The 919,240-nt window shown below is 71.2% G+C and carries 783 protein-coding genes, 6 tRNA genes, 13 pseudogenes and 3 riboswitches (2 of these 805 only partly in view); of the genes and pseudogenes, 317 read left to right on the top strand and 485 right to left on the bottom strand.

The annotated features are described in order from the left end of the window. From LNW73_RS09795 to metK, 6 genes are all read right to left on the bottom strand, one after another. Positions 1 to 283, bottom strand: partial view of a hypothetical protein gene (locus LNW73_RS09795; protein ID WP_250989661.1) — the 5' end (the start) only. 1,352 nt of this gene lie to the left of the window's left edge; only the first 283 of its 1,635 coding nucleotides appear in the window; its start codon is at positions 281 to 283; its stop codon lies beyond the left edge, outside the window. Positions 284 to 422: 139 nt separating this feature from the next. Beyond that, complete coding sequence (gene ahcY, locus LNW73_RS09800) at positions 423 to 1,868, bottom strand: adenosylhomocysteinase (RefSeq protein ID WP_250989662.1); 1,446 nt, start codon at positions 1,866 to 1,868, stop codon at positions 423 to 425. Continuing rightward, positions 1,846 to 2,757, bottom strand: coding sequence for a methylenetetrahydrofolate reductase [NAD(P)H] (metF, locus tag LNW73_RS09805; protein WP_250980329.1), 912 nt, complete (start codon positions 2,755 to 2,757; stop codon positions 1,846 to 1,848). The genes ahcY and metF overlap by 23 nt, the downstream gene beginning before the upstream one ends. 17 nt (positions 2,758 to 2,774) lie before the next feature. Next, complete coding sequence (metH, locus tag LNW73_RS09810; protein WP_250989663.1) at positions 2,775 to 6,284, bottom strand: methionine synthase; 3,510 nt, start codon at positions 6,282 to 6,284, stop codon at positions 2,775 to 2,777. A 2-nt stretch (positions 6,285 to 6,286) separates the two neighbouring features. Continuing rightward, the gene (locus tag LNW73_RS09815; RefSeq protein WP_250989664.1) at positions 6,287 to 7,279 is read right to left on the bottom strand and encodes a carbohydrate kinase family protein; all 993 of its coding nucleotides are present in this window, start codon (positions 7,277 to 7,279) and stop codon (positions 6,287 to 6,289) included. A 41-nt stretch (positions 7,280 to 7,320) separates the two neighbouring features. Beyond that, complete coding sequence (gene metK / locus LNW73_RS09820) at positions 7,321 to 8,520, bottom strand: methionine adenosyltransferase (RefSeq protein WP_138355984.1); 1,200 nt, start codon at positions 8,518 to 8,520, stop codon at positions 7,321 to 7,323. 211 nt (positions 8,521 to 8,731) lie between these two features. Between metK and LNW73_RS09825 the strand changes: the two genes are divergently transcribed. Continuing rightward, complete coding sequence (locus tag LNW73_RS09825; RefSeq protein WP_250989665.1) at positions 8,732 to 9,298, top strand: hypothetical protein; 567 nt, start codon at positions 8,732 to 8,734, stop codon at positions 9,296 to 9,298. A gap of 210 nt (positions 9,299 to 9,508) precedes the next feature. Here the strand turns inward: LNW73_RS09825 and LNW73_RS09830 are convergent, their stop codons facing one another. Next, the gene (locus LNW73_RS09830; RefSeq protein ID WP_250989666.1) at positions 9,509 to 9,760 is read right to left on the bottom strand and encodes an acyl-CoA carboxylase epsilon subunit; all 252 of its coding nucleotides are present in this window, start codon (positions 9,758 to 9,760) and stop codon (positions 9,509 to 9,511) included. Between the two features lie 5 nt (positions 9,761 to 9,765). After that, positions 9,766 to 11,394, bottom strand: coding sequence for an acyl-CoA carboxylase subunit beta (locus LNW73_RS09835; protein WP_250989667.1), 1,629 nt, complete (start codon positions 11,392 to 11,394; stop codon positions 9,766 to 9,768). A gap of 294 nt (positions 11,395 to 11,688) precedes the next feature. Here LNW73_RS09835 and LNW73_RS09840 point away from each other — a divergent pair, with 294 nt between their 5' ends. The 6 genes from LNW73_RS09840 to LNW73_RS09865 all read left to right on the top strand — a co-directional run bounded on the left by LNW73_RS09840 (position 11,689) and on the right by LNW73_RS09865 (position 30,160). Beyond that, positions 11,689 to 12,582 carry an ACP S-malonyltransferase gene (locus LNW73_RS09840; protein ID WP_250989668.1) on the top strand — a complete coding sequence of 298 codons (894 nt, stop codon included), beginning with the start codon at positions 11,689 to 11,691 and terminating at the stop codon, positions 12,580 to 12,582. 1 nt (position 12,583) lies between these two features. Further along, positions 12,584 to 14,278: an AMP-binding protein gene (locus LNW73_RS09845; protein WP_250989669.1), complete on the top strand. Its 1,695-nt coding sequence runs from the start codon at positions 12,584 to 12,586 to the stop codon at positions 14,276 to 14,278. Positions 14,279 to 14,300: 22 nt separating this feature from the next. Next, positions 14,301 to 15,833, top strand: coding sequence for an AMP-binding protein (locus LNW73_RS09850; RefSeq protein WP_374118264.1), 1,533 nt, complete (start codon positions 14,301 to 14,303; stop codon positions 15,831 to 15,833). Then, on the top strand, positions 15,830 to 17,113 hold the full coding sequence (locus tag LNW73_RS09855) for a type III PLP-dependent enzyme (RefSeq protein ID WP_250989671.1): 1,284 nt from the start codon (positions 15,830 to 15,832) through the stop codon (positions 17,111 to 17,113). Before LNW73_RS09850 ends, LNW73_RS09855 begins: the two co-directional genes overlap by 4 nt. Further along, complete coding sequence (locus tag LNW73_RS09860; RefSeq protein ID WP_374118065.1) at positions 17,110 to 27,957, top strand: SDR family NAD(P)-dependent oxidoreductase; 10,848 nt, start codon at positions 17,110 to 17,112, stop codon at positions 27,955 to 27,957. Before LNW73_RS09855 ends, LNW73_RS09860 begins: the two co-directional genes overlap by 4 nt. A 67-nt stretch (positions 27,958 to 28,024) precedes the next feature. Then, positions 28,025 to 30,160 carry a condensation domain-containing protein gene (locus tag LNW73_RS09865; RefSeq protein ID WP_250989673.1) on the top strand — a complete coding sequence of 712 codons (2,136 nt, stop codon included), beginning with the start codon at positions 28,025 to 28,027 and terminating at the stop codon, positions 30,158 to 30,160. A 66-nt stretch (positions 30,161 to 30,226) separates the two neighbouring features. Here the strand turns inward: LNW73_RS09865 and LNW73_RS09870 are convergent, their stop codons facing one another. The 16 genes and pseudogenes from LNW73_RS09870 to LNW73_RS09940 all read right to left on the bottom strand — a co-directional run bounded on the left by LNW73_RS09870 (position 30,227) and on the right by LNW73_RS09940 (position 77,387). After that, entirely contained in the window at positions 30,227 to 30,682 is a 456-nt protein-coding gene (locus LNW73_RS09870; protein ID WP_250989674.1) for a VOC family protein, read from the bottom strand. A gap of 51 nt (positions 30,683 to 30,733) precedes the next feature. Next, a complete protein-coding gene (locus LNW73_RS09875) occupies positions 30,734 to 31,636 on the bottom strand; it encodes a proline iminopeptidase-family hydrolase (protein WP_250989675.1) in 903 nt (300 codons plus the stop codon). Between the two features lie 150 nt (positions 31,637 to 31,786). Continuing rightward, positions 31,787 to 32,524, bottom strand: coding sequence for an ABC transporter permease (locus LNW73_RS09880; protein ID WP_250977728.1), 738 nt, complete (start codon positions 32,522 to 32,524; stop codon positions 31,787 to 31,789). Continuing rightward, positions 32,521 to 33,588 (bottom strand): ABC transporter ATP-binding protein, encoded by a 1,068-nt coding sequence (locus LNW73_RS09885; RefSeq protein WP_250989676.1) that lies wholly within the window; start codon positions 33,586 to 33,588, stop codon positions 32,521 to 32,523. Before LNW73_RS09885 ends, LNW73_RS09880 begins: the two co-directional genes overlap by 4 nt. A gap of 1 nt (position 33,589) precedes the next feature. Continuing rightward, on the bottom strand, positions 33,590 to 34,453 hold the full coding sequence (locus LNW73_RS09890) for a hypothetical protein (RefSeq protein ID WP_250989677.1): 864 nt from the start codon (positions 34,451 to 34,453) through the stop codon (positions 33,590 to 33,592). 109 nt (positions 34,454 to 34,562) lie between these two features. Then, positions 34,563 to 37,745 (bottom strand): type I polyketide synthase, encoded by a 3,183-nt coding sequence (locus tag LNW73_RS09895; RefSeq protein WP_250989678.1) that lies wholly within the window; start codon positions 37,743 to 37,745, stop codon positions 34,563 to 34,565. Positions 37,746 to 37,795: 50 nt separating this feature from the next. Further along, entirely contained in the window at positions 37,796 to 43,213 is a 5,418-nt protein-coding gene (locus LNW73_RS09900; RefSeq protein ID WP_441349489.1) for a type I polyketide synthase, read from the bottom strand. 27 nt (positions 43,214 to 43,240) lie between these two features. Then, positions 43,241 to 55,060, bottom strand: a complete 11,820-nt coding sequence (locus tag LNW73_RS09905) for a type I polyketide synthase (RefSeq protein WP_250989680.1) — start codon at positions 55,058 to 55,060, stop codon at positions 43,241 to 43,243. A gap of 129 nt (positions 55,061 to 55,189) precedes the next feature. Beyond that, positions 55,190 to 70,598 (bottom strand): annotated as a pseudogene (locus tag LNW73_RS09910) (SDR family NAD(P)-dependent oxidoreductase); the annotation flags it as partial. Positions 70,599 to 70,646: 48 nt separating this feature from the next. Then, positions 70,647 to 70,742, bottom strand: a pseudogene (locus LNW73_RS36825) (polyketide synthase docking domain-containing protein); the annotation flags it as partial. Between the two features lie 192 nt (positions 70,743 to 70,934). Further along, on the bottom strand, positions 70,935 to 71,183 hold the full coding sequence (locus tag LNW73_RS09915) for a phosphopantetheine-binding protein (protein ID WP_250977721.1): 249 nt from the start codon (positions 71,181 to 71,183) through the stop codon (positions 70,935 to 70,937). A gap of 23 nt (positions 71,184 to 71,206) precedes the next feature. Beyond that, on the bottom strand, positions 71,207 to 72,235 hold the full coding sequence (locus tag LNW73_RS09920; RefSeq protein ID WP_164293344.1) for a methyltransferase: 1,029 nt from the start codon (positions 72,233 to 72,235) through the stop codon (positions 71,207 to 71,209). 89 nt (positions 72,236 to 72,324) lie between these two features. Next, complete coding sequence (locus tag LNW73_RS09925; protein ID WP_250989681.1) at positions 72,325 to 74,145, bottom strand: non-ribosomal peptide synthetase; 1,821 nt, start codon at positions 74,143 to 74,145, stop codon at positions 72,325 to 72,327. Between the two features lie 3 nt (positions 74,146 to 74,148). Then, complete coding sequence (locus LNW73_RS09930; RefSeq protein WP_250989682.1) at positions 74,149 to 74,952, bottom strand: hypothetical protein; 804 nt, start codon at positions 74,950 to 74,952, stop codon at positions 74,149 to 74,151. A gap of 132 nt (positions 74,953 to 75,084) precedes the next feature. Next, positions 75,085 to 75,855 carry a thioesterase II family protein gene (locus tag LNW73_RS09935; RefSeq protein ID WP_250989683.1) on the bottom strand — a complete coding sequence of 257 codons (771 nt, stop codon included), beginning with the start codon at positions 75,853 to 75,855 and terminating at the stop codon, positions 75,085 to 75,087. An 8-nt stretch (positions 75,856 to 75,863) separates the two neighbouring features. After that, complete coding sequence (locus LNW73_RS09940; protein ID WP_250989684.1) at positions 75,864 to 77,387, bottom strand: amidase; 1,524 nt, start codon at positions 77,385 to 77,387, stop codon at positions 75,864 to 75,866. A gap of 231 nt (positions 77,388 to 77,618) precedes the next feature. Here LNW73_RS09940 and hypE point away from each other — a divergent pair, with 231 nt between their 5' ends. After that, positions 77,619 to 78,626, top strand: coding sequence for a hydrogenase expression/formation protein HypE (hypE, locus tag LNW73_RS09945; protein ID WP_250989685.1), 1,008 nt, complete (start codon positions 77,619 to 77,621; stop codon positions 78,624 to 78,626). 28 nt (positions 78,627 to 78,654) lie between these two features. On the opposite strand, the gene LNW73_RS09950 is transcribed toward hypE, so the two are convergent. Next, positions 78,655 to 80,022, bottom strand: a complete 1,368-nt coding sequence (locus tag LNW73_RS09950; RefSeq protein WP_250989686.1) for an MFS transporter — start codon at positions 80,020 to 80,022, stop codon at positions 78,655 to 78,657. A gap of 259 nt (positions 80,023 to 80,281) precedes the next feature. Here LNW73_RS09950 and LNW73_RS09955 point away from each other — a divergent pair, with 259 nt between their 5' ends. The 5 genes from LNW73_RS09955 (at position 80,282) to LNW73_RS09975 (ending at position 89,987) form a co-directional block, all read left to right on the top strand. Then, positions 80,282 to 81,691 (top strand): helix-turn-helix transcriptional regulator, encoded by a 1,410-nt coding sequence (locus LNW73_RS09955; protein WP_250989687.1) that lies wholly within the window; start codon positions 80,282 to 80,284, stop codon positions 81,689 to 81,691. Between the two features lie 315 nt (positions 81,692 to 82,006). Further along, the gene (locus LNW73_RS09960; protein WP_250989688.1) at positions 82,007 to 83,008 is read left to right on the top strand and encodes an AfsA-related hotdog domain-containing protein; all 1,002 of its coding nucleotides are present in this window, start codon (positions 82,007 to 82,009) and stop codon (positions 83,006 to 83,008) included. Positions 83,009 to 83,099: 91 nt separating this feature from the next. After that, on the top strand, positions 83,100 to 85,859 hold the full coding sequence (locus tag LNW73_RS09965) for an AfsR/SARP family transcriptional regulator (protein WP_250989689.1): 2,760 nt from the start codon (positions 83,100 to 83,102) through the stop codon (positions 85,857 to 85,859). 82 nt (positions 85,860 to 85,941) lie between these two features. Further along, entirely contained in the window at positions 85,942 to 88,206 is a 2,265-nt protein-coding gene (locus LNW73_RS09970; RefSeq protein WP_250989690.1) for a helix-turn-helix transcriptional regulator, read from the top strand. Continuing rightward, a complete protein-coding gene (locus LNW73_RS09975; RefSeq protein ID WP_250989691.1) occupies positions 88,197 to 89,987 on the top strand; it encodes an AMP-binding protein in 1,791 nt (596 codons plus the stop codon). The genes LNW73_RS09970 and LNW73_RS09975 overlap by 10 nt, the downstream gene beginning before the upstream one ends. A gap of 26 nt (positions 89,988 to 90,013) precedes the next feature. Here LNW73_RS09975 and LNW73_RS09980 read toward each other — a convergent pair whose 3' ends face one another. After that, a complete protein-coding gene (locus tag LNW73_RS09980; RefSeq protein ID WP_250989692.1) occupies positions 90,014 to 90,967 on the bottom strand; it encodes a polyprenyl synthetase family protein in 954 nt (317 codons plus the stop codon). A gap of 292 nt (positions 90,968 to 91,259) precedes the next feature. On the opposite strand from LNW73_RS09980, the gene LNW73_RS09985 reads away from it, so the two are divergent. The 3 genes from LNW73_RS09985 to LNW73_RS09995 all read left to right on the top strand — a co-directional run bounded on the left by LNW73_RS09985 (position 91,260) and on the right by LNW73_RS09995 (position 93,319). Then, complete coding sequence (locus LNW73_RS09985) at positions 91,260 to 91,505, top strand: hypothetical protein (protein WP_250989693.1); 246 nt, start codon at positions 91,260 to 91,262, stop codon at positions 91,503 to 91,505. Positions 91,506 to 91,639: 134 nt separating this feature from the next. Then, complete coding sequence (locus tag LNW73_RS09990; RefSeq protein WP_250989694.1) at positions 91,640 to 92,401, top strand: SAM-dependent methyltransferase; 762 nt, start codon at positions 91,640 to 91,642, stop codon at positions 92,399 to 92,401. Beyond that, the gene (locus LNW73_RS09995) at positions 92,402 to 93,319 is read left to right on the top strand and encodes a hypothetical protein (protein ID WP_250989695.1); all 918 of its coding nucleotides are present in this window, start codon (positions 92,402 to 92,404) and stop codon (positions 93,317 to 93,319) included. It begins immediately after the preceding gene. Here LNW73_RS09995 and LNW73_RS10000 read toward each other — a convergent pair. The 3 genes from LNW73_RS10000 to LNW73_RS10010 all read right to left on the bottom strand — a co-directional run bounded on the left by LNW73_RS10000 (position 93,287) and on the right by LNW73_RS10010 (position 97,526). Beyond that, complete coding sequence (locus tag LNW73_RS10000; RefSeq protein ID WP_250989696.1) at positions 93,287 to 93,505, bottom strand: MbtH family protein; 219 nt, start codon at positions 93,503 to 93,505, stop codon at positions 93,287 to 93,289. The two genes, LNW73_RS09995 and LNW73_RS10000, sit on opposite strands and share 33 nt — an antisense overlap. Positions 93,506 to 93,593: 88 nt before the next feature. Further along, complete coding sequence (locus LNW73_RS10005) at positions 93,594 to 96,440, bottom strand: helix-turn-helix transcriptional regulator (RefSeq protein ID WP_250989697.1); 2,847 nt, start codon at positions 96,438 to 96,440, stop codon at positions 93,594 to 93,596. Positions 96,441 to 96,680: 240 nt separating this feature from the next. Further along, on the bottom strand, positions 96,681 to 97,526 hold the full coding sequence (locus LNW73_RS10010) for a metallophosphoesterase family protein (RefSeq protein ID WP_250989698.1): 846 nt from the start codon (positions 97,524 to 97,526) through the stop codon (positions 96,681 to 96,683). Positions 97,527 to 97,863: 337 nt separating this feature from the next. On the opposite strand from LNW73_RS10010, the gene LNW73_RS10015 reads away from it, so the two are divergent. After that, positions 97,864 to 98,586, top strand: coding sequence for a 4'-phosphopantetheinyl transferase family protein (locus LNW73_RS10015; RefSeq protein ID WP_250977702.1), 723 nt, complete (start codon positions 97,864 to 97,866; stop codon positions 98,584 to 98,586). Positions 98,587 to 98,998: 412 nt separating this feature from the next. Continuing rightward, entirely contained in the window at positions 98,999 to 100,030 is a 1,032-nt protein-coding gene (locus tag LNW73_RS10020; protein ID WP_138350855.1) for a LuxR C-terminal-related transcriptional regulator, read from the top strand. A gap of 30 nt (positions 100,031 to 100,060) precedes the next feature. Here the strand turns inward: LNW73_RS10020 and LNW73_RS10025 are convergent, their stop codons facing one another. The 8 genes from LNW73_RS10025 to LNW73_RS10060 form a co-directional block, all read right to left on the bottom strand. After that, complete coding sequence (locus tag LNW73_RS10025; RefSeq protein WP_250977700.1) at positions 100,061 to 100,909, bottom strand: 4'-phosphopantetheinyl transferase family protein; 849 nt, start codon at positions 100,907 to 100,909, stop codon at positions 100,061 to 100,063. A gap of 63 nt (positions 100,910 to 100,972) precedes the next feature. Continuing rightward, positions 100,973 to 101,227, bottom strand: coding sequence for a phosphopantetheine-binding protein (locus tag LNW73_RS10030; protein WP_250977699.1), 255 nt, complete (start codon positions 101,225 to 101,227; stop codon positions 100,973 to 100,975). Continuing rightward, positions 101,224 to 103,200, bottom strand: a complete 1,977-nt coding sequence (locus LNW73_RS10035) for an HAD-IIIC family phosphatase (protein WP_250989699.1) — start codon at positions 103,198 to 103,200, stop codon at positions 101,224 to 101,226. Before LNW73_RS10035 ends, LNW73_RS10030 begins: the two co-directional genes overlap by 4 nt. A gap of 29 nt (positions 103,201 to 103,229) precedes the next feature. Further along, positions 103,230 to 104,249: a 3-oxoacyl-ACP synthase III family protein gene (locus tag LNW73_RS10040; RefSeq protein WP_250989700.1), complete on the bottom strand. Its 1,020-nt coding sequence runs from the start codon at positions 104,247 to 104,249 to the stop codon at positions 103,230 to 103,232. After that, a complete protein-coding gene (locus LNW73_RS10045; protein WP_250989701.1) occupies positions 104,246 to 107,281 on the bottom strand; it encodes a type I polyketide synthase in 3,036 nt (1,011 codons plus the stop codon). The genes LNW73_RS10040 and LNW73_RS10045 overlap by 4 nt, the downstream gene beginning before the upstream one ends. Beyond that, entirely contained in the window at positions 107,281 to 107,574 is a 294-nt protein-coding gene (locus LNW73_RS10050; RefSeq protein WP_250989702.1) for an acyl carrier protein, read from the bottom strand. Before LNW73_RS10050 ends, LNW73_RS10045 begins: the two co-directional genes overlap by 1 nt. A 38-nt stretch (positions 107,575 to 107,612) precedes the next feature. Continuing rightward, positions 107,613 to 109,391 carry an acyl-CoA dehydrogenase gene (locus LNW73_RS36310; protein ID WP_250989703.1) on the bottom strand — a complete coding sequence of 593 codons (1,779 nt, stop codon included), beginning with the start codon at positions 109,389 to 109,391 and terminating at the stop codon, positions 107,613 to 107,615. Then, on the bottom strand, positions 109,388 to 111,208 hold the full coding sequence (locus LNW73_RS10060) for a fatty acyl-AMP ligase (protein WP_250977692.1): 1,821 nt from the start codon (positions 111,206 to 111,208) through the stop codon (positions 109,388 to 109,390). The genes LNW73_RS36310 and LNW73_RS10060 overlap by 4 nt, the downstream gene beginning before the upstream one ends. A 385-nt stretch (positions 111,209 to 111,593) precedes the next feature. Here LNW73_RS10060 and LNW73_RS10065 point away from each other — a divergent pair, with 385 nt between their 5' ends. Together LNW73_RS10065 and LNW73_RS10070 are read left to right on the top strand one after the other, a co-directional pair. Beyond that, positions 111,594 to 112,601 (top strand): helix-turn-helix transcriptional regulator, encoded by a 1,008-nt coding sequence (locus LNW73_RS10065; RefSeq protein ID WP_250977691.1) that lies wholly within the window; start codon positions 111,594 to 111,596, stop codon positions 112,599 to 112,601. Between the two features lie 109 nt (positions 112,602 to 112,710). Beyond that, entirely contained in the window at positions 112,711 to 112,947 is a 237-nt protein-coding gene (locus tag LNW73_RS10070; RefSeq protein WP_250989704.1) for a hypothetical protein, read from the top strand. A gap of 326 nt (positions 112,948 to 113,273) precedes the next feature. Here the strand turns inward: LNW73_RS10070 and LNW73_RS10075 are convergent, their stop codons facing one another. From LNW73_RS10075 to LNW73_RS10085, 3 genes are all read right to left on the bottom strand, one after another. After that, positions 113,274 to 113,906, bottom strand: coding sequence for a hypothetical protein (locus tag LNW73_RS10075; protein WP_250977689.1), 633 nt, complete (start codon positions 113,904 to 113,906; stop codon positions 113,274 to 113,276). A 279-nt stretch (positions 113,907 to 114,185) separates the two neighbouring features. After that, on the bottom strand, positions 114,186 to 114,674 hold the full coding sequence (locus LNW73_RS10080; RefSeq protein WP_138350866.1) for a glutathione peroxidase: 489 nt from the start codon (positions 114,672 to 114,674) through the stop codon (positions 114,186 to 114,188). Between the two features lie 23 nt (positions 114,675 to 114,697). Further along, positions 114,698 to 115,351: a pentapeptide repeat-containing protein gene (locus tag LNW73_RS10085; protein ID WP_250989705.1), complete on the bottom strand. Its 654-nt coding sequence runs from the start codon at positions 115,349 to 115,351 to the stop codon at positions 114,698 to 114,700. 96 nt (positions 115,352 to 115,447) lie between these two features. On the opposite strand from LNW73_RS10085, the gene LNW73_RS10090 reads away from it, so the two are divergent. Together LNW73_RS10090 and LNW73_RS10095 are read left to right on the top strand one after the other, a co-directional pair. After that, on the top strand, positions 115,448 to 116,797 hold the full coding sequence (locus tag LNW73_RS10090; protein ID WP_250977686.1) for an FtsW/RodA/SpoVE family cell cycle protein: 1,350 nt from the start codon (positions 115,448 to 115,450) through the stop codon (positions 116,795 to 116,797). Next, the gene (locus LNW73_RS10095; RefSeq protein ID WP_250989706.1) at positions 116,794 to 118,245 is read left to right on the top strand and encodes a penicillin-binding transpeptidase domain-containing protein; all 1,452 of its coding nucleotides are present in this window, start codon (positions 116,794 to 116,796) and stop codon (positions 118,243 to 118,245) included. Before LNW73_RS10090 ends, LNW73_RS10095 begins: the two co-directional genes overlap by 4 nt. A 31-nt stretch (positions 118,246 to 118,276) precedes the next feature. Here the strand turns inward: LNW73_RS10095 and LNW73_RS10100 are convergent, their stop codons facing one another. The 3 genes from LNW73_RS10100 to LNW73_RS10110 all read right to left on the bottom strand — a co-directional run bounded on the left by LNW73_RS10100 (position 118,277) and on the right by LNW73_RS10110 (position 121,469). Continuing rightward, positions 118,277 to 119,047, bottom strand: coding sequence for a polysaccharide deacetylase family protein (locus LNW73_RS10100; protein WP_250989707.1), 771 nt, complete (start codon positions 119,045 to 119,047; stop codon positions 118,277 to 118,279). Positions 119,048 to 119,153: 106 nt separating this feature from the next. After that, entirely contained in the window at positions 119,154 to 120,293 is a 1,140-nt protein-coding gene (locus tag LNW73_RS10105) for a CapA family protein (RefSeq protein ID WP_250989708.1), read from the bottom strand. 60 nt (positions 120,294 to 120,353) lie between these two features. Next, complete coding sequence (locus LNW73_RS10110; RefSeq protein ID WP_250989709.1) at positions 120,354 to 121,469, bottom strand: ferritin-like domain-containing protein; 1,116 nt, start codon at positions 121,467 to 121,469, stop codon at positions 120,354 to 120,356. Positions 121,470 to 121,641: 172 nt separating this feature from the next. Here LNW73_RS10110 and LNW73_RS10115 point away from each other — a divergent pair, with 172 nt between their 5' ends. From LNW73_RS10115 to LNW73_RS10140, 6 genes and pseudogenes are all read left to right on the top strand, one after another. After that, positions 121,642 to 122,532 carry an AurF N-oxygenase family protein gene (locus tag LNW73_RS10115; RefSeq protein ID WP_250977681.1) on the top strand — a complete coding sequence of 297 codons (891 nt, stop codon included), beginning with the start codon at positions 121,642 to 121,644 and terminating at the stop codon, positions 122,530 to 122,532. 70 nt (positions 122,533 to 122,602) lie between these two features. Next, positions 122,603 to 123,357, top strand: a pseudogene (locus LNW73_RS10120) (TetR/AcrR family transcriptional regulator). Beyond that, positions 123,354 to 123,650 (top strand): hypothetical protein, encoded by a 297-nt coding sequence (locus LNW73_RS10125; protein WP_138350875.1) that lies wholly within the window; start codon positions 123,354 to 123,356, stop codon positions 123,648 to 123,650. The pseudogene LNW73_RS10120 and the gene LNW73_RS10125 overlap by 4 nt, the downstream one beginning before the upstream one ends. 162 nt (positions 123,651 to 123,812) lie before the next feature. Then, positions 123,813 to 125,450, top strand: a complete 1,638-nt coding sequence (locus tag LNW73_RS10130) for a chitinase (protein ID WP_374118069.1) — start codon at positions 123,813 to 123,815, stop codon at positions 125,448 to 125,450. Positions 125,451 to 125,797: 347 nt separating this feature from the next. Then, complete coding sequence (locus tag LNW73_RS10135) at positions 125,798 to 126,793, top strand: outer membrane protein assembly factor BamB family protein (protein WP_250989710.1); 996 nt, start codon at positions 125,798 to 125,800, stop codon at positions 126,791 to 126,793. A gap of 177 nt (positions 126,794 to 126,970) precedes the next feature. Next, a complete protein-coding gene (locus LNW73_RS10140; protein WP_250989711.1) occupies positions 126,971 to 128,089 on the top strand; it encodes a C40 family peptidase in 1,119 nt (372 codons plus the stop codon). Between the two features lie 67 nt (positions 128,090 to 128,156). On the opposite strand, the gene LNW73_RS10145 is transcribed toward LNW73_RS10140, so the two are convergent. Genes LNW73_RS10145 through LNW73_RS10165 form a run of 5 tightly spaced genes read right to left on the bottom strand, consistent with a single transcriptional unit; the run spans position 128,157 to position 133,333 of the window. After that, on the bottom strand, positions 128,157 to 129,419 hold the full coding sequence (locus LNW73_RS10145; protein ID WP_250989712.1) for a styrene monooxygenase/indole monooxygenase family protein: 1,263 nt from the start codon (positions 129,417 to 129,419) through the stop codon (positions 128,157 to 128,159). Between the two features lie 43 nt (positions 129,420 to 129,462). Further along, positions 129,463 to 130,071 (bottom strand): GTP-binding protein, encoded by a 609-nt coding sequence (locus LNW73_RS10150; protein WP_138350878.1) that lies wholly within the window; start codon positions 130,069 to 130,071, stop codon positions 129,463 to 129,465. Then, a complete protein-coding gene (locus LNW73_RS10155; protein ID WP_138350879.1) occupies positions 130,052 to 130,447 on the bottom strand; it encodes a DUF742 domain-containing protein in 396 nt (131 codons plus the stop codon). Before LNW73_RS10155 ends, LNW73_RS10150 begins: the two co-directional genes overlap by 20 nt. Then, complete coding sequence (locus LNW73_RS10160; RefSeq protein ID WP_250977676.1) at positions 130,447 to 130,959, bottom strand: roadblock/LC7 domain-containing protein; 513 nt, start codon at positions 130,957 to 130,959, stop codon at positions 130,447 to 130,449. Before LNW73_RS10160 ends, LNW73_RS10155 begins: the two co-directional genes overlap by 1 nt. Further along, the gene (locus tag LNW73_RS10165; RefSeq protein WP_250989713.1) at positions 130,919 to 133,333 is read right to left on the bottom strand and encodes a sensor histidine kinase; all 2,415 of its coding nucleotides are present in this window, start codon (positions 133,331 to 133,333) and stop codon (positions 130,919 to 130,921) included. Before LNW73_RS10165 ends, LNW73_RS10160 begins: the two co-directional genes overlap by 41 nt. A gap of 368 nt (positions 133,334 to 133,701) precedes the next feature. Here LNW73_RS10165 and LNW73_RS10170 point away from each other — a divergent pair, with 368 nt between their 5' ends. After that, positions 133,702 to 134,472: a hypothetical protein gene (locus LNW73_RS10170; RefSeq protein WP_250989714.1), complete on the top strand. Its 771-nt coding sequence runs from the start codon at positions 133,702 to 133,704 to the stop codon at positions 134,470 to 134,472. A gap of 37 nt (positions 134,473 to 134,509) precedes the next feature. On the opposite strand, the gene LNW73_RS10175 is transcribed toward LNW73_RS10170, so the two are convergent. Continuing rightward, on the bottom strand, positions 134,510 to 134,935 hold the full coding sequence (locus tag LNW73_RS10175; RefSeq protein ID WP_250980326.1) for a MarR family winged helix-turn-helix transcriptional regulator: 426 nt from the start codon (positions 134,933 to 134,935) through the stop codon (positions 134,510 to 134,512). Between the two features lie 211 nt (positions 134,936 to 135,146). Here LNW73_RS10175 and LNW73_RS10180 point away from each other — a divergent pair, with 211 nt between their 5' ends. Continuing rightward, the gene (locus LNW73_RS10180; protein ID WP_250989715.1) at positions 135,147 to 136,004 is read left to right on the top strand and encodes a lysozyme; all 858 of its coding nucleotides are present in this window, start codon (positions 135,147 to 135,149) and stop codon (positions 136,002 to 136,004) included. Between the two features lie 150 nt (positions 136,005 to 136,154). Here LNW73_RS10180 and lon read toward each other — a convergent pair whose 3' ends face one another. Continuing rightward, on the bottom strand, positions 136,155 to 138,623 hold the full coding sequence (gene lon / locus LNW73_RS10185) for an endopeptidase La (protein WP_250989716.1): 2,469 nt from the start codon (positions 138,621 to 138,623) through the stop codon (positions 136,155 to 136,157). A 202-nt stretch (positions 138,624 to 138,825) separates the two neighbouring features. Here lon and LNW73_RS10190 point away from each other — a divergent pair, with 202 nt between their 5' ends. From LNW73_RS10190 to LNW73_RS10200, 3 genes are all read left to right on the top strand, one after another. Beyond that, positions 138,826 to 139,542, top strand: a complete 717-nt coding sequence (locus LNW73_RS10190) for a response regulator transcription factor (RefSeq protein ID WP_250977671.1) — start codon at positions 138,826 to 138,828, stop codon at positions 139,540 to 139,542. After that, positions 139,539 to 140,615, top strand: a complete 1,077-nt coding sequence (locus LNW73_RS10195; protein ID WP_250977670.1) for a HAMP domain-containing sensor histidine kinase — start codon at positions 139,539 to 139,541, stop codon at positions 140,613 to 140,615. Before LNW73_RS10190 ends, LNW73_RS10195 begins: the two co-directional genes overlap by 4 nt. 230 nt (positions 140,616 to 140,845) lie before the next feature. Further along, positions 140,846 to 144,628, top strand: coding sequence for a multifunctional oxoglutarate decarboxylase/oxoglutarate dehydrogenase thiamine pyrophosphate-binding subunit/dihydrolipoyllysine-residue succinyltransferase subunit (locus tag LNW73_RS10200; RefSeq protein ID WP_250977669.1), 3,783 nt, complete (start codon positions 140,846 to 140,848; stop codon positions 144,626 to 144,628). A 98-nt stretch (positions 144,629 to 144,726) separates the two neighbouring features. Here LNW73_RS10200 and fxsT read toward each other — a convergent pair whose 3' ends face one another. The 7 genes from fxsT to LNW73_RS10235 form a co-directional block, all read right to left on the bottom strand. Further along, the gene (gene fxsT / locus LNW73_RS10205) at positions 144,727 to 147,723 is read right to left on the bottom strand and encodes an FxSxx-COOH system tetratricopeptide repeat protein (RefSeq protein WP_250989717.1); all 2,997 of its coding nucleotides are present in this window, start codon (positions 147,721 to 147,723) and stop codon (positions 144,727 to 144,729) included. 58 nt (positions 147,724 to 147,781) lie between these two features. Next, on the bottom strand, positions 147,782 to 149,224 hold the full coding sequence (locus LNW73_RS10210) for an aKG-HExxH-type peptide beta-hydroxylase (protein ID WP_250989718.1): 1,443 nt from the start codon (positions 149,222 to 149,224) through the stop codon (positions 147,782 to 147,784). Continuing rightward, positions 149,221 to 150,321: an FxsB family cyclophane-forming radical SAM/SPASM peptide maturase gene (locus LNW73_RS10215; RefSeq protein WP_250992867.1), complete on the bottom strand. Its 1,101-nt coding sequence runs from the start codon at positions 150,319 to 150,321 to the stop codon at positions 149,221 to 149,223. Before LNW73_RS10215 ends, LNW73_RS10210 begins: the two co-directional genes overlap by 4 nt. A gap of 255 nt (positions 150,322 to 150,576) precedes the next feature. After that, the gene (gene fxsA, locus LNW73_RS10220; RefSeq protein WP_250977666.1) at positions 150,577 to 150,768 is read right to left on the bottom strand and encodes an FxSxx-COOH cyclophane-containing RiPP peptide; all 192 of its coding nucleotides are present in this window, start codon (positions 150,766 to 150,768) and stop codon (positions 150,577 to 150,579) included. A 99-nt stretch (positions 150,769 to 150,867) separates the two neighbouring features. After that, positions 150,868 to 154,269, bottom strand: a complete 3,402-nt coding sequence (locus LNW73_RS10225; RefSeq protein ID WP_250989719.1) for an SAV_2336 N-terminal domain-related protein — start codon at positions 154,267 to 154,269, stop codon at positions 150,868 to 150,870. A gap of 4 nt (positions 154,270 to 154,273) precedes the next feature. After that, positions 154,274 to 155,323: an AAA family ATPase gene (locus LNW73_RS10230; RefSeq protein ID WP_250989720.1), complete on the bottom strand. Its 1,050-nt coding sequence runs from the start codon at positions 155,321 to 155,323 to the stop codon at positions 154,274 to 154,276. Between the two features lie 100 nt (positions 155,324 to 155,423). Beyond that, on the bottom strand, positions 155,424 to 157,766 hold the full coding sequence (locus tag LNW73_RS10235; RefSeq protein WP_308407654.1) for a VMAP-C domain-containing protein: 2,343 nt from the start codon (positions 157,764 to 157,766) through the stop codon (positions 155,424 to 155,426). Here LNW73_RS10235 and LNW73_RS10240 point away from each other — a divergent pair. From LNW73_RS10240 to LNW73_RS10250, 3 genes are all read left to right on the top strand, one after another. Further along, positions 157,705 to 157,890, top strand: a complete 186-nt coding sequence (locus LNW73_RS10240) for a DUF6104 family protein (RefSeq protein WP_250977662.1) — start codon at positions 157,705 to 157,707, stop codon at positions 157,888 to 157,890. The genes LNW73_RS10235 and LNW73_RS10240 overlap by 62 nt on opposite strands. Positions 157,891 to 158,059: 169 nt before the next feature. Next, entirely contained in the window at positions 158,060 to 158,941 is an 882-nt protein-coding gene (locus LNW73_RS10245) for a DUF4097 family beta strand repeat-containing protein (RefSeq protein ID WP_250977661.1), read from the top strand. A 1-nt stretch (position 158,942) separates the two neighbouring features. Then, a complete protein-coding gene (locus tag LNW73_RS10250; protein ID WP_250989721.1) occupies positions 158,943 to 159,935 on the top strand; it encodes a PadR family transcriptional regulator in 993 nt (330 codons plus the stop codon). A gap of 78 nt (positions 159,936 to 160,013) precedes the next feature. On the opposite strand, the gene LNW73_RS10255 is transcribed toward LNW73_RS10250, so the two are convergent. Continuing rightward, positions 160,014 to 160,979 carry a zinc-binding dehydrogenase gene (locus LNW73_RS10255; protein WP_250977659.1) on the bottom strand — a complete coding sequence of 322 codons (966 nt, stop codon included), beginning with the start codon at positions 160,977 to 160,979 and terminating at the stop codon, positions 160,014 to 160,016. A gap of 182 nt (positions 160,980 to 161,161) precedes the next feature. Between LNW73_RS10255 and LNW73_RS10260 the strand changes: the two genes are divergently transcribed. Together LNW73_RS10260 and LNW73_RS10265 are read left to right on the top strand one after the other, a co-directional pair. Next, a complete protein-coding gene (locus tag LNW73_RS10260) occupies positions 161,162 to 161,668 on the top strand; it encodes a SigE family RNA polymerase sigma factor (protein WP_250977658.1) in 507 nt (168 codons plus the stop codon). Then, a complete protein-coding gene (locus LNW73_RS10265; protein ID WP_250989722.1) occupies positions 161,665 to 162,408 on the top strand; it encodes a hypothetical protein in 744 nt (247 codons plus the stop codon). The genes LNW73_RS10260 and LNW73_RS10265 overlap by 4 nt, the downstream gene beginning before the upstream one ends. A 79-nt stretch (positions 162,409 to 162,487) precedes the next feature. On the opposite strand, the gene LNW73_RS10270 is transcribed toward LNW73_RS10265, so the two are convergent. Further along, positions 162,488 to 163,684, bottom strand: a complete 1,197-nt coding sequence (locus LNW73_RS10270; RefSeq protein WP_250989723.1) for an NAD(P)-dependent malic enzyme — start codon at positions 163,682 to 163,684, stop codon at positions 162,488 to 162,490. 505 nt (positions 163,685 to 164,189) lie between these two features. Between LNW73_RS10270 and LNW73_RS10275 the strand changes: the two genes are divergently transcribed. Genes LNW73_RS10275 through LNW73_RS10285 form a run of 3 tightly spaced genes read left to right on the top strand, consistent with a single transcriptional unit; the run spans position 164,190 to position 166,897 of the window. Continuing rightward, complete coding sequence (locus LNW73_RS10275) at positions 164,190 to 165,146, top strand: ABC transporter substrate-binding protein (RefSeq protein WP_250977655.1); 957 nt, start codon at positions 164,190 to 164,192, stop codon at positions 165,144 to 165,146. Positions 165,147 to 165,176: 30 nt separating this feature from the next. After that, the gene (locus tag LNW73_RS10280) at positions 165,177 to 166,133 is read left to right on the top strand and encodes an amino acid ABC transporter permease (protein WP_250977654.1); all 957 of its coding nucleotides are present in this window, start codon (positions 165,177 to 165,179) and stop codon (positions 166,131 to 166,133) included. Next, the gene (locus tag LNW73_RS10285) at positions 166,130 to 166,897 is read left to right on the top strand and encodes an amino acid ABC transporter ATP-binding protein (protein WP_285369757.1); all 768 of its coding nucleotides are present in this window, start codon (positions 166,130 to 166,132) and stop codon (positions 166,895 to 166,897) included. The genes LNW73_RS10280 and LNW73_RS10285 overlap by 4 nt, the downstream gene beginning before the upstream one ends. 194 nt (positions 166,898 to 167,091) lie before the next feature. Here the strand turns inward: LNW73_RS10285 and LNW73_RS10290 are convergent. Further along, positions 167,092 to 167,376, bottom strand: a pseudogene (locus LNW73_RS10290) (SAM-dependent methyltransferase); the annotation flags it as partial. Between the two features lie 79 nt (positions 167,377 to 167,455). Here LNW73_RS10290 and LNW73_RS10295 point away from each other — a divergent pair. Then, entirely contained in the window at positions 167,456 to 168,085 is a 630-nt protein-coding gene (locus LNW73_RS10295; protein ID WP_250977653.1) for a CGNR zinc finger domain-containing protein, read from the top strand. Here LNW73_RS10295 and sodX read toward each other — a convergent pair. Beyond that, positions 167,989 to 168,411, bottom strand: a complete 423-nt coding sequence (sodX, locus tag LNW73_RS10300) for a nickel-type superoxide dismutase maturation protease (protein WP_138350903.1) — start codon at positions 168,409 to 168,411, stop codon at positions 167,989 to 167,991. The two genes, LNW73_RS10295 and sodX, sit on opposite strands and share 97 nt — an antisense overlap. A gap of 140 nt (positions 168,412 to 168,551) precedes the next feature. Here sodX and sodN point away from each other — a divergent pair, with 140 nt between their 5' ends. Next, positions 168,552 to 168,947, top strand: a complete 396-nt coding sequence (gene sodN, locus LNW73_RS10305; RefSeq protein WP_138350904.1) for a superoxide dismutase, Ni — start codon at positions 168,552 to 168,554, stop codon at positions 168,945 to 168,947. 144 nt (positions 168,948 to 169,091) lie between these two features. On the opposite strand, the gene LNW73_RS10310 is transcribed toward sodN, so the two are convergent. Then, a complete protein-coding gene (locus tag LNW73_RS10310; RefSeq protein ID WP_250989724.1) occupies positions 169,092 to 169,472 on the bottom strand; it encodes a winged helix-turn-helix transcriptional regulator in 381 nt (126 codons plus the stop codon). 93 nt (positions 169,473 to 169,565) lie between these two features. Here LNW73_RS10310 and LNW73_RS10315 point away from each other — a divergent pair, with 93 nt between their 5' ends. Further along, positions 169,566 to 170,405, top strand: coding sequence for an SDR family oxidoreductase (locus tag LNW73_RS10315; protein ID WP_250989725.1), 840 nt, complete (start codon positions 169,566 to 169,568; stop codon positions 170,403 to 170,405). Between the two features lie 56 nt (positions 170,406 to 170,461). Here the strand turns inward: LNW73_RS10315 and LNW73_RS36315 are convergent, their stop codons facing one another. Beyond that, positions 170,462 to 171,391: a MurR/RpiR family transcriptional regulator gene (locus LNW73_RS36315; RefSeq protein WP_250989726.1), complete on the bottom strand. Its 930-nt coding sequence runs from the start codon at positions 171,389 to 171,391 to the stop codon at positions 170,462 to 170,464. 129 nt (positions 171,392 to 171,520) lie between these two features. Here LNW73_RS36315 and LNW73_RS10325 point away from each other — a divergent pair, with 129 nt between their 5' ends. The 5 genes from LNW73_RS10325 (at position 171,521) to LNW73_RS10345 (ending at position 175,421) form a co-directional block, all read left to right on the top strand. Then, positions 171,521 to 172,420, top strand: coding sequence for a 1-aminocyclopropane-1-carboxylate deaminase/D-cysteine desulfhydrase (locus LNW73_RS10325; protein WP_374118071.1), 900 nt, complete (start codon positions 171,521 to 171,523; stop codon positions 172,418 to 172,420). A 28-nt stretch (positions 172,421 to 172,448) separates the two neighbouring features. Next, positions 172,449 to 173,171 carry an AAA family ATPase gene (locus tag LNW73_RS10330; protein ID WP_250989727.1) on the top strand — a complete coding sequence of 241 codons (723 nt, stop codon included), beginning with the start codon at positions 172,449 to 172,451 and terminating at the stop codon, positions 173,169 to 173,171. Between the two features lie 9 nt (positions 173,172 to 173,180). Further along, the gene (locus tag LNW73_RS10335) at positions 173,181 to 173,750 is read left to right on the top strand and encodes a GNAT family N-acetyltransferase (RefSeq protein ID WP_250989728.1); all 570 of its coding nucleotides are present in this window, start codon (positions 173,181 to 173,183) and stop codon (positions 173,748 to 173,750) included. A gap of 182 nt (positions 173,751 to 173,932) precedes the next feature. Further along, positions 173,933 to 174,346: an anti-sigma regulatory factor gene (locus tag LNW73_RS10340; RefSeq protein ID WP_138350908.1), complete on the top strand. Its 414-nt coding sequence runs from the start codon at positions 173,933 to 173,935 to the stop codon at positions 174,344 to 174,346. Positions 174,347 to 174,455: 109 nt separating this feature from the next. Next, positions 174,456 to 175,421 carry an RNA polymerase sigma factor SigF gene (locus tag LNW73_RS10345; protein ID WP_250989729.1) on the top strand — a complete coding sequence of 322 codons (966 nt, stop codon included), beginning with the start codon at positions 174,456 to 174,458 and terminating at the stop codon, positions 175,419 to 175,421. 118 nt (positions 175,422 to 175,539) lie between these two features. Here LNW73_RS10345 and LNW73_RS10350 read toward each other — a convergent pair whose 3' ends face one another. Further along, positions 175,540 to 175,968: a hypothetical protein gene (locus LNW73_RS10350; protein WP_374118265.1), complete on the bottom strand. Its 429-nt coding sequence runs from the start codon at positions 175,966 to 175,968 to the stop codon at positions 175,540 to 175,542. Between the two features lie 39 nt (positions 175,969 to 176,007). Here LNW73_RS10350 and LNW73_RS10355 point away from each other — a divergent pair, with 39 nt between their 5' ends. Both LNW73_RS10355 and LNW73_RS10360 read left to right on the top strand, forming a co-directional pair. Beyond that, positions 176,008 to 176,976: a diacylglycerol/lipid kinase family protein gene (locus LNW73_RS10355; RefSeq protein ID WP_138350911.1), complete on the top strand. Its 969-nt coding sequence runs from the start codon at positions 176,008 to 176,010 to the stop codon at positions 176,974 to 176,976. A gap of 317 nt (positions 176,977 to 177,293) precedes the next feature. After that, positions 177,294 to 177,551, top strand: coding sequence for a WhiB family transcriptional regulator (locus LNW73_RS10360; RefSeq protein ID WP_138350912.1), 258 nt, complete (start codon positions 177,294 to 177,296; stop codon positions 177,549 to 177,551). A 148-nt stretch (positions 177,552 to 177,699) separates the two neighbouring features. Here LNW73_RS10360 and LNW73_RS10365 read toward each other — a convergent pair whose 3' ends face one another. From LNW73_RS10365 to LNW73_RS10390, 6 genes are all read right to left on the bottom strand, one after another. Continuing rightward, the gene (locus LNW73_RS10365; protein ID WP_250992870.1) at positions 177,700 to 179,148 is read right to left on the bottom strand and encodes a sensor histidine kinase; all 1,449 of its coding nucleotides are present in this window, start codon (positions 179,146 to 179,148) and stop codon (positions 177,700 to 177,702) included. A 427-nt stretch (positions 179,149 to 179,575) separates the two neighbouring features. Further along, the gene (locus LNW73_RS10370; protein WP_250989731.1) at positions 179,576 to 180,646 is read right to left on the bottom strand and encodes an SIS domain-containing protein; all 1,071 of its coding nucleotides are present in this window, start codon (positions 180,644 to 180,646) and stop codon (positions 179,576 to 179,578) included. Between the two features lie 41 nt (positions 180,647 to 180,687). Next, positions 180,688 to 182,232: a glycoside hydrolase family 3 protein gene (locus tag LNW73_RS10375; protein ID WP_250977643.1), complete on the bottom strand. Its 1,545-nt coding sequence runs from the start codon at positions 182,230 to 182,232 to the stop codon at positions 180,688 to 180,690. Then, positions 182,229 to 183,083 carry a carbohydrate ABC transporter permease gene (locus tag LNW73_RS10380; protein WP_250977642.1) on the bottom strand — a complete coding sequence of 285 codons (855 nt, stop codon included), beginning with the start codon at positions 183,081 to 183,083 and terminating at the stop codon, positions 182,229 to 182,231. The genes LNW73_RS10375 and LNW73_RS10380 overlap by 4 nt, the downstream gene beginning before the upstream one ends. Then, a complete protein-coding gene (locus LNW73_RS10385) occupies positions 183,080 to 184,087 on the bottom strand; it encodes a carbohydrate ABC transporter permease (protein ID WP_250977641.1) in 1,008 nt (335 codons plus the stop codon). Before LNW73_RS10385 ends, LNW73_RS10380 begins: the two co-directional genes overlap by 4 nt. 113 nt (positions 184,088 to 184,200) lie before the next feature. Continuing rightward, positions 184,201 to 185,496, bottom strand: coding sequence for an extracellular solute-binding protein (locus tag LNW73_RS10390; protein WP_250989732.1), 1,296 nt, complete (start codon positions 185,494 to 185,496; stop codon positions 184,201 to 184,203). Between the two features lie 320 nt (positions 185,497 to 185,816). On the opposite strand from LNW73_RS10390, the gene LNW73_RS10395 reads away from it, so the two are divergent. From LNW73_RS10395 to mctP, 3 genes are all read left to right on the top strand, one after another. Then, entirely contained in the window at positions 185,817 to 186,599 is a 783-nt protein-coding gene (locus LNW73_RS10395) for a GntR family transcriptional regulator (RefSeq protein WP_138351076.1), read from the top strand. 177 nt (positions 186,600 to 186,776) lie between these two features. Further along, positions 186,777 to 187,043 (top strand): DUF3311 domain-containing protein, encoded by a 267-nt coding sequence (locus LNW73_RS10400; protein WP_250989733.1) that lies wholly within the window; start codon positions 186,777 to 186,779, stop codon positions 187,041 to 187,043. Next, a complete protein-coding gene (mctP, locus tag LNW73_RS10405) occupies positions 187,040 to 188,683 on the top strand; it encodes a monocarboxylate uptake permease MctP (protein WP_250989734.1) in 1,644 nt (547 codons plus the stop codon). Before LNW73_RS10400 ends, mctP begins: the two co-directional genes overlap by 4 nt. A gap of 46 nt (positions 188,684 to 188,729) precedes the next feature. Here the strand turns inward: mctP and LNW73_RS10410 are convergent, their stop codons facing one another. After that, positions 188,730 to 189,704, bottom strand: coding sequence for a helix-turn-helix domain-containing protein (locus tag LNW73_RS10410; protein WP_250989735.1), 975 nt, complete (start codon positions 189,702 to 189,704; stop codon positions 188,730 to 188,732). 88 nt (positions 189,705 to 189,792) lie between these two features. Between LNW73_RS10410 and LNW73_RS10415 the strand changes: the two genes are divergently transcribed. The 5 genes from LNW73_RS10415 to LNW73_RS10435 all read left to right on the top strand — a co-directional run bounded on the left by LNW73_RS10415 (position 189,793) and on the right by LNW73_RS10435 (position 195,113). After that, positions 189,793 to 189,996 carry a hypothetical protein gene (locus tag LNW73_RS10415; RefSeq protein ID WP_250989736.1) on the top strand — a complete coding sequence of 68 codons (204 nt, stop codon included), beginning with the start codon at positions 189,793 to 189,795 and terminating at the stop codon, positions 189,994 to 189,996. A gap of 65 nt (positions 189,997 to 190,061) precedes the next feature. Beyond that, positions 190,062 to 190,556, top strand: a complete 495-nt coding sequence (locus LNW73_RS10420; RefSeq protein ID WP_250977635.1) for a GNAT family N-acetyltransferase — start codon at positions 190,062 to 190,064, stop codon at positions 190,554 to 190,556. Positions 190,557 to 190,652: 96 nt separating this feature from the next. Next, positions 190,653 to 190,730: riboswitch (cobalamin riboswitch) on the top strand. A 170-nt stretch (positions 190,731 to 190,900) separates the two neighbouring features. Beyond that, on the top strand, positions 190,901 to 193,258 hold the full coding sequence (locus LNW73_RS10425) for a ribonucleoside-diphosphate reductase subunit alpha (RefSeq protein ID WP_250977634.1): 2,358 nt from the start codon (positions 190,901 to 190,903) through the stop codon (positions 193,256 to 193,258). A gap of 134 nt (positions 193,259 to 193,392) precedes the next feature. Next, positions 193,393 to 194,349, top strand: coding sequence for a ribonucleotide-diphosphate reductase subunit beta (locus LNW73_RS10430; RefSeq protein WP_239070650.1), 957 nt, complete (start codon positions 193,393 to 193,395; stop codon positions 194,347 to 194,349). A 161-nt stretch (positions 194,350 to 194,510) separates the two neighbouring features. Next, positions 194,511 to 195,113, top strand: a complete 603-nt coding sequence (locus LNW73_RS10435) for a DUF4190 domain-containing protein (protein ID WP_250989737.1) — start codon at positions 194,511 to 194,513, stop codon at positions 195,111 to 195,113. A 96-nt stretch (positions 195,114 to 195,209) separates the two neighbouring features. On the opposite strand, the gene def is transcribed toward LNW73_RS10435, so the two are convergent. From def to LNW73_RS10475, 9 genes are all read right to left on the bottom strand, one after another. Continuing rightward, positions 195,210 to 195,866 carry a peptide deformylase gene (gene def, locus LNW73_RS10440; RefSeq protein ID WP_250989738.1) on the bottom strand — a complete coding sequence of 219 codons (657 nt, stop codon included), beginning with the start codon at positions 195,864 to 195,866 and terminating at the stop codon, positions 195,210 to 195,212. Between the two features lie 62 nt (positions 195,867 to 195,928). After that, positions 195,929 to 196,924 (bottom strand): tetratricopeptide repeat protein, encoded by a 996-nt coding sequence (locus LNW73_RS10445; RefSeq protein WP_138350925.1) that lies wholly within the window; start codon positions 196,922 to 196,924, stop codon positions 195,929 to 195,931. 17 nt (positions 196,925 to 196,941) lie between these two features. Next, positions 196,942 to 197,064 (bottom strand): biotin/lipoyl-binding protein, encoded by a 123-nt coding sequence (locus LNW73_RS35935; RefSeq protein WP_269284347.1) that lies wholly within the window; start codon positions 197,062 to 197,064, stop codon positions 196,942 to 196,944. 89 nt (positions 197,065 to 197,153) lie between these two features. Next, complete coding sequence (locus tag LNW73_RS10450) at positions 197,154 to 198,497, bottom strand: HD domain-containing protein (protein WP_250989739.1); 1,344 nt, start codon at positions 198,495 to 198,497, stop codon at positions 197,154 to 197,156. 122 nt (positions 198,498 to 198,619) lie between these two features. Further along, positions 198,620 to 200,020 carry an HD-GYP domain-containing protein gene (locus tag LNW73_RS10455; protein WP_250992871.1) on the bottom strand — a complete coding sequence of 467 codons (1,401 nt, stop codon included), beginning with the start codon at positions 200,018 to 200,020 and terminating at the stop codon, positions 198,620 to 198,622. Positions 200,021 to 200,228: 208 nt separating this feature from the next. Continuing rightward, a complete protein-coding gene (gene rsrA / locus LNW73_RS10460) occupies positions 200,229 to 200,552 on the bottom strand; it encodes a mycothiol system anti-sigma-R factor (protein WP_250977630.1) in 324 nt (107 codons plus the stop codon). Then, the gene (locus LNW73_RS10465; protein WP_374117423.1) at positions 200,549 to 201,214 is read right to left on the bottom strand and encodes a sigma-70 family RNA polymerase sigma factor; all 666 of its coding nucleotides are present in this window, start codon (positions 201,212 to 201,214) and stop codon (positions 200,549 to 200,551) included. The genes rsrA and LNW73_RS10465 overlap by 4 nt, the downstream gene beginning before the upstream one ends. A 240-nt stretch (positions 201,215 to 201,454) precedes the next feature. Continuing rightward, the gene (locus LNW73_RS10470; protein WP_374118072.1) at positions 201,455 to 202,120 is read right to left on the bottom strand and encodes an alpha/beta hydrolase family protein; all 666 of its coding nucleotides are present in this window, start codon (positions 202,118 to 202,120) and stop codon (positions 201,455 to 201,457) included. Between the two features lie 14 nt (positions 202,121 to 202,134). After that, positions 202,135 to 202,950 (bottom strand): SOS response-associated peptidase, encoded by an 816-nt coding sequence (locus LNW73_RS10475; protein ID WP_250989741.1) that lies wholly within the window; start codon positions 202,948 to 202,950, stop codon positions 202,135 to 202,137. 54 nt (positions 202,951 to 203,004) lie between these two features. Here LNW73_RS10475 and LNW73_RS10480 point away from each other — a divergent pair, with 54 nt between their 5' ends. The 4 genes from LNW73_RS10480 (at position 203,005) to LNW73_RS10495 (ending at position 206,666) form a co-directional block, all read left to right on the top strand. Then, positions 203,005 to 203,718, top strand: coding sequence for a M50 family metallopeptidase (locus LNW73_RS10480; RefSeq protein ID WP_250977626.1), 714 nt, complete (start codon positions 203,005 to 203,007; stop codon positions 203,716 to 203,718). A 112-nt stretch (positions 203,719 to 203,830) separates the two neighbouring features. Further along, a complete protein-coding gene (aroA, locus tag LNW73_RS10485) occupies positions 203,831 to 205,168 on the top strand; it encodes a 3-phosphoshikimate 1-carboxyvinyltransferase (protein ID WP_250989742.1) in 1,338 nt (445 codons plus the stop codon). Between the two features lie 7 nt (positions 205,169 to 205,175). Then, the gene (gene rsgA, locus LNW73_RS10490; protein ID WP_138350934.1) at positions 205,176 to 206,180 is read left to right on the top strand and encodes a ribosome small subunit-dependent GTPase A; all 1,005 of its coding nucleotides are present in this window, start codon (positions 205,176 to 205,178) and stop codon (positions 206,178 to 206,180) included. 162 nt (positions 206,181 to 206,342) lie between these two features. Then, positions 206,343 to 206,666 carry a DMT family transporter gene (locus tag LNW73_RS10495; RefSeq protein WP_138351078.1) on the top strand — a complete coding sequence of 108 codons (324 nt, stop codon included), beginning with the start codon at positions 206,343 to 206,345 and terminating at the stop codon, positions 206,664 to 206,666. 48 nt (positions 206,667 to 206,714) lie between these two features. Here the strand turns inward: LNW73_RS10495 and LNW73_RS10500 are convergent, their stop codons facing one another. Together LNW73_RS10500 and LNW73_RS10505 are read right to left on the bottom strand one after the other, a co-directional pair. Then, positions 206,715 to 208,301, bottom strand: a complete 1,587-nt coding sequence (locus LNW73_RS10500) for an MFS transporter (RefSeq protein ID WP_250989743.1) — start codon at positions 208,299 to 208,301, stop codon at positions 206,715 to 206,717. A 110-nt stretch (positions 208,302 to 208,411) separates the two neighbouring features. Beyond that, positions 208,412 to 209,071: a TetR family transcriptional regulator gene (locus tag LNW73_RS10505; RefSeq protein ID WP_250989744.1), complete on the bottom strand. Its 660-nt coding sequence runs from the start codon at positions 209,069 to 209,071 to the stop codon at positions 208,412 to 208,414. A gap of 133 nt (positions 209,072 to 209,204) precedes the next feature. Here LNW73_RS10505 and hisN point away from each other — a divergent pair, with 133 nt between their 5' ends. Continuing rightward, a complete protein-coding gene (gene hisN, locus LNW73_RS10510) occupies positions 209,205 to 210,005 on the top strand; it encodes a histidinol-phosphatase (RefSeq protein WP_250977622.1) in 801 nt (266 codons plus the stop codon). Between the two features lie 102 nt (positions 210,006 to 210,107). Beyond that, positions 210,108 to 210,518 (top strand): CBS domain-containing protein, encoded by a 411-nt coding sequence (locus LNW73_RS10515; protein ID WP_250989745.1) that lies wholly within the window; start codon positions 210,108 to 210,110, stop codon positions 210,516 to 210,518. 102 nt (positions 210,519 to 210,620) lie between these two features. Here LNW73_RS10515 and LNW73_RS10520 read toward each other — a convergent pair whose 3' ends face one another. Further along, the gene (locus LNW73_RS10520) at positions 210,621 to 212,081 is read right to left on the bottom strand and encodes a catalase (protein WP_250977620.1); all 1,461 of its coding nucleotides are present in this window, start codon (positions 212,079 to 212,081) and stop codon (positions 210,621 to 210,623) included. A gap of 140 nt (positions 212,082 to 212,221) precedes the next feature. Here LNW73_RS10520 and LNW73_RS10525 point away from each other — a divergent pair, with 140 nt between their 5' ends. After that, positions 212,222 to 212,632, top strand: a complete 411-nt coding sequence (locus LNW73_RS10525) for a Fur family transcriptional regulator (protein ID WP_138350940.1) — start codon at positions 212,222 to 212,224, stop codon at positions 212,630 to 212,632. On the opposite strand, the gene LNW73_RS10530 is transcribed toward LNW73_RS10525, so the two are convergent. The 5 genes from LNW73_RS10530 to LNW73_RS10550 all read right to left on the bottom strand — a co-directional run bounded on the left by LNW73_RS10530 (position 212,598) and on the right by LNW73_RS10550 (position 219,474). After that, positions 212,598 to 213,968: a hypothetical protein gene (locus tag LNW73_RS10530; RefSeq protein ID WP_250989746.1), complete on the bottom strand. Its 1,371-nt coding sequence runs from the start codon at positions 213,966 to 213,968 to the stop codon at positions 212,598 to 212,600. The two genes, LNW73_RS10525 and LNW73_RS10530, sit on opposite strands and share 35 nt — an antisense overlap. Before the next feature lie 273 nt (positions 213,969 to 214,241). After that, positions 214,242 to 214,315: transfer RNA gene (locus LNW73_RS10535), tRNA-Met, on the bottom strand. A 119-nt stretch (positions 214,316 to 214,434) separates the two neighbouring features. Then, positions 214,435 to 216,330, bottom strand: coding sequence for a tetratricopeptide repeat protein (locus tag LNW73_RS10540; RefSeq protein ID WP_250989747.1), 1,896 nt, complete (start codon positions 216,328 to 216,330; stop codon positions 214,435 to 214,437). A gap of 167 nt (positions 216,331 to 216,497) precedes the next feature. Then, positions 216,498 to 216,571 (bottom strand) — tRNA-Met (locus LNW73_RS10545). Positions 216,572 to 216,612: 41 nt separating this feature from the next. Continuing rightward, positions 216,613 to 219,474: a UPF0182 family membrane protein gene (locus tag LNW73_RS10550; protein WP_250989748.1), complete on the bottom strand. Its 2,862-nt coding sequence runs from the start codon at positions 219,472 to 219,474 to the stop codon at positions 216,613 to 216,615. A gap of 131 nt (positions 219,475 to 219,605) precedes the next feature. On the opposite strand from LNW73_RS10550, the gene LNW73_RS10555 reads away from it, so the two are divergent. Beyond that, a complete protein-coding gene (locus LNW73_RS10555; protein ID WP_203675294.1) occupies positions 219,606 to 220,160 on the top strand; it encodes a PPA1309 family protein in 555 nt (184 codons plus the stop codon). 62 nt (positions 220,161 to 220,222) lie between these two features. Here the strand turns inward: LNW73_RS10555 and LNW73_RS10560 are convergent, their stop codons facing one another. The 3 genes from LNW73_RS10560 to LNW73_RS10570 form a co-directional block, all read right to left on the bottom strand. Beyond that, positions 220,223 to 221,299, bottom strand: a complete 1,077-nt coding sequence (locus LNW73_RS10560) for a YlbL family protein (protein WP_250989749.1) — start codon at positions 221,297 to 221,299, stop codon at positions 220,223 to 220,225. Between the two features lie 554 nt (positions 221,300 to 221,853). Continuing rightward, the gene (locus LNW73_RS10565) at positions 221,854 to 222,312 is read right to left on the bottom strand and encodes a molybdenum cofactor biosynthesis protein MoaE (RefSeq protein WP_250989750.1); all 459 of its coding nucleotides are present in this window, start codon (positions 222,310 to 222,312) and stop codon (positions 221,854 to 221,856) included. A 142-nt stretch (positions 222,313 to 222,454) separates the two neighbouring features. After that, on the bottom strand, positions 222,455 to 223,558 hold the full coding sequence (locus tag LNW73_RS10570; protein ID WP_250977615.1) for an SDR family oxidoreductase: 1,104 nt from the start codon (positions 223,556 to 223,558) through the stop codon (positions 222,455 to 222,457). 129 nt (positions 223,559 to 223,687) lie between these two features. Here LNW73_RS10570 and LNW73_RS10575 point away from each other — a divergent pair, with 129 nt between their 5' ends. Together LNW73_RS10575 and LNW73_RS10580 are read left to right on the top strand one after the other, a co-directional pair. Beyond that, positions 223,688 to 225,139 carry a zinc-dependent metalloprotease gene (locus LNW73_RS10575; RefSeq protein WP_250989751.1) on the top strand — a complete coding sequence of 484 codons (1,452 nt, stop codon included), beginning with the start codon at positions 223,688 to 223,690 and terminating at the stop codon, positions 225,137 to 225,139. Continuing rightward, on the top strand, positions 225,136 to 225,663 hold the full coding sequence (locus tag LNW73_RS10580) for an NUDIX hydrolase (RefSeq protein ID WP_250977613.1): 528 nt from the start codon (positions 225,136 to 225,138) through the stop codon (positions 225,661 to 225,663). Before LNW73_RS10575 ends, LNW73_RS10580 begins: the two co-directional genes overlap by 4 nt. Before the next feature lie 36 nt (positions 225,664 to 225,699). On the opposite strand, the gene LNW73_RS10585 is transcribed toward LNW73_RS10580, so the two are convergent. From LNW73_RS10585 to LNW73_RS10600, 4 genes are all read right to left on the bottom strand, one after another. Further along, positions 225,700 to 226,470 carry an AIM24 family protein gene (locus tag LNW73_RS10585; protein WP_138350949.1) on the bottom strand — a complete coding sequence of 257 codons (771 nt, stop codon included), beginning with the start codon at positions 226,468 to 226,470 and terminating at the stop codon, positions 225,700 to 225,702. A 15-nt stretch (positions 226,471 to 226,485) separates the two neighbouring features. Further along, a complete protein-coding gene (locus LNW73_RS10590; protein WP_138350950.1) occupies positions 226,486 to 227,169 on the bottom strand; it encodes an AIM24 family protein in 684 nt (227 codons plus the stop codon). Between the two features lie 6 nt (positions 227,170 to 227,175). Further along, on the bottom strand, positions 227,176 to 228,819 hold the full coding sequence (locus LNW73_RS10595; protein WP_250989752.1) for a TerD family protein: 1,644 nt from the start codon (positions 228,817 to 228,819) through the stop codon (positions 227,176 to 227,178). 70 nt (positions 228,820 to 228,889) lie between these two features. Beyond that, the gene (locus LNW73_RS10600) at positions 228,890 to 229,465 is read right to left on the bottom strand and encodes a M48 metallopeptidase family protein (protein ID WP_250989753.1); all 576 of its coding nucleotides are present in this window, start codon (positions 229,463 to 229,465) and stop codon (positions 228,890 to 228,892) included. Positions 229,466 to 229,687: 222 nt separating this feature from the next. Between LNW73_RS10600 and LNW73_RS10605 the strand changes: the two genes are divergently transcribed. Both LNW73_RS10605 and LNW73_RS10610 read left to right on the top strand, forming a co-directional pair. Then, the gene (locus tag LNW73_RS10605; protein WP_250989754.1) at positions 229,688 to 230,872 is read left to right on the top strand and encodes a TOMM precursor leader peptide-binding protein; all 1,185 of its coding nucleotides are present in this window, start codon (positions 229,688 to 229,690) and stop codon (positions 230,870 to 230,872) included. 20 nt (positions 230,873 to 230,892) lie between these two features. Then, positions 230,893 to 232,242, top strand: coding sequence for an ABC1 kinase family protein (locus tag LNW73_RS10610; protein WP_250989755.1), 1,350 nt, complete (start codon positions 230,893 to 230,895; stop codon positions 232,240 to 232,242). A 15-nt stretch (positions 232,243 to 232,257) separates the two neighbouring features. Here the strand turns inward: LNW73_RS10610 and LNW73_RS36320 are convergent, their stop codons facing one another. The 5 genes from LNW73_RS36320 to LNW73_RS10635 form a co-directional block, all read right to left on the bottom strand. Beyond that, entirely contained in the window at positions 232,258 to 232,455 is a 198-nt protein-coding gene (locus LNW73_RS36320; protein WP_138350955.1) for a hypothetical protein, read from the bottom strand. A gap of 150 nt (positions 232,456 to 232,605) precedes the next feature. Next, positions 232,606 to 232,866 (bottom strand): hypothetical protein, encoded by a 261-nt coding sequence (locus LNW73_RS10620; protein WP_250980319.1) that lies wholly within the window; start codon positions 232,864 to 232,866, stop codon positions 232,606 to 232,608. A 62-nt stretch (positions 232,867 to 232,928) separates the two neighbouring features. After that, entirely contained in the window at positions 232,929 to 233,288 is a 360-nt protein-coding gene (locus LNW73_RS10625) for a WhiB family transcriptional regulator (RefSeq protein ID WP_164298475.1), read from the bottom strand. 126 nt (positions 233,289 to 233,414) lie between these two features. Then, positions 233,415 to 233,696, bottom strand: a complete 282-nt coding sequence (locus LNW73_RS10630) for a hypothetical protein (RefSeq protein WP_250992872.1) — start codon at positions 233,694 to 233,696, stop codon at positions 233,415 to 233,417. Positions 233,697 to 233,856: 160 nt separating this feature from the next. Beyond that, the gene (locus LNW73_RS10635; protein ID WP_250989756.1) at positions 233,857 to 236,061 is read right to left on the bottom strand and encodes an ATP-dependent DNA helicase UvrD2; all 2,205 of its coding nucleotides are present in this window, start codon (positions 236,059 to 236,061) and stop codon (positions 233,857 to 233,859) included. A gap of 175 nt (positions 236,062 to 236,236) precedes the next feature. On the opposite strand from LNW73_RS10635, the gene LNW73_RS10640 reads away from it, so the two are divergent. Next, a complete protein-coding gene (locus LNW73_RS10640; protein WP_138350959.1) occupies positions 236,237 to 236,479 on the top strand; it encodes a mycoredoxin in 243 nt (80 codons plus the stop codon). A gap of 99 nt (positions 236,480 to 236,578) precedes the next feature. Here the strand turns inward: LNW73_RS10640 and nudC are convergent, their stop codons facing one another. From nudC to LNW73_RS10680, 8 genes are all read right to left on the bottom strand, one after another. Then, the gene (nudC, locus tag LNW73_RS10645; RefSeq protein WP_374118073.1) at positions 236,579 to 237,517 is read right to left on the bottom strand and encodes an NAD(+) diphosphatase; all 939 of its coding nucleotides are present in this window, start codon (positions 237,515 to 237,517) and stop codon (positions 236,579 to 236,581) included. Between the two features lie 88 nt (positions 237,518 to 237,605). After that, positions 237,606 to 239,024 carry a M20/M25/M40 family metallo-hydrolase gene (locus LNW73_RS10650; protein WP_250977608.1) on the bottom strand — a complete coding sequence of 473 codons (1,419 nt, stop codon included), beginning with the start codon at positions 239,022 to 239,024 and terminating at the stop codon, positions 237,606 to 237,608. Between the two features lie 51 nt (positions 239,025 to 239,075). After that, positions 239,076 to 242,633, bottom strand: coding sequence for a UvrD-helicase domain-containing protein (locus tag LNW73_RS10655; RefSeq protein ID WP_250989757.1), 3,558 nt, complete (start codon positions 242,631 to 242,633; stop codon positions 239,076 to 239,078). A 142-nt stretch (positions 242,634 to 242,775) separates the two neighbouring features. Continuing rightward, a complete protein-coding gene (locus LNW73_RS10660) occupies positions 242,776 to 243,585 on the bottom strand; it encodes a hypothetical protein (RefSeq protein WP_250989758.1) in 810 nt (269 codons plus the stop codon). Between the two features lie 82 nt (positions 243,586 to 243,667). Continuing rightward, complete coding sequence (locus tag LNW73_RS10665) at positions 243,668 to 244,405, bottom strand: hypothetical protein (protein WP_250989759.1); 738 nt, start codon at positions 244,403 to 244,405, stop codon at positions 243,668 to 243,670. 171 nt (positions 244,406 to 244,576) lie between these two features. Beyond that, positions 244,577 to 248,017 (bottom strand): ATP-dependent helicase, encoded by a 3,441-nt coding sequence (locus tag LNW73_RS10670; RefSeq protein ID WP_250992874.1) that lies wholly within the window; start codon positions 248,015 to 248,017, stop codon positions 244,577 to 244,579. A 175-nt stretch (positions 248,018 to 248,192) separates the two neighbouring features. Continuing rightward, on the bottom strand, positions 248,193 to 248,339 hold the full coding sequence (locus tag LNW73_RS10675) for a hypothetical protein (RefSeq protein ID WP_250989760.1): 147 nt from the start codon (positions 248,337 to 248,339) through the stop codon (positions 248,193 to 248,195). A 107-nt stretch (positions 248,340 to 248,446) separates the two neighbouring features. Continuing rightward, positions 248,447 to 248,866: an MGMT family protein gene (locus LNW73_RS10680; RefSeq protein ID WP_250989761.1), complete on the bottom strand. Its 420-nt coding sequence runs from the start codon at positions 248,864 to 248,866 to the stop codon at positions 248,447 to 248,449. 80 nt (positions 248,867 to 248,946) lie between these two features. On the opposite strand from LNW73_RS10680, the gene LNW73_RS10685 reads away from it, so the two are divergent. The 8 genes from LNW73_RS10685 (at position 248,947) to LNW73_RS10720 (ending at position 259,981) form a co-directional block, all read left to right on the top strand. Next, on the top strand, positions 248,947 to 251,847 hold the full coding sequence (locus LNW73_RS10685) for a lysylphosphatidylglycerol synthase transmembrane domain-containing protein (protein WP_250989762.1): 2,901 nt from the start codon (positions 248,947 to 248,949) through the stop codon (positions 251,845 to 251,847). 142 nt (positions 251,848 to 251,989) lie between these two features. Further along, a complete protein-coding gene (locus LNW73_RS10690; protein WP_250989763.1) occupies positions 251,990 to 252,766 on the top strand; it encodes a VC0807 family protein in 777 nt (258 codons plus the stop codon). Positions 252,767 to 252,812: 46 nt separating this feature from the next. Then, complete coding sequence (locus tag LNW73_RS10695) at positions 252,813 to 253,823, top strand: hypothetical protein (protein ID WP_250989764.1); 1,011 nt, start codon at positions 252,813 to 252,815, stop codon at positions 253,821 to 253,823. An 86-nt stretch (positions 253,824 to 253,909) separates the two neighbouring features. Continuing rightward, positions 253,910 to 255,055, top strand: a complete 1,146-nt coding sequence (locus LNW73_RS10700; protein ID WP_250989765.1) for a hypothetical protein — start codon at positions 253,910 to 253,912, stop codon at positions 255,053 to 255,055. Positions 255,056 to 255,258: 203 nt separating this feature from the next. Next, a complete protein-coding gene (locus LNW73_RS10705; RefSeq protein ID WP_250992875.1) occupies positions 255,259 to 256,344 on the top strand; it encodes a phosphotransferase family protein in 1,086 nt (361 codons plus the stop codon). Positions 256,345 to 256,545: 201 nt separating this feature from the next. Beyond that, the gene (locus LNW73_RS10710) at positions 256,546 to 257,211 is read left to right on the top strand and encodes a hypothetical protein (protein WP_250989766.1); all 666 of its coding nucleotides are present in this window, start codon (positions 256,546 to 256,548) and stop codon (positions 257,209 to 257,211) included. Between the two features lie 8 nt (positions 257,212 to 257,219). After that, positions 257,220 to 258,272: a hypothetical protein gene (locus LNW73_RS10715; protein WP_250989767.1), complete on the top strand. Its 1,053-nt coding sequence runs from the start codon at positions 257,220 to 257,222 to the stop codon at positions 258,270 to 258,272. A gap of 104 nt (positions 258,273 to 258,376) precedes the next feature. After that, a complete protein-coding gene (locus LNW73_RS10720; protein WP_250989768.1) occupies positions 258,377 to 259,981 on the top strand; it encodes an alpha/beta hydrolase in 1,605 nt (534 codons plus the stop codon). 70 nt (positions 259,982 to 260,051) lie between these two features. Here LNW73_RS10720 and moeZ read toward each other — a convergent pair whose 3' ends face one another. The 12 genes from moeZ to LNW73_RS10775 all read right to left on the bottom strand — a co-directional run bounded on the left by moeZ (position 260,052) and on the right by LNW73_RS10775 (position 275,542). Continuing rightward, entirely contained in the window at positions 260,052 to 261,230 is a 1,179-nt protein-coding gene (gene moeZ, locus LNW73_RS10725; RefSeq protein ID WP_138350972.1) for an adenylyltransferase/sulfurtransferase MoeZ, read from the bottom strand. A 110-nt stretch (positions 261,231 to 261,340) separates the two neighbouring features. After that, positions 261,341 to 262,186, bottom strand: a complete 846-nt coding sequence (locus LNW73_RS10730; RefSeq protein WP_250989769.1) for a spherulation-specific family 4 protein — start codon at positions 262,184 to 262,186, stop codon at positions 261,341 to 261,343. Next, positions 262,174 to 263,085 carry an NAD-dependent epimerase/dehydratase family protein gene (locus LNW73_RS10735; protein ID WP_250989770.1) on the bottom strand — a complete coding sequence of 304 codons (912 nt, stop codon included), beginning with the start codon at positions 263,083 to 263,085 and terminating at the stop codon, positions 262,174 to 262,176. Before LNW73_RS10735 ends, LNW73_RS10730 begins: the two co-directional genes overlap by 13 nt. A gap of 79 nt (positions 263,086 to 263,164) precedes the next feature. After that, on the bottom strand, positions 263,165 to 265,234 hold the full coding sequence (locus LNW73_RS10740; protein WP_250989771.1) for a hypothetical protein: 2,070 nt from the start codon (positions 265,232 to 265,234) through the stop codon (positions 263,165 to 263,167). Beyond that, positions 265,231 to 266,994 (bottom strand): DUF3492 domain-containing protein, encoded by a 1,764-nt coding sequence (locus tag LNW73_RS10745; protein WP_250989772.1) that lies wholly within the window; start codon positions 266,992 to 266,994, stop codon positions 265,231 to 265,233. The genes LNW73_RS10740 and LNW73_RS10745 overlap by 4 nt, the downstream gene beginning before the upstream one ends. A 314-nt stretch (positions 266,995 to 267,308) precedes the next feature. Then, positions 267,309 to 269,036 (bottom strand): ABC transporter ATP-binding protein, encoded by a 1,728-nt coding sequence (locus LNW73_RS10750; protein ID WP_250989773.1) that lies wholly within the window; start codon positions 269,034 to 269,036, stop codon positions 267,309 to 267,311. Next, positions 269,033 to 270,022 (bottom strand): ABC transporter permease, encoded by a 990-nt coding sequence (locus LNW73_RS10755; RefSeq protein ID WP_250989774.1) that lies wholly within the window; start codon positions 270,020 to 270,022, stop codon positions 269,033 to 269,035. Before LNW73_RS10755 ends, LNW73_RS10750 begins: the two co-directional genes overlap by 4 nt. Then, positions 270,019 to 271,017 (bottom strand): ABC transporter permease, encoded by a 999-nt coding sequence (locus LNW73_RS10760; protein WP_374118074.1) that lies wholly within the window; start codon positions 271,015 to 271,017, stop codon positions 270,019 to 270,021. Before LNW73_RS10760 ends, LNW73_RS10755 begins: the two co-directional genes overlap by 4 nt. Next, positions 271,014 to 272,732: an ABC transporter substrate-binding protein gene (locus LNW73_RS10765; protein ID WP_250977592.1), complete on the bottom strand. Its 1,719-nt coding sequence runs from the start codon at positions 272,730 to 272,732 to the stop codon at positions 271,014 to 271,016. Before LNW73_RS10765 ends, LNW73_RS10760 begins: the two co-directional genes overlap by 4 nt. 176 nt (positions 272,733 to 272,908) lie before the next feature. After that, positions 272,909 to 273,001 (bottom strand): Ms4533A family Cys-rich leader peptide, encoded by a 93-nt coding sequence (locus LNW73_RS36660; protein WP_374117326.1) that lies wholly within the window; start codon positions 272,999 to 273,001, stop codon positions 272,909 to 272,911. Positions 273,002 to 273,083: 82 nt separating this feature from the next. After that, positions 273,084 to 274,508, bottom strand: coding sequence for a DUF3152 domain-containing protein (locus LNW73_RS36325; protein ID WP_250989775.1), 1,425 nt, complete (start codon positions 274,506 to 274,508; stop codon positions 273,084 to 273,086). An 8-nt stretch (positions 274,509 to 274,516) separates the two neighbouring features. Further along, positions 274,517 to 275,542 carry an alpha/beta fold hydrolase gene (locus LNW73_RS10775; RefSeq protein WP_250989776.1) on the bottom strand — a complete coding sequence of 342 codons (1,026 nt, stop codon included), beginning with the start codon at positions 275,540 to 275,542 and terminating at the stop codon, positions 274,517 to 274,519. A gap of 105 nt (positions 275,543 to 275,647) precedes the next feature. On the opposite strand from LNW73_RS10775, the gene LNW73_RS10780 reads away from it, so the two are divergent. The 4 genes from LNW73_RS10780 (at position 275,648) to LNW73_RS10795 (ending at position 277,421) form a co-directional block, all read left to right on the top strand. Beyond that, a complete protein-coding gene (locus LNW73_RS10780) occupies positions 275,648 to 275,884 on the top strand; it encodes a hypothetical protein (protein ID WP_250980495.1) in 237 nt (78 codons plus the stop codon). A 102-nt stretch (positions 275,885 to 275,986) separates the two neighbouring features. Continuing rightward, positions 275,987 to 276,628, top strand: coding sequence for a TetR/AcrR family transcriptional regulator (locus LNW73_RS10785; protein WP_138350982.1), 642 nt, complete (start codon positions 275,987 to 275,989; stop codon positions 276,626 to 276,628). Positions 276,629 to 276,799: 171 nt separating this feature from the next. Next, complete coding sequence (locus LNW73_RS10790) at positions 276,800 to 277,030, top strand: DUF3107 domain-containing protein (protein WP_250977589.1); 231 nt, start codon at positions 276,800 to 276,802, stop codon at positions 277,028 to 277,030. A 112-nt stretch (positions 277,031 to 277,142) separates the two neighbouring features. Continuing rightward, the gene (locus LNW73_RS10795) at positions 277,143 to 277,421 is read left to right on the top strand and encodes a hypothetical protein (RefSeq protein ID WP_250977588.1); all 279 of its coding nucleotides are present in this window, start codon (positions 277,143 to 277,145) and stop codon (positions 277,419 to 277,421) included. Between the two features lie 20 nt (positions 277,422 to 277,441). Here the strand turns inward: LNW73_RS10795 and LNW73_RS10800 are convergent, their stop codons facing one another. Continuing rightward, complete coding sequence (locus LNW73_RS10800; protein WP_374117421.1) at positions 277,442 to 278,179, bottom strand: ferritin-like fold-containing protein; 738 nt, start codon at positions 278,177 to 278,179, stop codon at positions 277,442 to 277,444. A 217-nt stretch (positions 278,180 to 278,396) separates the two neighbouring features. Here LNW73_RS10800 and LNW73_RS10805 point away from each other — a divergent pair. Both LNW73_RS10805 and LNW73_RS10810 read left to right on the top strand, forming a co-directional pair. Next, positions 278,397 to 280,206: pseudogene (locus LNW73_RS10805) on the top strand (DEAD/DEAH box helicase); the annotation flags it as partial. 155 nt (positions 280,207 to 280,361) lie between these two features. Continuing rightward, on the top strand, positions 280,362 to 281,219 hold the full coding sequence (locus tag LNW73_RS10810) for an alpha/beta fold hydrolase (RefSeq protein WP_250989777.1): 858 nt from the start codon (positions 280,362 to 280,364) through the stop codon (positions 281,217 to 281,219). A 4-nt stretch (positions 281,220 to 281,223) separates the two neighbouring features. Here the strand turns inward: LNW73_RS10810 and LNW73_RS10815 are convergent, their stop codons facing one another. Continuing rightward, entirely contained in the window at positions 281,224 to 282,120 is an 897-nt protein-coding gene (locus tag LNW73_RS10815; protein WP_250989778.1) for an NYN domain-containing protein, read from the bottom strand. A 124-nt stretch (positions 282,121 to 282,244) separates the two neighbouring features. Here LNW73_RS10815 and LNW73_RS10820 point away from each other — a divergent pair, with 124 nt between their 5' ends. Beyond that, on the top strand, positions 282,245 to 282,385 hold the full coding sequence (locus LNW73_RS10820) for a hypothetical protein (RefSeq protein WP_187145002.1): 141 nt from the start codon (positions 282,245 to 282,247) through the stop codon (positions 282,383 to 282,385). 84 nt (positions 282,386 to 282,469) lie between these two features. Here the strand turns inward: LNW73_RS10820 and LNW73_RS10825 are convergent, their stop codons facing one another. From LNW73_RS10825 to LNW73_RS10840, 4 genes are all read right to left on the bottom strand, one after another. Next, complete coding sequence (locus LNW73_RS10825; protein WP_250977586.1) at positions 282,470 to 283,078, bottom strand: MarC family protein; 609 nt, start codon at positions 283,076 to 283,078, stop codon at positions 282,470 to 282,472. 145 nt (positions 283,079 to 283,223) lie between these two features. Beyond that, on the bottom strand, positions 283,224 to 284,081 hold the full coding sequence (locus LNW73_RS10830) for a PHP domain-containing protein (protein ID WP_250989779.1): 858 nt from the start codon (positions 284,079 to 284,081) through the stop codon (positions 283,224 to 283,226). A gap of 82 nt (positions 284,082 to 284,163) precedes the next feature. Further along, positions 284,164 to 284,802, bottom strand: coding sequence for a DUF6758 family protein (locus LNW73_RS10835; protein WP_250977584.1), 639 nt, complete (start codon positions 284,800 to 284,802; stop codon positions 284,164 to 284,166). 165 nt (positions 284,803 to 284,967) lie between these two features. After that, positions 284,968 to 285,555, bottom strand: coding sequence for a suppressor of fused domain protein (locus LNW73_RS10840; protein WP_250977583.1), 588 nt, complete (start codon positions 285,553 to 285,555; stop codon positions 284,968 to 284,970). A gap of 424 nt (positions 285,556 to 285,979) precedes the next feature. Between LNW73_RS10840 and LNW73_RS10845 the strand changes: the two genes are divergently transcribed. Further along, a complete protein-coding gene (locus LNW73_RS10845) occupies positions 285,980 to 287,095 on the top strand; it encodes a magnesium and cobalt transport protein CorA (protein ID WP_138350992.1) in 1,116 nt (371 codons plus the stop codon). Between the two features lie 21 nt (positions 287,096 to 287,116). On the opposite strand, the gene LNW73_RS10850 is transcribed toward LNW73_RS10845, so the two are convergent. Then, positions 287,117 to 288,085, bottom strand: coding sequence for a DMT family transporter (locus LNW73_RS10850; RefSeq protein ID WP_374118075.1), 969 nt, complete (start codon positions 288,083 to 288,085; stop codon positions 287,117 to 287,119). A 153-nt stretch (positions 288,086 to 288,238) separates the two neighbouring features. On the opposite strand from LNW73_RS10850, the gene LNW73_RS10855 reads away from it, so the two are divergent. Beyond that, positions 288,239 to 288,766, top strand: coding sequence for a hypothetical protein (locus LNW73_RS10855; protein WP_250989780.1), 528 nt, complete (start codon positions 288,239 to 288,241; stop codon positions 288,764 to 288,766). 43 nt (positions 288,767 to 288,809) lie between these two features. On the opposite strand, the gene LNW73_RS10860 is transcribed toward LNW73_RS10855, so the two are convergent. Beyond that, positions 288,810 to 289,535, bottom strand: a complete 726-nt coding sequence (locus tag LNW73_RS10860) for a hypothetical protein (protein WP_250989781.1) — start codon at positions 289,533 to 289,535, stop codon at positions 288,810 to 288,812. A gap of 257 nt (positions 289,536 to 289,792) precedes the next feature. Between LNW73_RS10860 and LNW73_RS10865 the strand changes: the two genes are divergently transcribed. The 3 genes from LNW73_RS10865 to LNW73_RS10875 are packed head-to-tail and all read left to right on the top strand — an operon-like array spanning position 289,793 to position 292,827. Continuing rightward, positions 289,793 to 291,106 carry a magnesium transporter MgtE N-terminal domain-containing protein gene (locus tag LNW73_RS10865; protein WP_250989782.1) on the top strand — a complete coding sequence of 438 codons (1,314 nt, stop codon included), beginning with the start codon at positions 289,793 to 289,795 and terminating at the stop codon, positions 291,104 to 291,106. Next, the gene (locus LNW73_RS10870; RefSeq protein WP_138350997.1) at positions 291,096 to 291,650 is read left to right on the top strand and encodes a DUF1003 domain-containing protein; all 555 of its coding nucleotides are present in this window, start codon (positions 291,096 to 291,098) and stop codon (positions 291,648 to 291,650) included. The genes LNW73_RS10865 and LNW73_RS10870 overlap by 11 nt, the downstream gene beginning before the upstream one ends. A 19-nt stretch (positions 291,651 to 291,669) precedes the next feature. Then, complete coding sequence (locus tag LNW73_RS10875) at positions 291,670 to 292,827, top strand: Mrp/NBP35 family ATP-binding protein (RefSeq protein ID WP_138350998.1); 1,158 nt, start codon at positions 291,670 to 291,672, stop codon at positions 292,825 to 292,827. A 55-nt stretch (positions 292,828 to 292,882) separates the two neighbouring features. Here the strand turns inward: LNW73_RS10875 and LNW73_RS10880 are convergent, their stop codons facing one another. From LNW73_RS10880 to sigE, 5 genes and pseudogenes are all read right to left on the bottom strand, one after another. Further along, complete coding sequence (locus tag LNW73_RS10880; protein ID WP_250977577.1) at positions 292,883 to 293,497, bottom strand: hypothetical protein; 615 nt, start codon at positions 293,495 to 293,497, stop codon at positions 292,883 to 292,885. A gap of 144 nt (positions 293,498 to 293,641) precedes the next feature. Then, entirely contained in the window at positions 293,642 to 294,088 is a 447-nt protein-coding gene (locus LNW73_RS10885) for a sec-independent translocase (protein ID WP_250989783.1), read from the bottom strand. 122 nt (positions 294,089 to 294,210) lie between these two features. After that, a pseudogene (locus LNW73_RS10890) lies at positions 294,211 to 295,350 on the bottom strand (S1C family serine protease); the annotation flags it as partial. A gap of 226 nt (positions 295,351 to 295,576) precedes the next feature. Beyond that, positions 295,577 to 296,368, bottom strand: coding sequence for a zf-HC2 domain-containing protein (locus LNW73_RS10895; RefSeq protein WP_250977575.1), 792 nt, complete (start codon positions 296,366 to 296,368; stop codon positions 295,577 to 295,579). Further along, on the bottom strand, positions 296,365 to 297,126 hold the full coding sequence (sigE, locus tag LNW73_RS10900) for an RNA polymerase sigma factor SigE (RefSeq protein WP_187145001.1): 762 nt from the start codon (positions 297,124 to 297,126) through the stop codon (positions 296,365 to 296,367). The genes LNW73_RS10895 and sigE overlap by 4 nt, the downstream gene beginning before the upstream one ends. A 225-nt stretch (positions 297,127 to 297,351) precedes the next feature. On the opposite strand from sigE, the gene LNW73_RS10905 reads away from it, so the two are divergent. Continuing rightward, positions 297,352 to 297,990: an O-methyltransferase gene (locus LNW73_RS10905; RefSeq protein ID WP_250980313.1), complete on the top strand. Its 639-nt coding sequence runs from the start codon at positions 297,352 to 297,354 to the stop codon at positions 297,988 to 297,990. 88 nt (positions 297,991 to 298,078) lie between these two features. Here the strand turns inward: LNW73_RS10905 and LNW73_RS10910 are convergent, their stop codons facing one another. Next, on the bottom strand, positions 298,079 to 298,246 hold the full coding sequence (locus LNW73_RS10910) for a DUF3117 domain-containing protein (protein WP_069464762.1): 168 nt from the start codon (positions 298,244 to 298,246) through the stop codon (positions 298,079 to 298,081). A 279-nt stretch (positions 298,247 to 298,525) separates the two neighbouring features. Here LNW73_RS10910 and LNW73_RS10915 point away from each other — a divergent pair. Then, positions 298,526 to 299,325, top strand: a pseudogene (locus LNW73_RS10915) (enoyl-CoA hydratase/isomerase family protein). 13 nt (positions 299,326 to 299,338) lie between these two features. On the opposite strand, the gene LNW73_RS10920 reads toward LNW73_RS10915, so the two are convergent. Then, the gene (locus LNW73_RS10920; RefSeq protein ID WP_250989784.1) at positions 299,339 to 299,929 is read right to left on the bottom strand and encodes a DNA-3-methyladenine glycosylase I; all 591 of its coding nucleotides are present in this window, start codon (positions 299,927 to 299,929) and stop codon (positions 299,339 to 299,341) included. After that, positions 299,922 to 300,290 (bottom strand): cell division protein DivIVA, encoded by a 369-nt coding sequence (locus LNW73_RS10925; RefSeq protein WP_250989785.1) that lies wholly within the window; start codon positions 300,288 to 300,290, stop codon positions 299,922 to 299,924. Before LNW73_RS10925 ends, LNW73_RS10920 begins: the two co-directional genes overlap by 8 nt. 134 nt (positions 300,291 to 300,424) lie before the next feature. On the opposite strand from LNW73_RS10925, the gene folP reads away from it, so the two are divergent. Continuing rightward, on the top strand, positions 300,425 to 301,285 hold the full coding sequence (gene folP / locus LNW73_RS10930) for a dihydropteroate synthase (RefSeq protein ID WP_250989786.1): 861 nt from the start codon (positions 300,425 to 300,427) through the stop codon (positions 301,283 to 301,285). 47 nt (positions 301,286 to 301,332) lie between these two features. Here the strand turns inward: folP and LNW73_RS10935 are convergent, their stop codons facing one another. From LNW73_RS10935 to dapE, 3 genes are all read right to left on the bottom strand, one after another. Beyond that, positions 301,333 to 302,148, bottom strand: a complete 816-nt coding sequence (locus LNW73_RS10935) for a TIGR00730 family Rossman fold protein (protein ID WP_250989787.1) — start codon at positions 302,146 to 302,148, stop codon at positions 301,333 to 301,335. 19 nt (positions 302,149 to 302,167) lie between these two features. Then, entirely contained in the window at positions 302,168 to 303,247 is a 1,080-nt protein-coding gene (locus LNW73_RS10940) for an alpha/beta hydrolase (RefSeq protein WP_250977569.1), read from the bottom strand. Positions 303,248 to 303,362: 115 nt separating this feature from the next. Continuing rightward, positions 303,363 to 304,433: a succinyl-diaminopimelate desuccinylase gene (gene dapE / locus LNW73_RS10945; RefSeq protein ID WP_250989788.1), complete on the bottom strand. Its 1,071-nt coding sequence runs from the start codon at positions 304,431 to 304,433 to the stop codon at positions 303,363 to 303,365. A gap of 101 nt (positions 304,434 to 304,534) precedes the next feature. On the opposite strand from dapE, the gene LNW73_RS10950 reads away from it, so the two are divergent. Further along, the gene (locus LNW73_RS10950) at positions 304,535 to 305,476 is read left to right on the top strand and encodes a heavy metal transporter (RefSeq protein WP_250989789.1); all 942 of its coding nucleotides are present in this window, start codon (positions 304,535 to 304,537) and stop codon (positions 305,474 to 305,476) included. A 275-nt stretch (positions 305,477 to 305,751) separates the two neighbouring features. Continuing rightward, positions 305,752 to 306,249, top strand: coding sequence for an ATP-binding protein (locus LNW73_RS10955; protein WP_250977566.1), 498 nt, complete (start codon positions 305,752 to 305,754; stop codon positions 306,247 to 306,249). A gap of 94 nt (positions 306,250 to 306,343) precedes the next feature. On the opposite strand, the gene dapC is transcribed toward LNW73_RS10955, so the two are convergent. Both dapC and fdxA read right to left on the bottom strand, forming a co-directional pair. Then, positions 306,344 to 307,441 carry a succinyldiaminopimelate transaminase gene (dapC, locus tag LNW73_RS10960; protein WP_250977565.1) on the bottom strand — a complete coding sequence of 366 codons (1,098 nt, stop codon included), beginning with the start codon at positions 307,439 to 307,441 and terminating at the stop codon, positions 306,344 to 306,346. A gap of 88 nt (positions 307,442 to 307,529) precedes the next feature. Further along, positions 307,530 to 307,856 (bottom strand): ferredoxin, encoded by a 327-nt coding sequence (gene fdxA, locus LNW73_RS10965; protein ID WP_138351014.1) that lies wholly within the window; start codon positions 307,854 to 307,856, stop codon positions 307,530 to 307,532. A gap of 114 nt (positions 307,857 to 307,970) precedes the next feature. Between fdxA and LNW73_RS10970 the strand changes: the two genes are divergently transcribed. Both LNW73_RS10970 and LNW73_RS10975 read left to right on the top strand, forming a co-directional pair. After that, on the top strand, positions 307,971 to 308,930 hold the full coding sequence (locus tag LNW73_RS10970) for a GNAT family N-acetyltransferase (protein ID WP_250992878.1): 960 nt from the start codon (positions 307,971 to 307,973) through the stop codon (positions 308,928 to 308,930). Further along, positions 308,927 to 309,751: a transglutaminase family protein gene (locus LNW73_RS10975; protein ID WP_250977564.1), complete on the top strand. Its 825-nt coding sequence runs from the start codon at positions 308,927 to 308,929 to the stop codon at positions 309,749 to 309,751. Before LNW73_RS10970 ends, LNW73_RS10975 begins: the two co-directional genes overlap by 4 nt. 33 nt (positions 309,752 to 309,784) lie before the next feature. Here LNW73_RS10975 and LNW73_RS10980 read toward each other — a convergent pair whose 3' ends face one another. The 9 genes from LNW73_RS10980 to LNW73_RS11020 all read right to left on the bottom strand — a co-directional run bounded on the left by LNW73_RS10980 (position 309,785) and on the right by LNW73_RS11020 (position 319,680). Beyond that, entirely contained in the window at positions 309,785 to 310,423 is a 639-nt protein-coding gene (locus LNW73_RS10980) for a response regulator (RefSeq protein WP_250977563.1), read from the bottom strand. A gap of 26 nt (positions 310,424 to 310,449) precedes the next feature. Next, positions 310,450 to 312,678, bottom strand: a complete 2,229-nt coding sequence (locus LNW73_RS10985; RefSeq protein WP_250977562.1) for an MMPL family transporter — start codon at positions 312,676 to 312,678, stop codon at positions 310,450 to 310,452. Positions 312,679 to 312,827: 149 nt separating this feature from the next. Beyond that, positions 312,828 to 314,012 (bottom strand): sensor histidine kinase, encoded by a 1,185-nt coding sequence (locus LNW73_RS10990; protein ID WP_250992879.1) that lies wholly within the window; start codon positions 314,010 to 314,012, stop codon positions 312,828 to 312,830. A 106-nt stretch (positions 314,013 to 314,118) separates the two neighbouring features. Continuing rightward, positions 314,119 to 314,859 carry an ABC transporter permease gene (locus LNW73_RS10995; RefSeq protein WP_138351018.1) on the bottom strand — a complete coding sequence of 247 codons (741 nt, stop codon included), beginning with the start codon at positions 314,857 to 314,859 and terminating at the stop codon, positions 314,119 to 314,121. After that, positions 314,856 to 315,812 carry an ABC transporter ATP-binding protein gene (locus LNW73_RS11000; RefSeq protein WP_250977560.1) on the bottom strand — a complete coding sequence of 319 codons (957 nt, stop codon included), beginning with the start codon at positions 315,810 to 315,812 and terminating at the stop codon, positions 314,856 to 314,858. Before LNW73_RS11000 ends, LNW73_RS10995 begins: the two co-directional genes overlap by 4 nt. Positions 315,813 to 315,928: 116 nt before the next feature. Beyond that, complete coding sequence (locus tag LNW73_RS11005) at positions 315,929 to 318,004, bottom strand: hypothetical protein (protein WP_250977559.1); 2,076 nt, start codon at positions 318,002 to 318,004, stop codon at positions 315,929 to 315,931. Positions 318,005 to 318,144: 140 nt separating this feature from the next. Then, positions 318,145 to 318,579, bottom strand: a complete 435-nt coding sequence (locus tag LNW73_RS11010; protein ID WP_250989790.1) for a DUF6113 family protein — start codon at positions 318,577 to 318,579, stop codon at positions 318,145 to 318,147. After that, a complete protein-coding gene (gene mshB / locus LNW73_RS11015; protein WP_250977557.1) occupies positions 318,576 to 319,454 on the bottom strand; it encodes an N-acetyl-1-D-myo-inositol-2-amino-2-deoxy-alpha-D-glucopyranoside deacetylase in 879 nt (292 codons plus the stop codon). The genes LNW73_RS11010 and mshB overlap by 4 nt, the downstream gene beginning before the upstream one ends. A 31-nt stretch (positions 319,455 to 319,485) precedes the next feature. Next, positions 319,486 to 319,680, bottom strand: coding sequence for a hypothetical protein (locus LNW73_RS11020; RefSeq protein WP_138351021.1), 195 nt, complete (start codon positions 319,678 to 319,680; stop codon positions 319,486 to 319,488). A 189-nt stretch (positions 319,681 to 319,869) separates the two neighbouring features. Here LNW73_RS11020 and LNW73_RS11025 point away from each other — a divergent pair, with 189 nt between their 5' ends. Further along, entirely contained in the window at positions 319,870 to 321,990 is a 2,121-nt protein-coding gene (locus LNW73_RS11025; RefSeq protein WP_250989791.1) for a S9 family peptidase, read from the top strand. Positions 321,991 to 322,038: 48 nt separating this feature from the next. Here the strand turns inward: LNW73_RS11025 and LNW73_RS11030 are convergent, their stop codons facing one another. Next, positions 322,039 to 322,935 carry a hypothetical protein gene (locus LNW73_RS11030; RefSeq protein ID WP_250989792.1) on the bottom strand — a complete coding sequence of 299 codons (897 nt, stop codon included), beginning with the start codon at positions 322,933 to 322,935 and terminating at the stop codon, positions 322,039 to 322,041. A gap of 620 nt (positions 322,936 to 323,555) precedes the next feature. Here LNW73_RS11030 and LNW73_RS11035 point away from each other — a divergent pair. The 5 genes from LNW73_RS11035 (at position 323,556) to LNW73_RS11055 (ending at position 329,778) form a co-directional block, all read left to right on the top strand. Continuing rightward, positions 323,556 to 324,590: an ABC transporter permease gene (locus LNW73_RS11035; protein ID WP_250989793.1), complete on the top strand. Its 1,035-nt coding sequence runs from the start codon at positions 323,556 to 323,558 to the stop codon at positions 324,588 to 324,590. Between the two features lie 103 nt (positions 324,591 to 324,693). Next, on the top strand, positions 324,694 to 326,484 hold the full coding sequence (locus LNW73_RS11040; RefSeq protein ID WP_250977553.1) for an ABC transporter substrate-binding protein: 1,791 nt from the start codon (positions 324,694 to 324,696) through the stop codon (positions 326,482 to 326,484). A gap of 93 nt (positions 326,485 to 326,577) precedes the next feature. Further along, on the top strand, positions 326,578 to 327,555 hold the full coding sequence (locus LNW73_RS11045; RefSeq protein ID WP_250977552.1) for an ABC transporter permease: 978 nt from the start codon (positions 326,578 to 326,580) through the stop codon (positions 327,553 to 327,555). Between the two features lie 11 nt (positions 327,556 to 327,566). Beyond that, positions 327,567 to 328,628 carry an ABC transporter ATP-binding protein gene (locus LNW73_RS11050; protein ID WP_250977551.1) on the top strand — a complete coding sequence of 354 codons (1,062 nt, stop codon included), beginning with the start codon at positions 327,567 to 327,569 and terminating at the stop codon, positions 328,626 to 328,628. A gap of 22 nt (positions 328,629 to 328,650) precedes the next feature. Then, a complete protein-coding gene (locus LNW73_RS11055; RefSeq protein WP_250989794.1) occupies positions 328,651 to 329,778 on the top strand; it encodes an ABC transporter ATP-binding protein in 1,128 nt (375 codons plus the stop codon). Between the two features lie 117 nt (positions 329,779 to 329,895). Here the strand turns inward: LNW73_RS11055 and LNW73_RS11060 are convergent, their stop codons facing one another. From LNW73_RS11060 to LNW73_RS11080, 5 genes are all read right to left on the bottom strand, one after another. Further along, positions 329,896 to 330,975, bottom strand: coding sequence for an ABC transporter ATP-binding protein (locus LNW73_RS11060; RefSeq protein ID WP_308402033.1), 1,080 nt, complete (start codon positions 330,973 to 330,975; stop codon positions 329,896 to 329,898). Then, entirely contained in the window at positions 330,968 to 331,993 is a 1,026-nt protein-coding gene (locus LNW73_RS11065) for an ABC transporter ATP-binding protein (RefSeq protein ID WP_250977549.1), read from the bottom strand. Before LNW73_RS11065 ends, LNW73_RS11060 begins: the two co-directional genes overlap by 8 nt. Positions 331,994 to 332,005: 12 nt before the next feature. Continuing rightward, a complete protein-coding gene (locus tag LNW73_RS11070; protein ID WP_250977548.1) occupies positions 332,006 to 332,989 on the bottom strand; it encodes an ABC transporter permease in 984 nt (327 codons plus the stop codon). Beyond that, the gene (locus LNW73_RS11075; protein WP_138351031.1) at positions 332,982 to 333,905 is read right to left on the bottom strand and encodes an ABC transporter permease; all 924 of its coding nucleotides are present in this window, start codon (positions 333,903 to 333,905) and stop codon (positions 332,982 to 332,984) included. The genes LNW73_RS11070 and LNW73_RS11075 overlap by 8 nt, the downstream gene beginning before the upstream one ends. Positions 333,906 to 333,969: 64 nt before the next feature. Beyond that, positions 333,970 to 335,610 (bottom strand): peptide ABC transporter substrate-binding protein, encoded by a 1,641-nt coding sequence (locus LNW73_RS11080; protein ID WP_250977547.1) that lies wholly within the window; start codon positions 335,608 to 335,610, stop codon positions 333,970 to 333,972. A gap of 169 nt (positions 335,611 to 335,779) precedes the next feature. Here LNW73_RS11080 and LNW73_RS11085 point away from each other — a divergent pair, with 169 nt between their 5' ends. Further along, the gene (locus tag LNW73_RS11085; RefSeq protein WP_250989795.1) at positions 335,780 to 336,727 is read left to right on the top strand and encodes a class I SAM-dependent methyltransferase; all 948 of its coding nucleotides are present in this window, start codon (positions 335,780 to 335,782) and stop codon (positions 336,725 to 336,727) included. Positions 336,728 to 336,783: 56 nt separating this feature from the next. Here LNW73_RS11085 and LNW73_RS11090 read toward each other — a convergent pair whose 3' ends face one another. The 5 genes from LNW73_RS11090 to LNW73_RS11110 form a co-directional block, all read right to left on the bottom strand. Continuing rightward, positions 336,784 to 337,884 carry an ABC transporter ATP-binding protein gene (locus tag LNW73_RS11090; protein WP_250977545.1) on the bottom strand — a complete coding sequence of 367 codons (1,101 nt, stop codon included), beginning with the start codon at positions 337,882 to 337,884 and terminating at the stop codon, positions 336,784 to 336,786. Continuing rightward, positions 337,877 to 338,926 (bottom strand): ABC transporter ATP-binding protein, encoded by a 1,050-nt coding sequence (locus LNW73_RS11095; protein WP_250989796.1) that lies wholly within the window; start codon positions 338,924 to 338,926, stop codon positions 337,877 to 337,879. Before LNW73_RS11095 ends, LNW73_RS11090 begins: the two co-directional genes overlap by 8 nt. Before the next feature lie 64 nt (positions 338,927 to 338,990). Beyond that, positions 338,991 to 339,923, bottom strand: coding sequence for an ABC transporter permease (locus LNW73_RS11100; RefSeq protein ID WP_250977543.1), 933 nt, complete (start codon positions 339,921 to 339,923; stop codon positions 338,991 to 338,993). Positions 339,924 to 339,956: 33 nt separating this feature from the next. Beyond that, on the bottom strand, positions 339,957 to 340,880 hold the full coding sequence (locus tag LNW73_RS11105; RefSeq protein WP_250989797.1) for an ABC transporter permease: 924 nt from the start codon (positions 340,878 to 340,880) through the stop codon (positions 339,957 to 339,959). A gap of 175 nt (positions 340,881 to 341,055) precedes the next feature. Continuing rightward, the gene (locus tag LNW73_RS11110; protein ID WP_250989798.1) at positions 341,056 to 342,705 is read right to left on the bottom strand and encodes a peptide ABC transporter substrate-binding protein; all 1,650 of its coding nucleotides are present in this window, start codon (positions 342,703 to 342,705) and stop codon (positions 341,056 to 341,058) included. A 436-nt stretch (positions 342,706 to 343,141) separates the two neighbouring features. Between LNW73_RS11110 and LNW73_RS11115 the strand changes: the two genes are divergently transcribed. Then, on the top strand, positions 343,142 to 343,552 hold the full coding sequence (locus LNW73_RS11115; protein ID WP_250977540.1) for a VOC family protein: 411 nt from the start codon (positions 343,142 to 343,144) through the stop codon (positions 343,550 to 343,552). Between the two features lie 76 nt (positions 343,553 to 343,628). Then, positions 343,629 to 344,060, top strand: coding sequence for a nuclear transport factor 2 family protein (locus LNW73_RS11120; RefSeq protein ID WP_250989799.1), 432 nt, complete (start codon positions 343,629 to 343,631; stop codon positions 344,058 to 344,060). 238 nt (positions 344,061 to 344,298) lie between these two features. On the opposite strand, the gene typA is transcribed toward LNW73_RS11120, so the two are convergent. Then, on the bottom strand, positions 344,299 to 346,164 hold the full coding sequence (typA, locus tag LNW73_RS11125; RefSeq protein ID WP_138351040.1) for a translational GTPase TypA: 1,866 nt from the start codon (positions 346,162 to 346,164) through the stop codon (positions 344,299 to 344,301). 287 nt (positions 346,165 to 346,451) lie between these two features. Next, on the bottom strand, positions 346,452 to 348,311 hold the full coding sequence (locus LNW73_RS11130; protein WP_250989800.1) for an ABC transporter family substrate-binding protein: 1,860 nt from the start codon (positions 348,309 to 348,311) through the stop codon (positions 346,452 to 346,454). 342 nt (positions 348,312 to 348,653) lie between these two features. Between LNW73_RS11130 and LNW73_RS11135 the strand changes: the two genes are divergently transcribed. From LNW73_RS11135 to LNW73_RS11160, 6 genes are all read left to right on the top strand, one after another. Beyond that, positions 348,654 to 348,941, top strand: coding sequence for a hypothetical protein (locus tag LNW73_RS11135; RefSeq protein ID WP_138351042.1), 288 nt, complete (start codon positions 348,654 to 348,656; stop codon positions 348,939 to 348,941). A gap of 103 nt (positions 348,942 to 349,044) precedes the next feature. Continuing rightward, complete coding sequence (locus LNW73_RS11140; RefSeq protein ID WP_250977537.1) at positions 349,045 to 349,887, top strand: hypothetical protein; 843 nt, start codon at positions 349,045 to 349,047, stop codon at positions 349,885 to 349,887. Positions 349,888 to 349,908: 21 nt separating this feature from the next. Further along, on the top strand, positions 349,909 to 351,852 hold the full coding sequence (locus tag LNW73_RS11145; protein WP_250989801.1) for a fumarate reductase/succinate dehydrogenase flavoprotein subunit: 1,944 nt from the start codon (positions 349,909 to 349,911) through the stop codon (positions 351,850 to 351,852). Continuing rightward, the gene (locus LNW73_RS11150) at positions 351,849 to 352,613 is read left to right on the top strand and encodes a succinate dehydrogenase/fumarate reductase iron-sulfur subunit (protein ID WP_250977535.1); all 765 of its coding nucleotides are present in this window, start codon (positions 351,849 to 351,851) and stop codon (positions 352,611 to 352,613) included. The genes LNW73_RS11145 and LNW73_RS11150 overlap by 4 nt, the downstream gene beginning before the upstream one ends. A gap of 123 nt (positions 352,614 to 352,736) precedes the next feature. Then, positions 352,737 to 354,794 carry a TPM domain-containing protein gene (locus LNW73_RS11155; RefSeq protein ID WP_250989802.1) on the top strand — a complete coding sequence of 686 codons (2,058 nt, stop codon included), beginning with the start codon at positions 352,737 to 352,739 and terminating at the stop codon, positions 354,792 to 354,794. A gap of 43 nt (positions 354,795 to 354,837) precedes the next feature. Next, positions 354,838 to 355,551: a PspA/IM30 family protein gene (locus tag LNW73_RS11160; RefSeq protein ID WP_250977534.1), complete on the top strand. Its 714-nt coding sequence runs from the start codon at positions 354,838 to 354,840 to the stop codon at positions 355,549 to 355,551. A gap of 44 nt (positions 355,552 to 355,595) precedes the next feature. On the opposite strand, the gene LNW73_RS11165 is transcribed toward LNW73_RS11160, so the two are convergent. The 8 genes from LNW73_RS11165 to LNW73_RS36330 form a co-directional block, all read right to left on the bottom strand. Continuing rightward, complete coding sequence (locus tag LNW73_RS11165; RefSeq protein WP_250989803.1) at positions 355,596 to 358,148, bottom strand: SpoIIE family protein phosphatase; 2,553 nt, start codon at positions 358,146 to 358,148, stop codon at positions 355,596 to 355,598. Between the two features lie 192 nt (positions 358,149 to 358,340). Further along, positions 358,341 to 360,890, bottom strand: coding sequence for a SpoIIE family protein phosphatase (locus LNW73_RS11170; protein WP_250989804.1), 2,550 nt, complete (start codon positions 360,888 to 360,890; stop codon positions 358,341 to 358,343). 930 nt (positions 360,891 to 361,820) lie between these two features. After that, entirely contained in the window at positions 361,821 to 362,219 is a 399-nt protein-coding gene (locus LNW73_RS11175; protein ID WP_250977532.1) for a (deoxy)nucleoside triphosphate pyrophosphohydrolase, read from the bottom strand. A 10-nt stretch (positions 362,220 to 362,229) separates the two neighbouring features. Continuing rightward, on the bottom strand, positions 362,230 to 362,397 hold the full coding sequence (locus LNW73_RS11180; RefSeq protein ID WP_250977531.1) for an SPOR domain-containing protein: 168 nt from the start codon (positions 362,395 to 362,397) through the stop codon (positions 362,230 to 362,232). Next, positions 362,394 to 362,963 carry an RpiB/LacA/LacB family sugar-phosphate isomerase gene (locus tag LNW73_RS11185; protein WP_250989805.1) on the bottom strand — a complete coding sequence of 190 codons (570 nt, stop codon included), beginning with the start codon at positions 362,961 to 362,963 and terminating at the stop codon, positions 362,394 to 362,396. The genes LNW73_RS11180 and LNW73_RS11185 overlap by 4 nt, the downstream gene beginning before the upstream one ends. A gap of 83 nt (positions 362,964 to 363,046) precedes the next feature. Then, positions 363,047 to 364,795, bottom strand: coding sequence for a purine-cytosine permease family protein (locus LNW73_RS11190; protein WP_250989806.1), 1,749 nt, complete (start codon positions 364,793 to 364,795; stop codon positions 363,047 to 363,049). A 133-nt stretch (positions 364,796 to 364,928) separates the two neighbouring features. Beyond that, positions 364,929 to 365,681 (bottom strand): GntR family transcriptional regulator, encoded by a 753-nt coding sequence (locus LNW73_RS11195; protein ID WP_250977528.1) that lies wholly within the window; start codon positions 365,679 to 365,681, stop codon positions 364,929 to 364,931. Between the two features lie 77 nt (positions 365,682 to 365,758). Continuing rightward, complete coding sequence (locus LNW73_RS36330; protein WP_250989807.1) at positions 365,759 to 366,829, bottom strand: DUF4190 domain-containing protein; 1,071 nt, start codon at positions 366,827 to 366,829, stop codon at positions 365,759 to 365,761. A gap of 170 nt (positions 366,830 to 366,999) precedes the next feature. On the opposite strand from LNW73_RS36330, the gene LNW73_RS11205 reads away from it, so the two are divergent. The 3 genes from LNW73_RS11205 to LNW73_RS11215 all read left to right on the top strand — a co-directional run bounded on the left by LNW73_RS11205 (position 367,000) and on the right by LNW73_RS11215 (position 371,143). Then, positions 367,000 to 368,352 (top strand): glycoside hydrolase family 18 protein, encoded by a 1,353-nt coding sequence (locus LNW73_RS11205; RefSeq protein ID WP_250989808.1) that lies wholly within the window; start codon positions 367,000 to 367,002, stop codon positions 368,350 to 368,352. Between the two features lie 245 nt (positions 368,353 to 368,597). Further along, on the top strand, positions 368,598 to 370,616 hold the full coding sequence (locus LNW73_RS11210; RefSeq protein ID WP_250989809.1) for a SpoIIE family protein phosphatase: 2,019 nt from the start codon (positions 368,598 to 368,600) through the stop codon (positions 370,614 to 370,616). Then, a complete protein-coding gene (locus LNW73_RS11215) occupies positions 370,613 to 371,143 on the top strand; it encodes an ATP-binding protein (protein ID WP_250989810.1) in 531 nt (176 codons plus the stop codon). The genes LNW73_RS11210 and LNW73_RS11215 overlap by 4 nt, the downstream gene beginning before the upstream one ends. Positions 371,144 to 371,161: 18 nt before the next feature. Here the strand turns inward: LNW73_RS11215 and LNW73_RS11220 are convergent, their stop codons facing one another. From LNW73_RS11220 to LNW73_RS11240, 4 genes are all read right to left on the bottom strand, one after another. Continuing rightward, complete coding sequence (locus LNW73_RS11220) at positions 371,162 to 371,941, bottom strand: SDR family NAD(P)-dependent oxidoreductase (RefSeq protein ID WP_308407656.1); 780 nt, start codon at positions 371,939 to 371,941, stop codon at positions 371,162 to 371,164. 46 nt (positions 371,942 to 371,987) lie between these two features. Continuing rightward, the gene (locus tag LNW73_RS11225) at positions 371,988 to 372,635 is read right to left on the bottom strand and encodes an excalibur calcium-binding domain-containing protein (protein ID WP_250989812.1); all 648 of its coding nucleotides are present in this window, start codon (positions 372,633 to 372,635) and stop codon (positions 371,988 to 371,990) included. Positions 372,636 to 372,966: 331 nt separating this feature from the next. Next, positions 372,967 to 373,677, bottom strand: coding sequence for a DUF4232 domain-containing protein (locus LNW73_RS11235; RefSeq protein ID WP_250989813.1), 711 nt, complete (start codon positions 373,675 to 373,677; stop codon positions 372,967 to 372,969). A gap of 90 nt (positions 373,678 to 373,767) precedes the next feature. After that, positions 373,768 to 376,413, bottom strand: coding sequence for an AfsR/SARP family transcriptional regulator (locus tag LNW73_RS11240; protein WP_250989814.1), 2,646 nt, complete (start codon positions 376,411 to 376,413; stop codon positions 373,768 to 373,770). 213 nt (positions 376,414 to 376,626) lie between these two features. Between LNW73_RS11240 and LNW73_RS11245 the strand changes: the two genes are divergently transcribed. The 3 genes from LNW73_RS11245 to LNW73_RS11255 are packed head-to-tail and all read left to right on the top strand — an operon-like array spanning position 376,627 to position 380,780. After that, positions 376,627 to 378,978, top strand: a complete 2,352-nt coding sequence (locus LNW73_RS11245; RefSeq protein WP_250989815.1) for an ABC transporter ATP-binding protein/permease — start codon at positions 376,627 to 376,629, stop codon at positions 378,976 to 378,978. 60 nt (positions 378,979 to 379,038) lie between these two features. Next, positions 379,039 to 379,764, top strand: coding sequence for a hypothetical protein (locus LNW73_RS11250; RefSeq protein ID WP_374118078.1), 726 nt, complete (start codon positions 379,039 to 379,041; stop codon positions 379,762 to 379,764). After that, a complete protein-coding gene (locus tag LNW73_RS11255) occupies positions 379,761 to 380,780 on the top strand; it encodes a serine/threonine-protein kinase (protein WP_250989817.1) in 1,020 nt (339 codons plus the stop codon). The genes LNW73_RS11250 and LNW73_RS11255 overlap by 4 nt, the downstream gene beginning before the upstream one ends. A gap of 3 nt (positions 380,781 to 380,783) precedes the next feature. On the opposite strand, the gene LNW73_RS11260 is transcribed toward LNW73_RS11255, so the two are convergent. Continuing rightward, positions 380,784 to 382,088, bottom strand: coding sequence for a streptophobe family protein (locus LNW73_RS11260; protein ID WP_250989818.1), 1,305 nt, complete (start codon positions 382,086 to 382,088; stop codon positions 380,784 to 380,786). Between the two features lie 197 nt (positions 382,089 to 382,285). Here LNW73_RS11260 and LNW73_RS11265 point away from each other — a divergent pair, with 197 nt between their 5' ends. Beyond that, positions 382,286 to 383,470 carry a DUF6777 domain-containing protein gene (locus LNW73_RS11265; protein ID WP_250989819.1) on the top strand — a complete coding sequence of 395 codons (1,185 nt, stop codon included), beginning with the start codon at positions 382,286 to 382,288 and terminating at the stop codon, positions 383,468 to 383,470. Between the two features lie 21 nt (positions 383,471 to 383,491). Here LNW73_RS11265 and LNW73_RS11270 read toward each other — a convergent pair whose 3' ends face one another. Beyond that, positions 383,492 to 383,707 carry a hypothetical protein gene (locus tag LNW73_RS11270; protein ID WP_250989820.1) on the bottom strand — a complete coding sequence of 72 codons (216 nt, stop codon included), beginning with the start codon at positions 383,705 to 383,707 and terminating at the stop codon, positions 383,492 to 383,494. 851 nt (positions 383,708 to 384,558) lie between these two features. Between LNW73_RS11270 and LNW73_RS11275 the strand changes: the two genes are divergently transcribed. Both LNW73_RS11275 and LNW73_RS11280 read left to right on the top strand, forming a co-directional pair. Then, on the top strand, positions 384,559 to 385,974 hold the full coding sequence (locus tag LNW73_RS11275) for an AAA family ATPase (protein ID WP_250989821.1): 1,416 nt from the start codon (positions 384,559 to 384,561) through the stop codon (positions 385,972 to 385,974). After that, entirely contained in the window at positions 385,971 to 386,603 is a 633-nt protein-coding gene (locus tag LNW73_RS11280) for a DUF4276 family protein (RefSeq protein ID WP_250989822.1), read from the top strand. The genes LNW73_RS11275 and LNW73_RS11280 overlap by 4 nt, the downstream gene beginning before the upstream one ends. Positions 386,604 to 386,916: 313 nt before the next feature. Here the strand turns inward: LNW73_RS11280 and ychF are convergent, their stop codons facing one another. Further along, positions 386,917 to 388,005, bottom strand: a complete 1,089-nt coding sequence (gene ychF, locus LNW73_RS11285; RefSeq protein ID WP_250989823.1) for a redox-regulated ATPase YchF — start codon at positions 388,003 to 388,005, stop codon at positions 386,917 to 386,919. Between the two features lie 174 nt (positions 388,006 to 388,179). Here ychF and LNW73_RS11290 point away from each other — a divergent pair, with 174 nt between their 5' ends. Next, positions 388,180 to 388,827: a DUF6542 domain-containing protein gene (locus LNW73_RS11290; protein ID WP_250989824.1), complete on the top strand. Its 648-nt coding sequence runs from the start codon at positions 388,180 to 388,182 to the stop codon at positions 388,825 to 388,827. Here the strand turns inward: LNW73_RS11290 and ppgK are convergent. Beyond that, positions 388,748 to 389,485: a polyphosphate--glucose phosphotransferase gene (ppgK, locus tag LNW73_RS11295; protein ID WP_250977510.1), complete on the bottom strand. Its 738-nt coding sequence runs from the start codon at positions 389,483 to 389,485 to the stop codon at positions 388,748 to 388,750. The genes LNW73_RS11290 and ppgK overlap by 80 nt on opposite strands. Positions 389,486 to 389,543: 58 nt before the next feature. Next, positions 389,544 to 390,539 (bottom strand): 4-hydroxy-3-methylbut-2-enyl diphosphate reductase, encoded by a 996-nt coding sequence (locus LNW73_RS11300; protein ID WP_250977509.1) that lies wholly within the window; start codon positions 390,537 to 390,539, stop codon positions 389,544 to 389,546. A 112-nt stretch (positions 390,540 to 390,651) separates the two neighbouring features. Here LNW73_RS11300 and LNW73_RS11305 point away from each other — a divergent pair, with 112 nt between their 5' ends. The 4 genes from LNW73_RS11305 to LNW73_RS11320 all read left to right on the top strand — a co-directional run bounded on the left by LNW73_RS11305 (position 390,652) and on the right by LNW73_RS11320 (position 394,333). Further along, on the top strand, positions 390,652 to 392,034 hold the full coding sequence (locus LNW73_RS11305; protein WP_250989825.1) for an APC family permease: 1,383 nt from the start codon (positions 390,652 to 390,654) through the stop codon (positions 392,032 to 392,034). A gap of 80 nt (positions 392,035 to 392,114) precedes the next feature. Further along, entirely contained in the window at positions 392,115 to 393,341 is a 1,227-nt protein-coding gene (gene xseA / locus LNW73_RS11310) for an exodeoxyribonuclease VII large subunit (protein ID WP_250989826.1), read from the top strand. A 9-nt stretch (positions 393,342 to 393,350) separates the two neighbouring features. Further along, positions 393,351 to 393,572, top strand: a complete 222-nt coding sequence (locus LNW73_RS11315) for an exodeoxyribonuclease VII small subunit (RefSeq protein ID WP_250989827.1) — start codon at positions 393,351 to 393,353, stop codon at positions 393,570 to 393,572. 164 nt (positions 393,573 to 393,736) lie between these two features. Next, positions 393,737 to 394,333 carry a malonic semialdehyde reductase gene (locus LNW73_RS11320; RefSeq protein ID WP_250989828.1) on the top strand — a complete coding sequence of 199 codons (597 nt, stop codon included), beginning with the start codon at positions 393,737 to 393,739 and terminating at the stop codon, positions 394,331 to 394,333. Here the strand turns inward: LNW73_RS11320 and LNW73_RS11325 are convergent. Further along, on the bottom strand, positions 394,306 to 394,995 hold the full coding sequence (locus LNW73_RS11325; RefSeq protein ID WP_308407657.1) for a DUF4245 domain-containing protein: 690 nt from the start codon (positions 394,993 to 394,995) through the stop codon (positions 394,306 to 394,308). The two genes, LNW73_RS11320 and LNW73_RS11325, sit on opposite strands and share 28 nt — an antisense overlap. A 212-nt stretch (positions 394,996 to 395,207) precedes the next feature. On the opposite strand from LNW73_RS11325, the gene glpX reads away from it, so the two are divergent. Continuing rightward, the gene (glpX, locus tag LNW73_RS11330) at positions 395,208 to 396,239 is read left to right on the top strand and encodes a class II fructose-bisphosphatase (RefSeq protein WP_250977503.1); all 1,032 of its coding nucleotides are present in this window, start codon (positions 395,208 to 395,210) and stop codon (positions 396,237 to 396,239) included. Between the two features lie 157 nt (positions 396,240 to 396,396). Here glpX and LNW73_RS11335 read toward each other — a convergent pair whose 3' ends face one another. Both LNW73_RS11335 and LNW73_RS11340 read right to left on the bottom strand, forming a co-directional pair. Further along, positions 396,397 to 396,747: a WhiB family transcriptional regulator gene (locus LNW73_RS11335; RefSeq protein WP_138358599.1), complete on the bottom strand. Its 351-nt coding sequence runs from the start codon at positions 396,745 to 396,747 to the stop codon at positions 396,397 to 396,399. Positions 396,748 to 397,098: 351 nt separating this feature from the next. Then, positions 397,099 to 397,722, bottom strand: a complete 624-nt coding sequence (locus LNW73_RS11340) for a DUF1707 SHOCT-like domain-containing protein (protein ID WP_164295396.1) — start codon at positions 397,720 to 397,722, stop codon at positions 397,099 to 397,101. 188 nt (positions 397,723 to 397,910) lie between these two features. Between LNW73_RS11340 and LNW73_RS11345 the strand changes: the two genes are divergently transcribed. Then, a complete protein-coding gene (locus tag LNW73_RS11345) occupies positions 397,911 to 399,554 on the top strand; it encodes a fumarate hydratase (RefSeq protein ID WP_250977502.1) in 1,644 nt (547 codons plus the stop codon). A gap of 83 nt (positions 399,555 to 399,637) precedes the next feature. Here the strand turns inward: LNW73_RS11345 and LNW73_RS11350 are convergent, their stop codons facing one another. Next, a complete protein-coding gene (locus tag LNW73_RS11350; protein WP_374118079.1) occupies positions 399,638 to 401,161 on the bottom strand; it encodes a ricin-type beta-trefoil lectin domain protein in 1,524 nt (507 codons plus the stop codon). Positions 401,162 to 401,281: 120 nt separating this feature from the next. Between LNW73_RS11350 and LNW73_RS11355 the strand changes: the two genes are divergently transcribed. From LNW73_RS11355 to LNW73_RS11400, 10 genes are all read left to right on the top strand, one after another. Next, on the top strand, positions 401,282 to 402,688 hold the full coding sequence (locus LNW73_RS11355; RefSeq protein ID WP_250989830.1) for a class II fumarate hydratase: 1,407 nt from the start codon (positions 401,282 to 401,284) through the stop codon (positions 402,686 to 402,688). Positions 402,689 to 402,711: 23 nt separating this feature from the next. Then, positions 402,712 to 403,389 carry a cytidylyl-2-hydroxypropylphosphonate hydrolase gene (gene fomD / locus LNW73_RS11360; RefSeq protein ID WP_250977499.1) on the top strand — a complete coding sequence of 226 codons (678 nt, stop codon included), beginning with the start codon at positions 402,712 to 402,714 and terminating at the stop codon, positions 403,387 to 403,389. 133 nt (positions 403,390 to 403,522) lie between these two features. Then, the gene (locus LNW73_RS11365) at positions 403,523 to 404,191 is read left to right on the top strand and encodes a class I SAM-dependent DNA methyltransferase (protein ID WP_250989831.1); all 669 of its coding nucleotides are present in this window, start codon (positions 403,523 to 403,525) and stop codon (positions 404,189 to 404,191) included. A gap of 58 nt (positions 404,192 to 404,249) precedes the next feature. Further along, positions 404,250 to 406,463, top strand: a complete 2,214-nt coding sequence (locus tag LNW73_RS11370) for a SpoIIE family protein phosphatase (protein ID WP_374118080.1) — start codon at positions 404,250 to 404,252, stop codon at positions 406,461 to 406,463. A gap of 143 nt (positions 406,464 to 406,606) precedes the next feature. After that, positions 406,607 to 408,055, top strand: coding sequence for a catalase (locus LNW73_RS11375; protein ID WP_250989833.1), 1,449 nt, complete (start codon positions 406,607 to 406,609; stop codon positions 408,053 to 408,055). Positions 408,056 to 408,221: 166 nt separating this feature from the next. Further along, positions 408,222 to 409,169 (top strand): SPFH domain-containing protein, encoded by a 948-nt coding sequence (locus LNW73_RS11380; RefSeq protein WP_250989834.1) that lies wholly within the window; start codon positions 408,222 to 408,224, stop codon positions 409,167 to 409,169. Further along, positions 409,166 to 409,429: a hypothetical protein gene (locus tag LNW73_RS11385; protein ID WP_250989835.1), complete on the top strand. Its 264-nt coding sequence runs from the start codon at positions 409,166 to 409,168 to the stop codon at positions 409,427 to 409,429. The genes LNW73_RS11380 and LNW73_RS11385 overlap by 4 nt, the downstream gene beginning before the upstream one ends. 80 nt (positions 409,430 to 409,509) lie before the next feature. Continuing rightward, positions 409,510 to 410,034, top strand: coding sequence for a PadR family transcriptional regulator (locus LNW73_RS11390; protein ID WP_138352113.1), 525 nt, complete (start codon positions 409,510 to 409,512; stop codon positions 410,032 to 410,034). After that, positions 410,031 to 410,732 (top strand): ABC transporter ATP-binding protein, encoded by a 702-nt coding sequence (locus tag LNW73_RS11395; protein WP_250977495.1) that lies wholly within the window; start codon positions 410,031 to 410,033, stop codon positions 410,730 to 410,732. Before LNW73_RS11390 ends, LNW73_RS11395 begins: the two co-directional genes overlap by 4 nt. Continuing rightward, positions 410,729 to 413,146, top strand: a complete 2,418-nt coding sequence (locus LNW73_RS11400) for an FtsX-like permease family protein (protein ID WP_250989836.1) — start codon at positions 410,729 to 410,731, stop codon at positions 413,144 to 413,146. Before LNW73_RS11395 ends, LNW73_RS11400 begins: the two co-directional genes overlap by 4 nt. Positions 413,147 to 413,188: 42 nt before the next feature. Here LNW73_RS11400 and LNW73_RS11405 read toward each other — a convergent pair whose 3' ends face one another. Continuing rightward, complete coding sequence (locus LNW73_RS11405; RefSeq protein ID WP_250989837.1) at positions 413,189 to 414,163, bottom strand: hydrogen peroxide-inducible genes activator; 975 nt, start codon at positions 414,161 to 414,163, stop codon at positions 413,189 to 413,191. 145 nt (positions 414,164 to 414,308) lie between these two features. On the opposite strand from LNW73_RS11405, the gene LNW73_RS11410 reads away from it, so the two are divergent. Continuing rightward, entirely contained in the window at positions 414,309 to 414,863 is a 555-nt protein-coding gene (locus LNW73_RS11410) for a peroxiredoxin (protein ID WP_138352116.1), read from the top strand. A gap of 6 nt (positions 414,864 to 414,869) precedes the next feature. Next, positions 414,870 to 415,403 (top strand): alkyl hydroperoxide reductase, encoded by a 534-nt coding sequence (locus LNW73_RS11415; RefSeq protein WP_138352117.1) that lies wholly within the window; start codon positions 414,870 to 414,872, stop codon positions 415,401 to 415,403. Positions 415,404 to 415,499: 96 nt separating this feature from the next. Here the strand turns inward: LNW73_RS11415 and LNW73_RS11420 are convergent, their stop codons facing one another. The 4 genes from LNW73_RS11420 to LNW73_RS11435 form a co-directional block, all read right to left on the bottom strand. After that, positions 415,500 to 416,930 (bottom strand): AI-2E family transporter, encoded by a 1,431-nt coding sequence (locus LNW73_RS11420; protein ID WP_250989838.1) that lies wholly within the window; start codon positions 416,928 to 416,930, stop codon positions 415,500 to 415,502. A 195-nt stretch (positions 416,931 to 417,125) separates the two neighbouring features. After that, complete coding sequence (locus tag LNW73_RS36335; protein WP_250989839.1) at positions 417,126 to 417,815, bottom strand: transglycosylase SLT domain-containing protein; 690 nt, start codon at positions 417,813 to 417,815, stop codon at positions 417,126 to 417,128. Positions 417,816 to 418,218: 403 nt separating this feature from the next. Continuing rightward, complete coding sequence (locus LNW73_RS11430) at positions 418,219 to 419,538, bottom strand: PhoH family protein (protein WP_138352120.1); 1,320 nt, start codon at positions 419,536 to 419,538, stop codon at positions 418,219 to 418,221. A gap of 392 nt (positions 419,539 to 419,930) precedes the next feature. After that, positions 419,931 to 420,692, bottom strand: coding sequence for an isoprenyl transferase (locus LNW73_RS11435; RefSeq protein ID WP_138352121.1), 762 nt, complete (start codon positions 420,690 to 420,692; stop codon positions 419,931 to 419,933). 127 nt (positions 420,693 to 420,819) lie between these two features. Between LNW73_RS11435 and mgrA the strand changes: the two genes are divergently transcribed. The 4 genes from mgrA to LNW73_RS11455 all read left to right on the top strand — a co-directional run bounded on the left by mgrA (position 420,820) and on the right by LNW73_RS11455 (position 427,548). Further along, positions 420,820 to 421,863 (top strand): L-glyceraldehyde 3-phosphate reductase, encoded by a 1,044-nt coding sequence (gene mgrA / locus LNW73_RS11440; protein WP_250977490.1) that lies wholly within the window; start codon positions 420,820 to 420,822, stop codon positions 421,861 to 421,863. Between the two features lie 292 nt (positions 421,864 to 422,155). Beyond that, positions 422,156 to 422,881, top strand: coding sequence for a WXG100-like domain-containing protein (locus tag LNW73_RS11445; RefSeq protein ID WP_250977489.1), 726 nt, complete (start codon positions 422,156 to 422,158; stop codon positions 422,879 to 422,881). 7 nt (positions 422,882 to 422,888) lie between these two features. Beyond that, positions 422,889 to 426,875, top strand: a complete 3,987-nt coding sequence (locus LNW73_RS11450) for a DUF6531 domain-containing protein (RefSeq protein ID WP_250989840.1) — start codon at positions 422,889 to 422,891, stop codon at positions 426,873 to 426,875. Between the two features lie 133 nt (positions 426,876 to 427,008). Then, on the top strand, positions 427,009 to 427,548 hold the full coding sequence (locus LNW73_RS11455) for an SMI1/KNR4 family protein (RefSeq protein ID WP_250989841.1): 540 nt from the start codon (positions 427,009 to 427,011) through the stop codon (positions 427,546 to 427,548). Positions 427,549 to 427,559: 11 nt separating this feature from the next. Here the strand turns inward: LNW73_RS11455 and LNW73_RS11460 are convergent, their stop codons facing one another. After that, positions 427,560 to 428,315 (bottom strand): prepilin peptidase, encoded by a 756-nt coding sequence (locus LNW73_RS11460; RefSeq protein WP_250989842.1) that lies wholly within the window; start codon positions 428,313 to 428,315, stop codon positions 427,560 to 427,562. A gap of 95 nt (positions 428,316 to 428,410) precedes the next feature. On the opposite strand from LNW73_RS11460, the gene LNW73_RS11465 reads away from it, so the two are divergent. Next, complete coding sequence (locus LNW73_RS11465; RefSeq protein ID WP_374118082.1) at positions 428,411 to 428,842, top strand: DUF192 domain-containing protein; 432 nt, start codon at positions 428,411 to 428,413, stop codon at positions 428,840 to 428,842. 42 nt (positions 428,843 to 428,884) lie between these two features. Here LNW73_RS11465 and LNW73_RS11470 read toward each other — a convergent pair whose 3' ends face one another. After that, positions 428,885 to 429,367 (bottom strand): hypothetical protein, encoded by a 483-nt coding sequence (locus LNW73_RS11470; RefSeq protein WP_250989843.1) that lies wholly within the window; start codon positions 429,365 to 429,367, stop codon positions 428,885 to 428,887. A 99-nt stretch (positions 429,368 to 429,466) separates the two neighbouring features. Here LNW73_RS11470 and LNW73_RS11475 point away from each other — a divergent pair, with 99 nt between their 5' ends. Beyond that, a complete protein-coding gene (locus LNW73_RS11475) occupies positions 429,467 to 430,240 on the top strand; it encodes an SDR family NAD(P)-dependent oxidoreductase (protein ID WP_250989844.1) in 774 nt (257 codons plus the stop codon). 131 nt (positions 430,241 to 430,371) lie between these two features. Here LNW73_RS11475 and LNW73_RS11480 read toward each other — a convergent pair whose 3' ends face one another. The 11 genes from LNW73_RS11480 to LNW73_RS11530 all read right to left on the bottom strand — a co-directional run bounded on the left by LNW73_RS11480 (position 430,372) and on the right by LNW73_RS11530 (position 439,609). Next, the gene (locus tag LNW73_RS11480; protein WP_250977482.1) at positions 430,372 to 431,031 is read right to left on the bottom strand and encodes an OmpA family protein; all 660 of its coding nucleotides are present in this window, start codon (positions 431,029 to 431,031) and stop codon (positions 430,372 to 430,374) included. 6 nt (positions 431,032 to 431,037) lie between these two features. Continuing rightward, on the bottom strand, positions 431,038 to 431,634 hold the full coding sequence (locus LNW73_RS11485; protein ID WP_250989845.1) for a hypothetical protein: 597 nt from the start codon (positions 431,632 to 431,634) through the stop codon (positions 431,038 to 431,040). Between the two features lie 34 nt (positions 431,635 to 431,668). Continuing rightward, positions 431,669 to 432,253 (bottom strand): pilus assembly protein TadG-related protein, encoded by a 585-nt coding sequence (locus LNW73_RS11490; RefSeq protein WP_285390953.1) that lies wholly within the window; start codon positions 432,251 to 432,253, stop codon positions 431,669 to 431,671. A 5-nt stretch (positions 432,254 to 432,258) separates the two neighbouring features. Beyond that, entirely contained in the window at positions 432,259 to 432,468 is a 210-nt protein-coding gene (locus LNW73_RS11495) for a hypothetical protein (RefSeq protein WP_187144994.1), read from the bottom strand. A gap of 278 nt (positions 432,469 to 432,746) precedes the next feature. After that, complete coding sequence (locus LNW73_RS11500; RefSeq protein WP_250992881.1) at positions 432,747 to 433,640, bottom strand: DUF5936 domain-containing protein; 894 nt, start codon at positions 433,638 to 433,640, stop codon at positions 432,747 to 432,749. 60 nt (positions 433,641 to 433,700) lie between these two features. Then, positions 433,701 to 434,639 carry a type II secretion system F family protein gene (locus LNW73_RS11505; RefSeq protein WP_250989847.1) on the bottom strand — a complete coding sequence of 313 codons (939 nt, stop codon included), beginning with the start codon at positions 434,637 to 434,639 and terminating at the stop codon, positions 433,701 to 433,703. After that, positions 434,636 to 435,973: a CpaF family protein gene (locus LNW73_RS11510; RefSeq protein WP_250977477.1), complete on the bottom strand. Its 1,338-nt coding sequence runs from the start codon at positions 435,971 to 435,973 to the stop codon at positions 434,636 to 434,638. The genes LNW73_RS11505 and LNW73_RS11510 overlap by 4 nt, the downstream gene beginning before the upstream one ends. Continuing rightward, a complete protein-coding gene (locus LNW73_RS11515; protein WP_250989848.1) occupies positions 435,970 to 436,356 on the bottom strand; it encodes a TadE/TadG family type IV pilus assembly protein in 387 nt (128 codons plus the stop codon). The genes LNW73_RS11510 and LNW73_RS11515 overlap by 4 nt, the downstream gene beginning before the upstream one ends. Continuing rightward, the gene (locus LNW73_RS11520; protein WP_250989849.1) at positions 436,353 to 437,921 is read right to left on the bottom strand and encodes an AAA family ATPase; all 1,569 of its coding nucleotides are present in this window, start codon (positions 437,919 to 437,921) and stop codon (positions 436,353 to 436,355) included. The genes LNW73_RS11515 and LNW73_RS11520 overlap by 4 nt, the downstream gene beginning before the upstream one ends. Continuing rightward, the gene (gene cpaB, locus LNW73_RS11525; RefSeq protein WP_250977474.1) at positions 437,918 to 438,634 is read right to left on the bottom strand and encodes a Flp pilus assembly protein CpaB; all 717 of its coding nucleotides are present in this window, start codon (positions 438,632 to 438,634) and stop codon (positions 437,918 to 437,920) included. The genes LNW73_RS11520 and cpaB overlap by 4 nt, the downstream gene beginning before the upstream one ends. 12 nt (positions 438,635 to 438,646) lie before the next feature. Beyond that, positions 438,647 to 439,609, bottom strand: a complete 963-nt coding sequence (locus tag LNW73_RS11530) for a hypothetical protein (RefSeq protein ID WP_250989850.1) — start codon at positions 439,607 to 439,609, stop codon at positions 438,647 to 438,649. A 213-nt stretch (positions 439,610 to 439,822) separates the two neighbouring features. Between LNW73_RS11530 and LNW73_RS11535 the strand changes: the two genes are divergently transcribed. Then, on the top strand, positions 439,823 to 441,406 hold the full coding sequence (locus LNW73_RS11535) for a chitinase (protein WP_374118083.1): 1,584 nt from the start codon (positions 439,823 to 439,825) through the stop codon (positions 441,404 to 441,406). A gap of 71 nt (positions 441,407 to 441,477) precedes the next feature. Here the strand turns inward: LNW73_RS11535 and LNW73_RS11540 are convergent, their stop codons facing one another. Then, positions 441,478 to 444,144 carry a YfhO family protein gene (locus LNW73_RS11540; RefSeq protein WP_250989851.1) on the bottom strand — a complete coding sequence of 889 codons (2,667 nt, stop codon included), beginning with the start codon at positions 444,142 to 444,144 and terminating at the stop codon, positions 441,478 to 441,480. Between the two features lie 149 nt (positions 444,145 to 444,293). Further along, the gene (locus LNW73_RS11545) at positions 444,294 to 444,803 is read right to left on the bottom strand and encodes a hypothetical protein (RefSeq protein WP_250989852.1); all 510 of its coding nucleotides are present in this window, start codon (positions 444,801 to 444,803) and stop codon (positions 444,294 to 444,296) included. A gap of 94 nt (positions 444,804 to 444,897) precedes the next feature. On the opposite strand from LNW73_RS11545, the gene LNW73_RS11550 reads away from it, so the two are divergent. Genes LNW73_RS11550 through LNW73_RS11560 form a run of 3 tightly spaced genes read left to right on the top strand, consistent with a single transcriptional unit; the run spans position 444,898 to position 447,284 of the window. Continuing rightward, positions 444,898 to 445,200, top strand: a complete 303-nt coding sequence (locus tag LNW73_RS11550) for a hypothetical protein (protein ID WP_250989853.1) — start codon at positions 444,898 to 444,900, stop codon at positions 445,198 to 445,200. Positions 445,201 to 445,209: 9 nt separating this feature from the next. After that, positions 445,210 to 446,613: a hypothetical protein gene (locus LNW73_RS11555; protein ID WP_250989854.1), complete on the top strand. Its 1,404-nt coding sequence runs from the start codon at positions 445,210 to 445,212 to the stop codon at positions 446,611 to 446,613. Beyond that, entirely contained in the window at positions 446,610 to 447,284 is a 675-nt protein-coding gene (locus LNW73_RS11560) for a hypothetical protein (protein WP_250989855.1), read from the top strand. Before LNW73_RS11555 ends, LNW73_RS11560 begins: the two co-directional genes overlap by 4 nt. A gap of 63 nt (positions 447,285 to 447,347) precedes the next feature. Here LNW73_RS11560 and LNW73_RS11565 read toward each other — a convergent pair whose 3' ends face one another. The 4 genes from LNW73_RS11565 to LNW73_RS11580 all read right to left on the bottom strand — a co-directional run bounded on the left by LNW73_RS11565 (position 447,348) and on the right by LNW73_RS11580 (position 451,266). Beyond that, positions 447,348 to 448,829, bottom strand: coding sequence for a GntP family permease (locus LNW73_RS11565; protein ID WP_250989856.1), 1,482 nt, complete (start codon positions 448,827 to 448,829; stop codon positions 447,348 to 447,350). 159 nt (positions 448,830 to 448,988) lie between these two features. Next, positions 448,989 to 449,423: a RidA family protein gene (locus tag LNW73_RS11570; protein WP_250989857.1), complete on the bottom strand. Its 435-nt coding sequence runs from the start codon at positions 449,421 to 449,423 to the stop codon at positions 448,989 to 448,991. After that, positions 449,420 to 450,181, bottom strand: a complete 762-nt coding sequence (locus tag LNW73_RS11575; protein ID WP_250977466.1) for an IclR family transcriptional regulator — start codon at positions 450,179 to 450,181, stop codon at positions 449,420 to 449,422. Before LNW73_RS11575 ends, LNW73_RS11570 begins: the two co-directional genes overlap by 4 nt. After that, the gene (locus LNW73_RS11580; protein ID WP_308407659.1) at positions 450,178 to 451,266 is read right to left on the bottom strand and encodes a sugar kinase; all 1,089 of its coding nucleotides are present in this window, start codon (positions 451,264 to 451,266) and stop codon (positions 450,178 to 450,180) included. The genes LNW73_RS11575 and LNW73_RS11580 overlap by 4 nt, the downstream gene beginning before the upstream one ends. 257 nt (positions 451,267 to 451,523) lie before the next feature. On the opposite strand from LNW73_RS11580, the gene LNW73_RS11585 reads away from it, so the two are divergent. Both LNW73_RS11585 and LNW73_RS11590 read left to right on the top strand, forming a co-directional pair. Further along, complete coding sequence (locus LNW73_RS11585) at positions 451,524 to 452,801, top strand: amino acid deaminase (RefSeq protein WP_250989858.1); 1,278 nt, start codon at positions 451,524 to 451,526, stop codon at positions 452,799 to 452,801. A gap of 73 nt (positions 452,802 to 452,874) precedes the next feature. After that, entirely contained in the window at positions 452,875 to 454,494 is a 1,620-nt protein-coding gene (locus tag LNW73_RS11590) for an N-acyl-D-amino-acid deacylase family protein (protein WP_250989859.1), read from the top strand. A 9-nt stretch (positions 454,495 to 454,503) separates the two neighbouring features. On the opposite strand, the gene LNW73_RS11595 is transcribed toward LNW73_RS11590, so the two are convergent. Further along, positions 454,504 to 456,384, bottom strand: coding sequence for a KAP family P-loop NTPase fold protein (locus tag LNW73_RS11595; protein ID WP_250989860.1), 1,881 nt, complete (start codon positions 456,382 to 456,384; stop codon positions 454,504 to 454,506). 89 nt (positions 456,385 to 456,473) lie between these two features. Between LNW73_RS11595 and LNW73_RS11600 the strand changes: the two genes are divergently transcribed. After that, on the top strand, positions 456,474 to 457,688 hold the full coding sequence (locus tag LNW73_RS11600; protein ID WP_250989861.1) for a pyridoxal phosphate-dependent aminotransferase: 1,215 nt from the start codon (positions 456,474 to 456,476) through the stop codon (positions 457,686 to 457,688). Between the two features lie 213 nt (positions 457,689 to 457,901). On the opposite strand, the gene LNW73_RS11605 is transcribed toward LNW73_RS11600, so the two are convergent. Then, positions 457,902 to 459,713 (bottom strand): phosphoenolpyruvate carboxykinase (GTP), encoded by a 1,812-nt coding sequence (locus LNW73_RS11605; protein ID WP_138352148.1) that lies wholly within the window; start codon positions 459,711 to 459,713, stop codon positions 457,902 to 457,904. Between the two features lie 273 nt (positions 459,714 to 459,986). Between LNW73_RS11605 and trhA the strand changes: the two genes are divergently transcribed. From trhA to LNW73_RS11620, 3 genes are all read left to right on the top strand, one after another. Next, complete coding sequence (gene trhA, locus LNW73_RS11610; protein WP_250989862.1) at positions 459,987 to 460,685, top strand: PAQR family membrane homeostasis protein TrhA; 699 nt, start codon at positions 459,987 to 459,989, stop codon at positions 460,683 to 460,685. 256 nt (positions 460,686 to 460,941) lie between these two features. Continuing rightward, entirely contained in the window at positions 460,942 to 462,564 is a 1,623-nt protein-coding gene (locus LNW73_RS11615; RefSeq protein WP_250989863.1) for a DHA2 family efflux MFS transporter permease subunit, read from the top strand. Between the two features lie 5 nt (positions 462,565 to 462,569). Next, complete coding sequence (locus tag LNW73_RS11620; protein WP_441349477.1) at positions 462,570 to 463,232, top strand: TetR/AcrR family transcriptional regulator; 663 nt, start codon at positions 462,570 to 462,572, stop codon at positions 463,230 to 463,232. A 57-nt stretch (positions 463,233 to 463,289) separates the two neighbouring features. Here the strand turns inward: LNW73_RS11620 and LNW73_RS11625 are convergent, their stop codons facing one another. After that, complete coding sequence (locus LNW73_RS11625) at positions 463,290 to 465,329, bottom strand: thioredoxin domain-containing protein (protein WP_250989865.1); 2,040 nt, start codon at positions 465,327 to 465,329, stop codon at positions 463,290 to 463,292. A 158-nt stretch (positions 465,330 to 465,487) separates the two neighbouring features. On the opposite strand from LNW73_RS11625, the gene LNW73_RS11630 reads away from it, so the two are divergent. Beyond that, positions 465,488 to 468,667, top strand: coding sequence for a tetratricopeptide repeat protein (locus LNW73_RS11630; protein WP_441349490.1), 3,180 nt, complete (start codon positions 465,488 to 465,490; stop codon positions 468,665 to 468,667). Between the two features lie 147 nt (positions 468,668 to 468,814). Here LNW73_RS11630 and LNW73_RS11635 read toward each other — a convergent pair whose 3' ends face one another. After that, on the bottom strand, positions 468,815 to 469,102 hold the full coding sequence (locus LNW73_RS11635) for a hypothetical protein (RefSeq protein WP_250977453.1): 288 nt from the start codon (positions 469,100 to 469,102) through the stop codon (positions 468,815 to 468,817). Between the two features lie 14 nt (positions 469,103 to 469,116). Continuing rightward, positions 469,117 to 469,989, bottom strand: a complete 873-nt coding sequence (gene mca / locus LNW73_RS11640) for a mycothiol conjugate amidase Mca (RefSeq protein ID WP_138352156.1) — start codon at positions 469,987 to 469,989, stop codon at positions 469,117 to 469,119. A gap of 115 nt (positions 469,990 to 470,104) precedes the next feature. Here mca and LNW73_RS11645 point away from each other — a divergent pair, with 115 nt between their 5' ends. Together LNW73_RS11645 and greA are read left to right on the top strand one after the other, a co-directional pair. Further along, entirely contained in the window at positions 470,105 to 470,515 is a 411-nt protein-coding gene (locus tag LNW73_RS11645; RefSeq protein WP_250989867.1) for a DUF4307 domain-containing protein, read from the top strand. Positions 470,516 to 470,645: 130 nt separating this feature from the next. Further along, positions 470,646 to 471,143 (top strand): transcription elongation factor GreA, encoded by a 498-nt coding sequence (greA, locus tag LNW73_RS11650; protein ID WP_250977451.1) that lies wholly within the window; start codon positions 470,646 to 470,648, stop codon positions 471,141 to 471,143. A 106-nt stretch (positions 471,144 to 471,249) separates the two neighbouring features. Here greA and LNW73_RS11655 read toward each other — a convergent pair whose 3' ends face one another. The 3 genes from LNW73_RS11655 to ilvA form a co-directional block, all read right to left on the bottom strand. After that, positions 471,250 to 472,104 (bottom strand): ABC transporter permease, encoded by an 855-nt coding sequence (locus LNW73_RS11655; protein ID WP_250977450.1) that lies wholly within the window; start codon positions 472,102 to 472,104, stop codon positions 471,250 to 471,252. Then, positions 472,104 to 473,072: an ATP-binding cassette domain-containing protein gene (locus LNW73_RS11660; protein WP_250989868.1), complete on the bottom strand. Its 969-nt coding sequence runs from the start codon at positions 473,070 to 473,072 to the stop codon at positions 472,104 to 472,106. Before LNW73_RS11660 ends, LNW73_RS11655 begins: the two co-directional genes overlap by 1 nt. A gap of 200 nt (positions 473,073 to 473,272) precedes the next feature. Then, positions 473,273 to 474,499, bottom strand: coding sequence for a threonine ammonia-lyase (ilvA, locus tag LNW73_RS11665; protein WP_250989869.1), 1,227 nt, complete (start codon positions 474,497 to 474,499; stop codon positions 473,273 to 473,275). A gap of 132 nt (positions 474,500 to 474,631) precedes the next feature. Between ilvA and LNW73_RS11670 the strand changes: the two genes are divergently transcribed. The 3 genes and pseudogenes from LNW73_RS11670 (at position 474,632) to LNW73_RS11680 (ending at position 476,250) form a co-directional block, all read left to right on the top strand. After that, positions 474,632 to 475,153 (top strand): MarR family winged helix-turn-helix transcriptional regulator, encoded by a 522-nt coding sequence (locus tag LNW73_RS11670; protein WP_250989870.1) that lies wholly within the window; start codon positions 474,632 to 474,634, stop codon positions 475,151 to 475,153. A 165-nt stretch (positions 475,154 to 475,318) separates the two neighbouring features. Next, a pseudogene (locus LNW73_RS11675) lies at positions 475,319 to 475,783 on the top strand (sigma factor-like helix-turn-helix DNA-binding protein); the annotation flags it as partial. A 218-nt stretch (positions 475,784 to 476,001) separates the two neighbouring features. Continuing rightward, complete coding sequence (locus tag LNW73_RS11680; protein ID WP_138352164.1) at positions 476,002 to 476,250, top strand: hypothetical protein; 249 nt, start codon at positions 476,002 to 476,004, stop codon at positions 476,248 to 476,250. 63 nt (positions 476,251 to 476,313) lie between these two features. Here LNW73_RS11680 and LNW73_RS11685 read toward each other — a convergent pair whose 3' ends face one another. After that, positions 476,314 to 477,477: a cystathionine gamma-synthase gene (locus LNW73_RS11685; RefSeq protein WP_250977446.1), complete on the bottom strand. Its 1,164-nt coding sequence runs from the start codon at positions 477,475 to 477,477 to the stop codon at positions 476,314 to 476,316. 120 nt (positions 477,478 to 477,597) lie between these two features. On the opposite strand from LNW73_RS11685, the gene msrA reads away from it, so the two are divergent. Then, positions 477,598 to 478,293, top strand: a complete 696-nt coding sequence (msrA, locus tag LNW73_RS11690; RefSeq protein WP_250989871.1) for a peptide-methionine (S)-S-oxide reductase MsrA — start codon at positions 477,598 to 477,600, stop codon at positions 478,291 to 478,293. Between the two features lie 12 nt (positions 478,294 to 478,305). Here msrA and LNW73_RS11695 read toward each other — a convergent pair whose 3' ends face one another. The 4 genes from LNW73_RS11695 to xylA all read right to left on the bottom strand — a co-directional run bounded on the left by LNW73_RS11695 (position 478,306) and on the right by xylA (position 482,381). Further along, complete coding sequence (locus LNW73_RS11695) at positions 478,306 to 478,818, bottom strand: hypothetical protein (protein WP_250989872.1); 513 nt, start codon at positions 478,816 to 478,818, stop codon at positions 478,306 to 478,308. Positions 478,819 to 478,889: 71 nt separating this feature from the next. Then, complete coding sequence (locus LNW73_RS11700) at positions 478,890 to 479,576, bottom strand: ABC transporter ATP-binding protein (protein ID WP_250989873.1); 687 nt, start codon at positions 479,574 to 479,576, stop codon at positions 478,890 to 478,892. A 31-nt stretch (positions 479,577 to 479,607) separates the two neighbouring features. Continuing rightward, the gene (locus LNW73_RS11705; RefSeq protein WP_250989874.1) at positions 479,608 to 481,050 is read right to left on the bottom strand and encodes an ABC transporter permease; all 1,443 of its coding nucleotides are present in this window, start codon (positions 481,048 to 481,050) and stop codon (positions 479,608 to 479,610) included. A gap of 161 nt (positions 481,051 to 481,211) precedes the next feature. Further along, positions 481,212 to 482,381 (bottom strand): xylose isomerase, encoded by a 1,170-nt coding sequence (xylA, locus tag LNW73_RS11710; protein WP_250989875.1) that lies wholly within the window; start codon positions 482,379 to 482,381, stop codon positions 481,212 to 481,214. 77 nt (positions 482,382 to 482,458) lie between these two features. Between xylA and xylB the strand changes: the two genes are divergently transcribed. Together xylB and LNW73_RS11720 are read left to right on the top strand one after the other, a co-directional pair. Then, on the top strand, positions 482,459 to 483,850 hold the full coding sequence (xylB, locus tag LNW73_RS11715) for a xylulokinase (RefSeq protein ID WP_250989876.1): 1,392 nt from the start codon (positions 482,459 to 482,461) through the stop codon (positions 483,848 to 483,850). 195 nt (positions 483,851 to 484,045) lie between these two features. Further along, positions 484,046 to 485,239 (top strand): ROK family transcriptional regulator, encoded by a 1,194-nt coding sequence (locus tag LNW73_RS11720; protein ID WP_308407660.1) that lies wholly within the window; start codon positions 484,046 to 484,048, stop codon positions 485,237 to 485,239. Positions 485,240 to 485,323: 84 nt separating this feature from the next. Here the strand turns inward: LNW73_RS11720 and LNW73_RS11725 are convergent, their stop codons facing one another. Then, positions 485,324 to 486,607 carry a L,D-transpeptidase gene (locus tag LNW73_RS11725; RefSeq protein WP_250992885.1) on the bottom strand — a complete coding sequence of 428 codons (1,284 nt, stop codon included), beginning with the start codon at positions 486,605 to 486,607 and terminating at the stop codon, positions 485,324 to 485,326. 381 nt (positions 486,608 to 486,988) lie between these two features. Continuing rightward, positions 486,989 to 487,360: a hypothetical protein gene (locus tag LNW73_RS11730; RefSeq protein ID WP_250989877.1), complete on the bottom strand. Its 372-nt coding sequence runs from the start codon at positions 487,358 to 487,360 to the stop codon at positions 486,989 to 486,991. Positions 487,361 to 487,461: 101 nt separating this feature from the next. Here LNW73_RS11730 and LNW73_RS11735 point away from each other — a divergent pair, with 101 nt between their 5' ends. Beyond that, positions 487,462 to 487,758 carry a hypothetical protein gene (locus LNW73_RS11735; RefSeq protein WP_250989878.1) on the top strand — a complete coding sequence of 99 codons (297 nt, stop codon included), beginning with the start codon at positions 487,462 to 487,464 and terminating at the stop codon, positions 487,756 to 487,758. A 164-nt stretch (positions 487,759 to 487,922) separates the two neighbouring features. Here LNW73_RS11735 and hutH read toward each other — a convergent pair whose 3' ends face one another. The 5 genes from hutH to LNW73_RS11760 form a co-directional block, all read right to left on the bottom strand. After that, the gene (gene hutH / locus LNW73_RS11740; protein WP_250980302.1) at positions 487,923 to 489,476 is read right to left on the bottom strand and encodes a histidine ammonia-lyase; all 1,554 of its coding nucleotides are present in this window, start codon (positions 489,474 to 489,476) and stop codon (positions 487,923 to 487,925) included. A gap of 172 nt (positions 489,477 to 489,648) precedes the next feature. Next, a complete protein-coding gene (locus LNW73_RS11745) occupies positions 489,649 to 490,803 on the bottom strand; it encodes a GGDEF domain-containing protein (protein ID WP_250977435.1) in 1,155 nt (384 codons plus the stop codon). A gap of 74 nt (positions 490,804 to 490,877) precedes the next feature. Then, positions 490,878 to 491,681 carry an enoyl-CoA hydratase/isomerase family protein gene (locus LNW73_RS11750; RefSeq protein ID WP_250989879.1) on the bottom strand — a complete coding sequence of 268 codons (804 nt, stop codon included), beginning with the start codon at positions 491,679 to 491,681 and terminating at the stop codon, positions 490,878 to 490,880. A 48-nt stretch (positions 491,682 to 491,729) separates the two neighbouring features. Further along, a complete protein-coding gene (locus tag LNW73_RS11755) occupies positions 491,730 to 492,899 on the bottom strand; it encodes an adenylate/guanylate cyclase domain-containing protein (protein ID WP_250989880.1) in 1,170 nt (389 codons plus the stop codon). Between the two features lie 226 nt (positions 492,900 to 493,125). Further along, positions 493,126 to 493,965 carry a biotin--[acetyl-CoA-carboxylase] ligase gene (locus LNW73_RS11760; RefSeq protein ID WP_250989881.1) on the bottom strand — a complete coding sequence of 280 codons (840 nt, stop codon included), beginning with the start codon at positions 493,963 to 493,965 and terminating at the stop codon, positions 493,126 to 493,128. A gap of 147 nt (positions 493,966 to 494,112) precedes the next feature. On the opposite strand from LNW73_RS11760, the gene LNW73_RS11765 reads away from it, so the two are divergent. From LNW73_RS11765 to LNW73_RS11780, 4 genes are all read left to right on the top strand, one after another. After that, positions 494,113 to 495,702, top strand: a complete 1,590-nt coding sequence (locus LNW73_RS11765; RefSeq protein ID WP_250989882.1) for an acyl-CoA carboxylase subunit beta — start codon at positions 494,113 to 494,115, stop codon at positions 495,700 to 495,702. A 14-nt stretch (positions 495,703 to 495,716) separates the two neighbouring features. After that, positions 495,717 to 495,920, top strand: coding sequence for an acyl-CoA carboxylase subunit epsilon (locus tag LNW73_RS11770; RefSeq protein ID WP_250992886.1), 204 nt, complete (start codon positions 495,717 to 495,719; stop codon positions 495,918 to 495,920). A 104-nt stretch (positions 495,921 to 496,024) separates the two neighbouring features. After that, the gene (mmpB, locus tag LNW73_RS11775) at positions 496,025 to 496,162 is read left to right on the top strand and encodes a morphogenic membrane protein MmpB (RefSeq protein WP_187144992.1); all 138 of its coding nucleotides are present in this window, start codon (positions 496,025 to 496,027) and stop codon (positions 496,160 to 496,162) included. Between the two features lie 60 nt (positions 496,163 to 496,222). After that, a complete protein-coding gene (locus tag LNW73_RS11780; protein ID WP_250977430.1) occupies positions 496,223 to 496,825 on the top strand; it encodes a nucleoside triphosphate pyrophosphatase in 603 nt (200 codons plus the stop codon). 34 nt (positions 496,826 to 496,859) lie between these two features. On the opposite strand, the gene LNW73_RS11785 is transcribed toward LNW73_RS11780, so the two are convergent. After that, complete coding sequence (locus LNW73_RS11785) at positions 496,860 to 497,318, bottom strand: hypothetical protein (protein ID WP_250989883.1); 459 nt, start codon at positions 497,316 to 497,318, stop codon at positions 496,860 to 496,862. Positions 497,319 to 497,692: 374 nt separating this feature from the next. Here LNW73_RS11785 and LNW73_RS11790 point away from each other — a divergent pair, with 374 nt between their 5' ends. Then, entirely contained in the window at positions 497,693 to 499,459 is a 1,767-nt protein-coding gene (locus LNW73_RS11790; RefSeq protein WP_250977428.1) for an acetyl/propionyl/methylcrotonyl-CoA carboxylase subunit alpha, read from the top strand. A gap of 86 nt (positions 499,460 to 499,545) precedes the next feature. Here the strand turns inward: LNW73_RS11790 and LNW73_RS11795 are convergent, their stop codons facing one another. Next, positions 499,546 to 500,973, bottom strand: coding sequence for an MFS transporter (locus LNW73_RS11795; RefSeq protein WP_250989884.1), 1,428 nt, complete (start codon positions 500,971 to 500,973; stop codon positions 499,546 to 499,548). A 128-nt stretch (positions 500,974 to 501,101) separates the two neighbouring features. Here LNW73_RS11795 and LNW73_RS11800 point away from each other — a divergent pair, with 128 nt between their 5' ends. Beyond that, a complete protein-coding gene (locus LNW73_RS11800) occupies positions 501,102 to 501,662 on the top strand; it encodes a TetR/AcrR family transcriptional regulator (protein ID WP_250989885.1) in 561 nt (186 codons plus the stop codon). Positions 501,663 to 501,769: 107 nt separating this feature from the next. Here LNW73_RS11800 and LNW73_RS11805 read toward each other — a convergent pair whose 3' ends face one another. Both LNW73_RS11805 and LNW73_RS11810 read right to left on the bottom strand, forming a co-directional pair. Beyond that, positions 501,770 to 502,708, bottom strand: coding sequence for a DeoR/GlpR family DNA-binding transcription regulator (locus tag LNW73_RS11805; protein ID WP_250977425.1), 939 nt, complete (start codon positions 502,706 to 502,708; stop codon positions 501,770 to 501,772). A gap of 170 nt (positions 502,709 to 502,878) precedes the next feature. After that, positions 502,879 to 504,327, bottom strand: coding sequence for an NAD(P)H-quinone dehydrogenase (locus LNW73_RS11810; RefSeq protein ID WP_250977424.1), 1,449 nt, complete (start codon positions 504,325 to 504,327; stop codon positions 502,879 to 502,881). 63 nt (positions 504,328 to 504,390) lie between these two features. Here LNW73_RS11810 and LNW73_RS11815 point away from each other — a divergent pair, with 63 nt between their 5' ends. The 3 genes from LNW73_RS11815 to LNW73_RS11825 all read left to right on the top strand — a co-directional run bounded on the left by LNW73_RS11815 (position 504,391) and on the right by LNW73_RS11825 (position 507,773). Then, positions 504,391 to 504,828: a gamma-glutamylcyclotransferase gene (locus tag LNW73_RS11815; protein WP_138352192.1), complete on the top strand. Its 438-nt coding sequence runs from the start codon at positions 504,391 to 504,393 to the stop codon at positions 504,826 to 504,828. Positions 504,829 to 504,975: 147 nt separating this feature from the next. After that, positions 504,976 to 505,785: a purine-nucleoside phosphorylase gene (locus LNW73_RS11820; protein ID WP_250977423.1), complete on the top strand. Its 810-nt coding sequence runs from the start codon at positions 504,976 to 504,978 to the stop codon at positions 505,783 to 505,785. Positions 505,786 to 506,090: 305 nt separating this feature from the next. Then, entirely contained in the window at positions 506,091 to 507,773 is a 1,683-nt protein-coding gene (locus LNW73_RS11825) for a phospho-sugar mutase (protein WP_250989886.1), read from the top strand. A gap of 3 nt (positions 507,774 to 507,776) precedes the next feature. On the opposite strand, the gene LNW73_RS11830 is transcribed toward LNW73_RS11825, so the two are convergent. From LNW73_RS11830 to LNW73_RS11890, 13 genes and pseudogenes are all read right to left on the bottom strand, one after another. Further along, a complete protein-coding gene (locus LNW73_RS11830) occupies positions 507,777 to 508,601 on the bottom strand; it encodes a phosphate ABC transporter ATP-binding protein (RefSeq protein ID WP_250989887.1) in 825 nt (274 codons plus the stop codon). Between the two features lie 17 nt (positions 508,602 to 508,618). Then, positions 508,619 to 509,530, bottom strand: coding sequence for a sortase (locus tag LNW73_RS11835; protein WP_250989888.1), 912 nt, complete (start codon positions 509,528 to 509,530; stop codon positions 508,619 to 508,621). A 217-nt stretch (positions 509,531 to 509,747) separates the two neighbouring features. Then, the gene (locus LNW73_RS11840) at positions 509,748 to 510,896 is read right to left on the bottom strand and encodes an Ig-like domain repeat protein (RefSeq protein WP_250989889.1); all 1,149 of its coding nucleotides are present in this window, start codon (positions 510,894 to 510,896) and stop codon (positions 509,748 to 509,750) included. A 113-nt stretch (positions 510,897 to 511,009) separates the two neighbouring features. After that, complete coding sequence (locus LNW73_RS11845) at positions 511,010 to 511,987, bottom strand: substrate-binding domain-containing protein (protein WP_250989890.1); 978 nt, start codon at positions 511,985 to 511,987, stop codon at positions 511,010 to 511,012. Positions 511,988 to 512,253: 266 nt separating this feature from the next. Next, positions 512,254 to 514,710: a hypothetical protein gene (locus tag LNW73_RS11850; protein WP_250989891.1), complete on the bottom strand. Its 2,457-nt coding sequence runs from the start codon at positions 514,708 to 514,710 to the stop codon at positions 512,254 to 512,256. Further along, positions 514,707 to 516,422 carry a phosphate ABC transporter substrate-binding protein PstS gene (gene pstS, locus LNW73_RS11855; RefSeq protein ID WP_250989892.1) on the bottom strand — a complete coding sequence of 572 codons (1,716 nt, stop codon included), beginning with the start codon at positions 516,420 to 516,422 and terminating at the stop codon, positions 514,707 to 514,709. The genes LNW73_RS11850 and pstS overlap by 4 nt, the downstream gene beginning before the upstream one ends. 17 nt (positions 516,423 to 516,439) lie before the next feature. Further along, entirely contained in the window at positions 516,440 to 517,741 is a 1,302-nt protein-coding gene (gene pstA / locus LNW73_RS11860) for a phosphate ABC transporter permease PstA (RefSeq protein ID WP_250989893.1), read from the bottom strand. Between the two features lie 10 nt (positions 517,742 to 517,751). Then, a complete protein-coding gene (pstC, locus tag LNW73_RS11865; protein WP_250977414.1) occupies positions 517,752 to 518,774 on the bottom strand; it encodes a phosphate ABC transporter permease subunit PstC in 1,023 nt (340 codons plus the stop codon). A 92-nt stretch (positions 518,775 to 518,866) separates the two neighbouring features. Continuing rightward, positions 518,867 to 519,280: a DUF1508 domain-containing protein gene (locus tag LNW73_RS11870; protein ID WP_250989894.1), complete on the bottom strand. Its 414-nt coding sequence runs from the start codon at positions 519,278 to 519,280 to the stop codon at positions 518,867 to 518,869. A 357-nt stretch (positions 519,281 to 519,637) separates the two neighbouring features. Next, positions 519,638 to 519,855, bottom strand: a pseudogene (locus tag LNW73_RS11875) (transcriptional regulator); the annotation flags it as partial. Between the two features lie 22 nt (positions 519,856 to 519,877). Then, a complete protein-coding gene (locus LNW73_RS11880) occupies positions 519,878 to 520,429 on the bottom strand; it encodes an NUDIX hydrolase (RefSeq protein ID WP_374118084.1) in 552 nt (183 codons plus the stop codon). Beyond that, positions 520,426 to 521,547 (bottom strand): adenosylhomocysteinase, encoded by a 1,122-nt coding sequence (locus LNW73_RS11885; RefSeq protein ID WP_250992887.1) that lies wholly within the window; start codon positions 521,545 to 521,547, stop codon positions 520,426 to 520,428. The genes LNW73_RS11880 and LNW73_RS11885 overlap by 4 nt, the downstream gene beginning before the upstream one ends. 61 nt (positions 521,548 to 521,608) lie before the next feature. Further along, complete coding sequence (locus LNW73_RS11890; RefSeq protein ID WP_250989896.1) at positions 521,609 to 522,082, bottom strand: ATP-binding protein; 474 nt, start codon at positions 522,080 to 522,082, stop codon at positions 521,609 to 521,611. Positions 522,083 to 522,240: 158 nt separating this feature from the next. On the opposite strand from LNW73_RS11890, the gene LNW73_RS11895 reads away from it, so the two are divergent. After that, positions 522,241 to 522,783 (top strand): GntR family transcriptional regulator, encoded by a 543-nt coding sequence (locus LNW73_RS11895; RefSeq protein WP_250989897.1) that lies wholly within the window; start codon positions 522,241 to 522,243, stop codon positions 522,781 to 522,783. 3 nt (positions 522,784 to 522,786) lie between these two features. Then, positions 522,787 to 523,548, top strand: coding sequence for a GntR family transcriptional regulator (locus LNW73_RS11900; RefSeq protein WP_250989898.1), 762 nt, complete (start codon positions 522,787 to 522,789; stop codon positions 523,546 to 523,548). Positions 523,549 to 523,576: 28 nt separating this feature from the next. Here LNW73_RS11900 and LNW73_RS11905 read toward each other — a convergent pair whose 3' ends face one another. Next, positions 523,577 to 524,218 carry a PH domain-containing protein gene (locus tag LNW73_RS11905; protein WP_250989899.1) on the bottom strand — a complete coding sequence of 214 codons (642 nt, stop codon included), beginning with the start codon at positions 524,216 to 524,218 and terminating at the stop codon, positions 523,577 to 523,579. Between the two features lie 487 nt (positions 524,219 to 524,705). On the opposite strand from LNW73_RS11905, the gene deoC reads away from it, so the two are divergent. The 4 genes from deoC (at position 524,706) to LNW73_RS11925 (ending at position 529,735) form a co-directional block, all read left to right on the top strand. Then, positions 524,706 to 525,698: a deoxyribose-phosphate aldolase gene (deoC, locus tag LNW73_RS11910; protein WP_250992888.1), complete on the top strand. Its 993-nt coding sequence runs from the start codon at positions 524,706 to 524,708 to the stop codon at positions 525,696 to 525,698. 5 nt (positions 525,699 to 525,703) lie between these two features. Continuing rightward, positions 525,704 to 527,134 (top strand): aldehyde dehydrogenase family protein, encoded by a 1,431-nt coding sequence (locus tag LNW73_RS11915; RefSeq protein ID WP_250977407.1) that lies wholly within the window; start codon positions 525,704 to 525,706, stop codon positions 527,132 to 527,134. Continuing rightward, positions 527,127 to 528,032, top strand: coding sequence for an aldehyde dehydrogenase family protein (locus tag LNW73_RS11920; protein WP_250989900.1), 906 nt, complete (start codon positions 527,127 to 527,129; stop codon positions 528,030 to 528,032). The genes LNW73_RS11915 and LNW73_RS11920 overlap by 8 nt, the downstream gene beginning before the upstream one ends. 188 nt (positions 528,033 to 528,220) lie before the next feature. Then, on the top strand, positions 528,221 to 529,735 hold the full coding sequence (locus LNW73_RS11925) for a hypothetical protein (protein ID WP_250989901.1): 1,515 nt from the start codon (positions 528,221 to 528,223) through the stop codon (positions 529,733 to 529,735). Here LNW73_RS11925 and LNW73_RS11930 read toward each other — a convergent pair. Then, the gene (locus tag LNW73_RS11930) at positions 529,688 to 530,080 is read right to left on the bottom strand and encodes a hypothetical protein (protein ID WP_250977405.1); all 393 of its coding nucleotides are present in this window, start codon (positions 530,078 to 530,080) and stop codon (positions 529,688 to 529,690) included. The two genes, LNW73_RS11925 and LNW73_RS11930, sit on opposite strands and share 48 nt — an antisense overlap. Positions 530,081 to 530,283: 203 nt before the next feature. Here LNW73_RS11930 and LNW73_RS11935 point away from each other — a divergent pair, with 203 nt between their 5' ends. Then, positions 530,284 to 530,934 carry a uridine kinase family protein gene (locus LNW73_RS11935; protein ID WP_250989902.1) on the top strand — a complete coding sequence of 217 codons (651 nt, stop codon included), beginning with the start codon at positions 530,284 to 530,286 and terminating at the stop codon, positions 530,932 to 530,934. Positions 530,935 to 531,121: 187 nt separating this feature from the next. On the opposite strand, the gene LNW73_RS11940 is transcribed toward LNW73_RS11935, so the two are convergent. Continuing rightward, positions 531,122 to 531,895, bottom strand: coding sequence for a SigE family RNA polymerase sigma factor (locus LNW73_RS11940; protein ID WP_250989903.1), 774 nt, complete (start codon positions 531,893 to 531,895; stop codon positions 531,122 to 531,124). Between the two features lie 233 nt (positions 531,896 to 532,128). Between LNW73_RS11940 and LNW73_RS11945 the strand changes: the two genes are divergently transcribed. From LNW73_RS11945 to LNW73_RS11965, 5 genes are all read left to right on the top strand, one after another. Beyond that, on the top strand, positions 532,129 to 532,806 hold the full coding sequence (locus LNW73_RS11945; protein WP_187144990.1) for a response regulator transcription factor: 678 nt from the start codon (positions 532,129 to 532,131) through the stop codon (positions 532,804 to 532,806). Continuing rightward, entirely contained in the window at positions 532,803 to 534,299 is a 1,497-nt protein-coding gene (locus tag LNW73_RS11950; RefSeq protein WP_250977402.1) for a sensor histidine kinase, read from the top strand. The genes LNW73_RS11945 and LNW73_RS11950 overlap by 4 nt, the downstream gene beginning before the upstream one ends. 5 nt (positions 534,300 to 534,304) lie before the next feature. Continuing rightward, positions 534,305 to 534,961: a hypothetical protein gene (locus tag LNW73_RS11955; RefSeq protein WP_250989904.1), complete on the top strand. Its 657-nt coding sequence runs from the start codon at positions 534,305 to 534,307 to the stop codon at positions 534,959 to 534,961. A 53-nt stretch (positions 534,962 to 535,014) separates the two neighbouring features. Then, positions 535,015 to 535,512, top strand: coding sequence for a VanZ family protein (locus LNW73_RS11960; protein WP_250992889.1), 498 nt, complete (start codon positions 535,015 to 535,017; stop codon positions 535,510 to 535,512). A 91-nt stretch (positions 535,513 to 535,603) separates the two neighbouring features. Continuing rightward, positions 535,604 to 535,804 carry a PspC domain-containing protein gene (locus LNW73_RS11965; protein ID WP_250989905.1) on the top strand — a complete coding sequence of 67 codons (201 nt, stop codon included), beginning with the start codon at positions 535,604 to 535,606 and terminating at the stop codon, positions 535,802 to 535,804. Here the strand turns inward: LNW73_RS11965 and LNW73_RS11970 are convergent. From LNW73_RS11970 to LNW73_RS11980, 3 genes are all read right to left on the bottom strand, one after another. Then, positions 535,788 to 536,510, bottom strand: coding sequence for a hypothetical protein (locus LNW73_RS11970; protein WP_250989906.1), 723 nt, complete (start codon positions 536,508 to 536,510; stop codon positions 535,788 to 535,790). The two genes, LNW73_RS11965 and LNW73_RS11970, sit on opposite strands and share 17 nt — an antisense overlap. 131 nt (positions 536,511 to 536,641) lie before the next feature. After that, positions 536,642 to 536,989, bottom strand: a complete 348-nt coding sequence (locus LNW73_RS11975) for an ATP-binding protein (protein ID WP_250977398.1) — start codon at positions 536,987 to 536,989, stop codon at positions 536,642 to 536,644. Between the two features lie 104 nt (positions 536,990 to 537,093). Then, the gene (locus tag LNW73_RS11980; protein WP_250977397.1) at positions 537,094 to 538,260 is read right to left on the bottom strand and encodes an adenosine deaminase; all 1,167 of its coding nucleotides are present in this window, start codon (positions 538,258 to 538,260) and stop codon (positions 537,094 to 537,096) included. 100 nt (positions 538,261 to 538,360) lie between these two features. Between LNW73_RS11980 and LNW73_RS11985 the strand changes: the two genes are divergently transcribed. Continuing rightward, entirely contained in the window at positions 538,361 to 539,137 is a 777-nt protein-coding gene (locus tag LNW73_RS11985; protein ID WP_250989907.1) for an alpha/beta hydrolase, read from the top strand. A gap of 4 nt (positions 539,138 to 539,141) precedes the next feature. Here LNW73_RS11985 and LNW73_RS11990 read toward each other — a convergent pair whose 3' ends face one another. After that, entirely contained in the window at positions 539,142 to 539,522 is a 381-nt protein-coding gene (locus LNW73_RS11990) for a hypothetical protein (protein WP_250989908.1), read from the bottom strand. Positions 539,523 to 539,678: 156 nt separating this feature from the next. Further along, positions 539,679 to 540,665 (bottom strand): LysR family transcriptional regulator, encoded by a 987-nt coding sequence (locus LNW73_RS11995; RefSeq protein ID WP_250989909.1) that lies wholly within the window; start codon positions 540,663 to 540,665, stop codon positions 539,679 to 539,681. 92 nt (positions 540,666 to 540,757) lie between these two features. On the opposite strand from LNW73_RS11995, the gene LNW73_RS12000 reads away from it, so the two are divergent. After that, positions 540,758 to 542,122: an MFS transporter gene (locus tag LNW73_RS12000; RefSeq protein ID WP_250989910.1), complete on the top strand. Its 1,365-nt coding sequence runs from the start codon at positions 540,758 to 540,760 to the stop codon at positions 542,120 to 542,122. Positions 542,123 to 542,201: 79 nt separating this feature from the next. On the opposite strand, the gene LNW73_RS12005 is transcribed toward LNW73_RS12000, so the two are convergent. Together LNW73_RS12005 and LNW73_RS12010 are read right to left on the bottom strand one after the other, a co-directional pair. Next, positions 542,202 to 542,792 carry a Uma2 family endonuclease gene (locus tag LNW73_RS12005; protein ID WP_250989911.1) on the bottom strand — a complete coding sequence of 197 codons (591 nt, stop codon included), beginning with the start codon at positions 542,790 to 542,792 and terminating at the stop codon, positions 542,202 to 542,204. 106 nt (positions 542,793 to 542,898) lie between these two features. Beyond that, positions 542,899 to 543,294, bottom strand: a complete 396-nt coding sequence (locus LNW73_RS12010) for an ATP-binding protein (protein ID WP_250989912.1) — start codon at positions 543,292 to 543,294, stop codon at positions 542,899 to 542,901. Positions 543,295 to 543,602: 308 nt separating this feature from the next. On the opposite strand from LNW73_RS12010, the gene LNW73_RS12015 reads away from it, so the two are divergent. Beyond that, positions 543,603 to 544,484: a helix-turn-helix domain-containing protein gene (locus LNW73_RS12015; RefSeq protein WP_250989913.1), complete on the top strand. Its 882-nt coding sequence runs from the start codon at positions 543,603 to 543,605 to the stop codon at positions 544,482 to 544,484. 5 nt (positions 544,485 to 544,489) lie between these two features. Further along, the gene (locus tag LNW73_RS12020; RefSeq protein WP_250989914.1) at positions 544,490 to 544,708 is read left to right on the top strand and encodes a DUF397 domain-containing protein; all 219 of its coding nucleotides are present in this window, start codon (positions 544,490 to 544,492) and stop codon (positions 544,706 to 544,708) included. Positions 544,709 to 544,851: 143 nt separating this feature from the next. Here LNW73_RS12020 and LNW73_RS12025 read toward each other — a convergent pair whose 3' ends face one another. The 11 genes from LNW73_RS12025 to LNW73_RS12075 form a co-directional block, all read right to left on the bottom strand. After that, positions 544,852 to 546,129, bottom strand: a complete 1,278-nt coding sequence (locus LNW73_RS12025) for a thymidine phosphorylase (RefSeq protein WP_250989915.1) — start codon at positions 546,127 to 546,129, stop codon at positions 544,852 to 544,854. An 11-nt stretch (positions 546,130 to 546,140) separates the two neighbouring features. Next, complete coding sequence (locus LNW73_RS12030; RefSeq protein WP_308407662.1) at positions 546,141 to 546,593, bottom strand: cytidine deaminase; 453 nt, start codon at positions 546,591 to 546,593, stop codon at positions 546,141 to 546,143. Further along, positions 546,590 to 547,867: an ABC transporter permease gene (locus tag LNW73_RS12035; protein WP_374118085.1), complete on the bottom strand. Its 1,278-nt coding sequence runs from the start codon at positions 547,865 to 547,867 to the stop codon at positions 546,590 to 546,592. Before LNW73_RS12035 ends, LNW73_RS12030 begins: the two co-directional genes overlap by 4 nt. Further along, on the bottom strand, positions 547,864 to 548,976 hold the full coding sequence (locus tag LNW73_RS12040; protein WP_250977388.1) for an ABC transporter permease: 1,113 nt from the start codon (positions 548,974 to 548,976) through the stop codon (positions 547,864 to 547,866). The genes LNW73_RS12035 and LNW73_RS12040 overlap by 4 nt, the downstream gene beginning before the upstream one ends. Further along, entirely contained in the window at positions 548,973 to 550,538 is a 1,566-nt protein-coding gene (locus LNW73_RS12045; RefSeq protein ID WP_250992892.1) for an ABC transporter ATP-binding protein, read from the bottom strand. Before LNW73_RS12045 ends, LNW73_RS12040 begins: the two co-directional genes overlap by 4 nt. Before the next feature lie 345 nt (positions 550,539 to 550,883). Next, positions 550,884 to 551,918, bottom strand: a complete 1,035-nt coding sequence (locus LNW73_RS12050) for a BMP family lipoprotein (protein WP_250992893.1) — start codon at positions 551,916 to 551,918, stop codon at positions 550,884 to 550,886. Positions 551,919 to 552,071: 153 nt separating this feature from the next. Next, entirely contained in the window at positions 552,072 to 553,205 is a 1,134-nt protein-coding gene (locus LNW73_RS12055; protein ID WP_250989916.1) for an amidohydrolase, read from the bottom strand. A 333-nt stretch (positions 553,206 to 553,538) separates the two neighbouring features. After that, complete coding sequence (locus tag LNW73_RS12060) at positions 553,539 to 554,654, bottom strand: hypothetical protein (RefSeq protein ID WP_250989917.1); 1,116 nt, start codon at positions 554,652 to 554,654, stop codon at positions 553,539 to 553,541. A 67-nt stretch (positions 554,655 to 554,721) separates the two neighbouring features. After that, positions 554,722 to 555,672 carry an N-acetylneuraminate synthase family protein gene (locus LNW73_RS12065; RefSeq protein WP_374117318.1) on the bottom strand — a complete coding sequence of 317 codons (951 nt, stop codon included), beginning with the start codon at positions 555,670 to 555,672 and terminating at the stop codon, positions 554,722 to 554,724. Then, positions 555,669 to 556,982 (bottom strand): cytidylyltransferase domain-containing protein, encoded by a 1,314-nt coding sequence (locus tag LNW73_RS12070; RefSeq protein ID WP_250989918.1) that lies wholly within the window; start codon positions 556,980 to 556,982, stop codon positions 555,669 to 555,671. Before LNW73_RS12070 ends, LNW73_RS12065 begins: the two co-directional genes overlap by 4 nt. 23 nt (positions 556,983 to 557,005) lie before the next feature. Next, the gene (locus LNW73_RS12075; protein WP_250989919.1) at positions 557,006 to 558,322 is read right to left on the bottom strand and encodes a DUF6716 putative glycosyltransferase; all 1,317 of its coding nucleotides are present in this window, start codon (positions 558,320 to 558,322) and stop codon (positions 557,006 to 557,008) included. 187 nt (positions 558,323 to 558,509) lie between these two features. On the opposite strand from LNW73_RS12075, the gene LNW73_RS12080 reads away from it, so the two are divergent. The 5 genes from LNW73_RS12080 (at position 558,510) to LNW73_RS12100 (ending at position 563,869) form a co-directional block, all read left to right on the top strand. Next, positions 558,510 to 559,493 carry a glycosyltransferase family 2 protein gene (locus tag LNW73_RS12080; protein WP_250989920.1) on the top strand — a complete coding sequence of 328 codons (984 nt, stop codon included), beginning with the start codon at positions 558,510 to 558,512 and terminating at the stop codon, positions 559,491 to 559,493. Further along, positions 559,493 to 560,863: an alpha-2,8-polysialyltransferase family protein gene (locus tag LNW73_RS12085; protein ID WP_250989921.1), complete on the top strand. Its 1,371-nt coding sequence runs from the start codon at positions 559,493 to 559,495 to the stop codon at positions 560,861 to 560,863. The genes LNW73_RS12080 and LNW73_RS12085 overlap by 1 nt, the downstream gene beginning before the upstream one ends. Beyond that, positions 560,860 to 562,005 carry an acyltransferase family protein gene (locus tag LNW73_RS12090; protein ID WP_250989922.1) on the top strand — a complete coding sequence of 382 codons (1,146 nt, stop codon included), beginning with the start codon at positions 560,860 to 560,862 and terminating at the stop codon, positions 562,003 to 562,005. The genes LNW73_RS12085 and LNW73_RS12090 overlap by 4 nt, the downstream gene beginning before the upstream one ends. An 80-nt stretch (positions 562,006 to 562,085) precedes the next feature. Beyond that, positions 562,086 to 563,615, top strand: coding sequence for an FAD-dependent monooxygenase (locus tag LNW73_RS12095; RefSeq protein ID WP_250989923.1), 1,530 nt, complete (start codon positions 562,086 to 562,088; stop codon positions 563,613 to 563,615). Positions 563,616 to 563,737: 122 nt separating this feature from the next. Further along, positions 563,738 to 563,869, top strand: a complete 132-nt coding sequence (locus LNW73_RS12100) for an SCO1431 family membrane protein (RefSeq protein ID WP_138352233.1) — start codon at positions 563,738 to 563,740, stop codon at positions 563,867 to 563,869. Between the two features lie 38 nt (positions 563,870 to 563,907). On the opposite strand, the gene LNW73_RS12105 is transcribed toward LNW73_RS12100, so the two are convergent. After that, on the bottom strand, positions 563,908 to 565,506 hold the full coding sequence (locus tag LNW73_RS12105; RefSeq protein WP_250989924.1) for an acyl-CoA mutase large subunit family protein: 1,599 nt from the start codon (positions 565,504 to 565,506) through the stop codon (positions 563,908 to 563,910). 220 nt (positions 565,507 to 565,726) lie between these two features. Between LNW73_RS12105 and LNW73_RS12110 the strand changes: the two genes are divergently transcribed. Continuing rightward, positions 565,727 to 566,611, top strand: coding sequence for a L,D-transpeptidase family protein (locus LNW73_RS12110; RefSeq protein WP_374118086.1), 885 nt, complete (start codon positions 565,727 to 565,729; stop codon positions 566,609 to 566,611). A gap of 37 nt (positions 566,612 to 566,648) precedes the next feature. On the opposite strand, the gene LNW73_RS12115 is transcribed toward LNW73_RS12110, so the two are convergent. From LNW73_RS12115 to LNW73_RS12125, 3 genes are all read right to left on the bottom strand, one after another. Next, complete coding sequence (locus tag LNW73_RS12115) at positions 566,649 to 568,970, bottom strand: HEAT repeat domain-containing protein (RefSeq protein ID WP_250989926.1); 2,322 nt, start codon at positions 568,968 to 568,970, stop codon at positions 566,649 to 566,651. A gap of 366 nt (positions 568,971 to 569,336) precedes the next feature. After that, positions 569,337 to 570,311: a hypothetical protein gene (locus LNW73_RS12120; RefSeq protein WP_250989927.1), complete on the bottom strand. Its 975-nt coding sequence runs from the start codon at positions 570,309 to 570,311 to the stop codon at positions 569,337 to 569,339. Positions 570,312 to 570,320: 9 nt separating this feature from the next. Next, on the bottom strand, positions 570,321 to 570,899 hold the full coding sequence (locus LNW73_RS12125; RefSeq protein ID WP_308402022.1) for an RNA polymerase sigma factor: 579 nt from the start codon (positions 570,897 to 570,899) through the stop codon (positions 570,321 to 570,323). Between the two features lie 164 nt (positions 570,900 to 571,063). Between LNW73_RS12125 and LNW73_RS12130 the strand changes: the two genes are divergently transcribed. Continuing rightward, the gene (locus LNW73_RS12130) at positions 571,064 to 571,849 is read left to right on the top strand and encodes a DUF4253 domain-containing protein (RefSeq protein ID WP_250977373.1); all 786 of its coding nucleotides are present in this window, start codon (positions 571,064 to 571,066) and stop codon (positions 571,847 to 571,849) included. A gap of 15 nt (positions 571,850 to 571,864) precedes the next feature. On the opposite strand, the gene LNW73_RS12135 is transcribed toward LNW73_RS12130, so the two are convergent. Further along, on the bottom strand, positions 571,865 to 573,391 hold the full coding sequence (locus LNW73_RS12135; RefSeq protein ID WP_250977372.1) for a beta-N-acetylhexosaminidase: 1,527 nt from the start codon (positions 573,389 to 573,391) through the stop codon (positions 571,865 to 571,867). Between the two features lie 152 nt (positions 573,392 to 573,543). On the opposite strand from LNW73_RS12135, the gene LNW73_RS12140 reads away from it, so the two are divergent. The 5 genes from LNW73_RS12140 to LNW73_RS12160 all read left to right on the top strand — a co-directional run bounded on the left by LNW73_RS12140 (position 573,544) and on the right by LNW73_RS12160 (position 577,745). Further along, positions 573,544 to 574,074 carry a 2-oxo-4-hydroxy-4-carboxy-5-ureidoimidazoline decarboxylase gene (locus LNW73_RS12140; protein WP_250980294.1) on the top strand — a complete coding sequence of 177 codons (531 nt, stop codon included), beginning with the start codon at positions 573,544 to 573,546 and terminating at the stop codon, positions 574,072 to 574,074. A gap of 256 nt (positions 574,075 to 574,330) precedes the next feature. Beyond that, complete coding sequence (gene sdhC, locus LNW73_RS12145; RefSeq protein ID WP_138352242.1) at positions 574,331 to 574,711, top strand: succinate dehydrogenase, cytochrome b556 subunit; 381 nt, start codon at positions 574,331 to 574,333, stop codon at positions 574,709 to 574,711. A 2-nt stretch (positions 574,712 to 574,713) separates the two neighbouring features. Beyond that, positions 574,714 to 575,181, top strand: coding sequence for a succinate dehydrogenase hydrophobic membrane anchor subunit (locus LNW73_RS12150; RefSeq protein ID WP_250977371.1), 468 nt, complete (start codon positions 574,714 to 574,716; stop codon positions 575,179 to 575,181). A 27-nt stretch (positions 575,182 to 575,208) separates the two neighbouring features. Beyond that, a complete protein-coding gene (gene sdhA / locus LNW73_RS12155) occupies positions 575,209 to 576,963 on the top strand; it encodes a succinate dehydrogenase flavoprotein subunit (RefSeq protein ID WP_250989928.1) in 1,755 nt (584 codons plus the stop codon). Further along, complete coding sequence (locus tag LNW73_RS12160) at positions 576,963 to 577,745, top strand: succinate dehydrogenase iron-sulfur subunit (RefSeq protein WP_250977369.1); 783 nt, start codon at positions 576,963 to 576,965, stop codon at positions 577,743 to 577,745. Before sdhA ends, LNW73_RS12160 begins: the two co-directional genes overlap by 1 nt. A 66-nt stretch (positions 577,746 to 577,811) precedes the next feature. On the opposite strand, the gene LNW73_RS12165 is transcribed toward LNW73_RS12160, so the two are convergent. Next, positions 577,812 to 578,744 (bottom strand): hypothetical protein, encoded by a 933-nt coding sequence (locus LNW73_RS12165; protein ID WP_250977368.1) that lies wholly within the window; start codon positions 578,742 to 578,744, stop codon positions 577,812 to 577,814. Positions 578,745 to 578,979: 235 nt separating this feature from the next. On the opposite strand from LNW73_RS12165, the gene LNW73_RS12170 reads away from it, so the two are divergent. Further along, a complete protein-coding gene (locus tag LNW73_RS12170) occupies positions 578,980 to 581,115 on the top strand; it encodes a M4 family metallopeptidase (RefSeq protein ID WP_250989929.1) in 2,136 nt (711 codons plus the stop codon). A gap of 123 nt (positions 581,116 to 581,238) precedes the next feature. Here LNW73_RS12170 and LNW73_RS12175 read toward each other — a convergent pair whose 3' ends face one another. Together LNW73_RS12175 and LNW73_RS12180 are read right to left on the bottom strand one after the other, a co-directional pair. Continuing rightward, the gene (locus tag LNW73_RS12175) at positions 581,239 to 582,087 is read right to left on the bottom strand and encodes a carboxymuconolactone decarboxylase family protein (RefSeq protein ID WP_250989930.1); all 849 of its coding nucleotides are present in this window, start codon (positions 582,085 to 582,087) and stop codon (positions 581,239 to 581,241) included. A 29-nt stretch (positions 582,088 to 582,116) separates the two neighbouring features. Next, entirely contained in the window at positions 582,117 to 582,656 is a 540-nt protein-coding gene (locus LNW73_RS12180; protein ID WP_250989931.1) for a MarR family winged helix-turn-helix transcriptional regulator, read from the bottom strand. Between the two features lie 77 nt (positions 582,657 to 582,733). Between LNW73_RS12180 and LNW73_RS12185 the strand changes: the two genes are divergently transcribed. Beyond that, positions 582,734 to 583,996: an MFS transporter gene (locus LNW73_RS12185; protein ID WP_250977364.1), complete on the top strand. Its 1,263-nt coding sequence runs from the start codon at positions 582,734 to 582,736 to the stop codon at positions 583,994 to 583,996. Between the two features lie 7 nt (positions 583,997 to 584,003). On the opposite strand, the gene LNW73_RS12190 is transcribed toward LNW73_RS12185, so the two are convergent. Then, positions 584,004 to 585,449 carry a sensor histidine kinase gene (locus LNW73_RS12190; RefSeq protein WP_250977363.1) on the bottom strand — a complete coding sequence of 482 codons (1,446 nt, stop codon included), beginning with the start codon at positions 585,447 to 585,449 and terminating at the stop codon, positions 584,004 to 584,006. Positions 585,450 to 585,640: 191 nt separating this feature from the next. Beyond that, positions 585,641 to 586,342: a response regulator transcription factor gene (locus LNW73_RS12195; protein ID WP_250977362.1), complete on the bottom strand. Its 702-nt coding sequence runs from the start codon at positions 586,340 to 586,342 to the stop codon at positions 585,641 to 585,643. A 180-nt stretch (positions 586,343 to 586,522) separates the two neighbouring features. Here LNW73_RS12195 and LNW73_RS12200 point away from each other — a divergent pair, with 180 nt between their 5' ends. The 4 genes from LNW73_RS12200 (at position 586,523) to LNW73_RS12215 (ending at position 591,380) form a co-directional block, all read left to right on the top strand. Further along, positions 586,523 to 589,246 (top strand): MMPL family transporter, encoded by a 2,724-nt coding sequence (locus LNW73_RS12200; RefSeq protein WP_250980293.1) that lies wholly within the window; start codon positions 586,523 to 586,525, stop codon positions 589,244 to 589,246. A 181-nt stretch (positions 589,247 to 589,427) separates the two neighbouring features. After that, complete coding sequence (locus LNW73_RS12205) at positions 589,428 to 589,838, top strand: hypothetical protein (RefSeq protein WP_250977361.1); 411 nt, start codon at positions 589,428 to 589,430, stop codon at positions 589,836 to 589,838. A 5-nt stretch (positions 589,839 to 589,843) separates the two neighbouring features. Next, the gene (locus LNW73_RS12210; RefSeq protein ID WP_250989932.1) at positions 589,844 to 590,473 is read left to right on the top strand and encodes a thiol-disulfide oxidoreductase DCC family protein; all 630 of its coding nucleotides are present in this window, start codon (positions 589,844 to 589,846) and stop codon (positions 590,471 to 590,473) included. A gap of 10 nt (positions 590,474 to 590,483) precedes the next feature. Then, positions 590,484 to 591,380 carry a TetR/AcrR family transcriptional regulator gene (locus LNW73_RS12215; RefSeq protein ID WP_308407663.1) on the top strand — a complete coding sequence of 299 codons (897 nt, stop codon included), beginning with the start codon at positions 590,484 to 590,486 and terminating at the stop codon, positions 591,378 to 591,380. Here LNW73_RS12215 and LNW73_RS12220 read toward each other — a convergent pair. Both LNW73_RS12220 and LNW73_RS12225 read right to left on the bottom strand, forming a co-directional pair. Continuing rightward, on the bottom strand, positions 591,366 to 592,664 hold the full coding sequence (locus LNW73_RS12220; protein WP_250977359.1) for a metallophosphoesterase: 1,299 nt from the start codon (positions 592,662 to 592,664) through the stop codon (positions 591,366 to 591,368). The genes LNW73_RS12215 and LNW73_RS12220 overlap by 15 nt on opposite strands. Continuing rightward, positions 592,664 to 592,984 (bottom strand): SCO4848 family membrane protein, encoded by a 321-nt coding sequence (locus tag LNW73_RS12225; protein WP_250989933.1) that lies wholly within the window; start codon positions 592,982 to 592,984, stop codon positions 592,664 to 592,666. Before LNW73_RS12225 ends, LNW73_RS12220 begins: the two co-directional genes overlap by 1 nt. Positions 592,985 to 593,122: 138 nt before the next feature. Between LNW73_RS12225 and LNW73_RS12230 the strand changes: the two genes are divergently transcribed. Continuing rightward, the gene (locus LNW73_RS12230) at positions 593,123 to 594,382 is read left to right on the top strand and encodes a D-alanyl-D-alanine carboxypeptidase family protein (RefSeq protein WP_374118088.1); all 1,260 of its coding nucleotides are present in this window, start codon (positions 593,123 to 593,125) and stop codon (positions 594,380 to 594,382) included. Between the two features lie 61 nt (positions 594,383 to 594,443). On the opposite strand, the gene LNW73_RS12235 is transcribed toward LNW73_RS12230, so the two are convergent. From LNW73_RS12235 to LNW73_RS12250, 4 genes are all read right to left on the bottom strand, one after another. Next, a complete protein-coding gene (locus tag LNW73_RS12235; RefSeq protein WP_250989934.1) occupies positions 594,444 to 595,376 on the bottom strand; it encodes a YihY/virulence factor BrkB family protein in 933 nt (310 codons plus the stop codon). 34 nt (positions 595,377 to 595,410) lie between these two features. Continuing rightward, positions 595,411 to 595,851 carry a GtrA family protein gene (locus LNW73_RS12240; protein ID WP_250992896.1) on the bottom strand — a complete coding sequence of 147 codons (441 nt, stop codon included), beginning with the start codon at positions 595,849 to 595,851 and terminating at the stop codon, positions 595,411 to 595,413. A 68-nt stretch (positions 595,852 to 595,919) separates the two neighbouring features. After that, positions 595,920 to 596,891, bottom strand: a complete 972-nt coding sequence (locus LNW73_RS12245) for a decaprenyl-phosphate phosphoribosyltransferase (RefSeq protein ID WP_250989935.1) — start codon at positions 596,889 to 596,891, stop codon at positions 595,920 to 595,922. Beyond that, on the bottom strand, positions 596,884 to 597,426 hold the full coding sequence (locus LNW73_RS12250) for a phosphatase PAP2 family protein (RefSeq protein WP_250977356.1): 543 nt from the start codon (positions 597,424 to 597,426) through the stop codon (positions 596,884 to 596,886). Before LNW73_RS12250 ends, LNW73_RS12245 begins: the two co-directional genes overlap by 8 nt. Before the next feature lie 250 nt (positions 597,427 to 597,676). Between LNW73_RS12250 and LNW73_RS12255 the strand changes: the two genes are divergently transcribed. Next, positions 597,677 to 599,041, top strand: coding sequence for an FAD-binding protein (locus LNW73_RS12255; RefSeq protein WP_250977355.1), 1,365 nt, complete (start codon positions 597,677 to 597,679; stop codon positions 599,039 to 599,041). A gap of 80 nt (positions 599,042 to 599,121) precedes the next feature. Further along, on the top strand, positions 599,122 to 599,877 hold the full coding sequence (locus LNW73_RS12260) for a decaprenylphospho-beta-D-erythro-pentofuranosid-2-ulose 2-reductase (protein ID WP_250989936.1): 756 nt from the start codon (positions 599,122 to 599,124) through the stop codon (positions 599,875 to 599,877). A 46-nt stretch (positions 599,878 to 599,923) separates the two neighbouring features. Here LNW73_RS12260 and LNW73_RS12265 read toward each other — a convergent pair whose 3' ends face one another. Then, positions 599,924 to 600,508, bottom strand: coding sequence for a 2'-5' RNA ligase family protein (locus LNW73_RS12265; RefSeq protein WP_250989937.1), 585 nt, complete (start codon positions 600,506 to 600,508; stop codon positions 599,924 to 599,926). A gap of 184 nt (positions 600,509 to 600,692) precedes the next feature. Next, positions 600,693 to 601,706: a tryptophan--tRNA ligase gene (gene trpS / locus LNW73_RS12270; RefSeq protein WP_250989938.1), complete on the bottom strand. Its 1,014-nt coding sequence runs from the start codon at positions 601,704 to 601,706 to the stop codon at positions 600,693 to 600,695. Positions 601,707 to 601,886: 180 nt separating this feature from the next. On the opposite strand from trpS, the gene rocD reads away from it, so the two are divergent. Then, the gene (gene rocD / locus LNW73_RS12275; RefSeq protein ID WP_250977351.1) at positions 601,887 to 603,092 is read left to right on the top strand and encodes an ornithine--oxo-acid transaminase; all 1,206 of its coding nucleotides are present in this window, start codon (positions 601,887 to 601,889) and stop codon (positions 603,090 to 603,092) included. A gap of 277 nt (positions 603,093 to 603,369) precedes the next feature. Further along, entirely contained in the window at positions 603,370 to 604,221 is an 852-nt protein-coding gene (locus LNW73_RS12280) for a hypothetical protein (RefSeq protein ID WP_250989939.1), read from the top strand. On the opposite strand, the gene LNW73_RS12285 is transcribed toward LNW73_RS12280, so the two are convergent. After that, positions 604,218 to 604,691: a carboxymuconolactone decarboxylase family protein gene (locus LNW73_RS12285; protein ID WP_250989940.1), complete on the bottom strand. Its 474-nt coding sequence runs from the start codon at positions 604,689 to 604,691 to the stop codon at positions 604,218 to 604,220. The two genes, LNW73_RS12280 and LNW73_RS12285, sit on opposite strands and share 4 nt — an antisense overlap. A 49-nt stretch (positions 604,692 to 604,740) precedes the next feature. On the opposite strand from LNW73_RS12285, the gene pdxR reads away from it, so the two are divergent. Beyond that, positions 604,741 to 606,195 (top strand): MocR-like pyridoxine biosynthesis transcription factor PdxR, encoded by a 1,455-nt coding sequence (gene pdxR, locus LNW73_RS12290; protein WP_250989941.1) that lies wholly within the window; start codon positions 604,741 to 604,743, stop codon positions 606,193 to 606,195. Here the strand turns inward: pdxR and LNW73_RS12295 are convergent, their stop codons facing one another. The 6 genes from LNW73_RS12295 to LNW73_RS12320 all read right to left on the bottom strand — a co-directional run bounded on the left by LNW73_RS12295 (position 606,196) and on the right by LNW73_RS12320 (position 612,006). Further along, positions 606,196 to 607,158 carry a hypothetical protein gene (locus LNW73_RS12295; RefSeq protein ID WP_250989942.1) on the bottom strand — a complete coding sequence of 321 codons (963 nt, stop codon included), beginning with the start codon at positions 607,156 to 607,158 and terminating at the stop codon, positions 606,196 to 606,198. Between the two features lie 13 nt (positions 607,159 to 607,171). Next, entirely contained in the window at positions 607,172 to 607,744 is a 573-nt protein-coding gene (locus LNW73_RS12300) for a hypothetical protein (RefSeq protein WP_250989943.1), read from the bottom strand. After that, complete coding sequence (locus tag LNW73_RS12305; RefSeq protein ID WP_250989944.1) at positions 607,741 to 609,348, bottom strand: hypothetical protein; 1,608 nt, start codon at positions 609,346 to 609,348, stop codon at positions 607,741 to 607,743. The genes LNW73_RS12300 and LNW73_RS12305 overlap by 4 nt, the downstream gene beginning before the upstream one ends. Positions 609,349 to 609,538: 190 nt before the next feature. Continuing rightward, positions 609,539 to 610,528, bottom strand: a complete 990-nt coding sequence (locus LNW73_RS12310) for a malate dehydrogenase (RefSeq protein ID WP_250989945.1) — start codon at positions 610,526 to 610,528, stop codon at positions 609,539 to 609,541. Positions 610,529 to 610,709: 181 nt separating this feature from the next. Then, positions 610,710 to 611,150: a DUF3017 domain-containing protein gene (locus LNW73_RS12315; protein WP_250989946.1), complete on the bottom strand. Its 441-nt coding sequence runs from the start codon at positions 611,148 to 611,150 to the stop codon at positions 610,710 to 610,712. Then, the gene (locus tag LNW73_RS12320) at positions 611,140 to 612,006 is read right to left on the bottom strand and encodes a bifunctional methylenetetrahydrofolate dehydrogenase/methenyltetrahydrofolate cyclohydrolase (protein ID WP_250977342.1); all 867 of its coding nucleotides are present in this window, start codon (positions 612,004 to 612,006) and stop codon (positions 611,140 to 611,142) included. The genes LNW73_RS12315 and LNW73_RS12320 overlap by 11 nt, the downstream gene beginning before the upstream one ends. A 205-nt stretch (positions 612,007 to 612,211) precedes the next feature. Here LNW73_RS12320 and LNW73_RS12325 point away from each other — a divergent pair, with 205 nt between their 5' ends. Continuing rightward, positions 612,212 to 612,844 (top strand): RDD family protein, encoded by a 633-nt coding sequence (locus tag LNW73_RS12325; RefSeq protein ID WP_250977341.1) that lies wholly within the window; start codon positions 612,212 to 612,214, stop codon positions 612,842 to 612,844. A gap of 55 nt (positions 612,845 to 612,899) precedes the next feature. Here LNW73_RS12325 and purH read toward each other — a convergent pair whose 3' ends face one another. Next, a complete protein-coding gene (purH, locus tag LNW73_RS12330) occupies positions 612,900 to 614,462 on the bottom strand; it encodes a bifunctional phosphoribosylaminoimidazolecarboxamide formyltransferase/IMP cyclohydrolase (protein ID WP_250989947.1) in 1,563 nt (520 codons plus the stop codon). After that, positions 614,459 to 615,082 carry a phosphoribosylglycinamide formyltransferase gene (gene purN / locus LNW73_RS12335; RefSeq protein WP_138359403.1) on the bottom strand — a complete coding sequence of 208 codons (624 nt, stop codon included), beginning with the start codon at positions 615,080 to 615,082 and terminating at the stop codon, positions 614,459 to 614,461. The genes purH and purN overlap by 4 nt, the downstream gene beginning before the upstream one ends. 241 nt (positions 615,083 to 615,323) lie before the next feature. Here purN and LNW73_RS12340 point away from each other — a divergent pair, with 241 nt between their 5' ends. Beyond that, entirely contained in the window at positions 615,324 to 616,046 is a 723-nt protein-coding gene (locus LNW73_RS12340) for a hypothetical protein (RefSeq protein ID WP_250989948.1), read from the top strand. 546 nt (positions 616,047 to 616,592) lie between these two features. Here LNW73_RS12340 and LNW73_RS12345 read toward each other — a convergent pair. Next, a complete protein-coding gene (locus LNW73_RS12345; RefSeq protein WP_250992897.1) occupies positions 616,593 to 618,095 on the bottom strand; it encodes a cell division protein PerM in 1,503 nt (500 codons plus the stop codon). A gap of 803 nt (positions 618,096 to 618,898) precedes the next feature. Between LNW73_RS12345 and LNW73_RS12350 the strand changes: the two genes are divergently transcribed. Continuing rightward, positions 618,899 to 619,777: an RNA polymerase subunit sigma-70 gene (locus LNW73_RS12350; RefSeq protein WP_250989949.1), complete on the top strand. Its 879-nt coding sequence runs from the start codon at positions 618,899 to 618,901 to the stop codon at positions 619,775 to 619,777. 118 nt (positions 619,778 to 619,895) lie between these two features. Here the strand turns inward: LNW73_RS12350 and sucD are convergent, their stop codons facing one another. The 5 genes from sucD to LNW73_RS12375 form a co-directional block, all read right to left on the bottom strand. Continuing rightward, positions 619,896 to 620,780: a succinate--CoA ligase subunit alpha gene (gene sucD / locus LNW73_RS12355; RefSeq protein ID WP_250977337.1), complete on the bottom strand. Its 885-nt coding sequence runs from the start codon at positions 620,778 to 620,780 to the stop codon at positions 619,896 to 619,898. A 19-nt stretch (positions 620,781 to 620,799) separates the two neighbouring features. Then, positions 620,800 to 621,975, bottom strand: a complete 1,176-nt coding sequence (sucC, locus tag LNW73_RS12360; protein WP_250977336.1) for an ADP-forming succinate--CoA ligase subunit beta — start codon at positions 621,973 to 621,975, stop codon at positions 620,800 to 620,802. 210 nt (positions 621,976 to 622,185) lie between these two features. After that, the gene (locus LNW73_RS12365) at positions 622,186 to 623,379 is read right to left on the bottom strand and encodes a VWA domain-containing protein (RefSeq protein WP_250989950.1); all 1,194 of its coding nucleotides are present in this window, start codon (positions 623,377 to 623,379) and stop codon (positions 622,186 to 622,188) included. Beyond that, positions 623,376 to 625,733, bottom strand: a complete 2,358-nt coding sequence (locus LNW73_RS12370) for a DUF5682 family protein (RefSeq protein ID WP_250989951.1) — start codon at positions 625,731 to 625,733, stop codon at positions 623,376 to 623,378. The genes LNW73_RS12365 and LNW73_RS12370 overlap by 4 nt, the downstream gene beginning before the upstream one ends. Beyond that, entirely contained in the window at positions 625,730 to 626,845 is a 1,116-nt protein-coding gene (locus LNW73_RS12375; RefSeq protein WP_250989952.1) for an ATP-binding protein, read from the bottom strand. The genes LNW73_RS12370 and LNW73_RS12375 overlap by 4 nt, the downstream gene beginning before the upstream one ends. Positions 626,846 to 626,972: 127 nt before the next feature. On the opposite strand from LNW73_RS12375, the gene LNW73_RS12380 reads away from it, so the two are divergent. After that, positions 626,973 to 628,289 carry an SWIM zinc finger family protein gene (locus tag LNW73_RS12380; protein ID WP_250989953.1) on the top strand — a complete coding sequence of 439 codons (1,317 nt, stop codon included), beginning with the start codon at positions 626,973 to 626,975 and terminating at the stop codon, positions 628,287 to 628,289. A gap of 54 nt (positions 628,290 to 628,343) precedes the next feature. Beyond that, on the top strand, positions 628,344 to 629,960 hold the full coding sequence (locus tag LNW73_RS12385) for a DUF5691 domain-containing protein (protein WP_250989954.1): 1,617 nt from the start codon (positions 628,344 to 628,346) through the stop codon (positions 629,958 to 629,960). A gap of 53 nt (positions 629,961 to 630,013) precedes the next feature. Here LNW73_RS12385 and LNW73_RS12390 read toward each other — a convergent pair whose 3' ends face one another. Further along, on the bottom strand, positions 630,014 to 630,427 hold the full coding sequence (locus LNW73_RS12390; protein WP_138352976.1) for a cobalamin B12-binding domain-containing protein: 414 nt from the start codon (positions 630,425 to 630,427) through the stop codon (positions 630,014 to 630,016). Between the two features lie 302 nt (positions 630,428 to 630,729). Between LNW73_RS12390 and LNW73_RS12395 the strand changes: the two genes are divergently transcribed. Both LNW73_RS12395 and LNW73_RS36340 read left to right on the top strand, forming a co-directional pair. Continuing rightward, a complete protein-coding gene (locus LNW73_RS12395; RefSeq protein WP_250989955.1) occupies positions 630,730 to 631,635 on the top strand; it encodes an esterase/lipase family protein in 906 nt (301 codons plus the stop codon). Positions 631,636 to 631,763: 128 nt separating this feature from the next. Next, a complete protein-coding gene (locus LNW73_RS36340) occupies positions 631,764 to 633,290 on the top strand; it encodes a M23 family metallopeptidase (RefSeq protein WP_250989956.1) in 1,527 nt (508 codons plus the stop codon). 54 nt (positions 633,291 to 633,344) lie between these two features. On the opposite strand, the gene pcrA is transcribed toward LNW73_RS36340, so the two are convergent. Continuing rightward, positions 633,345 to 635,798, bottom strand: coding sequence for a DNA helicase PcrA (gene pcrA / locus LNW73_RS12405; protein WP_250977328.1), 2,454 nt, complete (start codon positions 635,796 to 635,798; stop codon positions 633,345 to 633,347). Between the two features lie 234 nt (positions 635,799 to 636,032). Beyond that, positions 636,033 to 636,207: riboswitch (cyclic di-AMP (ydaO/yuaA leader) on the top strand. 6 nt (positions 636,208 to 636,213) lie between these two features. Here pcrA and LNW73_RS12410 point away from each other — a divergent pair. The 8 genes from LNW73_RS12410 to LNW73_RS12445 all read left to right on the top strand — a co-directional run bounded on the left by LNW73_RS12410 (position 636,214) and on the right by LNW73_RS12445 (position 644,852). Further along, positions 636,214 to 637,362, top strand: a complete 1,149-nt coding sequence (locus LNW73_RS12410; RefSeq protein WP_250989957.1) for a C40 family peptidase — start codon at positions 636,214 to 636,216, stop codon at positions 637,360 to 637,362. A 204-nt stretch (positions 637,363 to 637,566) separates the two neighbouring features. Further along, positions 637,567 to 637,731, top strand: a riboswitch (cyclic di-AMP (ydaO/yuaA leader). Continuing rightward, positions 637,730 to 638,782 carry a C40 family peptidase gene (locus LNW73_RS12415; RefSeq protein WP_308407664.1) on the top strand — a complete coding sequence of 351 codons (1,053 nt, stop codon included), beginning with the start codon at positions 637,730 to 637,732 and terminating at the stop codon, positions 638,780 to 638,782. (Overlaps the previous riboswitch by 2 nt.) 4 nt (positions 638,783 to 638,786) lie before the next feature. After that, on the top strand, positions 638,787 to 639,773 hold the full coding sequence (locus LNW73_RS12420) for a DUF4129 domain-containing protein (RefSeq protein ID WP_250989959.1): 987 nt from the start codon (positions 638,787 to 638,789) through the stop codon (positions 639,771 to 639,773). Beyond that, positions 639,770 to 640,255, top strand: coding sequence for a hypothetical protein (locus tag LNW73_RS12425; RefSeq protein WP_250977324.1), 486 nt, complete (start codon positions 639,770 to 639,772; stop codon positions 640,253 to 640,255). Before LNW73_RS12420 ends, LNW73_RS12425 begins: the two co-directional genes overlap by 4 nt. 190 nt (positions 640,256 to 640,445) lie before the next feature. Beyond that, positions 640,446 to 641,471, top strand: a complete 1,026-nt coding sequence (locus tag LNW73_RS12430; RefSeq protein WP_250992898.1) for an AAA family ATPase — start codon at positions 640,446 to 640,448, stop codon at positions 641,469 to 641,471. After that, positions 641,468 to 642,883 carry a DUF58 domain-containing protein gene (locus LNW73_RS12435; RefSeq protein ID WP_308407665.1) on the top strand — a complete coding sequence of 472 codons (1,416 nt, stop codon included), beginning with the start codon at positions 641,468 to 641,470 and terminating at the stop codon, positions 642,881 to 642,883. The genes LNW73_RS12430 and LNW73_RS12435 overlap by 4 nt, the downstream gene beginning before the upstream one ends. After that, positions 642,880 to 643,485: a hypothetical protein gene (locus tag LNW73_RS12440; protein WP_250989960.1), complete on the top strand. Its 606-nt coding sequence runs from the start codon at positions 642,880 to 642,882 to the stop codon at positions 643,483 to 643,485. Before LNW73_RS12435 ends, LNW73_RS12440 begins: the two co-directional genes overlap by 4 nt. A 293-nt stretch (positions 643,486 to 643,778) precedes the next feature. Next, entirely contained in the window at positions 643,779 to 644,852 is a 1,074-nt protein-coding gene (locus LNW73_RS12445; protein ID WP_250989961.1) for a C40 family peptidase, read from the top strand. Between the two features lie 9 nt (positions 644,853 to 644,861). On the opposite strand, the gene LNW73_RS12450 is transcribed toward LNW73_RS12445, so the two are convergent. The 5 genes from LNW73_RS12450 to LNW73_RS12470 form a co-directional block, all read right to left on the bottom strand. Further along, positions 644,862 to 645,128: a hypothetical protein gene (locus tag LNW73_RS12450; protein WP_250989962.1), complete on the bottom strand. Its 267-nt coding sequence runs from the start codon at positions 645,126 to 645,128 to the stop codon at positions 644,862 to 644,864. Continuing rightward, the gene (locus LNW73_RS12455) at positions 645,121 to 645,426 is read right to left on the bottom strand and encodes a hypothetical protein (RefSeq protein WP_250989963.1); all 306 of its coding nucleotides are present in this window, start codon (positions 645,424 to 645,426) and stop codon (positions 645,121 to 645,123) included. Before LNW73_RS12455 ends, LNW73_RS12450 begins: the two co-directional genes overlap by 8 nt. A 155-nt stretch (positions 645,427 to 645,581) precedes the next feature. Then, positions 645,582 to 646,445: a hypothetical protein gene (locus LNW73_RS12460; RefSeq protein WP_250989964.1), complete on the bottom strand. Its 864-nt coding sequence runs from the start codon at positions 646,443 to 646,445 to the stop codon at positions 645,582 to 645,584. 302 nt (positions 646,446 to 646,747) lie between these two features. Further along, positions 646,748 to 646,999, bottom strand: coding sequence for a DUF397 domain-containing protein (locus LNW73_RS12465; RefSeq protein ID WP_250989965.1), 252 nt, complete (start codon positions 646,997 to 646,999; stop codon positions 646,748 to 646,750). Continuing rightward, on the bottom strand, positions 646,996 to 647,805 hold the full coding sequence (locus LNW73_RS12470; protein WP_250989966.1) for a helix-turn-helix domain-containing protein: 810 nt from the start codon (positions 647,803 to 647,805) through the stop codon (positions 646,996 to 646,998). Before LNW73_RS12470 ends, LNW73_RS12465 begins: the two co-directional genes overlap by 4 nt. 94 nt (positions 647,806 to 647,899) lie before the next feature. Here LNW73_RS12470 and LNW73_RS12475 point away from each other — a divergent pair, with 94 nt between their 5' ends. Then, on the top strand, positions 647,900 to 648,364 hold the full coding sequence (locus LNW73_RS12475) for an ATP-binding protein (protein ID WP_285391008.1): 465 nt from the start codon (positions 647,900 to 647,902) through the stop codon (positions 648,362 to 648,364). 822 nt (positions 648,365 to 649,186) lie between these two features. Here LNW73_RS12475 and LNW73_RS12480 read toward each other — a convergent pair. Further along, positions 649,187 to 649,858 (bottom strand): LuxR C-terminal-related transcriptional regulator, encoded by a 672-nt coding sequence (locus LNW73_RS12480; RefSeq protein ID WP_250977320.1) that lies wholly within the window; start codon positions 649,856 to 649,858, stop codon positions 649,187 to 649,189. Next, on the bottom strand, positions 649,855 to 651,135 hold the full coding sequence (locus LNW73_RS12485) for a PspC domain-containing protein (RefSeq protein ID WP_250989968.1): 1,281 nt from the start codon (positions 651,133 to 651,135) through the stop codon (positions 649,855 to 649,857). The genes LNW73_RS12480 and LNW73_RS12485 overlap by 4 nt, the downstream gene beginning before the upstream one ends. Positions 651,136 to 651,322: 187 nt before the next feature. Between LNW73_RS12485 and LNW73_RS35960 the strand changes: the two genes are divergently transcribed. Next, positions 651,323 to 652,627: a PspC domain-containing protein gene (locus LNW73_RS35960; protein WP_285391011.1), complete on the top strand. Its 1,305-nt coding sequence runs from the start codon at positions 651,323 to 651,325 to the stop codon at positions 652,625 to 652,627. Between the two features lie 119 nt (positions 652,628 to 652,746). Here the strand turns inward: LNW73_RS35960 and LNW73_RS12495 are convergent, their stop codons facing one another. From LNW73_RS12495 to guaA, 3 genes are all read right to left on the bottom strand, one after another. Next, positions 652,747 to 653,292: a DoxX family protein gene (locus tag LNW73_RS12495; protein ID WP_250989969.1), complete on the bottom strand. Its 546-nt coding sequence runs from the start codon at positions 653,290 to 653,292 to the stop codon at positions 652,747 to 652,749. A gap of 136 nt (positions 653,293 to 653,428) precedes the next feature. Then, on the bottom strand, positions 653,429 to 654,247 hold the full coding sequence (locus tag LNW73_RS12500; RefSeq protein ID WP_250977317.1) for a class II aldolase/adducin family protein: 819 nt from the start codon (positions 654,245 to 654,247) through the stop codon (positions 653,429 to 653,431). Between the two features lie 138 nt (positions 654,248 to 654,385). Then, on the bottom strand, positions 654,386 to 655,981 hold the full coding sequence (guaA, locus tag LNW73_RS12505; RefSeq protein ID WP_250977316.1) for a glutamine-hydrolyzing GMP synthase: 1,596 nt from the start codon (positions 655,979 to 655,981) through the stop codon (positions 654,386 to 654,388). Between the two features lie 307 nt (positions 655,982 to 656,288). Between guaA and LNW73_RS12510 the strand changes: the two genes are divergently transcribed. Together LNW73_RS12510 and LNW73_RS12515 are read left to right on the top strand one after the other, a co-directional pair. After that, entirely contained in the window at positions 656,289 to 656,600 is a 312-nt protein-coding gene (locus LNW73_RS12510; RefSeq protein WP_250977315.1) for a chorismate mutase, read from the top strand. Positions 656,601 to 657,224: 624 nt separating this feature from the next. Beyond that, complete coding sequence (locus LNW73_RS12515) at positions 657,225 to 658,223, top strand: LPXTG cell wall anchor domain-containing protein (protein WP_250989970.1); 999 nt, start codon at positions 657,225 to 657,227, stop codon at positions 658,221 to 658,223. A gap of 81 nt (positions 658,224 to 658,304) precedes the next feature. Here the strand turns inward: LNW73_RS12515 and LNW73_RS12520 are convergent, their stop codons facing one another. The 7 genes from LNW73_RS12520 to LNW73_RS12550 form a co-directional block, all read right to left on the bottom strand. Beyond that, the gene (locus LNW73_RS12520; protein WP_250989971.1) at positions 658,305 to 660,092 is read right to left on the bottom strand and encodes a GMC oxidoreductase; all 1,788 of its coding nucleotides are present in this window, start codon (positions 660,090 to 660,092) and stop codon (positions 658,305 to 658,307) included. A gap of 61 nt (positions 660,093 to 660,153) precedes the next feature. Beyond that, the gene (locus LNW73_RS12525) at positions 660,154 to 661,764 is read right to left on the bottom strand and encodes a succinic semialdehyde dehydrogenase (RefSeq protein WP_250989972.1); all 1,611 of its coding nucleotides are present in this window, start codon (positions 661,762 to 661,764) and stop codon (positions 660,154 to 660,156) included. 131 nt (positions 661,765 to 661,895) lie between these two features. Continuing rightward, a complete protein-coding gene (locus LNW73_RS12530) occupies positions 661,896 to 663,515 on the bottom strand; it encodes a serine/threonine-protein kinase (protein WP_250989973.1) in 1,620 nt (539 codons plus the stop codon). A gap of 52 nt (positions 663,516 to 663,567) precedes the next feature. Next, complete coding sequence (locus tag LNW73_RS12535; RefSeq protein ID WP_250989974.1) at positions 663,568 to 665,532, bottom strand: serine/threonine-protein kinase; 1,965 nt, start codon at positions 665,530 to 665,532, stop codon at positions 663,568 to 663,570. A 116-nt stretch (positions 665,533 to 665,648) separates the two neighbouring features. Then, entirely contained in the window at positions 665,649 to 667,544 is a 1,896-nt protein-coding gene (locus LNW73_RS12540; RefSeq protein ID WP_250989975.1) for a serine/threonine-protein kinase, read from the bottom strand. A gap of 71 nt (positions 667,545 to 667,615) precedes the next feature. Then, complete coding sequence (locus LNW73_RS12545; protein WP_250989976.1) at positions 667,616 to 669,262, bottom strand: protein kinase domain-containing protein; 1,647 nt, start codon at positions 669,260 to 669,262, stop codon at positions 667,616 to 667,618. A 26-nt stretch (positions 669,263 to 669,288) separates the two neighbouring features. Further along, positions 669,289 to 670,995 carry a glycerol-3-phosphate dehydrogenase/oxidase gene (locus LNW73_RS12550; protein ID WP_250977307.1) on the bottom strand — a complete coding sequence of 569 codons (1,707 nt, stop codon included), beginning with the start codon at positions 670,993 to 670,995 and terminating at the stop codon, positions 669,289 to 669,291. Between the two features lie 221 nt (positions 670,996 to 671,216). Here LNW73_RS12550 and LNW73_RS12555 point away from each other — a divergent pair, with 221 nt between their 5' ends. Together LNW73_RS12555 and LNW73_RS12560 are read left to right on the top strand one after the other, a co-directional pair. Then, complete coding sequence (locus LNW73_RS12555) at positions 671,217 to 672,473, top strand: nucleotide sugar dehydrogenase (RefSeq protein ID WP_250977306.1); 1,257 nt, start codon at positions 671,217 to 671,219, stop codon at positions 672,471 to 672,473. 135 nt (positions 672,474 to 672,608) lie between these two features. Further along, positions 672,609 to 673,181 carry a hypothetical protein gene (locus LNW73_RS12560; RefSeq protein ID WP_250989977.1) on the top strand — a complete coding sequence of 191 codons (573 nt, stop codon included), beginning with the start codon at positions 672,609 to 672,611 and terminating at the stop codon, positions 673,179 to 673,181. A gap of 122 nt (positions 673,182 to 673,303) precedes the next feature. Here the strand turns inward: LNW73_RS12560 and LNW73_RS12565 are convergent, their stop codons facing one another. From LNW73_RS12565 to LNW73_RS12580, 4 genes are all read right to left on the bottom strand, one after another. Next, positions 673,304 to 674,425 carry a GuaB3 family IMP dehydrogenase-related protein gene (locus LNW73_RS12565; protein WP_250977304.1) on the bottom strand — a complete coding sequence of 374 codons (1,122 nt, stop codon included), beginning with the start codon at positions 674,423 to 674,425 and terminating at the stop codon, positions 673,304 to 673,306. 114 nt (positions 674,426 to 674,539) lie between these two features. Beyond that, positions 674,540 to 676,042 (bottom strand): IMP dehydrogenase, encoded by a 1,503-nt coding sequence (gene guaB, locus LNW73_RS12570; RefSeq protein ID WP_250989978.1) that lies wholly within the window; start codon positions 676,040 to 676,042, stop codon positions 674,540 to 674,542. Between the two features lie 112 nt (positions 676,043 to 676,154). Beyond that, positions 676,155 to 676,784 (bottom strand): sigma-70 family RNA polymerase sigma factor, encoded by a 630-nt coding sequence (locus LNW73_RS12575; protein WP_232484674.1) that lies wholly within the window; start codon positions 676,782 to 676,784, stop codon positions 676,155 to 676,157. Between the two features lie 214 nt (positions 676,785 to 676,998). Then, positions 676,999 to 677,610 carry a response regulator transcription factor gene (locus LNW73_RS12580; RefSeq protein ID WP_003948568.1) on the bottom strand — a complete coding sequence of 204 codons (612 nt, stop codon included), beginning with the start codon at positions 677,608 to 677,610 and terminating at the stop codon, positions 676,999 to 677,001. A gap of 508 nt (positions 677,611 to 678,118) precedes the next feature. On the opposite strand from LNW73_RS12580, the gene LNW73_RS12585 reads away from it, so the two are divergent. Continuing rightward, a complete protein-coding gene (locus LNW73_RS12585; protein WP_138352947.1) occupies positions 678,119 to 678,427 on the top strand; it encodes a WhiB family transcriptional regulator in 309 nt (102 codons plus the stop codon). Positions 678,428 to 678,599: 172 nt separating this feature from the next. Here the strand turns inward: LNW73_RS12585 and LNW73_RS12590 are convergent, their stop codons facing one another. Further along, the gene (locus LNW73_RS12590; protein WP_138352946.1) at positions 678,600 to 679,505 is read right to left on the bottom strand and encodes a LysR family transcriptional regulator; all 906 of its coding nucleotides are present in this window, start codon (positions 679,503 to 679,505) and stop codon (positions 678,600 to 678,602) included. Between the two features lie 84 nt (positions 679,506 to 679,589). Between LNW73_RS12590 and LNW73_RS12595 the strand changes: the two genes are divergently transcribed. The 5 genes from LNW73_RS12595 (at position 679,590) to LNW73_RS12615 (ending at position 683,625) form a co-directional block, all read left to right on the top strand. Beyond that, entirely contained in the window at positions 679,590 to 680,669 is a 1,080-nt protein-coding gene (locus LNW73_RS12595; protein ID WP_250989979.1) for an aminotransferase class V-fold PLP-dependent enzyme, read from the top strand. A 67-nt stretch (positions 680,670 to 680,736) separates the two neighbouring features. Next, entirely contained in the window at positions 680,737 to 681,402 is a 666-nt protein-coding gene (locus LNW73_RS12600; protein WP_250989980.1) for an MOSC domain-containing protein, read from the top strand. A 10-nt stretch (positions 681,403 to 681,412) separates the two neighbouring features. Further along, positions 681,413 to 682,063 (top strand): MOSC domain-containing protein, encoded by a 651-nt coding sequence (locus tag LNW73_RS12605; RefSeq protein WP_250989981.1) that lies wholly within the window; start codon positions 681,413 to 681,415, stop codon positions 682,061 to 682,063. Between the two features lie 9 nt (positions 682,064 to 682,072). Next, positions 682,073 to 682,846 (top strand): SDR family NAD(P)-dependent oxidoreductase, encoded by a 774-nt coding sequence (locus LNW73_RS12610; protein WP_250977299.1) that lies wholly within the window; start codon positions 682,073 to 682,075, stop codon positions 682,844 to 682,846. Between the two features lie 77 nt (positions 682,847 to 682,923). After that, positions 682,924 to 683,625 carry an ester cyclase gene (locus LNW73_RS12615; RefSeq protein ID WP_250977298.1) on the top strand — a complete coding sequence of 234 codons (702 nt, stop codon included), beginning with the start codon at positions 682,924 to 682,926 and terminating at the stop codon, positions 683,623 to 683,625. 84 nt (positions 683,626 to 683,709) lie between these two features. On the opposite strand, the gene groL is transcribed toward LNW73_RS12615, so the two are convergent. Next, positions 683,710 to 685,335, bottom strand: a complete 1,626-nt coding sequence (groL, locus tag LNW73_RS12620) for a chaperonin GroEL (protein ID WP_250977297.1) — start codon at positions 685,333 to 685,335, stop codon at positions 683,710 to 683,712. 107 nt (positions 685,336 to 685,442) lie between these two features. Then, entirely contained in the window at positions 685,443 to 685,751 is a 309-nt protein-coding gene (groES, locus tag LNW73_RS12625; protein WP_138352939.1) for a co-chaperone GroES, read from the bottom strand. Positions 685,752 to 685,979: 228 nt separating this feature from the next. Here groES and LNW73_RS12630 point away from each other — a divergent pair, with 228 nt between their 5' ends. Beyond that, positions 685,980 to 687,155, top strand: coding sequence for a THUMP-like domain-containing protein (locus LNW73_RS12630; RefSeq protein WP_250989982.1), 1,176 nt, complete (start codon positions 685,980 to 685,982; stop codon positions 687,153 to 687,155). Between the two features lie 117 nt (positions 687,156 to 687,272). Then, on the top strand, positions 687,273 to 688,868 hold the full coding sequence (locus LNW73_RS12635; RefSeq protein ID WP_250989983.1) for a serine/threonine-protein kinase: 1,596 nt from the start codon (positions 687,273 to 687,275) through the stop codon (positions 688,866 to 688,868). Between the two features lie 4 nt (positions 688,869 to 688,872). Here the strand turns inward: LNW73_RS12635 and LNW73_RS12640 are convergent, their stop codons facing one another. The 5 genes from LNW73_RS12640 to tsaB are packed head-to-tail and all read right to left on the bottom strand — an operon-like array spanning position 688,873 to position 692,282. Next, positions 688,873 to 689,715 carry a polysaccharide deacetylase family protein gene (locus LNW73_RS12640; protein ID WP_250989984.1) on the bottom strand — a complete coding sequence of 281 codons (843 nt, stop codon included), beginning with the start codon at positions 689,713 to 689,715 and terminating at the stop codon, positions 688,873 to 688,875. Between the two features lie 9 nt (positions 689,716 to 689,724). After that, positions 689,725 to 689,976, bottom strand: coding sequence for a hypothetical protein (locus tag LNW73_RS12645; RefSeq protein WP_250977293.1), 252 nt, complete (start codon positions 689,974 to 689,976; stop codon positions 689,725 to 689,727). After that, a complete protein-coding gene (gene tsaD / locus LNW73_RS12650; RefSeq protein WP_250977292.1) occupies positions 689,976 to 691,094 on the bottom strand; it encodes a tRNA (adenosine(37)-N6)-threonylcarbamoyltransferase complex transferase subunit TsaD in 1,119 nt (372 codons plus the stop codon). Before tsaD ends, LNW73_RS12645 begins: the two co-directional genes overlap by 1 nt. Next, the gene (gene rimI, locus LNW73_RS12655; RefSeq protein ID WP_250992900.1) at positions 691,087 to 691,602 is read right to left on the bottom strand and encodes a ribosomal protein S18-alanine N-acetyltransferase; all 516 of its coding nucleotides are present in this window, start codon (positions 691,600 to 691,602) and stop codon (positions 691,087 to 691,089) included. The genes tsaD and rimI overlap by 8 nt, the downstream gene beginning before the upstream one ends. Positions 691,603 to 691,619: 17 nt before the next feature. Continuing rightward, positions 691,620 to 692,282: a tRNA (adenosine(37)-N6)-threonylcarbamoyltransferase complex dimerization subunit type 1 TsaB gene (gene tsaB / locus LNW73_RS12660; RefSeq protein WP_250989985.1), complete on the bottom strand. Its 663-nt coding sequence runs from the start codon at positions 692,280 to 692,282 to the stop codon at positions 691,620 to 691,622. A gap of 183 nt (positions 692,283 to 692,465) precedes the next feature. Between tsaB and LNW73_RS12665 the strand changes: the two genes are divergently transcribed. Continuing rightward, positions 692,466 to 693,023 (top strand): hypothetical protein, encoded by a 558-nt coding sequence (locus tag LNW73_RS12665; protein ID WP_250989986.1) that lies wholly within the window; start codon positions 692,466 to 692,468, stop codon positions 693,021 to 693,023. 64 nt (positions 693,024 to 693,087) lie between these two features. Here LNW73_RS12665 and LNW73_RS12670 read toward each other — a convergent pair whose 3' ends face one another. The 7 genes from LNW73_RS12670 to glmS all read right to left on the bottom strand — a co-directional run bounded on the left by LNW73_RS12670 (position 693,088) and on the right by glmS (position 700,267). After that, complete coding sequence (locus LNW73_RS12670) at positions 693,088 to 693,300, bottom strand: hypothetical protein (protein WP_250977289.1); 213 nt, start codon at positions 693,298 to 693,300, stop codon at positions 693,088 to 693,090. Positions 693,301 to 693,431: 131 nt separating this feature from the next. Continuing rightward, a complete protein-coding gene (gene tsaE, locus LNW73_RS12675; protein ID WP_250989987.1) occupies positions 693,432 to 694,013 on the bottom strand; it encodes a tRNA (adenosine(37)-N6)-threonylcarbamoyltransferase complex ATPase subunit type 1 TsaE in 582 nt (193 codons plus the stop codon). 30 nt (positions 694,014 to 694,043) lie between these two features. Continuing rightward, positions 694,044 to 695,270 (bottom strand): alpha/beta fold hydrolase, encoded by a 1,227-nt coding sequence (locus LNW73_RS12680; protein ID WP_250989988.1) that lies wholly within the window; start codon positions 695,268 to 695,270, stop codon positions 694,044 to 694,046. Between the two features lie 16 nt (positions 695,271 to 695,286). After that, a complete protein-coding gene (gene alr / locus LNW73_RS12685) occupies positions 695,287 to 696,444 on the bottom strand; it encodes an alanine racemase (protein WP_250989989.1) in 1,158 nt (385 codons plus the stop codon). Positions 696,445 to 696,547: 103 nt separating this feature from the next. Further along, positions 696,548 to 698,017 (bottom strand): NAD(P)H-hydrate dehydratase, encoded by a 1,470-nt coding sequence (locus tag LNW73_RS12690; protein WP_250989990.1) that lies wholly within the window; start codon positions 698,015 to 698,017, stop codon positions 696,548 to 696,550. A gap of 37 nt (positions 698,018 to 698,054) precedes the next feature. Continuing rightward, on the bottom strand, positions 698,055 to 698,423 hold the full coding sequence (locus tag LNW73_RS12695; RefSeq protein WP_138352926.1) for a holo-ACP synthase: 369 nt from the start codon (positions 698,421 to 698,423) through the stop codon (positions 698,055 to 698,057). After that, positions 698,420 to 700,267: a glutamine--fructose-6-phosphate transaminase (isomerizing) gene (gene glmS / locus LNW73_RS12700; RefSeq protein ID WP_250977284.1), complete on the bottom strand. Its 1,848-nt coding sequence runs from the start codon at positions 700,265 to 700,267 to the stop codon at positions 698,420 to 698,422. Before glmS ends, LNW73_RS12695 begins: the two co-directional genes overlap by 4 nt. Before the next feature lie 98 nt (positions 700,268 to 700,365). Here glmS and coaA point away from each other — a divergent pair, with 98 nt between their 5' ends. Then, positions 700,366 to 701,361, top strand: coding sequence for a type I pantothenate kinase (coaA, locus tag LNW73_RS12705; RefSeq protein WP_250989991.1), 996 nt, complete (start codon positions 700,366 to 700,368; stop codon positions 701,359 to 701,361). Between the two features lie 239 nt (positions 701,362 to 701,600). Here the strand turns inward: coaA and glmM are convergent, their stop codons facing one another. The 4 genes from glmM to LNW73_RS12725 all read right to left on the bottom strand — a co-directional run bounded on the left by glmM (position 701,601) and on the right by LNW73_RS12725 (position 706,010). Beyond that, entirely contained in the window at positions 701,601 to 702,959 is a 1,359-nt protein-coding gene (gene glmM, locus LNW73_RS12710; protein ID WP_250977283.1) for a phosphoglucosamine mutase, read from the bottom strand. Between the two features lie 117 nt (positions 702,960 to 703,076). Then, complete coding sequence (gene rpsI / locus LNW73_RS12715; protein WP_250977282.1) at positions 703,077 to 703,625, bottom strand: 30S ribosomal protein S9; 549 nt, start codon at positions 703,623 to 703,625, stop codon at positions 703,077 to 703,079. Positions 703,626 to 703,667: 42 nt separating this feature from the next. Beyond that, a complete protein-coding gene (gene rplM, locus LNW73_RS12720; protein ID WP_250977281.1) occupies positions 703,668 to 704,111 on the bottom strand; it encodes a 50S ribosomal protein L13 in 444 nt (147 codons plus the stop codon). 279 nt (positions 704,112 to 704,390) lie between these two features. Continuing rightward, positions 704,391 to 706,010 (bottom strand): ABC-F family ATP-binding cassette domain-containing protein, encoded by a 1,620-nt coding sequence (locus tag LNW73_RS12725; protein ID WP_250989992.1) that lies wholly within the window; start codon positions 706,008 to 706,010, stop codon positions 704,391 to 704,393. 124 nt (positions 706,011 to 706,134) lie between these two features. On the opposite strand from LNW73_RS12725, the gene LNW73_RS12730 reads away from it, so the two are divergent. Continuing rightward, positions 706,135 to 707,367: a hypothetical protein gene (locus LNW73_RS12730; RefSeq protein ID WP_250989993.1), complete on the top strand. Its 1,233-nt coding sequence runs from the start codon at positions 706,135 to 706,137 to the stop codon at positions 707,365 to 707,367. Between the two features lie 53 nt (positions 707,368 to 707,420). Here LNW73_RS12730 and truA read toward each other — a convergent pair whose 3' ends face one another. The 32 genes and pseudogenes from truA to rpsJ form a co-directional block, all read right to left on the bottom strand. Continuing rightward, positions 707,421 to 708,266, bottom strand: coding sequence for a tRNA pseudouridine(38-40) synthase TruA (truA, locus tag LNW73_RS12735; protein WP_250989994.1), 846 nt, complete (start codon positions 708,264 to 708,266; stop codon positions 707,421 to 707,423). A gap of 106 nt (positions 708,267 to 708,372) precedes the next feature. Continuing rightward, on the bottom strand, positions 708,373 to 708,891 hold the full coding sequence (rplQ, locus tag LNW73_RS12740; protein ID WP_138352919.1) for a 50S ribosomal protein L17: 519 nt from the start codon (positions 708,889 to 708,891) through the stop codon (positions 708,373 to 708,375). A 152-nt stretch (positions 708,892 to 709,043) separates the two neighbouring features. Next, positions 709,044 to 710,066 (bottom strand): DNA-directed RNA polymerase subunit alpha, encoded by a 1,023-nt coding sequence (locus LNW73_RS12745; RefSeq protein ID WP_033177813.1) that lies wholly within the window; start codon positions 710,064 to 710,066, stop codon positions 709,044 to 709,046. A 117-nt stretch (positions 710,067 to 710,183) separates the two neighbouring features. Continuing rightward, a pseudogene (gene rpsD, locus LNW73_RS12750) lies at positions 710,184 to 710,809 on the bottom strand (30S ribosomal protein S4). A gap of 26 nt (positions 710,810 to 710,835) precedes the next feature. Further along, the gene (gene rpsK, locus LNW73_RS12755; protein ID WP_138352917.1) at positions 710,836 to 711,240 is read right to left on the bottom strand and encodes a 30S ribosomal protein S11; all 405 of its coding nucleotides are present in this window, start codon (positions 711,238 to 711,240) and stop codon (positions 710,836 to 710,838) included. A 99-nt stretch (positions 711,241 to 711,339) separates the two neighbouring features. Further along, positions 711,340 to 711,720, bottom strand: a complete 381-nt coding sequence (rpsM, locus tag LNW73_RS12760; protein ID WP_138352916.1) for a 30S ribosomal protein S13 — start codon at positions 711,718 to 711,720, stop codon at positions 711,340 to 711,342. Positions 711,721 to 711,893: 173 nt separating this feature from the next. Continuing rightward, positions 711,894 to 712,007 carry a 50S ribosomal protein L36 gene (rpmJ, locus tag LNW73_RS12765; RefSeq protein ID WP_003956441.1) on the bottom strand — a complete coding sequence of 38 codons (114 nt, stop codon included), beginning with the start codon at positions 712,005 to 712,007 and terminating at the stop codon, positions 711,894 to 711,896. 59 nt (positions 712,008 to 712,066) lie between these two features. Then, on the bottom strand, positions 712,067 to 712,288 hold the full coding sequence (gene infA, locus LNW73_RS12770) for a translation initiation factor IF-1 (RefSeq protein ID WP_014047798.1): 222 nt from the start codon (positions 712,286 to 712,288) through the stop codon (positions 712,067 to 712,069). Between the two features lie 181 nt (positions 712,289 to 712,469). Then, positions 712,470 to 713,306, bottom strand: a complete 837-nt coding sequence (gene map, locus LNW73_RS12775) for a type I methionyl aminopeptidase (protein ID WP_250989995.1) — start codon at positions 713,304 to 713,306, stop codon at positions 712,470 to 712,472. 90 nt (positions 713,307 to 713,396) lie between these two features. After that, positions 713,397 to 714,056, bottom strand: coding sequence for an adenylate kinase (locus tag LNW73_RS12780; RefSeq protein WP_250989996.1), 660 nt, complete (start codon positions 714,054 to 714,056; stop codon positions 713,397 to 713,399). After that, positions 714,056 to 715,369 (bottom strand): preprotein translocase subunit SecY, encoded by a 1,314-nt coding sequence (gene secY / locus LNW73_RS12785; protein WP_138352913.1) that lies wholly within the window; start codon positions 715,367 to 715,369, stop codon positions 714,056 to 714,058. The genes LNW73_RS12780 and secY overlap by 1 nt, the downstream gene beginning before the upstream one ends. A 316-nt stretch (positions 715,370 to 715,685) precedes the next feature. After that, entirely contained in the window at positions 715,686 to 716,150 is a 465-nt protein-coding gene (gene rplO / locus LNW73_RS12790; RefSeq protein WP_250989997.1) for a 50S ribosomal protein L15, read from the bottom strand. Position 716,151: 1 nt separating this feature from the next. After that, entirely contained in the window at positions 716,152 to 716,334 is a 183-nt protein-coding gene (gene rpmD, locus LNW73_RS12795) for a 50S ribosomal protein L30 (protein WP_138352911.1), read from the bottom strand. Next, positions 716,334 to 716,933, bottom strand: coding sequence for a 30S ribosomal protein S5 (rpsE, locus tag LNW73_RS12800; RefSeq protein WP_250989998.1), 600 nt, complete (start codon positions 716,931 to 716,933; stop codon positions 716,334 to 716,336). Before rpsE ends, rpmD begins: the two co-directional genes overlap by 1 nt. A 43-nt stretch (positions 716,934 to 716,976) precedes the next feature. Beyond that, positions 716,977 to 717,360, bottom strand: a complete 384-nt coding sequence (gene rplR / locus LNW73_RS12805; RefSeq protein WP_138352909.1) for a 50S ribosomal protein L18 — start codon at positions 717,358 to 717,360, stop codon at positions 716,977 to 716,979. Between the two features lie 2 nt (positions 717,361 to 717,362). Next, positions 717,363 to 717,902, bottom strand: a complete 540-nt coding sequence (gene rplF, locus LNW73_RS12810; protein ID WP_138352908.1) for a 50S ribosomal protein L6 — start codon at positions 717,900 to 717,902, stop codon at positions 717,363 to 717,365. A 21-nt stretch (positions 717,903 to 717,923) separates the two neighbouring features. Then, positions 717,924 to 718,322, bottom strand: a complete 399-nt coding sequence (rpsH, locus tag LNW73_RS12815) for a 30S ribosomal protein S8 (RefSeq protein WP_138352907.1) — start codon at positions 718,320 to 718,322, stop codon at positions 717,924 to 717,926. A 219-nt stretch (positions 718,323 to 718,541) separates the two neighbouring features. After that, on the bottom strand, positions 718,542 to 718,727 hold the full coding sequence (locus tag LNW73_RS12820) for a type Z 30S ribosomal protein S14 (RefSeq protein WP_073492416.1): 186 nt from the start codon (positions 718,725 to 718,727) through the stop codon (positions 718,542 to 718,544). A 2-nt stretch (positions 718,728 to 718,729) separates the two neighbouring features. Continuing rightward, complete coding sequence (gene rplE, locus LNW73_RS12825; protein WP_138352906.1) at positions 718,730 to 719,287, bottom strand: 50S ribosomal protein L5; 558 nt, start codon at positions 719,285 to 719,287, stop codon at positions 718,730 to 718,732. After that, a complete protein-coding gene (gene rplX / locus LNW73_RS12830; RefSeq protein ID WP_138352905.1) occupies positions 719,287 to 719,610 on the bottom strand; it encodes a 50S ribosomal protein L24 in 324 nt (107 codons plus the stop codon). The genes rplE and rplX overlap by 1 nt, the downstream gene beginning before the upstream one ends. Positions 719,611 to 719,613: 3 nt before the next feature. Next, positions 719,614 to 719,982: a 50S ribosomal protein L14 gene (gene rplN, locus LNW73_RS12835; RefSeq protein WP_073492414.1), complete on the bottom strand. Its 369-nt coding sequence runs from the start codon at positions 719,980 to 719,982 to the stop codon at positions 719,614 to 719,616. Between the two features lie 111 nt (positions 719,983 to 720,093). Next, positions 720,094 to 720,378, bottom strand: coding sequence for a 30S ribosomal protein S17 (gene rpsQ, locus LNW73_RS12840; protein ID WP_138352904.1), 285 nt, complete (start codon positions 720,376 to 720,378; stop codon positions 720,094 to 720,096). Then, the gene (gene rpmC / locus LNW73_RS12845) at positions 720,378 to 720,605 is read right to left on the bottom strand and encodes a 50S ribosomal protein L29 (protein ID WP_138352903.1); all 228 of its coding nucleotides are present in this window, start codon (positions 720,603 to 720,605) and stop codon (positions 720,378 to 720,380) included. Before rpmC ends, rpsQ begins: the two co-directional genes overlap by 1 nt. After that, positions 720,605 to 721,024, bottom strand: coding sequence for a 50S ribosomal protein L16 (gene rplP, locus LNW73_RS12850; protein ID WP_138352902.1), 420 nt, complete (start codon positions 721,022 to 721,024; stop codon positions 720,605 to 720,607). The genes rpmC and rplP overlap by 1 nt, the downstream gene beginning before the upstream one ends. Positions 721,025 to 721,028: 4 nt before the next feature. Next, a complete protein-coding gene (gene rpsC / locus LNW73_RS12855) occupies positions 721,029 to 721,868 on the bottom strand; it encodes a 30S ribosomal protein S3 (RefSeq protein WP_138352901.1) in 840 nt (279 codons plus the stop codon). Next, positions 721,868 to 722,215, bottom strand: a complete 348-nt coding sequence (gene rplV / locus LNW73_RS12860; RefSeq protein WP_138352992.1) for a 50S ribosomal protein L22 — start codon at positions 722,213 to 722,215, stop codon at positions 721,868 to 721,870. The genes rpsC and rplV overlap by 1 nt, the downstream gene beginning before the upstream one ends. A gap of 43 nt (positions 722,216 to 722,258) precedes the next feature. Continuing rightward, the gene (gene rpsS, locus LNW73_RS12865) at positions 722,259 to 722,540 is read right to left on the bottom strand and encodes a 30S ribosomal protein S19 (RefSeq protein WP_138352900.1); all 282 of its coding nucleotides are present in this window, start codon (positions 722,538 to 722,540) and stop codon (positions 722,259 to 722,261) included. Between the two features lie 12 nt (positions 722,541 to 722,552). Then, complete coding sequence (rplB, locus tag LNW73_RS12870; RefSeq protein WP_138352899.1) at positions 722,553 to 723,389, bottom strand: 50S ribosomal protein L2; 837 nt, start codon at positions 723,387 to 723,389, stop codon at positions 722,553 to 722,555. Between the two features lie 39 nt (positions 723,390 to 723,428). Next, positions 723,429 to 723,764: a 50S ribosomal protein L23 gene (gene rplW, locus LNW73_RS12875; RefSeq protein ID WP_250977274.1), complete on the bottom strand. Its 336-nt coding sequence runs from the start codon at positions 723,762 to 723,764 to the stop codon at positions 723,429 to 723,431. Continuing rightward, positions 723,764 to 724,441: a 50S ribosomal protein L4 gene (rplD, locus tag LNW73_RS12880; RefSeq protein ID WP_138352897.1), complete on the bottom strand. Its 678-nt coding sequence runs from the start codon at positions 724,439 to 724,441 to the stop codon at positions 723,764 to 723,766. The genes rplW and rplD overlap by 1 nt, the downstream gene beginning before the upstream one ends. 4 nt (positions 724,442 to 724,445) lie before the next feature. Beyond that, complete coding sequence (gene rplC, locus LNW73_RS12885; RefSeq protein WP_164297319.1) at positions 724,446 to 725,090, bottom strand: 50S ribosomal protein L3; 645 nt, start codon at positions 725,088 to 725,090, stop codon at positions 724,446 to 724,448. A gap of 13 nt (positions 725,091 to 725,103) precedes the next feature. Further along, positions 725,104 to 725,412 carry a 30S ribosomal protein S10 gene (rpsJ, locus tag LNW73_RS12890; protein WP_138352895.1) on the bottom strand — a complete coding sequence of 103 codons (309 nt, stop codon included), beginning with the start codon at positions 725,410 to 725,412 and terminating at the stop codon, positions 725,104 to 725,106. Between the two features lie 480 nt (positions 725,413 to 725,892). Here rpsJ and LNW73_RS12895 point away from each other — a divergent pair, with 480 nt between their 5' ends. Next, complete coding sequence (locus LNW73_RS12895) at positions 725,893 to 727,473, top strand: N,N-dimethylformamidase beta subunit family domain-containing protein (protein WP_250977273.1); 1,581 nt, start codon at positions 725,893 to 725,895, stop codon at positions 727,471 to 727,473. 102 nt (positions 727,474 to 727,575) lie between these two features. Here LNW73_RS12895 and LNW73_RS12900 read toward each other — a convergent pair whose 3' ends face one another. Further along, positions 727,576 to 728,595, bottom strand: a complete 1,020-nt coding sequence (locus tag LNW73_RS12900) for a hypothetical protein (RefSeq protein WP_250989999.1) — start codon at positions 728,593 to 728,595, stop codon at positions 727,576 to 727,578. Beyond that, on the bottom strand, positions 728,592 to 729,890 hold the full coding sequence (locus LNW73_RS12905; RefSeq protein WP_250977271.1) for an MFS transporter: 1,299 nt from the start codon (positions 729,888 to 729,890) through the stop codon (positions 728,592 to 728,594). The genes LNW73_RS12900 and LNW73_RS12905 overlap by 4 nt, the downstream gene beginning before the upstream one ends. A gap of 129 nt (positions 729,891 to 730,019) precedes the next feature. On the opposite strand from LNW73_RS12905, the gene LNW73_RS12910 reads away from it, so the two are divergent. After that, positions 730,020 to 732,113 (top strand): PIG-L family deacetylase, encoded by a 2,094-nt coding sequence (locus LNW73_RS12910; protein WP_250990000.1) that lies wholly within the window; start codon positions 730,020 to 730,022, stop codon positions 732,111 to 732,113. Positions 732,114 to 732,223: 110 nt separating this feature from the next. On the opposite strand, the gene tuf is transcribed toward LNW73_RS12910, so the two are convergent. The 14 genes from tuf to LNW73_RS12980 form a co-directional block, all read right to left on the bottom strand. Continuing rightward, positions 732,224 to 733,417, bottom strand: coding sequence for an elongation factor Tu (gene tuf / locus LNW73_RS12915; RefSeq protein WP_250977269.1), 1,194 nt, complete (start codon positions 733,415 to 733,417; stop codon positions 732,224 to 732,226). 180 nt (positions 733,418 to 733,597) lie between these two features. Beyond that, complete coding sequence (fusA, locus tag LNW73_RS12920) at positions 733,598 to 735,733, bottom strand: elongation factor G (RefSeq protein WP_250977268.1); 2,136 nt, start codon at positions 735,731 to 735,733, stop codon at positions 733,598 to 733,600. Positions 735,734 to 735,771: 38 nt separating this feature from the next. After that, positions 735,772 to 736,242 carry a 30S ribosomal protein S7 gene (gene rpsG / locus LNW73_RS12925; protein WP_138352889.1) on the bottom strand — a complete coding sequence of 157 codons (471 nt, stop codon included), beginning with the start codon at positions 736,240 to 736,242 and terminating at the stop codon, positions 735,772 to 735,774. A gap of 2 nt (positions 736,243 to 736,244) precedes the next feature. Then, positions 736,245 to 736,616, bottom strand: a complete 372-nt coding sequence (rpsL, locus tag LNW73_RS12930) for a 30S ribosomal protein S12 (protein WP_138352888.1) — start codon at positions 736,614 to 736,616, stop codon at positions 736,245 to 736,247. A gap of 292 nt (positions 736,617 to 736,908) precedes the next feature. After that, a complete protein-coding gene (locus LNW73_RS12935; protein WP_308407666.1) occupies positions 736,909 to 737,439 on the bottom strand; it encodes a DUF1707 and DUF4190 domain-containing protein in 531 nt (176 codons plus the stop codon). Between the two features lie 140 nt (positions 737,440 to 737,579). Then, positions 737,580 to 741,479: a DNA-directed RNA polymerase subunit beta' gene (locus LNW73_RS12940; RefSeq protein ID WP_250977267.1), complete on the bottom strand. Its 3,900-nt coding sequence runs from the start codon at positions 741,477 to 741,479 to the stop codon at positions 737,580 to 737,582. Between the two features lie 95 nt (positions 741,480 to 741,574). Further along, complete coding sequence (gene rpoB, locus LNW73_RS12945; protein WP_250977266.1) at positions 741,575 to 745,060, bottom strand: DNA-directed RNA polymerase subunit beta; 3,486 nt, start codon at positions 745,058 to 745,060, stop codon at positions 741,575 to 741,577. A gap of 534 nt (positions 745,061 to 745,594) precedes the next feature. Then, entirely contained in the window at positions 745,595 to 745,975 is a 381-nt protein-coding gene (rplL, locus tag LNW73_RS12950; protein WP_250990001.1) for a 50S ribosomal protein L7/L12, read from the bottom strand. A gap of 83 nt (positions 745,976 to 746,058) precedes the next feature. Further along, positions 746,059 to 746,619 (bottom strand): 50S ribosomal protein L10, encoded by a 561-nt coding sequence (rplJ, locus tag LNW73_RS12955; protein ID WP_250977264.1) that lies wholly within the window; start codon positions 746,617 to 746,619, stop codon positions 746,059 to 746,061. Between the two features lie 418 nt (positions 746,620 to 747,037). Continuing rightward, positions 747,038 to 747,760: a 50S ribosomal protein L1 gene (rplA, locus tag LNW73_RS12960; RefSeq protein ID WP_250977263.1), complete on the bottom strand. Its 723-nt coding sequence runs from the start codon at positions 747,758 to 747,760 to the stop codon at positions 747,038 to 747,040. Positions 747,761 to 747,837: 77 nt separating this feature from the next. Then, a complete protein-coding gene (gene rplK, locus LNW73_RS12965) occupies positions 747,838 to 748,272 on the bottom strand; it encodes a 50S ribosomal protein L11 (protein WP_250977262.1) in 435 nt (144 codons plus the stop codon). A 145-nt stretch (positions 748,273 to 748,417) separates the two neighbouring features. Beyond that, positions 748,418 to 749,332 carry a transcription termination/antitermination protein NusG gene (gene nusG, locus LNW73_RS12970; RefSeq protein ID WP_250977261.1) on the bottom strand — a complete coding sequence of 305 codons (915 nt, stop codon included), beginning with the start codon at positions 749,330 to 749,332 and terminating at the stop codon, positions 748,418 to 748,420. A 71-nt stretch (positions 749,333 to 749,403) separates the two neighbouring features. Further along, complete coding sequence (gene secE, locus LNW73_RS12975; protein ID WP_138352880.1) at positions 749,404 to 749,682, bottom strand: preprotein translocase subunit SecE; 279 nt, start codon at positions 749,680 to 749,682, stop codon at positions 749,404 to 749,406. Positions 749,683 to 749,779: 97 nt separating this feature from the next. Beyond that, positions 749,780 to 749,852: transfer RNA gene (locus LNW73_RS12980), tRNA-Trp, on the bottom strand. A 182-nt stretch (positions 749,853 to 750,034) separates the two neighbouring features. Between LNW73_RS12980 and LNW73_RS12985 the strand changes: the two genes are divergently transcribed. Beyond that, complete coding sequence (locus tag LNW73_RS12985) at positions 750,035 to 751,273, top strand: pyridoxal phosphate-dependent aminotransferase (RefSeq protein WP_138352879.1); 1,239 nt, start codon at positions 750,035 to 750,037, stop codon at positions 751,271 to 751,273. 116 nt (positions 751,274 to 751,389) lie between these two features. Next, on the top strand, positions 751,390 to 752,409 hold the full coding sequence (locus LNW73_RS12990) for an adenosine deaminase (RefSeq protein WP_250977260.1): 1,020 nt from the start codon (positions 751,390 to 751,392) through the stop codon (positions 752,407 to 752,409). Positions 752,410 to 752,514: 105 nt separating this feature from the next. Here LNW73_RS12990 and LNW73_RS12995 read toward each other — a convergent pair whose 3' ends face one another. The 9 genes and pseudogenes from LNW73_RS12995 to LNW73_RS13035 form a co-directional block, all read right to left on the bottom strand. Then, on the bottom strand, positions 752,515 to 753,648 hold the full coding sequence (locus LNW73_RS12995) for a hypothetical protein (RefSeq protein WP_250990002.1): 1,134 nt from the start codon (positions 753,646 to 753,648) through the stop codon (positions 752,515 to 752,517). Positions 753,649 to 753,860: 212 nt separating this feature from the next. Continuing rightward, positions 753,861 to 754,916 (bottom strand): UDP-N-acetylmuramate dehydrogenase, encoded by a 1,056-nt coding sequence (locus LNW73_RS13000; protein ID WP_250990003.1) that lies wholly within the window; start codon positions 754,914 to 754,916, stop codon positions 753,861 to 753,863. 126 nt (positions 754,917 to 755,042) lie between these two features. Next, positions 755,043 to 756,509, bottom strand: coding sequence for an MFS transporter (locus LNW73_RS13005; protein ID WP_250990004.1), 1,467 nt, complete (start codon positions 756,507 to 756,509; stop codon positions 755,043 to 755,045). A 114-nt stretch (positions 756,510 to 756,623) separates the two neighbouring features. Next, positions 756,624 to 757,226: a TetR/AcrR family transcriptional regulator gene (locus tag LNW73_RS13010; protein WP_250990005.1), complete on the bottom strand. Its 603-nt coding sequence runs from the start codon at positions 757,224 to 757,226 to the stop codon at positions 756,624 to 756,626. An 88-nt stretch (positions 757,227 to 757,314) separates the two neighbouring features. Further along, positions 757,315 to 757,749, bottom strand: a complete 435-nt coding sequence (locus tag LNW73_RS13015; protein WP_250977256.1) for a MaoC family dehydratase — start codon at positions 757,747 to 757,749, stop codon at positions 757,315 to 757,317. 5 nt (positions 757,750 to 757,754) lie between these two features. Next, positions 757,755 to 758,206, bottom strand: a pseudogene (locus tag LNW73_RS13020) (FAS1-like dehydratase domain-containing protein). 163 nt (positions 758,207 to 758,369) lie between these two features. Continuing rightward, positions 758,370 to 758,534 carry a 50S ribosomal protein L33 gene (rpmG, locus tag LNW73_RS13025; RefSeq protein WP_004571794.1) on the bottom strand — a complete coding sequence of 55 codons (165 nt, stop codon included), beginning with the start codon at positions 758,532 to 758,534 and terminating at the stop codon, positions 758,370 to 758,372. Between the two features lie 93 nt (positions 758,535 to 758,627). Further along, positions 758,628 to 758,700: transfer RNA gene (locus tag LNW73_RS13030), tRNA-Met, on the bottom strand. Between the two features lie 45 nt (positions 758,701 to 758,745). Beyond that, positions 758,746 to 758,818, bottom strand: a tRNA-Thr gene (locus tag LNW73_RS13035). Between the two features lie 284 nt (positions 758,819 to 759,102). Here LNW73_RS13035 and LNW73_RS13040 point away from each other — a divergent pair. Both LNW73_RS13040 and LNW73_RS13045 read left to right on the top strand, forming a co-directional pair. Beyond that, a complete protein-coding gene (locus LNW73_RS13040; protein WP_250990006.1) occupies positions 759,103 to 760,374 on the top strand; it encodes an amidohydrolase family protein in 1,272 nt (423 codons plus the stop codon). Positions 760,375 to 760,510: 136 nt separating this feature from the next. Further along, positions 760,511 to 761,173 carry an SDR family oxidoreductase gene (locus tag LNW73_RS13045; protein ID WP_250990007.1) on the top strand — a complete coding sequence of 221 codons (663 nt, stop codon included), beginning with the start codon at positions 760,511 to 760,513 and terminating at the stop codon, positions 761,171 to 761,173. Positions 761,174 to 761,259: 86 nt separating this feature from the next. Here the strand turns inward: LNW73_RS13045 and LNW73_RS13050 are convergent. Further along, a tRNA-Tyr gene (locus LNW73_RS13050) sits at positions 761,260 to 761,341 on the bottom strand. A 185-nt stretch (positions 761,342 to 761,526) separates the two neighbouring features. Here LNW73_RS13050 and LNW73_RS13055 point away from each other — a divergent pair. Then, positions 761,527 to 762,015, top strand: a complete 489-nt coding sequence (locus LNW73_RS13055) for a YajQ family cyclic di-GMP-binding protein (RefSeq protein ID WP_138352869.1) — start codon at positions 761,527 to 761,529, stop codon at positions 762,013 to 762,015. A gap of 83 nt (positions 762,016 to 762,098) precedes the next feature. Here LNW73_RS13055 and LNW73_RS13060 read toward each other — a convergent pair whose 3' ends face one another. Continuing rightward, positions 762,099 to 762,893 carry an AraC family transcriptional regulator gene (locus LNW73_RS13060; RefSeq protein WP_250990008.1) on the bottom strand — a complete coding sequence of 265 codons (795 nt, stop codon included), beginning with the start codon at positions 762,891 to 762,893 and terminating at the stop codon, positions 762,099 to 762,101. Between the two features lie 70 nt (positions 762,894 to 762,963). On the opposite strand from LNW73_RS13060, the gene LNW73_RS13065 reads away from it, so the two are divergent. Further along, positions 762,964 to 763,821, top strand: a complete 858-nt coding sequence (locus LNW73_RS13065; RefSeq protein WP_250990009.1) for a phytanoyl-CoA dioxygenase family protein — start codon at positions 762,964 to 762,966, stop codon at positions 763,819 to 763,821. Then, on the top strand, positions 763,818 to 764,159 hold the full coding sequence (locus LNW73_RS13070; RefSeq protein ID WP_250990010.1) for a hypothetical protein: 342 nt from the start codon (positions 763,818 to 763,820) through the stop codon (positions 764,157 to 764,159). The genes LNW73_RS13065 and LNW73_RS13070 overlap by 4 nt, the downstream gene beginning before the upstream one ends. A 26-nt stretch (positions 764,160 to 764,185) precedes the next feature. Here the strand turns inward: LNW73_RS13070 and LNW73_RS13075 are convergent, their stop codons facing one another. From LNW73_RS13075 to LNW73_RS13130, 12 genes are all read right to left on the bottom strand, one after another. Continuing rightward, positions 764,186 to 764,578, bottom strand: coding sequence for a YccF domain-containing protein (locus LNW73_RS13075; RefSeq protein ID WP_250977249.1), 393 nt, complete (start codon positions 764,576 to 764,578; stop codon positions 764,186 to 764,188). Continuing rightward, entirely contained in the window at positions 764,575 to 765,435 is an 861-nt protein-coding gene (gene htpX, locus LNW73_RS13080; protein ID WP_250990011.1) for a zinc metalloprotease HtpX, read from the bottom strand. Before htpX ends, LNW73_RS13075 begins: the two co-directional genes overlap by 4 nt. A gap of 117 nt (positions 765,436 to 765,552) precedes the next feature. Next, positions 765,553 to 767,196, bottom strand: a complete 1,644-nt coding sequence (locus LNW73_RS13085) for an NADH-quinone oxidoreductase subunit N (RefSeq protein ID WP_250990012.1) — start codon at positions 767,194 to 767,196, stop codon at positions 765,553 to 765,555. After that, entirely contained in the window at positions 767,196 to 768,764 is a 1,569-nt protein-coding gene (locus tag LNW73_RS13090; protein ID WP_250990013.1) for a complex I subunit 4 family protein, read from the bottom strand. The genes LNW73_RS13085 and LNW73_RS13090 overlap by 1 nt, the downstream gene beginning before the upstream one ends. A 3-nt stretch (positions 768,765 to 768,767) precedes the next feature. Next, complete coding sequence (locus tag LNW73_RS13095) at positions 768,768 to 770,765, bottom strand: NADH-quinone oxidoreductase subunit 5 family protein (RefSeq protein WP_250990014.1); 1,998 nt, start codon at positions 770,763 to 770,765, stop codon at positions 768,768 to 768,770. Beyond that, the gene (nuoK, locus tag LNW73_RS13100; RefSeq protein ID WP_250977245.1) at positions 770,762 to 771,148 is read right to left on the bottom strand and encodes an NADH-quinone oxidoreductase subunit NuoK; all 387 of its coding nucleotides are present in this window, start codon (positions 771,146 to 771,148) and stop codon (positions 770,762 to 770,764) included. Before nuoK (LNW73_RS13100) ends, LNW73_RS13095 begins: the two co-directional genes overlap by 4 nt. Continuing rightward, positions 771,148 to 771,711 (bottom strand): NADH-quinone oxidoreductase subunit J family protein, encoded by a 564-nt coding sequence (locus LNW73_RS13105; protein WP_250977244.1) that lies wholly within the window; start codon positions 771,709 to 771,711, stop codon positions 771,148 to 771,150. Before LNW73_RS13105 ends, nuoK (LNW73_RS13100) begins: the two co-directional genes overlap by 1 nt. Beyond that, positions 771,708 to 772,331: a NuoI/complex I 23 kDa subunit family protein gene (locus tag LNW73_RS13110; RefSeq protein WP_250992902.1), complete on the bottom strand. Its 624-nt coding sequence runs from the start codon at positions 772,329 to 772,331 to the stop codon at positions 771,708 to 771,710. The genes LNW73_RS13105 and LNW73_RS13110 overlap by 4 nt, the downstream gene beginning before the upstream one ends. Then, positions 772,328 to 773,290: an NADH-quinone oxidoreductase subunit NuoH gene (gene nuoH, locus LNW73_RS13115; RefSeq protein ID WP_250990015.1), complete on the bottom strand. Its 963-nt coding sequence runs from the start codon at positions 773,288 to 773,290 to the stop codon at positions 772,328 to 772,330. Before nuoH (LNW73_RS13115) ends, LNW73_RS13110 begins: the two co-directional genes overlap by 4 nt. After that, complete coding sequence (locus tag LNW73_RS13120; protein WP_250990016.1) at positions 773,287 to 774,372, bottom strand: NADH-quinone oxidoreductase subunit C; 1,086 nt, start codon at positions 774,370 to 774,372, stop codon at positions 773,287 to 773,289. The genes nuoH (LNW73_RS13115) and LNW73_RS13120 overlap by 4 nt, the downstream gene beginning before the upstream one ends. Beyond that, complete coding sequence (locus tag LNW73_RS13125) at positions 774,369 to 775,037, bottom strand: NADH-quinone oxidoreductase subunit B (RefSeq protein WP_250990017.1); 669 nt, start codon at positions 775,035 to 775,037, stop codon at positions 774,369 to 774,371. The genes LNW73_RS13120 and LNW73_RS13125 overlap by 4 nt, the downstream gene beginning before the upstream one ends. Beyond that, positions 775,028 to 775,396, bottom strand: a complete 369-nt coding sequence (locus tag LNW73_RS13130; protein WP_138359465.1) for an NADH-quinone oxidoreductase subunit A — start codon at positions 775,394 to 775,396, stop codon at positions 775,028 to 775,030. Before LNW73_RS13130 ends, LNW73_RS13125 begins: the two co-directional genes overlap by 10 nt. Positions 775,397 to 775,586: 190 nt before the next feature. Between LNW73_RS13130 and LNW73_RS13135 the strand changes: the two genes are divergently transcribed. The 5 genes from LNW73_RS13135 to LNW73_RS13155 all read left to right on the top strand — a co-directional run bounded on the left by LNW73_RS13135 (position 775,587) and on the right by LNW73_RS13155 (position 782,452). Then, entirely contained in the window at positions 775,587 to 776,807 is a 1,221-nt protein-coding gene (locus LNW73_RS13135; protein ID WP_250990018.1) for a sensor histidine kinase, read from the top strand. Between the two features lie 105 nt (positions 776,808 to 776,912). After that, complete coding sequence (locus LNW73_RS13140) at positions 776,913 to 778,226, top strand: sensor histidine kinase (protein ID WP_250990019.1); 1,314 nt, start codon at positions 776,913 to 776,915, stop codon at positions 778,224 to 778,226. Between the two features lie 211 nt (positions 778,227 to 778,437). Continuing rightward, on the top strand, positions 778,438 to 779,097 hold the full coding sequence (locus tag LNW73_RS13145; protein WP_275946681.1) for a response regulator transcription factor: 660 nt from the start codon (positions 778,438 to 778,440) through the stop codon (positions 779,095 to 779,097). Positions 779,098 to 779,421: 324 nt separating this feature from the next. Then, entirely contained in the window at positions 779,422 to 781,359 is a 1,938-nt protein-coding gene (locus tag LNW73_RS13150) for a 2-oxoacid:acceptor oxidoreductase subunit alpha (RefSeq protein ID WP_250990020.1), read from the top strand. Then, a complete protein-coding gene (locus LNW73_RS13155; RefSeq protein ID WP_250990021.1) occupies positions 781,352 to 782,452 on the top strand; it encodes a 2-oxoacid:ferredoxin oxidoreductase subunit beta in 1,101 nt (366 codons plus the stop codon). The genes LNW73_RS13150 and LNW73_RS13155 overlap by 8 nt, the downstream gene beginning before the upstream one ends. A gap of 193 nt (positions 782,453 to 782,645) precedes the next feature. On the opposite strand, the gene LNW73_RS13160 is transcribed toward LNW73_RS13155, so the two are convergent. Next, positions 782,646 to 783,062, bottom strand: coding sequence for a winged helix-turn-helix transcriptional regulator (locus LNW73_RS13160; RefSeq protein WP_250990022.1), 417 nt, complete (start codon positions 783,060 to 783,062; stop codon positions 782,646 to 782,648). 128 nt (positions 783,063 to 783,190) lie between these two features. On the opposite strand from LNW73_RS13160, the gene LNW73_RS13165 reads away from it, so the two are divergent. The 8 genes and pseudogenes from LNW73_RS13165 to LNW73_RS13200 all read left to right on the top strand — a co-directional run bounded on the left by LNW73_RS13165 (position 783,191) and on the right by LNW73_RS13200 (position 790,123). Continuing rightward, positions 783,191 to 784,048, top strand: a complete 858-nt coding sequence (locus LNW73_RS13165) for an SDR family oxidoreductase (RefSeq protein ID WP_250990023.1) — start codon at positions 783,191 to 783,193, stop codon at positions 784,046 to 784,048. 150 nt (positions 784,049 to 784,198) lie between these two features. Beyond that, the gene (gene rarD, locus LNW73_RS13170; protein WP_250977234.1) at positions 784,199 to 785,146 is read left to right on the top strand and encodes an EamA family transporter RarD; all 948 of its coding nucleotides are present in this window, start codon (positions 784,199 to 784,201) and stop codon (positions 785,144 to 785,146) included. An 86-nt stretch (positions 785,147 to 785,232) separates the two neighbouring features. Continuing rightward, complete coding sequence (locus tag LNW73_RS13175) at positions 785,233 to 785,994, top strand: class I SAM-dependent methyltransferase (protein ID WP_250990024.1); 762 nt, start codon at positions 785,233 to 785,235, stop codon at positions 785,992 to 785,994. 161 nt (positions 785,995 to 786,155) lie between these two features. After that, complete coding sequence (locus LNW73_RS13180) at positions 786,156 to 786,344, top strand: hypothetical protein (protein WP_250990025.1); 189 nt, start codon at positions 786,156 to 786,158, stop codon at positions 786,342 to 786,344. Beyond that, the gene (locus LNW73_RS13185; protein ID WP_250990026.1) at positions 786,341 to 787,138 is read left to right on the top strand and encodes a hypothetical protein; all 798 of its coding nucleotides are present in this window, start codon (positions 786,341 to 786,343) and stop codon (positions 787,136 to 787,138) included. The genes LNW73_RS13180 and LNW73_RS13185 overlap by 4 nt, the downstream gene beginning before the upstream one ends. Next, the gene (locus tag LNW73_RS13190) at positions 787,135 to 788,112 is read left to right on the top strand and encodes a DUF6895 family protein (protein WP_250990027.1); all 978 of its coding nucleotides are present in this window, start codon (positions 787,135 to 787,137) and stop codon (positions 788,110 to 788,112) included. The genes LNW73_RS13185 and LNW73_RS13190 overlap by 4 nt, the downstream gene beginning before the upstream one ends. A gap of 10 nt (positions 788,113 to 788,122) precedes the next feature. Continuing rightward, on the top strand, positions 788,123 to 789,205 hold the full coding sequence (locus tag LNW73_RS13195; RefSeq protein ID WP_250990028.1) for a serine hydrolase domain-containing protein: 1,083 nt from the start codon (positions 788,123 to 788,125) through the stop codon (positions 789,203 to 789,205). A gap of 361 nt (positions 789,206 to 789,566) precedes the next feature. Beyond that, positions 789,567 to 790,123, top strand: a pseudogene (locus tag LNW73_RS13200) (flavodoxin family protein). A gap of 111 nt (positions 790,124 to 790,234) precedes the next feature. Here LNW73_RS13200 and LNW73_RS13205 read toward each other — a convergent pair. From LNW73_RS13205 to LNW73_RS13215, 3 genes are all read right to left on the bottom strand, one after another. Continuing rightward, positions 790,235 to 791,134 carry an ABC transporter permease gene (locus tag LNW73_RS13205; RefSeq protein ID WP_250977226.1) on the bottom strand — a complete coding sequence of 300 codons (900 nt, stop codon included), beginning with the start codon at positions 791,132 to 791,134 and terminating at the stop codon, positions 790,235 to 790,237. Beyond that, positions 791,121 to 792,176 (bottom strand): ABC transporter ATP-binding protein, encoded by a 1,056-nt coding sequence (locus LNW73_RS13210; RefSeq protein ID WP_250990029.1) that lies wholly within the window; start codon positions 792,174 to 792,176, stop codon positions 791,121 to 791,123. Before LNW73_RS13210 ends, LNW73_RS13205 begins: the two co-directional genes overlap by 14 nt. Before the next feature lie 66 nt (positions 792,177 to 792,242). Further along, positions 792,243 to 793,532: a LolA family protein gene (locus tag LNW73_RS13215; RefSeq protein ID WP_250990030.1), complete on the bottom strand. Its 1,290-nt coding sequence runs from the start codon at positions 793,530 to 793,532 to the stop codon at positions 792,243 to 792,245. Between the two features lie 386 nt (positions 793,533 to 793,918). On the opposite strand from LNW73_RS13215, the gene LNW73_RS13220 reads away from it, so the two are divergent. The 3 genes from LNW73_RS13220 (at position 793,919) to LNW73_RS13230 (ending at position 795,516) form a co-directional block, all read left to right on the top strand. Next, positions 793,919 to 794,143, top strand: coding sequence for a hypothetical protein (locus LNW73_RS13220; protein WP_374118091.1), 225 nt, complete (start codon positions 793,919 to 793,921; stop codon positions 794,141 to 794,143). A gap of 126 nt (positions 794,144 to 794,269) precedes the next feature. Then, positions 794,270 to 794,761 carry a sigma-70 family RNA polymerase sigma factor gene (locus LNW73_RS13225; RefSeq protein WP_250980281.1) on the top strand — a complete coding sequence of 164 codons (492 nt, stop codon included), beginning with the start codon at positions 794,270 to 794,272 and terminating at the stop codon, positions 794,759 to 794,761. Next, positions 794,758 to 795,516, top strand: coding sequence for an anti-sigma factor family protein (locus LNW73_RS13230; RefSeq protein ID WP_250990031.1), 759 nt, complete (start codon positions 794,758 to 794,760; stop codon positions 795,514 to 795,516). The genes LNW73_RS13225 and LNW73_RS13230 overlap by 4 nt, the downstream gene beginning before the upstream one ends. A gap of 25 nt (positions 795,517 to 795,541) precedes the next feature. On the opposite strand, the gene LNW73_RS13235 is transcribed toward LNW73_RS13230, so the two are convergent. After that, on the bottom strand, positions 795,542 to 796,186 hold the full coding sequence (locus tag LNW73_RS13235; protein WP_250990032.1) for a hypothetical protein: 645 nt from the start codon (positions 796,184 to 796,186) through the stop codon (positions 795,542 to 795,544). Further along, on the bottom strand, positions 796,186 to 796,662 hold the full coding sequence (locus LNW73_RS13240) for an ATP-binding protein (RefSeq protein ID WP_250990033.1): 477 nt from the start codon (positions 796,660 to 796,662) through the stop codon (positions 796,186 to 796,188). Before LNW73_RS13240 ends, LNW73_RS13235 begins: the two co-directional genes overlap by 1 nt. Before the next feature lie 273 nt (positions 796,663 to 796,935). On the opposite strand from LNW73_RS13240, the gene LNW73_RS13245 reads away from it, so the two are divergent. From LNW73_RS13245 to tgmC, 5 genes are all read left to right on the top strand, one after another. Further along, the gene (locus LNW73_RS13245) at positions 796,936 to 797,784 is read left to right on the top strand and encodes a helix-turn-helix domain-containing protein (protein ID WP_250990034.1); all 849 of its coding nucleotides are present in this window, start codon (positions 796,936 to 796,938) and stop codon (positions 797,782 to 797,784) included. Between the two features lie 11 nt (positions 797,785 to 797,795). Continuing rightward, entirely contained in the window at positions 797,796 to 797,990 is a 195-nt protein-coding gene (locus LNW73_RS13250; protein WP_250990035.1) for a DUF397 domain-containing protein, read from the top strand. A 163-nt stretch (positions 797,991 to 798,153) separates the two neighbouring features. Beyond that, complete coding sequence (gene tgmA, locus LNW73_RS13255) at positions 798,154 to 798,405, top strand: putative ATP-grasp-modified RiPP (RefSeq protein WP_250990036.1); 252 nt, start codon at positions 798,154 to 798,156, stop codon at positions 798,403 to 798,405. 34 nt (positions 798,406 to 798,439) lie between these two features. Next, positions 798,440 to 799,384 (top strand): ATP-grasp ribosomal peptide maturase, encoded by a 945-nt coding sequence (tgmB, locus tag LNW73_RS13260; RefSeq protein ID WP_250990037.1) that lies wholly within the window; start codon positions 798,440 to 798,442, stop codon positions 799,382 to 799,384. After that, the gene (gene tgmC, locus LNW73_RS13265) at positions 799,374 to 800,522 is read left to right on the top strand and encodes an ATP-grasp peptide maturase system methyltransferase (protein WP_250990038.1); all 1,149 of its coding nucleotides are present in this window, start codon (positions 799,374 to 799,376) and stop codon (positions 800,520 to 800,522) included. Before tgmB ends, tgmC begins: the two co-directional genes overlap by 11 nt. A gap of 77 nt (positions 800,523 to 800,599) precedes the next feature. On the opposite strand, the gene LNW73_RS13270 is transcribed toward tgmC, so the two are convergent. After that, complete coding sequence (locus LNW73_RS13270; protein WP_250977219.1) at positions 800,600 to 801,619, bottom strand: polyprenyl synthetase family protein; 1,020 nt, start codon at positions 801,617 to 801,619, stop codon at positions 800,600 to 800,602. Between the two features lie 150 nt (positions 801,620 to 801,769). Between LNW73_RS13270 and LNW73_RS13275 the strand changes: the two genes are divergently transcribed. Both LNW73_RS13275 and LNW73_RS13280 read left to right on the top strand, forming a co-directional pair. Next, complete coding sequence (locus LNW73_RS13275) at positions 801,770 to 803,323, top strand: peptide MFS transporter (protein ID WP_285391038.1); 1,554 nt, start codon at positions 801,770 to 801,772, stop codon at positions 803,321 to 803,323. A 99-nt stretch (positions 803,324 to 803,422) separates the two neighbouring features. Continuing rightward, on the top strand, positions 803,423 to 805,423 hold the full coding sequence (locus LNW73_RS13280; protein WP_250990040.1) for a CocE/NonD family hydrolase: 2,001 nt from the start codon (positions 803,423 to 803,425) through the stop codon (positions 805,421 to 805,423). Positions 805,424 to 805,485: 62 nt separating this feature from the next. Here the strand turns inward: LNW73_RS13280 and nuoN are convergent, their stop codons facing one another. The 14 genes from nuoN to LNW73_RS13350 are packed head-to-tail and all read right to left on the bottom strand — an operon-like array spanning position 805,486 to position 821,446. Continuing rightward, a complete protein-coding gene (gene nuoN / locus LNW73_RS13285) occupies positions 805,486 to 807,132 on the bottom strand; it encodes an NADH-quinone oxidoreductase subunit NuoN (protein WP_250990041.1) in 1,647 nt (548 codons plus the stop codon). Beyond that, positions 807,129 to 808,724, bottom strand: a complete 1,596-nt coding sequence (locus LNW73_RS13290) for an NADH-quinone oxidoreductase subunit M (RefSeq protein WP_250990042.1) — start codon at positions 808,722 to 808,724, stop codon at positions 807,129 to 807,131. The genes nuoN and LNW73_RS13290 overlap by 4 nt, the downstream gene beginning before the upstream one ends. 6 nt (positions 808,725 to 808,730) lie before the next feature. Then, positions 808,731 to 810,626, bottom strand: coding sequence for an NADH-quinone oxidoreductase subunit L (nuoL, locus tag LNW73_RS13295; protein WP_250990043.1), 1,896 nt, complete (start codon positions 810,624 to 810,626; stop codon positions 808,731 to 808,733). A 12-nt stretch (positions 810,627 to 810,638) separates the two neighbouring features. After that, positions 810,639 to 810,938 (bottom strand): NADH-quinone oxidoreductase subunit NuoK, encoded by a 300-nt coding sequence (gene nuoK, locus LNW73_RS13300; protein WP_138357554.1) that lies wholly within the window; start codon positions 810,936 to 810,938, stop codon positions 810,639 to 810,641. Further along, entirely contained in the window at positions 810,935 to 811,774 is an 840-nt protein-coding gene (locus tag LNW73_RS13305) for an NADH-quinone oxidoreductase subunit J (RefSeq protein WP_250980279.1), read from the bottom strand. Before LNW73_RS13305 ends, nuoK (LNW73_RS13300) begins: the two co-directional genes overlap by 4 nt. Continuing rightward, positions 811,774 to 812,397, bottom strand: a complete 624-nt coding sequence (nuoI, locus tag LNW73_RS13310) for an NADH-quinone oxidoreductase subunit NuoI (RefSeq protein ID WP_250977210.1) — start codon at positions 812,395 to 812,397, stop codon at positions 811,774 to 811,776. The genes LNW73_RS13305 and nuoI overlap by 1 nt, the downstream gene beginning before the upstream one ends. Continuing rightward, positions 812,390 to 813,727 (bottom strand): NADH-quinone oxidoreductase subunit NuoH, encoded by a 1,338-nt coding sequence (nuoH, locus tag LNW73_RS13315; protein ID WP_250992903.1) that lies wholly within the window; start codon positions 813,725 to 813,727, stop codon positions 812,390 to 812,392. Before nuoH (LNW73_RS13315) ends, nuoI begins: the two co-directional genes overlap by 8 nt. A gap of 26 nt (positions 813,728 to 813,753) precedes the next feature. Then, complete coding sequence (locus LNW73_RS13320; protein ID WP_250990044.1) at positions 813,754 to 816,243, bottom strand: NADH-quinone oxidoreductase subunit G; 2,490 nt, start codon at positions 816,241 to 816,243, stop codon at positions 813,754 to 813,756. Next, positions 816,240 to 817,580: an NADH-quinone oxidoreductase subunit NuoF gene (gene nuoF / locus LNW73_RS13325; protein WP_250977208.1), complete on the bottom strand. Its 1,341-nt coding sequence runs from the start codon at positions 817,578 to 817,580 to the stop codon at positions 816,240 to 816,242. Before nuoF ends, LNW73_RS13320 begins: the two co-directional genes overlap by 4 nt. After that, positions 817,577 to 818,452, bottom strand: coding sequence for an NADH-quinone oxidoreductase subunit NuoE (gene nuoE, locus LNW73_RS13330; protein ID WP_250990045.1), 876 nt, complete (start codon positions 818,450 to 818,452; stop codon positions 817,577 to 817,579). The genes nuoF and nuoE overlap by 4 nt, the downstream gene beginning before the upstream one ends. Next, complete coding sequence (locus tag LNW73_RS13335) at positions 818,449 to 819,783, bottom strand: NADH-quinone oxidoreductase subunit D (RefSeq protein ID WP_138357560.1); 1,335 nt, start codon at positions 819,781 to 819,783, stop codon at positions 818,449 to 818,451. Before LNW73_RS13335 ends, nuoE begins: the two co-directional genes overlap by 4 nt. Then, positions 819,783 to 820,517, bottom strand: a complete 735-nt coding sequence (locus tag LNW73_RS13340) for an NADH-quinone oxidoreductase subunit C (RefSeq protein ID WP_138357561.1) — start codon at positions 820,515 to 820,517, stop codon at positions 819,783 to 819,785. Before LNW73_RS13340 ends, LNW73_RS13335 begins: the two co-directional genes overlap by 1 nt. After that, complete coding sequence (locus LNW73_RS13345) at positions 820,514 to 821,068, bottom strand: NuoB/complex I 20 kDa subunit family protein (protein ID WP_138357562.1); 555 nt, start codon at positions 821,066 to 821,068, stop codon at positions 820,514 to 820,516. The genes LNW73_RS13340 and LNW73_RS13345 overlap by 4 nt, the downstream gene beginning before the upstream one ends. Positions 821,069 to 821,086: 18 nt before the next feature. Next, positions 821,087 to 821,446, bottom strand: coding sequence for an NADH-quinone oxidoreductase subunit A (locus LNW73_RS13350; RefSeq protein ID WP_164296559.1), 360 nt, complete (start codon positions 821,444 to 821,446; stop codon positions 821,087 to 821,089). Positions 821,447 to 822,041: 595 nt separating this feature from the next. On the opposite strand from LNW73_RS13350, the gene LNW73_RS13355 reads away from it, so the two are divergent. Then, on the top strand, positions 822,042 to 822,926 hold the full coding sequence (locus LNW73_RS13355) for a C40 family peptidase (RefSeq protein WP_250990046.1): 885 nt from the start codon (positions 822,042 to 822,044) through the stop codon (positions 822,924 to 822,926). A gap of 1,168 nt (positions 822,927 to 824,094) precedes the next feature. Here LNW73_RS13355 and LNW73_RS13360 read toward each other — a convergent pair. Both LNW73_RS13360 and LNW73_RS13365 read right to left on the bottom strand, forming a co-directional pair. After that, the gene (locus LNW73_RS13360) at positions 824,095 to 824,289 is read right to left on the bottom strand and encodes a DUF397 domain-containing protein (RefSeq protein ID WP_250990047.1); all 195 of its coding nucleotides are present in this window, start codon (positions 824,287 to 824,289) and stop codon (positions 824,095 to 824,097) included. A gap of 10 nt (positions 824,290 to 824,299) precedes the next feature. Next, positions 824,300 to 825,190 (bottom strand): helix-turn-helix domain-containing protein, encoded by an 891-nt coding sequence (locus LNW73_RS13365; RefSeq protein WP_250990048.1) that lies wholly within the window; start codon positions 825,188 to 825,190, stop codon positions 824,300 to 824,302. A gap of 223 nt (positions 825,191 to 825,413) precedes the next feature. Between LNW73_RS13365 and LNW73_RS13370 the strand changes: the two genes are divergently transcribed. Together LNW73_RS13370 and LNW73_RS13375 are read left to right on the top strand one after the other, a co-directional pair. Beyond that, positions 825,414 to 825,845: an ATP-binding protein gene (locus LNW73_RS13370; protein WP_250990049.1), complete on the top strand. Its 432-nt coding sequence runs from the start codon at positions 825,414 to 825,416 to the stop codon at positions 825,843 to 825,845. A gap of 81 nt (positions 825,846 to 825,926) precedes the next feature. Further along, positions 825,927 to 826,430: a peptidylprolyl isomerase gene (locus tag LNW73_RS13375; protein ID WP_250990050.1), complete on the top strand. Its 504-nt coding sequence runs from the start codon at positions 825,927 to 825,929 to the stop codon at positions 826,428 to 826,430. A gap of 79 nt (positions 826,431 to 826,509) precedes the next feature. Here the strand turns inward: LNW73_RS13375 and LNW73_RS13380 are convergent, their stop codons facing one another. The 7 genes from LNW73_RS13380 to LNW73_RS13410 all read right to left on the bottom strand — a co-directional run bounded on the left by LNW73_RS13380 (position 826,510) and on the right by LNW73_RS13410 (position 834,921). Next, on the bottom strand, positions 826,510 to 827,796 hold the full coding sequence (locus LNW73_RS13380) for a geranylgeranyl reductase family protein (RefSeq protein WP_250977199.1): 1,287 nt from the start codon (positions 827,794 to 827,796) through the stop codon (positions 826,510 to 826,512). Positions 827,797 to 827,909: 113 nt separating this feature from the next. Next, positions 827,910 to 829,910, bottom strand: coding sequence for an MSCRAMM family adhesin SdrC (locus LNW73_RS13385; RefSeq protein ID WP_250990051.1), 2,001 nt, complete (start codon positions 829,908 to 829,910; stop codon positions 827,910 to 827,912). A 253-nt stretch (positions 829,911 to 830,163) separates the two neighbouring features. Further along, positions 830,164 to 830,862, bottom strand: coding sequence for a demethylmenaquinone methyltransferase (locus LNW73_RS13390; RefSeq protein ID WP_250977197.1), 699 nt, complete (start codon positions 830,860 to 830,862; stop codon positions 830,164 to 830,166). Between the two features lie 83 nt (positions 830,863 to 830,945). Continuing rightward, on the bottom strand, positions 830,946 to 832,205 hold the full coding sequence (locus tag LNW73_RS13395; RefSeq protein ID WP_250990052.1) for an ABC transporter permease: 1,260 nt from the start codon (positions 832,203 to 832,205) through the stop codon (positions 830,946 to 830,948). A 14-nt stretch (positions 832,206 to 832,219) separates the two neighbouring features. After that, entirely contained in the window at positions 832,220 to 832,927 is a 708-nt protein-coding gene (locus LNW73_RS13400) for an ABC transporter ATP-binding protein (protein ID WP_308407667.1), read from the bottom strand. Beyond that, on the bottom strand, positions 832,917 to 834,518 hold the full coding sequence (locus LNW73_RS13405; protein ID WP_250990053.1) for a peptidoglycan-binding protein: 1,602 nt from the start codon (positions 834,516 to 834,518) through the stop codon (positions 832,917 to 832,919). Before LNW73_RS13405 ends, LNW73_RS13400 begins: the two co-directional genes overlap by 11 nt. After that, positions 834,511 to 834,921: a hypothetical protein gene (locus LNW73_RS13410; RefSeq protein WP_250990054.1), complete on the bottom strand. Its 411-nt coding sequence runs from the start codon at positions 834,919 to 834,921 to the stop codon at positions 834,511 to 834,513. Before LNW73_RS13410 ends, LNW73_RS13405 begins: the two co-directional genes overlap by 8 nt. Positions 834,922 to 835,055: 134 nt before the next feature. On the opposite strand from LNW73_RS13410, the gene LNW73_RS13415 reads away from it, so the two are divergent. The 3 genes from LNW73_RS13415 (at position 835,056) to LNW73_RS36345 (ending at position 837,128) form a co-directional block, all read left to right on the top strand. Further along, positions 835,056 to 835,460, top strand: coding sequence for a peptidase inhibitor family I36 protein (locus LNW73_RS13415; RefSeq protein WP_250977193.1), 405 nt, complete (start codon positions 835,056 to 835,058; stop codon positions 835,458 to 835,460). Between the two features lie 109 nt (positions 835,461 to 835,569). Continuing rightward, positions 835,570 to 836,559 (top strand): hypothetical protein, encoded by a 990-nt coding sequence (locus tag LNW73_RS13420; RefSeq protein WP_250990055.1) that lies wholly within the window; start codon positions 835,570 to 835,572, stop codon positions 836,557 to 836,559. Between the two features lie 53 nt (positions 836,560 to 836,612). Beyond that, the gene (locus tag LNW73_RS36345) at positions 836,613 to 837,128 is read left to right on the top strand and encodes a response regulator transcription factor (protein ID WP_138355185.1); all 516 of its coding nucleotides are present in this window, start codon (positions 836,613 to 836,615) and stop codon (positions 837,126 to 837,128) included. Positions 837,129 to 837,223: 95 nt separating this feature from the next. On the opposite strand, the pseudogene LNW73_RS36665 reads toward LNW73_RS36345, so the two are convergent. Continuing rightward, positions 837,224 to 837,328: pseudogene (locus LNW73_RS36665) on the bottom strand (imidazolonepropionase-like domain-containing protein); the annotation flags it as partial. Continuing rightward, a complete protein-coding gene (gene mqnC / locus LNW73_RS13435) occupies positions 837,329 to 838,516 on the bottom strand; it encodes a cyclic dehypoxanthinyl futalosine synthase (RefSeq protein WP_138355183.1) in 1,188 nt (395 codons plus the stop codon). A gap of 352 nt (positions 838,517 to 838,868) precedes the next feature. Here mqnC and LNW73_RS13440 point away from each other — a divergent pair, with 352 nt between their 5' ends. The 5 genes from LNW73_RS13440 to LNW73_RS13460 all read left to right on the top strand — a co-directional run bounded on the left by LNW73_RS13440 (position 838,869) and on the right by LNW73_RS13460 (position 847,146). Next, positions 838,869 to 841,010, top strand: a complete 2,142-nt coding sequence (locus LNW73_RS13440) for a fibronectin type III domain-containing protein (protein WP_250990057.1) — start codon at positions 838,869 to 838,871, stop codon at positions 841,008 to 841,010. 37 nt (positions 841,011 to 841,047) lie between these two features. Continuing rightward, positions 841,048 to 842,040 carry an AAA family ATPase gene (locus LNW73_RS13445; protein ID WP_250977189.1) on the top strand — a complete coding sequence of 331 codons (993 nt, stop codon included), beginning with the start codon at positions 841,048 to 841,050 and terminating at the stop codon, positions 842,038 to 842,040. Further along, complete coding sequence (locus LNW73_RS13450) at positions 842,040 to 843,242, top strand: DUF58 domain-containing protein (protein ID WP_250990058.1); 1,203 nt, start codon at positions 842,040 to 842,042, stop codon at positions 843,240 to 843,242. The genes LNW73_RS13445 and LNW73_RS13450 overlap by 1 nt, the downstream gene beginning before the upstream one ends. Then, positions 843,239 to 845,518, top strand: a complete 2,280-nt coding sequence (locus LNW73_RS13455; RefSeq protein WP_250990059.1) for a DUF3488 and transglutaminase-like domain-containing protein — start codon at positions 843,239 to 843,241, stop codon at positions 845,516 to 845,518. The genes LNW73_RS13450 and LNW73_RS13455 overlap by 4 nt, the downstream gene beginning before the upstream one ends. 101 nt (positions 845,519 to 845,619) lie before the next feature. Beyond that, positions 845,620 to 847,146 (top strand): serine/threonine-protein kinase, encoded by a 1,527-nt coding sequence (locus LNW73_RS13460; protein ID WP_250990060.1) that lies wholly within the window; start codon positions 845,620 to 845,622, stop codon positions 847,144 to 847,146. Positions 847,147 to 847,186: 40 nt separating this feature from the next. Here the strand turns inward: LNW73_RS13460 and LNW73_RS13465 are convergent, their stop codons facing one another. The 4 genes from LNW73_RS13465 to LNW73_RS13480 all read right to left on the bottom strand — a co-directional run bounded on the left by LNW73_RS13465 (position 847,187) and on the right by LNW73_RS13480 (position 850,229). Continuing rightward, positions 847,187 to 848,800 carry a serine/threonine-protein kinase gene (locus tag LNW73_RS13465; RefSeq protein WP_250990061.1) on the bottom strand — a complete coding sequence of 538 codons (1,614 nt, stop codon included), beginning with the start codon at positions 848,798 to 848,800 and terminating at the stop codon, positions 847,187 to 847,189. A 97-nt stretch (positions 848,801 to 848,897) separates the two neighbouring features. Beyond that, positions 848,898 to 849,194: a WXG100 family type VII secretion target gene (locus tag LNW73_RS13470; protein ID WP_250977184.1), complete on the bottom strand. Its 297-nt coding sequence runs from the start codon at positions 849,192 to 849,194 to the stop codon at positions 848,898 to 848,900. Between the two features lie 85 nt (positions 849,195 to 849,279). Next, on the bottom strand, positions 849,280 to 849,933 hold the full coding sequence (locus LNW73_RS13475; RefSeq protein WP_250992905.1) for a hypothetical protein: 654 nt from the start codon (positions 849,931 to 849,933) through the stop codon (positions 849,280 to 849,282). A gap of 20 nt (positions 849,934 to 849,953) precedes the next feature. Then, complete coding sequence (locus tag LNW73_RS13480) at positions 849,954 to 850,229, bottom strand: hypothetical protein (RefSeq protein WP_250977183.1); 276 nt, start codon at positions 850,227 to 850,229, stop codon at positions 849,954 to 849,956. Positions 850,230 to 850,476: 247 nt separating this feature from the next. Here LNW73_RS13480 and LNW73_RS13485 point away from each other — a divergent pair, with 247 nt between their 5' ends. Beyond that, a complete protein-coding gene (locus LNW73_RS13485; RefSeq protein WP_250990063.1) occupies positions 850,477 to 854,886 on the top strand; it encodes an FtsK/SpoIIIE domain-containing protein in 4,410 nt (1,469 codons plus the stop codon). 89 nt (positions 854,887 to 854,975) lie between these two features. Here LNW73_RS13485 and LNW73_RS13490 read toward each other — a convergent pair whose 3' ends face one another. Further along, the gene (locus LNW73_RS13490) at positions 854,976 to 855,827 is read right to left on the bottom strand and encodes a menaquinone biosynthetic enzyme MqnA/MqnD family protein (RefSeq protein WP_250977181.1); all 852 of its coding nucleotides are present in this window, start codon (positions 855,825 to 855,827) and stop codon (positions 854,976 to 854,978) included. Positions 855,828 to 856,083: 256 nt separating this feature from the next. On the opposite strand from LNW73_RS13490, the gene LNW73_RS13495 reads away from it, so the two are divergent. Beyond that, positions 856,084 to 856,287, top strand: coding sequence for a cold-shock protein (locus LNW73_RS13495; protein ID WP_250977180.1), 204 nt, complete (start codon positions 856,084 to 856,086; stop codon positions 856,285 to 856,287). A gap of 72 nt (positions 856,288 to 856,359) precedes the next feature. Here the strand turns inward: LNW73_RS13495 and LNW73_RS13500 are convergent, their stop codons facing one another. Then, positions 856,360 to 858,384, bottom strand: coding sequence for an AMP-dependent synthetase/ligase (locus LNW73_RS13500; protein WP_250990064.1), 2,025 nt, complete (start codon positions 858,382 to 858,384; stop codon positions 856,360 to 856,362). A 116-nt stretch (positions 858,385 to 858,500) separates the two neighbouring features. Between LNW73_RS13500 and LNW73_RS13505 the strand changes: the two genes are divergently transcribed. Both LNW73_RS13505 and LNW73_RS13510 read left to right on the top strand, forming a co-directional pair. Then, on the top strand, positions 858,501 to 859,526 hold the full coding sequence (locus tag LNW73_RS13505; protein ID WP_250977178.1) for an AraC family transcriptional regulator: 1,026 nt from the start codon (positions 858,501 to 858,503) through the stop codon (positions 859,524 to 859,526). Positions 859,527 to 859,692: 166 nt separating this feature from the next. After that, complete coding sequence (locus LNW73_RS13510) at positions 859,693 to 860,886, top strand: lipase family protein (protein ID WP_250990065.1); 1,194 nt, start codon at positions 859,693 to 859,695, stop codon at positions 860,884 to 860,886. Between the two features lie 111 nt (positions 860,887 to 860,997). On the opposite strand, the gene LNW73_RS13515 is transcribed toward LNW73_RS13510, so the two are convergent. Beyond that, positions 860,998 to 862,899 carry an AMP-dependent synthetase/ligase gene (locus tag LNW73_RS13515; protein WP_374117314.1) on the bottom strand — a complete coding sequence of 634 codons (1,902 nt, stop codon included), beginning with the start codon at positions 862,897 to 862,899 and terminating at the stop codon, positions 860,998 to 861,000. 193 nt (positions 862,900 to 863,092) lie between these two features. Then, complete coding sequence (locus LNW73_RS13520) at positions 863,093 to 864,403, bottom strand: acetyl-CoA C-acetyltransferase (protein ID WP_250990066.1); 1,311 nt, start codon at positions 864,401 to 864,403, stop codon at positions 863,093 to 863,095. An 83-nt stretch (positions 864,404 to 864,486) separates the two neighbouring features. Between LNW73_RS13520 and LNW73_RS13525 the strand changes: the two genes are divergently transcribed. Continuing rightward, on the top strand, positions 864,487 to 865,800 hold the full coding sequence (locus LNW73_RS13525) for a 3-oxoacyl-ACP reductase (RefSeq protein WP_250990067.1): 1,314 nt from the start codon (positions 864,487 to 864,489) through the stop codon (positions 865,798 to 865,800). A 59-nt stretch (positions 865,801 to 865,859) separates the two neighbouring features. Next, complete coding sequence (locus tag LNW73_RS13530) at positions 865,860 to 866,807, top strand: MaoC family dehydratase (protein ID WP_250990068.1); 948 nt, start codon at positions 865,860 to 865,862, stop codon at positions 866,805 to 866,807. Here LNW73_RS13530 and LNW73_RS13535 read toward each other — a convergent pair. Beyond that, positions 866,770 to 867,363 carry a TetR/AcrR family transcriptional regulator gene (locus LNW73_RS13535; RefSeq protein WP_250992906.1) on the bottom strand — a complete coding sequence of 198 codons (594 nt, stop codon included), beginning with the start codon at positions 867,361 to 867,363 and terminating at the stop codon, positions 866,770 to 866,772. The genes LNW73_RS13530 and LNW73_RS13535 overlap by 38 nt on opposite strands. Positions 867,364 to 867,590: 227 nt before the next feature. On the opposite strand from LNW73_RS13535, the gene LNW73_RS13540 reads away from it, so the two are divergent. Both LNW73_RS13540 and LNW73_RS13545 read left to right on the top strand, forming a co-directional pair. Beyond that, positions 867,591 to 868,136, top strand: a complete 546-nt coding sequence (locus LNW73_RS13540) for an FHA domain-containing protein (protein WP_250990069.1) — start codon at positions 867,591 to 867,593, stop codon at positions 868,134 to 868,136. 48 nt (positions 868,137 to 868,184) lie between these two features. Further along, positions 868,185 to 868,667: a hypothetical protein gene (locus LNW73_RS13545; RefSeq protein WP_250977172.1), complete on the top strand. Its 483-nt coding sequence runs from the start codon at positions 868,185 to 868,187 to the stop codon at positions 868,665 to 868,667. 720 nt (positions 868,668 to 869,387) lie between these two features. Here the strand turns inward: LNW73_RS13545 and LNW73_RS13550 are convergent. Further along, positions 869,388 to 870,425: a methyltransferase domain-containing protein gene (locus LNW73_RS13550; RefSeq protein ID WP_250990070.1), complete on the bottom strand. Its 1,038-nt coding sequence runs from the start codon at positions 870,423 to 870,425 to the stop codon at positions 869,388 to 869,390. 593 nt (positions 870,426 to 871,018) lie between these two features. Between LNW73_RS13550 and LNW73_RS13555 the strand changes: the two genes are divergently transcribed. Then, a complete protein-coding gene (locus LNW73_RS13555) occupies positions 871,019 to 872,221 on the top strand; it encodes a helix-turn-helix domain-containing protein (protein ID WP_250990071.1) in 1,203 nt (400 codons plus the stop codon). Between the two features lie 172 nt (positions 872,222 to 872,393). On the opposite strand, the gene LNW73_RS13560 is transcribed toward LNW73_RS13555, so the two are convergent. The 7 genes from LNW73_RS13560 to LNW73_RS13590 form a co-directional block, all read right to left on the bottom strand. Beyond that, positions 872,394 to 872,927, bottom strand: a complete 534-nt coding sequence (locus LNW73_RS13560; protein WP_164607657.1) for an NUDIX domain-containing protein — start codon at positions 872,925 to 872,927, stop codon at positions 872,394 to 872,396. 138 nt (positions 872,928 to 873,065) lie between these two features. Then, a complete protein-coding gene (locus tag LNW73_RS13565) occupies positions 873,066 to 874,391 on the bottom strand; it encodes a dicarboxylate/amino acid:cation symporter (RefSeq protein ID WP_250990072.1) in 1,326 nt (441 codons plus the stop codon). 201 nt (positions 874,392 to 874,592) lie between these two features. Further along, a complete protein-coding gene (locus tag LNW73_RS13570) occupies positions 874,593 to 874,880 on the bottom strand; it encodes a DUF4229 domain-containing protein (RefSeq protein WP_250990073.1) in 288 nt (95 codons plus the stop codon). A 29-nt stretch (positions 874,881 to 874,909) separates the two neighbouring features. After that, positions 874,910 to 875,428, bottom strand: a complete 519-nt coding sequence (locus tag LNW73_RS13575; protein WP_250990074.1) for a GNAT family N-acetyltransferase — start codon at positions 875,426 to 875,428, stop codon at positions 874,910 to 874,912. 118 nt (positions 875,429 to 875,546) lie between these two features. Continuing rightward, entirely contained in the window at positions 875,547 to 876,710 is a 1,164-nt protein-coding gene (mqnE, locus tag LNW73_RS13580) for an aminofutalosine synthase MqnE (protein WP_250990075.1), read from the bottom strand. A gap of 75 nt (positions 876,711 to 876,785) precedes the next feature. Beyond that, positions 876,786 to 877,241 carry an Lrp/AsnC family transcriptional regulator gene (locus tag LNW73_RS13585; RefSeq protein ID WP_250977167.1) on the bottom strand — a complete coding sequence of 152 codons (456 nt, stop codon included), beginning with the start codon at positions 877,239 to 877,241 and terminating at the stop codon, positions 876,786 to 876,788. A gap of 93 nt (positions 877,242 to 877,334) precedes the next feature. Next, positions 877,335 to 878,009 (bottom strand): UbiX family flavin prenyltransferase, encoded by a 675-nt coding sequence (locus LNW73_RS13590; protein WP_250990076.1) that lies wholly within the window; start codon positions 878,007 to 878,009, stop codon positions 877,335 to 877,337. Positions 878,010 to 878,232: 223 nt separating this feature from the next. Here LNW73_RS13590 and LNW73_RS13595 point away from each other — a divergent pair, with 223 nt between their 5' ends. Continuing rightward, positions 878,233 to 878,769 carry a rhomboid family intramembrane serine protease gene (locus LNW73_RS13595; protein ID WP_250992907.1) on the top strand — a complete coding sequence of 179 codons (537 nt, stop codon included), beginning with the start codon at positions 878,233 to 878,235 and terminating at the stop codon, positions 878,767 to 878,769. A gap of 166 nt (positions 878,770 to 878,935) precedes the next feature. Continuing rightward, complete coding sequence (locus LNW73_RS13600) at positions 878,936 to 880,066, top strand: hypothetical protein (RefSeq protein WP_250990077.1); 1,131 nt, start codon at positions 878,936 to 878,938, stop codon at positions 880,064 to 880,066. A gap of 94 nt (positions 880,067 to 880,160) precedes the next feature. On the opposite strand, the gene mqnP is transcribed toward LNW73_RS13600, so the two are convergent. Continuing rightward, positions 880,161 to 881,084 carry a menaquinone biosynthesis prenyltransferase MqnP gene (gene mqnP / locus LNW73_RS13605; RefSeq protein WP_250977164.1) on the bottom strand — a complete coding sequence of 308 codons (924 nt, stop codon included), beginning with the start codon at positions 881,082 to 881,084 and terminating at the stop codon, positions 880,161 to 880,163. Next, positions 881,081 to 882,541 carry a menaquinone biosynthesis decarboxylase gene (locus LNW73_RS13610; protein ID WP_138355154.1) on the bottom strand — a complete coding sequence of 487 codons (1,461 nt, stop codon included), beginning with the start codon at positions 882,539 to 882,541 and terminating at the stop codon, positions 881,081 to 881,083. Before LNW73_RS13610 ends, mqnP begins: the two co-directional genes overlap by 4 nt. A gap of 88 nt (positions 882,542 to 882,629) precedes the next feature. Between LNW73_RS13610 and LNW73_RS13615 the strand changes: the two genes are divergently transcribed. Further along, complete coding sequence (locus LNW73_RS13615) at positions 882,630 to 882,908, top strand: PLD nuclease N-terminal domain-containing protein (RefSeq protein ID WP_250990078.1); 279 nt, start codon at positions 882,630 to 882,632, stop codon at positions 882,906 to 882,908. Between the two features lie 55 nt (positions 882,909 to 882,963). Here the strand turns inward: LNW73_RS13615 and ccsB are convergent, their stop codons facing one another. From ccsB to hemL, 7 genes are all read right to left on the bottom strand, one after another. Continuing rightward, positions 882,964 to 884,037, bottom strand: a complete 1,074-nt coding sequence (gene ccsB / locus LNW73_RS13620; protein ID WP_250990079.1) for a c-type cytochrome biogenesis protein CcsB — start codon at positions 884,035 to 884,037, stop codon at positions 882,964 to 882,966. After that, entirely contained in the window at positions 884,034 to 885,845 is a 1,812-nt protein-coding gene (resB, locus tag LNW73_RS13625; RefSeq protein ID WP_250990080.1) for a cytochrome c biogenesis protein ResB, read from the bottom strand. The genes ccsB and resB overlap by 4 nt, the downstream gene beginning before the upstream one ends. A gap of 3 nt (positions 885,846 to 885,848) precedes the next feature. After that, on the bottom strand, positions 885,849 to 886,586 hold the full coding sequence (locus tag LNW73_RS13630) for a cytochrome c biogenesis CcdA family protein (RefSeq protein ID WP_441349478.1): 738 nt from the start codon (positions 886,584 to 886,586) through the stop codon (positions 885,849 to 885,851). A gap of 1 nt (position 886,587) precedes the next feature. Continuing rightward, the gene (locus LNW73_RS13635) at positions 886,588 to 887,199 is read right to left on the bottom strand and encodes a TlpA family protein disulfide reductase (RefSeq protein ID WP_250977160.1); all 612 of its coding nucleotides are present in this window, start codon (positions 887,197 to 887,199) and stop codon (positions 886,588 to 886,590) included. A 140-nt stretch (positions 887,200 to 887,339) separates the two neighbouring features. Then, positions 887,340 to 888,626 (bottom strand): hypothetical protein, encoded by a 1,287-nt coding sequence (locus LNW73_RS13640; protein ID WP_250992909.1) that lies wholly within the window; start codon positions 888,624 to 888,626, stop codon positions 887,340 to 887,342. Positions 888,627 to 888,882: 256 nt separating this feature from the next. Further along, positions 888,883 to 889,566, bottom strand: a complete 684-nt coding sequence (locus LNW73_RS13645; RefSeq protein ID WP_250977159.1) for a histidine phosphatase family protein — start codon at positions 889,564 to 889,566, stop codon at positions 888,883 to 888,885. A gap of 26 nt (positions 889,567 to 889,592) precedes the next feature. Beyond that, complete coding sequence (hemL, locus tag LNW73_RS13650) at positions 889,593 to 890,900, bottom strand: glutamate-1-semialdehyde 2,1-aminomutase (protein WP_250977158.1); 1,308 nt, start codon at positions 890,898 to 890,900, stop codon at positions 889,593 to 889,595. Between the two features lie 106 nt (positions 890,901 to 891,006). Between hemL and LNW73_RS13655 the strand changes: the two genes are divergently transcribed. After that, complete coding sequence (locus LNW73_RS13655; protein ID WP_250977157.1) at positions 891,007 to 891,576, top strand: hypothetical protein; 570 nt, start codon at positions 891,007 to 891,009, stop codon at positions 891,574 to 891,576. A 120-nt stretch (positions 891,577 to 891,696) separates the two neighbouring features. After that, entirely contained in the window at positions 891,697 to 892,020 is a 324-nt protein-coding gene (locus tag LNW73_RS13660; RefSeq protein ID WP_250990081.1) for a hypothetical protein, read from the top strand. Positions 892,021 to 892,115: 95 nt separating this feature from the next. Here the strand turns inward: LNW73_RS13660 and LNW73_RS13665 are convergent, their stop codons facing one another. The 3 genes from LNW73_RS13665 to LNW73_RS13675 form a co-directional block, all read right to left on the bottom strand. Beyond that, positions 892,116 to 893,402, bottom strand: a complete 1,287-nt coding sequence (locus LNW73_RS13665; RefSeq protein WP_250990082.1) for a glycoside hydrolase family 10 protein — start codon at positions 893,400 to 893,402, stop codon at positions 892,116 to 892,118. 47 nt (positions 893,403 to 893,449) lie between these two features. Further along, on the bottom strand, positions 893,450 to 894,268 hold the full coding sequence (locus tag LNW73_RS13670; RefSeq protein ID WP_250990083.1) for a polysaccharide deacetylase family protein: 819 nt from the start codon (positions 894,266 to 894,268) through the stop codon (positions 893,450 to 893,452). Positions 894,269 to 894,362: 94 nt separating this feature from the next. Next, positions 894,363 to 895,130, bottom strand: a complete 768-nt coding sequence (locus LNW73_RS13675) for a polysaccharide deacetylase family protein (protein WP_250990084.1) — start codon at positions 895,128 to 895,130, stop codon at positions 894,363 to 894,365. A 112-nt stretch (positions 895,131 to 895,242) separates the two neighbouring features. Here LNW73_RS13675 and LNW73_RS13680 point away from each other — a divergent pair, with 112 nt between their 5' ends. Then, a complete protein-coding gene (locus tag LNW73_RS13680; protein WP_250990085.1) occupies positions 895,243 to 896,115 on the top strand; it encodes a polysaccharide deacetylase family protein in 873 nt (290 codons plus the stop codon). A gap of 240 nt (positions 896,116 to 896,355) precedes the next feature. Further along, on the top strand, positions 896,356 to 896,520 hold the full coding sequence (locus LNW73_RS13685; protein ID WP_250977153.1) for a hypothetical protein: 165 nt from the start codon (positions 896,356 to 896,358) through the stop codon (positions 896,518 to 896,520). Positions 896,521 to 896,589: 69 nt separating this feature from the next. Here the strand turns inward: LNW73_RS13685 and LNW73_RS13690 are convergent, their stop codons facing one another. Then, entirely contained in the window at positions 896,590 to 897,576 is a 987-nt protein-coding gene (locus LNW73_RS13690; protein WP_250990086.1) for an alpha/beta hydrolase, read from the bottom strand. A 272-nt stretch (positions 897,577 to 897,848) separates the two neighbouring features. Here LNW73_RS13690 and LNW73_RS13695 point away from each other — a divergent pair, with 272 nt between their 5' ends. Next, the gene (locus tag LNW73_RS13695; RefSeq protein ID WP_250977151.1) at positions 897,849 to 898,964 is read left to right on the top strand and encodes an alpha/beta hydrolase; all 1,116 of its coding nucleotides are present in this window, start codon (positions 897,849 to 897,851) and stop codon (positions 898,962 to 898,964) included. A 4-nt stretch (positions 898,965 to 898,968) separates the two neighbouring features. Here the strand turns inward: LNW73_RS13695 and LNW73_RS13700 are convergent, their stop codons facing one another. Then, positions 898,969 to 900,273, bottom strand: a complete 1,305-nt coding sequence (locus LNW73_RS13700; RefSeq protein ID WP_250990087.1) for a glycosyltransferase 87 family protein — start codon at positions 900,271 to 900,273, stop codon at positions 898,969 to 898,971. A gap of 157 nt (positions 900,274 to 900,430) precedes the next feature. Here LNW73_RS13700 and LNW73_RS13705 point away from each other — a divergent pair, with 157 nt between their 5' ends. Beyond that, a complete protein-coding gene (locus LNW73_RS13705) occupies positions 900,431 to 901,186 on the top strand; it encodes an SDR family NAD(P)-dependent oxidoreductase (protein WP_250990088.1) in 756 nt (251 codons plus the stop codon). A gap of 60 nt (positions 901,187 to 901,246) precedes the next feature. Here LNW73_RS13705 and LNW73_RS13710 read toward each other — a convergent pair whose 3' ends face one another. Then, positions 901,247 to 902,440, bottom strand: coding sequence for an RtcB family protein (locus tag LNW73_RS13710; RefSeq protein ID WP_250990089.1), 1,194 nt, complete (start codon positions 902,438 to 902,440; stop codon positions 901,247 to 901,249). Between the two features lie 196 nt (positions 902,441 to 902,636). Between LNW73_RS13710 and LNW73_RS13715 the strand changes: the two genes are divergently transcribed. From LNW73_RS13715 to LNW73_RS13725, 3 genes are all read left to right on the top strand, one after another. Continuing rightward, positions 902,637 to 903,434, top strand: coding sequence for a hypothetical protein (locus LNW73_RS13715; RefSeq protein ID WP_250990090.1), 798 nt, complete (start codon positions 902,637 to 902,639; stop codon positions 903,432 to 903,434). A gap of 101 nt (positions 903,435 to 903,535) precedes the next feature. Beyond that, a complete protein-coding gene (locus LNW73_RS13720) occupies positions 903,536 to 904,225 on the top strand; it encodes a DUF3558 family protein (protein ID WP_250990091.1) in 690 nt (229 codons plus the stop codon). Between the two features lie 106 nt (positions 904,226 to 904,331). Then, positions 904,332 to 905,618 (top strand): DUF2637 domain-containing protein, encoded by a 1,287-nt coding sequence (locus LNW73_RS13725; RefSeq protein ID WP_250990092.1) that lies wholly within the window; start codon positions 904,332 to 904,334, stop codon positions 905,616 to 905,618. 55 nt (positions 905,619 to 905,673) lie between these two features. Here LNW73_RS13725 and lysS read toward each other — a convergent pair whose 3' ends face one another. Then, entirely contained in the window at positions 905,674 to 907,425 is a 1,752-nt protein-coding gene (lysS, locus tag LNW73_RS13730; protein WP_250990093.1) for a lysine--tRNA ligase, read from the bottom strand. Between the two features lie 93 nt (positions 907,426 to 907,518). On the opposite strand from lysS, the gene argS reads away from it, so the two are divergent. Then, positions 907,519 to 909,279 (top strand): arginine--tRNA ligase, encoded by a 1,761-nt coding sequence (argS, locus tag LNW73_RS13735; protein ID WP_250990094.1) that lies wholly within the window; start codon positions 907,519 to 907,521, stop codon positions 909,277 to 909,279. Positions 909,280 to 909,637: 358 nt separating this feature from the next. On the opposite strand, the gene LNW73_RS13745 is transcribed toward argS, so the two are convergent. After that, positions 909,638 to 910,009: a DUF6247 family protein gene (locus LNW73_RS13745; RefSeq protein WP_250990096.1), complete on the bottom strand. Its 372-nt coding sequence runs from the start codon at positions 910,007 to 910,009 to the stop codon at positions 909,638 to 909,640. A 197-nt stretch (positions 910,010 to 910,206) separates the two neighbouring features. On the opposite strand from LNW73_RS13745, the gene LNW73_RS13750 reads away from it, so the two are divergent. Together LNW73_RS13750 and LNW73_RS13755 are read left to right on the top strand one after the other, a co-directional pair. Continuing rightward, positions 910,207 to 911,028, top strand: a complete 822-nt coding sequence (locus LNW73_RS13750) for a helix-turn-helix domain-containing protein (RefSeq protein WP_250992910.1) — start codon at positions 910,207 to 910,209, stop codon at positions 911,026 to 911,028. Then, positions 911,028 to 911,267, top strand: a complete 240-nt coding sequence (locus LNW73_RS13755) for a DUF397 domain-containing protein (protein ID WP_250990097.1) — start codon at positions 911,028 to 911,030, stop codon at positions 911,265 to 911,267. The genes LNW73_RS13750 and LNW73_RS13755 overlap by 1 nt, the downstream gene beginning before the upstream one ends. 7 nt (positions 911,268 to 911,274) lie before the next feature. Here LNW73_RS13755 and hemB read toward each other — a convergent pair whose 3' ends face one another. From hemB to LNW73_RS13790, 7 genes are all read right to left on the bottom strand, one after another. Further along, positions 911,275 to 912,270 carry a porphobilinogen synthase gene (hemB, locus tag LNW73_RS13760; RefSeq protein WP_250990098.1) on the bottom strand — a complete coding sequence of 332 codons (996 nt, stop codon included), beginning with the start codon at positions 912,268 to 912,270 and terminating at the stop codon, positions 911,275 to 911,277. A 285-nt stretch (positions 912,271 to 912,555) separates the two neighbouring features. Further along, the gene (locus LNW73_RS13765; RefSeq protein WP_250990099.1) at positions 912,556 to 914,172 is read right to left on the bottom strand and encodes a uroporphyrinogen-III synthase; all 1,617 of its coding nucleotides are present in this window, start codon (positions 914,170 to 914,172) and stop codon (positions 912,556 to 912,558) included. Beyond that, the gene (hemC, locus tag LNW73_RS13770) at positions 914,169 to 915,158 is read right to left on the bottom strand and encodes a hydroxymethylbilane synthase (protein ID WP_250990100.1); all 990 of its coding nucleotides are present in this window, start codon (positions 915,156 to 915,158) and stop codon (positions 914,169 to 914,171) included. Before hemC ends, LNW73_RS13765 begins: the two co-directional genes overlap by 4 nt. Continuing rightward, entirely contained in the window at positions 915,155 to 916,480 is a 1,326-nt protein-coding gene (locus LNW73_RS13775) for a glutamyl-tRNA reductase (RefSeq protein ID WP_250990101.1), read from the bottom strand. The genes hemC and LNW73_RS13775 overlap by 4 nt, the downstream gene beginning before the upstream one ends. Next, positions 916,477 to 917,187: a redox-sensing transcriptional repressor Rex gene (locus LNW73_RS13780; RefSeq protein WP_138355129.1), complete on the bottom strand. Its 711-nt coding sequence runs from the start codon at positions 917,185 to 917,187 to the stop codon at positions 916,477 to 916,479. Before LNW73_RS13780 ends, LNW73_RS13775 begins: the two co-directional genes overlap by 4 nt. A gap of 132 nt (positions 917,188 to 917,319) precedes the next feature. Further along, entirely contained in the window at positions 917,320 to 918,054 is a 735-nt protein-coding gene (locus LNW73_RS13785; RefSeq protein WP_250990102.1) for a 3'-5' exonuclease, read from the bottom strand. Between the two features lie 88 nt (positions 918,055 to 918,142). After that, positions 918,143 to 918,424 (bottom strand): glutaredoxin family protein, encoded by a 282-nt coding sequence (locus tag LNW73_RS13790; RefSeq protein WP_250990103.1) that lies wholly within the window; start codon positions 918,422 to 918,424, stop codon positions 918,143 to 918,145. 128 nt (positions 918,425 to 918,552) lie between these two features. Here LNW73_RS13790 and LNW73_RS13795 point away from each other — a divergent pair, with 128 nt between their 5' ends. Beyond that, positions 918,553 to 919,240 carry the 5' portion of an HAD family hydrolase gene (locus tag LNW73_RS13795; RefSeq protein ID WP_250990104.1) on the top strand. 221 nt of this gene lie beyond the right edge of the window, so 688 of the gene's 909 nt are visible here — the first part of the coding sequence; the start codon lies at positions 918,553 to 918,555; its stop codon lies beyond the right edge, outside the window.

Below are 919,240 nucleotides of genomic sequence, written 5' to 3' on the forward strand. Positions count from 1 at the left end.
GGAACCACACGAGGTCCGAGACCCCGAACAGCGCCCCGTGGTCGAACAGCCGCAGCCGCCGCCCGGCCACCAGCAGCGCCAGCCACGCCGGGTTGGAGTACCCCTCCACCGGCGGGGCGCCGGCCTGCTGGGCCGGGCCGTACCCCTCGTCGATGCTGCGCGCGTAGGCGTACGTGATGGCCGCGTCGTCGACGATCCACTGCCCGAGCCGCAGCGCCCGCACCCCGACGAGGACGGCCCCCGCCAGCACCGCGGCCGGATCGGCGAGCGCTCGAAGAGACACAGGGAGGCGGAGGTTGAAGCGCGGCGGCCGGGCCTGCGAGGTTCCGTTCACATGGAGATGAACCCCGCAGCGCCCGTCACGTCACGCTTTCCACCCGCCGCTACCGGGTGAATCGACCGGGTGAATCAACCGGGCGCGATCAGTAGCGGTAGTGGTCCGCCTTGTACGGGCCCTCGACCGGGACGCCGATGTAGGAGGCCTGCTCCGGGCGCAGGGTGGTGAGTTTGACGCCGAGGGCGTCGAGGTGGAGGCGGGCGACCTTCTCGTCGAGGTGCTTGGGGAGCACGTAGACACCGATGGGGTAGTCGGCGGTCTTGGTGAAGAGTTCGATCTGGGCGATCGTCTGGTTGGCGAAGCTGTTCGACATCACGAAGGAGGGGTGGCCGGTCGCGTTGCCGAGGTTCATCAGGCGGCCTTCGGACAGGACGATGATGGTGTGTCCGTCGGGGAACTTCCAGGTGTGGACCTGGGGCTTGACCTCGTCCTTGACGATGCCGGGGACCTTGGCGAGGCCGGCCATGTCGATCTCGTTGTCGAAGTGGCCGATGTTGCTGACGATGGCCTGGTGCTTCATCCTGGCCATGTCGGCGGCCATGATGATGTCCTTGTTGCCGGTCGTCGTCACGAAGATGTCGCCCTCGGCGACGACCTCCTCCAGGGTCGTGACCTGGTAGCCGTCCATCGCCGCCTGCAGTGCGCAGATCGGGTCGATCTCGGTGATGACGACCCGGGCGCCCTGGCCGCGCAGCGATTCCGCGCAGCCCTTGCCGACGTCGCCGTAGCCGAGGACGACGGCGACCTTGCCGCCGATCAGGACGTCGGTGGCGCGGTTGAGGCCGTCGATGAGCGAGTGGCGGCAGCCGTACTTGTTGTCGAACTTCGACTTGGTGACGGAGTCGTTGACGTTGATCGCGGGGAAGAGCAGACCGCCGTCGCGCTGCATCTCGTAGAGCCGGTGGACGCCGGTCGTGGTCTCCTCGGTGACGCCCTTGATGAGGGCGGCCGCGGTGGTCCACTTGCCGGGGCTCTCCGTCTGGGTGCGGCGCAGCAGGTCGAGGATGTAGCCGTACTCCTCGGAGTCGCCGTCGGCGGAGTCCGGGACGGCTCCGGCCTTCTCGAACTCGACGCCCTTGTGGATCAGGAGGGTGACGTCGCCGCCGTCGTCCAGGATCATGTTCAGGCCGCCGTCGGGCCAGGTGACGGCCTGCTCGGCACACCACCAGTACTCCTCCATCGTCTCGCCCTTCCAGGCGAAGACGGGGGTGCCTTGCGGGTCCTCAGGGGTGCCGTTCGGGCCCACCGCGACCGCTGCCGCCGCGTGGTCCTGGGTGGAGAAGATGTTGCAGGACGCCCAGCGGACCTCGGCACCCAGCGCGACCAGGGTCTCGATGAGGACGGCGGTCTGGATCGTCATGTGCAGCGAGCCGGTGATCCGCGCGCCGGTCAGCGGCTTGGACTCCGCGTACTCGGCGCGGATCGACATCAGACCGGGCATCTCGTGCTCGGCCATGATGATCTCCTTGCGGCCGAACGCGGCAAGGGAGAGGTCCGCGACCTTGAAATCAGCGGCGGTGAGGGACGGCATCTGCGCTCCTTGTGTTCTGGTGGATCTCAAGCGTCGCGGTGGACCGGTTGAGGGTGATGTAGTGCAGGCCGGGGGCACCTTCGTCGAGCAGGCGCTGGGCCAGCCGCGTCGCGTGGTCGACCCCGATGCGGTGGGCGCTCTCCGGGTCGTGCTGCGCCGCCGCCAGCTGCTCGGCCAGCCCGGGCGGGAAGGTCGCGTCGCTCAGCTCCGCGAAGCGCCGGATCTGCCGGACGTCGGTGGCGGGCATGATCTCCGGGATGATCGGGGTGTCGCATCCCGCGGCGGCCACCCGGTCCCGCAGCCGCAGATAGTCGTCCGCGTCGAAGAACATCTGGGTGATGGCGTAGTCGGCGCCCGCCCGGCACTTGTCGACGAAGTGCCGGATGTCGTCGTCCCAGTTCAGGGAGCGGGGGTGGCGTTCCGGGAAGGCCGCCACGCCGATGCTGAAGTCACCGATGGAGCGGACGAGTTCGACGAGGTCCGCCGCGTGGTCCAGGCCCCCGGGATGCCGCTGCCACGGGCCGCGCGGGTCGCCCGGCGGGTCGCCGCGCAGGACGAGGACGTCGCGGATCCCGGCGTCCGCGTACCGGCCGACGATCTGCCGCAGCTCCGCCACCGTGTGGCCGACCGCGGTCAGATGGGCGACCGGGCGCAGCGTCGTCTCGGTGGCGATGCGCCGGGTGACGTCCACGGTCCGGTCGCGGGAGGAGCCGCCGGCGCCGTAGGTGACGGACACGAAGGTGGGCCCGACGGCCTCGATGCGGCGGATCGCGTCCCACAGGACGCGCTCGCCCGCGTCCGTCTTCGGGGGGAAGAACTCGAACGAGAACGTGCGCTGCCCGGCGGCGAGGACATCGCGCAGGTTGTTGCTGGTCAGCGTGGTCGACATGGTGGGCACGGTCCTCCTTACGCCTTGTAGTAGCTGGCTTCCGGGTGGTGGATGACGATCGCGTCGGTGGACTGCTCCGGGTGCAGCTGGAACTCCTCGGACAGGACGACGCCGATGCGTTCCGGCTTGAGCAGGTCCATGATCTTGGCGCGGTCCTCCAGGTCCGGGCAGGCCGGATAGCCGAGCGAGTAGCGGCAGCCCTGGTACTCGGTGCGGAACATCGCGTCCAGGTTGTCCGGATCGGCGCCCGCGATCCCCAGTTCGGTGCGGATCCGGGCGTGCCAGTACTCGGCCAGCGCCTCGGTCAACTGGACGGAGAGGCCGTGCAGTTCGAGATAGTCGCGGTAGGCGTTGGCGGCGAACAGCTCGTTCGCCACCTCGGAGACCTTGTTCCCCATGGTCACGACGGTGAGCGCGATGACGTCCGGCTCGCCGCTGCCTTCCGGGCGGAAGAAGTCCGACAGGCAGAGATGCCGGTCGCGGTGCTGGCGGGGGAACGTGAAGCGGTGGCTCTCGCCGCCGGTCTTCTCGTCCAGGATGATCAGGTCGTCGCCCTTGGACACGCAGGGGAAGTAGCCGTAGACGACGGCCGCTTCGAGCATGTTCTCGGTGTGCAGCCGGTCCAGCCACATCCGCAGCCGCGGCCGGCCCTCTGTCTCGACCAGCTCCTCGTACGAAGGCCCGCCCCCGCGGCCGGACTTCAGCCCCCACTGGCCCATGAACGTGGCCCGCTCGTCCAGCCAGGAGGAGTACTCCGCGAGCGGAATGCCCTTCACGATCCGGGTCCCCAGGAACGGCGCCTTCGGGACGGGGTTGTCGGCCGCCACGTCGGAGCGGGCGGGCAGCAGTTCCGGGGCCACCGGACCGCGTGCGGGACGGTCCACGGCGGCGACGCGGCGCTGCTTGAGCGGGGGGAGGGTGGCGCCGGGGACACCGCGCTTGACGGCGATCAGCGCGTCCATCAGCCGCAGGCCCTCGAAGGCGTCCCGGGCGTAGCGGACCTCGCCCTCGTAGATCTCGTGCAGGTCCTGCTCGACGTAAGCGCGGGTCAGGGCGGCGCCGCCCAGGATCACGGGGTAGTCGGCGGCCATCTTGCGCTGGTTGAGCTCCTGGAGGTTCTCCTTCATGATCACGGTGGATTTCACGAGGAGTCCCGACATCCCGATCACGTCGGCCTTGTGCTCGGTGGCCGCGTCCAGGATCGCCGCCACCGGCTGCTTGATCCCCAGGTTGACGACGTTGTAGCCGTTGTTGGACAGGATGATGTCGACGAGGTTCTTACCGATGTCATGGACGTCCCCGCGAACCGTGGCCAGCACGATCGTGCCCTTGCCCTCCGCGTCGGACTTCTCCATGTGCGGTTCCAGATACGCCACCGCGGTCTTCATGACCTCGGCCGACTGCAGCACGAACGGCAGCTGCATCTGCCCGGAGCCGAACAGCTCACCGACGACCTTCATGCCTTCCAGCAGCGTGTCGTTGACGATCGCCAGCGCGGGGCGGGTCGTGAGCGCCTCGTCCAGGTCCCGGTCCAGGCCGTTCTTCTCACCGTCGATGATCCGCCGCTGCAGGCGCTCGTCCAGCGGCAGCGCTGCCAGCTCCTCCGCGCGACCCGCCTTCACCGACTTCATGTCGACGCCCTCGAACGCCGCCAGGAAAGCCTGCAACGGGTCATAGCCCTCACGACGCCGGTCGTAGACCAGGTCGAGGGCGATCTCCCGCTGCTCCTCGGGGATCCGGGCGATCGGCACGATCTTGCTGGCGTGCACGATGGCGGAGTCGAGGCCGGCGTCCACACATTCGTTCAGGAAGACCGAGTTCAGCACGACACGGGCGGCCGGATTCAGACCGAAGGAGATGTTCGACAGACCCAGGGTCGTCTGCACCAGCGGGTGCCGGCGCTTCAGCTCCCTGATCGCCTCGATCGTCGAGATCCCGTCCTTACGGGACTCCTCCTGACCGGTCGCGATCGTGAACGTCAGACAGTCCATCAGGATGTCCGATTCGAGGATGCCCCAGTTGGTGGTCAGGTCCTCGATCAGCCGCTCGGCGATGGCGACCTTGTGCTCGGGGGTGCGGGCCTGGCCCTCCTCGTCGATCGTCAGCGCGATCAGCGCGGCGCCGTGCTCAGCCGCCAGCGCCGTGATCTGCGCGAACCGGGACTCGGGACCGTCGCCGTCCTCATAGTTGACGGAGTTGATGACCGCCCGGCCACCCAGCTTCTCCAACCCCGCCCGCAGCACCGGGACTTCGGTGGAGTCCAGCACGATGGGGAGGGTGGAAGCCGTCGCGAAACGGCCCGCGACCTCGGCCATGTCCGCGGCACCGTCACGGCCCACGTAGTCCACGCACAGGTCCAGCAGGTGCGCGCCCTCGCGGATCTGATCGCGGGCCATCTCCACGCAGTCGTCCCAGCGGCCCTCCAGCATCGCCTCACGGAACTTCTTCGACCCGTTGGCGTTCGTCCGCTCACCGATCGCGAGATACGACGCATCCTGCTTGAACGGCACCGTCTGGTAGAGCGACGCCGCACCCGGCTCCGGGCGCGGATTGCGCGGGACCAGATCCAGGCCCCGCACCCGCTCCACGACCTGCCGCAGATGCTCGGGGGTGGTGCCGCAGCAACCGCCCACCAGCGACAACCCGTACTCGCGCACGAACGTCTCGTGGGCGTCCGCGAGCTCCTCGGGCGACAGCGGGTAGTGCGCGCCGTCCTTGCCCAGCACCGGCAGGCCGGCGTTCGGCATGCAGGAGACCTGGGTCCGGGCGTGCCGGGCCAGGTAGCGGAGGTGCTCGCTCATCTCGGCGGGGCCGGTGGCGCAGTTCAGGCCGATCATGTCGATGCCGAGCGGCTCCAGCGCCGTCAGCGCCGCACCGATCTCGGAACCCAGCAGCATCGTGCCCGTCGTCTCCACCGTGACCTGGCAGATCAGCGGCAGCTGGATGCCGGCGGAGCTCATCGCCCGCCGGGCACCGACGATGGCGGCCTTGGTCTGGAGCAGGTCCTGGGTGGTCTCCACCAGGATGGCGTCCGCGCCGCCCTCGATGAGGCCCGCCACGTTCTCCTCGTAGCCGTCCCGCAGCAGCGCATAGGGGGCGTGGCCGAGGGTCGGGAGCTTCGTGCCGGGGCCGACGGAGCCGAGCACCCAGCGCGGCCGGTCCGGCGTGGCGAAACCGTCCGCCACCTCACGGGCCAACCGGGCGCCGGAGAGCGAGAGTTCATGAATGCGGCCGGGGATGTCGTACTCCCCCAGCGCCGCCAGGTTCGCACCGAAGGTGTTGGTCTCGACGCAGTCGACACCCGCCGCGAAGTACTCCTCGTGCACCGACCGGACGATGTCCGGCCGCGTCACGTTCAGAACCTCGTTGCAGCCCTCCAGGTTCTCGAAGTCGTCCAGCGACGGATCCTGCGCCTGCAGCATCGTGCCCATCGCGCCATCGCCCACCACCACCCGCGACGCGAACGCGTCCCGCAGCAGCCGCACCCTCTCCCGGCTCTCCTGGCTCTTCTGACTCTTCTGGCTCACGCTCACAGGGACCTCGCCAGATAGGACAACCGCGGTTCGAGCTCGGTGGCGGACTCGGTGCCGTAGCCGGTCCGCAGCCGGCTGAGGAGGTCGGTGCGGTCCAGGTGGTACTCCTGGGTGCCGACCGATTCGAGGACGACGGTGGCCAGCGCGCAGCCCAGTTCGGCCGAGCGCCGCAGGGTGAGATCCCAGGAGACGCCGGCGAGGAACCCGGCGCGGAAGGCGTCGCCGACCCCGGTGGGTTCGGTGGCGCCGGTGGTCGGGGCGGCCGGTACGAGGATCGGGGCTTCGCCCGCGCGCTCGATGCGGACGCCCTTGGCGCCGAGCGTGGTGATCCAGGTGCCGACGCGCTGGAGCACCTGGTCCGCGCTCCAGCCGGTGCGTTCCTGGAGGAGCGCGGCCTCGTACTCGTTGCTGAAGAGGAACCGCGGGCCGTCGAGGAGCAGCCGCACCGACTCGCCGTCCAGGCGGGCGAGTTGCTGCGACGGATCGGCCGCGAAGGGAATGCCCAGCTCACGGCATTCCGCGGTGTGCCGGAGCATCGCCTCGGGGTCGTTGGGCGCGATGACGACCAGGTCGAGGGCGCCGGCACGTTCCGTGACGGGGGCGAGGGCGATCCGGCGGGCCTCGGCCATGGCGCCCGCGTAGAACGTGGCGATCTGGTTCTGCACCGAGTCGGTGGTGCAGACGAAGCGGGCCGTCTGGTGCTCGTGGGAGATCTGGACGGAGTCGGTGTCGACGCCGTGCTGCTTGAGCCAGACCTGGTAGTCGGCGAAGTCCGGGCCGACCGCGCCGACCAGCACCGGGGCGAGGCCGAGCTGCCCCATGCCGAAGGCGATGTTCGCCGCCACCCCTCCCCGGCGGACCTCGAGGGTGTCGGCGAGGAAGGACAGGGAGACGTTCTGGAGCTGGTCGGCGACCAGGTGGTCGGTGAACCGACCGGGGAAGACCATCAGATGGTCGGTTGCGATGGATCCTGTGATGGCGGTGCGCATCTCAGTCACTCACTCCTCCGGTGCTCTTCCTCGGCCGGCTGTCAGAGACCGGCGGCCTGGCGGAGTTTGGCCGCCCGGTCGGTGGACTCCCAGGTGAAGTCGGCGTCCGTCCGGCCGAAGTGGCCGTAGGCGGCGGTCTGCGCGTAGATGGGCCGCAGCAGGTCGAGGTCGCGCACGATGGCGGCCGGGCGCAGGTCGAAGACCTGGCTGACGGCGTCCTGGATGCGGGCCACGGGGATGGTCTCGGTGCCGAACGTCTCGACGAACAGCCCGACGGGGGCGGCCTTGCCGATGGCGTAGGCGACCTGGACCTCGCAGCGCGTCGCCAGATCGGCGGCGACGACGTTCTTGGCGACCCAGCGCATCGCGTAGGCGGCCGAACGGTCCACCTTGGACGGGTCCTTGCCGGAGAACGCGCCACCACCGTGCCGGGCCATCCCGCCGTACGTGTCGACGATGATCTTCCGGCCGGTCAGCCCCGCGTCACCCATCGGACCGCCCACCTCGAACCGCCCGGTCGGGTTGACGAGCAACCGGTAGCCCTCCGTCGACAGGGTGAGGCCGAGGGCTTCGAGCTCGGGCTCCACGACGAACTCCCGGATGTCCGGGGCCAGCAGGGAGTCCAGGCTGATGTCGGGCGCGTGCTGGCTGGAGATCACGACGGTGTCGAGGCGGACGGCCTTGCTGCCGTCGTACTCGATGGTGACCTGGGTCTTGCCGTCCGGGCGCAGATACGCCAGCCGGCCGCTCTTGCGGACCGCGGAGAGCCGGCGGGAGAGGCGGTGGGCCAGCGCGATCGGCAGCGGCATCAGCTCGGGCGTGTCATCGCACGCGTAGCCGAACATCAGGCCCTGGTCGCCGGCGCCCTGACGGTCGAGGTCGTCCTCGCCGCCCTCCACCCGCGACTCGTACGCGGTGTCGACGCCCTGTGCGATGTCCGGGGACTGCGCACCGATGGAGACCGACACACCGCACGAAGCCCCGTCGAATCCCTTTGCGGACGAGTCGTACCCGATATCCAGCACCGTCTGCCGCACGATCGCCGGAATATCGGCGTACGCGGATGTGGTGACCTCACCGGCAATGTGCACCTGACCGGTCGTGATCAGGGTTTCGACGGCGACCCGGGCGGTGCGGTCCTGCCCGAGGAGTGCGTCGAGGACGGAGTCACTGATCTGGTCGGCGATTTTGTCGGGGTGTCCCTCGGTAACCGATTCCGACGTGAAAAGGCGGCGGGCCATGGATTCCTCCAGATGCGTATCCAACGCTCCGGTGGACCGTGGAGCGATATCCACGAGAGCGTGCGATCGGCTCCTTGCGGACGGCTAAAGCGAAACCTGTGCACGGCCCGCCCAACGGGGGTAGCCTTTTTTGATGCCCTTGCGGGCCGTGGATCGCTTTAGGGGCGCTTTAGTCCCACCTGTCGCAATGGATGCGAGAAAGGAGCTATCCATGACCCGCTACCTCATCAGCTTCCTCCCGTGGATCGCCTATGCCTTCGTCGCCACAAGCGATGACTGGCGCAAGGGTGCACTGGTCGGGCTCGGGATCGCCACAGTGGTGATCTGGCGCGATCGCAAGTCCGGCAAGAACTGGGACGAGATGGTGATCGAGACCAGCGCGTTCGTGTTCTTCGCGGGGATCGCCTGGCTGTCCTACGCGCAACCGGACTCGGATCTGGTCCGTTACGGGCCGGCTCTTGTCGACGCGTGGCTCGCCCTCACCGCCTGGGGCTCGCTGCTCATCCGTCGGCCGTTCACCCTCGGCATCGCACGCAAACTCGTACCGGAGAAGGTCGCCCGCACGGAGGCGTTCTACCAGACCAACGCCGTCATCACGCAGGTGTGGGGGCTCGCCTTCGCGGCCGCCGCCGTCGTGCTGGCCTTCATCATCCGCGCCGACGCGCACGCGACGACACCCATGATCGTCGTCAAGGTCGCCAGCTTCGTGATCCCCGTGCTCTTCACGATCCGCTACCCGAAGGCCGTCGCCGCGCGCCGCGCGCACCAGACGGCCTGATCCCAACCCGCGCCAACGCTCCCCCCACCGTCCCACCGCCTCAGTGAGTGAGGCGGTGGGTTCAGTGTTGCCCGGGTTCGGTACTGCGTCGCTGTGCGGCCCCCGCCCACGGTGGCCACGGTGGACATGACCGTGCGGCGGCCACGGCGACATGACCGTGCCCCGGATCCTCAGCGGATCCGGGGCACAGGGCGGGTGGTTCGTGTCGGGTCAGCCGTAGGCCCAGGCGCCCGGCGGGCTGTAGCTGTCGGGGGTCCAGCGCGGCGGCCGGCTGCTCTGGCCGACCCGTCCGCCCTGGTCGTCGTCGGCCACGGCCTTCTGCCGGAGGACGGCGAGGAGGGCCACCGTCGCGGCGGCCACCTGTTCGTCGTCCGGCTCGCCGCGGACGAACTGGATGAGCAGTTCGTCGGCGGCCACATCTGCTGACGGCTCTTCGGCGGCCGGTGCGCTCGGTGTCGTCATGGCCGTCACACCGGCGGGTTTCCGTGCTTGCGGGACGGGAGCGTGGCGTGCTTCGTGCGGAGCATCGCCAGCGAGCGGATCAGCACCGAACGGGTCTCCGCGGGGTCGATGACGTCGTCGACGAGGCCGCGCTCCGCCGCGTAGTAGGGGTGCATCAGTTCCTCCTGGTACTGCTTGATGCGCTCGGCGCGGACCGCGTCCGGGTCGTCGGCCGCGGCGATCTCGCGCCGGAAGACGACGTTGGCGGCGCCCTCCGCGCCCATGACCGCGATCTCGTTGGTCGGCCAGGCGAAGGACAGGTCGGTGCCGATGGACCGCGAGTCCATGACGATGTACGAACCGCCGTAGGCCTTACGGAGGATGACCTGGATCCGCGGCACGGTGGCGTTGCAGTACGCGTACAGCAGCTTCGCGCCGTGCCGGATGATGCCGCCGTGCTCCTGCGCGCTGCCGGGCAGGAAGCCCGGCACGTCGACGAGGGTGACCAGCGGAATGCTGAAGGAGTCGCACATCTGGACGAACCGCGCGGCCTTTTCCGAGGCGTTGATGTCCAGGACGCCCGCCAGGGACGCCGGCTGGTTCGCCACGATGCCGACCACCTGGCCGTCCAGCCGCGCCAGCGCGCAGACGATGTTGGTGGCCCAGGCAGCGTGCACCTCGAAGAAGTCGCCGTCGTCGACGATCTCCTCGATCACCGGGCGGATGTCGTAGGCGCGGTTGGCGTCGGCCGGCACCAGTTCCAGCAGCGACTCGTTGCGGCGGTCGGCCGGGTCGGCCGTGGTGACGGCCGGCGGCAGTTCCCGGTTGTTCGAGGGCAGCAGCGAGAGCAGGTAGCGGACTTCGGCGAGGCACTCGGCCTCGTCCTCGTAGACGAACTGGGCCGCGCCGGAGACGGACGCGTGCACATCGGCGCCGCCGAGCTGGTCGTGGGAGATCTTCTCGCCGGTGACGGCCTGCACCACGTCGGGCCCGGTGATGTACATCTGCGAGGTGCCGCGCACCATGAAGACGAAGTCGGTGAGGGCCGGGGAGTAGGTGGCGCCGCCCGCGCACGGGCCGAGCATCACGCTGATCTGCGGGATGACGCCCGACGAGCGGACGTTGCGGCGGAAGATGCCGCCGTATCCGGCGAGCGCGGTGACGCCCTCCTGGATGCGGGCCCCGGCGCCGTCGCTGAGGCTGACCAGGGGTGCGCCGGCCGATTCCGCCAGGTCCATCACCTTGTGGATCTTCTCGGCGTGGGCCTCGCCCAGCGAGCCGCCGAAAATCCGGAAGTCATGGGCGTAGACGAAGACCGTGCGGCCCATGACCTCGCCCCAGCCGGTCACCACACCGTCGGTGTAGGGGCGCTTGTTCTCCAGCCCGAAGCCGGTGGCACGATGCCGGCGCAGCGGTTCGATCTCGGTGAACGTGCCCTCGTCGAAGAGCAGTTCCAGCCGTTCGTGGACGGTCAGTTTGCCCTTGGCCCACTGCTGTTCCGTCGCGCGCGGCCCCGGTCCGTCCCTGACCGTCTGTTTGACCAGGTTGAGCAGCGCGACCCGGGACCTCGGGTCCTGCCGCGGTGGCGGGAGCTGTCCCGTCACCGGGGCCAGCGTCTGCGGCCCGGTCGAGGTGATGTCCTCGGCAATGGTCATGGTTCGGTTCACCCATCCACTCGGTCAGGTCCACTCGGTCAGGCGATTGCAGCGATTGATGAAACAGCCTGAACCTCATTGAAGCCGCGGCGTCGAAGCAGGTGCCACAGCGTCGACCCCCTACCCTCCGGCGGCCCACCCCTATTCCCTGTCCGGTATGGGTGTTGCTAAGGGGAGCGGGCGGGGAGACATAGGGGTTACTCCCCCTTGCGACAGCCCGTAGAAAAGACCGGACGAGGCCAGTTCGCGACAAGGCGGGTTTCAGCGATGACTACGGCAATGGTGTTTCCAGGAATGGGTCCCACCCGTTTCTCCGACCTGGGCAGGTTTCTGCTTCTGAATACCTTTGCCCGCGATCTGCTGCCGATCGCCGACGAGGCCCTGGGCTACTCGGTGTTCGACCGGTTCCGCGAGTCCGGCGAGGATTATTCGGAGGCGGCGCAGATTGCCTTCATGGTCGCCTCGACGGCGCTCGCCCAGTGGGCCCGCGCCGAGCTGGGCGCCGAGGCCGAGATCTGCGCGGGGCCCAGTTTCGGCGAGAAGCCGCTGATGGCGTTCTGCGGTGCGCTGGACTTCCCCGACGCGGTGGTGATGACGGCCCGGCTGGCCCGTTGCACCGCCGACTACTTCGCCACCGAGCACCGGGACGTGGTCACCCAGTCCTTCGTCCGGGCTCCCGTCGACGGGCTGCGCGAGCTGCTCGCCGGGATGGACGAGCGGGGCGAGTGGTACGACCTGTCCTGCCGCCTCGACAAGGGCTTCGAGATGATCTCGCTGCGCGAGGAGCATCTGGAGGCGTTCACCGGCCGGCTGCGGAAGATCGGTTCGCTGCCGCTGTACGCGATGCGCCCGCCGATGCACTCCTCGCTGTTCACCGGGCTGCGTGACCGGGCCGCCGTCGAGGTCATCGACGCCCTGCCGCTGCGCGACCCCGAACTGCCGGTGCTCGCCGACCAGGACGGCCGGCTCATCGACACCGCCGAGGGGCTCAGGACGATGCTCCGGGACCACTTCGTGCAGCCGGTGGACTGGCCGGCGGTCCTCGCCGAGCTGGGCCGGCGCGGGGTGACGCGGCTGGTGGTGGCCGGCCCCGACGCCCTGTTCAGCCGGGTGGAGTGCGCGGTGCGCAACTTCGAAGTCGTCCTGGCCGATCCGAAGCACGCGATGCGTCCCAAGGCAGGTGTCTGACATGAGCGTGATCACGGAGACGGGATCGACGACGGCGGCAGAAGCAGCGGCGGTAGCCACCGGACCGACGGCGGCCGCCCTGGACCACACCCTGCACGGCCGGTTCCTGCGCGGCCTCGCGATCGCCCCCGACCGCCCCGCCTTCCGGGTCGGCGGCCGGGACGTCAGCTACACCGAGGCCCACGACAGCGCGCTGGCCTGGGCGGGCGCCCTGCGCCACGCGGCTCCCGCCAGGACGCACGGCCCGCGCGTCGTCGCCATCCTGGCCACCAAGACCCCCGAGGCCTACATCGGACTGCTGGCCGCCCTCTACCTGGGCGCCGTGGCGGTCCCGGTGAACCCGGACTTCCCCGCCGCCCGCAACCGGTCGATCCTGACGGCGGCCGGCGTCGACGCGGTGATCACCGACCGGCGCGGACTGGCCGCCCTCGACGCCCTGACGGCGGACCGGGACGACCGGACCGCCGCGGACGGCCCGCTGCTCGTCCTCGTCCCGGGCGCGGAACCGCGCCCGGACCTCATCACGGCCACCCCGCAGGAGACCGCCCTCGCGGCGCCGCTGCCGGCCGGTGCCGAGGACACCGCGTACATCCTGTTCACGTCCGGTTCGACCGGCCGCCCGAAGGGCGTGCCCACAAGCCACCGCGCGGCCGACAGCTACTTCCGCACGCTGGACGCGCGGTACGGCTTCGGCCCCGACGACGTGTTCTCGCAGACCTTCGACCTGACCTTCGACTGCGCCATGTTCGACCTGTTCTGCGCCTGGGGCGCGGGCGGCTGTGTCGTCCCGATCCCGATGCAGGCGTACCGGGACCTGCCGGAGTTCCTGGCCGAGCAGCGGATGACGGTGTGGTTCTCGACCCCCGGCGGCATCGCGCTGGCCCGCCGCACCGGCGCCATGTCGCCGGGCGCGCTGCCCGGGCTGCGCTGGAGCCTGTTCGCGGGCGAGCCGCTGCACCGGCAGGACGCCGAGGACTGGCTGCGGGCCGCACCGCACTCCGTGGTGGAGAACCTGTACGGGCCGACGGAGTTGACGATCACCGTCACCGCGCACCGGCTGTCCCCCACGACCCCCGACGAGCGATACGTCAACGGCGTCGTCCCGATCGGCCCGGTGCACGACTCCCTCCGCCAGCTGCTGCTCGCCCCGGACGGATCGGTGGACACCGGAACCGACGCCGGCGGGAGCGAGGGCCGGACCGACGCCGGTGAGGGCGAACTGTGCATCACCGGGCCGCAGATGTTCTCGGGCTACCTCGACCCGGCCGAGGACGCGGGCCGCTTCCTGGAGCACGACGGTCGGCGCTGGTACCGGACCGGGGACCGCGTACGCCGGTACCCGGACGGCGAGATCGCCTACGTGGGACGGGCCGACGACCAGGTGCAGGTGCAGGGCTGGCGGGTGGAGCTCTCCGAGGTCAGCCACAGCGTGCGCCGGCTGCCGGGGGTCGAGGACGCCGTCACGGTGGCCGCGGCCGTCGGCGGCAGCCACGAACTCGTCACGTTCTACACCGGTGAGCCCGCCGCATCGGCCGACCTGGCCCGCCGGTTGACCGCGGACCTGCCCAAGGCGATGGTCCCCCGGCTCTTCCAGCATCTGGAGGAGTTCCCGATGAACCCCAACCGGAAGATCGACCGGTCCACTCTCAGGTCCCGCGCCGAGGCGCTGCTGGACCGCGGCCGGATCCGCAGCTGACAAGGAGATGACCGTGACCATCGTGGACACCGTGAGCGACCACACCGACCGCGTCGCCGACACCCGGCGGCTGCTGCACGAACTGCTGGACACGACGGCGGCCCTGCGGCCCCGGAACATCGCCGTACGCGACTCCAGGGACGCCTGGACCTGGGAGAACCTGGTCCAGCAGAGCCACACCGTCGCCGGCTGGCTGCGTGAGCAGGGGGTGGGCCCCGGCGACCGTATCGTCGTCCGGCTGCCGAACGTCCGCGAGATGGTGGCGCTGCTCTACGCCGCTTCCCGCGTCGGCGCGGCCCTCGTGCCGATCAGCGCGGAGATGAAGGAGTTCCACCTCAAGGCCGTCATCGCCAACTGCGAGCCCCGGGTGGTCGTGGTCGTGGACGGCCTGGCCGAGGGCGTCCAGGCGCTCACGGAGGTGCCCGTGCACGAGGTGGGCGCCGTCTGGGCCGCCGCCACCGATACGGAGGTGCGCGTCACGTCCGAGGCGACGTCGGTCGACTCCCCCGCCGTCCTCATCTACACCTCGGGCAGCACCGCCACCCCGAAGGGCATCGTCTGCCCGCACGCGCAGATGTCCTTCGCCGCCGACGCCATCAACCAGGTGCTCGGCTACCGCCCGGACGACGTCGTCTTCTGCCGCGTCCCGCTCTCCTTCGACTACGGCCTGTTCCAGGTGCTGCTGACCTGCCTGTCCGGCGCCGAACTCGTCCTCGCCGACGGGGAGGCCGACCCCAAGCTGCACATCCTGATCCGCGAGACCGGCGCGACGATCCTGCCGCTCGTGCCGTCGCTCGGCGGCCCGCTGATTCGGCTCGCCGAGCGCGACCCGCGCCCCACCAAGCTGCGGATGTTCACCAGCACCGGCGCCGCCCTTGAGCAGCGGATCATCGACGGGCTGTGGCGCTGCTTCCCCGACGCCCGCGTCGTGCGGATGTACGGCATCTCCGAGTGCAAGCGGATCACCGTCATGCCGCCCGAGGAGGACCGCACCCGGCCCGGCTCGTCCGGCCGCCCGCTCCCGGGCACCCGGGTGACCATCCTCGACGAGGAGGGCAACGAGGTCCCGGCCGGCGGCAGCGGCGAGATCACCGTCACCGGACCGAACGTCATGGCCGGCTACTGGCGGCTGCCCGAGATCACCGCCCGCACCTTCCGCACCGACCCGGAGACGGGCGTCACCCGGCTGCACACCGGTGACTACGGTTCGCTGGACGCGGACGGCTATCTGTACTTCGAGGGCCGCCGCGACGACATGTTCAAGCGCAAGGGCATGCGGGTCAGCACCATCGAGATCGAAGCCGCCGCCATGGACATCCCGGGGGTGCGGAACGCCGCCGCCCTCAAGCCGACCGCCGACCGCGACCTGCTGCTGTTCGTCGCCGCCGACCTGCCGCCGCAGACCGTGCTGCGTGAGCTGGCGCAGCGGCTCGAGGCCGTCAAGGTCCCGTCGCTGTGCAAGGTCATCGACGACTTCCCGCTGACCGCCAACGGAAAGAACGCCAAGCAGCAGCTCGAAGCGCTGCTCGTGGCGGAAGAGCTGGCCGCCGGATGACCATCACCGAGGCCACGGCCGTCGTGACCGACGAAGAGCTGGTCGCGCGCTACGGATCACCGCTCTACGTCTACGAGCTGGACCGCGTCATCGCCGCCCGCGACGCTCTGCGGGCCGCCCTGCCGGAGCAGTTCACCCTCTTCTACTCCCTCAAGGCCAACCCGCACCCCGGGCTGGTCCGCGCCCTCGGCGAGGGCGACGAGGCGTGCCGCGCCGAGGTGTGCTCGACCGGCGAGCTGGCGTCCGCGCTCGAAGCCGGTCACGGCGCCGACCGGATCCTCTACTCGGGTCCCGGCAAGACGGCGGAGGAGATCTCCGCCGCGCTGACCGCGGGCGTCCGCACCTTCTCCGTCGAGTCGCTCGGCGACCTGCAACGGCTGGGCGCGCGGGCGGTGCTCCACGGCACCACCGCCGACGCCCTGATCCGCGTCAACAGCGCGGCGGCCGCGGCCACCACCAGCATCCGGATGACCGGTACGCCCTCCCAGTTCGGCTTCGACGCGGAAGGTCTCTCCGACCTGCTGCCGGAGATCCGCGCGGTGGAGGGGATCCGCGTCGCGGGCGCGCACTTCTTCCCCCTCAGCAACTCCAAGGACGAGGCGAGTCTCATCGCCGAGTTCCAGGAGACCATCCGCGGCGCGGCCCGCCTGGAGGCCGAACTCGGCACACCGCTGCGCCTGTTGGACATCGGCGGGGGCTTCGCCGCCCCGTACTCGGTGCCCGGCGGCCGGCCCGTCTACGGGAATCTGCGCGCCGCACTGGAGCAGACCCTCGACGAGCACTTCCCGCGGTGGCGGCAGGGCGTCCCGGAGATCGCCTGCGAGTCGGGGCGCTATCTGGTCGGCGACAGCGGCCGGCTGCTGACCACGGTCACCAACGTCAAGCAGAGCCGCGGCCGGACCTTCGCGGTGCTGGACGCGGGCATCAACACCCTCGGCGGCATGGCCGGTCTGGGGCGGCTGCTGCCGCTCTCGGTCGAGCCGAAGGCCGGGAGGCGGGACGGTGAGGGTGAGCATGAAGCGGCGGAGGAGACCGTCGTGACCCTCGCCGGGCCGCTGTGCACCCCCGGTGACCTGCTCTCCCGCTCCGCCCGCATGCCCCTCCCGCGGCCCGGCGACGTGATCGCCGTACCCAACGTGGGCGCGTACGGGCCCACCGCGAGCCTGCTGCTGTTCCTCGGCCGTCCCGCGCCGGCCGAAATCCTGCTCAGAGCCGGTGAAGTGACGTCGGCATCGCGCCTGATCTCTTCCCGCGCAGAAATCGACACTGGAGTTCAGTGATGAGCGAGTCCGCATCCCACGAGTCCACCGCAGACGGCTCCGCCGTCGATCCGGCCGACCGGGCCGAGCTGGTCGATCTGGCCGAACTGGCCGGCCTGGCCGAGGCGGAGCAGTACCGACGCCTTCTCGCGGTGGTCCGAAGGGAGGCGGAAGCGGCGCTGCGCAAGGCCGGTCGGGAGGGGCAGATCCCGCTCGACCTGTCGCAGCCGTTCCTGCAGCTCGGCTTCGACTCGCTGGCCGTCGTCGATCTGCACCGGCGGCTCAGCGACGCGACGGGGCTCGACCTGCCGATCACCATCGCCTTCGACCACCCGACGCCGACCGCGCTGGCCAGGCAGCTGATGTGGGAGGCCTTCGGCGTCCGGTTCGACGGCCGTACGGGAGCCGATTCACCGGCCGCCGTTCCCTCTTCGGCCGCCGGCTCCGGATCCGGTTTCGACGAGCCGATCGCGATCGTCGGCATGGCGTGCCGCTACCCGGGCGGCATCAGCTCACCCGAGCAGCTGTGGGACCTGGTCGTGTCGGGCCGGGACGCCATCGGCACCCTGCCCACCGACCGCGGCTGGGACGTGGAGGGCCTCTACGACCCGGACCCGGACGCGCCCGGCAAGACGTACACGCGGGAGGGCGGCTTCCTTTACGGAGCGGCCGAGTTCGACGCCGACTTCTTCGGCATCAGCCCGCGCGAGGCCGCCTCCATGGACCCGCAGCAGCGCCTCACCCTGGAGACCTCCTGGGAGGCATTCGAGCGGGCCGGCATCGACCCGGCCGGGCTGCGCGGATCGGCGACCGGCGTCTTCGTCGGGGCGGAACCGCAGGAGTACGGGCCCCGGCTGCACCAGGCGCCCGAGGGCTACGAGGGCTATCTGCTCACCGGCAGCGCCACCAGCGTCATCTCGGGGCGCGTCGCCTACACCCTGGGCCTGGAGGGCCCGACGCTGACGGTCGACACCGCGTGCTCCGCGTCGCTCGTCGCCCTGCACCTCGCGGTCCAGTCGCTGCGCGCCGGCGAGTGCTCGCTCGCGCTCGCGAGCGGCGTCGCCGTGATGTCCAGCCCCGGCGCCTTCACCGCGTTCAGCCGGCAGCGCGGACTCGCGCCCGACGGACACTGCAAGCCGTTCGCCGAGGCCGCCGACGGAACGTGCTGGGGCGAGGGCGTCGGCGTCCTCGTCGTCGAACGGCTCTCCGACGCGCGACGCAACGGCCACCGGGTGCTGGCGGTCGTGCGCAGCAGCGCGATCAACCAGGACGGCGCCAGCAACGGCCTCACCGCCCCCAACGGCCCCTCCCAGCAGCGCCTCATCCAGCAGGCGCTGGCGAGCGGCGGGCTCACCGCCGCCGACGTGGACGCCGTCGAGGCCCACGGCACCGGAACGAAGCTCGGCGACCCGATCGAGGCACAGGCCCTGATCGCCACGTACGGGCAGGGGCACGACGCCGACCACCCGCTGTGGCTGGGCTCGGTGAAGTCCAACATCGGCCACACGGCCGCCGCCGCGGGCGTCGCGGGCATCATCAAGATGGTGCAGGCGATGCGTCACGAGACGCTGCCGCCCACCCTCAATGTCGATACACCGACACCGCACGTGGACTGGTCGGCGGGGTCTGTTGAGCTGTTGACGGAGGCGCGGCCGTGGCCGGTGCGGGAGCGTCCGCGTCGTGCGGGTGTGTCGTCGTTCGGGATCAGTGGGACGAACGCGCATGTGATCGTGGAAGAGGCGCCTGCTGAGGTCGTGACGGAGGTTGTCGCCGCTGTCGAGCTTCCGGTGGTGCCGTGGGTGCTGTCGGGCAAGACGCCGGGGGCGTTGCAGGCTCAGGCGGTCCGGTTGCGGGAGTTCGTGCTGGCCGATGCAGGTCTGGATCCGGTGGCGGTGGGTTCGGCGCTGGCGACGATGCGTGCGGGCTTCGCCCATCGTGCGGGTGTGGTGGCGGCGGACCGTGCGGGCCTGCTGACCGCTCTGGACACGGTCGTTGACGGTGCGGCCAAGACCGCGGTAGCCGGCGCCGGTGACCTGGCGTTCCTCTTCACCGGCCAGGGCAGCCAGCGGCCCGGAATGGGGCGCGAGCTCTACGCCGCCTTCCCCGTGTTCGCGGAGGCGCTGGACGCCGTCGCGGAAGCGTTCGACGAGCACCTCGACCGTCCGCTGCTGGACGTGCTGTTCGCGGACGACAACCGTCTCAACGAAACGGGCTACACGCAGCCCGCCCTCTTCGCACTGGAAGTCGCACTGTTCCGGCTGCTCACGTCATGGGGCATCCGGCCGCAGGTGCTGGCGGGTCACTCCATCGGTGAACTGGCCGCCGCGCACGTCGCTGGTGTCTGGTCGTTGGAGGATGCGGCGCTGCTGGTTGCGGCGCGTGGCCGGCTCATGCAGCAACTGCCGTCCGGCGGTGCGATGGCGGCGATCCAGGCCACCGAGGCCGAAGTCCTGCCGCAGCTGACCGACAGGGTGGGAATCGCGGCCGTCAACGGGCCCACCTCCATCGTCGTCTCCGGTGACGAAGACGCCGTGGCTCAGGTCATCGAGCACTTCGACGCCCTGGGACGGAAGACCAAGCGGCTGACCGTCAGCCACGCCTTCCACTCCGTTCACATGGAGGCGATGCTCGACGAGTTCCGGCGCTTCGCCTACATCCTGGAGTACTCGGCACCGTCCATTCCGATCGTGTCGACGCTGACCGGGCAGGCCGCGACCACCGATGAGCTGACCGACCCCGAGTACTGGGTCCGGCACGTGCGCGAGGCCGTGCGCTTCGCCGACGCCGTCACCACCCTCCAGAGCCAGGGCGTCAGCACGTTCCTGGAGCTCGGACCGGACGCGGTGCTCACCGCCATGGGTGCCGAGAGCGTCACCGACGCCGTCCTCATCGCCACGCAGCGCCGCAGCCAGGACGAGGCGCTGGCCCTCGTGTCGTCCGTCGTCGACCTGCACACGCAGGGCACCGAGGTCGACTGGCGGGCCTTCTTCGGCACCGGCGCCGCCACCCCGCTGCTGGATCTGCCCACCTACGCCTTCCAGCGGGAGCGCTACTGGCTGGACGACGTGTCCGGTTCCGCCGACCCCTCGGCCCTCGGGATCGAGGCCACCGCGCATCCACTGCTCGGCGCCGTCGTCCCGGTGGCCGGCTCCGACCGGCTGGTGCTCACCGGCCGGCTGTCGCTGCAGACGCACCCCTGGCTCGCGGACCACGCGGTGGGCGACACCGCGCTGCTCCCCGGCACCGGATTCGTCGAGCTGGCCGTCCAGGCCGGCGACCGCGTCGGCTGCCCCGTGCTGGAGGAGCTGACGCTCCAGGCGCCACTGCTGCTCGACGGTTCCGGCGCGGTCGAATTCCAGCTGGTCGTGGAGGAACCCGGCCAGGACGGCAAGCGGCCGCTGGGCATCTTCTCCCGCCCCTCCGGGACGGACGACTCCCTCTGGACGCAGCATGCCGAAGGCCTGCTGCGGTCCGAGGACGCGCCTGCCGCCGCCCCGCCGGCCGACCACGCCTGGCCGCCCGCGGGCGCCCGGACCATCGAGGTCGAGGGCGCCTACGACCGGATGCGCGACCAGGGATACGGCTACGGCCCGTCCTTCCAGGGCCTGCGCGCCGCCTGGCGGCTGGGCGAGGAGGTCTTCGCGGAGGTCGCCCTGCCCGAGGGTGTCGACGCCACCGGCTACGCCCTGCACCCCGCCCTTCTCGACGCCGCTCTGCACGCCATCGGCATCGACCGGCCCAGTGAGAACGCCGAACTCCCGTTCGCCTGGACCGACGTCGTCCTGCACGCCTCCGGCGCGACCGCCCTCCGGGTCCGCGTCACCCCGGCCGGCTCGGGCTACTCGCTGCGCCTGTCCGACGTTCAGGGCGGCCCGGTCGCCGACGTCGGCGCGCTGGTGCTGCGGCCGGTCGTGGCCGCCGAGTTGACGGCCCACCAGTCCGCGGGTGCGCGGGACCTCTACCACGTGGAATGGTCCGCGCCCCGGGCCTGCGGGACGGAATCCGCCGGTGAGACGGTGCTGGTACGCGTGCCTATGCAGGTCGAACCGATCGAGGCACTGACGGCCGTACTCACCGAACTGCAAACCCTGTTGGCCGTCGATGACGACCGGCGGTTGGTGGTGGTGACGCGGGGTGCGGTGGCTGTTCTGCCGGGTGAGGACGTGACGGAGCTGGGCCAGGCCGCGGTATGGGGTCTGATCCGTTCCGCGCAGTCGGAGCACCCGGGTCGCATCGTCCTGCTGGATGCCGACACCGATGAGATCCCGGAGGGTGTGCTGGCGTCGGGTGAGCCGGAGTTGGCGCTTCGCGGCGGGGAGATCCTCGTTCCGCGCTTGGCCCGTACGGTTGCGGCTGCTGCTGGTGATGCGGTGGTGTGGCGTACGGATGGCACGGTGCTGATCACCGGTGGTACCGGTGGTCTGGGTGCGTTGCTGGCCCGGCATCTGGTCACCGCGTACGGGATCCGTGATCTGCTGCTGACCAGCCGCCGCGGCCCCGACGCCCCCGGCGCCACCGAACTCACCGCAGAATTGCAGCGGTTGGGTGCGACGGTGACGGTTGCTGCGTGTGACGTCTCGGACCGGGACGCGCTGGCGGCGCTCCTGGACGGGGTGGTTCTGACCGCCGTGATCCACACGGCGGGTGTGTTGCGTGATGCGACGTTCGCCGCGCTCACCCCGCAGCACCTGGCGGAAGTTCTGGCGCCGAAGGCTGATGCCGCCCGGCACCTGCACGAACTGACCGCGGGGACGGACCTCGACGCGTTCGTGCTGTTCTCGTCCGCCGCTGCCACGTTCGACGGCACCGGACAGGGCAACTACGCCGCCGCCAACGCCTACCTCGACGCCCTCGCCACCCACCGCCGCACCCAAGGACTGCCCGCCACCTCCCTCGGCTGGGGCCTGTGGGCACCCGAAACCGGCGGAATGGGCGCAGGACTCTCGGCGAAGGACGTGGAGCGGGCCGCGCGTGCCGGGACCCCGGCGCACAGCGCCGCCGCAGGTCTGGCGATGTTCGACGCGGCCTGGGGCGGGGAGTACGCCCACGTGCTGGCGCTGCGGCTGGAGTCCGGCGCCCTCGGGCGCCGGGCGGCCGCCGACGGTGTGCCCGCGCTGCTGCGCGGCCTGGTCCGAACCCCGGCCCGGCTCGCCGCCGCCTCGGGATCGGCGGGCGGCGACTCGTTGCAGGAGCAGCTCGGCCGTCTGCCGGCGGCGGAGCAGGAGCGCTTCCTCCTCTCGCTGGTCCGTACACAGGTCGCGGCCGCGCTCGGTCACTCCGGGCCGGACGCGGTCGATCCCGCGCGCGGCTTCGGCACGCTGGGCTTCGACTCCCTCGCGGCCGTCGAACTCCGCAACCGGCTCGGCACGGCCACCGGGCTGCGGCTGCCCGCGACCCTCACCTTCGACTACCCGAACGCCACCACCCTCGCCCGCTACCTGCGGGAGAAGCTCGTCGGCGACGAGACCGGCGGGGCCACCTCCTCCGCTGCCGCCGCCGTTGTCGCGGCCCGGCAGTCGACGGACGACGACCCGATCGCGATCGTCGGCATGTCCTGCCGCTTCCCGGGCGGGGTGCGCAGTCCCGAAGGGCTGTGGGACCTGCTCGCCGCGGGCCGGGACGCCATCGCGGACTTCCCCGAGGACCGCGGCCCGAGCTGGTACGACGCCTACGACCCCGACCCGGCCGCCATCGGCAAGACGTACTCCAAGGAAGGCGCGTTCCTCGACGACGCGGGCCGGTTCGACGCCGACTTCTTCGGCATCAGCCCGCGCGAGGCCCTGGCGACCGACCCCCAGCAGCGGCTGCTGCTGGAGGCGTCGTGGGAGGCGTTCGAGCGCGCCGGGATCGACCCGGAGAGCCTGCAGGGCACTTCGACCGGGGTGTTCGCGGGCGTCATGTACCACGACTTCGCGCCCCGCCTCCGTGACGTCCCCGAGGAGCTCGCGGGCTACCTCGGCAACGGCGGCCTCGGCAGCGTCGTCTCCGGCCGGGTCTCGTACGCCCTGGGCCTTGAGGGCCCCGCGCTGACGGTCGACACCGCCTGCTCGTCCTCCCTCGTCGCCGTCCACCTGGCCGGCCAGGCGCTGCGCGCCGGCGAGTGCTCGCTGGCGCTGGCGGGTGGCGTCACCGTGATGACGACTCCGGACACCTTTGTCGACTTCAGCCGCCAGCGCGGCCTCGCCGCCGACGGCCGGTGCAAGCCGTTCGCGGAGGCGGCGGACGGTACGGGCTGGGGCGAGGGCGTCGGCGTCCTCGTCCTGGAGAAGCTCAGCGACGCGCGGCGCAACGGCCACCGCGTCCTGGCCGTCGTCCGCGGCAGCGCGATCAACCAGGACGGCGCCAGCAGCCAGCTGACCGCCCCCAACGGCCCCGCCCAGCAGCGCGTCATCCGGCAGGCCCTGGCCGCCGGTTCGCTCACCACGGGTGACGTCGACGTGGTCGAGGGCCACGGCACGGGCACCCGGCTGGGCGACCCGATCGAGGCGCAGGCGCTGCTGGCGACGTACGGGCAGGAGCGGGCGGACGGTCAGCCGCTGTGGCTGGGTTCGGTGAAGTCGAACCTCGGTCACACGCAGGCTGCCGCGGGTGTCGCGGGCATCATCAAGATGGTGCTGGCGATGCGCCACGAGGAACTGCCGCGCACGCTCGGCGTCGACTCCCCCAGTTCACACGTGGACTGGAGTGCCGGTGACGTCGAGCTGCTGACCGAGGCCCAGCCGTGGCCGGTGCGGGAGCGCCCGCGCCGTGCGGGTGTCTCGTCCTTCGGCATCAGCGGAACGAACGCCCACGTCATTGTGGAAGAGGCCCCCGCAGAGGTCTCGACGGAACAGGCCGCGGCCGCTGCACTGCCCGTAGTGCCGTGGGTGCTGTCCGGCAAGACGCCCGACGCCGTCCAGGCCCAGGCCGCCCGGCTCCGCGACTTCGTCCTCGCCGATCCGGAGCTGGACCCGGCGGCGATCGGATCCGCCCTGGCCACCACGCGCGCGGCCTTCACCCACCGCGCTGGCGTCGTCGCCCCTGACCGCGACGGCCTACTGGCCGGACTGACCACGCTCGCCGAAGGTGGCACCGCGGCCGGAGCGGTGCGCGGAACGGCCGGTTCCGGCCAGTTGGGATTCCTCTTCACCGGGCAGGGCAGCCAGCGGGCCGGGATGGGGCGTGAGCTCTACGCCGCCTTCCCCGTCTTCGCCTCAGCCCTGGACGATGTGGTGGCCGCCTTCGGTGACCAGCTGGAACTGCCGCTGCTGGATGTGCTGTTCGGTGACGACGGCCGGTTGAACGAGACGGGCTTTACGCAGCCTGCTCTGTTCGCGCTGGAAGTCGCGCTGTTCCGGTTGCTGGAGTCCTTCGGGGTCCGGCCGCAGGTGCTCGCCGGTCACTCCATCGGTGAGCTGGCCGCAGCGCATGTCGCGGGGGTCTGGTCGTTGGAGGATGCGGCGCTGCTGGTTGCGGCGCGTGGCCGGCTGATGCAGCAGCTCCCGTCCGGTGGTGCGATGGCAGCGATCCAGGCCACCGAGGCCGAAGTCCTGCCGCAGCTCACCGAGAAGGTCGGGATAGCGGCCGTCAACGGACCCACCTCCATCGTCGTCTCCGGCGACGAGGACGCCGTAGCGGCCGTGATCGCGCACTTCGACGGCATCGGACGGAAGACCAAGCGCCTCACCGTCAGCCACGCCTTCCACTCCCTCCACATGGAGCCGATGCTCGAAGAGTTCCGCGCCATCGCGGCCGGGCTCACCTACACCGCACCGTCCATCCCGATCGTCTCGACGCTCACCGGCAAGGCAGCCACCACCGAAGAACTCACCGACCCCACCTACTGGGTGCGCCACGTCCGTGAAGCCGTCCGCTTCGCCGACGCGGTCGCCACCCTTCAGGAGCAGGGTGTCAGCACCTTCCTGGAGCTCGGCCCGGACGCCGTCCTGACCGCGATGGCGGCCGACAGTGCCACCGAAACCACCACCCTGATCCCGGCCCTCCGCCGGGACCACAGCGAAGCCCAGCTGTTCACCGAGGCGCTGGTCCGGCTGCACACCCGAGGCGTCCCCGTCGCCTGGCCGGCCCTCTTCGGCACCGGCCACACCTCCGTCGACCTCCCCACCTACGCCTTCCAACACCAGCACTACTGGCTCGCCGACAGCGCCGTCTCCACCGGCGACCCCTCCGGGCTCGGCCAGGGCACCACCACCCACCCGCTCCTCACCGCGGCGATCACCCTCCCCGACACCGACGGGCTGCTGTTCACCGGCCGGCTCTCGCTGGCCACCCACCCGTGGCTCGCGGACCACGCCGTCAACGGCACCGTCATCGTCCCCGGCGCCGCGCTCGCCGACCTCGCCATCCACACCGGCGACCACACCCACACCAGCACGCTGCAGGAGCTCACCCTCTCCGCGCCTGTGGTCGTTCCGCAGACCGGTGCCATCCATCTGCGGGTCAGGATCGGCGGGGTGGAGGAGCGGACGCTGTCGGTGTTCTCGCGCGCCGAGGGTGCGGCGGAGGACGAGCCCTGGACGCGGCACGCGGACGGGCTGCTCACCTCGCACGCCGCCGAGCCCGGCTTCGACCTGGCGCAGTGGCCGCCGGCCGGGGCCGAGGCCGTGGCGGTCGACGGGCTGTACGGGACGATGGCCGCGAGCGGCCTGGAGTACGGGCCGGTGTTCCAGGGGCTGCGCGCCGCCTGGAAGGTCGGCGACGAGGTCTTCGCCGAGGTCGCACTGCCGGAGGGCACCGACACGAACGGGTTCGGGCTGCATCCGGCGCTGCTCGACGCGGCGCTGCACGGCATCGGGTTGTCCGGGGCCGACAGCGGAGTGGCCGAGCTGCCGTTCGCCTGGTCCGACGTCGCCCTCTACGCGACCGGCGCCACCGCGCTGCGCGTACGGATCGCCCCGGCGGGCTCGGGCTACGCCCTGGACCTGGCCGATGCGCAGGGCGCTCCGGTCGCGTCCGTCGGGTTGCTCGCCCTGCGTCCGGTGAACACGGGCGAGTTGGCGGCGGCCCAAGCCGCCCAGGCCCGGGATCTGTACGAGATCCAGTGGTCCGCGGTGGATGCGGATCCGGCAGCTACGGCAGCTACGGCAGCCGAGACCACGAACGCCGTCGACGAGGGCGCGCTGCTGCGCGTCGTGTCGCGGGCCGATGCCCGGTCCACGGTCGTCGACGTGCTCGCGCAGGTGCAGGGTTGGCTGGCGGACGACGCCCACGCCGGTTCCGACGGCCGGCTGGTCGTCGTCACCCGGGGCGCGGTCGCCGCGCTTCCCGGGGAGGACGTCACCGACCTCGCCCAGGCCGCCGTGCACGGGCTCGTCAGGGCCGCGCAGGCGGAGCACCCGGACCGTCTCGTCCTCGTCGACACCGACGCGGAGGCCGGCACCGGTCAGATACCCGGCGCCGTGCTCACCGCCGACGAGCCGGAACTGGCCGTCCGCAATTCCCAGTTGTACGCCCCGCGGCTGGCCCGTTCGGCGCCGTCCGCCGAGGCGACCCCTTGGCGTACGGACGGCACCGTCCTGATCACCGGCGGCACCGGAGGACTGGGCGCGCTCACCGCCCGGCACCTGGTCGCCGAGCACGGTGTCCGCGACCTCCTGCTCACCAGCAGGCGCGGACAGAACGCTCCGGGAGCAGCCGCACTCGCGGCGGAACTCACCGCAGCGGGCGCCACCGTCACCATCGCCGCCTGCGACGTCTCCGACCGGAACGCCCTCGCGGAACTCCTGCACGACGTCCCGTTGACCGCCGTGATCCACGCGGCCGGCATCGTGGACGACGGGACCCTGGAGTCCCTCACTCCCGGCCAGGTGGGCACGGTGTTCGGTCCCAAGGCCGAGGCCGCGCGCCATCTGCACGAGCTGACCGCGCACCTCACCCTCGACGCGTTCGTGCTCTTCTCGTCGACGGCCGCCACCTTCGACGGCACGGGCCAGGCCAACTACGCGGCCGCCAACTCCTATCTCGACGCCCTGGCCACCCACCGCCGTACGCACAACCTGGCCGCGACCTCGCTCGCCTGGGGCCTGTGGGCCCCCGAATCGGGCGGCATGGGGGCGGATCTGACGCAGGCGGACGTGGACAGGGTGGCGCGCGGCGGTGCGCTGGCGCTGGGGCGCGAGGCGGGTCTGGCGCTGCTCGACACGGCGCTGGCCGGCGGGAAGGCCCATCTGCTGCCGGTGCCCTTCTCCACGGCGGCGCTGGAGGCGCGGGCCGGGAGCCAGGGCCTGCCAGCCATCCTGCGGGGGCTCGTCAGGGCACCCGCGGCACGGCGCGGCACCGTACAGGCCGCTACGGGCGCCGCGGCCGCGGAGAGTCTGAAGGACCGGCTGCTCAAGCTCCCGCCGGCGGAACGTACGCCGGTGGTGCTGGACCTCGTGCGGTCCCAGGTGGCCGCCGTGCTCGGGCACTCCGGGGTGGACGCCGTCGATCCGGCGCGCGGCTTCGGCGGGCTGGGCTTCGACTCGCTCGCCGCCGTCGAGTTCCGCAACCGGCTCACGCCGGCGACCGGGCTGCGCCTTCCCGCGACGCTGATCTTCGACTACCCGACCTCCGAGGCCCTCGCCGAGTACATCCGCGAGCAGCTCGCACCGGCGCCGTCAGGCCCGGCGGCGCTGCGGGCCCTGGAGGCCGAACTGGCGGACCTGGAGGACCGGTTGGTCACCACGACCGACAACGGCGATGTGGACGAGCAGGACCACACCCGCGTCACCGACAGCCTGCGGGCCCTGGTGGCCCGCTGGACGGCGCTGCGCGCCGGAGCCGCGGAGGCGGCGGCGTCCGCCGCGGCGGACGAGGCGGAACTGGCCTCGGCCGACGCGGACCAGCTCTTCGACATTCTCGACAGCGAGTTCGAACCTCTCGACTGACCCGGCCGGCGCCGATGCCGGCGCACCCCCGTATGACCCGCATGACTCGTCTGAGGAGAGATCCGACATGGTTGTTCAGGACCCCGCGCCGATGGCGGCCACCCGTAAGGAGACGGACCTTTGGCTGCTGGAGCGGCTGGTACCGGGATCGGGCGTCAACAACCTGTCCCTGACCTTCGACGTGGACGGTGAGATCGACTCCGCGGCGCTGTCCCGGGCGCTGACCCTGGTGGTGCGCAAGTACGACATCCTGCGCACCGTCTTCCGCACCTCCGAGACCGACCTCACCAAGGAGGTGCTGGCGGCCGACACGATCACCTCGATCGATGTCACCTCGGTCGACGTCACCGAGGACGGACTCCAGACCGCCGTCGAGGCGTTCGTCGCGGAGCCGTTCGACCTGGACGGGAGCCCGCTCGTCAGGGCGGCGCGCTTCCGGCGGGCGGGCGGCGCCGGCGACGTGGTGAGCGTCGCGCTCCACCACCTCGTCTTCGACGCGATGTCGACCGTCACCCTGCTCGGTGAGCTGATCAGCGCCTACCAGGCGCCCGACACGTACGCCACCGAGCCGGTCGCCGCGGTCGTCGAGGCGGAGCCGTCCGAGGAGAGCGTCGACTTCTGGCGCGACCAGCTCCGCGGTTTCCGCGGCGCGGACGACGGCCTCTGGTACGGGAATCCGGCCTCGGCCACCCCGAACCTGGCGGGCGACACCCTGCAGTACCTGCTGTCGGACGACGCCCTCGCCGTGGTCGGCCGGCTGCAGCGCGAGCTGCGCGCGCCGGAGGCCGTGATCCTGCTGGCCGCCTACTACCTGCTGCTCGCGCAGCACGGCGCGGGCTCGGACATCGTCGTCGGTTCGCCCGTCAGCGTACGCCCGCCGGGTCACGAGGGCGCCATCGGCTACCACGTGAACGTGCTGCCGCTGCGGGTGCGGATGGATCCGGCCAAGCCGTTCAAACGGCTGGTGAACCGGGCCCGCGCGGTGTTCCTGGAGAGCCTCGGCGAGCCGGGGGTGACCGCCGAGTCCGTACTGGACGAGGTGCGGGACGGCGGCTCCTCGTCCTGGCGGAACTCGCTCTTCAACCACCTGTTCAACTACGTGCCGGGCGGCACCTCGGGAACGTTCGAGGTGGCCGGACACCCGGCGAGGATCCGCGGGGTGGAGAACGGCTTCAGCAAGTTCGACCTGGAGTTCTTCTTCATGCCGGAGCCGGAGGCGGCGAAGACCACGATCCGCGCCGTGTTCCGCACCCAGGTCTTCTCCCCGGCCGACGTGCAGCTGCTGCTCGCCCGCTACGACGCCCTGCTGTGCACCCTCGGCGACCAGCTGGACCGGCCGATCGGGGAGATCTCCGGCTGGAGCGCGGCCGACCACGCCGCGGTCCTGGCCGGCCACCGGGACGGCCTGCCCGAGGCCCTCATCGGCCCGTCCGTCGCGCCGTTCTCCGGCTACGCGAAGCTCGCCGCCAAGGCCGACAGCGCGGCCCTGACCCGGGCCTTCGTGGCCGCCCCCGACGGGACGGAACTGCCGGTGGGCGTCCGCGGCGAGCTCTGCCTCGCCGACGAGGACGTCACGCGCACCGGTGACGTGGCCCGCTGGCTTCCCGACGGCCGGATCGAGATCCTCGGCCGGCTGGACCGCCGGGTGACCGTGCAGGGGCTCGCCTTCGGCCTGGAGGACGTCGACGCCGCGCTGCTCGCGCACCCCGCCGTCGACGCCGCCGTGACCGTCGCCGCGGGCGGGGTCCTCGTCTCCTTCGTCGCCACCGACGGCGGCGCCGAGGCCGGGCCCGGCCTGCTGGAGCAGCTCTGGAAGCAGGTGCGCACCGACCTTCCCGGTCCGGCCGAGCCGGCCCGCATCGTGGTTACCGAGGGGCTTCCGACCGTGAACGGCGCAGCGGACTTGCAGGGTCTGCGGCTGCGTGCCTTGGAGTTGCTGCGCACCGAGGCAGCGCCCGAGCCGGTGGACACCACCGAGCTGACCCGTGCGCTGATCGCGCTGTGGAAGCAGTTCCTCAAGCGCGAGGACCTGGACGCGGACTCCGGCTTCTTCACCAGCGGCGGCCACTCGCTGCTCGCCGTCCAGCTGCTGCAGCGCGTCAAGCGCACCACCGGTATCCAGGTGAAGATCCGGCTGGCCGACCTGTTCGCGCACCCGACCCCGGAGAAACTCAGCGCGTACATCTCCAGCAAGAAGGCCTAACGGGTCGCACGACGACGAGGGGGCTCGTACCGGCTGATTCATCCGGTACGAGCCCCTCTGTCGCGCCTACGCGACGCAGAACTCGTTGCCCTCGGGGTCCTGGAGGGTGACCCCGTATTGGTCCAGGCCGTCCTGCGACAGGACGCGGACCTTCGTGGCGCCGGCGGCCACCAGCCGTTCTGCCTCGGCGTTCACCCGGGCGGTGCGGGTCTCCAGCGGGACGTCCCGGCCGCCGCCGACCTTCAGGTCCAGATGCAGCCGGTTCTTGATCGTCTTGGTTTCCGGCACGATCTGGAAGAAGATGCGGGGCCCGGCGCCCGTCGGGTCGACGAGCGAGTCGGCGCAGCTGTTGGACGGGTCGCCGAGCTCGTCCTCGGGCACCCCGATGCTGATCCAGTACGCCCGCCAGGTCGCGAACCCGGCGGGCGGTTCCTCTTCGCGGTACCCCAGGGCGGTCGCCCAGAAGGGGACCAGCACGGCGGGGTCGGCACAGTCGATGCTGATCTGCAGAGTGGTGGTCATACGTCCATCGTGCCCGCAGGCACTGACAGTCCGGCCGCGCCGTCCCGCCCGTCAGCCGACCTCGGCCAGCCAGGCCTTCATGACAGTGTCGAAGCGCTCGGGCTCCTCGACGTGCGGCATGTGGCTGGACTGCTCGAAGAGCTCCCAGCGGGCGCCGGGGATGTGGTCGAGGAACGGCTGGATGGTCGCGGGGGTGGCCTCGTCGTACGCGCCCGAGATGATCAGGGTCGGGACGGCGACGGCCGGCAGCCGGTCGATGACCGTCCAGTCCTTCAGGGTGCCGATGACGTGGAAGTCGTTGGGGCCGTTCATGGTGCCGTAGACCGTCGGGTCGCTCTGCAGCTCCAGGAGCGTGGCGGCGACCTCGCGCGGCAGCGGGTTCGCCCGGCAGACGTGGCGCTGGTAGAAGGCGTAGACGGAGCGCTGGTAGTCCGGGTGGTCGAAGTCCTCGGTGGCCTCGTGGCGGCGCAGGGTGTCGCGGTGCACCGGCGGCATCGCGTCCTTGAGCCCCTCGCACGCCGCGCGCCACAGCGGCATGGAGGCCGGGGAGTTGGCGATGACGAGGCCGCGCAGGCCGGCGGGGCGGCGGACGGCGTGCTCCGCTCCCAGCATGCCGCCCCAGGACTGGCCGAACAGCAGGTAGTCGTCGGCGATGCCGAGGTGGGCGAGGAGGTTGTCCAGCTCGTCGAGGAAGAGGTCGACGGTCCAGAAGCCGGCGCCCCGGTCGGGCAGCCGGGTGGAGCCGCCGTTGCCGATCTGGTCGTAGTGGATCACCGGACGGCCGGTGGACGCGGCGAGTTCGGTCATCCGCAGCAGGTAGTCGTGGGTGGAACCGGGGCCGCCGTGGGCGATGACCAGCGGGGTGCGCCCGGTGTGCAGATCGCCGGTGACCCGGTACCAGGTGCGGTGGCCGCGGAAGGGGGCGGTGCCCTTCTGGGTGGGGGCGGGGAACATCGTGGAGTACCTCACGTCTCGGCTCGGCGGTGACTCGGGAGGGGAGCGATGGCTCGGGAGGGGAAAAGCGGAACGGGCGGGAAACGACACCGGCGCCGTCGGCGGGAGGCTTCCCCGCTGACGGCGCCGGTGCCGGCGGCCGGGCGACGATCAGGCCCTGGCGGCCTCACGACGGGTGTTGAGGATGACGGCACCGGACAGGACGACCGTCCAGCCGGCGAGGACCAGCGCGGCGACCAGGGTGCGGGTGCCGTGCAGGAGCGCGCCGTGGCCGACGTCCGCGAGCCAGTAGCTCGGCAGAGCCTTGACGATCGCGGTCAGCCAGCCGGGGAAGCCGGTGGTCGGCAGCAGCAGGCCGCCGAGGAAGCCGAACAGCAGCACCAGGCCCTGGAGATACATCTGCTGGTGCTCGACGGCCACGTACAGACCGATGACCAGGCCGAGGACCGCGCACGGCAGGGCCGCGATCCAGATGCCGAGCGTGATCTGCAACCAGCCCGCGAAGGACAGGTGCACATCCTGGAGGGTGGCGCCGGCGAGCGCGACGAAGACCGGTCCGGGCAGCGCAACGATCATGCTGACGGCGATCTTCGACAGCAGGTACGTACGCGGCAGCAGCGGGGTGAGCCGCAGCTGGCGGTGCCAACCGATCGCCCGCTCATGGGAGACCCGGGCGCTGGTGTGCATGGAGGAGGTGAACGCGCTGTACGCGGCCAGGCTGCACATCAGCCAGGCGCTGTACGTGATGCCGTGGCCGTTCGGGATCTCCTTGCCCTTGTAGAGCATGCACTCCATCAGGTAGAGGCCCACGGGCAGGACGATCGCGAAGATGATGAAGCGGGGGCCGCGGAGCATCCGCTTGATCTCGATGGACAGGTAGCCGGTCATGCCGCGTCCTCCTGCGCTTCCGAGTCGTCGCCGTCGGTGGCGGTCAGGGAGAGGAACGCCTCCTCCAGGCCGCTGGCGGTGATCTCGATGTCGTACGCGTCGGGGTAGGTGGTGAGCAGGGCGCGCAGGCTCTTGTCGGAGTCCTCGCAGTGCAGTTCGACACGGCCCAGGCGCAGCGTGACCGCGGTCACCCCGGGCAGCTTCCGCAGGTCCGCCTCCTCCGCGTCGGGGACCGAGGCGCGCAGCACGCGGCCCGCGGTGAGGGCACGGATCTTGGCGACGGTGCCGTCGGCGGCGATCTCGCCGCCGCGCATGAGGACGACGCGGTCGGCGAACTCCTCGGCCTCGTCCAGGTAGTGGGTCGCGAAGACGACCGTGCGGCCGGTGTCGGTGAACTTCCGCATGGACTCCCAGAACTTGCGGCGGCTGCCGACGTCCATGGCGGAGGTGGGCTCGTCGAGCACCAGGAGCTGCGGGTTGCCGATGAGCGCGCAGGCGAAGCGGGCGCGCTGGCGCTGGCCGCCGGAGAGCTTGGTGCCGCGGCGGTCGACGATGTCCTCGATGTTGGCGCGTCGCAGCACCTCGTCGAGGGGCAGCGGCTTCTTGTAGAGGGAGGAGATCATCTCCAGCGTCTCGCGGACGGAGATGTCGTCGATCAGCGAGCCCTCCTGGAGGACGGCGCTGACCAGCCCTTCCCGTACCGCGAGGTAGGGGGCCCGGCCGAAGATGCTGATCTCGCCCGAGGTGGGGTGGGACAGGCCGAGGATCATGTCGATGGTGGTGGACTTGCCCGCGCCGTTGGGGCCGAGGAGCGCGACGACCTCGCCGGGGGCGATGGTCAGGTCGACGCCCTTGACCGCCTGGACCTCGCCGTAGACCTTGCGCAGCCCGGTGACGCGGATGGCCGGCTCGACCTCGGACGTGGGCCCGGACGTCGCCTTGGCTTCAGCGGGCGCAGCGGCCGCAGCGGCTTCAGCGGCTGCGAGGGCCGGCGCCGGCTCCGGCGGTGCCGCTACCGGAACGGTCCCCTCTGCCCTGGCGGTGGTCTTCTCTGTGGTCTTCATGTCACATCCGGATCTGTCGGGAGAGGTCCTGTGCGGTCAGCAGCTCGGCCAGCGCCGTGGCGGCGCCTTCGTCACGCAGCAGGTCGGTGTGATCGCAGTCGAAGCGGAGTTCACGGGCCACGGCTCCGGCCGCGCCGTCCGGGTCGGTGGAACGCAGCCGGTTGAGTCCGCTGAGCGGGCTTCCGGAGCTGAAGGCGACGGCGTCCGTCCACGCGGCCCCGGCCGAGGAGTTGAGCTGGCCGGCCGCGACGACGTAGGCGACGAAGGAGGTGAAGGACTCGGTGAACTCGGTCCGGCTCTCGGGTTCCAGCTCGATCTCGTCGAAGGCGGCTTCGCTGATCTCCCGGAAGAGCCCGACGAGCACCGGGCCGATGTACCCGAGGTTCTCGGGGTCGGCCTCCAGCGCCTGCCGTGCGGTCTCCTGGGCCTCGGCGACCGGTTCGGCACCGATGATTCCCGCGAACAGCTCGACGGATTTGTGGAACTGCCAGAGCAGACCGAAGGCGTTGGCCTGCTCGGGGTCGAACAGGATGAGCTGGGGGGCTCGTTCCTGCCACTGCGCTATGCGGCCGGCCAGGGCGGCGGCGTACACCGCTCCGGCGCAGAAGCCGAGTACGGCACCGACCGGCCGGCCGCCGGCGCGGACGTCCTCGAACCAGCGGTCGAGGTACTCCTCGCCCGACGGCCCGATGTCGGTGGCGATGGCCTGCGGCATCGTCTCCCAGACCGGATGGCTGGTGGCGGTCAGGCCGACGATGTCGGCGAATCGCGCATCGGGTCGCCCGGTGGCCGTGAAGTCGACAGCGAGGACCAGATCTCCTGGGCCCTTGCCGCCGATTTCCCACCACGCATCGGATTTCTCCACCAACAGCCCCTTCCGTTCCCTGCTGTCCCGTGCACCCGCATGGGGAGTGCTTCCGATGCTAGAAGCGGGCAATTGCACTGAGATCCCCTAGCGGACCCCCTAGCGCCCCCTACTCCTGCGGGGCAACCGCCGCGGCCGGTGCCGGGGCCGCTGCCACGATCTCCAGCAGGTGCTCGGCCAGCTCTTCCGGCGTCTCGTACTCGTAGATCACGGCGGCGGACAGCCGGGCGCCGACGGCCGCGCCGATCCGGTCGCGGAACTCGACGGCGAGCAGCGAGGAGAACCCGAGGTCGATGAACTCGCTGTCGGCCTCGATCTCCTCGGCGGACGCGTGGCCGAGGACGGACGCGGTGACCGAACGCACCAGGTCCAGCAGGAGCTCGGCGCGGGCCGGCCCGTCGGCCGCGTGCAGCCGCCGCTGGAACTCCAGCGGATCGTCGGCCTGCTCTCCCCCAGCTGCCGCTGGGAGGTGCCCCCAGACGGCGTCCGGCAGGTCCAGGACGCTGCCGGCGGCACCGGGAGCGGCGGGTCCCGCCGAGGCGCGGCCCGCGGCCGCCAGCCAGTAGTGCTGGTGCTGGAAGGCGTATGTCGGCAGCGGGGCCCGGCGTGCGCCGGTGCCGTCGAAGAGCGCGGCCCAGTCCACGGCGGCGCCGCGCATCCGCAGCCGGGCGGCGGCCTCGGTGACCGCGTGCGGCTCGGTGCGGTCCCTGCGCAGGACGGGGAGCACGGCGGCGGGTGCCGGTGCGGTCAGGCAGTCGCGGACCAGCGCGGACAGGACGGCGTCCGGGCCCAGTTCGAGATACGTGGCGGCGCCCTCGGCCTCCAGGCTGCCCACGGCGTCGGCGAAGCGCACCGTCTCGCGGACGTGCCGCACCCAGTAGTCGGGGCTGCGCAGTTCCTGCGGGGTGACGGGCTTGCCGGTGAGGGACGACACGATCGCGATCGTCGGCTCGAGGTACGTCAGGCCCTTGGCGACCTGCCCGAACCCGTCGAGCATCGGTTCCATCAGCGAGGAGTGGAAGGCGTGGCTGACGGTGAGGCGCTTGGTCTTGCGGCCCAGGTCACGGAAGTGCCCGGTGACCGTCTCGACCGCCGCCTCGTCGCCGGAGATGACGACGGCCTGCGGGCCGTTGACGGCCGCGATCCCGACTGCTTCGGTCAGGTGCGGCAGCACCTCCGCCTCGGTGGCCTGCAGGGCCGCCATCGCGCCGCCGGCCGGCAGCGCCTGCATCAGCCGGCCGCGGGCGGCGACGAGCGCCGCCGCGTCCTCCAGCGACCAGAGCCCGGCGACGTACGCGGCGGCCAGTTCGCCGATCGAGTGCCCGGCGAGCAGGTCGGGCCGTACGCCCCAGGACTCCAGCAGCCGGTACAGGGCCACTTCGAGGGCGAAGAGCGCGGGCTGCGCGTAGCCGGTCGTGTCCAGCAGCGCCGCCTCCGCGGTGCCCGGTTCGGCGAACAGCACCTGCTGGAGGGGGTGTTCGAGGTGCGGGTCGAGCGCGGCGCACACGGCGTCCAGCGCCCGCGCGAACGCCGGCTGCGAGGCGTGCAGTTCACGGCCCATGCCGGGCTTCTGGCTGCCCTGCCCGGTGAAGAGGAAGGCGATACGTCCGCTCCCCTGCGTCTCCTGGACCACGGCCGGGCCCTGGCCGCCCGCCGCGAGTCCCTCCAGCGCGGCCAGCAGGTCCGCCCGGCTGTCGGCGACGAGCGCCGCCCGGTGGCTGAGCTGGGTGCGGGAGGTGGCCAGGGACAGTCCGATGTCGGCGGCCGACAGGTCCGGGCGGTCCGTGACGTGGGCGTGCAGCCGGGCCGCCTGGGCGCGCAGTCCCGCGGCACCCTTCGCGGACAGCAGCCAGGGCACCGGACGGTGCTCCGGGGCCGCGGTAGCCTCGGCCGGCTCCTCCTGCGGTGCCTGCTCCAGGACGACGTGGGCGTTGGTGCCGCTGATGCCGAACGCGGACACCGCGGCGCGGCGCGGCCGGCCGCTGTCGGGCCAGGCGCGGGCCTCGGCGAGCAGTTCGACGGCGCCCGCCGACCAGTCGACGTGCGGGCTGGCCTCGTCGATGTGCAGCGACTTGGGGAGCACCGCGTGCCGCAGCGCCATCACCATCTTGATGACGCCGGCGGCGCCCGCGGCGGCCTGGGTGTGCCCGAGGTTGGACTTCACCGAGCCGAGCCACAGCGGCTGGTCGGCGGGCCGGTCCTGGCCGTAGGTCGCGATGAGCGCCTGGGCCTCGATCGGGTCACCGAGTACGGTGCCGGTGCCGTGCGCCTCGACGGCGTCGATGTCACCGGTGCTCAGCCCGGCGGCGGCCAGCGCCTCCAGGATCACCTGCTGCTGGGACGGGCCGCTGGGGGCGGTGAGGCCGTTGCTGGCGCCGTCCTGGTTGATGGAGCTGCCCCGCACCAGGGCGAGGACGGGGTGCCCGTTGCGGCGCGCGTCGGAGAGCCGCTCCAGGAGCAGCACGCCGACGCCCTCGCCCCAGCCGGTGCCGTCCGCGGCCTTCGCGAACGGCTTGCACCGGCCGTCGGGGGCCAGCCCGCGCTGCCTGCTGAAGTCGATGAACGTGTCGGGGGTGGCCATGACGGTGACGCCGCCGGCCAGCGCGAGACCGCATTCGCCGTTGCGCAGCGCCTGCATCGCCAGGTGCAGCGTCACCAGCGACGACGAGCAGGCGGTGTCGACGGTGACGGCCGGGCCCTGCAGCCCCAGCGCGTACGAGACGCGCCCGGACAGCACGCTGCCGGCCGTACCGGTGCCGAGGAAGCCCTCGACGCCGTCCGGGATCGACGCCCGGTCCGAGCCGTAGTCGTGGTACATGACGCCCGCGTAGACGCCGGTCCGGGTGCCGCGGACGGTCGCCGGGTCGATCCCGGCGTGCTCGAACGCCTCCCAGGACGCCTCGAGCAGCAGCCGCTGCTGCGGGTCCATGGCCAGCGCCTCACGCGGGCTGATGCCGAAGAACGCAGCGTCGAAGTCCCCGGCCCCGGCGAGGAATCCGCCCTCCTTGGCGTAGCTCTTGCCCAGGGCGTTCGGGTCGGGGTCGTAGAGGTTCTCGACGTCCCAGCCGCGGTCGGTGGGGAAGCCGCCGGCGCCGTCGCCACCGGCGGCCAGCAGCTCCCACAGCTCCTCGGGCGAGGTGATCCCGCCCGGGTAGCGGCAGCTCATGCCGACGATGGCGACGGGTTCGCGGGTCCTGTCCTCCAGGTCCTGGATGCGGCGGCGGGCCTGGAGGAGATCGGTGGTCGCCCGCTTCAGATAGTCGCGGAGCTTCTGTTCGGTGTCCGTGGTCATGCGTGCTTCAGCTCCTTGTATCGGGCGAGCGGGCGATCAGGTGGGACGGGTCAGTCGGAGCCGATCTCGCCGTCCAGCAGCGCGAACAGCTCGTCGTCCGAGGCCTCGTCGACGGTCGCCGCCTCGTCCTGGGCGGCCGGCGCGGGCGCTGCCGCGTCGTGCCAGCGGGACAGCAGCGCCTGGAGGCGCACGGTGACCTTGGAGCGGGTCAGCTTGTCCAACCCGTCGGTGTTCAGCAGCGGTTCGAGCTGTTCCAGGCTGGCGAGCAGCGCCTGCGCGGGGTCGTCGTCCGCGGGGGCCAGTGCCTGGAGGAGGTGGTCGGCCAGCTCCAGCGGGGTCGGGTAGTCGAAGACGAGCGTGGCCGGCAGCCGCACCCCGGTCTCGACGACGAGCCGGTTGCGGAACTCCACGGCCGTCAGTGAGTCGAAGCCGAAGTCCTTGAACGGCTTCTCCGCCTCGACGGGCTGGTCGGCGGCGAAGCCGAGCACGGCCGCGACCTGCTTGCGGACCAGCCCCAGCACCAGCTGCGGCCGTTCGCCGGCCGGCAGCGCCGCCAGCCGCGCGGTGAGGCCGCCGTCGGCCGCGCCCGGTCCGCCGGCCGCCGCCGCGCGCCGCACCGGGCCGCGCACCAGTGACCGGAACATACCGGGCACCTCGCCGCTCATGGCGCGCCCCAGGGCCCGGGTGTCCAGGCCGACCGGCACCAGGAGCGCCCGGTCCGCGGCGACCGCCGTGTCGAACAGCGCGAGGCCCTGCTCCTGGCCGAGGGCCAGGATGCCGCCGCGCGCCATCCGCTCGACGTCGGCCCCGGTCAGGGCCGATCCCATGCCGCCGGTCGCCGGGTCCCACAGGCCCCAGGCGAGCGCCGTGCCCGGCAGCCCCGCGGCCCGGCGCTGGGCGGCGAGGCCGTCCAGATAGGTGTTGGCGGCCGCGTAGTTGCCCTGTCCCGCGCCGCCGAAGACTCCGGCCGCGGAGGAGAACAGGACGAAGGCGTCCAGGTCCAGGTGCGCCGTCAGCTCGTGGAGGTGACGGGCGGCGTCGGCCTTGGGGCCGAGGACGGACGCGACGCGGGCGGGGGTCAGCTTGCCGATGACGCCGTCGTCCACGATGCCGGCCGTGTGCACAACGGCGCTGAGCCGGACGACACCCGCCAGCAGTCCGGCCAGGCTGTCGCGGTTCGCGACGTCGCAGGCCGCGACGGTCACCGCGGCGCCGGCCGCCTCCAGTTCGGCGACCAGGGCGTCCGCGCCGGGCGCCTCCGGACCGCGCCGGCTGACGAGCAGCAGGTCCCGTACGCCCCGGGCGGTGACCAGGTGCCGGGCGACGAGCGCGCCCAGCCCGCCGGTGCCGCCGGTGATCAGGACGGTGCCGTCGGAGCGCCAGGGGGCGCCGTCGGCTTCCGCCGTGACCGCACGGACGAGCCGCGGCGCCCACAACACGCCGTCACGCAGCGCCAGTTCCGACTCGTTCGCCGAGAGCACACCATCCGGAACGGTGCCAGCGTCGGTGTCGCTGTCCAGCAGGACGATGCGGCCCGGGTTCTCCGCCTGGGCGGCCCGGACGAGGCCGGTCACCGCCGCCTGGCCCAGCTCCGTCACCCCCTCGCCGGGGGTCACCGCCGCCGCGCCGCGGGTCAGGACGAGCAGCCGCCCGTCCTCGTTCTCCTCGGCGGACAGCCACTCCTGAAGGTCCGTCAGTACAGCGGCGACCGCGTCGGCCGCGGAGCGACCGGCCGGTGCCGTCAGAACGGTCGGCGCGGGTCCTGAGTCCGTGGCACCGGGGGTGATCTGCTTCCACTCGACGGTGAACAGGGCGTCGTCGGATGTGTCCGGGGTGCCCAACTGGGCTGCGGACACCGGTCGCAGGGTGAGGGTGCCGATCGAGGCGACCGCGCCGCCCTCGGCGTCGGCGACCCGCACCGAGACACCGCCGGGGGTGGCCGCCGGGGCGAGCCGTACCCGCAGCGCCTTGGCGCCCGAGGCGTGCAGGGTGACGTCCGACCAGGCGAAGGGCAGCCACATGGCGCCCGGGTCCGCGTCGGCCGGACCGCTCATCAGGCCGGGGCCGCCCAGCGCGACCGCGTGCAGCGCGGCGTCCAGCAGGGCGGGGTGCAGACCGAACAGCCCGGCCTGCGACTCCTCCTGCTCGGGCAGCGCGACCTCGGCGAAGACCTCGTCGCCGAGCAGCCAGGCGGCCCGCAGGCCCTGGAAGGCCGGGCCGTACTCCAGGCCGCGGCCGGCCAGTTCGTCGTAGAGGTCGTCCACCGCGACCGGCTCGGCGCCGGCCGGAGGCCACTGCGCCAGATCGAACCCGGCGGCGGGGGCGTGCTCGGTGAGCGTGCCGTCGGCGTGCCGCGTCCATGCCGTGCCCTCCGGCGCGCCCTCCGGCCGGGAGAAGATCGTCACGGCACGCTGCTCGCCGCCGTCCAGCCGCACCCGCACCTGGACGGCGCCCACGGCGGGGACGACCAGCGGGGCGTGGAGGGTCAGTTCCTCCAGCGTGCCGCAGCCCGCCAGGTCACCGGCGTGCACGGCGATCTCGACGAGTGCGGTGCCGGGGACGATCACGGTGCCGTTGACGGCGTGGTCGGCCAGCCACGGGTGGGTGGCGAGCGACAGCCGCCCGGTGAACAACAGCCCGTCCGAGTCCGGGATGCCCACGGCCGCGCCGAGCAGCGGATGTCCCGCCGTGTCCTGGCCGAAGTCGGCGGCGTCGCCGCTCGGCAGGGCGTTGGACTTGAACCAGTAGCCGCGGTGCTGGAAGGCGTACGTCGGCAGGTCCACGAGTCCGGCGGCGGCGCGGCCCGCGAAGAAGGTGCGCCAGTCGACGCCGATGCCGCGCAGGTACAGGCGGGTGACGGCCTCCACCAGGGTCTGTGCCTCGTCGCGGTCCCGGCGCAGCGCGGGGACCAGGACCGACGCGACCGGGTCGGTCACGCTCTCGGCGCCCATCGCGCTCAGCACGGCGTCGGGTCCCAGTTCCAGGAACGCGGTGACGCCCCGCTCCTCCAGCGTCGTGACGGCGTCGGCGAAGCGGACGGCCGCACGGACGTGCCGGACCCAGTAGGCGGGGTCGGTCAGCTCCTCCTGGGTGGCGGCCTTGCCGGTGAGCGTCGACACGATCGGGATCGAGGGCGCGTGGTAGGTGAGCCCGGCCGCGACGGCACGGAACTCCTCGAGCATCGGCTCCATGTGGACCGAGTGGAAGGCGTGGCTGACGGTGAGGCGCTTGGTCTTGCGGCCCTGCTCGTCGAAGTACGTGACGACCTGCCCGACCGCGTCCTCGTCGCCCGAGACGACGATGGAGGTGGGCCCGTTGACGGCCGCGATTCCCACCCTGTCGGTCAGCTGCGGCAGGACCTCGGCCTCGGTGGCCTGGATCGCCGCCATCGCACCACCGGACGGCAGTTGCTGCATCAGCCGGCCACGGGCGGAGACGAGCAGCGCCGCGTCCTCCAGCGACCACACCCCCGCCACATGCGCTGCCGCCAACTCCCCGATGGAGTGGCCCGCCAGCACCTGAGGCCGGATGCCCCACGCGGCGACCTGCCGGAACAGGGCCACCTCCAGGGCGAACAGCGCGGGCTGGGTGTAGCCGGTCGCGTCCAGCGAGCCGTCGTCCGCGAACAGCACGTCCTTGAGCGGACGGTCCAGGTGCGCGTCGAATGCCGCCGCGACGTCGTCGAGCGCCGCCGCGAACACCGGGAACGCGGCGTACAGCTCCCGCCCCATGCCGGCCCGCTGGCTGCCCTGGCCGGTGAACAGGAAGCCGAGCTGCCCTGATCCGGGGCCGTCGCGCAGGACGCCCGGCGCGCTCCCGCCGTCGGCGAGGGCCGCGAGGGCGGTGAGCAGTTCCTCCCGGCCCCCGGCCACCACGCCCGCCCGGTACGGGAAGGCGGAGCGCGTCGTGGCGAGGGCCGAGCCGACCGTGGACGGGTCGGCGGTGACGGAACCGTCCCGCAGGTACGCGTGCAGCCGCCCGGCCTGCGCGGTCAGCGCCTCCGGGGTGCGGGCGGACAGCAGCCACGGCACGACCGGCAGTTCGGCGACCGCGGCCTCCTCCGCCGATTCCTCGGCCGGGGTCTCCTCCACGATGACGTGGGCGTTCGTTCCGCTGATACCGAAGGAGGAGACGCCCGCGCGGCGGGTCCGCTCCCCCGCCGGCCACGGCCGGGCCTCGGTCAGCAGCTGGACGGTCCCGGCCGACCAGTCGACGTGCGAGCTGGGCGCGTCCACGTGCAGGGTGCGCGGCAGTTCCTCGTGGTGCAGGGCGAGCACCATCTTGATGATCCCGGCGACGCCCGCGGCGCCCTGGGTGTGCCCGAGGTTGGACTTGATCGAGCCCAGCCACAGCGGCTGGTCCTGCGGGCGCTCCTGCCCGTAGGCGGCGATGAGCGCCTGTGCCTCGATGGGGTCGCCGAGCTTGGTGCCGGTGCCGTGCGCCTCGACCACGTCGACCTGGTCGGCCGACAGCCGGGCGCTCGCCAGCGCCTGCCGGATGACGCGCTGCTGGGAGGGGCCGTTGGGGGCGGTGAGGCCGTTGCTGGCGCCGTCCTGGTTGACGGCGCTGCCGCGGACCACGGCCAGCACGCGGTGCCCGTTGCGCCGGGCGTCGCTGAGCTTCTCCAGCAGCAGGACGCCGACGCCCTCCGAGAGACCGGTGCCGTCGGCGGCCTCCGCGAACGGCTTGCAGCGGCCGTCACCGGCCAGCCCGTCCGCCCGGCTGAACTCCAGGAACGTTCCGGCGGAGCCCATCACCGTCACCCCGCCGGCCAGCGCCAGCGTGCACTCCCCCGCCCGCAGCGCCTGGCCCGCGAGGTGCAGGGCGACCAGGGCGGACGAGCAGGCGGTGTCGATGGTGACGGCCGGGCCCTCCAGGCCCAGCGCGTACGAGACCCGGCCGGACAGGACGCTGCCCGCGACACCGGTCATCATGTGCCCGGCGACCTCGGCGGGCATCTTCTGCAGCCCGCGCAGGTAGTCGGAGCTGCTGACGCCGGTGAAGACCGCCGTGCGGGTGCCGGACAGCGCCACCGGGTCGATCCCGGCGCGTTCCAGCGCCTCCCACGACGTCTCCAGCAGGACGCGCTGCTGCGGGTCCATCGCGAGGGCCTCGCGGGGGCTGATCCCGAAGAACTCGGCGTCGAACTCGGCGGCGTCGGCGAGGAAGCCGCCCTCGGGGGCGCCGTCGCCCGCGGCGCCGCCCTTCTCCCGTTCGCTGTCCTGGAACTGGGTGAGGTTCCAGCCGCGGTCGGTGGGGAACGGCGTGAGACCGTCCGCGCCGGCCGCGAGCAGCTCCCACAGCTCCTCGGGCGAGGTGACGCCGCCCGGGAAGCGGCAGGCCATCCCGATGATCGCGATCGGCTCGCGGTCCTTGTCCTCCGCCTCCCGCAGCCGCCGACGGGCATCGTGCAGGTCAGCGGCGACCCGCTTGAGTGTGTCGACCAGCTGCTTCTCGTCCGCCATCAGTTCTCCTCAAAGGTGTGCAGGGCGCCGTCAGGCGATGCCGAGTTCGTCCGTGATGAAGGCCAGGACCTCGTCGGTCGTGGCGTCCTGCAGTCGTTCGTTGACGTTCTCGCCGGTGTCGCCGCCCGCGCCGGCGCGCAGGTTCTTGAACCGGGAGAGCAGTTCCTCCAGGCGGGCGGTGACGGCGGCGTGGACGCTGTCGTCGAGGGACACCTCCGGCAGATAGCCGTCGAGGCGGTCGAGTTCGGCGAGCACGGCGTCGGCCGGGTCGGTCTGCTCGGGGGCGAACTCGCCGTAGAGCAGCCGGGCCAGCGCCAGCGGGGTCGGGTGGTCGAAGACGGCGGTGGCGGGCAGCCGGACACCGGTGGCGGCGCCGAGCCGGTTGCGGAACTCCACGGCGGTCAGCGAGTCGAAGCCCAGCTCCTTGAAGGAGCGGGTGGCGCCGACCGCCGAGGTGCCGGCGAAGCCGAGCACCGCCGCCGCGTAGGACTGCACCAGGTCGAGCAGCACGGTCTCCCACTCGTCGGTGGGCAGTGCGGCGAGCCGCTTGCGCAGCGCGTCGCCTTGGGCGCCGGCCTCCGCCGCCGACGCGCCCTGCGCGGTGCGCCGGGACGGGCCGCGGACCAGGGAGCGCAGCAGCGGCGCCACCGGGCCGTCGCCGGCCTGCGAGCGCAGCCCCGCGGTGCTGAGGCCGATCGGGACGAGAGCGGGCTCCGTCCCGCCGACTCCGGCGTCGAACAGGGCCAGGCCCTGCTCGGGGCTGAGCGGCCGGATGCCGGAGCGGGCCAGCCGCGCCAGGTCCGTGCTCTCCAGGTGCCCGGTCATACCGCTCGGCTCGGCCCACAGGCCCCAGGCGAGGGACACGGCGGGCAGCGCCGCGGCCCTGCGGTGGGCGGCGAGGGCGTCGAGGTAGGCGTTGGCCGCCGCGTAGTTGGCCTGGCCCGCGTTGCCGAAGACCCCGGCGGAGGAGGAGAACAGGACGAACGCGTCCAGTTCCGTGCCGGCCGCGACCGTCAGCTCGTGCAGGTGCCGGGCCGCCTCGGCCTTGGGGGCGAGGACCGCGAACAGCTTCTCGGGGGTGAGCTTGCCGAGTGTCGCGTCGTCGAGCACACCGGCCGCGTGGACCACACCGCGCAGCGGTCGCGCCGCAGGAACGGACGCGAGGAGCGCGGCGACCGCGTCCCGGTCGGCGACGTCGCAGGCGGCGACGGTGACGGTGGCGCCCGCCCCGGAGAGTTCGGCCACGAGTTCGGCCGCCCCCGGGGCGTCCAGGCCCCGCCTGCTGGTGAGCAGCAGGTGCCGCACACCGTGCTCGCCGACCAGGTGCCGGGCGACGAGCGCGCCCAGACCGCCGGTGCCGCCGGTGATCAGGACGGTGCCGTCGGACTGCCACGGCGCCAGGGCGTCGGCCCGCGCTTCGGCCCGGACCAGCCGGGGGGCGAGGATCTTCCCGTCCCGCAGCGCGAACTCCGGCTCTCCGGTTGCCAGGGCCGCCGCGAGCAGCGTCCGGGAGGGGATGCCGGTACCGATGTCCGCGAGGACGATCCGGCCAGGGCTCTCGGACTGGGCGGAGCGGACCAGGCCGTGGACGGCGGACTGCGCGAGGTCGGCGATGTCCTCGCCGGCCTCGGCGGCGACCGCGCCGCGGGTGACGACGACGAGCGTGGTGCCGTCGGTGCGCGGGTCGGCGAGCCACACCTGCAGATCGCCGAGGGCCTGCATGACGGTGTCCTCGGTGCCGCTCTGCCAGTGCACGGGCGTCAGGACGGTGCCGATGGAACCGTCCAGCTCATCGGTGCTGAAGATCTCCGGCAGGCCGGGGAAGAGCGGGTCGTCGCCGAACACCGCCCAGTCCGTGGGTGCTTGCGGCTGGTCGTCCGGGGCCGTGACCGCGGTCCACTCGACGCGGAACAGCGAGTCGCGGAACGGGTCGGAGCCGGCCGAGCCGAGCTGGGCGAGCGCCTCGAGGGGGAGGCGGCGCAGCAGCAGGGAGTCGACGGCGGCGACCGGCGCCCCGGTGGCGTCGGCGACGTTCAGGGTGACGGCGCCGGTGCCGGGCGCCGCGGCGATCCGCACCCGCAGGGCGGAGGCGCCGACGCTGTGCAGCGCGACACCGGACCAGGCGAACGGCAGCCAGGGGCCCTCTCCTTCGTCACTGTCCAGGCCGCTCATGATTCCGGGGGCGCCGAGCGCGATGGCGTGCAGGGCGGCGTCCAGCAGGGCCGGGTGCAGGGCGTAGTCGGCGGCCGCGGAGACCGCCTCGGTGGGCAGCTCGACCTCGGCGAAGAGCTCGCCGTCGCGCCGCCAGGCCGCCCGCAGTCCACGGAAGACCGGCCCGTAGTCCAGGCCGACGGCGCCGAGGTCCGCGTACAGGCTCTCGGTCGTCAGCGCCTCGGCGCCGGCCGGCGGCCACTGGGTGAGGTCGGGTCCCGGGGCCGGGGCGTCCGCGGTCAGCAGACCGCTCGCGTGCCGGGTCCACGGGGTGTCCTCGTCGCTGTCCTCGGGCCGGGAGAAGACCGCCACCGGGCGGTGTCCGTCGGCGGCGGGCTCGTCGACCAGGACGCGCAGCTGGGTCTCGCCGCGCTCCGGCAGGACGAGCGGGGCCTCCAGGGTCAGTTCGGCCAGCGTGCCGCAGTCGGCCTCGTCACCGGCCCGTACGGCGAGTTCGAGCAGCGCCGTCCCGGGGACGAAGACCACCCCGCCGACCGCGTGATCGCCCAGCCAGGGCTGGGACTTGAGGGAGAGCCGGCCGGTGAGCAGATGGCCGTCGCGATCGGGCAGCGCCACGGCCGCGCCGAGCAGCGGGTGTCCTGCCGGCGTCTGGCCGAGCCCGGCCGGGTCCACGGACCCGGAGACGGCCTCCAGCCAGTAGCGCTCGCCCTGGAACGCGTACGTCGGCAGGCCGGTGCGCTCCAGGGTGCGGCCGGCGAAGACCGCCGACCAGTCGGGGCGTCCGCCGTGCGCGACCAGCCGCCCGAGGGAGGTCAGGACGCGGCCGGCGCCGCCGTCGTCGCGGCGCAGGGTGCCGGTGACGACGACGTCGTCGGCTCCGGCGGCGGCCACGGTGTCCTGGACGCCGACGGTGAGCACCGGGTGCGGGCTGCACTCGACGAACACCGTGTGCCCGGTGAGGGCGAGCGCCCGCACGGCCGGCTCGAACTTGACGGTGTGGCGCAGGTTGCGGTGCCAGTACGTGGCGTCCATCTCGCTGCCGTCGATCAGCCGGTCCTCCAGCGTGGAGTACAGCGGGACGCGTCCCACCCGCGGCCGGACGGGGGCGAGCACGTCCTCCAGCTCCTCGCGCAGCGACTCCACGTGCGAGGAGTGCGAGGCGTAGTCGACGTCGATGCGGCGGGCCCTGATGGTGCGCCGCTCGCAGGTGGCGAGCAGTTCGTCGAGCGCGCCGGGGTCGCCGGAGACGACGGTGGAGGACGGGCCGTTGTTCGCGGCCACCGAGATCTGGCCGGGCCAGGCGGTCAGCAGCTCCTCGACCTCGGCGGCGGGCAGCGGCAGGGAGACCATGCCGCCGGTGCCGGCGAGGCCGACGAGCGCGAGGCTGCGCAGGGTGACGACGCGGGCGGCGTCCTGGAGGCTGAGCGCCCCCGCGACGCACGCGGCGGCGATCTCGCCCTGCGAGTGCCCGACGACGGCGGACGGCCGGATGCCGAGCGACTCCCAGACGGCGGCGAGCGAGACCATCACCGCCCACAGGGCGGGCTGGACCACGTCGACGCGCTCCAGGGACGCGGCGCCCTCGACGCCGCGCAGCACGTCCAGCAGCGACCAGTCGGTGAACTCGTCGGCCGCGGCGGCGCAGGCTTCGAGGCGGTCCCTGAACACCGGTGAGGTCTCCAGGAGTTCGGCGGCCATGCCGATCCACTGCGAGCCCTGGCCCGGGAAGACGAAGACCGTCTTGCCGGGGGCGCCCGCGAGGCCCTCCTCGACACCGGCGGCGGGAACGCCGTCGGCGATGTCCTTGAGGGTCTGGATCAGCGTCGGCCCGTCCGCACCCACGAGCACCGCGCGGTGCTCGAAGGGCGTGCGGGTGGTGGCCAGCGCGTGCCCGATGCTGCCGAGCGCGGTGGCGCCGAGCTCGGGCGCTCCTGCCAGGTGGGCGTGCAGCTTGCGGGCCTGGGCGCGCAGCGCGATCTCGCTGCGGCCGGTGAGCAGCCACGGCACGGGTGTGGTGTCGGTGGCGGTGAACGGCGCGGGGGCGGCCGGCTCCTCGACGGCGGCGGCCGGCTCGATCGCCGGCGCCTCCTCCAGGATGACGTGCGCGTTGGTCCCGCTGAAGCCGAAGGCGGAGACGCCCGCCCGGCGGGCGCCGGACCCGCCGCGCGGCCACGGCCGCGCCTCGGTGAGCAGCTCCACGTTCCCCGCGGACCAGTCGATGTGCGGGCTGGGCTCGCCGACGTGCAGCGTCGCCGGCAGCTCCTCGTGGCCGAGCGCGGTGACCATCTTGATGACGCCCGCGATACCCGCGGCGGCCTGGGTGTGGCCGAGGTTGGACTTGACGGAGCCGAGCCACAGCGGCTGGTCGGCGGGCCGCTCCTGGCCGTAGGTCGCGATGATCGCCTGGGCCTCGATCGGGTCGCCGAGCCGGGTGCCGGTGCCGTGCGCCTCGACCGCGTCGATGTCGGCGGCGGCCAGTCCCGCGGAGGCCAGCGCCTGCCGGATGACGCGCTGCTGGGAGGGGCCGTTGGGGGCGGTGAGCCCGTTGCTGGCGCCGTCCTGGTTCAGGGCGCTGGCGCGGACCACGGCGAGGATCTCGTGCCCGTTGCGCCGCGCGTCCGAGAGCCGCTCGACGAGGATCATGCCGACGCCCTCGGCCCAGCCGGTGCCGTCCGCCGTGGACGCGAACGCCTTGCAGCGGCCGTCGGCGGCCAGTCCCCGCTGGCGGCTGAAGTCGACGAACGTGTCGGGCGTGGCCATGACGGTGACACCGCCGGCCAGCGCCAGCGTGCACTCGCCGCGCTGCAGGGCCTGGATCGCCAGGTGCAGGGCGACCAGGGACGAGGAGCAGGCCGTGTCGACGGTGATCGCCGGTCCCTCCAGCCCCAGCACGTACGAGACGCGGCCCGACAGCACCCCGGCGGACGTCCCGGTCCCGAGGAAGCCGTCGACGCCCTCGGGCAGTTCGCCGAGCCGGGTGCCGTAGTCGTGGTAGATCACGCCGGCGAAGACCCCGGTCGAGCTGCCGCGCAGCGTGGCCGGGTCGATCCCGGCCCGCTCCAGCGCCTCCCACGAGGTCTCCAGCAGCAGTCGCTGCTGCGGGTCCATGGCGAGGGCCTCACGCGGGCTGATGCCGAAGAAGGGGGCGTCGAAGTCGGTGGCGTCGTACAGGAACGCGCCCTGGTCGGTGTACGTGGTGCCGGGGCGTTCGCCCGTCGGGTCGTAGAGCGACTCGACGTCCCAGCCGCGGTCGTCGGGCAGCCCGGCCATCGCGTCGGTGCGGGTGGCGAGCAGCTGCCACAGGTCCTCCGGGGAGCGCACCCCGCCGGGGAACCGGCAGCCCATGCCGACGATCGCGATGGGCTCGTCACCGGAGACCGTCGTGCTCGCCACCGGTCCGCCGCCGCCCGCCGCCAGTTCGCCGACGAGCTCGGTGCGCAGGAACGTGGCCAGCACGTCCGGCGCCGGGTAGTCGAAGACGAGCGTGGCGGGCAGCCGCAGACCGGCCGCGGAACCGAGCCGGTTGCGGAACTCCACACCGGTCAGCGAGTCGAACCCGAGGTCCTTGAACGCCCGGGACGGGTCGATGGCCTCGGCGCCGGAGTGGCCGAGAACGGCCGCGACGTTGCTGCGCACCAGGTCGAGCAGGAACTCCTCCTGCTCGGCGAGGGTCATCGCGGCCAGCCGCGGACCGAGCTCCAGCGCGGCCCCGGCGGTGGCCGCACGGGCGGTACGGCGGGCCGGAGCCCGCACCAACGCCCGCAGCAGCGGTGGCACTTCGTCGGGAGCGGCGGTCGCCGGCAGTTCCAGGTGCATGGGGACGAGGGCGTGGGCGGCGAGGCCGACGGCCGTGTCGTACAGGGCCAGGCCCTCGGCGCTGGTGAGCGCCGCCGCGCCGGAGCGCGCCAGCCGCTCGCGGTCGGCCGCCTCCAGGACGTCGGCCATGCCGCCGCCCTCGGAGGCCCAGGCGCCCCAGCCCAGCGACAGCGCGGGCAGGCCCGCACCGCGCCGGTGCGCGGCGAGCGCGTCCAGGTAGGCGTTGGCGGCCGCGTAGTTGGCCTGGCCGGGGTTGCCGAACGTGCCGGCCGCCGAGGAGAACAGCACGAACGCGGCGAGGTCCAGGCCGCGGGTCAGCTCGTGCAGGTGACGGGCCGCGTCGGCCTTCGGGCCGAAGACCCGCTCGACGCGCTCGGGGGTGAGCGACGCGAGGATGCCGTCGTCGAGCAGGCCCGCCGCGTGCAGCACCGCCGTCAGCGGGTGCGCCGCCGGTATCGCGGCGAGCGTGGCGGCCAGCGCCTCACGGTCCGCGGCGTCGCAGGCGGCGAACGTGACGCTCGCCCCCAACGCTGCCAGTTCGGCGGCGAGTTCGGCGGCCCCGGGTGCGTTCAGGCCGCGCCGGCTGGTCAACAGCAGGTGGCGTACGCCGTACTCGGTGACCAGGTGGCGGGCCAGCAGCCCGCCGAGCGCGCCGGTGGCGCCGGTGATCAGCACCGTGCCCTCGGGCGCGAGCGGCGCGGGCACCGTCAGCACGAGCTTGCCGGTGTGCCGGGCCTGCCCGATGTGGCGGAACGCCTCGGGCGCCTGCCGGACGTCCCAGGCGGTGACGGGCAGCGGCAACAGTGCGCCGCTGTTGAAGAGCTCCAGGAGGGCGGCGTACATCTCCTGGATCCGCTCGGGACCCGCGTCCATGACGTCGAACGCCTGGTACGCGACGCCCGGGTGATCGGCGGCGACCGTGTCCGCGTCCCGGATGTCCGTCTTGCCCATTTCGACGAACCGGCCGCCGCGCGGCAGCAGCCGCAGCGACGCGTCCACGAACTCGCGGGCGAGGGAGTCCAGGACGACGTCCATGCCGCGGCCGCCGGTCGCGCCGAGGAAGCTCAGCTCGAAGTCCAGGGTGCGCGAGGACGCGATCCGGTCGTCGGTCAGACCGAGACCGCGCAGCGTCCCCCACTTGCCGGTGCTCGCCGTGCCGTACACCTCGGCGCCCAGGTGGGCGGCGAGCTGCACGGCGGCGATGCCGACGCCGCCGGCGGCGGCGTGGATGAGGATCTTCTCGCCGGACTTCAGCCCGGCCAGGTCGTTCAGCGCGTAGTACGCCGTCAGGTAGACCACCGGGGCGGCGGCCGCCTCGGCGAACGTCCAGCCGATCGGCATGGGCGCGACGAGCCGGTGGTCGACGACCGCGAGCGGCCCGAACGCACCCGAGAACAGACCCATCACGCGGTCGCCGGGCGCGAACCCGCTGACACCGGGGCCCGTCTCCACGACCACACCGGCCGCCTCGAGACCGAGCCGGCCCGCGTCGCCCGGGTACATGCCGAGCACGTTCATCACATCGCGGAAGTTCAGCCCCGCCGCGCGGATCGCGACCCGGATCTGACCCTCGGCGAGCGGCTCGGCCGCCTCGGGGAAGTCGGCGACGTAGATGCTGTCGAGGGTCCCGCCGGCGGTGAAGTCCAGCCGCCAGGGGGCCGTGTCGGCATGCGCCGGGAGGGTCTGCAGGCTGTCGGCGGACGAGCTGCGGAGCAGCCGCGCGGTGAGCGCCTGCCCGCCGCGCAGCGCCAGCTGCGGCTCGTCCGCGGCGATCGCGGCGGCCACCGCCGGGACCAGGGCCGCGGCCGAGGCCGGGGTGCCGTCGAGGTCCACGAGCACGATCCGGTCCGGGTACTCGGACTGCGCGGACCGCGCCAGACCCCACACCGCCGCGGCACCGGGGTCGGCGACGGCGTCGCCGGGAGCGGCGGCCAGAGCGCCGCTGGTGACGAGCACCAGCCGCGCGCCGGGCTGCTGATCGGCGTCCAGCCAGTCCTGGAGCAGCGCCAGGGCGCTGTGCACGGTGCCGCTGACAGCATTGCCGTCGGTGGTGAACTGCGCGAGGGTCAGCTCGGCCGTCGCTTCCGTCAGGGTCTCCCCCGCCTCGGTGAGCGCGTCGGCCAGGCCGAACGTGTCGGCGCCGATCAGCGTCCAACTGCCTCCGGGGCGCGCCTCGTCGGCGACCTGGAGCGGAGTCCAGTCGAGCCGGAACAGCGACTCGTGGTGGGCGGCGCCACCGGCGGTCGCCGTCAGCTGGTCCACCGCGAGAGCACGCAGCACCAGCGAGCCCACGGACGCGACCGGCGCTCCGGCGGCGTCGGCCAGCTGGATCGCCACACCGCTGCCGGAGGCCGCGGGCGACACCCGGATCCGCAGCACACTCGCACCGGCCGCGTACAGGGCGACATCCGACCAGGCGAAGGGGAGCTGCGGCGCGCTGCCGTCCTCGACGAAGTCGCCGAGGCTGATCGCGTGCAGTGTCGCGTCGAGCAGTGCCGGGTGCAGTCCGAACGCCTCGGTGTCGGCGGACGCGTCCTCGGGCAGTGAGACCTCGGCGAAGACGGCGTCCCCGTGCCGCCAGGCTGCCCGCAGACCCTGGAACAGCGGGCCGTACTCCAGGCCCGACGCCGCCAGGTCGTCATAGAGGTGACCGGTGTCGATCGCGCTCGCACCGGCCGGCGGCCACTGCGAGAAGTCGAACGCCGGGTCGGGGGCCAGCACCGACGCGGTCAGCAGGCCGTCGGCGTGGCAGGTCCAGGGAGCGTCGTCGGGCGCGTCCTCGGGCCGCGAGAAGACCGTGACGGGCCGCAGCCCGCCCGCATCGGCCTCCCCCGCCTGCACGCGCAGCTGAACGGCGCCCTGCTCGCCCAGCACCAGCGGCGCCTGCAGCGTCAGCTCCTCGACGGTGCCGCACCCGACCTCGTCGCCCGCCCGCACGGCGATCTCGACGAGCGCGGCGCCGGGCACGATGACCGTTCCGGAGACGGCGTGGTCGGCCAGCCACGGGTGGGTGTTGAGCGAGAGCCGCCCGGTGAACAGCACGCTGTCCGTGTCCGGCAGCGTGATCGCACCGCTGAGGAACGGGTGACCGCCGGACCGCAGCCCCAGCCCGGTCGCATCACCGGTCGACGCCACCGTGCGCGGCCAGTACTGCCGGTGCTCGAAGGCGTAGGTGGGGAGGTCGACGGGGGTGTGGCCGGTACCGAAGAAGGCCGGCCAGGAGACGGTGCCGCCGTGGGCGTGGAGGCGGACGAGGGCTTCGGTGAGGAGCTGGGCCTCGTTGTGGTCACGACGGAGGGTGGGGATCAGGGTGGCGGTGTCGGCGGCGGAGTCGGCGGCCATCGCGGTGAGAACGGCGTCCGGGCCGAGCTCCAGGAACTTGGTGACGCCCTGGTCCTGGAGGGTGGTGACGGCGTCGGCGAAGCGGACGGCTTCGCGGACGTGGCGGACCCAGTAGGTGGGGTCGGTGAGTTCTTCGGTGGTGGCGGGCTGTCCGGTGAGCGTGGAGACGATCGGGATGGTGGGTGCGGTGTAGGTGAGCCCGGCCGCGATGGCGCGGAATTCTTCGAGCATCGGCTCCATGTGGAGGGAGTGGAAGGCGTGGCTGACGGTGAGGCGCTTGGTCTTCCGGCCGATGCCGTCGAAGTGCGCGATGACGGCGGCCACTGCGTCCTCGTCACCGGAGACGACGATGGAAGTCGGCCCGTTGACGGCCGCTATCCCGACCTTCTCGGTGAGCTGCGGCAGGACTTCGGCCTCGGTGGCCTGGATCGCGGCCATCGCACCACCGGACGGCAGTTGCTGCATCAGTCGACCGCGAGCCGCGACCAGCAGCGCCGCGTCTTCCAGCGACCAGACACCGGCGATGTGTGCCGCCGCGAGCTCACCGATGGAGTGACCGGCGAGCACCTGCGGCCGGATCCCGAAGGACTCCAGCAGCCGGAAGAGCGCGACCTCCAGAGCAAACAGACCGGGCTGCGTGAAGCCCGTCTCGTTCAACCGGCTGTTGGTCTCCGCGAACAGCACGTCCTTCAGCGGCAGTTCAAGGTGAACATCGAGCGCGGCACACACCTCGTCCAGCGCCGCCGCGAACACCGGGAAGGCGGCGTAGAGCTCACGCCCCATCCCGGCCCGCTGGCTGCCCTGCCCGGTGAACAGGAACGCCGTCCGGCCCCCGTGCGCGGAGCCCTGTACGAGGCCGGGGGCGTTGCCGCCCTCGGCCAGTGCCGTCAGGCCGGCGATCAGACCGGCGCGGTCGGCGGCGACGACACCCGCCCGGTGGGAGAACACCGCGCGGGTCGTGGCCAGGGAGTATCCGACGGCGGCCGGGTCGAGTTCGAGGGTGGTGTCGGCGAGCAGGTGGTCCCGCAGGCGGGCGGCCTGGGCCTGGACGGCCTCCGGCGTCTTGCCGGACAGCGTCCACGGCACCACCGGCAGCGCGGCGGCCTCAATGACGTCCGCCGCTGCCTCGACCGGCGCTTCCTCCACGATGACGTGGGCGTTCGTTCCGCTGATGCCGAAGGACGAGATGCCCGCGCGGCGGGTGCGCTCGCCCGCCGGCCACGGCTGGGCCTCGGTCAGCAGCTCGACGTCACCGGCGGTCCAGTCGACGTGCGAGCTGGGAGCGTCGACACCGAGTGTCCGCGGCAGCTCCTCGTGCCGCATTGCCAGCACCATCTTGATGATGCCCGCGACACCGGCGGCGGCCTGCGTGTGGCCGAGGTTGGACTTCACCGAGCCGAGCCACAGCGGCCGGCCCTCCGGGCGGTCCTGCCCGTACGTCGCGAGCAGCGCCTGCGCCTCGATCGGGTCGCCGAGCTTGGTGCCGGTGCCGTGCGCCTCGACCGCGTCGACCTGGTCGGCGGAGAGCCGGGCGCCGGCCAGCGCCTGGCGGATGACGCGCTGCTGGGAGGGGCCGTTGGGGGCGGTGAGCCCGTTGCTGGCGCCGTCCTGGTTGACGGCGCTGCCGCGCACGAGCGCGAGCACGCGGTGGCCGTTGCGCTTGGCGTCGCTGAGCTTCTCCAGCAGCAGCATGCCGACGCCCTCGCCCCAGCCGGTGCCGTCCGCGGCCTCGGCGAAGGGCTTGCAGCGGCCGTCGGGGGCCAGGCCGCGCTGGCGGCTGAAGTCGACAAAGGTGTCCGGGGTCGCCATGACGGTGACACCGCCGGCGAGCGCCAGCGAGCACTCGCCGGTGCGCAGCGCCTGGGCCGCCAGGTGCACGGTGACCAGGGACGACGAGCACGCCGTGTCGACGGTGACGGCCGGGCCCTCCAGCCCGAAGGCGTACGAGACGCGGCCTGAGGCGAGGCTGCCGCCGACGCCCAGGAAGCCTTCGACGTCATCGGCGGCGTGCTCGAGAACGTCGCTGTAGTCGCCGTACATGACACCCGCGAAGACACCGGTCGCGCTGCCGCGCACCGAGGCCGGGTCGATGCCCGCGCGCTCGAACGCCTCCCACGACGACTCCAGCAGCAACCGGTGCTGCGGGTCCATGGCCACCGCTTCGCGCGGGCTGATCCCGAAGAAGCCGGGGTCGAAGTCCGCGGCACGGTCCAGGAAACCGCCGTGCCGGGAGTACGTCTTGCCCACGGCGTCCGGGTCGGGGTCGTAGATCCCCTCGACGTCCCAGCCACGGTCCAGCGGGAACGACGACACCCCGTCGCCGCCCGCGGCCAGCAGCGCCCACAGCTCCTCGGGCGACGTGACACCGCCCGGGTACCGGCAGGCCATACCCACAATCGCGATCGGCTCGTGGCCCGCGCCGGAGAGCTGGCGGTTCTGCTCGCGCAGCCGCTCCGTCTCCTTCAGCGACGCGCGCAGAGCCTCAACGATTCTCTCGTTCGATGCAGACGTTGCAGACACCTGAACCTCACCCATTCGCGTCATCAGAAGTCGGACCCTTCGAGCGCCTTCGAGATGAGGCTCTCGGCATCCATATCGTCGATCGATTCGCTCGCGTCCTCGGCCGTCGGGCCGTCGTCCTCCGTCTGGAGGCCCGCGAGTTGCAGCAGTGTGTCCAGCAGTCCGGTCTCCCGGAGCCGGGCCAGTGGGATGGCGAGCAGCGAGGCGCGGACGGTCTCCTCGTACGCGGCGGTCCCCGGATCCGTGGTCGTGTCGGGGGCCGCTTCGCCGAGCAGGAAGTCGGCCAGCTCCTGCGGCGTCGGATAGTCGAAGACGAGCGTCGCCGGGAGCCGCACTCCGGCCGCCGCGCTCAGCTGGTTGCGGAACTCCACCGCGGTGAGCGAGTCGAAGCCGAACTCCTTGAACGGCTTGCCCAGTTCCACCTCCTGCGCAGCGGTGAGGCCGAGCACCGCGACGACCTGGCTGCGGACCAGCTCGACGACCACCGGGAGGCGTTCGTCGGACGGCAGCGCCGCCAGTCGCTGGGCCAGACCGGACGCCCCGGCGCCGCCGGAGTCCCCCGCGGCGGCCGTGCGCCGGACCTTGCCGCGGACCAGGCCGCGGAAGAGACCCGGCACCTCGCCGCCGGCGGAGCGCACCAGTGCGGGCACATCGAGCCCGGCAGGGACCAGCACCGCCCGGTCCGAGACCAGCGAGGCGTCCAGCAGGGCCAGGCCCTGCTCCTCGCCGAGGGCCAGGACGCCCCCACGGGCCATCCGTTCCACCTCGGCCCCGGTGAGCTGCGAACCCATCCCGCCGGCTTCCGGCGCCCACAGACCCCAGGCGAGGGAGACCGCGGGAAGACCGCCGGCCCGGCGATGGATGGCCAGCGCGTCCAGGTAGGCGTTGGCTGCGGCGTAGGCGCCCTGCCCCGCACCGCCCAGGACCCCGGCCGCCGACGAGAACAGGACGAACGCGTCCAGGTCCGTCCCGGCCGTCAGCTCGTGCAGGTGGCGCGCCGCCTCCGCCTTCGGGGCGAGTACGGCGGCCAGCCGCTCGGGGGTGAGCGACCCGAGGACACCGTCGTCCACGATGCCGGCCGCGTGGATCACGGCGGTCAACGGGACCTCGTGCAGCAGTTCCGCGAGGGCGTCCCGGTCGGAGACATCACAGGCGGCGATGGTGACGGTGGCGCCCGCTGCGGTGAGTTCCGCCGTGAGTTCGGCTGCTCCCGGAGCGTTCTGTCCGCGCCTGCTGGTGAGCAGGAGGTCGCGGACACCGTGCTCGGCGACCAGGTGCCGGGCGGTGAGCGCACCCAGACCGCTCGTGCCGCCGGTGATCAGGACGGTGCCGCCCGTACGCCAAGGGGTCGCCTCGGCGGACGGCGCCGTGCGCACCAGGCGGGGGGCCAGGAAGGCCCCGGCGCGCAGTGCCAGTTCCGATTCGCCGGAGGAGGTGAGGGCGGTGGCCGGCATCTCCTCGCCATCGGTGTCGGTGTCGAGGAGGACGATCCGGTCCGGGTTCTCGGCCTGTGCCGCCCTGACGAGCCCGTGCACGGCGGCCTGCGCGAGGTCGGTGACGTCCTCCCCGGGAAGCGCGGCGACCGCGCCCCGGGTGACGACGACCAGCTTGGCGTCGGAGTCGGCTTCGTCGGCCAGCCACTGCTGCAGTCCGGCCAGGACCGTGGAAAGCGTCTCGGCCGTTCCGAGCCCGGACGGGACGCGCAGCAGCCCCTCCTCGGGGATGACGTCGGTGGACGCTCCGGTACCGGCCGGGTCCGTGACCTGCACCCAGTCCAGTCCGAACAGCGCGTCGCCGTGCCGCGCGACCGGCACCTGCTCGGCGAGCGGCCGCAGCGTCAGCGAACCGACCGACGCGACCGGGGAACCGGCGGCGTCCGCCAGTTGCAGCGTCACACCGCCCGGCCGGTCCGCCGGGGCGATCCGGACGCGCAGCGCCGTCGCACCGGTGGCGAAGAGGGCCACGTCGTTCCAGGAGAAGGGCAGTTGGGCGCGCCCGTCGTCCTCGAAGAACCCGCCGAGACCGATGCCGTGCAGTGCCGCGTCGAGCAGCGCCGGGTGCAGCCCGAACCCGCCCGTCTCGGCGCCCTCGGCCAGCGAGATCTCCGTGAAGACCTCGTCCCCGCGCTTCCAGGCGGCCTCCAGCCCCTGGAAGACCGGCCCGTACTCCAGGCCCAACAGGGCCAGGTCGTCGTAGAGGCTCTCGACCGCCACGGCGTCGGCCCCGGCCGGCGGCCACTGCACCAGATCGAAGCCCGCATCCGTGACCGTCGAGGAGAGCACGCCTTCCGCGTGCTGCACCCACTGCTCCTCGTCCGAGCCTTCGACGCGCGAGAACACGCTCACCCGCCGCCGGCCGGAACCGTCGTCCGCACCTGTTCTGACCCGCAGTTGGGTCGCCGAGGTGGGAAGGACGACGAGGGGGGCGTAGAGGGTGAGCTCTTCCAGCGTGCTGGTGTGGGTGTGGTCCCCGGTGTGGATGGCGAGGTCGGCGAGCGCAGCGCCGGGGACGATGACCGTCCCGTTGACGGCGTGGTCCGCGAGCCACGGGTGGGTGTGGAGCGCGAGCCGCCCGGTGAACAGCATTCCTTCCGAGTCCGGCAGCGCTATCGCCGCGCTGAGGAGCGGGTGCGTGGTGTCGCTCTGACCGAAGCCCGAGGCCTTCCCACTGGGTGCGACGGTGTCGGCGAGCCAGTAGTGCTGGTGCTGGAAGGCGTACGTGGGGAGGTCAACGGGGTTCCGGCCGGTGCCGAAGAGGATCGGCCAGTCGACCGTGACGCCCCGGGTGTGCAGCCGGACCAGCGCCTCGGTGAACAGCTGGGCTTCGTTGTGGTCCCGGCGGAGGGCCGGGATCAGGGTGGTGGTTTCGGTGGCACTGTCGGCTGCCATCGCTGTCAGGACGGCGTCCGGGCCGAGCTCCAGGAAGGTGCTGACGCCCTGCTCCTGGAGGGTGGCGACCGCGTCGGCGAAGCGGACGGCTTCGCGGACGTGCCGGACCCAGTAGGTGGGGTCGGTGAGTTCTTCGGTGGTGGCTGCCTTGCCGGTGAGCGTCGAGACGATCGGGATGGTGGGTGTGTTGTAGGTGAGCCCGGCCGCGATGGTGCCGAATTCGGCGAGCATCGGTTCCATGTGGTGGGAGTGGAAGGCGTGGCTGACGGTGAGGCGCTTGGTCTTGCGACCTATCGCGTCGAAGTGCGCGATGACGGCGGCTACGGCGTCTTCGTCGCCGGAGACGACGATGGAGGTGGGTCCGTTGACGGCCGCGATGCCGACCTTCTCGGTGAGCTGCGGCAGGACTTCGGCCTCGGTGGCCTGGATCGCGGCCATCGCACCACCGGCAGGGAGCTGCTGCATCAGCCGGCCACGCGCCGAAACCAGCAGCGCCGCGTCCTCCAGCGGCCAGACACCCGCCACATGCGCGGCGGCCAGCTCACCGATGGAGTGACCGGCGAGCACCTGCGGCCGAACACCGAAGGACTCCAACAGCCGGAACAAAGCCACTTCCAGCGCGAACAGAGCAGGCTGCGTAAAGCCCGTCTCGTTCAACCGACTGTTCTGCTCCGCGAACAGCACGTCCTTCAGCGGCAGTTCAAGGTGAACATCGAGCGCGGCACACACCTCGTCCAGCGCCTCCGCGAACACCGGGAACGCCGCGTACAGCTCACGACCCATCCCCGCCCGCTGGCTGCCCTGCCCGTGAACAGGAACGCCGTCCGGTTCGGTCCGGCGAGGCCGCGCACCACACCTGGTGCGTTCCGGCCGTCGGCCAGGGCCGAGAGAGCGGAGAGCAGACCGTCGCGGTCGGCGGCCACGACGCCGCCGCGGTGTGCGAACACCGCACGGGTCGTCGTCAGTGCGGATCCGATCGCCGCCGGGTCCAGACCGGCATCGGCCAGGACGAGTTCGTGCAGGCGCGCGGCCTGGGCCTGGACGGCGTCCGGCGTCTTGCCGGACAGCACCCACGGCACCACCGGAAGCTCGGCCGAGGCGACAACCTCCGCCACGACGTCAGCCGGAGCTTCTTCCACAATGACATGGGCGTTCGTTCCGCTGATACCGAAGGACGAGACACCCGCACGGCGCGGACGCTCCCGCACCGGCCACGGCTGCGCCTCCGTCAACAGCTCGACGGAACCCGCCGACCAGTCCACGTGTGAACTCGGGGCGTCGACGCCGAGCGTGCGCGGGAGCTCCTCGTGCCGCATCGCCAGCACCATCTTGATGATGCCCGCGACACCCGCGGCAGCCTGCGTGTGACCGAGGTTCGACTTCACCGAACCCAGCCACAGCGGCCGGCCGGCTTCCCGCTCCTGCCCGTAGGTGGCGATGAGCGCCTGGGCCTCGATCGGGTCGCCGAGGGTCGTGCCCGTGCCGTGCGCCTCCACCGCGTCGACCTGGTCGGCCGAGAGGTTGGCGCCGGCCAGGGCCTGCCGGATGACGCGCTGCTGGGACGGGCCGTTGGGCGCCGTCAGTCCGTTGCTGGCGCCGTCCTGGTTGACGGCGCTGCCCCGGACCAGGGCCAGCACCCGGTGGCCGTTGCGCTGCGCGTCGGACAGCCGCTCCAGGAGCAGCATGCCGACGCCCTCGCCCCAGCCCGTACCGTCGGCGGCCTCCGCGAACGGCTTGCAGCGGCCGTCGGGGGCCAGGCCCCGCTGGCGGCTGAAGCCGACGAAGGTCTCCGGGGTCGCCATGACCGTCACACCACCGGCGAGCGCCAGCGAGCACTCGCCCGAGCGCAGGGCCTGACCGGCCAGGTGCACCGTGACGAGGGACGACGAGCAGGCGGTGTCGACCGTGACGGCCGGGCCCTCCAGCCCGAAGGCGTACGCGACGCGACCCGACGCGACGCTGCCGGAGCTGCCGGTCCCGAGGTAGCCCTCCAGGTCGGCGGGGTAGCTGTTGAGCCGGATGCCGTAGTCGTTGTACATGACGCCGGCGAACACACCGGTGGAGCTGCCGCGCACGGTCGCCGGGTCGATGCCCGCGCGCTCGAACGCCTCCCAGGCGGACTCCAGCAGGAGCCGGTGCTGCGGGTCGGTGGCCAGCGCCTCACGCGGGCTGATCCCGAAGAACGCCGGGTCGAAGTCCGCGGCCTGTTCCAGGAATCCGCCGTGCCGGGAGTACGTCTTGCCGACCACGTCCGGGTCCGGGTCGTACAGACCGGCCACGTCCCAGCCACGGTCGTCCGGGAACGGCGTCACGGCGTCGCCACCGGCGGCGAGCAGCGTCCACAGCTCCTCGGGCGAGGAGACCCCGCCGGGGAACCGGCACGCCATGCCGACGATCGCGATCGGCTCGTCGGCCATCGAGCCGGAACCGGTCACCGACGCGGTCGGACCGGCCGCCGCTTCCAGTGCCGCGTCCTCGCCCAGCAGCTCCACCAGCAGGAACTCGGCCACGGCGGTCGGCGTCGGGTAGTCGAAGACGAGCGTCGCGGGCAGCCGTACGCCGGCCTCCGCGCCCAGCTGGTTGCGGAACTCGACTCCGGTGAGGGAGTCGACCCCCAGCTCGCTGAACAGACTGTCGGCCGCGATGTCATCCGGCCCGCCGAAGCCCAGCACGGTCGCGATCTGCCCGCGCACCAGCGCGAGCAGCAGCTCGTGCCGCGCGGCCGGGGCCAGCGCCGTCAGGCGCTCCTCCAGCGACACCGGCCCGGTGCCCGCACCGGTACCCGCCTGCACGGCCCGGCGGGCAGGGGCCCTGACGAGTCCCCGCAGGATCGCCGGCACCTCGCCGGAAACGGCGGCCAGTGCCTTGAGGTCGAGCCGGATCGGCACCAGGTGCGCGTGCTCGCTGCGCTGTGCCGCGTCGAAGAGCGCCAGACCCGCCGTCGCGTCGAGTGCGAGCACGCCCGCCCGGGCCATCCGCTCCAGATCCTTCGCCGAGAGTCCTGCGCCCATTCCGCCGGTTTCGGGTGCCCACAGGCCCCAGCCGAGGGAGGTGGCGGGCAGTCCTTGGGTGCGGCGGTGGGTGGCGAGGGCGTCGAGGTAGGCGTTGGCTGCGGCGTAGTTGCCCTGTCCGGTGCCGTCGAACGTGGCGGCAGCGGACGAGAACAGCACGAACGCGTCCAGGTCCGTCCCAGCGGTCAGTTCGTGCAGGTGCCGGGCGGCATCAGCCTTCGGCGCCAGGACTTCCGCCAGGTGCTGCGGGGTGAGCGCGGCGAACGTCGCGTCACGCAACACACCCGCCGTGTGGATCACGGCGGTCAGAGCCACCCCGTCCAGGAGCGCCGCCAGCGCGTCCCGGTCCGAGACGTCACACGCAGCAACCGTCACCGTCGCACCCAATGCGGTCAGTTCTGTGGTGAGTTCGGTGGCGCCGGGGGCGTCGGGGCCGCGGCGGCTGGTCAGCAGCAGATCACGGATCCCGTACGCGGTGACCAGATGCCGGGCCAGCAACGCACCCAGACCACCGGTACCACCGGTGATCAGCACCGTGCCATCCGTACGCCACACCACCCCATTACCAGCAGCCGGCACCGTACGGGCCAGCCGCGGAACGAGGATCTCCCCGCCGCGAAGCGCCAACTCCGGCTCACCCGACGCCAGCACACCCTCCGGGATCTCATCGCTGTCGGCATCCAGCAGGACAATGCGACCCGGGTGCTCCGACTGCGCCGAACGGATCAGACCCCACACCGCCGCCTGACCCAGCTCCGCAACATCCTCACCCGGCAGAACAGCCACCGCACCCCGCGTCACCACCACCAACCGCCGGTCGTCATCGACGGCCAACCAGTCCTGGGTGAAGGCGAGTACGGCGTCGAGCGTCTCGTTCGCCGTCGCTCCGGCCGGGCACCGGTACACCGTCGCGTCGCCGCCCGTCGCGTCGCCCGTTCCGTCGGCCGAGGCCGCCGGCGCGGGGAGCGCGGTCCAGTCCAGGTGGAAGAGCGAGTCGTGGGCGAGGCGCTCAGGGGTGGCGAAGTCGTCGGCTGCGATGGGCCGCAGCGCGAGCGCGCCGACCGCCGCCACCGGTACGCCCTGGTCGTCGGCGAGCTGCAGTGCGTAGCCCGAGTCCGCGGGGGCGATCCGCACCCGCAGCGCGGTCGCACCGGTCGCGTACACGGCCACGTCGGACCAGGCGAACGGCAGCTCGGCCGCGCCGTTGTCCGTCTCCCGCAGGGCGATGCCGTGCAGAGCGGCGTCCAGCAGGGCGGGGTGGAGAGCGAAGGCGTCGGCCTCGGCTCCTTCGGTTCCTTCGGTTCCGTCCGGCAGGACGACTTCGGTGAAGACGTCCTCGCCGAGGCGCCAGGCGGCCCGCAGCCCCTGGAAGAGCGGCCCGTACTCCAGTCCCAGCCCGGCCAGATCGGCGTAGAGGCTCTCCACGGCGACCGGCTCGCTACCCGTGGGCGGCCACTGCGCCAGGTCGAACCCGGGCTCCGGAACGTCGGCGCTCAGCACGCCTTCGGCGTTCCGCACCCACTGCCCGTCGTTCGTCGTGTCCTCGGCGCGCGAGAACACGCTCACCGTCCGCCGGCCACGCGCGTCGGCCTCGCCGACCGTGACCCGCAGCTGTACGGCGCCCTGGCCCTCGAGCACCAACGGCGCCTGGAGCATCAGCTCCTCCAGCGCCCCGCAGCCCGTCTCGTCGCCCGCCCGCACGGCGATCTCGACGAGCGCCGCACCGGGCACGACCACCGTGCCGGACACCGCGTGCTCCGCCAGCCACGGGTGCGACGACAGCGACAGCCGCCCGGTGAAGAGCACCCCGTCGGAGTCGGGAAGGGCGATGGCCGCCCCCAGCAGGGGGTGTTCGGCATCCGCCAGACCGGCCGCGCGGACGTCTCCCGCCGTGACGGCGGCCCGCTCCGGCCAGTAGTGCTGGTGCTGGAAGGCGTAGGTGGGCAGATCCAGCAGCGGGGTGGTCGCGCCGGTGCCGAAGAAGGCCCGCCAGTCGACCTCGACGCCGCGCGTGTGCAGTGCGGCGATGGACGACACGAGGGTCTCGGCCTCGTCCTGCTCCCGCCGCAGCGACGCGATCAGCGCGGTACCGGCCGCATCCGTGACACTGTCCGCGCCCATCACCGTCAGAACGGCGTCGGGGCCCAGTTCCAGGAACGTGCTCACGCCCTGGCCCTCAAGGGTGGTGACGGCGTCGGCGAAGCGCACGGCTTCGCGCACGTGCCGGACCCAGTACTCCGGGTCGGTCAGCTCCTCGATGGTGGCGGGCCGCCCGGTCAGTGTCGAGACGATCGGTATCGACGGCGCCGCGTACGTGAGCCCGGCCGCGATGACGCCGAACTCCTCGAGCATCGGCTCCATGTGGACGGAGTGGAAGGCGTGGCTGACGGTGAGGCGCTTGGTCTTCCGTCCCACGGTCGTGAAGTGCGCCATGACCTCGGCGACGGCGTCCTCGTCACCGGAGACGACGATGGATGTCGGGCCGTTGACGGCCGCGATTCCCACCCTGTCGGTCAGCTGCGGCAGGACTTCGGCCTCGATGGCCTGGATCGCCGCCATCGCCCCACCGGACGGAAGCTGCTGCATCAGCCGGCCACGCGCCGCAACCAGCAGCGCCGCGTCCTCCAGCGACCACACCCCCGCGACATGCGCTGCGGCCAGCTCACCGATGGAGTGACCGGCCAGCACCTGCGGCCGGACCCCGAAGGACTCCAGCAACCGGAACAACGCCACTTCCAGCGCGAACAGAGCGGGCTGCGTGAAGCCCGTCTCGTTCAGACGATCATCGTCGGCGAACAGGACGTCCTTGAGCGGCAGTTCCAGCTTGCCGTCGAACGCCTCCGCGACGGCGTCCAGCGCCTCCGCGAACACGGGGAAGGCGGCGTAGAGCTCGCGCCCCATCCCGGGCCGCTGGCTGCCCTGGCCGGTGAAGAGGAACGCCAGATCACCGGCGCCGGCTACCGCGGTCTTGGCCGCACCGTCAACGACCGCACCCAGAGCGGCCAGCAGGCCCGCACGGTCCGCCGCCACCACACCCGCACGATGGGCGAAGCCCGCACGCGTCGTCGCCAGCGCCGAACCCACCGACACCGGATCCAGACCCGCATCGGCCAGCACGAACTCCCGCAACCGGACCGCCTGGGCCTGCAACGCCTCCGGCGTCTTACCCGACAGCACCCACGGCACCACCGGAAGCTCAGCCGAGGTGACAACCTCCGCCACCACCGCAGCCGGAGCCTCTTCCACGATCACATGCGCGTTCGTCCCACTGATCCCGAACGACGACACACCCGCACGCCGCGGACGCTCCCGCACCGGCCACGGCCGCGCCTCCGTCAACAGCTCAACAGACCCCGCCGACCAGTCCACGTGCGAACTCGGGGCGTCGACGCCGAGCGTGCGCGGCAGCTCCTCGTGCCGCATCGCCAGCACCATCTTGATGATGCCCGCGACACCCGCAGCAGCCTGCGTGTGCCCGAGGTTCGACTTCACCGAACCCAGCCACAGCGGCTGACCGTCCGCCCGCTCCTGCCCGTACGTCGCCAGCAGTGCCTGGGCCTCGATCGGGTCGCCCAGCCGGGTGCCCGTGCCGTGCGCCTCGACGGCGTCGACGTCACTCGTCGTGAGGGAACCGGCGGCCAGGGCCTGGCGGATCACGCGCTGCTGGGAGGGGCCGTTGGGGGCGGTGAGGCCGTTGCTGGCGCCGTCCTGGTTGATCGCGCTGCTGCGCACGACCGCCAGCACCCGGTGGCCGTTGCGCTGCGCGTCGGAGAGCCGCTCCAGGAGCAGCATGCCGACTCCCTCGCCCCAGCCGGTGCCGTCGGCGGCGTCGGCGAACGGCTTGCAGTAGCCGTCGGGGGCGAGGCCGCGCTGGCGGCTGAAGTCGACGAAGGTGTCGGGGGTCGCCATGACCGTCACGCCGCCCGCGAGGGCGAGCGAGCACTCGCCCGAGCGCAGGGCCTGGCCGGCCAGGTGGACGGCGACGAGGGAGGACGAGCAGGCGGTGTCCACGGTCACGGCCGGGCCTTCGAGGCCCAGGGTGTAGGAGACACGGCCGGAGGCGATGCTGCCGCCGACGCCCATGAAGCCTTCGGTGTTGCGGTGGGCGGACTGCTCCAGCACCGAGGTGTAGTCGTGGTACATCACACCCGCGAAGACGCCGGTGGAGCTGCCGCGCACGGTCGCGGGGTCGATGCCCGCGCGCTCGAACGCCTCCCACGACGACTCCAGCAGCAACCGGTGCTGCGGGTCCATCGCGAGCGCTTCACGTGGGCTGATCCCGAAGAAGCCGGGGTCGAAGTCGGCCGCCCGGTCCAGGAATCCGCCGTGGCGCGAGTACGTCTTGCCGACCGCGTCCGGGTCGGGGTCGTAGATCCCTTCGATGTCCCAGCCGCGGTCGACCGGGAACGAGGACACGCCGTCGCCGCCCGCGGCCAGCAGTGCCCACAGCTCCTCGGGCGAGGAGACCCCGCCGGGGAACCGGCAGGCCATCCCGACGATCGCGATCGGCTCGTCGAGCACGGATCCGGCCGCCGGAAGCACCGCGGCCGTCACGTCGGCCGCGGTCGCGGCCTCCTCGCCCAGCAGCTCCACCAGCAGGAACTCGGCCACGGCGATCGGCGTCGGGTAGTCGAAGACGAGCGTCGCGGGCAGCCGCACCTCGGCTTCGGCACCGAGGCGGTTGCGGAACTCCACCGCCGTGAGCGAGTCGAAGCCGAACTCCTTGAACGGCTTGTCACCGGCGACCTTCTGCACGCCGTCGTAACCGAGCACGGCCGCGACATGGCGCCGGACGAGGTCGAGGAGCAGCCGGCGCCGTTCCACTCCGGTCAGTGCGCCGAGGCGCTCCGTCAGCCCGGTGGCGTCCGCCGCGGCCGAGCCCGCCGCCTTGCGGGCGGTGGGGGCCGGACGCGTCAGACCGCTCAGGACGGCAGGGAGGGTGTTGAGCCGGGCCCGCTGCTCCAGGGCGCTCCGGCCGAAGGCGACGGGGAGCAGGTAGGCGTGGCTGTCGGCGAGCGCGGCGTCGAGGAGGGCCAGGCCCTGCTGCCGGCCGATGGCGAGTACGCCGGAGCGTTCCATCCGCTCGACGTCCGCCGTGGTCAGTTCGGCGCCCATGCCGCCGACCGCCGGGTCCCACAGGCCCCAGGCGAGCGAGAGCCCGGCCAGCCCCTGGCTCTGGCGGTGGACCGCCAGCGCGTCGAGGTAGGCGTTCGCGGCGGCGTAACCGCCCTGTCCTGAACCGTCGAACGTGCCGGCGGCGGACGAGAACAGGAGGAACGCGTCGAGGTCTGTGCCGGCCGTCAGCTCGTGGAGGTGCCGGGCCGCGTCCGCCTTGGGGGCCAGGACGGCTGCCACCCGCTCTGCGGTGAGCGAGGTGATCATGCCGTCGTCGACCACGCCCGCCGCGTGCACGATCGCGGTGATCGACTCCTCGGCGAGCAGCTGGGCTAGCGCGGCACGGTCGGAGACGTCGCAGGCCGCGACGCTCACCGAAGCCCCGGCCGTCTCCAGCTCGGCCACCAACTCGGTCGCGCCGGGGGCCTGGAGGCCACGGCGGCTGGTCAGCACCAGGTTGCGAACGCCGTGCTCGGCGACCAGGTGGCGCGCGGTGAGCGCGCCCAGGCCGCCGGTGCCGCCGGTGATCAGTACGGTGCCGTCGGCACGCCACGTCACTCCGCCGGTGGCGGGAGCGGTACGCGCGAGGCGCGGTACGAGCAACTCACCGTCCCGGAGGGCGAGTTCCGGCTCACCCGAGACGGTGACAGCGTCCGGGATGGCTTCCGTGTCCGTGTCGGTGTCGGTGTCGGTGTCGAGGAGGACGATGCGGCCCGGGTGCTCCGTCTGGGCGGCCCTGACCAGGCCGTGGACGGCCGCCTGGCCCAGGTCGGTGATGTCCTCGCCGGGAAGCGCGGCGACCGCGCCCCGGGTGCGGACGACGAGGCGCGCGTCGGACGCCTCCTCGTCGGCAAGCCACTCCTGCAGCCGCGCCAGGACTCCGGTGACCGCCTCGGCGGGCCCGACCCCGGCGGGAACGCTCAGGATCTCCGCTGTCGCACCCGCGTCCTCGTGCGACGCCTGCTGCGGCAGCGGGCTCCACCGGACCTCGTACAGCTCACGGTCGTGCGCGCTCTGCAGTTCACCGGTGGCGACCGGGCGCAGCGCCAGCGAACCCACCGTGGCCACGGGTGCGCCCTGGGGGTCGGCGAGGCGCAGGGTGTAGCCGGAGGCGGCGGGGGTGATCCGCACCCGCAGGGCGGTCGCGCCCGCCGCGTGCAGAGCGACGTCGGACCAGGCGAACGGCAGCTCGGCCGCCCCGCCGTCCGGCTGCGCGAGCGCGATCCCGTGCAGGGTGGCGTCCAGCAGCGCGGGGTGGATGCCGAAGCCCGCGGCCTCGACCCCTTCCGGCAGCGCGACCTCGGCGAAGATCTCCGCGCCGTGCCGCCAGGCGGCCCGCACACCCTGGAACGTCGTCCCGTACTCCAGGCCGCTCGCGGCCATCGCCGCGTACAGCCCGTCGACCGGTACGGTCTCGGCCCCGGCCGGCGGCCACTGCGCCAGGTCGAACCCGGCCGCGGCCGCAGTGTCATCGGGCGCGAGCAGACCATCGGCGTGCCGCGTCCAGGCGCTCTCGGAGGCGTCCTCGACACGCGAGAACACCACCACGGTCCGCCGTCCGTCCCGACCGGGCTCACCGATCTGGACCCGCAGCTGAACGGTCCTGGTGCCGGGCACCACCAGCGGTGCGTGCAGCGTGAGTTCGTCCAGCACGCCGCAGCCGGTCTCGTCGCCCGCCCGCACGGCGATCTCGACGAGCGCCGCACCCGGCACGACGACCGTGCCCGCGACCACGTGATCCGCGAGCCACGGGTGGGAGCCGAGCGACAGCCTGCCCGTGAACAGCAGCCCGTCCGACTCGGGCAGCACGACGGCCGCACCGAGCAACGGGTGCCCCGCGTCCACGAGTCCGACGGCGGCCATGTCACCGGCGGCCGAGGCCGTCGGGGTGTCCAGCCAGTAACGGCTCGACTGGAAGGCGTAGGTGGGGAGGTCGACGCGGTTTCGCCCGGTGCCGAAGAAGGCCGGCCAGGCGACGGGGACGCCTCGGGTGTGGAGGGTCGCGAGGGAGGTGACGAAGGTCTGCGCTTCGTCGTGGTCCCGGCGCAACGTCGGGACGAGGGTGGTGCTCTCCGTGGCGCTGTCGGCGCCCATGGCGGTCAGGACGGCGTCCGGGCCGAGCTCCAGGAAGGTGCTGACGCCCTGGTCCTGGAGGGTGGTGACGGCGTCGGCGAAGCGGACGGCTTCGCGGACGTGCCGGACCCAGTACCCCGGGTCGGCCAGCTCCTGGTGGGTCGCCGCCTTGCCGGTCAGCGTCGAGACGATCGGGATGGCGGGTGCGCTGTAGGTGAGTCCGGCCGCTATCGCCCGGAACTCTTCGAGCATCGGTTCCATGTGGAGGGAGTGGAAGGCGTGGCTGACGGTGAGGCGCTTGGTCTTCCGTCCGATGCCGTCGAAGTGCGCGATCACGGCGGCCACGGCGTCCTCGTCGCCGGAGACGACGATGGACGTCGGGCCGTTGACCGCCGCGATCCCCACCTTCTCGGTGAGCTCCGGCAGGACTTCGGCCTCGGTGGCCTGGATCGCCGCCATCGCACCACCGGCAGGGAGCTGCTGCATCAACCGACCACGCGCCGCAACCAGCAACGCCGCGTCGTCCAGCGACCAGACCCCGGCAACGTGCGCTGCGGCCAGCTCACCGATGGAGTGACCGGCGAGCACCTGCGGCCGGACCCCGAAGGACTCCAGCAACCGGAACAGCGCCACTTCCAGCGCGAACAGAGCGGGCTGCGTAAAGCCCGTCTCGTTCAGACGGCTGTTGGTCTCCGCGAACAGCACATCCTTCAACGGCAGTTCAAGGTGAACATCAAGCGCCGCGCACACCTCGTCCAGCGCCGCCGCGAACACCGGGAACGCCGCGTACAGCTCACGACCCATCCCCGCCCGCTGACTGCCCTGCCCCGTGAACAGGAACGCCGTCCGGCCGGAGCCGGCCAGGCCCTGCACCGCGCCGGGGGCGCTCTCGCCCTCGGCGAGTACCGCCAGTCCGGCCAGCAGGCCGTCCCGGTCGGCGGCCACGACGCCGCCCCGGTGCGCGAACACCGCACGGGTCGTCGCGAGTGCCGAGCCGATCGCCGCCGGGTCGAGACCCGCGTCGGCCAGCACGAACTCCCGCAGGCGTGCCGCCTGCGCCCGCAGGGCCTCGGGCGACTTGCCCGAGAGCACCCACGGCACCACCGGCAGTTCCGGGACCACGGGCGCCTCGACGTCTTCAACAGCAGCCTCGGCCTCGGCCGGAGCCTCCTCCACGATGACGTGCGCGTTCGTCCCGCTGATGCCGAAGGACGAGACGCCCGCGCGGCGCGGGCGCTCGCCGGCCGGCCACGGCCGGGCCTCGGTCAGCAGCTCGACGGAGCCCGCCGTCCAGTCCACGTGCGAGCTCGGGGCGTCCACGTGCAGGGTGCGGGGCAGTTCCTCGTGCCCGAGGGCGAGCACCATCTTGATGATGCCGGCGACGCCGGCGGCGGCCTGCGTGTGGCCGAGGTTGGACTTCACCGAACCGAGCCACAGCGGCCGGCCGTCCGCCCGCTCCTGGCCGTACGTCGCGAGCAGCGCCTGCGCCTCGATCGGGTCGCCGAGCCGGGTGCCGGTTCCGTGCGCCTCGACGGCGTCGATGTCCTCGGTCGAGAGCCTGGCACCGGCCAGGGCCTGCCGGATGACGCGCTGCTGGGAGGGCCCGTTGGGGGCGGTGAGCTGGCTGCTGGCGCCGTCCTGGTTGACCGCGCTCCCCTTCACGACGGCCAGTACGTGGTGGCCGTTGCGGCGCGCGTCGGAGAGTCGCTCCAGGACCAGTACGCCGACGCCTTCGCCCCAGCCCGTGCCGTCGGCGGCGTCGGCGAACGGCTTGCAGCGGCCGTCCGCGGCGAGGCCGCGCTGCTGGCTGAAGTCGACGAAGGTGTCGGGGGTCGCCATGACCGTCACGCCGCCCGCGAGAGCCAGCGAGCATTCGCCCTGGCGCAGCGCGGAGGCGGCCAGGTGGACGGTGACGAGGGAGGACGAGCAGGCGGTGTCCACGGTCACGGCCGGGCCTTCGAGGCCCAGGGTGTACGAGACACGGCCGGACAGGACGCTGCCGGCGGTGCCGGTGCCGAGGAAGCCTTCGACGCCTTCGGGGACGACCGTGCGGTCGGTGCCGTACTCGTGGTACATGATGCCCGCGAAGACGCCGGTGGAGCTGCCGCGCATGGTCGCGGGGTCGATGCCGGCGCGTTCGAACGCTTCCCAGGACGCTTCGAGGAGCAGGCGCTGCTGGGGGTCGGCCGCCAGGGCCTCGCGCGGGCTGATGCCGAAGAACTCGGCGTCGAACTCCGTGGCGTCGTGGACGAAGCCGCCTTCGCGGGAGTACGTCTTGCCGGCGGCCTCGGTGTCCGGGTCGGGGTCGTAGATGCCCTCGACGTCCCAGCCGCGGTCCGACGGGAAGTCCGATATCGCGTCGCCGCCCGCGGCGAGCAGCTCCCACAGTTCCTCGGGATTGCGTACACCGCCGGGGAACCGGCAGGACATTCCGATGATGGCAATGGGTTCGCGCTGCTTGTCCTCCTCCTCACGGAGGCGCCGACGAGTCTCCCTCAGCTCGGCCGTAGCCCGCTTGAGGTAGTCGAGGAGCTTTTCTTCATTCGACTCTTTCGACACGTGGTCCACCTCATGAGGAAGAACTGGAACAGCCATTCGTTCCGGCCACGCTATTTCGGCCCTTCGGGACCAACCACCCCTGCCCACCCCTATCCGGCGCCGGCGGTCAGGGGTGGGCAGGGGTGGACAGAGGGGCCGCCGCAAACGCCGCGGGGCACGGCATCCAGCCAAGGATGCCGTGCCCCCGATGCGTTGCTCAAAGCCCTCTTCGCCGGTCGAGCCGACCGGTCAGCCGACGGGGACCAGGAGGCCCGACAGCGTTCCCCACAGGGCGCCCGGCGTCTCGAACGTCTCCATGGCGAGCGCGTCGTCGGTGAACTTGACGTCGTACGCGTTCTCCAGCGCGATCAGCAGGTCGACGATACCGAGGGAGTCGAGGCCGAATTCCCGGAGGTCGAGCTCAGCGGTGAATGCGGCGTCCTCCGGCAGGAATGAGAGATGGGGCCTGACGATTTCTTCGAACTGGGCGTCCCACATGCGAATGCTTCCTTTCTGTCCCGTCAGTCCCGGGCCAGGATCATTTCGACCACGCTGTGCTCCGTGGACAGGTGCTTGATCGAGCGGATTTCGAAGCCGGCGCCTTCCGCCTGCTTGCGCATGTCCGGCTCGGAGCGGATACGGGTGCCCTCCTCGCAGACGACCATCTGGAAGAGCGAGCGGATCGCGGACGCGTTGTCGTGGCCGAGCAGCGGCTCGATCACGAAGAGCACCGGCTCGGCCGCGAGGCCCTCGGAGTCCTCGACGGTGCGGACCATGGCCTTGCGCACGGTCTCCAGGATCTTGACGCTGCTGTCCGGGCTCCAGTTGTGGAGCACGTTCTTGAGGAAGTACGCGTCGCCGCCCGCCGGGACCTCCGCGAAGAAGTCCGACTCGACGAACGTCAGCCGGCGGATGAGGTCCTCGTTGCCGGTGGCGGCGAGTTCCTTGGTGCCGCGCTCGGCGACGTCGGCGCGGTCGGCGACGACGCCCTCGACGTCGGGGTGCGCGCCCAGGATGCCCTTGAGCAGGTGGCCGGTGCCGCCGCCGATGTCGACGACCTTGCGGATCCAGGAGAAGTCGAAGTCACGGGCGAGCTCGGCGGCGGCCGGGCGGGTGATGTCCGCCATGGCCTTGTCGTAGATCTCGCCGGCGTCGGTGTCCTGGTCCATGTAGGCGTAGATGGAGCCGCCGTACTCGGACTGGGAGGCCGGCTTGCCGGTCTTGACGGTCGTCAGCAGGTCGCGCCAGACGTCGTAGTACATCTCGCCACCGAGTACGCACCAGTAGCGCATCGACTGCGGGTGGTCGTCGCGCAGGGGCTGCGACGTCTCGGTGTGCTCGAACGTGCCGTCCTCGTTCTCCTTGAAGACGCCGACGATGCCGAGCACCCGCAGCAGGTACAGCACCCCGTCCGGGTCGGAGTCGGTGAGCTGCGCGAGCTCCGCGGGCGACTTGGGACCGTCCGCGAGGTGGTCGGCGATACCGAGCCGGGCGGCGACGCTGAGCGAGCGGGAGATCCACCCCATGCCCGCGAGTTGCAAGAGCGACATCGTGTTCATCCTCTACTGGTTGAAGACCGAAGGGCAGGAGGGACGTACGGGACCTGTGTGGCGGTACGGGACCTGTGGTGGCACCGGACCTACGTGGTGGAGAGTGAGGGGACCGGGGCCGTGGCGTCGGAGTCCTCGGCGACGGCCGCGGCCAGCCGCAGCGCGGTCCGGTGGTCGACCACGTCCTGGAGGCTGAAGCGGACGCCGCTCCTGCGGGCCTTGTTGGCCACCTGAGCGGCTCCGAGGCTGGTGCCGCCGAGCGCGAAGAAGTCGTCGTCGACGCCGACCCTGGCCGCCCCGGAGTACTGGGCGAACAGCTCGCAGAGCAGGGTCTGGAGCTCGGTCCACGGGGCGCGGAACGCGGTCAGGGAGGCGAAGCGGGGTACCGGCAGGGAGCCGGCCTCCAGCTTGCCGTTGGCGTTCAGCGGGAGGGCGTCCAGGGTGAGGATCACGCTGGGGACCATGTATTCGGGCAGCGTCTCGGCGGCGTACGCGGACAGCCGGCCGACGTCGATGCCGCCCTTGGACGACGGCACCACGTAGGCGATCAGGTGGGCGCTTCCGGCACCCTCCTGATGCACCGTCACCGCAGCCTGGCCCACTTCCAGCCGGCGCAGCAGCGCGGACTCGATCTCGCCCAGTTCGATGCGGAAGCCGCGGATCTTGACCTGGCCGTCGAACCGGCCGAGGAAGTCCAGGGTGCCGTCGGCCGAGCGGCGCACCCGGTCGCCGGTCCGGTACATCCGCGATCCGGGGGCGCCGAACGGGTCGGCGACGAAGCGTTCCGCGGTCAGTCCCGGCCGGTTGAGGTAGCCGCGGGCGAGCTGGCCGCCCGCGATGTACAGCTCACCGGTCTCCCCCGCCGGGACGGGCCGCAGGGCGCCGTCCAGTACGTGGAGTTCGCTGGTGTGGGTGGGGCGTCCGATGGAGACCGCCCCCGGCGGCAGCTCGTCGTCCGGCGCCAGGATGTGCACGCAGCAGCCGACGGTGGCCTCGGTCGGGCCGTACTCGTTGATGACGGTGACGCCCGGGTTGTCCTTGCGGAACGTCTCGACGGTCTCGGAGAGCAGCAGCTCACCGCCCACCACCAGTTCCCCGGTGGGCGCGGACTCCGGCGGCAGCGTGGCGAGGAGCGCCATGTGCGACGGGGTGACCTTCAGGAACGTGGGCCGCTCGCGCACCTCCTCCAGCGGGCCGACCTGGACGCGGCCGCCGGAGACCAGGGGCGCGTACAGGGTCGTGACGGTCATGTCGAAGGCCACGGAGGAGTGCAGCAGGGCCCGGCCCGCCGCGCTCGGGTAGGTGGCGCGGGCGTAGTCGAGGTAGGCGGCCAGCGGGCGGTGGGTGACGACCACGCCCTTGGGCCGGCCGGTCGATCCCGAGGTGTAGATGACGTACGCCGGGTTGTCCGGGCGCAGCGGCGCGGTCCGGTCGGCGTCGCCGGGGTCGGTGTCCGGCGCCGCCGCGACCAGGGCGGCGGTCTCCGGGTCGTCGAGCGCGATCACCGGCTGGTCGCCGGTGGCGGAGCCGGCTTCGGCGGCGGTGGTCACGAGCAGCGCGGGCCGGGCGTCGGCCATCATGAACGTGAGCCGCTCGGCCGGGTTGTCCAGGTCCAGCGGCAGATACGCGGCCCCGGCCTTGAGCACGGCGAGGAACGCCACCACCAGGTCGAGAGAGCGGCGCATCCCGACGGCGACGAGCTGTTCGGGGCCCGCGCCGCCCGCTATGAGGTGGTGCGCGAGGCGGTTCGCCCGTGCGTTCAGTTCGGCGTACGTGAGTTCCGTACCGCCGTCGGAGACGGCGACGGCCTCGGGCGTGCGCCGTACCTGCGCCTCGATCCGGGCGGGCAGCAGCCCGCCCTCCGTGCCGGTCCTCTGGAGAACGGCGTCGATTCCCCCGTGGTCAGCCATGGGTCACCTGCCTGCGGTTGATTCGGTGCGGTCGCCGGAGAGCAGCTCCGACAGGGCGCGGGCGACGCCGTTGATGCGCAGCAGGTCGTCGTGGTCGACGTCGAAGCGGATCTCCCGGCCGACGGGGTACGACGGCGGGCCCGAGGTGATCGCGGTGCCGCGGGCCCACAGCGGCAGCGGGTCGATGGACGAGGCGGCGGCCAGGTAGCCGACCAGTGAGCCGAAGACCCCGGCGAGATCGTCGCGGATGTCGTCGTCGAGTTCGAGGCGTTCCGCGGCGGTGCCGACCGCGCGGGTGAAGATCAGGGCGAGTTCGGGGCCGACGGCCGCGAGGTCGTCGGCGTAGCGCCGCTCGATCTGCCGTCCCGCTTCGTGGAACTCGGCCAGCTCCTCGGGCATCAGCAGCGAGGCGAGCGAGTCGCCGGCGGCGTGGAAGTCCTTGTACAGGCCGACCGTGTTGGGCAGTTCGGGGTCGAACAGCACCAGGGCCGGGGTGTCCTGCCATTCGCCGATGCGTTCGGCGAGCGCGGCGGCGAAGACCGCTCCCGCGCAGTAGCCGAGGACGGCGGTGACGCGCCGGCCGCTCTCCCGTACGTCGGTGAGCCACCAGTCGACATAGCCGTCGAGGGCGACCGCGTCGTCCGCGGTCGGCGGGAGCGTCGTCCAGAAGGCGGCGGCGGGCGGGTCCAGCCGGGGTGCGAAATCGGCGAAACTCGCCTGGGTGCGCCCGCTGGTGCTGAAATCGACCGACAGAATCAATTCGTCCCGGTCGCCTTTTGTCAGCGATTTCCATGAAAGGAGACTCACGTGATTCCCTATCCAGCCGATTCCAGGAATTCTTCCGTTGGCATGACGCTAGACGAAAGGTGCCGGCGGGCGGACCCCCTAGGGACGCCCGCCGCACCCCTAACCGTCGCGAGCGCAGGGGCCGGACGGGCGTTAGCCCGCGACGGCCACGCCCATGCGCCGGGTGATGGCGTCGAGTACTTCCTTCGGCCGGTCGGCGAGGTAGAAGTGGCCGCCGCCGGGGAACACCTGGAGCTCGCACGCACCGGTGGTGTGGTCGCCCCAGGCAGCGGCCTCGGCGAGCGTGGTCGTCGGGTCGTCGTCGCCGACGAACACCGTGACGGGGCAGTCGATCCGCACCCCGGCGTCCGCCCGGTAGGTCTCGACCGCCTTGTAGTCGTTGCGGATCGAGGGGATGGCGAGCCGCATGATCTCCTCGTTGCCCAGCACCCGCGAATCGGTTCCGCTGAGCCGGCGCAACTCCGTGATCAGGCCTTCGTCGTCCTTCTGGTGCACCCGGTCGGTGCGGGTGCGGGACGGGGCGCGGCGGGCGGAGGCGATCAGCCGGGCGGGCGCGGGCAGGCCGGCATCCGCCATGCGCCGGGCGACCTCGAAGGCCACCGTGGCGCCCATGCTGTGGCCGAAGAACGTCAGCGGTTCGTCGGCGAACTCCCGCAGGTCCTCGAAGACCCGGTCGGCGAGCTCCGCGATGGTGTCGATGAGCGGTTCCTTGCGCCGGTCCTGCCGGCCCGGGTACTGCACGACCAGTACGTCGATGTCCGGGGCGAGCGCCTGCGACACCGGGAAGTAGAAGCTCGCCGATCCGCCGGCGTGCGGGAAGCAGACCAGGCGCGGGGTGCCCGCGAGGGCCGTGTGGTAGCGCCGGATGTACTGATTGCTGGTGGAAGGGGCGGTGCCGGTCATGATTCTCCTCACAGAGGGGGCAGGGTGGGCGTCAGCGGGCCCTGGTCCACCGGGAGTTCGGGAAGGAAGCCGAACAGCATCGAGGTGAGCCCCCACATCCCGGTGAATTCCGCGACCTCGGCGTCGTCGACGTCCACTCCGGTGTCGCGCAGCGCGGCGGCGAGCCACCGCTGCTTCTCCGGGTCGCCCGGGGACGCCTGTGGTTCCGAGACCGGGACGGTGGCGGGCAGCGATCCGGCGGCGAGGTCGGGGCGGCGCAGGTGCCAGTTGGTGTGCGACTGGTAGACGTCGGCCAGCGCCGCGAGCCCGAAGTCGCTCCACGGTACCCCCGCGAGCTGCAGGGACAGCGGCATGCCGTCGCCGCCGAAACCCATCGGGACGGCGACCGCCGGGAAGCCGACGGCGCTCCACAGGCCGGGCAGCCAGGAGACGGTGCCCAGTGCGGCGGGGTCGTCGTAACGGGGTGCGGTGGTCGGCCAGGTCGGGGTGGCCATCGCGTCGAGGCCGTCGAAGCGTTCGCGCAGGCTCGCGGCGGCCGAGGCGCGGACCCGCTGCGCGTGCAGATAGGTCGGCGCGCCGATCAGGCCGCCGAGGACGGCGGTCCGGCGGAAGGGCCGCCCGTACTCCGCCCAGCGGGTGCGCAGGCCGGCGCCGTGCAGCTCGAACGCCTCCGCGAGGAGGGTGATGAACTGCGACGCGAACAGCGGGTACACCTCGGGGAGTTCCACGGTGACGATCTCGGCGCCGGCCTCCCGCAGCTCTTCGAGGGCGCCGGCGAACGCCGCCGCGCAGTCCTCCGACAGCTGTGCCGACTCCTCCAGCGCCTTCGCCGGAACGCCGATGCGGGCGCCGCGCAGGTCGGTCCGCCAGCCGGTGGTGTCCGGCCGCCCGGCCAGCACCGCGAGGGTGCTCGCGCAGTCCCTGACGTTGCGGGCCAGCGGGCCGACGACGTCCAGCGAGCGGCTCAGCGGGCGGCAGCCGCCGTCGGGGACCAGGCCGTGGGTGGGCTTGAAGCCGGTGACGCCGCACAGCGCGGCCGGGATGCGGATGCTGCCGTTGCTGTCCGTGCCGAGGCCGACGTCGAACAGTTCGGCGGGCAGCCCGTTGGCGCTGCCACAACTGGAGCCGCCCGTCCAGCGGTTGATGTCCCACGGGTTGCGCGGCACGGGGTAGTCCAGGGCCGGGTCGGGCCGGCCCAGTGCGTGCTCCGCCATGGTGGTGCGGCCCAGCGGTACGGCGCCCGCGGCCCGCAGCCGGGCGACGGGTACGGCGTCGCGGCCGGCCCACCAGTCCGCGTCGTGCACCCGGCTCTGGCAGGTCGCGGGCGCGTCACGGGTCGCGAAGACGTCCTTCACGCCCAGCGTCAGCCCGTGCAGCGGCCCGGCCTCGGCGCCGTCCGCCACCGCCGCGTCCAGCTGCTCCGCCGCCGCGGCGGCCTGTTCGGTGAACCGGCCGAGATATGTACCGAGCACCGGGTCGAGCCGGTCCGCCCGGTCGAACGCCTCTGCCACCCGGGTCCTGACGTCAGCCATTCCCGTCCATCCTGTCCTCGGCCGAATCCCCGCTGCATGTGAGTTCTCCGAGTCTAGGTAAGGGGAATTGTGGTCCAGACCCCCTTTCCTGCCCCCTAACACCCCCTGTCGACCTGCTGTCAGAACTTCCCCCGACTACCGTGAAAGTGCCCGCGGGGAACATGGTGCGACCGTGCCCGTCCGGGCTCTGAGGGCCTATTCGGCCGGTTCACGGGGGAGCCTTCCTTGATAATGGATGTGAATTCCTGGCCGGTCGGGCAGGTCGCGCTCGCCGACGACTCCGGAACCGGCCCACGGCAGTTGGCGGCCCTGGTCCTGGACGTCCTCGGACCGGGGCTCGCGCCCGGCGGGCTCCCGCCGCTGTCCGGCGAGCCGCTCGTCGTCCGCACCGGCGGCTACGTCGTCGACCCGCCGTTCTTCGGCAACGGCGATCTCGGCCGGCTCGCGGTGGCCGGCACCGTCAACGCGCTCATCGCGACCGGAGCCGACCCGTACGCCCTCACGCTCGGGCTGATCGTCGAGGCCGGGACGCCGTTGCAACTGCTGCGCCGCATCACGGAGTCCGTCCGCGACACCGCCCATGAGGCGGGGATCGCCATCGCCGCCGTCGACACCCGGGTGGTGCGCGCGGGCGACGCCGACCAGCTGTTCCTCACCGCGACCGGCATCGGGGTGCACCGCCGTCCGCCGCTGCCGCTGAGCGGGGTGCGGCCCGGCGACCGCGTCCTGGTGACGGCGCCGCTCGGCAACCACGCCGTCCATCTGCTGTCGCTGCGCGCCGGACTCGGCTTCGAACACCATGTGCCCAGCGACTGCGCCCCGTTGACGTCCCTGCTGAACGGGCTGCCGCCGGGCGCGCTCCGGGCAGCGGCGCCGATCACCTCGGGCGGACTCGCCGCGACACTGCGCGACTGCGCGACGGCCCGCGGGCTCACGCTGCGGATCGACGAGGGGGCGCTTCCCGTCCAGTACGAGGCCCGGCCTGCCTTCGAACTCCTCGGCCTGTCACCGCTGCACGCCGCGAACGCCGGCTCGATGTGCCTGTTCGCGCCGCCGGCGGCGGCCGACGCGGTCCTCGCCGCGCTCCGCTCCCACCCGTACGGGCGGCAGGCCGCCATCGTCGGCACGGTCACGGATGACACCGCCGGGGCCGTCGAGCTCCGCTCCCCCGACGGGCCGGTCCACCGGCTGCCCGCCGGGGTGCCGCCGGGCAGCGCGGAACCACCGCGGCTGCGCTGACGGCCGCGCCCCGCGCGGCGGGAGGCCCTCAGGCCGCCGCGACCAGCCGGTCGTAGCCGCGCAGCAGCGTCAGGGCGGCGGCCGTCGCGAGGACCGGCAGCAGGGTGAAGCCGAGCAGCACGCCCAGTTCGGCCGTGGAGCTCTGCCGGGCGGACTCGCCGTCGGTGGACGAGGCGTAGCCGAAGACCTGCAGGACCAGCCCGTACAGGAAGGGCGCCAGGGCGAGGCCGAGCATCTCGCCGGTGGTGAAGACGCCGGAGAAGACACCGGCCTGGCGGCGGCCGGTGCGTTCGGTGTCGTGGGCGGTGCGGTCGGTGAGCATCGCGTACAGGAACAGCAGCTGGCCGGCGTGCCCGGTGCCGGTCACGGCGATGGCGACCGCGACCACGGCGAGCGGCAGGTCGGGCGAGGCGAGCAGCAGCAGGCAGCCGGCGATGAAGAGCCCGCAGGCGGCGGCGTATCCCCGGCGGTTGCCGATGCGGGAGCCGAGGCGCGACCAGAGGTTGACGGTGAGCAGGTTCGGCAGGACGAAGGCGCCGACGACCAGCCCGGTGGCGTCCGGGTCGTGCAGCACGTGATCGGTGAAGTACGGGGCCCCGACGAGCATGAAGCCGGTCGCGAGCGACTGGACGACACCGCAGCGCAGCAGCGCCATGAACGGGGCGTTGGCGCGGGCCACGGCGAACTGGTGGCGCAGGCTCGGCTCGCTCTCCAGGACCCGGTCGCCGCGGGTTCCCGCGGTGCCGAGGAAGGCGCCGACCGCACCGATGGTGATGACGAGCGCGCCGAACAGACCGACCCAGCGGTGTCCGGGAATGCCCCCGCCGCCCGCGTCCGCGATGGCGGGTCCCGCGGCGCCGGCGATCAGGGCGGCGATGCCGATGACGGCCACCCGGCCGCCGACCAGCCGCAGTTGGTCCTGGCGCCGGGTGGTGATCTCGGCCGGCATGGCCGCGTAGGGCACCTGGAAGAACGCGAAGGCCGTCGCGGAAAGCAGGAATCCGGCGCCGGTGAACCAGGCGCCCGCCGTGCCGGCCGCCACTCCGGAGAACATCATCGCGAACGTCAGGGCCGCGGCGAGCCCGCCGAGCAGAACGTACGGCCGGCGCGCGCCCCAGCGCGTCCGGGTACGGTCGCTCGCCCGGCCGACCAGCGGGTTCAGCACGGCGTCCCACACCTTGGGGAGCAGCACGACGGTGCCGGCCAGGGCGGCCCCGATGCCGAGGGTGTCGGTCAGGTAGGGCAGCAGCAGCAGGCCGGGCAGGGTGTTGAACGTTCCGGTGACCAGCGAGCCGGAGGCGTAGCCGAAACGCAGGCGCGCGCCCGGGACGGCGGGCGCGGCCTGCGGTCGGGGCAGCGGCGGCAGGACAGCTTGTTCGGGTTCGACGGCCGTCATGACGTGCTCCTCCGACATCGTGAGGGGACGTGGCGGGGTGCCGCCAGGCCCACTTGCCCCCGAGCCTGACCAACGGGCGGCGCGGGCGGAAGTCGGGGAATTCCCCCACATGGCACTTCCTGTCGTGCAGCTTCCGGACAGGGGAACGCTCTTGGCCGGGCCCGCGGGGGCGGGCACGCTGCGAGAGCCGCCGAGATCACCGGGACCGCATACCGGGACCCCTGGAATCACCGAGGACAGCGAGGACAACGTGCCGCCTGTGGAGACCGCCCTGTCGCAGGCCACCGGCTCCGCACCGGTCGGCCGTCACCAGGAACTGCTCGTTCTGGAGGAGTCGTTGCGGCTCGCCCGGACGTCGGCGCGGATCGTCTCGCTGGCCGGTGAGCCATGGGTCGGCAAGTCCCGGCTGCTGGCGGAGCTGATCGCCGCGGCGCACGACGACGGCTGGACGGTGGCCTCGGGCCGGGCAGGACGGCTCGGCGGGCCCGTGCCGTTCGAGGTGTTCGTCGACGCGCTCGACGACCAGCTGGCGCGGATCGGCCCCGACCTGGCGGGTCGGCTGGGCCCCCAGGAGGCGGACCGGCTCGCCGGGGTCTTTCCCGCGCTGGCCGCGGGGCGCCGGGAGCCGGCCGGGCCGGCCCCGGCCGACCCGGACGCGTACTGGCTGATCCGCGCGATGCGCACCCTGATCGGGCAGGCGGCGGAAGCGAACGGGCTGCTGCTCGTCCTCGACGACGTGCACCGCGCCGATCCGCTGTCGCTGCAGCTCCTGGACCACCTGGTCCGGCATCCGCCGCAGGCACCGGTGCTCATCGCGCTCGCCTACCGCGACTCCCCCACCGCGCGCCATCTCTCGTCGCTGCGCACCCTGCGGGCCCATGGCGCCATGCCGTCCTGGCGGCACCTGGACGTCGCCCCGCTCCCCGAGCGGGACGCCGCCGCACTGCTGCCACCCGGGCTCGACCCGATCCGGCGCCAGTTGCTGCTGCGGGACGCGGCCGGGGTGCCGGGGCTGCTGCACGCCCTGCGGGACGCGGGCCGGCTGCCGGTCGATCCGGACGCCGCGTCCGTGGACTTCCGGGCGCTGTCCCCGGTGGCCTGGCGGACCGCCTGCGCCGCCGCTGTGCTCGGCGACCCGTTCACTCCCGGCAGCGTCGCCGAGGTGGCGGAACTGCCGCTGGAACGGGTGCTCGGCGGGCTCGACGATCTGCGGAGCGAGGGCCTCATCCGGCCCGACGGCCATCTGCGCCGCTTCCGCTTCCGGCACCCGGCCGTCTCGGGCCTCGTCCTGCGCGCCACCGACGCGGGCTGGCGGTACGGCGCGCAGGGCCGCGCACTGCACGCGACGGCGCCGACCGTCGATCCGGCCGCCGGCCCGGCCGCCGCGCCGATGCCGCTGTCCGCGATGACGGACGCGCTGGCCGGGGACGAGCTGACGGCGGGCCTTCCGGACGGGCCCGGCGCCGTCGAGCTGGCGTCACTGAGCCGCCGTGAGGTCCAGGTCGCCGTGCTCGTCAGCGCGGGCTTCACCAATCAGCAGATCGCGGGCCGGATGCAGCTCAGCCCCAAGACCGTGGAGACGTATCTGAGCCGGATCTTCAAGAAGCTGGGTGTCGTGTCCCGTACGCAGGTCGCCCATCTGGTGGGGCGCGGCGGCCGGCACCTCTGAAGGCGAGGGGCCCGGGCCGACCGGGGATGGCGAAGGCCCCGCCCAGGGGTCCGGGGGAAGACCCGGGGGCGGGGCTCGCGGGTTGCCCGGGGCTCCCGTGCGGGGGAGTAAGGGAGCGGGGGCAGCGGTACGAGCGTGCGCCCGACCTCATGGGCTTCGCTAAAGCCTCACCGGAGGATCAACGGGGCGGAGTTCCGGCCGTGCAGCTTGCTGCCACCGCTCTCAGCTGGCAAGGACCCCCCTCGCTCCGGAACCTTGGACGAGGAGACTCCCGACGCCGCATCCGCGGGGAAGACGCCGGACCAAGGAGACGCCATGACCGTAGAAAGCGCGGCCACCGCTGAACTGGCACTCGGCAACGGCACCCGCCACCTCATCCACTGCCCGCCGTCGTGGGACCACTACCTGCTGGATGCCCCGAGCGTCGGGGAGGAACACTTCGTGCTGGCCGGTGAGCTGCCACGGGCGCATCCGCTGTTCAACGACGGGCCCGGCCACTTCCACGACGCGCAGATCGTCACGGAGACGATCCGGGAGATCGGCGAGTTCGTCGGACACCGCTACTTCGGGGTGCCGCAGGACCGCCCGGGGCTCTTCTACGGCTTCAACCTGCGCCTCACCGAACTGCGCGCCTGGCGCACCGACTGGGCCGACGCGACGGACTCGGGCACGGCGAGGATGACGACGGGCATCACGGCGAAGCCCGCGAACGCGATGAACGGCGTACCGCGCGGCCTCGACTTCCACATCGACGTGAAGATCAACGACATGCCGTGCTGCACCGGCACGGCGGGGCTGGTCTTCCTGATGCCGCAGCTGCACCGCAACCACCTGGCCCACAACCGCCAGGCGCTGCGCGCCGCACCGGAGCTGGACGACGCCCCGGACGGGGCGCTGCGGCCGGTGGACCCGGCCGAGGTCGGCCGCTCCGCGGTTTCGAACGTCGTGGTGAGCGAGCCGTCGGAGTCCTCGCGCGGCCGGCTCACGACGTGGGTGCTGACCGACAACCCGAATCCGGTCTTCGCTCCGGAGGGCGGCCACCTGTCCGGGACGCAGCTGCTGGAGTCCGTGCGCCAGACCTCGCTGCTGGCGGCCGGCCGGGCCTTCGGGCTCGCCCCCGCGCGCAGCACGCTGGCCTCCTCCGAGGTGCACTTCCGCAGCTACGCGGAGCCCGGACTGCCGCTGCGCTGCACGGCGGTGCCGGGGGCGCTCGGCCGGGACGAGTACGGCCGGCCGGCCGTGCCCGTGACGCTGACGGTGACGCAGCGGCGCCGTGCCGTGGCGGAGGCCAGAACCACCGTGGTCCAGGACTTCTGACCCGGCGCCACCAACCGGTCCTGGTACGTACGACAGCAGGCCTTGCACGAACCTTGCACGTGGGAACGCAGAGCGGGACGGGGGTAACGCGATGAGATTCTGGATTCTGGGCCCGATGGAGATCGGTGGGGACGACGGGCCGGCGGCCGGCCCCGACGGCGCCGCCACGCCCGCCGTCTCCTACACACCGCGCGCCGCCAAGCTGCGCGTCGTGCTGGCCGCCCTGCTGGTACGGGCGAACGAGGTGGTGTCGGTCGAGAGCCTGATCGACGAGCTGTGGCAGGACAACCCGCCGCGCACCGCCACCACGACCCTCCAGGTCTACGTCTCCCAGCTGCGCAAGCTGCTGCACTCCGCCGACCCCGAGCACGGCCGCGACACCCTGCTGACCCGCCCGCCCGGCTATCTGCTGCGACTGGAACCGGACCGGCTCGACATGACCACGTTCGAGGAACTGCACGCCCGCGGACGCAAGGCGCTGGAGGCGGAGGACTACGCGTCCGCCGCGGAACTGCAGCAGCGGGCCATCGCGCTGTGGCGCGGACCGCTGCTCTCGGACACCCCGCACGGCCCGCTGCTGGGCGGCGCGGCGGTGCGGCTGACCGAGGCCCGGATGACGGCGCTCGACCAGCGGATCCGCGCGGACCTCCAGCTCGGCCGGCACCGCGGGCTCATCGCCGAACTGCAGTCCCTGGCCTCGGAGCACCCGCTGCGCGAGGAGTTCCACGCCCATCTGATGGTGGCGCTGTACCGGACCGGCCGGCAGGCGGAGGCGCTGCGTACGTTCGGACGGGTCCGCCGCACCCTCGTCGACGAGCTGGCCATCGAGCCCGGCCCGCGGCTGCAGCGGCTGCACCGGCGCATCCTGGCCGGGGACGCGGCCCTGCTGAGCTCGGGCGGCAACGGCGGCGCCGTCGTCATCGGAACGGCGACCGGGACCGGGTCCGGCGGTGCGGACGCGGCGACGCCGGGTGTTGCCGAGCAGCCCGCGTTCCAGGCCGTCACCTCGCTGCCCGCCGCGGACGGCGCGTTCACCGGCCGCGACGCGGTGCTCGCGGAGGTGGAGCGGCTGCTGCGCGACGCCCCGGCCGGCACCAGCGTCGCCATCACCGGCAAGTCCGGCGTCGGCAAGACCGCGCTGGCCGTCGAGGCGGCGCACCGCAGCGCCGACGCCTTCCCCGACGGCCGGATCTTCCTCGATCTGGAGCCCGACCCCGGTCGGCCGCTCGGCGCGGCGGACGCGATGACGCGACTGCTGCGCCGCGCGGGAACGCAGGTCACCCTGCCCGCCGAGGCGCAGGACCTCCAGGACGCGCTGCGCCATCTGCTCACCGACCGCCGGATCCTGCTGGTCCTGGACAACGCCACCTCCGAGGCGCAGCTGCGCCCGCTGCTGCCCGCCACCGCGGGCTCCACCGCTCTCATCACCGGGCGCCGGCTGCCCGCCGGACTCGGCGGCGTCCGCCCGGTGGTGCTGAACGCCCTGGACCCGGAGGAGTCGCTGCGGCTCTTCGACGCGCTGGCGGGGCCCGGCCCCGCGGCAGCGGAGCCCGCGGCGGCGGCCGAGATCGTGGAGCTCTGCGGCCATCTGCCGCTCGCCGTGCACATCGCGGCCGCCCAGCTGCGCGCCCGGCCGCACTGGACCGCCGGTTCGCTCGCCGCCCGGCTGCGCGACGAACGCTCCCGGCTGACCGAACTCCAGCTCGGCGACCTCGACGTGCGCGGCACCCTGATGGTCGCCTACCTGGACTCCTCCCCCGCCGCGCAGCGTGCCTTCCGTCTCCTGGGGCTGCTGCCCGCAGGGCCGTTCGGGCTATGGGCGGCCGCCGCGGTCCTCGGTCTGGAGGAGGGCGGGGCCGGCCGGATCGTCGAGAACCTGGTGGACGGGCGGCTGTTGGAGGCGTCCGTGCACGACGGGCTCCGCCAGGGCCGCTACCACTTCCATGAGCTGCTGCGGATCCTCGCCGCAGAACTCCTCGCCGCCGAGGAGACCCCGGAGTCGGCACGCGCCGCCACCGAGCGGATGTGCGAGGCGTACACGCAGGCCGCCGAACGCGCCGATGCGGCGCTCACCCCGCGACCGGTGACCGGACCGGTGGCTGTCCCTGGTCCGGTCACCGACCACCCTCAGGAGTGGTTCGCCCAGGAGCAGCCGGCCCTGGTGCACGCGGTCCGCGCGGCGCACGCCGCCGGGCTGTGGTCCGCCGTGCTGCGTCTCGTCGACGCCATGACCGGTTATCTGGAGGCGCACGCCTCCTGGGCCGACTGGCGGACCACCCACACCTTCGGGCTCGACGCCGCCCGGCACAGCGGCGACCGGGCGGGCGAGGCCCGCATGCTGCGTTCGCTGGGGGACCTCGCCTGGCAGAACCGGCGGCTCGACGAAGCCGCCGACCTGTACACCCGGGCCCGTGACACCGCGGAACTCTGCGACGACCTGTATGAATACGGCCGCGCCCTGGTCGGTCTCGCCGACCTCCACCTGGACAACGGCGACACCGCGGCGGCCGCCGCTCTGCTCGAACCGGCCCTGGCCGCCCTCGCCGCCCCGGCCCGGGCCCGCGGCCGGTACGACGCGCTGCGCGCGCTGGCCCTGCTCGCTCTCGAGGCGGAGGGTCCGGAAGCCGCCCAGGCCCGGTTCACCCAGTGCCTGGACCTCGCCACGGCGCTCAAGGACCGCCGGCTGGAGGCGTACGCCCGCCGTGCGCTGCGGGCGCTGCGTGATCCGGCGCCGGCCGCCGGCAAGCCCACCGACCTCGAAGTGCGCCCCGGCATCTGGCGGCTGCGGGCCCCGGCGCCGCGCCGGTCGCCGCTGCCTGCGCCCGGCCGGCTGGCGGCCCTTACCGCCTGAACCGCACGTCCGGCGCCAGGTTTTAGTTCTGCTTTGGCCGAGGAGCCGACCATGACCGCGTCCTATGAGGGCAGGGGGAACGATGCCGGTATCGCAGCAGGAACGGGAACGGCGGCAGGACCGCCCGCAGGCCGGGCCTGAACGGTTCGGCCCGCGCCGCAGTCTGGTCGGGCGGGAGACGGAAACGGTCGTCCTGGCCGGGCGGTTGCGGGATCCGTCGGTGCGGCTGCTGACCCTGACGGGGCCCGCCGGGGTCGGGAAGAGCCGGCTCGCGGCGGAGGCCGCCGCCGGGGCGGCGGACTTCTTCGACGAGGTGCGGTGGGTGGACCTGGCGCGGAAGGCGCTTCCCGACCGGGTGCCCGAGGGGCACGTCCTGCTCGTCCTGGACGGCTGCGACCAGCCGGACGTTCCTCCGGTCGCCGGGATCGGCGAACTCATCGCGTCCAACGACCGGTTGGTGGTGCTGGCCACCGGCCAGGAGCCGCTGCACGTCTACGGGGAACGGCTGCTGCCCGTCGCACCGCTGCCGGTGCCCGATACGGCCGCGGCGGCGGAGCCCGATGTGCAGGAGGTCCAGGACGTTCCGTCGGTCGCGCTGTTCATCCGGCGGGCCCGGGACGCCGACCCCGGCTTCGCGCTGACGGCGGAGAACGTCGCGGCCGTCGCGGAGATCTGCGCGCTGCTGGAGGGGCTGCCGCTCGCCGTCGAACTGGCCGCCGGGCGGCTGCGGCTGTTCCCGCCGCACGTCCTGCTCGCCCGGCTGCGGCACCGGACCACGATCCTGGCCGGCGGCCCGGTGGACGCACCGGAACGGCACCGGTCGCTGACGGCGCTCGCGCGGTGGAGCTGCCGGCAGCTGGACGCGGAACAGCGCGGGCACCTGGAGCAGCTGGCCGTCTTCGAGCGGGGATTCGGACTGGCGATGCTGGTACGGGTGGGCGCCGAGGACGTGCTGGAGACGCTGATCGACAAGAACCTGCTGACCGTCGTCGACCAGGAGCTGGGCGAGCCCCGGTTCGCCGTCCCCGAGCCGGTGCGGTCGTTCCTGCTCAACGAGCTGGAGCAGGCGGGCGGCACGGACGCGGCCCTGGACCGGCACGCGAGCGAGTACCAGCGGCTGGTGACGGCCACCGAACCGCGGCTGGCCGGCACCGAACAGGAGAAGTGGCTCGGTGTGCTGGCCGCGGAGAGCGGCAACATCAGCGCGGCGCTACGCCGGCTGCGGGCCCGGGGCGAGCGGGAGGCCGTCGCGGCGCTGGTCTCCGCGTGCCGGCAGCCGTGGCTCGTCCAGGGGCGGCTGCGCGAGGGCCTCGACTGGTGCGACGGCCTCGCCGAGGACGGCCCGGGTGACGGCGGCGGGACGCTGCCGGAGCCGGTGCGGGCCCGGCTAGTCGACCTGTCGGGCACCTTCACTGCGGCGCTCGGCGACCCGGACCTGGCGGTTCGGCGGCACCGCCGCGCGCTCGCGCTGTGCAAGCGGCTCGGCGACCGCCGGCAGGGCGCACTGGTGACGGCGCGGATGGGCATGGCGCTGCTGCTGCTGGGCGATCCGTCCGGGGCGCAGGCGGCGCTCGGCCCCGCGCTGGCCACCCTGGAGTCGCTGGGCGCGGCGGGACCCGCCGCCGAGGCCGGCACCGCGCTGGCCGGGGCGCTGCGCGTGCAGGGCGAGACCCGCAAGGGGAAGGAGCTGCTGGACCGCGCGCTCGACGCGTACCGGCGGATCCGCGACCCGCGCGGACTGGCGACCGCGCTGCGCGAGTCCGCGGCCTTCGCCGAGGACGGTGAGGACCTGGACGCGGCGGGCCGGGCGCTGCGCGAGAGCCTGCGGCTGTACGACTCGATCGGCGAGCGCACCGAACTCCCCGCCACCCTGGAGTCGTTCGCGCTGCTGCTGCTCCGCGCCTCCCCCGGCCAGCAGCCGCGCGCCGTCCGGCTGATCGCGGCCGCCGACGCGCTGCGCCGGAGCTTCGGGGGCAGGGTGCCCGACGAGCGGTGGGGGGTGCTGGAGGAGGCGCTGGCGGGGCTGCGGGAGCGGCTGCACTGGACGGGCTTCGCCACCGCGTGGGCCGAGGGGCTGCGGCTGGCGCCCGGCGCGGCCGTGGCGGAGGCGCTGGCGGCGGCCGTGCCCGCCCCGCACGCCGAGCAGGAGAGCCCGGCGGCGCAGCCGCTCACCCCGCGCCAGGTCCAGGTCGCGATGCTCGTCTCGGAGGGTCTGACCAACCGGCAGATAGCCGGTCAGCTCGGCATTTCCGAATGGACGGTGGTCAACCACGTCCGCCAGGTGATGCGCCGGCTCAACTGCACCTCCCGGGTGCAGGTGGCCTGGTCGGTCGGCCGATGGCCGTAACCGTGAACGGAAGTACGGACAGGGACGCGGACCCGGCGGAGCAGGCGACCGGGCACCTGTCCGGGCTGCTGGCCGCCGTCACACCGCCCGAGGAGGTGGCGGCCCGGTTCCGGGCCGCGGGCTGGTGGCGGGACGAGACGTTCCTGCACGACCTGTACCGGACCGCGGCCATGGACCCCGGCCGGCCCGCCATCGTCTCCCAGCGGATCCACCGCCCTGCCGACCGCCGTACGGTCACCGTCAGCTACGCGCAACTGGCGCTCTACGTCGACCGGTTCGCCGCCGCGCTCGACCGTCTCGGGATCGGCGCGGGCGATCCGGTCGCCTTCCAGCTGCCGAGCTGGTGGGAGGCCGCCGCGCTCGCCCTGGCCTGCCTGCGGGTGGGCGCGCTCGCCGTCCCCGTCCTGCCGACCGTGCGTGCGCACGGCCTGGAACGGATCCTGGAGGGCAGCCGGGCGCGGATCTGTGTGGTGCCCGACGTCTGGGAGGGCTTCCCGCACGCGCAGGCCCTCGCCGATCTCGCCCCGGCGCTCCCCTGGCTGCGGCACCGCGTGGTGATCGGTGACGCCGCCGCGACGGGCGCCCTCGACTTCGCCGGGTACTTCCAGCGCACTCCGCACGAACGCGGGCCGCGCGCACGGCGGTTGAGCCTGCGCTCCGACCGGGCGGACCGGATCAGCCTCATGATCACCGTCATGAGCCTGGGCGACGCCTACGCCGCCGCCCTGCACACCCCCAACACCCTGTACGCGAACATCAGCACCCAGCGGGACCCGGCGGGGCCGGGCCGGCGGCCCGGCGAGGTCTTCTACTCGGCGCTGCCGCTCACCTCCCTCGCCTCGCTGCTGTACAGCGTCTGCTGGCCGCTCGCGGTCGGCGGCACCGGTGTCTACCAGGACGTCTGGGATCCGGGCAGCTGCCTCGACCTGATGGCCGCTGCCGGGGTCAACCAGGCGTACGCGGCGCCCGTCTACTGGTCCGAGGTGCTCGCCGCGCAGCAGCACCGCCCCCGCGAGCTCGGCGCCCTGCGCCTGCTGCTCTCCGGCGGGCGCACCAGCACGCCGGCCCAGCTGCTCGCCGATCTGCCGGGCGCGCTGGGCGCCCCGGTCCGCACCGTCTGGGGCGCCCCCGAGCTGGGCATGGGCACGGTGACCCGGGGCGACACCCCGGCCGAGCGCAACGCCGAGAGCGACGGGCGCCCGCTGCCCGGCCTTGAGGTCTCTGTGGTGCCCGCCGAAGGCGTCGGGGACGCGCAGACGTCACAGCTCCGGGTCCGCGGCCCCTCCGTCTGCCTGGCGACGTGGCAGCGCGGCGGCGGACCGGCCCCGCTGATCACCTGGGACCGGGACGAGGGCTGGCTCGACACCGGGGACCTCGCCAAGGCCGACGGCCTCGGCGGCGTCCAGGTCATGCGGCGGGCCGGCGAACGGCTGGGCGGCATCTTCCTGGTGCCGGTGGCCGAGCTGGAGGAGCGGCTGCTGACCCATCCCCGGGTACGCGAGGCCGCGGTGGTCGGCTACGTCGATCCGGAGTACGGCGAGATGCCCTGCGCCGTCGTCGTGCCCACCACCGAGGCGGAGCCGCCCGGTCTGGTCGAGCTCCGGGACCACCTGGCCGGGCGCGGCGTCGCCGCCGCGTTCCTGCCCACCCGGCTGGAGCTGGTCGGTTCGCTGCCCAGGGACGACCGGGGCGAGCTGCGCAAGGAGGGCCTGCGCAGCTGGCTCGCCCGCATCCGGCCGGGCGTCCCCCGCCCGGTCCCGGTCCCCGCGCCCGACGCGTAGGGCCGGTTCACGGTGCGGGGGCCGGGTTACTCCGACAGGCCGGAGATCCGGATCGCGAACGCGGCGAGTTCGTCGCGCCAGCCGGGGGCGAGCGGCGCGGCGTCCACGACGCGGTCGGCACGGGCGACGAGCTGGGAGATGATCCGCTCCGCCGTGTCCCGCTCCTCCGTGCCCAGCAGCACCTCGCGCAGCATCTGCGCGTCCCAGTCGTAACCGGGCCCGCCCTCCAGGAAGCCGCGCAGCCGCCAGGCGGCGTGCAGCGGGCGGGCGTAGTCGCGGTACGAGGCGGCGAGGTCCTGCCGGCCGGCCAGCGCGGCGCCGAGCAGCAGCGGGTGGTGCAGGGCGTACCAGCCCGCCCCGCAGCCCTTGGCGCAGCCCGCGATGCAGCGGCCCGGCCACGGGTCGTCGAGGTACTCCGTCGCACAGGCGGCGTCGGTGTGGGCGCCGATGACGCGTTCGGTGCGCAGCTCGTCCCACAGCTGCCACGCGGCGGCCGGCAGCCGCGACGCGAGCCGGTCCGCGTAGGCGAGCGCCAGGTCCCCCGCGAGCACCGCGGTGCCCTCGCCGAAGCGCCGGGACTCACCGCGCCAGCCGCTGCGCTCGTGCTCGGCGGCATGGCTGACGTGCAGGGTGGGGATGCCGTGCCGCAGCGGGGCGTTGTCGCGGATGTCGCTGCGGATGAGGAAGCAGGTGTCGAGCAGTTCCAGCGCGGCCGCCGCGTCGACGATCGCGGTGGACGTCGGGTCGCCGCCCGCGGCGAGGTAGCCGGTGACGCAGATGACGGGGCGGATCCGGTCGCCGCCCGCCCGCACCAGCTCGGTGATCGAGCCGACCAGGCTCGCCGCCCTCGGGTTCACCGCGTGCCAGCGGTCGAACTCCCCGGCCAGCAGGCCGCGCAGCCGCTCCTCCACCTGGTCGAGCAGTCCGGCACGCAGTTGCCCGGGGACGGATGTCTTCGGCGGCAGAGGATGCGTGGTCATGAGGAGCCTCCCTGGATCGGCTGCTCCGAGCCTTCCGGGGCGGTCGGTGCCGCTCAAGGGCGGTGGCCGGCCGGCCGGCCGAACGGGCGTGCCGCGACTGCCGGAGAGCCCGTTCCCTGCCATCCGCGGGAGCGCCCGGCGGGGGGGTTGCTATGCGCTTGTCATGGCGCCGTGGTCCGGCACAAACCCCGCGCATACCCGGCTTTAGCGCGGTGTCGGTTCATGGGGGTGCTGCTCGACGCGGGCAGACCGGGCACCACGCCCGACCCACAGCACTGCTGCAGGAGGACTCGTGTCCAACAACTCGTCGAACAACAACAGCGACTCGAACAACAGCAACAACAGCTCCAACAACAACGCGAACGCGAACAACAACGCGACCACGAACTTCGCGGACAACAACAACAGCAACATGAACAACAACGACTCGAACAACAACGGCAACAACAACGCCAACACCCCCCGTCTGCAGAGCGTCGTCCCGGCCGACCTCGCGCAGATCCTCGAGGACATCGACGCGGACAACGGCGACGCGTGACACCGCCGGGGCGGTGCGGTCCTGACGACCGCACCGCCCCGCGCACACGCACTTCCCCGCGCACCCGCACCCGCACCGCCCCGCCCCGCCCCGCCATAGCGCGGCACCGTCACCGTCACCGGGAAGGAACCGCGATGAATCGCATCAGGGTCGTCGGGCTCGGCGTCCAGGGGATCGAGCAGCTCACCCTCGCCGGACTGCGCCAGCTGCGGGAAGCCGAAGCGGTGCTCCACCTGGTCGACCCGGCCGTCGACGTCCGCGAACTGACGGACCGGCCCACCGAATCACTGCACGCGCTCCACCTGGCCGGCGTACGCGACCACGACGACTTCGGCCGGCTGCTCGGCCGCATCCTGGACCGGGCGCGGTCCGACGGCGACATCGCCGTCCTGCTGCCCGGCGACCCACGGCTCGGCGTCACGGTCGTCCAGCAGCTCCAGCGGCTGGCCGACGCGGGTGAACTGACCCTGCATGTCGAGCCGGGCGTCTCGCACTTCGCCACCACCGTCAACAACCTGGGGATCGATCCGCTGGAACGCGGCACCCTGGTCGTCGACGCCAATCGCCTGCTGCTCTTCCAGCAGCTGCCGAACCCCGCGTTCAACACCTTCGTCTACCACCTCGGTGGCGCGGACCAGGCGGAACTGCTCCAGCGGCTGCTGCTGCGCGCCTACGACGCCGAGCACCCCGCCTGTCTGGTCGAGGCGGGCCCCGCCGCCGACGGCACCTCCGCCGTCGCCTGGGGCCGGGTCGGCTCGCTGGGCGAACTGCTCGCCAACGTCTTCTTCGCGAGCCCGCTCTACCTCCCGGCCGCCGTCCCGCGCCGTGTCGACCGCGCCGTCCTGGCGCTGCTGACGCCGTTCCGCTCCGAGCCGGCCGAGCCGGCCGCCTGGTGAATGAGCCCCCGGAACACCGCGGTTGACGCACCCGAAGCACGCGTACCCGCCGATGCCGTCTTCCCCGGCGACGCCGCCGCCGTGGCCGCCTACCGGGACCAGCGCCGCCTGCTGCAGAAGGAGGCGGTCCTGGGGCGCGGCGAGCTGATCGAGAGCGTGCTGCGCGGCCGCCGCGCGGCCCTGGCCGGGCTCCGCGCGACCCCCTGGCTGCGCCGGCTGATCGACATCACCCACCGGCAGGTCCGGCAGGTGATGGCGCGCCCCGAGTACGCGGACGTCCTGCCGCTGCGCCGCTCGATGCTGACGTTCCTCGCCGAACTGCCGCTGCCCATCCCGGCCGACAGCGTCATCCTGCGCCACCCCACTCACGCGCCCGCGGCCGAGATCCTGGCCGGCCTGCCGGAGCTGCGGCACCGGCGCGCGGAGGTGACGCGGATCCTGGCCGAGTCCTCGCTCCAGGAGACCGGCACCCCGTTCCGCACGGTGGACGACGACAGCGGGCGCGCGATCGTGCTGGGCCAGGACGCCCCCACGATCGACGCCCTGGCCGGCATCGCCCACGAGCTGGGCCACTGCCTGTACGAACGGGCCCGGCCGGGGCGCTCGGTCCGGTCGCAGTTCGCGTCGGAACGGCTCGCGCACTGCCTGGAGGAGCGGCTGGTCGCCGCGTACCTGCGGGAGCGCGGCAGCCCCGAGGAGTGCCGCGACTGGTGGTCCTACCAGCGCCGGGTGGACGCCCACAATCTGTACTTCTTCCGGCTGGAGCGGGCGCTCATGTACGAACAGCCTGACTCCGTACCGGAGTTGATGCCCGAGTCGACCACGTCGTTCCGCGAGTCGCTGTTCATCCTGCCGGGCTACCAGGTGGTGTACGCCCGCGCGTCACTAGCCCGGCTGCCCGCCCATGGCGGCGCGTAGGCTCACCGGCCGCATGTCCGTCCAGTGCGCCTCGATGTGGTCAAGACAGGCCTGCCGGCCGCTCTCCTCCAGGACGATCCGCCAGCCGGCGGGCACGTCGTTGGCGGCGGGCCACACGGAGTACTGGCCCTCGTCGTTGACCAGTGCCAGATAGGTGGCGTCCGGGTCCTCGAACGGTGTGCTCAACTGCTCGTCCTCTCCCTGGGTACGGGGTGCTGTGACAGGTGGGGGTTGTGGACTTCCAACAAAGGTGCGCGTCAAGGGAGTTCGGCGGTCACGCCATCTCGGTGACGCTGAGCTGAAGGTCCACCGGAAGCTCCTGCCGGCTGCTGATGCTGAGCTTGCGGTAGACCCGCGTCAGGTGCTGCTCGACGGTGCTGACGGTGATGTAGAGCTTCATCGCGATCTCCCGGTTGGTGTGCCCGTGCACCGCGAGCATCGCCACCCGCTTCTCCGAGTCGCTGAGCTTGGCCTCCAGGTCCGCGTAGGCCGCCACCGGCGCCGGGTCCTCCGGCACCCCGCCCGCGGCGCTGTGCCCCGGGAGGGTCTTCTCGCGCAGCGCCTCGGCCCCGCACTCCTGCGCCAGGTGCCAGGCCCGCCGGTTGACCATGTTGGCGCGGGTCGGCTCGCCCAGTTCCTTGAGCACCTGGCCGAGTTCGGCCATGGAACGGGCCAGCTCGTAGCGGTCGCCCGACCGGCGCAGTTCGTCGACGGACTTCGCGAGCAGGATCTGCCGCTCCCTGGGCTCACGCGTCGCGGCGCGCAGCCGCAGCGAGATGCCGGACACCCACGGGTTGGCGGCGTCGCGGGTGGCGAGCTGGTCGGTCACGAAGCGCTCCGCCTGGTGCGCCTCGCCGAGCTGCAGCAACGCCTCGGCCGCGTCGGTGCGCCACGGCAGCAGCAGCGGCCGGTCCAGACCCCAGCGCTTGGTGCGCCGGCCGATGTCCAGGAAGTCGCCGAGCGCCGCGTGGTAGCGGCTGGTCGCCAGGTGGTACTGGCCGCGGGCGCGCAGATAGGGAAGCCCGTGGAAGCTGCCGGCCAGGCCCTCGGGGACCGGCTGGCTGAGCACCCGGGCGGCCGCGTCGTAGTGGCCCATTGCGGTGCGGGCGCGGACCAGCGTCGCCGCCACCCCGCACAGGAAGACGCTGCCGCCGCGTTCCGGCACCAGCTTGAGGGCGAGCGCGGCCCGCTCCTCGGCGCCCTGCAGATCCCCCTGGCGCAGCAGGGCCTCGGCCCACAGCGAGGTGAACAGCGCCTGCCAGCCCGGGGCTTCGCGGCGGGCGGCCTCCTCGCCGATGACCTGGCTCCAGTGCACGGCCCGCTGCGCACCCCCGAGGTGCAGCAGGACCCGCAGGGCCTGCACGATCGGCTCCACGGTGGCGGCCGCGAGCGTCGTGCCGCGCAGGAACAGTTCGGCGTCCTCGGCGGCCGTGCCGTCCTGCACGCCGTCCGGGATCGCCCACAGGGCGGCCGGTGCGACCGCCACCGTGGCGGCGTTGACGCTGGAGTGCGCGGCGGTGGACGGCGGCGAGCCCGCGGCGCGGGTCCGCCCGCCGGCCCAGCGCGGGAAGGCGGACAGCCCGTCCAGCGGATCGTCCCGGTGCCCCGGCAGCTGGCCGCCGGGTCTGCTGCCGAGCGCGGAGCCCAGCGACGAGACCGGTGCCGTGCCGTGCTGCGGGTCGGGCCGCCGGCCCGTGTCGCCGGTCGCGGTCGCGAGCCGGGCGAGCACGTCGCCGGCCTCGTCGATCCGCCCCTGGGCGGCCAGCAGCCGGGCCAGCGGGCCCATCCGGGCCGGGGCGAGCCGGTCGGCGCGCAGCGCGTCCAGCGGTTCGCTGAGATGCCGTTCGGCGGCGCCCGGGTTGGTCCGCCAGGTCACGGCGGCCAGCCGGGTGCGGAACTCGGCGCGCTGTTCGTCGTCGGTGCACCCCTGGTACGCCAGCTCCAGGCAGGCGGCGGCCGGTACGGCCTTGCCGTCGGCGAGCAGTTGCTCGGCCGCCGCCCGCAGGACCGGCACCGCCCAGTCCTCGTCCGCGTGCTGCGCGGCGAGCAGCTGGCCGGCGACGGCCGACGCGGGCATGCCGTACTGGTGCGCCAGCCGGGCGGCCCGCCGGTGCAGTCCGGTGCGGGCGGCCGGATCCATCCGGTCGAGGAGCGAGCGGCGCACCGCGGGGTGCCGGAAGCGGAAGCTCTCCAGGATCCCGGCGGCGTTCAGCGCGGCGACCCCCTGGACCGCCGCGGGAGTGGTGATGCCCAGCAGCTGCGCCGCCAGTTCCGCGGTGCCGGTCCTGCCCAGCACGGCCAGCGCCTCGGCCAGCTGGGTGGTCCGCGGCCCGCAGCGGTACAGGCAGGCCAGGACCGCCTGGGTGAACGCGCCGCCCGCCTCCGGCTCCGGGATCGCACCCGCCGGGGAGTTGCGCCGGGCGACCCGGTACTCCTCGACGAGGGCGCGCAGCAGCAGCGGGTTGCCGCCGCTGACGGTCCAGAAGTGGCCGGCGTGGTCGGCGAGCCGCTCGTCCCCCGCCGTGTCCGGCTGCCCGTCGAGACCCTGGGCGAGCACCTCGGCGACGGCGTACCGGCCGAGCCGCTCCAGCCGGACCCGGGTGAAGTTGGGCTGCCGCAGCAGCTCGGTGCCGAACACCGGGTCGTCGCTGCGCTCGTGCACCGGTTCGGTCAGCACCAGCAGGATCCTGGCGTTGCGGGCCCTGCGGGCCAGTTGCAGCAGATAGCGGCAGGACAGGTCGTCCACCAGATGCAGGTCGTCGACGCAGATCACCACCGGTGTCCGCGTACTGAGGTCATGGACGGCGTCGCTGAACGCCTGCATGGCCTCGATCCTCGACGGGCCCTGGTTCTGCGCCGGTTCCGGGAGTGTCCCGGGCGGCGCGCTGTTGACGAGCTGCCCCAGCACCGCCAGTGGCAGGGCCCGTTCCGCCGCGGATCCCATCGCGCGCAGCACGACGGCGCCGGCCTTCTCGGCCGACTCGGCGACGGTGTCGGCGAGTTCGCTCTTCCCGCAGCCGACCGCGCCTTCGACCAGCACGATCCGGGCATGTCCCGCCATACATCCGGCCAAGGCCGTATCCAGTAGCGCCAGTTCCGCCTCACGGTCGATCAGCACCATCTTCGCCCCACTGTCCCCGTAATCCAGTGCGGTCCGCGCTCCCGCCGGCCGGAATAACCGGCCTTTTTCCCCAGAGGAAGCGCATTGGCACTGGCGAATTGAAACGGAGGATTCTCCCCGTTGAATCAGGAATCCAGTGTAGGCAGGGAACTCGCGTCCCACGGTGGCCGGAAGTTGCCCTGCAGTAAGTACTCCAGCGGCGCGCGAGTGCCCGTCCGACGTGCTATCGGGCGGGGCAGGTCAGAGGGCCGTGGCGGGCTCCGGAAGGATCTGCCGCGGCACGTTCCTGGGGTGGCCGGGAGTGCGCCACTCCCGGGGGTAGCCGACCGACACCTCTTCGAACCGCACCCCGTCGTACCAGGTGGTGCGGGGAATGTGCAGATGCCCGTAGACGACGGCGGCGGCCCGGAATCGGGTGTGCCAGTCCGCCGTCAGCTCGGTTCCGCACCATTGGGCGAATTCGGGATAACGCAGGATATTCGTCGGGTCCCGCACCAGGGGGAAGTGGTTGACGAGGACGGTCCGCAGTTCTGGATCGCAGGCTTCCAGCCGCCGCGCGGTCTCCGCCACCCGGGCCCGGCACCACGCGTCCCGCGACGGGTACGGATCGGGGTGCAGCAGGAACTCGTCGGTGCAGACGATGCCGGCCTCGTAGGCCTGCGCGAGCGACTCCTCCTTCGTGGCCGCGGTGGGCGTGCGGAAGGTGTAGTCGTACAGCAGGAACAGCGGCGCGACGACGACCGGGCCGCCGGGACCGCTCCAGACCGGGTACGGGTCCTCCGGGCTGTGCACGCCCAACGACCGGCAGACCTCCACCAGATGCCGGTAGCGGGCCTCGCCGCGCAACTGCACGGCATCGCCGTGCGGGGTCCACAGGTCATGGTTGCCCGGCGCCCACACGACGTGGGCGAACCGCACGCTCAGCAGTTCCAGGGCCCACTCGACGTCCTCGAGCACCTCGCCCACGTCGCCCGCCACGATCAGCCAGTCCGACGGGTTGTCCGGGCGCAGCTCCTCGAGGATCTTCCGGTTCTCCGGATGCGCGACATGCAGGTCACTGATGCCCAGCAACTTCCCTTGAGACATCCGATGAGGGTAGAACGGCGAAGAGTGGGGAAGAACCCCTATGTCCGGGCAGGCACCCCCTGCCCCCGGCCCGACCGGCCGCCTTGTCATGGCGTGTAGCAACCGCATGGCAAGCCGTCGCGCGCCCATGCCTGCCGACCGGCAGGCCGTCTCCCGGCCCGCTCCCGGATAGCAGCTGGTGGGCATGGATCGGGGCTGTGACCTGCCGTATCACCGCCGCCGGCGCCGCATTCGTTGTCCCGTGACCCCCCGGAACGGCAGCGTGGAAATCGCTCGCCACCCACCGGAGCGAGCAAGCGGCAGACGCCGGCGAGGCGTCGGACGAAACGGGGCTCCCATGATCGCGCAGCTGCTTCCTACCGAGGTCGTCGCCGTGGACGCGACGCTGGACCCGCCCGAGGCGACCCTGTTCCCGGAGGAGGCGGAGCAGATCCGCAACGCGGTGGAGAAGCGGCGGCTGGAATTCACCACGGCGCGCTGGTGCGCCCGCCGCGCCCTGGCCGGGCTCGGCCTGCCGGCGATGCCGATACTCCCCGGCCTCCGCGGCGCGCCGCAGTGGGCCCCGGACGTGGTCGGCAGCATGACGCACTGCAACGGCTACCGTGCGGCGGCCGTGGCCCGTACCAGCGACATGGCGGCGATCGGGATCGACGCCGAGCCCAACGACACCCTCCCGGAGGGCATCCTGGAGTCCATCGCGCTCCCCCAGGAGCGCGGCTGGGTGCGGCAGTTGATGCGGACGACCCCCGAGGTGTGCTGGGACCGGCTGCTGTTCAGCATGAAGGAGTCCGTCTACAAGGCCTGGTTCCCGCTCACCGGCCGGGAGCTGGACTTCGAGGACGCGCTCATCACCGTCAACCCGCTGGCGCGCACCTTCCGCGCGCGGCTGCTGCTGCCGGCATCCGCCCTCAAAGAGGGGGACCCCACGGGTTTCAGCGGACGCTGGTCGGCGGGCGGTGGCGTACTGGTCAGTGCGATCGCGGTTCCGGCGACGGTTCCCGCGACGGTGGGGGCACAGCAGAACGCTCCCTACCAGATGCTGGTAGGGAGCGCTGCGTAAATCAGGCCGAACGACCGGGGATGGTCAGTCCCCCGGGATGGTCAGTCCCACTCGTCGTCATCAGCGTGTACGTGCCCCGTGTTGTAAGCCACAGGAGTGCTGATGGCATCCCCCGCCTGACGTTCCAAGGTCTGCGCCTGCGCCGGGGAGTACCCGACCGCCAGCGCCGCGACCGCACTTGCGACGAGCATCGCCCGTACGGTCACACTCTTCATATTCGCCGAAACCCTCATGTTTCCCCCAAAAGGATCGGTCTCACGGACTTCACTGTGGTGCTGCCGTCACTTGAGGCTCACTAGAGCCACTGTCCGACCCGCACACAATGCCCAGGTTCGAATCCCCGCTCCAAGGCCAACCCGATGGCCTAAGCTTGCATGGCAGCAACTTCACAGCTCACGGGGGAGCGCCACGGATGGCCGGAAGCGGCAATTCCAGTTCGGAGTTCGCCGAGTTGGACGACTTGAGCGCTGCCGCTTACGGGGCCGCCGTCGAGTTCGGACGGTTCGACCGGGCGGACATCGCGGAGCGACTTTCGCTCACCACGCCCGAGGTCGACCGGGTGGAACACGTCCTGCGACTTCTGCACCTTCTGCAGCCGATGCCGGGTGATCCCGACGTGCTGGTTCCGGTGGGACCGGATGTCGCGGCCGCGGATCTGGTGGGATCCGCCGAGCATCAGATCCGGGATCTGCAGCAGGCCGTCACCGATGTGCGGTCGAAGCTGCTGTCGCTGATGCCGCGGTACTTCGAGGGACGCCGGATGCGCAACCGGCTGGAGGCCTTCGACGTCATCAGCGACAAGGACACCATCCAGTCGATGATCAACCACCTGACGCAGCAGTGCCGCAAGGAGCTGCTCACGGTGCAGCCCGGCGGCGCCCGCTCGTCACCGTCGCTGGCGTCGGCCCGGCAGCGCGCGCTGAACACGCTGGACCGGGGGGTGCGGATCCGCACCATCTACCAGCACACGGCCCGCAGCGACCTCGCCACCAGGGCGTATGTCCGGGACATCTCCGCCGAGGGCGCCGAGGTCCGCACCGCGGACGAACTCATCGACCGCATGATCATTTACGATCGGGAGACCGTCTTCCTGCCGGAGCGCAAGTCGGCCTCGAAGACCCCCGGCGCGGCGATCGTCCGCGAACCGACGCTGGTCGCCTTCCTGTGCGCGGTCTTCGAGCACCTGTGGGACGGCGCCACCCCGTTCAACCCCGACAGCCAGTCGACGTCCTCGGGGACCGACGATCTCCGCGCGTCGATCATCCGGCTGATGGCCAAGGGGTACAAGGACGAGATGGTGGCGCGCCGGCTCGGCATGTCGGTCCGCACCTGCCGCCGCCACATATCGGAGATCACCGAACAGCTCGAGGCCACCAGCCGGTTCCAGGCGGGGTTCAACGTCGCGCTGTCCGGAATGCTGGACCAGTTCGGCCTCAAGGAGTGACGACCCCGGGGACAGCGCCCCGGAGAAACGTCACTCCTGCTCATTGAGCGCGGCGGTGATCGCGTCCGCGGCGTCCTGGTCGAGCATGGTCGTGATGTCGGTGTCCAGCACCGCGCCGAAGCCCGCGTCGTACACCGCCGCGCTCACGCAGTAGCCGGTGTCGAGCACGAAGGTGCGGAACGCCCACTCGGACCCGGTCCCGGCCGTGCCGTCCGGGCGCTGCACGCGCACCGGTTTGCCGTCCGGGCCGAACCCGAACTCGCTGAACCGGAACTGCATGCCCTGCCCGATGGCCTTGCTGTACGCCTCCTTGAGGGTCCACAGCCGCACCAGGCTGGGGTTGCGCTGCTCCTCCTCCAGCGAGGCGAGGGTGACCAGTTCGTACGGTGTGCACACATGGCGGCCCAGGCCGCTGCCGTACATCTGCCGGTCGGTCCGCTCGGCGTCCACGCCGATCAGGCCGCGGGTGGTGAGGCCGACCAGCAGCAGGTCCTCGGTGTGGCTGAGGCTGATGTCGATCTGGTCGCAGCCGCGCAGATACGGCCGCCCGGTCGGCCCGTAGGCGAGCTCCAGGTCGTCTGGATCGCCGTTGAGCACCGCGCCGGCCGCGAACTTCAGCAGGATCCGCGAGGCCGCGTAGCGGCTGCGGACGGCGGGGTGGGCGAGGTCGAGATAGCGGGACCAGTCCCGGCCGAGCAGCGCGCGCAGTTCGTCGCCCTCGGGCAGGTCCGGCTGCAGATCGGCCAGCTGGGCGTAGATCAGCGCGGTTCCGTAGGCCGTCAGGTCGGCACGGACCCTGTCCCAGGCGGCACCCCTCGCGCCCACCTCGACCGGCTCGCCGAGGGGTGGGCCGAGAGTGGAGTTCCCGGGGACGGTCATCCTTGCTCCTCCAGACGGTGGTTCAACAGCGGTGGGTGTTCCAGGTGCGCGGTGGCGCGGGTCTCACGGCGCGGCGGCTCTCGCGCCGCCGGCGACCAGCGAGTGGATCTGCTGGAAGGTACGGGCCTCCAGGACCTGCCGGACCGGGATCCGGCGCCCGGTCTCGTCCTCCAGCAGCGACACCAGCCGGAGCAGGTGCAGCGAGTCCCAGCCCTCGACGTCCGCGAGGTCGGTGTACGCGTCCCGGTCCGACAGTTCCAGGCCCAGTTCGGTGCGCAGCAGCCGTAGAAAGCCGCCCAGGTCATCGATGCCGCTCATCGGCGGTCCCCTCCCGGTCCGTCGTGTCCATCGTTCGGGTCGTGCTCGTCGAGTCGTTCGAGCCGTGCGTCGATCGTGAGGTGGTCCGGCACCGGCGGGACCGTTCGCAGGTCATGACGCAGCAGTACACCGCCGCCGTTGCCGTCCTCCCCCAACTCGTCGAACACCTCCTCGAAGCCGAGCGAGGGATAGAAGTCCCGTACCCGGTGGTTCTTCGCGGTCGGCCGGTACCGCGCGTGCACCGCGGTGAGCCCGGCGTCCCGCGCCCGCTCCAGCAGAACGGCGACGCAGCCCTGCTCGATGCCCCTTGCCAGAACGCGGCAGCTCAACCAGATGTTGTCCAGATGAAGTCCGTCGGCCGCGCGATGGCCGAGTACCGCCCCGACGAGCCCGTTGTCGCCGAAACGGTCGGTCGCGCGCGCCGCGAGCACCAGTTGCCGCGGATCGGCGGCCCGTGCCTCCAGGTCCGCCGGCGCCAGCCGCAGTCCGGTGAGGTTGAACTGGTTGGTGCGCTGGGTGAGCTGGGCGAGCCGGGCGAACTCGTGCGGCAGGGGCGCGCTCAGCTGCACAGCCACCTTGAGCTCGCGCAGGAACTCCGCGTGCGAGCCGCTGCCCTCGCGCAGCTCCCGGCGCTCGCGCTCCACCCGGTACTGCCCGGTCCTGGCCCGGTCCTCGTCCGTCAGCCGGGGCGTGTCGAACCAGCCGTCCGCCAGCAGCCGCGTCACATGCAGCGCGGGTTCGTCGTCGAGCGGGACGACGGAGACCTGCGGGGCGCCGTGCCGCACCTGGGCGCGTTCGGCCGGCGAGTCGTCGGCGAGGACGAGGGAGTCGAGGCCGATGCCGAGCCGGTCGGCGATATCGGCGACATTGCCGTCCTTGGGCAGCCAGTTGGCGTTGACCTGCACGAAGTCCGTCTCACGCAGCACCATGTCGGGGTGGTCGCGGAGCACGGCGAGCACCGGCTCCGCATCGTTCTTGCTGCTCACCGCGAGCAGCACGCCCTGCGAGCCGAGCTGCTTGACGGTCCGCTGGAACGCCCCGAACGCCTCTCCGCGCAGTGTGCCCGCCGCCGCGATCCCGTCCGCCCCCGCGTCCCCCAGGACGCCGTCCCAGAGCGTGTCGTCCAGGTCGAGCACCAGGCACTTCTTCGTCATCCCGCGCAGCGACCTGGCGAGGTGCGCGGCCTCCCGGGCGTAGGCGGCGAGCAGCGGCGCGGTGTACTGGGCCTTGGCGTAGCCGGCCAGCCGGGGATCCGAGACGGGGCCGGTCTCGGCGATCAGCGGGTCGAGGTCGATGACGGCCAGGCCGGGGAAGCGCTCGGTCAGCCGCAGCAGCGTGGCATTGAACTCCCGCCACACCGAACCGAGTTGGGCCCGCGAGCGGTGGTCGACGAGCTGATGGGTGTGGCGGCGCAGCAGCGGCAGGGTGTTGAGCACCAGCGTGCCGCCGGTCCCGTCCGCCGTCCCGGCCGGCCGGGCGTGCTCGGCGGCCAGGCCGGTGAGCCGCTCCAGTACGTCGTCGGCGGCGCGGGACAGCGCGGCGACGTCCCAGGGCAGCGGCACCTCGGAGAAGACGGTCTCGGCGTCGAGCAGGCACAGCGAGAGGTCGGCCCCCAGACCGTGGAAGAGCCCCTGCTCGGAGGTCAGATCGTGCAGATAGGCGCCGTGGTCGCCGAGCACGGGCCGCAGCAGCAGCCCGTGCCGGGCCAGTTCCGCGGTGAGCGGGTCGACGAGCTGGGCCACGGTGGACTGGCCGGTGACGGCGACGGTGACGACAGGGGTGCCCGGATGGGCGGCCAGGACGGCGGCGCGGTCGAGGCCGGCGAGCAGCCGGCCGGCCCGCGGCAGATCGGCGGCCGCGGACGTGCCGGGGTCGTCGGTGAGCTCCGCGAGCAGCGGGGCGACCCGGTCGTACTCCGCCTCCAGCCGCCCGAGTGCCTTGAGCTCGCGCAGCCGTTCCAGTCCTGTTGTCATGTAACGCAATCCGTCCTTCTCCGACCTTCTCAGACCTTCTCCAGAGCGAGCCCGGTCTTGATCCACTTGCTGGACTCCACCGCGATGGCGAGCGCCCGCTGGCCGACCCGCAGTTCGGGCAGCAGTCGTTCGATCTGCTGGAAGGGCAGGGCGTTGCCGGTGTTGCCGGTGTCGGAGACACAGCTGATCTCGCGGGCGCCCGGCACCGCCAGGTGCTCCACGATGCGCTGGGTCATCCGGGTGGACAGCTGCGGCGGCAGCAGGAAGTCGAGGTCGCCGACGCCCCAGTCCAGCAGGCCCAGGAGGTCCCAGAGGATCTCCACGGCCATGACGGGGACGCTCTCCTCGATCTCCTTGTAGTCCTCGGAGATCATCTGGCGTTCGGTGTGCCGGTCGGTGATCCCGTACCAGTCGATGATCTGGCCGGGCGGCCGGCCGAGCCCGGCGAAGCGGTTGAGCACCCCGCGCAGCGCGACCCGTTCACCGGCCGGCTCCGCGGTGAGGACGGCGGCGCCCGCGCCGTCCCCGAACAGCACGTAGTTCACCAGCTCCTCGGTGGGCATCCGGCTCAGGTCGCGGCGCAGGTCGAGATGGCGGTTGGTGACGTCCCCGCCGATCACCAGCCCCGCGCCGCAGCCGCCGGCGATCAGCGAACGTCCCAGGTCGATGGCCTGCACCGCGCCGGAGCAGCCGGCCTGGAGCTGGTACGCGGGCAGGTAGTTGAGCCCGAGCCGGTCGGCGACCCGGGCGGCGGTGGTCGGCAGCAGGGTGTCGGGGGTCGCGGTGGCGAGGACGAGGAACTCGATGTCGGAGGGGTCGAGACCGGCACCGGTGATGGCCAGGTCCCCGGCCTCCGCGCACAGGTCGGTGAGGCTCTGGTGGACCTCGCCGGTCGCCAGGTCCCAGGCGAAGTGCCGGGTCCTGGTGCCGACGAAGATGTCGATCCACTCCTCGCTCACGCTGAGCAGCTTCCCCAGGGTGCTGTTGTCCACCGGCGCCCCGGGCAGCGCTGTACCGGTGGAGGCGAGGTACGCCGTCGTCCCGGTCATGGCGTACGCACGCTGACGCACTCGGTCAGGAACTCCGCCAGCGAGCCGACGGACCGCAGCGCGGGCAGGAGTTGCTGGACGGAGATCTCGCCGGCGCTCGACAGCCGCGCCTCGATCCGGTCCTTGAGCTGCATGATCATCACCGAGTCGAATCCCAGGTCCTCGTAGAAGCGTGCCGCGGCCACCACCTGCTCCAGCGGATAGCCGCCGACCTCCGCGACCGCCTCGACGACGGCGGCCAGCACCGGGTCCCGTTCCTGCGACAGGGCGTCCAGCCGGGCGGGCGGGGTGTCCGCCGGCTCGGCGAACTCGGTCGGGAGCGCGGCCGGGGGGCCCAGCGCGAGCGCGGGCTCCACCCGGCGTACGGGGGTCCGATCGCTCCTGGTGGTCTTCTCCGACGGCTCGGCCGGCCGGTTCCAGAAGCGGTGCCGGTCGGAGAACACATAGGGCCGCAGCCGTTCGGCCGTGCGCTGCCGCGGTGCGTAGAGCGCGTCCCACTCCGGGTCCAGCCCGGCCCGGTAGAGCGCGGCGACCAGCTCGGCGAGGTCCCGGCCGGACGCCTCGGCGCCCGGCGCCGGGTGCAGGAACTCGATGTCCCCGCGCAGCCCGGCCCGTCCCGCCAGCGGCAGCAGCTGCGGCTTGGGGCCGATCTCGATCAGATGGGTGGGCGCCAGCGCCTCGTTGAGCGCGCCCAGCGCGGACGAGAACAGCACCGGCTCGGCCGCCTGGCCGGTCCAGTACGCACCGTCCATCGGCTCGTCACGCAGCATCCGGCCGTAACGGGTGGAGGCCAGCGGCACCTGCGGCGGCGCGGCGGCGACGGTGCCGGCCGTCTCCGCGAACCGGGTCAGCGCCGGGGCCATCAGCGGCGAGTGGAAGGCGTGCGAGACCGGTACGGCCCGGGTCCGCACCCCCCGCGAACGCAGGATCTCCGTGATCCGCTCCAGCGCCTGCACGGCGCCGGACAGCACCACGTCGGCGGGCCCGTTGACCGCGCCGAGGCCGACCTGAGGCTCGTCGTCGAGCAGGCTCCGCAGCTCGGCGGGGCTCGCGTTGACCGCCAGCATGCCGCCGCCCGCGGGCAGTTCCTGCATCAGCGCGCCGCGGACGGCCACCAGCCGGGCCGCCTCGTCCAGGCTCAGCACCCCGGCGAGCACCGCCGCCGGGTACTCGCCGATGCTGTGGCCGAGCACGGCGGCGGGCCGGACGCCGAGTTCCGTGAGGGTACGGGCCAGGGCGTAGCCGACCGCGAACAGGGCGGGCTGCGCGTTGCCGGTCTCGTGAATGCGCTGCTCACCACCCAGGATCAGATCGCGGACGGAGCCTCCGGTGTGCGGGGCGAGGGCCGCGTCGGCCTCGTCGAGAAAGTGCCGGTACACGGCGGAGTCACGGTGGAGCCCGGCGGTCATGGCCGGGAACTGGCTGCCCTGGCCGGTGAAGAGGAACGCCACCACGGGACGGCTCCACGGCCGGTGCGCGACCCCGGCCGGCTGGTCCTGACCGGCGGCCTGCCGCAGCCCCGCGGCGAGTTCCGCGGTGTCGCGGGCGGTGAGGGCGAAGCGGAACGGCAGCCCGGTCTTGATCCGGTTGCTGTTCCAGCACAGCGCCGCCGCCTCGCCGCGCGGCCGCTTCGCGACGGCCTCCGCCTGGTCCGCGAGATTGCGGCGCAGCGCTTCCGGGGTGTCGCCGGTGAGGGTGAAGACACCGGCCGCGCCGCCGGCCGTGTCCCGCCGGACGGCGGATCCGGCGGCCTTGTTCCTGGTCCTGGGCGCGGTGGCGAGCACCGCGTGCGCGTTGGTGCCGCCCATGCCGAAGCTGCTCACCCCGGCCACGGCCTCGCCGGGCGGCAGCCGCAGCGGCGACTTCAGAAGCCGCAACCCGCGCTCCGCGAGCCGCAGCTGCGGGTTCTCGCGGTCCGCGAACCGGCTGGCCGGCACGATCCGGTGGTGCAGCGCCAGCGCCGCCTTGATCAGCCCCGCGATGCCGGCCGCGCCCTCGGTGTGCCCGAGGTTGCCCTTCACGGAGCCGATCGCGCACGGTTCGGCGCGCTCCACACCGTGCACCGTGCCCAGCGCCGCGCATTCGATGGCGTCGCCCAGCACCGTGCCGGTGCCGTGCGCCTCGATGAACGAGACCTGCTCCGGGGTGACGCCGGCCCGCCGGTACGCGGCCTCCACGACCTTCTGCTGCGACCAGCGGTTGGGGGCGGTGACGCCGTTGCTGCGGCCGTCCTGGTTCACGGCGGTGCCGCGGATCACCGCGTAGATCCGCTGCCCGTCGGCGAGCGCGTCCGCGGTCCTGCGCAGCACGACCAGGCCGACGCCGTCACTGCGCGCGATGCCGTCGGCGTCCGCGCTGAACGGACGGCAGCGGCCGTCGGACGAGGCCAGCCCGAGCTGGGTGTAGACGATGCCGAGCGCCGGGGACAGCACCAGGTTCACCCCGCCGGCCAGCGCCGTGTCGCACTCGCCGGACAGCAGCGCGTTGGCGGCCAGGTGCACGGCGACCAGCGACGAGGAGCAGGCGGTGTCGACCGCGAGGCTCGGCCCGGTGAGGTTCAGGTGGTACGAGATCCGGTTGGCGGTCATCCCCGCGCTGCTGCCCGCGCCCAGCTGCGGGGTGATCTCCGTGTGGTCGCCCATCCGCAGCCGGCCCCACTCGCCGCCCATCACCCCGACGAAGACACCGGCGTCCGTGCCGGCCAGCGCGCCCGGGGCCCGCCCGGAGTCCTCCAGGGCGCGCCAGGCGCACTGCAGCAGCAGCCGGTGCTGCGGGTCCATCGCGGCGGCCTCGCGCGGCGCCACCGAGAAGAAGTCGTTGTCGAAGGCGTCCGCGTCGTCGATGAAGCCGCCGCGCGTCATCTCCGAGTGCACGCCGCCGGGCTCCCGCGAGGCGTAGTCGCGGGGGTTCCAGCGCTGCTCGGGAATGTCGCCGACGGCGTCGCCGCCGCGCATCAGCAGGTCCCAGTACGCGTCGCCGCCCGGCGCTCCGGGGAACGCGCAGTCGAGCCCGACGATGGCGATGGAGTCCATCAGCGGTTGTCCTCCGCGACCCGTGGGATCTCCACTGCCATGTACCCGACGAGGCTCTGGACCGTCGGGTGGTCCCAGAGCAGCGTGGGCTCCACGTACAGCCCGAACTGGTCCTCCAGGTCGCCGCACAGGCTCAGCGCGGCCACCGAGTCCATGCCGAACTCGGCCAGCGGCACCGTCGGGTCGATGCTGTCGGCCGGCCGGTTGAGGTAGAGCGCGAGCCGGTCGAGCAACCAGCCACGGTGCAGGTTGTCGGCGAGCACAGCACTGTGCCGGGTCGTCGGAGCGGTCATCGCTGGACTCCTTGGGTACGCGTCAGGCCCATGAACCGTCAGCCGGGAATGGGAGTGTTGTAGAGGTCGTAGCTGCGCTGGGCGCTGAAACGGACGTGGACTTCGTGCCGGAGCCGGGTCTCGCACTCCCCCGGCAGATCGGGGACCTTGGCGCCCAGCCGCCGCGCGATGCGGTGCAGGGCCGCGGCCGCCCAGGCCGGGTCGGCCAGGAACGGGTCGGAGCCGTCCTGGTTGTGCCGCCACACCCCGAGCACGGCGGACGCAGCGAGCAGCAGCGCGTACCGGTCCATCAGGGCGAACGAGGCAGGACCCACCGGGGTGGTGCGGTCCGCGGGCTCCAGGGCCAGGACCCGGTCGCGCAGATCGCGGAACTCCTCCACCAGCTGCCCGGCCAGTCCGCGCAGCGCCCGCTCCACCGGGCTGCGGCCCGGAATCGCGGCGGCGACCGACAGCAGCGAGGCGCTGAGGCTGTCACGGCCGCAGGCCAGGCTGAGCGACTCGGTGCGCAGCGGCGGCAGTTCGGCGCGCGGCCGGAACAGCCCGGCGGGCGCGTCGTCCTCGACGAACCAGGACTGCCGCGCCAGCCGGTGCAGCTGCGGGATGACGGTGGCCTGGCAGGCGACCGAGCCGGCGTGCCCGAGGCTGAGCACCGGCACGTCCCTGACGTGCTTCTGGAAGATGCCCAGCGTGCCCTCGCGGGTGTAGAACCCGGCGCCGAGCACGATCGACAGGTCGTACATCGTCTCGGTGAGGATCCGCGGCAGCAGGTACTTCAGCGCCGCTGAGTACACACTGGTCTGCGTCGGCAGCAGATGGATCGCGCGCATCGCGACGAGCGCCAGGCTGTCGTACAGCAGCAGGTTGACGAAGGCGCCGGTCGCGGCGGCGTCCGTGCGCTGCGAGTCGGAACGGGCGCCGCCCCAGCCGCCGCCGCGGTGCTCGTGGTCGAAGCGGACCGCCGTGCGCAGGCTGGTGTCCACGGCCGCGAGCGCGGTAGCGGCGATGACGGTACGGCTGATCTGGAAGGACCGCAGCGCCGTCTCGATGCCGCTGCCGACCGGCCCGAGCAGCGCGGACTCCGGCACCGGGCAGTCGTCGAACTCCAGCCCGGCGAAGGCGTTGCCGCGCAGTCCGACCGGCATCTGGTGCGGCACGATCCTGGAGCGGTCCGCGGGCAGCTCACCGGGGTTCAGCAGCAGCACCGAGTGGCTGCGGCTGCCGGGCGCCGGATCGGTGCGGCAGAACAGCACCAGGGCTTCCGACCGGGCCAGGTTGTTGATCACCGGCTTGCCGCCGCTGAGCAGGAACCCGCCGCCGTCCGCCCGCCGTGCCGCGACCTGGCTGCGGACCAGCTGGTTGCTGTGCGCCGTCTCGTGCTGCGCGATGGCCGCCTTCGCGCCGCGCAGCATCGAGCCGGCGAGCCACTCCTGCTGCTCGTCGCTGCCCGCCATCCAGACGTCGGAGGCGGCCATGTACGACATCATCCCGTAGCTCATGCCGAGCCCGACGTCCCGGCGGAAGACCGGGCGCATGACGCGGACCAGGGTGTCGATGGAGTCCAGCCGGCCGCCGAGCCTGCTGGGGACGAACTCCCGGTTCATCCCGAAGTCGTCGAGCAGCCCCTCGCCCCGGCTGAACGGCACCGCGGCCCGGTCGGCGTTCAGCACCGCCTGGTAGCCGCAGGGGTTGCCGGGGTCGGTGGGGTCGCCGAGCAGCGCCTCCAGCTCGGCGACGCGCGCCTGCACCGCAGCCTCACGCTGCTGCGGTGCGGGCGTCTCGGCGAGGGCGGCGGGACCGCCGGTCGTGGGCCTGGTCACCACGGCCTGCCTCTCCCGCCGGCCGGTTCCGGTTGCAGCAGGTCCTCGCCGAGCAGGGTGTCGCGGGCCCGCACCACGGCGTGCACGGCCGGGTCCAGCGCCTCGTACTCGCCGCGCAGTTCACCGTCGAGGAAGAGCTGCCGCATCAGGGTGCGCTGCACCTTGCCGCTGGTGGTCCTGCGGACCGTTCCCGGCCGCACCAGCAGGACGTTGCCCGCCGGGATGTTGAAGTCCTGGCCGATCATCGCCTGCACCTGCTGGGCCAGCGCCCGCAGGCTCGCCGCGCTCGCGCCCTCGCCCTTGACCTCCTGCACCACCACCAGCTGCTCGCGCCCGGCCTCGACACTGAAGGCCGCTCCGGCGCCGTGGGCGAGCGCCGGGCTGATGGCGCGCACCGCGAACTCGACGTCCTGCGGATACACGTTCCGCCCGTTGATGATGATCACTTCCTTGAGGCGGCCGGTGACGAACAGCTCGCCGTCCTCCAGCACGCCCAGGTCCCCGGTGCGCAGGAACCCGGTCTCGCCGTCGTTCAGGGTGCCGTGGAAGGTCGCGTCGGACTCCTCCGGCCGCTGCCAGTAGCCCTGGGCGACGCTGTCGCCGCGCAGCCAGATCTCGCCGACGGCGCCGGCCGGCAGCTCCCGGTAGCCGGCCGGGTCCACGATCCGTACGTCGAAGTCGGTGACGTGCCCGCTGCTGACGAGGGTCCGCTGCGGCCGGCCGGGCTCGGCCGCCGCCAGCTGATCGCGCTCCAGGGCCTTGGTGTCCGCCTGCTTCTCGGTGAACGGGGCGTCGGGGACGCCGCCGGACACGATGAGGGTCGCCTCGGCCAGCCCGTAGCAGGGGTACAGCGCCTGGGGCCGCAGCCCGGCGGGGGCGAAGCGCTCGGCGAACGCCTTGAGGGTGTCCGCGCGGACCGGCTCGGCGCCGTTGAGCGCGAGCCGCCAGCGGGACAGGTCGAGCGCCTCGATCTGCTCGTCGGTGACGCGGCGCAGGCACAGCTCGAAGCAGAAGTTGGGTCCGCCGCCCGCGGTCACGCCGTACTCGTCGATCGCCTGCAGCCAGCGCACCGGCCGCTTGATGAAGGAGGTCGGCGACATCTGCACGGAGGAGCTGCCCAGCCACAGCGGGTGCAGCAGATGGGCGATGAAGCCCATGTCGTGGAAGTGCGGCAGCCAGCCGCCGAACCGGTCCTCCGGCGTGGTGCCCAGGGACCGGCCGATGGCCGCCTCGTTGGCCATCAGGTTGCGGTGCGAGACCATGACGCCGCGCGGGTCGGAGACCGAGCCCGAGGTGTACTGCAGGAACGCCAGGTCGTCGGGGCGGGCCGCGACGGGCTGCCAGGCGGCCGGGTCGCCGAAGCCGGTGTTGTCCGTGGCCAGGCAGACCACGTCCTCGCGGCGGGCCCGGGAGAGCCACAGCGCGATGTCCGGCGCGTTGGCCCGGTCGGTGAGCACCAGCTTCGCTCCGGAGTCCCGGATCACCGCCGAGGTACGGCTCAGCCGCTTCTCCTGGCCTGCGTCACCGGGCAGCGGCGCCGGCACGGCCACCGCTCCGGCGTACAGGCAGCCGATGAACGCCTTCAGGAACTCGGCCGTCGTCGGGTACAGGAGCAGCACCGGCTGCCCCTCCACGCCGTGCAGCTGCAGGACGGAGGCGATCCGCCGCGCTTCCCGGTCCAGCTCCCCGTAGGTCAGATGCTCGGCCGCCATGGCCGGTCCCGCGTCCCGGAGGAAGACATGGGCGTCCGCGTCGGCGAGCTCCGCGGCCCGTTCCAGGACAAGCTCGGTGAAAGTGGCGAAGCCTGACAATGACATCCCCTCGACATCCCCTCGCGGCGCAGCCACCGGTCCACTGACGGACCGGCGTGGAACGGGTCCCGCACATGTCGTTGGAGGATCGGTCGAACGGCTAAAGCAGCGGTTGCGCGAACCGGTTGACACGGCCGACCAGCGGCCAAGAGGATGGAATTCAGGTGGGTGACGTGCGTCACCGATCGTGCGGAGCGAACCCCGGCAGCCCCTGGAGGGGCCCGTGCACAGCCCGGCATTCCGGACAGCGTTCGACCACCCTCACCCGCGGGGCCCGGCCACGGCCGCCCGGCGGCGATCCGCGACCGCGATGACCGGCCATCTCCGCACAGCGGGCCGCTGGCATATGGCACAACCGTTGCTAAAGTCGCCTCTGGGTGAGGGGGTAGCCATGGCTGTGACTGTTCGAGGTGGGGCGGCGGAATCCGACGATGTCGGTCTTGCCCTGTACCAGGCATTGCGTGATCAGGGGTCGTGCCCGCCGGCGACGGCCGCGGCACGACTGGGTCTCACCGCCACCGAGGCGGCGGTCGGCTGGGCGGAGCTCCGTGAACTGGGGCTGATTCGCGCCGGACGCAGCCCGGAGGAGGTCGACCCGGTGGATCCGGACACCGCGCTGATCAGCCTGCTGGACCGGCAGCGGGCCGCACTGCAGGCGCAGCGTGAAGAGCTCACGGCGATCGTCAGAGCGTCGGAGTCCCTGATGGAGCGCTACCGGCCCGCCGTACAGCGGGACGCGGCCAAGGTCGAGGTGGAGATCATCACCGGCGACGGCCGCAAGCGGCAGATGGTCGGCGACTACTACGCCACCCTCACCACCCGCTCGCGCTCCATGCATCCGGGGCCGCTGCCGCCGGCCGAGGTACTGGCCGAGTCCCTCCAGGGCGACGCCGACATGGTCAAACGCGGTATCCGGGTACAGGCGATCTACACCCAGGGCATCAATTCGGCGCCCCGGCAGCGCAAGTACCTCTCCGAACTGGCCTCCGCGGGTGTGGAGGTGCGGCTGGCGCCCCAGGTCCCGCTGGACCTGAGCATCGGCGACATGCACACCGCGATGCTCGCGGCCAACCCCGACAACCCGTCGGAGGCCGCGCTCCTCGTCCGCGGTACGGCTCTGGTCCGTACCTACAGCGCCCTCTACGAGGACTGCTGGTTGCGCTCGGTGCCGTACTCGACCAAAGTGGCTGACCGGTTCGACTCCGCGAGCGAGCTGACCGAGCAGCACCGCACCGCCATGCGCCTCCTGGCCAACGGACTCACCGATGAGCGGATCGCCAGGAAACTGGGCATCTCACTCCGTACGGTGAGCCGCCTGGTCTCCGAGGTCATGAGATACCTGCAGGCCGAGAGCCGGTTCCAGGCCGGGGTACTCGCCGTGACTCATGGGTTCATCTGACCTCATGACCTTCCGATTCGCGCCATTGCGCACTTACGCACCTGCCCTAACTGGCCACTTGCCGTCCATTTTTGGCACCCTGGCATTGCTACAAGGGCATCCCGAACCCGTGAGCAACTTCCTGCCTTCCCAGACAAGGATCACGATGTCGAGCATGCAGCACCTGACCAAGGTCACAGCGGTCGCAGCCCTGGTGCTCGCCCTTTCTTCAGTCGGCGCCACCGCCATGGCCGCGACGCACGACTCCGCCGTGGGGTCGCAGCGCACGCCAGAGAGCGCCAACCCGGCTGTGTGGGTTCCGGCAGCCGCGCCGGATGTGTGGGTTCCCGCGTCGGCCACCGCCTGACAACAGACCTTCCCCCCTCCCCCACAGCGCTGTACGGTTCGCGGCTATGCCGCGGGCCGTACAGCGTTTTCTGCGTCCAGGCGCGTTTCGGCCAGAGCAACAGCGATTTTCAGCCATATCGCCCGGGGGGCGCTCGCAAGGCGGCCCGGAAGACCGCTCGGAGGCGTGGATACGCGGGTGGCGGAGTACGGCGCGACACAAGGGTGCCTTTTCAGCCATGAGGGGCCGTTCTCGGCCAACCGGCACCGAATCTTTTCAGCCGTTCTCACCGGCCGCTCACGGACCGTCTCCGGCCCGTGCCCGCTCGGTGGGGGCCGGCCCCGCGCTCAGCCCGTGAGGCGGTCGCGGCCCAGCGTGCGCAGCACGTCCTCCTGGGCGTAGAAGACCTGCCGACCGTCGCGCTTACGCCGCCACTGGTGCTCATTGGCGAGCCAGTAGACCGTGCCTGCGGGTATCCGCCAGGCCGAGGAGATCTCACGGGCGCTGAGCCCGGGCGGGACCCCGTCACAGGCCCGGCCCCGGTACAGGGCGCGCCAGCGCTCCGGCGGCCAGACGTGGGCGCGGTCCGTATCGCACTCCACAGCCGGGGGAAGCGTGGAGCCGGGTTCACGGACGACGGCGGTGAGGCGGCCGGGGCAGGACTGCACGATGCAGGGACCGACGGGGATACGGCGCTCCAGCCGGGGCCGGGCGATCTTCATACAGCGGCGGACGAGTGCGTCGACCTCCGCCGCGGCGTCCTCGGCCGCGGGGTGAACGGCCAGCCACGCCAGATGGCGTCGTAGGAATGCGGCGAGGGCCGGCACCGTCCGCAGGGGGAGGCGGACGGTGCGGCCCTCGACTATCAGATCGGCCCAGGAGGCGAGGGTGCCTCGGATGTCGGCGCGCGCATCGACAGCCGGCCCGTTCAGCGGGATGCCGGGCCGGCCACCTGCGGTGACACGGTCGCCACCGTCCACAGCCGGAACGAGCGCAGCCTCCAACTCGCCATATACCCGGGGAAGCAAGGCGAGTTGCCGATCCAACCGCTCCTGGCAGGGGAGGCACAGCGCAGGATCCGTGTCCACGCATAGATGCCCGGTACGGAATTCGCTCTCCTGCACTCCGCTGTCCCTTCCTCGCCGAGGCGGTAAGAAGAGAAAAGCAGGAGAGCGACCACCCCGACAATGAGTTCCAACCTGCCGGATCGCGCCATGGCGTGGCCCCGCCCTTAGGGGACACGGGGCGATCTTGCGAGGTCAGGCGGGCAGCACGGCTTCGATGGCTTCGACCAGCTCAGCGGCCTCGGGCTCGGTGCGCGGCCGGAACCTGCCCGCCACCTCGCCGTCCGGGCCGATCAGGAACTTCTCGAAGTTCCACTGCACGTCCCCGGCCTCGCCCTCGGCGTCCTTCGCCTGCGTCAGCTCGGTGTACAGCGGGTGCCGCTCCTCGCCGTTGACGTCGGCCTTCTCCAGGAGCGGGAAGCTCACACCGTAGCTGGTGGAGCAGAAGGTCTGGATCTCCTCCGCGCTGCCGGGCTCCTGGCCGGCGAACTGGTTGCTGGGCACACCGAGCACGGTGAAGCCGCGCTCCGCGTACCGCTGCTGCAGCCGCTCCAGGCCCTCGTACTGCGGGGTGAGACCGCACTTGGAGGCGACGTTGACGATGAGCAGCGCCTTGCCGCGCTGGTCCGCCAGCGAGGCGGGCTCGCCGGACAGGGTGCGCAGCGGGATGTCGTACAGGCTCACAGGGGTCTCCTACTTGTCCTTGACTACTTGTCCTTGACGGTGATGCCGAGGGTCTGGGCGAGGGCCGGGGCCAGGTCGAAGAGCTGGAGGGTGGTGATGAGGGCACCCTTGAGCGATTCATGGCCGTCGGCGAGTTCGAGGGTGGTGGCGCCGCGCAGATCGGTCTTCTTCAGCGTGGCGCGGGCGAGGTGGACGCGCTCCAGCCGGGTGCCGGGGAAGCTTACCCCGGTCAGCTTGGCGCCGCCGAGGTCCACGTCCCGCAGCACGCAGTCCTCGAAGACCACGTCGTGCAGCGTGCTGGCCCGCAGGTTCACCGAGTCGAACTTGCACTGGCGGAACACGACGCGCCGCAGCACCGAGCCGTACGCCTCGATGCCCGCCAGCGCGCACGCGGTGAAGGCGGTGTCGAGCCAGGAGGACTCGGCGAGCGCGGTGCCGGTGAAGCGGGTGGCGTGCGCCCAGACGTCGTTGAAACGGGCGCCGCGCAGCGGGGTGCCGGTGAAGCCGCAGTCCGTGATGGCGCACTCGAGGAAGTGCACCCCCGAGGCCTTCTCGTCCTCGAAGGTGAGCCGGTCGAAGTGCACCGTGTCGTACCGCTCGTCGACCTCCAAGCCGCCCTCGTGCGGGCGCAGCAGGTCGGCGAAGGGCAGGTCGGCGAGCTCCTCGGGTGGCGTCACACCGTGCAGCCTACGTCCCGGCCCCGACAGCGGGGCTCGCGGTGCCCATCGGTCGCATAAGGGACATTGGCCCCGCCGCTTGCTACGTTGCAGCCCATGAGCGCAACGACCACCGACGCTCCCCCGCCCCTCGTGCTGCTGCCGAAGCGGCGCGGCGTGGAGCTCTCCCTGCTGATCGGTGCGGTTCTCATCTCGGTGTACGGCTACGCGGAAGTGGGACTGGCCCGGAACGGCGCCGTGCCGCCCGACGCGGCGGGGTACGGAGCGGGGCTCGGCGTCCTGGCGCTGCTCGCCCATGCCGCCGTCAGGGCCCGCGCCCCCTACGCCGACCCGCTGCTGCTCCCGATCGCCGTCCTGCTCAACGGGGTCGGGCTGGTCCTGATCTACCGGCTCGATCTGGAGCCGGTGCTCGGCGCCGAGGGCGCTCCCACCCAGCTGGTCTGGTCGACGCTGGGCATCGGGCTCTTCATCGCGGTGGTCCTGGTGCTGCGCGATCACCGGGTGCTGTCGCGCTACGCGTACGTCTGCTGCGCGGCCGCCCTGTTCCTCATGGTCGTCCCGATCTCCTTCCCGGCGATCAACGGCGCCAAGATCTGGATCCGGATCGCCGGCTTCTCGATCCAGCCGGGCGAGTTCGCCAAGATCCTGCTCGCGCTGTTCTTCGCCGCGTACCTCGCGACCAACCGCAACGCCCTGGCGTACACCGGCCGCACCTTCTGGAAGCTGCAGCTGCCCACCGGCCGGGTGCTCGGCCCGATCGTGACGATCTGGCTGCTCAGCGTGTGCCTGCTGATCGCGGAGCGGGACCTGGGCACCTCGCTGCTGTTCTTCGGGCTCTTCGTGGTCATGCTGTACGTCGCGACCGGCCGGACCGGCTGGATCGCGGTGGGGCTGCTGCTGTCGGCGCTCGGCGCCTTCGCCGTCGGTGCGGTCGAACCGCACGTCCACGCGCGGGTGGAGGACTGGCTGCACCCGTTCGCCAGCATCGAGGCGGGCGACGGACCCAACCAGCTCGCCCAGTCGCTGTTCGCCTTCGGCGCGGGCGGCATGCTCGGCACCGGTCTGGGGCAGGGCCACTCGTATCTGATCGGCTTCGCCACCAAGTCCGACTTCATCCTCTCCACGGTCGGCGAGGAGCTGGGCATGGCGGGACTGACCGTGCTCCTGGTGCTCTACGCGCTGCTGGTGGCCCGCGGCTACCGGGCGGGGCTGGCGCTGCGCGACCCGTTCGGCCGGCTGCTGGCGATCGGCCTCGCGTCGATCCTGGCCCTGCAGGTCTTCGTGATCGCGGGCGGGGTGATGGACCTGATCCCGCTGACCGGCATGGCGATGCCGTTCCTCGCCCAGGGCGGCTCGTCCGTCGTCACCAACTGGATCATCGTCGCGCTGCTGATCCGGCTCAGCGACAGCGCGCGCCGCCCGCTGCCGGACGCGGGTGCCTGGTGATCCGCTACATCCGGCGGGCCGCCGCCTGCTGTCTGGTCCTGCTGGTCGCGCTGCTGATCAACACCAGCCGGGTCCAGATCTTCCAGGCCGACTCGTTCAACGCCAATCCGGCCAACCGCCGCGCGCTGATCGCCCGCTACGACCAGCCGCGCGGCGACATCCTCGTCGCGGGGAGGTCCGTCACCGGCTCGCTCGCGACCGACGACCAGCTGACGTATCTGCGCACCTACACCCAGGGGCCGCTGTACGCGCCCGTCACGGGCTATGTGTCGCAGCTGTACGGCACGAGGATGCTGGAGGGCACCGAGGACGCCGTGCTGTCCGGCACCGACCCGCAGCTGGCCTCGCTCCCGCTGTGGAACGAGATCACCCGCGCCCGGCAGAAGGGCGGCGACGTCCACACCACCATCAACCCGGCCGCCCAGGAGGCCGCCTTCACCGGGCTCGGCGACCGCACGGGCGCCGTCGCGGCGCTCGACCCGGCCACCGGGCGGATCCTGGCGCTGGTCTCCACGCCCTCCTACGACCCCTCGGGGATCGCGGGGACCGGCCGCGACGTCAACGCCGAGTGGGCCCGGCTCACCGGCGATCCCGAGCAGCCGATGCTGGACCGGGCGATCCGCCAGACGTACCCGCCGGGCTCCACCTTCAAGGTCGTCACCGCCGCCGCGGCCCTGGAGAGCGGCAAGGTCGCCGATCCGAAGGCCCCGACGAAGACCCCCGAGCCCTACACGCTGCCCGGCACCACCACCCAGCTGGAGAACGAGGCGGCGGGCTGCGCCGACGCCAGCCTGCTCGTCGCCTTCACCGTCTCGTGCAACACGGTCTTCGCGAAGCTCGGCGTGGACGTCGGGCTGAAGGGGATGGTGAAGCAGGCGCAGGCGTTCGGCTTCAACGACCGCAGGCTGCGGATCCCGCCGAGCGTCGCACCGAGCAACTTCGACACCAGGATGGGCCCCGACCAGGTCGCCCTGTCGTCCATCGGCCAGTTCGACACCACCGCGACACCGCTGCAGATGGCGATGGTCGCGGCGGCGGTCGTCAACGGCGGCGAGCTGATGTCCCCGTACCTCGTGGACCGGATCACCAACTCCAACGGCGTCACGGTCGCCGCGGCCGCCGGCCGCCCCCTGCACCAGGCCGTCAGCTCCGGCACCGCCGTGCGGCTCCAGCAGATGATGGAGGCCGTCGTCACCAAGGGCACCGGCACCAACGCGGCGATCCCCGGCATCACGGTCGGCGGCAAGACCGGCACCGCCCAGCACGGCGTCGGCAACAAGGGCATGCCCTATGCCTGGTTCATCTCCTACGCCAAGTCCGCTGCCGGTCAGCCGGCCGTCGCGGTGGCCGTCGTCGTCGAGGACGCCGAGGCCGTCCGTGCCGACATCTCCGGTGGCGGCAGCGCGGCCCCCATCGCCCGCGACGTCATGCGGGCCGTCCTGGGCTGACCGGCACCACCGGCGAACAGGGCGCCTGGGCCTAGTAGATCTTCGGGAAGCTGAACGCGTAGCCCTGCTGCTTCAGCCACGGGAGCACCTTCTCCAGGGCCGCGACCGTCTGGTCGCGCTTGCCGCCACCGTCGTGGAAGAGGAGGGTCGGGCCGCCCGCCACCTCCTTCTTGACGGTGCTCACGATGGTGCTGACACCGGGCTTCTCGAAGTCCTTGGAGTCCACGTTCCAGCCCAGCGGCCGCATTCCGTGCGTCGCGGCGAGCTTGCGGTTGAAGGGGGTGAACGCACCGCCCGGGGCCCGCCAGTACTGCACCTTCACACCGCCGGAGGCCTCCTCGATCATCCGCTGCGCGTCGAGGATCTCCTGGCTCTGGTACGCCTCGGGCTTCTTGTCCATGCCCGTGTCGTGGGTCATCGAGTGGTCACAGAGCCGGTGGCCGGCCGCCACGATCTGCCGGATGAGGTCGGGGTGGGCCTTCGCCTGCGGACCGATCACGCAGAAGACGGCCTTCACATCGTTCTGCTTCAGCACCTCGAGCACCCTCGGCGTCCAGGTGGGGTCGGGGCCGTCGTCGATGGTGATGTTGACGGCCTTGCCGCCGCTCTCCGGCATGTGCACGATCTCGATCGGCACCGGCCGGGCGGGCTTCGCGTCCACCGTGGGCTTGGATTCCTTCGCCTCGGCCTGTGCCTTGTTGTATCCGGACACCGCCAGGGCGCCGGCTATCGCGGCTATCAGGGCGATGACCGAGGCCACGGTTATCGCTATGTTCCGCTGGCTCGCGGTGAGTCGCGCCATGGGTTGAGTCCCCTTCTCTCGTCGCGTCGCAGCACGGCAGGACTGAACACACAGCCAAACCCCCGCACATCTGCAGTGATAGATGCCGGTGACAGCGCGGCGGTTCCTACTTCTTCGGCGCCGCTGACAATCCCGTGCAGCCGCGCAGCCCGGCGCGGCGGTCGTTGATGCGTTTCGCCCCGGCGTCCTCCTGGGGCATGGGCACACCCCGGTTGTCGACGAAGGCCGGCGTGAAGCGCTCGCCCGCGACCTTGCCCTTGGCGATGGTCAGGGTGGTGACGCCGGTGTCGTTGGAGTTCGGGTAGGGCGAGGTGCCGTACCAGAGCAGATTGCCCATGCCGTAGGCGACATAGGTATGCCGCAGCATCCCGGAGCCCAGCATCACGTGTGCGTGCGTGCCGACGACCGCGGTGGCCCCGGCCGCCGCCAGCTTGGCCGCGATGGACTTCTGCTCGGGCCCCGGGCAGGACTGCCCCTCGGTGCCCCAGTGCAGATAGACGACCACGACGTCGGCCTTCTTCTTCGCCGCCTTGACCGCCGCCACCAGCTTGGTCTGCTCCAGCGCCGAGGCGATGCCCGGCTTGGTCGCCGTGGCGCGCCAGTTCTGGTTGGTGATGTCCTGCACCTGGCTGGCCGCGAGGACGGCGAGCTTCACCCCGCGGATCGTCTTCAGATACGGACGGTAGGCCTGGGCCTCGTTCGCACCGATGCCGACGACCGGGATCGGCGCGTCCTTGACCGCATCGAGGGTGTCCGTCAGCCCCTGCGCGCCGTAGTCGACGGCATGGTTGTTCGCCATCGAGACCGCGTCCACGCCCGACTTCTTGAGGACGTCGAGCGCGGTGGCGGGCGTCCTGAAGTGGTACGTCTTGGGCTGCGGGGTGCCCCGCGTGGTGATCGCCGTCTCCAGGTTGACCATGGAGAAGTCGGCGGCCGCGAGGGTCTTGGAGAGCGGACCGATCGCCGGCTCCGTCATCCCGTTGACCAGCCGGGGCTGCGTACGCTCCGTGAAGTGCACATCACCGCCGAACGCGAGGGTGATCGTCCCCGGTGCGGCCGGTGCCGTCGCCTCCGGCGCCACCGAACCCTCCGGCAGGCCGTCCACCTGTGCGGTGGGCGCGCCGGACACCGGCGCCAGTACCTCGGGCGACGGCGTCGAGCCGGATCCACAGGCGGCGCTGAGGGTCAGCAGTGCGAGCCCCAGCGCCATGCGTACGCGCCGTCGCGCTCTCGGTCCTTCAAGCATCGAGCAAGCGTACGACTCCCGAGCGGATGTTTTCGACGTCCTGGGAACTCTCCCCGGGATTCAGCCGGTCTCCGTTCCCGAGCCGAGGGTGATCGCGTCGGCGACCTCCGCGACGCGGGCCGACTCCTCGGCGGCGAAGCGTTCGGCGTCGAGTTTCTCGGCGATCTCCTCGTCCTCGGCCATGAGCAGATCGAGATTGGAGTCGCCCATTTCGAAGACGCCCATATCGACATAGGCCTGTTGCAGCCGGGGGCCCCACAGACCGATGTCCTTCACACAGGGCACGATCCGGCTGAAGAGCAGCTTCCGGAACAGGTGCAGGTACTCGGAGTTCTCGCTGAGTTCCTCGGCGTCCTTTCGCGGAATTCCGAAGTTCTCCAGCACCTCGACCCCGCGCAGCCGGTCGCGCATCAGATAGCAGCCCTCGATGACGAATTCCTCGCGCTCCCGGAGTTCACCGTCGCTGAGCTGCTGGTAGTAGTCACGCAGGGCCATCCGCCCGAAAGCGACGTGCCGGGCCTCGTCCTGCATGATGTAGGCCAGGATCTGCTTGGGCAGCGGTTTGTCCGTGGTGTCGCGGAGCATGCCGAACGCGGCGAGGGCGAGTCCTTCGATGAGGACCTGCATTCCGAGATAGGGCATGTCCCAGCGGGAATCGCGCAGGGTGTCGCCGAGCAGTCCCTGCAGGGAATCATTGATCGGATACAGCATCCCGACCTTTTCCTGCAGGAACCGGGCGTATATCTCGGCGTGCCGGGCCTCGTCCATGGTCTGGGTCGCGGAGTAGAACTTGGCGTCCAGATCGGGGACGGATTCGACGATGCGGGCCGCGCAGACCATGGCGCCCTGCTCACCGTGCAGGAACTGGCTGAACTGCCAGGACGCGTAGTGCCGTCGCAGGTCCTTCTTGTTCTGTTCGTCCATCTTGTCCCAGTAACGGGTCCCGTAGACGGTGAGCGCCTCGTCCGGGACGCCGAGCGGGTCGTAGGGATCGACCTCCAGGTCCCAGTCGATCCGCCGGACGGCGTCCCACTGCTTGTCCTTGCCCTTCTGGTAGAGGGCCAGCAGCCGGTCGCGCCCGTCGTCGTACTCCCAGGAGAAGCGGGCCGCGCCGCTCGCCGTGACCTCCCAGAGAGCTTCGGTCGGTGCTGTCGTGTAGAGCTCGTGCGTCGACACTGACGCCTCCTCGTGGCTCGCCCGAAATGCGTTACGGGGTCCGGTCGTTGGCCGTGCTGTCGTTGGCGGTCGTTGGCAGACTCACACGCCGGTTACCGCCGGGTCAACAAGTTCTGCGCGAGGGATTGACGTCCTTGCTGACACGCAGTCTCATAAGCGTATGGCCCCCATCATGACCAAAATCACGGAGCGCGAGAAGGTCGCGGAGCGGCTGCTCGACGCCTCCGCCAAGCACTCCTTCGACCCCGACACCGAGCTGGACTGGGACGCCCCGTTCGAGGACGGCAAGTGGTTCTGGCCCCCGGAGCTGTGCTCCCTCTACGACACCCCGCTGTGGAAGCACATGTCGCAGGAGCAGCGGATCGAGCTGAGCCGGCATGAGGGCGCGAGCATCGCCTCGATGGGCATCTGGTTCGAGATCATCCTGATGCAGCTGCTCGCCCGGCACATCTACGCCCTCGACCCGACCAGCCAGCACGTCCGGTACGCGCTGACCGAGGTCGCCGACGAGTGCCGGCACTCGATGATGTTCGGCCGGCTGGTCAAGAAGTCCGGCACCCCGGTCTACCGGCCGCGCAAGCTCCATCTGCACCTCGGCCGGATCCTGAAGACGTACTCGACGACGCCCGGCGCCTTCACCGGGACGCTGCTCGTCGAGGAGATCCTCGACTGGATGCAGCGGCTGACCTTCCCGGACGAGCGCGTCCAGCCGCTGGTGCGCGGGGTGACCCGCATCCATGTGATCGAGGAGGCCCGGCACGTGCGGTACGCCCGTGAGGAGCTGACCCGCCAGATGGCGACCGCCCCGCGCTGGGAGCGCGAGCTCACCCGGCTGACCTCCGGGGAGACCGCGAGGATCGTGGCGGGCTCGCTGGTCAGCCCGAAGGTGTACGAGGCGGTCGGGCTCAATCCGGCCTACGCCATGGAGCAGGTGCGGGCCAGCGGCCACCGCCGGGACGTCATGCTGCAGTCCTCGAAGCGGCTCGTCGAGTTCCTGGAGGAGATCGATGTGCTGCGCGGCCCCGGCCGCCGGCTGTGGCGCGCCTCGGGCCTGCTCGCCTGAACGACCCGTTACGGCCTGGTGCGCGGCCGTCACCGGACCCGCGCCCGGCCCCACCGGTTAGGCTGCGCCCATGAACGGCAGCGCGGCGCCCGCATACCGCCGACTCAGCGTCGAGCAACGCCGCACGCAGTTGCTCGCGGCAGCGGTGGACCTCTTCGGGCACCACCGCCCGAGGACGTGTCGGTCGACGACGTCGCGGCCGCCGCCGGGGTGTCACGGCCGCTGGTCTACCGGTACTTCCCTGGTGGCAAACAGCAGTTGTACGAGGCCGCGATGCACAATGCCGCCGATGAGCTGCGGAAATGCTTCGTCGAACCGTCACAGGGCGCACCGACGCAGCGGCTGGCGCACGCCCTGGACCGTTATCTCGCGTTCGTCGACGAGCACGACGCCGCCTACTCGGCACTGCTGCGCGGCGGCAGCGTCGCCGAGACCAGCCGGACGGGCGCGATCGTCGACGGGGTGCGGCGGAGCGCGGCCGAGCAGGTGCTGCTGCACCTGGGGGCGCCGGATCCGGGCCCGCGGCTGGCGATGATGGTCCGCTCCTGGATCGCCTCGGTGGAGGCCGTGTCGCTGACCTGGCTGGACGAGGGCAAGCAGCCGCCGCTGCCGGAGCTGCGCGGCTGGCTCGTCGACCATCTCACCGGCCTGCTGGTGATCACCGCGACCACCGACCCGGAGACCGCCGGGATCGCCGCGGCGGCGCTGGCCCTGGAGACCCCCGACAGCCCGGCCGGTGAACTGGCCCGGCGGCTTGCCCCGATCGTGGAGGCCGTCGCGCATCTGCTCCCCGACGACGACGGCCGTGGGATGCTGGGCGCGTGAGAAGCGAGAACACGGAGTTCGTCGGCGGCCCGCTGGACGGGCGCCTGATGGGCGTCCTGGTCGGGGCGACCGGACAGCCGCCGAAGGTGTACACCGTGCCGGTGCCGGACGCCGACGGGGGCAAGCCCGTGGTGCACGTGTACCACCGCGAGCCGAGCCCCGGCCCGCGCGCGGCTCGGCAGACCCGGTGGGTCTTCGTGTACGACCCCGAAGGGACCGTGCCGGACACCCGGCTGAAGTGGCCGTGGTCGAAGAGCGTACGGAACAAGGGGACGCGCCCGCCCGGGGATTGACGGCACAACGGCAGGTGACGGCCGCACGGGGGCGCGGTGACCACCGGACGTCGCACGGGTGTTGGTTCAGACCATTGACAGGATTGGTCCAGACCTGTTTGCTGCGCCTTGTCATGCGCGCTGCGTCATGCGCACTCCTTGAAGCAGAAGGAGCATCCCCCCGTGCTCACATCCCCCTTCCGCGGCCGGTCGCGATCCGCCATCGCCGGCGCAGCCACCCTCGCCTGCGCGGCCACCCTCGGCGGCCTGGTCGCGCTCGCCCCCTCCGCCTCCGCCGGTGAGTTCCTGACCAACGGCGGCTTCGAGACCGGATCCCTGTCCGGCTGGACCTGCGACGCGAGCGCCAAGGCCGTCACCGGCCAGGCCAAGAGCGGGAGTTACGCGCTCGCCGGCACCCCCGGCGCGGGCGACACCGCCCAGTGCAAGCAGACCGTCGCCGTCGCGCCGAACACCGCCTACACCTTCTCCGCCCAGGTCAAGGGCTCGTACGTGTACATCGGCGTGGACGGCGGCACCAGCACCTGGACGCCGGGCACCGGCGGCGCGTACCAGCAGCTGAGCGTCAACTTCACGACCGGCGCGAGCCAGACCAGCGCCACGGTCTATCTGCACGGCTGGTACGGCCAGCCGGTCTACTACGCCGACGACGCCTCGCTCAGCGGGCCCGGCGGCCCGACCAACCCGCCCACGACACCGCCCACGACACCGCCGACGACGCCCCCCACGACGCCGCCGACGACCCCTCCCACCACGCCGCCCACCACCCCGCCGCCCTCCGGCGGACTGCCCACCCACGCGCTGGTCGGCTATCTGCACGCGAGCTTCGCCAACGGGGCGGGCTACACGCGGATGGCCGACGTTCCCAGCACCTGGAACGTCATCGACCTCGCCTTCGGTGAGCCGACCTCCGTCACCTCCGGCGACATCCGCTTCAACCGCTGCCCCGCGACCGAGTGCGCCGGCGTCGAGTCCGACGCCGAGTTCAAGGCCGCCATCCAGGCCAAGCAGGCCCAGGGCAAGAAGGTCGTCATCTCCATCGGCGGCCAGAACGGCCAGGTGCAGCTGACCACCGCGGCGGCCCGCGACACCTTCGTCTCCTCGGTGAGCGCGATCATCGACAAGTGGGGGCTCAACGGCCTCGACATCGACTTCGAGGGCCACTCGCTCTCCCTCAACACCGGCGACACCGACTTCAAGAACCCGACGACACCGGTCGTGGTGAACCTGATCTCCGCGCTGAAGACCCTCAAGGCCAAGTACGGCAGCGGCTTCGTCCTGACGATGGCCCCGGAGACCTTCTTCGTCCAGCTCGGCTACCAGTACTACGGGTCCGGCCCGTGGGGCGGTCAGGACCCGCGCGCGGGCGCCTATCTGCCGGTGATCTACGCGATGCGCGGCGATCTGACCCTGCTGCACGTCCAGGACTACAACTCGGGCTCGATCATGGGCCTGGACAACCAGTACCACTCCATGGGCGGCGCGGACTTCCACATCGCCATGACCGACATGCTGCTCACCGGCTTCCCCGTCGCGGGCAACACCGCCAACATGTTCCCGCCGCTGGCGCCCTCCCAGATCGCCATCGGCCTGCCCGCGAGCACCAACGCCGGCAACGGCTACACCGCCCCGGCCGAGGTGAACAAGGCACTGGACTGCCTCACCAGGAAGACGAACTGCGGCAGCTACTCCACCCACGGCACCTGGCCGGCACTGCGCGGCCTGATGACCTGGTCGGTGAACTGGGACAAGTACAGCAACTGGGAGTTCTCCAACAATTTCCGCTCGTACTTCGGAAGCTGAGATCAATCAGGAGCAACCAGAAGTAACCACGCACCGCCCCCGGCCGGACTGGATTCCGGCCGGGGGCGGTCGTAGTCTCCGTCGACAGGTCCAGGCCGGAGGGGGCACGCACGCATGTCGGACCAGCCCGCCGGGATGTCGCGCCGGGCTCTGCTGACGGTGTCCTTCGGCGGTGCCGCGATGGCGAGCGCGGCCGGGATCACCTGGCTGCGCAACGCCCCCGGCGCCCCCGCGGGGACGCCGGCCCCTCCCCCTCCGGCGGCCCGTCCTCACAGCCCCGCCCCAGGCGATCCCGCCCGCCCGGCAGCGCGCCGCCCCCGCTGTGGACGTACGACGGGCCCGAACTGGTGGACGTCGCGCCGGTGGCGGTGAGCGACACCCTCCTCGTCCTCAAGGGCTACGACGGTCTGATCGGCCTCGACACCCGCACCGGGCGCCCGCTGTGGACCGCCGGCGGCTTCGAACCCGACGGCGCTCCGGTGCCCACCGGCGACGGACTGCTGGCGGACGTGGCCTACACCGTGGGCGCCGCGGCGCCGCGCGCGGTCGACCCGGCCGCCAAGGGCCGGGTCCGCTGGACCCTGGAGCCCGCGGCCGGTCTGCGGTTCGCCCAGGACGCGCTGCTGGCCTCCGACGGCGGCGCGCTGTACCTGACGGCGTCCCAGGGCAGCCCGCTCGACGACGACTACGCCGCTCTGCTGCTCGCCTACGACCTCAAGGACCGCCGCGAACTGTGGCGGGCCACCGCCGGGCACATACCCTCCGAGGCTCCGACGGCGGTGCTGCCCGGCGACCGGTTGCTGTACTGCGACGGCGACGCCCTGACCTCCCTCGACCGGCGGACCGGCGAACGGCAGTGGACGCGCGCCCTGCGGGGGACCGGCAACGGCCGCCCGGCGGTCGCCGGTCCGCGCGCCTACGTGGCGGGCGGCGGGGTCACCGCGGTCGCGCTGGACGACGGCACCGTCGCCTGGCGGCACGCTCCCCGTGACCGGACGTACAGCGATCCGGTGATCGCCGACGGCGTCCTGTACGCCACCGGGTCCGCCGCGGGCGTCCTCGCCCTCGACGCCCGCACCGGCGGCCCGCTGTGGGAGAGCGGCCCCGCGATACCGCTGGGCACGCAGTGCGCGCCGGTGGTGCACGGCGGGGTGCTGCACGCACCCACCGCCGGCGGCCGGCCGTGCGTGGCGGCGTTCGACCTCCGTACCCGTAAGGCGGTGTGGAGCTACCGGGTTCCGGGAGCGGAGACCGGCGCCGCCGCGGGCATACGGCTCGCCGCCCGGGGTAGCGTCCTGTTCGTCCAGAACGGAAACACGGTGACGGCCCTGCCGATGGGCTGAGCAGGCGAGGGGAAGGCACCCGCGGGGGTGACCGGATTGAGCGGAATCGCCTATTCCCACTGTCGAAGATACGACAATCCGTGACAGGATCTTGGCGCAGCAGGTGATCACCTCTGTGCAACCGAAGGTGAGGGGATGTCAGTGGCCCGACGGAACCGTGGGTGGATCCATCGAGCGGTGATATGCGGTGCGCTCCTCGCGGCCGCCGCACTCTCGCTCCCCGCCCAGCAGGCGGCCGCCGCGCCCCATGACCCCCCGTCACAGCCGCTGCCCCAGCTGCTGACCCAGCTCCAGACGCTCTATCTGCAGACCGAGCAGGCGACCGAGGCCTTCAACAAGGCCAAGGAAGCCGCCGCCAAGCAGCGGGCCACGGCCGTTCTGCTGGACAAGCAGCTGGCCGACCAGCGGGTCGCGGTCGCCGAGGCCCGCGACCAGATCGGGATGCTCGCCCGCCGGCAGTACCAGGACGGCGGAGTCTCGCCGTACCTCAACCTCCTGGTCGGCGACGACCCGCAGCAGCTCTTCTCCCAGAAGCACCTGCTGCAGCGGGCCGCCGGGAGCGAGGCCGACGTCCTGGAGCAGCTGAAGACCGGCGAGGCGCGGATCGCGGTGCTGAACGCCGGCGCCCAGAGCGCGCTCGGCCAGGCGCAGCTGCTGCAGACCCAGCAGGGCGCCGCGAAGGTCCAGGTCGAGGAGCACCTCAAGCGCGTCGAGACGATCATCGCGGGTCTGACAGGCATTCAGCTCGACGAGCTCCAGAAGCTCGAGGAGCAGGGCATCAACCAGGCCCAGAGCGACTTCCTGGACTCCAAGGCCCTCGGTGCGGGCAGCCGGACGCCGTCCGAGGCGGGCAACCGCGCGGTCGGCTATGCGTTCCTGCAGCTCAGCAAGCCGTATGTCTGGGGCGCCGAAGGGCCGGACGCGTACGACTGCTCGGGCCTCACGTCGCAGGCCTGGCTGCACGCCGGGAGGGCGATCCCGCGCACCAGCCAGGAGCAGTGGGCGCAGCTGCCCAAGGTGCCGCTGAGCCTGCTGCGCCCCGGTGACCTCGTGATCTACTTCCCGGGCGCCACGCATGTCGCCATCTACATCGGCGACGGTCTCGTCATCCAGGCACCGCGCCCCGGCTCCGTCGTGAAGGTCTCGCCCATCGCCGCCAACCCGATCCTGGGGGCGGTCCGGCCCGACTCCGCGCAGGGCCCGATGAAGAACTACGTCCCGCCGGCCGTCCCCAAGGCGGACGCCAAAACGCCGATCGACGGCGGCGGCTCCGACCAGGGCAACAACGTCGGCTAGTCGGCCGGCGCAGGACAACTCCGGGGCCGGGCGGGCTCGTGTCACGAGCCCGCCCGGCCCCGCCGCGTTACGCGCTCTGCGCGGGCTGCGCGGCCTGTCCCGCCTGGACCTCGCCGAGGTAGGCCGCGGCCAGCTCCGGGTCGAAGAACCACTGCTCGTAGTCGGCCGGGTCGTTGAACCCGTTGGCGAAGCGGTCCGCGACGGGCTGCAGCCCGCCCGCGGCGCCGATCACCTGGAGAACGTGCTCGGGCGGCGGCGCGAGCATCGCGTTCGTCCACTTGGTGACCGGCTCGGCGATCCGCCAGTACCGGTCGAAGGCGGACTGCATCCACGCGCCGTCGAAGGGCTGGTCGCCGCGCTCCGTGATGCTCTCCAGATAGGACGCGGCGCACTTGGCGGCGCTGTTGGAGCCCTGCCCGGTGATGGGGTCGTTCGCGACCACGACATCGGCGACGCCGAGGACGAGACCACCCGACGGCAGTTCGGCGACGCCCTGCCGCACCGTCGGCGCGTACCGGCCGGCGAGAGTGCCGTTCCCGTCGGTGAGTTCCACCGAGCGGGCCCGGTCGTACTCCCACGGGGTGAACTGCCGCATCAGGTCGAGGGTGAGGCGCAGGTGCTCCACGGGGTCCTTGACGCCCTGGAAGACGTCGAGGGGACCGCCGGGGACGCCCTCCCAGAAGAGGATGTCGGCGGGACCCGAGGTGGTGAGGGTCGGCATGACGAAGAGTTCGCCGACGCCCGGCACCAGGTTGCAGCGCACCGCCAGGAAGTCGGGGTGCTCGGGGCGCGGGCCGAGACCGTGCACGTACGCGACCGCCAGCGCGCGCTGCGGGGCCTCGTAGGGCGAACGGGAGGCGTCGCGGCGGAACATGGAGACCAGCTCGCCCTTGCCCGCGGCGACCAGCACCAGGTCGTAGGCGCGCGAGAAGTAGTCGAGGTCGGAGACCGCGACGCCGTGGATGACAAGCTTGCCGCCGCGCTCGGCGAAGGTCTCCATCCAGCCGGCCATCTTCACCCGCTGGTCGACGGACTGCGCGTAGCCGTCCAGCCGGCCGACCCAGTCGATGGGACGCGACGCGTCCGGGGCCGCGACCGAGACACCGAGACCCTCGATGCGCGGCGCCTGCTCCTCCCAGAAGTTGATGCCCAGATCGCGCTCGTGCCGCAGCGCGGTGTCGAACATGCACTGGGTGGACATCACCCGGCCGTCGCGTATCTCGTCGGCCGTGCGGTTGGACATGAGGGTGACTTCATAGCCACGGCCCTGCAGACCCAGGGCCAGTTGGAGCCCGGCCTGACCGGCTCCGACGATGAGTATCTTGCGCATGATGAAGGTCCGGCTTTCGTGAAAAAATGCGGGAACGGATCGCTCAGAGCGGCTGTTCGGCCAGGGCGTGCGCCACCAGCGCCATGAGTGCCTCCACTACCGAATACCGCTTCCGGGCGTCACAGATCAACACCGGTATGTGCGGCGGTACGGCGAGCGCCTCGCGGACGTCCTGCTCGGTGTATTCGGGAGTGCCCTCGAACTGGTTGACCGCCACGGTGTACGGCAGTCCGCAGCCCTCGAAGTAGTCGAGCGCGGGGAAGCACTCGGCCAGCCGCCGGGTGTCCGCCAGCACGATCGCGCCGATCGCGCCGCGCACCAGGTCGTCCCACATGAACCAGAAGCGCTGCTGGCCCGGCGTGCCGAAGACGTACAGCACGAGGTCCTGGTCCAGGGTGATCCGGCCGAAGTCCATCGCGACGGTGGTCGTCGTCTTGTCCGGGGTCGAGCCGAGGTCGTCCACGGACTCGCTGGCCCGCGTCATCACCGCCTCGGTGGTGAGCGGCGTGATCTCCGAGATCGAGCCGACGAACGTCGTCTTGCCCACGCCGAAGCCGCCCGCGACCACGATCTTGGTGGAGACCGGCGCGCGCCCGCGCTCCGTCTGCCACTCCTGCGTGCCGCCGGTCTCCTCAAAGCCTGCGAAGTCCACCGAGCACCCTTTCCAACAGAGCGCGATCCGGGCTGCCGGGGCCGTGCCCGGTGCCGTAGACGCGGATCCTCCCCTGATCAGCCAGGTCGCTGAGCAGTACGCGGACGACGCCGAGCGGCATCCGCAGCAGTGCCGAGATCTCGGCCACCGACCGCATTCTGCGGCACAACTCCACGATCGCGCGCATCTCCGGCATCACCCGCTCGGCCCAGCGGCCGGCGGTCAGCACGAAATTCGGCTCCTGGCCGTCGATGCTCGCCACGAAGGTCTCGACGAACAGCACATGGCCGAAACGGGTGCGTCCGCCGGTCAGTGCGTACGGGCGGACCCGGGCGGTGCGGCGGTCGAGGCCGCGCTGGGGCAGGGACATGGACATCAGCGGGCCCCGCTCTCGGAGGCGGCGGCTTCCTGGGACCGGCGCAGCTCGTTGCGGAGCGCCGGGGTCAGCACGTGCCCGGCCCGGCCGACGAAGAGGGCCATGTGGTACCCCACGACGCTCATGTCGCAGTCGGCGGAGGCGTGGACGCCGAGCAGCGAGCCGTCGCTGATCGACATCACGAAGAGACTGCCCTCGTCCATCGCGACCGCGGTCTGCCGGACCCGGCCGCCGTCCATCAGGCGCGCCGCGCCGTCGGTCAGCGAGGCGAGGCCGGAGACGACCGTGGCCAGGTCCGCACGGGCGTCCGCGGGGCCGGCCGGCGGCTGCTGCCCGCCGGGTTCCGCCGCTGCCGCCGGATCCGGGTCGGAGTTGATCAGCAGCAGTCCGTCGGAGGAGACCACGGCGACCGAGTGGACGCCCGGCACCTCCTCGACGAAGTTGCTCAGCAACCACCGGAGATTCCGGGCTTCATGGCTCAGGTCCTTCGTATCCGTACTCGCCGCGTTCAACGGCTCGCCTCCTCGATGGTTCCAGCTGCGCCTGTGCCCCCGTTGGGCCTGCCTGCCCCGGGTCTGCCGCCCGGGTCTCCTCTTCCGCGTCCCGTCGTCCGTCCCGAAGTCCTTGCTGCAATCCGCCGAACTTACGCCGTAGCGCCTCCGCGTCCACCGGCCCGGTCCTTTCCGGCCGCCGCGCGGCCGGCTCGCCGGTCAGCCCGCTGCTGCGCGGCACGCGCTGCGGCAGGCCCTTGCCGGTGATGGATCCGTCGGATGCGGCGGGTTCCGCTCGCGCGTCGTCGGGCGTGTGCCGCGGCCGTACGACACCGCCCGTGGGCCGGTCCCCGGCCGGGTCCCGCTCGGGTCCCGTGTGCTGCACGGACGCGTCTCCCGAAGCCTCGGCCGCGACCGGAACCGCTTCCGGGCTCCCGGCCGCCGGCTCCGGAATCTCCGGCGCCGGCACCGGCATCGGCTCGCCCGCGATCGCGGCCTCCACCGGGTTGGCCGGAGCCTCGTCGGGCCGGGCGGCGGGCAGCAGCCGGCGCGGCAGGATGACGACGGCCGCGATGCCGCCCTGCTTCTGTTCGCGCAGCTGGACGCGGATCCCGTGGCGGGCGGCGAGCCGGGCCACGACATACAGCCCCATACCGGTCGCGTTGCCGGGCGCGGCCGGCTCGGGGTCGGTGAGCAGCGCGTTGAGCTCGGCGAGCCGCTCCGGCGGAGCGCCGATGCCCTGGTCCTCGACGGAGATCATGGCCTCGCCGTTCTCCAGCATCCAGCCGGAGAGCTGTACTTCGGACTGGGGCGGCGAGAAGGCGGTCGCGTTGTCCAGCAGTTCGGCCACCAGGTGGCTGGTGTCGTCGGCCGCGTGGCCGGCCAGCTGCCCGGCGGGCAGCACCTGGATCCGCACCCGCTCGTAACGCTCTATCTCCGAGATCGCCGCCCGGGCCACGTCGACCAGCGGCACGGGCTTGGCGGTGGCGCCGCCGTGGCTGTGCTCGGTGCCTGCGAGGACCAGCAGGTTCTCGCTGTTGCGGCGCATCCGGGTGGCGAGGTGGTCCAGCCGGAAGAGCGTCTCCAGCCGGTCCGGGTCCTGCTCGCGCTCCTCCAGGCCCTCGATCAGGGCGAGCTGGCGCTCCACCAGGCCCAGGGTGCGCAGCGACAGGTTGACGTACGTGGTGGGCCCGCCGGTCCGGTCGGTGCCTGTCCTGGCGCTCACGGCGGGCGCGGCGCTCACGGCGTCCTGCCGGCGCAGCAGGCTGTCGCGCTCCGCGACGAGCGCGTCGCGGATGCCGAGCAGCCGGGTCTGTTCCGCGCCGAGTTCGAGGCCGCGGGCCTGTACGGCGCGCAGCTCGGTGACGAGCACGTTGATACGGCGGGCCACCGTCGCGAACTCGTCGTCGCCGACGACGCGTGCCTCCTCGGACCCGCCCTTGGCGAAGCGGTGCAGTGCGGCGAGCGGCCGGGTGAGCGAGCGGGCGGTGGAGACGAGGACGCCGACGGCGACCAGCAGGCACACTGCGGCGAGGGCGACCCGCAGTTCGAGGGCGGTCACCGCGTCGTCCCGCCGTTCGCCCGCCGCGTCGGCCTCGGCGGTGGCGAGCGAGGACTCGACGCTGCGCATCAGGTCGATCCTGGCGGTGAGCGCGGACTTCACCTCGGCCGTGCCGAGCGCCCGGTCGGAACCGGTCATCTGCGGCTGGTCGGTGAGGAGCCGGAGGTAGCTCTCGGCCTCGGTGACATCCGCGCCGGTGACGGTCTGGCTGTACTGGTCGCGGAGGTCTTGGGGCGCGGTGGCGCGGAAGTCGGCGAGCGCGGCCCGCTCCTGGACCGCGGCGGTCTGCGCGTCGGCTCCCAGCGGCCGCTGGGAGCCGGTGCCGGTGAGCGCGCTCACCAGCAGCCCGCGTTCGGTGGCGGCCAGCGCGGCGGCGCGGCTGAGCGGTGCGGTCACCGGACCCGTCACCCGGCCCAGGGCGTCCAGCAGCGGGCCGTACGCGGCGACGACGGCCTGCGGTGTCCCGGTGCCGGTCAGCGCGTCCTGCCGGATCTGCGGGAGGGTCGCCAGCACTTCGCGCAGTTCCGCGCCGGTGTCCTCGTCGGCCGAGAGGCTCTGCGCCTGCCGGTCCACCCGGTTGCGCTGCGATTCGGAGAGCCCGGGGGCGCCGGTGCCGGGCGCGGTGGAGCGGCCGCCGGCGACGAAGGCGGCCATGTCGTCGCGTTCGTCGGCCAGGGAGTGCGACAGCGAGATCGCCCGGATGGCCAACTCGGCCCCCGTCACCTCGTCCTGCGCGTCGGACACGTCGCGCACGGCGACCGCCACTCCGGGCGCGGCCGCGGCCGGCACGATGACAGCACAGATCAACAGGGCGGCCAGCAAGCGGCTGCGCACCCGTCCTTTGCCCGCCGCGGGGGCGACCCCGTCGCGCGGTTCACGTCGTCTTCGCACCGGAGCTCGCAATCCCGTCTCGCCTGGTCAATGGGCCCGACCTTCTCAGCCCGTTGTAGACGGGGCCGCGCGTCCCCTCCCCCGACACCCGAACGAGTGAATCGCACCCATGAGTTGACGGACAAGTCCGGCGCGGAACGTCTCAATCCGTGATCGTCGAACGGGTTTGGCGTCCCGCCCGAGCCCTGGCAGGATGCCCGCCCGCATCCCATCCGCCCATGTCAGGCGCCATGGGATCCGGACCGGGCGCGATGCGGGGTCCATCAGGTACGGACCAAGAGGTTCGAACGGCGCTCCGGCAGAATTGAGCCATGCGCATCGAGAGCAGCACCGAGCCCGGCACCCCCGACCGCCCCAACGAGGACTTCCTTTCGCTGGCCCTGCCCGCTTCCGGGCACGGTGGCGTGCTGGTTCTGCTGGATGGCGTGACGCCGCGGCCCGGCAACGGGGACTGCATCCACTCGGTGCCCTGGTTCGTGGCGCGGCTCGGCGGGGCCCTGCTCGAACTGTCCGTTTCGCGACCGGAGATGACTCTCTCCGACTGTTTGGCGTCCGCAATTGCCCGTACGGCGGACGCGCACCGCGACACCTGTGATCTTTATCACCAGCTCACACCGCAGGCCACCGTGGTCACGGTCCGGTGGAACCAGGACACCGTGGAGCATCTCGTGCTCTCCGATTCGGTGCTGCTCCTCGAAGCCCCCGACGGCAAGATCACACCGGTGCTGGACGACCGCATCGACCGGCTGGTGGCCGAGGGCCGCGCCGTCCCCGCGCTGCGCAACGCCGAGGGCGGCTTCTTCACCGCCGCCGCCGATCCGGCGGTGGTCTCCCGCGCCGTCACCGGCACCACCCCGCGCGGCGACGTCCGCGCGTTCGCGGCGCTGAGCGACGGGGCGACCCGGCTGGTCGAGGTCTTCCGCACGGACGACTGGGCCGGCACCTTCGCGCTGCTGCGCGACGAGGGACCGCAGACACTGATCCGGCGGGTGCGCGCCGTGGAGGCCGCCGACCCCGAGGGCCGCGCCGTCCCGCGCGGCAAGCCGTTCGACGACGCGACGGCCGCGCTCGTGGAGCTCTGACCCGCCGGGTCGCTCCCGTCCGTCCGGACGGGGGGTTCTAGTCCTCCGAGCCCTGCAGTTCGTTCAGCCGCTGCAGCAGCCGGGCCAGTTCGCTGACCTCGGCGCGGTCCCAGGCCGCCAGCCGCCGGAGGTAGCGGGAGCGCCGGGCGGCGCGCACGCGGGAGAAGCGCTCGCGGCCCTCGGCCGTCATCCGCATCAGGAAGGCGCGGCCGTCGGCCGGATCCGGCTCGCGGGTGACGAGTCCCAGCACCTCCAGCGCGCGCAGCTGCCGGCTCATGGTGGCCTTGCCGACGCCGAAGTACGCGGCGAGGTCGGTGGCACGCTCGGGCTCGCACTCCTGGAGCCGGACCAGGAGCCCGTAGGCGGCGGGTTCCAGTTCCGGGTGCAGCTCACGCGCCATCTCACCCGAGGACGCGCGGGCCCGCCGGTAGAACACCGTCAGCTCGCGTTCCAGGGCTTCCATCTGCTCGTCCACAGCGCTCCCGCTTTCAGGGGGCTGAAAGTTTCTTTCAGCGATCGTCGTTCCCGCAGCTGCTCAAGTATTTCGTAGGTGTAGACCAACGGCGGTTCCCGGGGACCCTTCCACGCGCGTAGTTTCCGCCCCTACCTTCATCCTGTCATGGCCATCCCAAGGCCATGGTGCGCGTCAGGCCCCGTCCCCCATGGAGGAACGTATGTCCTTCGGAGCCCAATCCGCCGTGCACAGATCAGGATTCTTCCGCACCAGAACCGCCTTCACGGCCGGACTGCTCGGCACTGTGCTCGCCCTCTTATTCACCCTGCCGAATGCCGCGGGCGCGGTCGGCAGCGGCCCGATGACCCACCCCGAACTCGACTGGATGGGCTCGACCATCCGCGCCCACGAGGGCGGCAGCACCACCGGAGGCGTGGCCACCCCACTGGTCACCCAGACTCCGGGCATGGACGTCAGCGGCTACCAGGGCAACGTCAACTGGTCCGCGGCCTGGTCCAACGGCGGACGGTTCGCCTACGTCAAGGCCACCGAGGGCACCTCGTACACCAATCCCTACTTCGCCCAGCAGTACAACGGCTCGTACAACGTCGGGATGATCCGCGGCGCGTACCACTTCGCGCTGCCGGACAACTCCGGCGGCGCCGCCCAGGCCGACTACTTCGTCAACCACGGCGGCGGCTGGTCCGGTGACGGCAAGACGCTGCCGGGCGCGCTCGACATCGAGTACAACCCGTACGGCGCCACCTGCTACGGCCTGAGCGCGGGCAGCATGGTCAACTGGATCGCCGCGTTCAGCAACGAGTACCGCGCCCGCACCGGCCGTTACCCGACGATCTACTCCTCCACCAACTGGTGGACCCAGTGCACCGGCAACAGCAGTGCCTTCGCCGCCGACAACCCGCTGTGGATCCCGCGCTACTCCACCAGCGTCGGCACCCTGCCGGCCGGCTGGGGCTTCCACACCATCTGGCAGTACGCCGACTCCGGCGTCTTCCCCGGTGACCAGGACCGCTTCAACGGGGCCTACGACCGGCTGCAGGCCTTCGCCAACGGATAGCCGCCCGGCCCGCGGAACCGCACGGCACACGGAACAGGGCGCCGCCCCTCCGCACGGGGGGAGGGGAGCGCCCTGCTCTGTGCACCGTGTTCCGCGCACTGTTCTGTTCTGTGCACTGTTCTGTTCTGTGCGCCGCCGGAGCGGCAGTGGTCAGGCGGCGACCGGGATCCGGTCGTCCGCCACCGACTGCTCCAGCGCCAGCTTCAGCACCTGCCGGACGTCGGAGACCGGGTGCACCTCGAGCTTCTCCAGGATCTCCGCGGGCACGTCGTCCAGGTCGGGCTCGTTGCGCTTCGGGATGATCACCGTGGTGATGCCGGCCCGGTGCGCGGCCAGCAGCTTCTGCTTGACGCCGCCGATCGGCAGCACCCGCCCGGTCAGCGACACCTCACCGGTCATCGCCACATCGGTGCGGACCCGCTGCCCCGACAGGAGCGAGGCGAGCGCCGTCGTCATCGTGACACCCGCGCTCGGGCCGTCCTTCGGGATGCCGCCGGCGGGCACGTGGATGTGCACACCGCGCTCCTTCAGGTCGCCGACCGGCAGCTCCAGTTCGGCGCCGTGCGAGCGCAGGAAGGAGAGCGCGATCTGGGCCGACTCCTTCATCACGTCGCCGAGCTGGCCGGTGAGGGTCAGCCCCGATCCGCCCGTCTCCGGGTCGGCCAGCGACGCCTCGATGAACAGCACGTCGCCACCCGCTCCGGTCACGGCCAGGCCGGTCGCCACCCCGGGGACCGCCGTCCGCCGCTCGTCCGGCTCCTGCGCCGACTCCGGGGTGTGGTGCGGCCGCCCGATCAGCGCCCGCAGATCCGCGTCGGTGACGGTGAACGGCAGCTTCTGCTCGCCCAGTTCGTGCCGGGCCGCGATCTTCCGCAGGATGCGGGCGATCGACCGTTCCAGGGTGCGCACACCCGCCTCGCGGGTGTACTCCCCGGCGAGCTTGCGCAGCGCCGAGTCGTCGAGCGACACCTCGTCGGTGACGAGTCCGGCCCGCTCCAGCTGGCGCGGGAGCAGGTGGTCACGGGCAATGGTGACCTTCTCGTCCTCGGTGTAGCCGTCCAGCCTGACCAGTTCCATCCGGTCGAGCAGCGGCTCGGGGATCGAGTCCAGGACGTTGGCGGTGGCCAGGAAGACCACGTCGCTCAGGTCCAGTTCGACCTCCAGGTAGTGGTCCCGGAAGGTGTGGTTCTGCGCCGGGTCCAGGACCTCCAGCAGTGCCGCCGCCGGGTCGCCCCGGTAGTCGGAGCCGACCTTGTCGATCTCGTCCAGCAGCACCACCGGGTTCATCGACCCGGCCTCCTTGATGGCCCGGACGATCCGGCCGGGCAGCGCGCCGACGTAGGTGCGCCGGTGGCCGCGGATCTCCGCCTCGTCCCGGACGCCGCCGAGCGAGACCCGGACGAACTTCCGTCCCATCGCCTTCGCGACGGACTCGCCGAGCGAGGTCTTGCCGACCCCGGGAGGGCCGACGAGCGCCAGCACGGCGCCTCCCGCCCGTCGCCCACCGCCACCCTTGCCGGAGGCGCTGCGCGCCGCCCCTTCCGATGTGCCGCCCACGACGCCCAGACCGCGGTCCGAGCGGCGCTTGCGCACCGCCAGGTACTCGGTGATGCGCTCCTTGACGTCATCGAGGCCCGCGTGGTCCGCGTCGAGCACCGAGCGGGCGCCCGGGATGTCGTACACGTCGTCGGTGGTGGTGTTCCACGGCAGTTCGAGCACCGTGTCCAGCCAGGTGCGGATCCAGCTGCCCTCGGGCGAGGCGTCGGAGGAGCGCTCCAGCTTCTCGACCTCCTTGAGCGCGGCCTCGCGGACCTTCTCCGGCAGATCGGCGGCCTCGACGCGGGCCCGGTAGTCACCGGCCTCGTCCTCCGGCTCACCGTTCAGCTCGGACAGCTCCTTGCGGACCGCGTCCAGCTGCTGGCGGAGCAGGAACTCGCGCTGCGCCTTCTCCATCCCCTCCTGCACGTCCTTGCGGATGGTGTCGGCGACATCCTGCTCCGCGAGGTGGTCGCGCAGCGTGGCGACGGCGATCCGCAGCCGCTCCACGGGGTCGCTGGTCTCCAGCAGCAGCACCCGCTGCTCGGTCGTCAGGAACGAGGAGTAGCCGGAGTTGTCCGCGAGCTGCGAGACGTCCTCGATCTGCTGCACCCGGTCCACGACCTGCCAGGCACCGCGCTTGCGCAGCCAGCTGGTGGCCAGTGCCTTGTACTCCTTGACGAGCTCGGCGACCGCGCCGGGCGCCTCGGTGACCGGCGGCTCCTCGACCTCGGTCGCCTCCACCCACAGCGCGGCGCCGGGTCCGGTGGTGCCGGCCCCGATCCGCACCCTGGTCACCCCGCGGATGACCGCGCCCGGGTCCCCGTCGGGCAGCCGGCCGACCTGCTCGATCCAGCCGAGCGTGCCGACCGCGGCGTACGTGCCGTCGATCCGTGGAACAAGCAGCACCTGCGGCTTGCTCTTACCTCCTGAGACGTGCGCGGCCTGCGCGGCTTCCACGGCCGCGCGCACCTCGGTGTCGGTCAGGTCCAGCGGCACCACCATGCCGGGCAGCACCACAGCGTCATCCAGTGGCAGCACGGGCAGGGTGAGCGGTCCGGACGATGCGGTTACAGCAGCCATGATCTCTCCCTAAGCAAGCAAGTTGAGCTATGTGGACTCAATGCATCTGATGCCCCCGGTGTTCCCCAACGGATGTTCGCTCTGAGCGATCACGTTCGTGACGCCCGGAAAGGGCGCCGGGTGCCCTTTTTGGGCCACGTAGCCGAGCGCCTTGACCGCCCCGTACGCTGCATGCCAACCGGGACGACCTTGTGGGGCGGCAATGGACAGCACACAGACGACACCAGGCGCACAGCGCCGGGTGCTGGTGGTGGAGGACGATCCGACGATCGCCGACGCCATCGCGGCCAGGCTGCGCGCCGAGGGGTTCCAGGTACGCACGGCGGGCGACGGACCCACCGCGGTGGAGACCGCGATCGCCTGGCAGCCCGATCTGCTGGTGCTCGACGTCATGCTGCCCGGCTACGACGGCCTGGAGGTCTGCCGCCGGGTCCAGGCACAGCGGCCGGTGCCGGTGCTGATGCTGACCGCGCGCGACGACGAGACCGACATGCTCGTCGGCCTCGGGGTCGGCGCGGACGACTACATGACCAAGCCGTTCTCCATGCGCGAGCTGGCCGCCCGGGTACACGTGCTGCTGCGCCGCGTGGAGCGCGCGAACATAGCCGCGCACAGCCCGCGCGGCGGCAGTCTGCTCCTGGGCGACCTGGAGATCGACAACTCCCAGAGACGGGTCCGGGTGCGCGGCACGGATGTGCACCTGACCCCGACCGAATTCGATCTGCTGGTGTGCCTGGCCCAGCAGCCGCGCGCCGTCCTCTCCCGTGAGCAGCTGCTCGCCGAGGTCTGGGACTGGGCCGACGCGTCCGGCACCCGCACCGTCGACAGCCATGTGAAGGCGCTCCGCCGCAAGATCGGCGCCGAGCGGATCCGTACGGTGCACGGCGTCGGCTACGCGCTGGAGACCCCGGCCCCATGAGGCTGTGGGCGCGCCTGTGGGCGGCGCTGAGGCCCTACGACCCGCTGCGGTCCATCAAGGCGGCCCTGCAGCTGCTGGTCGTCGTCTCGGTGCTGATCACGACGCTGCTGGTGATCGTCGCGATCCACTCGGCCACCGAGCTGCGGGTGATCACGATCTTCTCGATCATCGCCTGTCTGCTGATCACCCAGTTCGTGGCGCACGGCCTGACGGCGCCGCTGCGGGAGATGACCGCGGTCGCGCGGGCCATGGCCCAGGGCGACTACAGCCGCCGGGTGGCGCGGGTACGGCGCGACGAGGTCGGTGAGCTGGCGGAGACGTTCAACCGCATGGCGGCCGATCTGGAGGCCGTCGACCAGCACCGCAAGGAACTGGTGGCGAATGTCTCACATGAGCTCCGGACGCCCATCGCGGCGCTGCGGGCGGTCCTGGAGAACGTCGTCGACGGGGTGTCCGAGGCCGATCCCGAGACGATGCGGACCGCGCTGCAGCAGACCGAGCGGCTGGGCAAGCTGGTCAGCCAGCTGCTGGACCTGTCGCGGCTGGACAGCGGCGCGGTGCACCTGGACGCCAAGCCCTTCGAGGTCTGGCCCTATCTGTCGGCCGTGCTGAAGACGGCCAGCCTGGGCATGGAGGGCGCCGCCCGCGCCGGCCAGCGCAGCCGCCCCCGCGCCGACGTGCATCTGCACCTGGACGTCTCACCGCCGGAGCTGACCGCGTACGCCGACGCCGAGCGGCTGCACCAGGTGGTGGCCAACCTCGTCGACAACGCAGTGAAGCACAGCCCGCCCGGCGGCCGGGTCACCGTCCGCGCCCGGCGCGGGGCCGTGCCCGGGAGCCTGGACCTGGATGTGCGGGACGAGGGTCCCGGCATCCCGGAGTCCGAGCGCAACCGGGTCTTCGACCGCTTCAACCGGGGCGCCCACCCCGGCGGCGACGGCGGTACGGGGCTGGGTCTGGCCATCGCCCGCTGGGCGGTCGATCTGCACGGCGGGGACATCGAGGTGGCCGAATCCCCCCGTGGCTGCCGGATCCGCGTCACGCTTCCGGGTTCGGTTCCCGCGCAACGTTGACATAGGCTGGCAATACGGGTGCGGCGGACAGCGGGCCGTACTCGTACGGGGGGACGCCGTCACAACCCCTTAAGAGGGACCAATTTCCCGCCATGCACAGCGCCGAAACCCCTCTTCCGGTGTGACTTACGCGACGACTGACCCCCGGGCCTGCGCCGAACGGCCCGGTAGGCGTAGCCTTTATTCCCGCTGTCCACCATCTTGTGAAGCGGAAGAGGGCGGTTGCCGCCGTGTCGCCACAGTCCCCCAATAGCTCGAGCACATCGATCGAGACCAACGGTCAGGGCAAGAGCCCTGCCGCGGGCTTCGGCCCCAACGAGTGGCTCGTCGATGAGATCTACCAGCAGTACCTCCAGGACCCGAACTCGGTAGACCGAGCCTGGTGGGACTTCTTTGCCGATTACAAGCCAGGGACGGACACGGGTTCGTCCGTGGCCGCCCCGGCCGCGCCGGCTCAGGCCGCCCCGGTCACGGCTGCTGTCCCTGCCCCACAGGCCGCGCCGGCCGCCGCGAAGGCCGCCGCTCCGGCGCCGGCCGCCGCGGCAGCCACGCCCGCGGCCACCACCCCGGCCCCCGCCAAGCCGGCCGCCGCTCCCGCGAAGGCATCGGCCGCACCGGCCAAGGCCGCGGAACCGGCAGCGGCCGAGGGACCGGAGTACGTTACGCTGCGCGGCCCGTCGGCCGCCGTCGCGAAGAACATGAACGCCAGCCTCGAACTGCCGACGGCGACCAGCGTTCGCGCGATTCCCGTGAAGCTGCTGTTCGACAACCGCATCGTCATCAACAACCACCTCAAGCGCGCCCGGGGCGGGAAGGTCTCCTTCACGCACCTCATCGGGTACGCGATGGTGCAGGCCCTCAAGGCCATGCCGACGATGAACCACTCCTTCACGGAGAAGGACGGCAAGCCGACGCTGGTCAAGCCGGCCCACGTCAACCTGGGCCTGGCCATCGACCTGGTGAAGCCGAACGGTGACCGCCAGCTGGTCGTCGCGGCCATCAAGAAGGCCGAGACGCTCAACTTCTTCGAGTTCTGGCAGGCGTACGAGGACATCGTCCGCCGCGCCCGCGCGAACAAGCTGACGATGGACGACTTCACCGGCGTCACCGCGTCGCTGACCAACCCCGGCGGCATCGGCACCGTGCACTCCGTGCCGCGGCTGATGCCCGGACAGGGTCTGATCCTCGGCGTCGGCGCGATGGACTACCCGGCGGAGTTCCAGGGCACGTCGCAGGACACCCTGAACAAGCTCGGCATCTCCAAGGTCATGACGCTGACCAGCACCTACGACCACCGGGTCATCCAGGGTGCGGCGTCCGGCGAGTTCCTGCGCCAGATGAGCCTGCTGCTGCTCGGCGAGACCGGCTTCTTCGACGACATCTTCGAGTCGCTGCGGATCCCGTACGAGCCGGTCCGCTGGCGGACCGACATCGACACCGCGCACGACGACGACGTCACCAAGGCCGCGCGGGTCTTCGAGCTGATCCACTCCTACCGGGTCCGCGGCCACGTCATGGCCGACACCGACCCGCTGGAGTACCGCCAGCGCAAGCACCCGGACCTGGACGTCCTGGAGCACGGCCTCACCCTGTGGGACCTGGAGCGCGAGTTCGCGGTCGGCGGGTTCGCCGGCAAGTCGCTGATGAAGCTCCGCGACATCCTCGGTGTGCTGCGCGACTCGTACTGCCGCACCGTCGGCGTCGAGTTCATGCACATCCAGGACCCGAAGCAGCGCAAGTGGATCCAGGACCGCATCGAGCGCCCGCACAGCAAGCTGGAGCGTGACGAGCAGCTCCGGATCCTGCGCCGGCTGAACGCCGCGGAAGCGTTCGAGACGTTCCTGCAGACCAAGTACGTGGGCCAGAAGCGGTTCTCGCTGGAAGGCAGCGAGTCCGTCATTCCGATGCTCGACGCCGTCATCGACGCGGCCGCCGAGTCGCGCCTCGACGAGGTCGTCATCGGCATGGCCCACCGCGGCCGGCTCAACGTGCTGGCCAACATCGTCGGCAAGTCGTACGCGCAGATCTTCCGGGAGTTCGAGGGCAACCTCGACCCGAAGTCGATGCACGGCTCCGGCGACGTCAAGTACCACCTGGGCGCTCAGGGCACCTTCACCGGTCTGGACGGCGAGCAGATCACCGTCTCGCTGGCGGCGAACCCCTCGCACCTGGAGGCCGTCGACCCGATCGTCGAGGGCATCGCGCGCGCCAAGCAGGACATCATCAACAAGGCGGGCACCGACTTCACCGTCATGCCGGTCGCGCTGCACGGCGACGCGGCCTTCGCCGGCCAGGGCGTCGTCGCGGAGACGCTGAACATGTCGCAGCTGCGCGGCTACCGCACCGGCGGCACCGTACACATCGTGATCAACAACCAGGTCGGCTTCACCGCCGCCCCGGCCGCGTCGCGCTCGTCGATGTACTGCACCGACGTCGCCCGCATGATCGAGGCGCCGATCTTCCACGTGAACGGCGACGACCCGGAGGCCGTGGTCCGCATCGCGCGGCTGGCCTTCGAGTTCCGCCAGACGTTCAACAAGGACGTCGTGATCGACCTGGTCTGCTACCGCCGCCGCGGTCACAACGAGGCCGACAACCCGTCGTTCACCCAGCCCCTGATGTACGACCTGATCGACAAGAAGCGCTCGGTGCGCAAGCTCTACACCGAGTCCCTCATCGGCCGGGGCGACATCACCCTGGAAGAAGCCGAGCAGGCCCTGCAGGACTACCAGGGCCAGCTGGAGAAGGTCTTCACCGAGGTCCGCGAGGCCGCCTCCACCCCCGTCGCCACCGAAATGCCGGTGCCGACGCAGGAGTTCCCGGTCAAGCTGGACACGGCGATCAGCCAGGAGACCATCAAGCGGATCGCCGCCGCCCAGGTCAACATCCCGGACCGGATCACCGTCCACCCGCGCCTGCTGCCGCAGCTGCAGCGCCGCGCGGCCAGCGTCGAGGACGGCACGATCGACTGGGCGATGGGCGAGACCCTCGCCGTCGGCTCGCTGCTCATGGAGGGCACCCCGGTCCGGCTCGCCGGCCAGGACTCCCGCCGTGGCACGTTCGGCCAGCGGCACGCGGTGCTGGTCGACCGGGAGACCGGCGAGGACTACACCCCGCTGCTCTACCTCTCCGAGGACCAGGCCCGTTACAACGTCTACGACTCGCTGCTCAGCGAGTACGCGGCGATGGGCTTCGAGTACGGGTACTCGCTGGCCCGGCCCGAGGCGCTGGTGATGTGGGAGGCGCAGTTCGGTGACTTCGTCAACGGCGCGCAGACCATCGTCGACGAGTTCATCTCCTCCGCCGAGCAGAAGTGGGGCCAGACGTCCGGCGTCACCCTGCTGCTGCCGCACGGCTACGAGGGACAGGGCCCGGACCACTCCTCGGCCCGCATCGAGCGGTTCCTGGCGATGTGCGCCCAGAACAACATGACGGTCGCCAGCCCCACCACGCCGGCGAACTACTTCCACCTGCTGCGCTGGCAGGTGCACAACCCGCACCACAAGCCGCTCATCGTCTTCACCCCGAAGTCGATGCTGCGACTGAAGGCCGCGAACTCCCGGTCCGAGGACTTCACCTCGGGCGGGTTCCAGCCGGTCATCGGTGACACGACGGTCAGCCCGTCCGCCGTCCGCAAGGTGGTCTTCTGCTCCGGCAAGGTCTACTACGACCTGATCGCGGCACGTGAGGCCAAGGGCGCGAACGAGGTCGCCATCGTCCGGATCGAGCGGCTCTACCCGCTCCCCGGCAAGGAGATCCAGTCCGAGCTGGCGCGGTACACCGGTGCCCAGAAGTACGTGTGGGCGCAGGACGAGCCGGCCAACCAGGGTGCGTGGCCGTTCATCGCGCTGAACCTGATCGACCACCTGGACCTGGTGCTGGGCGCCGCTCCCGACAACGCCGACCGACTGCGCCGGGTGTCCCGCCCGTCGTCCTCGTCGCCGGCCGTCGGCTCCGCCAAGCGCCACCAGGCCGAGCAGGAGTCCCTGGTCAACGAGGTCTTCGAGATCTGACCACGGGCGCACGACACCGCGTGCGACAAGGGCCGGGCCCGCCACCTGATCTCAGGTGGCGGGCCCGGCCCTTGTCCGTGCCCAGGCGGTTCTAGGGCCTAGGTGACCTGGGGCTCGAAGTCCCAGAACGGCCGGGTGCGGGACCGGGCCGAAACGGTGTGGACGTGCTGGGGACCGAGCGTCGCGGCCAGCGTCGCGATCGCCTCCTCCTCGATCTTCTCCGCCTCCTGGATCTTGCGCAGCGCCCGCAGGTCGGCGGCGAGCGCGATCCGGGCCGAGAGCGTCATCGGGTGGTCGCCGCCGAGGGTGGCCGCGGCACGGGCCGCGGTGTCGCGGCTGAGTTCGGCCGCCCCTTCGGGGTCTCCGGAGAAGTTGCGGGTGGCGGTGGCGTTGAGCGCGCAGCCCAGCGTCCAGGGATGGTCGGGACCGACCACCTCGTTCATGCCCGTGAGCGTCTCCTCGATCAGCTCCTGGGCCTGCTGGCGCTCACCGGCCGCGCGCAGCACGAGCCCGTTGTTCGCGAGGCAGCCCAGCACGTACGGGTGAGCCGGCCCGAGGGTGGCGCCGTAGCGCCGGGCGACGCTCTCGCCGACGCTGCGGGCACGGTCCAGGTCGCCGTGTTCGCGTGCCACACAGGAGTAGCTGGAGGCGACCATCAGCGTCAGCGGGTCGCTCTCGCCCAGCACGCGCTCCACCCGTTCCAGCAGCCGCGCCAGCAGCGCCGGGGCGCGGCGTTCACCGGCCCGGTACTGGCCCATGACGAGGGTGTGCTCGGCCCGCAGGGTCTGCGGGTTGTCGGGGCCCATGACGTCCCGGTGGGTGCGGACGCTGCGCTCCTGCACCGAGACGGACTCGTCGTACCGTCCGAGCAGCCGCAGGTCCCACGCGTAGTTGATCTCGGAGAAGAGCGTCCAGGAGTGACGTGGGCGCAGGGCGTCGCGGCGGATGTCGAGGGTCTGCCGGTCGAGTTCGAGCGCCTCCTGGTAGCGGCCGAGCAGCCGCACCGAGACGGCGAGGTTGTTGCGGGCGCTGAGGGTGCGCGAGTCGCGGTCGCCGACCAGCTCCAGATAGCCCTCCAGGACCAGCCGGGACACCTCGTGCGCCTCGTCGTACCGGGCGAGGCCGCGCAGCGACGCGGCCAGTCCGGTGGCGGCGCGCAGCAGGTCGAGGTCCTGCTGGCCGCGCTCCTCGCGCAGATGGTCCACGGCGATCCGGCAGATCGCCTCGGCCTTGGCGTAACTGCCGGTGGCGTGCAGCAGGTTGGCGTAGTGCCGGGTGATGTCCCAGATGCGGGGGTGGAACTCGCCGAGCAGTTCCTTCCAGGCGGCCAGCCCGCGTTCCGCGAGCTTGAGCCCGGAGGTGTACTCGCCCGACAGGTACATGTACCGCAGCGAGTTGAGCACCAGCTGCTGGATGTCCGGGTCGGTGCTCTCCAGCACCCCCGCCGCCTTCAGGTGCGGCGTGATCTCCGCGTACCGCGGCCACAGCCGGGTGTCGGTGGGGCGGCCCGGGTCCGCGGCGGCCAGCGCGCGGCGCACCACCACGGCGTACTCGCGCCGGTCGGCCTCGGGCATGCCGTCGCGGACGGTCTGGTGGACCATGCGGTGCATGTGCAGGATCTCGGAGCCGCCGCCCGGCTCGTCGGACCCCACGTCGTGAGACTCACGGCGCACCACCGAGTACTGGACGAGCTTGGCGGTGGCGTCGTTCCAGCGCAGCGGGTCGTTCATCAGCCCGACGAGCTGCTCGGGGAGGTCACGGGCCGGCAGTTCGCGCAGCAGCCGGACCGGGATGGGACCCGGTGCGAAGAAGACGCACATCCGCAGCAGGTCGATGGAGGCGGGCTCGGTGTCACGGAGCTGGTTCAGCAGTATCGACCAGGCGGTCTGGAACGTCATCGGGAAGTCGGCGGCGACCTTCAGGCCCGCTTCGCGGTTGTTCCCGGTGCTCAGCAGCCCGATGTACTCGTCGACGGACATGGTGGAGTCGCTGAGCCAGCCGGCGGTCTGGTCGAGCAGCAGCGGCAGGTCCTCCAGCGCCTCCGCCAGCCGGTCGGCGTCGGTCTCGTCGAGCCGGCCGGCCCGGCGGCGGACGAAGGCGACGCTCTCCTCGCGGGAGTAGACCGGGATCTCCATCAGGGCGGTGTTGTGTTCGCCCCACGCCCGGTTCTGCGAGGTGATCAGGACGTGGCCGGGGCCGCTGGGCAGCAGGTCCGCGATGTCCCCGACCTGGTCGGCGCCGTCCAGGACGAGCAGCCAGCGCGAGTACGGGGTGCCGCGGCGCAGCGAGTCGAGGACGGCGCGCAGCCGCTCCCCGTACTCGGGCCCGGTGGTGAGGCCGAGCGCCGGGGCGAGTTCGGCCAGCCGCTGGCGCAGCGTGCCGCGCTGATCGGCGGGGACCCACCAGACGGCGTCGTACTCGGAACCGAAGCGGTAGACGTACTCGGCGGCGATCTGGGTCTTGCCGACGCCGGACATGCCGAGCAGCGTGACGACGGCGGCGCCCTGTTCGGCCTGCTGCAGCCGGTGATAGACGCTGCCGAGCAGGTTCTCCCGCCCGGTGAACCGGATGTTGCGGCGCGGGACGCCGCCCCAGACCCGCGGCTGGTCGGCGGGGAAGCGCGGGCCGGAGCGCCCCGGCTTCTCCTCCGGCGGAGCGGTGTCGGCGGTGCCGAGCCGGGCCAGCAGCCGGCGTTCGGCCTCGTGCGCGCCGATCCCCCACAGCGAGGAGGCGCTGAGCGCGGCGGTCGCGGTGGGGAGCGCGGCGTTGGTGACCGAGACCGCGGCGAAGCGGTCGGTGTTCGAGGCGACGACGGTGCGCAGCGCCTGGTTCCACTCCTCGTGGGTGCGCGGACCCAGCTGGAAGTACCAGTCGCTGAGGATGACGAGGATGCGTCCCTCGGCGAGCATGAGGTCTTCCAGCGCCTGCTCGATGGAGGTGCCGGGCGGCGGGTCGAAGCGCTCGAAGGAGACCCGGTGCCCCTGCCGTTCGAGCCGGTCGCCGATCCACGCGGCCCAGGCCCGGTTGAATCCCGCGAAGCTGATGGTGACGGGCTGCCTTTCGGCCGTTGCCGCCGACTTCCGCACTACGGCCATGCGACCGTCTCCCTCGTGATGCGAACAAACGAACGGCCTCGACGGACCGTCAGATCCCTTAGCTGGGAACATACACCGGCGGTTCCCCTCCCGAGGTCTGCCTCCGCCACATCCTGCGGGCGGTCTCCACATAGGCGCTCGCACGGGCCAAGTGCCCCTCGGGCGGGGGATGATCCTTCAATCGGGTGAGCTGGCGGACCATCGCGTTGACGAACACCCTTCCCTCATGGGTGAGGCTCTGCGAGCCGGCCAGCGCGGGCATCGCGGCGCCGACCTGTTCGCGGCAGCGGGAGTGCTCGGCCCATGCCTTGTCGCGCTCCGCCGGGTCCTTGGCGCCCAGCGCGAACAGCTGCCAGTACTCGGCGAGCGCCAGGTGCGAGTACGCGCCCTGCAGCAGCCCGTCGAAGGGGCGCGGGTCGGGTCGCCAGGGTGCCCAGTAGCGCCGTTGGGCACCGGAGGTGTGCAGCAGGACGAGATCGGCGAGGGCGCCCAGCTTGGCGTGCTGCAGTTCGTGGACGAGCGTCGCGGCGAGATAGCCGGGGGTCCGCGGGGTGCTGCTGAGCACGGCGCCGAAGGCCTCGCGGCGGGTTCCGCTGCAGTGCGAGACGCCGCTGCCGTGCGGCCCGGCGCCCGGCGGCGGGGCCAGCGGTACGAAACACTCCAGCAGGGCCGCCACCTCGGCGGCGCGGGTCTCCCCGCCGAGGTGGATCACAGACATGGCGCCGGCCCAGGCGTCCTGCCACTGGTCGGACCCGGCGGCCGTCAGCCGGTCGTCGGCCCGCAGGCCGTGCCGTTCCAGACCGCTGTCCTCGGTCCGGAAGGGGTCGATCTCGTCGAGCAGCACCGGCCGCGGGCCGCCGGTGAGGACCCTCAGCGGGCACCAGCGCGGATCGCCGGACCGCCAGGAACCGTCGCGGTGCGGGTGGACCACGGCGGGGACGCCGTCCCGCACGATGACCGCCACCCGGCCGCCGGAGCCGCGCAGTTCGACCGGTTCGGGACCGGTGCCGGCGGGCGCCTGCGCGAAACGCAGCACGCCCAGCGTCGGCAGCACCACCAGGCCGTCGTGACCGATCGTCCTGAGGGTGAACGGCACGCGGGCGCGCGCCGCCGCCGCGGCGGCGAGGAGGCCGAAGTGCGACAGCTCGCGGAGGAGTTCCGGGCTCCGGTCCTGCCCGCCCTGCGCGACGCTGTCGAGCCGCCGCAGGCAGCGCCGGACCCAGGGGCCGACGAGGGGATAGAACAGCACGCCGCGCGCCGCGTCCCGGTCCGCCCGGTCGGCGGCCTCCAGCAGCGCCCAGTGCCGCCGGAACGCCGCCGCACCCGGGCCGGGGCGCAGCGCGACCGCGTCGAACAGGGCGCGCAGCTGGAGCAGGCGCAGCCGCTGCTGGCCCGCCGTGAGCAGGGCGAACTCCGCGCGGCCGCCGTGGGTTCCGCCGAGTTCCCGGAGCACGGCGTCGGATACGCCGCCGGGCCCGCCGGAGAGGATCCCTGCGGTCATGCCGCGGCCGCCTCGGCGAGCCGGTCCGCGACATGGCGGATCAGCCGCTGCAGGTCCGCGCAGTACACCGACGGATGCCGGAACCCCTCGCCGGCGCGGTACCGGTGGGCGTAGTTGCCACCGCCGCACACCTGGACCAGCGGGCAGCGGCGGCACTGTCCGGCCAGCGCGGCCAGTCCGCTCTGCCGGGCGGCGACACCCGGGTGCGCGAGGGCCTCGTCGAAGGAGTGGTGGAAGACGTCGAGCCCGGTGGCGGCGGCGCCCTCGTAGGCGGACTTGAGCGAGTCGACCTGTTCCATGCTGCCGTCGGTCTCCACCACGACGGCGTCGAACGGCCGCAGGCCCAGCGATTCGGTGGCCGCGGGGGCGCCGAGGAGCAGCGCGAGGCACTCCTCGAAGATCCGCACCCGGACCCGGCGGCGGTCGGCGCGCCACCACCGGTCGAAGACGGTGCACAGCCAGTCGCCGTACGGGGCCGGCCGCTCCGCGGGTGCGGGCAGGCCGGGCGGCGGTGCGCTCCAGTTGCCGTGCGGGAGGAGGAAGTCCACGGCGGGCGGCGAGAAATCGAGCAGCGACTCGTAGACCTCGGCGGGGTCGGAGGCGAGGTCGACGACGCAGAGCACCCCCGCGTAGCCGGCCCGGTGCCGGTCCTCGGCGAGCAGCCGCAGCCCACGGGCGGCGGCCGGCCACGACGGGCGGCCCGCGTGGTCCACCCGCGCCAGGTTGTGGGCGGGCAGCCCGCCGTCGAGGCTCACCCCGACCCGGATCCGGTGCGCGGCCAGCGTCCGCAGCCGCTCGTCGTCGAGCAGCGTGCCGTTGGTCTGGACGGTGGCGTGCACGGCGCAGTCCGCGGGCACCGCGGCCCGCACCCGGTCGACGACGGCGCCCAGCGCTCCGGCCTCGGCGAGCAGCGGTTCACCGCCGTGCAGGACGACGGCGATGTCGGTGAGCCCGTGCGCGGCGGCGTGTTCGGCGATCCGGGCGGCGGTGGCGTCGAGCACCGGGGCGGCGGGGGTGGCGGGACGGTGCCGCCAGCCGCTGTCCGGGCCCGCGTAGAGATAGCAGTAACGGCAGGCGAGGTTGCAGCGGCCGTTCATCTTGAGGATGAACTGGCGGAAGGGGACCGGGCGTGGACCGTCCGCCCCCGACGGTTCCGGCGGCTTCACCGGTCCTTCCGTGGCCTGCCTCACTGCGTGTCCCCTGTCCCCCGGTTCGTGGCGGAACCTTCCTTCTCCTGCGGCAACGCAAACGCCGGCGTATCGGCATTGTCCGGATCGGTCCGCGATCCGACCGAAACCGGGCGGGGCACGGAGACGGCGCGGGCGGCCGCAGGCCGGAAGGCGCTGTCGAACTCAGAAGGCGCTGTTGAATCCCCAGAGGATCTCGGTGGGTTCACCGAGCCGGGTCCGCAGTCCCTCCAGGACTTCGGCCAGTACCGGATGGTCGGCCTCCCGCAGCGACTCCAGATCCAGCGTCAGCGGATCCGGCAGCTCCGCCGCGCCGTCCGGCAGGTCCGTACGCTCCGCGTTCTCTCCTTGACGCATCGTCACACCACCTTATTTTTCCCCGCAGTTGGGGGCCCATCTGGGATGCCCGCCCGCCGGGTGCCCAAAACCAGACGGGGCCGCCGGGCCGCCCCGCCGCTACCTTCCGCCGCCCATCCGGGCCAGCCGCTGTGCCGTCCACTCGGCGTCCCGGCCCCCGCCGTCCGGGAGTCTGCGCCACTCCTCCAGGGCCGCCCGGTACGCCTCCCGCGCGGCCCGCGGCCGTTGTGCCGCCTCGTACACCACACCGCGCCGGTGGTGCGCCTCGGCGGTCAGCCGCACCGCCGGGGACGGGTCGGCCAGCTGCTCCTCGGCCGCGCGGGCGGTCTCGGCCGCCCGGCGGAACGCGTCGGCGGCCTGGTCCAGCCGGTCGGGCCCGCCGATGTGCCGCACCTCGCCCAGTTCCAGCCAGGCGCGCGCCCGGACCAGCGGCGCGCCGCCGTTCCTGGCCGCCAGCCCGAAGATGTGCTCCGCCTCCCGGAGGTCGACCATGTCCTCCCGGGTCCGGTAGCGCAGCAGCAGCGCCCGCCCCAGCATCATCAGCCGTTCGGTGAGCCGGGGATGACCCGCCGGAGAGTGCATACGGCAGTCCCGCAGCACCCGGATGGCCCGGGAGACGAAGGCCGCACCGCCGTCCAGTTCGGCCCGCCGCAGCAGGACCCCGCCCCACTCCTGCATCAACTCGCCGTACTCGGGCCGGTCCCGCAGCATCAGCGGGGCCGCCTCCTCGAACCGGTCGGCCGCCTCGTCCAGATCCGACGGCGGCCCGCCCGCCGCGTACCGGTGCACCCACATCCGGGCCGACCTGACCAGGACCTCGGCCCGGAGCGACTGCTCCCTGACGTCCTCCAGCGTCCGCGCCACCAGTGCGCCGGCCTGCTCGAGCCGGTCGCCCGTCAGCAGCAGCGCGTCGGTCAGCAGCAGCTGGGCCCTGACCCGGTCCTCCATCGGCCCCGGCCCGGCGGCCATGACGGCGCACGCGTACTCCAGGGACTCGGCGGCCTGCCCGGCGTAGACGCGGGCCCGTTCCGGGTCCTCGGCGGTCCCGGCCAGCATCAGCAGCGCCCGCCCGCGGGCCAGCGACAGCCCGGCCGGCTGCGGTTCGCTACCGCCGCCCCAGGGGCGCCCGTCGGAGAACGCCTCCAGCATGCCGATGGTCTCCTGCAGCGGCCCGGTGTCACCGCTGAGCCGCCACTGCTCCTCCAGCACCTCCGCGTGCTGCAGGGTGGTGCGCAGCGCCTCCTCAGGGTCCAGGTCGGTGGCCGCACCGGCCGCGGTGAACTCCCGGTCGGCGCGCCGCAGCAGCTCCAGCGCGGCCTGCCGCTGGCCGAGCGCCCGCAGGTCGGCGGCGGCCGCGTGCAGCACCCGGGCCAGCACGGCGCGGGCCCGCACCACTCCGGGCGAGGCGACGGCGACCTCCGCGGCCTCCTGCGCCTCGCGCAGCAGACCGGCTCCGCCCTGCAGCCGCCACAGCCGCAGCAGGTTCTGCGCCAGCTCGCTCCAGAGCTCGGGATCGGCCGCGGTCGGCAGCCCGGCGGCCGCCGCCCGGCGGAGCAGCTGTACGGCGTCCAGCAGGCTCTGCACCATGCCGTCGGACTCGAAGCGCTCGACGAGCACCCTGGCCCGTTCCAGCGCCGCCTCCGAACGGGGAGCGCCGGCGCCGCCCTCGACGCCGATCTGCTCGGTCACGTCCGTCAGCGGGATGAAGCGTTCCAGCACCTTCGCCGCCACCTGGGCGAAGGGCTGCGCGGCCCGCCGGGCCGAGTCCTCCGCACCGCCGTCCAGCGCCGGCATCCGGCCCGGCACGGCTCCGCCGCCGCGGCCGTCCGCCAGCTGGGCGATGGCCAGCGCCGGGAAGTTGGGGCCGCCGAGCCCGAAGCGCTGCTCGACGTACTCGGAGCAGTGCTTGAGCACCAGCAGTGCCTCGTCCCGCCCCAACGGACCCAGCAGGACGTCCTGGACGCCCTCGGCGAACGCGTACCACTGCGCCGGCGGCCGTGCCACGGGCACCTCGCCGATCACGGTGCCGTACGCGGGGGTGTCCAGCACCGTTCCGTACGGGGGGGTCTCCGTCCCGGGACCGGCGGAGCCGCCCGAGCCGGCCCGGGTGAGCAGCCCGCTGAGCAGCACCTCGGAGAGCTCCGCGGGTCCGGAGTCGGGCAGCATCGTGCGCTGCACCAGCTGCATCACCGGCAGATAGAGCGGGGCCGCGGCCACGTACACCGCGAGCTGGGCCGCGCCCGGGGAGGCGGCGGACCGGAACCGGGCGACGAGCTCGGCCGGGGCCAGCGGTCTGCGCGGCCGGGACGGCGGCGCGGCCGGCTGGTCGGCCCGCACCCAGCCCACCGCGGCCGGCACCGGACCCGTACCGGTGCCCGACAGCAGCCGCGCCCACGCGCCCAGCGCGGCGGCGGTCGGCGGCAGCACCGGGACCGGGACCATGCCGGGACGCTCCAGCGCGCCCTCCCCCTCGAAGTGCAGCGTGGCCGACTGGCCTGGGCCCTGGCCACGCATCAGCAGCCCGTACGAGGTCGGCAGCCGGGTACGGGACCACAGCCGCTGCGGCAGCGGCTGCAGCACGGCGACGGGCGCGTGCCGGGACAGCCGGTGCAGCAGCCGGTGCGCCTCGCCGCTGCGCCACAGCGGGCCGGCGCAGTCGCTGACGAGCACCGTCACCTGACGTCCCGTCGGGTCGTTGAGCTGGTCCGCGGAGCGCAGCCCGGCGGCGCCGGGTTCGAAGCGGCGGCTCACCGCGGCGCCGCCGTCCGGGGTATGGTGCAGATACTGCACATGGACGTCGCGGAAGGCGCCCAACTGCCCGAAGACCTGCTGGAACTCGCCGAGCATGCGTTCCCACACGTACATCGACGACGAGGCGTCCATCAGCAGCTGCAGCGAGGCGTCGCCCCGCGAAATGCTGCGGAAGACCGGCATCAGCAGACCGCCGGCCCGCGCGCTGCGCTCCGCCGTCGCCGACTCGTCCAGCTCGCTGCGGATCGGCGGTGCGGCGCTGTGGTAGCGCTGCAGCGGGCGCAGCGCCCGCTGCAGTTCCAGCAGCCCCGGCAGTGCGGGCGCCTCGGGCACGCCGATGGAGATGGCGCCGCCCGGCAGCGGCGAGCCCCGTCCGCCGCCGGCCGTGCGGTCCCGCTCCCCCGGATACAGCGCGATGCTGCCGCCGGGCAGGCCGCCGCCGCGATGGCCGGTTCCCGCTCCCGGACCGTCGTCGCGGTCCGCCGCGTCGGCCGCCGGGTCCGCCGGCCGGTCCGCGGTGTCCCCGCCGGCCGTCCCGGTCGCCGGGCCCGCCGGGCGCGGGCCGTCGGCCCACTCGCCGGGCTCCGCGCCGGCCCCGGCGGGCTGTGACCAGCGCGCCAGCCAGACGGCGTCGGCCAGTTCACCCAGGTCCGGATCGAGTCCCGCCCCGCGCAGCCGCTCGATGATCTCCGCGAGCGGATCACGGCGCGGCCCCGGCGCAGGTGGCGGGGAGGGGGGAGGCGCTGTCACACCCTCACCTCGGCCGGTCGAGGCGCTGGATGAGCATGTCGGCGAGCCGGTCGCGGGACGGCGGCGCGGCGTGGTGCGTGAGGTAGATCGCGTTCAACAGCTGGTCCGCGGCGAGGAGTTCGCTGCGCGAGCGCTCCAGGAAGCGGGTGATCAGATCGTCGCCGATCCGGGCCGCCTCGGTCCCCAGATGCGCCCGGACCACGGTGGCCAGCCGCTTGTGGTCGGGCTGCCCCAGTTCGAGGTGGATGCAGCGCCGCAGCAGCGGCGCCGGGAAGTCGCGCTCGCCGTTGCTGGTGAGCACGACGAAGGGGAAGGCCCGGCAGCCGACCCGGCCGTCCTCGACCGTCACCTTCGTGCTGTCGTCGGTGAGCACCTCGACCCGCGGTTCGCGCTCCGCGAGCCGTTCGAGCTCGGGGATGGCGAACTCGCCCTCCTCCAGCACGTTCAGCAGGTCGTTGGGGAGGTCGATATCGCTCTTGTCCAGTTCGTCCACGAGCAGCACGCGGGGCCGCGCCGTCGGCAGCAGCGCCGTGCCCAGCGGACCGAGCCGGATGTAGCTGCCGATGCCGCCGGGCGTCTGGGCCCGGCCGCTCGCCGCGATCTGGGTGTCCTGGAGCCGCGCGATGGCGTCGTAGCGGTAGAGGCCGTCCTGCAGCGTGGTGCGGCTGACGATGGGCCAGCGCAGCACCCGGCCGAGGCCGAGCTCGTACGCGACGGCGTGCGCCAGCGTGCTCTTGCCGGTGCCGGGACTGCCGGTGACCAGCAGCGGACGGCGCAGGTACAGCGCGGCGTTGACGATCTCCAGCTCTTCGGGACTCGGCCGGTGCAGCTGCGCCATGTGCCGGTACGCGCCGAGCCGGCGGGTCGAGGCGCTGTCCGTGCCGGGGCCGGGCTCGACGAGGGGGCCGCCGTCGAAATCCCGCCACGGCGGCGGATCGGGCAGCGCGCTGATCCCGTCGTGCGGCTCGCCGGCACCCCGGTAGATCAGCCACTCGTTCTCTTCGTTGCCGTCGGTCCCGGCAGTCCCGTCGGGCCTCGCGTTGATGTCAGGCACTACATGCTCCTCGTCGCTCGTACGTCGATGGCAGGAGCGCAGACCACGTATCGACCGTCCCACGGAGTGGGGGCGGAACATAAGGGGTGTGTTCGGCCGGTCATGGCGTCTCCAGCGGCTGATCGGTGCCGGGCAGCGGGCGGGTCGGGTCGTCGTACAGCAGGATCAGTCCCTTGGAGATGTAGGCCTCGGGCTCGCGGCGGGCGAGATCGGCACGCAGCTTACGCACCGCCTCCGGCAGCCGGTCCGCCTGCGCGGCGGCGGCCACCGCGTGTTCCACCCCCCGGTGGAAATCGGTGCACACCAGGTCCCGTTCGGCCCGTTCGCGGCGCCAGAGGACCACGCCGTACCCGGCGTTGGTGACCCGGCGCAGGTTCGCGGGGCCGTCCTCGGCGTCCGAGGCCCGGCACAGCGCGGGCACCGAGTACAGGCCCCGGGAGCGCAGTTCGTCGTCCGAGGGCACCGGCGCCGGCTCCCCGGCGTCGCAGTCCAGCACCACCGGCTCCATCGGCCCGGCCTGCACCCGCTTCCAGCGGGCCCGCCGCAGGGCCGCGTCCTCGCCGACCTCGTCCGGGTCGTACTCCGGGTCGGCCCGGCGCACCACGACCGGGCGCTGCTCCCCCAGCGTCGTCCCGTCCGCCGGCATCCGCCAGGTCTCCACCGGCAGTTCGAGCAGCGCTCTGACCACCGCCACCTGAAGGACCGCCCGGCGGTCCGGCTCGTCGCAGCGGCGGAACGCCTCGGCGAGCGGGGCGCTCAGCCGCACCGGCAGCTCGCCGAGGCGGGTGCCTTCGGCGCCCTCAGCCACCGGCCGGACGTCGCCCGCCGCGTCCACGATGGCGATCCGCCAGTCGTAGCTGTCGCGTTCCCAGCCCCGGCGGTCGATCTCCAGCAGCACCGAGGGGTGCGAGACCGCCTCACGGGCGGGCGGACCGCCGGCGCCCGGGACCCGCACACCGGACGGGCCGGGGTCCGTCCTGCGGTCGTTGACCCGGGCGAGCCATTCGCGGCCCAGCTCGTTGCGGAAGCCGCGCGACAGGTCCCGCTCGCTCGCGGCGACGGCCGCCGCCCAGTTCCACAGCCGGCGCTCGGCGCCGTGCGCCGCCTCGTACGGGCGCTCCGCCGTCGCCGCGTGGACGCAGTAGCGCAGCACCGTCTCCAACTCGCTCTGGCCGCGCCGCAGTTCGTAGAGCAGCCCGAGCCCGTCGCGCCAGCCGCGCGGCGCCAGCGGCAGGTTCTCGCAGGGCTGGCCGCGCAGTTCGTTGACGGTCGCCAGCAGACTCAACGTGCTGACCGGCGGCGGGAGTTCGGCGAGCAGCCCGAGCAGCTCGGTGCGCATCCCGGGCGAGAGGGCGCGCCCGGGGGTGGCGCCCAGCAGGTTGTGGGCGTCGGTCCAGGTCGTGACGTTGGTGTCGGCGCGCCGGTGGCGGTCGGCGTGATGCCGGTCGTGGGCGTGCACCACGCGCTGGAAGAGGTCGTCGGACTCGGCGGCGACCGGCCGCCGCGGCAGTGGCAGCCCGCGCAACTGCACGACGGATATGGCCAGTCCGCCGTCCTGCCCGCCGCGCCGGGCCTTGAGCACGCCGATCACCTCGCCGCGCGCGAGGTCGACGACCGGGCCGCCGGAGGCGCCCGACGGGATCTCGTCCTCGTTGCCGAGGCGGAGCTTGCCGTCCCTGCCCAGCTCACCGCGGATGGTGCACCGGCCGCTGACGTCCTCGACCTCGCCGTCCACCTCCATGCAGCCGAAGAAGGCGACTTCCTTGCGGGTGAAGACCTTCGAGGTGCGCTCGGTGAGCCAGACGCAGGCGTGCGGCACCGGTTCCAGCAGCCGGATCAGCGCCAGGTCGGGGGCCGGCCATAACCCCGGTCCGGGATTCGCCGTCGGTTCGGCCCACTCGACGCGGCCGCGGACCGTGCGTCCGTCGAAGGTGATGCCGACCTCGCGCCCACCGTCAGCCACCGCGCCTCCCTCGCCCCGGAGCGCCACATGGGCGCAGGTGAGCACCCAGTTGGGGGCGACGAAGAAGCCGCTGCCCCATGGGCGGACGGCGACGTCCCCGGCGGACGGACCGCCGGACCCGTCCGGGGCATACCCGGACGGAGGGGCATGAACACGTACGGTGGCGGCTCTCACCAGGGGCGCCAGGGTCTCGAAGGGATCCGAGTCCTCGTCCTGTGCGTCCTGTGCGCCCCCATACCCCCCTGTCACGCCGCGCCACCCCCCGTTCGGCCAGCAGTAACGAAAGGTTAGCGGCCTGCGAGGACCCGCGCGAGGGAGTGTCGGAATGCTGCCTATCCTTGCCTGGAATGTCCCACCGTCCCCGTGTCGCGGTGTCCGTGCGCACCGGTGACCCCTGCTTGGAGCTATGGAGCATCCCGTGTACTTCACCGATCGCGGTATCGAGGAGCTGGAGAGCCGGCGCGGCGAGGAGGAGGTCACCTTCGAGTGGCTCGCCTCCCGGCTGCGGGAGTTCGTCGACCTCAATCCCGACTTCGAGATCCCCGTGGAGCGGCTGGCCACCTGGCTGGCCCGGCTGGACGACGAGGACGACGAGGACGAGTGACGGCCCGCGCGGGCGCCGCACCGGCGCCCGCCGACGCCGCTCGGGAACGACTCGCGTACGGCTCAAGACCGCGGAACAGGCCGCTTGACTTCTCCAGTACGCGATATATCGTGTCTACCAAGAGACGCGATATGTTGCGTTGCCTGACGTACCACCGAGGAGGGTCGACATGAGCGGCACGTCGGAATGGACCGTGACGGAACCACAGAAGCTCGTCTTCGACGCGCATGTCGACACGGTGCGCGTGCGCATCGTCGGCGGCGCGGTGAACGTCGTCGGCGTCGAGGAGGGCCCGGCCCGGCTGGAGGTCAGCGAGCTCGACGGACCGCCGCTGCTGGTCAGCCTGAAGGGCGGCGTCCTCACCGTCGGCTACGACGACCTGCCCTGGAAGGGCTTCCTGAAGTGGCTCGGCGGCAAGGGCTGGGAGCGGCACGCGGTCGTCTCGCTCGCCGTGCCGCAGCGCACCCGCGTCGAGGTCGGCGTGGTCGGCGCCAGCGCGGTGATCTCCGGCATCTCCGAAGCCACCCAGGTACGCGGGGTCAACGGGGACGTCACGCTGGTCGGCGTGGCCGGCGCGGTCAGCGCCAACACCATCTCGGGCAACGTCGAGGCCCAGGCGGTCTCCGGCGACCTGCACATCAACACCGTCTCCGGCGACCTGACCGTCGTCGAGGGCAGCGGCGCCCGCATCAAGGCCGACTCCGTCAGCGGCAACATGGTGCTCGACCTGGCCCCCGTCGAGACGCCCCCGGGCGCCGACGTCCGGCTGAACACCGTCTCCGGCGAGATCGCCATCCGCATCCCGGACCCCGCGAACGCCGAGGTCGACGCCAACACCGCCAGCGGCGCCGTGTCCTGCGCCTTCGAGGACCTGCGGGTCACCGGCCAGTGGGGCGCCAAGCGCATCACCGGACGGGTCGGCACCGGCGGCGCCCATCTGAAGGCCACCACCGTCTCCGGCGCCATCGCCCTGCTGCGCCGCCCACCGGTCGACGACGAGCCGGCCGGTGCGTCGACCGACGGGACCCCCTCGCTCCGGAAGGACATCTGACATGGCTCCCGTCTTCGCCCACGGCCGCCTGCGGCTGTACCTCCTCAAGCTCCTGGACGAGGCCCCGCGCCACGGCTACGAGGTCATCCGGCTGCTGGAGGAGCGTTTCCACGGCCTCTACGCGCCCTCCGCCGGCACCGTCTACCCGCGGCTGGCCAAGCTGGAGAAGGAGGGCCTGGTCACCCACAGCACCGAGGGCGGCCGCAAGGTGTACTCCATCTCCGACGCCGGCCGCGCCGAACTGGCCGCCAGGGCCGACGAGATCGCCGACCTGGAGAACGAGATCCGCGAATCGGTCTCGACGCTGGCCGCCGAGATCCGCGAGGACGTCCGCGGCGCCGCCGGTGATCTGCGCCGGGAGATCCGGGCCGCGGCGCAGGAGGCCCGCAACTCCCCCGCGGGCAACGGTGTCGGCACCGACTTCCGCGCCATGAAGCAGGAGTGGAAGGACCAGGCCCGCCGCGCCAAGGAGGAGAGCCGCCGGGCCAAGGAGGACGCGCGCAACGCCCGCCTCCAGGCCAAGGAGGCGCAGGACTTCGCCCGGGTCGAGGTGCAGCGGATCGCCAAGCAGGTCCAGGAGCAGGTGCAGTCCCACGTCCGCGAGGGCGACTGGCAGGGTGGCCTCAAGGAGGGCCTCGCCGAGCTCAACCGCGAACTGGGCGCGCTGGGCCGGGCCACCGGCCACATCTCCACCGCCTGGCCCGGCTACCTCAAGGCCGATCCGGACGCCACGACGGGCAGCACCGCTGACGCGGGCGCCGCCTCGGCCGAGGTCCCGGCGGACGCGCCCGACTGGGCCAGGGAGAACGACTCCGAGGACGCCGTCGCCGACCCGGGCCGCGAGCTGGAACGCCTCCTGGACCGTTTTCGCGACGACATCCGTGACGCGGCCCGCGACCGGGGCGTGGACGCCGGTCAGCTGCGCGAGACCCGCCGCCATCTGTCGACGGCGGCGGCTCAGATCGGCGCCGTGCTGCGCGGCCGCAAGGACTGACGCGGCGACACGGACGGCGGGCCCACCGGCTGGGGCCCGCCGTCCGTCGGCCCGTCGTCTGCCGTCGTCAGCCCGTCGTCAGCCCGTCGTCAGCACGATCTTTCCGAACAGCTCTCCGCCCGCCATCTTCTCGAAGCCCTCGCGGGCCCGTTCGAGCGGCAGTACCGAGTCGATCACCGGCCGGACGCCGGTGGCCGCGCAGAAGCTGAGCAGATCCTCCAGCTCGTCCTTGGTGCCCATCGTCGAGCCGACGACCTTCAGCTCCAGGAAGAAGATCCGGGTGAGTTCGGCGGCCGGCGGGTTCGAGCCGCTCGTGGCGCCCGAGATCACCAGCGTGCCGCCGGGCCTGAGCGACTTCACCGAATGCGACCAGGTGGCGGCGCCCACCGTCTCGATCACCGCGTCGACCCGCCGCGGCAGCCGCGCGCCCGGCTCGAAGGCCGCCTCCGCGCCCAGCTCCACCGCGCGCTCGCGCTTGGCCTTGTCCCGGCTCGTCGCGAACACCCGCAGCCCGGCCGCCTTCGCCAGCACGATCGCGGCCGTCGCCACCCCGCCGCCCGCGCCCTGCACCAGGACGGAGTCGCCCGGCCGCACGCCCGCGTTGGTGAAGAGCATCCGGTACGCGGTCAGCCACGCGGTCGGCAGACAGGCCGCCTCCTCGAAGGAGAGCTCGGCGGGCTTGGGCAGCACGTTCCAGGCCGGCACCGACACCCGCTCGGCGAACGTCCCCTGGTACCGCTCGGTGAGGATCGAGCGCGGCTCGTCCGGACCGACGCCGTGCCCGGACTGGCCGATGACGGAGTGCAGGACGACCTCGTTGCCGTTCTCGTCGACACCCGCCGCGTCACAGCCGAGGATCATCGGCAGCCGCTCCTGCCCGAGTCCCACCCCGCGCAGCGACCACAGGTCATGGTGGTTGAGCGACGCGGCCCGCACCGTGACCGTCGTCCACCCCTCCCGGCGTTCCGGCTCGGGGCGTTCCCCCAGCTCCAGGCCGTTCAGCGGCTGGTCACGGTCGATACGTGCGGCATAGGCAGCGAACATGCCCAGAAACTATCGGCGCGATCGACATCCGGTGAAGACCCCGCCGCACGAAGCGACATACGTCACCCTGGTCCCGTCACCCCGGACCCGTCGCCCCCTGCCCTCGGTGCAACCTCCCGGGCCTCCCAGCGCACTGACACAGTGACGGGCGATCCGCCCACGCGGCACGGGGAGGGGACGACATGCGGCAGGACGGCAGCGCCGGCGGAGGCGACGACGACGCGTTGCACGCGTTCGTCGCCGGCAGACGGTTCGCGCTCTTCCGGAGCGCGTTCCTGCTGTGCGGCGACAACGACGAGGCCGACGACCTCGTCCAGACCACCCTGGTGAAGGTCATCCTCGGCTGGCGCCGGCTGGAGCGCCTGGACAACGTCGAGGCGTACGCCCGCAAGACCCTCGTCAACACCTTCATCGCCTCCCGCCGCCGCTTCTGGCACCGCGAGCAGCCCTACGGCGAACTCCCCGAGCGGACGGGCCCGGAGACCGATACCGACACCGGAGTGGCCGTCCGCGTCGCGCTCGCCCGGCTCACGCCGCGGCAGCGCGCCGTGCTCGTCCTGCGGTACTGGGAGGACCTGAGCGTCGAGGCCACCGCCGAGGCGCTCGGCATGCGCGAGAACACCGTCAAGAGCCATACGGCACGCGGGATGGCGGCGCTGCGCGCCGAGATGCGGGAGGAGCGGGTATGAACCAGGAGCAAGCGGTCAGGGAGCTGTTGCGGCGGGCCGTCGACGGTGTCGTCCCCGTGCCGGACGGTACGAACGAGCGGATCTTCGCCCGGGCCCGGAGCATACGGCGGCGGCGCCGGCGGGCCCGGATCGCCCTTTCCGCACTGGCCCTCGCCGGCGCGGTGACCGCCGCCCTGCTGCTGATGCCGGGCACGGGGGACGCTCGGCGGGTGCAGAACGCCGCCGGGTACAGCGGGCCGGCGCAGACCGCGCTGCTCAGAGAGCTGCTCCCGCCGGAGGTCGGCCGGATCGAACTGAACAGCAAGCCCGGCGGCGGCAAGGACGTCGCGATCGGTGACGGGATGTATCTGGTGGCCAAGGACGGGAAGTACGGCGAGATCTCGATCCACAATTTCGCCCCGGACGGGTCAGGGGCGCACGACGTCTGTGCCGAATTCGACACGAAGCCCTGGACGGCGGACTGCGGGAAGCTGGCACTGAGCGGCGGCCGCACGCTGTGGACCTGGCGCATCGTGTCCGGCATTCAGATGTACGACGACGGCACGAAGAGCGTCGCGGGATACTGCGCCGGCCTGAACCTTCCCGACGGCCGTTCGATGTTCATCCAGGTCAACGCCGGTGACTCGCTCTCCGGCCGGCGCTCCGACCCCGCCTGGATGGCCGAGCCGCCGCTGACGATGGCGCAGCTCCGCGATCTCGCGCTGCGCCCGGAGCTGCTCGTACCGCTGTCCGGGTCCTGACACCGGCGACGGCGGGCCGGCACCCATGGGTGCCGGCCCGCCGTCATTCCTGTCCTGCGACAACCCGCCCGGAGGGCGGTCAGCGGCGGGCGACGCCCTCCGCGCGGGCGGCGGCGGCGACCGCGGCGGTGACCGCCGGGGCGACCCGCTCGTCGAAGGGCGACGGGATGACGCAGTCGGCGCTGAGCTCGTCGGCGACGACGGCGGCCAGCGCCTCGGCAGCGGCGATCTTCATGCCCTCGGTGATGCGCGAGGCGCGCACCTGGAGGGCGCCGGCGAAGATGCCGGGGAACGCCAGGACGTTGTTGATCTGGTTCGGGAAGTCGCTGCGCCCGGTGGCGACGACGGCCGCGTACTTGTGCGCGACGTCCGGGTGGATCTCCGGCGTCGGGTTGGCCATGGCGAAGATGAAGGCGCCCTTGGCCATGGTGGCCACCGCCTCCTCGCGCACGGTTCCGCCGGACACGCCGATGAAGACGTCGGCCCCGTCCAGGGCGGTCTCCAGCGAACCGGAAAGACCAGCCTTATTGGTGTACGAGGCCAGCTCGCGCTTGACGGAGTTCAGGTCGTCACGGCCGCCGTGCACGATCCCCTTGCGGTCGGTGACGGCGACATCGCCGATTCCCGCCTCGACGAGGATCTTGGCGATCGCGACCCCGGCCGCTCCCGCGCCCGAGATCACCGCGCGCAGCTGGCCCAGCGACCGGTTGGTGAGCTTGGCGGCGTTGCGCAGCGCGGCGAGCGTCACGACGGCGGTGCCGTGCTGGTCGTCGTGGAAGACCGGGATGTCGAGGCGCTCCTGCAGCTTCCGCTCGATCTCGAAGCAGCGGGGGGCGGAGATGTCCTCCAGGTTGACGCCGCCGAAGGACGGCGCCATCCGCACCACGGTTTCGACGATCTCGTCCACGTCCGTGCAGGCCAGCGCGATGGGGACCGCGTTGACCCCGCCGAACTGCTTGAAGAGGATGGCCTTGCCCTCCATCACCGGCAGGGAGGCTTCCGGGCCGATGTCACCGAGTCCGAGCACCGCGGTGCCGTCCGTGACCACGGCCACGACGTTGGACTTCCAGGTGTAGTCGTTCACCAGATCGGGCTGCTCGGCAATGGCCGTGCACACCTTCGCGACACCCGGCGTGTAGGCGAGGGACAGATCGTCCGCATCGCGCACCGGCACGGTCGCGGCCACCTCCATCTTTCCGCCACGGTGCAGGGCGAAGACCGGATCGATGGGGAACGTGTCCGTATCGGTCCGAGGATTGACGATCTCCGCTGCCACAATTGACCCCTTTGTCTGATTTGGTTTCGAGGGTACTACCTCCAGAAATGGAGATAGGCGGGCTCGGCATCGGTACACCCAGGCACTTGAGTGGTCCTGAAGGCACCGGCGCCAGGCATGCCGCACGCATGCCATGGGCCCCGGGATGAGGGGTAAGGATCCGTTCTACCGGAAGACCGATTCCGCTGACGAGTCCATTCGGCTCCGCCAGCAGGGAGCGAATCGGAAATAACGGCATACAGCGCGGCAAAAAGCCCGAATAGGGGAGAAACCGCGGATACTGTGTGCGACTGGTCGGCGTGGCCCCACCGTGGTCCGGCCTTGGTGTGCCGGCCCGGTGAGAGCCCGGGGATCGCCCGTTATCCGATTTTGACACAACTGGACCACTGACTGGGTCTGTCCGGATGGCAAGATGCGCACATCACACCGGGTGGCGACACTCGAATAAGGGTTCCCCACCCACCGTCTTCCCCACTCCGCCCACATTCCGCAGGAGGAACCAGCAATGACCGCACGCACCACCCGTCGCTCGGCCGCCACATCTCGGATCACAGCGGTCGGCGCGATCGCGGTCGCGGGCACCCTGCTGCTCAGCGGCTGTGGCGACCAGACCAAGAAGGACAGCGGCACCGACACCTCGACGAAGTCGAACAGTGCTCCGCTCTTCAACAAGCTCCCCAAGAAATTCCAGGACGCCGGTGTCATCGAGGTCGGCACGGACGCCACGTACGCCCCGATGGAGCTGAAGCAGAGCGGCACCATCGTCGGTGTCGACCCCGACATCGCCGCCGCGCTCGGCAAGCAGCTCGGCGTGACGTTCAAGTTCACCAGCGGCACCTTCGACGGTCTCCTCGCCGCGATGCAGACCGGCCGCTACGGCGTCGTCATGTCCTCGGTCAGCGACACCAAGGCCCGCCAGGAGGGCCTCGACGACAAGGGGCAGAAGACCGGTAAGGGCGTCGACTTCGTCGACTACTTCACCGCGAGCACCGGCATCCTGGTCAAGAAGGGCAACCCGGAGCACATCACCTCCGTCGACGACCTGTGCGGCAAGAAGCTCGCCGTCCAGCGCGGTACGACCTTCGAGGCGGCCGCCAAGGACCTCTCGAAGAAATGCACGACGGGCGGCAAGGCCGCGCTGTCCATCGAGTCCTTCCCGACCGACGCCGAGGCCCAGACCCGCGTCAAGGCCGGCGGAGCGGTCGCCGACCTGAACGACTCCCCGGTCGCGGCGTACATCGCCAAGACCGCGGGCGGCGGCAACGACTTCGAGTCCGTGGCCAACAAGTCCGACGCCGGGCCGTTCGGCATCGCCGTGGACAAGAGCAACACGCAGCTGCGCGACGCGATCAAGCTGGCGATGGACGCGATCATCGCCGACGGCAGCTACAAGGCAGCCCTCGACAAGTGGGGCGCCGGCGACGGCGCGATCACCAAGGCCGCGATCAACGGCGGCTCCTGACCCCACGCGCTCCACTGAAGGGCAGTCGCAGTGACTGACAAATTCGAGAAGGAACCCGCCGACGCTCCGGCGAGCGGGACCGCCGGGACCGCCACCGCGATCCCGGCGGAGGCTATCCGGGCGATCCCCGTACGCCATTACGGGCGCTGGATCAGCGCGGTCGTCGTCGTGGCCGTGCTGGCCGCACTCGTGTTCTCGTTCTCCCAGGGCGATGTGCGCTGGGCGACCGTGCCGGAAAAGCTGTTCGACCACTCCATCCTGACCGGTATGTGGCACACCATCCTCATCAGCGTCCTGTCGATGCTGATGGGCCTGCTGCTCGGTGTGCTCTTCGCCGTCATGCGGCTCTCCAAGAACCCGGTGACAGGCGGCGTCGCCTGGCTCTACATCTGGTTCTTCCGCGGCACCCCGGTCTATGTGCAGCTGCTCATCTGGTTCAACCTGGCGCTGATCTTCCCGGTCCTGAACCTCGGCCCGATCTACAAGAACAACATGGTCGACGTCATGACCCCGTTCGTGGCCGCCCTGCTGGGGCTCGGTCTGAACGAGGGCGCCTACATGGCCGAGATCGTGCGGGCCGGCATCCAGTCGGTCGACGAGGGCCAGACCGAGGCGTCGCACGCCCTGGGCATGAAGCAGGGCCAGACCATGCGCCGTGTGGTGCTGCCGCAGGCCATGCGGGTGATCATCCCGCCGAGCGGCAACGAGTTCATCAACATGCTCAAGACGTCCTCGCTGGTCGTCGCCGTCCAGTACCAGGACCTGCTGCGCAGCGCGCAGGACATCGCCGCGAGCTCCTTCGCGACCATGGAGATGTTCTTCGTCGCGTCCATCTGGTACCTCGCCCTGACCAGCGTGTTCAGCGTCGGCCAGTACTACCTGGAACGCCGCTTCGCCCGGGGCTCGCTGCGCAGTCTGCCGCTCACCCCGTGGCAGAAGATCAAGGCGAATCTCAGCACGTTGCGCCGTCCGGAGGTGGCCCGATGACCGTTCAGCCCATGGTCAAGGCCGAGGCCGTCCACAAGTCGTTCGGCCTGGCGCACATCCTCAAGGGGATCGAGCTGGAGGTCGCGCCGCGCGAGGTGTTCTGCCTCGTCGGTCCGTCCGGCTCGGGCAAGTCCACCTTCCTGCGGTGCATCAACCACCTGGAGCAGATCAACGCCGGCCGCCTGTGGGTGGACGGCGAGCTGGTCGGCTACCGGCAGAAGGGCGACAAGCTCTACGAGCTGAAGGACAGCGAGGTCGCGGCGAAGCGGCGGGACATCGGCATGGTGTTCCAGCGCTTCAACCTCTTCCCGCACATGACGGCGATCGAGAACGTCATGGAAGCCCCGATGCAGGTCAAGGGCGAGTCGAAGGCGACCGCCCGGGCCCGTGCCGAACGGCTGCTCGACCGGGTCGGCCTGGCCGACAAGGCGGCCAACTACCCCGCGCAGCTGTCCGGCGGACAGCAGCAGCGGGTGGCCATCGCCCGCGCGCTGGCGATGGAGCCGAAGCTGATGCTCTTCGACGAGCCGACCTCCGCCCTCGACCCGGAGCTCGTCGGTGACGTCCTCGACGTCATGCGCGGGCTCGCCGAGGACGGCATGACGATGATCGTCGTCACCCATGAGATGGGCTTCGCCCGCGAGGTGGGCGACGCGCTGGTCTTCATGGACGACGGCATCGTCGTCGAGGCGGGGAACCCCCGCGACGTCCTGAGCAACCCGCAGCACGAGCGCACCAAGGCGTTCCTGTCCAAGGTGCTGTGACCCGAACGGACGAGGCCGGACGGCCGGGCCGCGAGCCCGGCCGTCCGGCCTTCTTCATGTCCGGGGCGGCGCGCGTCGTTCCGCGCGTTACTTCAGGCCGAGCACCAGTGCGTCCGGGACCGAGCGCCAGACGCCGTCCGCCTTCTCCCGCGCCATGCGCGCGTGCCGCAGCGCCCGCTCCGCCTCGTTGATCACCCCCGGGCGATGGCCGGCAGGGCCGGATCGAGGTCGACGCCGGTGGATCGCGCCTCGGGGAAGCGCCACAGCACGCGGTCCGGGATACTGCCGGTGCCGCACGTGAGGTCCAGCACCTTGGGCGCGGGCCCGACCAGTGCCTCGACCATGTCCAGCATCACCCGGAACCGCTCCTCGCGGTCCGGCAGGTACCACTCCTTCTGACGGTCTCAGCTCTTCTGCCGGCTCTGCCGGTCCGCGGTGCGCACCGCGGGTGCCGGCGGCGCCTCCGGTGTACCCGTCATCGCCGTCTCTCCAGTTCGTAATACCCTGATAGCTACCTCGACCATTACTGAGCCTAGAACGCACGCGTAAGGATCATAAGTGGAACTGGCCTATTACTCGGACTACGCCGTGCGCCTGGTGAACAGCGAGGAGCCGGAACGCGGAACGGACGACCTCACCGGTGTCGACGCCGTCCGCGCGCTCTTCGGCGCCAGCACCCAGGCCGCCGCGCGCAGCACCGACGCCGACGTGCCCCGGCTGCGCGCCGTACGCACCCGGCTGCGCGGGGTCTTCGAGGCAGCCGACGAGGGCGACGAGGTACGCGCCGTGGACCTGCTCAACGCGCTGCTGCTGGAGTTCCCGGTCAGCCCGCAGATCTCCGGGCACGAACACCTGGACGAGACCGGCCGGCCCGACTGGCACATGCACCTCGCCGACCACGCCGCGACCGCCACCGCGGGATACGCCGCCACCGCCTGCATGGGGCTGGCCTTCCAGCTGACCGAACTCGGCGTGGACCGGCTGGGCATCTGCGAGGCGAGCCCCTGCCGCAACGCCTATGTCGACACATCGACCAACAGGTCCCGCCGCTACTGCTCCGACCGCTGCGCGACCCGCGCGAACGTGGCGGCCTACCGTGCCCGCAAGCGCCTGGAGAACGAACGGTCCGCGCTCAGCGGCCGTACACAGGACGCCGCCCACGACAGCACCCCGGCCACCGACCTCTGAAGCTCCCGGGGCGGCCGGAACCGCACCAGGGCCCGGGCGAGCACCAACTCGTCCGGCACCGTGCCGAACACGCTGCTGTCCGCGATCGGCCCGAAGGGATTGTCGGCGAGCACCCACCAGCCGCCCTCACGGCGCTCGACCGCCCGCTTCACGATGAGCAGGTCCTGTTGCAGCGGGTGCCGCAGGACCACGACGTCACCCTCCCGGACGTCCGCCGGGCCGTTGACGTTTCGCACGAACAGCCGATCGCCCTCGTAGAGCGTCGGGACCATCGAAGGACCGGTCACCTCGACCGCGTAGACCGGTCGGACTCGCCGTTCCCGCATGCTGCGCCTCCTCGTCCCTTCCTCCACCAGTCCCAGGGTGACACCAGACTTTTGTCCTAAGCCACATGGGGCACCCGAGAAAACGACTCTCCCAGGGAGTAATCTCCCACCTGGAAAGACGATCACAAGGAAGGACAGCCATGTTCTCTCGCCTGTTCGCGCCCAAGGTTAAGGTCAGCGCCCACTGCGACCTGCCCTGCGGCGTATACGACCCGGCCCAGGCCCGCATCGAGGCCGAGTCGGTCAAGGCCGTCCAGGAGAAGTACCAGGCCAACGAGGACCCGGACTTCCGGACCCGCGCCATCATCATCAAGGAGCAGCGCGCGGAGCTCGCCAAGCACCACATCTCGGTGCTGTGGAGCGACTACTTCAAGCCGCCGCACTTCGAGAAGTACCCCGAGCTGCACCAGCTCATCAACGACGCCCTCAAGGCAGGCAGTGCTGCCAAGGCGTCGAACGACCCGAAGACCGGCGAGAAGCTCCTCGAGCTGATCGCCCAGATCGACACCATCTTCTGGGAGACCAAGAAGGCCTGATCTTCTTTCAGGTCTTTCGACCAGACATTTTTTCGACCTGCGACGACACCACCGACACAGGTCAATGATCCGCACCCGGTCCGTCGGGGATTCCAGCTCGGAGTCCCCGATGGACCGGGTTCGGTCGTTCAGCCACCGCCCGCGCTATCCGCGCTGTCCCGCGCTGTTCGGCGGCAGCCGTCGGGTGATCCGGTCGAACAGCTCCGTCAGCGGCTCGCCGACCTCCCGGCCGAACTCGGTCAGCCCGTAGGTGACCTGGGGCGGCGACGTCGGCTCGACCTCCCGCCAGACCAGGCCGTCCGCGACCAGCGCGCGCAGCGTCTGGGCGAGCATCTTCTCGCTGATGCCCTGGATGCTCTCGCGCAGCTCGTAGAACCGGAGGCTGTTGCTCCGCAAGGAGATCAGCACCCAGACGCCCCACCTGCTGGTCACATGGTCGACCACATCGCGCGCGGGGCAGTCGGTGTGAAACACGTCATACCGCTGCGCCGCCTCGCCCTGTCTGTCCTGCACGCTTCCCGCCATGTCATGAGCTTACCTCGGGGTATGTCCTTACCAAAAGTAAGCCCGTGCTCCTAGCGTGCGGGCCACAGAGGAACACCTGACAAGGAGCTGACCATGATCGTGGTGACCGGGGCTACCGGAAACATCGGCCGACCGTTGACGCAGGCACTGGCCGAGGCGGGCGGGCAGGTGACGGCCGTTTCACGGCACACGGCGGCGGTGCCGGACGGCGTCCGCCACGTGGTGGCCGACCTGGCCGAGCCGGCCGGCCTCAAGCCCGCGCTGGCCGGGGCGAAGGCGCTGTTCCTGCTCCTCTCCGGCGACCTGCACGCCGCTGGAGCCAACCCTGCCGACATCATCGGCGAAGCCGCCGCTGCCGGGGTCCGCCGGATCGTCCTGCTCTCCACGCAGGGCGTGGTGACCAGGCCCGCCGGCCGGACGCGGATCGCGATGCGCGCACTGGAGGACGTACTGCGGGAGTCCGGCCTGGAGTGGGCCCTCCTGCGGCCGGGCGGCTTCGCCTCCAACGCCCTGTGGTGGGCCGAGTCCGTCCGCACGCGACAGGTCGTCGCCGCGCCCTTCGGCGACGTCGGGTTGCCGGTCATCGACCCGACGGACATCGCCGAGGTCGCGGCGGCCTGCCTGCTGGACGACCTGCACACCGGCGGGGTGTACGAGCTGACCGGCCCGGAGGTGATCTCTCCGCGCCAGCAGGCGGCGGCCCTCGCCGCCGCGCTGGACTCGCCGGTGAGGTTCCACGAGCTCACCCGCGACGAGGCCAGGGCCGGCATGTCCCGGAGCATGCCGGTGGAGCTCGCCGACGACACTCTGGACATCCTCGGTTCCCCGAACCCGGCCGAGCTGCGCGTCAGCCCGGACGTCCAGCGGGTCCTCGGCCGCGCCCCGCGCCCCTTCGCCGACTGGGCCGCCCGCAACGTCGCCGCGTTCCGCTGAGACCGGTCAGCTGAGACAGGTCAGCGCCGCTGACCTGTCGCCCGGGCCCGGGGAGTTCAGGCGCGGTCGCTCTCCAGGGCCTGGTGCGTGACCCGCAGGGCGTGGTCGGACTTCTCGTAGGTGCGCTGCGCGACGCAGACGAAGAGGCAGTCGACGACGACCAGTTGGCTGATCCGACTGGCCATCGCGCCGGGCCGGAAGGTCGTCTCGCGGCCCGCCGACGCCAGCACGAAGTCGGCGAGCCGGGCGGCCGACGACTGCGGGTGGTTGGTGATGACGACGGTGGTCGCGCCCTCGGCGGCGGCCCGGCGCAGCGGCTCCAGGACGTCGCGGCTCTCGCCGGAGTGCGACACGGCGAGGAAGACGTCGCCGGGGCCGAGCAGCACCGCGCTGGTCAGCGCGGACTGCGAGTCGCCGTGCGCGTGGCAGGGCCGTCCTATGCGCTGCAGCTTCTGGTGCAGGTCCTGCGCGACCAGCCCGGACGCGCCGACGCCGGCGATGTGCAGCTGGCCGTCGCCGCACACCGCGAGCACGGCGCCCAGCAACTGCCCCGGATCGAGCTGCGTCTCGGTCTCCAGGACGGCCTGGGACTCGGTGTGCACCAGCTTGGCCATCACCTCCGCGGGTGAGTCCTGCCGGGTGATCCCCGAGGTCAGGGTCGAGCGCGGGGGCTGCCGCGCCGCCGAGGCGGCCAGCGCCAGCCGGAGTTCGGGGTAGCCGGAGAAACCCAGCGCCCTGGCGGTCCTGACGATCGAGGAGTCGCTGGTGCCCGCCAGCGCGCTCAGTTCGGAGATCGTGCTGCGGGCGACCTGGGCCGGGTCCTCGACGATCAGCCGGGCGATGCGCGCGGAGGCGGGCGTCAGCGAGGGCAGCAGCCCGCGTATCGTCGCGGCGAGCCCGTCACCGGGCCCGGCCGGGGATTCCCGCTCCCGCCCCGGGTCCGGGCCGCCGGAGAGGTCTGTGCCGTTCGTGCCGTCCGTCTTCACGTGAGAAGAATGCACCGGGGGCGGCCCTTTTCGGGAGCTTCTTCCGCGGCCAGGGGGACCGATGAGGCCATTGCGGCGGTTTGCGCCCCGCGGGCTGCCGACCTCACCCGTGCGGGTGACAATGACGAGGTGACCGCCACCGGCCTGCCGCTCGACGCGCTGCGACCCCGGCTGCCCTCACCGCTGGTCGCGATCGAGGACGCCCGGCTCGCACGGCACGGCGTCCGGTTGCTGCTGAAGCGGGACGACCTGATCCACCCGGACCTGCCGGGCAACAAGTGGCGCAAGCTGCGGCTCAACCTCCAGGCCGCCGCCGACGCCGGCCACGACACCCTGCTGACGTTCGGCGGCGCCTACTCCAACCATCTGCGCGCGACCGCCGCCGCCGGACGGCTGCTGGGCTTCACGACCATCGGCGTCGTCCGCGGCGACGAGCTGGCCCGGCGCCCGCTGAACGCCTCGCTGACCCGCGCCGCGGCCGACGGCATGCGGCTGGCCTTCGTCGACCGGACCACGTACCGCCGCAAGGCGGAGCCGGACGTCGTCGAAGAGCTGCGGGAGCGCTTCGGCCGCTGCTACGTGGTGCCCGAGGGCGGCAGCAACGCGCTGGCGGCCCGTGGCTGCGCCGAGCTGGGCAGGGAGCTGCGCGGCGCGGCGGACGTCGTCGCGGTGGCCTGCGGCACCGGCGGCACGCTGGCCGGGCTGGCCGCGGGGCTGGCGCCCGGCAACCAGCGCGCGATCGGCTTCCCGGTCCTCAAGGGCGGCTTCCTCGGCGGCGCCGTCCAGCGGCTGCAGGAGGACGCGTTCGGCGGGCGGACCGGCGACTGGACGCTCGACGAGCGCTTCCACCACGGCGGCTACGCCCGCACCACCCCCGGCCTCGACGCCTTCGCGGAGGACTTCGCCGACCGGCACGGACTGGTCCCGGACCGCGTCTACGTGGCGAAGATGCTGCACGGCCTGTTCACCCTGGCGGACGAGGGCGCCTTCTCCCCCGGCACCCGCCTCGCGGCCGTCGTGACCGGATGAGGACGGGTCGGATGAGGACGGGTCGCGCATGCTGATCGAACGCGCCTACGCGCATGTTCCCGCCACCGACGAGTTCCCGCCGGGCGCCTGGCCCTGGCGGGTCCCCGCCGTCGCCCAGCTGCTCGACGGCGGGCTGCGCTTCACCTCGCCGATCACCTTCCTCGTCGGCGAGAACGGCTCCGGCAAGTCCACCCTCGTCGAGGCGCTCGCGGAGGGCTTCGGCCTGGACCCGTACGGCGGCCGGGCCGGGTACAAGTACGCGAGCAACCGCGAGAAGTCCCATCTGGGCCAGCGGATCCGCTTCGACGCCACCCGGGCCGGCCGCCGCATGCTCGACGGCCCCCGCACCCGCCGCAAGGGCTTCTTCCTGCGCGCCGAGACCGCCCTGGACGCCCTGGAACGCGAGGACGTCGCCGTGCACACCATGAGCCACGGAGAGGGCTTCCTGACGGCCTTCCGCGAGATGTTCCGGCAGCCCGGCCTGTACGTGATGGACGAGCCGGAGGCGGCGCTCTCCTTCACGTCCTGTCTGCACCTGGTGGGACTGATGCACGAGCTCGCGGGCACCGGCGCCCAGGTGATCTGCGCCACTCACTCCCCGCTGCTGACCGCGACCCCGGGCGCCACGATCCTCGAGATCGGCGAGGACGGAGCGCATTCCGCGCGCTGGGAGGACCTGGCGATCGTCGATCACTGGCGCCGGTATCTGACCGATCCCCAGGCTTACCTGCGCCACATCATCGGGACGTAACCTGGGCTCATGATCCGAGCCGCCACCCCCGCCGACGTCCCGGCGATCCACGCCATGATCCGCGAACTCGCGGAGTACGAAAAGGCGCTGGAGGAAGCCCGCGCGACGCCGGAGCAACTGCACGACGCCCTTTTCTGCGAGCACCCGGCGATCTTCGCCCTGATCGCGGAGGACGAATCCGCGGACGCGCCCACAGCCGGCTCCGGGGGCGTATCCGGTGATTCGTCCGGGGACCGCACGGTGGGATTCGCCCTGTGGTTCCGGAATTTCTCCACCTGGACGGGCACACACGGGGTGTACCTGGAGGATCTGTACGTAAAGCCCGAAGCGCGCGGCGGCGGCCACGGCAAGGCGCTCCTGGCGGAACTGGCCTCGATCTGCGTCACACGCGGCTACGAGCGCTTCGAATGGGCAGTACTGGACTGGAACGATCCCGCGATCGGCTTCTACCGCTCCATCGGCGCCTTCGGACAGGACGGCTGGACCGTGCAACGACTGACCGGCGAACCGCTGCGCACCCTCGCCGACCTGGCAGTCCACCCGCGTGTCGGCAACGATGCGACATCTCTTTCGAATTGAGACCGCACACCCCTAGCCACGTTGCGTACTCATACGCTTACCATGGGTGACAGTCGTGGGGTGTCGGGCCAGGGCTCACTCATGGCGGCGGCAGTGCTCCGTCCGGGCGACATCAGGGCACAGATCGCGATAGCGTCGCTGGCGAACCAGAGCAATCACTGTGTGCCACCTTGGAGGTGAGGGTGTCCCAGATCGCAGGCGAGCCCGGGACGAAGGACTTCGTTGAGGTCCGGCTGCCCGCGGCGGGGGCCTATCTGTCGGTGCTGCGTACGGCTACGGCCGGACTCGCGGCACGGCTGGACTTCACCCTCGACGAGATCGAAGACCTGCGCATCGCCGTGGATGAGGCGTGCGCGATCCTGCTGCAGCAGGCCGTTCCCGGCAGCGTATTGAGTTGCGTCTTCCGACTCGTCGGAGACGCTCTGTGGGTGAGAGTTTCGGCGCCCACGACCGATGGTCGCGCTCCGGAGCGGGACACCTTCGCCTGGACAGTGCTCTCCGCACTGGCGGGCGAGGTGGATGCCACGGTCGCGGAGGACAAGACCGTCAGCATCAGCCTGCACAAGAAGCGCGGTGCCGGCCCCGGACAGTCGTGAGGTCCCCAGATGCAGGCAGCCCGCAGGCGCGGACCCGAAGCAGGTCAGCGTGTCCCGGTCCCCCGAAGGGCCGGTAACGGTACAACCGTGCACGGAACGGGGAAACGCCATGAGTGCTGATCTTTCCCGGGAGGCAGCTCCCGGACCCCCGGCGGACAGCGGCACGCCCGCGGTGCGGGGCCGTGCCGCCGTACCCGCCCAGGCGTCGCCCGCCGGGGCGGTCGGGCGGTATGCGGCGCGGCAGCACCCCGGGTCCCGTACGGATGGAATGGACGCGGCGGAGCAGGCGGATCCCATGGACCAGCAAGAGCAGCACGACCCGCATGACCGGGCCGGCGCCCGAGCGCTCTTCGTGGAGCTGAGCAAGCTCCCGGACGGCTCACCGGAACGCGCCGAGCTGCGCAACCGGCTGGTGCGCATGCACCTGCCCCTGGTGGAGCACCTGGCGCGGCGCTTCCGCAACCGCGGGGAGCCGCTGGACGACCTCACCCAGGTCGCCACCATCGGTCTGATCAAGTCCGTCGACCGCTTCGACGTGGACCGCGGCGTGGAGTTCTCCACGTACGCGACTCCCACGGTCGTCGGCGAGATCAAACGTCACTTCAGGGACAAGGGCTGGGCCGTCCGCGTCCCCCGCAGGCTCCAGGAGCTGCGGCTGGCCCTCACCACCGCCACCGGAGAGCTCTCCCAGCGCTTCGGCCGGGCGCCGACCGTCCACGAGCTGGCCGTCCAGCTCAAGATCACGGAGGAGGAGGTGCTGGAGGGGCTCGAATCCGCGAACGCCTACAGCACCCTGTCCCTCGACGTTCCGGACACCGACGACGACTCCCCGGCCGTCGCGGACACCCTCGGCGCCATGGACGAGGCCCTTGAGGGCGTCGAGTACCGGGAATCGCTCAAACCGCTCCTGGAGTCACTGCCGCCCCGGGAGAAGAAGATCCTCATGCTGCGGTTCTTCGGCAACATGACCCAGTCGCAGATCGCCATCGAGGTCGGCATCTCCCAGATGCACGTCTCCCGGCTGCTGGCCCGCACTCTCATGCAGCTCCGCGAGAAGCTCCTCGTCGAGGAGTAGCCCATGACGCCTGCCGGACAGCTCCCTGAGGCGTCCGGCAGGCCCAGGGCGCAGGAAACCCCCACGGGGCAGGAAACCGGCCGCAGTAGCCCGGCCCGCGGAACCCAGGCCGCGGAACCTACGCCTGGCCGCGGTCGCCGATACCGAGGGCGGCTGTGGTGGCGGGGTGGACCAGAAGGACCAGCCCGGCCAGTGCCATCAGGGCCAGGGCGACGCCGGCCGCGACGAGCGCCGCCGCGCCGTGCACGAGCGTCCAGGCCACCGGCAGCGCCAGCAGCTGGATGATCAGCGCGGGGCCACGGCTCCAGCGCCGGGCGTGCAGCAGCCCGTACGCCGCCGCCAGCGGGATCGCGCCGAGGGCGAGGACGGTGAGCGCACCCACCACGGCGTTGCGGACGTTGTCGGAATGACCGGTCAGCGCCAGCACCAGCAGCACGAGCCCGCAGGCCGCGAGGGCGAGCCCTTCGAGGGCCGCGAGGCCCGCGGCGGCGGTCAGCCGGCGCGGTTTGGATGACGGGGTCGGGGGGATCTGGCTCACACCGGCCAGCGTAGCCCGGTGTACTTATGGGTAGGTACGCTTCCCCTCATGCGCGCACTTCTCGTGGTCAACCCTGCTGCCACCACCACCAGTGCGCGGGTCCGTGACGTTCTGGCCCACGCACTCGCCAGCGATCTGAAGCTGGAAGTGGCTGCCACCGAGTACCGCGGCCACGCCCGGGATCTCGCCCGGCAGGCGGCCGAGGGCGGCGAGATCGAACTGGTCGTCGCACTCGGCGGTGACGGCACCGTCAACGAAGTGGTCAACGGACTGCTGCACAACGGCCCCGATCCCGACCGGCTGCCGCAGCTGGCCGTGGTCCCCGGCGGATCGACCAATGTCTTCGCGCGCGCCCTGGGACTCCCCAATGACGCCGTCGAGGCGACCGGCGCGCTGCTGGACGCCCTCCACGACCAGTCGTCGCGCACGGTCGGCCTGGGCCTGGTGAGCGGCACGCCCGGTACGGAGGACGAGGGAGTGCCGTCGCGCTGGTTCACCTTCTGCGCCGGGCTGGGTTTCGACGCCGGCGTAGTGGGCCGGGTCGAACAGCAGCGGGATCAGGGGAAGCGCTCGACGCACGCCCTCTACATGCGCCAGGTGATGCGCCAGTTCCTGGCGGAGACGCACCGGCGGGGCGGTTCGATCACGCTGGAGCGCCCGGACGAGGACCCGGTCACCGGGCTGGTGCTGGCCATAGTCTGCAACACCGCACCCTGGACCTACCTGGGCAATCGTCCGGTGTACGCGTCCCCCGAGGCCTCCTTCGACACCGGCCTCGACCTGCTCGGAGTCTCGAAGATGTCGACGACGTCAGCGATGCGTTACGCCACGCAACTGCTGCGTTCGACCCCCGATCGAGGCCCGCACGGCAAGCATGTGGCGTCCGTCCACGACCTGACGGACTTCACCTTGCATTCGCAGGCTCCACTCCCGTTCCAGGTGGACGGCGACCACCTGGGGCTGCGTACCAGCGCAACCTTCACAGGCGTACGCCGTGCACTGCGTGTGATTGTGTAAGCGGAAGAGCCCAAAGTCCTTTTACTCGAACGTTTAGGCTGCCCTGCACCCCATGGAAGTACGGCTGTGATGCAGGCGACACCGAGGAATCAAAAAAAACTTTCCTGAAGGGGTTGTATCCGCAGCCCAGGTTTGCGAGTCTCTACATGGCGATCGGGACGGCCAACAACCGGAGTCCCTTGAGAGCCCGAATCCACCACCTCACACCAGCGGAACTGCACCAGGTAACTGGGCGTAGTGCCGTGCCCTGTGAGGGGATTCGTGAAAGCGTTCACATTCACAAGCAACGTGCTTGTCACAAAGGAGTTGGAGCAGCCATGGACTGGCGTCATCGCGCCGTTTGCCGCGAGGAAGACCCGGAACTCTTCTTCCCCATCGGCAACACCGGTCCTGCGCTGCTGCAGATCGAGGAAGCCAAGGCCGTCTGCCGCCGCTGCCCCGTCATGGAGCAGTGCCTGCAGTGGGCGCTGGAGAGCGGCCAGGACGCAGGCGTCTGGGGTGGCCTCAGCGAGGACGAGCGTCGCGCAATGAAGCGCCGCGCCGCCCGCAACAGGGCCCGCAACGCCAGCGTCTGACGCCCCCGCTTTACCCCCGAGCCGCAGCGCGCAGCACCCGAATTCGTACGCGCAGCACACAGCATCCAGTAAGCCCCGACCGCCTGGCGGTCGGGGCTTACTGCTGTTCGCCCTCACCGCCGGCCCCGGATGACCGGGCCCCGGATCACTAGGCCTCGGCGGGGAGTTCCAGCACGACCTTGGTGCCGCCCCCCGGCGCCGGGACCATGTCGAACGTGCCGGACAGTTCGCCGACCACCAGGGTGCGGACGATCTGCAGGCCCAGATTTCCGGCCCGCTGCGGGTTGAAGCCCTCCGGCAGCCCGCGGCCGTTGTCCTGGACGGTGATGATCAGCTTGTCGCGGCCGGCCGTCGCCCCCACCTCGACCGTGCCGCTCTCCCCCGGGCCGAAGCCGTGCTCCAGCGCGTTCTGCAGCAGTTCGGTGAGAACCATCGCCAGCGGGGTGGCGACCTCGGCGGTCAGGATGCCGAAGCGCCCGGTGCGGCGGGCCGTGACGCGGCCGGGTGAGATCTCGGCGACCATCGAGAGCACCCGGTCGGCGATGTCGTCGAACTCGACGCGCTCGTCCAGGTTCTGGGAGAGCGTCTCGTGCACGATGGCGATCGAGCCGACCCGGCGGACCGCTTCCTCCAGCGCCTCGCGCGCCTTGTCGGAATCCATCCGGCGGGCCTGCAGCCGCAGCAGCGCGGCGACGGTCTGCAGATTGTTCTTCACCCGGTGGTGGATCTCCCGGATGGTGGCGTCCTTGGTCATCAACTCGCGCTCACGGCGCCGCAGCTCGGTGACGTCGCGCAGCAGTACGAGCGAGCCGATGTGGGTGCCCTTGGGCCGCAGCGGGATGGTGCGCAGCTGGATGACGCCGTCGCCGCCCTCGACCTCGGCCTCGCGGGGCGCCCAGCCGCTGGCGAGTTTGACCATCGCCTCGTCCACCGGGCCGCGGGCGGGGGCGAGTTCGGCGGTGGTCGCGCCGAGGTGCAGTCCGACGATGTCGGCGGCGAGGCCCAGCCGGTGGTACGCGGAGAGCGCGTTGGGGCTGGCGTACTGCACGATGCCGTCCGCGTCGAGCCGGATCAGACCGTCGCCGGCGCGCGGCGCCGCGTCCATGTCGACCTGCTCGGCGGGGAACGGGAAGGAGCCGGCGGCGATCATCTGCGCCAGGTCCGAGGCGCTCTGCAGATAGGTGAGCTCGAGCCGGCTGGGGGTGCGGACGGTCAGCAGGTTGGTGTTGCGGGCGATCACGCCCAGCACCCGGCCCTCCCGGCGGACCGGGATCGACTCGACCCGGACCGGGACCTCGTCCCGCCATTCGGGGTCGCCCTCACGGACGATCCGGCCCTCGTCCAGCGCCGCGTCCAGCATGGGGCGGCGGCCGCGCGGCACCAAATGGCCGACCATGTCGTCCTGGTACGAGGTCGGCCCGGTGTTCGGCCGCATCTGGGCGACCGAGACATAGCGCGTGCCGTCCAGGGTGGGCACCCACAGGACGAGGTCGGCGAAGGACAGGTCGGAGAGCAGCTGCCACTCGGAGACCAGCAGGTGAAGCCATTCGAGATCGGAGTCGTCGAGGCCGGTGTGCTGGCGTACGAGGTCGTTCATGGAGGGCACGTCTGCGAGCGTACAGGCCAATTCGGGCCATCCGTGCCGGGCCTTTTTCCACCGATGGCCGCGATTCCATGGACAAGGACGAATGGTCTAGTCCACAATGGACCGAACAGACCTCCATCCTCCCCGCACAGGAGGGTGGATCGAGGCCAGGCGTTCTCTGCCCTGACTACGCCGTGGCCTCACAGGTCGGCCCTAACGGGCCACGGGGAACCGCACACCCCGTCGGCCACGGCGTCGACAGCAGCTCCGGGCTGCGGTGCTGGAAGGGCTGAGGGTCCCTTCCCGGCGCCGCGGCCCGTGGCGTTTTCCGGCACCGGTACCGGTGCCGTTCACGCCGCCCGCACCTCCCCGCACGCACGCGGAAGGCCCCGTCGCAGCACGCGACGGGGCCTTTCACGTGCGACACGGCGGGACCGCGTCAGTGCGTCTCCGTCACCTTGGCGAGGGCGCGCGGGGCGTCCGGGTCCTGGCCGCGGGCGATGGTGACCTCGTAGGCCAGCATCTGCAGCGGCAGGATCTCCAGGATCGGCTGGACCTCCTCGGCGACGCCCTTCGTCGGCAGGGCGAAGCCCGCGGAGGCGGCGTCCACCTGGGCCTGCGGGCCGATGACCACCAGGTCCGCGCCCCGGCCGCGCAGCCGGTCCAGGACCGGCTGGAGGGCCTCTCCGCCCCTGCCCTCGGTGACGATGGCGATCACCGGCGAGATGTTGTCGACCATGGCCAGCGGGCCGTGCAGCAGATCCGCGCCCGAGTACGCCAGGGCCGGGATGTAGCTGGTCTCCATCAGCTTCAGCGCGGCTTCCCTCGCGGTCGGGTAGCCGTAGCCGCGGGAGGTGATGACCATGCGCTCCGCGAAGCGGTAGCGGCCGGCCAGCGCCTTGACCTCGGCGCCGCGCGCCAGGATCCCCTCGGCCAGTTCCGGCAGCACCTCGGCGGCGGAGCCGTCACCACCGCGCAGACCTTCGACGAACAGGTACAGGGCCAGCAGCTCGGCGGTGTACGTCTTGGTCGCCGGAAGCGCCTTCTCCGGTCCCGCCAGCACGTCGATGTGGAACTCGGAGACCTCGGCGAGCGGGGACTCCGGGTTGTTCGTCACCGCGACGGTGATCGCGCCGGCCTCGCGGGCCGCCCGGGTGGAGGCCACCAGGTCGGGCGAGCCACCGGACTGGCTGACGGTGATGACCAGGCAGTCCGTGAGGTCCGGCGTCGCGCCGTACGCGGTGGTGGTCGACATCGAGGTGAGACCCGCGGGCTTGCCGAGCAGCACCTCGATCAGGTACTTCGCGTACAGCGCCGCGTTGTCGGACGTACCGCGGGCGGTGAGCAGCACGAAGCGCGGGTTGCGGGCCGCGACCTTCGCGGCGACCGCGCGGATCCGCGGCGCACCCCGGTCCAGGATGCGCCGCAGTACAGCGGGCTGCTCGGCCATCTCACCGGACATGATCCGGCCCGGTATCAGAATCTTCCGGTCCGGCGTCGGGGCGGACATGCGGTGGGCCTCCAGGCTGTTGCGTATCTCCTCCGCGCCGGTCAGACCCCGGCTTCCTTGCCGGCGATGACCTCCGCGGCTGCTCGCCCGCACACACGGGCAGCGCCATGGGTCGCGATGTGCAGCGCGCCGGACGGCGGTGCCTGGGGCACCCCCATCTCCACCACGACCGTGTCCGGGCGGGCGGCGAGCAGGGCGTCCAGAGCGTCGGCCATCCACGCGTGGCGGTGCACGTCGCGGACCACTGCGACGATCCTACGGTCGGACGCGGACTGCAGCACTTTCGCGCAGAGGGCGTCCACCCCGCCGTCCTCGGCGTCCGCCGCACGGAAGGTGCCGGTCACGGTGCCGGGCAGCAGCCGCTCCAGTTCCGCGGCGACCCCCCAGGGCGTCTCGGCGCCGACCGCGATGTTCGCGACCGGGGTGAAGGCGGCCACGTACGGCGCGGTCGCGATCGGTACGTACTCCTCCGTACGGGTCACGCGCACGGCCCGGCGGGCCGCGATGAGGCCGACCTCGGGGTCGGGTGCGGTCCCCTCCGCCGCACCCGACCGCTCGGCCGTCCATGCCGCGAGCGACCGCACCCGGGCCGCGGCGTCGGCAAGCCGCTCCTCGGGCAGATCACCGTCGCGCACCGCACGCACGATGGCGTCGCGGAGCCGCAGCACGGTCTCCTCGTCGGCGAGACCCCCGCCGACACAGATGGCGTCGGCACCGGCCAGCAGCGCCATGACGGTGCCGCGTTCGATGCCGTACGTCGCCGCGATGGCCTGCATCTCGATGCCGTCGGTGACGATGAGTCCGTCGTAACCGAGGCCGCCCGCCGCGGCGGGCGCGCGCAGCAGCCCGTTGAGCGCGCTGGGGCTGAGCGTGGCGGGCCGGTCCGGGTCGAGGGCCGGCACCAGGATGTGGGCGCTCATCACGGCCTTGGTCCCGGCGGCGACGGCGGCCCGGAACGGCACCAGTTCACGGTCCTGCAGGGTCTGCAGACCGACCTCGATGTTGGGCATCGAGTGGTGCGAGTCGACGGCCGTGTCGCCGTGGCCGGGGAAGTGCTTGGTGCAGGCCGCCACCCCGGCGGACTGCAGACCGGTGATGTACGCGGCGGTGTTGCGCGCGACCAGGTGCGGGTCGGAGCCGAAGGACCGTACGCCGATCACCGGGTTGCCGGGGTCGGAGTTGACGTCCGCGGACGGCGCCCAGTTGAAGTTGACCCCGCAGGTGCCGAGCCGGCGGCCGAGCTCCGCCGCCACCTCCTGCGTCAGGTCCGCGTCGTCGACCGCGCCGAGCGCGAGGTTGCCGGGGAAGGACGAGCCGGTCCGCGCTTCGAGACGGGTGACGTCACCGCCCTCCTCGTCGGCCGCGACCAGCACGTCCGCCCGTACCGCGCGCAACTGCGCGGTGAGCGCGGACAGCTGCTCGGGCGATTCGATGTTCCGGGCGAACAGCGCCACGGAACCGAGACCCTCGGCGAGCCGTTGCAGCAGCCACTCGGGCGCGGTGGTCCCGATGAATCCCGGCTGCAGGACGGCGAGCGCGTCCTGGGTGAGAGTGTCGGGGGCGGAGTCGGTAGAAATGACGGTCATCCCTTCACCGCCCCGGCGGTCAGACCGGAAGCGACCTTGCGCTGGACCATGACGAAGAAGATCACCACGGGCAGGGCCACCAGGATGGAGCCCGCCATCAGCGCGCCGAAGTCGGTACCGCGCTGGCCGGTGAAGTTCAGCAGCCAAATGCTGAGGGTGTACTTGTCGTTGTCCTGGAGGAGGACGTAAGCGAAAAGGTATTCGTTCCAGGCCGTCATCAGGGCGTAGATCGAGGCGGCGACCAGGCCGGGGGCGAGCAGCGGGAAGACCACGCGGCGGAAGGCGGCCATCTGGCTGCAGCCGTCGACCATGGCCGACTCCTCCAGCTCCTTGGGGATGTTGACGATGAATCCGCGCAGCATCCACACCGAGAAGGGCAGCGTGGTCGCCGCGTACACGACGATGACGCCCCAGTACTGGTTCAGCCCGCCCATGTCGTTGAGCTGGATGTAGATGGGGATCAGCATCGACGTGCCGGGGATCATCTGGATCAGCAGCAGCGTGATCATCAGCCCGCGGCGGCCCCAGAAGTGGAAGCGGCCCAGTGCGTAGGCGGCGAGCAGTCCGACGCCGATGGCGATGACGACGCTGAACAGCGAGATGATCACGCTGCTCTTCACGTTGTCCCAGAAGTTGGGCATGTCCATCGCCCGGTTGAACTGGTCGAACGTGATCGAGCTCGGCCAGAGCTTCTGGTGGTAGCTGAGGATCTCGGTACTGGGCCGCAGTGCGGTGATGACCATCCAGTAGACCGGGAAGCCCATGACCACGAAGGTGAGCAGGCCGAGGATGTTCCAGCCGGTGCGGTTCTTCTTCTTGCTCTTGTAGGTGACCTTGGCGGCGGTAGTCACTCGACCTCTCCGATCTTCATCAGCTGGCGCAGGTAGTAGACGGAGACGCCGGACAGCATCACCACGGTGATGATGGAGATCGCGGCACCCGTGCTGAAGGAGTTACTGGTGAACGCCTGGGTGAAGGAGTAGAGGCCCAGCAGCTGGTAGTCCGGCTCCGGGTGGTTGTTGCGCATCAGCAGCACCTGGCCGAGCACACCGAAGTCCCAGATGATCGACAGCGTCGTCGTCATGACGAAGACCGGCTTGATCACCGGGAAGGTGACGAACCGGAAGATGCCGAAGCCGCTGGCGCCGTCGATCCTGGCCGCCTCCTCCAGCTCCTTGGGCACCTGGGTGAGCGCCGAGTGCAGGCTGATGGCGATGAACGGGATGGCCGCCCAGACCACCAGGGCGGCGATGATCGCCAGCCCCGAGGTGGGGTTGAGGAACCAGTTGTGCCCGGCGTAGTCGACCCCGGGGAGCTTGCTGAGCAGCTCGTTGACCAGCCCGTAGTCCGAGTCGAACATGAACTTGAAGACCGAGGTGGAGACCAGCAGCGGCATCGCCCAGACGGCGACCATCGCGCTGGTGATCATCACCCGGAGCCAGGGCGACACCCGCTGCAGCAGCATCGCTATGAGCAGCCCGAGCAGCATGGTGAAGAAGACACAGACGACGACGAAGACGACCGTGCGGATGAACACGTGCCAGAACTCGGAGTCGCCGAGGATCGTCGTGTACTGGTCGAGACCGACCCACGGGGGTGTCGTACCGCCCCACAGGTTGTTGCGTCTCATGTCCTGGAAGGACAGCACGACGGTGTCGATCAGCGGCCAGCCGAGCACGCCCGCCATGACCACCAGGGCCGGAGTGATCAGCAAGTACGGCAGGGTTCTGTTCTGCCGGGTGGCCGGCCGGCGGCGGGCCCCCCGCCCGGATGCGGGCCGGTCCTGAGCCGGCGGCGGGCTCTCCACGAGGCCCCGCTCCAGCGGCTCGGTGGCATGCGTGTCGGCGGCACTCATCTCGCTGACCTTTCTTCGTCGTCCATGCCGGGTGCGGAGGCGGACGGCCCACATCCGTGGACCGTCCGCGCGCTCAGCGCCTGTTTCCCCGCCCCCCACGGGCGGAGCTGGGATCAGGAGGCGTTGTTGATCAGCGAGTTGATCTTGTCGTCGGCCGCCTTGGTGGCGTCGGCGATGGACTTGCCCTTGATGATGTCGAGCAGCATGTTCTTGAGGATGTTCTGCTTCTCGATCGTGGCCCAGCCCGGAGCGATCGGGGTGAACCAGGCGTCCGGCACCGCGTTGGCGATCGGCGCGGTGGCCGGGTCCGACTTCAGCGGCTCGAGCTGCTTGGTGTTGTTCGGGAGGATCTTCTTGCTGGCCAGCACGGCCTCGGACTTCTCGCTGGTGAAGCTGGCGATCCACTCCTTGGCGAGGTCCTGGACCTTGGACTTGCCGACGACGGCGAGGTCCGAGCCACCGATGAAGGACGGCAGCGCCTTGCCGTTCGGGCCGGGCATACCGGCCGTCTTGATGGCGTCCTTCAGCTTCGGGTTGCCGGGCGCCTTGGTGTCGACGACGCTGCCGGACTCCCAGCCGTTGCCGTAGATCAGCGCGGTCTTCTCCTGGGCCATGACCGCGGCGTGGTCCGCCTCGTCCTTGGTCTTGTCACCGTGGTTGTACTTGTTGACCAGCTCGATGAAGTGCTTCAGACCTTCCTGGGCCTCCGGGGAGGACAGGGTGCCGGTCCACTTGCCGCCGTCGTACTTGGCGATCTGGCCGCCGTACGCCTTGACGTAGGACATGGCCGCGTACCAGTACTCGCCCGGCAGGTAGAGCGGCGAGTACGCCTTGTCGGCGCCCTTCGCGGCCGCGATCTTGTCCAGCGCGGCGGTCAGGTCGGTCTCGGTCTTCGGCATGTCGGCGGAGCCGGTCGCGGCCTTGAAGACATCGGCGTTGTAGATCGCCACACGGGCACCGGCGTAGTACGGCACGCAGTAGAGCTTGCCCTGGTACGAGCAGGTGTCCTCGAGGCCCTTGATCCAGGTGGCCGAATTCTCGAACTTGGTCTTGTCGACCTCGGCGAGGGCACCGTTGAGGATGTAGGTCATGGTCTCGGTGTTGCCGAGCTCGACGACATCCGGAGCGCTGGAGCCGGAGAGCGCGGCGTCCAGCTTCTGGACCTTGTCGCTCCACTGCTGGTACTGCACCTTCACGGTGACGTTCGGGTACTTCGCCTTGAACTCGTCATTGACACTCTTGACCAGCTCCGGCCAGGTGCTCTGGGCGTCACTCATGAGCCAGACGGTCACGGTGTCCTTGCGGTCCGCCGGCTTCGCGGCCGTGTCGTCCTTCTTGTCGCTGCCACACGCTGCGACGCCCGCGATCATGGTCGCGACACCGATTGCCGCGATGAGCTTGCGCTTCATGCCACCCTCCTCAGGATGCCCGAAACCACCCCCCACCGCCCGAAAAGTCGGCTGCCGCGAGACACGGCAAATGCCGCGTCCTGCTTGTGGGTCTGGGATTGGTCTTTAATGGTTTAGACCAGTGAGCGCAGCTTGGCCTAGACCTTTAGGGGTGTCAAGGGTGTATAAGAAGCGCTGTTAGGTCTGTTATCGGACCGACACCTGAGGGGGACGTCACCTGCCATCGCCTCCCTGGACCACAGCAGCCCGTGCCACCATGTGAGCCGCGATAGACGGAGGAGCCGGTGACGGCAGCACGACAGCAGTCGGGAGTAGACGTCATGGACAGCGACGGGGGCGGCGGCACGCCGGCATCGGACGTGCCGGAGACGGCGGGCGCCGCCGGGCGCACCGCGCGTGTGCCCAAGTACTACCGCCTCAAGCGACATCTGCTGGACATCACGCAGACGATGCCGCCCGGCACACCGGTCCCGCCGGAGCGCACGCTCGCGGCGGAGTTCGACACCTCCCGCACCACCGTGCGGCAGGCCCTGCAGGAACTGGTGGTCGAGGGGCGCCTCGAACGCATCCAGGGCAAGGGCACCTTCGTCGCCAAGCCGAAGGTCTCCCAGGCACTGCAACTCACCTCGTACACGGAGGACATGCGCGCCCAGGGCCTGGAGCCCACGTCACAGCTCCTGGACATCGGCTACATCACCGCGGACGACCGGCTCGCCGGCCTCCTCGACATGAAGACCGGCGGCCGGGTGCTGCGCATCGAGCGGCTGCGGCTCGCCAACAGCGAGCCGATGGCCATCGAGATCACCCATCTGTCGGCGAAGCGCTTTCCCGCGCTGCGCCGCAGCCTCGCCAAGTACACCTCCCTGTACACGGCGCTGGCGGAGGTCTACGACGTACGGCTGGCCGAGGCCGAGGAGACCATCGAGACCTCGCTGGCCACTCCCCGCGAGGCCGGCCTGCTCGGCACGGACGTCGGCCTGCCGATGCTGATGCTGTCCCGGCACTCCATCGACACCACGGGTGAACCGGTCGAATGGGTGCGTTCCGTCTACCGCGGCGACCGGTACAAGTTCGTCGCCAGGCTGAGCCGCCCCACCGACTGACCACCGACCGACCGCGGCCGAATTCCGGCCGAACCGGCTCCGATCCACCCGATTCCCCTCTCGTCCGGGATCGAGTCCGTACCGATATGCGGACCGCTAGTGACGTGTGGCGGAATGCTGCCCTAGATTTCCTGCGCATTACGCAGGAGATTCGCTCTAGGGGACGGAGCCGAGAAGATGTCAGCACCACCGGAAACATCACCTACGCCCAACCGCACACCGGTCGTCACACCTTCGCGTGTGGTGGCCGGTGTATGCCTGGTCATCCCGTTGGTCGCGATGCTGTGGGTCAGCTCCTACTCGCGGCTGACGCCGGAGTTCATCGGCATCCCGTTCTTCTACTGGTACCAGATGGTCTGGGTGTTCATCTCGGCCGGACTGACCACGATCGCCTACCTCCTGGTCCGCCGTGAGGAACGCGCACGCAAGGGGGCCGCGTCATGACCGGTGGTGTCAACGGTGTGGCGCTCGGCGTCTTCATCTTCTTCTTCGTGGCGGTCACCGTCCTGGGCTTCCTGGCGGCCCGCTGGCGGCGCGCCGACAACGCGCTGAGCCTGGACGAATGGGGTCTGGGCGGCCGGAGCTTCGGGACCTGGATCACCTGGTTCCTGCTCGGCGGCGACCTCTACACGGCGTACACCTTCGTCGCCGTCCCGGCGGCGATCTACGCGGCGGGCGCGGCCGGCTTCTTCGCGGTGCCGTACACGATCATCACGTACCCGCTGGTCTTCCTCTTCCTGCCGCGGCTCTGGTCGATCTCCCACAAGCACGGCTACGTCACGTCCTCGGACTTCATCCGCGGCCGCTTCGGCTCCAAGGGCCTGTCGCTGGCGATGGCCGTCACCGGCATCCTCGCCACGATGCCGTACATCGCGCTGCAACTCGTCGGGATCCAGGCGGTCCTGGACGTGATGGGCGTCGGCGGCGGCGAGAACTCCAGCTGGTTCATGAAGGACCTGCCGCTGCTGATCGCGTTCGGGGTGCTCGCGGCGTACACGTACTCCTCGGGGCTGCGCGCGCCCGCGATGATCGCGTTCGTCAAGGACGCGCTGATCTACATCGTCATCGCGGTGGCGATCATCTACATCCCGTACAAGCTGGGCGGCTTCGACGGCATCTTCGACAAGGCGGGCAAGGCCTACGCCACCGTCAACCCGGCGACGGGTAAGCCCAGGGGCTCGCTGGTCTCCGGGCCACAGGCGCAGTGGGCGTACGCGACCCTGGCGCTCGGCTCGGCCATGGCGCTGTTCCTGTACCCGCACTCGGTGACCGCGGTGCTGTCCGGCAAGAGCCGCAACGTCATCCGCCGCAACACCACCATCCTGCCGCTGTACTCGCTGATGCTGGGCCTGCTGGCCATGCTCGGCTTCATGGCGCTGGCGGCCGGCGTTGGTGTCGGAGTGAAGGGCTACAACCCGCAGACGGCGATCCCGCAGCTGTTCGAGAACATGTTCCCCGACTGGTTCGCGGGGGTGGCGTTCGCCGCGATCGGCATCGGCGCGCTGGTGCCCGCCGCCATCATGTCGATCGCCGCGGCGAACCTGTTCACCCGCAACATCTACAAGGACTTCATCAAGCCCGACGCGACCCCCGCGCAGGAGACCAAGGTCTCCAAGCTGGTGTCGCTGCTGGTGAAGGTCGGCGCGCTGATCTTCGTCCTCACCATGGACAAGACCGTCGCAATCAACTTCCAGCTGCTGGGCGGCATCTGGATCCTGCAGACCGTCCCAGCCATCGTCGGCGGTCTGTTCACCCGGTGGTTCCACCGCTGGGCGCTGCTGGCCGGCTGGGCCGCGGGCATGTTCTACGGCACCTGGAAGGCGTACGAGCAGCACACCCCGGCGCAGAACCACTTCGCCGGGAACGCGGACCTGATCCCGTACATCGGCGAGAAGGGCTACATCGGCCTCACGGCCTTCGTGATCAACATAGTGGTGGCGGTCGTGCTGACCTTCGTCCTCAAGGCGCTCAAGGCGCCCGAGGGCGTCGACGAGACCTCGCCCTCCGACTACACGGCCGACTCCGGTGAGCCGGGCGTCAAGAAGGAGCTGCCGCTGGATCCTGAGCCGGCGGTTCTCAACTGATTTCTCCTGAGCCGCCGGTTCCTCCGCGGTTCCCCGGGACCCGGTGTCACGCGCTCCGCGCGGGCACCGGGTCCCTGAACGTCCGGCGGTAGGCCTGCGGGGTGGTGCCCACCCACTGGGCGAAGTGATGGCGCAGGGTCGCCGAGCTGCCGAAGCCCGCGCGGGCGGCGATCGCGTCCATCGTCTCGTCCGTCCCCTCCAGCAACTCGCGCGCCAGCAGCACCCGCTGGCCCAGCAGCCAGCGGTACGGGGTGGTGCCGGTCTCCTGGTGGAAGCGGCGGGCGAAGGTGCGCGGCGACATATGGGCGCGGGCGGCCAGTTCCTCGACGGTCACCTCACGGTCCAGATGGCGCTCCATCCAGCTGAGCACCGCGCCCACGGTGTCGCACCGGCCGCGCGGCAGCGGCCGGTCCACGTACTGCGCCTGCCCGCCCTCCCGGTGCGGCGGCACCACCATGCGCCGGGCGATGCCGGAGGCCACCGCGCCGCCCTGCTCCTTGCGGACCAGGTGCAGACAGGCGTCGATGCCCGCGGCCGTACCGGCGGACGTGATCACCGGGTCGTCGTCCACGTACAGCACGTCCGGCTCGATCCGGGCGAGCGGGAAGCGGCGCGCCAGCGCGTCCGTGTGCCGCCAGTGCGTGGTGCAGCTCCGGCCGTCCAGCAGCCCGGCCGCGCCCAGCACGAACGCCCCCGAGCACACGCTGAGCACCCGGCCGCCCCGCTCCACGGCGCCGCGCAGCGCACGCAGCAGCTCCGGCGGGTAGTCCGCCCGCTCGGGATAGTCGCATCCGGCCGGGACGGCGATGAGGTCCGCCTCCTCCAGCCGGTCGATCCCGTACGGCGTCGAGACGTCCATGCCGTTGTGCAGCTGGACCGGCCGCTTCCCGATGCCGACGACGGCGAAGTCGTAGACGGGCAGCCCCTGCTCACTGCGGTCGATGCCGAAGACCTCGCAGACGACGCCCAGTTCGAAGGCGTGTCCGCCGTCCATCAGAACCACTGCCACGTTTTCCAGCATGGGCCCAGCATCGCACTTGGCAGTAATTAGCGGTAGGGCGTCAGTCCTGCCACTGCCGTGGCGGGGCACCCCCCGCGAAAATAGATGCATGAACACATTCCTCGGCCTCCTGGCCGCCAGCGCCCTGATCCTCCTCATCGCCCTGCCCGCCCTGATCGGCTTCGGCATCGAGCTCCGCATCTCCCGCCAGATCCGTGCCGCGAGGGCCGCGGAGCGGCGTCGTGAGGAGCAGTCCTCCTCCACCCGAGTGCCGGCGGAGGCGACCCGCGGCGCCTTCAGCCCGGTCGTCTGAAGGCACCCGATGGACTCTCCCGTACTCCCGGCGGGCCGGCGCCGGCCATGCGGCAGACTGCGGGGATGGACATCATCATCCGCCCCGCGCGAGCGGACGAGCTCGATGCGGCAGGCCGCATCACCGCCGACGCCTTCATCGCCGACGGCCACACCCAGCCGGACGGCCAGTACGCCCCGAAGCTGCGCGACGCCCGCGCCCGCGCGGTGTCCGCGGAGGTGCTCGTCGCCGTCGACGCGGCGGACGACACGCTGCTCGGCTGCGTGACGTTCGCCCCTCCCGGCAGCCCCTGGGGCGACATAGCCCGGGACGGCGAGGCGGAGTTCCGGATGCTCGCCGTCGACCCGTCCGCGCGCGGCCGCGGCACCGGCGAGGCACTCGTCCTGGCGTGTGTGGAACGGGCCCGCGCCCTCGGCGTCCGACAACTGGTGATGTCCACCCAGCAGTCGATGACGGGCGCCCACCGGATCTACGAACGGCTCGGATTCCGGCGCACGCCGGACCGCGACTGGTCGCCCGTTCCGGGCGTCCACCTGTTCACGTACGCCCTCCCGTTGTAACGCATACCGTCCACGGCGCAACACACCAGACACAACATCTGGGGTTAGCGCTGCGAGGCGCCACTAGATGTATGCTCAGGACCGCTGTCCACGCAGGGGAAGCCGGTGAGAATCCGGCACTGCCCCGCAACGGTGAGCGGTCGTGCCTGCGCACGCCCGCACAGTCCGGCCACCTGCCGACGGCGCACCCGGTCCTGCCTTCCGGGTGCAGTGTTGTCCGGGCCTCGCGGGTTGGGTCGGCGGACGCGATATGGCACACCCCTGCCCTGATGCGGTGTGCCCGAACGCGCCTGCTCCTCCCCCCTCGCGACGCCGTCGCCGCGTTCGAGGGAGAGAGCACCAACGTGACCATCGCGCCCGCAGCCCCCGCCTCAGCAGGAACCATCCTGCTGCACACCCTGACGGAACTGACCGTCGACCTCCCCGACACCGACCCCGGCCGGGTCGCCGCTGCCGCCCTCCGCGGCCGCAACGCCGGATCGGACGAGGCCGAACTGCGGGCGCTGGCCACCGAGGCCGCCGCCGGACTGATCTCCGAGGACCCGCAGTACAGCCGGCTCGCGGCCCGGCTGCTGGCCCGCGCGGTCGCCGACGAGGCGGCGGGGCAGGGCGCCGTCTCCTTCTCCGCCTCCATCGCCGTCGGGCACCGCGAAGGCCTGATCGCCGACGCCACCGCCGAGTTCGTCCTGCTGCACGCCGCCCGCCTGGACGCGATGATCGACGACACCGCCGACGACCGCCTCGAGTACTTCGGGCTGCGCACCCTGCACAGCCGCTATCTGCTGCGGCACCCGATCACCCGCCAGGTCATCGAGACCCCGCAGCACTTCCTGCTGCGCGTCGCCTGCGGCCTGGCCGAGGACCACTCGGTGCGCGCCCTCGTCGAGGTCGGCGAGCTCTACGCGCTGACCAGCACGCTCTCCTACCTCCCCAGCTCCCCCACGCTCTTCAACTCCGGTACCCGGCACCCGCAGATGTCGTCGTGCTACCTGCTGGACTCCCCGCTCGACGAGCTGGACTCGATCTACGACCGCTACCACCAGGTCGCCCGGCTGTCGAAGCACGCCGGCGGCATCGGCATCCCGTTCAGCCGGATCCGCTCGCGCGGCTCGCTGATCCGCGGCACCAACGGGCACTCCAACGGCATCGTCCCGTTCCTGCGCACCCTCGACGCGTCCGTCGCCGCCGTCAACCAGGGCGGCCGGCGCAAGGGCGCCGCCGCCGTCTACCTGGAGACGTGGCACGCCGACATCGAGGAGTTCCTGGAGCTGCGCGACAACACCGGCGAGGAGGCCAGGCGTACGCACAACCTCAACCTCGCGCACTGGATCCCCGACGAGTTCATGCGCCGGGTGGACTCCGACACCGACTGGTCGCTGTTCTCCCCCGCCGACGTACCCGAGCTCGTCGACCTGTGGGGCGGCGACTTCGACGCCGCCTACCACAAGGCCGAGTCCGCCGGTCTGGCCATCAAGACCATCCCGGCCCGCCAGCTCTACGCCCGGATGATGCGCACCCTCGCGCAGACCGGCAACGGCTGGCTGAACTTCAAGGACTCCGCCAACCGCACCGCCAACCAGACGGCGCTGCCCGGCAACGTCGTCCACTCCTCGAACCTGTGCACCGAGATCCTGGAGGTCTCCGACGACGGCGAGACCGCCGTCTGCAACCTCGGCTCGGTCAACCTCTCCGCCCACCTGGGCACCGACGGCGAGATGGACTGGCAGAAGCTCGACGCGACGGTCCGCACCGCCGTCACCTTCCTCGACCGCGTGGTGGACATCAACTTCTACCCGACCGACCAGGCCGGCGCGTCGAACTCCCGCTGGCGGCCGGTGGGCCTGGGCCTGATGGGCCTGCAGGACGTCTTCTTCCAGCTGCGGCTGCCGTTCGACTCCGCCGAGGCGCGGACGCTGTCCACCCGCATCTCCGAGCGGATCATGCTCGCCGCGTACGAGGCGTCCGCCACCCTCGCCGAGCGGCACGGCCCGCACCCCGGCTGGGAGCAGACCCGTACCGCCCAGGGCGTGCTGCACCCCGACCACTACGACACCGCCGAGTCGCTCTGGCCGGAGCGCTGGAACGCGCTGCGCGCCCGGATCGCGAAGACCGGCATGCGCAACTCCCTGCTGCTGGCCATCGCGCCGACCGCGACGATCGCCTCGATCGCCGGTGTCTACGAGTGCATCGAGCCGCAGGTCTCCAACCTCTTCAAGCGCGAGACGCTGTCGGGTGAGTTCCTCCAGGTCAACTCCTACCTGGTGAACGAGCTCAAGGAGCTCGGCGTCTGGGACGCCCAGTCCCGCGAGGCGCTGCGCGAGTCCAACGGCTCCGTCGAGGGCTTCACCTGGATCCCGGCCGAGGTGCGCGCCCTGTACCGCACCGCCTGGGAGCTGCCGCAGCGCGCCCTGATTGACATGGCCGCGGCGCGCACCCCGTACCTCGACCAGAGCCAGTCGCTGAACCTCTTCATGGCCTCGCCGACCATCGGCAAGCTCAGCTCGATGTACGCGTACGCCTGGAAGCAGGGTCTGAAGACCACGTACTACCTGCGGTCCCGGCCGGCCACCCGGATCGCCCGCGCCGCCGCGGCAGCGCCGGCGGCCGCCGTGCCCGCGCCCATCCCCGTCCAGCAGACGACCGACGACGACGCCGTCGCCTGCTCCCTGGAAAACCCCGAGTCCTGCGAGGCCTGCCAGTAATGCCCAACCCGTCGCCCGACCTCCACCCCTCACCGACGGCGCTGCGCGCCGGCACCTCTTCCCCCAACACCACCAACACGACGGCGCACGAGAAGCACCTCCTCGACCCCGGCTTCGAGCTGACCCTGCGTCCGATGCGCTACCCGGAGTTCTACGAGCGCTACCACAACGCGATCAAGAACACCTGGTCCGTCGAGGAGGTCGACCTCCACTCCGACGTCGCCGACCTCGCCAAGCTCTCCCCCGGCGAGCAGCACATGATCGGCCGCCTGGTCGCGTTCTTCGCGACCGGTGACTCGATCGTCTCCAACAACCTCGTGCTCACGCTCTACAAGCACATCAACTCGCCCGAGGCCCGGCTCTACCTGTCCCGCCAGCTCTTCGAGGAGGCCGTGCACGTCCAGTTCTATCTGACGCTGCTCGACACGTACCTCCCCGACCCGGACGACCGGGCGGCCGCCTTCGACGCGGTCGAGAGCATCCCGTCGATCCGCGAGAAGGCGCAGTTCTGCTTCAAGTGGATGGACTCCGTCGAGAAGATCGACCGCCTGGAGTCCAAGTCCGACCGGCGCCGCTTCCTGCTCAACCTGATCTGCTTCGCGGCCTGCATCGAGGGGCTGTTCTTCTACGGCGCCTTCGCCTACGTCTACTGGTTCCGCTCGCGGGGCCTGCTGCACGGACTGGCGACCGGCACCAACTGGGTCTTCCGCGACGAGACCGGTCACATGGACGCGGCGTTCGCGTTCGTCGACACCGTCCGCGAGGAGGAGCCGGACCTCTTCGACGCGGAACTCGACCAGCAGATCACCGACATGATCCGCGAGGCCGTCGAGGCGGAACTCCAGTTCGGCCGCGACCTCTGCGGTGACGGCCTGCCCGGCATGAACACCGAGTCGATGCGCGAGTACCTCCAGTGCGTCGCCGACCAGCGCCTCGCCCGGCTCGGCATCAAGCCGGTCTACGGCTCGGAGAACCCGTTCTCCTTCATGGAGCTCCAGGGCGTCCAGGAACTGACCAACTTCTTCGAACGCCGCGCCTCCGCCTACCAGGTGGCGGTCGAGGGCACGGTCGGCTTCGACGACGACTTCTAGTCACCACGTGAGGGCTGCCGCCGGAGCCGGGCTCCGGCGGCAGCCCTCACCTGTGATCCGAAACCATCTGGTGCGAAGCCGCCAGGTGCCTCAGACTGTCGTCTTCGAACCTGGCCGGCCGTCGCAGGTCAGAACGTTGGACCGAGCCAGAGGCATACTTCGTGAGCAACTACACCCCGCCGGTCCACCCTCAGCGGAGACCGGCGGATCTCACCCCGTTCCCGGACCGTGGACCGGAGTTGATTCCCCCGCCGACCAGTAACGGGTTCGCCGTCGCCTCGCTCGTACTGGGGATCATCGGCGGGACCGTACTGAGTCTGATCCTCGGGGTGGTCGGGCTCCGGAGGGCGCGGAACGGCGGGCCCGGGAAGGTGATGTCCTGGTTCGGGATCGGGCTGTCGATCGCGTGGATCGTGCCCATCGCCTATCTGCTGCCCCATCTCGTCAAGGCGTCGGACCCCGGGTGCAGGGCCGTGCAGGCAACGCTCAAGACGTATTCGCCCGCAGCCATCAAAGGCGATCGGAACGACCTGCCCAAGTTCCGGGCGGACATTTCCGCGATGACCGAGCAGTTCTCCGTAGCCGCGGAGAAGAGCGATGACGCGAAGACGCGGACCGCGATCACGAAGTACGCGCAGGACTACCAGGAGATGGTCGACGCCCTCGACGGCAAGCATGCGCTCGACCTGGAACTGGGAACCCGCATCGACGAGGACGGCAAGGCGCTCGACTCCGCCTGCGGGGCCATCGGCGCCAGACCATAGGCCCGCGCTCCGGCACACCACGGCAACGCGTAAGGGCCCTGCTCCGGAACGGATTCCAGGAGCGGGGCCCTTACGCGTGGTGCTGCCGGCGAACGGTCAGTCGTTCGGGACCGTGGCGAACTTGGGGGTGGCTTCTTCCATTTGGCGCAGGACGTCCTTGCGGTCGCGCTTGGAGAGCCGGTCGATGTACAGGTAGCCGTACAGGTGGTCGGTCTCGTGCTGGAGGCAGCGGGCGAAGTAGCCGGTGCCCTCCAGGGCGATGGGGTTGCCCTGGAGGTCCTGGCCGCGGACGATCGCGTAGTCCGGGCGGGCCAGTTCCATGTAGGCGCCGGGCACCGAGAGGCAGCCCTCGTTGGAGTCGTCGAGCACGCGCCGGTCGGCGGGGATCTCGTCCAGGACGGGGTTGCAGACGGCGCCGGTGTGGCGCACGCCGTCGTCGTCCGGGCAGTCGTAGACGAAGACCTTGAGGTCGACGCCGATCTGGTTGGCGGCGAGGCCGACACCCTCGGCGGCCTTCTGGCTCGCGAACATGTCGTCCACGAGGGCGGCGAGCGCGTCGTCGAACTCCGTGACGTCGCGGCACTCCTTGTGGAGCACCGGATTGCCCACGACGGTGATCGGGCGGGCCGTCCCGCGCTGGCGGTACGCCAGCTCGCGCGCCTCGGCGTCCGTGATGTCGTCGAAGAACTCCGACGCTTCATCGTGCTCGTGCGCGTGCCGGTCCTGCTGCTTCTCGGTTTCCTGCTGCGACATGTTCCGCCGTACGCCTTCCCAATACCGTCATAGACCCGTCAAGCGTACGGGGCCGCGCAAGGTCAGCAGACCTCCTCCAGATCACGCCAGTCCCGGGTGTCTGGACTGTCCGCGATCCAGCTGTCGAGAAGGCCTCGTACGAGGGCGGCGGGCGCCGCTATCCCGCACTCGCGTTCGGGGACCCAGAGGGAGCCCGCGCTGTGGTGGCTGAGGTGGCCGGGGTGACCGGGTTCACCGTGGTCATGGGGGTCGCGGGAGGTCGCGGAGCCGTCGTCGGTGGGCATCCGGCTCTCCGAGCAGGTGCGGCAGAGCAGCCGTACGGAGGACGACCAGTCCTCGGCGGCGAAGCCGGCGTCGGCGGCCAGCCGCTCCAGGGCGTCCCGGTCGGCCGCGGTGGCGGCCTCCAGCAGGACCAGCCAGGTGGGCACCGGTGAGGGCGCCCACAGCTCGATCTCGTCGAAGACCGGGTACACGGACTTCGCGGAGCCCTCCGCGGTGGCGCGCTCGCCGTGCGGGACGCCGTCGTGCAGCACGACCTCGCCCCAGCGGCGGCCCGAGGACGGCAGCGGGATGCTCAGCACCTCGATCCTGGCCGGATCCAGCCGGCGGCCCCAGACGACCTCGGCCTCGCCCTCCGGCGACAGCCGCACCGCGGCACTGCCCAGCGCCAGCCGGACCGCTTCCTCGGAGGCGCTCTCGGCGGAGCCGGACGGCAGCCGCAGCCCGTACGCCTGCCAGGAGCGGCGGGCCAGCGGCCAGTCCTGCAGGGCGGTGGCGGCGATGCCGAGGTTCCACCAGTCCGGGGCGCCGGAGTCGCGGTCCAGCAGGGCCACGGCGCGCAGCCCCGCGGTGCGGGCCTGCTCCCAGTCGTGGCGGAACTTGTGCAGCAGCGCGAGGTTGTACCAGGACTCGGAGAGCCACGGTTCCATGTCGGCGGCGCGCGTCAGCAGCGCGCCCGCGTCCTCGTAGCGCCCGTCGCCGATGAGCGAGAAGGCGCGGTCGGTGGCCTGCCGCCACGTAGGGGAGGGCCGGTGCCGCACTCTGCCGAAGATCCTCACGATTCCCGCCTGCCTGCTCAGCCGATCACGGCCGGGACGTCGCCTTTCCGCACCACGTCCCCCTCGGACACCTTCAGCCCGGTGACGATTCCCGGCATCTCGGTGAGTACCGGGATTTCCTGCTCCACGGTCTCCAGCATGACGACGCTCCCGTCCCCCCGCAGGTTCTTCCCCCGCTCAGTGACAACCTTCCACATATCGGCCGGAGTCTCAGCCCGGATTCCGGTCCTCACCACTCCTCCTTGCCATCCCCAGCCGCATCCAACCATGCCGGTCGCGGGCGCCGCTCATTACCGTCCGGTTCCCCGCCGGCGGCCCGGGCCGTCCCGCCACGGGCGAGAACCCGGGTCAGCGCCTCCACGACGCCCGGATCGTAGTCCCGGGCGGTGGACAGCCGCAGCCGCTCCACGGCCGCCAGACGGCGGTCCAGGGCCGCCGTCCCGCCGGTCAGGTCCTCGTACGCGTTGACGGCGCGGACGATCCGGCCGGCAAGGGGCTGTTCGCGGTAGGGGTCGGCCTGGCGCTCGACGATCACCGCGACCTCGGCCGGAACGCCGGTCTGGCGGACCACGACACCGCCCAGCAGCGCGATACGGCGCCGCTCCTCGGGCTCCAGCGGCTCGGTGGCACCGCCGGGGACGGGGTCGACGAGGGAGAGCTGGCCGATGTCGTGCATCAGGGCGGCGTACTCCAGGAGCAGCAGCTCACGCTGCGCCATCCCCAGTTCCCGGCCGACCTCCCGGCTGAGGGCGGTGACCCGGCGGGCATGGCCCGTGGGCGTGTAGCCGGCGACCTCGGTGGCGCGGGCGAGGGAGGCGATCGTCTGCCGGTAGGTGGCCCGGATCGCGGCATGGCGGCGGAACGAGACCTGGGTGAGCAGCAGCGGGAGGCTGAAGACGGGCAGCGCCCAGAGCCCGGCGACGCCCACCGCCAGGGCCATCACGACACCGCCGGCGCAGACGGCGGAGCCGATGGTGGGCAGGGCCCGCAGCTCGTCGCGCAGTACCGGCGCGAAGGGGTGGCCGGTCCTGGCGGCGGCGAGCGTCGCGGCCAGCACGGCGTCGCACAGGGCGGTGAGCGCGAGCAGCGCGAACAGGAACAGCGCGTAGAGCGGGCCCGGGTCGAAGAAGCGCTGCAGCAGGCCGGAGTTGTAGAGCGGCTGGAAACAGGTGGCGGCGAAGGCCACGGCGAGGACGCGGCGGGCGGCGTTGTCCAGGGAGCGTGCGTCCGCGGTGTCCTGGATGCCGGTGACCGCACGGGTGGTGCGGGGGCCGGGCAGCGCGTTGGCCAGCCGGCCGAGTGCGGCGGCCACCACGACCACCGCGACGACCTGGAGGACCCCGTGCGAGGTCGGGGCGCCGTCCGCCTCGCCGAGCAGCGCGTACGCCAGCGCCCCCGCGGTGGCCAGCGGCGCCGCCTCGCGGTCGCCGGGCAGCGGGATCCGGGCGGCCTCCCCCACCGCGATCAGCGCGCCGAAGGCGGCGGCCGTCGCGGGCTCGGCGACACCGGCCCACGCCGTCCAGCCGATCGCCACGACGGTGAGCAGCGCGGTCGCCGCGTAGGCCGCCCCCACGACGAGCGGCGTCCGCGGCCGGGCTCCGGCGCGGGACGCGCCCCGGCCGTGCCGTCCGTGCCGGGGCCGGCGGCCGGGGGGCCATCGGGGTGGCCCGGCCGCGGGATCGTCACGGGGGGACGTCATGGCCGGTGGTCCGGCGCGGCGGCCGTGGCGGTGGCGCCGGCGGAGCGCGGCAGCGGGAGGGCGGGCCCGGCGGCGCCCGGCGTGGGCAGGTCGGGTACGTCGGCCGTCGCGGTGGGGGTCCAGACGTGCCGGTCGAGGGCGCTGATGAGGCCGGTGACCATGGCCGGGTCGAACTGGGTCCCGGCGCAGCGGCGGAGTTCGGCCAGCGCCTCGCCGACGCCCCTGGCCCGGCGGTAACTGCGGGTGGAGGTCATGGCGTCGAAGGCGTCGGCGACGGCGACGACGCGGGCGAACTCGGGGATCTGGTCGCCGGTCAGCCCGAAGGGGTAGCCGCTGCCGTCGATCCGTTCGTGGTGGTGCAGGATCGCGGCGCGGGCCTCGCCGAGGAACGCGATGCCGCGCACCACCTCGTGGCCGTACTCCGGGTGCAGTTCGATCACCCGGCGCTCCTCGGGGGTGAGCGGCCCGTCCTTGCGCAGCAGCCGGGTCGGGACGCCGATCTTGCCGATGTCGTGCAGGATCCCGGCGAAGCGCAGCGCGTCGACCCGGTCCTCGGCCATGCCGATCTCGCGGGCGATGAACACCGAGGCGCGGCCCACGCGTTCGCTGTGGCCGCGCGTGTAGCGGTCCTTGATCTCGACGGCCTGGACGAGGGCCCGGACGGTCGCCCGGTGCGCGGTGTGCTCGCGGTGGACCTGGGCGAAGACCCAGCAGGCGATGTACATGGGGAGCAGCACCAGAACGGCGGCGAACGCCCCGTACGAGCCGCGCCACAGCGCCGCCATCATCAGCCCGACCATCCCGTAGGTCAGGTGCGGTGCGATCGAGCCCAGCAGCGGGGTGCCCCAGGCGGCGCGCGGCGGGCAGCGCTCGGCGGTGACGAGCACTCCGCCGACGAGGGTGGTGGCCACCACGCAGAAGGTGAGCGCGGCCGCCGCGGCCGGGAGCAGCAGATACGGGAAGTCGAGCCCGTTCAGGGCGCGTTCGCCGCCCAGCAGCCGCTGTGCGTGGCCGGCGGCGAAGGTGGCGACGCCGAGCTGGCCGGCGCGCCAGCAGCGCCGCAGCCAGCGCGGGCTCTGCCCGACCCGGCCGGCCAGCGATCCCGGCAGGGCGACCAGCGCGGCGGCGGACGGCGGCAGCATCAGCGCCGCGGCGAGCAGCACGGGGTAGAACGAGCCGATCCCGGCGGGCGCGTCACGTCCGGGGTTCCGGCCCGCGGCCGCCAGGGTCCCGCGTGCCGCGGGCGGAAGGCCGATCTCGCAGACCGCGTACAGGACGGCGAGGACGGCGACCGTCAGCCAGGGCGTCCGGCCGTCGAACGCGGGGACGGCGCATGAGCAGGCGGCGAGCAGGACCACCGCGATGTAGCCGCGGGCCGCCGGCGGCAGGGTCCGCAGACTCACCCGGATCCTCGACCGCAGGCCGTCCGCCCTGATCGCCGACCGCAGGCCGTCCGCCCGGATCCTCGAATCCAGCACCTTTGCCTCCCAGTGCCTGCGACGGGCGCGGCTCAACCCCCGTTGAATCCTCGGAGGATAGGGCCGCGCCCGTCGGGCGGGAGACCGATATGCGGTTTGGGCGGAATGGGCCTGTCGTCAGTCACCCCTACGGGTGAGCTTCGGCTCCGCTCCCGGCGATGATCTCGGGTGCCTGTTCCGGCACCGGTGAGATCTCGCCGGAACGGATCAGCTCGATCCGCATCATGACCTTCGACCGGAGGTCGGTGGGAACGTCGTCATGGCCGCAGCAGCGCTTGACGAGCTTCTTCACCGCCGCTTCGAGGCCGTACTTCTCCAAGCACGGGTGGCACTCGTCGAAGTGCTCCCTGAACTTGGCGCAGGCGTCGTCGGACATCTCCTCGTCGAGATACTCGTAGAGGTGGTCGAGCACCTCGGAGCAGTCCGTCTCATGTGCGTTGCCGCAGCTCATGTCCCTGAGCCCTTCTCGTCTCCCGCGCCGGCCGGGACGAGCCCGCGCTCACGGGCGTAGTCCTCGAGCATCGAGCGCAGCTGGCGCCGCCCGCGGTGCAGTCGGGACATCACCGTGCCGATGGGTGTCCCCATGATGTCCGCGATCTCCTTGTACGCAAAGCCCTCGACATCCGCGAGATAGACGGCGATACGGAATTCCTCGGGGATCGCCTGCAGCGCCGACTTCACATCGGAGTCGGGCAGGTGGTCGAGCGCCTGGGACTCGGCCGACCGCAGGCCGGTCGACATGTGCGACTCGGCGCGTGCGAGCTGCCAGTCCTCGATCTCCTCCGAGCCGCTGCGCAGCGGCTCGCGCTGCTTCTTGCGGTAGGAGTTGATGAAGCTGTTGGTGAGAATGCGGTAGAGCCACGCCTTGAGGTTCGTTCCCTCACGGAACTGGTGGAAGGACGCGTACGCCTTCGCGTACGTCTCCTGCACCAGGTCCTCGGCGTCCGCGGGGTTGCGGGTCATCCGCAGCGCGGCCGAGTACATCTGGTCGAGGAAGGTGAGGGCGTCCCGCTCGAAGCGCTCATTGCGCTCCGCGGAGCTCTCCTGTGCTTCCTCGCCGGCCGTGCCCGCAGCACCCGCTGTGCTGTCGTCGGTGCCGGTGACCGGAACCACCTCCTCCAGAACGGTCACGGGCCCAAAACCGGACCCGCTCGGTTCGGAGGATATCCCGCTGGAGATCGGCGTGCCGGGCGTGCCGGTCCTGCCGCCTGTCGCAGGCCACTGAGCCCAGTCCAGGTAGGGCGCCTTCGCCTTGGCGTTCGCGCGTGGCTGGCATGCGGCTGAAACCATGCGGCTGCTTCCTCACTCTGCGTTTTCGTACCGGTGATCCGGACAACGCACGGATCACGGTCGTCATTCCCGCCGATCCCGCGCCCGTGTGCGAACGGCGGTGTGTCCGAGTCCGGACAGCCAGTCACCGACACCGTCCGTGATCACGCTGAGTGCGTCCTCCTGGGAGAGGTCGGCCTTCTTCGGGACGGCGAAGCCGTGGTCGGCGTACGGCACCGCGACGATCTCCGTCCCGGCGGGGAACTCCTCCGGCGGCCCGAACGGATCCCGGCCGCCCTGCACCACCAGCGTCGGAACACCGGCGCCCAGCAGTTCGGCGGCCCGGGACTTCTCCGGCCGGCCCGGCGGATGCAGCGGGAACGACAGCGCCAGCACGGCGGCCGCCCCCAGGTCCACGGCCGTGCGGCAGGCGACCCGGGCCCCGGCGCTGCGGCCGCCCGCGATCACCGGCAGGCCCGGCTCCGCCAGGACGGGCCACAGCGCCCGCCAGGCCACGTCCAGGGTCTTCGGCGCGGGCGCCACCTTCTTGCCGGCCACCCGCCACGGCTGCTCGACCAGCGCCACGGTCACGCCCAGGGCGGGCAGCGCGGCCGCCAGCGCGACCAGGTCGCGGGCCTCGATGCCGCCCCCGGCGCCGTGCCCCAGCGCGAGGACCGCCCGCGCCTTCCGCCCGCCGTCATGCCACGTCACGCGGGCCTCGCCCGCCGGTGTGTCGATCACCCGCCCCATCCTGCCGGTCCCGGTCAGAAAAGGGTTTCCTCCGCGGGGGCGGCCAGCGCGTCGGTCAACTGCGGCCCGTTGTTCCTGACGTTGCTGACGTCCGTGCCCACCGGATACAACCGCATCAGCCCGGCGGCCGGCGGCGCGAGCAGGCCACGCAGCTCGTCGGGATCGGTGGTGGCCGGATCCAGCCAGGCGTCCCAGCGGTCCGGGGTCAGCACCAGCGGCATCCGGGGGTGGACGGCGGCCAGCGAGGCCGGCCCCTCGCCGGTGAATCCGGCGGGCGGGGTCCGCTCCGCCTCCGTCGTGATGACGGTGCAGGTGGACCACCACGCCTGCGGGTGGTCGTCGGGCAGCGTCCGGTCCCGCCAGAACTCGTACAGCCCGGCCATCGCCATCACCGAGCCGTCCGCGGGGGTCACGAAGTACGGCTGCTTGCGCGCCCGCTTCTTCTTCCCCTGCTCCTCCAGCTGCCGCTCGTCCTTCGCGGTCACCCACTCGTAATAACCATCGGCGGGTATGAGGCAGCGGCGGGCGCTGAAGGGGCGGCGGAAGGACGGCTTCTCGTGCACCGTCTCCGCCCGCGCGTTGATCATCTTCACGCCGACGTCCGGGGTCTTCGCCCACGACGGCACCAGCCCCCAGCGCAGCTTCCGCAGCTGCCGTACCGGCTCGGGGGTCTCCGCGCCCTTCAGTGGGCGCTCCAGCACGACGTACACCGGATCCGTCGGCGCCACATTCCAGTTCGGCGCCAACTCCTCCTTCGGCTCCCGCTGCTGGACCTCGAAGAGAGCCGTCAGATCCTCGGGTTGCCGGCTCGCCGCATATCGACCACACATGAGTGCCAGACTGCCACGGCACTCCGACATGGCGCCGCTCGTTGCAGGGGAACGATGGATATCAAGAGCTTCACGGAACTATGGGACCGCGTGGTCGGTACCCAGCCCGATCCGTCGGCCTGGCTGGTCGGCGGTACGGCGCTGATAGCGCTCGCCGCCGTGCTGCCGGACGGCATATGGCGGCTGAGCCGCAACGCGATCACCATCGCGCACGAGGGCGGCCACGGCCTGCTCGCGCTGCTGACCGGGCGCAGCCTGGAGGGCATCCGGCTGCACTCGGACACCTCGGGCCTCACCGTCTCGCGCGGCAAGCCCTCAGGGCTCGGCATGATCCTGACGGCCGCCGCCGGGTACACCGCGCCGCCGCTGCTGGGCCTGGCCGGGGCCGCGCTGCTGGCCGCCGGGCACATCACGGCGCTGCTGTGGGGGGCCACGGCGCTGCTGCTGGCGATGCTGATCATGATCCGCAACGCGTACGGGGCGCTCACGGTCGTGGTGACCGGTGCCGCGTTCCTGCTGGTCTCCTGGCTGACCGGACCGCAGGTGCAGGCGGCCTTCGCCTACCTCGTCGTCTGGTTCCTGCTGCTCGGCGGCTCGCGTCCGGTCTTCGAGCTGCAGCGCACCCGCAGACGCGAACGGTCGAACACCTCGGACGCGGACCAGCTGGGCCGGCTGACCCACACCCCGGTGGGCCTGTGGCTGCTGCTCTTCTACGCGACGGCCGGCTGCGCGCTCGTCGGCGGCGGGCGCTGGCTGCTCGGCCTGTGAGGCCGGTGGGGCCCACCGGGTCCGCGCCGGGCTCCGGTACGGCCCTCCGCGGCCTCCTGCCGGGCTCCCGCACTCCGGGCGGGGCCGCCGCCAGCCACTAGGCTTGGTGCCCATGACCGACAGTTCCCCGCACACCGCTCTCTGGCCCGCCCCCGTCGCCTCCGGCCCCGTCGACGCGACGGTCACTGTGCCCGGATCCAAATCGGTCACCAACCGCGCGCTGGTGCTCGCCGCGCACGCCTCCGAGCCCGGCTGGATCCGGCGCCCGCTGCGCAGCCGCGACACCGTGCTGATGGCGGACGCGCTGCGCGCCATGGGCGTGCAGATCGACGAGCAGGTGAACACGGTCGGCGGCGGCGAGGCCTGGCGGGTCATCCCGGCCGGGCTGCACGGCCCGGCGCGGATCGACGTCGGCAACGCCGGCACCGTCATGCGCTTCCTGCCGCCGGTCGCGGCGCTGGCCGACGGCCCGGTCCGCTTCGAGGGCGACCCCCGGGCGTACGAGCGGCCGCTGCAGGGCGTGATCGACGCGCTGCGCACGCTGGGCGCCCGGATCGACGACGAGGGACGCGGCGCGCTGCCGCTCACCGTGCAGGGCGCCGGCTCGCTGTCCGGCGGGCCGGTGGAGGTCGACGCCTCGTCGTCCTCGCAGTTCGTGAGCGCGCTGCTGCTGTCGGGGCCGCGGTTCAACCAGGGTCTCGAGCTGCGGCACACCGGCCGCACGCTCCCCTCCCTCCCCCACATCCGCATGACGATCGACATGCTGCGGGTCGCGGGCGCGAAGGTGGACGCCCCGCAGGACGGCGGCGAGCCGAACGTCTGGCGGGTCGCGCCGAGCGCGCTGCTCGGCCGGGACCTGACGGTGGAGCCGGATCTGTCGAACGCGGCGCCGTTCCTGGCGGCGGCGCTGGTCACCGGCGGCCGGGTCACCGTGCCGGACTGGCCGGAGCGGACCACCCAGCCGGGCGACGCCCTGCGGGAGATCTTCACCCGCATGGGCGGTACGTGCGAGCTGACCGAGCAGGGGCTGACGTTCACCGGCACCGGCCGGATCCTGGGCATCACCGCGGACCTGCACGAGGTCGGCGAGCTGACGCCCGTCATCGCGGCGGTCGCCGCGCTGGCCGAGTCGGAGTCCGTGCTGTCCGGGGTCGCGCATCTGCGGCTGCACGAGACGGACCGCCTCGCGGCGCTCGTCACGGAGATCAACGGCCTGGGCGGCGACGCCACCGAGACCGAGGACGGACTGCGGATCCGGCCCCGCGCGCTGCGCGGCGGGGTCTTCCACACCTACGAGGACCACCGGCTGGCGACGGCGGCGGCCGTGCTCGGCCTGGCCGTGCCCGGCGTGCAGGTGGAGAACGTCGCCACCACCGCCAAGACGCTCCCGGAGTTCCCGGAGCTGTGGACCGAGATGCTCGGGACCCCCGTCACGGCGGGGCGGGGCTGACCGCGCCATGCGCCGCTACGGCAAGAACCCCGACGAGGACGACATCCGCGTCCGCCCGAACACCAAGGGCAACCGTCCCCGCACCAACATCCGGCCCAAGCACGAGGACGCGGCCGAGGGCATGGTCCTCACCGTGGACCGCGGCCGGCTGCACGTCCTGATCGAGGACCGCACCATCGTCGCGATGAAGGCCCGCGAGCTGGGCCGCAAGAGCGCCGTGGTGGGCGACCGGGTCGCGGTCGTCGGCGACCTGAGCGGCGGCAAGGACACCCTGGCGCGGATCGTGCGGGTCGAGCCGCGCAAGTCCGTGCTGCGGCGCACCGCCGACGACGACGATCCGTACGAGCGCGTGGTCGTCGCCAACGCCGACCAGCTCGCGATCGTCACCGCGCTGGCCGACCCCGAGCCGCGCCCCCGCATGATCGACCGCTGTCTGGTGGCGGCGTACGACGCGGGCCTGGAGCCGCTGCTCGTGCTGACCAAGTCCGACCTGGCCTCGGCGGACACCCTGCTGGAGACGTACGCGACGCTGGGCGTCTCCTATGTGGTCACCACCCGGGACGACTTCCTGACCGGCGGGGTGGACGCGGTCCGCGAGCGCCTCAAGGGCCGGATCACCGCGTTCGTCGGGCACAGCGGGGTCGGCAAGACCACGCTGGTGAACGCACTCGTCGAGCGGCAGCGCGCCACCGGCATCGTCAACGCCGTCACCGGCCGCGGCCGGCACACCACCACGTCGGCGCTGGCCCTCCCGCTGCCGGGCGACGCCGACGGCTGGGTCGTGGACACCCCCGGCGTGCGCTCCTTCGGCCTGCACCACATCGATCCGTCCCGCGTCATCCTGGCCTTCCCCGAACTGGTGGCAGGGACCGAGGAGTGCCCGCGCGGCTGCAGCCATGACGAGCCCGAGTGCGCACTGGACGCGTGGGTCGCCGCCGGCCACGCCGATCCGGCCCGGCTCGACTCGCTGCGCCGGCTGCTGGCGACCCGTGAACGCCGCGAGGGCGACTGATCCCTGGCGCGGGTTCCCCGGCGCCCTCGTTCGACCGTTCGCCCGTTTGCCCCTTCATCCGAGGAACGTTGCCGCCATTTCCGGGCATGCTGTGTGATGATCCATCAGTCCGACGGCAGCGCCTCGGACGGCAGGCAGGGCGACGGAACGGGAGGCACCTCGATGGCATGGCTGCTCGTGGTGGTCGCAGGCATCCTGGAGACCGGCTTCGCGGTCTGTCTCAAGCTCTCCCACGGGTTCACCCGCCTGTGGCCGACGATCGCCTTCGCGGTCTTCGCCCTCGGGAGCTTCGGCCTGCTCACCCTGTCCCTGAAGAAGCTCGACGTCGGCCCCGCGTACGCGGTGTGGACGGGGATCGGCGCCTCGGGAACCGCCATCTACGGCATGGTCTTCCTCGGCGACATCGTCTCGACGCTCAAGATCGTCTCGATCTGCCTGGTCCTGGCGGGCGTTGTGGGTCTGCAGCTGTCGGGCTCCTCGCACTGACCGAAGGGGGCCGCCCGGCGGATTCGCCGGACGACCCCCTCTGCGGACTCAGCGCGCGACCGCCTCCGCGGCGTCGCCACCGGCCGGCTCCCCGGCCGAATCCCCGTCGTTCTCCGTGCCCTTGGCGGCCGGTGCGGACGCCGGCACCTGGCGGAGCAGGACCACGGCGAGGACCGCGGCCGTGAACGTGACGATCGCGGCGCCGAAGGCGGCGGCGTGGACGCCCGCGGTGAACGCTTCCCGTGCGGTGTCGAGCAGTTCGGTGCCGGCCCTGCCGGGCAGCCGCGCGGCCGCGGCGACCGCGCCGCCGAGGGTCTCGTGCGCCTCCGCCGGCGTACCGCTCATCCGGTCGTGGTAGACGGCCGTTCCGATGGTGCCCAGGATCGCCATGCCGAGCGCGCCGCCGAACTCGCTGCCGGTCTCGGAGAGGGCGGAGGCGGAGCCGGCCCGCTCGGGCGGCGCCGCCGCCAGGATCAGGTCGGCGGTGAGGGTGCTGCCCATCAGCAGCCCGGCGGCGACCAGTGCGGCGCCGGTCAGGGCGACCGCGATGCCGGAGTCGGTCCGGACCCGGGTGAGCACCAGGGCCCCGACGGTCGTCAGCAGCAGCCCGGCGGCCAGCAGATAGGCGGGCCGCACCTTGTCGGCGAGGACGCCGGAGACCGTCATCGCGATCATGATGGCGGGCATGACGGCCATGGACCACAGCGCGGCGTGGAACGGGCTCTTGCCGAGGACGAGTTGCAGATACTGGTTGGTGTAGAGCGTGACGCCGATGAAGGCGAACATCGCCAGCACGTTGATCAGCAGCGACGCTGTGAAGGTGCGCTGCCGGAACAGCTCGATGTCGATCAGCGGGTCGGCCGAGGTGCGCTGCCTGCGGACGAAGAGCCAGGCCACCGCCAGTCCCGCGACGACCGACAGGGCGGGCACCGGCTCAACTCCGTGCACGGCCATCTGCTTGATCCCGTAGATGACCGGGAGGACGGCGGCGAGCGACAGGAACGCGCTGAGCACGTCGAACCGGCCGGCCCGCGGGGCGCGGTACTCGGGCAGCAGCACCGGGGCGAGGACCAGCAGCAGCACCATGGCGGGCACGTTGATCAGGAACGCGGCGCCCCACCAGAAGTGCTCCAGGACGAAGCCGCCGACGATCGGCCCGACGGTGGCGCCGCCGACCATGGCGCCGGTCCAGATGGAGATCGCCGTCTTGCGCTGCCTGGCGTCGTGGAACATGTTGCGGATCAGCGCGAGCGTCGAGGGCATGAGGGTGGCACCGCCGAGGCCGAGCAGCGCGCGGGTGGCGATCAGCACCTCGGCGCTGCCGGAGTACGCGGCGACGACGGAGGCGATACCGAAGGCGGTGGCGCCGATGAGCAGCAGGCGGCGCCGGCCGATCCGGTCGCCGAGCGCCCCCATCGTGATCAGCATGCCGGCGAGCACGAAGCCGTACATGTCCATGATCCACAGCTGCTGGGTGCCGCTGGGCGCCAGGTCCTCACTGATGAACGGCAGTGCGAAGAACAGCACGCTGATGTCCATCGAGATGAGGAGCGTGGGCAGGAAGAGGACCGCGAGGCCCGTCCATTCCCTGCGGCCGGCCAAGGCCGTGCCGTTCGACGTGCCGGTCCCCGTCATGTCGTGCTCCCTCCGGGTGGTGCGGGCCGGACGCTGCGGCGTCCTGGCTCACACCCTCCAAGGAGGCGCTGACCGTTCGCGCACCGATCGCTGACCGGCCCGCCCGCGGCTCACCAGCCGTGCGCCAGCAGCCCGCGGACCAGCCGCGCGACCTGCAGGCAGGCGTCCTCGTCGGAGGCCGAGGGGGCGACGACGTAGGCGAGGGTGAGCCGGACCGCGACCTCGCACGCCCAGCCGATGTCGGCCAGATCCAGCTTGGGATAGCCGTGTTCGAGAGCGCCGACCGCCCGGTTGCGGATCTCGGTGACGAGTTCGCCGGGCGCGGGCGCGGCCGCCGCCACCGGGGGCTGCGCCATCGAGGCGGGCGCGGCGCTGAAACGCGTCGCATGCGGTGAGCGCTGGAGCGGGATCCCGGCGGCCGCCACGGCCGGCAGCCGCTCGCTGCGGCAGCCCGTCAGGGTGGCGCGGACCAACGGGCTGCGGCGCGCGCTGTGCAGTGTCCAGGCCGCGGCGGCGGCGAAGCAGTCGCCCGCGTCCGCGCCCTGCCGTTCCGCTTCCGCCAGGGCGTTCTCGACCCCGGCCAGAAACGTGTCGGCCTCGCGGCGCGCGAGCGCGCGGGCGAGGCCGTCCTTGCTGCTGAACTCGTTGTAGAGGGTCTGCCGGGACACCCCGGCCGACAGCGCCACGTCGACCATCCGCACCGCCGCCCAGGGCCGGGCGCCCAGTGCGGCCAGAGCCGCGTCCAGTAATGATTCCCGCGCAGTAGGCATCATCGCCTCCAAGGCCCCGCATATGTCCCGGACAGCGGCCGTGGGCAAAGAATTGACGCGCCGCGGACCCCTGTCAAGGCTCCGCGCACCGTCCGCGTGACCTCGGCCGGTTGCGATCGCTACTGTTCGCCTTATGCCCGACTTCAACGACGACCTGCGCCTCGCCCACATCCTCGCGGATGCCGCCGACGCCACCACCATGGAGCGCTTCAAGGCTCTGGACCTCAAGGTCGAGACCAAGCCCGACATGACGCCGGTGAGCGAGGCCGACAAAGCGGCGGAGGAGCTGATCCGCAGCCAGTTGGGCCGCGCCCGGCCGCGGGACGCGGTGCTCGGCGAGGAGTACGGCAGCCACGGCAACGGCCCGCGGCGGTGGATCGTCGACCCGATCGACGGCACCAAGAACTACGTGCGCGGGGTCCCCGTCTGGGCCACCCTCATCTCCCTGGTGGTGAGCGGCGAGCACGGCGACGAAGGCGTGGTGGGCGTGGTCTCCGCGCCGGCGCTCGGGCGGCGCTGGTGGGCCTCCAAGGGCCGGGGCGCGTACACCGGGCGCAGCCTGTCGGCTGCCACGCGGCTGGCGGTGTCGAAGATCAACAAGCTGGAGGACGCGTCCTTCGCGTACTCCTCGCTCAGCGGCTGGGAGGAGCAGGGCCGGCTCGACGGCTTCCTGCACCTGTCCAGGAACTGCTGGCGCACCCGCGGCTACGGCGATTTCTGGCCGTACATGATGGTCGCCGAGGGCTCGGTCGACATCTGCGCCGAGCCGGAGCTGAGCCTGTGGGACATGGCGGCGCCCGCCGTCATCGTCCAGGAGGCCGGCGGCCGGTACACCAGCCTGGACGGCGAGCCCGGCCCGTTCGGCGGGAACGCGGCGGCCTCGAACGGGCACCTCCACGAGGAGCTGCTGGGATACCTGGGGCGCACGGGCTGAACGAAACGGCGGCGCGCCTCCCCTTGCTGAGCCGGACAGAGCATGTGAACATGAGAATGCCCGAGCTTGTGAACTTGTGAAAGCATTCTCTAGGGGTAGCCCATGCTCGTCCGAGACGCCATGAGCACCGTCGTCCTGACCATCGGACCCGCCCACACACTGCGCCAGGCCGCCCGTCTGATGGCCGTCCGGCGGATCGGCGCGGCCGTCGTCCTCGACTCCGACACCTGGGGAGTCGGCATCCTCACCGAGCGCGACATCCTCAACGCCATCGGCACCGGTCTGAACCCGGACGTCGAGACCGCCCACGACCACACCACCACCGACGTCGTCTTCGCGACGCCCGAGTGGACCCTGGAGGACGCCGCGTCCGCCATGGTGCACGGCGGTTTCCGGCATCTGATCGTGCTGGACGGCCGCGACCCCATCGGGATCGTGTCGGTCCGCGACATCATCCGCTGCTGGGCCCCGGACCGGGCCACCGCCGGAGCACAGAGCGCACTGGCCGGCTGACCCCCGCCCGCGACCCGCGCCGACGGCCGTTCCGGCCACGGACAGCGAAGAGGCCGGAGCCCCATGGCGTCCGGCCTCTTCGGTTTTACGACAAGCGTCCGGTCAGCCGCGGAGGGCCTGGACCGCGGCTTCCAGCCGCTTGCCGTAGTCGGGGTCCGCCTGGCGGAAGTTGTGCACCGCGCGCTCGGCGATGTCGTCGCGCGAGACCTTGGAGATGAACTGCGCCAGGTTGTCGACCAGGCGCTCCTTCTCGTCCTCGGACAGGGCGCGGTAGAGGTTTCCGGCCTGCACGAAGTCGTCGTCCTCGGCGTGCGAGGGCGCCTCGGAGGTGCCGGTGGCACCGGAGACCGGGACCGGCTGCCACAGCGGCTCGTTCGTCTGCCGCGGGCCGCCGAAGCTGTTCGGCTCGTAGTTCTTGGCGCCCTTGTGCCGGCCGTCGTACAGGTAGCCGTCACGGCTGTTGGTGCGCGCCTCGGTGGCGTGCGGGCGGTTCACCGGCAGGTGGTCGGCGTTGATGCCGACGCGGTAGCGGTGGGCGTCGCCGTACGCGAAGAGCCGGCCCTGGAGCATCTTGTCCGGGGACGGGCCGATGCCGGGCACGAAGTGCGCCGGGGAGAAGATCGACTGCTCGACCTCGGCGAAGATGTTCTCCGGGTTGCGGTTGAGCTCCAGCTTGCCGATCTCGATCGGCGGGTAGTCCGCGTGCGGCCACACCTTGGTGAGGTCGAACGGGTTGAAGCGGTAGTTCGCCGCCTCGGCCGCCGGCATGATCTGGACCTGCACCGTCCAGGACGGGAAGTCGCCGCGCTCTATCGACTCGCGCAGATCGCGCTGGTGCGAGTCGGGGTCCATGCCCGAGAGCCGGTTCGCCTCGTCCGTGGTCAGGTTCTTGATGCCCTGGTCGGTCTTGAAGTGGTACTTGACCCAGAAGACCTCGCCCGCGGCGTTGTTCCACTGGTAGGTGTGCGAGCCGTAGCCGTTCATGTTGCGCAGCGTCGCCGGGATGCCGCGGTCACCGAAGAGCCAGGTCACCTGGTGCGTCGACTCGGGGCTCAGGCCCCAGAAGTCCCATACGTTGTCCGCCTCCTGGGAGCCGGTGTACGGGTCGCGCTTCTGGGTGTGGATGAAGTCGGGGAACTTGATGGCGTCCTTGATGAAGAACACCGGGGTGTTGTTCCCGACGAGGTCGTAGTTGCCGTCCTCGGTGTAGAACTTCAGCGCGAAACCGCGCGGGTCGCGCACCGCGTCCGCCGAACCCAGGTTGCCCGCCACGGTGGAGAACCGCAGGAAGGTCTCGGTCTGCTTGCCGACCTCGGACAGGAACGCCGCCCGGGTCCACTCCGAGACGTCACGCGTCAGCGTGAAGGTGCCGTAGGCGCCGGCGCCGCGGGCGTGCACGATGCGCTCCGGGATGCGCTCACGGTTGAAGTGCGCGAGCTTCTCCAGCAGCGACTGGTCCTGGATCAGCACCGGGCCGCCCGGACCCGCCGTCTGGCTGTTCTGGTTGTCCGCCACCGGTGCTCCGGCCTCGGTGGTCAGCGGGCCCGTTTCCTGAACCGTCACGTGCGTCTCCCTGGATCCTGATCGACCTGTCCCTCGGCTGTCGCCGGAATCGATCCTACGATAGACAGAGTCTAAGTCAAGAAGAGAACCATCCCCGGACTCATTCAGACCCCGGACCGAGCGCTGTTAGGCTGATGCGTATGAGTGACCTTCTGGAACGACTGCGCGAACGCGGCTGGCGGCTGACCGCCCAGCGGCGTGTCGTGGCCGAGGTCCTCGACGGCGACCACGTGCACCTGACCGCCGACGAGGTGCACGCCCGCGCCACCTCCCGGCTGCCGGAGATCTCCCGGGCGACCGTCTACAACACCCTCGGCGAGATGGTGACCCTCGGTGAGGTCATCGAGGTCGCGACGGACGGCCGCGCCAAGCGGTACGACCCGAACGCGCACCACCCGCACCAGCATCTGATCTGCTCGCGCTGCGGCACGATCCGCGATGTCCACCCCGCCGGCGACCCGCTCGCGAGCCTCCCCGCGACCGAGCGCTTCGGCTTCACCATCGCCGACGTCGAGGTCACCTACCGCGGTCTGTGCCCCGACTGCTCCTGACGGCATCGGCTCCCGCGTCCGGCGCCAGCCGCTCGGCCGCCCTGCGCACGGCCGGCTCGGTACGGGTCCTGCCCACCCAGACCGTTTCCGCGGGCACCTGCGCGGCCACCCGCGCCAGCGCCTCGAACACCTCCCTGGCCACCCCCGGATCGGGGTCGAGCGCCAGCGGCGCCAGCAACCGCACCAGATCGTCCGCGGGCGCGAGCCGCCCCAGCGCCCGCACCGCGCAGCGCCGTACCCGCGCGGGCCGGGCGGCCGGCCCAGACCCGGGTCCCTGTCCAGGTCCCGGCTCGGGTCCTGGCCCGGTGAAGCGGAGCAGCACCGGCACGTCCGTCGCGTCCCCGCACTCCCCCAGGCCCGCCAGCAGACCGGCCAGCAGCCCCGCCGGACCGCCGGGCCCGCTCCGGCCGAGCTGTCTGCGGTAGACCCGGGCCGGCGGCTCACCGCGCCGGTACAGCTGCCACCGCGCCTGCGCCCGCACCATCCGGGCCGGATCGGCGAGCACGCTCACCAGGCGCGCGGCCGGCACGTCGACGGGCAGCGCGGCCACCGCGAGCTCCCGCACCGCCGCGCTGCGCGCCCACATCAGCCGTCCCGCCTGATCCGGATCGATCTCCAGCAGCCGTTCCGCGCACAGCCGCCGGCACACCTGGTCACGGTCGCGCAGCGCGGTCCGCAGCAGGTCGCCGCGTACGTACTCCCCCAGTTCCAGGGCCAGTTCCATCCCGAACCGGCGGGTCCGCGGATCTCCGTCGGCGGCCAGCGCGCGGACCGCCCGCCGGTACCCCGGCTCCGCGAGCACAGCGCGGTACCCGGCCAGCCGACCGCCCGCCCGGCGCCTGCCGCTCAGCCGCAGCAACAGCCGCACGGCGGCCGCGACTTCGTCGGGCGCGGTCCGCACGGGCAGCGCCGCCACGGCGCACTCCCGTACGGCGGGGACCCAGTCGACCGTGCGCAGGGCCAGCGCCGCCGCGGCCAGCGGCCCGCCGACCCCGGTCAGCGCCTCCACCGCGGCCTGCCGGACATGTCCGTCGCGGTCCAGCGAGGCCAGCAGCAACCGCAGCGGATCGGTGCCGCCCGGACGGAGCGGCACGGTCGTGGCGCCATGGGCGCGGGCACCGCGGTCCAGGTGGGGCAGCAGCTCGGGAGGCGACCGCAGCAGGGCGTCGAGCGCCGCGGCACGGTACGGGAGGCCGCCGTCCACCGCGGCCCGCAGGGCGTCCAGCAGTGCCTCGACGGTCTCCGGCCGGCCGGTCACGGCCGCCCGGCACAGCCCGCTCCAGCGTTCCGCGTCGAGCACCGTGGCCGGCGCCGGCCCGTCACGCCGTCGCAGCACGGTCCGCCCAAACCGTCCGCGCAGCAACCCCGCCTCCTCCGTACCGCGTAGGAGACCAGGATCGCGCCGGTGGGGAAGGCTTCCAAGGCTGTTTGCGCGCTTTTGCCCGAACGATGTACGAGGCACTACTCCGGGAGGCTTCCGGACCCTCCTGGAGCGTGCGGCAGGACCGCGCACCAGGACCGTGCGGCAGCGTGCGGCAGGAGCGTGCGGCAGCGGAAACGACGAAGGCCCGGTCCCTGATTTCTCAGGAACCGGGCCTTCGTACTGAAGTAGCGGGGACAGGATTTGAACCTGCGACCTCTGGGTTATGAGCCCAGCGAGCTACCGAGCTGCTCCACCCCGCGCCGTTGTGTCCTCACTGTAGACCAGCGGCGCTGAGCAGTGCAAATCAGGTCCCGGGCGGGCGGCGGCGGGGGCGGGGCCGGGCCGGAGCCCGGCCGGGGCGGCCCTGCGACGACGCGGCCTACGCCGTGAGCTCGTGCTTCACGGCGTCGGTGAGCCGCGCGGCGCGCTCGGCGACCTCGGCCGGGCCGCACTCGACCGCCCGCGCGCACCAGCCCTGGGCCTCGGCCAGCTCGCCGTGCCGGGCGGCGAGCAGCGCCATCCGCAGCGCGGCGCGGCCGTGGCCCGCGTCGGCGGCCCGGGTCCACCACAGGGCGGCCTCGGGCTCGCTGCCCTCACGGGCCAGCAGCAGTCCGAGGTTGAACGCGCCGTTGCGGCTGCCCGCCTCGGCGGCCTCGCGGTACCAGTGCGCCGCGTCCACCACGTCGCCGCGCTTGGCGGCGCACATGCCGAGCCGCACCTGGGCCCGGCGGTGCCCCTGCCGGGCGGCACGGCCGTACCACTCCTCGGCCTCCTCCTCGGCCTCGTCGGTGTCCGCGCGGTCCAGCAGCGCGCCGAGCCGGAAGGCCGCCTCGGGGCTGCCGCCGCCCGCGGCGCACCGCAGGTGGCGTTCCGCGCCGTGGCTGTCGCCCTCGCGCAGCAGCACGATGGCGACCTGGAGCGCGGCCTCGGTGTGGCCGGCCGCGGCGGCCCGCTCGTACCAGCCGCGGGCGGCGGCCTCGTCGCCCCGGTTGGTGTGCAGGATGCCGAGGTTGAACGCGGCGTCGATGCTGCCGGCCTCGGCCGCCTTGGAGAACCACGGCTCGGCGCCGGCCGCGTCTCCGCGCTGCAGCAGCAGGACGGCGAGCGCGTTGGCGGCCTCGCGGTGTCCGGTGTACGCGGCCTTGCGGTACCACTGCTCGGCCTGCGCGGTACGGCCCTGGCCGGCGCAGAGCAGGCCGAGGTTGAACGCCCCGTTGACGTCGCCCGCCGCCAGGGCGCTGCGGTACCAGCGCTCGGCGGTCTGCGTCTCGCCCTCCTCGGCGTGCAGCGCTCCGAGCGCGTTGGCGGCGTTGCCGTCGCCCGCCTGGGCGGCGCGCCGCCACCACGTGGCGGCTGAGTCCACGTCGCCGGCGTCGCGCAGCAGGAAGGCGAGCGCGCAGGCGGCGCGCGCCTCGCCGTCGCGGGCCGCGGTCAGGTACCAGTGGCCGGCTTCCTTGGTCTCGCCGCGCTCCTCCAGGAGCGTGCCGAGACGCAGCGCGGCGCGGCGGTGCCGGCGCGCGGCGGCCTGCCGGTACCACTGCTCGGCCTCGCGCTCCTCGCCGCGCTCGGCGCAGATCCGCGCGATGCGGTACGAGGCCTCGCGGTGGCCGTGCTCGGCGGCGACCCGGAACCAGCGCTCGGCGCCGACGTCCCGCCGGTGGTCGAGCAGATCGGCCAGGGCGTACGCGCCCAGCGTGTGGCCCGACTCGGCGGCCTGGCGCAGCCAGTACTCGGCACCGGGCTCGTCGCCGCGCTCGCGGTAGTGCCGGCCCAGGGCGTGCGCGGCCGGGGCGGAACCCGCGACGGCGGCGATCCGCCACCAGTTGGCCGCCTCGTCCGGGTAGCCGCGCTGATGCAGCAGCAGGGCAAGGTTGTTGGCGGCCGCGCGGTCGCCGTTGGCGGTCGCGGCACGCAGGTACGGCTCGGCCCCGTCGAGGTCGCCGCGGCGCAGCAGCAGGGTGCCCAGCGCGCTCATGGCGGCCGGGTCGCCGTGGTCCGCGGCCCGGCGGTGCCGGACCTCGATCTCGGCCTCTTCGCGGACCGCGAGGCTTTCCTCGTCGGCGAGTTCGGCGGCCTCGGAGGCCTCGGGCAGGTCGGAGAGCTCGGTCCTGTCGGTCCTGGCAACGGGAAGCGAATCGGCGGCGCGCGGCGCCGGCAGGAGACTGGCGACAGCCGGCACGAGCCTGGAGGCGGACGTCGACGTGTCACCCGTCGACCCGCGATCATGGATCTGACGAGTATTCAGCAGTCTTGCACCATCCCCCATAAGGTCCATCGTTGCACCACCCGTTACCGCCGTACACCTGGTATACCGCAACCCAATTGGTCACTTCAGCGTTTTGTCGACTTCCCGACTTGACGCCTTACCAAACGCATGGCTCTGAGCGTCCCCCAAATAAGTGAAGAGGCCCGGAGTCTGTTGACTCCGAGCCTCTTCTGCAGTAGCGGGGACAGGATTTGAACCTGCGACCTCTGGGTTATGAGCCCAGCGAGCTACCGAGCTGCTCCACCCCGCGCCGTTGTGTCCCAACCGTACCACGGCGCGCGGTGTGTCTGATCAGCCCTTCTTTGCCGTCTTCTGCTCCGCTTCCGCCGCCCTCTGGAGTGCGGCGGCCAGATCCTTCTGCGTCTGGCCGTACTTGGCCCAGTCGCCGGCCTTCAGCGCCGCCTGGCCCGCGTCGAACGCCTTCTGGGCGTCCGCGAGCGCCGCGGCGACCGTCGGATCGGGTGCCGGCTTGGTGGGTTGCCCGGTAGCCGGTGGTGGCTGGGTGGTGCCGCCTTCGCTGCTGAACACCTCGTTCAGCGCCGCCTCAAGGGTGTCCTGGAAGCCGATCTGGTTCCCATAGGTCACCAGAACCTTCCTGAGCAGCGGGTAGTTGGTGCCCGCGCCCCTGACGTAGACCGGCTCCACGTACAGCAGGCCGCCGTTCAACGGAACCGTGAGCAGATTGCCGTACTCGACCGTCGAATCGCCGCCGCGTTTGAGCAGGTTGATCTGTGGCGCGACCTTGTTGTCGGAGTTGAGCTTGCTCTGCACCTGTTTGGGCCCGTCCACCGTGGTGTTCGGTGGCAGTTGGAGCAGCCTGATCGCGCCGTAGTCCTTGCTCGTCGCATCGGCGTCGACCGCCATGAACGCGCTGAGGTTGTCGCGCCCGTTGGGCGTGAACGTGGTCGTCAGCGAGAACGCCTGCGAGCTCTGGTCCGGCATCTTCAGACTCAGGTAGTACGGCGGAACCGACTTGCCGGTCTTCGCCGCCGGGTCGTCCGGGACCTGCCACACCTCGCTGCCGCTGTAGAACGTCGACGCCTTGGTCACGTGGTAGCGGGTCAGCAGCTGCCGCTGCACCTTGAACAGGTCCTGCGGGTACCGCAGGTGCGCCATCAGGTCGGGACTGATCTCGCTCTTGTCCTTGACCGTGCCGGGGAAGGCCTTCATCCAGGTCTTCAGCACCGGGTCCTTGGCGTCCCACTGGTACAGGGTGACGGTGCCGTCGTACGCGTCCACGGTCGCCTTGACCGAGTTCCGGATGTAGTTGACCTGGTTCTGCTGCGCGAGCACCGTGCGCTGGCCGTCGGTCAGCGAGTCGGCCGTGGTGTCCCCCAGCGTGGTGCGGGAGGCGTACGGATAGCCGTTGGTGGTCGTGTAGGCGTCCACGATCCACTTCACATGGCCGTCGACGACCGACGGGTACGGATCGCCGTCGATGGTGAGCCACGGCGCGACGGCCTCGACCCGCTCCTTCGGCGTCCGGTTGTAGAGCACCTTGGAGCCCTTGCCGATCGCCCCCGAGTACAGGATCTGCGGCTCACCGAAGCTCACCGCGTACGCGGCCCGCGTGATCGGGTTGTCGAGCCCGACCCCGCTCTTGCCGGTGTAGGTGTACGCCTTCTCACCGCTGTTGTCGGTGTAGTCGATCTCCTTCGTCGGGCCGCCGACGATCGAGTACTGCTTGGTCTGCTCGCCGTAGTAGATCCGCTGCTGGTACTCGGGGAGGGTGCCGGTGGCCGGCAGGTCCTTCTCGGTGAAGTCCGGCGAGCCGTCCGCCAGCGCGTTCGTCCCCTTGGCCGCGACCATTCCGTACCCGTGGGTGTACTTGAAGTGGTCGTTGATCCAGTTGTTCTCGGGGATGCCGTTGACGTTCAGCTCGCGCAGGCCGACGACCGTGTCCTGCTCCTTCTTGTCGGTCGTGTACCGGTCGACGTCGAGCGTGGACGGGAAGGCGTAGTAGCCGCGGGTCTGCTGCAGCTGCTGGAAGGTCGGCGAGACCACGTTCGGGTCCAGCAGACGCACACTCGCCGTGGTGTTGGCGTCGGCCCGCAGGATGTCCTTGTTCGGCGTGGTCGGGGTCCCCGGGTACGGGCTGACCTTGCTGCCGCCGATCCCGTACGCCTCGCGGGTCGCGTCGATGTTCTTCTGGATGTACGGCGCTTCCTTGGCGGCCTCGTTCGGCTGCACCTGGAACTTCTGCACGATCGCCGGGTAGAGCCCGCCGATCAGGATCGCGGAGAGCACCATCAGACCGAAGCCGATCATCGGCAGCGACCAGGTGCGCCGCCACAGCGTCGCGAAGAACAGCAGCGCGCAGATGATCGCGATGGCGAAGAGGATGTTCTTCGCCGGCAGATACGCGTTCGCGTCCACGTAGCGCAGACCGGTCCAGCTGGTGGTGGCCTTGAAGTCGCTCGACTTCACCGCGAGGCCGTACCGGTCCAGCCAGTACGCGACCGCCTTGAGCGACACGAAGATCCCCAGCAGCACCGACAGGTGTCCGGTGGCCGCCGCCGTGGCCCGCCCGCCGGGCGAGGTGATCCGCAGACCGCCGTACAGGTAGTGCACCAGCGCGGCCGCCACCAGGCCGAGCACCACGGCCGCGAAGCCGAAGCTCAGCAGGAAGCGGTACCAGGGCAGGTCGAAGGCGTAGAACGCCACGTCCTTGTGGAACTGCGGATCCTTCGTGCCGAACTGCGTGGCGTTCGTGTACAGCAGCCACGTACGCCACTGGCCGGACGCCGAGCCGCCCGCGATGAGGCCGACCATGGCGCAGACCGCGAGCAGCACCCACTTCTTGTAGGGCGCGATACCCATCCGGTATCGGTCCAGGCTCTGCTGCTCCAGCGACATCGCGCTGAGCGGCGGCCGGAGCCGGTGGGCCAGGTAGATGTTGACGCCGACAGCCGCGGCCATCAGCAGGCCGAAGGTGAAGAACAGGCCGATCTTCGTCCACAGGGTGGTGGTGAAGACCGATGAGTAATGGACCGAGCGGTACCAGAGCCAGTCCGTCCAGAAGCCCGCGAACATGACGAACGCGATGGCGAGCACGATCAGCGCGCCAAGCGTCATCAGTAGCGTCCGCGTACGCCGGGACGGACGGCCGAGTCTGATCCGCGGCCCGGTCGGACCTCCGCCGCGATCCGGCATCTGGAATACCAAGGTGCGCACCTCGAAAGTTCGGTGTCTACGGGCGTCCCGGGTCGGACCCCCACTGGTGCAACTTACTCACGCTTTACTCGGTTCCCGATTTTGGCCTGGGAACAGGCAGGATATTGACCATGTCCAACATTGCGACCGATGGAGCACCTCTCGCGGCGAGCCCGCTGACCCGTGCCGTACTGGAGATCGACGAATATGCGTCCGGTCTCGGCTGGGACCGGCCCGCGCGGCTGTTCGCCCTGGTCGACACCGCACGCCTGCGTACACAGGAACCGGGCCTGGCCGATCAGCTGGGGCTCGCGGAGAAGAACGCCGGGGCGCTGACCCCGGTCGAGCAGGACGAGCTGCCCGAGGGCAAGGCGCTGGACGAGTTCCTCGCCACGATCGCCTGGCCGGACGTCATCGCCGGCTGCGCCATGACGGTGGAGCGGCTGATGCTGCCGCCGTCCGCGGAGGCGGCGATCCCGGAGGGGCTGAACGACGCCAAGCTGGCGAAGTGGGTCGCCGAGCACCCTGAGCGCCAGGAGGTGCGGATGACGGTGGCCGTGCTGCGCAACGGTGCCCGCGAGTCGGCCATCAGGCTCCGCTCCAAGGACACCGCCACCGAGGTCCTGACCGGCTCCGACCTGGTACCGGGCCTGGCGGAGGCACTGGCCGCCACGTTCGAGAGCTGAGCACGGGGCGCGCGGCCGGGCGGGTCCGTGACGGGCCCGCCCGGCCCGCGGCTCAGCTCTTCTCAGCTCTTCGAGCAGCTCGGCAGCGCGTCCGTCTTGTCGGCCTTGATGTTCTCCAGGGCCGACAGGGCGTCGTCGATCGTGCTCACCTTGACGAGGGTGAGGCCGGAGGGGATGTCCTTGGCGGCCTCGGCGCAGTTGTCCGCCGGGGTCAGGAAGTACTGCGCGCCCTGCCCGCGGGCCCCGATCGTCTTGAGGCCGATGCCGCCGATCGGGCCCACCTTGCCGCCGTCGTCGATCGTGCCGGTGCCGGCCACGAACTTCCCGCCGGTCATGTCGCCCGGGGTGAGCTTGTCGACGATGCCGAGGGCGAACATCAGGCCCGCGCTCGGGCCGCCGACATCGGCGAGCTTGATGTCGATGGTGAACGGGAAGAGGTGCTCGACACCGGCCTGGATACCGACGACCGCCCGCGCCTTGCCGTCGTCGGCCGACTTCCGGGTGGTGACCACGACCTCCTTCGTCGCGCCGTCCTTCTTCTTGGCCGCCTCCTCCGGGATGACGGTGAAGACGACGTTCTCGCCCGGCTGGTGCTTGGTGACGAGCTTGGCGACATCGCCGGGCTGCTTCACCTCGGTGCCGTCCACGGCCTTGATCACGTCGCCGGCGTGCAGCTTGCCCTCGGAGGCGCTGCCCTTGACGACCGCGCCGACGATGACGCGGGAGGAGACCGCGATGTTCAGCTTCTTGAGCGCCGAGACCTTGGCACTGTCCTGGGACTGGGTGAACTCCTCGGCGTTCTGCTGATCGGCCTGCTCGGCCGTCTGGCCCTGCGGGTAGAGGGTGTCGTGCTCGACGACCTTCTCGTCATGGCCGATCCAGCCGACCACGGCCTCCACCAGGTTCATCCGGTAGTCCGCGCCGGTCACCCGGACGGTGGTCATGTTGAGATGACCGGTCGTCGGATAGGTCTGGTGCCCGGAAATCTGCAGGACCGGTTCACCCCCGTGATCGCCGAGGGTGTTGACGGTCGGCCCGGGTGACATCTCGGCGTACGGCGCCGGCGTCAGAAGGGCGACGCACAACAGCGCTATCAGCGTCAGGGTCGAGGCGATCAGCGTCGCGGTGCGGCGTGGCATGCCACGAATGTACGGGACCGGTCCGACAAACGGCCCGCTGGGCCGGTCCGTAGCGGCGGGGGCGTCCGCGGTGCCGCTAACCGGAATGCGACTTCTGCATCGCCTCACGGAAGCGCTCGTAGTCCGCCAGCGAGGAGCCGTCCCCGGTGGCACGCGTTCGCGCTGCCCAGCTGCCCCAGACGGTGGCAACGAGCACAGCCACAAGCGGAATGAGCAACCAAGCGAGCGCTGCCATGAAGTACTCCCGACCCCGCGTACGCCAATTATGGACCTATGAGCAGATTAGCTACCCAGTAGGACAACGGTCGGGGCGGGTGGGGAGTTACGCAACCGGAGAGGCTGCCGGGACGCCGCTAGGCCGTGTCTGACAAATAGCGGCGTCCGCCCGGAGGGCGGGGCCCGGGGCGTCTGGTGCGTGCGATCGCAAGGCGGAGGGTCGTCCTCGTACCGGGGTACGTGGATGAGCCCGACAACGCAGCAAGCGTGCGTGCCAGGCGCCCCGGGCTGGGGGCACCTCCCAGCGGTAGCTGGGGGAGGGATTTGTCAGACACGGCCTAGGCCCCTACCCACTCTTCTTGGCCGTCCGCGAAGGTCTGGTGCTTCCAGATCGGGACCTCGGCCTTGAGCTCGTCGATCAGCCGCCGGCAGGCCTCGAACGCCTCGCCGCGGTGCGGACACGAGACTGCCACGACGACCGCCAGATCGCCCACTTGGAGGTCACCCACACGGTGTACCGCGGCGAGCGCCCGGACCGGGAACTCCGCCGCGATCTTCTCCGCGATCCGCCGCATCTCCGCTTCCGCGGTGGGATGCGAGGAGTAGCCGAGCGCCGTCACCTCGGCACCGGAACCGCCGTCGTGGTCGCGTACGGTCCCGACGAACAGCGCCGTGCCCCCCGCCGCCTCGTGCCCGACGGCCGCGAAGACCTCGTCCACGGACAGGGGCGTGTCACGGATCTCCAGGAGCCGGATCGGGTTCTGCGCGTCAGCGTGCGTCGGTGCCATGCGGCACATGCTGCCTCATCCGCCCGCGATGCGGAAGTTCGATTCCGGTGGTTGCTCCGCCGGAGGGCGGCGGAGCTTCCCGGCGCCGTTGCCGAGCCCTTCCGGAGCCCTTCCGGAGCCCTTCCGGAGCCCTTCCGGAGCCGTGTGCGACCTAGATTCCGCGCCGCTTGCGGGCCCGGCGCACCAGGGCGGCGGTGCCCACCAGGGCCACCGTCGCGCCGGCCGCGCCGAGGGTGGTGGCGTCCTTGCGGCCGAGCCGGCGGCCCGCGACGGAGTTCCGGCCCGCGACCTCCTCCAGGAGCTGGGCCAGCACCTCCTCGTTGGTCCACTGGGGGCGCCAGCCCGCCTCGTGCAGCCGGCTGCCGCTGACCACCCACGGGTGCATGGTGTACGCCAGGTCACCGGCCGGGGACGGGGTGAGGCCGAGCCGGTGCAGGCGGGAGGCGGCGCCGAAGGCGATGGCCGGCGGCAGCTCCATCCGGCGGATGCCCGACAGCTCCTCGACCTCCTCCTGCTCCAGCCAGCCGTCACAGCCGACCGCCATCTCCCCGTCGACCTTCTCCAGCACCGCGTACTCCAGCGCCGACACCAGGTCCTCGACGTGGCAGAACTGCCAGCAGGGCCGGCTGCCCGCCACCACAAGGAGCCGCGGCGACTCGAAATACCTGGTCAGCGCGGTGTCCGTGCCACCGACCAGGACGGCGGGGCGCAGGATCGTCACGTTCAGCCCGGGGTGGGCGCGCGGCGCGCGGCGGCCCAGCCGTTCGATCTCCAGCAGGTCGTCGACGAAGCTGGCCTCGGCGGTGGCCCGCAGCGGGGCGTCCTCCGCGAGCGGCACATCGTTGTCGGCCTGGGCGCCGTAGACCATCGCCGAGGTGCACAGCACCGCCCGGCGCACCCCGGCGGCGGCCGCCGCGGTGAGCACCGTCTGGGTGCCGCGCACGTTGAAGGCGGTACGCGCCTTGGGGTCGGACTCCAGATCGAGGTCGAGACCCAGATGGACGACGACATCGACGCCGCGCAGTTTCTCCGCGATGGCGGGATCACGGACGTCGAGCACCCGCCACGTCGCTCCGGGCACGTCGCCGCGGCGTTCGTCGATCGCGACGACCTTCTTGACCTCGTCGGACTCGACGAGCCGCAGCGCGAGCAGATGGCCGAGGCCGGACGCCGCACCGGTGATCGCCACCACAGGGCCCGCGGGGGCCTTGGACGGGCTCCGCTCTGGGCGAACGTGTGCTTCTGGGGAACTCACCGGGTGTCTCCCACGGTTGTTTCTGGTACGAGGTGCGCACTTGGTACGCAGCCATCCTGCCTGACTGGTGTCTAGGCTGGAGGTACAGCCCACAACACACAGCCCCAACACATAGAGCCGAGGAAACCCGTGAGCGACCACCCATTCGGATTCGGCGTCCCTCCCGAGGAGCCCGAGGACAGGGACGAGGGCAAGAAGCAGGGCGGCGACGGGTCGGGGCAGGGACCTGCCGACAATCCCTTCGGTTTCGGTGGCGTGAACCCGTTCGGGGGCGCCGGCGGGGACAACCCGTTCGCCGCGATGTTCGGCTCCCTGAACCCCAATGATCTCGGTGCCGCCTTCCAGCAGCTCGGCCAGATGCTCTCGTACGAGGGCGGCCCGGTGAACTGGGACATGGCCAAGGACATCGCGCGCCAGACCGTCGCGCAGGGCACCCCGGACGGCGTCAAGGACGCGAGCGTCGGCCCGGCCGAGCGCTCCTGGGTCTCCGAGGCCATCCGGCTGGCCGACCTGTGGCTGGACGGGGCGACGTCACTGCCCTCCGGCTCGGGCAGCGCCGTGGCCTGGAGCCGCGCCGAATGGGTCGAGGCGACCCTGCCGGCGTGGAAGGAGCTGGTGGACCCGGTCGCGGAGCGGGTCGGCGCCGCCATGGGCGATGTGCTCCCCGAGGAAATGCAGGCCATGTCCGGGCCGCTGCTCGGCATGATGCGCTCCATGGGCGGAGCGATGTTCGGCAGCCAGATCGGCCAGGCGCTGGGCACCCTGGCGGGCGAGGTGGTCGGCTCCACCGACGTCAGCCTCCCGCTCGGCCCGGCCGGCAAGGCCGCGCTGCTTCCCGCGAACATCGCGGCCTTCGGTGAGGGACTGGGCGTCCCGCAGGAGGAAGTGCGGCTGTACCTGGCGCTGCGCGAGGCCGCCCACCAGCGGCTCTTCGCCCATGTGCCGTGGCTGCGGGCGCATCTGTTCGGCGCCGTCGAGGGCTACGCGCGGGGCATCAAGGTCGACACGGCGAAGCTGGAGGACGCGGTCGGCCAGCTCGACCCGTCGAACCCCGAGGCCATGCAGGAAGCGCTGGCGCAGGGCATGTTCCAGCCCGAGGACACCCCCGAGCAGAAGGCGGCCCTGGCCCGGCTGGAGACGGCGCTCGCGCTCGTCGAGGGCTGGGTGGACGCGGTCGTGCACGCGGCCGCCGCCCCGCACCTGCCGTCCGCCGCCGCGCTGCGGGAGACGCTGCGCCGCCGCCGGGCGACCGGTGGCCCCGCCGAGCAGACGTTCGCGACGCTCATCGGTCTGGAGCTGCGCCCCCGCCGGCTGCGGGACGCCTCCCGGCTGTGGGCCTCGCTGACCGACGCCCGCGGCGTCGACGGCCGGGACGGCCTGTGGGAGCACCCGGACATGCTGCCCACCGCGGAGGACCTGGACGACCCGGACGGCTTCGTGCACCGCGAGACCGCCGACTTCTCCGAGCTCGACAAGATGCTCGGCGAGGCCGCCGAGAAGCGTCTGACCAAGGACGAGCCGAAGAAGACGGACGAAGCTCCCGGCGCATCCGACGAGACCAAGGACGACGAGGGCAAGTGAGTCTGCACGCGGACGCGGTGCGCGTCCTGAAGGACTGGGACGCGCCCGACGCCGGTCAGGAACAGCTGCGGCTGGAGTACCTCGACCATCTCGACAGCAGTCCCGGCGGCATGTGGAAGGCCTCGCAGCCGGGACACATCACGGCCAGCGCGCTGGTGGTGGACCCGGCGACCGGGCGGGTGCTGCTGACGCTGCACAAGAAGCTGAAGATGTGGCTCCAGATGGGCGGCCACTGCGAGCCGGAGGACGCCACTCTGGCGGCCGCCGCGCTGCGCGAGGCCACCGAGGAGTCCGGCATTCCCGGACTGACGCTGCTGCGTCCCGAGCCGGTGAACCTGGACCGGCACTCGACGCCCTGCGCCTGGCATCTGGATGTGCAGTACGCGGCGCTCGCACCGGCCGGCGCGGTCGAGGCGATCAGCGAGGAGTCGCTGGACCTGCGCTGGTACGGCTACGACGAGGTCGGCTCGGTGGCCGACGGTTCGGTGGAGACGCTGCTGGCCCGTACCCGCGCGCTGCTCTGAGGCGGCGCGCGGGCACGGCCCGTACCGACGACCGGCTCAGCGGTTGTTGGTCCAGATGTTGCCCAGGTTCTGGGCGTGGGCGCCTGCCTGGCCCACCCCGAACTGGGCCCGCAAGCCCTGGCCGATCTCCGCGTTCTGCGGCGGCATCAGCTCGCTGGGCTGCACCAGGACGTATCCCTGGCCCACGAAGTTGAGCTCCCAGCCCTCTCCGGTGTTGCCGCGCCGGCGGTAGACCGAGGAACTGCTGGTCTGCGCCTGCATCTGGACCCGCAGCGAGGACGACCAGGCGACCACCGCGTCGGCGTCGCAGGAGACGTACTTGTCCGGGGTCACCGGCATCAGCAGCGGCTTGCCCGAGGTCATCAGCGCGACCTTGCCCTGGCCCGAGATGTTCAGGTTGTAGGCGCCGGTGCCGGACAGGCCGAACTGGCTGTCCACGGCGATCACGTCCCAGTGCAGCCCGGAGTCGAGGGCGAGCACATAGGCGCTGTCCACGGTGAGGCCGTCATGGTCGACGTCCACGACGTGGATGTGCTGGGCCAGGTTGGCGAGGTAGACCGTGCCCTGCCCTGAGCAGCGCATCAGGTCCAGGCCCTCGCCGGTGGCCATCCGCGCGCCGCCCTGGTTGCGCGACTGGTACTCGCCGTCGAATTCGATCATTCCCTGGTAGGCCACCATCGCGCCCTTGCGGGCGAGACAGTCACGGCCCGAGTTGCCCTCCAGCTTGACCCGCAGCAGGTACGGGTTCTGGAGTGCGTAGAGGTCGTTCGACTGGACCTCGGTGTTCGCGAAAAGCGGGCTCTGCATATCGGTCGCTCCCCCTCAGCCCCGTGCCCGGAGGCGGTCTGTGCTGTCCTCGCTGGGCTGTACGACGACGAAGCCCTGGCCGGAGAACGCGATCTGGAACGCCTCGCCGCTGCCCCGCCCGATCAGGGAGGACGCCTTGAAGCTGCGCTTGGCCTTCATCTTGAGCCCCGACGACCAGGCGACGAGCGCGTCCGGGTCGACGTAGGTCTCGTCGGCGCCGCTTCCGCAGTCGACGACGATCGGTGTGCCGCGGGAGGTGATGGCGACCCAGCCGGTGCCCTTCACCCCCACGTTGAACAGGCCCTGGCCGGCGAACTTGGCGAGCCCCTTGACCCGCTCGACGCCCCACTGGAGGTGCGCGTCGAAGGCGAGCAGGTTGGTGCCGTTGACCGACAGGGACTCGTTGTTGAGATTGACGCACACCACGTCGGCGCCGTAGTCGGCCAGATAGAGCAGCCCGTCGCCGGTGCACTTCATCAGCGGGGCGCCCTCACCGGTGAGCCACTGCGAGGCCATCTGCCGGACGGCCGGCGGATTGGGCTCGTACTGGACGAAGCCCTCGTACGCGACCATCGAGCCGGTACGGGCGAACAGGTCCTGGCCGGTCTGCATGGCGACCTTGAGCATCGCCGAGCCGTGGGTCTCCATCCGGGCGGACACCGGGGTCGGTGCGTAGCCCGCGATCATCTGCTGGTCCATTGCGGGTCACACCTCGTAGGGCTGGACGACGATGAAGTTGCCGGGAGCGCCGCGGAACTGGAGGTTCACGGTCTCTCCGCTGTGGCCGGGGTAGGCGTTCCTCCGCAGCCGGACCTGGCTGGAGATGATCACCTGGGAGGCCGCCGACCAGGCGACGATCGCATTGCAGTCCGCGTACGTGGTCGGGGTGACGGGCAGCACCACGGGGGTGCCATGGGTCTTGACGATGATCGTTCCGGTGCCCTGGAACTGCATCGTGAAGAGCGCGCCGCCGGGGATGCCGTGGCCCTCGATCCTGCGCACTTCGTACTGCAGGCTCTCGTCGAAGGCGAGCACGTTCTCCGAGGAGACGCAGATGGCGTCGCCCTGGAGTTCGATCGGGTGCAGGTGGGCGCCGTTCTCCGCGAAGAAGACCTGGCCCTGGCCGGTGCAGCGCATCAGCTGCATCTCCTGGCCGGTGGCGCCGCCGACGATCCGGCCGGCGAACCCGGCGCCCTTGTAGCTGTATTCGACCTTGCCCTGGTAGAGCACCATGCTGCCCTGGCGGGCGAGCACCGGCTGGCCGCCGGCCTGTGAGAGGTCGGCCCGCATCATCTTGTTGTTCTGCTGCGTCCACCGCTGGCCGGTGGGCGTCTCACGGAACTTCTGCATGGCGCCGGAGATCCCGCCGGCCGGCTGGCCCGCCGGCGGCTGGCCGTACGGTGCCGGCTGGCCCGGTACCTGACCGAACTGCGGCTGGCCCGGCGGCTGGCCGAACTGCGGCTGCCCGTACTGCGGCGGGCCGGGAGGCTGGCCGAACTGCTGGCCCGGGGGCGGTCCCGGCGGCGGGACCTGGCCGAACTGCGGCTGGCCTGGCGCCGGCGGTGGGGTCGCCAGCGGCGCGATCATGGTCTGCTGCTGGTGTATCGACGGGTTGCCCGGGGGCGGCGTGAACCCCTGCCCGGCGGCGGGACCGCCGAAGGCGGGCGCGGGCTGCGGGGCTCCGGGCGGGCCTCCGAAGGCCGGCGCGGGCTGCGGCGGGCCGGCCGGCGCGCCGAACGAGGGGGCGGGCGCGGCACCGCCGGGCGGCGGCGCGAAGCCCGGGGCCCCGGCCTGCTGCGGAGGCGCGGCCGCCGGCGCCTCTTCGGCGACCTCGCCGCCGAAGTTGCGCAGCAGCGCGTCCAGTCCGCCGTCGAAGCCCTGGCCGACGGCGGCGAAGCGCCAGACGTCCTTGAGGTACACGTCGGCGAGCATCACCGCGCGCTCGGTGCTGAACTCGGCGCCGGTGAAGCTGTAGCGCGCGACTTCCTCACCGCCGGCGACGATCCGGATGTACCCGGGCCCGACCTGCGACATCTGGCCGTTGCCGTCGATGGTCGCGGTGAAGGAGAGCTTGCGGATCTTGGGGGGAATCCGGTCGAGCGTCACACGGAAGGACTCGCTGTCCCCCGCCTGCGCGCCGAGCTGCTGGATGGATTCCTCGGGCGACTTGGGCTGGTTGAAGAAGATGAAGTAACTGTCGTCGGACAGTTGCTCCTTCTCGTCGAGCCCGAAGCAGCTGATGTCGAACGACAGGCCGGGTCCGGCGATCTGCACACCGATGTACAGATCCGTCCCCGCCGTGAGATCACTGATCTTGGCCTTGTGGCCACGCTGGAATTCCCTGGCCATACGAACGACCGTCCCCCATCCCGTAAATACATGTGCGTTGCGACAGGCTAGCCCCTGGCCCCGACAGCGGCTATTCCTCGCGGGCGGTGGGCAGCTCCGGCAGCCGGCCGGCCGCCACGACCCCCTCCAGATATCCGCGGGCGCGTTCGGTCCGCGGATACGACTCCAGCAGCTTCCAGAAGCTCGGGCCGTGGCCCGGTACCAGCAGATGCGCGAGTTCGTGCAGCAGAACGTAGTCGATGACGTACTCGGGCATGCCCTGCAGCCGGTGCGAGAGCCGGATGCTGCCCTCCGAGGGCGTGCAGGACCCCCAGCGGGAGTTCTGGTTGGTGACCCAGCGGACGCTGTCCGGTTCGGCTCGGGCGTCCAGATACTGCTCGGAGAGCTGGGCGGCGCGGGCGGACAGCTCGTCGTCGCCGAGGATCCGCTTGCTCTCCTGCGCCGCGAGCTTCTCGAGCATCACCGTCACCCAGCGTTGCTCCTCCGCGACCGACATCCGGGCCGGGATGAGGACGACGGTGCGGTCCCCCTCGCGGTAGGCCGAGACCGTCCGGCGCCTTCGGGCGCTGCGGCGCACTTCGACCTCACTCGTCCGGGAGGTGAGGGACTGCTGGCTGGAGAGGTCATGCGCGGGGTCGGCGGGCACGCTCCGACGTTACCGGGTGGGGGTCCGCGAAGTCCCGTCCCCAGGCCGGTCGGCGAGGGAATCACCGCGCTTCGTGCGCATATTGAACGACTATCCCTCACAACCTGTGGATAACTTTTCGTCACCGTCGGCGGCCGCGTGCATTCTGTGACTGCCGCATTACAGCGATGCGGAACTGACGCGGATCTTGAATGGATTCGCGGTGATCCACCGGGGGTGGCCATGCGTCCCATGCTCAAAACCGCCATGCGGCGCAGTTGGCGCAACCGCGAGAGCGTGCAGTTCGGAATTGATCCGGCGCACGCGGTCGTCCTGGACTCGGTCGACGGCGCGGCGGCGGGATTCCTGGATCTGCTGGACGGCACCCGCGGGGCGGCCCTGCTGACCCGGGACGCCGAGGCGCTGGGGCTGGGAGCGCAGCAGGTCCGGCAGCTGCTGGGGCTGCTCGCCGAGGGCGGCGTGCTGGACGATGCGGCGGCGCATGCCCGGCTGTCCGAGGCGGTCCGGCACCGGACGGCGGCGATCGACCGGCTGCGGCCCGACCTCGCCGCGCTGTCCGTCGTACACGCGGGTCCCGGCGGCGCGGCCGGCCGGATGCGGGACCGGCGGGCGGCGCGGGTGCGGGTCCGCGGCGCGGGCCGGGTCGGGGCGGCCGTCGCCGCGCTGCTGTCGGCGGCCGGCGTCGGCCGGGTGGAGGTGCTGGACGGCGGACGGGTCGAGCCGTGGGACGTGAGCCCGGCCGGGATCCCGGCCGAGCACATCGGTGAGCGGCGGGACGCGGCGGCCCGCGGGGCGGTGCGCCGGGCCGCGCCCGATCCGCGCGCGGCGGCGCTCGGCCGGCGGGGACCCCGGGCCGGGCGCGGACCGGGATCCGGGTACGGACCCGGGCGGGAGCCGGAGGATTCCCGGCTGTCGCTGGTCGTGGTGGCCCCGCGCGACGGGCTGGCGGCCTACGCCCCGGAGCCCCGGGAGGCGGAGCGGCTGCTCGCGGCGGGCATCCCGCACCTCTATACGGGCGTCGTCGAGGGGATGGGAGTGGTCGGCCCGCTCGTCGTTCCGGGTCGTACCGGTTGTGCGGGCTGTCTGGCGCTGCGGCTGGCGGACGCGGATCCCGCGTGGCCGCGGATGCTCGCCCAGCTCAGATCGGGCCGGGCGCCCGCGGTCCCGGCCTGCGACATCGCCCTGGCGACGACGGTCGCGGGGCTCGCCGCCGCCCATGCGCTGGCCTTCCTCGACGGCGGCAGCCCCCCGAGCTCCGGGGCCCGGGTGGAGATCGCGCTGGCCCGGCTGTCCATGGAAGTACGACCGGTTCCCGGTGACATCAGATGCGGGTGTGGTGCCGGAAGCGACGCGAGGACGGTGCTGCCCGCCGCGCCGCGAGTGCGGAGAGGCACAATGGCCGGGTGACCGACGGGAAAGAGGAGCGCATGTCTGATCTTCCTCGTAAGGCGGTGACTCGCACCGCGAAACTGGCCGCGCTCCCCCTGGGGTTCGCGGGCCGCGCCACACTCGGGCTGGGCAAGCGGCTGGGCGGTCGTCCCGCCGAGGTCGTCGCGAGCGAACTGCAGGAACGCACGGCCGAGCAGCTGTTCAAGGTGCTCGGAGAGCTCAAGGGCGGGGCCATGAAGTTCGGCCAGGCGCTGTCGGTGTTCGAGGCCGCGCTGCCCGAGGACGTGGCCGGTCCGTACCGGGCCGCGCTCACCAAACTGCAGGACTCCGCGCCGCCGATGCCCGTCGGCACCGTGCGCAAGGTGCTGGCCGAGCGGCTGGGCGCGGACTGGCGGGAGCTGTTCACCGAATTCGACGAGACTCCGGCCGCGGCCGCCTCGATCGGCCAGGTGCACCGCGCGGTGTGGCACGACGGCCGGGCGGTGGCGGTGAAGGTGCAGTACCCGGGCGCCGGGGCGGCCCTCCTCTCCGACCTGTCCCAACTGGGCCGGGTGGCCCGGCTGTTCGGCCCGCTCATCCCGGGGATGGACATCAAGCCGCTCATCGCCGAGCTGCGCGCCCGGGTCTCGGAGGAGCTGGACTACGAGCTGGAGGCACAGGCACAGCACGCCCATGCCGCGGAGTTCGCCGGCGACCCCGATGTCTCGGTGCCCGACGTGGTGCACCAGGCCGATCAGGTCCTGGTCACCGAGTGGATGGACGGCGTGCCCATGGCCGAGGTGATCGCCAAGGGCACCCAGGAGCAGCGGGACCGGGCCGGCCAGCTGCTGGCGCGCTTCCTGTTCGCGGGCCCGGCGCGTACCGGGCTGCTGCACGCCGACCCGCACCCCGGAAACTTCCGGCTGCTGGTGGACGGCGGCCCCGCCGAGGGCTGGCGGCTGGGCGTGCTGGACTTCGGAACGGTGGACCGGCTGCCCGACGGGCTGCCGCTGCCGATCGGCACCGCGCTGCGGCTGGCGCTGGAGGGCGACGCCGAGTCGGTGCACGCGATGCTCCGCCAGGAGGGCTTCGTCCGGCCGTCGATCAAGCTGCGCCCGGACGCGGTGCTGGACTATCTGCGGCCGATCATCGAGCCGGCCGGATCCGAGGAGTTCACCTTCGTCCGCAGCTGGATGCGGGCACAGGCGGCACGGATCGCCGATCCGCGCTCGCCCGCCCATCAGTTGGGCAAGCAGCTGAACCTGCCGCCGTCGTATCTGCTGATCCACCGCGTGACCTTGAGCACCATCGGCGTCCTGTGCCAGCTGGGCGCGACGGTGCGGCTGCGCGACGAACTGCTGGAGTGGCTGCCGGGCTTCGACGCCGGTGGGGCGGCGGAGTCGGCGTGACCACCGCGCGGGCAGCTACCACCAGGAGGAGTCGAGACGACCTTCGATACTGCGGAGGTTCTCCCGGCCGCACCGGTCACAGAAATAGACGCGCCGGCTGTTCTCCACGGAGCAGGTCCAGGTGATCGGCAGACCCTCTTCGACGGCACCGCAGCGCGCGCACGTCGTTGTCTGGGCAGTCCCGACCCGGTTGTGCTGAGTCTTCTGGTCCACTTGGCGACGATACCTCTCCCAGTGCCCGTAAATACGCCGTAACGCACCGCGGGGCCGGTCCTTTCGGACCGGCCCCGCGGTGTTCGCTGTGGCACGGAGTGGTGTTACCCGGCCGCTGGTGTGCGGCCGTTGGAGCGTGTCTGCCGCTGATTACTGCATGACGGCCATCGCCAGCGCACGGCGGGCGCGCAGCGACACTCGTTCGGCCCGGCGCTGGAGCCGGCGGGCCGACACCAGTCGAAGGGCCTGACGTTCGTGCTCTGCCTCGTAGAGGCGTTGTTGCATATGGGCACGTGCCAAGGCTTCTGGCATGAGTTGCATTTCGAGGTTCCTGTTCTGGCGGGCGCTGTACGCGCCGGAGGTGTGTCGGGAGGCTTCGGTGGCGTGCGCCACTTCTGTGGAGGGGTTCATGGGGACCTGCTTCTTCGGGTCGTGCGTCAGGGGTCGGTCGACGGTTCCTACGGCGTTGGTGTTCACACCGCTACTGCGTTCTTGCGCGGACGGCCACGGGGCCGCTTGCGGGCTACGACGACGCCCTGGATGAAGAGCTCTCCACCCCAGACGCCCCAAGGCTCACGGCGGTCCTTCGCACCGGCGAGGCAGGCCTCGCGGACGGGACAGGTCTGGCACAGCGACTTGGCGTACTCGACGTCGGCCGGGGACTCCGCGAAGAAGACCTCCGGGTCGTAGGTCCGGCAGGGGACGGGTACACCGAGGCGCTCGATTTCGTCATCGAGCTCGGTCAGGGGCAGCAACGGGACCTCCGAGTGGACCGCGGGCGGGGGGAGCGGGTCTGTGGGCGATACGGACGGGGCGTGCGGGGTGGCATGCACGGTCTTGGTGTTCCTCGTCTGTCTGGTCCGGCCGGGTGGGCCGGTGGTTCGGCTGGAGAAAACAAAAGGGCCGCGGATCCCGGTCTGGGATTCCGCGGCCCTGGAAGGTGCCGGTCTGATCGTCGATCAGACTGGATCGCTCCAGGGTTCGAGCCCGCGGAAGGCCCACATCGAGAGGTGCTGCTGCTTCTGTCCATTTGTGCTGTGACCGGCACCGCCGGGCGCGAAGACATAGGCCTGGGCCTTTGTCTCCCGTACTGCCGGTGCCTTGGTCGCTCGCTCACTGCGCTCGCGGATCGAGAGTTCCGCGATGGAAGCCAGGCGCAGAGCCGGGGCACCGGACATACCGGTGCCGGGCAGCGGGGAGCCGAGCGGGCAGGTGGCGACGACGACCGGACGATCGGTCATTTTCACGTTCTCGAAGTTGATGGTCACGGGTCTTCGCCTCCTCTCGGCGTCTCGTAGGGCCTGTGGTGCTTGGTCAGTACATCACGATCTCCCCGGCTCTTGGAAGAGCCGCAGTGACCGTGCTCCGGAAGGCTATGGGGACTTCCTCGCCGGGCGCAAACTATTTTTCTGGTTCTTCTGCAACAGCTTCGTCACCGGCTCCGGTGCCGGCATCCCCGCCGGTGCAGAGCGCCAGGACCTCGGCGCCGTACTTGTCCAGCTTTCGGCTGCCGACTCCGGCGATCGCGGAGAGCTCGGCCGGTCCCCCGGGCCGGACCTCGGCGATGGCCAGCAGCGTCTTGTCGGTGAAGACACAGTACGCGGGCTGGCCCAGCTCCCTGGCCTGCTCCATGCGCCAGTCGCGCAGCCGCTCGTACAGCCCCTCGTCCAGATCGGACGGGCAGTCCTCGCAGCGCATCAGCTTGATCTCGCCCGCCTCCGACAGGGTGCGACCGCAGACCCGGCAGCGCACCGGGCCGCGCTTGCGCTTGGCGGCGGCGACCCCGCGCTCGATGCCACCCGTACCGGCCGCGAAGCGGTTTCCGGTGCCGCGCGTCGCGGAACCGGGCCGCAGGCCGTCCAGGAAGCGTGAGGGCTTGCGGGTGGCGCGTCCGCCGGGCGAGCGGGAGAGCGCCCAGGACAGGAACAGATGGAGCCGGGCCCGGGTGACGCCGACGTACAGCAGCCGGCGCTCCTCCTCGACCTGCTCGTCGGTCTTGGCGTACGTGATCGGCATCATGCCCTCGGTCAGCCCGACGAGGAACACCGCGTCCCACTCCAGGCCCTTGGCGGCGTGCAGCGAGGCGAGGGTGACGCCCTCGACCGTCGGGGCGTGCTGGGCGCTCGCCCGCTCGTCCAGCTCCGCGACGAGATCCGACAGGGTGGCCTCGGGGCGGGCCAGCGCGAAGTCGTCGGCGAGCCGGACCAGCGCGGCCAGCGATTCCCAGCGGTCCCGGACCGCGCCCGATCCTGCGGGGGCCTCGGCCGTCCAGCCGCGGGAGCTGAGGACGGCCCTGACGTGCTCGGGCACTTCCGTGCCGGCCATCCCCGGATCGGAACCGGCTCCGGCGCGGGCGGCGCCGCGCAGCAGCAGCCCGGCCTCGCGGACCTCGGGGCGGTCGAAGAACCGCTCCGCCCCGCGCAGCTGGTACGGCACCCCGGCGTCGGCGAGCGCCTGCTCGTAGACCTCGGACTGGGCGTTGATGCGGTACAGGATGGCGATCTCGCTGGGCCGCACCCCGCCGGCGATGAGCTCCTTGATCCGGCGGGCGGTGCCCTCGGCCTCGGTGGGCTCGTCCACGTACTCGGTGTAGCCGGGCTCGGGGCCCGGCTCGCGCTGCGAGACCAGTTCCAGCCGGTGCTGGGCCGCCTGGCCCTTGGCCTGGGAGAGCAGCCCGTTGGCCAGCTGCACCACCTGGGGGGTGGAGCGGTAGTCGCGGACGAGCTTCACGACGGTGGCTTCCGGGTGCCGGGAGCGGAAGCCGAGCAGGTAGTCCGGGGTGGCGCCGGTGAAGGAGTAGATGGTCTGGGAGGCGTCCCCGACCACGCAGATGGTGTCCCGGCCGCCCAGCCACAGGTCCAGCAGCCGCTGCTGGAGCGGGCTGACGTCCTGGTACTCGTCGACGACGAAGTGCTGGTACTGGGAGCGGATGGTGTCCGCGACGTCCGGGCGCTCCTGCAGGACGCCCACGGTGAGCAGCAGCACGTCCTCGAAGTCGATGACGCCGCGGTCCCGCTTGAGCTGCTCGTACGCCGTGTAGATCTTGGCGATCTCGGCCGGGTCCCGGGGGACCTCACGGCCGGACTTCGCGGCGGCCGCCGGGTAGTCCTCGGGAACGGTCTGGGTGACCTTGCACCATTCGATCTCGCCCGTCACGTCCCGCAGCTCGCTGCGGTCCAGCCGGATCCGGCAGCGGGCGCCGGCCTCGGCGACGAGCTGGACCTTGCGCTCGACGAGCCGCGGCATCTCACCGCCGATGGCGCGCGGCCAGAAGTACTGGAGCTGGCGCAGCGCGGCGGAGTGGAACGTACGCGCCTGGACGCCGCCCGCGCCGAGCTGGCGCAGCCGGCCGCGCATCTCCCCCGCCGCGCGGGCGGTGAAGGTGACCGCGAGCACACTGCCGGGCTGCAGTATCCCCGCCCGCACCCCGTAGGCGATCCGGTGGGTGATCGCCCGGGTCTTGCCCGTGCCGGCGCCGGCCAGCACGCAGACCGGCCCGTGCAGGGCGGTGGCGACCTCGCGCTGTTCGGGGTCGAGCCCGTCGAGCACGGCGTCGGGGGAGTCCGGTACTGCTGGGAAGAGCGAGGTGTGCGTTGGTGCGGTCACCCCGCCATGCTGCCAGGTCCGCGGAGGCGGTCGGGAAAGTTATCCACAGCCGAGGTGCGATTGTCGGACCGCGAGCGGTGGGGAAGGGGTGACATCGGGGGGCCCAGGAATGCCCGGAGCAGGGTCAGCGTTCTTCCGATCGACGATTCCACCTGCTTGTGAGGAGCGGACACCCATGTCGGGCACTGTGACGATGTACAGCACCACCTGGTGCGGATACTGCCGTCGGCTCAAGGGCCAGATGGACCGCGAGGGCATCGGCTACACGGAGATCAACATCGAGAACGACCCGGAGTCCGCGGCGTTCGTCGAGAAGGTCAACGGCGGCAACCAGCTGGTCCCCACCGTCCTCTTCCCGGACGGCTCGGCGCTCCCGAACCCGTCGCTGGCGCAGGTCAAGCAGAAGCTCGGCGTCTGATTCCACAGCTGGGCGTATGACTCCACAGCTCGGCGTCTGATTCCACCCGCATCCGCCGGGGCGCGACCGCGCCCCGGCGGAGTGCTGTCCGGGGCGGCGCTATCCGGCGGCCGGGAACGGGCCGCCGTACCAGAGCTCCATCAGACGGGCGGCGATCGAGATGCCGCCCGGCGGCAGGATCTCCCCGGACTCGATGCCCTTGCGCAGGTCCTCGCGGGAGAACCAGCGGGCCTCGTGGATCTCCTCACCGTCGACCTGGATGTCCGGCGAGGTGGCGCGGGCCATGAAGCCGAGCATCAGACTCGACGGGAACGGCCACGGCTGGCTCGCGACATATGTCACGTCGCCGACCGCCACCCCCGCCTCCTCCGCCGTCTCGCGGACCACGGCCTGCTCCAGCGACTCGCCCGGCTCCACGAAGCCCGCGAGCGTCGAGAAGCGCCCTTCCGGCCAGTGCGCCTGGCGGCCCAGCAGCGCGCGGTCCTGGTCGTCCGTCACCAGCATGATCACGGCCGGGTCGGTGCGCGGGTAGTGCTCGGCACCGCACGCCTGGCAGCGCCGGATGTGGCCGGCGGCGGCGATGACCGTGCGCTCGCCGCAGCGGGAGCAGAAGCGGTGCATCCGCTGCCAGTTCTCCAGCGCGACGGCGTGCACCATCAGGCCGGCCTCCAGCGGGGAGAGCAGCCCGGCCACCTCACGCAGCCCGGCCGCCCGCGCCACGTCGTCCATCCGGCCCGGCAGCGCGTCCTTCTGCAGCGCGAAGTACCGCACGCCGTCCTCGCCGATGCCGAGGAAGTAGCGGTGGGTCTCGGTCTCGGGTGCGTCGAAGGCCGGGACCATGACGAGTTCGGTGGTGCCGTCCTTCTCCTCGACCAGGACCTGGCCGCCGGAGACAACGAAGACCCGGGTCGTCGGATGGCTCCAGGCGGCGGCCAGCCAGGCCTCGTCGAGCCGGTGGTGGGCGGCGCGGTCCACGCCCGTCTGGGCGAGGGCCAGCGGCTGGGTTGACAGGTCGATCTCGGACAAGGCTGCTTCCAACTCCCCGTGCGTACATGCGGTACGCGGTAGCGCGGCTGTCGTTGTCAGTGACTGGTGTCGGTGGGGCGCGCCGGTGGCGCCGGCGGTGTCACCCGGTGACGTCGGCGGAGGCGGGACGCCAGTTCTCGGCGAGGTCGCCCCACAGGTAGGCGGCGGTCTCCACACCCTTGAAGAGCAGGTCGAGCTCGACCTTCTCGTTCACCGAGTGCCAGCCGTCGGACGGTACGGAGATGCCCAGGAACAGCACCGGCACACCCAGCACGTCCTGCAGATCCGCGGCAGGCCCTGAACCGCCCTCGCGGGTGAAGAGGATCTCCTGCTGGAAGGCCCGGCCCATCGACCGGACGACCGACTGCAGCGCCGGGTGGTCCAGCGGGGTCAGGCAGGGGCGGGTGGTGCCCCAGAACGTGACCTCGTGGCGGATGCCGTCCGGGAGCCGGGCGGCGACCCAGTCGGTGACGAGCTGCTGCACCGCGCCCGCGTCCTGTCCCGCGACCAGCCGGAAGGACAGCTTGAGGTGGGCGGAGGCCGGGACGATGGTCTTGCCGCCGGGGCCCTGGTAGCCGCCGTAGATGCCGTTGACCTCGGCGGTCGGCCGGGCCCAGATGCGCTCCAGGGTGGTGTGGTCCGCCTCGCCGAGCGCCCCGTGGGACTTGGCGGTGCTCAGCCAGCGCGACTCCTCGAACGGCAGCGCCGCGAAGAGCTCCCGCTCGCGCGCGGTCAGCTCGACGGCACCGTCGTAGAACCCCGGGATCGCCACCCGCCGGTCGTCGTCGTGCAGCGCGGCGACCAGCCGGGCGGCCTCGGTGGCGGGGTTGGGCACCGCGCCGCCGAACGAACCCGAGTGGATGTCCTGGTCGGGCCCGTACAGATCGACCTGGCAGTCGGCCAGACCGCGCATGCCGGTGCAGACGGTCGGGGTGTCCTCCGACCACATGCCGGTGTCGGAGACGATCACCGCGTCGCAGGCCAGCCGGTCGGCGTGCTTCCGGATCAGGGTGAGGAAGTTCGGCGAGCCGGACTCCTCCTCGCCCTCGATCAGCAGCTTGAGGTTCACGGCCGGCGCGGTCCTGCCGGTCGCGGCGAGGTGGGCGCGCAGACCCAGCGTGTGGAAGAGGACCTGGCCCTTGTCGTCGGCCGCGCCCCGGGCGTAGATCCGGCCGTCGGCGGTGTGCGGCTCGAACGGGTCGGTGTCCCAGCCGTCCTCGCGGGCGGCGGGCTGCACGTCATGGTGACCGTAGACCAGCACCGTCGGCGCCTGCGGGTCGCCGGACGGCCACTCGGCGAAGACCGCCGGCAGCCCGTCGCTCTCCCAGACCTCGGCGGTCGGGAAGCCGGTCTCCGCCAGCTTCGACGCCAGCCATCGCGCACTGCCCAGCACATCGTCCGCACGGTCGGGGTCCGCGGAGACGGACGGGATCCGCAGCCACTCGACGAGGTCGGCGAGGAACGCGGAACGGTGGGCGTCGATGTAGGCGTGGACTGCGCTGTCCGGGGCGGTACTCATGACGTCGAGCCTAACCGGCGCGCCGGACCCCTCCGGCCGGAGGTGGCGGCATCAGCCCGGCTCGTCGAGCAGCAGCCGCTCCAGGGCGGCGCGGTCCGGCAGGGACGCGGGCCTGACGACTTCACCGGTACGGACATAGAGGAATGCGGCGGTCACCCGGTGCAGGGGCAGTTGGTGCTGCTCGGCCCAGGCGAGCCGGTAGAGGGCCAGCTGGAGCGGGTCGGCGGAGCGGGAACGGTTGGTCTTCCAGTCGACGATCTCGTAGGTGGCGCCCGCGCCGGACTCCCCTCCCCCACCTTCGGTGCGGTAGACGGCGTCGATCCGGCCGCGGATCATGCGGCCGGCCAGCGCCAGTTGGAAGGGCGCCTCGACGCGGTACGGCGCGAGGTCGGCGTACGGGGTGCCGAGGAACGCCTCCTTCAGGGCGGCCAGGTCCCGCTCGTCGTCGATCTCGTCACCGCCCTCGACACCGGGCAGGTCCTCCGGGGCGAAGAGCGGCCGCTCGTCGAAGCGCGACTCGACCCAGGCGTGGAAACGGGTGCCGCGCCGCGCCGCGGGCTGCGGGGCGCGCGGCATGGGGCGGGCGAGCTCGCGGGCGAACCCGTCCGGGTCGGCGGCCAGCCGCATCAGCTGCGAGGCGGTGAGGACGGGAGGCACCGGCACGTCCCGGACGGTCGCCCGGGCGCGCCGCAGCTCCCCGGCGAGAGCGTCGAGGTCGCGGTCCCAGGAGGCGACGAGTCGGGACTCCTCGGGGAGCAGGCGTGCCCGTGCGGGGGCTCCGGCAGCGGTGGCGAGGCCGGCGACCGTGTGGCCGGGGTCGACGGGACGCTCCGGATCGGACCCCGGATCGGGAACGTGCTCCGGATCGAGCTCGGGGCGCCCGGGATGCTCGGAATGCTCGGAATGCTCGGGATGCTCGGGATGCTCGAAGCCTGCGGGACGCTCCGCCGAGAGCTCGTCCCAGTCTGCGTCCTCCCACTCCTCCTCGTCCGCCCAGGCAGGCTCGTCCGCTGTCTCCGCTTCCCCGTCCGCGAACGTGCCCGCTTCCCCGTCCGCGAACGTGCCCGCTTCCGCGTCCGCGAACGCGTGCTCCTCCGGCGCGTCCAGGTACGCGAGCACCGTCCTGGCCGCCTGGCGGCGGCGGTCGAGGGCGGTGGGGTCGAGCGGGAGCGGCCAGGCGTGCTCGACGGAGGTCTGCAGCGCCGGATTGAGAGCGCCGTCCTCGGGGGGCTCCGTCCAGTGCTCGATCTCGCCGTGGCCCGCCTCGCAGTGCCCGCGCAGCGCGTCCAGGAAGGCGGACGGGCCGTACGGGGTCTTCTGGGTGGGCCCCCACCAGTAGCCGGAGCCGAGCAGCAGCGAGCGCGGCCGGGTGAAGGTGACATAGCCGAGGCGGAGTTCCTCGATCCGGTTGTGCTCCTTCATCGCGTCACGGAACTGGTCGAGGCCCGCCTTCGACCATTCGTCGACATCGGGGAGGGTCGCCGCGTCGCCGCGCAGCGTGTGCGGCAGCACCTTGGCGTTGGCGGTCCACAGCTCGCGGCCGCGCTCGTTCGGAAAGCCCTTCTTCACCAGCCCCGGGACGGCCACGACGTCCCATTCCAGGCCCTTCGACTTGTGCGCGGTGAGCACCTTCACCGTGTTCTCGCCGCCGGGGAGCGAGCTGTCCAGGCCCTTCTCGTACTGGGCGGCGGTGCGCAGGAAGCCGAGGAACGCGAGGAGGGTCGCCTCGCCGTCGAGGGAGGCGAAGTTGGCGGCGATGTCCAGGAACGCGTTCAGCGTCTCCTTGCGGCGGGCCGCCAGCGCGTGCGGGGACGCGGACAGCTCGACCTCCAGGCCGGTGACCGCGAGCACCCGGTGCAGGACGTCCATCAGCGGGTCGGCCAGCGCGCGCCGCAGATCCCGTATCTCGGCCGCCAGCCGGGCGAACCGGACCCGCGCCTCGGGCGAGAACGGCAGCTCGTCGCCCGGGTCGCCGTCCAGGAACGTCTCCAGGGCGTCGGCCAGCGACACCACCTCGGCCGGGTCGACGCCTTCGACGGCCGCCGCCAGCCGCCGCTCGGGGTCGTCCTCCGCGCCGCCGGCGCCGAACCGGACGAGGACCCGGGCCCGGCGGCCGAGCAGCGCCAGGTCCCGGGCGCCGATCCGCCAGCGGGGACCGGTGAGCAGCCGGACCAGCGACGCGTTCGCCGTCGGGTCGTGCAGGACCTCGCAGACGGCGACCAGGTCGGCGACCTCGGGCAGATGGAGCAGCCCGGACAGGCCCACGACCTCGACCGGGATGTCCCGGGCGACCAGTGCGGCGTGGATGTCGGCGAAGTGGCCCGTCGTACGGCACAGGACGGCGATCTCGCCGGGCTCGGTGCCGGTGCGCACCAGGTGCGCGAGGGAGTCCGCCAGCCACTCGATCTCCTCGGCCTGGCTGGACAGCAGCGCGCAGCGCACCAGCCCGTCGCGCTCGGCGCCGGGCGCCGGGCGCAGCGCCTCGACGCCTTCGTGCCGGGCGCGCAGTTCGGTGGCGAGGCCGTTGGCGAGCTCCAGGAGGCGGCCGCCGCTGCGCCGGTTCTCGCTGAGCGAGAAGCGGCGGGCCGGGGTCCCGTCGGCGTTCGGGAAGTGCGCGGGGAAGTCGTCGAGGTTGGCGACGGAGGCGCCGCGCCAGCCGTAGATCGCCTGGCAGGGGTCGCCGACGGCGGTGACCGGGTGGCCGGTGCCCGCGCCGCCGAACAGCCCGGCGAGCAGCAGCCGCTGGGCGACGGAGGTGTCCTGGTACTCGTCGAGCAGCACCACCTTGTACTGCTCGCGCAGGATCCTGCCGACCTCCGGGCGGGTGCGGGCCACGGTCGCCGACAGGGCGATCTGGTCGCCGAAGTCCAGCAGGTCACGGCGCTGCTTCTGCTCGCGGTAGGCGGCGGCGAGCCCGGTGAGGTCCTGCCGGGCCTGCGCGGTCTCCGGCAGCTTGCGCAGGTCCGCGTTGGTGAGCTTGACGGGGGCCAGGGTGTCGAGCCAGCCGGTGTCGTGGGCGCGCAGCCGGTCGGGCGGGACGAGGTGCTCGTTGAGCTCGCCCTCCAGCGCCAGCAGGTCGCTGACCAGGGCCGGCAGGCTCTTGGTCAGTGCCGGGTACGGGCCGGGCGCGGCCCGCAGCACCTTGGCGGCGAGCTGGTAACGGGTGGCGTCGGCGAGCAGCCGAGCGGTGGGTTCGAGACCGATGCGCAGCCCGTGTTCCTTGAGGAGCTGGCCGGCGAACGCGTGATACGTGGAGATCTGCGGCTCACCGATCGCGCCCTCGCCGGCCGCCTCGCCGGAACCGGGAGGCGGGCCGATCGGATCCGGATCGGTGATCCCGGCCTGGACGAGCGCCCTGCGGACCCGCTCGGCGAGCTCACCGGCGGCCTTGTTGGTGAACGTCAGGCCGAGCACTTCCTCCGGGGCGACCTGCCCCGTCCCGACCAGCCAGACCACGCGGGCGGCCATCACCGTCGTCTTGCCGGAGCCCGCACCCGCCACGATCACGTTCGGGGCGAGAGGTGCGGTGACGCACTCCATCTGCTCCGGGGTGAAAGGGATGCCGAGGAGCGCCTTGAGCTGCTCGGGGTCCGTGATGCGTGCTGCCACCCCAGTGAGGCTATCCGGCCCCACCGACAGCCGGCGGCCACCTGGGCACGGACCCCTGCCGCCGGGCGGTCAACCCGTGGTGTCCGTGCCCATACGACCCTGCCCGGGCGCCCGTGCTCAGGCGCCCGTGCTCAGGCGCCCGTCAGACGTTCTTGCCGCCGTCGCCCTGGAACTTGCTGATGTCCACCGTCTGGGAGGCCGGCGGGGCCACCGCCTTGACCGGCTTGTTGAAGTCGCCGAAGGTGGCGTGGCCCGGCTCCTTGCCGCCCTCGTTGACGATCTTCAACGGGTACGGCTCGCCCTGGGCCGCCACGTAGATGGTGGTCTTCTCCGAGCCACCGGCCTTCTTCTGGATGATCGTGACGACCGGCTGCCCGTCGATCGTGGTCGGGGCGCCCTTGGTGAAGGTGCCGTCATTGTCGTCCGACGAGATCCCGTCGAGAAACGAGTCCAGGTCGCAGAAGGACGCCAGGTCCTTGTCCTTGGCGGCGTCGCCCGGCACCTTCACCCACTTGCCGTGCAGCAGCTCGACCGTGGCGTCGCCGTCCTCCTTGCCGCCCGCTTCGCGCCAGAAGGTGTCGTTGGCCTTCATGTAGCTGGTGTGGTGCGTGCCGATGAACTGCATCGTCGACTTGCCCTGGCTCATCGCACCGGCGCACTCGCCCGCCTTGGACATGGAAGCCTTGAACTGCATCGGCTTTCCGCTGTCGATCATCGCGAAGTCCACCTTCACCGAGGTGAGGGACTTGAGTGCCGCCTCGGCCTTGTCCGAGATCTGCTGTGCGGTCAGGGCGTCGAGCCCCGTCGCCGCCGTGGTGCTCGCCGAGCCGGACGGCTTCGGCTTGGAGCCGATCACCGCGTCGTCCGACTTGTCGCCCCCGCAGCCGGTCACTCCGCCCACCAGCGCCGCACAGACCAGTGAGGCCGCCACGACGTTCCGCTGTACTGCCACCGGATTTCCCCTCCACCCACACGCATCCTGCTGATAAGCACAAGATAAACATGCGGGCGCAACGGGTTTGACCCCGGGCTGCTCAGACGTCGAGGCCCTTGTCCCCGCCGAACAGGCTGAGGTCGACCGTCTGGTTCGCGGGCGGGGCCGTGACGTTGACCGGTTGGTCGAAGGCCCCGAAAGCCATGGTCAGTTCGCCCTTGTCCGACGCGATCTTCAGCAGATAGGGCTTGCCCTTGGCCGCCACCGAGAGCGTGCTGGTCCCATCCGAGTCCTTCTGCCTGATGGTGACGACGGGCTGACGCCCGATCGTGCCCGTGCCGCTCTTCGTGGAAGAGGAGTGGTCCAGCTTCATCCTGCCGAGGAAGCCGTCGAGATCGCACGATGCGGCCAGCCGCCTGCCCGGGACCGAGACGGCGGGGAACTTGATCCACCGACCGCCGGCCAGCTGCCCGATGGACTTGCCCTTGGCACCCAGCGAAGTCCAGTAGCCGGCGTCGCCCTTGATGTAGGACGCCCCGTCGTCCGTTCGGATGATCTGCATCGTCCAGCCGCCCTGCCGCACAGCGGCGGCGCACTTGCCGTCCATGGACATCGCGATCCTCATCTGGGCCGGCTTGGCACGCAGCACTCCGGAGAAGTCCAGCGTCATGGAGCGCGCCGCATTCATCGTCTCCCACATCCGCCGGGATATCTCCGGCGCGGTCAGCCCGTCCAGCGAACCGTCCGACGTGGTGCCGGTCGCGGTCGCCGGCTTCGACGCCGCATGGACCGCCCTGCCGCGTTCCGCCGTGCCCTGGCAGCCGGACAGCGCTCCCACGGCCGTAACGCAGACCACTACGACTGCGACAACACTGCGCCTCAACGCCACGACGGCCACTTTCCTTCAACCAACCCGCATACCCGCACTTGCCCTTACGTCGAACTGACGCACGAACAGCCGGAAGGGTTGCACGATCGAGGCAAAGTGCATGCGGGGACGCCACGGCCGTCACTCCACGACGTGCCGGCCCTCCGGCTGCGCGCTGCAGGCCGCACGGAACGCGCAGTGCGTGCAGTGCTGGCCGGTGGCCGGGGTGAAACGCTCGTCCAGGACCCGGCCGGCCGCGTCGGCCAGCAGGTCCTCCACCACCCACTCCCCCTCGCCGCCGGCCTCCACCGACTCGGCCGCCTCCACCCGCTTCTCCGCGAGCGGCTGCTGGCGCTGGACGGCCGGTACGGTGTCGCCGCCGTCCTTCTTCGCCGCGCCGAGCCGCAGCTGCACGAGTTCGGCGCCGCCCGGCAGCGGGCGGTCACCGCCGAAGAGCTCGTCGACCGCGCCCTCGCGGACCGCGAGCTGGTAGACGGCGAGCTGCGGGTGGCGCTCGACCTCCTTCGCCGTCGGCTTGGACTTGCCGGTCTTGAAGTCGACGACGTAGGCGTTGCCGTCCGCGTCCGCCTCGACCCGGTCCATGCTGCCGCGGATCCTGACCTGCACCTCGCCCGCTTCGATGACGACGTCGAAGCCGTGCTCGGTGGCGACGGACGCCCGGCCGCGCTCCATCACGTGCCAGTGCAGGAAGCGTTCCAGCGCGTCCCGCGCGTTCCGCTTCTCCTGGAGGGACTTCCACGGCGCGTCGAAGGCCAGCGCGTCCCAGACGGTGTCCAGCCGGGCCATCAGTACGTCCAGGTCGGCGGGGGTCCGCCCGGAGGCGACCTCGTCGGCCAGCACGTGCACGACATTGCCGAAGCCCTGCGCGGCGGTCGACGGCGGCTCCGCCTTCACCTCGCGGCCCAGGAACCACTGCAGCGAGCAGGTGTTGGCGAGCTGGTCGAGCGCGCTGCCGGACAGCGCCACCGGCTGGTCGCGGTCGCGCAGCGGAACGGCCGAGCGCGTCGGCTCGTACAGGCCCCACCACCGGTCGGGGTGCGCGGACGGTACGAGCGCGTGCCCGGCGTCGTTCAGCGAGGCGAGCCGGGCCAGCCGCAGCGCGGCGGCCTCGCGCAGCGCCGGGGACGCGGCCGGGTCGACGGTGGTCGCGCGCAACTCCGCGACGAGCGCGGAGACGGCCAGCGGACGGCGCGCCCGGTGCGTGACGTCCTGCGGCTCGACGCCGAGCTCGGTCAGGAAGCGGGACGGCTGGTCGCCGTCGTCCGCCGCCGCCTTGACCGCGGTGACGACCAGCCGCTCCTTGGCGCGGGTCGCTGCCACGTAGAACAGCCGCCGCTCCTCGGCCAGCAGCGCGCCGGGGGTGAGCGGCTCCGCGAGCCCGTCGCGGCCGATCCGGTCGGCCTCGAGCAGCGAACCCCGGCGGCGCAGGTCGGGCCAGAGGCCCTCCTGCACTCCGGCGACCACCACCAGCCGCCACTCCAGGCCCTTGGACCGGTGCGCGGTCATCAGGCGTACGGCGTCGGTACGGACGGCCCGGCGGCTCAGCGTGTCGGCGGCGATGTCCTGCGCGTCCAGCTCCTCCAGGAAGTTCAGCGCGCCCCGGCCGCCGGTCCGCTCCTCGGCGCGTGCCGCCGTCTCGAACAGGGCACACACCGCGTCCAGGTCCCGGTCCGCGTTCCGCCCGGCCGTGCCGCCGCGGGTCGCCGACCGCTCCAGCCGCTGCGGCCACGTCGATCCGTCCCACAGCTCCCACAGCGCCTGCTCCGCGGTGCCGCCGCCCGCCAGCAGCTCCCGCGCCTTCCGCAGCAGCAGCCCGAGCCGCTGCGCGCCACGCGCGTACGCCGGATCGTGCGCCACCAGCCGCTCCGGCTCCCCCAGCGCCTCCGCGATCAGCAGATCGGAGGGCCGCGGCACGGCACGGCCCGCGGCCCGCTCCTCCTCGCGCAGGGCCCGCCCCAGCCGGCGCAGGTCCGCGGCGTCCATGCCGCCGAGGGGTGACGTCAGCAACGTGATCGCGTCCTCGACACTGACGGACGCGGGGTCGGGATCGGGGTCGGGATCGGGATCGGGATCGGGATCGGGTTCGGGATCGGGCTCGCCTGTGGATTCGGCTTCGTTCTCTTCTGCTTCTGCCGGCTCCTCCGGTTCTTCGGACTCCTCGGGCTCCTCGTGCTCGCCGATCCGGGTCTGGGCGGGTACGACGGGTGCCCCCTGCGCGCCCGCGGCGGCGACGCGCAGCGCCAGCAGGAGCGGGGCGACGGCGGGCTCATGCCGGAGGGGCAGATCGTCACCGTCTATCTCGATGGGGACACCGGCGGAGGTCAGCGCGCGGCGCAGGCCCGGGATGGAACGGGCGCCGGCCCGGACCAGGACGGCCATGTCGCGCCACGGGATGCCGTCCTCCAGATGGGCGCGGCGCAGGGTGTCGGCGATGCCGTCGAGCTCGGCGCCCGCCATGGGGTACGTGCGGACGGCGACCGTGCCGCCGTCCCGGACCGCGGTCAGCTCGCGGTGGGCGCGGACGGCCGCGGCGGGCAGCCGCGGCAGCGCCATCCGGCGGGTGACGAGGCGGGTGGCGTCCAGCAGGGCGGCGCCGGCGCGCCGCGAGACGGTGAGGACGTGGACGGGGGCGGGTCGGCCGTCGCGGCGCGGGAAGGCGTCCGGGAATTCGAGGATGCCGTTCACGTCGGCGCCGCGGAAGGCGTAGATCGACTGGTCCGGGTCACCGAAAGCGACGAGGGTGCGGCCCTGCCCGGCCAGCGCGCGCAGCAGCCGGACCTGCGCCGGATCGGTGTCCTGGTACTCGTCGACGAAGACGGCGTCGTACTGCCCGGCCAGGGCCTCGAAGACCTCAGGGCGCTCCGCGAGCAGCACCGCCCGGTGCAGCAGCTCGGCGTAGTCCAGGACGCCCTGGAGGTCGAGCACGTCCAGGTACTCGGCGAGGAAGGACGCGGCGGCCGACCAGTCCGGGCGGCCGATCCGGCGGGCGAAGTCCTGCAGCGCCGCCGGGCCCAGGCCCAGCTCACGGCTGCGGGCGAGCACGGCGCGCACCTCGTCCGCGAAGCCGCGGGTGGTGCGCGCGGCCCGCAGGTCGTCGGGCCAGTGGATCCGGCCGCGGCCGTCCTTCTCCAGCGCGCTCTGTCCCGCCAGCAGCTCACGGACGACGAGGTCCTGCTCGGGCCCGGACAGCAGCCGCAGCGGATCGGCGAAGAGTTCCGGCTCCTGGTGCGCGCGGAGCAGGGCGTAACAGAAGGAGTGGAACGTGGTCGCCTGTGCGGTGGCCGTGCCCCCCATACGGGCGGCCATCCGGTCCCGGAGCTCGACGGCAGCCTTGCGGCTGAACGTCAGCACGAGGATCCGCTCGGGGGCGGTGCCGAGCCGGACCCGTTCGGCGACCGCCTCGACGAGCGTCGTGGTCTTGCCGGTGCCCGGTCCGGCGAGGACCAGCAAGGGTCCCGACCGGTGCTCAACCACCGCGCGCTGTGACGCGTCCAGAACAGGAGGCGCGGTCCGCGCGGGCGGGGTCCGCAGCAGACGGTAGGCGGCGGTGCCCGTGTCGATCCCCCGGTGCGGCGCGCGCTGCGCCGGTCGGAGGGAGGAGGAGGTCACGTGGTTCGCCGGTTCCGTGGGTGCTGTGGGTGGTTCGGGTGCCGCAGGTCCTGCGGGGGCTTCTCGTCCCGTCCGGTGGTCCGGACGGTGACCCGGACCGTGGGGCTGGTGTGGTCAGCTGTCGACGCTACGCCTCCCGGCGCACGGGCCGCAGCCAGTCCCACCCGTGTTCGGGCGTGGACTCGGTCACGTCCTTCGTCACGTCCTTCGTCGCGTACTTCGGCACGTATGGGGTCGGTTTCCCGGTCAGGTGCTCGACCGCATACTCCCTCACCTCATTCACGGCCTCGTTCGCCCACGCGTTCACGTACTCCGTACGGACGGCTCGCCGCATGTTCCGGCCCGCCATGGCCGAAGCTGGACACTGTGAGCATCCGGTCGTCATTCCCCGGCGGGCGCGCCGTCCCACCGGGCCCGCCGCATATCGATGCGCGGCACATGACCCTCGGCGGACCGCGCCGCCTCCCGCAGCGGCGTGCCCTCCTCCCGGTAGTGCTCCAGCGCGCGCAGCTCATGGCCGGGCAGCAGATGGCCGTCGGAACGCACCACGCGCCACCACGGCACGGCGCCGCCGTACAGCGCCATGACCCGGCCGACCTGCCGCGGCCCTCCCACCCGTCTCCCGCCACCACCCTTGTCCTGAAGCCCTTCGGGCTGCTCCCTCGCACTGTCGAGCCACTCGGCGACGTCCCCGTAGGTCATCACCCGGCCGGGCGGGATGGCCTCGGCCGTCTCCAGCACCCGCTCTGCGTATTCGGAGAGCGCGGTCTCCTCGTTCGTCCGCTCACTCATCCGGCCCATCCTGCCTCAGGCCACCGACAACGGGGGGTTCAGCGCGCATCCCCGGACCGCTCATGCCACCATCGTGCGCGGGGTGACTGGTGATACGAGAGCAAAACGAGACAGCGGGACAGCAGGACCAGGACGCGGCGGCCACTTCGGCCGGCCGCGCCGTTGACGTGCCGTCGTCCGACAGCGGGACACCCGGAGCCGGCAGCGATGCCGGGAACGGTGCCGGCGGCAGCACCAGCCCGGAGGCCTCGACCCCCACGAACGAAACCCCTGAGGACAAGGACAAGGACCAGGACCCGGACCAGGAGCAGGCGACCGAAGCAGCAGCTGCGGCCGAGCCGGCCGAGCCGGCCGACCCCGCTGCACCGGTCGAGTCCGCCGAACCCGCCGAGCCCGCCCGGCCCGCCGAAGAGCCCGACGTCGTCCACAGCGACGACGTCTCCAGCGACGAGCCGCTGCTCGCCGCCCGCGTGCACCGTCCCGCCGACCTCATGCGGTTCCTGCTCGGTCTGCTCGGCATCGCCGTCGTCATGGCCATCGCCGGTTTCGCCCATGCCACCACCAACGGCGTCGAGGCGGACATCGCCAAGGGCGCGCGCAACGCGCCCGACGCGCTGAGCACCTTCGCCGGCCTCACCGCGAGCATCGCCGTACTGATCGTCCCGGTCGCCTTCGCGATCGAGCGGCTGATCAAACGGGACGGGCTGCGGATCGCCGACGGCGTGCTCGCCGCCGTCCTCGCCCACGGCGTGGCGCTGGCCACCGACCTGTGGGTGACCAACGCCGCCCCGGGCCCGATCCGGGCCGCGATGACCCAGATCGCACCGGGCGGCGGCGGGATCACCGACCCCGTGCACGGCTATCTGGCACCGGTCATCGCCTATATGACGGCCGTCGGCATGGCCCGGCGCCCGCGCTGGCGGGTGCTGCTGTGGTTCGTGCTGCTGCTGGACGCTTTCGCGGTGCTGGTCGGCGGCTATACGACGCCGTTCTCGATCATCGTGACGGTGCTCATCGGCTGGACCGTCGCCTACGGCACCCTGTACTCGGTCGGCTCGCCGAACGTCCGGCCGACCGGCCAGAACCTGCTCGCCGGCCTGCGCCGCGTCGGCTTCGCCCCGCTGACCACCCGCCGCGCGGACGGCGAGGTCCCCGAGACCCCGGACTCCGAGCGCGGCCGCGGCTATCTCGTCACCCTGGAGGACGGACCGCCGCTCGACGTCACCGTCGTGGACCGCGAGCAGCAGGCGCACGGCTTCTTCTACCGGGTGTGGCGCCGGATCTCGCTGCGCGGCATCAACCAGCGCCGCAGCCTGCAGTCGCTGCGCCAGGCCCTGGAGCAGGAGGCGCTGCTGGCGTACGCGGCCATCGCCGCCGGGGCCAACGCGCCGAAGTTGATCGCCACCTCCGAGCTGGGCCCGGACGCCGTCATGCTCGTCTACGAGCACATCGGCGGCCGCCGGCTGGACGCACTGCCGGACGAGGAGCTCACCGACGCGCTGCTGTACAACGCCTGGCAGCAGGTCAAGGCGCTCCAGTCGCGCCGGATCGCGCATCGGCGGCTGGTCGGCGAATCCCTCCTGGTGGATCGTTCCGGCAAGGTCTTTCTCACGGATCTGCGCGGCGGCGAGATCGCGGCCGGCGACATCGTGCTGCGGATGGACATCGCCCAGCTGCTGACCACCGTCGCGCTGCGCGTCGGCCCGGAACCGGCGGTCAAGACGGCCGTCGCCGTCCTCGGCCCGGACGCGGTCGCGAACTCCCTGCCGCTGCTCCAGCCGATCGCGCTGAGCCGCTCCACCCGCGCGGAGCTCAAGCAGCTGAACCGCGCGCGGGCGCAGCGCGAGCGGGACGCCGTGCTCGCCGCGTCCGCGGCCGACAAGGAGGCACGGGCCGCGGCAGCCGCTGCCGCCCCCTCGCGCGGCTCGGCCAAGGCCGAGAAGCGGGCTGAGAAGCGCGCCATCGAGGTGGCCCAGGACGAGGCCCGCGAGGAGGATCTGCTCTCCAGGATCCGTCAGCAGGTGCTGCTCATCCGGCCGCAGGCCCCGGTGGAGCCGGTCCGCCTGGAGCGGATCAAGCCGCGCACCCTCGTCACGGTCATCGCGGGCGCCTTCGCCGCGTACTTCCTGCTGTCGCAGATCAGCTCGGTGCCGATCGCCGACACGATCTCCCGCGCGAACTACGGCTGGGCGGCCGTCGCCGTGGTCGGCTCCGCGCTCAGCTATGTGGCGGCGGCCTGCGCGCTGGCCGGCTTCGTCCCGGAGCGGCTGTCGCTGTTCAGGACGGTCATGGCGCAGATCGCCGGATCGTTCGTGAAGCTCGTCGCCCCGGCGGCGGTCGGCGGCGTCGCCCTCAACACCCGCTATCTGCAGAAGTCGGGCGTACGGCCGGGCCTCGCGGTGGCGAGCGTCGGCGCGTCCCAGCTGGTCGGTCTCGGCTCGCACATCCTGCTGCTGCTGACCTTCGGCTACATCACCGGCACCGAGAAGACACCGTCGCTGTCACCGTCCCGTACGGTCATGGCCGGGCTCCTCACCGCAGGTGTCCTGGTGCTGGTCGGGACGGCGATCCCGACTCTGCGCAAGTTCGTCTCCACCCGGGTACGGGCACTGTTCGCGGGTGTCATCCCGCGCATGCTCGACGTGCTGCAGCGTCCGGCGAAGCTGCTGACGGGCATCGGCGGCACCCTGATGGTCACCTTCACCTTCGTGATCTGTCTCGACGCCTGCGTACGTGCCTTCGGCGGCGGCCTCAGCTACTCGACGATCGCCGTCGTCTTCCTCGCCGGCAACGCGATCGGTTCCGCCGCGCCCACCCCCGGCGGTGTCGGCGCGGTCGAGTTCGCCCTCACCGGTGGTCTGATCGCGGCCGGGATCCCGGGCACGATCGCCACTCCTGCGGTGCTGCTCTTCCGGCTGCTCACCTTCTGGCTCCCCGTCCTGCCGGGCTGGCTCTCCTTCAACTACCTCAGCCGCAGGGGCGATCTCTGAGCGGAGCGGCGCGCGCCGCTCCGCAACTGCTCCGCCGGCCGGGACATTTGTACTGCCGAAGCCTGGAGATCCATCTCTGTCGAGCGCACCACCCTCCGCGCGAAGCTCTTCCTACAAGAAGTTCTCACGGAGGAGCCCGGACATGACGCAGGTGCAGCAGGTGCAGCAGGCGCAGCAGATGCAGAGCCAGGTTGTCGAAGCCGCCGGGCAGGAGTCCAACCCGCTGGTCACGATGGTGAAGCCGCTCGTCCTCGACATCGCCGTGCCGCTCGGTTCGTACTACCTGCTGCACAACGGCTTCGGCGTCGGCCTGGTCGCGTCCCTCATGCTCAGCAGCATCGTCCCCGCCGTCCGCACCGTCGTCGCGGCGGCCCGGGACCGGTCGTTCAACGGGCTCGCCGGCATCATGCTGGTGGTCAACCTCGTGGGAATCGTCCTCAGCTTCGTCACCGGCGACGCGCGTCTGATGATCGTCAAGGACTCGGCGCTCAGCAGCGTGGTGGGGATCTCCGTACTGATCGCGGCCGCCACCGGGAAGCCGCTGATGTCCGCCGGGCTGAAGCCGTTCATGACGAAGGGCAAGGCCGCCAACATCCGCGCCTGGAACCGGCTGTCGGCCGGAAGCGCCGGCTTCCGGCGCGCGGAGCTGCTGTTCAGCACGATCTGGGGCGTCTCCATGCTGACCGAGTGCGTCGCACGGATCGTGCTGGCCTTCATCCTTCCGGTCTCCACCATGGTCTGGCTGTCGACCGTCCTGCTGATCGCCTCCATCCTCCTGGCCGCGGTGGTCGGCGGCATCGCCACCAACCCGATCGAGCGGATGATCGCGGACGAGGCGAAGGCGGCGGACGAAGGCGCCACGTCGGAGACGAAGGCCGTCGCGGCGGAGGCGGTCGCGGCGGAGACCGTCGCAGCCTGACCCCAGTAACCCCCCTCGCCCCCCTCGCCCCCCGGAAGGAACTCCCATGCGCGCCAAGGGCATCAACTACGACACAGGCTTCTCCCCCGCCGGCTCCCTCTCCCGCCCCGGCTTCGACCCGGACGTCGTCCGGCGTGAGCTGGGCATCATCGCCGACGACCTGCACTGCACCGCCGTGCGGATCTCGGGCGGCGACCCGGAGCGGCTCTCCGTGGCCGGCCGGCTCGCAGCGGAAGCGGGTCTTGAGGTGTGGTTCGCGCCCTTCCCCTGCGAGTTGACGGCCGATCAGCTCGGCCCGTTCCTCGCGGACTGCGCGGACCGCGCCGAGGAGCTGCGGCGGACCGGGGCGGAGGTGGTGCTGGTGACCGGGTGCGAGCTCTCGCTCTTCTCCTCCGGATTCATTCCGGGGGCGGATCTCGGTGCGCGGATCGCCGCTCTGACCTCTGGCGACCCGGCCGTGTACGCCACGTTCGGCCCGATCACTGCCGCGCTGAACGCGCTGCTCGCCGCGACGGTCGCCGAGGCCCGCAAGCGCTTCGGCGGGCGGATCACCTACGCGTCCGGTCCGTGGGAGGAGATCGACTGGACGCCGTTCGACATCGTCGGCGTCGATGCCTACCGCGCCGAGTACAACGCGTCGACGTACCGCGAGGAGATCCGCGGCCACTTCGCCCACGGCAAGCCGGTCGCCGCGACCGAGTTCGGCTGCTGCACCTACCGGGGAGCCGCGGCCCAGGGCGGCACGGGCTGGGCGATCCTCGACGAGGAGGGCGGGCTCGACGGCGACTACGTACGGGACGAGACCGAACAGGCCGACTACCTGAGGGAATTGCTGGCGGTCTTCGAGGAGGAGGGGCTGGACAGCGCCTTCTGGTTCACCTTCGCGAGCTACGGCCTCCCGTACGCGCCCGACCCGCGCCATGACCTCGATCTGGCCGCGTACGGCGTGGTCAGGATGCTGCCGTCGGGCCGCGGAACGGCCTATCCGGACATGGCGTGGGAGCCGAAGGAGTCGTTCGGGGCGCTCGCCGCCGCGTACGGCCCGAAATCCGAGTGATACGTGCACGGATCTAGGCCCGGCCTCCATAACTGACGTACCGTCAGGGAATTCTCGACACCGAGGAGCCCGAGGAGGAGACGGCCGTGCCACAACGCCCCGTTCCGCTGGACGAGTACCCCGTCCACCAGATCGCCCGCTCCATGCGCCATGTCGCCAGCGGTGACCGCAACGCCTACGACCGGTCGATCTTCCAGGTCTTCGACCACGAGGGCCGGGCGCTGCTCATCACCGGCCTCGGCGTCTACCCGAACCTCGGCGTCACCGACGCCTACGCGACGCTGCTCCAGGGCGACCGGATCGTCGCCGTCAGAGCCTCGGACGCGCTCGGCGAGGACCGGATGCGTCAGCAGGTGGGACCGTTGCGGATCGAGGTACAGGAGCCGCTCAAACGGCTGCGGCTGGTCTGCGAACCGGAAGAACCGGACCCGGACGCCGACGAGGCCTCGAGCCTCTCCTTCGACCTGGTCTGGGAGGCGGACTTCCCGGCCGTCGAGGAGCCGCACCACATCCAGTACACCGGCGACCGGCTCTTCCTCGAAGCCAACCGGTTCTGCCAGGCCGGCAGCTGTCACGGCGTGATCCGTGCCGGCGGCCAGGAGATCACCGTGGAACGCGGCCGCTTCACCGCCACCCGCGACCGCAGCTGGGGCGTCCGCCCCATCCCCGGCGAGGCGCCCGGCCGGGCCGCCGAGGAGTTCCGCGCCGAGGGCTTCCACTGGCTGTGGATCCCGATCCGCTTCGAGGACCGTTTCGTCATGGTGATCCTCCAGGAGGACGCCGACGGCTACCGCACCCTCGACAGCGCCGTCCTCGTACACCCCGCGGACGCCGGCCGCCCCGACGAGCAACTCGGGCGCGCCCACGTCGACATCACGTACCGCTCCGGCAGCCGGCACCCCGAATCGGCCGTCATCCACCTCACCGGAGCCGACCGCAAGCCGATCGAGATCCACGCCGAGCTGCTCGGCGGCAGCCCGCTGGCGGTCGGCGCCGGATACCCGCCGGCCGGCGACTGGCAGCACGGCGAGTGGAAGGGCCGCGGCTGGCTGGACCGCCGCACGTACGACCTGGCGGACCCGGCGGGCCTGGGCCTCGCGGCATACGGCGTCATCGACCACGCGGCCCGCTTCACCTGGGACGGCGCCACCGGCTACGGAATCTTCGAGCACGGCAGCTTCGGACGGCACAACCCGAGCGGGTTCACGGGCTTCGACTCGGTAGCGCCGTAGGGCCACAACGGCGCAGGGCCGCATCGGCGTAACGGCGTAACCCCGTCAGCCCGTCAGCCGTCAGCCCAGAACTTGTAGCCCTTGGAGCAGTCCCGCGTACTTCCCGCCGATTCCGGCAAGGAACGGGGAGTAGCCGAAGCCCTGTCCGGCAAGGCCCGCAAGGAGGACCCGTGTCGAGCCCGACCCCACCCCCCGCACCGCACATGACCACCAGCACCCGCGATCCCCAGCTCCTCCGGCAGCGGCTCGACGCCTGGCTGCACGCCCGCGAACCCGGCGCGCACACCCGCACCTTCCACGTCCCGTCCTCCAACGGCATGTCCAGCGAAACCGTGCTGTTCGACCTCGCCGTGCCGCACCGGGCCGGCACCGCCCGCCAGCAGCTGCGCCCGTGCGTCCTGCGGCTGGCCGCCGACCCCGACGCCTACGCGGCGTTCCCCGTGTACGACATGGAGCGCCAGTACCGCACGATCCAGGCCGTCGCCCAGCACAGCAAGACCCCGGTCCCGGCCCTGCTGTGGCTGGAGACCGACCCGGCGCCGCTCGGCGCGCCGTTCTTCGTCATGGAACGCGTCGAGGGCCGCGTGCCGCCCGACGTCATGCCGTACACCTACGGCGACAACTGGGTCTACGACGCCGAACCCGCCGACCGTGAGCACCTCCAGCAGTCCACCGTCGACGTACTGGCCGAGCTGCACACCGTCCCGGTCGCATCGGTCGCGTTCCTGGCCGGGCCCTCCGGCGACGCGCTGCGCGACCATGTGACGGCCCAACGCGAGTACTACCACTGGGTCGTCGACGGCCGCCCCCGCTCCCCGCTCATCGAGCGCGCCTTCGACCGGCTCGACGCCCTGTGGCCGGACGACCCCGGCCCCACGGTCCTGAGCTGGGGCGACGCCCGCATCGGCAACATCCTCTACGCGGGCTTCGACCCCGTCGCCGTCCTCGACTGGGAGATGGCCGCCCTCGGCCCCCGTGAGCTCGACCTCGGCTGGATGATCTACCTCCACCGCTTCTTCCAGGACCTCACGGAACAGACCGGCTACCCGGGCCTCCCCGACTTCATGACCCGCGACGCCATCACCGCCCGCTACCGCGAAGCCACCGGCCACACCCCCCGCGACCTGGACTTCCACACCCTGTACGCGGCCCTCCGGCACGCCAACGTCATGCTCCGCATCGGCTACCGCCAAATCCACTTCGGTGAACGCCCCCTCCCCACCGACCCGGACGACCTGATCATGCACCGCACCTCCCTGGAGGCGATGATCGAGAACCGCTACTGGTGACCGTCACGGGGGCCCGTCCGGCCGGGCCCCCGCGTCCCGCTCGCCGGCAGTGACATGAACGTGACGCATTCAGCACACCCTCCCCCTCGATCCCCCTGCGTGGCTTGGGTAACGTCGTACGTCCTACGTACGGGGACCACGGGGACGTACTCAACGCTGACCCGCCGGTGCCCACCCACCGACCGGGAGCCCTTCACCTCTATGCGAGCCCCCACCGCGCTCACCGCCGCCGCCCTCGCGACCGCGTCCGCCCTCCTCCTCACCGCCTGCGGCGGGGGCGGATCCGACGACAAGTCCGACGGGATCCCGGGCGTCGCGACGACCGCGTCGGCCGCCCCGACGACCACGGCCGCAGCGACCGGCGCCCCGACGACGATCGACCCGAGCCTGGCGCTGCCGGCCGACCTGAAGCTGAACTTCGACTGGGCGACACCGGCGGACCACACGCAGGCGGTCGTGCTGACGACCACGGCGAACTTCATGCAGTCCCTGGTGCACGGCGTAACGCAGCAGAGCTACGCGAAGAGCGGCCTGGCGACATACGCGACGGACGCGGCTCTCGCCTACGGGAAGAGCTACGTCAAGACGCGGGTGGATCTGAAGCGGACTCTCACCGGTACTGACCACTACTACCGGCCCGAGATCACGATCGCGTCCAACAAGACCTCCGCCGAGGTCACCTTCTGCGAGAACCAGGCCAAGCTCTTCAGCAAGGAGATCCCGACCGGGAAGGTTCACGTCAACTCGGAGAGCGCCAGGAGCTACGCGTTCTACGACATCGTTCTGACGAAGTTCCGGCCCAACGTCGACCTGTGGCAGGCGAGGTCCATCGTGGTGAAGGAGAGTGCCCTGCAGTGCAAGCAGTAGGAGATGCGGTGCCGCTGCGACGGGCGCTGGCCCTCGCCGCTGTCGCGGTCATAGCCGCGGCGGGAACGAGCTACGCCGACGACGATCTGGGCAAGCCGCCCACGACCCACGTGACGGGCGGCAACGACAACGGCAACGTGAGCGCCGGTGTCTCCATCAAGGCCGTGACACCCGGCGCCACCGACCCCGGCCGCAAGCCGATCGCCTCGGTCGACGTCCACTGGACGCCGCCCCCGTGCTGGTTCGGGCCGAAGTACAGCGCGCAGCAGTTCAAGGATCAGTACCTCAAGAGCTACAAGGAGCAGTCCCCCAACGTCCACGGCAGCTTCTCCACCGCCATGGGTATGGACCTCGCGCATTACCAGGACGGCTACGACTACCCCGGCGTCACGGGCTACAAGGACTTCAACGTCGACCAGGAGGGCAAGGGCCAGTGGTGGGCCGTGTCCACCAACCCCGCTGCCGGCGCGTTCGACCAGATGTCGTGCAACGACCAGAATCCGCTGTGGGTGCCGAACGGCGAGCGACCGCCGGCCGGGACGAACCACGTCATCACCACGGAGATGCTGTCCAAACTCGCCTTCGCGAACACGCGTCTCCCAGGTGTGACGATCACCATGAGCCCGGCGACGGCGCAAACGGTCAACCTGCCGACGTGGGTGTGGCTGAAGGAGAAGTACACGCCGGTGAAGGTCCGCGCGTCCGTGAACCTCGGCGGCGGCCAGGAGATCTGGGCGGAGACCACCGCGCAGGCGAGCAGCGTGCGGATCGAGCCCGGGACGTCCGACGCCACCGTGTTCCCCGCTTCGGGTGAGTGCCCGATCTCCCAGGACGGCAAGGTGGGCGCCGAGTACTCCCAGGGCGCGACCGGCAATCCGCCCTGCGGCGTCACGTATCTCCGTTCGACCGAGCACTCCGGCGCGTATCAGCTCAACGTCACCGCGACGTGGAAGGTCAGTTGGGTCGGCTCCGACGGCGGTGGGCCGAACGGGCTGCCCAACGGCGTCATCAACGAGCCCAAGGCCGTCACCGTGAAGGAGATCCAGACCGTCGTCCGCTGACCCGTTCCCGCACCGCCGCCGCCAGCCCTCGAGCCGTAACCCCAAGCAGACCTATCCGCCCGTATGGGATCATCCGCGCATTGGGAACGACGGGTGGGAGATCCATGAGCAACGTACGGGTGCGGCGGGACGCGGTGGTGGGTGTCGCGTTGGTCATTGTGCTGGGGGCGGCGGGGTGTGGGGGCGGCGATTCGAAGGCCGCGGACGACAAGCCCGCGGCGACGGCCTCCGTGGCGGGCAGCACGCCGCCGGCCGGCGCGCCGGGCGCGCTGCCCGGCGCGCTGACCGGGCAGAAGCTGAGCTGGCGGCGGTGTCCGGCGCCGACTGTGGCGCAGGGGGCGGACGGCAAGGCGCCGGGGAGCGAGTGGCAGTGCTCGACGCTCAAGGCGCCGCTGGACTACGCGAAGCCGGACGGGCCGACCATCGGTCTCGCGATGATCCGCGCCAAGGCCACCGGCAGCGGCCGGATCGGGTCGCTGGTGTTCAACTTCGGCGGCCCCGGCGGGTCGGGCGTGGGCGCGCTGCCGTCGTTCGGGAAGGACTACGAGAAGCTGCGGTCGCGCTACGACCTGGTGAGCTTCGATCCGCGCGGCGTCGGTGAGAGCCAGGGCGTGAAGTGCCTGGACGACCGGGCCACGGACGCCTCGCGGTCGATCGACGGAACCCCGGACACACCCGACGAGGTGCGGGCGCAGCAGGCCGATCTGCGGAAGCTGGTGGCGGCGTGCGTGCAGAACTCGGGCGACGTGCTGCCGCACGTGGACACGATCAGTGCCGCCCGCGACATGGATCTGATGCGCCAGGTGCTGGGTGACGACCAGTTGCACTACTTCGGCATCTCGTACGGCACGGAGCTCGGCGGCGTCTACGCCCATCTGTTCCCGGGCAAGGTGGGCCGCGCGGTCCTCGACGGGGTGGTCGACCCGACGCTCGACCCGGAGCAGGCCGGCATCGGCCAGGCGAAGGGCTTCCAGCTCGCGCTGGACAACTACCTGACGGACTGCGCGAAGAACACCGCCAACTGCCCGGCCGGCCACAGCCGGCAGGCCGGCGACCAGTGGATCTCCGCGTTCCTGGCGAAGCTCGACGGGAAGCCGCTGCCGACCGACGACGGCCGCGAGGTCACCCAGACCATCGCGACGAACGGGATCGCCGCCACCCTGTACTCGAAGGACGACTGGAAGTACCTGACCATGGCGCTCAAGGAGGCCAAGGCGACGGGCAGCGGCAATCTGCTGCTCGCCTTCGCCGACTCGTTCGCCGGCCGGGACCAGAACGGCCGGTACAACAACCTGATGCCGGCCAACACGGCGGTCAACTGCGCCGACGCCAAGCAGCGTTACACCCAGGAGCAGGTGCGGGAGAAGCTGCCGGCGTTCCGTCAGGCCTCGCCCGTCTTCGGCGAGTTCCTGGCCTGGAGCCTCCCGGCGTGCACCGGCTGGCCGGTGCCGGGCAACTGGCAGACGCCGGACGTCGGCGCCCCGGGCGCGGCGCCGATGCTCGTCATCGGCAACACCGGTGACCCGGCAACGCCGTACGAGGGCGCCGGGAAGATGGCGGCCGGGCTCGGTGCGGACGTCGGGATCGAGATCACGTACAAGGGCGAGGGCCACGGCGCGTACAACAGCGGCAACGCCTGCATGACGAAGACCGTCAACGCCTATCTGCTGGACGGGACGGTCCCCGCGAAGGGCACGACCTGCTCCTGATCACGCACATGAGGGCCCGCACACCGTTGTCGGTGTGCGGGCCCTCACGTTTGCGCGACCAGCGATACCGCTAGTAGACCGGCTTGTGCGGCTCGACCGTGTGCACCCAGCCGATGACGCCGCCACCGACGTGCACCGCGTCCGAGAAGCCCGCGGACTTCAGGACGGCGAGGACCTCCGCGGAGCGGACACCCGTCTTGCAGTGCAGGACGATGCGCTTGTCCTGGGGCAGGTTCTGCAGGGCGGTGCCCATCAGGAACTCGCCCTTGGGGATGAGCTTGGCGCCCGGGATGGAGACGATCTCGTACTCGTTCGGCTCGCGGACATCGATGATCTCGATGTTCTCGCCGTCGTCGATCCACTCCTTGAGCTGCTTCGGCGTGATCGTCGAACCCGCGGCGGCCTCCTGGGCCTCCTCGGAGACGACGCCGCAGAAGGCCTCGTAGTCGATCAGCTCGGTGACGGTCGGGTTCTCACCGCAGACCGCGCACTCCGGGTCCTTGCGGACCTTGACCTGGCGGTAGGTCATCTCCAGGGCGTCGTAGATCATCAGTCGGCCGACCAGCGGGTCGCCGATGCCGGCGAGCAGCTTGATCGCCTCGGTGACCTGGATCGACCCGATGGACGCGCAGAGCACGCCCAGCACGCCGCCCTCGGCGCAGGAGGGGACCATGCCGGGGGGCGGGGGCTCCGGGTAGAGGCAGCGGTAGCACGGACCGTGCTCGCTCCAGAAGACGGACGCCTGCCCGTCGAAGCGGTAGATCGAGCCCCAGACGTAGGGCTTGTCCAGCAGCACGCACGCGTCGTTGACCAGGTAGCGGGTCGCGAAGTTGTCCGTGCCGTCGACGATCAGGTCGTACTGAGAGAAGATCTCCATGACGTTCTCGGCCTCGAGGCGTTCCTCGTGGAGAACGACGTTCACGTACGGGTTGATGCCGAGGACGGAATCGCGCGCGGACTGGGCCTTGGAACGGCCGATGTCCGCCTGGCTGTGGATGATCTGGCGCTGCAGGTTCGACTCGTCGACCTCGTCGAACTCCACGATGCCGAGCGTGCCGACACCGGCGGCGGCCAGGTACATCAGGGCCGGCGAGCCGAGGCCGCCGGCGCCGACACACAGCACCTTGGCGTTCTTCAGCCGCTTCTGTCCGTCCATCCCCACATCGGGGATGATCAGATGGCGCGAGTACCTGCGGACCTCGTCGACGGTGAGCTCGGCAGCCGGCTCGACCAGGGGTGGCAGCGACACGGGGACTCCGGATCGGTAGGCATACGGGTGTACGGGTGGTTCTCTCCGTAACACTGCCACGCCGGTCTTCATTCCGAGACACCCGGTCCGAGGAGCGAGACCGAGAAGGCTCAGATACTGGGCGGCGGCTGCTTTCGCAACGTTCGCACCGATTCGTCCCAATAGCCGGCCAGCCCCTCCCACGGGTCGGTGCCGTTCCGGTCCGTGCGGTCCGTGAAGCAGACGGTGGCCGCGCCCTGCCAGCGGGCGACCCGCATCGCCGTGACCAGATGCGACCGCGGCACCCCGTGGACGAGGTGCGCGAAGCGCTCCGGCGGGTACGCGGCCGTCCACTGCGGGGCCTCGGACCAGCGGTACCGGGTCCAGGGGCCGGAGAACGTCACCAGCTGGTCGGCGATCTCGGCGTACCCGGGATACGGATGCGTGCCGTGCCCCAGCACGAGATGCCCGTCACCACCGTCCCCATCACTCTCTCCGGCGGCGTCCCCGCCGTCCCCCGCCAGCAGCGCCCGCAGCGTCGTCGTCACCCGGCGGCACTCGTTCAGCGCGGCGCGCTCCGTCGGCGCGCGGTCCAGGTAGAAGCCGTCCACCCGGTACCAGTCCAGGTAGTGGGAGGCGTCGGAGACGAGCTCACCGAACGGCCGCGCGCCGAGCCCGGCGTCCAGATGACCGAGGACCGGCACCCCGCTCTCCCGGAGCCGCGCCACCGCCTCCGTGTACAGCGGGTCGGGCCGGGTGCCGGGACCGCGCGCCACGTTCAGCACCACCCAGTGCAACGGGGTTCCCGGGCGGGCCAGTTCACCCCACTCGGCCGGTGCGACCAGCGGGTGCGCGTTCACCGGGACGCCGAAGCCGAGCCGGTCGGAACGGGCCTGGCCGCCCGCTCCCTGACCGGCCCCGCCGAAACGGTCGCGCAGCCCCGCACCCCAGAAGTGCGGCGGCGTCAGACGCGACATGCCGCCTCCATCCAGACATCGGCCAGCGATTCCTCGAGGCCGATGCGGGGCCGCCAGCCCAGCCGGTCGCGGGCCGTCCGCACGTCCGCCTGCTGCCAGATGCCGCAGCCGTCGGGGTACGGGGGCGGGCCAGAAGCGACCTGCGGCTCGTCCAGCTCGTGCAGGGTGCCGTCGTAGCCCGCGACGTGCGCGAGCCCGGCCGCCATGTCCCGCATCCGCACGGCCCGGCCGGACCCGATGTTCACCAGGCCCTGCGCGGCCGACAGCGACGCGGCGTGCACCGCCCGCGAGACGTCCCGGACGTCGATGAAGTCGCGCTGCACGGCGAGGCCGCCGAGCTTCAGCTCGCCGTCCCCGCTCTGCATCGCCCGGCGCAGCGCCTCGGCCACCCGCCCCAGCGGTGAACTCGTCGGCGTGCCGGGCCCGACCGGGCTGAACACCCGCAGCACCACCGCGTCGAGACCCGAGCCCAGCACCAGCTCGGACGCGGCGAGCTTGCTCACCCCGTACGGGCCGCCCGGCCGCGGCACCGCGTCCTCGGCGGTGGACGCCCCGACCGGCGAGGGGCCGTATTCGGCGGCGCATCCCACCTGCACCAGGCGCGCGCCGGTACTGCTGCGCCGCATCGCCTCGCACACGGTCGCCACCGCCACCGTGTTGTGCCGGGTCAGGTCCCGGGCCCCGCCGCGGGTCGCGCCCGCGCAGTTGACGACGACGCCCGGGTGCACGGCGTCCAGGAACCGCGCCAGCGCTCCCGGCGCACCGCTCGCCAGGTCGAACCGCACATCGGCGTCGTCGCTGCGCCCCAGCGCGGTCAGCTGTACGGCGGGGTCGGCGAGCAGCCGTTCGGCCACGTGCCGACCGAGGAATCCATCGGCTCCGAGCAGCAGCACTCTCATCGGCCGACACCCCCCACCCGGTGTCCTTGCCGGTGCGCTGTGCCGCGCGGTGGGCGGAGCGAGGTCGTTCGGTGCGTGATCAACGTTTCTCCTGGTTGGTGTTGCGGAGGTCTGTCGTACGGGGGTGGGCGGCGGCGGGGGTGCCCGTGCGGGCACCGGTGCCGTGCGCCGAGGCCCGGGTGAGGGCGCGGAAGGCGTGCACTACGAGGACGGTGGCGGCGCAGCCGCAGGCCAGGACGGGTATCGCGGCCGGGCCGAGCCACTCGACGGGGGCCGAGACGGCCGCCAGGCCCGGCACGTGATGCAGTACGGCCGCGCCGAGCGCGGCCCCCTCGGCGGCGGCCGCCGCACCGGTTCCCCACGCGGCCGCCCGCGTGAAGCCGTGCACCGCGAGCAGCCGGGCGGTGAACAGCAGCATCCCGAGCGCCGCCGCCCCGGCGACACCGGCAGGACCGGCCAGCGCGGCCGCGGCCCACAGGAGCGCGAGCAGCACCGCGAGGTACAACACGAGGGTGCCGGCCAGCAGCGGGCGCACCCGGGCGGCGAACTCCCCGAGCCCGCGGCTCGGCGCGAGCTCGGCCCGCGCCCGCAGCGCGAAGCGGTGCGCGCACCACGCGGCGGGCGCCAGGGTGAGGGCCAGCGCCACGAACGGGCCGCCGGCGGGCGGGTCGAACGACGCGCCGAGCAGGCTCGACAGCAGCGGACCGCCGCACAGCGCGAACGCCAGCAGCCACCCGCCCCACAGCGCCCCGCCGGGGCTCGCGGCACGCAGCGGACCACGTCGCAGCGCCGCCCAGGTGGCCAGCGCGACGAGCAGGGCGATCACGGCGCCGACGGCGGGCGACCGCACCACGAACGCGGCCGCCGCCGCGCATCCCGCGCCGGGCACCACGTGCAGCAGCCCGACCCGTACCGGTCCGACCCGCACCGCGACCCGCTCACCGGCGGCACCGTGCGGCACCCGGGCGTACAACTCATCCGCCAGCGAGAACACGTCCCGGTGCCGGAACCGACCCGCCACCCGGTCGGTGACCCCGTGCGCCTCCAGCCCGGCGGCGATCTCCAGCACATCCACCGCCCCCGCACACAGCTCCTCGTGCCGGTGCATCACCCCACGCACAGGATCAGCGGGCCCCCGCCGCCGCGGCGGCGAAGCCGAGGCCCTCCCGGCGGGTTCGGCGGAACCATCCGGCACGTCACCACCCGGGCCGGCCAAGGCAGACCCCCCGCCGTCCACGGCCGCCTCCGGCAGAAGGTACGAACCTTCGGCGTCGACGGACGACTCCGGCGCAGGCGCCACACCGGCATCACAACCGCTCGGACCCACCGCTAAGGCGGGACCTCCGCCATCGACGGACGACTCCGGCGCAGGCGCCACACCGGCATCACGACCACCCAGCCCCACCGCCGAGGCGGGATTGCCACCGTCACCGACCGGCAGAACCGGCCCCGGCCGCGACCCCGGGAGCAACATCCCGTCGCCCACAGCCGCCTCCGCCAGGCGGCACGAACCCTCACCATCGACGGACGACTCCGGCGCGGGCGCCACACCGGCATCACGACCGCTCGGACCCGCCGCTAAGGCGGGACCCCCGCCATCGACGGACCACTCCGGCGCGAGTGTGCCGCCGTCCGTTCCCGGGCCGTAGCCCAGTGCTGCCACGACTCGCGCGCGGATCTCGCCCGCGGCGTCGAGTCCGGGGGTGGGCGCCTCCGCGGGCGGAAGCGCCCTGGAGGCGGCTTCGGAGACGGCTTCGGCTTCGGCTTCGGCTTCCGGCCAGGCGATCGTGGCGTCCGCGTTCAGGCGGTCCGGGGTGGCGGTGGGAGCTGGCTCGTCGGCGGGATCTACGCAGCCGCTCAGGCCCTCGGCCGCGGCTTCGGCCGTCGCGATGGCGTCGTCCGGAGCCGGCTCGGGCTCCGGAGCCGGGCCGTCGGCCCGACCCCCGGCCGAGCGCTCGACGCCGTCGCTCGGAACCTCTTCCGGGACCGTCGCGGAATCATCGACCGGGCCGGAGGCCGCCCGGCGGAAGGCCAGGGGGAGGAGGTCGGCGCCGGGGAAGGTCTCGTTGGGCGGCGGCGGGTCGGTGGGGACGTCGGAGAGGATGCGGGCGAGGAGGGCGGCCTGCGCGGAGCCATGGGTGGCGGTCATACGAGGTCACCTCCCGGGAACGGGAAGCCCGCGGGCTGTGGGCGGCGGGCCCAGGTCGGGGCGGGCAGCAGTGGTGTGAGGCGGCCGGGGACGTGGGCCTCGGCCGGCTCGGAGAAGGGGCGCGGCACACCGTCGGTGTCGAGCTGCGGCTCGCGCCGTACGGGACAGTGCGCGACGAGCTCCAGGTAGATCTCGCGGAACGCGCCCACGCACCGCTCGACGGTGAAGAGTTCGAGCGCCCGCTCGCGCGCCGCCGCGCCGAGCCGGGCGGCGCGCTCGGGCTCGCGCAGCAGCGCGAGGCAGGCGTCGGCGAGCGCCTTGGGGTTGCGGGGCGGTACGACGAGCCCCGTGCCGCCGATGACCTCGCGGACGGCGCCCACGTCGGTGGAGACCGTCGCGCGTCCGCAGAACATCGCCTCGACGAGGCTCAGCGGGAAGCCCTCGACGATGCTGGACAGGACGACGACATCGCCGGAGGCGTAGGCGTCGGCGAGTTGGGGTGCGCCGGGCGAGCCGATCTCCTCGAAGGTGACGGGGCTCTCGCCGACCGTCACCGCGTCCTGGGCCTCGTCGGGGAAGAGCTGGGCGGCCAGCGTGCGGCAGCCCGCCAGGTACGAGTCGACGCCGCCGCGGACATGCAGGATCCGGAGCCGTGCGCCCGGCTCCGCCTTGCGTATCGCGTCGAAGGCGTGCAGGAGCGCGATGAGGTCCTTGGCCGGGTCCGGGCGGCCGACCCAGGTGAGCGTGGGGTCGGTGTGCCCGGCCGGGGCGTCCGCGCCGGCCGCTTCCGCGGCCTCGCCGGCGCGGGCGAAGCGGGCGGCCTCCATGCCCGGGTAGACGGTCCGCAGCCGGGAGCGGTCGGCACCGCAGCGTTCCTGCCAGCGGCGGGCGTGGGTGCTGCCCGGGGTGATCAGGGCCGCCTCGCGGTAGGACTCACCGGCGAGCAGCCGGTGGAACGCGGTGAGCAGCGCGCGGACTTCGGCGGAGAGGCCGGAGGCGCGGTGCGCGAGGAGAGCCTCGCGCAGTCGGACGCCGTACTCGGTGACCAGGAGCGGCGTTCCGAAGAACCGTTTGGCCAGCAGCCCGGGAAGGGTCGCGGGACCGCCGGAGACGGCATGGCACAGATCGGCGGCGCCGAGCTCGTCCGGTTCGTACCAGGGCGCGGACAGCGGTCTCAGGGCGCGTTCCAGAAGTTCGGCGGCGGTGAGCAGGTCCGCCACGCCGACCGTGGCCAGCAGGGGTCGTACGCCGGGGGCGCGGCAGGCGTCCTCCAGGGCGCGCAGGGCGTGTTCCGACCGGAGCAGCCCTGACAGGCCGCCCTCCTCACGGGAGAGTTCGGCGAGCCCGTACAGACCGGAGGCGAAACGGTCCGCCCGGGCGCCTCCGTAGCCGTCGGCTCCCGCGCCGGCCAGGCCGATGACGTCATCGGCGCAGCCCGCGGCGGATCCCTCGTCGCCGCCCGCCAGCGCGGCGGCGAGTTCCCGGTAGTGGTGCAGGAACCGGTGGCGGCGCGCCCGGCGGGCCGCCCGGCCGCGGGTGCCGTCGTCCTCCGGTGGCGCGCCCCACAGGCGCTCGCTGCGCACCCGCCGTACCTGCGACGGCAGTTCGACCCGCCCCCCGGCCTCCGTCCGCTCGGACCTGCTGAGCGCGTACACCTCGAATTCATGGCCCGGAAGCCCGCGCACGAGCCGGTCGCACCAGGCGCCACCTTCACCTCGTGCATACGGATAGCCACCCTCGGTGAGCAACGCGATGCGCATGTGTACGCCCCCCTTCCTTCGCCGGTCCGCCGGATGCGTGGCCGGGAGGGCGGATACGTCTGCCCGGCGCGATGACGGTATGCCGGTACGACAGTGGCGCGACGGACGGTTGTCCGCCGCGCCACCAGAAGGGGTGAACGGTCGTAACTTCTCGCACCACAACGCGTTGTCGTCGCTTAGGGTGCGCGGAACAACACACTCCACTCACCCGGTCCGCGACCGTGCCGCGCTCCGGCAGGACGCGTTTCTCGGACTCCGGCTCCGGCTCGGACTCCGGCTCGGACTCCGGCTCGGACTCCGGCTCGGACTCCCGCTCAGACTCCGGCGAGTCCCTTCCGGCTCGCGCGCCGCGCCGCGGACTCGACCGGGTCGAGCACCGGCACGGCCGCCAGCAGGCCCTTGGTGTAGGCATGCTGGGGCGAGTCGTACACCGCGTCCGCCGGCCCCTCCTCGACGATCTTCCCGGCCCGCATGACCGCGACCCGGTCGCTGACCTGCCGCACCACCGCCAGGTCGTGCGCGATGAAGACCAGCGAGAGCCCCAGGTCACGCTGCAGTTCGCCGAGCAGCGCGACGACCTGGGCCTGGGTCGTCACGTCGAGCGCCGAGACCGGCTCGTCGCAGACGATCAGCTTCGGGGACGGCGCCAGCGCCCGCGCGATCCCGACCCGCTGCCGCTGGCCGCCGCTGAACTCGTGCGGGTACCGGTGGTACCAGTCCGGTTCCAGCCCGACCCGCTCCAGCAGTTCTCGTACCCGCTCGACGACGGCCTTGTCCGTGAACTCGCCCGCGGCCCGCAGCGGGTCGGCGATCGACTCGCCGATGCTGCGCCGCGGGTTCAGCGACGAGACCGGGTCCTGGAAGACCATCTGCAGCTCGCGGCGCAGCGGTCGCAGCGCCTTGTCGCCGAGCTTGCCGATGTCCCGGCCGTCGTAGCGGAGTTCACCGGCAGTGGGGTCGAGCAGCCGCACCAGCATCCGGCCGAGGGTGGTCTTCCCGCTGCCGCTCTCGCCGACGATCCCGAGCGCCTCGCCCCGCCGGACGGTCAGCGACACGCCGTCCACGGCGGTCACGGTGTCCTGGCGCTTGCCGAACTCCCGGCGCAGGCCGACCGCTTCGAGCAGCGGCGCTTCCGGCCCCGGCGCCACGACCGCCGTCGGCTCGTCGCCCGTCCGCTGTTTCACGAGGACGGCCGGCCGCGCCGCGTCCACCTGCGGCACCGCCGCGAGCAGCGCCCGGGTGTAGGGCTCGCGCGGGTCGTCCAGTACGGCGCTCACCGCTCCGCGTTCGACGGCGGCGCCGTTCCGCATGACGAGCACGTCGTCGACGCTGCCGGCCACCACCCCCAGGTCGTGGGTGACGAGCAGCAGCCCCATGCCGGTCTCGGCGCGCAGTTCGTGCAGCAGGTCGAGGATCTGGGCCTGGACGGTGACGTCGAGTGCGGTGGTCGGTTCGTCGGCGATCAGCAGCCGCGGTTCGCAGGCCAGCGCCATGGCGATGAGCGCGCGCTGCCGCATGCCGCCGCTGAACTCGTGCGGCCGGGCGCGCGAGCGCCGGGCCGCGTCCGGGATGCCGACCCGGTCGAGCACCTGGACGGCCCGCTCGCGGGCGGCCCGCCGGGTGGCCTTCACATGGACGCGGTAGACCTCGGCGATCTGGTCGCCGATCGCGTAGTACGGGTCGAGCGAGGAGAGCGGGTCCTGGAAGACCATCGCCGCCCGGCCGCCGCGCAGCCGCCGCAGTTCGGTGTCGTCGGCGCCGAGGACGTCCGTCCCGGCGACCCGTACGGTGCCGCCGGTCCGCGCGCCGGTCCCCCGGTGCAGATCCAGCAGGGCGTACGCGGTGGCGCTCTTGCCGGAGCCCGACTCGCCGACGATGCCGAGGGCGCCGCCCGCTTCGAGCCGGAAGCTGAGGCCGTCGACGGCCCGTACGGTGCCGGAGGCGGTGGGGAAGTCGATGACGAGGTCCCTGACCTCCACCAGCGGCTCGGCGAGGCCGGCCGTGGCGGCGGGACCCACAGCGGAATCAGTGGCCGCGCTCATGCCAGCACCACCCTTCGGTCGGCCAGCGCGTAGAGCACATCAGCGGCGGCGTTGGCGAGGACGACGGCGAAGCCCATGACGAGCACGATGCCCACCACGACCGGCAGGTCCTTGAGCTCCACGGACTGCACGAGTTTCTGGCCCAGGCCCGGCACGTTGAACAGCGACTCGGTGAGCAGCGCGCCGCCGAACATCGTGCCCAGGTCGAGCGCCGACAGCGCGATCACCGGGGTGAGGGCGGCGCGCAGCGCGTGCCGCCCGATGATCGCGCGCTCGCTGACGCCGTAGGCGCGGAAGGTCCTGATGTGGTCCTCCGCCAGCGTCTCCAGCATGGAACTGCGGGTCAGCCGGGCGTACTTGGCGGACTCGACGAGCGCGAGCGCCAGCCAGGGCAGCAGCAGGTTCCAGGCCCACTGCTGCGGGTCGTCGGTGAACGGCACGTAGGAGGGGTAGGGCAGCCACTGCAGCACCGAGCAGAAGAGCATCAGCAGCAGGATGCCGATGATGAACACCGGGGTGGCGGTGCCCGCGAGGGTGAGCCCGGTGAGCAGCCGTTCGGTGGGCCGGCCGCGGCGCAGGGCGGACAGCACCCCGGTGCCGACGCCGAGGATCAGCCACAGGACCATCGCGCCGAGCGCGAGGGAGGCAGTGGCGGGCAGCTTGGCGACGAGGATGTCGGTGACGAGTTCGCCGGTGCGGTACGACTGGCCGAAGCAGGGTGCGGAGCAGTGCACCGTGCCGGTGCCGGTGCTGTAGTCGCGGCCGGTGGCGATGCCCTGCAGGAAGTGCCAGAACTGTACGTACACCGAGTCGTTCAGGCCCATCTGCTCGCGGATCTGCACGAGTTGGGCGGGTGAGCACTTGGGCCCGCAGGACAGTTGCGCGGGGTCGCCGGGCGCCCAGTAGAAGGTCGCGTACAGCACGACGGCCAGCACCAGCAGGACCACCGCGGCGGAGACCGTGCGGCGCAGCAGGAAGCGGATCATGACGCGGCCTCCTCACGCTTGCGGCCGGTGCCGACGCGGAGCCGGCTGGCGGCGCGCGGGTCGAGCGCGGTCCTGATGCCGTCGGCGAGCACGGTGAACGCCAGCACGCTGATGAACAGCATCGCGGCGGGCAGCAGCACGTATGCGGGGTCGGCCTCGTACCAGGTGTTGGCGCTGGAGAGCATCTGACCCCAGGACGGGGTGGGCGGCTTCACACCGATGCCGAGGAACGAGAGCCCGGACTCGATGACCATGTTCGCCGGGATGAGCAGGGCGGCGTAGGTGATGACCGGCGCTACGAGCGACGGCAGCAGTTCCCGGCGGGCGATCCGCCAGGTACCGGAGCCGGCGAGCCGGGAGGCGGCCACGTAGTCCAGTGACTTGAGGCTGAGCACCTGCGCCCTCACGAGCTTGGAGATGCTGCCCCACGCGACGAAGCCGATGATGAGCGCCAGCAGCAGCGGGCGCGGGAAGCCGTCGGGGACCACGGCCATCAGCGCGATGGCGAAGACCAGCGCGGGCATGGTGATCATGACGTCGGTGACGCGGCTGAGCAGGTTGTCCACGAAGCGGTTGCCCAGCCCGGCGGCCAGGCCGGTGCCGACGCCGACGAGGATCTGCACGAGGGTCGCGCCGAGGGCGACGGCCAGCGAGATCTGGGCGCCGTGCACGAGCCGGGAGAACATGTCGCGGCCGGTGCCGGGTTCGACGCCGAGCCAGTGGTCGCCGCTGATCCCGCCGAAGGAGCCGAGCGGTACGCCGCCGGAGGCGGAGTCGATCAGCTCGGGGTGGTAGGCCGTGGTGTTCTGGCCCTCGACGGCGCTCAGCAGGGGTGCGGTGAGCGCCACCAGGACGAGGAGTGCGATGACGGCGGTGCCGGCGACGGCCGCGCGCTGGGCGCGCAGCCGTCGCCAGACCTGCCGGGCCCCCGGGGCGGGGGCGGCGGGATCGCCGACCGCCCCCGCCTCGACGGCCGTCAGGTCCTGGGTGGTCACTTGACCGAGACCTGCGAGATGTCCAGGACGCCGGTCCAGTCGCTGATCACGACGTTCTTGATGTCCTTGCCGAACAGCCGCTTGTAGACCGGGTGGAAGAGCGGCACGGTGACGGCCTGCTCGCCGATCTTCTGGTCCAGCGCGCCCCAGCGGGCCGCCGCGGCCTTGAGGTCGGTCAGCTTGTTGATCTCGTCGATCTCCTTGTTGACCGCCGGGTCGTCGAGCTGCGCGTTGTTGAAGTTGGAGCCGTCCTTGACGATCTGCCGGCCGTCGAAGATCGGGCCGAGGAACGGACCGCCGGACGGCCAGTCCGCGCCCCAGCCGGTGAGGAAGAAGCCCGGCTCGGTGGACACGTTGTGGATCTTGTCGCCGAACGCCTTGTGCTCCTGGCCGTCGAGCTTGACGGTGATGCCCGCCGCCTTCAGCGCGTCCTGGACGGCCGTGGCGACCTCGGGGCCCTGCTCGTCGGCCTTGGTGACGTCATGGGTGAGCGAGACGGTGATCCCGTTCGGGTAGCCGGCCTCCGCCAGCACCTGCTTGGCCTTGACCGGGTCGCCGGTCTTGCCGGCCGGGAACGGGTCGTACGGCGTGTAGCCGAAGGACGCCTGCTCGGGCAGGTAGGTGGTGGCCTGGTCGGCGAGCGAGGAGCCGCCGACCGCGTTGACCACGGTGGTGCGGTTGACCGCGTACGCGATGGCCTGGCGCACCTTCGGGTTGTCGAACGGCTTCACCTTCGGGTTGAAGGCGATGTAGTCGGTGTAGCCGAAGTGGCCGGTGCCGACCCGGCTCGCGAGCGCCTTGTCGCCGTTGACCTTGGCCAGCTCGGCCGGGCCGAGGTTGGTGTCGGTGGTGACGGCCGCCGCGTCCTTGCCGGTGCCGGTGGACAGCCGCTGGTTGATCACGGCCTGGTCGAGTCCCGACTGGACGTCGATGCTGTCCGGGTACGCCTTGCGCTGGTCGTCGGTGGCCTCCGACCAGTTGGGGTTGCGCTCCAGGACCAGGTGCTCACCGTTGTTCTCGTTCTTGATCACCTTGTACGGGCCGGAGGAGACCGGGTGCTCCGCGTACTTGGTGCCGGTGTCCTTCGCCTTGGGCACCGGGGCGAACGAGGTCTGCGTGGCCAGGAACGGGAACTCGCCCTCGGGCTTGTTCAGGTGGAACACGATCGTCTTGGCGTCCGGCGTCTCCACCGAGGCCAGCCCGTTCTTGTCCTTGTACGGGCCCTGGTACGCGGCACCGCCGATCAGCCAGTCGCGCAGGTAGGGCGCGCCGCCGGACAGCTCGGCCGCGAAGGAGCGCTCGATGCCGTACTTGATGTCGGCGGTCGTGATGGGCGAGCCGTCCTCGTACTTCAGGCCGTCCTTGAGGTGGTACGTCCAGACGGTGGCGTCCTTGCTCGGCTCACCGGTGGTGGTGGCCAGGTCCGCGGCGACCTTCGAGCCCTCGGCGCCGTTGGCCCGGGTGCGGGTGGTCAGTGTGCGGTAGACCAGCGAGGGAACGTTTCCGCCGCCCGAGGTGTACAGGCGGGCCGGGTCGAAGTCCTCCTGGGCCTGGTTGTTCAGCACGTAGAGGGTGCCGCCCTTGGCGGGCTTGGCGTCGGTGGAGGCCTTGGCGCCGCCGCTGTCCTTCGGGCCGCAGGCGGCGGCCCCTCCGGCGAGGGCCAGACCAACGGCTACCGCTGCCACGCGGCGGGATATGAGGGACAGTTGACGCATGAGAGATCGGCCTTTCGCGGCTGCGAGGTATGACGGCAGGATTCAACGAATACCCGCGGGCAGCAGCAGCCGATTCCCCTCGACGGAGAAATGGCTCGAACTCAGGGGGGTGCGTCTGCCCACGGATGGACAGCTCGGGGCGGAGGCGGAAAGCCTCTACGCGACCGAACCGTGGGTCACCGACAGAGAATGTCGGCTACGCAGATTTCGGCCACGCCGATGAGCACCAGCTTGATGCTGGCGTCCTCGGCGGCGTGGCGGTGCGACATGGGAGAAGAGTGAACGACGATCCCGCCGATGTCAAAATCCGGTCGGCGGGATCATGCCTGACCAGGCGGTCGAAACCGCTGGTCAGGCCTTCGGGAACGGCCAGGCGTTGGGCTTGCAGGTGGGGCCGCCGTCGAGCGACAGGAACTTCGTCTGCTGCATCATGACCGGCGCCAGCTCGCCCGCCTTCGGGCAGCCGACATGGCCGTGCCCGAGCCGGTGGCCGACCTCGTGGTTGATGAGCATCTGCCGGTACTCGTGCATCCGGTCGGGGCCGAACGTCTCGGCACCCTGCGCCCAGCGGAACGCGTTGATCATGGTGCGCTCGGTCGACGCGGCGTCACATGACACATTGTCAACGGTGATGTCCAGGTCGGATTTCGCACACCACTTGGCGGTGGTGCCGGGGCTGGCGAGCGTGACGACGATGTCGACGGGGCCGGATGACACCCGCTCGAACGTCTTGATCCCGCCGTGCCCCCAACTCCGGTCGTCGTTCAGGGTGGTGAAGACCGTCCGGGTGAAGAGCGCGGAGTCGAGCGGCAGGCCCTTCTCCACATCCACCCGGAAGCGCAGCACCTTCCCCCTGCCGGGCGCCGGGTCGTGTCCCGGCATCGTCTGGAACTGGCCGCTCAGGGCCAGCTTGGCGTCGAGCGGGTACTGCTTCGCCATCAGCTGGTCGTAACTGGCGACGGCCACGGCGGGTGCGTTGGACGGTGCGACGCCGGGCGTCGGACGGTCCTTCGACCGTGAGGCCGCGTCGCTGCCGTCGCGGGTCGCCCCGTCGGAGGCCCCGGCCTCGCTGTGCGCCGCGCCACCGCTGCCGACCTGCCCGGCGACGACCACGGCGAGCACCGTCACCACCGCGGCGGCGGCGATCCCGGTGAACGCACGGCCCTTGCCGCCGCTCTTCCGGCCGGTGTCGGCGGTCGTGTCCTCCGGTAGGTCGGAGTCCGGGACGGGCTCCGGCTCGGGGACCGTCTCCTGCCCGGCACGCTGCCGGGGTATCCGGCGGCCGGGCGGGGCCTCGAAGGACTGCGGCGGGAGCACCGGCTCGTCGAACGTCTGCCACTGGTCGGTGTCGTACGGGTCCTGGCCGGGGTGGACGGGCCGCTGGAACGTCTGCCACTGCCCGGTGTCGTAGGGATCCGGGACGGGCAGGACGGGCTCGTCGAACGTCTGCCACTGACCGGTGTCGTACGGGTCGGGGAGCTCGTCCGGCCGGTAGCCGGTGCTCCGGCCGCGGCCGCTCTCCGCCGCCCAGCCGTCCTGGGCTCCCCAGGCGGCGTGCTCACGGTGCTCGGGGTGCGGGCGGGAGTCCGGGTGGTCGCCGACGACGTAACCGCCGTCGTAGCGGGCGCCCGGCGCCGGCGTCCGGGACGGGACGGAGACGGGAACGCCGACGTCACCCCGGCGTCTGCGGCCCTGGCCTGACCGGCCGCCGCCGAGGGTGCTCGATATGTCGTTGTCGCGGCTCTGCCGGCCGCCGCCCGCGCTGTGCTTCCCCACGCCCTGAATCAGCTCCTGCTCGCCGCGTCGCTCGTCTTGTCGTTCATTACGCGTGCGTCCGTCTCATCGTTCACCAAGTGACCGTCCGTCTGATCGAGCAGGTCCCTGAAGGCCCGTGCCACCACGTCAGGGTGCTCCATCATCGCGACGTGCCCGCTGTCGGGCAGCGTCACCAGCCGGGAGTCCCGGAACGCCTGGGACGCCTTCCGTGCCATCCGGAAGGAGACCAGCTTGTCGCGCCCCCCGTAGACCAGCAGCGTCGGGGCGAGCACCCGCTCCGCCTGCCGCCACAGAGAGTGTTGTCCACCCAAGGTGTACGCGTTGACGATGCCCCGTGTCGAACGGACCATCGCATCCCAGAAGTACGGGAGCGCGATGCGCCGTTCGTACTCCTCGACCGCCTCCGCCCGCGCCCGGTCACCGACCGACGAGGCGTCGCCGTAACACAGTGTGAGCAGTTCCTGGGTGCGCCGCTCGGCCGGCCAGTCCCTGGTCGCCCGCAGATAGAGCGCCGGAATCCCCGGCATCGAGACGAGCGCCGTCGGCCACGCGCTGCGCTGCGGCGGAAGTTCCGGCAGCGCGGGCGACACCAGTGTCAGCGTCCTGACCAGGTCGGGACGGGCCGCCGCGACCTTCGTCGCCACCGCGCCGCCCATCGAGTTCCCGAACAGGTGGACCGGACCCCGGTCACCCGACTCGATCAGCCGGACCACCGCCCGCGCGTGTCCGGCGATCGAGTAGTCACCGTCGTCCGGCGGCGGCGAGAAGCCGAAGCCGGGCAGATCCGGTGCCTGGCTGTCGAGCCGGTCGGCCAGCCGGTCCATCAGTTGTGTCCAGTTCTGCGACGAACCGCCCAGTCCGTGCACAAGAACGGCCGGTTCGAGTCCGTCGCGCTCCGAGGTCCGCTCGCGGACCACCAGAGAAAGGCCGGGCAGACTCACATTTCGCTGCGTTTCCCCTGGTCCGAGCCGCGGCCCCTGTGGGGGGACGGCTGCGGGAGCGATCGCAGCTTGAGGAGACTCCGTCGAGGACATGGGGCAATGTTACGAGACGATCACGCATGCGCTTGTGTGTTCGCCCTCACAGGCTGCGCTCGGGACCCCGCGCTCCTACGCTCGACAGTGAGGAAGGGAGTCACCGTGTCCGACGAAATCCAGATTTCCGAGGATGAATTCGAGGCCGCCGCCGACGATCCGGCCATCGAGATGGACATCGAAACCCCCGAAGCCGATGCCGCCGAGCAGCACACCGATGTCGTGCAGCGGCACGACGCCCCGGCCGGGGAGGACTCCGATTCGCCCGTCGCGTCCGCCGATCCCGTGGACGTCGCGGAACAACGTCGTGTCGTCAACCTGGACGAGGAGGACTATCGCTGAAAGGTTCCAGGTAGTGAGAATGTGCTCTCGCACCGCGCACAGCCCCGTTACCGAAAAGTACGATGGCACCCGCAGTGTTCCTTCAACAGATTGGGAGGCGGCGTGACAGCCATCGAGCACACTCAGGCACGCCCGCGCGGCACCCGCCTGCCCCGCCGGGCCCGCCGCGAACAACTCCTGGGCGCGGCCCAGGAAGTGTTCGTCGCCCAGGGCTACCACGCCGCCGCGATGGACGACATCGCCGAGCGGGCCGGCGTCAGCAAGCCGGTGCTCTACCAGCACTTCCCGGGCAAGCTGGAGCTGTATCTGGCACTGCTCGACCAGCACTGCGAGTCACTGCTGCAAGCGGTGCGTACCGCACTGGCCTCCACCTCCGACAACAAACTGCGCGTCGAGGCGACCATGGACGCCTATTTCGCGTACGTGGAGGACGAGGGCGGCGCCTTCCGGCTGGTCTTCGAATCGGACCTGACGAACGAGCCCGCGGTCCGCGAGCGCGTCGACAAGGTCTCGCTGGAGTGCGCCGAGGCGATCTGCGAGGTCATCGCGGAGGACACCGGGCTGCCCCGCGAACAGTCGATGCTGCTGGCCGTCGGCCTCGGCGGCGTCTCCCAGGTCGTGGCCCGCTACTGGCTCTCCAGCAACAGCCAGATCCCCCGCGACACCGCCGTCAACCTGCTGACGTCGCTGGCCTGGCGCGGTATCGCCGGTTTCCCGCTGCACGGCACGGACGGCCACCACTGACGGCCGCCGGCCACCGCTGACGTCCCCGGCGGACGGGCACCGCCGGTTATTCCCCGTCGCTGTTCGCTACCGGCGTTCATCATCTTCGGATTCCACGCCTCCGAGCCCGGCTAGTGTTTCCTGCGTACGGCGCGAAGACGCGCACACCGCCAGACCTGGAGGTACAGAGCCGTGGAGGTCAAGATCGGCGTGCAGCACGCGCCGCGCGAGATCAGCATCGAGAGCGCGCAGTCGGCCGAGGAGGTCGAGAAGGCGGTCGCGGACGCCATCTCCGGCACGTCCCCGCTCCTGAGCCTGGTGGACGAGAACGGCCACAAGGTCCTCATCCCGGCAGCCAAGCTCGCGTACGTGGAGATCGGCCAGCCCGCCAGCCGGAAGGTCGGCTTCGGCGCGTCGATGTGACGACACGGAGGGCCCGCACCCGTAATCGGGTGCGGGCCCTCCGTTTTGTCCGGCTCCCCGAAGGGGTAGGACCGTTATGCAACGGTCGGCCCCCTCGGGAAGGACCCCGTACATGTGGGAAGCAGTCGCATTCGCCGCGCTCGGTCTGGGCATCGCCTACGCCGCCACGCACTTCTTGCCCGAACGCTTCCCGTCCCGCGTCCTCGTCCTCGCCACCGGCCCGATCGCGGCCCTGGTCGGGGGCCTGATCACCCGTACGGTGCTGGGCGCAGGCCACGCGGCCGTCACGCTTCCGGTGTCGGCGCTCGTCGCGGCGGCGCTGCTCAGCCTGCTCGTCCGCCCCGCGGACGACCGGCGCTTTCTCCGCCACTCGGTCGCGGGGCGGGCCTGAGGACCAGGCCTGAGCGACGGTCAGGCGGCCAGCCCGAGTGCCGCCATCCGCTTGGTGTGTGCTTCGGTGATCCGGGTGAACATCCGGCCGGCCTCGGCCAGGTCGAAACCGCCGGCCACTCCCCCGACGAGCATCGTCGACAGCGCGTCCCGGTCGGCGACGACGCGCTGCGCCTGTGACAGCGCCTCACCCATCAGCCGCCGCGCCCACAGCGCGAGCCGGCCGCCGACCCGCGGGTCCGCCTCGATGGCGGCGCGGACCTTCTCGACGGCGAAGCTGGCGTGGCCGGTGTCGTCCAGTACGGCCAGGACGAGCGTGCGGGTGTCGGTGTCGAGCCGCGCCGCGACCTCGCGGTAGAAGTCCGAGGCGATCGAGTCGCCGACGTAGGCCTTGACCAGACCCTCCAGCCAGTCCGACGGGGCGGTCTGCCGGTGGAACTCGTCCAGCGCGGCACCGAAGGGTTCCATCGCCTCCTTCGCCGAGGCACCGATCTCGGAAAGCCGGTCCCGCAGCCGCTCGAAGTGGTGGAATTCGGCCGCCGCCATGGCGGCCAGCTGAGCTTTGTCCTCAAGCTCCGGCGCGAGCTTCGCGTCGTCCGCGAGGCGTTCGAACGCGGCCAGTTCGCCGTAGGCCAGCGCACCCAGCAGATCCACCACCGCGGCTCGGTAGTGGGGGTCCGCGGAAGCTCCGGCCCAGTCCAGGGCGGCGATTCCGGTGGCAGGTGCGGTCGTCTCGTCAGGCGTCTCCATGCTGCGCACAATAGCCAAGTCCGGCTCCCGCCGGACCACCCCCGTAGCCCCCGCCGAAACATTTGATCGGGTGCAGCTGCGTGATTCCGGGGTAGAGTGGTAATGCACTCCGCCGATTTTCGGCAATTTCCTGTGCACTGTACGCAGTATCTGGATGCCCGGTCGGTGGCCCGATCGGCTCCTACACCGACCGCCCTCCTGACAGCAGGAGGGGCCCACTCGCGGCATGTGCGAGGGCAGCGGTCCCGCGCTTCTCAGCCACCCACGGCTGGACGACACCTGCGCGGTCAGCGCCCGGCGTTCCTTTCCGGACGCGGACGCTCGACCCCCCTCACAGCCCAGTGCCGCGTCTCACAGAAGAGGCAAGCATCCTGACCACCACGACTTTCCGCAGCCTCGGAATCCTTTCCGAGACCGCCGAGGCCCTTGAGGCTGTCGGCATCATCAATCCGTTCCCGATCCAGGAGATGACCCTTCCGGTCGCCCTGGCGGGCAATGACATCATCGGCCAGGCCAAGACCGGCACCGGCAAGACGCTGGGCTTCGGCCTGCCGCTGCTGGAGCGCGTCACCGTCGCCGCCGACGTCGAGGCCGGCCGTGCCAAGGCCGAGGACCTCCCCGACGGGCCGCAGGCCCTGATCGTCGTCCCCACCCGTGAGCTGTGCCAGCAGGTCACCAACGACCTGCTGACCGCCGGCAAGGTGCGCAATGTGCGCGTCCTGGCCATCTACGGCGGCCGCGCCTACGAGCCGCAGGTCGAGGCCCTCAAGAAGGGCATCGACATCGTCGTCGGCACCCCGGGCCGGCTGCTGGACCTCGCGGGCCAGAAGAAGCTGAACCTGAAGTCGGTGCGCGCCCTCGTCCTGGACGAGGCCGACGAGATGCTCGACCTGGGCTTCCTGCCCGACGTCGAGCGCATCATGGCGATGCTGCCGCCGAAGCGCCAGACGATGCTGTTCTCGGCCACCATGCCGGGCGCGGTCATCAACCTGGCCCGCCGGTACATGTCGCAGCCCACGCACATCCGCGCCACCTCGCCGGACGACGAGGGCGCGACTGTCGCGAACATCACGCAGCACATCTTCCGCGCGCACTCCATGGACAAGCCGGAGCTCGTCTCCCGCATCCTGCAGGCCGACGGCCGTGGCCTGGCCATGATCTTCTGCCGCACCAAGCGCACCGCGGCCGACATCGCCGACCAGCTCGCCCAGCGCGGCTTCGCCTCCGGCGCGGTCCACGGCGACCTGGGCCAGGGCGCCCGCGAGCAGGCGCTGCGCGCGTTCCGCAACGGCAAGGTGGACGTGCTGGTCTGCACCGACGTCGCCGCCCGCGGTATCGACGTCGACGGTGTGACGCACGTCATCAACTACCAGTCGCCGGAGGACGAGAAGACGTACCTCCACCGCGTCGGCCGCACCGGCCGCGCCGGCAAGACCGGTATCGCGATCACGCTGGTGGACTGGGACGACATCCCGCGCTGGAAGCTCATCAACAAGGCGCTGGACCTGCCGTTCGACGAGCCGGAGGAGACGTACTCCACCTCCGCGCACCTGTACGAGCTGCTCAACATTCCGGCCGGCACCAAGGGCATACTGCCCCGGGCCGACCGGACCCGTGCCGGCCTCGGCGCGGAGACCGTCGAGGACCTCGGCGAGACCGGTGGCCGCGGCAAGACCGGTGGGCGCAAGCCCGCCGTCGCCGCCGCGGTGGCGACCGTCACCGAGGAGCGTCCGCCGCGGACCCGCACCCCGCGTCAGCGCACCCGCACCCGTGCCGGTGAGACCGTCGCCGGTGAGACCGCCGCCGTCGCGGTGGACGCGGCCGCGGCCGTGACCCCGGTCGTCGACGTGGCGGACACCGAGGGCGAGGCGAAGGCGGCCCCGCGCCGCCGTCGCCGTACCCGCGCCGCCGCTCCGGCCGCTGAGGGCGCTCCGGCGGCCGTGGTCGAGGCCGCTCCGGCCGAGGCTCCCGCCGCCGAGGGCGACGAGGCCAAGCCGGCCCGCCGCCGCCGTCGTACCCGTCCCGCGAAGGCCGAGCCGGCCGACGGCTGACCGACCCGCGGAACAGCACAGCGGAACAGCACCACCAGCAACGCCGACGCCCCCGGTTCTTCACCGGGGGCGTCGGTGTTCGTCGGTGTGGTGTCGCTGTCCGCAACCTGTCGTACACACGCATCGCGTAATCTCACGGCATGAGCAGACCGCCGACACTGGAGCTGCCCGAAGGGGCCCGTGCGTACCGCCTCGCCACCGCGAGGGGCGACTTCGCGGTGCTGGACGCCGGAACGGCGGTCCTCGGCACCGCCCTGCTGGTGCCCGGGTTCACCGGGAGCAAAGAGGACTTCATCGCGCTGCTCGAACCGCTGGCGCTGGCCGGCTACCGGGTGGTCGCGGTCGACGGCAGGGGGCAGCACGAGACGGGCGGCCCGGCCGACGAGAGCGCGTACGCCCAGGCCGAACTGGCCGCCGACGTCCTCGCGCAGACCGAGGCGCTGGGCGGTCCGGGTCCGGTGCACGTACTGGGCCACTCGCTGGGCGGGCTGATCGTGCGGGCGGCGGCGATCGACGCGGTGCCGCCGTGGGAGTCGCTGACGATCATGAGTTCCGGGCCGGCCGCCATCGACGCCGAGCAGCAGGCCAGGACGCGGATGCTCGTCGAGGCGCTGCCCGCGATGGGGATGGAGGCGGTCTGGCAGGCGATGCGCGACATGGACGCGGAGAACGCCGACGCGGCGGATGTCCCGCCCGCCATCGCGGAGTTCCTGTACCGGCGCTGGATGGGCAACGTCCCGGAGCAGCTGATCGCGACCGGCAGGCAGCTGATCGCGGAGCCCGATCGGGTCGCCGAGCTGGCCGCCGTACCGATCCGCACGCTGGTGCTCTCCGGCGACGTCGACTACGCGTGGCCGCCGGAGTGGCTCGACGACATGGCGCTGCGGCTGGGCGCGCGGCGGGTGGTCATCAAGGGCGCCGAGCACTCACCGAACGTGGAGCAGCCGGAGGCCACGGCCGAGGCACTGATCGATTTCTGGAGCCCGAAGGGCGAGTGAGGAGTCAGAGCTGGGCGGTGAGGTGGTCCCAGAAGCCGTCGCGCAGCGAACGTCGCAGGTCGGCGTGGGCGCGCAGCGAGATGCCGAGCAATCCCTCGGCTTCGACGAGCAGTTCCTGGTCGTAGGCCGGCGGCAGATAGGGCCGGCCGGGCAGCAGTTCCGCGAGGGTGTCGCGGCCCCGCACGGCGAGCCACTGGCCGGCCACCCGGGCGCCCACGAAGTGCACGTCCGCGCGCGAGGGCACCGGCGCGTCACCGTACTCGGGCACCGGCCGACGGGTCAGATACGGCTTGCAGAACTCGAGGTCGAAGGTGCGCTGGCTGTCGACCTCCCAGAGCAGGGGGTCCGCCTGGTTGCGTCCTTCGGTGGCCTCGATGCCCCACAGGTGCACGCGCGCGCCGTAGCCCTGGGCCGCCTCGACGGCGGACACCAGGTCCTCGTCACCGCCGATGAGGACCGCGTCGCTGATGGCGCGGTGCCGGGCGAGCGATTCGAGGTCGGTGCGGATGAGGGAGTCGACGCCCTTCTGCTGGCGGCTGGCGTTGAGGTTGCCGAGCCGGACCTTGACGTCGGGGAGCTCGGCGATGCGCTCCTGCTCGCGGGTGTGGATGCGACGGCGGGCGCCGTCGTACCAGTAGACGCGGAGCAGCCGGCTGTCCGGGAAGAGCGAGCGCGCCTTGTCGATGAACGCCTCGATGATGCCCTCGGCGTCCAGGTCGAAGGTCTGCCGGTCCTCGGTGCCCGCGACGAGGCGGCCCGCGGCGGCGTAGACGTAGCCGGCGTCCACGAACACGGCGTGGGTGGCGGGGGTGGTGGCGACTTCGGCCAGGACCCGCTGGAGGAGCTCGTTGGTGCGCTCGATACCGGCGGCCATGGCGGCCAGCACGTTGTCGTTGTCCATAGGTCCGCCATTGTCCCGTACTCGCGAGTACTTAGGCTCGGAAAAGTTTTCATTAGCGTAGGGAATGTTTTAGCGAGGGGGTTCGTTGACTACTCATGGACAGTGCGACGAAGGGAGAAGCACCATGCGCTTCGAGATCATGCGACTCGACGACCGGAACGGCACCGCTGTGGACAGCACAGTCGTGGACGCCGCCGCCGTCAACAAGATCGTCCAACAGGCCGCGGCCATCGGCCAGCGGATCTACATCCGACCGGCGATCTGAGACAGCATTCGACGACGGCGCCCCTGTACGCACGACGTACAGGGGCGCTTCTGCGTCCGGTGGGCGATGCGGGGGCCGTCCGGGTCAGCCCTCGCCGTGCACGAACCCCAGCACGCCGTTGGCCACCTGCTGAACGGCGATGGCCGAGAGCAGCATCCCGGACAGCCGGGTCACCAGCACCACACCGCCCTCCTTGATGAGCCGGATGATCGCCAGCGAGTAGCGCATGACCAGCCACAGCACGACGTGCATGGCGGCGATCGCCAGCCACACCGACGCCTGCTGGCCGAAGCCGTGGGCGTTCTGCACCGCCAGGATCACGGTCACGATCGCACCGGGCCCGGCGAGCAGCGGCATCCCCAGCGGCACCAGCGCGACGTTCACGTCCTTGGTCTGGGTCGGCTCGTCCATCTTGCCGGTGAGCAGGTCGAGCGCGATGAGCAGCAGCAGCAGACCACCGGCGATCCGCAGCGCGGGGACCGAGACATGCAGGTAGTCGAGGATCTGATGGCCGAAGAGGCCGAAGACGGTGATGACGCCGAAGGCGACGGAGGCCGCCTGCCAGGCCATCCGGCGCTGCACCTTGGTGGCGCGGCCGGAGGTCAGCGCGAGGAAGATCGGGGTGATCCCGGGCGGGTCCATGATCACGAAGAGCGTGACAAAGACCGACCCGAAGAGGGTGACGTCGAGCATTTCAGTGGGGGCTTTCCGCGGTGGGCCGGCAAAACGGGCGGGGCGCCGGCGCCTGAGGCCAGGGCATCAGGACACACGGCAGGAACGAGCGGCGGGGAGGCGGCGGGACGCCGGGCGTCGGGGCCGCCGGGGGGCGGGAGAAGCGCTAGACGGCGCTGATCGGGACCGCGCCGGTCGCCCTGCGCGCGATCTCCCGGTACACCTCGGGGTCGGTGACGCACTCCCCGAGCCGACAGGCCTTGCGGCTGCCGTGGTAGTCGCTGGAGCCGGTGGCGAGCAGCCCCGCCTCGGCGGCGAAGCCGCGCAGCCGGGCCCGGGTGGCTTCGTCGTGGTCCATGTGGTCCACCTCGATGCCGTCGAGTCCGGCCGCCGCCAGAGCGGCTATGACGCTCTCCGGAACGGTCTCGCCGCGCTTGTGGGCGCCCGGGTGCGCGAAGACGGTGACCCCGCCGGCCGCCTTGACCAGGCGTACGGCGTCGAAGGGGTCGAATTCGTGCTTCCCGACGTACGCGCGGCCGTCGTTGGCCAGCCACTGGTCGGTGAACGCGTCGGAGACGCTGTCCACGACGCCGAGGTCGACGAGCGCGGTCGCGATGTGCGGCCGGCCGACGGAGCCGTCACCGGCGATCGCGGCGACCTGCTCCCAGGTGACGGGGACGCCGAGCTCCTGGAGCTTGCCGACCATGGCCCGCGCGCGCGGCACCCGGTCGTCCCGTACGAGCTCGCGCTCCCGGAACAGCTCGGGCTCGGCGGGGTCGAAGAGGTACGCCAGCATGTGCATGCTGATGCCGTCGACCTTGCAGGACAGCTCCGCGCCGGTCACCAGCGTCAGCGGCGACCCGAGGTCGTACAGCGCCTTGGCGGCCTCGTCATGGCCGCCGACCGTGTCGTGGTCGGTGATCGCCACGACGTCGAGACCCGCGGCGGCGGCGTTGCGCACCAGCTCGGCGGGGGTGTCCGTACCGTCCGAGGCCGTGGAGTGGGTGTGCAGGTCGATGCGCACGGCACGGCTCCCAACGGCGATAGGCGGTATACGGCACAGGCTTTCGGAAAATAAGGATAGCGGGCCGGAGAACCTGCGAATCTCAGGAGAGCAGCCGGGGAGAGAGCGCACCGCACGACAGCAGGTCGACTTCCGCCCCCGCGTCCCGCAGATCGGTGAGCACCAGCTCGTCGTACATCATCAGCCCGGACTGCTCGGGCCACACGATCGCCCAGAGCCACAGCCCGAGCGCCTCGCCCGCGAAGACCGCCCGGTCGCCGGGTGCGTCCTTCACATGCCACAGCGGGGTGGGCCGGCCCGCGGCCAGCACCTTGGTGTGCGGGGACTGGTCCACACACATCGAGGGGCCTGGATCGGGTCCCTGGATGCCCGCGTAGCGCGCCCCCAGCCCCACACCCAGCTCCTCGGCGATCAGCAGCAGCTCACCGGGACCGCCGAGCGGCCCGGGACCGGAGCAGGCCACGGCGGTCGCCCGCCCGCCGCTGCGGTCGTCGCCCGCGGAGGCCACCCCGGAGAAGAGCCAGCCGACCGGCAGCGGCCAGGGCATCCACACCGGTACCTTCGCGCGATGGACCACCACCCCGAGCGCCTCGACGCTCGGCGGGACGACCGGCTGGAGCGGATACACGGTCCCGTGCACGCCGCACTGCCAGGCATCGGCGAAGAGGCCGGGCGCTCGCACCCGGCCACCACACTTCGGGCAACTGGGTTCGCCCCTCATAGAGCCCAACGGTCCTCCCGCGACGTGCCCGCGTCAAGGACGATCACCCGTCCGGCGTCGAGAGATCAGCCGTACGCACGGCGGGACGGGCTCCAGGGGCGGGACTTGTGGGGACGGGACGTGCGGCGGGACGTACGGCGGGCGGGTCCGGACGCGGCCGCCGGGTCAGTCGCTGAGCGGTACCGACGCCCGCAGCGGGTCGCGCAGATCCGTGCCGTACTTCAGCCAGCGCTCCTGCAGCGCGGCGCCGCCGTGGACACGCTTCCAGGCCGCCTCGTTCTGTGTCATGGGGAGCACGGGGAAGAAGCGGACCGGATCCAGCGGTTCGTCCAGGCCGAGATCCTCGACCAGTCCGCCCGGCTCCGCGACCAGCACGGCGGAGAACGGCGCGCCGGTCCAGAGCGGTCCGCCGACGTCCAGCGAGGCGCCGGGAGCCACCACGACGCCCTCGACCTGGGGCGAGGCGGCGAGCACGGCGAGCGGCCGCAGCACCTGGTCCACGGGGGCGAGCCCGGCCCGTACGGACAGCACCAGTTCGGCGCGCGGGCCGCGCAGCGGGTCGGCGACGGTGGCGAGGGGATCGCTCATCGGCTGCCGCGACATGCCGAGCGTCGCGTAGCGCAGCACATCGCCGTCGACGAAGCGCAGCACCTCGATGCGGTCGGTGCCGAGGAAGGTCACCGCCGCCCTGCTGTGCCGCTCACCGAAAGCCGAGTGCAGTCGCGCCTCGACCAGCTGAAGAAGATCGCCCATACCGCGGAGCATAGGTCCGCCGTGCCCGCGACAGGTAGGGGAACCGTATCGAACGGGCAAAGCCGGGCAGGAGCGCTCCAGGCGCTTGCTAAGGTGGGGCGTTGGCCGCCGTGAAGTCCGGCGCAGCCATGGGTATACGTCATCCCTCAGCGGGGATCGGCCGGAGGAGGTGGGGTTGACATGGATCATAGTCGACCTTGCAGTCCTGCCCGCTCTTCCTTCCGCCGCCTCGCCGGCTGAACCCTCGCGTTCCATACCCGGCACCGTCGCCGGGAAACACGGAAGTTCTCACTTCCCCATGGATCCGCGCCCGCCGCGGGCATCGCGCCGGAAGAGCGCCCTGAACTGCCTTGTGATCACCCTGCCTTGATCAGCATTTCAGTGCGGCTTCCGTGCCGTCGGCCAGTCCGTGAAGGAGCTTGCCATGTCGATGATCCGTGACCTGCGTGCAGTGGTCCGTCCCTCCCTGCGCAAGAGCGCCGTTTCATACGACTACGGCGCGACCCGTACGCCGAGCGCGACGAGCGCGGTCGTGGACTGCGCCGTCTACCGCGACGGCGCGCGCTGCAGCGACCACATCGACCCCGCCGTCGCGCTGGAGAAGGTGCGCACCGGCAGCCGCAGCGAGGGCTTCGTCTGGATCGGGCTGCACGAGCCCACGGAGCAGGAGTTCGCCGGCATCGCCGAGGTGTTCGGGCTGCACCCGCTGGCCGTCGAGGACGCCGTGCACGCCCACCAGCGCCCCAAGCTGGAGCGCTACGACGACATCCTGTTCACCGTCTTCAAGACCATCAGGTACGTCGAGCACACCGAACTCACCGCGACCAGCGAGGTCGTGGAGAGCGGCGAGGTCATGGTCTTCACCGGCCGGCACTTCGTCATCACCGTCCGGCACGGCGGCCACGGCTCGCTGCGCGCGCTGCGGCACCGGCTGGAGGAGGACCCCGAGCTGCTCGCCAAGGGCCCCTCGGCCGTGCTCCACGCCATCGCCGACCAGGTCGTCGACGACTACCTCGCCGTCACCGAGGCGGTGCAGGACGACATCGACGACGTGGAGATCGACGTCTTCTCCGCCGCGCAGGGCAAGTCCGCGCGCGGTGGCGACGCCGGCCGGATCTATCAGCTCAAGCGCGAGGTGCTGGAGTTCAAGCGGGCCGTCTCACCGCTGCTGCGGCCGATGCAGCTGCTCAGTGAGCGGCCGATGCGGCTGATCGACCCGGAGATCCAGAAGTACTTCCGCGATGTCGCCGACCACGTGGCGCGGGTCCACGAGCAGGTGGTGGGCTTCGACGACCTGCTCAACTCGATCCTGCAGGCGAACCTGGCGCAGGCGACCGTCGCGCAGAACGAGGACATGCGCAAGATCACCGCATGGGCGGCGATCCTCGCCGTCCCGACGATGATCACCGGTGTGTACGGCATGAACTTCGACCACATGCCGGAGCTGCACTGGCGCTACGGGTACCCGATGGTGCTGTGCGCGACAGTCGCCATCTGTTTCAGCATCCACCGTGGATTCCGGCGTAACGGCTGGCTGTAGCGCGGTCGGCGGCGGTGGTGGTCAGGCTCCGCCGGGCGTCGCCGGAAGGTCCGCCGGCACCGGACCGGCCTTCCGGTCCGCCAGGATCACCAGGGCCAGGCCGGCGAGGATCACCCCGAGGGCCGGGTAGGCCATCGCCGGCGGCGTCTGGCCCAGCCAGAGCGCCGCGATGAGGGCCGCGCCCGGTGTCTCCAGCAGGATCGCGGTCGAGGTGGTGGACGGGCCGAGCCCGTGCACCACCCGGTTCAGCAGCGAGTGGCCCAGCAACTGGGCGGCGACGGTGAGCGCGACGAGCTTCAGCCAGGTCTCCCCGCTGTACCCGCCCAGCGAGGCGCCGGAGACCAGGCACGCGACGAGCAGCGCGGCCGCCGTCGTCGAATAGCAGATGTAGGTGTACGCGGTGGTGCTGGCGGTCCTGCGGACCTCGGCGCCCAGCAGGACGTACGCGGCCGCCGCGATGCCCCCGCCCAGCGCGAGCGCGTCGCCGCCCAGCGCGCGGGTGTCGGTCGACATGTCGATGCCGGTCAGGATGATGACGCCGACCACGGCCAGCAGGGTGCCCGCCCACACCATGCGGGGCGGCCGGTGGCCGCGTATCCGCAGGATGATCGTGGTCCAGATCGGGGTCGTGGTGCACAGCGCGGTCGAGGTCGCGACCGACGTCATCGACAGGCTCGGCAGCCACAGGCCGAAGTGCAGTGCGAGCGTCGCGCCCGCCGCCACCGACAGCAGCAGCGAGCGGCGGCCCATCCGGCGCAGCTCGCCGAGGTTGCGGCGCAGCACGAACGGGGTGAGCACCCCGACCGCCATGGCGTTCCGCCAGAACGCGATGGCCAGCGCCGGGGCGGCGGTCGCCGCGATCAGCGGCGCGGAGAACGAGACGCCGGCGATGGCGACGGCCAGCAGCGTCAGGTCCAGCGGCCGGTGCGCGACCGCTGCCGCGGGGGGCACGGCGACAGGCGGGGCGACGGTGCGCGGCTCGGCGGACACGGGTTCTCCTCGGTCGGTCCAGGGTCTTCGACCAGCGTAAGGGCCGTGACAAGACCATGCTCCTGTCGTCCAGCGCTTGGACCCGCCTGGAGCGCCGCAGGGAACGCCGTGGAGCACGCCGCGGGGCAGGGCGCACCGAATAAGGTGAGCCCCATGACGGAAACCGCCGAACAGACCGCCCTCGTCGAGGAGGCCACCAAGAAGTCCGGCCTGGTCTGGGTCCAGGCCCCGACCGGCCGCTCGCCGCAGGCGGTGTGGCACGCCTGGGTGGACGGCGCGATGTGCGTGGTCGGCGGCGGCCCCGGGGAGCAGCCGCTCGGCGGACTGACCGACGGCGGCACCGCGGTCGTGACGGTGCGCAGCAAGGACAAGGGCGGCCGGCTGGTCGCGTGGCCCGCCACCGTCGCCGCGCTCGTCCCCGACAGCGCCGGGTGGACCGCCGCCGTCGAGGAGCTCAAGGGCAAGCGGCTGAACGCACCGGACGCCGAGACGATGACCGAGCGCTGGGCGCGTGAGTGCCAGGTGCTGCGGCTCGTCCCGTCGGGACCGCCGGGCGAGCAGCCCGGCACCATGCCGGACGGCTCGGGTGCGGCCGTTCCCGTTCCGTCGCCCGCCACGACCCGGCAGCCGATGCCGGAGGCGCTGCCGCGGCTGCTGGCCCGCCGTAAGAAGCGCGCCTGACGGTCGCGCCTGACGGAGGCCCGACGGTACGGCCGGGGCGGTGTCAGCCGCCCGAGGTGCCCGTCACGGACTTGCCGTAGTCGACGACATGGGCGGCGTCCGGCGCCGCGAGGGCGAAGTCCTTGCCCCAGTCGGCCATCGTGAGGGTGCCGGAACCGCCGGCGCGCTCGTACCGCAGCGGGTACGGGCTGCCCTCCAGGGACACGTCGAGGGTGCCGCCTCCCCCGCCGTCCGCGGCGAGGGCGATGGTGCGGGTGCCGTTGACCTTGCGGTGGTCGCCGGTGGACAGCTCGCCGTTGAGCGCGAAGAGCGCGTCGAGCAGCACCTTCTTATCCGTGAAGCCGCTGAACTGCTGGTAGGCGGGGTCGCCGGCCGGCACCTTGACGTACTTGTCCTTCAGTTTCGCCGCGGCGGCCTGGCTGTTCTTGTCGGAGCCCGCGTCGCCGTAGAAGTCGGCGCCCGCCTTCAGATACAGGTCGTCGTCGACCCGCAGCAGCTGGAACGTGCTGCTCTGCGTCGAGACGTCGCCGACCCCGCCGTTGCCGCGCAGCCGCATGTCGAGCTTGTACGTCTTGCCCTTGCTGACCACGGTGCCGGACAGCCGTACGGTCTGCGCCGCCGCGGCGGCGTCGCGGGCCCGCTGCTCGATCGTCTTGGGGGGCAGTTTGGCGACCCCGTTCGTTCCGGCGTCCGGGTCGCCGCAGCCGGCGAGGGTCAGTCCGGCGCACAGCGCCCCGACGAGAACAGCGGATCGGCGGCCGGGAAACACGTGTTCTCTTCCTCCAGCGGCAGGGGAACGGTGGTGGGGAGCCCCGAAGCTACCGCAGCGTACAGCTCCCTGCCGAGACCCGGACCGAACCATTCCATGGGCGACCGGAAGCCTGTGGCCTGCCCGGGGCGCACCCACGGCCCGCCCACGGCCTCCCGCCGCCTCCCCCGCGGAGCGGCGCCGTGCGGCAGCCAAGATCCCAGCGGGTTAGCCTGACAGCGACGAACCGTGACCCGCACGACGCCAGGAGGCACCGCATGGCCGCAGGTGCCCCGCGTGTGTTCATCTCCCACATCTCAGGTGTCGCGGTCTTCGACCCGGGCGGCGACCAGGTCGGCCGGGTGCGGGATCTCGTGGTCATGCTGCGGGTCGGCGGGAAGCCGCCGCGGGTGCTCGGGCTGGTCGTCGAGGTGGTCAGCCGGCGGCGGATCTTCCTGCCGATGACCCGGGTGACCGGCGTCGAGTCCGGCCAGGTGATCACCACCGGCGTCGTCAACATGCGGCGTTTCGAGCAGCGGCCGACCGAGACCCTGGTCCTCGGCGAACTGCTCGACCGGCGGGTCAGGATCGTCGCGACCGGCGAGGAGGTGACGGTGCTGGACATCTCGATGGTGCAGCTGCCGGCCCGCCGCGACTGGGAGATCGACAAGGTCTTCGTCCGCCGCGGCAAGGGCGGCGCGCTGCGCAGGCGCGGCGAGACGCTCACCCTGGACTGGTCCGCCGTGTCCGGCTTCTCGCTGGAGGAGCACGGACAGGGCGCCGAGAACCTGCTCGCCACGTTCGAGCGGCTGCGCCCCGCCGACCTCGCGAACGTCCTGCACCACCTGTCGCCCAAGCGCCGCGGTGAGGTCGCCGCCGCCCTGGACGACGACCGGCTCGCCGACGTCCTGGAGGAGCTGCCGGACGACGACCAGGTGGAGATCCTCGGCAAGCTCAAGGAGGAGCGCGCGGCCGACGTCCTGGAGGCGATGGACCCGGACGACGCGGCCGACCTGCTCTCCGAGCTGCCCGAGGTCGACCAGGAGCGCCTGCTCACGCTGATGCAGCCGCAGGACGCGGCCGACGTGCGCCGGCTGCTCTCCTACGAGGAGCGCACGGCCGGCGGTCTGATGACCACCGAGCCCATCGTGCTGCGGCCCGACGCGACGATCGCGGACGCGCTCGCACGGGTCCGCAACCCCGACCTGTCCCCCGCGCTCGCCGCCCAGGTCTATGTCTGCCGGCCGCCCGACGAGACCCCGACCGGCAAGTACCTGGGCCTGGTGCACTTCCAGCGGCTGCTGCGCGACCCGCCCTTCACCCTGGTCGGCTCGATCGTCGACACCGACCTGCTGCCGCTGCCGCCCGGCACCCCGCTGTCCGCGGTGACCAGCTACCTGGCCACGTACAACCTGATCTCGGCGCCCGTCGTGGACGAGAGCGGATCGCTGCTCGGCGCGGTGACGGTCGACGACGTGCTGGACCACCTGCTGCCCGACGACTGGCGCGAGACCGATCTGCACGGCGCGGCCGGCGCGTACCACGTCGGTGAGACCCGCCCGGACGAGAACAGGCCCGCCGATGCCCGCTGACGTGGAGCGCGAGCGCGCGAAGACACCGGGCGGCTCCACCGCGGCGCCGCGGCACCGGGTACGCCTGGACCAGCCCCGCCCGACCCGGCGGCGGCTGCTGCCGGCCTACGACCCGGAGGAGTTCGGCCGGTTCTCGGAGCGGATCGCACGCTTCCTGGGCACCGGGCGCTTCATCGTCTGGATGACGGTCCTCATCATCCTGTGGGTGCTGTGGAACGTCTTCGCCCCGGACTCGATGCGCTGGGACCAGTACCCGTTCATCTTCCTGACGCTGATGCTCTCGCTCCAGGCGTCGTACGCGGCGCCGCTGATCCTGCTCGCGCAGAACCGCCAGGACGACCGCGACCGCGTCACCCACGAGCAGGACCGCAAACAGAACGAACGCAGCATCGCCGACACCGAGTACCTGACGCGGGAGGTGGCGTCGCTGCGGATGAACCTCGGGGAGGTCGCCACCCGCGACTGGATCCGTTCCGAGCTCCAGGATCTGCTGAAGGAACTGGAAGAGCGGCGTGACGAAGGCGACGCCGGAACCGACCGGTGAGCGCCGTACCATCGACCGTATGGCTACCGACATTCACGGATCCGCTCCGACCGCCGACGCCGTGCGCGCGGCGCTCGCGACGGTGAACGACCCGGAGATCCACAAGCCGATCACTGATCTCGGCATGGTCAAATCCGTGGACATCGCGGACGACGGCACCGTGAAGGTCGCCGTCTATCTGACGGTGTCGGGCTGCCCGATGCGCGAGACCATCACCACGAACGTCACCACGGCCGTCGAAGGGGTACCGGGCGTCACCGGTGTCACCGTCGAGCTCGACGTCATGAGCGACGAGCAGCGCAAGGAGCTGGCCGGCAACCTGCGCGGCGGCACCGCCGAGCGCGAGGTGCCCTTCGCCCAGCCCGGCTCGCTGACCCGGGTCTACGCGGTCGCCTCCGGCAAGGGCGGCGTCGGCAAGTCCTCGGTGACGGTGAACCTGGCGGCGGCGATGGCCGCCGACGGCCTCAAGGTCGGCGTCGTGGACGCGGACATCTACGGCCACTCGGTACCGCGCATGCTCGGTGTCGAGGGCCGGCCGACGCAGGTCGAGAACATGATCATGCCGCCGTCGTCGCACGGTGTGAAGGTCATCTCGATCGGCATGTTCACCCCGGGCAACGCGCCCGTGGTGTGGCGCGGACCGATGCTGCACCGTGCGCTGCAGCAGTTCCTCGCCGATGTGTACTGGGGCGACCTGGACGTCCTGCTGCTGGACCTGCCGCCGGGCACCGGCGACATCGCGATCTCCGTCGCGCAGCTGGTCCCGAACGCCGAGATCCTCGTGGTGACGACGCCTCAGCAGGCGGCGGCCGAGGTCGCGGAGCGCGCCGGGTCCATCGCGGTGCAGACCCATCAGAAGATCGTCGGCGTCGTGGAGAACATGTCCGGGATGCCGTGCCCGCACTGCGACGAGATCGTCGACGTGTTCGGCAGCGGCGGCGGCGAGCGGGTCGCCGAGGGGCTGACCAGGACCACGGGCGCGACGGTGCCGGTGCTGGGCCAGATCCCGATCGACGTGCGGCTGCGCGAGGGCGGCGACGACGGCCGTCCGGTCGTCCTGAGCCACCCGGACTCCGCCGCGGCGCTCGCCCTCAAGGCGATCGCGGGCAAGCTCGGCGGTCGGGCCCGCGGCCTGGCCGGCATGTCGCTGGGGATCACCCCGCGCAACAAGTTCTGACCACAGGACGGTGCCCCCGGCCGCACCGCGGTCGGGGGCACCGTCCTGCCGGAGCTCAGCCGTCGTACGAGGTGATGTCCTTCACCACGGCCAGCCCCAGCCCGTAGGCGCTCATGCCGCGCCCGTACGCGCCCAGGTGGGCACCGCGCGCGGAGCCCGCCATGACCCAGCCGTACTCGGACTCCCGGTAGTGGAAGGTGGTGGGCTCGCCGTCCACCGGGAGCGTCAGGGTCGACCAGTGGGGGCCGGCCAGATCGTCGGCGAGATCCCAGGCGGTCGCGATCTGCTGATCGAGCCAGTCCTGGCGCAGTGCCCGTTCCATGTGGGTGGGCCAGGTGCAGGACAGCAGGCCGGAGCCCGCCAGCCAGGCCGCCGAGGACACCGAGGTGGCCTCGAGTACGCCGGTGCCGTCCGAGCTGCGCCGGCCAGGACGCCGGGCCACCGTCACGACCACGGCGAACCGCTGGGCCTGAGGGTCGGTGGTCTCCGCCTTGATGGACGGTTCGTCGCCATGCCCTATCGAGCCGTGCTCCACGGTTCCGTCCGCGCTGGTGCCGACCGCGGTCAGCCAGCGGCGTCCGGTGAACGCCTCGTCCAGCCCGTACCACGGAAAGTCGGCCATCAAGTAGCCGTCGACCGCTCGATCCGCTGTGCCGGTCTTCGTCTCCATCGGGGTGGCGCCTCCTCCATGCCCTTTTGGGCTCCGCCATCTTGCCGGACCGGAGCCGGGCCCGGAGGCCAAAACGGCGCACGGTGATGGCGGACACATGGAGAATAGCCACCCCAAGGGGTGGAACGGGACAAACTGGTTGACTCAGGTCGCGTCGGAATCGAACGGCGGGGGCTCGTCCTTGTCCAGCGTCTCGCGCTTGCGGAGCCGGTCCGGGGTGCTCGTGGCGGCACCCGCGGCGCCGGCGGCGGCCGCGGCCGTGGTGTCGGTGCCGTTCACGGCATCCGTGACCTCGGCCATCTCCTTGCGGAAGTCGAAGCCGTTGCGCAGGTCCTGCAGACCGAGCTCTTCGTTCTCCAGGATGTTCTTCCGGATGTACGTCTTCGGGTTCAGGTCCTCGAACTCGAAGTCCTTGAACTCGGGCCCCAGCTCCTTGCGGATGTCCTCCTTGGCGCTGTCCGAGAAGGCCCGCACCTTTCGGATGAACGCCATCGCGTCCTGGATGACCTTCGGCAGCTTGTCCGGGCCGAAGACGAGCACCGCAAGGATGACCAGCGCGATCATCTCCATCGGGCCTATGTCGAAGAACACCTTGCAGCTCCTTGGGACGTCCACAGCCGGGTGGGCAGGGTCCGGGTCGACTTACCGTACCTGGCCGCGCGGGCAGCGCGGGAGTGCCTTGGGCCAACACTACGTCGACACCGGGTAAAGGGTCAGTCCCCGGTGGCCGAACCCAAGGTCAGCTCGACAGTACGCTCCGATCCGGCCCGCACCAGCGTGAGTGCGAGGCGGTCACCCGGTCGGTGGCTGCGGATTTTGACGATCAGCTCCTCGCCGCGGTGCACCCGCTCGCCGTCGACCGCCGTGATGACGTCACCGGCCTCGATGCCGGCCTGGTCGCCGGGACCGCCGGGGGTCACCGCGGTGGTGCCCGCCTTCCCGCCGACCCGGGCGCCGTCCCCCTCGTAGGTCATGTCGACGGTCACCCCGATCACCGGATGGGTGGCCTTGCCGGTGTTGATCAGTTCCTCGGCGACCCGCTTCGCCTGGTTGGCCGGGATCGCGAAACCGAGGCCGATGCTGCCGCCCTGGCTGCCGGCCGGACTGCCGTCGTCGGCCGCCCGGATCGCGCTGTTGATCCCGATCACCCTCCCCTGCCCGTCGACGAGCGGGCCCCCGGAGTTGCCGGGGTTGATGGGTGCGTCGGTCTGCAGCGCGTCCACATAGCTGACGTCGGTGCCGTCGGTGGCGCCGCCGGCCGTGATCGGCCTGCGGGTGGCGCTGATGATGCCCGAGGTGACGGTGCCTTCGAGCCCGTACGGGGCGCCGATGGCGACCACCGGATCGCCGACCCGCACCGAGTCGGAGTTTCCGAGGGTGAGCGGCCGCAGCCCGGACACCCCGCTGACCTCGATGACGGCGAGGTCGTAGCCGCTGTCCACCCCGACCACCTTCGCCTTGCTCCGCTGGCCGCCGTTGAAGGTGACCTGGATGTCGGCGCCCTTGCCGGCGGCGCCGACCACATGGTTGTTGGTGAGGATGTGGCCCTTGGCGTCCAGCACGAACCCGGTGCCGGTGTCCTCGCCCGCGGCGCCCTTCACATGGATGTAGACGACGCCCGGCAGCGTCCTGGCCGCGATCCCCGCGACACTGTCGCTCGCCCGGTCGGCGCTGCCCTCGGAGACCTGGGGCAGTGTCACCTGATCGCCGTCCTGGGCACTGTGCCGTTCGGCGTAGACGCCGGCCGCTCCGCCGATCCCGCCGGCCAGCAGCGCCACCAGCGCGGCGCCCGCGATCAGCGGGACCGCCCGTCGGCGACGGGAGCGTGACGGGGTGCCGGGACCCTGCCAGGGAGCAGGCTCCGAGGCGCCGCCGGACATCCGGTTGAGCAGGTAAGGGTCAGGGAACGCCTCGTCCGGGGCGAGTCCTGTCGCCCCCGCGCCGTCCGCGCCGGGCACCGGGCCCGACGGGCGACTCCACCACTGCGGCCGGTCCGCCTCATCGCTCATTCCTCGAGCCTGCGGGCGCTAGGCGGAAGTCCGCAACTGCCACACGGCCGGATGGCCTCAGCCGGGCGGGTCAGCGGTGTGCGGCAGGTCCTGGAGTGGCCGCCGGGGTCAGCGAGGCGGTCGGTGCGGGCTTGGTGACCGGCACGGACGCCATCAGCGGACGGGTCACCGAGGCCGGCGTGACGCTCGCCATCGGGGGATGCCGCAGATAGCGGTCCTCCGCCGAGTTCACCAGGTCGCTGCGCAGCGGCTGGAGGTCGGAGACCGAGTTGACGCCGCTGAGCGGGGCGACCGCGGGGCCCTGTTCCTCGGGACGCGGGGCGCCACTGTCGATCGCCGCGTCCATCGGGAGCGCACCGCCGAGCGCGATGGCCGCCATCGAGAACGCGCCGGCCGCCGCGAAGGCGAACCGCCGGCCGCGCGAGGCCGAACCGGGCGAGGACGCCGAACGCTCGACCTCATGGATCCGGAAGCCGCGGGACCGCACATCGGTCGGTGCGGCGAGATCGGGACCCGGGGACAGGAAGGAGAACTCCTCCGCCGTGCTCTGCCCGAAGACGTCAGCGCTGAAGAGGCCGCCGTCGAACGGGCCTCTTCCCTCGTCGTCACCACCACCCGGCAGTCCCTGGAGCCGGGCCAGCAGGCCCGCGGACAGGGTCGGCGGCGCCGTGGTCGCCACGACGTTCTTCAGCCGGCGCTGCTCATCGGCGGCTGTCTTGCACTGGGGACACGTCACCAGATGCGCGAGCACCCGGTCCCGGGTGTCGTCGGGCAGCTCGCCGTCGACGAACGCGGCGAGACGATCGCCGAGATGCTGCTCGGCAGATGCGACGTGTTGCTGGCCGGTACCGCTACTGCTCACGCTCTCCCGCCCTCCAGGCCCGGTTTCGGTACGGCGGCGGCCAGCGCGCGACCCGGTCGGGCCGCGGGGGAACGGTGCTCAAGAGCCTTGCGCAGGTGGGAACGGCCGCGGTGGATCCGGCTCCGGACCGTGCCGAGCTTCACGCCGAGGGTGGCGGCGATCTCCTCGTACGACAGCCCCTCGATGTCACAGAGCACGACGGCGGCGCGGAACTCCGGTGCGAGGGTGTCCAGCGCCTGCTGGACGTCCGCGTCGAAGTGCGTGTCGTTGAAGTGCTGTGCGGGGGACGGCTCACGGCTCGGGAGCCGCTCCGCCGCGTCGTCGCCGAGCGCGTCGAACCTGATCCGCTGACGTCTCCGCACCATGTCCAGGAAGAGATTGGTGGTGATGCGGTGCAGCCAGCCCTCGAAGGTGCCAGGCGTGTACGTGGACAGGGAACGGAAGACACGGACGAAGACTTCTTGGGTGAGGTCCTCGGCATCGTGCTGGTTGCCCGTCAGGCGGTACGCCAGGCGGTAGACGCGGGCACTGTGCGTGCTGACGATCTCCTCCCAGGAAGGAGGCGTCCACGCCTGGTTCTCCCCGTCGGTGGCGAAGGTCGCGTTGGCGGGTACGTCGTTGCGTGAACGGTCAGCAGTGTTGGTCACGGATTTCGGCTGTCCGGAAGACCTGAGAATATGCCGGAGCACTCCCCGATCACCGGCCGCAGCCGCACCTCCCCTGTCGGCTCTGGTGGTCTCCAGTAGAGCCACTACCATATCCACCTCGCCCGTTAGCTCCGGATAAGTGCGCTGTCTCGCCGGGGACCTGGTCCGGACGGCTATACGGGAGGTACTTCCCCCGCACCGCACGTTCTCGGTCCCGCCCTACTAACGCGTAGTCCCATCAGCAGGTTCCCGGCTCGGGGGTCCCACCCAGCGGCAGCTGGGGGAGGATACAGTCGCCGGGCGGGCCGCAACACCGACGGGGACAGGGAGAGGGCCATTACCGGCAACCGGCAGGCGAGCTGGGCGTTCGCCGACGCCTTCGTCGCCGAAGACGACGCGCTGATACGAGCCCGGCGGCGCGCCCACGAGTCCGGTCTGCGCCCTGTGTCCCCCGGAACCGGCGCGACGCTGCGGCTGCTCGCCGCCGCCTCCGACGCCAAGGCCGTCGTCGAGATCGGCACCGGCACCGGTGTGTCCGGCATCCATCTGCTGCTCGGGATGCGGCCGGACGGCGTGCTGACCACCGTCGATTCCGAACCCGACCGCCAGCAACTGGCCCGCGAGGCCTACCGCGACGCCGGCTTCGCCGCCAACCGCGCCCGGTTCATCCCCGGCCGCGCGCTGGAGGTCCTGCCGCGGCTGGCGGACGGCGGGTACGACCTCGTCTTCTGCGACGGTGACCGGCTGGAGTACCTGGACTACCTCGGCGAATCGTTGCGCCTGCTGCGTCCGGGCGGACTGGTCTGCTTCGAGGGGACCTTCGCCCAGGGCCGCACGCTGGACGCGGCCCACCAGGACATCGAGGCCGTGCGGCTGCGCGAGCTGATGCGCGCGGTCCGCGAGAGCAAGGCGTTCGCGCCGGTTCTGCTGCCCACCGACGACGGGCTGCTGTGCGCGGTCCGCCGGGGCGCGTAGCCGGCCCCTGGATACGGCAGCGGCCCCGGTTCCGGACCTGGAACGGTCAGGAATCGGGGCCGTGACGTTTATTGGGAACGCGCTCGTGTCAGGCGATGGCCTTCTTCAGCGCGTCGCCGAGGGCATCCGCCTCGTCAGGAGTCAGCTCGACAACAAGCCGTCCGCCGCCCTCGAGCGGAACGCGCATGATGATGCTCCGCCCCTCCTTGGTGACCTCGAGCGGGCCATCACCCGTCCGCGGCTTCATGGCCGCCATGCTCGTTCCCCTTCCTGAAACCAGCTCGGACTCGAACACATTGGTTCTCGACCATTATCCCGCATGTGCCGACCCGATGACCAACATCGGTTCCCATCCGTTCGAGAAACCCCTCCCACAAAACCGGCCAATTCGGTGATCGGACTGCGATACTTCGCCGCCGCACTCCCGTTCCGTGCCGCATTCGCCCCGTTGAATGTTTGACGTACGTCACATGTTCGCCTGTGGCGATCTCCGGCATGCTGGCCAGGACCGGAGCCGCGACGAAGGGGATCATCCATGTCCGACAGCGTGCTGTACGAGGTGAGCGACGGGCTCGCGACCATCACCTTGAACCGTCCCGATGCCATGAACGCCCTGAACGTCGAGACCAAGGTGGCGCTCCGCGAGGCCGTCCGCGGCGCGGCGGCGGATTCCCAGGTCAGGGCCGTTCTGCTGACCGGAACCGGGCGCGCCTTCTGCGTCGGACAGGACCTCAAGGAGCATGTCGGCCTGCTGATGGAGGACCGCGAGTCCGGCACGGGCGCCACGATGTCGACCGTCCGGGAGCACTACAACCCCATCGTCACCGCCCTCGCGACGATGCCGAAGCCGGTGGTCGCGGGAATCAACGGGGTCGCCGCGGGCGCCGGGGCGGGCCTGGCGTTCGCCTCGGACTACCGGGTGGTCGCCGACACCGCGAGTTTCAACACGTCCTTCGCGGGGTGGCACTGACCGCGGACTCGGGCGCGTCGTGGACCCTCCCCCGGCTGATCGGCCACGGCCGCGCCGCGGACCTGCTGCTCTTCCCCCGCAAGGTGACCGCTCAGGAGGCCCTGGAGCTCGGTATCGCCAACAAGGTCGTCCCGGCCGCGGACCTGGCTGCCGAGGCCCTGGCGGTGGCACGGAGCCTCGCGGCGGGCCCGACGGTGGCCTACGCGGCGATCAAGGCGTCGCTGGCGTACGGGACGGACCACTCGCTCCTGGAGACGCTGGAGAAGGAGGACGAGCTCCAGACGGTCGCGGGCGCGTCGGAGGACCACCGGATCGCCGTGGAGGCGTTCCTCAAGAAGGAGCCGCCGCGCTACCTGGGCCGGTAGCGGCGCCACGGGTCTACGACCTGGCGGTGCGCACGTGGCAGCCGGCCAGGTGGTCGTCGACCAGGCCGCAGGCCTGCATCATCGCGTAGGCCGTGGTCGGCCCGACGAAGCGGAAGCCCTGCTTCTTGAGGTCCTTGGCCAGCGCCACCGACTCGGGCGTGGTCGCCGGTACGTCGTCGAGCGTGCGCGGCACCGGCCGGCCCGCCGGGTCCGGCGCGTGCGACCAGATCAGCTCGTCGAGGCCGCCGGCGCCCAGCCCGGCGGCCACGTGGGCGTTGGCGAGGGACGCGTCGATCTTGGCGCGGTTGCGGATGATGCCGGGGTCGGCGAGCAGCCTTTCCCGGTCCTCGTCGGTGAACGCCGCGACCGCCTTGATGGAGAAGTCCGCGAAGGCGGCGCGGAAGCCCTCGCGGCGGCGCAGGATCGTGATCCAGGAGAGCCCGGACTGGAACGCCTCCAGGCACAGCCGCTCGTAGAGCGCGTCGTCGCCGTGCACCGGGCGGCCCCACTCGCCGTCGTGGTACGCCACGTACTCGGGCGCCGACAGCCCCCAGGGGCAGCGGGCCAGGCCGTCCTCGCCGGTGACCGTGCCGCGCTCAGTCATGGGGGTGGTCCTCCGGCTCCTTGCGGAGCGAGGGCGGGGTGTCCAGCAGCGCCGGGGTGGCCAGGGCGGTCGCCTGGGCGCCGGCCAGGGCCGACTCCAGGTCCGCGATGCGCGCGTCCCGTTCGGCCAGCTCCGCCGCGAGGCGGTCCAGCACCTCGTCCGCGTCGAGCATCCGGTAGCCGCGCACGGCGACCGGCAGCCGCAGCCCGTCGATGTCGCCGCGGACCAGCGGGCGGTCGGCGGGCAGCCGGTCGTCGATCCGGTCCGGGTCCGCGTCACGGAGCGGGCCGCCGTCGCCGAGTACGGCCAGTGCGACTGCGGCGACCACCGCGACCAGCGCGATGAGCATGAACCAGAACAAGACCGTCTCCCGGGGCCGCGCGATGTGTTTGCACGATGGTGCCATGTCCGGCCCCCGCCGGGCCCTCCTGTGGGGAGTCGGCGCCCTCCTGCGGCTATCGTCGCCGTTGGGCGATCTACAGGAGGCACACGCAAATGCTGCGGCTGGGCACGCGGGAGTTCGGCGACGACGAGCTGGTCATCATGGCGATCGTGAACCGGACACCCGATTCGTTCTACGACCAGGGCGCCACGTTCACCGATGAACCGGCCCTGCTGCGCGTGGCACGGGCGGTGTCCGAGGGCGCCGCGATCATCGACATCGGCGGGGTCAAGGCCGGTCCCGGCGAGGACGTCTCGGCCGAGGAGGAGATCCGCCGCACGGTCGCCTTCGTCGCCGAGGTCCGCCGGCGGCACCCGGACGTCGTGATCAGCGTCGACACCTGGCGGCACGAGGTGGGTGAGGCGGCCTGCGAGGCGGGCGCCGATCTGCTGAACGACGCCTGGGGCGGCGTCGACCCGAAGCTGGCCGAGGTCGCCGCCCGCTACGACGTCGGGCTGGTCTGCACGCACGCCGGCGGCGTCGAGCCGCGCACCCGCCCGCACCGGACCGGGTACGAGGACGTCATGGCGGACATCCTGCGGGTCACCGTGGGCCTCGCGGAGCGGGCCGTCGGGCTCGGCGTGCGGCGCGACGCCGTCCTCATCGACCCCGGGCACGACTTCGGCAAGAACACCCGGCACTCGCTGGAGGCGACGCGGCGGCTCCCGGAGATGACGGAGACCGGGTGGCCGGTGCTGGTGTCGCTGTCGAACAAGGACTTCGTGGGCGAGACGCTCGACCGCCCGGTCAAGGAACGGCTGATCGGGACGCTGGCGACCACCGCGGTCTCGGCCTGGCTCGGGGCGCGGGTGTACCGCGTCCACGAGGTCGCCGAGACCCGTCAGGTCCTCGACATGGTGGCCTCCATCGCGGGCCACCGGCCGCCCGCGGTCGCCCGCCGCGGGCTGGCGTAGGGACCCCGGCCCGCCGGGGTCCCCTGGGCGGCCCCCGGGGGCCCGGCTCAGCCCTCGGTCTCCTTGGTGACCAGGGCCACGGCCTCGTCCACGTCGTCGGTCAGATGGAACAGCTCCAGATCGGCCGCGGAGGCCTTGCCGCCCGCGATCAGGGTGCCCCGGACCCAGTCGACGAGGCCGCTCCAGTACGCGGTGCCGAACAGGACGATCGGGAACCGGGTGACCTTCTTCGTCTGGACGAGGGTGATGGCCTCGAACAGTTCGTCCAGGGTGCCGAAGCCGCCGGGGAGCACGACGAAACCGCGCGCGTACTTCACGAACATCGTCTTGCGGACGAAGAAGTAGCGGAAGTTGACCCCGATGTCGACGTAGGGGTTGAGGCCCTGCTCGAAGGGCAGCTCGATGCCGAGCCCGACGGACACCCCGCCCGCCTCGCCCGCGCCCTTGTTGGCGGCCTCCATCGCACCGGGGCCACCGCCGGTGATCACCGCGAAGCCGGCCTCGGCCAGCGCCCGGCCGATCGCGATGCCCGCCGCGTACTCCACCGAGTCGACCGGGGTGCGGGCGGAGCCGAACACGCTGACGGCGGGGCCGAGTTCGGCCAGGGCGCCGAATCCCTCGACGAACTCGGACTGGATGCGCATGACCCGCCAGGGATCGCCGTGCACCCATTCCGAGGGGCCGCGGCTGTCCAGCAACCGCTGGTCGGTGGTGCCGGCCTGTACCTGGTCGCGCCGCCGGACCACCGGCCCGGTGTGCCGTTCCGGCCAGCCCTGTCCCGGCGGAGAAGAGCGCTCGGCCGCCTCGTTGGCCGCCGCTGCCGCCTCCTGCGCGTTGCTCGTGTCCCTGCGTGCGGTACTCATGCGAGCAGCGTACGACGCATCACGGCGCGTCAGGGCTGGCCAGCGGCACAACGCGCGGCGCCTCCAGATGACTGCTCACCCAGGTGAGCGCGTCGGGGAACATCCGTCCCCAGGTCTTCCAGTTGTGGCCGCCGGTGTCCAGCAGCATGGGGGTGACGGTCGTCGGCGCCTGGACCGCGTGCCCGAGCCAGTCGGCGAACCGCGGCGGGCTCTCGGGGTCCTGGACGCTCGACCCCACCAGGAGGTCCACGTTCGGCTTGGTGTTGTGGGCCAGCCACAGCGGTGAACGGGGGCCCTCCGCGGGGTTGTCGGGGGCCAGCGCGGCGCCCGCCACGTACCGGGAGGGGTAGTCGAGGGCGAGCCGGGCGGCGCAGTAGCCGCCGGTCGATATGCCCATCACCGCCCAGCCGCTCGGGGCGGGCAGGGTACGGAAGTTGTGCGCGACCACGTCCGGCACGTCCTGGGCGAGCCAGGTGCCGCCCTTGCCCCGGCCCGGCGCGTCGGCGCAGCCGGCCTTGGCGCCCTTGGGCGTGATCGTCGGCAGGACGAGGATGGCCGGCTCGGCCTTGCCCTCGGTGATCTGCCGCTCCATGATCTGGCCGAGCCGCATGGCGCGCAGGAAGCTGCGGGGGCTCCCGGGCAGGCCGTGCAGCACCACGATCACCGGGAAGCGGGTGTTCGCGTACTCCTTCTTGTCGTACTGCGGCGGCGTCCAGACCATGACGTCCCCCGACGCGCCGGACTTGGCGCCGAGCACGTCCGCCTTGCGGAACCCCTGCGCGTACGGGTCGAACTTCACCGTCAGCTGCGCCGGTCCCGGCGGCGGCGCCTTGTGCTTCGCGGAGGCGTTCATGCTGCCGCCCCCGCTGCCGCCGCCCAGCAGGTCGTCCCAGGAGGCGTAGAAGCCGTACTGGTTGTTCACCCCGGCCATCACCACGAAGACCGCCGTCAGCTGGCACACCACGATCATCCCGACGCGGGCGGGCAGCCGGAGCAGCCGGGGGCCCGGTACGCGCCCCCAGAGCAGCACGGCCCCCGCCACGGCCGCGACGGCCGCGACGATGAGCACCACGAAGAACAGCGGACTGGTCAGTCCCATGGAAACAGCCTTCTTCCCCCCACACGATCGGTCGCATCCGATCACACCATGGCGGGAACATCACGCGGATATCGGCCCGCGCGGTTCCCACCGGGCCGCCGCAGGGTCCTGGGCGTCAGGCGGTGAGCCAGGCCCGCAGCCGCTCCTCGGCCTCCAGGACGGCGGCCACCGACACGTTCTCCTCGCGGGTGTGGGCCAGCTTGGGATTGCCGGGGCCGTAGTTGACCGCCGGGATGCCGAGGGCGGAGAAACGGGCCACGTCGGTCCAGGATTCCTTGCCGAACGGCTCGGTTCCGATGGCCGCGACGAACGCGGCGGCGGCCGGCCGGGACAGTCCGGGCAGCGCGCCGGGCGCGCTGTCGGTGGGCACGACCTCGAATCCCTCGAAGACTTCGGTGACGTGCGCGAGCGCCTCGGCCTCGGTCTGATCGGGCGAGAACCGGTAGTTGACGATCACCGCGCACGTGTCGGGAATCACATTCCCCGCGTGCCCGCCCTCGATCATCACCGCGTTCAGACCCTCGGGGTAGACCAGCCCGTCGATCACGACCCGGCGGGGCTCGTAGGCGGCGAGCCGGGCGAGGATCGGCGCGGCCTTGTGGATGGCGTTCTCGCCGAGCCAGCTGCGTGCGGAGTGAGCGCGGCGGCCGGTGGTCTGCACCCTGACCCGCAGGGTGCCCTGGCAGCCGCCGTGCACCTGGGCGTCGGTGGGCTCCAGGAGCACCGCGAAGTCGCCGGCCAGCCACTCGGGGTGGTTCTCGACGAGCCGCTTGAGGCCGTTGAACTGGGCGGCGATCTCCTCGGCGTCGTAGAAGACGAAGGTGAGGTCGCGGTTGGGCTCGGGCAGCGTCGCGGCGAGGCGCAGCTGTACGGCGAGGCCGGACTTCATGTCGGTGGTGCCGCAGCCCCACAGCAGGCCGTCGGCGTCGAGCCGGGACGGCAGGTTGTCCGCGATCGGCACCGTGTCCAGGTGTCCGGCGAGCACCACCCGCTCGGCGCGGCCCAGGTTCGTCCGCGCCACGACCGCGTCCCCGTCCCGGTCCACGGTCAGGTGCGGAAGGGCGCGCAGCGCCTCCTCCACGATGTCGGCCAGCGCCTTCTCGGCGAGGCTGACGGAGGGGATGTCCACGAGCTGCGCCGTGACGACGGCGGCATCCTGGCTGAGGTCGAGCGGGCTGGCGGTCATGCCTCCGACCCTACCGGCGGTCCCGTGGACCTCCCACGACGTGCACACGTCCGGCGCCGGCGTTCGGGGCTCCGGAGTGGTGTGTGGGTACGGTGGGCGTCATGTCCCAGCCTTCGCCGACACCGGAGCGGCGTCCTCGCCGGCACGGCCGCCGACTCCGGCTGACCGTCGCCGGCCTCGTCCTGCTCGGGATCGCCGGATACGGCGCCTACTACGTCGTCGAGAGCCGCACCCAGCGCGCCGGGTGCACGGTCACGGCGGACGGCAACACCATGAAGCTGGAGTCGCAGCAGGCGGCGAACGCCTCGACGATCGCCGCGGTCGCGACGTCCAGGGGGCTGCCGGAGCGGGCGCTGACGATAGCGCTGGCCACCTCGATGCAGGAGTCGATGCTCCGCAATCTCGACCACGGCGACCGGGACTCGCTCGGCCTGTTCCAGCAGCGGCCCTCGCAGGGCTGGGGCACTCCGGAACAGATCATGGACCCGGTGCACGCCACGAACGAGTTCTTCGACGGCCTGGTGAAGATCGAGGGCTATTCGCGGCTGCCGCTGACCGTGGCCGCCCAGCGGGTGCAGAAGAGCGGCTTCCCGCAGGCGTACGCGAAGCACGAGGCGGACGCGACCCTGCTGACCTCGGCGCTGACCGGCCGGCAGCCCGGTGCGCTCAACTGCACCCTGGGCTCGGGCGAGACCGTCACGACGGGCGATCCCGCGCAGGTCCGCAAGCAGCTGGCCCGTGAGTTCGGACCGCAGGTCACCCCGCGCCCGGCCGAGGGCAGGGCCGGTGGCGGCACGGCGCGCGAGCGGACCGTCCAGGTGCCGTCGGCCCCCGCCGGAGGCGCGGCGGAGGGCGACGGGAAGCGCCGCGGCTGGGAGGTGGCGCAGTGGGCGGTGGCCCATTCCGCGGACCTGAAGGTCGAGAAGGTCTCGTTCCAGGACAAGCAGTGGCGGGCGGCCGATTCCGGCAGGGGCTGGCAGAAGTCCGACACCGGTGCGGCCGGGACCGCCGACGGAGACGTACGGATCACGGTCGCGCAATAGTGCGGCGCGTCACCCGCAGGCGCATAGCGGCTACGTCAAACCCTGGAAGCGGCCAATTCCCCCGACTGGCCGCCAATTCCCTTGCCACACAAGCGATGTGACGTTTCCTCACTTCTTTGCGAGGTGACCGGAATGGCCCATTTTGCCGGAGCACTATTATGCGACGCATTACCAACTCTTTACCTCGAACGGCCGCAACCTTCGGGCTCCTGGAGCGGTAGTCAGCACGTCCGCCCAGCGGACATGTCCCGTCCCCCCTCCGTAAAAGGAGCACCATGTCCCTCCCCCTTTCGCGTCGGATCGCCCGTGCAGCCCTGCTGATCGGTGCGGCCGCGGCTCCCCTGCTGGGTGCCGGCGCCGCGTCGGCCGCCGAGCTGCCGCAGACGGCTGACCTGGGTGGACTGACCAACCTTGACGGCGCGAGCCTGGGCAACACCCTCGACGGCGCCTCCCAGCAGGCCAGCGGCCTGGCCGCCGAGGCCGGCAGCAAGACCGTGCAGACGGCCGTCCCGGCCGCGGGCCGGACGGTCGGCACCACCGGGAAGACCGCCGCCCCGGCCGCTCAGAAGGCCGCAGGCGACGCCGCGGGCTCCACCGGCGATCTCCTCGGCTCGACCACCAAGTCCGTGGGCGCGGCCGGCCTGTCCGGCGCCGAGACCCTCCCGGTCGCCGGCATGCCCGGCGGTTCCTCGCTCCCGTCGGCCGGCGCCCTCCCGGTCAGCACCCTCCCGACCAACGCGCTGCCGCTCGGCAGCCTGCCGCTCGGCGGCTAGGCACCGCGGCCAGGCACGGCGGAGCCACGCGAAGGGGCCCGGGGAGCGCGCGCTCTCCGGGCCCCTTCGGGCTGTGCGGGGACAACGGGGGACGTCAGGCCAGCCGGCGCACCGCGGCGTCCACCCGCTCGTCGAGCGCGGTGAACGCGACCCGTACGAAGTGCGCGCCCGTCGGACCGTAGAACTCGCCCGGGGCGACCAGGATGCCCTGCTTGGCCAGGTCGCCGACGGTGTCCCAGCAGGACTCCCCGCGGGTGGCCCACAGGTAGAGGCTCGCCTCGCTGTGCTCGATCCGGAACCCGGCGGCCTCGAAGGCGGTCCGCAGCACGGCCCGCCGCCGGGCGTAGCGCTCCTTCTGCACGACGGCGTGCTCGCGGTCGCCGAGCGCGGCGATCATCGCGGACTGCACGGGCGCGGGGACGATCATGCCGGTGTGCTTGCGCACCCCCAGCAGCTCCTTGACGACGGCGGCGTCGCCGGCCAGGAACGCGCCCCGGTACCCGGCGAAGTTGGAGCGCTTGGAGAGCGAGTGGACGGCGATCAGTCCGTCGTGGCTGTCACCGCACACGTCGGGATGCAGGACGGAGACCGGTTCGGCGTCCCAGCCCAGCTCGATGTAGCACTCGTCGGAGACGACGAGGATGCCGTGCTCGCGCGCCCAGTCCACGATGCGGCGCAGTTCGGCGGCGGCCAGCACCCGGCCGGTCGGGTTCGACGGGGTGTTGAGCCAGAGCAGCTTGACGCGCGCCGGGTCGAGGTCGGCGACCGGGTCGGCGTACGTCACCGGCTCGGCGCGGGCGACGAGCGCCCCGATCTCGTACGTCGGGTAGGCCAGCTCCGGGTAGGCGACCTGGTCGCCCTCGCGCAGCCCCAGCAGCGTCGGCAGCCAGCCGACCAGCTCCTTGGAGCCGATCAGCGGCAGCACGTTCGCCGGCTGGGCGCCCGTGATGCCGAGCCGGTCCCGCAGATATTCGGCGACGGCGTCCCGCAGCGAGCCGGTGCCGTACGTCTGCGGGTAGCCGGGGCTGTCCGCGGCGGCGGACAGCGCCTTGCGGATCACGGCCGGGACCGGGTCCACGGGGGTGCCCACCGACAGGTCGACGATGCCGTCGGCGTGTGCGGCGGCCGCGGACTTGTACGGCTCGAGCCGGTCCCAGGGGAAGACGGGGAGACGGTCGGAGACTGGCGCCACGCTGGTGCTCACTTTCCTGGACTGGAGAACGACGCCGGTCCCGTACGGAAGCCTCCCCGTACGGGACCGACGCATCGTGCGGTCGTGATCAGCCGGGCTGGTTCTGCGGTTCCAGCGCGGCGATGAAGGGGTGGTCCCGCTCGATCAGCCCGAGCTTCGAGGCGCCACCAGGCGATCCGAGCTCGTCGAAGAACTCCACATTCGCCTTGTAGTAGTCCTTCCACTCCTCCGGGGTGTCGTCCTCGTAGAAGATGGCCTCGACCGGGCAGACCGGCTCACAGGCGCCGCAGTCGACGCATTCGTCCGGGTGGATGTACAAGGACCTGGAGCCCTCGTAGATGCAGTCGACCGGGCACTCTTCGATACACGCCTTGTCCTTGACGTCGACACAAGGCTGCGCGATGACGTAGGTCACGCTGTCGTTCCTCCTCGGTAGGGCTCATCTCGCGCGGGAGCGCGGCGTCGTCGATGCCCGCCTCTAGTATCTCCGTTCCTGGGCACGAGACGAACAAGAGGGGCACTGATGACTATGGATTTCGCCGCCACAGGACGGCTAGTGGTCCGCATCAGCCCTGCTGACGTGGGAAAACGCGTTTCGGTACGGCGGGTACTGGAGATCGCTGACGGGCAGCCTACGTTCAGTGACACCCTCGGTGTTCTCGCATCGTGGGATCACGGAGTGGTGTGCGTCACTCGTCGGGACGGTGAAACCGTCAGGATCGCCGAATCCGCGCTGGTCGCGGGAAAGGTCGTGCCCCCCGCTCCGGTGCGCCGCAGCGCGCGGGTGAGCCCGGCGGAGCTCCAGGAGGCGGCCTCGCGCGCCTGGCCGGCGACGGAGAGCGAGCGGCTCGGGGAGTGGACCCTCAGAGCCGCGGGCGGGTTCACCCGGCGGGCCAACTCCGTTCTCGCGCACGGCGATCCCCAGGTGCCGCTGGACGAGGCGCTGGAGTTCGTCGTGCGCTGGTACGGCGAACGCGGCACGACCCCGTACCTCCAGGTCCCCGACGACGCGCCGCTCGCCGCCGAGCTCGACCGGCGCGGCTGGCTCCGGGAGGCCGACACCCTGGTCCGCACCGCACCCCTCGCGCCGCTCGCGGAACTGCCCGGCGCGGACGCCGTCACCCTGACCCGCGAGCCCGGGGATTCCTGGCTCGCGTCGTACCACCGCACGGGTGACCTGGCGGAACAAGCGCTGAAGGTGGTGCTCGGCGGGCCGTCCGTCTGGTTCGCCACCGCGCCCGGCGCGATCGGGCGCGGCGTGGTGGACGGCCGGTGGGCGCTGTTCGGTGCCGTCGAGGTCGAACCGGCGTTCCGGCGGCGGGGGCTCGCCACCGCCGTGATGGCCGCGCTCGCCCGCCGGGCCGTCGACGAGGGCGCGTCGTTCGCGTACCTCCAGGTCGAGGCGGACAACGACGCCGCACGGGCGCTGTACGACCGGATGGGTTTCACCACCCATCACGGCTACCACTACCGCCGGCCGTCGCCGTGACGGGCCCGTGGCGTGAGCGCTTCGCGGAGGCGGCCCGCGAGGAGCGGCCCGACCTCGCCGAGCTGTGTCTGCTGATCGGCGCGGAGGCCGGTCCGGAGTTCGGCCAGACCGGTCTGGACGCGGCGCAGATCGAGCTCGACCGGCTGGCCGGAATGCTGCCCTACGGCCTCACGACGCCCGACGACTGGGCCCGCGCGCTGTCCGCGCTCCTCGGCGGCACCTGCGGCTTCGCCGGGCTGCCCGCCGACTACGGGCGGCTGGAGTCCTCGCTGCTGCACGAGGTGCTGCGCCGGCGGCGCGGGCTGCCGATCCTGCTGTCGGTGGTCTGGATCGAGGTCGGCCGGCGGGCCGGCGCCCCCGTCTACGGAGTGGCCCTGCCCGGCCATTTCGTCGTCGGCCTGGGCGATCCCGCCGGGCACTTCGTGCTCGCCGACCCGTTCCACGGCGGCCGGGTGCTCGACTCCGACGACGCCGGGCTGCTCGTCGCGGGCGCGACCGGCGCCCCGCTGGCGCCGGACATGCTGGTGCCCGCCGACCCGCTCGACATCGTGCTGCGGGTGCTCAACAACATCCGCGCCTGGGCGGCCGCCCGGCCGGAGGAGATCGGCGTGCAGCTGTGGGCCGTCGAGCTCGCCCTGCTGCTCCCCCGGCACCCGGCCCGGCTGCGCTACGAACGCGCCCAGCTCCTCGTACGGCGCGGTGACTACCTCCAGGGTGCGGCCGAGATGGAGGCCTATGCGGAGATGCTGAAGATCATCGACCCGGAGGCCGCGAAGTCCATCCAGGGACAGGCCAGATCGGCGCGCGCGCTGCTGAACTGAGCCGCCGGGCAGGCGCCGCTGTGACGACGGGCCCTAGAGCCAGCCCTTCTCGCGGGCGATCCGCACCGCTTCGGCCCGGTTGCGGGCGCCCGTCTTCTGGATCGCCGTCGAGAGGTAGTTGCGGACCGTGCCCTCGGACAGCAGCAGGCTCCGTGCGACCTCCGCGTTCACCGAACCGTCGGCCACCGCCCGCAGCACGTCCCGCTCGCGGGCGGTCAGCGGGTCCGCCCCGTCGGCCAGCGCCGCCGCCGCGAGCGTCGGGTCGATGACCCGCTCCCCGCGCAGCACCCGCCGTACCGCGTCGGCCAGCTGGGACGCCGGCGCGTCCTTGACGAGGAACGCCTCGGCGCCGGACTCCATCGCGCGCCGCAGGTACCCGGGGCGGCCGAACGTCGTGACGATCACGATCCTGATGTCCGGCAGCGCCTTGCGCAGCTGCGCCGCCGCCTCGATCCCGGTCAGGCCGGGCATCTCGATGTCGAGCAGTGCCACGTCCGGTGCGTAGGCACGGGCCGCCGCCAGCACCTCGTCGCCCCGGGCGACCTGGGCGACCACCTCGATGTCGTCCTCCAGGCCCAGCAGCGTGGCCAGCGCTTCCCGCACCATCGACTGGTCGTCGGCGAGCAGGACTCGTACGTTCCGTGCGGGTGGCTCGCCGCTGGCCTCAGTCATACGGCCAGAGTAGGGCCGCCGCGCCGTCAGGCCGCCGTACCTTCGGCGTCCACGTGCGGCAGCACCCGGTCGAGCCAGCGCGGCATCCACCAGGCGTGCCGGCCGAGCAGCGTCATGACCGCCGGCACCAGCAGCAGCCGGACGATGGTGGCGTCGATCAGGACGCTCACCGACAGGCCGAGACCCAGCATCTTGATGACGATGTTGTCGCTGAGGATGAACGCGGCGAAGACGCTCACCATGATCAGTGCGGCGCAGGTGATCACCCGTGCGGTGATCTCCAGACCGTGCGCGACGCTGCCCTTGCTGTCCCGGGTGCGCTCCCAGGCCTCGTGCACCCGGGAGAGCAGGAACACCTCGTAGTCCATGCTGAGCCCGAAGACGATGGCGAACATCATCATCGGCACATAGCTCTCGATCGGGACGGTGCCGTTGACGCCGAGCGACGGGCCGCCCCAGCCCCACTGGAACACCGCGACCACCACCCCGTACGAGGCGGCGATCGACAGCAGGTTGAGCACGGCGGCCTTGAGCGCCACCAGCAGCCCGCGGAAGACGGTCAGGATGATGATGAAGGCCAGCCCCACCACCACCGCGATGATCAGCGGCAGCCGTGCGGAGATGAGGTCCAGGAAGTCCACCTGGGCGGCGGTCGTCCCGGTCAGATAGGTGCGGGCGGCGGTGCCCGACACCGCCTTCGGCAGGACGTCGTCCTCGAGGTGGTTGGTCAGATCCGTGGTGCCCGCGGCCTGCGGAACGACCTCGGAGATCGCGGTGGAGATCAGCACCTGACCGTTGCTGGTGGGCTGCGGCGGGCTGATGCTCGCCGCGCCGGGCACGCCGGTGAGCGCCTTCTGCACCGAGGTGGCCAGCGCCGCCCGGTCGGCGGACGGTACGTCGGTCTGGTCGACCACGATGGTCAGCGGACCGTTGGCACCGGGCCCGAAGCCCTCGCTGATCAGGTCGAACGCCCGCCGGTCGGTGAAGCTGGTCGGATCGGCGCCGTCATCGATATGGCCGAGCCGGATCGACAGCAGCGGGATCGCCAGGACCGCGATCACCACCACCCCGCCGAGCAGGAACCACCAGGGGCGGCGCTCCACCCGCTGGGCGTACCGGTGCCAGCCGCCCTGCGCCTCGCCCTCCAGGCCCTGGGTGCCCTCCGCGACGGGCTTGCGGAAGGTGAAGCGGTCGATCCGGCGGCCGATCAGTCCGAGCAGCGCGGGGACCAGGGTGAGCGCGCCCAGCACCGCTGTGACCACGGTGACGCCCGCCGCCACGCCCAGCTTGCCGATGAAGCTGACCCGCGACACGTACAGGCCGAGCAGCGCGACGATCACCGTGCAGCCGGAGACCAGGACCGCCCGGCCACTGGTGGCCACCGCCCGGCCCGCCGCGACGGGCGGATCGTCGCCGTCCATCAGGAGCTGGCGGTAACGGGTGATCAGGAACAGCGCGTAGTCGATGCCCACGCCGAGCCCGATCATCGTGGCCAGGGTCGGCGAGACGCTCGCGAAGGTGGAGGCTGCCGCCAGCAGGCTCAGACAGCTCAGCCCGACGATCACCGCGATCAGTGCGCTGACCAGCGGCAGGCCGGCGGCGATGGCGCTGCCGAAGCCCACCAGCAGGACGACCACCGCGACGGCGAACCCGATGGCCTCGCTGGTGAAGTCCTTGGTGTCGGGCCGGGCGGCCTCGCCGAGCGGGCCGCCGTACTCGACGTCGATGCCCGCGGACCGCAGGGAGGCGACGGCGCCGTCGACGTTGTCGACCAGGGATTCGCCGATCGACGTGGGATTCTTGTCGAAGCGGACGGTGATGTAGCCGATCGTCCCGTCCTTGGAGATCGCACCCGTCGGCGGGGCGGACGCCGAGGCCGGCAGCGGGTTCACCACCGAGGTGACGTGCGGGACCTTCTGGAGCGCGGCGACGGTCTGGTTGATCTGGTCCGTGACGCCGGTCAACGGGCCCTTCGCGTCGTGCATGACCACCTGGCCGGCGGTGCCGCTGGAGGCCGGGGCGTTCTTCTGGAGCACCTGCTGGCCGGTGTTCGACTGGGTGCCCGGCAACGAGAAGTCGTCCGAGTACGTGCCGCCGAAGGTGTTCTGCAGGACGTGCAGCCCGGCCAGGGCGACCAGCCAGACGATGATGACCACGACGAAACGCCGGGCGCACCATTCACCGAGTCTGCGCAGTGCTCCCGCCCGCTCGGAGCCGGGCCCCGGTCCGGCGCTCTTGGCACGTCGTGCAGCCATGCGTTCTCCCTGGAGCCCTGGGATGCGTACGGCGATCGGCGGACCGGCGCCGGCCGAGGCGGCCTTCGGCTCGTGATAGGTAGCCGAGGAAGCTCCAAGGGAAACCGGCACACGGCCGAACGGGGTGCGCGACGCCGCCGCGTACCAGGTCAGGCGAGGGGCGGAACCGTCACCACGGGGGTACGGCGCGGCACGCTCGCGCTGAGCGTGAAGCCGGTCGGCGCCGCCGGTCCTGTGGTGAGGCTGCCGCCGGCGAGCAGCAGGCGCTCCTCCAGGCCGGAGAGGCCGTTGCCGGGGCCGCCGGCGGGGCCGCGTCCGTTGTCCGTCACGGTGAGGACGACGGTGCCGGCGCCGTCGTCGGACCGCTCGGCGAGGGTGATCACGCAGCGGGTGGCGCCGCTGTGCCGGATGACATTGGTGATCGCCTCGCGGAGGGCCCAGGCCAGCGCGCCCTCGGTGTCCGGGGCGAGCGCCGGCGGGGTCGCTGTGTCGTCCTCCGCGGCCGCGGAGGGCGGCAGCTCCACCGGGAGGTCGGCGGCGATGCCGGCGGCGGCCAGCGCGGTACGGGCACCGGCCAGTTCGGTCGCCAGCGTGGGGCGGCGGTAGCCGCTCACCGCCTCCCGGACGTCGACGAGCGCCTGGCGGCTGACCTTCTCGATGTCGGCGACCTGCTGCGCGGCGTCCACCGGACGGTCCGGGAGCATCCGGCCGGCCAGCTCGCTCTTGAGGGTGATCAGGGACAGCGAGTGGCCGAGCAGATCGTGCAGATCACGGGCGAGCCGCAGCCGTTCCTCGGTCGCGGCGAGCTGCGCCACGGTCTCCCGCGCCTCGCGCAGCTCCCGCATCGTCTGGACGAGTTGTCTGATGCCCACCATCGCGAACCCTCCGAGGAGGCAAGGGATCAGCAGCGCCGGAAAGAGGTCCCGCTGGGTGTCGACGAAGGAGCCGATGAGGGCGAGCGCTCCCGTGGCGGCCGGGATCAGCCACCGGGACCGGGCCGGCGGCAGAACCGCCCCGCACGCCACCGAGACATAGACGAAGAGCACCAGCCAGGGCTTGCCCAGGGTGGCCGAGGTGAGCGCCGCCAGCGCGGCGAGGGCGCACAGCACCCAGTACACCCAGCGCTTCTGCTCCTCGGTGTTGGTGCGCAGGAAGACCAGCGACAGATAGGCGAGGACGAATCCCGTGAGGCCCAGCGAGGCCAGGACCACCACCGGGGTCCCGTGGCCGCCGTGCACCAGGTCGTCCACCGGGGCGCCCAGGTAGAGCATCCAGATGGCGATCCACAGCAGCTTGACCACGGCCTGCCTGCGGGTCTCCGGCACGCGGCCCATGGAGGTGGAGTCGGCGGCCTCCAGCTCCGCGCGCCACGGCGACCAGTTCTCTCGTCCGGCGCGGGCGCCGGCTGCGGACTGCATGGGCTTCACGGGCTTCACGGTGTCACGCCTTCTGGGTGTCCTTGCGGTACAGGTACGCCGCGCCGCCCGCGAAGACCAGCAGATAGACCAGCAGGATGGCGATGTCCTTCACATGCGGGGCGTCCCCGAGCTCCACGGCCTGGCCGAGCGCCGCGTAGGGGCGGGCCGGCAGGTACTGGGCGATGTTCTGCATCCACTGCGGGAAGGACGTGAAGGGCACCCAGAGGCCGCCCAGCAGCGCCAGCGCGAAGTAGGCGATCATCGAGATCGGCCGGGCGACATCGGCGGACGCGACATAGCCGATGGCCACCCCGAGCGCCGCGAAGACGAAGCTGCCGGCCCAGCTGCACAGCAGGATCGCGACCCACTGCCAGGCGTCCAGGCGCACCTGCTTCACGGCCGCGCCGACGATCATGACGAGCAGGATCGACGGCAGGCTGATGGTGGCCGCCGAGGCGATCTTCGCGGTGACGTAGCCGCGGCCGGGCAGCGCGGTCAGCCGCAGCTGGCGCACCCAGCCCTTCTCGCGCTCCCGGGCGATCCGCTCGGCGTTCCCCATCAGGACCGCCGTCATGGCGCCGAACGCGGACATCGCGACCATGAAGTACGCGACCGTCGACAGGTCCGTGCCGGGCAGCTTCGCCTTGGGGTCGGTGCCCGCCGTGATGATCAGGAAGAGCAGCGGCGGATAGATCACCGAGAAGAACATGAACTTCTTGTTGCGCAGGACGCGCAGGATCTCCAGCTTGATCAGAGTCTTCATCGCTCTTCCGCCTCCTCGGCGGATGCTGCGTCGGTGATGGCGAGGAACGCCTGCTCCAGGCCGAGGCCCGCGACTTCGAGATTGCGGGGGTAGAGCCCCAGGCCGTAGACCGCGTGCATCGTCGCGTCGGCGTCGTCGGAACGGATCCGGACGGTGGCCCCCGACACCTCGACGCCCACCAGGTGCGGCAGCGCCCTGAGCGCGGGCTCGTCGATCGCGCCCTGGAGGTCGAAGGTGATCCGGCGGGCACCGGCCCGCGCCTTGATCTCGGCGGCGGTGCCGTCGGCGATGAGCCGGCCGCGGTGCAGGACCAGGACGCGGTCCGCGATCGCGTCCGCCTCCTCCAGGTAGTGGGTGGCGAACAGCACCGTGCGGCCCTCGTCGACCCGGCGGCGCATCGTCGCCCAGAACGCCTGACGGGCGGTGACGTCCATCCCGACGGTCGGCTCGTCGAGCACGATCAGATCGTTGTCGCCGGCGGTGGCGAGCGCGAAGCGGACCCGCTGCTCCTGGCCGCCGGAGAGCTTGTTGACCTTGCGGTCGCCGATGTCGGTGATGTCGGCGGTGGCCAGCACCTCGTCCACCGGGTAGGCACGCGGGTGCAGCGCGCAGGCCAGGGAGATGATCTCCCGCACCGTCACGTCCTCCATGAGGCCGCCGCTCTGCAGCATCGCGCCGACCCGGCCCTGCGCGATGGCCTGCGCAGGGGTGGTGCCGAACACCTTGATGCTGCCGGAGTCGGGGTTGCGCAGCCCGAGGAGCAGATCGAGGGCCGAGGACTTGCCGGCCCCGTTGGGACCGAGCAGCGCCACGGTCTCGCCGGGGTGCAGGGTCAGGGTGAGGTCGGCGACAGCGTGCACAGGGCCGAAGCTCTTGTTCACGCCGCTGAAGCCGACCACGGGTTCGCCCGTGGCGGGCCCGTCGGTCGCGGTCTGTACGGCTGGTGCGGTCATGGCATCAGCTTCGCCGAGCGGCGGGCCCTCCCGGCAGTGCCGGACATCGTGTCTTCCGCATGACAGATGTCATGATCCGGACCGCTGCCGGGGGGCCAGGACGATACGACCTCGCGCTACTTCGCCACGTGCGGGATCACCACGGTCTTCTTGGACTGGTCCGACGAGTTCAGCGCCGGCAGCATCGCGTCGGCGACGTCCTTCGGGGTGACGGCGGTCTTCGTGCCGTTGTCCCGCACGATGAGCACGCCGCTGAACGCCTTGCCGTACAGGTCCTTGAGGACGGCCAGGTCGAAGGACGGCTGGAGCTTGCCGTCGGCGTCCGCGACCATCGTCAGGAACTTGGGCAGCGACTTGTTCGGGCCGAACGGGACCTTGTGCGAGCCGTCGGCCTTCACGGTGACGATCCCGGCCATCGCGGACTTCCCGAAGCCGGCGATGGCCTCGTCGATCTGGGCCTGGGTGACCTTCGGCTGCACGGTCGTGGCGGTCAGTTCCACCGGCTGGTCCCGGCCCGTCTCGGCGCGGGTCCGGTACGCCTCGCTGACCTTCTTCATCGAGCCGTTGACGTCGACGGCCTGCCGCGGGCTGCCGGGTACGCCGACGGCCTTGCCGCTGACGAACTTCACCATGCCCTCGGCACCGGATCCGCCGGCCGCCTGCTGCGACAGGTTCTGCAGCGCGGACTTCAGCTTCTCGTCGTCCTCGACCAGCACCGGTTCGGCCGGCCGCGCTCCGCCGAGGAGCGAGCCGATCACCGAGACCGGGTTGTAGTCGGTGTGCGCGACGGAACGGACGGTGGCCAGGTTGTCGATGGAGAGGCCGGCCACCGAGGGCTTGAGCTCCAGCGTCCGGGCGCCGATCTTCACCTTGATCGGTGCCGTGATGCGGTTGCCGAGCTTCGCGTCGAGCGTCTTGACGGCTTCGTCGCGCGACTTCCCGCCGATGTCGACACCGAGGACGGTGGTGCCCTTGGGCACTTCCGCGTGGTTCATCAGCAGACCCGCGCCGTAGGCGATGCCCGCGAGGAAGACCAGGAGGCCACCCGCCAATATCACCTTGGAGCGGCCCTTGGGCTTCGCCGGCGTGCTGTCCGCCTCGAAGCGGTACGAGTCCTCGCCGGCGGCCGGCGGCTTGGGCGTCCTGGGGCCGGCGGGCACCGTCGGGATGCCGCTGACCAGCGTGTCACCCGACACGCGCCCACCGGGAGCACCCGGGGCGGCGGGAGCACCGGGCCCGGGGACGCCGGGGGCGGGCCGGCCCGCGAGGGGCAGCCGCGCGGCGCCGGTCACCGGACCGGTGGTCGGTCCCGCCGGTCCCTGCGGGCCCTGGCCGGCGGGCGGCTGGTAGGCGGGGAATGGCATGGTGCGGTCGCCCTCGCCGGGCGCTCCGCCCGGCCCGAACGGCGGGCCGTTGAACGCCGGGTCGGCGAAGCCGGGATCACGGTAGGACGGGTCGCTGAACGCCGGGTCCTGCGGGGCCAGCGGGTTCGAGCCGGGCCACGGGGTGTCGTCCGCGTTCCCGGGGAAGGAGCCCGCGCCGCCGAGCGGTGTGCCCATCGGCGGCGCCAGATACGGGCCCGCCGTCGGCTGTCCGGCGGCCGGCCGGCCGCCGGCGTCGGGACGGGACCCCGGCCGGGGGTCGCGGCCGTCGTCGGGGAACTGCAGTCCCGCCACGTTGATCGGCTGGGTGCTGTCCGCTGCCGGAGGCGGCGTCGGACCCGGTGCGGGGGACGGCGCGGGAGCGGCCGCCGACGACTTCCGGGGGGCGAACCAGTCGCTGGTCCGCTCCGGCCCGGGGGCCTCGTCCGGCTCCGGCTCCCCGGCCGGCTCGGCGGCGGGCGCCGGCCCCGGCACGGCGTTCCAACTGGAAGCGGGGCGGCCCGGGTCGGGGTCGCCGGACGGTTCCGCGGGAGTGCGGTCCTCGACGGGGGTGCGCATGACCAGCGGCGGAATCGGCCGGGATCCGGGGATGTTGATCCGGATCCGGGTGGTCATCGTGGTCTCGGTCCTGGGCTCCTCGGCGGCCGGCGGCACCGGCGCTTCGGGCGTGGCGTCGCCGTCCTGCGACCCCTCCTGCGGGTGCAGCGACGGAAACGGGCGGGTTCCGTACGGCGGGGTCCCCGACGGGTACGCGGCCCCGCCGCGACCCCCCTGGTTCCCGGAGGACGAACTGTCAGTTTCACGACTCAAAGCAGGCTCTCCCGGTTAGCTTCGCCACCTCACGGCCATCCTCAGGCGGCTCGCCAGCGCGCACCACCATACTGGGCGGCGCCGGAGCGATCCCCGTGACCGGTGGAACGCTCGCTCCTCAGCACACCACGGACAGCGGGTCAGCCGCCAAGTCGGGCGTCATTAGCCCCGGATGAGGGCAATTGCGGCAAAGTGGAGCAGACCACTCCCGCGAGCGCTCCCCCCAACAGGTAGATGTACGGGCCGATGCCGGCCGCGAAGAGGAAGTCGCCCTCGGGCCGAGCGGAGCTCAGCAGCATCACGGTGATGAGCCACACGACGCCCGGCACCACCGCCCCCAACCGGGTGCCGGTGAGCTTCACCCCGCCGTAGAACAGCCCCGCGACTCCCGCCAGCGCGAGCAGCAGCCCGCCAGGGAACCAGCCGTCCTGGACCAGCGCGCCCGCCCCGCCGACCAGCGCGGCGAGCACCCCGAGCACGAAGTACGACACGATCCGGGCCGTGCCGCCCATCCCCGCGCGCCCCGCCGCTTCCCCGGCCTGTTTGCCCGCACGCGGCGTCGTGGCCGGACTCATACCCGCACCCCGGCGAACAGGTCGTCCTCGCGCTCCGCGCCCGCGGTCCCCTGCGCCAGCAGGTAGTACTCGGTGGGGAACAGCGGCTGCCCGAGGTCGTTGGAGAGGGCGAAGAACGGGCCGTCCACCACGATCTGGGTGAAGTGGGCGCGCATCGCCGCGGCCTTGCGCTCCCCGTACGCGGTCCCGCCGATCGCCGCCGTCACCTTCGCGTCGTCGACCACACCCGGTACGTCGTCGACCGAGGCGATCCCCTCGAACGGGCCCCCCTCACTGGAAAGCAGGGCCTTCCCGGCCGCCCTGAGGGCCGCGAAGCCCTCCTCGACCACGGAGCGCGGTACGCAGTTCCAGTAGATCTTCTCGACGCCGTGGCCCTCGGCCGCGGCCAGCTCGGCCGCGCGCATCGCGACGCGGTGCGCCTGGATGTGGTCGGGGTGCCCGTAGCCGCCGTTCGGGTCGTAGCCGATCAGGACCTGCGGCCGGATCTCCCGGATGACCTCCACGAGCTGGCCGGCGGCCTCGTCCAGGTCGGCCTGCCAGAAGCAGTCCGGGTTCTCGTTCTGGACGACGCCCATCATCCCGGAGTCGCGGTAGCGGCCGGGCCCGCCCAGGAAGCGGTGATCGGTGACCCCGAGCTCCTTCATCGCCTCGGCGAGCTCTCCGATGCGATGCCGGCCGAGGGTGTCGTCGCGGTCCGCGGCCAGATGCGCGAGATCGGTCGGGATGACCTCGCCCTCTTCGCCGAGAGTGCAGGTCACGAGGGTGACATGGGCGCCTTCGGCCGCGTACTTGGCCATCGTCGCGCCATTGTTGATCGACTCGTCGTCCGGGTGCGCATGGACGAGCAGCAGCCGCCTGGGAGGGAGATCGCTCATGGGGAGAGCGTAACGACCCGGGGTGTGCCCCTCAGAACTTGAAGCCCCCGATCATGCCCGCGACGCTCGTCGTCAGCTGCTGGATCGTCGGGGCCACGGAGGAGCTCGCCAAGTAGAAGCCGAGCAGCGTGCAGACCACCGCGTGACCGCCTTTGAGCCCAGACTTCTTGACCAGCAGGGCCACGACGATCAGCAGCAGCAGCACCGCCGAAATCGATAGCGCCACAACGGCTCACCTCCCAGGTACGCAGGGGCACGACACTTGCCAGTTGCTACTAACCCTTACCCACACACGGCAACTGATCATAACTTTCCGTGCCACCGCATATCTCGGTGCACGGAAGCACGCGGGGGCGCATAGCCGGTTTTCCGCCAGACCCGCTGAGCGCCGGTACGGGCCTCTAGGGTCGGTGGCATGACTGAAGAGCTCTCGTTTCCCCGTCAGCACGCCCGGACGCAGCGCTTCTCGCTGGGCTCGCCCCGGGCGTTCACCGTCTCGCCGGACGGGGAGCGCGTGGCGTTCCTGCGGTCCCGGTCGGGGACCGACGCGTCGAATCTGCTGTGGATCCTCGATCCGGCATCCGGTCAGGAGCGGATCGCCGCGGATCCGGCGGCGCTGCTGGCGGGGGCCGGCGAGGAGCTCTCCGCGCAGGAGCGGGCGCGGCGGGAGCGCAGCCGTGAGGGGTCGTCCGGGGTGGTCGGTTATGCGGTGGACCGGGCCGTGGAACTGGCGGCGTTCGCGCTCTCCGGGCGGCTGTTCGTGGCCGAGCTGCGGGCCGGGACGGCGCGCGAGCTGACCACCGCGGGCCCCGTCGTCGACCCCCGGCCGTCGCCCGACGGGCGCCGGGTGGCGTACGTCGCGGGAGGCGCGCTCCGGGTCGTCGACGCGGACGGCGGCAACGACCGGGCGCTCGCGGAGCCGGACGGCGACGAGGTGACGTGGGGGCTGGCGGAGTTCATCGCGCAGGAGGAGATGGCCCGCAGCCGCGGCTTCTGGTGGGCGCCGGACGGTGAGCGGCTGCTGGCCGCCCGGGTCGACGAGAGCCCCGTACAGCGCTGGTGGATCGCCGACCCGGCCCATCCGGGCCGCCGCCCGGCCGAGATCGCCTATCCGGCGGCCGGTACGGCCAACGCGGTGGTGACGCTGGCGCTGGTCGGCCTCGACGGTTCCCGGGTGGACGTGGAGTGGGACCGGGAGCGCTACCCGTATCTCGCGCAGGTGCACTGGTCGGCGGCGGGACCGCCCGTCCTGCTCGTGCAGGCCCGTGACCAGCGCAGTCAGCTCTTCCTCAGCATCGACACCGACTCCGGCCACACCCACCCGGTGCACGCGGAGGAAGATCAGGATTGGCTTGATCTTTTCCCCGGGGTGCCGGCCTGGACGCCGGACGGGAAGCTGGTCCGGATCGCCGAGGAGGCCGGGGCGCGCGTCCTGGTCGTCGGCGACCGGCCGCTGACCGGCGCGCAGCTGCACATCAGGGCGGTGCTCGACATCACCGCGGACGACGTCCTCGTCTCGGCGTCGGCCGGTGCCGCGGCGGACACCCCCGAGATCGGCGAGATCCACGTCTACCGGGTGGGCGGACACGGCGTCACCCGCGTCTCGGACGAGCCGGGCGTGCACTCCGCGGTCCGCTCCGGGTCCCTGACGGTGCTCAGCTCGGCGACGCTGGAGACCACCGGCGCCCGGGTGCGGGTCCTGCGGGACGACAAGCCGGCCGCCGTCATCACCTCGTACGCCCAGCAGCCCGCGCTGCGGGCGGTCGTCCGGCTGACCGAGGCGGGCGACCGCCGGATCCCGGCGGCGGTCCTGCTGCCGACCGGATACCGGGAGGGCGACGGGCCGCTGCCGGTGCTCATGGACCCGTACGGCGGGCCGCACGGCCAGCGCGTGGTGTCCGCCCACAACGCCCACCTGGTCTCGCAGTGGTTCGCCGACCAGGGCTTCGCGGTGATCGTCGCGGACGGCCGCGGCACCCCCGGCCGCTCCCCCGCCTGGGAGAAGTCCGTCGTCGGCAATCTCGCCGGGATCACGCTGGACGACCAGGTCGACGCGCTGCACGCGCTGGCCGGCACGTACCCGCTGGACCTGGACCGGGTCGGCATCCGCGGCTGGTCGTACGGCGGCTATCTCTCCGCGCTCGCCGTGCTGCGCCGCCCCGACGTCTTCCACGCGGGCGTCGTCGGCGCGCCGGTCACCGATCTGCGGCTCTACGACACCCACTACCAGGAGCGCTACCTCGGCCACCCGGACGAGCACCCCGAGGTGTACGCCGCCAACTCCCTCGTCACCGACGAGGGGTTGTCGGGCGCTGCGGACCAGGTCCGGCCGATGATGATCATCCACGGTCTCGCGGACGACAACGTCCTGGTGGCGCACTCGCTGCGGCTGTCCTCCGCGCTGCTGGCGGCGGGCCGCCCGCACGAGGTGCTGCCGCTCTCCGGGGTCACGCACATGACCCCGCAGGAGGAGGTCGCGGAGAACCTGCTGCTGCTCCAGGTGGCGTTCCTCAAGCGGACGTTGGGCGTCGCGTAGTACCTGACGTCAGCCGCCGGCCGCGACCCGCGCCCGCAGTCCCGCCCGCTACCGGCCGGGCGGTGCCTGCGGGCGCGGTGGCGTGTTCGGCGGGTACTCCGGCGGGAGCGGCGGCGGGCCGCCGAACGGCGACTGGCCGTACGGGGCGTCGTTGTACGGGGCGGGGGCCGGCGGTGCGCCCCAGGCGCCGTACTGACCGCCGGGTGCCCCCCAGGCGGGCACTACGGGCGGACGGTAGGTGCCGCGCAGCGCGAGCAGCAGGATGATCAGGAGTCCCGCGACGACCTCCACGACGGAGGTGAGCTGCTGCAGGGTGTCGGTGGTGTCCAGGTCGCCGAACTCGAAGAGCATCTTCTGCTTGGCGTAGAGGTCCAGCGTGAACACCGCGTAGACGGCCAGCAGCCACCCCAGTGCCATGCCCAGCGGGCGCGCGACCGGCTTCCGGGCGAACGCCTGCACCGCGGTGACCATGCACAGCACGATCACCACCCAGTCGACCCAGAAACCCGGTGGGGCGAGCAGCACGCCGGAGGGCTGCTTCCCGGTGAACTGGCGCCAGTACGAGAACGGCCCCATGCGGTCCGAGGTGAAGTGCTGGATGTAGTACGCCTCCCAGGCCAGCGATGCCAGCGCGAGGAAGATCAGCAGCAGCCCGCCGAAGATCGCGGGTCCGGTACGCGGCGGAGCGGGCGGCTCACCGTCGGCCGGTGAGACGACCGGGCGGCGTCCGGCGGCCGCGACGACGATGAGCGCCACGCCGGCGAGGACCGCACCGATCGCGGTGAACAGCGCCCGGTCCCGCAGGTGAAGACCCCTGGTTTCGTCCTCGGTCATGATCCACAGCAGCGGGAGCCGGAAGGACAGCGTGAGCACTCCGGCGGTCACGAAGGCGCCCGAGGCGATCGGTTTTGCGGCCGCCAGCAGGGCGCCCAGATAAACGATCACCAGAATCACGTCGGTCAGGGACGTGCCGAGCGGTGCATGCTCCTGACCGGGGAAAATCCGTCCGATCCAGGTCAGAAATGTGTCTTTGACGCCCACATTGCCGATGTCCCGGCCGATCCAAATGATCTCTGCAGCAATGAGAACGACACAAATGATCCCGCCCGCGGCCCGCGCTCCCCGCGCCAGCACATTGCCCTGATTCAAGGCCATCTCCCCCAGGCACACCGTTCCCATAGATATACCCGTACATCAGGGAGGGGAACAGGCTTTCCCCGAACGGCAATCGGCCGGGGCACCCGCAGGCGTCCCGGCCGGTCCACGGCACCCGCACGGCCGTACGCTGTCCAGAGTGCTACGTCCGTATATCGGTGTTGCGACAGTCAAGTTGCTTACGTGTAAACGCGTTTGATCCGCAAAGATACCCAAATGCCGTCCGAAAAGGATCATTGTCAAGCACGCGGGCGCGGCAATCTGCACAATCTTCGCTCAAGAAGAGCCCATGCGCAGTTTCTTCCCCCGCCACCCCCTTGACTGGAGGATGAATCCATTGCCAAAGTCCGCTCAACCCGCGACGAAGTTTTCAGTCGCGACGACAGACTCCTGGTGTGGGGGCATTCGTTATGACGAGTCAAACCCAGGCCGTGGTCACGGACGCCGATGACGGCTCCATCGACCCGGCGGCTCAGACCCAGGGCCTGGGCAAACAGGCCGGCGACATCGTCGGCTTCTCCCCCGGCCAACTCATGTGGCGGCGCTTCAAACGCGACCGTACCGGAGTCATCTCCGCGTTCGTAGTCATTTTCTTCTTCGCCATCGCGATCCTGGCGCCGGTGATCTCCAAGCTCTACGGCAAGGACCCCTACACCCTCTACGGGCAGAACAACTCCGACCTGCTCAACGAGTTCGGGTACCCGGTGGCGCCCAACGGCGGGGTGAGCAGCAGCTTCTGGTTCGGCATCGAGCCGGGACTCGGCCGCGACGTCTTCACCCAGCTGCTGTACGGGATCCGCACCTCGCTGTTCATCAGCGTCGCGGTCACCCTGGCCACGGTGACGACCGCCATCCTGCTCGGCATCACCTCCGGCTACCTCGGCGGCCGGGCCGACTACTTCATCGGCCGCATCTCCGACCTGCTGCTGGCGTTCCCGTCGCAGCTGTTCTTCGTGGCCTTCATGCCGATCGTGGTGGCGATCTTCGTCGATCCGCAGGACGAGACGCCCACCTATCTGCGCGTCACCGCACTGATCGCCGTCCAGTGGTTCCTCGGCTGGATGGGCCTCTCCCGCATCCTGCGCGGCCAGGTACTCAGCCTGCGCGAACGGGAGTTCATCGAGGCGGCCAAGGTCACCGGTGCGTCGTCGTGGCGCATCGTCCGCCGCGAGCTGCTGCCGAACCTGGTCACGCCGATCCTGGTGCAGGCCACCTTCATGCTTCCCGGTTTCGTGACCGCGGAGGCCGGTCTCTCCTTCCTGGGCGTCGGCATCATCGAGCCCACGCCGGACTGGGGCCGGATGTTCGCCAAGGGTGGTGACATCGCCCAGAACGACATCACCTACATGTTCTTCCCCGGCATCGCCATGGTGATCTTCATCGTCGCGTTCAACCTGCTCGGGGACTCGGTCCGGGATGCGTTCGACCCGAAATCGGGACGCTGAAGCCGTACCGCGGGGGCGCACCGCCGCCCCAGCACCGGATGAGTCAGTCAGCACAACAGCCATCGACGAACAGGTAGGTGTAGAGACAGCTATGACGGTCTACATGCGTAGAACGAAGGCCACCCTGGTGGCCGTGGCGGCGGGCGCGCTGATGCTCACCGCGTGCAGCAGCGGCGGCGGCGGTACGAGCAAGAACGACACCAAGGACAAGCAGGACCAGAACGCGAAGCAGCAGCAGTCCCAGATCACCTTCGGTGACGCCGCCGCCTCCTCGGGTCCCGCAGAAGAGGTACCGGGGGCCAAGCCCGGCGGCACGCTGCACGCCCTGGAGCGCGACAGCTTCACCCACCTCGACCCGGGCCAGATCTACGTCAGCAACGAGGGCCAGCTCGCCACCCTCCTGCACCGCGGCCTGACGACGTACAAGCTCGACAGCAAGGGCAAGTACAGCGTCGTCGGCGACCTCGCCACCGACAGCGGCAAGGAGACCGACGCCGGCAAGACCTGGACGTACACGCTCAAGGACGGCATCAAGTTCGAGGACGGCACGCCGATCACCTCGAAGGACATCCGCTGGTCGGTGGAGCGGCTGTTCGCGCCGTTCATCACCAACGGCCCGGCCTACCTGCAGCAGTGGCTCGCCAACACCGCCGGCTCCGACTACCGCAAGCTGCTCCCGGACGGCCCGTACAAGGGCGCGCACCTGCCGGACTCGCTGCTGCAGACCCCGGACGCCAAGACCATCGTCTTCCACTTCCCGACGGCGCAGCCGGACACCCCGTACCTGATGGCCATGGCGGGCTACGCGGTGGTCGACTCCGCGAAGGACACCAAGGAGAAGTACGACAAGGCGCCGGTCGCGTCGGGTCCGTACAGGATCAAGTCCTTCGAGAGCGGCAAGTCCATGACGCTCGTGAAGAACACCAACTGGGACCCGAAGACCGACCCGGCGCGCCACCAGTACGTCGACACCTTCGACATCACGTTCAACCACCAGGCACCGGACTCCACCAAGCGCCTGATGTCGGACGCCGGTGAGAACCAGACGTCGCTGAGCTTCGCGAACGCCGTGGACACCAAGAGCACCCCGACCGTCGTCGGAACCGCTTCGATCTTCAAGCGCACGGTCTCCGGCTACCAGCCGTTCGTGGGCCAGATCAACTTCAACATGAAGAAGATCACCGACCTCCAGGTCCGCAAGGCGCTCGCACTGGCCATCCCGACCAAGCCGGTCTGGCAGGCCCTCGGTGCCTCGTACGGCGCGGAGTACGCGGGCGGCTACATCAGCCCGACCCTCGCCGGGTACCAGAAGAGCGACCCGCTGGGCAAGGTCGCCAAGCCCGACGGTGACCAGGTCGCCGCGAAGAAGATCCTCACCGACGCGGGCAAGCTCAACACCAAGATCACGTACGCGTACATCAACACCGCCGCGGGCCAGGAGTACTCGGTCGCCATCGCGGACGCGCTCAAGAAGGCCGGCTTCGACGTCCAGCGCAAGGACCTGCCGTCCGACACGTACTACGACCTGATCGGCAAGGTCGACAACCCCTACGACATCTACGCGAGCGCGTGGGGCGCCGACTGGCCGAGCACCCTGACCGTCATCCCGCCGGTCTTCGACGGCCGCACGATCGCCGACCAGGCGCCGAACTACTCACACGTCAACGACCCCAAGATCAACTCGGATATCGACCGCATCAAGGCGATCACCGACCCCAAGCAGGCCGCTGACGAGTGGTTCAAGCTCAACACCTACATCACCACCGAGGTGATCCCGGGTGTCCCGACGGTCTTCTACAAGCAGCTCCAGCTCTTCGGCTCCAAGGTCGGCGGCGTCGTCTACAACAACGTCACCTCCGGCATCGACCTGACGAAGCTCTTCGTCAACCAGTAAGCACCGCAGACGCCTTCCGGCGGGACCGGGGTCCCGGTCCCGCCGGCGGGCGGCACAGCCCACCGCCGCCGTCCTCTGAGAGCTGCGACTGTCATGCTTCGATTCCTCGTACGCCGGACGCTCGGCGCGCTAGTCATCCTGCTCTTCATCAGCGCCTTCACCTACTTCCTGTTCTTCGCGATCCCGCACGACCCGGCACTGCTGTCGTGCGGCAAGAACTGCACCCCCGACAACATCGCGCTGATCCACAAGAACCTCGGTCTCGACAAGCCGATCCCCGTCCAGTACTTCAACTACATGGTGGGGATCTTCGCGGGACGGCACTTCAGCGTCGGCGACTGCTCGGCCCCCTGCTTCGGCTACTCGTTCGCCAACTCGGACCCGGTCTGGCCGACCATCCTCAACCGCTTCCCGCTCACGCTCTCGCTGGCAGCGGGCGGCATCGTGGTCTTCCTGCTCGTCGGCCTCGGCGCCGGCATGCTGGCGGCCTGGCGGCGCGGCACCTTCATCGACAAGTTCTTCAGCTCGGTGTCGCTGGTGCTCAGCTCGATGCAGATCTACTTCGTCGGCCCGATCGTGCTGGCCCTGCTGGTCTACAACAACCAGATCATGGACCAGCCCAAGTACGTCCCGATCAGCGAGGATCCCATCGGCTGGTTCAGCGGGCTGCTCATCCCCTGGTGCGTGCTGTCGATCATCTTCACCGCCGGCTACACGCGTATGTCGCGGTCCACGATGATCGACCAGCTGCAGGAGGAACACGTCCGCACCGCCCGCGCCAAGGGCATGTCGAGCCGCTATGTGTTCTTCCGGTACGCGTGGCGCGGCTCGCTGATCCCGATCGTCACCATGCTGGGCCTGGACATCGGCACCCTGCTGGGCGGCGCGATGATCACCGAGTTCACCTTCTCGCTCGCCGGCATCGGACGGCTGGCCGTGGACTCGGTGCTCAGGACGGACCTGCCGATGCTGATGGGCGTGATGCTGTTCAGCGCCGCCCTGATCGTCCTGTTCAACATCATCGTGGACGCCGCCTACGCGTTCATCGACCCGCGCGTGCGCCTCTCCTAGGAGCCCCGTCAGTGACCACCATGACCAAGACCGAGGGAGAACCGGCCCTGCCCGGGACCGATCCGTTCCTCTCCGTGCGTGATCTGCATGTGCGGTTCTCCACCGAGGACGGCATCGTGAAGGCCGTCGACGGGCTCTCCTTCGACCTCGAACGCGGCAAGACGCTGGGCATCGTCGGCGAGTCGGGCTCCGGGAAGTCCGTGACGAACCTGACGGTGCTCGGGCTGCACAACCCGATGAGCACCACCGTCACCGGCGAGATCCTGCTGGACGGACAGGAGCTGACCGGGGCGAGCAACCGCACCCTGGAGAAGCTGCGCGGCAACAAGATGGCGATGATCTTCCAGGATCCGCTGACGGCGCTCTCGCCTTACTACACGGTGGGGCGGCAGATCGCCGAGCCGTTCATGAAGCACACCGGCGCGAGCAAGCGCGAGGGCCGGGCGAAGGCCATCGAGATGCTGGAGAAGGTCGGCATCCCGCAGCCGAAGACCCGGGTGGACGACTATCCGCACCAGTTCTCCGGCGGTATGCGGCAGCGCGCGATGATCGCGATGTCGCTGATCTGCAATCCGGACCTGCTCATCGCGGACGAGCCGACCACCGCACTCGACGTGACCGTCCAGGCGCAGATCCTGGACCTGCTCAAGGACCTCCAGCAGGAGTTCGGCTCGGCGATCATCCTGATCACCCACGACCTGGGGGTCGTCTCCAAGATCGCGGACGATCTGCTGGTGATGTACGCGGGCCGGGCCGTGGAGCGCGGCTCGGTGCGGGAGGTCATCAAGTCCCCCCAGCACCCGTACACCTGGGGTCTGCTCAGCTCGATGCCGCGGCTGTCCTCGGACGTCAACGAACCGCTGAGCCCGATCCCCGGCACCCCGCCGAGCCTGCTCAATCCACCGACCGGCTGCGCGTTCCACCCCCGGTGCGAGTTCACCGGGCTGGTCGGCGGTACGCGCTGCGGCACCGACCGCCCGGACCTGCCGGCGGGCCGGGGGTCCGCCTGTCATCTGACCGCAGAGCAGAAGCAGTCCGTATTCATCGAGAAGATTCAGCCCCGGCTGGGCTGACCGGTCATCTGGGGCGAGCATCATGAGCAACGACACCACCATCACCAAGGCCGACGCGGTCCCTTCACCGCGCGACGGCGCCTCGGGAGAGGCACTGCTCGAAGTCACCGGCCTCACCAAGCACTTCCCGATCCACGCCGGTTTTCCGTTCAAACACAAGGTCGGCGCGGTCCAGGCGGTCGACGGTATCGATCTGACCATCCACACCGGTGAGAGTTTCGGTCTGGTCGGTGAGTCCGGCTGCGGCAAATCCACCACCGGCCGGCTGATCACCCGGCTGCTCGAACCGACGGGCGGAAAGATCTCCTATCGGGGCCGGGACATCACCCGTGCCTCCCGCAAGGAGATGATGCCGGTCCGCTCGGAAATTCAGATGATCTTCCAGGACCCGTACTCGTCGCTCAATCCGCGGCAGACGGTGGGAACGATCATCGGCGGCCCGATGGAGATCAACCACATCAATCCGCCCGGTGGCCGCGAACAGCGGGTCCGGGAACTGCTGGAGACCGTCGGACTCAATCCCGAGCACTACAACCGCTTTCCGCATGAATTCTCCGGCGGCCAGCGGCAGCGCATCGGCGTCGCCCGCGCTCTCGCCCTGGAACCGAAACTCATCGTGGCCGACGAACCCGTCTCGGCCCTCGATGTCTCGATCCAGGCGCAGGTCGTCAACCTGCTGCAGAAGGTCCAGGCGGAAATGGGGATCGCGTTCCTCTTCATCGCCCATGACCTGGCCATCGTGCGGCACTTCACCCAGCGGGTCGCGGTGATGTACCTCGGCAAGATCGTCGAGGTCGGCGACCGGGACTCGATCTACAACCGGCCCCGCCACCCGTACACGCACGCCCTGCTCTCGGCGGTCCCCGAGGTCGACATCGACGGGGAGGACCGGGAGCGCATCCGGCTGGCCGGCGACGTCCCGTCCCCGATCAACCCGCCGTCGGGCTGCCGGTTCCGTACGCGCTGCTGGAAGGCGCGCGATGTGTGCGCCTCGGAGGAACCACCGCTGATCCAGCTCGGCGGCAACCGGGACGGCCACCTCACGGCGTGCCACTTCCCCGAAGAACCGACGATCGCGGCAAGGGAAGAGGACATCATCCTCGACCCGGCGCTGGCCGCGATCGAGGGGGCGGCCGAAAAGACCCTTTGACCCGGGCTCCCGTCCTCCGTTCGGCCCGCGGCCCGTACCCGGACACCCCAGCAGCACCCGGGTACGGGCCGTGGCGTGCGCCCGCCCCGACGGCCGTCGGAGCCGGCGCCCGCCCGGTCAGTCCTCCCTCGGGACCACCTGCTTCTCCTCCGCGAAGTGGCAGGCGCTGTCGTGCGCGGCGGGCGAGTCGAGCCCGCGGAACACCGCAGGGACGGCCAGCAGCGGCTCCTCGAGCGTGCAGCGCTCCTGCGCCTTCCAGCAGCGGGTGCGGAACCGGCAGCCGGACGGCGGGTTGGCCGGGGACGGTACGTCGCCGACGAGGATGATCCGCTCGCGCCGGTCGCGGGCGTCCGGGTCGGGAACGGGGACGGCCGACAGCAGCGCCTGGGTGTACGGGTGCGTCGGGTGCTCGTAGATCTGGTCGTCGTTGCCGATCTCGACGACCTTGCCGAGGTACATCACGCCGACCCGGTCCGAGATGTGCCGGACGATCGACAGGTCGTGGGCGATGAACATGTACGAGAGGTTGAACTCCTCCTGCAGCCGCCCCATCAGGTTCACCACCTGTGCCTGCACCGACACGTCCAGCGCGGAGACCGGCTCGTCCGCCACGATGATCTCCGGGCGCAGCGCCAGGCCGCGGGCGATCCCGATGCGCTGCCGCTGGCCGCCGGAGAACTGGTGCGGATAGCGGTTGATGTACTCGGGGTTGAGGCCGACCACGTCCAGCAGGTCCTCGACCGCCTTGCGGCGGTCGCCCTTCGGGGCGACCTCCGGGTGGATCTCGTACGGCTCGCCGATGATGTCGCCGACCGTCATGCGCGGGTTCAGCGACGTGTAGGGGTCCTGGAACACCATCTGGATGTTGCGGCGGACGACCTTGAGGGCCTTCCCCGACAGCTTGGTGATGTCCTCGCCCTTGTAGAGCACCTGACCGGCCGTCGGGGTCTCCAGGTTCATCAGGAGCCGGGCGACGGTGGACTTGCCGCAGCCGGACTCGCCGACGATGCCGAGCGTCTCGCCCTGGTAGAGGTCGAAGTCGACGCCGTCGACCGCCTTCACCGCGCCGACCTGCTTGCGGAAGAGGATGCCCTGGGTCAGCGGGAAGTGCTTGACCAGGCCGCGGACACTCAGGATCGGCTCCCGGTCCGACGCTCCGGCGGGCACCTTCGTCAGGTGGGTCGTGGTGTCACTCACCGATGGTCTCCGTCCAGAAGTGACAGGCGCTGGCCCGTGTCCCGCTGACCTCGTACAGCGGCGGCACATCGGTGCGGCAGATGTCCTGGGCCATCGGGCAGCGCGGGTTGAACGCGCAGCCGGCCGGGATGTGCAGGAGGTTCGGTGGCAGGCCCTTGATCGCGTAGAGCTCCTGGCCCTTCTGGTCCAGGCGCGGGATCGACCGGAGCAGGCCCTTGGTGTACGGGTGGGCGGGCTTCCGGTAGATCTCGTGCACGGGCGAGGTCTCGACGATCCGGCCCGCGTACATCACCGCGATCTTGTCGGCGACGTCCGCGACGACGCCGAGGTCGTGGGTGATCAGGATCAGACCCATGTGCAGCTCGCGCTGGAGCTCGGCGAGGAGCTCCATCACCTGCGCCTGGACCGTCACGTCCAGCGCCGTCGTCGGCTCGTCGGCGATGATCAGGTCGGGCTCCAGGGCCATCGCCATCGCGATCATGATGCGCTGGCGCATGCCCCCGGAGAACTGGTGCGGGAAGTCGCCCACCCGCTGCCTGGCCGCGGGGATGCGCACCCGCTCCATCAGCTCGATCGCCTTGACCTTGGCGTCCTTGCGCGACATCCCCCGGTGGACGGTGAACATCTCGCCGAGCTGCTCACCGACGCTCAGGACCGGGTTCAGCGAGGACAGCGCGTCCTGGAAGATCATCGCCATCCGCTCGCCGCGCACCCGGCGGCGGGCCTCCTTGCCCATCGTCAGCAGGTCCTGGCCCTGGAAGACGATCTCGCCCTGGGTGACGAAGCCGGGCGGCGAGTCCAGGATGCCCATGATCGCCTGCGCGGTCACCGACTTCCCCGAGCCCGACTCGCCGAGCACCGCCAGCGTCTCGCCCGCGCTCACCGTGTAGTTGACGCCGTTGACGGCCTTGGCCACCCCGTCGCGGGTACGGAATTCGACGTGCAGGTCCCGCACGTCCAGCAGGACCCCCTGCGGGTCCGGCGGATCCTGCTCGACCTGCGTGATCAGGCTGGTCATGGAACGCCTCCGTCAGCGCAGCTTGGGGTCGAGGGCGTCGCGCACCGCGTCGCCGAGCATGATGAACGCGAGCACGGTGATGCTCAGCGCGCCCGCGGGCCACAGCAGCATGTGCGGTGCGTTGCGGATCTGGGTGGACGCCGCCGAGATGTCGATGCCCCAGGAGACGGTCGGCGGCTTGAGGCCCACCCCGAGCCAGGACAGCGTCGCCTCCAGCGCGATGTACGTGCCGAGCGCGATGGTCGCGACCACGATCACCGGGGCGACCGCGTTCGGTGCGATGTGCCGCAGCAGGATGCGGCTGTGGTTCGCCCCCAGCGCCTTGGCCGCCTGGACGTAGTCGTTCTGTTTGGCGGTGATCACCGAACCGCGCGCGATGCGGGCGATCTGCGGCCAGCCGAGCAGCACCATGAAGCCGATGACCGGCCACACCGTGGAGTTGGTGACGACCGACAGGAAGACCAGGCCGCCGAGGATGATCGGGATGGCGAAGAAGATGTCACTGATCCGGGAGAGCACCGCGTCCGAGGTGCCGCCGAAGTAACCGGCCAGCCCGCCCAGGATGCCGCCCAGCAGCGCGACGCCCGCCGTGGCGCAGACGCCGACGGTGACCGACGCGCGGGCGCCGTACACCACGCGCGTGTAGACGTCGCAGCCCTGGTTGTCGTACCCGAAGGGATGGCCGGGCTGGGAGCCCTGCTGGGACTTGGACAGATCGCACTGGAGCGGGTTGCCGCTGGCGATCAGCGACGGCCACAGCGAGATGACGATCAGGAAGAGGATCAGCAGCGAGGAGATGATGAAGATCGGGTTGCGCCGCAGGTCGTGCCAGGCGTCGGACCACAGGCTGCGGGGCTTGCCCGTCGGGCCGCCCGGTTGCGGTGCGTGGCCCGGCGCGTGATCGAGCGTCTGGGCCTCGGAGGCGGCCAGGTCCATCGATCCGCCCATGCCGGTGGGGGCGACGGACTCGTTCGATCGGTCGTACTCCTCAGGCATACCGAATCCTCGGGTCCAGGACCGCGTAGAGCAGGTCGACGAGCAGGTTCGCCAGCAGGAAGACGATCACCAGGATGGTGACGAAGCCGACCACTGTCGCTGAGTTGTGCCGGAGGATGCCCTGGTAGAGCTGGTATCCGACACCCTGGATGTTGAAGATCCGCTCGGTGACGATCGCGCCGCCCATCAGGCCGCCGATGTCCGTCCCGATGAAGGTGATCACCGGGATGAGCGAGTTGCGCAGCAGGTGCCGCAGGATGACGCGGCGCCGGGGCAGCCCCTTGGCGACCGCGGTGCGGACGTAGTCGGCGCGGGTGTTCTCGGCGATGGACGTCCGGGTCAGCCGGGTGACGTACGCCAGCGAGACCAGGGCCAGCACGATGCCGGGCAGGATCAGTTCGTTGAGCGGTGCTTCCGGCGATACCGATGGCTCGCCGATGCCCCATTGCACCGCGATCACGTACTGCAGCACATAGCCGAGCACGAAGACCGGGATGGAGATCACGACCAGCGTCATCAGCAGCACCGAGGTGTCGATGGGGCGGCCGCGGCGCATACCGGTGATCACACCGAAGGTGATGCCGATGACGATCTCGAAGAAGATCGCGACCAGCGTCAGGCGCAGCGTCACCGGGAAGGCGCTCTTCATCAGTTCGGTGACGGGCTGCCCGTTGAACGCGGTCCCGAAGTCACCGGTGAAGATGTTCCCCATGTAGTCGAGGTACTGATGCCACAACGGCTTGTCGAGGCCGTACTGGTGCCGGATCTGCGCGGCCGTGGCGGGGTCGGGGGCGCGGTCGCCGAAGAACGCGGCCACCGGGTCGCCGAGCGCGTACACCATCACGAAGATCAGGAACGTGGCGCCGATGAACACCGGGATCATCTGCAGCAGGCGCCGGATCACATAGCGTCCCATGGGGCCTTCCCCAAAGTCGGGCGGTGGCCCGGCGCGTGGTCACCGCGCCGGGCCACCGCGCGGGTCAGCTGACCTTGATCTCGTTGTAGACCGGGACGCTGAACTGGTTCAGCGCCACATTCGAGATCTTGGTGGAGTAGCCCCCGGTGCCGTTCTGGTACCAGAGCGGGATGGCCGGCATGTCGATGGCGAGCTGCTTCTCCGAGTCCTGGAACAGCGCGACGGCCTTCGCGGTGTCCGGCTCGGCGTTCGCCTGGTTGATGAGCTTGTCGAAGTTCGCGTTCGTGTAGTGCGAGTCGTTCGACGACGCGTTGGTGTAGTAGATCGGCTGCAGGAAGTTCTGGATCAGCGGGTAGTCCATCTGCCAGCCGGTCCTGAACATGCCGGTCATCTGCTTGTTCGTCACCTTCGAGCGGAAGTCCGCGAAGGTGCCGATCGGGTTGAAGACGCACGCCTTGTCGTTGCCGAGCGCGTTGTTGATGCTGTTGCAGACCGCGTCGGACCAGTCCTTGTGCGAACCGGTGTCCACGTTGGACGTCAGGGTGACCTGGCCGCCGGGCAGGCCGCCGGCCTCCGTGATGAGCTTCTTGGCCTCGGTCGGGTTGAACGTGCAGGCGTCGCCGCACAGCCCGGCCTTGAAGCCGCCCGCGTCGCCGAGCACCGGCGAGGTCCAGTCACTGGCGGGCTCGCGGGTCTTCTGGAAGATCTGCTCGGTGATCTGCGCGCGGTTGATCGCCATCGACAGACCCTGGCGGATCTTCGCCGCGTTCGGCCCCGACCACTTCGGGTCGTACAGCGGGAACGAGACGGTCTGGATGATGCCGGCCGGCTGGTTGATGAACCGGTCTCCCAGGTCCGACTTGGCGTTCTTGAGCTGCGACGCGGGGATGTCGTCGACCAGATCGATGTTGCCGGCCTGCAGGTCGGTGTACGCGGTGTTGTTGTCGGTGTAGACCCGCAGGTCGATGCCGCCGTTCTGGGCCGGGTCAGGACCCTTGTACCCGGCCCACTTGCGCATCTTCATCGTCTGGCCCTTGGTGTACGAGTCCACCGTGTAAGGGCCGTTGCCGATCGGCTTGTTCAGCCAGGTGGCGTGGTCGGAGAAGAACGACTTCGGCAGCGGGTCGTACGCCGAGTAGCCCAGCGTGTCGGGCCAGGTGGAGAACTTGGCGCCGAGCTTCACGGTGAAGTTCAGGTCGTCGACCTTCTTCAGCCCGCCGAGCGTCTGGGCGGTGGACGCGGCACCCTCCTTCTCCGGGTGCACCGCGTCGTAGCCGTCGATGAAGCGGAAGAAGCTGGCGTTCTTCTGCGCGTTCTTCAGCAGCGCGCCGTAGTTCCAGGCGTTGATGAAGGAGTCGGAGGTGACCGGGTCGCCGTCGCTGAAGGTCCAGCCGGGGTTCAGCTTGATCGCGAAGTTCAGCGAGTCGCTGGTGGTGATCGACGCCGCGACCATGTTCTCGGCCTTGCCGGTCTTCGGGTTGTACTTCTTGAGACCACGGAAGAGCATGTCCAGCACCTTGCCGCCCTGCACCTCATTGGTGTTGGCCGGCTCCAGCGGGCTCTGCGGGTCTCCCCACGAGGCACTGACGATTCCCGAGGCGCCGCCTCCACCACCGCTGTCGCTGCCCCCGCCGCCACAGGCGGTGGCCGCCAGGGCGACGGCCGTCGCACAGACGGCCCACTTCAAGCGCGTGGATCCGCGCATCGCGTGCCTCCTCATGGGTCACAAATGACACTTAGTTCCTCATGACACCCCAAACCCTTCACCGACGCACCTCTAGCGCACCCGTGTCGCCCTACGAACTCCTGGCCGACACCCCGTGTGGGCCAACGCCTCACTCAGCGGCGTTGTCCGACATAGGGTCAGAAGGGTGATGACGACAGCCGAAGAATCGTTCCTGCGCGCTTTTCACGCCGAGCACCCGGCCGTGACATCGCGCTCCCTGGCCCGTGGCCGGGACGCCGCCGGCCGCTCCAGCTACCGGATCCTCAGCGACCTGGTCGCCGGACACCGGCGGGTGCTGGACCTCGGCTGCGGTGACGGGTTCCTGCTGGAGCAGGTGGCGGAGGCGGGTGCTGCGCCGGCCGCTGACGAGGGGGCGGCTGCGGCGGGAGCAGGCGAGGCGCCGGCCGGTGACGAGGGGAGCGCCGCGGTTGCGGTGCCGGTCCGCGACGACCCGGTCGCCGGCCGGGAGCTCGCGGGCGTCGACCTCTCCCCCGACGACCTGGCCCTCGCGCGCCGGCGGCCGGCGCTGGCCGGCGCCACGCTCCTGGAGGCGCGGGCCCAGGACCTGCCGTTCCCCGGCGACCACTTCGACGCCTGTGTCTCCCACATGGCGCTGATGCTCATGAACGACGTCGACCGGGTCGCCGCCGAGCTCGCCCGGGTCCTCGCCCCCGGCGGCCTGCTGGCGCTCGCCCTGGGCGGTGGCGCCGCGGGCGGCGAGGCCTACGAGCTCTTCAGCGCCCTGACCGGCCCCGTCGTCGACGCCGTGCCCGACACCCAGCGGATCCCCCGCCTCGGCGACCGGCGGACCCGTGACCGCGCGGGCCTCGACGCGATCCTCACGCCGGCCGGCTTCGCGCCGGTCGGCTGGGAGACCGTACGGATCGACCTGAGCGGCTCGCTCGAGGACGTGTGGGTCACCCTCTCCGCCCTCTACGACCTCGGCCCCCTCTCCCGGGAAGCCACGAACGCGCTGCGCGAGACCTTCACCGCGGGCGCCGCCTCCCTCGCCCTCCCGGACGGCACGATCCCCTGCGCCATGAACATGCGCATCGCCACCACACACCTGACGGCGGGACGAGCCGGGAACGGGTGAGGGCCCCTGCCGATCCAGGACGGATCGGCAGGGGCCCTCACACGGTGTGCGGCGCGTTACGCGACGCCCACGACGTCCTTGACCTCGGCGAAGTGGCATGCCGAGTCATGGGCGGCGGGCGAGTCGACGCCCTTGAAGCGCTCCGGGATCGCCAGCAGCGGAACGTCCGTGGCGCACTTGTCCTGCGCCTTCCAGCAGCGGGTACGGAACCGGCAGCCGGACGGCGGGTTGGCCGGGGACGGGACGTCTCCGGTCAGGATGATGCGCTCACGGTGGGCACGGGCCTCGGGGTCCGGAACGGGGACGGCCGAGAGCAGCGCCTGGGTGTACGGGTGGGTCGGGTACTCGTAGATCTCGGCGTCGGAGCCGATCTCGGCCATCTTGCCGAGGTACATCACGCCGACCCGGTCCGAGATGTGCCGGACGATCGACAGGTCGTGGGCGATGAAGATGTAGGAGAGGTTGAACTCGTCCTGCAGGTTCTCCATCAGGTTGATGACCTGGGCCTGGACCGACACGTCGAGCGCGGAGACCGGCTCGTCGCAGATGATGACTTCCGGGTTGAGCGCCAGGCCGCGGGCGATGCCGATGCGCTGCCGCTGGCCGCCGGAGAACTGGTGCGGGTACCGGTTGATGTACTCCGGGTTGAGCCCGACGACGTCCAGCAGGTCCTGGACCTTCTTGCGGCGGGTGCCCTTGGGCGCCACCTCGGGGTGGATGTCGAAGGGCTCGCCGATGATGTCGCCGACCGTCATGCGCGGGTTCAGCGACGTGTACGGGTCCTGGAACACCATCTGGATGTTGCGGCGGACGACCTTGAGGGCCTTCCCCGACAGCTTGGTGATGTCCTGGCCCTTGTAGAGGACCTCGCCCGCGGTGGCCGTCTCCAGGCTCATCAGCAGCTTGGCGACGGTGGACTTGCCACAGCCGGACTCGCCGACGATGCCCAGGGTCTCGCCCTGGTACAGCTCGAAGGAGATGCCGTCGACGGCCTTGACCGCGCCGACCGTCCGCTTGAACACGATGCCCTGGGTCAGCGGGAAGTGCTTGACCAGGTTCCGGACCTGGAGGATCGGCTCGCCACGGTCGACCGGGGCGTTGATCGCCGCCTCGACGGCCTCGACTGTCGTCTCATCGTCCTTGCTGAGATCAGCCATGGATCGTCTCCTTCCAGAAGTGGCAAGCGCTGCCACGGCCCGGCAGCTCGTCGCCGTCGGCCTCGGTCACCGTGTGCAGCGGCGGCACATCGGTCCGGCAGATGTCCTGCGCCATGTCGCAGCGCGGGTTGAACGCGCAACCGGAGGGAACGGCCAGCAGGTTCGGCGGGAGGCCCTTGATCGCGTAGAGCTCCTGGCCCTTCTGGTCCAGGCGCGGGATCGACCGGAGCAGGCCCTTGGTGTACGGGTGGGCCGGCCGCTTGTAGATCTCGTGCACCGGCGCGGTCTCGACGATCCGGCCCGCGTACATCACCGCGATCTTGTCCGCGACGTCGGCGACGACGCCGAGGTCGTGGGTGATCAGGATCAGACCCATGTTGGACTCGCGCTGCAGCTCCGCGAGCAGGTCCATGACCTGTGCCTGGACCGTCACGTCGAGCGCCGTGGTCGGCTCGTCCGCGATGATCAGGTCGGGTTCGAGGGCGATGGCCATCGCGATCATGATGCGCTGGCGCATACCGCCGGAGAACTGGTGCGGGTAGTCACCGACCCGCTCCCTGGCCGCCGGGATCCGGACGCGGTCCATCAGCTCGATGGCCTTCTTCTTCGCGTCCTTCTTCGACAGCCCCTGGTGGGCGCGGAACATCTCGCCCAGCTGGAAGCCGACGGAGAGCACCGGGTTCAGCGAGGACAGCGCGTCCTGGAAGATCATCGCCATCTTGTTGCCGCGCAGCTTGCGCCGCTCGCTCTCCGGCAGGGCCAGGATGTTCTGCCCGTGGAAGAGGATCTCGCCCTGGGCGACGCGCCCGGGAGGGCTGTCCAGGATGCCCATGATCGCCTGGGCGGTCACCGACTTGCCGGAGCCCGACTCGCCGAGCACCGCCAGCGTCTCACCGGCGCTCACGCTGTAGTTGACGCCGTTGACGGCCTTGGCCACACCGTCGCGGGTCTTGAATTCCACGTGGAGGTCGCGCACTTCGAGCAGCGGGCCGCCGGCGGCGGTCGTTCCAGTGCTCTCGGCGGCCGTTTCGACCGTGGTCATGCCGTCACCTTCGTCCTGCTTGCTCGTAGCTCGTGCTCGTGGGGGTCCGACTCATGAGGGCGCCTCACCGGAGCTTCGGGTCGAGCGCGTCGCGCAGGCCGTTGCCGAGGAAGACGAAGCCGAGCGCGGTGATGACGATCGCCAGGCTGGGGTACACCCAGAGGTAGTCCTTGACGCCCATGAAGTCCTTGCCCGCGAAGATCATGTTTCCCCACTCGGCGACCTCGGGGCTCACCCCGACGCCGAGGAAGGACAGCGAGGCCTCGGCGACGATCGCGATGCCGACGCTGCTGGCCGCGTAGACCACCACCGAGGTGACGGAGTTGGGCAGGATGTGCTTCAGCACGATCCTGCGCCGGCTCGCGCCCAGCGCCTTGGCGGCGTGCACGTAGTCCATCTCACGCACCGACAGGATCTGGCTGCGGAGCAGCCGGGCGAAGGTGGCCCAGGAGAAGATGCCCAGCGAGATCACGACGGGCAGCACGCCACGGCCCATCAGCAGGATGATGACGATGGCGCCGACCAGCAGCGGGAACGCGAAGAACACGTCCGCCACGCGCATGATCACGGTGTCCCAGGCGCGGCCGAAGTAGCCGGCTATCGCACCCAGCGTGATGCCGATGACGCAGGCGAGCAGGATCGAGGCCAGGCCGACGATCATCGCGATCCGGCTGCCGTAGATGATGCGGGACAGCTGGTCGCGGCCGAGGGCATCGGTCCCCAGCCAGTGCTTGCCGCTCGGACCCTTCAGGGTGTTCATCAGATCCTGGTGGAGCGGGTCCGCGGGGGCGATCAGCGGAGCGAAAATTGCCACCAGCAGAAGAATGACGACGATCAGCAGGCCGACGACGGCCAGCTTGTTGGCGAGGAAACGGGCGCGGATCTCGCTCCAGTTGCTGACCCTCGCGACGCTCGGTTCGGCTGCGCTCTGCGCAGCCGGGGCCGGACCGGCCGCGGTGGTACCCGACCCATCCATGCCCGTGACGACCTCAGTCATGGTGTGACTCCTAATTCGGGACGACCCTGCGGGTCAGGAGAGGCGGATTCGCGGGTCGAGTGCGGCGTAGAGCAGATCGACGATCAGGTTCAGCAGGATGAAGACAGCAACGCTGTACGTCACCACGCCGACGATGATCGGGTTGTTCTGCGACTGAATCGCCGTGATCAGCGCGAGTCCGATGCCGTCCCAGTTGAAGATCGTCTCGGTGATGAGCGCACCACCGAGCAGACCGCCGAAGGAGATACCCAGGTAGGTGATCACCGGGATGACGGAGTTGCGCATGATGTGCCGGAGCAGGATCGTCCGGCGCGGCAGCCCCTTGGCCACCGCGGTCTTGACGTAGTCCGCGCGCAGCACTTCGAGCATGGTGCTCCGGGCGATCTGCGCGACAAGGGCGGCGTCGATGATGGCCAGCGTCACCGCCGGCAGCACCATGGAGTTGAACGACCCGTCGGAGATGAGCGGGAACCAGCCCAGCTCCACCACGAAGAAGCGCTGCAGGATCATGCCGATAACGATGGAAGGTACGCCCACGGCAAGGGTCGTGAGGAACGTCACCGACACGTCCCAGACCGAGTATCTGCGCATCGCCGCCAGTACACCGACGCTCAGGCCCAGGATGACGTCGAAGATGATCGCGGTCACCGCGAGCTTCGCCGTGTTCACCAGCTTGGGCTGGAGGATCTCGTTGACCGAGCGGCCCTGGGTGTAGTCCTCACCCAGATCGCCCTTGCCGAGCTTCTCCACGTAGTGCACGTACTGCACGACCAGCGGGTCGTCCAGTCCGTACTTCGCGCGCAGTTCCTTGACCACCGCGGGATCACGCGCCTTGTCACCGCCGATCGAGCCCACCGGGTCACCCGGGAGCACGAACAGGCAGGCGAACAGGATCATCGTCGCACCGAGCACGACGACAACCAGCTGGCCCAGCCTGCGGACCACATACCTTCCCATGACTTACCTCTCTACCTCGCTGCCGCACCGAAGCAGCCACAACGCCCGGGTCGGGCGCGCCTGGACGGGGCGGTGGATCACACCGCTCCCGACGGGGGCCGGGGCCGGGGCGACCGAGTCTCGACTCGATGCCACGGCCCCCGGTTCGCGCCGCACTGGTTGCGGCGGTGTGTGACTACTTCGCGCTGATCTCGGCGAGGTTCGGGTCCTCGTGGAAGTCCATCGCCCCACCGGTGAACTTCTTGGTGTTCACCAGACGGAACTGGGTGCGGTTCCACAGCGGGATCAGGGCCTGGTCGTCCATCGCCAGCTTCTCGGCCTGCTTGTAGACCTCGTTGCGGGCGGCGGAGTCCTTGGTGCTACGGGCCTTCTCCACCAGTGCGTCGAACGCCGGGTTGTTGTAGCGACCGCGGTTGTCGCCCTGGACCTTGCCCGAGGCGTCCTTGTTGATGGACTTGGAGTCCAGCAGCGGGAACAGGAAGTTGTCCGGGGTCGGGTAGTCCGCGCCCCACGCGAAGCGGTAGGCACCGGTCGCACCCGGCGCCTGCTGGGCCGCGAGCAGCTCCTTGAACGGCTTCGCGTCCATCTTGACGTTCAGACCGAGGACGTCCTTGATCTGCTGGACGACGGCCTGGACCCACTCCTCGTGGCCACCACCGGTGTTGAAGCCGATGTGCAGCTCGTCACCGGGCTTCAGACCGGCCTCGGCCGCGAGGGACTTCGCCTTGTCCTTGTCCTGCTTGATGCAGGAGACGCAGAGGTCCTTCTGGTAGACGTCCTTGAAGGACGGCGGAAGGATCGTCGTCGACTTGGTCTGCATGCCCTGGAAGACACCGGCGATGATGGCGTCCCGGTCGATCGCGTACGAGATCGCCTGACGGGCCTTGGCGGTCTTCAGCGGACCGTTCTCGGTGATCGGGAGCAGGTAGTTCATGCCGCTGGTGTCGGCCTGGATCCACTCGTTCTGCGCCGTGTACTTGGCCTTGGCCGAGGTCAGCTGCGCGGTGGGCATACGGGCCCAGTCGAACTGGCCGGACTGGAAGCCCTGGTACTCCAGGTTGCTGGCGTTCGCCGAGTTCAGGATCGAGATCTTGACCGTGTCGAGGTGGGCCTTGGTCAGACCGTAGTCGTCGTTGCGGACGAGCGTGATCGACTTGTTGTGCTCCCACTTGCCCGACATCTTGAACGGGCCGTTGCCGATGGGGGCGTCGTTGTACGCCTGGTTCTTGCCGGCGCCCGCGACCTTCGGCACCGGGGACATCGAGGTGTGCGTGGTCTTGACGTCGAACTCGAAGTCCGGCGTGCTGAGCTTCACCTGGATGGTGTTCTCGTCCGGCGCGCTCAGGCCGGAGAACGTGGTCGCCGTGCCCTTCTGCAGCGCTTCGAAGCCGTCGATGCCGCCGACGTTGGGCGTGGCGACGTCGGACGCGGAGTCCTTGGCGGCCAGACGGGTCCAGCCACGGATGAACGCCTCGGCGTTGACGATCTCGCCGTTGGTGAACTTGGTGCCGGGCTTGATCTTGAAGGTCCAGGTCTTGCCGTCGTCGCTGACCGTCTTGGAGGTCGCGAGAGCGGGTATGACCTTGCCGTCAGCGGTCGGCTCGTACAGCCCGGTGAACAGGTTGTCCGTGACCAGGATGCCCTCGGACTCCTGGGCGTTGACCGGGTCGATCGAGACCGGCTCGACGAGGCCGAGGCTGAAGGTGCCACCGGCCTTGCCGGCACCGGCCGGCTTGTCGTCCTTGTTGTCGCCGCCGCAAGCGGTCGCTGCAAGGGCAACGATGACCGCGCCCACGACCCACTTGGCGCTCTTGGCACCGCGCATGGATTGCCTCCTCAGGAGTTCACTGTTTTTACGTGAAAAGAAGGCCGACCATCCGCTGACACCCCTGACAGCGAAACCGGCCCTCTGTTGCTCGTGAGTCGGCGCTCCCCATAAGCGCTTGGACCCATTGACCCGAGCTGAACTGCGTCCCACTATCGGGCACGTTTAGGCGCGTAACCACACCCAAATGGTCTCGCTTTGATCACATCGGGTATGAACTTGGCCCACAATTCGGACATTTGGAACGTAGACAGACACCCGCGAAACGGACTGTTAACGCAACATCCGGCGAATCGCGTCCGCTATGCGGACGCGGGTCCGTCGAAATCGGTTGCGGGAGGTCCGAAAAAGCCAGCCCGAGTCTACGCGGGTCACCCTCCGGGCGTCCTCGATACGACCGGGCCCGCCCGGCCGCCGGAACCTGTTGAATCGGCCCATGAGCCAGGAGATCTCCGGACTGTTGCACCACGTCGAACTGTGGGTCGCCGACCTGCCCGCCGCCACCGCCGGCTGGGGCTGGCTGCTGGGCGAGCTCGGCTACACCCCGTTCCAGGACTGGCCCGCGGGGCGCAGCTGGAAACTCGGCCCCACCTACATCGTGGTCGAGCGCTCCCCCGCCCTCACCGGCGACCGGCACGAGCGGCGCCGGCCGGGCCTCAACCACCTGGCCTTCCACGTGGCCGACCGCGCCATGGCCGACGATCTCGCGGCCAGGGCGCCGGAGCACGGCTGGACCCTGATGTTCCCCGACCGGCACCCCTTCGCGGGCGGCGACGCGCACTACGCCGCCTATCTGGAGAACGCCGAGGGGTTCGAGGTCGAGCTGGTCGCACCCATCGCCTCCTGACGGCGGGGCGGCTAATCTGACTGACCGTCAGGTTGTAGCCGGCCGCGGGAAGGGATCCCCAGTGCCTCACAGTGAGTTGGACCACGCTCGGCGCGAGAAGACGGTGGAGTCGTTCTGGCGCGGGGTCGACACGCACGACTGGGGGCTGGTCGCCTCCACCCTGGCGGAGGGGTTCGTACGCGTCGGGATGCGCGGCGACGAGGACGACACCGTCCGGGGCCGGGAGGCGTATGTGGCGTTCGTCTCACGCGTGACGGAGCGGATGGCCTTCCACCGGCTGGAGTCCCGCCGGACGTTCCTCAGCGCGGACGGCCGGCGGGTGCTCAACGAGGCGGTCGAGACGATCCAGCCGACGGCGGCCGACGAACGGAACGTGATGTCGTTCGCCAACGTCATGGAACTCGGCGAGGACGGGCTCATCACCCGGCTCGACATCTACTGGAAGACCCCGGTACTGCAGCCGCCGGCCTGGATCGTGCCGGGAAGCACCCCGGCGCAGGCACCATGACCGTGGCTCCACCCTGGGTACGCGTCCCCGGGCGCCGGACCGGCTGATCCAAGCCACCAGAGCGCCTGACAGCGGCAGTTGGGGCCCGGGGGTCCGCCCGGGGCGCCGGACGGACTCAGACGGCCCGCGCAGCGCCCTGGAAGGCCCGGAGGGGGCCGGGGACACGTCCCGCAAAGCCCGAGGGGCCCGGGGACACGTCCCCGGGCCCCTCTTCACCCGGTGATCCGGGCGGAAGACGTCAGCGCTTGGCGCGCGAGTACGCCCGGCCGCGCTCCTTCTGGTCCAGGACGACCTTGCGGATACGCACGGTCTCCGGGGTGACCTCGATGCACTCGTCCTCGCGGCAGAACTCGAGGGACTGCTCCAGGGAGAGCCTGCGCGGCGGCACCACGTTCTCGGTGTTGTCCGCGGAGGCGGCGCGCATGTTGGTGAGCTTCTTCTCCTTGGTGATGTTCACGTCCATGTCGTCGGAACGCGAGTTCTCACCGATGATCATGCCCTCGTACACCTCGGTGGTCGCCTCGACGAAGATCACGCCGCGCTCCTGGAGGTTGATCATCGCGAACGGCGTCACGACGCCGGCGCGGTCCGCCACCAGGGAACCGTTGTTACGGGTGCGCAGGTCGCCGAACCACGGCTCGTGACCCTCGAAGATGCTGTGCGCGATACCGGTGCCGCGGGTGTCCGTGAGGAACTCGGTACGGAAACCGATCAGGCCACGGGCCGGGACGATGAACTCCATGCGGACCCAGCCGGAGCCGTGGTTCGTCATGGTCTCCATACGGCCCTTGCGGGTCGCCATCAGCTGGGTGATCGCGCCGAGGTACTCCTCGGGGGTGTCGATCGTCATGCGCTCGACCGGCTCGTGCACCTTGCCGTTGATCGTCTTGGTGACGACCTGCGGCTTGCCGACGGTCAGCTCGAAGCCCTCACGGCGCATCTGCTCGACGAGGATCGCCAGCGCCAGCTCGCCACGGCCCTGGACCTCCCACGCGTCGGGACGCTCGGTCGGCAGCACGCGGAGCGAGACGTTACCGATGAGCTCCTTGTCCAGCCGGTCCTTCACCTGGCGGGCGGTGACCTTGTGGCCCTTGCCGCCCTTGCCGACCAGCGGCGAGGTGTTGGTACCGATGGTCATGGAGATGGCCGGCTCGTCGACCGTGATGAGCGGCAGCGCGACCGGGTTCTCCAGGTCGGCCAGCGTCTCGCCGATGGTGATGTCCGGGATGCCGGCCACGGCGCAGATGTCGCCGGGGCCCGCCATCTCGGCCGGCTTGCGGGTGAGCGCCTCGGTCATCAGCAGCTCGGTGATCTTGACCTGGGTGACCGAACCGTCACGCTTCATCCACGCGACCTGCTGGCCCTTGCGGAGCTCGCCCTCCTCGACGCGGAGGAGCGCGATGCGGCCGAGGAAGTTGTCGGCGTCCAGGTTGGTGACGTGCGCCTGGAGCGGCGCGCCCTCGGTGTACTCGGGGGCGGGGACCGTCGACAGGATGGTGGAGAAGAACGGCTCCAGCGAGTCGCTGTCCGAGGGGACCGTGCCGTTCTCCGGCTTGGTCAGCGAGGCGACGCCGTCACGGGCACAGGCGTAGACGATCGGGAACTCGATCTGCTCCTCGGTCGCGTCCAGGTCCAGGAAGAGGTCGTAGGTCTCGTTGATGACCTCGTCGATCCGGGAGTCCGGGCGGTCCGTCTTGTTGATGCACAGGATGACCGGCAGGTTCGCCGTCAGCGCCTTGCGCAGCACGAAGCGGGTCTGCGGCAGCGGGCCCTCGGAGGCGTCCACGAGGAGCACGACCGCGTCGACCATCGACAGGCCGCGCTCGACCTCACCACCGAAGTCGGCGTGGCCGGGGGTGTCGATGATGTTGATCGTGATGACGTCGCCGCCACCCTTGGGGTGGTACTTCACGGCCGTGTTCTTGGCCAGGATCGTGATGCCCTTCTCACGTTCCAGGTCGTTCGAGTCCATCATGCGGTCGTCGAGGTGCTGGTGGGCAGCGAATGCGCCGGCCTGCTTGAGCATGGCGTCGACAAGGGTCGTCTTGCCGTGGTCGACGTGGGCGACAATGGCGACGTTACGAATATCGTGGCGCGTGGACATGCTGCGGCGCTTCTCCCGGGATCGTGGATGGCTGCGCGTTCCGTGTTGACGCACTCGCCCGCCGGGCAGGACAAGCCGCGGCCTTACCCCATGGTACGGGGCTCGCGGCGACTCGGCCGCCCGGGCGAGGTTTGAACGCCGGTATCACCGGCCCCGCAGGCTCCTTCCGGAGCCGGCGGGACCGGTGGGACGACCGGAAGGACCCGTGGCAGCGGCGGTATCCGCGCGTATTCCGCCATCCGGGCGCCGGGGCGGCCCGATCCGGCAAAAGCGCTGCGCGCGGACCCCTACTTACGGAACCCGATGTCCTGGTATCGGGGGGACTCGAAGCCGAAGGCGCCGGCGTTCGCGACCGTGGGCCGCAGCGCCACGAGCTCGGGGCGCTGGAAGAGCGGGACGGAGCCGGCCGCGGCCCAGATCCGGGAGTCGGCCCGTGCGGCGATGTCGTGGGCCGCCTTCTGGTCCAGTTCCGAGCTCGCCTGGTCGAGCAGCTGGTCGATCTGGTCGGTGCCGACCCGTGAGTAGTTCTGCTCGACGGTCAGCGATCCGTCGGGGGCGGGCAGCGGCTTGGCGAAGATCGGCCGGTCGTCGGTGGCCGGGTAGGCCGTGCCGGGCCAGGAGTACAGGGCCAGATCGAAGTTTCCGGCCGCGACGTGGTCGTGGAAGAAGCTCGTGTCGGCGACCTTGGTGATCTCGGTGCGGACCCCGATCTTCGACAGCATCGCGGCGATCCGGTTCCCCACGTCGGCCAGCATCGGCGAGGTGGAGGGGACGACGAACCGCAGGCTCAGCTGCTTGCCTGCCTTGCGGAGCGTTCCGCTGGGCTCGACCACCGTCACGCCGAGGGCCGGGGCCGCCGCGTCGGGCTTGGCCGGTACCGGAGCGGCGGGCTTGGCCGGGTTGGCGGCCTTGGCCCCGGGCTGCGACTGCGGTGCGGTGTGCTCCCAGCCCGCGTCCGCGAGCAGCGCCTGGACCTGGCCCGCGTCCGCGGAGCCGAGGGCCGAGCTGTGGTCCGCGTAGCCGTTCTGCGAGGCGAGGACCAGGTGGTTGCCGAGCGGCTTGGCGGGCAGGCCGAGCGGCTTCAGCACGGCGTCGGCGATGGCCTGCCGGTCGACGGCGCGGGCCACCGCGCGGCGGACCCGTTCGTCGGCCAGCGGGCCCGTGCTGCCGTTGAGGGCGAGCTGCGAGTACGCGGCCCCGGGGGCCTTGCGGACGGCGAGCTTCTTGGCGGCCGCGGCCTTGCGGACCGAGGCGAGGGCGCTCGGGTCCAGCGCCGCGACGTCCAGCTTTCCGCCGGTCAGCGCGGTGGCGCGGCCCGCGGACGGTACGACGGTCAGCACCAGCTGGTCGAGCTTGGCGCGCTGGCCCCACCAGGCCGGGTTCCTGACCAGGGTGACGGCGCCCCCGGTGCGGTTCACGTCCTTGATCCTGAACGGCCCGGCGACGGCGGTGAGCGCGGAGCGGGCGCCTTCGTTGAAGGCGTCCGGGCTGCCGGTCACGGCCTTGGGATAGAGGGGTGTGAACAGCGACCGCCAGTCGGCGTACGGGGCGGCGAAGGTGACCTTGACCTCATGGCTGTCCGCGCCCTGGCTGACGTCCGCGATCCGGTCGTAGCCGGCGTTGCGCGCGGTCCAGTACGCGGCGTTCCGGCCGCTCAGCGCCTTCCACTGCGCGCTGAAGTCGTCGGCGCCGACGGCCCGGCCGTCGCTCCACTTCGCCTTCGGGTTGAGCTTGTACGACACGACCTGCTTCGGCTCGGTCTCGACGACCGAGGCGTCGGCCAGGAAGTCCGCGTCCCGCTGCGGGGCGCCGCGGTTGTCGAGGCGGAACATCACGGGCAGCACGGCGCCGGCGATCCGGGCCGTGTCCTCGTCGGCGTCCGCCTGGTAGGCGTTGAGGGTGGCCGGTACGCCGTCGACGGCCCAGCGCAGTGTTCCGCCGTCCTTGACGCCGGCGCGGGGCGCGGCGGCGATGTCGGTGCCCGAGACGACCGCGCCCGCGGTGGTCTCGGCGGAGCAGCCGGCGAGGGCGAGCGCGGCGGCACCCAGGAGGGCCGCACCGCGCAGCCCCGGCCCGGTGGGCCGGGGGCGATGCCGGGGCCGGGGCTCTGCCCCGCCTACGGATGCGGGAATGACGCTGCGGGACATGGGTCAGGTACCTCCGCGGGCTCTCCGGCCGCCTTCGGTCCGGCATACGCCTTCGGGACGTGCACCAGTAATACTCAGTTGGCGGTATTTGTCGCTTATCGGACCTACTGAATGCGACAGGTACCCGCGCGGCGGCGCGACACGGCGCGAACCGGGCCACAGGCCACCCGAACGGCGGCGGGGCGCCCACCGGGGGCCCGCGCGGGCGCGCGGCCGGGGCGTGATCCCGGGCCGGGCGCCATTTCCCCTGCACGCGCTCTTCCCAATGGCGCATGTGACGCGCGACACTCGCTTCCGCATGAGCGTCACCAACCGCACTGCGGCAGAGCTGAGGGCAAATCCATGTCCCTGCAAGACGATCTGACATCGGTTCAGCGCCGGCTGGACGACCTGGTCCGCTGCGTGGGCCGACTGGAGCAGCACGTCGGGAACAGCCTCGACATGCGTCGTGTACGTGCCGACGCGGACCACCTCCGCGAGAGCCTGACCCTGCTGCGCGAGGCCGCGCCGTCCGCCGCCCCACCGGGCCCGGTGGAGATGGTGATCGTGCCCGACACCCCGTACGACCCCGCGCTGTGGTCCGACTGCGAGGACGAAGGCCTGGGATCACCCCACGGCCACGCGCCGTAACAGCGCCTCCCCACAGCCGCGGGCCTCCCCGCGACCGCAGAGCCAGCCCGTCACCGCAGCCGTCACCGGCTCCCGCCCCTTCCGCTCCCCTCCGGAGTACGCATTGGCCACCGGAACCACCTCCAGCACCGAGTCCGCCGACAGCAGTCCCGCCCGCCGCGGTGTCCACACGCAGGGGCGCGCGGCCATTCAGAACCGACATCTGCGGACCGACCGGTGGTGGGTTCCGCCCCTGGTGACCGCGCTCGGGCTGGGGGCGTTCGTCGTCTACTCGACGTGGCGCGCGTTCGCGAACGGGGACTACTACGCGGCGCCGTACGTCTCGCCGTTCTACTCCCCGTGCCTGGCGTCGAACTGCACCGACATGAACGGCGGCGCCGACTGGCACCTCTTCGGGAGCTGGTGGGGCATCTCCCCGGCCCTGATCGTGCTGATCTTCCCGCTCGGCTTCCGGCTCACCTGCTACTACTACCGCAAGGCGTACTACCGCGGGTTCTGGGCCTCGCCCCCCGCCTGCGCCGTCGCCGAGCCGCACGCCACGTACACCGGTGAGACGCGGTTCCCGCTGATCCTGCAGAACATCCACCGGTACTTCTTCTACTTCGCGATCCCGGTCGCCGGGATCCTGACGTACGACGTGGTGCTGAGCTTCCGCGACGAGGACGGCAACTGGGGCCACGCGGGCCTCGGCACCCTCGTGATGCTGGTGAACATCACCCTGATCTGGGCGTACACCTTCTCCTGCCACTCCTGCCGGCACATCATCGGCGGCCGGCTGAAGCACTTCTCCAAGCACCCGGTGCGGTTCCGCCTCTGGGGCTGGGTCGGCAAGCTCAACCGGCACCACATGCTGCTCGCCTGGGTCTCGCTGATCAGCGTGGCACTCGCGGACTTCTACGTATATCTCGTCGCCAGCGGCGCCTTCGACGACCCGCGGTTCTTCTAAACGAAGGGGATGCCAACAAGCATGACGCAAGTCGAAAGGCACACTTACGACGTGGTCGTCGTCGGCGCGGGCGGAGCAGGTCTGCGCGCCGCCATCGAGGCCCGCGAGCAGGGCATGCGCACGGCGGTCATCTGCAAATCGCTGTTCGGCAAGGCGCACACGGTGATGGCCGAGGGCGGCATCGCGGCCAGCATGGGCAACGCCAACTCCAACGACAACTGGGAAGTGCACTTCCGCGACACCATGCGCGGCGGGAAGTTCCTCAACCAGTGGCGGATGGCCGAGCTGCACGCCCGCGAGGCGCCCGACCGGGTGTGGGAGCTGGAGACCTGGGGCGCGCTCTTCGACCGCACCAAGGACGGCCGGATCTCGCAGCGCAACTTCGGCGGCCACGAGTACCCGCGGCTCGCGCACGTCGGCGACCGGACCGGCCTGGAGCTGATCCGCACCCTCCAGCAGAAGATCGTCTCCCTGCAGCAGGAGGACTTCGCCGAGTTCGGCGACTACGAGGCGCGGCTCAAGGTCTTCCAGGAGTGCACGGTCACCCGGGTGCTCAAGGACGGCCCGGCGGTCAGCGGGGTCTTCGGCTACATCCGCGAGTCGGGCCGGCTGTTCGTCATCGAGAGCCCGGCCGTGGTCCTCGCGACCGGCGGCATCGGCAAGTCCTTCAAGGTGACCTCCAACTCATGGGAGTACACCGGCGACGGGCACGCGCTGGCGCTGCTCGCGGGCGCGCCGCTCATCAACATGGAGTTCATCCAGTTCCACCCCACCGGGATGGTCTGGCCACCGTCCGTCAAGGGCATCCTCGTCACCGAGTCGGTGCGCGGCGACGGCGGGGTGCTGCGCAACAGCGACGGCAAACGGTTCATGTTCGACTACATCCCGGACGTGTTCAAGGAGAAGTACGCGCAGTCCGAGCAGGAGGCCGACGGCTGGTACGCCGATCCGGAGAAGTTCCGCCGGCCACCGGAGCTGCTCCCCCGCGACGAGGTGGCCCGCGCCATCAACTCCGAGGTCAAGGCGGGCCGCGGCACCCCGCACGGCGGGGTCTTCCTCGACGTGTCGACCCGGCTGCCCGCCGAGGAGATCAAACGGCGGCTGCCGTCGATGCACCACCAGTTCAAGGAACTCGCCGACGTCGACATCACCGCGGAACCCATGGAGGTCGGCCCGACCTGCCACTACATGATGGGCGGCGTCGACGTGGAGCCCGACACCGCGGCGGCCCGCGGCGTGCCGGGGCTGTACGCGGCGGGCGAGGTGGCCGGCGGGATGCACGGCTCGAACCGGCTGGGCGGCAATTCCCTCTCCGACCTGCTGGTCTTCGGCCGCCGGGCCGGACTGCACGCCTCGGAGTACGTGGCCGCGCTCGGCACCGGGCGGCCCGCCGTCCCCGAGGACCAGATCGACAGCGCGGCGGCCGAGGCGCTGCGCCCGTTCAGCGCGGAGGCCTCCGACCCGGACCTGCCGCAGGGGCAGGTCGCGGAGAACCCGTACACCCTCCACCAGGAACTGCAGCAGGCCATGAACGACCTGGTCGGCATCATCCGCCGGGCCCCGGAGATGGCGGAGGCGCTCAGCCGCCTCACCGATCTGCGGATGCGCTCGCGGCGGGCCGGCGTCGAGGGCCACCGGCAGTTCAACCCCGGCTGGCACCTGGCGATCGACCTGCGGAACATGCTGCTGGTCAGCGAGTGCGTGGCCCGCGCCGCCCTGGAGCGCACCGAGAGCCGCGGCGGCCACACCCGCGAGGACCACCCCGGCATGGACCGGGCCTGGCGGAAGGTCAATCTCGTCTGCGAGCTGTCCGACCCCAGCGGCGGGCTCGCCGACACCGACCCGGAACGCGGCCAGGTCACGCTCCGGCACCGCGACATGGACCCGATGCGGGACGACCTCCTCGCCCTGTTCGAGAAGGAAGAACTGCTGAAGTATCTGACGGACGAGGAGTTGGCCCCGTGACGTACACAGCACACTTCAAGGTGTGGCGGGGCGACGCCGACGGCGGGGACCTGAACGACTACCAGGTGGAAGTGAACGAGGGCGAGGTCGTCCTCGACATCATCCACCGGCTGCAGGCCACCCAGGCGTCCGATCTCGCGGTCCGCTGGAACTGCAAGGCCGGCAAGTGCGGCTCGTGCAGCGCGGAGATCAACGGCAGGCCGAGCCTGCTGTGCATGACGCGGATGTCGGTCTTCACGGCCGAGGAGACCGTCACCGTCACCCCGATGCGGGCGTTCCCCGTCATCCGGGACCTGGTGACGGACGTGTCCTTCAACTACGCGAAGGCCCGCGAGGTGCCGGCGTTCGTGCCGCCGGCCGGTCTCAAGCCGGGCGAGTACCGGATGCAGCAGCAGGACGTGGAACGCTCCCAGGAGTTCCGCAAGTGCATCGAGTGCTTCCTGTGCCAGGACACCTGCCACGTGGTCCGCGACCACGAGGAGAACAAGATCGCCTTCTCCGGGCCGCGCTTCCTGATGCGGATCGCCGAGCTCGACATGCATCCGCTGGACGCGGCCGCCGAGGAGGGCCTGGACCGCAAGGTGTCGGCCCAGGACGACCACGGGCTCGGCTACTGCAACATCACCAAGTGCTGCACCGAGGTCTGCCCGGAACACATCAAGATCACCGACAACGCGCTCATCCCGCTCAAGGAGCGGGCGGTCGACCGCAAGTACGACCCGCTGGTCTGGCTGGGCAACAAGATCCTGCGGCGGCCGTAACCGCACCGTACGGCCTCCGGCACTCGGCCGGAGGCCGTACGGTCGCGATTCGTACAAACCGCGCATACGCTCCCGAACAGAGCCACGCCGCAGGCGCGTGGCGCGGCGAAGGGCGCGTACCGGATGCGGCGACTCGGCGGAATCGTGGTGCTCCTCGGCGCCCTGCTGCTGCCGCTCGCCGGCACCACCGGCACCGCGCACGCCGACGACCCGATCACGCTGTCGCGCACGGGCCAGATCACCGACAAGGTCGGCGCGCTGGGCGACCGTAAGCAGCAGGTGGCGGACGCGCTCGAGAAGCTCTACGCCGGCCATCGGATCCAGCTCTTCGTCGCCTATGTGAACGGCTTCTCCGGGCGGGACGCCCAGGAGTGGGCCAATGCCACCGCGCAGCGCAACGGCCTCGGGCAGAACGACGTGCTGCTGGCCGTCGCGACGCACGACCGGCAGTACGCGGTCTCCGCCGACCAGACCTCGGGGTTCACCCAGGCGCAGCTGGACGAGGTGAACCGCTCGGCGGTCGAGCCCGCGCTGAAGCAGAACGACTGGGCGGGCGCCGCCATCGGCGCGGCGAACGGGTTCGGGGCGGTGCTCGGCGGGCAGCCGGTCGTGGCGCCCGCGATCACGCCGGGGACCGAGGATCCGGGCGGCGGCCCGGACGGGAACGGGTCGAGCAGCCTGTGGATCCCGGTCGCGGCGGTCGGCAGCGCGGGTGTGCTCGGCGCGCTGGTGTACTCGCGGCGCAAACGGGGCGGCCGGGGCGTGCCGCCGCAGGGCGGCGGCTGGGGCACCGGGGGCGAGAAGCCCCGGGTCACGCCGCTCCCGGAGCTCGACGCCCAGGCGAAGCAGTTGCTGGTGGAGACGGACGACGCCGTGCGCACCAGCCAGGAGGAGCTCGGCTTCGCGGCGGCGCAGTTCGGTGACGAGGCGGCCCAGCCGTTCACCGAGGCGGTCTCGTACGCGCGCGGTGAGCTGACCGCCGCCTTCCGGCTGCGGCAGAAGCTCGACGACGCCTTTCCCGAGGACGAGGCGACCCGGCGGCAGATGCTCGACGAGATCCTGAGCCGCTGCACCCAGGCGAACCGCCGGCTGGACGCCGAGTCCGACGCGTTCGACCGGTTGCGGGCGCTGGAGTCCAACGCCCCGCAGGCGCTCGCGCAGGCCGAGGCGACCGCGGCGGCGCTCGACGCGCATGTGACCGCGGCCGAGACCGCGATCGGCACGCTCACCCGGACGTACGCGGACGCGGCCGTCGAACCGGTCACCGGCCATCCGGCCGAGGCGCGGGACCGGCTGGTGTTCGCCGGGACCGCGATCGACGGGGCCCGGAAGGCGATCGACGCGGGCGACATGTCCCGGGCGGCGGTGTTCGTACGGGCCGCCGAGGGCGCCCTCGACCAGGCCGGGACGCTCGCCGAGTCGGTGGTACGCCGTGCGGAGGAACTGGAGCAGGCCGACGCCCGGCTCCAGGACGCGCTGACCGAGACCGACACCGACCTGGCCGATGCCAAGGGGCTGCTCAGCGGGACCGCCGACGGGGCGCCGACGGCCGATCTGCGGGGCCGCATAGCCCGCGCCGAGTCCGTCCTCGCCGACGTACGGCAGGAGCTGAGGGCCGGCCGCCATGACCCGATCTCGGGGCTCCGCCGGATCGAGGAGGCGGACGCCGCTCTCGACGCGGCACTGACCGGCGCCCGCGAGGGAGCCGTGAACGAACAGCGGGCCCGCGGTCTGCTCGGCCAGGCCCTGCTGGCGGCCCGCAGCGAGGTGGCCGCGGCCCGGGACGTCATCACCACGCACCGCGGCGCGATCGGCAGCCAGGCCCGTACCCGGCTCGCCGAGGCCGAACGGCGGCTGGAGCAGGCCGAGTCGCTGGCCGCCACCGATGCGGCGGGCGCGCTCTCCGAGGCCCAGCAGGCCGACCAACTGGCACGTCAGGCACAGCAGTTCGCCCAGCAGGACGTGAGCGGCGGCGGCTTCGGCGGTGGGGGGTTCGGCGGTGGCGGGCGCGGCGGTGGGGGGATGAGCGGCGCCGTGCTGGGCGGGATCATCCTCGGCGGAATCCTGAACGGCGGCGGGGGCGGGGGCGGGTTCGGCGGCGGTTTCGGCGGGGGCGGGGGTCCCGGGAGCTTCGGCGGCGGCGGTACCCGGGGCCGGATGGGCGGCGGCGGCCGCTTCTGACCAGCTCCTTGCTTCTTCTACCTACCTGTGAAGGAACCCAGCCATGACGAAGCAGACGATCCTCGGCCGTGTGACCCAGCTCGCGAAGGCCAACATCAACGCGCTCCTCGACCAGGCCGAGGACCCGCAGAAGATGCTCGACCAGCTCATCCGCGACTACAGCAACAACATCTCCGAGGCCGAGGAGGCGGTCGCCGCCACCATCGGCAATCTCCGGCTGATGGAGCAGGACCACGACGAGGACGTGGCGGCCGCCGCGGAATGGGGCGGCAAGGCCCTCGCCGCCAGCAAGAAGGCCGACGAGCTGCGGGCCGCCGGGAACACCGCGGACGCCGACCGCTTCGACAACCTCGCGAAGGTCGCGCTCGGCCGCCAGGTCACGTCGGAGAAGGAGGCGAAGACCGCGGAGCCGGTCATCGCGAGCCAGACCGAGATCGTCGACAAGCTCAAGTCCGGGCTCGACCAGATGCGCACCAAGCTGGGTGAACTGCAGGGCAGGCGGGACTCGCTGGTGGCCCGCGCCAAGTCCGCGCAGGCGCAGAACCAGATGATGGACGCGGCCAAGAACATCAACGTGCTCGACCCCACCAGCGAGTTGGGCCGCTTCGAGGACAAGGTCCGGCGCGAGGAGGCCAAGGCGAAGGGCAAGGAGGAGCTGGCCGCGTCCTCGCTGGACGCCCAGTTCGAGAGCCTCGACACCCTCTCGGACAGCGCGGAGGTCGAGGCCAGGCTCGCCGCCCTCAAGACCGTCAAGTAGCCGGCCCCGGGCTGCCCGGCGCCTGGTACACGCTCAGCTAGGGCCTAGTACATGCTCAGCAGCTCGTCCACGGTCGGTTCCCGCCCCGGCCCGCCGGGGCCGCCGCCCGGCAGGGCGAGCTCGAACCAGACGGTCTTCCCGCGGTGGGTGCGGCGGCTGCCCCAGCTCTCGCTGAGCAGGCTGACGAGCTGGAGGCCGCGGCCGCCCTCGTCGGTGTCGCGGGCGCGCCGCCGCCTGGGCTGGACCAGCGCGCCGTCCCAGACCTCGCAGACGAGGGTGCGGTCGCGCAGCAGCCGCAGCCGGATGTCGCCGTCGCCGTGCCGCAGGGCGTTGGTGACCAGCTCGCTGACGAGCAGTTCCGTGGTGTCGACGAGCTCCTCCAGGCCCCAGGAGATGAGCCGTTCGCGGGCGTACTCACGGGCGCGGGCGACCGAGGCGGGGTGCGGCTCCAGCGTCCAGTCCCCGACGGAGTCGGCCGGCAGACCGTGGACGCGGGCCATCAGGAGGGCGATGTCGTCCTCGCCGTGGGCGGTGTCCAGCGTCGCGAGGATGTGGTCGCAGACGTCCTCCAGGGGACGCTGCGGATCGTCGAACGCGGCGCGGAGCGCTTCGAGGCCCTCGTCCAGCGGATGGTTGCGGGACTCGACGAGGCCGTCGGTGTAGAGCCCGAGGAGCGCGCCGTCCGGGAGCTCGACGTCGACCTCCTCGAAGGGCTCGCCGCCCACCCCGAGCGGCATCCCGGTGGGGACCTCCAGCATGAGCGCGGGCCCGCCCGGCTCGACGACCACCGGCGGCAGGTGCCCGGCGTTGGCGATCGTGCAGCGCCGGGTGACCGCGTCGTACACGGCGTAGACGCAGGTGGCGAGGTAGACCTCGGTGAGGTCCGTGCCACCGCGGTCCTTGCCGCGCCGGCTGCGGGTCTCGGGCGGCGCGCCGAGCCCGCGGGCCACCTCGTCGAGTGCGGTGAGCACCTCGGCCGGTTCCAGGTCGAGCAGCGCCAGTGTCCTTACGGCGGTGCGGAGTTCACCCATCGCCACGGCGGCGCGCAGGCCGCGGCCCATGACGTCGCCGACGACGAGCGCGGTGCGGTGCCCCGGCAGCTCGATGACGTCGAACCAGTCGCCGCCGACCTCGGTCTCCATGTTGCCCGGCAGATAGCGACAGGCGATGTCCAGCCCGGCCGCCTCCGGATTGCCCGGTGGCAGCAGGCTGCGCTGCAGTATCAGCGCCCGCTCGTGCTCGCGCCGGTACAGCCGCGCGTTGTCGATACAGACCGCGGCGCGCGCGGCGAGCTCCTCGGCGAGCATCCGGTCCCGCTCCGAGAACGGCTCGCTGCCCTTGGCCCGGGAGAACTGCACCAGGCCGAGGACGGTGTCACGGGCGACCATCGGGACGATCAGCGTGGACTGGACGAGCGCGCCGCCCAGGTCCGGCTCGGGGTCCACCCCCAGCATCTGCGTCTGGGCGGTCCTGAGCGCGCTGGCGCAGGGCGAGTTGAACGGATGGCGGTGGACGGATCCGACGGGCACCGAACCGTCCTCGCCGTCATCGCCCAGGATCGCGGAGGGCGCGTTCGAGACGGCGCTGGCGAACGCCACCCGGCGCACCTCGCCGCTGCCGTCCGACGTACCCCCGAGGTCCTCCTCGCCGACGAGCAGCGCCTGGTACAGGTCGACGGAGGCCAGGTCGCAGAAGTGCGGCACGGCGACGTCGAGCAGTTCACGGGCGGTGGTCTCCAGGTCCAGCGAGTTGCCGATCCGCACCCCGGCCTCGTTGAGCAGGGCGAGATTGCGGCGGGCGTGCGCGGCCTCGCGCTCGGCCCGCTGCCGCCCCGTGACGTCCATGGCGAGCCCGGCGACCCCTATCGGCCGCCCGCTGCCGCTGTGCAGCCGGTACAGCGAGATCGCCCAGCGGCGGCGCCCGCTCTCCCCCGGCACGGTGCCGACCAGCGGCATGTCCAGGACCGGATCGCCGCTCTCCAGCACCTGGCGCAGCGCGGCGGTGAGCCGGTCGGCCTCGACCCGGGACAGGAAGTCGTGCGGGCCGCGGCCGCGGTGCTCCTCGGCGGTGCGGCCGAAGACGGTCGCGAAACGTTCGTTGACGCGCAGCAGCCGCAGATGGGTGTCGAAGAGGACGAAGCCCATCGGGGACTGCCCGAAGACGGCCTGCGAGGCCGCCAGGTCGGTCTCTATCTGCCGCAGCGACGAGACGTCGACGGCGATGCACAGCGCCCCCCGGTCGGCGGGCATCACATAGATCTCGGCGATGCCCTCGGTACCGGCGGCGTCACGGTAGGGCGCGAGGCCTATCCACTCCCTGCCGTCCAGGCCCCTCTGCAAATTAAGGGGAGCCGCGACCCGCTCATGGCCGCGGTCCCAGGTGTCCGGCGGCGCGAACGCGGTGATGGGGTCCTTGCCGAGCGCCTGCGCGGCCGGCACCCCGAAGAACTCGGCGGCCCGGTCGCTCCACTGGTCGATCCGCCCGTCGGGGCCGATCGAGAAGGAGGCCACGCGGATGTAGTCGTAGATCGAACCCGGCGGGCTGGACTGCCAGACCGTGGCCCGGGGAGAAGTGCTCCCGCCCCGCTCATCAGACACATCGGCCCCCGCTGGCACGTCGTTCACTAGCCCGACCCCTCCAGCTCAGCACACATGGACCGGTTTGGAGCCGAGTATTCAGCATCACGACCGTCCCGCACACGGTCTTGACGATCACAGCATCATCTCGGCTCCCACTGGTTCCCGTTCGCCTCTACTCGCTACCCGGTGGGGAGTCGCTGAACCACTCTGTCAGGTGCTGGCCACGGCGGGAGGCATCGCCAGCTCGAACCAGACCGTCTTGCCGAGCCGCCCGTGCCGGGTGCCCCAGCGCCGTGAGGCCCGCGCGACGAGTTGCAGACCGCGCCCGCCCTCGTCCTCGGTGGTGGCCTCGCGTTCCAGCGGCGGATCGGGGAGCGGGTCGGAAACCTCGACGAGCAGCGAGCCGCCGCGCACCATCCGTACGCCGATCGGACCGTGCGCGTACCGCAGGGAGTTGGTGACCAGCTCGCTGACGAGCAGCACCGTCACATCGGTCAGCGATTCGAGATGCCAGTCGGCGAGGGTCTCGCGGACATGGCGGCGGGCCCGCCGCACGGCACTGGGCTCGGCCGGGAACGTCCACGAGGCGGTGCTGCCCTCGGGGAGGCCGCCGAGCCGGGCCATCAGCAGGGCCACGTCGTCCGGCTCCCGGCCCGGCACCATCGTCGCGAGCAGGTCGTCACAGGCGTCCTCCAGTGAGGAGAGGGGCCGGGACAGCACCGTGGAGAGCCGGTCCAGACCGTCGGTGATGTCCTCGCCGCGCGCCTCGACCAGCCCGTCGGTGTAGAGCACCAGCACCGTGCCGTCCGGCACGTCCAGCTCCACGGACTCGAACTCCACGCCCTCGACGCCGAGCGGCGCCCCCGACGGCATCTCCAGCAGGGTCGCCCCGCACCCCGCGAAGCCGCACTCCTCGCCCGGATAGACCAGCACCGGCGGCAGGTGCCCGGCCTTGGCGAGGGTGCAGCGCCGGGTCGCGGGGTCGTAGACGGCGTACACGACGGTGGCCATCCAGCCCTCGTCCTGGTCCTGGGCCAGGTCGTCGCCGAGGTCGTTGACGCGGCGCAGCAGTTCGTGCGGCGGCATGTCGAGCCCGGCGAGGGTCCGGACCGCGGTACGCAGCCGGCCCATGGTCGCGGCGGCGCCGAGCCCGTGCCCCATCACATCGCCGATGACGAACGCGACCCGGCCGCCGGCCAGCGGGATCACGTCGAACCAGTCGCCGCCCACCTCGGTACCGCTGCTGCCCGGCACGTACCGGAAGGCGACCTCGACGCCCTGCGGCTGCGGAACGGTCTGCGGCAGCAGGCTGCGCTGCAGCATCAGGGCGCCCTCGCGCTCCCGGACGTACAGCCGCGCGTTGTCCAGCCCGGAGCCCGCCCGGTCGGCGAGCTCCATCGCCAGCGCCAGGTCGTCGCGGTCGAACGGCTCCCTGCCGTCGGCCCGGCTGACCACCAGCAGCCCCAGCACGACGCCGCGCGCCCGCAGCGGCAGCACCAGCAGCGAGTGGATGCCCAGCTCCATGGTGGCCCGCACCTTGGGGTCGCCGGGGAACGTCGTCGCGAGCAACTGCTCGTTGTTCTCCACCAGCTGCGGCCGCCCGGTGGCCAGCACCGTGCCGAAGATGGACTTGCGGGTGAACGAGATGACCGAGCCCAGCTTGATCATCCGGTCCACCTCGGGACCCTGCCGGATCGCGCCCACGCCCAACTGCCGCATCGGCGTGCTCTCGCTGTACTGCACCGTCGGCAGCTCCCCGCCGTCGGCGACCGCCGCGTGCAGGATCACCCCCGAGTAGTCGCTGAACCTCGGCACCAGCGCCCGCGCCAGCTCCTCCGCGCCCCGCCGCACGTCCAGCAGGCCGCCGATCCGCGCACCGACGTCGTTCAGCAGCGCCAGCCGGCTGCGCGCCCGCTCGACCTTGTCGGCCGCCTCCTTCCGCTCGGTCACGTCCATCACCGTCGCGCTGATGCCCAGCACCCGGCCCGCCCGGTCCTCCAGACGGTGGTAGGAGATGGAGCGGTGGCCGAGGCCGCGCGGGGCCAGCATCATCAGGTCGATGACGGGGCGGCCGGTGGCCAGCACCGCACGCTGCAACGTGGTCAGCTCGGCGGCCGCCCCCGGGTCGTCGACGATCTCGCTGACGGTCCGGCCGATGTGTTCCGCGGAGGACAGCCCGTTCATCCGGGCCAGCGCCTCGTTGACCCGTACGTAGCGCAGCTCCGTGTCGAAGACCGCGACGCCCAGCGGTGACGAGTCGTAGAGCGCGTCCAGCGCGGCGAGGTCGTGCTCCAGGGTGCGCAGCCGGGCCGTCTCGGCGACCGAGGCGAGGACGAACGGCCGGCCGTCCCCGTCCACCAGCAGTGACGCGCGCGCCTCGACCTGCACGCTGTGGCCGTCGCGGTGCCGCAGCGACAGGATGCCGTCCCAGCGGCCGTTGCGCAGCAGGTCGGCCAGGATCCGCTCGGCCCTGCCGGGCTCGGGCACCGCCGCCATCCGGCGGGCGCCGCCACCCGCCGCCTCACCCATGTCGAAGAGCCCGCCGACGCGGCGCCCGACGATGTGCTCCCCCGCCCACCCCAGCATCTCCTCTGCCAGAGGGCTCCACAGCAACACCCGGCCCGACGTGTCCAGCATGACGACGGCCACCCGCAGCGTGTCCAGCAACGTGCCCGTCGGGCTGTCCCCGGCCTCGCCCACCGGCCCCGGCTGCAGCCCACCGCGCCTCCGCGCCCCCGCCGCCTCATCGCTGCTGCTCAAGCCGTCCACATCGTCCCTGACCGAATCGGGCCGGATCGCCCGGCTATGAAGAGGGATCAACCCCCACATACCCGATATCTCCCCCTCCGTACCGCGCCGCTTCTGGCGCGGTGGGGGGAGTACGGCGGGGGCGACCGCCGCCGGGGGGCGGGGCGGGCGCCGGTGGCGGGCGGGGGCCCGCGGTGCCGGGGGTCCGCCTGCGGCGCGCGGGGATCGCGCCCTCAGTCGGGGGTACGGCCTCGGCGGGGGGCGGGTGCTGCGGCGCGAGGCCCGCCACCGGTGGCGGGCGCGGGACCTCCGGCGCCGCGAGGTCCGCCTGCGGCGCGGTGGGGGATCGCGCCCTCAGTCAGGGAAGGGCGCTGCGGCGCGGGGCCCGCCTCCGGTGGCGGGCGGGGGCCCGCGGTGCCGGGAGGTACGGCCTCGGCGCGGTGGGCGAGTAGGCCGTCAGTCGGGGGACGGACGCCCCGCCGCGAGGTCCGCCTGCGGCGCGGTAGGGGGAATCACGGCCCAGCCCGGGGCGGGCGCTTCGGCGCGAGGCCTACCTGCGGCGCGGTGGGGGAATCACAGTCTCAACTGGGGAGGGGCGCTTCAGCGCGGGGCCCGCCTGCGGTTGCGGGCGGGGGCCTGCGGTGCCGGGGGGTACGGCCTCGGCCGGGGCGGGCGCTCACGGCCGAGGCGGGCGGCTGCGGTTACCACCCGTACGGCCCGGCGGTTGGCCATCCGGCGGGTGGGCGAGCCCCATCAGCCCAGCCGGCGTTTGAGGCCATCGCGCTCAGCCCACCTCGCGCCGGAACGAACCCATTCAGCCCGGCCGGCGCTTGAGGCCACCTGATGCGCAAGGGAGTCCGCTCAGCCCGGCCGGCGCTTGAGGCCACCCCCGCCTCGCCCCGCGCCGGAGCGCATCCGGCGGCACAGGTAGGAGGGGAAACCTCAGCCGGAGGCGAGGAGGTGGGCGGCGGTCCAGGCGACCGCTGGGCGGTCCTGGTCGAGCCAGTCGACGTCGTGGATGCGGTCCGGCGACAGCCACCGCAGCTCGTCGTGGTCCTCCAGCGGCTCCGGGGTTCCGGACACCAACCGCGCCGTCCACGCGTGCAGGACCAGCCCCGCGCTCAGCGGCCACTCCCCCGGGATCCGGGCGATCGGCTCGACCTCGACGCCGAGCTCCTCGCGCAGCTCGCGCACCAGGGCCTGCTCGTGGGTCTCGCCCGGCTCGACCTTGCCGCCCGGCAGCTCCCAGCGCCCGGCGAGCGCGGGCGGGGCGCTGCGGCGGGCGGCGAGGAGCCGTCCCTGGTCCAGTACGGCTCCGCCCACGACCACACGCAATGTCATGCGCGGAACCCTACGACGCCTGGCGGTCGATCCGCTCGACGAGATAGAGCTGCTTGTGGCCGCGCGCGTCCAGCATGTCGGAGACGCGTTCGGCCTCCTCACGCGTCGCGTACCGGCCGACGCGGTAGCGGTTGCCGTTGTCGTCCTGGCGTACGACGACCCACGGGAGATCGGTCATCGGACCGTCTCCCCGACCGGAGCCCCGTCGTGAGCCTCATCCGACGCATCGTCGGCAATCCCGCCGGAAGCCCTGTCGGCAACCCCGATGGAATCGACATGCTCGATGTTGGCCCGGACGTCCGCGTGGCCGCTCGCGACCGCGTCGAACCACGCGTCCAGGATCTCGGAGAGCAGCGCCCCGCTGGTCAGCCGCAGGCTGAGGGCCAGCACGTTCGCGTCGTTCCATTTGCGCGCGCCACGCGCCGTGTAGGCGTCACCGCACAGGGCGGCGCGCACGCCCGCCACCTTGTTGGCGGCGATGGACGCACCCGTACCCGTCCAGCAGCAGACCACGGCCTGCTCGGTACGGCCGGCCGCCACTTCACGCGCGGCAGCCTCGGCGCTCCACGCCCACCCGTCGCCCGCCACCACCCCTCCATCGAGCTCCGTGCCCCTCCTCATTCCCTTACGATCTCCGGCCCGCAGCGCCCCGAAGGCGAGCACGGTGTGGCCGCGGCGGCGCAGCTCGTCGACGACCAGCCGCGCCACCGGTTCATCCATGTCCGAGGAAACGGCAATCCGCATATGCCCGACACTACGCCCGCGCTTCACGGCTCGGGTACGAGTTGCCACGAAGAGGTACCGATTCGGCCAACTGTACGACTGGATCAGCTGGTTCGAACGGTGGGCAGCGGCATCAGGACCGGTCCCCCGCCCCGGTCCGCGTCCTTGCAGACGTCTCCGCACCCGGCGTCGAGACTGCAGCACAGCGAGCAGATCGGCCCCGACTGGACGGGACAGTCGGCCACGTCCGGCAGTTCGTACGCGGTCGCGCACACCGCGCAGGTGTGAGTGGCCGTCACATCCGCTACTTCAACCCCGGGACCATTGACCGGATTCGGCCGGGCCAGGTAGTAGCGGCCCTTGGTCGCCCAGGCCAGCAGCGGGCTGAGCGTCAGGGCGAGGCCGAGGGCGATGAAGGTGCTGAACGCTTCCGCGTACTCGCCGAAGAGACCGAAGAAGGCGAGGATCGAGACGGTCGATGCGATGGCCATCGCGCCGAAGCCGGCCGGGTTCACCGCGTGCAGGTAGGCGCGCTTGAACTCGATGTACTTCGGGCTCAGTCCGAGCGGCTTGTTGATGACGAGGTCGGCGGTGACCGCCGCGATCCACGCGATGCCGACGTTGGAGTAGAAGCCCAGCAGCTTGCCGAGCATGGAGAACATGTTCATCTCCATCAGCGTCAGCGCGATGCCGAGGTTCAGGAAGATGTACCAGACGCGGCCCGGGTGCTTGTGGGTGATCCGGGAGAAGAAGTTCGACCAGGACAGCGACCCGCTGTAGGCGTTGGTCGTGTTGATCTTGATCTGCGAGACCACGACGAAGACCGCGGCCGCCGGCAGCGCCACCGACCCCAGCCAGGGCTTGAGCGCCTCGATCTGCGGTGCGATCGGCTCCAGCGCGTGCGTCTTGCCGACGGCCGCGAGCGCGCAGAAGGCGAGGAACGCGCCGCCGAGCTGCTTGGCCGCGCCGATGATCACCCAGCCGGGCCCGGCGGCGAGCACCGCGAGGTTCCAACGGCGCTTGTTCTGCTCGGTCTTGGCGGGCATGAACCGCAGGTAGTCGGCCTGTTCACCGATCTGCGCGATGAGCGAGAGCGCCACGCCCGTACCGAGCCCGAAGCCGAGCCAGTGGAAGCCGGAGCCCGCCCCCTCGGTGCCGCCGAAGGAGCCGAACGCACCCCAGGAGTCAGGCGACTTGAAGGCCAGGACGAGGAACGGCAGCACCAGGCCGATCAGCCAGACCGGCTGCGTCCACGCCTGGAGCCTGGCGAGCGCGCCCATCCCCCGGAAGACGAACGGGATGACGATGAGCGTGGTGATCAGATAGCCGACCGCCACCGGGATGTGCAGGGCCGAGTGCAGCGCCTGCGCCATGATCGAGCCCTCGAGCGCGAAGAAGATGAACGTGAAGCTCGCGTAGATCAGCGACGTGAGGGTGGAGCCGAAGTAGCCGAAGCCCGCACCGCGCGTGACGAGGTCCATGTCCAGGCCGTAGGTGGCGCAGGCGCGGGCGATGGGGATGCCGGTGAGGAAGATGATCGCCGCGGCACACAGGATCGAGGCGAGCCCGCTGGTGAAGCCGTAGGTGAAGACGATCGACGCGCCGATCGCGAAGTCCGCGAGATAGGCGATCCCGCCGAGGGCGGTGGACGCCACCATCGTCGGCGACCAGCGGCGGAAGGAATGCGGCGCGTAGCGCAGCGAGTAGTCCTCACGGCTCTCGTCGGCCGCGAGCTTGGCGTAGTTCCTCTTGGGCGCGCCGGGTGTGCCGGCTGTGCCGGGCGGCTCGGGGGTGCCGGGCACTGCCGGCGCCTCGGGTGTCGCGGTGTCCCTGGGTGTCGCGGTGTCCGTCATCGCCGCAAAGTAGGTTCCGGACATGACAAGCGGTGGCGGGGCTCGATTGCCCGCCGGTTAAGGCCGTCGGCCTCGCGTTACGTCCGCATGACAGGCCCGGACCCCGATGTCCGGCTATCGATCACTTCACCGGTCACTTCACCGGCAGGTGGTATGCAACGCGGTACCGCTCGGCCGGCACGATGATGTCGGCGGTCTCCACCGGTCGGCCGGACGCGAAGTACGTCCGCCTGACCTCCATCACGATGTGGCCGGGCACTCCGCCGAGCGCCGCCGTCTCGTCCGCGAGACCGGGCCGCGCGCCGACCTCCTCGACCATGTTGTCGACCACGAACTCGATGCCCGCCATCCGCTCGACGACACCCTGGCCGCCGAGCGGCCCCTCCTCCGGCAGCATCACCGGAGTGCGGCCGGTGACCGCCAGCGGCTCCCACGAGGTCGCGAGCATCATCGGCTCGCCGTCGGTCCGGTAGAGGTAACGCGTGCGCATGACGCGGTCCCCCGGCTCGATCCGCAGCCGCTCGGCCACCGGCTGCGTCGCCAGGTCCTGGTTGCTGCTCGACTCCCAGGTGCCCTTCACGCCCTCGTCGCCCTGCTCCTGACGGAAGGGGCTGGGCGGGCTCGCCGGGCGGTAGCCCGAGCGGATGATGCGGCGCGGTTCCGCGCGCTCGCGCACATACGTCCCCGAGCCGGAGCGCCCCTCGACGAACCCCTCGGCCATCAGCACCTTGCGTGCCTCCAGCGCGACGGTGTCGGACACCCCGTACTCGGTACGGATGCGCGCCTGGGAGGGCAGCCGGGTGTGCGGCGCGAGCGTTCCGTCGAGGATCTTCTGGCGCAGGTCGTCGGCCACACGAAGGTATGCGGGCTGCTCACCGAAAGGCACGGTGCCCCTCCCTCAGGTTGACTATCTGCGACAGCTTGACAACCCTGGGTGGTTGACCGCAAGCCATGACCAAAGGTTTACGCGTGGGTTCCCGAGTCTCCCGAGGACGCCTTGACCGAGCCGGTCATCTTCCGGCCGCCGTCGCCGAAGAAGCAGGTCACCCTGCGGTCGCCGTTCGACCAACCGCTCTTGCGCGGCAGCGAGTAGTAGATGCTGAGCGAGTCGACCGACCGGTCGGAGCCGTCGAGGTAGTCCTGCGCGAGCACGTTGCACTTGGTGTCGGCCAGCGTCTGCACCTCGTCGTCGCCCGGGTAGTCCGAGGGCGCGTCCGAGAGGGAGGTGACGCCGAAGGTCTCCGCGTCGTGCTCCTCGGCGCACGGCACCACGTCGACGCCCTTGGACTCCCCGCTGGATTCGCTGAGCGAATCACCGTGCAGGTTGAAGCACTGGCCCGTCCGCAGGTCGTCCGTGCGCGTGCCGCTGTCCAGGGCGCCGACCACCCCGAGGGTGATCACCACCGCGAGGAAGAGCGTCGCCACGCCGGAGACCGCGATGCCCGAGATGGCCAGCGCCTTGCCCTGCTGCCCCCGCTTGCGGATCTGGGAGAGCGCGACGATCCCGAACACCACCCCCAACACGGGGATGCAGCTCACGGCCAGCACGAAGGACGCGATGGCCATGCCGTTCATCGACGGCGCGGGCGGCGGCGGGTACCAGTACTGCTGGTACGGCGGCGGCGGGTACGGGCCCTGCCCGTACGGCGGCTGGCCGTACGGCGGCTGCCCGTACGGACCCGGCGGCGGGAACGGCGGCTGGCCGTGCGGCCCCTGACCGTACGGCGGCTGCGGCCCGGCCGGGGGCTGCGGGTACGACGGCAGGCCCGAGGCGGCAGGGTCGGAAGCGGTCGGATCCGGCGCGGGTGCAGCGGCTGCGGCGGGCTCGGGCGTGGCCGGTTCGGCCGACTTCACCAGGCTCGGCCCGTCGTTCGCCGGCGGCCGCGGCGCGTCTTCCGGCTGCGGCTGATCGTTCGCCGGCGGCCCGGGCCGGTCCTCCGGCTGCGGCTGATCGTCCTGCGGCGGCCGGGGCTGGTCCTCCGGCTGCGGCTGGGGCTGGTCTTCTGACGGCGGATGGGGCGGCGGTATGTCCACCCGGGGATCCTACGGACTCCCCGGAACCTTGCCGTACCCCCTTGACCGTATTGGTCTAGGCCAATACTTTCCTGTTCTGCACGTTTCCGCATGTCCCGGCAGAGCACTCCCGCACAGCGCACCCCGCACAGCACGGCTACATTCCCGGCTCACGCACAGGAAAGAGCCCCATGCGTCGAAGATTTCTCGGCAGGCTGGCCGTCGCCGCCTGCTCCCTGTCCCTGGTGGTGGGGCTGCCCGCGCTCACCACCGCCGCCAGCGCGCACCAGCCCGAGCACCACCAGGGCCCCGAGTACAAGCGGGTCGGCTACTTCACCCAGTGGGGCATCTACGGGCGCAACTACCAGGTCAAGAATCTGCAGACCAGCGGTACCGCCGCCAAGCTGACGCACCTCAACTACGCCTTCGCCAACATCGGCACCGACGGCAAGTGCTTCGAGGCGAACGTGCCCGGCCAGGGCGACGCCTGGGCCGACTACCAGCGTCCGCTCGACGCCGCGAGTTCCGTGGACGGCACCGCCGACACCGCGGAGCAGCCGCTGGCGGGCAACTTCAACCAGCTGCGCGAGCTCAAGAAGGCCAACCCGCGCCTCAAGACGATGATCTCGATCGGCGGCTGGGGCTGGTCCACGAACTTCTCCGACGCGGCGCTCACGCCCGCCTCGCGGAGCGCCTTCGTCGCGTCCTGCATCGACGTCTTCATCAAGGGCAACCTGCCGCTGCTCGACGGCAAGGGCGGCCCCGGGTCCGCCGCGGGCCTGTTCGACGGCATCGACATCGACTGGGAGTGGCCGGGCTCGGCCGGCAACGCCGGCACCGTCTACCGCCCCGAGGACAAGCGGAACTTCACGGCGCTCACCGCCGAGTTCCGCCGCCAGCTCGACGCGTACGGCCGCCGGACGCACCGGCACTACGACCTGTCGGCGTTCCTCCCGGCCGCCCCGGCCAAGATCGACGCCGGCTTCGAGGCCCGCAAGATCTTCAACTACCTGGACTTCGGCACCGTCCAGGGCTACGACTTCCACGGGCCCTACGAGGCCACCACCAACCAGCAGTCGGCGCTCACCACTCCCCGGAACTCCCCCGTTCCGAACGAGTTCAGTGACGCGCAGGCCGTCGGCGACTGGCTGAAGCGCGGCGCGCCCGCCCGGCAGCTCGTCCTCGGCGTGCCCTTCTACGGCCAGGGCTGGACCGGCGTCCCCGACGGCGGCACGCACGGCCTCTACCAACCGTCCACCGGCCCGGCCCCCGCCACCTGGCAGCCGGGCAACGAGGACTACCACGCCCTCAAGGCCCTTGCAGCCTCCGGCACTTACCACGTGTACCGCGACAGCCGTAACGGCTTCGCGTGGCTCTACGACGGCACCAACTTCTGGACCTACGACGATCCCCAGGTCCTCAAGGCGAAGACGTCCTGGATCCGCGACCACGGACTGGGCGGCGCCATGGTCTGGTCCCTGGACGGCGACACCGCCGACGGTGAACTGATCGCCGCCATCGACCGCGGTCTCAGCCACCGCTGAACCGCTGATCCGGTCGGTACCGATGATCCGACCGGTACCGCCGCCCGGTCCACCGCCCTCACCGGCGGTGGATCGGGCGGCGCTTCAGACAGCGCTCCGCAATACCGGTTCCCCCTCATCACGTCAAGCCGCTCAGCGATTCTGCCCGAGTCCGATACGGGTTGCGTTACGTTGAGTTAATGACAGCTCACCCAGCGCGCACCGGGCCCGGGGGCGCATCTGTCCAGCCGCGGAACAGCGGAGCGATGCCGGCCGCCCATGGTCCCGGGTCCTGGGACCTGGCCGAGTTCCATCAGGAACTGAGCGCGCTCAGCGAGCGGATCTCCGATCTGCGCGGCCGCCGTGACGGCCGCCCCGCGGACATCCTCGGCGCACTCGACCTGGCCCTCGTCGAACTCGAGGTCGCCGAGGACGAGTTGCGGACCTGCATGGAGGAGCTGCACGCGCACGGCGAGCGGATCGCGCAGCGCGTCGAGGGCGCCGACCGTGAGTGGCAGATGCTCAACACCACCTTCCGCGAACTCCCCGTCCCGGTGTTCCTGCTCAGCCCGGAAGGCGCCATCCACCGCGCCAACGACGAGGCCGCGCGGCTGCTCGGCAGCACCGGCGAGCAGCTGACCGGACAGCCGCTGGCGGCGCGGGTCCAGGCTGAGTACCGGCGGGTCTTCCGGTCGGCGCTCGGTGCCGCGCAGCGCGGCGCCCGGCCGGGACCGCTGCCCCTGCTGCTCACCAGCACCGACGGAACGAGCGCGGTGCGGATCCAACTGGCCCAGCTGCGGACCCCGCCCGGCGCCCGCCCGCTGATCTCCGCCGTCGTCCTGTCCCCCGACTCCGGAGAATCCCCGGACGCCCACGACCCTCACCGTCCCCGTCCCCGCGAAGATGCCGCGCGCACGGACCGCGCCGACCCCGGCACCGTGCACCGTGCGATCGCCGCCTCGAACCGTACGAGCATCCGCGACCGGAGCCCGGACACGGCGACCCAGCGGGACGAAGTCGCCATGGGCGTACGGCGGCTGGACGTCGTCTGCAGGATGACGCGGCTGCTGGTCGGCGAGCCGCTGCGGCCGGGCCCGGGCCTGCTCGAACGGGCCGCGAGCCTGCTCGCCGACGAGTTCTCCGCCCGGGTCATCTTCTTCCTCGTACGGGCCGGGACACCGCACCAGGTCGCCGCGATGCCCGCGGACGCGCCGCCGTACGCCCGCCCGGCGCCCGGTCCCCGGCCGGGGACCCGGGCCGGCCGAGAGGCGTCGACGGCCACGGCGCAGCGCGTGGCCCGTGCCGTCATCACCTCCGGCGCCGCCCTGCTCGAACCGGCGCCCCCGGTCGACGGCGTCACTCCGCGGCCCCTCGGACCGGTCCTCGGCGTACCGCTGGGCACCGGCCCCGAGACCCTGGGCGCGCTGGTGCTGCTGCGCTGCGGCGGGTCCCACGGCTTCACCCTCCCCGATCTCGGTCTGCTGGAGGAGCTGGGCCAGCACCTCGCGATGGCGCTGCTCGCCGAACGGGACCACCGCCGCCAGGAGAACGCCGCGCAGGTGCTCCAGTTCAGCCTGCTCCCGTCCGAGCTGCCCGAGATCCCGTTCACCGAGGTGGCCGGCCTGTACCGGCCGCCGGGTGGCGGCCCGCAGGTCGGCGGCGACTTCTACGACGCCTTCGCCACCCTCGGCGGCTGGGGCCTGGTCGTCGGCGACGTCTGCGGCAAGGGCGTCGAGGCCGCGTCCGTCACGGCCGCCGTGCGGCACGGCATCCGCACGCTGAGCGTCTGGGAGGAGCACCCGGACGTGGTGCTGGAGAAGGTCAACCACGCGATGGCCGTGCAGCATCCGACCGACCGGTTCGTCACCGCCGTCTTCGCCCATGTCCGGGCGGAGCGCGGGCAGGCCCGGGTGCGGCTGGCCAGCGCCGGGCATCTGCCCGCCGCGGTGCTGCGGGCGGACGGCGCGGTCGGGTTCGCCCGGGGCGGCGGGCGGCCGCTCGGGCTGTACGCGTCGCCCGAGGCCGAGGTCGAGGAGCTCGTCCTGAGGGGCGGGGACGTCCTGCTGATGTACTCGGACGGCGTCACCGAGGCCCGCGACCGCGACCGGTCGTTCTTCGACGACGACCGGCTGCTCACGGCCCTGGCCGGGACCCGCGGCCTGTCAGCGGAGGCGGTGGTGAGCGCGGTGGAGCAGCAGGTCATGGAATTCGCCGGCGGCTCCCCGCAGGACGATCTGACGCTGCTCGCACTGCGGGTGGTCCCACAGGAAGAGGACCGCTCATGAAGCAGCAGCCAGGCGCACTCGGGCGGAACGCGCTCCCCGCCGCCGTGCCCGTCTTAGCGACCCCGACGGCCCCGACGGCCCCTTGCGGCCCGGCCCAGGCCGCGATCCCCGCGCAGGTCCCCGTCCCGGCTCAGGGCCCGCCGGGTACGGCCTTCCGGACCTTCCCCGGAACCCCGGCGCATGTCTCCACCGCCCGCCGCTACGTCACCCAGTTCCTCGCGGACCCGGGCTACCGCCACGTCATCGACGACGCCGTGCTCCTGGTGAGCGAGCTGGCGAGCAACGCGATCCTGCACACCAGGTCGGGGGATCCGCTCGGCGGCTTCACCGTCGAACTCGGCTTCTCCGCCGACACCGTGCGCATCGCCGTCCACGACCAGGGCAGCCGCGAGGTCCCGCGGGTGCTGCACGGCAACGGGGAGGGCGGGCGCGGCCTCGGACTCGTCGAGGTCCTCGCCGCCGACTGGGGCATCACGGGCGGTCCGGCCGGTCGCACCGTCTGGTTCGCACTGACCCTGCGGCCGTGATGCCCCCGGGGGCGGTCCTCAGCGGGCCGTGAAGCCGCCGTCCACCGCCAGTGCGGCGCCGGTGATGAACGCCGCCTCGTCGCTCAGCAGGAACGCGGCGAACGCGGCGATCTCCTCAGGCAGCGCGATCCGCCCCATCGGGTGCATCGCGGCGATCGCCGCCACCGCCTCCGGTGTCGCGCCCATCGTGGCCCGGAACAGCGGTGTGTCCACTCCCCCGGTCACCAGCGCGTTGACCCGCACCCCCTGCTCGGCGGTCTCCAGCGCCACCGCCCGCGTCAGCCCGACGACCCCGTGCTTCGCCGCCACATAAGGCGAGACCCCGGCCATTCCCACGACACCGAGGTTGGACGCGTTGTTGACGATCGCGCCGCCACCGGCCGCGACGATCGCCGGAATCTGGTACTTGAGTCCGTAGAACACGGTCGACAGATTGTGCGCGATATCCGCCTGCCAGCCGTCGGCGTCGATCGACTGCACCGGCCCGAACGCATTCACTCCGCCGACATTGTTGAAAGCACCATCCAGCCGCCCGAATTCCGCGACCGCGACCTCCACCACCCGTGCGGCCTCCTCCTCAACGGTGACATCAGCCCCCACGAACACCGCCCGCCCACCAGCGGCCCGAATCCCCGCCGCCACTTCCTCCCCGACATCCTTCCGCCGCGCGGCAATCACCACAGCGGCACCTTCGGACGCGACGCGTTCCGCGACCGCCCTTCCCATTCCGGAATTTCCCCCGGTGACGACAATTACCTTGGAATCAAAGCGAGATGACATGCCTTGAGCCTGCGCCATTGCCGCCGCCGGTTCCGGCGGGAATCAGACGTCGAATCCAGTAGCCCTAATTGTCGCCGTAGTGCTCGCAGGCGAATCCGTCGTGGTCGCTGTCCTGGTCCGACCGGTAGGCCGGATCGGTCCGCGGGATGTCGTACACACCCTGGTCGTGAGCAGCGGTGCAGTCGGGATAGCCCGTTGCGGTCGGCTTCGGCGAACCGACCTCATGGACGGCCGCGGCGACGATCTCCCCGCCGGACACCGTGTACTGACCCTGGAACACCCGCGTCGTGCCGTCGGCCTGGACGGCGTCGAGCCGGGCGGTCACCGTCCGCCCGTCGCTCGACAGCACGGTCAGATAGTCATGGGCGAGCCCGTTGAACCCCGCCACGAACGCCTCATAAGAACCGGCGAAATGCCGCCCGCCCAGATCCCACGCCGCCCGGAAGTCCCCCGCGTTGATGGCGTCGAAGTACGCACCCACCACTGCGGACGCCGCCGGTGCGGGAGCCGGCGCGGTGGTGACGGGCGCTGGCGGCGGTGCGGTCACCGTCGGCCGAGCCGGGCTCGGGGTCGCGGTCGCGGTCTCTGTGACGGTGACCTGGGCCGTCGTCGGTGTCGTGCCGGCCGTCGAACCACCGTCACAGGCGACGACACCGATTGGCGCCGCCAGCAAGCACATCCCGAGCAGAGTGAAACGTCGGCGGTACGGCATGTCCGCTCCCTGCCGCCCGCCGGTCGTTCGTCCCCGGGTCGCACAGGTCGGAGCGGGCTCCGCTCCCCATGGTCCGCCCGTTCGACCGCACTCTCCACTCGAACGACTCCCGGCACTGCCGGTCCGCACACCCCGTCCGGCCTGAGCGATGGACGACTTCGTGGCCCGGCACCGCCCGAGTCGCTACGGTCGGCGCATGAGCGCCGGCCGGCATCTTCCGGGAGTCGCTCCGGCGGCCGGTGCCGTTCGAGATCAGCCTCGACCTGCAGAAGCTCATTCCGCCCCGACGCGGCTGAGGGTCGGGGCGGCGGGCAGACGCCTGCGCGGGCGCTCAGAACTCGTCGGCGCCGTTGCGGAGCTCGTAGGTCCAGTAGCCGGTCTTCGCGGCGGACTCGTCGACGGAGAGGCCGCCTGAGGGGGCGGTGACGACGCGGCTGCCTTCGGCGGGGCCGTCGGTGGCGAAGAGGTTGACGTTGAAGGTGGTGACGACCTTGTTGTTCTCGTGGACGCCGCCCAGGCCGACGCGGACGTTCGCGTAGGCCGGCTCGCCGGACTTCAGGACGATCGTGGTCGCGGGCTTGCTCTTCGCGACGGCGGGGACGTCCTTGGCGGTCTGGATGTCGCCGAAGGCGATCAGCGGGTACTGGAGGAGGCGGCAGGAGCGGCCGGAGGTGTTGGTCGCGGTCAGGACGATGTGCTCGGTGGGCGTCTCGTCCGCCTTCGCCATCGTGATCTTCACGTCCTGGTAGCCGCAGGCGGGGACCTTGGACGTGTCCGCCGAGCCGGTCCCGTTCTTACCGCTGCCGCCCGCGGTGGAGCCCGCCTTGCTCTTGGACGCGGCCGGGTCCGCCGTCGCCCCGGTGCCTGCCGCACCCGCCGTGCCCGCCGCCGGCTTCGACGCGGTGTCCGAGGGGGTCTGCGAAGCGCTCGGGGTCCCCGCGGCCTTCGCGTCGGTGTCGCTGCCGCCGCAGGCGGTCAGGCCCAGCGAGAGTGCGGCGACGACAACGGCGGCGGCGATGGTGTTCTTGCGGTGGATACGCACGGTGGATCTCCCCGTAATGGATGGTCAGCGCACGCATTCGGTGCTGAATACCACCTTCCGGTGGCGCGCTGCCGTCCCGCTTACGTACCGCTAACGATCGGCTGACAGCCGCGCGAGCAGTTCCACGGCGCGTGCCGAGCCCTCTTTGAACCCGGTCGCTTCGGCTGCCGCCGCGGCCTCTTTCAGCTGGTCAGCGGCCTCGCCGGAACGGCCGAGCGCGGCCAGCGCCTCGCCCCGGACGATCTGCAGCTGCGCCCGGCCGACCACCGCGTCGGGGGAGACGATCTCCGCCGCGGACAGCGTGTGCACGAGCGCCTCCTCGTACGCCTCAGTGGTGAGGCAGTGCCTCGCCAGATGCTGGAGGGTCAGCACCTGGGTGGGGGGATGGCCGGTGCGTGCGGCGAGCGCGACCGCGTGGGTCATCAGTGCCCCCGCCCGCTCGTGGTCGCCGGTGGAGGCCAGGACCGCGCCGAGGTTGACGTAGGCGACCGCTTCACTGATCGCGTCGCCCGCCCGTGCGGCCAGCTCGGGCGCCCGCTCCAGTTGGACGAGAGCCTCGGCGTCCCGGCCCTCCTCGTGCAGCACCCAGCCGAGCAGTGCCCGTACCCGCGACTGCGCGTCCGGATCGCCCACGTGTTCCGCCGAGGCGAGCCCGGCCTGGAGGAGCGGCACCCAGCCGTCCCTGATCCGCCACAGCATGAGCGGCCACTGCACGAGGGCGAGCCGCCAGGCCCGGTCGTGCAGGCCCAGTGCGACGGCCGCGGCGACCGCGCCCTCCAGAGCCGGACGCTCCGCCTCGTACCAGGCCAGCGCCGCCGCGCGGTCCTCGAACTCCCTGGTCGCCGGGGGCCGGCGGAAGTCGGCGGGCAGCGAGTAGCAGGGCTGGGAGCCCGGTTCGGCGGCGGCGTCCGCCGCGAGCCCCGTGTAGAGGTAGTGGTCGAGGAGCCGGTGCAGGCCCTGGGGGTCCGCCTGCGGGGCGAGGTGGCGGGCGTAGAGGCGTACCAGGTCGTGCGGCGCCCAACGGCCGGGGACGGACTCGGTGAGCAGATGGGCCGCGGCGAGCCGGTCCAGGTCGGCGGAGGCCTGCGCGGGGGACGTCCCGGCGAGCGCGCCAGCCGCGAAACGGTCCAGGTCGGATCCCGTGTGCAGGCCGAGGGCGCGGAACATCCGGGCGGCGGGCTCCGGCAGCTGCTGCAGCGTCAGGCGCAGTGCGGCCGAGACCCCGGTGTCCTCGATGTCGAGCAGAGCCAGACAGCCCTGTTCGTCGGCCAGTTCGCCGACCATCGCGTCGAGGGTCCACTGCGGCCGCTCGGCCAGCCGTGCCGCCGTCACCCGCAGGGCGAGCGGCAGCCCGTCGCAGAGTCCGGCCAGCCGCGCGGCGGCGCCGGGCTCGGCGGCTACCCGCTCCGCGCCCAGCACGCTGCGGAGCAGCGCCACCGAGTCGGCCGGCGGAAGGTGCCCGAGCGGTACCGGCCGGGCCGCGTCGGAGGCGATGAGGCCGCCGAGCCGGTCGCGGCTGGTGACGAGCGTCGTGCAGCGGTCGCCGCCGGGGAGCAGCGGCCGGACCTGCTCGGAGGAGCGCGCGTTGTCGAGGACGACGAGGAGCCGGCTGTCCGCGGTGAGGGAGCGGAACAGCGCGCCCATCGCGTCGGGGGTCTCCGGTATCCGCTGCGCCGGGGTACCGAGCGCCAGGAGGAACTCCCGCAGTACGGCGCCGGCTTCGGGCGCCGGGGTGTCGCTGAAGCCGCGCAGGTCGGCGAAGAGCCGCCCGTCCGGGAAGTCGGCGCGCCGGTCGTACGCCCAGTGCACGGCGAAGGCGGTCTTGCCGACGCCGGCGGGCCCGGTGACCAGGCAGACGGGCGCGTCCCCCGCGCTGACGGCCCGGGCGAGCGACGCCAGTTCGGCGCCCCGCCCGGTGAAGCCGCGCGGCGGCCGGGGCAGCTGCTCGGGGATCGCGACCGCCGTATGGAGGGCGGGCCGCTGGGCCGGCATGGGTTCCGCGGAGCGCAGGAGCGTCGCGTACGCCTCGCTGAGCGCCTCACCGGGGTCCACGCCGAGCTCCTCCGCGAGCAGCCGCCGGGTGCGGTGGTACCAGCCGATCGCGTCCGACTGGCGGCCCGAGCGGCCCAACGCCAGCATCAGCGCGGCCGCCAGGGTCTCCCTCAGAGGGTGCGCGACCGCTTCGGTACGGAGCACGGCGGCGGCCCGGCCGTGCTCGCCGAGCTGTCCGTACGCGTCGGCGAGCGCCTCCACCGAGGCCAGCCGCCGCTCCTCAAGACCGCCGGCCGCCGCCTCCAGCGGCCGGCTCAGCACGGTCCCGGTGAGCGCGGGTCCCTGCCAGAAGGAGAGCGCCTCCCGGAGCATCCGCACGGCGTCGGCGGGCCGCCGCTGCACCCCGGCGAGCGCGACGAGCTCTTCGAAGCGATGGGCGTCCACCAGGGACTCCGGCAGCTGCAGGGTGTACGCCGTCCCCTGCGTGGCGAGCTCGACCCCGTACGCGGACGCCCCGTGCTCGGCGAGCACCGCGCGCAGCCGTGAGACATGGCCCTGGAGGACGGTCTTGGCGTGGGCGGGCGGCTCGTCCTCCCAGAGGGCGCCGATCAGCTGGCTGACGTTCACCGGGGTGTTGGGCCGCAGCAGCATCATGGCCAGCAGGCTGGAGCGTTTGGCGGGCCCCAGTGCCACGTCCCCGTTCTCCGTGACGACGGCGACGGATCCGAGCAGCCGGAATTCCACCTCGTACCTCCATGATCCGCTTCGCCCCGGCTATCGAGGATACGCAGCGGTAGCGGGCCTCCGACGCCACCCCATCGCCGGTGATCCGACGGTGATCCCTCAGCGATGTGTCGGTCGGTGATGGGCCGGTGATCTGCCGGTCGTCACCGGCCCGGCCGGGCGGCGGCCGCCCGCCGACGGGCGGGGCCCGGCCGCCCGCCGTAAAATTTGACCATGGAAGACCGACCGGTCACTCCCATGGCACCCGAGCTCGTCGTCGAAGCCGGCGGCGACTCTCAGGTGATGGAACCGAACAGGTCCTACCGTATCGGGCGCGATCCGCAGAGCGATGTCGTGCTCAGCGACGACCGGGTCTCCTGGCACCACGCGGTCCTCCGGCCCGCCACCGGCCACTGGATGCTGGAGGACGACGACAGCACCAACGGAACGTACGCCGACGGACAGCGGGTGCGGCTGTCCTCGGTCGGCCCCGGCAGCGTGATCCGGTTCGGTGACGCGGCGGACGGCCCGCTCGCGGTCCTCAGCGCACCGGCGGTAGCCCGCCCGGCGGAGGTCCGGCGGCCGTCGGCCGTCTCGCATCCCGCCGCCACCAGCACCTTCCGCCGGCCGAGTTCCGTGCGGCCACTGCCCTCCACGGCCCGTACGGTGCGGATCGGCCGCGCTCCCGACAGCGATCTGGTGATCGACGAGCTGGTGGTCTCGCGCCGGCACGCCGAACTGCTGGCGGGTCCTGACGGCTACGAGATCGTCGACCTGGGCAGCCACAACGGCACGTACCTCAACGGCCAGCCGGTGGCCCGCGCCCCGGTGATCCCCGGCGACATCGTCGGCATCGGCCACTCCGCCTTCTGCCTCGTCGGCGACGAACTCCAGGAGTTCGTCGACACCGGCGAGGTGTCGCTGGACGTGCAGGACCTGGCGGTACGGATCGACAAGGGCCGCCGGACGCTGCTGGACGGGATCTCCTTCCCGGTCGGCGAGAAGTGTCTGCTGGCCGTGGTCGGCCCGAGCGGCGCGGGAAAGTCGACGCTGCTCAACGCGCTGACCGGACAGCGCCCCGCGGACGAGGGCACCGTCCTGTACGACGGCCGGGACCTGTACCGGGACTACGCCGAGCTGCGCCAGCGGATCGGCCTCGTCCCGCAGGACGACATCCTGCACTCGCAGCTGACCGTGCGACGGGCCCTCGGCTACGCGGCGGAACTGCGCTTCCCCGAGGACACCGTCAAGGCGGAGCGGCAGGCCCGGGTCGACGAGGTGATCCAGGAGCTGGGACTCGTCGAGCGGGTCGGCCAGCCCATCCACAGTCTTTCCGGCGGGCAGCGCAAGCGGGTGAGCGTGGCGCTCGAACTGCTGACGAAGCCGTCCCTGCTCTTCCTCGACGAGCCGACGTCCGGTCTCGACCCCGGCATGGACCGCTCGGTGATGCACATGCTGCGCGGCCTGGCGGACGACGGCCGCACGGTCATCGTGGTCACGCACAGCGTGCTCAGTCTCGACGTCTGCGACCGGCTGCTGGTGCTCGCGCCGGGCGGGAAGATCGCGTACTACGGGCCGCCGGACGACGCGTTGGCGTACTTCGGGTTCGAACAGTGGCCGGAGGCCTTCGAGGCGTTCGAGAACGACACGGAGCGCGACTGGTCGGGCCTGTACCGCGCCTCTCCGCTGCACCGGCAGTACATCTCGGCCGACTCGCGGCAGCCCCAGCACATCCCCGGGCCCGCGCGGGTCCCGGTCGCCCCGCCGAAGCCGCAGAGCTGGGGCGCGCAACTGCGCACGCTGGTCCGGCGGTACGCGGCCGCGCTGACGGCCGACCGGACGTTCCTGATCATCATGGTGGCCCTGCCGTTCGTGATGGGGGCGATGGCGCACGCCCTGGCCGGCAGCAAGCTCACCCAGGAGACGGCGTTGAACGGGCTGCTGATCCTGTGCGTCGGGGCCGTGCTGACCGGCGCCGCCAACGCCGTGCGCGAGCTCGTCAAGGAGCGGGTGATCTACCAGCGGGAGCGGGCCGTCGGGCTGTCCCGGTCCGCGTATCTGATGTCGAAGGTGGTGGTGCTCGGGACGATCACGGTGGTGCAGGCCGTGGTGCTCACCATGGTGGGGCTGTTCGGCGTGGACCTGAACGCCCCTGGAGGGAAAGGGGTGTTCCTGCCACCACTCCTCGAAATCACCCTCGCCGTGGCGTTGCTGGCCTTCACCGCCATGATGCTGGGCCTGTTCGTGTCCGCGCTCGTGCGGAAGGAGGAGGTCACCATGCCGCTGCTGGTCCTCCTCGCGATCGTGCAGGTGGTGTTCTGCGGTGCGCTGCTGAAGCTGAACGGCGTACCGGGGCTGGAGCAGCTGTCGTGGCTGGTGCCGTCCCGGTGGGCGCTGGGCGCGATGGCGGGCACGGTGGACCTGCACCGGATCGTGCCGCAGGAACTCACCTCGGACCCGCTGTTCCGGCACTCGCCCGGGGTCTGGCTGCTGAACATGGGCATGTTGGTCGTGCTCTCAGCGGTGCTGGGGTTCCTGGTCGCCCGGCTGCTGCGGCGGCACGAACCCGCGATCATGCGGAAGTAGCGTCCACGGCCGCATCCGCCCCCATCCCCCACCCCCCGCCTGTGCATGGAGGAGCTGCCCGTGACTGTCGCTCCCGACTTCCTTCCCACCCATGTCGTCCCGCCGGAAGGCCTGATGACCTGGTCGGCACCGGACGCGACGCAGCCGAGCGGGCCGCTGGACCCGCTGCTGCCCGTCCAGGTCGTCGACCGCCGGGGGGACTGGGCGCTGGCGCTGTGCTCCAACGGGTGGTCGGCGTGGGTGGACGGCCGGCTGCTGCTGTCCGTCCCGCACGGACCGCCCGCCGCCGGGCAGCCGTCCGCCAGGACCGCCGATCCCCGGCCGCTGCTGGCCACCGTCGAGGCCGAGGTGGGCCGCTACCGGCGGCTGATCGAGGAACTGGCCGCCGGACAGCTGGACGGCGAGGAGTTCCGGGAACGCACGCGGGGCATGCGGTCCGGTGTGGTCGTGGACGGCGAGGCGGTCTGGCTCTACGACGCGCGGCACGAGCGGTGGTGCTACTGCGACGGGGTGTCGCTGCGGACGTTCGCCGCCTCGCAACGGCCGTCGGTCGGGGGTGGTGCCGGCGGTGGCGTGGCCGCGGTCGATCCTTCCGAGGAGGCGGACGTCGGCGCCGACGAGACCCGGGTCGCCGAGAAGACGAGGTTCGCCGACGAGCCGCCGGCCTCGGAGGAGCTCCCGGCCGCCGAGAAGATCCCGGCCGCTGGGCAGAACCCGCCCGCCGACAAGACCCGCGTCGTCCCGTCGGCCGACCATCCGCCGACGCGGTTCGGTGAGCCGCGGTGAGCAGCAGGGATCCCTCGCCCGACTCCGGACTGCGCGGCCACCGGATCGCGGAGTACCAGCTGGAGGACGAGATCGGCCGGGGCGGCATGGCGGTCGTCTACCGGGCGCGGGACCTGCGGCTCGGCCGGACCGTGGCCGTGAAGGTGCTGGCGCCCGAACTCGCCCGCAACGACAACTTCCGCAAGCGGTTCGCCCATGAGTCGCGGGTGGCCGCGGCCATCGACCATCCGCACATCGTGCCGATCTTCGAGGCCGGTGAGACGGACGGAGTGCTCTACATCGCCATGCGGTACGTCGAGGGCAGCGACCTGCGGGCGCTGCTCGACCGCGAAGGGACGATGTCCCTCGAAGCCACCTGCCGGGTGGCCCTGCAAGTGGCCTCGGCGCTGGACGCCGCGCACGCCCACGACCTCGTGCACCGGGACGTCAAGCCCGGCAACATCCTGTTGGCCGAAGGCACCGACAGCGACCGTCCCGAGCACGCCTATCTGACGGACTTCGGCCTGACGAAGAAGTCACTGTCGCTGACCGGCTTCACCAGCGTCGGGCAGTTCGTCGGCACGCTGGACTACGTGGCGCCCGAGCAGATCTCGGGCCGGCCGGTGGACGGCCGGTGCGACGTCTACAGCCTCGGCTGCGTCGTCTTCGAGATGCTGGCCGGGGCGCCGCCGTTCCGCCGCGACGACGACATGGCCCTGCTCTGGGCCCACCAGTACGACTCGCCGCCGGGCCTGTCCGAGCTGCGCCCCGGACTGCCGGGGGCTGTCGACGCAGTGCTGGGCAAAGCGCTGGCGAAGGCTCCCGACAACCGTTACGAGACCTGCCGGGGGTTCGTCACGGCGCTGCGGACCGCCGGCCGGAGCGGCCGGCCGGGGACTGCGGGGAGTCCGCCGGCGGAGCGTGCCGCCACCCGGGTGAACGCGGCTACGGGCGCGGACGCGCAGCGGCAGCGGACCGCGGCTCCCCCGCCACCACCGGGCTGGGCCGCACCGGTGTTCCCGGCCAGGCCGGGCTGACGTTCACGGCCCGCCGCCCCGAGAGGGGGACCCCGGCTCCGCGTCCTTCACGTCGCCCGGCAGATGGCGTACGTGCCGGGCCAGCAGGCTGCCGAGGAACCCGGTGGCCAGCCCCCAGAGCGCCGCCAGGACCACCAGCAGGAAGAGGTGCGGTTCCAGGGAGACCTCCCCGCCCAGACCGCCGCCGAGGTCCCCGATGCCGATCAGGGAGAGCCCGTAGCGCGCGGAGATCCGGGTGGTCAGTCCGACGAGGAGCAGGGCGACGGCCGAGGCCACGGCCATGTCCACGGCGTGCCGCCACGCCGGCGTCCGGACCGGGGAACGTACCGCCGCGACGAACGCGGCGCCGAGCAGCGCCACGGCGGCCACGGCCACCAGGAGCCAGGCCCGGCCGTCGTACTGCGCGAGCGAGCTCATGTCGAGGGTCCGGTCCACACCCTTGCTGCGGAGCACCTGGTCGAGCACGTGCGGCATGGGCAGCCCGATCGCCTGGTCCACGTGCCCCTCCCACGTTCCGCCCATGCCGAGGCCCAGCGCGATCCAGACCAGGTTCGGCAGGCCGAGGAGCAGGACGGCGACGGTCTCAGCCGGATGGCCCCGCGTGATCAGGGTGACCACCCCGGCGACGAGGCCGATCACCACATAGCCGAGCAGCACCAGCAGCATCGCGAAGGCCGGCGGCCGTACGGAGTTCTGGAAGTGCAGCAGCCGGGAGGGCAGCGGTGCCTTCCGGGAGACGAGGAAGGCGAGCGCGAGCACGGCCAGCACCCAGAGGAGGCCGAATCCGAGGGTCGGAGGGACGTCCGCGCGGAATCCGACCTGTGGCGTCGCGCCGAGCGCCTCGCCGAGGTCCTGCTCGATGCCGTCGCCCACCGGGATGCTGAAGCTGTGGCGGGCCGCGAGGGCGAGCAGCAGGAGCAGCAGCAGCCAGAGCACGGCCGTTCGGGCGACGCGGCCGAGCAGCTCTCCGACGTCAGTCACCGCCCTCGTGCGCAGCGGGAGCAGGAAGACGACGGCGGTCACGAGGGAGCCGGCCAGCGTCACCGACAGCGGAATGACGTCGATGGCGGCGTCCGTCCGGGCGAGGAACCCGGCACCACCCGTCAGGTCGACAGAACCGCCGACCGCCATGACGACCACGGCTGCGGCCACTTGGGGGAATCCGCCGCCGGGAAGGTCGCCCGCGCCCGCCGCCCACAGGCCGAGCGCGGCCACGACGAGCATGGTGGCGGTGCCCGCCACGGCGGTGGCGAGGGCCTCCCCCCAGGCCCGAAGAGCACTGGGAACGGGGCTGCGCGGCTGACTCACGCTGTCTCCTGCCGGGAACGAAGGCGATGCGGAACCGGGAACGGAGGTGATGCAGAACCGGACGCAGGACTGGATGCGGAGCTGGATGCAGAACTTGCGGGCGACAGTGCACCGGATCACACAATGGACCCAAAACTGATGATTACCGGGCAAATTTCTCACTGCGGCGGACGATCCGCGCGCCGGAAGAGGGACTCGTGACATCTGCACCGCCCCCCGACAGCCACCCGACCGGCCCGCCGTCCGGCCCGCTCGCCGCGCCGCGCCCGTCGGACCCGACGCAGGCCATGCCCCGGCAGCAGCCCGCCCCCTCGGGGCAGGGCGGCTCGCCGGGCGGCCCCGAGGACGGAAGCGGCGGCCGGGGCGGCGGAGGCGGCGGGGACGGGAGCGGGGGGCCGGGTGACCACCGGCCCTGGTGGCGGTCCGCGCCCAAGGTCGCCCTCATCGCCGTCGTCCTGGTCGCGGCCGTGGCCCTGGTCGTCTTCCTCACCCGTCCGGACAAGAAGTCCGACACCAGCGGTTCCGACAGCACGGGCACGACCCTGTCGCTCCAGCCGGCAGCGGCCGCGGGCACCGACCCCTTCACCCAGTCCACGGCGAAGGACTCCTCAGAGCCCGCCACCGCGAGCCCGATGCCCAGCCTGCTCTCCAGCGGAACGGACGGCGCCGGCACCGCGGAGGGCTCGACGCCCGGTCTGTACGGCGGCACGCTCAAGGTGTCGAGCTGTGACGTCGAGCGGCAGATCGACCTCCTGACGGGCGACGCGGCGAAGGCCAAGGCCTTCGCCGGCGTCGAAGGCATCGAACCGTCCGAAATCCCCGCCTATCTGCGCTCCCTGACGCCCGTACAGCTGCGCACGGACACCAGCGTCACCAATCACGGCTTCAAGGACGGCAAGGCCACCGCCTTCCAGTCGGTGCTGCAGGCCGGCACCGCCGTCCTGGTCGGTGACCACGGAGAGCCTCGCGTGCGCTGCGCCTGCGGCAACCCGCTCCAGTCGCCTGCGGCGTCCTCGCAGTCCGCGAAGACGACCGGACAGGCCTGGCCGTCCTACGACCCGGCCAAGGTGGTGACCGTGCAGGACGCGAAGAAGGACGTGGACGTCTTCGTCCTCTACGACGCGCAGTCGAACCAGTGGTTCAAGCGCCCGAGGGGCGACACGGGCGCCACGGACACCGTGACGGAGCGCCCGGGCAGCATCCCCTCCACGCCTCCGACCTCCACGCATTCGTCGACCCCGTCGCCGCACTCCTCGACGACGACCCACTCCCCGTCCCCGACCCCGACACACTCCACCTCGACATCACCGACCCCGACCCCCACCCCGACCACCACCACACCCACCACCCCGCCCCCGACCCCCGCGCCCCTCACGTCCTGACGGCGCCCTGGCGGCGTGTGGTCATTCGACCCGTTCGGTGGTCGCGACGGCCCGCCGCGGGGCCTGCCGGGCGCCGTCCAACTCCTCCACACGAAGGTCGAGTTGGACGAGCCGGGCACGGAGTCCGTCCAGCACCCCCGGGCACGCACGCAGCCCCTGCTGCCTGCTGCCTGCTGCCTGCTGCCTGCTGCCTGCTGCCTGCTGCACCATGCTCGGTTGCAGCCTCGCTACGGTCACGTCCAGGCTCGTCTTCAATCCGGTCGAGTCCGCCCATGGCCTCCTGGTCGAACGTCAGGACCGGGGGCGGCATGAGCACACGCGTCCCAGGCGAGGACGAGCCACCTGAGCGCCTGCGTTTCGCCCCCTACCTGCACGCACTGGAACAGGTTCAAGAGGAAAATGACTCCGCCCTGGTCGCTGCGGGCCCAACAGACCTCTACCCGATGATGGCGACGTCCGCCATCGTCCGACAACTCGACAGACAGGCAACCGACCTGCCCGAAAGCGCGGAATTCTCGGCTTGGGCACAGTCCATGGCCGCGGTGGTTGACCCACACCCCTTCCTGTTGAAGCGGCTCCAGGAGTGGTCGCTATTCAGGACCGTCGCCCTGACTCAGCCGTGGGTACCCGATGCACTGACCGACTCATCGGACTGGCTGCAACGCAAGATCGTCGAGAACCTGGACAGCTCCGCCGCTCTCGCTGTCCTTGCCGAGACCGGCCACACCAGAAGGGTCTGCAACACCGCTAACGCCAGCCCACCAGCAGACGCAGCTGATGACACGCTTGTCGCTGAGACCGGGGGTCAGGCTCGTCCTGAAGCTGGAGGTAGGCGAGCCGAAGTCAGTTCCTACGTCCTCTGCAGGACGATCTTGGCTCTCGGTCTCAGCGACTCATCAGGACCTCCCGGGAGCGTTTCGCCGTAGATCGCCGCGACGACAGCGCGGCGAGTCACGCACTGGCTCGCCGGGAAAACGAAGCGGAGTGGGCTATAGCCGAGCATGGGGCCACCTGATGTATAGGCGAGATGGCGATCTTCCTCGCCAGTAGGCTTGGCGGGATCCGCCCAGCGAGCTTCCGGAGACCACATGCTGACCCGCATTGAAGTCCACGGGTTCAAGAACCTCCTGGACCTGTCCGTCGACTTCGGCCCTTTCACCTGCATTGCAGGGGAAAACGGCACCGGCAAGTCGAACGTGTTCGACGCCATTCAGTTTCTCTCCTTGCTCGCCGACCAGTCGATGATGGAGGCGGCCCAAGAGGTTCGGGGCGTGCACGGTGAGCGTCAGGGTGACCCCCGCGACCTTTTCTGGAAGGGCTTCGAACCTGGCCATCACCGGATGCGGTTCGCCGCCGAGATGATCGTCCCGCTCCACACGCAGGACGATTTCGGCCGGGCGGCCAAGGCCACGACGACCTTTCTGCGATACGAACTGGAGGTCGGTTACCAGGAGCCGTCCGGCCTGGACCGCTTCGGCCGTCTCACCCTCCTCCATGAGACGCTGAGCCACATCACCAAGGGCACAGCCCCCCGGCACCTTCTCTTCCCCCACAGCGCGAAGCACTTCCGCAACAGCGTCATCCAGGGCCACCGCAGTGGCGCCCCCTTCATCTCGACGACAACCGAATCCGGCGAGTCGATCGTGAAGATCCATCAGGACGGTGGCAGCCGGGGGCAGCCCAAACCGGCCGCTGCATCGCGGGCGCCCGCAACCGTCGTCTCCACCATCACGAGCAGCGACGACCCAACCATCCTCGCGGCTCGCCGTGAGATGCAGTCCTGGCGACGGCTCGCCCTTGAGCCGTCCGCTCTGCGCAGGTCCGACCGCTATGCCGACCCGCAGGTGATGGGCGCCGACGGCTCCCACCTACCCGCGACGCTCTTCCGCGTAGCCCACGACACTCCCGGGACAGACCCCAGCCAGGTGTACGCCAGGGTCGCGGGGCGTCTCTCCGACCTGACTGGTGTCCATATCCGCGATCTGGACGTCGATCAGGACGAGGTCAGACAGCTCCTCACGGTCAACGTGCACGAGGTGGCCGGCATGACGCTGCCCGCCCGCAGTCTCTCCGAAGGCACCCTGCGCTTCCTGGCCCTGTGTGTCCTGCTCGAAGACTCGTCTGTGCGTGGTCTGATCTGTATGGAGGAGCCCGAGAACGGCATCCACCCCGCGAACCTCAACGCTATGGTCGCCCTTGTCCAGGACCTTGCAGTCGACCCATCAGAGGAGCCTGGAACGGACAATCCATTCCGGCAGGTGTTGATCAACACGCACTCACCCGGGGTCGTACAACTCATCGCGCCTGAAGACCTTTTGTTTGCCGATACCGCGATGCATAAGGCCGAGAACGGCTCCCTGAACCGGGCGCTGCGGCTACGCCCGCTCGCCGAGACCTGGCGGGCCGCGAATGCGGACGGCGCCTTCGTGACGAAGGCCGACATCCTGCCGTACCTCACCACACCCGTCGGAGCGCAGCTCACGTTGGGCTGGGGAGCCGCGTGACCACTCGTGTTCTGTTCATCGGCGAGGGCAGCAGCGACAACGGCCTCGTACCGCACGTCGAGTCCATTGGTGTGCGCAAGGGGCTGGCCATCTCGGTCACCGTCCCCGACTTCGGTCTCCTTCGGCTGCCGACCGGTCACTCGGTTCCGGAAAAGCTGCGGGCAGCCCGCGAATTGCACGGGGACTACGATCTAGTGGTGGTGCAACGGGATGCAGACCGAGGTGCTGCCCAGGACCGCAGAGACGAGATCGAGAAGGCAGTTTGCGCTGAGTGGCCCGGCCTCCTGCACGTCGCTGTGGTGCCCGTCCGCATGCTGGAGGCTTGGCTGCTTCTTGACGAAGCATGTCTGCGCCAGGTCGCCGAGAACCCGTGTGGCCGCGTCAGCCTTGATCTCCCCAAGGGCATCGCGGCGGAAAGGGTCGCCGACCCCAAACAGCTCCTCAAGGACTCGCTCGCACGAGCAAGCGAATGCAAGGGGCGCCGCCTCGCCCAGTTCCAGAAGCGTTTCTCGCAGCACCGGTTGCGGATGCTCGAACTCCTGGATCCGGAGGGGCCAGTGGCTGGCCTTCCCTCATGGCAGGATTTCGTCAGGGACCTCGACCTCGCGTTCGAGCGCCTCCGTGGGTGACCCGTCCCAGCAGATGGTCCGCCGACCGGTCGGCAGGGACCGCCCCGCCACACACCAACTCGGCGAATGTGTCCTGGCCCCGGTCGTGCAGGGGGCTGGCCGCTGACGCAATCCGGCCCCGCCCTCGGCTGGACGGCCTCACAAAAGCGTGGCAGTCGCGCGGATCCGCAGAAGAGACAATGAGGGGTGGCGGGGCGCCAAAGAATCCAGCACCAGTCAAGCAGGGTGAAGGCCCAAGGGCCCACCCTCGGAGGAGTGGGCCCCTTCTAGCCTGACTCTTTGTCAGGTCAAGACCATCGCGCCATGGAACCCACTACACGTTGAAGCGGAACTCCACCACGTCGCCGTCCTGCATCACGTAGTCCTTGCCCTCCATGCGGGCCTTGCCCTTGGCGCGGGCTTCCGGGATGGAGCCGCAGGCGACGAGGTCGTCGAAGGAGACGATCTCGGCCTTGATGAAGCCGCGCTGGAAGTCGGTGTGGATCACGCCGGCCGCCTCGGGGGCCGTGGCGCCCTTCTTGATGGTCCAGGCGCGGGTTTCCTTGGGGCCGGCGGTGAGGTAGGTCTGCAGGCCGAGGGTGTCGAAGCCGACGCGGCCGAGGACGGCCATGCCGGGCTCCTCCTGGCCCATGGACTGGAGGAGCTCGAGGGCCTCCTCGTCGTCGAGCTCGATCAGCTCGGCCTCGATCTTGGCGTTCAGGAAGATCGCCTCGGCGGGGGCGACGAGTGCGCGCTGCTCGTTCTTGAAGTCCTCGTCGGTCAGCTCGTCCTCGTCCACGTTGAAGACGTAGAGGAACGGCTTGACGGTGAGCAGGTGCAGTTCGTGCAGGAGCCGGCCCCGCTCGGTGCCGGCGTGGATGCCGGCGGAGTAGAGGGTGCGGCCCTCTTCGAGGATCTTCTGGGCGTCCAGGACCGCGGCCAGGACGGCGGCCTTCTCCTTCTGGAGGCGGGCCTCCTTGGTGAGGCGCGGGACGGCCTTCTCGACGGACTGCATGTCCGCGAGGATCAGCTCGGTGTTGATCGTCTCGATGTCGTCCTTGGGCGAGACCTTGCCGTCGACGTGTACGACGTTCTCGTCCTTGAAGGCCCGGATGACCTGGCAGATCGCATCCGACTCGCGGATGTTCGCCAGGAACTTGTTGCCCAGGCCCTCACCCTCGCTCGCGCCGCGCACGATGCCCGCGATGTCGACGAAGTCGACCGTGGCGGGGAGCAGCTTCTGCGAGCCGAAGATCTTGGCGAGCTGGGCGAGGCGCGGGTCGGGGACGCCGACGACGCCCACGTTCGGCTCGATGGTGGCGAACGGGTAGTTGGCCGCCAGCACGTCGTTCTTGGTCAGGGCGTTGAAAAGGGTCGACTTGCCGACATTCGGCAGACCGACGATTCCGATCGTGAGCGACACGTGGCGACTTCCCGTAACGAGAGGAGCGAGGAGAGTGGAGTGGTCCAGGGACCGATCCACCAGTCTACGGGGCGAGCGCGGGCCCGACCCGTCGCCGTCGAACAGAAGGCCAAGGAGCGGGCAAAGGCGTGTCCTGCCAGGGCATACCCGGGGTCGTCCGCCTACTTTGAGTGGGTGGAGCAACACAGTGCGCGCACCGGCACCAGGAACAGCACCAGGAACGGCACCAAAAACGACACCGGGAACGGCAGCAGAGACGCCCAGGGCAGGCCCCGGCTGCCCAGGCCGGCCCGCCCCACGGGCACGGTCGGGGGTTCGGTGGTCTACCGGTCGGCCCGGCGCGGGCCGCTGGCCTCGCTCGCACCCACGATCACGGCGCTCGCCCGGGTGGTGCGGCTGCCGCAGGCCCAGCCGAAGCTCACCGGGCTGGGGACGGGGCTGCTGACCGTCGTCGTCACGGTGACCGGCGGCGCGCTGGACGCCCTGCTCTTCGACGGGCCCGGGGTCTTCTTCGGGCTGGTGTTCGTCGCGGTGTGCGTCACGGCGGGGCTGTACGTCCGGCCGTACGACCTGGTGGCGGCGCCGATCGCCGCCCCCATCGCGTTCGCCACCGCCATCGCGCTCACCGGTGACGACAACGGGGGCGGCTTCGTCGGCCATCTGCTGGGCATGTTCACCGGTCTGGCCCTGCTGACCGGCTGGCTCTACACCGGCACCCTGCTGGCCGCCGGCATCGTCGGCGTCAGAGCTTTGCAGCGTTCATGGCGGCTCCGACGATCCCCGCGTTGTTCTGCAGACCAGCAGGGACGATCTCGGCGCTGATCCCCTCGATCAGCGGCAGGAACTTCTCCGCCTTGCGGCTCACCCCGCCGCCGATCACGAACAGCTCGGGCGAGAACAGCATCTCCACATGGGCGAGGTACTTCGTCAGCCGGTGCGCCCAGTGCTCCCAGCTGAGGTCGTCGTCCTCGCGGGCCTTGACCGACGCGCGCTTCTCCGCGTCATGGCCGTGCAGCTCCAGATGGCCCAGCTCGGTGTTGGGCAGCAGGTGCCCGTCGACGAAGACCGCGCTGCCGATGCCAGTGCCCAGCGTCAGCAGGATCACCGTCCCGCCGCGGCCCCGGCCGGCGCCGAAGGTCATCTCGGCCATGCCGGCCGCGTCCGCGTCGTTCAGGACGGCCACGGGCATGCCCAGCCGCTCCGAGATCAGGGCGCGGGCGTCCTTGCCGATCCAGTCGGAGTCGACGTTGGCCGCGGTCCGGGTCACCCCGTCCACCACGACCCCGGGGAAGGTCACGCCGACCGGCCCCGACCAGCCGAAATGCTCCACGACCTGCTGGACGCCGTCGAGCACGGCGTCCGGTGTGGCCGGGTGCGGAGTCGACACCTTGCAGCGCACTTCCGCCAGATCGCCGCGCTCCAGATCGACCGGAGCGCCCTTGATGCCTGTGCCACCGATGTCCACGCCGAACACGTTCATGACCTCCACGCTAAGCGTGAACCGTCCGGCTCACCCCTCGGCACGTGAGCCGTTCGGCTCACCCCTGGGCAGATGCCCCGGGGGCGGTCTCCGCACGCAGGTCACGCCGCAATTCCTTCGGCAGCGAGAAAACGATGCTCTCCTCCGCCGACCGGAGGATCTCCACATCGCCGAAGCCGCGCTCGGCCAGCCAGTCCAGCACGCCCTCGACGAGGATCTCCGGGACGGAGGCGCCCGAGGTGACGCCGACCGTGGTCACGCCCTCCAGCCACGCCTCGTCGCACTCGTCGGCGAAGTCCACCAGGTACGAGGCCCGGGAACCCGCCTGCAGGGCGACCTCGACCAGCCGAACGGAGTTCGACGAGTTCTTGGAGCCGACGACGATGACCAGCTCCGCCTCCGCGCCGATCTGCTTCACCGCGACCTGGCGGTTCTGCGTGGCGTAGCAGATGTCGTCGCTCGGGGGGCTGATCAGGTTGGGGAAGCGCTCCTTGAGGGCGTCGACGGTCTCCATCGTCTCGTCGACGGAGAGCGTGGTCTGGGAGAGCCAGACGACCTTGCTCTCGTCGCGGACCTCGACGTTCGCCACGTCGGCGGGGCCGTCGACGAGCGTCATGCGCTCCGGGGCCTCACCCATGGTGCCGACGACCTCTTCATGGCCCTCATGGCCGATCAGCAGGATGTCGTAGTCCTCGTTCGCGAACCGGACGGCTTCCTTGTGCACCTTGGTGACCAGCGGGCACGTCGCGTCGATCGAGGCCAGGCTGCGCTGCGCGGCCTCCTCGTGGACGACGGGGGCGACACCGTGCGCCGAGAAGATCACGATGGCGTTCTCGGGCACCTCCTCCGTCTCGTCGACGAAGATCGCGCCCTTCTTCTGCAGGGTCTGGACCACGTATTTGTTGTGCACGATCTCTTTGCGCACATAGATCGGCGCTCCGTACTGCTCCAGTGCCTTCTCGACGGTGATCACGGCGCGGTCCACGCCTGCGCAGTATCCGCGGGGGGCTGCGAGCAGGACGCGTCGGGCAGTCGTAGCAGTCATGTCAGCCATGGTACGGGGCGGCCGACCGGTCCGAGGAAGGCCGCCCGGCGGCACCGGGGGACGTGTCCGCCCGGCTCCGCTCCGTTCGTGGGCGCGGCACGATTCGCGCAAGCTGAGGGGCATGAGCGCACCGATCCCCGCTCCCCCGGACGGCAGGGCGCAGGCCGACGACGGCACCCTGCGGCGCAGCCTCGGCTTCCGTGACCTCGTCGTTTACGGGATGCTCTTCATCGCCCCGATGGCGCCCGTCGGCGTGTTCGGCGCGCTCGACGCCAAGTCGCACGGGGCGGTCGCGCTGGTCTATGTGTTCGCCACGGTCGCGATGGCGTTCACCGCGTTCAGCTACGCGCAGATGGTGCGGGTCGTCCCGCAGGCCGGCTCGGTCTTCGCGTACGCGCGGGCCGGGCTCGGTGAGGGGCCCGGCTTCATCGCCGGCTGGATGGCGATGCTCGACTATCTGCTGATCCCCGCGGTGGCCTATCTGTTCTCCGGGATCGCCATGCACGCGCTGGTGCCGTCGGTGTCGCAGTGGGTGTGGACGACGATCGCGGTCGTGGTGACGACCGGGCTCAATCTGTGGGGGGTGCGGGCCGCGGCGACGGTCGGTTTCCTCGTGCTCGCCCTGGAGATCGTGGTGCTGCTGATCTTCGTGGTGTCGGCGGTCGTGGTGCTCGGCACGGACGGGGCGCAGCGCGGCTGGGCCTCGCCCTTCTCCGGCCAGGGCGCGTTCTCCCTGGGTGCGGTGCTGGGCGCGGTGTCCGTCGCGGTGCTGTCGTATCTGGGCTTCGACGCCATCGCCTCGTTCGCCGAGGAGGCGGCGGGCGGCTCGGCGAAGGTCGCGCGGGCCGTGCTGTTCTGCCTCGTCATGGCGGGTGTGCTGTTCCTCGTGCAGACGTATCTGGCGGCGCTGCTCGCCCCGATGTCCGCGGCCGAGCTGGCCGCGAAGCCGGCCGGGCAGGGGTCCGCGTTCTACGACACCGTGGACGCGGCCGTCGGCGGCTGGCTGCACGACCTCGTCGCCGTCAGCAAGGCCATCGGCGCGGCCTTCGCGGCGCTCGCCGGGCAGGCGGCCGCTGGCCGGCTGCTCTTCGCGATGGCCCGCGACCGGCGGCTGCCGGGACCGCTGTCCAAGGTCGACGCGGGCAGCGGGGTGCCCCGGCGGGCGCTGCTGTTCGCGGCGGTCGTCACCCTGGTCGCCGCGGTCTGGGCGGCCCGCCGCGACGACGGCCTGGACCGGCTCGTCTCGGTCGTCGACATCGGCGCGCTCACCGCCTTCGCGCTGCTGCACCTGTCGGTCGTCGGCTGGTTCGCCGTCCGCCGCCGGGAGGGGCCGCCCAGCGTGCTGCGCCACATCGTCGTCCCGCTGGTCGGCCTCGCGATCACCGTCGCCGTGATCGTCGAGGCCGCGGGCTCCGCCCAGGTCGTCGGGGCCGTCTGGCTGGCCGCCGGCCTGATCGTGCTGGCCGTCCAGCTCTCCCGGCGGCGGACCGGGCCGGAGCGATAGCCGTCGCCACCTTCGTGTCGCCGTACACACCGCGGCCGGAAGGAAATCCCGCTGTCGGCGGCGGCCGATACGCTCGGCACATGGCTCTGAGTACGTCGGCGGATACGCCGATCCCCGTCGGCGAAGTGTCACGGCTGATCGGCGGGTGGGTGGACCGGCTCGGCGCCGTCTGGGTGGAGGGGCAGATCACCCAGCTGTCGCGGCGGCCGGGCGCGGGCGTGGTGTTCCTGACGCTGCGCGACCCGTCGCACGACATCTCGATCTCCGTGACGTGCTTCCGCGCGGTGTTCGACCAGATCGCCGACGTGGTCGGCGAGGGCGCCCGCGTCGTGCTGTTCGCCAAACCCGAGTGGTACGGCCCGCGCGGGCAGCTGTCGCTGCGGGCGACGGAGATCCGGCCGGTCGGCGTCGGGGAGCTGCTGGCCCGGCTGGAGCAGCTGAAGAAGGCGCTGGCGGCGGAGGGTCTGTTCGCGCTGGACCGCAAGCGCCCGCTGCCCTTCCTTCCGCAGTGCATCGGGCTGGTGACCGGCCGCGCCTCGGCGGCGGAGCGCGATGTGCTGGAGAACGCGCGGCTGCGCTGGCCCGCCGTCCGCTTCGAGGTGCGCAATGTGCCGGTGCAGGGCGCGCAGGCGGTGCCCCGGGTGGTGGAGGCGGTGCGCGAGCTGGACGCGCATGCCGAGGTCGACGTGATCATCGTGGCGCGCGGCGGCGGCAGCGTGGAGGACCTGCTGCCGTTCTCCGACGAGCAGCTGGTGCGGGCGGTGGCCGCGTGTGTCACCCCGGTCGTGTCGGCGATCGGGCACGAGCCGGACTCGCCGCTGCTGGACCTGGTGGCGGACCTGCGGGCGTCGACCCCGACGGACGCGGCGAAGCGGGTGGTCCCGGACGTGGGCGAGGAGCTGACCCGGGTGGAGCATCTGGGGCTGCGGGCGCTGCGCGTCGTGACCGGCCTGCTGGACCGTGAGCAGCGCGGTCTGGACGCGGCACTCAGCCGGCCGTCCATGGCCCGGCCGCACACGATGGTCGAGCACCGCGAGGAGCAGGTCGACGCGCTGCTGGACCGCAGCCGCCGGACGCTGCGGCATCTGCTGGACCGGGCCGACGGCGAGCTGGAGCACACCCGGGCGCGGGTGGTGGCCCTCTCCCCCGCCGCGACCCTGCAGCGCGGCTACGCGGTGCTGCAGCGCGAGGACGGTTCCGTGGTGCGCGGCCCCGACGAGGTGGCGGCGGACGAGGAGTTGCGCGCCCGGGTCTCCGGCGGTGCGTTCCTGGTGAAGGTCACCGGCACTGTCGTACCTCCGGCCTAGGCTGTGACCATGGCAGAACAGGACACGCTGGGATACGAGCAGGCGCGGGACGAGCTCGTCGATGTCGTACGGCGGTTGGAGGCCGGCGGCTCGACGCTGGAGGAGTCGCTGACGCTCTGGGAGCGCGGCGAGGAGCTCGCGCGGGTGTGCCGCCGCTGGCTGGAGGGCGCGCGGGCCCGGCTGGACGCGGCGCTCGCCGAGGGGCCGGACGAGGAGTCCGCCGCCGAGTGACGTGGCGGGGCGGTCACTTGACGGGTCGAGCGCCGCTCGATCCGGCGTGGATGTGACGAGCGTCACCTCGAACCCAGGAATCGTTGAACTTTCACACAGGTTGATGAGAGTGTTCGCGACGTGCCCGATCGGCGCAATATGCCACGATTCCGTAAGAGGTTCCCATGTCTCTCGTACTCGACGCCTCCGCCCAGGACCTGCTCTTCCGTGAGGCCCGCACGGCCAACACCTTCACCGAAGAGCCGGTGACCGACGAGCAGATCCAGGCGATCTACGACCTGGTCAAGTACGCGCCGACCGCGTTCAACCAGCAGCCGCTGCGCATCGTCCTGGTCCGTTCCGCCGAGGGCCGCGAGCGCCTCGTGAAGCACATGGCCGAGGGCAACCAGCCGAAGACCTCCGGCGCCCCGCTGGTCGCGATCCTCGCCGCGGACAACGAGTTCCACGAGGAGCTGCCGACCCAGTTCCCGCACTTCCCGCAGGCGAAGGACCTCTTCTTCTCCGAGCGTTCCGTGCGCGAGCAGGCCGCCACCCTCAACGGTTCGCTGCAGGCCGGCTACTTCATCCTGGGCATCCGCGCCGCCGGCCTGGCCGCCGGCCCGATGACCGGCTTCGACGCCGCGGGCATCGACAAGGAGTTCTTCCCCGAGGGTGACCACTCGGTCCTCGCCGTGGTGAACATCGGCAAGCCCGGCACCGACTCCTGGTTCCCGACCCGCAGCCCCCGTCTGGCCTACGACGAGGTCGTCACGACCGTCTGATCCCGCCGCACACTCCCGAACGCCGGGCGCCCGTCACGGGCCGCCCGGCGTTCGCGCGTCAAGAACCATTCGTGCGTCAAGAACCATTCGCGCGTCAGGAACCATTCGTGCGTCAAGACCCCTGCGCCGTGTGCGTCAGGACGCCTTGAGCGCGGCCGCCAGCTCGGCGAGCTGCTCGTCGGGGCGGTGCCGGTGATCATCGTGGTGACGCCCTTCTCCACCCGCACCAGCGCGTTGTACTTCGGGCCCTTGTACCGGTCCCACGCCACCCCGGCGACGGTGACCGTACGGTTCCCGTCCCGCACCGCGCGCTTGCTCTTGTCCGCGATGAACTTCGCCGCCGGGCCGTTGCCCTGCTCCACGGCCGCGTACTCGTTCTGCGGGTCGACGAAGCCGAGGTGCCATTCGACGGCCTTGGCGTCCTGGGCGTCGTACGTGACCGTCGTCGGGCGCCAGTCCTTGCCGAGCCCTTCGGGCGCGGCCACCGGGAAGGGCGCGTCGCGCCGCGCCTGGCTCAGCTCGGTCTGGAAGCCGATCGGCTTGACCGGGTCCGCGTTGGTGTCGTGCGGGATGAAGATGTAGATGAACGCGACGACGACGCCGAGCACCACCATCGACAGGACCAGGTCCCGCACCGTCTGATTGCCACGCTTGTTTGCCACGCACCTATGGTCCCCCATGCCGGGCGGCGTCCGGGCCCGGGGGTCGGCCGCCGGGGCACCGGGGCGCGCCGCGCGGCCCCGGCCCGGGACACGCCGCCCAGGCCACTGGGGGCGCCGCTCATGTGACGTGCGCCCTGCTCATATTCGCGATGACCCGATAAGGTCACAGCACCCTCTTTTCCGGCCGTCCTCGTACAGAAAGGTGCGCTGTGATGACCGAACAGCATTTGCCGCCCCAGCTCGAAGTGAGTCCCGAGGCCCCTGATCGCAACCTTGCCCTGGAACTCGTCCGGGTGACCGAGGCGGCCGCCATGGCCGCCGGTCGCTGGGTCGGCCGTGGTGACAAGAACGGCGCGGACGGCGCCGCGGTGAAGGCGATGCGGACGCTCGTCTCCACCGTCTCGATGAACGGCGTCGTCGTCATCGGTGAGGGCGAGAAGGACGACGCCCCCATGCTCTACAACGGCGAGCGGATCGGCGACGGCACCGGTGCGGAGTGCGACGTCGCCGTGGACCCCGTCGACGGGACGACCCTGACCGCCAAGGGCATGTCCAACGCGGTGGCCGTGCTCGCCGTCGCCGACCGGGGCACGATGTTCGACCCGTCGGCCGTCTTCTACATGGACAAGCTGGTCACCGGCCCCGAGGCCGCCGACTACGTCGACATCATGGCGCCCGCGGCGGTGAACATCCGCCGGGTCGCCAAGGCGAAGCACAGCGCGCCCGAGGACGTCACCGTCATGATCCTCGACCGGCCGCGCCACGACGGGCTGGTCAAGGAGATCCGGGAGACCGGCGCACGGATCAAGTTCATCGCGGACGGCGATGTCGCGGGCGCCATCATGGCCGTACGCGACGGCACCGGCGTGGACATGCTGATGGGCATCGGCGGCACGCCGGAAGGCATCATCGCCGCCTGTGCGATCAAGTGCCTCGGCGGCACGATCCAGGGCCGGCTGTGGCCGAAGGACGACGCCGAGCGGCAGCGGGCACTCGACGCGGGCCACGACCTGGACCGGGTGCTGCACACCAACGACCTGGTCAGCGGGGACAACGTGTTCTTCGTCGCGACCGGCATCACGGACGGCGAGCTGCTCCAGGGCGTCCGCTACCGCGCCGAGACCGCCACCACCGAGTCGCTGGTGGTGCGCTCCAAGTCCGGCACGATCCGGCAGATCTCCTCGACGCACCGGCTGTCGAAGCTGCGCGCGTACAGCGCGATCGACTTCGACCGCGCGCGCTGAGACCGGCGCACCCGCTTGAGCGCGCGGCCGGCACCCGGCACGCGCCGAAGCACCCGCTGAATCGCCGCTGAGCGCCCTGGGCAGGCGCGAGGGCGGCGGAGAAAACGTACGGGCCGGGCCCGCCGACTGACGCGGCGGACCCGGCCCGTTCGTCTGTTCAGCCTGCGGCGGCGATCCGGTCCGTCCGCGGCAGTTCCGCCTCGCGGCGGCGCCTGCGGGCGAGGACGACCCGGCGTTCGGCGGCGGTCAGACCACCCCACACGCCGTACGGTTCGGGCTGCCGCAGCGCGTGTTCCCGGCATTCCAGCATCACCGGGCAGCGGGCGCACACCCGCTTCGCATTCTCCTCACGGGACAGCCGCGCCGCTGTCGGCTCTTTGGACGGGGCGAAGAACAATCCCGCCTCATCACTGCGGCACGCCGCCTCCGAGTGCCATGGGCCTGCCAGATCCCGTGGGTGACTCGGCGGGAGGGCAGTGTCCTTGACGGGCTCGATCGGTTGAAGCACGGGATACTCCTGACGACGGCTCGGCGTTTGTCACCCTTGCCCGTCACCGCGGGTGAGCTCCACGCGTGCTGTTCCAGGGGGTCGCAACGGGGAGGAACCAGGCGAGTGACGTGGTCGAAGCCCTACCCGCTGTGCGCGTGTTCATGCGGACCGTGTTCGCCACCAGGGCCCTTTAGTCGAACACCTGTCCGACTGGGGCGCGCATTGGCGATCGTCCGATCCGGACCACCGAACAACACCCCTGATGAACACTGGCCAGTGGCCAAAACCAGCCAGCTTGCGCGGGGCGTAAACCCGCACCATGCATGGCGTGAACGCGCGGCATGATGCGGGAGTGCGACCGCCCCATCCCTACCCGTCGAGGCGCTTGTTGATCCATTCCTTGAGGCGCTTCCCGCGCTTCGCCTTCGCCTCGACGCCACCGAAGATGGCGGTGCCGGTGACGATGACGACCGGTGCGTTCGGATCCGGGGCCTCATACGTCTTGACCTCGAAACCACCGAAGATCCCGGTCCCGCTGCCACGCAGAGTGACGTTCTCCGGGACGCGTACTTCGACGCCTCCGAAGATCGCGGTGGCATGGATCACGATCTGCTGATGCTGGAAGACGGCCTCGGTCAGATCGATCTCCACACCGCCGAAGCAGGCGAAGGCGTTGGTGCGCCGGCCGACGAGCCAGCGCCCCTTGCGGGCGGCGCCGCCGAAGACCGCGACGAGATTCTCGGCCACGACGGGCGACGACGGATCGGCCAGCGGGGCGAGCGGCCGCGGCCCGCCCTCCCGGGTCGCCGGCAGGTCCCGCACCAGCGGTTCCAGCTCGCCCAGCGTCTTGGCGGCATAGACGTGGTCGAGGCGTTCCGAGTGCTCCTCCGCGCTCAACCGGCCCTCGGCCAGCGCATCGCGGAGAATGTCGGAAATGCGGTCACGGTCGGCATCGGACGCGCGCAGCTCCGCTTCGGTGGTCGGCTTGTGCATCGGCACCGGCTGCTGCGACTTCTTCTGGAGCTGCGATTCATCCACCCGCCCACCGTACACAAACGCGATAGATCGCGACTAGTGCGGGTGAGCCCTACCTCACAACAATCGGACGGCCGGCGGGCTCTACGCTGGAGGGCGTTCGTCGACGCCGCCGAATGACCAGCCGAGTGAGGAAGCCCCCCAAAATGCCCGAGTTCTCCTATACGGATCTCCTCCCGCTCGGCGAGGACACGACGCCGTACCGGCTGATCACCTCCGAGGGTGTGAGCACCGTCGAGGCGGACGGGCGCACCTTCCTCAAGGTCGAGCCGGAGGCGCTGCGGACGCTCGCCGCCGAGGCGATGCACGACATCTCGCACTACCTGCGGCCGGCCCACCTCACCCAGCTGCGGCGGATCCTCGACGACCCCGAGGCGTCGCCGAACGACCGCTTCGTCGCGCTGGACCTGCTGAAGAACGCGAACATCGCGGCGGCCGGGGTGCTGCCCATGTGCCAGGACACCGGCACGGCGATCGTGATGGGCAAGCGCGGCCAGAACGTGCTGACCTCCGGCGGTGACGAGGCGGCGCTGTCGCACGGCATCTACGACGCGTACACCAAGCTCAACCTGCGGTACTCGCAGATGGCCCCGCTGACCATGTGGGACGAGAAGAACACCGGCTCGAACCTGCCCGCCCAGATCGAGCTGTACGCGACCGACGGCGGCGCGTACAAGTTCCTGTTCATGGCGAAGGGCGGCGGCAGCGCCAACAAGTCGTTCCTCTACCAGGAGACGAAGGCGGTCCTCAACGAGGCCTCCATGATGAAGTTCCTGGAGGAGAAGATCCGCTCGCTCGGTACCGCGGCCTGCCCGCCGTACCACCTGGCGATCGTGGTCGGCGGCACCAGCGCGGAGTTCGCGCTGAAGACCGCCAAGTACGCCTCCGCGCACTACCTGGACGAGCTGCCGGGCGAAGGCTCGCCGGACGGGCACGGCTTCCGGGACAAGGGCCTGGAGGAGAAGGTCTTCGAGCTGACACAGAAGATCGGCATCGGCGCGCAGTTCGGCGGCAAGTACTTCTGCCACGACGTGCGCGTGGTGCGGCTGCCCCGGCACGGCGCGTCGCTGCCCGTCGCCATCGCGGTGTCCTGCTCGGCGGACCGGCAGGCCGTCGCGAAGATCACCGCCGAGGGCGTCTTCCTGGAGCAGCTGGAGACCGACCCGGCGCGCTTCCTCCCGGAGACCACGGACGAGCACCTGGACGACGACGTGGTGCGCGTCGATCTGAACCGGCCGATGGCGGACATCCGCGCCGAGCTGTCCAAGTACCCGGTCAAGACCCGGCTGTCGCTGTCCGGCACGCTCGTCGTGGCCCGTGACATCGCGCACGCCAAGATCAAGGAGCGGCTGGACGCGGGCGAGTCCATGCCGCAGTACCTGCACGACCACCCCGTCTACTACGCGGGCCCGGCCAAGACCCCCGAGGGCTTCGCCTCCGGCTCGTTCGGCCCCACCACGGCGGGCCGGATGGACGCGTACGTCGAGCAGTTCCAGGCGGCCGGCGGTTCCTTCGTCATGCTCGCCAAGGGCAACCGCTCGAAGCAGGTGACCGACGCGTGCAAGGCGCACGGCGGTTTCTACCTCGGCTCGATCGGCGGCCCGGCGGCGCGGCTCGCGCAGGACTGCATCAAGAAGGTCGACGTCCTGGAGTACGCGGAGCTGGGCATGGAAGCGGTCTGGAAGATCGAGGTCGAGGACTTCCCCGCGTTCATCGTCGTCGACGACAAGGGCAACGACTTCTTCACGGATCCGTCGGGCCCGGTGCTCTCGATCGGCCGCCGGGGCTGACGCTCCGGCCCTGAGGACAACAACAGCACGGACGGGCCCCGCCGCTCCATCGGCGGGGCCCGTCCGTGGTGCGTTGCGAGCCGTTACGCGAAGTGCTGGCTCGCGGAGCCGTCGCAGGCCGCCAGTTTCAGCGGCGAACTCGCGGCGCTCTGGGTCACGCACAGGCCGGTGGCCGCCACCGGGCGGATGGTGCCCGCCGTCATGGTGAACCGCTGGTTGGCACCGCCGTGGCAGTCCCACAGGATGAGGCCGGTTCCGGCGCTGTAGTTCGAGGCCGGCACGTCCATGCACCGGTCCTGGCTGAGCGCGATGTGCAGCGACTGGTACTGGGTGTCGTACGCGAACGACTGGTTGCGGCCGCCGTGGCAGCTCCAGCCGAGCAGCGCGGTGTTGTTGCGCGACGAGCCGCCGTTGGCGTCCATGCACTGGCCGGTGGCCGCGTTGGTGACCGGCTTGAACGCGTCGTCCCAGGCGCCCTGGTGGAGCACCGGAGTGCCGGTGCTGGCCGGGTCGGCGCAACCGGCTTCCTGGTAGCCGGAGTTGTAGAGCTGGGTCAGGCACGACGCGAAGGCGGCGTGGCCGCGGGCGTTCGGGTGGAAGGACTGGCGTACGGAGTTGGCGTCGGGCGGGAACGGGTTGGTGATGTTCACGACCAGGCCGCGCGCCCAGGTGTTGTCCGTGCACGCCTCATGCCCGTGGAAGAGCCGGGAGTTGTCGAGGTACACCGCCCCGGTGGCCTCGGCGGCCTGGCGCATGCCGAGCTCGAAGGCGGGCACCGCGGAGTTGCGGCCCCAGGCGAGGTCCGTGTCGTAGCCGGTGCAGCCGCCGGGGATCTTGCCGGGGAAGCCGGGGTTGTCGTAGATGTCGGGGCTCATCGGGCTGGGGTAGCCCATCACCACGAGCTTGTAGTCGGCGTCCGCGTAGCCGGCGTCGCGCATGACGGTCCGCAGGTCCTGCACGGTGCCCTCGACCTTGGGCACCAGTCCGTCGACGCGGGCCTGCCAGCCGGGCGCGTACTTGGAGTCGCAGCTGCCCTGCAGCAGGAACCAGCGCTCCACGCAGTCGGTGATGACCGGCCCGAACTGCAGGTCGTCATTGGCGCCCGCGACCAGCACCACCATCTTGATCTTCGTGTTGCGGGCCTTGATGGCGAGGCTGTCGCTCTGCACCAGCTCGTCCGCGTACTGCTTGCTGCCGCCGATCCTGATGTTGCCGGTGTAGGCGCCCGAGCAGGCGACGTTGTACGTCTCGTCGGCCGGGATGCCGGTGCGGTGGATCGCGGAGTCCGGGGAGCGGTGGCACCAGTTCGTGGGGCCGTCCGTGCCCGCCTCGTAGGTGCCGACGCCCTCGCCGGATATCTCACTGTCCCCCAGCGAGATCAGCCCGGTCTTGCGGTCCGCCACCGGCCGGATCGCCGGACTCCCGTACAGGGCCGTCGCCTCGGCGGCGCGGATCTGCTCCAGGTCGGCGGAGAGCGGCTTGACGGTGCTGTTCTGCGGGGCCGCGGAGGCCGTGGTGGTCAGACCGGCACCGCCCGCGAGGACGGTCGCGAGGACGGCCAGCACCGTCCCGGCGGTACGACAACGTCTCTTTCTCGACATGCGCATACGTCGCTCCTTCCACAGGAATGAAATGGGCTACGGCACTGTCCTACTGATGGGTGTTACTTGGAAGTAGTACGACAATGGGAATGTTGTCGAGGAGTTGCCGAGGAAAGGAATCCAGCCATGCCCGAGGAGTCGTCCCAGGACCGGCCTTTCCGGATCGAGCACGATTCGATGGGCGAGGTACGGGTGCCCGCGGACGCGAAATGGCGGGCCCAGACGCAGCGGGCGGTGGAGAACTTCCCGATCTCCGGCCAGCGGATCGAGCGCGCGCACATCGAGGCACTGGCCCGGATCAAGGCGGCAGCCGCCAAGGTGAACGCCGGACTCGGCGTCCTGGACAAGGACATCGCCGAGGCGATCCAGGAGGCGGCGGCCGAGGTGGTGGACGGCCGGTGGGACGACCAGTTCCCCATCGACGTCTTCCAGACCGGCTCCGGCACGTCCTCCAACATGAATGCCAACGAGGTCATCGCGACGCTGGCGACGGAGCGGCTGGGCCGTGACGTGCATCCGAACGACCACGTCAACGCGTCCCAGTCGTCCAACGACGTGTTCCCGTCGTCCATCCACATCGCGGCCACCGCCGCCGTCACCCGCGACCTCGTCCCCGCACTGGAGCACCTCGCGGAGTCCCTGGAACGCAAGGCGGCCGAGTTCGCGGACGTCGTGAAGTCCGGCCGTACGCATCTGATGGACGCCACGCCCGTCACGCTGGGCCAGGAGTTCGGCGGCTACGCGGCCCAGGTCAGATACGGCGTCGAGCGGCTGCTGGGCGCGCTGCCCCGGCTGGCGGAGCTGCCGCTCGGCGGCACCGCGGTCGGCACCGGCATCAACACCCCGCCCGGCTTCTCGGCCGCGGTGATCGCCGAGGTGGCGCGGACCACCGGGCTGCCGCTGACCGAGGCGCGCGACCACTTCGAGGCGCAGGGCGCCCGGGACGGCATCGTCGAGACGTCGGGGCAGCTCAAGACCGTCGCGGTCGGCCTCACCAAGATCTCCAACGATCTGCGCTGGATGGCGTCGGGACCGCGTACCGGACTGGCCGAGATCAACCTGCCGGATCTCCAGCCGGGCTCGTCGATCATGCCGGGCAAGGTCAACCCGGTGATCCCGGAGGCCGTGCTGATGGTCGCGGCCCAGGTCGCCGGCAACGACCTGACGATCACGATGGCCGGCGCCGCCGGGAACTTCGAGCTCAACGTGATGCTCCCGGTCATCGCCAGGAACGTGCTGGAATCCGTCCGGCTGCTCGCCAACGTCTCCCGGCTGCTCGCCGACCGCACGGTCGACGGCATCACCGCCAATGTCGAGCGGGCCCGTGAGTACGCGGAGTCCTCGCCGTCGGTGGTCACCCCGCTGAACAAGTACATCGGTTATGAGGAGGCGGCCAAGGTCGCCAAGAAAGCCGTCGCGGAGCGTAAGCGCATCCGGGACGTGGTGATCGAGCTGGGCTATGTCGAACAGGGAAAACTGACCGAGGAGCAGCTGGACGCGGCGTTGGATGTGCTGCGCATGACCCATCCTTAAGGGCTGATCCGTAAGATCTGTTCATGACAGCCGACACTCTTCTTGACGGAAACGGGCCGGGTACCAGCGGCTACTGGTCGCCGGGTGAGCAAGTGTTGTGGCGTTATCGGGGCAACGGCACCGACGAGCTGCACATCTGCCGCCCGGTGACCGTCGTGCGCGATGACGCCGAGCTGCTCGCGGTCTGGATGGCGCCCGGTACCTCCTGTGTGAAGCCGGTGCTCACCGATGGCTCGCCGATCCACCGGGAGCCGCTCGCCACCCGCTATCTCAAGCCGCGCACTACGCGCGTCGAGCAGTGGTGGGGCGCGGGTGTGCTGAAGATCGCACACCCCGGCGAGCCCTGGTCGGTCTGGCTCTTCTGGGACAAAAGGTGGCATTTCAAGAACTGGTACGTGAACCTGGAGGAGCCGCGCCGGCGCTGGTCCGGCGGTCTGGACTCCGAGGACCACTTCCTCGACATCGCGGTCCGCCCGGACCGCAGCTGGCACTGGCTCGACGAGGACGAGTTCGCCCAGGCGCAGCTCGCGGGCCTTATGCCCGCCGAACGCGCCGAGCGGGTACGGTCGGCCGGACTGGAGGCGGCCGGGGTCATCAGGTCCTGGGGCCGGCCCTTCCGGGACGGCTGGGAGGACTGGCGCCCGGATCCCGGCTGGCCGGTACCGTCACTCCCGGACGACTGGAACCGTCCGGCAAAGTGACCTCGTGAGCCCCTTGATGCGCCCCGGGTCGTCAAACGTAGGATCGTGCTCCGCAACACCGCGCAATTCCCGACCAGCACCCAGAGCCTGACGCCAAGTCATCAAGCCACGCGCACCAAGGAGGACCGAGGCAGTGGGAACCGGCGGCTACGAGGACATAAAGCGGGACCGCGGCGGCCAGGCCGAGGCGTTCGACGCGATCGGCGACCGGTACGACGAAGCGTTTCCCCACAAGGACGGCCAGCTCACCGCCGGCCGGTGGCTGGCGGAGACGCTGCCCGCCGGATCGCGGGTGCTCGACCTGGGCTGCGGCACCGGCCTGCCCAGCACCCGGCAGCTCGCCGAGGCCGGACACCGGGTCGTCGGCGTCGATCTGTCCGCCGGCATGCTCGCGCTGGCCGCGCGGTACGTGCCGGAGGCCGAGTTCCACCAGGGCGACATCGCCGATCTGCGCCCCGGCGGCACCCTCGACCTCGGACGTTTCGACGGAGTCGCGGCGTTCTTCTCCCTGCTGATGCTGCCGCGCGCGGAGATTCCCTACGCATTGCGGGCCATCCATGATCTGCTGGAGCCCGCGGGTCTCTTCATCCTCTCGATGGTCGAAGCGGATGTGGACGACTTCGCAATCCCGTTCCTTGGTAACACCATCCGGGTATCCGGTTATCTACGGGATGATTTGCACCAGGTAGTGGCGGACGCGGGCTTCGAGGTGATCGAGGAGGAGTCGTACGCCTATGCACCGGCGAGCACCGACGTGCCGCCGGAGGAGCAGCTCTTCCTCTACTGCCGACGACGCGCCTGACACGGCCCAATCCCCGCCGCGGCCAGCGCGTGGCGCACAACCGGATGGAACGACTCGCGTGACCACGGATCGCACGCCCCCGCCCCCGGCGCGGCAACCGGGACCGGATGCCGCCCTGCCGGCACCGCTGCCGGACCCGCGCGGCGGCTTCCGCCTGCCCCCGGGCTCCGACCGGGAGGACCAGCCCGCCTCGCCGCCCCAGGCACTGCCCGACGACCGTTCCGCACGGGACCGGCAGGCGGCGCAGGCCGCGGGCACGCCCCGGCGCGACCCCGGCCCTGACGCGTCGTTCTCCAGCACCCCGCCGCGCGGGACCCAGGGCCCGGCGGGCGCCGCCATGGAGCCCGCCGGCCATCCGCGCCACGAGGAGCCGGCCGCGGCGCTGGCACCCGCCCCCGCGGCGCCGCCCACGCCCGCGGCCTCCGCGCTGCCCGCTCCGCCCGCCTCCGGCACCCTCGGCGCCCGTACGGCGGGGTCCTCGGTCTCGGAGGCCGAGCGGCTGCGGTACGTCGGGGCGGCCACCCGGCGGATCGCCCGCGGTCTGGACCTCGACGAGATCCTGCTGGGCCTGTGCCGCTCCGCCGTCCCCGCGTTCGCCGACGCGATCCTGGTCTACCTCCGCGACCCGCTGCCGGTCGGCGACGAACGGCCGTCAGGGCCGCTCGTGCTCCGGCTGCGGCGCGCCGACGGCGGCCTGGACGAGCCCAGCGGGCAGTCCTACGTCGGCACCGTGCTGGCCCCGGTGCCCGCGGAGCCCGCCTACGGCGGCGCCGCCGAGAGCACCCTCGTCCGGCTGGACGGACCGCTCGCCGAGGTGCTGCGCGGCGTACGCCCGGTCTTCGCGGAACACCCGCAGTCCGCCGCCGCCCTGGAGGAACTGCTGCGCTTCGGCGAGGGTCCTTCGGCCTCCGCCGGCGCGGGCCGGCCGGGTGAACGGCCCGGATTACACCCCGAGCCGGGCGCCGCCAGGAGCGACAGGCCGCTGCACCCGCCCGTCCTGCCGACCGGACGCCGCGCGATACTCGCCCCGCTGCGCGGCCGCCGCCGGGTCATCGGTGCGGCCGTACTGCTGCGCCGTCCCGACCGGCCGCCGTTCGAGTCCGACGACCTGCTGGTCGCCGCCCAGCTCGCCACCCATACGGCGCTCGGCGTCGACAAGGCGGTGCTGTACGGACGCGAGGCGTACATCGCGGACGCCCTGCAGCGCGAGATGCTGCCCGACTCCCTGCCGCAGCCCACCGGGGTCCGGCTCGCCAGCCGCTATCTGCCGGCCGCCGAATCGGCCCGGGTCGGCGGCGACTGGTACGACGCGATCCCGCTGCCCGGCAGCCGCGTCGCGCTCGTCGTCGGCGACGTCATGGGCCACTCCATGACCTCGGCGGCGATCATGGGTCAGCTGCGCACCACCGTGCAGACCCTCGCGGGGCTCGACCTGGCGCCGCAGGAGGTGCTCTACCACCTGGACGAGCAGGCCCAGCGGCTCGGCAGCGACCGCATGGCCACCTGCGTGTACGCGGTCTACGACCCGATCGCGCACCGCCTGGTGGTGGCCAACGCCGGCCACCCGCCGCCCATCCTGCTGCACGCCAACGGCCTGGCCGAGGTGCTGCGGGTACCGCCGGGCGCGCCGATCGGCGTCGGCGGGGTGCCGTTCGAGGCGGTCGAGCTGCCGGCGCCCGCCGGCGCGACCCTGGTGCTGTACACCGACGGCCTCGTCGAGTCCCGGACGCGGGACGTCTGGGGCGGCATCGAGCTGCTGCGCGAGCGGCTGCACGACGCCGCGACCGTGCTGTCGCCGCCGCCGCTGGAACCGCTCTGCGACGAGATCCTGGAGATCCTCGGCCCCGGCGACCGGGACGACGACATCGCGCTGCTCGCCGCCCGCTTCGACGGGATCTCACCGAGCGACGTGGCGTACTGGTACCTGGAGCCGCAGCCGCAGACCGCCGGCCGGGCCCGGCGGCTCGCCCGCCAGGCGCTGCGCCGCTGGGATTTGGAGCACCTGATCGAGCCGACCGAACTCCTGGTCAGCGAGATCGTCACCAACGCCGTCCGGTACGCCGAGCGGCCCATCACGCTGCGGCTGCTGCGCACCGACGTGCTGCGCTGCGAGGTCGGCGACGACGCGCCGCTGCTGCCGCAGATGCGGCACGCGCAGCCGCAGGACGAGGGTGGCCGCGGCCTGTATCTCGTCAGCCGGATGGCTCAGCGGTGGGGGGCCACAAGACTGAGTGCGGGCAAGGTCGTCTGGTTCGAGCTGGCGATTCCGTAGTTCCCGGCACCCGGGCCCGGGTTCCGGAGACCGCGCGGCCTCCGGAACCCCGCTGTCGCCCGGCGTGCCGAGCGGGAGGTTCGGTGCAAGGGTGGTCGAAGCGACGCCCCGGTACCGGAGTCTCGACTCGAACGGGAGACACGATGAGCACCCCGTACACCACCAACAACGCCGGTGTCCCGGCGGAGAGCGACGAGCATTCGCTCACGGTGGGCCCGGACGGCCCGATCCTGCTGCAGGACCACTATCTGATCGAGAAGATGGCCCAGTTCAACCGTGAACGGGTCCCCGAGCGGGTGGTGCACGCCAAGGGCAGCGGAGCCTACGGCAGCTTCGAGGTCACGAACGACGTCAGCCAGTTCACCAAGGCCGATCTCTTCCAGCCGGGCCGGCGCACCGAGATGCTGGCCCGCTTCTCCACCGTCGCGGGCGAGCAGGGCAGCCCGGACTCCTGGCGCGACCCGCGGGGCTTCGCGCTGAAGTTCTACACGGAGCAGGGCAACTACGACCTGGTGGGCAACAACACGCCGGTGTTCTTCGTCCGCGACCCGCAGAAGTTCCAGGACTTCATCCGCTCGCAGAAGCGCCGCGCCGACAACGGCATGCGCGACAACGACATGCAGTGGGACTTCTGGACGCTCTCCCCGGAGACCGCGCACATGGTCACCTGGCTGATGGGCGACCGCGGCATCCCGAAGAACTTCCGCCACATGAACGGCTACGGCTCGCACACCTTCATGTGGGTCAACGGCTCCGGACAGCGGTTCTGGATCAAGTACCACTTCATCACCGACCAGGGCATCGGCTTCCTCACCCAGGCCGACGCGGACGCGCTGGCCGGCGAGGACCCCGATGCCTTCCGGCGCGATCTGTTCGAGACGATCAAGCGCGGCGAACACCCTTCGTGGACGCTGAAGGTACAGGTCATGCCGTTCGAGGACGCGCCCGGCTACCGGTTCAACCCGTTCGACCTGACCAAGGTGTGGCCGCACGGCGACTACCCGCTGATCGAGGTCGGCCGGATGACGCTGGACCGGAACCCGGAGGATTTCTTCGTCCACATCGAGCAGGCCGCCTTCGAGCCGTCGAACATGGTGCCGGGCATCGGCCCGTCCCCGGACAAGATGCTGATCGGCCGGCTCTTCTCGTACCCGGACACCCACCGGTACCGGATCGGCCCGAACTACGCCCAACTGCCGCCGAACCGGCCGCACTCGCCCGTCTACTCGTACGCCAAGGACGGCCCGATGCGGTACGAGCCGTCCCGTACGGCCGCGGTGTACGCGCCGAACTCCTACGGGGGTCCTGCCGCCGACACCGAGCGGTTCGGTGAGCCGGCGGGCTGGGCGAGCGCGGGCGAGATGGTGCGGGAGGCGTACGCGCTGCACCGCGAGGACGACGACTGGGGACAGGCCGGCACGCAGGTGCGGCAGGTGCTCGACGACGATGCCCGCGCCCGGCTGGTGACGAACGTTTCCGGCCATCTGCTGAAGGGCGTCAGCGCACCCGTCCTGGAACGGGCGCTGCGGTACTGGCGCTCCATCGACAAGGAGGTCGGCGACCGGATCTCGGTCACCGTCAAGAGCGGCTGACCCCGCCGCAGCACCTCCGGCCCTCGAAACCGCAGCCCCGGCGCACGTGTTACCCCCCCTCCGTGCCCCGGGGCTGCATCGCGTCCCTAGTCCAGTGAAGGGTTAATGTGTTATCACTTTGCTAGGCGGGCGAATGAGCGCGCCGAGCACTGTGAACGGGGGACCCATGTCCGAGAACCGCACCACCGATCTCCAGTCGGAGATCCCTGAGATGCCCGCCCCGCATGTCACCGAACGCGTGGCCGTCGGTATGCCGGGACTGCCCTTCCTGCTGATCGCCGTGCCGGTGCTGTTCGGCGGCATCGCACTCTTCATCGTCGGCATCGCCAAGGCCAAGGACAGCGGCGGCGCACTGGCGGGCGTCCTGATCGGCGCCGGTGTGGTGATTGCGATCGCCGCCTTCATCACCATGTTCGGCCTCACCCAGGTCGCCCCCGGCGAAGCCCGCGTCTGCCAGCTCTTCGGCCGGTACCAGGGCACCATCCGCCAGGACGGGCTGCGCTGGGTGAATCCGTTCACCAGCCGCCGCAAGATCTCCACCCGGATCCGCAACCACGAGACCGCGGTCCTGAAGGTCAACGACTCGTACGGCAACCCGATCGAACTGGCCGCCGTCGTCGTCTGGCAGGTCAGGGACTCCGCACAGGCGGTCTTCGAGGTCGACGACTTCGTGGAGTTCATCGCGATCCAGACCGACACCGCCGTCCGGCACATCGCGACGAACTACCCGTACGACGCGCACGACGTGGAGGGCCTGTCGCTGCGCGGCAACGCCGAGGAGATCACCGAGAAGCTCTCCGTCGAGATCGCCGCGAGGGTCGGCGCGGCCGGAGTGAAGATCATCGAGTCCCGCTTCACGCACCTCGCCTACGCTCCCGAGATCGCCTCCGCGATGCTCCAGCGCCAGCAGGCCGGCGCGATCGTGGCCGCCCGTCAGACCATCGTCGAGGGCGCGGTCGGCATGGTCGAGTCCGCGCTGACCCGGATCTCCGAGCAGGGCATCGTCGAGCTCGACGAGGAGCGCAAGGCCGCCATGGTCAGCAACCTGCTCGTGGTCCTGTGCGGCGACCGCGCCGCCCAGCCCGTACTCAACACCGGGACCCTCTACCAGTGACGGAACGCACCGGCCGCACCGCCCGCAAGCAGGTGCTGCTGAGGCTCGACCCCGCCGTCCACGACGCCATCGCGACGTGGGCGGCGACCGAGCTCCGCAGCACCAACGCACAGATCGAGTTCCTGCTGCGCCGGGCGCTCGCCGAGGCCGGGCGCCTCCCCGGCGCCGCCAAACCGATCCCCCGCCGCGGCCGTCCGGCCCGGTCGGCGGAGCCGCCCGCAGAGGGGTCGGCAGAACCGAAGAACCCGACCGAGAGCTGATAGGAGTGGCCTGACCTGCACTGATCAACTACACACCACGTCTATACACACCACGTATACACGTCATGTAGAGTGCTCGCATGTCAATCGGCCACACCCTGCTCGGGCTTCTTGAGTCCGGCCCACGCCATGGTTACGACCTCAAGCGCGCCTTCGACGAACGCTTCGGCCACGACCGCCCGCTGCACTACGGGCAGGTCTATTCGACGATGGCCCGACTCCTCAAGAACGGGCTCGTGGAGGTCGAGGGCATAGAGCCCGGCAGCGGCCCCGAGCGCAAGCGGTACGCGATCACCGACGCCGGACTGACCGACGTCGAGACGTGGCTCGCCCAGCCCGAGAAGCCCGAGCCGTATCTGCAGACGACCCTGTACACGAAGGTCGTCCTCGCCCTGCTGACCGGCCGCAGCGCCATCGACCTGCTGGACACCCAGCGCGCCGAGCACCTGCGGCTCATGCGCGAACTGACCCGTCGCAAGTCCAGCGGCGACCTCGCCGACCAGCTGATCTGCGATCACGCTCTCTTCCACCTCGAAGCGGATCTGCGGTGGCTGGAACTCACCGCCGCCCGGCTCGACCAGCTCGCGACGGAGGTACGCAAGTGACCAGCTCCACCCCTCAGCCCAGCACACCGCTGCTGACCGCCGACGCGCTGCACAAGACCTACGGCCCCACCCCCGCCCTGGACGGCGCCGACTTCACGATCCGCTCCGGTGAGGTCGTGGCCGTGATGGGCCCCTCCGGCTCCGGCAAGTCGACGCTGCTGCACTGCCTGGCCGGCATCGTGCGGCCCGACGCCGGCAAGGTCCTGTACCGGGGCGAGGAGCTGTCGGCCATGTCCGACGCCGCCCGCAGCGCCCTGCGCCGCGGCGACTTCGGGTTCGTCTTCCAGTTCGGCCAGCTCGTCCCCGAGCTGACCTGCGTCGAGAACGTGGCGCTGCCCCTGCGGCTGAACGGCACCAAGCGCAAGGAGGCCGAGCGGCTGGCCACCGAGTGGCTGCACCGGCTGGAGGTCGACGACCTCGGGCACAAGCGCCCCGGCGAGGTCTCCGGCGGCCAGGGCCAGCGGGTCGCGGTGGCCCGCGCGCTCGTCGGCGGACCCCGTGTGGTCTTCGCGGACGAGCCGACCGGCGCCCTGGACTCCCTCAACGGCGAGCGCGTCATGCGGCTGCTGACCGACGCCGCCCGGGACACCGGCGCGGCCGTCGTCCTGGTCACCCACGAAGCGCGGGTCGCCGCGTACTCCGACCGCGAGATCGTCGTACGCGACGGCAAGTCCCGCGACATGGAGCGGGTCGCGTGAGCACGCCTTCGGACAACACCCCGCGCACCGCTCCACGCACCACGCCACGCACCGACGCCCGCACCTGGGCCCGTGACCTCGCGCTCGGCGCGCGCTTCACGCTCGCCGGCGGCCGGGAAGGCTGGATCCGCAACCTGCTGACCGCCGTCGGCGTGGGCCTCGGTGTGGCGGTGCTGCTGCTCGCCGCCGCCGTCCCGGCGATGATGGACGCCCGCTCGGATCGCGGCCACGACCGGGACGACCTGTACTTCGGCGAGAAGCTGAAGCCGACCGCCTCCACGATGCTGATCGACAACACCGACACCGTCTACCACGACGAGGACATCTACGGCCGGGTCCTGGACCCCGACGGCGACAAGCCGCCGGTACCGCCCGGCCTGAGCAGGATCCCGGCCCCCGGCGAGATGACGGTCTCCCCCGCGCTCGCCAAGCTGCTGGACTCCTCCGAAGGCAAGCTCCTCAAGGAGCGGCTCAACTACCGCGTCACCGGCACCATCGCCAAGAGCGGCCTGCTCGGCCCCGCCGAGCTCGTCTACTACGCGGGCAGCGACACCCTCACCGACGCACACGCCACACGCGTCGACACGATCGGCGGCGCCCAGCACGGCTCCGAGGGCCTGGGCGCGGTCCTGACCCTGCTCGTCATCATCGGCCTCGTCGTACTGCTGATGCCGGTGGCCATCCTCATCGCCACCGCTGTCCGCTTCGGCGGCGAACGCCGCGACCTGCGGCTCGCCGCCCTGCGGCTGGTCGGCGCCGACACCCGCATGACCCGGCGGATCGCGGCCGGCGAAGCACTGGTCGGGGCACTCGTCGGGCTCGTGTTCGGCCTGGGGTTCTTCCTTCTGGGACGGCACTTCATCGGGCAGATCGAGCTCTACCGGCTGAGCGTCTTCCCCTCCGACGTCCGGCCCGGCACGGGACTCGCCCTGCTGATCGTGCTCGGCGTCCCCGCGGCGGCCGTCGCGGTCACCGTCCTCGCACTGCGCGGCATCGCCATCGAACCGCTGGGCGTCGTCCGGAACGCGGCGCTGCGCAAGCGGCGCCTGTGGTGGCGGCTGCTCATCCCGGTCGCCGGACTCGCGCTGCTGGCCCCGCTGTTCGGCGGCGTCCAGGGCAACGCGGACCTCAACGCGTACCAGATCTCGGCCGGCGCGATCCTGCTGCTCGTCGGCGTCACCGCCGCCCTGCCCTGGCTCGTCGAACTGATCGTCAACCGCTTCGGCGGCGGCAGCGTCCCCTGGCAGCTCGCCACCCGCCGCCTGCAGCTCAACAGCGGCGCCTCCGCCCGGATGGTCAACGGCATCACCGTCGCGGTGGCCGGCGCCATCGCCCTGCAGATGCTGTTCAGCGGCATCGAGAGCGACTTCACCTCCAACACCGGCAAGGACCCGAACCGGGCCCAGATGCAGGCGGCCTTCGACGTCACGAACGGCCCGCAGGCAACCGCCGGGATCCAGGCGTACCGGACCACCCCCGGCGTGCGCTCGGCGCTCGGACTCGTCCAGACGTCCGCCATCCCCGGCGGCGCGGCGGCGAAGGCCAAGGCCTCCGGCAACCCCGACGCGGGAGGCGAGATCCTGGAGTTCCCGGTGTTCGTCGGCGACTGCGCCGCGCTCGCCGAGATCGCCGAGATCGGTGACTGCGCCGACGGGAGCGTCTACCGCGTCCTGCCGGACGCGTCGTACACGACCCCGCCCGACATCTCCAAGGCCGGCGCCGGGCTGGACCTCAACGCCCCGCAGAGCGGCGTGCTGTCCGGCCCGCCCCGACCGTGGACCGTCCCGGCCAACGCCCGCACGGTCAAGGCCCGCACCAGCCCCAACGGCGACGTGCAGTGGGGCATCCTCGCCACCCCCGGCACCCTGGACGTGGCACGGATGCGGGAAGCGCGCGCCATGGTGCTGATCAAGCTCGACGCGCAGCGGCCGGACGCGGAGGACTACGTCCGCAACACCACGGCCCGGCTGGGCCCGGGCGCGAACACCTACACGCTCGAAAGCACCCGAACGGCGCGGAAGTACACCAACATCAAGCGCGGACTGCTCATCGGCGCGGTCACCACCATGCTGCTGATCGGCATCAGCCTGCTGGTCTCGATGCTGGAGCAGCTGCGCGAGCGCAAGAAGCTGCTCGCGGTGCTGATCGCGTTCGGTACCCGGCGCTCCACCCTCGGGCTGTCGGTGCTGTGGCAAACCGCGCTACCGGTCGCCCTCGGCCTGGCGCTGGCGGTGATCGGCGGCCTCGGACTCGGCTCCGTGCTGCTGAAGATGGTCGGCTCACCGATCCGCGTCGACTGGGCGAGTGCCGCGACGATGACGGGTGTCGGCGCGGGCGTGGTCCTGCTCGTCACCCTCCTCAGCCTGCCGCCGCTGTGGCGCATGATGCGCCCGGACGGTCTGCGGACCGAGTAGCCCCACCGGATCCGGCACCGACGCCGGCCGGGCCTGCTTCCCTCAGGCCCGGCCGGCGTCCTCCGTGCCGCCGTCCGCCACGGCCTCGCCGTCCCACACGCGCACCGGCAGCGGCCGCAGCGCCTCGCGCAGCGCGGCCGCGAAGGCCGTGAACTCCTCCGCGCGGGCGGTCCCGCCGCGCATCGCGAGGGCGATCCGCCGCGACGGCGCGGGATCCGCGAAGTACCCGGTCGACAGCTGGTCGTTGCGCCCGGTCTCCACCAGGAGCGCGGTCCGTGGCAGCAACGTCACCCCGAGCCCGCCCGCGACCAGCTGTACGAGGGTGGACAGCCCGGCCGCGGTGGTCGTCACCGGAACCCCGCCCGGCCGCCCTGCCTCCCGGCAGATGTCGAGCGCCTGGTCGCGCAGGCAGTGCCCCTCGTCGAGCAGCAGCAGATCCATCTCCCGCAGCGCCTCACGGGGAATGGCCTGCCGGCCGGCCAGCCAGTGCCCCTGCGGTGCGACCACGGCGAAGTCCTCCTCGAAGAGCGGCAGTTCGGTCACTCCGGGCATCCCGAGCGGCACAGCGAGCAGCAGCAGATCGAGCCGTCCGCCGGTCAGCCCCTCCAGCAGTGACGACGTCTGCTCCTCGTGCACCTGCAGATCCAGCGCCGGGTACCGGACATGGACCAGCCGCAGCACCGTCGGCAGCAGATACGGCGCGACGGTCGGGATCACCCCGAGCCGCAGCACCCCGGTGAACGGCGCCCGCGCCGCCTCCGCCTCCTCCATCAGCTCCCCCACGGCGTCGAGCACGCTCCGTGTCCGCGCCGCGATGCGCTCCCCGGCCGCGGTGAGCAGCACCCTGCGCGTCGTCCGCTCGACCAGTTGCACTCCCAATGTCTCCTCCAGCGCGGCGACCGCCCCGGAGAGCGCCGGCTGGCTGGTCCCTATGGACGCCGCCGCGTCACGGAAGTGCAGGTACTCGGCCACAGCGGCGAACGCCCGCAACTGGGACAGGCTGGGCTGCTTGCTCATGACACTCCGGGCTACTGATAGGCGACTCCGATCAACGCCGTCGAGTCTAGCTATTTCTGTGATCAATAGCCGCCATGGGAGGGTGGAATACGTCCAACCCTCTGGAAAGCCCCAAAAGGGATTTCCTCTGTTCCAAGGAGAGCGCGTGCTCACTGTCGGTGACAAGTTCCCCACCTACGACCTGACCGCCTGCGTCGATCTCGACGCGGACAAGGCCTTCGCTCAGATCGACCACAAGTCGTACGAGGGCAAGTGGCGTGTGGTGTTCTTCTGGCCGAAGGACTTCACCTTCGTCTGCCCGACCGAGATCGCCGCGTTCGGCAAGCTGAACGACGAGTTCGCCGACCGCGACGCGCAGATCCTCGGCGTCTCCGGTGACTCCGAGTTCGTGCACCACGCCTGGCGCAAGGACCACGCCGACCTGCGTGACCTGCCCTTCCCGATGCTCGCGGACTCCAAGCACGAGCTCATGCGCGACTGCGGCGTCGAGGGCGAGGACGGCTTCGCGCAGCGTGCCGTGTTCATCGTCGACCCCAACAACGAGATCCAGTTCACGATGGTGACCGCCGGTTCCGTGGGGCGTAACCCCAAGGAGGTGCTGCGGGTGCTCGACGCCCTGCAGACCGACGAGCTGTGCCCGTGCAACTGGAGCAAGGGCGAGACGACTCTCGACCCGGTCGCGCTCCTCGCGGGCGAGTGATCCGGTATGTCACTGGACAACCTCAAGTCGGCGCTGCCCGACTACGCCAAGGACCTGAAGCTGAACCTCGGTTCGGTCATCGGTAACTCCGAGCTTCCGCAGCAGCAGCTGTGGGGCACGGTGCTCGCCGTCGCCATCGCGTCGCGTTCGCCGCGGGTGCTGAGCGAGCTGGAGCCGGAGGCGAAGGCCAACCTCTCGCCCGAGGCGTACACCGCCGCCAAGTCCGCTGCCGCGATCATGGCGATGAACAACGTCTTCTACCGGACCCGGCACCTGCTGTCGGACCCGGAGTACGGCACGCTGCGCGCGGGGCTGCGGATGAACGTCATCGGCAACCCGGGTGTGGAGAAGGTCGACTTCGAGCTGTGGTCGCTGGCCGTCTCGGCCGTCAACGGCTGCGGCCAGTGCCTGGACTCGCACGAGGCCGTGCTGCGCAAGGCGGACGTCTCACGCGAGACGATCCAGGAAGCGGTCAAGATCGCCGCCGTCGTACAGGCGGTCGGAACGACGCTGGACGCCGAAGCCGTCATCGCCGGCTGAGCAGTCGTATCGCCTCACGCAGCGGGCCCCCGACCGATGGTCGGGGGCCCGTCGTGCGTGCGGAGTCGTGCGCGGGGAATGGTCCGTGCGCAGGAGCTAGCTCTCCTCCGCCAGGCCGCCGACCGGGGCGAGGTTCTCGACCGTGACGCCGAGCGGGGCGGGCTCGGTGGCCATCGCGGTCTCCCGGGCGTGGCTGCGGAGGTAGCCGACGACCGTGTTCGTCACGGCGACGAGCGGGACCGCGACGACGGCGCCGCCGATGCCGGCGATGAGCGAGCCGGCGGCGACCGAGAGCACCACGGCCAGCGGGTGGACGCGGACGGCGCGGCCGAGAATGAAGGGCTGCAGGATGTGGCCCTCGATCTGCTGGACCGCGAGCACCACGATGAGCACCATCAGGGCGGTGAACGGCCCCTCGGTCACGAGCGCGACGACCATCGCCAGCGCGCCCGAGGCGACGGCGCCGACCAGCGGGACGAAGGCGGCGACGAAGATGACGACGGCCAGCGGCACCGCCATCGGCACGTTCAGGAACCAGATGCCCACGCCGATGAAGACGGCGTCGATGAGGGCCACGATCACCGTGCCGCGCACGTAGAGCGTCAGCGTCCGCCAGGCGCGCGGCCCGGCGCCCGCCAGCCCGTCGCGGGCGGCGGCCGGGAAGAGCTTGAGGGTCCAGTTCCAGATGTTGCGGCCGTCGTAGAGCAGGAAGAGCGTGCTGAACATCGCGAGCAGCATGCCGGTGAGCAGCTCGACGATGACGGTGACGCCCTGGAGGCCGGCGTCGGTGATGGCCTTGGTGTTGGTGCTGATGGTGTCGGTGAGGTTCTTGGCGATCTGGTTGATCTGGTCCTCGGTGACATGGAACGGGCTGTTGAGCAGCCAGCGCTTCATCTCAGCGACGCCGTCGGTGAGCTTGGTGGACAGGTCGTCGACGTTGTCCATCACCTGCCACACGACGAACCAGCCGACCAGGCCCATCAGCACGAAGCCGCCGATGAAGGTGATGCCGGTGGCGAGGCCGCGCGGTACCCCGGCGCGCTTGAGCCGGGCCACGACGGGCTGGAGCAGCGCGGTGATGAGGAGCGCGGCGACGAAGGCCAGGACGACCAGTTGGATGGCGCCGATCACCCGCATCAGCACATAGACGGTGCCGGCCAGTACCAGCAGCCGCCAGGCGACCTCGGCCGCGACGCGCATGCTCCACGGCACGACGCCCAGCGGGTCGGGCAGCCGACCGCCGTCCGGCGCCCGCGGCAGCCGGCCGGAGACGGCCACGGCCTGGGGCGCGGGCCCCGGCTCCGAGCCGGACCCGGAGTCGGCTGCGGTCCCGGTCGTCCCGGATCCAGCCGTCCCGGATCCGGTCTTCCGCGGAACGTGCGGCCGCGGCCTGGGCGGCTTCGGCGGCGGGGCGTCGGGCTGCTCGTCCTGCTCGGCCGTCACTTCCGCGCGCCGTTCGTCGAGGCGGTCGGCGAGCTTGGCCAGCTTGGAGGCAACCACCGCGCCCCAATGGCGCTTTTCCGACATCACGTTCCCCTGCCCCTTTGTTCCGGTACCGGCACCGGCATCGGTGAGGAGGACGACGTTACCCGTGCCCGGGGTTGCCTCCCCGGCCGCCCGCCCCTTCTACGGGTGCGGTCACACGTATGCCCCCCGACCGGCTGGGGTCGGGGGGCATACGGGGAGGCTCACCAGGTGCCGGAACGAACCGGCCGGTGCGACCTAGTACGACTGGTGCTGCTGCCAGTAGGACCAGGCACCGCACGGGCTGTCGTACCGCTCGTTCATGTAGTTGAGGCCCCACTTGATCTGCGTGGCCGGGTTGGTCCGCCAGTCGGCGCCGACGGAGGCCATCTTGCTGCCCGGGTAGGACTGCACGAGTCCGTACGCACCCGAGCTCTGGTTGGTCGCCGTGTAGTCCCAGCCGCTCTCGTGCTCCACGATGTTGGAGAAGCACTGGAACTGACTGGAGCCGACGATCTGCAGGGCCATGGCCTTGACTTCGGCGGTCGAGTACGAGCTCTTGACCGCGAACGTCGCACGCTCGGCCGAACGGCTCGCCGCCGCCTTCGCCTCCAGTTCCCGGGCTTCCTTCGCCTTGGCGGCCGCTTCGTCGGCGGCCTTCTTCTTGGCGGAGGCGTCCTTGGCTGCCTGCTGGCGCGCGCTGTCCTCGGCGGCCTTCTTCGCTGTCGCGTCGGCGGCGTCGGACTGTGCCTGCGCCTGCTGCGTCAGTGAAGCCTGCTGAACCTGCTGGCCAGCGGGTATGTCCGCGAGTACGGTCGTCGCGCCGGCGGCCTCGACAGGCTGGTTGGAGCCCTGGTCAGCGCCTGCTGCGACGCCGACTACGGCGCCCACGGTGGTGACTGCGGTGGCCGAGGCCACTGCGAATCCCCGGACCGAGATCCGGCTCACACGGTTGTCCTTCCAGCACCGTCCGCGTGGTGACCTCGCGGACGAAATCGTGCCCCTGAACGCTGGCCTCCCCTTGTTCCGGACCGCGAACGGTCCGACTGGTCACGGGGGCACTGGCCCGGTGCGGGTCCCTCACGGGATTCCGCGTGGTGCTCGGGCGGCTTACGGCGGCAACGCTGTTCAGTTCTGGGGTTCCACACCGCTGGGGGTGTGGGTGTGCCGTAAGCGGGGCCTGACAGCGTCACACCCTAGCGGGAAGGGAACGCCGTCAAGCAATTTACGGTTGCGTGGCAAACGTCACACGGCTTCATGAGCGGAAAACACCGGCGCGGCGCGCCCCACAACGCTAGGCTGCTGCGCCCCTTGGGGACGCAGCAGCCTCAACTCACGCACGGTTACCGGGTCATACCCCGTTGTCCTCCAGCAACTCCGTCACCAATGCGGCGATCGGGGAGCGTTCGGACCGGTTCAGGGTGATGTGCGCGAAGAGCGGATGTCCCTTGAGCTTTTCGACGACGGCCACCACACCGTCGTACCGCCCGACCCTCAAGTTGTCCCGCTGTGCCACGTCATGGGTCAGAATGACCCGCGATCCTGCACCGATACGCGACAGAACGGTCAACAGGACGTTCCGTTCGAGCGACTGGGCCTCGTCCACGATCACGAACGCGTCGTGGAGCGACCGGCCGCGGATGTGGGTGAGCGGCAGCACTTCGAGCATGCCCCGCGCCACGACCTCCTCGATGACCTCCTTCGATGTCACCGCGGACAGGGTGTCGAAGACGGCCTGAGCCCAAGGGCTCATCTTCTCCGACTCACTGCCCGGCAGGTATCCCAGCTCCTGTCCGCCGACCGCGTACAGCGGCCGGAAGACCATCACCTTGCGGTGCTGCTGTCGCTCCAGGACCGCCTCCAGGCCCGCGCACAGCGCCAGTGCCGACTTGCCGGTGCCGGCCCGGCCGCCGAGCGACACGATCCCCACATCGGGATCGAGCAGCAGATCCAGCGCGACCCGCTGTTCCGCGCTGCGGCCGTGCAGCCCGAAGGCCTCCCGGTCGCCGCGCACCAGCCGCACCCGGCCGTCCTCGGTCACCCGGCCGAGCGCCTTGCCGCGCTCGGACTGGAGGACCAGTCCGGTGTGCACGGGCAGGTCGCCCGCCTCGGGCAGGACGATGACCTCTTCCGCGTAGAGCCTGTCCACCTCCTCCGCGTCGACCAGCAGCTCCTCCATACCGGTCCAGCCCGACGTGATCGCCAGCTCGGCCCGGTACTCCTCGGCCGCGAGGCCGACGGAGGAGGCTTTCACCCGCAGCGGCAGGTCCTTGGAGACGACCGTGACGTCGTACCCCTCGGCCTGGAGGTTGCGGGCGACCGCCAGAATGCGCGAATCGTTGTCACCTAGCCGGAACCCGACGGGGAGCACCCCGGGGTCCGAGTGGTTCAGTTCGACGCGGAGCGTGCCACCCAGCTCGCCGATCGGGATCGGGGCGTCGAGACGCCCGTACTTGATCCGGAAGTCGTCGAGCAGCCGCAACGCCTGTCGGGCGAAGTAGCCGAGCTCTGGATGGGCCCGCTTGGCCTCCAACTCCGTGACCACCACCACCGGGAGCACGACTTCGTGCTCGTCGAAGCGGGTGAGGGCATTGGGGTCGGCAAGCAGGACGCTGGTGTCGAGGACGTAAGTGCGCCGGTCGTGCTCCCGGCGATTCTTGCTTTTCACCACGTGTGGACGAACCCCCTCGGGCAGAGGTCGGGGTGCGACAACGTCGCGCTGTACTGGGCCGGGACCGGGCGCGTGGGCCGGTCCGCGGCCCTCCGTAAACGGCACGTCCGTGGGCAATGGGCCTCCCGGGCGGACGAACCTGGGTGCCGTCCGCTGTTGACCGGTGTATGCCCTCGAAAGCGGGTGCCTATGCGACTGCATATGACAGCTGTGCCATCAATCCTGACGTGGGCCCGAAAAAACTGCGGCAGATGAACGGAAGGTGCTGCGGCAGATGGCCGAAGGAGGCTACGGAGCAGCCACTCGGGGTCGGCCGGAGGAGGTACCCGGGTTCGGCCGGAGGAGGTACTCGCGGCCCGGCCGGAGGGGGTACTCGCGGCCCGGCGTGGTGGTTACGAACCGTAGCGGCGGTGACGCGCCGCGTAGTCGCGCAGTGCGCGCAGGAAGTCGACCTTGCGGAAGGCCGGCCAGAAGACTTCGCAGAAGTAGTACTCGGAGTGGGCGCTCTGCCAGAGCATGAAGCCCGACAGCCGCTGCTCACCGCTGGTGCGGATGACGAGGTCCGGGTCGGGCTGGCCGCGGGTGTAGAGGTGCTCCGCGATGTGCTCGACGTCCAGCAGCTCGGCGAGGTCCTCGATGGACGTGCCGCGCCCCGCGTGCTCGTGCAGCAGCGAGCGGACCGCGTCCGCGATCTCCTGCCGGCCGCCGTAGCCGACCGCGACGTTCACGAGGATGCCCTCGACGCCGTGGGTGGCCTGCTCGGCCTCCTTCAGCACCGACTGGGTGCGCGCCGGCAGCATGTCCATCGTGCCGACGTGGTGGACGCGCCAGCGGCCGGTCTCGGCCAGCCCGCTCACCGCGCCCTCGATGATGCCCAGCAGCGGGACGAGCTCCTCGGCGGGACGGTCCAGGTTGTCGGTCGACAGCAGCCAGAGCGTGACGACCTTGACCCCGGTCTCCTCGCACCAGCCCAGCATCTCGGCGATCTTGTCGGCGCCGGCCCGGTGGCCCTGCTCCGTCGTACCGCCCGCCGCCTTGGCCCAGCGCCGGTTGCCGTCCAGGATCACACCGATGTGCTTGGGTCCCTGGGCCAGATCGAGGCGGTGCTCCACTCGGCGGGCATACAGCCCATACACCAGGTCGCGCAGATTCATCGCGTACCAGCCCCTCCAGCGCTCGTCACCCGATCGCCACAGTACTGCGCGCGGCGCTGGGCGCACGAACCGGGTGCCCGGCTTCCGCTTCGGATCCGGGGGCCCGGAGGCGTGATAGGCAGAGTGCATGAATAACCGTTCCCTCTACCGCGCCGCCGACGAGCGCTACGACTCCATGGAGTACCGCCGCACCGGCCGCAGCGGGCTGAAGCTCCCCGCCATCTCGCTGGGCCTGTGGCACAACTTCGGTGACGACCGCACCCTCGACTCGCAGCGCGCGATCCTGCGCCGCGCCTTCGACCTGGGCGTCACCCACTTCGACCTGGCCAACAACTACGGCCCGCCCTACGGCGCCGCCGAGTCCAACTTCGGGACGATCCTGGCGCAGGACTTCCGCCCGTACCGCGACGAGCTGGTCATCTCCAGCAAGGCCGGCTGGGACATGTGGCCGGGCCCGTACGGCGACGCCGGATCCCGCAAGTACCTGCTCGCCTCGCTCGACCAGTCGCTGTCCCGCATGGGCCTCGACTATGTCGACATCTTCTACTCGCACCGCTTCGACCCGGAGACCCCGCTCGAGGAGACGATGGGCGCCCTGGCCTCCGCCGTCCAGCAGGGCAAGGCGCTCTACGTCGGCATCTCCTCGTACAGCCCCGAGCGCACCCGCGAGGCGGCCCGCATCCTGCGCGAGCTGGGCGTCCCGGCGCTCATCCACCAGCCCTCGTACTCGATGATCAACCGCTGGATCGAGGACGACGGGCTGCTCGACGTCCTCGCCGACGAGGGCATGGGCTGCATCGGCTTCGTACCGCTCGCCCAGGGTCTGCTGACGGACAAGTACCTCGGCGGCATCCCCGACGACTCCCGCGCCGCCCAGGGCAAGTCCCTCGACCCGGGCCTGGTCAACAAGGAGACGGTCACCCGGCTGCAGGCCCTCAACGAGATCGCGCAGCGCCGCGGCCAGTCCCTGGCCCAGCTCGCGCTGAGCTGGGTGCTGCGCGACGAGCGCGTCACGTCCGCGCTCATCGGCGCCTCGTCGGTCCGGCAGCTGGAGGCCAACGTGGCGGCGGTCGGCGCGCCGAAGCTCACGACGGAGGAGCTGGCGGAGATCGACCAGTACGCGGTGGAGCCGGAGGGCGTGAACCTCTGGTCGGTGAGCAGCGAGGCGTAACGCTCACACCGGGCGGTCCGCCCCGACCGCCTCCGGCCCGGATCCGTCGGCCCGGATCCGCCGGCCCGGATCCGCCCGCCCAGGCCCTCCGGCCCACGGTTGCTGAGGTGCAGTCGGCGACACGCCGCCTTCCGACTGCACCTCAGCTCGCCGATCCGTCGGCACCGCGCTCGCCCCTCCGCTGCTGCCCCACCACGTCGCCCGGGGAACCGCCCATCCATGAACTGACGTGGGAGCGTTCGTAGGATGTGTTCTCGGAAGCGTGTGATCCGAACTGGGCGGGGGCCGGTACATGTCGATCAATTTGCCGCATTGGCTTGCCGAGGTTGTCAATATCCTCGGCTTCAATTGGCCGGAAATCGATGAGGACGAGCTGCGTGCGGCGGCCAAGGGTCTGCGTTCCTACGCGGCCGAGTGCAAGGCCTCGCACGGCAAGACGCACGCGATCGTCACGGGCGATCTCCAGGCGGCGTACGCGGCCCAGTCGTACACCGCCCTCGCCGACCTGTGGGGGAACCAGACCCAGGCCCATATGCATTCGCTGATCGAGGCGTGCGAGCTACTGGCCGGCGGCTTGGACATCGCCGCTCTCGGCGTGGAGGCGATGAAGGATGAGTGCCTCATCCAACTCGGCCTCGCTGCCGCCGAACTGATTGCCGATCAGGTGGGTGCGGTGTTCACCCTGGGCCTGACGGAGGCGCTTGCCGTGGCCGAGATCGAACTGCAGAACCGTCTCCTCAACGGGATACTCCAGCGGTTCGAGTCCGAGGTGATCGGCGCGTTGGTGGATCAGTTGATCGGTCCGCTGAAGGAGCAGGTCGACCATGCCGTGGAGAAGCTCCTCTTCGCCGAGATCGGCCACCTGGCGGTCGGCGGCCCGCCACCGGGCCTGAAGCTGGACACGGCGGCGATGCGGACCCACGCGGAGGCCATCAGGACCCAGGCGGAAGCGAACCTGACCGGCGGCCGGGAATTCAGCGGAAAAATGTCCGCCCTTACGTTCACGACCGGAGGCTGACCGCAGCGTGAGCGACATCGTCAACAAACTGGTCAAACCGACCATCGCGTTCATCGACCACCTCGCCCGCAAGGTCCCTGAGGCCCTGGGCAAGGGACATCACCGAATAGCCGAGCACACCCACAAGGCCGCCGACCACTTCGACAAGGTCGAAGCGGACCTCGCCAACAAGGCCAAGACCCACCACCACCCGCACGACAGCGGCCACCACGATCCGTCCCCGGTGGCCGGGGTGGGAGTGTCGGCCGCGGCCAAGGCCAAGAGCGGCGAGAAGGCCGCGGCGAACGCGGTCAAGGACGCCGAGAAGACCGCGGCGAAGAACGAGAAGGGCGTGCGCCCGCACGACGGCCCCAAGGAGTCCGTGCCGGGGCCCGAGAAGGTGTGCAAGACCGACCCGGTCGACGTCGCCACCGGGGACATGCTGTTGCCGATCACGGATGTCCAGCTGCCCGGCGCGCTCCCGCTGACCCTGGAACGCACCCACATCTCCTCCTACCGCCACGGCATGTGGTTCGGTCCGTCGTGGGCCTCCACGCTCGACCAGCGACTGCAACTGGACGCCGATGGTGTGGTGTTCGTTGCGGCGGACGGTATGCGCCTTGAGTACCCGCCCCCGCGCCGGAACGCCGAGGTCCTACCGGTCAGGGGGCCGCGGAACCCGCTGACCTGGAGCGGCGTACCCAACGACCCGATGCGGGTCAGCGACCCAAGCACCGGCGAGACCCTCGTCTTCGACCACCCCCGCCCGGCCCCCGGCGCCACCGGCGCTGTCATCCTGCGCCTGGCCGCGATCGAGGACCGTAACGATCGCCGGATCGACATCACCTACGCCGACGACGACACACCCGCGCTGATCTCCCACCACGGCGGCTACCGGATAGCCATCGACCGGCACCCGGATCTGCCGCGCATCACCGGCCTGCGACTGCTCGACACCGACGGTCCCGGCAGCGGGACGACCCTGGCACGCTACGGCTACGACAAGGCGGGCGACCTCACCGAGGTCTTCAACTCCTCCGGCGAACCCCTGCGCCTCACCTACGACGACCAGCACCGCATCACCAGCTGGACCGACCGCAACGGCACCCGGTACGGCTACTCCTACGACAACGCCGGCCGGGTGGTCAGGACCACAGGGTCGGACGGCTTCATGTCCAGCACCTTCTCCTACAACGGCGAGACCCGGACCACGACGTTCACCGACTCACTGGGCCACACGTCGACCTACGAACACAACGACGCATACCGGCTCATCCGCACCACGGATCCGCTGGGCAACGCCACCGTTCAGGAGTGGGACGAGGGCAACCGGCTGCTGACGGCCGCCACCGATCCGCTCGGCCGCACCACGCGCTACACGTACGACGCGGCGGGGAGCCTCACCGCCGTCGTGCACCCGGACGGCGCCAGTGCGGGCGTCTCCTACAACGAGCTGGACCTGCCGGTGGAGGTAACCGACGCGGGGGGCCAGATCTGGCGGAGTGAGTACGACGAGCGGGGCAACCGACTGGCGTCGATCGATCCGATGGGCGCGCGGACCGGCTACACCTACGACACAGCGGGCCTCCTCACCTCGGTGACCAACGCGCTCGGCGCGCAATACCGGATAACCAACAACCCGGCGGGCCTGCCGGTCGCGATCACGGATCCCCTGGGCCACGTCACCACGGCGGAACGCGACACCTTCGGCCGCGTGGTAGCCGCCACCGACGCGCTGGGCAACGTCATCCGGGTCGGCTGGACGGTCGAGGGCCGGGTGGCATCGTGCGAGCGAGCCGACGGCCGGCGGGAAACCTGGCAGTTCGACAGCGAGGGCAACGCGATCGCCTACACGGACATGGCAGGCCGCACCACCGCCCATGCGGTCTCGCACTTCGACCTGCCCGTCTCCAGCACCACCACGGACGGCGGGACCCACGACTTCACGTACGACACGGAACGGCGCCTGACGAAGGTCACCAACCCTTATGGGCTGACCTGGCAATACGAGTACGATCCGGCCGGTTGCCTGATCTCCGAGACCGACTTCAACGGCCGTACCCTCAGCTATGAATACGATGCTACGGGACGGCTCGCCTCCCGTACCAACGGTGCGGGCGAAACCGTCGTCTTCTCACGGGATCTCCTGGGCCGCCTCGTGGAGTATCGCCACGGCGACGAGAGCACCACCTACGCCTATGACCCTTCGGGCAATCTCCACCGCCAATCCAACGCGCATGCGGAGGTCGTCCGCGAGTACGACGCGGTGGGCCGCGTTCTCGCCGAGACGGTCAACAGCCGGCGGATGTCCTACACCTACGACGTCATGGGACGCCCTGTCGAGCGCCGCACCCCCGGAGGCATCGTCTCCACCTGGTCCTACGACCCGTGCGGATTTCCGCAGTCCCTGACCGTCGCCGGTCACCGAACCGACTTCGCGTTCGACGCGATCGGGCGGGAGACCACCCGTAGTTTCGGCGACGGCATCACCTTCGCCCAAGGCTGGGACAGCACCGGCCGCGCGACGAGCCAATCCATCGCCCGAGGACCGGGAGCCGAACGTACTCTCCTCCAGCAGCGTGAATACACCTACCGCGCCGACGACTTCCTGACCGAGATCCAGGAACTCACCACCGGCACGCGCCGCTTCAATGTCGACGCGACGGGCCGTATCACCGGAGTCCAAGCCCACGGTGGCTGGACCGAGAACTACGCGTACGACGCCCTCGGCAATCTCACCGAGGCGGCGACCCCACTCGCCCGGCCGGACGACGCCGCGCGGGAGTTCTCCGGCACGCAGCTTCGCCGCGCGGGACGCACGTCCTACGAGTACGACGCCCAAGGGCGCACCACCCGGACCGCCAAGAGACTGCTCAACGGGCAGGTCCGCACCCGTACGTTCGCCTGGAACGCCCAGGACCAACTCACCGCCACTGTCACCCCGGACGGCGTGCACTGGCAGTACCGATACGACCCCGCCGGCCGCCGCATCGCCAAACAACGCGTCGCCACCGACGGCACGATCGCCGAAGAGATCCACTTCAGCTGGGCCGATACCCGGCTGGCGGAACAGACCCCGACCGACGGCCGCTCAACAACCTGGGAGTACACGCCCGGAACCCACCGGCCGCTGGCCCAGGTCGATCACGACCTCACGCAGACAGACGTCGACGCCCGCTTCCACGCCATCATCACCGACCTCGTCGGTACCCCCACCGAACTCGTCTCGCCCGAGGGCGAACTGGCCTGGCAACAGCGCACCACCCTCTGGGGCATCCCGGCCACCGACCCCGGCGCCGACACGATCGACTGCCCCCTGCGCTTCCCCGGCCAGTACGCGGACCACGAAACCGGCTGGAACTTCAACTACTTCCGCCACTACGACCCCGAGGCCGCCCGCTACACCACCCAGGACCCACTCGGCCTCTCCCCAGCCCCCAACCCCTCGGCATACGTCTCGAACCCCCACGCATGGGCGGACACGCTCGGACTCAAAGCCTCCTGGGAGCCCGCGGACATCACCTGGGGCGGCAGGGTCCGATACGGAGACCGCGACGCGGCGCGCGGCAACCGGGCCACGGGGGTGACAGCCACTATTGGAAAGGACATGCTGGGTGGACATACAGACGCACAGGTCGACCCGGCCGGCTGGCAATCCGGTCAGGGCTACAACCGAGCGCATCTGCTCGGCGCGCTGCTAGGAGGGTCCAACGAGGATCCGAGGAACTTCGCAACCATGCATGAATTCGCAAACTCGCCGGCAATGCGCCATTACGAGTTGCAGATTCAAGCGGCCGTGAGGAATGGCGAGATCATTCAGTACAGCGCAACCCCTGTATACCGGACCAATCTCGCGGGCGACGTGGTCCCGGTCGGTATGACCATCGAAGCCCACGGCTCGAACGGCTTCTCGTTCAAAACGTATTCCCCGGACAAGAAGACCAGGCGCGACATGAGGAACGGCGAGGGGACGAATGTCGTCACGATTTTGAACGTTCCCAAGCAGTGCCCTTAGACTTGCAGCGGCCTGGAGGCGCGAGTCGTCTCCCGCCAGGCGTAATGATCTTGAACACGTTGGCAAGGGCTTGTGTCATGCCGGAAAACGCATGGCCGGCCCTGCCCATCCGTACGGGAGAGGGATCGATTCGATGGACGCGTTCCTTGCTGAACTGACCCGGTTGGTTCCGCCGGCCGCGACGCCGGCCGCCAAGGACTGGACCTCGGTCGAGAACGACATCGGGACAGTGCTGCCACGCGACTACAAGGAACTCATCGGGGCCTACGGTGGCGGGCGATTTGATTTCCACCTATGGCTGCTGGAGCCGGGATGTGAAAACAGATTCTACGATCTGTCGGTAGCGAACGATGGCCGCATGGACGACTTCGAAGACCTTTGGGATCTTGGCGAGGAGAAGCCGGGCGAGCTGGAGGAAGAGGGCAGCCGGATCATCGCCTGGGGAACCACGGACAACGGCGAGGGTCTCTACTGGCTCATTCGCCCTGGACAGGAACCTGACGCCTGGACAGTCATGGTGAATGAAGCCCGTGGCCCCAGATGGGAGCACTTCGCCGTGACGTGTACGAATTTCCTGGCGTCCCTCCTGGCAGGATCCGTTCGCTCGGACATCCTCGCCTCGCGGCTCCCGGCCCCGGAGCACGAGTTCCGCCCGAGCGGTACTTTTCTGTAAGGCTGCGCCGGTTACACGGCGGCAGCCAGCAGGACCCCGCCGAGCGCGCCGATGAGCATGAACGGCCCGAAGGGCAGGGGCGTCTTACGGTTCGCCCGGCGGGTGGCCAGCAGGACGAGCCCGGCGACGGCGCCGAGGACGAACCCGGCGAACGTGCCCGTGAAGAGCACCGGCCAGCCGTACCAGCCGAGGGCGAGGCCGAGGGTCGGGGCGAGCTTCACGTCGCCGAAACCCATGCCGGCCGGGTTGATGAGGAACAGCAGGAAGTAGACGGCCCCGAGGACGACCCCGCCGAGCAACGCCCGCGGCCAGGAGCCCTCGTGCCCCGGCAGCAGGGCGGCGGCGCCCAGCAGAGCGGCCGTGCCGGCCGGCGCGGGGAGGGTCAGGACGTCAGGGAGCCGGAAGACGGCCAGGTCGATGCGGGCCAGCAGCACCCCGAGCGGCACGAGCAGCAGCCACACCACCAGTTCGGGACGCGCCCCGACGAGCGCGGCGAGCGCGGCGCAGGCCGTGACGCAGAGGAGGACGGTGCCGTAGGGGCGCTGTCGCTTGCCCGTCCCGCTGCTCCCGCCGTTGCCACTGCTCCCGCCGTTCCCGCTGCTCCCGCCGATCCAGCCGCGCGGGCCTGTGGGGTACGGCCGGCCGTCCTCGTCGTCCGCGCGCACCGGCTCCCCGGACGCGACCGCGAGCCGGTGGATGGCGCGCGGCAGCGCGAGGCCTGCCGCAATTCCCCAGACGGCGGCGACTGCGGTGAGGTAGACAGACATCCGGTGTCCTCCCGTGCGGGACGGATTCGGCACGGCGCGGGAGGCGCGGCCCTGCGGGGTTTCGGGGGCCGAGGCTACACGGAGGTGCTGGACGGATGGGTCGGACGGGTCGCAGGGGTCGGACGGTCCGGTGGCGGGACGGCGGCGGAGTGTTGCGAATCGCCGCGCAGGAAGAGGTGGAAGCGGTCGAAGCGGTGGACGGCACGGCAGGTGCGTCGCCCCCGCCCGTACCGCTGGAGATCGCCGCGTCCTACCGGGCCAGGACCCGCGGGCTGCTCGGCCGGGACGGGCTGACGGGGGCGCTGCTGCTCACACCCGCGACGAGCGTGCACACCGTACGGATGCGATTCTCGATCGACGTCGCCTATCTGGACCGCAGGCTGCGCGTGCTGGCGGTGCGCACCATGCCGCCCGGCCGCCTGGGGCGGCCCCGGCTGCGGGCGCGGCATGTGCTGGAGGCGGAGGCGGGCGCGATGGAGCGGTGGGGGCTGCGGCGCGGGATGCGGGTGGAGATCGATGCCGGCTGACGTCGGCTGACGTCCGCTTACCGTCGCTGACGGTCGCTGACCTCAGCCGACGTCGATGCTGTTGACGATCTGCCGCAGTTCGCCGGGCCAGCCGTCGACGTCGGGTCCGGTGACGCGGACGAGGACCGGGCGGCCGTGGCTGTCGGTCGTGGTGACCTCGACGGCCCGGTTCCTGCCGCCGTCCGCCGACCGCTCCACGTACCCCACTTGCCGCGCGGGCCGGCCGTCGATCGTCATGGCCCGTGCGCGGACGCCCCGCCGGGTGGCGCCGCCCGGCCACACGCTGATCTCGCCGATCGGACGGCCACCCGTGCCGCGGAGCACGGCGGAAGCCTGCGCGCCGGCGGCGGTGCTCCTCCCGGCGGGCCGCGTTTCCTCCCACACCTTCGGATGCGCGACGGCCACCGAGCCGCCGCGCAGCACCTTCCACCCCTCGGGCGCACCTTCACCGGCGGAGCAGCCGCCCAGCACGGCGGCCGCGCCGATCACGCCCGCTACACCCCGAATGATCCTCTTTGCCCGCATGGCGCCAATCTAGGGTCAGCGCGCGGTGCGCGGCCGGTCAGCACGCCGCGCGAAGGTCGCCTCACCCGCAACAGCGTCCACCCTGACAAGGAGCCCGCCATGGGAGATCTGACCGGCAAGACGGCACTGGTGACCGGAGCCTCACGTGGCATCGGGCGCGCGATCGCCCGGCGCCTCGCCGCGGACGGCGCCCTCGTCGCGGTCCACTACGGCAGCAACGAGGCCGCGGCCAAGGAGACGGTCGACGGCATCCTGGCGGCCGGGGGCCGGGCCTTCGCCCTGCGGGCCGAGCTGGGCGTCGAGGGCGACGTGGACAGGTTGGTGCACGCCCTCGAAGGGGGGCTGCGCGAACACACCGGCCAGGCACCCCGGTTGGACATCCTCGTCAACAACGCCGCGATCAACGCCGCCGGCGGGCCGATCGAGGCGGAGTCGCCGGAGCGCTTCGAACGGCTCTTCGCCGTCAACGTCCGCGCACCGTTCTTCCTCGTCCAGCGCGTTCTGCCACTGCTCCGCGACGGCGGCCGCATCATCAACATCAGCTCGGCCGTCACCCGGGTCGCGCTTCCCGAGACGATCGCGTACAGCATGACGAAGGGCGCCCTCGACGTCCTCGGCCACACCCTGGCCAAGCACCTCGGCCCGCGCAACATCACCGTCAACACGGTGGCTCCCGCCACGGTCGACACCGACGCCAACGCCTTCTGGCTGCGCGACAACCCGGACGCACACGAGCTGGTCGCCGCGGACACCGCACTCGGCCGCGTCGGCCTCCCCGACGACATCGCCGCCCCCGTCGCCTTCCTCGCCTCCGACGACGCCCGCTGGATCACCGGCCAGGTCCTCGACGCGACGGGCGGCTGCCGGCTCTGAGCTCCGAGCTCCGAGCTCATGCGGGTGTCTGGCTGAGGGCAACAAAAAACGGGCCGGTTCGCAGGGGGGGAGAGCGAACCGGCCCGAGGGGGGAGTTACACCGTACCGCCTATGAGCGCGTGCTCAGCACCTCACGCGGCGGACGGTGTGAACGTAATCTCCACCCGCCGGTTCTGACGGCGACCCTCTTCGGATGAATTGTCTGCTATGGGATAGTCCTCGCCGTACCCGCGCACCTGAAAACTGTGGCTTGCGCCACCGGCGGATCCGAGCGCCTGGGCCAAAACCTTGTAGACGGCGTCGGCGCGTTGCTTCGACAACACGTCGCCGTGCTCACTGCTGCCCAGGTTGTCGGTGAACCCGAAGACCCGGATGGGTGACGAAACGTTCTTTGCGTTGATGTCGCCCCCAATGGCCTTGATCCGCGCCGCCGCGGCCGGTGACAGCACCGCGCTGTCGATCGCGAACAGCACCTCCGACTGCAGCGCGTACGTGATCGAGGAGTTGGACTCCTCATGCCGCTGCTCCGGCTGACTCGCGCGCGTTGACGACTGGTCCGTGACCGCCACGATGTCCAGCACCTTCGCCGGCGCCAGCGTCGCCCCTTCCGGCAACTTCAGCCGCGGCGAGGTCGGATCGACCTTCACCGGCGCCGAAGGCGCCGCCGTAGAAGGCGAAGCCGACGGCCCACCGTCCGCCCGAGCCATCCCGACGGGCCCGGCGAAGGTGATCGTGACGACCGAAAGCGTGAGCACGGCAGCACCGGCGGCACGTCGCTTGGTACGGGGCATGATCGCTCACCCCTCCGAAATCTGGATCTTGGCGGGCGGCATGGTGGGGAGCTGGAACTCCACGGAGGTGGTAGCGGTGGGCGGGGCGGGGAACTGGGCGAAGAACGGGCGGGTCTCCTTTGCCGGGACCAGCGTCAGTCCCATGGTGCAGAGGCACTTGCCCTCGGTGTCGCGGAGAATGTAGTACCGCTTCTTTCCCGCCTGATCAACCAGGACCGCACCGGCGACGGACGGCCCCGACTTGACCAATGCGACCTCCTGACCGCGCCAGGAGACGGCAGTGAACGGCTTGTCGCCGTTGTTCGTGATCGTGCCCTGGACCGTCACGAACCCACCGGCGTCACGCGTCGCCGAGTTCAGCGTGACGACCATGTTCTCCTCGCCCTTGATCTGGGCCAGCACCTGGGTCGGCTCCGCCGACGGCGTCGCGCTGCCGCTGCTCGGTCCGCCGCCCTTCGGCACACCGGACTTGCTCATCGAGGCGTTGTCGGGCTTCTTGTCACCGTCCCCTCCCCCGCAGCCCGCCAGAGCGATGGCTCCACTGGTCACGAGCGCGACCACCGTCATGACGCGGCGGCCTGTCTCTCTGCGCCGATTGGTCATCGGTGTCCCCGTTCCATCGCTACGTGATCGGCTTTCATGTGCTGAGGTGAACCGTGTAGAACTGCGCGAGATTCAAGCGGAAATCGGTCGCGGTCGCATCGATCGTCAACTCTTCGCCCTTGTTGCAGGAGAACTTCACAGCCTTGCCCTCCACGCCCGCCACGACGCAGCGGCCTTCGACCACCGCCGTAGCGCTTGCCGTGGCGTGCATGTTCGACGTGCCCTTCACGACGCTGTCCCCGACGGTCCCCCTGGTGAGAACCGAAACGGTGTATCCAGGCGGGCCGTCGACACGGGCGCAGATCTGGCGGTCGGCCCGATTCGCGTCCGCGAGGTCGCTGGCCGCGCCACAGGCCCCGACGCCCGGCATCCCCTGACCGCTGAGCAGTTGGGTGAGCTTCGGCAGGTCACCCTTGACGAGTGCCTCGAGAAAGGCGTCGTGCGCCTCGTCCCGGGCCTCGCCCGCGGCACCCAGGGCCGCCGCGTCGGCGGCCGTCTGGGCACTGTTGCGGACACTGCCGGCCTGACCGACCGCGAAGAACGCGAACGCGAGGAAGAACAGCGCGGCCACGGCCACGATGTAGAGGCCGAGGGTCTGGCCTTCCTCGCCCCACGCCAACCCCTTCAGCCGCCCGCGCCCACGATGGCCGCAATCCTGCCCGTGATCCCGGTCAGAACCGCGTCGCCGATGGACGTCGTACCGGCCAGCACTCCGATGATCACCGCGATCACCACCGCAATCCCCAGATACTCGAAGGACGTCTGCCCGCGCTCGCCTGCCTGGCGCGCCCAGACGTGCGCCGCGACGAGCCGCTTCACAGCCCATGTACTCATGATTGTCTGCCCCATCCTTTGTCACCTGACGAACGTCGGTCGTGCCTGATGCGACGGCCGGTTTCTCGTTCTCACTCTCGCCACGACCGCCGAGCTCGACGACACCTTCCACGGCGCACCGCCTCTCACCGGTCCGGTCCGTAGCGATCCGTTCTTGATTGCAGGTGCAAATATGGTTGCGTCTGCAAAGGTACACCCGAACCCCGTGCAACCGCAGCCCTTTACGCGCCAACTGGCGCATCCAATATGGCGGTTCTTAGCAGGGAACATGACCGGATTCACCCATTCCCCAGGATTTGGCCGAAGTTGATCTGAGAACCCATGATCGTGCCGGTAAGCAGCAGGATCATGGTGGCCGGGACGAGCAGCATCGTGATCACGCCGGTCGCCTTCGGCACCGTCCTCGCTGCCCGTCGCCGGGCGTTCTGCGCCTCGGTCCGCCGCATGTCCTGGGCGATCTGCAGCAGTGTCCGTGCAATGGGCGCGCCCAATTCCTCGCCCTGTTGCAGCGTGCTCACGAACTGGCTCACCTGATCGCTCCTGTTTCGCTTCCGGAGCTGGTCGAAAGCGTCGCGGCGGCTCACGCCCACATCCATCTGCCGCAGCGCGATACGGATCTCGTCCGACCACGGGCCCTTGTAGACCGTGTTGACGCGCTCCAGCGCCTGGCGGAAGCCGAGTCCCGCGCTCACCACCACCGCCAGCACGTCCAGGAAGTCGGGGAGGGTGCGCTCGATGTCGTCGCGGCGTTTGCGGACCGCGAGCCAGAGGCCCAGGTCGGCCCAGCCCCAGGCGTAGCCGAGCAGGATCAGCGCCAGGAACCAGTGGCCGCTCGTGAGGAGGGCGAAGGCCGCCAGCCCGCCCAGCGCCCCGTACACCGCCCGCCGCGCCGCGTACCGTTCCACCGTCAACCCGTGCGGGTGTCCCGCGTGGTCGATCTTCATGCGCATTTTGGCGACGCGGGCGGGGCCCATCCAGCGCATCACCATCGGGGACCAGCGCATGCCGAGTTGGTCGACGGCGTTGCCGGTGCGGGTGGTTCGGGTGCGGCCTACTTCCAGGGCGAGCATCAGGTCGTCGGGGAGCTTGGCGTCGGAGCGCAGGAGGGCGATCGCGTGGACGACGCCTACCGCGCACAGCGCCAGGGCGAGGGCCAGCCCGAGGCCGATCATCACCATCAGCAACTCACCCCCTTCATACGTCGCTTCATACGTCGCTCTTCATACGTCGCTTCATACGTCGATCCTTGACATCCGGCGGATCATCCAGAACCCCACCACATACAGACCCAGGGAGATCAGCACGCAGATCCGCCCGAGGTTGGAGCCGGTCATCGCGCTCAGTGAGCCCGGCATGATCTGGTTCAGCAGGAACAGCGAGCCGATGCCGATGACGGGGACGGCGTACGCGGTGACCGTGACCTGGGACATCTGGGTGCGGATCTCCCGCCGGGTCTCCTTGCGCTCCTCCAGGGTGACCGTCAGGTTGCGGAGCGACTCGACGACGGAGCCGCCCGCGCGGCTCGACAGGACGAGGGTGGAGACCAGGACGATGAGCTCGCGGCTGGGCAGGCGTTCCTGCAGTTCGGCCAGGGCGTCCTCGACGGAGTGGCCCATCGCCATCGCGTCGGCGACCTTCTTGAGCTCCTCGCCCGCCGGGGCCTCCAGCTCGTCCGCCGCCATGCCGACCGCCGTGCGCAGCGCGAGGCCGGCCTGGGTGGCGTTGGCCAGGACGCGGGCCAGTTCGGGCAGTTGGGCGATGAAGCGTTCGGTGCGGACCCGGCGGCGCCACTCCAGGAAGGAGTACGCGGACCAGAACGCGAGGATTCCGGCGATCGGGCCGAAGAAGGGGGCGAGGACGACGTCGGCGACGAGCCAGGCGCCGCCGACCAGGCCGACGGCCGCCGCGGTGAACTGGCCGGGGGTGAGGTCGGTGCCGGTGGCGGCGAGGCGGCCGGCGAGGCGCCCGCCCCAGCCGGTGGCGCGCACCCGGCGGTCCAGGGCGGCGAAGGGGACATGGCGGCCGGCGCCCGACCCCAGCTCGCCCGCGAGGCGTTCGACGAGGGCGGCGCGTTCGGCGCGGCCGCCGGACCAGGCGTGCAGACCCCAGACGCCCAGCGTCAGGGCGAGCAGGGTGACGCCGATGACGATCAGCGGGAGCTGGTCGCTCACTTGGCCTCCCGGATGTCGAGTTCCAGTTCGCTGGAGCCGACGCCGTAGGCGGCCGGGATGTGTTCACCGGCCAGGTACAGCCGCTCAGCGAGCTCCCTGGGAAGGGGGTGGTGCTCGTACCAGCCCCGGACGATGCGGTCGGCACCGAGCGGCTCCGCGCGGAAGCGGGTCGCGCTGGTGAGCCGGAAGACATCGCGGCCGCGGGAGGAGAGCATGGCGATCTCGACGATGCGGCGGGTGCCGTCGACATGCCGGGTGAGCTGCACGAGCACGTCCACCGCGCTGTTGATCTGGTCGCGCAGCGCCTCGAAGGGGATCTTGACCTCGCTCATCGAGGCCAGCGTCTGCAGGCGCAGCACCGCGTCCTCGGCCGAGTTGGCGTGCACGGTGGCGAGCGAGCCGTCGTGGCCGGTGGACATCGCCTGGAGCATGTCGAGGGTCTCACCGCCGCGGACCTCACCGACGATGATGCGGTCGGGGCGCATGCGCAGGGAGTTCCGTACGAGGTCGCGGATGGTGATGCGGCCCTCGCCCTCGACGTTCGGCGGCCGGGTCTCCAGCCGGATGACGTGGTCCTGCTGCAGCTGCAGTTCGGCGGCGTCCTCGACGGTGATGATGCGCTCGCCGTCCGGGATCAGCCCGGACAGCGCGTTGAGCAGCGTCGTCTTGCCGGAGCCGGTGCCCCCGCTGACGATGATGTTGCACTTCGCGCGGACCAGCGCGGAGAGCAGCATCAGCATGTGCTCGTCGAGGGTGCCGAGGGCTATCAGTTCCTGGAGGGTGTAGGCGCGCGGGAAGCGGCGGATGGTGAGCGTCGGGCCGCTCAGCGACAGCGGCGGGATGATGACGTTGACGCGCTCACCGCTCGGCAGGCGCGCGTCGACCATCGGATTGGACTCGTCGACCCGGCGGTTGACGGTCGAGACGATGCGCTCGATGGTCTGCAGCAGCTGCTCGGCGGACGAGAAGCGGACGGCCACCTGCTCGACCCGGCCGCCCCGCTCGACGTAGATCTTGTCGGGTCCGTTGACCATGATCTCGGTGATGGTCGGGTCCTCGAGGAGCGGTTCGAGGACGCCGAGACCGAGCGCCTCGTCCACGACGCGGCGGATGATGCCCGCGCGCTCCTTCGTCGACAGGACCGGGCCCTCGCGGCTGATGATGTGCCCGAGCACCCGCTCCAGCCGGGCCCGCCGCTCGGCGGTGGCGAGCGCCGACATCTCGGCGAGGTCGATCTCCTGGAGCAGCTTGGTGCGGTAGACGGCCACCATGTGGCCCTCTTGGGTCTGGGGGGTGGCCTCTTCCGTGACGGCGAGGCGGGCGCGCAGGCTCATGGCGTGGTGTCTTCTTTCGGCATGGTCGCGCTGCGCCGCACCGGACCGAAGATGCTCACGCCGGGGATGACGGACGGGATGTTGATGGTGGCGGTCTCGGTGACGGAGTCTCCGTCGTCGGAGGCGGGCGAGATGACGGTGCCGGCCCGCAGCCAGTCGCTCACTGCGTTGCGGCCCGCTTCCGCCGCGTCCGGGTGCGGGGCGCGCAGCGCCGCGGTGCGGGCGGCGGTACGGGCCGCGGTGCCGGCCTGGTTGGCGGCGTAGGCGACGAAGCCGAGCTGGATTCCGGCGAGCGCGATGAGCAGCAGGATCGGCAGCACGCCGAGGAACTCCAGGGACGCCGAACCGCGTTCACGCCACCCAGGGGTGCTCCGCACGGTCATCGCTTCGCCTCCTCGTCCACCGTGGACGCGTGGCCGTGCACCGTCAGCGGGAAGTCGATCGCGCCCGGGAACAGGACGGGGACCTTGAGGTTGACGGTCACGGTGACCGTGCCGCCGTCCTTGCCGGTGACGATGCCCGCGCTGCCGCGCCACGCCTCCGGCAGGTCCCGCATCCCCGCCGCCGACGCGTCCTGGCCCACCGCCGCCGCCCGCGCCGCCTCGTCCGCCGCGTGGCCGGCGAGGGTGAACGTGTAGCCCGCGAGCACCGCCTGCCAGACCAGGATCAGGGTGATGAGGATGATCGGCGTCATGCCGAGGGTCTCCAGGATCACCTGGCCCCGGTCGTCGCGCAGACTGCGCCTGCCGCGCCTGGCCGCCTTGGGCAGCGCGTGGCCGCCGACGGCGAGGCCGAGTTCGGCCGCCAGCGCCCACAGGCCCTGCTTGACCGTGGAGCGGTTGTCGAGGTCGTGGAGGCGTCCGGCGTCGATGACGGACTGGAGTTCCTTGAACGCGGCGGGCACGACGGAGGCCGCGACCCTGGTGCCGGTGATGCGGGCGACGAGGGACGGCTGGATCTCGGTGCCGCGCGTGTAGCGGTTGACGACGGTCGTGGTGTCCTGCGGCTTGCGGATCTGCAGCCGGTCCCACATCCGCACCATGCGCTTGGCCGCCCGGACCGCGACGACGTCCGGGGTGGTGACCAGCAGCGCCGTGTCGGCGGTCTCGACGGCCACGGCGTTGGCCGTGGTCAGCTGGGTGCCGCAGTCGACGACGACCACTTCGTACCGCTGCCGCAGCGCGTGCAGGACCAGCCGCACCGACCGGTCCGTGACGTCCTCGCCGCGTTCGCCCTCGCCCGGGGCGAGCAGCAGGGCGGGCCCGGACTCGTGGACGTACATCGCGTCGTGCAGGACGCGCGACGAGATGTCGGCGATGTCGGCGAGGTCGGCCATCGAGCGGCGGAACTGGACGTCCAGGTACGAGGCGATGTCGCCGCCCTGCAGGTCCAGGTCGACGAGGGCGGTGGACCGGCCGGCGGCGTGCGCGGCCAGCGCGAGCTGGATGGCGGTGACGGTGGTGCCGACGCCGCCCTTCGCGCCGGCGACGGCGACGAGGGTGCCGCCGGCCACGGCGGGCAGCGCGCGCTGCGGGCTGAGGTGGCGGCGGACTCCGCCCGCCCAGGCGGCGGCCGCCTCGACGCGGGCGCCCAACTCGTCGTACGACAGCGGCAGTCCGATGACGCCGCGCGCTCCGGAGTCCATCGCGGCGGAGAGCACGGCCGGGCTCGGGTCGGCGGTGAGCAGGACGACGCCGACGGCCGGGAAGCGGAATGCGACCTCCCGTATCAGTTCCAGCGCGGGCATCGGGGTGATGCCGTCGTGCACGATGACGACCTCGGGCAGCTCGTCGATCCCCGCCTCGGCCGCGCGGGCGAGGGTGTCGAGCAGCAGGGTGGAGTCGGGCAGCGCGGGGCCCGGCTCGGCGCCGGGCAGCTGGTGCAGCAGACCGGCCAGTGCGCGGGCGGCATCCGGGTCAGCGGTGCCGGACAGGATCCTCACGATCACCTCTTGCCTCCCGTGTCGCCCGCCAGGGTGTACGTGCGGTCGCCCGCGGCCGGGGCGCTGTCGTCGCCCGGGGCGATCAGCGCCAGCCGGACGTGCCGGGCGAAGGACTCGGAGAACGCGACGCGCTGGGCGTCGGCCGCGTCGAGGGCGAACGTGATCGGCACGCCCTGGGCGGCCTGTCGCTGGGAGTCCTGGCTCTTGTCGAACGCCTTGATCTCACCGACGTCGATGACCCGCGCCCCGGTGACGATGATCTTCGAGATGTCCGGGTCGGTGTCCTTCTTGCCCGCGAAGGTGGCGAAGATGTTGACCTTCGACCCCGGGGTGATCTTCCCGGCGACGCCGGTCTCCGCGTCGATCATGATGGCGATCTCCATCTGGCCGGACTGGAGCACCGGCCTCGCCGCGACCATGCCGGACTCCAGCAGGGAGCCGCGTTTCAGCGGGATCGCCGCGACCATCCCCTGGACGGTGGCGAGGTCGCGCACAGCGGTGTCGGGCAGCCACTTCTCCGGTATCCGGACCTTCTCCAACTGGCCGGACGTCACCGCCGTATAGGCCGGCACGTCCTTGGTCAGCTGGTACGCGGTGACCTTCGGGCCGACCTCCGACCGTGCGTTGCCGATGACCGTGACGACTCCCGCGAAGGCCGCCACCGCGCACAGCACGGAGACCACCAGGAGGACGACACCGCGTCGCTGACGTGAATTCATCGGCAGGCAGACCTATCGCTTATGGGGTTCGAGCTGGGGGCGGTCGGTGGTGGGCAGCTCCCGCGACCGCGGTTCCTGCCGCTGGTGCTGCGGCTGGTACTGCGGCGGGCGCTGCTGCTGCGGCCGGCGTAACGGCTGTTCCCGGGCCGCGACCTGCTGCGTACGGTCGGAGCGGTCCGAGAAGCGGTCCGAGGAGCGGTCGCCCCGGTCGGAACGGTCGCCGAGCCGCGTCGAGCAGAAGAGGCACTGGTCGCCGATCACCTCCAGGCCGCACCACGGGCAGGTGTCCCGGCGGACCGACGTGACCAGTTGGTACAGGATGCCGATGTCCGCGATGTACGCGGTGAACTCGACGAGCCGGCCGGTGCCCCACCAGCGCGCCGAACCCTCCGGCAGCGGCACCTCGCGGATGTGCTGAGTGCGCCAGGCGGCGGCGAGCGGGCCGGTGACCCAGCCCGCGTCGAGGCCGTGCCCGGCGACCGCGAGCTGGGTGAGGAAGCCCGGCCCCGGCGGGACGGCGTCAGGACCGGCCTCGGACAGCCCCGGCTCCGGGTGGGCCATGACGGCGAAGTGCCGCCCGGGCACCAGGGACTTGAAGTGCTTGCCGACGGTGACCGGCACCCGGTCGAGCTTGCTGACCGAGCCGAGCAGGGCGCCGGAGTACAGGTAGTACGAGAGCAGCCGGGCCGCGCCCGCGAGTACGCCGGGGCCCAGGTCGGTACCGGCCAGCTGGCGCAGCTGCTCCGCGAGCAGCGCGGCGGCCAGCGGCGGCAGATCGACGGGGACGATCGCCATCCGGTCCGCTTCGAGCGCGGCGCGCACGGTGTGCAGCCGGCGCCGGCCGGGGTCGGCGGGATCGGGCGAGGCGAGGGCGATGAGGTGCCCGTAGGCGTCGAGCGCAGCGGAGGTGCGCGCGACATGCTGCTCGAGCGGAAGCGCGAGATCGTCCGCTGTGACCGTTATGACGCTCGACATCCGCAGCCCTCCTGTCCTGCGCAAGGACCGTTCACCCGCCGGATCGCGTGCGCCAGCCTATCGATGTGTAGCGGAATGAGTGCGGAAAGTCGCGGATCAGGATCGGTAAACGCCTGGATGCGCCCCATGAACGAGTGGTGAAGGCCAGAGGTCTTGACAACCCGATTGGTCTGGACCAACTTGGTCACACGCAGGGCACGCCGCCCAACCCTCATGCGCATTTCCCGTCACCCCCCAACTCCTTGCCCCCAGGAGGCAGTCGTGGAACGTGCATCGCATGCTTATCGGAGACCGAAGGTCGCGCGGACGGCCCTCGCCACCGTAGGGGCCGCCTCGCTCGTGGCCGCCGGCTTCGCGATGGCCAACGTCGGGACCGCGCAGGCCGCCGACACCAACCTCGTCAGCAACGCCGGCTTCGAGAGCGGACTGTCCGGCTGGACGTGCACGGCGGGCAGCGGTGCGGCCGTCTCCAGCCCGGTGCACGGCGGGTCCTCGGCCCTCAAGGGCAGCCCGAGCGGCTCCGACAACGCCAAGTGTTCGCAGACCGTAAGCGTCAAGCCCAACTCCGCGTACTCGTTGAGCGCCTGGGTGCAGGGCTCGTACGTCTACCTCGGCGCGAGCGGCACCGGCACCTCGGACGTGTCGACCTGGACGCCGTCCGCCGGTTCGTACCAGCAGCTGAGCACCAAGTTCACGACCGGCGCGAGCACCACCTCGGTCACCGTCTACCTCAACGGCTGGTACGCGCAGCCCGCGTACTTCGCGGACGACGTCGTCCTGACCGGTCCCGGCGGCACTCCCACGACGCCCCCGACGACCCCGCCCACGACGCCGCCGACCACCCCGCCGACGACTCCCCCCACCACACCCCCGACCACGCCTCCCACCACCCCGCCGACCACTCCCCCGGCCGGCAGCCTGCCCAAGCACGTCCTCACCGGGTACTGGCAGAACTTCAACAACGGCGCGACCGTCCAGACCATCGCCCAGGTGCAGAACCAGTACGACATCATCGCCGTCTCGTTCGCCGACGCGTCCGGCACGCCCGGCGGGGTCACCTTCAACCTGGACCCGGCGCTGAACTACTCCGTCGCCCAGTTCAAGGCGGACATCGCGGCGAAGCAGGCGGCCGGCAAGCGGGTCGTCATCTCCATCGGCGGCCAGAACGGCACCGTGTCGATCAACGACTCCGCCTCCGCCACCAACTTCGCCAACAGCGTCTACTCGCTGATGCAGACCTACGGGTTCAGCGGCGTCGACATCGACCTGGAGAACGGGCTCAACTCCACCTACATGTCGCAGGCGCTGCGCAGCCTGAGCAGCAAGGCGGGTTCCGGCCTCATCATCACGATGGCGCCGCAGACGATCGACATGCTCTCCCCGTCGAGCGACTACTTCGCCACCGCGCTCAAGATCAAGGACATCCTGACCGTCGTCAACACCCAGTACTACAACAGCGGTTCGATGAACGGCTGTGACGGCGGCGTCTACTCGCAGGGCTCCGTGGACTTCATCACCACGCAGGCCTGCACCGTCATCCAGGGCGGGCTCGACCCGTCCCAGGTCGGCCTCGGGCTCCCGGCCTCGACGAGCGGCGCCGGCTCCGGCTACGTCGACCCGTCGGTGGTCAACAACGCGATCGACTGCCTGACCAAGGGCACCGGCTGCGGCACCTTCAAGCCGGCCACCAAGTGGCCGACGCTGCGCGGTGCGATGACCTGGTCGACCAACTGGGACGCCAAGAACGGCAACCAGTGGTCCAACTCGGTCGGCGCCCACGTCCACGCCCTGCCGTAACGCCTGAATCACCCACCGCATGACTCACCGCGCCCCCCGGGACGGCTCACAGCCTCCCGGCGGGCGCGGTGTCATGTTGCGGCCGCCGCGGTGTGACGGCGTCGGCGCGACCACCACCGGTACCCCGCCAGCGCGCAGAGCCCCAGCGCCGCGGCGCCGCCCACCGCGGACCCCGCCTTCAGCCCCGGCGGGGTGAAGTCGCAGCTGATGGTGCGCGACGTGCCGTCCAGCGGGACCGACAGCAGGCCCAGGTGGTTGCCGGCCGGCCTGGCGGCGCCGCCGCCCGTCGAGCAGCTCCACCCCTCGATCGCCGGGGCGGCGATCACGGCGACACCCGTGCTGCCGGGCGGCAGCTCGGCGGTCAGACGGCTGCCGGACACCGACACCCGCGTCGCGCCGGTGGCCTTCAACTCGGCCACCCGGGCGGCGAGTTTCACCGGGTCGAGGCAGCCGATCGGCTCCTTGGGCAGCGCACCGGCGCCCAGCGCTATCAGGTCCACCCGCACATCGCCGGAGGCCGGCACCGTTCCCATGGGCTGGACGGTCGCGCGGTTCTGCGGCGGGCGGGCATCGAAGCGCACCCCGTCCGACACCCCGCGCAGCCCGCCCTGGCCGGCGAAGTCCGGTACCGAGAGGAACACTTCACTGCCCGCCGGGCAGTGCGCCCGCAGCACCTGCGTGGGCCCGCTCTTCCCCGCCTCGCGCGCCCTGACCCCGTACTGACCCTCCAGCGTCAGCTTCGGCACAGTGCCGTCGGCGTCGCGTATGTCGACCCGCGGAACCGTGTAGACGCCCGCACCGAGCAGCGCCTCCTGGTTGCGGAACGTGTTGTCGCCGTAGGACCGCGGTCCGCCGGCCGGGCGGACGGTCACCAGCGGGGGAACGTCCATCCGCGAGACCGACACCGTCGTCGTGTACGGGCCGCGCAGCGGGTGCCGGAACGGGTCCTGGTTGGAGTGCAGCCGGGCGCCGACCGAGAAGATGGCGTCCGTGACCGGGCCGTCGATACTGCGCGGCGACCGGCCGCGCGAGGAGTAGCCGCCGCCGAGCGCGGTCAGCGTGCTCGCCCAGACCTCCGAGGTGAGGCTGCTGTAGTACTGGGCGCCCTGCCCGCCGACGACCAGCGGATCGTTGCCGACCGTCTGCCAGAGACCGGGATCGGTGCGGTACGCGGGCCAGCCGTCGGACCGGGAGACCGCGGCGCTCTGCACGTCCTGCCGCTGGCTCCACGGCCCGTAGTCGTCGAGCCGCCCGAGCCGCGCCTTGTCGTAGGACGCCTCCGAGACCGCGGACTCCGCCACCTGCGCGCCCACCAGCAGCGCGGCGGCCAGCACCGGCGCCCAGCGGGCGGTACGCCGCCGGGCCTCCACCGACCGCAGCAGCACCAGGCTGCCGAGCACGGCCGTCAGGGAGAGCGCCAGCAGCGGCACCGTCCAGGACTCCGTGACGACGCTGGTGCTCCCGATCGCGGTCACCAGCACGAGCAGCCCGACGCCGCCCAGCAGCGGCTTCAGCCGCGGCACGCCCTGCGCGAGGGACAGCCAGCCGGCGATGACCAGCACCCCGCAGAGCACGAACGTCTGCCGGTAGGAACTGCCGTTGGGCGTGGCGAACGCGTGCCAGGCCAGGTGGGTGGGCTTCCACTGCATGGACAGCAGGACGATGAGAACGAGCGCGCTCCAGCCGGCCCGCTCCCGCCGGGCGACCGCCGCGTTGAACGGCAGGGTCAGCGCGAGCAGCAGCGCGGCCGTGCCGACCCAGACGGCCGGCGTCCCGAAGGTGTACGTGCCGGGCAGCAACCGCGCCAGCACGTCGGGCATCGCGGCCGGCGCGAACTCGTTGACGCGGCCGGGGTGCGCGAGCTTCGTCGCCTTGAACACGACGAGGATCAGCGGCGCCGCCAGCCCGATGCCGAGCAGCGTCGCCAGCACGGCCCGCCCCAGCACGGCGAGCTTGCGCCGTACGTCCTCCCGGCCGAGCAGCAGCCGCAGCAGCAGGACGAGCGCGGCGCCGATCGTCGCCATGTACGCCGTGTAGAAGTTGGCCGTCCAGGCGAGGGCGACGACCAGCGGCCCGAGCACCGGGCGCCGGTTCGTCAGCGCCCACTCGCCGACCAGGCACAGCAGCGGGAACGCGATGAGCCCGTCCAGCCACATGAGGTTGTACGACGCCTCGGCCATCGACCAGCCGCACAGCGCGTACGAGGCGCCGAGCGTCCCGGCCGTCCACCAGCGGCCCTTGCGCAGCGTCAGCAGCAGGAACGCCATCGCGGCACCCGCCGACGCCATCTTCAGCACCGTGATCACGTACACCGCGAGGTCGATCTCGTCCCGCGGGAAGAGCCCGACCAGCAGCGCGAAGGGGCTGCTCAGATACGTGCCGAAGTCGGGGAGGAAGCTGGAGCCGTACCCGGACTGCCAGTTGACCAGCAGCCCGCCGTCGGCCCTGCCGTGCAGCAGGTCCCACAGGTGCGCGTGGAACGGTACGAACTGGTTGCCCAGGTCACTGACGCTCCGGCTGTGGCGTCCGAACGGAAAGGTCGTCGCGACGGCGTCGCCGACGCAGAACGCCAGAGCGGTGATCAGCGCGGCCAGGGCGGTGGCACGGCGGCGGATGTGCGGTGCTGGGGCGGTCCCCCGGTCCCCGGTCCTGGTGGTGGTGCTGGTGTCGCTGGTGTCGCCGGCATCACTGGTGGCGCTGTCACCGGCCCCTTTCAGGGCGGCTTCCTTCGTCGGCATGGCTTCCTCCGAAGGGGACGCTAACCTGCCGGAAGCCCGGATGCGCCCCTTGACCCGAAGTGCCCGCTCACCCGACGCCTCCGCTTCAGTGGGTGTTCATCGCGCGTTCCGTCGGCGCGGGGAACCGAAGAACGCCGTGACGTCTCCGGTCAGCCGGTCCGCCGCGAATCCGACGCTTCCGACGCTTCCGACCACCGGAAAGTCCCCATCACGGCGTCGAAGAGCTCCACCATCAGATCGGCCAGCCGGGGCTCCGCCACGGCCGTCGGCGTCGAGAACGCGGCGGCCAGACAGCGCCCGGGGACGTCCGGGACGGGCAGCACGTAGTCCACCCGCCGCGCCTCGCCCACGACGTACTCCCGCCGCTCCTTCCTGCCACCCACCGCCAGCTCCGACACGACGAAGGACGCCGGGACCGGGGCGGCTCCGCCGCGCGGCCGCACGGGGAGGTAGAGGTCGAGCCCGGCGCCGTCCCGGCGCGCCCGGACGGCCAGCTCCCGCAGCCGGCCCTCCAGCCGGACCCGCACCTGGGCCACCGCGTCCCCGCGCGAACCGTCGAAGGCCGTCGTCACGATCCCCCGGATCGCCTCCTCGGTCCCCTCCCGCAACGGAATCCGCCCCCAGCCGGGCGGCAGCACCAGCCGGTATCCACCCACCATCACAACTCACCCTGTTCCGTCTCCGGTTCATGCCTGTGACCTATGCCGGGACAGATCGTTCCACAGGCACACAACCCCACAGGAGTCCGGACACATGTCCAACACATGCACCAGCGCTGCCGACTTGAAGGTCGACGGCCGCCTCCTCGACGCCTCGGAGCACTCCCTCAGCTCCATCCGCACCGCCCTCCAGCGCTGCCCCGCCACCCAGGACGCCCTCGCCCACGCCGTCGGCGCCCCCCGCATGGCCGAGGTCATGCACACCTTCGCCGACAACTGGAAGGACAACCGCAAGGAGACCCTCTGGAACCTCGGCCAGGTCCTCAACCTCGTCCGCGGGACGAAGGCGGCCTTCGCCGCCGTCGACCGCGACCTCGCCGCCCGAGCGAAGGGCTGAGCCCTCCCGATGCCCCACCGCCCCCGCGACTGGCACCCCCTGCGCACCGAGGACCGATACGCCGACCCCACCCCCGGCTCCCCCGCCGACATCCGCACCGGCCGCCGGACCATGACCGACACCGCCATCGAGATCCGCACCCAGATCACCCGGCTCCGCGCCCTCTCCGACGGCACGGGCCTGAAGGGCGAGTACGCCGACGCCCTCCAGGACGGCGCGGACCGTCTGCGCGACAAGCTCGGCAAGGTCGCCGACCGCTACGAGGCCGTCGCCGTCAAGGTCTCCGCCTGGGCCGAAGCCGTCGAGGACGCCCAGCACCAGACCGTCGCCGCCCACCGCGCCGCCACCGCCGCGCACGACCTCATCACCCCGCTCGACGCCCTCCCCGAAGCCGATCTCACCCCCACCCAAAAGAGCGACCTCGACCACGCCCGTGCCTCACTCATCCGTGCACAGGCCGCCTTCGACGGCGCCGTCGGCGACTACGAAACCGACGCCCGCCGCCTCTCCGGCGCCATCGAGGACCTCCTCGACGACTCGCTGGAGGACTCGTGCTGGAGCTGGACCTCCAACCTCCTCGAACGGAACGCCGCCTGGATCAACGAAGCGCTCGAGATCATCGGCTGGATCGCCACCGTCGTGGCCATCGCCGCCGTCCTCATCGCCTGCGCCCCCACCGCCCCCGCCTGGCTCGCCCTCGCCGCGTCCTGGGCCATCGCCGGAGCCGAAGCCGCCACCTACGGCACCGCCCTCGTCCACACCGCCCTGGCCGCCACCGGCAACGGCACGTGGGCCGACGTCGGCCTCGACATCGTCGCGATCCTCACGCTGCGCATGGGCAAGGCGGCGGAACAGGGGGTGACGGCGGGCGTGGACGCCACGCGGGTTGCCTCCCGGCAGGCAGCGAAGGACGCCGTCTCGGCGGCCCGGGCCGAACAGAGTGGAGCCCGGCAGGAGATCGCGCGCGAGCTGCGTAATCGGAGCATTTCGAAGCCGCGACGGCAGTTCCTGGAGGGCCAGTTGAAACGAATGAACGCGCGGGCCCGCGCGGCGGCGAAGTACCCGTCGCAGCACGAACCGGAGGTGTCCCGAGCAGAGATCGTTCGAGCCGGTGGCTCACGCGAGACAGCAATCGCCGAAAAGTTGGGGGCACATGAGGCGGCAAAGCACGTTGGCAACGAGGCAGTACAAGCCGAAGCGCGGGGTATCAAGAGCCACGCGGTGAAGAACTCAGCCGCTTTCGTTGCAGGCACGGCTGCTGATCTAACAGACAAGAGCCTCGGCAGCAGCGGAGTGTTCGAAGGGAAGCCGAGCCTGGCGGCCTACGACGACGGGAAGCATTTCATGCAGTTCCATACGAGCTGGGTCGATCCTGACCCGGTAGGAGCCACCGCTACAGGAGGACGCAGTTGAGCTGGGTAGACGTCTACTATCCGCTGGACGTGTGGGTCGACATCACGCCACAGCCCTCTTGGACGGATTCGGGCTGGGCTAGTCAACTCGGCTGGGCTCAGTCTTCGGCCGAGACCATTCTCACCCTGCGTGGTCAATCACACCGCTGGCTCGCAACGCGCCGCCTGTCGAATGCTCTGATTCGCTCCTACGACGCATTTGCCAGGCATCAGCTTGGCAAATTCAGTTACCTTCACGTCGGTGATTTGAAGCAACGGCCGTTCCGGGTGACCATGTCTCACTACCCCGCCGAAGGCGATAAGCGCGACGCGCTGCGGCGTCTGGTCCGCGCCCAGGACCCCGAACTCCTCCGTCCACCCCAGGTGGACACCTTCCACGCCGGCCACCTCGGCGAGGGCCTAAAAGCCCTGGGGCATGTCGAGCTCGACCACAACGACCTCGTCGCCAACCTCTGGTACGCCTTCCGCGACGAGCACCACTCCGTGGACGTCGTCGTGTTCGCGTCGACCGGGGATCTCGTGCGGCTCGGGCAGGTGATGCCGGACATCGACGCGCTCGTGCACGGGATCAAGGTGCGGGCGGATGACGAGGACGGGTGGTGGGCGGGGGTTTCCGACGACATTCCCGTCGACGCCAAGTCCGACGCCGCCACCGACGCCAGCGGCAGCTGACAAGGGTGGCCGGCCCCGCCGGGCCGGCCACCCCATCTCCCACGCGCGCCTGGGTGACCGCGCCTAGATAACAAGGCTCAGCGAGGCGGCCACCGCGAAGCCCGCCACCGAGAGGACGGATTCGAGGACCGTCCAGGACTTGAGGGTGTCGCGTTCGGAGATGCCGAAGTACTTGGAGACCATCCAGAAGCCGCCGTCGTTGACGTGTGAGGCGAAGATGGAGCCGGCGGAGATGGCCATGATGACCAGGGCCAGGTGGGCCTGGGAGAAGTCGCCGGCGGAGAGCATGGGGGCGACGATTCCGGCGGTGGTGACGATGGCGACGGTCGCGGAGCCCTGGGCGACGCGGAGGACCACCGAGATCAGCCAGGCCAGGACGATGATCGGCAGGCCGGCGCTGTCGAAGGCGTCGGCGAGCGCCTGAGCGACCCCGCTGCCCTTGAGGACGGCGCCGAAGACACCGCCCGCACCGACGACCAGCAGGATGTTGCCGACCGGCTTGAGCGAGGCCGTCGAGACGGTTTCGAGGGACTTGCGGGACCAGCCGCGGCGGATGCCGAGCAGGTAGTAGGCGAGGAAGAGCGCGATCATCAGGGCCACGAAGGGGTGGCCGAAGAACTCGATGACCGAGCGGCCGGTGCTCGGGTCCAGGGCGATCGAGGAGAACGTCGCGCACAGGATGAGGATGAGCGGGGTGCCGATGATGGCGAGGACCGTGCCGAGCGAGACGGGCGTCTCGACGGGGGTGACGCCCGCGGCCTGCTGCTCGGCGGCGACGGCGGCCTTGGCCTCGTCGGCGGCGTCGACCATGTCCTGCGGGACGGGGACGAAGATGCGGTTCCCGATCCAGGCGGCGTAGACCCAGGCGGCGATGACGGACGGGATGCCGACCGCGGCGCCCATCAGGATGACCCAGCCGAGCTGGACGTGCAGCAGGCCGGCCGCGGCGACCGGGCCCGGGTGCGGGGGCAGGAAGGCGTGGGTCATGGAGAGGCCCGCGAGCAGTGGCATCGCGTAGAGGACCATCGACTTGCCGCCGCGCTTGGCGGCGGCGTAGACGATCGGCGCGAGGACGAAGATGCCGACGTCGAAGAAGACCGGGATGCCGAAGATGAGGCCGGTCAGACCCATCGCGAGCGGGGCGCGCTTCTCGCCGAAGGCGTTGAGCAGGCGGGCCGAGAGGGCTTCGGCGCCGCCGGATATCTCCAGGATCGCGCCGAGCATCGTGCCGAGCGCGATGATGATCGCGATGTGGCCGAGGGTGCCGCCCATGCCGGTCTCGATGAGCGAGGTGGCGCTGGACTTCTGGACCGTGCCGAAGAGTTCGGTGACGGACAGGCCCGCGGCGAGGCCGACGGCTATGGAGACGCCGAGCAGGGCGACGAACGGCTGGACGCGCGCCTTGATGATGAGGACGAGCAGCAGGCCGATGCCGAGGGCGGCGACGGTCAGCAGTCCGGCCGTGCCGTGGATCAGCAGGAGGAGGCCGCCGGTGTGCGGCGTCGGTGGTGGGTCTGCCGCGAGGGTGGCGAGCGATGAGAACACGTGGGGACTCCGTATTCGGGCGAGGGCAGGGGGGACCGCGGCACGGCGCCCGTGGTGCGGGCGCCGCGCCGTGCGGCGGCTGAGGGTTGGTGGTGCGGTGCTGCAAGGAGACCTGTGGTGTCAGGGGGTTCGGGGGGATGAAAGGTGGTGGGGGGATCGTCAGCCGAGGACGGCCAGCGCGTCGATCTCGATCAGCAGGCCGGCGGGGAGGCCGACGTAGACGGTGGTGCGGGCCGACGGCGCTTCCTTGAGACCGGCGAAGTACTCGTTGTAGATCTCGTTGAACTCGGCGAAGTGCGCGGTGTCGGTGAGGTAGACCCGCGTCATGATGACGTCCTCCCAGGAGGAGCCGCCCTCCTCGAGGATCGCCTTGACGTTGGCGAACGTCTGGAGGGTCTGTTCGCGGAGCGTCGGGCCGGCGGGGGTCGGGGCCTGGCCGGCCACCGCGGGCAGGAAGCCGACCTGGCCGGCGACCTGGAGCAGGTTCCCCTTGCGCACGCCGTGCGAGAACCTGGCGGGCGGGGTGGTGTGGGTCGCCGGGGTGATGGCGGTCTTCTGGAGGGGGGACTCGTGGGTCCGGGAGTTGTCGCTCATGGGGTGTCCTTCGAAACGGTGTTTCCTGAGTACTCCCGGCTGATGGCCTCCGCGGTACGGAGGATCAGCGGGCGCAGTTTGAGCAGTTCGTCGGCGGTGACGACGACGTTCGGCGCGGAGACGGACATCGCCGCGGCGATCCTGCCGTCCGCGCCCCGGATGGGGGCGCCGACGCAGTTGATGGATTCCTCGTGGCCGCCGAGGTCGGTGGCCCAGCCCTGCTCGCGTACCCGCAGCAGCTCGGTGAGGAAGGCGGCCGCGTCGGGTGTCGACCTGGCCGTGTACTTGGGGTATTCGAGGCGCTCGGCGATGGAGCGGCGCTCGGCCTCGGGGAGGTCGGCCAGGAGCAGCTTGGCGACGGCGGCGACGGTGATCGCGACGGGCTTGCCGATCCGCGAGTACATCCGGACGGGGTAGCGGCTCTCGACCTTGTCGATGTAGACGACCTCGCCCTCCTCGTAGACCGCGAGGTGGATGGTGTGGCCGATCTTCTCGTTGAGGGCGAGGAGGTGCGGGTGGGCGATCTCCCGGACGTCCAGGGTCTCCATGGCCTGCTGGGCGAGGGCGAAGAGCCGGGCGCCGAGCCGGTAGCGCTGGTCCTCCTGGCGGTAGACCATGCCGTGTTCGTGCAGGGTGCGCAGCAGCCGGAGCGCCGTGGACTTGTGGACGTCGAGGCGGGTGGCGACCTGTTCGAGGTTGGCGGGTCCCTCCGCGAGCAGCGGCAGGATGCGCAGCGCGCGGTCGACTGTTTGGCTCATCTGTCCTTCTCCGTCCGTCCGGCCCGATCCGTCTGTCCGACCCGATCCGACTGCCCGGCCGGTTCCGTCCCGGCGACCCGATCCGTGCCGCCGGCCCGATCCGTCCATCCGGGGCCCAGCCGCAGTGTCCCCCACGCGTCCTCTCCGAGGGCGACAAGGGCGTCGGCGTGGGCGCGCGCGGGTGGTGTGCCGAGGTCGCCGGGGACGGTGAGGGCGGCGGCGGCCATGACGTGCCCGTGGCGCAGCCGGTCGGCGAGGGGCAGGCCGCGGAGGGTTGCGGAGAGGAACCCGGCGGCGAAGGCGTCGCCCGCGCCGACGGGTTCGACGACGTCCACGGCGAGGGCGGGGACGAAGGTCGCGGTGTCACCCGTGAAGGCGGTGGCTCCCGTGCTGCCCTGCTTGACGACGAGGACGGCGGGCTCCGGGAGCGCGGTGCGGATGGCGGCCGCGTCGGCCAGGCCCCAGGCGTCCTGGGCCTCGTCCTCGCCGACGAAGACGATGTCGCAGCCGCGGGCGAGTTCGGCGAGCAGCCAGGGGTCGTCGCCGGTGCCCCAGAGGGCCGGGCGGAAGTTCACGTCGTAGGAGACGAGGGGCCGGCCCGGTTCGCGGGTGACGAGCGAGCGCATCAGGGCACGGCACTCGGGCGACAGCGCGGCGGTGATGCCGGACAGGTGCAGGATGCGGCCGGACCAGGCGTCGCGGCGGTGCACGGTCTCCGGGGACATGGCGGCGGCCGCGGAGCCGGCGCGGTAGTAGAGCACGGCGGTACGGTCCGCCAGCTGTTCCTTGAAGTAGATGCCGGTGGGGCGGTCGGCGTCGCGCTGGACGGCGGTGACGTCGACGCCGGTCGCGGCGACGGCGCGGATCAGATGGTCGCCGAAGCCGTCGCCGCCGACCCGGCTGATCCAGCGGGCGCTGTGACCGGAGCGGGCGAGGGCGCAGGCGACGTTGGACTCGGCGCCGCCGATCCCGCGGTGGAAGGCGGGGACGTCGGCGAGGCTGCCGGGCTGCGAGGGCACGAAGGTGACCATGGATTCGCCAAGGCACGCTACGTCGAACTGCGGGCCGCTCGGGACTGCGGTCACGGTCGCTCTCGCTCCTCATGGGGCTGTCGGGTGGGGCTGTCGGACGGTTGCCGCCCGGGTTGTCGGACGGTCACTGTCCGGGCCGACGGACGGTCGCTGTCCGGGCCGGCCGGCGGGTGCTCTTCGGTTCGGGCGGTGCTTCACACACCGTTGACCCGGTGCTTGCCGGGATGTTAGACAGCAGGAAGCAAGACATGCAATGGACGTTGCACATGTTGCAACGCAAAGATCCGCGCAGAGATTCTCCAGGAGGTTCCATGGACGTCGCGAAGACGACCGAGCGGCTGCACGAGGAGCGGGTCGGCCACCGCTTCAAGGGCCTGCCGCCGGACGCCGCGGAGCTCACCCTCGGCGAGCTGGCGGCCGAGCGGCGGTCGCTCTTCGACGGCGGCTTCACCACTCCGGTGCTCACGCTGTCCGCCGAGTCCCTGGAGCACAACCTCGCGCTGATGGAGAGCTACTCCGAGAAGTACGGCCTCGCCTTCGCCCCGCACGGCAAGACGTCCATGGCTCCGCAGCTCTTCGCCCGCCAACTCGCCTACGGTGCCTGGGGCATCACGGCCGCCGTCCCCACGCAGGTCCGGGTCTACCGCGCCTTCGGCGTCCAACGCATCTTCCTCGCCAACGAGTTGGTCGACGCCGCGGCGCTGCGCTGGCTCGCCGCCGAGCTCGCCGCCGACCCGGACTTCCGCTTCGCCTGCTACGTCGACTCCGTGCGCGGCGTGGAACTGATGGACGCGGCGCTGGCGGACGCAACCCGCCCCGTCGACGTCGTCGTGGAGCTGGGCGAGCGGGGCGGCAGGACCGGCGTACGCGGTGCCGCGGCCGCCACCGAGGTCGCCGACGCGGTCGGCGCGGCCCGCCATCTGCGGCTCGTCGGAGTGGCCGGGTACGAGGGCGAGATCCCCGTCAAGACCCAGGAGACCGTCCGGGACTGGCTGAACCGGCTCGTCGCCCTCACCCGGGACTTCGACGCCGCCGGGCGCTTCGCGGACGCCGACGAGATCATCCTCAGCGCGGGCGGCAGCGGCTGGTTCGACACGGTCGCCGAGGTGTTCCAGCCGGTCGGGGCGACGGACTTCTCGAAGCCGCTGCTCAAGCTGCTGCGCTCCGGCGCCTACATCACCCATGACGACGGCCACTACCGCGAGATCACCCCGTTCCACGACCGCATCCCCCAGGAGGGCGCCCTCCAGCCCGCGTTCCGGCTCTGGGCGCAGGTCGTCTCCAAGCCGGAAGGCGCGCTCGCCTTCCTCAACGCCGGCAAGCGCGACGCCTCCTTCGACCTCGGGCTGCCGGAACCGCAGGTCGTCCGCGGCACGGACGGCGCGCTGCGGCCGGCTACCGGGCTGACGGTGACGGCCCTCTCCGACCAGCACGCGTTCGTCGCCATCGGGGCCGGCGCCGGTCTGGAGATCGGCGAATGGGTCGGCCTCGGCCTCTCCCACCCCTGCACGGCGTTCGACAAGTGGAAGCTGCTGCCGCTGGTCGAGGCGGACGGCACGGTCACGGACTACATCCGCACCTTCTTCTAGACCCTTCGAACCCTCTAAGCCCTTTGCACCCTTTCGCCCAGTCCAGCAGGCCGAGCACAGGAAAGGCACCGGCATGGATCTCGTGTTCCGCGACGTGAGCGTCATCGACGGAAGCGGGGAGGCCGCCTACCGGGCCGACGTCGGCATCGACGGGGGCCGGATCTCCGCGATCCGGCGCGAGGACGCGGCGCGGTTCGGGGACATCCGGCTGACCGGAACCCGCGTCGTCGATGCCGGCGGCCTGGCCCTGGCCCCGGGGTTCATCGACATGCACGCGCACAGCGACCTGGCCCTGCTGCGGGACCCCGACCACTCCGCGAAGGCGGCGCAGGGTGTGACGCTGGAGGTGCTGGGGCAGGACGGGCTGTCGTACGCGCCGGTCGACGACCGCACCCTCGCCGAGGTCCGCGCGCAGATCACCGGCTGGAACGGCGACGGCTCGGACATCGACTTCGACTGGCGCAGCATCGGCGAGTACCTGGACCGGCTCGACCGGGGCATCGCGGTGAACGCCGCCTATCTCGTCCCGCAGGGCACCGTCCGGATGCTGACGCTGGGCTGGGAGGACCGCCCGGCCACGGCGGCCGAGGTCACCACGATGAAGCGGCTGGTGGCGGAGGGACTGGAACAGGGCGCCGTCGGGCTGTCGTCCGGGCTGACGTACACGCCCGGGATGTACGCGTCGGACGCCGAACTCACCGAACTGTGCCGGGTGGTGGCGGCGTACGACGGCTACTACTGCCCGCACCACCGCTCGTACGGGGCGGGCGCGCTCCAGGCGTACGAGGAGATGGTGGCGCTGACCCGGGACGCCGGCTGCGCCCTGCACCTGGCGCACGCCACGATGAACTTCGGCGTGAACAAGGGCAAGGCACCGGACCTGCTGGCCCTGCTGGACCGGGCCCTGGACGCCGGCTCCGACATCTCGCTCGACACCTACCCCTACCTCCCCGGCTGCACGACGCTCGCGGCGATGCTGCCGAGCTGGGCGACGGAGGGCGGCCCCGAGGCGACGCTCGCGCGGCTGCGGGACGACGTGACGGCGGAGAAGATCCGCCACGTCATGGAGGTCGACGGGGCGGACGGCTGCCATGGCGTGCCGATGGACTGGGCGACGATCGAGGTCTCCGGGGTGAGCGATCCCGGACTCGCGGGCTGCGTCGGCAGGACCATCGCGCGCAGCGCGGCCGAGCGCGGCGAGGAGCCCTTCGTGACGGCCCGGCGGCTGCTGATCGACGACCGGCTGGGGTCGACGATCCTGCAGCACGTCGGCCACGAGGAGAACGTCCGGGCGATCATGCGGCACCGGGTCCACACCGGCGGCAGCGACGGCATCCTGATGGGCTACAAGCCGCACCCGCGGGCGTACGGGACCTTCCCCGAATACCTGGGAAAGTACGTGCGCGAGCTGGGCATCCTGTCCCTGGAGGAGTGCGTCGCCCACCTCACCTCCCGCCCCGCCGCCCGGCTGCGGCTGCCCGACCGCGGCCTGGTCCGCGAGGGCTACCGCGCGGACCTGACGCTCTTCGACCCGGCGACGGTGGCGGCCGGCTCCACCTTCGACGCCCCCCGCGTCCTCCCGACGGGCATCCCGCACGTCCTCATCGACGGCCGCTTCGTCATCGAGGACGGGCGGCGCACGGATGTCCTGGCGGGCCGCTCGGTGCGGCGCGAACCGGCGCGGGCGCGGTGACGGGTGCTTTCAGCGGGACCGGCCGGTCCGCTCCCGGCTGAGCCGGTGCAGGAGGACCCGGACGTCCTCGAAGTCCGCGGTGATCGCCAGGGCGCCCACCGCCGACGCCCGCGAGCGCCCCGCGGGAGTGACCCGTCCGGTGAAGAAGACCACCTGCCCGGTGTACGTCCCGTCGGCGCTCAGCCGTTCGACGTAGTCGAACCCCGCGTTGGGGTTGTCACCCCGGGAGACGTTGGAGATGAGCAACGTCGGTTCACGGTCGGCGATCGCGCGGCTGGCGGACCTCTCGCCGAGGGCCGTCCGCACGATCGCTCCGAACCTGGTCAGCAGGTCCGTCCACTCGGCATTGCCCCGGGTGTTCTCGTCCAGCCAGAGGATGTCCATCCCCGCGAACGGGACGTCCGGCGGTGGCTCCCGCCGGGCCGCCGGCCACTGGGTGCCGGGTCCCTGCTGTGCAAGGATCCCGCTGCCCCAGACGGCGTGCAGCGGCGGGTACGACCCGGACGAATCGTCGTCGAACAGTGGCGGAGGTGGCTCGGAGACCCGGCCCGGAGTGCCCTGCCGCAACTGCCGCACCAGTTCCCTGGACTCCGGCAGCGCCATCAGCTCGCCGATCAGCGAGGTGAACGCCGGATCGGCGGCCAGCACCGGGAAGCCGACGGGCAGTTGCTGCTCCAGCTCGGACAGCAGGCCCGGCCTCCACTCCGTGCCGTCGGGCGGCAGCGGCCGCACGTCATGGGCGATGAGGAAGGGATTGAAGTCGGACCGGTCGTCGGCCGGGCCGCGCACCGCCCGCCGCAGCTCGCGGTACGTCCGGAATTCGCTGACCACGTCCCCGTCCGCACCCGCAGAAGGGGCCGTCATCATCCGGTAGAAGTCGGGATAGAAGTACTGGATGAGCAGCGTCCTGATCACGCCGCCCGGCCCGAAGTCCTGCCACATCGGGTTGAGGGTGGCTTCCAGGACGAAGCCGTTGACCAGCCGTTTGATGCGGCGCGGGTTGCGGGCCGAGCGTTCGATGAGGAGGTCGGTCAGGCCCGCGTCGAGGTAGCGGCTGATGCCGGCGGTCTCCGCGCACCAGCGGACGTACTCCTGGATCCCCTCGCTGTCCGTCACCGGGATGCGGTAACTGGTCTGGAAGATCTTTTCCATGAACGCGGCCGCGGCGGGCGACATGTCGCGCAGCAGTCCGTTCGGGGCCATCGCGGAGCGGTCGCAGCCGATGACGAAGGCGAGGCCCGGCACGTCCAGATAGATCTTGGCCGCCTCGCAGACGGCGAGGACGGTCTCCTCCGAGCAGCGGTCGAGGTCGTCGATGAAGACCACGAGCATCCGCTGGTCCTGGAGCCCGGGGCCGGCGTCCGCCCAGTCCCTGACGAGCTCTCCGATCACGTCGCGCATGTCGTTGCGGGTCTTCGCGTCGACGTTCATCGAGTTCCACAGCTCGTCGGTCATCGCGGCGATCCCCAGCGGGCCGGCGACGAGCAGGCTCAGCGCGCGCAGCACCCCGAGCAGCGAGCGGTGCCGGGTGATCCGGTGCAGGCCGCGGCGCAGCACCCGTTTGTCGAAGCCGGTGAGGACGGACTTGATCAGCCCTTCGAGGGCGTCGTCGCCGGTGGAGGTCCAGGCGTTGTACCAGACGGTCTGCACGCCGGGCGCCGCGCTCAGCCGGGCGTCGACCAGCCGCATCAGGCTGCTCTTGCCCATCCCCCAGCCGGCGTCGACCGCAAGGGTGAACGGTGTGGAGCCCCGTGAGGCGACGAGCAGTCCGGCCAGTTGTTCCGCGACGCGTCCCGCGCCCAGCAGATCGCGTCCGGTGGCGGACACCGGCTCGTCGTTGAGGAGGGAGTACGGCAGCCATGAGGAGTGCGGAGAGTAGGGCGACACCACCGTGCCAGTGTGGCAGGGCCGCCTCCGGCCGTCCCGACGTGGCGAAAAACACCGGGCGGGCAGCCCTACGCGCCCGTAAGGTGACGGGCATGCAGCAGGTGATCCAGTCCACGAAGCTCGCGAATGTCTGTTACGAGATCCGGGGCCCGGTCCTCGAAGAGGCGATGCGGCTCGAGGCGGCGGGCCACCGCATCCTCAAGCTCAACACCGGCAATCCGGCGCCCTTCGGTTTCGAGTGCCCGCCCGAAATCCTTGAGGACATGCTGCGCACCCTGGGCGACGCGCACGGCTACGGCGACGCGAAGGGCCTGCTCTCGGCGCGCCGGGCGGTGATGCAGCACTACCAGACGAAGGGCATCACGCTGGATGTCGACGACGTCTACCTCGGCAACGGCGTCTCCGAGCTCATCCAGATGTCGATGCAGGCACTGCTCGACGACGGTGACGAGGTGCTGGTCCCAGCGCCCGACTATCCGCTGTGGACGGCCTCGGTCTCGCTGGCCGGCGGCACCGCGGTGCACTACCGCTGCGACGAGCAGGCCGACTGGATGCCGGACCTCGCCGACATCGAGCGCAAGGTCACCGACCGCACCAAGGCCATCGTCATCATCAACCCGAACAACCCGACGGGTGCGGTGTACGACGACGAGATGCTCCGCGGCCTCACGGACATCGCCCGCCGCCACAAGCTGATCGTCTGCTCCGACGAGATCTACGACAAGATCCTGTACGACGGCGCCACCCACACCCCGACCTCGGCCATCGCCCCCGACCTGCTGACGCTGACGTTCAACGGGCTGTCGAAGGCGTACCGGGTGGCGGGGTACCGCAGCGGCTGGATGGCGGTGTGCGGTCCCAAGTCCCACGCCTCCAGCTACATCGAGGGTCTGACGATCCTGGCCAACATGCGGCTGTGCGCCAACATGCCCGCCCAGCACGCGATCGCCACCGCGCTCGGCGGCCATCAGTCGATCAACAGTCTGATCCTGCCCGGCGGCCGGCTGCTCGCGCAGCGCGACGCCGCCTACGACGCGCTCACCCAGATCCCGGGCGTCACCTGCGTGAAGCCGAAGGGGGCGCTCTACCTCTTCCCCCGGCTCGACCCGAACGTCTACAAGATCAAGGACGACCGGCAGATGGTCCTCGATCTGCTGCGCGCCGAGAAGATCATGGTCGTGCACGGCACCGGCTTCAACTGGCACGAGCCGGACCACTTCCGCATCGTGACCCTGCCGTACGCCGACGACCTGACGGAGGCGTGCGCGCGCATCGCCCGCTTCCTGGACGGCTACAGCCAGCCGTGACGCTCGCGCTGGCGGCAAGCCGGAAACGACCCGGGGGCCCGGTCACGACGTGAGTCGTGACCGGGCCCCCGGTCGTGAGGGTTGGCGTCGGTCCGCCTGACAGACGTTCTTGGTCGGGGTGCCTGCCGGGCGGCCGAGCCGCGCCATCGGGCGGCCCGCCCGCATCGCACATGCGGACGGGCTGCCCGAGTTCTCGTGGAGCCGACTGTCAGGTCAGCCGAGGCGGGCGACCAGCGCGCGGTATTCGTCCCACAGTTCCTTCGGCGTGTGGTCGCCGAAGGTCTCCAGGTGGGCGGGGATCAGACCGGCCTCGTCGCGCCAGACGTCGAGGTCGACGGAGAGCAGCAGGTCCAGGTCCTCCTGCGAGATGTCGAGCCCCTCGGTGTCGAGGGCGCCCGCGGCCGGGAGGATGCCGATGGGCGTCTCGACGCCCTCGCCCTCGCCGTTGAGGCGCTCGACGATCCACTTCAGGACCCGGCTGTTCTCGCCGAAGCCCGGCCACACGAAGCGGCCGCCGGCGTCCTTGCGGAACCAGTTGACGTAGTAGATCTTCGGCAGCTTGGCGGCGTCGGCCTGCTGGCCGATCTTGATCCAGTGGCCGAAGTAGTCGCCCATGTTGTAGCCGCAGAACGGCAGCATGGCGAACGGGTCGCGGCGCAGCTCGCCGACCTTGCCCTCAGCGGCGGCGGTCTTCTCCGAGGCGATGTTGGAGCCGATGAAGACGCCGTGCTGCCAGTCGAAGGACTCCGTGACGAGCGGCACCGCGCTGGCGCGGCGGCCGCCGAAGAGGATCGCGGAGATCGGGACGCCCTTGGGGTCCTCCCACTCGGGCGCGATGGTCGGGCACTGCGAGGCCGGGACGGCGAACCGGGCGTTGGGGTGCGCGGCCGGGGTGCCGGACTCCGGCGTCCAGTCGTTGCCCTTCCAGTCGATGAGATGGGCCGGCGGCTCGTCCGTCATGCCCTCCCACCAGACGTCGCCGTCGTCGGTCAGGGCGACGTTGGTGAAGACCGTGTTGGCGTACATGGTCTTCATGGCGTTGGCGTTGGTGTCGTCGCCGGTGCCGGGCGCGACGCCGAAGAAGCCGGCCTCGGGGTTGATCGCGTAGAGCTGGCCGTCCTCGCCGAAGCGCATCCAGGCGATGTCGTCACCGACGGTCTCGACGGTCCAGCCGGGGATGGTCGGCTGCAGCATCGCGAGGTTGGTCTTGCCGCAGGCGGAGGGGAACGCGGCCGCGATGTACTTGGCCTCGCCGGTCGGCGGGGTCAGCTTGAGGATCAGCATGTGCTCGGCGAGCCAGCCCTCGTCGCGGGCCATGACGGAGGCGATCCGCAGCGCGTAGCACTTCTTGCCGAGCAGGGCGTTGCCGCCGTAGCCGGAGCCGTAGGACCAGATCTCGCGGGTCTCGGGGAAGTGCGAGATGTACTTGGTGGTGCTGCACGGCCACGGCACGTCGGCCTGGCCCTCGGCGAGCGGCGCGCCGACGGAGTGCACGGCCTTGACGAAGAAGCCGTCCTCGCCGAGGTCGTCCAGGACGGCCTTGCCCATGCGGGTCATGGTGCGCATGGCGACGGCGACGTACGCGGAGTCGGTGATCTCGACGCCGTTGGCGGAGAGCGGGGAGCCGACCGGGCCCATGCAGAACGGGACGACGTACATGGTGCGGCCGCGCATGGAGCCGCGGAACAGGCCCTGCTCGCCCGAGAAGATCTCGTGCATCTCCGCGGGGGCTTTCCAGCGGTTGGTCGGGCCGGCGTCCTGCTCACGCTCGGAGCAGATGAACGTACGGTCCTCGACCCGGGCCACGTCGGTGGGGTCGGAGGCGGCGTAGTAGGAGTTCGGGCGCTTGTTGGGGTCGAGCTGCTTGAAGGTGCCGTTCGCCACGAGGTCGTCACAGAGGCGCTGGTACTCGGCCTCCGAGCCGTCGCACCACACGATCTCGTCCGGCTGGGTGATTTCGGCGATCTCGCCGACCCAGGCGATCAGGTCCTTGTGATTGGTGGGAGCCGCAATTTCGCGCGCCACGATCGCTCCGTCCCGCCGAATTTGCACAGATTCGGCGTCAGATTTGAGGGTTTTGCGGACTCTAGTCCTGCTGTCCGCATGGTGGAACTACCTCGGCCCCTTGGGGGCTGCGACCCGGACGCCACGTGGCCGCTCATCCGGTGCCGACCTCACTCATATGAGTGTCGGGGGAGAAAACCCGATCTGTCCAGGGCGCGAAGGGTGAGCATCGCCACTTCCACCTGCCATATCTACGGTGCCGTAACCTACGGTCCCGTAGGTAGCATTGACGCTATGGACCCCGTCGAGGAGACTTCCGCTGTGTCTCAAGCCGTAGAAGAGCTCGACCCGCCCACCCTCTTGAAGCCGTTGCTCAGAGGGTGGATTCATGCCGGTATGTTCCCTGCGGTGCTGATCGCGGGAGTGGTGCTGACCGCCTTCGCAGAGAGCACCCGGGGCCGCATCGCCTGCGCCGTGTTCACCGTGACCGCCTGCGCGCTGTTCGGCGTGAGCGGCCTCTACCATCGCGGAAACTGGGGCCCGAGAGGTGAGGCGATCCTGCGTCGCCTGGACCACTCCAACATCTTCCTGATCATCGCGGGCAGCTACACACCCCTCGCGATCCTGCTGCTCCCGTCGAACAAGGCGACCCCGCTGCTGTGGTTCGTCTGGGCGGGCGCGCTCGCCGGCATCGCCTTCCGCGTCTTCTGGGTCGGCGCGCCGCGCTGGCTCTACACCCCCTGCTACATCGCGCTCGGCTGGGCGGCCGTCTTCTTCCTCCCGGACTTCCTGCGCACCGGCGGTATCGCGGTGCTGGTCCTGGTGGTCGTCGGCGGACTGCTGTACAGCGCGGGCGGCGTCATCTACGGCCTCAAGCGGCCCAATCCGTCACCTCGCTGGTTCGGCTTCCACGAGGTGTTCCACTCCCTGACGCTGGCGGCCTTCGTCATCCACTACGTCGGGATCTCGCTGGTCGCGTACCAGCACGCGTAATCGGGGCGGGGCCTGGACTCCGGCTCATGCCCCGCTCAAGGCACCGCCCAACGGCCCGCCCCAGACTCACGTCAGGCGCCCGCGACCGATCCGGTCGCGGGCGCCTTTGCGTACCCGGTTCCGCGTAGCCGGCTCCACGTACCCGGCTCCGCGCCCCGGTGCACGGTGGCGCGCACATCTGAATATTGACAGGCCCCATCTTTTGCGAGTTACTGTCACTTGATAGCAACTCTTAAAGATTTGACGGAGGAGTGTCATGACCGCACAGCTCGACCCCCGGCGCTGGTGGGCGCTCGGCGCCATGGTCGCGAGCATGCTCGTGCTCGGCTTCGACATGACGATCCTGAACGTGGCGCTGCCGACGATGGCCGGCCAGCTCGGCGCCACCACCGGCGAGCAGCAGTGGATGGCGGACGCCTACGTCGTCGTCTTCGCCGCCCTGATGCTCCCCGCCGGACTGCTCGGCGACCGCTTCGGCCGCCGCAGGATGCTGGTGACGGGCCTCGGGATCTTCCTCGTCGGCTCGCTCGTCGGCTCGCTGGCCACCAGTGTCGAACCGGTCATCGCCGCCCGCGCGGTCATGGGCATCGGCGGCGCGCTGGTGATGCCGCTCGCCCTCGCCGTACTGCCGTCGCTCTTCGCGCCCGAGGAGCGCACCAAGGCGGTCGGCATCGTCACCGCCGCCTCCGCGCTCGGGATGCCGCTCGGCCCGATCATCGGCGGCTTCCTGCTCAACCACTTCTGGTGGGGCTCGGTCTTCCTGATCAACGTGCCGATGGCCGCCCTCGGGATCATCGCCTGCGTCTTCCTGCTGCCCGAGACCAGCGACCCGGCGTCGCCCCGGGTCGACGCGGTCTCCACCGCGCTCACCGCGGCCGGTCTGGGCGCACTGATCTACGGGATCATCGAGGCGCCCGCCCGCGGCTGGTCCGACCCGGTCGTGGTGGGGATGCTGGCCGGGGCCGCCGTGCTGATCGCGGCCCTCGTCCTGCGCGAACGCCGGATGGTCCGGCCCATGCTGGACATGACGCTGCTCGGCCACCGCCCGTTCCTGCTCAACACGCTCGCCGCGACCCTCGGCATGTTCATCTTCTCCGGGCTGATGTTCGTCCTCCCGCCGTATCTGACGGCGGTGCTCGGCAACGACGCCTTCGGCACCGGCCTGCGGCTGCTGCCGATGATGGGCGGCGTGATGTTCGCCGCCAAGGGCAGCGCCCCCCTCATCCAGCGGTTCGGGGCCCGCGCGGTGATCAGCGGCGGCCTGGTGGTGCTCGCCTTCGCGGCGTTCCTCGGCAGCCGCACCACGGTCGACACCGGCTACGGCTTCACCGCACTGTGGCTGTCCATCGTGGGATTCGGCTTCGGCTTCGCGGTGGTCCCCGCCATGACGGCGGCGCTCAGCGCACTCCCCGCGGACCGGGCGGGCAGCGGCTCGGGACTGCTGAGCACCGTCCGGCAGGTGGGCGCCGCGATCGGGATCGCGCTGCTCGGCTCGCTGCTGGTCGGCGCCTACGCCGACCGGCTGCCGGCCGGGGCGCCGCACGCCGCCGCCGACTCCGTGGTCGCGGCCCACGTGGTGGCCGGCAAGCTCGGCGACACCCGCCTCGCGGCCGCGGCGGACGCCGCGTACGTGCACGGCATGACGACGGTGCTGCTGGTCTGCGGCCTCACCGCCCTCGTGGCGGCGCTGCTCACCGCGACGCTGCTCCCCAGGACCGGTGCCGACGCTGGTGCCGACGCCGGGTCCGGTGCCGGAACGGAAGGCGCGGCGGGTGCCGAGACGGTTACCGAGGCCGGTACCGGGGCGGGCGCCAAGGCCGGAAACGCATCCGGGGCCGTACCGCCGGTGGCCGCACTGCCGGCCGATGCCGGACAATGACCGGCATGTCCGCACGTACGACGGCCGCCACGACCACCGCCCCCGCCGGCACGCTCTCCGGCGCTACCGCCGGCACGCCGAAGATCGGCCTGCGGGAGCGGAAGAAGATCCAGACCCGCCAGGCGATCCGCCGGGCCGCGTACCGGCTCTTCGACGAGCAGGGCTACGACGCCACGCCCGTCGACCGGATCGCCGAGGCCGCCGACGTCTCCCCCAGCACCGTCTTCCGGTACTTCCCCACCAAGGAGGACATCGTCCTCACGGACGAGTACGACCCGCTCATCGAGGCGGCGATCCGGGCCCGCCCGGCCGACGAGTCCCCGCTCCAGGCGATCCGGTACGCCTTCGTGGAATCGCTCCGCGCCATCTGCGAGGACCCGCAGGAGCGCGCGGACCTCAGCGCGCGGGCCAAGCTGCTGCGGGACGTGCCGGCCGTCCGCGCCCGCTCGATGGAGAGCATGTCGGCGACCGGCCGGATCCTCGCCGGCGTCCTCGCCGAGCGCACCGGCCGCCCGGTGGACGACCTGGAACTGCGGATCTTCACCGGGGCGGTGCTCGGCGCCTTCCAGGAGGCCACCATGCACTGGGGCGAGCACGACCAGCAGGGTGAACTCCTGGACGTCGTCGAACGCACCCTGGACGTGCTGGAACGCGGCCTCACCCTCTAGGGACCCTCTAGGGCCGGTCCGGCCGATCATGAACGGCCGGACCGGCCCCAGGCGGTTTCACGCTCCGGCGGTGTTCCCCACCGACGCGGCCAGTGCGGCCGGATCGGTGGTCGGCGCGTCGCACACGAAGTGCCGGCAGACGTAGGCGGCCGGGCGGTCCCCGACCAGCGGCCGCTCGTGCAGCAGGGGGAACTCGTCGCTGCCGGGCGCACCGGGCGCCACCACGGCGCCGGGGGCGGTCGCCAGCAGCGCCGTCCGGTGCAGGGCGGCGGTGGCCGGATCGTCGGCCGCTCCGACCACGGCGATCTCGCGGGGGCCGTCCAGGGCCGCCTCGGCGACGGCGAGCCCCCAGCCGATGAAGCGCGGTGCCCGCGGCGCCAGCGCCCCCACGACGCCCAGGGCGCGCTCCGCCGCTTCGCGGTGGGCGCTCGACCCGGTGTGGGCGGCGTAGGACAGCAGTGCCCCGGCGGCGGCCGTCCAGCCGGACGGGGTGGCGTTGTCGGTCGGGTCCTGCGGACGGCGGATGAGCGTCTCGGCGTCGTCGGCGGTGTCGTAGAGCGTGCCGTCGGGGGCGGCGAAGTGGTGCAGCACCGAGTCGAGGAACAGCCCGGCGAAGTCCAGCCAGACGCCCTCGGCGGTGACCGCGGCGAGCGCGAGGAAGCCCTCGGCGACGTCCGCGTAGTCCTCCAGCACCCCGGAGTTGTCACCCGCGACGCCGTCGCGTGAAGTGCGGGCGAGCCGGCCGGAGTTGTCCATGTGGACCCGCACCAGCACATCGGCCGCGTCCAGGGCGGCCCTGACCAGGTCCGGGCGGTCGAAGTACGCGCCGGTCTCGGCGAGCGCCGCGATGGCCAGGCCGTTCCAGGCGGCGACGACCTTGTCGTCCCGGCCGGGCCGCGGCCGCTCCTCGCGCGCCGCCAGCAGCCGCTCGCGGACTGACGCGACGCGGTCCGCGTCGCCGGGCGCGCCGTCCGCCGCCAGCTGCAGCACGGAGGCGCCCTCCTCGAAGGTGCCCTCCGGCGTCACGCCGAAGTGCGCGGCCGCGAACGCCGCGTCCTGCTCGCCGAGCGCCTCGCGCAGTTCCGCGGGCGTCCAGGCGTAGAACGCCCCCTCGGCGTGACTTCCATCGGCGCGATCACTGTCGGCGTCGAGCGCGGACGCGAACCCGCCCTCGTGCGTGCGCAGTTCGCGCACCATGAAGTCGGCGGTCTCCAGCGCGACGCGGCGCGCGAGCTCCGAGCCGGTGGAGCGCCACAGGTGCGCGTAGACGCGGCACAGCAGCGCGTTGTCGTAGAGCATCTTCTCGAAGTGCGGCACGGTCCAGGTGCGGTCGACCGCGTACCGGGCGAAGCCGCCGCCCAGCTGGTCGTAGATGCCGCCGCGGGCCATCGCCTCGCAACTGTCGGCCGCCATCCGCAGGGCGTCCTCGGAGCCGGTGCGGGCGTGGTGGCGGAGCAGGAACTCCACGGCCATGGAAGCCGGGAACTTCGGCGCCCCGCCGAAGCCGCCGTTGTCGGCGTCGTACTCCCGGACCAGGCCGGCCAGCGCGGCGTCCAGCTCCTTCGCGCCGGGCGTCACCGACGCCCCGTAGGCGCTCTGCCGCTCGCCGAGGTCCTTGACGATCCGCGCGGCGACCTCGTCCACCTCGTCCCGGCGGTCCCGCCAGGCCGCCTGAACGCCCTCCAGCACCTGCTGGAACGAGGCCATGCCGTGGCGCGGCTCGGGCGGGAAGTACGTGCCGAAGTAGAACGGCTCGGCGTCCGGGGTCAGGAACACCGTCATGGGCCAGCCGCCCTGCCCGGTCGCCGCCTGCACCGCCTCCATGTAGACGGCGTCGACGTCCGGCCGCTCCTCGCGGTCCACCTTCACCGGCACGAAGTGCTCGTTGAGGTACGCCGCGACCGTCTCGTCCTCGAACGATTCGTGCGCCATCACATGACACCAGTGGCAACTGCTGTAACCGACGCTGAGCAGCAGCGGTACCCCCCGCTCGCGGGCCTCGGCGAACGCCTCCGCGCCCCACGGCCACCAGTCCACAGGGTTGTCGGCGTGCTGCAGGAGGTAGGGAGAGGTGGAACGGCTGAGTCGATTGGCCATGTACCCACCCTCACACACGGTGTCGCTCCGCGACGTGTACGGCAGGACACTTGGGGCGGGCGGGCGACCGAGGGGGAGCTACGTTGAGAGAAGCGCCAGAGCCGGCGAAGCCGTCCGGGAGGGACCGGGCGGAGGTCGAGAGCCGGCTGAAGCTGGCCGTGGTCGAGGAGGCGCGCGGCAGTACGGCGGCGGACGCGGAGCGGCTGCTGCAGCGGGCGCTGGCCTCGCTGGACGAGATCATGGCGCAGGCGGCCGGGGAGTACACGCTGTATCTGCGTGCCGCCGGCGGCGGGCCCGCCGGCCGGCCGGGGTCCGCCGGGCGGTTCTCCCGCGAGACGGTGACCACCGCCGCGATCACCGCGGGCGCGGTCGGGGTGACGGCGTTCGCGGTGGACGTGATCGGCCAGAACCTGTCGGCCGGGGCGTCCCTCACCACCGGGCTGGCCGCCGGGGCGGTCGGAGCGGTGGCCGTCGGGCTCCGGGGCCCGGCCGCGCCCTCTCCCGACTCCCCCGCGGCGACCGACGACCCGGCCCCGTACCGGCTGCGCTGGCTCGACGCGGTGGAACAGCGCGGCATCCGGCCCTTCCTGGAGCAGCACCGGAGCCGGGCGACCGCCGAGTCCGCCGCCTCCCGGGCCGCCTCCCCCGCCGCGGCCAACGGCCGGCACCAGGTCCCGGCGCCGCGCCGCACCGACCGCAGCGCCGCCGCGCGGACCCGGGCCGTGCTGGAGCAGTCGTTCGGCCAGCTGCCGTCCGCTGACGGGCCGTTCGCCGGGCGCCGCAAGCAGGTCGCGCAGATCGCGCAGTGGGTGCACCAGGCGCGGGTGTCCACGGAGAGCAAGCCGACCGTCGTCGTCCTGCACGGACCGGCCGGCGCCGGGGCGACCACCCTCGCGGTGCGCGCCGCCCGCCAGCTGCGCGACCAGTTCCGCGGCTCGTGCGTGGTGGACCTGCGCGGCGGGGCCCTGGACGAACGCCCGCTGCCGACCCGGGACGCGCTGCTGCACCTGCTGAACCGGCTCGGCGCGCCCCGCGAGCAGCTGCTGTTCCGGGAGCGCCCCAACCATGAGCAGCATCTGCGGCGGCTCGCCGACCAGTACCAGAAGCATCTGACGGGTACGCCGGTGACGATCGTGCTCGACGACGCCTCGGACGCGGAACAGGTGCGGATGCTGGTCCCCGAGCGGTCCGAGGCGCTGGTGCTGGTCACCGCCCGCGAGCCGCTCTCCCTGGACCTGCCGAACGCGTGGGTGCACAGCCTGCCCGTCGGCCCGCTCGGCGCCGCCGACACCCATGAGCTGCTGGGCGAGCTGGCCAGGACCGCGAAGGCGCCCGAGCCCACCTCGGTGGAGTCCGAGCGGCTGCGCGGCCTGTGCGACGGCCTGCCGATCGCGCTGCGGATAGCCGGCGCGGCGCTGCAGGACCACGGCACGGCCGCCGGGCTCGCCGCCGACCTGGAGGCGTACGGCCCGCAGGAGGCCGTCGAGCGGATCCTCGCGCTGCGCTACCACGACCAGCCCGAACCGTCCCGGCGGCTGCTGCGCCGGCTCGCGCTCGCCGGGCGGGCCAGCTTCGGCGCGGCGGCCGCCGCCGCGCTGCTGGCCACCGACGAGCAGGAGGCCGGCCGCAGGCTGGAGGAGCTGGCGCGGGCCGGACTGATCGAGCACATCCGCGGCAGCCGCTACCGGCCGCACGACCTCGTACGCCGCTTCGCGCACGCGCGGCTGCTCGACGAGGAGGACCCGGCCGAGCGCGCCGCGGCCCACGAGCGGCTGATCCGCAGCTACGCCGAGCTGGCCAACGCCGTGATCCGGCTCGTCGAGGGCAAGACGTCCACCCGGGCCGGGCGGTTCGGCGCGCACGGCTTCGCCTCGCTCGAAATGGCGCTGCGCTGGCTGGACGACGAATCGAGCTTCATCACCGCCGCGCTGCGGCACGCCGAGGGCGTGGACCGCACCGTCGTGCAGGCCCTGCTCGGCGCGCTGTGCGACTACTGCCTGCTGCGCGGCGACCTGTACCGGCTCGGGGAGATCAGCGAGCTGGCGCAGGCGTCCAAGGCCGCCCCGGACGAGGAGCAGAACATCCTGGTGCGGTCGGTGCAGTGGCGCACCGGCATCGCGGCCCGGCAGCTCGGCGAACTCGACAAGGCGCGTTCCACCCTCAGCTCCGTCGTCGACCTGTACTTCGAGGCGCAGCATCCGGCGGGCGCCGCCCGCGCGCTCGGCAGCCTCGGCATCACCCTGCACCACCAGGGCAGTCTGCGGGAGGCGGAGAGCAAGCTCCGCGAGGCCCTGGAGCTGCAGGCGGCGCCGGAGCTCGGCGAGGACCGGGCCTGGACGCTGCACGCGCTGGCGGCCGTGCTGCGCGACATGGGCCGGCTCGGCAAGGCGCTGCCGCTGCTCCTGGAATCCCTCGAACTGCACCGGCAGAACGAGAGCGTCAGCGGGCAGGCCTGGGCCCATCTCCAGCTCGGGCAGGTCCATCTGCGGCTCGGCGCGGTCGACGAGGGCGAGGCCGAGCTGCGCAGCGCCGGCCAGTGCTACGCGCTGACCCGCGACCCGCGCGGCGCCGCCTGGACCCGCACCCAGCTCGCCCGCGCCACCCTGCAGCGCGGCAACGCCCAGGAGGCCGCCCGCGAACTGGACGAGGCACTCGTCCGCCACCGGGCCTGCGAGGACGCCCGCGGCGAGGCCTGGACGCTGTACTACCTGGGGCACGCGCTGGAGGAGTCCGGCAACAGCGACCAGGCGCTGCGCACCCTGGAGCGGGCCCGTTCCATGTTCAGCCGGATGCGGGACGTGTACGGGCTGGCCTGCGCCCGCCACCACTCGGCCCGGGTCACCCGCGACCAGCGGGCCGTCCGCACCGGCAACCTCCGCAACAGCGGCTTCGCCCGTCAGCTGCTCCAGGACGCCCGGCAGGACTTCCGGCGGATCGGCGTCGAGCACGGCGAGGCCTGGTCCTGCGTGGAGCTCGCGGTGATCGACGCCGGGAACAACCGTTTCGTCGAAGCCCTGACGCTGCTGGACGAGGCCCGTGAGCTCTTCCACGACCTCGGCGACCGGCGCGGCCAGGACTGGGCGGTGTTCCTCCGCTGCACCGTCCAGCCCCTGCTGTCCGAGGACGGCGCCGGGCAGGCCGCCGACACGCTGCGCGCCCTGCTGGCCGCGCACTACCCGGGCCGGGACCCGGATCTGGAGGAGTACGCCGAGGCCTACTCCGTCCTGCTGGAGCGCGGTACGGCCGCCTCCGGCGGCAGCTGGGAGGCGTGGCGGCTGGGCATGATGCCGGGCCGCTCCGCGCGCATGGTCATGGACCTGCTGCCGGCGGCGCCCTGAGGGCGGCAGGCGGGAGCGGCAGGCCGGAGCGCCGGTCGGGCCGGTGTGCGGCCGGCCCGGCCGGCGCCCGGGCACGCTACGGAACCTGCTGGTCCGCGGACGCCTGGGCGCGCTACGGCGCCGGGTGTCCCGGGACGTCTGGGCGCGCTACGACGCCGGGTTGTCCTGGGACGCCTGGGCGGCCTGGGCCGCCTGCGCTTCCCGGTGCGCCCGCAGACCCCGCGACGGCTTCCGGGCCGCCCCCGCGGCGGGGTCCGGAGCCTCCTCGAAGTCGATCTTCTTGAACTGCTTGCCCATGTTCTTCATCAGCGCCCACAGCGACAGCGCGATCGCCGCGAAGATCACAAAGCCGATGAGACCGGGCGTCACCTTGTTGTTGTCCAGCTCCTGAGCGGCGAGCGGGACGTACTGGGTCAGTGCGTGGGAGGCAATCACGTACCCATTGTGCGCTAGGCGGTGCGGATGCCCGCGAAGAGGTCGTCCTCGGGCAGCGAGGTGTCCACGAGCGACTTGGCGAGCTCGTAGTCCTCGGTCGGCCAGACCTCCTGCTGGATCTCCATGGGGACGTGGAACCAGGCGCCGTCCGGGTCGATCTGGGTGGCGTGCGCGAGCAGCGCCTTGTCACGGATCTCGAAGAAGTCGGCGCAGGGCACGTGGGTGCTGATCTGCCGCTCGGGGCGGTCGAACTGCTTCCAGCGCTCCAGCCACTCGGCGTACGGCGACTCCAGGCCGCGGGAGAGCAGCGCCTCGTGCATGGCGACGGTGCGCGCCTTGTTGAAGCCCTGGTTGTAGTAGAGCTTCTGCGGCGTCCACGGCTCGCCGGCCTCGGGGTAGCGCTCCGGGTCGCCGGCCGCCTCGAAGGCGATCATGGAGATCTTGTGGGTCATGATGTGGTCGGGGTGCGGGTAACCGCCGTTCTCGTCGTAGGTGGTGATCACCTGCGGCTTGAACTCGCGGATCAGCTTCACCAGGGCGCCGGCGGCCTCCTCGACGTCCTGCACGGCGAAACAGCCGTCGGGCAGCGGCGGCAGCGGGTCGCCCTCGGGAAGACCGGAGTCGACGAAGCCGAGCCAGGACTGCTTGACGCCCAGGATCTCGCGGGCCTCGTCCATCTCCTTGGCGCGGACCTCGTGGATGTGCTCCTCGATATAAGGGTCACCCTGGAGCTTGGGGTTGAGCACCGAGCCGCGTTCTCCGCCGGTGCAGGTGGCGACCAGTACGTCCACCCCCTCGGACACGTACTTGGCCATGGTGGCCGCGCCCTTGCTCGACTCGTCGTCAGGGTGGGCGTGGACGGCCATCAGTCGCAGCTGCTCAGTCAAGGCTGGATCCTCTAGTCATCGGTAGTAGCCCCCTCGTTCCATGTAAAGGGCGCCTCCTATAGTGACCGAAGCGAGGGGGCAATTAATTCCATGGCCCCCACCGGAAGGAACGATCATGGCTGCGGTGCGCGAGAGGCTGCCCGAAGGGCGCTACGGACGCGGCGCCGATGCGCGGGCCGACCGGCGACTGAAGATCATCGGTGTGGTGCTGGGCGTGCTGGCACTGGGCGGGGTCGGCTGGTTCGGCTGGCATTCGGTCGCGGGCACGGACGTGAGCGGCGAGGTCATCAAGTCCCGGGCCGTCTCGGACCAGGCCGTGGAAATCCATCTGGAGGTCCGCAAGGACGCCGGAACGGTCGCCGTGTGCACGCTGCGCTCGGTCGACAAGGACCACACTGAGGTGGGACGCATGGACGTGACCATGCGCGACCACAAGAAGCAGGTCGACACCGTGGTCACCATGCGGACCACGCACCGCGGGGAGACCGCTGAGCTGCTCGGCTGCAAGCCGGCGGACCAGGGCTGACCTGCTACGACGACACACTGACGATTTCCCGCTCCCGTGCGGGTGCCGGAATTGTTAGGCTCCAGGTTTCGCCCGGCCACGCGATGGCAAGGCACTTTGACGCAGTCCCATGTACCTACGAGGAGCACCAGTGACCCAGACCAGCGAGAGCGTCACCTGGCTGACCCAGGAGGCGTACGACCAGCTGAAGGCCGAGCTGGAGTACCTGTCGGGTCCGGCACGCGCTCTGATCATCGCCAAGATCGAGGAAGCCCGCCAGGAGGGCGACCTCAAGGAGAACGCCGGCTACCACGCGGCGCGCGAGGATCAGGGCAAGCAGGAGCTGCGGGTCCGCCAGCTGACCCAGCTGCTGGAGCGTGCCAAGGTCGGCGAGGCGCCGGCCGACACCGGCGTGGTCGCGCCCGGCATGGTCGTCACGATCGCCTTCGACGGCGACCCGGACGACACCATGACCTTCCTGGTGGGCTCGCGTGAGTACGTGAGCGACACCCTGGAGACGTACTCGCCGCAGTCCCCGCTGGGCAAGGGCGTGAGCGGCAAGAAGGCCGGCGAGGACGCCGTCTACGAGCTGCCGAACGGCAAGAAGTCCTCCGTCAAGATCCTCTCGGTCAAGCCGCACCGGGGCTGACCTTCACGGACACACCTTCCGGGGACACAGCTTCCGGGACGACGCAGAACGGGCTCCCCGCCGTGGGTACGGCGGGGAGCCCGTTCTGCGTTGCGGGCCGGTCCGGTCAGGCGGTCGCGGAGCGGTACTTGCGCACCGCCAGGGTGCGGAACACCACGAGGATCAGGACGGACCAGAGCAGCGACGCCCACACGGCGTGCTGCATCGGCCAGGCGCTGGACGTCGAGACGCCCGGGTTGCCGAACAGCTCCCGGCAGGCCTGCACCGTGGCGCTGAACGGGTTCCATTCGGCGATATGGGCCAGCCAGGGCGTCATGTTGCCGGTGTCCGCGAAGGCGTTGGAAATGAACGTCACGGGGAACAGCCAGATCAGACCGCCGGAGGTGGCCGCCTCCGGGGTGCGGACCGACAGGCCGATCAGCGCGCCGATCCAGGAGAAGGCGTAACCCAGCAGGAGCAGCAGCCCGAAGGCGCCGAGCATCTTGGGGATGCCCTCATGGACGCGCCATCCGACGATCAGGGCGACGACGGCCAGCACGATGACGGTCAGCATCGTCTGCACCAGGTCGGCGAGGGTGCGTCCGGTGAGGACCGCGCCGCGCGACATGGGCAGCGACCGGAAGCGGTCGATGAGGCCCTTGTTCATGTCGTCGGCGATGCCCGCGCCGGCGCCGGCCGTGGCGAAGGTGACGGTCTGGGCGAAGATGCCCGCCATCAGGAATTCCTTGTACGTGGCGGGGTCGGTGCTGCCGCCGACCTTCATGGAGCCGCCGAACACGTAGGTGAACAGCACCACGAACATGATCGGCTGGATCAGCCCGAAAATGATCATCTCCGGGATGCGGGTCATCCGGATCAGATTGCGCTTGGCGATGACCAGCGAGTCCCGGACGGACTGCATGACCCCGCCGCCGGACCGGGGGGCCAGCGTGGTCGTGGGCTTCGCGTCGATGACGGCCATCACTTGGCCTCCTCTTCCGGTGCGGCGACCTCGGCCTCGTGGCCGGTCAGCGAGAGGAACACATCGTCCAGGGTCGGGCGGCGCAGCCCGATGTCGTCGATCTCGATGCCTTGGGCGTCGAGATCGCGGATGACCTCGGCGAGCAGCTTGGCACCGCCGTCGACCGGGACGGTGATCCGGCGGGTGTGGTCCTCGGTCTTGGTGTCGCCCTTGCCGAAGCCGCGCAGGATGCGCTCCGCGTCGGTGAGCCGGTCCCGCTCGTGGACGACGACCTCGACGCGTTCGCCGCCGGTCTGCGCCTTGAGCTGGTCGGAGGTGCCGCGGGCGATGACCTTGCCGTGGTCGATCACGCAGATGTCGTGCGCGAGCTGGTCGGCCTCTTCGAGGTACTGGGTGGTGAGCAGCAGGGTCGTGCCGCCGGCCACCAGGTCCTGGATGACCTCCCACATGACCTGCCGGTTGCGCGGGTCCAGGCCGGTCGTGGGCTCGTCCATGAACATCACGGGCGGCTTGACGACGAGCGCCGCGGCGAGGTCCAGCCGGCGGCGCATGCCGCCGGAGTACGTCTTGGTGGGCCGGTCGGCCGCGTCCGCGAGGTTGAAGCGGTCCAGCAGTTCGGCCGCGCGGAGCTTCGCGTCACGGCTCTTCATCTGGTAGAGCTGGCCGACCATCTGGAGGTTCTCACGGCCGGTCAGATACTCGTCGACCGCCGCGAACTGGCCGGACAGGCCGATGTGGCGGCGGACTTCGTTGGGGTGCTTGAGCACGTCGATACCGGCGACGACGGCTTTGCCGCTGTCCGGTCGCAGCAGGGTGGTGAGCACCCGGACGGCAGTGGTCTTGCCGGCGCCGTTCGGGCCCAGCAGTCCCAGAACCGTGCCTTCCGGGACGTCGAAATCCACTCCGTCCAAAGCCCGTACGTCGCCGAAGGTCTTGACCAGACCTTCCGCGTAGATCGCGCCTGGCATGTGACTACTCCCAATCCGGGGACAGATCTCCGGTGTCGATGATCGCGAGGTTCGCGGGCGGCCGCGACCTGTTTTCGGCCGGCGTCCAGGTCCGCACACAGGGAGTCCAAACGCGACACATCGCGAGCATGGCGCATGCGATATATCGCGTCAAGACCGAGGGTTGCCGAATCTTCGGGCACCGCGGCCCGGAGCGGACGTCAGATGACCAGGTAGCCGGCGGCCAGCAGCGCGGCCTCGACCGCCTCGCAGTGCTCCGGCCCCTTGGTCTCCAGGTGCAGCTCGACCTCCGCCTCCGTGAGTCCGAGCCGCGGATCGGTCCGTACGTGGCTCACATCGAGGACGTTAGCGTCCGCCTCTGACAACACCCCCAGGAGCGTCGCCAGCGCACCCGGCCGGTCCGTCACCCGCAGCCGCAGCGACAGATAGCGACCCGCCGCGGCCATCCCGTGCCGGAGGATCCGCTGCATCAGCAGCGGGTCCACGTTCCCGCCGGACAGCACCGCGACCACCGGGCCCTCGAAGGAGTCCGGATCGGACAGCAGCGCCGCCACCGGGCTCGCCCCGGCCGGTTCCACGACCATCTTCGCCCGCTCCAGGCACAGCAGCAGCGCGCTGGAAAGGGCGTCCTCGGAAACGGTACGGACCTCGTCGACCAGTTCGCGAATGATGGTGAACGGGATGTCGCCGGGCCGGCCGACCATGATCCCGTCGGCCATCGTCGCCACCGCGCCCAGCGCCACCGGCTCGCCCGCCGCCAGCGAGGGCGGGTACGCCGCCGCGCCCGCCGCCTGCACACCGATCACCTTCACGTCCGGACGCAGCGCCTTCACCGCCAGCGCGACACCCGCGGCGAACCCGCCGCCGCCGATGCCGACCACGATCGTCCGCACCTCGGGGCACTGCTCCAGGATCTCCAGACCCACCGTGCCCTGGCCCGCGATGATGTCCGGGTGGTCGAAGGGGTGGATGAAGACGGCGCCGGTCTCCTCCGCGTACGCCTTGGCGGCGCGCAGCGTCTCGTCCACCACCTGTCCGTGCATCCGCACCTCGGCCCCGTAGTCGCGGGTCGCCGCGATCTTCGGCAGCGGTGCGCCCACCGGCATGAAGACCGTGGACCGCACACCGAGCAGTGACGCGGCCAGCGCGACGCCCTGCGCATGGTTGCCGGCGCTCGCGGCGACGACCCCGGCGGATCGTTCCTCCTGCGTCAGGCCGGCGATCCGCACATACGCGCCGCGCACCTTGAACGAGCCGGTGCGCTGCAGGTTCTCGCACTTCAGATGGACCGGGGAGCCGATCAGACCGGTCAGGTACCGGCTGCCCTCCATCGGGGTCACCCGCGCCACCCCGGACAGCATCTTGTGCGCCCCGCGCACGTCGTCGAGCGTGATCGGGTGGTGTACCGCGGGCGCCGCTCTGTCCATGCGCCCAGTCTCCCAGTTCCGGTCCCGTGTCACCGCCGGAGCACGGTTTGTGCGGGATGGGTCTCATGGTGACCCTCTCCGCGTACTCTTCTCCCAACCTCCGCAGGACCGACAGAACGCGAGCTTCCGGCCATGCCCAATCCATCGGAGTCGCCCTCCTCTCCCCCCCTCGACGAGGCGGGGCCCACCGAACTCTTCGAGCGGCTCCAGCACCAGGTCGCTCTCTTCGCCCGGCGCGCGGAGCAGACCCGCCTCGGCGGTGTGGGCAAGGCCCGCAACTCCATGGACCGGGCCGCGTACCTGCTGCTCAACCGGCTCGACCGCGAAGGCCCGATGGGCGTCAAGGCACTCGCGGAGGGCATGGGCATCGACTCCTCCACCGTCACCCGCCAGGTCGCGCCGCTCGTCGACACCGGCCTCGTCAAGCGCACCTCGCACCCCGAGGACGGCCGTGCCGTCGTGCTCGCCCTCTCGCCGCGCGGCCTCGGCCGGCTGGAAGAGGTCCGCAGCTCGCGCAAGCAGCTGATGGCCCAGGTCACCGAGGGATGGAGCGAGAACGAACGGGAGATGTTCTGCGATCTGCTCGGGCGCTTCAACCTGGCGCTGTCCGAGTGGCACGCGACGACGGTGCAGGCCGGACCGGCCGACGAGTAGGTCCCGCACGGCCGCCGGCAGCTCCCCGCCCGGCACCTCGCCCGTCCCGCTCGGCGCATGATCCGGCCCCGCTCGGCGCTTGATCCGGTCCTGCCCGGCCACCGCGCGCACCCCGCACCCGCAGAACCCTTGACCTGAACCGCCTGCTTGACGTCCACTGGCGGCGTGGGCACGCGCCGGGCGGCAGCGGAGTACCAACGGGACGTCGAGTTTCAGGCGTTCACCGCAGGAGCGGCAGGACGGCTCCTGCACGCCGCCACCCTGCTCACCGGCGACCCGGCCGCCGCCGAAAAGCTGCTGGGAACCGTCCTGTCGCACACGTACGCGAACTGGTTCCGGATGCGTTCCGAGGACCCGTACGACCAGGCCCGCACCGAGCTCGTACGGCGCTTCGCGTACCGGCCGTGGTGGCGCCGGCCGCATGGTGGAGCGCTGGACCGGCTCACCGCCCAGGAGCGGCTGGTGGTCGTTCTGCGGCTGTTCGAGGGCGTCGCCGAGGAACAGGCCGCCGCGCAGCTGGGACTGCCTGTGGAGCGCGTACGGGCCATCTGCAACCGTGCCACCGCCACCCTGCGCAGCCGCCCCGCGCCGGCTCCCGCCCGGTCGGTGACCGAGGCCCGTGCGGCGGCGGAGAAGGCCAGGCAACGGGCCGCGGCGAAGAACTCCCGCGAGAACCCGCCGGGGGGATCGGCGGGGGGTCCGCCGCGGGGATCGGCGGGGGGTCCGCCGCGGGGATCGGCGGGGGGATCGGCGTCCTCGCCCGGAGGTCCGTCGGACCCGTCCGGGGGTCCGTCGGACACCCCGGCCGAGAGCTCCTCCGCGGCCGACGAGATCCAGGGAGCGGCGTCATGATGCCCCCGGACCGCAAGGAGGAGGAGGTCCGCCGGGTCCTCGACACCCCGCACCCGTACGTCCCCGCCGACCTGGCGGAACGGGCCGCCGAGCGCGGCCGCCGCATACTGCGGCGGCGGCGCGTCGTGCACCAGCTGCTGTGGCTGCTGCTCGTCGCGGCGATCGTGACGGGTGTGGTGTTCGCGGTGCTGGAGTGGCCCGACCCGCAGCCGCTCGACACCACACCGCCGGTGGACACCTGGTAGCGGCTCAGCCGGCCACCAGGTGCCCACGGCGACGGATCACACGGATCGGACGGATCGGACGGATCAGCCGAGCGCCTGGGTCAGGTCGGCCAGCAGGTCGTCGACCGACTCGATGCCCACCGAGAGCCGTACGAGGTCCGCCGGGACCTCCAGCGCGGAGCCCACCACCGAGGCGTGCGTCATGCGGCCCGGGTGCTCGATCAGCGACTCGACGCCGCCGAGCGACTCACCCAGCGTGAACAGGCCCGCGCGGTTGCAGACCGCGACGGCCGCCTCCTCGCCGCCCTTCACCTGGAACGAGATCATGCCGCCGAACGCCTTCATCTGCTTCGCCGCGATCTCGTGCCCCGGGTGCTCGGCCAGCCCCGGGTAGAGCACCCGCGACACCTTCGGGTGCGACTGGAGCAGCTCCGCGATCCGGGTGGCGTTGGCGCTGTGCCGGTCCATGCGCACCGCCAGCGTCTTGATGCCGCGCATGACGAGCCAGGCGTCGAACGGCCCGGCGATCGCGCCCATCGCGTTCTGGTGGTACGCCAGCTCGTCGCCGAGCGCCGCGTCACCGGTGATCAGCGCGCCGCCGACGACGTCGGAGTGCCCGCCCATGTACTTCGTCGTCGAGTGCAGGACAACATCGGCGCCGAGCGCGAGCGGCTGCTGCAGGTACGGGCTCGCGAACGTGTTGTCCACCACCAGCCGCACGCCGGTGCCGGCGCCGCGGGCGATCTCCGCCAGCGCCGCGATGTCCGTGATGCCGAGCAGCGGGTTCGACGGGGTCTCGACCCAGATCGCCTTGGTGTTCGGCCGCAGCTGCGCCCGCACGGCCGCCGGGTCGGACGTGTCGGCCACCGACCACTGGACACCCCAGCGCTCGACGACCTTGGCGAACAGGCGGAACGTGCCGCCGTACGCGTCGTTCGGGATCACCACGTGGTCGCCGGGCGACAGGATGGTGCGCAGCAGGCAGTCCTCCGCCGCCAGCCCGGACGCGAAGGCCAGCCCGCGCCGGCCGCCTTCCAGCGCCGCGAGGTTCTCCTCCAGCGCGGATCTGGTCGGGTTGGCGGAGCGGCTGTACTCGTAGCCGCCGCGCAGCCCGCCCACTCCGTCCTGCTTGTACGTCGACACCTGGTAGATCGGCGTCACCACGGCGCCGGTCTGCGCGTCGGCCGCCTGACCGGCGTGGATCGCGAGGGTTTCGAAATTCTGGTGCTGCTGGTCGTGGTCGCTCATTCCGCCGAGGGTAGTCGCCCGGACCGGCGATCCACCTGCCGTACCCGGCAGCGGCGAGGAATCCTGCGGCCCGCTCAGGCGTTCCCTGATAGCGAGCCGACCCCGGAGGAGTAACCCCCCATGTTCCTGAACCGTCACAAGAATCACCTGCCCTCCGCCGACGAGGCCCTCAGGGGCCGCACGGAGCCGGAATTCGACGTGCCCGCGCGGCACACCGTGCTGGGCAAGCAGCTGACCGGCCCGTATCCCGCCGATCTGGCGGTCGTGGACTTCGGGATGGGCTGTTTCTGGGGCGCCGAGCGCAAGTTCTGGCAAACCCCGGGCGTCTGGACCACCCTCGTCGGCTACCAGGGCGGCCACACCCCGAACCCCACGTACGACGAGGTCTGCAGCGGTCTCACCGCCCACACCGAGGCCGTCCGGGTCGTCTACGACCCCGCGCTGGTGTCCTTCGCCGAGCTGCTGAAGGTCTTCTGGGAGTCCCACAACCCCACCCAGGGCAACCGCCAGGGCAACGACTCCGGCACCCAGTACCGCTCCGCGGTCTACACCCACTCCCCGGACCAGCTCACCGGCGCCCAGGCCTCCCGCGACGCCTACCAGCAGATCCTCACCAAGGCCGGCTACGGCGACATCACCACCGAGATCCTCCCGGCCGGCCCCTTCTACCCCGCCGAGCCGTACCACCAGCAGTACCTCGACAAGAACCCCGACGGCTACTGCGGCATCGGCGGCACCGGCGTCGACCTGGACTCCCCCTCAGAAACCAACTGGGGCCGCTCCTGCCCGACGGGCATCGCCCCGGCCGGCGGCTGACTCCGGGCCTCGTCAGTCCGCGATGCCCAGATCGGCGCGCATCAGGTGCTGGAGTTCGGTGAGCTTGGGTTCCGCCGTGCGCAGGTGGTCGAGGGCCGACTCGGCGGTCTCGCCCGGTGCTGCCATGCCGCGGTCGAGGCGTTTGGCCGCGGCATCGGCCTGTGCGAGCACCGCGTTGAGCTCTCGGGAGGCCGCGAGTACGCGTTGCGGGACGATCATCTGGGCCTCGGCGTAACGGTCCCGGTAGTCGCGGCGGGTCTCCTCGACGAGGGTGCGCTCCTCCTGGGTGTAGACGCCGTCGCGGATCCGGTGCAGGGCGTCCTTGAGCAGGGTGTGGAACTGCCGGGACGCACGGTTCATCGCGGTGTACGCGTCGCGCCGCTCCTCGAAACCGCGGCGCCTTTCGGCGGCCGCCGCGTCCTCGGCCCGCTGGCGAGCGGCGGAGCGCTGGGCGACCAATGGTGAGAGGAGCGTGCCCAGTACGCCCACGACGGCAGTGACCATTGCGGCTATCGCGACACCCATGGGTGGACCCTAGCGGGGTGGTGGGGCCGGGCCGTCCTGGGCCCGGCCCCACCACCCCGCCCGGCATCCGGCTATCTCGCCGGGACCCGTTCCGTCACCGTGACCTGGCCCTTGCGGATGGTGGCCAGGCGCGGGGCGCGTTTGGCGATGGCGGAGTCGTGGGTGACGAGGATGAAGGTCAGGCCGCGTTCTCTCCAGAGGCCTTCAAGGAGGCCCATGATGTCGTCGCGGGTGGCCTCGTCGAGGTTGCCGGTGGGCTCGTCGGCGAGGAGGACCTTGGGCTTCTTGACGAGGGCGCGGGCGATGGCGACGCGCTGCTGCTGACCGCCGGAGAGCTCGGAGGGCAGGTGGCTCAGGCGCTCTTCGAGGCCGACGGACTCCAGGGCCTCGACGGCGAGGCGGCGGCGTTCCGCGGGCTTGATACCCATGGGGACGAGGGCGGTCTCGACGTTCTCCTGGGCGGTGAGCGTCGGGATGAGGTTGAAGCTCTGGAAGATGAAGCCGATGTTCTCGGCGCGCATCCTGGTGAGCTTGGCCTCGCCGAGCCGGGCGAGGTCGACGCCGTCGAACTCCACGGAGCCCTCGGTCGGGCGGTCGAGGGCGCCGAGCATCTGCAGCAGGGTGGACTTGCCGCCGCCGGTGGGGCCCTGGATGACGAGCTGGTCGCCGTCCTCGATGGTGAGATCGACGCCCCGCAGGGCCTCGACGGTGTCCTTGCCGCGTCGGTAGCGCTTGGTGACGCCGGTCAGCTGGTACATGGTCAACTCCCTTGAGACTGAAGGTGGGTGGCTATTCGACGCGGCGCAGGGCGTCCGCCGGGCGGAGCCTGGAGGCGCGCCAGCCGCCGAAGGTGCCGGCGATGAGGCCGCCGGCGACGGCCAGGCCGACCGACAGGCCGATGGTGCCGAGGCTGACGGGAGCGGTCAGCGCGATGTCCAGCGCCTTCGTCGCGGCCTGCCGGCCGGGCCCGCCGCCGAAACCGCCACCACCACCGCCACCGCCGCCACCGGAGGCGACCGACGCGGTCAGCGTCGGGCTGATGGCGGTGATGAGGTACGCGCCGCCGAGGCCGAGCGCGATACCGAGGACGCCGCCGATGAGGCCGTTGACCAGGGCCTCGCCCATCACCTGACCGGTGACCCGGCGGCTCTTCCAGCCCAGCGCCTTGAGCGTGCCGAACTCCCGCACCCGCCGGCTGACGGCGGCGGAGGTGAGCAGTCCCGCGACCAGGAACGCGGCGATCAGCACGGCGATGGAGAGCCACTTGCCGAGGTTCGTCGCCAGGTCGGAGGCGGTGGAGAGCGAACCGGAGACCGTGGAGGCGAGATCGGCGGAGGTGGTGACCGTCGTGCCCGGGACGTTCTTCTGGATGGCGGACTTGACGCCGTCGATCTGCTGCGAGTCCGTGGCCTTCACATAGACCGTGGTGACCTTGTCCTTGGCGCCGGCCAGCGTCTGGGCCTGCGTCAGCGGGATGTAGACGTTGGCGGCGGAGTCGCCGCTGTCCGCGGTCGCGATGCCGATGACCTGGTACTTGACGGCCTTGATGGTGAGCGTGCCACCCACCGCCAGCTTGTTCTCCTTGGCGTAGGAGCTGTCGAGGACGGCCACGGCGGCGTTGGACTGCGCGCTCGTGAAGGACGTTCCCGAGGTGATCTTCGAGGAGGTCAGCGGCCCGAGCGCCGGCTTGGCGACGTCCACGCCGTAGACCGAGTAGTTGTTGACGTCGAACTGCGCGCCACCGCCCTGCACCTCACCGGGCGGCTGCGCGCCGCCACCGCCGCGCCCGCCGCCGGTGGTCTGGCCCTGCTTGAACTGCCCCCGGTCGAACTGCCCGCTCACCTTCAGCACCCGCAGGCTCAGCCCGCCGACCGCATCGTCCACCCCCTTCTGGCCGGCGACCTGGGAGACGACCGTGGTGGGCAGCGACTCGAAGCCCTGCACCATCACCTGGTCGCTGCTCTGCTCCTTGGAGTCCGTGGTGGCACCGAAGTTGAACTTCGGACGCCCGGTGGCCCCGGTGCTGCCCTGCGCGGCGGCGGCCTTGGTGACCGTCATGTCGGTCCCGAGGCCGTACAGGGACTGCAGCACCTTCCCCTGCGCCACCTGCATCCCCGCCGAGGCCGAGTTGACGGTGATGACCAGCCCGATACCGAGGGCCAGCCCCAGCGCGATGACCAGCGCGGCTTTTCTGCGACGCCGCAGCTCGCGCCTGAGATATGTGAAGAACATGCGATTCCTCGCCGTTGCCACCCCGGCCAGGATGCGGGGGATGAATGGGGACGGCGGAAGTACGAGTGGATCGGAGGTCCCTCGTACTCCCGCTGCGCCGTCACGGTAGGAACCAGCGGTGATGAACGGGTGAGGCCGGACTGAGAGCCGGATGAGAAAGGTCAGCGGGCGCCGAGCAGATGGTCCATCGCCAGCTGGTCGAGCTGCTCGAACGCCATGCCCTTCACCGCCGCCGCCTCGACGTCGAAGTCCTCGAACGCCGCCCGGTCTCCCAGCAGATCGCTCAGCGTCTCGCCCTCCCCCAGCGTCGGCCGGGCCAGCTCGTCCAGCCGCGAGGCCCTGAGCGCCTCCTGGACGACCGGATCGGCGCGGAACGCGGCGGCGCGCTCCTTCAGCAGCAGGTAGTTGCGCATGCAGCCGGCGGCCGAGGCCCAGACGCCGTCGGAGTCCTCGGTACGCGGCGGCTTGAAGTCGAAGTGCCGGGGCCCCTCGTAACCGGCGGTCTCCAGCAGATCGACGAGCCAGAACGCGTCCCGCAGGTTGCCCGCCCCGAAGCGCAGGTCCTGGTCGTACTTGATGCCGGTCTGGCCGTTGAGGTCGATGTGGAAGAGCTTGCCGTGCCACAGCGCCTGCGCGATGCCGTGCGTGAAGTTGAGCCCGGCCATCTGCTCGTGCCCGGTCTCGGGGTTCACCCCGACCATCTCCGGGTGCTCCAGCTCGTTGATGAACGCGAGCGCGTGCCCCACGGTCGGCAGCAGGATGTCGCCGCGCGGCTCGTTCGGCTTGGGCTCCACGGCGAACCGCAGGTCGTACCCCTGCCCCAGCACGTACTCGCCGAGCAGGTCGAACGCCTCCTTCATCCGGTCCAGCGCGACCCGCACGTCCTTGGCCGCCCCGGACTCGGCCCCTTCCCGGCCGCCCCACGCGACATAGACCCGCGCCCCGAGCTCGACGGCCAGATCGATGTTCCGGATCGTCTTGCGCAGCGCGTACCGCCGTACGTCACGGTCGTTGGACGTGAAGGCGCCGTCCTTGAAGACCGGGTGCGTGAAGAGATTGGTGGTGGCCATGGGCACCACCAGACCGGTCGCGTCGAGGGCCTGCCGGAACCGCTTGATGTGCGTTTCGCGCTCGACCTCGGTGGCACCGAACGGGATGAGGTCGTCGTCGTGGAACGTCACGCCGTACGCGCCCAGCTCGGCGAGCCGGGTGACGGACTCGACCGGGTCGAGGGCGGGACGGCTGGCGTCACCGAACGGGTCGCGGCCCTGCCAGCCGACCGTCCAGAGGCCGAAAGTGAACTTGTGCTCGGGGGTGGGGGTGAGACTCATGGCGCCGGCTCCTATTCGTAAGACCGTTGAACAAATTAGTATGCGAGGGCCGCGATGGGAAGAGAAGGGGTCGCTCAATGGAACCGACGGTCGTGATCGGGGTGGACAGCTCCACCCAGTCGACGAAGGCACTGGCGGTCCGGGTGGACACCGGCGAGGTACTGGCGCGGGCCAGATCGCCCCATACGGTCAGCGAGGGCGGAAAGCGCGAAACGGACCCGGAGGTCTGGTGGCAGGCCCTCAGAACAACCCTCGAAGCCCTGTCCGCACACCCGGCCTCAGCGATCTCCATCGGAGGCCAACAACACGGCCTGGTGGCCCTCGACGCATCCGGTCAGGCCCTGCGCCCGGCCCTCCTCTGGAACGACGTGCGATCAGCACCCCAGGCCGAGGCACTCGTCGCACGCTTCGGGGCGAAACACTGGGCCGAGCGCTTCGGTTCGGTACCCGGTGCCAGCTTCACCGTCGCGAAATGGGCCTGGCTGCGCGAGAACGAACCGGCCGTCGCCGCCGCGACGGCCGGAGTGCGCCTGCCGCACGACTTCCTCACCGAGCGGCTGACGGGCCGGGCGGTCACGGATCGCGGCGACGTATCGGGAACCGGCTGGTGGGCCTCGGACACCGAGACCTACGACGACACCGTCCTCAACACCGTCGGCCTCGACGAAGCACTCCTCCCCCGCGTACTGGCCCCAGGAGAACCAGCAGGCACAACACTCCCCGGCCTCCCCCTCCCACCCGGCATCCCGGTCGCCTCCGGCACCGGCGACAACGCGGCCGCCGCCCTGGGCCTCGGCCTGACCCCCGGCCGCGCCGCCCTCAGCCTGGGCACGTCGGGAACCGTCTACACCCCCTCCACCACCCGCCCCACCGACCCCACGGGAACGGTCGCCGGCTTCGCGGGGGCACACGGCGGCTGGCTCCCGCTCGCCTGCACCCTGAACTGCACGCAAGCCGTGGACAAGATCGCCAGTCTCCTCAGCCTCACCAGAGAGGCCGTGGAACCCAACCGAACGATCACCCTCCTCCCCTTCCTCGACGGCGAGCGCACCCCCAACCTCCCCCTCGCCTCGGGCACCCTCACCGGCCTGCGCCACGACACCACCCCCGGCCAGATCCTGCAGGCCGCCTACGACGGCGCCACCTACACCCTGCTCGCCGCCCTGGACCTGGTCCTGGCCGTCGACGACCGGCCCTCCGACGAACCCCTCCTCCTGATCGGCGGCGGCGCCCGCGGCACCGCCTGGCGGCAGACCGTCCGCCGGCTGTCCGGACGGGCGGTCCAGATCCCCGACGCGGACGACCTCGTTGCCCTGGGCGCCGCCGCGCAGGCGGCCGCCCTCCGCACCGGGGAAGCACCCACCGACATCGCCGCCCGCTGGGGCACGTCGGCGGGCCCGGTCTACGATCCGATCGAACGCGACGAAACCATGCTGGAAACCCTGAGAGCGGCACTCGGCACCACCTGAAGCGGCAGGCGCGAGTTCCCGCCCGCACTCCACACCCACCGGGCGGCTCGAACCGGAGGGGGACGGGCCCGCAGGGGCAGGGTTTCGAAATGCTGCCGAGCTATTTGAGGGCCGCCAGGCCCTAAATAGTCGATTTCGAAACCCTGCCCCGGAGGGACCGGCCCCCGCCCCCACAGACCACAGAACGGACCCACCGTGGCAACCGGCACCAACCCCCAAGCCGCACTGCGCCGCCGCAACCTCTCCGCCGTCGTGCACGCCGTAGCCGCCGGCGACAACATGTCCCGGGCAGCCGTCGCCGCCGAGGTGGGCCTCACCCGGGCCACCGTCTCGACGCTCGTCGACGAACTCATCGCGGCGGGCCTCGTCACCGAGCTGGGCGCGCAGCGCCCCGGCACCGTGGGCCGCCCCGGCACCGCACTGGCGCTCAGCCCCCGCGGCCCCGCCGGGATCGGCGCCGAAGTGGGCGTGGACCACCTCGCGGCCTGCGTCGTGGACCTGCGCGGCACCGTACGGGCCCGCGCGACGGTCGAGGCCCGCAACCGCGGCCGGGCCGCCGCACAGACGCTCGGCGAGCTGGACGGACTCGTCCGGCAGGTGACGGAGGAGGCGGTGGCGCTCGGGCTGCGCCCGGCGGGCCTGACCGTCGCGGTCCCCGGCCTGGTGGGAAGGGACCAGCACACGGTGCTGCGGGCACCGAACCTCGGCTGGAAGAACGAACGCACCGACCTGACCGTGGAGAACGAGGCGAACCTCGGGGCACTGGCAGAACTGTGGCTGGCCGGCAGGGGAGAGACGATCCCCGGCACCCGCACCCCCCAAACCCCCGCCCAAGCCCCCCTCACCGACTTCATCCACGTCTCGGCAGAGATCGGCATCGGCGCGGCCCTCGTCATCAACGGCAGCCTCTTCCGCGGAGCGCGCGGCTTCGCCGGCGAGCTCGGGCACGTCCCGGTGTACCCCGACGGCCCCCGCTGCTCCTGCGGCGCCCGCGGCTGTCTGGAGCAGTACGCGGGCGAGGAGGCGGTGCTGCGCGCGGCCGGCATCGCACCCGAGCTGCCGGGGAGCCTCAAGGCGCTGCGGACGGCGGCATCGGACGACGACGCGCCCGCGCTGGCGGCCCTGGAGGCCGCCGGCCGGGCGCTCGGGATCGCGCTGAGCGGCGCCGTGAACCTGCTCGACCCGCAGGCGGTGGTCCTCGGCGGCCCGCTCTCCGAGCTGGCCCCATGGCTGCTGCCGGGCGTACGGCGGGAGCTGGGCCGGCGGGTCACGGGCGGCGGCGCGCTGGTGGTCGAGTCACGGCTGGGCCGGGACGGGGTACTGCTGGGCGCGGCGTACAGCGCGGTGCGGGCGGTCCTGGACGACCCGTCCGAATGGACGGCCCGCTAGAGAGGGACCCTCCGGGCCCCGGGCCGGGGATCCGAAGGACCCCCGGCCCGAGCCCGGCCGCCGACAGAAGTGCGGGCCGCGGGCTCAGACCGCCGACCCCGCCGTCCAAGCGCTCCACGTCATGTTCCACCCGTTGAGCCCGTTGTCCGGCTTGATCGTCTTGTCGGGCGAGTTCTTCATCACGACCACGTCGCCGATCAGCGACTGGCCGAAGAACCAGGCACCCAGCGTGTCCGGGTCGTTGGCGCCCTTGGTGTCGCTCAGGCCGATGCAGCCGTGGCTGGTGTTGGCCGAGCCGAAGATCGCCTTGCTGCCCCAGTAGTTGCCGTGGATGAACGTGCCCGAGGAGCTCAGCCGCATGGCGTGCGGCACGTCGGCGATGTCGTACTCACCCTTGAAGCCGACCGAGTCGCCGTTCATCCGCGTCTGCTTGTACTTCTCGGAGATCACCATCTGACCGTTGTAGGTCGGGTGGTCGGCGGAGCCCGCCGATATCGGGATGCTCTTGATCGTCTTGCCGTCGCGGACGACCGTCATCGTCTTGGTGGTGGCGTCGACCGTCGAGACCTGGGACCGGCCGACGGTGAAGTTGACGTCCTTGTTCTGGACGCCGTAGACGCCGTTGGAACCCTCGACACCGTCCAGCTTCAGCTTGACGCTGACGTTCGAGCCGGCCTTCCAGTACTCCTGCGGACGGAAGTCCAGCCGGGTGGAGTCGAACCAGTGGCCCACGACCGTCTGGCCACTGCTGGACGCCACCTTGATCGCCGACTCGACGGCCTTCTTGTTGGTGACGGCCTTGTCGAACTTGATCGACACCGGCATGCCGACGCCGACCGTGGAGCCGTCCTCCGGCGTGAAGTAGCCGATGAAGCTGTTGCTCGCGGAGACCGTGCCGAAGGTGGAGGTCTCGGTGACGACGCGGCCCTTCGCGTCCTGCGCGGTGGCCGCGACCTTGTACTTCTTGCCGCGGTCGAGGGAGGCGTCCGGCTTCCAGCTGCTGCCGTCGGTGGCTATCGCACCCGTGACGGCCTTGCCGCTCACGACCTCGGTCATGACGACCGCGGTGAGTTTGCCGTCGGTCACGGCGATCTTGGTGCCGCTGCTGATGCTCGCGTTGCTGGTCCCCGTCTTCGGGGTGATGGCGATCTTGGCGTCCGAGGAGACCTCGGCGGCCGCCGCGTCGACGTCCGCCTGCGTCTTGCCCTTGTCCGTCGCGGCGGCGCCCTTGTCCGTCGCGGCACTGCCCTTGTCCGAGCCGCTGCCGCCGCACGCGGTCAGCGCGACCGCGCCGCCGAGCACGACCGCGACGGCCGCCAGGCCGGTGCGGCGCCTGCGCCGCGAGTGCGCGCGCTGGTCGGGCGTCATGCCGTTGACGGGGCCGGTTGCGGTGCCGGGGTCGGGCCACTTCACACAAATCTCCAATGCCTGCGGGCGCACGTTCCCTGCTCGCGTTCCCGCGAGTCCTGCCCGCGTCCCCGCGAGCGACGGATCCGGACGAGATGGATCCGGAAACGAGCCTCATCCATAACCAGAGGAACATGAAGGGCCGAAGGTCCGTTCCCTTTGTCCGGAAAGTGTGTCGAGGCACACGTGCGGAACCCCGGGCCGCGAACGGCCCGGGGTCGGGGAAAAGTGCAGGTCAGACCGGCATCAGGCCGGAGCCGGACCAGGACCGGCCCGGTTCGGGTAGGGACCGGCCCGGTTCGGGTAGGGATCGGCCCGTTGCGGGCCGGGCCCGGCCCGGGGTCAGGCCGTCGTGGTGGCCTCCTCGACGTCCTCCTCTGCGGCATCGTCGTCGTCGTACATGTCCCACTCCTCGGAGTCGGGGTCGTACTCGGTGTGCGCGCAGGACCACGAGGCCTGCACGAGTTCGATCCCGGGGACCGTCGTCACCAGGTCGAACGGGTCGATCAGATAGGCCAGCGCCTCGGACTCGTCCTGCTTCACGGCCGCCTCGGCGTGCGTCCGCTCCTCGGCGGGCATCTCCGCGTCGGCGGCGATGTGCTCCAGCGCGGCGGCGGTCATTTCCGGCTGTCCGGTGACCTCGAGAACGAGCTCGACCTGGAGTCGTACATAGCGCGGGCCGCTCTCGCCACGGGGAATCTCAGTAGTGCTCATGCGACGGAGCGTAAACGCCGGAGCGCCAGCTTCCCACCAGGCACACCAGGTCACTAACATCGGCGTCTACGGTCAAGTCGCCGCACCCAATGGGGGATCCGTTGACCTCACCTCTGGCTTCTCCACGCCCGTTCGTCGCCGCCGCCGCCGCTTCCGTACTGGCAGCGCTGTATTTCGTGCCGTCCGCCACCGCCAGCCCGGATCATGCCCCCGCTTCGCAGGTCAAGGCACCCGTGACGGGATCAGGACCGACGACTTCGACGACCGGGACGCTGCATCTCGCGGCCACCGGCGAGGTGCACACCACGCCCTATCTGATCGGCGGGGCCGCGTTCCTCGTCGGCGGTGCGGGGCTGGTGCTGAACGCGGGGCGCCGCTCCCGCGCGCAGGCGCTCTGAAGCACTGAGGGACGCACACCCGCGGGTGTGCGCCCCTCGTCCTCCCTCGTCTTCGTCACGCTCAGCAGTCGCGCGGCGTCCGCCGCCGGCCCCGCTGATCCGGCGTCAGGCAGGCTGCCCCGTCACCGATTCGGCGGCGGGGCTGCCATGTCACCGATCCGGCGTCAGGCCAGCGGCCCGGTCACCGATTCGGCCGCCGCGTTGAGCTTTCCGGCCCGGACGAACGCGTACGCGGCCTCCAGGTCGGGCGACAGGAAACGGTCCGGGCCGACACCGTCGATGCCCGCCTCACGGACCGCCGCCACGATCGCCCGGGTGGCCGGGGCGGGCCGCAGACCGCCCGCGGTGAGCTTCTCGCGCATCTCGATGGCGCGGGTCGCGGCGAACAGCTCGACCGCGATGATCCGCGCCAGGTTGTCGACCGCGGTACGCAGCTTGCGGGCCGCGGACCAGCCCATCGAGACGTGGTCCTCCTGCATCGCGGACGACGGGATGGAGTCCACCGATGCCGGTACGGCCAGCCGCTTCATCTCGCTGACCAGCGCGGCCTGCGTGTACTGAGCGATCATCAGGCCGGAGTCCACGCCCGGGTCGTCGGCGAGGAACGCCGGCAGCCCGTGCGACCGCGACTTGTCGAGCAGCCGGTCGGTGCGCCGCTCGGCGATGCTGCCGAGGTCGGCGGCGGCGATCGCCAGGAAGTCCAGGACGTACGCCACGGGCGCGCCGTGGAAGTTGCCGTTGGACTCCACCCGGCCGTCGGGCAGCACCACGGGGTTGTCGACGGCGGAGATCAGCTCGCGGTCGGCCACCAGCCGGGCGTGCGCCAGGGTGTCCCGGCCGGCGCCCGCGACCTGCGGCGCGCAGCGGATCGAGTAGGCGTCCTGGACGCGCGGGGCGTCGTCCTGGTGGTGCCCGGTGAAGCCGGAGCCCTCCAGTACGCGGCGCATGTTCTCGGCGCTCGCGGCCTGGCCCGGGTGCGGGCGGATGGCGTGCAGTTCGGGCGCGAGGACGCGCTCGGTGCCGAGCAGCGCCTCCAGCGAGAGCGCGGCGGTGATGTCGGCCGCGGTGAAGAGCTGCGCGAGGTCCGCGCACGCCATCACCAGCATGCCGAGCATGCCGTCGGTGCCGTTGATGAGGGCCAGGCCCTCCTTCTCGCGCAGCTCCACCGGCTCGATGCCGGCCTCGGCGAGCAGCTCGCCGGCCGGACGAATCGTTCCGTCAGGGCCTTCGGCCACGCCTTCGCCCATCAGCACCTGCGCGCAGTGCGCGAGCGGTGCGAGGTCGCCGGAGCAGCCGAGCGAGCCGTACTCGTGCACGACGGGGGTGATCCCGGCGTTCAGGATCGCCGCCATCGTCTCGGCGACGACCGGGCGCACGCCGGTGCGGCCGGACGCGAGCGTCTTCAGCCGCAGGAACATCAGGCCGCGCACGACCTCGCGCTCGACGCTCGGGCCCATGCCGGCGGCGTGCGAGCGCACCAGGGAGCGCTGCAGCTGCGCGCGCAGCTCCGGGCTGATGTGGCGGACGGCCAGCGCGCCGAAGCCCGTGGACACGCCGTAGACCGGCTCGGGCTTGGCCGCCAGCGCCTCGATGACCTGCCGCGACGCGGCGATCCCGGTCAGTGCCTGCTGCGACAGTTCGACCTTCGCGCCGCCGCGAGCCACGGCCAGGACGTCGTCCGCGCTCGCGCCGTCGGCGCCGATGACCACGTTATGCATATTCATATTCACGCACCCTAGAGAGTGAATCGCCGCCTGTCACTCCTTACCTTCGCCGACGATCTTCGACCGCCCGCCCCGGCGATCTTCGCGGGCCCCGCCCGACGACCGCTCGGGGCCGGGCACAGCACGGGAACAGCAGGGGACCGGAGCCCGCGGACAGGCCCGCCCGTCACGACCCGTGGCGCCCGCGAATCCGTCGGCGCTCGCCCTCGGGGGCGGGCGGCTGGTCCGCGAGGCGTACGACGGGGTCGTCGGGGCCGCCGCGCCCCGCGACGACCGGCGTGGTCGACCGCAGCGCCTTGGCCCGGTACTGGGCGGCGTCCGCGAGGCGGAAGAGCCGCCGGGCGGTCCGCACCGGCCCGATCGGGTCGCCCGTCGAGGCGACACCGCAGGCGACGCCTTCGCCCACCTCCAGCTCGGTGGCCCGCCGGCACAGCTCGTCCGCCGCGCCCACCACCTCGTCCGGGCTCTGGCCGACCGCGACGAGGCAGAACTCGTCGCCGCCGAGCCGGGCCGCCAGGCTGCCGGGCAGCAGCGCGCCGCACAGCGACAGGACCGAGCCGAAACGTTCGAGCAGCTGGTCCCCGACGGCGTGCCCGAGCCGGTCGTTCACCTTCTTCAGACCGTTCAGATCGCACACCACGAGGCTCACCACGGCCCCCGAGACCCGGTGCAGCTCCAGCGCCTCGTCGAGCCGGACGTCGACGGCGCGCCGGTTCCCGAGCCCGGTCAGCGGATCGGTGAAGGCCAGCCGCTGGACCTCGGCGAGCCGTTCGGTCTGCGAGATCCCGGCCGCGATCACGGCGGCCAGCACCGTCGCGAAGTCCGCGTCCGCCCGGTCGAAGACCGGCTCGCCCGCGCCCCGCGCCACGTACAGCTCGCCCCAGGCGCGCCCGTGCAGCACGATCGGCGCGACGACGCAGCAGCCGCGCCCGCGCCGCCGCAGGGCGGCGACCCGCTGGTGGCAGTACGCGCCCGGCCCCTGCGGACCGTCCTCGGCCGTCTCGACCCAGGCGTGCGGCTCCCCGCCGCCGGCCCATTTCCCGTGCAGGAACTCGACGATCTCCGGGAAGTCGTTCACGGGATAGGTCTCGTCCAGCGGCTCCGGGTCCTCGCCGGGCGCCAGGTCGCCGTCGTTGACGAGCACCCGGAGCTGGCCCGATCCCCGTTCCCACGACGACAGTGCCGCGAACGATCCGCCCATCGCGAGCCGCGCCCTGGTGGCGGCCGCCCGCACCGCCTCGTGCGGGTCCTGGGCGGCCGCCATCGCCTGCGCCAACTCCACGACCGCTCGCAGCCGTCGATCGGCCGTCCCGTCACCCATCCCACCAGGTTAAGAACAAATGTCGCACTTGGGGCTGTTTGACTACTCCCGAAGCGGATTTCCTGGCCCCCGCGTCACTCCCCCGGCCAGTCCGGCGTCCGCTTCTCGTTGAACGCCGCCACGCCCTCGGCCCGGTCGCCCGAGAAGGCCACCGTCCGCCACGCCGCGTCCTCGACGTCGAGACCGGCCCGCAGATCCAGTCCGTGCCCCAGCCGCAGCGCCCGCTTCGCGGCCCGCAGCCCCACCGGCGAGTTGGCGGCCATGCGCTCCGCGAGCGCCAGCGCGTCCGCGCGGTCCTCGCCCGCGGCGGCCAGGATGTCGACGAGGCCCAGCTCGCGGGCCTCCTCCGCCGCCACCCGCCGCGCCGTGAAGATCAGCTCGGCGGCGCGTGCCGCGCCCACCCGGCGCGGCAGCAGCTGGGTGCCGCCGCCGCCGGGGATCACGCCCACCGACACCTCCGGCAGCCCCACCACCGCGGTGGCGTCCGCCACGATCACGTCGCAGGACAGCGCCAGCTCGAAGCCGCCACCGAGCGCGAAGCCGTGCACCGCGGCGATCGACGGCATCGGCAGCTCCAGCACCGAGGTGTACGCGGCGCGGGTGTGCGGCCGCTGCCGGCCGAGGTCGGCGTCCGTGAAGGAGTTGCGCTCCTTCAGGTCCGCGCCGACGCAGAACGCGCGCTCGTGCGTGGACGTCAGCACCACGGCACTGACCGTCCGGTCGGCGGCGAGCGCGGCACACGCCGCCGCCACGCTCCCGGCCATCTCCGTCGAGATGGCGTTCATCGCCTTGGGGCGATCCAGCACCAACTCCGCGACGCGCGCGCCGTGCCGCCGCACCGCGACCCATTCCCCGAACCGCACTTCAGACTCCGTCATGCCCCGGATCATGCCAGCCGCGCCCGCCGCGCGGCAGGGGAGGTCGGGTCAGCCGCGGCGTGTCAGCAGCCACGGCTCGACGACGCCGAGCCCACGCACCGGGCGGCGCCACATCGGCTGCAGGGCGAAGCGGTACTTGTCGTCCTCGGAGGCGTCGACCTCGGAGACGGGGGCGTCGCCCGCCGCGCCGAGCGCCTGCGCGAAGTCACCGTCGACGAGCACGGCGTCCCGTGGCGCTATCGACGTCAGACGGCTCGCGAGGTTCACGGTGGTGCCGAAGACATCGCCCATCCGGGTCGTCACGGTCCCGAAGGCCATCCCGACGCGCAGCGCGGGCATGGACTCGTCGCCGGTCATCGTCTCGATGAGGCGCAGCCCGATCTCGGCGGCGGTGCCGGGGTCGTCGGCGACGTACAGCACCTCGTCGCCGAGCGTCTTGATCAGGCGCCCGCCGTGCGCGGCGACCTGGTCGGCGCAGGTGGTCTCGAAGGCCTCGACGAGCTCGCCGAGTTCCTCCTCCTCCAGCCGCCGGGTGAGCCGGGTGAAGCCGACGAGGTCGGCGAAGCCCACGGCCAGCCGGCGGTCCACGGCCTCCTCGTCGTCGGACTGGACGACGCGGCTGGTGGCGGCGGCCAGCTGGCGCCGCCAGACGTAGATGAGGAACTCCTCCAGCTCGGGCAGCAGCAGTTCGACGAGCGGGTAGGCGACCTCGGCCCGCGTCATGCCGGGCTCGGGCGGCTCGGTGAGCCCTTCGAGGAAGGAGTCGGTCTGCCAGTCGGCGAGCCGGGCGGTGGTCTGGCCGGTGGAGCGGGCGACCTGAATGGCCATCGACTCGCTCAGCAGCCCGGCCTCGACGAGTCCGGCGAGGCGGCGCAGCGCCAGCACGTCGGCCTCGGTGAGGGCCTTCGCCTGGCCGATGTCGGCGAAGCCCATGGCGCGCCAGAAGCGGGAGGCGAGATCCATGGAGACGCCGGCGGTGCGGGCCGCCTGGAAGGGCGTGTACTGGCGGCCGGCGCCGAGGATCAGGTGTTCGAGGCGCAGCGCGAGCGGGTGCTCGGCGGGATCGGTGGAATCCGCTCCGGTACCGGGATCGGCGGGCGTCCCGGGGTCGGCGGAGCCGGCCGGCCTGGCCGGCTGATCGGGGTCGACCCCGTCCGGGTCCGGGCCGGTGCCCGGATCCGTCGCGTACGGGGGAAGGTCCGCGTCGTCCACGCTCACCCTCCGCCCCCTGTCAGATCCCTGCGCAATGCCCGTCCGAGCCCTTCCGATCATCAAGCCGACGCGCCGCCTCAACGATACGGCAGGTGTGCCGTAGCTCACGTCACCTGCCCGTGCCTACGTCAGCGGGTCTTCGGCGGGCCCCCGCGGACGACCCGCTGACGGGAGATACGCAAGGGAGGACCGGGATCCGGACGGGCCGCCGGGACCGCCCGGGGGCCGGGCGCTACGCGCGGCGGATGTGGACGACGTCCCCGGCGCCGACCGCCTGCTCGCCGTCCGCGGTGGCGAGCACCAGCCGGCCGTCGTCGTCCACGCCGACCGCGGTGCCGACCAGCTCGCGGCCGCCGGGCAGCTCGGCGCGGACCTCGCGGCCGAGCGTGGCGCAGCCGGCCGCGTACGTCTGCTGGAGGCGGGAGGCGGCCGGGTCGCCGGCGGCCGCGCGCCACTCGCCGTACCAGTCGGCGAGGGAGCGCAGCACGGCGCGCAGCAGCGGGTCGCGGTCGGTGCCCTTGGCGCCGGCGAGGGCGAGGGAGCCCGCGGCGGGGACGGGCAGTTCTTCGGTGCGCAGCGACACGTTGATCCCGATGCCGATGACGACTCCGTCGGTGCCGGCGCGCTCGGCGAGGATGCCGCCGGTCTTGCGCTCCTCGCCGTCGATGGTGACCAGCAGGTCGTTGGGCCATTTGAGTGCCGTGTCGACGCCGGCCGCCCGGGACAGCGCGGTGGCGGTCGCGACCCCGGCGAGCAGCGGCAGCCAGCCCCAGCGCTCCACCGGTACGTCGGCGGGCCGCAGCAGCACCGAGAAGAACAGGCCGGAGCGCGGCGGCGCCGACCACTGGCGGTCGAGCCGGCCGCGGCCCGCGGTCTGTTCCTCCGCGACGAGCACGGCGCCTTCCGGGGCACCGGCGTTGGCGCGTTGTGCGAGGTCGCTGTTGGTGGAACCGGTGGCCTCGACGACGTCGAGGGACGTCCAGGGGCTGTCCGGCGCGATGACCGCCCGGCGCAGCGCGGCTTCGCCGAGAGGGGGGCGCTCCAGGTCGGACCAGCGGTTGGGAGTCGTCATCCGCCCAGATTAGGAGAAGACCTCTGAGCGGAGTGTGTCCAACGCCGCACTGCTCGAGAAGCAGTCGCGCCGTTACGCTACGAAACAGCGTTACTCGCCAGTCAAGTAGGACCCGACAGGACCCACGAGAGCAGGAGAGCCGCCTCCATGGCCGAGCCGGAGCACGACATCCACACCACCGCGGGCAAGCTCGCGGATTTGCGCCGCCGTATGGAAGAGGCGACGCACGCCGGCTCCGAGCGCGCGGTGGAGAAGCAGCACGCCAAGGGCAAGCTGACCGCCCGGGAGCGGATCGAACTGCTCCTCGACGAGGACTCGTTCGTCGAGCTGGACGAGCTCGCCCGGCACCGGTCGACCAACTTCGGCCTGGAGAAGAACCGGCCCTACGGCGATGGTGTCGTCACGGGTTACGGCACGGTCGAGGGCCGCCCGGTGGCGGTCTTCTCCCAGGACTTCACCGTCTTCGGCGGCGCCCTGGGCGAGGTCTACGGCGAGAAGATCGTCAAGGTCATGGACTGGGCGATGAAGACCGGCTGCCCGGTCATCGGCATCAACGACTCCGGCGGCGCCCGCATCCAGGAGGGTGTGGCCTCGCTGGGCATGTACGGCGAGATCTTCCGCCGCAACACCCACGCCTCCGGTGTGATCCCGCAGATCTCGCTGATCGTGGGCCCGTGCGCGGGCGGCGCGGTGTACTCGCCGGCCATCACGGACTTCGTGGTGATGGTCGACCAGACCTCGCACATGTTCATCACGGGACCCGACGTCATCAAGACGGTGACCGGCGAGGACGTCGCCATGGAGGAGCTGGGCGGCGCCCGCACCCACAACACGACGTCCGGCAACGCGCACCACATGGCGGGTGACGAGAAGGACGCCATCGAGTACGTGAAGGCGCTGCTGTCGTACCTGCCGTCCAACAACCTGGCGGAGGCCCCGGCCTACCCGGTCGAGGCGGACCTGGCGACCAGCGCCGAGGACCTCGAGCTGGACGCGCTGATCCCGGACTCCGCGAACCAGCCGTACGACATGCACAAGGTCATCGAGCACGTGCTCGACGACGGCGAGTTCCTGGAGACGCAGGCGCTGTTCGCGCCGAACATCGTCGCGGGCCTCGGCCGGATCGAGGGGCGGCCGGTCGGCATCATCGCCAACCAGCCGATGCAGTTCGCGGGCTGTCTGGACATCGACGCGTCGGAGAAGGCCGCCCGCTTCGTCCGTACCTGCGACAGCTTCAACATCCCGGTCATCACCTTCGTGGACGTACCCGGCTTCCTGCCCGGCACCGACCAGGAGTGGAACGGCATCATCCGGCGCGGCGCCAAGCTGATCTACGCCTACGCGGAGGCGACGGTCCCGCTGATCACCGTCATCACCCGTAAGGCGTACGGCGGCGCCTACGACGTGATGGGCTCCAAGCACCTGGGCGCGGACCTGAACCTGGCGTGGCCGACCGCGCAGATCGCCGTCATGGGCGCGCAGGGCGCGGTGAACATCCTGCACCGCCGCACGCTGGCGGAGGCCAAGACGCCGGAGGCGGTCGAGGAACTGCGCCAGCAGCTGATCACCGACTACGAGGACACGCTGCTGAACCCGTACGTGGCGGCCGAGCGCGGTTACGTCGACGCGGTGATCATGCCGTCCGAGACCCGCTCGCACCTGGTCAAGGCGCTGCGGACGCTGCGCAACAAGCGCGAGAGCCTGCCGCCGAAGAAGCACGGCAACATCCCCCTGTAAGGAGCCGTCCCGTGGTGATCAAGGTAGAGCGGGGAAATCCGACCCCGGAGGAGCTTGCCGCCGTCGTGGCACTGGTCCAGGCGCGGGCCGCCGCGACGGCGGGCAGCGCCGACGGCCCGCGGCAGACGGAGCAGTGGGCCGACCCGGCCCACAACGTGCCCCGCCCGGTCCCCGGCCCGGGTCCCGGCGCGTGGCGCACGTCCTTCTGGCCGCGCTGAACGGGCCGAGCAGCCGAACAACCCGCACAAATAGTCACCTCCCGGCCCGCGCTTGAGTATCCGTACTCAGGCGCGGGCCTTTTCCCGGGCGCAACCTGGAAGACATGTTGTGGTCGGACCGCGACCGGCGCGACGAACCGCCGGAGGACATGCGGCAGGTGCAGGCGATGCTGCGGCGCGCGATGCTCGTGATCGCGCTGACCATTCCCCTGCTGATGCTGCTCGTCGGCTGGCACAGCTGACCGCCCGGCACTGTCCCGCCCCGGCACCGGAGCGGCCGCGGCCCGAATTACGATGGCCCGATGAGCACCCCTCGCCCCCTCGTCCTGGCCTCCGCCTCCCCCGCCCGTCTCAACCTGCTGCGGCAGGCGGGACTCGATCCCCGGGTCGTGGTCAGCGGGGTCGACGAGGACGCGCTGACGGCCGCGAACCCGGCGGAGCTGGCGCGGGTGCTGGCCGAGGCGAAGGCGGCGGCGGTCGCGGCCGGCCTGACCGGCGGCGAGCTGGTGATCGGCTGCGACTCCGTCCTGGAGCTGGACGGCGAGGCACTGGGCAAGCCGGCGGACGCCGCGGAGGCGACCGCCCGGTGGATGTCGATGCGCGGCCGGTCGGGCGTACTGCGGACGGGTCACTGCGTCATCGACACCGCGAACGGCAAGCAGGTCTCGGTGACCGCGTCGACGACGGTGCGCTTCGGCTCGCCGGACGACGCCGAGATCGCCGCCTACGTCGCGAGCGGCGAGCCGCTGTACGTCGCGGGCGCGTTCACCCTGGACGGCCGCTCGGCCCCGTTCGTCGACGGCATCGACGGGGACCCGGGCAACGTCATCGGCCTGTCCCTGCCGACGCTGCGGCGGCTGCTGGGCGACCTGGACGTGCGGATCACCGACCTCTGGACGGCGTAGCCCCCGGTTTCCGCCCGCCCCCGCCGGTAACGTCCTAGGCTGCGGCCGGAGCGGTCGGCGGCGGGACCTCGTTGCTGTTGCTCCCGGCGGCGGGCGCGCCGTCCTCGGTGTCCGGGTACAGCAGCAGAGTGCCGACAAGGAGCGCCAGGACGAGCATCATGAAGACGAAGGCGGCCCAGCCGACGAGGCCGACCACCAGCGCACCCAGCAGGCCGTGAACGACCGCGCACACGATGAGCAGGATCTGCCCGAACCTGCCGGGCGGCCGGCCACGCAGCGCTACCCGCGCCGGGATGAGGGCACAGCCGATGAGGAAGAGCCCGAACAGGGCACCGCCGACCCAGGTGCCGATGGCCATGCCGTCGGAGTCGAGCCCCGCGACGGACATGTTCTGGTTGCGCACGGCGAGGCCGAGCACCACATGGACGAACGCGATGCCGAACGCCTCAAGAACGAGCACTACAGCCGTGGTCGCGGCCAGACCTCTGCGCACCTTTCCCCCTTCAACCTGCAACCGTTACCCCGGGTATCACGCATCGCGAACGCTACTAACGGGTACGCCGCGCGGCAAGGTCCATGACCCCACCACCCTTTCGGGGTGGCGGACCAGCAAAGATTCCACCCCCTATTCGTGGAGAACCCACAAAGGATCCGGCATCCTGCCCTTGGTCACGCAGAGAGACATGGGCCACACCAAGGCCCCTGGGGCACCTGGACGAATGGGGTCGTACCGTGGATTTAGCAGGCACTCGGGCGCTCGACCGGCGCTCGAATCACCCTCCGTGTGGGCAAGCTCACCTGTAGGGGTGACTCGGCATGAAGTGTCGTCAGTAACTAAACTCGGCTTGTTTCAAGGAGGGAGCCATCGTGCGCAAGGTGCTCATCGCCAACCGCGGTGAAATTGCAGTCCGCGTCGCCCGCGCCTGCCGGGATGCCGGGATCGCCAGCGTAGCCATCTACGCAGACCCGGATCGGGACGCGCTGCATGTCCGCGCGGCCGACGAGGCCTACGCGTTGGGCGGTGACACCCCGGCGTCCAGCTATCTGGACTACGCCAAGGTGCTGGCCGCCGCAGCCGAATCAGGGGCGGACTCGATCCACCCCGGGTACGGATTCCTGTCCGAGAACGCCGAGTTCGCCCAGGCGGTGCTGGACGCCGGGCTGACCTGGATCGGACCGCCGCCGCAGGCGATCCGCGATCTCGGTGACAAGGTGGCGGCCCGTCATATCGCGCTGCGTGCCGGTGCCCCGCTCGTCGCGGGTACCCCGGACCCGGTCGCGGGCCCGGACGAGGTCGTCGCGTTCGCCCAGCAGCACGGCCTGCCGGTCGCCATCAAGGCCGCCTTCGGCGGTGGTGGGCGTGGTCTGAAGGTCGCGCGCACCATCGAGGAGATCCCGGAGCTGTTCGACTCCGCGGTCCGCGAGGCGGTCGCCGCCTTCGGGCGCGGCGAGTGCTTCGTCGAGCGCTACCTGGACCGGCCGCGGCACGTCGAGACGCAGTGCCTGGCCGACAGCCACGGCAACGTCGTGGTCGTCTCCACCCGTGACTGCTCGCTGCAGCGCCGCCACCAGAAGCTGGTGGAGGAGGCTCCGGCGCCGTTCCTGACCGATGAGCAGAACGCCGAGCTGTACCGGGCGTCCAAGGCCATCCTCAAGGAGGCCGGCTACATCGGCGCGGGCACCGTGGAGTTCCTGGTGGCCGTGGACGGCACGATCTCCTTCCTGGAGGTCAACACCCGTCTGCAGGTCGAGCACCCGGTCACCGAGGAGGTCTCCGGCATCGACCTGGTCCGGGAGATGTTCCGGATCGCGGACGGCGAGGAGCTCGGCTACGGCGACCCGGTGCTGCGGGGTCACTCGATCGAGTTCCGTATCAACGGCGAGGACCCGGGTCGCGGCTTCCTGCCCGCTCCCGGCACCGTCACCACCTTCCAGCCCCCGTCGGGCCCCGGTGTGCGGCTGGACGCGGGCGTCGAGTCCGGCTCGGTCATCGGCCCGGCCTGGGACTCGCTGCTCGCCAAGCTGATCGTGACCGGGGCGACGCGGCAGCAGGCGCTGCAGCGTGCGGCCCGTGCGCTGGCGGAGTTCCGCGTCGAGGGCATGGCCACGGCCATCCCGTTCCACCGCGCGGTCGTGGCCGACCCGGCGTTCGCCCCCGAGCTGGGCGGATCCACCGAGCCGTTCACCGTCCACACCCGGTGGATCGAGACGGAGTTCCAGAACACCATCACGGCGTTCGCGCCGGTCGGTGGCGAGGACGACGAGGCCCCGGCCCGCGAGACGGTGGTCGTCGAGGTCGGCGGCAAGCGCCTGGAGGTCTCCCTCCCGGCGTCGCTCGGTGTCGCGTCCATGCCGGTCGGCCTGAACAAGAAGGCGCCGCGCCGCGCCACCACCAAGAAGGCCGGTTCGGCCGCTTCCGGTGACTCCCTGGCATCCCCGATGCAGGGCACCATCGTCAAGGTCGCGGTCGAGGAGGGCCAGGAGGTCAACGAGGGCGACCTCGTCGTCGTTCTGGAGGCCATGAAGATGGAGCAGCCGCTCAACGCGCACCGCTCCGGCACCATCAAGGGCCTGACGGCCGAGGTCGGCTCCTCGGTCACCTCGGGCGCGCTGATCTGCGAGATCAAGGACTGATCCCAGGACGGATCTCCGGTCAGGTGAACTGACGATGCCGGGCGGGCCCGATCGGGCCCGCCCGGCATTTCGCTGCTCCGGCACCCTCAGCGTTTCGAGGGCACCCGTACGGCCAGGACGAGCAACAGGGCCAGGCCGGTGAAGACGGCGGCCGCCGCGAAGGCGGCGGTGGCGCCCGCCGTGAAGACCTCCCCGGCACCCCCGCCGGCGTGCCGGGCCGCGGTGCCGAAGACCGTGACGAGGATCGACAGGCCCAGGCTGCCGCCGATCTGCTGCATCGTCTGCAGCAGTCCGGACGCCGAACCGGCGTCTCGCGGCTGGACGCCCGTCAGGATGAGGGTGTTGAGCGGCATCATCGTGAAGCCGACACCCACCCCGATGAGGGCCAGCGGCCCGAGCAGCGCGCCCGCGTATCCGGTGCCCGCGTCGAGCTGCGAGAGCCACAGCGTCCCGCTGAGCGAGAGCAGGGCGCCGGCCGACGCGACGCGCTTGGCGCCGAAGCGGGCCAGCGCGCGCGGGGCGGTGCGGGCGGCCACGAAGAGCGGGGCGGCCAGCGGGAGGAAGGCGAAGCCGGTCCGCAGCGGGCTGTAGCCCAGTACGCCCTGCAGGAACTGGGTGGAGAAGTAGAAGACCCCGAACATGCCCGCCGGGATGAGCAGCATGCAGCCGTAGGCCAGGGCCCGGTTGCGGTCCGCGAACAGCCGCAGCACGACCAGCGGCCGCTCGGCCCGTACCTCGTTGACCAGGAACGCGGCGAGCAGCGCGGCCGCCGCGCCGAAGGTGGTCAGCGCCCGGGTGTCGCCCCAGCCCTGGTCGGCGACGCGGATGAACGCGTAGACGAGCGAGGCCATGCCGAGGGTGCCGGTGAGCGCCCCGGCGACGTCGAACCGGCCGCCGGGGTGGCGGGCCGTCTCGGCGACGTAGCGCGGGGCCAGCGCGGCGATGGCGAGCCCGACGGGGATGTTGATGAAGAACACCCAGCGCCAGGAGCCCCATTCGGTGAGCATCCCGCCGACGATGAGGCCGACGGCGGAGCCGGCGCCGGAGATCGCGGAGAACACGCTGAGCGCGCGGTTGCGCTCGGTGCCCTCGGTGAAGGTGGTGGTCAACAGGGCGAGGGTGCTGGGCGCGGCCAGTGCGGCGGCGGCTCCCTGGGCGCCACGGGAGACGAGCAGCAGCGTCGCGTCGGTGGCGAATCCGCCGGCCACCGAGGCGGCGGTGAAGGCCAGCACGCCGATGATCAGGGCCCGGCGGCGGCCGATGAGGTCGCCGATCCGGCTGCCGAGCAGCAGCAGACCGCCGAACGCGAGGATGTAGACGTTCAGGATCCAGGACATGCCGGTGGAGGAGAAGCCCAGGTCGGCGCCTATGCCCGGCAGGGCGACGTTCACCACGGTCGCATCCAGCAGCAGCATCAGCTGGGTGCCGACGATGGCGGAGAGAGCGAGTAACGGGTGGTGCCGCCGGGTCGGGGCGGGGGCGGTGAGTGGAGCCGTGCTCAAGGATGTGGACATGCTGAGTAGACCTCCAGAGAGGCAGAAACGGAGGTGCCTCCGCAAACTATACGGAGGACGCCTCCGGTTCTACAATGCCATTCTGGGATCCTGGATTTCCGGGATCGGACCTTGGGAGGCGAGTGGCGATGCGGGCAGACGCGCAGCGCAACTACGACCGGTTGCTGGCCGAGGCCCGACAGGCCTTCATCGTGCACGGCACCGACGCGTCGCTGGAGGACATCGCACGCCACGCGGGCGTCGGCATCGGCACCCTCTACCGGCACTTCCCCGACCGCTACGCGCTGATGAACGCGGTCTTCGAGCAGGAGGTCGAGCTGCTGACCGTGCGCGCGGACGAACTGCTGACGGCGGACTCACCGACCGACGCGCTCGTCCGGTGGCTGCGGATGGTCGCCGTCCACTCCACCATGTACCGCGGGCTGGCGGCGGCCATCATGGCCGCGGGCGACGCGAAGATGGTCGCGTGCAAGGTGCCGCTGCGCGCGGCGGGCGGGGCACTGCTGGAGCGCGCCCAGCGGGCCGGTGAGGTACGTACGGACGCGACCATCGCCGACCTGCTCAAGCTGACCAACGCCATCGTGCTGGTGGCCGAGAAGGACCCGGAACGCCAGGCGATCTTCGACCGGCTGATGGACCTGACCCTGCACGGCCTGCGCACCCCGGCAGGAGTCACCACGCAGGCGTGACGCCACGGCTCCCGTGACCAGGACTCTCCGCGACCCACGCCGTTCCGCGACCCGGGCCTTTCACGACCCGGGTCCAGGGTCCGTCGGGATCTCTCCCCGCGGCGTCCCTAACGGCGCCGCAGGTCGGCGATCCTGGCTGCCTGCTGGTCGGCCGCGATCGGCGTCGCGCTGCGCAGCGGCGGCTGTCCCGGGTGCGGGTGCCTCCGGGGCGCGGGCATCGGCATCTCGCGGCGCGGCCGGCCGGCCGCGATGGCGTCGGCCCCCATCAGGGACGCGACGGCGACCTGCACTCCACGGTCCGCCAGGGCCTGGAGCTCGGTCGCGCTGCGGTCGTCACCTGGCGGCGGTTCGTCCGTCACCAGATGCGTGATCAGATCGGTGGGCACGGTCTGGAACATGGTGTCCGCGCCCAGTTTCGTATGGTCGGCCAGGACGACGACCTCCGCCGCCGCCTGCACCAGCGCCCGGTCCACGCTCGCGGAGAGCATGTTGGACGTCGACAGACCGCGCTCCGCGGTCAGTCCCGCGCCGGACAGGAAGGCCCGCGACACCCGCAGTCCCTGGAGGGACTGTTCGGCGCCGCTGCCGACCAGGCCGTAGTTGGAACCGCGCAGAGTGCCGCCGGTCATGACGACCTCGACCCGGTTCGCGTGCGCCAGCGCCTGCGCCACCAGCAGGGAGTTGGTGACGACGGTCAGTCCCGGGATCCGCGCGAGCCGGCGGGCCAGCTCCTGCGTGGTGGTCCCGGCGCCGACCACGATGGCCTCGCCCTCTTCGACGAGACTCGCCGCGAGATCGGCGATGGCCGTCTTCTCCGCGGTCGCTAGATGGGATTTCTGCGGAAAACCGGACTCCCTGGTGAAGCCACCCGGCAAAACCGCACCGCCGTGCCGGCGGTCGAGCAGTCCTTCGGCCTCCAGAGCGCGCACGTCCCGCCGTACGGTCACTTCGGAGGTCTGGACGACACGGGCGAGCTCACGGAGCGAAACCGCTCCGTTGGCCCGCACCATTTCGAGGATCAATTGGCGACGTTCTGCAGCGAACACGAAACTGACAGTAACGCCAACGACCGTCTGCTTTCAGCACTTTGCGCCACTTAACCGAAGTCGTGCACAAAAGAGACCATCGGGTGGTAGAGCCTTTAGGGCTCCACCACCCGGTTACCGTCCGGTCATCTCCCGGCCGCAAACCACGCCCGGAACCCCGCGCCCGACGGCTACAGCTCGCTCGCCGTCTTGCGGGTGTGCAGCTGGCGGGCCACCTCGGCGATCGAGCCCGACAGGGACGGGTAGACGGTGAACGCGTTCGCGATCTGCTCGACGGTCAGGTTGTTGTCGACCGCGATCGAGATCGGGTGGATCAGCTCGCTGGCGCGCGGCGACACGACGACGCCCCCGACGACGATCCCGGTGCCCGGCCGGCAGAACAGCTTCACGAAGCCGTCCCTGATGCCCTGCATCTTGGCGCGCGGGTTCCGCAGCAGCGGCAGCTTGACGCAGCGGGCGTCGATCCGGCCGCTGTCGACGTCGGCCTGGGTGTAGCCGACGGTGGCGATCTCCGGGTCCGTGAAGACGTTCGAGGAGACCGTCTTGAGGTTGAGCGGCGCGACCGCGTCGCCCAGGAAGTGGTACATCGCGATCCGGCCCTGCATGGCGGCGACCGAGGCGAGCGCGAAGACGCCGGTGACGTCACCGGCCGCGTACACGCCGGGCGCGGAGGTGCGGGAGACCTTGTCGGTCCAGATGTGGCCGGAGTCCTTGAGCTTGACGCCCGCCTCCTCCAGACCCATTCCGGTGGTGTTCGGGATGGCGCCCACCGCCATCAGGCAGTGCGAGCCGGTGATGACCCGGCCGTCCGCCAGGGTGACCTCCACCCGGTCGCCGACCCGCTTGGCGGACTCGGCGCGCGAGCGCGCCATCACGTTCATGCCGCGGCGCCGGAAGACGTCCTCCAGGACGGCGGCGGCGTCCGGGTCCTCGCCCGGCAGCACGCGGTCGCGCGAGGAGACAAGCGTCACCTTCGAGCCGAGCGCCTGGTACGCGCCGGCGAACTCCGCGCCGGTCACACCGGAGCCCACCACGATGAGCTCCTCGGGGAGCTCGTCCAGGTCGTAGACCTGCGTCCAGTTCAGGATCCGCTCGCCGTCCGGCAGCGCGTCCGCCAGCTCGCGCGGGCGGGCGCCGGTCGCGATGAGCACCGCGTCGGCCGTCAGCGTCTCCGACGTGCCGTCCGCCGCCTCGACGACGACACACCGGGTGCCACCTGCGGTCTGGCAGCCCTCCAACCGGCCGCGGCCGCGCATCACCCGTGCGCCCGCACGGGTGACGGAGGCGGTGATGTCGTGCGACTGGGCGAGCGCCAGGCGCTTCACCCGCCGGTTCACCTTGCCCAGGTCCACGCCCACCACACGCGCCGCCTGCTCCAGCGGCGGGGTGTCGTCCGCGACGATGATGCCCAGCTCTTCGTACGAGGAGTCGAAGGTGGTCATCACCTCGGCGGTGGCAATCAAAGTCTTCGACGGGACGCAGTCGGTGAGTACCGACGCCCCGCCCAGACCGTCGCAGTCGACGACGGTCACCTCCGCGCCGAGCTGCGAGGCAACGAGCGCTGCCTCATATCCGCCGGGTCCGCCGCCAATGATCACGATCCGAGTCACGTACCCCATTGTCCCGCACGCGCCAAGCGTTCACTTACAGGGGGCTCACCTCCCTCCCGTACTCTCGTCCTCATGTCGCTCTACGCCGCCTACGCAGGCAACCTCGACGCGCGGCTCATGACCCGCCGCGCCCCCCACTCCCCGTTGCGCGGCACCGGCTGGCTGGACGGCTGGCGGCTCACCTTCGGCGGTGAGCAGATGGGCTGGGAAGGTGCCCTGGCGACCCTGGTGGAGGACCCGCTGCGGCAGGTCTTCGTGGGGCTGTACGACATCGCGCCGATCGACGAGGAGTCGATGGACCGCTGGGAGGGCGTACCGCTCAGCATCTACCGGCGTACGACCGTTCGGGTGCACACCCTGGACGGCGAGGTCGCCGCCTGGACGTATGTGCTGAACGACTACGAGGGCGGGCTGCCGAACGCCCGCTACCTCGGTGAGATCGCGGACGCCGCGGAGTCGTGCGGCGCGCCCCACGACTACGTGATGGAGCTGCGCAAGCGCCCCTGCTGAACCGCCGGCACCGCGGCCCGCCACCCGTCCCGGCGGTGTCCTAACCTCCCGCCGGCGCGGTCGTCAATCAGCGGATCATCCGAAATTCCGAGGACGCTCCGCTGGGACGTCTACGCGCGTAGGCCGGAACCGGATACCCTCGTGCGCGTGAACGCTTCTGTTAATCCCGACCCGTACGGCGCCGCCGATGCCGCCGCCGCCCGCCTGCGCGAGCTCACCGGCGCCGAGACCCATGACGTCGCCCTCGTCATGGGCTCGGGCTGGGTCCCCGCCGCCGACCAGCTCGGCACCGCCGACGCCGAATTCCCGATCACCGAGCTCCCCGGCTTCCCGCCCCCCGCCGTGGCCGGCCACTCGGGCAAGGTCCGCTCGGTCATGATCGGCGGCGTCCGCGCCCTGGTCTTCCTCGGCCGCAACCACCTCTACGAGGGCCGCGGTGTCGCCACCGTCGTGCACGGTGTCCGCACCGCCGTCGCCGCGGGCTGCAAGACCGTCGTCCTCACCAACGGCTGCGGCGGACTGCGCCCGCACTTCCGCCCCGGCCAGCCGGTCCTGATCAGCGACCACATCAACATGACGGCGACCTCGCCGATCGTGGGCGCCAACTTCGTGGACCTCACCGACCTGTACTCCCCGCGGCTGCGCGCGCTGTGCAAGGAGGTGGACGACACCCTCGAGGAGGGCGTCTACGTCCAGCTGCCCGGCCCGCACTACGAGACCCCGGCGGAGATCGGCATGGTCCGCGCCATCGGCGGTGACCTCGTCGGCATGTCCACCACGCTGGAGGCCATCGCCGCCCGCGAGGCCGGCGCCGAGGTGCTCGGCATCTCCCTCGTCACCAACCTGGCGGCGGGCATGACCGGCGCGCCGCTCAACCACGAAGAGGTCCTCGAAGCCGGCCGCGAGTCCGCCACGCGGATGGGCAGCCTGCTGGGCCAGGTCCTCGGCCGGCTGTAGGACTGCGTCCGGCTTTGGGCCGGCGGATGCTCTCGGGTGCCTGGCCTGCCAGGCACCCGAGAGCATCCGCCGCGCGGAACAATCCGCAGACGGCTCCCGATCAGGAGCTCTTGTGACTCCTCCCCCTCGCCAACGAGGGGCTTCTCACTCGGCCCCGCGGAGCCTCATGACGGCCAAGCCCTGACGGCTTCCGCTGAGGGAAGGCCGGCAACCATACCTGCAACGCTGCGGCACTCCGGGTCGCAGGAATCAAGAGTCGCTTCAGCTCCGGCCTGTCAGCCGGGGAACCCAGCGAAGGAGTTCTGATGGGAATCGACAAGCCCCAACTGCTGCAGCAGGCACGCACCTGGCTCGGCGAGGACCCGGACCCGGACACCCGGGCGGAGCTGGAGGCGCTCCTGACGGCGGTGGAGGCCGGTGACGAGGCAGCTGCGGCCGGGCTGGAGGAGCGGTTCTCCGGGACGCTCCAGTTCGGCACGGCCGGGCTGCGCGGCGAGGTCGGGGCCGGCCCGATGCGGATGAACCGCTCGGTGGTGATCCGGGCGGCCGCGGGCCTCGCGGGCTATCTGAAGGCGCAGGGGCAGACCGGCGGCCTCGTCGTCATCGGCTACGACGCGCGCCACAAGTCGTACGACTTCGCGCGCGGCACGGCGGCCGTGATGACCGGCGCGGGCCTGCGGGCGGCGCTGCTGCCCCGCCCGCTGCCCACCCCCGTCCTCGCCTTCGCCATAAGGCACCTCGGCTCGGTGGCCGGCGTCATGGTGACCGCGAGCCACAACCCCCCGCAGGACAACGGCTACAAGGTCTACCTCGGCGACGGCTCCCAGATCGTGCCGCCCGCCGACGCGGAGATCGCCGACCAGATCGAGGCGGTCGGCGCGCTCGCCGATGTACCGCTGGCCGCGGACGGCTGGGAGGTCCTCGGCGACGACGTCATCGACGCCTACCTGACCCGGGCGGCCGGCGTCGTGGCGCCGGGCGGCCCGCGCGACGTGTCCGTCGTCTACACACCGCTGCACGGAGTGGGCCGCGAAGTCCTGATGGCGGCCTTCGCGCGCGCCGGCTTCCCGGCCCCGACGCCCGTCGCCGAGCAGGCGGAGCCCGACCCGGACTTCCCGACCGTGGCCTTCCCCAACCCGGAGGAGCCGGGGGCGATGGACCTGTCGTTCAAGGCCGCGCAGTCCCTCGGCCCGGACATCGTCATCGCCAACGACCCGGACGCCGACCGCTGCGCCGTCGCCGTCCCGGACCGCTCCTCGGCGTCCGGCTGGCGGATGCTGCGCGGCGACGAGGTCGGCGCGCTGCTCGCCGTCCACCTGGTGAACAAGCACGCGACGGGCACCTTCGCCGCGTCCATCGTGTCGTCCTCGCTGCTCTCCAAGATCGCCGCCGCGGCCGGGCTGCCCTACGAGGACACCCTCACCGGCTTCAAGTGGATCGCCCGCGTCGACGGCCTGCGCTACGGCTACGAGGAAGCGCTGGGCTACTGCGTCGACCCCGCCGGCGTCCGCGACAAGGACGGCATCACCGCCGCCCTGCTCATCGCCGAGCTGGCCGCGTCCCTCAAGGAGCACGGCCGCACCCTCGACGACCTCCTGGACGACCTGGCCCTCGACCACGGCCTGCACGCCACCGACCAGCTGTCCGCGCGCGTCGCCGACCTCTCCCTCATCGCGGACGCCATGACGCGGCTGCGCGAGAAGCCTCCGACGGTCCTCGCGGGCCTCACCGTCGCCTCCGCCGAAGACCTCGCCGAGGGCAGCGAGCAGCTCCCGCCCACCGACGGCCTCCGCTACACCCTGGCCGGCGACACGGCCTCCGGTGTCGAGTCGGCCCGGGTGATCGTGCGCCCGAGCGGCACCGAGCCCAAGATCAAGTGCTACCTCGAGGTCGTCGTCCCCGTCACCACCCTCACCGAGGCCCGCACCACCGCGGACACGGTCCTCGCCGCCCTCAAGAAGGACCTGGCGGCCGCCGCCGGCATCTGAGGGTCAGCCGAAGCGGCCGTTGACGTAGTCGGTGGTGCGCGGGTCCTGCGGGTCGCTGAACATGGCGTCCGTGGGACCGTGCTCCACGATGACGCCCGGCGTGCCCTGCTCGGCGAGGAAGAACGCGCAGGAATCCGACACCCGCGCGGCCTGCTGCATGTTGTGGGTGACGATCACGATGGTGACCTCCGACGAGAGGTCCGCGATCGTCTCCTCGATGCGGCGGGTCGACGTGGGGTCGAGCGCCGAACACGGCTCGTCCATCAGCAGCACCCGCGGCCGCACCGCCAACGACCGCGCGATGCACAACCGCTGCTGCTGCCCCCCGGACAGCGCGCCACCGGGCTGCCGCAGCCGGTCCTTGACCTCCTTCCAGAGCCCCGCCCGCGTCAGACACTCCTCGACCAGCTCGTCCCGCCCGGCCCGGGTGGACTTGATCCCACCGAGCTTCAGCCCGGCGAGCACGTTGTCGTAGATCGACATCGCGGGGAACGGGTTCGGCTTCTGGAACACCATCCCGATCTGCCGGCGAGCACTGGTGATGCGGCGCCCCCGGTCGTAGATGTCCTCCCCGTCGAGCAGCACCTGCCCGGCGAGCGAGGCGGACCCGATCAGCTCGTGCATCCGGTTCAGCACCCGCAGGAACGTCGACTTGCCGCAGCCGGAGGGCCCGATGAGGGCGGTGACCTGGCGCGCGGGCATGGTCAGCGAGACGCGGTCGAGCACCTTGTGATCGCCGAACCAGGCGGAAACAGCGTCGGCCCGCAGCGTGGCAGCGCCTTCCTCCCCGCTCTCCGTGAGAACCGGAAGTACCTCGGTATCAGTCATCGTGCAGAACTCCGTTCTCAGAGCAGATTGGGCAACAGACAGGTCGCGGCCCCGGACGCGGCGACCCCGAGGGCGGTGAGCACGGGCACAGCAGTGATCCAGGTCTGCCAGCGCCCCCAGCGGCGATGCGTCCACACGGTGAGCAACGCGGCCGCCAGCAGCGCCTGCGACCACAGATAGACCGACAACCAGGCGTCGTTCTCGGTCCCGAGCGGCTTCTCGGCGGCATCGATCCAGCCCGCCCGGCGCGGCCGGGGCGGACTCGGCTGCGTCTCCGACACCAGATCCGCATCGACCCGGACCACCCCGGACGGCGTGTACGCGCCCCCGGTCGCGGTGATCAACGTCAGCCGCCCCTTGCCCGCACCCAGAACCGCGGGCAGCGGATCACCGTCCCCACGGATCCCCGTGACCCGGTACTCGGCGGTGGCCTGACCGGTCGTCACCTTGATCACCGCACCCACCGGCAGCCGGGCAACATCGTTGAACGGCCCCCCGTACCCCCACGCCCGCCCCATGATCTGGCTGGTGCCCGCCTGCCCGGGAAACGGAGTATCTCTCCGGTGCCCCGGCCCCGACCGCAGCACACCCGACGTGGTCCCCTCGAAGACCACCTGCCTCAGCCCGAGCGCCGGAATCCGCAACAACGCCATGGGCGCGCCCGCTTCCAACGGCTTACCGTCGAACGTCGTCTGCCCCACCGGCGCGGTACCCATGGCGAGCTCCGCGCGCAGATCGTCGTACGCGGTGCGCTGATCGCGCGCGTGCTGCAGATGTCCCACGATCGTCAGATTGGCGGCGAAGCCCAGCAGCAGCGCCGCGAGAACACACAACGCGGCACCCGCCAACGCGATACCGGGCGCCGGCCGTTCGGCGACGGGCTCCGGGGACCGCACAGGGGGCGGGGCGGGAGGGGCAAGCACGGTCACGGGGATGCGCTCCTCGGTAGTTGGGAGAGGACCTGAAGGGCGGCCTTCAAGTGCGACCGACGGACACCGGCGGCTTGAACGGAAGGGGGACGGGCCCGCAGGGGGTGGTTCGAAATGCTGCCGAGCTATTTGTGGGCCGCCAGGCCCGTAAATAGTCGATTTCGAACCACCCCCCGGAGGGACCGGCCCCCGCCCCCCAACGGCCGGTGGGAAGCAGTCAGCGGTGCCGAGGAGAACCGAACGTCAACAACCCACTCCGCCGCGCATGCCGCACGAACACGACACCCGCCACAGCCAGCACAGCAGCCGCCACCCCCAGCGGCAGCGCCGCCCCGGCACCGGTATGCGCGAGGCTCCCGTTGCCACCCGTCGCACCGCCGCCGGAACTCCCGCCCGTACCGCCGTCACCAGACGTACCGCCGGCGCCCGACGTCGTGTCACCCGTCGTCCCGGACGCCGTAGGCGAACCCGTATCCGTAGCCGTGGGCGACCCCGTGTCGCTGGGCGACGGAACCCCGGTGTCAGTGGGGGTCGGAGACCCCGTATCCGTATCCGTATCCGACGGCGTCGGCGACGGCGACTGCGTCGCATCCGTGATCGTGTACGTCACGACAGCAGACGTCGACGCCACGAACGCCGCCGGATCCGCCGGCGTGAACCGCGCCGTCAGGTCATGCGCGCCCGCGGCCAGCGCGGACGTCTTCACCGTGGCCTGCCCGGCGACCACGTCCGCCTCCCCCACCCCCGTCGCGCCGTCGAAGAACGCGAGCTTGCCGACGGCCCCCGCCGGGTCGACGGCGCCCGTCAGCGTCACCTCGGCGCCTGCGGCAGCGGTGCCCGCCGGGCTCGCCGTCAGGGTGGTGGCGGTGGGCACGGCCTGGGACTTCACCGCCCAGGTGTCACCGGTGCTGGTGATGGTGGTGGAGAAGCCGGCGGGCGCCGCGTCCCCGGTGCCGTTCCAGCAGGTGACGCGCAGCTCGTGGTCCCCGTCGGCGACCGGCGCGCCGATGACGTCCGCCAGGGTTCCGCCGATCGCGTCGTAGGTGAGGGTGAAGGGCCCGGTGTCGAAGCCACCGGACTCCCGGGCGCCGGGGATGGTCACGGCGGAGCCGTCCGGCATGACGAACTGGAGGGCCGCCGACGCGCCGAAGCCCGCCGGGCAGCCCGCGGAGGTCCGCAGGGACGTCAGGAACGGGTCGGCGGTGAGGTCGCCGCCGGCCGACGTCGGCGCGAACGTCCCGGCGCTGTCACCGGTCCCGGCGTGCGCCGACGGAGCCGCGCCGAACAGGGCGGCCGCGGCCGCGAGGAGGACCGCCGCCAGCGCGAACAAGGCGGCCGGGACTTTCCGTGGTGCGATGACGATCATGGTGGCGATCCCCCCAAGGGATGTACCGCGGTCAGGACGGAAGCCGGGCGCCTGTGAGGCGCCCGGCCGTCGAACGGGGTGTCAGGTCGAGTCAGGTCAGCTCCGGTACAAGGTCACTTCTCGCCCTTGACCGTGGTCGCGCCGCAAGCGGTGCCGAGCGAGCCGAAGCCGTAGTTCTGGATGACGGTGGTCTGGGCGCAGACCTTCGACGTCGTGCCGACGAAGGTGGCGGAGATGAGCGCGTCCGTGAGCTTCGCGGTCGGGACGACGTTGTAGACGTCGCGCACGATCGGGAAGGAGGTGTTCAGGACGCCCGAGGTGGTCGGGGCCACGCCGTTGACGTTGCGCAGTACGGACGAACCGCGACGGTTCGGCACGTTCGGCAGGCTCTTGCCCTGCGCGATGTACTGGGCGATCGAGTACGGCATGATCTGGCTGTTGTTGGTAAGGGCCAGGCCGTTGTTCTCCTGGATCGTGCCGTTGACGCACGAGCCGATCGTGGCGTCGGTCAGGCCGAGGGTGTTCAGCCAGAACTTCCGCGTGCCGGAACCGGTCTGCGGCAGCAGCGGCTGGAGCGTCACGCCGTTGAGCGACGTCAGCGTGCACTTGTAGATATCGGTCAGCTGGGTCTTGGTGAGGTTCGTCGGCAGTGCGCTGAAGGAGCGCGTGGCGTAGGTGACGCCGTCCTTCGCGAACGGGATGAAGGTCAGGTCCGTGGTGCTGGTGTCCGACGGGCCGCTCGAGGAGCGCGCGAAGTCGAGGCAGCCGGTGCTGTTGTCCACGGCGTTGTTCAGGGCGGCGATACCGGCCCCGGAACCGTCGGGGCGGGCGAGGGTGTCACAGCCCACCGCACGCGTCTTGATGGGGGAGGTTCCGGTCGCGTCGTAAGAGGCGATGATCTTGCCGCTCGCGTTCGTGACGACGTCGCCGAGACCGTTCACCACGTCCTGGGTGGTGTCGGAACCGACTCCGGCGAGCTGCCGGTACTCGCCGGCCGGCGGGTTGGCCGCGGCGGGGATGGCCATGGCGGCGAGGCTGATGGCGGCAGTCGCGGTGATGAAGCCGATACGAGCGCGGGACTTGACGTTCACTTCTGTTCTCCTCCGAATAAACGGATACCGAATGGACGTTCAAGCAAAATCCGGACTTTCGTGCTGCCGACCCGTCGGCCGGCCACCGCAAACAATTCCCGAATTTCGTTGCGGTGGCCACCAATTGGGGCGGATGAAAAGGTTACGGGAGGGTTTCCAAGGCACCCCTTAGGGGATTCGGCGCAGAAAATGCGATTCCCGGAACTCGCCCGCCATCCCCACCAGGCACCACGGCTGCCCCGGAATGCCACAGCCGGCCCAGGAACTCAGGACCGCCGGCGCCACACCCCCCACTTGAGCATCGCCGGGCCGGCCAACGCCGAGCCGCCGCCCGCGACGAGGACGGCCAGCAGCACCCAGCGGATGGCGCCGAGCACCGCGCCCGGCGTGGAGCCGGTGGCGCGGACGACGTTCTGCTTCTGCGGATCGAGGTGCTGGGCGGGGTTCACGGGCGGGGTGGCGGACGCCGGCGGCCCGCCGGACGTGCCGCCGGTGCCGCCGCCGGGACCGCCGGTCGTCGCTCCGCCGCTGCCGCCGGACGAGGTCCCGTTCGCGCCGCCCGCGGCTCCCGCGCCGGCCGTGGTGCCGCCGTCCGCCCCCGACGGGTCCTTCGCCTTCTCCAGGGCGGTGGCGGCGGCGAGCGCCTGGGTGCGCAGTGCCTGCGGCATGGGCGCGTAGCCGGGCGGCAGCTGGCCCGCCGACACGCCGGGCGTCTGGCCGGGCCCCGCCGCGTACCGCATGAGCCGGCTGTACGCCGCGCGGTCCGCGGCGGGCCGGCCGGTCGAGGCGGCGGCGTACGTGACCGTGGTCAGCGGGTACGCCCCGCCCCTGGCGCTCGCGGGGTCCGGGGTCAGCACCCCGGGGACGGCCGACGGCCGCATCGTGCCGACGCCCTTGGCCAGGGCGTCGTTCGTCGGCTTCACGAACGTGCCGTCCGCGGTGCGCAGCGCGGCGGTCCGCAGTCCGTACCGGGCCGCGGAGGCGGAGTCGACGAGGGCGATGACGGCCCGGTCACCGGGCTTGGAGGCCTGGCTGACCAGCTTCGCCTTGTGGGCGTTGCTGTCGAGCTCGGCGACGATCGTCCGCCCGGTGTTGCCGCGCCGGGTGCGCTGGGCGCTGTCGTGCATGTCCTGGGTGTACGGGTCCAGGTCGGTGATCCCGTACTGGAGCGGGTCGTTCGGGGGTACGGAGAGCGCGGGCGACAGCGTCGGGTCGGACTTGGGGAAGTCGGTCAGACCGGTGTCCTTGTCCAGGGTGAGGCTGCCGAAATACGGATTGATCTTCGCGCCCCATGGATCCGGCTTCCCCGCGAGGAAGTCCCTGGCCTCCGGGTCCGACCGCAGCCACTGCCAGACCAGGCGCGCGGTGTCGGACTCGTCCAGCGGCACCAGCAGGGAAAGCGGCCTGGCCGCGTCGACCGCCCAGTTCTTGTACTGCGGATTGAGGGCGATGAATTCCGGGTCGTTGCGCAGTGCCGCCGGATTCTTCGCCACATGTGCGGGCGGCTGCGCCAATTGCCAGCCGGGCACATCACGGATATAGGAATGCGTGAGCATTTTCGCCACGAGCCGCGGCGTCAGTCTCATTTCCTGCAGTTCGCCTGAGCCCGGCGTCTCGATGTAGAACCCGAGGGTGAGGCCGGAGACCGCGACCGGCGCGTGCACGACCGGTGGCCCGCCTTCCGCGGCCTCCACCGGGTCGAGGGTGAACGCCAGACCGGGGGCGTCGGCGGCGGTCGCCGTCACCTGACGGCGGGCGTAGGGCTCACCGCTCTGGCTGAACCCGAACGTCGTGCCGGTGCTCTGGCAGAGCGTGGGCTGCCAGGACGTGAGGGCGTCCGTCACCATCTCCGAGCCGATGGTGCGGGACTCGGGCTGGCCGATCGGGCAGTAGGAGCCGGTGGCCAGGAAGTCCAGCCGGAAGACGAGCCGTTGCTCCCAGCTGGTGGTGGAGAGCCCGGAGGAGTCGATCTTGTCCCCGGCGTTCGCCGTCGTGCCGTCCGCGTCGTGCGCTCCGCGCGGCACGACGACCAGCCAGCAGTGCCGCGGGCCGGCGGCCGTGGCGTCGCCGCAGCCGAGGTGGGGCGCCTGGACGACGGTCTGCGCCTCGAAGACCGACTCCCCCGTGCCGTCGGCTCCGACGCGGACGAACGGCTGCTCGTTGGTGTCGATCGGCCCGAAGTAGGTGAAGTCCGTGGACGACTTGGTCGGCTTTCCCTTGACCGGCCGGAACGGCACGAAGGGGTTGTCGAAGGGGTGCGCCGGGTCCAGGGCGTAGGTCTTCTCGCCCGGGTCGACCTGATCGGGCAGCGCGCGCTGGCTGGCCCACCGGCCGCCGGTGCCGCCGATGCCCGAGGCGCCGAACTCGCAGTTCTCCCGGTCGGGCCCGTTCTGGCCGTCGCCCCAGCACTGCATGATCTGCAGGTAGTTGGAGGTGAACTCGGTGTCGGTGGTCGGCGCGCCGCCGGTCCAGGTCACCCGGACGCCCTGTGCCCGCAGCTTCTTCGTCTGGTGGACGGTGACCTTCAGGGCGGAGAAGTCGTCGTAGCGGCCCTTGCCGCCGGAGAGCGTGACGGCCGACTCCTCGCCGTCGGCGGCGCTGGCCTGGGACGTGGTGACGGGCAGCGGCAGCAGGGCGATGACGAGGGCCGCGAGGAGGGCGGCGAACCCGAGTACCTGCCGGCTCGGACGACTGGTCGTGCTCCTGTTCAAGCGCCCGTTCACGCGCCCGCTCCCTTCCGCGGGGTGCGGGCGCCGCGGGCGCCCAGCGCGCGGGCGGCGATCGGCGGGCCGACGACCACGCCGAGCAGCAGGATCGCGGAGAGGGCCATCAGCGTGGTGCGCAGCGCGCCCTGCCCGTCCGCGGCGAGGGAGACGGGGTTGCCCGCCACGGTCGTGTCACCGCCACCGCCGCTGTCGGCCGCCAGCTGCTCCCCGGTGTCCGGGTCGATGGCGGTGGTGCCGGTGGTGCCGGTCGTCGCGCCCGCCGTCGTGGCACCGGCGGTGGTCCCGCCCGCCGCGGTGCCGCCCGCCGTACCGCCGGACGTGCCGGCCGTCGTCCCGCCGGTGACGCCGGACGAACCGCCGGACGAGCTGCCGCCGTTGGCACCGGCCTTCACCGGCGTCCGCTGGTTCTTGGCGCCCGCCGTGCCCGTCGAGCACTGCTTCGTCCCCCGCTGGTCGCAGGGCTGCGGGTACGGGGCGTTCCTGGCGAGGGTGTTGGAGCCGTCGGAGGAGAAGGTGGGGTTGCGGCAGCCCTTGATGTCGACGTTCTTCGCCTCGACGCCGGGAATCCGGCGGACCTGTGAGAGCCCGGCCTGCACCAGGTTGATGGGCAGCGGCGAGTAGCCGAGCTGGTCGGCCTGCTGCTGCCCCTCGCAGAGGAAGTAGTAGGCGAAGGCCCCGAGCGTTCTGCCCTTGTCCTCGGTGAACGGCGCTTCGTTCGTGGTCGGGACGATCATGTAGCTGTAGCTGGACAGCGGGTACGCCCGGCGGTCACCGGAGCGGTAGACGTTGTCGAGGATCTGCGTCAGGTAGTCCGTGGAGTTCTTGTCGTCGTTGATCCGGGCGGACATCAGGCCCACCGCGACGCTGGAGGCCGTCGGCTCGACGTAGTAGCCGCTGCTGTTGAGCAGCTTGGCGACGGGGAAGCCGGTCTTGATCGCGTACGAGTACTCGACGTACGTGATCGCGCCCTCCGCTTGGGGCTGCCGGACGTAGCCGGAGACGCCGAGCGAACCGGACTGCGCGGTGAACCCGGAGCCGGGGATGACCGGGTAGTACGACGTCAGGCCGCACGGCGTCGGCTTGCCGGCGCGACGGCAGTAGTCGTTCCACAGGCCGCTCTGCTCCTTGGCCATCCAGGTGCTGAACTGCGCGGTGGTGCCGGAGCCGTCGGAGCGGACGACGGGGATGACGCGGCGCGCCGGGAGCGTCAGGCCGGGGTTGTCGGCCGCGACCTCAGGCGCGTTCCACATGGTGATCTTCCCGGTGAAGATCTTGGTGAGCACCGCGCCGGACAGCCGCAGGTTGGTGACCCGCTTGCCGCCGATCTTGAGGTTGTACATGAACGAGGTGCCGCCCGCCACGATCGGCATATAGGCGTAGCCGCGCTTCGGCGGCGCCTCCTTCACGCCGAACTCGGTGAGTCCGTAAGGGATCTCCGAGACGCCGAAGTCCGAGACCCCGTTCTTGAACTGCTCGCGCCCGACGGACGATCCGACCGCCGCGTAGTTCACCGTCATGCCGTACTGGGTGACGTTGCGGCGCCACTGGTCCAGCGCGTTGGAGCTCCAGGTCGACCCCGCCCCGCTGATCTTGGTGTACGAGTCGGCGTGCGCGGCGGGCGCCGCGGGAAGCTCGACGGCGAGCAGCACGCAGAGGAGCGCGAGGAGCGCGGCGACGGCGCGGATGCGATACGCACCGCGCGCGGACATGGGTACGGGTGCGGGTATCACAAGGCACTCCTGGTCGGGGCGGATGCACGGGAGCCGGAGTCGATCTGTTTCGCGGCCTGTTCGTCGGCCTGTCTGCCGGCCTGTTTCTCGGCCCGTGCGGCGAACCGGGCCGCGTCGCGGCGCGAGGCCAGCACGCGGCGGTGTTCCTGGCGGCGGGTCAGCCGGCCGGGGCCACGCCCGCCGATCACCCGGGCGGCGACGAACAGCAGCAGGACGAGCGCCATCAGCACGGCGGCCGTGCCGAATCCGCGGGCGATCATCGTCGGCTCGGGCGACTTGATGAACTCGAACGTCGCCAGCGGCAGCGAGATCTGCGGCCCCGACAGCGGATCGGTGTTGGCGACGGCGGTGAAGCCGGCGGTGAGCAGCACCGGCGAGGTCTCGCCGATGCCGCGCGCGGTGCCGAGGATCACGGAGGTGGTGAGCCCGGATCTGGCGGTGGGCAGCACCACGTGCCACACCGTCCGCCAGCGCGAGGTGCCGAGCGCGTACGCGGCTTCGCGCAGCGGGCCCGGCACCAGCCGGATGACGACGTCGGCGGCGCGGATGATGATCGGCAGCATCATCACGGAGAGCGCGAGGGCGGCGGCCAGTCCTGAGCGGTCGAGACCGAGGGTGAGGATCGCGGTCGCGTAGATGAACAGGCCCGCGACGATCGACGGCAGGGCCGTCATCGCCTCCACGATGGTCCGCACGAAGCGGGCGAACCGGCCCGGCACCTCGTTGAGGAACACCGCGCACAGCAGCCCGGTCGGGACGGTGACCACCAGCGCGATCCCGATCTGTTCCAGCGTGCCGGTGATCGCGTGCAGGATGCCGCCCGCCGACAGCGGGTCGAGCGGCCCGGCCGACGCCATGTCCTGTGTGTAGAAGTTCAGGTGCGGCAGCGCCTTGCGGCCCTCCCACAGGGTGTAGACGACGACGAAGGCGAGCGCGGCGAGCATCAACAGGCCCAGGCTCTGGGCCAGGACGGCCGCCACCCGGTCGCGGACGGCGGGACCGTCCTCGTCGAAGGAGACCAGCAGCGCGTACAGCCCGAGGAAGAGCCCGTACGCGATGAGCGTGAAGCCGAGCCCGCCGCTGAACGGCAGCAGCCGGGTGAAGAGCAGCGCGGTGATGCTCAGCGCGGCCGCCGCGGCGCCCAGCACCGCGTACACATCGGTGGCACGCAGCAGCGCGAGCCGACGGCGCGGCTCGCGGGGGCTCTCGGCGGCGGGGGACGTCGGGGGAAGGGTGGTGCGCGGGGAGTTCTGGGCACTCATGGCGCTGTCTCCGCGCGGCGGGGCGACGAGGGTCATCGGGCCTTCCTCAGGAGTCGCTGGCCGCGCCGGAGCGGCTGCGGGCGACGATCGACGATGCGGCGAAGTTGACGACGAGGGTCATCAGGAAGAGCGCGAGGCCCGCGGCCATCAGCGCGGACATGCCGAACTCGCTGGCCTCGCCGTACCGCAGGGCGATCAGCGAGGAGACGGAGCTGGAGCCGTTCTGCAGGATGTGCGGCTGGACGGCGAAGACCGGCGAGATGATCAGGTACACGCCGATGGTCTCGCCGAGCGCCCGGCCCAGGCCCAGCATCGTGCCGCCGATCATGCCGCCCTTGCCGAAGGGCAGCACGACGCTGCGGATCATCCCCCAGCGCGTCGCACCCAGCGCGTAGGCGCCCTCCCGCTCCCCGACCGGCGCCTGCGAGAAGACCTCACGCATCACCGAGCAGGCGATCGGCGCGACCATCAGCGCGACGACGATGCCCGCGACGAACGTGGAGGAGGTGTAGACGGTGGCGGTCGCGAGCGGATCCGACGGGTCGGCGCCGTCGACCTTGAACAGCGGGAACCAGCCGAAGTACCGGGCGATCCAGCGCGCCGTGCCCAGCACGTGCCCCTGGAGGAAGAACAGCCCCCACAGCCCGTAGACCACCGAGGGCACGGCGGCCATCAGGTCGACCAGACTGATCAGCGTCTGCCGCAGCCGGGGCGGCGAGTACTCGCAGATGTAGAGCGCCGTGCCGATGGCGAGCGGTACGGCGAAGCAGATCGCGACGAGCGCGATGAGCACGGTGCCGGTGAGGACGGCCGCGATGCCGAAGTTCCCGGCGTCGGGCTCCCACGCCTCGGTGGTGAGGAACGAGAAGCCGGCCTTCGACAGGGCTTGCCACGCCCGGTAGAGCAGGAACCCGCCGACCAGCAGCATCACCGCCAGCACGAACCCCCCACCGCCCCGGGCCACCGCGCGGAAGACACGGTCGGGCAGCCCGGGATCCGCGTGCAGCCGCCTCGGTACATCCTCGGCGGCGGCTGCCGCGGGTGGTCGGTCATGCGGTTCCGTTGTCACATGGCTGACGTTCACGGGGTGCGGTGGACGCGTGCGCAAGCCGATGTGAACGAGGGGCCCCGTAGAGGCAACTTCGGTTCACCCGGCGCCACTTACCGCACGTCGACCCCTTCGGAAGCGTCCTCCGTGGGGCTCGCGGATGTCTCCATGGCACCGATCTCGGAAAGCAGCGCGCGGAACCGGTCGTAGGCGGTCTGACACGTCGAGTGCCGCTCATAGGCCCGCGACGACACGGCCACGGTCTGCCCGTCCGCACCGCGCAGCCGCCACACCCAGCCGTTGCTGTCGGCCGCGTGCTGCACTCCCCCGGGCAGCCCCTCCGACCCGGCGCACAACCGCTGGAACGCCCGCAGGCACTCCCCGTAGTCCGGGTAAGCGGTTGCGCCGACCGCCACCGTCCGCCCGTTCTGAGCGGTGAGCCGCCAGGAGTGAAATCCCTCGTCGTCGATGTCTATCCGACAGCGCGCACCGACCCCGGCCGCGCCCCCCGTGTCCCCTGCTGCCATCCCCCACCCCTGCTGGCCGTCTCAAGGAAGGCTGCATATGCGGCAGACATGCAGCACACGCAATGTAATGAGACTGCGGAGACAAAGGGCGTACTCACAGGAGCACCACAGCATGCCTTCACCACGAAGTTGCCCCTCGTTCACCCCACCCCGGCAAGCGCTCTCCGCCGCGGCGCGGGGGGTGCGGGCGGGCGCGGGGCGCGTGCAGGCGCGGGTGCAGGCGTCCAGGGCGCGCGTCAGCGTCTCAGGTGTCGAGGGACCGACGTGCGTGGCTGATCAGGCACTGGGCATCCGCGCCGAACACGGCGGACTCCCGCAGGGTCTTCCAGACCTTCAGGTGGACCGAGACGCTCGGTTATGGGCCTTCTGCACGGTCCTGTGGCCCGGGGCGAACCGGCGCCGCCGGCTCCGGACGTGGGACTCGAGTCCCCGGAGCCGGCGAGCAGTTCGTCCGCCGCATCCGGCCGCCCGGTCGCCTCGGCCCACGCCGTCAGATCGTCGGCCGTGGCCGTCTGCCGCCCGGTCTCCAGCTTGCCGACCTTGGACTGCGTCCAGCGCGGAATCACGATCGGCACCTGTCCCTCTTCCCCGTCCGGTTCAGCGGATCCCGGAGCAGACCCGCTGACGAAGTCGCTCATCGGCAAGGGTCAGCGCATCACGCCAAGCGAAGTCGGTCACCTCTTCGACCTGCAGTTCCCTCACGTCGGCCGCGGTGCGGAAGAGGAACCGGAAGTCGATGTGCTGGTGGCCGGGTTCACCTTTGGCGTCGTTGGCCGGGATCGGATGAGTGTCGATATGAACGGGCCGGCCGCCGACCGAGGTGACCGATTCCATGGCGATACCCGTCTCCTCGGTGAGTTCCCGCAGTGCCGCGTCATGCAGCGTGGCGTCCTGCGGTTCGAGATGGCCGCCGGGCAGCAGCCACTTGTCCAGAGCCAGGTGGTGAATGTGCAGGACCTCACCGCCCTGGTTGAGGAGAACGGCGCCGGCCGTGGCATGCCCGCGGAACTCCTTGCGGCTGCTGAGGTTGGCCCCGTCGTCGAGCAGCCCGAGCACGACGGACAGCGCGTCCTTTTCCTCAGGATGTGCGTCGAGGTACGCGTCGATGGTGGCGCGGATGTGTTCGGACGTGATGGCCAAGTCGATCACCTGTTGAAGTAGTTGAGCCAGATCGCCGCGATGGCGGCGCGGTCGGTCGCGTTGACCTCGTGCATACCGGATCCGAGGTCACCGCGGGTGAGCATCCTGATGGCCGCCAGGATCTCGGCCTGCATCAGGAAGATGAAAGGCCCCACGCTGGCGCCGTGCAGAAAGTTGACGGCGTTGCCGCCGTTGGCCAGATAGAAGTAGTGGCCCGTGGTCCGGTAGCGGGTCACGTACTCGCTCACCGTCGCTCGGGTGTAGACGTCGGGCAGTCCGAGCAGTTCCAACTCATCCTCGCTGCTCGTCACGGTGGCGACGTACGCGCCATTGCGCAGGTGCGGGAAGTCCTCCCCGCGTAACGAGATCGCGCCCGTGGCGCAGAGCACCAGCCCTGCCCCGTTCAGCGCGCTCTCCCGATCCCGGGCGACGGCGAAGCCCTGAGAAAGCGCCTGGGTCCGTCGGACGGGGTCGATGTCGAAGACGGTCACATGAACGCCCTTGGCATGCAGCAGCCGGGCAATGCTCGATCCGAGCTTGCCGAACCCGATCACGAGGGCCGGCCGCCCGTGCAGGATGTCGCCGCGCCCGCGCATCACCGCCTCGGTGGAGAAGACCACGGACTGGCCGACCAGGAAGTCTTCGGGGTCCTTCAACGGTGAGCGGGCGACCGAAACGACCGGGCACGGCAGTTTGGCCAGATTCTCGTACCGCCGGTGTCCGTTCTCGGTGTCCTCGATCACCCCGACGAGACGCCCGGAGAAGCGCTCCTGAAGATGCGGAATCGTCGGAGCGAAATAACCACCGACATCAAGGAGCGCGACCGCCTCTCCTGCGGCCCGTGACTCGAAGTACTCCAGTGCGCTGTCGGCGCCCGCGAACACATCTCGGGAGAGAACGTCACAGTCGAAGCTCCGCTCCACCTCTCGCCGGGCCGAATGACTCACGGACTTCGGCTTGGGCAGCACGGCACGTAACCGGGACATCGCGCCCACCGCCCGCACGAACGCGGGCCTCTCGGGCAGCAGGTGCGTCACCAGGAAGGACGTCGCCAACTCGTCCGGGGCGAACCGGGCGGCAATCTTGGCGAAATAGGCGTCCAGCCGAGCTCGCTCGAAGGATTCCATCGCAGCCTCGCTCATTGCAGGATCGGAAGGATGAGAGCTGGATGCGCAACCGGGCCGAACGTCAGGCCCGGTTGGGCGTCCAGGAGTTCTCTGCGGATTGGCTGCATGCGTCACGCGTCGGCTCCGCCGTGGATTCGGCCCTGAATCGCGACCAGACGACCTTGCGGATCGGTTCGCGCTCCTCGACGCCCCAACCGTCCGACAGCTCATCCACGATGTGCAGCCCCCGTCCGGAGATGTCCGTACCGATGGACCGCCGAAGGTGCGGCACGGTCTTGGTGCTGTCGTGGACCTCGATGCGGACCCAGCCGCCGACGGCGGCCACCTTCACGAGGAATCCACGGCCGGGGGTGGCGCCATGAATGAGGGCATTGGAGGCGAGCTCCGAGACGCAGAGCCGTACATCGTCGGCTCGTCCTGCCAGGCCCCAGGCCACCAGAGTTGTGGTGGCGAAGTCGCGGGCTATGGCGATCGATGCCGGTACGGCGTCGAAGAATCGTTGCGCGGCCCCCGACGGGACAGGCTCGGAATGCATTGGGTCCATCGATCCCCCTGCAGCATTGCCTCGCAAGGGTGTTGCGAAGCTCACAGCAAACCTTAAGGCGAATCGCCTTAAGGTTGCAAGATGTCAGCAACTCTGCCTCCACGGCTCCTGGCGATACGTTGGAGGTCCGCCGATGGAAGGGACGGCCCTTGACGAACGAGGAATGGGAGAGCGAATCCACGCGGTACTTGACCCCCCGCGGGCAGGGCCGGTCGGACGCGTGGACGGAGGAGGCCGCAGAGAACAACCGTCGCGGTGGGCAGCGGCTTCTCGCCGCGGGGATGGTCGTGCCGCCACCTGAAGTCGCCCGGGCCCTGCGCCTCCCGGAGGGCGAGCAGGTGGTCGTACGGCGGCGCCTGATCCTGCTCGATGGGTTGCCCGTGGAGCTCGCCGACTCGTATTACCCGCCCCGCATCGCGGCCGGCACCGGACTCGCCGAGCCGAAGAAGGTGCCCGGAGGTGCGATCACGCTGCTCGCCGGGCTCGGTCATGTGGCGGGGCACGTCGAGGAGACGGTCACTGCGCGCATGCCCACCGAAGTGGAACGGGAGGCCCTTCAACTCGGTGAACAGGAACCGGTGATCCTCCTGTCGCGGCTTATCCTCTCCGGTGACGATCAACCGATGGAGGCCTGCGTGATGACCATGACCGCAAGCGATCGCGTGCTGCGCTACCGGCTCCGGCTCGGTTGACGCATGCCCCGATGGAACGACACCCGGCCCGCCCATCAGCAGATCGCCGCGGAGCTGCGCGACCGGATCATGGCGCGCCGTTTGGAGCCGGGCAGCAAGCTGCCCTCCACGCAACAGCTGATGAACGAGTTCGGCGTGGTCGGCACGACCGTTCAGAAGGCGCTCCAGATCCTGAAGGCCGAGGGCTTCGCCGTCGGGCAGCCCGGAAAGGGGGTCTTCGTCCGCGAGCGGCCGAACCACACCATCGTCCCGGCCTCGTACATCGCGCCGTCGGAGAGCGGCGCGCCGCATCGGTGGATGGAACAGGCGGCGGCCCGTTCGCGGACCGGGGCGACGCGGATCCTCGACGTCGGGGAGGTTCCGGCCCCGCCTGATGTCGCGGAGGCGCTCGGGCTGGCGGACGGCGGGACCGCCGTACTCCGGTCCCGGCTCATGCTGCTCGATGACGAGCCGGCGGAACTGGTGCGCTCCTACTACCCGGTCGAACTGGCCCGCGGCACTCGCCTCACCGACCGCCGGCGCATCCCCGGTGGATCACCGACGCTCCTCGCCGAGCTGGGTCATCCGCCCCGGGAGTTCGTCGACCGGGTCTCGGCGCGTCCCCCGACGTCCGAGGAGTTCACCGCGCTGGAGCTGCCCGCCGAGGTGTGCGTGCTGCGCACCTTCCGGGTCGTCCACTCCGACGGGGGCCGGCCCGTCGAGGTCTCCGTGATGGTGAAGGCAGGCCACCTGTACGAACTCGAGTACCGCCTGCCCGTGCTCTGAGACCGGCCGTCGGGACGACGGCCGGGGGTCAGCCGATGGCGAGGAGGACGGCCAGGACGATGGCGCCGGTCACGATCGGGGCGATCACTTCGTAGGCCCAGCGGACGCTGACCTCGCCCTGGGCGCCGGGCTTGGCGGCGTTGGTTTCGGCGAGGTCGCGGAGTTCGTCGACGGCCTGGTCGGACCAGGCGCGGGCCGGGATGTCCTGGGCGCTGAGGAGAGAGGACTGCCGGGCCGTCGCGGTGGCGGCGCGGGCGGTCTGGCGGGCTACGCGCTTGCGGGCGCGCAGGGAGACCGGGATCGCCCAGAGCTGGAAGCGCTGACCGCCCGCGACGACCTCGGTGGAGTAGCCGGCCCGCAGGTGTTCCACGGCCGCCCACGGCACGGTGATCGTCCGGAACGGGTTGCGGATGCGGAGCCGTTCGTCGCCCGCGTAGACGGCGGGCCGGATCGTGAAGGCCGCCAGCAGGGGCAGCGCCGCCAGGAGCCCGGCGAGGGTCAGCCACGGGGTGCGTCCCGAGCCGTGGAGCACCGCGTCGCCGCCGAGCCACAGGGACAGCGCGATCAGCAGCACGCCGGTGACGATGCCGGCCACCGACCGGTAGGAGCGGTCGTCGTACTTCGGCCGGTCGGGCTGCGGGGTCGGCGTGGGGTCGTCGGAACTCGTCATAAGGCCCGATTCTGCCTGACGGGTGCCGCGCGACCGGCCGCGCACAGGTTGCGGTACGGCATCGGGATAGATCGGAGGCAACGGTGGGGCGCGGGGAAAAGGGGGCCGGCCACCCCCTGGGGCCTTGCGGCGCAGACCCTGTGCGCCCACCAGCCCGGCGGCCGACACCCCCGCCTCGGGCCAGCCACCCCCTGGGGCCTTGCGGCGCGGGCCTTGCGGCGCGGGCCCTGTGCGCCCACCGGCCCGGCGGCCGACACCCCCACCGGCACCCCACACCAGTCCAGTGGCCGACACCCCACCTGCACCCCACCAGTGCAGTGGCCGGCACCCCACCCGCACCCCACCAGCCCGGTCGCCGGCACGGCCCACCGCCCCGGCGACCGAGGCACCCACCCCGCCCCGCCCCGGACGGCCCCGGGTGTGGCGAACGAATCAGGGGGTGGTGGTGACAGGTCGCTACGCGCGTAGATATGCTCATGTGGTGACCATGCCCACTGTTCCCGCTTTCGGCCCAGAAGCCGCGGCCCGGCTGGCGACGATGGCGGACGTGACCGCCTCGGACACCGCACTCCGCCGCTTCCTCCACGGACTGCCCGGTGTCGATGCCGTCGGCCTCGAAGCCCGCGCCGCCATGCTCGGCACCCGTTCGATCAAGACGACGGCGAAGTCCTACGCCATCGACCTGGCGATCTCCATGATCGATCTGACCACGCTCGAAGGCGCGGACACCCCCGGCAAGGTCCGGGCACTGTGCGCCAAGGGCATCCATCCGGACCCCACCGACCGCACGGCCCCCAAGGTCGCCGCGATCTGTGTCTACCCGGACATGGTGAAGACCGCGAAGGAGGCGCTGCACGGAACCGGCATCAACGTCGCCTCCGTCGCCACCGCCTTCCCGGCCGGCCGCACCGCGCTGCCGGTGAAGCTCGCCGACACCGCCGACGCGGTGGCCGCGGGCGCGGACGAGATCGACATGGTCATCGACCGTGGCGCCTTCCTCTCCGGCCACTACATGCAGGTCTTCGAGGAGATCCGCGCCGTCAAGACCGCCTGCCGGCGGCCGGACGGATCGGCCGCCCACCTCAAGGTGATCTTCGAGAACGGCGAGCTGGCGACGTACGACAACATCCGCCGCTGCTCCTGGCTCGCGATGCTCGCGGGCGCCGACTTCATCAAGACCTCGACGGGCAAGGTCGCCGTCAACGCGACCCCGCCGAACACGCTGCTGATGCTGGAGGCCGTCCGCGACTTCCGCGACGCGGTGGGTGTACAAGTGGGAGTGAAGCCGGCCGGCGGCATCCGCACCACGAAGGACGCCATCAAGTACCTGGTGATGGTCAACGAGACGCTCGGCGAGGAGTGGCTGTCCCCGCACTGGTTCCGATTCGGTGCGTCCAGCCTGCTCAACGATCTGTTGATGCAGCGGCAGAAGCTCAGCACCGGGCGTTACTCCGGTCCCGACTACGTGACGGTGGACTGACCGACATGGCATTTGAATACGCACCCGCACCCGAGTCCCGCGCGGTCGTCGACATCGCGCCGTCGTACGGGCTCTTCATCGACGGCCAGTTCTCCGATGCCGCCGCCGGCAAGGTCTTCAAGACCGTCTCGCCCTCCTCCGAGGAGGTCCTCTCCGAGGTCGCCCAGGCCGGGGCCGAGGACGTGGACCGGGCGGTGAAGGCGGCCCGCAAGGCGTTCGAGAAGTGGTCCGCGCTGCCCGGCGCCGAGCGCGCCAAGTACCTGTTCCGGATCGCCCGCATCGTCCAGGAGCGCTCCCGCGAGCTCGCCGTGCTGGAGTCACTGGACAACGGCAAGCCGATCCGCGAGACCCGCGACACCGACCTGCCGCTCGTCGCCGCGCACTTCTTCTACTACGCGGGCTGGGCCGACAAGCTCGGCCACGCCGGCTACGGCGCCGACCCGCGCCCGCTGGGCGTGGCCGGCCAGGTCATCCCGTGGAACTTCCCGCTGCTGATGCTGGCGTGGAAGATCGCCCCGGCGCTCGCCGCGGGCAACACGGTGGTGCTCAAGCCCGCCGAGACGACCCCGCTCAGCGCCCTGTTCTTCGCGGACATCTGCCGCCAGGCCGGGCTGCCCAAGGGCGTCGTCAACATCATCACGGGCGACGGCGCCACCGGCGCGGCGCTCGTGGAGCACCCGGACATCAACAAGGTCGCCTTCACCGGCTCCACCGAGGTCGGCAAGGCCATCGCCCGCTCCATCGCCGGCACGGACAAGAAGGTCACGCTGGAGCTGGGCGGCAAGGCCGCCAACATCGTCTTCGACGACGCGCCGGTCGACCAGGCCGTCGAGGGCATCGTCAACGGCATCTTCTTCAACCAGGGGCACGTCTGCTGCGCCGGCTCCCGCCTCCTGGTCCAGGAGTCCGTGGCCGAGGAGGTGCTGGACGCGCTCAAGCGCCGGATGCAGACGCTGCGCGTCGGCGACCCGCTGGACAAGAACACCGACATCGGCGCCATCAACTCCGCCGAGCAGCTGGCCCGCATCACCGAGCTCACCGAGGCCGGCGAGGCCGAGGGCGCCGATCGCTGGGCCCCGGCCTGCGACCTGCCGTCCGCCGGCTTCTGGTTCCGCCCGACGCTCTTCACGAACGTCACCCAGGCGCACCGGATCGCCCGCGAGGAGATCTTCGGCCCGGTGCTGTCCGTGCTGACGTTCCGCACCCCGGCCGAGGCCGTCGAGAAGGCCAACAACACGCAGTACGGCCTGTCGGCCGGCATCTGGACGGAGAAGGGCTCGCGCATCCTGTGGATGGCGAACCAGCTCCGCGCGGGCGTCGTCTGGGCCAACACGTTCAACAAGTTCGACCCGACCTCGCCCTTCGGCGGCTACAAGGAATCGGGCTTCGGCCGCGAAGGCGGCCGTCACGGCCTGGAGGCGTACCTCGATGTCTGAGAAGTCCGAGAAGTCCGAGAAGACTGAGAAGTCCGAGCGGCTCAGCGTTTTCAAGACGTACAAGCTTTACGTCGGGGGCAAGTTCCCCCGCAGCGAGAGCGGGCGGGTGTACGAGGTGACCGACTCCAAGGGCAACTGGCTCGCGAACGCGCCGCTGTCGTCCCGCAAGGACGCGCGGGACGCGGTCGTCGCCGCCCGCAAGGCGTTCGGCGGCTGGTCGGGCGCGACCGCGTACAACCGCGGGCAGGTGCTCTACCGCGTCGCCGAGATGCTGGACGGACGGCGCGAGCAGTTCGCCACCGAGGTCGCGGCCGCCGAGGGCATCTCCAAGGCCAAGGCCGTGGCGCAGGTGGACGCGGCCGTCGACCGCTGGGTCTGGTACGCGGGCTGGACCGACAAGATCGGCCAGATCGTCGGCTCGGCGAACCCCGTCGCCGGACCGTTCTTCAACCTCTCCACCCCGGAGCCGACCGGCGTCGTGGTCGTCCTCGCCCCCCAGGCGTCGTCGTTCCTCGGTCTGGTCTCGGTGATCGCCCCGGCCATCGCCACCGGCAACACGGTGATCGTCGTGGCGAGCGAGAAGTCGCCGCTGCCCGCGCTGGCGCTGGGCGAGGTGCTCGCCACCTCGGACCTGCCCGGTGGTGTCGTCAACATCCTGTCCGGGCGGACGGCGGAGATCTCCCCGTCGCTCGCCTCGCACCAGGACGTCAACGCGATCGACCTGACGGGCGCGGACGACGGCCTGGCGAAGGATCTGCAGATCGCGGCGGCCGACAACATGAAGCGCGTCCTGCGCCCCCGCGGCGCGAAGGACGGCGACTGGTCCGCAGACCCCGGCCTGGACCGCCTCAAGGCGTTCCTGGAGACGAAGACCGTCTGGCACCCGATCGGCGTCTGACCGGCCTGCGATCAACCTCGGACGGAGACCTCGCTCACGCCGGTGCTCACGCTCGTGTGAGCAAGGTCTCCGCCCACCGGCACCCCTCGCGGGGCAGGCTTGACCCGCGGGGGGTGTTGCGTTCCAGGTACCTGTCCACCGCGCCGCCGCGTCCCCCCGCGTCAGTGCGCCACCGTCGGAGGATCCCTGTGTGGGACGGCTTCACCGGGGTTCTTCCCTACGTCGCCTTCAGCGCGTTCCTGTGCTTCCTGGTGCCGTCCGTCCCGGTGTGGCTCGGGCGCCGCAAGGCCCGCGCGGTCGCCGCCGGCCGGCCGATACGGATCCGCAGCCGGCTGCGCGTCGACGAGCCGCGGTCCGCATCCCCTGACACCGGCCCGTCCAGCACCTCCGAGCGCGGCGAGCTGGTGGTGCTGCCCGGCGGGCCGCTGTACTTCCTGTCGCCGGACGGCCCGCCGCTCGAACTGCCGCCCGGCGGCACCCTCGAACGCACCCTCTATGCCCGCGCCGGCTCCGCGCCCGGCTCGGGCCGCCGGATCGTGCGGACCGCGCTCGTCCACCGCACCCCGTCGGGCGGCAGCCTGCGCGTCGAGACCGCCCGCGGCGACAGCCGCGCCCTGCGGGCCGCCCTCCAGGCGCCCGCCGCCGGCCGGCCGGCCCCGCGCGCCCTGCCGGCCCGGCTGCCGGTCTGGTGCGCCGTCCTGGCCGTCCTGGCGCTGCTCGGTGCCGTGCCGGTGGCCTCGATCGCCGTGTTCGGCCAGCGGGTCACCGCCCATGTCACGTCGAACACCGGGGACGACTACTGCGGGGTCGGCTGGGCCGACCCCTGGGACGGCTCCCGCAGGGACGCCGAGGTCGACTGCATCCGGGCGGACGACGGGCACTACCGGCGCGGCGAGCCCATCGACGTCATCGCCCTGCCCCGGCCGCTGCGCGGCAACGCCTTCGACACCGACAGCCTGCCGATCCTCGGGGTGCTCTGCGCCGCCGAACTGCTGGTGAGCGCGCTGGGGTTCGGGCTCTCGCAGCTGCGCTGGAGCCGCCACTGGCGGCCCTCGGAGGCCGTCCCCGCCACCGTCACGAAGCCCGAGCGGCCCGAGCGGCCGTCCACCGACCCGGTGCTGTCACTGGCCCGGCCCCTCGACCGGCTGCTGGCCCGCCGTCTCCATCTGCCGCCGGACTTCCACGACTCGCCCTGGTGGCGGGTTTCCGTACTGCGGAAGCTGGCCATCCGTGACGGCGTCTCGTTCGGCGGTCTGACGCTCCTCGGGCTGGCCCTGGTGCTCCTGCGCGACCTGTGGACCCACGACAGCGACGCCACCGTCTGGATCGTCGTGACGGCGCTCACCGCCCTGGGGGCAGCCGCGCGCGTCGTGCACCGCGCCATCGAGGCCACCCGCGTCGTCCGCACCCTGCTGCGCGCCGTCCGCTCCGGCGACCCGCAGGAGGTCCGCTACGCCCTGCTGTACGTCGCGGAGGCCGCCGACACCAGCTGTCTGTGCCCGGAGGACGCCGACGGCCGGCGCGCGGAGGTGGCCGTCGCGACGGCCTCGATCGGCATCGCGATCCCGGCCGCGGCCGTGCCGAAGGCCAGAAGCGGAGCCGAAACGGGCACCGCATCCGCCCCGCAGGGGGCGGCGTACGTGGAGGAGGGTTCCTCAGCCGGGCAGGAGCCCGGACAGCTGGCCCACGAGCGGCAGCTCTGACACCGAGTCCCCCTGGGAGAGCGGTCCGGTCACGGCGCCCGTCGACACCGGCTTGAAGTCCGCCACCTGCGGGGCGACCACGTTGTCCAGCGGGTCCGTGCCGGTGTTCGCCAGCGGGTTGATCGTCAGGTGCTTGACCGGGCCCAGCGCGTACCCCAGGGCCGAATCGGAGCCCACCGTCGAGCCGACGGCCGAATCGGAGCCGAGGGCCGAGTCGGTGAGGGCCGGCGCCGAGCTGGCCGACGCCGAGCCGCTCGCCGCGAGGGCGGCGGCCGCCGCGGCCACGGTGACGGTGGCCGCGGTGCGCAGCAGGGAGTTCAGCTTCGGACGGGCGTGCTTCGGCATGGCCACCTGCTTGGCATAGAAGTGCGGTGATCTGCTGGAACTCTGGTGGAACACGGCACGGGGACGTGTCCCGGCGACACTTCAGGGCGCGGCACCGCGAAGGATCGCCATTCGACTACACAAGGTAGTTGGACGAGTGCACAGCGTCCAAACCTCCGACCAGGGGGTCACCCGGTCGGCGCAATGCCGCACACTGTTCTCTCGTGAGTTCCTCTCCGTCCACCGCGCGTGTGATCCTGCTGGCCGGCCCTTCCGGGTCCGGCAAGTCGTCCCTGGCCGCCCGTACCGGACTGCCGGTGCTGCACCTCGACGACTTCTACAAGGAGGCCGACGACCCGACCCTCCCCCAGCTGGCGCACGGCGCCGGCACGGACTGGGACTCGGCGCTGTCCTGGGACGCGGACGCGGCGGTGGCGGCGATCGGCACGCTGTGCGCGACCGGGAGCGCCTCGGTGCCCGAGTACGACATCGCGTCGAGCTCCATCACCGGCGAGATCCACGTCGAACTGACCGGCTCCCCCGTCTTCGTCGCCGAGGGCATCTTCGCGGCCGACATCACCGACCGGTGCCGCGAACTGGGGCTGCTGGCGGACACCCTGTGCCTGCGCGGCCGTCCGGCCGTCACGGCCTGGCGGCGGTTCCGCCGCGATCTGGCCGAGGGCCGCAAGTCGGTGACGGTCCTGCTGCGCAGGGGCTGGCGGCTGATGCGCGGCGAGCGGGCGATCGTGGCCCGGCAGACGGCCCTGGGCGCCTACCCGTGCGGCCAGGACGAGGCACTGCGCCGGATCACGGCGCTGCCGTTGTCCGCACCGCGCGGGGCGGACCGGCCGACCGACATACCGGTGGACGCGTAACCGAGCAGGCAAAAAACAGGTGCGGGACCACGCAGTCCCCCCGGACTGCCCAGCCCCGCACCCACCGCGCTCCCCCGACCGCGGCTTTTCCCCCGTACCCCCGGTTTTTCCCCCGCTCCCCGTTCCCCCCGCTTCCCCGTTCCCCCCACCGGTCCCCCGACCGGCGTTCTGTGGACGGTCCGAATCGTCAGGCCACCAGCTCGCCGAACGACTCCTCCTCGTCGCGGCCGAAGCTCAGCGCCTCGTCCTCGCGCATCCGGCGCAGCGAGCGCCAGATGCTGCTCTTCACCGTGCCGACGCTGATGCCGAGGATGTCGGCGATCTCCGGGTCGGTGCGGCCTTCGTAGTAGCGGAGCACCAGCATGGTGCGCTGGGTCTCGGGAACCTTGGCCAGCGCCTGCCACAGCACGGCGCGCAGTTCGGTGCCGCCCATCGCGTCCGACTCGCCGACCGTCTCCGGCAGTTCCTCGGTCGGGTACTCGCTGAGCTTGCGGCGGCGCCAGGCGCTGATGTGCAGGTTGGTCATGGTGCGGCGCAGGTAACCGCCGACGGCCGCCTTGTCGCTGATCCGGTCCCAGGCGCGGTAGGTGGAGAACAGCGCGCTCTGCAGCAGGTCCTCGGCCTCGTAACGGTCACCGGTCAGGTGGTAAGCGGTGGCGTAGAGGGAGGCGCGGCGCTCCTTGACGTAGGCGGTGAACTCCGCCTCCGCCAGGCTGTCGTGCCGCGGTGCCGGAATGGTGGCCGTGGCCGTGGCGGCCGGTGCACCGGCGCCGCCCTCGATCGCCGTCATGTACGGCGGCCGGTTGCGGGTCACCTGGCCGGTGCTCTGTGCCGTCTGTCGTCCGGTGCCGCGAGCGCACCCCCGTCCGTTCGCGGCACCGGACTTCCCGTCGTTCCGGCCGGCGGTGTGCTGGCGCGGCTGAAGGACTGCGGTGGTGGTGGTGCTGTGCAGTGCGTTCATGTCGCGCCCCCGTCGGTGGAACCGTCTTGGTGATATCCGGCGTCGGTCTCCGTGTGGATGCCGCTGCCTTAGGTCCATAAGACTGCCGGGCCAGTTTCATGGCGCTGTCCGCCGAGTGTCACAGGCCCGTCACAGAGACTTCCGGTACACGCAGAGTGAGCCGGAGGCCGATCCTTGAGGTGAGATCCCCCCGTGCTCGATACATGGGCTTCCGGTAGGTCACAATGACCGGCGTGCCTTTCCTGTTGCTTATCGAGGATGACGACGCCATCCGTACCGGCCTCGAACTCGGCCTGTCCCGCCAGGGCCACCGTGTGGTTGCCGCGGCGACGGGCGAGGACGGCCTGAAGCTGCTCAAGGAGCAGCGCCCCGACCTGATCGTGCTGGATGTGATGCTGCCGGGCATCGACGGTTTCGAGGTCTGCCGCCGGATCCGCCGCACCGACCAGCTGCCGATCATCCTGCTGACCGCCCGCAGCGACGACATCGACGTCGTGGTGGGGCTGGAGTCGGGGGCCGACGACTACGTCATCAAGCCCGTCCAGCCCCGGGTGCTCGACGCCCGCATCCGCGCCGTGCTGCGCCGCGGTGAGCGCGACAGCACGGACTCCGCGGCCTTCGGCTCCATCGTGATCGACCGTTCGGCGATGACGGTGACGAAGGACGGCGAGGACCTGCAGCTGACGCCGACCGAGCTGCGGCTGCTGCTGGAGCTGAGCCGCCGGCCCGGCCAGGCCCTGTCCCGGCAGCAGTTGCTGCGGCTGGTGTGGGAGCACGACTACCTCGGTGACTCGCGGCTGGTCGACGCCTGTGTGCAGCGGCTGCGCGCGAAGATCGAGGACGTTCCGTCGTCACCGACCCTCATCCGTACGGTCCGCGGTGTCGGATACCGCCTGGACACGCCGCAGTGACGGACCGGTTCTTCGGCTGGGCCACCGGCTTGCTGCGCTGGACCAGCCTGCGGCTGCGGCTGGTCGCGGTGTTCGCCGCGGTGGCGCTGACCGCCGCGGTGTCGGCCTCCGGGATCGCGTACTGGCTGAACCGTGACGCGGTGCTGACCCGTGCGCAGAACTCCGCACTCAACGACTTCCGCGACTCGCTGCAGCGCAACGCGGCCTCGCTGCCGGTCAACCCGCCGTGCGAGGGGCTGAAGGACGCCGCCGACGAGATGGGCGGCCCCGGCAGTTACGCGGTGCTGCTCATCGACAGGACCCCGGACAACGGGCCATGCGCGGCGCCGTCCAGCCGGGACGTCTTCACCCTGGACGATGTGCCGAAGGCGCTGCAGGACGCGGTGAACACCCGGCACAAGCAACAGGACAACAAGTACCACCTGCACTGGCTGCGGATCTCGCTGCACGGCACGCCGTACCTGGTGGCCGGCGCGAAGATCATGGACGACGGCCCGACCGGCTACATGCTCAAGTCGCTGGACGCCGAGCGCAAGGACCTCAACTCGCTGGCCTGGTCGCTGGGGATCGCCACGATGCTCGCGCTGATCGGCTCCGCCCTGCTGGCCCAGGCGGCCGCCTCGACGGTGCTGCGGCCCGTCCAGCGGCTCGGCGTCGCGGCGCAGCAGCTCGGCGAGGGACAGCTCGGCACCCGGCTGAAGGTGTCGGGCACGGACGAGCTGGCGGAGCTGTCCAGGACGTTCAACAAGGCGGCGGAGGCCCTGGAGACGCGGGTGGAGGAGCTGAGCGCGCGGGAGGCGTCCAGCCGCCGTTTCGTCGCCGACATGTCGCACGAGCTGCGCACCCCGCTCACCGCGATCACCGCCGTCACGGAGGTGCTGGAGGACGAGGCCGACTCCCTCGACCCGATGATCGCGCCCGCCGTGCGCCTGGTGGTCAGCGAGACCCGCCGGCTCAACGAGCTGGTGGAGAACCTGATGGAGGTCACCCGCTTCGACGCGGGCACCGCCCGGCTGCTGCTCGACGAGGTCGACGTGGCCGACATGGTGACCGCGTGCATGGACGCGCGGGCCTGGCTGGACTCCGTCGAGCTGGACGCGCCGCGCGGCATCTTCGTGCGCCTCGACCCGCGCCGGCTCGATGTGATCATGGCGAATCTGATCGGGAACGCCCTCAAGCACGGCGGCTCCCCGGTCCGGGTGTCGGTGCGGACCGCCGAGGACCAGCTGGTCATCACCGTCGCGGACAACGGTCCCGGCATCCCCGAGGACGTGCTGCCGCACGTCTTCGACCGTTTCTACAAGGCGGACGCGTCCCGCGCCCGTTCGGAGGGCAGCGGGCTCGGCCTGTCGATCGCGATGGAGAACGCGCACATCCACGACGGCGACATCACCGCCGCGAACGCGCCGGGCGGCGGCGCCGTCTTCACCCTGTACCTGCCGGTGCGGCCCGCCGAGGCACTGCCCGACGGCGACGAGGACGGCCGACCGTGACGACCATGACGTCCCTCCTGAGGAACGGCGTCCGCTCCTCGCGGGCCCGTACGATCCGCACCGCCGCGCTGCTCGCGGCCCTGGTCACCGCCGCCACCTGCGGCTGCGGCATCCGGACGACCACCGTGCCGGTGGACGCGGGACCCGCGCCCACCCGGGTGTCGTGCGCCGTGCCCCCGGCGACCGTCCCGCCGGAGACGCCCGGCGCCACCGTCGTGAAGGTGTACCTGGTGTGCAGCGCGCTGGCCGCGCAGGTCACCCGGACCGTCACCACCTCCGACATCAGCGGGGCGCGCCCCGCTCCGGTGAGCCGGCTGGTCGCCGCCCATGAGCTGCTCGGCCAGCTGCAGCGCCGGCCGTCCGCCGGGGAGGCGGAGGCCGGGTTCGCCACCGAGGTGCCCGGCAACCTGGGCATCACCGGCCCCAGGCCGGGTGATCCGAAGGACGCGCTGCGGCTGAACCTGTCGCTGGACGAACTGCCGTCCTTCGCGCTGGCCCAGCTGGTGTGCACCTTCACGGCCGCGCCCGGTGTCGGCCTCGCGGACCGCTCCGTACTGCTCGGCGGTCCGGATGCCGCGGACCCCGTCAAGCGCTACCTCTGCACGTCCGCACTGCGCACCAGGCCGGACGCGGCGGACACGGCGGGAACCGTCGTCAAGTGAATGGCGTCATTCCCCTCGTGCAGCCTGAAGCTCCGATCCTGAAGGCACGCGCGATGGGCCTGGTGCTCACCGCCGTGCATCTGTCCTTCGTCGGATGGCTGATGCTCAGGCCGCACTACGTTCCCTGGGTGTCGGCGCCCAATCTGCGACCGTTCGGCACCATCCACGCCGACCTGGCCATGAGCCCGTTCGAGGCCGCCCGGCGGATCCTCGCGGGGCTGCTGCTGCTCGCCCCGCTCGGTGTCCTGCTGCCGATGACGGGCGGCCGGATCCGCACCCCCGGGATCGGCTCCTTCGCCCGCACGGTCTTCGCCGGGCTGATGGTGTCGCTGTCCGTGGAGTTCCTGCAGACGGTGGTGCCGGGCCAGATCTTCGACATCGACGCGCTGCTGCTGAACACCGCGGGCGTCGCGCTGGCGTATCTGGCGGTCGTCCCCGCGGCCCGGCGGCTGCTGCGCCGCCGCGGCTTCGGCGCCCTCACCCGGACCGGACCCCCGGTCCGGACTCAGGGGCCGTCCCCGACGACTCCCAGGGTCGGGATCGCCCCGTAGAGCGATGATCGGGCAGGGTATGTACTCGTAGCGTTGGAGCCATCGGAACACCGGAACCCACCGGCATCCGACCTTCCGACAGGAGTACGAGATGAGCGCCCTGGCCCGCCCCGCAAACGGCCGCATGATCGGTGGCGTGTGCGCCGCACTGGCCAACCGGTTCGGCACCTCCGCCACGACGATGCGGGTGATCTTCCTGCTGTCGTGCCTGCTTCCCGGCCCGCAGTTCCTGCTCTACATCGCCCTGTGGGTGATGCTCCCGGCGGAGAAGTCCGCTACCGCCGCTTGGTGACCGGCGCGCCCAGCTTCTTCAGCTGCGCGGTGACCACCGCGCCCGGCACGTCATAGCTCTTCGCCAGGGTGACGTCCGCGCCGCGGAAGATGCTGACGGTCGAGCCGGTACGGATCACGACGAAGTCCTGTCGTGCGCCGCTGCCGCCCGCCGCGAAGCCGAGCGCGAACCGCAGATCGTCGTCGCCCAGCTTGAGCGCGGGGCGCGGGGCGACCGCCACGGGCACACCGGTGACGCCCCCGATGACCGGCTTGAACCCCGCCGCGCACGCGTGCACCGCGGTCCGCAGGGCCGTGACCGCCTTCTGCGCTCCCCCGCCGCCGTAGCCGGAGAGCGTGACGGTGACGCCCGCGCCGGGCATCTTCTGGCCGGCCGGGGCGAGCGCCCTCGGGACGGTCTCCTTGGCACCGGCCGGCGGCCGCCCGGAGAGCAGATCGGCGAGCGGCTGGCACGCGCGCTTGTCGGCCACCGTCGCGTCGGCCGCCGCGCCTGCGGCGTCGCCCGCGGTCACCGTGAAGCCCGGCACGTCCCCCGGCACGAGCGCCGTCCGCTCCAGCGCTGTGCGCGCGGGCAGCGCGGCCGGCGTGGTGGCACCGGGCCCGGTGGAGGCCCCGGCCGTGTCGCCGCCGGCCGATCCGCTGCAGGCCGTGACGAGCAACAGCGGTGCGAGCAGCGCGAACCCGGCGATCTTCTGGGGAATGTGCACGCGCGGAGCGTAGCAAGAGCGACGGGCCGTACTCCGCCGGGAAGGCAGGGTACGGCCCGTCGCCGCGTCACGATGCGCTGAGCGGTCGCTGGTCGGTCCGCGGCTGGGCACCGCGGGGTCGGTGTGGAGGGTCAGCCGAGCAGGCCGCCGGGCAGCGCGTTGCTGGAGATCGGGCCGGTCGGCAGCTGCTTGCCCCCGACCGGCAGACCGCCGAGGAGGCCGCCGACCGGGTCCTTCTGGGCCTCCGGCAGCGTGGAGCCGCTTCCGGTGAGCACCGTCTTGGTGGACTCGGTGGCCGTGCTGAGACCGGGCAGGGCGTCGGTGACCTGGCCGGTCGGCAGCTGGCCGGCCAGCTGGCCCACCGTGCCCAGGGCGTCGACGGCGGGGAGGGCGGCGGCCGAGGCGGAGCCTGCGGCAGCGGCGGCGAAGGCGACGCCGAGAGCGGCGGCACCAAGGGTCTTCATGGTTCGGGTCGTCATGGCTCCGGAACGTAGTCATGACATCACGAAGGGTGCAAGCGGGGAAAATATGTACGGGCGTGGCCGTAACCCGGGGGTCACGGCCACGCCCGAAGGTTTCCCGATCAGCCCTGCGGCGTGGCAGAACCGCTGGCCAGCGCCGGTGTGGCGGCGGCCTGCTGGAACAGCCACTCCGCCTTCAGTTCGGCGTATCCGGGCTTGATTACGTCATTGATCATCGCGAGACGTTCATCGAAAGGGATGAATGCTGATTTCATCGCATTGACCGTAAACCACTGCAGGTCATCGAGGGAGTACGCGAAAGCCTCGACCAGGTGCTCGAACTCACGGCTCATGCTCGTGCCGCTCATCAACCGGTTGTCGGTGTTCACCGTGACCCGGAAGTGCAGCCGGCGCAGCAGCCCGATGGGGTGCTCGGCGTACGAGGCGGCGGCCGCCGTCTGCAGGTTGGACGACGGACACATCTCCAGCGGGATCCGCTTGTCGCGGACGTAGCTGGCGAGCGGGCCCAGCTTGACCGCACCGTCCTCGGCGACCTGGATGTCGTCGATGATGCGCACCCCGTGGCCGAGCCGGTCGGCGCCGCACCACTGCAGCGCCTGCCAGATCGACGGCAGCCCGAAGGCCTCGCCGGCGTGGATCGTGAAGTGGTTGTTCTCCCGCTTGAGGTACTCGAAGGCGTCCAGGTGCCGGGTGGGCGGGAAGCCCGCCTCGGCGCCCGCGATGTCGAAGCCGACGACGCCGTGGTCCCGGTAGCGGTTGGCGAGTTCGGCGATCTCCAGCGAGCGGGCCGCGTGCCGCATCGCGGTCAGCAGCGCGCCGACGCGGATGCGGTTGCCGTCCTCACGGGCCCGGCGCTCGCCCTCACGGAAGCCCTCGTTGACCGCTTCGACGACCTCTTCGAGGGTCAGTCCGGCTTCGAGGTGCTGCTCGGGGGCGTAGCGGATCTCCGCGTACACGACACCGTCGGCCGCGAGGTCCTCGGCACACTCGGCGGCGACCCGCACCAGCGCCTCGCGGGTCTGCATGACCGCGCAGGTGTGGGCGAACGTCTCCAGGTACCGCTCCAGGGAGCCGGAGTCGGCGGCCTCGCGGAACCAGGTGCCGAGCTTGTCCGGATCGGACTCGGGGAGACCGGTGTATCCGGTTTCGCGGGCGAGATCGACGATCGTGCCGGGGCGCAGCCCGCCGTCGAGGTGGTCATGGAGGAGCACCTTGGGCGCGCGACGGATCTGGTCCGGGGTCGGGGTGCTCGTTTTCTGGCTCTGCATTCACGAACGATACCGCCTACGCGCGTAGATCACCTCCCGGGACGGATTATTTTCCGCACGGACATGTAGCGCACACCCCTCCGTCTGCCATCGTTGGGCCATGGCTTCGCAAGCATTAACGGCGCGGGGGGCCCGGCTCGGCCGGCCGGTCGCGCCGGGACTCGTTCCCGCCCCACGGCGCGAGACCGCGGAGACGGTCCGCGCCGTCGTCCTCGTCCTCCCCGGCGGCGACGCCATCAGCACCCGCCGCCGCTCCCCCCTCGCCGCCGCCCTCATGTGGCCGCTCGCCCGCCACCTGGTGCGCGAGGGCCGGGCCGACGGTCTCGCCGCCCATGTCGTCCACTACCGCTACCGCGGCTGGAACGGCGGCAACGCCCACCCGGCGGAGGACGCCGCATGGGCCGTCGGCGAGATCGTCCGCCGCTACGGCGATGTCCCGGTCTGCCTCGTCGGCATGGACATGGGCGCCCGCGCGGCCCTGCACGCGGCGGGCCACCCCGCCGTCAACTCCGTTGTGGCGCTGTCCCCTTGGCTGCCGCCCGGCGAGGAACCCGATCCGGTGAAACAGCTCATCGGCCGCCAGGTCCTCATAGCCCACGGCACCGACGACTTCGCCACCGATCCCGAGCTCTCCTACCTCCTCGCGGAACGCGCCAAGAAGGTCAACCGCGACGTCTGCCGCTTCGAGGTCCACACCGACGGCCACACCCTCCACCAACACCGCGCTGAAATCTTCGCCCTCACCACCGACTTCACCCTGGGCGCCCTCCTCGGCCGCCCCTTCGCCCGCCCCATCGCCGACGCACTGGCGGCCCCACCGCCACTGGGGTTGCGGATGCCACTCGCCTCCGGCTTCGGCCAGTCCCTCCGGGCGTGAGCGATCACGCCTGGGGATCTGCCACGTCAACGTAATTCTTGATCTCCCGCTCCGCCTGCCGCAGCATCGCGCCGATCTCCGCAGTCGCCGCCCTCCGCGCGGCCCGGTCCTCGGACTCCGCGAAGATCCGCTCGCACTCATGCAACCGCGCTGCACGGACGGGGTAGCGGTTGATCGCCACCCACACCCCCCACTTCCGCAGGAAGGCATGCATGGGCGCCAGGCTGGAAGTCTGGATCGCCGTCTCCCAGGCGGTCCGCATTTCCACTTCGAACTGGACCCCGTTGGGCAGACTGAGGTGATTCACTGCCACCCTCAGTGAAGCCTCGGTCAGTGGCGGCAGCGGGATGAGCGGCCCGTCGCCCTCTGTGGACTGCGCGGTCACAGGTACTCCTTCGCGAAAGCCCGGCCGATGGAGCGACCAGAGCCTGACTTGCCGTTGCACGCTACACGCCGAGGGTGCCGCGCAGCGGCTTCTCCGCCCTCACACCCTGGCGCTCCCCTCGGCCGCCCAGGAGGGCCCAGCCCCTCGCGCCACCACCTACCGCGGCAGGAGCTGGCCCCGGCGCGACAGCAGGAACTTCTTGAACGCCGCCACCGGCGCCGTGTCCGGATGCCCGTCCAGCCACGCCACCCCGATGTACCGCACCGCGCGCGGCGCCGACACCGTCAGCTCGACCACCCCCGGCCGCGGCACCGCCGGCGGCGGCAACAGCGCCACGCCCAGGCCCGCGGCCACCAACCCCCGCAGCGTCTCCGCCTCCTCGCCCTCGAACGCGAGCCGCGGCACGAAGCCGGCCTCGGCGCAGAGGTCGTCGGTGATCCGCCGCAGCCCGTAGCCCGGTTCGAGGGCGACGAACAGATCGCCCGCGGCCTCGTCCAGCCGGACCCGCTTCCGCGTCGCCAGCCGGTGGTCGGCGGGGACCACCAGCCGCAGCCGCTGCTCGTCGAGCCGCCGGACCACCAGGTCCGGGGCGTCGGGCGGCGGCGACGTCAGGCACAGGTCCAGCTCGCCGGCGCGCAGCCGCTCCAGCATCGCCTCCGCGTAGTTCTGCACCAGCTGGAACTGCACGCGCGGATAGTCCGCGCGAAAGCCCCGCAGCAACGACGGGACCGTCTCGGACCCGAGCGTGTGCAGAAAGCCGAACGCCACCTTGCCCGTGTGCGGATCCGCGTCCACCCGTACCGCCTCGGCGGACCGCTCCACCTCCCCGAGCGCGCGCTCCGCCGACGCCAGGAACGTGTGACCCGCGCGGGTCAGCTGGACGTTGCGGCCCCGGCGGGCGAACAGCGCGACCCCCAGATCCTGTTCCAGCCGGACCATCGCACGGCTCAACGTCGACTGCGGCATCCCGAGTTGCTGCGCGGCGCGCGTCACATGCTCATGCCGCGCCACAGCGGCGAACTGCGCGAGGCGCGGCGCCAGCACCGCCGCCCAGGACTCGCCGTCCAGGTCCGCGACGGTCGGCGCCGCGACCGGCGGCCGCCCTGTTACGGAAGTGTCTTTTCCGTTGCGGGGCGATGACATCGACCCCGCTGACCTCTGCTCATGCGTCACAGCATCAATACTGCACCGTTTGTGCATTGGACGCATAAAAGTGACGGTCCTAGATTCATGGCATGCCTCCCGCCGATACGGGGGCGTCCGCCGCACAGCGCGCGGGCGCCTCTGCTCCGCCGTCCCCCGACACAGCCGCCGCTGGCGCGGCGCAAGCAGCCAAGCTCAGCCCCGGCAGCCCCGGCTACCGCCGCGCCAACTTCGCGCTCTTCGCCGCCGGTCTGGCGACGTTCGCGCTCCTGTACTCCACGCAGGCGCTGCTCCCCGCGATCTCCGCCGACCTCGCGCTGACCCCCGCCCAGGCGAGCCTCACGGTCACCGCCACCACCGCCGCGCTCGCCATCGCGCTGCTGCCGGTGAGCGCGCTCAGCGAGAAGTACGGCCGTACGGCGGTCATGACCGCGTCCGTCTTCAGCGCGGCCCTCCTGGCCCTCGTGATCCCGTTCGCCCCGGACCTCACCACGCTCGTCGCGCTGCGCGCCGTCCAGGGCGTGGCCCTCGCCGGCCTCCCCGCGACCGCCATGGCGTACCTCGCCGAGGAGATCCACCCCAAGGCGGTGGCCTCCGCGATCGGCCTGTACGTGGCGGGCAACAGCATCGGCGGCATGAGCTCGCGGGTGTTCTCCGGAGCGGTCTCCCAGGCACTCGGCTGGCGCACCGCGCTCTTCGTCGTCGGCCTCATCGCGCTCGCCTGCGCGGTCGCGTTCCGCCTGCTCGTCCCGACGGCCCGCAACTTCCAGCCCGGCCCGGTCAACCCGGCCGCCCTCCTCCGCACCGTCACCGGCCACCTCGGCAACGCGCTGCTGCGCAGGCTCTACGCGATCGGCCTGCTCTTCATGGCCGTGTTCGGCGCGGTCTACACGGTGCTCGGGTATCGGCTGATGGCTGAGCCGTTCGGTCTCTCGCAGACCGCGGTCGGCCTGATCTTCCTCGTCTACCTGGTCGGGACGGCGGCGTCGGCCGGGTCTGGCGTGCTTCTTGGCCGGGTCGGCCGGCGGGGGGCCTTGTACGTCGCGGTGAGCCTGGCCGCGGCCGGGCTTCTGCTGACTCTGTCGACGTCGCTGGTTCTCGTTCTGGCCGGACTGGTGCTGATCACCGGTGGTTTCTTCACCGGCCACGCCGTGGCGTCGTCCTCGGTGAGCCGGACGGCGACGACGGGGCGCGCGCAGGCCTCGGCGCTGTACCTGACGGCGTACTACATAGGGAACAGCGTCGGCGGAACCGTGGGCGCTTCCGCTTTCCATGCGGCGGGGTGGGAGGGGACGGTGGCCCTGAGCCTCGCGGCGCTGGTCGGGGTGGCGGGGATCACCCTGTACGCCACGCGGCGCGCCGTGCTTTCTGCTCGGGCCGGTGGGGGGTCGGGGGCCGGGCCTTCCGGTGCAGGGGTCCGAAATCGACTATTTACGAGCCTGGCGGCTCACAAATAGCTCGGCAGCATTTCGGACCCCTACACCTCCAGCCCCGTCCCCCTCACGTCCAAGCCCCGGCGTCGGCTGAGCACGGCGTTCATCCGACGGGGAACGATCCGGTCTCCAGCGTGATCCCGAACGGGGCGGGCAGCTCGATCGGATCGCCGAACTTCACGGCGTGGTGAGACCGGTAGACATCACCCTCCGGCTCGCTGAACAGGGTGACGGTCGGACCACCAGGTGCCCAGGAGTCGATCAGCAGATACAGCGGCACCCCGGCGCACGCGTAGGCGGCGGGTTTGCTGATCCGATCATGGCCCGGGTTGCTCGGCGAGGTGATCTCAGCGATGAGCCGGGCCTCACTGGCGGCGATGAAATGACCGGGCCTCTGCAGCGCCGCCTTCGGCACAACCGCCAGGTCAGGGATAAAGAGGCCCTTGCGCGACGGCACTGCGAGCCCCTGCGTTTGAAAGATGCCCCAGTCTCGGGGGATCACCCGATACAGCTCACGTTGCAGATCATCCGCAATGTTGTTGTGGTCATTGGCGGGCGGTGGTGCCACGGTGACGATCCCCTCGATGATCTCCACCGTGCAGCCCTCGGGTACGTCCGTCTCTTCCCAGATACGGACGAGGTCGTCCCAGCCGTAGCCGTTGTACGACTCCGGCTCGACGTTGAGTGCGCTCATGGTGTGCTCCTCGTTCGGTACGTCACCGATCCCAGCATGCAGAACGGGACCGGTGGACGTCCACCGATCCCGTTCACCCATACGGGGAAGCCGCAGGCCAGAGGCCTCATCTGGCGTGGCTGCCCCCGGCTGCGAGCTGGGCCCAGACGAGTTTGCCGACGCCCTGGCGGGTGTTCACGCCCCAGCATCCGCGGGTGAGCTCCTGCACCAGCGCGAGGCCGCGCCCCCATTCGTCGTCCTCGGACGGCTGCCGCATCTCCGGCCGCTTCCCGTTCGCGTCATGCACCTCGATGCGCACGCCGCCGGCCAGGCGGATGACCCGCGTCTCGACCCGCCGGCCCGGCACCCGTCCGTGCACCACGGCATTCGTCATCAGCTCGGAGATGACGAGCACAGCCGGTTCGGCGAGGCCCGCCAATCCCCAGTCGTTGAGCGTGTCCTCCAGCAGGTGCCGGGCCTGGCCGACCGAGCGGGGTGAGGACGGCCACCGCGTCGTCACCACGGAGGCCCCATCGCGAACTCCGCCCCTGGGCGGTACCTGTTGCATCGTCGTGCCTCCGTCGTCCCGGAGCCGTTACTCTCGGCGAAGTCGTGCGTGCTCTATGTGAGCAACCGCATGCAAGCGTGGCACTCCCGGCGCTACGGTGATAGCGCTCCAGCGGAATTCTGCCGTCAACTTTTCGCGTGAACTTCCTTGTCCCACCAGGGATTTCACACCCCACGACGACATCTCCCGCTGTGGCGCAGAAGGTTCCTTGCACCTGCGGAACCTTCCCCCACACACTGGAACACTGCGCGGAGGAGAAGCAGATGATCACAGACGTGGAGGCGGCAACGCCCGCTCTCTGCCGTCTCCAGTTAGGCAGCGAACTGCGCCAACTGCGGCTGGCCGCCGGCCTCAAGGGTGCCCAAGTGGTCAAGAAGCTGATCTGGAGCCCGTCGAAGCTCACCCGACTGGAAACCGGGGAGAATTCGTCCGTCGAGACCGCTGATGTGATGGCCCTCTGCGAGATCTACGGAGCGGATCCGGAGACCCGTGCCCGGTTGCAGGGATACGCGGGCGTGACGAAGACCAAGAAGGACTGGTGGCTGACGCCGGAGTACCGGCCGGTCATCCGGCCCGGCTTCAAGGCCTACCTCGATCTGGAGGCCACCGCCGCGGTACTCCAGAACTACGAAGCCGAATTCGTCCCCGGCCTGTTGCAGACCGAGGCGTACGTCCATGCGATCTATCAGGCGGACGCCGCCCTCTCGGCCGATGACATCGATCGACTGGTCGCCATTCGGACGACCCGGCAGGAAGTTCTGCACCGCGCGAAGACACCGCTGAAGTTCACGGCGATCATCAACGAGGCCGTGCTGCGTCGCTGCGTTGGCGGACCGACGGTCATGCGGGAGCAACTCACCCACATCGTGAACGTCACGGAGTCCCGGCCCAACGTACGGGTGCAGATCGTGCCGTTCCGGGCCGGGGTTCATTCGGGAATGAGCGGGTCGTTCTTCGTCCTGCACTTTCCGGAACGGCTCGCCCTGAAGCCGATGGTCTACATGGAGAACCTGACGGACGCGGTCGTCAAACGCAGCGACGGTGCCGTCGAGCGGTACGCGGACGCGTTCTCCGAACTGCAAGCCCTTGCTCCGGGACCGCAGGAGTCCCTGAGCATGATCAAGGAAGCGATCAAGGAGCATTGATACAGATGACCACCAAGGCCGACACCCTCAACGACGCCGTCTGGTTCAAATCCAGCTACAGCGACAACCAGGGCGGCGCATGCGTCGAGGGCGCCCGCCTTGCTGACGGCTCGATGGCCGTCCGCGACTCCAAGGACCCGCACGGGCCCGCGCTCGTCTTCACCGCAGACGCCTGGCGGTCGTTCGCGGCCGCAGTCGGGTACGGCGAGTTCCCCGACGCCTGAGTACGGACGGAGGGGGACGGGGGCGGAGGGGGAGGGGTTCGAAATGCTGCCGAGCTATTTGTGGGCCGCCAGGCCCGTAAATAGTCGATTTCGAACCCCTCCCCCGGAGTCACCGGCCCCCGGCCGGTCCACGCACCCGCAGGTCAGGCGATCCGGTCCAAGACAATCGGCTTAGGCTCGAACGTCGCGTCCGTCGCGCCGACCAGGATGCCGCCGTGCAGCGCCTCCAAGGCGTAGCCGAACTTCTCCGGCGTGTCCGTGTGCAGCGTCATGAGGGGCTGGCCCGCCACGACGGAGTCGCCCGGCTTGGCGTGCAGCTCGACGCCCGCGCCGAGCTGGACCACGTCCTCCTTGCGCGCGCGGCCCGCGCCGAGGCGCCAGGCCGCGATGCCGACGGCGTACGCGTCGAGGATCTCCAACACACCGCTCGTCGAGGCGTGCACGACGTGCTGTTCCCGCGCCACCGGCAACGTGGCGTCGGGGTCGCCGCCCTGGGCGGCGATCATGCGGCGCCAGACGTCCATCGCGGAGCCGTCCGCGAGGGCCTTCGCCGGGTCGGCGTCAGGCAGACCGGCCGCGTCGAGCATCTCGCGCGCCAGGGCGAGCGTGAGCTCGACGACGTCAGAAGGCCCACCGCCCGCCAGCACCTCGACCGACTCCCGCACCTCCAGCGCGTTACCGGCCGTGAGGCCGAGCGGCGTGGACATGTCCGTCAGCAGCGCGACCGTGCGCACACCGTGGTCCGTGCCCAGACCCACCATCGTCGACGCCAGCTCACGCGCGTCCTCGATCGTCTTCATGAAGGCGCCGGTGCCGACCTTCACGTCGAGCACGAGCGACCCCGTGCCCTCGGCGATCTTCTTCGACATGATCGAGGAGGCGATGAGGGGGATCGCCTCGACGGTGCCGGTGACGTCGCGCAGCGCGTAGAGCTTCTTGTCCGCGGGGGCGAGGCCGTCGCCCGCGGCGCAGATGACCGCGCCGGTGCCGCGCAGCACGTCGAGCATCTCGGCGTTGGTCAGCGACGCGCGCCAGCCCGGGATGGACTCCAGCTTGTCGAGGGTGCCGCCGGTGTGGCCCAGGCCGCGGCCGGAGAGCTGCGGAACGGCCGCGCCGCAGGCCGCCACGAGCGGGGCAAGCGGCAGCGTGATCTTGTCGCCGACGCCGCCGGTGGAGTGCTTGTCGGAGGTGGGGCGCGGGAGGGAGGAGAAGTCCATCCGCTCACCGGAGTTGATCATCGCGGCGGTCCAGCGGGCGATCTCGGCACGGTCCATGCCGTTGAGGAGGATCGCCATGGCGAGCGCGGACATCTGCTCGTCGGCCACGGCACCGCGCGTGTACGCGTCGATGACCCAGTCGATCTGCTCGTCGCTGAGGCGGCCGCGGTCGCGCTTGGTGCGGATGACGGAAATGACGTCCATGAGGGGTTTCCTTAGCGGTTCAGGTCTTCGGAGCCGAAGGCGTCCGGCAGGACTTCGCTCATCGGGACGACGCCGCGCGGCGTGTCGACGAGGAGGCCGGGGCCGCCGTTCTCCCACAGCAGCTGGCGGCACCGGCCGCACGGCATCAGCAGGTTGCCGTGCAGGTCCACGCAGGTGAAGGCGGTCAACTTGCCGCCGCCGGAGGCGTGCAGCGCGGAGACGAGGCCGCATTCGGCGCAGAGCGCGACGCCGTACGAGGCGTTCTCGACGTTGCAGCCGACGACGACACGGCCGTCGTCGACGAGGGCGGCCGCGCCGACCGGGAAGTGCGAGTACGGGGCGTAGGCCCGGGACATGATGTCCCGGGCCTGCTTCCGCAGGCCCTCCCAGTCGACGGAGTCGACAGGAGTCGAGCCGGCACCGGCACCGGCGTCATCGAAGCCCTCGGCAGGAGCACGCGTCACTTGCCCTGGCCCTTCCGGTACGGCTGGCCGTCGGCCGCCGGCATCCGCAGTCGCTGCGAGGCGAGCGCGAGCACCAGCAGGGTGACGATGTACGGCGTGGCACCGACGAGCTGTTCGGGCACGGTGTCGGTCAGCGCGTACCAGACCACCAGCAGGACGGCGACGGCGCCGCCCACCACGGCCGGCAGGTACTTCTTCTGGTAGAGCCGCCAGGCGGCCAGCGCGGCCAGGCCGACCGCGAGGGCGAGCAGCAGGGCGTGCACGGTCTCGCCGCCGTTGCGCAGCTGGAGGCTGTCGGAGTAGCCGAACAGGCCGGCGCCCATGGCGAGCCCGCCGGGCCGCCAGTTGCCGAAGATCATGGCGGCGAGGCCGATGTAGCCGCGGCCGCCGGTCTGGCCCTCGTTGTAGATGTGCGAGGGGACGATGGCGAGGAACGCGCCGCCGAGGCCGGCGAGGCCGCCGGAGGCGATGACCGCCAGGTACTTGTACTTGTAGACGTTGACGCCCAGCGACTCGGCGGCGATCGGGTTCTCACCGCAGGAGCGCAGCCGCAGACCGAACGCGGTCCGCCACAGGACGAAGAACGTGGCCACGAAGAGCGCCGCGGCCAGGAGGGTGAGCGACGACAGGTCCGTGACGAGGCCGCCGATGATCCCGGCGATGTCCGAGATCAGGAACCAGTGGTGGCCTTCGAGGGTGTGCATCCAGTCGGAGAGGCCGGGCACGGTGAACGACTTGATGTCGTCCATCGGCGGCGACTGCTTGGGACTGCCACCCGCGGCCGCGGCCTTGCCCATGCTGAACCAGATCTTGGCCAGGTACTGGGTGGTGCCCAGCGCCAGGATGTTGATCGCCACACCGGAGACGATGTGGTCGACGCCGAAGGTCACGGTCACGACGGCGTGGATCAGGCCGCCGGCCGCGCCACCGAGGATGCCGGCGAGGACGGCGAGCCACGGGTTGGTCTGCCAGCCCGCCCATGCTCCGAAGAACATGCCGAGCATCATCATGCCCTCGAGGCCGATGTTGACCACGCCGGCCCGTTCCGACCACAGGCCGCCGAGGCCGGCGAGGCCGATCGGCACGGCCATGGTCAGGGCGCCGGAGATCTGTCCGGAGGACGTCATGTCGTTGGCGCCGGTGATGGCGCGGACGGCGGAGATGAGGACCAGCGCGCCCGCGATGATCAGCAGCACACGGGAGAACGTGAGCTTGGCGCGGATCTTCGCCGCGGGGCTCTTGGCGGTCTTGCCGGGGGTAGCCGTGGCGCTCACGCTGCCGCCTCCTGCTTGCTCTTACGGGCCTGGGCGGCGAGTTCTTCGCCGACCTTCTGTTGCTGGCGTTTGATGCCGTAGCGGCGGACGACCTCGTAGGCGACGACGACGCAGAGCACGATGATGCCCTGCATGACGCCGACGATTTCCTTGTCGTAGTCCTCGAACTCCAGCTTGTTGGAGGCGATCTCCAACCAGCCCCACAGCAGCGCGGCCAGCGCGATGCCGATCGGGTGGTTCCGGCCGAGCAGCGCCACGGCGATACCGGTGAAGCCGATACCGGCCGGGAACTCGGTGCTGAACTGGTGCGCGTCGTTGAGCAGCACCGGCATGCCGACGAGCCCGGCGATGGCGCCCGACAGCAGCATGCTGGTGATGATCATGCGCTTGACGTCGACCCCGCTGGCCCCGGCCGCGGACTCCGACTGGCCGACCGTCCGCAGGTCGAAGCCGAAGCGGGTGCGGGAGAGGCCGAACCAGTAGAGGACGCCGACGAGGGCGGCGATGACGATGAAGCCCCAGATCGTGCCGTCCGTGCCCATGTCGAAGCCGAAGAAGTGGCCCGAGGAGGGGAGTTCCTTGGTGGAGACCGAGTTGGTGTCCGCGTGCAGCTGGGCGAGCCGGCCGGGGATCATGAAGTAGCCGATCACCGCGGTGGCGATGGCGTTCAGCATGATCGTGGTGATGACCTCGCTGACCCCGCGGGTCACCTTGAGCACACCCGCGATGCCCGCCCACATCGCACCGACGAGCATCGCGGTGAGGATGATCAGCGGGATCTGGATGAAGGAGGGCAGGTTCACCGCGCCGCCGACGACGGCCGCGAAGAAGGCCGCGAGGCGGTACTGGCCGTCGACGCCGATGTTGAACAGGTTCATCCGGAAGCCGATGGCCACCGCGATGCCGGCGAGGTAGTACGGCGTCGCCTTGTTGAGGATGAAGACCTGGCTGTCGCTCGTCAGGCCCTTGTCGAACATCACGTTGAACGCGTGGAACGGTTCCTTGCCGGTGGCCAGGAGCACGAGCGCGGTGAGGACGAAGGCGGCGACGATCGCGAGTACGGGCGCGGCCAGGCCGAGGATCAGCCGGTCCTTGTCGAACTTCTTCATCGGTCCTCTCCTTCGGCGTCCGTGGGCTCGAGGTGGCCGGAAGCGGCGCCGGTCATGGCGGAACCCAGCTCCTCAGGAGTGATCGTGGCGGGGTCGGCGTCGGCGACCAGGCGGCCGCGGTACATCACCCGCAGGGTGTCGGACAGGCCGATCAGCTCGTCCAGGTCGGCGGAGATCAGCAGCACGGCGAGGCCCTCGCGGCGGGCCTGCCGGATCTGGTCCCAGATCTGCGCCTGCGCGCCGACGTCCACACCACGGGTCGGGTGCGCGGCGATCAGCAGCTTGGGCAGGTGGCTCATCTCGCGGCCGACGATCAGCTTCTGCTGGTTGCCGCCGGAGAGGGAGGCCGCGGTGACCTCGATGCCGGGCGTACGGACGTCGTACTCCTTGACGATCCGTTCGGTGTCGCGGCGGGCCGCGGTCAGATCCAGCAGCGCGCCGCGGCTGTTGGGCTTCTCGGTGACGTGGCCGAGGATGCGGTTCTCCCACAGCGTGCCTTCGAGGAGCAGGCCGTGCCGGTGGCGGTCCTCCGGGATGTACCCGATGCCGTCCTCGCGCCGCTTGCGGGTGGGGGCGGTGGAGATGTCGGCGCCGTCCAGGGTGATCACCCCGGCGTCGGGGGTCCGCATCCCCATGATGGCCTCGACCAGTTCGGCCTGGCCGTTGCCCTCGACCCCGGCGATGCCGAGCACTTCGCCCTTGTGGATCGTCAGGCTGACGTCGCCGAGCACGGTGCGCTCGACGCCCTCGGCGTCGACGGCGGCCAGCTTCAGCCCCTTGACGTCCAGCAGGACCTCGCTGGTCACCGTGGACTCGCGGGTCTCCGGCGACGGCAGTTCACTGCCGACCATGAGCTCGGCGAGCTGCTTGACGGTGACCGACTTCGGGTCGGCGTCGCCGACCGTCGTGCCGCGGCGGATGACCGTGATCGCGTCGGCGACCGAGAGCACCTCGCCCAGTTTGTGCGAGATGAAGATGATGGTCAGGCCCTCGGACTTGAGCCCGCGGAGGTTGGCGAAGAGCGCCTCGACCTCCTGCGGCACGAGGACCGCGGTCGGCTCGTCCAGGATCAGGGTGCGGGCGCCGCGGTAGAGGACCTTGAGGATCTCCACGCGCTGCCGGTCGGCGACTCCGAGGTCCTCGACGAGGAGGTCGGGGCGGACGCCGAGGCCGTAGGCGTCGGAGAGCTCCATGATCTTGGCGCGGGCCTTGCCGCCGATGCCGTGCAACTGCTCCGCGCCGAGAACGATGTTCTCCAGCACGGTGAGGTTGTCGGCCAGCATGAAGTGCTGGTGCACCATCCCGATGCCGAGCCGGATGGCGTCGGCCGGGGTGTGCAGGTCGGCCTTCTCGCCGTCGAGGGTGATGGTCCCCTCGTCGGGGCGCTGCATCCCGTAAAGGATCTTCATGAGGGTCGACTTGCCCGCGCCGTTCTCGCCGACCAGGGCGTGGACGGTGCCACGGAGCACGGTGATGTCGATGTCGCGGTTGGCGACGACGCCGGGGAAGCGTTTGGTGATGCCGCGGAGTTCGACGGCGGGGGGACTGCTGGACGCGTTGATGACGCACTCTCCTCGCGGGGCAGAGCGGAGCGATGGGGGTGAACGTATCGCGAGGATCGGACTCTACGCGCGTAGCGGCGCCAGATCCACAGTTGTCGCGGGATACATACGGCACGGTGGCCGCACAAGCGGTCTCGGGGAAGTGGGGTGCGTTCCCGCGTCGTCCGGTGCGGTGACTCGGCGTGCTGCCGCATTGCCCCTGTACTGGACGTACCGGGGTGATGCGGCAGTGCGGCGAGGTGCCGTGCCGGGCGGCGTGGGGGCGTGCTCCACTTCCCCGAGCCCGCTCAGGCACGAGGCCCGGCAGGGAACGTCACGCTCCCTCGCCGGGCCTCGCGTCGGTGATCAGCTGGTCGGAGTCGTCCGGACCGTCAGCGTGCCGTCGGTGATCTTCTTCTTCGCGGCGTCGAGCTGCGCCTGGATGTCGTCGATGTAGCCACCGGAGGTGGCCAGGCCGACGCCACCCGCCTTGAGGTTGTAGATGTGCGTGCCGGTCAGCGGCTTGCCGTCCTTGACGCTCTTGATGACCTCGTAGACCGCACCGTCGACGTTCTTGACGGCGGAGGTCAGGATCGCGGTCTTCCACTGCGCCAGGCCCTTGTCCTGGTACTGGTCGCCGTCGACACCGATCGCCCAGGTGCCCTTCTTGCCCGCGACGGCCTCGATGGCGCCGGCGCCGGAGCTGCCCGCGGCCGCGTAGATCACGTCGATACCGCTGTCGAGCATGCCCTTGGCCTTGGCCTTGCCCTCAGCCGGCTTCGCGAAGCCGGAGAAGTCGCCGCCCTGGGTGATGTACTGGATGTCGACCGAGACGCTGGGCTTGGTGTCCTTGACGCCCTGCTGGTAGCCGGCCGCGAACTTCTTGATCAGCGTGGTGTCCACGCCGCCGATGAAGCCGACCTTGTTGGTCTTGGTCTTCAGCGCCGCGGCGACACCCGCGAGGTAGGAGCTCTGCTCCTCGGTGAAGTTGATGCTGTCGACGTTCGCGCCCTCGACCACGGAGTCGACGATCGCGAAGGTCGTCTTCGGGAACTTCTTCGAGACGGCCTTCACCGAGTCGGCATAGGCGAAGCCGACACCGATGACCGGGTTGTAGCCCGCACCGGCGAGGTCGTTGAGCTTCTGCTCGCGGTCCGCCTCGGTGTCGGTGTTCTTGGCGGTGAGCTCCTTGCTGCCCAGGCTGAACTCGGCCTTGGCCTTGTCCAGGCCCTTGGCCGCGGAGTCGTTGAAGGAGTGGTCGCCTCGGCCGCCGACGTCGTAGGCGATGCCTACGCCCTTGTCCTTGCTGTCGTCGGAGCTGCTGCTGCCACACGCGGTGGCAGTGAGGGCGAGGGCCGCGGACGCGACTCCCGCGGCAACGATCTTGGTAACCCGGCGCACGAGGGTCCCCTTCATTCGAAAGCGCCCCGTCCGGCGCTGGCTAAGCGGGAGCTTAACGCGCGTAGATGTCAGGTAAAGGCTGAATGAAGACCTGTTATCGGATCGACGCATTTCGGCCAGGTGAACCACCCGTGAGCGTCGCGCCACCCACCGTCAGACCAGCAGCGCAGCCCCTGCGAGCAGCTCCGCGCCGATCACGACCGGGTCCTCGGCGTCCTCGGATTCACCCGGATGGACGCCGTGTCGCGGCGACCCGTCGACGGGTCGCAGACCGAGCCGGGCGAGCGCGCCCGGCACCTGCTCCAGGTACCAGGCGAAGTCCGCACAGCCGAGGCTCTGGCCGGTGTCCTCGACGGCGTGCGCGCCGCGGCTCAGCGTCATCGCCTCGCGCAGCAGCTCCGTCGACTCCACCTCGTTGACGACCGGGGGGACGACGCGCTGGTAGCGGATCTCGCACTTGGCGCGGTACATGCCGGCCACCTGGTCGATCACCTCGTGCACCAGGTCGGGGGCGTCGTTCCAGGCCGCCAGGTCCAGGCAGCGGACGGTGCCCTCCAGCTCCGCGTGCTGCGGGATCACGTTGCAGGCGTGGCCGGCCTCGATGCGGTCCCACACGACCCGGACGCCGGAGCGCGGGTCCATCCGGCGGGCCAGTACGGCCGGCAGCTCGGTGGCCATCTTGGCGGTGGCCATCACCAGGTCGGTGGTCAGATGCGGGCGGGCGCTGTGGCCGCCCGCGCCATCGAGCTTCAGGACCAGACGGCCGACGGCCGCGGTGATCGGGCCCTGCCGCAGACCGATCCGGCCGGTGTCGGTGTCCGGGTCGCCGTGCACGGCGAGGATCCGGCCGACGCCCGCCAGCACCTCCGCCTCGATGGCGCCGAGCGCTCCGCCCGGGGCCGCCTCGTCCGCGGGCTGCAGGATCAGCCGCACCGGGCGCGGCAGCCGGCCCTCGCGTTCCAGGGCGGCGAGCGCCAGAGCGGCGCCGAGCAGCACCGCGTCGATGTCGCTGTGCAGTGCGAGGCGCGGGCGCGCGGGGTCGGTGGCGCCGATGTCACAGACGATTCCGGTCCCACCGGGCAGTGCCCGCGGCCGTAGACCGTCCTGCTCCAGCCGAGCCAGAACGGCCGCGGCGGCGGCCGCGGCGTCATGGGAGTCCGGCCGGCCCGTCGCGGGGCGGCGGCTCAAGTCCCGGCGGAACGCGATCAGTTCAGCGCGAAGCCCGGTGGGCAGCGCGCCGGATGGCACTGCGGGTGAGTCGTTCACCTCCGACAGCGTAGGCCCCATGGGAGATCCTCCAGCGTTGATCGAGAGAAATTCATTCCTGTTGAAGGAGAAGAAATCACCCGATCGGCGCATACCCAATCCCTCTGGGGGGTATCACGGCCTCTTGGGCCTTCACCACCCATCCCATCCTCGCTCAACGATCCATCGATCGCGAGGCAACGGCTCCGGCGCAGGGGGTGTCCCGTGCCACACCGGGGTCCGGTGGCCCGGAGCGTAGGGGCGGGGCATCGCGGCCCGCTGGATCCGCCGGGCGGATCCGGGCCCTCAAACCGTCAAGGTGGCCGAGGTCAGGCCGTCGCCGTGGCCGAGGTCAGGCCGTCGCTGTCGCCGAGGTCAGGCCGTCGCCGTCGCCGAGGTCAGGCCGTGCAGGTCTCTGGCGGTGCCGGTGATGCCGGAGAGGAAGCCCTGCGCGCGGGGTGAGGCGGTGTGGGTGAGCCAGCCGTCGTCGATGTCGCGGACGACGACCTTGACCCCGGTGCCGGCCAGCGCGAGCGGCAGCGTGTGGACGACCGTGGAGGGGAAGCTGAGCACGGTGTGCCCGATCGGCCCGCGGCGGGCGACGAGTTCCAGCGGCAGGTCGGGGCGGACGATCTCCAGCCCGGTCTCGACGGCGAGCCGGTGCAGCTTGGCCGTGTCCTCGCGGCGGTGCGCGAAGTAGCGGGTGGCGCCGTGGGATTCGGCGAGGGCGGCGACCGCCGCGAGGTACCGGTCGAGGTCGACGACCCCGGTCTCGACGAGGGACGTGCCGATGATGTCGGTGCCGGCGGTGATGCGCGGCGGTCCGAAGCGCGACCGCGTCCACGCGAACCGGTTGGCGCGCAGCGCCATCCCGGCCGGTGGTGTCGCCGGCATCGCGCTGAAGAGTTCGACGGTGCGGCGGCGGCCGGGGGTCAGCCGGCGGCGGGCGGCCGAGGCGAAGATCGCGAAGGCGGCGTCGACGGGCGACCGGCGGCCGGCGCGGTGCCAGCGCACCAGACGGCCGCCCCTGCTCAGGATCTCGGTGAACTCCATGGTGGCGGTGCCGTCGTCGACGACGGTGATCTCCCGGGCCCGGCACAGCGGCAGCAGCACCTGCACCAGCCGGGAGAACGGATCGCCGATGACGAGGTGGCGTACGCGCAGCAGCAGCGGCGCCAGGGTCATGGCGGTGCGCAGCAGGCCGAGCCGGTTGCTGCGGGCCTCGAACCAGCGGACGGTGACGCCGTCGTCCCGGGCGAGCTCCGCCATGCGGCGCAGCTGCCCGCGGCTCATCGGGTCGCGGGGCGAGAGCACCACGACGGTGAGCGGGCCGGTGACCGGGCCGCCGCCCGGGGCGGCAGGTGCCGCCCCGGGACGCGATGCGGCGACCGCGGTCGGGGGGTGTATGTGCGACCACTCCAGGACGTTGAGGAGCTGGACAGGGGACTCGACCAGTGCGAGCGGTCCCCGGCCGGATGCGGGCGCGGTCATCCCGTGACTCCTCGTTCTCATGGTTCGCGTTGCCCTCGGGCCATGGGGGCAGGGGTGGCGCGGTCCGTCAGACGGAGGCGGTGGCGCGGTCCGCGCCGGACGCCTCGGCCTCGGCGACGACGCCGGGGACGCGGCGGAGCTTCTTCATCGGGCCGAGCTCGCCCTCGTAGACCTTCTTGACGCCGTCGCCGAGCGAGGTCTCGATGATGCGGATGTCGCGGACGAGGCGCTCCAGGCCCTGGGACTCGACGGAGGCGGCCTGGTCGGAGCCCCACATGGCGCGGTCGAGGGTGATGTGGCGCTCGATGAAGACCGCGCCGAGGGCGACGGCGGCCAGCGTCGTCTGGAGGCCGACCTCGTGGCCGGAGTAGCCGACGGGCACGTTCGGGTACTCGGCCTGCAGGGTGTTGATCATGCGCAGGTTGAGCTCTTCGTGCTTCGCCGGGTACGTGGACGTGGCGTGGCACATCACGATGTTGTCGCTGCCGAGCACCTCGACGGCGTGCCGGATCTGCTTCGGGGTGGACATCCCGGTGGAGAGGATGATCGTCCGGCCGGTGGCGCGCAGCGCGCGCAGCAGGTCGTCGTCGGTGAGGCAGGCGGAGGCGACCTTGTGGGCCGGGAGGTCGAACTTCTCCAGGAACGCGACGGACTCGACGTCCCACGGGGACGCGAACCAGTCGATGCCGCGCTTGCGGCAGTAGTCGGAGATGGCGTTGTAGTCGTTCTCGTCGAACTCGACGCGGTGCCGGTAGTCGATGTACGTCATGCGGCCCCAGGGGGTGTCGCGCTCGATCTCCCACTGGTCGCGCGGGGTGCAGACCTCGGGGGTGCGCTTCTGGAACTTCACGGCGTCGCAGCCGGCCGCGACCGCGGCGTCGATGAGCGCGAAGGCGTTCTCCAGGTCACCGTTGTGGTTGATGCCGATCTCGCCGGTGACGTAGACGGGCTGCCCGGTGCCGATGTAGCGGGTGCCGACCGGACGGAGGTTCTTCGGGGTCAGGGGGGTGCTGGTCACTGGGAGAGGTCCTTTGCGGAGAGAGGTGCTGAGGGGACTGCTGTGAGGGGTGCGTAAGGAGGGTCGGTAGGAGGGGCGGCCAGATTCGGGCCGAGGATCCACCCGGCGATCTCGCGGATCGCGCCGCGGCCGCCCGGGGTGGAGGTGATGGAGCGGGCCGAGGCCCGTACGACGTCGTGGGCGTTGGCCACGGCGACGGGCCAGCCGGCGAGCGCGAAGCAGGGAAGGTCGTTGACGTCGTTGCCGACGTACAGGACCCGCTCGGGGGCGATCGTCTGCTCCTCGCACCACTGCTTGAGGGCGAGGTCCTTGCGGGCGATGCCGTGGAGGACGGGCACCTGGAGCTTCCTGGCCCGTGCCGCGACGACCGGGTTGGTCTCCGAGGACAGGATCAGTACGGGCAGCCCGGCGCGGCGCAGTGCCGCGATGCCGAGGCCGTCGCCGCGGTGCACCGCGACGGTCTCCCGTCCCTGGGCGTCGACCAGCACCGTGTCGTCGGTCTGGGTGCCGTCGAAGTCGAGTACCACCGCGTCGATGTCGTCGAGGGTGGGGGTGGAGCCGGCGTCGAGGAGCGGCGCGAGGGCGCGGGCCCGGACGAGGTCGTCCGGCTCGTCGATCTCCAGGACGCGGGCCGGATCGGTGCGCACCAGCGAGGTGCGGCCGAAGAACCGGTGGCCTGCGGCGCGGAAGCCGGGGGCGCGCATGGCGTACGCGGCGCCGGTCTCCAGCAGGTCCTGGGGGCGGTCCTGGCGGCGCGGGCGGGTGGCCTTGTCGTGGTTGACGCCGTGAGCGCCGTCCCCCGGCCTCCGGCCGGGGGTGCCCCCGTCGTCGCCCTCGCGCCAGACGAAACCGTGGAAGGGGGCGACGGTGTGCGCGGTGTCGGCGCCGTCCTCGATGACGGCGGCGGCGACGCCGTCGACCTCCTCGCGGGTGAGGAAGGGGCTGGTGCACTGCACGAGCAGGACGACGTCGACGGCGCCGCCGCGCATCGCCTCGTAGGCGTCCATCGCGTGCAGGACGGCGGCCTCGCTGCTCGCCGTGTCGCCCGCGATGGCCGCGGGCCGCAGGACGACCTCGGCGCCGGCGGCGCGGGCCGCCTCGGCGATGGCGGGGTCGTCGGTGGACACGGCCACGTCGGTGACGAGCCGCGCCGCGAGGCATTCGCGCACCGCCCGGGTCACCAGTGGTACGCCGCCGACGGGCGCGAGGTTCTTGCCGGGGACGCCCTTGGAGCCGCCCCTGGCGGGGATGACGGCGAGGACGCGGGCGCCCGCGGGGACAGGAGTGGGCGCGGACAGTGGGGTGGTCACGGGTGCTCCGGTCGGTCGGTTCTTCACAGCTGGCCCCAGCGGCGGATGACGGGCGCGACGCGCTGCACGCCCTGCCGGTAGGCGGTACGTGCGGAGTTGCGCGCCGCGTCCCGCAGCACCCGGCGCAGGGCGCTGGGCTCGCGCTCGGCGACCGCGCCGGGCAGCGGCTCGCCCTTGGCGTCGAGGCCGTGCCGGGCCAGCACGCCGGGCAGATAGCCGGGGGCGGTCAGCAGGGTGTAGTACGGCGCGGGCGGCGGCAGTTCGCCGGCCGTGGCAAGGGTGGTGACGCGCTCACGCAGGGCCCCGAAGGGGTCTTTCGCGGCCACCCCCTGGGCGGCGAGCCAGTCGGCGTCGGCCTGCGGGACGTGGCCCTCGTCGAGCTGGTCCCAGGAGGCGAAGCAGCCCGAGCCGAGGAAGTGGTGGTTGCCGAGGGACTCACGGATGCCGAGGTCGGTGAGGACGGCGGTGGGGATGGAGCGGTGCAGCGACTCCAGCGCCGCGGTGGAGCTGACGGTCACCAGGAGGTCGGTGCGGTCCAGCACCTCGCCCATGTGCCCGTAGACCAACCGCAGGTTGTCGGGCGGGCCGAGCTTGGCGACGAGCTTCTGGTACGGGTGCTCCTCGATGTGCGTGGTGTGCTCGCCGGGCTTGCTGCGCAGCTTGACCAGGACCTCGCGCTCCGGGTGCCGCCGGGCGTGCTCCACCGCGCGGCGGGCCAGGTAGGTGCGGTCGGTGCGCCCTTCGGGTGCGGACGGCTGCACGGCGAAGGTGACGGTGAACGGCCGTTCGTCGGACGGCCGGTAGGGCGCGCCCTCCAGGAACGGCAGCGCGGTCTCGACGATGCCCGCGGTGTCCGCGCCGACACCCGCGTAGGTGTCGCGGAACCGCCGGGCGTCGTGCGCGCTGTTGGCGAGCACCACATCGGCGCCGGCCCGCAGCAGCAGGCCGTCGGCGAGCTTCTCGTAGACCACGCCGACGTATCCGGTGACGACCACCGGGCGGTGGGCGCTGCCCTCCCAGGCGCGGGCCAGTCCGTGCAGCATGGCCTGGACGGTGCCGCCGACGCAGGCGAGTACGACGACGTCACAGCCGCCCCCGGCGGCCCGGCCGTGGCCGGCCTCGGTCAGGAACTCGGCGGCGGTGACCTCGCGCATCGACTCCGCGGGTATGCCGATCTCGGCGAGCTGGCGGCTCGTCGGAGTGGCCCGGCCACGGAGCAGACGGGCATCGAGCCGGACATCGGGTGAAATACGGCGCGCTGTCAGCGCACCCCATTTCCAACGGGTGTCCGAATCGGCGAGAACGGTGATCCGCAAGGGACCGGAAGAACTTTTCTGCACGACGCAGACGCTAGGAATCCGTTCCGAGCAGCGTTCCAACGTTGAGCCAACGGACGGTAAACAGCGTGCCGCGAATTGCCCAACCATGCTTAAGGGGCGGCTGCTTCATGGTCCCGACATGCGCCGTTCACCTGAGGGTCCGCGCAATGTCGGCCGCCGAGTCCGGTCGGCCCCTAACGTTCAGCAGGTGGTCAAGCTCTCCGTCATTGTGCCGTTTTACAACGTGCAGGCATTCGCACCCGACATGCTCCAAAGTCTTCGTGCGAACTCCCGCCCGGATTTCGAATTCATCCTGGTCGACGACCGTTCGACGGATGACACCCCGAAAATCCTGGAACGGGCGACACGCACCCTTCCCGGCTCCGTTCTCGTGGCGCGCGAGACCAATGGCGGCCTGGCCACCGCCCGCAACACCGGAATCGACGCGGCGCGCGGCGAGTTCCTCACCTTCCTCGACGGCGACGACTGGCTGGCCCCCGGCTATCTGTCCCAGCTGCTCGCGGCCATCGAGGAGCTCGGTACCGACTTCGTCCGTACCGACCATGTGCAGTGCACCGACCGGGTCCGCGTCATCACGCATGTGCCGCACGGCCGTCGCGGGGTGGTGCTGAACCCGCGCGAGGCGATCCTGCCCGCCGCGCGGCCGACCTCCGTCGACTATCCCTTCGCCTGGGCCGGGATCTACCACCGCCGGCTCGCCGACGCGGGGCTGCTGCACTTCCCCGACGGGCTGCGGACCGCCGAGGACCGGCCGTGGATCTGGCGGCTGCACCGGGAGGCGGCGTCCTTCGCGGTGGTGGGCCTGCTCGGGGTCTTCTACCGGCGCGGCATCGCCACCTCGCTCACCCAGATCGGCGACGTACGCCAGCTGGACTTCATCCGCTCCTTCGACCAGGTGCTCGCCGAGACCGCCGCCGACCGGGACGCGGACCGCTTCCTGCCGAAGGCGGTCCGCACCTACTGCGCGATCATCGCCCACCACCTCAACTCCATCGAACGCTTCGAACCGCAGGTCGCACGCCAGTTGAAGACGATGAGCGCCGCCGCCCTGAAGCGGATGCCGCAGGACATCCTCATGGAGGCGCTGGACTCGATGGGTGTCGACCGCAGCGTCCCGCTCCGCCGCCTGCGAAGGCGGCTCGCCTCCTCGACCGGGACGGTGGCCGCCTGATGGCCCGCGCACGCACCCAGATCCATGTGGCGTCGACGCTGTACGGCGCCGCCACCATCGCGGCCGCCCTGGACGCCGGGCTGTTCGGCCCCGCGGACCGGCGGCTGCTGCTGATCAGCAACAACTCCGCCGTTCCGGAGACCACGCCCGCCGTCGACGAGGCCCCCGGCTTCGGTGCGCTGCGCGGCAGGTTCGACCGGGTGCTGTCGTGGAACGAGACCATCGCGCCGATGCACCCCAGCGACTGGGCGCCGCGTCCGGAGGACGTCCCGATGTGGGAGCGGTACCTGCGGATGCTGTGGGACCTCGGTGACGACGATGTGGCACTGGTCGTCGAGTCGATCCAGGTCAAGCCCGCCGCCGCGCTGGTCCGGCTCTTCCCGGCCGCGCCGATCGAGGTCTACGCGGACGGCCTGATGTCGTACGGCCCGACCCGAGACAAGCTCGAACCGCTGGTGACCACCCGCATCAACCAGCTGCTCCACCTCGACCTGGTGACCGGACTGCGGCCGCTGCTGCTGACCGAGTACGGCATCGAACCGCGGATCGTGCCCGCCGCGGAGTTCACCAAGGTGCTGGCGGAACTCGCCGACGCGAGCGGCGGGCAGGACGAGGCCGAGCTGTCCGCGGTCCCCGAGGACGCGGCGCTGCTGCTCGGCCAGTACCTGTCCGCGCTGGGGATCCTCACGGCCGCCGAGGAGGAGGAGCTGCACCTGCGGATGCTGCGCGGCGCGGCGGCCCTCGAGCACCGGCGGATCGTCTTCAAGCCGCACCCCATCGCGCCCGCGCACTGGTCGGAGCCGCTGGAGCGGGAGGCGGCCGCCCTCGGTGTGGAACTGACCGTGCTGGACTCCCCCGTGCTGGCCGAGGTGCTGTACCAGCGAGCCCGTCCGGCGCTGGTGGTCGGCTGCTACTCGACGGCGCTGCTCACCGCCTCGGCGTTCTACGGCATCCCGGTGGCGCGGACCGGTACCGAGATGCTGCTGGAGCGGCTGTCGCCGTACCAGAACAGCAATCGCGTCCCGGTGACCATCGTCGACTCCCTGCTGCCCGATCTCGACGACGCCGAAGCCGTCCGCACCTGGTCCCCGCCGGCCCCCGAACGGATCGCCGGGGACCTCACGCCGCTGCTGCGCGCCGTCGGGTTCTGCATGCGGGCCGAGCTGTACCCGGAGCTGCGCGAGGAGACCGTCGCCTATCTGTCGAAGCAGCTGAACGCCCGTACCTGGCGGTACTTCAAGCGCCGCCGGCTCGCTTCGCTGGCCCTGCCGGGCGTGGTCCCGGCGCAGCTGGCGTTCCTGCCCCGCAATCCCCTGCTCCGTCGCGTCGCCCGCCGCGCACGCGCCTTGAAGAAGGCTGCCATCGGATGAGTCTCCAGCTCCAGCAGGTCACCGCTCAGGACCCCGCACCGGACGCGGTGGCGGCCGCCGCACCGCGGGCCGGCCGGCTGCGGGCGCTCGACGGGCTGCGGCTCGTGGCCGCGCTCATGGTGTGCTTCTACCACTACGCGGGGCGCGGCGGTGATGCCTGGAAGGCCTGGGGGCAGACGCCCGCACTGGTCTTCCCGGAGCTGTCGAAGGTGGCCGTCTACGGGCCGCTCGGCGTCCAGATCTTCTTCGTCATCAGCGGGTTCGTCATCTGCATGAGCGGCTGGGGGCGCACCCTCAAGGGCTTCGCGGTCTCCCGGGCGACCCGGCTGTACCCGGCCTACTGGGCGGCCGTCCTGCTGGTCACCGCCGTCTTCGCGCTGCCCGGCGTCGTCTGGAAGACGGTGTCGCCGAGCGATCTGCTCACCAACATGACGATGCTGCAGATGCCGGTCGGGGCCGACCGGGTGCTCGGTGTGTGCTGGACCCTGTGGGCGGAACTGCGCTTCTATCTGCTGTTCGCGCTCGCCGTGGTCTGGCCGGGCGCCACCCGCCGCCGGGTGCTGGCGTTCTGCGGGCTGTGGACGGTGGGCGCGGTGCTCGCGGACGCGTCGGGCGAGGCGTTCCTCAAGACCGTGCTGATGCCGGAGTACGCGCCGTTCTTCATCGGCGGCATCGGGATCTATCTGGTCTACCGCTTCGGCAACGACCCGCTGTCCTGGGGCGTCGTCGCGGTCGGCTGGCTGTTCGGCCAGCACTACGCCGTCAAGGGCCTGATCCCCAACGCGCATGCCGCGCACGTCTTCCAGCACCGCTCCGAGTCGGTGATCATCCTCATCGTGACCCTCGGCTTCGCGGCGGTGGCGGCGGTCACCCTGCTGCCCCGGGTCGCGGGCGTCGACTGGCGCTGGCTGACGACGGCGGGAATCCTGACCTATCCCTTCTACCTGGTCCATGAACACCTGGGCTGGGTCGTCATCTTCCAGCTGCACCAGCGCCTGCACATGCCGTCGTACGCGGTACTGCCGCTCACCGGCGCGTCGATGCTGGTGCTGGCGTGGCTGTTGCACCGGTTTGTCGAACGTCCGCTGGCGCCCCGGCTCAAGCGCTTTCTGACGATGGTCCCGAAAGCTCCCGTCCGCTGACCGCGCCCTGATGGATATGCCCAAGTACCGGTAGGGCGTGGGGTCTTGGAGCTCGGGCCCGACCGGTACACGCTGTCCGCATGGCACTCAACAGCGTCCAGGACGTGGACGTACTCATCGCCGGAGCAGGCCCCACCGGTCTGGCGCTCGCGGTCGACCTGGCCCGCCGGGGGATATCCGCCCACCTCGTCGAACAGTCGGACCGGCTCTTTCCGGGCTCCCGCGGCAAGGGCTTGCAGCCGCGCACCCTGGAGGTGCTCGACGACCTCGGCGTGATCGACGCCGTCATCGCGTCCGGCGGACCGTACCCGCTGATGATGGGCTGGCAGGACGACCGGCGGCTCGGCGAGTGGGACCTGCTGGAGCGCTTCGCGCCGACGCCGCGGGCCCCGTACGGCGAGGTCTGGATGCTCACCCAGTGGCGCACCCAGGAGATCCTCCACGAGCGGTTGCGGGAACTCGGCGGCGCCGTCGAGTTCGGGACCGCGCTCACCGGCATCACCCAGGACGCCGACGGGGTCGACGCGGCGCTGTCCCTTCCCGACGGCACGGCCGGCACCGTCCGGGCCCGCTTCCTGGTGGCCGCCGACGGCGGGCGCGGCACCGGCCGCCGGGCGCTAGGCGTCGGGATGACCGGCGAGACCATCGACCCGCACCCGATCCTGATCGCCGATCTGCTCCTCGGCGGCATCGACCGCGACCACTGGCACGTCTGGCCGAAGGCGGAGGGCGGCACCGTCATGCTCTGCCCGCTGGCCGGCACCGACCACTTCCAGCTGCTCGCCCAGTACACGGACTCCGGCACCGAGCCGGACGGCTCCGTCGAGGGGATCCGCGAGCTCATCGGCGCCCGGACCCCGATCGGCGCCGAGCAGGTCCACGAGGTGCTCTGGTCGTCCGCCTTCCACCCCAGCGCGGCCATGGCCGACCGGTTCCGCGTCGGCCGGGTGTTCCTCGCCGGCGACGCCGCGCACATCCACTCACCGGCCGGCGGGCAGGGCCTGAACACCAGCGTCCAGGACGCGTACAACCTGGGCTGGAAGCTCGGCCAGGTGCTGCGGCACGGTGCGGGGCACGGGCTCCTCGACAGCTACGAGGAGGAGCGGCTGCCGATCGCCGCCGACGTCCTGGGCCTCAGCACCCGGCTGCACGGCGCGACCCGTGACGGCGACGACACCGCCGCCCGGCAGCGCGGCACCGACACCCACGGCCTGGAGCTGAACTACCGCGGCGGGCCGCTCACCCGGGAACTCCGGCCGGCCGCGCTCCCCGGGGGAACGCTGCCCGCGGAGGCGCCGCGCGCGGGCGACCGGGCCCCGGACGCGCCGCTGGCCGGCGGCGGCCGGCTCTTCGACCTGTTCCGCGGCCCGCACTTCACCCTGCTCGCCCTGGGGACCGCCCAGCTGCCGCCCGGCCTGGGGGCGGACCCGGAGGCGGACCCCGGCCTGGTGCACGCGCACCGGATCGACGACGCCCCGGAGCACGGCGCGAACAGCGCGTACGCGGTCTACGGCGACGGCCTGTTCGTCGTCCGTCCCGACGGCTATCTCGGCCTGGCCACCGAGGACCCGGCCGATGTGGCCGGGTACCTCGCCCGCTTCACCGGCTGACGCTGCGGTGAAATGGGTCACGATCCGCCATAAAGGTGAGTTTGCCCCTGTACAGCGGGCGAAAGGCCCCCGCATCCTGGGCAGCTGCGGGGGCTTCTCATCGGCGGACGACAGGACTGGCAATGGCGGAGATCGCAGCGGCGCGCACCGGTACCGGCGGGCCCCAGGAGGGCCGGAAGATCGTCGAGCACATCGTCGGCTGGACGCTCTGCATCGTCGTGGCGATGCTGATCACGCAGCTCCACCTGCTCTGACCGGCGGCCGGGCCGCTGAGCACGGCCGGCCGGCCGGCTCAGAACGCGTCGGTCGGGACGTACGTCCCCCAGACCTCCCGCAGCGCGTTGCAGACCTCCCCGACCGTGGCCCGCGCGCGCAGCGCGTCCTTCATCGGGTAGAGGACGTTGTCCGTGCCCCGGGCCGCCTCCTGCAGCGCCGCCAGCGCGGTGTCGACGGCGCCCTGGTCCCGGGTGGAGCGCAGCGTCGCCAGCCGCGCGGCCTGCTGGGCCTCGATGGCCGGGTCGACGCGCAGCGGGTCGTACGGGTCCTCCTCGTCGAGCTGGAAGCGGTTCATGCCGACCACCACGCGTTCGCCCGCGTCCTGCTCCAGGGCGATGCGGTACGCGCTGCGCTCGATCTCGCCCTTCTGGAAGCCGTGCTCGATCGCGTTGACGGCGCCGCCCAGGTCCTCGACCTTCCGCATCAGGTCCAGCGCGAGGGCCTCGACCTCGTCGGTCATCGTCTCGACCACGTAGGAGCCCGCGAACGGGTCGACGGTCGCGGTCACATCGGTCTCGTAGGCGAGCACCTGCTGGGTGCGCAGCGCCAGCCGGGCCGACTTGTCGGTGGGCAGCGCGATGGCCTCGTCGAAGGAGTTGGTGTGCAGCGACTGCGTGCCGCCGAGCACCGCGGCCAGGCCCTGGATGGCGACGCGGACGAGGTTGACCTCGGGCTGCTGCGCGGTGAGCTGCACGCCGGCGGTCTGGGTGTGGAAGCGCAGCATCTGCGACTTGGGGTTCTTCGCGCCGAACTCGTCCCGCATCACCCGCGCCCAGATCCGGCGGGCGGCGCGGAACTTCGCGACCTCTTCGAGGATGGTCGTGCGCGAGACGAAGAAGAACGACAGGCGGGGCGCGAAGTCGTCCACGTCCATGCCCGCGGCGACGGCGGTGCGCACGTACTCGATGCCGTCGGCGAGCGTGAAGGCGATCTCCTGCGCGGGCGAGGCGCCGGCCTCGGCCATGTGGTAGCCGGAGATCGAGATCGTGTTCCACTTCGGGATCTCGGTGCGGCAGTACTTGAAGATGTCGGCGATCAGCCGCAGCGACGGCTTCGGCGGGAAGATGTACGTGCCGCGCGCGATGTACTCCTTGAGCACGTCGTTCTGGATGGTGCCGGTCAGCCGGTCGGCCGGGACGCCCTGCTCCTCGCCGACGAGCTGGTACATCAGCAGCAGCAGCGCGGCGGGCGCGTTGATCGTCATCGACGTGGACACCTTGTCCAGCGGGATGTTCCCGAAGAGCACCTTCATGTCGTCGACGGAGTCGATGGCGACGCCGACCTTGCCGACCTCGCCGCTGGAGATCTTCGCGTCCGAGTCGTGGCCCATCTGCGTCGGCAGGTCGAAGGCGACGGACAGGCCCATCGTGCCGTTGGCGATCAGCTGCTGGTAGCGGGCGTTGGACTCGACCGCCGTGCCGAACCCGGCGTACTGCCGCATGGTCCAGGGCCGGCCGGTGTACATGGACGGGTAGACGCCGCGGGTGAACGGGTACGCGCCCGGCTCGCCGAGCTTCTCCGCGGGATCCCAGCCATCGAGCGCCGCGGGCCCGTAGACCGGCTCGATGGGCAGTCCACTCTCGGTGGACCGGGCGGTGTCCGTCTCGCGCGCCATGGTTCACGCCTCCGCATCAGTGTCGCATTACTGGTGGGTAATATCCTGTCTCCGGCACGGACTGTAGTTGCGGGCATGCGAGCCGTGGAGGGGCCCGGGCTGGGACCTTCCTCACAGTCCGGTCTCTCCGATGTCACGAAACAGTCTTGCTCCGGATCCGTGCAACTGCACGGGCGGGTGGAGTGTCTAGCCGGGTAACTGCAGATTCTGGGGGCAAAGGGTGACTGTCTTGCGTACGAAGAGAACTCCGATAGCGATCGTGGTGGCCGCTCTGGCGGCAGCGGCTCTGGTGGGCTGCGGCCCGCAGGACAAGCCCACCTCGGGCGCCAAGCCGACGCCTGCCGCGTCGACCACCGCGAGTCCCACCGACTCCGCGAGCCCGAGTGACTCACCCTCGGCGTCGAGCTCTACGTCGGCCTCGCCCTCCACGACCCCCAGCGCTTCCGCGACCACGTCCAAGCCCCCGGTCGTGCCCGCCGTCATGAAGCAGGGCTCCACCGGCACGCAGGTCCGTGAGCTGCAGGCCCGGCTGGGCCAGCTCAACCTGTTCAGCCGTACGCCCACCGGCACCTACGGCTCGGTCACCGAGAACGCCGTGAACGACTTCCAGGAGCGTTACGGCCTGCCGATGACCGGCAGCGTCTCCGCGCAGACCTGGACCAAGCTGCGCGGCGTGACCAAGCAGCCGACGCACGCGGCGATGTACCCGCCCACCACCCAGCCGGCCAGCGCCAAGCTCGACCCGCGCTGCATGACCGGCCGCGTGCTGTGCATCAGCAAGACCTCCCGGTCGCTGTCCTGGGTGATCGACGGCAAGGTGCAGACCACGATGGACGTGCGCTTCGGCTCCCAGTACACCCCGACCCGCGAGGGCCAGTTCAAGGTGGACTTCAAGAGCCGTGACCACGTCTCGACGATCTACCACACGTCCATGCCGTACGCGATGTTCTTCAGTGGCGGCCAGGCCGTGCACTACTCGTCCGACTTCGCGGCCCGCGGCTACGCCGGCGCCTCCCACGGCTGTGTGAACGTGCGCGACAAGGCCGCCATCGCCTCCCTCTTCAACCAGGTCAAGGCCGGCGACAAGGTCGTCGTCTACTGGTGACCCCGGGCCGGCCTGACGTGAGGTCCGTCCACAGGACCTAGTGGCCGCCGTCCACGACGGGCCCTGTTCCGGATATCCGGGACAGGGCCCGTCGGCATGCCAGGAGCAGTTTCTCGTCGGCGCACACATCGAGCGTGCCGTAGTGGTCGCCCTCGTTGTTGTGCCGGCGGACGGCCGCCAGTTCGTCGCGCAGCAGCGGGGCGGCGCCGGCCGCGGCGGGACCCAGCTCCGCGAGACAGCCGGCGATGACCGCGCGGGTGTGCACGTTCTCCGCCCAGGCGGACCGCAGGACCGGCAGCACGGGTCCGGCGTCGCCGGAGACCCGCCACAGCGCGACCGCGGCGTCCACCCGCATCCACACCGCGGGGTCCGCGAGCAGCTCCCGCAGCCGCGGCGCCGCACCGGCCGCCGCGGGGCCCAGCTCGCCGAGCGCCTCGGCCGCCGAACGCCGGGTGTGCGGGCTGTCGCTGTCCAGGTGCGCGAGCAGCACCGGCAGGACCGCGGGGTTCCGCTCGATCGCCCAGAGCGCGGACGCGGCCTCCAGCGCGATACAGGAGCCGGGGTCGGCCACCAGCGCGCGCAGATCGGGCAGCGCGTCGCGGGCCGCGTCCCCGAACCGGGCGAGCGCGCGGATCGCCGAGCACAGCAGCCAGTCCCGGCGGGCCTTCGGCGCCCCGCGCAGAATCCGCAGCACCTCGGGGAACGCCTCGGCGGCCGCGATGGCGGCCACTCCTCTGAGCAGCGGCTCCGCCTGGTCGTACGCCTCCTCGTCGTTCAGCGTCACCTCGGCGAGCCGGCGGCGCAGCAGGGGTGCGAGCGGCACCGCCGCCGCGCCCAGGTGCTCGATGGCGAACCCCAGGTCCTGGGGTATGTCGGGCCGGTCCAGGGCCGAGGCCAGCGCGGGCAGCGCCCGCGGGTCGCCCAGCCGGGCGAGGGTCTTGACCATGCCGCCGAGGCTCGGCCGCCCCTGCGACCACTCCTGGACCCAGCTCCCGGGATCCGCCGCGACCGCAGCGGCGAGGGCGTCGGCGGCGGGTGCGGCCAGTTCGTACAGGTTCTCCAGCACCGAGGCGGCGCCGTCGCGCAACCGCTCCTCGGGGTCGGCGAGCTGCTGCCCGAGCAGCACGACCAGCTCCTCGTACGGCCCGCGCCAGCCGCGCACCAGGCCGCCGCTCATCCACACGGCGTCGATCCGCCGGCCCCAGTCCGGGCTGCGCAACTGGTCGATGACGAGCGCGAGGCGGTCGGCGACCCGGTCGTCGAGCGCGGTGTGCAGCGTACGGAGCAGGTCGGCGGCCCAGGGCGCGGAGCGGCCCGCCTCGGCCCGCTCGCGCAGCTCCCGCAGATGGCCGACGAAGGTGGCGGGCACCTGGCGCTCGGCGGACACCTCCAGGGAGGGCCGGCTGCCCGCCTCCTCGCCGCGCACCGCGCGGAGCAGGGCGACGGCGGTCGGCACGATGTCCGCCGGCAGCCGTTCGGGCGCGCAGCGGGCGAGTTGGGCGAGCGCGGCCAGCCGCAGCCCCGGGTCGGCGGAGAGCGACCGGCCGTCGGACGAGCGGTCGGCGGGGCCGTCGGCGCGGTTGCCGGCGAGCCGGACCAGCCAGTCGGCGGCCTCGGCGGCCGGGCCGCCCGGCCGCAGCGCGAGAGTGCCGACGGCCTCGACGAGGGCCAGCCGGGTCTCCGTGTCCCGCTCCACCGGCAGCCGGTCGCGCAGGACGTCGAGTATCCGCGCGGTCTCCCCGTGCAGTGCGCCGAGCGCCACCGGGACCGCGCGCCGCACATCGGGATCGGGGTCCGCGACGAGCTCGGTGAAGACCTCCGCCTGGGCCCGTACGGCGGTGACGGCCATCGCGTAGTTGGCCCGCCAGGCGGCCGCCTCCCTGTCCTCGGCGGATGCGGCCCCCCCGGCGTCCAGCAGGCCGAGGATGTCCTCGCCTTCCAGGGCGTCCGCCGCATCGCCCGACCCGCCGGGACCGGTGCCGGGAGCGTTTCCGGAACCGTCCCCCAGTGCGCTCCACCCGCCTCCCGCGACCGGGCCCCCGGCCTCGATCACGATCTCGTCCAGGTACTCCTCCGCGACCTCGTCGCCGCCCCCGATGCTGGTCAGCAGGACGACGATCCGGCCCCGGTCCCGCACCGCCGGATCCGCCACCAGCTCGAAGAGAAAGGGAATACAGGCGAGCGTCGAGTCGTACACGTCGCCCTGGTGATGAACGGCCCCGTACATCGCGTCGAGGGCGGCCTCCCGCTCCCCCGCGTCCGCAGAGGCCAGCCCCCGCAGAAGTTCGGGGACCTCCTCCGCCGATCCGTAGGCATGCCCCATAGCCGCCCAGTCGATCTCGTACAGTCCTGCCAACATGGCGTACCTCCCCCGGTTTTGCTCTCCCAACCGAGTCTGCACCACGGCACGGACATTCGGCCGGGAGTTATCGGCCGTCCGGCAGGACCCGCCACCGGCCGCCGCCGACCGCCACCGGCCACTTCCGGCCACCGCCGTGGAACGCCCGGCGGGCGCGGCCGGGTAGGGGGAATGCACCCGGCCGCGCCCTGGGCGCGGACCCACCCGGCACGGGGAGCACCGGGGTCCGCCGGGCCGATGACCAGTCGACCCATTACTTAAAGCGTCAACCAGCTGGAAAGTGTCACCGGCCTCCTCCGGGCCCGCAGGTCAGACGGTCCGGAGACGCGGGAATACGGTTGCCGCAGAACCGGCGGAACCTAGGGCCTAGTCGTGCCGGCCGTCGCCCTTGCCGTGACCGCCGCTCGTGCCACCGGACTTGCCGCCGTCAGCGTTTCCGGCACCGCCGGATCCGGACAGGTAGGCGGCGGCCAGTACCCGCGCGCAGTACTTCGGTACGTCCCGCTTGCTGCCCGCCGCCGCCACGAGCCGGTCGGACGACGCGTCGTCCAGCCGTCCGCCCGCCTTGATGTAGGCGCGGCACAACTCCACGTTCTGCCGGTCGCGTTCCCCGTGCGTCCCCTGGGGTGCGAGCGAGTGGGAGGACGGCGGCGTCGTCGCGGACGGGTTCGCGGGCGAGGCCGGCCGGCCGGGGGACGGAGTCGTCCCGTGCCCCGGTTCCGACGACGCGCCCTTTCCGGGCGGCGAGTCCGCCGTCCCGCCGGTGAGCGGTGAGGACCCGCCGTCCGGGCCCGCGGTGCCGGAGCCGTCCGGCGTGGCGGAGCGCGGGGTGCCGTCGTGCACCGGCGCGGAACCGACGTTGTCGCCGTCGAACGGCAGCGGCAGGAGGCCGGGACTCGCGGCGAGTACCGCGGCGCACAGGGCCATGGCGACCACCAGCGCGCCGGCCGACGCCTTCAGGGACTTCGGCGCCCCCGCCGTCCTTACGGTCCGCCCGGCCCTGGCGGTCAGTGCCGGGCCCGGCACGGTGCCCGGCCGGCCCAGCCGGACCACCGACAGGAAATCGGCGTCCCCTGAACCCTGCTCGGCACCAGCGCCGGAACCTTCCAGGGGGCCCGCCTCCGGAGCCGCGTCGCAGCGCGTCAGGAATGCGGCGACCGCCGCCTCCTCGCGCTCCGGATCGGCCGCCGCCGGCGCGGCTGCGGCCGTCAGCAGCCGGGCCAGCCGGGCCGCCGCGGCACCGCCGGACATGACGGACTCGCCGCGCAGGAGCCGCTCCGCGGCCTCCTCGTCGAGCCAGTCGTCGTCACGATGTCCGTCGCATCGCCGGTTTTCCGTCATCTCATATCCTCAAAGCGTCTTCGCCGCCGAAAACGTCACACCCGCGGTGCGGCTCTCGTCGTCCAGCAGTTCCGCGAGCCGGCGCAGCCCCCGGTGGGTGGCCATCCGCACCGACCCGGCGCGCTTGCCCAGCACCTGCGCCGCGGTGCTGGCGTCCAGCCCCATGACGACCCGCAGCAGGACCGCCTCGGCCTGTTCGCGCGGCAGTGTCGCGATGGCCGCGAGCGCGCGGTCGGTGGCCACCGCGTCCAGGGCCTCGCCCGCGGTGTCGGTGTGGGCCGGCATGTGCAGCAGGGCGTCGACACCGGCCGCGGTGACCGGCCGGCGGCTGCGCGCCCGCAGGTGGTCCAGCGCCCGGTTGCGGGCGATCCGAGCGGCCCAGCCGCGCACCGCGTCGCCGTCGCCGCTGAAGCCCGGCAGGTCGCGGGCGATCTGCAGCCACGCCTCCGACGCCACGTCCTCGGCCTCCGCCGGTCCGACCAGGGTCCTCACGTACTGCAGCAGTTGTGGCTGCACCGCCCGGTACAGCACCCGGAACGCGGCGTCGTCGCCCTCCTGCGCGGCACTGACCGCGGTCCCCAGATCCACCGCTCGCTCCACCCCCTCGAACACCCGCACCATCCTGCCCCATCGCCGCGGTGACACTTCCGGCGCCCGCGACGCTGTAATAGACGGCGGCCGGGGACGCTCCTGTGGGGGGAGGCGGCCCCCGGCCGTCTCAGCTCGTGCCCCCACACCGATGGAGCCCACCGATGCCCCTGGCCCGTCTCCCCGACGGCCTTCCGCCCGGCCGGTTCCTGCCCGGTGACTCCCCCGGGTTGTGGCTCTCCTACGAACCCGTCGTCGCTCCCGGCCGGCTCTGGGCCCGCTTCCAGGCACAGCAGGACGAAACGGGCTGGTGCCCGGTCCTCATGGCCTGGCCGTGCGCGACGGGCCGCGGCCACCGCACCGAGGACATCGACGGCGTGGACGTCGAAGCCACGATGACTGATTCCTGGCGGTCGTACCAGGATTTGCGCTCATTGCGGCCGCCGCATCCGGCGATCGACGAGGTCCGGCCCGCGGACGTCGCCCTGCTGCTCGACGACCCGGGCCCGCCGTTCACCCGCTGGCCCGGCCTCGCCCGCACCTCCCCCGCGCACCCGGGGCCCCCGCCGGACGCGGTCGCCCGCCAGACGGTGGGTCAGATGCTGCACTACTTCACCACCCGCTTCATCGCGCACATCGCGCTGGTCCCGACCCGCCGCAGCGCCGACGTCCCGGCCCTCCTCGGGTGGGAGTCCGACGCGCCCGCCCTGGAGTTCTCCGCGCTGCTGCGCACCTGGGAGACGCGGTTCGGCGCCCGCGTCATCGGCTTCGAGGGCTCCTCCGTCTTCCTCTCCGTCGCCTCCCCGCCGCTGACGTCGGAGCACGCCGCGCACGTCGCCCTCGAACACGTCCTCACCGGCGCCTCCCACCTCAACGACGGCACCTTCCCCTTCCCCGACTACGCGGAGGCGCTGAGAGGTGAGCGGCTGTGGTCCTTCTGGTGGGACTGACAACGGGAGAACCTGTCAGCCCACTTTGTCGGCCAGCGCCTTGAAGGCCGGCCAGGAGAGGGGCGGCGTCCCGGGGTACCAGAGCTTCTGCGCCACCGCGTTCAGCGGGAGCCGGATGCCCCGCGCCACCTCGTCCTGCGACTGCGCGTCCGCCTGGTCGCACCAGACGGCGAACCGGCCGCCGAGCACCCGGTCGGGCGTCGCCAGCGAGGGGGCGACCGCGCTGGTGCCGCGCAGGACGGCGGGGGTCCACTCCTTGTAGATGCGCTCGCCGGTCGGATAGGTGAAGTCGTTCGGCTCGCCGAGCACGTAGTAGAGGTACTCGTCGTTGAGGTTGACGACCTTGCGGCCGGCGTCGAGGTACTCCTGCGGCTCGCGGGCGCCCAGCTCCTTCCCCGTCCAGTACTCGACCTCGCGGTCGCGGTCGGGCACGGCGCGCGGGGTGGAGATGAATCCGTCGTTCCACGCCTTGGTCCGCTTGCCGAACTTCTTCGCCACCGCCTCGCGGTCGTTGAGCCAGCGGGTCGTCGCCTCCGCGACGGTCCCGCCCGGCGGGACGAGCTGCGGGTACGAGGTCTCCGGGTCGCTGACGACCAGCGCCTGGTACTCGTCGCCGCCCAGGTGCCAGTACGGGCCGGGGAAGAGCGGCGCGAACTCCCGGGTCAGATCGTCGACCATGCGGGCCGAGGCGGCCTTCGAGATGTCGATCGCCCCGGGCAGCGCCCTGCCGGAGGCGTTGAACAGCTGAAGGTCCGGGTGCGCCCTGATGACGGCGCCGAGGTGCCCGGGGCTGTCGATCTCCGGGATGACGGTGACGTGGCGCTGCGCGGCGAGGTCGATGATCGCTCTGAGGTCCGCCTTGCTGAGATGGTCCCGCGACACGATCTCCGGGTGGCTGCTGCTCTCGATGCGGAAGCCCTGGTCGTCGCTGAAGTGCAGATGCAGCTGGTTGAGTTTGAGGTCGCCGAGCTGCCGGATCCGGTCCTCGATCCAGTCGCGGGTGAAGGGCTTGCGCGCGATGTCGAGCAGCAGGCCGCGCTGCGGCCGGTCCGGGGCGTCCTTGATGACGCCTTCGGGCATCCCGGTGCCGGCGCGCAGCGTCTGCAGGAGGGTGCGGGTGCCGTAGAACGCCCCCGCGTCGGTGGGCGCGTCGATGGTGACCTGCCCGTTCCGTGCGGTGAGGACGTACGACTCGTTCACGTCGGCGGCGTTCTTCGTGGTCCCGGCGCCGGGACCGTCGATCCGCAGCGTGATGTCCCCGGTGCCGGCCGGCCCGTCCCCGTCGCCCTTGGCGTCGTCGAACCCGAACGGGACCTGCAGCTGTCCGGCGAGCAGCCGCGCCTCGTCCTCGGCGGCGCTGCCGCGGCCGGCGCGGACCCGGGTGCCCGGACCGAGGTGGAAGACGCCGGATCCGGCCGGCTGGAAATCCCGCACCGAGGGGATGACCGGCAGTGTCCGGGGCGCCGGTGCCTCGTTGGGTGTGCCGACGGCCGGTGTGAGTGCGGCGAGCGACAACGCCAGCCCTGCCCAGATTTTCCCCATACCGGACGTTATGGCAGATCATCCCCGTTCGCTCGTCCACTTCGTGACATATTTCGATCCCGTACGGGTGAAATCCACTCATCCGTCGGACGGAGTCGAACAAGCCCCACTAACGTGTAACGCTTCCCCGCTTTTCCGACAGGAGTTCAGCGCTGTTCCCCGACACTCCGGCCCAGGGGCCCGTCCTCGCCGCCGGGCTCGCCCGGCTCAACGAGGCCCCCTTCGGCGCTGCGGAAGCCGCCCTGCGCGACTGCTGCGGAAGCCACCGCTGGGCCCGCCGGATGGCCCTGCACCGCCCGTACCCGGATCTTGAGTCGCTACTCGCGGCGGCCGACGAGGCGGCGTACGACCTCACCCCCGGCGACCTCTCCGAGGCGCTGGCCTGCGAGGCGGCCACCCCGCTGCCGCACCGCGGCGGCCTGGCCACGCACACCGCACTGAGCGCCGCGCAGGCCGCGTACGAGAACAAGTTCGGCAACGTCTTCGTCATCGCCCTCAAGGGCGACGACCCGGCCAGCCTCCTCAACCAGGTGCTGACCGGAATCCGCGCCCGGCTGGCGAACGACGAGGACGAGGAACGGGTCGTCACCGCCGACGAGCTGCGCCGCATCACCCGGGCGCGGCTCGCCCGGCTGGTCGCGGAACGATCGAACGCGCAGAGCACGGCGGAACTGCACCGCTAGCTCCGCGGAACACCACCTCCGCAGGCGTCTGCGCCCGTACGCCCACCGGCCTTTGACCCTTACGTCCGGTCGCCCGTTCATTCGTAGGTTCCCCCAGACGTTCACCCAGTCGTGCGGGATCAATCACACCTGGCCTACCCGGGCATACGGAGCCGACAACGCGTCGCTACGATGGCCAGGGCCGGTGGACCGTACCCGGCCGGGCCCGTCCGACACCGAAGCCGGCTGGCCCCAAACCGCTCCCGGAGGGTTTTCCGTGCCGGCAGGAACGCTGTACCGCGGCCGGGAAGGCATGTGGTCATGGGTGGCTCATCGAGTCACCGGTGTCCTCATTTTCTTCTTCCTGTTCGTCCATGTCCTCGACACCGCACTCGTGCGGGTCTCCCCCGAGGACTACGACAAGGTCGTCGCGACCTATAAGACCTGGCCTGTCAGCCTGCTGGAGTACGGCCTCGTAGCGGCCATCCTCTTCCACGCTCTCAACGGGCTGCGCATCATCGCCGTCGACTTCTGGTCCAAGGGCCCGAAGTACCAGAAGCAGATGCTGTGGTCCGTCCTCGGCGTCTGGATCGTGCTGATGATCGGGGCCATCTACCCGGTTCTCGGGCACGCCGCACGCATTCTGTTCGGGAGCTGAGCATGTCTACTGACTCCGTGGAGCTCAGCTCCTCCAGCACCTCGTTCGACCCGGACAACCCGGCGCCGCTCATCGAGGCGCCGCGCGCCCGCACCAAGCGCTCTCCGCGTGCCACCCGCACCAACTTCGAGCTGTACGGCTGGCTGTTCATGCGCCTGTCCGGTGTCGTGCTCGTCGTCCTGGTGCTGGGCCACCTGCTGATCCAGCTGGTCCTCGACGGCGGCGTGACCAAGGTCGGCTTCGCCTTCGTGGCCGGCCGCTGGGCCTCGCCGTTCTGGCAGGGCTGGGACCTGGTCATGCTGTGGCTGGCCATGCTGCACGGCGGCAACGGTCTGCGCACCGTCATCAACGACTACGCCGAGCAGGCGAACACCCGGTTCTGGCTGAAGACGCTGCTGTTCACCGCAACGGCGTTCACGATCGTGCTCGGCACGCTGGTGATCTTCACCTTCGACCCGAACATCCGCTAGGCCAGGGACGGACAGGGAAACAACCCCATGCAGATCCACAAGTACGACACCGTCATCGTCGGCGCCGGCGGCGCCGGAATGCGCGCGGCCATCGAGTCGACGAAGCGCAGCCGCACCGCCGTGCTGACGAAGCTCTACCCGACCCGCTCCCACACCGGCGCCGCCCAGGGCGGCATGGCCGCCGCCCTCGCGAACGTCGAGGAGGACAACTGGGAGTGGCACACCTTCGACACGGTCAAGGGTGGCGACTACCTGGTCGACCAGGACGCCGCCGAGATCCTGGCGAAGGAGGCCATCGACGCGGTCCTCGACCTCGAGCGGATGGGCCTGCCCTTCAACCGGACGCCCGAGGGCAAGATCGACCAGCGCCGGTTCGGCGGGCACACCCGCAGCCACGGCGAGGCCGCCGTGCGCCGCGCCTGCTACGCGTCGGACCGCACCGGCCACATGATCCTCCAGACGCTGTACCAGAACTGCGTCAAGGAGGGTGTGGAGTTCTTCAACGAGTTCTACGTCCTGGACCTGCTCCTCACCGAGGTCGACGGGGTCCAGCGGACCGCCGGCGTCGTCGCGTACGAGCTGGCCACCGGCGAGATCCACATCTTCCAGGCGAAGGCCGTCATCTTCGCCTCCGGCGGCACCGGCAAGTTCTTCAAGGTGACCTCCAACGCGCACACCCTGACCGGTGACGGCCAGGCCGTCGCGTACCGGCGCGGGCTGCCGCTGGAGGACATGGAGTTCTTCCAGTTCCACCCGACGGGCATCTGGCGCATGGGCATCCTCCTCACCGAGGGCGCCCGCGGCGAGGGCGGCATCCTCCGCAACAAGGACGGTGAGCGCTTCATGGAGAAGTACGCGCCCGTCATGAAGGACCTCGCCTCCCGCGACGTCGTCTCGCGCTCCATCTACACCGAGATCCGTGAGGGCCGCGGCTGCGGTCCCGAGGGCGACCACGTCTACCTCGACCTCACGCACCTCCCGCCGGAGCAGCTGGACGCCAAGCTGCCCGACATCACCGAGTTCGCGCGGACGTACCTCGGCATCGAGCCCTACACGGACCCGATCCCGATCCAGCCGACCGCGCACTACGCCATGGGCGGCATCCCCACCAACGTCCAGGGCGAGGTGCTGAGCGACAACACCACCGTCGTCCCGGGCCTGTACGCCGCGGGCGAGGTCGCCTGCGTCTCGGTGCACGGCGCCAACCGCCTCGGCACCAACTCGCTGCTCGACATCAACGTCTTCGGGCGCAGGTCGGGCATCGCGGCCGCCGAGTACTCGGCGACCACGGACCACATCGAGCTGCCGGAGGACCCGGCCTCCCGGGTCGTCGCCCAGGTCGAGGGCCTGCGCAACAACACCGGCACCGAGCGGGTCGCGGACATCCGCAAGGAACTGCAGGAGTGCATGGACACCAACGTGATGGTGTTCCGTACCGAGCAGACGATCAAGACGGCCGTCGAGACGATCGGCGCCCTGCGCGAGCGCTACAAGAACGTGTCCGTCCAGGACAAGGGCAAGCGCTTCAACACCGACCTGCTGGAAGCCATCGAGCTGGGCAACCTGCTCGACCTGGCCGAGGTCATGGCCGTGTCCGCGCTGGCGCGCAAGGAGTCCCGCGGCGGTCACTACCGCGAGGACTACCCCACCCGCGACGACGTCAACTTCCAGCGGCACACCATGGCGTACCGCGAGACGGACTCCGCCGGCAACGAGTCGATCCGTCTCGACTACAAGCCGGTCGTGGTGACCCGCTACCAGCCGATGGAGCGTAAGTACTGATGAGCACCCCGACGCTCGACAAGTCCTCCGGCCACTCGGAGGCCCTGGACGCCGCCGAGGCCGCCGCCGGTCACCTGATCACGGTCACGATGCGGATCCGCCGGTTCAACCCGGAGGTCTCCGACGCGGTCGATTGGGTCGACTACCAGTTCCCGATCGATCCCAAGGAGCGCGTCCTGGACGCCCTCCACAAGATCAAGTGGGAGCTGGACGGCACGCTGACGTTCCGGCGTTCCTGCGCCCACGGCATCTGCGGTTCGGACGCCATGCGCATCAACGGCCGCAACCGGCTGGCGTGCAAGACCCTGATCAAGGACCTCAACCCGGAGAAGCCGATCACGGTCGAGCCCATCAAGGGCCTGACGGTCCTGAAGGACCTGATCGTCGACATGGACCCGTTCTTCCAGGCCTACCGCGACGTCATGCCCTTCCTGATCACCAAGGGCAACGAGCCGACGCGCGAGCGTCTGCAGTCCGCCGAGGACCGTGAGCGCTTCGACGACACCACCAAGTGCATCCTGTGCGCCGCGTGCACGTCGTCGTGCCCGGTGTTCTGGAACGACGGCCAGTACTTCGGCCCGGCCGCGATCGTCAACGCGCACCGCTTCATCTTCGACTCGCGCGACGAGGGCGGTGAGCAGCGGCTGGAGATCCTGAACGACAAGGACGGCGTCTGGCGCTGCCGCACGACGTTCAACTGCACCGACGCATGCCCCCGCGGCATCGAGGTCACGAAGGCCATCCAGGAAGTGAAGCGCGCGCTCATCACGCGCCGTTTCTAGGACGTCCCGCAGCTGAGGGCCCTCTCCGCCACGGCGGACGGGGCCCTCAGCCGTTCCCGCTCGCGGTTACTCCCACTCCCAGCGCAGCGCCTGGAAACCGGGCTGCGGGTCCTCGACGGAGAACAGCGCCCGGCCCGACGCGCTGATCCAGACCGGTTCGACCGCGGGCAACGGGCCGCCGCCGGTGGTACCGACGCAGCGGTGGCTGCGGAACGGGACGGCGTCCGGGTGGAACTGCACTTCGAGCGTGTAGAGCCGGACGGGCACCGGAAAGCCGCGCCCGCACTCGGTGGTGCGGGCGCCCACGGTCGGCATGCGGTAGGTGTACTCGACGACCTCGGTCTCACCCTTGCCGAGCACCCGGTCCAGCAGCAGTTCGGCGACGACCAGTGGTACCGAGCCGTCGATCCGGACCCGGCCGGGGCGGGCGTTGCGCACCCCGGTGAGGACGGGCAGCTCCCGGGCCGGGTCGTCGCCGCGGGTGATGATCATGCAGCGGTCCACCCGCTCGCGCTCGGCCCGCAGGACCATGGTCGTCGTCCAGGTCCGCTCGCAGCCGTTCGCGTCGATCTCGTACCGGTCGTGCACCGCCAGCCGGGCGAGCCCGTCGTCGGTGGAGCCCATCTCGCCGAGCAGTCCCGGCAGGCTCTCGTACTCCTGCCAGAGGCGGGCGGCGTCGAGGTTGGCGGGCGGGCGGTTGACCCAGCGGCCGCGCGGGCGCTGCGGTCCGAGCAGGGAGACCAGGGAGTCGGAGGGGAGGGCGAGCAGCTCCTCCAACAGGCGTACGGCCTGCCGGGACTGGGGGCGCTCGGGCCGGCTGCGGCCGCGGCGCCAGTAACTGAGCGTGGTGACGCTCACCTGGACGCCCCGGGTGTCGAGCCGGTGCCGGATACGTTCCATGCTGAGTCCGCTGGCCCGGACGGCGGCGTCGAGGGCGGCTTCGAAGGGGCCGGTGCGCAGCGCATCGGCGATTTCTGGAGGCAGCGGTCTATAGGTCACAGGGGGTGGTCATCCGTCCTGCGTGCCGGGTGTGGGGGAGGCACATGTTAGCGACCGGCCGGGAAACGGCCGGTGACGCGCATCACGCTGTGAACAGTCTTACCCAAAGATTTAGCGTTCACAGACGTTGCACAGCTTGTGGGAGATGCTTTAACGAGTTGTTGTAACTCCCGCAATTAAACAGAGTTGGGAGTCCGTTGCCCCGGGTCATCGGCCGCCGCCATGCTCCCTGGCCATGAAACGATCTGTACTCGCCAGCACCCTCACCCTCGCGGTCAGCGGGCTCCTGATAGCCGGGGCGGGCACCCCCGCCAGCGCCGCGAAGAACCCCCGGCCCATCCCGCCGAAGGCGAGCGAAGCTCAGGCACTGCGCGACGCGAACTCCGCCGTCGCGGCTCACCCGCAGCTGGTCAAGGCCGGCGCTCACGACGTGTTCACGTCACGCGACGTGACCGTCGACGCCGACGGCTCGCGCCATGTGCACCTCGACCGCACCTACCAGGGCCTGCCGGTCCTGGGCGGCGACGTCGTCGTCCACTCGGCTCCTGACGGCACCGCGCGCGACGCCTCGCTGACGCTGGCGGCGCCGCTGAACCTGTCGGTCACGCCGAAGATCACCGCCAAGCAGGCCATCGCCACGGCGGCCAAGAAGTTCAAGGGCGTCAAGCACGGCAGCACGGCCCAGCTGGTGGTCGACGCCACCGCGGCCACGCCGACGCTGGTCTGGCAGGTCGTCACCAACGGCACCGCCCCCGACCAGTCGCCGAGCCACCTGCACGTCCTGGTGAACGCACAGACCGGCGCCGCCGGCCAGTCGTGGAACAGCTTCATCAGCACGGTCGCCGCGGGCCGGACCCAGGCGACCGCGCCCGCCACGTCCGTCGCGGGCGCCGCCGCCTCCGGCACCGGTCACGGCTACCAGGTCGGCGACGTCACGCTGGGCACCACCAGCGTCAGCGGCGGCTACCAGCTGCTGGACCCGACCCGCGGTAACGGGGAGACGCGGGACGCCCAGAACAAGACCGTCCTCAACGACTCGCCGCCGGCCGGCTGGGGCGCCGCGTTCACCGACACCGACAACGTCTGGGGCGACGGCACCCTCAACAACCGCGCCACCGTCGCCGTCGACGCCCACTACGGCATCCAGGCCACGTGGGACTACTACAAGAACGTCCACGGCCGCAACGGCATCAAGAACGACGGTGTCGGCGCCCGCTCCTTCGTCCACTACGGCGTCAACTACGGCAACGCCGGCTGGGACGACGACAGCTTCTCCATGATCTACGGCGACGGCGAGGTGGGCGACAAGCCGTTCACCGAGCTGGACGTGGCCGGCCACGAGATGAGCCACGGCGTCACCGCCGCGACCGCCGGCCTGAACTACTTCGGCGACGCGGGCGGCCTCAACGAGTCCACCAGCGACATCTTCGGCACCCTGGTCGAGTTCAACGCCAACAACCCGGCGGACAAGCCCGACTACCTCATCGGCGAGAAGATCAGCTCCACGCCGCTGCGGTACATGGACGACCCGAAGAAGGACGGCGTCTCGCAGTCCTGCTGGACCACCGGCACCAAGAACCTCGACCCGCACTACTCGTCGGGCGTCGGCAACCACTTCTTCTACCTGCTGGCCGTCGGCTCCGGCTCCTCCTCGTACGGCAACAGCCCGACCTGCGGCGGCGCTCCGGCCGTCACCGGCATCGGCAACGCCGACGCGGGCAAGATCTGGTACCGCGCGCTCTCCACGTACATGACGGCCGCCACCGACTACCCGGGCGCCCGCACCGCGAGCATCAAGGCCGCCAAGGACCTCTTCGGCGGCACCAGCGCGCAGTGCGCCGCGGTCGAGAAGGCCTGGACGGCAGCCGCCGTCGCCGCGACCTCCACCACCTGCGGCGGCACCGGCACCAACCCGCCGACCGGCACCAACCTGCTGGCCAACCCGGGCTTCGAGTCGGGCGCGACCAGCTGGACGCAGACCAGCGGCGTGATCACCAACGCCACCGGCGCCCACGCCGGCTCGTACTTCGCCAAGCTGGACGGCTACGGCACCACCCACACCGACACCCTGTCCCAGTCGGTGACGGTCTCCGCCACGGCGGCGGCCCCGAAGCTCAGCTTCTGGCTCGGCATCACCACCAAGGAGTCCGGCTCCACGGTCTACGACACCCTGAAGGCCCAGGTCGTCTCCGGCACCACGACGACCACGCTGGCCACGTACTCCAACGCCACCCCCGGCGGCTACGCCCAGCGCACGCTCGACCTCTCCGCCTTCAAGGGCAAGACGGTCACCATCAAGTTCGTCGGTGCCGAGGACTCCTCCCTCGCCACCAGCTTCCTGATCGACGACACCGCCGTCACCAACGGCTGACCCACCTGCCCCCCACGGGGTGGCGGCCCGGACGGAACGGCATAGGCCTTCCGCCCGGGCCGCCGCCGTTTCCGCGTCCGGCGGGCGGGCGGGCGAGCGGCGGGCACCCGACGAACGGCGCGTTCAGTGCTCCGGGTCGTTCTCCGCTCGGTCGGCGAAGACCGCGCGGGCGGCGGCGATGGCGTTGAGGGCGGCGGGGAAGCCTGCGTAGCCGGCCATCTGGGTGATGATCTCGACGGTCTCGTCCTCGGTGCCGCCGACGTTGAGGAAGCCGTGGATGTGGACGCGGAGTTGGGGGTCGGCGGTGCTCAGGGCGGTGCACATGGCGACGCTGGCGAGTTCGCGGGACTTGAGGTCGAGGCCGGTGCGGGAGTAGATGTCGCCGAAGGCGTACTCGATCAGGTAGCGGGCCAGGTCGGGGGCGATGTCCTCGAGGGAGGCGACGACCGCCTCGCCGGCGTGGCCGTCGATGCGGGCCAGCGCCTCCAGGCCGCGCTCGTAGCGGGTGGTGCCCGGCTCGCTGGGGGTGGCCGGGGCGACGGGGCCGGCGTCCGCGTCGCCGGGCTCCTTGCGCGCGGCGAACGCCTCGCGGGCGACCGTGAGGGCGTTGAGGGCGGCCGGGAAGCCGGCGTAGACGCTGGCGTGGATGAAGGTCTCCACGATCTCCCGCCGGCTGATGCCGATGTTGAGCGCGCCGTCGACGTGGAAGCGCAGCTGCGGGGCCGCGTTGCCCATCGCGGCGAGCGCCGAGATGGTGGCCAGCTGGCGCTGCGGGAGGGTCAGGCCGGGGCGGGAGATGATGTCGCCGTAGCCGAACTCGACGGTGAACCGGGCCAGGTCGGGGGCGATGTCGGCGAGGCTGTCGAGGACGGCGGGCCGCTCGGTGCCGGCGATCTGCTGCAGTACCGCGAGGCCGCGCGCGTAGCGCTCGGAGGGGGCGTCGGCGGCGGTGTTCTTGTCTGTGGTGGCCATGGCATCGAACGTACGGGTTGGAGTGAGCTCTAACGCAAGCTTTGTACGTCCTCCGCCGCCAGCAGGATCCGGCGGAGCAGGTCGGACAGCGTCCGGCGTTCGTCGGCGTCGAGCGCGCCGAGCAGCCGGTACTCCTCGTGGCCGAGCACGTCCATCGAACCGAGCCAGGTCGCCCGGCCCTCCTCGGTCAGTTCGATGTCGACCCGGCGGCGGTCCGTCGCGGAGGGGGTGCGGCGGACGAAACCGCGATGGGCGAGCGTGTCGAGCCGGCCGGTGACGGAGGCGGGCGCCATGTCCAGGTCGTTGGCGAGCTCGGAGGGGCTGGCCTTGCCGCCGCGGCCCGCGAGCGCGTGCAGGGTCTCGAACTCGTGCCGCTGGAGGTCGTAGTCGGCGAGCGACTGGTCCCGGAAGCGGCGCAGGTGGTGGGCGATCATCTTCATCCGGGTGACCGCGCCCTCGATGTCGGGGTCGAGGTCGGGGAGGACGGGCAGCCAGCGCTCGACGTGCTCGTCGGTCCGGTCCCGGCCGCGGTCCTGGCCGCCACCGCCACTGCCGTCGCTAGGGCTCATGCCGTCACTCTACGCCCGTTCCGTCGGCATCGAATTATTCGTTGACGAAAGGTTCGGCACCGAAATACATTCTCCGCGTGACCCTACCGACGCCCGCGCCACCCACGCACCCCCTCCGGCTGCCCGCCTTCCGCCTGCTCTTCATCGGCCGCACCCTGTCCGCCCTCGGCGACGCCGTCGTCCCCGCCGCGCTGGCCATCGCCATCACCCGGGCCACCGACGGATCGGCCACCGCGCTCGCCGTCGTCCTCGGCTGCTCGATGGTCCCGAAACTGCTGCTGCTCCCCCTCGGCGGCGTGTTCGGCGACCGCTTCGACGTCCGCAAGGTCGCCCTGGCCACCGACCTCGTCCGGTGCGCCGCCCAGCTCTTCGTCGGCGCCGAACTCATCGGCAGCGACCCGCAGCTGCTCCACATAGCCGCCGCCGAGGTGGTCGGCGGCATCGCCTCCGCGTTCGCCATGCCGACCGCCTCACCGCTGATCACCGGCACCACCGAAGGACCGGAACGGCAGAAGGCCAACTCCCTGATGGCCGCGGCCCGCAACGCCGCCTTCTTCGGCGGGCCCGGCGTCGCCGGGCTGCTGGTGTTCACCGCGGGGCCCGGCTGGGCCTTCGTGCTGGACGCGGCGACCTTCGCGGCCAGCGCGGCGCTGCTGACCGCGATCCGCGTCCGGCGCACGCCCATCCCCCGCCGCTCGATGCGCGCCGACCTGGTCGAGGGCTGGTCCGAGGTGCGGTCCCGTGACTGGTACTGGACGAGTCTGATCGCGCACGCCACCTGGAACGGCGCCGCCGCGGTCCTCGCCACCCTCGGACCGATCGTCGCCCGCGACCGGCTCGGCGGGGACGACGTCTGGATCTACCTGCTCCAGGCGGGTACCGCGGGCCTGGTCGTCGGGTCCCTGCTGGCGAGCCGCGCCAAGCTCTCCCGCCCCGTCCTGGTGGCCAACCTCGGCCTCGCGACGTACGCACTGCCGCTGATCCTGCTCGCGCTGGCCGCGCCCGCCCCGCTGCTCATCGCCTCCTACGGCCTCGCCCTCTGCGCGCTCGGCTTCCTCAACCCGGTCTGGGAGACCACCGTCCAGCAGGCCGTCCCGGCCGGGGTGCTGGCCCGCGTCACGTCCTACGACTGGCTGCTCTCGCTGGCCGCGATGCCGGTCGGCTACGCCGCCGCGCCGCTCGCCGCCAACGCGTGGGGAACGGCGACCCCGCTGGCGGTCGCGGCCGGACTGGTGGCGGCCGCCTGCCTGGGGACGGCGCTGGTGCCGGGGGTGCGGCGGGTCGGCCGGACGCCCGTAGCCGCCACGCCACCGGTCCCCTCGACCGCCGGCCGGGCCTGAGCGGGCTCTAACGTCCCGGAACCGCGTCGCTCTCCACCACGAGTTCGGCCGGCCGGGCCGACGGGAGGGTGACATGGACCGTGAGGCCGGTGCCCGGGGCCGTGTCGAGGCGGACCGAGCCGTGATGGGCGTCGACGGCGGCCTGCACGATCGACATGCCGAGGCCGGCGCCACCGGTGTCCCGGGCCCGGTCGGGGTCGGCGCGGAAGAACCGGTCGAAGGCACGGGCGGCGTCCTGCGGGGAGAGGCCGGGACCGGAGTCGGTGATCCGCAGCAGGACGTCCTCGTCCCGGCGGACGACCTCCACGGTCACCGGGGAGTCCGCGGGGGTGTGCACACGGACGTTGCTGAGCAGGTTGCCGAGGATCTGCCGCAACTGCGCCTCGTCCCCCAGCACTTCCACACAGCCCGGCAGCACCAACGCGACGGGCCGCTGCGGCTGCTGCATGGCGAGATCGGCGATACCGTCCCTGACCAGCTGCGAGAGGTCGACGGGGCGCGGCGCGAGCGCCGGCCGGTCCTCCAGCCGGGCGAGGGCGAGGAGTTCGTCGACGAGGCGGCTCATCCGCAGCGCCTCGGCGGAGACCCGGGTCAGGGCACGGTCCTTCTCGTCGGGGTCGAGCATGCCCTTCTCGTAGAGCTGGAGGTAGCCGCGGACCGAGGCGAGCGGCGTGCGCAGCTCGTGGGAGGCGTCGGCGAGGAACTGGCGGAGCTGGGCGGTGGCGCGCTCGCTGCTGGTGAGCGCCGTCTCGATCTGCTGGAGCATGGCGTTGAGGGCCGCGCTGAGCTGCTCGACCTCGGTGCTGCCGTGCGAGGCGGTGGCGATCCGCCGGGAGAGGTCGCCCTCGGAGATGGCGGAGGCCGTCTCGACCATGTCCTCCAGCGGTTGCAGCCGCCGGCGGGCGGCGGTCAGCGAGCCCATGGCGAGCAGGCCGAGCAGCACGACGCTGTCGATGACCTCGACGATGAAGAGATGGCCGACCGCGCGCCGCACCCCGTTGAGCCGCATCCCCTTGACGACCATGGTGCCGTCGCCGAGCCGGGAGACCACCACCCGGTAGTAGCTGCCGCCGCTGTGCACGGTCGCGGCGTCCTTGGAGTCCGCGAGGGCCTTCGGGTCCGGCATGGCCGCCGCGAGACTGCGGCGCTCGTCGCCGAGGTTCGCCACGTTGCCCTCGCACACCGTGGAGATCCGGCCGTGCGAGTCGAGTACCAGGAAGAGGTCCTGGTCGAAGGCCTGGGCGACGACCTTGTTCCCGTCGTTGGTCTGCAGCATGCCGGCCATCGTGCACAGCTGCTGCAGCCCGCCACTGGTGAACGGCGTGGAGGACAGCGCCCTCTGGGAGGTCTTCAGCGAGTCGTCTATCTCGCCGATCAGCATGGTGTACATGCCGATGAGGCTGGCGGAGCCCGCCATCACCAGGCCGATGGCGAGGAAGGTGACATTGGCCATCGTGAAGCGCCCGCGCAGCGAGCGGGGGCGCGGCCAGAAACAGCGTTTGCCGTCCGGGCGCGGCTTTCCGCCGCCCCGTCCAGCGCCCCGTCCACCACCGATTCCAGCGCCGGTTCCACCGTCGTACGTGCCGTATCCGCGCCGCGATCCGGCGGCGCCCGCGCCGAACCCGAACGTCCCGAACCCGAGCCTCATGCCAGCGCCCGCAGCCCGTAGCCGATGCCGCGGCGGGTCTCGATCAGCGGCGGCCCGAGCCGGTCGAGCTTGCGCCGCAGGTAGCTGATGTACGTCTCGACGACGGTCGATTCGACGACCGTGTCGTACTGCCAGACGTGCTGCAGCAGCTGCTCCTTGGTGACGATCCGCCCGGCGTTGCGCAGCAGGTGCCGCAGCAGGTTGTACTCGGTGGGGGTCAGATCGACGGGCTCGCCGGCGCGGCGGACGGTGAACGTCGTCTCGTCCATCTCCAGGTCGCCGTGGCGCAGCACCGGGTCGACGGCCTCCGGTTCGCGCCGGGTCCTGCGCAGCACGGCGTGCACCCGGGCGACGACCTCGTCCACACCGAACGGCTTGGTGATGTAGTCGTCGCCGCCGAGGGCGAGCCCGCCCACGACGTCGCGCGGCGCGTCCCGGGCGGTCACGAAGATCACCGCGAGGTCGTCGCGTTCGGCGCGCAGCGTGCGGCAGACCTCCCAGCCGTTGCCGTCCGGCAGCATCACGTCGAGCAGCACCAGATCGGGCCGGTGCTCGCGGGCGGCGATGACGGCCTGCCGGCCGGTGGCGGCGGTGTACACCGTAAAGCCGTGGTATTTCAGGGTAATTCGGAGAATGTCCGCGATGCCCGGCTCATCCTCGACAATCAGCACGGTGGCCGGGCTCTCTGGGTTCTCCATGACTCGATTATCAGCAGGGATGCCCCACAGACCCACTGGAGACAACTTGGGAGTTCCCTGAGAGATCCCGATTCACCTTGTGAACGCCCGGTCCTGACACAGAGGCTGAACAGACTGCGGGAGATCCAACTCCGGCGGTGGACGTCGGCAGCGAGTGAAGGAGCTGGGACCGTGGCCTCATTGGCACGATGGTGCTTTAGGCGCAAGTGGCTGGTGATCGGGTTGTGGGTGCTCGTCATGGCCGGCTTCGGCGGCGCGGGCGGCGCCGCCGGGAGCGCCTACGCCAACGTCTTCGAGCTGCCGGGTACCGAGTCCGCGCAGGTTCTGAAGCTGATGGACAAGGCCTTCCCCGCTCAGGCCGGCGAGACCGACAACGTCGTCTGGCACGTGGACCAGGGCTCCGTGCGGGACGCCGCGGTCCAGCAGAAGATGACCGCGACCCTGCAGAAGATCAAGAGCGGCGTCGCGGACGTCGGCACGATCGCGAGCCCGTACGCGCCCGAGGGCGCCGCGAAGATCAGCAAGGACGGCAGGACCGCCTACGCGGCCATCACCTTCACCAAGCTCGGCAACGAGCTGGACAAGGAGGAGGTGAAGAAGCTGGTCGACATCGTGCACGACGCGGGGGGCAGCGGCCTGGAGGTCGAGGCCGGCGGCCAGGCGATCCAGATGGCGGAACAGCCTCCGCAGGGGCTGAGCGAGCTGGTCGGTGTCGCGGCCGCGGCCGTCGTCCTCTTCCTCGCGCTCGGTTCGGTCTTCGGCATGCTGATGCCGATCATCACCGCGCTGTTCGCCATCTTCACCGCCTCGTCCGCGATCCTGCTGCTCAGCCACGGCATGGCGGTCGCCGACTTCGCACCGGTGCTGGCCATGCTCGTGGGCCTGGGCGTCGGGATCGACTACGCGCTGTTCATCGTCACCCGGCACCGCAAGGGCATCCTGCGCGGGCTGACCCCGGAGGAGGCCGCCGTGACGGCGGTCAACACCTCGGGGCGCGCCGTGCTGTTCGCGGGCGGCACGGTCTGCATCGCGCTGCTCGGCATGTTCGCGATGGGCCTGAGCTTCCTCAACGGCGTCGCCATCGCCGCCTCGCTGACCGTCGTCCTGAGCGTGGCCGCGGCCATCACCCTGCTGCCCGCGATGCTCGGCGTCCTCGGCAACCGCGTGCTCTCCCGCCGCCAGCGGCGCAAGCTGGCCGCCAACGGCCCGGAGGCGAAGCTGGCCACCGGCGCCGCCGCCCGCTGGTCGTCGTTCGTGGAGCGGCACCCGCGGGTGCTCTCCGTGATCGCGATCGCGATGATGGCCACGCTGGCCGTGCCGGTGCTCTCCCTGCGTCTCGGCTCCTCCGACCAGGGCAACAACAAGGACACGACGACGACCCGCAAGGCGTACGACCTCCTCGCCGACGGGTTCGGTGCGGGCTTCAACGGCCCGCTGACGATCCTCGCCGAAGTGAAGTCGGACACCGACAAGGCCGCCGTGCAGACCCTGGTCGGCAAGCTCAACGCGACCAAGGGCATCACCTTCGCCGCCGCGCTGCCGATGCAGCCGGGCGCCGACATCGCCGTCATCCAGGCGGTGCCGGACACGTCACCACAGGACAAGGCGACCTCGGACCTGATCGACCGGCTCCGCTCCGACGTCGTACCGGCCGCCGAAAAGGGCAGCACGATGCAGGCGTACGTCGGCGGCCAGACGGCGATGTACAAGGACTTCGCCTCGGTGCTGATGGGCAAGCTGCCGGTCTTCGTCGCGGTGATCATCGCGCTGGGCTTCGTCCTGCTGATGATCGCCTTCCGCAGCATCGTCGTTCCCCTGACGGCCGCGGTGATGAACCTGGCCGCCGCCGCCGCGTCCTTCGGCGTCCTGGTCGCGGCCTATCAGTGGGGCTGGGGCGGTGATCTGCTGCTCGCCAGCCGCGAGGGGCCGATCGAGGCCTTCCTCCCGGTGATCATGCTGTCGCTGCTCTTCGGCCTCTCCATGGACTACCAGGTCTTCCTGGTCAGCCGGATGCACGAGGAGTGGGTGCACACCAAGGACAACGCGCGGGCGGTACGGGTCGGCCTGGCCGAGACCAGCCGGGTGATCAACTCGGCGGCCGTCATCATGATCTGCGTCTTCGTCGCCTTCGTCCTCAACGGGGAACGCGTCATCGCGATGTTCGGCGTCGGCCTCGCGGGGGCGGTCGCGCTCGACGCGTTCATCCTGCGGACCGTGCTCGTCCCCTCGCTGATGCACCTGTTCGGCAACGCCAACTGGTGGCTGCCGGAGTGGCTCGACAAGCGGCTGCCGCACCTGGCGGTCGAAGGCGCGCCGGACGAAGCCCCCGACGCTGCCCCCGACGCTCCGGCAGCGGGTGTCGTCGTCCCGCTGCAGAAGGCCGGCGGCCCGTCCGTGCGCGGCACGGTCCGCGGGTCCTCAGGGCTGCCGATCCCGCGCTCGGAGCTCACCCTGATCGCCGCCGACGGCCGCCAGGTCGGCCGGATCACGGCGGAGGACGACGGTACGTACAGCCTGCCGACGCCCGGCAGCGGTTCGTACGTCCTGGTCGCCAACGCCGACGGGCACCACCCGCAGACGGCGAGCGTCATGACGTCCGACCGTCCGGTCGAGTGCGATCTTCGGCTCAGCGGCACCGGGACCCTCACCGGCACGGTGCGCACCGCGAACGGCGAACCCGTCGACGACGCGCGGGTCGTGCTCCAGGACGCGGACGGCAAGGAGGTCGGCGTCGTCCACACGGGCAAGGACGGCGGCTACGCCTTCGCCAACCTCTACCCGGGCCGCTACACCCTGCTGACGATGGGCTACCCGCCCTTCCCGGCCACGGTCACGGTGGGCAGTGGTGAGGACGGCGACGGCGACGACAACCTCGACCTGGAGCTGAGCCACTCGCGCGACTGAGCGGCTCCTCTCCCCTCTCGCCCAACCTCTCCGCCGAACGCCGGGCGGGCCTGATTCCTCAGGCCCGCCCGGCGTTTTCCGTTGCGCTGGAACTTGTGGTTGAACACGTTCAAAAAGAGGTCTAGAGTCATGTCCGTCAGAAGTTTTGAACACGTTCAAGTCTCTCGCAAAGGGATGGACCATGGACCTCACGGTCGTCGCGTACGTCGTCTACCTGCTCATCAGCATCGGGCTGACCATCTGGGTCGCGCGCACCCTCAGCACCAACGGGCGGGTCTTCCTCGCCGATGTGCTGCACGGCAACGAGAAGCTCGCCGACGCCGTCAACCACCTTCTGGTGGTGGGCTTCTACCTCGTCAACTTCGGATTCGTCGCCCTCTACCTCAAGGCCGCCGACGCGGTCGAGGACGCCCGCGGGCTCTTCGAGGCACTGTCGGTCAAGCTCGGGGTCGTCCTGCTCGTCCTCGGTGTCCTGCACCTCGGCAACGTCTTCATCCTCAACAAGATGCGCCGCCGGGGCATCATGGACAAGGAGCAGATCCCGCCGGTGCCGCCGCAGGGCTGGGCCACCCCCGCCACCCCGGCGCTCTGAACACCATGACCGCCGACGCCACGCACGCCGCGGGTGCCGCCCCTCAGGGGGCGGCGGTACCCGCACCGGCCCACCGGGACCCCCGCGTCCCGGTCCGCCGGCTGACCGTCCTGTACGACGCCGACTGCAGGCTCTGCACCTTCGTACGCGGCTGGCTCGCACGCCAGCGCCAGCTCGTCCCGCTGGACCTCGTCCCGGCCTGCTCCCCCGAGGCGCGCGGCCGGTACCCGGACCTCGACCACGCCTCGACCCTGAGCCGGATCACCGTCATCGGGGACCAGGGGCAGCTCTACACGGGCGACGCCGCCTGGATCGTCATCCTGTGGGCGCTCGCCGAGTACCGGCCGATGGCGCACCGCTTCAGCACCCCGGTCGGGGCGCCGCTCGCCCGTGCCGCGGTCCTGGCGGCCGCCAAGTACCGGGCGGCGACAACCCCGTACGCCGGCTGGGGCACCGCCCCGAACGGCGGGGCCCCGGGCCCCGGTCCCGGCCCCGCCCAGAACGGCTGGGGACCGGCCAGGACCGCCTGGGCACCGCCCCGGACGGGCTGGGAGCGGGCCCAGTACCCCAGCACCGGAAGGCCGGTCATGCCGGCCCACGAGGACTGCGGCGATGCGTGTCGGCACGGCGGTTAGGCTCACCCTCGTGGAAGAAACTGACCGCCGCCCGTCCGACGACGCCGCCCCGGCCGCCGAACTGCCAGGCGGCCGGGCGCGACCGAAGACCGACAAGAGCGAGCTGACCCGGGCGCTCATCCTGGACACCGCGATGCGGATGTTCCAGGAACGGGGCTACAACAAGACGACGATGCGGGCGATCGCGACCGAGGCCGGGGTGTCGGTCGGCAACGCCTACTACTACTTCGCGTCGAAGGAATACCTGATCCAGGGCTTCTACGACCGGATGACACACGAGCACGCGGCCGACGCCCACGCCAAGATGGCCGGCGTCACCGACTTCTCCAAGCGCCTGGAGATCGCCCTCACCTCGTGGGTGGACTGCGCGGCGCCGTACCACGAGTTCGCGTCGCAGTTCTTCCGCACGGCGGCCGACCCGGACAGCCCGCTCAGCCCGTTCTCGAACGAGTCGCACCCGGCCCGCGCCACCGCCGTCGCCATCTTCGACGAGGTGCTGAACGGCTCGGACCTGGCCCCCAAGCTCGACGCCGAACTGGCCGAACTCCTCCCGGACCTGCTGTGGCTGCACCTCATGATCGTGGTGCTGTACTGGGTCTTCGACCGCACCGACGACACCGAACGCACCCGGAACTTCGTCAAGCGGTGCACCCCGCTGGTGGCGAAGGTCGTCAGCCTCTCCCGCTACCGGGTGTTCCGGCCGCTGGTCAGGGACGCCAAGGGACTCATCCACGACTTCATCCTGCCGACGTTCATCTCGGCCCAGAAGCCGTCGGGCGGGGGCGGGGACGCGAAGTCGTCCGGTACGGCCGGCGCCGAGGCTCCCGCGGCCGCGGAACCCGTCGCGAAGGCCCCCGTCAAGCGGGCGGCGAAGCGCGCCGCGAAGCGCGCGTCACGCGCGCAGTGACACCAGCTTCACGATGGTGATGTCCGACGGCGCCCCGACCCGCACCGGCGGACCCCAGGCGCCCGCGCCGCGGGTCACGTACAACTGGGTGTCGCCGTACCGGTCGAGACCCGCCACCGTGGGGTTCGCCAGCTCCGCGATGTAGTTGCCCGGCCAGAGCTGGCCGCCGTGCGTGTGTCCGGAGAGCTGCAGGTCCACGCCGTGCTTCACCGCTTCGTGGATCATCACCGGCTGGTGCGCCAGCAGGACGGCGGCCCGGGTGCGGTCCCGGTCGCCGAGCGCCTTGCCGTAGTCCGGCGCGGCGTGGTGGTCCGCGCCGGAGATGTCGTTGACACCCGCGAGATCGAAGCCGGGCAGCTCCACACGGGCGTTCTCCAGCGGGTGCACGCCCAGTTCCCGGACGAAGTCGACCCACGGCGCCGCGCCCGAGAAGTACTCGTGGTTGCCGGTGACGAAGTACGAGCCGTGCCGGGACCGCAGCTGGGCGAGCGGCTCGGCGGCCGGCCCCAGATCGGCCACGGTCCCGTCGACCAGGTCGCCGACGATCGCCACCAGGTCGGGGCGGGCGCCGTTGATCGTGTCGACGATCCGCTGGGTGTGCGCCCGCCCCAGGATCGGGCCGAGGTGGATGTCGCTGACCACCGCGATCCGGTAACCGTCCGCCCGTGCGGGCAGCTTCGCGAGCGGCACGGTCACGTTCTTCAGCCGGGGGCCGCGCAGGACGCCGTACATGCCGTAGCCGACGGTCCCGGCGGCCGCGGCACCGGCCGCGACGGCGACGGTGCGGGCGACGAACTGCCGCCGGGTGGCGGCGGCGGGGTCTTCGGTTGCCGCGGGGACCGGCGGTGGAGCGGTCGGCGGGGATGCGGCCGAAGTTGCCGTCGCTTCCGGTGCTGGTGCCGTCGCCGTTGCCGTTGCCGGAACTGCTACCGGAACGGCTTCCTCCGGATTCCCCCGGGTCGCCGCCCGGCGGTCGAGTGCGCGCCGCAGCAGGGGCCGTACCGCCTCGCCCACCAGCAGCGCGAAGGTCAGATAGATCAGCACCGCGAGCCACAGGTAGCCCGGCCAGGCCAGCCACCGTTCGCCCGCCAGCGGCAGTGCACGGCCGCCGATCAGCGCGCCCAGGCTGATCAGCGGGAGGACGAAGGCGAGCACCGTCCCGATCCGCCGGTACCAGCCGCGGGGCGCCGACACATCGCGGACCAGGCGCCGCCACAGGTAGCGGTGCAGGACGGCGAAGAGCGCCAGGACGGCCAGCCCGCCCAGGACGAAGACGACGACCACTAAACGGCGGCCGTGTCGGAGGGGTGCCGCTCGGCATCGGTCCCGGCGGCGGTACCGGCATCGGTCCCTGCCGGGGTCCCGGCGGCTTCGCGCTTCAGGACCCGCAGCGACCGCAGCCCGAGCGCGCCGATCGCCGTTCCCAGCAGGAACGAGGTGATCGCGAGCGTCAGATGCACCCAGAAGTACGCGGTCGGGGAGCCGTTGTCGAAGGCGAGCCCGCTGACGTCCTTCCACAGGTTCTTGACGAAAGTGGTCCAGACGATCCAGGACCACACACCGAACGCGACCAGGAACCAGGAGACGGGGCGGTTGAGCTTCATACCTCCAGTATGGAGACTCCCGCACGGCAACGGCCGACGGGGTCCGGATGGTTCCACGTCGGGGGCGTGCGAATCCTCACTCGTCCGCAGGACAACCGAAGGGCGCGCGTTCCGCCACCAGGACTGTACGTTCGCCTGGTGTCCAAGCCTGCACCCGTCTTCCGCCGTTCCCTGCTGGCCCTGTGCGCCGCCGCACTCGTGTCCGGCCCGCTCCTCGCGTCCCCTGCCCACGCGGACGGCAGAACGAAGGAGCCGGTGCCTCCGGCCACCATGTCGAAGGTCGGCGGCGACCGGCTCGGGGTGCCCGGCACCCAGGTGCAGCCGGACGCCGGCACCCCGCCGCTGCCGAAAATCACCGCGCGTTCGTGGATCGTCGCGGACGCGAAGACCGGTGAGGTGCTCGCCGCGCACAACGCGCACTGGCAACTGGCGCCCGCCAGCACCCTGAAGATGCTGTTCGCCGACACCGTGCTGCCCCGGTTCGAGAAGACCCAGCTGCACACGGTCGCCGACTCCGACCTGAGCGGCATGGGCGAGGGCAGCAGCCTCGTCGGCATCAAGGAGAAGCTCAGCTACACGGTCCACGACCTGTGGCTCGGGGTCTTCCTGCACTCGGGCAACGACGCCGTGCACGTCCTCGCCACCATGAACGGCGGCGTCGACAAGACCGTGCAGGAGATGAACGCCCAGGCCAAGGAGTTGCAGGCCGACGACACCCATGTCGTGTCGCCCGACGGGTACGACATGCCGGGCCAGGTCAGCAGCGCCTACGACCTCACGCTATTCGCCCGGTCGGGGCTGAAGAACCCGGACTTCCGCGAGTACTGCGCGACGGGCAGCGCCCAGTTCCCCGGCGACTACACGAAGGACAAGGCGGGCAAGCCGACGAAGGTGCGCGGCACGTTCGGCATACAGAACACCGACCGCCTGCTGACCGGCGCCGACGGCGTCCGCCGTTACCCCGGCCTGCTCGGCGTGAAGAACGGTTACACCACCAACGCGGGCAACACCTTCACCGGCGCCGCGGAACGCGACGGACGCACCCTGCTGGTCACCGTGATGCACCCGGCCGCGGGCAGCAGCGAGGTCTACAAGGAGACGTCCGCCCTGCTGGACTGGGGCTTCAATGCCGCCCCCACCGTGAAGCCGGTCGGCACCCTGGTCCCGACCCGGAGCGCCGCCAAGGCCAACCCTCCCGCCCCGGACACCAAGGGTCCCGCGCAGGCCACGGTCTCCGGCACGTCCAGCTCGCACGGCATGTGGACCTACGCCGGCATCGGCGCCGGCGCACTGGCCCTCATCGCCGCCGCCGTCCTGCTGGTACGCCGCCGCCGCACCGCCCCGGCCCTGACCCTCCCGGACGACTCCCTCCCCTCCCGCCCCTCCCGGCGCAAGTAGCGCGCCGGAGCCACCGGCTGACCGGGCCCGCACCGACGGCACCCGGACCGACGGACCCGGTTCAGGCGGGGTGGACGGCTCCCGGGTGGTCTTCCGTGGGTTCCGGCTCGGTGGCGGGTTCCGGGGCGGCCGCCGCCTCCGGATCGTCCTTGGGCGGGACCGCCGTCCAGGCGGCGCAGAAGAGGAGCAGCTTGGCCATGAAGTTGAACCAGAGCAGCAGGGCGACGGGGACGCCGAAGGCGCCGTACATGCTCTTGGCCGCGACGTTCTGCAGATAGCCGCTGAGGACCAGCTTGAGGATCTCGAAGCCGAAGGCGCCGATGAGGCCCGCGACGACGACCCGGCGGCGCGGGGGTTCGACGCCGGGCAGCAGGGTGAGCAGGACGACGATGAGCACGAAGTCCGCGACGACGGCGATGCAGAAGCCCGCGGCGGTGAGGACGAACCGGCCGGGGGTGCTGTGTTCGAGGCCGAGGTGGTCGGCGGCCCAGCCGACGGCGGCGGTCGCGAAGGCGGATGAGGCCAGCGACACGATGGCGGCGGCGCCGAGGCCGAGCAGGATCCCGCCGTCCTTGAGCCGGCCGATGACCGGGTTCTCGTCCTCGTCGTCCTTCTCCCAGACCGCGCGCAGGCAGTCGCGGAGCGAGGCCACCCACCCCAGGCCGGTGAAGAGCAGCAGCGCGCCGGCGATGAGGCCGACCGTGCCGGCGTTGTCGACCAGACCGTTGATGTTCAGCTGGTCGGAGATGCCCGGGACCTGCTCGGAGACCTGCTTCTGCAGGTCCTGGAGCTGCTGGTCGGAGAGCAGGGCGGCGCCGATCGCCGCGGCGACGGTGATCAGCGGGAAGAGGGAGAGGAAGCTGGTGAACGTGACGGCCGCGGCCAGCCGGCTCCAGTGCACCTCCTGGAGGTGCTCGAAGGAACGCCAGGCGTGGGTGCGCATCAGCCGGGCGATCCACGGGCCGATCCACCGCAGTCCCGTCAGCCACTCCATGTGATCCACTCCATGTCTGCGCGCCTACCCTGCGTCAGCGCGCGCATTCCCGGGGCGGGGCCGGGGCCGGGGACGGTCCCGGCCGTCCGAAGACGAAGGTCCTCGTCCCCCAGAACCGCAGCGCGGTGGCCAGTGCCATGCCGATGCCGGCGCCCGAGATCACGTCCGCGCGCGGGGTGGTGAGCCCGAGGAGGTAGTGCGACAGGGCCAGGCACAGGAGCTGTACCACCGCGCCCGCCACGTTGAACGCGAAGAAGATGCCGTACTGGCGGGCGCGGCTCACGGACGGCGCGCGGCCGCGGTAGGTGCCCAGCGCGTTGCCGGCGTAGGCGACCGTGCAGCCGGCGAGGAAGGACAGCGCCTTGGCGGTGAGCGGGCCGAAGCCGCCGGGGCCGCGCAGCCAGATGAACAGCCCGAGGTCGACGGCGTAGGCGGCGGCGCCGGCCAGCGCGAACCCGAGGATCTCGGAGCGCAGGGCGGACCCGGTGCCGCGCTCGGTGCCGCGCTCGGTCGCCTGCTCCGCCCCGCGCCGCGGCCCGTCCGTCACAGCTCGGCCACCGCGAGGGCGTAGAGCGCCGCCCAGCCCAGGGCGATGACGAGCATCGGGCGGTCGTGCAGCACCACGTCCTCCGGCGCGCCGGCCGCGCCCGCGTCGGCGAAGACGGCGTAGCGGAGCACGGAGAGGATGAACGGGATCATGGACAGCTGCCGCCAGGGCAGCGAGCCGGTGGCGGCGGCGCCGGTCTCCATCGCCCACATGCCGTACGCGAGGACCGCGACCCCGGCCGCGAGTTGCCAGACGAACCGCAGATAGCCGGTGGTGTACGCGGTGAGCAGGGACCGGGAGGCGCCGGCCTCGCCCTCGGTGCCGGACATCAGGATCAGTTCGGAGTAGCGCTTGGCGGCGACCATGAAGAGCGCGCCGAACCCCGAGGTGATCAGGAACCAGCGGGACAGGTCGATGTCGAGGGCGAAGCCGCCGGCCATGGCGCGCATGAGGAAGCCGGTGGTGACGACGACGAGGTCCACGACGAGGACGTGCTTGAGCCGCAGGCAGTACGCGAGCTGCATGACGAGGTACGCGGCGAGCAGTCCGGCGGTCGCCGCGTTGCACAGCACGTACGCGGCGACCGGTGCGAGGACGCCGAGCAGCGCGCCCGCCGCGTAGGCGACCGGGACCGGCAGCCGGCCGCTGGCGACGGGGCGGTGGCACTTGACGGGGTGCGCCCGGTCGGCGTCGGCGTCGCGTGCGTCGTTGACCAGGTAGACGGCGGACGCGCAGGCGGTGAAGAGCACGAAGACGATGCCGAGCTGGATCAGCCCGTGGCGCGACAGCAGCCGTCCGGCGGCGACGGGGGCGGCGAGCACCAGGCCGTTCTTGACCCACTGCCGCGGCCGGGCCGTTCGGACCAGCCCGCCCGGCAGGCCCGCCACGGTACGGAGCATCCCGGCGGCGGGGACGGCGCGCGGCGGCAGGGGTACGTCGTCGAGTACCGCCGAGGTGGGCTCAGCCATCGAGTCCTCCGCCCCGCAGCGACCAGGCCCGGCCCATCCGGGCGGTGGCGGCGCCCAGCATCGCGCCGGCGGCGACATCGCTCGGGTAGTGCACGCCCACGACCAGGCGTGACGCGCACATCCCGGCGGCCAGCGGCGGGAACGGGCCGAACAGGCGGAACGGGCCCGGCAGCAGCGCGCCGAAGGCGACGGCCGCGGCGGCCGACGACGCCGCGTGGGAGCTGGGGAAGCTGTGCCGGCCCGCGGTGTTCACCAGGGGCCGCGCGCCGGGCAGTCGGGGGCGGGGCCGGCGGACGACCCGCTTGACGCCCATGCTCGCGACGTGCGCGGCGCCCACCAGGGCGGTGGCCCGCAGCCAGGCGCGGCGGCGCGACCGGTCCACGGACGCGCCCGCGAGCCCGGCGGCGAGCCACAGCGCGGCGTGCTCACCGCTCCAGGACAGGACCCGCGCGGTGCGGGCGACCCGCGGTCCTTCACCGCACCGCCGCAGTACGGTGAGCAGTCGGCGGTCCGCTTCTGACGCACGTCGGGACACACGCTCCGACGCACGTTCGGGCACTCGTTCTGGCACTCGTTCTGACGCAGCTTCGGGCGCACGTGACGCGGCGGAGTCCGGAGTTGGCACCGGCGGTTCTCCCTCGTTCGTGGTTCGCCCCCTCAGAACAAAAGGGACAATGAGTTAATATGCCCGCAATCTCCTTCTGACTCACCATCAGTCACCCGTTTCAGTGAGAGAACCGGCATATACGGGCAATCAACCCCTCTCGGGCGATACCGTCACCCGTATGCCTGCTCCCTCCGCCCTGACCACCCCCGTCTCCGGCTGGGGCCGCACCGCGCCCACCACCGCGCACGTGTTCCGCCCGCGCACCTACGAGGAGGCCGCGGAAGCGGTCCGCGACTGCGGGGGCCGCGGCGCCATCGCCCGCGGGCTCGGCCGGGCGTACGGTGACGCGGCGCAGAACGCCGGCGGCTCGGTCCTCGACATGACGGGCCTGGACCGGATCCACGAGATCGACGCCATCAACGGCCTGGTGGTCTGCGACGCCGGGGTGAGCCTGCACCGGCTGATGCAGGTCCTGCTGCCGCTCGGCTGGTTCGTCCCCGTCAGCCCCGGGACCCGCTACGTCACGGTCGGCGGGGCCATCGGCACCGACATCCACGGGAAGAACCACCACCTGTCGGGGTCGTTCACCCGCCACGTACGCGCCATCGAGCTGCTGACGGCGGACGGCGGCACCCGCCTCGTCACCCCCGAGGACGAGCCCGAGCTGTTCTGGGCGACGGCCGGCGGCATGGGCCTGACCGGCGTCGTGCTCGCCGCGACGATCCAGCTGCTGCCCGTGGAGACCTCGCTGATGAGCGTCGACACCGAACGCGCCACCGACCTCGACGACCTGATGGCCCGGCTGACCGCGGGCGACCACCGCTACCGCTACTCGGTCGCCTGGATCGACCTGCTCGCGCGCGGCGCGAAGACCGGCCGCGCCGTCCTGACCCGTGGCGACCACGCCCCCCTCGGCGCCCTGCCGCCGCGCGCCCGCCGCGCCCCGCTCGACTTCCGGCCCGGCCGGCTCCCGGGCGCCCCGAACTTCGTACCGGAAGGGCTGCTCGGCCGGGGCAGCGTCGGGCTGTTCAACGCCCTCTGGTACCACAAGGCGCCCCGCGAACGGCACGGCGAGCTGCAGAAGATCTCGACGTTCTTCCACCCGCTCGACGGGGTCCCGGACTGGAACCGGATCTACGGGCGCAGCGGCTTCGTCCAGTACCAGTTCGTCGTCCCCAACGGGCAGGAGAGCGCGCTGCGCCGCATCGTGGAGCGGATCAGCCGCCGCGGCATCCCGTCGTTCCTCGCCGTGCTCAAGCGGTTCGGCGAGGCCGACCCGGGCTGGCTGTCCTTCCCGATGGCCGGCTGGACCCTCGCCCTCGACATCCCCGCGACCATGCCGGGCCTGGCCACCTTCCTCGACGTCCTGGACGACGAGGTCGCCGCCGCCGACGGCCGCGTCTACCTCGCCAAGGACTCCCGGCTGCGCCCGGACCTGCTGCCCGGCATGTACCCGCGGCTCGACGCCTTCCGGCGGCTGCGCGCCGAGCTCGACCCCCGCGGGGTCTTCACCTCGGACCTCGCCCGCCGCCTCGCCCTCTAGGCCGTGTCCGACGCATCCCGCCCGGCCCGTCAGGCCGTCCCAGGCCCTCCAGGCCCGCTAGGCCCACCAGGAGCTCCGCAGTGAAAGACGCCTTCGGCACCCCCCAGTCCCTGCTGATCCTCGGCGGCACCTCCGAGATCGCGCTCGCCACCGCCCGCCGCCTCATCGGCCGCCGCACCAGGACCGTCTACCTGGCGGGCCGCCCCTCCCCCGCCCTCGACGCCGCCGCCGAACACCTGCGGTCGCTGGGCGCGGACGCGCACGCGGTGCCCTTCGACGCGCTGGACACCGCGTCCCACGAGGAGGTGCTCGGCAAGCTCTTCACGGAGGGCGACCTCGACATGGTGCTGCTCGCCTTCGGCGTGCTGGGCGACCAGACGCGCGACGAGCAGGAGCCCCTGTCGGCCGTCCATGTCGCGCAGGTCAACTACACCGGGGCGGTGTCCGCGTCCCTGGTGTGCGCGAACGCGCTGCAACGGCAGGGACACGGCTCGCTGGTCGTGCTGTCCTCGGTGGCCGGCGAGCGGGCCCGGCGGAGCAACTTCATCTACGGGTCGAGCAAGGCGGGCCTGGACGCCTTCACCCAGGGCCTCGGCGACGCGCTGCACGGCTCCGGTGTGCACGTGATGGTCGTCCGGCCCGGCTTCGTGCGCACGAAGATGACGGCGGGACTGCCGGAGGCGCCGCTGGCCACCACTCCCGAGGCGGTCGCGGAGGCCATCGAGACGGGTCTGCGGCGGCACGCGGAGACGTTGTGGGTGCCGGGCGCGCTGCGCTTCGTGATGTCGGCGCTGCGGCACGTGCCGCGCGCGCTCTTCAGGAAGCTGCCGGTCTGAGAGCCGGCGACGTCTTCAGGGGACCCGGGGGCCAGGGGGCCAGAGGTCAGGGAATCAGCGGGGCGTCATGGATGGCGCGGGCGCCCTGCTGGTGCGGAACGGCACCACAGGTGTCGACGCCGAAAGGGTATTCACGCATCTTCCGCCAGACCCCGTCCCCGCCCTGCTCGTACAGGGCGAATCCGGTGGCCGTCCAGGTCGCCTTGAAGTCCGCGAGCGCCGCGTAGGCCCGGTCCATCGCCTCCTCGGCGATGCCGTGGGCGACGGTCACATGCGGGTGGTACGGGAACTGCAGCTCGCGCACGACCGGTCCCGAGCGCACCTCGCCCTGCAGCTCGGTGCACTCGCGGGTGCCGTCCGCCAGGTGCACGTAGACCACCGGGGACAGCGGGCGGAAGGTGTCCGTGCCGTCCAGCCGCATCGGGAACGGCCGGCCGGCCGCCGCGACCTTCGCGAGGTGGCGGCGCAGCGCGGGGAGGTCACCGGAGTCGATCTCGGTCGGCGGCAGCAGCGTGACGTGCGTGGGAATGGCGTACGCGGCCGGGTCGCCGAAGCCAGCGCGCGCCTCCTGGAGCAGGCGGCCGTAGGGCTCCGGGACCGCGATCGAGACTCCGATCGTGCTGGTCCCCACTGCGTTCACCCCTCTTCCCCGGATCACGGGCGCCTCGCCGGCGCTGTTCGGTCTGCTCTCAGTGTGACGCGTAGGCGGGTCGCGCCGCGAGCGTCGTCGGACACACTCTGCCGGGACCTCGGACTCTGGTACCGCCCCGGCCGGACCCTCCCGGTACGGCGCTGCGCCGGTGCTCCGGTGCGTTTCAGTGCTTCGCGGGCAGGAAGCCGATCCGGTCATACGCGCTGGCCAGGGTCTCGGCGGCCACGGCGCGCGCCTTCTCCGCACCCTTGGCCAGGACAGCGTCCAACGTCTCCGGGTCGCCCAGGTATTCCTGCGTGCGCTCCCGGAACGGTGTGACCCACTCCACAAACTGCTCCGCGAGGTCCGTCTTCAGCGCACCGTAGCCCTTGCCCGCGTACCGCTGCTCCAGTTCCGCGATTCCGGTACCGGTGAGAGTGGAGTAGATGGTGAGGAGATTGCTGATGCCCGGCTTGTCCTTCTCGTCGAAGCGCACCACGGTGTCGGTGTCGGTGACCGCGCTCCGGATCTTCTTCGCCGAGACCTTCGGCTCGTCGAGCAGGTTGATCAGGCCCTTCGGGGACGACGCCGACTTGCTCATCTTCGCCGTGGGGTCCTGGAGGTCGTAGATCTTCCCGGTCTCCTTGACGATGTGCGGCGCCGGGATGGTGAACGTGTCGCCGTAGCGGCTGTTGAAACGCGCCGCCAGGTCGCGGGTCAGCTCGACGTGCTGCCGCTGGTCCTCACCGACCGGCACGGCGTTCGCCTGGTACAGCAGGATGTCCGCGACCTGCAGGATCGGGTACGTGAACAGGCCGACGGTCGCCCGGTCCGCCCCCTGCTTCGCCGACTTGTCCTTGAACTGCGTCATCCGGCCGGCCTCGCCGAAGCCGGTCAGGCAGTTCATCACCCAGCCGAGCTGCGCGTGCTCCGGCACGTGGCTCTGGATGAAGAGCGTGCAGCGGTCCGGGTCCAGGCCCGCGGCCAGCAGCTGCGCCGCCGCGAGGCGGGTGTTGGACCGCAGCTCGGCGGGGTCCTGCGGCACCGTGATGGCGTGCAGGTCCACAACCATGTAGAACGCGTCGTGGGTCTCCTGGAGTGCCACGTACTGGCGGATCGCACCCAGGTAGTTCCCCAGGTGGAAGGAGCCTGCGGTGGGCTGGATACCGGAGAGCGCGCGCGGACGGTGGTTGGCCATGCCGCCATTCTCTCAGGTCCCCCGGCCCCGATCATCCCCCTCCCCGGCACCGCCGGGGAGGCGCGCCCCGAACAGCGGACGCCGCAAGGTTTCATCGCATTGCGGCCGACCGACGATAGAAAGGGGCGTCACCCCGCCCCGAGGCAACAACTCCCGACGCACCACGAACGGAGCACGTACGTGACGACAACGGACACCAGCATCGCCGCCGCAGAGGCCCACAGCGCGCACAACTACCATCCGCTGCCGGTCGTCGTCGCCACCGCGGAAGGCGCGTGGATGACGGACGTCGAAGGCCGCCGGTACCTGGACATGCTGGCCGGCTACTCGGCGCTCAACTTCGGCCACGGCAACCGGCGGCTGCTCGACGCCGCCAGGGCCCAGCTCGACCGTGTGACGCTGACCTCACGCGCCTTCCACCACGACCGGTTCGCCGACTTCTGCACGCAGCTCGCCGAGCTGTGCGGCATGGAGATGGTGCTGCCGATGAACACCGGCGCCGAGGCGGTCGAGACGGCGGTCAAGACCGCCCGCAAGTGGGGCTACAAGGTGAAGGGCGTCCCGGACGGACGCGCGAAGATCGTCGTCGCGGACGGCAACTTCCACGGGCGCACCACCACGATCATCAGCTTCTCGACGGACGAGGAGGCGCGGGCCGACTTCGGGCCGTACACGCCCGGGTTCGAGATCGTTCCGTACGGCGACCTCGCCGCGATCGAGGCGGCCGTCGACGAGCACACGGTCGCCGTCCTGCTGGAGCCGATCCAGGGGGAGGCGGGGGTGCTGGTGCCGCCGCCCGGCTATCTGGCGGGCGTGCGGGCGCTCACCCGGGAGCGGAACGTCCTGTTCATCGCCGACGAGATCCAGTCGGGGCTCGGACGGACCGGCCGCACCTTCGCGTGCGAGCACGAGGGTGTCGTGCCCGACATGTACGTCCTCGGGAAGGCGCTGGGGGGCGGCGTGGTGCCGGTGTCGGCGGTCGTGTCGTCCGCGGCGGTGCTGGGCGTCTACCGGCCCGGCGAACACGGCTCCACCTTCGGTGGGAACCCGCTGGCCTGCGCGGTGGCACTGGAGGTCATCGCGATGCTGCGCACCGGCGAGTACCAGCAGCGCGCCACCGAACTCGGCGACCACCTGCACCACGAGCTCGGCCTCCTCACGGGTTCCGGCCCGGTCGCGGCGGTGCGGGGGCGCGGGCTGTGGGCGGGGATCGACATCGCGCCGGGGCACGGGACGGGGCGCGAGGTGTCGGAGCGGCTGATGGACCGGCGGGTCCTGGTGAAGGACACGCACGGGTCGACGATCCGGCTGGCGCCGCCGCTGGTGATCTCGAAGGAGGACCTGGACTGGGGGCTGGAGCAGCTGCGCGCGGTTCTCGCGGGCTGAGGTCCGCCCCGGCCGGTTCGTGGGTCGGGGGCCGGGCCCTCCGGGGCGGGGCTTCGAAAGCGACTATTTACGGGCGTGGCCGCCCACAAATAGCTCGGCAGCATTTCGAAACCCCACCCCTGCGGCCCCGTCCCCCTCACGTCCAAGCGGCGTGGGCGAGTGTCGTTCAGCCCGCCGGCGTTTGAGGCGATCTTTCAGCCCGGCCGGCGTTTGAGGCCGGGCTGCGCGGGGCCGGGTCCTCCCGTCGTATCCCGTCCGGCGGACCTAAGGTCGGCGCATGGTCGTCGGAATGCTCTGCGCGCTCGGCGCAGCCGTTTGTTTCGGGATTGCCTCGGTGTTCCAGGCCGTCGCGGCGCGGGCCGCCACGCCGGGGAGCGGGTCAGGGGTGGATGCCCGGCTGCTGATGCGGGCGCTGCGGCAGTGGCGGTACGTGGCCGGGCTCGGGCTCGACACCGCCGGGTTCGCGCTCGAGCTCGTGGCGCTGCGGGTGCTGCCGATCTACGCCGTCGGCGCCGCGCTGGCGGCCAGCCTGGCCGTCACCGCGGTCGCCGCCGCGCGGATGCTGAAGGTGCGGCTGAGGGGCGTCGAGTGGGCCGCGGTGGCCGCCGTGTGCGGCGGGCTGGGGATGCTGGGGCTCGCGTCGGGGCGGGAGGGCGACGGAGTCGGGAGCACCGCGCTGCGGTGGGGCGTGCTGGCCACCTCGTTCGCCGTGCTGGGGCTCGGCGTGATCGCCGGGCGGCTGCCGGACCGGGCGCGGGCCGCCGCGCTGGGGTTCGGGGCGGGGATCGGGTTCGGGGTCGTCGAGGTGTCCGTGCGGCTGGTCGACGATCTGTCGCCGGGCGCCGTGCTCAGCAATCCGGCGGCCTACGCGCTGCTCATCGGCGGCGGTGCCGCCTTCCTGCTGCTGACGTCGGCCCTGCAGCGCGGCTCGGTGACCGCCGCCACCGCCGGAATGGTGATCGGCGAGACCGTCGGGCCGGCCCTGGTCGGGGTGATCGCGCTCGGCGACCGCACCCGGCCGGGGCTGGCACCGCTGGCGTTCGCCGGCTTCGCGCTGGCGGTGCTCGGCGCGCTGGCCCTGGCCCGGTTCGGGGAGGGCGGCGCGCCGCCGGAGCCGGAGAGCGCCTAGCGCGCGGCCGGCGAGAGGCGGGTGGTGACGCCGATCCGGTTCCAGGCGTTGATGGTGATGCACATGGCGATCAGCCGGGCCAGCTCGGCCTCGTCGAACTGCCGGGCGGCCTCGTCGAAGACGTCGTCCGGGACACCGTGCTCGCCGAGGCGGGTGACGGCCTCGGAGAGGGCGAGGGCGGCGCGCTCGCGGGCGGTGAAGAAGGGCGTCTCGCGCCAGACCCCGATGCCGTGGAGCTTCTGCTCGGACAGACCGAGCTTGCTCGCGTCGTGGGTGTGCATGTCCAGGCAGAAGGCGCAGCCGTTGAGCTGGGACGCGCGGATCTTGACCAGCTCGGCGACGACCGGGTCGAGGCCGTGGGCGGCGGCCTTGTTGAGCGCCACGATCGCCTCGTAGACGTCGGGGGCGGCCTTCATCAGGTTGATGCGCTGGGCGGGAGCGGGGACGGGGGTCTGGTCGTTCGAAGTCATGGCTCCACGCTAAGCGGACAGTGGCCCCGTCGCATGGTCCACTTGGAGGATGAACGACTGGGCCATTTCCGGGGTCGACCTCCATCTGGACCTGACCGCAGGCACCGGTGCGCGGGCCGGTCTGGAGCGGGCGCTGCGCGAGGCGGTACGGGACGGCCGGCTCGCCGCGGGGACCCGGCTGCCGTCGTCGCGGGCTCTGGCCAAGGATCTCGGCCTGGCCCGCAACACGGTCGCCGACGCGTACGGCCAGCTGGTCGCGGAGGGCTGGCTGGCCGCCCGGCAGGGCTCCGGCACGCAGGTGGCGGGGAGTGCGCCGCCACCCCGCCCGGCCCGCCGGCGGGCCGTGCCCGAGCAGGCGGGGCTGCTGCTGCTGGGGAATCCGGCCGCCGACGGCTACCCCTACGATCTGCGGCCCGGCAGCTCCGACCTGTCGGCGTTCCCGCGCGGCGCCTGGCTCGCGGCGGCCCGCCGCGCCATGGCCGCCGCGCCCAACGAAGCCTTCGGCTACTCGGACCCGCGCGGGCGCCCCGAGCTGCGGGAGGCGCTCGCGGAGTATCTGGCGCGGGTGCGGGGGGTGCGGGCCGATCCGGAGCTGATCCTGGTCTGCACGGGGTTCGTCCAGGGGATCGGGCTGCTGGCCCGCGCGCTGCGCGACCGCGGCGCCCGCCGGATCGGCGTCGAGAGGCTCGGCTTCCCCGACACCCGCCGGATCCTGCGCACGGCGGGCCTCAGCACCGTCGAACTGCCCGTGGACAGCGGCGGCGCCCGGCTCGACGGGCTCGGCCCGCACGACCGCCCGGCGGCGGACGCGGTGCTGCTGACGCCGGCGCACCAGTTCCCGGCCGGCGCGTCGCTCTCGCCCGAGCGGCGCACCGCGGTGGTGGAGTGGGCGCGGGCCACCGGCGGGACCGTCATCGAGGACGACTACGACGGTGAGTTCCGCTACGACCGCCAGCCGGTCGGCGCGCTCCAGGGGCTCGCCCCCGGCCAGGTCGTCTACGCCGGGACCGCCAGCAAGAGCCTGGCGCCCGGCATCCGGCTGGCCTGGCTCGTCCTCCCGCCGACGCTCCTCGACGCGGTGGTGGCCGAGAAGCGGTCCGCCGACCGCCACTCCCCCGTCATGGACCAGCTCACGCTCGCCGAACTGATCCGCTCGGGCGGCTACGACCGCCATGTGCGGCGGATGCGGCTGCACTACCGCGGGCGCCGCGACCGGCTGGTCGCGGCGCTCGCCGCGCACGCCCCCCGGGTGCGGGTGTCGGGCATAGCGGCGGGGCTGCACGCCGTCCTCGAACTGCCGCCCGGCTCACCGGCGATGAGCGACCTCGTCGCCCGCGCGGGCCGGGCGGGCCTCGCCCTCGCGGGGCTCGACGCCTACAACGGCCCGGCGGACGGTCCCGGCGCCCTGGTCGTCGGCTTCGGCACCCCGCCGGAACACGCCTTCACCGGCGCGCTCGACGCGCTGTGCGCGCTGCTCGCCGGAGCGGCCGGCGACGGCCGCTGATCATCCGCCGGACGGGCAGTGGCCGGTCGTGCAGAACGACGACAGCAGGTTCCTGAAGACCTCCTGGTGCGCGGTCCAGTCATCGTCAGGGCCCGCCACCAGCAGCGCGTACTGGACGGTGCTGGGGTCGGTGAAGGCCTGGACGACGACGTGCCGGACGGTGCCGTCGGCACGGACGTAGCTGTATTCGAGCTGGGCGGGGTCGCCCGCACCCGAACCGAGCTGCTGCAATCCGATCCGGTGGTAGCCGGGGTTCTTCGACACCGTCACCTCCGTCGCCACCAGGGACTCGTACGGCGTCGTCTCGGGACCCCGCAGCGCGAACACCTGGATCAGGCTGTTGCCGTCCGCCGTCTTGTAGAAGACGCTGTCGCCCTCCGTGCTGCGCTGCCGGCCCTCGGGAACGTCCAGGGTGAAGCCGGCCGGGTCGGACGTCCGGACGTAGCCGGCCGGCGCCGTGCTCCGGCCGTCCGTGCTCGGGCTGTACGAAGGCGAGTCGGTGGTCGACTCCGACGGGGTCCCCGGATCGGTCGTGCCGTCCGTCGGGCCGTCGGTCGGGCCGTCCGTCGACGGCTCGTCGAAGGGCGGTGAACTCGACCCGGGCTGGGCGCCCTTGTTCCCGTCCTGGTGGCGCAGCAGCGCCCAGCCGCCGAATCCGAGCCCGGCCACGAGCACCACGGACGCGACGACGGCCGTCAGCACGGTCGCGCGCGACCAGCCCGGCGGCGGTCCCGGTGGCGGGCCCGGGGGCAGGCCGAGCGGCGGGCCGAACGCGGGCCCCAGGACCGGTTCGTACCGCGTCGCGTCGTGCGTCGTCGGCCGGTGGACCGGCGGCGGCGGGTACACCGGAGGCTCGTAGGGCTCCTCCCGTGGGTACACCGGAGGCTCGTACGGCTCCTCCGGTGGCTGTCCGGCCTGTGGGCCCCGCACCCACTGCTGCCGGTCCGCGTCCCAATGGCTCATGTCGGCCCCCTCCTCATCCGAGCAGCTGGGCGATGGCCTGGACGACGGCGAAGGCCGACGCCAGTCCGCCGGCCGCGGTGCTGCCGCTGACCAACAGCGACCGCAGCCGCTCCAGCCGGCCGCGCTCGGCCCGCCCGGTCCGGTCGATCTCGCCCGCGACGTCCGCGAGCTCCCCCTCGACCTCGTCGAGACCATCGTCCTCCGTCCGGGCCAGCAACGGCAGTTGCGCGCGCAGGAGTCTGACGGCCGTCATCAGTTCGGGGGACGCGGAGATCAGCTGCCGTGACGCGTCGACGGCACTGGCCTCCCGCCCGGCCGCGACCGCGCCGCCCGTCATCGTCCCGACGCTGATCCCGCCGGGGCCGGGCGGCGGCACCGCCGGTGCGGCCGCGGGACCGTCGTCCGGCGGGGGTGATCCGATCCGCTCGGAGCGGTCCTCGGCCGAGGACCGGTACCCGCTGGCCACCGCCCCGCCCGAGAGCCGCCCTACGGAGACCCCGCCGCCGGCGTCCCGCGCGTCGCCCGCCGCCGGCTCCGGTGCCGCGTCGTCCTCGGCGGGCTCGTGCCCGCCCCGGTCCGTCGTCATTTCCCGTCTCCCCCCGTCGTGTTGCGTGCCTGCGCCCCGCTGCCGGCGGCCACCGCGCCGCCGCTCATCGACCCGATGTAGACGCTGCCGTCGCTCACCTGCACGATCTGCTGCTCGAAGCGGTCCGTCTCGTACCCCTGGCCGCTCAGCGCGTCCCGCACCCCGCTCGCGATCCGGTCCTGGATCGTCTTCACGTAGCGGCTGATGTCCATCTCCTGGAAGAGCGAGACCTCCTGCGAGCTGCCCATCTCCCGCACCGAGGTCGTGGGCCCGTCCGGCAGCGCGCGCTGCGCGTCGGTCAGCCAGGTCCTGAACACGGCCGTGAGCGTACGGACGCTGGAGACCGCGGCGGCGAAGCTGGCGGTGGGGCCGGTCAGCAGGGCGCGCACGCCGTCGCGGAGCACGTCCTCGGAGCCGCGCCCGGCGATCACGTCGACCGCCCGGTACTCCGGTCGGATCGGGCTCAGGATGTGCGGCGCGACCTCCAGGACGAGCATCCCGCCCTGGGTGTGCACCCGGACCAGCAGGGACACCACGACCTGCTCGTCCCAGGCGCCCACCCGGATCCGCAGGAAGTGCCGGCGGGCCTCGCCGCCCTCGTCGACCGCGTCGGCCAGGTGCCGGCTGACGACCTGCTGCTCGTAGGAGACCTCGCCGCGCGGCACCCCGACCGGCAGATAGACGAACTCCTCGATCTCCAGGTCCTTGAGCCGGTCCCTGCTGGTCTCCGCCGCCGACTGGCGCAGTGCCTCCAGCCGCGGCCGGATCAGCTCGATGATCGTGCGGCTGGTGAGCGGGGGCAGCTCCGGGTCCGCCGACGGCCGCCGCTTCAGCTCCAGCGCGAACGACCAGGGCTCGTACGGGGATCCCGCGCCGATGAACGGCCGGAAGGGGTCGTAGATGGTGAGCCCGGCGTGCTGCTCGCGCTCGATGGCCGCCCCGATGCGCCGGTAGGCGTCGCTGGTGGGCAGCTGGGCGCGGGGCAGGACGGCGAACCGCGCGCGGGCCAGTTCATGGCGCATCACGCCCGAGACATGGGCGCGGTGCATCCAGATCGGCACCACGAGCAGCAGCGGGAAGAAGACCGCCGGCCAGTCGGCCGCACCGGTGGTGAAGAACACCGTCAGGGCGGCGATCCAGTAGACCGCCAGCAGCAGCCGCGGCCCGAGGGGCACCAGCTTGGTGAGCCGTCCACGGCGGCCTGTCAGCGCCTTGCGCAGGGTGGTGCGGTCCAGGGTGTAGACGGCGGTGCCCAGGCCGGTGGCGGCCCGCGCCGACCACAGCACCATGCACAGCAGCGCGTAGGCCAGCGCCCACGCCATCGGCAGACCCGGCACCGGACCGCCGGCGCCGAAGTCGACGGCGAGGAACAGCGCCCACCCGAAGAGCAGCAGCAGCGACGTCTGCACCTCCTCGCTGCGGGCGCGCAGCGCGTACGCCAGGACCGGTACGGCGTCGACGCCCAGCGACGGCGCGACCGGCCGCTCCTCGTGCTGGACCAGCTGCTCGATGACCTGGCTGCGGAAGTCGATGTCGAGATAGACCCCCGCGCACAGCAGGCGGGTGGCCTCCGTACGGGAGTCACGGTGCACGGGAACGGACATTCGGCCCCCGATCGTCGAACTCATGTCTGAACAACGCGAGTTGAGCGCAATCCGGAGTTCTCAGGATAAAGGACACGACCGCTGCCCGAATGGTTCCGGAGTCATATTCCCGTGCAACGCGACGGCCCGCCGCCGGCCCCTCCCGGGGACCGGCGGCGGGCCGTCGGGTGCTGTGCGTGAGGCGCTGGGCTCAGATGAGGCCGAGGGCGCGGACCGCGTCGCGCTCCTCCTCGAGCTCCTTCACCGAAGCGTCGATGCGGGTGCGGGAGAACGCGTTGATGTCCAGGCCCTGGACGATCTCGAAGGCGCCGTCCTTGGTGGTGACCGGGAAGGACGAGATCAGACCGGCCGGAACGCCGTAGGAACCGTCGGAGACGATGCCCATCGAGGTCCAGTCGCCGGCCGCGGTGCCGTTGACCCAGGTGTGCACGTGGTCGATCGCGGCGTTCGCGGCCGAGGCGGCCGAGGAGGCGCCACGGGCCTCGATGATCGCGGCGCCGCGCTTGGCGACGGTCGGGATGAAGGTGTCGGCGAGCCACTGCTCGTCGTTGACGACCTCGGCGGCGTTCTTGCCGGCGACCTCGGCGTGGAAGATGTCCGGGTACTGGGTCGCCGAGTGGTTGCCCCAGATGGTCAGGCGCTTGATGTCGGAGACCGTGGTGCCGGTCTTCTTCGCCAGCTGCGAGAGCGCCCGGTTGTGGTCCAGGCGGGTCATCGCGGTGAAGCGCTCGGCCGGTACGTCCGGGGCCGCGGCCTGCGCGATGAGCGCGTTGGTGTTGGCCGGGTTGCCGACGACGAGGACCTTGATGTCGTCCGCGGCGTTGTCGTTGATCGCCTTGCCCTGCGGCTTGAAGATGCCGCCGTTGGCGGAGAGCAGGTCACCGCGCTCCATGCCGGCGGTCCGCGGGCGGGCGCCGACGAGCAGGGCGACGTTCGCACCGGCGAAGGCGACGTTCGGGTCGTCGGTGATCTCGATGCCGCGCAGCAGCGGGAACGCGCAGTCGTCGAGCTCCATGGCGGTACCCTCAGCGGCCTTGAGACCCTGCGGGATCTCCAGGAGGCGGAGGTTCACCGGCACGTCCGAGCCGAGCAGATGGCCCGACGCGATGCGGAAGAGCAGCGCGTAGCCGATCTGGCCCGCCGCTCCGGTGACGGTGACGTTGACGGGGGTGCGAGTCATTGCCTTCTCCTGGCCTTTTCCTGCGGGAAATCTGGCCGCCCCGGCAGCGTCCCTAGCCCCGGAACGTGGGTCTCTCGGCATCAAGAGACCCGCCGTCAGGCTATCGCGCCACGGCGGAACAGTTGACCCGCCCCGGTGTGGCCCCGGTCACCGCCGCGCGATTTCCGGGCCGGCACCGGGATCAGCGCACCGAGAAGCGGATGATGTCCTCGAGGAACGGGACGTCCAGGATCGGATCCGGCTGCACCATCAGCGCCAGCAGCACGATGCCGGTACCGAGCACCAGATACGTGATGACGTCGGTGAATCGGCTGCGCACGGCCAGCATGCCGACCGACGGCAGCGTGAACCGCAGCGCACCGCCCACCAGCAGCGCCGCGCCGACGAGCACCGTTCCCGCCCGGAAGTGATCGGCCGCGGTCAGCACCAGGCCGAGCGCGACCCCGCCGAGCACCACCAGGATCGGCCACTGCCGGGCCGGCGCGGAGGCGTCCCGGCCGGCCGCGCGGCCGCCGCCCTCGGGGCGGGCGGTGGTCCGCGTCCACAGCGCGTACCGGTGCGGCCGGGGGCCGGCCGCCGCCTCGCCCGCGGCCACCTCTCCGGGCTCCGGTTCAGCCGCCATGGCCCGCAGCCGCGCGCTCGGCAGCCTCGACGACATTGGCCAGCAGCAGCGCGCGGGTCATGGGGCCGACACCGCCGGGGTTGGGGGAGATCCAGGCGGCGACCTCGGCCACGCCCGGGTCCACATCGCCGACGATCTTGCCTTCGCCGTCGCGGCTGACACCGACGTCCAGCACGGCCGCGCCGGGCTTGACGTCCTCCGGCTTGACCAGGTGCCCGACGCCCGCCGCCGCCACGATGATGTCCGCCTGGCGCAGCAGCCCGCTCAGGTCGCGGGTGCCGGTGTGGCACAGCGTCACGGTGGCGTTCTCGCTGCGGCGGGTCAGCAGCAGGCCGATCGAGCGGCCCACGGTGATGCCGCGGCCGACGACGACCACATGCGCGCCGTTGATCTCCACCTTGTGGTGGCGCAGCAGCTGGACGATGCCGTTCGGGGTGCACGGCAGCGGGCCGGTCTCGTTGAGCACGAGGCGGCCGAGGCTCATCGGGTGCAGCCCGTCGGCGTCCTTCTCCGGGTCCATCAGCTCCAGGACCCGGTTGGTGTCGATGCCCTTGGGCAGCGGGAGCTGGACGATGTAGCCGGTGCACTCCGGGTTCGCGTTCAGCTCCCGGACGACCGCCTCGATCTCCTCCTGGGTGGCGGTGTCGGGCAGTTCGCGCTGGATGGAGCCGATGCCGACCTGCGCGCAGTCGCGGTGCTTGCCCGCGACATACCATTTGCTGCCCGGGTCCTCACCGACCAGCAGGGTGCCAAGACCGGGCACGATGCCCTGGGCCTTGAGCGACGCCACGCGGGACGTGAGATCGGACTTGATCGCGGCTGCGGTGGCCTTGCCATCGAGAATCTGGGCGGTCATGACCCCATCTTTCCGGATGGGGGGTCCCGCCGACGAATCCGGGCCTCGGATCGTTATCCGATCCCCGCCCTCGGCCGCGCCTTGACGCGCCCTTGACTCCGTGGCCGATCCGCCGCCACCGCGCGCCTTGCGCTGCCGCCACCGTGGCCACGACGATGTGCCCCTCGTCCCCACGCTCCACGTCCCCGCTCGGAGGAAACCGCACGTGAGCTATCCGCCCGGCCCCAACAACCCTTACGGCCAGCCGCAGCAGCCGCCCCAGTCCCCGCAGGGGTACGGCTACCCGCAGCAGCCGCCGCAGTTCCCGCAGCAGAACCAGGGCCAGTACGGGTACCCGCAGGGCGGCCTGCCGCCGGGGATGCCGCCGCTGGCGAGCTGGGGCGCGCGGGCCGGCGCCACGCTGCTGGACTTCCTGATCGTCGGCCTGGTGCCGACCGTCCTGCTCGCCGTGGGCTACATCAAGTTCCTCAAGGTGTTCGTCGACGCGGTCGACAAGTGCGACGCGGCCAACACCGACACCTGCCCCGTACCCCCCATGCCGGGCAGCTCCCTCGCGATGATCGCCATCGGCGGCATGCTGAGCCTCGCCGGCACCCTGTGGCTCTGCTACCGGGAAGGCTCCACGGGTCAGACCCCCGGCAAGAAGATCGCCGGCATCCACCTGCTGCGCGAGGCCGACGGCCAGGTGCTGGGCTTCGGGATGGCGTTCGTCCGCCGGCTGTGCCACGCCCTCGACGGGATGGCCTGCTACATCGGCTACCTGTGGCCGCTGTGGGACGAGAAGAACCAGACCTTCGCCGACAAGATCATGCACACCGTCGTGGTGAAGCGCCCGTAGACCGGCGACGGCCCGCACCCCCGAGGGGGTGCGGGCCGCTCTACGTCTCCGCCGGTCAGTGGAAGAAGTGCCGGGTCCCGGTGAAGTACATCGTCACGCCGGCCTTCTTCGCCGCCTCGGCGACCAGCTCGTCACGGACCGAACCGCCCGGCTGGACCACGGCCTTGACGCCCGCCGCGAGCAGGATCTCCAGCCCGTCGGGGAACGGGAAGAAGGCGTCGGAGGCCGCGTACGAACCCCGCGCCCGCTCCTCGCCGGCCCGCTCCACCGCGAGCTTCGCCGAGTCCACCCGGTTGACCTGCCCCATGCCGACGCCGACACTGGCGCCGCCCTTGGCGAGCAGGATCGCGTTGGACTTCACGGCGCGGCAGGCGCGCCAGGCGAAGGCCAGGTCCGCCAGCTCGGCGGCGTCCAGCGCCTCGCCGGTCGCCAGCGTCCAGTTCGCCGGGTCGTCGCCCTCGGCCTGCAGCAGGTCCTTGACCTGGAACAGCGCCCCGCCCTCGATCGGCCGGTACTCGCCCGAGCCGCTCGGCGCGTCCGCGCAGCGCAGCACCCGGATGTTCTTCTTGCGGGCCAGCACCTCGACGGCGCCGTCCTCGTACGCCGGCGCGACGATGACCTCGGTGAAGATCTCCGCGACCTGCTCGGCGAGCTCCACGCTCACCGGACGGTTGACCGCGATCACCCCGCCGAACGCCGACAGCGGGTCACAGGCGTGCGCCTTGCGGTGCGCCTCCGCGACATCCGCGCCGACCGCGATCCCGCACGGGTTGGCGTGCTTGATGATCGCGACGCACGGCTCCGTGTGGTCGTACGCGGCCCGGCGCGCCGCCTCGGTGTCCGTGTAGTTGTTGTACGACATCTCCTTGCCGTGCAGCTGCTCGGCGCCCGCGAGGCCCTTGCCGCTGCCGTCGCTGTAGAGCGCGGCGGGCTGGTGCGGGTTCTCGCCGTAGCGCAGCACGTGCTGCCGGGTGAGGGCGACGCCGGTGAAGTCCGGGAACGGGCTCTCGTCGGCCGCGTACCCCTCGGCGAACCAGATCGCCACCGCCAGGTCGTACGACGCGGTGTGCTGGAACGCCTCGGCGGCGAGCCGCTTGCGCTGCGTCAGGTCGAACCCGCCGTCCTTGACGGCCGCGATGACGTCCGCGTAGTGCCCGGGGCTGGTGACGACCGCGACCGAGGGGTGGTTCTTGGCGGCGGCGCGGACCATCGAAGGCCCGCCGATGTCGATCTGCTCCACACACTCGTCGGGCGACGCGCCCGAGGCGACCGTCTCCTTGAACGGGTACAGATTCACGACCACCAGCTCGAACGGCTCGATGCCGAGCTCGGCCAGCTGCCGCTGGTGGTCCTCAAGCCGCAGGTCCGCGAGGATCCCGGCGTGCAGCTTGGGGTGCAGGGTCTTGACCCGGCCGTCCAGGCACTCCGGGAAGCCGGTGACGTCCTGGACCGGCGTGACGGGCACCCCGGCGGCCGCGATGCGCGCGGCGGTCGACCCCGTCGACACCAGTTCGACGCCCGCCTCGTGCAGTCCGCGCGCCAGCTCCTCCAGCCCGGTCTTGTCGTACACACTCACCAGCGCGCGGCGGATCGGCCGCTTCGTACCTTCGGCGCTCATGCCGGAATCAATACCTTTCGTCCCTCAATGCGATACCCGTCGCGAGCCAGCCGCCCCACGACGTCGACGAGCAGCCCTCGCTCGACTTCCTTGATGCGCTCATGGAGCGCTTCCTCCGTGTCATCCGGCTCGATGGCCACCACCCCCTGGGCGATGATCGGGCCGGTATCGACGCCGTCGTCGACGAAGTGCACGGTGCAGCCCGTCACCTTCGCGCCGTACGCGAGCGCGTCCCTGACGCCATGGGCGCCCGGGAAGCTCGGCAGCAGCGCGGGATGCGTATTGACGAACCGTCCCCCGAACCGCGCGAGGAACTCCTTCCCCACGATCTTCATGAAGCCGGCCGAGACCACCAGGTCCGGCCGGTGTTCCGCCGTCGCCTCCGCGAGCGCGAGGTCCCACCCCGCCCGGTCGGCGTAGTCCTTCACCTTCACCACGAAAACCGGCAGCCCGGCCCGCTCCGCCCGCTCCAGACCGGCGATGCCGTCCCGGTCGGCACCGACCGCCACGATCCGCGCGCCGTACGCGGGATCGCTCTCGATGACATCGAGCAACGCCTGCAGATTCGTCCCGGAACCGGAGACGAGAACGACTAGACGAGCCGGGGTTTGCGCAGCCACTGGCGGGGCTCTCTCTCGAGACCGTGCGGATTTGGAGGATCGTATGAGCCGACGGATCCCGCGATTCGGGGAACCCTACGAGGCCGTCGGCCGTCAGCAACGATACCGGCACGCGAAGGTCCCCCCACGGGACGGGGGAGCGCGCGGACGGTAGCGTCTTCCGCAGGAACAGCAATCGCGCGCCCTGCGCGTGACGCATACGACATGAGGAGTCGACGGCAAGGGGATGGCGCTACCAATCATGAGCAGCGGACAGATCACTATCGCGCTGCGTGCGCCCGAGGGCGATCAGCAGGACAACCCGTTCGCCCCGCCGCCCGAAGGCGCCCCCGAACAGCCCTGGCAGCCGCGGCGCCCCGAAGGCACGCCCGAGGACGACGACAGCACCCCGCCTCCGCCGCCGCCCGGCTGGGGCGGCCAGTGGAGCAACCAGCAGCCCGGCCGCCAGGACGGCTTCGGCAATCGCCCCAGCGGCCCGGAAACCCCGCCGCAGCCCAACGGCTCACGCTTCGACCCCACCGACCCCGCCCAGCGCCGCTCCCGCTACGCGCTGGTCTGCGGCGGCTGGGCGCTGATCTTCGCGATCCTGCACTGGACCGAGATCGGCCTGCTGCTCGGCGCCCTCGCCCTCTACTGGGGCATCAGCGCCCTGCGCATGAAGCCCGAGACCCGCGCCGCCGCCCGCGCCGAAGCGGCAGCGGCCCTCGCCGCGTCCGGCGCCGACACCCCCCGCCCCAACCCCTCCGCGAACCCCGCCTCCCAGCGGTCCTTCGCGGCGGCGGCCTGGAGCGGCATCATCACGAGCGCGGTCGCCCTGGCGATCGTCGCCGCGAGCTTCACCCTCCAGTTCGTCTACAACGACTACTACACCTGCAAGCGCGACGCCCTCACCGCCCCGTCGAGCGAATCCTGCAAGGACCTCCTCCCGAAGCCGGTCCGCTCCTTCCTGGGCAACGACGGGTAGTCCTCCGGACGGGCGAATTGCCTGCCGGCAGGGGTGCGGGCCCGTGGAACACCCGCGCGCCCGCCACGCCTGCGGCGAGCTTTCCCCCACCCACCCGCCCTTTCGCCTGCCGGCGGGGGTGGGGGGCCATGGACACCCGCCCCACCGTCACGCCTGCGGCGGGCCTTTCCCCACCCACCCGCCCTTTCGCCTGCCGGCGGGTCCGGACTCCTGCGGGCCGGCGGCCGTAGCGAGCTTGGCGCCCGCCCTGGGGCTGTGCGTGAAGGGACCGGGGGGCCGGAGGGGTGGGGGGCGGCGCCCCGAGATATGTCTGCCGATGGGAGCGGGGGTACGTCGACCCCCGCCCGCTGTTGCGCCTGCCGACGGGTCCGGACTCCTGCGGGCCCGCGGCCGGAGCGGGCTTGGCGCCCGCCCCGGGGCTGTGACGTGAGGGGGCCGGCGCCGGAGGGGTGGGGTTTCGAAATGCTGCCGAGCTATTTGTGGGCCGCCAGGCCCTAAATAGTCGATTTCGAAGCCCCGCCCCGGAGGACCCGGGCACCGACCCGCTCACTCCGCCGGCGGAACCACCGGCGGAACCACCGGCATCGGCGGCATTTCCAGCACCTCAACCGCAACCTCCGGCTCCGGCACCGGCTCCGACCGAGACCACGACCACCGCCACCGAAAAACCCCCCGCACCATCCCCCACCGCTCCCCCCAAGACACCGGCTCCGCCGGAACCGGCACCCGCACATGCCACCACCGCACCCCCACCGCACCCGCCACCCCCACCACCAGCGTCCACCCCAGCGCCGCACCCCCCGCCGCCCACCACCTCGGCCCGAAGTCCGCGAGGACGGCCGAGCCCATCGGGCCCGCCGACCAGCCGGCGAGAAGCCCGGTGGCCGCGCCGCAGCCGAGCGCGGCGAGGGCGGCGACCAGCGCGGTGCGGGCGGGGCGCCAGGAGCCCGCCGCGGCGGCGCCGCCCACGAGCCAGGCCGCACAGAGTCCGGCCAGCACCGGAAGGCCCAGCACCGCCCAGCTCAGCGGCGTCGCACCGGGCGCGGGAAGCGCCCCGAGCAGCGGAAAGTTCGGCACGGCAGCAGGCCAGGAGGATCCGGGCCCCGGCCCGTACGCGCCCAACCCGGCCGGAGCCACAACACTCCCGGCGCCCACCGCGAACCCCGGCCCCAGCGCATAAGACGCACCCCACACGGCCATGTTCGGCACCAGCGCGAGAGCGACCAGCAGCACCGCACACCGCCCCGAGAGCGGAGCGCTGAGCTGCGCGAACGAATGTCCGACCAATCGTTCATGCCAGACGAGCGAGGCCCCGCCCAGCAACGCGCCACCCCCGACGAGCACGGCGGTGGAAGCGGCGGCGGCACGGAGGGCGGCCGGCAGACCGCCCGCCGGAAGCGTCAGCCAACGCGGCAGCGAGAGTTCGTCGAGCCACCGGCGTACCGCCCGGGGAAGCGCGACCGCAGGTCGCCCGCACCCGGACCACGCGCCGGCCCCGGCCGCGAGAACGGCCACGACCGGCAGATGGAGAAACGCGCTGAGCGGGTCGCTGCGCACCTGCCCGTAGGAGGTGTAGAGCACGGCGCCGACGCCGACCAGCAGATATCCGGCGACGAGCCAGCCCGCGGCGGCAGCCGCGACCCGAAGCTCCGTCGGCCCACCGGAACCGTCACCACCCTCGACCGCCCCCTCCCCCTCCCCCTCGGGAGGAGAAACCGCATGGGCCGCGGCCCGGTACAGCAGCCACCCGGGCAGCACCGTGAGCAGCAGGGGCGTGACGCCGACCGGCGCGGGCAGCCCGGACAGCGTGTCGGTCCGCAACAGGCTCGCGCCGTGGGCCAGCAGCCACAGGTCGGCGGCGATCCGCAGGGCCCCGTCGAGGCCGCTGTCCGGGAACGGTGCGCTGATCCACAGGAAGAGAACGGTGACGGCGAGGGCCCCGAGCCCGAGACCGGCCGCGACCACCCCGCCACTGAACGCGGCGGCCGCCGCGGAGGCGCGGCGGGCGTCCGCGGCACGCTCGGGCAGGCTGGGGAAACCGTCCGTCATGTGGGTCACGTCGACCCATGGTGCCAAGAACACACCGATTTGGGCGGGTAGCGGGCGAACGCCCGTCGTGTCGCGCAATATGACTTTATGCGTCTTTTCACACAATCGTGCGTACGGGGATTCGAAGGCGGTCGGAGCGGCTGTGTGAGGTCGGGCACGTGACGGCGCGGAAGGCGGCGAAGCAGGCCTCTACCGCCAAGAAGGCCGCGAAGACGGTGAAGACCTCGGCCGAAGAACGTCCCAAGCGCGCCAGGACCCGCACACGCGCCGGCTCACCAGCGCCGAAGCCCCAGGCGAAGCCCCAGCCCAAACCGGAGCCCAAACCGCAGCCGAAGCCAGATCCCCGGTCCGAGTCCCAGCCCCAGCCGCCCCAGTCCCAGTCCCAGTCCCAGCGGTCCCCGTCCCAGCCCCGGCCCGCCTCTCCGTCCCCCACCCCACCCCCACCCCAGACGAACGCTCCCGAATCCTCACACCTCGTCACCCGTGCGGCCCGGCCCGCCGTTTCCCCGGTCGAGCCGGCTCCCATCGCGCCCCTCCCCGAGCGCCCGGAAGTCGCCGTCAAGCGCGCTCCCAAGCCGGCCAACACCCCCCAGCGGCGCGTGAAGCCACGCCCTCCGGCGATCCCCGTAGCGGCCGACCCGACGCCACCGCCACCGCCGGCGCCACCGCGGACGCCGAAGCCCAAGCCGTCACCACCCCCGCCACCCGCACCGACCGCACCGCATCCACCGGTCGCACCCACCGCACCGACCGACCCCACGCCGTGGCCCGAGGCCGCCTTCGACCGTCTGTACACGCACAGCGTGAGCGGCATCGTGCGGCAGGTGGACCTGATCACCGGGAATCCCGGCTTCGCGCGGCATGCCGTGCGCCGCGCGTTCGATCTCGCGTGGCAGCGGTGGCCGGAGGTCGCGGCGGATCCGGATCCGGTCGGCTGGGTGCGCGCGGCGGCGTACGAGTACGCGCTCGCGCCGTGGCAGCAGTGGGTGCCGGGGCACCGTACACATCCACGGGCCGCCGCGCGGACGCTGCGCGGCTCCGAACGGGACGGCGCGGTGCGGGCGGCCGTGCTGCGGCTGTCGCCCTCGCAGCGGCAGGCGCTGGTGCTCTACGACGGGCTGGGCCTCGATCTGCCCGTGGCCGCCGCCGAGAGCGAGGCGAGCACGGTCGCGACGGCGAGCCGGATCACCCAGGCGCGGGCGGCGCTGAGCGCGGCCGTCCCGGAGCTGGGCGACGAGGCACCGGCGCGACTGAAGGCCATCCTCGCGGACCCGGACCCGGCTCCTGGAACAGACCTCGGAACAGACCCTGGAGCGGGAACGGCCATCACTCCGGAGGTCCCGGAGGTCCCCGCCGCCCGGGTGCGCGATGCGAGCGAGCGCGGCGTGCGCCGAAGGACGCTGTCCGCGGTGGCGCTGACCGCGCTGATCGCCGGGGCGACGGGCGCCGCGCTGGTGGTGACGTACGACCGCGTCGGCGAGCTGCCGCACCGTGCCCGGCCGACATCGGTGACCGCGCCGCCCTCCGCCACCCCGAGGCAGGGCGTGCCGGAGGCCGGCCGCATCGGCCGGCCGGGCCCCGCGAGGCCCACCCAGCGGACGACCCCACCCATCAAGCCCGTCAAGCCCGTCAAGCCCGCCGAACCCCCCGCACAAGCACCCCTTTTGCCCCCTGAGCGCTGAGCCGCACAGCGCCGCACAAAGCAAACGCGGGCCCGCCCCCCGAAGGGGACGGGCCCGCGTCGTCAAGCGTGACGACCTCTCAGCCGTCAGCGGACGAACGGCCGTCAGCAGACGAACGTCAGCCCGCGAGGATGGCGCGCGCCAGGCGAGCCGTCTCCGACGGGGTCTTGCCGACCTGGACGCCGGCGGCCTCCAGGGCCTCCTTCTTCGCCTGGGCGGTGCCCGACGAACCGGAGACGATGGCGCCCGCGTGGCCCATGGTCTTGCCCTCAGGGGCGGTGAAACCGGCGACGTAGCCGACGACCGGCTTCGTCACGTGGGCCTTGATGTAGTCCGCGGCCCGCTCCTCGGCGTCGCCACCGATCTCACCGATCATGACGATCAGGTCGGTGTCGGCGTCCGCCTCGAACGCGGCCAGCGCGTCGATGTGGGTGGTGCCGATGATCGGGTCGCCACCGATGCCGACGGCGGACGAGAAGCCGAGGTCACGCAGCTCGTACATCATCTGGTACGTGAGCGTGCCGGACTTCGAGACCAGGCCGATGCGGCCCGGCTTCGTGATGTCGCCCGGGATGATGCCGGCGTTGGACTGACCCGGGGTGATGAGACCGGGGCAGTTCGGGCCGATGATGCGGGTCTTGTTGCCCTTGGCGCCGGCGTGCGCCCAGAACGAGGCGGAGTCGTGCACCGTGATGCCCTCGGTGATCACGACGGCCAGGCCGATCTCGGCGTCGATGGCCTCGACGACGGCGTCCTTCGCGAACTTCGGCGGCACGAAGATGACGGTGACATCGGCACCGGTCTTCTCGATCGCCTCGGCGACGGAGCCGAACACGGGCACCTCGGTGCCGTCGATGTCGACGCTGGTGCCGGCCTTGCGCGGGTTGACGCCGCCAACGATGTTGGTGCCGTCGGCAAGCATGAGCTTGGTGTGCTTCATGCCCGTGGCGCCGGTCATCCCCTGGACGATGACCTTGCTTTCCTTGGTCAGGAAAATAGCCATGGTGTGGTGACCTTGTCCCTTACTTCGCAGCCGCGAGCTCGGCGGCCTTGTCGGCCGCGCCGTCCATGGTGTCCACACGCTGCACGAGCGGGTGGTTGGCGTCGGTCAGGATCTTGCGACCCAGCTCCGCGTTGTTGCCGTCGAGACGCACGACCAGCGGCTTGGAGACGTTCTCGCCGCGCGAGGCCAGCAGCTCCAGCGCCTGGACGATGCCGTTGGCGACCTCGTCGCACGCGGTGATGCCACCGAAGACGTTGACGAAGACGGACTTGACGTCCGGGTCGCCGAGGATGATCTCCAGGCCGTTCGCCATGACCTCGGCGGAGGCGCCGCCACCGATGTCGAGGAAGTTGGCGGGCTTGACGCCGCCGTGCTTCTCACCGGCGTACGCGACGACGTCGAGGGTGCTCATGACGAGACCCGCGCCGTTGCCGATGATGCCGACCTCACCGTCGAGCTTGACGTAGTTGAGGTTCTTGGCCTTGGCCGCGGCCTCCAGCGGGTTGGCGGCGTCCTTGTCCTCAAGGGCCGCGTGGTCCGGCTGGCGGAACTCGGCGTTCTCGTCGAGCGAGACCTTGCCGTCGAGCGCGATGATCTTGCCGTCGCCGGACTTGATCAGCGGGTTGACCTCGACGAGGAGGGCGTCCTCCTTGATGAAGACGGTCCACAGCTTCTGCAGAACGTCGGCCACCTGGTCGGCGATCTCGGCCGGGAACTTGGCCGCGGCGACGATCTCGGCGGCCTTCTCCGGGGTGCAGCCCTCGTTGGCGTCGACCGGGATCTTGGCCAGCGCGTCCGGGTTCTCCTCCGCAACGATCTCGATCTCCACGCCGCCCTCTACGGAGGCCATGGCGAGGAAGGTGCGGTTGGTGCGGTCCAGCAGGAAGGAGACGTAGTACTCCTCCGCGATGTCCGCGGTCTCGGCAAGCATCACCTTGTGGACCGTGTGGCCCTTGATGTCCATGCCGAGGATCGCGTCGGCCTTCGCGACCGCGTCTGCGGGGTCGGAGGCGAGCTTCACGCCGCCGGCCTTGCCTCGGCCACCGACCTTGACCTGCGCCTTGACGACCGCACGGCCACCCAGACGTTCGGTCACCTCACGAGCCGCCTCGGGCGTCTCGATGACTTCACCGGCCAGCACCGGTACACCGTGCTTGGCGAAGAGATCCCTCGCCTGGTACTCGAACAGGTCCACGCGCGTCCGTCCTTGGTGATCGCGGTTTGTTTTCTACGCGAACGTGCCGATACGGGAAGCGTGACTACGCGGTCACAAGGAGGGCGCACACGGTCACCGAAGTACGCGGCATGTCCGTCTCGCAGGTTATCCCCGCGGGACGTAGGTCCCTAAATCGCAGGTCACATGTGAGCGGTGAGAACGGTCACAGAGTGCGTTGTCAGGCTCGCGTCAGGCTTCTGGTACGGGCAGCGCCCGTTTCTCTATCGCGGCGGCCATCACCTCGGGAAACAGGTCCGGTGTGCAGGCGAAAGCGGGCGCTCCGAGCGCGGCCAGCGCCGCCGCGTGCTCGCGGTCGTAGGACGGCGCGCCCTCGTCGGACAGCGCCAGCAGGGCCACGAACTGCACTCCCGCGCCCTTCATGGCCGCCACCCGTTTGAGCATCTCGTCCCGGATCCCGCCCTCGTAGAGATCGCTGATGAGGACGACCACGGTGTCCGCCGGCCGGGTGATCAGGGACTGGCAGTACGCCAGAGCGCGGTTGATGTCGGTGCCGCCGCCGAGTTGTGTGCCGAAGAGCACATCCACCGGATCGTCCAGCTGGTCCGTCAGATCGACCACCGCGGTGTCGAAGACGACCAGCTTGGTGTCGATGCTCCGCATCGAGGCCAGCACCGCCCCGAACACGGAGGCGTAGACGACGGAGGCGGCCATCGAACCGGACTGGTCGATGCAGAGCACCACGTCCTTCTTCACCGCCCGCGACGCCCGGCCGTACCCGATCAGCCGCTCGGGCACGATCGTGCCGTGCTCCGGGAGGTAGTGCTTGAGGTTGGCGCGGATGGTGCGGTCCCAGTCGATGTCACGGTGCCGGGGGCGGCTGATCCGCGCCGACCGGTCGAGGGCGCCGGTCAGGGTCGCGCGGGTGCGGGTGGCGAGCTTCTTCTCCAGGTCCTCGACGACCTTGCGGACGACGGCCCGCGCCGTCTCCTTCGTGGTCTCCGGCATCGCCTTGTTCAGCGACAGCAGCGTGCCGACGAGATGGACGTCGGCCTCGACGGCCTCCAGCATCTCCGGCTCCAGCAGCAGCGCCGACAGCCCGAGCCGGTCGATCGCGTCCCGCTGCATCACCTGGACGACGGAGGACGGGAAGTACGTACGGATGTCGCCGAGCCACCGGGCGACCTGCGGCGCGGAGCCGCCGAGACCGGCCGCCCGGCCGCCCTTGCCGTCCGCGCCGCTGCCCCCTCCTCCGTAGAGCGCGCCGAGGGTGCGGTCCATCGCCGCGTCGCGCCCGGTGAGTTCGCGGCCGGTCCCGTCGGCGGCCCCTCCGCCGAGCACCAGCCGCCAGCGGCGCAGCCGTTCATCGGCGGCTGTCGTCATGCCACCGGTCGTCGTGTCGTGGACCCGCGTGTCGTCGGTCATCCGTTCTCCCCCGTCGCGTCGAACCCGTCCCCTGTGTGTCCCAGCAGCAGCCGCAGCACCGGCAGCGCCGCCGCCACCCGCTCCTCGTCGAACCCGGCGCCGAAGCCCGGCACCGTCTCCCCCGCCGCGGTCTCGGGCCGGCCCGCGCCGCCGCGCCTGACGAGCTCGCCGACGGTGCGGCGGACACCGGACTCGAACTCGCCGAACGTGCGCCGCAGCAGCGGCAGTACGTCGTTGAACGCGGCGGCCGGGACCGCGGCGAGCCAGCAGTCGACCAGCGCGAGCAGCCGCTCGTCGTGGATGAGGAGCATGCCGCCGCCCGCCAGGAAGCCCTCCAGCCACGCCGCGGACTCGGCCGACGGCGTCCCCGGTGACAGGGCGAGCGCCATCAGCCGGGCGGCCGACTCCTCGTCGAGCCGTCCGTCGTCCATCAGCAGCCGGGTGGCGCTGCCGCGCAGCAGCCCCGGTATCGCCCCGTCGCGCTCGGCGATGCCCCGCAGCATCACCGCCCACCGGTCGAGGAGGCCGTCGGCCTGCAGGAGGCCGATCGCCCGGTGCGCCGCCTCGGCGTGGCCGCGCATCTCGGCGGCGCCGTCCGCGTCCAGCCCGACGCAGGCGGGCGGCAGCCCGATGCAGACCCGTTCCGCCAGCCCCTCGGCGACCTTGTGGAGCGCCTCGGAGTCCGTACCGCGCACGTCGCCGTAGCGGGCGGACCGTACGAGGGCGGGCAGCGCCCGGGCGAGATGGCCGACGTCGGTCTCCAGGGCGGCCCGGTCGGCCAGCACCGTCATCACCACCGGCAGCGCATCCGGGAGCCCCGCCACCAGGCAGCGTTCGGCGAGCGCCGTCACGTCGGCGAGCGCGGCGGCGTGCACCGCGCCCTCCTCGGCCTTCGCCGTCGCCGCGGCGAGCAGCGTCGTGCCCCAGATCCCGGCCTCGGCGACCCGGATCGCCAGTTCCGGCTCCCAGCGCAGCCGCCAGCTCTCCCGGAACGTCCCGGTCCCGGCGCGCGAACGGACCTGCTCCCCCCAGTCGACGCCCAGCAGCCGCAGCCGGTGCAGCAGCCGGCTGCGGCCCGCGTCGGTCTCCTTGCGCAGGTCCAGTTCCAGCTCGCGTTCCAGCGCTTCTGGCTTGAGCCGGAGCCTGCGCTGTTCCCGGGTCAGGTCCCTGGCCAGCGGCACGGCGGGCGCGCTGTCCGGCACTTCGCCCAGGACGTCCCCCACGACGAGTCGGTCCCTGATCAGGGCGAGCGGTACGTCCGAGCCGTCGCACATGACCGCCCGTATCGCGTCCGTCGTCTCGCTCAGGCCGGCGAGCGGGCGGCCGCGCATGGCCGCGAGGGTGTCGGCGAGCCGCACGGCCTCGATGACATGCGCGGAGGAGACCGGCAGGTCCTCGGCCCGGAGCAGCCCGGCGACCTTGGTCATCCACCGGGTGACGGGCCGGTCCCGCGCCCCGAACAGATGCCCGTACCAGCCGGGTGAGTCGATCCCCGCGCCGTATCCGCTGTGCCGCGACAGCCGCCGGTGCGTCCACGGCACCCACGTCATCTCGACCTTCACCTTGGGCAGCCCCTTGAGCAACTGCCGGTCCGCGGTGGCGGTCGCCGGCCGGGCGAGCGCCGGGACGTGCCAGGCCCCGCAGACCACCGCGACCCGGTCGTGCGTCCGCCGGGCGTCCCGGATCCGCAGCCGCATATGGGCCTCGCGCGCCGGGTCGTCCTCCTGGCCGCCGTCGCCGTACATCTCGCGCAGCGCGCCCATCGCCTCGGCGAGCGCGGCGAACGGCGCCAGCGGGTCGTCACCGCTGCTGCTCCGGTGTTCGACCGCGTCCTCCCACCAGCGCTCCGGGTCGTCGTACCCGGCGGTTTCCGCGAGCACGGCCAGCGGGTCGATGCGCAGCGCCTGAGCCGCCTCGCCGCCGTCCGGCGATCCCTCCGCCGGAGCTTCGTCCTGCTGATCCGGTGTCGTGCGCAGGGCGAGGGAATGTGCGGCGGGCAGGTCGATGAAGGTGACCGGTACGCCGTGTCCTGCGGCCCACTGGATCGCCACCCATTCCGGCGAGAACTCCGCGAAGGGCCAGAACGCGGCCCGCGCCGGGTCGTCCAGGACGTGCGCGAGCAGCGCGACCGGCGGCCGCATGCCGTCCTCGGCGGCGAGCCCGACGAGCGGGTCGGCCTCCGGCGGCCCCTCGATCAGCACCGTCCCCGGCCGGTACGCGTCGAGCGCGGCGCGCACCGCCCGCGCGGAGCCCGGTCCGTGGTGCCGCACCCCCAGCAGGGCGACCCCCGACGGCCCGCCGGCGGGCGGCACCGCGAGGGGTGCGACGGGTGTCACGACGTCCGGCGCACTCATGCGCTCGCCTCCCGGCAGGCGCGGTAGAAGTCCTTCCAGCCCTCGCGCTCGCGCACGACCGTCTCCAGGTACTCCTGCCAGATCACCCGGTCGGCGGCCGGATCGCGGACGACCGAGCCGAGGATGCCGGCCGCGATGTCGCCCGCCCGCAGCACGCCGTCGCCGAAGTGCGCCGCGAGCGCCAGGCCGTTGGTCACCACCGAGATCGCCTCGGCCGTCGACAGCGTGCCGGACGGCGACTTCACCTTCGTCCTGCCGTCGGCGGTCACCCCGCCGCGCAGCTCCCGGAAGACGGTGACGACCCGGCGGATCTCGTCGGCGCCCTCGGGGACGGCCGGGAGGTCCAGCCCGCGGCCGAGCTGGTCGACCCGGCGGGTGACGATGTCGATCTCGTCCTCCGCCGAGGCGGGCAGCGGCAGTACGACGGTGTTGAACCGGCGGCGCAGCGCGCTGGACAGTTCGTTGACGCCGCGGTCGCGGTCGTTGGCGGTGGCGATCAGGTTGAAGCCGCGGACGGCCTGGGTCTCCGACCCCAACTCCGGGATCGGCAGCGTCTTCTCGGACAGGATCGTGATGAGGGTGTCCTGCACATCGGCCGGTATCCGGGTCAGCTCCTCGACCCGGGCGATCCGGCCCTCGGCCATCGCCCGCATGACCGGGCTGGACACCAGGGCCCTGCGGCTCGGGCCGTTGGTGAGCAGCTCCGCGTAGTTCCAGCCGTAGCGGATCGCCTCCTCCGGCGTGCCGGCCGTGCCCTGGACCAGCAGCGTCGAGTCACCGCTGATCGCGGCGGCGAGATGTTCCGACACCCAGGTCTTGGCGGTGCCCGGCACACCGAGCAGCAGCAGCGCCCGGTCGGTGGCGAGGGTGGTGACGGCGACCTCGACGATGCGCCGGGGGCCGACGTACTTGGGCGTGATGACAGTGCCGTCGGGCAAGGATCCACCGAGCAGATAGAGGGCCACCGCCCACGGCGAGAGATTCCAACGGGACGGCCGCGGACGGTCGTCGGCCGCCGCGAGGGCCTTCAGTTCATGGGCGAAGGCCTCCTCCGCGTGCGGCCGCAGAGCACCTTCCGGAGCATCCTCGATGTCGGTGGGCATGACTGCCATGAATCCCCCTGTCCAGTGCCGCGGAACCCCTCGGTCCCGCGGTGATTTCCACCATGCACCACGCCACTGACAACGGGTGAAGCCGCAGGTCGGACGCATTGTCAGTGGCGGCACCTACGGTCGTGGCATGGAGGAACGGTGGACTACGGATCAGGTGCTGGCGCTCGCTCCTGACGCAGCGTCACGGAAGGCCGGGGCCAGGCTCGCGATGCCCGCGTCCTGGTCCGGTACGGGTACGGCGGAAGCCGCGGTGTGGGGTCTGTGCGCGGGCAGCGGCAGCAAGCCGTACCAGACGGTCGTGGACACGAAGGGCCCCGGCTACCAGTGCAGTTGCCCGAGCCGCAAGTTCCCGTGCAAGCACGCGCTCGGGCTGCTGCTCCTGTGGTCCGAGGCGGCGGGCGGGGCCGTCGGGCCCGCGGTGGCGCCCGATTGGGTGACCGAGTGGCTCGACAGCCGGCGGGAACGGGCCAGGGCCGCCGCGGCCGGGCCGGCGAAACCCGCCGACCCGGAGGCCGCGCGGCGGCGGGCCGAGCGGCGCGCCCAGCGGGTGACGGCGGGTGTGACGGAGCTGGAGCAGCGGCTTACCGACCTGCTGCGCGGCGGCCTGGCCGGCGCCGACCGGGAGGGTTACCAGAAGTGGGACGAGATCGCGGCCCGGATGGTGGACGCCCAGGCACCGGGACTGGCCACCCGGGTCAGGGAGTTGGGCGCCGTCGCCGCCGGGGGCGGTGACTGGCCCTCGCGGCTGCTGGAGGAGTCCGCGCTGCTCCATCTGCTCACCCGCGGATACCTCGGCGAGCAGCGGCTGCCCGGCCCGCTGGCCGCCACGGTGCGCTCCCGCGTCGGGTTCACCACGGATACGGCCGAGCTGCTGGCCGGGCCCACCGTCCGGGACCGCTGGCTGGTGCTCTCCCAACTCGACACGTCGGACGACCGGCTGACCACCCGTCGGATCTGGCTGCACGGCGCCCGGACCGGCCGGGTCGCGTTGCTGCTGTCCTTCGGCGCCGCGGGCCGCGCACCGGAACTGGCGCTCCCGCTCGGGCTGAGCCTTGACGCCGAGCTCGCCTTCCACCCCTCGGCCCGGCCGCTGCGCGCCGTGCTCGGCGAGAGCCACGGACCGGCCGCACCCGGCGCGGTACCGGCCGGCGTCCCGGTCGGCCCGGCCCTCGCCGCGTACGGGGCCGCCCTCGCGGACGACCCGTGGCTCGACGCCTGGCCGGTCGTCCTGTCCGGGGTCGTCCCGATACCCGGCTCCGGTGCCGGCGGCTGGCAGCTCGCCGACGCCGACGGCCAGGACGCACTGCCGATCGCAGGCCGCGGCCCCTGGCGGCTCGCCGCCGTCTCCGGCGGCCACCCCGTCACGCTCTTCGCCGAGCTCGGCCACACCGGCGTCCGCCCCCTCACTGCCTGGGGCCCGGACGCCACCCCCGTCCCGTTGTAGGGCCTGACCGGGTCCGGGCCCAGGGCGGGCGCCATCGAGGAGGAACGCGGAGGAATGATGAACGCCAGCTGGACCGACCTGGTCGGAAGCGCACTGCTCGGCACGGACCGCCGCAGACCGGCGGCGTCCGGGGGCCCGCACCCGGCCCTGGACCCGGCGGCGGAGCTGCTCGACGCGGCGGCGATCGGCACCGTGAGCCGCCGCGCGGGCCTGCGGCCGGCCATAGCACGGGAGCGGCCGGTGCCCGCGGCGCCGGACGGGCGGCCGGTGCTGCCCGAGGCGGCACGCCGCAGGCTGGGGCTGCTGCTGGCGGACCGTTCGGCGGGCGGCGGCTCGTCGGGCAGACGCGGCACGGCCCCCAACCTCGCCGAGTTGCTCCCGCAGTGGCTCACCGCGGCGGGGCGGTACGGCTATGCCGCGCCGCCCGCCCTGCTCCCTGACCTGCTGGACGCCGCCCGCGCCAGAACCGATCTGCGGGCCGACGCCCTGGCGCTGGCCGGGCCCCGCGCGCTGTGGCTGGCGGAGCTGAACCCGGACTGGCGGTTCGCTCTGCGGGCCGGAGTCAGGGGTCTGGAGCCGGCGGCCGGGGATCCGGCGGCGATCCGGCAGCTGTGGGACGAGGGCCTGTTCGCCGAAAGGGTGGCGCTGCTGACCCGGCTGCGCGGCCAGAACGCCGGGGCCGCGCTCGCGCTGCTGCGGTCGACGTGGACCGGTGAGCGGGCCGAGGACCGGCTGATGTTCCTCGATTCGCTGCGCGCCGGGCTGTCACCCGCCGACGAGCCGTTCCTGGAACAGGCGCTGACCGACCGCAGCCGCAATGTCCGGGCGACCGCGGCCGAGCTGCTGTCCGCGCTGCCCGGCTCCGCGCTGGCCGCCCGGATGGCCGAACGGGCCCGCAGCTGCGTCTCACTCGGCGCCGGGGAGAACGTGGCGGGGATCGGCGTCCTGGTGGAGGCCCCGTACGAGTGCGACGCCGCGATGGAGCGGGACGGTGTGGCCCCGCATCCGCCCAGCGGTCGCGGCGAGCGTGCCTGGTGGTTCGGTCAGCTGGTGGAGGCGGCGCCGCTGGCCACCTGGACCGTCCGGTTCGGCGGCCGGAGCCCCGAGGAGGTCATCGCGCTGCCCGTGGCGGACGACTGGCAGCCCGATCTGCACGCCGCCTGGTGCCGGGCCGCCGTGCGCCAGCGCGACCCCGCGTGGGCCCGCGCCCTGCTCGGCCCCCCGCCGGCGCCCGCGGCACCGGTCGCGGCGGTCGGCGACCCCGCCAAGCTGCTCTCCATCCTGCCGGAGGAGGAGCGCGCCGAGTGGGTGGCCCGGTTCATCGCCACCCACGGGCTGTCCGAGGCGTTCCAGATGCTCGGCGTCTGCGCCGTCCCCTGGGCCGGGCCGCTGGGCCGGGCCGTGGTCGACGCGCTCGACATCGCGCGGGACGCCGGCAGCTATCCGTGGAGTTTCAGCGGGGTGATGGGCCTGGCCGAACGGTGTCTGGACCCGGCGGAGGCCGAGCGGCTCACCGTCCTGACCGCCGCGACCGACGAACCGGACGACGGATCGCCCGGCGCGGGCAGCTACTGGGCGGAGGCGTTCCAGCGACTGGTCGGCACGCTGCGGCTGCGGGCCGTGATGCTCGCGGAGCTCGAACCCCCGGCGCCGGCCGCCCCGGCCTCATGATCCGGCCGGGGGGCGGAGCGGTGGGGGTTCCGGGAGCCGCCTCCCGGGCGGGATCAGGCTTCGGCGCCCTGGCGGACATTGGCCCGGACCCAGGCCACGGCGTCGGTCGTGGGCGTACCGGGGGTGAAGATCTCGGCGACGCCGAGTTCCTTGAGGGGGGCGATGTCCGCCTCGGGGATGATGCCGCCGCCGAAGACCTTGATGTCCAGGGCGTCACGGTCCTTCAGCAGGTCGAGGACCTTCGCGAAGAGCGTCATGTGCGCTCCCGAGAGGATGGAGAGCCCGATCGCGTCGGCGTCCTCCTGGATCGCGGTGTCGACCACTTGTTCGGGGGTCTGGTGCAGGCCGGTGTAGATGACCTCCATACCGGCATCACGCAGCGCCCTGGCGATGACCTTGGCCCCGCGATCATGACCGTCGAGACCCGGCTTGGCCACCACCACGCGGATCGGACCGGACACTCCCATCACTGCCTCCATGACATTGCCGGCGTCATCGCCGGCCGAGCGGGACCTCAAGTGGGACCGAGTGTGAACGAACGTTATCTCCAGCATCCCGCACCGGACAGTTTCGCGGTGCGGAGCGAGGGGGAAATCACACGGTGGGACACGTTCGCGACACGTTGGGCCCGGCGCCGCCCTCCGTTCCACCGGAGGTGGCCGGCGGGTCCGATGCGTTCCCGGGGAGCCGGGGCCCGCTGTACGGCTCTCCGGACTAGGGCACACGGGGGACGGAGCTGTCTCCCGTCGTGCCGCACGGGAGGTGGGCCATGAGCGCCCTGTCGTTCGGAGCCGTCGCCACGGGCCGCTGGCTGCGCAGCACAGCGGTCATTCGCGCGGCGGTTTTCGAGCTCGTCATCCTGACCGGCCATCTCTTCCTCTATCCGACCGGCATCCTCCCCGAGCGCGACCGGCCCGGCCCCGGCCCCGGTCCCTCCACGGACGCGGACGCGGACGCGAACACAGATCCCCACAATGCCTCGCACACCGGCTCGTACACGGAAACGGATGCGAGTTCCGGTACCGCGCGACTGCGGGCCGTAGCGGCCGCACATCGTCCCGTTCTACTGCTGCACGGCTTCGTCGATAATCGTTCGGTATTCACCCTTCTCCGCCGCTCCCTGCGAAAGCACGGCTGGACGCACGTCCAGGCTCTGAATTACTCCCCGCTGAGCTGCGACATCCGTACGGCCGCCGCGCTGCTCGGCCGCCATGTCGAGCAGATCTGCGAACAGACCGGGCAGCGCCAGGTGGACATCGTCGGCCACAGCCTCGGCGGCCTGATCGCCCGCTACTACGTGCAGCGCCTCGGCGGAGACACCCGGGTCCGCACGGTGGTGACGCTGGGCACCCCGCACTCCGGCACCCGCGCCGTCCCGCTGCTGACGCCGCACCCGATCGTGCGGCAAATGCGCCCCGGTTCCGATCTCATGAACGAATTGACGGAACCGGCCCCCGGCTGCCGCACGCATTTCGTCGCCTTCTGGAGCGACCTGGACCAATTGATGATCCCGGTGGAAACCGCCCGCATCGACCATCCCGACCTGGTGGTACACAATGTGCAAGTCACGGGAATCGGGCATCTCGCACTGCCGGTGCACGCCACCGTGGCGGCCGGAATCCGGCAGTCGCTGACCGGCGAGGAGCTCGCGGTGGGCGCCGAGAACGCGGCATAGCCGTCGAATTCAATTCGAACACAACGCATTGTACGGATCCGGAACCTGCCGAAGATTGTCGCCGTCGGGGGTAGGGGGCTACAGTCACCGCTAATTCTCCTGCTGCCGAGGCGAAAGAGAAGTAGGCGGTGAACGATCGTCACCCGTCGGGGTACGCCCCCGACTACGGTGCTTACGGCTACGACCCCTATTCGACGGGCTCGTACCAGAACATCGGCACCACCTTCGCGGACGGCGATCCGCTCTTCGGAGCGATGACCGGCACCGCGGACACGGGCGCCACGGGCAGCTACGCGTTTGTCCCGCAGCCGGCGCAGCACGGCTACGACGCGTCCGTCCACGAGACGGGCAGCTACGACGCGAGCGGCTTCTGGCAGGCCCAGACCGGCAGCTACCCCACGTACCCCGAGCAGTCCCAGCAGCCGCATGTCCCGTCCCAGTCGCAGCCGCAGTTCCACCAGCAGGAACAGCAGCAGAACTGGGACTCCGGCCAGTACCCGGCGTACGGCTACAACGCCCCCGGCCAGGACACCGGCAGCTACCCGACCGGCACCTACGACGCGATGTCCTGGGACACCGGCGGCTACACCGTGCCCGCGCAGGCCGCGCCCGTCGAGCACAGCTACACACCGGAGCCCGTACCCGGATACGTCGGCCCCCCGGCCGACGCACCGCACTACGGGAACGAGTACGGGAACGAGTACGGCGCCGACTACACCACTCAGTTCGCGTACGAGCCGGAACCGGCGCCCGCGCACGAGTCCGGACCCGACGCCGACCACCTCGGTCACGACCTGCACCTCGACCACGACCTGGACCCCGCACTCGACCTCGACTCCGAGACCGGCTCCGAGACGGGCTCCGAGACCGAGACCGAGTCCGCATCCGATGTGGCCCACGTCCCGGCGGCCCCGCGCGGCGGTGGGAGCGGCTGCCGCCGCAAGCGGCCCGCGAAGCGCTCCGCGCTCCTGACCATCGCGGTGCCGTCCGTCGCCGTCATGGGTGTGGCGGCCTGCGCCGCCGCGGCCATCAGCGACGTGCCCGGCGCCCATGCGACGACGAAGACCGAGGCCTCCGAGAAGACCGCCACGAACGCGCCCGTCTCGAAGCTCGACACCCAGCTCGCCGGAGTCACCTCCGACGCGGACGACTTCGCCACCCGCGCCAGCCGTACGCAGGAGCGGATCGACCTCAAGGACCGCGAGGCCGCCGCGAAGAAGGCGAAGGCCGACGCGGCGTCACGCAAGGAGGCCCTGCGGCCGAAGTTCCTGCTGCCGGTGTCGGAGCGCGGACTGAGCGCGTACTACGGCCAGTCCGGCGTCAACTGGATGGCGCTGCACACCGGCATCGACTTCCCGGTCGACACCGGCACTCCCGTGTCGGCCGTGACCGACGGCACCATCCGCACGCAGTGGAACAACTCCTACGGCAACATGGCCATAGTGACCGCCGCCGACGGCACCGAGACCTGGTACTGCCACCTCAGCAGCACCAAGATCCGCTCCGGCACGGTCAAGGCCGGCCAGGTCATCGCGTACTCGGGCAACACCGGCAACACCACCGGCCCGCACCTGCACCTCGAGGTCCGGCCGCACGGCGGTACGCCGATCGACCCGCTGCCGTGGCTGCTGGCGCACGGGCTCGACCCCCGCTGACAGCGCTCACCCGACCCGCCTCCGGCCCTCGCCGGAGGCGCGCGAGCCCCGCCGTCAGAGCTTCTCGACCGGCGCGTACCGCAGCAGCAGCCGCTTCGGCTTCTCCTCGCCGAAGTCGACCGTCGCCTGCGCGTCGGAACCGGTACCGCTGACCCCGACGACGGTCCCGAGGCCGAACTGGTCGTGCGTGACCCGGTCCCCGACCGTCAGCGCGATCACCGGCCGGTCCGTCGCCCGCCGGGTCGCGAAGCCCTTGGGGCCCGCCTTGGCGCGCGAGGACGACAACGACGACGCGGCGGCGGACATCGCGGCCCCCGGCGCGGCCACCGGGCCGGTCCGCTTCCAGTCGATCAGCGTGGGCGGGATCTCCTCCAGGAAGCGCGAGGCCGGGTTGTACGAGGGCTGGCCCCACGCGCTGCGCATCGTCGACCGCGTCACGTACAGCCGCTCGCGCGCCCGCGTGATGCCGACGTACGCCAGTCGCCGCTCCTCCTCCAGCTCCTTGGCCTGGCCCAGCGCCCGCATGTGCGGGAAGACCCCGTCCTCCATGCCGGTGAGGAAGACCACCGGGAACTCGAGGCCCTTGGCGGTGTGCAGCGTCATCAGCGTTATGACGCCGCCCCCCTCCTCGTCGTCCGGGATCTGGTCCGAGTCGGCGACCAGTGCGACGCGCTCCAGGAACTCGGAGAGGGTGCCGGGCTCCGCGTCCTCGGCGGCAGCCCGCTCCTGCTCGAACTCCAGGGCGACGGCGGCGAGTTCCTGAAGGTTCTCGATGCGGGTCTCGTCCTGCGGGTCCGTGGAGGCCTGGAGCTCCGCGAGATAGCCCGTGCGCTCCATCACCGCTTCGAGGACGGTCGCGGGACCGGCCCCCGACTCGACGATGGTGCGCAGCTCCTCCAGCAGCTCGTTGAACTTCCTGACCGCGTTGGAGGAGCGGGCGGCCATGCCGTACGCCTCGTCGACCCGGCGCAGCGCCTGCGAGAAGGAGATCTTCTCGCGCAGCGACAGGGCGTCGATCATCGCCTCGGCCCGGTCGCCGATACCGCGCTTGGGCACGTTCAGGATCCGGCGGAGCGGGACGGTGTCCTCGGGGTTCGACAGGACGCGCAGGTACGCGAGGATGTCGCGGACCTCCTTGCGCTCGTAGAAGCGCACCCCGCCGACGACCTTGTACGGCAGCCCGACGCGGATGAAGACCTCTTCGAAGACACGCGACTGGGCGTTGGTCCGGTAGAAGACGGCGACGTCACCGGGGCGGGAGTCACCCGCGTCCGTCAGCCGGTCGATCTCCTCGGCGATGTACTGCGCCTCGTCGTGCTCGTGGTCGGCGACATAGCCCGTGATGATCGGGCCGTCGCCGGCGTCGGTCCACAGGTTCTTGGCGCGGCGGCCGGCGTTGCGCTCGATGACGGCGTTGGCGGCCGTGAGGATCGTCTGCGTGGAGCGGTAGTTCTGCTCCAGCAGGATCGTCGTCGCCTGCGGGTAGTCCTCTTCGAACTGCAGGATGTTGCGGATGGTGGCACCGCGGAAGGCGTAGATGCTCTGGTCCGCGTCACCCACCACGCACAGCTCGGCGGTGTGGTCGCCGGTGCCGACCAGCTCGCGCACCAGCGTGTACTGGGCGTGGTTGGTGTCCTGGTACTCGTCCACGAGGACGTGGCGGAACCGCCGCCGGTAGTGCTCGGCGACGTCGGGGAACGCCTGGAGCAGGTGCACCGTGGTCATGATGATGTCGTCGAAGTCCAGGGCGTTGGCCTCGCGCAGCCGCGCCTGGTAGAGCGCGTACGCCTCGGCGACGTGCTTCTCGAAGGGGTTCTCCGCCTGCCGGGCGTAGTCCTCCTCGTCGATCAGCTCGTTCTTGAGGTTCGAGACCTTCGCGCTGAACGCCTTCGGCGGGAACTGCTTGGGGTCGAGGTCCAGGTCCCGGCAGACGAGCGCCATGAGCCGCTTGGAGTCGGCGGCGTCGTAGATCGAGAAGCTGGAGGTGAAGCCGAGCTTCTTGCTCTCGCGGCGCAGGATCCGCACGCACGCGCTGTGGAAGGTCATGACCCACATCGCGTTGGCGCGCGCGCCGACGAGGTCGCCGACGCGTTCCTTCATCTCGCCCGCGGCCTTGTTGGTGAACGTGATCGCGAGGATCTCGCCCGGGTGCACCCCGCGGGTGCCCAGCAGATGGGCGATGCGGTGCGTCAGCACCCGCGTCTTGCCCGATCCGGCGCCCGCGACGATGAGCAGCGGCCCGCCCGCGTGCACGACGGCGGCGCGCTGCTGCTCGTTCAGCCCCTCCAGGAGCTGCGCGGGGTCGACGACGGGGCGGGCGGCCCCGTCCCGGTAGTACGCGTCCCGGCCACCGTGCGGGGGCTCGTTGAAGCGCCCGCCGAAGAGGTCGTCCGCGGCATCGTCCGGCCGGTGCGCGGACCCGTGCTCCGGGGGCGGCGGGACGGATTCCGACGCGTGGTCGGGGGCCTGGAGGTCGGCCAGGAAGCTGTCGTCAAAGAGGCTGCTCATCGCTTCCCGAGTCTAGGCGCCCCCACTGACACCTCACACTCCGCTTGGCGGAGTCCGTCCGGACGTGGACCGGGCCTGAAAGAGTCGTCACTCTCCGCGACCGGATCCGATCACGGCGCACAGATCACGAAATGGTTTCGGGCCTATCGGACACCGGTCTTCCCACCGGACATGAGAGTTGGCTACCGTGCCGGAGCAGGCGGTCCGTCCTCCACTTCGGCAACACGCCGTCACGGACCGTCTCCGCTGAGTGCGGCCGAGAGGCCGCAGCCGGGGACCCACTGGCATCACTGGGGTGAATCGGTCCGCACGGGATGTTCCGCAGGGGACGTTCCGCACGAACCGTAGGGCGACCTTCCGACAGCCCGAACCCGACAGCTAACCCGGTAAGCGGTTTACGGAAGGATTTCCCGCCTTGGCGTCGCACCGCAAACCCCGCCCCGGCATACGTGCCGGCCTGCTCACCACGACCGGCCCCCGCGCGGCTGTCGGATTCACGGCGGCGGCACTGGCCACCGTCACCCTGCTGGGCGAGACCGCGAGCGCGGCGCCCGCACAGCCGCAGCCGCCCTCCATCGAAGAGGTCCAGGCGAAGGTCGACGCGCTCAACCACGACGCCGAGGTCGCCACCGAGCGCTACAACGGCGCGAAGGAGCAGGCCGACCAGCAGAGCTCCAAGGTCGAGGCGCTGCTGAGCCAGGTCGCACAGCGGACCGAGTCGCTCAACGACGCGCGGCGCGTCCTGGGCCAGTACGCGGCCGCCCAGTACCGCAGCGGCGGCGTCGAGGGGACGAGCACCTTCCTGCTCTCCGCCGATCCGCAGCAGTTCTTCGACCAGACGCACCAGATGAAGCGGATGACCGGCAACCAGAAGGAAGCGGTCGAGAACTTCCGCACCCAGCAGGCCACGACGACGCAGAAGCGCACCGAGGCGGTGAAGAGCCTGGGCGCGCTGACCTCGGCGCAGACCAAGCTGCAGACGGAGAAGACCGCCGTCAAGCAGAAGCTCGCGGCGGCGCAGACCCTCCTCAACTCCCTCACCGCACAGGAGAAGGCCCGGCTGGCGGCGCTTGCGGCCAAGAAGGCCGAGGAGTCCCGCAAGCAGGCCGCGGTGATCGCCGCCAAGGAGAAGGCCGCACGGGAGGCCGCCGCCAAGGAGGCCGCGAAGACCGGCTCCGGGACGGGCACCGGCGGTTCGGGTTCCACCACCACCTCGTCGAAGGCGGCGAAAGCCATCGCGTTCGCCCGCGCTCAGCTCGGGGATCCGTACGGGTGGGGTGCGACGGGTATGGACTCGTGGGACTGCTCAGGGCTGACGCAGGCGGCCTGGAAGGCGGCCGGTGTCACCCTGCCGCGCACCACCTGGGACCAGGTGAAGGCCGGCGAGCGCGTCTCGATGTCGGACCTGCGGCCCGGCGACCTGATCTTCTTCTACGACGACATCAGTCATGTCGGCCTCTACATAGGGGACGGCAACATGATCCACGCGCCGCACACCGGCACGGTCGTCAAGATCGCACCGATCACCCAAATGCCGGTTTACGGAGCTTCTCGCCCGTCCTGAAGTTCCCCGTCCCGAATGTCGCGGATCGACAGGCGGCCCGACAGGGCCCGGCTGTCGGCCCGCCATTCGGACGGACGGTCACAATAGGTAAGGTAACGAAGCGATTTCGCTCACCTTCTGATGGAAACTTCCCAAGAGTCACTCAAGTTGACTACGGTGGCCCGCTAGGCAGCTCGTTCCACAAGCCGGCGCAGTGCCGACGGCGAGCCGCCTCCGCTGAATCCGACCGCGAGGCCGGAACCGGGGACCCACACGCAGGACTTGGGGTGAATCGGGGCGAACGTCCGCACAACGGACGCGAGCACCGTAGGGCAGCCTTCCATCGCCCGAACCCGTCAGCTAACCCGGTAAGCGGTCCACGGAAGGAATGTCTGCCTTGGCGTCGCACCGCAAACCGCGCCCCCGAATACTCGCCTCCACCGGCCCGCGTGCCGTGGTGGGCCTGACGACGGTGGCGCTGGCCACTGTGACTCTGCTGAGCGAGTCCGCGAGCGCCGCGCCCGCGAAGCCCTCCATCACCGAGGTCAAGGCGCAGGTCGACGACCTCCGCGAAAAGGCCGAAGCCGCCACGGAGCACGTCAACGCGGCGAAGGAGAAGACCGACCAGCAGCGCGCGAAGGCCGATCTGGCTCTCGCCGAGGTCGCGAAGAAGACCCAGAAGCTGAACGAAGCGCGGGAGACCCTGGGCCAGTTCGCCGCCGCCCAGTACCGCGAAGGCGGCGTCGACCAGACCACCGCCCTGCTGCTCTCCGACAACCCGGAGAAATACCTTGAGCAGTCCCACCTCGTGGACCGTGTGTCGGCCACGCAGGAAGAGGCCATCAAGGAGTTCCGCACCCAGCAGGCGGCCGCGACGACCGAGCGCACCAAGGCCGCCGCGAGCGTCGCGGACCTCGCCGCCGCGCAGACCAAGCTGGCCGCCGAGAAGAAGACCGCCGCGGCCAAGCTCGCCGACGCGCAGAAGCTGCTCAACAGCCTCACCGCCGAGGACCGCAAGAAGGTCGCCACGCTGGACACCCAGCAGTCCGGCAGCGCCAACAGCGCGAGCTACACGTACAACGGCCCCGCCAGCGGCCGTGCCGCGCAGGCCATCAGCTTCGCGCTCGCGCAGCGCGGCAAGGCGTACGTCTCCGGCGCCACCGGCCCGAACTCGTACGACTGCTCCGGCCTCACCCAGGCCGCGTACCGCTCGGCCGGCATCAGCATCAGCCGCACCACGTACACCCAGATCAACGACGGCACGCGCGTCTCGCAGTCCGAGCTGCGCCCCGGCGACCTGGTGTTCTTCTACTCCGGCATCAGCCACGTGGCCATCTACCTGGGCAACGGCGAGATCGTGCACGCCCCGCACCCCGGTGGCGTCGTCGAGGTCGGCAAGATGAGCTGGATGCCGTTCGCCGGCGCTGTGCGACTCGCCTGACACCTTGGCCCGGATCACCGGTCGGCCGGTCCTCCTGCTCGCCACCGCCGCGATCGGCGGTCCGGTCCTCGCGGCCGGTGCGCTGCGAGCGGGTGGCGGCCGGTCGGTGCTCGATCCGCCGGACGGCTCGGGCCCGCTCTCGTACCACGGCGGGTACCTCCTGCTGCTGGCCCTGGCGTGCGTGGTGGGCGGCGCGCTGCTCGCCGCGCGCTACCGCCGGGCCGTACAGCACGTCGACAGCCCGGACCCGGTGGCAGAACGGCTCAAGGACGCGGCGCTCCTGCTGCTGACCGCCGCCACCGCGGTGGTGCCCGTCGCCGTGCTGCTGAGCCACCGGAGCAACCCGACCGGCACGGAACCGCGGAACGACGCGAGCCTCCCCACGGAGACGGCGAGCGGGCCGCCCGCCACCGAGGCACCGGCGCAGCCGCCGTCCTCCACCGGGCAGGCGACCGCCGGTTCGTCCTTCGATCTGTTCCATCTGCTGCTCGTCGTCGGAGCGGTGCTGGCCGCGGTCGTGGTCGTCGTCGCGCTCGTCCGCTGGCTGCGCTGGTACCTGGCGGGCACGGCGGGACCCGGCCTCCAACTGATCCCCGGCAGCCCGGACACCGCCGAGAGCGCGCTGGCCGGCGCCGTCGACTCGGGGCGCCGCGCGCTGCACGGCGAGGACGCCCGTGCCGCGGTGATCGCCTGTTACGCGGCGATGGAGACCACCCTCGGCCGGTCCGGGGTCGCCCGGCTCGACTCCGACAGCCCGACGGACCTGCTGCACCGCGCGGTCGCCGGCGGGACGCTGACCGGGTCCGCGGCCGCGGACCTGACCCAGCTCTTCCGCGAGGCGCGGTACTCCAGCCACCCGATGGACGACGGCCATCTGCGGCGGGCCGGCGCCGCCCTCGACACGATCGCGGCCCAACTGGCCGCCGTGGAGGCCGTGGCAGCCGTAGGAGCAGCGACCCCGGGCACCCGGGCCCCGGCGGGCGACCGGTGACCCCCGGCTCCACGCGCCACACGCTGCTCGTGCTCGGCACGGTCGCGGCCGGCACCGAGGCCGCCCTCGCCCTGGCCGGCGGATTCGCCGCGGCCGGCACCGGCGCGGTGCTCATCGCGGCGGTCGCCCTGCTCACCGCCCGCTACGCGACGGGCTTCGACTCCCAGGACCACGGCTACCGCAGACCGGTCCGGCTGCTGGGCAGCAGGACGCCCCGGCTGGGCGACTGGGGCCGCGCGGTCGCCCAGGGGATGTCGTCCGAGGACGGTTTCACCCACACCCTGCGACCGGGCCTCCAGCGGCTGTACGCGGCCCGGCTCGCCGAACGGCACGGGATCTCGCTGCGCGCCCAGCCCGACCGGGCCGCCGCCGTCGTCGGCCCCGAGCTGTGGCCCTGGATCGATCCCCGCCGGCCCGCCCCGGAGGGCACCATCCCGCCACAGGTCCTGCGGGCCGTCGTCGACCGTCTCGACGAGCTGTAACGGTGACCGACGACCCCCTTGGAACCACTGAACCGCCGAACGTCCTTCCAGGAGCACCGTGACGACCATTCAGCCGGCCCAGCCCCCCGTCGCTCAGCCCACCTCCGTTCAGCCCACTTCCGCCCAGGCCCCCGCCACCAAGGTTCCCGCTCAGGCATCCGCCGCTCAGTCCGCCACCGCGCCCCCGGTCCTGACGCCGCGCGAGGCCGGGGAACGCGCCCGCCGGGTGCTCACCGAGATCGAACGCGCCGTGGTCGGCAAGCCCGACTCCCTCGAACTGGTCATGCTCGGCGTCCTCGCCGGCGGCCACATCCTCATCGAGGACCTGCCGGGACTCGGCAAGACCCTGCTCGCCCGCTCCTTCGCCACCGCGCTCGGACTCGACTTCCGCCGGATCCAGTTCACCCCCGACCTGCTGCCGTCGGACGTGTCCGGAGCGCCCTTCTACGACCAGCGCAGCGGCGAGATGGTCTTCCGGCCGGGACCGCTCTTCACCCATCTGCTGCTCGCCGACGAGATCAACCGCACGCCGCCCAAGACCCAGGCGGCGCTGCTGGAGGCGATGGCCGAGGCGCAGGTCTCGGTCGACGGCGTCACCCGGCGGCTGCCCGAGCCGTTCGTGGTCATCGCCACCGCCAACCCGATCGAGTACGAGGGCACGTACAGCCTCCCCGAGGCCCAGTTGGACCGCTTCCTGCTGCGCGTCAGGATGGGTTACCTCCCGCCCCGCGACGAGGCGTCGATGCTCCGCATCCGGCTCGACCGGGCCGCCCCCGAAGCCGTGCTCAACACCCTGAGCACGCCTGCCGAGGTGCTCGCCATGCGGGCCAGCCTGGAGAGCGTCGAGGTCGACGACGACCTGATCGCGTACGTCGTCGCCCTCATCGGCGCGACCCGGGCCCATCCGCAGATCCAGGTCGGCGCGTCACCGCGCGGCGGACTCGCGCTCGTACAGCTGGCCCGCGCCCGTGCGGTGCTCGACGGCCGTGACTACGTCACCCCGGAGGACGTGAAGGCCCTGGTCGTCCCGGCCCTCGCGCACCGCGTCACGCTGCGGCCCGAGTTGTGGGTGCGGCAGATCAACGCCGACGACGTCATCGCCGAACTCGCCCGGTCCGTACCGGCGCCGCAGACCCTGCCCGACGACAAGCGCTCCGACGACCGGCACTCCGAGGACCAGCAGGGCGCGTTCCGGCGGCCGGCAGCGCGGCCGTGACCGCGGGCCGACAGCCGCCGGGCCGGCCCGCCGCCCGCCCAGCCGCCGTCCCCGCACACATCGCGCGGGCGCTGGGCGGCCCACCGGACGCCACCGCCGACGAGGCGGCGGAACCGGCCGAGCCGCCGTCCCCGCCGCCACCCGGCTGGCGGGCCGGCGAACGCGCCCTGCGGCTGCTCACGGTGGCCGCCGTGGCGGCCGCCGCCGCGCTGCTCACCGGCCACGCGTGGCTGCTGGCGCTGGCCGCGGGCCCGGTGGTGCTGCTCGTACTGGCCGGGCCGGGAGCGGCGGCGGGAGCTGCGATGACGTCCGGCCGGCCCAGCCGGCTGAGCGCCGCCGTCGAGACCGGGCCGGGCCGCTGCTTCGAGAACGAGGACATCGCCGTCCGCGTCCGGCTCGACTTCGACGGCGCCGCGGGCTGGATCGACCCGGGCATCACCCTCGGGCCGGGCGTCGAGCTGACCTCGCTCGCCGTGGCCGGCCCGGTCGTCGAACTCGCCCTCACCGCCCGCCGCTGGGGCCGCTGGAGCCTGGGCACCGTCGATGTGGACGTCTACGACACCGGCGGGCTCGCCCGTCGCACCGTGCGGGCCGAACTCGGGGAGATCCAGGTCTTCCCGGTGCCCACCCAGGCCTCCCTCACCCCCATCCCGGTCCGGCTGCCCGACCGCCTCGGCGAGCACACCGCCCGGCAGAACGGCGACGGCATCGAGGTCGTCGGGGTGCGCCCGCACATCTGGGGCGAACGGCAGCGGCGCATCCACTGGCCCTCGACCACCCGGCGCGGCAGCATCCAGATCAACCAGTTCGCCGCGGAACGCACCGCCGACACCGTCGTACTGGTCGACGCGCTCGTCGACTTCATCGACCCCGCGACCAGGGCCTCGGGACTCGACGAGACGGTGCGCGCCGCGGCCGGCCTCACCCGCGCCTATCTGCGCAGCCACGACCGGGTCGGCCTGGTGTCGATCGGCGGCACGCTGCGCTGGCTGCAACCGGGCTCCGGCGGGGGCTACTTCTACCGGATCGTCGAGAGCGTGCTGGAGGTCCGCAAGGACCTCGGCTACTCCGTCCCCGCCCTCCAGCGCCTCCCCCCGCCCGCACTGCCCCGCGGCGCCCTCGTCTACGCGATCACCCAGCTCGCCGACGAGCGGATCCTCGAGGTGCTGGGCGATCTCGCGCAACGCGGCAACCCCCTCGTCGTCATCGAGATCCCGACCGGCGCCCCGTACATCGCGCCCGGCGACACCGTCGGGCAGCTGGCCCGGCGGCTCTGGCTCGCCGACCGGGCGGCGATGCGGTTCGCACTGCGGGAACGCGGCATCCCGGTCGTCGCCCAGTCGGCCGGCAAGAGCCTCGACCTCGCCCTCGCCCCGCTGCTCCGCACCCGAATCCAGGGCAGGACCCGATGACCCAGGACCGGACGACCGCCTCTCCCGCCATGTCCCTCCCCCAGGTCCCGGTCTGGCCGGTGCGCGGCCTCGGCGTCGCGCTGGCCCTCGCGGCCTGCGACCCGGCCGTCACCAGCTCCCCCACCATGGGCGATGTGCTGACGCCGCTCGCCGCGGTCGTGCTGGCCTGGTGGGCGGCCCCGCCGCTCGTCCGGCGCCCGGTCCAGTACTCGGCCCGCAAGGCCGCGCTGCTGTCCCAGCACCGCAACACGGTCTTCGCCGTCGGCTGCGTCGTCCTCGCCGCGTTCAGCACGCCGCCCGTCTGGCTGGCGTCATGCGTCACGGCCCTGCTGCTGACCTATCTCCTCATCGTCGACGCCTGCGCCGCCGGCCCGGCGGGCATCCGCCAACTGCGCTCCCGCCACATCCCGCTGACCGCGTACGGAGCGAGCGGCCTGGTGCTCTTCGCCGCGTTCGCCCCCTCCGACGGCAGTGCCTGGGGCCCGGCGGTCGCGGCCGCCGCCGTGTGCGCCACCGCGTACGCGGTCGGGACGGCTCTGTGGCCGCGCGGGCCCCGGAGATCGAGCACGCCCCGTAGCAGGGACGAGTCGCCCACGGAGTGACAACTGCCCCAACGGTCAAGGCCGTTCGGCAAGTGACCACGTCACCCGTCGAACACTGATCAATGACGATCACCCAACGGCCGATTGGGACCAGACCTGCTCTACGCCGTACTCCTGCGCACCCGCCAGGTTTAGCGTCCTCCTCCAGGTGGCCGAACCCCACTGCCGTCGGACCCCGACAGCACGGCCACCCCCGCCGAAGATCCGGCGGTGTTCCGCTTCCCCGTGCGGACGCCGCCGGATCGAGGTCCCAGCAGGCGGGCACCCGCTAGGCACAAAGGAGTGACGGCCGCGTGGCGTCGCACAGAAAGCCCAAGCAGCGCTCACTCACCGGAACCACCGCACGAACCGCGGCCACCCTCGCCATGGCGGGAGCCGCGTCGGTCACCGCCTTCGGCGAGACCGGCCACGCCGACCCGCAGCTCAGCGTCGGCGAGGTCAAGACCCAGGTCGACGCCCTGTACGAGCAGGCGGAGCAGGCCACCGAGCAGTACAACGGCGCCAAGGAGGCGGCCGACGACGCCCGCGCCGGCCTGGGCAGGCTCCAGGACGAGATGGCCCGCAAGACCGCCCGGCTCAACGCCACCCGCGACCAGATCGGCGCCATCGCCGCCGCGCAGTACCGCTCGGGCGGCATCGACCCGGCCATGCAGCTCGCCCTGGACTCCACCCCCGACACGTATCTCGAACGTGCCGCCCTCATCGACCAGGTGAGCGGCCGCGAGGCCGACATCCTGCGCACCCTCGGCGAGCAGCAGCGGGAGATCGGCACGACGCACGACGCGGCGGACGCCAAACTCGCCGCCCTCAGCGAAGCCCAGACGAAGCTCGCGGAGCACAAGCGCACCATCGAGACCAAGCTCCATGACGCCCAGGCCCTCCTGGACCGCCTCACGGCCGCCCAGCGGGCCAGCGTGGACGACGGCGGCGACGGCACCGGGACGTCATCCGGCACCCAGCACGCCGACCGCTCCACCGACCGCGTCCCGATCGCCCCCGGCGACATCCAGGCCCCCTCCGCCCGCGCCGCCCAGGCCGTCGCCTTCGCCTACAGCGCCCTCGGCCTCCCGTACGTCTGGGGCGCCACCGGACCGTCCTCCTACGACTGCTCCGGCCTCACCCAAGCCGCCTGGAAGGCCGCGGGCGTCTCACTCCCCCGCACCACGTACACCCAGATCAACGCCGGCCAGCGCGTCTCCGAGTCCCAACTCCAACCCGGTGACCTGGTCTTCTTCTACTCCGGCATCAGCCACGTCGGCCTCTACATCGGCAACGGCCAGATGATCCACGCCCCCCACCCGGGCGCCCCGGTCCGCATCGCCCCGATCAACGAAATGCCGTTCGCGGGCGCGAGCCGGCCGTCCTGACCGCCAGGGTCAGAACGGGAAGATCCGGGTGAGGATCACCCGGTGCTCGGCTTCGATGATCAAATACTCCACGATGCCGCCACCGTCCGGGATCGGCACCGTTCGCCAATGGCCGCCCTGGACCGCGACCGAGCTGTCTTTGAGCCATGGGTCTTCCGCGATCGCCACCGTGAGAGCGAAGACCTTCGAAAACAACTCGACAGGTAGTACCGGGTCGGCGAGCGCATCGACTACTGCCTCCGACGGCTCCACCGGCCAAAGATCTTCCTCACTCACCGGGCATCTCTCCGCCGCCGGCCCTGCGTCGTCGGACGACCTCATCAAGAGTCACCGTCCGCAGAGTGCCCTCTTCGGCCGCCGCGATGATCCGCTCCCGCTGCGGATCGGTGTCGAGCATGGCCTGCCCCCACCACGTGGCCAGGACGTGCTCCAGTTCCGAGCCTGCCTGCGCCCGGCCGATCTCACGGTAGAACTCCATCCGACGTGCGCCACCGAGTGCGTCGGCGATGCCGTCGATCGTCCGGGGAACTCTCGGTTCCCCGGGCTCATGCGGGTGCACGGGCTGTGCGGTCATACGGCCCTCCTCGACCAGTACCGAGGTAATCGCGGTCCTACGGCTCGCCCGACCCATCGATGAGTCGACCGTGGGTCCATTGTGCGCCAGACGCAGCGCAGGCATGCTCTGCCCGGCACAGCTCGCCGGCCTCTCGTGTCTGTTCCACGGCACGCTCATGTGCGGCTCCTTCCCTTTGCGCGGATGACGGTCCGCAGCCGATCCACGCGGGCACGGATTTCGGCGGCGGACGGTCCGTCCGAACCGGGAGGCGGGGCATCGCCCCGGCAGCAGCGGCACAGGCCGCCGGACAACGCCTCCGGGCGCCCCGGCACGCCGCACCGCGTGCACTCCAAAATTCGCGGCACGACGACAGCGACGGCGACGACCTCGGGCGGCATCTTGTCGCTGAGCCGCCTGCGCGCCAGCGCCCCCGCGCAATGCACGTGGGGCGGTAGCCCGGCCGTGAGCGCGTACACGAACTGCGGCCCCCGGACCCCGCGCGCCAGCCACTCGGCGGCGAATGGTTCCAACGCCGCGCAATCGGCGGCGGAGAGCATCATTCGGGGATCGGTCCGGCCGAGCGCGGCGAGCGCCTCGTACGCCTCGGAACGCGCGGGGCGGGGTGCGGCAGCCTGTACGGGGACGGTCGTGGTGACTGTCGGCCGCACCGGAGGCGCGGGCGACGCCTCGTCATCCGGCACGTCGCCCGCCACGAAGGCGGCCCACCAGTCGTCGCTGCGGGCCGTCCGCGAGAAGTACGTCCGGGACACCCACTGCGAACGGCCCTCACCGACCGTCTCCCTGATCCGGCGCAGATGCCCGGCCGCCGACAACGCGTTGAGCGCCGTCCGCACGGCCTGCTGCCCATAGGCCGGCAGATCCCTGGCAAGCGTCTTCACATCGACGGCCGCGCCGTCCGGCATCCGGTCGATGTACGCGGCGATCGACGCCTCGCGGTACGGCAGACGGGTGAAATCGGAGCCGCTGTGCGGCCGTTGCCCTGGGGCGGAGCGCTTGCCGTAGCCGGGAGTGGCCATCGGGGGCGCGGACAGGGGCGGGGCAGCGCTAAAATCGGCAACAGCCATGAGGTCGAGTCCGAATCGATCGCGTTGGTCAAACCCCCGTCTGGTGCTCTAACACCGGCGGGGGTTGTTTCTTGTGGCGCACGCTACACCGTGTGAGCGCGTCGTCGCGACCTGTCACCGAAAGAGTCATCAGCGCTGGTCGGCGCGGGAGTTGGACATACACAGGGAGGGTGGGTGGGTTCTACCGAACCACCCATTCCTTGCAAGCAGCGCTCGAACCCCGGGGCCCGAAGCTCGCCCTCCGAGCTTCGGGACTACGCGACAGACTGCGCGCCCGCGAACGCCACAAACGCCGCCCAGGCGTCGGGCCCGAAGGCGAGCTGCGGGCCGGCCTTGTCCTTGGAATCGCGGACGTGGACGGTGGTGGGACAGGCGGCGACCTCGACGCACTGGGCGTCGTAGTTGCCGCTGTGGCTGGACTTGCTCCAGGAGAGGGCGACTTCGATGCAGGCGCCACCCTCGGCGTTGCTATAGCTGGACGTGAACCACGCCGATTCATTGCTCATAGTTCCTCCACCAACGCTCTGATGAACTGCACCGACTCCTCGGGCCGGAGAGCCTGCCGAAGGATCATTGCATGGCGCTGTGCGAGGACGCTGACCTTAACCGGCTCCGCATAGAGAATGCCCATCATCTGGCCTTCCTCATAGGCAAGTTGATCGTGGTCAGGAGTCTCCAGCAGAACAAACGGCCCGCTAAGTCCGGGATGGGATCCTCCAACCCTCAGGACCTGGATGGTGACGTGGCGAGGGGTGCCTGCTGCCAGCAGATGCCGAAGCTGATGCCGGTGTTCCTCCAAGTCCCCGATGGGGTGGCGCAGCGCCGACTCCGCGATCACGAAGTTGAAGGATTTCGTCTGCTTCTCCAGCAGACTGTGTCGCGCCAGCCGCGCTGCGACTCGTTCTTCAACCGTTTCGTCATCCAACGGCGGCCAGTAGGAGCCGATCAGCGTCCGCGCGTACTCCTCCGTCTGGAGCAGTCCCGGGATGAACTGGGCCTCATACCAACTGAGGACGACCGCCTCGGCCTCGTACCGCATGTAGTCCTGGGAGTACGAGGGGAACCGCTCCGGCTTCAGATAGTCCTGCGCTGCCAGCAATAACCCGTGGGCACCACACATCTCGTCCGCGACTTCCAGGATCTTGAGCGTCGGCTTCCGCCGTCCCTGTTCCATCGACTTCACGGACTCGTACTCGTAGCCCGCCTCCTTGCCCAGCTCCTCCCTCGTGATCGCCGCCCGCGTCCGCCAGAGCTTGATCTGGTTGCCGCAGTAGCGCCACGCCATCGGGGGCGGGGACTCGCCGTTCGTCATGTGCTCCGCCTCTCCGGTACCCGATGGGTACGGCTACGGTACGTACTCGCGTCGTTACTGCCGAGGCTATGCCCCGCCCGCCACGGTGTGACCCATGAACGTCGGAACTTCCCCGGTCACACGACCCGGCGGCCTCCCCCAGGACATCGAGTGGCGCCTGCCGTCCCATCCCCGAAGCGTCGGCCGCGCGCGAACTCTCCTACGACACAAGGTGAGTTCATGGCGGGTCCCCGAGGACGCGGCGGAGACCGCCGTCCTTCTCCTCAGCGAGCTGATGACGAACGCCTGCCGTCACGGGCACGCGTCGCCCGGCCGGGAGATCAGCGCGCGCTGCCTGCTCTCCGGCACGACGCTCCGCGTCGAGGTCTCGGACGCGGGGAACGAACTTCCCCGGCTCCGCCGCTCCTCCCCGGACGACGAGTCCGGCCGTGGCCTCGCCCTCGTCGCGGCCCTGGCCGACACCTGGAACACCCACCCCCGCCCCTGCGGGATCGGTAAGACGGTGTGGTTCGAACTCACCCTCCACGCCGGACTCGCCGCACAGCCGCCGAGGCCGTGACGGCCTTTGGATTCCTCGCACCCGGTGGGCGTGTTCTGCTCGTACCACCGGCCGTGCGGGTGGTTCTGACGGTGGCTCAGCCTGGGGTGCGCGGAAACCGTTCTTCCCATGGGGTGGACGGAGCCGTCCACCCGTCTGCGCGGGCCCGCCGCCCGGGCGCACCTGAATGGGCCCTATCGGAGGGCTGGGACGTGCTGCTTCAGTGCCGTGTCCCCTTTAGCCCATTTCCAGGGAGTTCCGCATGTTCCACCGTACGAAGCTGCGCGGCGCCGTGATCGGCGCCTGCACCACCGCACTGGTCGTCGGCGCCGGTCTGCTCACCCTCCCCGCACAGGCCCAGGCTGAGGCGCACAGCCGGCAGGCCGTATCGGCCGCGACCGCGCGGATGACCTCGCGCGCGGACATGCAGGTCGCCAGCTTCTTCCAGGACTACCAGGACGCCGTAGAGGGCCACCAGAACGAGGGCAAGACCCCGCCGCAGATCCGCGAGGAGTACATGACCACCGAACTCGACGACGCCCTCGGCACCTGGAGCTCCGAGCACAAGCTGGACCCCGTCCTCCGCAAGAACGAGATGCCCAAGACCTGGTCGACGACGGAAAGCACAGCACCGCCACCCACACCAAGATCATCATCACCGAGAGGTGGGCCGCGGCACCAGCCAGGACGTCTGGTACCAGGTCCGGCTCTCCGACCTGGTCATCGACGACCTCACGGACCCGACCCCGGCCCCGGCCGCCTGAGCCGTAGGCCCGCGCCCGAGCCCGCGCCGAGGCCGTTGAACCCGACGGCCTCGGACCGCCGGCCTCGGACCATGAGCGGTCAGACCAGGCGCCGTGCCGTCGCCCACCGCGTGAGCTCGTGCCGGTTGGACAGCTGCAGCTTCCTGAGTACCGCCGAGACATGCGATTCGACCGTCTTCACCGAGATGAAGAGCTGCTTGGCGATCTCCTTGTACGCGTAGCCGCGCGCGATGAGCCGCAGCACCTCCCGTTCGCGCACCGTGAGGCGGTCCAGGTCCTCGTCGACCGGCGGGGCGTCCGTCGAGGCGAAGGCGTCGAGGACGAAGCCGGCCAGCCGCGGGGAGAAGACGGCGTCGCCGTCGGAGACCCGGAAGATCGAGGAGACCAGATCCGGGCCGGTGATGGTCTTGGTGACGTAGCCGCGCGCACCGCCGCGGATGACGCCGATGACGTCGTCGGCGGCGTCGGAGACCGACAGCGCCAGGAAGCGGACGGGCCGCTCCGCGTCGCCCATGAGCGGTGCGCAGCGCCGCAGCACTTCGACGCCGCCGCCGCCGGGGAGGTGGACGTCCAGGAGGACGACCTCGGGGCGGGTGGCGGTGATGACCGTGACGGCCTGGTCCACGTCGGCGGCCTCGCCGACGACCTCGACGCCCGTGCGTTCGGTCTCGCCGATCTCGGCCTGGACACCGGTCCTGAACATCCGGTGGTCGTCGACGAGCACGACCCTTACGCGTCGGTCCTCAGTCATGACGCCACCCTCTCCATTTCGAGTTCCACTTCCGTGCCCCCGCCCGGTGCGCTGCGCAGTCGCGCCTCGCCGCCGTTCCGCTGCATCCGGCCGATGATCGACTGCCGGACGCCCATGCGGTCGTCCGGCACCTGGTCGAGGTCGAATCCGGGCCCCCGGTCCCTCACGGACACGAAGACCTTGCGCTCCTCGACCTCGGCGTACACCTGAACCGCTTCGTCGCCACCGTACTTGGCCGCGTTCACCATTGCCTCGCGTGCGGCTGCCATCTGTGCGACCAGATTGTCGTCCAGCGGGCAGTCGCCGACGCAGACGACCTCGACGGGCACCCCGTGGGCGTCCTCCACCTCGGCGGCGGCCTTGCGTACGGCGTCGGCGAGGTTCGTCGGCTCGTCCTCCTTTCCCGTTCCCTCCGGCCGGTACAGCCAGGCCCGCAGCTCACGCTCCTGAGCACGGGCGAGGCGGGCGACCTCGCGCGGGTCCTCGGCGTTGCGTTGGATGAGGGTGAGGGTGTGCAGTACCGAGTCGTGGACGTGCGCGGCGACTTCGGCACGCTCCTGGGCCCGGATGCGCATCAGCCGCTCGGCGGACAGGTCCTGGGTCAGGCGTACGAGGTAGGGCCCGGCGATCAGGGCCACCCCGACCAGCACGGCGAGCGCCGCCTGCAGGATGCCGCCGAGGTGGCTGCCGGAACTGCGCACCACCAGGAAGCCGGTGACCCCGGCCCCGACCAGCAGCACGCCGGCGGCGCCACGGGCGATCGGCCAGAACCGCTTGCCCTGGCTCATCTCGACCCAGCGGCTGCGGCGGGCGTTGTCGGCCTGCCGCCAGACGAGGGCGACGCCGAGGCCGATGACGAGCAGCGGCCAGATGGCGGCGTTGGCGGCGCCCAGGTTCAGATTGCTGACGAGCACGCCGAGGCCGATGAACAGCGCGATGAGCGCGAGGATCTGGCCCTTGTCGGGCCGCCGCCCGGCCAGCCAGGACTTGGCGTCACGCGGTTCCTTGGCCTCGCTCACCCCGCCGACGCCGAGCGGCACGAAGAACCAGAAGAGCGCGTAGAGCAGGATGCCGAGGCCGTTGAACGTCGCGAGCACCACGAACACCACACGCACCCACGACACCGGCAGCCCGAGGTGCCCCGCGAGCCCGCGCGCCACTCCGCCGACCATCCGGCCCTCGGAGCTGCGGTAGAGCTTGCGCGCCGGCGGGTCCGCCGGGTCGGGCGGCTTCAGGTAGGACGCGCCCGTCGCAGGAGCAGGGGTGGTGGCTGGCATACCCCGATCGTCACACGCCAGGGCCGCTCCGGGCATCAGGGTTCCTCCCGGAGGTCACCCTGACCCCCTGGGACCAGGGGCCCGGGTGCCCGGGGGCCCCACCGACCCGGCCCCTGGGGGTCAGCTCAGGGATCGGCCAGGGTTGCACCTGGTGCCGGAGAGCGGCCGGGGCCGCCACCATGGAGGCATGACGCAGGACAGCAGGCCGGCCTTCGAGGCCGAGGCCGACGCCACCCCGGATCTTCCGGACGCACCGGAACCCCCGGCCCGGCGCCGCATCGTTCGCAGCCGCCGCCGGGTGGTCGCGGGTGTGTGCGACGGCGCGGGCCGTTACTTCGAGCTCGATCCGGTGATCTTCCGGATCGTGCTGGCCGTGCTGTCGCTCACCGGCGGTATCGGCCTGATCGTCTACGGCATGGCCTGGCTGGTCATCCCGCAGGAGGGCGAGGACCAGAGCGAGGCGCACCGGATGCTGTCCGGCCGGGTCGAGGGGACGGCGCTGACCGCCGTGCTCGTCGCGCTGGTCGGCTGCGGCCTGTACGCGTCGATGCTCGGCAACGGCACCGACCAGGGGTTCTCGATCCTGCTGCTGGCCGCCGTGGTGGGTGCCGTCTACTGGTCGCAGCAGCGCCGCCGCGCCCAGCTCGACGGCGAGGCGAGCGCGGTGGCGGCCGGACCGGCCGCCGACGCCCCGCCGGCCGCGCAGGCGCCGCCGAGCCCCGTGACCCCGTCGTGGTGGCGCGATCCGCTGACCAAGGACTTCTCGGCCGGCGTGAGCAGCTCCACGGGCTACCTGTGGGGGCCGGACGACGGCCCGTACGAGGAGCAGGACCGCAAGGCCTGGCGGGCCAGGAAGTCCGCGGCCCGGCGGGAGTCGTCCTGGCTGGGCGTGCTGGCGTTCTTCGTGGCGCTGATGGCGGGCGCGGTCGGTACGGCGGCGTCCTGGCACGGGCACCCGCTCGGTACGGCCCTGGAGATCGGGCTGGCGTCCGCGCTGGCCGTCTTCGGCCTGGCCTTCGTCCTCAGTGCCTGGACCGGCCGGGCGAGGGGCGGTACGGCCTTCTGGGCCGTGCTGACGATCGCGCTGCTGGTGGGCGCCGCCGCCGTCCCCAAGAGCATGACCACGGACTGGGCGACGACGGACTGGCGGCCGGTGGCCGTCGCCGGCCTCCAGCCGCACTACGAACAGGGCAGCGGACACGGCCTGCTCGATCTGACCGCGCTGCCGCTCGGCGGGAAGACCGTCACGACCGAGCTGGAGGTCGGTGCGGGCCGGGCCGAGGTCCGGCTGCCGAGGAACGCCACCGTGCGGCTCACCTACCAGATGGGCTTCGGCGAGATTCAGCTCCCGGGCAAGGTCAACCACGGGGTGCGCATCCAGTCGGACGAGCACAGCCAGGTGGTCTTCGGACCGGACGCGGGCGTCCCGTCGACCGGCACGATCGAACTCCACGTCGAGGTGGGCGCGGGACAACTGAGGGTGGTCCGGTGAAACGGCATGGATTCGAGCCCGCGTCCCTCGTGATGGGACTGGTACTGCTGGGCCTCGCGACGGTGTTCCTGCTGGACGCCGCCGGCGGCTGGGACCCGTCCCGGCCGCTGACGGTGGCCCTAGCGGCGGGCGGTCTGGCTTTCGCCGCGGTGACGTCGGTGATCAGCCGCCTGGTCCGACGGCGGGAGCGGCGTGCCGGCGGACCGGCGGCGTGAGGCGATGAGCCCGTCGGCGGACAGCAGCGGGGTCCCGGCGAGGACCAGCGGCAGCCAGGCCATCAGGTACACCAGGTCGTTGCCGTAGTAGTAGGGATCGGTGGCCCAGCTGACCGTCAGCCACAGGCTGAGCGAGATCGCGGCGCCGCCGAGCGCGGCGAGGCGGCCGAACAGGCCGATCAGGATGCCGATGCCGACGGCCAGCTCGCCGAAGGCGATGGCGTACCCGAAGGCGTGCGGCGCCTTGAGCGCGAGATCGACCATCGCCGGGATCGCGGCGCTGTCGCGCACCCCGTGCAGGGTGCCGACCAGCGATCCCGGCGCGGAATCGGTGAAGAACGCGGAGCCGGTGAGCTTGTCGAGCGACGCGTAGATGAAGGTCACGCCGAGGAAGATCCGCAGCGGCATCAGCGCATAGCGCGACGCGGCCTCCCGCCAGGTTCGGAGCATGATGTCCCGCCTCTCCCGCCGTACGCGTCCCCCCCAGGAATGGAAACGATTCTTCACGTACGGCTCTCTTATGGGGAGATACGTATACCGCTGGGATCCGACTCAGTTCCCGGCGAATCAGGCCATCGAGTCGTGGCTAGCCGAAGAGATCGGGCTCGCTGCGCGAGATCTGCTGGTAGAGCGGCTGATAGTTGATCCAGGCGACGAGATCGTTGCCCAGCTGGCCACGGGTGTGGACGGCGCTCTCGTGGTCGATCAGCACCGGCTTCCCGGCCGCCCGGGCGGTCAGCTGCACCTGGCAGGACCGCTCCATCGTGATGAACCACCACGCCGCCGCGTCGACCGAGTCGCCGACCGTCAGCAGCCCGTGGTTGCGCAGGATGACGGCCTTGTGCGGCCCGAGCGCCTCCGCGATCCGGCGGCCCTCCTCCTCGTCGACCACGACGCCCGTGTAGTCGTCGAACAGCGCGTGGTCCTCGTAGAACGCGCAGACGTCCTGGGTGATCGGGTCCAGCAGCTCACCGAGCGACGACAGCGCCCGCCCGTACGTCGAGTGGCTGTGCGCGGCGGCGATCACGTCGGGGCGCGCCTGGTGCACCTGCGCGTGGATCGCGAACGCCGCCTGATTGACGTGGAAGCGGCCCTCGACGACCTGGCCCGCGTGGTTGACCAGGATCAGATCGCTGACGGTGACGAGCTTGAAGCTCATCCCGAACGGATTGACCCAGAAATGGTCGGTGAACTCCGGGTCGCGCGCCGTGATGTGCCCGGCCACGCCCTCCTCGAACCCGAACCGCCCGAACAGCCGCAGCGCGGCCACCAGCCGCTCCTTGCGGTGCTGCCGCTCGTCGTCGGTGGTGGTGAACGTCTGCGGCAGCGCGAAGTGCAGCTGCTCGGTGGGTATCGGCTGCGGCGGCGTGCGCCCTTGTGCGGGCTGCGGGAGGAAGTCGGCCATGCAGCGGAAGCTACCGCGCGGTAAGCGAGAAGAACAGAGTGCGGAGCGAGTCCGGGAACGACGGCGCCGCCCCTCCCAGCAGGCAGGAGGGGCGGCGCGGCGACCGTGCGACGACACGGCCCGGGGCTCAGCGGGAGGTCACTCCCACTCGATGGTGCCCGGCGGCTTGCTCGTCACGTCGAGGACGACGCGGTTGACGTCGGCGACCTCGTTCGTGATGCGGGTGGAGATCTTGGCGAGGACGTCGTACGGCAGCCGCGACCAGTCGGCGGTCATGGCGTCCTCCGAGGAGACCGGGCGCAGCACGATCGGGTGACCGTAGGTGCGGCCGTCGCCCTGGACGCCGACCGAGCGGACGTCGGCGAGCAGGACCACCGGGCACTGCCAGATCTCCCGGTCGAGGCCGGCCGCGGTGAGCTCCTCGCGAGCGATGAAGTCCGCCTCGCGCAGCAGGTCCAGACGCTCCTTGGTGACCTCGCCGACGATCCGGATGCCGAGGCCGGGGCCGGGGAACGGCTGGCGCTGGACGATCTCCTCCGGCAGGCCCAGCTCCTGGCCGACCATCCGGACTTCGTCCTTGAAGAGCTGGCGCAGCGGCTCGATCAGCTCGAACTCGATGTCGTCGGGGAGCCCGCCCACGTTGTGGTGCGACTTGATGTTGGCGGTGCCGGTGCCGCCGCCGGACTCGACGACGTCCGGGTACAGGGTGCCCTGCACCAGGAAGGCGACGTCCTCGCCGGCCGCGCCCGCCTCGGCGACGAGCTCGGCCTGGGCCTGCTCGAAGACGCGGATGAACTCGCGGCCGATGATCTTCCGCTTGGTCTCCGGGTCGGTGACGCCGGCGAGCGCGGTCAGGAAGCGCTCCTCCGCGTCGACGACCTTCAGCTGCACGCCGGTGGCCGCGACGAAGTCCTTCTCGACCTGCTCGGACTCGCCCTTGCGCTGCAGCCCGTGGTCGACGTACACGCAGGTCAGCTGGGAGCCGATGGCCTTCTGCACGATGGCCGCGGCCACCGAGGAGTCCACACCGCCCGAGAGCCCGCAGATCGCGCGCTTGGTGCCGACCTGGGCGCGGATCGCCGCGACCTGCTCCTCGACGACGTTCGTGGTCGTCCAGTCCGGCGCGATGCCCGCGCCGCGGTACAGGAAGTGCTCCAGGATCTGCTGGCCGTGCGTGGAGTGCAGCACCTCGGGGTGGTACTGGACGCCGTACAGCTTGCGCGCGTCGTCCTCGAAGGCGGCGACCGGCACCACGTCGGTGGAGGCGGTGACGGCGAAGCCGGCGGGCGCCGCCGAGCACGCGTCGCCGTGCGACATCCACACGGACTGCTCGGTTGGGGTGCCCTCGAAGAGCGTCGAGCCGGGCTTGCTCACGGACAGCGCGGTGCGGCCGTACTCACGCGCACCGTTGTCGTCGACGGTGCCGCCGAGCGCCACCGCCATCAGCTGGAAGCCGTAGCACATGCCGAAGACCGGGACCCCGGCCTCGAAGATCGCCTTGTCGAGCGAGGGCGCGCCCTCGGCGTAGACCGACGACGGACCGCCGGAGAGGATGATCGCCTTCGGGTTCTTCGCGAGCATCTCGTCCACCGGCATGGTGCTGGGGACGATCTCGCTGTAGACCCGGGCCTCGCGGACGCGTCGGGCGATGAGCTGGGCGTACTGCGCTCCGAAGTCCACTACCAGGACGACGTCCGGGGTGTGGTCGGGGGCGGCTGGGGTCGCTGATGCCACGGGCGGCCTTCCGGCGTTATGTACGAGGGATCGGACCCTGATTCTACCGTTTCCACGAGGGCGCTCCCGTCTCACCATCCGGTCGGCGGCTGGCTACCCGGCGTGCCCGTCGCCATACTGGTCCGCATGTCCTCGAGCACGCACTCCGCGATCTTCGCGTTTACCTATGGCACCGGCTGGTCCGGCTGCCATGGTCGTGCTGCTTGAGCTACTGACAAGCGACTTCCCAGGCGCCCCGGACCTTTCGGTCCGGGGCGTCTGTCGTCTCCGGGTCCGGTCCGGCCCAGTCATCACAGGAGACCTCACGATGAGCACCCAGTCAGCAGCAGTCGCCACCGCCCCGGCCCCCGCCGAAACCGGAGCACGCACGGACGAGGCGGTGGCCCTCATCACGGGGGCGCGCGGCCGGATCGACGATCTCGACACCCGGATCATCGCGCTGGTCACGGAACGGATGGCCGTCTCGGCGGAGATCCAGCGGGCCCGCATCGGCTCGGGCGGCCGGCGGGTGAACCTGTCCCGCGAGATGGAGGTGCTGAACCACTTCAGCGATGAGCTGGGCCGGCCCGGGACGACCCTCGCGATGACCCTGCTGGAGCTGTGCCGCGGCCGCGTGTGACGTTTCTGCGGATCGCCCGTTCGGGCGGCATCACCCGTACGGCACGTGACCGGCCCGGGGGCGGCTTCGTTGGATGGGGTGTCCGTGCCAGCCAGGGGCGGTCGACCACAACCACGCGTGGACGAACAGGATGCCGCTCAGACGCAGCTGAGCGGGGTATCAATGCGGAGCGATGAGGCCTGCCCATTCGTGCGGCAGGCCGTGGGACCTCGCTCCGTGCTCCGTGACCGGGCAGCAGGGGACAGCTGCTCGGTCGCAACTCCAAAGAGGCGGTCGGCTCCCAGGACGCTGGGATCCGGCCGCTCTGCGAAACCCACCCTACTCATCCGCACCCCCGGAAACGCCCCTCCGACCCCCGATCGGAGTACGGCCTGTCCCGTCCCCATCGCCCGGCCACCCCTGCCGAAGCGGCATGACATACGTCACAGCGAAATCCCGGCAAGCGTGGGCAACTGCCAAAGTTTGCGCCGATCTGTCCGGTGCCGACCTCTCCCTCAGCGGTTCCGCGTTATCGAAATGGCACACCTCTCGGCTCTGACCTGGTCATACGATCAGCTCAGCCGTCCTGCGTGACCCCTCCCGCGGCGGCTTCTCCAGCTCTTTTTCAGACCCGAGAGGTCTCGCATGAAGCTCCGCCGCACTCTGGTGACCGTCGCCGCGACCGCTGTCATAGCGCCCGCCGCACTTCTCTCCGCCACCAGCGCCTTCGCCGACACCACGGTCCCCGGCGCTGACGCGTCCGCGACCGCATCGGCCACCCCGGACGCCACGGCCACGCCGACGGCGACCCCGACGGCCACCCCGACCGCGACCGCCACGGCCACCGCGACGGCCACCGCATCGGCCAAGCCGACCACCTCGGCCACGCCGAGCCCCTCCAACTCGCCGACGGTCCCGACGACCCCGGCCAAGTGCACGGACACCAGCGACGGGTCCTCCGATGACCTGCCGGTGGACAAGACGTTCACCACGACCCTCAGTGGCCTGCCCTCGAAGATCGTCGCGGGCAGCGGCTGGCACGGCCTCACCATCGACATCGCGAACAACTCCGCCAAGAGCTACAAGCGCGTCGACTTCGGCGCCTTCGCCGCCGCTGCCAGCGGCAAGGACTTCTCGGACACCTCCCGGCACCTGAAGCTGGAGTTCAAGAACCCCGGCACCGGTGTCTGGCAGAACGTCTCGCTCAACGACACGAACCCGGACTTCGGCGGCCTGGGCTGGACCGATGTCCGCGCCCACGAGAAGTTCAAGCTGAGCCTGCGCATCGCTGCCGACGCCTCGACCCCCGCGGGCTTCGGCTTCGTGATCGCCATCGGCGCCTACGCCGACGGCAAGGGCGACTGCGTCTTCTCCAGCGGTAAGAACTTCTACGAGTTCAACATCCTGAAGGCCCACACCAAGCCGGGCCACGTGCCGGACTCCAAGCCGCAGACCGGTGGCTCGAAGCCGCTTCCCGCGGTGAAGCCCGCCAACACCACCCAGGTGACCCCGGAGGGCCGCCTGGCCGCGACCGGTTCCTCCTCCGCCATGCCGCAGCTCGCCCTCGCGGGCGGCGCGGCCGTCGCGGTCGGCGTCGGCGCGATGTTCGTCGTGCGCCGCCGCAAGGCCGGCTCCACCGTCTGAACCGTTTGACCGGCTGAGTCCCGGAGCCGTGTGAAGGGCCGCACCCCGGTCGGGGTGCGGCCCTTCACGTGTCCGAGGGGGTCAGACCTGCTTCGGCGGGATCGGCGGCACGGGCAGCAGTGGCAGGCGCAGTGCGGCGAAGGCGTCCTCCGGGACGGCCGGGGTCCGCGGTTCCACCGCCGGCAGGCGTACGTAGGCCTCGCCCTGGGTGGGGCGGGTGTCCTCGTCGCCGTTGTTGGGCCAGAACGACATCGCCCGCTCGGCCTGGGCGGTGATCGTGAGCGACGGGTTCACCCCGAGGTTGGCGGAGACGGCGGCGCCGTCGACGACATGGATGCCCGGGTGCCCGTAGAGCCGGTGGTACGGGTCGATCACACCGTGCTCGGCGTCCTCGCCGATGGCGCAGCCGCCGAGGAAGTGGGCGGTCAGCGGCGTCCCCATGAGCTCGCCCACGTTGCTGCCCGCGAAGCCGTTGATCTCCTCGGCGATGAGCCGGGCGGCCTCGGCACCCTCGGGGATGTGCTCGGGGTTGGGCGCGCCGTGGCCCTGCTTGGCGGTGAGCAGTCCCTTGCCCAGGCCCTTGGGCTTGCGGTACGTGGTCAGCGAGTTGTCCAGCGACTGCATGACCAGGCCGATGATGGTGCGCTCCGACCAGCGGCGGTTGGACAGCGAGCGCAACGTGAGCATCGGGTGGCGCGCGCAGGCCGCGGCGAAGGCGAGCGCCTTGGGGGCGCGGGTGTCGTGCGGAATCTGGAGGATGGTGAGGGCGCCCATGGAGTTGGAGCCCTTGCCGTAGCGGACCGGCTCGATGTGGGTGTTGGCGTCGGGGTGGATCGAGGACGTGATCGCGACGCCCTTGGTGAAGTCGACCTTCGCCGCGCCGTGCGCCTTGCGGTAGCGGCGGTTGTCGGTCTGGGCGCCGACCAGCGCCTCGGAGTTGGTGCGGGTGAGTTCGCCGAGCCGGGCGGAGATGCCGGGGAGTTCGCCCGCGTCGCGCATGGTGTGCAGCAGCGTCTGGGTGCCGTACGTGCCGGCGGCGACGACGATCTGCCGGGCGCGCAGCACGCGCCGCTTGCCCTTGCGCTTCTTGTCGGTGGGCGCGGTCGCGACGCGGTAGCCGCCCGCGGGGTCCTCGGAGAGGCCGACGACGGTCGTCATGGGGTGGATGACGGCGCCGGCCTTCTCGGCAAGGTGCAGGTAGTTCTCGTTGAGGGTGTTCTTGGCGCCGTGCCGGCAGCCGGTCATGCACTCACCGCACTCGGTGCACGCGCGCCGCGACGGGCCGGCGCCGCCGAAGTACGGGTCCGCGACCTCGCCGCCGGGCTCGGCCTTCGCCTCGCCGCCGGCGTCCTGGCCGTCCCCGAAGAAGACGCCGACCGGCGCCATGTGGAACGTGTCGCCGACGCCCATCTTCTCGGCGGCGGCCTTCAGGTGCACGTCGGAGGGGGTGAGCGTGGGGTTGAGCCGGACGCCGAGCATGCGCTGGGCCTGGTCGTAGTACGGCTTGAGCTCCGCCTGCCAGTCGGTGATATGGCCCCACTGGCGGTCGTCGAAGAATGCCTGCGGCGGCACGTACAGCGTGTTGGCGTAGTTCAGCGATCCGCCGCCGACGCCCGCGCCGGCCAGCACGAGGACGTTGTTCAGCAGGTGGATGCGCTGGATGCCGTAGAGGCCGAGCGACGGCGCCCAGAGGAAGTTGCGGACGTCCCAGGAGTTCTTGGGCAGCGTCTCGCGCGTGAAGCGGCGCCCGGCTTCGAGGACGCCGACGCGGTAGCCCTTCTCCGTGAGGCGCAGCGCGGACACCGAGCCCCCGAAGCCGGAGCCGATGACGATGACGTCGTAGTCGTAGCCGGGCAGGTCACGCGACACAGGTTCCTCCGTAGCGGATGTTGCCTTCGAACTGCCTTCACAAGCGCCGCCCTCTGCGGGATCAGCGCAGCCGGAACACCTTCATCGCGCGCAGTGAACGGCTCATGAAGGCGGCGTACTTCTCGTCGTCCATGCCCATCGACGGCGCCATCGGCAGCAGCCGCTGCGTCGCGACGGTCTGTGCCTCGGTGAACTTGAGGATGCCCTCGGAGCCGTGCCGGCGGCCGAGTCCGGAGTCCTTCATGCCGCCCATCGGGGCCTGGACGCTGCCGTACGCGGGGGCGTAGCCCTCGTTGACGTTGACGGTCCCGGAGCGCAGCCGGGCGCCGATGCGGCCGCCGCGGCGGGTGTCCTTGGTCCAGACGGACGAGTTGAGGCCGTACGGGGTGGCGTTGGCGCGCTCGACGGCCTCGTCCTCGTCGCGGAACCGGTAGACGGAGACGACCGGGCCGAAGGTCTCCTCGGTGCAGACCGACATCGGCGACTCGACCCCGTCCAGGATCGTCGGCTCGTAGACGTAGGGGCCGATGTCCGGGCGGGCCTGGCCGCCGGTCAGGACGGTGGCGCCCTTGGAGCGGGCCTCGTCGACGTGCCGGCTGACGGTCTCCAGCTGGCGCTCGCCGGCCAGCGATCCCATGCCGGCGCCGAAGGCGAGGGCGGTGCCGAGCTTGAGCGCCCTGGTGCGGGCGGTGAACTTCTCCAGGAAGGCGTCGGCGACGGACTCGTCGACGAAGAGCCGCTCGATGGAGACGCAGAGCTGACCGGCGGAGGCGAAGCAGGCGCGGACGGCGCCTTCCGCGGCCTTGTCGAGGTCGGCGTCGCGCAGCACCAGCATGGCGTTCTTGCCGCCGAGTTCGAGGGAGACGCCGATCAGCCGGGCGGCGGCGCGCTGGGCGACCTCGCGGCCGGTGCGGGTGGAGCCGGTGAAGGAGACGTAGTCGGCGTGCTCGACGAGCGCCGGGCCGATGACCGGGCCGTCGCCGATCACGATCTGCCACACGTCGGCGGGCAGCCCGGCCTCGATGAGCTGCTCGCGCGCCCACAGCGCGGTGAGCGCGGTCTCGGTGTCGGGCTTCATGACGACGGCGTTGCCCGCGGCGAAGGCGGGGAGCGCGTCACCGACCGACAGCTCGAACGGGTAGTTCCAGGGCGCGATCTGTCCGACGACGCCGCGCGGCTGGCGCAGCTCGACCACCTTGGTCAGGATGGGAACGGCACCGCCGTGGCCCTTGGGCTTGAGGTACGCGGGGGCCCGGCGCCCGTAGTGGCGGGCGGCCATGACGACGGCCTGGACCTCTTCGTGGGCGTGCAGCCGGGCCTTGCCGGTCTCCAGCTGGATGAGGTCGAGGACCTCGCTCTGCCGGCTGAGCACCAGGTCGTGGAAGCGCAGCAGCACGGCGGCGCGCTGCCGTACCGGCGTGGCGGCCCAGGCGTGCTGGGCGGCGCGGGCCCGCTCGAAGGCGGTGCCGACCTCGTCAGGAGTGGCCTCCGGGAGGTCGGCGAGCTTCTCGCCGGTGAGCGGGGTGTGGTTGCTGGTGCGGCCGCTGCCGATGACGCCCCGCGTGAGCCGCGCGACGAGGTCGGGGGTGACGACGTCCTGGGCTCCTCTGGCGGTGGTGGGTGCCGCCGGGTTGCCGTCGGTGGGGCGCGTGGTGCCGAGCGAGTCCGTCATATCGGCGAGATTACGGCTGATGGGCGCCTCTGGGTACCCATCAGTAGCTACTTTTCACCTGACGAGCACAATTAAGCCAGCAATCGCTGGCGCGATCTTGATTTCCGCAGCTCAGAGCATGCCCCGCCCGGTCAGCGCGGTGTGAACGTGTTCCGCGCCGTGTCGAAGGTCTGACGTCCCTGCTCCGACTTCTCCACCGGCGACGAGACCCAGATGTCGTACTGCCGGCCGTTCTCCGTCCAGCACAGGTCGAACGTCCGGCGCGCGCCGCCGCCCGGATAGCCGTCCCAGGTGAACTCCCAGAGCGCGGCGGGCCCGCCGTCCTTCGTCGTCCCGGTGACGAACCCGTCCCGGTACCCCTTGTACGCGCCGGCGCCCGCGCGGTGCTGCGCGGTCATCACCGCCATCGGGCCGTTCGGGTCCGGCTTCTCGTTGCGGACGCCGAACCGGAACTCCTTGCCGGGCGAGTAGTAGTAGATCCGCGGCGGATCGACCGACCGGTCGTAACCGGTGGGGAGCACGACGGAGAAGCCCGACGTGTCGGTGACGGTACGGAACCCGGCCGGGACCGGGGTGGGGCTCGGTCTGACGGACGGCGTGGTGTGCGTGGCCGACGGCGGCTGCGATGAGGGCTTCGTCGCGGTGTTCGCGCTGCCGTCGGCACCGTTCATCGTCAGTACGGCGGCCGCCACCCCACCCCCGACGACCAGTGCGAGCAGCGCGCCCGCCAGTACTCCCCTGCGGGACTTCCGGCTCTTGGAGGACCCGGGGAAGGCGGCGGGGAACGGTGAAGGGGTCAGCGGCGGGGTCGGGTCCTGGGCCGGTTCCAGGACCGGATCCGGCGGGACCACGGTGTCCTGGGTGACGGTCGGGACGTGTCCCGTCTCCGTCGCCTCGCCGGTCTCGGCGTACGTGCGCAGCCACAGCTCCGCCGCCGGCGCTCCCATCCGGCGGCCGGTGTCACGTTCGAGCAGCGCGCTGACGACCGGCAGCAGCGGGCCCGCGCTCGCGGGCGGGCGGATCTCGTCGTAGACGACGGCGTGCAGCACCCCGCCGATCGAATCGCGGCGGAACGGCGAGTGCCCGTCGACGGACGCGCACAGCAGCACACCCACCGACCACAGATCGGACTCCGGCCCCGCCACCGCCCCGGACATCCGCTCCGGCGAGGTGTACTCGGGCGAACCGACGAACACCCCGGTCTCGGTCAGTGTCGTCGTTCCCGACACCCGCGCGATCCCGAAGTCGGTGAGCACGACCCGCCCGGTCTCCCGCTCGATCAGGACGTTCGCCGGCTTGATGTCCCGGTGCAGCACCCCGCGCTCGTGCGCGGCGTGCAGCGCACCCGCCACCGCGGCGCCGATCCTGGCCGCCTCGCGCGGCCCCACCGGGCCGTCCTTGGCGAGCACGTCCGACAGCGAGCGGCCGTCGATCAGCTCCATCACGATCCACGGCCGGCCGTCCTGCTCGACCACGTCGTGCAGGACGACGACATGCGGGTGCCGGATCTGCGCCACACTCCGGGCCTCACGCAGCGCGCGGTCCCGGTACAGCTGCTGCTCGGCCTCGGACAGGTCCTCGTTGAAGTGCAGCTCCTTGACCGCGACCTGCCGGTCCAGCAACTCGTCGGTCGCCCGCCACACGGTGCCCATACCGCCGCGGCCCAGCCGCCCGGTGATCCGGTAACGGCCGGCGATCGGCCCGGGCATCCGCGGGGCCGAGGGCGCGGCGTATCCCCCGTCGTTCGCCATGCGCCCATCATGCCGCACGCCTCCCGGCGCCTGCGGTTGGGCCGCCCGGCGGTCAGTCCGCCGGACGGTAGGTCTCGGCCGCCTTGTCGAAGATGCGCTGGACGTCGGCCCGTTGATCGTCCGGACCGATCACCAGGACCAGGTGGTACTTGCCGTCCTGGAGCACCGCGAGATTGCGGGCGTAGACCTGGTGGCCGTTGCCGTCCCGCCAGCTGTACTCGCCCTCCGCCGCGGGCGATCCGCCCACGTCGAGCGTCCGCAGCGCGCCGGCCGAGGCCCACTGCGAGGCGCGGAACGGCGCCAGCTCGGGTTCGTTGGACTGGTACGCCATCGGGTCAGTGCCCGCGTCGGACGCCGCGTCGCGGCCGGGGACGACGATCAGCTGGAAGTCCCCGCCGGTGTACCGGACCTGGTCCTGGGCGTTCTTGCCCTGCCGCTGCCAGCCGGTGTGCACGGCGACCGTGAAGCCCGTGTCGTCCGTGCGCAGCGCGAAGTCGCCGCCGAGATCGGTGGCCGGCGGTGCGCTCGTCGCCGGGGGCCGGGTGGTGGGCGGCGGCTTCGCGGACGTCGGGGCGGTGGTCGGCGCCTTGCCGCTGGTCTTGTCGTCCGAGCCGGAGCCCGGCATCTGCGCCGGGACCGTCCGGGTCGTCGAACCTGCCTGGCTGCCGTCGTCGGTGGTGTTGCGCGGCATCATCACCAGCGCGTACACCACCACCGCGACCAGCAGGAGCAGCACGAGGATGAGCAGGCGGGCGCCCAGACTGCGCGGCGCCCGTTCCCTCGGCGCCTTCTGCTGCGGCCCGTTCGTCCGGGTCGACTGCGCCTGGTTCACCTGCCGGGCCGACCGCTCCTGCTTCGCCCGCGCATGGCGCCGGTGGGTCGTCCCGGAGAGCCCCTCGGCGGAGGCGGCGGCCGCCGCGGCCGCCGCGGACCTGCGGCGGCGGACCAGCTCGCCCCTGCGCCGGACGATCGGCAGCTTGCGGGGATCCGTCGGGACCGGCACCGTCCGCAGCCCCAGGTCGGGCTCGGGCGCGGACCGGATCAAGGAGCGCAGCCAGCCCTCCAGTTCGTCGAAGTCCGGGCGCTCCTCGGGGTCGGGGCGCAGCAGCGACTCGACGATGGGCCGCAGCGGTCCGCTCTCCTCGGCGAAGGCGGGCGGTTCCGCGCAGACCAGCTGGACGAGCTCCGGGGTGCTCTCCTCGGGAAACGGCGGGTGGCCCTGGACGCTGCGGAAGAGCAGCGAGCCCAGCGCCCACAGGTCGGCCGCGGGGCCGACGGGCGGCGCCAGCTGCCAGTTCTCATGGACGGGGGTGGCCTGTTCCGGCGCCCAGCGCTCGGTGACCGGGCCGACGACGGTGATGCGGGCCTGCCGGGCCCGCTCCTGCTCCAGCGCGGAGTCGGGTCCGCCCCAGCCGGCGCCGTTCCCTCCGGCCATCACCTCGGCCGGGACCGGGTCGTAGCCGCAGAGCGCCTCCTGCGCGGCACCGGCCGCCAGGCCGGACAGCATGGCGCGGCCGTCGTCGCAGACCAGGACGGTGCTGGCGGTGACGTTGCGGTGGGTCCAGCCGTAGGCGTGCAGGACGCGCAGCGCGACGAGCACGTCCGAGGCGACCTCGGCGGCGCGGTAGTGGCCGAGCCGCTTGTCGACGAGTAACGACGCGAGCGGCCGGGCGTTGACCAGCTCGCTGGCGATCCACAGGCTGCCGTCCTCGACGAAGATGTCGAAGACCTGCACCAGGCGCGGGTGATCGGGTATCGCGGCGGCGGCCCGCGCGGCGTCCAGCGCGCGCTGCGCGCTGTCGCTCGTACGGTCCTGGCCGTGGCCCGGCTGGTCACCGTACTGCCCCGGGCTCATCAGTTCCGCGCTGACGATCTCCGGCAGCAGTACCTGGCGGACCAGGACCTCCTGGCCGCTGTACGTGTCGAAGGCGCGCGTTTCGACCAGTTCGTACTCGTCCGCGGGTGGCCGGGGCAGGCGGTAGCGGTCGGCGAGTACGCGACCCGCGTATTCGTCCACGACGCCTCCCCAAAAGCGTCAGATCCGGTCCGGTCCGGATGCAATCTGGCTGCGGACAGTCCGCGAGCTTTCACGATACGTGCCGGAGGCATGCCTCGTGACCCGCTCTGCGCAGATCAGTTGGCCGGCTTGAAGGTGGCGAAGAACGTCTGGCGCATCTGCGCGATGGCGGGCGTGTCCCACTGGTCGGCGGGCGCGGAGAACATGATGGCGAAACCCTGGTGGTCGTTGACGACGAACCCGCGGTTCTGGACGCGACCCTTGATGCCGCCCTTCTCGGTCCGCTCGAAGATCCAGTCGGCGGCGGTGGGGTAGCCGTTGAAGGCGACGTTGGCGATCGACAGCCGGTGGTAGCCGCTACTCGCGGAAGCCACCGAGCCTTCGTTCGCGAACCAGGCGGCCGCCGCGTTCTTGCCCGGCTCGTCGGTGAAGTCGATCTGCACACGCGGGAAGCCGCCGTCGGCGCTGAATATGAAGCTGTCGGCCCCCGCGCTGCCGGTCTTCTTCCAACCCGCCGGCAGCGCGATGGAGAAGTGCCCCGCCGTCACGACGTTGAAGCCGGGCGGCACCTTGTTGTCCGTGCCCGCCGGCGGGTTCGCGGCGCCACCCGTGCCCGCGGTGGTGCCCGCGGTCGTGCCGGCGGTGGTGCCCGCGCTCGTCCCCGCGCCCGGGTTCGTCGACGGCTGCTGTCCGTTGCCGCCGGGGGTCCCCTTCGGGGTGCCCGGCGTCTTGCCGTCGCCCACCTTGCCCGGGGCGGAGGACGCGGAACCCGGCTTGGAGTCGGGCGCGTTGTCGCCGTCCCCGCCGCTGGCCAGCGCGAAGCCGATCGCGGTGCCGAGGACGGCGAGGGCGACGGCGACGAGGGCGATGATCAGCACCCGGCGCGGTACGACGTCGGTGATCGGCGCGCGCGGCGCCTTCGGCTTGGTGTCGGGCTCCCCCGGCTCCGCCGCCGGTCTCGGCTTCGTGGCCTTCGCCGCCTTGGCGGCGGTGGCGGAGCCGGCGGCCGCGGCGGCGCCGCGCACCGAGCGCAGCGCGTTGCGGACCCTGGCCTGGTCGGCGGCGGCCTTGCGGGCGGCGGGCGGTGCGTCGGTCGGGGTGGGCTGCGGGTCAGGCGGCAGCGCGACGACGCGCGTCGCGGAGTTCCCCAGGTCCTCGGACGCCGGAGCGACCGGATGCTGCGGCGCGTTGGCGACGCGGGTGAGCAGGGTGCGGACGCCCGCGTCGTCCAGGCGCTCCGCCGGGTCCTTGATGAGCAGGCCGTGGATGGCGTCGGCGAGCGCGCCCGCGTTCTCCATCGGGCCGACCGGCTCGGTCATGACGGCGGTCAGGGTGGCGATGGCCGAGCCCTTGTCGTAGGGCGGGCGGCCCTCGACCGATGCGTACAGCAGGGCGCCGAGCGACCACAGGTCCGCCGGCGGGCCCGGCTTCTGGCCGCGGGCGCGCTCCGGCGAGATGTACGAGGGGGCGCCGACGAGCATGCCGGTCGAGGTGACGGAGGGGTCGCCGTCGATCTGCGCGATGCCGAAGTCGCTGAGCACGACGCGGCCGTCGTCGGCGATGAGGACGTTGGACGGCTTGACGTCGCGGTGGAGGATGCCCTCCTTGTGCGCGGCCTTCAGCACGTCGAGCACCACCAGGGCCACCTCGGCGGCGCGCTTGGGCGTCAGCGGGCCGTCCTCACGGATGGCGTCGGACAGCGAGCGGCCCTCGACCAGTTCCATGACGATCCACGGCCGGTCGTCCTCCTCGACGACATCGAACACGGTGACCGCGCCGGTGCCGCGGATCCGCGCGGTGGCCTTCGCCTCGCGCAGGGTCCGGGTGATCAGCCGGCGCTTCTCGTCCTCGTCGACATTTCCGGGGAAGCGCAACTCCTTGACGGCGACGGTCCGGCCGAGGGTTTCGTCCTCCGCGCGCCAGACCGTTCCCATGCCGCCCTTGCCGAGGACCTCGCCGAGCCGGTACCGGTCGGCGAGGAGACGTCCGTCGGTGCCTTGCGCCTGGCCCATGAATTCCCCTGCGGTCACTGGTGATGTGGGTCCCATCATCGCCGACCGGAGGCCCCGGAAGCGAACCCGGCTTACTGCGCGGACGGCCGGAAACCGGCCACGGCGTTGTCGAACACCGGCTTGTACTCGTCCCATTGGGACTTGGGAGCGGAAAGGTAGATGGCGTACTCGCGTTCGCCTTCCTTGCCGAATCCCAGATCTATGGCCCGATAGTCGCGTTTACTGCCTTTGAACGTGAACTGCCAGATGGCGGCGTTCTGTCCGAATACGGTCGTCGGCTGCATGCGCTCCTGGTGGTAGCCGGCCAGGGTGTCGCGCACCTTGGTCTCCAGGGACTTGAAGTGCGCGAGGTGGTCGGGTCCCGCGTAGTCCAGGACGCTGAACTTGAGGCCCACGAGCCCGGTGGGATCGATGTAGTTGACCTCACCGTCCGCCACCGTGCGCCGCCAGCCCTTCGGCACCGGCACGGCGAAGCCCTTGGCGGCCTCGGTGACGAGCCGGTAGTTCTTCGGGAGCGGCGGCGGCTCCGCGGTCGTGGACGGCGAGGGGCTGGGCGTCGTGGTATCCGGCGGCGGGGTGTGCGTCTTGGACGCGGTGGGGCCGCCGCCGTCGTCCCGGAAGTACGCGAAGGCCGCGGTCCCGCCGCCCGCGACGGCGGCCGCGGTGAGCACCGCGACGACCCACCGGCCCCGGCGCCGCGGCCGGGGTGCTGCGGCCGGCGTGCCACCGGGAGGAGTCGTGGAGGCGTCGGGGACCGGCTCGGCGCCGTGGCCGACCGTCACCTGGGCGGTCGCGCGGGCGGGTTCGGCCGGCCGGCCCGATCCGGACCCGGCGGGCGTGACGGTGGTCGACGCGGTGCCGCCGCGCTCGAAGCGCGTGGTGTCCGTATCGGCGGCCGGCAGCCGCAGCAGCCGTTCGGCCTCCTCCGCCGACATCCGCTCGCGCGGATCCTTGGCGAGCAGCCCGGCGATGACGTGTTCCAGCGGCCCGGCGTTGGCGGCGGGCAGCACCGGGTCCTCGGAGATGGCGTACGCGGTCTCGATCGCGGTGTCCCGGCGGAACGGCGAGTTCCCCTCCACCGCCTGATAGAGCGTCGCGCCCAGCGCCCACAGGTCGGCCTCCGGGCCGGGCGACTGGCCCTTGATGCGTTCCGGCGAGAGGAAGTCGATGGAGCCGATCAGCTCGCCGGTGCGGGTGAGCGTCGAGGTGCCGGACGCCTGGGCGATGCCGAAGTCGGTCAGCACCACGCGGCCGTCCCCGCCGAGCAGGACGTTGCCCGGCTTCACGTCGCGGTGCAGCACCCCGGCGCGGTGCGCGGCCCGCAGCGCGGCGACCATGCCGCGGCCGATCCGCGCGGCCTCCACGGGCGCCAGCGCGCCGTGCTTCTTCAGCGCTTCGCCCAGCGTCATGGACGGCACGTACTCCATGACGATGGACGGCAGGCCCTCGTCGTCCACCACGTCGTGCACGACGATGACGTTCGGGTGGCTGATCCGGGCGGCGGCACGGGCCTCCCGGCGGGTGCGCTCGAAGATGGTGGCCAGTTCGTCCTCGTGCAGATGGGGCTGCGGGGGGTGCAGCTTCTTCACCGCGACCTGGCGGCCGAGCAGTTCGTCCTCCGCGCGCCAGACCGTGCCCATGCCCCCGCGGCCTATCCGCTCCACCAGCCGGTACCGGCCGGCCACGAGTCGCCCCGCCTCCGCGTGATCAGACACCATGCGCCCCTCTGCTCCCCCGTCGGTCCCTAGAGAGGCACGATATCCGGCGCGCCCAGCCGTGCCGCGTCCGCGGTCGTGTCGTCGGGCTGGCGCTGCGACTCGCGCTCCGCCTCGACGCGCTTCTGGTAGTGCTCGACCTCCTTCTCGATCTGCCCCTTGTCCCAGCCCAGGACGGGCGCCATGAGCTCGGCCGCCTCACGGGCGCTGAGGGTGCCGCGGTCGAACGTCTCGATCGAGATACGGGTTCTGCGGGTCAGCACGTCGTCGAGGTGCCGGGCGCTCTCGTGCGACGCCGCGTACACGATCTCGGCCCGCAGATAGTCCTCGGCGGCGGGCAGCGCGTCCCCCAGCGACGGATCCTCCACGATGAGCTGCAGGACCTCCTCGGCGAGCGCGCCGTACCGGTTGAGCAGGTGCTCGATCCGGGCGACGTGCAGCCCCGTGCGGGCGGCGAGGCGGGCCCGGGCGTTCCACAGCGCGTGGTAGCCCTCGGCGCCGACCAGCGGCACCTCCTCGGTGATGCACTCCGCGACCTTGTGGTCCAGCCCGTGGACGGCCTCGTCCACCGCGTCCTTCGCCATCACCCGGTACGTCGTGTACTTGCCGCCCGCGACGACGACCAGCCCCGGCAGCGGGTGCGCCACGGTGTGCTCGCGCGAGAGCTTGCTCGTCGCGTCCGACTCACCGGCCAGCAGCGGCCGCAGCCCGGCATACACGCCCTGCACGTCGTCCCTGGTCAGCGGGACGGAGAGCACCGAGTTGACGTGTTCGAGCAGATAGTCGATATCGGCGCTGGACGCGGCCGGGTGCGCCTTGTCGAGGTCCCAGTCGGTGTCGGTGGTGCCCACGATCCAGTGCCGTCCCCACGGGATCACGAAGAGCACGCTCTTCTCGGTCCGCAGGATCAGCCCGGACGACGAGTGGATCCGGTCCTTCGGCACGACCAGGTGGATCCCCTTGGACGCCCTGACGTGGAACTGTCCGCGTTCGCCGATCAGCGCCTGGGTGTCGTCCGTCCACACCCCGGTCGCGTTCACGACCTGCTTCGCCCGGACCTGGTACTCGCCGCCGCCCTCCACGTCCTGCACCCGGGCGCCGACCACGCGTTCGCCCTCCCGCAGGAAGCCGACCACCCGCGCCCGGTTGGCGACCTGGGCGCCGTACGCCGAGGCGGTCCTGACCAGCGTCGTGACGTAGCGCGCGTCGTCCATCTGGGCGTCGTAGTACTGCAACGCGCCGACCAGGGCGTCCTTCTTGAGGGCGGGGGCGACCCGCAGCGCGTGCTTACGCGTCAGATGGCGGTGCACGGGCAGCCCGCGGCCGTGCCCGGACGAGAACGACATGGCGTCGTACAGGGCGACGCCTGAGCCGGCGTAGAACCGCTCCCAGCCCTTGTGCTGCAGCGGGTACAGGAACGGCACCGGCTTCACCAGGTGCGGGGCGAGCCGCTCCAGCAGCAGGCCGCGCTCCTTGAGCGCCTCGCGCACCAGGGCGAAGTCGAGCATCTCCAGATAGCGCAGACCGCCGTGGATCAGCTTGCTGGAGCGGCTGGAGGTGCCGGACGCCCAGTCCCGCGCCTCGACCAGGCCGGTCGACAGCCCGCGGGTCGCCGCGTCGAGCGCCGTACCGGCTCCCACGACGCCGCCGCCCACGACCAGGATGTCGAGCTCCTCGTCCGCCATCCGGGCGAGTGCCGCCTCGCGCTCGGCCGGGCCCAGTGTTGTCGTCCGCATTCGTGCCTCCTGTTGTGGAGCAGGTGCGTGCGCCCCGTCACTCGATAGTGACCGCCACAGGGGCCGACAGCCACCTTTGCAGACCCGGACACCCCCGGACCGGCGCCGGATCCGTGGACGAGTACCCCGGAGTTCCGGCGCGCCGTGCGGTCATATCAGCCTTATGTCTGGTTAGCCTGTTTTGAAGCCATTCGTGGCTGCTAGGGAGAGGACTGACCCCCATGCCCGCAGACCTCGCCGTCATCGGACTCGGCCGCGCCGGGATCCTCCTCGCCCAAGCGGCCGCCGCCGCCGGAATCGGCGTCATCGGATACGACGCCGACGAGAACACCGCCGCCGACATCAACGCCGGCCGCGTACCGGCCGGCTTCCTCGCCGCCGCCGACATCCGCCGGATGCTCGCCACCGGATTCCGCGCCACCTCCGACCCCTCCGTGCTCGGCCGGGTCAGAACCGCCGTGATCTGCGCCCCGACCCCGCTCGGCGCCGACCGCGCCCTCGACCTCAGCGCCGTGGCGGCCGCCGCACGGGCGCTCGCCACGCATCTGCGGGCGCACACCACCGTGGTGCTCGAATCCACCGCCTACCCCGGCACCACCGAGGAATTCCTCCTCCCGATCCTGGAGGAGTCCGGCCTGCGGGCCGGCCGCGACTTCCATCTCGCCTACTCCCCCAGCCGCGTCGACCCCGGCAGCCGCGACCACCACATCCCCAACACCCCCAAGGTCATCGGCGGTTACACCTCCGCCTGCACCGAGGCCGCCGCCGCGTTCTACGGACGCTTCGTCGAACGCGTCGTCCGCGCCCGCGGACTGCGCGAGGCCGAGACCGTCAAGCTGCTGGAGACCAACTACCGGCACGTCAACATCGCCTTCGCCAACGAGATGGCGGTCTTCTGCCACGACGTCGGCGTCGACCTGTGGGACGTCATCCGCTGCGCCGAGACCAAACCGTTCGGCTTCCAGGCCTTCCGGCCCGGCCCCGGCGTCGGCGGACCGGGCGTCGCCCTCGACCCCAACTACGTCGCCACCCGGGCCCGCACCCCCGGCTACCCGCTGCGCATCGTCGAGCTGGCCCAGGAGGTCAACGGACGCATGCCGCGCTACGTCGTCCAGCGCGCGGCCGCCCTGCTCAACGAGCACGGCAAGTCACTGCGCGGCGCCCGAGTCCTGCTCCTCGGCGTCACGTACAAGGCCGACCTGGCCGACCAGGAGAACGCCCCCGCCCGCGAGATCGGCTCCCGCCTGATCGAACTGGGCGCCCAGATCTGCTACCACGACCCGTACGTTCCGGAATGGCGCGTCCTGGACCGGCCCATCCCCCGCGCCGACTCCCTCTGGGAAGCCGCCGCCGACGCCGATCTGACGCTCCTGCTGCAGCACCACCGCACCTACGATCTCCAAGGCCTCGCCGTCAAGGCCCAGTTGCTCCTCGACACCCGCGGCGCCACCCCGGTGGGAGCCGCGGCCCGCTTGTAGCGGACCGGTAGCGGTCACGTAACGGCCCGCTGAAACGTCTTGTCGCACTGTCATATCCGGCTGCTAGCCTTCGGGGCCGTCGTTCGCACGCCACTTCTGTGCGATGCAGACCTTCCAACCCCGGGGGACCCCACCATGAGCCAGTCGTACCCACCGCCGCAGCCGCCGCAGGGCGGCAACCCCTACGGCCAGCAGCCGCCGCAGTACGGCGTCCCGCCGCAGGGTGGCAACCCGTTCGGCCAGCAGCCGCAGCAGCCGGGCGGCTTCGGCGGCGGCTACCCGCCCCCGGCCCCGCTGCCCCCGGCCCGCAACAACGCGGGCCTCGGCATCCTGGCCGGTGTCGTCGTCATGCTGGCCGCAGCCGCCGCGTACGGGGGGATCATCCGGCTGACCGAACACGAGATCGGCTACGCCGCGGTGGGTGTCGGCGCGCTCATCGGGCTCGTGGTCGGCAAGGTGGGCGGCCGCAACGCGGCACTGCCCGTGTTCGCCGCCGTGCTCGCACTGGCCGGCATCTTCCTCGGCCAGTACTTCGGCGAGGCGCTGATGGTCTCGAAGCTGGCCGGTGTGCCGGTGACGGAGGTCATCTCGGATCACGCGAAGTTCGTCTTCGACGCGTGGAAAGAGGACGGCGGTGTGCTGAGCGTGCTCTTCTTCGCCTTCGGCGCCGTCACCGCGTTCGGCGGAGCCAAGCGCGTAGCGGGCTGACACAGCCCGCGGACAGCAGGTGTGACGCAAGGGGCCCCGGCCCCCGACCGCGCCACCGACGTGAAGGGGCCCGGACCGCAGCATCGCGGTCCGGGCCCCTTCAACGTCAGAGCGTCAGAAGGTCAACGCCGGTGCGCAGGCGAGACCGTCACCTCGACCCGCTGGAACTCCTTCAGGTCCGAGTACCCCGTCGTCGCCATCGAACGGCGCAGCGCCCCGAAGAAGTTCATCGAGCCGTTCGGCGCGTGCGACGGGCCGAGCAGGATCTCCTCGGTGGTGCCGGCCGTGCCCAGGTTCATGCGCTTGCCGCGCGGCAGCTCCGGGTTGACCGCCTCCATGCCCCAGTGGAAGCCGCGGCCCGGCGCGTCCGTGGCGCGGGCCAGCGGGGAGCCCATCATCACGGCGTCGGCGCCGCAGGCGACCGCCTTCGGCAGGTCGCCGCTGGAGCCGAAGCCACCGTCCGCGATGACGTGCACGTACCGGCCGCCGGACTCGTCCATGTAGTCGCGGCGGGCGGCCGCGACGTCGGCGACCGCGGTCGCCATCGGCACCTGGATGCCGAGCACGGCGCGCGTGGTGTGCGCGGCGCCGCCGCCGAAGCCGACCAGCACACCGGCGGCGCCGGTCCGCATCAGGTGCAGCGCCGCGGTGTACGTGGCGCAGCCGCCGACGATGACCGGCACGTCCAGCTCGTAGATGAACTGCTTCAGGTTGAGCGGCTCGTGCGAGCCCGAGACATGCTCGGCCGACACGGTGGTGCCGCGGATCACGAAGATGTCCACGCCCGCGTCCACGACGGCCTTGGAGAACTGCGCGGTGCGCTGCGGGGAGAGCGCGGCGGCGGTCACGACACCGGCGTCCCGCACCTCCTTGATGCGCTGCCCGATCAGCTCTTCCTTGATCGGCGCCGAGTAGATCTCCTGGAGGCGGGCGGTCGCGGCCGTCTCGTCCAGTTCGGCGATCTCCGCGAGCAGCGGCTCCGGGTCCTCGTACCGGGTCCACAGACCCTCGAGGTTGAGCACGCCCAGGCCGCCCAGGTTTCCGATGCGGATCGCGGTCTCGGGCGAGACCACGGAGTCCATCGGGGCGGCGAGGAAGGGGAGCTCGAAGCGGTAGGCGTCGATCTGCCAGGCGATCGAGACCTCCTTCGGGTCCCGGGTGCGGCGGCTGGGGACGACGGCGATGTCGTCGAATGCGTACGCCCTGCGGCCGCGCTTGCCCCGCCCGATCTCGATCTCAGTCACTGTTGGCCCTTCTTCGCTGGTCTACCCGCCCAGTATCCCCGAGCGGGCAAGCGGAAGCCCGCAGACCATCGGTCTGCGGGCTTCCGCTGACGTTCTTCCGCTGGTCAGCGCAGGTCAGCGCCCGTGATAGTTCGGCGCCTCGACGGTCATCTGGATGTCGTGCGGGTGGCTCTCCTTGAGGCCGGCGGAGGTGATCCGCACGAAGCGGCCCTTCGTCGCCATCTCGTCGATGCTGGCGGCGCCGACGTAGCCCATGGTCTGGCGCAGGCCGCCGACCAGCTGGTGCAGCACCGCGGAGAGCGGGCCGCGGTACGGGACCTGGCCCTCGATGCCCTCGGGGACGAGCTTGTCGTCGGAGGAGACCTCGGCCTGGAAGTAGCGGTCCTTGGAGTAGGACAAGCCCTGGCCGCGGGACTGCATCGCGCCGAGCGAACCCATGCCGCGGTACGACTTGAACTGCTTGCCGTTGATGAAGAGCAGCTCGCCGGGGCTCTCCTCGCAGCCGGCCAGCAGGCTGCCGAGCATCACGGTGTCGGCGCCGGCCGCGAGGGCCTTGCCGATGTCGCCGGAGTACTGCAGGCCGCCGTCGCCGATGACCGGGACGCCCGCGGCCTGGCAGGCCACCGCCGCCTCGTAGATCGCGGTGACCTGGGGGACGCCGATGCCGGCGACCACGCGGGTGGTGCAGATGGAGCCGGGGCCGACGCCGACCTTGACGCCGTCGGCGCCCGCGTCGATCAGGGCCTGGGCGCCGTCACGGGTGGCGATGTTGCCGCCGATGACATCCACCGGGACACTCGACTTGATCTTGGAGATCCAGCTCAGCGCGTTGCTGTTGTGACCGTGCGAGGTGTCCACGATCAGGAAGTCCACACCGGCCGCGACCAGACCCTGGGCGCGCTCCAGCGCCTCGGGGCTGGCGCCGACGGCCGCGCCGACCAGCAGCCGGCCCTCGGCGTCCTTGGCGGCGAGCGGGTACTTCTCGGCCTTGACGAAGTCCTTGACGGTGATCAGACCCTTGAGCCGGCCCTCGTCGTCGACCAGCGGAAGCTTCTCGATCTTGTGGCGGCGCAGCAGGCCGATCGCGTCCACGCCGGAGATGCCGACCTTGCCGGTGACCAGCGGCATCGGCGTCATGACCTCGCGCACCTGGCGCGAGCGGTCGCTCTCGAAGGCCATGTCGCGGTTGGTGACGATGCCGAGCAGCTTGCCCGCGGCGTCGGTGACCGGGACACCGCTGATGCGGAACTTGGCACAGAGCGCGTCCGCCTCGGCGAGCGTCGCGTCCGGGTGCACGGTGATCGGGTCGGTGACCATGCCGGACTCGGAGCGCTTCACGAGGTCGACCTGGTTGACCTGGTCCTCGATGGACAGGTTGCGGTGCAGCACGCCCACGCCGCCCTGCCGCGCCATGGCGATGGCCATCCGCGCCTCGGTGACCTTGTCCATGGCGGCGGACAGCAGCGGGATGTTGACCCGGACGTTGCGGGAGATCCGGGAGGCGGTGTCGACCTGGTTCGGGAGCACTTCGGAGGCGCCCGGCAGCAGCAGCACGTCGTCGTACGTGAGGCCGAGCATCGCGAATTTCTCGGGTACCCCTGCGGCGTTCAGAGTCATGACACCTTCCCAATGGTCTTGCCCGGCGAGTTGTTCAATGCTAGTGGACTCCGCGGGCATTCCCGGCGACGAAGCCGGGACCCGGGGAGCACCACTGGCGCTGGGACAGGCTCTACGCGCTGAGACCTCGGGGATCGCCGCCGGTCGAGGCCTCCGCGGACTCCTCCGCGATGGCGCGCAGCCTGCTGAGGGCACGGTGCTGGGCGACCCGGACGGCTCCGGGCGACATCCCCAGCACCTGCCCGGTCTCCTCGGCGCTGAGGCCGACCGCGACCCGCAGCAGCACCAGTTCCCGCTGGTGCTCGGGAAGGTTGGCGAGCAGCTTCTTGGCCCAGGCCGCGTCACTGCTGAGCAGCGCGCGCTCCTCGGGGCCGAGCGAGTCGTCCGGCTTCTCCGGCATCTCGTCGGAGGGCACGGCGGTACTGCCCGGGCCGCGCATGGCGGCCCGCTGCAGATCCGCGACCTTGTGGGCGGCGATGGCGAAGACGAAGGCCTCGAACGGCCGCCCCTGGTCGCGATAGCGCGGCAGCGCGCACAGCACGGCGAGGCAGACCTCCTGGGCGAGGTCGTCCACGAAGTGACGAGCATCACCGGGCAACCGGGACAAACGGCCGCGGCAATACCGCTCGGCCAACGGGTGCACCAGGGCCAGCAGGTCATGGGTCGCCTGCTCGTCACCATCGACCGCACGGCGGACGAGGGCGCCGAAGGCTGCGTTGTCGCCGTTGGCCTCGTCTCGCATCGGTCCATGGTGCATGGCCGCAGGACGTTCTGCCGCATCGCGTGAGTCCTTGTGCACCGAAGCGTTATGCGCGGGGGCGTCGGCCGCCTTCACGGCGTCCCCCCGCTGCCCCGCCCGCCGATCCCCGAGGAAGTCCATACGTCAAGCATGCGTCCTCGCTCGGGAAACCGGTACGAGCGGGGCGGCTCCACCCGTAAGCCCACCGCGCATGGCCCTAGCGGACCAGGCCCCAGCGGAACCCGAGCGCCACCGCGTGGGCCCGGTCCGATGCACCGAGTTTCTTGAACAGCCGCCGGGCGTGCGTCTTGACGGTGTCCTCGGAGAGGAACAGCTCGCGGCCGATCTCGGCGTTGGACCGTCCATGGCTCATGCCTTCGAGCACCTGGATCTCGCGCGCGGTCAGGGTCGGCGCGGCGCCCATCTCGGCGGAGCGCAGCCGGCGCGGGGCCAGCCGCCAGGTCGGGTCGGCGAGCGCCTGGGTGACGGTGGCCCGCAGTTCGGCGCGCGAGGCGTCCTTGTGCAGGTACCCCCGGGCACCGGCCGCGACGGCGAGCGCCACGCCGTCCAGGTCCTCGGCGACGGTGAGCATGATGATGCGGGCGCCCGGGTCCGCAGAGAGCAGCCGGCGCACGGTCTCGACACCGCCGAGGCCGGGCATCCGGACATCCATGAGAATGAGGTCCGAGCGGTCGGCGCCCCAGCGGCGGAGGACTTCCTCGCCGTTGGCCGCGGTCGTTACACGCTCGACGCCGGGCACGGTCGCGACCGCGCGGCGCAGGGCCTCTCGGGCGAGCGGGGAGTCGTCACAGACGAGGACGGAAGTCATGCCCGCCCTCCGCAGCTGAACCGCGTCACGTTGAGCCTCCAGGCTGTACGAAACTTCACCGTTGGGGCTGACGGCGTCGGGCACCTGCCCGAATCGTTCGTCCGCCAACCACTTCCGCACTCTCAACGACCCTCACTCGAAAGAGTTACGGAGTTTGGCTGCCATAGCCAGCACTCTACGTGAGGGAACGAATACGGATCAGCCGCATCGCAGGTCCAGAGGGCGCACTGGGATCGGACCCGGAAGCACTTCGCGCGCCCACTTGCCGGACATGCATCCCGCCGAACGGGTCCTATGTCGGAGTTTGCACTATTCGGATGCTCTTTGAGGCATTGCACGGTGTTCGCGGCTAAATTTGTGATGAGTCATATTTACATCTACTTAGACAGTAGATGTACGGTCGAGAGCACCTGGAGCGTGTCCAGCCGGCAGCGACCGGCCTCGGACGGTCCGGGCATCGACCGGACAGGACCCTGGCTCCTCAACACACCCTTCGAGGGGATGAGCAATGGCAGACTTCTCCCGCCTTCCGGGCCCGAACGCCGATCTATGGGACTGGCAGCTCGTCGCGGCTTGCCGCGGCGTCGACAGCTCCCTGTTCTTCCACCCAGAAGGCGAGCGCGGCGCCGCCCGAAGCGCCCGCGAGGCCTCCGCGAAGGAGGTCTGCATGCGGTGCCCGGTACGCGCGGAGTGCGCGACGCACGCGCTGGCCGTCCGGGAGCCCTACGGAGTGTGGGGCGGGCTGACGGAGGATGAGCGCGAAGAGATGATGGGCCGCTCGCGGCACCGGCTGCTCACCATGCAGCCGACGAACTGAAGAATCGTTTCTTCGGCACGTCTTCGGCGCGTCTCGCGCCTCTTCGGCGCCTCTGGTGCGCGGCTTCCGCACTCGTCCGCGCGGCTTCCGCAGTTCTCCGCGCGGCTAAGGGCACAGCTGTGCCTGCCGGGCAGGGCAGGTGGGCCGGGCAGGGCAGGTGTGACGCCCTGACCTACCGCAGGCCCGCCCGCGCGAGCCGGCCGAGCATCATGTCCACGGCCGGTACATGGGCCAGGTCGGGCAGCGTGAGGGCCACCACCTCACGCTGCACGGCCGGAAGCACCTCCAGCACCGCGACGCCCTTGGGGCGCACCGCCTCCAGCGCCAGCTCGGGCAGCACCGCCACCCCGAGCCCGGCCGCGACCAGACCCACCACCGCCGGGTAGTCGTCCGTCGCGAAGTCGATGCGCGGGGTGAACCCGGCGCGCTCGCACACCTCCACCAGATGGCGGCGGCAGCGCGGGCAGCCCGCGATCCACTCCTCCTCCGCCAGTTCCTCGATGCGCACCGGCCGGTCCCCGGCCGCGAGCCGGTGCCCGGCGGGCACCAGTCCGACCAGCCGGTCGGTCAGCAGCGGCCGGACGACCAGGTCGTCCCACTGCTCCTCCGCCGGCGTCGGCAGATCCACGTACCGGAACGCCAGCGTGATGTCGCAGTCCCCCGCACGGAGCATCTCCACGGACTTCGGCGGCTCCGCCTCGACCAGCGAGATCTTCGTGCCGGGGTGCGCGGCGCGCATCCCCGCGACCGCGGTGGGCACCAGCGTCGAACTGCCCGACGGGAACGACGACAGCCGCACCCGTCCCGCGCGCAGCCCCGCGATGGCCGCGACCTCCTCCTCGGCGGCCGTCAGGCCCGCCAGGATCCCGGCCGCGTGCCGGACCAGCGCCTCGCCGGCCTCCGTCAGCCGCATCTCCCGGCCGGTCCTGATCAGCAGGGTGGTCCCGGCGGACAGCTCCAGCGCCTTCATCTGCTGGCTGACTGCGGGCTGGGTACAGCCCAGCTCCCGGGCGGCGGCGGAGAACGAACCGGTCCTGGCCACGGCGCGGAGCACCCTGAGATGACGTGCCTCGATCATCCTCCAACCATAAGCGATGCTTGGAGATACCTGGAAGTTATTGGTCGTGGACTTTGAGAGCGGAGCGCGGCAGGCTCAGGAGGCATGGACTCCCTTCCGAACGCCGGGCCGGCCGGCGACGCGTTCTCCGCGATCGCGCCGGGCATCACGTACCTCAACACCGCCACCATGGGGCTGCCGCCCACCCGGACGGCCGAAGCCCTGCGCACCGCCGTCGGCGACTGGGCCGCCGGGCGGCCGCCCCTCGACCGGTACGAGGCCGCGGTCGGCGCCGCCCGCGCGTCCTTCGCCCGGCTGCTGTCCACCTCCGTCGAACGGGTCGCCATCGGCTCGACCGTCTCCACGAGCGTCGGCAAGATCGCCGCGGCGCTGCCGGCGGGCGCCGAAGTGCTCGTCGCCGACGGCGACTTCAGCTCCCTGGTGAACCCGTTCGCCGGCCGCGGCGACCTGGCCCTGCGCTCCGTCCCGCTGGCCGACCTGGCGGCCGAGGTGCGGCCGGGCACGGCGCTCGTCGCCGTCAGCGCCGTCCAGTCGGCCGACGGCCGCGTCGCCGACCTCCCGGCGATCCGCGCCGCGGCCGCCGCCCACGGCACCCGCACCCTCGTCGACGCCACCCAGGCGGCCGGCTGGCTCCCCCTGCGCGCCGACGACTACGACTACCTCGTCTGCGGCTCCTTCAAGTGGCTCCTCGGCGCACACGGCGTCTCCTTCCTCACCGTCCGCCCCGGCACCGAGGACGGCCTCTCCCCCGCGTTCGCCGGCTGGTACGCGGGGGACGACCCATGGGCCGAGTGCTACGGCCCGATCGCCCGACTGGCGACGACGGCACGGCAGTTCGACGCGTCGCCGGCGTACCTGGGATTCGTGGCGGTGGCGGAGTCGCTGGCGCTGATCGAGGAAGTGGGGGTGGAGGCGATCCACGCGCACGACGTCTCGCTGGCTACGGCGTTCCGGGACGGGGTGGCGGAGTTGGGGTTCCCGGCGATCGGGGAGGGCGGGTCGGCGATCGTGTCGGTTCCGGGACTGCCGGGTGCGGTGGCGGGGCGGCTGGCGGAGGCGGGGGTGGAGTTGGCGGCGCGGGCGGGGAGTCTGCGGTTCGCGTTTCACTTGTACAACTCGGGGAGTGACGTGGAGCGGGTGTTGGGGGTTCTGCGGGCGGGTTGACGGGTCGGGGGCCGGGTCCTCCGGTGGGGGCTGACGTACCCGCGCCCCCGACGCTTATCGTCGAAGGATGCTGCTGCTATCTGTCAACGTCGGCCGGCCGCAGGCCAATCCCTGGAAGGGGATCGCCTCCACCGGCATCGACAAGCGTCCCGTGACCGGCCCGGTGGCCGTGGTGGCGCCCGGGGCGAAGGGCACCGGGGCCGTGGGGCTGGCCGGGGACCGGGTCTATGACGTGAAGCATCACGGGGGGAACGATCAGGCCGTGTACGCCTACGCCCGGGAGGATCTCGACGGGTGGGAGGAGGAGCTCGGGCGCGAGCTTCCCAATGGGGTGTTCGGGGAGAACCTCACGACGTCCGGGGTGGATGTGAACGGCGCGGTCATCGGGGAGCGCTGGCGGGTGGGGGGCGGGGTGGTGCTGGAGGTGTCGTGTCCGCGGATTCCGTGTGTGACGTTCGAGGGCTGGCTGGACCGGCCGGGATGGCTCAAGCGGTTCACCGCCGCCGCGGTGCCCGGGGCGTATCTGCGGGTCGTCTCGGCGGGCGAGATCAGTGCGGGGGACGCGGTGGAGGTCGTCGGGCGGCCGGAGCACGAGGTGACGGTCGCGCTGGCGTTCCGGGCGCTGACCGCCGAGCCGGAGCTGCTGCCGCGGCTGGTCGTCGCGGACGCGCTGCCCGCCGGGGATCTGGAGCGGATCCGCCGGAGGGTCGCCGGGCGGGGGCCGCGAACGTAAGGTGCTTTCCATGTCGCGACTCCTGTCACTCAACATCGGCCGCCTGATGGCCGTCGACTACTCGGACCGTGGAACGACCGGGATCGACAAACGGCCCGTCGACGGCCCGGTGGCGGTGGCCGACCCCGGGCCGCAGGGCGTGGCGGGCAGTGGTGTGGCGGGCGACGACATCATCGACCGGCGGTTCCACGGCGGGGACGACCAGGCCGTGTACGCGTTCGCGCGGGAGGATCTGGACCGCTGGGAGGGCGTGCTCGGGCGGGAGCTGCCCAGCGGGGTGTTCGGGGAGAACTTCACGACGGCCGGGGTGGAGGTCAACTCCGCGGTGATCGGGGAGCGCTGGCGCGTCGGTGAGGTGGTGCTGGAGGTGACCTCGCCGCGGATACCGTGCCGCACCTTCGCCGGGTGGATGGACGAGAAGGGGTGGGTCAAGCGCTTCACCCAGGACCGCCGGCCCGGTGCCTTCCTGCGGGTCGTCGAGCCGGGTGCGGTGCGGGCGGGTGACGGGATCACCGTGCTGTCGCGGCCCGATCACGAGGTGACCGTCGAGTTCCTGTTCCGGGCGATGACGACGGAGTCGGAACTGCTGCCGCGGACGCTGGTGGCGATCGACCTGATCAACAGGTCGTACGCGGAATCGATCCGCAAGCGGCTCGGCTAACTTCATGGCATGACGACTTCACTGATCACCGGCTCGACGGCAGGGATCGGCGCCGCCTTCGCGCGCCGGCTCGCGGCTGACGGGCACAACCTGGTGCTGGTGGCCCGGGACGCCGAGCGGCTGCGGAAGCAGGCGGCCGAACTGCACGACCGGCACGGCATCGAGGCGGAGGTGCTCTCCGCCGATCTGTCGCGGGACGACGGGATCGCGGCCGTCGAGGCACGGCTCGCGGACCGGGCCCAGGCGGTGGATCTGCTGATCAACAACGCCGGGTTCGGCAACAAGGGGCGCTATCTCGAGGTCTCGATGGCCGATGAGCTGACCATGCTCAAGGTGCACTGCGAGGCCGTGCTGCGGCTGACGAGCGCGGCGGCGGACGGCATGCGGGAGCGGGGACGTGGCGGCGTGGTGAACGTCGCGTCGGTCGCCGCCTTCGTGCCGCGCGGGACGTACGGGGCGAGCAAGGCGTGGGTCGTGCAGTTCACGCAGGGCGCGTCGAAGGATCTGGCGGGGACCGGCGTACGGCTGATGGCGCTCTGCCCGGGCTTCGTGCGGACCGAATTCCATGAGCGTGCCGGGATGGGGACGGACAACATCCCGGGCTGGATGTGGCTGGACGCGGACAAGCTGGTCGCGGCGGCCCTGAAGGACCTGGCTCGCGGCAGGACGCTGTCCGTGCCGGACCCGAGGTACAAGACGCTGATGGGCCTGGTGAAGCTGGCGCCGCGCGGCCTGCTCGGCGGGGTCACCTCCAGGACGGGCCGCAAGTACGGGCCGCAGTAGCCGCTGCCCGGCGGCAGCTGCGGAAGGCGCATTTCTTACTAAAATGGAGGTATTCCACCCGGCTCGGGAGGTACACCATGCATTTCACCCAGATCATCGACTTCAAGACCGAGCAGTTCGACGACATGAACCAGCTCATGGACCGCTGGGTCGAACAGACCAAGGGCAAGCGGACCGCGAGCCACAGCGTCATCGGCAAGGACCGCGCCGACGCGTCCCACTATGTCGAGATCGTGGAATTCCCGTCGTACGAAGAGGCGATGAAGAATTCCCAGCTTCCGGAGACGGAGCGGATCTTCCAGGAGATGGTGGCGCTCTGCGACGGGGTGCCCACGTTCACGGACCTGGACGTGGTCCGGGACGAGCAGCTCAACAAGGCGGCCTGCCGCCGGTTCTTCGAAGAGATCGCCAATGACGGCGATCTGGACGCCATCGACGAGATCTTCGCGGCCGGTTACCGCGATCACGACCCCGGCAAAGAGGCGGACACCGTGGGAACCGCCGCCCTGCGCGCGGACGTCGCCGGGTACCGGGCGGGGTTCGACTTCCGGTTCACGATCGACGACCAGCTCGCCGAAGGGGACTGCGTGGCGAACCGGTGGACCTGGACCGCCACCCACGTCGCGGAGTTCCGCGGCATGCCGGCCACCAACCGGCAGGCCCAGATGACCGGCCAGACGGTCTTCCGGTTCCAGGACGGGATGATCGCGGAAGGCTGGTGGAACCACGACCTGCTCGGCCTGCTGACCAAGCTCGGCGTGATCGAGATGCCGCACTAGGGCCAGCGAAAGGCAGCGAAAGGCCCCTGCTCCCGCCGGGCGGCGGGAGCAGGGGCCTTCGTGCGACAGAGCGCGGCTACAACGTCAGTGCGAGTGGCCGTGGCCGCCGTGGCCGGCGTCGCCCTCGTCCTCGGCCGGCTTCTCGACGACCAGGGTCTCGGTCGTGAGCAGCAGGGCCGCGATGGAAGCGGCGTTCTCCAGCGCGGAGCGGGTGACCTTGACCGGGTCGATGACGCCGGCCTTCACGAGGTCGCCGTACTCGTTGGTGGCGGCGTTGAAGCCGTGACCGGCCTCCAGCTCCGCGACCTTGGCGGTGATGACGTAGCCCTCGAGGCCCGCGTTCTCCGCGATCCAGCGAAGCGGCTCGACGGCGGCGCGGCGGACGACCGCGACACCCGTGGCCTCGTCGCCGGTCAGGCCGAGGTTGCCCTCGAGGACCTTGACGGCGTGGACGAGAGCGGAGCCACCGCCGGAGACGATGCCCTCCTCGACCGCGGCGCGGGTCGCCGAGATGGCGTCCTCGAGACGGTGCTTCTTCTCCTTGAGCTCCACCTCGGTGGCCGCGCCGACCTTGATGACGCAGACGCCGCCGGCGAGCTTCGCGAGGCGCTCCTGGAGCTTCTCGCGGTCCCAGTCGGAGTCGGTGGCGGCGATCTCGGCCTTGATCTGGCCGACCCGGCCGTCGATCTCGGCCTTGTCACCGGCACCGTCGACGATGGTGGTGTCGTCCTTGGAGATGGTCACGCGGCGGGCGGTGCCCAGCAGGTCGAGACCGGCCTGGTCGAGCTTGAGGCCGACCTCTTCGGCGATGACGGTCGCACCGGTGAGGGTGGCGATGTCGCCGAGCATGGCCTTGCGGCGGTCACCAAAGCCCGGGGCCTTCACCGCGACGGCGTTGAAGGTGCCGCGGATCTTGTTGACGACGAGGGTGGAGAGCGCCTCGCCCTCGACGTCCTCGGCGATGATCAGCAGGGGCTTGGACGCGCCGGCCTGGATGACCTTCTCCAGCAGCGGCAGCAGGTCCTGGATCGAGGTGATCTTGCCCTGGTGGATCAGGATGTACGGGTCGTCGAGGACGGCCTCCATACGCTCCTGGTCGCTGACGAAGTAGGGCGACAGGTAGCCCTTGTCGAAGGCCATGCCCTCGGTGAAGTCCAGCTCCAGGCCGAAGGTGTTGGACTCCTCGACGGTGATGACACCGTCCTTGCCGACCTTGTCCATCGCCTCGGCGATGAGCTCGCCGACCTGCTTGTCCTGGGCGGACAGCCCGGCGACGGCCGCGATGTCTTCCTTGCCCTCGATCGCGCGGGCGGTCTTCAGCAGCTCCTCGGAGACAGCCTTGACCGCGGCGTCGATGCCCTTCTTCAGGGAGGCGGGGGAAGCGCCGGCGGCGACGTTGCGCAGGCCCTCGCGGACCAGTGCCTGGGCCAGCACGGTGGCGGTGGTGGTGCCGTCACCCGCGATGTCGTTGGTCTTGGTCGCCACCTCCTTCACGAGCTGGGCGCCAAGGTTCTCGTACGGGTCGTCGAGCTCGACCTCACGGGCGATGGTGACGCCGTCGTTGGTGATGGTCGGCGCGCCGAACTTCTTGTCGATGACGACGTTGCGGCCCTTGGGACCGATCGTCACCTTCACGGTGTCGGCAAGCTTGTTGACGCCACGCTCAAGGGCGCGACGGGCGTCCTCGTCAAACTTAAGGATCTTCGGCACTGCGTCCTACCTCGTCTTTTCCTCGTCAAAGACCAAACCCCGGGCGCCGGGTCAGTAGACACGGATACCCGGGGAAGGTCACGGCTGCTGCTAGTGGTGAAGCAGACCTACTTCTCGATGACCGCGAGAACGTCGCGGGCCGAGAGGACGAGGTACTCCTCGCCGTTGTACTTCACCTCGGTGCCGCCGTACTTGCTGTACAGCACGACGTCGCCGACGGAAACGTCGAGCGGAAGACGGTTACCGTCCTCGAAGCGGCCCGGGCCCACGGCCAGGACGACGCCCTCCTGGGGCTTCTCCTTGGCGGTGTCCGGGATGACCAGGCCGGAGGCCGTGGTCTGCTCAGCCTCGAGCGCCTGGACCACGATGCGGTCCTCGAGCGGCTTGATGGCAACCTTGCTGCTGGCGGTCGTCACGTTCCGACCTCCCCCTTCAAAGGGCTAACGGGAGTGTCTGTCTGGGTGGCGACCTGGTAGGCCCGTCGTCGCGGGTGCCGGACCTGCCCGTCGCTGTTGTGCTGGCACTCGGCAGTGCTGAGTGCCAGCACCGAGACTAGGACGGCTTTAGCACTCGGTCAAGCGGAGTGCCAACGGAGCGCCGCCGGAACGGTGCCGGACGCCTCCGGCCTGGAGGACAATCGAAGCGTGGATCTTGACGCGTTCTCCTACCTGCTGACCCCCGCCGGGCAGGCCCTGCTGGGGTCGCTGCGCGACTACGACCCCGCCCGCGAGCTGGCGGAGGCGACCCGGCTGCGGCGTGAACACCCCGCGGAACTGGTGTCGGCGGCGCTCGGCCAGGCCCGGCTGCGGCAGCGCGGGGAGGCGAAGTTCGGGGCGGACGCGTACCGGATGTACTTCACCCCCGACGGGGTGGAACAGGCCACCCGCACCGAGGTGGCGGAGTACCGGGCGGAGTGCTTCAAGGCGCTGGGCGTACGGCGGCTGGCCGATCTGTGCTGCGGGATCGGCGGGGACGCCATCGCGCTCGCCCGGGCCGGCGTGGCGGTGCTGGCGGTCGACCGGGACCCGCTGACCTGCGCGGTCGCGCGGGCCAACGCGGAGTCGCTGGGCCTCGCCGACCTCATCGAGGTGCGCTGCGCCGATGTGACCGAGATCGCCACCAGCGGCTACGACGCCGTCTTCGTGGACCCGGCGCGGAGGGGAGGGCGTGGGCGGATCTTCGACCCGGAGGCGTATTCGCCGTCGCTGTCCTGGGCGGTCGGGGCGGCCCGCCAGGTGCCGGTGGCGGCTCTGAAGGTCGCGCCGGGCATCCCGCACGAGGCCGTCCCCGACGACGCCGGGGCGGAGTGGATCTCGTACCGCGGTGACGTGAAGGAGGCCGTGCTGTGGTTCGGGAAGAACCCCGGCTCGGTGAGCGCGACCCTGCTGCCGTCCGCGGGCACCCTGTGGACCGGCGCCCCGCTCCCCGACCCGCCGGCCGGCCCGGTCGGCCGGTACCTCTACGAGCCGGACGGCGCGGTGATCCGCGCACACCTGGTCGCGGAGGTCGCGGAACAGGTCGGCGGCCGGCTGATCGACGAGACGATCGCGTACATCACCGCCGACGAACTGCGCCCGACGCCGTTCGCGACGGCGTACGAGATCACCGACGTGCTGCCGTTCGGCCTGAAGAAGCTCAAGGCGCTGCTGCGGCAGCGCGGTATCGGCGTCGCCGTCATCAAGAAGCGCGGCTCCGCCATCGAACCGGAGGAGTTGCGCAGGAAGCTGAAGCTGGAGGGCCCGCACTCCGTCACGGTCTTCCTGACCCGGGTGGCGGGCGCGCCGTCGATGCTGCTGGGCCAACCGGTCAACACCCCGTAGGACGGCCGGGGGACGCGCCGCGGGGCGGCCGGTGTCCGGCGGCACCTGACATCGCCTGACGCGGCATCATCCGCGCCGATAACCTGCTGCCGAGGGCTGGTGAACCGGGGGGCCGGGATGGACGAACTGAGGCCGGACGACCCGCGCAGGGTCGGACCGTACGAGTTGCTGAAGCGGCTCGGCGCGGGCGGTATGGGCGAGGTGTACCTCGGCAGGTCGCGCAGCGGCCGGGCGGTCGCCGTCAAGCTCGTCCGGGCCGAGATCGCCGCGGATCCCGGCTTCCGCAGCCGGTTCCGGCGGGAGGTGGACGCGGCCCGCGCGGTGTCCGGCTTCTGGACGGCGTCGGTCGTGGACGCCGATCCGGAGGCGGACCGGCCCTGGGTGGCCAGCCAGTACCTGGAGGCACCCGACCTCGGGGTCCTGGTGCAGCGCGACGGGCCGCTGCCGGAGGCCGCGCTCAGGGCGCTGGGCGCGGGCCTGACGGAGGCGCTGGCGTCGGTGCACGCGGCCGGCCTGGTGCACCGCGACCTCAAGCCGGGCAACGTCCTGATGGTCGCCGACGGACCGCGCGTCATCGACTTCGGGATCTCCAAGGCGCTGGACGGCGCCACGATGCTCACCGGGACGGGCGCGGTGATCGGCACGGCGGGGTTCATGTCCCCCGAGCAGGCCGTCGGCGGGCGGGTGGGCGCGGAGAGCGACGTCTTCTCGCTCGGCTCGGTCCTGGTGTTCGCGGCCACGGGCCGGGCGCCGTTCGGGACGGGGACGGTTCCGGCGCTGCTGTACCGCGTGGTGCACGACGAGCCGGACCTCGGCGGCGTGCCGGCCGCCCTGCGGCCGGTGGTCGCCGCCTGTCTCGCCAAGGACCCCCGGGAGCGCCCGGGGACGGATGCCCTGATCGACACGCTGACCGCCGCCCGCGAGGACCCGAGGGCGTACCGGCCGACCGTCGTCGCGCCGGCCGCCGCCCCACCGGCGACACCCGCCGCACCCACGCCAACGCCCGCACCCACGCCCGCACCCGCCGTCGCCTTCACCGCCGCCGCGCCGACCGCCACCGCGCCGCCGGTCGCGGCTCCAGCTCCGATGGCGGCTCCGGTCGCGGCTCCGGTGGCGGCTCCCGCCCCGGTCGCGGCCCCGGGCAGGTATGAACTCGCGCAGCGGGCACCGGTGTCCGGCGGCCCGGGCCTGGCGGGCAAAGCGGGGATCTTCACGATCGCGCTGGTCCTGTCCGCGGCGACCCAGTTGGCGGTGTTCGGCAACCAGGTGACCGCGATGGGCCTCATCCGTGTCGCGCTGTTCACCACCGTCCTGACATGGGCGCTGGGCGCCCTGATCAAGGCTCGGCGCACGGCCGACGTCTCGGTCGGCCTGGACGCGGCCGGGCTGCGACTGCGGCACGGCGGCGCCGAATGGTCCCGGCCGTGGGCCGAGGTGCAGGAGGTCGCGCTCTTCCATGCCCATGGCGCAGCCGGGCGGCGCGGGTGCTTCCTCCTGCGGGCGACCGTTCCGGCCGGCAGCCTGCGGGCCGTCCCGCCGAAGGAGTTCGGCGTCGATTCCGGGGCCGCGGGCGTCACTGTCGCGGCGGCGCGGCGCAGCGCGGGCCTCGTTCTGCAGCTGGACGCGGCCGAGGAGCGGAAGCTGTCCGCGGCGCTGGAGCGGTACGCCCGCCGCGCCTACCGGCAAGGGCCGGCGAGCACGGGCACGGGCTGACGGCTCAGACGTAGTCCTCCAGGCGCGCCACGGTGAAGCCCTGCTCGGAGATCATGCGCAGCATGTTGGCGGTCATCTCCGTCATGGAGGTGCCCTTGAGCTCCGACGGGCCGCGGAAGTGGGCGAGGATGATGTCGCCGGGGTGCAGTTTCTTGTCGGCGCGCTGGTACTGCATGCCCTTGATCTGCATGGACTCGCGCCACAGGATGAGCGCCTGGAGTCCGCAGGACTTCGCGGCGGTCTTGGTGGCCTCGTTGAGGTTGCCGTAGGGCGGCCGGAAGAGGCGGGGCGTGGTGCCGTATTCGGCCTTCAGCTTCGTCTGCTGGGTGCATATCTCGTGACGCTGGGCGGACTCCGACTCGGTCCGCAGGTTCGGGTGCGTCAGCGTGTGGTTCTGTATCGGGTTGCCGAGCTTCTGGAGCGGCTTGAAGTAGCCGTAGTCGCTCCGGATGATGTCGTCGGTCAGGAACATCGTGAAGGGGATCTTCAGCTCGCCCATCATGGTGACGAACTTCGGGTCCTTCTCCGCGCCGTCGTCGAAGGTGACGAAGACGATCTTCTCCTTGGTGGGGATGTCGCTGACCACCGGCGGCGTCCCGGAACCGGTCTTCACCGGCTTCACCTTCGGCGGCGCCGGAGCCGGCGCCATCGGCTTGATCTTCCACTTGCGGAACGCGGCGGCGGTGTCCGCGCCCTCGCCGGGCGCGGTGCTCCCGTCCGACGAGGGAGCGGCGGCAGGGCCCGTCCCGGAAGCGGTCGGTGCGGCCTTCGGCGAGGACGCGGCCGTGGAGCACCCGGTGACGAGCAGGAGACCGGAAACGATCAGTCCCGCCGCTTTTATGTGCATATGTAAGCCCTATGCTGTTCGTTCAAAACGCCATCTGTGTACTGAACGATGCAGAAAAGCGGCCGGGGGTTCCGCCAGCTCGGGCAACTCGGCCTCGTAGGGCGCGTCCCACCAGGTGATGACGAGCACCCGGTCACCGGGGGCGGAGAAGTGCTCGCGGCGCAGCGGGGCCGGTGCCAGCTGCTGGGCGCGGACCCATTCCAGCAGCTCGGCGCCCCGCCCCTCGGCGGCCCGCGCCTCCCACATCAGGGCGACGGTCATCAGTACAGGTTGTCCTTGCTCAGCTCGTGCACATGGTCGTGCGAGTGGGCGTGCTCCTCCGGGTGCGGGTGCGAGTGGCCCGGTACGGAGACCTCGGTGACGGGCAGTGAGGAGTCGGCCGGCAGGTCCCAGGTCGACGACGGCCGGTTGCGCGCCACCATCTCCGCGCCGAGCGCCGCGACCATGGCGCCGTTGTCCGTGCACAGTTCCCGGCGCGGCACCCGCAGCACGATGCCCGCGTCCTCGCAGCGCTCCAGCGCCAGCGAGCGCAGCCGCGAGTTCGCCGCGACCCCGCCGCCGATCATCAGGTGGTCCACGCCGTTCTCCTTGCAGGCCCGGATCGCCTTACGGGTCAGCACGTCCACCACCGCCTCCTGGAACGACGCGGCCACGTCCGCCACCGGCACGTCCACACCGTCCCGGCGCTGCGCCTCGACCCAGCGCGCGACGGCCGTCTTCAGCCCGGAGAACGAGAAGTCGTACGGCGCGTCGCGCGGGCCGGTCAGACCGCGCGGGAACCTGATGGCCTTCGGGTCGCCGTCGCGGGCGTGCCGGTCGATGGCCGGGCCGCCGGGGAAGCCGAGGCCCAGCACCCGGGCGACCTTGTCGAACGCCTCGCCCGCCGCGTCGTCGATCGTCGAGCCCAGCGGCCGCACATCACTGGTGATGTCCGGTGCGAGCAGCAGCGACGAGTGCCCGCCGGAGACCAGCAGCGCCATCGTCGGCTCGGGCAGCGGGCCGTGCTCCAGCTGGTCCACGCAGATGTGCGACGCGAGGTGGTTGACGCCGTAGAGCGGCTTGCCGAGCGCGTAGGCGTACGCCTTGGCGGCGCTCACGCCCACCAGCAGCGCGCCCGCGAGCCCGGGGCCCGCGGTGACGGCGATGCCGTCGAGGTCGCTCGCGGCGACCCCCGCCTCCTTCAGGGCGCGCTGGATCGTGGGGACCATCGCCTCCAGATGCGCCCGGCTGGCGATCTCGGGCACCACGCCGCCGTAGCGCGCGTGGTCGTCGACGCTGGACGCCACCGCGTCGGCGAGCAGGGTGTGCCCGCGGACGATGCCGACACCGGTCTCGTCGCAGGAGGTCTCGATGCCGAGGACAAGCGGCTCGTCAGCCATCAGTTGTGGTTCCTTGTACGGAGGAGGGTTCGGTCATACGCATCACGAGGGCGTCGACGTTGCCCGGTTGGTAGTAGCCCTTGCGGAAGCCGATCGGCTCGAAGCCGAAGCGCTCGTAGAGCCGTTGGGCACGGAGGTTGTCGACCCGGACCTCGAGCAGCACCTCGTGGCATTCGAAGGCGGTGGCCTGGTGCATCAGGTCGGCGAGCAGCCGGGCGCCGAGGCCGGTGCCCCAGTGGTCGCGGGCGGCGGCGATGGTCTGCACGTCACCGGTCCCGGCGATCGCCGCGAGCCCCGCGTAGCCGACCAGCCGGCCGCCACCGCCGGTTGCCTCGGCAGCGTCCCCGGCGACCTCTCCGGCGACGTCCTCGGCCACGATGTAGTGCCTGGTGGCCAGAGGGTGCCGCGCGTCGGCCAGCTCGGACCAGAACATGCCGCGCGACCAGGCGTCCTCGGGGAAGAGCTCCAGTTCCAGCTCCATCACCCGGTCCAGGTCCCACCAGCGCATCTCGCGCAGTGTCACCGTCACTTGGGCAGGACCGCCTTGTAGCCGGCCGGCACCTGCGCGTCGGGCCGCCGCAGGTACAGCGGCAGCGGGGGGGCGAACTCCGCGCCCTCCGCGAGCCGTACGGCGCCGAGCGCGGCCAGCGCGCCGGCGGACTGGTGCTCAGGAGCCCGTACGTCCGTGAAGACCTCCGGGTACAGGGCTGCTCCCGCGCCGACGGCGGGCAGCCCCGCGACCGTCCGCGCGATATCGGCGGGACGGTCGACGGCGGGCTCCGTCACCCGCTCGCGCGGGCTGGCGTAGCGGGCCCAGTAGACCTCCTTGCGGCGGGCGTCGGTGGCCACCACGAAGGGGCCGCCGAGTCCGGCGAGACCGGCCGCGTACGCGATCCCGTCGAGGGTGCAGATGCCGTGCACGGGCACCCCGAGCGCGTCGCCGAACGCGGCGGCGGTCACCAGGCCGACCCGCAGCCCGGTGTACGGCCCGGGGCCGGTCCCGACGACGATGCCGGTCACGTCGCCGATCGCCGCCCCGGCCTCGCTCAGCACCCGGTCGATGGCCGGCATGAGCAGTTCTCCGTGCCGCCGGGCGTCGACGACCGTCGATTCGGCGAGCACCCGCCCGCCGTCGTGTAGCGCGGCGGTCACAGCGGGCGTAGCGGTGTCAAAAGCAAGCAGAAGCACGGTGACACCCTACGGCCCCGCCCCATCCCCCGGGCCGGCCGCGGCAGCGGTGGGGCGGTGGCCCGGGCCACGCACCGGTCACAACACCCGGCCGCCCGGCGCCCGCTCGCGCGGTCATCGGGCGGGCCCCGGCTGCTAACGTCGACCACAGCCCGCAAACCCCTCCGGAGGAGCGAACCAACCGTGCCAAGGATCGGGTCGGGGACCCTCGTGACAGGCCTCACCGCTGCCGCGCTCGCCGTCATCGCCGTACTGGCCGTCCAGGCCTCCGGTTCCGCGGCGGACCACCCCGTGACGGCCCGCCCCTCGAGCCCGGCCGCCACCGCCCCCACGGCCAAGGTGCCGCCGGTCACCAAGGTGCCGGCGCTGCCCGCGAACACCGGCAGCGGCAAGCGCGTGGTCTACGGCCTGGCGGCCAAGCGGGTCTGGCTGGTGAACGGCGCCAACAAGGTGCTGCGCACCTACGTCGTCGCGCCGGGCAGCGTCGATCCGGCCCCCGGCCGCTACAAGGTCACCTCGCGCACCGCGCGCGGCACCGGCGGTGACGGGATCGCGATCGAGCACGTCGTGCGGTTCGCGACCGTCGGCAGCACCGTCATCGGCTTCAGCGCGGCGGTGGACGCCTCGATGCCCAGCCCGGACCCGCAGAAGAAGACCGGCGGCATCCGTGAGACGCCCGCCGACGGCGACGAGCTCTGGAAGCTCGCGGTGATCGACACGAGGATCGTCGTCGTCCGCTGATCGCTCACGCGATCAAGCGATCAAGGACGCGGATTCCACCGTACGAGTGAGTGGCGGCCGACTGCTACGCGGCGTCGCGCCGTTCCCCGTCGTGCTCGTCCGGCGGGGTGGACACGGCCGTCGCCGCCGCGCCCGCGGCCAGCAGCTCGCTCATCGACGGCAGTGCGGGGATCGCGGGACGGGTGGGGACGGCGGGAACGCCGGGGACCACGGGGGCAGCCGGGACCGCGGGGACTGCGGCGGGCTTCGGCGCGTCCGAAGTGCCATGAGCCGGCATGCGTGCCTCCTGAGGGAATGTAGGCAGCCTCGACCAACATCTGCACTCCCATGCGACCACGCCGGGCCACCCGTGCGCAACATCTTCCCGACACGTTGTCGGAACGCCTCCCCGCCGGGCTGGGCGCCGAGCTAGCCGCCGAGCGGCGAAAGGTCCTGGTTGACCCAGCGCGGCCCGATACCGGTGACGGTCACCTCGCGCACGTCGTCGACGTCGCTCCCGGCGTCGGCGTCGATGTCAGTGCCGGTGTCGGGGCCGGTGCCGTGGTGACCGGCCTCGCCGAGCGTCCGCGAGATGACGACCTGCAGCCGGGCCTCGGACAGCTCCTCGACCTTGCCCTCGCCCCATTCGACGACCACCACCGATTCGGGCAGCGAGACGTCGAGGTCCAGGTCCTCCATCTCGTCGAGCCCGCCGCCCAGCCGGTACGCGTCCACATGCACCAGGGCGGGCCCGCCGCTGAGCGACGGATGCACCCGGGCGATCACGAAGGTCGGCGAGGTCACCGCCCCCCGCACCCCGAGGCCCTCCCCCAGGCCGCGGGTCAGCGTCGTCTTGCCCGCGCCCAGTTCGCCGCTGAGCAGCACCAGGTCACCGGGAAGCAGCAGACCGGCGAGAGCCCGGCCCAACTCCCGCATACGGTCGGGGGTCCTGACCGTGAGACGGACGGATACGGGGTCGTCAGCGGTGTGCTGACCGTGCAGCGGTTCCATGTCCGCGAATGCTACGCGGCGTGGCGGACGCTATGCCTCCTGTGCCGCCTGCTGCGTCTCCGGGAGCAGCCCCAGTTCTCTGACCGTCAGCGGCAGCGGGGCCTGGACGGCGTCCGCCGCGCGGGCCAGCAGGGCGGCCAGATGCGCGTTCACCAGTTCCGGGTACTCCAGCATCACCAGGTGACCGGCGTTCTCGACGATCACCAGTTCCGCGGCCGGCAGCCGCTCCGCGATGTCGGCGCTGTGGTCGCTCGGTGTGAGCAGGTCCTTGTCCCCGGCCAGCACGAGCGCGGGCTTGCCGTCCAGGACGGCCAGCGCGTCCGCCTTCTCGTGCTGGATGAAGGCCGGGTAGAACTCGGCGACGACGTCGATCGGCGTCCCCTCGATCAGCCGCTCGGCGAACCGGCCCACCGACGCGTCGACGTCGGAGGCGAACGAGTACCGCTTCACGATGCCCGCGAAGAGGTCCGCGGTGGCCCGTCGCCCGCGTTCCACCAGGTCGACCTGGGTGCCGAGGATCCGCAGCACGCCCGGCGCCAGCGCCCGGAACGCCCGCGCCCCGGCGGCCGGCAGCCCCATCGTCATGGCCGCCAGCTTGCCCGCGGACGTGCCGATGAAGGCGACCCCGGCCACCCGTTCCGTCACCAGCTCGGGGAACTGGTCGGCCAGCGCCATGATCGTCATGCCTCCCATCGAGTGCCCGACGAGCACCAGCGGGCCGTTCGGCGCGGCGGCGTCCAGCACCGCCTTGAGGTCACGGCCGAGCTGGTCGATCGTGGCGGGCTCGCCCGCGAGCTGGTCACGGCCGCGCTCGGAGCGCCCGTGGCTGCGCTGGTCCCAGTAGACCGCCCGGACGCTGCCGCGCAGGGCCGCGCGCTGGAAGTGCCAGGCGTCCTGGTTGAGGCAGTAGCCATGGCAGAAGACGACGGTGAGCGGCTGCGGCTCGGCCCCGCCGCCCCGCTTGAAGAGGCCCGTCCAGCCGCGCCGCTGCGCCGTCACCGGCTGCTCCACGACGTCCTCGACCTCGTAGTACAGCTCGGTGCCGTCCTCCGCGGCCACCGAACCCGGTGTGCCGCGCAGCGCTCCGTACGGCCCGGCCGCGTCCAGCGCGAGCCGCGCCTTCCTGCGGATGCCCCGGCCGACCGTGAGCCGCTCCAGCGCGACGCCCGCGGCGGCGCCCGCCGCCACCACGCCGATCGCCGCACCGACGAAGCCGGCGCTCTTGCCGGCCCGCTCCCACTTCGCTCCGCTGTCCATGGTCATCGTGTTCCCGCTACTCCCCTGGTACGCGTCTCCCGTTGTCGACATAGACGCGCGGCACCCGGGTCCCGATCCGCGTGACGATCTCGTAGGCGATGGTGCCCGCGGCCAGCGCCCAGTCCTCCGCGGTCGGCTCGCCCCGGTCACCCGGCCCGAACAGTACTGCCTCGTCGCCCGGTTGGGCGGCGTCGCCCCCGAGGTCGACGACGAACTGGTCCATCGCGACCCGGCCGGCGACCGTCCGCCACTTGCCGGCGACGAGGGCGGGCCCCGAGCCCGACGCGTGCCGGGGGACGCCGTCCGCGTAGCCCAGCGGGACGAGCGCCAGGGTGGTCTCGCCCGGGGTGACGTAGTGGTGGCCGTAACTGACCCCGTGCCCGCCCGGCACCCGCTTCACCGACGCCAGCCGCGCGACCAGCGTCATCACCGGCCGCAGCCCGAAGTCGGCGGGTCCGCCGACCTGCGGCACCGGCGAGATCCCGTACATCGCGACGCCGGGACGCACCAGGTCGAAGTGCGACTCCGGGAGGGTCAGGGTGCCCGGCGAGTTCGCCATGTGCCGCACCTCGGGGTCGAGGCCGGCGGCCGCCGCGCCCGCCAGGGCGGTGTGGAACGCCGCCAGCTCGGCGGCGATCGACGGATGGCCCGGATCGTCGGCGCACGAGAAGTGCGACCAGATGCCGGTGACCTTGATCAGCCCGTCGGTCTCGGCCGCCCGCGCCGCGGCGGTCAGCTCCGGCCAGTCGGCCGGCTGGCAGCCGTTGCGGCCCAGGCCGGTGTCCGCCTTCAGCTGCACCCTCGCCGTACGGCCCGCCTCCCGGGCCGCCGCGCACACCTCGCGCAGCGCCCACAGGGCGCTCACCGTCACATCGATGTCGGCCTCGACCGCGGCGCGCCACGGGCCGCCGGGCGTCCACAGCCAGCACAGCAGCCGGCCGCCCACCCCGGCCGCGCGCAACGCCAGCGCCTCCTCGGGCGTGGCGGTGCCGAGCCAGGTCGCCCCGGCCTCCAGCGCGGCCCGCGCGCACGGCACCATGCCGTGCCCGTAGGCGTCCGCCTTGACCACGGCCATCAGCCCGGCGCCGGGGGCGCAGGCCCGCAGCGCCGTCACATTGGCCCGGAGCGCGGTCAGATCGATCTCCGCCCAGGCACGCATCGCAGTGTTGTCCATCGAGCCCAGTCTCTCAGGCCGGTGGCTCCGCCCCGCGCCTCCGCCCCGCGTGACCGGCGGAACGGGCCCGCAACCGGGCCCGCCTCCGGCGCAAGGACGGGGTTCAGCCGCCCGCCACCTGGCGCCAGGCGGCCGGAAGGGTGGCCGCGATGTCCTGGGCCGAGACGGGCGCGCCGACGCCGGCGGCGGAGCCCGAGGCCAGCCGGGCGGCCAGGCCGTGGAGGTGGGCGCCGACGGAGGCGGCGTCGCGGGGGGCGAGGCCGGCGGCCAGCAGGGAGCCGGTGAGGCCGGACAGGACGTCGCCGCTGCCGGCGGTGGCGAGCCAGGACGTGCCGGTCGGGTTGACCCGCACCGGGACCGCCCGGTCGGGATCGGCCACCAGGGTCGTCGAGCCCTTGAGGAGCGCCGTGGCGCCGTACTGCTCGGCGAGCTCCCGCACGGACGCCAGCCGGGCCGCCTCGACCTCCTCCCGGGACCGCCCGAGCAGCGCCGCCGCCTCCCCCGCGTGCGGGGTGAGGACGGTGGCCGCGGTGCGCGCCCTGACCTGCTCGCGGGTGATCAGGCGCAGCCCGTCCGCGTCGACGAGCACGGGCACCCCGGACGCGAGGACGTCGTCGACCGAGCGCCGCGCCTCGGTGCCGTCGCCGAGGCCGGGACCGACCACCCAGGCCTGGACGCGGCCCGCTTCTGACGGCGGGCCGGTCGTGACGAGCGTCTCGGGGAAGCGCGCCAGCACGGCCTCCGCGCCGTGCCCGGCGTACCGCACGGCGCCCGCGCCGCCGCGCAGCGCGCCCGCCACCGCGAGGACGGCCGCGCCCGGGTAGCGGTCCGACCCGGCGACCACGCCGACGACCCCGCGCCGGTACTTGTCGCTCTCGGTGGCCGGCACCGGCAGCAGCGCGGCGACCTCCGCGAACTGCAGGGCTTCGAGCGCCGGGGCCGGCAGATCGGGGCCGAGGCCGATGTCGATCAGGCGCGGGGCACCGGCGTGCACGGCCGCCGGGTCGATCAGCAGGCCCGGCTTGTAGGTGCCGAAGGTGACGGTGACATCGGCGTGCACGACCGGGCCGGTGACCTCGCCGGTGTCGGCGTCGACACCGCTCGGCAGGTCCACGGCGACGACGGTGGCGCGGGAGTCGCGCGCGGCCCGCGCGAGCGGCACGGCCGCCGGCCGCAGACCGCCCTTCCCGCCGATGCCGACGATCCCGTCCAGGACGAGGTCGGCGCGGCCGATCAGCGGCAGTGCCGCGGCGTCGTCGGCGGTCACCGTACGGCCGCCCGCGGCCTTCAGGTCCGCCAGCCCGCCGCCGTGCGTACGGTCCGGCGCGAGCAGCACGGCGGTGACGGCGGCCCCGCGCCGGGCGAGCCTGGCCCCCGCGTAGAGGGCGTCGCCGCCGTTGTCACCGCTGCCGACGAGCAGGACGACGCGGGCGCCGTAGACCCGGCCGAGCAGCCCGGCACAGGCGGCCGCCAGCCCGGCGGCGGCCCGCTGCATGAGCGCGCCCTCGGGCAGCCGCGCCATGAGGGCGCGCTCCGCCGCCCGTACGGTCTCGACGGTGTGTGCGTGCCGCATCCGTTGTCCTCTCGTTTCCCGCCCGCGGGCGGACGGTTCACCCCTCGGCGATCACCACGGCGGAAGCGATCCCCGCGTCATGGCTGAGCGAGACGTGCCACCCCCGCACCCCCAGCTCCGCCGCCCGCCGGGCGACCGAGCCCGTGACGGTGAGCCGTGGCTGGCCGGTGTCCTCGGTCGTCACCTCGGCGTCCAGCCAGACCAGCCCCGCCGGGGCGCCGAGCGCCTTGGCGAGCGCCTCCTTCGCGGCGAAGCGGGCGGCGAGCGAGGCGATGCCACGGGGTTCGCCGCCGGGCAGCAGCCGCTCGTTCCTGGTGAAGAGCCGGTCGGCGAGGCCCGGGGTGCGTTCCAGGGACGCGGCGAAGCGCTCGATCTCGGCGACGTCGATCCCGACCCCGATGATCATTCGACGGTCACCGACTTGGCGAGGTTCCGCGGCTGGTCGACCTCGTTGCCCCGGGCGGTGGCCAGCTCGCACGCGAAGACCTGCAGCGGCACGGTGGCCACCAGCGGCTGCAGCAGCACCGGGGTGCGCGGGATGCGGATGATGTGGTCCGCGTACGGGACGACCGCCTCGTCGCCCTCCTCGGCGATGACGATGGTGCGGGCGCCGCGGGCCCTGATCTCCTGGATGTTGGAGACGATCTTGTCGTGCAGCACCGACCGCCCGCGCGGCGACGGCACCACCACGACCACCGGCAGGTCCGGCTCGATGAGCGCGATCGGCCCGTGCTTGAGCTCGCCCGCCGCGAAGCCCTCGGCGTGCATGTACGCCAGCTCCTTGAGCTTCAGCGCGCCCTCCAGGGCCACCGGGTAGCCGACGTGCCGGCCCAGGAACAGCACGGTGTTCTTGTCCTTCAGCGAGCGCGCGAGCGCCCGCACCGGCTCCATCGTCTCCAGCACCTGCCCGACCTGGGTGGAGATCTCCGACAGCTCACGGATCACCCCGGTGATCTCGTCGCCCCACTTGGTGCCGCGCACCTGCCCCAGGTACAGCGCGACCAGGTAGCAGGCGACGACCTGCGTCAGGAACGCCTTCGTCGAGGCGACGGCGACCTCCGGCCCGGCGTGCGTGTACAGCACGGCGTCGGACTCGCGCGGGATCGTCGAGCCGTTGGTGTTGCAGATGGCGAGCACCTTGGAGCCCTGCTCACGGGCGTGCCGCAGCGCCATCAGGGTGTCCATCGTCTCGCCGGACTGGCTGATCGCGACGACGAGCGTGCGCTGGTCCAGGATCGGGTCCCGGTACCGGAACTCGCTCGCCAGCTCGACCTCGCACGGCATCCGCGTCCAGTGCTCGATCGCGTACTTGGCGATCATCCCGGCGTGGAACGCCGTCCCGCACGCGACGATCACGACCTTGTCGATCTCCCGCAGCATCCGGTCGGGCATCCGCAGCTCGTCGAGCGTCAGCCGGCCGTCCGTGCCGATCCGCCCCAGCAGCGTGTCGGCGACCGCCTTCGGCTGCTCGGCGATCTCCTTGAGCATGAAGTAGTCGTAGCCGCCCTTCTCGGCGGCCGAGACGTCCCAGTCCACGTGATAGGGCCGCACCTCGGCCGGCTTGCCCTCGAAGTCGGTGACGGTGACGCTCTCCCGGCGCAGCTCGACGACCTGGTCCTGGCCCAGCTCGATCGCCTCACGGGTGTACTCGATGAACGCGGCGACGTCCGACGCCAGGAAGTTCTCGCCCTCCCCGACGCCCACCACCAGCGGCGAGTTGCGGCGCGCCCCGACCACCACGTCCGGCTCGTCCGCGTGCACCGCGACCAGCGTGAACGCCCCGTCCAGCTGCCGGCACACCTGCCGCATCGCCTCGGCCAGGTCCGCCGACGAGGAGAAGTGCTCGGCGAGCAGATGCGCCACGACCTCGGTGTCGGTCTCGGACTCCAGCGCGTGGCCGCGCTCCGCCAGCTCCGCCCGCAGCGCGGCGAAGTTCTCGATGATGCCGTTGTGCACCACCGCGACCCGTCCGGCGTTGTCCAGGTGCGGATGCGCGTTCACATCCGTCGGGCCGCCGTGGGTCGCCCACCGCGTGTGCCCGATCCCGGTCCCGCCGGCCGGCAGCGGCTGCTGCTCCAGCAGCGCCTCCAGATTGGCGAGCTTGCCGGCTTTCCTGGCCGCGGCCAGACCACCGTCGGCCAGCACGGCGATACCCGCCGAGTCGTAGCCCCGGTACTCCAGCCGCCGCAGCCCGGCGACAACGACATCGAGAGCGGACCGGCCGCCCACATACCCCACGATTCCGCACATGCCCGCCACCCTATGGCCGTACCGGCCCGCCGTCCCAGAGGCCGTCCGGACGGGCCCGCGTGCCCCCCGAGGTGAACCGGGCGCGGCACGGCAGCACAATGGGGCGTGTGCCGACCACCGATCAGCAGCAGCGCCGACGCGCCGAGATCAGCCCGTACGTGGACCTCAGCCGCGCGGAGTGGAGCGCGCTGCGGGAGCGGACACCACTGCCGCTGACCGCCGATGAGGTGGAGCGGCTGCGGGGCCTGGGCGACGTCATCGACCTGGACGAGGTCGTGGACGTGTACCTGCCGCTGTCCCGGCTGCTCAATCTGTACGTGGCCGCCCACAGCGGCCTGCGGGGCGCCCTGAACACCTTCCTGGGCGACGCGGGCAACGGCCAGGGCGAGCAGCCCGGCACCCCCTTCGTCATCGGGGTGGCGGGGAGCGTCGCGGTCGGGAAGTCGACCACCGCCCGTATCCTGCGCGCGCTGCTGGCCCGCTGGCCCGAGCACCCGCGGGTCGAGCTGGTGACCACCGACGGCTTCCTGCTGCCCAACGCCGAACTGCACCGCCGCGACCTGATGTCGCGCAAGGGCTTCCCCGAGTCCTACGACCGGCGCGCGCTGACCCGCTTCGTCGCCGACGTGAAGGCGGGCAAGGACGAGGTGACCGCACCCGTCTACTCGCACCTGATCTACGACATCGTCCCCGGGGAACGCCTGACGGTGCGCCGGCCCGACATCCTCATCGTCGAGGGCCTGAACGTGCTGCAGCCGGCGCTGCCCGGCAAGGACGGCCGCACCCGCGTCGGCCTCGCCGACTTCTTCGACTTCAGCGTGTACGTCGACGCCCGCACCGAGGACATCGAGCAGTGGTACCTCGGCCGGTTCCGCAAGCTCCGCGAGACGGCGTTCCAGAACCCGTTCTCGTACTTCCGCAAGTACACGCAGGTCTCGGAGGCGGAGGCGATGGAGTACGCCCGGCTGATGTGGCGGACCGTCAACCAGCCCAACCTGCAGCAGAATGTGCTGCCGACGCGCAGCCGCGCCACGCTCGTGCTCCGCAAGGGCCCGCAGCACAAGGTCCAGCGGCTGTCGCTGCGCAAGCTCTGAACTCCCCGTGGACGCAACGCGCGCCGCCCGCCCGGGAATCCGGGCGGGCGGCGCGCGTTCGGCTGTGGAGAGGTACTAGGGCCTGTCCGGTCGATCATGGGCGGCCCAGGCGTCGTCTGGTGCGGTGCCTCGCAAGGCGCCGGAGCGCCCGTATACCGGTTGTATTCGGGCGTTTCGGCAACGCCGCGAGGGGCTGTGCCAGGCGGCGAAGGGGCCGTTCGTGATCGGCCGGACAGGCCCTAGCCGAGGACGGACTTCACGACGTCGGCCAGCCGGCCCGCGACCGCGCGGGCGTGGTCGATGTCGGCGGCCTCGACCATGACGCGGACCAGCGGCTCGGTGCCGGAGGAACGCAGCAGGACCCGTCCGGTGGTGCCCAGTTCACGCTCGGCCTCGGCGACCGCGGCCGCCAGCTCGGGAGCGGTGTTGACCCGGCTCTTGTCGACGTCCGGCACGTTCACCAGCACCTGCGGGAGCCGCTGCATGACGCCGGCCAGATCGGCCAGCGTGCGGCCGGTGGCGGCGACGCGGGCGGCCAGCATGAGGCCGGTCAGCGTGCCGTCGCCGGTCGTGGCGTGGTCCAGGATGATGACGTGGCCGGACTGCTCGCCGCCCAGCGCGTAGCCGTGCTCCTTCATCGACTCCAGCACGTAGCGGTCGCCGACCGCCGTCTCGACGAGGTGGATGCCCTCGCGTTCCATCGCCAGCTTGAAGCCGAGGTTGGACATGACGGTGCCGACCACGGTGTTCTCCCGCAGCCCGCCCCGCTCGCGCAGGTCCAGCGCCAGCACGGCCAGGATCTGGTCGCCGTCGACCTCGTTGCCGTCGGCGTCGATGGCCAGGCAGCGGTCCGCGTCGCCGTCATGGGCGATGCCGAAGTGCGCGCCGTGCTCGACGACGGCGGCCTTGAGCAGTTCGAGGTGCGTGGAGCCGCAGCCGTCGTTGATGTTCAGACCGTCGGGCTGGGCGCCGATCGTGACGATCTCCGCGCCGGCCCGGGAGAACGCCTCGGGCGACACCCAGGCGGCGGCGCCGTGCGCCTCGTCCAGGACGATCTTCAGCCCGTCGAGGCGGTTCGGCAGCACGCCCATGAGGTGCGCGACGTACTGGTCGAAGCCCTCGGTGTAGTCCTTCACCCGGCCGACGCCGGAACCGGTCGGCCGGTCCCAGGGCTCGCCCGCGCGGTGCTCCTCGTAGGTCTTCTCGATGCGCTCTTCGAGCTCGTCGTCGAGCTTGTGGCCGCCGCGGGCCAGGATCTTGATGCCGTTGTCCGGCATCGCGTTGTGGCTGGCGGAGAGCATCACGCCGAGGTCGGCACCCAGCGCACCGGTGAGATACGCCACCGCGGGGGTGGGCAGCACACCGACCCGCAGGACGTCCACGCCCGCGCTCGCGAGGCCCGCCACGATGGCGGCCTCCAGAAACTCCCCCGAAGCACGCGGATCGCGCCCGACCACGGCCACCGGCCGATGACCCTGGAACGAGCCCGCCTCAGCCAGCACATGAGCCGCCGCGACGGACAGGCCGAGCGCCAGCTCGGCGGTCAGGTCCGCGTTGGCGACGCCGCGCACGCCGTCCGTGCCGAAGAGTCGTCCCACTGTTATTCCTCCGAGTATGGGAACCATGGGCGTTACCGACAGATATACGCCCTGGGCACTAAAAAGCGAACGCCCCGGAGGCGCACAAAGTGCCTCCGGGGCGAACGCCGAGCGTGATTAGCGCTTGCTGAACTGCGGCGCCTTACGGGCCTTCTTCAGACCGGCCTTCTTGCGCTCGACCGCACGGTCGTCACGCGTCAGGAATCCGGCCTTCTTGAGGGCGGCGCGGTTGTTGTCCGTGTCCGCCTCGTTCAGCGCACGGGCAACACCCAGGCGCAGCGCACCGGCCTGGCCGGAGATGCCGCCGCCACCGATACGCGCGATGACGTCGTAGCGGTTGTCCAGCTCGAGGAGCTTGAACGGCTCGTTGACTTCCTGCTGGTGCACCTTGTTCGGGAAGTAACCCTCAAGGGTGCGACCGTTGATCTTCCACTTGCCAGAGCCCGGCACGATGCGGACACGGGCGATGGACTGCTTGCGGCGGCCGGTGCCGGCTGCCGGCTGCGGGTCGCCGAAGCGGCCCGCGAGCGACTCGGAGGTGTACTCCTCCGGAGCGTCCGACTCCGAGGTGTACTCCGTAGGAGCCTCCTCGGACCCGAAGGCCTCAGCGGTCTCAGTGGTGTCGTCAGCCTCGACGACGGGGGCCTCGGTAGTGGTCTCAGCCACGATTCTCCTCAGATGCTTTCTGCTGGTAGCTGGTGGCCGGGACTACTGCGAGACCTGGCTGATCACGAACGGGACCGGCTGCTGCGCAGCGTGCGGGTGCTCGGAGCCCGCGTAGACCTTGAGCTTCGAGAGCATCTGACGGCCCAGGGTGTTCTTCGGGACCATGCCCTTGATGGCCTTCTCGACGGCCTTCTCGGGGTTTTTGTCGAGCAGCTCGTCGTAACGGACGGAGCGCAGACCACCCGGGAAGCCAGAGTGGCGGTAGGCCATCTTCTGGGACTTCTTGTTGCCGGACAGGTGAACCTTGTCGGCGTTGATGATGATGACGAAGTCACCGGTGTCAACGTGCGGGGCGTACACAGGCTTGTGCTTGCCCCGGAGAAGGTTCGCGGCCTGAGAGGCCAGACGGCCCAGGACAACGTCCTGCGCGTCGATGACGTGCCACTGGCGAGTTACATCGCCGGGCTTGGGGCTGAACGTACGCACGGTCGTAGCCTTCGCTTCTTCAGAGAGTGGAGTCCTGACAAGGCCACCCGGACGATCACGACAGCCCTGGCGGTACTCGGGGACGCAACCCGGTACTGCCGCTGGTGTTCGGCCCGGCGGACCGGCGTAAGGGCCTCTCACGTGAGAACGAGCAAGCCAATACGCATAACGAACTCGCAGAATACCCGGCTTCGACCGTACGGGTCAAAACGCGGCCCAATGCCCTGGTCAGGACCTTGTCGTCAGCCGTCCGTCACCTGACCGTCACCGCCCGCGGCCCTAGCGTTTGCGCTCCACCCGCCGCTCGTCCCAGACCGGCTCCGTCGACTCGCGGACGACGCCGTCCGAGCCGAAGACCAGATAACGGTCGAAGGAGCGGGCGAACCAGCGGTCGTGCGTCACCGCGAGCACCGTGCCGTCGTAGGCCTCCAGGCCCTCCTGGAGGGCCTCGGCGCTCTCCAGGTCAAGGTTGTCCGTCGGCTCGTCCAGCAGGAGCGCGGTGGTACCCGCCAGCTCCATCAGGAGGATCTGGAAGCGGGCCTGCTGGCCCCCGGAGAGGCTGCCGAAGTTCTGGTCGCCCTGCCGCTCCAGTTCGTAGCGGCGCAGCACGCCCATCGCCCGGCCGCGGTCGTGCGCGTTCTCGGTCCACAGGATGTCGACCAGTGAGCGCCCCTCCAGCTCCGGGTGCGCGTGGGTCTGCGCGAAATGGCCGGGCACCACCCGGGCGCCGAGCTTCCAGGAACCGGTGTGCCGGACGTCCTGGCCGGCGAGCAGCCGCAGGAAGTGTGATTTACCCGACCCGTTGGAGCCGAGCACCGCGACCCGCTCGCCGTAGTAGATCTCCAGGTCGAACGGCTTCATCAGACCCGTGAGCTCCAGCCCCTGGCAGGTCACCGCCCGCACCCCGGTACGGCCGCCGCGCAGCCGCATCTTGATGTCCTGCTCGCGCGGCGGCTCCTGCGGGGCCCCCGCGTCCTCGAAGCGCTTCAGCCGGGTCTGGGCCGCGTGGTACCGCGACGCCATGTCCGGACTGATCGCGGCCTGCTGGCGCAGCCGGAAGACCATCTGCTTGATCTTGGTGTGTTCTTCCTCCCACCGGCGGCGCAGCTCCTCGAACCGTGCGAAGCGGTCCTTGCGCGCCTGGTGGTACGTGCCGAAGCCGCCGCCGTGCACCCAGACGTCGGAGCCCGCGGGCCCCGGCTCGACGCTGACGATCCGCTCGGCGGAGCGGGCCAGCAGCTCCCGGTCGTGCGAGACGAACAACACGGTCTTCTTGGTCTGCGCGAGCTGTTCCTCCAGCCAGCGCTTGCCGGGCACGTCCAGATAGTTGTCCGGCTCGTCCAGCAGCAGCACCTCGTCGGTACCGCGCAGCAGGGCCTCCAGCACCAGGCGCTTCTGCTCACCGCCGGAGAGCGTCTTGACCTCGCGCCACTGCGCCCGCTCGTACGGGACGCCGAGCGCGGACAGGGTGCACATGTCCCACATGTTCTCGGCCTCGTAGCCGTGCGCCTCCGCCCAGTCGCTGAGCGCGTGCGCGTAGGCCATCTGAGCCGGTTCGTCGTCCTGCGCCATGATCGCCAGCTCGGCCGCGTCCACGGCCTTCGCGGCCGTCCTGATCCGCGCCCGCGATACGGAGACCAGCAGGTCCCGGACCGTCCGGTCGTCCCGGACCGAACCCACGAACTGCGGCATGACGCCGAGCCCGCCGCTGATGGTCACCGAGCCGCCGTCCGGCTTGAGCTCCCCCGAGATCAGCCGCAGCAGGGTCGTCTTGCCCGCGCCGTTCGCCCCGACCAGAGCGACCTTGGCGCCTTCTCCCACCCGGAACGAGACGTCGCCGAGCAGCACCCGTCCATCCGGAAGGTAGTACTCCAGGTGTGCCGCCTCTACATGTCCCATAGCTCAGGATTCTCGCCCCTGCCAGGGCCCCGGCCCAAACCGATTTCCAGCACCCGGACACCGGTGCCCCGGACCGCCCGGATCGGGCGTCCGCGTCACCCGTTCGCCGAATATGATGCGCGTCATGACTGATGGGCCCACGCCTCCCCACGACCCGCGCCAGGGCTTCACGGCGCCCACCCCGCCCGAGTCCGAGGGCGAGGGCCGGCGCGAGGTGCTGGAGGGGCGGGTCATCCCGTCCCGGCCGCTCCCCTACCAGGCCGGACCGCCCGCGGCGGGCGCCCCGCAGCCACCGCGGATACCCGGGGGCACCGCTCCCGACGGCACCGCCCCGCAGGCGCAGCCGGACCCGTACGGCCCCGGAGCGCAGGCCTGGCCCCCGGCCGGCGCCCAGCAGTCCGACCGGGACCGGCAGCAGCCCCAGCAGCCCGCGCAGGGCGGCCCCGACACACCGCAGGCTCCCGCCTGGGCCCCGCCGACGAGCGGCCTCGGCGCCGGCGGCGCCCCGCCGTCCTTCCCCCAGCAGTCGCAGGGCCCGGCGGCCGGCCCCGGCGCCTTCCCGCAGGCCCCGCAGACCAACGCCCCCGACTGGGGAGCGCTCGCCGCGCAGCGCGAGGCCGCGGCGAAGCGCCGCAAGCTGTTCATGGTCGGCGGCGGAGCGCTCGCCGCGGTGGCCGTCGCGGGGATCGTCGCGGCCGCCGTCGTGGCGTCCAACAAGACCGACGGCAAGCCGAAGGCCGGCCCCACCACCACGGCGCCCTCCCAGCCGCTGCCGCCCGAGCCGTCGTTCTCCTCGGTCGCGCCGCCGCCCCCGAAGAACCCCCTCGACTACATCTCCACGGCCAAGAAGGACACCGCCCCCGTCAGCGCGGAGACCCTCTTCCCCGGCAAGCTGATGACGATCGCGGGCCGGACGTACACCAGGACCGCCGGCACCCAGACGACGAGCTGCGCCGCGGCGGCCACCGACGGCCTCGCGACGGCGCTGCCGCAGAACCACTGCCGCCAGGTGATCCGGGCGACGTACGTGCTGGGCGGCTCCGCGGTCACCGTCGGCGTCGCGGTCTTCGACGACAAGGCGCCGGCCCTCAAGGCCAAGGCCACCCCGCGGTTCCTGCTGCCGCTGAACGGCGGCGGAGTCAGCACGTTCTGCCACAACGTGTCCTGCTGGACGACCTCCAACGCGGTCGGCCGCTACGCCTACTTCACGATCTCGGGGCCGAAGAACGGCACGACCGCCACCGCCGCCGACACCGCTTCCAAGCAGGCCGGGACCGACGCGTCGAACTTCGCCTTCGAGCGGATCGTGCAGCGGGGCAAGGACGCCGCGGCGCGCGACACGGCAGCCGGGAACTAGGAAGACACGACCTGGGTCCGGCGGGGTCCCTGGACCCCGCCGGACCCGGCAGCTCAGAGGCAGCCGGGCAGCGTCCGCAGATTGCGGGCCAGCAGGTTGCGGGCCGCGAGCTGGTCGTCCGCGGGGTAGCCGACCTCCTCCAGCGTCAGCCCGTGCGGGCGCACCACATTGACCGCGGAATTGCGGACCCCGCCGGCCAGCACCTCGCCGGGGAACTCCGCCGGCCGGTGCCCGTCCCCGACCAGCAGCATGGAGCCGACCAGCGCCCGCACCATGTTGTGGCAGAACGCGTCGGCCCGCACGGTCGCGACGGCGATGCCCTCGGGCGTGCGCTCCCAGTGCAGATTGAGCAGCTTGCGGATGGTCGTCGCACCCTCGCGCTTCTTGCAGTACGCCGCGAAATCGTGCTCCCCGAGCAGCTTCCCGGCCGCCTCGTTCATGAGGTCCACGTCCAGCGGCCGGTCGTGCCACAGCACGTGCCCGCGCAGCAGCGGGTCGACCCCGGCCTGCTGGTCGCCGACCCGGTACGCGTAACGCCGCCAGATCGCCGAGAACCGGGCGTTGAAGGCCCGCGGGGCCACCGCGACCCGCCACACCCGCACGTCCTGCGGGAGCTTCCCCGCGAGCCGCCTGAGCAGCTTCTCGCCGTGCTCGGCCCACACGTCCTCGGCCAGGTCCAGGTGCGCGACCTGGCCGCGCGCGTGCACCCCCGCGTCCGTACGGCCCGCCACGGTCAGCGAGACCGGCTCCCGCAGCCGCATGACGGTCTGCAGCGCCGCCTCCAGGTCGCCCTGCACGGTGCGCCGGGTCCGCTGCTTCGCCCAGCCGGAGAATTCGGCCCCGTCGTACGACAGGTCCAGCCGCACCCGTACGAAACCGGGCTCCACCTCGTCGCTCACCGTGCGGTCCTCTCGTGCCGATGGTGCTGATCATGCCGTGCATGCGGAACGGGCCCGCCCCCAGAAGCTGGGAGCGGGCCCGTCCGTAGTACGCCGAACGCCTGGATCAGGCGTCCTTCGACTCCTCGTCGGCCTTCTCGGCCGGCTTGGCGTCCTCGACGACCTCGTCGGACTTCGCCTCGACGGCGTCGTCCTTCTTGAGGGTGTCTTCCTTCACCGCGCGCTTCGTCGCGGCTTCGGCCTCACCGGTGGCGGCCTGGGCCACGGTCAGGGCCTCGACCAGCTCGATGACCGCCATCGGGGCGTTGTCGCCACGACGGTTGCCGATCTTGGTGATACGCGTGTAACCACCGGGGCGGTTCTCGTAGCGCGGGCCGATCTCCGTGAAGAGCGTGTGCACGATGCTCTTGTCGGTGATGGTGGCCAGCACCTGGCGACGGTTGTGGATGTCGCCCTTCTTCGCCTTGGTGATGAGGCGCTCCGCGACCGGACGCAGACGACGCGCCTTGGCCTCGGTGGTGGTGATGCGGCCGTGCTCGAACAGCGCCTTCGCAAGGTTCGCGAGCAGGTGACGCTCGTGCGCGGCGCTGCCGCCCAGACGGGCACCCTTGGCGGGCTGAGGCATGGTCTTTCTCCTTCTTTTCTGCACCGGCCGGATCAGGTACCGGTGTCAGTGTCCGACGGGCGTGTGCCTGCCAGAAGTCCTTGCCGAACCGCGCGGGGGCGGGGACCGGCGGGGTGAACCGCGGTCGCGCCCGCCTCCGCGACGGAGTCGGATCAGTACTGCTCGGTCTCCACGAAGCCGGCGTCCACGTCGTCGTCGGCGCCGAAGGCGTCGGCGGCGGCGGTGGGGTCGAATCCGGGCGGGCTGTCCTTGAGGGCCAGGCCCATGCCGGCCAGCTTCGCCTTGACCTCGTCGATCGACTTCGCACCGAAGTTGCGGATGTCGAGCAGGTCGGCCTCGGAGCGGGCGACGAGCTCACCCACGGAGTGGATGCCCTCGCGCTTGAGGCAGTTGTACGAACGAACGGTGAGCTCGAGCTCCTCGATCGGCAGCGCCAGATCGGCGGCCAGAGCGGCGTCCGTCGGGGACGGGCCCATGTCGATGCCCTCGGCGTCGACGTTGAGCTCGCGGGCCAGGCCGAACAGCTCGACCAGGGTCTTACCGGCCGACGCCATGGCGTCGCGCGGGCGCATGGCCTGCTTGGTCTCGACGTCGACGATCAGCTTGTCGAAGTCGGTGCGCTGCTCGACACGGGTCGCCTCGACCTTGTACGTGACCTTGAGCACCGGGCTGTAGATGGAGTCGACCGGGATACGGCCGATCTCCTGGCCCTGCTGCTTGTTCTGGACGGCGGAGACGTAGCCGCGACCGCGCTCGACGGTCAGCTCCATCTCCAGCTTGCCCTTGGCGTTCAGGGTGGCCAGAACCAGGTCGGGGTTGTGCACCTCGACACCGGCCGGGGGCGCGATGTCGGCGGCGGTGACGACACCCGGGCCCTGCTTGCGCAGGTACATCACGACGGGCTCGTCGTGCTCCGAGGAGACGACGAGCTGCTTGATGTTGAGGATGACGTCGGTCACGTCCTCCTTGACGCCCGGCACGGTGGTGAACTCGTGCAGAACGCCGTCGACCCGGATGCTGGTGACAGCGGCACCGGGGATCGAGGAGAGAAGCGTGCGGCGAAGGGAGTTTCCGAGGGTGTAGCCGAAGCCCGGCTCCAGCGGCTCGATCACGAACCGGGAGCGGAATTCGTCGACGACCTCTTCGGTCAGCGACGGACGCTGAGCGATAAGCATGATGTTCCTCCAGTCATCGGCATCCGCTATTTGATGCCGAGGGGTACTGCAAGGGTACGGGCGGTACGGCCCCAGGGGTCCCCCCGAGGTCGTACCGCCCGTATCGCTGAGCCACTACTACTTGGAGTAGAGCTCCACGATCAGCTGCTCCTGGACCTGCGTGTCGATAACAGGCCGCTCGGGCAGCGAGTGCACGAGGATCCGGAGCTTCGACGGGATCGACTCGAGCCACGCGGGCACGGTCTTCTCGCCGGCCTCGGCGGCAGCGACCACGAACGGGGTCATCTGACGCGAGGACTCACGAACCTCGACGATGTCGTTCACAGCCACGCGAGCCGACGGGATGTCGGTCTTGCGGCCGTTCACGGTGATGTGTCCGTGACGAACCAGCTGACGGGCGTGGTCACGGGACTTGGCGAAGCCGGCCCGGTAGACCACGTTGTCGAGACGGATCTCAAGGATGCGCAGAAGGTTCTCACCGGTCTTGCCGGACTTCTGGTTCGCTTCCTTGTAGTAGTTCACGAACTGCTTCTCGAGTACACCGTAGATACGGGCACACTTCTGCTTCTCGCGAAGCTGAAGGAGGTACTCGCTGTCCTTGGTGCGCCCGCGGCCGTGCTCACCCGGGGGTAAGGACGGATCTCGATCGGGCACTTTGCGCTCTCGCACTTGCTGCCCTTGAGGAACAGCTTCTGCTTCTCCCGACGGCAACGCTTGCAGTCGGCCCCGGTGTAACGCGCCATATTGTCTTGTCTCCTACTTCAGGTGGTCAGACGCGGCGGCGCTTGGGCGGGCGGCATCCGTTGTGCGGAGTGGGGGTGACGTCCTGAATCGAGCCGACCTCGAGGCCAGTGGCCTGGAGGGAGCGGATCGCGGTCTCACGGCCGGAGCCGGGACCCTTGACGAAGACGTCGACCTTGCGCATGCCGTGCTCCTGCGCGCGACGGGCAGCCGATTCGGCGGCCATCTGCGCGGCGAACGGAGTCGACTTGCGCGAGCCCTTGAAGCCGACATGGCCGGCAGAGGCCCAAGCGATCACGTTGCCCGAGGGGTCCGTGATCGAGACGATCGTGTTGTTGAACGTGCTCTTGATGTGGGCGTGCCCATGAGCGACGTTCTTCTTTTCCTTGCGGCGCACCTTCTTGACTGCGCCCTGACGGCCCTTCGGAGGCATGTATTACTCCCGTGGAGGTGGTCGGTCCTGAGCGAACCGCTTTCTTCTGCGGAGATCCGGGGTCGCCCCCCGGCGGCACCGCAGTTGCGTCCGCTAGGACTACTTCTTGCCCGGCTTCTTCTTACCGGCGATGGCGCGACGCGGACCCTTACGGGTACGAGCGTTGGTGTGCGTGCGCTGACCGTGGACCGGAAGGCCACGACGGTGACGCAGACCCTGGTAGCAGCCGATCTCCACCTTGCGGCGGATGTCGGCCTGCACCTCGCGACGGAGGTCACCCTCGGTCTTGAAGTTGGCGTCCACGTAGTCGCGGAGCTTGACGAGGTCTTCCTCGGCAAGGTCGCGAACGCGGATGTCGGGGTTCACACCAGTGTTCTTCAGGGTCTCCTGGGCACGGGTGCGACCGATGCCGAAGACGTAGGTGAGGGCGATCTCCACGCGCTTCTCACGCGGGAGGTCAACGCCGGAAAGGCGTGCCATTCATGGCTCCTGTTGATTCGGAGGTCTTCCGCAGTACCGTTCCCGGCCGCCGTACGAGGTACGTTCCGGGTCCTCGGCCCCCGCCGAAGGTGTCGTCCCGGCGTACCGGGACGGGTGACTGCGTAATTACTGTGTGTGCGTCGCGGGAAGAACTGCGAGTTGCAGGTCGTGCGTCAGCCCTGGCGCTGCTTGTGGCGCAGGTTGTCGCAGATGACCATGACCCGACCGTGACGGCGGATCACCTTGCACTTGTCGCAGATCTTCTTGACGCTCGGCTTGACCTTCATGTGATGTCAGGTTCTCCGGGTCGTGCCATCGCCCCACGGGAGCGGGGCAGCAGCGAGATCTACTTGTAGCGGTAGACGATCCGTCCGCGCGTCAAGTCGTAGGGAGACAGCTCCACAACGACCCTGTCATCGGGAAGGATGCGGATGTAGTGCATACGCATCTTGCCGCTGATGTGCGCGAGGACCTTGTGACCGTTCTGGAGCTCTACCCGGAACATCGCGTTCGGGAGAGACTCGATCACGGTGCCCTCGATTTCGATGGCACCTTGCTTCTTGGCCACGCTTCGCCCTTCGAATCGGCTACCTTGATCGGCTCAGGTAAATCACGCAGACATGCGGGTATACATGAGCCGACGTGTCAGTCTACGGCAGGCACCCCGGAATGACGAATCCGGGGTAGATGCCCACGTTGGGTGATCGTTACTCCACCCGGCCCAACAGCATCCGACGACCGTCCGCGGCTCACGCCAGCGGGTCGGGGGCCGCCGTGATGCCGTACTCCGCCAGCTTCGCCTTGCCGCCGTCGACGGCGGTGAGCACCAGCGGGCCCTGCTCGGTCAGCGCGATCGAGTGCTCCCAGTGACTGGACCAGGACCCGTCGTCGCTCTTGACCGTCCACTCGTCCTCGAGGACGTGGGTGTGCGGGGTGCCGAGGGTGACCATCGGCTCGATGGCCAGGCAGACGCCCGGCACCAGCTTGATGCCCCGGCCGCGCTTCTTGTTGACGTAGTTCAGCAGATGCGGGTCCATGTGCATCTCGGAGCCGATGCCGTGGCCGCCGTACTCCTCGACGATGCCGTACTTGCCGGAGGCCGGCCGCGGCTGGCGGCGGATGTACCCCTCGATCGCCGCCGAGACGTCGGAGAGCCGGTTGCCCTTCTTCATCGCGGCGATACCGGCCCACATGGACTCCTCGGTCACCCGGCTCAGCTCGATGAGCTCCGGAGCGTGACCGGTGCCCACGAAGGCCGTGAAGGCCGCGTCGCCGTGCCAGCCGTCGATGATGGCGCCCGCGTCGATGGAGATGAGGTCGCCGTCCTTCAGGACGGTCTCCCGGTCCGGGATGCCGTGCACCACGACATCGTTGACCGAGGTGCAGATGTTGCCGGTGAAGCCGCCGTATCCGAGGAAGTTCGGCTTGGCACCGTGCTCGGCGATCACCTTCGCGGCGATCTCGTCGAGCTCCTTGGTGCTCACGCCCGGAACCGCGGCCTCGCCGCACGCCCGGTGGATGGCCGCGACGACCAACCCCGCCTCGCGCATCTTGGCGATCTGCTCCGGGGTCTTGATCTCGACCATGCCTGTGGCCCTCTCTGAAAAAGTCGTCACTCAAACAGTACGGCCGCGGTGCCACCTGGGCACCGCGGCCGACCTGTGTACGTGTGGGTACTACGCGCTCTTGTTGCTCTTCAGTGCGTCCATCGCCCGCTGGGTGACTTCCGCGACCGGACCGAGCGCCGAGATCGTCGCCACCAGGTCCTGCTGCTTGTAGTAGTCGATGATCGGCTCGGTCTCGCGGTGGTAGACGGCGAGGCGGTTGCGCACGGTCGCCTCGGAGTCGTCGTCCCGCTGGTAGAGCTCGCCGCCGCACTCGTCGCAGACACCCTCGACCTTGGGCTGCTTGTACGTGATGTGGAAGGTGTGCGCCGAGTCGAGGCGGCAGGTACGCCGGCCGGCGATCCGCTTGACGACCTCGTCCTCCGGGACCTCCAGGTCCAGGACCCCGTCGAGCGCGATACCGCGCTCGACCAGGTAGGCGTCGAGCGCCTCGGCCTGGTGCACGTTGCGCGGGAAACCGTCGAGCAGGAAGCCGCCCTCGGTGTCCGACTCGTCGAGCCGGTCCTTCGCCATCCCGATGGTCACTTCGTCGGGCACCAGGTTGCCGGCGTCCATGTAGGACTTCGCCTGCTTGCCCAGGGCGGTGCCCTGGCTGATGTTCGCGCGGAAGAGGTCGCCCGTCGAGATGTGCGGGATCGACAGGTTCTTGGCGAGGAACGCAGCCTGCGTACCCTTGCCGGCCCCAGGCGGCCCGACGAGGACGATTCGCATCAGCGGAGGAACCCTTCGTAGTTGCGCTGCTGGAGCTGGCTCTCGATCTGCTTCACGGTCTCCAGGCCGACACCCACGATGATCAGGATGCTGGTCCCGCCGAACGGGAAGTTGGTGCTGCCGTTGAACAAGGCGATGGCAACGGTGGGAACGAGAGCGATGAGCCCCAGATACAGCGATCCCGGCCACGTGATCCTGTTCAGCACGTAGCTCAGGTATTCAGCAGTAGGTCGACCGGCCCGGATACCCGGGATGAAGCCACCATACTTCTTCATATTGTCGGCGACTTCCTCGGGGTTGAACGAGATCGCGACGTAGAAGAAGGCGAAGAAGACGATCAACAGGAAGTAAGCGGCCAGGTAGGCGGGGTGATCGCCCTTGGTCAGGTTGACGCTGACCCACTGGGCCCACGGTGCTGTCGACCCGCTGAACTGAACGACAAGGGCCGGAATGTAGAGCAACGACGAGGCGAAGATGACGGGAATCACACCCGCCTGGTTCACCTTGAGCGGGATATACGTGGACGTTCCGCCGTAGGACCGCCGACCGATCATGCGCTTCGCGTACTGCACCGGGATCCTGCGTTGCGCCTGTTCGACGAAGACCACAAGGGCCACCATCACCAGGCCGATCAGGATGACGATGAAGAACTCGAACCAGCCGCCCATGATCTTGCCGGAGCTCTTGATGGACCACAGGGCGCCCGGGAAGCCGGCCGCGATCGAGACGAACATCAGGATCGACATACCGTTGCCGATGCCGCGGTCGGTGATGAGCTCGCCGAGCCACATGATCATCACGGTACCGGCGGTCATCGTGACCACCATCGTGACGGTGGTGAAGATCGACTTGCTGGAGATGATGTCGTAGCGCTGGGTGCAGCTGGAGAAGAGGCTGCCGCCGCGGGCGGTGGCCACCAGGCCGGTGCCCTGCAGGATCGCCAGCGCCACGGTCAGGTATCGGGTGTACTGCGTGATCTTCGCGGTGCCCGCCTGGCCCTCCTTCTTGAGGGCTTCGAGGCGTGGGATCACCACGGTCAGCAGCTGCAGGATGATGCTCGCCGTGATGTACGGCATGATCCCGAGCGCGAAGATGGTCAGCTGGAGCAGTGCACCACCGCTGAAGAGGTTGACCAGGCTGAAGAGGCCCTGCCCGCCGCCCGCGTCCTTGATGCACGCGTTGACGACCTTGTAGTCCACCCCTGGCACCGGGACGTGCGCCCCGAGCCGGAACAGCACCATGATGCCCAGCGTGAACAGCAGCTTCTTGCGCAGGTCAGGCGTTTTGAACGCCTGGGCGAACGCGGTGAGCACGGTGCCTCCTGCACCTTCCGCGCAGCAGGGCGGAAGGGTCGGTCGAGATGGTCTGTCACGGACGGCGGATCACCGGCCGGGATGGGGCGCGAGGACAGTCTGCGGGCAGTTTCGCCAGTCGACCCAACGGACTCTAACAGCGCGTGGCGGTCCGTATGAAGCGCGTGTCTCCCCCAGTTGGCGATCGCCACCCGGTAGAGACACGACAGAGTCGTACTTGCGCGGTATGTCCTTGGGTGCCCGCTACCGAATCGGGCCCGTCCCTCCGAGGAGGAACGGGCCCGATTCAGTCGCTGTCAGCAGCAGTCGCCGAGACTCAGATGAGCTCGGTGACGGTGCCGCCGGCAGCAGCGATCTTCTCCTTGGCGGAGCCGGAGACGGCGTCAACCGAAACCTGCAGCGCCACGGTGATCTCGCCGGTGCCGAGCACCTTGACGAGCTGGTTCTTACGTACCGCGCCCTTGGCGACCAGATCGGCCACCGTGACCTCTCCACCCTCGGGGTAGAGGGCGGTGAGCTTGTCCAGGTTCACGACCTGGAACTCGACGCGGAACGGGTTCTTGAAGCCCTTGAGCTTCGGCAGGCGCATGTGGAGGGGCATCTGCCCACCCTCAAAGCGAGCCGGAACCTGGTAACGGGCCTTGGTGCCCTTGGTACCACGACCAGCGGTCTTACCCTTGGACGCCTCGCCACGACCCACACGGGTCTTGGCGGTCTTGGCACCCGGGGCGGGACGCAGGTTGTGGACCTTCAGGGGGTTCAGCGGGTTCTCAGCACCCATGTCAGTCAACCTCCTCGACCGTGACGAGGTGGCGGACGGTCTGGACCATTCCGCGAATCTCCGGACGGTCCTCCTTGACCACCACGTCGTTCAGGCGCTTGAGCCCGAGCGAACGCAGGGTGTCACGGTGGTTCTGCTTGCTACCGATGTAGGACTTGATCTGCGTGACCTTGAGGCGAGCCATCAGGCACCCACCCCGGCACGTGCACGCAGCAGAGCTGCGGGCGCGACGTCCTCCAGCGGCAGGCCACGACGGGCGGCGATCTCCTCGGGGCGCTGAAGGCCCTGAAGCGCGGCCACCGTGGCGTGCACGATGTTGATCGCGTTGTCCGAGCCGAGGCTCTTGGACAGCACGTCGTGGATACCGGCGCACTCGAGTACGGCGCGCACCGGGCCACCGGCGATAACACCGGTACCGGGGGAAGCAGGCTTGAGCAGAACGACGCCCGCGGCCTTCTCGCCCTGGATCGGGTGCGGGATGGTGCCCTGGATGCGGGGAACCTTGAAGAAGTTCTTCTTCGCTTCCTCGACACCCTTGGCGATGGCGGCCGGAACTTCCTTGGCCTTGCCATAACCGACACCGACGGTGCCGTCACCATCGCCCACCACGACCAGCGCGGTGAAGCTGAAGCGACGACCACCCTTGACTACCTTGGCGACGCGGTTGATCGCGACAACACGCTCGACGTAGGCGGTCTTCTCGGCCTGCGGGCCGCCCCGTCCAGACTTGCGGTCACGCTCGCCGCCACCGGCACCGCTGCCGCGGCGCTGGGGTCCAGCCATTGGAATTACCTCTCTTCGTTGATCCGCTAGCTGCGGGACGAACTCAGAACTCGAGTCCGGCTTCGCGGGCGGCATCCGCGAGGGCGGCAATGCGCCCTGCGTACTGATTGCCGCCACGGTCGAATACGACAGTCTCAATACCCGCGGCCTTGGCACGCTCGGCCACGAGCTGGCCGACCTGCTTCGCCTTGGAGGACTTGTCGCCTTCGCCGCCACGGATGGACGGGTCGAGGGTCGACGCCGACGCGAGGGTGTGCCCCGCGAGGTCGTCGATGACCTGCGCCACGATGCCGCGGTTGGACCTGGTCACGACGAGACGCGGACGCGCCTCCGTGCCCGAGATCCGCTTGCGGACGCGGATGTGGCGACGCTTGAGAGCCGCGCCCTTGTAAGCCTTGCCCTTGGCGATTTTTACACCGTATGCCATGGCTACTTACCAGCCTTTCCGACCTTGCGGCGGATGACTTCGCCCGCGTACTTAACACCCTTGCCCTTGTACGGGTCGGGCTTCCGCAGCTTGCGGATGTTCGCGGCTACCTCGCCGACCTTCTGCTTGTCGATTCCCTCGACACTCAGCTTGGTCGGCGACTCCACCTTGAACGAGATGCCCTCCGGCGGCTCGATCACGACGGGGTGGCTGTAGCCCAGGGCGAACTCCAGATTGGAGCCCTTCGCCTGGACGCGGTAGCCGACGCCGTTGATCTCGAGCGCCTTGCTGTAACCCGCGGTCACGCCAGTGATCATGTTCGCCACCAGCGTGCGGGACAGGCCGTGCAGGGCCTTCGAAACACGCTCGTCGTTAGGACGCGACACGATGAGCGTGCCGGTCTCGTCCTTGGCGACATCGATCGGGGCAGCGACGGTGTGGGAGAGGGAACCCTTGGGGCCCTTCACCGAGACCGTACGGCCGTCGATGGTGACGTCCACGCCGGCGGGAACCGGGATGGGCAGCTTGCCGATGCGCGACATTGCAATGCCTCCTGTTCCCGATTACCAGACGTAGGCGAGGACTTCCCCACCTACGCCCTTCTTGCTGGCCTGCTGGCCGGTGAGGAGACCGTGGGACGTGGAGATGATCGCCACGCCCAGGCCGCCGAGCACCTTGGGCAGATTGGTGGACTTTGCGTAGACCCGAAGGCCCGGCTTGCTGATGCGCTTGATGCCGGCGATCGAGCGCTCACGGCTCGGACCGAACTTCAGCTCGAGGATGAGGTTCTTGCCAACCTCGGCATCCTCGACCTTCCAGCCGGTGATGTAACCCTCCTGCTGGAGGATCTCCGCGATGTGCGACTTGATCTTGCTGAACGGCATCACGACGTCATCGTGATACGCCGAGTTCGCATTACGCAGACGGGTCAGCATGTCTGCGATGGGGTCGGTCATGGTCATGAGTTGGCCCTAGGCCTCTCTCGCCGGGGTTTCCATTGCGCCATCCTTCTCCCCGAGCAATGTCGGGACGGGTGCGGCGCGGGGACCTACGGCGTAGTAAGTCGGTCATGGGCGCCAGGCGCCCAACCCCTCTACCTTACGGCAGCGGGAGCCGGGCTCCTGACGTCCAGATGCTTACCGAGAGTTCCTGGTCACCGGATTCCCCGAAGGGAACCGGATCTACCAGGAGCTCTTGGTCACGCCCGGCAGCTCGCCACGGTGAGCCATCTCACGAAGGCACACGCGGCAGAGGCCGAACTTGCGGTAGACAGAGTGCGGCCGGCCACAGCGCTGGCAGCGGTTGTAACCGCGCACAGCGAACTTGGGCTTGCGAGCGGCCTTAGCGATCAGAGCCTTCTTCGCCACGGTCACATCTCCTTGAACGGGAAGCCGAGGTGACGAAGCAGGGCACGACCCTCGTCGTCGTTGGTCGCCGTGGTAACCACGGTGATGTCCATGCCCCGGACCCGGTCGATCTTGTCCTGGTCGATCTCGTGGAACATGACCTGCTCCGTGAGACCGAAGGTGTAGTTGCCCCGGCCGTCGAACTGCTTCGGCGACAGGCCGCGGAAGTCACGGATACGCGGCAGTGCGAGTGACAGCACGCGGTCCAGGAACTCCCACATACGGTCACCGCGGAGGGTGACGTGGGCGCCGATCGGCTGGCCCTCACGCAGCTTGAACTGCGCGATGGACTTGCGGGCCTTGGTGACCTGCGGCTTCTGGCCGGTGATCGTGGCGAGGTCGCGAATCGCGCCCTCGATCAGCTTGGAGTCGCGGGCGGCGTCGCCCACACCCATGTTGACCACGATCTTGGTCAGACCCGGGATCTGCATGACGTTCTCGAAAGAGAACTCCTCGTGCAGCTTGCCCGAGATTTCCTCGCGGTAGCGCGTCTTCAGACGCGGCGTGGTGGTGGCAGTCATCAGATGTCCTCACCCGTCCGCTTGGCAACGCGGATCTTGTTGCCTTCGTCGTCGAAGCGGTAACCGACGCGGGTAACGACCTTCTTGCCGTCCTTCTCCACGATCAGCTGAACGTTGCTGATGTGAATCGGGGCCTCGGTCGTGATGATCCCACCGGTCTTGCTACCGCGGTCGGACTGGCCGGCCTTGGTGTGCTTCTTGACCCGGTTGACACCCTCGACGAGGACACGGCTCTCAGTGGGGTAGGCCACAATGACCTTGCCCTGCTTGCCGCGGTCCTTACCGGTGATGACCTGGACCAGGTCGCCCTTCTTGATCTTCATCGGTTACAGCACCTCCGGCGCGAGAGAAACGATCTTCATGAACTTCTTCTCGCGCAGCTCACGGCCCACCGGGCCGAAGATACGGGTGCCGCGGGGGTCGCCGTCGTTCTTCAGAATGACGGCGGCGTTCTCGTCGAACCGGATGTACGAGCCGTCTGCGCGACGGCGCTCCTTGACGGTCCGGACGATGACCGCCTTGACGACCTCGCCCTTCTTCACGTTGCCACCGGGGATCGCGTCCTTGACGGTGGCAACGATGACGTCACCGATTCCCGCGTAGCGGCGACCCGAACCACCGAGAACACGGATGCAAAGGATTTCCTTCGCACCAGTGTTGTCGGCGATCCGCAGTCGCGACTCCTGCTGGATCACGTCTATCTCCTGTTTGTCGCGTCGGTTCCCGGTGGGGGCGGGTTGCCCCGCCCCCACCGAGCCTGACGGAACGGTCCTGAGGGCCCCTTATTTTTTTGGGGCCCTCAGGGATTACTTGGCCTTCTCGAGGATCTCCACGACGCGCCAGCGCTTGGTGGCAGAGGTCGGCCGGGTCTCCATGAGGAGGACACGGTCGCCGATGCCGGCAGCGTTCTGCTCGTCGTGCGCCTTGAGCTTGTTGGTGCGCCGGATGACCTTGCCGTACAGGGCGTGCTTCACACGGTCCTCGACGGCGACCACTACGGTCTTGTCCATCTTGTCGCTGACCACAAGGCCCTCACGGGTCTTGCGGAAGCCGCGCTGCTCGGAGGTCTCAGTCACATTCTTCTCGCTCATCAGGCGCTCTCCACCGTCTCGATGCCCAGCTCGCGCTCGCGCATCAAGGTGTAGATCCGGGCGATGTCCTTGCGGACTACCTTGAGCCGGTTGTTGTTCTCGAGCTGTCCCGTGGCCGCTTGGAAGCGGAGGTTGAACAGCTCCTCCTTGGCTTCGCTCAGCTTGGCGAGGAGTTCCTCGTCGCCCAGCGTGCGCAGCTCGGTGGCCTTAGTGGTGCCGGCCGCCATCACGATTCACCTGCCTCGCGCCGCACAATGCGGCACTTCATCGGAAGCTTGTGGGCGGCGCGGGTGAGCGCCTCCTTGGCAACCTTCTCGTTCGGGAAGGACAGCTCGAACATCACCCGACCGGGCTTGACGTTCGCGATCCACCACTCCGGCGAACCCTTACCGGAACCCATGCGGGTCTCAGCAGGCTTCTTGGTCAGCGGACGGTCCGGGTAAATGTTGATCCAGACCTTGCCGCCGCGCTTGATGTGACGGGTGATGGAGATACGAGCGGACTCGATCTGCCGGTTCGTCACATAGGCCGGGGTAACGGCCTGCAGGCCGTACTCACCGAACGCGAGTTCGGTGCCGCCCTTGGCCATGCCCGAGCGCTTCGGGTGGTGCTGCTTGCGGTGCTTGACCCTGCGGGGGATCAGCATTGGGTCAGGCCTCCGTTCCGGGAGTGTCCGCAGCCGGAGCCTCGACAGCGGCGGGGGCCTCGGCCTTGGGAGCCGAACCGCCGTCCGTCTGGGGCTTACGGCCACGGCCGCCGCGCTCGCCACCGCGGCGCTGCGGACGGTCGGTTCCACCGGCGCCGGGACCACGCGACGGGCGGTTGCCCGCACGGGCCGCGGCGTTGTCGGCGCGAACCTCTGCGATGTTCTTGACGTTGCCCTTGTAGATCCACACCTTCACACCGATGCGGCCGAAGGTGGTCTTGGCCTCGAAGAAGCCGTAGTCCACATTGGCGCGCAGGGTGTGCAGCGGCACACGGCCTTCGCGGTAGAACTCGGAGCGGGACATCTCGGCGCCGCCGAGACGGCCACCACACTGGATCTTGATGCCCTTGGCGCCGGCCTTCATGGTGCCCTGCATGCTCTTACGCATGGCACGACGGAAGGAGACACGCGAGGAGAGCTGCTCGGCGACGGCCTGGGCCACCAGCTGAGCGTCCATCTCGGGGTTCTTGACCTCGAGGATGTTCAGCTGCACCTGCTTGCCGGTCAGCTTCTCCAGGTCGCCGCGGATGCGGTCGGCCTCGGCACCACGACGGCCGATGACGATGCCGGGACGCGCGGTGTGGATGTCCACACGCACACGGTCACGGGTGCGCTCGATCTCAACCTTCGAGATGCCGGCGCGCTCCATGCCCTGCGTCATCATCTTGCGGATGGCGACGTCTTCCTTGACGTAGTCCTTGTACAGCTTGTCGGCGTACCAACGAGACTTGAAGTCCGTGGTAATTCCGAGCCGGAACCCGTACGGGTTAACCTTCTGGCCCATTACCGGGTCCCTTCCTTGCTGCTGACGACCACGGTGATGTGGCTGGTCCGCTTGCGGATCCGGTAGGCACGGCCCTGGGCACGCGGACGGAACCGCTTCAGGGTCGGACCTTCGTCGACATACGCCTCAGTGATGACGAGAGACTCGGCATCGGAGTGGTCGTAGTTGTGCGCGGCGTTGGCAATGGCGCTGTCAAGCACCTTGCCTACCGGCACGCTCGCGGCCTGCGGGGCGAAACGCAGGACCGCCTGAGCCTCCGTGGCATTCATGCCACGGATGAGGTCCACCACGCGGCGGGCCTTCATGGGCGTGACGCGGATGTACCGCGCCTGGGCCCTGGCTTCCATGGTTGTCCCTTCGGTGTCAGTCATAGTCTTCGCACTCCGCCGATCAGCGACGCTTCGTCTTGCGGTCGTCCTTGACGTGGCCGCGGAACGTGCGGGTCGGCGAGAATTCGCCGAGCTTGTGGCCGACCATGGACTCGGTGACGAACACCGGGACGTGGATCTTGCCGTTGTGCACCGCGATCGTGTGGCCCAGCATCGCCGGAATGATCATGGAGCGGCGGGACCAGGTCTTGATGACGTTGTGGGTGCCTGCCTCGTTCTGTACGTCCACCTTCTTGATGAGGTGGTCGTCGACGAAGGGCCCCTTCTTGAGACTGCGCGGCATCTAAACCTGCTCCTAGCGCTTCTTGTTCGTCTTGCGGCGGCGGACGATGTACTTGCTGCTTGCCTTCTTCGGCGAGCGAGTACGACCCTCCTTCTGACCCCACGGGGAGACCGGGTGGCGACCACCGGAGGTCTTACCCTCACCACCACCGTGCGGGTGGTCGACAGGGTTCATCGCGACACCGCGGACGGTCGGGCGGACGCCCTTCCAGCGCATACGGCCGGCCTTGCCCCAGTTGATGTTCGACTGCTCGGCGTTGCCGACCTCGCCAACAGTGGCGCGGCAGCGGACGTCGACCAGGCGGACCTCACCGGACGGCATACGAAGGGTGGCCATGGAGCCCTCCTTCGCCAGCAGCTGGACCGAAGCACCCGCGGAACGGGAGATCTTCGCGCCGCCGCCGGGACGCAGCTCGATAGCGTGGATGGTCGTACCCACCGGGATGTTGCGCAGCGGGAGGTTGTTGCCCGGCTTGATGTCGGCCGTGGGGCCGTTCTCAACCCGGTCGCCCTGGCTCAGCTTGGCCGGGGCAATGATGTAGCGCTTCTCGCCGTCTGCGTAGTGCAGCAGCGCGATGCGTGCGGTGCGGTTCGGGTCGTACTCAATGTGAGCGACCTTCGCCGGAACGCCGTCCTTGTCATGACGACGGAAGTCGATGACTCGGTAAGCACGCTTGTGACCGCCACCCTGGTGGCGAACAGTGATGCGACCCGAGCTGTTACGCCCGCCCTTGCTGTGCAGGGGGCGGACCAGCGACTTCTCCGGCGTGGACCGCGTGATCTCGACGAAGTCGGCGACGCTGGAGCCACGACGGCCCGGCGTCGTCGGCTTGTACTTGCGGATACCCATTTCTCAGTCCTCGTCCGATATCGGACGACACGGACTCCGTTAGGAGACCGGGCCGCCGAAGATGTCGATTCGGTCGCCCTCAGCGAGGGTCACGATGGCGCGCTTGGTGTCCTTGCGCTTGCCGAAACCGGTCTTGGTGCGCTTGCGCTTACCCTGCCGGTTGATCGTGTTGACCCCGGTGACCTTGACCGAGAAGACCGCCTCGACGGCCTGCTTGATCTGGGTCTTATTGCTGCCCGGCGCGACGATGAACGTGTACTTGTTCTCGTCCAGGAGCGCGTAGCTCTTCTCGGAAACCACCGGCTTGACCAGGATGTCACGGGGATCCGTGAAGGTCTTGCTGGTGACGACCGCGGCGATCTTGGTCTCACTCATCAGGCGTCGTTCCCTTCGAGCTCATCCTCGGAGGCAACGGCCTTGGCGGACGCGGCGGGACCCGCCACGAAACGCTCGAAGGCATCCTTCGTGAAGACCACTTCGTCGGAGACGAGCACGTCGTAGGTGTTCAGCTGACCGGCTTCCAGGATGTGTACCTGGGGCAGGTTGCGGGCGGACAGCCACGCGGCCTCGTCAGCGCGCTCGACGACCAGGAGCACGTTCTTACGCTCCGAGATCTTGCCGAACAGCGTCTTGGCGGACTTCGTGGAAGGCGTCGTGCCCTCGATCACGCCGGAGACGACGTGAATGCGGGAGTGACGCGCCCGGTCGGTCAGGGCGCCGAGGAGGGCGGCCCGGATCATCTTCTTCGGCGTCCGCTGGGAGTAGTCACGCGGCTTCGGACCGTGGACGACGCCACCGCCCGCGAACTGCGGAGCGCGGGTCGAACCCTGGCGGGCGCGGCCGGTGCCCTTCTGGCGGTAAGGCTTGCGCCCACCACCGCGGACCTCGCCGCGACGCTTGGTGCTGTGCGTGCCCTGGCGGGCGGCAGCGAGCTGCGCCACGACGACCTGGTGGATCAGCGGAATGCTGACCTTGGCGTCGAAGATCTCGGCGGGAAGCTCAAGGCTCCCGGTCTTGTCGCCCGCGGGCGACAGGATGTCAATGGTGCTCATATCCTCAAGCCCCCTTGGCCGCGGTACGGACCAGGATGAGGCCGCCGTTCGGACCAGGTACCGCTCCCTTGATGAGGAGCAGGCCCTTCTCCGCGTCAACGGCGTGGACGGTCAGATTCTGTGTGGTCACACGCTCTCCACCCATCCGGCCGGCCATCTTCATGCCCTTGAAGACACGACCCGGGGTGGCACAGCCACCGATGGAGCCGGGGGAACGGTGCTTGCGCTGAACGCCGTGACCGGCGCCGAGACCCTTGAAGTTGTGACGCTTCATGACACCGGCGAAACCCTTGCCCTTGCTGGTGCCGGTCACATCGACCTTGACACCGGACTCGAAGGTCGCAGCGGTGATCTCCTGGCCCAGCGTGTACTCGCTGGCGTCAGGCGTACGAAGCTCCACCAGGTGGCGGCGCGGGGTTACGTCGGCCTTGGCGAAGTGACCCTTGAGGGGCTTGTTCACCTTGCGCGGGTCAATCTCGCCGAAGGCGATCTGAACCGACTCGTAGCCGTCGACGTCGTTGGTGCGGACCTGGGTCACGACACACGGGCCGGCCTTGATGACGGTCACCGGCACAATGCGGTTGTTCTCGTCCCAGACCTGCGTCATGCCGAGCTTCTCGCCCAGGACGCCCTTAATGCTCTTAGCCATCTCGCGCGTCACCTCAGAGCTTGATCTCGATGTCGACGCCAGCCGGGAGGTCGAGACGCATCAGCGAGTCAACCGTCTTCGGCGTGGGGTCGAGAATGTCGATGAGCCGCTTGTGGGTGCGCATCTCGAAGTGCTCGCGCGCATCCTTGTACTTGTGCGGCGACTTGATGACGCAGTACACGTTCTTCTCAGTGGGCAGCGGCACCGGGCCTGCGACGTGCGCACCAGTACGCGTCACCGTTTCGACGATCTTCTTCGCCGACGAATCGATGACCTCGTGGTCGTACGCCTTGAGCCGGATGCGGATCTTCTGTCCCGCCATGGCTACTCCGTAGTCCTTTGTCTCGTAACGCTCTGGAACCCGGCAGGTACTGACTCTCCGCCGACCCACGCGGTCGGGCGTGTCGCACCCCTTCTCATAAATTTCCGCAAGCGGAAATCCCTCGGAGAAGGAAGCGCGGCGCTCTGACCGCAGGATGTGGTGAAAAATCCCACCGGGTGCCTGATCGGAACCGCACTAACGCTTCCCGGAAGATTCCCGTACGTCCGTCAGGCCACCAAGAGGCGGATCATGACGACGAGTACTGTGGGACTCGCTTCCGGTCCTCCCGACGGGAGGCGCGCAGCATCGGCGCTCGACCGAGCAACTTGGCTAGTGTGCCATATGGGGCACACTCCACGCCAATCGAGCCGGTGACAGTACCACCTGGGCGGGCGGAGCAACCAAAGGCTCCCCCGGACGGTCCTCATCTGCGGAGTTCCCTGACATGGCGGGGACCCGTCGGACGAGAAAGAGTGTTCGTTGAAGAGGCTGCCCCGTCTGGTACTGCTCACGGTCGTCCTCGCGCTGTTCGCCGGCGCGTGCGGCACCCCCGGCGACGGCCCGGTGACCCCGCCCGCCAGGACCCCCAAGGCCGCACCGCCGCTCGACATGGACACCTGGTCGGTGACGGAGGAGAACCGGCGGCCCGGCAGCACCGGTTGGCGGCTGCGCGACCCGGGGCCGTCCGACGCGATCGAGGGGTACGCCGACCATGTCAGCGTCACCTCAGGAGAATCGTTTCGGCTGTTCGTCTCCACCACCGCGAAGAGCTTCCACGTCGAGGCGTACCGGATGGGCTGGTACCAGGGGAAGCAGGGCCGCAAGGTCTGGTCGTCGGCCGCTCAGCACGGCGAGCGGCAGGCGGGCCCGAAGACGGTGCCCGGCATATACCTGATCAGCGCGCCCTGGAAGCCGTCCCTGACGGTGAACACCGAGAACTGGCCGCAGGGCAGCTATCTGCTGAAGCTCGTCTCCAGCCAGGGCCACGACCGGTGGGTGACGCTGACGATCCGCTCCACCTCCACCGTCGGCCGCACCGTGTTCGTGAACGCCGTCACCACCTGGGCCGCGTACAACAAGTGGGGCGGCGGCACCAATGTCTACGGCGACTCCCGCGGCACCTCGGGACCCGGCTACGCCAAGCGCTCGCGCAAGGCCAGCTTCGACCGGCCGTACGACGGCAAGGGCTCGCCCTTCAACTGGTACGAGCTGCCGATGCTCAGCATCGCGGAGCGGATGGGCATACCGCTCGCCTACGAGACCGACACCGACCTCGACAACTCGGCCGAGCTGTTCCGCGGCGCCCGCTCGGTGATCTTCCCCGGGCACGACGAGTACTGGTCGGCGGGGATGCGCGACAACACCCTCAAGATCCGCGACGCCGGCGTGAACATCGCCTTCTTCTCTTCCAACGCCGCCTACCGGCACATACGGCTGGAGCCCAGCTCGCTGGGCAAGGACCGCGTGGTGGTGGTCTACAAGGATCCGTCGGAGGACCCGATGATCCTCAAGGACCCCAGCCAGGCCACCCAGCAGTGGCGGCTGCCGCCCGACCCGCGCCCGGAGAGCGTCCTCACCGGCGTGCTGTACGAGTGCAACCCGGTCTACGCGCCGTTCGTCGTCACCGACCCGGACGCGTGGATGTTCCGCGGCACCGGCGCCAAGGCCGGCAGCAAGTACATCGGGCTGGTCGGCGTGGAGTCGGACCGGCTGATGGCCGGCGTCCCGGTGCCGCGCCCGATCCAGGTCGTCGGGGACTCCCCGCTGACCTGCCGCGGCGCGAAGACCCGGGCCAACGCCGCCTACTACACGGTGCCTTCGGGCGCCGGGGTCTTCGCCACCGGCACCATGAGCTGGGCCTGCAGCGTCTACGGCAACACCGGCTGCCGGGACCAGGGCGGCGAGCAGCGGGTGCCCGAGGCGTCCGGGGAGTTCGCCCGCCAGGTCTCCGAGAACATCCTGCGGGTCTTCGCCGCCGGGCCCGCCGGCCGCACGTACCCGGCGCGGGACAACTACGCCCGGTACGTCTCACCGCCCAGCACGATGTCCTTCGCGCACTAGAGCCCGCTCCGGCCGGGCGGGATCCGGCCGGGCGGGGTCCGGGCCTGCGGGATCCGGCCGGGCGGGGTCCGGGCCTGCAGGGTCCGGCCGGGCGGGGAGCGCTCAGCGCACCACGCTCGGCCCGTAGGCGCCCGACACCATCAGCTGCGGCCGGCCCGAACCGTCCGCGGGCTGCTTCCACACGTCGAAGGCGCTGCTGCCGGTCGGCAGGGAGTAGGCGATGGTGCGGTCGTCCAGCCAGTCGCCCTGGTCGTCCACGCTGCGGGTCTCGGCGAGCGCCGTCTCCCGCAGGGTCGCCAGGTCCAGCACGTACAGCCGCCAGGGCTTGGACGGGTCGTCGGAGACCTTCTTCTTGAAGACCAGCCGGGTGCCGTCAGGGGAGAGCGACGGGCACTCCACGTTCTGCCGCAGCACGGTCATCGTGCGGGCCGCGAAGTCGCCGCGGACCAGGAACGTGCCGCCGCTGGAGGAGCTGCCCAGCGTCGCGTAGAAGGTGTTGTCGTCCTTCAGGAACGACACCCCCCAGAAGTTCCGGTCCGGCGGTGTGAAGTCCTTGCCGTCCCGGCGGACCTCGAACGTCTCCAGGGACGGCACCAGCGTGTCGGTGCCCGAGTCGTAGATGCCGGTGCGGGTGGAGAAGCCGGCCGAGGTGTACGAGTCCCCGTAGACGAACGCCGTCCAGGCCGCCATCCGGCCGTCGGCGGAGAGCCGGGCGCGGCTGGGCAGGCCGGGCAGCTGGATCCGCTTGAGCAGCTTCATACCGCTGTCGCGCAGCTCCGCGTAGTGGTGCACGACCAGGCCGTTCTGGCCGGCCAGACAGAGCAGCCGGCCGGCCGCCGCGTAACTGCGCTCACAGGCCTGTGTGTCGACCTTCCGGCCACTGCCCGGGCTGCCGATCGGCACCTCGGCCAGCCGGCCGAAGCCGGGGCCCTTGGCCGTGTCGCGGAATATCAGCCGGGCGCTGCCGCCCGGGGCGAGGTCGACGGCTCCGGCGACCGGGCGCACTCCCTCGCCGCCCTCGGCGCGGGCCTTGTCGCGCTGCAGGGCGTACACGGTGTACCCGATGGCCACCGAGGCCAGCACGGCCACGCACACCGCGAAAACTATGATCCGGTTCTTCATACGTCGGCCACCTCGGGGCCGTGGGCGGCACCCGGCCGCAGCAGCACCATGCACAGCAGCACGGCGGCCGTCAGAGCGACGGTGAATCCTTGAATGGTGTTCTCCGGGCCCCAGCGCATCCACGCGGCACCGAACGCCACGGAGGAGACGGAACGGCCCAGGGTCTGGGTGGTCTGCAGCACGGACAGCCCGCTGGTGCGCAGCTCCTCGGGGATCAGCGGCCCGGCGTGCGCCATCAGGACGCCGTCGGTCGCCGCGTAGAACAGCCCGTGCAGGGCCAGGACGACGAGGATCAGGGCGGTGCCCCGCAGGTCCAGGACGCCGCCGATCAGCAGATAGGCGGCGATCAGGCAGGCGTGCCCGGCCAGGAAGATCTTCCAGCGGCCGATCCGGTCGGCCAGCCCGCCCAGCGGCACCGCCGCCAGCAGGTAGACGCCGGTCGTGCCCAGCGGCAGCAGCGGGAACCAGGAGATCGCCAGGTCGGTGCGGTTCTGCAGCGCCAGGTAGACGAACGCGTCGGACACCGTCGCCAGGCCGAGCAGGCAGGCCCCGATGCAGGCCCGCCGGAACGACGCGTTGCCGAGCATCCCCAGCCCGGCGCGCAGCGAGACCGCGACCCGGGCGGTCTTCTTCCGCGTGAACGGATCCCGGACGAACAGCGCGAGGGCCACCACGCCGATCGCGCCGATGCAGAAGCTCACCACGAACACGGCGTCGTAAGCGGTGCCCAGCGAGGTGCTCATCATCGACATCAGGGCGAAGGCGATGACCGGGCCGATGAAGGCGCCGACGGTGTCCATCGCCCGGTGCACGCCGAACGCCCGGCCCTGCGACTCCGGCGGGGTGGACAGCGAGATCAGCGCGTCACGCGGGGCGGTTCTGATCCCCTTGCCCGCCCGGTCGACGGCCATCATCATCCCGATGCCCGGCACCGAGGAGCCCACCAGGGGGAATCCCAGCTTGGTCACCGCCGACATGAGGTAGCCGGAGCCTGCCACGGCCTTGCGTGCGGTGAACTTGTCCGCGAGATAGCCGCCGACGATCCGCAGCAGCGCCGTCGACCCCGAGTAGACGCCGTCCAGGAAGCCGAACTGCAGCATGCTCAGACCGAGTCCGGTGACCAGGTACACGGGAAGGACCGCGGTGACCATCTCCGAGGAGATGTCGGTGATCAGGCTCGTCATCCCGAGCGCGAAGACGTTCGCCGACACCAGTCCGCGCAGTCCCCGGCGGCGGCCCGGCCGTTCGCCCTCGGACCGGGCCTTGTCGCTGGCCCGGGTCTCCGACAGATACACGCATCGCTCCCTTAACGCCCTGGTAACCCGACGGACCACCCTAGGTCAGCCGGCGTGCAGGTTTTCGCACGCAACCTCGGAGCCGTCCGAACGCTCCTATCTGTTGTGAGCGTCTCTACGAGGCGAAGGTTGTCCCGCAGGGAACTACTTGTCGCCACAGCCATCGCAACCGCGGCCGCCGCGGCCGGCTGCACCAGCACGCCGTCCGACGCGAAACCGGTCACCGGTTCCGACCCGAGCGCCGTCCAGGCCTACCGGCCCGGCGCCAAGCCGCTGCTCCTCCAGGTCCTCGCGCACCCGGATGACGACCTGTACTTCATGAACCCCGACACCCTGCACGCCGTGCGCAGCGGCGTGCCGGTGGTCTCGGTCTACGTGACGGCCGGCGAATCCGTGGGCGTGAACCACGCGCCGCGCACCCCCACGCCCAAAGCCAACTGGCAGGCGTACTCCTCCGCCCGCCACCAGGGGCTGCGCCAGGCGTACGCGACCATGCTCGGCCTCGACAAGTTCACTCCGTGGCGCCATTCCGCGCTGCGGCTCACCGGCGGCCTCACCGTCGAGCTCGACCAGCTGGCGAACGGCGAGCGCCGGGCCGATCTGGTCTTCGTGAACCTGTCGATGGGCGAGGGGAACCCGAACCTGATGGGACTCCCCCACCTCTGGGCGGTCCCCGGCATCACTCTGGACACCGTGGTGGCCACCGGCTCCCCCGTCGCACGGTCCACCAAGGTGAGCCACCGGACCCTGGTGGACTCGCTGGCCGCGCTGCTGGAGCGCTACCAGCCGACCCTCGTACAGACCCTGGACCCCGATCCCGACATCCAGGTGCACGACGCGGCCCACCACCAGAACAGCGACCAGAACGGCTACTCCGACCACCGCGACCACACACCCGCCGCGCTCTTCGCCTGGAAGGCGCTCGCCCAGTGGGTGGCCGACAGCGCCGAGGCGGACGGCGACGTGCCGCGCTTCGTGACCACCGCCTACCGCGGGTACTACAACCAGCGCTGGCCCCGCAATCTCCCGCAGTCCGTGGTCCGGGAGAAGAACCAGTACCTCCTCCCGTACGGCGGGGATCCGGACTGGGACTGCGGCAACGCCGCCGGCTGCGGGGACTACGGCGTCGGCCAGAACACCCCGCTCACCAACCCCAAGGGCTGGGTGCGCTCCACCCACTACCGCTACTCCGGCGCCCGGCCGGCGGCCTTCGCCGGCGCCGACGGCCGGCTGGAGGCGTTCAGCGTGCTCGGCACCCGGGCCGTGCGCTGGCAGGAGAGCGCCGCCGGCAGCGGCCAGTGGAGCGATCCCCAGGACCTCGGCGGCGGGCCGCTGGCCCCCGCTCTGGCCGCCGTGAAGGACAGCACGGGCCGCCGGCTGCTCTTCGCCCTGCGGTTCTCCTCCCTGCAGGGCCAGGGCGGGCACAACTCACGCGAGATCGTCCTGCTGGAACAGAGCTCCCCCGACGGCGCGTTCCGGGCCTGGACCGGCATGGGCAACCCCGAGCGCACCGAGGACAACGGCCGCCGGATCGGCTGTCCGGTCGCGATGGCCACCCCCGACGGGCGGGTCCACCTCTTCGTCCGCAGCGCCGCCAAGGGTGTCTGGACCAAGGTCAGGGAGCCCGACGGGAAGTGGGGCGCCTGGCGCGACCTCGGCGGCGACGAGGTGCAGGACGGCCTGGCGGTGGTGCTCGACGGCCGGGCCCGGATCCACGTCTTCGCCGCCGGCCGCGACACCGTCCACCACTGGACGCAGCCCGCGCCCGGACAGCCGATGGCGTTCCAGGCGCTGAAGGGCATGCCGCAGCCCGGCGAGCCCCCGTCCGCGGCGCTCGCCCCCGACGGCTCCCTCACGGTCGCCTACCGGCGGCCGGTGACCGGGGAGTTGGTGCTGCGCACCGTCGACGGCACCGCGTCACGGGACAGCGTGCTGACCCCCGCCCAGCTGAGCGGGTACGGCGGCTACGCCGATGTCGCGGTCGGCGCCGCGCCGGCCCGCAGCGGGCACCGCGGCCTGCTGCTGCTCGGCAAGGAGCTCGACGGCACCGTCAAGCTCGTGGACACCGCACAGCCCGGCCGGCCGCTCAAGCGGCCGCCGTTCGCGCTCCCGGTCGGCACCCCCACGCTGCTGCACGGCCCCGACGGCCGGGCGTACGTCGTCGGCCTGGACTTCGCCGCGACCCCGTGGGTCTGGCGGGCCGAGACGGAGTCCACGGCGTAGCCGCGGGGGGACCCCTCCCCCGCGGAAGGTCCCAGGAAAAAGCCGAGGGCCCTGCCCCACCGCGAACGGTGGGGCAGGGCCCTCGGTGTGTTGCTCGCTAGAGCGTCAGATCACTTGGTGATCTTGACGACCTGGCCGGCGCCCACGGTGCGGCCACCCTCGCGGATGGCGAACTTCAGGCCCTCTTCCATGGCGATCGGCTGGATCAGCGCGACCGTCATGGCGGTGTTGTCGCCCGGCATGACCATCTCGGTGCCCTCGGGGAGGGTCACAACGCCGGTCACGTCGGTCGTCCGGAAGTAGAACTGCGGACGGTAGTTGTTGAAGAAGGGGGTGTGACGGCCACCCTCGTCCTTCGACAGGATGTAGGCCTGGGCCTCAAACTCGGTGTGCGGCGTGACCGTACCCGGCTTGATGATGACCTGGCCGCGCTCGACGTCCTCGCGCTTGATGCCACGGAGGAGCAGACCGACGTTCTCGCCCGCCTGGCCCTCGTCGAGCAGCTTGCGGAACATCTCGATGCCCGTGACCGTGGTGGTGGTCTTGGTCTCCTTGATGCCGATGATGTCGACAGTCTCGTTGACCTTGAGCACACCGCGCTCGATACGACCGGTGACGACGGTGCCACGACCGGTGATCGTGAAGACGTCCTCGATCGGCATGAGGAACGGCTTCTCGACGTCACGAGCCGGGGTGGGGATGTTCTCGTCGACAGCCTTCATCAGACCGAGAAGCTTCTCGCCCCACTCCTTGTCGCCCTCGAGCGCCTTGAGTGCGGAGACGCGGACGACCGGGAGGTCGTCACCGTCGAAGTCGTACTCGGAGAGGAGCTCACGGACCTCGAGCTCGACGAGCTCCAGGATCTCCTCGTCGTCCACCATGTCGGCCTTGTTCAGGGCGACGACGATGTACGGAACGCCGACCTGGCGGGCCAGGAGCACGTGCTCCTTGGTCTGCGGCATCGGGCCGTCGGTCGCGGCGACAACGAGGATGGCGCCGTCCATCTGCGCCGCACCCGTGATCATGTTCTTGATGTAGTCCGCGTGACCGGGGCAGTCGACGTGCGCGTAGTGACGCGACTCCGTCTGGTACTCGACGTGCGCGATCGAGATCGTGATACCGCGCTGGCGCTCCTCAGGAGCCTTGTCGATCTGGTCGAAGGCCGAGGCCTCGTTCAGGTCCGGGTACGCGTCATGCAGCACCTTGGTAATCGCCGCGGTCAGCGTCGTCTTACCGTGGTCGATGTGACCGATGGTGCCGATGTTGACGTGCGGCTTAGTCCGCTCGAACTTCGCCTTCGCCACTGGGGTCCTCCTGGGAGTGGTTCTGTACGCCTTGCTTCATCGGCGCCAGGTGATCTTTGCTGGAATGCGGGCTGCCGGGGCATCCGCCACGCTACTCGGGACCGAAGCCCTGTGGATTGTGGCGAATGCCCCGATGCCTGCTGTCAAGCCTAAGGGTTGAGCAACACTGCGAATTGAGCGCTACTCGCCCTTGGCCTTCGCGATGATCTCCTCAGCGACGTTCCGCGGAACCTCGGCGTAGGAGTCGAACTGCATCGAGTAGCTTGCGCGACCCGAGGTCTTGCTGCGGAGGTCTCCGACGTAGCCGAACATCTCCGACAGGGGCACGAGACCCTTGACGACACGGGCGCCGCTGCGCTCCTCCATGGCCTGAATCTGGCCACGGCGGGAGTTCAGGTCGCCGATGACGTCGCCCATGTAGTCCTCGGGCGTGGTGACCTCAACGGCCATCATCGGCTCGAGCAGTACGGGGCTCGCCCTGCGAGCACCCTCCTTGAACGCCTGCGAACCGGCGATCTTGAAGGCGAGCTCGGAGGAGTCAACCTCGTGGTAGCCACCGTCGAGAAGGGTGATGCGAACACCCACCATCTCGTAACCGGCCAGGATGCCGAACTTCATGGCTTCCTGTGCGCCCGCGTCCACCGAGGGGATGTACTCACGGGGGATGCGGCCACCGGTGACCTTGTTCACGAATTCGTACGAGGCGTCGCCGCCCTCGATGGGCTCCATCGAGATCTGTACCTTCGCGAACTGGCCGGTGCCACCAGTCTGCTTCTTGTGCGTGTAGTCGATCCGGTCGACAGTCTTGCGGATCGTCTCGCGGTATGCGACCTGGGGCTTGCCGACGTTCGCCTCGACGCGGAACTCGCGCTTCATGCGGTCGACGAGCACCTCGAGGTGAAGCTCGCCCATACCACCGATGATGGTCTGGCCGGTCTCCTCGTCGGAGTGCACCTGGAACGAGGGGTCCTCTTCAGCGAGACGCTGAATGGCGACGCCCAGCCGCTCCTGGTCACCCTTGGACTTGGGCTCGATCGCGACCTGAATGACCGGGGCCGGGAAGTCCATGGACTCCAGGATGACCGGCTTCTTCTCGTCGCACAGCGTCTCACCGGTGGTGGTCTGCTTCAGGCCCATGACGGCGATGATGTCGCCGGCGCCCACGGCCGCGATCTCCTCACGCTTGTTCGCGTGCATACGGTAGATCTTGCCGATGCGCTCCTTCTTGCCCTTGACGGAGTTCAGCACCGAGGTGCCGGTCTCCAGGCGGCCCGAGTAAACCCGGACGAAGGTGAGCTTGCCGAGGTGCGGGTCGCTCATGATCTTGAATGCAAGACCGGAGAACGGCTCGTCCTCGGAAGGCTGGCGCTTCACGACGATCGAGGGGTCCTTGACGTCGTGGCCTTCGATGGCCTCGATGTCCAGGGGGGAGGGCAGGTAACGGACAACGGCGTCGAGCAGGGGCTGAACGCCCTTGTTCTTGAACGCGCTGCCACAGAACACCGGCGTGAAGGTCGGCTTGCCCTGGTGCTCCGAGTCGGTCGAGGCGATGGTGGCGCGACGGATCGCGGCCATCAGCTGCTCTTCGCTGGGCTCCTGGCCCTCGAGGAACAGCTCCATCATCTCGTCGTCGTGCTCCGCGATGGTCTCGAGGAGCTTGCCACGCCATTCCTGGGCGGCTTCGACGTGCGAGCTCGGGATGTCGACGGTGTCGTACATCTCGCCCTTGGTGGCCTCGGCGGACCACACCATCGCCTTCATGGCGACGAGGTCGACGACACCCTTGAAGTCCATCTCAGTGCCGATGGGCAGCTGCATGACCAGCGGAACCGCACCGAGGCGGTCCACGATCATGTCGACGCAGCGGTGGAACTCGGCACCGGTCCGGTCGAGCTTGTTGACGAAACAGATGCGCGGCACGCCGTAGCGGTCCGCCTGACGCCAAACGGTCTCGGACTGCGGCTCAACACCGGCAACACCGTCGAACACCGTGACGGCACCGTCGAGGACGCGGAGCGAACGCTCCACCTCGACCGTGAAGTCGACGTGCCCCGGGGTGTCGATGATGTTGATCGTGTGATCGACATCGTTCAGCGGCCAGTGGCAGGTCGTCGCGGCCGACGTGATCGTGATGCCGCGCTCCTGCTCCTGCTCCATCCAGTCCATGGTGGCTGCGCCATCGTGGACTTCACCGATCTTGTAAGAGACACCGGTGTAGAACAGGATCCGCTCGGTGGTCGTCGTCTTGCCCGCGTCGATGTGGGCCATGATCCCAATGTTGCGGACCTTGGCCAGGTCAAGCGAAGTGGTGGCCATTAGGCTCAGTCTTCTCTCGGTCTCGATGTGGGTAGTGACTACCAGCGGTAGTGCGCGAAGGCCTTGTTCGACTCGGCCATCTTGTGCGTGTCTTCACGACGCTTGACCGAGGCACCGAGACCGTTGCTGGCGTCCAGCAGCTCGTTCATCAGGCGCTCGGTCATGGTCTTCTCACGGCGGGCGCGGGAGTAACCCACGAGCCAGCGCAGCGCGAGCGTGGAAGCACGGGCGGGGCGAACCTCGACCGGCACCTGGTAGGTCGCACCGCCGACGCGGCGGGACTTGACCTCCAGAGTCGGCTTGATGTTCTCAAGAGCGCGCTTCAGGGTGATGACCGGGTCGGTACCGGTCTTCTCCTTGAGGCCCTCGAGGGCGCCGTAAACGATCCGCTCGGCGGTGGAACGCTTGCCGTGCAGGAGGATCTTGTTGACCAGCGAGGTCACCAGAGGAGATCCGTAGACCGGGTCGATGATGACCGGGCGCTTCGGGGCAGGACCCTTACGAGGCATGCTTACTTCTCCTTCTTGGCGCCGTAGCGGCTGCGGGCCTGCTTGCGGTTCTTGACGCCCTGGGTGTCCAGGGAGCCGCGGATGATCTTGTAGCGAACACCCGGCAGGTCCTTCACACGACCGCCACGCACGAGCACGATGGAGTGCTCCTGGAGGTTGTGGCCCTCGCCCGGAATGTAGGCGGTGACCTCAATCCCACTGGTCAGACGCACACGGGCCACCTTGCGAAGCGCCGAGTTCGGCTTCTTCGGGGTGGTCGTGTACACACGCGTGCAAACACCGCGACGCTGAGGGGAACCCTTCAGCGCGGGTGTCATATTCTTCTTGACCTTGTCCTGCCGGCCGTTCCGGACCAGCTGCTGGATCGTAGGCACCGTTTCTCCGGTTTCTGTGTGCCGATCTCGATAAAACTAACCTGGGGCACCGACCCACGCGGTCGGGTGTGTCGCGGACCCCGCACGTCCCCGTGGAGCAGGGAACGTACGTATGTCGGGTGTCGCGGCCTCGGTGTCCCCGTGCGATATCGGTAACCTCCCGGCCAGAGGCTGGGGGCACGCGCAAGGACCCGGGCACACCCCAGGCACAAGGTCAGATCGTACCTATCGCATCGGCTCCGGTCAAAACAAATGCATCAGCGCAGGACACGCCGCCCGTCCGGGCCGGCGCTCAGCCGGAACCGGAGACCATGCCGAGCATCACGATGAGCATGATCAGACCGAGGAACCCGGACACGATCCAGCCCAGCACCAGGCCGGCGACCGCGAACCCGTCCCCGGCCTCGCCGCTGTGGCGGATCTCCTTGCGGGCCTTGTGCCCGAGGATCACCGCCGGGATCGCCGTCACGAGGGTGAAGGTGCCCGCCAGCCCGCACACGAACGAGGCGATGGCGGAGCTGTTCGTCCGCGGCGGGGCCGGCAGGAACGTCCGCGGCACATAGCCCATCGGCGGGGACATCTGGGCCGACATCGGCGAAGGGCCCTGCGGGAGGTCCCGCACCAGCAGCTGCAACTCACCGTAGGTACGCGCCTGGTAGGCGGTGGACATCCGGTGCTCGTACTCCTGCTGCTGCAGCCGCCCCTCCGCGAACGCGGCCTTCAGCACGTCCACCGTGCGCTCACGGTCGGCGTCGGCCGCCAGCATGCCGGGCACCTGGCCGGACTGCGGCAGCCGCCCGTTGCCCCACGGATCGAGTGACACGCGCGACACCTCCCCGCCTAGGAATGGTCTCTCCATACTGACGGACGCACGGCGAGCGTGCGAAGTTCCGCGAAAAGCCGCAAGGCGGCCATCCCGGGAGGGGACGGCCGCCTTGCGGATCAGACTCTGTGGGACGCGACTCAGCCGTTGTAGGGGCCGTAGTCGTAGTCCTCCAGGGGAACGGCCTGGCCGGAGCCGGTGCCGAAGGGCGAGTAGTCGATGTCGTCGTAACCGACGGCCGAGTACATCGCTGCCTTCGCCTCCTCGGTGGGCTCCACCCGGATGTTCCGGTAACGGGCGAGACCCGTACCGGCCGGGATGAGCTTACCGATGATGACGTTCTCCTTCAGGCCGAGCAGCGAGTCCGACTTGGCGTGGATCGCCGCGTCGGTCAGCACTCGGGTCGTCTCCTGGAAGGAGGCGGCCGACAGCCAGGACTCGGTCGCCAGCGAGGCCTTGGTGATACCCATCAGCTGCGGACGGCCGGAGGCGGGGTGACCGCCCTCGGAGACCACACGACGGTTCTCGGTCTCGAAGCGGCCGCGCTCGACCAGCTCGCCGGGCAGCAGCTCGGCGTCGCCGGACTCGATGATCGTCACACGGCGCAGCATCTGCCGGATGATGATCTCGATGTGCTTGTCGTGGATCGACACGCCCTGGTTGTTGTAGACCTTCTGCACTTCGGCCACCAGGTGGATCTGAACCTGGCGCTGGCCGAGGATACGCAGCACGTCGTGCGGGTTGGTGGCACCCACGGTCAGCTTCTGGCCGACCTCGACGTGGTCGCCCTCGCCCACCAGCAGACGGGACCGCTTGGAGATCGGGTAGGCGATCTCCTCGCTGCCGTCGTCCGGGGTGACGACGAGCTTCTTCGTCTTCTCGGTCTCCTCGATGCGGACCCGGCCGATGGCCTCGGAGATCGGGGCGACACCCTTGGGGACACGGGCCTCGAAGAGCTCGACGACACGCGGCAGACCCTGCGTGATGTCGTCACCCGCCACACCACCGGTGTGGAAGGTACGCATCGTCAGCTGGGTACCGGGCTCACCGATCGACTGGGCCGCGATGATACCGACGGCCTCACCGATGTCCACCAGCTTGCCGGTGGCCAGCGAGCGTCCGTAGCAGAAGGCACAGGTGCCGACCGTGGACTCGCAGGTGAGGATCGAGCGGGTCTTGACCTGCTCGACACCGTGCTGGATCAGCTGGTCGATGAGCACGTCGCCCAGGTCCACGTTGGCCGGCGCGATCACCTTGCCGTCGATGACGACGTCCTCGGCGAGCATGCGGGCGTAGACGCTGGTCTCGACGTCGTCCGTCTTACGAAGGACGCCGTCCTCGCCGCGCGCACCGATCTGCAGCTTGAGGCCGCGCTCGGTACCGCAGTCCTCCTCGCGGATGATGACGTCCTGCGAGACGTCCACCAGACGACGGGTCAGGTAGCCCGAGTCGGCGGTACGCAGGGCGGTGTCCGCGAGACCCTTACGGGCACCGTGGGTGGAGATGAAGTACTCCAGCACGGACAGGCCCTCACGGAACGAGGCCTTGATGGGACGCGGGATGGTCTCGTTCTTCGCGTTCGACACCAGACCACGCATACCGGCGATCTGACGCATCTGCATCATGTTTCCTCGGGCACCCGAGTCAACCATCATGAAGATGGGGTTCGTCTTGGGGAAGTTCGCGTTCATCGCCTCGGCAACCTCGTTGGTCGCCTTGGTCCAGATCGCGATGAGCTCCTGCGTGCGCTCGTCCTTGGTGATCAGGCCGCGCTCGTACTGCTTCTGGACCTTCTCGTCCTGCTCCTCGTACCCCTTGACGATGGCCTTCTTGGCCTCGGGGACGACGATGTCCGTGACGGCCACGGTGACGCCGGAACGGGTGGCCCAGTGGAAGCCGGCCGCCTTCAGGTTGTCGAGCGTCGCCGCCACGATGACCTTCGGGTACCGCTCGGCGAGGTCGTTGACGATCTCGGAGAGCTGCTTCTTGCCGACCGCGTAGTCGACGAACGGGTAGTCCTCGGGCAGCAGCTCGTTGAAGAGCGCGCGTCCCAGGGACGTCCGCAGCCGGAACGTGTCGCCGACCTGGTAGCCCTGCTCGCCCTCTTCCTGGACGGGCGGGGTCCAGCCGCGCGGCGGGACGGTGCCGACCGGGAAGCGGATGTCGACCTTCGACTGCAGCGAGAGCTCGCGGTTGTCGAACGCCATGATCGCTTCGGCGGTGGAACCGAACGCCCGGCCCTCGCCGATGAGCACGCGCTCTTCCGGCTCGGTGGTGAGGAAGAACAGACCCAGCACCATGTCCTGGGTCGGCATGGTGACGGGACGACCGTCGGCCGGCTTCAGGATGTTGTTCGAGGACAGCATCAGGATGCGGGCCTCGGCCTGCGCCTCTGCCGACAGCGGCAGGTGCACGGCCATCTGGTCACCGTCGAAGTCCGCGTTGAACGCGGTGCAGACGAGCGGGTGGATCTGGATGGCCTTGCCCTCGACCAGCTGGGGCTCGAAGGCCTGGATGCCGAGGCGGTGCAGGGTCGGTGCACGGTTCAGCAGCACCGGGTGCTCTGCGATGACCTCTTCGAGGACGTCGTAGACGACGGTGCGGCCGCGCTCGACCATGCGCTTGGCCGACTTGATGTTCTGCGCGTGGTTCAGGTCCACCAGGCGCTTCATCACGAACGGCTTGAAGAGCTCCAGCGCCATGGCCTTCGGCAGACCGCACTGGTGCAGCTTGAGCTGCGGGCCGACGACGATGACCGAACGGGCCGAGTAGTCGACTCGCTTGCCGAGCAGGTTCTGACGGAAACGACCCTGCTTGCCCTTGAGCATGTCGCTCAGGGACTTCAGCGGGCGGTTGCCGGGACCGGTGACCGGGCGACCACGGCGGCCGTTGTCGAACAGCGCGTCGACGGCCTCCTGCAGCATCCGCTTCTCGTTGTTCACGATGATCTCGGGGGCACCGAGGTCAAGGAGACGCTTGAGGCGGTTGTTGCGGTTGATCACGCGGCGGTACAGGTCGTTCAGGTCGGAGGTCGCGAAGCGGCCACCGTCCAGCTGCACCATCGGACGCAGGTCCGGCGGGATGACCGGGACGCAGTCCAGCACCATGCCGTTGGGCTTGTTGGTGGTCTGCAGGAACGCCGAGACGACCTTGAGGCGCTTGAGCGCACGGGTCTTCTTCTGGCCCTTGCCGGTACGGATGATCTCGCGGAGACGCTCGGCCTCCTCCTCGAGGTCGAAGGACTCGAGGCGCTTCTGCAGCGCCGCGGCACCCATCGATCCGGAGAAGTACGTACCGAAGCGCTCGCGCAGCTCGCGGTAGAGCAGCTCGTCGCCCTCGAGGTCCTGGACCTTGAGGTTCTTGAAGCGGGCCCATACCTCGTCGAGGCGGTCGATCTCGCGCTGGGCGCGGTCACGGAGCTGCTTCATCTCACGCTCGGCACCTTCGCGCACCTTGCGGCGCACGTCGGCCTTAGCACCCTCGGCCTCCAGCTCGCCGAGGTCCGCTTCGAGCTTCTTCTGCCGGTTCTCGACATCGGAATCCCGGCGGTTCTCGACCTGCTGGCGCTCGACGGAGACCTGCGCCTCGAGGGAGGGCAGATCACGCGTACGGCGCTCGTCGTCGACCCACGTGATCATGTAGGCGGCGAAGTAGATGACCTTCTCGAGGTCCTTCGGGGCGAGGTCGAGCAGGTAGCCCAGCCGCGACGGAACGCCCTTGAAGTACCAGATGTGGGTCACGGGAGCGGCCAGCTCAATGTGGCCCATCCGCTCACGACGCACCTTGGCGCGAGTTACCTCGACGCCACAGCGCTCGCAGATGATGCCCTTGAAGCGGACACGCTTGTACTTACCGCAGTAGCACTCCCAGTCCCGGGTCGGACCGAAGATCTTCTCGCAGAAGAGCCCGTCCTTCTCCGGCTTGAGGGTGCGGTAGTTGATGGTCTCCGGCTTCTTCACTTCGCCGTGGGACCAGGTCCGGATGTTGTCCGCGGTGGCAAGGCCGATCCGCAGCTCGTCGAAGAAGTTGACGTCGAGCACTTGTCGTCAATCCCTCTTTCAGGGTCGAGTGTCAAACATGGTCTGAACGGTCCGGGGCGGCCGGGACTCCGGTGAGGGAGTCCCGACCAGGCCCGTCAGACCTCTTCGACGCTGCTCGGCTCACGCCGGGACAGGTCGATACCGAGCTCTTCCGCAGCGCGGAAGACATCCTCGTCCGTGTCGCGCATCTCGATGGACATACCGTCCGAGGACAGCACCTCCACGTTGAGGCACAGCGACTGCATTTCCTTGATGAGCACCTTGAAGGACTCGGGAATGCCGGGTTCGGGGATGTTCTCGCCCTTGACGATGGCCTCGTAGACCTTCACACGGCCGAGGACGTCGTCGGACTTGATCGTCAGCAGCTCCTGGAGGGCGTAGGCGGCACCGTATGCCTCAAGAGCCCACACCTCCATTTCACCGAATCGCTGGCCACCGAACTGCGCCTTACCACCCAGCGGCTGCTGCGTGATCATGGAGTACGGGCCGGTGGAGCGGGCGTGGAGCTTGTCGTCCACCAGGTGGTGGAGCTTCAGGATGTACATGTAGCCGACCGAGATCGGGTCCGGGAACGGCTCGCCGGAGCGGCCGTCGAACATCCGGGCCTTGCCCGAGGGCAGCACCATCCGGTCGCCGTCGCGGTTCGGGATCGTGGCCTCGAAGAGGCCGGTGATCTCGTCCTCGCGCGCACCGTCGAACACCGGGGTGGCGACGTTGGAGCCCGGGGGCACCTTGTCGGCGCCGATGGACTCCAGCCGGCGGGCCCACTCGGTGCTGATCCCGGAGGTGTCCCAACCCTGCTGGGCGAGCCAGCCGAGGTGGATCTCCAGGACCTGTCCCGGGTTCATTCGGGACGGGACACCCAGCGGGTTGAGGATGATGTCGACCGGGGTGCCGTCCTCCAGGAACGGCATGTCCTCGACCGGCAGGATCTTCGAGATGACGCCCTTGTTGCCGTGCCGGCCGGCAAGCTTGTCACCGTTGTTGATCTTGCGCTTCTGCGCGACGTAGACGCGGACCAGCTGGTTCACGCCCGGCGGCAGCTCGTCGCCCTCTTCGCGGTCGAAGACGCGGACGCCGATGACCTTGCCGGTCTCGCCGTGCGGCACCTTCAGCGAGGTGTCGCGCACTTCGCGCGCCTTCTCGCCGAAGATCGCACGGAGCAGGCGCTCCTCCGGGGTCAGCTCGGTCTCGCCCTTCGGCGTGACCTTTCCGACCAGGATGTCGCCGGCGACGACATCGGCACCGATGCGGATGATCCCGCGCTCGTCGAGGTCCGCGAGGACCTCCTCGGAGACGTTCGGGATGTCCCGGGTGATCTCCTCCGGGCCGAGCTTGGTGTCACGGGCGTCGACCTCGTGCTCCTCGATGTGGATCGAGGAGAGGACGTCGTCCTGGACCAGCCGCTGGCTGAGGATGATCGCGTCTTCGTAGTTGTGGCCTTCCCACGGCATGAACGCCACGAGGAGGTTCTTGCCGAGGGCCATCTCGCCCTCGTCGGTGGAGGGGCCGTCGGCCAGGACCTGGTTGGCGACGACGCGAGCGCCCTCGTCGACGACGACCTTCTGGTTGAAGGACGTGCCCTGGTTCGAGCGGCTGAACTTCGCCACCCGGTACGTGGTGTAGGTGCCGTCGTCGTTGGCGACCGTGACGTAGTCCGCGGAGACCTCCTGGACCACACCGTCCTTCTCGGCCTTGATGACGTCACCGGCGTCGACCGCGCAGCGGTACTCCATGCCGGTGCCGACCAGCGGGGCCTCGCTCTTGATGAGCGGCACCGCCTGGCGCATCATGTTCGATCCCATGAGCGCGCGGTTGGCGTCGTCGTGCTCGAGGAACGGGATCATCGCGGTCGCGACCGACACCATCTGGCGCGGCGAGACGTCCATGTAGTCGACGTCGGCGCCGGGGATGTAGTCGATCTCGCCACCACGGCGGCGGACCAGGACGCGGGCCTCTTCGAAGTGGTTGTCGTCCGTCAGCGGCGCGTTGGCCTGCGCGATGACGAAGCGGTCCTCCTCGTCGGCCGTCAGGTAGTCGACGTCATCGGTGACGATGCCCTCGACGACCTTGCGGTACGGGGTCTCCACGAAGCCGAAGGCGTTGACCCGGCCGTAGGACGCGAGCGAGCCGATCAGGCCGATGTTCGGGCCTTCCGGGGTCTCGATCGGACACATGCGGCCGTAGTGCGACGGGTGAACGTCACGGACCTCGAAGCCGGCGCGCTCACGGGACAGACCACCCGGGCCCAGCGCGGACAGACGACGCTTGTGGGTCAGGCCCGACAGCGGGTTCGTCTGGTCCATGAACTGGGACAGCTGGCTGGTGCCGAAGAACTCCTTGATGGAGGCGACGACCGGCCGGATGTTGATCAGGGTCTGCGGCGTGATCGCCTCGACGTCCTGGGTGGTCATCCGCTCGCGGACGACGCGCTCCATACGAGCCAGGCCGGTACGGACCTGGTTCTGGATGAGCTCGCCGACGTTGCGCAGACGACGGTTGCCGAAGTGGTCGATGTCGTCGGTCTCGACGACCAGGTTGCGGCCGTCCTCCCCGACGGTCTCGGTCTCACCGGCGTGCAGCTTGACCAGGTACTTGATGGTCGCGAGAACGTCGGCCGTGGTCAGCACGCCGGCGTCGAGCGGCTTGTCGCTGCCGAGCTTCTTGTTCACCTTGTAGCGGCCGACCTTCGCGAGGTCGTAGCGCTTCGGGTTGAAGTAGAGGTTCTCGAGCAGCGTCTGCGCGGCCTCGCGGGTCGGCGGTTCGCCCGGACGCAGCTTGCGGTAGATGTCGAGCAGCGCGTCGTCCTGGCCCTGGGTGTGGTCCTTCTCCAGGGTGGCGCGCATGGACTCGTACTCGCCGAACTCCTCGAGGATCTGCTCGGTCGTCCAGCCGAGCGCCTTGAGGAGCACGGTGACCGACTGCTTGCGCTTGCGGTCGATGCGGACACCGACCATGTCGCGCTTGTCGATCTCGAGCTCGAGCCAGGCACCGCGGGACGGGATGACCTTCGCCGAGAAGATGTCCTTGTCGGACGTCTTGTCGATCGAGGAGTCGAAGTAGACGCCCGGCGAGCGGACCAGCTGCGAGACAACGACACGCTCGGTGCCGTTGATGCAGAAGGTGCCCTTGTTGGTCATGAGCGGGAAGTCGCCCATGAAGACCGTCTGCGACTTGATCTCGCCGGTCTCGTTGTTGGTGAACTCGGCGGTGACGAAGAGCGGAGCGCCGTACGTGAAGTCGCGGTCCTTGCACTCGTCGATCGAGTTCTTCGGAGGCTCAAAACGGTGGTCGCGGAAGGTGAGCGACATCGACCCGGAGAAGTCTTCGATCGGAGAGATCTCCTCGAAGATCTCTTCCAGACCCGACTTCCTGGGGACGTCCTGGCCACTTTCCAGAGCCGCCTCGACACGAGCCTTCCACGCGGCGTTGCCGAGCAGCCAGTCAAAGCTCTCGGTCTGCAGCGCGAGGAGGTTCGGTACCTCGAGGGGTTCCTTGATCTTCGCAAAAGAGATGCGCAGCGGTGAAGTGCTGGCACCGTTGTTCGTATTGGCAGTCGAGGCGTTGCGCGAGGCGGCCAAGAGGGGGTCCTTCCGAGGGCTCGGACTCACTACGCGCATACCGGTGTCCGCCCCCGAGCACACGGGGATGTCCACAGACGGGACATCTCTTCATTCCGTGCTCAGGCTTGGGGCTGTCCCTGGTGACGGGCCAGGCTACAGCTAACAGGCAGCGCAAAGGGTCAGTGTAGCCACTCGGCACACTGATGTCCAGGCAGAGATTCGGAGTACCGAATCATTGCCCCCTCGCCACTGTTGTCGACCCGGTCTCGGCACCGGATCTGTGCTTGACGCTAGGCATTCCCGCATCGCGCTCGATCCATGCCTCGGACCCCGGATCGAACTTACGACGCGTCCTGAGAATTGCGCGCCGCGTCCGGTTCGTCAAGGCCCCAGCCCCCCGGAGATCCGCACGGCCCCCTGGCCCGGCGGGGATGATCACCTTACCCCCGGGCGGCTACAGGCCCCCTGGAGGACCCCGGGAACGACCGAGGGCGGCCACCCTTTCGGGTGGCCGCCCTGCGGCTGTTCAGCCCCTTGTGGAGGGGCTGGGACTTACTTGACCTCGACGGACGCGCCAGCGGCCTTGAGGGACTCGGCAGCCTTCTCGGCGGCCTCCTTGGCGACCTTCTCGAGGACCGGCTTCGGAGCGCCGTCGACGAGGTCCTTGGCCTCCTTCAGACCCAGCGAGGTGAGCTCACGCACAACCTTGATGACCTGGATCTTCTTCTCGCCGGCGCCGGTGAGGACGACGTCGAACTCGTCCTGCTCCTCCGGGGCGTCGGCGACGGCGGCAGCGCCACCGGCGGCGACGGCGACCGGGGCGGCAGCCTTGACGTCGAACTTCTCCTCGAAGGCCTTGACGAAGTCAGAGAGCTCGATGAGGGTCAGGGTCTCGAACTGCGCGAGCAGCTCTTCCTGGGACAGCTTCGCCATGATGGCGTCCTTCCACTATTCGGCAGGTGCCGGGTGTACATGAAGGCGGGCGTGAGGCGCCCGCTGCGACCAAGGGCGGAGGGTTACTCCGCCACCTCGGCCTCGGCGGGAGCCGGCGTACCGGCACCGCCCTGCTCGACCTTGGCGCGAAGCGCGTCCGCAGTGCGGACGAACTCCGTGAGCGGGGCCTGGAAAGTCGCCGCGGCCTTGGCCATCGACGCCTTGATGCCACCGGCCACCTTGGCGAGCAGAACCTCGCGGGACTCGAGGTCCGCGAGCTTCTTGATCTCATCAGCGGTCAGCGCCTTACCGTCAAGGACACCGCCCTTGATGATGAGGTTGGGGTTGTCCTTGGCGAAGTCACGCAGACTCTTCGCCGACTCCACCGGGTCACCGGTGATGAAGGCAACCGCCGTCGGACCCGAGAACAGGTCGTCCAGCGTGCTGATCCCGGCCTCGTTGGCCGCGATCTTGGTCAGCGTGTTCTTCACCACGGCGTACTGAGCGTTCTCACCGAGCGAACGGCGCAGCGTCTTGAGCTGCGCCACGGTGAGACCGCGGTACTCGGTCAGCATTGCGGCATTGGAGCTGCGGAACTTGTCCGTCAGCTCGGCAACCGCAGCAGCCTTATCGGGCCTCGCCATGAGTCTCGGCCTCCTTCCGGGTGATTCGGACCGCACGGAAGGGGCTGGGCAACACGAACGCCCCGGCGCAGGCGCACGGGGCGTTACTCAACCAGAATGAATTCCAGGAGTTCTTCCACAGCAACCTGAGCGGGTCGTCCGCAGCTAGCGGATCCTTCGGCCGCCGCGCTCCTCAACGAGGGCACAGCAGCGACCAGCGGTCTTTGGCTTCTTCGGTAGCGTACGCGAACGGGTCGCGATACACCAAATCGCCTCAACGGGCCGCTCAGCGGCCGTACTCGGGCCGGAACGCCGGTGGGGCGACGGCGGCCCCGTCCGGGCGGGACAGGGGCGTACAGGCCCGGGACAGCTGACAGGCCGGGCCCCGCTCCGAAAGGAGCGGGGCCCGGCCCGAGTCGCGTACGCGGCGTCGTCAGAATCAGACGGCGGCCGGGTCCTCCTCGACGAGGAGGTTGCGGGTACGGCTCTGGTCCAGGGGGATACCCGGGCCCATCGTCGTGCTGATGACGGCCTTCTTGATGTACCGGCCCTTGGAGGCGGACGGCTTCAGACGAAGGAGCTCGTCCAGGGCCGCGCCGTAGTTCTCGACCAGCTGCGCGTCATCGAACGACACCTTGCCGATGATGAAGTGCATGTTCGAGTGCTTGTCGACGCGGAACTCGATCTTGCCGCCCTTGATCTCGGTCACGGCCTTGGCCACGTCCGGGGTCACGGTGCCGGTCTTCGGGTTCGGCATCAGGCCACGGGGACCGAGCACGCGGCCGAGGCGGCCGACCTTGCCCATGAGGTCCGGGGTGGCGACGACGGCGTCGAAGTCGAGGCGGCCCTTGGCCACCTCTTCGATGAGCTCGTCGGAGCCGACGATGTCGGCGCCGGCGGCACGCGCGGCCTCGGCACGGTCACCGGTCGCGAAGACCAGGACCCGGGCGGTCTTGCCGGTGCCGTGGGGGAGGTTCACGGTGCCGCGGACCATCTGGTCGGCCTTGCGCGGGTCCACACCCAGGCACATGGCGACCTCGACGGTCGAGTCGAACTTCGTCGCTGCGGTCTCCTTGGCGAGACGGACGGCCTCGAGCGGGGCGTAGAGCTTGTCCCGGTCGATCTTCGCGTCCGCAGCGCGGAGAGTCTTGCTGCGCTTCACTGCTGCTCCTCAATGGTGAGTGGAGTCGTGGTACGGACCGCGCGCGGCCCTTCCACAGACGTGCTTCGGGGTGGGTGTCAGCCCTCGACCGTGATGCCCATGGAACGGGCGGTGCCGGCGATGATCTTCGACGCGGCGTCCAGGTCGTTGGCGTTCAGGTCCGGCATCTTGAGGGTGGCGATGTCACGCACCTGAGCGGCGGTGAGCTTCGCGACCTTCTTGACGTGCGGCTCGCCGGAGCCCTTCTCCACGCCCGCGGCCTTGAGGATCAGCTTCGCGGCCGGCGGAGTCTTGGTGATGAAGGTGAAGGAGCGGTCGTCGTAGACCGTGATCTCCACCGGCACGACCATGCCACGCTGCGACTCGGTCGCGGCGTTGTAGGCCTTGCAGAACTCCATGATGTTGACGCCGTGCTGGCCCAGTGCGGGGCCGACGGGCGGGGCGGGGTTGGCCGCGCCCGCGTTGATCTGGAGCTTGATAAGCCCCGTGATCTTCTTCTTCTTGGGAGGCATTGCTCTCTCCGGGTCCTAGTGAGAGTTGTTTCGCCTGCTAGCAGGCATACCGCACTACGATAACGGGTATCGCGGTGCGGCCTGAAACCAAACAGGCCAGACCGGCGATGAAATCCGGTCTGACCTGGTCGGACGTGTAAAAAACTCAGTTCTTCTGGATCTGGTCGAAGCTGAGCTCGACCGGGGTCTCGCGGCCGAAGATCTCGACGAGGCCCTTGATCTTCTTCGAATCCGGGTTGATCTCGTTGATCGTCGCCTGCAGCGTCGCGAACGGGCCGTCGGTGACGGTGACCGAGTCGCCGACCTCGAAGTCCAGCACCTGGACCTCGATCTTGCGGGCCGGACCCGTGCCGTCCGCGGCAGCGGCGGCCTCGGCGGCCGCCTCGACCTCGGGAGCGAGCATCTTGAGGATCTCGTCCAGCGTCAGCGGGTACGGGTCGTACGCGTTGCCCACGAAGCCGGTGACGCCCGGGGTGTTGCGGACGACGCCCCACGACTCGTTCGTCAGGTCCATGCGGACGAGCACATAGCCGGGAAGCTTGTTCTGCTTGACCGTCTTCCGCTCGCCGTTCTTGATCTGGGCTACTTCTTCCTGGGGCACTTCTGCCTGGTAGATGTAGTCCTCGACGTTCAGCGAGACGGCGCGCTGCTCCAGGTTGGACTTCACGCGGTTCTCGTAGCCGGCGTACGTGTGGATGACGTACCACTCGCCCGGCAGGGTGCGGAGTTCCTCGCGGAAGGCGGCGACCGGGTCGATCGGCTCCGGCTCCTCGACGGGCTCGGCGTCCTCGGCCAGCTCGGCGTCGGCCTCGGCAAGCACGGCGTCGGCCTCTTCGTCGACGACGGCCTCGGTCTCGCCGGTCTCGTCCTGGGCGTCCTCGGCGACTGCCGCACCGGTCTCGTCGATGACGTGGACGGCGGCCTGCTCGGCGGCTTCGCCCGCGGCTTCATCGGCAGCTTCGGCCTGGTCGATGTCGCCGTCGGCTGCCTCGACGATGTCGAGCGCAGTGTCGTCGCCCTCGACGGACTCGTCGGCGTCGTACACGTTCGGGTCAGACACGGTGACTGCTTCTTCCTGACTTCAAGGGGTGGAACATGCGGAAAGGCGCCGCAGGGGCGTCGTCCGCAGGATCATCCGAAGACGTACGAGACGAGCTTCGCGAAGCCAAAGTCAATCACGGACACAAGCCCGATGACGACGACAACGAAGACAATTACGACGCTCGTGTACGTCGTGAGGTCGTGACGCGAAGGCCAGACGACCTTGCGGAGCTCGGCGACGATCTGCCGGTAGAAGAGGCCGAGACGGGCCAGGGGGCCCTTCTTTCCGCGCTTACCTCCGCGGCGGGCCTTCTTGTCCTGGGATGCGTCAGGCTCAGGGACCTCGATGGAGTCCGTGATTTCAGTCACTCGTCTTCACCTGACTCCGGGTCGTGGCCATACCGCGCCCGTCGCGCGGTACGGCGAGTGCAATTACCTGCCCGCATCCTGGTGAGGACGCGTGTAGCAGGGCCGGAGGGACTTGAACCCCCAACCGCTGGTTTTGGAGACCAGTGCTCTACCAATTGAGCTACGACCCTTTGAAGACGCCCCTCAACGTACCGCAGTTCGCGAGAGGGCCATCGACGGATGAGTGTACGTGTTCACAGGCCGGTCGTCGAACGGCTCCGCCGCAGGCCCCGCCGTCCACTCCGTAAACACCGGGGTGTCCACTCCGCAAACCGCGGTGCCGGGGCGGTACGCCGTCTGGGAGCATGCACTCATGACCGCTGCCACTCCCCCCGTACAGTCCCCCTCCGACCGTCGGGTGTCGGCCCGCGTCGGGTCGATCTCCGAGTCCGCGACACTCGCCGTGGACGCCAAGGCGAAGGCCCTCAAGGCCGCCGGGCGTCCGGTCATCGGCTTCGGTGCCGGCGAACCCGACTTCCCGACCCCTGACTACATCGTCGAGGCCGCGGTGGAGGCGTGCCGCAACCCGAAGTTCCACCGCTACACCCCGGCCGGCGGGCTGCCGGAGCTCAAGGCCGCCATCGCCGCCAAGACGCTCCGCGACTCGGGCTACGAGGTCGACGCCTCCCAGGTGCTGGTCACCAACGGCGGCAAGCAGGCCATCTACGAGGCCTTCGCCGCGATCCTCGACCCGGGCGACGAGGTCATCGTCCCGGCGCCGTACTGGACCACCTACCCCGAGTCGATCCGGCTCGCGGGCGGCGTGCCCGTCGACGTCGTCGCGGACGAGACGACCGGCTACCGGGTGACGGTCGAGCAGCTGGAGGCGGCCCGCACCCCGCGGACGAAGGTCGTCCTCTTCGTCTCGCCGTCCAACCCGACCGGCGCCGTCTACAGCGCGGCCGACGCCGAGGCGATCGGCCGCTGGGCCGTCGAGCACGGCCTGTGGGTGCTCACCGACGAGATCTACGAGCACCTCGTCTACGGCGACGCGACCTTCACCTCGCTCCCGGCGGTCCTTCCCGAGCTGCGCGACAAGTGCATCGTGGTGAACGGCGTCGCCAAGACGTACGCCATGACCGGCTGGCGCGTCGGGTGGATGATCGCCCCCAAGGACGTCATCAAGGCCGCGACGAACCTGCAGTCGCACGCCACCTCGAACGTCAGCAACGTCGCCCAGATCGCCGCGCTGGCCGCGGTCTCCGGGAACCTGGACGCGGTCGCCGAGATGCGCACCGCCTTCGACCGGCGGCGGCAGACCATCGTGCGGATGCTGAACGAGATCGACGGTGTGGTCTGCCCCACTCCCGAAGGCGCGTTCTACGTCTATCCGTCGGTGAAGGAGCTGCTCGGCAAGGAGATCCGCGGCAAGCGCCCGGCGTCCTCGGTCGAGCTGGCGGCCCTCATCCTGGACGAGGTCGAGGTCGCCGTGGTCCCGGGTGAAGCCTTCGGCACCCCCGGCTACCTGCGGCTTTCCTACGCACTGGGTGACGAGGACCTGGTCGAGGGCGTCTCCCGGATCCAGAAGCTGCTCGGCGAGGCCCGCGACTGACCGCGCTCCTCCGACGGGCCCCCGGCTGCTGCCGGGGGCCCGTTCTTGTTTTCGGGCAAGCGCCCGTTCGGTGAAAGCGGTACCGGACAGCGTCACCCGTACGGCAGGATCTTCGGATGGCACGTGATGTCCGTCTGCTCCCCAAGGCCCATCTCCATCTGCACTTCACCGGCTCCATGCGGTCCGAGACCCTGCTGGAGCTCGCGGACCTGCACGGTGTGCACCTCCCCGAGGCGCTGACCTCGGGCGAGCCCCCGAAACTACGGGCCACCGACGAGCGGGGCTGGTTCCGCTTCCAACGGCTCTACGACAGCGCGCGCTCGTGTCTGCGCACCGCCGAGGACATCCAGCGGCTGGTCCACGAGGCCGCCGAGGAGGACGCCAGGGACGGCTCCGGGTGGCTGGAGATCCAGGTCGACCCGACGTCGTACGCACCCCGGCTGGGCGGCCTCATCCCGACCATGGAGATCATCCTGGACGCGGTGGCGACCGCCTCCCGGGACACCGGTGTGGGGATGGCCGTCATCGTCGCCGCCAACCGCATGAAGCACCCGCTGGACGCCCGCACCCTCGCCCGGCTCGCGGTGCGCTACGCCGACCGGGGCGTCGTCGGCTTCGGGCTGTCCAACGACGAGCGCCGCGGGCTCGCCCGCGACTTCGACCGCGCCTTCGCCATCGCCCGGGACGGCGGGCTGCTCGCCGCCCCGCACGGCGGTGAGCTCGCCGGGCCCAGCAGCGTCCGCGACTGCCTCGACGACCTGCACGCGGGGCGCGTGGGGCACGGCGTACGGGCCGCCGAGGACCCGCGGCTGCTGAAGCGGCTCGCCGAGCGGCAGATCACCTGCGAGGTCTGCCCGGCGTCCAACGTCGCGCTGGGCGTCTACGAGAAGCCGGAGGACGTGCCGCTGCGCACGCTCTTCGACGCGGGCGTACCGATGGCGCTGGGCGCCGACGACCCGCTGCTCTTCGGCTCCCGGCTCGCCGCGCAGTACGAGATCGCCCGGGACTCGCACGCCTTCACCGACGAGGAGCTGGCGGAGCTGGCCCGGCAGTCGGTAAGGGGCTCGGCGGCGCCGCCGGAGGTACGGGAGCGGCTGCTGTCCGGCATCGAGGACTGGCTGGCGCTGCCGGCCTGACCGCCGGACGGCGGCCGCGGCCGCGCACCTGGACGCGGCCGAGCTGACCGCCGTCGCGGCGGCCTTCACCGTCGCGGCGACTGGCGGCGCTGCTCATAGCCGCCCTCAACGTCCTCGCATGGGAGCGGGTGCGCCGCGCCGGCTCCCTGTGCCGGCGGCGCGCCGGCCGCCCGCCCGGGATCTCGTCCGCTTCTTCAGGGGCCACAGCAGCACGTACGCCGCCGACACGGCCGCGAACGAGAGCCGGATCAGCCCCTGCGCCGACTCCGACGGGACCAGCAGCGCGCTCCCGTACAGCGAGAGCAGCGCGATCCAGCTCCACCAGGGCACCAGGCGGCGCTGCCCGACCGCGTCCCACAGCAGCGTCCCGAGCAGGATCGACGCGCTGTAGTACGTGTAGACGCTCGGGTCGAGGGCGATCCTGGCGTCCGCGCCGAGCAGCACGACGGCCGGCCAGCGGCCGCGCAGCACCGCCACCGTGCCGAGCCCGAGGCCCAGCAGGGCCTGCGCGGGACGGTCCCAGCCGGGGGTGACGGCGTCGGCCACCCCGAACCAGCGCAGCGCCGACGCGGGCTGGTTGGGGATCGCGAACTGCGCGGCGGCGGCCGAGCCGAGGTGGGTGATGTAGAACGGCAGCCAGGCCACCGCGACCAGGGCCACCAGCCAGCAGGCGGCGCGGCGCCAGTGCGCGCGGGGCAGCGCCAGCAGCAGCGGGAGGAAGGACAGCGCCCAGGGCTTGGAGTCCACGGCCAGTGCCAGCAGGATGCCGACGGCTGCCGGCCGGCCGCGGACCAGGGCGCGCACCGCCAGGGTGGTGAAGAACAGCGCCAGTACGTCGTCCAGGTGCGCGAACCGCACCGAGACCTCCACCCACATCGGGATGAAGGCCAGCCCGGCTATGAGCACCCGCTGCTGCAGCCGGCGGTGGTTGATGCCGGTCCCGGCGTAGAAGTCCGCGGCCGTACGGCCCACCACGACCAGCATGTACAGGCCCAGGCCCGACATGAACGCCTCGGCCAGCCGCTCCCCCACTCCCGGCGGGAAGGGCTCGAAGAGCGCGGCGGTCAGAAAGCTGACCGGGCCGATCTGCAGCTCCGGGTGGTTCTGGTAGATCGCGAGCCCACCGCCCGGCCCGCCGTCGGTCAGCAGCTGCCCGCCGGTCCTCAGGTAGTGCCAGGAGACACCGCCGTTGCGGGAGGTGACCACGAACCAGCAGACGGTCCAGAGTGTGAGGGCCACGGTGTGCCGGCGGACGGGCCACCGGCCGATCCATGCCGCCGGCCCGTCGGTGGCTCCGGTCGCGGCCCTGCTCGTCCCCGCCCTGCGCACATTCCGCCCTTACCGTCAGCTTCCGTCAACGACCGTTCGCCGGGGCGGCAATTCCCTCGCTCGGACCTCGTCACCAGCCCGCGCGGAAACCGCCGGGAGGTCTCTCCGAGACTCTTCCCCGCTCAAAGACGGGCTCCGACCATGACCGGTTCATTGACGAGCGTGACTCCGAAGGCGGATCGCACACCGTCGCGGACCTCACGGGCGAGGGCCAGCAGGTCCTCCGTCTTGGCCTGGCCGCGGTTGGTCAGCGCCAGGGTGTGCTTCCCGGAGATCCGGGCCGGGCCGTCCCCGTACCCCTTGGCGAACCCGGCGCGGTCGATCAGCCAGGCCGCGGACGTCTTCCGCAGGCCGTCCCCCGCGGGGTAGGCGGGCGGTTCGGTGTCCGCGCCGAGCCGGTCGTGCACCCGGCTCACGAACTCCGCGAACTCCCGCTCCGTCAGGATCGGATTGGTGAAGAACGAACCCGCCGACCAGGTGTCGTGGTCGGCCGCGTCCAGCACCATCCCCTTGCCGGCGCGCAGCGCCAGCACCGTCGTCCTGGCGGTGGCCACCGGGACCCGGTCGCCGGCCTCGACGCCCAGGGCGCGCGCCACTTCCGCGTACTTCACCGGCGCCGACAGCCCGCCGGCGTCCTCCAGACCGAAGCGCACCCGCAGGACGACGTACCGCCCCGGGTCGGCCTTGAAGCGACTGTCGCGGTAGGCGAAGCCGCAGTCGGCGGCGGGGACCGTCACCGTCTCGCCGCTGCGGCGGTCGTACGCGACGACCTCGGTGACGGTCGCCGAGACGTCCTGCCCGTACGCCCCCACGTTCTGGATCGGCGTCGCCCCGGCGGATCCGGGGATGCCCGCCAGGCACTCGACGCCCGCCAGGCCGGCCTCGACGGTCCGGGCGACCGCGTCGCTCCACACCTCGCCGGCCGCCAGTTCCAGCGCGGTGCCGTCGAGGGTGAAGCCGGTGGTGGCGATGCGCAGCGCGGTGCCGTCGAATCCGGCGTCCCCGATGACGAGGTTGCTGCCGCCGCCGATCACCAGGAGCGGCGTGCCGGCGCGGTCCGCCGTACGGACCACCTCGACGACTTCGGCGTCGGTGGTGGCCGTCACGAGGCGGGCCGCGGGGCCGCCGAGCCGGAACGTCGTCAGGGGGGCGAGGGGGGTGTCGTGGGTTACGTGCACGCCGTCCACCCTACGGGGACACCCCCTGGTGACCGGTCGGCCGGTCCCCAGGGGGTGTTCTCGGTGTTCTCGGTGTTCTCCCGGTGTGCTCCTCACCGGTCAGGCGACGGGCGTGCTCTTCGCCGCTCAGGCGACGGGCTCCAGGGTGCGCTGCGGCTGGGCATCGGCCGGGGTGGCCGTCGCCTTGCGCCGCCTCGGGATGATCACCGCGGCGACCGCCGCGAGGCCGACCGCTACCGCGCCGACCCACAGTGCGGGCACCAGGCCGTCCACGTAGCGGGTGGCGGACTCGTAGCCGCCCTGGGAGGAGAAGACGGAGGCGAGGATCGCGACGCCGAGGGCGCCGCCGAGCTCACGGAACGCGTTGTTGGCGCCGGAGGCTATGCCCTGTTCCTCGGGACGGACGCTGGACATCACGACGTTGGCGGTGGGTCCGAAGTACATCGCCATCCCGATACCGCTGATGATCAGCGCGGGCAGCTGGGCCGAGTAGGAGACGTCCGCCGTGACGACGAGGGCGAAGTACGCGAGGCCCACGGCCTGGAGCGCCAGCCCGGCGGCGATGATCGGGCGGCCGCCGATGCGGTCGGAGAGGATGCCCGAGATGGGCGAGACGATCATCGGCATGGCCGTCCAGGGGAGCATCCGGACGCCGGCTTCCATCGGCGAGTAGCCGGACACGTTCTGCATGAACTGGCTCAGCAGGAAGATCGAGCCGAACATGCCCAGGAACATCAGCAGGCTGGCCGCGTTCACCGCGCTGAAGGCGCGGTTGCGGAAGAGCCGCATCGGCAGGATGGGGTGCGCGGCCCGGTTCTCGTAGGCGACGAACGCCACGATGAGCGCGGCGCCGGCGATCAGCCCGGTCAGGACGGAGGGGCTGGTCCAGCCGTCGGCGTTGCCGCGGATGAGGGCGTAGACGATGCCGAAGAGGCCGGCGCTGGCGAGCGCGGTGCCGGGGACGTCCAGCCGGGAGTTCGGGCCGTGGCTCTCGTTCAGGCGGAGGCGGGCGAGGGGCAGCAGGAGCAGCCCGATCGGCACGTTCAGCCAGAAGATCCACTGCCAGGAGAAGTGCTCGGTGAGGGTGCCGCCGATGAGCGGGCCGGTGGCGACGGCGAGACCGTTGACCGCACTCCAGATGCCGAACGCCATACCGCGGCGCTCCGGCGCCACGGTGGCGGAGAGCAGGGTGAGGGTCAGCGGCATCATGATCGCGGCGCCGACGCCCTGGGCGGCGCGGGCGGCGATGAGCTCACCCATGCCGGGGGCGAGCGCGGCGGCGGCGGAGGCCACGGTGAACAGCCCGAGGCCGACGGTGAAGAGCCGGCGGCGGCCGAACCGGTCACCGAGGGCGGCGCCGAACATCAGGAGGACCGCGAAGGTGAGGGTGTAGGCGCTCACCGTCCATTCGAGGTCTTCGAGCGCCCCGCCGAGGTCCTTGCGGATGGAGGGCAGCGCGGTGGTGACAACGAGGTTGTCGAGGCTCGCCATGAAGCCGGCGAGGCTGGTGATGATCAGGGCCCATACGGCGGTACCGCGCCGGGGTCCCTTCTCCTGTCCTGCCTCTTGCTGCTGGTGCTCCTGCTCCTGCATGACCCCTCCCGGGGATTAGTTATCAGTCACTAACTTATGCGGGTACACGTGTGCGGCGATCTGCGCTGATCCGCTGCCGTCCGCCGGAGGCCCGGGCCCCGGAGGGCGGGGGTGTCAGGGGGCCGGCTCGGTCGGCTCGGTCGGCTTGTTCGGCTCCGCCTGCTCGGTCGACTCTTCGAACGGGAAGCCCAACCAGCAGCGGTCGTCCGAGGGGATCCCCAGCGACACCAGTGTGTTGATCAGCATCCCGGTCGAGAAGAACTTGTTCATCCACTCGTCGTCGAGACCGGTACGGGCGCGCACCATGTCCCACATGGCGAGCCACCGGCGGCGGACCAGCTCGGCCACGTCACCGTCACCCGACGCCGCGGCGGCGACGTAGAGCTGCATCTGCATGAGCAGGACATCACGGTCCTCCTCGATCATCTCGCCGTAGGCCTGCCCCATGGCCGCCAGCGCGTCCTCCCCCTCCAGGCCCTCCGCGGCCTGCTCGAAGGTGGCGATGGTGCGGTCGAAGCAGCGGTTCGCGGCGGCCTTGAAGAGATCCACCTTGGTGGGGAACAGCCGGAACAGATACGGCTGCGAGACCCCGACCCGGCGGGCGATCGCTTCCGTGGACGTTCCGAAATAGCCGCCCTTGGCGAACTCGGTCATCGCGGCACGGGTGACGCTCTCGCGCCGGTCCTCCGCACTCATCCGCATGCTCGTCTTCGCCATGTCTCTAAGGTAGTGACCACTAACTAACTTCGTCAAGCAGAAACCGGGGGCTTCCCTTCTGAGGAAGTCCCCCGGTTTCTGAGTCTGCTCAGGCCAGTCGGACGACGGCGCGGGACAGGCCCAGCACCTTCTGGCCGGCGGCGGTGGCCACCAGGTCCACGCGGACCGTGCGGGCCTCGTCGTCCAGCTTGATCGCGACCTTGGCCGTGACCTCGATCACCGCGCCCTTGTCGTCGTCCGGGACGACGACGGGCTTCGTGAACCGCACGCCGTACTCGGCGACCGCACCCGGGTCGCCGACCCAGTCGGTGACCACACGGATCGCGGCGGCCATCGTGAACATGCCGTGCGCGATGACGTCCGGCAGTCCGACCTCCTTCGCGAACCGCTCGTTCCAGTGGATCGGGTTGAAGTCACCGGACGCACCCGCGTACCGCACGAGGGTGGCGCGGCTCACCGGAAACGTCTGTGCCGGGAGCTCGGTGCCGACCTCGACCTCGTCGTAGGAGATCTTCGCTGCCATCCGGATCACACCCCTTCCTGCGCGCGGGCCACGAGCATCGTGTACGCCGTCACGACATGCTCACCGTTCTCGTCGTGCACCTCACCGCGGACCGACAGGACGTCGTTCCCCGCGAGGGACTTGATCGAGTCGATGTGCGAGACGACCGTGAGCCGGTCCCCGGCCCGCACCGGGCGCGAGTGGACGAACCGCTGGTCGCCGTGGACCACCCGGCTGTAGTCCAGCCCCAACTCGGGGTCCTGGACGACCATGCCGGCCGCCTTGAACGTGATCGAGAACGCGAACGTCGGCGGCGCGATCACATCCGGGTGCCCGAGCGCCCTGGCGGCGTCGGGGTCGGTGTAGGCGGGATTGAGGTCGCCCACCGCTTCGGCGAACTCGCGAATCTTCTCCCGGCCCACCTCATAGGGGCGGTGGGCGGATAGCTCCGCCCGACGAAGGACTGGTCCAGTGCCATCGGTACCTCCGGCTACGGGATGCTGATCAGGGTGGCGGTCATCATCATGGCGGGCGTGGTGACGACGCTGACGTCCGGGGTCTCATGCCGCGGGCGGGCGGATCAACGCCACGAGGCCGCCCCCAGAAATGGGGGCGGCCTCGTAGTGTGTTACGGCCTGTTGTTAGCGCGTTTCGCGGTGCGCGGTGTGCGCGTTGCAGCGCGGGCAGTGCTTCTTCATCTCAAGACGGTCCGGGTCGTTACGCCGGTTCTTCTTGGTGATGTAGTTCCGCTCCTTGCACTCCACGCAGGCCAGCGTGATCTTCGGGCGGACGTCGGTGGCGGCCACGTGAGTGCTCCTTGACGAACGGATGGGTACATGAACACAACGAGAGTAGCCGATTGAAGGACTAAACCCACAATCGACTACGACTACGCAGGGTAGCGGTGACCGGACTTGAACCGGTGACACAGCGATTATGAGCCGCTTGCTCTACCAACTGAGCTACACCGCTGCGATGAACTGACCTCCACCAAGCGGCGGGTGGCCGATCCATCAGAGCCCCAATGCGGAATCGAACCGCAGACCTTCTCCTTACCATGGAGACGCTCTACCGACTGAGCTATTGGGGCGAGCGAGGAAGACATTACACGGTCCGAAGCCGAAGGTGAAATCCATATCTCACGACACACTTCGGGCTCTTCCGTAGCTCTTCCGGGGCCCGTCCGGAGCTCGTTCCGACCCCCTCCGAGTGCACCGCGAGGCTCCCCCGAGGAGCCCGCGAGACAGCCTCGATCGACCACGCCAGTAAGACTATTGGCCTCCTCCCGGACCCTGCGTGAGCTGCCCCATAGGCTCGCCCCGTCCCTGCGTGATCTTGCCTCCCACCCGAGAGCCGCAGTACCGGAGGAGCGCGATGACCGAGAACCAGCGCGGCACCGCCGCCGAGACCACCACGCTGCTGCTGTGTGGTGCGCATCTCACCGACGGCCGCACGGTCGACGTGCGGCTGAGCGGCACCCGTATCGAAGCCGTCGGCACCGCCGGCAGTCTCACCGCCGCCCCCGACCACAGCGACGCCGACGGGACCCGCATCGACCTGCGCGGCTACCTGCTGCTGCCGGCACCCGCCGAACCGCACGCCCACCTCGACGGCGCGCTCACCGCCGACGCGAGCGTCGCCTCGGGCCCGCCCTCGTACGAACCCGAGGACGTGCAGCGGCGCGTCACCGAGGCCGCGCTCCTCCAACTCGGCCATGGCGCAACGGCCATCCGCACCCACGTCCGGATCGGCGACATCCAGGGACTCGGCACCCTCGCCGCCGTGCTCCAGGCCCGCCGCGCGCTGCGCGGGCTCGTCGATCTGCACGCCGTCGCCGTCCCCCGTCTCCTCACCGGTGTGGCCGGCGCCGACGGGCTCTCCGCGCTGCGCGACGCGCTCAAGATGGGCGCCGGCGTCGTCGGCGGCTGCCCCGACCTCGACCCGGACCCGAGCGGCTATGCAGAGGCCGTCCTCGCGGTCGCGGCCGAATTCGGCCTCCCCGTGGACCTGCACACGCAGGGTGACGATCCGGCCCGGCTGGCCCGGCTCGCCGCCATGGCCGGCGGGCTGCGCCCCGGTGTCGTCATCGGCCCCTGCAACGGCCTCGCCCGCCTCCCGCAGGCCGCCGCCACCCGCGCCGCGGGCCAGCTCTCCGCGGCCGGCGTCTCCGTGGTGGCCCTGCCGCAGGGCGGCTGCGGCGCGCTGGAGTCCTCCCGGCGCGGCGCGGCGGGGCTGCTCGCCCCGGTACGCGAACTGCGCGCGGCCGGCGTACGCGTCGCGGCGGGCAGCGGCTCGCTGCGCGACCTGGCCAACCCCGTCGGACGCGGCGACCCCCTGGAGGCCGCCTTCCTTCTCACCTCCTACGGCGAATGCGGTGCGGCGGACGCCTACGACGCGGTCAGCGGCCAGGCGCGGGCGGTCCTGGGGCTGCCCGAGGTCCGGGTGGAGGCGGGCTTCCCCGCCGAACTGCTCGCCGTACGCGGGGAGCGGATCGAGGGCGTGCTCTCCCTCGCGTACAGCCGCATCGTCATCCACCGCGGCCGGGTGGTCTCCCGCACCAGCGCCGTCCGCGAGTACTGCGACTCGGCGACCACCGCCGCCCTCGACCTGCCCCGCCAGTCACGGAGCGACGGCGGCCTCGCCTGACGCCTTCTGACGATGCGCCAGCCCCCGGGGCAGGCCGCCGTCGCGAGCGCGCCAGTCGATTCCGGGCGTCACCCGATGGTGAGCCGTTCACGCCGTGCACGCGCGCGGGACGCCCGGCGGGCGTAGCGTCGCCATCATGCGCATTGTGATCGCAGGTGGACATGGAAAGATCGCGTTGCGGCTGGAGCGACTGCTCGCCGCCCGCGGAGACGACGTGGCGGGCATCATCCGCAAACCCGAGCAGGCCGACGACCTGCGGGCCGCCGGCGCCGAGCCGATCGTCTGCGACCTGGAGTCGGCCACCGTCGACGAGGTCGCGGCGGCCCTGCGCGGCGCGGACGCGGCCGTCTTCGCGGCGGGCGCGGGGCCGGGCAGCGGCCCGGAGCGCAAGCACTCCGTCGACCACGCCGCGGCCGTGCTCTTCGCCGACGCGGCCGAGCGGGCCGGGGCCCGGCGCTACATCATCGTCTCGTCGATGGGCGCGGGAGCCGAGCCGGCCCCCGGCACCGACCCCGTCTTCGCCGAGTACCTGCGCGCCAAGACGGCGGCCGACGTCGACCTGAGCGCCCGCAAGAACCTCGACTGGACGATCCTGCGCCCGGGCGCCCTCACCGACGACCCCGGCACCGGCCGTCTCCAGCTGGCCGCCAGGACCGGCCGCGGCCCCATCCCCCGCGACGACGTGGCCGCCGTCCTCGCCGAACTCCTGGACACCCCGTCCACGGCCGGCCTCACCCTGGAAGTCATCTCGGGCCCCACCCCGGTCCCGGTCGCGGTGAAGGACATCTCCGGCAACTGACCCCGGACGAACCCCACCCGAATGAACGAAGAAGGGTCCCCCGGTCCGCGTTTCCGCGGTCCGGGGGACCCTTCTCCTCAATACCGTGGCGGCGCCAGGGTTCGAACCTGGGTAGGCTGAGCCGGCAGATTTACAGTCTGCTCCCTTTGGCCACTCGGGCACACCGCCAGGGAAGCCGCCGCAGGTCACTTTTGAGGGTGGTCTGTGGCAACGACGTAAACGATACCTGATGCGCGGGGGTGGTTCGCCACCTGATGGATCAGTGTTCGGGGCGGGCGCGGTGGCTAGGCTGGGAGGGCGGCCCGGGGACGGGTCGCGGTACTGACGGATCACAGCCAAGGAGCCAACTCAAGATGGCCGACTCCAGTTTCGACATCGTCTCCAAGGTCGAGCGGCAGGAGGTCGACAACGCCCTCAACCAGGCCGCGAAGGAGATCTCGCAGCGCTACGACTTCAAGAACGTCGGGGCCTCGATCGACTGGTCGGGCGAGAAGATTCTGATGCAGGCGAACTCGGAGGAGCGCGTCAAGGCGATCCTCGACGTTTTCGAGACCAAGCTGGTCAAGCGGGGAATCTCGCTCAAGTCGCTGGACGCCGGTGAGCCACAGCTCTCCGGCAAGGAGTACAAGATCTTCGCCTCGATCGAGGAGGGGATTTCGCAGGACAACGCCAAGAAGGTCGCGAAGATCATCCGCGATGAGGGCCCGAAGGGCATCAAGGCGCAGGTCCAGGGCGACGAGCTGCGGGTCAGCTCGAAGAGCCGGGACGATCTGCAGGCCGTTCAGGCGCTGCTGAAGGGCAAGGACTTCGACTTCGCGCTGCAGTACGTGAACTACCGCTGACCCGTTGGGGGGAAGCGGTGGAGTGGTGAAGTGGATGAGGGCGGCCGCCGGGACCATCCCGGTTGCCGCCCTCACCGCGTTCCTCACCCCGTTCCGGAGCCGCCGCGCACCGGCGGGCCCTGCCGGACGGCGCGCGGGGAGGCGCCGAGTTCGCGGCGGCAGGCCTTGTTGAAGGCCTGGAGGTCCGCGATGCCGACCGAGGTGGCGACGGCCGGGATGGAGAGCGTCGACTCGACGAGCAGATGCCGGGCGCGTTCCAGGCGGCGCCGCCGGATGTAGGTGACGACGGTGTCGCAGGTCGCGGCGCGGAACAGCCGGGTGAGGTGGTTGTGCGAGACGCCCGCCGCGCGGGCGATGCCGGGGACCGTCAGCGGGTCGGCGAGGTGCGACTCGATGTGCGCGATGGCGGCGGCCACGGCGGGGTGCGGGCCGTCGGACGCGGCGGGGGCCGTGAGGTGGGCGACGCGCCACAGGACGGCCCAGATCTCGGCCGCCGTCCTGGCGGGGCTGCCGGGCTGGGCGGCCACCGCCTGCAGCATCAGGGCGGAGAGCATGGGCAGTTGTGCGCCGGCGTCCTGGATGACGGGGACGCTGCGGGGCTCGCCCGCCTCGGGGATGCGCAGATGGGCGTAGAGGTGTTCGGAACGGCCGCGGTAGCGGTATCTGACGGTCGCCCCGGGCGGGACGAGGCTGACGCGGCCGGGCCGGATGGCGTGCGGGGTGCCGTCGACGGTGAGGTCTGCCGTGTAGCGGTAGAGGTGCAGCTGCCACAGGTCCGGGAGCCGGAAGACATCGGTGTGGCCGGCGGGGCCGTGGACACCGACTCCGAGGTTCACCACCCGGGGTGGCTCGTCGAGGTGGAGGGCGACGGCATCCATGGTGAAAACGTACCAGTAGTGGTGAGTGTGACCCACGCGCTGCCAGGGGATCCCTCTCTACCGTTGCCGCATGGAAACCAGCACTGGGACCAGCACGGAGACCAGGAGCCTGTTGAGCTCCGTCCAGATGGCGCACTTCGTGGCGCACGGCTCGCTGCGCATGGACGCGGTCGTACCGGAGGAGATGAACGAGCGGGCGATGGGCGTCCTGGCGGCCGGGATACCGGAGGTGCCGTACGGGACGCCGCTGGAGGAGGCGTACGAGCGGGGGTCCTTCGCCCGCGACCTCGTCGAACTCCCGGTGGTGGCGGGAGCGTTGCGCAGCCTCGTGGGCCCCGGGCCGGCCGTCGACCATCACGCGGTGCACATCCGCCGGCCCCGGGACGGGCAGGCGCAGCCGCTGCACGCCGACGCGATCATCGACGTACGGCCGGACGCGTTCGACGTACAGCTCATGTACTACCCGCAGGCGGTGACGCTGGAGATGGGCGGCACGCTGAGCGTGCCCGGCAGCCATCTGCGGCGTACGAACGAGAGCGACACCGGCCGGTACCAGAACCTGCGCGGGCAGACCCGGCTGGTGTGCCCGGCCGGGACCGTGGTGTTCCTGCACCACGGGATCTGGCACGGCGGCCGGCGCAACGACAGCGACGTCCCGCGCTACATGTTCAAGATCCGGTTCAATCCGGTGGTCCGGCAGCTGCGGCTCTGGGACACCGGCGATCTCGCCGACCCGGCGGTCGCCGCCGAGCTGGGCACGCGCTTCCCTTGGTACGAAGCCGCCGCCGCCCGGCTGGAGTTCCACAACCGGATCAAGCTGTGGCGGGCGCTGACCGGCGACAGCACGTACGACCTGGACCACTGGATGACGCGCGTCGCCAACCGGCCGCAGCGCGTCGTCCCCGCGCACCTGAGGAGCGAGGCATGAGCACCGTGGAGACCGACACCGTGAAGGCCTTGAGCGCCACGAGCACCCTGCGGCAGCGCGTACTGGTGCTGTACCTGACCACGTCGGCGCTGGACTCCGAGGTCGTGGGGTGGTCCGCCTACGACGGGACGGGCGCCACCTCGCCGACCACCGGGGACGGCGACGAACCGCCGTACGGGACGGGGGTGGCCGCGCTGTGCGACGGCTGGCGGCTGTTCCAGGCGGCTCAGCTGATCCCGCCGTATCCCGGGCACGAGTACGACACCTCGTTCCTCAAGCACGAGTTCTTCTTCGAGAAGCTCGTCGACACCGTGGACACCATCGGCCAGGGCGGTTGAGGAGGCTGAGAAGCTGAGGCGATCGCTCAGCGCGTGGCGAACGGCCGGTCGGTCGGGACGATCTCCCGGCCGAGCGGCACCAGCGAGAGCGGGATCATCTTGAAGTTCGCGATGCCGAACGGGATGCCGATGATCGTCAGGCACAGGGCGATCCCGGTCACGATGTGGCCCAGCGCCAGCCACCAGCCGGCGAAGACGATCCAGATGATGTTGCCGATGAGGGAGCCCGCGCCCGCGTCGTGCCGTTCGACGGTGGTGCGGCCGAAGGGCCACAGGGCGTAGTTGGCGATCCGGAAGGAGGCCACGCCCCACGGGAACGTGATGATGAGGATGCAGCAGATCAGGCCGGCGATGGCATAGGCCATCGCCATCCAGATGCCGCAGAGCACGAGCCAGATGATGTTCAGGATCGTCTTCATGGGCGGTGTCCTGCCATCTGTTCGAGGCGCGCGATGCGCTCGGCCATCGGGGGGTGGGTGGAGAACAGTTTCGACGTGGTGCCGGGCCGGAACGGGTTCGCGATCATCATATGGCTGGCGGTCTCGAGGCGCGGCTCGGGCGGCAGCGGCAGCGCCTTGGTGCCCGCGTCCAGCTTGCGCAGCGCGCTGGCCAGGGCGAGCGGGTCGCCGGTGAGGCGGGCACCGGAGGCGTCGGCCTCGTACTCGCGGGAGCGGCTGACGGCGAGCTGGATGACGGAGGCGGCGAGCGGGCCGAGGATCATCAGCAGCAGCATGCCGAGGATGCCGGGTCCCTCGTCGTTGTTGGAGCGGCCGACGGGGATCAGCCAGGCGAAGTTGACGAGGAACATGACGACGGAGGCGAGCGCGCCGGCGACCGACGAGATGAGGATGTCGCGGTTGTAGACATGGCTCAGCTCGTGGCCGATCACGCCGCGCAGCTCGCGTTCGTCGAGGATCTGCAGGATGCCGTCGGTGCAGCAGACCGCCGCGTTGCGCGGATTGCGCCCGGTGGCGAAGGCGTTGGGCGCTTCGGTGGGTGAGATGTACAGCCGCGGCATGGGCTGGCGCGCGGCCGTGGAGAGCTCGCGGACCATGCGGTAGAGGGCTGGGGCCTCGAACTCGCTGACGGGGCGGGCGCGCATCGCGCGTAGAGCCAGCTTGTCGCTGTTCCAGTACGCGTAGGCGTTGGTGCCGATCGCGATGACGAGGGCGACGATGAGCCCCGTCCGGCCGAAGAAGCTGCCGATGACGAGGATGAGTGCGGACAGACCGCCGAGGAGTACGGCGGTCTTCAGCCCATTGTGCCGGCGGTGCACGGTGCGCCCTCCAAGGTGTGCGGCGGGGGAACCTTCTCCCCTCTTAGGAGAACCTCCTGTACTGGTCAACGCCACCGGAAGGCCGCTAGTTCCCTTGTGCACACGCCCTGGGCGGGGTCAGAGCAGCGCCCCCGAGGCGTAGCGGAGGACCAGCTGAGGGACGCCGGAGAGCACGATCCCGGCGATCGCGGTGAGGGCGATGGCGGCGGTGAGCGGGGCGGGCGCCCGGGTGGCGGGCACTCCCACGGTGACCGCACCGGCAACCGCACCGACGACCGTTCCGGAGACCTTTGCGGTGCCTTCCGCGGCGCCGGCGTCCGTCGCCGGCCCGGCCTCCGGCTTCGCGAACAGGAGCGCGGTCCAGCGCAGGTAGTAGACGAGCGCGATGACCACGTTGACGGCCATGACGACGGCCAGCCAGGCCGGTCCCGTACCGACGATCGACGAGAAGACCGCCACCTTGGCGAAGAGCCCGATGACGCCCGGCGGCAGCCCGGCCAGGCAGAGCAGGAAGAACGCCAGCGCGAGGGCCGTCAGCGGGCGGCTCGCGTAGAGCCCCCGGTAGTCGGTCAGACGGTTGGCGGGGGCCGTTCGGGCGACGAGGGCCGCCACCGCGAAGGCGCCGAGGTTCACGGCCGCGTACATCAGGGCGTACGCCACGGTGGTGCCGATCTGGTGCTCCGGGTCGTCGGAGTACGCGGCGGCCGCGATCGGCACCAGCAGATAGCCCGCCTGGCCGATGGAGGACCAGGCCAGCAGCCGGACCGCGCTGTGCGCGTACCCGGCGCGCTGGCGCAGCGCGGCGACGTTGCCGACCGTCATCGTCAGGGCGGCCAGTACGGCGACGACCGGGCCCCAGACGTCGGCGTACGGCTCGAACGCGATCACGGTGATGAGGATGAGGCCGGAGAAGCCCGCGGCCTTTCCGACGACGGAGAGGTACGCGGCGATCGGCAGCGGCGCGCCCACGTAGGTGTCGGGTACCCAGAAGTGGAAGGGCGCGGCGGCGAGCTTGAAGGCGAAGCCCACGAGGGTGAGGACCGCGCCGACCTTGGCGAGCGTCGCGAGTTGCGGCTGTACGTCGCCGAGGCCGTCCGCGATGGACGCCAGGTGGAGGGTGCCGGTGGCGGCGTACACGAAGCTGACGCCGAGCAGGGTGACGGCGGTCGCCGCCACGGAGGAGAGGAAGAACTTGAGCGCGGCCTCGGAGGAGAGCCGGTCGCCGCGTTTGATGCCGACGAGCGCGAAGGCGGGCAGCGTCGTGACCTCGAGGGCGACGACCAGGGTCGCCAGGTCCCGGGAGGCGGGCAGCAGCGCGGCTCCGGCGGCCGAGGACAGCAGCAGGAACCAGTACTCGCCGGCCGGGTACTTCTCCATGTCGTGCATCGAGAGCAGCGCCGTCAGCAGCGCGCCGCCGAGGACGAGGAGCTGGATGACGACGGTGAAGTGGTCGGCCGCGTAGGAGCAGTCACCGGCGTCGGTGGTGAGGCAGAACGTCTTGCGGTGGCCGGCCCGCAGCGGGCCCAGGGCCAGTCCGGCCAGCGCGAGGCCGGCGATGGTGACCCAGCCCAGCAGGGCCTTCCTCTCCTTGGGGAGGAAGAGGTCGGCGACCAGGACGACGAGCGCGACGGCCGCGGGGATCGCCGCCGGGGCGATGGCGATCCAGTCCACGGACTGCACGAGGGAGCCGACCGCGTCCGCCGCGAGCGTTCCGGTTCCATGGGAGGAGGCGGCATGGGAGCCGGTGACGGGGATGCTCATCAGCTGCCTCCGAGGAGCGAGCGCACGGCCGGGTCGGTGAGGCCGAGGAGGGCCGCGGGCCACAGGCCGGCGAGGACGGTGAGGGCGGCGAGCGGGGTCCAGGCGGCGAACTCGTAGCCGTGGACGTCGGACAGCACCGGCTGCCCGGACTCCGCGGTGCCCCTGTCCCCCATGCAGACCCGGCGCACGACGGCCAGCAGGTACGCGGCGGTGAGCAGGGTGCCGAACGCGGCGACCGCCGTGAACACCAGGTAGGTGGGGCGGCTGAGCCCGTCGGCGGGTTTGAAGGCGCCGAACATGGCGAGCATCTCGCCCCAGAAGCCGGCCAGCCCGGGCAGGCCGAGGGAGGCGACGGCGGCGAAGGCGAGCAGACCGCCGAGCCGCGGGGCCCTGCCGTACAGGGCCGCGCCGTTCTCCCCGGTGAGGCGGTCGAGGTCGCTCGTTCCGTAGCGGTCCTTGATGGCGCCGACCAGGAAGAAGAGCAGGCCGGTGATGAGGCCGTGGGCGACGTTCGCGAAGAGCGCGCCGTTCACACCGGTGGGGGTGAGGGTCGCGATGCCGAGCAGCACGAAGCCCATGTGGCCGACGGAGGAGTACGCGATGAGGCGCTTCAGGTCGCCGCCGGCTCCCTTGCGGGCCAGCGCGAGACAGGCGAGGGACCCGTAGACGATGCCGACGACGGCGAACGCGGCCAGGTAGGGCGCGAAGGTGTGCATGCCGTCCGGGGCGACGGGCAGCGCGATGCGGACGAATCCGTAGGTGCCCATCTTGAGCATCACGCCGGCCAGCAGCACGGAGCCGACGGTGGGCGCGGCGGTGTGGGCGTCCGGGAGCCAGCTGTGCAGCGGCCACATCGGGGCCTTGATCGCGAAGCCGATGCCGATGGCGAGGACCGCGAGCAACTGCGTGGAGTGACTGAGCGACGACCCGTTGTCAGTGGCGAGTGCCACCATGTCGAATGTGCCCGCTTTCAGCCCGATGAGCAGCAGGCCGAGCAGCATGATCACGGAGCCGAGGAGGGTGTAGAGGATGAAGCGCAGCGAGGCCGCCTCGCGGCCGGCGCCGCCCCAGCGCGCGATGAGGAAGTACATCGGGATGAGGACGGTCTCGAAGGCCAGGAAGAAGAGCATCAGGTCCAGCACGGCGAAGGTGCTGAGGGTGCCCGCTTCGAGGACGAGGAGCAGGGCGACGAAGGCCTTGGGGGACGGGCCCGCGGGCATTTTGAAGTAGCTGTAGAGCGCGCAGAGGAAGGTCAGCAGCGCGGTCAGGACGAGGAGGGGGAGCGAGATGCCGTCGACGCCGAGATGGATGTGGATGTTGAGGGCGGGGATCCACGTGAGGTCGGTGCTGGCCTGCATCGTCGCCGGGTGGTCATGGTCGAAGCCGGCCGCGAGGACGATCGCCAGGATCAGTACGGCGCCGGTGACCGTGACGCCGTGGCGGAGCACGGCCTGGTCCGGGTCACGCCCCCGGAGGCCGGGCGGCGCGGGGAGCAGGGCTCCGACGGCGCCGAGCAGGGGCAGGACGACGATCCCTGCGAGCACGTACTGGAGGGCGGTGTCGTTCACGGCTCACGCTCCGACGGCGACGAGGACGGCGAGTACGACGGCACCGGCCAGCAGCGCGCTGAGATAGGTCTGGACATTTCCGGTCTGGGCGCGCCGGACGGCCGCGCCGAGCAGGCGCGGCACCGCGCCCGCTCCCCGTACGTAGGTCTCGACGACCTCGCGGTCGAGGAAGCGCACGAGGTTCGCGGCGGCGAGCACCGGTCGGACGAAGAGCACCGTGTAGACGGCGTCGAGGTGGAAGCCGCTCGCCGCGTGGCGGTGCAGGCGGCCGAGGAGCAGCCGGCCCGGGTCGGCCGGGTCGTCGGACGACGCGATGTCGCCGTAGACGGCGGTGTGCGCGGCGATGGCGGTCGCCTCGGCCTCGGCGGGCTCAGCGCCCGAGTCGGCGCCGATCGCGCCGAGCGGGGCGGCGGACCGGCGGGCGGCACCGGCCGTCCAGGCGCCGTAGGTGACGAGGACGCCGACGAGGGCGAGGCCGATGCCGAGGACGGAGGTGAGGAGGGTCGGGGTGAGCTCGGTGCCGTCGAACCACTTCGGGAGGTCGAAGACCGACGGGACGAGGGCGATCATGCCGAACGCGACGCTGGGGACGGCGAGCACCCATAGGACGGCGTTCATGATCGCGGGCTCGCGGCCGTGGTCGGCGGCGCGCGGGCCGCTGCCCCGGAAGGCGAGCAGGAAGAGCCGGGTGGCATAGCCGGCGGTGAGCACGGCGGTGATCAGCCCGGCGGCCAGCACGGTCCAGCCGACCGCCGACGGCACGCCGTCGGTGTGGCCGCCGGAGGCGTGCTCGGCGGCGCGCAGCACCGATTCCTTGGAGAAGAAGCCGGAGAAGGGGGGCAGGGCGGCGAGGGCCGCCAAGGCGATGCCCATCGTCCACATGGCGTCCGGGGCGCGCTTGCCGAGGTCGCCCATGCGGGACATCGCGGACAGCGAGTTGGTGCCGGCCGCGTGGATCACCACGCCCGCGCCGAGGAAGAGCAGCGCCTTGAAGGCGCCGTGGGACAGGAGGTGGAAGACGGCGGCGCTGCGGTCGCCGACGGCGAGCGCGCCGGCCATGTAACCGAGCTGGCCGATCGTCGAGTAGGCCAGTACCCGTTTGATGTCGTCCTGGGCGAGGGCCGCGAGACCCGAGCCGATCATGGTGACGGCGGCCATGACCGCGAGGACCACGAGCGCGGCCGCGCTGGCGGTGAAGACGGGCAGCAGCCGGGCGACGAGGTAGATGCCGGCCGCGACCATGGTCGCGGCGTGGATCAGCGCGGAGACCGGCGTCGGGCCGGCCATCGCGTCGGGCAGCCAGGTGTGCAGCGGGAACTGGGCGGACTTGCCGGCGACTCCGGCGAGCAGCAGCAGCGCGATGACCGTCGGGTGCTGGAGCTGGCCGTGGGTGGCGGCGGTGAGGATCCCGTTGATGCGGAAGGTGCCCGCGTCGGTGGCGAGCGCGAAGACGCCGATGATGAAGGGGACGTCACCGAGCTTGGTGACGAGGAACGCCTTCATGGACGCCGCGCGGGCGACCTCGGTCTCCCAGTAGTGGCCGACCAGGAAGTACGAGCAGATGCCCATGATCTCCCAGCCGACCAGCAGCACCATCAGGTCGCCGGAGTAGACGACCAGGAACATGGCGGCGGTGAAGAGGGAGACCAGGGCGGCGTAGGAGGGGTAACGGGGATCGTCGCGCAGGTACGCCGTCGAGTAGAGCTGGACGCAGGTCGCCACGAGGCCGACGAGCACCGCGATCAGGACGGCGAAGCCGTCCAGGTGCAGGGCGAGGTCGATGGGGACCGAGCCGGTCGGGGTGAGCCGGGTCGCGGCGTCGGTGGGCGCGCCGCTGCCCTGCCGCACGGCGACGACCGCGGCCAGCACGAAGGCCGCCGCGGTCGGCAGTACAGCGAGCGGCCGGACGAATCCGGGGGCCCGCCGGCCCAGCAGCAGTCCGGCGGCCGCGCCGAGGAACGGGAGGACGGGAACCAGCGCGGCAAGGGTCGTGAGGGTCACGCGGTGGCCTCTGCCTTCTCGTCTGCCGCCGCGTCCGGCGTGCTGCCCGCGCCGGCCGGACCGGTTCCGGCGAGGCCGTTCTCGGCGAGGTCGGTGAGCTTGTCGACGTCGGAGCTGCCGCGGTTGCGGTAGACGAGCAGCACGATCGCCAGGCCGATGCCGATCTCGGCGGCGGCGATGGTGATGGTGAAGAGCGTCAGCGCCTGGCCGGCGTGCAGGGTGTCGCGGAGCCAGACGTCGAACGCGACGAGGTTGAGGTTGACCGCGTTCAGCATCAGCTCGACGGACATCAGGACGAGGATCGCGTTGCGGCGGCCGAGGACGCCGTAGAGCCCGATGGAGAAGAGGAGGACCGCGAGCACGGCGGGATAGGCGAGGTGCATCAGCTCTCCTTGTCCTGGTCCTGGTTCTTGCGGGACAGCACGATGGCGCCGACGAGGGCGGCGAGCAGCAGCACCGACAGCGCCTCGAACGGCAGCACCCAGTGCTGGAAGAGGGTCTGCCCGGTGACCTTGGTGGAGCCCTGGACCGGACCGTCCAGATCGATCCACGTGGTGCGGAACGCGTCGACGACCACCCAGACCAGGGTGATCGCGGAGGCGGCCGCCACGGTGACCGCGACCCAGCGGTTGTCGGAGTCCGCGTCCGGGGAGCGGCCGATGGGCGCGCGGGTGAGCATCAGCCCGAACAGGATCAGGACCACGACGGAACCGACGTAGATCAGCACCTGCACCCAGGCGATGAACTCCGCCGTCAGCAGCAGGTACTCGACGGCGAGCCCGCCGAGCGCGACCACCAGCCACAGCGCGGCGTGCACCAGCTGCTTGGTGGTGACGGAGATCAGGGCGGCGCCGAGGGTGGCGATGCCGACGAGGACGAAGGCGATCTCGACCCCGGTCGGGGAGAGGAATCCGGAAGGGGCCGCGGCGGCGGCTGCGAGGCTCATGCGCTGCTCTCCGGTGGTGCCTGCTCGGCCTGTCCCGCCTGTTCGGCCGACTGGGCCTGCGCGGCCTGTCCCGCCTGTTCCGCTTGCTGCGCCTGCTGCGCGGCGATGAGCTTGTCCGCCGCCTTGCGGGCGGCGGCGATCTCCTTGGGCTCCTCGGCACCGGGGTCGAGCGCCGGCGGGGCCGGCACCGTCCACATCCAGTCGCGGAGCTTGTCGCGCTCATGGGTCAGTTCGAGGATGTCGGTCTCGGCGTACTCGAACTCCGGCGTCCAGAACAGCGCGTCGAAGGGGCACACCTCGATGCAGATCCCGCAGTACATGCAGAGCGAGAAGTCGATGGCGAAGCGGTCGAGCACATTGCGGCTGCGCTCCCGCCCGCCGGGCGCGGTGGCGGGCGTCGTCTCCTTGTGGGAGTCGATGTAGATGCACCAGTCGGGGCATTCGCGCGCACACAGCATGCAGACCGTGCAGTTCTCCTCGAACAGCGCGATGACGCCGCGGCTGCGCGGCGGCAGGTCGGGCTGCACATCGGGGTACTGCGCGGTGACGGAACGGCGCGTCATCGCCTTGAGGGTGACGGCAAGGCCCTTGGCCAGGCCGTGGCCAGGAATGGGCATCAGGAGATCACCACCTTGACGACGCCGGTCAGCGCGATCTGCGCCAGGGCGAGTGGAATGAGGACGGTCCAGGCGAGCTTCTGCAGCTGGTCCTCACGCAGCCGCGGATACGTGACCCGGAGCCAGATGACGACGAAGGCGAGCACCGCGGTCTTGAGCAGCGTCCACACCCAGCCGACGCTGTCGGCCCACGGACCGTGCCACCCGCCGAGGAACAGCACGGTGGTCAGCCCGCACAGCACGACGATGCCCGCGTACTCCGCCAGCAGGAACAGCGCGAAGCGCAGACCCGTGTACTCGGTGTACGCGCCGAAGATGATCTCCGAGTCGGCGACCGGCATGTCGAACGGCGGGCGCTGCAGTTCGGCCAGGCCCGCGATGAAGAAGACGAGGGCGCCGATGATCTGCCACGGCGTCCACCACCACTGGTACGCGTCGACGATCCCGGGGAGCGAGAGCGTGCCCGCGGCCATCGCGACGGAGGCCGCCGCCAGCAGCATCGGCAGTTCGTAGGCCATCAGCTGGGCGGCCGTACGCAACCCGCCGAGCAGCGAGAACTTGTTGGCCGACGCCCAGCCGGCCATCAGCGAACCCAGCACCCCGACGCCCATCACCGCGAGCACGAAGAACAGCCCCGCGTCGATGGCCTGTCCCACGAAGCCGTTCGGGCCGACCGGAATGGCGATCAGCACCAGGAGATAGGGGAGCAGCGCGACGGCCGGCGCCAGCTGGAAGATCCGCCGGTCGGCCTCGGCCGGGACGATGTCCTCCTTCTGCGCGAACTTCACCCCGTCGGCGACCAGCTGGGCCCACCCGTGGAAGCCACCCGCGTACATCGGGCCGAGCCGGCCCTGCATATGGGCCATCACCTTGTGCTCGGCCTGGCCGATGATGAGCGGGAACGTGAGGAAGACGACGAGAACGGCGACGAGCCGCAGCGCGACATCGAGGATGTCGTTCACGGGGTCGGTCCTCCCTCGGTGTCGGGGGTCTCCGGCGGGGTGGCCGGGGCGGGTTGAACGGGCGGAGCGGGCGGAGCGGTCTCAGCAGGCGGTGCGGGTTCCGCGGGCGGAGCAGTCTCCGGAGCGGTCTCCGGAGCCGGACCCGGAGCCGGTTTCTCGACCGGCGTGGGTTTCTCCGCCGGGGCCTGCTGCCAGGGGGCGTCGGGCTGGTCGCCCGCCGGGCGGGGCCGGCGGGCCGGCCGCTCGGCGGCGGCACCCGCACCCGCACCGGCACCGGCCGCACCGCGCGCGGCACCGGCCGCGCCCGCCGCACGGGGGGTGCGGGCCGGGCGGGCCGGGGCCGGCGGGAGCTGGCCCTTGAGCGGGCCCCATTCGTTCGGGTCCGGGACGCCCGGCGGGAGCATCGTCCGGCGCTTGGGCCCGCCGTGCTCCGATTCGCCCGGCTCCTTGGCGCCGGGCCACGCCTTGGCGACGCGGGCGGCGAGGACGAAGTCCTTGCGCAGCGGATGGCCCTCGAACTCGTCGGGGAGCAGCAGCGGCACCAGGTGCGGGTGGCCGGTGAAGTCGATGCCGAACATCTCGTGCGTCTCGCGCTCGTGCCAGCCCGCGCCCGCGAAGACGTCGATGGCGGTCGGCAGCACGGCCGCCGAGTGCGGGACCGTGGTGCGGACGAGCAGCCGCCGCACCATGCGGCCGTCGGCCGCGGCGCCGGGCAGCGACACCAGGTGCGCGCAGACCCGGAAGCCCGCGGCGGCCTCGTCGACGGCGCTCAACCAGTCGAAGTAGGTGCAGCCGAGCTTGTCCCTGGCGATCTCCAGCGCGGCGATCCACGAGCCGGCCGGAACGTCCACGGTCAGCAGACCGAACGCCTCCACCGCCGTGGCCTCGGCCCCGAAGATCTCCGCCGCGCCACCGGGCAGCCACCCGACGGCCGGCTCGGCGGGAACGGGCGCGACAGCCGACGCTTCGCCTGCGGTCGCTTCGCCCGCGCCCGGCTCAACGCCCGGCTCAACGCCCGGCTCAACGCCCGGATCATTGCCCGGCTCTGCCTCCGACTCCGCACCCGGTTCCGGGGTCGTCATCGCTGGTCCTCCCCCGGCGTCGGCGGTGCGGCGATCAGCTTGCTGCTCAGGGCCGCCACGGACGGGCGGGCCACCGGGCCATCGGCGTACCGGTCGGCGAGGGACTCGCGGGCGATCTTCTCCTGGAGCTTGAGGATCCCCTGGAGCAGCGCCTCCGGCCGCGGCGGACAGCCGGGGACGTAGACGTCGACGGGGATGATCTGGTCGACGCCCTTGGTGACGGAGTACGAGTCCCAGTACGGGCCGCCGCAGTTGGAGCAGGCGCCGAAGGAGATGACGTACTTCGGCTCGGGCATCTGCTCGTAGAGCCGCCGGACGGCCGGCGCCATCTTGTCCGTGACGGTGCCGGAGACGATCATCAGGTCGGCCTGCCGGGGGCCGGGCGCGAACGGGATGACGCCGAGCCGGATGAAGTCGTGCCGGGCCATCGACGCCGCGATGAACTCGATCGCGCAGCAGGCGAGTCCGAAGTTGAAGACCCACAGGCTGTAGCGGCGGCCCCAGTTCAGGATCACCTTCATCGGTTCCGGCGCGAGCCGGGCGAGGGTGCCCAGCCGGCGCGGTTCCGGCAGGTACTGGACCTCGCTCCCGTCCGGCCCGGAAGCACCGGAAGCACCGGAAGCATCAGGACCGGACGTCGCGGGAGTCACAGGGGTCACGTCCATTCGAGGACGCCCTTCTTCCAGGCGTAGAGCAGGCCGACGGCCAGGAAGCCGATGAAGACGAACATCTCCACCAGCGTGGTCGCGCCGAATCCGGGCGCGGCGAAGACCGTCGCCCAGGGGAACAGGAAGATCGTGTCCACCGCGAAGATGACGTAGAGGAAGGAGTACACGTAGTAGCGGATCTGGGTGTGCGCCCAGCCCTCGCCGACGGGGTCGACCCCGCACTCGTACGTGAGCATCTTTTCCTGTGTCGGCACGACCGGCCGCAAAAGCCGCCCGGCGCCGAAGGCCACGGCCACGAAGAGCACCCCGACCACCGCGACCAGACCGACGACCGAGTAGCCGTGGAAGTAGTCCACGTCCGTCCGCCCCTCGTTCCCTCGTTGTCCAGCGATCCCAGTGGATCTTTAGACGATCTATACGGAGGGAGTCTAGGCCCTGACTTGAGCGCGGGAAGCGGCCGTGCAGGCCTCAGGGGGGTTAACCCCACCTTGTCCCGCCCTATGAACCCCATGGCGCTCCCGCCGCCCCTACCGGCAGGCTGGGAGCATGAGCCCGAGTCCTGCTGTCCCGACCTCCGCCGAACCCGCCCCGCTGCCGCCACCGCGGCTCGCGTACGGCGCGGTGACCTGGAAGGAAGTCGGGTACCTGCTGCTGAACCTGCCGATCGTGATCATCGGCTTCGTCTTCGTCGTGACGATGCTGGCGATCGGTATCGGGCTGTCGGTCACGGTGATCGGACTGCCCCTGCTCGCGGGCGGGCTCATCGGCTGCCGGCTGCTCGGCAGACTTGAGCGGGCGCGCGCCCGCGAGATGCTGGGGGTGGTGATCGACGATCCCCGGCCGATGCGGCCGAGCACCTTCGGCTTCCTGCCGTGGCTGTGGGCGACGCTCAAGGACCCGGTCGCCTGGCGGCACGCGCTGTACTTCGCCATCCGGCTGCCCTGGGGCGTCCTCACCTTCACCCTCACCTTCGCCTCGCTCTTCGTCGCCTGGCCCGCGCTCGGCTTCATCGCACGCGGGCTGACCACCGTGGACCGGGTGATGGTGCGGGGGCTGCTGCAGCCGTCGGACGAGCTGGAGCAGCGGATCGCGGAGCTGGAGTCGGACCGCGGGGTCGTGGTCGACCACGCGGCGGCCGACCTGCGGCGCATCGAGCGCGATCTGCACGACGGGGCACAGGCCCGGCTCGTCGCGCTCGCGATGGACCTCGGGCTGGCCAAGGAGAAACTGCTGGAGGACCCGGAGGCGGCCGCCAAGATGGTGGGTGAGGCGCACGGCGAGGTGAAGATCGCCCTCCAGGAACTGCGCGATCTGGCCCGCGGCATCCACCCCGCGATCCTCACCGACCGCGGTCTGAACGCGGCGCTGTCGTCGGTCGCGGCGCGCTGCACGGTGCCGGTCCAGGTCGGTGTCGACCTGAACGCCCGGCCCGCGGCGGCGATCGAGGGCATCGCGTACTTCACCGTGTCCGAGCTGCTGCAGAACATCAGCAAGCACAGCGGCGCGCGCACCGCCGGCGTCGACCTGTGGCGTTCGCAGGAGCGGCTGATGATCCAGGTCAGGGACGACGGGAACGGCGGCGCCGGCACCACCGGCGGTACGGGTCTCGCCGGGCTGGCCGAGCGGCTCGACTCCGTCGACGGCCTGCTCGTCGTGGACTCCCCCGTCGGCGGCCCGACGACCATCACCGCCGAACTCCCCTGGCGCGACCGCGAGCAGGCGCCGCCCCGGAGCGGGTCCGCACGCCAGGGCCACCACGCGGGGTAGGGATATCCCCCTCCCGAACACGCCGATCCGCACCATGGGCGGGAAAGCGCCGTTCGACCAGGCTGTATGTCATAGGGGAGCAGAAACCAGAGGACGGACGGAACCATGGCTTACGACTTTTCGCCGGCACCGCGCGAGCACCGCGTCCCAGCGGTGCTTCGCGCGCCGTTCGAGGCGAGGACCTGGCGTGAGTTGGCCTACCTGCTGCTGAACCTGCCCATGGGCATCTTCAGCTTCGTCTACGTCGTGACGATGCTCTCGGTCGGCGCCGGCCTCCTCATCACCTTCCTCGGACTGCCGGTCCTGGCCGCGGGCCTCGCGGGCTGCCGGGGCATCGGCATCATCGAGCGGGCCCGGTCCCGCGCGCTGCTGCGTCACGACGTGCCCGAGCCGGGCCCGGTCCGCGCCGCCAAGGGCGGTTTCATGGGGTGGCTGGGCGCCCAGCTCAAGAGCGGCGTCTCCTGGCGGCACGCCCTCTACTGCTTCCTGCACTTCCCGTGGGCGGTCTTCAGCTTCTGCGTCTCGATCTCGTTCTTCTTCTACGGCTGGGGCTTCCTGACCTACCCGCTGTGGCGGTGGATCTTCCCCGTCTACCTCGGCCAGTCGGGGCTGCAGTTGGACGGCGACGACAACGGTGGCGGCTGGTACCTGCACACCGCCGGCGACATGGTGCTCACCTCCAGCGTGGGCCTGGTCCTCGTCCTCGCCGCCCCGTGGATGTTCCGCGGCATGGCGCACGTCGACCGGCTCATGGTGTCGGGGCTGCTCGGCCCGTCGAAGCTGGCCACCCGGGTCACCGAGCTGGAGTCGGACCGAGGAGTCGTCGTGGACCACGCGGCGGCCGACCTGCGGCGCATCGAGCGCGATCTGCACGACGGGGCACAGGCCCGGCTCGTCGCCCTGGCGATGGACCTCGGCCTCGCCAAGGAGAAGCTTTTGGAGGACCCGCAGGCCGCGGCCGTCATGGTCGGCGAGGCGCACGGCGAGGTGAAGATCGCCCTCCAGGAGCTGCGCGATCTGGCCCGCGGCATCCACCCCGCGATCCTCACCGACCGCGGTCTCGGCCCGGCCCTGTCGGCGGTCGCCGCGCGCTGCACGGTGCCGGTGAGCGTGACCGTGGACCTGCCGGCCCGCCCGGTGCCCGCGATCGAGGGCATCGCGTACTTCACGGTCTCCGAGCTGCTGCAGAACATCAGCAAGCACAGCGGGGCCTCGAAGGCCCAGGTCGACATCTGGCGGTCCGCGGACCGGATGATGCTGTACGTCTCCGACAACGGCGTCGGCGGCGTCGACACCTCGGCCGGTTCGGGGCTGGCGGGGCTGATGGAGCGGCTGGACGCCGTCGACGGTGTGCTGGCCGTCGACTCCCCCGCCGGCGGCCCGACCCGGATCACCGCCGAACTCCCCTGGCGGGTGTGACACCCACCGGGACCTCCTGGCACTCCCCGGTTTCCGCGCGACCTCCACCCGCTGGAACCGCCCCCACCCCACGCCCCTCGTCGCCGGCCGGACCCGGAAATCCTGGTCCGTCCGGCGATTGGGGGCGGCCGGCTCCCCATCCCGGGTCCGGATACTGGAATGCTGGGGTGGTCACATCGAATGTGGGGGGCTGGAAAACGTGGGAGACAGGGTGCGGGTCGTCATCGCCGAGGATTCGGTACTGCTTCGGGAGGGCCTGACCCGGCTGCTGACCGACCGGGGTCACGATGTCGTCGCGGGAGTGGGCGACGCCGTGGCACTGATCAAGGTCATCGGAGAGATGGCGGACGAGGGCAATCTCCCCGATGTGGTGGTGGCGGACGTCAGGATGCCGCCCACCCATACGGACGAAGGTGTGCGGGCCGCCGTTCAGCTGCGCCGGGAGCATCCCGGGGTGGGTGTGCTGGTGCTGTCGCAGTACGTCGAGGAGCAGTACGCGACGGAGCTGCTGGCCGGCAGCAGCCGTGGCGTCGGCTATCTGCTCAAGGACCGGGTGGCGGAGGTCCGCGAGTTCGTGGACGCCGTGGTCCGGGTGGCCCAGGGCGGTACCGCGCTGGACCCCGAGGTCGTGGCGCAGCTGCTGGGCCGGAGCCGGAAGCAGGACGTTCTGGCGGGGCTCACGCCGCGCGAGCGCGAGGTGCTGGGCCTGATGGCCGAGGGCCGGACGAACTCCGCGGTGGCCGCTCAACTCGTGGTGAGCGACGGCGCGGTGGAGAAGCACGTGAGCAATATCTTCCTGAAGCTGGGGCTGGCACCGAGTGGCGGGGATCACCGGCGGGTGCTGGCCGTACTCACCTATCTCAATTCATGATCATCTGACAGAGTGTCAGATGCTGGCATGGCGCACCGGCCGTTCGGGCACGGCGCACCACACACCGGTACGGAGCAGCACGCACTGGCATTGAGTCCCACTCATGCGCGCGGTCGTAGAACTGAAGCACCACGCGACAGCGTCGTACGAGTGAGGGCTTGGGGGGCGATCGAACTGTGACACAACGTGGCAGACAAAAGCTCAGCGCGACGTGCAGGAAGCGGTCAAACCCCAGGAAGGTGACCCTTACCCCCGTAGCATGTGGGTGGGATCAACGGTCATGACCGTGTCCGTGAGCCGCCGCCTCGAAGGAGGTCCGATTCAGTGACCAGCCAGGTCAGCAGCCCAGCCGTAGGACAGCCGCTGCTCGGTGAACAGCGCAAACCGGCCAAGGAGGTCCAGCGGCTGGACCGGGTGATCATCCGGTTCGCCGGGGACTCGGGTGACGGAATGCAGCTCACGGGTGACCGGTTCACCTCGGAGACGGCGTCGTTCGGGAACGACCTCTCCACGCTGCCGAACTTCCCCGCCGAGATCCGGGCACCCGCGGGAACCCTGCCGGGTGTGTCCAGTTTCCAGCTCCACTTCGCCGATCACGACATCCTCACGCCCGGCGACGCGCCCAACGTGCTCGTCGCGATGAACCCGGCCGCGCTGAAGGCGAACATCGCCGATCTGCCGCGCGGCGCGGAGATCATCGTCAACACGGACGAGTTCACCAAGCGGGCGATGGCGAAGGTCGGTTACGCGGCCAGCCCGCTGGAGGACGGCTCGCTGGAGGCGTACGCGATCCATCCGGTGCCGCTGACGAGCCTGACCGTGGAGGCCCTGAAGGACTCGGGGCTGGCGCGCAAGGACGCGGAGCGCGCGAAGAACATGTTCGCGCTGGGCCTGCTGTCGTGGATGTACCACCGGCCGACCGACGGAACCGAGAAGTTCCTGCGGAAGAAGTTCGCGAACAAGCCCGACATCGCCGAGGCCAACGTCGCGGCGTTCCGGGCCGGCTGGAACTTCGGGGAGACCACCGAGGACTTCGCGGTCTCCTACGAGATCGCCCCGGCCTCCGCCGCCTTCCCGGCGGGCACCTACCGCAACATCTCGGGGAACCTGGCGCTGTCGTACGGCCTGGTCGCCGCGAGCAAGCAGGCCGACCTGCCGCTGTACCTGGGCTCGTACCCGATCACCCCGGCCTCCGACATCCTGCACGAGCTGTCGAAGCACAAGAACTTCGGCGTGCGGACGTTCCAGGCCGAGGACGAGATCGCGGCCATCGGCGCGGCGCTCGGCGCGGCGTTCGGCGGGGCGCTGGCCGTCACCACCACCTCGGGACCCGGTGTGGCGCTGAAGTCGGAGACCATCGGGCTGGCGGTGTCGCTGGAACTGCCGCTGCTGGTGGTGGCGATCCAGCGCGGCGGGCCGTCCACCGGACTGCCGACCAAGACCGAGCAGGCCGACCTGCTGCAGGCGATGTACGGGCGCAACGGCGAGGCGCCGGTGCCGATCGTGGCCCCGGCCACCGCCGCCGACTGCTTCGACGCCGCCATCGAGGCGGCCCGGATCGCCCTCGCCTACCGCACCCCGGTGTTCCTGCTGTCCGACGGCTACCTGGCCAACGGCAGCGAGCCGTGGCGGATCCCCGACATCGACGAACTGCCGGACCTGCGGGTGCAGTTCGCCACCGGCCCGAACCACACGCTGGACAACGGCGACGAGGCGTTCTGGCCGTACAAGCGCGACCCGCAGACGCTGGCCCGCCCCTGGGCGGTGCCCGGCACGCCCGGCCTCGAACACCGGATCGGCGGCATCGAGAAGCAGGACGGCACGGGCAACATCTCCTACGACCCGGCCAACCACGACTTCATGGTCCGCACCCGCCAGGCGAAGATCGACGGCATCGACGTACCGGACGTGGAGGTCGACGACCCGAGCGTCGTCGACGGACAGCCGCACGCCCGCACCCTGGTGATCGGCTGGGGCTCGACGTACGGTCCGATCACCGCCGCGGTACGGCGGATCCGGGCCGGCGGCGGCCAGGTCGCGCAGGCCCATCTGCGCCACCTCAACCCGTTCCCGAGGAATCTCGGAGAGGTTCTGAAGCGTTACGACAAGGTGGTGGTCCCCGAGATGAACCTCGGCCAGCTCGCCCACCTGCTGCGGGCGAAGTACCTGGTGGACGCCCGCTCGTACAACCAGGTCACCGGCCTCCCGTTCAAGGCCGAACAGCTCGCTCACGCCATCATGGAGGAGGGCGCAGATGTCTGAGGCAACCATCGCCGACCACCCCACGCCGGGGCTCCCGGCCCTGTCGTTGGTCCCCAAGTCCGACACCAAGCAGTCGATGAAGGACTTCAAGACGGACCAGGAGGTGCGCTGGTGCCCCGGCTGCGGTGATTACGCGGTCCTCGCCGCCGTCCAGTCCTTCATGCCCGAGCTGGGACTCGCCCGCGAGAACGTCGTCTTCGTCTCCGGCATCGGCTGCTCGTCGCGCTTCCCGTACTACATGAACACCTACGGGATGCACTCCATCCACGGCCGCGCCCCGGCCATCGCCACCGGACTCGCCTCCTCCCGGCGGGACTTGAGCGTCTGGGTGGTCACCGGCGACGGGGACGCGCTGTCCATCGGGGGCAACCACCTCATCCACGCGCTGCGCCGCAACGTCAACCTCAAGATCCTGCTGTTCAACAACCGGATCTACGGTCTGACGAAGGGCCAGTACTCGCCCACCTCCGAGGTCGGCAAGATCACCAAATCGACCCCGATGGGCTCACTGGACGCGCCGTTCAACCCGGTCTCGCTCGCCATCGGCGCCGAGGCCAGTTTCGTGGCGCGCACCATCGACTCCGACCGCAAGCACCTGCAGTCGGTGCTGCGCGAGGCCGCCGCCCACCCGGGCACCGCGCTGGTGGAGATCTACCAGAACTGCAACATCTTCAACGACGGCGCCTTCGACGCGCTCAAGGACCAGCAGACGGCGCAGGACGCCCTGATCCGGCTGGAGCACGGGCAGCCGATCCGGTTCGGCGCGCCCGCCGAGGACGGTCTGGGCTCCAAGGGCGTCGTCAGGGACATGGCCACCGGCGAACTCAAGGTGATCGACGTGACCGTGGAAGGGACGGCAGGGGTGCTCGTCCACGACTCCCACGCCGCGTCGCCCACCACCGCCTTCGCCCTGTCGCGCCTCGCCGACACGGACACGCTGCACCACACCCCCATCGGGGTGCTGCGCAGCGTAGAACGGCCGGTCTACGACGCCGACATGTCGGATCAGCTGGAGCGGGCCGTCGAGGAGAAGGGCAAGGGCGACCTCGCCGCGCTGCTCGCCGGCCAGGACACCTGGACGGTCGTCGGCTGACGACCGGCACACCACCACACCGGCACAGCACCACATCGCAACATCGCAACATCGGCACAGCGCCACACCGGCACACCGGCACACGACGGAGCGGTCCACGCGGATGCCCGCCCGGGGAGTTCGACGACTCCCCCGGCGGGCATCGCCGTTCAGCGGGCCGGTTCGTTCAGCGCTCGTTCGCGGGCCGGTTCGTTCAGTGCGCGGCGTCGTACGTCGCGCGCGCCTCGAACACGTCAGGCAGTGAGCCGCCGATCCAGCAGGCGAGCTCCCAGACGCGCCGCGCGGCGCCCTCACCGAGCGGGGTGAGGGAGTACTCGACGCGCGGCGGGATCACGGGGTACGCCTCGCGGTGCACGAAGCCGTCCCGCTCCAGCGCCTGGAGCGTCTGGGCGAGCATCTTCTCGCTCACCCCGCCCACCTGCCGGCGCAGCGCGCTGAACCGGTGCGTCCCGTCGATCAGCGCGGCGAGGACGAGCACGCCCCAGCGGCTGGTGACGTGCTCCAGCACCACCCGCGAGGGGCAGTCCGCAGAGAAGACGTCGGGAACGTCCCGTGGGGGCCCACTGGCGACCAGCTGCTCCAGTGCACTGGGCTCGATACTTACGCTCATGCCAGTACCTTACCTCAAAGTGGGTACTTACGATTGGTTAGTGCAGGTCCTAGGGTGAGTGCATAAGCCGATCCGGCGCGGCCACCCGGCCGAGCCGTTATTACAGGGATTACAGGGGAGCACTCACCATGAGCATCGTTGTCACCGGAGCCACCGGACAGCTCGGCCGCCTCGTCATCGACGAGCTGCTGGAGCGCGTGCCCGCCGACCGCATCGCCGCCGTGGTCCGCGACGCGGACAAGGCCGCCGACCTCGCCGCCCGCGGCGTCGAACTGCGGACGGCCGACTACAACAGCCCGGAGACGCTCAAGGCCGCCTTCCACCCCGGTGACACCGTGCTGCTGATCTCCAGCAACGATCTGCACGGCCGGGTGGCACAGCACACCGCGGTGATCGACGCCGCGAAGGAGGCGGGGGTGGCCCGGCTCGTCTACACCGGCATCCTCGGCGGGCCCGAGGCGGACTTCCTGCTGGCCGACGCCCACCGCGACACCGAGGAGCTGATCCTCGCGTCCGGGCTGCCGTACACGTTCCTGCGCAACGGCTGGTACACCGAGAACTACACGGGCCGGCTCGACACGGTGCTGGAGCACGGCGCCGTCGTCGGCAGTGCCCGCGAGGGCCGGGTCGCCACCGCCGCTCGCCGGGACTACGCCGCCGCGGCCGCCGTCGTGCTGGCCGGGGACGGTCACGAGAACGCCGCCTACGAGCTGAGCGGCGACCGCGCCTGGACCCTGGCCGAGTACGCCGCCGAAGTGGCGAAGCGCTCCGGCAAGGAGATCGTCTACACCGACCTGCCCGCCGAGGACTTCCGCGCGCTGCTGACCGGTACGGGAATGCCCGCGGACTTCGCCGAGATCTTCGCCGACGTGGACGACGCGATCTCGCGCGGCCGCCTCGCCCTCACCACCGGCGACCTGGCCCGGCTGATCGGCCGCCCGACCACCCCGCTCACGGTGACGCTCGCCGAGGCGCTGAAGGTCTGACCCGCCCGCCGGCCGCACCGCTCCGACCTGCGGATCCCGGACCGGCATCTGTTAAGCCCCGCCTGTCATGACCGTTAAGCAAGACGGCCATGACAGGCGGGGCTCGTCGGCGCTACCTTCGAGCATTGGCGTCTGCCGGAGGAGCATCCGTTGTCGCAACCAGTGAACGAGCACCGCGCGGGCCTTGCGTACGGATTCGGCGCCTATGGACTCTGGGGCGCCTTCCCGCTCTTCTGGCCGCTTCTCGAACCCGCCGGAGCGCTGGAGATCCTCGCCCACCGGATGGTCTGGTCGCTCGCCGTCGTCGCGGTGATCCTGCTGGTCATGCGCCGCTGGGCCTGGATACCGGAGCTGCTGCGGCAGCCCAAGCGGCTCGGCCTGCTCGCGGTCGCCGCCACCGTGGTCTCGGTCAACTGGGGCCTCTACATCTGGGGCGTCAACTCCGGCCATGTCGTCGAGACCTCGCTCGGCTACTTCATCAACCCGCTGGTCACCATCGCCATCGGCGTCCTGGTGCTGCGCGAACGGCTGCGGCCGCTGCAGTGGACCGCGGTCGGCATCGGCGTCGCCGCCGTACTCGTCCTGGCCATCGGGTACGGGCGGCTGCCATGGATCGCCCTCACCCTCGCCTTCTCGTTCGCCACCTACGGCTTCATCAAGAAGAAGGTCGGCATGGGCGGGCTGGAGTCGCTGGCCGCCGAGACCTCCGTGCAGTTCCTGCCCGCGCTCGGCTATCTGATCTTCCTCGGCGCCCAGGGGAACGCCACCTTCACCTCCGAGGGCCCCGGCCACGCCACCCTCCTCATCGCCTGCGGCCTGGTCACCGCCGGCCCGCTCATCGCCTTCGGCGCCGCCGCCATCCGGCTCCCGCTCAGCACCATCGGGCTGCTGCAGTACCTCGCCCCGGTCTTCCAGTTCCTCCTCGGACTCGTCTACTTCCACGAGGCCATGCCGCCCGAGCGCTGGGCCGGCTTCGCCCTCGTCTGGGCCGCCCTCGTCCTCCTCACCTGGGACGCCCTGCACAACGCCCACCGCACCCGCACCGCGGCCCGCGACGCCGCGACGGCGATGGCCGCGAAGGCCTCGGCCCCGGCGTAACCCCGCCCGGTGCCCGCGGCGCGACCCGCCCGGCACCCCGGGAAATCCGCTGGCCCGTGCCCTGGCGCGGTGTCAGGGTGGGGGGCATGATGCGCAGCTTCGAGGAACTGGTGGCCGAGGCCGAGACCGTGTCCGTCGACGGCTGGGACTTCTCCTGGCTCGACGGGCGGGCGAGCGAGGAACGGCCCTCCTGGGGGTACGCGCGGACCATGGGTGAGCGGATGGCGCGGGCCACCGCGGCGCTGGACATCCAGACCGGGGGCGGGGAGGTGCTCGCCGGGGTGCCGCGGCTTCCGGCGCTGACGGTCGCCACGGAGTCCTGGCCGCCGAACGTCGCCAAGGCCACCGCGCTGCTGCATCCGCTCGGGGCGGTCGTCGTCGCCGACGAGGACGAACCGCCGCTGCCGTTCGGCGACGCGGCCTTCGACCTGGTGGTGAGCCGCCATCCGGTGACCACGTGGTGGAACGAGATCGCGCGGGTACTGCGGCCGGGCGGAACGTACTTCTCGCAGCAGGTCGGCCCCGCGAGCGTGTTCGAGCTCGTCGAGTATTTCCTGGGCCCGCTGCCCGCCGGGGTACGGCGCGGGCGGCATCCGGACGACGCCCGGACCGCGGCCGAGGCCGCCGGGCTGGAGATCCTCGATCTGCGGATGGAGACGCTGCGCACCGAGTTCCACGACATCGGCGCGGTGATCTACTTCCTCCGGAAGGTCATCTGGATGGTCCCGGGGTTCACCGTCGAGCAGTACCGGACCGAGCTGAAGGCCCTGGACGAGCAGATCCGGACGGACGGATCTTTTGTCGCCCATACCACTCGTTTCCTCATCGAAGCCCGCAAAACCTTCTGACGCCGACGCATCCCGATACACCTTCGCCGTGCATCACGCATCCCACAATGACTCCAAATGGGTCATCTGATGCAAATGGTGCCAACTGCTCATTCTCCTCGTACGGTAAGGGGGTTGAGCATCACTGGGAACAGTGGTGACGTCTATTTGAGGAGGCAACCATGCTTGCTCAGACCTTGCACTCACCCGTTATCGCACCAGACCCGACGGCACTCGGCTTCGCGATGATGGAGCCCGAGACGGCCCTGAGCGATGCCCCGGTCTACTCGCCGCAGGCCATCGGCGGCGGGATCCTCCTCCTCGGGCTGCTGCTTTCGCCGTCGCAGCCGAAGGAGCCGAAGGACAAGTGAGCTCCGATCGGTCGCGGACGGCGTACGCCGACTCGGCGGCCGACCTGGCTCGCAGTGCCCTCGACGCCCTCCACGGCGCCGGGGGCACGGCCATGGTCGCCGCCCACGTCGAAGGAGCCGAGGACGGTGCGGCGGCGCTCGCCGCCGTCCGGGTCGTCGGGGCGGACACCTTCGCCCCCCATCTGCTGACCGGCGCCGCCCTGCACCCCCTGGACGCGGCGGCCGTGGCACGGTCCTTCACCGTCCTCCCGCCCCCGCAGGGCGTTCCCCAGTCGCCGCCCGCCGGGCCGGCCGAGCCGTGGGTGATGGCGTGGCGGGACTGGGCCACCGGATCGATGCTGGCGCGCTTCGCCGCGGAGGGCGCGGCGGCCGAGGTGGTGTCGCGGTACGCCGCGCGGCCGGCCGAAGCGCCGCTGCTCGCGCGGCGCGTCGGGCTCCGCCCGGCCGAGGCGCCGTCCCCCGGTCCCGCGCGTGACCTCGGGTGGGCCGAATGGTCCGTGCGGATGGGGCAGTTGTCCTCGCTGGCCCTTCCCGGTCTTGACGGACCCGTGCACGCGGCCGCCCGCCAGGCGCCGTTGGCGCTCGCGCGAGGTGCGACACGTTCGCTGCTGCGCCGCGACTACCCCACGGCGGCCCGGATCGCCCGGTGGCTGGCGCTCCTCCAGCACGAGGGGGTGGCGCTGCCCCTCGACCCCGTCCCGCTGGTCACGCATCTGCGGATGCTCGGCAACGGGCCCCGGCTCGCCCTCGACACCGCGATCGCCGGCAACCTACTCGGACTGGAGCCCGTATGACGGCGTCGGTGACAGCGACCGCCCACCAGGTGAGCACGAAGGCACTGGGCTGGCTGCACGAACACCACCGGCGCGGCGCACTGCCGGAAGGCACCGGCACCGATGTCTCCGACCCTCCCGGCGTCTACAAGGCGATCGGCGAACTGGCCCTCGCCGCCTCCCTGGTGGTGCGCGAGTCCGTGTCCGGCGCGACCGGACTGCGGCAGGCCCGCGACATGATGGACCACGCCTGGGGGCAGTTCGGCGAGGGCGACCTGCTCTACGCGCGGCTGCTGCGGTACCCGCTCATGACGGACTCGCTGGAGACGTACGCGCACCTCGCCCGCGGCGGCTACCGCCATGAGCCGATGCAGCAACTGCTCCGGCAGATCACCGGATTGCGGTCGGTGCGCAGCGTGGAGCACCATCCCAACCGCGCTCTCGCCGTCGCCAACGCGGCGCGCGTCACCGGTCTCGAAGGCACCGGGCGGGCGGGTGACTGGGAGGAGCTGATCCGCGCCACCTGGCTCGGGAACACTCCGGAACCCTGGCTCATCGACTGGCTGACCGGCTACAGCATGACGCACACGGTCTTCCATGTGACCGACTGGGGACGCAGACCGGAGGACCTTCCCGACGACATCGGCGACTACCTCGCCGCGTGGCTCCCGGCCTGGATCGACATCTGGGCCGAGGTCGGCGAGTGGGACCTGCTGGGCGAGCTGATGATCGTCGGCAGTTGTCTGAAGGAGCCGTACCTCGACCCGGGGGCCTGGGAGCTGATGGCCGGCATCCAGCACGAGGACGGCCTGGTGCCACGCGACGCGTCCGCCGTCTCCGACGACCCCGACGACCGGTTCGCGGACCAGCAGCACACGGCGGTCGTCGCCGCGATCGCCGGCACCCTGGCGGTCTCCCGCACCCTCGACGGAGGTTCCGGCGGCGGCTCCGGCGGCGGTTCTCCCGACGCCGACGGCAGTCCGGTTCAGCCGTGACGCGGTGGCGATGACCCGGTGGGCGGCGGAGGTGGCCGCCCCGCTGCTCGGCACCCGTTCCGGGGCCAGTGGCACCGTCGTCGCCCTGCGGCTCGGTGACGACCGGGTGTTCCTCACCGAAGGACGTACCGCCCACGTCGGCGGCGACCCGGTCGACGCCGACACCCGGTTCGAAATCGGCTCGCTCACCAAGGTTCTGACGGCCCTTCTGCTCGCGGAGCAGGCGGCCCGCGGCGAGGTCGCCCATGACGATCCCGTCTCCCGCTTCCTGCCGCCCGGAACCGGTCCGCGCCCCCGCGGCGCGCCCATGACACTGCTGCATCTCGCCACCCACACCTCGGGACTGCCGCGACTGCCGCCCGGCCTGCTGGTCTCCGGCCGCGCTCGATGGCTGACCAATCCCTATGCCGCGTTCTCGCACGACGACCTGCTGCGCGCGGTGCGGCGCACCCGGCCGCGCTTCGAGCCCGGCTCCCGGTTGCGCTACTCCAACTTCGCCGTCGGCCTGCTCGGACACCTGCTGGTACGCGCCGCCGACGCCCAGACCGCCGACCCCCATGGCACCGACGCCTACGGCACCGGCGCGGCCTGCTGCTACGAAAGCCTGCTCACCGCCCGGGTGTTGCACCCCCTCGGCCTGCTCAGGACGGACTGCGCCGCCGGCCTCCCGCAGGCCACCGGCTACTGGCACGGCCGCGCCCGGCCCGCCTGGCGGATCCCGGGCCTGCCCGCGGCGGGGGCGGCACGCTCCAGCGGACGGGACCTGCTCCACCTGCTGGACGCGCTGATCGACCCCGGCACGGCGGCCGGGCCGTCGTTGCGGGCCGGGCTCGCCGACGTGATCCGCCCCCGGCTCGCCGTCCCGCGCGGCACCCGGCGCCTCGGACTGATCTGGAACATCCAGCCGCGCCCCGGCCATGATCTCTACCACCACTCCGGCGGCACCCGCGGCTTCTCGTCCTTCGCCGGTTTCAGCCCGCAGTCGGAGGTGGCCCTCGTCGCCCTGACCAACACCGCTCCGGCCATGAACAGCACGTTCATCCAGCGCGCGTACGACGCACTGCGTGCGCTGGCGCTCCTGCGAACCCGCTGACGCCTCCCACCGGATTCCGGCACCTTCCGGCGTGCTGAGCCAGTCGAGTGGCCATCAACCGGATACCTTCATCAGCGACATGGTGATTGGTTACAAATGTCTGGTACATCCCACTAGCATGTGAAGGAATGGATGCGCCTCCCGGGCGATTGATCACAACCTGTCCAGTCCGCCGACTCCGGGTCGCCACGAAGACCACCGCACCTCAGCGCGGCAGGGTCACGTTCAGCGGCCCGCAGATGACAGCATCTGCGGGCCGCAACCCAACACCCCACCCACTCCCGCCTCGTCCCATCCCCCTGCCCGCCCGCCTCGACCGAACGGCCTTGACGAGAATTACATGCGCGTGCAATAAATGCGTATGCACACTCAGCGGACGTTCCTCTTCGTTCTCGGCAGCCCTCGCGCGGACGGCAACACCGAACTCCTGGCCCGCCGCGCCGCCGAACAACTGCCCCCGGCGCCGAGCAGCAGTGGCTGCGGCTGGCGGATCTGCCACTGCCGGACTTCGAGGACCTGCGCCACGCGGGCGACGGCCGCTACCCCGCGCCCACCGGCCACGGCAAGGTCCTGCTGGACGCCACCCTGGGCGCGACCGACCTCGTGATCGCCTCGCCGCTCTACTGGTACAGCGTCTCGACCGCCACCAAGCGCTACCTCGACCACTGGTCGGGCTGGATGCGCGTACCGGGCGTGGACTTCAAGCCCCGGATGGCCGGACGCAAGCTCTGGGGCATCACCGCTCTGGCGGGGCAGGACCCCGCCGACGCCGACGCCCTCGCGGGCACGCTGGAGAAGACGGCGAACTACCTGACGATGGAGTGGGGCGGCGTGCTGACCGGCAACGGCAGCGAGCCCGGCGACGTACTGAACGACACCGCGGCGCTGGGCCGGGCGAAGGAGTTCTTCACGGAATGACGGTGCTGCGCGGAACGATGGCGCTCCGCGGCACGATGGCGCGTCGTGGAACGATGGCGCTCCGCGGCACGACGGTGCCGCACGGGGCGGCCCGGCCTCACCCGCCGAGGTTCACGCGCTGATGTCCCGCGAGGTGAAGCGCGCCCACGCGGCGGAGCCGAACACCGCCGCGTACAGCGCCTGCAGACCGAGGTTCTTGACGATGTCGTCCCAGTAGACCGGGGCTCGCAGAACGTCCGCGAAGCTCAGCCAGTAGTGCGGGAAGAGATACGGCTGGACCACGTGCAGCTGCGGGATCGTGTCCACGATCTGCACCGTGATCACCAGGCCCACCGTCGCCGCCATCGCGCCGATGCCGCTGTTGGTGAGGGTCGAGATGAACAGCCCGATCGCGGCGACGCCCACCAGTGAGGCCGCGACCAGCGCCGCGATCATCAGGGCGCGCAGCAGGCCGTCGGAGAACGAGATGGTCGTGCCCGACAGCAGCGTCACGTCCCCCAGCGGGAAGAACGCCGCGCCGACCGCCAGTGCCGCGCCCGCCACGACCAACGTCGCCACCGCGCAGAAGACGGCCACGGCGGTGAACTTGGCGAGCAGCAGCCGGGTCCGGCCGGCGGGGGCCACCAGCAGATAGCGCAGTGTGCCGGAGCTCGCCTCGCCCGCGACGGAGTCACCGGCGATCACGCCGACCGCCATGGGGAGGAAGACCGGCAGGGTCGCGGCGAGCGACGCGAAGCTCAGGAACAGGCCGTTGTTGCTGACCTGCGAGATGAACGCGGGACCCGCTCCCTCTCCCCCGCCGCCGCCCCGGCCGGCCGAACCGCCGTCCCGGGTCTCGATCTTCACCGCGATCCCGACCAGCAGCGGCACGGCGGCGAGCACCGCCAGCAGCGCCACGGTCCGCCAGCGGCGGAAGACGATCGTCAGCTCGCTGCGGAACAGCCCCAGCGACCAGAGGGCGCTGCTCAGGGGGCGGACGACGGGGACCGCCTCGGCCTCAGCCCGCGACATCGAAGCCCTCCCCGGTCAGCGCAACGAACGCGTCCTCCAGCGAGGCCCGTTCGACCCCGAAGCCGCGGACCCGCACCCCGGCGGCCACCAGGGCCGCGTTGAGGTCCGCGAGGTCCAGCGGTTCCGCCGCTTCCGCCGATGTGGACGGTTCCGCCGATGTGGACGGTTCCGCCGCATCCGGCGGGTCGGGTGGCAGTTCGCCGGTGACCTTGTCGTCCAGGACGATCAGATCCGTCACGCCGTGCTCCTTGAGAATCCGTACCGCGTCCGCCGGATCGGGGGTCGTCACGGCGAGCCGGCCACGCGTACCGGCCGCCAGTTCCGCGACGGTCCCCTGGGTGATGAGCCGGCCGCGCGCCATGACGGCGACGTGCGAGCACACCTGCTCGATCTCGTCGAGCAGGTGCGAGGAGAGGAACACGGTCGTGCCGTCGGCCGCCAACTCCCTGATCAGGGACCGGATCTCGCGCATGCCCTGCGGGTCGAGACCGTTCGTCGGCTCGTCCAGCACCAGTAGCTCGCGCGGTTGCAGCAGCGCGGACGCGAGGCCGAGCCGCTGCTTCATGCCGAGCGAGTACGCCCGTGCCTTCTTGCCCGCGGCGGCGGCGAGACCGACCCGGTCGAGCGCGTCCCCGACCCGCGCGGTGCGCGTGCGGGGGTCCGCCGTGGGATCGGCGGAGTCGTAGCGCACCAGGTTGTCGCGGCCGGAGAGAAATCCGTAGAGCGCCGGTCCCTCGATCAGCGCGCCGACCTTCGGGAGCACCGTGCGTCCGGCGCGCGGCATCGGACGGCCCAGCACCGCGGCCGTCCCGGCCGTCGGCTCGATCAGGCCCATCAGCATCCGGATGGTGGTCGTCTTGCCCGAGCCGTTGGGCCCGAGAAAGCCGAAGACGCTGCCGCGCGGCACCCGGAGATCCAGGCCGTCCACGGCGAGCGTCCCCCGGTACTGCTTCGTCAGACCACGGGTCTCGATCACGGCCTCGACCACGGCCTCGACATCGGCCGCGGTCCCGGGTCCGGCCGCGGCGGACGGCTCTTCCATCGCACTTCCTCTGCAGGAGGACAAGAGCCCGCCCGGCCGGTGACACGGCCGGGCGGACGAAGGGGCTTACTTGGCAGCCGAGTTGGCGGCCTTGAGCAGGGCGTCCTGGTTGACGGCACCGACGTACACGGTGCCGTTGTCGGTGATCAGGGCGTTGACGAGCCGGGTCGAGAAGACCGTGCCGGAACCGAACTTTCCGGTGACGTGCTTGCCGAAGCTGTCGATCAGCCCCTGCACGTTCTTGTCGTTCCGGCCGCGCCCGGACTGCGATCCGGCGTCGGACCCGGGCAGGGCGCCCTTGGGCACCTTGATCTCGGCGACCGAATTCCAGTCCGCGCCCAGGACGTTCAGGCCTTCGAGGGCGGACGCGCCGTCCTTGTCCGCCCTCTTGTCGTTCAGCGCGGTCCGGTCGGCCTTGTCCTCCGTCACCTTGGCGCCCTTGGGCGGGGTGAACTGGAAGGTGCTCGCGTCGGGCTTTCCGAAGTCCACCTTGGTGAAGCCGATGTCGATCGCGGCCTTGCCACCGGTTTTCGGCGTCAGCGTGAACTTCAGCGGCACCCCGGTCGACGCGTCCACCGCGACACGGATCGTGCCGACCGTGGAGTCGCCGCCCTTGGGCTGGACGAGAAGCTGGTAGGCGTTGCGCCCGGCGACCTTCGCCGTGCCGTCCACGGAGACGGACGTGTTGGGGCCCGCCGCCTTGAGCGCCTGCTGGGCCGCGGCCTGCGGGGTGCTCGGGAAGTCGTCGGGCAGCTGCTTGGCGTGGTCCGTGCCGGCCTTGCCTGCGGACTTCGGCAGCGTCGAGTGGTACGCCTGGTTGGACGAGCTGTCGTACGCCCAGACCTGGTCACCGTTGTGGATGACGCTGTACTCGGCGGCCTTCTCGATGATCGAGACGCGCTGCTTGTCCGGTCCGTCGGCCGCGATGTGCAGCGTGTGGCTGCCGGCCAGCAGCTGGGTGAGCTGCGCCTTGGGGTCGGCGGCGGAACCGCTGCCCTTGCGGCCCTTGCCGCTGTCGTCGCCGCCCGCGCCGCCGAAGGGGCTGCCGCCGCCGGTGGCGCCGCCCAGGAAGGACGGCAGCCCGAGGTCTGTGGTGATCTTGACCGAGCCCGAGACCGTCTGGGTGTCGGACGCGGCTATCTTCGTCAGCAACTGCTCTGCCGTGATCTTCGGCAGATCGGGGTTACCGGAGTCGGCGAGCGCCGGGACGAGGCTGATGGTCGCCGCCGCCACCCCCGCCACCGCGACAGGGACCGCGTACCGCATCGCCTTGCGGCGACCTGGACCTCTGCCCTCTCCCCCGGTGTCTCCGGTGTCTCCCGCTTCCGGGACCTGCGTCGGTTGGATCCGTGCCATTGCGTTCCTACCTCCGTCGTCAGCGGCGGCCACGATGCCGTGCACTCGTCCACCTCTCGGGTCCATTGTCACCCGATCCGCCCCTGAGGTGGTGATATCAATCCCACCAAACCGGGAGCCCCAGCACATCAGCCGCCGGGAGCAACCCTGTGTACGCCCCCGGGATGACGAACCCCGAGGACGTACACGGGTCGGTGGAAGCCCCGGAGGTACCGGAGAGCCCGCCGGGGGCCCGTTTCGGAGGCATTCGGACCCGTTCAGCCGGGTTCAGCCGTCCCCCGGCGCTCAGGGGCAACCCTCACGTGCGGTGAGAATCACGGCTCGGACGTTGAGTCGGACGGGCGCCGTTTGCGCATACCGCACAATCGCCAGGCCAGGGTGGGTTGTTGAGCGAATCCACCGGCGCCCTGATCGCCGCGAAGACCCCGGCCTTCGCCGCGATGGTCACCGACGACCAGGGCCGCACGCTCTACCGCATCGCCAAGGACACCAAGGCCGGCGACACCCTCGGCCAGGGCGTCGGCGGAACGTGGTTCGTGAGCAGCCCGCAGGGCAAGAAGGCGGCGAGCGGCGCCGGCACGAGCACCGGCGGCGACACCTCCGGATACTGATCCGGATACCGATCCGGATTCTGATCCGAATTCTGATCCGCTGTTGATCAATCCCCAGACGGTCTCGACCTGGAGGATCGGGTGCGGAAGGATTCGCCCGTGGCCACGGAACCGAGCGAAGAGCTGATGCGGACGCTCTACAAGGAGCACGCGGGACCCCTGCTCGCCTATGTACTGCGGCTGGTCGCGGGGGACCGGCACCGGGCCGAGGACGTTGTGCAGGAGACGCTGTTGCGCGCCTGGCGCAACAGCGACCAGTTGGAGCGCGCCACCGGATCCGTCCGTCCCTGGCTGGTGACGGTGGCGCGCCGGCTGGTCATCGACGGCCATCGCAGCCGGCAGGCCCGCCCCCAGGAGGTCGATCCCGGCCCCCTGGACCTGCTGCCGGCCCAGGACGAGATGGACAAGGTGCTCCGGCTCATGACCATCTCCGACGCGATGGCCGACCTGACGGCCGCCCACCGGCAGGTGCTCGCCGAGACCTATCTGCGGGGGCGCACGGTCGAGGACGCCGCCGCGGTGCTCGGCATACCCGCGGGAACGGTGCGGTCGCGGATCTTCTACGCGCTGCGCTCGCTCAAACTCGCGCTCGAGGAACGAGGAGTGACGACATCATGACGTCGCCGCAGGAGCAGCACGCGGACGTCGGGGCGTACGCCCTCGGACTCCTCGACGACGCGGACGCCACCCGGTTCGAGACGCATCTGGCCGGCTGTGAGCTCTGCATGGCCGAACTCGACTCGCTCGCGGGCCTCGAACCACTGCTCGCCGAGTACGCGGCGGCGACCCCCGACCCCGGCGCCTTCCTTCCCGTTCCCGACCGCGCCGATGACGCGCTGCTCGGCCGGCTGCTCGACGAGGTCGCCGAGGTCCGCGCCAGGACGCGGCGCCGCCGCATGGTCCTGGTCGCGGCCGCCGCCGTCCTGATCATCGGCGGCCCGCTGATCGCCGTCCAGGCCACCTCGGGCGACACGACCTCGGCGGTCGCCGACCATGCCCCCGGCGGGCCCGCCGAGGCCGCCTTCGATCTGATACCGGCCTCCGCCAAGGTCTCCGGCACCGACCCCGCCACCAAGGTCAGCGCCACCATCGGCGTCGAGAAGAAGGCCTGGGGCAGCCACGTCGTCCTGGAACTCGGCAACGTGAAGGGCCCGCTGCGCTGCAGCCTCGTCGCCGTCGGCAAGAACGGCGACCAGCAGACCGTCACCACCTGGGCGGTCGGCCCCTGGGGCTACGGCATCCCGGACAGCCCCCACGACACCGCGCGCACCCCCCTCTACATGCACGGAGGCGCGGCCATGCAGCCGAACGAGGTCGACCACTACGAGGTGCGGACCCTGGACGGCAGAACACTGGTGGACGTCAAGGCCTGAGATCCCCTCGCGGGGCCGGCGCGGGTCAGGCGACGTCCTCGAACGCGGGGCGCCGACCCGCGCGCCGCCGCACGAAACCGCGCCGGCCGGCCAACAGGGTGATGCCCGTCCATCCGACGACGCCCATGACGAGCGTGCCGAGTTGGCTGCCCGCATCGACGTCGGAGGTCGCCTCCAGCGGGACGACGCCTTCCGGGTCGCTGACGATCTCGATCCGGTCGCCCACCTTCCACTCCGGGTGGTCCCCGTCGTAGTCCAGGGTCTCCTCGAGCTCGCCCGACCGGCCGATGAGGGTGAAGCGGTGCTTCGAGCCGCCGTCGGCCGCCGCACTGTCGGCCGCGATGCGGACGGTCTCGCGCACACCCCGGCTGTCGAGCGCGGCCTCGGGGGCGTACTGGACCGAGCCCACGAGCACGAACACCGCGGGCAGCAGGGAGAGGAAGGCCAGCCACCATGCGTGATGGAGGAAACGCAGGGCGATCACGAGGACGCAGCACCCGATCAGGCCGGTGCTGATCGGGATGGCCACCATGCCCAACGCGAGATACGAGATCCCGGTGTTGGCCGCGGCGATGATCCAACCGAGCACCACCACGACGAGGGTGAACAGGAAATACCTACCCCGCTCCACCGCCCCGCCCTGCGACTTCTGTATGTCCAGATCCGCCATCAGGGCAGGATAGACAGCCCTCCGCGAGGGTCCACGTCACGGCCCGTCGGAGCTGTCACGTCGCACCACACCGACTTTCCTGACAGCCCCAAGCGTTCCTCGCCGGTCAGGTGGTAACCCCACTCCTCGGAGAGGAGCTTGACCAGGTAAAGCCCTCGACCGCGCTCGGAGTCCTCACGTACGGGAAGGCAGTCTGGTGGATTCGGGTTGTTGTCCCACACGGCGAGCCTGAGCCGCTCCGCCCGCCAGTGCAGTCGTAACGCCACCGGTCCGTCGGAGTACTCCAGAGCGTTGGCGACCAACTCCGATGTGAGCAGCGCGGATGTGTCCAGGAGAGGGGTCAGTTCATGGGCGGAGAGGACGGAACGCAGGGTGTCACGCGCGACTCCCGCTGCACGCAGGTCATGGGGGATCTGGAGCCGGTAATCCCACTGCGCATCGGAATCGACGAGTGGGGCAGGCGTTGTTGTGATCATGGAATCTCCAGAAACAGGAGGGCTGATGCATGCGCGCCGACGTGCGGTGGCTACGCCCCTCGTCGCAAGGGGTGCACTTCCGGCTTACGGGCAGCGCAAAATAGGGGTGCGAGCGGCGGGATGCCACCTGCGTCCCGGTGTGACCGAAGCAACACAGACGGTAGGGCACATGCATGAGACGGCACAAGCATGAGACGTAAGCTGGCGCGGGTTTGGTGAGGCCGCGCTACGCCCATGCGATATGCCCGGCCTGCCACCAGGGGAGATGAACGGATGCCACCGAGGAGCTATCCCACGGCGCGACAGCGGCGCCTGGGGGCGGAGCTGCGCAAGCTCCGCGAGCATGCCGGGATGACCGCCCGGGAGGCGGGGGAGCGACTCGGCGGGAACCAGGCTCAGATCAGCCACATCGAGTCCGGTCGCTGGGGAGTCAGCGGCGACCGGGTGCGCATTCTCACCAGTCACTACTCGGCTGGGAACGCGGACTTGGTCGCGGCCTTGGTGGGAATGGCCGACGAACGCGGGAAGGGATGGTGGGACGAGTACCGGGAGGCCCTTCCGGCAGACTTTCGCGACATCGCCGAGCTTGAGCATCACGCGACCCTCATGCGTACGGTGCAGACCGTCACGGTCCCTGGAATTTTCCAGACCGAGGACTACGCGCGCGCCATGTTCGCAGCAGTGGTTCCTCCGCTCCCCTCCGAGGAGATCGGATCGCGAATCGAGCATCGCGTGCGCCGACGCGTCGTTTTCGAGCGAGAGGCGCCGCTGCCGTTCAGTGCGATCATCCACGAGGCTGCCCTGCGCATGCGATTCGGTGGGCGCAAGGTGGCGCGCGAACAGCTGGATTTCCTGAGCGCTGCTTCCGAGTGGGACTCGGTCACCATCCGCGTCATCCCGTTCACCTCCGAACTCGCGGTATCGGCACAGGGGATGCTCTACGCCTGCGGCGCAGTCCCCGAACTGGACACGGTCCAGCTCGACAGCGTGGCGGGTTCCGTATTCCTGGACGCCGAGGCCCAGTTGGACAAGTACCGGGTCATCTACGCTGCAGTGGAGGGCATGGCCCTCGATATCGGAAAGTCCAGAGACCTCATCCATCACATCGCACAAGAATTGTGAGAGAACCGGCGATGGTCACACGCATCACATGGCAGAAGTCCTCTTTTTCGGAGGGGAACGGCAACTGCGTTGAGCTTGCTATGGGCCCCGGCGGCATCCTCGTCCGCGAGAGCGACCGCCCCGACGAGGTGATCAGCACCACTCGGGCGCGCCTTCACACCTTTGTGTCCGGCATCAAGGCGGGCGAGTTCGACCACCTGCTCTGAGCGCTCTCCCGCTGAACGCCTCCTCGCTGATCCATGGCGAGCCGCACGAGGCGTGGCGGCACATCCATGCGCCGCTCCTCTTGTGCTAGTCACCTCCGTGACGCTAGCGTCACGGAGAGCGATCAATCGACTGTCGCAGCATCCGAGAACGCGAGGAGCCGTGATGCCCGAACGCGCCTCAATGCCCTGGGGATTGACCCGGATGGCACCGTTTCCCGGCGACACGCCGGCTCCGGCCCCTCGGATTGTTCTGGACGCCGGTACTCAGAGAGCGCGGTGGCTGGATACGGACGGTGTCGAGATCTCGGCTTGGTCGCAGCACAAGAAGTCCGAGACGTCGAAAGAGACGTCAACCAAGACGAGTCTTGACGGCACCCCTGATCAGGGCAGTGATCAGTCCGGCGACAGTGACTGAGGCGGAGCATGGGGAGGCCTGCCCGGTCCTCGTGGTGACCCGGCTCGATGACCCGACCGCCGACATCGTGATCGCCGAGCTGAATCGTCGGGAAGTCCCGGTGGTCCGTCTTGATCCCGGCGACTTCCCCGCTTCGGTTCAGGTGAATGCGCTGTTCGGCTGCACGAACTCTGCCGGCAGCGTGCGGACTGCCAGCCGTGTGCTGGATCTGGAGCGCGTACGGTCCGTGTACTGGCGGCGCCCGAGCCCGTACGGCAGCGGGCACGACGCGTCCGAGCAGGTGGCACGTTGGTCCGTCGAGCAGTCCCGGTACGGCCTCGGCGGAATTCTGGGGTCGCTGCGCGGGGCCCACTACGTGAACCATCCGTGGCGTAATCAGGATGCCGAGCACAAGCCCGCGCAGCTGGCGGTCGCGGCGCGCTGCGGGCTGGCCATGCCGCCGACGCTCATGACGAACGATGTGGATCGGGCCCGCCGGTTCGCCCGGGACCACGGTCCGGTGGTCTACAAACCGCTGCGCAGTACCGACTTCGTCGGCGACGACGGCCGAGCCAACACGGTCTGGGTGGAAGAAGTCTCTCCGGAAAGCATCGGCTCCGGCGTGGCGCACACTCTGCACACCTTCCAGCAGCGGGTCGACAAGGCGGCCGATGTCCGACTGACGATCGTGGGTGACGAGCTGTTCGCGGTGCGGATCGACGGCTCTCCGTTCCTGGACTGGCGCCGGGACTACGACGCGCTCTCCTACCGGTTGGTCGAGACCCCGACGGTGGTGGAAAAGGGTGTGCGCGCGTTCCTGGAAGCGTTCGGGCTGGTCTTCGGCACCTTTGACTTCGGGCTCGACACCGACGGCCGGTGGTGGATGTACGAGTGCAATCCGAACGGGCAGTGGGCGTGGTTCCCCGAGCCGATATCCACTCGAATTGCCTACGCCATCGCCGATCAGCTCCAGAGGTCCGGAGAATTCCATGCCTGTTGACGCCGCACAGCTCCGCAGTGCTCTGGCCGGACGGCTCCCTGCCGTGGATCCCGCCTGGCGTGCGGCGGTGGAGGCCGTTCCCCGCGAGTTGTTCTTCGACGGCGCCTTCTACCGCGCGCGGCAGGGCCGACGTGGAACGGAATGGGAGCCGGTCGTTCAGGCGCTGATCGGAGACGACGAATGGCTGGCACTCGTGTACGAGGACAGCACCTGGGTGACACAGATCGACGGCGCCGATGCCGACTGGAACGCCGGAGTTGTCACGACGGGGGACGCGACCTCCTCGTCAACGCTTCCGTCCCTGGTCGTCCGGACGCTGGAGGCGGCGGCGATCCAGGACGGGGACCGGGTGCTGGAGATCGGGACGGGCACGGGCTATTCAACCGCCCTGCTGAGTCATCGCCTGGGTGAGAAGCACGTCACCTCGGTCGAGGTCGACCGCGCACTGGCCGCGCGTGCTGCCGCACATCTCGCCGCCGCCGGCTACGTCCCACGGTTGATCGTCGATGACGGACTCGACTGGCGTGACGAGGAGACGGAGTTCGATCGCCTCGTAGCCACGTGCTCAGTGCGCTCCATCCCGACCGCCTGGCTGTGGCAGGTACGGGCCGGCGGCACCATCGCTGTCACGCTCAGCGGCTGGATGATGGCCTCAGGCCTGCTCCGCCTCACCGTCGGTGAGGACGGCGGCGCGCAAGGCGGCTTCACCGGTGAGCCGGTCTCCTACATGCTCGCCCGCCCGCACGGCCGTCCGCCGCGCCCCACCTTCTTCCGGCACGAGGGGGAGATCCGCGCCGGCCGGGTGAACCCGGTCCTGCTGGACGACCGGGCCGCCCACCTCGTCGCACAGCTCGCGGCACCCTCCGCCGAACTGCTCGGCTCCGGGGACGAGGTCACGCTCCTCGATGTGGCGACCGGCTCGCTGGCCTGGACGGAGGCGGCGGCGAGTGGGGACGGATGGAGCGTCCATCAGCACGGGCCGCTACGCCTGTGGGACCAGGTGGAGACGGCTCTCGCCGGATGGCAAAAGGCAGGCTCGCCGCCGCTGTCCGCGTTCGGTGTGACGGTCACGCCGGATATGGAGCAGTCCGTCTGGATGGGTGATCCGGACGGCCCATCCTGGCAGCTGCCGGCCTGACCAGAACTGCGGCCGTTCAAGCCGGTGCGGCTGATCGGCCGCAGTGGATCCGGCTCTGTCGGCGAAGGTACGGGGGGTCAGCCCGCGCGGTACACCACCGCGTCGCACAGGCCCTCCAGGGCCTGCTTCGCGGCGCAGTCCGGGAGCGGGGCGAGGGTGGCGCGGGCTTCGTCGGCGTAGCGGACGGTGTCGCGGCGGGCCTGCTCCAGCGCGGGGTGGGCGCGCAGCAGGCGCAGCGCCTCGGCGTGCCGGTGGTCGTCGGTGAGGTCGCCGGCGAGGAGGTCGCAGAGGTGGCGGTCGGCCGGGGAGGCCGAGCCGTTGGCCGCGGCGACCCGGGTGCGCAGATGGAGCACCGGGAGGGTGGGGATGCCTTCGCGCAGGTCGGTGCCGGGGGTCTTGCCCGACTCGTGGCTGTCGCTGGCGATGTCGAGGATGTCGTCGGCGAGCTGGAAGGCGGTGCCGATGCGCTCGCCGTACTGGGTGAGGATGTCGACGACCGACTCGTCCGCGCCGGACATCATGGCCCCGAAGCGGCAGGAGACCGCGACGAGCGAGCCGCTCTTGCCGCTGATGACGTCGAGGTAGTGGTCGACGGGGTCGCGGCCGTCGGCCGGGCCCGCGGTCTCCAGGATCTGGCCGGTCACCAGCCGCTCGAAGGCCTCGGACTGGACGCGGACGGCCTCGGGGCCGAGGTCGGCCAGTATGTGCGAGGCGCGGGCGAACAGGAAGTCGCCGGTGAGGACGGCCACCGAGTTGTCCCAGCGGGCGTTCGCGCTGGGGACGCCGCGGCGCACGTCCGCCTCGTCCATCACGTCGTCGTGGTACAGCGTCGCGAGGTGGGTGAGCTCCACGACCACCGCGGCGGGCACGATGCCCGGCGCGTGCGGGTCGCCGAACTGGGCGCCCAGCATCACCAGCAGCGGCCGGAATCGCTTGCCGCCCGCCCGCAGCAGATGGCGCGCGGCGCCGGCGATGAAGGGGACGTCGCTCTTGGTGGCCTCCAGGAGGCCCTCTTCCACGGCAAACAGCCCGGCCTGGACGTCGGCTTCGAGAGCCTCGTCCCGCACGCTCAACCCGAACGGCCCGACGACGTTCACGAGGGGTACTCCATTCGCCGAGATGCGTCTGAGGGGTGGCACTACTTACACGGGCAGCGTAGCCGGTCCCCTCTCGATCTTTGCCGGGGCATCGCCCCTATATGGCCGGGACAGGTCATCCACATCAGGCCGTTCGGGATCTTGCCTCATATGATCCGCATTGATGCCATTTATTCCGACCGATCGGGAGGCCGGCCGCCGGTGACCGACACGCTGACCGACGAAGCGGCCGATCCGGAGCCGCCCGCGTCCGACGACCACGCGTTCTTCGGGCATCCACGTGGGCTGCTGACGCTGTCGGGCCTGGAGGTCTGGGAGCGGTTCTCCTTCCTGGGCATGCAGGCGATCCTCGTCCTGTACTTCGCCGACTCGGTCGCCGGCGGCGGCCTGGGCATGAACCCGGGCACCGCCGCCTCCGTCTCGGCGGCGTACGGAACGATGGTCTACCTGGTCTCGGTCGGCGGCGGCTGGCTCGCCGACCGCATCCTCGGCTCGTACCGGGCGGTGCTGTGGGGCGGCATCCTCATCGCCGTCGGCCACTACTCGATGGCCTTCCCGACCCCCGCCATGACCTGGGCGGGCCTCGGGCTGATCAGCGCCGGCACCGGCCTGCTGAAACCCAATGTGGCCACCATGGTCGGCAAGCTCTACCGCACCGAGGACGAGCGCCGGGACGCCGGCTTCGCGCTGTACTACATGGGCATCAACGTGGGGGCCTTCCTCGGCCCGCTGATCACCGGCTGGCTCGGCGACCACAAGGGCTGGCACTGGGGATTCTCGGCCGCCGCGATCGGCATGACATTCGGCCTGATCCAGTACGTCGCGGGCCGCCGTCACCTGGCCGGCCGCAAGGCCTCCGCCGAATTCGAGCTGTCGCCGCCGGCCATGCGCCGTGCCGTCCGGCTGATCGTCGCAGGGCTGCTCGCCGTCGCCGTCCTGGCCACGGCGCTGGCGCTGGCCGGCTGGCTGACGATGGACCGCTTCGTCGACGTCCTGACGGTGATCTCGGTGATCGCGCCGGTCGCCTACTTCGCCGTGATGTTCCGGAGCCCCCGGGTGACCGACGAGGAGCGCGGCCGGCTGCGCCCGTACGTCGTGCTGTTCCTGGCGTCCGTGGTCTTCAACTTCATCCTGTTCCAGGCGTACTCGACGATGATGCTGCTGGCCTCGACCAACGCCCGTACGGAGATCCTCGGCTTCCACTTCCCGGCGAGCTGGTACGCCTCCGCGCTCGGCGCCTTCGAGGTCGCGCTCGCGCCCGTCGTCGCGGCGGTGTGGTCGCGGATGGGGCCCCGGCAGCCGCACGCGTCCAACAAGATCGCGTTCGGGGTGATCCTCGGCGGGCTGTCCTTCCTGCTCATGGTGCTGCCCACGTCCGGGCACAGCGACGACACGTACCAGATGGCCGTCTGGTGGATCGTCGGCTCGTATCTGCTGCTCGGGCTCGGCGACATCCTGCTGGAGACCTCCGGCATGTCGGCCACGACCAAACTCGCGCCGCGGGCCTTCGCCAGCCAGACGATGGCGCTGTGGTTCCTGTCGCTCGCCCTCGCCAACGGCATCCAGGCACAGACCGTGAAGGTCTACGGCACGGTCTCCAACGTCGCCTACTTCGGTGTCAACGGCGCCGTCGCCGTACTCGCCGGGCTCGCGGTGGTCGCCGCCGCGCCCTGGCTGCGCCGCACGATGCACCCCGTCCACTGAACCCGTCCACCGATCCCGTCCACCGAACCAGTCCACCGACCCCGTCCGCTGACCCCGTCCACCGACCCGCCGCCGCCGACGTCGTAGGGAGCCCCGCCGATGCGCATCCGTACCGAATTCCCCTACACGACCTTCGTCGAGGACGTCCGGATCCCGCTGCCCGACGGCACCCGGCTGTACGCGCGCATCTGGCGGCCGTACGCCGACGAACCGGTGCCCGCGCTGCTGGAGTACCTCCCGTACCGGCTCTACGACTGGACGGCGCCGCGCGATTCGCAGCGGCACCCCTGGTACGCGGGCCACGGCTACGCCTCCGTGCGGGTGGACGTGCGCGGCCACGGCAACTCCGAGGGGCTGCCGGGCGACGAGTACGACGCCGCGGAGCTGGCGGACGGCGTCGCGGTCGTCGAATGGCTGGCCGCGCAGTCCTGGTGCACCGGCCGGGTCGGGATGTTCGGCATCTCCTGGGGCGGCTTCAACAGCCTGCAGATCGCCGCGCTCGCGCCGCCGGCGCTCCAGGCCGTCGTCACCGTCTGCTCCACCGACGACCGCTACGACAACGACGTGCACTACATGGGCGGCTCGGTCCTCGCCGTCGACATGCACGCCTGGGCCGCGACGATGCTCGCCTTCGTCTGCCGGCCGCCCGATCCCACGGCGGTCGGCGACAGCTGGCGGCAGATGTGGCTGGAACGGCTCGAAGTCGTCGATCCGTTCATCCATACGTGGCTCGGCCACCAGAGCCGTGACGCGTACTGGCAGCACGGCAGCGTGTGCGAGGACTACTCCGCCGTCAAGGCGGCCGTCCTCGCCGTCGGCGGCTGGCACGACCCGTACCGGGACACCGTGCTGCGCCTCGTCGAGCAGCTGGACGCCCCCGTCCGCGGGCTGATCGGCCCCTGGTCCCACCAGTACCCCGACCGGGGCCTGCCGCCCGGGCCCGCCATCGGCTTCCTCCAGGAGACGCTGCGCTGGTGGGACCACTGGCTGAAGGACAAGCCCACGGGGGTGATGGACGATCCCCTGCTGCGCGCCTGGATCAGCGAGTCGCACCCGCCGGCCACGGTCTACGAGGAACTGCCGGGCCGCTGGGTCGGTGAGGACAGCTGGCCGTCGCCCGCCGTCACCTACACGCCGTACGCGCTGCCCGGCGGCCCGGTGCGGGTCGACTCCCCGCAGCACACCGGGGTCGATGCCGGCCGTTTCTTCCCGTTCGGCAACGACGCCGACCTGCCGCCGGAGCAGCGCGAGGAGGACGGCCGCTCGGTCTGCTTCGACTCCGCGCCGCTCACCGACCGCGTCGAGGTCCTCGGCCGCCCCCGGGTCCGGCTGCGGCTGCGCTGCGACGCGCCGCGCGGCCAGGTCATCGCCCGGGTCTGCGACGTGGCCCCGGACGGCTCCTCCACGCTCGTCACCCGTGGCGTCCTCAACCTCCTGGCGCGGCACGGCCGGGACCGGGCGGTGGAGTGGACCCCGGGCGAGACCGAGGACATCACGTTCGAGCTCAACGGCATCGGCCACGCGTTCCCGCACGGCCACCGCATCCGGCTCGCCCTGTCCTCCGCCTACTGGCCGTGGATCTGGCCGCACGCGCAGCCCGAGAACGCCTCAGGCTTCACCATCGAGGCCGCCGACAGCGCGCTCGACCTGCCGGTCCGGGCCCCGTCGCCGTCCGCGATCCCGCTGCACTTCGAGGAACCGGAACAGGCCCCGCCGCTCCCGGTGGTCTTCCCCGGCGCGCCCGAGCCGCGCCCCGAGCGGGTCGTCACCCGCGATGTCGCCACCGGCGCCTGGCAGTTGGACGTCGACCCGCGCTACGGCGGTACCCGGATCTACCCCGACGGCCTCGAATTCACCGAGGACGCCCTGGAGACCTACCGCATCGAATCCGGCGACCCGCTCTCCGCCGCCACCCGCTCCCTGTGGCACGTCCGGCTGCGCCGTCCGGACCTCGGCTGGGACGTCAGCATCGACACCCGGTCCGAGATCCAGGCGGACGCCACGCACTTCGTCACCTTCAACGAGGTGACCTGCCACTCCGGCGACGAGACCGTCTTCCACCGCACCTGGAACCGCCGCATCCCGCGGACGGCGGGCTGAAAACGGCGAACGGCCGCCGAACGCCTGAAGCGTTCGACGGCCGTTTCCCGTGGTGCCGTTGGTCAGCGGACGAAGACGCCCGCCTTGTCGGCGAGGTCCAGGAAGTACTGCGGCATGACGCCCAGTACGAGCGTCACCGCCACGCCGATGCCGATGGCCGTGGAGGTCCAGGCGCTCGGGACGGCGACGGTGGGGCCGTCGGGCTTCGGTTCGCTGAAGAACATCAGCACGATGACGCGGATGTAGAAGAACGCGGCGATGGCCGAGGAGAGCACACCCACGATGACCAGCGGCATCGCGCCGCCCTGGGCCGCCGCCTTGAAGACCGCGAACTTTCCGGCGAAGCCGGAGGTCAGCGGGATGCCCGCGAAGGCCAGCAGGAAGACCGCGAAGACCGCCGCGACGAGCGGCGAGCGGCGGCCGAGGCCGGCCCAGTGGGACAGGTGGGTGGCTTCGCCGCCCGCGTCGCGGACCAGGGTGACGACGGCGAAGGCGCCGAGCGTCACGAAGGAGTACGCCGCGAGGTAGAAGAGCACCGACGAGACGCCGTCCGGCGTGGTGGCGATGACACCCGCGAGGATGAATCCGGCGTGCGCGATGGACGAGTACGCCAGCAGTCGCTTCACATCGGTCTGGGTGACGGCGACGATCGCGCCGACCAGCATCGTCAGGATCGCGACGCCCCACATCACCGGCCGCCAGTCCCAGCGCATGCCCGGCAGGACCACGTAGAGGAGTCGCAGCAGCGCGCCGAAGGCGGCGACCTTGGTGGCGGCGGCCATGAAGCCGGTCACCGGGGTCGGGGCGCCCTGGTAGACGTCCGGGGTCCACATGTGGAACGGCACGGCGCCGACCTTGAACAGCAGCCCCATCGCGACCATCGCGGTGCCGATGAGCAGCAGCGCGTCGTTGCCGGTGGTGGCGGCGAGCGCCGGGGTCATCTTGGCGGTGCCGTCGACGACGGCGGCGATGCCGGAGTACGAGACGGTGCCCGCGTACCCGTAGAGCAGCGCGATGCCGAACAGCAGGAAGGCCGATGAGAAGGCTCCCAGCAGGAAGTACTTCATCGCGGCTTCCTGCGACATGAAGCGCCGGCGGCGGGCCAGCGCGCAGAGCAGGTACAGCGGCAGCGAGAAGACCTCCAGCGCGACGAAGAGCGTCAGCAGGTCGGACGCGGCCGGGAAGATCAGCATGCCGCCGACCGCGAAGAGCAGCAGCGGGAAGACCTCGGTGGTGGTGAACCCGGCCTTGACCGCGGCCTTCTCGGCGTCGCCGCCGGGAACGGCGGAGCCCTGGGCGGCGAAGGAGTCGACCTTGCGGCCGTGCGCCTTCGGGTCGAGCCGGCGTTCGGCGAAGGTGAACACCGCGACCAGCCCGACCAGCAGAATCGTGCCCTGCAGGAAGAGCGCGGGGCCGTCGACGGCGACCGCTCCCATGGCCGCGACATGCGCCTTGGTGGTGCCGTAGCCCCTGGCCGCCAGGGCCACGACGGCGGCGAAGGCGGCGGCGAGGCCGATGACGCTGACCGCGATCTGCCCCAGGTAGCGGGACTTACGGGGCAGGAACGCCTCGACGAGGATCCCGACGATCGCTGCCCCGAAGACGATCAGGACCGGCGACAGCTGGGTGTACTCGATCTTCGGGGCGGGGATCTTGTCTGCGGCGGGGGCCGCCATTGTCCACAGGCTGTGGACGGCTGTTCCGCTCACTTGGTCGCCTCCAGCGCGGGCTTGGGGTCGGTCTTGTGCACGTCGGAGAGCGTCTGGCCGACCGCCGGATTGACGATGTCCGTGAGCGGCTTCGGGTACACGCCGAGGAAGAGCAGCAGCGCGATCAGCGGGGCCACCACGGCGATCTCACGGACCTTGAGGTCCTTCATCCCCTCGACGCCCGCCTTCACCGGCCCGGTCATCGTCCGCTGGTACAGGACGAGGACGTAGAGCGCGGCGAGCACGATGCCGACGGTGGCGATGATGCCGATCACCGGGTAGCGGCTGAACGTGCCGACGAGCACCAGGAATTCGGAGACGAACGGGGCGAGCCCCGGCAGCGACAGCGTCGCCAGTCCGCCGATCAGGAAGGTGCCCGCGAGCACCGGCGCCACCTTCTGCACCCCGCCGTAGTCGGCGATGAGCCGCGAGCCGCGCCGGCTGATCAGGAAGCCGGCCACCAGCAGCAGCGCGGCGGTCGAGATCCCGTGGTTGACCATGTAGAGCGTGGCGCCGCTCTGCCCCTGGGTGGTCATCGCGAAGATGCCCATGATGATGAAGCCGAAGTGCGAGATGGACGCGTAGGCGATCAGCCGCTTGATGTCGCGCTGGCCGACGGCCAGCAGGGCACCGTAGATGATGCTGATCACCGCGAGCACCAGGATCACCGGTGTCGCCCACTTGCTGGCCTCGGGGAAGAGCTGGAGGCAGTAGCGCAGCATCGCGAAGGTGCCGACCTTGTCGACGACCGCGGTGATCAGGACGGCGACCGGCGCGGTCGACTCCCCCATCGCGTTCGGCAGCCAGGTGTGCAGCGGCCACAGCGGCGCCTTCACCGCGAAGGCGAAGAAGAAGCCGAGGAAGAGCCACCGCTCGGTGGAGGAGGCCAGGTCGAACTTGCCGGCCGCGCGCGCCTGGAGGATCTCCTGGAGCGAGAACGTGCCGTGCCCGAGCTGGTCGGCGCTGGCCGCGTACAGCCCGATGACGGCGGCCAGCATGACGAGCCCGCCGACCAGGTTGTAGAGCAGGAACTTCACGGCGGCGTACGAGCGCTGCTTGGCCGCCTCGTCGTCGCCGTGCTCGTGCGCCTGGTCCCCGAAGCCGCCGATGAGGAAGTACATCGGGATGAGCATGGCTTCGAAGAAGATGTAGAAGAGGAAGACGTCGGTGGCCTCGAAGGAGACCACCACCATCGCCTCGACGGCCAGGATCAGGGCGAAGAAGCCCTGGGTGGGCCGCCAGCGGCGGTTGGGGTTCTTGTCCTCGAGGGGGTCGGCGTCGTGCCAGCCCGCCGCGATGATGAACGGGATCAGGAGGGCGGTCAGCGCGACCAGCGAGACGCCGATGCCGTCCACGCCGAGTTCGTAGCGGACCCCGAAGTCCTTGATCCACGCGTGGGACTCGGTGAGCTGGTAGCGCTCACCGCCCGGTTCGAACCGGACGAGGACGATCACGGCCAGCACGAACGTCGCGACCGAGAAGCCCAGCGCCGACCACTTGGCGACGGTGCGCTTCGCGGCCGGTACGGCGGCGGTGGCGATCGCGCCGACCGCCGGGAGGGCGGCCGTGACGGTAAGGAGGGGAAAGGACATGAGTTATCAGACCGCCCTCATCAGGAGAGTCGCGGCGACCAGGACCGCCGTGCCACCCAGCATCGACACCGCGTACGAGCGGACGTAGCCGTTCTGCAGCTTGCGCAGGCGGCCGGAGAGGCCGCCGACCCCGGCGGCGGTGCCGTTGACCGCACCGTCCACCAGGGAGTGGTCCAGGTAGACCAGGCTGCGGGTGAGGTGTTCGCCGCCGCGCACCAGCACGACGTGGTTGAAGTCGTCCTGGAGCAGGTCGCGCCGGGCGGCGCGGGTCAGCAGCGAGCCGCGCGGAGCGACGGCCGGCACGGCCTTGCGCCCGTACATCAGCCAGGCCAGGGCGACCCCGATGACCAGCACGACCATCGTGCCCGCCGTCACCGTCGTGGCACTGAGGGGCGAGTGCCCCTCCTCGTGCCCGGTGACCGGCTCCAGCCACTTCAGGAAGGAGCTGTTCAGGCTGAACAGCCCGCCCGCGAAGACCGAGCCGAAGGCCAGCACGATCATCGGGATGGTCATGGACTTGGGCGACTCGTGCGGGTGCGGCTCGTGGCCTTCCGCGTCCGCCTCCCAGCGCTTCTCGCCGAAGAACGTCATCAGCATCACGCGCGTCATGTAGAACGCGGTGATCGCGGCGCCCAGCAGAGCCGCGCCGCCGAGGATCCAGCCCTCGGTGCCGCCCTTGGCGAAGGCCGCCTCGATGATCTTGTCCTTGGAGAAGAAGCCGGACAGACCCGGGAATCCGATGATCGCCAGATAGCCGAGGCCGAAGGTGATGAACGTGACCGGCATGTACTTGCGCAGGCCCCCGTACTTCCGCATGTCGACCTCGTCGTTCATGCCGTGCATGACCGATCCGGCGCCGAGGAAGAGCCCGGCCTTGAAGAAGCCGTGGGTGACCAGGTGCATGATCGCGAAGACATAGCCGATCGGGCCGAGCCCGGCCGCCATGATCATGTAGCCGATCTGCGACATCGTCGAACCCGCCAGGGCCTTCTTGATGTCGTCCTTCGCGCAACCGACGATCGCACCGAACAGCAGCGTGACCGCGCCGACCGTGACCACCGCGACCTGCGCGTCCGGGGCGCCGTTGAAGATGGCGCCGGACCGGGTGATCAGATACACGCCCGCCGTCACCATCGTCGCCGCGTGGATCAGGGCCGAGACCGGGGTCGGGCCCTCCATCGCGTCGCCGAGCCAGGACTGCAGCGGCACCTGGGCGGACTTGCCGCAGGCGGCGAGCAGCAGCATCAGGCCGATGGCCGTCAGCTTGCCCTCGCTCGCGTCGCCCGCGTGCGCCAGCACCGGCTGGAAGCTGAACGTGCCGAAGGTCGTGAACATCAGCATGATCGCGATGGACAGACCGACGTCACCGACGCGGTTGACGAGGAACGCCTTCTTCGCCGCCGTGGCCGCGCTCGGCTTGTGCTGCCAGAAGCCGATCAGCAGGTACGAGGCGAGGCCGACGCCCTCCCAGCCGACGTACAGCAGGAAGTAGTTGTCGGCGAGGACCAGCAGCAGCATCGCCGCCACGAACAGGTTCAGATAGCCGAAGAAGCGGCGGCGCCGCTCGTCGTGCTCCATGTACCCGATCGAGTAGATGTGGATCAACGTGCCCACACCGCTGATCAGCAGCACGAAGGTCATCGACAACTGGTCGAGCTGGAAGCCGATGTCGGCCTGGAAGCCGCCGACCGGCACCCAGCTGAACAGGTGCGAGTACATCGTGCGGTCTTCGCCGCTCCTGCCGAGCATGTCGAAGAAGAGCACGGCGCCGATACCGAAGGACACCGCCGCGAAGAGCGTGCCGAGCCAGTGGCCGACACGGTCCAGCCGGCGGCCGCCGGTCAGCAGGATCGCCGCGCCCAGCAGTGGTGCCGCGACGAGCAATCCGATGAGGTTCTCCACTGTCGCTACCCCTTACAGCTTCATCAGATTGGCGTCGTCGACCGAGGCCGAGTGCCGGGAGCGGAACATCGTCACGATGATCGCGAGCCCGACCACGACCTCGGCGGCGGCGACCACCATCGTGAAGAAGGCGATGATCTGGCCGTCGAGGTTGCCGTGCATCCGGGAGAAGGTGACGAACGCCAGGTTGCAGGCGTTCAGCATCAGCTCGACGCACATGAAGACGATGATCGCGTTGCGCCGGATCAGCACCCCGGCGGCGCCGATGGTGAACAGCAGCGCGGCCAGGTACAGGTAGTTGACCGGATTCACTTGCTCGCCTCCTCTGGCGCCGTGACCTCGGGCGCGGACCGTTCCAGCCAGCTCTCCGAGCGCTGTTCCAGCTCGGCGAGATCGGCCAGGGCCTCGTTCGACACATCACGGATCTGACCGCGGTCCCGCAGCGTGGCGCTGACCGACAGGTCCGAGGTGGTGCCGTCCGGCAGCAGGCCGGGGACGTCCACCGCGTTGTGCCGGGCGTACACACCGGGGGCGGGCAGCGGCGGCACCTGGGTGCCCGCGCGGACCCGCGCGATCGACAGCTCGCGCTGCGTGCTGCGCTCCTCGGTCCGCTCGCGGTGCGTCAGCACCATCGCGCCGACGGCCGCCGTGATCAGCAGCGCGCCGGTGATCTCGAAGGCCCACACGTACTTGGTGAAGATGAGCCGCGCCAGGCCCTCGACGTTGCCGCCCGCGTTCGCCTGGCCGAGGCCGGCGAACGAGTCGAGCGAGGCGTTGCCGATGCCCGCGATCAGCAGGATCCCGAAGCCGAGACCGCATCCCGCGGCCAGCCAGCGCTGGCCCTTCAGCGTCTCCTTCAGCGAGTCGGCGGCGGTGATGCCGACCAGCATGACGACGAAGAGGAAGAGCATCATGATCGCGCCGGTGTAGACGACGATCTGGACGACCCCGAGGAAGTACGCGCCCTGCGCCATGTAGAAGACAGCCAGGATGATCATGGTCCCGGCCAGACAGAGCGCGCTGTGCACCGTCTTCTTGCTCAGTACCGTGCCCAGTGCGCCCAGGACCGCGACGACCGCGAGGATCCAGAACTGGAACGCCTCCCCGGTGGACGTGGCGCCCACCGTGGCGGCGGTGAAGGTGGACATCATGCCTCCGCCCCCGTTCCCGCGGGCTTGCCGCCGCCGGGGGCGGCCACGGGCACCGCGTCCTCCGGCGGCTTCTCGCCCTTGGAGACCGCCACCTGGCGCTCGGTGCCGGGAGCGGCCTCCGTCACCAGACCGCGGTAGTAGTCCCCTTCGTCCATGCCGACGAAGATCGAGTGCGGTGCCTCGACCATGCCCTCGTCCAGGCCGGCGAGCAGCTGCTCCTTGGTGAAGATCAGCGACTCGCGGCTGCTGTCGGCGAGTTCGTACTCGTTGGTCATCGTCAGCGCCCGGGTGGGGCACGCCTCGATGCACAGCCCGCACAGGATGCAGCGGGCGTAGTTGATCTGGTAGACGCGGCCGTAGCGCTCACCCGGGGAGTAGCGCTCCTCCTCGGTGTTGTCCGCGCCCTCCACGTAGATCGCGTCCGCCGGGCAGGCCCACGCGCACAGTTCGCAGCCGACGCACTTCTCCAGCCCGTCCGGGTGCCGGTTGAGCTGGTGCCGGCCGTGGAAGCGCGGCGCGGTCGGCTTCTTCTCCTCGGGGTACTGCTCGGTCAGCCGCTTCTTGAACATGGCCTTGAAGGTCACGCCGAAGCCCGCGACCGGGCCCAGGAACTCAGGCATCGTCGGCCTCCTTGTCAGTGTCCATGGCGGCCGGGGTTGCGGGGCCGCCGACGAGCTGCGGCTCGCCAAGGCTGCGGCTGCGACGGCGCGGCACCGGTGGCAGCGTCTGCCCCGGCAACGGCGGTACGGGGAAGCCGCCCGCCATCGGATCGAACGGTTCCGGCGGTGCCGCGGCGGCTTCCGCCTCGTCCTTCTTCCGCCCGCGGTCGCGGAACACGTCGACCACGAGGGAGATCAGCAGCAGGCCGACGACGGCGCCGCCGACGTACAGCACGATGTCGCGCAGGCCGTAGTTCTCGTTCCGCATCGCCCGGACGGTCGCGACCAGCATCAGCCAGACCATCGAGACCGGGATGAGGACCTTCCAGCCCAGCTTCATGAACTGGTCGTAGCGCACCCGCGGCAGCGTGCCGCGCAGCCAGATGAAGAAGAACAGCAGCAGCTGGACCTTGATCGTGAACCAGAGCATCGGCCACCAGCCGTGGTTCGCGCCCTCCCAGAAGGTGCTGATCGGCCACGGGGCCCGCCAGCCGCCCAGGAAGAGGGTGGTCGCGACCGCCGAGACCGTCACCATGTTCACGTACTCGGCGAGCATGAAGAGCGCGAACTTGATCGACGAGTACTCGGTGTTGAAGCCGCCGACCAGGTCGCCCTCGGACTCCGGCATGTCGAACGGGGCGCGGTTGGTCTCACCGACCATCGCCACGATGTAGATCAGCAGCGAGACCGGCAGCAGCACCGCGAACCAGCGGTCGTGCTGCGCCTCGACGATCGCCGAGGTGGACATCGACCCGGAGTAGAGGAAGACCGCCGCGAAGGAGAGCCCCATCGCGATCTCGTAGGAGATCATCTGGGCCGAGGCGCGCAGACCGCCGAGCAGCGGGTACGTCGAGCCGGAGGACCAGCCCGCGAGCACGATGCCGTAGATGCCGACGGACGCGGTGGCCAGGATGTACAGGACGCCGATCGGGAGATCGGTGAGCTGCAGCGCGGTGCGGGTGCCGAAGATCGACACCTCGTTGTCGGCCGGGCCGAAGGGGATCACCGCGAAGGACATGAAGGCGGGGATCGCCGCGACGATCGGCGCGAGGATGTACACCACCTTGTCCGCGCGCTTGACGATGATGTCTTCCTTCAGCATCAGCTTGATGCCGTCGGCGAGCGACTGGAGCATGCCCCACGGGCCGTGCCGGTTGGGGCCGATGCGCAGCTGCATCCACGCCACGACCTTGCGCTCCCAGACGATCGAGAACAGCACGGTCAGCATGGCGAAGGCGAAACAGAAGACCGCCTTGAGGAGGACCAGCCACCACGGATCGGTGCCGAACATCGACAGATCTTCGGCGGAGAGGTTGTTCACTGGGCCACCTCCGTGGCTGCGGCGCCGACCTTGACGACCTGGCCGGGCAGCGCGCCGGTATCGCTGGCGACGCCCCCGCCCGTGGAGTTCAGCGGCAGCCAGACCACCCGGTCGGGCATCGGAGTGATGCGCAGCGGCAGCCGTACCGACCCGGCGGGTCCGGAGACCTCGGTGAGCGCGCCGTTGGCGAGCCCGGCCTCCTCGGCGGTCGCGGCCGACAGCCGCACCACCGCCTCGTGCCGGGTGCCGGCCAGCGCCTCGTCGCCCTCCTGGAGCTTGCCCTGGTCGAGCAGCAGCCGGTGGCCGGCGAGCACCGCCTCGCCCGCGGCGGGCACGGGCAGCGTCTTCGACGTCTCCAGCGGCTGCGAGGCGTGCGGCCCGTCGTAAGGGGCGAGCCGGTTCAGTTCGGTGCGGGCGGCGCGGACGTCGCCCAGTCCGAGGCTGACGCCGAGCGCGTCGGCGAGCATCGTCAGGACCCGGGCGTCCGGCAGCTGGTGCCGGTTGACGACCTGGTCCGGCTTGATGGCCGCGTCGAACAGCCGCGCCCTGCCCTCCCAGTTGAGGAAGGTGCCGGCCTTCTCGGCGACCGCGGCCACCGGCAGGACGACGTCCGCCCGGTCGGTGACCTCGGAGGGCCGCAGTTCCAGGCTGACGACGAAGCCGACCGCGTCCAGCGCGAGCCGGGCGCGGGCCGGGTCCGGCAGGTCCGCGACCTCGACGCCGCCGACGACCAGCGCCGCCAGCTCGCCGTTCGCGGCCGCCTCGACGATCTGGCCGGTGTCGCGCCCGAAGCGGTGCGGGAGTTCGGCCAGGCCCCAGACCCGGGCGACCTCGTCGCGGGCCCGCGGGTCGGTGACCGGCCGGCCACCGGGCAGCAGCCCCGGCAGCGCGCCCGCCTCGACCGCTCCGCGCTCACCCGCGCGGCGCGGGATCCAGGCGAGCTGCGCGCCGCTCGCGGTGGCGAAGCGGATCGCCGCGGTCAGCGCGCCGGGTACGGCGGCCAGCCGTTCGCCGACCAGGATCACCGAACCGTCGGCGCGCAGCGCCTCGGCGGCCTTCTCGCCCGCCTCGTCGAGACCGACACCGCCGGCGAGTGCGTCCAGCCACTCGGGCTCGGTGCCGGGTGCGGCGGGCAGCAGCGTGCCGCCCGCCTTCGTCAGGCCACGGGTCGCGAACGGCGCCAGTGCGAAGGTCCGCTGGCGCCGCTTCTGGTTCGCTTTGCGAAGCCGGAGGAAAATCCCCGGAGCCTCCTCCTCGGCTTCGAGCCCGACGAGCAGGACGGCCGGCGCCTTCTCCAGCGTCGTGTACGTGATGCCGACGCCGTCCAGGTCCCGGCCGCGTCCCGCCACCTGCGAGGCCAGGAAGTCGGCCTCCTCGGCGCTGTGCACGCGGGCCCGGAAGTCGACGTCGTTGGTGTCGAGGGCGACCCGCGCGAACTTCGCGTAGGCGTAGGCGTCCTCGACGGTCAGCCGGCCACCGGCCAGCACCGCGGTGCGGCCGCCGGCCGCCGCGATCCCGGCGGCCGCGGCCGCCAGTGCCTCGGGCCAGCTCGCCGGCTCCAGCTCGCCGGTCTCCTTGTTACGGAGCAGCGGATGCGTGAGGCGGTCGGGCCGCTGTGCGTAACGGAAGCCGAAGCGCCCCTTGTCGCACACCCATTCCTCGTTGACCTCGGGGTCGTCGGCGGCCAGCCGCCGCATGACCTTGCCGCGCCGGTGGTCGGTGCGCGTCGCGCAGCCGCCCGCGCAGTGCTCGCAGACCGACGGCGACGACACCAGGTCGAACGGCCGGGACCGGAAGCGGTACGCCGCCGAGGTCAGCGCGCCCACCGGGCAGATCTGGATGGTGTTGCCGGAGAAGTACGAGGCGAACGGGTCGCCGTCGCCGATCCCGACCTGCTGGAGGGCGCCGCGCTCGATGAGCTCGATGAACGGGTCGCCCGCGATCTGCTCCGAGAACCGGGTGCAGCGCGCGCACAGCACACAGCGTTCCCGGTCCAGCAGCACCTGCGTGGAGATCGGCACCGGCTTCTCGTACGTGCGCTTCCTGCCCTCGAAGCGGGTGTCCGCCTGGCCGGTGCTCATCGCCTGGTTCTGCAGCGGGCACTCGCCGCCCTTGTCGCAGACCGGGCAGTCCAGCGGGTGGTTGATGAGCAGCAGCTCCATCACCCCGCGCTGCGCCTTCTCGGCGACCGGCGAGGTGAGATGGGTCTTGACGACCATGCCGTCGGTGCACGTGATCGTGCAGGACGCCATCGGCTTGCGCTGGCCCTCGACCTCGACGATGCACTGCCGGCAGGCGCCGGCCGGGTCGAGGAGCGGGTGGTCGCAGAACCGCGGGATCTCGATGCCCAGCAGCTCCGCCGCACGGATCACCAGGGTCCCCTTGGGGACCGAGAGCGCGACGCCGTCGATCGTGACGGCGACGAGATCCTCCGGCGGAACCGCCGCCTCTCCCCCTCCGGAGGGGGCAGACGTGGTGACTGTCATGCGTTCACCTCCAGGTGAGACGTTCCGGCGTCGGCCCATACGGTCGAGGCGGCCGGGTCGAAGGGGCAGCCCTTGCGCTCGATGTGCTCCTCGTACTCCTCACGGAAGTACTTGAGGGAGGAGAAGATCGGGCTGGCGGCGCCGTCGCCGAGCGCACAGAAGGACTTGCCGTTGATGTTGTCGGCGATGTCGTTGAGCTTGTCGAGGTCGGACAGCTTGCCCTTGCCGGCCTCGATGTCGCGCAGCAACTGGACCAGCCAGTACGTGCCCTCACGGCACGGCGTGCACTTGCCGCAGGACTCGTGGGCGTAGAACTCCGTCCAGCGCGTCACCGCCCGCACCACGCACGTCGTCTCGTCGAAGCACTGCAGCGCCTTGGTGCCGAGCATGGAGCCGGCGGCGCCCACGCCCTCGTAGTCGAGCGGTACGTCCAGGTGCTCGTCGGTGAACATCGGGGTCGACGAGCCGCCGGGGGTCCAGAACTTCAGCCGGTGGCCCGGCCGGATGCCGCCGCTCATGTCGAGCAGCTGGCGCAGCGTGATGCCGAGCGGGGCCTCGTACTGGCCGGGGCTGACGACGTGCCCGGACAGCGAGTACAGCGTGAAGCCCGGGGACTTCTCGGTGCCCATCGACTTGAACCACTCCTTGCCGCGCTGCATGATCGCGGGCACCGAGGCGATGGACTCGACGTTGTTGACGACGGTCGGGCAGGCGTACAGGCCCTCGACCGCCGGGAACGGCGGGCGCAGCCGGGGCTGGCCGCGGCGTCCTTCGAGCGAGTCCAGCAGCGCCGTCTCCTCGCCGCAGATGTACGCGCCGGCCCCGGCGTGGACGGTCAGCTCCAGATCGAAGCCGCTGCCCTGGATGTTCTTGCCGAGGTAGCCGGCCTCGTACGCCTCGCGCACGGCCTCGTGCAGCCGGCGCAGCACGGGGACGACCTCGCCGCGCAGATAGATGAAGGCGTGGTTGGAGCGGATCGCGTGGCAGGCGATCACCATGCCCTCGATGAGCGAGTGCGGGTTCGCGAACAGCAGCGGGATGTCCTTGCAGGTGCCCGGCTCCGACTCGTCGGCGTTGACGACCAGGTAGTGCGGCTTGCCGTCACCCTGCGGGATGAACTGCCACTTCATACCGGTCGGGAAGCCGGCGCCGCCGCGGCCGCGCAGTCCGGCGTCCTTCACGTACGCGATGACGTCGTCCGGCGGCATGGCGAGGGCCTTGCGCAGGCCCTCGTAGCCCTCGTGACGCCGGTAGGTGTCGAGCGTCCACGACTGCGGGTCGTCCCAGAAGGCCGACAGGACGGGGGTGAGCAGCTTCTCGGGCGACACGGTCATCATTTGCCCTCCTCGCTCTCAGGTCCTGCCGGGTTGGCGGGGTCCGACACGGCGGTCTCCTGCGGTGCGTCGTGCGAGCTGGCGTGCTCGGCGGGGCTGGGCTGCCCGGGGGTGCCCGACGGGGCGGCCGGGGTCTCGCCCTGCGGCGGTACGGACGACCGGCGGGCCGGCTGTCCGGCGCCCGCGGCGGGCAGTTCCTCGCCGCGCGACAGCCGCAGTCCCGCGAGCGAGGCGGGGCCGGCTCCGCCGGTGGCCTCGACGGCGCCGGGGCGCTCGTCGGGGAAGCCGGCGAGGATGCGGGCGGTCTCCTTGTACGTGCAGAGCGGCGCGCCACGGGTCGGCCGCACCTCGCGGCCGGCGATGAGGTCGTCGACCAGCCGCTTGGCGGAGTCCGGCGTCTGGTTGTCGAAGAACTCCCAGTTCACCATCACCACCGGCGCGAAGTCGCAGGCCGCGTTGCACTCGATGTGCTCCAGCGTGACCTTGCCGTCCTCGGTGGTCTCGTTGTTGCCGACCCCGAGGTGCTCCTTCAGCTCGTCGAAGATGGCGTCGCCGCCCATCACCGCGCAGAGCGTGTTGGTGCAGACCCCGACCTGGTAGTCCCCACTGGGCTTGCGCCGGTACATGGAGTAGAAGGTCGCGACCGCGGTGACCTCGGCGGTGGTGAGGTCGAGCTGCTCGGCGCAGAACCGGACGCCGGTGCGGGTGACGTACCCGTCCTCGGACTGCGTCAGGTGCAGCAGCGGCAGGAGCGCGCTGCGGCTGCCGGGATAGCGGGCGATGATCTCCTTCGCGTCCGCCTCCAGCCTGGCGCGTACATCGGCCGGATAGTCGGGCGCGGGCATCTGCGGGATGCCCAAAGACACGTCGGTCATCGGTCGACGCCTCCCATCACGGGGTCGATGGACGCCACGGCCACGATGACGTCGGCGACCTGGCCGCCCTCGCACATCGCCGCCATGGACTGCAGGTTGGTGAAGGACGGGTCGCGGAAGTGGACCCGGAAGGGGCGGGTGCCGCCGTCGCTGACGACATGCACGCCCAGCTCGCCCTTGGGCGACTCCACCGCGGTGTACGCCTGGCCCGGCGGAACCCGGAAGCCCTCGGTCACCAGCTTGAAGTGGTGGATCAGGGACTCCATCGAGGTGCCCATGATCTTCTTGATGTGGTCCAGGGAGTTGCCGAGGCCGTCCGGGCCGAGCGCGAGTTGCGCGGGCCAGGCGATCTTCTTGTCCTCGACCATCACCGGTCCTGGGGCCAGCTTGTCCAGGGCCTGCTCGACGATGCGCAGCGACTGCCGCATCTCCTCCAGGCGGACCAGGAAGCGGCCGTAGGAGTCGGCGGTGTCGGCCGTCGGGATCTCGAAGTCGTAGTTCTCGTAACCGCAGTACGGCTGCGCCTTGCGCAGGTCGTGCGGCAGGCCGGCGGCGCGCAGGATCGGGCCGGTGGCGCCGAGCGCCATGCAGCCGGCCAGGTCCAGGTAGCCGACCTCTTCCATCCGGGCCTTGAAGATCGGGTTGCCGGTGGCGAGCTTGTCGTACTCGGGAAGGTTCTTGCGCATCTTCTTCACGAGCTCGCGGATCTGGTCCACCGCGCCCGGCGGCAGGTCCTGGGCGAGGCCGCCCGGCCGGATGTACGCGTGGTTCATCCGCAGCCCGGTGATGAGCTCGAAGACGTCCAGGATCAGCTCACGGTCACGGAACCCGTAGATCATGATCGTCGTGGCGCCGAGTTCCATACCGCCGGTGGCGATGCACACCAGGTGCGACGAGAGCCGGTTCAGCTCCATCAGCAGCACGCGGATGACGCTGGCCCGGTCCGGCACCTGCTCGGTGACGCCGAGCAGCTTCTCGACCGCGAGGCAGTACGCCGTCTCGTTGAAGAAGGGCGTGAGGTAGTCCATGCGCGTCACGAACGTGGACCCCTGGGTCCACGTCCGGTACTCCATGTTCTTCTCGATGCCGGTGTGCAGGTAGCCGATGCCCGACCGGGCCTCGGTGACCGTCTCGCCGTCGATCTCCAGGATCAGCCGGAGCACACCGTGGGTGGACGGGTGCTGCGGCCCCATGTTGACGATGATGCGCTCGTCGTCGGACCTGCCGACCGTCTCGGCCAGCTCGTCCCAGTCGCCGCCGGTGACGGTGAAGACCCGGCCTTCGGTGGTGTCGCGTTCTTCCGCCTGAGCGGGTGCGTGGTGAGTGCTCATCAGGAGTACGACCTCCGCTGGTCGGGAGCCGGGATCTGGGCGCCCTTGTACTCGACGGGGATGCCGCCGAGCGGGTAGTCCTTGCGCTGCGGATGGCCGGGCCAGTCGTCCGGCATCATGATCCGCGTGAGGGCCGGGTGGCCGTCGAAGACGATGCCGAAGAAGTCGTACGCCTCACGCTCGTGCCAGTCGTTCGTCGGGTACACCGGGACGATCGACGGGATGTGCGGGTCGCTGTCGGGGGCGCTCACCTCCAGCCGGATCAGCCGGTTGTGCGTGATCGAACGCAGGTGGTAGACGGCGTGCAGCTCGCGGCCCTTGTCCTCGGGGTAGTTCACCCCGCTCACGCCCGTACAGAGCTCGAAGCGCAGCGCCGGATCGTCGCGGCAGGTCTTCGCGACCTGTACGAGGTGCTCGCGGGCGATGTGGAAGGTCAGCTCGTCGCGGTCGATGACGGTCCGGTCGATCGCGTTGGAGGGGAGCAGTCCCTGCTCCTCCAGCGCGCCCTCCAGCTCATCGGCCACCTCGTCGAACCAGCCGCCGTAGGGGCGGTGGGCCGGTCCTGGCAGCCGGACGGTCCTGACGAGGCCGCCGTAGCCGGAGGTGTCGCCACCGTTGTTGGCACCGAACATGCCCTTGCGGTGACCGATGACCTCGCCGGCGTCGTCGCGCTGGCCGGGGAGGTTGTCGGTCTGCAGGTCGCGGTCGGGGTTGGTGCCGTTGGCGTCTGTCACCGCAGCAGCCCCTTCATCTCGATCAGCGGGAGCGCGTTGAGAGCGGCGGACTCCGCTTCGCGGGCCGCCTCCTCACGGTTCACGCCGAGCTTCTCGCCCTGGATCTTCTGGTGGAGCTTGAGGATGGCGTCCATGAGCATCTCGGGCCGGGGCGGACAGCCGGGCAAATAGATATCAACGGGGACAATGTGGTCAACACCCTGCACAATGGCGTAATTGTTGAACATTCCACCCGAAGAAGCGCAGACCCCCATGGAGATGACCCACTTGGGATTCGGCATCTGGTCATAGACCTGCCGCAGCACCGGCGCCATCTTCTGGCTGACCCGGCCGGCCACGATCATCAGGTCCGCCTGCCGCGGCGAGCCGCGGAAGACCTCCATACCGAAACGGGCCAGGTCATAGCGCCCGGCCCCGGTCGTCATCATCTCGATGGCACAGCAGGCCAGGCCGAAGGTGGCCGGGAAGACCGACGCCTTACGCACCCAGCCCGCGGCGGACTCCACCGTGGTCAGCAGAAATCCACTCGGCAGTTTTTCTTCGATACCCATGCGTTGGCCCCTTGTCCCCTAGTCCCATTCCAGGCCGCCGCGCCGCCACACGTATGCGTAGGCGACGAAGACGGTGAGCACGAAGAGGAGCATCTCCACGAGCCCGAAAATCCCCAGGGAGTCGAACGTGACGGCCCAGGGATAGAGGAAGACGATCTCGATGTCGAAGACGATGAAGAGCATCGCCGTCAGGTAGTACTTGATGGGGAAGCGCCCGCCGCCGATGGGCTGCGGAGTGGGCTCGATGCCGCACTCATAGGCTTCCAATTTGGCCCGGTTGTACCGTTTTGGTCCGACGATCGAGGCCGTGATCACGGAGAAGATCGCGAAGCCGGCCCCGAGGCCGCCCAACACGAGGATGGGCGCATAGGCGTTCATCGTCCCCCGCTCCTTCCAGTCGCCGATGACTGCGTGGGGGTCCCCCCGCCGGGGGAGGGACCATGCGCTCGGGTCGTGTCCGGCTCACGAAGATCGCGTTCATGTGAAGATCGCGTCTATGTGAGGCAGTTCACAAGCCCAAGCCGCCTGCATCTTATGCCCGGCGGTCTGTGATCTGCGACACGGGGTGGGCCAACGGCTTTGTGATCTCCACCACCTGACGAATGATCATGAAGGCTGATGAGCGGTGATCTTGCACCGCATGCGGCACAAACAATCACTTGACGTCACATTCACTCGCGTTACCCCTGGTCACAGCGGCGCGCGCATTATCAAGGCCCCCTCGCGGTAGGCAAATTCGCCCTGGACCGAATGGCGTGATAGCGACGGTCGCCCCCTTAGGGGTGAACGGGACGAAGGTCCCGCTGACGCACGTGAACCGACTCACGAGCGCTCCGCGGCGACTCCGGAACGAGTCGGACATATGGTCCTGGTGAGCAAGATCCAAATAAGGACATTCGACCGTGCACACGACAACTGTGTCGCATCCCACCTTTGTTGAACGGAACCGGCGCATCCTGATAGCCAGGACCACATGTCCCCAAACCTCATCCGGACGACCAAGTCCGAATCGCATATACGCCGCCGACGGCACGCCGCTCCCGGTAACCCGAACTGGGTCCGCCGGGCCGGAATCGTCGGCGGCGTCGTCAGTGCGCTCGCGCTCAGTGGCGCGGCCGCTCCGGCCATGGCCGATCACTCGAACCACACGCCCGCTCCGGTCGGAACCGCGACGACCGCCGAGCAGACGCCCGCACTGAGCACCACCGCCTCCGCCGCGCAGGCAGCCGCAGCCATCGACCAGACGGTCGTCCAGCTGAAGCTGCAGGCCGCCGAGGACAGCGCCGCCGCCGCGGCCAAGAAGGTCGCGGCCGCGACGAAGCAGGCCGAGCTGAAGAAGGCCGCCGACGCCAAGGCTGCCGCCGCCAAGGCCGCTGACGAGCGCGAGGCCGCCTCCCAGGCCGCGTCCCGCTCCTCGGAGCGCACCAAGCTCTCGGTGTCGTCCTCGTCCTCGTCGTCCGGCTCCTCGTCCTCGAAGGTGTCCTCCGCCGCCTCCAAGGCGAGCGGCAGCATCGCGAGCGTCATCAGCTTCCTGCAGGCCCAGGTCGGCAAGCCCTACGTCATGGGCGGCACCGGCCCGTCCTCGTACGACTGCTCGGGCCTGGTCCAGGCGGCGTTCAAGACGATCGGCGTGGAACTCCCCCGCACCTCCCAGGAGCAGTCGAACAGCGGCACCCCGGTGTCCATCAGCTCCCTCCAGGTCGGCGACCTGGTCTTCTGGGGCGGCCAGGGCAGCGCGTACCACGTCGGTGTCTACATCGGCGGCGACCAGTACCTCGACGCCGCGAACCCGGAAACGGGCATCGGCGTCCACGACATGAGCTGGTCCATGCCGGACTTCGCCACCCGCGTGGCCTGACGTCCACCCCCCAGCTCCCCCGCTTCCCCCCACGTAGGGCCGCCGTCCCCCGCTCGGGCCGGCGGCCCTTCCGTATGTAGGCGTTTTGGGTGATACAGGTTGAGTTGATACGTTTTGATGCGAGATGAGGGGCCGGTCCGCGCTGCGGTTCGAGCTCCTCCGAGCCGTTGAACCGGTCACGCCATGACTCCTGCGAAGGCCACACCGTTGTTCATCGAGCGACGGCGGGTGCGGAGCATGGGGTGGAAGGAACGGCCAGTGAGCGAGTTGTATCGCGTCGAAATCGAACCAGAAGTACGCGCCTGGCTCGACAGCCTCAGCGACATGACTTCAAGCGGGTGGACGAGACCGTCAGCCTGCTGGCCGAACCGGGCACAAGAATCGGCGGCCCTTGGTCCGATCACCTTGAGGGGTCGGTCCATGAGCTTCGCATCCGCCTGCGAGACATCGCCGCCGCATCACCTACCGCGGAGTGCTCCTTCTGCGGCGCTGCGCACCTTGACCGGGCGGAGGGGGAGGCCCGGCGCTGCGCGTCCGCCAGCGCAGCGGTCCGCTGCGCGGCCCGGTGAAGCGGAGGGAGTCCGGTCCGCTGCGCTCCCCGAGCGGGGTGGGGGCTCGGATGCGTACGGCGGGGCGGCTCGGCTTCGGGGCGGGGCGCGAGCTCCAGCCCGCCGGACAGCGGGACGACGATCGAGCCCCGGCTCTCGAACCCCGCTCAACCTTCACAAGGATCAACCTGTGTGGCCGGACCCCCGCCATGTTGAGTTCTGGCCGACCTTAGTGATCCGCAGCCCCCAAAAGACCACCCCTCAGGGCCCGGAGGGCATCCCCAGTCACACCAGCACCACATCGCGGCGAGGATGGCGGGCTCAAACTCCACCCCTGCCTGGGCGCACCATTCGCGGGGCAGCGCTGTGCCGAACAACGACGCCGTCCCGCGATGGGCAGAGCGGGGGCCGCCCGCGCCAGGCCCACCCCTCGCAGAGCATGGCGAGCTCAACCGCCCACTACCCGGCAAAGGGCAGCGCAGCGGACTGCCTCGCCGGCGAACACCACCCGCAGGGGCACCCCCGGGGCCCGCCCCCGGCAAGGGCACGCGCCCGGAGCCGCCATCGCGTTCAACACCAGCGGCGGCGACAGCGTCGAGGCGGCCCAGCGGTGGCTCTGACTACGACAACCCGGCCTCGCCGGCCTTGATCGCGCGGAGGAACGCCGCCCAGTGGGCGGGGGTGGTGGTGAGGACCTCGCTGGGGCGGTCGCTCTCGCGGAGGTGAATGCGGCCGGTGGTGCCTGCCACCTCTATGCACTCGCCCGACGTCCCTCCCCCGCTGAAGGTGGACTTCTGCCAGGCGAGTTCCGTCATGGTGATTCCTTCACAGGATGTACAGCAGATGCTGGACCAGTCCCAGCGAGTCCTTCTGCGCGTAGAACGTGGACTCGGGCTGAGGTTCGAGCGGGGGCAGCGCCACCGTACTCAGCCGGTCGAGGGCCTCGGCGAACTGGGTCAGGTGCTCCTGGTCCGCCAGGAACGGCGAAGAGACCGGGTGCTCGACGTAAACCGTGCCCAGTGCGGGGACGGGCGACTCGAAGAAGACGAAGGGCGTACCGAACCTGGCCGGATACGCCGGTGCGGCGAAGGGGAGGATCTGGATCCGGACATGGGGATGGCGGGCCATCTCGACGAGATGCTCGATCTGCCGCCGCATGACCTCCGCACCGACGAACTGCATGTGCAGCGCGGCCTCGTGGATCACAGCGTGATAGATCGGTGGAGAGTCACCCACCAGTACGGCCTGCCGCCGCTGCCGGAATTCGACTCCCCGGTCCAGCTCGGCAGGGCTGGCGTCGGGTTCACCCGCTCGCATCAGCGCGTACATGTACTCGGGCGTCTGCAGCAGGCCCGGCACGTAGACCCACTGAAAGGTCCGGTGGGCGGAGGCCGTCGCTTCCAGCTCGGCCAGATCGATGGCTGACGCGTCGAGGGACTCCCGGAAATCCAGCCACCACCCCTTGCCCGTGGCCTGCCCCATCGCCACCAGCGCGTCGACCAACGGTTCGTCCATGCAACCGTAGGCAGTCGTCAAAGCTCGCAGCTTGGCCTCGGGGATGGCCGTGCGGCCCGTCTCGATGTGGCTCATGTGGGCTTGGCCCAAGCCGGCGAACGATCCGGCCTCGGCGGCGGACATGCCGCTGGACTCGCGGAGTCTGCGCAGTTCGGCCCCCAAGCGCCGTTGCCGCTGTGTCGGATTCGCACGGAGCCCCATCGGAGCCACCTCCCCTGGATCATGCGCAGTCTGCCCGGCCCGGCCTGGGGCGGTCCACTCATTGGGGGCAATTCTTCTGTTCGGGTTGCATGTACGAACCCATGGTCTCTACCGTCAAGAATGACCAGCCCACCCCTTGCGAAACGGAAGCACCGCTTCTCCAGGGTGAATTGACCCTGCGTCAATACATTGAGGGCAACCGGACACCCGGAGGCATCACGTCATGCCAGGACCCGACTTTTCCCTAGTCTTCCCGCCCGACCCCGTCTGGGTACGGTCCGCTCGTGAAGCCGTTCGTGCGCTCCTGCGGAGTGCGCGGCGGGACGATCTCACCGATACGGCGCTGCTGTTGACGTCCGAGGCCGTGACGAACGCGGTCAACGCGTGTCACAGCAGCGGCTGTTCGATACCCGTGACGCTTTCGGCCGAGTGGACCGGCCGCGGCACAACGACCGACACCGACACCGGCCGCGACGCCTGCGACACGCTGCGCGTCCTCGTGCACGACTTCGCGCCGGGGCTGCCTGCCGGGCGGGCGGCCGAGGGGGGTGACGAGTCGGGGCGGGGGCTGGCGCTCATCGGGGACTGTGCCACCGACTGGGGGGTGCGGCCGACCGACGCGGGGCCGGGGAAATCCGTCTGGTTCGAGCTGTGAAAGGCCAGGTCAGAGCAGTTGTGACGCGTGCCGGACCCCCAGGAATCGGCCCATGGGGGCTCGGGGTGTCAGGATGGGGGCATGACGATCAGCGTGTACTTCGACATCACCATCGATGACGCCCCCGCCGGGCGCATCACCTTCAACCTCTACGACGACGTGGCCCCCAAGACCGTGGAGAACTTCCGCGCGCTCGCCACCGGCGAGCAGGGCTTCGGCTACGAGGGGTCCTCGTTCCACCGCGTCATCCCGGGCTTCATGCTCCAGGGCGGCGACTTCACCCGCGGTGACGGCACCGGCGGCAAGAGCATCTACGGCGCGAAGTTCGCGGACGAGAACTTCACCCGCAAGCACACCAAGCCGGGCCTGCTGTCGATGGCGAACGCCGGGCCGAACACCAACGGCTCGCAGTTCTTCATCACCACCGTGGCGACGCCGCACCTCGACGGCAAGCACGTCGTCTTCGGCGAGGTCGCCGACCAGGCCAGCCAGGACCTGGTCACGAAGATCGAGGGCTACGGCTCCCGGAGCGGTAAGACCTCCGCGAAGGTCACCATCTCCGGTTCCGGAGTCGTCAGCGCCTGACCAGGCATGACGGACGCGCCGGGAGGGCGGGGAACCGCCTCCCGGCGCGCGTCGGCACCCACCTGCCAGGAGCCTCGCCTCAGGAGTTCGGGGCGACCTTGCTCAGGCCGTTGATGATGCGGTCCATCGCGTCGCCGCCGGTCGGGTCCGTGAGGTTGGCGAGCATCTTGAGGGTGAAGCGCATCAGGACCGGGTGGGTGAGACCGCGCTCGGTGATGACCTTCATGACCCGCGGGTTGCCGATGAGCTTCACGAAGGCGCGGCCCAGCGTGTAGTAACCGCCGTACGTCTCCTTGAGGATGCGCGGGTAGTTGTGCAGCGCCAGTTCGCGCTGGGCGGGGGTCTGGCGGGCGTGGGCCTGGACGATGACGTCGGCGGCGATCTGACCGGATTCCATCGCATAGGCGATGCCCTCGCCGTTGAACGGGTTGACGAGGCCGCCGGCGTCGCCGACGAGCAGCAGGCCCTTGGTGTAGTGCGGCTGGCGGTTGAAGGCCATCGGGAGGGCGGCGCCGCGGATGGGGCCGACCTGGTTCTCCTCGGTGTAGCCCCAGTCGGCGGGCATGGAGGCGCACCACGTCTTGAGGACCTCGCGCCAGTCCAGCTCCCGGAAGGCCTTCGACGAGTTGAGGATGCCGAGGCCGACGTTGCTCGTGCCGTCGCCCATGCCGAAGATCCAGCCGTAGCCGGGCAGCAGCCGGTCCTCGGTGCCGCGCTTGTCCCAGAGTTCCAGCCAGGATTCGAGGTAGTCGTCGTCGTGGCGGGGCGAGGTGAAGTACGTGCGGACCGCGACGCCCATCGGGCGGTCCTCGCGGCGGTGCAGGCCCATGTGCAGGGACAGCCGCGTCGAGTTGCCGTCGGCGGCCACGACCAGCGGGGCGTGGAAGGTGACCGGGGTCTTCTCCTCGCCGAGCTTGGCCTCGACGCCGATGATGTGGCCGGTGCGCTCGTCACGGATCGGGGCGCCGACGTTGCAGCGCTCGTGCAGCCGGGCGCCGGCCTTCTGGGCCTGGCGGGCGAGCAGCTCGTCGAAGTCCTCGCGCTTGCGGACGAGTCCGTAGTCCGGGTACGAGGCGAGGTCCGGCCAGTCGAGCTGGAGGCGGACGCCGCCGCCGATGATGCGCAGCCCCTTGTTGCGGAGCCAGCCGGCCTCTTCGGAGATGTCGATGCCCATGCCGACGAGCTGCTTGGTGGCGCGCGGGGTCAGCCCGTCGCCGCAGACCTTCTCGCGCGGGAACGCGGTCTTCTCCAGGAGGAGGACGTCGAGTCCCGCCTTGGCCAGGTAGTACGCGGTCGTCGAACCGGCGGGCCCGGCGCCGACGACGATCACATCGGCGCTGTTCTCGGACAGGGCGGTGTCGGTCACGGTGGGCTCTCCGGTCTCGGCGAGGGGTCTTGGCTCCTACCGAGTCTATGAGGCCGCCGCCCGGGTGCGGGCGGCGGCTCTCGGTGCGGGACGCTCCGAGCTCCCCGGGTTCCTCAGACTGCGCTGCTCGGGAGGCCGGCCGGGGAGTCCGACGGGCTGCCGAACGGATCGTCGGTCGGGGTCTCGGACGGGGTGTCGGAGGGGCTGTCGGAGGGGCTCGGCTCGTCGGACGTGCTGTCGGACGGGCTCGGCTCGTCGGACGTGCTGTCGGACGGGCTCGGCTCGCCGGACGTGCTGTCGTCGCCTGGGGACGGGGACTCGGCGCACAACTCCGTGCTGTCCCCGGAGGAGGCGGGCGCGGACGGGCAGGAGGACGGAGTCGCCGGCTTGTCGTCGTTCCGGTTGAACATGATCACGCCCGCGGTGGCCACGCCCCCGATCGCGAACGCGCCCAGCATGATCAGCCCGACCACGAGCAGCCGGTTGCGGGGCGCCCGGCCCGGCTTCCCGGCCGGGGCGTTGAGGTTCAGCAGCAGCTCGGGTTCCGTGAAACCGCCGGCCGACGGCGCGTCGTACGGCTGCCCGCCGTACGACGGCAGGTCCTGCGCCGGGAGGTCCTGCGCCGGCACGAACCCCGGCTGTGAGGGCTGCCCGTAGCCCGGCGGGTAGGCGGGCGGGTATCCGGGCGTGCCGCCCGGACCTCCCGCGCGCACCCGCAGGATGAACGTCACGGCGAGCACCCCGCCGAAGGCCCACAGCAGCCCGAAGAGCAGCGCTTCCGGAACGCTGGAGGCGGCCTCCACCGTCGCGGACCTGGTGCCCTCCGCGTAGGTGCCCTTCGTGCCGCCGATCGCGATGAGCAGGACGAAGAGCCCCGCGTAGAAGCCGGCCGCCAGCCACTGCTCGCGCCGGTCGGCGCAGCGGCGGACGGCCACCACGCCGAGGATCAGCGCGCAGACCACACCGGCGGCGAGGGCGCCGGGAACCGCCCAGCCGTGGCCGAACTGCCCCAGGTCGGAGAGGCCCAACCGCTCGTGTTCGTAGCCCGATCCCGACCGGGTCGCTTCGACCGGCACCCCCCAGGCCAGGCCCAGGGCCGAAAGCCCCCCGTTCACGATCAGCAACGAGATGCCCATCCAGGACCCGTTGTCCATCTCGTCGGAGTGATCGGCCAGGACGATCAGGACGATGAGCGCGCACCCGCCCACCCCGATGCCGAGCGCCAGGATCGCGGCCCGCAGGGCGCGGGTCGCGGCGGCCAGTCCCGGGCTGGTCGACAGGTGTCCGTCCAGCCGGTCGCGGCACAGCACGAACAGGCCCACCAGCAGGCTGAGCACGAAGGTCCACAGGAGCACGGTGAACGGGCCGGACGTGATGTCGATCCGGTCCCCGGACTCCCCGTCCGTCACCGTGATACTCGGCTGGGCGACGAGCGCCAGGACGAGGGCGGCGGCCGTGCACACCGCCGCCACCCGGATCGCCGCCTCGGCGCCGGTCTGGGTGCGGCGCAGGTGGCGCAGGGCCAGGACGAGGGCGAGGGCCCACAGGATGGTGACCACCAGCGGCACGAGCGACAGGGTGAAGGTGTCCTGGGTCGACGAGCGCAGGAAGGGGGCGGCGGTGCTGCCGTCGTAGTCGTCGGAGGACGAACCGCCGTCGCCCGGCGTGATCCTGGCGCCGAAGATGCCGCCGACGCCCTGGAGGACCATCGCGAGGTAGCCGCGCAGCCGGTCGCCGTAGCCGAGGTCGGCCTCGTCGGTCTGCCGGTTGGACTGCGTCGCCAGCAGTGCGGCCAACGCCAGCAGCACGGCGGTGGGCCACAGGCCCGCCTTGAGCGGTCCCGTCCAGTCGCCGGAGAAGGTGCGGCGCAGGAACAAGGCGATGGGCGAGGGCCCCTGCGGCACGGGGACGTACGCGGTAGGGACGTGCGCGGTAGGGGCGTACGCGGTCGGGGCGTACGGCGGTGGCGCGTAGGCGGGCGGGGCGTAGACGGGCGGCCCGGACGCGGGCGGACCGTAGGGCGGCCCGCCGTACGTGGGCGGTGCGGTCGGCGGGGCCGGCGGCCGGCCCGGAACTTGCGGCTGTCCCGGGACGGGCGGCGCCTGGCCGCTCACCGGCGGCTCCTGCCCCTCGGCCGGCGGCTCCTGCCCCTCGGCCGGCGGCCGCCCCGGTATCGGGGGCGCCCCCAGTTCACGGCCGCATCTCATGCAGAACCGTGCATCGTCCGACGACGCGTTGCCGCAGGCGGGGCAGAACGGCATGGGGCACTCCGGGTGTCGGGATCGTGTGTCGGGGAACGGCCGTCGGGGAACGGCCGTCCTCGTTCAGACCCCGGAGTTTATTGTCACCGACCTCACAACTGCCCGGTTATTGACCGATCTTCGCTGCCCGGTGCAGCGCGACGACACCGCCGGTGAGGTTGCGCCAGGCGACCTTGGCCCAGCCGGCCTCCTGCAGCCGGGAGGCGAGCGCCGCCTGGTCGGGCCAGGCGCGGATGGACTCGGCGAGATAGACGTACGCGTCCGGGTTGCTGCTCACCGCGGTCGCGACCGGCGGCAGGGCCCGCATCAGGTACTCGGTGTAGACGGTGCGGAACGGCTTGAACGTCGGACTGCTGAATTCGCAGATCACCACGCGGCCGCCCGGCTTGGTGACGCGCAGCATCTCGCGCAGCCCGGCGTCCGTGTCGTGGACGTTGCGGAGCGCGAAGGAGATGGTGACCGCGTCGAAGACTCCGTCGGCGAACGGCAGCCTGGTCGCGTCGCCCGCCGTGAGCGGCAGGGTCGGGTGGCGCTTCTTGCCCTCGCGCAGCATGCCGACGGAGAAGTCGCACGGGACGACCTGGGCGCCCGCCGCGACGAAGGGCAGCGAGGAGGTGCCGGTCCCGGCACCGAGGTCGAGGACGCGCTCGCCGGGCCGGACGTCGAGGGCCTGCGCGACGGCCTTGCGCCACAGCCGGGCCTGGCCGAGTGACAGCACGTCGTTCGTCAGGTCGTACTTGGCGGCTACGTCGTCGAACATCGCGGCGACTTCGTGCGGCTGCTTTTCCAGGGAGGCTCGGGTCACGGGCCCATTCTCCACCCCGCGCCCGCCACTCCGGCCCGGGGTCGCCGGCGGATCTCCCTTTTCCGGGACGGACCGGCCGACGATCAGCGGCGGAGCGCCTCCGCCGGCTGGATGCGCGACGCCCGCAGGGCCGGGTAGAGGCCGGCGAGCAGCCCCGTGAGCAGCCCGATCACCGGGGCGGCGGCGATCGTCGCCGGATGGACGACCGGCGTCCAGTCCCGTACGAGGGCGACGATCACGACCGTGAGGCCGCCGAGGCTGGTGCCCACCAGCCCGCCCAGCGCCCCCAGGGCGCCGGACTCGGCCAGGAACTGGGCGGTGATGTGCCGGCCCCGCGCGCCCAGGGCGCGGCGCAGCCCGATCTCGGCGGTGCGTTCCAGGACGGCGACCAGGGTGGTGTTGGCGATGCCGACGGCGCCGATGACCAGGCAGATCGCCGCGAGGAGGAGGAACAGCTGGTTGAGGTCGCCGGTGACGGTGCCGCGCAGCGTACGGGGGTCGGGCGGCGGGACGGCCTTCAGGTATTCGGGGTGGTCGGGGCGGAGCGCGGTGGGGGCCTCATGGGCGATCTGTCCGGCGGCGCCGACCCTGGTGGCGATCAGCATCCTGGCGTCGCCGCCCTTCGGCGGCCCCCAGACCCGCTCGGCGGTGGTGCGCGGCACGATCACCGACAGCAGGAAGTCCGCCTTGCGGCGGGTGTCGTCGATGATCCCGACCACGGTGAACGGCTGGTCGCCGATGAAGACCGCCGGATACGTCTCCAGGGTGGTGATGCCGAGGCGGGCGGCGATGCCCGCGCCGATCACGGCGACCGGCTGCGCGCTCCGCGACAGGTAGCCGTCGTAGAGCCGGCCCTGCGCGAGATGCGGGTCCGCCGCGAGGAGGGCGCCGGGTGACGCGGCGACGATGCCGATCTCCTCGCCGCCGGAGTCGGCGCCCACCGGCGAGGAGCGGACGGTGGAGCTGCCGGCCGGGTGCACCGTCCAGTACACGCCGGCGTGCTCCACGCCGCCGAGCCGGCCGACGCGTTCGTCGGCGTCGGCCGGGAAGGCGGGCCCGGCGAACGCGTTCTGCTGGACGCTGGTGTCCTCGACCGTCACCTCGGTCGCGGTGAGCAGGTCGAAGCGGGAGTCGATCTGCGAGGACGTGGTGGCCGTCAGCCCGAGGATCGCCACGAACGTGCCGACGCCGAGGACGGTGCCGAGCGCGGTGAGCGCGGAGCGGCCGGGGCGCTGCAGCATCCCGGCGAGCGACTCGGAGAACAGCTCGCGCAGCGGGAGGACGGACGGCTCGACGGGACGCCGCGTGCCCTTCCCGCCGGCCCCGCGCCACCGGAACCCCATGCCGGAGCGGAACCTCACACCGTGGCCCGTTCGGTCAGCACGCCGTCGCGGATCGAGACGGTGCGCGCGCCGCGGGCCGCGACCAGCGGGTCGTGGGTGATGACGACGATCGTCATGCCGTCGGCGTGCAACTCGTCGAGCAGGCCCAGGATCGCGCCCGCGGTGGCGGTGTCGAGGTTGCCGGTCGGCTCGTCGCAGAGCAGCAGCGACGGCCGGGAGACCAGGGCGCGCGCGATGGCCACCCGCTGCTGCTCGCCGCCGGACAGCCGGGTGGGCGCGGCGTCCAGCCGGTGGCCGAGACCCACCCTGGCCAGCGCCTCGCGGGCCCGCTCGTGGGACGCGGCGCGCGGCACGGCGCCGTACAGCAGGGCGAGCCGGACGTTCTCCACGGCGCTGCGGTACGGCAGGAGGTGGAAGGACTGGAAGACGAAGCCGATGCGCCGGCCGCGCAGCGCGGTGCGGTCGGCGTCCTTGAGCGCGCCGGTGTCGATGCCGTCGAGCAGGTAGCTGCCGGAGGTGGGCACGTCCAGCAGGCCCACGATGTTCAGGAAGGTGGACTTGCCGGAGCCGGAGGGGCCGACGACGGTCACGAACTCGCCCGCTCCCACCGTCAGATCGCAGGCGGTGAGCGCGGCGACCGGCGGCGGGCCGGGATAGGTGAGCGCCGCCTGCCGCAGTTCGATGACCGCGGGGGCCTCGACCGCGGGGACGTCAGCGACCACTGGACGCGTCCTTGGAGCCGGACGCGTCCTTGGAGCCGGAGGCGTCCTTGGAGCCGGACGCGTCCTTGGACGGGCTTCCGGGGGAGGTGTCCCTGACCCCGGTGACGACCCGGTCGCCTTCCGCGAGCACGCCGTTCCCCAGCGGGACGACCTCCACGAAACCGTCCCCGGTGGTGCCCGGCCTGACCTCCACCCGGCGCTGCGCGCCTCCCTTCGCGACGACCGTGACGACCGTGCGGCCGTCCGCGCCCGCCGAGATCGCGGTGACGGGGACGACGAGCGCGACCCCGTCGGTGGAGGCCGCCTCCACGGTCAAGCGGACGTCCTGACCCGCGAGTTGTGGATCCAGCGGCAGGTCGGGGCGGACCACCATCGGATATCCGCGCGGCCCGGAGGCCCCGTCCCGGTCCTGGCTCTGCCCCTGATCCTGTCCCTGGTCCTGGTCCTGCTGCTCCTCCGACGGCTGCCCCTGCGCCTGCCCGCCGTCGACGGACGTGGCGACCGAGGCCACCGTCGCCGCCGCGGTCACCCCGCTGACCTCCGACAGGATCTGAACCCGCTGCCCCGGCCGTACCAGGCCCTTCTGGTACTCCTGCAGCGTGCCCCGCACCACCAGCGCGCCGGCCGAGACGGTCATGACCGCGGCTCCCGACACCTTCGAGCCCACGTGCGCGGGTATGGAGTCGACCCGGGCCGGAAAGCCGTCCAGGTAGACCACTTCGGCGGCCGGCAGCATCGGCCCGTCGGTGGCGAGGACCGCGGCGAGGTCCGTCCGCGCGCTGCCGAGATCCTCCCGGGCCCGCTGCACGGCGCGTTTCGCGGCCTTGCTGGTGGCGGGCTTCCCAGCCGACGGATTGCCGGTCGACGGGTTTCCGGTCGCGGGGCCGCCGGTGCCGGGCTTTCCGGTCGGGGACAGGAACGGCTCGTTCGCCGCGTCCATCTCGTCCTGTGCGTCCTGCGCGTCCTGGAGGGCGCGTTCGGCCGCGGTCATCGCGTCCCGGGCCGCCTTCAGCGCCTCGCCGCCGTCCGCGTGGGCCGGCAGCGGGTCGTAGCCGATCGAGGCGTAGAACCCCGTCAGCGCCGCCTTCGTCCCGGGCCCGAAGGTCCCGGGCGGGTCGTCGCCCGCCCGGTGGCCCAGTTCGCCGAGCGAGCGCTGCAGTTGGGCGACGTCGTCACCGGTCGCACCCGGCTTCAGGTCCCGGTACACCGGCAGCGCGCCGCGCAGCGCGAACACCGGCCGCCCGGACACCTCCAGCAGCACCTTGCCGTCGGTCACCGTCGCGCGGGGGGCCACCAGCAGCTTCGTCACGACCGGGGTGGCGGCGCCCTCCCCCGCTGTGACGGAGGGCGAGACGTCCACCGACTGGCCGGCCCGCACCGTGCCGCGCAGGATCACCGAGTCCTTGAGGACCCGGCGCTCCACCGGCGCGGTCAGCAGGTCGGGAGCGGGCGCCGCACGCTCCGCGGCGGCCTGGGCGGGCGACTTGATGACCAGCGACGCCCCGGCGGCCGAGCCCGACAGCGCCAGCGCGCCCACCGCGACGGCGATCACCCAGATCCGGCGCCGTGCGAGGACCGGTGCGTCAGCCACCCTGGATCCCGTCGCCGCCGGACTTCGCCTGGCAGGTCTGCCAGATGGCGGCGGTGGACGGATCCTGCTTCAGGCGCTTCCCCAGCTCGGCCGGGTACTGGAACTCACCGGTCGCCGGGCTGGGGTCGGGATAGTCCGTGATCCCGTGCTCACGCATGCACTTCGTCTCCTGCCGCATCGCTTCCAGGAACGCCGCGGGGACCGGGTCGACCGTCGTGGTGTTGTTCTTGACCTGCTCGCTCCCGCCGGAGTTCCCGGGTGTCCCGGGCCCGGAGTCCACCGAACAGCCACCGGCGCCCAGCGCCGCGGCCAGCAGCGCGGGCAGCAGCAGCGGGATCGGGTGGCGGCGGGTGCAAGGGGTTCGGAACGGGGTACGGGACGGGGTCCGGTCTGCGCTGTGCACGATCGATCAGCGTAGCCGCGGTCGAACAGCCGCTCTACTGTCCCAAAGGACAGTAGATACAACGACATTCCCTCTGGTCGCATAGTGCGCCGCCGTCGCGGCTTCACGCACCACGCATCAGGGAGGAACGCCGCATGACGCACGTCGACCGCACCACTCTCCGCCGCACTCTCGCCACGACCCTGGCCCTGGCCGCGCTCGGCACCGCCTCGCTCGTCTGCGCGGGACCGGCCGACGCGCTGGGCAAGGACGGCAACCTGGAGCCGGGCGAACTGGGCCTGTACTACGCCCAGAACCGCACCAACCTGCTGTTCGACCTGTTCTACGCGGGTAACAACTTCGCCGGTGACCGGTACGCCGCCAACTTCAGCATCTCGCCCAACGACAACACCGAGTCGTACTGGAACCGCGACGCGCAGACGTGGAGCGTCTGGACGGACGCGTACCGCGCCGGGGTGCACGGGTGGATCCCGGCGTACACGTGGAGCAACGCCAGCACCAACTTCAAGAACAAGATCTCGTCCGCCAACCCCGGCTGATCCGCGGCCCCGCCGCTCCGTCCGCACCACGGGAGGGGGCGGCGGAGCCCGTGCGCCGACCCGCGCCGATCCGCGCCGCCCGCTCCCCCGCGTCCCCCGGAGTCCGCCGATGCCCTGCCGCCGTGCCGCCGCCCCCGCTGCCTGCCTCGCCCTGCTCGCCCTTCTCCTGACGGGCCTCACGGGCTGCGGATCCGCCTCCGGCGCGGGTTCCGCGGAGGCGAAGTCCGGTGCGCCGGGGGACCGGGCGGAGCCGGCGGTCGGCGCGACGCCCGCGCTCCTCGACAGCAACGGGCTGACGTTCCCGATGGACGACTACCTCGTCCCGGCGGAGCAGCGGCAGGAGTTGCAGAAGGCCCAGGACGTCCTCATCGACCAGTGCATGCGGCGCTACGGCTTCCGCTACACCGCACCGGAGCCGGCCGTCGGCACGGACGTCTACGGCGAGAACGGCCGCCGCTACGGCGTGTCCAGCCCGTCCCTGGCCGCCAGGTACGGCTACGGCGACCCGCCGCAGCAGGCGCCGGTCCGCGCCCCGCGCCCGGCCAGGGGGACCAATGAGTCCCTCGTCCTGGACGGCCCGCCGGATCTGGACCCCAAGTCCCTCCCCGCGAATCTGGAGGAGGCGGAGAAGGCCAGGACCTCCGACAAGAACACCGGGGTCGTCAACGGCGTCAAGATCCCCGTCGCGGGCTGCACGGGCGAATCGGGGCTCAGGCTCTACGCGCCCGACGCCGCCGCCGTCGACATCACCTTCCCGCAGAACCTCAACGCCGAGGCCAACGAGCGCTCCCGGCAGGACTCCCGGGTGGTGCGGGTGATCCGGGACTGGGCGGCGTGCATGGCCGGGCACGGCTACCGCGTCCCGTCGCCGCTGGGGGTGCCGGCGGCGCTGGGTCTGACCGATCTGTCGGGTGCGCGGGCGGTCACCACCGCCACCGCCGACGTCGCGTGCAAGCAGCAGGTGAACCTGGTGGGCGTCTGGTACGCCGTCGAGTCCGCCTACCAGAAGGCGCTGATCGAGAAGAACGCGGAAGTCCTCAAGAACTTCAAGGATCAGCAGCAGGCGAGGATGCGCCTGGCCGATTCGCTGTCCGGTTGAGTCGGGCTGATATAGCCTTCCGTTGCTCAAGTCCAGGCTTCCGGGGGGAATCCGTGCATCTGCTCTGCCCGGTGTGCGAGGTCTGCGGAACCGGACTACGCGACGATCCCCACCCCCACGGCAGCGCGGTCCTGGCGGGGCTGCGGCTGATCCCCGATCTGACGGGCCGTGAGCACGAGGTGCTGATGAGCCTGCGGGACGGCGCCTCGAACCGGGAGCTCGCCGAGGAACTCGGCATCACAGAACGTACGGTGAAACTGCACGTCGCGAGCCTGCGCTTCAAGCTCGGCGGCGTCTCACGGCTGCAACTCAGCCTGATCGCGCTGGTGCACCACGCCCGCGGCGGTCATGCCCGCCGGTGCACGAGCCGTCCGCCGACCACGGTGGCCACACAGGCGCCGCCGGCGTCGAACACCGCCAGGTCCGCCCGGCCGCCGGGAACGAGCGCGGGCGGCACGGATCCGGCGGGCACCCGCGTCAGACCGCCGCGGGCGGCGGCGGCCCGCAGGGCGGGATCCGTCAGATACCCGTCCACGACCGCCGTCGCCCCGAGCCGCAAGAGGGCGTGAATCCGCTCCCGCGGACTCGGCGCGTCCGGTACCGGTGCCGCGTGCACCAGCGCGGGGCCCAGGGCCCCGTGCCATTCCCGCACCCTCGCCTGCGGGAACCGCGCACGCAGCTCATCGGCCGTGCCGACCGCCGTGATCCGGTCGCCGGAGACCGCGACCGCCCGTCCGGTGCCACTGTCTCCGCTGTGGATCGTGAGCATTCAGTTGGCGGCGAGCAGCTTCAGCTCGGGGTGCGCCGTGCCGCCCTCGATCGCCGTCGACGACAGGTGGGAGACGGCGTGGTCGTTGACCGGGTCGTTCGCCGGGTCGTCGTGCACGACGAGGTGCTCGTAGGTGGTCGCGCGCTGGGCGGGCACCCGGCCGGCCGAGCGGATCAGCTGGATGATCTCCATCCGGTTCGAGCGGTGCTTGGCGCCGGCCGAGGAGACCACGTTCTCCTCCAGCATGATCGAGCCGAGGTCGTCCGCCCCGTAGTGCAGTGAGAGCTGGCCGACCTCCTTGCCCACGGTGAGCCAGGAGCCCTGGATGTGGGCGACGTTGTCGAGGAAGAGCCGGGCGACCGCGATCAGCCGCAGGTACTCGAAGATCGTGGCCTGCGTCTGTCCCTTCAGCTTGTTGTTCTCCGGCTGGTAGGTGTACGGGATGAAGGCGCGGAAGCCGCCCGTACGGTCCTGTACGTCACGGATCATGCGCAGGTGCTCGATGCGCTCGGCGTTGGTCTCGCCGGTGCCCATCAGCATGGTGGACGTCGACTCGACGCCCAGGTTGTGCGCGATCTCCATGATCTCCAGCCAGCGCTCGCCCGACTCCTTGAGCGGCGCGATGGCGGTACGCGGCCGGGCCGGCAGCAGCTCGGCGCCCGCGCCCGCGAAGGAGTCGAGACCCGCGGCGTGGATCCGCCGGATCGCTTCCTCGGCCGTCACCCCGGAGATGCGGGACATGTGCTCGATCTCGGACGCGCCCAGCGAGTGGATGACCAGCTGCGGGTACGCCTTCTTGATCGCGGCGAAGTGCTCCTCGTAGTACTCGACGCCGTAGTCCGGGTGGTGGCCGCCCTGGAACATGATCTGGGTGCCGCCCAGCTCGACGGTCTCCGCGCAGCGGCGCAGGATGTCCGCGATGTCGCGCGTCCAGACCTTGTCGCTCTGCGGCGCGGCGTAGAACGCGCAGAACTTGCACGCGGTGACGCACGAGTTCGTGTAGTTGATGTTCCGCTCGATGATGTACGTCGCGATGTGCTCGGTACCCGCGTACCGGAGGCGGCGCGCGGCGTCGGCGGCCGACCCGAGGGCGTGCAGCGGGGCGGAGCGATACAGGTCCAGCGCCTCCTCCGGGGTGATGCGGCCGCCGGCGGCGGCGCGATCGAGGACGGCTGCGTAATCGCTCACCGGTGCTGTCCCTTCCGAAGGGGTACAAGACGGACCAGCTCAGCGTACGCCAGACCCCGGACAGGCCCCTGGCCGGGCCGCCGGGTGTCCGGAGCGTCACATGCTTGTCACGGGGTGCCCTGCGCCCCTGACATCGCCCTCACGGGCCGGATAATCTGCAGTCTCAAGACAAATGCTCGGTGACGACGGCTTGTGGTGCGGGACGGGGTTGGATATGGCGGGGGCCGGATCGACGAGGGGACTGCGTCCGCGCAGGCTCAGCGAAGAGACACTCGCCGCGGCGCCGGCACCGGGCCGCGGGACGGTCCTGAGACAGCGCGCGGGCTCCGCCGCCACCACCCTCTGGGCGACGATGCGCCCCACCCGCAACCGCAGCACCGGCTATCTCGCGATCGGCGCGGTCGGCGCCCTCATCGCCACCTCCGTCGCGGTCGGCGTCGGCGCCGCGGGCTCGATCCCGCAGCTCGCGGACATCGGCGCCTGGCTGGGCAGCAGCGGCTCCGGCGAGGCCGCGCACGCCAACGGTCTGACGGGTGACGTGGACGGCAAGGTCAAGCTGCCGGGCATGAACGGCCACTCCGTGACGATCGCGCAGGACGGCAGGACCGTCCTGGTGCTGGACCGGAAGACCGGCAAGGTCGTCCGGATCGACCCCTCGCAGCTCACCGCCGAGCAGTCGACGAACTACGGCACCAGCGGACTGCAGCTCGTCTCCGGCGGCACGTACGCGTATGTGGTGGACGCCGCGAAGGGCACGGTCCAGCGGATCGACCCGGCGCTGACCACCCCGACCGGGGACAAGGTCCAGCTGGGCCCTGGGCTCGGCACCGCGGCCGTCGACTCGCAGGGCACGCTCTGGGTTCCGCAGCCCGCCAAGGGCACCGTCGTCCCGTTCGTGAACGGGGCGAAGAGCGCCGAGGTCAAGGTCGCCGCCCCGGACCACGACCTGGTCCTGACCCTGGCGCAGGGCCGGCCGGTGGTGACCGACCGGACGGACGCCGTCACCAAGGTACTGACCGTCGCCGGTACCCAGCAGACCTTCAACCTGCAGGGCGGGATCAACGACTCCGCCCCGGTGAAGATCCTGGTGCCCGCCACGACCGACAGCCCGATGGTGCCGATCCTCGCCTCCGACAGCGGCGCGCTGGCGCTCGTCGACGTCACCAGCGGCCAGTCCATCAACGCGAAGGTCCCGATCCAGGGGCACGCGCTGGGCGCGCCGCAGGTGCTGGGCAAGAAGGTGTACATCCCGGACGGGACCACCGGCAGCCTGCTCGTCTACGACACCGCGACCTCGGCGTTCCAGGACTCGGTGAACGTGACGAGGAAGCCGGGCAACCTGGAACTCTTCGTCCGCAACGGCCTGCTGTGGGTCAACGACCAGAACAACAGCTCCGCCGCCGTCATCAACGCGGGCGGCGACGTCCACACCATCGGCAAGTACACGGACAAGGTGCCGACGGCCCGGAAGAAGAACGACAAGCCCGTCGAGGACAACGTGCCGTCCTCCCGGCCGACCCATCAGGCGCAGCAGCCGACCCGCCCGGGCAAGGGCCAGGGCGGCGACACCCGGCCGCCCACGCACGCGCCGGCCACCACGCCGCCGCCGACCCAGGCGCCGCCGGCCACCCCGACGAAGAACTGCGCCATCAACTGGGAGGCGGGCTGCCCGGAACCGCAGACCCCCGGCACCCCGCAGGCCCAGTCAGGCGACGGTTCCATCACCCTGACGTTCCAGCCGGCCTCCGGACTCACCCCCAAGCGCTATCTGCTCAAGGGGGTGGGCAGCGGCCAGACGGCGACGCCGTCCGAGGTCGGCCCGAACGGGCCCTTCACGTTCCAGGTCGACGGCGGCGCCTGCGGTACGGAGTTCAGCTACACGGTCGTCGCGGAGTACGCGGGCGGCGCGGCGAGCAAGGAGTCGAAGTCCTCGGCCCCGGTCCGCCCCTGTGTCGCCCCCGGCGCCCCGCAGAGCCTCAAGATCAGCAACAACGGCGGCGGGCACGGCGCGAAGGTCAGCTGGAAGGCGCCCTCGGGCGGGTCCGGTGTCACGTACAAGGTGACCTGGCCGGGCGGCAGCGAGTCGACGCAGAGCACCAGCCGGTCCGTCACCGGCCTGGAGAACAGCAAGCAGTACGACGTCTCGGTGAGCACCAGCAACGCGGCGGGCTCGGGCGCGTCCACGAGCGGCACGATCGACCTGACGCCGCCGGACGTGACGATGAACATCACGCACAACAGCAACGACCCGGACCCGCTGGCGATCCGCTCCGAGGCGAGTACCAAGTCAGGCACCCGGGTGACGCAGTTCCCGCCGAACTACACGGGCGCCGTCACCGTCCACTGCCGGACGACCGGCAGCTCGGAGACCCAACCGTACGACCACGTCACCAGCGATGTCTGGGGCAAGATCACCTACGGCAGCAAGAGCGGCTACGTCGCCGACATCTACCTGGACTCACGCTTCAACTCCGCCGTCTGGGAATGCCAGTGACCCCTCCCCCCTCCGACAACCGAAGTGCGAGCACGTCATGAGCGTTCCCCCGCAGTACCAGCAGAACGACGCCGTCGCGCTCTTCGCCCAGTGCTTCCACGCGCTCGGGGACAACATCGAGCGGGTCGTCAAGGGCAAGCGCGACACCGTCGAGCTGGCGCTGACCTGCCTGTTCGCGGAGGGGCACCTGCTCATCGAGGACGTGCCGGGGACGGGCAAGACGACGCTGGCGCGCTGCCTCGCCGCGTCGATCGAGGCGAACTTCGCCCGGGTGCAGTTCACCCCGGACCTGCTGCCGTCCGACATCACCGGCGTGACGATCTACCGGCAGAACACCGGGACGTTCGACTTCCTGCCCGGCCCGGTCTTCGCGAACATCGTGCTCGGTGACGAGATCAACCGCGCCTCGCCCAAGACGCAGTCGGCGATGCTGGAGGTCATGGAGGAGCGCCGGGTCACCGCCGACGGCAAGACCCACCCGGTGCCGCGCCCCTTCATGGTGCTCGCCACCCAGAACTCCGTGGACATGGGCGGCACCTACGCGCTGCCCGAGGCGCAGCTCGACCGCTTCCTGATGCGCGTCACGGTCGGCTACCCGGACCACGCCTCGGAGGTCGCGGTGCTCACCGGCTCCGCCGCCAACACCTCGCCCGACTCCCTCTCGACGATCGCCACCTCGCACCACATCGCGGAGTTCATCCAGGTCGCGACGCAGGTGCAGGTCGCCGAGCAGCTCTACGACTACATCGTGCGGGTCGTCGCGGCGACCCGCACCCTGCCCGACGTCCGGCTGGGCGCGTCCCCGCGCGGATCCGTCGCGCTGCTGCGCGCCATCCGGGTGCGGGCCGCCTCCCAGTCGCGCGGCTACGCGCTGCCCGAGGACGTCAAGGCGCTCGCCGTGCACGTCCTCGCGCACCGGCTGATCCTGACCCCGGAGGCCGAGTTGAGCGGCCGTACCGGCGCGGACGTCATCGCCGAGGTCCTGGCGACGGTGCCGGTGCCACAGGCGGCCGGCGGGGCACGGATCTGATGCCCGAGGCGACCGCCACCCGCCGTTCGGGCGCCGGCCCGCTGTCCGCCACCGGCTGGGGCACGCTGCTGGCCGGTGCCGCCCTGCTGGGCGCCGGTTACGGGTACGGGTACGGAGAGGCCGCGGCGCTCGGGCTGACCTGCCTGGCCGCGGTCGTCACGGCCGTGGTCTGGACGGTGCCGAAGCCGCAACTGGCCGCGGAACGCCGGATCGCGCCGCGCAAGGTCGGCCGGGGCGACCGGGCGGACGGCATCGTCACGCTCACCAACACCGGCACCCGCACCCGGCGCGGGCTGCGCGCCACCGACATGTGCGGCGACCAGCAGCTCACCATGGACGTGCCGGTGCTGCGCGCGGGCGGCTCGCAGGAGCTGCACTACGCGCTGCCGACCGCGCGGCGGGGCAGGATCACCGTCGGCCCGCTGCGGCTGGAGCGCACCGACCCGCTCGGTCTCGCCCGCCGGATCCGTTCCTACGGCTCGGCCGACACCCTCGTCGTCCGGCCGCGCATCTGTCTGCTGCCGGTGCTGCCGTCCGGCAAGGCGCACCATGTCGAGGGCCCGACCTCGGACACCGCCGACGTCGGGTCGCTGACCTTCCACGCGCTGCGCGAGTACGTGCTCGGCGACGATCTGCGCCGGGTGCACTGGCGGTCCACCGCCCGCACCGGCACGCTCATGGTGCGGCAGATGGTCGACGTGTCGCTGCCGCACACCACGCTGGTGCTGGACACCCGGCCCGGCGCGTACGTCTCGGACGACGACTTCGAGCTGGCCGTCGACGCGGCCGCGTCCATCGCGTACGCCGCCGCCCGCTCCAACTTCCCGGTGCACGTGCTCAGCGAGGCGGGCCCGATCCTGCACACCGACGGTTCCGGCAACGACGCCGACGCGCTCCTCGACCGGCTCGCGCTCATCGGCCGCTCCGACCGGACGTCGGCCGCGTCGGCCTTCGACGGGCTGGAGCACCACCGGGGCGGCGGTTCGCTGGTCGTCGTCACCGGCACCGGCGACACCGACGGACTGACGGCGCTCGGCCGGGTCAGACGGCGCTTCGACCGGGTGACGATGCTGCGCACCGGCCAGGACAGGGCCGCGCCCGACGCGCAGGGCGTGTCCAGCGCCACCGTCGACGTACCGCAACTGCACATCGCGTCCCTGGACGCCCTGCTGGCCGGCTGGCGCTGGGAGGCCGTGCGTTGAGCGCCACCACGCGTCCCGCACGCACCGCGCCGCTGCCGCCGCAGGGCGGCGGCCCGAACTGGGACTGGGCCGCGCCCGCGCCCACCGGGCCGAGCGCCGAACGTCCGAAGACCCCGGTCACGACCCGCGGCGACGGCCTCGGGCGCGCCCGCCGCCTGTGGTCGCTGCTGCCGGTCGCCGCGCTGCTCGCCGCCTCCGGCCTCGGCTGGCACCGGGTGTTCAGCACCCGCGACCTGCTGCCGGTGCTCGCGGTGTCCGTCCTCGCACCGATCGCCCTGTCCGCGCTGCTGTCGGGCGCCCTGTCCCGCAAGGGCCGCACCGGTCCGCTCTGGCCGTCCGTCGTGCTGACGGTCGCCGCCTGGACCGGCACGGTCTGGCTGACGATGTTCCGGGACGGCGGACCGCGCGCCATCTGGCCCGCGCTGCTCGACGCCCCGCACGCCGTCCTGACCACCATCCTTCCCGTCCCCGGCGAAGCGCGGCTGCTGGTCCTGCCGCACGCGGTGCTGTGGCTCGCCGCGTTCGCCTCCGCCGAACTGGCACTGCGCACCCGCACCCCGCTGCTCCCGGCACTGCCCGCGGTGCTCGCCTTCGGCTTCCCGCTGGTGCTCGGCGTGGACGGCCCGGGGTCCAACTACCCGGTGGTCGCCGCGCTGGCCGCACTCACCGCGCTGCTGGCACTGATCCGGTCGCGGGTGAGCCCGTCCGTCCGCGGGCTGGCGCTCGGGCTGCCGGTGGTTGTCGGCCTCACCCTCATCGCATCACAGGCCGGGACCGGCCTGCCGGGGATGGGCGCCGCGTACGACCCGCGGGACGCGATCACCCCGCCCACCGTCCGTCCGGAGTCCATCAGCCCGCTGGACCAGGTCGCGGCGCTGATGCGCAGCGGCGACGCCAAGGTCTTCACCGTCCGCACCGCCGCCGAGACCAACTACCGGCTGGCGGTGCTGGACGCGTACAACGGCACCACCTGGTCCAGCACCGCCGAGCTGGCGCGCACCGGCGGCCGGGTCCCCGCGGAACACGGCGTCGATCCGGGCAAGCGGCAGGAAGTCACCCAGCGCTTCACCGTCCAGTCGCTGCCCGGCATCTGGCTGCCGGCCGCCGACCGGCCCTCGGCCGTGACGCTGCCGGACCACACGGAACTGTCGGTGGACCCGGCCGCCGGTGTGCTGGCCACCGACCGGACGGCGCCCAGCGGCTTCAGCTACACGGCCGTGTCCCAACTGCCGGTCTACGACGTCCAGCGGCTGCAGTACGCGCCGGCCGCCGACGACCCGGCGCTCGTCGAACTCCCGCGCACGGACGCGGCCGACCAGCCGATCCCGTCCGTCGCGTCCTTCACGAAGATCGCCGCGAAGGCCACCGAAGGCAGCTCGTTCCCGTACGAGCAGGCCGTGAAGCTCGCCGACTGGCTGCGCGCGTCCTACCAGTTCGACCCGCGGGCCATCCCCGGTCACACCTACCGCGGTCTGGAGTTCTTCCTCACCGACGGCAAGCGCGGCACCTCCGAGCAGTTCGCCGCCTCGTTCGCGGTGCTCGCCCGCACCCTGGGGCTGCCCTCCCGGGTGGTGGTCGGCTTCCGGCCCGGCACGAAGACCGGCGCCGACACCTGGCAGGTGACGGGCAAGGACGTACTGGCCTGGCCCGAGGTGGAGTTCAAGGGCATCGGCTGGGTCCCCTTCTACCCGACCCCGGGCACCACGTCGAAGGACGGCAGTTCGGTCGCCCCGGCCGGCCAGACCAAGGACCGCAAGACGGTCGACCAGCAGATCACCGACCAGCCGCGGCCGTCCGCACCGCCCAAGGCCGCCGGCACCCCGCGGCCGGCGGCCGCACCGGCCGCCGGCACCCCCTGGTGGATCTACGCTCCGGCAGGCGTCCTGCTGCTCGTCCTCGGCTATCTGCTCTACGCGGCCTGGCTGCCCTGGCGGCGGCGGGCCAGGCGGCGCGGCGCGGCCGATGTACGGCAGCGGGTGCTCGGCGCCTGGCAGCAGATCGTCGACCGGCTCACCGAGATCGGGCTGCCCGCCACCGGGGCGCACACCGCGGAGGAGGTCGCCGCGTTCGGGGCGACCCGGGTGGGCGGCGCCGCCGGCGAGCATCTCCCCGATCTCGCCCGCCTGGTGAACGAGGTCGGCTACGCCGGCCGCACCCCCGACCCGGCGTCGGCCGACGCCGCCTGGGCCCACTGCGACGCCATCGAACGCGTCGTGCTCCGCACCATCCCCAGACGCGACCGGATCGGCCGCGCGCTGCGGCTCCGGAGGGGTTGACCGCCTCCGGCCAGCGGGCCGCGGAGGGCGCATGCGCCGACCCGGCGGGCTGCGGGAGGCGGTAGGTTGTCGTGAGACGCGTGAGGCACGGGAGGACAACGGTGGACCGGACGCCGGGAAGGCGCGGGCAGGGCGCGACGGAGAACCCGGAGGGTGACAAGGGTTCCGTCGCCGTACCCCAGCAGACGTCGGCGGAGGGATACCGCCTCCCGCCGGGCTACAAGCTGCTCCGGCAGGCCGGCACCGGCCGCCACAGTTCCGTTCTGCTGTGCGCCGAGGAGGCGACCGGCGCCGAGGTGGCCGTCAAACTGCTCGCCGTCACGGTCGACGACGAGAGCACCCGGCTCGCCGCGCACTCCGAACTCCTGTCGGCGGGCGCCGCCGCCCGGCACCCCTGCTCGGTGACCGTCGAGGACGCCGGCTTCACCGCCGACCACCGCCCGTACCTGGTGGAGCAGTTCTGCCGTGGCGGGAACGCGCAGGCGAAGCTCGCCAACTCCGGGCCGTTCCCCGTCGACGAGACGATCGTCATCGGCACCCGGCTGGCGCTGGCGCTGCACTCCGCGCACCGCCGCGGGGTGCTGCACCTGGACGTCCGCCCGGCGAACATCCTCTTCGACGAGAACGGTGACGCGCTGCTCGCGGACCACGGTCTCGCGCGCGTCCTGCAGCGCTCCGCGCCGCAACTGGGCGCGGTCTTCGACCCGATGTTCGTGCCGCGCGAGCTGTTCGGCTGGGAGAAGCCGGGCCCGGCGGCCGATGTGTACTCCCTCGGCGCGACGCTGTACGCGCTGCTCAACGGCGAACCGGCGTACGCGGACGCGGGCCGCACCTCGTGGTCCGCGCTCTACGCGGAGGTGCTGCGCGGCGAACTGCCGTACCCCGCCCACCGCCACGACATACCGGACCCGCTGCTGATCCTGGTCCGCAGGATGATGTCGGCGAACCCGGAAGGGCGCCCGCCGCTGACGGAGGTGCACCGCTCCCTGCGGTCGCTGCTGTCGCCGTCGGCCGCGACGAAGGTGCCCGCGCTGGAGCCGGAACCGGCGATGGAGTCGCCGCTGCCGGGCTGGGACCCGGCGGACGATCTGACGCCGGAGGAGCAGGCGGCCGTCGAACAGGCGGGCGCGCGGGCGCAGGACGAGGCCAAGCGGCAGTCGCGCAAGCGGCTGATCGCGGCGACCACGGCGCTGGTGGTGTTCGCCGCGGCGGCGACCACGGCCACCCTGGTGCTGCGCGACCGCAGCTCGAAGCCCCAGCCGAAAGCTTCCTCCAGCGCTTCCACGGCTCCCGGCCCGACGTCGAGCGCCGCCCCGGTGCAGGTGCCTGCGGACAAGCTGCCGGGTCTGATGCCGCAGAACGTGCAGGCCGTGAAGGCCAACGGAAATGTGCAGATCACGTGGAAGCCTCCGACGCAGGCCGCGCAGGTCGCCGGCTATGTCGTGCGGGCCGTGGTGCCGGGTGGCGGCGAGCCGCTGCAGAAGACGCCGAACGGCAATGAGCCCGCGGTGGTGTTCACGGCCGGGTCGGTCACGGCCGATACGTGCTACACCGTCAATGCGGTGATCTCGGTGGACGGGAAGTTCCAGTTCGCGCCGTCCAAGGAGCTGTGCAAGACGGCCGGCTGAGTACCGTTCGGCCTGCGGCGACCTGCGACCACTTGATCTTCTACTTGATCTTCTTCAGGTCGCCGCTGGGGTGGCCGGCCGCCGCGTCGTTGGTGGTGTAGGTCAACGTCAGGGCGTCCTTGAGGGTCAGCCGTTCCGCCGTGGCGCCCGGCGAACAGCCGCTCGTCGCGCCCGGATCACCGGCCGTCGAGTCGAAGACCAGCACCCTGGTGGTCGCGGACACCAGCTTCCACGTGCCTCCGCAGTGCAGGACTCCCAGCAGGTCCACGGTGCTCTCGGCGACGATCTCGCCGACCCGTCCCGCCTTGACGGTGACCGTCAGGACCCCGTTGGGAACGCCGTTGGTGGACACGGTGCCGCCCTGCCACGTGCCGATGAACACGGCGGGCACGGACCCGGTGGCCGCGCCGGTGTCCGTGGCCGGGGTGCCGGTGGACGGGGTGCCGCTGCCCGGCCCGCCGCCGGCGGTGCCGCCCGGCTGGTCCTCCGGCCGCAGCAGGACCACCACGGTCGCGGCGACGGCGGCGACCAGCAGCACGGCCACCGCGGCCAGCAGCCGGCGGCGCCCGCGGCGGACGGGAGGCTGCTCCGGCGCGGAGCGCGCACCCGGGTTCGGGGCGCCCGGTACCGCGTCGCGCGGCCCCGGCGTCTCCATGCCGAAGGAGTGCGAGGTCGCGGGCGGCGGCCCGAACGAGCCGTAGGCCGACCCGAGGTGCGCCCCCGCGGGCGTCACCTCGGAGCGCGTCGACAGCGGAGCCGCCTCCAAGTCCAGCAGTTCGACCATATGACGGCCGAGCTGCGCCATCAGCGGCCGGGAGAGCCAGCCCTGGCGCACCAGCGCGGCGGCCCCATCGGGCGACAGCCGGGCCGCGAGCTGCGCGGGAGTGGGACGGACGGCCGGGGCCTTGGCGAGGCAGGACTCCACCACGTCGCGCAACTCGGGTGGCACACCGTCGAGTTCCGGTTCCTCGTGGGCGACCTTGTAGAGCAGCGAGGCGGCGCTGTCGCCGCTGAACGGGCCGTGTCCGGTCGCCGCGAAGGCGAGCACGGCGCCGAGCGCGAAGACGTCGGAGGCCGCGCCGAGCGGCCGGGCGAGCACCTGCTCGGGCGACATGTAGCCCGGTGAGCCGACGACCACTCCGCTGCCGGTGACGGACGCGCCGGAGGCGTCCATGGCGCGCGCGACACCGAAGTCGATGAGCACAGGGCCGTCCAGCGAGAGCATCACGTTGGACGGTTTGATGTCCCGGTGCAGCAGGCCGAGCCGGTGCACCGCGTCGAGCGCCTCGGCGAGCCCGGCACCCAGCGTCCGCACCCCGCTCGGCGGCAGCGGCCCGAACTCGGTGACGGCGTCGGCGAGGGTGGGTCCCGCGATGTAGCCGGTGGCGATCCACGGCACCGGCGACTCGGTGTCCGCGTCGAGCACCGGAGCGCTCCAGGCCGCGCCCACCAGCCGGGCGGCGTCCACCTCACGGCGGAAGCGGGTGCGGAACTCGGTGTCCTCGGCGAGCTCGGAACGGACCACCTTCACCGCGACCGTGCGCCCGCCGGGGCTGCGGCCGAGATAGACCCGGCCCATCCCACCCGCTCCGAGCCGTCCGAGCAGACGGTACGGGCCGATCGACGACGGATCTGTCGTAGCCAACGGCTGCATCAGAGCCTCCTCTGAGCGGAGTGTGCCCCCGGGCGGCGCCCGTGACGCACGATGCGCCGCAGCGGTGATCCGCTGCGGCGCATCCGTTGCCGCTCGATCAGTGGCCGAGGCCCTTGGCGAGCTCCTCGTCCGCGGACTGGAACGCGTGCGCGGCGCTCTCGAGGAACTTGCCCATGCCCTCAAGGCCCTCGATGGTCTTGGTCGCACCGGTGTTGAACTCGGTGTACGACTGGTCGAACTGCTTCGAGGAACGGTCGGTCACATAGCCGCCGTTCACCAGGCCCTGAACAAACTTGTGCAGCGTGTTCAGCTTCTCGGTGATCTCGGCCTGGCCCGTCTTGAGCTTGCTGGCCGCGTCACGCATGTCCTGGTATGTAACGTTCACATTAGACATAGAGGAATACCTTCCATTGGCCTTGCCGCAGGGCCGACCCCCGTGGCCTTCGAGTCGCAGATTGATGTGATGGTCTGCGGAAGCCTCAGCTTACGGGTGAGGACGGCGCGGGTGCAGCCTGCGGTTCCCGGTAGCGGAACGTCGAGGTCACAGCGTCGAACACGTCGAAGAACGAGTCCGCGAGATCGAGGATCGGACTGCTGCAGGCGACCAGCGCGACCCGGTCCCCGCCGCCCGGCAGCGGGATGAATGTCTGCATCAGCACCGTGCGTACGGTTCTGCTGTCGCCGGGGATCTCGATGTCCTCGATCCCGTACGTACGGGCGGCGGCTCCGGTCTCCGGGATCTCCACCGTCGTCACCTTCCGCCACGCGTCCCCCTCCCGCCGGGCCGGCTTCTCCCGCAGCCCCGCGACGATCGACGCGGGATCCGTGGCCAGCAGTTGGCCCTCGGGCGTCCGGGCGCCGACCAGCGACACGGTGACGGACGCGGTCAGCGGCATCCCGCCGAAGTTCTGCGCCATGCAGCCGATGTACACCGCCCCGCTGTCGTACGCCTCACGCGCCGCCCTGCGCAGGAACTTGGCGAGCACGTCACGGTGCTCCCCGATCGCCGGGTTCTCCTGCACCCGCTGCGCCATCAGCTTGCGGATGCTCTCGTCCCGGCTGGCCGGGTGCAGGTCGAACTCCCACCATGTCATCGGCACGGTGAGCGAGAAGCCCTCCCGCTCGACCGGCATCACCCGCGGAGTTGCACTCACTACTTGTCGCCCTCACCCTTTGCCGCTTTCGCCAGGTCGTCGGCGAGTTGCTTGTCGGCCTTCCGGATCTCGCGCACCGCGGTGTTGGCCATCTTGGCCAGCCCCTCCAGGTGCCCGTCGATCTCCTTCCGGCCGTCCTTCCAGTTGTGCTCGAAGCTGTCCAGCGCGTCGGCGACCTTCCCGGAGCCGAGCTTCGCCTCGTAGGACTCGAAGAGCTTGCGCGTGCCGTTCATCGTGGTCCGTACGGCATCGAGGTTGGAGGCAAAATCCTCCAAACCGCCGAGATCAACCTTCAATCGGTCAGGACTACCCATACTTCCCCCGTCGGTTCTGCCGCCGCCCGCCGCTCACGGCTTCCGCGTCCAATGCCCGCCAATTCTCTCACTCTTGACCCACCGAGCGTCAGGACACCTTCTGCCATGGGCCCGGTTCCGGCCCATGCGGCCGGTGCGTTGTCGGGGACCTGTTGCATGATGGTCAACAGCAAATACCAGTAGTGCTCAGTGGTGCAGGGGGACGGCAGTGGAACTCCAGCTCAGCGTGATCGACCCGGTCCGTGACGACCGTGCGGACATGCTGGTCGACGCCGACCCCGCGGCGCCCGTCGGCGCGCTCGCGGCGGAGATCGGCCGGCTGCTCGGACGTCCGGACGACGGACAGGGCCCGCCCACCCTGCACATCAACGGCTTCCAGATCGACCCCGAGCTGAGCCTGGACGCCTCACCGGTGCGCGACGGCGCGGTGGTCAGCGTCGCCGCGCCGGACGCCTGCCCGGCGCCCGACGCCCAGGGGACGGTGGAAGTCCGGATCGTGGGCGGCCCCGACGCGGGCGGCGTGCACCGGCTCGGTCCCGGCGTCGCCGTCGTCGGCAGCGGGCCCGACGCGTGGATCCGGCTCAACGACCCGGCGCTGCCGCACTCCGCGGTGGAGGTGGACGTCGCGGTCGACGGGACGGTCACCGTCCACCCGTCCTTCGGCAGCTCCGCCACCATCGACGGCAAGCCGCTCACCGACGCGAGCCCCTGGCGGCCGCGCAGCGTCGTCGCCGCCGGACAGACCCTGCTGGAACTGAGCCTGCCGAGCTTCCCCGACACCGCGCTGAAGCCCTCGGAGGACGGCACCGGTCTCGACTACAACCGGCCGCCGCGCATCACCCCGCCGCCGCGGCCGACCAAATTCCAGCTGCCGAGCAAGCCCAAGCAGTCCGAGAACCGCCCCATGCCCTGGCTGATGGCGGTCGTGCCGCTGTTCGGCGCGGTGATCATGGCGATGATGATGCACCAGCCGCGCTTCCTCTTCATGGCGGTGCTCAGCCCGATCGCCATGGTCGGCAACTACATGAACGACAAGAAGCACGGCAAGAAGTCGTTCCGCCAGACCAACGCCGACTACGAGACGCACAAGGAATCGATCGAGCGGCAGGCCCGCAAGGCCATGGCCGCCGACACCGCCGCCCGCCGCACCCAGGCGCCGGACCCGGCCGAGGTGCTGGTCGCCGCGACCGGACCGAGCCAGCGGCTGTGGGAGCGGCGGCGCTCCGACCCGGACTACGGGATGCTGCGCGTCGGCACCGGCACCCTCCCCACCGAGGTCCAGGTCGCGGACCCGGCCCAGGAGGAGCACAAGCGCAACGAGGCCCGGAAGCTGTCCGACGTTCCGGTGACCGTCCCCATGCAGCAGCACGGCGTGCTCGGCGTCGCCGGCCGCGGTGAACTGCCGCGCGCCATCGGCCGCTGGCTGGTGGCCCAGGCCGCCGCCCTGCACTCCCCCGCCGACCTGCAGATCTGCGTACTCACCGACCCCAGCGGCCGCCAGGGCTGGGAGTGGGTGCGCTGGCTGCCGCACGCCAGGGCCCGCGAGGGACAGTCCGCGCTGGCCCTGATCGGCACCGACGCCGACAGTGTCGCCCGCCGGATCAGCGAGCTGCTCGCCCAGGTCACCTCCCGCCAGGACGCGGCCCGCGAGGCCGGCTCCCAGCCCAACCAGGCCTGGGGCGGCCCCACGATCCTCGTCGTCCTCGACGGCTCCCGGCGGCTGCGCGCGCTGCCCGGCCTCACCCAGGTGCTGCGCGACGGCCCCCGCGTCGGCATCCACCTCATCTGCCTCGACGCCGACCGCCGGCTGCTCCCCGAGGAGTGCCGCGCGCTCGTCGAGGAGGACTACTACGGGCTGCTGCAGGTCTCGATGGCCGGCATCGAGCCGGTCTCCGAGGTGCGGCCCGACTGTGTGACCGCCGCGTGGGGCGAGCAGATGGCCCGGGCGATGGCCCCGATCCGCGACGTCAGCGGTGACGAGGGATCGGCCCTGCCGGACTCCTGCCGGCTGCTCGACGTGATCGAGATGGAGCCGCCCACCGTCGGCGGGATCGCCGCCCGCTGGAGCATGGGCGGCCGCTCCACCCAGGCCGTCGTCGGCTCGTCCTTCGACGGCGCGTTCGCCATCGACCTGGTCCGCGACGGGCCGCACGGCCTGGTCGCCGGCACCACCGGTTCCGGAAAGTCCGAGCTGCTGCAGACCATCGTCGCGTCGCTGGCGGTCGCCAACCGGCCGGACGCGATGACGTTCGTCCTCGTCGACTACAAGGGCGGCGCGGCCTTCAAGGACTGCGTGAAGCTGCCGCACACCGTCGGCATGGTCACCGACCTCGACACGCACCTGGTCGAGCGCGCCCTGGAGTCGCTCGGCGCCGAACTGCGCCGCCGCGAGCACACCCTCGCGGCAGCCGGCGCCAAGGACCTCGAGGACTACATCATCGCGATGCGCACCAACCCGGGGCTCGCGGCGATGCCCCGACTGCTCATCGTCATCGACGAGTTCGCGTCCATGGCCCGTGAGCTGCCGGACTTCGTCACCGGCCTGGTCAACATCGCCCAGCGAGGCCGTTCGCTCGGCATCCACCTCATCCTCGCCACCCAGCGACCCTCGGGTGTGGTCTCCCCCGAGATCCGCGCCAACACCAACCTCCGCATCGCGCTCCGCGTCACCGACGCCAGCGAATCGTCCGACGTCATCGACGCCCCGGACGCCGGATACATCGCCAAGTCCACCCCGGGCCGGGCGTATGTGCGGCTCGGCGCGTCGTCGCTGCTGCCGTTCCAGTCCGGACGCGTCGGCGGCCGGCGGCCCGGCCAGGTCGCCACGAAGGCGCCCGCGCCGTGGACCGTGCAGATCGGCTGGGACGGCCTCGGCCGCCCGGTCCCGGAACGGCCGGCCGGCCCCCGCACCAACGACGACGACCTGCTGACCGACCTCGCCGTCCTCGTCGAGGCCATCCAGGGCGCCAACGAGCAGCTGGGGCTGCCGCCGCAGCACAGCCCGTGGCTGCCCGCGCTCACCGAACGCATGGTCATCGACGAGCTGGAGACCCCGGTCAACGTCTCCCGCGACGGCCTGCTGCCGGCCCCGTACGCGGTCGACGACCTGCCGAGCGAGCAGGCGCGGCGCACCGCCTCCATCGATCTGACGACCTTCGGTCACCTGATGATCGCGGGCGCCCCGCGCATGGGCCGCTCGCAGACGCTGCGCACCATCGCCGGCTCGCTGGCCCGCTCCAACTCCTGCGCCGATGTGCACCTGTACGCGCTGGACTGCGGGAACGGCGCGCTCCTGGCGCTGTCCGCGCTGCCGCACTGCGGCGCCGTGGTCCGCTCCAACGAGGCGGACCGCGCGGTCCGGCTGATCGGCAAGCTCGCCGCCGAGGTGCAGCGCCGGATGGCGCTGCTCGGCGAGGGCGGCTTCACCGACATCAACGAGCAGCGGACCGGCGTCGCCGAGGCGGACCGGCTGCCGCACATCGTGCTGCTGCTGGACCGCTGGGAGGGCTTCACCCCCTCGCTCGGCGATCTGAACAACGGCTCGCTGACCGACACGATCTTCCAGCTGATGCGCGAGGGCGCGTCCGTCGGCATCCACGTGATCATGACGGGCGACCGGTCGCTGCTGCTCGGCCGGATCTCCACCCTCACCGAGAACAAGATCGCGCTGCAGCTCAGCGACTCGGGCGACCTGTCCCTCATCGGCCTCAACCCGCGCAAGATCCCCGCGAAGATCCCGCCGGGCCGGGCGTTCCGCGCCCAGGGCGCCACCGAGACCCATGTGGCGCTGCTCACCGAGGACCCCAGCGGCCAGGCCCAGTCCGCGGCCCTGCACGCCATCGGCGCCGCGGCCAAGGACCGGGACAGCGCCGTACCGCGGTCCCGGCGGCCGTTCCGGGTCGATGTGCTGCCCGCCCGAATCTCCTTCGAGGAGGCGTGGGAGATGCGCGACCCGCAGGAGATGCAGGCCATGCGCGGCGGCGGCCGGCTCTGGTCGATGGCGGCCATCGGCGGCGACCAGCTGACCGTGCTGGGCCCGAACCTCGCCGAGGGCACGCCCGCCTTCGTCATCGCGGGCCCCGCCCGCTCCGGGCGCAGCACCGCGCTGCTGACGATGACGCGCTCGTTCCTCACCGCCGGCACCCAGATCATCCTGGCCACCCCGCGCCGCCAGTCGCCGCTGCGCCGTCTCAAGCACGCCCCGGGCGTCGTGGGCTTCTTCGGCACCGACGAGATCACCACGGCCGAGCTCCAGGAGGCGCTGGCCCGCTTCAGCGGCCCCGGAGTGATCATCGTGGACGATGCGGAGCTGCTGCGTAACTGCGAGGCGGGGGACGTCTTCCAGTCCGTGGTCCGCAACGCGACCAGCAAGGACATCGGCCTGGTCATCGCGGGCGACGCGGACGACATCTGCGGCGGCTTCAACGGCTGGCAGGTCGAGATGAAGAAGGCCCGCCGCGGCCTTCTCCTGTCCCCGCAGAACATGTCGGACGGCGACCTGGTCGGCGTCCGGCTGCAGCGCGGCTCCATCGGCCAGGCCATCCAGCCCGGCCGCGGCCTGCTGCACCTGGGCGACGGCGAGGTCCGTACCGTCCAGGTCCCGCTGACCTCGCTGTAACAGCGGTCGCGCGGGGAGCACCGGTCACTCCGGGCGGCAGCGGTCACTCCGGAACGACAGCGGTCGCTCCGGTCCCGGGGGGCGCGTGGTCAGAGCAGTTCGACGCGCGCCTCCGCGGGAAAGCCGACGCGCCGGGCGAACTCGGCGATGCCGGTGAGCTGCCCGGCGCCGAGGGAGAAGTCGAGCGTCGTGAAGTACCGGCTCAGCAGCTCGGAGTCGAAGGACTCCCAGCGGGCGGCCTGCTCGGCGACCTTGTCGACCTCTTCCAGCGAGAGGTCACGGGAGGCGAGGAACGCGCGGTGCACCTCGCGGACCGCCTCCGGCTCGCGCTCGAAGTAGTCGCGGCGGGTGGCCCAGACGGCGAAGACGAACGGCAGCCCCGTCCAGTCCTTCCACATCTGGCCCAGGTCGTGCACCTGCAGGCCGAGCCGGGGCGCGTCGTGCAGGGAGGCCCGCAGGGCCGCGTCACCGATGAGCACGGCGGCCTGCGCCTCCCGCATCATCAGCGACAGGTCGGGCGGGCAGCTGTAGTAGTCGGGGCGCACCCCGTACCGCTCGGTGAGCAGCAGCTCGGCGAGGCGCACGGAGGTCCGGCTCGTGGAGCCGAGGGCGACCCGCTGACCGTCGAGCTGGTCGAGCGGCAGCTGGCTCACGATGACGCAGGACATGACGGGGCCGTCGCAGCCGACGGCGATGTCCGGGAGCGCCACCAGTTCGTCGGCGTGCCGCAGGTACTCCATGAGCGTGACGGGAGCGACGTCCAGGTCCCCGCGCACCAGCTGGGCGCTGAGTTTCTCCGGGGTGTCCTTGGTGAGTTCCAGGTCGAGGAGGGCTCCTGTCCTGGCAAGCCCCCAGTACAGGGGCACGCAGTTCAGGAACTGGATGTGGCCGACCCTGGGACGGGTCCGGCCGCTTTCGGCGTCAGGTGCAGATTTGTCCACATCAGGAGGCTAGTCCTGGTCCTTGCGGATCTTGTGGGCGGGCGGCGGAACAGCCCCTGGACGGGCCTCGAAAGGCCGATCTTGAGACCCTTCCCCACCCCTGAACCTGCGTGCTACTCTCCTCGCAAGTTGCAGTTTGGTTTCCCTTGCAGTACAGAGCCTGCGGAGCATGTGACCCCGTAGGCTTTTGTAGTTTTCAGACTTCGCAGTTGCAGGTTCTGGAGCAGGGCAACCCTTTGGGCCCAAGGAGGGCTTTATGGCTACCGGAACCGTGAAGTGGTTCAACGCTGAAAAGGGCTTCGGCTTTATCGCCCAGGACGGCGGGGGCCCCGACGTCTTCGTTCACTACTCCGCGATCAACGCCGCTGGGTTCCGCTCCCTCGAGGAGAACCAGCAGGTCAACTTCGACGTCACCCAGGGCCCGAAGGGCCCCCAGGCGGAGAACGTAACCCCGGCCTGATCGACGGGATCGCCTCACAGCATTGCCAAGGAGCCCCGCACCGGTTGTGCGGGGCTCCTGCCTTTCCCGCCGCTACCGCGGGCCCGGCACGGGTTCCGGAGTTTCCCGGCCTTCTCCGCTTTCATCGCGTTCGACGCGTTCCGTACTTTCCCCGTGTTCCGGGTGTTCCGGGTGTTCCACGTGTTCCGGGCGTTCGGCCAGCTCCGCGTAGAGCGCGTCGATCCGGTCCCGGTACCGCTCCGCGACGACCGAGCGGCGGAGCTTCAGCGTCGGTGTGAGCTCTCCCGCCTCCACCGACAGGTCCTCGTCGAGGATCACGAACGCCCGGATCCGGGCCGGCCGGGCGACCTGCTCGTTGGCCGCGTCCACGATCTCCTGCACCAGGGCGTGCACCGCCGGGTGCCGGGTCGGGCGGGCGCCCAGGATCTTCTGGGTGCGCGAGGCCCAGCCGATGATCTCGTCCGGGTCCAGGGTGAGCACCGCGACCGGGTACGGGCGGCGGTCGCCGATCATCACCGCCCGCGAGACGTAGCGGGACTGCTGGATGGCGAACTCGATCTGGGTCGGGGTGAGGTTCTTGCCGGCCGAGGTGATGACGATGTCCTTCTTGCGGCCGGTGATCTTCAGATAGCCGTCGGCGTCGAACGCGCCGAGGTCCCCGGTGTGCAGCCAGCCGTCGGAGTCCAGTGCCTCGGACGTCGCGTCCGGGTCGCCGTGGTAGCCGGGGAAGACGTTGGCGCCCCGGGCGAGCACCTCCCCGTCGTCCGCGATCCGCACCTCGCAGCCGTCGATGGGCCGGCCGACGGTGCCGTGCCGGAAGTCGGTGGCGTGGTTGACGGCGATGATGCCGCCGGACTCCGTCATGCCGTACCCCTCCAGGACGGCCAGCCCGCAGGCCCGCAGGAAGTCCATGGTCTGCGGGGCGATGGGCGCGGCTCCGGTGGTCGCCCAGCGCAGCCGGCCGCCGAAGACGGCGCGGACCAGGCTGAAGAGCGCGGCGTCCGCCGCGTCGTAGGCCTCGCGCAGCTCCGCCGGCAGCTCCTCGCCCCGGTCCCGCAGCTCGGCCGCCCGCACACCGAGCGCGACGGCCGCCTCGAACCGTTCCCTGCCGCCCTCCTGCGACTCCGCGAGCGACAGCACCTGGGAGTGCACCTTCTCGAACAGCCGCGGTACGGACGGCAGATGGGTGGGCCTGACCTCGGCGAGCTCGGCGACGATGCTCTCGATCCGCCCGCCGAAGAAGCACAGCGCCCCGCCGACCAGCAGCGTCGTGAACTGGATCAGCTGGGCCAGCATGTGGGCGAGGGGCAGATACAGATACGTGGTGTCGCCGGGGAGGCCGCCCTCGATGTGCGGCACGGTGGCGTCCTGCACGGCGCCGAAGTTGCCGTGGGTGAGCCGGCAGCCCTTGGGCATCCCGGTGGTGCCGGAGGTGTAGACGATGGACGCCAGGTCCTCGGGCTTGCGCGCCCCGGCACGGGCCAGCAGCTCGGCGAGCAGGTCGTCGTCCAGCGGGGCGGCCGTCCCGGCCGAACCCTCCGCCGCCGTGCCTTCAGCCGCGGTGCCTTCCGACGTGGCGCCTTCCGCCGCGGTGCCTCCAGCCGCCATGTCCGCCGATGTGTGGCCTTCCGCCGCGGTGCCCGCCGCCAGCCCGTCGAGCGCGCTGAGCACCAGGACCCGCCGGAGCTGCGGAAGCCGGTCCCGCAGCCGCTCCACCTTGGCGGCCTGCCGGTCGTCCTCGCAGAGGATCACGGAGGTACCGGAGTCGCTCAGCACCCAGGCGACCTCCTCGTCCCCGGCCGTCGGATAGACCGGCACGATGACGGCGCCCGCCGCCAGCGCGGCGAGGTGCGCGTACGTCCACTCCGGCCGGGTCTCGGACAGGATCGCCAGCCGGTCACCGGGCTCGACGCCGAGCGCGACGAGCCCGCAGCCGGCCCGCCGTACGGTGTCGCGCAGTTCCGTGTAGGTGATGTCGCGCCAGCCGCCGCCGGCGCGGAAGCGCAGTGCGGGACTGTCGCCGTGCCGTTCCGCCACCCATTCCGCTGTCAACGCCAGCGTTCCTGGCCGATCGGTCTGCGGTGCCATGGTGCCCATCGCGCGCCTCCCTTGGTCGTGTAGCCATGACGCTATGAAGCACGAGGCCCCACGAAGATGACACGAACCGTCACACGGGTTGACCCTGCCGCTCAGCGGGAGCACCGTTGAGTGTCATGGGCACGCATACGATCACGGTGCACCGGGTCAGAGCGGCGTTACGCGGTGCCCAGCGGCTCGGCATCGACACCGCCCCGCTGCTCCAACGAGCCCAGATCGCCCCCCTGTTGCTCGGCGACGACCGGGCCCGGGTGACCGACGCCCAGTTCACCTGCCTCGTCAAGGAACTGCACCGGGCCACGAACGACGAGTTCCTCGGCCTCGGTCCCGCGCCCAGCCCGCGCGGCACCTTCGCCATGATGTGCTGCACGGCGCTGGGCGGCCGTGACCTGGGCGCCGCGCTGGACCGGGCGGTGCGGTTCTACGGGCTGTTCCCGAGCGGCCCCGCCCTCGCCGTCCGCGCGTCGGGCGCCGTCGCGCGCTTCACCGTGCGCGGCGAGCTCACCGACGATCCGGACCACTTCCTCTCCGAGTGCCTGGTCGTCATCTGGCACCGGCTTTCCAGCTGGCTCGTCGGAAGCCGCATCCCGCTGCTGTCCGCCGAGTTCGCCTATCCGGCGCCGCCGCACCGGGCCGAGTACGACCTGCTCTTCGGCTGCCCGGTCCGCTTCGGCGCGGAGCACACCGGCGCCTCCTTCGACGCGCACTGGCTCGACGCCCCGCTCATCCAGGACGAGTCGGCGCTCGGTGAACTGCTGCGCCGGGCCCCCGCCGACCTGCTCAGCCGGCGCGACTACGGCACCACCGTCACCGAACAGATCCGCCGCACCATGGCCCGCGCCCTGATCACCCGCACCCGGCTGCCGGAGGCCCCGGAGATCGCGGCGCGGCTCGCGGTCAGCCCCGCGACGCTGCGCCGCCGGCTGACGGCGGAGGGCACGTCCTTCCAGCGGCTCAAGGACTCGGTCCGCAGGGACGCGGCCATCGCCGGGCTCAGTGAGGGGCACGAGCCGATCGCCCAACTCGCGGCGCGGCTCGGATTCTCCGAGGACACCGCCTTCCACCGGGCGTTCCGCCGCTGGACCGGGACCACCCCCGGCGCATACCGCCATGCGGCCCTCGGGCTGCATCCCTCGGAGTGAAGCCCCCGCACCGGGTCCCCGGCATCGAGCCTCCGGAGTGAACCCCTTGGAGTGAATGCGGTTCCGGGTCAGCAAAGGTGAGCGGCGTGGTCAACGCCGGGGCTACCCGCAAGTCACTACGGTCCCTGTACCCCACACCTTCCACCGTATTGATGGGAGAGCCGCAGTGCAGAGCACCGTACGACGCATCCGGCACACCGTCCTGGCGGCCCTGGCCGCCCTGGCACTGACGACCGCACTGACCGCCGCCGCGGCCCCGGCCGAGGCCTCGGCTCCGGCCGCCGCCGCGTCCGCCACGTCCGCCGGGCAGCCCGGCGACATCGTCAGCGCCCAGCCGAGCCGCTTCATGCCCAACCCCCTCGTACTCACCAGCACCAGGGCCTGGAAGATCCGCTACCGGTCCACCACCGCCACCGGCGCACCGAACGTCGTCTCCGGAACCGTCCTGGTCCCCAACGACGGCAGGACCGGACAGCGCCCCCTCGTCACGTACGCCGTCGGCACCGTCGGTCTCGCCGACAGCTGCGCGCCCTCCCGCGGCTTCCCCACCGGGACCACCGCCGAGGGCAGCCTCATCTGGCAGGCGCTGCTGCGCGGCTGGGCCGTCGCCGTCACGGACTACGAGGGGCTCGGCACCCCCGGCACCCACACGTACACCGTCGGCCGGGCCGAGGGGCAGGCCGTGCTCGACGCGGCCCGCGCCGCCGAACGGCTGCCCGGCACCGGCCTGAACGCCGACACGCCCGTCGGCATCATGGGCTACTCGCAGGGCGGCCAGGCCTCCAGCTGGGCCGCCGAGATCCATGACTCCTACGCACCCGACCTGAACGTCAGGGGCACCGCCACCGGCGGCGTCCCCGCCGACCTCCTCAAGGTCGCCGACTTCAACAACGGAGGCGTCGGCGCGGGCCTGATCCTCGCCGCGGCCGTCGGCCACGACGCCGCGTACCCGGCGCTCGACCTCGCCAAGTACCTGAACGACAAGGGCCGTTCGGTGGTGAACATCGTCAAGACGCAGTGCGTCGCCATAGACGCCATCGCCGGTCTCTTCCAGCGCATCGACCAGGTCACCGTCAGCAACCCGCTCTACCAGGCCGACTGGCAGAGCGCGCTGCGCGCCGACACCCTGGGCACCCACGCGCCCGACGCCCCGGTCTACCTCTACCACGGCGTCATCGACGAGCTGATCCCCTACACCGTGGGGCAGCAGCTGCGCACCGACTGGTGCGCGAAGGGCGTCGACGTCCAGTGGCAGTCCATGCCGCTCGGCCACATCACCGGAGCCATCGCCGGATCCCCCTTCGCCATGGCCTGGCTCGCCGACCGCTTCGCCGGCCACCCGACAGCAGGCAACTGCTGACCGGGGTCGTTCAGCACATGGCGCCGGCCGGACTGGGGAACCGGTCCGGCCGGCGTCGGCGTATCACCGCGGCTACCACCACAAACGTCACCGCGACCGTCACCGCGGCCGTCACCGCTTGCGGTAGAGGTCCTCGATCTCCTTCGTGAAGTCCCTCACAACCGCCGCCCGCCTGAGCTTCATCGACGGCGTCAGATGCCCCGAATCCTCCGTGAACTCCACCGGCAGCACCCGGAAGCGCCGTATCGACTCGGCCCGTGACACCGAGTCGTTCGCGTCGTCGACGGCGTGCTGGATCTCCGCGAGGAGCTCCGGGTCCTCGGCGAGCTGCGCCGGGCGGACGCCGTCGCGGTGGTGCATCCGGCGCCAGTGGCTGAGGCCGTCGGGTTCGAGGGTGATGAGCGCGGCCACGTAGGGGCGGTTGTCGCCGACGACCATGCACTGGCCCACGAGGGGATGCGCCCGGAGCCGGTCCTCCAGCGGAGCCGGGGCGACGTTCTTGCCGCCCGCGGTGATGATGATCTCCTTCTTGCGGCCGGTGATCGTCAGATAGCCCTCGGCGTCGAGTTCCCCGATGTCACCGGTGGCGAACCAGCCGCCGTTCACCGGGTGATACGCCCCGACCCGGCCGTTCCAGTAGCCGCCGAACACCATGCCGCCGCTGAGCAGCACCTCGCCGTCGTCGGCGATCCGGACGGCGGCACCCGGCAGCGGCCAGCCGACGGTACCGAGCCGGGGCCGCAGCGGCGGGGTGACGGTGGCGGCGGCCGTGGTCTCCGTCAGCCCGTAGCCCTCGAAGACCACGACGCCCGCGCCCGCGTAGAACGCGGCGAGGCGGCGGCCGAGCGGTGAGCCGCCGCAGATCGCGTAGCGGACCTTGCCGCCGAGGGCGGCGCGGATGCGCCGGTAGACGAGCGGGTCGTAGAGCGCGTGGGCGGCCCGCAGTCCGAGCGAGGGCCCGCGCCCGGTGCCGGACTGCTGTGCCTCCAGGGCCTCGCCGTACCGCCGCGCGATCGTGGCGGCCCGGTCGAAGGAGGCGGCCCTGCCCATGGACTCGGCGGTGGCGCGGCCGGTGTTGTAGACCTTCTCCAGCACGTACGGGATCGCGAGCAGGAACGTCGGCCGGAAGCCCGCGAGGTCGGCCAACAGGTCATCGGTGGCGATGCTGGGCGCGTGGCCGAGCTTGACCCGGGCCCGCAGACAGCCGACGGCGACCATCCGGCCGAAGACGTGCGACAGGGGCAGGAAGAGCAGCGTCGAGGCGGGCTCCTCGCTCACCGACTTGAAGACGGGGTGCAGCAGTTCGATGGAGTTGTCGACCTCGGCGAAGAAGTTGCCGTGCGTGAGGATGCAGCCCTTGGGGCGTCCGGTGGTGCCCGACGTGTAGATGAGCGTGGCGACGCTGTCGGGTCCGAGGCCGCCGCGCCGCCCCTCGATGAGGATGTCCGGCAGCTCCCGCCCCTCGGAGATCAGCTGGGAGATGCCGCCCGCGTCCAGCTGCCACAGATGCCGCAGCCCGGTCAGTTCGCGGCGCCGCCCGCTGACGAGCCGGGTCTGTTCGACGCTCTCCACCGCGCAGGCCACCGCCCCGGAGTCCGCGAGGATCCACGCGGCCTGCGAGGCGGAGGACGTCGGGTAGATGGGCACGGTGATCAGGCCCGCGGCCCAGGCCGCGAAGTCCAGCAGCGTCCACTCGTAGGTCGTCCGCGACATGATCGCGAGCCGGTCACCCGGGCGCAGCCCGGAGGCGATCAGCCCCTTCGCCACCGCGACCACCTCGTCGCGGAACGCCGCGGCCGTGATGTCGCGCCAGGCCCCGCGCTCGTCCTTGCGGCTGAGGACGGCCTCCCGCGGAGCCTCCGCCGCGTTGCGGAACGGGATGTCCGCGAGGCTTCCGGCGCTCTCGGGCGGTACGAGAGCCGGCACGGAGGCCTGCCGGACCGAACCGCCCGATACGACGAGATCCGGTTCCACGGCGACGAGTTGGGACGGCATCGGGCTCTTACGGGACATCAGGGGCTCTCCTGGTTCGCGGAATCGTACGGCGGCTCGCGCTACGCGGATCGGCGGCGTTCAGGGCGGCATCGGGCGGGGACGAGAGCGGACGGGGGTTCGGTGCGGACGGGGGTTCGGTGCGGACGGGGCCGGGGTGGGCGGGGCCGGGGTGGCTCGGACGGGGTGGCTCGGACGGATCAGGTGGTGCCGGTCACGGGCGTTCGAGCACGGCCGTGACCCCCTGGCCGCCCGCCGCGCAGATGGAGACCAGCCCGCGCCCCGGGCCGCCGCGCTCGGCGAGCAGCGTGGCGAGGGTCGCGACGATGCGGGCGCCGGTCGCCGCGAAGGGGTGCCCGGTGGCGAGCGACGAGCCGGCCACGTTCAACCGCTCCCGGTCCACCGTGCCCAACGGGCCTTCCAGGCCCAGCCGTCCGGTGCAGAAGTCCTTGTCCTCCCAGGCGGCGAGGGTGGCCAGCACCTGCGAGGCGAACGCCTCGTGGATCTCGTAGAGGTCGAAGTCGCCGAGGGCGAGGCCGGCCCGTTCCAGCATGCGTGGCACGGCGTACGCGGGCGCCATGAGCAGCCCTTCCTCCTCGCCCATGGGGTTTCCGACGAAGTCGACGGCGGCCGTCTCGTACGCCGTGAGGAAGGCGAGCGGCTCCAGCCCGTGACCGTCAGCCCATTCCTCGCTCGCCAGCAGGACGACGGCCGCGCCGTCCGTGAGTGGTGTCGAGTTGCCGGCCGTCATGGTGGCGCCGCCCTCCCCGACGCCGAAGACCGGCCGCAGCCGTGCGAGCCGCTCGGCCGTGGAGTCCGGGCGCAGGTTCTGGTCGCGGTCCAGGCCCCGGAAGGGCGTCACCAGGGCGTCGAACAGGCCGCGTTCGTACGCCGCGGCGAGCCGCTGGTGGCTGGCGGCGGCCAGGACGTCCTGCGCCTCGCGCGCGATGCCCCACCGCTTGGCGGTGTGCGCGGCGTGCTCGCCCATCGACAGTCCGGTGCGCGGCTCGGCGTTGCGCGGGACCTCCGGTACGAGATGACGTGGCCGGATGCGCGCCAGCGCCCTGGCGCGCGCACCCGTGGACTTCGCGCGGCGCGCCTCCAGCAGGATCCGCCGCAACTGGTCGTTGACGCCGAGCGGCGCGTCGCTCGCGGTGTCGGCGCCGCCCGCGATGCCGCAGTCGAGCTGGCCGAGCGCGATCTTGTTCGCGACGGCGATGATCGCCTGCAACCCGGTGCCGCACGCCTGTTGGATGTCGTAGGCGGGGGTGGCGGGGTCGAGCGTGCTGCCGAGCAGGGTCTCGCGGGCGAGGTTGAAGTCACGGCTGTGCTTGAGGACGGCCCCGGCGACGAACTCCCCCACGCGCTCACCGGCCAGCCCGGTTCTCTCCACCAGTCCGGCCAGCGCCGCGCCCAGCATGTCCTGGTTGGACGCGGTGGCGTACGGGCCGTCGGAGCGGGCGAACGGTATGCGGTTGCCCGCCACCACCGCGACCCGGCGCGGACTGTCCCTGCGATCACTCATCGGCTGGCTCTCCCCTTTGCTGGGCGCTGACTCACCAGTAGCCTTACCGGCGGTAAACTTACTCCAGAGTAAGGAGAAGGCCAATGGCCGATCGCTATCTCCGTTTCACGGGTACGGCCCCCGGCCGCTTCCTCTCCGGCCGCCTCGGCCTCCCCCAGCCCACCGCGCTGCGCCGCTGGTCCCCGGAACACCCCGACCTGGTCGGACCGGTCCTGCGCCTGACGGCCGGCGCCCCGCGACCGGACGACGCGACCGGTACGGAGCCGGTGCCCGGCGCACCCGACGCGCCTGCGGCCGCCGCCCCTGCCGCTGTCGTTCTGGACGCCACCGGCGTCTGCGAACCGGCCGCGCTGCACGACGCGTACGCGGCACTGCACCCCGTCGTCCGCTCGCTCGCGCCCTGCGGTCGGGTGGTCGTTCTCGGCGCCGTCCCGGACCCGGCCGACCCCCACCAGGCCGCCGCCCAGCAGGCACTCGAAGGCTTCGTCCGCTCCCTCGGGAAGGAGATCGGCCGCGGCCGTACCGTCCAGCTGCTGCGCCTGGCGCCCGGCGCGGCCGCCGAGTCGACGCTGTGCTTCCTCCTCTCCCCCAAGTCCGCGTACGTGAGCGGCCAGGTCATCGAGATCGGCCCGGCCGCCCCGGTCGTTCCGGCCGTTTCCACTGCTGCCTCCGGCACGCGGATCGCCCTGGTCACCGGCGCCGCGCGCGGCATCGGCGAGTCCGTCGCCGCCACGCTCGCCCGCGACGGCCACCATGTCGTCTGCCTCGACGTCCCGCAGGCCGAAGAGGCCCTGGCCGACGTCGCACGGCGGCTGGGCGGCACCGCCCTCGCCCTGGACATCACCGCGCCGGACGCCGGGGAACGCATCGCCGCCGCACTCCCCGACGGCCTGGACGTGCTGGTCCACAACGCCGGGATCACCCGCGACCGGAAGCTCGCCAACATGGCTGCCGACCGCTGGGACTCCGTCCTCGACGTCAACCTCGGCAGCGTCGTCCGCACCACCGACCACCTGCTGAAGTCCGGCACGTTGAACGACGGCGGCCGGATCGTCGCCACCGCCTCGATCAGCGGCGTCGCGGGCAACGCCGGCCAGACCAACTACGCCGCCTCGAAGGCCGGCGTCATCGGCTTCGTCCGCGCGCTCGCGACGGATCCGCGCACGACCGGGCACGGCATCACCGTGAACGCCGTCGCGCCCGGCTTCATCGAGACGAAGATGACCGCCGCGGTCCCGCTGTTCATCCGCGAGGCCGGCCGCCGGATGAACTCCCTCGGCCAGGGCGGACTTCCGGTCGACGTCGCCGAGACCATCGCCTGGTTCGCGGACCCCGGATCGGGCGGCGTCACGGGGCAGGTCGTGCGCGTCTGCGGCCAGAGCCTGCTGGGCGCGTGACCCGCACGTTCTCCCTCTCCAGCCACCCCGATCCACCCGCATCGAAGGGACGACCCGACGTGCCCACCCGTACCCTCGCCGCGCCACCGCGGCTGCCCCTGGTCCTGGCCCGGGGCGCGCTCGGCTCGCGCCGCAAGCGCGGGCGGCCGCGCGACAGCGCGGCGCCCACCGACCGGCTGGTCCTGCCCGCCGTACGCATCGACCCGGGCCGGCTCGCCGCGTACGCACGGGTCTGCGGCTTCACCCAGGACGGGCGTGACGCGGCGCCTGACGCGGTACCGCCGACCGGCGCCGTACCGCTGACCTACCCGCACATCCTCGGATTCCCGCTGGCCGCACAGCTGATGGCCGACCGTGCGTTCCCGTTGCCGCTGCTCGGCCTGGTGCACACGTCGATCGAGATCACCCAGGTGCGCGCCCTGCGCGCGACCGACCGTCCCGAGCTGACCGTCCACACCTCGGCCCTCCGCCCGCACCACCGCGGCACCGAGGCCGTCCTCGTGACCGAGGCCCGCCTCGACGGCGAACTCGTGTGGTCCGACCGCAGTACGTACCTCGCCCGGCACGGCGGCGCCACCGGCCCGCGCCCCGACGAGGCGCCGGAGCGCGCGGGGTCCGCGCTGCCCGCCGTCGCCACCTGGCGGCTCACCGCGGACCTGGGCCGCCGCCATGCGCGGGTTTCCGGCGACTACAACCCGATCCACCTCTACCCCTGGACCGCCAAGCCCCTCGGCTTCCCCCGCGCCATCGCCCACGGCATGTGGACCGTGGCCCGCTGCGCCGCCGAGACGGTCCCCCTGAACGCCGGCCGGATCACCCTGCGGGCCGTGTTCCGAGCACCGGTGCTGCTCCCCGGCACGGTGACCTACGCGGCCGGGACCGCGGCCGAGAGCACTCCTGGGACCACTCCCGGGACCACTCCCGGGACGGGATCCCGCTTCGAGCTGCGCGGCGACGGCCGCGTCCACCTCACGGGCGAGGTGGTTCCCAGCGCCGGCCGTTCATGAGGTTGTCCAGGCCGGCCCAGGCGAAGTTCATCAGCGTCGCCGCGGTGTCCTTCCCCGACTGGCCGGGCTGCTCGCAGCCCCAGCCCGCCAGCGACTCCGCCGCGCCCACCAGGGCGTGCGCCAGCGCCGTGACCTCCCGCTCGGCGAGCTCGCCGTCGCAGTCGGCCTCCCGGGCCGCGGCCGCGATCAGCTCCCTGACGAACTCGGCGATCTCGGCGCGCATCTTCGCGACCTCGTCCGCGAACGGCTCCCCCTGGGTCCGCGCCTGCTGATACAGCACGGTCCACCCGTCGGGGCGTTCCGTCGTATGCGTGAAGAACGCCCGCAGCCCGCACCACAGTTGCTGGTCCGGCGCCGCCCCCGGCTCCACTCCGGCCATCACCGCCTCGGTGAGCGCCGCCGCCTCCCGCCGGATGCACGCGGTGAACAGCTCTTCCTTCGAGTTCAGATACAGATAGACGAGGGGTTTCGACACCCCCGCCAGCTCGGCGATCTCATCCATCGAGGCCGCCCGGTACCCCCGCCGCGCGAACGTCGCGACCGCCGCGTCGAGCATCTGCTGCTCCCGCACCTGCCGCGGCACCCGCTTGGTCTTCCCGCCCACCCCGTGCCACCTCTCCCGTAGCGCTGCCCGCTACCCGCTACCCGCTACCCGAAAGTAAGCCTACGGGTCGGGTCCCCGCCCGGCCCGCCGCCCGCGACAGGGCCCCCGGCGGCTTCCGGACAACCGGCCACCCCCCGTGAATCTGGACAGAGTCCTACTGACGGGCCGACAATCCCACCATGACGTCCCCCGAGTTCCGCGCCCAGGGCGTACGGCCGTCGGAGAACGAGCGGGACCACGCACTCGACGTGCTGCGCGCCGGGACCGGCGACGGCCGGATCTCCCACGACACCTTCATGCACCGCATGCACATCGTGCTCACCGCCCGCAGCCGCGACGAGGTCGACGGCGCCCTCGCCGACCTCCCCTCCCGCGGCCGCGCCCCGCAGCTCCTGCTGCGCACCGTCGCCCGCCTCTCGGCGCTCTCCGTACGCCTGCGCGGCAGTTGGCGCACCGAACAGCTCCCCGGCCTGCGACTGCCCGAGCCCGGCCCCCTCCCCCTGCGCATCGGCCGCGCCCCCGTGTGCGACCTCCGCCTCGGCCACGACTCCGTCTCCCGCACCCACGCCGAGCTCCGCTACCAGGACAACGCCTGGCTCCTCTCCGACCTCGGCTCCCTCAACGGCACCCACGTCAACGGCCTGCGCATCACCGGCACCGTCCGCGTCCACCCCGGCGACCACGTCGCCTTCGGCAGCCTCAACTTCCGTCTCGCCACCGGCTGACCCGGCCCGCACTGCCGCCCGGTTGCGGCTCTTCGTATCGTGGTCGCCATGGGATGGGTGACTCTGGTCGGCACATTGAGCGGTGCGGTACTCGGCGTGGGCTCGTCCATGCTGATCGAGGGCCTCCGGGCCCGGCGGGATCGCGGCAACCGTCTCGAAGAGGTCCGCCGCGAGGCCTACGTGAAGTTCCTGACCGCCCTCACCGAGACCGAGACCGCCCTGCAGACCCTCGCCCTGAGCCGTCCGACACCCGTCGACCCAGGCGACGTGATCACCGCCTACCGCTCCCAGCGCATACTGCCGACCTTCTACGAACTCCTCATGGTCGCCCCACCCGTGGTCTCCGAAGCCGCGGAAAACGCGTACCAGGGAATGCGGAGCATCCGCGACGGCATCACCACTCTCGCCCTGGTGGACCAGGGCTCCGACCCATGGCAAGAGGTCCATCTCCCCTACCGCCACGCGGTCCGCCGGCTGCGCCAGGTCATGCGCGACTCCATCCAGGGCGGCGCACCGAGCAACGCACGTTGATGGGTCGCCGCGCCTGAGCCCGTTCCTAGGAGAGCAAATCGGGCGGGCCTTCAGACACGGCAACCGTCACACGGCACGCGTAGCAGGGAGCGCTGCCGACCGCGGCCGGGACGGGGTGCCAAAGACGGCCTGCAGCGAGGGAGGGAGGGAGGGGCTGGTTGCGCTCGGTCGATCCTCCGGCGGCTCCGTGTGGTGGGACGCCGTACCCCAGCCGTCACGCATGACGGGCGCGTGAGGCGACCGCGCCACCGGGAAGGGGCGGGCGGGGAGCAGCTGCTGCCGCGATGCGGCTGAGGCCGGTGCGGTCGCTCCGCTTCGTACCGGTTTCGTCGGGGCATACGAGCATGCCGCGCTCGATCTCCTTCCAACGGCGACCCGGTTACCGGGCTGGCGGAGCCAGTCCGACGGATGGCAACGGAGAGGTAGCTCACGGAATCACGTCCGTTTCGTCAGGATGAGGAAGGCCGAGCAGTTGCGCGGGGTCGCGGGCCATCTGCTCGGCCTTCCTCGTCGGGTCAGCGGGCTGGGGGCGTTGGGTCGGGACTGTCGCGCGTGACAGGGAATGGGTGATCACGCTCGTGGGGAGCCCGTAGCGCGGGCCGGTCTCGGCGGCCGATGAAGTCCACGGCGAAGGCAGTGACTGCGCCCTCTGCTTCGCCTTGGACGATCTCCGACCCGGAACGGCCCGGTATGCGAGAGGGCAGGGGCTGGGCGTCATCGTCACTCATCGGGGACCGCCTGTCCGTCGATGATGTTGTCGGGACTGTGCAGCCACACCCGCTGACCGGTGGCCATGACGGTCAGGCCGAAGTCCGTCTTCTCGGGCCTGCCGATCGAGGTCCACCACGCGTACGCGGATTCGACTTCGTCCCACAGATGGCGGGGGCCCGACTGCCGGACCGTGAACGACGCGGCTCCATCAGCCGTGTCCACTTCGGCGATGGATGTTCCGTCGCTGATGTGGATGGCGGAGACGTGGGCGTCCGCCTCGCGGACCGTGACGTACTCGACCCCCGATACCCGATGGCCGATCGCAAAGAGTGCTGCCGTCGAGCCGAACACCTCCAGTGGATCCAAGGAGCTCTCACTCTGGGTGAAGTTGGCCGGCGCCGACCATCCTGCAGGCCGTTGGGCTCGCAGCCACATGAACGACGCCTCATCCACCACACGGCCGCTCGCGGTCACGCCGTCGGATTCCAGACGCAGCAGGCCGCCGTTCGACAGGCCGTGCCCCCACGGAGTGACGATCACCCCGTGAGTCTGCTGCACCCACTGGTAGGGGACCTCGCGCACGGAGCAGCTGGCGAGGAGGCGATCGTACGGAGCGCGGGGCAACCATCCCGCTGCCCCGTCCGCACAGAACATGTGGACGCCGGACCAGCCGGCGTCCGCGAGATTCTGGCGGGCTGTCGCCGCAACCTCGCGATCGACTTCCACGGTGGTCACGTTTTCGACGCCCACACGGTCCGCTAACAGGGCCGAGTCCCAGCCGGTACCGGTACCGATCCCGAGCACCTTGTGACCGGGCTGCACATCCAGCACGCGGATCATCTGCGCGACCATGTACGGCATGGAGTTCGACGAGGTGGGACCGTCGAGGTCTTTATGCGTGACGATCGGGATGTCGGCGGCGACCGCCTCAGCCCACAGGTCGGGGTTGTCGTCACGGTCGATGATCCGGTCACCGTGGCCGAGGTCGGCAACGATCAGACGCGGGATGAACGGCTCACGCGGAACCGTCAGTTCGGGGTAGTCCATGAGCGCCGTCACTTCTTGGGCTTGGGAAGGTTCGTCGGCGGCCGATCGCGGTGGCCGTCCTGCGGAGCGGTGTCAGGCTTGCCGGAGTGGTCTCCACCCTTGGCCATGTCAGTTGTCCTTCCGGGAAGTGCGGTTCTTGGCGGTGCCGCGCTTGGCGACAGGGATCGGCGACGGGTCGGGCGGACGGGGAACAGGGGTACTCATGGCGGGATCCTCCTTGGGAGTCGGACAGTTCGGGTCACAGGCGTAGAGCAGTACCGCGAATCGATGAAGCGGCGGCCGTCGTCCTGAAGCCACACACCGCAGTAGCAACAGCGCATACCAGCGCGTTGCTCTTCGGTCAGCGAGCGATCCTGCGGGCTGTCACTTCGGCGGCGATCCCCTCGGTACGCCGGCTGACCGGCTACGAACCGTCTCATCGGCGAGAATCCTCCGTACATCGCTGCTTCCGTACAGTTAGCGAGAGGTCACTCCCTGCTCTCGAACCAGATAACTCCCAAAGCGCCGGGCGAACTTGCACAGAAGTTGCACACCCGTGGGAGGCGTGAGTCCATATCGCGCCATGGACGGCCCTGGCGCAGCACACTGGGGATATGTACGCAGCTGACACCACGACAGGCACTGTCGGCGCCAACATCGCCGCACTCCGCAAGACACGGGAATGGACCCAGCCGGCCCTGGCGCATCGGGCGGGCGTTTCGGTGTCACTCCTGCAAAAGATCGAGGTCGGCGACCGCGCTTGCCTTCCTGCCGTAGCGACGCAGCTGGCGGACGCTCTCGGCGTGTCCGTACAGGTCGTCTACGGTCAGCCTTACGCGGAATCCCCTGTCGCGGACGAGACCATGAGCGCGCTGCGTGCAGCGGTCCGTCGATACTCCCAGCCAGATGGAGAGACGCCCGATACGGACGCGCTCCACGCGGACCTCCGCAAAGCATCCGTACTGCGCGCCGCCACTCAGTACCGGGAACTCGCAGAAACTCTCCCCGGTCTCATCAACCGGGCCACCATTCACGCGCACCAGGCCGACGATCCCGAGGCTTGGGCTCTCCTGGTCGACGCGTACAGCTGCGCCTACACCGTGGCGCATCGCCTGGGTTACCCCGACCTTGCCGAATTGATCGTCGCGCGGCAGCAGTGGGCCGCCACCCGGACATGGTCACCCATCGCGCAAGCAGCGAGCGCATGGACGGAGGCAGGCACGTTCCAAACGGCCGGTGACTACGACGGGGGTATGGGCGTTATCGAACGCGCCATCGTGCTCTTGTCCGCCGCACCCAGTAACAACCAACAAGCGATTGTCGCGGCCGGCAGCCTGCATCTCCGCGCGATCACTCTCGCCTCACGGGCCCGAAACACCGCCGCAACCGCTGAGCACGTCCGGCACGCCTCCACGCTGGCAGACCAGCTCGGAGACGCAGACATGCTCTGCCACAATCTGACGTTCGGCAGAGGCAATACCCGGCTCCACCAAATGGCCTCATGGATTGAACTCGACAAGCCCCACGAGGCTGTAGGCATGGCCGAGGACCTGACGCGCTCCGGGGCAGAGCTTCCAGGGCTGACGCCCACCAGGATCGGCCACCTCCACATTGACGCCGCTCGCGCGCATCTGGCGGCAGGCAACCGGGACGGGGCCTTGGAGTCGCTGTTGGAGGCACGCAGGGTGGCGCCGCAGATGGCACGCATCCACCCAATGGCACGCGAGGTACTGCGAGTGTTGGTGTCTCTGCACAGACGCGCCAAACCGGAACTGACGACGTTGGCGCGATGGGCCGGGCTTCACCAAGATCCGTAAGCCATCAGCAGCAGAGAACAGCAACACGCCGGAGGCCCCTCTGCTGGGCCCACGATGACGAGCACGGCGGGGAGGCGCTGTGCGCAGCCGTGTTGGGGCAGCCCCATTACGTCGTCGGTCCGATCAAGGACGCAGTTTTCGACCTGCGGTCACGCGAGATGCTGCGCTGAGCTCAGCGGATCGCTTCATCCATCAGCACGTACAGCAGACCCACGAGTGAACCGCTACTGACGATCTCCCGACGGTCGATCATGCCGCGCACCCGGTCCAGAGGGATCCACTCGATCCGGTCGGACTCGTTCTTCTCCGTCGGAGGCCCGATCTGCGTGGCCCCATCGGCCCGGAACACGTAGTGCTGCGAGTCCGTGATCCCGTTGGCGGGCTCGGCGTAGATGAGCGGCTTCATCGGCGCGGGGCGCCAGCCCGTCTCCTCTTCCACTTCGCGCGCAGCCGCCTCGTCGGGGGTCTCGCCCTCTTCGATGAGCCCCATCGGCAGCTCCCACGCCCATGAGTCCGTGATGAAGCGATGGCGCCACATCATCAGGATCTCGCGCTGGTCGTTCACCACAGCGGCCACGGCCAAGTGGCGCATCCGCACCACGTGATGCTCCCAGCGCCGCCCGTCCGGTTGCTCGACATCGACGAGGAACAGGTTCACCCATTGGTTGGCGTAGATCTGACGCTCGCCGTGAGTCTTCCACCGCATGCAGGCCGCCCCTCTCGCAGGTGCTTCCAGCATCCCAGAGAGCAACGCGGCGTCAGCCTTGAGGACTCCAACCAGCGTGCCAGTGCCCCCGGGCCCCTCGGCGGATGCCGGGGATCGGGGGCACTGCCGCATATACGACTACGCGGCGACCGGGACGCGCGCTTCGCGGTCTGCGGAGGCTTCGTCTTCCATCAGGCTGTCGAGGTCCGCGCCGTGGGCCGTGGCGTATTTGTCGCGGTCGAGGATGTTCTCGCGGGCGGCGACGATGATCGGGATGACGGACTGGCCGGCGACGTTCGTGGCGGTTCGCATCATGTCGAGGATGGGGTCGATGGCGAGGAGGAGGCCGACGCCTTCGAGGGGGAGGCCGAGGGTGGAGAGGGTCAGGGTGAGCATGACGGTGGCGCCGGTGAGGCCTGCGGTGGCGGCGGAGCCGATGACGGAGACGAAGGCGATCAGCAGGTAGTCGCCGATGCCCAGGTGGACGTCGAAGACCTCGGCGATGAAGATCGCGGCGAGGGCCGGGTAGATCGCGGCGCAGCCGTCCATCTTGGTGGTGGCGCCGAACGGGACGGCGAAGGAGGCGTACTCGCGCGGGACGCCGAGGCGTTCGGTGACGCGCTGGGTGACCGGCATGGTGCCGACCGAGGAGCGCGAGACGAAGGCGAGCTGGATGGCGGGCCAGGCGCCGCGGAAGAACTGCAGCGGGCTGACCTTGGCGACGGTGGCGAGCAGCAGCGGGTAGACGCCGAACAGGACGAGGGCGCAGCCGATGTAGACGTCGGCGGTGAAGGTCGCGTACTGCTTGATCAGGTTCCAGCCGTAGGTGTTGATGGCGTTGCCGATCAGGCCCAGCGTGCCCAGCGGGGCGAGCTTGATGACCCACCACAGGGCCTTCTGCAGCAGTTCGAGAACGGCGGAGCTGAGGGTGAGGATCGGCTCGGCCTTCTCGCCGAGCTGGAGCAGCGCGATCCCGACGACGGCCGCCATGAAGACGATCTGCAGCACGTTCAGCTCGGTGAACGGCGAGATGACGTCGGTCGGGATGATGCCGGTGAGGAAGTCCAGCCAGGAGCCGGTGTGCTTGGGCTTGGCGCCGTCGGCCGGGGTGAGGCCGCTGCCGGAGCCGGGGTTGGTGAGCAGGCCGATCGCGAGGCCGATGGAGACCGCGATCAGCGACGTGATCATGAACCAGAGCAGCGTGCGGGTGGCCAGCCGGGCGGCGTTGGAGACGTTCCGCAGGTTGGTGATGGAGACCACGATGGCGAAGAAGACCAGCGGGGCGACGGCCAGCTTGAGCAGCTGGACGAAGATCGAGCCGATCTCGTCGAGGGTCTTGCCGAGCCAGGCGATGTCGCCGCTGCGGGCGATCCAGCCGAGACACACACCGAGGACGAGGCCGCCGAGGATCTGCGCCCAGAACGGGATCTTGGGTATGCGTACGCGACTGGATGTAGGAGACATGTTCCGGACGCTAACACTGGAGCTTTGAGAAACTCAAAGTCATTCTTTGGGTTCCCATGACGTGGACGCCCGGAATCGGCCAGGGCCGGCACGCGGACAGCACAAAGCCCCGCCGGGAACGGGGTGTTCCGGCGGGGCATGGCGAAGCGTGTGACGAGGGTTACCCACCGACCCCCGGGCGGTCCTGCGGCCCGACTGGCGCTACGCGGTGCGCGCGGCGTCGTCCGCCGCGTCCTCCGCGCTCTGACTCTTGGCGAAGTTCGACCGGCTGCGCTCGACGCGCGCGGAGACCTGGGCGGACGCGGCATCTCGGGCGCCGCGCAGCAGCACGAAGCTCAGCGGCGCGGAGATGACGAGAGCGAGCAGCGCAACCCACAGGAGGTTGGAGCCACCGAGCCCGGCCGGCAGGATCCGCAGGGAGACCAGACCCCAGATGACCGCGAAGCAGCCGACGAAGAGGCCAAAACGCATGGCGGTGTAACGGAACATGCTTCCAGTGAAGCACGGCCCGCCGACGATCAGTGCAGGGGGAGCCACATAGTGATGTCGTCGCGGAAGTCGTCGGCGGCGACGCGGATCGCGTCCGGTACGCGGCCGACTTCCTTGAAGCCGCAGGCGGCGTAGAAGGCGTCCACGCCGGTGCCGCCGCGCACCCCGAGCCGGAGCGCGTCGAAGCCCAGGTCGCGGGCGAAGTCGACGGCCTCGGCCAGCATCTGCCGGCCGCGCCCGCCGCCCTGGAGGACCGGGTCGACCATGACGGTGACCAGCGTGCACCAGTGCCGCATCAGCCGGTGGGTGTTGAGCTTCAGGAAGACCGTGCCGACCGCCCGCCCGTCCTCGTACGCGACGAGCAGCCGCTGGGTCCCCGCGCCGACCGCCTCGAACTGCCCGTCGGCGACCGGGCGTACGTCCTCGGCCGTGACCGGCGGGACGAAGCCGACCGCGCCGCCGGCGTTGGAGGCATCGGTCCAGATCCGGAGGATCTCTTCGCGGAGGCCGGTGGACAGCTCGGGGTCGCGCGCAAAGGTAAGGGTCATAGGCCGATGGTAGCCATTACTTCTGGCGTTCGGCAACGGGCTTCCGCATCCCGGACAACGCGAAGGCCCCGACAGCACGCTCATGCATGCTGTCGGGGCCTTCGGCGAACCAATGAGGTCAGAGGCGCATCGGCTGCGGGGACTCGCGCCGGTCGGCGTTCGGCCCCGGGTACTCGCGGATGATCTCGTAGCGCGTGTTGCGCTCCACCGGGCGGAACCCGGCGTCACGGATCAGTTCGAGGATGTCGTCCCGGTTCAGCTTGTTCGGCGTGCCGAAGTCGTCCGCGTCATGGGTGATCTTGTACTCGACGACCGAGCCGTCCATGTCGTCCGCGCCGTGCTGCAGCGCCAGCTGGGCGGTCTGCACCCCGTGCATCACCCAGAAGACCTTGACGTGCGGCACGTTGTCGAAGAGCAGCCGGGAGACGGCGAACGTCTTGAGCGCGTCCGCGCCGCTGGCCATCGTGGTGCGGGCCTGCAGCGTGTTGCGGATCTTGCCGTCCTTCATGTCCACGAAGTCGTGCTGGTACCGCAGCGGGATGAAGACCTGGAAACCGCCGGTCTCGTCCTGCAGCTCACGCAGCCGCAGCACGTGGTCCACCCGGTGCTTCGGCTCCTCGATGTGCCCGTAGAGCATCGTCGAGGGGGTCTTGAGACCCTTGGAGTGCGCGAGGCGGTGGATCCGGGACCAGTCCTCCCAGTGGGTGCGGTGGTCCACGATGTGCTGCCGGACCTCCCAGTCGAAGATCTCGGCGCCGCCGCCGGTCAGCGACTCCAGGCCCGCGTCGATCAGCTCGTCCAGGATGTCGGAGGCCGACAGACCGGAGATCGTCTCGAAGTGGTGGATCTCGGTCGCCGTGAACGCCTTCAGCGAGACGGACGGCAGCGCCTCCTTGAGGGCCTTCAGCGAGCGCGGGTAGTAGCGCCACGGCAGCGTCGGGTGCAGGCCGTTGACGATGTGCAGCTCGGTGAGGTTCTCGCCCTCCATCGTCTTCGCGAGACGGACGGCCTCCTCGATGCGCATCGTGTACGCGTCCTTCTCGCCCGGCTTGCGCTGGAACGAGCAGTAGGCGCACGACGCGGTGCACACGTTCGTCATGTTGAGGTGCCGGTTGACGTTGAAGTGAACGACATCGCCGTTCTTCTTCGTCCGTACGTGGTGTGCGAGACCACCCAGCCAGGCGAGGTCGTCGGACTCGTAGAGGGCGATTCCGTCCTCACGGGTCAGCCGCTCACCCGCGTAGACCTTCTCCTCCAGCTCACGCTTGAGTCCAGCGTCCATGCCTGCCGCCTCCTAGTTGCCGTTCCGACCCGATCAAAACTACTCCCCCGGATCCCGCCCTCGAGCAGGCCCCACTCACGCCTCTTCGGGGAGCGAGCCGACCCGGTTCTCCCACTTCGTGGAGAGCACGATCGTGGTCCGGGTACGGGCCACGCCCTTCGTTCCTGACAGCCGGCGGATCGTCCGCTCCAGGCCGTCCACGTCGCCCACCCTGACCTTGAGCATGTACGAGTCGTCGCCGGCGATAAACCAGCAGTCCTCGATCTCGTCCAGGTCGCGCAGCCGGTGCGCCACGTCCTCATGGTCCGCCGCGTCGCTGAGCTGCAGCCCGACCAGGGCGGTCACGCCGAGGCCGAGCGCCACGGGCGCGACGGTGGCCCGGTAGCCGGTGATCACCCCGGCCTGCTCCAGCCGGTTGATCCGGTCGGTGACGCTGGGCCCGGAGAGCCCCACCAGCCGTCCCAGCTCCGCGTACGAGGCCCGCCCGTTCTCGCGCAGCGCCTGGATGAGCTGCCTGTCCACCGCGTCCATATGCCTGGACCCTCCCGTTCATGCATCGATTGCGCCGTGCGAACAAGAATCTAAGGCATCCGCGACCCTGCGGCCTGCGCATCAGCGCGCCGGTCAGGCGGAAGCGGCCGATCCGAGCTCGCCTTCCCACCTGCGGTACAGCTGGTGGGGCACCGCCGCCGCGTCCAGCACCCGCCCGGCGACGAAGTCCACCAGGTCCTGGATGTGCCGGGCGCCCGCGTAGAAGGCGGGTGACGCGGGCAGCACGACCGCGCCCGCCTCGTCGAGCGTCACCAGGTGCTTGAGGGTCTGGCCGTTCAGCGGTGTCTCGCGGACCGCGACCACCAGGGTCCTGCGCTCCTTGAGGGTGACGCTCGCCGCCCGCTGCAGCAGGTCCTTCGACAGCCCGAGCGCGACGCCCGCCACACAGGCGGTACTGGCCGGCACGATGAGCATCCCCTTGACCGGGTACGAACCGGAGGACGGACCGGCCGCGAGATCGCCCGCGGCCCAGAACCGCACGTCCGCCAGGTCGGCGTCCGACACATCGAACTGGCCCTCCTTGCCGTCGGCGCCGCGCGCCAGCCAGATCCGCAGGTCCTCGCGCCAGTGCGCGTCCCGGAACGCGTGGCCCGTCTCGTCGAGCAGCGTCAGCCGGGCGGCCCGGCTGACCACCAGGTCCACCGCCTCGCCGGCGCTCAGCAGCCCCCGGAGCACGGCGGCGGCATACGGCGTCCCGGATGCTCCGGAGACCCCGACGATCCAGGGTTTGCGCAGGCTCGTGTCCACCCAGCGAGCCTATCCGGCCGCCCGGAACGGCCGGCGGCGGGAGAGGGCTCTCGCCGGGAACCACTCCGGATGTCGGTGGCGTTGTCTACGGTAGGGACACATGGATCTGAGGGGGGCCTCGGTGAGTCACAGCTACGAACCGACCGCGGACCGTTCCGCGCAGGCGAGTATCGGTCTCGCTCCGCTGCGCAGCGGAGCGAGGGTCACGGCTGCCGCCGCGCTCATGCTGGCCTGGGTGGGGCTGCTGTGGCTGCTCGAAGCCGTGGACGTGGCGACCAACCACTCGCTCGACACCTTCGGCATCGTGCCGCGCGAGACCGGTGAGCTGCGCGACATCATCCCGGCCGCGTTCATGCACTTCGGCTTCGCCCATGTCGCGGCCAACAGCCTGCCGCTGCTCGTGCTGGGGTTCATCGCCGCGCTGCGCGGCATCCGCCGCTTCCTCAGTGTGTCCTTCGTCATCATCCTGGCCAGCGGTCTGGGCGTCTGGCTCGTCGCGCCCGCCCACACCAACACGGCGGGCGCCTCCGGCGTCGTCTTCGGCCTCTTCGGCTATCTGCTGGTGCGCGGGTTCGTGGACCAGCGGCTGCTGGACATAGCCGTCGGGCTCGGCGTCGCGGTGCTGTACGGGTCGATCCTGTGGGGCGTACTGCCCACCGCCCAGGGCGTGTCGTGGCAGGGCCACCTCTTCGGGCTCCTCGGCGGCGTCGCCTCCGCCTTCTTCTTCCGCGCGCGCACGCCCGACGGATTGATGCGATGACGGATCCGATGCGATGGAACGGATCGATGCGATGACCGAACGATGCGCCCTGCCGGATCCGTCCGACGACGGGTCGATCCGCCGGAAAACCCGTTCGGGCCGACCGGCGTCCACAGCTAATCTTCAGATCTCACCCGGCGTCGAAGGCCACCGGCCGAAGGCCCGCTTGTTCTACGGGAGTCACCACATCAGCACCGCACACAAGGGTCTGGCCGCCATCGGCTGCGTCGCCCTCATAGCCGGCGCCTCCGCGGCCTGCGGCACCGTCCAGCAGGCCGGCGCGGCGGCGAAGGTCCAGAACGCCGTGGAGAAGCTCGGCGAGCAGAAGGCGGTCACCGCGACCGTCTCCTTCGACGCCACCGCGGACCAGATCTGGACCGCGATGAAGGGCTCGGACGGCTTCACCCAGGACACCGCGAAGATGCTCGCGGGTCTGCACGCCAAGCTCGGGCTGAGCTCGGACAAGCCGCTCAAGGACGCCGCGGCCGCCAAGGACGCGAAGGGCGCCGCGAGCGACACGTCCTCCTTCTCCTTCCAGCTGTCCTCGGACGCCGAGGGGAAGCAGAACCTGATCGAGGTCAGGTCCGTCGGCAAGAAGATGTACCTGCGGGCCGACGTCAAGGCGCTGACCGCGCTCGGCGGCGCCGCCAAGGGCGGCGACCACCCGCCGCTCGACCAGCTCATCCCCAAGGCGGACGAGCTGCCGTCGTCGCTCGGTGTCGTCAAGGACGCGCTGGCCGGCAAGTGGATCTCGATCGACCCGACGGCGTTCGCCGATCTCGGCAAGACCCTCGGCGGTGACAAGGGCCTCGGCAAGTCGCCGCTGCCGGTGCCCATGCCGGGTGCGTCGTCCCTCGACGCCAAGACCCAGCAGCAGCTGCTCGACGCGGTGAAGAGCGCGGTCGCGCACAACGCGAAGTTCACCGACAAAGGCAGCAGCAACGGCGTGGACCACGTCACGATGACGGTCCCGGCGGGTCAGACGGCCAAGGAGCTCGCCAAGGGCTTCGCCCCGCTGGAGAAGCAGATCCCGGGCTTCAAGGCGCCGGACGTCAGCAAGGTCCCGGCGAAGGATCTCGCCGTCGACCTGTCGATCAAGGACGGCATGCTGTCCGGGATCGGCCTGGACGTCTCCCAGCTCGACGAGAAGGCCCACGGCAAGCTCCCGCTCGTCATCGGCCTCCAGGGCGGCAGCGACCAGGTGACGGCCCCGGCCGGCGCGCGGGTGCTCACCCCGCAGGACCTCATGGGCCTGTTCATGTTCGGCGCCATGAACATGAAGGACCCCAGCGCGTAACGCACGCGGCAGCAGTCGTAGTCGTCATAGCAAACGGCCCGGCCCCGGTATCCCTCTCGGATACCGGGGCCGGGCCGTGCTGTCGGGTGTGTGCTCAGATACCGAGCCCGCGGACCGCGAGGTCCAGCAGCGCGCACACGAACAGCGCGATGCCGATGAACCCGTTCACCTGGAAGAACGCCCGGTTCAGCCGGCTCAGATCGTTCGGCCGCACGATCGAGTGCTCGTACAGGAACGCACCCGCGACGATCGTCAGACCCACCCACCAGAACGCCCCCGCGCCGGTGGCGACCCCGTACCAGGCCAGCAGGACCGTCGTGACGACATGGCAGCCGCGCGCCCCGTACAGGGCGGCGGCGACGCCGAAGCGGGCCGGGACGGACTTCACGCCGTCCGCCCGGTCGGCGGCGACGTCCTGGGACCCGAAGATGAGGTCGAAGCCGCCGATCCACACCCCGACGGCCAGTCCGAGGATCACCGCGTGCCACGACCACTCGCCGGTGACCGCGAGCCACGCGCCGACCGGGCCCATCGCCTGCGCGAGGCCGAGGATCGCGTGCGGGAAGTTCGTGAACCGCTTGCCGTACGGGTAGACCACCATCGGGATGACGGCGATCGGCGCCAGCGCCAGGCACAGCGGATTGAGCAGCGCCGCGGCGCCCAGGAAGATGACCACGGCCACCAGCGCACCGGTCCACGCGGAGCGCACCGACACCGCCCCGGTGACCAGTTCGCGCTGGGCGGTCCGCGGATTGCGGGCGTCGATCTCCCGGTCGATGATCCGGTTGCACGCCATCGCGAAGGTGCGCAGCCCCACCATCGCCACGGTGATGAGGACGAGCCGCCACCAGTGGACGGAGCCGTCCAGGGCGAACATCGCGCTGAGCGCGGCGATGTAGGCGAAGGGCAGCGCGAAGATCGAGTGCTCGATCATGACGAGCCGCAGGAACGCCCTGATCCTGCCGGGCGGCGCGGGCTCCGGCGCGAAGAGGTCCGGGGTTGCGGAATCCGTGGTCACGAGAGGCCGTACTCCTTCCAGCGCCGGTCGACCTTGGCGGCCGTCTCCGGATCGGAGACCACCATCTCGGGCCAGCCGCCGTCGCGCGTGTACCCCTCCTCGGGGAGCTTACGAGTCGCGTCGATACCCGCCTTGCCGCCCCAGAACTGCTGGTAGGAGGCGTGATCGAGGTGGTCGACCGGCCCTTCGACGACCGTCAGGTCGCGGCCGTAGTCGGTGTTGCCCAGTGCGCGCCAGGCGACCTCGTGCAGGTCGTGCACATCGCAGTCGGCGTCCACGATGATGATCAGCTTCGTCAGCGACATCATGTGCGCGCCCCAGATCGCGTGCATCGTCTTCTGGGCGTGCTTCGGGTACTTCTTGTCGATCGAGACGATCGCGCAGTTGTGGAAGCCGCCCGCCTCCGGCAGGTGGTAGTCCACGATGTCCGGCACGATGATCTTCAGCAGCGGCAGGAAGAACCGCTCGGTGGCCCGGCCCAGCGGACCGTCCTCCGTCGGCGGCCGGCCCACCACGATCGACTGCAGCAGCGGCCGCTTCCGCATCGTCACACAGTCGATGGTCAGCGCCGGGAACGGCTCCTGCGGGGTGTAGAAGCCGGTGTGGTCGCCGAACGGCCCCTCGGGAAGCGTCTTCCCGGGCTCCAGCCAGCCCTCCAGCACGACCTCGGCATTGGCCGGGACCTGGAGCGGGACGGTCTTGCAGTCCACCATCTCCACCCGCTTGCCCTGCACGAAGCCCGCGAACAGGTACTCGTCGATGTCGCCGGGCAGCGGCGCGGTCGACGCGTACGTCACCGCGGGCGGGCAGCCGAAGGCGATGGCGACCGGCAGCCGCTCACCGCGCCGCTCGGCCACCTTGTAGTGGTTGCGGCTGTCCTTGTGGATCTGCCAGTGCATCCCGATGGTGTTCCGGTCGTGCCGCTGCAGCCGGTAGAGCCCCAGGTTGCGCACCCCGGACTCCGGGTCCTTGGTGTGCGTCAGCCCGAGGTTGAAGAACGAGCCGCCGTCCTCCGGCCAGGTGAACAGCGCGGGCAGCGCGTCCAGGTCCACGTCGTCGCCCCGCAGCACGACCTCCTGCACGGGCGCGTCGCCGGACTTCACCTTCTTCGGCGGCACGTGCGTCATCCCGGCGAGCTTGCCGAACGCCTCCCGCACGCCGGTGAAGCCGTGCGGCAGCTCCGGCTTCAGCAGCCCGGCGATCTTGTCGCTGATGTCGCTGTACGCCTGCAGCCCGAGGGACTTCAGCATCCGCCGGTCGGTCCCGAACACGTTCATCGCGAGCGGCATCGACGACCCGCGCACGTTCTCGAAGAGCAGCGCCGGGCCGCCCGCCTTGTTCACGCGGTCGGTGATCTCGCCGACCTCCAGATACGGGTCGACCTCGGCCTTGATCCGCTTGAGGTCGCCGTCCTTCTCCAGGGCCCTCAGGAAGGATCGAAGATCGTCGTAAGCCATAGGGTCCAGTATCCGCCACGCACTACCCTGTATCCGTCACCGGGCCCCTGTCGCGGCCCGTCTTCCGGCTCAGGGGGGCTCACCCGCCATGGTCAGGTATCTACCGTTCCTGCTGGTGCTCGCGCTGTGGATCTACGCGTTCATCGACTGCCTGAACACTCCCGAGGAGGAGGTCCGCGGACTGCCGAAGGTGGTGTGGGTGATCATCATCCTGCTCTTCGGCGAGGTCCTCGTAGGACCGATCGCCTGGCTCGTCGCGGGCCGCAACCGCCGCCGCGCGCCCGCCCGCTCGCAGTGGGTCGCGCCGGACGACAACCCGGACTTCCTCAAGGGCCTCAAGGACGACACCCCGCCGTCCGGCAGCTGAGCGCCGGCCGGACCGCCCCGGGGGGAGCGGCCGGCCGGACCCGCGTCCTGCGGCGTCAGACCCCGGCGTACGAGTGCTTGCCGGTGATGAAGATGTTCACGCCGTAGTAGTTGAAGATGAAGCACGCGAAGGCGACCAGCGCCAGCGCGGCGGCCTTGCGGCCCTTCCAGCCGGCGGTCGCACGGGCGTGCAGGTAGCAGGCGTACGCGACCCAGGTGATGAACGACCAGGTCTCCTTGGGGTCCCAGCCCCAGTACCGGCCCCAGGCGGCCTGCGCCCAGATCGAACCCGCGATGACGGTGAACGTGTAGAGCGGGAAGACCAGCGCGTTCATCCGGTACGCGAACTTGTCGAGCGTCGCCGCGGACGGCAGCCGGTTCATGATGTTGGCCCAGGTCGGGTTCACCGCACGGCCGGCGGTCAGGGCCGCCTCGTAGAAGTCCCGGAAGAGGAACAGGAACGTTCCGACGGCCGCGAGGTAGAAGACCGCGCCGGAGATGATCGCGCACGAGACGTGGATCCACAGCCAGTACGAGTGCAGCGCCGGGACCAGCTGGTCGCTGTCGGTGTAGAGCACCGCGACGGCCAGGCCCAGGTCCAGCAGCACCGAGGTGACGAGGAAGAGCCCGATCCAGCGGACCCGCTTCTTCAGCGCCAGCAGGGCCAGGTACATGCCGACCGCGACCATGCCGAACGTCGTCGAGAACTCGTACATGTTGCCCCACGGCACCCGCTGCACGGAGGCGGCGCGGCACGCGACGGCGGCCAGGTGGAAGACGAAGGCGAGCACGGTCAGCGAGACCGCGATCCGCCCGTACTTGTCGCCGTCCGCGTCGGTGCCGGCGGCGCCGGGGCCGTCCGGGATGCCGCGGTCGCTCGCCGTGGAGCGGGTGACGACCTTGGGACGCTCCAGGGTGGCGGTGCCGCCGCCGCGCTGGACGACCTCGATCGCGGGGGCCGCCGCGGGTGCGGTGAGCGCCGCCGCGGTGATCGCGACCCGGCTGCGGCTGCCGAACACCCACTCGGCCATGTGCGCGAGGAAGGCGAGTGTGTAGACCGTCATGGCCGAGTAGATCAGGTAGTTGCTGTAGTTCGCGAAGTTCTCATTGACCGCGGCCGCGATAGTCACGCGCGCGCTCCTTCGTCTGGCAGGAGAGGTTCTTCCGAGGGGTCTGTGGCTGTGCCGCCGCCGGGGCCGCTGGGGTCCGGTAGCTGGGGCGCGTCGGGCAGCAGCTGGTAGGCGAGGTCCCCGAGCTCGTCGGCGATCTTCGCGGACTCGCTGCGGCCGAGTCCGGCCAGCTCCACGACGGTCACCCCGTCCGCACCCGGGGTGGCCCGGATCCACACCCGGCGGCGCTGGATGAACAGCGAGCCGGCCAGACCCAGGATCGCGGCGACCGCGCTGCCGAGTGCCCAGCCGTTGCCGACCTGGTGGGAGACCTGGAAGCTGGCCCAGGTCTTGACGCCGTCGAAGGTGATGGAGCCGCCGCCGTCCGGCAGTTGCAGGACCTGCCCGACGGCCAGCACCTGACGGAGCGGCTGGCCGTTCGCGGCCTTGTACTGCTTCATCTTCTTGTCGTTGAGCTGGTACACGTTCTGCGGCAGGCCGCTGTCCATGCCCAGGTCGCCGTGGTACGCGGTCAGGATCAGCGCGGGGCGGTCGAGCGCGGGGAAGACCGAGTGCGGCCCCTGGATGTCGTCGATCACCATCGTCGGGGCGAAGATCCCGCTGAACGCCAGCTGGTCCTTGGCACCCGTCTTGTCGCGGTAGTTGTCGGTGACCTTCACGACGCCGCGCGAGGTGAGGCTGCCGTCACTCGGCAGGAACGGCGTCGGCCCCTGGTAGACGACGGTGCCGCGGGCGTCCTTCACGGTGACGACCGGCGCGTAGCCGTGCCCGATCAGGTAGACCGTCTCACCGTCGATCTCCAGCGGCTTGTTCACCTCGATCGAGGACTTGACCGGCTTGCCGTCCGCGCCCTTCCAGTAGTGGATGTTGGCGCGGAACGTCCGCGGGGTGCCCTTCTGCGGGCCGGTCCGCGCGTAGGTGGCCTCGAAGCTGTCCAGCGAGAAGCCGAAGGGGTCCAGGTCGTCGGCGGTGTAGAACGTGCCGGGCTTGAAGTCGTCGTACTGCGTGAGGTTGTTGGAGAAGCCGCCGCCCTCGACGATCAGCTTGCCGCCCTCGCCCTTCCACAGCGAACCGACCGCGAAGGAGATCAGCAGCCCGAAGAGCGCCAGGTGGAACATCAGGTTGCCGGCCTCGCGCAGGAAGCCCTTCTCGGACGCGACCGCGCCGCCGACCCGGTGGGTACGGAACCGGCGGCCGCGCATCAGCTTCTGCGCGGCGTCCAGCACCTCGTCCTCACCCGCCGCGGTGCGCCAGGTCGTGTACGCCGGCAGCCGGGTCAGATTGCGCGGCGCGGCCGGCGGCCGGGAGCGCAGCTGCCCGACGAACTGCCAGCTGCGCGGCAGGATGCAGCCCGCCAGCGAGATGAACAGCAGGATGTAGATCGCCGAGAACCACGGCGAGCTGTAGACGTGGAACAGCCCGAGCGTCTCGTAGACCGGGGTGGCGTTGGGGTGCACGTCCTTCCACGCCTGCGCCTTGACCTCGTCGACGCTGGTCTGCGGGACCAGCGAGCCGGGGATCGCGGCCATCGACAGCAGGAAGAGCAGGATCAGGGCGATCCGCATCGACGTGAGCTGCCGCCACGTCCAGCGCACCCAGCCGGAGCACTCGCGCAGCGTCCAGCCGACCGTGCCGCGCCAGCCGGGCCTGCGCACACCGCCGAAGGAGCCGGGCACCACCTGGCCGAGTTCCTCGACCGGCGCCGTCGACAGCTGCGCGCCCGCCGCGTCGCGTTCTTCGACGTCACGCTCCTCGACGTCACGCTCCTCGGCGCCGCGGGCGGCCTTCGGCCCGGATTCCGTACTCATGAATCAGACCCCAGGGGTGAAGTTGGTGGACCAGGTCTGCAGGGAGAAGACCATGTCGTCCCATACGCCGGTGAGCAGCAGCACGCCGACGACGACGAGCATGCCGCCGCCGAGCCGCATGACCCACACATAGTGCCGCTTGACCCAGCCGAACGCGCCCAGTACGCGGCGGAACGCCACGGCGGCGACGATGAACGGCAGGCCGAGACCCACGCAGTAGAAGACGGTGAGCAGCGCGCCGCGCCCCGCGCTGGCCTCGTTGAAGGCCAGCGCCTGGACGGCGCCCAGCGTCGGGCCGACGCACGGCGCCCAGCCGACGCCGAAGAGCACGCCGAGCAGGGGCGCGCCGACCAGCCCCATCGCGGGCTTGCGGTGGAAGCGGAGATCACGCTGGGTCAGACCGCCCAGTATCCCCATGAAGGCGAGGCCCATGAGGATCGTGGCGACGCCGAGCACCTGGGAAATGATCTCCTTGTGCTCCTGCAGCCGCAGCCCGAAGTAGCCGAAGAGCGCCCCGCCGGAGACGAAGACCGCGGTGAAGCCGAGGACGAACAGCGACGCGCCGGCGACCATCCGGCCGCGCTTGGCCTCGGCCAGGTCGGCGCCGGACGTGCCGGTGACGTAGGAGAGGTAGCCGGGCACCAGCGGCAGGACGCACGGGGAGAAGAAGGAGACCAGGCCGCCGAGCATCGCGATCGGGATCGCGAGGAGCAGCGCCCCGGAGGAGACCGTTTCGGTCACGTCACTTCTCCGCGACGATCGGGTCGAGCGCCTGGCGCAGGCTGTCCTCGCCGACGGCCTTGAGGATCCGTACGGCGATCCTGCCGTCCCGGTCGATGATCAGGGTGTTCGGGATGCCCTGCGGGTTGAGGCTGCCCTTGGGGAACTTCAGCATGAGCTTCCCGTTCGGGTCGTAGAAGCTCGGGTACGGGATGTCGAACTGCGTCTCGAAGCCGTTCGCGTTGACCTTCGTGGCGTCGCGCATGTTGATCCCGAGGAACTCGACGCCCTCGGCCTTGGTGGCGTTGGCCACCTTGACCAGGTGCGGAGCCTCGGCGCGGCAGGGGTCGCACCACGAGCCCCAGACGTTCAGGACGACGACCTTGCCCTTGTAGTCGGCGAGGTTCAACTGCTTGCCGTCGACCGATTCCCCGGAGATGGCGGGGGCGGCGAGCCGGTCGCCCTTGGCCACCCGGGAGATCTCACCCGAGCCGCCGACGAAGTTGGTACCGCTGCCGCCGGAGGCGGAGCCGCTGCTGGAACAGGCCGAGAGCGCCAGCGCCAGCGCGGCGACTCCTGCCAGTGCCGCGGCACTGCGGAGCGGGCGGCGTCGGCGGGCACGCGTAGGACTCATGTGAAAAGTTTCGCATGCGTCGTCCGGCGATCTTTCCCGCCCCCGACACCGACGCCAAAAGCGGCAATTGCCCCAAGTAAGGATCAGGTAGCAGGAGCGGCCGCACTCTCGGCCGCGCCCCCCGACCCCGCGCGCACCGCCTAGCTGGTGGCGGCCGTCGTCGGGGAGCCGGGGGTACCGGCCGCGCCCTCCGGCGCGAGGTACGACTTCCAGCCGCCCGCCGGCTTCTGCCCGACGTCCAGCCGGCGCAGCTTCCCGAGCACCTTCGGGTCCTGCGCGTCGAGCCAGTCCACGTACTGCCGGAAGGAGACCAGCCGGACGTCCTTCTTCTCCTGGCCCGCGATGTGCTTGAACGCCTCCTCGACGGCGTTCATGTAGATGCCGCCGTTCCACTTCTCGAAGTGGTTGCCGATGTAGAAGGGCGCGCGGTTCGTCTCGTAGGCCCGCTGGAAGCCGGCGATGTACGAGGCGGCGGCCTGCCGCTGCCAGCCCGGGTAGTTGCTCGGGTCGCTCTGGGTGGCGTTCTTCGACTGGTTCGCGAGCATGTTGTAGTCCATTGAGAGGACCTCGAAGGAGTGGCCGGGGAACGGGATGAGCTGCAGCGGCAGGTCCCAGAGCCCGCCACGCTTCTCGGGCCAAACCTGTCGGCCGCCCGGCGAGCTCGCGTCGTAGCGCCAGCCGAGCTTGTGGGCGGTCGGCAGCAGGTTGTCCTGGCCGAGCAGGCACGGCGTGCGGGCGCCGACGAGTTCCTTGTCGTAGTCGAACGGCAGCGGGGCCTCGTCCTTCAGCCCGGTGTTGGTCTTCCAGTTCTTGACGAACGACTTGGCCTGGTCGATCTCGCTCTGCCACTGGGTCGGCGTCCAGTTCCCGACGGTGCCGCGGCCCGAGCAGAAGTGCCCGTTGAAGTGCGTGCCGATCTCGTGGCCCTCGGTCCAGGCCTCACGGATGTTGTCCAGCGTCATCTTGACGTGCTCGTCGGTGAGGTAGCCGATGTCGGACGCGCCCAGGTTGTTGTTCGGCGGGTCGTAGAGCCGCTTCTTCGACTCGGGCAGCAGGTACAGCCCGGACAGGAAGAACGTCATCGACGCGCCGTTGTCCTTGGCGAGCTTGCGGAAGCGCGGGAACAGGCCGTTCCCGACCTCGCCCGCGCCGTCCCACGAGAAGATCACGAACTGCGGCGGCGTCTGGCCCGGCTCCATCCGCTCCGGCTTCGGCTGGCCCGGCTGGGGGCCGGTGTTCGCGGTGGAGCCGTCCCCGATCAGCTGAACCGTTTTCTCGGGTTCCTTCTGGCCGGTGGCCCCGCCCGGCTTGGTCCCGTTGCCGCCGGTCTTGCCTCCGTCGCCCCCCGAGGAGCATCCGGCAGCAGCCGCACCGACCGCGACTCCGGCAGTGGCGGTGAGCAGACTCCTACGGGTCATGGCGCGCATGTACATCCCCATTTCTCGGGCCTCATGGATGGCGATCACGAAAAAGGTGGCCACCATCCATGACGGCTGTCACAGCCGTACGGTTACCGAAAAGTCAGAAAAATCCCACCGGTTAGCTCAATTGGCGCACGTAAGCGCCCTCAGGAACACCGGATTGACCCATTGGATCGACCTTCCCGGCCAATCCAACAGGCCGACCCGGCGGATGGCCAGGCCGCGGCGCCGCCGGCCCGTTCCCGATCGGCCCGCGAGATCGCTAAGCCCCGAATCCCTTCGAGCCGCCCTTCACCGGCTTCGCGCCCGCCAGCAGGTGCGAGGGCACCAGATCGCGGGCCGGTTCCGCGTAGCCGACCGACACGATCTTGTCGCCCTGGTATGTGAAACTCGTCACACTGGCGAGGGTGCACTGCCGCTTGCGCGGGTCGTGCCACAGCCGGCGCCGTTCGACGAAGCTGCGGGTGATCCAGATCGGCAGCTGGTGGCTGACGCAGACCGCCTCGTGCCCCCGCGCCGCGTCCCGGGCCGCGCCGAGCGCCGCCATCATCCGCACGACCTGGTCGACGTACGGCTCACCCCAGCTCGGCTTGAACGGGTTGGTGAGGTGCTTCCAGTTCGACGGGTTCTTCAGCGCCCCGTCGCCGACCCCGAAGGTCTTGCCCTGGAAGACGTTTTCCGCCTCGATCAGCCGCGGGTCCGAGGCGATCTCCAGCCCGTGCGGGGCCGCGATCGGCGCCGCCGTCTCCTGCGCCCGCTCCAGCGGGGACGACACGACGTACGTGATGTCGCGGCCCGCCAGGTGCTCGCCGACCCGGTCGGCCATCTTCCGGCCCAGCTCGGACAGGTGGTAGCCGGGCAGCCGCCCGTAGAGCACACCCGACGGGTTCTCCACCTCGCCGTGCCGCATCAGGTGGACCACGGTGATCTCTGTGTCGTCAGTCATGCCGCTCATCTTTCCGTCGTCCCCGCTCATTCCGTCGCCTCGGCCGCGGCGCGCGCCGCGGCCGGCAGCGCGGCGGCGATCCGCTCGATCGCCGCGTCGTCGTGGGCCGCGGAAACGAACCAGGACTCGAAGGCCGACGGCGGCAGGTAGACGCCCTGCGCCAGCATCGAGTGGAAGAACCCGGTGAAGCGGAACGCCTGCTGCCGCTTCGCCTCGTCGTAGTTGGTCACCTGCTCGTCGGTGAAGAACACCGAGAACATGTTCCCGGCCTTCTGCAGCCGGTGCGCGACGCCCTCCTTGGTGAGCGCCTCGCTGACCAGCGACGACACCCGCTCGGACACCGCGTCCACGGTCGCGTACACCGCGTCGTCGCAGAGCCGCAGCTGGGCCAGGCCCGCCGCGGTCGCCACCGGGTTACCCGACAGGGTGCCCGCCTGGTAGACCGGCCCGGCCGGTGCGAGATGGCCCATGACGTCCGCGCGGCCACCGAACGCGGCGGCCGGGAAGCCGCCGCCCATGACCTTGCCGAAGGTCATCAGGTCGGGTTCGACACCGTCGAGCCCGAACCAGCCGGCCTTCGAGACGCGGAAGCCCGTCATCACCTCGTCGGAGATGTAGAGCGCGCCGTTCTCCGCGCACAGGCTCTTCAGCCCGGCGTTGAAGCCGGCCGCCGGCGGCACCACGCCCATGTTCCCGGGCGACGCCTCGGTGATCACACACGCGATCTCGCCGGGGTGCGCGGCGAACGCCGCCCGCACCGCCTCGAGATCGTTGTACGGCAGCACGATCGTGTCGCCGGCCTGCGCGCCCGTCACCCCGGGGGTGTCCGGCAACCCGAACGTGGCGACACCGGAACCGGCCGCCGCCAGCAGCGCGTCCACATGACCGTGGTAGCAACCAGCGAACTTGACCACCTTGGCCCGGCCGGTGAAACCGCGCGCCAGCCTGATCGCCGACATGGTCGCCTCGGTCCCGGACGACACCAGGCGGACCTGCTCCACCGGGCCGATCCGCGCCACGATCTCCTCGCCCAGCAGCACCTCCCCCTCACCGGGGGTGCCGAAGGACGTACCGCGCGTCACCGCCGCCTGTACGGCGCCGATCACCTCGGGGTGCGCGTGGCCGAGGATCATCGGACCCCACGAGCACACGAGGTCGACGTACTCCCTGCCGTCGGCGTCCGTGAGGTACGGACCCTTCCCGGACACCATGAACCGGGGCGTACCGCCCACCGCGCGGAAGGCGCGGACCGGGGAGTTCACACCTCCGGGCGTCACGGCGGCAGCTCGGTCGAACAGAACCTGCGAAACTGGGGCTTCGTACGGATAGCTCACAGGCACATGCTCTCAAACGCCGGGCGTTGCGCGCGCAGGTCTCGACCCGGCATCTGAGACGATGATCGGGTTGCGCGGTTGGGTCTGTGAATGGTCGGGTAGTGAAATGCAGCGCGGTGGCGAACTGGGCGAGGGAACGGGCGACCATGAGCCCAACCACGCCCGCCCCACCGGCAGGCGCCGTCGGTCCGCCGATCGCGATCGCAGAGCAGCCGCGGAGAGTGGAAGCAGGGGTGGCCGAGTGGGGGTGACCTACAAGTACTTCGGGGCACCCGATGGCGCCACAGCCGCCCGGGTCCCGATCTCCATGCGCCCCGAGGAACTCGGCGGTGACGAGCTCGGCAACGGCATGTACACCAAGGTCAAGCCGGAGACCATGGCCGCCATGGTGCTCACCGGCATCGAGGGCATACCCCCGGCCAAGGTCCCGCCGCTGGAACTCGTCGTCCTCCACCCGGACTACGCCGTCGTCAAGCTCCCCATGAGCGTTGTGGAACCCCTCCGCAAGGCAGGCGAAGAAGAACTCGGCGCCGCCGCCTTCATCTGGTCCACCGTCCCGGACCGCCGCGGCCCCCGAGATGCCTTCGTCATCTACCAGATGCTCCATGAATGGCAGGGCTTCGCGTCCCGCTGCCACGAGGCCGGCCACCAGCTGTACTGCCTGGTCTGGCCCTGACGGGTCGCACTTCGCCCGGTTTCCCGACACTCCCCCAAATGGGGCACATTCGGGATGCATATGCGTCCGTGGTCGCGCTACGTTCGACTCCCCTAACTGGGAGTCACAATGCGATCACGCATGGTTACCGTTCTGGGCGCTCTCGCCTCTGCCGCGCTGCTCATGGTGGCGGTCCCCGGTTCCGCCCAGGCGGCCACCGGCACCCTGACGATCAACGGCGTCGACCACGTCGACCCGAAGGGCTGCTTCAACCTCACGCCCCCCGACTCCTCCAGCAACGGTGAGGAGACGCCGGACGACATGATCGTCAAGAACAACACCGACAAGACCGTCGTGGTCTGGGACAGCTGGGACTGCAGCGCCGACGGCAACAACCAGGACTCGACCATCGCGCCCGGCGCGGAGGCCTCGGTCCACGCGGACGACAGCGTCTCGGTCGAGTAAGCACGGCCTTCGACGCGGTCGTTCAGGCCGCCCGATGTGACCCGGCGATCGCGCGGACCGCTTCGAAGCCGGTCCGCGCGATCATCGTCGTAGGGTCAGCGCGGGGTGCGCACTTGGGTCGGGTAGTGGTCGGCGACCACGCGCCGCAGGGCCCCGATCCGGTCGGCGACGACTTCCTTCGCGGCGAAGTAGATGTTGCCACGCACCTCGGGGAAGCGGTGGCCGAAAGCGAGATGCCGGGAGAGTTCCGCCGGATCCTGCCAGGCGCTGAACTGCGCCGGGTCGCCCGATTTGTAGAGAGCCTCACCAATGTACAGATGCGTGTTCGTGCCACGGCAGGTTTCCGCCCACCACGCGACAAGCCGGGCATAGTCGGCGACATCGTTCCCGATGTGCCAGTAGACCATCGGCGCGATGTAGTCGATCCACCCCCGCCGCACCCACGTACGCGTATCGGCGTAGATGCCGTCGTAGGACTCGGCCGCGCCCTGGGTGTCGGAGCCCTCGGGATCCGTCGTCCGGTTCCGCCAGATCGCGAACGGGCTGACGCCGAAGCGCGCCTGTCGCAGGCGCGGTGAACCGCCGCTCAGCGGGGACCGGTTCAGCTCCTCGATCCGCTGCCCGGTCTCGCGCACCAGCAGGTTGATGTTGTCGCGCCGCCAGGCGGCCCGGTCGGGGAAGTCCGCGCCGTACCGCGCGTACGCGGCGTCGTCGTCGAAGGTCTGCCCGGGGATCGGGTACGGGTAGAAGTAGTCGTCCCAGTGCAGGCCGTCCACGTCGTAACGGGCGACGGCGTCGAGCATCGCGTCCTGGACAAAGCGGCGGACCTCCGGCAGCCCGGGGTTGTAGAACAGCGCCTTGCCGTACGGCACCACCCACTCGGGGTGTAGCCGGGCCGGGTGGGTCGCCGCCAGCCGGGCCGGGTCGGGGTTCGTGGCGATCCGGTACGGGTTGAACCAGGCGTGCAACTCCAGCCCGCGCAGGTGCGCTTCGCGCACCGCGAAGTCCAGCGGGTCCCAGCCCGGATCGCGGCCCTGCACCCCGGTGAGGCACTTCGCCCACGGCTCGTACGGTGACGGCCACAGCGCGTCCGCCAGCCCTCTGACCTGCAGCACAACCGCGTTCAGCCGGCGTTCCACCGCGATGTCCAGCAGCCCGGTCAACTCCCGCCGCTGCTCCGCCGGGGACCGCCCCGGGGACGGCCAGTCGCGGTTGAAGGCGGTGGTCAACCACATGCCGCGGAACTCCCGGCGCCCGTCCCGCACTTGCGTCGGGGCGCTGGACGCGGCGTGCGAGGTGCCGGCGCCGAGTGTGACGGAACCGGCCGTCACCGCCGCGGCCGCGGCCGCCGTGGTCAGGGTCCTGCGGGAGATCTGGCCCATGATCGCTTTCTGGGGGGCTGGTGCGCGGGAGGTGGGCGCCTGGGTGGTCAGCGGGCGGTGAGCAGGCCGCGGAGGGTGGTGAAGCCGTAGTCGCGGGCCCTGATGGCGTCGATGAGGTCGGGCAGCGCGGTGGCGTCGACCGCGGAGTGGTCCTCCGGGGTGGCCCCGAGGTGCATCAGGACGATCGCCCCCGGGCGCAGATCGTGCAGCGTCCGGTCGACGACCGTCGCGGTGCTCGCCCCTCCGACGGTGCCCTTCCAGCCCTGGGTGTCCACCTTCCAGTGGGCCGCGACGTACCCGGCGGCGTTCACTTCCCTGACGCACTCCCGGGTGGCGCGCCCGAAGGGGAAGCGGAACAGCCCTTCGGACGGCCTGCCGATGGCCGTCTCGATCGCGTCGGCCGCCGCCCGGACCTCCTCGGCCCGCTGCTCAGGAGTGAGGTGGGGAAACGCCGGGTGCGTCATGGAGTGGTTGCCCACCGGGTAGCGGTCCGCGATGTGCCGGGCCAACGCCGGGTTGTCCGCGGCGAAGCGCCCGGTCATGAAGAACGTCGCCGGCACCCGCCGGGCCCACAGCGTCCGCAGGATCGCCTCGGCGCCCTGCGTACCCGCACCGCAGTCGATGGTCAGCGCCGCCTTCTGCTCCGTGATGGGCAACGACCTGATCTCATGACCCGCGAAGGCCCCGGTCACCGCCGGACGGGGCATCCCGCCGTGCGGTCGTACCGGCGGAACGTCGGCACGCGCCGAACTCCGCCCCGCGAGGCCGAGCGCGGTCGCCGCGACCACGCCACCCGCCAGCCCCCGCAGCAGCTGCCGCCTCCCCGGCCGACCGTCATGGATCCCGTCAACCGGTGTCGCAGCCATACCCGTCGCGCCCTTCGTCCCAGTCCATCCGCATATGCCTCGACCAGCAACGTAGTGCGCCGCTCCACGGCAGTTCACGCCCAGGACGGGACAGTCACACGAATGGATCAGTCGGCCGGGCGGGGGTCGTGAACCGGTAGCCGCGGTCGAGCAGTTGCGGGACATAGGACCGCAGGGCCGCGATGGTCTGGGAGCGGTCGGCGCGGCCTTCGTGCTCGGGGACGGCGGAGCGGCTGAGGGAGCCGTCGTGGTGCAGGACGATCGATCCGGTTCCGGCGCGGCTCAGCACCGCGTCGGCGATGCGGTCGACGCCGGGGTTCGTCCAGTCGGCGGTGTCGATGGACCAGCGGATCGGACGGAGTCCGAACTCCGCGCACGCTCGCAGGGCGGCGGGGACGAAGCGGCCGCCGGGCGCACGGAAGAGCGCCGGGGGCCGACCGCCGCCGGTGCGGGCGAGTACGTCGTTGGTGCGTTGGATCTCGTCGCGGACCGTTGCCGCCGTCAGGAGGCGGAGGGTGGGGTGGGACCACGTGTGGTTGCCCAGCACGTGCCCCTCCTCGACGACCTGGCGCACCACCCACGGGTATCTCTCGGCGTTGGCGCCGAGCATGAAGAAGGTCGCGGTGATGCGGTAGCGGCGCAGGACCGCGAGGACCCGTGGGGTGTAGATCGGGCTCGGACCGTCGTCGAAGGTGAGGGCCAGCGCCATCGGGCCGCCCCGCACCAGCCGTTCCACCTCAGGCGCCGGTCCTGGTACATCGGTGGCGGCGTCGGCCCCGGTCACGGTGCCGGGACAGAGCAGCGACATCCCGGCCGCGAGGAGGAGCCGCCGGCCCGGCAGGGCGTTCCGATCGTTGATCACCGTCTCAGCATCGGCCCCGCGTGCCCCGGGATGGGCCACCCCGGCGAACGACACGCGCCCAGGCTCGTGCCGTCCTGTCCCCCGGGCCGGACGCTCCTACGCTGACCGCGATATGAACCAGCGCACCGCTCTCCCGAGCTCACAGTCGCCCCGGATCCTCGGCCGGGTGCTGACCACCGTCGCCGCCATGGCCGCGCTCGTCGCGTCGGCCGCCGCCCCCGCGACCGGCGTGGCTCCCCCCGACCGGCCCGACCGGCTCGCCGTCGTGGCAGCCGCGGCGCCCGCAGCCGCCGTATGCCCGACCGGCAAGACTTCGCTTCCCGCTCCGGCGAACCTGCTCGGCCGGACGATCCGCACGATGCCCACCGAGCGGAAGGTGGTCGCGCTCACGTTCAACTCGGCGTGGGACGAGACGGGCCTGGACACCGTCCTGAAGGTGCTGCACGACTCCAAGGCGACGGCCACGTTCTTCCTCACCGGCCAGTTCGCCGAACTCCACCCGGCCGCGGCCCGGTCGATGGCGGCGGCCGGCAACGGCATCGCCAGCCACAGCTACAGCCACCCGCACTTCGGCGACCTGGACTGCGCGGGCCGGGAGCGCGAGGTGCGGCTCGCCGACCAGGCCCTGCGCACGGCGATCGGGACGGCGCCGCTGCCGTTCTTCCGGTTCCCCTACGGCGAGACCAACGCGCAGCAGGTCGCCGAGGTCAACGCGATGGGCTTCGCGAACATCGAGTGGACCGACGACACCAACGGCTACCTCGGCACGGCGGGCGGCATGACCGTGCAGAAGGCCGTCGACCGTGCCCTGAAGTCCCTGACGCCGGGCGAGATCATCCAGATGCACGTCGGCGACCCGAACGGCCGCGGCCCCATCCTCGACGCGCTGGCCCTCCCGCTGATCATCGACGCGGTCCGCGCCCGCGGCTACGAGATCGCCGACCTGCGCACCCTCCTCCCCACCCCGGCGGCGCCCACCACGTAACACCCGGCAACCACCGGGGGCCCGCCCACGTCACCATGTCCTGTGAGCACAGAGCCCCCGGTGACGCCGCTGCCCCAGCAGCCGCACGCAACGCGGACCCCCCAGGCGCCCGTGCGGCCGTATTGGTGAAAGCCAAGGCATATCTGGCCGCGCGCGGCGAGTAACGTCCATCGGAATGCATTGGCGCGGTTCGGGTGCGTCTGGCACGACAGGGGCCGGACCAGTCGCTACCGTCCAAATATGGCTACATTTCCGACATCCAGCACGATGGCGACCGGTCGTCAGCTCACCGCTCCGCCGTTCGCCCGGCCCGTGCTGGCGCTCGCCGCCGCCGCCGGATTCGCCCTGGACGCGTACTGGCGGGCCGCCGCACTGCTCCGGCGCGTCCTCGCCTTCCGGCGCTGAGGCCGACCGCCCGGCCCTGTCCGGTCGGACAGGGCTGTCACGCCGCCGGCGTCGGGTCGGTCAGGGCCGTCACGCCGCCGGTGTCGGGGCCCGCAGGTGGTCGCTGATCCACTTCATGGAGCCCTGCCCCATGCCCCGCAGGTAGGAGAGCCCGTCGTGGCCGCCGCCCACTATGACCTGGAGGCGGGTCCTGACCGGGCCGTGCCCGTAGCCGGCGATGAACTGCTTCACCTTCGCCAGCTCCCCGCGGCTCTCCTTCGTCCCCACCTGGAACGCGAGGTACACCTCGGGCCCGTGCCGGTCGATCAGCCGCTGCGCCAGGGCCTGCGGGTTGTTCGCCTGCTTCTCCTTGAGGTGATCGCGCCACAGGGACGAGTCCGGCACTATGTCGGGGCCGCTCACTATCGCCGCCTTGAACGTCTCCGGATGCTGGAGCACGCTCTTCAGCGCGCAGAAACCGCCCGACGACGAACCCATGAACGCCCAGCCGTCACGGTCCTTGAACGTCCGGAAGTTCGCCCGGACCAGGTCCGGGACATCGCTCGTCATCCAGGTCCCCATCTTCTGCTGACCCGGAATGTCACTGCAGTCGTGATAGTGCGGCCCGGGATTCATCACCGGCATGACGATGATGAACGGCAGGCTGCTGCCCTGCGCCGTCCACCGCGCCACGTCCTCCTGCAGCCCCAGGTCGCCGCGGATCCAGTAGTTGTACGGATAGCCGTAACTGCCCGGCAGCGCGATCAGCACCGGGAACGCGCTCTTCGCGTACTTCGGGTCGTAGTACTGCGGGGGCGCCCACACCCAGACCTTGCCCGTGAAGCCGGACTTCTTCCCCCGGTACGTCGTCATACCGATCTTGGTACCGCCCGCCAGCGTCGTCCGCTGCTCCGTGAACGGCGCGTGCGAGCCGGTCAGGACCGACGCGGCCGTCCCCGCCGAACCGTGCGGGAACTCCGGGCCGCCCCGTCCGCTGAACACAACGGGCCGGGAGCCGTAGCCGACGAAGAGGAGCAGCACCAGGACGGCCACCGCTGCCATGGGCCAACGTTTCACGGGGTGTCCCCCTCTTCATCCGGCCCGACAGGGCGAAGCGACGCTTACGCCTGTTGAGATTCCGGATCCCTACCCACCGTTCCGGCCCGTCAAGGTGCCGTGGATCACACCGCGACCGTTGCCCCTGACCGGAGTGACCCTCGTCCCAATTACCGGGGAGAAGCCGGGCAACCCAGACAGCCCGAAATCCGTCTCGTCATGGCGAGAGGCTCACACGCGGGCGGAACGCTGGGCCGGGGCACTGCGCCCAAGATTGGGAATCGAGAATTCTGATGAGCCTGACGGGGACCCCCTTCTTCCTGTGCACGATCCTCTTGGTGCTGGTCGCCCTGGCGCTGCCGCTCACCCTGTGGAGCCGGCTGCGCGGGCCCCGGGCCGTACGGCACGCCGCCAGGTTCGGCATGCTGCTGCTCTGCCAGGTGACGTCGGTGCTCATGGTCTTCGTGATCGTGAACAACTCCAACAACCTGTACGACAATTGGGAAGACCTCCTCGGCACCGGCACCCACGTCCAGGCCACCGCCGACCTCGGTCCCGACGGCGGCGCGGCGCAGGCCAAGCGCGAGCCGAAGATCGAGCAGAAGTTCCAGCAGGCCAAGGGCCCGAACATGGGCGACGTCCAGCAGGCCGACCTGAAGGGCCGGGTGTCCGGCGTCCAGGGCGAGGTCTACGTCTGGCTGCCGCCGCAGTACAACGACCCCGCCTTCAAGGACAAGCAGTTCCCGGTCGTCGAGATGCTCCCCGGCTACCCCGGCTCCGCCAAGGCCTGGTACGGCACCCTCAAGGTCCAGTCGCAGCTCAAGCCGCTGATGCAGAGCGGCAAGGTCGCCCCGTTCATCCTCGTCTCACCGCGCACCACACTCCTCGGCGGCCAGGACACCGGCTGCGCCAACATCCCCGGCAAGGTCAACGCCGACACCTGGCTGAGCGTCGATGTCCGCCGCATGGTGAGCGACAACTTCCGCGTCCAGAACGACGCCGCGGGCTGGGCCGTCGTCGGATACTCCGCCGGCGCCCACTGCGCCGCGCGCCTCGCCATCGAGCACCCCGACCGCTACGCGGCCGGTGTCAGCCTGTCCGGCTACAACAACCCCGCCGCCGAACAGGACTCCCTCACCGCCAAGGACCCGGTGCTGCGCGAGAAGGCCAACCCGCTGTACATGCTGCAGCACGCCGCACACCCGCCGCACACGTCGCTCTACATCTCCGGCGCCTCGGGCGACGGCTACCAGGACGGGGTGGCCCTGCGGAAGGCCGCGAAGACGCCGACGAAGGTCAAGGTGGTCCAGATCGCGGAGGGCGCCGGCGGCCACGGCACCGCCGTCTGGAAGTCCCAGGTCCCCGACGTCTTCCGCTGGCTCACCGAACAGGGCTTCAAGGTCCGCTGATCCTTCACGGGAGCGGAGGCAGGAGCGGGGCGGGGGCCGGGGGCGGGAGGGCCGGGAGCGGGACCGTGTTCCGCCACAGCCGCACCGCGGACAGCACGGCCGCCCCCAGCAGGATCAGATCGCGCGCCGCCAGCAGCAGCGCCGCCGGGACCGAGCCGCCGAGCAGATCCCGGAACAGGTACGGGAACACCGCCGTCGTCAGCACGCACGCGCCCAGCACCAGCCACGCCACCTGCCGCTGCGTCGTCGCCCGGTGCAGCAGGCACACCGCGGCCAGACCCACCAGCCACACCATGTACTGCGGGCTGATCACCCGGCTGGTCACCACGAACAGCAGAACGGCCGTCAGCGCCGCGTCCGGCAGCACCCAGACCTCCGTACGCCCCGCCCGCGACCGCACCCGCCACAACAGCAGCCAGCCGAACGCGACGACCGTCAGGGCCGCACTCACCCGCGCCACCACCTGCACATACGGGCCGATGAACTCCATCGACCCGTCATGCGGCGCCCAGTGCCCCGACCAGCCGAAGTGCCGCGCCAGATGGAACGGCAGCGCGCCGAGCGACTCCACCTCGATGCCGCGGTCCCCCTGATACGTCAGGAACGACAGGGCGCCCGGCATCGCCAGCAGGAAGACCACCGTCACCAGCAGCGCCGACAGCACCGCCGCCACCCACGAGTGCCGGGTGCGCCGACCGCGCGCCGTGCCCACGAGCAGCAGCACCGGCCACACCTTCACCACCGCGCCGATCCCGACCAGCACCCCGAACACCCGGTCCGCCCACACCCGCCGCGTACCGGCCGCCAGCAGCGCCCCCACCGCGACCGCCGTCACCATCACGTCGAACCGGCTCCACGGCACCGTGCTCAGCAGCGGCAGCCCCACCACCCACATCCACGGGCCGGCGACACTGCGCCGGCCGTCCGGGTACCGGGCCGCGTACACCAGCGCCGCCAGCACCGCCGCGTCGCACACCGCGCACAGCACGATGAACGCGTGCGAGTAGTCCAGGAAGGGCACCAGCCGCGGGGCGAGAATCGGCAGCGCGGCGCCCGGCGGGTACTGCCAGGACACGTCGTCGTGCGGGAAGCTGCCGGAACTCAGCACGTCGTACCAGCCGCGGTACACCTTCGACACCGAGACGTCCGGGCCGTCCTTGCTGCTGAACGGGCCGAGCCGCAGCGCCGCCGACACCAGCACCAGCCGGGTCAGCAGCCAGACCCCCACCGGCCACAGCAGCCGCCGCGACGGGCCCGCTCCCGCTTCCGCGACCTGCGCCGAAGCGGCGTCCGTGCCCGTGCCGACCACTGAACTGATTCCTCCATGAACGATCCGGCCCGGCCGGAACACCCGGGCACCACCATGGTCACGATGCTAATGAAGATCCGATCCGGACGGCGGACGCCACCGACCCGCCACTTATGCTCGGTGGGCAAGCCATCCCGCAGTCGAAAGGCGCCGTGACATGAGCATCCGTACCGCAGTGGTCACCGGGGCGAGCAGCGGCATCGGTGCCGCGACCGCCCGCAAGCTCGCCGCCGCCGGCTACCACGTGCTGCTCACGGCCCGCCGCGCCGACCGCCTCGAAGCGCTCGCCAAGGAGCTCACCGCCGCGGGCCACTCGGCCGCCGCGCACACCCTGGACGTCACCGACCGCGCCGCCGTGGACGCCTTCGCCGCGTCCCTCGACCGCTGCGACGTCCTCGTCGCCAACGCGGGCGGCGCCCTCGGCGCCGACACCATCGCCACCTCCGACCCCGCCGACTGGCGCGCGATGTACGAGGTCAACGTGCTCGGCGTCCTCAACATCACCCAGGCCCTGCTCCCGGCCCTCACCTCCAGCGGCGACGGCACGGTCGTCGTGCTCTCCTCCACCGCCGGCCTGGGCAGCTACGAGGGCGGCGGCGGCTACGTGGCCGCCAAGCACGGCGCGCACGTCATCGCCGAGACCCTCCGCCTCGAACTGTGCGGCGACCCGGTCCGCGTCATCGAGATCGCGCCCGGCATGGTGAAGACCGACGAGTTCGCCGTCACCCGCTTCGGCGGCGACGCCGACAAGGCCGCCAAGGTCTACGCGGGCGTCGCGGAGCCCCTCTCCGCCGACGACGTCGCCGACACCATCGCCTGGGCCGTCACCCGCCCCGCGCACGTCAACATCGACCTCCTCGTCGTCCGCCCCCGCGCCCAGGCCTCCAACTACAAGGTCCACCGCGAGCTGTGAGCAGGACATGCCGGTGGGGGCGGGTGATCACACCCGCCCCCACCGCCGCACCGACCTGCCTCAGCCCTTGACGCAGACGACCTGCTTCAGCTTGGCCACGACCTGGACCAGGTCCCGCTGCTGCTCGATGACCTTCTCGATCGGCTTGTACGCGCCCGGGATCTCGTCCACGACGCCGGAGTCCTTACGGCACTCCACACCCCGCGTCTGCTCCTCCAGGTCACGGGTCGTGAACCGCTTCTTCGCCGCGCCCCGGCTCATCCGGCGGCCCGCGCCGTGCGAGGCGGAGTTGAACGCGTCGGCGTTGCCGAGGCCCTTCACGATGTACGAGCCGGTGCCCATGGAGCCCGGGATGATCCCGAACTCGCCGGAGCCGGCGCGGATCGCGCCCTTGCGGGTGACGAGCAGGTCCATGCCGTCGTACCGCTCTTCCGCGACGTAGTTGTGGTGGCAGCTGATCACGTTGTCGAAGGTCACCTTGGCCTTCTTGAACTCCTTGCGGAGCACGTCCTGGAAGAGCGCCATCATGATCGCGCGGTTGCGCTTGGCGTACTCCTGCGCCCAGAAGAGGTCCCGCCGGTAGGCCGCCATCTGCGGGGTGTCGGAGATGAAGACCGCGAGGTCGCGGTCGGCCAGATCCTGGTTGTGCGGCAGCTTCTGCGCTTCGCCGATGTGGAACTCGGCGAGTTCCTTGCCGATGTTGCGGGAGCCGGAGTGCAGCATGAGCCACACGGAGTTGTCATCGGCGATCGTTACCTCGCAGAAGTGGTTTCCTCCGCCGAGCGTTCCCATCTGCTTCGTGGCCCGTTCATGACGGAATTTGACCTCTTTCGCCAGCCCGTCGAACCCCGCCCAGAACTCGTCCCACCCCGCCGTCGGGAAGCCGTGCATACCGCGCGGGTCGACCATCTCCCGGTGCATGCCACGCCCGACCGGGATCGCCTGCTCGATCTTCGAGCGGAGCCGGGACAGATCGCCCGGCAGGTCGTTGGCCGTGAGGGAGGTCTTCACCGCGCTCATGCCGCAGCCGATGTCGACGCCGACCGCCGCGGGGCAGACCGCGCCGTGCAGGGCGATGACGGAGCCGACCGTCGCGCCCTTGCCGTAGTGGACGTCCGGCATCACGGCGAGGCCCTTGATCCAGGGCAGCGACGAGACGTTGCGGAGCTGCTGCATCGCGCCGTCCTCGACGGAGGCCGGGTCGGTCCACATGCGGATCGGCACCCGGACGCCGGGCACCTCGGTGTAGGACATCTCCAGCCCCCTTCTCGAACGGACAAATTGGCACAACGAAATCACGCCGTGCCGACATCAATAATGTGGACGAAACGCCCGATACCCACAGGCGGCCACGCAGCCGCATCAGCAGGTGCGGTAGACATTGTGTCCACGGCACGCGTGCGCGCGCCAAGGGATTTCGGGGCACCCCCCGGCGGAAGGAGCCTGGCCAGTGCAGCCATCGCGAGGACTGCTGGGCATCGTCTGCGCGGCCGTACTGGCCGTCTCGGGGCTGAGTGCCTGCACCGCGGACGGCGATACGGACCCGGCGGCGGTGGACGCGAAGTCCGCGACCGGTGACCAGAAGGTCGCCCCCGCGCCGCCCGGCAAGTACCGCAAGCTGCCGGAGCCGTGCGGCTCGCTCGAACCCGACACGCTCAAGAAGCTCGTGCCGAACGCACCGGACTACACGGGCGACGCCGAGCTCACCTACGACACCAACCGGCGGGTCGGCTGCACCTGGACCGGTGAGACGTCGCAGGGGAACCGCTATCTGCAGATCGACTTCGAGCGCGTCGTGTCGTACGACCCCGGGGTGAGCGACGAGGCACAGGCGGAGTCCGACTACGACGCCAAGGTGCTGCAGGCCGGCATTCCGACGACCCCGGGCACTCCGGGCGCCCCGGCGACGACGCCGCCCGTGGCGCCGCCCGGCAGCCCGGCCGGTCTGCCGGGTCAGCCGGCCGCCACCGCGCCGACCACCTCTCCGGCCACCTCTCCGGCGACCTCCCCCGATCTCGCGCCGCGGCTGCTCGCCGACGTCGGCGACGCCGCTTTCCTCGATGACGAGCTGATGACCCGTGACTCGGGGGTGCACCGTGACATCACTCTCGTTTTCCGCACGGCGAATGTCCTCGTGACGGTCTCGTACGCGCAGTGGTCGGCGGACAAGGCCACCGCCCCGCAGAGCGCTGACCTGCAGCAGGGCGCGGAGCAAGTCGCGGATGTGCTCGTCAAGACGATCAAGTGACGGCGGATCGTCCGATAACGGACGCCCCGTAGGCTGTCCGTTTCCCGGCCCCCCGGCCGGCCCACCGCCCTGTCGGGAGCAACGAAGTGAGCGAAGGACCCATGCACCGTTCAGCACCGCGAATCGCCCGAGTTCTCGCCTGTGCCGCCGTGCCGGTACTGCTCGTCGCCGGCTGCTCGTCGGGGTCGGACTCGTCCAAGAAGCCGGACGGCGCGGGCTCGGGCAAGACGTCCGCCTCGGCGGCTCCCGCCGCGGCGAAGTTCGCGAAGCTGCCGGACCCCTGCAAGTCGGTGACGCAGGCCACCGTGGGGCGGCTCGTCCCGAAGGTGAAGGACGCGGCGGGCACGGCGGCGCAGTCGCCGGTCCAGGACCAGCGCGGCGGCTGCTCCTGGAACGGGCTCGACGGCTACCAGTTCCGCTGGCTGGACGTGGCCATGCAGCGCTTCGACTCGGCCGGCGGTGTCGGCAGCGGCGAGGAGCAGGCCAGGAAGCGCTTCACGGAGCAGGTCGCCGCGGCGGCCCAGATCAAGGGTGCGACGTCCGTGAAGGCCGACGGTGTCGGCGACGAGGCGACCCTGGTGAGCGCGCTGGTGGAGAAGGACAAGCTGAACTACCAGGACGAGACGGTCGTCGTGCGGACCGGCAACGTCATCGTCATCCTGTCCCACAACGGGGCGGGCTTCGAAGGCGCGAAGACCCCGGCGGCCGATCAGCTGCAGAAGGACGCGCTCGCGGCGGCGAAGGAGGCCGTGGCTTCGGTCACGGCGGCGAACGCGGCGGCGAACACGTAACAACTCCGGTCGCACCTGCACCGGTTTCAGCACCTTTGTACGACCTGGCCGCGCCCCCATATGACAGGCTGGGCCGTCCAGTTGCCGAGGGTGGGAGGGGTCGCGGGTGCCCGCGATACGTTTGACCCGGACGCACCGGATTCTTGTCGGTGTGGTGGTCGCCGGTGCGGTGGTGATCGCCGCGATCGGTTTCGCGGGATCGTATGCCGCGGTGCGGGAGCTCGCGCAGAACAAGGGCTTCGGCTGGTTCGCGAACGTGTTCCCGATCGGTGTGGACGCCGGGATCGTGGTGCTGCTGGCGCTGGATCTGCTGTTGACGTGGATGCGGATCCCGTTCCCGCTGCTGCGCCAGACCGCGTGGCTGCTGACCGCGGCGACGATCGCGTTCAACGGTGCGGCCGCCTGGCCCGATCCGGTCGGGGTCGGGATGCACGGCATCATCCCGGTGCTGTTCGTGGTCTGTGTCGAGGCCGCCCGGCACGCGGTGGGCCGGGTGGCGGACCTGACCGCCGACAAGCACATGGAGTCGGTCCGCCTCACCCGCTGGCTGCTGGCCCCGTTCCCCACCTTCAAGCTGTGGCGCCGCATGAAGTTGTGGGAACTGCGCTCCTACGACCAGGTCATCCGCCTCGAGCAGGACCGCCTCGTCTACCAGGCTCGCCTCCAGGCCCGCTACGGCCGCGCCTGGCGCCGCAAAGCACCCATCGAAGCCCTCATGCCGCTGCGGCTGGCCCGCTACGGCATCCCCCTGGCCGAAACCGCCGCCCTCGGCCTCGCCGCCGCCGGCATCACCGTCCAGGAGCCGGTACCGGCGCAGCCGCCCGTACCCGTACCCGTGGCCGCCCTGGCGCTGGAGACGGTGCAACCTGCCGCCCGGCAGGAACCACAACCGGAACCACAACCGGAACCGCGGCCCGAGCCGCGGCCCGAGCTCGTTCCGCAGCCTGAACCGGTGCCGGAGCCCGCCCGCACCCGCATACCGGCGCCCGCACCGGAACCCGTACCCGAGCCGGCACCGGGATCCGACGGCCGCCCCATGGTCCCCGTCTCGCCCGGCCGGGTCCGCACCCTCGCCAACGGTTACAGCTCCGCAAGCGTCAAGAGCTACGCCCCTGATCCCGAACCGGAAACGGAAGCGGAACCCGCCCTGCACCGCCCGCCGCACATCGAGCCGGACGTGCCGCGCGAGGAGCAGTACTACGGGGCGTTCCGCCGCTACGTCGTCGAGGTCAACGAGTTCCCCAACCCGCGGCAGTTCGGCCGCTATCTGCTGGAGAACTACGGCGTCACGGGCCGCACCGGCGGCCCGCTCAGCGAGGGGACGCTGCGCCGCTATCTGACGGAGTTCGAGTCGCAGTACCGGACCGAGTGGGACTCGGAACAGGTCCCGTAAACGCCTGATCCCCCGGCCGCCGGAGAATCCGGCAACCGGGGGATCGTCGTGACCGTCAGGCGCCCAGCAGCGTACGGACGCGGTCCGCGCCCACCGCGAGCAGCAGGGTGGGCAGCCGCGGGCCGGTGTCCCGGCCGACGAGCAGCTGGTAGAGCAGCGCGAAGAACGACCGCTGCGCGACCTTGAGTTCGGGCGTGGGCTTGGCGTCGGCGTCCAGGCCGGCCTGGAGCTTGGGCACGGCGTAGACGAGGGTCGTCAGGCCGTCCAGCGACCAGTGGTCGTCGAGTCCGTCGATGAGCAGGTCGAGCGCGGCCCGGTCGGTGGCCGGGAGGCTGCCGAGGGTCTCGCTGTCGGGCTCGGTGCGGACCCGGGTGCGCTGGTCGGCGGGGACGTGGGTGGTGATCCACGCCTGGGCGCGGTCGAGCCGCGGCCGGGTCGCGTCGAGGGACGTGACGGGGTTGGCGGGGTCGAGGTCGCGCAGGATGCGCAGGGTCTGCTCCTCGTCGCCGGTGGTGATGTCGACGACGGAGGCGAGCGTCCGGTACGGCAGCGGGTGCGGTGTCCGCGGCAGTTCACCGGCGGCGGTGCGGGTGGCCCGGCTGTACGCGGCGGCGTCGGCGGCCTGCACCGAGCCGTCGGCGATCTTGCGCTCCAGCGCGTCCCACTCGTCGTAGGTGCGCTGGATCTCCTGGTCGAAGGCGATCTTGAACGACTGGTTGGGGCGGCGGCGGGCGTAGAGCCAGCGCACCAGCGGCGCCTCCATGATCTCCAGCGCGTCGGACGGCGTGGGGACGCCGCCGGCCGAGCTGCTCATCTTGGCCATGCCGCTGATGCCGACGAAGGCGTACATGGGGCCGATGGGCTGCTCGCCGCCGAAGATCTCGCGGACGATCTGGCCGCCGACGACGAAGGAGGAGCCCGGCGAGGAGTGGTCGACGCCCGAGGGCTCGAAGATCACGCCCTCGTAGGCCCAGCGCATCGGCCAGTCGACCTTCCAGACCAGCTTGCCGCGGTTGTGCTCGGAGAGCTTCACGGACTCGGCGTGGCCGCAGACGCAGGTGTAGGAGAGCTCGGTGGTCTCGTCGTCGTAGGACGTGACCGTGGTGAGGTCCTTGTTGCAGACCGAGCAGTACGGCTTGTACGGGTAGTAGCCCGCGCCGCCGGTGCCGTCGTCCTCGTCGGCCGCGCCGGAGCCCGCGGCGGCTTCGACCTCGGCCTCGTCGAGCGGCTTCTGTTGCTTCTGCTGCGGCTTCTTGCCGGTCGCCGGCTTGTCCTTCGTCCGGTACCGGTCGAGGATCGCGTCGATGGCGGCACGCTCGCGCATCGCGAAGAGGATCTGCTCGCGGTAGGCGCCGGCCGTGTACTGCTCGGTCTGGCTGATGCCGTGGAACTCGATGCCGAGCTCGGCGAGCGCGGCGATCATGGGCGCCTTGAAGTGCTCCGCCCAGCTGCCGTACTCGCTGCCCGCCGGCGCCGGGACCGCGGTCAGCGGCTTGCCGATGTGCTCGGACCAGGACGGGTCGACGCCGTTGGGCACCTTGCGGAACCGGTCGTAGTCGTCCCACGAGATGATGTGGACGCACTCACGGCCGCGGCGGCGGATCTCGTCGGCCACCAGGTGCGGCGTCATGACCTCGCGCAGGTTGCCGAGGTGGATCGGGCCGGACGGGCTGAGGCCCGATGCGCAGACGATCGGTTTGCCGGGGGCGCGACGGTCCGCCTCGGCAATGACCTCGTCCGCGAAACGGGAGACCCAGTCGGTCTCGGGGCTCTGAGCCACGATCGGCACTTCCTTCCTCGACAGCATGTCGTCCCCATTCTCACAGACCGAAAAGGGGATGCGGTCCCGTGGGATACTCGAAGGGTTTCCCACTCCCCCAACCGGAATGGCACCCACCCCATGGCCTCGGTCGCTTCCCTTTCCGCCTCTGTCCAGCAGCGTGTCTCGGCCGCCCTGGCGGCCGCCGTGCCGTCGGCCGTCGATGCCGACCCGCTGCTGCGCCGAAGCGACCGGGCCGATTTCCAGGCCAACGGTGTGCTGGGCCTGGCGAAGAAGAACAAGGCGAACCCGCGGGAGCTCGCCGCCCAGGTCGTCGGCGGCCTGCCCACCGACGAGCTGATCTCCGAGATCGAGGTGTCGGGCCCCGGCTTCCTCAACATCACCGTCTCCGACGCGGCGATCACCTCCACGCTGGCCGCCCGCGCCGCCGACGACCGGCTCGGCGTGCCGCTGACCGCGGACCCCGGCACCACGGTGATCGACTACGCGCAGCCGAACGTGGCCAAGGAGATGCACGTCGGCCATCTGCGGTCGTCCGTGATCGGTGACGCCATCGCCAGGATCCTGGAGTTCGAGGGCGAGACGGTGATCCGCCGGCACCACATCGGCGACTGGGGCACCCAGTTCGGCATGCTCATCCAGTACCTGATCGAGCACCCGCACGAGCTGGACCACGCGGACGCCGACACCGACGGCGAGGCGTCGATGTCCCGCCTCAACCGGACGTACAAGGCGGCCAGGACGCTCTTCGACGCCGACGAGGCCTTCAAGGACCGGTCCCGCAAGCGGGTCGTGGACCTGCAGGCCGGGGAGCCGGAGACGCTCGCGCTCTGGCAGCGGTTCGTCGACGAGTCGAAGATCTACTTCTACTCGGTCTACAACAAGCTCGACATCGCGATCCAGGACGACGACATCGTCGGCGAGTCCGCCTACAACGACATGCTCGTCGAGACCTGCCGGATCCTGGAGGACACCGGCGTCGCGGTGCGCTCCAACGGCGCGCTCTGCGTCTTCTTCGACGAGATCAAGGGCAAGGACGGCGAGCCGGTCCCGCTCATCGTGCAGAAGGCGGACGGCGGCTTCGGCTACGCGGCCACCGACCTGTCGGCGATCCGCGACCGGACCGGCAACCTCAAGGCCGACACCCTCCTCTACGTGGTGGACGCCCGGCAGGCGCTGCACTTCCGCATGGTCTTCGAGACCGCCCGGCGGGCCGGCTGGCTCACCGAGGAGGTCACCGTCAAGCACCTGCCGTTCGGCACGGTGCTGGGCAAGGACGGCAAGCCGTTCAAGACCCGTGAGGGCGAGACCGTCCGGCTGGTCGACCTGCTCGACGAGGCCGTCGAGCGGGCCACCGTCGTCGTCCGGGAGAAGAACGAGGAGCTCTCCGACGAGGAGGTCGCGGAGCGCGGCGCCGAGGTCGGCATCGGCGCGGTCAAGTACGCGGACCTGTCCACGTCACTCGGCCGCGACTACGTCTTCGACCTGGACCGGATGGTGTCCCTGACCGGCGACACGAGCGTGTACATCCAGTACGCGTTCGCCCGGACCCAGTCCATCCTCCGCAAGGCCGGAGCAGCCCGGGCCGTCGCCCGCCCGGAGCTGCCGCTGGCCCCGGCCGAGCGCGCGCTGGGCCTGCTGCTGGACGAGTTCGGTGACGCCCTCGCGGGTGTCGCGGACACCTACGAGCCGCACAAGCTGGCGTCGTACCTGTACGCGGTCTCCTCGGCCTTCGCGACGTTCTACGAGCAGTGCCCGGTCCTCAAGCCCGAGACCCCCGACGACGTCCGCGAGAACCGGCTCTTCCTCTGCACCCTGACCGGCCGCACGCTGCGCCAGGGAATGACCCTGCTGGGCATCCACACCCCCGACCAGCTGTAGCCCCCGCCTCGTAGCAGCAGTGCCCGTCCCTCACTCCGAGGGGCGGGCACTGTCGTACGTACGCGATCAGAAGCAAAGAATCACAAGTGCTGCATGGGCGGCATGATGAGCACGACGGCTACGAGGCAAGCACGCGGTACGGGTAACACGTCGACCCATCCCCCGCTGGGGAGGTCGAACCGCCGGACGCCTCCTGGCTGACCCGGTCGGGGCCCCGTGCCCAGGTCCGTGATGTCGATGGCCAGGTCAGCGAGTGCCACCAACTCAACCGCGATCTGCTCAGCCTCGGCAACGACATGCGCGGGCACCCCTTGGCGCAGCTGGCCGTCAGGGACACATTCCCATCGCCATCCGTCGCTCACGTAGTGCCCTCGCCCCGGTCGAGTCCAGCCTCGATTACCGCGGCCGCGAGGATCTCGCTGACTTCGGCGGCCACCGCACGGGCCTCGGTGAGATCGTCGACGGTCGCCGCCCGCGCCTCCAGCTCGCGCAACCGGGCGGCCCGGTCGGGGTGCCGCTCGATCGCGACATATACGGCCCACTGCTCGACGAAGCGCCGCAGTGGCGCGGCGGAGACCGTGGAGCGGGCCGCCTCTGTAGCGGCGGCCCGCTCCCCGTCGAACGCGGAGAGCCGCGCGGGCGCCACTATCGCCAGGGCAGAGCGCAGCGCCTCGGGCGTCGCGGTCGGCTGTGGTACCTGGTGGGGGCTGCTCGCTCGTTCTGCGCTCATGGGCGGCTTGTCTCCTTCGGATGGGGTGACCACCCCATACTGCCTCGCCCGGCGCGTGCGCGTGTGACCGATCCCCTGCCCGAGTCCCCGAAGATTCGCTCTCCGTTACCGAGCAACGCCAACGCGTCAACCCGTACGGATCGCAGGTACGGGTTTGTTCGAGGTCGGGTACGGACCCAGGTGGGAAGTTGGCCACCATGTGCGCCTGGCAGAAGCCGAAGAAGAACGCCTCAGCGGTACGACTGGTAGGCGCCCAAGTGGCCTTGTTCCGCAGGGTCGCCCGCCTCACCCAGCGCGAACTGGCCGAGCGCCTGTGTCTCGCCGAAGAGTCCGTCGCGTCGATCGAACAGGGCAGACGCCCGCTGAAGCCGGACCTGGCGGAGCAGCTGGACCGGGTCCTGGAGACCAAGGGCGCGCTGGCGGTCGCGGTGCAGAACCTGCCGGAGATGGACAGGTACCCGGTGTGGGCCGAGGAGTTCATGGACCGCGAGCGGGAGGCGGTGGCCCTGTCGTCGTACGAGAACCAGGTGCTTCCCGGCCTGCTCCAGACGGAGGGGTACGCGCGGGCGGCCTTCCTCAGCATGGTGCCGCCGCTCAGCGAGGAAGAGATCGAACACCGGGTCGCGGCCCGCATCGAGCGTCAGGATCTACTGCACCGCAAGGAACCGCCGAGTGCCAGCTTCATCGTCTCCGAGGCCGTGTTGATGGACCGCCTGGGCGGCGATGAGGTCTACCAGGAGCAGCTGCGGCACCTGTGCGACTGCGCGGACCTTCCGGGCCTCTCCCTCCAGGTGATGCCGTTCGGCCGGAAGACCCACGCCGGGCTCTCCGGCCCCTTTGTCCTACTGGAGACCCCCGACCACGAACACCTGGCCTATACCGAGGCCCAGCGCGGTAGCCAGCTCGTATCCGACTCCGACGAGGTCAGCATCCTGGCGCGAAAATATGCGATGCTGCGGACGCAGGCCCTCAACCCCGAAGACACCAAGGGCCTGTTGGATCGGCGGCAAGGAGACTGATGAACACCGCTCTGACGTGGTTCAAGTCCAGCCACAGCAGCGAAGAAGGCGGCAACTGCCTCGAAGTCGCGTACGCGTGGCGCAAGTCCAGCCACAGCGGCAGCGACGGCGGCAACTGCGTCGAGGTCGCCACCCACCCCACCGCCGTCCACGTCCGCGACTCCAAGGACCCCGACGGCCCGGCCCTCACCTTCACCCCCGACGCCTGGGCCGCCTTCACCGCCTACGCGGCGTCGTAGGACGGCATCAGCCCTCGCGCCCCAGCCGCACCGCGACCTCCGTCGCCCAGTACGTGAGGATCATGTTCGCGCCGGCCCGCCGCACGCACGTGAGCGTCTCCATGATGGTGCGGTCACGGTCGATCCACCCGTTGGCGGCGGCCGCCTCGACCATCGCGTACTCGCCGCTGACCTGGTACGCGGCCACCGGAACGTCGACCGTGTCGGCGACCCTCCGCAGCACGTCCAGATACGGCAGCGCGGGCTTGACCATCACCATGTCGGCGCCCTCCGCCAGATCGAGCGCCAGCTCGCGCAGCGACTCGCGGAAGTTCGCCGGGTCCTGCTGATAGGTCTTGCGGTCGCCGGTGAGCGACGAGTCGACGGCCTCGCGGAACGGCCCGTAGAAGGCCGACGCGTACTTCGCCGTGTACGCCAGGATCGACACGTCCTCATGGCCGACCGCGTCCAACGCGTCGCGCACGATACCGACCTGACCATCCATCATCCCCGACGGGCCCACCACATGAACGCCCGCGTCGGCCTGCACCTGCGCCATCTCGGCGTAGCGCTCCAGCGTCGCGTCGTTGTCGACCCGGCCCTGCGCGTCGAGCACTCCGCAGTGGCCGTGGTCCGTGAACTCGTCCAGACACAGATCGGACATCACCACCACAGCGTCCCCGACCTCGGAGACCACATCGCGGATGGCGACCTGCAGCACGCCGTCCGGCTCGGTGCCCTGCGTGCCGAGCGCGTCCTTCACCGCCGGCACACCGAACAGCATGATCCCGCCGACGCCCGCCTCGGCAGCCTCCAGGGCCGCCTTACGGAGCGTGTCACGGGTGTGCTGGAAGACCCCGGGCATCGACGAGACCGCCACCGGCTCCCGGATGCCCTCACGGATGAACATCGGCAGGATCAGCTCTGCCGGATTGAGCCGGGTCTCGGCGACCAGGCGCCGCATCGCCGGACTGGTGCGCAGCCTGCGGGGGCGCGCTCCGGGGAAATCACCGTAGCCAGTCATGTCCGTGCCTTCCTCCACCACCGGAGCCGTTCCAGACGTCCACGCTACGCCCGGTCCCAGCATGCTCTTCCCGACTACACGTCGGCCGGAGCGAAGGATGACCACGGACAGGGGGCACGCCCACCCACTGACCGGAGGGGACGTGGCGGGGTGTCCCCGCAGGACAGCGAACGAATCCGACCGTCACTTCGAAGCCGGCACGAGCGTTCGCTGTCCGAGGAGTCACCCCGGCGCGGCCCCGCCCGTCAGAGCGGACCCGCACCGGACATCACCCACAAATGACCGTCAGACCCTGGCCCGCCGCCGCGACCCAGGCCGCCGCTCACTCGGCCGCGTCACAGGATCGCCCGCGTCCTCCGCCGCCACCCGCCGCGCCGTGCCGAAATCGGCCAGCGCCTGCGCCAGCGCATGCACGGACGGCTCCGGCGACATCACGTCGACCCGCAGCCCGTGCTCCTCCGCCGTCTTCGCCGTCGCGGGACCGATGCACGCGATCACCGTGACGTTGTGCGGCTTGCCGGCGATGCCGACCAGGTTCCGGACCGTGCTCGACGACGTGAAGAGCACCGCGTCGAACCCGCCGCCCTTGATCGCTTCCCGAGTGTCCGCGGGCGGAGGCGAGGCCCGCACCGTCCGGTAGGCGGTGACGTCGTCGACCTCCCACCCGAGCTCCACCAGGCCCGCCACCAGCGTCTCGGTGGCGATGTCGGCGCGCGGCAGGAAGACGCGGTCGATCGGGTCGAAGACCGGATCGTACGGCGGCCAGTCCTCCAGCAGTCCGGCCGCGGACTGCTCACCGCTCGGCACGAGATCCGGCTTCACGCCGAACTCGACCAGCGACTGGGCGGTCTGCTCGCCGACCGCGGCGACCTTGATCCCCGCGAAGGCGCGGGCGTCGAGCCCGTACTCCTCGAACTTCTCCCGCACCGCCTTGACCGCGTTGACCGACGTGAACGCGATCCACTCATAACGCCCGGTGACCAGGCCCTTCACGGCCCGCTCCATCTGCTGCGGGGTGCGCGGCGGCTCGACGGCGATCGTCGGCACCTCGTGCGGGACCGCGCCGTACGAGCGCAGCTGGTCCGACAGCGAGGCGGCCTGCTCCTTGGTGCGCGGCACCAGGACGCGCCAGCCGAACAGCGGCTTGGTCTCGAACCAGGACAGCTGGGCGCGCTGCAGACTGCGCTGCCCCACCACGGCTATCGCCGCGATCGGGCCCTCCGGTGTCGGCAGGGCCTTGGTGGCCTTGAGCTCGGAGGCGATCGTGGCCAGGGTCGCGGTCCAGGTGCGCTGCCGGGTCGTCGTACCGGCGACCGTGACCGACAGCGGGGTGTCGGGCTTGCGGCCCGCCGCCATCAGTTCGGCGGCGGTGGCGACCACGGTCTGCAGCGTGGTGGTGAGGACCAGCGTGGCGTCGCTCGCGCCGACCTCGCTCCAGCAGCGGTCGGAGGCGGTGGCGGCGTCGACGAAACGGACGTCGGCGCTGAGCGGGACCCCGGCGTAGGCGGGTACGCCCATGGCCGCGGAGACGCCCGGTACGACCTCGAAGGGGATGCCGGCCGCCGCGCAGGCGAGCATCTCGCTCGCCGTGCAGTTGTCCAGGCCGGGATCACCCGCTACCGCACGGACGACCCGCTTGCCGGTGCGTGCGGACGTCATGACAAGCTGGGTGGCGGCAGCGGAGGCGTCCAACGCGCCCTCGCCTGCCGCTGGTTCAGCCGTGCCCACATCTGCTCGGGCGTGCGTACGCACGACCTCCAGCACGTGCGGCTCGCCGACCAGCATGTCGGCATGAGCCAGCGCCTCGACGGCGCGCAGGGTCAACAGCCCGGGATCACCGGGCCCGGCACCGAGGAAGGTGACGTGGCCGAGGCCGGAGTGATTGACGGCGGTGGGGCTCAAAGTTCGCGCTCCCCCATAAGACCGGCTGCGCCCTTGGCGAGCATCTCGGCCGCGAGTTCGCGACCGAGAACCGCGGCGTCATCCGCGGACTCAGGGGTTGCACCAGTGATGGACATCTGCACCAGCTGGGTGCCGTCGGTCGTGCCGACGACCCCCCGCAGGCGCAGCTCGGAAATCTGCCCGTCGGCCACCAGGTCGGCGAGCGCGCCCACAGGGGCGGAGCAGCCGGCCTCAAGGGCGGCGAGCAGTGATCGTTCCGCGGCGACGGCGGCCCGGGTGAACGGGTCGTCGAGCTCCGCGAGCTGTGCGGCCAGTGCCAGTCCCGCCGGGTTACCGGCGGCACATTCGACGGCCAGCGCCCCCTGTCCGGGGGCGGGCAGGACGGCTTCGACGGGGATCAGCTGGGTCGCCTCACCGAGGCGGCCGAGGCGGCTGAGCCCGGCGGCGGCCAGGACGACGGCGTCGAGTTCGCCGGAGGTGACGAAGCCGATGCGGGTGTCGACGTTGCCACGGATCGGCACCGTCTCGACCGCTCCGCCCAGGCTGCGGGCCCAGGCGTTCAACTGCGCCATCCTGCGCGGCGATCCGGTGCCGACGCGGGCCGGCCGGCCCAGCGCGGCGGCGGCCGCCACGAGTTCCTCGAACGTCAGCCCGTCGCGGGCCACGAGCGCGTCGCGCGGGTCCTCGCGGACCGGGATCGCGGCGAGCGTGAGGCCCTCGGCGGGAGTCGTCGGCAGGTCCTTGAGCGAGTGCACGGCGAAGTCGATCTCGCCGGCGAGCAGCGCGTCCCGCAGCGCGGAGACGAAGACTCCGGTGCCGCCGATCTGCGCGAGCTGCTCGCGGGAGACATCCCCGAACGTGGTGATCTCGACGAGCTCGACCGGTCTGCCGGTCAGCTGGCGCACCTGCTCCGCCACCATGCCGGACTGCGCCATCGCGAGCTTGCTGCGCCGGGTGCCCAATTTCAATGCGGTGGGGCCGTTCATGGCCGCCCTCGATTCGGGTCGTCGGCCCTGCTGACGGCGGCGACCGCCTGCGGGTCGAGGTCGAAGAGTTCACGCAGCGCGTCGGCGTACCCGGCGCCGCCGGGTTCGCCCGCGAGCTGCTTGACCCGCACGGTGGGCGCGTGCAGGAGCTTGTCGACGACGCGGCGCACGGTCTGGGTGATCTCCGAGCGCAGCTTGTCGTCCAGGTCGGGGAGCCGTCCGTCGAGCCGGGTGAGTTCACCGGTGACGACGTCGGCGGCCATCGCGCGCAGCGCGACGACGGTGGGGGTGATGCGGGCGGCGCGCTGAGCGGCGCCGAAGGCACCGACCTCGGCGGCGACGATCTTGCGGACCTCGTCGACGTCGGCGGCCATCGGGGCGTCCGCGGAGGCCTCGGCGAGCGACTCTATGTCGACCAGGTGGGCGCCTTCGAGGCCGTGCACGGCGGCGTCGACGTCGCGCGGCATGGCCAGGTCGAGCAGAGCCAGCGGTGCGGTGCCGGCGCCGGTCGCGGTGCGGGTGGCGACGGCGGCGGCGACGGTGGCGTGGTCCAGGACCAGCCCGGTCGCCCCGGTACAGGACACGACGAGGTCGGCCGAGGCCAGTTCGCCGGCGACGGCGTCGAAGTCGGCGGCCCGGCCGCCGAGCTGGGCGGCGAGCCGCTCCGCGCGGTCGGCGGTGCGGTTGGCGATGACGAGTTCGGTGACGCCCGCGCGGGCCAGGGTCGTGGCGGCGAGCGAGGACATCGAGCCCGCGCCGACCACCAGCACGCGCTTACCGGCCAGCGGGCCGGTGGTGGCGGCCAGTTGGTCGAGGCCGAAGGTGACGAGGGACTGGCCGGCCCGGTCGATGCCGGTCTCGCTGTGGGCGCGCTTACCGACCCGCAGGGCCTGCTGGAACAGGTCGTTGAGGAGCCGTCCCGCGGTGTGCAGCTCCTGGCCGAGGGCGAGCGCGTCCTTGATCTGGCCGAGGATCTGGCCCTCGCCGACCACCATGGAGTCCAGGCCGCAGGCGACCGAGAACAGGTGGTGGACCGCCCGGTCCTCGTAGTGCACATAAAGATAAGGAGTGAGCTCTTCGAGGCCGACGCCGCTGTGCAGCGACAGCAGCATCGACAGCTCGGCGACGCCCGCGTGGAACTTGTCCACGTCCGCGTACAGCTCGATGCGGTTGCAGGTGGCGAGCACCGCCGCTTCGGTCGCGGGCTCGGCGGCCAGCGCGTCCTGCAGCAGCTTGGCCTTGGCCTCATCCGTGAGCGCGGCCCGCTCCAGCAAGCTGACCGGGGCGCTGCGGTGGCTCAGGCCGACGACGAGAACACTCATGCCGGCATCACGGCGGGCACGTCCCCGTCCGGGCCCTGGCCCTGCTCGCCGGCCTTGCGCTGCTCGTGGAACGCGAGGATCTGCAGCTCGATGGAGAGGTCGACCTTGCGGACGTCGACGCCCTCGGGGACCTGCAGCACGGTCGGCGCGAAGTTCAGGATGGAGGTGACGCCCGCGGTGACGAGGCGGTCGCAGACCTCCTGCGCGGCGCCGGCCGGGGTCGCGATGACACCGATCGACACCTGGTTGTCCTCGACGATCGCTTCCAGCTCGTCGATGTGCCGGACCGGGAGTCCGGCGACCAGCTTCCCGGCGAGCGCGGCGTCGGCGTCCATGAGGGCCGCGACGCGGAAACCACGGGAGGCGAAGCCGCCGTAGTTGGCGAGCGCGGCGCCGAGGTTGCCGATACCGACGATCACGACCGGCCAGTCCTGGGTGAGGCCCAGTTCACGGGAGATCTGGTAGACGAGGTACTCGACGTCGTAGCCGACGCCGCGGGTCCCGTAGGAGCCGAGGTAGGAGAAGTCCTTGCGCAGCTTCGCGGAGTTGACGCCCGCGGCGGTCGCGAGTTCCTCCGACGACACCGTGGGCACCGAACGCTCGGAGAGCGTGGTGAGAGCCCGCAGGTACAGCGGAAGCCTGGCGACGGTGGCCTCGGGGATACCTCGGCTGCGGGTCGCCGGTCGGTGAGAACGGCTAGTTGCCACGATGCTCCTGCGGATAGAGCGTAGACGTCCAGGGACCACAGTCCCCGGGGCCGCCCCGTGCATGCCAGGCTATGTCTTTGTGAACGCGTGCACAAAGATAGTGTCCGCTTTGTCCAGGGGAAGTGACCGGCATCACGCACTCCCATTCCGGACATTAGGAACCATTTGCTGTGCCGAATCGTTCCACCCCTTCGGGTCGTTCGATATTTCCGCCGACCGGTCCGCCGGACGATCAACGGAGCGCCGCCCCAGCCAGAGCGCGTCGGCCGCCGGCAGATGCGCGATCACCGGCCACTCCACTCCCGCCGCGGCCTCCACCGCTCCGGGCACGCCGGCCCGGTCCGGTGCGTCCGCCGCGTAATGGGCGAACAGCCGCGCGGTGGCCCGTGCGTCACCCAGCGCCGTGTGCGCCGCCCAGTCACCCAGTCCGGCGTCCGCTACGCAAGCCCCCAGCGAGAATCCGAGCGGAGCGGGCACCCGGGAGATGGCCATCCGCATGGTGCACAACTCCGGCACGGCCGGCAGCGTCACCCCGAGCCGCGCGTACTCCGCGGCCAGGAACGCCCGGTCACAGCCCACGTTGTGCCCCACCAGCACCCTGCCGCGCAGCAGCCCCAGCAGTCTCGGCGCGATGCCGGCGAACGTCGGCGCACCACCGAGGTCGGGCCCCTCGATGCCATGGATGTGGGTCGGGCCGACCGGCCCCTCGGGATCGATCAACGTACTGAACTCACCCTGCGGGACGCACTCGCGGTCGAGCAGCACGACCGCCACCTCGATCACCCGGTGCCGTCGTGAACTGGACCCGGTGGCCTCCAGGTCCACGACGGCATAGCCGCCAGACCCCTGGAACCGTCCGGAGAGCACGCGCCCACACTCCTCACGCCTAGCCCCCGGGTGTACAAAACGAACTCGATGGTAATCGAATACGCGCACCACGAGTAACGCGAGCAAATCACCCGCCGGTCAGGGCGGTCCGCAGCCGCTGCTCGTCGACCCGCCAGAAGTCGTGCTGCTCGCCGTCGACCAGCACCACCGGAATCTGCTCCCAGTACTTGCGGTACAGCTCCTCGTCCTGCGTGATGTCCCGCTCCTCGACCCGGGAACCGAGCTCCCCCGCGACCTTCTCGATCACGGCGCGGGCGTCGTCGCACAGATGGCAGCCGGGCTTGCCGATCAGCGTCACGGTGCGGCCGGCGGGATCCTTGCGGGCGCCACGGCGCAGGAGAGGACTCATTCGAGACATTGTGCCCCCGACCGCTTCCGGTGGACCCGCCCGGCGGGTAACACGTACGTCGCGAGGAGTTCACGCCTTCGCTCCTTACCCGGCAAGGACCGGCCGAACAAAATGGCTATGCTCGCCGCATGGCCGCTTTGCAATGGCTCACCCCCCGTAGGCGCTCCGCCACCGCGCGCAGCGTGCTGGCAGGCGAGGCCGCGGCCGAGGCCGCACTCGCGGCGCCGGAGGAGGAACCCGCCGCGCCCGACTTCCCCGTCGTGGGGGATCCGCACGCCGCCGCCTTCTTCGACCTCGACAACACCGTGATGCAGGGCGCCGCGATCTTCCACTTCGGCCGCGGCCTGTACAAGCGGAAGTTCTTCCACAAGCGCGAGCTCGCCCGCTTCGCCTGGCAGCAGGCCTGGTTCCGGCTCGCCGGGTCCGAGGACCCCGAGCACATGCAGGACGCGCGGGACAGCGCGCTGTCGATCGTCAAGGGGCACCGCGTCGAGGAGCTCATGGCGATCGGCGAGGAGATCTACGACGAGTACATGGCCGAGAAGATCTGGCCGGGCACCCGGGCGCTCGCCCAGGCCCACCTCGACGCGGGCCAGCGGGTCTGGCTGGTCACGGCCGCGCCCGTGGAGACCGCGACGATCATCGCCCGCCGGCTCGGCCTGACCGGCGCGCTGGGCACCGTCGCCGAATCCGTCGGCGGCGTCTACACCGGCCGGCTGGTCGGCGAACCGCTGCACGGCCCGTCCAAGGCCGAGGCGGTCCGGGCGCTCGCCGCCGCCGAGGGACTGCAGCTGTCCCGCTGCGCCGCGTACAGCG

This window comes from Streptomyces sp. RKAG337, from assembly GCF_023701715.1.
Lineage (GTDB): Bacteria > Actinomycetota > Actinomycetes > Streptomycetales > Streptomycetaceae > Actinacidiphila.

What these genes read in the sequence shown, in the direction of transcription:
- LNW73_RS11510 (WP_250977477.1), bottom strand. Translation starts at nt 435,973, where the DNA reads ATGAGCCTGCGCGCCCGCCTCGCCGTCACGGAAGAGGCCACCCCCCAG.
- LNW73_RS12375 (WP_250989952.1), bottom strand. Translation starts at nt 626,845, where the DNA reads ATGGCAGTCATGCCCACCGACATCGAGGATGCTCCGGAAGGTGCTCTG.
- LNW73_RS10190 (WP_250977671.1), top strand. Translation starts at nt 138,826, where the DNA reads ATGGACAGCACACAGACGACACCAGGCGCACAGCGCCGGGTGCTGGTG.
- LNW73_RS10365 (WP_250992870.1), bottom strand. Translation starts at nt 179,148, where the DNA reads ATGAACGACCTCGTACGCCAGCACACCGGCCTCGACGACTCCGATCTC.
- LNW73_RS11215 (WP_250989810.1), top strand. Translation starts at nt 370,613, where the DNA reads ATGAAGCAGCAGCCAGGCGCACTCGGGCGGAACGCGCTCCCCGCCGCC.
- LNW73_RS11780 (WP_250977430.1), top strand. Translation starts at nt 496,223, where the DNA reads ATGAGCACCCCTCGCCCCCTCGTCCTGGCCTCCGCCTCCCCCGCCCGT.
- LNW73_RS12090 (WP_250989922.1), top strand. Translation starts at nt 560,860, where the DNA reads ATGAGTCTCCAGCTCCAGCAGGTCACCGCTCAGGACCCCGCACCGGAC.
- tsaD (WP_250977292.1), bottom strand. Translation starts at nt 691,094, where the DNA reads ATGGCTGACGAGCCGCTTGTCCTCGGCATCGAGACCTCCTGCGACGAG.
- LNW73_RS11380 (WP_250989834.1), top strand. Translation starts at nt 408,222, where the DNA reads ATGTCCGAGAACCGCACCACCGATCTCCAGTCGGAGATCCCTGAGATG.
- LNW73_RS35960 (WP_285391011.1), top strand. Translation starts at nt 651,323, where the DNA reads ATGACGCAGGACAGCAGGCCGGCCTTCGAGGCCGAGGCCGACGCCACC.
- rpsK (WP_138352917.1), bottom strand. Translation starts at nt 711,240, where the DNA reads ATGCCTCCGAAGGGCCGTCAGGGCGCAGTCAAGAAGGTGCGCCGCAAG.
- LNW73_RS10515 (WP_250989745.1), top strand. Translation starts at nt 210,108, where the DNA reads ATGCTCGTCCGAGACGCCATGAGCACCGTCGTCCTGACCATCGGACCC.
- hutH (WP_250980302.1), bottom strand. Translation starts at nt 489,476, where the DNA reads ATGCATAACGTGGTCATCGGCGCCGACGGCGCGAGCGCGGACGACGTC.
- LNW73_RS11795 (WP_250989884.1), bottom strand. Translation starts at nt 500,973, where the DNA reads ATGTCCACATCCTTGAGCACGGCTCCACTCACCGCCCCCGCCCCGACC.
- LNW73_RS11730 (WP_250989877.1), bottom strand. Translation starts at nt 487,360, where the DNA reads ATGAGCACTACTGAGATTCCCCGTGGCGAGAGCGGCCCGCGCTATGTA.
- mmpB (WP_187144992.1), top strand. Translation starts at nt 496,025, where the DNA reads ATGTTGTGGTCGGACCGCGACCGGCGCGACGAACCGCCGGAGGACATG.
- LNW73_RS13120 (WP_250990016.1), bottom strand. Translation starts at nt 774,372, where the DNA reads ATGACGACCCCGGAACCGGGTGCGGAGTCGGAGGCAGAGCCGGGCAAT.
- rplP (WP_138352902.1), bottom strand. Translation starts at nt 721,024, where the DNA reads ATGCTGATCCCCCGCAGGGTCAAGCACCGCAAGCAGCACCACCCGAAG.
- LNW73_RS13505 (WP_250977178.1), top strand. Translation starts at nt 858,501, where the DNA reads ATGGGCACGCATACGATCACGGTGCACCGGGTCAGAGCGGCGTTACGC.
- LNW73_RS11700 (WP_250989873.1), bottom strand. Translation starts at nt 479,576, where the DNA reads ATGTACCAGCTGACCGGCGTCACCAAGCGCTACCGACGCGGCAAGGAC.
- LNW73_RS10590 (WP_138350950.1), bottom strand. Translation starts at nt 227,169, where the DNA reads ATGGACCAGCAGATGATCGCGGGCTACGCACCGACCCCGGTGTCCGCC.
- mshB (WP_250977557.1), bottom strand. Translation starts at nt 319,454, where the DNA reads ATGAGCGATCTCCCTCCCAGGCGGCTGCTGCTCGTCCATGCGCACCCG.
- LNW73_RS10815 (WP_250989778.1), bottom strand. Translation starts at nt 282,120, where the DNA reads ATGGACAACGACAACGTGCTGGCCGCCATGGCCGCCGGTATCGAGCGC.
- LNW73_RS13015 (WP_250977256.1), bottom strand. Translation starts at nt 757,749, where the DNA reads ATGGCAGCGAAGATCTCCTACGACGAGGTCGAGGTCGGCACCGAGCTC.
- LNW73_RS10390 (WP_250989732.1), bottom strand. Translation starts at nt 185,496, where the DNA reads ATGAAGCGCAAGCTCATCGCGGCAATCGGTGTCGCGACCATGATCGCG.
- LNW73_RS10970 (WP_250992878.1), top strand. Translation starts at nt 307,971, where the DNA reads ATGGATTTCGCCGCCACAGGACGGCTAGTGGTCCGCATCAGCCCTGCT.
- LNW73_RS10175 (WP_250980326.1), bottom strand. Translation starts at nt 134,935, where the DNA reads ATGGAAGCCCTGGAACGCGAGCTGACGGTGTTCTACCGGCGGGCCCGC.
- LNW73_RS12460 (WP_250989964.1), bottom strand. Translation starts at nt 646,445, where the DNA reads ATGGCCACTCCCGGCTACGGCAAGCGCTCCGCCCCAGGGCAACGGCCG.
- LNW73_RS11175 (WP_250977532.1), bottom strand. Translation starts at nt 362,219, where the DNA reads ATGACATTGCGTGTGGTCGTGGGCGGAGCCGTACTGGACCAGGGACGG.
- LNW73_RS13520 (WP_250990066.1), bottom strand. Translation starts at nt 864,403, where the DNA reads ATGAGTGATCGCAGGGACAGTCCGCGCCGGGTCGCGGTGGTGGCGGGC.
- LNW73_RS13565 (WP_250990072.1), bottom strand. Translation starts at nt 874,391, where the DNA reads ATGTCTCCTACATCCAGTCGCGTACGCATACCCAAGATCCCGTTCTGG.
- LNW73_RS11145 (WP_250989801.1), top strand. Translation starts at nt 349,909, where the DNA reads ATGACGCAAGTCGAAAGGCACACTTACGACGTGGTCGTCGTCGGCGCG.
- LNW73_RS11355 (WP_250989830.1), top strand. Translation starts at nt 401,282, where the DNA reads ATGCCCGAGGAGTCGTCCCAGGACCGGCCTTTCCGGATCGAGCACGAT.
- LNW73_RS13085 (WP_250990012.1), bottom strand. Translation starts at nt 767,196, where the DNA reads ATGAGCATCCCCGTCACCGGCTCCCATGCCGCCTCCTCCCATGGAACC.
- LNW73_RS12305 (WP_250989944.1), bottom strand. Translation starts at nt 609,348, where the DNA reads ATGTCCGTTCCCGTGCACCGTGACTCCCGTACGGAGGCCACCCGCCTG.
- rplE (WP_138352906.1), bottom strand. Translation starts at nt 719,287, where the DNA reads ATGACTGCCACCACCACGCCGCGTCTGAAGACGCGCTACCGCGAGGAA.
- typA (WP_138351040.1), bottom strand. Translation starts at nt 346,164, where the DNA reads ATGTCCACGCGCCACGATATTCGTAACGTCGCCATTGTCGCCCACGTC.
- LNW73_RS10420 (WP_250977635.1), top strand. Translation starts at nt 190,062, where the DNA reads ATGGACATCATCATCCGCCCCGCGCGAGCGGACGAGCTCGATGCGGCA.
- LNW73_RS09915 (WP_250977721.1), bottom strand. Translation starts at nt 71,183, where the DNA reads ATGTGGGACGCCCAGTTCGAAGAAATCGTCAGGCCCCATCTCTCATTC.
- LNW73_RS12395 (WP_250989955.1), top strand. Translation starts at nt 630,730, where the DNA reads ATGAGCGCCCTGTCGTTCGGAGCCGTCGCCACGGGCCGCTGGCTGCGC.
- LNW73_RS11205 (WP_250989808.1), top strand. Translation starts at nt 367,000, where the DNA reads ATGCGTCGAAGATTTCTCGGCAGGCTGGCCGTCGCCGCCTGCTCCCTG.
- LNW73_RS12170 (WP_250989929.1), top strand. Translation starts at nt 578,980, where the DNA reads ATGAAACGATCTGTACTCGCCAGCACCCTCACCCTCGCGGTCAGCGGG.
- LNW73_RS10180 (WP_250989715.1), top strand. Translation starts at nt 135,147, where the DNA reads ATGTCCTTCGGAGCCCAATCCGCCGTGCACAGATCAGGATTCTTCCGC.
- cpaB (WP_250977474.1), bottom strand. Translation starts at nt 438,634, where the DNA reads ATGAATTCACGTCAGCGACGCGGTGTCGTCCTCCTGGTGGTCTCCGTG.
- LNW73_RS11095 (WP_250989796.1), bottom strand. Translation starts at nt 338,926, where the DNA reads ATGACCACGGTCGAAACGGCCGCCGAGAGCACTGGAACGACCGCCGCC.
- LNW73_RS10475 (WP_250989741.1), bottom strand. Translation starts at nt 202,950, where the DNA reads ATGTGTGGTCGATATGCGGCGAGCCGGCAACCCGAGGATCTGACGGCT.
- LNW73_RS12210 (WP_250989932.1), top strand. Translation starts at nt 589,844, where the DNA reads ATGACCGCCGACGCCACGCACGCCGCGGGTGCCGCCCCTCAGGGGGCG.
- LNW73_RS11470 (WP_250989843.1), bottom strand. Translation starts at nt 429,367, where the DNA reads ATGCGGGCAAAGAGGATCATTCGGGGTGTAGCGGGCGTGATCGGCGCG.
- LNW73_RS13745 (WP_250990096.1), bottom strand. Translation starts at nt 910,009, where the DNA reads ATGAGCGCAGAACGAGCGAGCAGCCCCCACCAGGTACCACAGCCGACC.
- LNW73_RS10710 (WP_250989766.1), top strand. Translation starts at nt 256,546, where the DNA reads ATGCGAGCCCCCACCGCGCTCACCGCCGCCGCCCTCGCGACCGCGTCC.
- rplR (WP_138352909.1), bottom strand. Translation starts at nt 717,360, where the DNA reads ATGGCATACGGTGTAAAAATCGCCAAGGGCAAGGCTTACAAGGGCGCG.
- LNW73_RS10375 (WP_250977643.1), bottom strand. Translation starts at nt 182,232, where the DNA reads ATGACCGTCATTTCTACCGACTCCGCCCCCGACACTCTCACCCAGGAC.
- mctP (WP_250989734.1), top strand. Translation starts at nt 187,040, where the DNA reads ATGACCGGTGGTGTCAACGGTGTGGCGCTCGGCGTCTTCATCTTCTTC.
- LNW73_RS12115 (WP_250989926.1), bottom strand. Translation starts at nt 568,970, where the DNA reads ATGTTGGCAGGACTGTACGAGATCGACTGGGCGGCTATGGGGCATGCC.
- LNW73_RS13125 (WP_250990017.1), bottom strand. Translation starts at nt 775,037, where the DNA reads ATGGACGTGACCCCTGTGACTCCCGCGACGTCCGGTCCTGATGCTTCC.
- LNW73_RS10345 (WP_250989729.1), top strand. Translation starts at nt 174,456, where the DNA reads ATGAGTGCTGATCTTTCCCGGGAGGCAGCTCCCGGACCCCCGGCGGAC.
- LNW73_RS11980 (WP_250977397.1), bottom strand. Translation starts at nt 538,260, where the DNA reads ATGCAGAGCCAGAAAACGAGCACCCCGACCCCGGACCAGATCCGTCGC.
- LNW73_RS13070 (WP_250990010.1), top strand. Translation starts at nt 763,818, where the DNA reads ATGAGCACCGTGGAGACCGACACCGTGAAGGCCTTGAGCGCCACGAGC.
- LNW73_RS12085 (WP_250989921.1), top strand. Translation starts at nt 559,493, where the DNA reads ATGGCCCGCGCACGCACCCAGATCCATGTGGCGTCGACGCTGTACGGC.
- LNW73_RS12485 (WP_250989968.1), bottom strand. Translation starts at nt 651,135, where the DNA reads ATGCCAGCCACCACCCCTGCTCCTGCGACGGGCGCGTCCTACCTGAAG.
- LNW73_RS10395 (WP_138351076.1), top strand. Translation starts at nt 185,817, where the DNA reads ATGGACAGCGACGGGGGCGGCGGCACGCCGGCATCGGACGTGCCGGAG.
- LNW73_RS10385 (WP_250977641.1), bottom strand. Translation starts at nt 184,087, where the DNA reads ATGAGTGCCGCCGACACGCATGCCACCGAGCCGCTGGAGCGGGGCCTC.
- LNW73_RS12295 (WP_250989942.1), bottom strand. Translation starts at nt 607,158, where the DNA reads ATGAGCCATTGGGACGCGGACCGGCAGCAGTGGGTGCGGGGCCCACAG.
- LNW73_RS11245 (WP_250989815.1), top strand. Translation starts at nt 376,627, where the DNA reads ATGGAAGACCGACCGGTCACTCCCATGGCACCCGAGCTCGTCGTCGAA.
- LNW73_RS12175 (WP_250989930.1), bottom strand. Translation starts at nt 582,087, where the DNA reads ATGGCCACCACAGACAAGAACACCGCCGCCGACGCCCCCTCCGAGCGC.
- pstA (WP_250989893.1), bottom strand. Translation starts at nt 517,741, where the DNA reads ATGACCCTCGTCGCCCCGCCGCGCGGAGACAGCGCCATGAGTGCCCAG.
- LNW73_RS10630 (WP_250992872.1), bottom strand. Translation starts at nt 233,696, where the DNA reads ATGACCGATCGTCCGGTCGTCGTCGCCACCTGCCCGCTCGGCTCCCCG.
- LNW73_RS11315 (WP_250989827.1), top strand. Translation starts at nt 393,351, where the DNA reads ATGGCAGAACAGGACACGCTGGGATACGAGCAGGCGCGGGACGAGCTC.
- LNW73_RS10210 (WP_250989718.1), bottom strand. Translation starts at nt 149,224, where the DNA reads ATGACCGCAGGGATCCTCTCCGGCGGGCCCGGCGGCGTATCCGACGCC.
- LNW73_RS09845 (WP_250989669.1), top strand. Translation starts at nt 12,584, where the DNA reads ATGAGCGTGATCACGGAGACGGGATCGACGACGGCGGCAGAAGCAGCG.
- LNW73_RS10585 (WP_138350949.1), bottom strand. Translation starts at nt 226,470, where the DNA reads ATGCAGAGCCCGCTTTTCGCGAACACCGAGGTCCAGTCGAACGACCTC.
- rpsH (WP_138352907.1), bottom strand. Translation starts at nt 718,322, where the DNA reads ATGACCATGACCGACCCCATCGCAGACATGCTGACCCGTCTGCGTAAT.
- purH (WP_250989947.1), bottom strand. Translation starts at nt 614,462, where the DNA reads ATGAGCGCCGAAGGTACGAAGCGGCCGATCCGCCGCGCGCTGGTGAGT.
- LNW73_RS13045 (WP_250990007.1), top strand. Translation starts at nt 760,511, where the DNA reads ATGCGCATTGTGATCGCAGGTGGACATGGAAAGATCGCGTTGCGGCTG.
- rpmC (WP_138352903.1), bottom strand. Translation starts at nt 720,605, where the DNA reads ATGGCGGCCGGCACCACTAAGGCCACCGAGCTGCGCACGCTGGGCGAC.
- LNW73_RS10840 (WP_250977583.1), bottom strand. Translation starts at nt 285,555, where the DNA reads ATGGGCGATCTTCTTCAGCTGGTCGAGGCGCGACTGCACTCGGCTTTC.
- LNW73_RS13500 (WP_250990064.1), bottom strand. Translation starts at nt 858,384, where the DNA reads ATGGGCACCATGGCACCGCAGACCGATCGGCCAGGAACGCTGGCGTTG.
- LNW73_RS09875 (WP_250989675.1), bottom strand. Translation starts at nt 31,636, where the DNA reads ATGTTCCCCGCCCCCACCCAGAAGGGCACCGCCCCCTTCCGCGGCCAC.
- LNW73_RS11435 (WP_138352121.1), bottom strand. Translation starts at nt 420,692, where the DNA reads ATGAATCTGCGCGACCTGGTGTATGGGCTGTATGCCCGCCGAGTGGAG.
- rplV (WP_138352992.1), bottom strand. Translation starts at nt 722,215, where the DNA reads ATGGAAGCCAGGGCCCAGGCGCGGTACATCCGCGTCACGCCCATGAAG.
- LNW73_RS10865 (WP_250989782.1), top strand. Translation starts at nt 289,793, where the DNA reads ATGGCCGCAGGTGCCCCGCGTGTGTTCATCTCCCACATCTCAGGTGTC.
- LNW73_RS10740 (WP_250989771.1), bottom strand. Translation starts at nt 265,234, where the DNA reads ATGACCGCCACCCATGGCTCCGCGCAGGCCGCCCTCCTCGCCCGCATC.
- LNW73_RS09970 (WP_250989690.1), top strand. Translation starts at nt 85,942, where the DNA reads ATGCCGGTATCGCAGCAGGAACGGGAACGGCGGCAGGACCGCCCGCAG.
- LNW73_RS11670 (WP_250989870.1), top strand. Translation starts at nt 474,632, where the DNA reads ATGCCCAATCCATCGGAGTCGCCCTCCTCTCCCCCCCTCGACGAGGCG.
- LNW73_RS12730 (WP_250989993.1), top strand. Translation starts at nt 706,135, where the DNA reads ATGACTGATGGGCCCACGCCTCCCCACGACCCGCGCCAGGGCTTCACG.
- LNW73_RS11660 (WP_250989868.1), bottom strand. Translation starts at nt 473,072, where the DNA reads ATGCCAGGCGCGATCTACGCGGAAGGTCTGGTCAAGACCTTCGGCGAC.
- LNW73_RS10525 (WP_138350940.1), top strand. Translation starts at nt 212,222, where the DNA reads ATGAGTGACCTTCTGGAACGACTGCGCGAACGCGGCTGGCGGCTGACC.
- rplO (WP_250989997.1), bottom strand. Translation starts at nt 716,150, where the DNA reads ATGGGTGCTGAGAACCCGCTGAACCCCCTGAAGGTCCACAACCTGCGT.
- LNW73_RS12725 (WP_250989992.1), bottom strand. Translation starts at nt 706,010, where the DNA reads ATGGGACATGTAGAGGCGGCACACCTGGAGTACTACCTTCCGGATGGA.
- LNW73_RS13155 (WP_250990021.1), top strand. Translation starts at nt 781,352, where the DNA reads ATGTCTGAGGCAACCATCGCCGACCACCCCACGCCGGGGCTCCCGGCC.
- LNW73_RS10415 (WP_250989736.1), top strand. Translation starts at nt 189,793, where the DNA reads ATGAACACATTCCTCGGCCTCCTGGCCGCCAGCGCCCTGATCCTCCTC.
- LNW73_RS10265 (WP_250989722.1), top strand. Translation starts at nt 161,665, where the DNA reads ATGAACCAGGAGCAAGCGGTCAGGGAGCTGTTGCGGCGGGCCGTCGAC.
- LNW73_RS10995 (WP_138351018.1), bottom strand. Translation starts at nt 314,859, where the DNA reads ATGAAGACTCTGATCAAGCTGGAGATCCTGCGCGTCCTGCGCAACAAG.
- LNW73_RS11130 (WP_250989800.1), bottom strand. Translation starts at nt 348,311, where the DNA reads ATGTCCCGCAGCGTCATTCCCGCATCCGTAGGCGGGGCAGAGCCCCGG.
- LNW73_RS10610 (WP_250989755.1), top strand. Translation starts at nt 230,893, where the DNA reads ATGTCTGATCTTCCTCGTAAGGCGGTGACTCGCACCGCGAAACTGGCC.
- LNW73_RS12590 (WP_138352946.1), bottom strand. Translation starts at nt 679,505, where the DNA reads ATGATCGAGGCACGTCATCTCAGGGTGCTCCGCGCCGTGGCCAGGACC.
- nuoI (WP_250977210.1), bottom strand. Translation starts at nt 812,397, where the DNA reads ATGCCTGAGTTCCTGGGCCCGGTCGCGGGCTTCGGCGTGACCTTCAAG.
- LNW73_RS13555 (WP_250990071.1), top strand. Translation starts at nt 871,019, where the DNA reads ATGTACGCAGCTGACACCACGACAGGCACTGTCGGCGCCAACATCGCC.
- LNW73_RS13705 (WP_250990088.1), top strand. Translation starts at nt 900,431, where the DNA reads ATGAGCATCCGTACCGCAGTGGTCACCGGGGCGAGCAGCGGCATCGGT.
- LNW73_RS12310 (WP_250989945.1), bottom strand. Translation starts at nt 610,528, where the DNA reads ATGACTCGCACCCCCGTCAACGTCACCGTCACCGGAGCGGCGGGCCAG.
- LNW73_RS12345 (WP_250992897.1), bottom strand. Translation starts at nt 618,095, where the DNA reads ATGACGGACGGTTTCCCCAGCCTGCCCGAGCGTGCCGCGGACGCCCGC.
- LNW73_RS09880 (WP_250977728.1), bottom strand. Translation starts at nt 32,524, where the DNA reads ATGACCGGCTACCTGTCCATCGAGATCAAGCGGATGCTCCGCGGCCCC.
- LNW73_RS09935 (WP_250989683.1), bottom strand. Translation starts at nt 75,855, where the DNA reads ATGACCGGCACCGCCCCTTCCACCAGCAATCAGTACATCCGGCGCTAC.
- mqnE (WP_250990075.1), bottom strand. Translation starts at nt 876,710, where the DNA reads ATGGACGCTGGACTCAAGCGTGAGCTGGAGGAGAAGGTCTACGCGGGT.
- LNW73_RS11075 (WP_138351031.1), bottom strand. Translation starts at nt 333,905, where the DNA reads ATGGGACGCTATGTGATCCGGCGCCTGCTGCAGATGATCCCGGTGTTC.
- LNW73_RS10060 (WP_250977692.1), bottom strand. Translation starts at nt 111,208, where the DNA reads ATGTCATTGTCAGGCTTCGCCACTTTCACCGAGCTTGTCCTGGAACGG.
- xylB (WP_250989876.1), top strand. Translation starts at nt 482,459, where the DNA reads ATGGAACCGACGGTCGTGATCGGGGTGGACAGCTCCACCCAGTCGACG.
- LNW73_RS12495 (WP_250989969.1), bottom strand. Translation starts at nt 653,292, where the DNA reads ATGCTCCGAACCTGGCGGGAGGCCGCGTCGCGCTATGCGCTGATGCCG.
- LNW73_RS11305 (WP_250989825.1), top strand. Translation starts at nt 390,652, where the DNA reads ATGAGCGCACCGATCCCCGCTCCCCCGGACGGCAGGGCGCAGGCCGAC.
- hisN (WP_250977622.1), top strand. Translation starts at nt 209,205, where the DNA reads ATGCCCGACTTCAACGACGACCTGCGCCTCGCCCACATCCTCGCGGAT.
- LNW73_RS12415 (WP_308407664.1), top strand. Translation starts at nt 637,730, where the DNA reads ATGTCTGCCTTGGCGTCGCACCGCAAACCGCGCCCCCGAATACTCGCC.
- LNW73_RS11065 (WP_250977549.1), bottom strand. Translation starts at nt 331,993, where the DNA reads ATGACCAGCCTGATCACGCAGGTCGAGCAGGATCCGCCGGACCCGCAG.
- LNW73_RS10845 (WP_138350992.1), top strand. Translation starts at nt 285,980, where the DNA reads ATGTCGATGATCCGTGACCTGCGTGCAGTGGTCCGTCCCTCCCTGCGC.
- LNW73_RS10495 (WP_138351078.1), top strand. Translation starts at nt 206,343, where the DNA reads ATGGCATGGCTGCTCGTGGTGGTCGCAGGCATCCTGGAGACCGGCTTC.
- LNW73_RS12610 (WP_250977299.1), top strand. Translation starts at nt 682,073, where the DNA reads ATGACGACTTCACTGATCACCGGCTCGACGGCAGGGATCGGCGCCGCC.
- LNW73_RS11540 (WP_250989851.1), bottom strand. Translation starts at nt 444,144, where the DNA reads ATGCCGACGAAGGAAGCCGCCCTGAAAGGGGCCGGTGACAGCGCCACC.
- pcrA (WP_250977328.1), bottom strand. Translation starts at nt 635,798, where the DNA reads ATGAGCAGCCTCTTTGACGACAGCTTCCTGGCCGACCTCCAGGCCCCC.
- LNW73_RS35935 (WP_269284347.1), bottom strand. Translation starts at nt 197,064, where the DNA reads ATGCTGGAGACCGTGGAGCAGGAAATCCCGGTACTCACCGAGATGCCG.
- LNW73_RS11500 (WP_250992881.1), bottom strand. Translation starts at nt 433,640, where the DNA reads ATGATCGGCCTCGGGCTGGCCCTCGCCCTGGCGCTGTGCGCGGTAGGC.
- LNW73_RS13570 (WP_250990073.1), bottom strand. Translation starts at nt 874,880, where the DNA reads ATGTTCCGTTACACCGCCATGCGTTTTGGCCTCTTCGTCGGCTGCTTC.
- xylA (WP_250989875.1), bottom strand. Translation starts at nt 482,381, where the DNA reads ATGAGTCTCACCCCCACCCCCGAGCACAAGTTCACTTTCGGCCTCTGG.
- LNW73_RS11965 (WP_250989905.1), top strand. Translation starts at nt 535,604, where the DNA reads ATGAGCGCCCTGGCCCGCCCCGCAAACGGCCGCATGATCGGTGGCGTG.
- nuoF (WP_250977208.1), bottom strand. Translation starts at nt 817,580, where the DNA reads ATGATGACCGTGTCGCCCGAGAAGCTGCTCACCCCCGTCCTGTCGGCC.
- LNW73_RS12545 (WP_250989976.1), bottom strand. Translation starts at nt 669,262, where the DNA reads ATGGTGTCTGATCACGCGGAGGCGGGGCGACTCGTGGCCGGCCGGTAC.
- LNW73_RS11515 (WP_250989848.1), bottom strand. Translation starts at nt 436,356, where the DNA reads ATGACCGTGCGGAGCACCCCTGGGTGGCGTGAACGCGGTTCGGCGTCC.
- LNW73_RS10980 (WP_250977563.1), bottom strand. Translation starts at nt 310,423, where the DNA reads ATGACTGAGGCCAGCGGCGAGCCACCCGCACGGAACGTACGAGTCCTG.
- LNW73_RS10720 (WP_250989768.1), top strand. Translation starts at nt 258,377, where the DNA reads ATGAGCAACGTACGGGTGCGGCGGGACGCGGTGGTGGGTGTCGCGTTG.
- LNW73_RS09840 (WP_250989668.1), top strand. Translation starts at nt 11,689, where the DNA reads ATGGGTCCCACCCGTTTCTCCGACCTGGGCAGGTTTCTGCTTCTGAAT.
- LNW73_RS13720 (WP_250990091.1), top strand. Translation starts at nt 903,536, where the DNA reads ATGCACCGTTCAGCACCGCGAATCGCCCGAGTTCTCGCCTGTGCCGCC.
- LNW73_RS10355 (WP_138350911.1), top strand. Translation starts at nt 176,008, where the DNA reads ATGCGCGCACTTCTCGTGGTCAACCCTGCTGCCACCACCACCAGTGCG.
- LNW73_RS10040 (WP_250989700.1), bottom strand. Translation starts at nt 104,249, where the DNA reads ATGACCGGGACGACGGCGTACCTCGCCTCCACCGGTACAGCGCTGCCC.
- LNW73_RS12095 (WP_250989923.1), top strand. Translation starts at nt 562,086, where the DNA reads ATGGCACTCAACAGCGTCCAGGACGTGGACGTACTCATCGCCGGAGCA.
- LNW73_RS13105 (WP_250977244.1), bottom strand. Translation starts at nt 771,711, where the DNA reads ATGAGCCTCGCAGCCGCCGCCGCGGCCCCTTCCGGATTCCTCTCCCCG.
- LNW73_RS11900 (WP_250989898.1), top strand. Translation starts at nt 522,787, where the DNA reads ATGCCCCGATGGAACGACACCCGGCCCGCCCATCAGCAGATCGCCGCG.
- LNW73_RS11685 (WP_250977446.1), bottom strand. Translation starts at nt 477,477, where the DNA reads ATGAGCGACCACGACCAGCAGCACCAGAATTTCGAAACCCTCGCGATC.
- LNW73_RS10010 (WP_250989698.1), bottom strand. Translation starts at nt 97,526, where the DNA reads ATGTCTCAAGGGAAGTTGCTGGGCATCAGTGACCTGCATGTCGCGCAT.
- LNW73_RS11620 (WP_441349477.1), top strand. Translation starts at nt 462,570, where the DNA reads ATGTCCGCACGTACGACGGCCGCCACGACCACCGCCCCCGCCGGCACG.
- LNW73_RS10640 (WP_138350959.1), top strand. Translation starts at nt 236,237, where the DNA reads ATGTCGGGCACTGTGACGATGTACAGCACCACCTGGTGCGGATACTGC.
- LNW73_RS11210 (WP_250989809.1), top strand. Translation starts at nt 368,598, where the DNA reads ATGCCGGCCGCCCATGGTCCCGGGTCCTGGGACCTGGCCGAGTTCCAT.
- LNW73_RS13640 (WP_250992909.1), bottom strand. Translation starts at nt 888,626, where the DNA reads ATGCGCGCCATGACCCGTAGGAGTCTGCTCACCGCCACTGCCGGAGTC.
- LNW73_RS12695 (WP_138352926.1), bottom strand. Translation starts at nt 698,423, where the DNA reads ATGATCATCGGGGTCGGGATCGACGTCGCCGAGATCGAGCGCTTCGCC.
- hemB (WP_250990098.1), bottom strand. Translation starts at nt 912,270, where the DNA reads ATGACTGGCTACGGTGATTTCCCCGGAGCGCGCCCCCGCAGGCTGCGC.
- LNW73_RS10920 (WP_250989784.1), bottom strand. Translation starts at nt 299,929, where the DNA reads ATGACTGAGCGCGGCACGGTCACCGGCGAGGACGGCCTGGCCCGCTGC.
- LNW73_RS11705 (WP_250989874.1), bottom strand. Translation starts at nt 481,050, where the DNA reads ATGTTCTTCACATATCTCAGGCGCGAGCTGCGGCGTCGCAGAAAAGCC.
- hypE (WP_250989685.1), top strand. Translation starts at nt 77,619, where the DNA reads ATGGATGTGAATTCCTGGCCGGTCGGGCAGGTCGCGCTCGCCGACGAC.
- folP (WP_250989786.1), top strand. Translation starts at nt 300,425, where the DNA reads ATGCTGCGGCTGGGCACGCGGGAGTTCGGCGACGACGAGCTGGTCATC.
- LNW73_RS10880 (WP_250977577.1), bottom strand. Translation starts at nt 293,497, where the DNA reads ATGGAGACGAAGACCGGCACAGCGGATCGAGCGGTCGACGGCTACTTG.
- LNW73_RS13040 (WP_250990006.1), top strand. Translation starts at nt 759,103, where the DNA reads ATGACCGAGAACCAGCGCGGCACCGCCGCCGAGACCACCACGCTGCTG.
- LNW73_RS09965 (WP_250989689.1), top strand. Translation starts at nt 83,100, where the DNA reads ATGAGATTCTGGATTCTGGGCCCGATGGAGATCGGTGGGGACGACGGG.
- guaB (WP_250989978.1), bottom strand. Translation starts at nt 676,042, where the DNA reads ATGACTCTGAACGCCGCAGGGGTACCCGAGAAATTCGCGATGCTCGGC.
- LNW73_RS09895 (WP_250989678.1), bottom strand. Translation starts at nt 37,745, where the DNA reads ATGACCACGGACACCGAACAGAAGCTCCGCGACTATCTGAAGCGGGCG.
- LNW73_RS11745 (WP_250977435.1), bottom strand. Translation starts at nt 490,803, where the DNA reads ATGGGTGACGGGACGGCCGATCGACGGCTGCGAGCGGTCGTGGAGTTG.
- LNW73_RS10315 (WP_250989725.1), top strand. Translation starts at nt 169,566, where the DNA reads ATGATCGTGGTGACCGGGGCTACCGGAAACATCGGCCGACCGTTGACG.
- map (WP_250989995.1), bottom strand. Translation starts at nt 713,306, where the DNA reads ATGGTCGAGATCAAGACCCCGGAGCAGATCGCCAAGATGCGCGAGGCG.
- glmS (WP_250977284.1), bottom strand. Translation starts at nt 700,267, where the DNA reads ATGTGCGGAATCGTGGGGTATGTGGGCGGCCGGTCCGCTCTCGATGTC.
- LNW73_RS10360 (WP_138350912.1), top strand. Translation starts at nt 177,294, where the DNA reads ATGGACTGGCGTCATCGCGCCGTTTGCCGCGAGGAAGACCCGGAACTC.
- LNW73_RS12585 (WP_138352947.1), top strand. Translation starts at nt 678,119, where the DNA reads ATGGCAGACTTCTCCCGCCTTCCGGGCCCGAACGCCGATCTATGGGAC.
- LNW73_RS11600 (WP_250989861.1), top strand. Translation starts at nt 456,474, where the DNA reads ATGCAGCAGGTGATCCAGTCCACGAAGCTCGCGAATGTCTGTTACGAG.
- rplL (WP_250990001.1), bottom strand. Translation starts at nt 745,975, where the DNA reads ATGGCGAAGCTGTCCCAGGAAGAGCTGCTCGCGCAGTTCGAGACCCTG.
- LNW73_RS10015 (WP_250977702.1), top strand. Translation starts at nt 97,864, where the DNA reads ATGATCGCGCAGCTGCTTCCTACCGAGGTCGTCGCCGTGGACGCGACG.
- LNW73_RS10835 (WP_250977584.1), bottom strand. Translation starts at nt 284,802, where the DNA reads ATGAGGGGCGAACCCAGTTGCCCGAAGTGTGGTGGCCGGGTGCGAGCG.
- LNW73_RS13190 (WP_250990027.1), top strand. Translation starts at nt 787,135, where the DNA reads ATGACGGCGTCGGTGACAGCGACCGCCCACCAGGTGAGCACGAAGGCA.
- nuoE (WP_250990045.1), bottom strand. Translation starts at nt 818,452, where the DNA reads ATGACCGACGTGTCTTTGGGCATCCCGCAGATGCCCGCGCCCGACTAT.
- sigE (WP_187145001.1), bottom strand. Translation starts at nt 297,126, where the DNA reads ATGGTAGTGGCTCTACTGGAGACCACCAGAGCCGACAGGGGAGGTGCG.
- fomD (WP_250977499.1), top strand. Translation starts at nt 402,712, where the DNA reads ATGACAGCCGACACTCTTCTTGACGGAAACGGGCCGGGTACCAGCGGC.
- LNW73_RS12480 (WP_250977320.1), bottom strand. Translation starts at nt 649,858, where the DNA reads ATGACTGAGGACCGACGCGTAAGGGTCGTGCTCGTCGACGACCACCGG.
- LNW73_RS13750 (WP_250992910.1), top strand. Translation starts at nt 910,207, where the DNA reads ATGTGCGCCTGGCAGAAGCCGAAGAAGAACGCCTCAGCGGTACGACTG.
- tgmA (WP_250990036.1), top strand. Translation starts at nt 798,154, where the DNA reads ATGCCCGAACGCGCCTCAATGCCCTGGGGATTGACCCGGATGGCACCG.
- LNW73_RS13355 (WP_250990046.1), top strand. Translation starts at nt 822,042, where the DNA reads ATGTCCCCAAACCTCATCCGGACGACCAAGTCCGAATCGCATATACGC.
- LNW73_RS10250 (WP_250989721.1), top strand. Translation starts at nt 158,943, where the DNA reads ATGGCTCCCGTCTTCGCCCACGGCCGCCTGCGGCTGTACCTCCTCAAG.
- LNW73_RS12180 (WP_250989931.1), bottom strand. Translation starts at nt 582,656, where the DNA reads ATGAGCCCTAGCGACGGCAGTGGCGGTGGCGGCCAGGACCGCGGCCGG.
- tsaE (WP_250989987.1), bottom strand. Translation starts at nt 694,013, where the DNA reads ATGGAACCGCTGCACGGTCAGCACACCGCTGACGACCCCGTATCCGTC.
- LNW73_RS10500 (WP_250989743.1), bottom strand. Translation starts at nt 208,301, where the DNA reads ATGACGGGGACCGGCACGTCGAACGGCACGGCCTTGGCCGGCCGCAGG.
- LNW73_RS10750 (WP_250989773.1), bottom strand. Translation starts at nt 269,036, where the DNA reads ATGAGCGCGGCCACTGATTCCGCTGTGGGTCCCGCCGCCACGGCCGGC.
- metF (WP_250980329.1), bottom strand. Translation starts at nt 2,757, where the DNA reads ATGTCGACCACGCTGACCAGCAACAACCTGCGCGATGTCCTCGCCGCC.
- LNW73_RS10955 (WP_250977566.1), top strand. Translation starts at nt 305,752, where the DNA reads ATGTCCCTCCCCCTTTCGCGTCGGATCGCCCGTGCAGCCCTGCTGATC.
- LNW73_RS11445 (WP_250977489.1), top strand. Translation starts at nt 422,156, where the DNA reads ATGTCGATCAATTTGCCGCATTGGCTTGCCGAGGTTGTCAATATCCTC.
- LNW73_RS13225 (WP_250980281.1), top strand. Translation starts at nt 794,270, where the DNA reads ATGCGGACGCTCTACAAGGAGCACGCGGGACCCCTGCTCGCCTATGTA.
- LNW73_RS13055 (WP_138352869.1), top strand. Translation starts at nt 761,527, where the DNA reads ATGGCCGACTCCAGTTTCGACATCGTCTCCAAGGTCGAGCGGCAGGAG.
- LNW73_RS12055 (WP_250989916.1), bottom strand. Translation starts at nt 553,205, where the DNA reads ATGGGGCCTACGCTGTCGGAGGTGAACGACTCACCCGCAGTGCCATCC.
- rimI (WP_250992900.1), bottom strand. Translation starts at nt 691,602, where the DNA reads ATGCGCTGGTGGGACCTGGACCGGGTGATGGAGCTGGAACTGGAGCTC.
- LNW73_RS12640 (WP_250989984.1), bottom strand. Translation starts at nt 689,715, where the DNA reads ATGCACATAAAAGCGGCGGGACTGATCGTTTCCGGTCTCCTGCTCGTC.
- LNW73_RS13375 (WP_250990050.1), top strand. Translation starts at nt 825,927, where the DNA reads ATGACGATCAGCGTGTACTTCGACATCACCATCGATGACGCCCCCGCC.
- def (WP_250989738.1), bottom strand. Translation starts at nt 195,866, where the DNA reads ATGTCGCAGCAGGAAACCGAGAAGCAGCAGGACCGGCACGCGCACGAG.
- LNW73_RS12690 (WP_250989990.1), bottom strand. Translation starts at nt 698,017, where the DNA reads ATGCGGCACGCACACACCGTCGAGACCGTACGGGCGGCGGAGCGCGCC.
- LNW73_RS11340 (WP_164295396.1), bottom strand. Translation starts at nt 397,722, where the DNA reads ATGCACAAGCCGACCACCGAAGCGGAGCTGCGCGCGTCCGATGCCGAC.
- rplX (WP_138352905.1), bottom strand. Translation starts at nt 719,610, where the DNA reads ATGAAGATCAAGAAGGGCGACCTGGTCCAGGTCATCACCGGTAAGGAC.
- LNW73_RS12000 (WP_250989910.1), top strand. Translation starts at nt 540,758, where the DNA reads ATGCCTCCCGCCGATACGGGGGCGTCCGCCGCACAGCGCGCGGGCGCC.
- LNW73_RS10765 (WP_250977592.1), bottom strand. Translation starts at nt 272,732, where the DNA reads ATGCGTCAACTGTCCCTCATATCCCGCCGCGTGGCAGCGGTAGCCGTT.
- LNW73_RS12615 (WP_250977298.1), top strand. Translation starts at nt 682,924, where the DNA reads ATGCATTTCACCCAGATCATCGACTTCAAGACCGAGCAGTTCGACGAC.
- LNW73_RS12160 (WP_250977369.1), top strand. Translation starts at nt 576,963, where the DNA reads ATGAGCACCCCGACGCTCGACAAGTCCTCCGGCCACTCGGAGGCCCTG.
- LNW73_RS12370 (WP_250989951.1), bottom strand. Translation starts at nt 625,733, where the DNA reads ATGAGTGCGCCGGACGTCGTGACACCCGTCGCACCCCTCGCGGTGCCG.
- LNW73_RS10410 (WP_250989735.1), bottom strand. Translation starts at nt 189,704, where the DNA reads ATGCTGGAAAACGTGGCAGTGGTTCTGATGGACGGCGGACACGCCTTC.
- rplB (WP_138352899.1), bottom strand. Translation starts at nt 723,389, where the DNA reads ATGGGTATCCGCAAGTACAAGCCGACGACGCCGGGCCGTCGTGGCTCC.
- LNW73_RS12525 (WP_250989972.1), bottom strand. Translation starts at nt 661,764, where the DNA reads ATGACGGACTCGCTCGGCACCACGCGCCCCACCGACGGCAACCCGGCG.
- LNW73_RS12300 (WP_250989943.1), bottom strand. Translation starts at nt 607,744, where the DNA reads ATGACGACGGACCGGGGCGGGCACGAGCCCGCCGAGGACGACGCGGCA.
- LNW73_RS12985 (WP_138352879.1), top strand. Translation starts at nt 750,035, where the DNA reads ATGACCGCTGCCACTCCCCCCGTACAGTCCCCCTCCGACCGTCGGGTG.
- LNW73_RS10050 (WP_250989702.1), bottom strand. Translation starts at nt 107,574, where the DNA reads ATGACCGCTCCGACGACCCGGCACAGTGCTGTGCTCGCCGACAACCTG.
- LNW73_RS11115 (WP_250977540.1), top strand. Translation starts at nt 343,142, where the DNA reads ATGAGCCAGGAGATCTCCGGACTGTTGCACCACGTCGAACTGTGGGTC.
- rpsE (WP_250989998.1), bottom strand. Translation starts at nt 716,933, where the DNA reads ATGGCTGGACCCCAGCGCCGCGGCAGCGGTGCCGGTGGCGGCGAGCGT.
- LNW73_RS13135 (WP_250990018.1), top strand. Translation starts at nt 775,587, where the DNA reads ATGAGCCCGAGTCCTGCTGTCCCGACCTCCGCCGAACCCGCCCCGCTG.
- LNW73_RS09830 (WP_250989666.1), bottom strand. Translation starts at nt 9,760, where the DNA reads ATGACGACACCGAGCGCACCGGCCGCCGAAGAGCCGTCAGCAGATGTG.
- LNW73_RS11085 (WP_250989795.1), top strand. Translation starts at nt 335,780, where the DNA reads ATGACGACAGCCGAAGAATCGTTCCTGCGCGCTTTTCACGCCGAGCAC.
- LNW73_RS10540 (WP_250989747.1), bottom strand. Translation starts at nt 216,330, where the DNA reads ATGGACCTTATGGGGGATGGTGCAAGACTGCTGAATACTCGTCAGATC.
- LNW73_RS10105 (WP_250989708.1), bottom strand. Translation starts at nt 120,293, where the DNA reads ATGCTTGAAGGACCGAGAGCGCGACGGCGCGTACGCATGGCGCTGGGG.
- LNW73_RS10745 (WP_250989772.1), bottom strand. Translation starts at nt 266,994, where the DNA reads ATGCGCATCGCGTTGCTCACCGAGGGTGGCTATCCGTATGCACGAGGT.
- LNW73_RS10560 (WP_250989749.1), bottom strand. Translation starts at nt 221,299, where the DNA reads ATGCCACGCCGCACCGCGACGCTGATCGCCTCGACCCTGACGCTGATA.
- LNW73_RS11135 (WP_138351042.1), top strand. Translation starts at nt 348,654, where the DNA reads ATGTCCCTGCAAGACGATCTGACATCGGTTCAGCGCCGGCTGGACGAC.
- LNW73_RS11680 (WP_138352164.1), top strand. Translation starts at nt 476,002, where the DNA reads ATGATGCCCCCGGACCGCAAGGAGGAGGAGGTCCGCCGGGTCCTCGAC.
- LNW73_RS10255 (WP_250977659.1), bottom strand. Translation starts at nt 160,979, where the DNA reads ATGTTCGCTGCCTATGCCGCACGTATCGACCGTGACCAGCCGCTGAAC.
- LNW73_RS12235 (WP_250989934.1), bottom strand. Translation starts at nt 595,376, where the DNA reads ATGGAGTGGCTGACGGGACTGCGGTGGATCGGCCCGTGGATCGCCCGG.
- LNW73_RS12575 (WP_232484674.1), bottom strand. Translation starts at nt 676,784, where the DNA reads ATGCGAGACGAGGCCAACGGCGACAACGCAGCCTTCGGCGCCCTCGTC.
- LNW73_RS12025 (WP_250989915.1), bottom strand. Translation starts at nt 546,129, where the DNA reads ATGGACGTCATTTCCGTCATCCGCACCAAGCGCGACCGCGGCCGCCTC.
- LNW73_RS36660 (WP_374117326.1), bottom strand. Translation starts at nt 273,001, where the DNA reads ATGTCGCACCGCCACGCCGCCGAGGACGCCAGCATCAAGCTGGTGCTC.
- LNW73_RS13230 (WP_250990031.1), top strand. Translation starts at nt 794,758, where the DNA reads ATGACGTCGCCGCAGGAGCAGCACGCGGACGTCGGGGCGTACGCCCTC.
- LNW73_RS13305 (WP_250980279.1), bottom strand. Translation starts at nt 811,774, where the DNA reads ATGTCCACCTTCACCGCCGCCACGGTGGGCGCCACGTCCACCGGGGAG.
- LNW73_RS10680 (WP_250989761.1), bottom strand. Translation starts at nt 248,866, where the DNA reads ATGGGCCGGATGAGTGAGCGGACGAACGAGGAGACCGCGCTCTCCGAA.
- LNW73_RS10810 (WP_250989777.1), top strand. Translation starts at nt 280,362, where the DNA reads ATGAGCAGACCGCCGACACTGGAGCTGCCCGAAGGGGCCCGTGCGTAC.
- LNW73_RS13755 (WP_250990097.1), top strand. Translation starts at nt 911,028, where the DNA reads ATGAACACCGCTCTGACGTGGTTCAAGTCCAGCCACAGCAGCGAAGAA.
- LNW73_RS11810 (WP_250977424.1), bottom strand. Translation starts at nt 504,327, where the DNA reads ATGGGGTACGTGACTCGGATCGTGATCATTGGCGGCGGACCCGGCGGA.
- LNW73_RS11390 (WP_138352113.1), top strand. Translation starts at nt 409,510, where the DNA reads ATGTCAATCGGCCACACCCTGCTCGGGCTTCTTGAGTCCGGCCCACGC.
- rsgA (WP_138350934.1), top strand. Translation starts at nt 205,176, where the DNA reads ATGCGCCGCTACGGCAAGAACCCCGACGAGGACGACATCCGCGTCCGC.
- LNW73_RS10775 (WP_250989776.1), bottom strand. Translation starts at nt 275,542, where the DNA reads ATGTCCTCGACGGAGTCTCCTCAAGCTGCGATCGCTCCCGCAGCCGTC.
- LNW73_RS13615 (WP_250990078.1), top strand. Translation starts at nt 882,630, where the DNA reads ATGGTCAGGTATCTACCGTTCCTGCTGGTGCTCGCGCTGTGGATCTAC.
- LNW73_RS10565 (WP_250989750.1), bottom strand. Translation starts at nt 222,312, where the DNA reads ATGTGCCGCATGGCACCGACGCACGCTGACGCGCAGAACCCGATCCGG.
- LNW73_RS11960 (WP_250992889.1), top strand. Translation starts at nt 535,015, where the DNA reads ATGGGCCTGGTGCTCACCGCCGTGCATCTGTCCTTCGTCGGATGGCTG.
- sucD (WP_250977337.1), bottom strand. Translation starts at nt 620,780, where the DNA reads ATGGCTATTTTCCTGACCAAGGAAAGCAAGGTCATCGTCCAGGGGATG.
- LNW73_RS10215 (WP_250992867.1), bottom strand. Translation starts at nt 150,321, where the DNA reads ATGAACGGCCGCTGCAACCTCGCCTGCCGTTACTGCTATCTCTACGCG.
- LNW73_RS12320 (WP_250977342.1), bottom strand. Translation starts at nt 612,006, where the DNA reads ATGACCGCCCAGATTCTCGATGGCAAGGCCACCGCAGCCGCGATCAAG.
- LNW73_RS11655 (WP_250977450.1), bottom strand. Translation starts at nt 472,104, where the DNA reads ATGGCCGTCATCGACGCGAAGCCCACGACCACGCTGGCCCCCCGGTCC.
- LNW73_RS11530 (WP_250989850.1), bottom strand. Translation starts at nt 439,609, where the DNA reads ATGTCGAGCGTCATAACGGTCACAGCGGACGATCTCGCGCTTCCGCTC.
- mgrA (WP_250977490.1), top strand. Translation starts at nt 420,820, where the DNA reads ATGAATAACCGTTCCCTCTACCGCGCCGCCGACGAGCGCTACGACTCC.
- LNW73_RS13440 (WP_250990057.1), top strand. Translation starts at nt 838,869, where the DNA reads ATGCGCCCCACCCGCAACCGCAGCACCGGCTATCTCGCGATCGGCGCG.
- LNW73_RS13560 (WP_164607657.1), bottom strand. Translation starts at nt 872,927, where the DNA reads ATGCGGTGGAAGACTCACGGCGAGCGTCAGATCTACGCCAACCAATGG.
- LNW73_RS09885 (WP_250989676.1), bottom strand. Translation starts at nt 33,588, where the DNA reads ATGAAGACCACAGAGAAGACCACCGCCAGGGCAGAGGGGACCGTTCCG.
- LNW73_RS13525 (WP_250990067.1), top strand. Translation starts at nt 864,487, where the DNA reads ATGGCCGATCGCTATCTCCGTTTCACGGGTACGGCCCCCGGCCGCTTC.
- LNW73_RS11180 (WP_250977531.1), bottom strand. Translation starts at nt 362,397, where the DNA reads ATGACCGATCTCCCGTGGGTCGTCGTACGCCAGGACGACAACGGCAAC.
- rplW (WP_250977274.1), bottom strand. Translation starts at nt 723,764, where the DNA reads ATGAGTGAGACCAAGATCGCCGCGGTCGTCACCAGCAAGACCTTCACG.
- LNW73_RS12190 (WP_250977363.1), bottom strand. Translation starts at nt 585,449, where the DNA reads ATGGCCAATGTCACCTTCCTCGCCATCGGCCTGGTGATGGCGGGCTCC.
- LNW73_RS10090 (WP_250977686.1), top strand. Translation starts at nt 115,448, where the DNA reads ATGAGCGCAACGACCACCGACGCTCCCCCGCCCCTCGTGCTGCTGCCG.
- metK (WP_138355984.1), bottom strand. Translation starts at nt 8,520, where the DNA reads ATGGCCCGCCGCCTTTTCACGTCGGAATCGGTTACCGAGGGACACCCC.
- LNW73_RS10795 (WP_250977588.1), top strand. Translation starts at nt 277,143, where the DNA reads ATGTGGGAAGCAGTCGCATTCGCCGCGCTCGGTCTGGGCATCGCCTAC.
- LNW73_RS10550 (WP_250989748.1), bottom strand. Translation starts at nt 219,474, where the DNA reads ATGCCGGATCGCGGCGGAGGTCCGACCGGGCCGCGGATCAGACTCGGC.
- LNW73_RS12515 (WP_250989970.1), top strand. Translation starts at nt 657,225, where the DNA reads ATGAAGCTCCGCCGCACTCTGGTGACCGTCGCCGCGACCGCTGTCATA.
- rpsG (WP_138352889.1), bottom strand. Translation starts at nt 736,242, where the DNA reads ATGCCTCGTAAGGGTCCTGCCCCGAAGCGCCCGGTCATCATCGACCCG.
- LNW73_RS09995 (WP_250989695.1), top strand. Translation starts at nt 92,402, where the DNA reads ATGAGCCCCCGGAACACCGCGGTTGACGCACCCGAAGCACGCGTACCC.
- LNW73_RS13415 (WP_250977193.1), top strand. Translation starts at nt 835,056, where the DNA reads ATGACGCACGTCGACCGCACCACTCTCCGCCGCACTCTCGCCACGACC.
- LNW73_RS11930 (WP_250977405.1), bottom strand. Translation starts at nt 530,080, where the DNA reads ATGCCGAAGCACGCCCGTCCGAAGCTGAACTCCCTGCTGCGCACCGCG.
- LNW73_RS13010 (WP_250990005.1), bottom strand. Translation starts at nt 757,226, where the DNA reads ATGGCGAAGACGAGCATGCGGATGAGTGCGGAGGACCGGCGCGAGAGC.
- LNW73_RS11905 (WP_250989899.1), bottom strand. Translation starts at nt 524,218, where the DNA reads ATGACGAGTTCCGACGACCCCACGCCGACCCCGCAGCCCGACCGGCCG.
- LNW73_RS11555 (WP_250989854.1), top strand. Translation starts at nt 445,210, where the DNA reads ATGCCCCACCGCCCCCGCGACTGGCACCCCCTGCGCACCGAGGACCGA.
- lysS (WP_250990093.1), bottom strand. Translation starts at nt 907,425, where the DNA reads ATGCTGTCGAGGAAGGAAGTGCCGATCGTGGCTCAGAGCCCCGAGACC.
- LNW73_RS10825 (WP_250977586.1), bottom strand. Translation starts at nt 283,078, where the DNA reads ATGCTCGACGTCACCCTCTTCGGGTCGGTCTTTGTCACGCTCTTCGTG.
- LNW73_RS13320 (WP_250990044.1), bottom strand. Translation starts at nt 816,243, where the DNA reads ATGACAGTCACCACGTCTGCCCCCTCCGGAGGGGGAGAGGCGGCGGTT.
- LNW73_RS12530 (WP_250989973.1), bottom strand. Translation starts at nt 663,515, where the DNA reads ATGGCGAACGACGGGGGATACGCCGCGCCCTCGGCCCCGCGGATGCCC.
- LNW73_RS11055 (WP_250989794.1), top strand. Translation starts at nt 328,651, where the DNA reads ATGAGCAACGACACCACCATCACCAAGGCCGACGCGGTCCCTTCACCG.
- LNW73_RS12255 (WP_250977355.1), top strand. Translation starts at nt 597,677, where the DNA reads ATGCCTGCTCCCTCCGCCCTGACCACCCCCGTCTCCGGCTGGGGCCGC.
- LNW73_RS12015 (WP_250989913.1), top strand. Translation starts at nt 543,603, where the DNA reads ATGATCACAGACGTGGAGGCGGCAACGCCCGCTCTCTGCCGTCTCCAG.
- LNW73_RS09835 (WP_250989667.1), bottom strand. Translation starts at nt 11,394, where the DNA reads ATGACCATTGCCGAGGACATCACCTCGACCGGGCCGCAGACGCTGGCC.
- LNW73_RS11625 (WP_250989865.1), bottom strand. Translation starts at nt 465,329, where the DNA reads ATGGCCAATCGACTCAGCCGTTCCACCTCTCCCTACCTCCTGCAGCAC.
- LNW73_RS13660 (WP_250990081.1), top strand. Translation starts at nt 891,697, where the DNA reads ATGGTTACCGTTCTGGGCGCTCTCGCCTCTGCCGCGCTGCTCATGGTG.
- LNW73_RS11815 (WP_138352192.1), top strand. Translation starts at nt 504,391, where the DNA reads ATGTCGCTCTACGCCGCCTACGCAGGCAACCTCGACGCGCGGCTCATG.
- LNW73_RS10020 (WP_138350855.1), top strand. Translation starts at nt 98,999, where the DNA reads ATGGCCGGAAGCGGCAATTCCAGTTCGGAGTTCGCCGAGTTGGACGAC.
- LNW73_RS13205 (WP_250977226.1), bottom strand. Translation starts at nt 791,134, where the DNA reads ATGTCGCGGGCTGAGGCCGAGGCGGTCCCCGTCGTCCGCCCCCTGAGC.
- LNW73_RS12100 (WP_138352233.1), top strand. Translation starts at nt 563,738, where the DNA reads ATGGCGGAGATCGCAGCGGCGCGCACCGGTACCGGCGGGCCCCAGGAG.
- LNW73_RS10505 (WP_250989744.1), bottom strand. Translation starts at nt 209,071, where the DNA reads ATGCCTACTGCGCGGGAATCATTACTGGACGCGGCTCTGGCCGCACTG.
- LNW73_RS12150 (WP_250977371.1), top strand. Translation starts at nt 574,714, where the DNA reads ATGTCTACTGACTCCGTGGAGCTCAGCTCCTCCAGCACCTCGTTCGAC.
- LNW73_RS10025 (WP_250977700.1), bottom strand. Translation starts at nt 100,909, where the DNA reads ATGACCGTCCCCGGGAACTCCACTCTCGGCCCACCCCTCGGCGAGCCG.
- LNW73_RS10695 (WP_250989764.1), top strand. Translation starts at nt 252,813, where the DNA reads ATGCGCGCCAAGGGCATCAACTACGACACAGGCTTCTCCCCCGCCGGC.
- LNW73_RS13550 (WP_250990070.1), bottom strand. Translation starts at nt 870,425, where the DNA reads ATGGACTACCCCGAACTGACGGTTCCGCGTGAGCCGTTCATCCCGCGT.
- rplD (WP_138352897.1), bottom strand. Translation starts at nt 724,441, where the DNA reads ATGAGCACCATTGACATCCTGTCGCCCGCGGGCGACAAGACCGGGAGC.
- LNW73_RS13595 (WP_250992907.1), top strand. Translation starts at nt 878,233, where the DNA reads ATGCTGGCCTGGGTGGGGCTGCTGTGGCTGCTCGAAGCCGTGGACGTG.
- LNW73_RS13695 (WP_250977151.1), top strand. Translation starts at nt 897,849, where the DNA reads ATGAGCCTGACGGGGACCCCCTTCTTCCTGTGCACGATCCTCTTGGTG.
- LNW73_RS11645 (WP_250989867.1), top strand. Translation starts at nt 470,105, where the DNA reads ATGGCTGCGGTGCGCGAGAGGCTGCCCGAAGGGCGCTACGGACGCGGC.
- LNW73_RS13235 (WP_250990032.1), bottom strand. Translation starts at nt 796,186, where the DNA reads ATGGCGGATCTGGACATACAGAAGTCGCAGGGCGGGGCGGTGGAGCGG.
- rpsC (WP_138352901.1), bottom strand. Translation starts at nt 721,868, where the DNA reads ATGGGCCAGAAGGTTAACCCGTACGGGTTCCGGCTCGGAATTACCACG.
- LNW73_RS13005 (WP_250990004.1), bottom strand. Translation starts at nt 756,509, where the DNA reads ATGCAGGAGCAGGAGCACCAGCAGCAAGAGGCAGGACAGGAGAAGGGA.
- LNW73_RS10730 (WP_250989769.1), bottom strand. Translation starts at nt 262,186, where the DNA reads ATGTCGCGTCTGACGCCGCCGCACTTCTGGGGTGCGGGGCTGCGCGAC.
- LNW73_RS09940 (WP_250989684.1), bottom strand. Translation starts at nt 77,387, where the DNA reads ATGGCTGACGTCAGGACCCGGGTGGCAGAGGCGTTCGACCGGGCGGAC.
- LNW73_RS10755 (WP_250989774.1), bottom strand. Translation starts at nt 270,022, where the DNA reads ATGATCCGCTTCCTGCTGCGCCGCACGGTCTCCGCCGCGGTGGTCCTG.
- LNW73_RS12020 (WP_250989914.1), top strand. Translation starts at nt 544,490, where the DNA reads ATGACCACCAAGGCCGACACCCTCAACGACGCCGTCTGGTTCAAATCC.
- LNW73_RS11045 (WP_250977552.1), top strand. Translation starts at nt 326,578, where the DNA reads ATGCTTCGATTCCTCGTACGCCGGACGCTCGGCGCGCTAGTCATCCTG.
- LNW73_RS11485 (WP_250989845.1), bottom strand. Translation starts at nt 431,634, where the DNA reads ATGACCAATCGGCGCAGAGAGACAGGCCGCCGCGTCATGACGGTGGTC.
- fxsA (WP_250977666.1), bottom strand. Translation starts at nt 150,768, where the DNA reads ATGCGTCAAGGAGAGAACGCGGAGCGTACGGACCTGCCGGACGGCGCG.
- LNW73_RS10145 (WP_250989712.1), bottom strand. Translation starts at nt 129,419, where the DNA reads ATGCGCAAGATACTCATCGTCGGAGCCGGTCAGGCCGGGCTCCAACTG.
- LNW73_RS13370 (WP_250990049.1), top strand. Translation starts at nt 825,414, where the DNA reads ATGCCAGGACCCGACTTTTCCCTAGTCTTCCCGCCCGACCCCGTCTGG.
- LNW73_RS10480 (WP_250977626.1), top strand. Translation starts at nt 203,005, where the DNA reads ATGGATATCAAGAGCTTCACGGAACTATGGGACCGCGTGGTCGGTACC.
- LNW73_RS13710 (WP_250990089.1), bottom strand. Translation starts at nt 902,440, where the DNA reads ATGTCCTACACCGAGGTGCCCGGCGTCCGGGTGCCGATCCGCATGTGG.
- LNW73_RS10275 (WP_250977655.1), top strand. Translation starts at nt 164,190, where the DNA reads ATGACCGCACGCACCACCCGTCGCTCGGCCGCCACATCTCGGATCACA.
- LNW73_RS11350 (WP_374118079.1), bottom strand. Translation starts at nt 401,161, where the DNA reads ATGCGCATGTCGAGAAAGAGACGTTGTCGTACCGCCGGGACGGTGCTG.
- sodX (WP_138350903.1), bottom strand. Translation starts at nt 168,411, where the DNA reads ATGCGGGAACGGCGAGTCCGACCGGTCTACGCGGTCGAGGTGACCGGT.
- LNW73_RS10820 (WP_187145002.1), top strand. Translation starts at nt 282,245, where the DNA reads ATGCGCTTCGAGATCATGCGACTCGACGACCGGAACGGCACCGCTGTG.
- LNW73_RS11100 (WP_250977543.1), bottom strand. Translation starts at nt 339,923, where the DNA reads ATGACTGAGGTCGTCACGGGCATGGATGGGTCGGGTACCACCGCGGCC.
- LNW73_RS12600 (WP_250989980.1), top strand. Translation starts at nt 680,737, where the DNA reads ATGCTGCTGCTATCTGTCAACGTCGGCCGGCCGCAGGCCAATCCCTGG.
- rplF (WP_138352908.1), bottom strand. Translation starts at nt 717,902, where the DNA reads ATGTCGCGCATCGGCAAGCTGCCCATCCCGGTTCCCGCCGGCGTGGAC.
- LNW73_RS10555 (WP_203675294.1), top strand. Translation starts at nt 219,606, where the DNA reads ATGTCCAACATTGCGACCGATGGAGCACCTCTCGCGGCGAGCCCGCTG.
- LNW73_RS13140 (WP_250990019.1), top strand. Translation starts at nt 776,913, where the DNA reads ATGGCTTACGACTTTTCGCCGGCACCGCGCGAGCACCGCGTCCCAGCG.
- LNW73_RS09825 (WP_250989665.1), top strand. Translation starts at nt 8,732, where the DNA reads ATGACCCGCTACCTCATCAGCTTCCTCCCGTGGATCGCCTATGCCTTC.
- LNW73_RS11155 (WP_250989802.1), top strand. Translation starts at nt 352,737, where the DNA reads ATGCGGCGACTCGGCGGAATCGTGGTGCTCCTCGGCGCCCTGCTGCTG.
- LNW73_RS10330 (WP_250989727.1), top strand. Translation starts at nt 172,449, where the DNA reads ATGCTGATCGAACGCGCCTACGCGCATGTTCCCGCCACCGACGAGTTC.
- ilvA (WP_250989869.1), bottom strand. Translation starts at nt 474,499, where the DNA reads ATGGACAGAGCGGCGCCCGCGGTACACCACCCGATCACGCTCGACGAC.
- pstS (WP_250989892.1), bottom strand. Translation starts at nt 516,422, where the DNA reads ATGTCCGCGCGCGGTGCGTATCGCATCCGCGCCGTCGCCGCGCTCCTC.
- LNW73_RS11415 (WP_138352117.1), top strand. Translation starts at nt 414,870, where the DNA reads ATGTCACTGGACAACCTCAAGTCGGCGCTGCCCGACTACGCCAAGGAC.
- LNW73_RS12990 (WP_250977260.1), top strand. Translation starts at nt 751,390, where the DNA reads ATGGCACGTGATGTCCGTCTGCTCCCCAAGGCCCATCTCCATCTGCAC.
- LNW73_RS10595 (WP_250989752.1), bottom strand. Translation starts at nt 228,819, where the DNA reads ATGGCCAGGGAATTCCAGCGTGGCCACAAGGCCAAGATCAGTGATCTC.
- LNW73_RS10260 (WP_250977658.1), top strand. Translation starts at nt 161,162, where the DNA reads ATGCGGCAGGACGGCAGCGCCGGCGGAGGCGACGACGACGCGTTGCAC.
- LNW73_RS13635 (WP_250977160.1), bottom strand. Translation starts at nt 887,199, where the DNA reads ATGAGTCCTACGCGTGCCCGCCGACGCCGCCCGCTCCGCAGTGCCGCG.
- LNW73_RS10950 (WP_250989789.1), top strand. Translation starts at nt 304,535, where the DNA reads ATGTCCCAGCCTTCGCCGACACCGGAGCGGCGTCCTCGCCGGCACGGC.
- LNW73_RS11025 (WP_250989791.1), top strand. Translation starts at nt 319,870, where the DNA reads ATGACTGAAGAGCTCTCGTTTCCCCGTCAGCACGCCCGGACGCAGCGC.
- ppgK (WP_250977510.1), bottom strand. Translation starts at nt 389,485, where the DNA reads ATGAACGTGTTCGGCGTGGACATCGGTGGCACAGGCATCAAGGGCGCT.
- LNW73_RS13465 (WP_250990061.1), bottom strand. Translation starts at nt 848,800, where the DNA reads ATGCAGCCGTTGGCTACGACAGATCCGTCGTCGATCGGCCCGTACCGT.
- LNW73_RS12390 (WP_138352976.1), bottom strand. Translation starts at nt 630,427, where the DNA reads ATGGGAGTGTCCGGTCCGATCCGCGTGGTGGTGGCCAAGCCGGGTCTC.
- dapE (WP_250989788.1), bottom strand. Translation starts at nt 304,433, where the DNA reads ATGACCGCCAGCCCGCTCGACCTCAGCCAGGATGCCGCCGTCGTCACG.
- LNW73_RS13470 (WP_250977184.1), bottom strand. Translation starts at nt 849,194, where the DNA reads ATGTCTAATGTGAACGTTACATACCAGGACATGCGTGACGCGGCCAGC.
- LNW73_RS10620 (WP_250980319.1), bottom strand. Translation starts at nt 232,866, where the DNA reads ATGAACCCCTCCACAGAAGTGGCGCACGCCACCGAAGCCTCCCGACAC.
- LNW73_RS10335 (WP_250989728.1), top strand. Translation starts at nt 173,181, where the DNA reads ATGATCCGAGCCGCCACCCCCGCCGACGTCCCGGCGATCCACGCCATG.
- LNW73_RS13475 (WP_250992905.1), bottom strand. Translation starts at nt 849,933, where the DNA reads ATGCCGGTCGAGCGGGAGGGCTTCTCGCTCACCGTGCCGATGACATGG.
- LNW73_RS13335 (WP_138357560.1), bottom strand. Translation starts at nt 819,783, where the DNA reads ATGAGCACTCACCACGCACCCGCTCAGGCGGAAGAACGCGACACCACC.
- LNW73_RS11160 (WP_250977534.1), top strand. Translation starts at nt 354,838, where the DNA reads ATGACGAAGCAGACGATCCTCGGCCGTGTGACCCAGCTCGCGAAGGCC.
- LNW73_RS10430 (WP_239070650.1), top strand. Translation starts at nt 193,393, where the DNA reads ATGCGCTACCCGGAGTTCTACGAGCGCTACCACAACGCGATCAAGAAC.
- LNW73_RS10400 (WP_250989733.1), top strand. Translation starts at nt 186,777, where the DNA reads ATGTCAGCACCACCGGAAACATCACCTACGCCCAACCGCACACCGGTC.
- LNW73_RS13360 (WP_250990047.1), bottom strand. Translation starts at nt 824,289, where the DNA reads ATGACGGAACTCGCCTGGCAGAAGTCCACCTTCAGCGGGGGAGGGACG.
- LNW73_RS11615 (WP_250989863.1), top strand. Translation starts at nt 460,942, where the DNA reads ATGACCGCACAGCTCGACCCCCGGCGCTGGTGGGCGCTCGGCGCCATG.
- LNW73_RS11220 (WP_308407656.1), bottom strand. Translation starts at nt 371,941, where the DNA reads ATGGCGCAGGCTCAAGGCATGTCATCTCGCTTTGATTCCAAGGTAATT.
- LNW73_RS11320 (WP_250989828.1), top strand. Translation starts at nt 393,737, where the DNA reads ATGTCTCTCGTACTCGACGCCTCCGCCCAGGACCTGCTCTTCCGTGAG.
- LNW73_RS11455 (WP_250989841.1), top strand. Translation starts at nt 427,009, where the DNA reads ATGGACGCGTTCCTTGCTGAACTGACCCGGTTGGTTCCGCCGGCCGCG.
- tgmC (WP_250990038.1), top strand. Translation starts at nt 799,374, where the DNA reads ATGCCTGTTGACGCCGCACAGCTCCGCAGTGCTCTGGCCGGACGGCTC.
- LNW73_RS12105 (WP_250989924.1), bottom strand. Translation starts at nt 565,506, where the DNA reads ATGGCGCGCGAGACGGACACCGCCCGGTCCACCGAGAGTGGACTGCCC.
- ahcY (WP_250989662.1), bottom strand. Translation starts at nt 1,868, where the DNA reads ATGCCGTCCCTCACCGCCGCTGATTTCAAGGTCGCGGACCTCTCCCTT.
- rplQ (WP_138352919.1), bottom strand. Translation starts at nt 708,891, where the DNA reads ATGCCTCAGCCCGCCAAGGGTGCCCGTCTGGGCGGCAGCGCCGCGCAC.
- alr (WP_250989989.1), bottom strand. Translation starts at nt 696,444, where the DNA reads ATGGACAACACTGCGATGCGTGCCTGGGCGGAGATCGATCTGACCGCG.
- rpmJ (WP_003956441.1), bottom strand. Translation starts at nt 712,007, where the DNA reads ATGAAGGTCAAGCCGAGCGTCAAGAAGATCTGCGACAAGTGCAAGGTG.
- LNW73_RS11550 (WP_250989853.1), top strand. Translation starts at nt 444,898, where the DNA reads ATGTCCAACACATGCACCAGCGCTGCCGACTTGAAGGTCGACGGCCGC.
- LNW73_RS13575 (WP_250990074.1), bottom strand. Translation starts at nt 875,428, where the DNA reads ATGACCCTTACCTTTGCGCGCGACCCCGAGCTGTCCACCGGCCTCCGC.
- argS (WP_250990094.1), top strand. Translation starts at nt 907,519, where the DNA reads ATGGCCTCGGTCGCTTCCCTTTCCGCCTCTGTCCAGCAGCGTGTCTCG.
- LNW73_RS10195 (WP_250977670.1), top strand. Translation starts at nt 139,539, where the DNA reads ATGAGGCTGTGGGCGCGCCTGTGGGCGGCGCTGAGGCCCTACGACCCG.
- LNW73_RS09975 (WP_250989691.1), top strand. Translation starts at nt 88,197, where the DNA reads ATGGCCGTAACCGTGAACGGAAGTACGGACAGGGACGCGGACCCGGCG.
- LNW73_RS13545 (WP_250977172.1), top strand. Translation starts at nt 868,185, where the DNA reads ATGGGATGGGTGACTCTGGTCGGCACATTGAGCGGTGCGGTACTCGGC.
- LNW73_RS12205 (WP_250977361.1), top strand. Translation starts at nt 589,428, where the DNA reads ATGGACCTCACGGTCGTCGCGTACGTCGTCTACCTGCTCATCAGCATC.
- LNW73_RS12555 (WP_250977306.1), top strand. Translation starts at nt 671,217, where the DNA reads ATGCCCGCAGACCTCGCCGTCATCGGACTCGGCCGCGCCGGGATCCTC.
- LNW73_RS09855 (WP_250989671.1), top strand. Translation starts at nt 15,830, where the DNA reads ATGACCATCACCGAGGCCACGGCCGTCGTGACCGACGAAGAGCTGGTC.
- LNW73_RS12900 (WP_250989999.1), bottom strand. Translation starts at nt 728,595, where the DNA reads ATGAAGAACCGGATCATAGTTTTCGCGGTGTGCGTGGCCGTGCTGGCC.
- LNW73_RS13420 (WP_250990055.1), top strand. Translation starts at nt 835,570, where the DNA reads ATGCCCTGCCGCCGTGCCGCCGCCCCCGCTGCCTGCCTCGCCCTGCTC.
- LNW73_RS11870 (WP_250989894.1), bottom strand. Translation starts at nt 519,280, where the DNA reads ATGGCAGCAGGGGACACGGGGGGCGCGGCCGGGGTCGGTGCGCGCTGT.
- LNW73_RS12680 (WP_250989988.1), bottom strand. Translation starts at nt 695,270, where the DNA reads ATGGACAGCGGAGCGAAGTGGGAGCGGGCCGGCAAGAGCGCCGGCTTC.
- LNW73_RS12340 (WP_250989948.1), top strand. Translation starts at nt 615,324, where the DNA reads ATGAGCAGCGGACAGATCACTATCGCGCTGCGTGCGCCCGAGGGCGAT.
- LNW73_RS12780 (WP_250989996.1), bottom strand. Translation starts at nt 714,056, where the DNA reads ATGCGAATCGTCCTCGTCGGGCCGCCTGGGGCCGGCAAGGGTACGCAG.
- LNW73_RS13495 (WP_250977180.1), top strand. Translation starts at nt 856,084, where the DNA reads ATGGCTACCGGAACCGTGAAGTGGTTCAACGCTGAAAAGGGCTTCGGC.
- LNW73_RS10870 (WP_138350997.1), top strand. Translation starts at nt 291,096, where the DNA reads ATGCCCGCTGACGTGGAGCGCGAGCGCGCGAAGACACCGGGCGGCTCC.
- LNW73_RS13515 (WP_374117314.1), bottom strand. Translation starts at nt 862,899, where the DNA reads ATGTCCCGTAAGAGCCCGATGCCGTCCCAACTCGTCGCCGTGGAACCG.
- rplK (WP_250977262.1), bottom strand. Translation starts at nt 748,272, where the DNA reads ATGCCTCCCAAGAAGAAGAAGATCACGGGGCTTATCAAGCTCCAGATC.
- LNW73_RS13665 (WP_250990082.1), bottom strand. Translation starts at nt 893,402, where the DNA reads ATGGGCCAGATCTCCCGCAGGACCCTGACCACGGCGGCCGCGGCCGCG.
- LNW73_RS10310 (WP_250989724.1), bottom strand. Translation starts at nt 169,472, where the DNA reads ATGGCGGGAAGCGTGCAGGACAGACAGGGCGAGGCGGCGCAGCGGTAT.
- LNW73_RS09980 (WP_250989692.1), bottom strand. Translation starts at nt 90,967, where the DNA reads ATGACCACGCATCCTCTGCCGCCGAAGACATCCGTCCCCGGGCAACTG.
- trhA (WP_250989862.1), top strand. Translation starts at nt 459,987, where the DNA reads ATGGACCCCGTCGAGGAGACTTCCGCTGTGTCTCAAGCCGTAGAAGAG.
- LNW73_RS09960 (WP_250989688.1), top strand. Translation starts at nt 82,007, where the DNA reads ATGACCGTAGAAAGCGCGGCCACCGCTGAACTGGCACTCGGCAACGGC.
- LNW73_RS13395 (WP_250990052.1), bottom strand. Translation starts at nt 832,205, where the DNA reads ATGGGGTTCCGGTGGCGCGGGGCCGGCGGGAAGGGCACGCGGCGTCCC.
- LNW73_RS11995 (WP_250989909.1), bottom strand. Translation starts at nt 540,665, where the DNA reads ATGTCATCGCCCCGCAACGGAAAAGACACTTCCGTAACAGGGCGGCCG.
- LNW73_RS10705 (WP_250992875.1), top strand. Translation starts at nt 255,259, where the DNA reads ATGACCACCAGCACCCGCGATCCCCAGCTCCTCCGGCAGCGGCTCGAC.
- sodN (WP_138350904.1), top strand. Translation starts at nt 168,552, where the DNA reads ATGTTCTCTCGCCTGTTCGCGCCCAAGGTTAAGGTCAGCGCCCACTGC.
- LNW73_RS12465 (WP_250989965.1), bottom strand. Translation starts at nt 646,999, where the DNA reads ATGAGCAATGAATCGGCGTGGTTCACGTCCAGCTATAGCAACGCCGAG.
- coaA (WP_250989991.1), top strand. Translation starts at nt 700,366, where the DNA reads ATGGGGCGTGTGCCGACCACCGATCAGCAGCAGCGCCGACGCGCCGAG.
- LNW73_RS11465 (WP_374118082.1), top strand. Translation starts at nt 428,411, where the DNA reads ATGGGTCGGACGGGTCGCAGGGGTCGGACGGTCCGGTGGCGGGACGGC.
- LNW73_RS12365 (WP_250989950.1), bottom strand. Translation starts at nt 623,379, where the DNA reads ATGACCGACGACACGCGGGTCCACGACACGACGACCGGTGGCATGACG.
- LNW73_RS10875 (WP_138350998.1), top strand. Translation starts at nt 291,670, where the DNA reads ATGGCTACCGACATTCACGGATCCGCTCCGACCGCCGACGCCGTGCGC.
- LNW73_RS13450 (WP_250990058.1), top strand. Translation starts at nt 842,040, where the DNA reads ATGCCCGAGGCGACCGCCACCCGCCGTTCGGGCGCCGGCCCGCTGTCC.
- LNW73_RS11225 (WP_250989812.1), bottom strand. Translation starts at nt 372,635, where the DNA reads ATGCCGTACCGCCGACGTTTCACTCTGCTCGGGATGTGCTTGCTGGCG.
- LNW73_RS10470 (WP_374118072.1), bottom strand. Translation starts at nt 202,120, where the DNA reads ATGGGGCGGGTGATCGACACACCGGCGGGCGAGGCCCGCGTGACGTGG.
- LNW73_RS09920 (WP_164293344.1), bottom strand. Translation starts at nt 72,235, where the DNA reads ATGTCGCTCTTGCAACTCGCGGGCATGGGGTGGATCTCCCGCTCGCTC.
- LNW73_RS11495 (WP_187144994.1), bottom strand. Translation starts at nt 432,468, where the DNA reads ATGAGTACATGGGCTGTGAAGCGGCTCGTCGCGGCGCACGTCTGGGCG.
- fxsT (WP_250989717.1), bottom strand. Translation starts at nt 147,723, where the DNA reads ATGGCCGTAGTGCGGAAGTCGGCGGCAACGGCCGAAAGGCAGCCCGTC.
- LNW73_RS12510 (WP_250977315.1), top strand. Translation starts at nt 656,289, where the DNA reads ATGAGCACCCAGTCAGCAGCAGTCGCCACCGCCCCGGCCCCCGCCGAA.
- LNW73_RS11375 (WP_250989833.1), top strand. Translation starts at nt 406,607, where the DNA reads ATGAGCACCCCGTACACCACCAACAACGCCGGTGTCCCGGCGGAGAGC.
- LNW73_RS13655 (WP_250977157.1), top strand. Translation starts at nt 891,007, where the DNA reads ATGCAGCGCGGTGGCGAACTGGGCGAGGGAACGGGCGACCATGAGCCC.
- LNW73_RS11405 (WP_250989837.1), bottom strand. Translation starts at nt 414,163, where the DNA reads ATGAGCAAGCAGCCCAGCCTGTCCCAGTTGCGGGCGTTCGCCGCTGTG.
- LNW73_RS09865 (WP_250989673.1), top strand. Translation starts at nt 28,025, where the DNA reads ATGGTTGTTCAGGACCCCGCGCCGATGGCGGCCACCCGTAAGGAGACG.
- LNW73_RS11035 (WP_250989793.1), top strand. Translation starts at nt 323,556, where the DNA reads ATGACGAGTCAAACCCAGGCCGTGGTCACGGACGCCGATGACGGCTCC.
- LNW73_RS10855 (WP_250989780.1), top strand. Translation starts at nt 288,239, where the DNA reads ATGACGGAAACCGCCGAACAGACCGCCCTCGTCGAGGAGGCCACCAAG.
- LNW73_RS13280 (WP_250990040.1), top strand. Translation starts at nt 803,423, where the DNA reads ATGCGCATCCGTACCGAATTCCCCTACACGACCTTCGTCGAGGACGTC.
- LNW73_RS10735 (WP_250989770.1), bottom strand. Translation starts at nt 263,085, where the DNA reads ATGAGAGTGCTGCTGCTCGGAGCCGATGGATTCCTCGGTCGGCACGTG.
- LNW73_RS12130 (WP_250977373.1), top strand. Translation starts at nt 571,064, where the DNA reads ATGCCCCTGGCCCGTCTCCCCGACGGCCTTCCGCCCGGCCGGTTCCTG.
- LNW73_RS13365 (WP_250990048.1), bottom strand. Translation starts at nt 825,190, where the DNA reads ATGGGGCTCCGTGCGAATCCGACACAGCGGCAACGGCGCTTGGGGGCC.
- LNW73_RS10370 (WP_250989731.1), bottom strand. Translation starts at nt 180,646, where the DNA reads ATGTCCGCCCCGACGCCGGACCGGAAGATTCTGATACCGGGCCGGATC.
- LNW73_RS11545 (WP_250989852.1), bottom strand. Translation starts at nt 444,803, where the DNA reads ATGGTGGGTGGATACCGGCTGGTGCTGCCGCCCGGCTGGGGGCGGATT.
- xseA (WP_250989826.1), top strand. Translation starts at nt 392,115, where the DNA reads ATGGCTCTGAGTACGTCGGCGGATACGCCGATCCCCGTCGGCGAAGTG.
- rpsS (WP_138352900.1), bottom strand. Translation starts at nt 722,540, where the DNA reads ATGCCGCGCAGTCTCAAGAAGGGGCCCTTCGTCGACGACCACCTCATC.
- LNW73_RS10985 (WP_250977562.1), bottom strand. Translation starts at nt 312,678, where the DNA reads ATGGCTGCACGACGTGCCAAGAGCGCCGGACCGGGGCCCGGCTCCGAG.
- LNW73_RS10650 (WP_250977608.1), bottom strand. Translation starts at nt 239,024, where the DNA reads ATGAGTACCGCCCCGGACAGCGCAGTCCACGCCTACATCGACGCCCAC.
- glpX (WP_250977503.1), top strand. Translation starts at nt 395,208, where the DNA reads ATGACCGAACAGCATTTGCCGCCCCAGCTCGAAGTGAGTCCCGAGGCC.
- nuoH (WP_250992903.1), bottom strand. Translation starts at nt 813,727, where the DNA reads ATGTTCGGCACCGATCCGTGGTGGCTGGTCCTCCTCAAGGCGGTCTTC.
- LNW73_RS11040 (WP_250977553.1), top strand. Translation starts at nt 324,694, where the DNA reads ATGCGTAGAACGAAGGCCACCCTGGTGGCCGTGGCGGCGGGCGCGCTG.
- LNW73_RS12595 (WP_250989979.1), top strand. Translation starts at nt 679,590, where the DNA reads ATGGACTCCCTTCCGAACGCCGGGCCGGCCGGCGACGCGTTCTCCGCG.
- LNW73_RS11840 (WP_250989889.1), bottom strand. Translation starts at nt 510,896, where the DNA reads ATGATCGTCATCGCACCACGGAAAGTCCCGGCCGCCTTGTTCGCGCTG.
- aroA (WP_250989742.1), top strand. Translation starts at nt 203,831, where the DNA reads ATGACCGACAGTTCCCCGCACACCGCTCTCTGGCCCGCCCCCGTCGCC.
- LNW73_RS12385 (WP_250989954.1), top strand. Translation starts at nt 628,344, where the DNA reads ATGATGAACGCCAGCTGGACCGACCTGGTCGGAAGCGCACTGCTCGGC.
- LNW73_RS12005 (WP_250989911.1), bottom strand. Translation starts at nt 542,792, where the DNA reads ATGAGCGCACTCAACGTCGAGCCGGAGTCGTACAACGGCTACGGCTGG.
- LNW73_RS10690 (WP_250989763.1), top strand. Translation starts at nt 251,990, where the DNA reads ATGACGCAGGTGCAGCAGGTGCAGCAGGCGCAGCAGATGCAGAGCCAG.
- LNW73_RS12635 (WP_250989983.1), top strand. Translation starts at nt 687,273, where the DNA reads ATGGACGAACTGAGGCCGGACGACCCGCGCAGGGTCGGACCGTACGAG.
- LNW73_RS12500 (WP_250977317.1), bottom strand. Translation starts at nt 654,247, where the DNA reads ATGGCCGACTTCCTCCCGCAGCCCGCACAAGGGCGCACGCCGCCGCAG.
- LNW73_RS10030 (WP_250977699.1), bottom strand. Translation starts at nt 101,227, where the DNA reads ATGAGCGGCATCGATGACCTGGGCGGCTTTCTACGGCTGCTGCGCACC.
- LNW73_RS13350 (WP_164296559.1), bottom strand. Translation starts at nt 821,446, where the DNA reads ATGAACGCCTATGCGCCCATCCTCGTGTTGGGCGGCCTCGGGGCCGGC.
- LNW73_RS10005 (WP_250989697.1), bottom strand. Translation starts at nt 96,440, where the DNA reads ATGGTGCTGATCGACCGTGAGGCGGAACTGGCGCTACTGGATACGGCC.
- LNW73_RS12580 (WP_003948568.1), bottom strand. Translation starts at nt 677,610, where the DNA reads ATGACTTCCGTCCTCGTCTGTGACGACTCCCCGCTCGCCCGAGAGGCC.
- LNW73_RS12455 (WP_250989963.1), bottom strand. Translation starts at nt 645,426, where the DNA reads ATGACCGCACAGCCCGTGCACCCGCATGAGCCCGGGGAACCGAGAGTT.
- LNW73_RS13585 (WP_250977167.1), bottom strand. Translation starts at nt 877,241, where the DNA reads ATGGACGCGGTGGACAGGCAGCTCATCCAGGCGCTGCGCGAGAACGGG.
- LNW73_RS11010 (WP_250989790.1), bottom strand. Translation starts at nt 318,579, where the DNA reads ATGAGTCCGGCCACGACGCCGCGTGCGGGCAAACAGGCCGGGGAAGCG.
- LNW73_RS13250 (WP_250990035.1), top strand. Translation starts at nt 797,796, where the DNA reads ATGGTCACACGCATCACATGGCAGAAGTCCTCTTTTTCGGAGGGGAAC.
- LNW73_RS11475 (WP_250989844.1), top strand. Translation starts at nt 429,467, where the DNA reads ATGGGAGATCTGACCGGCAAGACGGCACTGGTGACCGGAGCCTCACGT.
- LNW73_RS10155 (WP_138350879.1), bottom strand. Translation starts at nt 130,447, where the DNA reads ATGTCCATGTCCCTGCCCCAGCGCGGCCTCGACCGCCGCACCGCCCGG.
- LNW73_RS11765 (WP_250989882.1), top strand. Translation starts at nt 494,113, where the DNA reads ATGGCCGAGCCGGAGCACGACATCCACACCACCGCGGGCAAGCTCGCG.
- LNW73_RS13240 (WP_250990033.1), bottom strand. Translation starts at nt 796,662, where the DNA reads ATGATCACAACAACGCCTGCCCCACTCGTCGATTCCGATGCGCAGTGG.
- LNW73_RS13175 (WP_250990024.1), top strand. Translation starts at nt 785,233, where the DNA reads ATGATGCGCAGCTTCGAGGAACTGGTGGCCGAGGCCGAGACCGTGTCC.
- LNW73_RS13790 (WP_250990103.1), bottom strand. Translation starts at nt 918,424, where the DNA reads ATGAGTCCTCTCCTGCGCCGTGGCGCCCGCAAGGATCCCGCCGGCCGC.
- LNW73_RS12195 (WP_250977362.1), bottom strand. Translation starts at nt 586,342, where the DNA reads ATGGAGAACCCAGAGAGCCCGGCCACCGTGCTGATTGTCGAGGATGAG.
- LNW73_RS13775 (WP_250990101.1), bottom strand. Translation starts at nt 916,480, where the DNA reads ATGAGTGTTCTCGTCGTCGGCCTGAGCCACCGCAGCGCCCCGGTCAGC.
- LNW73_RS13670 (WP_250990083.1), bottom strand. Translation starts at nt 894,268, where the DNA reads ATGGCTGCGACACCGGTTGACGGGATCCATGACGGTCGGCCGGGGAGG.
- LNW73_RS09990 (WP_250989694.1), top strand. Translation starts at nt 91,640, where the DNA reads ATGAATCGCATCAGGGTCGTCGGGCTCGGCGTCCAGGGGATCGAGCAG.
- LNW73_RS11975 (WP_250977398.1), bottom strand. Translation starts at nt 536,989, where the DNA reads ATGACGACCCGAACCATGAAGACCCTTGGTGCCGCCGCTCTCGGCGTC.
- LNW73_RS11110 (WP_250989798.1), bottom strand. Translation starts at nt 342,705, where the DNA reads ATGCGCGGTGCCAAGAGCGCCAAGTGGGTCGTGGGCGCGGTCATCGTT.
- LNW73_RS12470 (WP_250989966.1), bottom strand. Translation starts at nt 647,805, where the DNA reads ATGACGAACGGCGAGTCCCCGCCCCCGATGGCGTGGCGCTACTGCGGC.
- LNW73_RS12745 (WP_033177813.1), bottom strand. Translation starts at nt 710,066, where the DNA reads ATGCTTATCGCTCAGCGTCCGTCGCTGACCGAAGAGGTCGTCGACGAA.
- LNW73_RS13275 (WP_285391038.1), top strand. Translation starts at nt 801,770, where the DNA reads ATGATCCGCATTGATGCCATTTATTCCGACCGATCGGGAGGCCGGCCG.
- hemC (WP_250990100.1), bottom strand. Translation starts at nt 915,158, where the DNA reads ATGAACGGCCCCACCGCATTGAAATTGGGCACCCGGCGCAGCAAGCTC.
- rpsQ (WP_138352904.1), bottom strand. Translation starts at nt 720,378, where the DNA reads ATGAGCGAGAAGAATGTGACTGAGACCTCCGAGCAGCGCGGCTTCCGC.
- LNW73_RS11000 (WP_250977560.1), bottom strand. Translation starts at nt 315,812, where the DNA reads ATGACCGCACCAGCCGTACAGACCGCGACCGACGGGCCCGCCACGGGC.
- LNW73_RS11915 (WP_250977407.1), top strand. Translation starts at nt 525,704, where the DNA reads ATGGCATTTGAATACGCACCCGCACCCGAGTCCCGCGCGGTCGTCGAC.
- LNW73_RS13075 (WP_250977249.1), bottom strand. Translation starts at nt 764,578, where the DNA reads ATGAAGACGATCCTGAACATCATCTGGCTCGTGCTCTGCGGCATCTGG.
- LNW73_RS11920 (WP_250989900.1), top strand. Translation starts at nt 527,127, where the DNA reads ATGTCTGAGAAGTCCGAGAAGTCCGAGAAGACTGAGAAGTCCGAGCGG.
- rpsM (WP_138352916.1), bottom strand. Translation starts at nt 711,720, where the DNA reads ATGGCACGCCTTTCCGGCGTTGACCTCCCGCGTGAGAAGCGCGTGGAG.
- nuoK (WP_250977245.1), bottom strand. Translation starts at nt 771,148, where the DNA reads ATGCACCTCGCCTATCCCGCCGTGCTCGCGGTCCTCCTCTTCTCCATC.
- LNW73_RS13060 (WP_250990008.1), bottom strand. Translation starts at nt 762,893, where the DNA reads ATGGATGCCGTCGCCCTCCACCTCGACGAGCCACCCCGGGTGGTGAAC.
- deoC (WP_250992888.1), top strand. Translation starts at nt 524,706, where the DNA reads ATGCCCACTGTTCCCGCTTTCGGCCCAGAAGCCGCGGCCCGGCTGGCG.
- rpmD (WP_138352911.1), bottom strand. Translation starts at nt 716,334, where the DNA reads ATGGCTCGCCTCAAGGTCACGCAGATCAAGTCCTACATCGGTAGCAAG.
- LNW73_RS12135 (WP_250977372.1), bottom strand. Translation starts at nt 573,391, where the DNA reads ATGGGGAAAATCTGGGCAGGGCTGGCGTTGTCGCTCGCCGCACTCACA.
- LNW73_RS13535 (WP_250992906.1), bottom strand. Translation starts at nt 867,363, where the DNA reads ATGCTCGACGCGGCGGTCGCGACGTTCGCGCGGCGGGGGTACCGGGCG.
- trpS (WP_250989938.1), bottom strand. Translation starts at nt 601,706, where the DNA reads ATGGCCAACCACCGTCCGCGCGCGCTCTCCGGTATCCAGCCCACCGCA.
- LNW73_RS11585 (WP_250989858.1), top strand. Translation starts at nt 451,524, where the DNA reads ATGGACGTCGCGAAGACGACCGAGCGGCTGCACGAGGAGCGGGTCGGC.
- LNW73_RS10035 (WP_250989699.1), bottom strand. Translation starts at nt 103,200, where the DNA reads ATGACAACAGGACTGGAACGGCTGCGCGAGCTCAAGGCACTCGGGCGG.
- LNW73_RS11890 (WP_250989896.1), bottom strand. Translation starts at nt 522,082, where the DNA reads ATGCATTCCGAGCCTGTCCCGTCGGGGGCCGCGCAACGATTCTTCGAC.
- LNW73_RS10990 (WP_250992879.1), bottom strand. Translation starts at nt 314,012, where the DNA reads ATGGGCCGCGTGCCGGAGACCCGCAGGCAGGCCGTGGTCAAGCTGCTG.
- LNW73_RS09950 (WP_250989686.1), bottom strand. Translation starts at nt 80,022, where the DNA reads ATGACGGCCGTCGAACCCGAACAAGCTGTCCTGCCGCCGCTGCCCCGA.
- LNW73_RS11800 (WP_250989885.1), top strand. Translation starts at nt 501,102, where the DNA reads ATGCGGGCAGACGCGCAGCGCAACTACGACCGGTTGCTGGCCGAGGCC.
- LNW73_RS11185 (WP_250989805.1), bottom strand. Translation starts at nt 362,963, where the DNA reads ATGCGGATTGCCGTTTCCTCGGACATGGATGAACCGGTGGCGCGGCTG.
- LNW73_RS13160 (WP_250990022.1), bottom strand. Translation starts at nt 783,062, where the DNA reads ATGAGCGTAAGTATCGAGCCCAGTGCACTGGAGCAGCTGGTCGCCAGT.
- LNW73_RS12245 (WP_250989935.1), bottom strand. Translation starts at nt 596,891, where the DNA reads ATGGCTGAGCCCACCTCGGCGGTACTCGACGACGTACCCCTGCCGCCG.
- LNW73_RS10045 (WP_250989701.1), bottom strand. Translation starts at nt 107,281, where the DNA reads ATGGACTCCATCGCCATCGTCGGGCTCGACTGCGCGTTCCCCGGAGCG.
- LNW73_RS09815 (WP_250989664.1), bottom strand. Translation starts at nt 7,279, where the DNA reads ATGCGCACCGCCATCACAGGATCCATCGCAACCGACCATCTGATGGTC.
- LNW73_RS10605 (WP_250989754.1), top strand. Translation starts at nt 229,688, where the DNA reads ATGCGTCCCATGCTCAAAACCGCCATGCGGCGCAGTTGGCGCAACCGC.
- LNW73_RS11570 (WP_250989857.1), bottom strand. Translation starts at nt 449,423, where the DNA reads ATGAGCGACAACTCCCGGACCCACGAGTCCCCCCTCCAGAAGACCGCC.
- LNW73_RS12120 (WP_250989927.1), bottom strand. Translation starts at nt 570,311, where the DNA reads ATGACGGAAAACCGGCGATGCGACGGACATCGTGACGACGACTGGCTC.
- LNW73_RS11070 (WP_250977548.1), bottom strand. Translation starts at nt 332,989, where the DNA reads ATGCCTGAGGAGTACGACCGATCGAACGAGTCCGTCGCCCCCACCGGC.
- LNW73_RS12380 (WP_250989953.1), top strand. Translation starts at nt 626,973, where the DNA reads ATGGAGGAACGGTGGACTACGGATCAGGTGCTGGCGCTCGCTCCTGAC.
- LNW73_RS11190 (WP_250989806.1), bottom strand. Translation starts at nt 364,795, where the DNA reads ATGACGGACACCGCGACACCCAGGGACACCGCGACACCCGAGGCGCCG.
- LNW73_RS12560 (WP_250989977.1), top strand. Translation starts at nt 672,609, where the DNA reads ATGAGCCAGTCGTACCCACCGCCGCAGCCGCCGCAGGGCGGCAACCCC.
- LNW73_RS11080 (WP_250977547.1), bottom strand. Translation starts at nt 335,610, where the DNA reads ATGCGCGGATCCACGCGCTTGAAGTGGGCCGTCTGTGCGACGGCCGTC.
- LNW73_RS11420 (WP_250989838.1), bottom strand. Translation starts at nt 416,930, where the DNA reads ATGTCGGAAAAGCGCCATTGGGGCGCGGTGGTTGCCTCCAAGCTGGCC.
- msrA (WP_250989871.1), top strand. Translation starts at nt 477,598, where the DNA reads ATGTTCCTGAACCGTCACAAGAATCACCTGCCCTCCGCCGACGAGGCC.
- LNW73_RS10935 (WP_250989787.1), bottom strand. Translation starts at nt 302,148, where the DNA reads ATGAGTACCGCACGCAGGGACACGAGCAACGCGCAGGAGGCGGCAGCG.
- LNW73_RS11300 (WP_250977509.1), bottom strand. Translation starts at nt 390,539, where the DNA reads ATGGCTGACATGACTGCTACGACTGCCCGACGCGTCCTGCTCGCAGCC.
- LNW73_RS09925 (WP_250989681.1), bottom strand. Translation starts at nt 74,145, where the DNA reads ATGGCTGACCACGGGGGAATCGACGCCGTTCTCCAGAGGACCGGCACG.
- LNW73_RS13445 (WP_250977189.1), top strand. Translation starts at nt 841,048, where the DNA reads ATGAGCGTTCCCCCGCAGTACCAGCAGAACGACGCCGTCGCGCTCTTC.
- LNW73_RS09870 (WP_250989674.1), bottom strand. Translation starts at nt 30,682, where the DNA reads ATGACCACCACTCTGCAGATCAGCATCGACTGTGCCGACCCCGCCGTG.
- LNW73_RS10115 (WP_250977681.1), top strand. Translation starts at nt 121,642, where the DNA reads ATGACCAAAATCACGGAGCGCGAGAAGGTCGCGGAGCGGCTGCTCGAC.
- lon (WP_250989716.1), bottom strand. Translation starts at nt 138,623, where the DNA reads ATGGCTGCTGTAACCGCATCGTCCGGACCGCTCACCCTGCCCGTGCTG.
- LNW73_RS11760 (WP_250989881.1), bottom strand. Translation starts at nt 493,965, where the DNA reads ATGACGACTCCCAACCGCTGGTCCGACCTGGAGCGCCCCCCTCTCGGC.
- LNW73_RS12605 (WP_250989981.1), top strand. Translation starts at nt 681,413, where the DNA reads ATGTCGCGACTCCTGTCACTCAACATCGGCCGCCTGATGGCCGTCGAC.
- LNW73_RS11480 (WP_250977482.1), bottom strand. Translation starts at nt 431,031, where the DNA reads ATGCCCCGTACCAAGCGACGTGCCGCCGGTGCTGCCGTGCTCACGCTT.
- LNW73_RS13195 (WP_250990028.1), top strand. Translation starts at nt 788,123, where the DNA reads ATGACCCGGTGGGCGGCGGAGGTGGCCGCCCCGCTGCTCGGCACCCGT.
- LNW73_RS13680 (WP_250990085.1), top strand. Translation starts at nt 895,243, where the DNA reads ATGAACCAGCGCACCGCTCTCCCGAGCTCACAGTCGCCCCGGATCCTC.
- LNW73_RS13540 (WP_250990069.1), top strand. Translation starts at nt 867,591, where the DNA reads ATGACGTCCCCCGAGTTCCGCGCCCAGGGCGTACGGCCGTCGGAGAAC.
- LNW73_RS13210 (WP_250990029.1), bottom strand. Translation starts at nt 792,176, where the DNA reads ATGGAAGAGCCGTCCGCCGCGGCCGGACCCGGGACCGCGGCCGATGTC.
- LNW73_RS10170 (WP_250989714.1), top strand. Translation starts at nt 133,702, where the DNA reads ATGCGCATCGAGAGCAGCACCGAGCCCGGCACCCCCGACCGCCCCAAC.
- LNW73_RS13180 (WP_250990025.1), top strand. Translation starts at nt 786,156, where the DNA reads ATGCTTGCTCAGACCTTGCACTCACCCGTTATCGCACCAGACCCGACG.
- LNW73_RS11985 (WP_250989907.1), top strand. Translation starts at nt 538,361, where the DNA reads ATGGCTTCGCAAGCATTAACGGCGCGGGGGGCCCGGCTCGGCCGGCCG.
- LNW73_RS12040 (WP_250977388.1), bottom strand. Translation starts at nt 548,976, where the DNA reads ATGAAGAAGTTCGACAAGGACCGGCTGATCCTCGGCCTGGCCGCGCCC.
- LNW73_RS13215 (WP_250990030.1), bottom strand. Translation starts at nt 793,532, where the DNA reads ATGGCACGGATCCAACCGACGCAGGTCCCGGAAGCGGGAGACACCGGA.
- LNW73_RS11940 (WP_250989903.1), bottom strand. Translation starts at nt 531,895, where the DNA reads ATGAACGCACTGCACAGCACCACCACCACCGCAGTCCTTCAGCCGCGC.
- LNW73_RS12225 (WP_250989933.1), bottom strand. Translation starts at nt 592,984, where the DNA reads ATGAAGCTCAACCGCCCCGTCTCCTGGTTCCTGGTCGCGTTCGGTGTG.
- LNW73_RS12670 (WP_250977289.1), bottom strand. Translation starts at nt 693,300, where the DNA reads ATGCCGGCTCATGGCACTTCGGACGCGCCGAAGCCCGCCGCAGTCCCC.
- pdxR (WP_250989941.1), top strand. Translation starts at nt 604,741, where the DNA reads ATGAACGACTGGGCCATTTCCGGGGTCGACCTCCATCTGGACCTGACC.
- sdhA (WP_250989928.1), top strand. Translation starts at nt 575,209, where the DNA reads ATGCAGATCCACAAGTACGACACCGTCATCGTCGGCGCCGGCGGCGCC.
- LNW73_RS11955 (WP_250989904.1), top strand. Translation starts at nt 534,305, where the DNA reads ATGACGTCCCTCCTGAGGAACGGCGTCCGCTCCTCGCGGGCCCGTACG.
- LNW73_RS12475 (WP_285391008.1), top strand. Translation starts at nt 647,900, where the DNA reads ATGAACGTCGGAACTTCCCCGGTCACACGACCCGGCGGCCTCCCCCAG.
- LNW73_RS12315 (WP_250989946.1), bottom strand. Translation starts at nt 611,150, where the DNA reads ATGGCGGCTGAACCGGAGCCCGGAGAGGTGGCCGCGGGCGAGGCGGCG.
- LNW73_RS11575 (WP_250977466.1), bottom strand. Translation starts at nt 450,181, where the DNA reads ATGAGCCAAACAGTCGACCGCGCGCTGCGCATCCTGCCGCTGCTCGCG.
- LNW73_RS10940 (WP_250977569.1), bottom strand. Translation starts at nt 303,247, where the DNA reads ATGGGACTGACCAGTCCGCTGTTCTTCGTGGTGCTCATCGTCGCGGCC.
- LNW73_RS12440 (WP_250989960.1), top strand. Translation starts at nt 642,880, where the DNA reads ATGACCCAGGACCGGACGACCGCCTCTCCCGCCATGTCCCTCCCCCAG.
- LNW73_RS13610 (WP_138355154.1), bottom strand. Translation starts at nt 882,541, where the DNA reads ATGGCTTACGACGATCTTCGATCCTTCCTGAGGGCCCTGGAGAAGGAC.
- LNW73_RS10910 (WP_069464762.1), bottom strand. Translation starts at nt 298,246, where the DNA reads ATGGCGGCCATGAAGCCGCGGACGGGTGATGGCCCGCTCGAGGTCACC.
- rsrA (WP_250977630.1), bottom strand. Translation starts at nt 200,552, where the DNA reads ATGAGCTGCGGCAACGCACATGAGACGGACTGCTCCGAGGTGCTCGAC.
- LNW73_RS11460 (WP_250989842.1), bottom strand. Translation starts at nt 428,315, where the DNA reads ATGTCTGTCTACCTCACCGCAGTCGCCGCCGTCTGGGGAATTGCGGCA.
- LNW73_RS11725 (WP_250992885.1), bottom strand. Translation starts at nt 486,607, where the DNA reads ATGACGCCCGACCAGCGCGCGCACTCGCGGCGCAGGCGCCGCACCGGC.
- rpsJ (WP_138352895.1), bottom strand. Translation starts at nt 725,412, where the DNA reads ATGGCGGGACAGAAGATCCGCATCCGGCTCAAGGCGTACGACCACGAG.
- LNW73_RS10065 (WP_250977691.1), top strand. Translation starts at nt 111,594, where the DNA reads ATGGCTGTGACTGTTCGAGGTGGGGCGGCGGAATCCGACGATGTCGGT.
- LNW73_RS12645 (WP_250977293.1), bottom strand. Translation starts at nt 689,976, where the DNA reads ATGACCGTCGCCCTGATGTGGGAGGCGCGGGCCGCCGAGGGGCGGGGC.
- LNW73_RS11750 (WP_250989879.1), bottom strand. Translation starts at nt 491,681, where the DNA reads ATGACGGAGTCTGAAGTGCGGTTCGGGGAATGGGTCGCGGTGCGGCGG.
- LNW73_RS11695 (WP_250989872.1), bottom strand. Translation starts at nt 478,818, where the DNA reads ATGGGTGTCGCGATAGCCGCAATGGTCACTGCCGTCGTGGGCGTACTG.
- LNW73_RS11825 (WP_250989886.1), top strand. Translation starts at nt 506,091, where the DNA reads ATGGGAATCGACAAGCCCCAACTGCTGCAGCAGGCACGCACCTGGCTC.
- LNW73_RS12550 (WP_250977307.1), bottom strand. Translation starts at nt 670,995, where the DNA reads ATGCGGACGACAACACTGGGCCCGGCCGAGCGCGAGGCGGCACTCGCC.
- LNW73_RS10285 (WP_285369757.1), top strand. Translation starts at nt 166,130, where the DNA reads ATGACCGTTCAGCCCATGGTCAAGGCCGAGGCCGTCCACAAGTCGTTC.
- fusA (WP_250977268.1), bottom strand. Translation starts at nt 735,733, where the DNA reads ATGGCCACCACTTCGCTTGACCTGGCCAAGGTCCGCAACATTGGGATC.
- LNW73_RS11345 (WP_250977502.1), top strand. Translation starts at nt 397,911, where the DNA reads ATGCCCGAGTTCTCCTATACGGATCTCCTCCCGCTCGGCGAGGACACG.
- LNW73_RS11885 (WP_250992887.1), bottom strand. Translation starts at nt 521,547, where the DNA reads ATGGAATCCTTCGAGCGAGCTCGGCTGGACGCCTATTTCGCCAAGATT.
- LNW73_RS12540 (WP_250989975.1), bottom strand. Translation starts at nt 667,544, where the DNA reads ATGGGCCAGGCGCAAGGCACCGACGGACGTCTCCTCGCCGACCGGTAC.
- rplC (WP_164297319.1), bottom strand. Translation starts at nt 725,090, where the DNA reads ATGGCTAAGAGCATTAAGGGCGTCCTGGGCGAGAAGCTCGGCATGACG.
- LNW73_RS12060 (WP_250989917.1), bottom strand. Translation starts at nt 554,654, where the DNA reads ATGACCGCGCCCGCATCCGGCCGGGGACCGCTCGCACTGGTCGAGTCC.
- LNW73_RS10100 (WP_250989707.1), bottom strand. Translation starts at nt 119,047, where the DNA reads ATGGCGCGACTCACCGCGAGCCAGCGGAACATAGCGATAACCGTGGCC.
- LNW73_RS11590 (WP_250989859.1), top strand. Translation starts at nt 452,875, where the DNA reads ATGGATCTCGTGTTCCGCGACGTGAGCGTCATCGACGGAAGCGGGGAG.
- LNW73_RS13685 (WP_250977153.1), top strand. Translation starts at nt 896,356, where the DNA reads ATGGCTACATTTCCGACATCCAGCACGATGGCGACCGGTCGTCAGCTC.
- LNW73_RS13645 (WP_250977159.1), bottom strand. Translation starts at nt 889,566, where the DNA reads ATGACTGACGACACAGAGATCACCGTGGTCCACCTGATGCGGCACGGC.
- LNW73_RS11830 (WP_250989887.1), bottom strand. Translation starts at nt 508,601, where the DNA reads ATGACTGATACCGAGGTACTTCCGGTTCTCACGGAGAGCGGGGAGGAA.
- LNW73_RS13245 (WP_250990034.1), top strand. Translation starts at nt 796,936, where the DNA reads ATGCCACCGAGGAGCTATCCCACGGCGCGACAGCGGCGCCTGGGGGCG.
- LNW73_RS13290 (WP_250990042.1), bottom strand. Translation starts at nt 808,724, where the DNA reads ATGTCCTTTCCCCTCCTTACCGTCACGGCCGCCCTCCCGGCGGTCGGC.
- LNW73_RS11275 (WP_250989821.1), top strand. Translation starts at nt 384,559, where the DNA reads ATGCTGACCCGCATTGAAGTCCACGGGTTCAAGAACCTCCTGGACCTG.
- LNW73_RS13345 (WP_138357562.1), bottom strand. Translation starts at nt 821,068, where the DNA reads ATGGGTATCGAAGAAAAACTGCCGAGTGGATTTCTGCTGACCACGGTG.
- LNW73_RS13065 (WP_250990009.1), top strand. Translation starts at nt 762,964, where the DNA reads ATGGAAACCAGCACTGGGACCAGCACGGAGACCAGGAGCCTGTTGAGC.
- LNW73_RS10245 (WP_250977661.1), top strand. Translation starts at nt 158,060, where the DNA reads ATGAGCGGCACGTCGGAATGGACCGTGACGGAACCACAGAAGCTCGTC.
- rplJ (WP_250977264.1), bottom strand. Translation starts at nt 746,619, where the DNA reads ATGGCGAGGCCCGATAAGGCTGCTGCGGTTGCCGAGCTGACGGACAAG.
- resB (WP_250990080.1), bottom strand. Translation starts at nt 885,845, where the DNA reads ATGAGTACGGAATCCGGGCCGAAGGCCGCCCGCGGCGCCGAGGAGCGT.
- LNW73_RS13165 (WP_250990023.1), top strand. Translation starts at nt 783,191, where the DNA reads ATGAGCATCGTTGTCACCGGAGCCACCGGACAGCTCGGCCGCCTCGTC.
- LNW73_RS11535 (WP_374118083.1), top strand. Translation starts at nt 439,823, where the DNA reads ATGCGCATTTCCCGTCACCCCCCAACTCCTTGCCCCCAGGAGGCAGTC.
- LNW73_RS11090 (WP_250977545.1), bottom strand. Translation starts at nt 337,884, where the DNA reads ATGGCTGATCTCAGCAAGGACGATGAGACGACAGTCGAGGCCGTCGAG.
- LNW73_RS12285 (WP_250989940.1), bottom strand. Translation starts at nt 604,691, where the DNA reads ATGACTTCGAACGACCAGACCCCCGTCCCCGCTCCCGCCCAGCGCATC.
- LNW73_RS11105 (WP_250989797.1), bottom strand. Translation starts at nt 340,880, where the DNA reads ATGGGAAGGTATGTGGTCCGCAGGCTGGGCCAGCTGGTTGTCGTCGTG.
- LNW73_RS12280 (WP_250989939.1), top strand. Translation starts at nt 603,370, where the DNA reads ATGGTCGTCGGAATGCTCTGCGCGCTCGGCGCAGCCGTTTGTTTCGGG.